This is a genomic window from Auritidibacter ignavus, from assembly GCF_029853775.1.
Lineage (GTDB): Bacteria > Actinomycetota > Actinomycetes > Actinomycetales > Micrococcaceae > Auritidibacter > Auritidibacter ignavus.
Genome location: NZ_CP122564.1, coordinates 1,498,281 through 2,421,026, shown reverse-complemented (window position 1 = coordinate 2,421,026; position 922,746 = coordinate 1,498,281). Strand labels below are relative to the sequence as shown.

790 protein-coding genes, 14 tRNA genes, 1 other RNA gene, 23 pseudogenes, 1 CRISPR repeat array and 10 riboswitches (2 of these 839 running past the window's edge) are annotated in these 922,746 nt (G+C 60.0%); of the genes and pseudogenes, 427 read left to right on the top strand and 401 right to left on the bottom strand.

Going from position 1 to position 922,746, the window contains the following annotated elements; genetic code table 11:
• On the bottom strand, nucleotides 1-940 hold the beginning of the coding sequence (locus QDX22_RS10935; RefSeq protein WP_110101193.1) for an AMP-binding protein. It extends 974 nt beyond the left edge of the window; only the first 940 of its 1,914 coding nucleotides appear in the window; it begins with the start codon at nucleotides 938-940; the stop codon falls past the left edge of the window.
• Between the two features lie 191 nt (nucleotides 941-1,131).
• On the opposite strand from QDX22_RS10935, the gene QDX22_RS10930 reads away from it, so the two are divergent.
• Together QDX22_RS10930 and QDX22_RS10925 are read left to right on the top strand one after the other, a co-directional pair.
• Nucleotides 1,132-1,220, top strand: a tRNA-Ser gene (locus tag QDX22_RS10930).
• Nucleotides 1,221-1,438: 218 nt separating this feature from the next.
• Nucleotides 1,439-1,753 carry an XRE family transcriptional regulator gene (locus QDX22_RS10925; RefSeq protein WP_110101194.1) on the top strand — a complete coding sequence of 105 codons (315 nt, stop codon included), beginning with the start codon at nucleotides 1,439-1,441 and terminating at the stop codon, nucleotides 1,751-1,753.
• A 4-nt stretch (nucleotides 1,754-1,757) separates the two neighbouring features.
• On the opposite strand, the gene QDX22_RS10920 is transcribed toward QDX22_RS10925, so the two are convergent.
• Together QDX22_RS10920 and QDX22_RS10915 are read right to left on the bottom strand one after the other, a co-directional pair.
• Complete coding sequence (locus tag QDX22_RS10920; RefSeq protein ID WP_110101195.1) at nucleotides 1,758-2,621, bottom strand: hypothetical protein; 864 nt, start codon at nucleotides 2,619-2,621, stop codon at nucleotides 1,758-1,760.
• 56 nt (nucleotides 2,622-2,677) lie between these two features.
• A complete protein-coding gene (locus QDX22_RS10915; protein ID WP_233242777.1) occupies nucleotides 2,678-3,907 on the bottom strand; it encodes an MFS transporter in 1,230 nt (409 codons plus the stop codon).
• Between the two features lie 198 nt (nucleotides 3,908-4,105).
• Between QDX22_RS10915 and QDX22_RS10910 the strand changes: the two genes are divergently transcribed.
• Nucleotides 4,106-5,539 carry a phosphomannomutase/phosphoglucomutase gene (locus tag QDX22_RS10910; RefSeq protein ID WP_122549325.1) on the top strand — a complete coding sequence of 478 codons (1,434 nt, stop codon included), beginning with the start codon at nucleotides 4,106-4,108 and terminating at the stop codon, nucleotides 5,537-5,539.
• On the opposite strand, the gene QDX22_RS10905 is transcribed toward QDX22_RS10910, so the two are convergent.
• Nucleotides 5,456-5,761, bottom strand: a complete 306-nt coding sequence (locus QDX22_RS10905) for a hypothetical protein (RefSeq protein ID WP_279718198.1) — start codon at nucleotides 5,759-5,761, stop codon at nucleotides 5,456-5,458. The genes QDX22_RS10910 and QDX22_RS10905 overlap by 84 nt on opposite strands.
• Before the next feature lie 178 nt (nucleotides 5,762-5,939).
• A complete protein-coding gene (locus QDX22_RS10900) occupies nucleotides 5,940-7,781 on the bottom strand; it encodes a phosphoenolpyruvate carboxykinase (GTP) (RefSeq protein WP_110101197.1) in 1,842 nt (613 codons plus the stop codon).
• A 329-nt stretch (nucleotides 7,782-8,110) separates the two neighbouring features.
• On the opposite strand from QDX22_RS10900, the gene QDX22_RS10895 reads away from it, so the two are divergent.
• Nucleotides 8,111-8,184: transfer RNA gene (locus QDX22_RS10895), tRNA-Arg, on the top strand.
• A 120-nt stretch (nucleotides 8,185-8,304) separates the two neighbouring features.
• Here QDX22_RS10895 and QDX22_RS10890 read toward each other — a convergent pair.
• The 3 genes from QDX22_RS10890 to upp form a co-directional block, all read right to left on the bottom strand.
• Nucleotides 8,305-8,838 (bottom strand): SixA phosphatase family protein, encoded by a 534-nt coding sequence (locus tag QDX22_RS10890; RefSeq protein WP_110101198.1) that lies wholly within the window; start codon nucleotides 8,836-8,838, stop codon nucleotides 8,305-8,307.
• A 36-nt stretch (nucleotides 8,839-8,874) separates the two neighbouring features.
• Complete coding sequence (locus tag QDX22_RS10885) at nucleotides 8,875-9,693, bottom strand: winged helix-turn-helix domain-containing protein (RefSeq protein ID WP_110099872.1); 819 nt, start codon at nucleotides 9,691-9,693, stop codon at nucleotides 8,875-8,877.
• A gap of 259 nt (nucleotides 9,694-9,952) precedes the next feature.
• Nucleotides 9,953-10,588, bottom strand: a complete 636-nt coding sequence (gene upp / locus QDX22_RS10880) for a uracil phosphoribosyltransferase (protein WP_110101199.1) — start codon at nucleotides 10,586-10,588, stop codon at nucleotides 9,953-9,955.
• A gap of 109 nt (nucleotides 10,589-10,697) precedes the next feature.
• Here upp and tadA point away from each other — a divergent pair, with 109 nt between their 5' ends.
• From tadA to QDX22_RS10865, 3 genes are all read left to right on the top strand, one after another.
• Nucleotides 10,698-11,153, top strand: a complete 456-nt coding sequence (gene tadA / locus QDX22_RS10875; RefSeq protein WP_279587211.1) for a tRNA adenosine(34) deaminase TadA — start codon at nucleotides 10,698-10,700, stop codon at nucleotides 11,151-11,153.
• A gap of 75 nt (nucleotides 11,154-11,228) precedes the next feature.
• Nucleotides 11,229-11,316: transfer RNA gene (locus QDX22_RS10870), tRNA-Ser, on the top strand.
• Nucleotides 11,317-11,554: 238 nt separating this feature from the next.
• Nucleotides 11,555-13,051 (top strand): purine-cytosine permease family protein, encoded by a 1,497-nt coding sequence (locus tag QDX22_RS10865; protein ID WP_279717862.1) that lies wholly within the window; start codon nucleotides 11,555-11,557, stop codon nucleotides 13,049-13,051.
• Between the two features lie 59 nt (nucleotides 13,052-13,110).
• Here QDX22_RS10865 and QDX22_RS10860 read toward each other — a convergent pair whose 3' ends face one another.
• The 9 genes and pseudogenes from QDX22_RS10860 to QDX22_RS10820 form a co-directional block, all read right to left on the bottom strand.
• Complete coding sequence (locus QDX22_RS10860; RefSeq protein WP_166769893.1) at nucleotides 13,111-15,744, bottom strand: putative Ig domain-containing protein; 2,634 nt, start codon at nucleotides 15,742-15,744, stop codon at nucleotides 13,111-13,113.
• Nucleotides 15,745-15,937: 193 nt separating this feature from the next.
• Nucleotides 15,938-17,080, bottom strand: coding sequence for a bifunctional 2-methylcitrate synthase/citrate synthase (locus QDX22_RS10855; RefSeq protein WP_122549319.1), 1,143 nt, complete (start codon nucleotides 17,078-17,080; stop codon nucleotides 15,938-15,940).
• A 47-nt stretch (nucleotides 17,081-17,127) separates the two neighbouring features.
• Entirely contained in the window at nucleotides 17,128-18,057 is a 930-nt protein-coding gene (gene prpB, locus QDX22_RS10850) for a methylisocitrate lyase (RefSeq protein WP_122549320.1), read from the bottom strand.
• Nucleotides 18,058-18,106: 49 nt separating this feature from the next.
• The gene (locus tag QDX22_RS10845) at nucleotides 18,107-19,624 is read right to left on the bottom strand and encodes an MmgE/PrpD family protein (RefSeq protein ID WP_425248465.1); all 1,518 of its coding nucleotides are present in this window, start codon (nucleotides 19,622-19,624) and stop codon (nucleotides 18,107-18,109) included.
• Nucleotides 19,621-20,313 carry a GntR family transcriptional regulator gene (locus QDX22_RS10840; protein ID WP_122549322.1) on the bottom strand — a complete coding sequence of 231 codons (693 nt, stop codon included), beginning with the start codon at nucleotides 20,311-20,313 and terminating at the stop codon, nucleotides 19,621-19,623. The genes QDX22_RS10845 and QDX22_RS10840 overlap by 4 nt, the downstream gene beginning before the upstream one ends.
• A gap of 237 nt (nucleotides 20,314-20,550) precedes the next feature.
• The gene (locus QDX22_RS10835) at nucleotides 20,551-20,688 is read right to left on the bottom strand and encodes a hypothetical protein (protein WP_158524664.1); all 138 of its coding nucleotides are present in this window, start codon (nucleotides 20,686-20,688) and stop codon (nucleotides 20,551-20,553) included.
• 67 nt (nucleotides 20,689-20,755) lie between these two features.
• On the bottom strand, nucleotides 20,756-21,097 hold the full coding sequence (locus tag QDX22_RS10830) for a hypothetical protein (protein ID WP_279695402.1): 342 nt from the start codon (nucleotides 21,095-21,097) through the stop codon (nucleotides 20,756-20,758).
• Nucleotides 21,098-21,872: 775 nt separating this feature from the next.
• Nucleotides 21,873-23,081: a hypothetical protein gene (locus QDX22_RS10825; protein WP_279717861.1), complete on the bottom strand. Its 1,209-nt coding sequence runs from the start codon at nucleotides 23,079-23,081 to the stop codon at nucleotides 21,873-21,875.
• Between the two features lie 356 nt (nucleotides 23,082-23,437).
• A pseudogene (locus tag QDX22_RS10820) lies at nucleotides 23,438-24,435 on the bottom strand (IS481 family transposase); the annotation flags it as partial.
• A gap of 214 nt (nucleotides 24,436-24,649) precedes the next feature.
• Between QDX22_RS10820 and QDX22_RS10815 the strand changes: the two are divergent.
• Genes QDX22_RS10815 through QDX22_RS10800 form a run of 4 tightly spaced genes read left to right on the top strand, consistent with a single transcriptional unit; the run spans nucleotide 24,650 to nucleotide 31,293 of the window.
• Nucleotides 24,650-26,101 (top strand): DUF3375 domain-containing protein, encoded by a 1,452-nt coding sequence (locus tag QDX22_RS10815; RefSeq protein ID WP_279717860.1) that lies wholly within the window; start codon nucleotides 24,650-24,652, stop codon nucleotides 26,099-26,101.
• A 13-nt stretch (nucleotides 26,102-26,114) separates the two neighbouring features.
• The gene (locus tag QDX22_RS10810) at nucleotides 26,115-26,702 is read left to right on the top strand and encodes a DUF4194 domain-containing protein (RefSeq protein WP_122549560.1); all 588 of its coding nucleotides are present in this window, start codon (nucleotides 26,115-26,117) and stop codon (nucleotides 26,700-26,702) included.
• Entirely contained in the window at nucleotides 26,699-30,124 is a 3,426-nt protein-coding gene (locus tag QDX22_RS10805; protein WP_279717859.1) for an ATP-binding protein, read from the top strand. Before QDX22_RS10810 ends, QDX22_RS10805 begins: the two co-directional genes overlap by 4 nt.
• Entirely contained in the window at nucleotides 30,121-31,293 is a 1,173-nt protein-coding gene (locus QDX22_RS10800; RefSeq protein ID WP_279717858.1) for a Wadjet anti-phage system protein JetD domain-containing protein, read from the top strand. The genes QDX22_RS10805 and QDX22_RS10800 overlap by 4 nt, the downstream gene beginning before the upstream one ends.
• Before the next feature lie 122 nt (nucleotides 31,294-31,415).
• Here QDX22_RS10800 and QDX22_RS10795 read toward each other — a convergent pair.
• The 8 genes and pseudogenes from QDX22_RS10795 to QDX22_RS10760 form a co-directional block, all read right to left on the bottom strand.
• Nucleotides 31,416-32,744, bottom strand: a pseudogene (locus tag QDX22_RS10795) (IS1634 family transposase); the annotation flags it as partial.
• Between the two features lie 73 nt (nucleotides 32,745-32,817).
• A pseudogene (locus tag QDX22_RS10790) lies at nucleotides 32,818-33,312 on the bottom strand (IS3 family transposase); the annotation flags it as partial.
• 106 nt (nucleotides 33,313-33,418) lie between these two features.
• Nucleotides 33,419-34,786: a group II intron reverse transcriptase/maturase gene (gene ltrA / locus QDX22_RS10785; RefSeq protein ID WP_279717857.1), complete on the bottom strand. Its 1,368-nt coding sequence runs from the start codon at nucleotides 34,784-34,786 to the stop codon at nucleotides 33,419-33,421.
• 601 nt (nucleotides 34,787-35,387) lie between these two features.
• Nucleotides 35,388-35,633, bottom strand: coding sequence for a hypothetical protein (locus tag QDX22_RS10780; protein WP_279717856.1), 246 nt, complete (start codon nucleotides 35,631-35,633; stop codon nucleotides 35,388-35,390).
• A gap of 244 nt (nucleotides 35,634-35,877) precedes the next feature.
• Nucleotides 35,878-36,198 (bottom strand): transposase, encoded by a 321-nt coding sequence (locus tag QDX22_RS10775; protein ID WP_279717855.1) that lies wholly within the window; start codon nucleotides 36,196-36,198, stop codon nucleotides 35,878-35,880.
• A 44-nt stretch (nucleotides 36,199-36,242) separates the two neighbouring features.
• Nucleotides 36,243-36,506, bottom strand: a complete 264-nt coding sequence (locus QDX22_RS10770; RefSeq protein WP_221040942.1) for a hypothetical protein — start codon at nucleotides 36,504-36,506, stop codon at nucleotides 36,243-36,245.
• Between the two features lie 191 nt (nucleotides 36,507-36,697).
• Complete coding sequence (locus tag QDX22_RS10765; protein ID WP_122548781.1) at nucleotides 36,698-39,859, bottom strand: type I restriction endonuclease subunit R; 3,162 nt, start codon at nucleotides 39,857-39,859, stop codon at nucleotides 36,698-36,700.
• Between the two features lie 30 nt (nucleotides 39,860-39,889).
• Entirely contained in the window at nucleotides 39,890-40,465 is a 576-nt protein-coding gene (locus QDX22_RS10760; protein ID WP_256372016.1) for a restriction endonuclease subunit S, read from the bottom strand.
• A gap of 272 nt (nucleotides 40,466-40,737) precedes the next feature.
• Here QDX22_RS10760 and QDX22_RS10755 point away from each other — a divergent pair, with 272 nt between their 5' ends.
• Complete coding sequence (locus QDX22_RS10755; RefSeq protein WP_279717641.1) at nucleotides 40,738-41,937, top strand: IS110 family RNA-guided transposase; 1,200 nt, start codon at nucleotides 40,738-40,740, stop codon at nucleotides 41,935-41,937.
• Here the strand turns inward: QDX22_RS10755 and QDX22_RS10750 are convergent.
• The gene (locus QDX22_RS10750; protein WP_279717854.1) at nucleotides 41,920-42,507 is read right to left on the bottom strand and encodes a restriction endonuclease subunit S; all 588 of its coding nucleotides are present in this window, start codon (nucleotides 42,505-42,507) and stop codon (nucleotides 41,920-41,922) included. The genes QDX22_RS10755 and QDX22_RS10750 overlap by 18 nt on opposite strands.
• Nucleotides 42,504-44,066, bottom strand: a complete 1,563-nt coding sequence (locus QDX22_RS10745; protein WP_279717853.1) for a type I restriction-modification system subunit M — start codon at nucleotides 44,064-44,066, stop codon at nucleotides 42,504-42,506. Before QDX22_RS10745 ends, QDX22_RS10750 begins: the two co-directional genes overlap by 4 nt.
• A gap of 363 nt (nucleotides 44,067-44,429) precedes the next feature.
• Here QDX22_RS10745 and QDX22_RS10740 point away from each other — a divergent pair, with 363 nt between their 5' ends.
• Both QDX22_RS10740 and QDX22_RS10735 read left to right on the top strand, forming a co-directional pair.
• Complete coding sequence (locus QDX22_RS10740) at nucleotides 44,430-45,290, top strand: carbon-nitrogen hydrolase family protein (RefSeq protein ID WP_122548769.1); 861 nt, start codon at nucleotides 44,430-44,432, stop codon at nucleotides 45,288-45,290.
• Nucleotides 45,291-45,379: 89 nt separating this feature from the next.
• A complete protein-coding gene (locus tag QDX22_RS10735) occupies nucleotides 45,380-46,651 on the top strand; it encodes an APC family permease (protein WP_244924645.1) in 1,272 nt (423 codons plus the stop codon).
• 232 nt (nucleotides 46,652-46,883) lie between these two features.
• Here QDX22_RS10735 and QDX22_RS10730 read toward each other — a convergent pair whose 3' ends face one another.
• From QDX22_RS10730 to QDX22_RS10710, 5 genes are all read right to left on the bottom strand, one after another.
• On the bottom strand, nucleotides 46,884-48,050 hold the full coding sequence (locus tag QDX22_RS10730) for an ATP-binding protein (RefSeq protein ID WP_122548767.1): 1,167 nt from the start codon (nucleotides 48,048-48,050) through the stop codon (nucleotides 46,884-46,886).
• 341 nt (nucleotides 48,051-48,391) lie between these two features.
• A complete protein-coding gene (locus QDX22_RS10725) occupies nucleotides 48,392-49,198 on the bottom strand; it encodes a restriction endonuclease (RefSeq protein ID WP_122548766.1) in 807 nt (268 codons plus the stop codon).
• A complete protein-coding gene (locus QDX22_RS10720) occupies nucleotides 49,195-49,335 on the bottom strand; it encodes a hypothetical protein (protein ID WP_279717851.1) in 141 nt (46 codons plus the stop codon). The genes QDX22_RS10725 and QDX22_RS10720 overlap by 4 nt, the downstream gene beginning before the upstream one ends.
• 429 nt (nucleotides 49,336-49,764) lie before the next feature.
• Nucleotides 49,765-51,261: an HNH endonuclease gene (locus QDX22_RS10715; protein WP_279717850.1), complete on the bottom strand. Its 1,497-nt coding sequence runs from the start codon at nucleotides 51,259-51,261 to the stop codon at nucleotides 49,765-49,767.
• A gap of 151 nt (nucleotides 51,262-51,412) precedes the next feature.
• Nucleotides 51,413-52,786, bottom strand: a complete 1,374-nt coding sequence (locus QDX22_RS10710) for a sodium/glutamate symporter (protein ID WP_199446278.1) — start codon at nucleotides 52,784-52,786, stop codon at nucleotides 51,413-51,415.
• A gap of 141 nt (nucleotides 52,787-52,927) precedes the next feature.
• Here QDX22_RS10710 and QDX22_RS10705 point away from each other — a divergent pair, with 141 nt between their 5' ends.
• The 10 genes from QDX22_RS10705 (at nucleotide 52,928) to tgt (ending at nucleotide 66,059) form a co-directional block, all read left to right on the top strand.
• The gene (locus QDX22_RS10705; protein ID WP_183145579.1) at nucleotides 52,928-53,386 is read left to right on the top strand and encodes a 23S rRNA (pseudouridine(1915)-N(3))-methyltransferase RlmH; all 459 of its coding nucleotides are present in this window, start codon (nucleotides 52,928-52,930) and stop codon (nucleotides 53,384-53,386) included.
• 105 nt (nucleotides 53,387-53,491) lie between these two features.
• Nucleotides 53,492-58,543: an ATP-dependent helicase gene (locus QDX22_RS10700; protein ID WP_279717849.1), complete on the top strand. Its 5,052-nt coding sequence runs from the start codon at nucleotides 53,492-53,494 to the stop codon at nucleotides 58,541-58,543.
• Nucleotides 58,544-58,573: 30 nt separating this feature from the next.
• A complete protein-coding gene (locus QDX22_RS10695; protein WP_279717848.1) occupies nucleotides 58,574-58,861 on the top strand; it encodes a hypothetical protein in 288 nt (95 codons plus the stop codon).
• Between the two features lie 11 nt (nucleotides 58,862-58,872).
• Nucleotides 58,873-59,067 (top strand): zinc finger domain-containing protein, encoded by a 195-nt coding sequence (locus QDX22_RS10690; protein WP_279718195.1) that lies wholly within the window; start codon nucleotides 58,873-58,875, stop codon nucleotides 59,065-59,067.
• A gap of 21 nt (nucleotides 59,068-59,088) precedes the next feature.
• Nucleotides 59,089-60,156: a pseudouridine synthase gene (locus QDX22_RS10685; RefSeq protein WP_279717847.1), complete on the top strand. Its 1,068-nt coding sequence runs from the start codon at nucleotides 59,089-59,091 to the stop codon at nucleotides 60,154-60,156.
• A 137-nt stretch (nucleotides 60,157-60,293) separates the two neighbouring features.
• Nucleotides 60,294-62,171: a hypothetical protein gene (locus tag QDX22_RS10680; RefSeq protein ID WP_279717846.1), complete on the top strand. Its 1,878-nt coding sequence runs from the start codon at nucleotides 60,294-60,296 to the stop codon at nucleotides 62,169-62,171.
• A gap of 41 nt (nucleotides 62,172-62,212) precedes the next feature.
• Entirely contained in the window at nucleotides 62,213-62,752 is a 540-nt protein-coding gene (locus tag QDX22_RS10675) for an NUDIX hydrolase family protein (protein ID WP_110099936.1), read from the top strand.
• A 116-nt stretch (nucleotides 62,753-62,868) separates the two neighbouring features.
• Entirely contained in the window at nucleotides 62,869-63,219 is a 351-nt protein-coding gene (locus QDX22_RS10670) for a non-heme iron oxygenase ferredoxin subunit (RefSeq protein WP_122548760.1), read from the top strand.
• Nucleotides 63,216-64,601: an FAD-dependent oxidoreductase gene (locus tag QDX22_RS10665; protein ID WP_122548759.1), complete on the top strand. Its 1,386-nt coding sequence runs from the start codon at nucleotides 63,216-63,218 to the stop codon at nucleotides 64,599-64,601. The genes QDX22_RS10670 and QDX22_RS10665 overlap by 4 nt, the downstream gene beginning before the upstream one ends.
• Nucleotides 64,602-64,670: 69 nt before the next feature.
• Entirely contained in the window at nucleotides 64,671-66,059 is a 1,389-nt protein-coding gene (gene tgt / locus QDX22_RS10660; RefSeq protein ID WP_279674392.1) for a tRNA guanosine(34) transglycosylase Tgt, read from the top strand.
• Here tgt and QDX22_RS10655 read toward each other — a convergent pair.
• Nucleotides 65,999-66,790, bottom strand: a complete 792-nt coding sequence (locus QDX22_RS10655; protein ID WP_424923553.1) for a queuosine precursor transporter — start codon at nucleotides 66,788-66,790, stop codon at nucleotides 65,999-66,001. The two genes, tgt and QDX22_RS10655, sit on opposite strands and share 61 nt — an antisense overlap.
• Nucleotides 66,791-67,102: 312 nt before the next feature.
• On the opposite strand from QDX22_RS10655, the gene QDX22_RS10650 reads away from it, so the two are divergent.
• From QDX22_RS10650 to thiD, 3 genes are all read left to right on the top strand, one after another.
• Nucleotides 67,103-68,215: a class I SAM-dependent methyltransferase gene (locus tag QDX22_RS10650; RefSeq protein WP_279717845.1), complete on the top strand. Its 1,113-nt coding sequence runs from the start codon at nucleotides 67,103-67,105 to the stop codon at nucleotides 68,213-68,215.
• An 11-nt stretch (nucleotides 68,216-68,226) separates the two neighbouring features.
• Complete coding sequence (locus QDX22_RS10645) at nucleotides 68,227-68,745, top strand: hypothetical protein (RefSeq protein ID WP_183145578.1); 519 nt, start codon at nucleotides 68,227-68,229, stop codon at nucleotides 68,743-68,745.
• A gap of 70 nt (nucleotides 68,746-68,815) precedes the next feature.
• Nucleotides 68,816-69,637, top strand: coding sequence for a bifunctional hydroxymethylpyrimidine kinase/phosphomethylpyrimidine kinase (gene thiD / locus QDX22_RS10640; RefSeq protein ID WP_233242784.1), 822 nt, complete (start codon nucleotides 68,816-68,818; stop codon nucleotides 69,635-69,637).
• A 143-nt stretch (nucleotides 69,638-69,780) separates the two neighbouring features.
• On the opposite strand, the gene QDX22_RS10635 is transcribed toward thiD, so the two are convergent.
• Entirely contained in the window at nucleotides 69,781-70,947 is a 1,167-nt protein-coding gene (locus QDX22_RS10635; RefSeq protein WP_110101225.1) for a thermonuclease family protein, read from the bottom strand.
• A gap of 264 nt (nucleotides 70,948-71,211) precedes the next feature.
• On the opposite strand from QDX22_RS10635, the gene QDX22_RS10630 reads away from it, so the two are divergent.
• Nucleotides 71,212-72,219, top strand: coding sequence for a YeiH family protein (locus QDX22_RS10630; RefSeq protein WP_110099929.1), 1,008 nt, complete (start codon nucleotides 71,212-71,214; stop codon nucleotides 72,217-72,219).
• Nucleotides 72,220-72,311: 92 nt separating this feature from the next.
• Entirely contained in the window at nucleotides 72,312-73,436 is a 1,125-nt protein-coding gene (locus QDX22_RS10625; protein WP_233487961.1) for a YihY/virulence factor BrkB family protein, read from the top strand.
• A 66-nt stretch (nucleotides 73,437-73,502) separates the two neighbouring features.
• On the opposite strand, the gene QDX22_RS10620 is transcribed toward QDX22_RS10625, so the two are convergent.
• From QDX22_RS10620 to QDX22_RS10610, 3 genes are all read right to left on the bottom strand, one after another.
• The gene (locus QDX22_RS10620; RefSeq protein WP_110099928.1) at nucleotides 73,503-74,060 is read right to left on the bottom strand and encodes a CarD family transcriptional regulator; all 558 of its coding nucleotides are present in this window, start codon (nucleotides 74,058-74,060) and stop codon (nucleotides 73,503-73,505) included.
• A gap of 201 nt (nucleotides 74,061-74,261) precedes the next feature.
• On the bottom strand, nucleotides 74,262-75,746 hold the full coding sequence (locus QDX22_RS10615; RefSeq protein WP_110101226.1) for a helix-turn-helix transcriptional regulator: 1,485 nt from the start codon (nucleotides 75,744-75,746) through the stop codon (nucleotides 74,262-74,264).
• Between the two features lie 36 nt (nucleotides 75,747-75,782).
• Complete coding sequence (locus QDX22_RS10610) at nucleotides 75,783-76,802, bottom strand: magnesium and cobalt transport protein CorA (protein WP_110101227.1); 1,020 nt, start codon at nucleotides 76,800-76,802, stop codon at nucleotides 75,783-75,785.
• A 424-nt stretch (nucleotides 76,803-77,226) separates the two neighbouring features.
• Between QDX22_RS10610 and aceA the strand changes: the two genes are divergently transcribed.
• Nucleotides 77,227-78,519, top strand: a complete 1,293-nt coding sequence (gene aceA / locus QDX22_RS10605) for an isocitrate lyase (RefSeq protein ID WP_110099925.1) — start codon at nucleotides 77,227-77,229, stop codon at nucleotides 78,517-78,519.
• Nucleotides 78,520-78,575: 56 nt separating this feature from the next.
• The gene (aceB, locus tag QDX22_RS10600) at nucleotides 78,576-80,243 is read left to right on the top strand and encodes a malate synthase A (protein ID WP_371682191.1); all 1,668 of its coding nucleotides are present in this window, start codon (nucleotides 78,576-78,578) and stop codon (nucleotides 80,241-80,243) included.
• Nucleotides 80,244-80,411: 168 nt separating this feature from the next.
• On the opposite strand, the gene QDX22_RS10595 is transcribed toward aceB, so the two are convergent.
• From QDX22_RS10595 to QDX22_RS10585, 3 genes are all read right to left on the bottom strand, one after another.
• Nucleotides 80,412-81,362: a glycine betaine ABC transporter substrate-binding protein gene (locus tag QDX22_RS10595; protein WP_233242786.1), complete on the bottom strand. Its 951-nt coding sequence runs from the start codon at nucleotides 81,360-81,362 to the stop codon at nucleotides 80,412-80,414.
• A gap of 68 nt (nucleotides 81,363-81,430) precedes the next feature.
• Nucleotides 81,431-82,318 carry an ABC transporter permease gene (locus tag QDX22_RS10590; RefSeq protein WP_334228433.1) on the bottom strand — a complete coding sequence of 296 codons (888 nt, stop codon included), beginning with the start codon at nucleotides 82,316-82,318 and terminating at the stop codon, nucleotides 81,431-81,433.
• Nucleotides 82,315-83,574, bottom strand: coding sequence for a quaternary amine ABC transporter ATP-binding protein (locus tag QDX22_RS10585; protein WP_110110778.1), 1,260 nt, complete (start codon nucleotides 83,572-83,574; stop codon nucleotides 82,315-82,317). The genes QDX22_RS10590 and QDX22_RS10585 overlap by 4 nt, the downstream gene beginning before the upstream one ends.
• A gap of 611 nt (nucleotides 83,575-84,185) precedes the next feature.
• Here QDX22_RS10585 and QDX22_RS10580 point away from each other — a divergent pair.
• From QDX22_RS10580 to ribH, 6 genes are all read left to right on the top strand, one after another.
• Nucleotides 84,186-85,013, top strand: a complete 828-nt coding sequence (locus QDX22_RS10580; protein WP_158278411.1) for a TIGR03084 family metal-binding protein — start codon at nucleotides 84,186-84,188, stop codon at nucleotides 85,011-85,013.
• A gap of 185 nt (nucleotides 85,014-85,198) precedes the next feature.
• The gene (locus QDX22_RS10575) at nucleotides 85,199-86,581 is read left to right on the top strand and encodes an aldehyde dehydrogenase family protein (protein ID WP_110110784.1); all 1,383 of its coding nucleotides are present in this window, start codon (nucleotides 85,199-85,201) and stop codon (nucleotides 86,579-86,581) included.
• Nucleotides 86,582-86,773: 192 nt separating this feature from the next.
• Nucleotides 86,774-86,911, top strand: a riboswitch (FMN riboswitch).
• 86 nt (nucleotides 86,912-86,997) lie between these two features.
• Nucleotides 86,998-88,152 (top strand): bifunctional diaminohydroxyphosphoribosylaminopyrimidine deaminase/5-amino-6-(5-phosphoribosylamino)uracil reductase RibD, encoded by a 1,155-nt coding sequence (ribD, locus tag QDX22_RS10570; protein ID WP_110101231.1) that lies wholly within the window; start codon nucleotides 86,998-87,000, stop codon nucleotides 88,150-88,152.
• Nucleotides 88,152-88,811 carry a riboflavin synthase gene (locus tag QDX22_RS10565; protein WP_110101232.1) on the top strand — a complete coding sequence of 220 codons (660 nt, stop codon included), beginning with the start codon at nucleotides 88,152-88,154 and terminating at the stop codon, nucleotides 88,809-88,811. The genes ribD and QDX22_RS10565 overlap by 1 nt, the downstream gene beginning before the upstream one ends.
• A gap of 34 nt (nucleotides 88,812-88,845) precedes the next feature.
• Nucleotides 88,846-90,234: a 3,4-dihydroxy-2-butanone-4-phosphate synthase gene (ribB, locus tag QDX22_RS10560; protein ID WP_110101233.1), complete on the top strand. Its 1,389-nt coding sequence runs from the start codon at nucleotides 88,846-88,848 to the stop codon at nucleotides 90,232-90,234.
• Nucleotides 90,231-90,716, top strand: coding sequence for a 6,7-dimethyl-8-ribityllumazine synthase (ribH, locus tag QDX22_RS10555; protein ID WP_110101234.1), 486 nt, complete (start codon nucleotides 90,231-90,233; stop codon nucleotides 90,714-90,716). Before ribB ends, ribH begins: the two co-directional genes overlap by 4 nt.
• Before the next feature lie 27 nt (nucleotides 90,717-90,743).
• On the opposite strand, the gene QDX22_RS10550 is transcribed toward ribH, so the two are convergent.
• Complete coding sequence (locus tag QDX22_RS10550; RefSeq protein ID WP_110101235.1) at nucleotides 90,744-91,697, bottom strand: cyclase family protein; 954 nt, start codon at nucleotides 91,695-91,697, stop codon at nucleotides 90,744-90,746.
• A 1,108-nt stretch (nucleotides 91,698-92,805) separates the two neighbouring features.
• Here QDX22_RS10550 and QDX22_RS10545 point away from each other — a divergent pair.
• The gene (locus tag QDX22_RS10545; RefSeq protein ID WP_279723921.1) at nucleotides 92,806-93,717 is read left to right on the top strand and encodes a PT domain-containing protein; all 912 of its coding nucleotides are present in this window, start codon (nucleotides 92,806-92,808) and stop codon (nucleotides 93,715-93,717) included.
• Between the two features lie 188 nt (nucleotides 93,718-93,905).
• Here the strand turns inward: QDX22_RS10545 and QDX22_RS10540 are convergent, their stop codons facing one another.
• Together QDX22_RS10540 and QDX22_RS10535 are read right to left on the bottom strand one after the other, a co-directional pair.
• The gene (locus QDX22_RS10540; protein WP_158524667.1) at nucleotides 93,906-94,043 is read right to left on the bottom strand and encodes a hypothetical protein; all 138 of its coding nucleotides are present in this window, start codon (nucleotides 94,041-94,043) and stop codon (nucleotides 93,906-93,908) included.
• A 290-nt stretch (nucleotides 94,044-94,333) separates the two neighbouring features.
• A tRNA-Ser gene (locus QDX22_RS10535) sits at nucleotides 94,334-94,419 on the bottom strand.
• 144 nt (nucleotides 94,420-94,563) lie between these two features.
• On the opposite strand from QDX22_RS10535, the gene ffs reads away from it, so the two are divergent.
• Nucleotides 94,564-94,660, top strand: an RNA gene (gene ffs, locus QDX22_RS10530) — signal recognition particle sRNA small type.
• A gap of 14 nt (nucleotides 94,661-94,674) precedes the next feature.
• Here ffs and QDX22_RS10525 read toward each other — a convergent pair.
• A complete protein-coding gene (locus QDX22_RS10525) occupies nucleotides 94,675-94,887 on the bottom strand; it encodes a hypothetical protein (protein WP_110101237.1) in 213 nt (70 codons plus the stop codon).
• A 726-nt stretch (nucleotides 94,888-95,613) separates the two neighbouring features.
• On the opposite strand from QDX22_RS10525, the gene QDX22_RS10520 reads away from it, so the two are divergent.
• A complete protein-coding gene (locus QDX22_RS10520) occupies nucleotides 95,614-96,639 on the top strand; it encodes an NAD(P)H-dependent flavin oxidoreductase (protein WP_199445898.1) in 1,026 nt (341 codons plus the stop codon).
• Nucleotides 96,640-96,647: 8 nt separating this feature from the next.
• On the opposite strand, the gene QDX22_RS10515 is transcribed toward QDX22_RS10520, so the two are convergent.
• Nucleotides 96,648-97,169 carry a type 1 glutamine amidotransferase domain-containing protein gene (locus QDX22_RS10515; protein ID WP_110099914.1) on the bottom strand — a complete coding sequence of 174 codons (522 nt, stop codon included), beginning with the start codon at nucleotides 97,167-97,169 and terminating at the stop codon, nucleotides 96,648-96,650.
• A gap of 185 nt (nucleotides 97,170-97,354) precedes the next feature.
• Between QDX22_RS10515 and QDX22_RS10510 the strand changes: the two genes are divergently transcribed.
• From QDX22_RS10510 to QDX22_RS10475, 8 genes are all read left to right on the top strand, one after another.
• Nucleotides 97,355-100,120: a DNA polymerase III subunit gamma and tau gene (locus QDX22_RS10510; RefSeq protein WP_110101238.1), complete on the top strand. Its 2,766-nt coding sequence runs from the start codon at nucleotides 97,355-97,357 to the stop codon at nucleotides 100,118-100,120.
• A 36-nt stretch (nucleotides 100,121-100,156) separates the two neighbouring features.
• Nucleotides 100,157-100,771, top strand: a complete 615-nt coding sequence (gene recR / locus QDX22_RS10505) for a recombination mediator RecR (RefSeq protein ID WP_110099912.1) — start codon at nucleotides 100,157-100,159, stop codon at nucleotides 100,769-100,771.
• Nucleotides 100,772-100,943: 172 nt separating this feature from the next.
• Entirely contained in the window at nucleotides 100,944-102,230 is a 1,287-nt protein-coding gene (locus QDX22_RS10500; protein ID WP_110099911.1) for an aspartate kinase, read from the top strand.
• Nucleotides 102,231-102,406: 176 nt separating this feature from the next.
• Nucleotides 102,407-103,315 (top strand): 3-methyladenine DNA glycosylase, encoded by a 909-nt coding sequence (locus QDX22_RS10495; protein WP_110101239.1) that lies wholly within the window; start codon nucleotides 102,407-102,409, stop codon nucleotides 103,313-103,315.
• Nucleotides 103,312-104,724 (top strand): sensor histidine kinase, encoded by a 1,413-nt coding sequence (locus QDX22_RS10490; protein WP_110101240.1) that lies wholly within the window; start codon nucleotides 103,312-103,314, stop codon nucleotides 104,722-104,724. Before QDX22_RS10495 ends, QDX22_RS10490 begins: the two co-directional genes overlap by 4 nt.
• On the top strand, nucleotides 104,721-105,446 hold the full coding sequence (locus QDX22_RS10485; protein ID WP_110101241.1) for a response regulator: 726 nt from the start codon (nucleotides 104,721-104,723) through the stop codon (nucleotides 105,444-105,446). The genes QDX22_RS10490 and QDX22_RS10485 overlap by 4 nt, the downstream gene beginning before the upstream one ends.
• A 111-nt stretch (nucleotides 105,447-105,557) precedes the next feature.
• A complete protein-coding gene (locus tag QDX22_RS10480; RefSeq protein WP_110101242.1) occupies nucleotides 105,558-106,538 on the top strand; it encodes an ABC transporter ATP-binding protein in 981 nt (326 codons plus the stop codon).
• Complete coding sequence (locus QDX22_RS10475; RefSeq protein WP_110099165.1) at nucleotides 106,535-107,674, top strand: ABC transporter permease; 1,140 nt, start codon at nucleotides 106,535-106,537, stop codon at nucleotides 107,672-107,674. Before QDX22_RS10480 ends, QDX22_RS10475 begins: the two co-directional genes overlap by 4 nt.
• Nucleotides 107,675-107,964: 290 nt before the next feature.
• Here QDX22_RS10475 and QDX22_RS10470 read toward each other — a convergent pair whose 3' ends face one another.
• Entirely contained in the window at nucleotides 107,965-108,510 is a 546-nt protein-coding gene (locus tag QDX22_RS10470; RefSeq protein ID WP_199445899.1) for a hypothetical protein, read from the bottom strand.
• Between the two features lie 167 nt (nucleotides 108,511-108,677).
• Between QDX22_RS10470 and QDX22_RS10465 the strand changes: the two are divergent.
• The 11 genes and pseudogenes from QDX22_RS10465 (at nucleotide 108,678) to QDX22_RS10415 (ending at nucleotide 126,059) form a co-directional block, all read left to right on the top strand.
• Nucleotides 108,678-109,987, top strand: a pseudogene (locus tag QDX22_RS10465) (ISL3 family transposase).
• A gap of 183 nt (nucleotides 109,988-110,170) precedes the next feature.
• Nucleotides 110,171-110,509, top strand: coding sequence for a DUF4212 domain-containing protein (locus tag QDX22_RS10460; RefSeq protein WP_110099164.1), 339 nt, complete (start codon nucleotides 110,171-110,173; stop codon nucleotides 110,507-110,509).
• On the top strand, nucleotides 110,506-112,182 hold the full coding sequence (locus QDX22_RS10455; protein ID WP_110099163.1) for a sodium:solute symporter family protein: 1,677 nt from the start codon (nucleotides 110,506-110,508) through the stop codon (nucleotides 112,180-112,182). Before QDX22_RS10460 ends, QDX22_RS10455 begins: the two co-directional genes overlap by 4 nt.
• Nucleotides 112,183-112,916: 734 nt before the next feature.
• Nucleotides 112,917-113,336, top strand: a complete 420-nt coding sequence (locus QDX22_RS10450; RefSeq protein WP_110099162.1) for a hypothetical protein — start codon at nucleotides 112,917-112,919, stop codon at nucleotides 113,334-113,336.
• Between the two features lie 3 nt (nucleotides 113,337-113,339).
• Complete coding sequence (locus tag QDX22_RS10445) at nucleotides 113,340-116,483, top strand: efflux RND transporter permease subunit (protein WP_279717843.1); 3,144 nt, start codon at nucleotides 113,340-113,342, stop codon at nucleotides 116,481-116,483.
• A 272-nt stretch (nucleotides 116,484-116,755) separates the two neighbouring features.
• Nucleotides 116,756-119,545: an HAD-IC family P-type ATPase gene (locus tag QDX22_RS10440; RefSeq protein WP_279717842.1), complete on the top strand. Its 2,790-nt coding sequence runs from the start codon at nucleotides 116,756-116,758 to the stop codon at nucleotides 119,543-119,545.
• A 9-nt stretch (nucleotides 119,546-119,554) separates the two neighbouring features.
• Nucleotides 119,555-120,583, top strand: coding sequence for an MsnO8 family LLM class oxidoreductase (locus tag QDX22_RS10435; protein WP_279717841.1), 1,029 nt, complete (start codon nucleotides 119,555-119,557; stop codon nucleotides 120,581-120,583).
• 112 nt (nucleotides 120,584-120,695) lie between these two features.
• A complete protein-coding gene (locus QDX22_RS10430) occupies nucleotides 120,696-121,586 on the top strand; it encodes a cyclase family protein (protein ID WP_110101336.1) in 891 nt (296 codons plus the stop codon).
• Entirely contained in the window at nucleotides 121,583-123,430 is a 1,848-nt protein-coding gene (locus QDX22_RS10425) for a thiamine pyrophosphate-binding protein (protein WP_110101335.1), read from the top strand. Before QDX22_RS10430 ends, QDX22_RS10425 begins: the two co-directional genes overlap by 4 nt.
• Nucleotides 123,431-123,539: 109 nt before the next feature.
• The gene (locus tag QDX22_RS10420) at nucleotides 123,540-123,923 is read left to right on the top strand and encodes a YtxH domain-containing protein (protein ID WP_110099158.1); all 384 of its coding nucleotides are present in this window, start codon (nucleotides 123,540-123,542) and stop codon (nucleotides 123,921-123,923) included.
• 348 nt (nucleotides 123,924-124,271) lie between these two features.
• The gene (locus QDX22_RS10415; protein ID WP_110101334.1) at nucleotides 124,272-126,059 is read left to right on the top strand and encodes a BCCT family transporter; all 1,788 of its coding nucleotides are present in this window, start codon (nucleotides 124,272-124,274) and stop codon (nucleotides 126,057-126,059) included.
• A gap of 94 nt (nucleotides 126,060-126,153) precedes the next feature.
• Here QDX22_RS10415 and QDX22_RS10410 read toward each other — a convergent pair whose 3' ends face one another.
• Together QDX22_RS10410 and QDX22_RS10405 are read right to left on the bottom strand one after the other, a co-directional pair.
• Nucleotides 126,154-127,563: an LLM class flavin-dependent oxidoreductase gene (locus tag QDX22_RS10410; RefSeq protein WP_110101333.1), complete on the bottom strand. Its 1,410-nt coding sequence runs from the start codon at nucleotides 127,561-127,563 to the stop codon at nucleotides 126,154-126,156.
• Between the two features lie 12 nt (nucleotides 127,564-127,575).
• Nucleotides 127,576-127,673: riboswitch (SAM riboswitch) on the bottom strand.
• 97 nt (nucleotides 127,674-127,770) lie between these two features.
• Entirely contained in the window at nucleotides 127,771-129,030 is a 1,260-nt protein-coding gene (locus tag QDX22_RS10405) for an acyl-CoA dehydrogenase family protein (RefSeq protein WP_233487992.1), read from the bottom strand.
• A gap of 326 nt (nucleotides 129,031-129,356) precedes the next feature.
• On the opposite strand from QDX22_RS10405, the gene QDX22_RS10400 reads away from it, so the two are divergent.
• The 4 genes from QDX22_RS10400 to QDX22_RS10385 all read left to right on the top strand — a co-directional run bounded on the left by QDX22_RS10400 (nucleotide 129,357) and on the right by QDX22_RS10385 (nucleotide 134,107).
• The gene (locus QDX22_RS10400) at nucleotides 129,357-130,913 is read left to right on the top strand and encodes a Cys-Gln thioester bond-forming surface protein (RefSeq protein WP_279672564.1); all 1,557 of its coding nucleotides are present in this window, start codon (nucleotides 129,357-129,359) and stop codon (nucleotides 130,911-130,913) included.
• A 151-nt stretch (nucleotides 130,914-131,064) separates the two neighbouring features.
• A riboswitch (SAM riboswitch) is annotated at nucleotides 131,065-131,199 on the top strand.
• 3 nt (nucleotides 131,200-131,202) lie between these two features.
• On the top strand, nucleotides 131,203-132,093 hold the full coding sequence (locus tag QDX22_RS10395; RefSeq protein ID WP_110101331.1) for an ABC transporter ATP-binding protein: 891 nt from the start codon (nucleotides 131,203-131,205) through the stop codon (nucleotides 132,091-132,093).
• Nucleotides 132,090-133,151: an aliphatic sulfonate ABC transporter substrate-binding protein gene (locus tag QDX22_RS10390; RefSeq protein WP_279717838.1), complete on the top strand. Its 1,062-nt coding sequence runs from the start codon at nucleotides 132,090-132,092 to the stop codon at nucleotides 133,149-133,151. The genes QDX22_RS10395 and QDX22_RS10390 overlap by 4 nt, the downstream gene beginning before the upstream one ends.
• Nucleotides 133,151-134,107, top strand: coding sequence for an ABC transporter permease (locus QDX22_RS10385; protein WP_279717837.1), 957 nt, complete (start codon nucleotides 133,151-133,153; stop codon nucleotides 134,105-134,107). Before QDX22_RS10390 ends, QDX22_RS10385 begins: the two co-directional genes overlap by 1 nt.
• Here the strand turns inward: QDX22_RS10385 and QDX22_RS10380 are convergent.
• From QDX22_RS10380 to QDX22_RS10340, 9 genes are all read right to left on the bottom strand, one after another.
• Nucleotides 134,104-135,603 carry an HNH endonuclease gene (locus tag QDX22_RS10380; protein ID WP_279717836.1) on the bottom strand — a complete coding sequence of 500 codons (1,500 nt, stop codon included), beginning with the start codon at nucleotides 135,601-135,603 and terminating at the stop codon, nucleotides 134,104-134,106. The two genes, QDX22_RS10385 and QDX22_RS10380, sit on opposite strands and share 4 nt — an antisense overlap.
• Before the next feature lie 113 nt (nucleotides 135,604-135,716).
• Entirely contained in the window at nucleotides 135,717-136,562 is an 846-nt protein-coding gene (locus tag QDX22_RS10375) for a lytic transglycosylase domain-containing protein (RefSeq protein WP_279717835.1), read from the bottom strand.
• Nucleotides 136,563-136,574: 12 nt separating this feature from the next.
• Nucleotides 136,575-137,639, bottom strand: coding sequence for a WxL protein peptidoglycan domain-containing protein (locus tag QDX22_RS10370; protein WP_279717834.1), 1,065 nt, complete (start codon nucleotides 137,637-137,639; stop codon nucleotides 136,575-136,577).
• Between the two features lie 103 nt (nucleotides 137,640-137,742).
• A complete protein-coding gene (locus tag QDX22_RS10365; RefSeq protein WP_279717833.1) occupies nucleotides 137,743-139,287 on the bottom strand; it encodes a hypothetical protein in 1,545 nt (514 codons plus the stop codon).
• A gap of 77 nt (nucleotides 139,288-139,364) precedes the next feature.
• Entirely contained in the window at nucleotides 139,365-140,930 is a 1,566-nt protein-coding gene (locus tag QDX22_RS10360; protein WP_279717832.1) for a hypothetical protein, read from the bottom strand.
• Nucleotides 140,931-140,933: 3 nt separating this feature from the next.
• The gene (locus QDX22_RS10355) at nucleotides 140,934-142,490 is read right to left on the bottom strand and encodes a hypothetical protein (RefSeq protein WP_279717831.1); all 1,557 of its coding nucleotides are present in this window, start codon (nucleotides 142,488-142,490) and stop codon (nucleotides 140,934-140,936) included.
• On the bottom strand, nucleotides 142,468-143,373 hold the full coding sequence (locus QDX22_RS10350) for a heme ABC transporter ATP-binding protein (RefSeq protein ID WP_110101323.1): 906 nt from the start codon (nucleotides 143,371-143,373) through the stop codon (nucleotides 142,468-142,470). The genes QDX22_RS10355 and QDX22_RS10350 overlap by 23 nt, the downstream gene beginning before the upstream one ends.
• Complete coding sequence (locus QDX22_RS10345) at nucleotides 143,373-144,536, bottom strand: FecCD family ABC transporter permease (protein ID WP_110101322.1); 1,164 nt, start codon at nucleotides 144,534-144,536, stop codon at nucleotides 143,373-143,375. Before QDX22_RS10345 ends, QDX22_RS10350 begins: the two co-directional genes overlap by 1 nt.
• Nucleotides 144,537-144,545: 9 nt before the next feature.
• Nucleotides 144,546-145,697 (bottom strand): heme/hemin ABC transporter substrate-binding protein, encoded by a 1,152-nt coding sequence (locus tag QDX22_RS10340; RefSeq protein WP_279717830.1) that lies wholly within the window; start codon nucleotides 145,695-145,697, stop codon nucleotides 144,546-144,548.
• 284 nt (nucleotides 145,698-145,981) lie between these two features.
• Nucleotides 145,982-146,082: riboswitch (SAM riboswitch) on the top strand.
• A 220-nt stretch (nucleotides 146,083-146,302) separates the two neighbouring features.
• Here QDX22_RS10340 and acs point away from each other — a divergent pair.
• Nucleotides 146,303-148,279 (top strand): acetate--CoA ligase, encoded by a 1,977-nt coding sequence (acs, locus tag QDX22_RS10335; RefSeq protein ID WP_370443921.1) that lies wholly within the window; start codon nucleotides 146,303-146,305, stop codon nucleotides 148,277-148,279.
• On the opposite strand, the gene QDX22_RS10330 is transcribed toward acs, so the two are convergent.
• A complete protein-coding gene (locus tag QDX22_RS10330; RefSeq protein WP_110099142.1) occupies nucleotides 148,276-148,938 on the bottom strand; it encodes a TetR/AcrR family transcriptional regulator in 663 nt (220 codons plus the stop codon). The genes acs and QDX22_RS10330 overlap by 4 nt on opposite strands.
• A 92-nt stretch (nucleotides 148,939-149,030) precedes the next feature.
• Between QDX22_RS10330 and QDX22_RS10325 the strand changes: the two genes are divergently transcribed.
• The 4 genes from QDX22_RS10325 (at nucleotide 149,031) to QDX22_RS10310 (ending at nucleotide 154,228) form a co-directional block, all read left to right on the top strand.
• Nucleotides 149,031-150,590 carry a class I adenylate-forming enzyme family protein gene (locus QDX22_RS10325; RefSeq protein ID WP_279717829.1) on the top strand — a complete coding sequence of 520 codons (1,560 nt, stop codon included), beginning with the start codon at nucleotides 149,031-149,033 and terminating at the stop codon, nucleotides 150,588-150,590.
• Nucleotides 150,591-150,622: 32 nt separating this feature from the next.
• Nucleotides 150,623-151,705, top strand: a complete 1,083-nt coding sequence (locus QDX22_RS10320; RefSeq protein WP_279717828.1) for a phosphotransferase family protein — start codon at nucleotides 150,623-150,625, stop codon at nucleotides 151,703-151,705.
• 32 nt (nucleotides 151,706-151,737) lie between these two features.
• Nucleotides 151,738-153,084, top strand: coding sequence for an MFS transporter (locus QDX22_RS10315; protein ID WP_279717827.1), 1,347 nt, complete (start codon nucleotides 151,738-151,740; stop codon nucleotides 153,082-153,084).
• Between the two features lie 439 nt (nucleotides 153,085-153,523).
• Nucleotides 153,524-154,228: a biliverdin-producing heme oxygenase gene (locus tag QDX22_RS10310; RefSeq protein ID WP_279717826.1), complete on the top strand. Its 705-nt coding sequence runs from the start codon at nucleotides 153,524-153,526 to the stop codon at nucleotides 154,226-154,228.
• A gap of 17 nt (nucleotides 154,229-154,245) precedes the next feature.
• Here the strand turns inward: QDX22_RS10310 and QDX22_RS10305 are convergent, their stop codons facing one another.
• From QDX22_RS10305 to QDX22_RS10290, 4 genes are all read right to left on the bottom strand, one after another.
• Nucleotides 154,246-155,145, bottom strand: coding sequence for a siderophore-interacting protein (locus QDX22_RS10305; protein ID WP_279717825.1), 900 nt, complete (start codon nucleotides 155,143-155,145; stop codon nucleotides 154,246-154,248).
• Nucleotides 155,146-155,178: 33 nt separating this feature from the next.
• Nucleotides 155,179-156,564, bottom strand: coding sequence for an NtaA/DmoA family FMN-dependent monooxygenase (locus tag QDX22_RS10300; RefSeq protein ID WP_110101314.1), 1,386 nt, complete (start codon nucleotides 156,562-156,564; stop codon nucleotides 155,179-155,181).
• On the bottom strand, nucleotides 156,564-157,913 hold the full coding sequence (locus QDX22_RS10295) for an acyl-CoA dehydrogenase family protein (RefSeq protein ID WP_233487987.1): 1,350 nt from the start codon (nucleotides 157,911-157,913) through the stop codon (nucleotides 156,564-156,566). The genes QDX22_RS10300 and QDX22_RS10295 overlap by 1 nt, the downstream gene beginning before the upstream one ends.
• Before the next feature lie 11 nt (nucleotides 157,914-157,924).
• Nucleotides 157,925-158,023, bottom strand: a riboswitch (SAM riboswitch).
• Between the two features lie 89 nt (nucleotides 158,024-158,112).
• Entirely contained in the window at nucleotides 158,113-159,492 is a 1,380-nt protein-coding gene (locus tag QDX22_RS10290; protein WP_110101312.1) for an NAD-dependent succinate-semialdehyde dehydrogenase, read from the bottom strand.
• A 156-nt stretch (nucleotides 159,493-159,648) separates the two neighbouring features.
• Here QDX22_RS10290 and QDX22_RS10285 point away from each other — a divergent pair, with 156 nt between their 5' ends.
• Nucleotides 159,649-160,395, top strand: coding sequence for a hypothetical protein (locus QDX22_RS10285; RefSeq protein ID WP_110101311.1), 747 nt, complete (start codon nucleotides 159,649-159,651; stop codon nucleotides 160,393-160,395).
• A 13-nt stretch (nucleotides 160,396-160,408) separates the two neighbouring features.
• Entirely contained in the window at nucleotides 160,409-161,848 is a 1,440-nt protein-coding gene (locus QDX22_RS10280; RefSeq protein WP_110101310.1) for an MDR family MFS transporter, read from the top strand.
• Between the two features lie 93 nt (nucleotides 161,849-161,941).
• On the opposite strand, the gene QDX22_RS10275 is transcribed toward QDX22_RS10280, so the two are convergent.
• Together QDX22_RS10275 and QDX22_RS10270 are read right to left on the bottom strand one after the other, a co-directional pair.
• Nucleotides 161,942-163,936: a BCCT family transporter gene (locus tag QDX22_RS10275; protein ID WP_110101309.1), complete on the bottom strand. Its 1,995-nt coding sequence runs from the start codon at nucleotides 163,934-163,936 to the stop codon at nucleotides 161,942-161,944.
• A 147-nt stretch (nucleotides 163,937-164,083) separates the two neighbouring features.
• On the bottom strand, nucleotides 164,084-164,812 hold the full coding sequence (locus tag QDX22_RS10270; protein WP_146206437.1) for a DUF8175 domain-containg protein: 729 nt from the start codon (nucleotides 164,810-164,812) through the stop codon (nucleotides 164,084-164,086).
• A 171-nt stretch (nucleotides 164,813-164,983) separates the two neighbouring features.
• Between QDX22_RS10270 and QDX22_RS10265 the strand changes: the two genes are divergently transcribed.
• Both QDX22_RS10265 and QDX22_RS10260 read left to right on the top strand, forming a co-directional pair.
• Nucleotides 164,984-166,282 (top strand): O-acetylhomoserine aminocarboxypropyltransferase/cysteine synthase family protein, encoded by a 1,299-nt coding sequence (locus QDX22_RS10265; RefSeq protein ID WP_122548725.1) that lies wholly within the window; start codon nucleotides 164,984-164,986, stop codon nucleotides 166,280-166,282.
• Between the two features lie 18 nt (nucleotides 166,283-166,300).
• The gene (locus QDX22_RS10260; protein WP_110101306.1) at nucleotides 166,301-166,816 is read left to right on the top strand and encodes a CoA-binding protein; all 516 of its coding nucleotides are present in this window, start codon (nucleotides 166,301-166,303) and stop codon (nucleotides 166,814-166,816) included.
• Between the two features lie 185 nt (nucleotides 166,817-167,001).
• On the opposite strand, the gene QDX22_RS10255 is transcribed toward QDX22_RS10260, so the two are convergent.
• The 5 genes from QDX22_RS10255 to QDX22_RS10235 all read right to left on the bottom strand — a co-directional run bounded on the left by QDX22_RS10255 (nucleotide 167,002) and on the right by QDX22_RS10235 (nucleotide 176,249).
• Nucleotides 167,002-172,980, bottom strand: a complete 5,979-nt coding sequence (locus tag QDX22_RS10255; RefSeq protein WP_279717824.1) for a YPDG domain-containing protein — start codon at nucleotides 172,978-172,980, stop codon at nucleotides 167,002-167,004.
• 297 nt (nucleotides 172,981-173,277) lie between these two features.
• Entirely contained in the window at nucleotides 173,278-174,090 is an 813-nt protein-coding gene (locus QDX22_RS10250; RefSeq protein ID WP_341849182.1) for a thiamine pyrophosphate-binding protein, read from the bottom strand.
• Between the two features lie 533 nt (nucleotides 174,091-174,623).
• Entirely contained in the window at nucleotides 174,624-175,154 is a 531-nt protein-coding gene (locus QDX22_RS10245) for a TetR/AcrR family transcriptional regulator (RefSeq protein WP_110101302.1), read from the bottom strand.
• A complete protein-coding gene (locus QDX22_RS10240) occupies nucleotides 175,147-175,680 on the bottom strand; it encodes an SRPBCC domain-containing protein (protein WP_110101301.1) in 534 nt (177 codons plus the stop codon). The genes QDX22_RS10245 and QDX22_RS10240 overlap by 8 nt, the downstream gene beginning before the upstream one ends.
• 53 nt (nucleotides 175,681-175,733) lie before the next feature.
• Nucleotides 175,734-176,249, bottom strand: a complete 516-nt coding sequence (locus QDX22_RS10235; protein ID WP_146206436.1) for a DUF2306 domain-containing protein — start codon at nucleotides 176,247-176,249, stop codon at nucleotides 175,734-175,736.
• Nucleotides 176,250-176,335: 86 nt separating this feature from the next.
• Here QDX22_RS10235 and QDX22_RS10230 point away from each other — a divergent pair, with 86 nt between their 5' ends.
• On the top strand, nucleotides 176,336-176,980 hold the full coding sequence (locus QDX22_RS10230; protein WP_279672581.1) for a MerR family transcriptional regulator: 645 nt from the start codon (nucleotides 176,336-176,338) through the stop codon (nucleotides 176,978-176,980).
• A gap of 890 nt (nucleotides 176,981-177,870) precedes the next feature.
• Here the strand turns inward: QDX22_RS10230 and QDX22_RS10225 are convergent.
• The 4 genes from QDX22_RS10225 to QDX22_RS10210 all read right to left on the bottom strand — a co-directional run bounded on the left by QDX22_RS10225 (nucleotide 177,871) and on the right by QDX22_RS10210 (nucleotide 182,237).
• A complete protein-coding gene (locus QDX22_RS10225) occupies nucleotides 177,871-178,671 on the bottom strand; it encodes a carbon-nitrogen hydrolase family protein (protein ID WP_110101298.1) in 801 nt (266 codons plus the stop codon).
• 15 nt (nucleotides 178,672-178,686) lie between these two features.
• A complete protein-coding gene (gene thrC, locus QDX22_RS10220; protein WP_110101297.1) occupies nucleotides 178,687-180,102 on the bottom strand; it encodes a threonine synthase in 1,416 nt (471 codons plus the stop codon).
• Nucleotides 180,103-180,136: 34 nt separating this feature from the next.
• Complete coding sequence (locus QDX22_RS10215) at nucleotides 180,137-181,429, bottom strand: adenylosuccinate synthase (RefSeq protein ID WP_110101296.1); 1,293 nt, start codon at nucleotides 181,427-181,429, stop codon at nucleotides 180,137-180,139.
• 148 nt (nucleotides 181,430-181,577) lie between these two features.
• Nucleotides 181,578-182,237: a thymidine kinase gene (locus QDX22_RS10210; RefSeq protein WP_110101295.1), complete on the bottom strand. Its 660-nt coding sequence runs from the start codon at nucleotides 182,235-182,237 to the stop codon at nucleotides 181,578-181,580.
• A gap of 87 nt (nucleotides 182,238-182,324) precedes the next feature.
• Here QDX22_RS10210 and QDX22_RS10205 point away from each other — a divergent pair, with 87 nt between their 5' ends.
• Genes QDX22_RS10205 through QDX22_RS10175 form a run of 7 tightly spaced genes read left to right on the top strand, consistent with a single transcriptional unit; the run spans nucleotide 182,325 to nucleotide 188,136 of the window.
• A complete protein-coding gene (locus tag QDX22_RS10205; RefSeq protein WP_110101294.1) occupies nucleotides 182,325-182,690 on the top strand; it encodes a TetR family transcriptional regulator in 366 nt (121 codons plus the stop codon).
• 6 nt (nucleotides 182,691-182,696) lie between these two features.
• Complete coding sequence (locus QDX22_RS10200) at nucleotides 182,697-183,146, top strand: TetR family transcriptional regulator C-terminal domain-containing protein (RefSeq protein ID WP_110101293.1); 450 nt, start codon at nucleotides 182,697-182,699, stop codon at nucleotides 183,144-183,146.
• A complete protein-coding gene (locus QDX22_RS10195; protein WP_110101292.1) occupies nucleotides 183,143-184,741 on the top strand; it encodes an ABC transporter substrate-binding protein in 1,599 nt (532 codons plus the stop codon). Before QDX22_RS10200 ends, QDX22_RS10195 begins: the two co-directional genes overlap by 4 nt.
• Complete coding sequence (locus QDX22_RS10190) at nucleotides 184,738-185,688, top strand: ABC transporter permease (RefSeq protein ID WP_110101291.1); 951 nt, start codon at nucleotides 184,738-184,740, stop codon at nucleotides 185,686-185,688. Before QDX22_RS10195 ends, QDX22_RS10190 begins: the two co-directional genes overlap by 4 nt.
• On the top strand, nucleotides 185,685-186,458 hold the full coding sequence (locus QDX22_RS10185) for an ABC transporter permease (protein ID WP_279717823.1): 774 nt from the start codon (nucleotides 185,685-185,687) through the stop codon (nucleotides 186,456-186,458). Before QDX22_RS10190 ends, QDX22_RS10185 begins: the two co-directional genes overlap by 4 nt.
• On the top strand, nucleotides 186,455-187,228 hold the full coding sequence (locus QDX22_RS10180; RefSeq protein ID WP_279717822.1) for an ATP-binding cassette domain-containing protein: 774 nt from the start codon (nucleotides 186,455-186,457) through the stop codon (nucleotides 187,226-187,228). The genes QDX22_RS10185 and QDX22_RS10180 overlap by 4 nt, the downstream gene beginning before the upstream one ends.
• The gene (locus QDX22_RS10175; protein ID WP_279717821.1) at nucleotides 187,114-188,136 is read left to right on the top strand and encodes an ABC transporter ATP-binding protein; all 1,023 of its coding nucleotides are present in this window, start codon (nucleotides 187,114-187,116) and stop codon (nucleotides 188,134-188,136) included. The genes QDX22_RS10180 and QDX22_RS10175 overlap by 115 nt, the downstream gene beginning before the upstream one ends.
• Nucleotides 188,137-188,173: 37 nt before the next feature.
• Here QDX22_RS10175 and QDX22_RS10170 read toward each other — a convergent pair whose 3' ends face one another.
• A complete protein-coding gene (locus QDX22_RS10170; RefSeq protein ID WP_110101277.1) occupies nucleotides 188,174-189,091 on the bottom strand; it encodes a C40 family peptidase in 918 nt (305 codons plus the stop codon).
• A gap of 326 nt (nucleotides 189,092-189,417) precedes the next feature.
• Between QDX22_RS10170 and QDX22_RS10165 the strand changes: the two genes are divergently transcribed.
• Nucleotides 189,418-191,136: a choline/carnitine O-acyltransferase gene (locus QDX22_RS10165; RefSeq protein WP_279717819.1), complete on the top strand. Its 1,719-nt coding sequence runs from the start codon at nucleotides 189,418-189,420 to the stop codon at nucleotides 191,134-191,136.
• 75 nt (nucleotides 191,137-191,211) lie between these two features.
• Here QDX22_RS10165 and QDX22_RS10160 read toward each other — a convergent pair whose 3' ends face one another.
• Nucleotides 191,212-191,634: a DUF3151 domain-containing protein gene (locus QDX22_RS10160; RefSeq protein WP_370443920.1), complete on the bottom strand. Its 423-nt coding sequence runs from the start codon at nucleotides 191,632-191,634 to the stop codon at nucleotides 191,212-191,214.
• Between the two features lie 233 nt (nucleotides 191,635-191,867).
• Between QDX22_RS10160 and QDX22_RS10155 the strand changes: the two genes are divergently transcribed.
• From QDX22_RS10155 to QDX22_RS10145, 3 genes are read left to right on the top strand one after another with little or no spacing between them, the layout of a single operon-like run.
• Nucleotides 191,868-192,875: a methionine ABC transporter ATP-binding protein gene (locus QDX22_RS10155; RefSeq protein WP_110101275.1), complete on the top strand. Its 1,008-nt coding sequence runs from the start codon at nucleotides 191,868-191,870 to the stop codon at nucleotides 192,873-192,875.
• Nucleotides 192,875-193,558, top strand: a complete 684-nt coding sequence (locus tag QDX22_RS10150; protein WP_110099095.1) for a methionine ABC transporter permease — start codon at nucleotides 192,875-192,877, stop codon at nucleotides 193,556-193,558. Before QDX22_RS10155 ends, QDX22_RS10150 begins: the two co-directional genes overlap by 1 nt.
• A gap of 50 nt (nucleotides 193,559-193,608) precedes the next feature.
• Entirely contained in the window at nucleotides 193,609-194,529 is a 921-nt protein-coding gene (locus QDX22_RS10145) for a MetQ/NlpA family ABC transporter substrate-binding protein (RefSeq protein WP_110101274.1), read from the top strand.
• 119 nt (nucleotides 194,530-194,648) lie between these two features.
• Here the strand turns inward: QDX22_RS10145 and QDX22_RS10140 are convergent, their stop codons facing one another.
• Nucleotides 194,649-194,978, bottom strand: coding sequence for a YqfO family protein (locus QDX22_RS10140; protein ID WP_110101273.1), 330 nt, complete (start codon nucleotides 194,976-194,978; stop codon nucleotides 194,649-194,651).
• Nucleotides 194,979-195,260: 282 nt separating this feature from the next.
• Between QDX22_RS10140 and QDX22_RS10135 the strand changes: the two genes are divergently transcribed.
• Nucleotides 195,261-197,102: an HNH endonuclease signature motif containing protein gene (locus QDX22_RS10135; protein WP_158524759.1), complete on the top strand. Its 1,842-nt coding sequence runs from the start codon at nucleotides 195,261-195,263 to the stop codon at nucleotides 197,100-197,102.
• Between the two features lie 10 nt (nucleotides 197,103-197,112).
• Here QDX22_RS10135 and fbaA read toward each other — a convergent pair whose 3' ends face one another.
• Genes fbaA through pyrE form a run of 4 tightly spaced genes read right to left on the bottom strand, consistent with a single transcriptional unit; the run spans nucleotide 197,113 to nucleotide 199,766 of the window.
• Nucleotides 197,113-198,135, bottom strand: a complete 1,023-nt coding sequence (gene fbaA / locus QDX22_RS10130) for a class II fructose-bisphosphate aldolase (protein ID WP_110101271.1) — start codon at nucleotides 198,133-198,135, stop codon at nucleotides 197,113-197,115.
• A 35-nt stretch (nucleotides 198,136-198,170) separates the two neighbouring features.
• Complete coding sequence (locus QDX22_RS10125; protein ID WP_110101270.1) at nucleotides 198,171-198,845, bottom strand: TrmH family RNA methyltransferase; 675 nt, start codon at nucleotides 198,843-198,845, stop codon at nucleotides 198,171-198,173.
• Nucleotides 198,842-199,192 (bottom strand): hypothetical protein, encoded by a 351-nt coding sequence (locus QDX22_RS10120; protein WP_110101269.1) that lies wholly within the window; start codon nucleotides 199,190-199,192, stop codon nucleotides 198,842-198,844. The genes QDX22_RS10125 and QDX22_RS10120 overlap by 4 nt, the downstream gene beginning before the upstream one ends.
• Before the next feature lie 22 nt (nucleotides 199,193-199,214).
• A complete protein-coding gene (gene pyrE / locus QDX22_RS10115) occupies nucleotides 199,215-199,766 on the bottom strand; it encodes an orotate phosphoribosyltransferase (RefSeq protein ID WP_110099088.1) in 552 nt (183 codons plus the stop codon).
• Between the two features lie 157 nt (nucleotides 199,767-199,923).
• Between pyrE and QDX22_RS10110 the strand changes: the two genes are divergently transcribed.
• From QDX22_RS10110 to nadE, 4 genes are read left to right on the top strand one after another with little or no spacing between them, the layout of a single operon-like run.
• The gene (locus QDX22_RS10110; protein ID WP_110099087.1) at nucleotides 199,924-200,322 is read left to right on the top strand and encodes a hypothetical protein; all 399 of its coding nucleotides are present in this window, start codon (nucleotides 199,924-199,926) and stop codon (nucleotides 200,320-200,322) included.
• Nucleotides 200,304-200,657, top strand: a complete 354-nt coding sequence (locus QDX22_RS10105) for a hypothetical protein (RefSeq protein WP_110099086.1) — start codon at nucleotides 200,304-200,306, stop codon at nucleotides 200,655-200,657. The genes QDX22_RS10110 and QDX22_RS10105 overlap by 19 nt, the downstream gene beginning before the upstream one ends.
• A 51-nt stretch (nucleotides 200,658-200,708) precedes the next feature.
• Nucleotides 200,709-201,503, top strand: a complete 795-nt coding sequence (locus tag QDX22_RS10100) for an exodeoxyribonuclease III (protein WP_110101268.1) — start codon at nucleotides 200,709-200,711, stop codon at nucleotides 201,501-201,503.
• 44 nt (nucleotides 201,504-201,547) lie between these two features.
• A complete protein-coding gene (nadE, locus tag QDX22_RS10095; RefSeq protein ID WP_110101345.1) occupies nucleotides 201,548-202,363 on the top strand; it encodes an ammonia-dependent NAD(+) synthetase in 816 nt (271 codons plus the stop codon).
• A gap of 3 nt (nucleotides 202,364-202,366) precedes the next feature.
• Here nadE and QDX22_RS10090 read toward each other — a convergent pair whose 3' ends face one another.
• The 4 genes and pseudogenes from QDX22_RS10090 to QDX22_RS10080 all read right to left on the bottom strand — a co-directional run bounded on the left by QDX22_RS10090 (nucleotide 202,367) and on the right by QDX22_RS10080 (nucleotide 204,157).
• The gene (locus tag QDX22_RS10090; RefSeq protein ID WP_233487981.1) at nucleotides 202,367-202,528 is read right to left on the bottom strand and encodes an AMP-binding enzyme; all 162 of its coding nucleotides are present in this window, start codon (nucleotides 202,526-202,528) and stop codon (nucleotides 202,367-202,369) included.
• Nucleotides 202,529-202,761: 233 nt separating this feature from the next.
• Nucleotides 202,762-203,121, bottom strand: a pseudogene (locus QDX22_RS12035) (AMP-binding protein); the annotation flags it as partial.
• Nucleotides 203,060-203,554: an AMP-binding protein gene (locus tag QDX22_RS12030; RefSeq protein WP_341849181.1), complete on the bottom strand. Its 495-nt coding sequence runs from the start codon at nucleotides 203,552-203,554 to the stop codon at nucleotides 203,060-203,062. The gene QDX22_RS12030 and the pseudogene QDX22_RS12035, both read right to left, overlap by 62 nt.
• 333 nt (nucleotides 203,555-203,887) lie before the next feature.
• Nucleotides 203,888-204,157 (bottom strand): tyrosine-type recombinase/integrase, encoded by a 270-nt coding sequence (locus QDX22_RS10080; RefSeq protein WP_233487979.1) that lies wholly within the window; start codon nucleotides 204,155-204,157, stop codon nucleotides 203,888-203,890.
• On the opposite strand from QDX22_RS10080, the gene QDX22_RS12140 reads away from it, so the two are divergent.
• Nucleotides 204,123-204,329 (top strand): type IV toxin-antitoxin system AbiEi family antitoxin, encoded by a 207-nt coding sequence (locus QDX22_RS12140; protein ID WP_110101344.1) that lies wholly within the window; start codon nucleotides 204,123-204,125, stop codon nucleotides 204,327-204,329. The genes QDX22_RS10080 and QDX22_RS12140 overlap by 35 nt on opposite strands.
• Entirely contained in the window at nucleotides 204,326-204,973 is a 648-nt protein-coding gene (locus QDX22_RS10075; protein ID WP_110101266.1) for a hypothetical protein, read from the top strand. The genes QDX22_RS12140 and QDX22_RS10075 overlap by 4 nt, the downstream gene beginning before the upstream one ends.
• Here the strand turns inward: QDX22_RS10075 and QDX22_RS10070 are convergent.
• From QDX22_RS10070 to QDX22_RS10060, 3 genes are all read right to left on the bottom strand, one after another.
• On the bottom strand, nucleotides 204,924-206,324 hold the full coding sequence (locus QDX22_RS10070) for a lanthionine synthetase C family protein (RefSeq protein WP_158524758.1): 1,401 nt from the start codon (nucleotides 206,322-206,324) through the stop codon (nucleotides 204,924-204,926). The two genes, QDX22_RS10075 and QDX22_RS10070, sit on opposite strands and share 50 nt — an antisense overlap.
• 1 nt (nucleotide 206,325) lies before the next feature.
• Nucleotides 206,326-209,499 carry a lantibiotic dehydratase gene (locus tag QDX22_RS10065; RefSeq protein ID WP_110101264.1) on the bottom strand — a complete coding sequence of 1,058 codons (3,174 nt, stop codon included), beginning with the start codon at nucleotides 209,497-209,499 and terminating at the stop codon, nucleotides 206,326-206,328.
• Nucleotides 209,500-209,618: 119 nt separating this feature from the next.
• Entirely contained in the window at nucleotides 209,619-209,804 is a 186-nt protein-coding gene (locus QDX22_RS10060; protein ID WP_110101343.1) for a gallidermin/nisin family lantibiotic, read from the bottom strand.
• Nucleotides 209,805-210,092: 288 nt separating this feature from the next.
• Here QDX22_RS10060 and QDX22_RS10055 point away from each other — a divergent pair, with 288 nt between their 5' ends.
• The 4 genes and pseudogenes from QDX22_RS10055 to QDX22_RS12135 form a co-directional block, all read left to right on the top strand.
• A complete protein-coding gene (locus QDX22_RS10055) occupies nucleotides 210,093-210,662 on the top strand; it encodes an RNA polymerase sigma factor (RefSeq protein ID WP_279672617.1) in 570 nt (189 codons plus the stop codon).
• A 554-nt stretch (nucleotides 210,663-211,216) separates the two neighbouring features.
• Nucleotides 211,217-211,675, top strand: a complete 459-nt coding sequence (locus QDX22_RS10050) for a hypothetical protein (protein WP_110101263.1) — start codon at nucleotides 211,217-211,219, stop codon at nucleotides 211,673-211,675.
• Nucleotides 211,672-212,409 (top strand): GAP family protein, encoded by a 738-nt coding sequence (locus QDX22_RS10045; RefSeq protein ID WP_279672618.1) that lies wholly within the window; start codon nucleotides 211,672-211,674, stop codon nucleotides 212,407-212,409. Before QDX22_RS10050 ends, QDX22_RS10045 begins: the two co-directional genes overlap by 4 nt.
• Nucleotides 212,369-212,614 (top strand): annotated as a pseudogene (locus QDX22_RS12135) (GntR family transcriptional regulator); the annotation flags it as partial. The gene QDX22_RS10045 and the pseudogene QDX22_RS12135, both read left to right, overlap by 41 nt.
• Here the strand turns inward: QDX22_RS12135 and QDX22_RS12130 are convergent.
• Nucleotides 212,546-213,121 carry an AfsA-related hotdog domain-containing protein gene (locus QDX22_RS12130; protein WP_110101341.1) on the bottom strand — a complete coding sequence of 192 codons (576 nt, stop codon included), beginning with the start codon at nucleotides 213,119-213,121 and terminating at the stop codon, nucleotides 212,546-212,548. The pseudogene QDX22_RS12135 and the gene QDX22_RS12130 overlap by 69 nt on opposite strands.
• 99 nt (nucleotides 213,122-213,220) lie before the next feature.
• Nucleotides 213,221-213,847, bottom strand: a complete 627-nt coding sequence (locus tag QDX22_RS10035; protein ID WP_110101260.1) for a TetR/AcrR family transcriptional regulator — start codon at nucleotides 213,845-213,847, stop codon at nucleotides 213,221-213,223.
• 369 nt (nucleotides 213,848-214,216) lie between these two features.
• Here QDX22_RS10035 and QDX22_RS10030 point away from each other — a divergent pair, with 369 nt between their 5' ends.
• Complete coding sequence (locus tag QDX22_RS10030; RefSeq protein WP_110101340.1) at nucleotides 214,217-214,546, top strand: histone-like nucleoid-structuring protein Lsr2; 330 nt, start codon at nucleotides 214,217-214,219, stop codon at nucleotides 214,544-214,546.
• A 31-nt stretch (nucleotides 214,547-214,577) separates the two neighbouring features.
• Nucleotides 214,578-215,429 carry a tyrosine-type recombinase/integrase gene (locus QDX22_RS10025; protein ID WP_110101259.1) on the top strand — a complete coding sequence of 284 codons (852 nt, stop codon included), beginning with the start codon at nucleotides 214,578-214,580 and terminating at the stop codon, nucleotides 215,427-215,429.
• A 188-nt stretch (nucleotides 215,430-215,617) separates the two neighbouring features.
• On the opposite strand, the gene QDX22_RS10020 is transcribed toward QDX22_RS10025, so the two are convergent.
• A tRNA-Pro gene (locus QDX22_RS10020) sits at nucleotides 215,618-215,691 on the bottom strand.
• Nucleotides 215,692-215,811: 120 nt separating this feature from the next.
• On the opposite strand from QDX22_RS10020, the gene QDX22_RS10015 reads away from it, so the two are divergent.
• Nucleotides 215,812-217,440: a glycoside hydrolase family 13 protein gene (locus tag QDX22_RS10015; protein ID WP_110101258.1), complete on the top strand. Its 1,629-nt coding sequence runs from the start codon at nucleotides 215,812-215,814 to the stop codon at nucleotides 217,438-217,440.
• Nucleotides 217,441-217,476: 36 nt separating this feature from the next.
• Nucleotides 217,477-218,142 carry a metal-dependent transcriptional regulator gene (locus QDX22_RS10010; protein WP_110101257.1) on the top strand — a complete coding sequence of 222 codons (666 nt, stop codon included), beginning with the start codon at nucleotides 217,477-217,479 and terminating at the stop codon, nucleotides 218,140-218,142.
• On the opposite strand, the gene QDX22_RS10005 is transcribed toward QDX22_RS10010, so the two are convergent.
• From QDX22_RS10005 to QDX22_RS09960, 10 genes are all read right to left on the bottom strand, one after another.
• Nucleotides 218,139-219,596: a phytoene desaturase family protein gene (locus QDX22_RS10005; protein WP_110099082.1), complete on the bottom strand. Its 1,458-nt coding sequence runs from the start codon at nucleotides 219,594-219,596 to the stop codon at nucleotides 218,139-218,141. The two genes, QDX22_RS10010 and QDX22_RS10005, sit on opposite strands and share 4 nt — an antisense overlap.
• Nucleotides 219,596-221,875: a phosphoribosylformylglycinamidine synthase subunit PurL gene (gene purL / locus QDX22_RS10000; protein WP_110101256.1), complete on the bottom strand. Its 2,280-nt coding sequence runs from the start codon at nucleotides 221,873-221,875 to the stop codon at nucleotides 219,596-219,598. Before purL ends, QDX22_RS10005 begins: the two co-directional genes overlap by 1 nt.
• A gap of 8 nt (nucleotides 221,876-221,883) precedes the next feature.
• Nucleotides 221,884-222,603, bottom strand: coding sequence for a phosphoribosylformylglycinamidine synthase subunit PurQ (gene purQ, locus QDX22_RS09995; RefSeq protein WP_110101255.1), 720 nt, complete (start codon nucleotides 222,601-222,603; stop codon nucleotides 221,884-221,886).
• On the bottom strand, nucleotides 222,600-222,869 hold the full coding sequence (purS, locus tag QDX22_RS09990; protein ID WP_110101254.1) for a phosphoribosylformylglycinamidine synthase subunit PurS: 270 nt from the start codon (nucleotides 222,867-222,869) through the stop codon (nucleotides 222,600-222,602). The genes purQ and purS overlap by 4 nt, the downstream gene beginning before the upstream one ends.
• Before the next feature lie 159 nt (nucleotides 222,870-223,028).
• Nucleotides 223,029-225,197 carry a 3-hydroxyacyl-CoA dehydrogenase NAD-binding domain-containing protein gene (locus QDX22_RS09985; protein WP_279717818.1) on the bottom strand — a complete coding sequence of 723 codons (2,169 nt, stop codon included), beginning with the start codon at nucleotides 225,195-225,197 and terminating at the stop codon, nucleotides 223,029-223,031.
• A gap of 11 nt (nucleotides 225,198-225,208) precedes the next feature.
• A complete protein-coding gene (locus QDX22_RS09980) occupies nucleotides 225,209-226,417 on the bottom strand; it encodes an acetyl-CoA C-acetyltransferase (protein WP_110101252.1) in 1,209 nt (402 codons plus the stop codon).
• A 136-nt stretch (nucleotides 226,418-226,553) separates the two neighbouring features.
• Nucleotides 226,554-227,564 (bottom strand): glycine betaine ABC transporter substrate-binding protein, encoded by a 1,011-nt coding sequence (locus QDX22_RS09975; protein WP_233487975.1) that lies wholly within the window; start codon nucleotides 227,562-227,564, stop codon nucleotides 226,554-226,556.
• A complete protein-coding gene (locus QDX22_RS09970) occupies nucleotides 227,561-228,307 on the bottom strand; it encodes an ABC transporter permease (RefSeq protein ID WP_110101251.1) in 747 nt (248 codons plus the stop codon). Before QDX22_RS09970 ends, QDX22_RS09975 begins: the two co-directional genes overlap by 4 nt.
• A 2-nt stretch (nucleotides 228,308-228,309) precedes the next feature.
• Nucleotides 228,310-229,533, bottom strand: a complete 1,224-nt coding sequence (locus tag QDX22_RS09965; protein WP_110101250.1) for an ATP-binding cassette domain-containing protein — start codon at nucleotides 229,531-229,533, stop codon at nucleotides 228,310-228,312.
• Nucleotides 229,530-230,171: an ABC transporter permease gene (locus tag QDX22_RS09960; protein ID WP_110099074.1), complete on the bottom strand. Its 642-nt coding sequence runs from the start codon at nucleotides 230,169-230,171 to the stop codon at nucleotides 229,530-229,532. The genes QDX22_RS09965 and QDX22_RS09960 overlap by 4 nt, the downstream gene beginning before the upstream one ends.
• Before the next feature lie 179 nt (nucleotides 230,172-230,350).
• Between QDX22_RS09960 and QDX22_RS09955 the strand changes: the two genes are divergently transcribed.
• Nucleotides 230,351-231,628, top strand: a complete 1,278-nt coding sequence (locus tag QDX22_RS09955) for an integrase catalytic domain-containing protein (RefSeq protein WP_210403474.1) — start codon at nucleotides 230,351-230,353, stop codon at nucleotides 231,626-231,628.
• A 468-nt stretch (nucleotides 231,629-232,096) separates the two neighbouring features.
• A complete protein-coding gene (locus QDX22_RS09950; protein ID WP_110099992.1) occupies nucleotides 232,097-232,303 on the top strand; it encodes a hypothetical protein in 207 nt (68 codons plus the stop codon).
• A 154-nt stretch (nucleotides 232,304-232,457) separates the two neighbouring features.
• Here the strand turns inward: QDX22_RS09950 and QDX22_RS09945 are convergent, their stop codons facing one another.
• The 4 genes from QDX22_RS09945 to QDX22_RS09930 form a co-directional block, all read right to left on the bottom strand.
• On the bottom strand, nucleotides 232,458-233,450 hold the full coding sequence (locus QDX22_RS09945) for a M23 family metallopeptidase (RefSeq protein ID WP_110099991.1): 993 nt from the start codon (nucleotides 233,448-233,450) through the stop codon (nucleotides 232,458-232,460).
• 229 nt (nucleotides 233,451-233,679) lie between these two features.
• Nucleotides 233,680-233,755 (bottom strand) — tRNA-Phe (locus tag QDX22_RS09940).
• 61 nt (nucleotides 233,756-233,816) lie between these two features.
• Nucleotides 233,817-233,890 (bottom strand) — tRNA-Asp (locus QDX22_RS09935).
• A gap of 72 nt (nucleotides 233,891-233,962) precedes the next feature.
• Nucleotides 233,963-234,035, bottom strand: a tRNA-Glu gene (locus QDX22_RS09930).
• Nucleotides 234,036-234,082: 47 nt separating this feature from the next.
• Between QDX22_RS09930 and QDX22_RS09925 the strand changes: the two genes are divergently transcribed.
• The gene (locus tag QDX22_RS09925; RefSeq protein ID WP_110101581.1) at nucleotides 234,083-234,478 is read left to right on the top strand and encodes a metallopeptidase family protein; all 396 of its coding nucleotides are present in this window, start codon (nucleotides 234,083-234,085) and stop codon (nucleotides 234,476-234,478) included.
• Nucleotides 234,479-234,776: 298 nt separating this feature from the next.
• Nucleotides 234,777-236,405, top strand: a complete 1,629-nt coding sequence (locus QDX22_RS09920; RefSeq protein ID WP_122549497.1) for a C40 family peptidase — start codon at nucleotides 234,777-234,779, stop codon at nucleotides 236,403-236,405.
• 138 nt (nucleotides 236,406-236,543) lie between these two features.
• Here the strand turns inward: QDX22_RS09920 and QDX22_RS09915 are convergent, their stop codons facing one another.
• Genes QDX22_RS09915 through QDX22_RS09900 form a run of 4 tightly spaced genes read right to left on the bottom strand, consistent with a single transcriptional unit; the run spans nucleotide 236,544 to nucleotide 239,452 of the window.
• On the bottom strand, nucleotides 236,544-237,524 hold the full coding sequence (locus tag QDX22_RS09915; protein ID WP_110101546.1) for a universal stress protein: 981 nt from the start codon (nucleotides 237,522-237,524) through the stop codon (nucleotides 236,544-236,546).
• Nucleotides 237,517-238,467 (bottom strand): spermidine synthase, encoded by a 951-nt coding sequence (locus QDX22_RS09910; RefSeq protein ID WP_199445916.1) that lies wholly within the window; start codon nucleotides 238,465-238,467, stop codon nucleotides 237,517-237,519. Before QDX22_RS09910 ends, QDX22_RS09915 begins: the two co-directional genes overlap by 8 nt.
• Nucleotides 238,460-239,065, bottom strand: a complete 606-nt coding sequence (locus QDX22_RS09905; RefSeq protein WP_110101547.1) for a GNAT family N-acetyltransferase — start codon at nucleotides 239,063-239,065, stop codon at nucleotides 238,460-238,462. The genes QDX22_RS09910 and QDX22_RS09905 overlap by 8 nt, the downstream gene beginning before the upstream one ends.
• The gene (locus QDX22_RS09900; RefSeq protein WP_110101582.1) at nucleotides 239,066-239,452 is read right to left on the bottom strand and encodes a thiamine-binding protein; all 387 of its coding nucleotides are present in this window, start codon (nucleotides 239,450-239,452) and stop codon (nucleotides 239,066-239,068) included. It lies immediately after the preceding gene.
• A 156-nt stretch (nucleotides 239,453-239,608) separates the two neighbouring features.
• Here QDX22_RS09900 and pta point away from each other — a divergent pair, with 156 nt between their 5' ends.
• From pta to QDX22_RS09885, 3 genes are read left to right on the top strand one after another with little or no spacing between them, the layout of a single operon-like run.
• Nucleotides 239,609-241,672, top strand: a complete 2,064-nt coding sequence (pta, locus tag QDX22_RS09895; RefSeq protein WP_279717816.1) for a phosphate acetyltransferase — start codon at nucleotides 239,609-239,611, stop codon at nucleotides 241,670-241,672.
• 33 nt (nucleotides 241,673-241,705) lie between these two features.
• Nucleotides 241,706-242,887 carry an acetate/propionate family kinase gene (locus QDX22_RS09890; RefSeq protein ID WP_279717814.1) on the top strand — a complete coding sequence of 394 codons (1,182 nt, stop codon included), beginning with the start codon at nucleotides 241,706-241,708 and terminating at the stop codon, nucleotides 242,885-242,887.
• Nucleotides 242,887-244,137, top strand: a complete 1,251-nt coding sequence (locus QDX22_RS09885) for a DUF445 domain-containing protein (RefSeq protein WP_233242766.1) — start codon at nucleotides 242,887-242,889, stop codon at nucleotides 244,135-244,137. Before QDX22_RS09890 ends, QDX22_RS09885 begins: the two co-directional genes overlap by 1 nt.
• Here the strand turns inward: QDX22_RS09885 and QDX22_RS09880 are convergent.
• From QDX22_RS09880 to QDX22_RS09860, 5 genes are all read right to left on the bottom strand, one after another.
• Nucleotides 244,051-244,944: a hypothetical protein gene (locus tag QDX22_RS09880; RefSeq protein WP_110122593.1), complete on the bottom strand. Its 894-nt coding sequence runs from the start codon at nucleotides 244,942-244,944 to the stop codon at nucleotides 244,051-244,053. The genes QDX22_RS09885 and QDX22_RS09880 overlap by 87 nt on opposite strands.
• A gap of 35 nt (nucleotides 244,945-244,979) precedes the next feature.
• On the bottom strand, nucleotides 244,980-246,296 hold the full coding sequence (locus QDX22_RS09875) for an endonuclease/exonuclease/phosphatase family protein (RefSeq protein ID WP_110101551.1): 1,317 nt from the start codon (nucleotides 246,294-246,296) through the stop codon (nucleotides 244,980-244,982).
• 164 nt (nucleotides 246,297-246,460) lie between these two features.
• Nucleotides 246,461-248,194: an HAD-IC family P-type ATPase gene (locus QDX22_RS09870; protein ID WP_110101552.1), complete on the bottom strand. Its 1,734-nt coding sequence runs from the start codon at nucleotides 248,192-248,194 to the stop codon at nucleotides 246,461-246,463.
• Nucleotides 248,187-250,079 carry a hypothetical protein gene (locus QDX22_RS09865; RefSeq protein ID WP_110101553.1) on the bottom strand — a complete coding sequence of 631 codons (1,893 nt, stop codon included), beginning with the start codon at nucleotides 250,077-250,079 and terminating at the stop codon, nucleotides 248,187-248,189. The genes QDX22_RS09870 and QDX22_RS09865 overlap by 8 nt, the downstream gene beginning before the upstream one ends.
• A 45-nt stretch (nucleotides 250,080-250,124) precedes the next feature.
• Complete coding sequence (locus QDX22_RS09860; protein ID WP_233242767.1) at nucleotides 250,125-251,054, bottom strand: EamA family transporter; 930 nt, start codon at nucleotides 251,052-251,054, stop codon at nucleotides 250,125-250,127.
• 165 nt (nucleotides 251,055-251,219) lie between these two features.
• Here QDX22_RS09860 and QDX22_RS09855 point away from each other — a divergent pair, with 165 nt between their 5' ends.
• Both QDX22_RS09855 and QDX22_RS09850 read left to right on the top strand, forming a co-directional pair.
• The gene (locus QDX22_RS09855) at nucleotides 251,220-251,954 is read left to right on the top strand and encodes an AzlC family ABC transporter permease (protein ID WP_110101554.1); all 735 of its coding nucleotides are present in this window, start codon (nucleotides 251,220-251,222) and stop codon (nucleotides 251,952-251,954) included.
• Nucleotides 251,955-251,973: 19 nt separating this feature from the next.
• A complete protein-coding gene (locus QDX22_RS09850) occupies nucleotides 251,974-252,300 on the top strand; it encodes a branched-chain amino acid transporter permease (protein WP_110101555.1) in 327 nt (108 codons plus the stop codon).
• Nucleotides 252,301-252,305: 5 nt separating this feature from the next.
• Here the strand turns inward: QDX22_RS09850 and QDX22_RS09845 are convergent, their stop codons facing one another.
• On the bottom strand, nucleotides 252,306-253,313 hold the full coding sequence (locus tag QDX22_RS09845; RefSeq protein ID WP_110101556.1) for a siderophore-interacting protein: 1,008 nt from the start codon (nucleotides 253,311-253,313) through the stop codon (nucleotides 252,306-252,308).
• Between the two features lie 62 nt (nucleotides 253,314-253,375).
• On the opposite strand from QDX22_RS09845, the gene QDX22_RS09840 reads away from it, so the two are divergent.
• Nucleotides 253,376-253,711 (top strand): CHY zinc finger protein, encoded by a 336-nt coding sequence (locus QDX22_RS09840; RefSeq protein WP_110099978.1) that lies wholly within the window; start codon nucleotides 253,376-253,378, stop codon nucleotides 253,709-253,711.
• A gap of 126 nt (nucleotides 253,712-253,837) precedes the next feature.
• Here QDX22_RS09840 and QDX22_RS09835 read toward each other — a convergent pair.
• Nucleotides 253,838-253,913, bottom strand: a tRNA-Lys gene (locus QDX22_RS09835).
• A gap of 140 nt (nucleotides 253,914-254,053) precedes the next feature.
• Between QDX22_RS09835 and QDX22_RS09830 the strand changes: the two genes are divergently transcribed.
• The 4 genes from QDX22_RS09830 to QDX22_RS09815 all read left to right on the top strand — a co-directional run bounded on the left by QDX22_RS09830 (nucleotide 254,054) and on the right by QDX22_RS09815 (nucleotide 257,317).
• Nucleotides 254,054-254,692, top strand: a complete 639-nt coding sequence (locus tag QDX22_RS09830; protein WP_233242769.1) for a hypothetical protein — start codon at nucleotides 254,054-254,056, stop codon at nucleotides 254,690-254,692.
• Nucleotides 254,693-254,748: 56 nt separating this feature from the next.
• Nucleotides 254,749-255,375 (top strand): hypothetical protein, encoded by a 627-nt coding sequence (locus QDX22_RS09825; protein WP_110099976.1) that lies wholly within the window; start codon nucleotides 254,749-254,751, stop codon nucleotides 255,373-255,375.
• Between the two features lie 4 nt (nucleotides 255,376-255,379).
• Complete coding sequence (locus QDX22_RS09820; protein ID WP_158278401.1) at nucleotides 255,380-256,402, top strand: inorganic phosphate transporter; 1,023 nt, start codon at nucleotides 255,380-255,382, stop codon at nucleotides 256,400-256,402.
• A gap of 198 nt (nucleotides 256,403-256,600) precedes the next feature.
• The gene (locus QDX22_RS09815; RefSeq protein ID WP_233242770.1) at nucleotides 256,601-257,317 is read left to right on the top strand and encodes a TVP38/TMEM64 family protein; all 717 of its coding nucleotides are present in this window, start codon (nucleotides 256,601-256,603) and stop codon (nucleotides 257,315-257,317) included.
• 28 nt (nucleotides 257,318-257,345) lie between these two features.
• On the opposite strand, the gene pstB is transcribed toward QDX22_RS09815, so the two are convergent.
• The 4 genes from pstB to QDX22_RS09795 all read right to left on the bottom strand — a co-directional run bounded on the left by pstB (nucleotide 257,346) and on the right by QDX22_RS09795 (nucleotide 261,651).
• Nucleotides 257,346-258,125, bottom strand: a complete 780-nt coding sequence (gene pstB / locus QDX22_RS09810) for a phosphate ABC transporter ATP-binding protein PstB (RefSeq protein WP_110099974.1) — start codon at nucleotides 258,123-258,125, stop codon at nucleotides 257,346-257,348.
• Between the two features lie 44 nt (nucleotides 258,126-258,169).
• Nucleotides 258,170-259,333 carry a phosphate ABC transporter permease PstA gene (gene pstA, locus QDX22_RS09805; protein ID WP_110099973.1) on the bottom strand — a complete coding sequence of 388 codons (1,164 nt, stop codon included), beginning with the start codon at nucleotides 259,331-259,333 and terminating at the stop codon, nucleotides 258,170-258,172.
• Complete coding sequence (gene pstC / locus QDX22_RS09800) at nucleotides 259,333-260,334, bottom strand: phosphate ABC transporter permease subunit PstC (RefSeq protein WP_369860306.1); 1,002 nt, start codon at nucleotides 260,332-260,334, stop codon at nucleotides 259,333-259,335. The genes pstA and pstC overlap by 1 nt, the downstream gene beginning before the upstream one ends.
• Before the next feature lie 204 nt (nucleotides 260,335-260,538).
• Nucleotides 260,539-261,651 carry a phosphate ABC transporter substrate-binding protein PstS gene (locus QDX22_RS09795; protein ID WP_110099971.1) on the bottom strand — a complete coding sequence of 371 codons (1,113 nt, stop codon included), beginning with the start codon at nucleotides 261,649-261,651 and terminating at the stop codon, nucleotides 260,539-260,541.
• A gap of 275 nt (nucleotides 261,652-261,926) precedes the next feature.
• Between QDX22_RS09795 and QDX22_RS09790 the strand changes: the two genes are divergently transcribed.
• Both QDX22_RS09790 and radA read left to right on the top strand, forming a co-directional pair.
• Nucleotides 261,927-263,078, top strand: coding sequence for an FUSC family protein (locus tag QDX22_RS09790; RefSeq protein ID WP_279717811.1), 1,152 nt, complete (start codon nucleotides 261,927-261,929; stop codon nucleotides 263,076-263,078).
• 33 nt (nucleotides 263,079-263,111) lie between these two features.
• On the top strand, nucleotides 263,112-264,593 hold the full coding sequence (radA, locus tag QDX22_RS09785; RefSeq protein WP_110122597.1) for a DNA repair protein RadA: 1,482 nt from the start codon (nucleotides 263,112-263,114) through the stop codon (nucleotides 264,591-264,593).
• Here the strand turns inward: radA and QDX22_RS09780 are convergent, their stop codons facing one another.
• Entirely contained in the window at nucleotides 264,594-265,247 is a 654-nt protein-coding gene (locus QDX22_RS09780) for a hypothetical protein (RefSeq protein ID WP_110122598.1), read from the bottom strand. It abuts the gene before it with no gap.
• Between the two features lie 32 nt (nucleotides 265,248-265,279).
• Between QDX22_RS09780 and QDX22_RS09775 the strand changes: the two genes are divergently transcribed.
• Nucleotides 265,280-266,176 (top strand): HhH-GPD family protein, encoded by an 897-nt coding sequence (locus tag QDX22_RS09775; RefSeq protein WP_110122599.1) that lies wholly within the window; start codon nucleotides 265,280-265,282, stop codon nucleotides 266,174-266,176.
• A gap of 56 nt (nucleotides 266,177-266,232) precedes the next feature.
• Here the strand turns inward: QDX22_RS09775 and QDX22_RS09770 are convergent, their stop codons facing one another.
• Both QDX22_RS09770 and QDX22_RS09765 read right to left on the bottom strand, forming a co-directional pair.
• Entirely contained in the window at nucleotides 266,233-266,448 is a 216-nt protein-coding gene (locus QDX22_RS09770; protein ID WP_110099966.1) for a CsbD family protein, read from the bottom strand.
• A gap of 84 nt (nucleotides 266,449-266,532) precedes the next feature.
• The gene (locus QDX22_RS09765) at nucleotides 266,533-267,069 is read right to left on the bottom strand and encodes an amino-acid N-acetyltransferase (protein ID WP_110099965.1); all 537 of its coding nucleotides are present in this window, start codon (nucleotides 267,067-267,069) and stop codon (nucleotides 266,533-266,535) included.
• Between the two features lie 68 nt (nucleotides 267,070-267,137).
• Between QDX22_RS09765 and QDX22_RS09760 the strand changes: the two genes are divergently transcribed.
• The 4 genes and pseudogenes from QDX22_RS09760 to QDX22_RS09745 all read left to right on the top strand — a co-directional run.
• Nucleotides 267,138-267,605: a low molecular weight protein-tyrosine-phosphatase gene (locus tag QDX22_RS09760; protein WP_233242771.1), complete on the top strand. Its 468-nt coding sequence runs from the start codon at nucleotides 267,138-267,140 to the stop codon at nucleotides 267,603-267,605.
• Nucleotides 267,602-268,360: a fructosamine kinase family protein gene (locus QDX22_RS09755; protein ID WP_110110539.1), complete on the top strand. Its 759-nt coding sequence runs from the start codon at nucleotides 267,602-267,604 to the stop codon at nucleotides 268,358-268,360. The genes QDX22_RS09760 and QDX22_RS09755 overlap by 4 nt, the downstream gene beginning before the upstream one ends.
• A gap of 167 nt (nucleotides 268,361-268,527) precedes the next feature.
• Entirely contained in the window at nucleotides 268,528-269,835 is a 1,308-nt protein-coding gene (locus QDX22_RS09750) for an ISL3 family transposase (protein WP_117328628.1), read from the top strand.
• Nucleotides 269,836-269,841: 6 nt separating this feature from the next.
• Nucleotides 269,842-270,099: pseudogene (locus QDX22_RS09745) on the top strand (transposase); the annotation flags it as partial.
• Nucleotides 270,100-270,747: 648 nt separating this feature from the next.
• On the opposite strand, the gene QDX22_RS09740 reads toward QDX22_RS09745, so the two are convergent.
• From QDX22_RS09740 to QDX22_RS09730, 3 genes are read right to left on the bottom strand one after another with little or no spacing between them, the layout of a single operon-like run.
• Nucleotides 270,748-273,120 carry a GNAT family N-acetyltransferase gene (locus tag QDX22_RS09740; RefSeq protein ID WP_110100066.1) on the bottom strand — a complete coding sequence of 791 codons (2,373 nt, stop codon included), beginning with the start codon at nucleotides 273,118-273,120 and terminating at the stop codon, nucleotides 270,748-270,750.
• On the bottom strand, nucleotides 273,117-274,436 hold the full coding sequence (locus QDX22_RS09735; RefSeq protein WP_110101735.1) for a lysine N(6)-hydroxylase/L-ornithine N(5)-oxygenase family protein: 1,320 nt from the start codon (nucleotides 274,434-274,436) through the stop codon (nucleotides 273,117-273,119). Before QDX22_RS09735 ends, QDX22_RS09740 begins: the two co-directional genes overlap by 4 nt.
• Nucleotides 274,433-275,851: a pyridoxal phosphate-dependent decarboxylase family protein gene (locus QDX22_RS09730; protein WP_122549552.1), complete on the bottom strand. Its 1,419-nt coding sequence runs from the start codon at nucleotides 275,849-275,851 to the stop codon at nucleotides 274,433-274,435. The genes QDX22_RS09735 and QDX22_RS09730 overlap by 4 nt, the downstream gene beginning before the upstream one ends.
• Nucleotides 275,852-276,125: 274 nt before the next feature.
• Between QDX22_RS09730 and QDX22_RS09725 the strand changes: the two genes are divergently transcribed.
• From QDX22_RS09725 to QDX22_RS09710, 4 genes are all read left to right on the top strand, one after another.
• Nucleotides 276,126-277,193 (top strand): ABC transporter substrate-binding protein, encoded by a 1,068-nt coding sequence (locus QDX22_RS09725; protein ID WP_166769840.1) that lies wholly within the window; start codon nucleotides 276,126-276,128, stop codon nucleotides 277,191-277,193.
• A 103-nt stretch (nucleotides 277,194-277,296) separates the two neighbouring features.
• Nucleotides 277,297-278,211 (top strand): FecCD family ABC transporter permease, encoded by a 915-nt coding sequence (locus QDX22_RS09720; protein ID WP_369860327.1) that lies wholly within the window; start codon nucleotides 277,297-277,299, stop codon nucleotides 278,209-278,211.
• On the top strand, nucleotides 278,211-279,284 hold the full coding sequence (locus tag QDX22_RS09715) for a FecCD family ABC transporter permease (protein ID WP_110101739.1): 1,074 nt from the start codon (nucleotides 278,211-278,213) through the stop codon (nucleotides 279,282-279,284). Before QDX22_RS09720 ends, QDX22_RS09715 begins: the two co-directional genes overlap by 1 nt.
• A 5-nt stretch (nucleotides 279,285-279,289) precedes the next feature.
• Entirely contained in the window at nucleotides 279,290-280,120 is an 831-nt protein-coding gene (locus QDX22_RS09710) for an ABC transporter ATP-binding protein (RefSeq protein WP_110100060.1), read from the top strand.
• Nucleotides 280,121-280,184: 64 nt separating this feature from the next.
• Here QDX22_RS09710 and QDX22_RS09705 read toward each other — a convergent pair whose 3' ends face one another.
• Nucleotides 280,185-280,859, bottom strand: coding sequence for a response regulator (locus QDX22_RS09705; protein ID WP_233488086.1), 675 nt, complete (start codon nucleotides 280,857-280,859; stop codon nucleotides 280,185-280,187).
• A gap of 513 nt (nucleotides 280,860-281,372) precedes the next feature.
• Here QDX22_RS09705 and QDX22_RS09700 point away from each other — a divergent pair.
• Together QDX22_RS09700 and QDX22_RS09695 are read left to right on the top strand one after the other, a co-directional pair.
• Nucleotides 281,373-282,623, top strand: coding sequence for an IS256 family transposase (locus tag QDX22_RS09700; protein WP_122549555.1), 1,251 nt, complete (start codon nucleotides 281,373-281,375; stop codon nucleotides 282,621-282,623).
• A 133-nt stretch (nucleotides 282,624-282,756) separates the two neighbouring features.
• Nucleotides 282,757-283,753, top strand: a pseudogene (locus QDX22_RS09695) (IS481 family transposase).
• A 62-nt stretch (nucleotides 283,754-283,815) separates the two neighbouring features.
• Here the strand turns inward: QDX22_RS09695 and QDX22_RS09690 are convergent.
• From QDX22_RS09690 to QDX22_RS09680, 3 genes and pseudogenes are all read right to left on the bottom strand, one after another.
• A pseudogene (locus QDX22_RS09690) lies at nucleotides 283,816-285,125 on the bottom strand (ISL3 family transposase).
• Nucleotides 285,126-285,364: 239 nt separating this feature from the next.
• The gene (locus QDX22_RS09685) at nucleotides 285,365-286,495 is read right to left on the bottom strand and encodes an NAD(P)/FAD-dependent oxidoreductase (protein ID WP_110101541.1); all 1,131 of its coding nucleotides are present in this window, start codon (nucleotides 286,493-286,495) and stop codon (nucleotides 285,365-285,367) included.
• Nucleotides 286,496-286,531: 36 nt separating this feature from the next.
• The gene (locus tag QDX22_RS09680; RefSeq protein WP_279717808.1) at nucleotides 286,532-287,707 is read right to left on the bottom strand and encodes a hypothetical protein; all 1,176 of its coding nucleotides are present in this window, start codon (nucleotides 287,705-287,707) and stop codon (nucleotides 286,532-286,534) included.
• Between the two features lie 156 nt (nucleotides 287,708-287,863).
• Here QDX22_RS09680 and QDX22_RS09675 point away from each other — a divergent pair, with 156 nt between their 5' ends.
• Genes QDX22_RS09675 through QDX22_RS09660 form a run of 4 tightly spaced genes read left to right on the top strand, consistent with a single transcriptional unit; the run spans nucleotide 287,864 to nucleotide 291,780 of the window.
• Nucleotides 287,864-288,199, top strand: coding sequence for a metal-sensitive transcriptional regulator (locus QDX22_RS09675; RefSeq protein ID WP_110100087.1), 336 nt, complete (start codon nucleotides 287,864-287,866; stop codon nucleotides 288,197-288,199).
• Between the two features lie 32 nt (nucleotides 288,200-288,231).
• Nucleotides 288,232-288,465: a heavy-metal-associated domain-containing protein gene (locus tag QDX22_RS09670; RefSeq protein WP_110100086.1), complete on the top strand. Its 234-nt coding sequence runs from the start codon at nucleotides 288,232-288,234 to the stop codon at nucleotides 288,463-288,465.
• 28 nt (nucleotides 288,466-288,493) lie between these two features.
• Nucleotides 288,494-290,806, top strand: coding sequence for a heavy metal translocating P-type ATPase (locus QDX22_RS09665; protein WP_279717806.1), 2,313 nt, complete (start codon nucleotides 288,494-288,496; stop codon nucleotides 290,804-290,806).
• A 29-nt stretch (nucleotides 290,807-290,835) separates the two neighbouring features.
• The gene (locus tag QDX22_RS09660) at nucleotides 290,836-291,780 is read left to right on the top strand and encodes an NADP-dependent oxidoreductase (protein WP_110110758.1); all 945 of its coding nucleotides are present in this window, start codon (nucleotides 290,836-290,838) and stop codon (nucleotides 291,778-291,780) included.
• Here QDX22_RS09660 and QDX22_RS09655 read toward each other — a convergent pair.
• Together QDX22_RS09655 and QDX22_RS09650 are read right to left on the bottom strand one after the other, a co-directional pair.
• Nucleotides 291,777-292,394 (bottom strand): response regulator, encoded by a 618-nt coding sequence (locus QDX22_RS09655; RefSeq protein WP_279723920.1) that lies wholly within the window; start codon nucleotides 292,392-292,394, stop codon nucleotides 291,777-291,779. The genes QDX22_RS09660 and QDX22_RS09655 overlap by 4 nt on opposite strands.
• A gap of 4 nt (nucleotides 292,395-292,398) precedes the next feature.
• Complete coding sequence (locus QDX22_RS09650; protein WP_110101537.1) at nucleotides 292,399-293,724, bottom strand: sensor histidine kinase; 1,326 nt, start codon at nucleotides 293,722-293,724, stop codon at nucleotides 292,399-292,401.
• Between the two features lie 140 nt (nucleotides 293,725-293,864).
• On the opposite strand from QDX22_RS09650, the gene QDX22_RS09645 reads away from it, so the two are divergent.
• From QDX22_RS09645 to QDX22_RS09635, 3 genes are all read left to right on the top strand, one after another.
• Nucleotides 293,865-294,968 carry an ABC transporter permease gene (locus QDX22_RS09645; protein ID WP_279717805.1) on the top strand — a complete coding sequence of 368 codons (1,104 nt, stop codon included), beginning with the start codon at nucleotides 293,865-293,867 and terminating at the stop codon, nucleotides 294,966-294,968.
• 55 nt (nucleotides 294,969-295,023) lie between these two features.
• Nucleotides 295,024-295,767: an ABC transporter ATP-binding protein gene (locus QDX22_RS09640; RefSeq protein WP_279717804.1), complete on the top strand. Its 744-nt coding sequence runs from the start codon at nucleotides 295,024-295,026 to the stop codon at nucleotides 295,765-295,767.
• An 81-nt stretch (nucleotides 295,768-295,848) separates the two neighbouring features.
• A complete protein-coding gene (locus QDX22_RS09635) occupies nucleotides 295,849-297,918 on the top strand; it encodes an acetoacetate--CoA ligase (RefSeq protein ID WP_279673438.1) in 2,070 nt (689 codons plus the stop codon).
• A 6-nt stretch (nucleotides 297,919-297,924) separates the two neighbouring features.
• On the opposite strand, the gene QDX22_RS09630 is transcribed toward QDX22_RS09635, so the two are convergent.
• From QDX22_RS09630 to QDX22_RS09620, 3 genes are all read right to left on the bottom strand, one after another.
• Nucleotides 297,925-298,869, bottom strand: a complete 945-nt coding sequence (locus QDX22_RS09630; RefSeq protein WP_279672765.1) for an aldo/keto reductase — start codon at nucleotides 298,867-298,869, stop codon at nucleotides 297,925-297,927.
• Between the two features lie 92 nt (nucleotides 298,870-298,961).
• On the bottom strand, nucleotides 298,962-299,558 hold the full coding sequence (locus tag QDX22_RS09625; RefSeq protein WP_122549435.1) for an energy-coupling factor transporter transmembrane component T family protein: 597 nt from the start codon (nucleotides 299,556-299,558) through the stop codon (nucleotides 298,962-298,964).
• Nucleotides 299,555-300,301: an energy-coupling factor ABC transporter ATP-binding protein gene (locus QDX22_RS09620; RefSeq protein WP_158524777.1), complete on the bottom strand. Its 747-nt coding sequence runs from the start codon at nucleotides 300,299-300,301 to the stop codon at nucleotides 299,555-299,557. The genes QDX22_RS09625 and QDX22_RS09620 overlap by 4 nt, the downstream gene beginning before the upstream one ends.
• A gap of 15 nt (nucleotides 300,302-300,316) precedes the next feature.
• On the opposite strand from QDX22_RS09620, the gene QDX22_RS09615 reads away from it, so the two are divergent.
• A complete protein-coding gene (locus QDX22_RS09615) occupies nucleotides 300,317-300,967 on the top strand; it encodes a TetR/AcrR family transcriptional regulator (RefSeq protein WP_110110752.1) in 651 nt (216 codons plus the stop codon).
• On the opposite strand, the gene QDX22_RS09610 is transcribed toward QDX22_RS09615, so the two are convergent.
• Nucleotides 300,869-301,501 (bottom strand): biotin transporter BioY, encoded by a 633-nt coding sequence (locus QDX22_RS09610; protein ID WP_279717803.1) that lies wholly within the window; start codon nucleotides 301,499-301,501, stop codon nucleotides 300,869-300,871. The genes QDX22_RS09615 and QDX22_RS09610 overlap by 99 nt on opposite strands.
• Before the next feature lie 236 nt (nucleotides 301,502-301,737).
• Here QDX22_RS09610 and QDX22_RS09605 point away from each other — a divergent pair, with 236 nt between their 5' ends.
• Entirely contained in the window at nucleotides 301,738-302,271 is a 534-nt protein-coding gene (locus QDX22_RS09605) for an SRPBCC family protein (RefSeq protein ID WP_110099847.1), read from the top strand.
• A gap of 2 nt (nucleotides 302,272-302,273) precedes the next feature.
• Nucleotides 302,274-303,107 (top strand): DedA family protein, encoded by an 834-nt coding sequence (locus tag QDX22_RS09600; protein ID WP_279672764.1) that lies wholly within the window; start codon nucleotides 302,274-302,276, stop codon nucleotides 303,105-303,107.
• A 35-nt stretch (nucleotides 303,108-303,142) separates the two neighbouring features.
• Here QDX22_RS09600 and QDX22_RS09595 read toward each other — a convergent pair whose 3' ends face one another.
• From QDX22_RS09595 to QDX22_RS09585, 3 genes are all read right to left on the bottom strand, one after another.
• Nucleotides 303,143-304,783 carry a thiamine pyrophosphate-dependent enzyme gene (locus tag QDX22_RS09595; RefSeq protein ID WP_122549439.1) on the bottom strand — a complete coding sequence of 547 codons (1,641 nt, stop codon included), beginning with the start codon at nucleotides 304,781-304,783 and terminating at the stop codon, nucleotides 303,143-303,145.
• A gap of 212 nt (nucleotides 304,784-304,995) precedes the next feature.
• Nucleotides 304,996-305,460: a hypothetical protein gene (locus tag QDX22_RS09590; RefSeq protein WP_279717802.1), complete on the bottom strand. Its 465-nt coding sequence runs from the start codon at nucleotides 305,458-305,460 to the stop codon at nucleotides 304,996-304,998.
• A 176-nt stretch (nucleotides 305,461-305,636) separates the two neighbouring features.
• Nucleotides 305,637-306,272, bottom strand: a complete 636-nt coding sequence (locus QDX22_RS09585) for a hypothetical protein (RefSeq protein WP_146206321.1) — start codon at nucleotides 306,270-306,272, stop codon at nucleotides 305,637-305,639.
• A 71-nt stretch (nucleotides 306,273-306,343) separates the two neighbouring features.
• Nucleotides 306,344-306,426, top strand: a riboswitch (SAM riboswitch).
• 7 nt (nucleotides 306,427-306,433) lie between these two features.
• Between QDX22_RS09585 and QDX22_RS09580 the strand changes: the two genes are divergently transcribed.
• Nucleotides 306,434-307,027, top strand: a complete 594-nt coding sequence (locus QDX22_RS09580) for an OsmC family protein (RefSeq protein WP_279723919.1) — start codon at nucleotides 306,434-306,436, stop codon at nucleotides 307,025-307,027.
• Here the strand turns inward: QDX22_RS09580 and QDX22_RS09575 are convergent.
• The 5 genes from QDX22_RS09575 to QDX22_RS09555 all read right to left on the bottom strand — a co-directional run bounded on the left by QDX22_RS09575 (nucleotide 307,024) and on the right by QDX22_RS09555 (nucleotide 313,933).
• On the bottom strand, nucleotides 307,024-308,340 hold the full coding sequence (locus tag QDX22_RS09575) for an MATE family efflux transporter (protein WP_279723918.1): 1,317 nt from the start codon (nucleotides 308,338-308,340) through the stop codon (nucleotides 307,024-307,026). The genes QDX22_RS09580 and QDX22_RS09575 overlap by 4 nt on opposite strands.
• Before the next feature lie 73 nt (nucleotides 308,341-308,413).
• Nucleotides 308,414-309,364: a CPBP family intramembrane glutamic endopeptidase gene (locus tag QDX22_RS09570; RefSeq protein ID WP_279717800.1), complete on the bottom strand. Its 951-nt coding sequence runs from the start codon at nucleotides 309,362-309,364 to the stop codon at nucleotides 308,414-308,416.
• A gap of 10 nt (nucleotides 309,365-309,374) precedes the next feature.
• Nucleotides 309,375-311,219, bottom strand: a complete 1,845-nt coding sequence (locus QDX22_RS09565; RefSeq protein ID WP_279717799.1) for an ABC transporter ATP-binding protein — start codon at nucleotides 311,217-311,219, stop codon at nucleotides 309,375-309,377.
• Nucleotides 311,216-312,946, bottom strand: coding sequence for an ABC transporter ATP-binding protein (locus QDX22_RS09560; protein WP_279673434.1), 1,731 nt, complete (start codon nucleotides 312,944-312,946; stop codon nucleotides 311,216-311,218). Before QDX22_RS09560 ends, QDX22_RS09565 begins: the two co-directional genes overlap by 4 nt.
• 36 nt (nucleotides 312,947-312,982) lie before the next feature.
• On the bottom strand, nucleotides 312,983-313,933 hold the full coding sequence (locus QDX22_RS09555) for an acyl-CoA thioesterase (RefSeq protein WP_279672759.1): 951 nt from the start codon (nucleotides 313,931-313,933) through the stop codon (nucleotides 312,983-312,985).
• A gap of 42 nt (nucleotides 313,934-313,975) precedes the next feature.
• Between QDX22_RS09555 and QDX22_RS09550 the strand changes: the two genes are divergently transcribed.
• From QDX22_RS09550 to QDX22_RS09540, 3 genes are all read left to right on the top strand, one after another.
• Entirely contained in the window at nucleotides 313,976-314,539 is a 564-nt protein-coding gene (locus QDX22_RS09550) for a HEAT repeat domain-containing protein (RefSeq protein WP_279672758.1), read from the top strand.
• Nucleotides 314,540-314,726: 187 nt separating this feature from the next.
• Nucleotides 314,727-318,140 carry a phosphodiester glycosidase family protein gene (locus QDX22_RS09545; protein ID WP_279717797.1) on the top strand — a complete coding sequence of 1,138 codons (3,414 nt, stop codon included), beginning with the start codon at nucleotides 314,727-314,729 and terminating at the stop codon, nucleotides 318,138-318,140.
• On the top strand, nucleotides 318,140-319,498 hold the full coding sequence (locus QDX22_RS09540) for an IS256 family transposase (protein ID WP_425248464.1): 1,359 nt from the start codon (nucleotides 318,140-318,142) through the stop codon (nucleotides 319,496-319,498). The genes QDX22_RS09545 and QDX22_RS09540 overlap by 1 nt, the downstream gene beginning before the upstream one ends.
• Nucleotides 319,499-320,450: 952 nt before the next feature.
• Here the strand turns inward: QDX22_RS09540 and QDX22_RS09535 are convergent.
• Genes QDX22_RS09535 through QDX22_RS09525 form a run of 3 tightly spaced genes read right to left on the bottom strand, consistent with a single transcriptional unit; the run spans nucleotide 320,451 to nucleotide 322,920 of the window.
• A complete protein-coding gene (locus QDX22_RS09535) occupies nucleotides 320,451-321,368 on the bottom strand; it encodes a MetQ/NlpA family ABC transporter substrate-binding protein (protein WP_122549448.1) in 918 nt (305 codons plus the stop codon).
• Between the two features lie 54 nt (nucleotides 321,369-321,422).
• The gene (locus tag QDX22_RS09530) at nucleotides 321,423-322,088 is read right to left on the bottom strand and encodes a methionine ABC transporter permease (RefSeq protein ID WP_110101520.1); all 666 of its coding nucleotides are present in this window, start codon (nucleotides 322,086-322,088) and stop codon (nucleotides 321,423-321,425) included.
• A 1-nt stretch (nucleotide 322,089) separates the two neighbouring features.
• On the bottom strand, nucleotides 322,090-322,920 hold the full coding sequence (locus tag QDX22_RS09525) for a methionine ABC transporter ATP-binding protein (RefSeq protein ID WP_279717795.1): 831 nt from the start codon (nucleotides 322,918-322,920) through the stop codon (nucleotides 322,090-322,092).
• Nucleotides 322,921-322,926: 6 nt separating this feature from the next.
• Nucleotides 322,927-323,018: riboswitch (SAM riboswitch) on the bottom strand.
• Nucleotides 323,019-323,264: 246 nt separating this feature from the next.
• On the opposite strand from QDX22_RS09525, the gene QDX22_RS09520 reads away from it, so the two are divergent.
• A complete protein-coding gene (locus QDX22_RS09520) occupies nucleotides 323,265-325,046 on the top strand; it encodes an HNH endonuclease signature motif containing protein (protein ID WP_122549449.1) in 1,782 nt (593 codons plus the stop codon).
• Here the strand turns inward: QDX22_RS09520 and QDX22_RS09515 are convergent.
• From QDX22_RS09515 to QDX22_RS09485, 7 genes are all read right to left on the bottom strand, one after another.
• Nucleotides 325,043-325,906: a dihydrodipicolinate synthase family protein gene (locus tag QDX22_RS09515; protein WP_279717794.1), complete on the bottom strand. Its 864-nt coding sequence runs from the start codon at nucleotides 325,904-325,906 to the stop codon at nucleotides 325,043-325,045. The two genes, QDX22_RS09520 and QDX22_RS09515, sit on opposite strands and share 4 nt — an antisense overlap.
• Complete coding sequence (locus QDX22_RS09510) at nucleotides 325,903-327,210, bottom strand: ISL3 family transposase (protein WP_117328628.1); 1,308 nt, start codon at nucleotides 327,208-327,210, stop codon at nucleotides 325,903-325,905. The genes QDX22_RS09515 and QDX22_RS09510 overlap by 4 nt, the downstream gene beginning before the upstream one ends.
• A gap of 153 nt (nucleotides 327,211-327,363) precedes the next feature.
• Nucleotides 327,364-328,107, bottom strand: a complete 744-nt coding sequence (locus tag QDX22_RS09505; RefSeq protein ID WP_110099833.1) for an amidohydrolase family protein — start codon at nucleotides 328,105-328,107, stop codon at nucleotides 327,364-327,366.
• Nucleotides 328,104-328,517 (bottom strand): RbsD/FucU family protein, encoded by a 414-nt coding sequence (locus tag QDX22_RS09500; protein WP_110099832.1) that lies wholly within the window; start codon nucleotides 328,515-328,517, stop codon nucleotides 328,104-328,106. The genes QDX22_RS09505 and QDX22_RS09500 overlap by 4 nt, the downstream gene beginning before the upstream one ends.
• Nucleotides 328,518-328,521: 4 nt before the next feature.
• Nucleotides 328,522-329,778, bottom strand: a complete 1,257-nt coding sequence (locus QDX22_RS09495) for an MFS transporter (RefSeq protein WP_110099831.1) — start codon at nucleotides 329,776-329,778, stop codon at nucleotides 328,522-328,524.
• 8 nt (nucleotides 329,779-329,786) lie between these two features.
• Complete coding sequence (locus tag QDX22_RS09490; protein ID WP_279717793.1) at nucleotides 329,787-330,575, bottom strand: SDR family oxidoreductase; 789 nt, start codon at nucleotides 330,573-330,575, stop codon at nucleotides 329,787-329,789.
• Between the two features lie 11 nt (nucleotides 330,576-330,586).
• The gene (locus tag QDX22_RS09485) at nucleotides 330,587-331,891 is read right to left on the bottom strand and encodes an enolase C-terminal domain-like protein (protein WP_110099861.1); all 1,305 of its coding nucleotides are present in this window, start codon (nucleotides 331,889-331,891) and stop codon (nucleotides 330,587-330,589) included.
• Nucleotides 331,892-331,996: 105 nt separating this feature from the next.
• On the opposite strand from QDX22_RS09485, the gene QDX22_RS09480 reads away from it, so the two are divergent.
• Nucleotides 331,997-332,725, top strand: a complete 729-nt coding sequence (locus QDX22_RS09480) for an IclR family transcriptional regulator (protein ID WP_110101515.1) — start codon at nucleotides 331,997-331,999, stop codon at nucleotides 332,723-332,725.
• On the opposite strand, the gene QDX22_RS09475 is transcribed toward QDX22_RS09480, so the two are convergent.
• Genes QDX22_RS09475 through QDX22_RS09465 form a run of 3 tightly spaced genes read right to left on the bottom strand, consistent with a single transcriptional unit; the run spans nucleotide 332,722 to nucleotide 335,665 of the window.
• Nucleotides 332,722-333,687 (bottom strand): ArsA family ATPase, encoded by a 966-nt coding sequence (locus QDX22_RS09475; protein WP_166769834.1) that lies wholly within the window; start codon nucleotides 333,685-333,687, stop codon nucleotides 332,722-332,724. The two genes, QDX22_RS09480 and QDX22_RS09475, sit on opposite strands and share 4 nt — an antisense overlap.
• A complete protein-coding gene (locus QDX22_RS09470) occupies nucleotides 333,678-333,959 on the bottom strand; it encodes a cory-CC-star protein (RefSeq protein WP_122549204.1) in 282 nt (93 codons plus the stop codon). The genes QDX22_RS09475 and QDX22_RS09470 overlap by 10 nt, the downstream gene beginning before the upstream one ends.
• Nucleotides 333,959-335,665, bottom strand: a complete 1,707-nt coding sequence (locus tag QDX22_RS09465) for a carbon starvation CstA family protein (RefSeq protein WP_122549203.1) — start codon at nucleotides 335,663-335,665, stop codon at nucleotides 333,959-333,961. Before QDX22_RS09465 ends, QDX22_RS09470 begins: the two co-directional genes overlap by 1 nt.
• A gap of 102 nt (nucleotides 335,666-335,767) precedes the next feature.
• Here QDX22_RS09465 and QDX22_RS09460 point away from each other — a divergent pair, with 102 nt between their 5' ends.
• The gene (locus QDX22_RS09460; protein ID WP_341771011.1) at nucleotides 335,768-336,991 is read left to right on the top strand and encodes a methyltransferase domain-containing protein; all 1,224 of its coding nucleotides are present in this window, start codon (nucleotides 335,768-335,770) and stop codon (nucleotides 336,989-336,991) included.
• Here QDX22_RS09460 and QDX22_RS09455 read toward each other — a convergent pair.
• The 4 genes from QDX22_RS09455 to QDX22_RS09440 all read right to left on the bottom strand — a co-directional run bounded on the left by QDX22_RS09455 (nucleotide 336,988) and on the right by QDX22_RS09440 (nucleotide 341,751).
• Complete coding sequence (locus QDX22_RS09455; RefSeq protein WP_110099825.1) at nucleotides 336,988-337,821, bottom strand: phosphosulfolactate synthase; 834 nt, start codon at nucleotides 337,819-337,821, stop codon at nucleotides 336,988-336,990. The genes QDX22_RS09460 and QDX22_RS09455 overlap by 4 nt on opposite strands.
• An 18-nt stretch (nucleotides 337,822-337,839) precedes the next feature.
• Nucleotides 337,840-339,204 (bottom strand): MmgE/PrpD family protein, encoded by a 1,365-nt coding sequence (locus QDX22_RS09450; protein WP_110101511.1) that lies wholly within the window; start codon nucleotides 339,202-339,204, stop codon nucleotides 337,840-337,842.
• Between the two features lie 91 nt (nucleotides 339,205-339,295).
• Nucleotides 339,296-340,072 (bottom strand): carbon-nitrogen hydrolase family protein, encoded by a 777-nt coding sequence (locus QDX22_RS09445; RefSeq protein ID WP_122549202.1) that lies wholly within the window; start codon nucleotides 340,070-340,072, stop codon nucleotides 339,296-339,298.
• Entirely contained in the window at nucleotides 340,069-341,751 is a 1,683-nt protein-coding gene (locus tag QDX22_RS09440; protein WP_122549201.1) for a flavin monoamine oxidase family protein, read from the bottom strand. The genes QDX22_RS09445 and QDX22_RS09440 overlap by 4 nt, the downstream gene beginning before the upstream one ends.
• Nucleotides 341,752-341,818: 67 nt before the next feature.
• Here QDX22_RS09440 and QDX22_RS09435 point away from each other — a divergent pair, with 67 nt between their 5' ends.
• On the top strand, nucleotides 341,819-342,538 hold the full coding sequence (locus QDX22_RS09435) for an alpha/beta fold hydrolase (protein WP_110123452.1): 720 nt from the start codon (nucleotides 341,819-341,821) through the stop codon (nucleotides 342,536-342,538).
• Here the strand turns inward: QDX22_RS09435 and QDX22_RS09430 are convergent.
• The 3 genes from QDX22_RS09430 to QDX22_RS09420 are packed head-to-tail and all read right to left on the bottom strand — an operon-like array spanning nucleotide 342,531 to nucleotide 345,330.
• Nucleotides 342,531-343,130, bottom strand: coding sequence for a GntR family transcriptional regulator (locus tag QDX22_RS09430; protein ID WP_110110719.1), 600 nt, complete (start codon nucleotides 343,128-343,130; stop codon nucleotides 342,531-342,533). The genes QDX22_RS09435 and QDX22_RS09430 overlap by 8 nt on opposite strands.
• A complete protein-coding gene (locus QDX22_RS09425) occupies nucleotides 343,130-344,104 on the bottom strand; it encodes a beta/alpha barrel domain-containing protein (RefSeq protein WP_110110718.1) in 975 nt (324 codons plus the stop codon). The genes QDX22_RS09430 and QDX22_RS09425 overlap by 1 nt, the downstream gene beginning before the upstream one ends.
• Nucleotides 344,104-345,330, bottom strand: a complete 1,227-nt coding sequence (locus tag QDX22_RS09420; protein ID WP_279717792.1) for a CaiB/BaiF CoA transferase family protein — start codon at nucleotides 345,328-345,330, stop codon at nucleotides 344,104-344,106. Before QDX22_RS09420 ends, QDX22_RS09425 begins: the two co-directional genes overlap by 1 nt.
• Before the next feature lie 249 nt (nucleotides 345,331-345,579).
• Here QDX22_RS09420 and QDX22_RS09415 point away from each other — a divergent pair, with 249 nt between their 5' ends.
• The 3 genes from QDX22_RS09415 to QDX22_RS09405 all read left to right on the top strand — a co-directional run bounded on the left by QDX22_RS09415 (nucleotide 345,580) and on the right by QDX22_RS09405 (nucleotide 348,646).
• Complete coding sequence (locus QDX22_RS09415) at nucleotides 345,580-346,581, top strand: IS481 family transposase (RefSeq protein ID WP_110111081.1); 1,002 nt, start codon at nucleotides 345,580-345,582, stop codon at nucleotides 346,579-346,581.
• A gap of 33 nt (nucleotides 346,582-346,614) precedes the next feature.
• A complete protein-coding gene (locus QDX22_RS09410; RefSeq protein ID WP_279673253.1) occupies nucleotides 346,615-347,664 on the top strand; it encodes a baeRF3 domain-containing protein in 1,050 nt (349 codons plus the stop codon).
• Between the two features lie 205 nt (nucleotides 347,665-347,869).
• Nucleotides 347,870-348,646 carry an alpha/beta hydrolase gene (locus QDX22_RS09405; RefSeq protein ID WP_279673254.1) on the top strand — a complete coding sequence of 259 codons (777 nt, stop codon included), beginning with the start codon at nucleotides 347,870-347,872 and terminating at the stop codon, nucleotides 348,644-348,646.
• A 63-nt stretch (nucleotides 348,647-348,709) separates the two neighbouring features.
• Here QDX22_RS09405 and QDX22_RS09400 read toward each other — a convergent pair whose 3' ends face one another.
• From QDX22_RS09400 to QDX22_RS09385, 4 genes are all read right to left on the bottom strand, one after another.
• On the bottom strand, nucleotides 348,710-350,893 hold the full coding sequence (locus QDX22_RS09400; RefSeq protein ID WP_279673255.1) for a malate synthase G: 2,184 nt from the start codon (nucleotides 350,891-350,893) through the stop codon (nucleotides 348,710-348,712).
• A 2-nt stretch (nucleotides 350,894-350,895) separates the two neighbouring features.
• Nucleotides 350,896-352,284: an FAD-binding oxidoreductase gene (locus QDX22_RS09395; protein WP_122549195.1), complete on the bottom strand. Its 1,389-nt coding sequence runs from the start codon at nucleotides 352,282-352,284 to the stop codon at nucleotides 350,896-350,898.
• Nucleotides 352,285-352,379: 95 nt separating this feature from the next.
• Complete coding sequence (locus tag QDX22_RS09390; protein ID WP_279717791.1) at nucleotides 352,380-353,126, bottom strand: IclR family transcriptional regulator; 747 nt, start codon at nucleotides 353,124-353,126, stop codon at nucleotides 352,380-352,382.
• A 100-nt stretch (nucleotides 353,127-353,226) separates the two neighbouring features.
• A complete protein-coding gene (locus tag QDX22_RS09385) occupies nucleotides 353,227-354,303 on the bottom strand; it encodes a 2,3-butanediol dehydrogenase (RefSeq protein WP_122549193.1) in 1,077 nt (358 codons plus the stop codon).
• 761 nt (nucleotides 354,304-355,064) lie between these two features.
• Here QDX22_RS09385 and QDX22_RS09380 point away from each other — a divergent pair.
• Nucleotides 355,065-356,567, top strand: coding sequence for a GntP family permease (locus QDX22_RS09380; protein ID WP_122549192.1), 1,503 nt, complete (start codon nucleotides 355,065-355,067; stop codon nucleotides 356,565-356,567).
• Nucleotides 356,568-356,611: 44 nt separating this feature from the next.
• Nucleotides 356,612-358,105 (top strand): CoA-acylating methylmalonate-semialdehyde dehydrogenase, encoded by a 1,494-nt coding sequence (locus tag QDX22_RS09375; protein ID WP_122549191.1) that lies wholly within the window; start codon nucleotides 356,612-356,614, stop codon nucleotides 358,103-358,105.
• Nucleotides 358,106-358,137: 32 nt separating this feature from the next.
• Here QDX22_RS09375 and QDX22_RS09370 read toward each other — a convergent pair whose 3' ends face one another.
• Nucleotides 358,138-359,037: a LysR family transcriptional regulator gene (locus QDX22_RS09370; RefSeq protein WP_122549190.1), complete on the bottom strand. Its 900-nt coding sequence runs from the start codon at nucleotides 359,035-359,037 to the stop codon at nucleotides 358,138-358,140.
• Between the two features lie 167 nt (nucleotides 359,038-359,204).
• Here QDX22_RS09370 and QDX22_RS09365 point away from each other — a divergent pair, with 167 nt between their 5' ends.
• The 3 genes from QDX22_RS09365 (at nucleotide 359,205) to QDX22_RS09355 (ending at nucleotide 362,707) form a co-directional block, all read left to right on the top strand.
• Nucleotides 359,205-360,116 carry an NAD(P)-dependent oxidoreductase gene (locus tag QDX22_RS09365; RefSeq protein WP_279717790.1) on the top strand — a complete coding sequence of 304 codons (912 nt, stop codon included), beginning with the start codon at nucleotides 359,205-359,207 and terminating at the stop codon, nucleotides 360,114-360,116.
• 27 nt (nucleotides 360,117-360,143) lie between these two features.
• Nucleotides 360,144-361,286 carry a zinc-binding dehydrogenase gene (locus tag QDX22_RS09360; protein ID WP_279717789.1) on the top strand — a complete coding sequence of 381 codons (1,143 nt, stop codon included), beginning with the start codon at nucleotides 360,144-360,146 and terminating at the stop codon, nucleotides 361,284-361,286.
• Between the two features lie 92 nt (nucleotides 361,287-361,378).
• Complete coding sequence (locus QDX22_RS09355; RefSeq protein ID WP_279717788.1) at nucleotides 361,379-362,707, top strand: hypothetical protein; 1,329 nt, start codon at nucleotides 361,379-361,381, stop codon at nucleotides 362,705-362,707.
• Here QDX22_RS09355 and QDX22_RS09350 read toward each other — a convergent pair.
• The gene (locus QDX22_RS09350; protein ID WP_279717787.1) at nucleotides 362,704-366,135 is read right to left on the bottom strand and encodes a lamin tail domain-containing protein; all 3,432 of its coding nucleotides are present in this window, start codon (nucleotides 366,133-366,135) and stop codon (nucleotides 362,704-362,706) included. The two genes, QDX22_RS09355 and QDX22_RS09350, sit on opposite strands and share 4 nt — an antisense overlap.
• Nucleotides 366,136-366,307: 172 nt before the next feature.
• Complete coding sequence (locus QDX22_RS09345; RefSeq protein ID WP_279718194.1) at nucleotides 366,308-367,738, bottom strand: immunoglobulin-like domain-containing protein; 1,431 nt, start codon at nucleotides 367,736-367,738, stop codon at nucleotides 366,308-366,310.
• A 73-nt stretch (nucleotides 367,739-367,811) separates the two neighbouring features.
• On the opposite strand from QDX22_RS09345, the gene QDX22_RS09340 reads away from it, so the two are divergent.
• Nucleotides 367,812-369,170 carry an IS256 family transposase gene (locus tag QDX22_RS09340; protein ID WP_425248464.1) on the top strand — a complete coding sequence of 453 codons (1,359 nt, stop codon included), beginning with the start codon at nucleotides 367,812-367,814 and terminating at the stop codon, nucleotides 369,168-369,170.
• Here QDX22_RS09340 and QDX22_RS09335 read toward each other — a convergent pair.
• The 3 genes from QDX22_RS09335 to QDX22_RS09325 all read right to left on the bottom strand — a co-directional run bounded on the left by QDX22_RS09335 (nucleotide 369,140) and on the right by QDX22_RS09325 (nucleotide 375,181).
• On the bottom strand, nucleotides 369,140-370,420 hold the full coding sequence (locus tag QDX22_RS09335) for a fibronectin type III domain-containing protein (RefSeq protein ID WP_279717786.1): 1,281 nt from the start codon (nucleotides 370,418-370,420) through the stop codon (nucleotides 369,140-369,142). The two genes, QDX22_RS09340 and QDX22_RS09335, sit on opposite strands and share 31 nt — an antisense overlap.
• 378 nt (nucleotides 370,421-370,798) lie before the next feature.
• The gene (locus QDX22_RS09330; RefSeq protein ID WP_183145608.1) at nucleotides 370,799-373,924 is read right to left on the bottom strand and encodes an isopeptide-forming domain-containing fimbrial protein; all 3,126 of its coding nucleotides are present in this window, start codon (nucleotides 373,922-373,924) and stop codon (nucleotides 370,799-370,801) included.
• Nucleotides 373,925-374,071: 147 nt separating this feature from the next.
• The gene (locus tag QDX22_RS09325; protein ID WP_110098975.1) at nucleotides 374,072-375,181 is read right to left on the bottom strand and encodes an alcohol dehydrogenase catalytic domain-containing protein; all 1,110 of its coding nucleotides are present in this window, start codon (nucleotides 375,179-375,181) and stop codon (nucleotides 374,072-374,074) included.
• Between the two features lie 113 nt (nucleotides 375,182-375,294).
• Here QDX22_RS09325 and QDX22_RS09320 point away from each other — a divergent pair, with 113 nt between their 5' ends.
• Nucleotides 375,295-376,140, top strand: coding sequence for a CoA transferase (locus QDX22_RS09320; RefSeq protein WP_110098976.1), 846 nt, complete (start codon nucleotides 375,295-375,297; stop codon nucleotides 376,138-376,140).
• Between the two features lie 73 nt (nucleotides 376,141-376,213).
• On the opposite strand, the gene QDX22_RS09315 is transcribed toward QDX22_RS09320, so the two are convergent.
• Entirely contained in the window at nucleotides 376,214-378,037 is a 1,824-nt protein-coding gene (locus tag QDX22_RS09315) for an alkaline phosphatase (protein WP_279723917.1), read from the bottom strand.
• A gap of 148 nt (nucleotides 378,038-378,185) precedes the next feature.
• Nucleotides 378,186-379,601 (bottom strand): aldehyde dehydrogenase family protein, encoded by a 1,416-nt coding sequence (locus QDX22_RS09310; protein WP_279673263.1) that lies wholly within the window; start codon nucleotides 379,599-379,601, stop codon nucleotides 378,186-378,188.
• Nucleotides 379,602-379,776: 175 nt separating this feature from the next.
• Between QDX22_RS09310 and QDX22_RS09305 the strand changes: the two genes are divergently transcribed.
• Together QDX22_RS09305 and QDX22_RS09300 are read left to right on the top strand one after the other, a co-directional pair.
• The gene (locus QDX22_RS09305) at nucleotides 379,777-381,246 is read left to right on the top strand and encodes an APC family permease (RefSeq protein WP_110098978.1); all 1,470 of its coding nucleotides are present in this window, start codon (nucleotides 379,777-379,779) and stop codon (nucleotides 381,244-381,246) included.
• Entirely contained in the window at nucleotides 381,239-382,573 is a 1,335-nt protein-coding gene (locus QDX22_RS09300) for a flavin monoamine oxidase family protein (RefSeq protein ID WP_110098979.1), read from the top strand. Before QDX22_RS09305 ends, QDX22_RS09300 begins: the two co-directional genes overlap by 8 nt.
• Here QDX22_RS09300 and QDX22_RS09295 read toward each other — a convergent pair.
• The 13 genes from QDX22_RS09295 to QDX22_RS09235 all read right to left on the bottom strand — a co-directional run bounded on the left by QDX22_RS09295 (nucleotide 382,554) and on the right by QDX22_RS09235 (nucleotide 397,462).
• Nucleotides 382,554-383,531 (bottom strand): AraC-like ligand-binding domain-containing protein, encoded by a 978-nt coding sequence (locus tag QDX22_RS09295; RefSeq protein WP_233487907.1) that lies wholly within the window; start codon nucleotides 383,529-383,531, stop codon nucleotides 382,554-382,556. The two genes, QDX22_RS09300 and QDX22_RS09295, sit on opposite strands and share 20 nt — an antisense overlap.
• Nucleotides 383,528-384,385, bottom strand: coding sequence for an HpcH/HpaI aldolase family protein (locus QDX22_RS09290; RefSeq protein WP_110098980.1), 858 nt, complete (start codon nucleotides 384,383-384,385; stop codon nucleotides 383,528-383,530). The genes QDX22_RS09295 and QDX22_RS09290 overlap by 4 nt, the downstream gene beginning before the upstream one ends.
• A complete protein-coding gene (locus QDX22_RS09285) occupies nucleotides 384,370-385,155 on the bottom strand; it encodes an FAA hydrolase family protein (RefSeq protein WP_110098981.1) in 786 nt (261 codons plus the stop codon). Before QDX22_RS09285 ends, QDX22_RS09290 begins: the two co-directional genes overlap by 16 nt.
• Before the next feature lie 9 nt (nucleotides 385,156-385,164).
• A complete protein-coding gene (locus QDX22_RS09280) occupies nucleotides 385,165-386,574 on the bottom strand; it encodes an FAD-binding oxidoreductase (RefSeq protein WP_110098982.1) in 1,410 nt (469 codons plus the stop codon).
• Between the two features lie 41 nt (nucleotides 386,575-386,615).
• Nucleotides 386,616-387,776: a 3,4-dihydroxyphenylacetate 2,3-dioxygenase gene (gene hpaD, locus QDX22_RS09275; protein ID WP_279717784.1), complete on the bottom strand. Its 1,161-nt coding sequence runs from the start codon at nucleotides 387,774-387,776 to the stop codon at nucleotides 386,616-386,618.
• A gap of 49 nt (nucleotides 387,777-387,825) precedes the next feature.
• Complete coding sequence (gene hpaE, locus QDX22_RS09270) at nucleotides 387,826-389,334, bottom strand: 5-carboxymethyl-2-hydroxymuconate semialdehyde dehydrogenase (RefSeq protein ID WP_110100797.1); 1,509 nt, start codon at nucleotides 389,332-389,334, stop codon at nucleotides 387,826-387,828.
• 2 nt (nucleotides 389,335-389,336) lie between these two features.
• Entirely contained in the window at nucleotides 389,337-390,035 is a 699-nt protein-coding gene (locus tag QDX22_RS09265; protein ID WP_110123123.1) for a GntR family transcriptional regulator, read from the bottom strand.
• Nucleotides 390,035-391,528, bottom strand: coding sequence for a fumarylacetoacetate hydrolase family protein (locus QDX22_RS09260; RefSeq protein WP_279717782.1), 1,494 nt, complete (start codon nucleotides 391,526-391,528; stop codon nucleotides 390,035-390,037). The genes QDX22_RS09265 and QDX22_RS09260 overlap by 1 nt, the downstream gene beginning before the upstream one ends.
• A gap of 77 nt (nucleotides 391,529-391,605) precedes the next feature.
• Nucleotides 391,606-392,790, bottom strand: coding sequence for a TRAP transporter substrate-binding protein (locus QDX22_RS09255; protein ID WP_279717781.1), 1,185 nt, complete (start codon nucleotides 392,788-392,790; stop codon nucleotides 391,606-391,608).
• Between the two features lie 36 nt (nucleotides 392,791-392,826).
• On the bottom strand, nucleotides 392,827-394,200 hold the full coding sequence (locus QDX22_RS09250) for a TRAP transporter large permease (RefSeq protein WP_279717780.1): 1,374 nt from the start codon (nucleotides 394,198-394,200) through the stop codon (nucleotides 392,827-392,829).
• Nucleotides 394,197-394,784 (bottom strand): TRAP transporter small permease, encoded by a 588-nt coding sequence (locus QDX22_RS09245; RefSeq protein WP_279673266.1) that lies wholly within the window; start codon nucleotides 394,782-394,784, stop codon nucleotides 394,197-394,199. Before QDX22_RS09245 ends, QDX22_RS09250 begins: the two co-directional genes overlap by 4 nt.
• Nucleotides 394,785-394,949: 165 nt before the next feature.
• Nucleotides 394,950-396,596 carry a thiamine pyrophosphate-binding protein gene (locus QDX22_RS09240; RefSeq protein WP_279717779.1) on the bottom strand — a complete coding sequence of 549 codons (1,647 nt, stop codon included), beginning with the start codon at nucleotides 396,594-396,596 and terminating at the stop codon, nucleotides 394,950-394,952.
• Between the two features lie 140 nt (nucleotides 396,597-396,736).
• The gene (locus QDX22_RS09235) at nucleotides 396,737-397,462 is read right to left on the bottom strand and encodes an IclR family transcriptional regulator (protein WP_110123118.1); all 726 of its coding nucleotides are present in this window, start codon (nucleotides 397,460-397,462) and stop codon (nucleotides 396,737-396,739) included.
• A gap of 139 nt (nucleotides 397,463-397,601) precedes the next feature.
• Here QDX22_RS09235 and QDX22_RS09230 point away from each other — a divergent pair, with 139 nt between their 5' ends.
• The 4 genes from QDX22_RS09230 (at nucleotide 397,602) to QDX22_RS09215 (ending at nucleotide 403,996) form a co-directional block, all read left to right on the top strand.
• Nucleotides 397,602-399,491 (top strand): FAD-binding monooxygenase, encoded by a 1,890-nt coding sequence (locus QDX22_RS09230; protein WP_279717778.1) that lies wholly within the window; start codon nucleotides 397,602-397,604, stop codon nucleotides 399,489-399,491.
• Nucleotides 399,492-399,911: 420 nt separating this feature from the next.
• Nucleotides 399,912-401,534, top strand: a complete 1,623-nt coding sequence (locus QDX22_RS09225; RefSeq protein ID WP_279717777.1) for an AbgT family transporter — start codon at nucleotides 399,912-399,914, stop codon at nucleotides 401,532-401,534.
• 218 nt (nucleotides 401,535-401,752) lie between these two features.
• On the top strand, nucleotides 401,753-402,562 hold the full coding sequence (locus QDX22_RS09220) for an alpha/beta fold hydrolase (protein WP_279673269.1): 810 nt from the start codon (nucleotides 401,753-401,755) through the stop codon (nucleotides 402,560-402,562).
• 177 nt (nucleotides 402,563-402,739) lie between these two features.
• Nucleotides 402,740-403,996, top strand: a complete 1,257-nt coding sequence (locus tag QDX22_RS09215; RefSeq protein ID WP_279673270.1) for a DUF418 domain-containing protein — start codon at nucleotides 402,740-402,742, stop codon at nucleotides 403,994-403,996.
• Nucleotides 403,997-404,033: 37 nt separating this feature from the next.
• On the opposite strand, the gene QDX22_RS09210 is transcribed toward QDX22_RS09215, so the two are convergent.
• A complete protein-coding gene (locus tag QDX22_RS09210; protein ID WP_279674682.1) occupies nucleotides 404,034-405,947 on the bottom strand; it encodes a heavy metal translocating P-type ATPase in 1,914 nt (637 codons plus the stop codon).
• Nucleotides 405,948-406,138: 191 nt separating this feature from the next.
• Between QDX22_RS09210 and panD the strand changes: the two genes are divergently transcribed.
• On the top strand, nucleotides 406,139-406,549 hold the full coding sequence (gene panD / locus QDX22_RS09205) for an aspartate 1-decarboxylase (RefSeq protein WP_110098997.1): 411 nt from the start codon (nucleotides 406,139-406,141) through the stop codon (nucleotides 406,547-406,549).
• Between the two features lie 21 nt (nucleotides 406,550-406,570).
• Here panD and QDX22_RS09200 read toward each other — a convergent pair whose 3' ends face one another.
• The 7 genes from QDX22_RS09200 to QDX22_RS09170 form a co-directional block, all read right to left on the bottom strand.
• Nucleotides 406,571-407,338: an amino acid ABC transporter ATP-binding protein gene (locus QDX22_RS09200; RefSeq protein ID WP_279717776.1), complete on the bottom strand. Its 768-nt coding sequence runs from the start codon at nucleotides 407,336-407,338 to the stop codon at nucleotides 406,571-406,573.
• Nucleotides 407,339-407,341: 3 nt separating this feature from the next.
• Nucleotides 407,342-408,289, bottom strand: a complete 948-nt coding sequence (locus QDX22_RS09195; RefSeq protein ID WP_279717774.1) for an amino acid ABC transporter permease — start codon at nucleotides 408,287-408,289, stop codon at nucleotides 407,342-407,344.
• A gap of 17 nt (nucleotides 408,290-408,306) precedes the next feature.
• Nucleotides 408,307-409,269, bottom strand: coding sequence for an ABC transporter substrate-binding protein (locus QDX22_RS09190; protein WP_279674679.1), 963 nt, complete (start codon nucleotides 409,267-409,269; stop codon nucleotides 408,307-408,309).
• A 29-nt stretch (nucleotides 409,270-409,298) separates the two neighbouring features.
• Nucleotides 409,299-410,915, bottom strand: a complete 1,617-nt coding sequence (locus QDX22_RS09185; protein ID WP_279695779.1) for an amidohydrolase — start codon at nucleotides 410,913-410,915, stop codon at nucleotides 409,299-409,301.
• 366 nt (nucleotides 410,916-411,281) lie between these two features.
• Nucleotides 411,282-414,419, bottom strand: coding sequence for a type I restriction endonuclease subunit R (locus QDX22_RS09180; protein WP_279717773.1), 3,138 nt, complete (start codon nucleotides 414,417-414,419; stop codon nucleotides 411,282-411,284).
• A complete protein-coding gene (locus QDX22_RS09175; RefSeq protein WP_279717772.1) occupies nucleotides 414,416-415,597 on the bottom strand; it encodes a restriction endonuclease subunit S in 1,182 nt (393 codons plus the stop codon). The genes QDX22_RS09180 and QDX22_RS09175 overlap by 4 nt, the downstream gene beginning before the upstream one ends.
• Nucleotides 415,594-417,159 (bottom strand): class I SAM-dependent DNA methyltransferase, encoded by a 1,566-nt coding sequence (locus QDX22_RS09170; RefSeq protein WP_110110444.1) that lies wholly within the window; start codon nucleotides 417,157-417,159, stop codon nucleotides 415,594-415,596. The genes QDX22_RS09175 and QDX22_RS09170 overlap by 4 nt, the downstream gene beginning before the upstream one ends.
• A gap of 436 nt (nucleotides 417,160-417,595) precedes the next feature.
• Between QDX22_RS09170 and QDX22_RS09165 the strand changes: the two genes are divergently transcribed.
• From QDX22_RS09165 to QDX22_RS09145, 5 genes are all read left to right on the top strand, one after another.
• On the top strand, nucleotides 417,596-418,819 hold the full coding sequence (locus tag QDX22_RS09165; RefSeq protein ID WP_279717771.1) for a CaiB/BaiF CoA transferase family protein: 1,224 nt from the start codon (nucleotides 417,596-417,598) through the stop codon (nucleotides 418,817-418,819).
• A 5-nt stretch (nucleotides 418,820-418,824) separates the two neighbouring features.
• Nucleotides 418,825-419,271, top strand: coding sequence for an acyl-CoA thioesterase (locus tag QDX22_RS09160; protein ID WP_110100815.1), 447 nt, complete (start codon nucleotides 418,825-418,827; stop codon nucleotides 419,269-419,271).
• A gap of 33 nt (nucleotides 419,272-419,304) precedes the next feature.
• Nucleotides 419,305-420,519 carry an acyl-CoA dehydrogenase family protein gene (locus QDX22_RS09155; protein ID WP_110100816.1) on the top strand — a complete coding sequence of 405 codons (1,215 nt, stop codon included), beginning with the start codon at nucleotides 419,305-419,307 and terminating at the stop codon, nucleotides 420,517-420,519.
• A gap of 266 nt (nucleotides 420,520-420,785) precedes the next feature.
• Nucleotides 420,786-421,166 (top strand): dicarboxylate/amino acid:cation symporter, encoded by a 381-nt coding sequence (locus tag QDX22_RS09150; RefSeq protein WP_255410755.1) that lies wholly within the window; start codon nucleotides 420,786-420,788, stop codon nucleotides 421,164-421,166.
• Nucleotides 421,167-421,183: 17 nt separating this feature from the next.
• The gene (locus QDX22_RS09145) at nucleotides 421,184-422,047 is read left to right on the top strand and encodes a dicarboxylate/amino acid:cation symporter (RefSeq protein ID WP_341849194.1); all 864 of its coding nucleotides are present in this window, start codon (nucleotides 421,184-421,186) and stop codon (nucleotides 422,045-422,047) included.
• A 59-nt stretch (nucleotides 422,048-422,106) separates the two neighbouring features.
• Here QDX22_RS09145 and QDX22_RS09140 read toward each other — a convergent pair whose 3' ends face one another.
• The 4 genes from QDX22_RS09140 to QDX22_RS09125 all read right to left on the bottom strand — a co-directional run bounded on the left by QDX22_RS09140 (nucleotide 422,107) and on the right by QDX22_RS09125 (nucleotide 425,024).
• Nucleotides 422,107-422,883, bottom strand: coding sequence for a hypothetical protein (locus QDX22_RS09140; RefSeq protein WP_110100817.1), 777 nt, complete (start codon nucleotides 422,881-422,883; stop codon nucleotides 422,107-422,109).
• Nucleotides 422,880-423,779 carry an ATP-binding cassette domain-containing protein gene (locus tag QDX22_RS09135; protein ID WP_110100818.1) on the bottom strand — a complete coding sequence of 300 codons (900 nt, stop codon included), beginning with the start codon at nucleotides 423,777-423,779 and terminating at the stop codon, nucleotides 422,880-422,882. Before QDX22_RS09135 ends, QDX22_RS09140 begins: the two co-directional genes overlap by 4 nt.
• 32 nt (nucleotides 423,780-423,811) lie before the next feature.
• Nucleotides 423,812-424,183 (bottom strand): GntR family transcriptional regulator, encoded by a 372-nt coding sequence (locus QDX22_RS09130; protein WP_370443906.1) that lies wholly within the window; start codon nucleotides 424,181-424,183, stop codon nucleotides 423,812-423,814.
• A 235-nt stretch (nucleotides 424,184-424,418) separates the two neighbouring features.
• Nucleotides 424,419-425,024 (bottom strand): TetR/AcrR family transcriptional regulator, encoded by a 606-nt coding sequence (locus tag QDX22_RS09125; RefSeq protein WP_110100819.1) that lies wholly within the window; start codon nucleotides 425,022-425,024, stop codon nucleotides 424,419-424,421.
• Between the two features lie 145 nt (nucleotides 425,025-425,169).
• On the opposite strand from QDX22_RS09125, the gene QDX22_RS09120 reads away from it, so the two are divergent.
• A complete protein-coding gene (locus QDX22_RS09120; RefSeq protein ID WP_146206413.1) occupies nucleotides 425,170-425,829 on the top strand; it encodes a YqeB family protein in 660 nt (219 codons plus the stop codon).
• A 275-nt stretch (nucleotides 425,830-426,104) separates the two neighbouring features.
• On the opposite strand, the gene QDX22_RS09115 is transcribed toward QDX22_RS09120, so the two are convergent.
• From QDX22_RS09115 to QDX22_RS09100, 4 genes are read right to left on the bottom strand one after another with little or no spacing between them, the layout of a single operon-like run.
• On the bottom strand, nucleotides 426,105-427,355 hold the full coding sequence (locus QDX22_RS09115; protein ID WP_110100821.1) for a PucR family transcriptional regulator: 1,251 nt from the start codon (nucleotides 427,353-427,355) through the stop codon (nucleotides 426,105-426,107).
• Entirely contained in the window at nucleotides 427,315-428,799 is a 1,485-nt protein-coding gene (locus QDX22_RS09110; RefSeq protein WP_110100822.1) for a phytoene desaturase family protein, read from the bottom strand. The genes QDX22_RS09115 and QDX22_RS09110 overlap by 41 nt, the downstream gene beginning before the upstream one ends.
• A complete protein-coding gene (locus QDX22_RS09105; protein ID WP_110100823.1) occupies nucleotides 428,796-430,664 on the bottom strand; it encodes a DUF3556 domain-containing protein in 1,869 nt (622 codons plus the stop codon). The genes QDX22_RS09110 and QDX22_RS09105 overlap by 4 nt, the downstream gene beginning before the upstream one ends.
• Before the next feature lie 45 nt (nucleotides 430,665-430,709).
• Nucleotides 430,710-432,188, bottom strand: a complete 1,479-nt coding sequence (locus QDX22_RS09100) for a class I adenylate-forming enzyme family protein (protein ID WP_110100824.1) — start codon at nucleotides 432,186-432,188, stop codon at nucleotides 430,710-430,712.
• 316 nt (nucleotides 432,189-432,504) lie between these two features.
• Here QDX22_RS09100 and QDX22_RS09095 point away from each other — a divergent pair, with 316 nt between their 5' ends.
• The 7 genes from QDX22_RS09095 (at nucleotide 432,505) to QDX22_RS09065 (ending at nucleotide 439,128) form a co-directional block, all read left to right on the top strand.
• Complete coding sequence (locus QDX22_RS09095; protein ID WP_110100825.1) at nucleotides 432,505-433,425, top strand: 3-hydroxyacyl-CoA dehydrogenase; 921 nt, start codon at nucleotides 432,505-432,507, stop codon at nucleotides 433,423-433,425.
• Between the two features lie 206 nt (nucleotides 433,426-433,631).
• A complete protein-coding gene (locus tag QDX22_RS09090; RefSeq protein WP_110100826.1) occupies nucleotides 433,632-434,168 on the top strand; it encodes a hypothetical protein in 537 nt (178 codons plus the stop codon).
• Entirely contained in the window at nucleotides 434,165-435,223 is a 1,059-nt protein-coding gene (locus tag QDX22_RS09085; protein WP_110100827.1) for an efflux RND transporter periplasmic adaptor subunit, read from the top strand. The genes QDX22_RS09090 and QDX22_RS09085 overlap by 4 nt, the downstream gene beginning before the upstream one ends.
• Complete coding sequence (locus QDX22_RS09080) at nucleotides 435,220-435,939, top strand: ABC transporter ATP-binding protein (RefSeq protein ID WP_279717769.1); 720 nt, start codon at nucleotides 435,220-435,222, stop codon at nucleotides 435,937-435,939. The genes QDX22_RS09085 and QDX22_RS09080 overlap by 4 nt, the downstream gene beginning before the upstream one ends.
• Nucleotides 435,936-437,135 (top strand): ABC transporter permease, encoded by a 1,200-nt coding sequence (locus QDX22_RS09075; protein ID WP_233487909.1) that lies wholly within the window; start codon nucleotides 435,936-435,938, stop codon nucleotides 437,133-437,135. The genes QDX22_RS09080 and QDX22_RS09075 overlap by 4 nt, the downstream gene beginning before the upstream one ends.
• A gap of 42 nt (nucleotides 437,136-437,177) precedes the next feature.
• On the top strand, nucleotides 437,178-437,882 hold the full coding sequence (locus QDX22_RS09070) for a response regulator transcription factor (protein WP_110100829.1): 705 nt from the start codon (nucleotides 437,178-437,180) through the stop codon (nucleotides 437,880-437,882).
• On the top strand, nucleotides 437,875-439,128 hold the full coding sequence (locus tag QDX22_RS09065; protein ID WP_158524726.1) for a sensor histidine kinase: 1,254 nt from the start codon (nucleotides 437,875-437,877) through the stop codon (nucleotides 439,126-439,128). The genes QDX22_RS09070 and QDX22_RS09065 overlap by 8 nt, the downstream gene beginning before the upstream one ends.
• A gap of 10 nt (nucleotides 439,129-439,138) precedes the next feature.
• Here the strand turns inward: QDX22_RS09065 and thiC are convergent, their stop codons facing one another.
• The 5 genes from thiC to QDX22_RS09040 all read right to left on the bottom strand — a co-directional run bounded on the left by thiC (nucleotide 439,139) and on the right by QDX22_RS09040 (nucleotide 445,926).
• On the bottom strand, nucleotides 439,139-440,890 hold the full coding sequence (gene thiC, locus QDX22_RS09060; RefSeq protein ID WP_110100831.1) for a phosphomethylpyrimidine synthase ThiC: 1,752 nt from the start codon (nucleotides 440,888-440,890) through the stop codon (nucleotides 439,139-439,141).
• Nucleotides 440,888-440,999: riboswitch (TPP riboswitch) on the bottom strand. Its footprint overlaps the gene before it by 3 nt.
• An 89-nt stretch (nucleotides 441,000-441,088) precedes the next feature.
• A complete protein-coding gene (locus QDX22_RS09055) occupies nucleotides 441,089-442,117 on the bottom strand; it encodes a methionine synthase (RefSeq protein ID WP_110100832.1) in 1,029 nt (342 codons plus the stop codon).
• Nucleotides 442,114-443,121 carry a putative oxygenase MesX gene (locus QDX22_RS09050; protein ID WP_110100833.1) on the bottom strand — a complete coding sequence of 336 codons (1,008 nt, stop codon included), beginning with the start codon at nucleotides 443,119-443,121 and terminating at the stop codon, nucleotides 442,114-442,116. Before QDX22_RS09050 ends, QDX22_RS09055 begins: the two co-directional genes overlap by 4 nt.
• Nucleotides 443,122-443,489: 368 nt before the next feature.
• Complete coding sequence (locus QDX22_RS09045) at nucleotides 443,490-444,902, bottom strand: amidase (protein ID WP_110100834.1); 1,413 nt, start codon at nucleotides 444,900-444,902, stop codon at nucleotides 443,490-443,492.
• A 31-nt stretch (nucleotides 444,903-444,933) separates the two neighbouring features.
• Nucleotides 444,934-445,926 carry a D-2-hydroxyacid dehydrogenase gene (locus QDX22_RS09040; protein ID WP_110100835.1) on the bottom strand — a complete coding sequence of 331 codons (993 nt, stop codon included), beginning with the start codon at nucleotides 445,924-445,926 and terminating at the stop codon, nucleotides 444,934-444,936.
• 880 nt (nucleotides 445,927-446,806) lie between these two features.
• On the opposite strand from QDX22_RS09040, the gene QDX22_RS09035 reads away from it, so the two are divergent.
• The 3 genes from QDX22_RS09035 to QDX22_RS09025 are packed head-to-tail and all read left to right on the top strand — an operon-like array spanning nucleotide 446,807 to nucleotide 450,158.
• Nucleotides 446,807-447,547 carry a TetR/AcrR family transcriptional regulator gene (locus QDX22_RS09035; protein ID WP_110100837.1) on the top strand — a complete coding sequence of 247 codons (741 nt, stop codon included), beginning with the start codon at nucleotides 446,807-446,809 and terminating at the stop codon, nucleotides 447,545-447,547.
• A gap of 15 nt (nucleotides 447,548-447,562) precedes the next feature.
• On the top strand, nucleotides 447,563-448,501 hold the full coding sequence (locus QDX22_RS09030) for an ABC transporter ATP-binding protein (protein WP_110100838.1): 939 nt from the start codon (nucleotides 447,563-447,565) through the stop codon (nucleotides 448,499-448,501).
• 1 nt (nucleotide 448,502) lies between these two features.
• Nucleotides 448,503-450,158 carry an ABC transporter permease gene (locus tag QDX22_RS09025; RefSeq protein WP_110100839.1) on the top strand — a complete coding sequence of 552 codons (1,656 nt, stop codon included), beginning with the start codon at nucleotides 448,503-448,505 and terminating at the stop codon, nucleotides 450,156-450,158.
• Between the two features lie 32 nt (nucleotides 450,159-450,190).
• On the opposite strand, the gene QDX22_RS09020 is transcribed toward QDX22_RS09025, so the two are convergent.
• The 4 genes from QDX22_RS09020 to QDX22_RS09005 form a co-directional block, all read right to left on the bottom strand.
• Entirely contained in the window at nucleotides 450,191-451,201 is a 1,011-nt protein-coding gene (locus tag QDX22_RS09020; RefSeq protein WP_110100840.1) for a dipeptidase, read from the bottom strand.
• A 111-nt stretch (nucleotides 451,202-451,312) separates the two neighbouring features.
• On the bottom strand, nucleotides 451,313-452,290 hold the full coding sequence (locus QDX22_RS09015) for a PstS family phosphate ABC transporter substrate-binding protein (protein ID WP_110100841.1): 978 nt from the start codon (nucleotides 452,288-452,290) through the stop codon (nucleotides 451,313-451,315).
• A gap of 2 nt (nucleotides 452,291-452,292) precedes the next feature.
• Nucleotides 452,293-452,604: a hypothetical protein gene (locus QDX22_RS09010; RefSeq protein WP_110100842.1), complete on the bottom strand. Its 312-nt coding sequence runs from the start codon at nucleotides 452,602-452,604 to the stop codon at nucleotides 452,293-452,295.
• 36 nt (nucleotides 452,605-452,640) lie between these two features.
• On the bottom strand, nucleotides 452,641-453,882 hold the full coding sequence (locus QDX22_RS09005) for a Na/Pi cotransporter family protein (RefSeq protein ID WP_110100843.1): 1,242 nt from the start codon (nucleotides 453,880-453,882) through the stop codon (nucleotides 452,641-452,643).
• A 405-nt stretch (nucleotides 453,883-454,287) separates the two neighbouring features.
• Here QDX22_RS09005 and QDX22_RS09000 point away from each other — a divergent pair, with 405 nt between their 5' ends.
• Complete coding sequence (locus QDX22_RS09000; RefSeq protein ID WP_110100844.1) at nucleotides 454,288-456,231, top strand: aconitate hydratase; 1,944 nt, start codon at nucleotides 454,288-454,290, stop codon at nucleotides 456,229-456,231.
• Nucleotides 456,232-456,234: 3 nt separating this feature from the next.
• On the opposite strand, the gene QDX22_RS08995 is transcribed toward QDX22_RS09000, so the two are convergent.
• The 10 genes from QDX22_RS08995 to QDX22_RS08950 form a co-directional block, all read right to left on the bottom strand.
• Complete coding sequence (locus tag QDX22_RS08995) at nucleotides 456,235-457,338, bottom strand: serine hydrolase domain-containing protein (protein WP_110100845.1); 1,104 nt, start codon at nucleotides 457,336-457,338, stop codon at nucleotides 456,235-456,237.
• A 113-nt stretch (nucleotides 457,339-457,451) separates the two neighbouring features.
• Nucleotides 457,452-458,054: a response regulator transcription factor gene (locus QDX22_RS08990; RefSeq protein WP_110100846.1), complete on the bottom strand. Its 603-nt coding sequence runs from the start codon at nucleotides 458,052-458,054 to the stop codon at nucleotides 457,452-457,454.
• A complete protein-coding gene (locus tag QDX22_RS08985; protein ID WP_279674644.1) occupies nucleotides 458,051-459,112 on the bottom strand; it encodes a sensor histidine kinase in 1,062 nt (353 codons plus the stop codon). The genes QDX22_RS08990 and QDX22_RS08985 overlap by 4 nt, the downstream gene beginning before the upstream one ends.
• A gap of 15 nt (nucleotides 459,113-459,127) precedes the next feature.
• Entirely contained in the window at nucleotides 459,128-459,847 is a 720-nt protein-coding gene (locus QDX22_RS08980; RefSeq protein WP_110100848.1) for an ABC transporter permease, read from the bottom strand.
• The gene (locus tag QDX22_RS08975) at nucleotides 459,847-460,746 is read right to left on the bottom strand and encodes an ABC transporter ATP-binding protein (protein ID WP_110100849.1); all 900 of its coding nucleotides are present in this window, start codon (nucleotides 460,744-460,746) and stop codon (nucleotides 459,847-459,849) included. Before QDX22_RS08975 ends, QDX22_RS08980 begins: the two co-directional genes overlap by 1 nt.
• A 520-nt stretch (nucleotides 460,747-461,266) precedes the next feature.
• On the bottom strand, nucleotides 461,267-463,183 hold the full coding sequence (locus QDX22_RS08970) for an ABC transporter ATP-binding protein (protein WP_110100850.1): 1,917 nt from the start codon (nucleotides 463,181-463,183) through the stop codon (nucleotides 461,267-461,269).
• The gene (locus tag QDX22_RS08965) at nucleotides 463,180-464,286 is read right to left on the bottom strand and encodes an ABC transporter permease (protein ID WP_110100851.1); all 1,107 of its coding nucleotides are present in this window, start codon (nucleotides 464,284-464,286) and stop codon (nucleotides 463,180-463,182) included. Before QDX22_RS08965 ends, QDX22_RS08970 begins: the two co-directional genes overlap by 4 nt.
• Nucleotides 464,283-465,806: an ABC transporter permease gene (locus QDX22_RS08960; RefSeq protein WP_110100852.1), complete on the bottom strand. Its 1,524-nt coding sequence runs from the start codon at nucleotides 465,804-465,806 to the stop codon at nucleotides 464,283-464,285. Before QDX22_RS08960 ends, QDX22_RS08965 begins: the two co-directional genes overlap by 4 nt.
• A gap of 129 nt (nucleotides 465,807-465,935) precedes the next feature.
• A complete protein-coding gene (locus QDX22_RS08955; protein ID WP_110100853.1) occupies nucleotides 465,936-467,768 on the bottom strand; it encodes an ABC transporter substrate-binding protein in 1,833 nt (610 codons plus the stop codon).
• Nucleotides 467,769-468,264: 496 nt separating this feature from the next.
• A complete protein-coding gene (locus QDX22_RS08950) occupies nucleotides 468,265-469,194 on the bottom strand; it encodes a cation diffusion facilitator family transporter (RefSeq protein ID WP_110100854.1) in 930 nt (309 codons plus the stop codon).
• A gap of 291 nt (nucleotides 469,195-469,485) precedes the next feature.
• On the opposite strand from QDX22_RS08950, the gene QDX22_RS08945 reads away from it, so the two are divergent.
• Entirely contained in the window at nucleotides 469,486-471,588 is a 2,103-nt protein-coding gene (locus tag QDX22_RS08945; protein ID WP_233487910.1) for a S9 family peptidase, read from the top strand.
• On the opposite strand, the gene QDX22_RS08940 is transcribed toward QDX22_RS08945, so the two are convergent.
• Nucleotides 471,565-471,864 carry an acylphosphatase gene (locus tag QDX22_RS08940; protein WP_110099067.1) on the bottom strand — a complete coding sequence of 100 codons (300 nt, stop codon included), beginning with the start codon at nucleotides 471,862-471,864 and terminating at the stop codon, nucleotides 471,565-471,567. The genes QDX22_RS08945 and QDX22_RS08940 overlap by 24 nt on opposite strands.
• Nucleotides 471,865-472,102: 238 nt before the next feature.
• On the opposite strand from QDX22_RS08940, the gene thpD reads away from it, so the two are divergent.
• From thpD to QDX22_RS08900, 8 genes are all read left to right on the top strand, one after another.
• Nucleotides 472,103-473,020, top strand: coding sequence for an ectoine hydroxylase (thpD, locus tag QDX22_RS08935; protein WP_110100856.1), 918 nt, complete (start codon nucleotides 472,103-472,105; stop codon nucleotides 473,018-473,020).
• A gap of 223 nt (nucleotides 473,021-473,243) precedes the next feature.
• Entirely contained in the window at nucleotides 473,244-473,957 is a 714-nt protein-coding gene (locus QDX22_RS08930) for an NUDIX hydrolase (RefSeq protein WP_110100857.1), read from the top strand.
• Nucleotides 473,954-475,246 carry a quinolinate synthase NadA gene (gene nadA / locus QDX22_RS08925; protein ID WP_110100858.1) on the top strand — a complete coding sequence of 431 codons (1,293 nt, stop codon included), beginning with the start codon at nucleotides 473,954-473,956 and terminating at the stop codon, nucleotides 475,244-475,246. The genes QDX22_RS08930 and nadA overlap by 4 nt, the downstream gene beginning before the upstream one ends.
• A gap of 10 nt (nucleotides 475,247-475,256) precedes the next feature.
• The gene (gene nadC, locus QDX22_RS08920) at nucleotides 475,257-476,099 is read left to right on the top strand and encodes a carboxylating nicotinate-nucleotide diphosphorylase (RefSeq protein ID WP_110100859.1); all 843 of its coding nucleotides are present in this window, start codon (nucleotides 475,257-475,259) and stop codon (nucleotides 476,097-476,099) included.
• The gene (locus tag QDX22_RS08915) at nucleotides 476,096-477,220 is read left to right on the top strand and encodes a cysteine desulfurase family protein (protein WP_110100860.1); all 1,125 of its coding nucleotides are present in this window, start codon (nucleotides 476,096-476,098) and stop codon (nucleotides 477,218-477,220) included. Before nadC ends, QDX22_RS08915 begins: the two co-directional genes overlap by 4 nt.
• Before the next feature lie 246 nt (nucleotides 477,221-477,466).
• On the top strand, nucleotides 477,467-478,063 hold the full coding sequence (locus tag QDX22_RS08910; protein WP_110100861.1) for a pyridoxine/pyridoxamine 5'-phosphate oxidase: 597 nt from the start codon (nucleotides 477,467-477,469) through the stop codon (nucleotides 478,061-478,063).
• Nucleotides 478,064-478,067: 4 nt separating this feature from the next.
• Nucleotides 478,068-478,694, top strand: coding sequence for a pyroglutamyl-peptidase I (locus QDX22_RS08905; protein ID WP_110100862.1), 627 nt, complete (start codon nucleotides 478,068-478,070; stop codon nucleotides 478,692-478,694).
• A gap of 103 nt (nucleotides 478,695-478,797) precedes the next feature.
• Nucleotides 478,798-479,715 (top strand): NADP-dependent oxidoreductase, encoded by a 918-nt coding sequence (locus QDX22_RS08900; protein WP_110110895.1) that lies wholly within the window; start codon nucleotides 478,798-478,800, stop codon nucleotides 479,713-479,715.
• Here QDX22_RS08900 and QDX22_RS08895 read toward each other — a convergent pair.
• Both QDX22_RS08895 and QDX22_RS08890 read right to left on the bottom strand, forming a co-directional pair.
• Nucleotides 479,712-480,077, bottom strand: coding sequence for a nuclear transport factor 2 family protein (locus tag QDX22_RS08895; protein ID WP_110100864.1), 366 nt, complete (start codon nucleotides 480,075-480,077; stop codon nucleotides 479,712-479,714). The genes QDX22_RS08900 and QDX22_RS08895 overlap by 4 nt on opposite strands.
• A 71-nt stretch (nucleotides 480,078-480,148) precedes the next feature.
• Nucleotides 480,149-480,802 carry a response regulator gene (locus tag QDX22_RS08890; protein WP_110100865.1) on the bottom strand — a complete coding sequence of 218 codons (654 nt, stop codon included), beginning with the start codon at nucleotides 480,800-480,802 and terminating at the stop codon, nucleotides 480,149-480,151.
• Between the two features lie 146 nt (nucleotides 480,803-480,948).
• On the opposite strand from QDX22_RS08890, the gene QDX22_RS08885 reads away from it, so the two are divergent.
• The 4 genes from QDX22_RS08885 to QDX22_RS08870 all read left to right on the top strand — a co-directional run bounded on the left by QDX22_RS08885 (nucleotide 480,949) and on the right by QDX22_RS08870 (nucleotide 489,147).
• On the top strand, nucleotides 480,949-482,298 hold the full coding sequence (locus QDX22_RS08885; RefSeq protein ID WP_158524729.1) for a type III PLP-dependent enzyme domain-containing protein: 1,350 nt from the start codon (nucleotides 480,949-480,951) through the stop codon (nucleotides 482,296-482,298).
• Between the two features lie 63 nt (nucleotides 482,299-482,361).
• Nucleotides 482,362-483,405 (top strand): TAXI family TRAP transporter solute-binding subunit, encoded by a 1,044-nt coding sequence (locus QDX22_RS08880; protein WP_110100867.1) that lies wholly within the window; start codon nucleotides 482,362-482,364, stop codon nucleotides 483,403-483,405.
• A gap of 192 nt (nucleotides 483,406-483,597) precedes the next feature.
• On the top strand, nucleotides 483,598-485,670 hold the full coding sequence (locus QDX22_RS08875; RefSeq protein WP_233487911.1) for a TRAP transporter permease: 2,073 nt from the start codon (nucleotides 483,598-483,600) through the stop codon (nucleotides 485,668-485,670).
• 105 nt (nucleotides 485,671-485,775) lie between these two features.
• Nucleotides 485,776-489,147, top strand: coding sequence for a beta-phosphoglucomutase family hydrolase (locus tag QDX22_RS08870; protein WP_122548998.1), 3,372 nt, complete (start codon nucleotides 485,776-485,778; stop codon nucleotides 489,145-489,147).
• Here QDX22_RS08870 and QDX22_RS08865 read toward each other — a convergent pair.
• The 4 genes from QDX22_RS08865 to QDX22_RS08850 form a co-directional block, all read right to left on the bottom strand.
• Nucleotides 489,077-489,934: a metal ABC transporter permease gene (locus QDX22_RS08865; RefSeq protein ID WP_208392267.1), complete on the bottom strand. Its 858-nt coding sequence runs from the start codon at nucleotides 489,932-489,934 to the stop codon at nucleotides 489,077-489,079. The two genes, QDX22_RS08870 and QDX22_RS08865, sit on opposite strands and share 71 nt — an antisense overlap.
• 69 nt (nucleotides 489,935-490,003) lie before the next feature.
• Nucleotides 490,004-490,834, bottom strand: a complete 831-nt coding sequence (locus QDX22_RS08860) for a metal ABC transporter ATP-binding protein (protein WP_110100869.1) — start codon at nucleotides 490,832-490,834, stop codon at nucleotides 490,004-490,006.
• Nucleotides 490,831-491,766: a metal ABC transporter substrate-binding protein gene (locus QDX22_RS08855; RefSeq protein WP_110098848.1), complete on the bottom strand. Its 936-nt coding sequence runs from the start codon at nucleotides 491,764-491,766 to the stop codon at nucleotides 490,831-490,833. Before QDX22_RS08855 ends, QDX22_RS08860 begins: the two co-directional genes overlap by 4 nt.
• Before the next feature lie 129 nt (nucleotides 491,767-491,895).
• Nucleotides 491,896-492,765: an aldo/keto reductase gene (locus tag QDX22_RS08850; protein WP_110098849.1), complete on the bottom strand. Its 870-nt coding sequence runs from the start codon at nucleotides 492,763-492,765 to the stop codon at nucleotides 491,896-491,898.
• 92 nt (nucleotides 492,766-492,857) lie between these two features.
• On the opposite strand from QDX22_RS08850, the gene QDX22_RS08845 reads away from it, so the two are divergent.
• The 8 genes from QDX22_RS08845 (at nucleotide 492,858) to QDX22_RS08810 (ending at nucleotide 502,428) form a co-directional block, all read left to right on the top strand.
• The gene (locus tag QDX22_RS08845) at nucleotides 492,858-494,267 is read left to right on the top strand and encodes a sensor histidine kinase (RefSeq protein WP_122548997.1); all 1,410 of its coding nucleotides are present in this window, start codon (nucleotides 492,858-492,860) and stop codon (nucleotides 494,265-494,267) included.
• A gap of 72 nt (nucleotides 494,268-494,339) precedes the next feature.
• On the top strand, nucleotides 494,340-495,035 hold the full coding sequence (locus QDX22_RS08840; protein ID WP_166769928.1) for a response regulator: 696 nt from the start codon (nucleotides 494,340-494,342) through the stop codon (nucleotides 495,033-495,035).
• Between the two features lie 34 nt (nucleotides 495,036-495,069).
• A complete protein-coding gene (locus tag QDX22_RS08835; RefSeq protein ID WP_110110901.1) occupies nucleotides 495,070-495,378 on the top strand; it encodes a hypothetical protein in 309 nt (102 codons plus the stop codon).
• Between the two features lie 212 nt (nucleotides 495,379-495,590).
• Nucleotides 495,591-496,631 (top strand): alcohol dehydrogenase AdhP, encoded by a 1,041-nt coding sequence (adhP, locus tag QDX22_RS08830; RefSeq protein ID WP_110110902.1) that lies wholly within the window; start codon nucleotides 495,591-495,593, stop codon nucleotides 496,629-496,631.
• Between the two features lie 124 nt (nucleotides 496,632-496,755).
• The gene (locus QDX22_RS08825) at nucleotides 496,756-497,511 is read left to right on the top strand and encodes an ABC transporter ATP-binding protein (RefSeq protein ID WP_110110903.1); all 756 of its coding nucleotides are present in this window, start codon (nucleotides 496,756-496,758) and stop codon (nucleotides 497,509-497,511) included.
• Between the two features lie 3 nt (nucleotides 497,512-497,514).
• Entirely contained in the window at nucleotides 497,515-500,205 is a 2,691-nt protein-coding gene (locus QDX22_RS08820; protein WP_279717766.1) for an ABC transporter permease, read from the top strand.
• 254 nt (nucleotides 500,206-500,459) lie between these two features.
• Entirely contained in the window at nucleotides 500,460-501,290 is an 831-nt protein-coding gene (locus QDX22_RS08815; protein WP_110110905.1) for an SDR family oxidoreductase, read from the top strand.
• Between the two features lie 61 nt (nucleotides 501,291-501,351).
• Nucleotides 501,352-502,428 (top strand): phosphotransferase family protein, encoded by a 1,077-nt coding sequence (locus tag QDX22_RS08810; RefSeq protein ID WP_110100877.1) that lies wholly within the window; start codon nucleotides 501,352-501,354, stop codon nucleotides 502,426-502,428.
• Between the two features lie 117 nt (nucleotides 502,429-502,545).
• Here the strand turns inward: QDX22_RS08810 and QDX22_RS08805 are convergent, their stop codons facing one another.
• Complete coding sequence (locus QDX22_RS08805; RefSeq protein WP_110100878.1) at nucleotides 502,546-503,325, bottom strand: crotonase/enoyl-CoA hydratase family protein; 780 nt, start codon at nucleotides 503,323-503,325, stop codon at nucleotides 502,546-502,548.
• A 35-nt stretch (nucleotides 503,326-503,360) separates the two neighbouring features.
• Nucleotides 503,361-504,239 carry a 3-hydroxyacyl-CoA dehydrogenase family protein gene (locus QDX22_RS08800; RefSeq protein ID WP_110110906.1) on the bottom strand — a complete coding sequence of 293 codons (879 nt, stop codon included), beginning with the start codon at nucleotides 504,237-504,239 and terminating at the stop codon, nucleotides 503,361-503,363.
• 374 nt (nucleotides 504,240-504,613) lie between these two features.
• Here QDX22_RS08800 and QDX22_RS08795 point away from each other — a divergent pair, with 374 nt between their 5' ends.
• Nucleotides 504,614-505,837, top strand: a complete 1,224-nt coding sequence (locus QDX22_RS08795; protein ID WP_279672680.1) for an acyl-CoA dehydrogenase family protein — start codon at nucleotides 504,614-504,616, stop codon at nucleotides 505,835-505,837.
• Here QDX22_RS08795 and QDX22_RS08790 read toward each other — a convergent pair.
• From QDX22_RS08790 to QDX22_RS08770, 5 genes are all read right to left on the bottom strand, one after another.
• Nucleotides 505,812-506,324 (bottom strand): NUDIX hydrolase, encoded by a 513-nt coding sequence (locus QDX22_RS08790; RefSeq protein ID WP_279672679.1) that lies wholly within the window; start codon nucleotides 506,322-506,324, stop codon nucleotides 505,812-505,814. The genes QDX22_RS08795 and QDX22_RS08790 overlap by 26 nt on opposite strands.
• Before the next feature lie 43 nt (nucleotides 506,325-506,367).
• The gene (locus QDX22_RS08785) at nucleotides 506,368-506,853 is read right to left on the bottom strand and encodes a hypothetical protein (RefSeq protein WP_279672678.1); all 486 of its coding nucleotides are present in this window, start codon (nucleotides 506,851-506,853) and stop codon (nucleotides 506,368-506,370) included.
• A 466-nt stretch (nucleotides 506,854-507,319) separates the two neighbouring features.
• The gene (locus tag QDX22_RS08780) at nucleotides 507,320-508,030 is read right to left on the bottom strand and encodes a DUF6318 family protein (RefSeq protein WP_279723947.1); all 711 of its coding nucleotides are present in this window, start codon (nucleotides 508,028-508,030) and stop codon (nucleotides 507,320-507,322) included.
• Nucleotides 508,031-508,150: 120 nt separating this feature from the next.
• A complete protein-coding gene (locus QDX22_RS08775; RefSeq protein ID WP_279717762.1) occupies nucleotides 508,151-509,575 on the bottom strand; it encodes an HNH endonuclease in 1,425 nt (474 codons plus the stop codon).
• Between the two features lie 137 nt (nucleotides 509,576-509,712).
• Complete coding sequence (locus QDX22_RS08770) at nucleotides 509,713-510,720, bottom strand: DUF368 domain-containing protein (protein WP_279717760.1); 1,008 nt, start codon at nucleotides 510,718-510,720, stop codon at nucleotides 509,713-509,715.
• A gap of 101 nt (nucleotides 510,721-510,821) precedes the next feature.
• On the opposite strand from QDX22_RS08770, the gene QDX22_RS08765 reads away from it, so the two are divergent.
• Nucleotides 510,822-511,733: an aspartate dehydrogenase domain-containing protein gene (locus QDX22_RS08765; RefSeq protein ID WP_122548988.1), complete on the top strand. Its 912-nt coding sequence runs from the start codon at nucleotides 510,822-510,824 to the stop codon at nucleotides 511,731-511,733.
• 31 nt (nucleotides 511,734-511,764) lie between these two features.
• On the opposite strand, the gene QDX22_RS08760 is transcribed toward QDX22_RS08765, so the two are convergent.
• A complete protein-coding gene (locus QDX22_RS08760) occupies nucleotides 511,765-513,429 on the bottom strand; it encodes a long-chain-fatty-acid--CoA ligase (protein ID WP_110100886.1) in 1,665 nt (554 codons plus the stop codon).
• Nucleotides 513,430-513,589: 160 nt separating this feature from the next.
• Here QDX22_RS08760 and QDX22_RS08755 point away from each other — a divergent pair, with 160 nt between their 5' ends.
• On the top strand, nucleotides 513,590-514,363 hold the full coding sequence (locus tag QDX22_RS08755; RefSeq protein ID WP_110100887.1) for an enoyl-CoA hydratase/isomerase family protein: 774 nt from the start codon (nucleotides 513,590-513,592) through the stop codon (nucleotides 514,361-514,363).
• A gap of 15 nt (nucleotides 514,364-514,378) precedes the next feature.
• Here QDX22_RS08755 and QDX22_RS08750 read toward each other — a convergent pair whose 3' ends face one another.
• The 5 genes from QDX22_RS08750 to QDX22_RS08730 form a co-directional block, all read right to left on the bottom strand.
• On the bottom strand, nucleotides 514,379-515,539 hold the full coding sequence (locus QDX22_RS08750) for an acyl-CoA dehydrogenase family protein (protein WP_110100888.1): 1,161 nt from the start codon (nucleotides 515,537-515,539) through the stop codon (nucleotides 514,379-514,381).
• Nucleotides 515,540-515,601: 62 nt separating this feature from the next.
• Nucleotides 515,602-516,339 (bottom strand): SDR family NAD(P)-dependent oxidoreductase, encoded by a 738-nt coding sequence (locus tag QDX22_RS08745; protein ID WP_110110688.1) that lies wholly within the window; start codon nucleotides 516,337-516,339, stop codon nucleotides 515,602-515,604.
• A gap of 84 nt (nucleotides 516,340-516,423) precedes the next feature.
• Nucleotides 516,424-518,322 (bottom strand): cytochrome b/b6 domain-containing protein, encoded by a 1,899-nt coding sequence (locus QDX22_RS08740; protein WP_279672675.1) that lies wholly within the window; start codon nucleotides 518,320-518,322, stop codon nucleotides 516,424-516,426.
• Nucleotides 518,323-518,354: 32 nt separating this feature from the next.
• Nucleotides 518,355-519,338: an electron transfer flavoprotein subunit alpha/FixB family protein gene (locus QDX22_RS08735; RefSeq protein ID WP_279672674.1), complete on the bottom strand. Its 984-nt coding sequence runs from the start codon at nucleotides 519,336-519,338 to the stop codon at nucleotides 518,355-518,357.
• A 13-nt stretch (nucleotides 519,339-519,351) separates the two neighbouring features.
• Nucleotides 519,352-520,134: an electron transfer flavoprotein subunit beta/FixA family protein gene (locus QDX22_RS08730; protein WP_110110686.1), complete on the bottom strand. Its 783-nt coding sequence runs from the start codon at nucleotides 520,132-520,134 to the stop codon at nucleotides 519,352-519,354.
• 192 nt (nucleotides 520,135-520,326) lie between these two features.
• Between QDX22_RS08730 and QDX22_RS08725 the strand changes: the two genes are divergently transcribed.
• Together QDX22_RS08725 and QDX22_RS08720 are read left to right on the top strand one after the other, a co-directional pair.
• Nucleotides 520,327-520,932, top strand: a complete 606-nt coding sequence (locus QDX22_RS08725; protein ID WP_279672673.1) for a TetR/AcrR family transcriptional regulator — start codon at nucleotides 520,327-520,329, stop codon at nucleotides 520,930-520,932.
• Nucleotides 520,933-520,943: 11 nt separating this feature from the next.
• On the top strand, nucleotides 520,944-522,152 hold the full coding sequence (locus QDX22_RS08720) for a YkvI family membrane protein (RefSeq protein WP_279717758.1): 1,209 nt from the start codon (nucleotides 520,944-520,946) through the stop codon (nucleotides 522,150-522,152).
• 186 nt (nucleotides 522,153-522,338) lie between these two features.
• Here QDX22_RS08720 and QDX22_RS08715 read toward each other — a convergent pair whose 3' ends face one another.
• The 6 genes from QDX22_RS08715 to QDX22_RS08690 all read right to left on the bottom strand — a co-directional run bounded on the left by QDX22_RS08715 (nucleotide 522,339) and on the right by QDX22_RS08690 (nucleotide 537,246).
• Nucleotides 522,339-522,977, bottom strand: coding sequence for a 4'-phosphopantetheinyl transferase family protein (locus QDX22_RS08715; protein WP_279672671.1), 639 nt, complete (start codon nucleotides 522,975-522,977; stop codon nucleotides 522,339-522,341).
• A 73-nt stretch (nucleotides 522,978-523,050) separates the two neighbouring features.
• Nucleotides 523,051-523,581, bottom strand: a complete 531-nt coding sequence (locus QDX22_RS08710; protein ID WP_180342680.1) for a GbsR/MarR family transcriptional regulator — start codon at nucleotides 523,579-523,581, stop codon at nucleotides 523,051-523,053.
• Nucleotides 523,582-523,588: 7 nt separating this feature from the next.
• Nucleotides 523,589-523,777, bottom strand: a complete 189-nt coding sequence (locus QDX22_RS08705) for an MbtH family protein (protein ID WP_136090057.1) — start codon at nucleotides 523,775-523,777, stop codon at nucleotides 523,589-523,591.
• A gap of 52 nt (nucleotides 523,778-523,829) precedes the next feature.
• Nucleotides 523,830-530,846, bottom strand: a complete 7,017-nt coding sequence (locus QDX22_RS08700; protein ID WP_279723916.1) for a non-ribosomal peptide synthetase — start codon at nucleotides 530,844-530,846, stop codon at nucleotides 523,830-523,832.
• Nucleotides 530,843-534,046: a non-ribosomal peptide synthetase gene (locus QDX22_RS08695; protein WP_279717756.1), complete on the bottom strand. Its 3,204-nt coding sequence runs from the start codon at nucleotides 534,044-534,046 to the stop codon at nucleotides 530,843-530,845. Before QDX22_RS08695 ends, QDX22_RS08700 begins: the two co-directional genes overlap by 4 nt.
• Nucleotides 534,043-537,246: a non-ribosomal peptide synthetase gene (locus tag QDX22_RS08690; RefSeq protein ID WP_279717755.1), complete on the bottom strand. Its 3,204-nt coding sequence runs from the start codon at nucleotides 537,244-537,246 to the stop codon at nucleotides 534,043-534,045. The genes QDX22_RS08695 and QDX22_RS08690 overlap by 4 nt, the downstream gene beginning before the upstream one ends.
• 329 nt (nucleotides 537,247-537,575) lie before the next feature.
• Between QDX22_RS08690 and QDX22_RS08685 the strand changes: the two genes are divergently transcribed.
• Nucleotides 537,576-538,286 carry a GAP family protein gene (locus tag QDX22_RS08685; RefSeq protein ID WP_279672668.1) on the top strand — a complete coding sequence of 237 codons (711 nt, stop codon included), beginning with the start codon at nucleotides 537,576-537,578 and terminating at the stop codon, nucleotides 538,284-538,286.
• Between the two features lie 115 nt (nucleotides 538,287-538,401).
• Here the strand turns inward: QDX22_RS08685 and QDX22_RS08680 are convergent.
• The 3 genes and pseudogenes from QDX22_RS08680 to QDX22_RS08670 form a co-directional block, all read right to left on the bottom strand.
• A pseudogene (locus QDX22_RS08680) lies at nucleotides 538,402-539,211 on the bottom strand (NADP-dependent isocitrate dehydrogenase); the annotation flags it as partial.
• A protein-coding gene (locus QDX22_RS08675) for an IS5 family transposase (protein ID WP_279672667.1) occupies nucleotides 539,208-540,087 on the bottom strand; the annotation gives its coding sequence in 2 pieces (ribosomal slippage) (nucleotides 539,208-539,729 and nucleotides 539,731-540,087; 879 coding nt in all). The gene QDX22_RS08675 and the pseudogene QDX22_RS08680, both read right to left, overlap by 4 nt.
• 77 nt (nucleotides 540,088-540,164) lie before the next feature.
• Complete coding sequence (locus tag QDX22_RS08670) at nucleotides 540,165-540,932, bottom strand: ubiquinone/menaquinone biosynthesis methyltransferase (RefSeq protein ID WP_279674607.1); 768 nt, start codon at nucleotides 540,930-540,932, stop codon at nucleotides 540,165-540,167.
• A 131-nt stretch (nucleotides 540,933-541,063) separates the two neighbouring features.
• Here QDX22_RS08670 and QDX22_RS08665 point away from each other — a divergent pair, with 131 nt between their 5' ends.
• The gene (locus QDX22_RS08665) at nucleotides 541,064-541,738 is read left to right on the top strand and encodes an SDR family oxidoreductase (protein WP_279673331.1); all 675 of its coding nucleotides are present in this window, start codon (nucleotides 541,064-541,066) and stop codon (nucleotides 541,736-541,738) included.
• On the opposite strand, the gene QDX22_RS08660 is transcribed toward QDX22_RS08665, so the two are convergent.
• Nucleotides 541,735-542,463 (bottom strand): Pr6Pr family membrane protein, encoded by a 729-nt coding sequence (locus QDX22_RS08660; RefSeq protein WP_279674606.1) that lies wholly within the window; start codon nucleotides 542,461-542,463, stop codon nucleotides 541,735-541,737. The genes QDX22_RS08665 and QDX22_RS08660 overlap by 4 nt on opposite strands.
• Entirely contained in the window at nucleotides 542,456-543,025 is a 570-nt protein-coding gene (locus QDX22_RS08655) for a YbhB/YbcL family Raf kinase inhibitor-like protein (protein WP_279717754.1), read from the bottom strand. Before QDX22_RS08655 ends, QDX22_RS08660 begins: the two co-directional genes overlap by 8 nt.
• A gap of 155 nt (nucleotides 543,026-543,180) precedes the next feature.
• Between QDX22_RS08655 and QDX22_RS08650 the strand changes: the two genes are divergently transcribed.
• Nucleotides 543,181-543,771, top strand: coding sequence for an NADPH-dependent FMN reductase (locus QDX22_RS08650; protein ID WP_279717753.1), 591 nt, complete (start codon nucleotides 543,181-543,183; stop codon nucleotides 543,769-543,771).
• A gap of 15 nt (nucleotides 543,772-543,786) precedes the next feature.
• On the opposite strand, the gene QDX22_RS08645 is transcribed toward QDX22_RS08650, so the two are convergent.
• Entirely contained in the window at nucleotides 543,787-544,911 is a 1,125-nt protein-coding gene (locus QDX22_RS08645) for an aminotransferase class I/II-fold pyridoxal phosphate-dependent enzyme (protein WP_341849179.1), read from the bottom strand.
• Nucleotides 544,912-545,051: 140 nt separating this feature from the next.
• On the opposite strand from QDX22_RS08645, the gene QDX22_RS08640 reads away from it, so the two are divergent.
• Both QDX22_RS08640 and QDX22_RS08635 read left to right on the top strand, forming a co-directional pair.
• Entirely contained in the window at nucleotides 545,052-545,861 is an 810-nt protein-coding gene (locus QDX22_RS08640) for a GTP pyrophosphokinase (protein WP_341849178.1), read from the top strand.
• Nucleotides 545,862-545,957: 96 nt separating this feature from the next.
• Complete coding sequence (locus tag QDX22_RS08635; RefSeq protein WP_279717751.1) at nucleotides 545,958-546,689, top strand: NAD-dependent epimerase/dehydratase family protein; 732 nt, start codon at nucleotides 545,958-545,960, stop codon at nucleotides 546,687-546,689.
• Between the two features lie 54 nt (nucleotides 546,690-546,743).
• Here the strand turns inward: QDX22_RS08635 and QDX22_RS08630 are convergent, their stop codons facing one another.
• The 10 genes from QDX22_RS08630 to QDX22_RS08585 all read right to left on the bottom strand — a co-directional run bounded on the left by QDX22_RS08630 (nucleotide 546,744) and on the right by QDX22_RS08585 (nucleotide 556,507).
• On the bottom strand, nucleotides 546,744-548,297 hold the full coding sequence (locus QDX22_RS08630; RefSeq protein WP_279673335.1) for an AMP-binding protein: 1,554 nt from the start codon (nucleotides 548,295-548,297) through the stop codon (nucleotides 546,744-546,746).
• A 188-nt stretch (nucleotides 548,298-548,485) separates the two neighbouring features.
• Nucleotides 548,486-549,859: a replicative DNA helicase gene (dnaB, locus tag QDX22_RS08625; protein WP_110098893.1), complete on the bottom strand. Its 1,374-nt coding sequence runs from the start codon at nucleotides 549,857-549,859 to the stop codon at nucleotides 548,486-548,488.
• Nucleotides 549,860-550,344: 485 nt separating this feature from the next.
• On the bottom strand, nucleotides 550,345-550,779 hold the full coding sequence (locus QDX22_RS08620; protein ID WP_279717750.1) for a PaaI family thioesterase: 435 nt from the start codon (nucleotides 550,777-550,779) through the stop codon (nucleotides 550,345-550,347).
• Nucleotides 550,780-550,947: 168 nt separating this feature from the next.
• On the bottom strand, nucleotides 550,948-551,676 hold the full coding sequence (locus QDX22_RS08615; RefSeq protein WP_122548974.1) for a YggS family pyridoxal phosphate-dependent enzyme: 729 nt from the start codon (nucleotides 551,674-551,676) through the stop codon (nucleotides 550,948-550,950).
• A 133-nt stretch (nucleotides 551,677-551,809) separates the two neighbouring features.
• Entirely contained in the window at nucleotides 551,810-552,280 is a 471-nt protein-coding gene (gene rplI / locus QDX22_RS08610; protein WP_110122523.1) for a 50S ribosomal protein L9, read from the bottom strand.
• A 28-nt stretch (nucleotides 552,281-552,308) separates the two neighbouring features.
• A complete protein-coding gene (gene rpsR / locus QDX22_RS08605; RefSeq protein WP_110110674.1) occupies nucleotides 552,309-552,545 on the bottom strand; it encodes a 30S ribosomal protein S18 in 237 nt (78 codons plus the stop codon).
• 55 nt (nucleotides 552,546-552,600) lie between these two features.
• Complete coding sequence (locus QDX22_RS08600) at nucleotides 552,601-553,125, bottom strand: single-stranded DNA-binding protein (protein WP_110098898.1); 525 nt, start codon at nucleotides 553,123-553,125, stop codon at nucleotides 552,601-552,603.
• Nucleotides 553,126-553,187: 62 nt separating this feature from the next.
• Nucleotides 553,188-553,493: a 30S ribosomal protein S6 gene (gene rpsF, locus QDX22_RS08595; RefSeq protein WP_110100910.1), complete on the bottom strand. Its 306-nt coding sequence runs from the start codon at nucleotides 553,491-553,493 to the stop codon at nucleotides 553,188-553,190.
• 163 nt (nucleotides 553,494-553,656) lie between these two features.
• The gene (locus tag QDX22_RS08590; RefSeq protein WP_279717749.1) at nucleotides 553,657-554,934 is read right to left on the bottom strand and encodes a M18 family aminopeptidase; all 1,278 of its coding nucleotides are present in this window, start codon (nucleotides 554,932-554,934) and stop codon (nucleotides 553,657-553,659) included.
• Nucleotides 554,935-554,944: 10 nt separating this feature from the next.
• Nucleotides 554,945-556,507 (bottom strand): glycosyltransferase family 87 protein, encoded by a 1,563-nt coding sequence (locus tag QDX22_RS08585; protein WP_279672662.1) that lies wholly within the window; start codon nucleotides 556,505-556,507, stop codon nucleotides 554,945-554,947.
• 85 nt (nucleotides 556,508-556,592) lie between these two features.
• Here QDX22_RS08585 and QDX22_RS08580 point away from each other — a divergent pair, with 85 nt between their 5' ends.
• Nucleotides 556,593-557,702 carry an inositol-3-phosphate synthase gene (locus QDX22_RS08580; RefSeq protein ID WP_208392265.1) on the top strand — a complete coding sequence of 370 codons (1,110 nt, stop codon included), beginning with the start codon at nucleotides 556,593-556,595 and terminating at the stop codon, nucleotides 557,700-557,702.
• 33 nt (nucleotides 557,703-557,735) lie between these two features.
• Here QDX22_RS08580 and QDX22_RS08575 read toward each other — a convergent pair whose 3' ends face one another.
• From QDX22_RS08575 to QDX22_RS08565, 3 genes are read right to left on the bottom strand one after another with little or no spacing between them, the layout of a single operon-like run.
• On the bottom strand, nucleotides 557,736-559,469 hold the full coding sequence (locus tag QDX22_RS08575; RefSeq protein ID WP_279672661.1) for a formate--tetrahydrofolate ligase: 1,734 nt from the start codon (nucleotides 559,467-559,469) through the stop codon (nucleotides 557,736-557,738).
• A 9-nt stretch (nucleotides 559,470-559,478) separates the two neighbouring features.
• Nucleotides 559,479-559,979 (bottom strand): DedA family protein, encoded by a 501-nt coding sequence (locus QDX22_RS08570; protein WP_233242752.1) that lies wholly within the window; start codon nucleotides 559,977-559,979, stop codon nucleotides 559,479-559,481.
• Complete coding sequence (locus tag QDX22_RS08565; protein WP_279672660.1) at nucleotides 559,972-561,519, bottom strand: CCA tRNA nucleotidyltransferase; 1,548 nt, start codon at nucleotides 561,517-561,519, stop codon at nucleotides 559,972-559,974. Before QDX22_RS08565 ends, QDX22_RS08570 begins: the two co-directional genes overlap by 8 nt.
• A gap of 51 nt (nucleotides 561,520-561,570) precedes the next feature.
• Between QDX22_RS08565 and QDX22_RS08560 the strand changes: the two are divergent.
• The 5 genes and pseudogenes from QDX22_RS08560 to trxA form a co-directional block, all read left to right on the top strand.
• A pseudogene (locus QDX22_RS08560) lies at nucleotides 561,571-562,149 on the top strand (NUDIX domain-containing protein); the annotation flags it as partial.
• A 374-nt stretch (nucleotides 562,150-562,523) separates the two neighbouring features.
• Complete coding sequence (gene murJ / locus QDX22_RS08555; RefSeq protein WP_279672659.1) at nucleotides 562,524-564,236, top strand: murein biosynthesis integral membrane protein MurJ; 1,713 nt, start codon at nucleotides 562,524-562,526, stop codon at nucleotides 564,234-564,236.
• Between the two features lie 128 nt (nucleotides 564,237-564,364).
• Nucleotides 564,365-566,074, top strand: coding sequence for a hypothetical protein (locus QDX22_RS08550; protein WP_279717748.1), 1,710 nt, complete (start codon nucleotides 564,365-564,367; stop codon nucleotides 566,072-566,074).
• A gap of 119 nt (nucleotides 566,075-566,193) precedes the next feature.
• A complete protein-coding gene (gene trxB / locus QDX22_RS08545) occupies nucleotides 566,194-567,147 on the top strand; it encodes a thioredoxin-disulfide reductase (RefSeq protein WP_279696588.1) in 954 nt (317 codons plus the stop codon).
• A gap of 29 nt (nucleotides 567,148-567,176) precedes the next feature.
• Nucleotides 567,177-567,500, top strand: coding sequence for a thioredoxin (gene trxA, locus QDX22_RS08540; RefSeq protein WP_122548967.1), 324 nt, complete (start codon nucleotides 567,177-567,179; stop codon nucleotides 567,498-567,500).
• 603 nt (nucleotides 567,501-568,103) lie between these two features.
• Here trxA and QDX22_RS08535 read toward each other — a convergent pair.
• From QDX22_RS08535 to rpmH, 8 genes are all read right to left on the bottom strand, one after another.
• Nucleotides 568,104-569,270: a ParB/RepB/Spo0J family partition protein gene (locus QDX22_RS08535; RefSeq protein ID WP_279717747.1), complete on the bottom strand. Its 1,167-nt coding sequence runs from the start codon at nucleotides 569,268-569,270 to the stop codon at nucleotides 568,104-568,106.
• Nucleotides 569,271-569,368: 98 nt separating this feature from the next.
• Entirely contained in the window at nucleotides 569,369-570,298 is a 930-nt protein-coding gene (locus QDX22_RS08530; RefSeq protein WP_279672657.1) for a ParA family protein, read from the bottom strand.
• Nucleotides 570,299-570,341: 43 nt separating this feature from the next.
• Nucleotides 570,342-571,046 carry a 16S rRNA (guanine(527)-N(7))-methyltransferase RsmG gene (gene rsmG, locus QDX22_RS08525; RefSeq protein ID WP_279672656.1) on the bottom strand — a complete coding sequence of 235 codons (705 nt, stop codon included), beginning with the start codon at nucleotides 571,044-571,046 and terminating at the stop codon, nucleotides 570,342-570,344.
• A 16-nt stretch (nucleotides 571,047-571,062) separates the two neighbouring features.
• Complete coding sequence (locus QDX22_RS08520) at nucleotides 571,063-571,626, bottom strand: Jag family protein (RefSeq protein WP_279672655.1); 564 nt, start codon at nucleotides 571,624-571,626, stop codon at nucleotides 571,063-571,065.
• Nucleotides 571,623-572,585: a membrane protein insertase YidC gene (gene yidC / locus QDX22_RS08515; protein ID WP_110100919.1), complete on the bottom strand. Its 963-nt coding sequence runs from the start codon at nucleotides 572,583-572,585 to the stop codon at nucleotides 571,623-571,625. Before yidC ends, QDX22_RS08520 begins: the two co-directional genes overlap by 4 nt.
• A gap of 5 nt (nucleotides 572,586-572,590) precedes the next feature.
• A complete protein-coding gene (gene yidD / locus QDX22_RS08510; protein ID WP_279672654.1) occupies nucleotides 572,591-572,968 on the bottom strand; it encodes a membrane protein insertion efficiency factor YidD in 378 nt (125 codons plus the stop codon).
• Between the two features lie 3 nt (nucleotides 572,969-572,971).
• Nucleotides 572,972-573,385 carry a ribonuclease P protein component gene (gene rnpA, locus QDX22_RS08505; protein ID WP_255434407.1) on the bottom strand — a complete coding sequence of 138 codons (414 nt, stop codon included), beginning with the start codon at nucleotides 573,383-573,385 and terminating at the stop codon, nucleotides 572,972-572,974.
• 54 nt (nucleotides 573,386-573,439) lie between these two features.
• The gene (gene rpmH, locus QDX22_RS08500) at nucleotides 573,440-573,577 is read right to left on the bottom strand and encodes a 50S ribosomal protein L34 (RefSeq protein WP_110100922.1); all 138 of its coding nucleotides are present in this window, start codon (nucleotides 573,575-573,577) and stop codon (nucleotides 573,440-573,442) included.
• 431 nt (nucleotides 573,578-574,008) lie between these two features.
• Here rpmH and dnaA point away from each other — a divergent pair, with 431 nt between their 5' ends.
• The 11 genes from dnaA to QDX22_RS08445 all read left to right on the top strand — a co-directional run bounded on the left by dnaA (nucleotide 574,009) and on the right by QDX22_RS08445 (nucleotide 585,448).
• Entirely contained in the window at nucleotides 574,009-575,547 is a 1,539-nt protein-coding gene (gene dnaA / locus QDX22_RS08495; RefSeq protein ID WP_110110662.1) for a chromosomal replication initiator protein DnaA, read from the top strand.
• Nucleotides 575,548-576,244: 697 nt separating this feature from the next.
• A complete protein-coding gene (dnaN, locus tag QDX22_RS08490) occupies nucleotides 576,245-577,375 on the top strand; it encodes a DNA polymerase III subunit beta (RefSeq protein ID WP_279718193.1) in 1,131 nt (376 codons plus the stop codon).
• Nucleotides 577,375-578,556, top strand: a complete 1,182-nt coding sequence (recF, locus tag QDX22_RS08485; RefSeq protein WP_279717746.1) for a DNA replication/repair protein RecF — start codon at nucleotides 577,375-577,377, stop codon at nucleotides 578,554-578,556. The genes dnaN and recF overlap by 1 nt, the downstream gene beginning before the upstream one ends.
• The gene (locus QDX22_RS08480; RefSeq protein WP_233487918.1) at nucleotides 578,557-579,153 is read left to right on the top strand and encodes a DciA family protein; all 597 of its coding nucleotides are present in this window, start codon (nucleotides 578,557-578,559) and stop codon (nucleotides 579,151-579,153) included.
• 268 nt (nucleotides 579,154-579,421) lie between these two features.
• Nucleotides 579,422-581,506 carry a DNA topoisomerase (ATP-hydrolyzing) subunit B gene (gyrB, locus tag QDX22_RS08475; RefSeq protein ID WP_199223051.1) on the top strand — a complete coding sequence of 695 codons (2,085 nt, stop codon included), beginning with the start codon at nucleotides 579,422-579,424 and terminating at the stop codon, nucleotides 581,504-581,506.
• 136 nt (nucleotides 581,507-581,642) lie between these two features.
• Nucleotides 581,643-584,159, top strand: coding sequence for a DNA gyrase subunit A (gyrA, locus tag QDX22_RS08470; RefSeq protein WP_283533083.1), 2,517 nt, complete (start codon nucleotides 581,643-581,645; stop codon nucleotides 584,157-584,159).
• Nucleotides 584,156-584,752: a DUF3566 domain-containing protein gene (locus QDX22_RS08465; RefSeq protein WP_110110659.1), complete on the top strand. Its 597-nt coding sequence runs from the start codon at nucleotides 584,156-584,158 to the stop codon at nucleotides 584,750-584,752. The genes gyrA and QDX22_RS08465 overlap by 4 nt, the downstream gene beginning before the upstream one ends.
• A 72-nt stretch (nucleotides 584,753-584,824) precedes the next feature.
• Nucleotides 584,825-584,901, top strand: a tRNA-Ile gene (locus QDX22_RS08460).
• Nucleotides 584,902-584,927: 26 nt separating this feature from the next.
• Nucleotides 584,928-585,053, top strand: a complete 126-nt coding sequence (locus QDX22_RS08455; protein WP_255410756.1) for a hypothetical protein — start codon at nucleotides 584,928-584,930, stop codon at nucleotides 585,051-585,053.
• A gap of 6 nt (nucleotides 585,054-585,059) precedes the next feature.
• A tRNA-Ala gene (locus QDX22_RS08450) sits at nucleotides 585,060-585,135 on the top strand.
• A 73-nt stretch (nucleotides 585,136-585,208) separates the two neighbouring features.
• Nucleotides 585,209-585,448, top strand: coding sequence for a hypothetical protein (locus tag QDX22_RS08445; protein WP_110099181.1), 240 nt, complete (start codon nucleotides 585,209-585,211; stop codon nucleotides 585,446-585,448).
• A gap of 163 nt (nucleotides 585,449-585,611) precedes the next feature.
• Here QDX22_RS08445 and QDX22_RS08440 read toward each other — a convergent pair whose 3' ends face one another.
• Genes QDX22_RS08440 through nrdI form a run of 4 tightly spaced genes read right to left on the bottom strand, consistent with a single transcriptional unit; the run spans nucleotide 585,612 to nucleotide 589,927 of the window.
• Nucleotides 585,612-586,187 carry an NADPH-dependent FMN reductase gene (locus QDX22_RS08440; protein WP_210403469.1) on the bottom strand — a complete coding sequence of 192 codons (576 nt, stop codon included), beginning with the start codon at nucleotides 586,185-586,187 and terminating at the stop codon, nucleotides 585,612-585,614.
• Between the two features lie 58 nt (nucleotides 586,188-586,245).
• Nucleotides 586,246-587,271 carry a class 1b ribonucleoside-diphosphate reductase subunit beta gene (gene nrdF / locus QDX22_RS08435; RefSeq protein WP_110099183.1) on the bottom strand — a complete coding sequence of 342 codons (1,026 nt, stop codon included), beginning with the start codon at nucleotides 587,269-587,271 and terminating at the stop codon, nucleotides 586,246-586,248.
• Nucleotides 587,272-587,304: 33 nt separating this feature from the next.
• The gene (nrdE, locus tag QDX22_RS08430; RefSeq protein WP_110110657.1) at nucleotides 587,305-589,461 is read right to left on the bottom strand and encodes a class 1b ribonucleoside-diphosphate reductase subunit alpha; all 2,157 of its coding nucleotides are present in this window, start codon (nucleotides 589,459-589,461) and stop codon (nucleotides 587,305-587,307) included.
• Between the two features lie 16 nt (nucleotides 589,462-589,477).
• On the bottom strand, nucleotides 589,478-589,927 hold the full coding sequence (gene nrdI, locus QDX22_RS08425) for a class Ib ribonucleoside-diphosphate reductase assembly flavoprotein NrdI (RefSeq protein WP_210403498.1): 450 nt from the start codon (nucleotides 589,925-589,927) through the stop codon (nucleotides 589,478-589,480).
• Nucleotides 589,928-590,187: 260 nt separating this feature from the next.
• Here nrdI and QDX22_RS08420 point away from each other — a divergent pair, with 260 nt between their 5' ends.
• The 5 genes from QDX22_RS08420 to QDX22_RS08400 all read left to right on the top strand — a co-directional run bounded on the left by QDX22_RS08420 (nucleotide 590,188) and on the right by QDX22_RS08400 (nucleotide 594,027).
• Nucleotides 590,188-590,859, top strand: coding sequence for a pyridoxamine 5'-phosphate oxidase family protein (locus QDX22_RS08420; RefSeq protein ID WP_110099186.1), 672 nt, complete (start codon nucleotides 590,188-590,190; stop codon nucleotides 590,857-590,859).
• Nucleotides 590,860-590,906: 47 nt separating this feature from the next.
• Entirely contained in the window at nucleotides 590,907-591,269 is a 363-nt protein-coding gene (locus QDX22_RS08415) for a DUF4282 domain-containing protein (protein ID WP_279717744.1), read from the top strand.
• Between the two features lie 345 nt (nucleotides 591,270-591,614).
• Complete coding sequence (locus QDX22_RS08410; RefSeq protein ID WP_166769955.1) at nucleotides 591,615-592,139, top strand: EndoU domain-containing protein; 525 nt, start codon at nucleotides 591,615-591,617, stop codon at nucleotides 592,137-592,139.
• Nucleotides 592,140-592,225: 86 nt separating this feature from the next.
• Nucleotides 592,226-593,454, top strand: a protein-coding gene (locus QDX22_RS08405) for an IS3 family transposase (protein ID WP_279717743.1) whose coding sequence is annotated in 2 segments (ribosomal slippage) — nucleotides 592,226-592,502 and nucleotides 592,502-593,454 — 1,230 coding nt in all. Because the reading frame shifts where the segments join, the coding sequence is not laid out codon by codon here.
• A 201-nt stretch (nucleotides 593,455-593,655) separates the two neighbouring features.
• A complete protein-coding gene (locus QDX22_RS08400) occupies nucleotides 593,656-594,027 on the top strand; it encodes a hypothetical protein (RefSeq protein ID WP_110110651.1) in 372 nt (123 codons plus the stop codon).
• On the opposite strand, the gene QDX22_RS08395 is transcribed toward QDX22_RS08400, so the two are convergent.
• Complete coding sequence (locus tag QDX22_RS08395; protein WP_117328628.1) at nucleotides 593,999-595,306, bottom strand: ISL3 family transposase; 1,308 nt, start codon at nucleotides 595,304-595,306, stop codon at nucleotides 593,999-594,001. The genes QDX22_RS08400 and QDX22_RS08395 overlap by 29 nt on opposite strands.
• A gap of 20 nt (nucleotides 595,307-595,326) precedes the next feature.
• Between QDX22_RS08395 and QDX22_RS08390 the strand changes: the two genes are divergently transcribed.
• Nucleotides 595,327-595,707 carry a hypothetical protein gene (locus tag QDX22_RS08390; RefSeq protein WP_199223085.1) on the top strand — a complete coding sequence of 127 codons (381 nt, stop codon included), beginning with the start codon at nucleotides 595,327-595,329 and terminating at the stop codon, nucleotides 595,705-595,707.
• Between the two features lie 1,486 nt (nucleotides 595,708-597,193).
• Here the strand turns inward: QDX22_RS08390 and QDX22_RS08385 are convergent.
• The 7 genes and pseudogenes from QDX22_RS08385 to QDX22_RS12120 form a co-directional block, all read right to left on the bottom strand.
• Nucleotides 597,194-597,706, bottom strand: a complete 513-nt coding sequence (locus QDX22_RS08385; RefSeq protein ID WP_233242850.1) for a hypothetical protein — start codon at nucleotides 597,704-597,706, stop codon at nucleotides 597,194-597,196.
• A gap of 849 nt (nucleotides 597,707-598,555) precedes the next feature.
• Nucleotides 598,556-598,699 (bottom strand): BBE domain-containing protein, encoded by a 144-nt coding sequence (locus QDX22_RS12125; protein ID WP_158278444.1) that lies wholly within the window; start codon nucleotides 598,697-598,699, stop codon nucleotides 598,556-598,558.
• Between the two features lie 54 nt (nucleotides 598,700-598,753).
• Nucleotides 598,754-599,077 carry a hypothetical protein gene (locus QDX22_RS08380; protein WP_110111025.1) on the bottom strand — a complete coding sequence of 108 codons (324 nt, stop codon included), beginning with the start codon at nucleotides 599,075-599,077 and terminating at the stop codon, nucleotides 598,754-598,756.
• 375 nt (nucleotides 599,078-599,452) lie between these two features.
• A complete protein-coding gene (locus QDX22_RS08375) occupies nucleotides 599,453-599,974 on the bottom strand; it encodes an AAA family ATPase (RefSeq protein ID WP_233242846.1) in 522 nt (173 codons plus the stop codon).
• Nucleotides 599,967-600,571 (bottom strand): annotated as a pseudogene (locus QDX22_RS08370) (relaxase domain-containing protein). The gene QDX22_RS08375 and the pseudogene QDX22_RS08370 overlap by 8 nt, the downstream one beginning before the upstream one ends.
• A 101-nt stretch (nucleotides 600,572-600,672) precedes the next feature.
• The gene (locus tag QDX22_RS08365) at nucleotides 600,673-601,092 is read right to left on the bottom strand and encodes a relaxase domain-containing protein (protein ID WP_233242847.1); all 420 of its coding nucleotides are present in this window, start codon (nucleotides 601,090-601,092) and stop codon (nucleotides 600,673-600,675) included.
• Between the two features lie 280 nt (nucleotides 601,093-601,372).
• Nucleotides 601,373-601,987, bottom strand: coding sequence for a 4'-phosphopantetheinyl transferase family protein (locus QDX22_RS12120; protein WP_110100940.1), 615 nt, complete (start codon nucleotides 601,985-601,987; stop codon nucleotides 601,373-601,375).
• Nucleotides 601,988-602,067: 80 nt separating this feature from the next.
• On the opposite strand from QDX22_RS12120, the gene QDX22_RS08360 reads away from it, so the two are divergent.
• From QDX22_RS08360 to QDX22_RS08235, 29 genes and pseudogenes are all read left to right on the top strand, one after another.
• Entirely contained in the window at nucleotides 602,068-603,423 is a 1,356-nt protein-coding gene (locus tag QDX22_RS08360; protein ID WP_158278447.1) for an AMP-binding protein, read from the top strand.
• Nucleotides 603,424-603,426: 3 nt separating this feature from the next.
• On the top strand, nucleotides 603,427-603,687 hold the full coding sequence (locus QDX22_RS08355) for an acyl carrier protein (RefSeq protein ID WP_110100942.1): 261 nt from the start codon (nucleotides 603,427-603,429) through the stop codon (nucleotides 603,685-603,687).
• Nucleotides 603,688-603,749: 62 nt separating this feature from the next.
• Complete coding sequence (locus tag QDX22_RS08350; protein ID WP_110111023.1) at nucleotides 603,750-604,124, top strand: ectoine synthase; 375 nt, start codon at nucleotides 603,750-603,752, stop codon at nucleotides 604,122-604,124.
• 11 nt (nucleotides 604,125-604,135) lie between these two features.
• A complete protein-coding gene (locus tag QDX22_RS08345; protein ID WP_279717742.1) occupies nucleotides 604,136-605,266 on the top strand; it encodes an acyl-CoA dehydrogenase family protein in 1,131 nt (376 codons plus the stop codon).
• Nucleotides 605,263-605,928 carry a transglutaminase-like domain-containing protein gene (locus QDX22_RS08340; RefSeq protein ID WP_110111022.1) on the top strand — a complete coding sequence of 222 codons (666 nt, stop codon included), beginning with the start codon at nucleotides 605,263-605,265 and terminating at the stop codon, nucleotides 605,926-605,928. Before QDX22_RS08345 ends, QDX22_RS08340 begins: the two co-directional genes overlap by 4 nt.
• 14 nt (nucleotides 605,929-605,942) lie before the next feature.
• A complete protein-coding gene (locus tag QDX22_RS08335; protein ID WP_110100946.1) occupies nucleotides 605,943-606,716 on the top strand; it encodes a maleate cis-trans isomerase family protein in 774 nt (257 codons plus the stop codon).
• 104 nt (nucleotides 606,717-606,820) lie between these two features.
• On the top strand, nucleotides 606,821-607,228 hold the full coding sequence (locus QDX22_RS08330; RefSeq protein ID WP_199223087.1) for a MarR family winged helix-turn-helix transcriptional regulator: 408 nt from the start codon (nucleotides 606,821-606,823) through the stop codon (nucleotides 607,226-607,228).
• Between the two features lie 86 nt (nucleotides 607,229-607,314).
• Nucleotides 607,315-607,935 carry a DsbA family oxidoreductase gene (locus QDX22_RS08325; protein ID WP_110111021.1) on the top strand — a complete coding sequence of 207 codons (621 nt, stop codon included), beginning with the start codon at nucleotides 607,315-607,317 and terminating at the stop codon, nucleotides 607,933-607,935.
• Nucleotides 607,932-608,462, top strand: coding sequence for a nucleoside deaminase (locus QDX22_RS08320; protein ID WP_110111020.1), 531 nt, complete (start codon nucleotides 607,932-607,934; stop codon nucleotides 608,460-608,462). Before QDX22_RS08325 ends, QDX22_RS08320 begins: the two co-directional genes overlap by 4 nt.
• Nucleotides 608,459-608,779 carry a DMT family transporter gene (locus QDX22_RS08315; RefSeq protein ID WP_110111019.1) on the top strand — a complete coding sequence of 107 codons (321 nt, stop codon included), beginning with the start codon at nucleotides 608,459-608,461 and terminating at the stop codon, nucleotides 608,777-608,779. The genes QDX22_RS08320 and QDX22_RS08315 overlap by 4 nt, the downstream gene beginning before the upstream one ends.
• A 40-nt stretch (nucleotides 608,780-608,819) precedes the next feature.
• Nucleotides 608,820-609,251 (top strand): DMT family transporter, encoded by a 432-nt coding sequence (locus QDX22_RS08310; protein ID WP_110111018.1) that lies wholly within the window; start codon nucleotides 608,820-608,822, stop codon nucleotides 609,249-609,251.
• The gene (locus QDX22_RS08305) at nucleotides 609,248-610,330 is read left to right on the top strand and encodes an MFS transporter (protein ID WP_110111017.1); all 1,083 of its coding nucleotides are present in this window, start codon (nucleotides 609,248-609,250) and stop codon (nucleotides 610,328-610,330) included. The genes QDX22_RS08310 and QDX22_RS08305 overlap by 4 nt, the downstream gene beginning before the upstream one ends.
• 60 nt (nucleotides 610,331-610,390) lie before the next feature.
• Nucleotides 610,391-611,278: a polysaccharide deacetylase family protein gene (locus QDX22_RS08300; RefSeq protein ID WP_110100952.1), complete on the top strand. Its 888-nt coding sequence runs from the start codon at nucleotides 610,391-610,393 to the stop codon at nucleotides 611,276-611,278.
• Nucleotides 611,279-611,769: 491 nt separating this feature from the next.
• Nucleotides 611,770-612,174 carry a hypothetical protein gene (locus QDX22_RS08295; protein ID WP_233242848.1) on the top strand — a complete coding sequence of 135 codons (405 nt, stop codon included), beginning with the start codon at nucleotides 611,770-611,772 and terminating at the stop codon, nucleotides 612,172-612,174.
• 81 nt (nucleotides 612,175-612,255) lie between these two features.
• On the top strand, nucleotides 612,256-612,561 hold the full coding sequence (locus QDX22_RS08290; RefSeq protein WP_233242849.1) for a helix-turn-helix transcriptional regulator: 306 nt from the start codon (nucleotides 612,256-612,258) through the stop codon (nucleotides 612,559-612,561).
• Between the two features lie 303 nt (nucleotides 612,562-612,864).
• Nucleotides 612,865-613,023 (top strand): annotated as a pseudogene (locus tag QDX22_RS12025) (bifunctional DNA primase/polymerase); the annotation flags it as partial.
• A 28-nt stretch (nucleotides 613,024-613,051) separates the two neighbouring features.
• A pseudogene (locus QDX22_RS08285) lies at nucleotides 613,052-613,749 on the top strand (SCO6880 family protein); the annotation flags it as partial.
• 51 nt (nucleotides 613,750-613,800) lie between these two features.
• Complete coding sequence (locus QDX22_RS08280; protein WP_110100954.1) at nucleotides 613,801-614,040, top strand: hypothetical protein; 240 nt, start codon at nucleotides 613,801-613,803, stop codon at nucleotides 614,038-614,040.
• Between the two features lie 61 nt (nucleotides 614,041-614,101).
• Nucleotides 614,102-614,548: pseudogene (locus QDX22_RS12155) on the top strand (transposase); the annotation flags it as partial.
• Complete coding sequence (locus tag QDX22_RS12150) at nucleotides 614,479-614,679, top strand: EndoU domain-containing protein (RefSeq protein ID WP_370443909.1); 201 nt, start codon at nucleotides 614,479-614,481, stop codon at nucleotides 614,677-614,679. The pseudogene QDX22_RS12155 and the gene QDX22_RS12150, both read left to right, overlap by 70 nt.
• A 9-nt stretch (nucleotides 614,680-614,688) precedes the next feature.
• Entirely contained in the window at nucleotides 614,689-614,970 is a 282-nt protein-coding gene (locus QDX22_RS08275; protein ID WP_279672650.1) for a hypothetical protein, read from the top strand.
• Between the two features lie 337 nt (nucleotides 614,971-615,307).
• Nucleotides 615,308-616,615, top strand: a complete 1,308-nt coding sequence (locus tag QDX22_RS08270) for an ISL3 family transposase (RefSeq protein WP_117328628.1) — start codon at nucleotides 615,308-615,310, stop codon at nucleotides 616,613-616,615.
• Between the two features lie 6 nt (nucleotides 616,616-616,621).
• Complete coding sequence (locus tag QDX22_RS08265; protein ID WP_110101455.1) at nucleotides 616,622-616,951, top strand: AAA family ATPase; 330 nt, start codon at nucleotides 616,622-616,624, stop codon at nucleotides 616,949-616,951.
• A complete protein-coding gene (locus QDX22_RS08260; protein WP_110099195.1) occupies nucleotides 616,948-617,802 on the top strand; it encodes a hypothetical protein in 855 nt (284 codons plus the stop codon). The genes QDX22_RS08265 and QDX22_RS08260 overlap by 4 nt, the downstream gene beginning before the upstream one ends.
• 348 nt (nucleotides 617,803-618,150) lie before the next feature.
• A complete protein-coding gene (locus QDX22_RS08255) occupies nucleotides 618,151-618,402 on the top strand; it encodes an ABC transporter substrate-binding protein (protein ID WP_110101456.1) in 252 nt (83 codons plus the stop codon).
• Nucleotides 618,403-618,490: 88 nt separating this feature from the next.
• Complete coding sequence (locus QDX22_RS08250) at nucleotides 618,491-618,688, top strand: hypothetical protein (protein WP_110099197.1); 198 nt, start codon at nucleotides 618,491-618,493, stop codon at nucleotides 618,686-618,688.
• Between the two features lie 355 nt (nucleotides 618,689-619,043).
• Complete coding sequence (locus tag QDX22_RS08245; RefSeq protein ID WP_110099198.1) at nucleotides 619,044-619,325, top strand: hypothetical protein; 282 nt, start codon at nucleotides 619,044-619,046, stop codon at nucleotides 619,323-619,325.
• Between the two features lie 17 nt (nucleotides 619,326-619,342).
• Nucleotides 619,343-619,969, top strand: a complete 627-nt coding sequence (locus tag QDX22_RS08240) for a SatD family protein (RefSeq protein WP_158278489.1) — start codon at nucleotides 619,343-619,345, stop codon at nucleotides 619,967-619,969.
• Nucleotides 619,966-620,625: a hypothetical protein gene (locus QDX22_RS08235; protein WP_110101458.1), complete on the top strand. Its 660-nt coding sequence runs from the start codon at nucleotides 619,966-619,968 to the stop codon at nucleotides 620,623-620,625. The genes QDX22_RS08240 and QDX22_RS08235 overlap by 4 nt, the downstream gene beginning before the upstream one ends.
• Before the next feature lie 38 nt (nucleotides 620,626-620,663).
• On the opposite strand, the gene QDX22_RS08230 is transcribed toward QDX22_RS08235, so the two are convergent.
• Both QDX22_RS08230 and QDX22_RS08225 read right to left on the bottom strand, forming a co-directional pair.
• Nucleotides 620,664-620,975: a hypothetical protein gene (locus QDX22_RS08230; RefSeq protein ID WP_110101459.1), complete on the bottom strand. Its 312-nt coding sequence runs from the start codon at nucleotides 620,973-620,975 to the stop codon at nucleotides 620,664-620,666.
• Between the two features lie 10 nt (nucleotides 620,976-620,985).
• Nucleotides 620,986-621,342, bottom strand: coding sequence for a hypothetical protein (locus QDX22_RS08225; RefSeq protein WP_110110713.1), 357 nt, complete (start codon nucleotides 621,340-621,342; stop codon nucleotides 620,986-620,988).
• On the opposite strand from QDX22_RS08225, the gene QDX22_RS08220 reads away from it, so the two are divergent.
• The 5 genes from QDX22_RS08220 to QDX22_RS08200 all read left to right on the top strand — a co-directional run bounded on the left by QDX22_RS08220 (nucleotide 621,323) and on the right by QDX22_RS08200 (nucleotide 625,739).
• Nucleotides 621,323-621,550 carry a DUF4282 domain-containing protein gene (locus QDX22_RS08220; RefSeq protein WP_110101461.1) on the top strand — a complete coding sequence of 76 codons (228 nt, stop codon included), beginning with the start codon at nucleotides 621,323-621,325 and terminating at the stop codon, nucleotides 621,548-621,550. The two genes, QDX22_RS08225 and QDX22_RS08220, sit on opposite strands and share 20 nt — an antisense overlap.
• Before the next feature lie 283 nt (nucleotides 621,551-621,833).
• Complete coding sequence (locus tag QDX22_RS08215) at nucleotides 621,834-622,892, top strand: iron-siderophore ABC transporter substrate-binding protein (protein WP_110101462.1); 1,059 nt, start codon at nucleotides 621,834-621,836, stop codon at nucleotides 622,890-622,892.
• Entirely contained in the window at nucleotides 622,889-623,875 is a 987-nt protein-coding gene (locus QDX22_RS08210; RefSeq protein WP_110101463.1) for a FecCD family ABC transporter permease, read from the top strand. Before QDX22_RS08215 ends, QDX22_RS08210 begins: the two co-directional genes overlap by 4 nt.
• Complete coding sequence (locus tag QDX22_RS08205; protein WP_183145630.1) at nucleotides 623,872-624,942, top strand: FecCD family ABC transporter permease; 1,071 nt, start codon at nucleotides 623,872-623,874, stop codon at nucleotides 624,940-624,942. The genes QDX22_RS08210 and QDX22_RS08205 overlap by 4 nt, the downstream gene beginning before the upstream one ends.
• Nucleotides 624,939-625,739, top strand: a complete 801-nt coding sequence (locus tag QDX22_RS08200) for an ABC transporter ATP-binding protein (RefSeq protein ID WP_110101464.1) — start codon at nucleotides 624,939-624,941, stop codon at nucleotides 625,737-625,739. The genes QDX22_RS08205 and QDX22_RS08200 overlap by 4 nt, the downstream gene beginning before the upstream one ends.
• Before the next feature lie 221 nt (nucleotides 625,740-625,960).
• Here the strand turns inward: QDX22_RS08200 and QDX22_RS08195 are convergent, their stop codons facing one another.
• From QDX22_RS08195 to QDX22_RS08170, 6 genes are all read right to left on the bottom strand, one after another.
• A complete protein-coding gene (locus tag QDX22_RS08195) occupies nucleotides 625,961-627,067 on the bottom strand; it encodes a nitroreductase family protein (RefSeq protein WP_110110712.1) in 1,107 nt (368 codons plus the stop codon).
• Nucleotides 627,068-627,159: 92 nt separating this feature from the next.
• On the bottom strand, nucleotides 627,160-628,188 hold the full coding sequence (locus QDX22_RS08190; RefSeq protein WP_110099203.1) for a hypothetical protein: 1,029 nt from the start codon (nucleotides 628,186-628,188) through the stop codon (nucleotides 627,160-627,162).
• Nucleotides 628,172-628,432, bottom strand: coding sequence for a hypothetical protein (locus QDX22_RS08185; RefSeq protein ID WP_110099204.1), 261 nt, complete (start codon nucleotides 628,430-628,432; stop codon nucleotides 628,172-628,174). The genes QDX22_RS08190 and QDX22_RS08185 overlap by 17 nt, the downstream gene beginning before the upstream one ends.
• Nucleotides 628,433-628,708: 276 nt before the next feature.
• Complete coding sequence (locus tag QDX22_RS08180; protein WP_233242950.1) at nucleotides 628,709-630,127, bottom strand: phenylacetate--CoA ligase family protein; 1,419 nt, start codon at nucleotides 630,125-630,127, stop codon at nucleotides 628,709-628,711.
• Between the two features lie 60 nt (nucleotides 630,128-630,187).
• A complete protein-coding gene (locus QDX22_RS08175; protein ID WP_233242951.1) occupies nucleotides 630,188-630,403 on the bottom strand; it encodes a hypothetical protein in 216 nt (71 codons plus the stop codon).
• Between the two features lie 41 nt (nucleotides 630,404-630,444).
• A complete protein-coding gene (locus QDX22_RS08170) occupies nucleotides 630,445-630,768 on the bottom strand; it encodes a putative quinol monooxygenase (RefSeq protein ID WP_279718192.1) in 324 nt (107 codons plus the stop codon).
• Between the two features lie 88 nt (nucleotides 630,769-630,856).
• On the opposite strand from QDX22_RS08170, the gene QDX22_RS08165 reads away from it, so the two are divergent.
• Nucleotides 630,857-631,780, top strand: a complete 924-nt coding sequence (locus QDX22_RS08165) for a DNA-methyltransferase (protein WP_110101467.1) — start codon at nucleotides 630,857-630,859, stop codon at nucleotides 631,778-631,780.
• A 63-nt stretch (nucleotides 631,781-631,843) separates the two neighbouring features.
• Here the strand turns inward: QDX22_RS08165 and QDX22_RS08160 are convergent, their stop codons facing one another.
• A complete protein-coding gene (locus tag QDX22_RS08160; RefSeq protein WP_110101468.1) occupies nucleotides 631,844-632,641 on the bottom strand; it encodes a hypothetical protein in 798 nt (265 codons plus the stop codon).
• A 252-nt stretch (nucleotides 632,642-632,893) separates the two neighbouring features.
• Between QDX22_RS08160 and QDX22_RS08155 the strand changes: the two genes are divergently transcribed.
• Both QDX22_RS08155 and QDX22_RS08150 read left to right on the top strand, forming a co-directional pair.
• Nucleotides 632,894-633,439 carry a peptidylprolyl isomerase gene (locus QDX22_RS08155; protein ID WP_110099277.1) on the top strand — a complete coding sequence of 182 codons (546 nt, stop codon included), beginning with the start codon at nucleotides 632,894-632,896 and terminating at the stop codon, nucleotides 633,437-633,439.
• A 103-nt stretch (nucleotides 633,440-633,542) separates the two neighbouring features.
• The gene (locus QDX22_RS08150) at nucleotides 633,543-634,496 is read left to right on the top strand and encodes a rhomboid family intramembrane serine protease (RefSeq protein WP_233488047.1); all 954 of its coding nucleotides are present in this window, start codon (nucleotides 633,543-633,545) and stop codon (nucleotides 634,494-634,496) included.
• A 115-nt stretch (nucleotides 634,497-634,611) separates the two neighbouring features.
• Here QDX22_RS08150 and QDX22_RS08145 read toward each other — a convergent pair whose 3' ends face one another.
• Entirely contained in the window at nucleotides 634,612-634,848 is a 237-nt protein-coding gene (locus tag QDX22_RS08145) for a cell division protein CrgA (protein WP_233488049.1), read from the bottom strand.
• A gap of 107 nt (nucleotides 634,849-634,955) precedes the next feature.
• Here QDX22_RS08145 and QDX22_RS08140 point away from each other — a divergent pair, with 107 nt between their 5' ends.
• Genes QDX22_RS08140 through QDX22_RS08130 form a run of 3 tightly spaced genes read left to right on the top strand, consistent with a single transcriptional unit; the run spans nucleotide 634,956 to nucleotide 636,711 of the window.
• On the top strand, nucleotides 634,956-635,942 hold the full coding sequence (locus QDX22_RS08140; RefSeq protein WP_110101469.1) for a class E sortase: 987 nt from the start codon (nucleotides 634,956-634,958) through the stop codon (nucleotides 635,940-635,942).
• An 11-nt stretch (nucleotides 635,943-635,953) separates the two neighbouring features.
• On the top strand, nucleotides 635,954-636,118 hold the full coding sequence (locus QDX22_RS08135) for a hypothetical protein (protein ID WP_166769954.1): 165 nt from the start codon (nucleotides 635,954-635,956) through the stop codon (nucleotides 636,116-636,118).
• Complete coding sequence (locus QDX22_RS08130; RefSeq protein ID WP_110099280.1) at nucleotides 636,118-636,711, top strand: anthranilate synthase component II; 594 nt, start codon at nucleotides 636,118-636,120, stop codon at nucleotides 636,709-636,711. The genes QDX22_RS08135 and QDX22_RS08130 overlap by 1 nt, the downstream gene beginning before the upstream one ends.
• 43 nt (nucleotides 636,712-636,754) lie before the next feature.
• Here QDX22_RS08130 and pknB read toward each other — a convergent pair whose 3' ends face one another.
• From pknB to QDX22_RS08095, 7 genes are read right to left on the bottom strand one after another with little or no spacing between them, the layout of a single operon-like run.
• The gene (pknB, locus tag QDX22_RS08125; protein WP_168186111.1) at nucleotides 636,755-638,665 is read right to left on the bottom strand and encodes a Stk1 family PASTA domain-containing Ser/Thr kinase; all 1,911 of its coding nucleotides are present in this window, start codon (nucleotides 638,663-638,665) and stop codon (nucleotides 636,755-636,757) included.
• Nucleotides 638,666-638,695: 30 nt separating this feature from the next.
• Entirely contained in the window at nucleotides 638,696-640,621 is a 1,926-nt protein-coding gene (locus tag QDX22_RS08120; RefSeq protein ID WP_110101471.1) for a protein kinase domain-containing protein, read from the bottom strand.
• On the bottom strand, nucleotides 640,618-642,087 hold the full coding sequence (locus QDX22_RS08115; protein ID WP_279717741.1) for a penicillin-binding transpeptidase domain-containing protein: 1,470 nt from the start codon (nucleotides 642,085-642,087) through the stop codon (nucleotides 640,618-640,620). Before QDX22_RS08115 ends, QDX22_RS08120 begins: the two co-directional genes overlap by 4 nt.
• Nucleotides 642,084-643,550: an FtsW/RodA/SpoVE family cell cycle protein gene (locus tag QDX22_RS08110; RefSeq protein WP_110099212.1), complete on the bottom strand. Its 1,467-nt coding sequence runs from the start codon at nucleotides 643,548-643,550 to the stop codon at nucleotides 642,084-642,086. Before QDX22_RS08110 ends, QDX22_RS08115 begins: the two co-directional genes overlap by 4 nt.
• A complete protein-coding gene (locus tag QDX22_RS08105; RefSeq protein ID WP_110099213.1) occupies nucleotides 643,547-645,058 on the bottom strand; it encodes a PP2C family protein-serine/threonine phosphatase in 1,512 nt (503 codons plus the stop codon). The genes QDX22_RS08110 and QDX22_RS08105 overlap by 4 nt, the downstream gene beginning before the upstream one ends.
• Nucleotides 645,059-645,060: 2 nt before the next feature.
• Complete coding sequence (locus QDX22_RS08100) at nucleotides 645,061-645,567, bottom strand: FHA domain-containing protein FhaB/FipA (protein ID WP_110101473.1); 507 nt, start codon at nucleotides 645,565-645,567, stop codon at nucleotides 645,061-645,063.
• Nucleotides 645,567-646,316, bottom strand: coding sequence for an FhaA domain-containing protein (locus QDX22_RS08095; protein ID WP_279718191.1), 750 nt, complete (start codon nucleotides 646,314-646,316; stop codon nucleotides 645,567-645,569). Before QDX22_RS08095 ends, QDX22_RS08100 begins: the two co-directional genes overlap by 1 nt.
• A gap of 329 nt (nucleotides 646,317-646,645) precedes the next feature.
• Between QDX22_RS08095 and QDX22_RS08090 the strand changes: the two genes are divergently transcribed.
• The 12 genes from QDX22_RS08090 (at nucleotide 646,646) to QDX22_RS08035 (ending at nucleotide 663,440) form a co-directional block, all read left to right on the top strand.
• A tRNA-Leu gene (locus QDX22_RS08090) sits at nucleotides 646,646-646,729 on the top strand.
• A gap of 163 nt (nucleotides 646,730-646,892) precedes the next feature.
• Nucleotides 646,893-647,417 carry a methylated-DNA--[protein]-cysteine S-methyltransferase gene (locus tag QDX22_RS08085; protein ID WP_279717740.1) on the top strand — a complete coding sequence of 175 codons (525 nt, stop codon included), beginning with the start codon at nucleotides 646,893-646,895 and terminating at the stop codon, nucleotides 647,415-647,417.
• A 307-nt stretch (nucleotides 647,418-647,724) separates the two neighbouring features.
• Nucleotides 647,725-649,935 (top strand): CRISPR-associated helicase Cas3', encoded by a 2,211-nt coding sequence (gene cas3 / locus QDX22_RS08080; RefSeq protein ID WP_279718190.1) that lies wholly within the window; start codon nucleotides 647,725-647,727, stop codon nucleotides 649,933-649,935.
• Nucleotides 649,935-650,639: a hypothetical protein gene (locus tag QDX22_RS08075; RefSeq protein ID WP_279717739.1), complete on the top strand. Its 705-nt coding sequence runs from the start codon at nucleotides 649,935-649,937 to the stop codon at nucleotides 650,637-650,639. The genes cas3 and QDX22_RS08075 overlap by 1 nt, the downstream gene beginning before the upstream one ends.
• The gene (gene casA, locus QDX22_RS08070) at nucleotides 650,629-652,299 is read left to right on the top strand and encodes a type I-E CRISPR-associated protein Cse1/CasA (RefSeq protein WP_279717738.1); all 1,671 of its coding nucleotides are present in this window, start codon (nucleotides 650,629-650,631) and stop codon (nucleotides 652,297-652,299) included. Before QDX22_RS08075 ends, casA begins: the two co-directional genes overlap by 11 nt.
• On the top strand, nucleotides 652,299-652,943 hold the full coding sequence (casB, locus tag QDX22_RS08065) for a type I-E CRISPR-associated protein Cse2/CasB (protein WP_110122878.1): 645 nt from the start codon (nucleotides 652,299-652,301) through the stop codon (nucleotides 652,941-652,943). The genes casA and casB overlap by 1 nt, the downstream gene beginning before the upstream one ends.
• A gap of 37 nt (nucleotides 652,944-652,980) precedes the next feature.
• Nucleotides 652,981-654,126, top strand: coding sequence for a type I-E CRISPR-associated protein Cas7/Cse4/CasC (gene cas7e / locus QDX22_RS08060; protein WP_110101481.1), 1,146 nt, complete (start codon nucleotides 652,981-652,983; stop codon nucleotides 654,124-654,126).
• Nucleotides 654,123-654,824, top strand: a complete 702-nt coding sequence (gene cas5e, locus QDX22_RS08055; RefSeq protein ID WP_110101482.1) for a type I-E CRISPR-associated protein Cas5/CasD — start codon at nucleotides 654,123-654,125, stop codon at nucleotides 654,822-654,824. The genes cas7e and cas5e overlap by 4 nt, the downstream gene beginning before the upstream one ends.
• Complete coding sequence (gene cas6e, locus QDX22_RS08050; protein ID WP_110101483.1) at nucleotides 654,821-655,522, top strand: type I-E CRISPR-associated protein Cas6/Cse3/CasE; 702 nt, start codon at nucleotides 654,821-654,823, stop codon at nucleotides 655,520-655,522. Before cas5e ends, cas6e begins: the two co-directional genes overlap by 4 nt.
• The gene (cas1e, locus tag QDX22_RS08045; RefSeq protein ID WP_110101484.1) at nucleotides 655,509-656,450 is read left to right on the top strand and encodes a type I-E CRISPR-associated endonuclease Cas1e; all 942 of its coding nucleotides are present in this window, start codon (nucleotides 655,509-655,511) and stop codon (nucleotides 656,448-656,450) included. Before cas6e ends, cas1e begins: the two co-directional genes overlap by 14 nt.
• Nucleotides 656,447-656,812, top strand: coding sequence for a type I-E CRISPR-associated endoribonuclease Cas2e (cas2e, locus tag QDX22_RS08040; protein ID WP_110101485.1), 366 nt, complete (start codon nucleotides 656,447-656,449; stop codon nucleotides 656,810-656,812). Before cas1e ends, cas2e begins: the two co-directional genes overlap by 4 nt.
• Before the next feature lie 49 nt (nucleotides 656,813-656,861).
• A CRISPR array of direct repeats spans nucleotides 656,862-663,111; the repeat unit is 29 nt; unit sequence GTGTTCCCCGCGCGAGCGGGGATGAGCCC.
• 137 nt (nucleotides 663,112-663,248) lie between these two features.
• Nucleotides 663,249-663,440, top strand: a complete 192-nt coding sequence (locus QDX22_RS08035; protein WP_110101486.1) for a methylated-DNA--[protein]-cysteine S-methyltransferase — start codon at nucleotides 663,249-663,251, stop codon at nucleotides 663,438-663,440.
• 102 nt (nucleotides 663,441-663,542) lie between these two features.
• Here QDX22_RS08035 and QDX22_RS08030 read toward each other — a convergent pair whose 3' ends face one another.
• The 3 genes from QDX22_RS08030 to speB are packed head-to-tail and all read right to left on the bottom strand — an operon-like array spanning nucleotide 663,543 to nucleotide 667,707.
• Nucleotides 663,543-664,928 carry a YjiH family protein gene (locus tag QDX22_RS08030; RefSeq protein WP_243857794.1) on the bottom strand — a complete coding sequence of 462 codons (1,386 nt, stop codon included), beginning with the start codon at nucleotides 664,926-664,928 and terminating at the stop codon, nucleotides 663,543-663,545.
• A complete protein-coding gene (locus QDX22_RS08025) occupies nucleotides 664,925-666,694 on the bottom strand; it encodes a flavin monoamine oxidase family protein (RefSeq protein ID WP_279717737.1) in 1,770 nt (589 codons plus the stop codon). The genes QDX22_RS08030 and QDX22_RS08025 overlap by 4 nt, the downstream gene beginning before the upstream one ends.
• A 53-nt stretch (nucleotides 666,695-666,747) precedes the next feature.
• Nucleotides 666,748-667,707 carry an agmatinase gene (gene speB, locus QDX22_RS08020; protein WP_110099227.1) on the bottom strand — a complete coding sequence of 320 codons (960 nt, stop codon included), beginning with the start codon at nucleotides 667,705-667,707 and terminating at the stop codon, nucleotides 666,748-666,750.
• 272 nt (nucleotides 667,708-667,979) lie between these two features.
• Between speB and QDX22_RS08015 the strand changes: the two genes are divergently transcribed.
• Genes QDX22_RS08015 through QDX22_RS08005 form a run of 3 tightly spaced genes read left to right on the top strand, consistent with a single transcriptional unit; the run spans nucleotide 667,980 to nucleotide 670,446 of the window.
• The gene (locus QDX22_RS08015; protein WP_122549482.1) at nucleotides 667,980-668,816 is read left to right on the top strand and encodes a nitrilase-related carbon-nitrogen hydrolase; all 837 of its coding nucleotides are present in this window, start codon (nucleotides 667,980-667,982) and stop codon (nucleotides 668,814-668,816) included.
• The gene (locus QDX22_RS08010; RefSeq protein ID WP_110101489.1) at nucleotides 668,813-669,721 is read left to right on the top strand and encodes an Lrp/AsnC family transcriptional regulator; all 909 of its coding nucleotides are present in this window, start codon (nucleotides 668,813-668,815) and stop codon (nucleotides 669,719-669,721) included. The genes QDX22_RS08015 and QDX22_RS08010 overlap by 4 nt, the downstream gene beginning before the upstream one ends.
• A gap of 35 nt (nucleotides 669,722-669,756) precedes the next feature.
• Nucleotides 669,757-670,446: a LysR family transcriptional regulator substrate-binding protein gene (locus QDX22_RS08005; RefSeq protein ID WP_122549470.1), complete on the top strand. Its 690-nt coding sequence runs from the start codon at nucleotides 669,757-669,759 to the stop codon at nucleotides 670,444-670,446.
• On the opposite strand, the gene QDX22_RS08000 is transcribed toward QDX22_RS08005, so the two are convergent.
• Complete coding sequence (locus tag QDX22_RS08000; protein ID WP_110101490.1) at nucleotides 670,443-671,771, bottom strand: uracil-xanthine permease family protein; 1,329 nt, start codon at nucleotides 671,769-671,771, stop codon at nucleotides 670,443-670,445. The genes QDX22_RS08005 and QDX22_RS08000 overlap by 4 nt on opposite strands.
• A 91-nt stretch (nucleotides 671,772-671,862) precedes the next feature.
• Between QDX22_RS08000 and QDX22_RS07995 the strand changes: the two genes are divergently transcribed.
• The 3 genes from QDX22_RS07995 to QDX22_RS07985 all read left to right on the top strand — a co-directional run bounded on the left by QDX22_RS07995 (nucleotide 671,863) and on the right by QDX22_RS07985 (nucleotide 675,259).
• Entirely contained in the window at nucleotides 671,863-672,825 is a 963-nt protein-coding gene (locus tag QDX22_RS07995; protein WP_233242979.1) for a carbohydrate kinase family protein, read from the top strand.
• Nucleotides 672,822-673,724 (top strand): Cof-type HAD-IIB family hydrolase, encoded by a 903-nt coding sequence (locus QDX22_RS07990; protein WP_233488056.1) that lies wholly within the window; start codon nucleotides 672,822-672,824, stop codon nucleotides 673,722-673,724. Before QDX22_RS07995 ends, QDX22_RS07990 begins: the two co-directional genes overlap by 4 nt.
• 306 nt (nucleotides 673,725-674,030) lie before the next feature.
• A protein-coding gene (locus QDX22_RS07985) for an IS3 family transposase (protein ID WP_279723915.1) occupies nucleotides 674,031-675,259 on the top strand; the annotation gives its coding sequence in 2 pieces (ribosomal slippage) (nucleotides 674,031-674,307 and nucleotides 674,307-675,259; 1,230 coding nt in all).
• Nucleotides 675,260-675,293: 34 nt separating this feature from the next.
• Here QDX22_RS07985 and QDX22_RS07980 read toward each other — a convergent pair.
• The 4 genes and pseudogenes from QDX22_RS07980 to QDX22_RS07965 all read right to left on the bottom strand — a co-directional run bounded on the left by QDX22_RS07980 (nucleotide 675,294) and on the right by QDX22_RS07965 (nucleotide 678,547).
• Nucleotides 675,294-675,563, bottom strand: coding sequence for a hypothetical protein (locus QDX22_RS07980; protein ID WP_110101492.1), 270 nt, complete (start codon nucleotides 675,561-675,563; stop codon nucleotides 675,294-675,296).
• A 135-nt stretch (nucleotides 675,564-675,698) separates the two neighbouring features.
• A protein-coding gene (locus QDX22_RS07975) for an IS3 family transposase (RefSeq protein ID WP_425248463.1) occupies nucleotides 675,699-676,897 on the bottom strand; the annotation gives its coding sequence in 2 pieces (ribosomal slippage) (nucleotides 675,699-676,636 and nucleotides 676,636-676,897; 1,200 coding nt in all).
• A gap of 58 nt (nucleotides 676,898-676,955) precedes the next feature.
• Nucleotides 676,956-677,560, bottom strand: a pseudogene (locus tag QDX22_RS07970) (transposase); the annotation flags it as partial.
• Between the two features lie 696 nt (nucleotides 677,561-678,256).
• Nucleotides 678,257-678,547 carry a hypothetical protein gene (locus tag QDX22_RS07965; RefSeq protein ID WP_279723914.1) on the bottom strand — a complete coding sequence of 97 codons (291 nt, stop codon included), beginning with the start codon at nucleotides 678,545-678,547 and terminating at the stop codon, nucleotides 678,257-678,259.
• A gap of 272 nt (nucleotides 678,548-678,819) precedes the next feature.
• On the opposite strand from QDX22_RS07965, the gene QDX22_RS07960 reads away from it, so the two are divergent.
• The 7 genes from QDX22_RS07960 (at nucleotide 678,820) to QDX22_RS07930 (ending at nucleotide 684,684) form a co-directional block, all read left to right on the top strand.
• Complete coding sequence (locus tag QDX22_RS07960) at nucleotides 678,820-679,443, top strand: hypothetical protein (RefSeq protein WP_279717734.1); 624 nt, start codon at nucleotides 678,820-678,822, stop codon at nucleotides 679,441-679,443.
• Nucleotides 679,427-680,785, top strand: a complete 1,359-nt coding sequence (locus QDX22_RS07955) for an IS256 family transposase (protein ID WP_425248464.1) — start codon at nucleotides 679,427-679,429, stop codon at nucleotides 680,783-680,785. The genes QDX22_RS07960 and QDX22_RS07955 overlap by 17 nt, the downstream gene beginning before the upstream one ends.
• Nucleotides 680,722-681,549, top strand: a complete 828-nt coding sequence (locus QDX22_RS07950; RefSeq protein WP_279718189.1) for an integrase catalytic domain-containing protein — start codon at nucleotides 680,722-680,724, stop codon at nucleotides 681,547-681,549. The genes QDX22_RS07955 and QDX22_RS07950 overlap by 64 nt, the downstream gene beginning before the upstream one ends.
• A gap of 183 nt (nucleotides 681,550-681,732) precedes the next feature.
• Nucleotides 681,733-682,695 carry an NADPH:quinone oxidoreductase family protein gene (locus QDX22_RS07945; RefSeq protein ID WP_279717733.1) on the top strand — a complete coding sequence of 321 codons (963 nt, stop codon included), beginning with the start codon at nucleotides 681,733-681,735 and terminating at the stop codon, nucleotides 682,693-682,695.
• The gene (locus QDX22_RS07940) at nucleotides 682,692-683,213 is read left to right on the top strand and encodes a thioesterase family protein (RefSeq protein ID WP_110101622.1); all 522 of its coding nucleotides are present in this window, start codon (nucleotides 682,692-682,694) and stop codon (nucleotides 683,211-683,213) included. Before QDX22_RS07945 ends, QDX22_RS07940 begins: the two co-directional genes overlap by 4 nt.
• Before the next feature lie 51 nt (nucleotides 683,214-683,264).
• Nucleotides 683,265-684,026 (top strand): 3-oxoacyl-ACP reductase FabG, encoded by a 762-nt coding sequence (gene fabG / locus QDX22_RS07935; protein WP_110101621.1) that lies wholly within the window; start codon nucleotides 683,265-683,267, stop codon nucleotides 684,024-684,026.
• A complete protein-coding gene (locus tag QDX22_RS07930) occupies nucleotides 684,019-684,684 on the top strand; it encodes an HAD family hydrolase (RefSeq protein WP_279717732.1) in 666 nt (221 codons plus the stop codon). The genes fabG and QDX22_RS07930 overlap by 8 nt, the downstream gene beginning before the upstream one ends.
• Here the strand turns inward: QDX22_RS07930 and QDX22_RS07925 are convergent.
• Complete coding sequence (locus QDX22_RS07925) at nucleotides 684,672-685,136, bottom strand: MaoC family dehydratase (protein WP_110101619.1); 465 nt, start codon at nucleotides 685,134-685,136, stop codon at nucleotides 684,672-684,674. The genes QDX22_RS07930 and QDX22_RS07925 overlap by 13 nt on opposite strands.
• A gap of 168 nt (nucleotides 685,137-685,304) precedes the next feature.
• Here QDX22_RS07925 and QDX22_RS07920 point away from each other — a divergent pair, with 168 nt between their 5' ends.
• The 4 genes from QDX22_RS07920 (at nucleotide 685,305) to QDX22_RS07905 (ending at nucleotide 689,873) form a co-directional block, all read left to right on the top strand.
• Nucleotides 685,305-686,855, top strand: coding sequence for a class I adenylate-forming enzyme family protein (locus QDX22_RS07920; RefSeq protein WP_279695615.1), 1,551 nt, complete (start codon nucleotides 685,305-685,307; stop codon nucleotides 686,853-686,855).
• Between the two features lie 73 nt (nucleotides 686,856-686,928).
• A complete protein-coding gene (locus QDX22_RS07915; protein ID WP_279717731.1) occupies nucleotides 686,929-688,104 on the top strand; it encodes an acyl-CoA dehydrogenase family protein in 1,176 nt (391 codons plus the stop codon).
• Nucleotides 688,101-689,171, top strand: coding sequence for an acyl-CoA dehydrogenase family protein (locus tag QDX22_RS07910; protein ID WP_110110858.1), 1,071 nt, complete (start codon nucleotides 688,101-688,103; stop codon nucleotides 689,169-689,171). Before QDX22_RS07915 ends, QDX22_RS07910 begins: the two co-directional genes overlap by 4 nt.
• Before the next feature lie 72 nt (nucleotides 689,172-689,243).
• Nucleotides 689,244-689,873 (top strand): TetR/AcrR family transcriptional regulator, encoded by a 630-nt coding sequence (locus QDX22_RS07905; protein ID WP_110099242.1) that lies wholly within the window; start codon nucleotides 689,244-689,246, stop codon nucleotides 689,871-689,873.
• A 147-nt stretch (nucleotides 689,874-690,020) separates the two neighbouring features.
• Here QDX22_RS07905 and QDX22_RS07900 read toward each other — a convergent pair whose 3' ends face one another.
• The 11 genes from QDX22_RS07900 to QDX22_RS07850 form a co-directional block, all read right to left on the bottom strand.
• Nucleotides 690,021-691,250, bottom strand: coding sequence for an acyl-CoA dehydrogenase family protein (locus QDX22_RS07900; protein WP_110099243.1), 1,230 nt, complete (start codon nucleotides 691,248-691,250; stop codon nucleotides 690,021-690,023).
• A gap of 22 nt (nucleotides 691,251-691,272) precedes the next feature.
• Nucleotides 691,273-692,112: an SDR family oxidoreductase gene (locus QDX22_RS07895; RefSeq protein WP_110101615.1), complete on the bottom strand. Its 840-nt coding sequence runs from the start codon at nucleotides 692,110-692,112 to the stop codon at nucleotides 691,273-691,275.
• Nucleotides 692,112-692,930: an enoyl-CoA hydratase-related protein gene (locus tag QDX22_RS07890; protein ID WP_110099245.1), complete on the bottom strand. Its 819-nt coding sequence runs from the start codon at nucleotides 692,928-692,930 to the stop codon at nucleotides 692,112-692,114. The genes QDX22_RS07895 and QDX22_RS07890 overlap by 1 nt, the downstream gene beginning before the upstream one ends.
• On the bottom strand, nucleotides 692,927-694,132 hold the full coding sequence (locus QDX22_RS07885) for an acetyl-CoA C-acyltransferase (RefSeq protein ID WP_110099246.1): 1,206 nt from the start codon (nucleotides 694,130-694,132) through the stop codon (nucleotides 692,927-692,929). The genes QDX22_RS07890 and QDX22_RS07885 overlap by 4 nt, the downstream gene beginning before the upstream one ends.
• Before the next feature lie 24 nt (nucleotides 694,133-694,156).
• Nucleotides 694,157-695,161 (bottom strand): NADP-dependent oxidoreductase, encoded by a 1,005-nt coding sequence (locus QDX22_RS07880; RefSeq protein WP_199223149.1) that lies wholly within the window; start codon nucleotides 695,159-695,161, stop codon nucleotides 694,157-694,159.
• Nucleotides 695,162-695,266: 105 nt separating this feature from the next.
• A complete protein-coding gene (locus QDX22_RS07875) occupies nucleotides 695,267-696,139 on the bottom strand; it encodes an LCP family protein (protein WP_279717730.1) in 873 nt (290 codons plus the stop codon).
• Between the two features lie 53 nt (nucleotides 696,140-696,192).
• Nucleotides 696,193-696,900 (bottom strand): ABC transporter ATP-binding protein, encoded by a 708-nt coding sequence (locus QDX22_RS07870; protein WP_110101613.1) that lies wholly within the window; start codon nucleotides 696,898-696,900, stop codon nucleotides 696,193-696,195.
• Between the two features lie 6 nt (nucleotides 696,901-696,906).
• Entirely contained in the window at nucleotides 696,907-697,707 is an 801-nt protein-coding gene (locus QDX22_RS07865) for an ABC transporter ATP-binding protein (protein WP_279717729.1), read from the bottom strand.
• The gene (locus QDX22_RS07860) at nucleotides 697,701-698,720 is read right to left on the bottom strand and encodes a branched-chain amino acid ABC transporter permease (protein ID WP_279717728.1); all 1,020 of its coding nucleotides are present in this window, start codon (nucleotides 698,718-698,720) and stop codon (nucleotides 697,701-697,703) included. The genes QDX22_RS07865 and QDX22_RS07860 overlap by 7 nt, the downstream gene beginning before the upstream one ends.
• Nucleotides 698,717-699,583 (bottom strand): branched-chain amino acid ABC transporter permease, encoded by an 867-nt coding sequence (locus QDX22_RS07855; RefSeq protein WP_279672639.1) that lies wholly within the window; start codon nucleotides 699,581-699,583, stop codon nucleotides 698,717-698,719. The genes QDX22_RS07860 and QDX22_RS07855 overlap by 4 nt, the downstream gene beginning before the upstream one ends.
• A 37-nt stretch (nucleotides 699,584-699,620) precedes the next feature.
• Nucleotides 699,621-700,856 (bottom strand): ABC transporter substrate-binding protein, encoded by a 1,236-nt coding sequence (locus QDX22_RS07850; RefSeq protein ID WP_166769938.1) that lies wholly within the window; start codon nucleotides 700,854-700,856, stop codon nucleotides 699,621-699,623.
• 224 nt (nucleotides 700,857-701,080) lie between these two features.
• Between QDX22_RS07850 and QDX22_RS07845 the strand changes: the two genes are divergently transcribed.
• Nucleotides 701,081-702,475 carry an aldehyde dehydrogenase family protein gene (locus tag QDX22_RS07845; RefSeq protein WP_279717727.1) on the top strand — a complete coding sequence of 465 codons (1,395 nt, stop codon included), beginning with the start codon at nucleotides 701,081-701,083 and terminating at the stop codon, nucleotides 702,473-702,475.
• A gap of 319 nt (nucleotides 702,476-702,794) precedes the next feature.
• On the opposite strand, the gene QDX22_RS07840 is transcribed toward QDX22_RS07845, so the two are convergent.
• From QDX22_RS07840 to QDX22_RS07825, 4 genes are all read right to left on the bottom strand, one after another.
• The gene (locus QDX22_RS07840; RefSeq protein ID WP_279717726.1) at nucleotides 702,795-703,019 is read right to left on the bottom strand and encodes a hypothetical protein; all 225 of its coding nucleotides are present in this window, start codon (nucleotides 703,017-703,019) and stop codon (nucleotides 702,795-702,797) included.
• A 450-nt stretch (nucleotides 703,020-703,469) separates the two neighbouring features.
• Nucleotides 703,470-704,828: an IS256 family transposase gene (locus QDX22_RS07835; RefSeq protein ID WP_425248464.1), complete on the bottom strand. Its 1,359-nt coding sequence runs from the start codon at nucleotides 704,826-704,828 to the stop codon at nucleotides 703,470-703,472.
• Between the two features lie 238 nt (nucleotides 704,829-705,066).
• Entirely contained in the window at nucleotides 705,067-706,698 is a 1,632-nt protein-coding gene (locus QDX22_RS07830; RefSeq protein WP_279717725.1) for an AMP-binding protein, read from the bottom strand.
• A 12-nt stretch (nucleotides 706,699-706,710) separates the two neighbouring features.
• A complete protein-coding gene (locus QDX22_RS07825; protein WP_279717724.1) occupies nucleotides 706,711-709,887 on the bottom strand; it encodes an acetyl-CoA carboxylase family protein in 3,177 nt (1,058 codons plus the stop codon).
• Between the two features lie 261 nt (nucleotides 709,888-710,148).
• On the opposite strand from QDX22_RS07825, the gene QDX22_RS07820 reads away from it, so the two are divergent.
• From QDX22_RS07820 to QDX22_RS07805, 4 genes are all read left to right on the top strand, one after another.
• Nucleotides 710,149-710,355 (top strand): hypothetical protein, encoded by a 207-nt coding sequence (locus tag QDX22_RS07820; protein WP_279717723.1) that lies wholly within the window; start codon nucleotides 710,149-710,151, stop codon nucleotides 710,353-710,355.
• A 3-nt stretch (nucleotides 710,356-710,358) separates the two neighbouring features.
• Entirely contained in the window at nucleotides 710,359-711,789 is a 1,431-nt protein-coding gene (locus QDX22_RS07815; protein WP_279717722.1) for a sodium:solute symporter family protein, read from the top strand.
• Nucleotides 711,790-712,486: 697 nt separating this feature from the next.
• Nucleotides 712,487-712,939, top strand: coding sequence for an aldehyde dehydrogenase family protein (locus QDX22_RS07810; protein ID WP_279717721.1), 453 nt, complete (start codon nucleotides 712,487-712,489; stop codon nucleotides 712,937-712,939).
• A 2-nt stretch (nucleotides 712,940-712,941) separates the two neighbouring features.
• Nucleotides 712,942-713,343, top strand: a complete 402-nt coding sequence (locus tag QDX22_RS07805) for a hypothetical protein (protein ID WP_279717720.1) — start codon at nucleotides 712,942-712,944, stop codon at nucleotides 713,341-713,343.
• Here the strand turns inward: QDX22_RS07805 and QDX22_RS07800 are convergent.
• The gene (locus QDX22_RS07800; protein WP_279717719.1) at nucleotides 713,259-714,641 is read right to left on the bottom strand and encodes an amidase; all 1,383 of its coding nucleotides are present in this window, start codon (nucleotides 714,639-714,641) and stop codon (nucleotides 713,259-713,261) included. The genes QDX22_RS07805 and QDX22_RS07800 overlap by 85 nt on opposite strands.
• A gap of 44 nt (nucleotides 714,642-714,685) precedes the next feature.
• Between QDX22_RS07800 and QDX22_RS07795 the strand changes: the two genes are divergently transcribed.
• The gene (locus QDX22_RS07795; RefSeq protein ID WP_279717718.1) at nucleotides 714,686-715,012 is read left to right on the top strand and encodes a rhodanese-like domain-containing protein; all 327 of its coding nucleotides are present in this window, start codon (nucleotides 714,686-714,688) and stop codon (nucleotides 715,010-715,012) included.
• 6 nt (nucleotides 715,013-715,018) lie between these two features.
• Complete coding sequence (gene pheA, locus QDX22_RS07790) at nucleotides 715,019-715,939, top strand: prephenate dehydratase (protein WP_279717717.1); 921 nt, start codon at nucleotides 715,019-715,021, stop codon at nucleotides 715,937-715,939.
• Here pheA and QDX22_RS07785 read toward each other — a convergent pair.
• Complete coding sequence (locus QDX22_RS07785; protein WP_279717716.1) at nucleotides 715,919-716,998, bottom strand: diacylglycerol/lipid kinase family protein; 1,080 nt, start codon at nucleotides 716,996-716,998, stop codon at nucleotides 715,919-715,921. The two genes, pheA and QDX22_RS07785, sit on opposite strands and share 21 nt — an antisense overlap.
• Nucleotides 716,999-717,063: 65 nt before the next feature.
• On the opposite strand from QDX22_RS07785, the gene serS reads away from it, so the two are divergent.
• Both serS and QDX22_RS07775 read left to right on the top strand, forming a co-directional pair.
• Complete coding sequence (gene serS / locus QDX22_RS07780) at nucleotides 717,064-718,347, top strand: serine--tRNA ligase (RefSeq protein ID WP_279718188.1); 1,284 nt, start codon at nucleotides 717,064-717,066, stop codon at nucleotides 718,345-718,347.
• A 77-nt stretch (nucleotides 718,348-718,424) separates the two neighbouring features.
• Nucleotides 718,425-719,225: an HAD family hydrolase gene (locus QDX22_RS07775; protein WP_233492021.1), complete on the top strand. Its 801-nt coding sequence runs from the start codon at nucleotides 718,425-718,427 to the stop codon at nucleotides 719,223-719,225.
• On the opposite strand, the gene QDX22_RS07770 is transcribed toward QDX22_RS07775, so the two are convergent.
• The gene (locus QDX22_RS07770) at nucleotides 719,222-719,884 is read right to left on the bottom strand and encodes a hypothetical protein (protein ID WP_279717715.1); all 663 of its coding nucleotides are present in this window, start codon (nucleotides 719,882-719,884) and stop codon (nucleotides 719,222-719,224) included. The two genes, QDX22_RS07775 and QDX22_RS07770, sit on opposite strands and share 4 nt — an antisense overlap.
• A gap of 175 nt (nucleotides 719,885-720,059) precedes the next feature.
• Nucleotides 720,060-720,539, bottom strand: a complete 480-nt coding sequence (locus QDX22_RS07765; RefSeq protein ID WP_110101602.1) for an inorganic diphosphatase — start codon at nucleotides 720,537-720,539, stop codon at nucleotides 720,060-720,062.
• Between the two features lie 103 nt (nucleotides 720,540-720,642).
• On the opposite strand from QDX22_RS07765, the gene QDX22_RS07760 reads away from it, so the two are divergent.
• The 19 genes and pseudogenes from QDX22_RS07760 (at nucleotide 720,643) to QDX22_RS07670 (ending at nucleotide 740,246) form a co-directional block, all read left to right on the top strand.
• On the top strand, nucleotides 720,643-722,028 hold the full coding sequence (locus tag QDX22_RS07760) for a D-alanyl-D-alanine carboxypeptidase/D-alanyl-D-alanine-endopeptidase (protein WP_279717714.1): 1,386 nt from the start codon (nucleotides 720,643-720,645) through the stop codon (nucleotides 722,026-722,028).
• A 37-nt stretch (nucleotides 722,029-722,065) separates the two neighbouring features.
• Nucleotides 722,066-723,043, top strand: coding sequence for a zinc-dependent metalloprotease (locus tag QDX22_RS07755; protein WP_158524780.1), 978 nt, complete (start codon nucleotides 722,066-722,068; stop codon nucleotides 723,041-723,043).
• A complete protein-coding gene (gene tilS, locus QDX22_RS07750) occupies nucleotides 723,040-724,131 on the top strand; it encodes a tRNA lysidine(34) synthetase TilS (RefSeq protein WP_279717713.1) in 1,092 nt (363 codons plus the stop codon). The genes QDX22_RS07755 and tilS overlap by 4 nt, the downstream gene beginning before the upstream one ends.
• 1 nt (nucleotide 724,132) lies before the next feature.
• Nucleotides 724,133-724,684, top strand: a complete 552-nt coding sequence (hpt, locus tag QDX22_RS07745) for a hypoxanthine phosphoribosyltransferase (protein ID WP_110099263.1) — start codon at nucleotides 724,133-724,135, stop codon at nucleotides 724,682-724,684.
• 130 nt (nucleotides 724,685-724,814) lie between these two features.
• The gene (ftsH, locus tag QDX22_RS07740) at nucleotides 724,815-726,842 is read left to right on the top strand and encodes an ATP-dependent zinc metalloprotease FtsH (protein ID WP_279717712.1); all 2,028 of its coding nucleotides are present in this window, start codon (nucleotides 724,815-724,817) and stop codon (nucleotides 726,840-726,842) included.
• Complete coding sequence (gene folE, locus QDX22_RS07735; protein ID WP_110101599.1) at nucleotides 726,842-727,402, top strand: GTP cyclohydrolase I FolE; 561 nt, start codon at nucleotides 726,842-726,844, stop codon at nucleotides 727,400-727,402. Before ftsH ends, folE begins: the two co-directional genes overlap by 1 nt.
• A 28-nt stretch (nucleotides 727,403-727,430) precedes the next feature.
• Nucleotides 727,431-728,339 (top strand): dihydropteroate synthase, encoded by a 909-nt coding sequence (folP, locus tag QDX22_RS07730; protein ID WP_110101598.1) that lies wholly within the window; start codon nucleotides 727,431-727,433, stop codon nucleotides 728,337-728,339.
• Entirely contained in the window at nucleotides 728,336-728,728 is a 393-nt protein-coding gene (gene folB / locus QDX22_RS07725) for a dihydroneopterin aldolase (RefSeq protein WP_110099266.1), read from the top strand. Before folP ends, folB begins: the two co-directional genes overlap by 4 nt.
• On the top strand, nucleotides 728,716-729,198 hold the full coding sequence (folK, locus tag QDX22_RS07720; RefSeq protein ID WP_110099267.1) for a 2-amino-4-hydroxy-6-hydroxymethyldihydropteridine diphosphokinase: 483 nt from the start codon (nucleotides 728,716-728,718) through the stop codon (nucleotides 729,196-729,198). Before folB ends, folK begins: the two co-directional genes overlap by 13 nt.
• Complete coding sequence (locus tag QDX22_RS07715) at nucleotides 729,195-729,701, top strand: DUF3180 domain-containing protein (protein ID WP_110099268.1); 507 nt, start codon at nucleotides 729,195-729,197, stop codon at nucleotides 729,699-729,701. The genes folK and QDX22_RS07715 overlap by 4 nt, the downstream gene beginning before the upstream one ends.
• A 63-nt stretch (nucleotides 729,702-729,764) precedes the next feature.
• A complete protein-coding gene (locus tag QDX22_RS07710) occupies nucleotides 729,765-730,529 on the top strand; it encodes a PH domain-containing protein (protein ID WP_110110845.1) in 765 nt (254 codons plus the stop codon).
• 7 nt (nucleotides 730,530-730,536) lie between these two features.
• Nucleotides 730,537-732,096 (top strand): PH domain-containing protein, encoded by a 1,560-nt coding sequence (locus tag QDX22_RS07705; RefSeq protein ID WP_279717711.1) that lies wholly within the window; start codon nucleotides 730,537-730,539, stop codon nucleotides 732,094-732,096.
• A complete protein-coding gene (locus QDX22_RS07700) occupies nucleotides 732,093-733,013 on the top strand; it encodes a Rossmann-like and DUF2520 domain-containing protein (protein WP_279717710.1) in 921 nt (306 codons plus the stop codon). The genes QDX22_RS07705 and QDX22_RS07700 overlap by 4 nt, the downstream gene beginning before the upstream one ends.
• A 98-nt stretch (nucleotides 733,014-733,111) precedes the next feature.
• A complete protein-coding gene (locus QDX22_RS07695) occupies nucleotides 733,112-734,554 on the top strand; it encodes an APC family permease (protein WP_279675450.1) in 1,443 nt (480 codons plus the stop codon).
• Between the two features lie 62 nt (nucleotides 734,555-734,616).
• The gene (gene panC / locus QDX22_RS07690; protein WP_279673433.1) at nucleotides 734,617-735,483 is read left to right on the top strand and encodes a pantoate--beta-alanine ligase; all 867 of its coding nucleotides are present in this window, start codon (nucleotides 734,617-734,619) and stop codon (nucleotides 735,481-735,483) included.
• Nucleotides 735,476-737,395, top strand: a complete 1,920-nt coding sequence (locus QDX22_RS07685; protein WP_279717708.1) for a M13 family metallopeptidase — start codon at nucleotides 735,476-735,478, stop codon at nucleotides 737,393-737,395. The genes panC and QDX22_RS07685 overlap by 8 nt, the downstream gene beginning before the upstream one ends.
• A 276-nt stretch (nucleotides 737,396-737,671) precedes the next feature.
• Nucleotides 737,672-737,926, top strand: a pseudogene (locus QDX22_RS07680) (DDE-type integrase/transposase/recombinase); the annotation flags it as partial.
• A gap of 50 nt (nucleotides 737,927-737,976) precedes the next feature.
• Nucleotides 737,977-739,335, top strand: coding sequence for an IS256 family transposase (locus QDX22_RS07675; protein WP_425248464.1), 1,359 nt, complete (start codon nucleotides 737,977-737,979; stop codon nucleotides 739,333-739,335).
• A gap of 446 nt (nucleotides 739,336-739,781) precedes the next feature.
• Nucleotides 739,782-740,246 carry a hypothetical protein gene (locus QDX22_RS07670; RefSeq protein ID WP_110100103.1) on the top strand — a complete coding sequence of 155 codons (465 nt, stop codon included), beginning with the start codon at nucleotides 739,782-739,784 and terminating at the stop codon, nucleotides 740,244-740,246.
• A 169-nt stretch (nucleotides 740,247-740,415) separates the two neighbouring features.
• Here QDX22_RS07670 and QDX22_RS07665 read toward each other — a convergent pair whose 3' ends face one another.
• From QDX22_RS07665 to QDX22_RS07660, 3 genes and pseudogenes are all read right to left on the bottom strand, one after another.
• Complete coding sequence (locus tag QDX22_RS07665; protein ID WP_279672626.1) at nucleotides 740,416-741,384, bottom strand: zinc-ribbon domain-containing protein; 969 nt, start codon at nucleotides 741,382-741,384, stop codon at nucleotides 740,416-740,418.
• Nucleotides 741,385-741,444: 60 nt separating this feature from the next.
• Nucleotides 741,445-741,864, bottom strand: a pseudogene (locus QDX22_RS12105) (zinc-ribbon domain-containing protein); the annotation flags it as partial.
• Between the two features lie 99 nt (nucleotides 741,865-741,963).
• Nucleotides 741,964-742,527 (bottom strand): hypothetical protein, encoded by a 564-nt coding sequence (locus QDX22_RS07660; RefSeq protein WP_279672625.1) that lies wholly within the window; start codon nucleotides 742,525-742,527, stop codon nucleotides 741,964-741,966.
• A 117-nt stretch (nucleotides 742,528-742,644) separates the two neighbouring features.
• Here QDX22_RS07660 and QDX22_RS07655 point away from each other — a divergent pair, with 117 nt between their 5' ends.
• Nucleotides 742,645-743,544, top strand: coding sequence for an IS982 family transposase (locus tag QDX22_RS07655; RefSeq protein ID WP_279672624.1), 900 nt, complete (start codon nucleotides 742,645-742,647; stop codon nucleotides 743,542-743,544).
• A 20-nt stretch (nucleotides 743,545-743,564) separates the two neighbouring features.
• Here the strand turns inward: QDX22_RS07655 and gabT are convergent, their stop codons facing one another.
• Nucleotides 743,565-744,866: a 4-aminobutyrate--2-oxoglutarate transaminase gene (gabT, locus tag QDX22_RS07650; RefSeq protein WP_110110545.1), complete on the bottom strand. Its 1,302-nt coding sequence runs from the start codon at nucleotides 744,864-744,866 to the stop codon at nucleotides 743,565-743,567.
• Between the two features lie 104 nt (nucleotides 744,867-744,970).
• On the opposite strand from gabT, the gene QDX22_RS07645 reads away from it, so the two are divergent.
• From QDX22_RS07645 to QDX22_RS07625, 5 genes are all read left to right on the top strand, one after another.
• Complete coding sequence (locus QDX22_RS07645; RefSeq protein ID WP_158278403.1) at nucleotides 744,971-745,861, top strand: LysR family transcriptional regulator; 891 nt, start codon at nucleotides 744,971-744,973, stop codon at nucleotides 745,859-745,861.
• Between the two features lie 6 nt (nucleotides 745,862-745,867).
• Nucleotides 745,868-747,364: a lysine--tRNA ligase gene (lysS, locus tag QDX22_RS07640; RefSeq protein WP_110101574.1), complete on the top strand. Its 1,497-nt coding sequence runs from the start codon at nucleotides 745,868-745,870 to the stop codon at nucleotides 747,362-747,364.
• A gap of 2 nt (nucleotides 747,365-747,366) precedes the next feature.
• A complete protein-coding gene (locus QDX22_RS07635) occupies nucleotides 747,367-747,558 on the top strand; it encodes a hypothetical protein (RefSeq protein ID WP_110110544.1) in 192 nt (63 codons plus the stop codon).
• A gap of 158 nt (nucleotides 747,559-747,716) precedes the next feature.
• A complete protein-coding gene (locus tag QDX22_RS07630) occupies nucleotides 747,717-748,019 on the top strand; it encodes a histone-like nucleoid-structuring protein Lsr2 (RefSeq protein WP_110110543.1) in 303 nt (100 codons plus the stop codon).
• 83 nt (nucleotides 748,020-748,102) lie between these two features.
• Nucleotides 748,103-750,628 carry an ATP-dependent Clp protease ATP-binding subunit gene (locus QDX22_RS07625; protein ID WP_279717706.1) on the top strand — a complete coding sequence of 842 codons (2,526 nt, stop codon included), beginning with the start codon at nucleotides 748,103-748,105 and terminating at the stop codon, nucleotides 750,626-750,628.
• A 33-nt stretch (nucleotides 750,629-750,661) separates the two neighbouring features.
• Here the strand turns inward: QDX22_RS07625 and QDX22_RS07620 are convergent, their stop codons facing one another.
• The gene (locus QDX22_RS07620) at nucleotides 750,662-752,422 is read right to left on the bottom strand and encodes an HNH endonuclease signature motif containing protein (RefSeq protein WP_279717705.1); all 1,761 of its coding nucleotides are present in this window, start codon (nucleotides 752,420-752,422) and stop codon (nucleotides 750,662-750,664) included.
• A 205-nt stretch (nucleotides 752,423-752,627) separates the two neighbouring features.
• Between QDX22_RS07620 and QDX22_RS07615 the strand changes: the two genes are divergently transcribed.
• Entirely contained in the window at nucleotides 752,628-753,119 is a 492-nt protein-coding gene (locus QDX22_RS07615) for an SRPBCC family protein (protein WP_110099959.1), read from the top strand.
• A 67-nt stretch (nucleotides 753,120-753,186) separates the two neighbouring features.
• Here the strand turns inward: QDX22_RS07615 and QDX22_RS07610 are convergent, their stop codons facing one another.
• Nucleotides 753,187-754,371 carry a glycosyltransferase family 4 protein gene (locus tag QDX22_RS07610; protein WP_279717704.1) on the bottom strand — a complete coding sequence of 395 codons (1,185 nt, stop codon included), beginning with the start codon at nucleotides 754,369-754,371 and terminating at the stop codon, nucleotides 753,187-753,189.
• A 229-nt stretch (nucleotides 754,372-754,600) separates the two neighbouring features.
• Between QDX22_RS07610 and QDX22_RS07605 the strand changes: the two genes are divergently transcribed.
• From QDX22_RS07605 to QDX22_RS07595, 3 genes are all read left to right on the top strand, one after another.
• Complete coding sequence (locus QDX22_RS07605; protein ID WP_110110540.1) at nucleotides 754,601-755,926, top strand: UDP-glucose dehydrogenase family protein; 1,326 nt, start codon at nucleotides 754,601-754,603, stop codon at nucleotides 755,924-755,926.
• The gene (locus QDX22_RS07600) at nucleotides 755,923-756,873 is read left to right on the top strand and encodes a UTP--glucose-1-phosphate uridylyltransferase (RefSeq protein WP_110101570.1); all 951 of its coding nucleotides are present in this window, start codon (nucleotides 755,923-755,925) and stop codon (nucleotides 756,871-756,873) included. The genes QDX22_RS07605 and QDX22_RS07600 overlap by 4 nt, the downstream gene beginning before the upstream one ends.
• A 98-nt stretch (nucleotides 756,874-756,971) precedes the next feature.
• A complete protein-coding gene (locus tag QDX22_RS07595; protein WP_158278402.1) occupies nucleotides 756,972-757,109 on the top strand; it encodes a hypothetical protein in 138 nt (45 codons plus the stop codon).
• Nucleotides 757,110-757,172: 63 nt separating this feature from the next.
• On the opposite strand, the gene QDX22_RS07590 is transcribed toward QDX22_RS07595, so the two are convergent.
• Entirely contained in the window at nucleotides 757,173-758,480 is a 1,308-nt protein-coding gene (locus QDX22_RS07590; RefSeq protein ID WP_117328628.1) for an ISL3 family transposase, read from the bottom strand.
• A 111-nt stretch (nucleotides 758,481-758,591) separates the two neighbouring features.
• On the opposite strand from QDX22_RS07590, the gene QDX22_RS07585 reads away from it, so the two are divergent.
• The 4 genes from QDX22_RS07585 to bioD all read left to right on the top strand — a co-directional run bounded on the left by QDX22_RS07585 (nucleotide 758,592) and on the right by bioD (nucleotide 763,272).
• Nucleotides 758,592-759,683 carry an NAD(P)/FAD-dependent oxidoreductase gene (locus tag QDX22_RS07585; RefSeq protein WP_279673443.1) on the top strand — a complete coding sequence of 364 codons (1,092 nt, stop codon included), beginning with the start codon at nucleotides 758,592-758,594 and terminating at the stop codon, nucleotides 759,681-759,683.
• Nucleotides 759,684-760,052: 369 nt separating this feature from the next.
• Nucleotides 760,053-761,387 carry an adenosylmethionine--8-amino-7-oxononanoate transaminase gene (bioA, locus tag QDX22_RS07580; protein ID WP_279717703.1) on the top strand — a complete coding sequence of 445 codons (1,335 nt, stop codon included), beginning with the start codon at nucleotides 760,053-760,055 and terminating at the stop codon, nucleotides 761,385-761,387.
• Nucleotides 761,384-762,538, top strand: a complete 1,155-nt coding sequence (locus QDX22_RS07575) for an aminotransferase class I/II-fold pyridoxal phosphate-dependent enzyme (RefSeq protein WP_110110949.1) — start codon at nucleotides 761,384-761,386, stop codon at nucleotides 762,536-762,538. Before bioA ends, QDX22_RS07575 begins: the two co-directional genes overlap by 4 nt.
• Nucleotides 762,535-763,272 (top strand): dethiobiotin synthase, encoded by a 738-nt coding sequence (gene bioD, locus QDX22_RS07570; protein ID WP_199445909.1) that lies wholly within the window; start codon nucleotides 762,535-762,537, stop codon nucleotides 763,270-763,272. Before QDX22_RS07575 ends, bioD begins: the two co-directional genes overlap by 4 nt.
• A 345-nt stretch (nucleotides 763,273-763,617) precedes the next feature.
• Here bioD and QDX22_RS07565 read toward each other — a convergent pair whose 3' ends face one another.
• Nucleotides 763,618-764,691, bottom strand: a complete 1,074-nt coding sequence (locus QDX22_RS07565; RefSeq protein WP_110101410.1) for a sigma-54-dependent transcriptional regulator family protein — start codon at nucleotides 764,689-764,691, stop codon at nucleotides 763,618-763,620.
• A gap of 123 nt (nucleotides 764,692-764,814) precedes the next feature.
• Here QDX22_RS07565 and QDX22_RS07560 point away from each other — a divergent pair, with 123 nt between their 5' ends.
• Both QDX22_RS07560 and rlmN read left to right on the top strand, forming a co-directional pair.
• Nucleotides 764,815-766,641, top strand: a complete 1,827-nt coding sequence (locus tag QDX22_RS07560; RefSeq protein ID WP_279717702.1) for an NAD(P)/FAD-dependent oxidoreductase — start codon at nucleotides 764,815-764,817, stop codon at nucleotides 766,639-766,641.
• 59 nt (nucleotides 766,642-766,700) lie between these two features.
• Complete coding sequence (gene rlmN, locus QDX22_RS07555) at nucleotides 766,701-768,092, top strand: dual-specificity RNA methyltransferase RlmN (RefSeq protein WP_279673444.1); 1,392 nt, start codon at nucleotides 766,701-766,703, stop codon at nucleotides 768,090-768,092.
• 1 nt (nucleotide 768,093) lies between these two features.
• On the opposite strand, the gene QDX22_RS07550 is transcribed toward rlmN, so the two are convergent.
• Nucleotides 768,094-768,558: a hypothetical protein gene (locus QDX22_RS07550; RefSeq protein ID WP_110110946.1), complete on the bottom strand. Its 465-nt coding sequence runs from the start codon at nucleotides 768,556-768,558 to the stop codon at nucleotides 768,094-768,096.
• Nucleotides 768,559-768,799: 241 nt separating this feature from the next.
• On the opposite strand from QDX22_RS07550, the gene QDX22_RS07545 reads away from it, so the two are divergent.
• The 3 genes from QDX22_RS07545 to QDX22_RS07535 all read left to right on the top strand — a co-directional run bounded on the left by QDX22_RS07545 (nucleotide 768,800) and on the right by QDX22_RS07535 (nucleotide 774,496).
• Nucleotides 768,800-770,032, top strand: coding sequence for an acyl-CoA dehydrogenase family protein (locus QDX22_RS07545; protein WP_110098161.1), 1,233 nt, complete (start codon nucleotides 768,800-768,802; stop codon nucleotides 770,030-770,032).
• Between the two features lie 148 nt (nucleotides 770,033-770,180).
• Nucleotides 770,181-773,441 carry a DEAD/DEAH box helicase gene (locus QDX22_RS07540; protein ID WP_243857475.1) on the top strand — a complete coding sequence of 1,087 codons (3,261 nt, stop codon included), beginning with the start codon at nucleotides 770,181-770,183 and terminating at the stop codon, nucleotides 773,439-773,441.
• A 56-nt stretch (nucleotides 773,442-773,497) separates the two neighbouring features.
• Nucleotides 773,498-774,496 (top strand): AAA family ATPase, encoded by a 999-nt coding sequence (locus tag QDX22_RS07535; RefSeq protein ID WP_110101413.1) that lies wholly within the window; start codon nucleotides 773,498-773,500, stop codon nucleotides 774,494-774,496.
• 19 nt (nucleotides 774,497-774,515) lie between these two features.
• Here QDX22_RS07535 and QDX22_RS07530 read toward each other — a convergent pair whose 3' ends face one another.
• The 4 genes from QDX22_RS07530 to purB all read right to left on the bottom strand — a co-directional run bounded on the left by QDX22_RS07530 (nucleotide 774,516) and on the right by purB (nucleotide 777,745).
• Nucleotides 774,516-774,710, bottom strand: a complete 195-nt coding sequence (locus QDX22_RS07530) for a hypothetical protein (RefSeq protein WP_122549234.1) — start codon at nucleotides 774,708-774,710, stop codon at nucleotides 774,516-774,518.
• A 201-nt stretch (nucleotides 774,711-774,911) separates the two neighbouring features.
• Entirely contained in the window at nucleotides 774,912-775,325 is a 414-nt protein-coding gene (locus tag QDX22_RS07525) for an MFS transporter (protein ID WP_122549233.1), read from the bottom strand.
• Between the two features lie 60 nt (nucleotides 775,326-775,385).
• Nucleotides 775,386-776,282, bottom strand: a complete 897-nt coding sequence (locus QDX22_RS07520; protein WP_341771012.1) for a trimeric intracellular cation channel family protein — start codon at nucleotides 776,280-776,282, stop codon at nucleotides 775,386-775,388.
• A 17-nt stretch (nucleotides 776,283-776,299) separates the two neighbouring features.
• The gene (purB, locus tag QDX22_RS07515) at nucleotides 776,300-777,745 is read right to left on the bottom strand and encodes an adenylosuccinate lyase (RefSeq protein WP_122549232.1); all 1,446 of its coding nucleotides are present in this window, start codon (nucleotides 777,743-777,745) and stop codon (nucleotides 776,300-776,302) included.
• Nucleotides 777,746-777,915: 170 nt separating this feature from the next.
• Between purB and QDX22_RS07510 the strand changes: the two genes are divergently transcribed.
• Nucleotides 777,916-778,332, top strand: a complete 417-nt coding sequence (locus QDX22_RS07510; protein WP_110122982.1) for a hypothetical protein — start codon at nucleotides 777,916-777,918, stop codon at nucleotides 778,330-778,332.
• Nucleotides 778,332-779,906 (top strand): hypothetical protein, encoded by a 1,575-nt coding sequence (locus QDX22_RS07505; protein ID WP_147472544.1) that lies wholly within the window; start codon nucleotides 778,332-778,334, stop codon nucleotides 779,904-779,906. The genes QDX22_RS07510 and QDX22_RS07505 overlap by 1 nt, the downstream gene beginning before the upstream one ends.
• A gap of 12 nt (nucleotides 779,907-779,918) precedes the next feature.
• Here QDX22_RS07505 and QDX22_RS07500 read toward each other — a convergent pair whose 3' ends face one another.
• Nucleotides 779,919-780,314 (bottom strand): phage holin family protein, encoded by a 396-nt coding sequence (locus tag QDX22_RS07500; RefSeq protein WP_110098154.1) that lies wholly within the window; start codon nucleotides 780,312-780,314, stop codon nucleotides 779,919-779,921.
• Nucleotides 780,315-780,378: 64 nt separating this feature from the next.
• Between QDX22_RS07500 and QDX22_RS07495 the strand changes: the two genes are divergently transcribed.
• From QDX22_RS07495 to QDX22_RS07455, 9 genes are all read left to right on the top strand, one after another.
• Nucleotides 780,379-781,572 (top strand): histidinol-phosphate transaminase, encoded by a 1,194-nt coding sequence (locus QDX22_RS07495; protein WP_110110952.1) that lies wholly within the window; start codon nucleotides 780,379-780,381, stop codon nucleotides 781,570-781,572.
• 133 nt (nucleotides 781,573-781,705) lie between these two features.
• A complete protein-coding gene (locus QDX22_RS07490) occupies nucleotides 781,706-782,914 on the top strand; it encodes a thiamine pyrophosphate-dependent enzyme (protein ID WP_110101417.1) in 1,209 nt (402 codons plus the stop codon).
• Nucleotides 782,911-783,915: an alpha-ketoacid dehydrogenase subunit beta gene (locus QDX22_RS07485; protein WP_110122979.1), complete on the top strand. Its 1,005-nt coding sequence runs from the start codon at nucleotides 782,911-782,913 to the stop codon at nucleotides 783,913-783,915. The genes QDX22_RS07490 and QDX22_RS07485 overlap by 4 nt, the downstream gene beginning before the upstream one ends.
• Nucleotides 783,916-783,930: 15 nt before the next feature.
• Entirely contained in the window at nucleotides 783,931-785,286 is a 1,356-nt protein-coding gene (locus QDX22_RS07480; RefSeq protein WP_122549230.1) for a dihydrolipoamide acetyltransferase family protein, read from the top strand.
• Nucleotides 785,287-785,676: 390 nt separating this feature from the next.
• Complete coding sequence (locus QDX22_RS07475) at nucleotides 785,677-786,507, top strand: alpha/beta fold hydrolase (protein WP_166769842.1); 831 nt, start codon at nucleotides 785,677-785,679, stop codon at nucleotides 786,505-786,507.
• Between the two features lie 110 nt (nucleotides 786,508-786,617).
• Nucleotides 786,618-787,391 (top strand): LamB/YcsF family protein, encoded by a 774-nt coding sequence (locus QDX22_RS07470; protein WP_255580650.1) that lies wholly within the window; start codon nucleotides 786,618-786,620, stop codon nucleotides 787,389-787,391.
• Complete coding sequence (locus QDX22_RS07465; protein WP_279717701.1) at nucleotides 787,388-789,049, top strand: 5-oxoprolinase subunit B/C family protein; 1,662 nt, start codon at nucleotides 787,388-787,390, stop codon at nucleotides 789,047-789,049. The genes QDX22_RS07470 and QDX22_RS07465 overlap by 4 nt, the downstream gene beginning before the upstream one ends.
• A 37-nt stretch (nucleotides 789,050-789,086) precedes the next feature.
• Nucleotides 789,087-790,826 (top strand): acetyl/propionyl/methylcrotonyl-CoA carboxylase subunit alpha, encoded by a 1,740-nt coding sequence (locus tag QDX22_RS07460; RefSeq protein ID WP_279718187.1) that lies wholly within the window; start codon nucleotides 789,087-789,089, stop codon nucleotides 790,824-790,826.
• Nucleotides 790,819-791,601 carry a GntR family transcriptional regulator gene (locus QDX22_RS07455; RefSeq protein WP_279717699.1) on the top strand — a complete coding sequence of 261 codons (783 nt, stop codon included), beginning with the start codon at nucleotides 790,819-790,821 and terminating at the stop codon, nucleotides 791,599-791,601. The genes QDX22_RS07460 and QDX22_RS07455 overlap by 8 nt, the downstream gene beginning before the upstream one ends.
• Here the strand turns inward: QDX22_RS07455 and QDX22_RS07450 are convergent.
• The 3 genes from QDX22_RS07450 to QDX22_RS07440 all read right to left on the bottom strand — a co-directional run bounded on the left by QDX22_RS07450 (nucleotide 791,518) and on the right by QDX22_RS07440 (nucleotide 794,306).
• Nucleotides 791,518-792,294 carry a putative hydro-lyase gene (locus QDX22_RS07450; protein WP_279717698.1) on the bottom strand — a complete coding sequence of 259 codons (777 nt, stop codon included), beginning with the start codon at nucleotides 792,292-792,294 and terminating at the stop codon, nucleotides 791,518-791,520. The two genes, QDX22_RS07455 and QDX22_RS07450, sit on opposite strands and share 84 nt — an antisense overlap.
• On the bottom strand, nucleotides 792,291-793,466 hold the full coding sequence (locus tag QDX22_RS07445) for an NRAMP family divalent metal transporter (protein WP_233242879.1): 1,176 nt from the start codon (nucleotides 793,464-793,466) through the stop codon (nucleotides 792,291-792,293). The genes QDX22_RS07450 and QDX22_RS07445 overlap by 4 nt, the downstream gene beginning before the upstream one ends.
• Nucleotides 793,467-793,763: 297 nt before the next feature.
• Complete coding sequence (locus QDX22_RS07440) at nucleotides 793,764-794,306, bottom strand: hypothetical protein (RefSeq protein ID WP_110098146.1); 543 nt, start codon at nucleotides 794,304-794,306, stop codon at nucleotides 793,764-793,766.
• Nucleotides 794,307-794,412: 106 nt separating this feature from the next.
• On the opposite strand from QDX22_RS07440, the gene argG reads away from it, so the two are divergent.
• From argG to QDX22_RS07425, 3 genes are all read left to right on the top strand, one after another.
• Complete coding sequence (gene argG / locus QDX22_RS07435) at nucleotides 794,413-795,834, top strand: argininosuccinate synthase (RefSeq protein ID WP_110098145.1); 1,422 nt, start codon at nucleotides 794,413-794,415, stop codon at nucleotides 795,832-795,834.
• A gap of 188 nt (nucleotides 795,835-796,022) precedes the next feature.
• The gene (gene gtfA / locus QDX22_RS07430) at nucleotides 796,023-797,498 is read left to right on the top strand and encodes a sucrose phosphorylase (protein ID WP_279717695.1); all 1,476 of its coding nucleotides are present in this window, start codon (nucleotides 796,023-796,025) and stop codon (nucleotides 797,496-797,498) included.
• On the top strand, nucleotides 797,485-798,255 hold the full coding sequence (locus QDX22_RS07425; RefSeq protein ID WP_279717694.1) for a glycerophosphodiester phosphodiesterase: 771 nt from the start codon (nucleotides 797,485-797,487) through the stop codon (nucleotides 798,253-798,255). Before gtfA ends, QDX22_RS07425 begins: the two co-directional genes overlap by 14 nt.
• A gap of 22 nt (nucleotides 798,256-798,277) precedes the next feature.
• On the opposite strand, the gene QDX22_RS07420 is transcribed toward QDX22_RS07425, so the two are convergent.
• Nucleotides 798,278-799,795: a protein adenylyltransferase SelO gene (locus tag QDX22_RS07420; protein WP_279717693.1), complete on the bottom strand. Its 1,518-nt coding sequence runs from the start codon at nucleotides 799,793-799,795 to the stop codon at nucleotides 798,278-798,280.
• A gap of 3 nt (nucleotides 799,796-799,798) precedes the next feature.
• A complete protein-coding gene (locus QDX22_RS07415; protein ID WP_147472543.1) occupies nucleotides 799,799-800,428 on the bottom strand; it encodes a GerMN domain-containing protein in 630 nt (209 codons plus the stop codon).
• Between the two features lie 162 nt (nucleotides 800,429-800,590).
• Between QDX22_RS07415 and QDX22_RS07410 the strand changes: the two genes are divergently transcribed.
• The 10 genes from QDX22_RS07410 (at nucleotide 800,591) to QDX22_RS07365 (ending at nucleotide 813,256) form a co-directional block, all read left to right on the top strand.
• Entirely contained in the window at nucleotides 800,591-801,436 is an 846-nt protein-coding gene (locus QDX22_RS07410) for an HpcH/HpaI aldolase/citrate lyase family protein (RefSeq protein WP_110098141.1), read from the top strand.
• A 111-nt stretch (nucleotides 801,437-801,547) separates the two neighbouring features.
• The gene (gene mvk, locus QDX22_RS07405) at nucleotides 801,548-802,666 is read left to right on the top strand and encodes a mevalonate kinase (RefSeq protein ID WP_110122991.1); all 1,119 of its coding nucleotides are present in this window, start codon (nucleotides 801,548-801,550) and stop codon (nucleotides 802,664-802,666) included.
• Entirely contained in the window at nucleotides 802,663-803,673 is a 1,011-nt protein-coding gene (gene mvaD / locus QDX22_RS07400; RefSeq protein WP_110098139.1) for a diphosphomevalonate decarboxylase, read from the top strand. Before mvk ends, mvaD begins: the two co-directional genes overlap by 4 nt.
• Nucleotides 803,673-804,866, top strand: a complete 1,194-nt coding sequence (locus tag QDX22_RS07395; protein WP_122549220.1) for a phosphomevalonate kinase — start codon at nucleotides 803,673-803,675, stop codon at nucleotides 804,864-804,866. The genes mvaD and QDX22_RS07395 overlap by 1 nt, the downstream gene beginning before the upstream one ends.
• On the top strand, nucleotides 804,863-806,023 hold the full coding sequence (fni, locus tag QDX22_RS07390) for a type 2 isopentenyl-diphosphate Delta-isomerase (protein WP_122549219.1): 1,161 nt from the start codon (nucleotides 804,863-804,865) through the stop codon (nucleotides 806,021-806,023). The genes QDX22_RS07395 and fni overlap by 4 nt, the downstream gene beginning before the upstream one ends.
• Nucleotides 806,020-807,114 (top strand): hydroxymethylglutaryl-CoA reductase, encoded by a 1,095-nt coding sequence (locus tag QDX22_RS07385; protein WP_122549218.1) that lies wholly within the window; start codon nucleotides 806,020-806,022, stop codon nucleotides 807,112-807,114. Before fni ends, QDX22_RS07385 begins: the two co-directional genes overlap by 4 nt.
• 77 nt (nucleotides 807,115-807,191) lie before the next feature.
• Nucleotides 807,192-808,367, top strand: a complete 1,176-nt coding sequence (locus QDX22_RS07380; RefSeq protein WP_122549217.1) for a hydroxymethylglutaryl-CoA synthase — start codon at nucleotides 807,192-807,194, stop codon at nucleotides 808,365-808,367.
• Nucleotides 808,364-811,906, top strand: coding sequence for a DEAD/DEAH box helicase (locus QDX22_RS07375; RefSeq protein WP_122549216.1), 3,543 nt, complete (start codon nucleotides 808,364-808,366; stop codon nucleotides 811,904-811,906). The genes QDX22_RS07380 and QDX22_RS07375 overlap by 4 nt, the downstream gene beginning before the upstream one ends.
• 280 nt (nucleotides 811,907-812,186) lie before the next feature.
• Nucleotides 812,187-812,498 carry an antibiotic biosynthesis monooxygenase family protein gene (locus QDX22_RS07370; RefSeq protein WP_233242891.1) on the top strand — a complete coding sequence of 104 codons (312 nt, stop codon included), beginning with the start codon at nucleotides 812,187-812,189 and terminating at the stop codon, nucleotides 812,496-812,498.
• A 44-nt stretch (nucleotides 812,499-812,542) separates the two neighbouring features.
• The gene (locus QDX22_RS07365) at nucleotides 812,543-813,256 is read left to right on the top strand and encodes a DUF2625 family protein (RefSeq protein WP_110110978.1); all 714 of its coding nucleotides are present in this window, start codon (nucleotides 812,543-812,545) and stop codon (nucleotides 813,254-813,256) included.
• Here QDX22_RS07365 and QDX22_RS07360 read toward each other — a convergent pair.
• Nucleotides 813,253-813,960, bottom strand: coding sequence for an ABC transporter ATP-binding protein (locus QDX22_RS07360; protein ID WP_110098131.1), 708 nt, complete (start codon nucleotides 813,958-813,960; stop codon nucleotides 813,253-813,255). The two genes, QDX22_RS07365 and QDX22_RS07360, sit on opposite strands and share 4 nt — an antisense overlap.
• Nucleotides 813,957-815,600, bottom strand: a complete 1,644-nt coding sequence (locus QDX22_RS07355; protein WP_122549215.1) for an ABC transporter permease — start codon at nucleotides 815,598-815,600, stop codon at nucleotides 813,957-813,959. Before QDX22_RS07355 ends, QDX22_RS07360 begins: the two co-directional genes overlap by 4 nt.
• A 73-nt stretch (nucleotides 815,601-815,673) precedes the next feature.
• Between QDX22_RS07355 and QDX22_RS07350 the strand changes: the two genes are divergently transcribed.
• Entirely contained in the window at nucleotides 815,674-816,654 is a 981-nt protein-coding gene (locus QDX22_RS07350) for a hypothetical protein (protein ID WP_110101436.1), read from the top strand.
• 45 nt (nucleotides 816,655-816,699) lie between these two features.
• Here the strand turns inward: QDX22_RS07350 and QDX22_RS07345 are convergent, their stop codons facing one another.
• On the bottom strand, nucleotides 816,700-817,791 hold the full coding sequence (locus QDX22_RS07345; RefSeq protein ID WP_122549214.1) for a thiamine ABC transporter substrate-binding protein: 1,092 nt from the start codon (nucleotides 817,789-817,791) through the stop codon (nucleotides 816,700-816,702).
• A gap of 80 nt (nucleotides 817,792-817,871) precedes the next feature.
• Nucleotides 817,872-817,981: riboswitch (TPP riboswitch) on the bottom strand.
• A 277-nt stretch (nucleotides 817,982-818,258) separates the two neighbouring features.
• Between QDX22_RS07345 and ectA the strand changes: the two genes are divergently transcribed.
• The 3 genes from ectA to QDX22_RS07330 all read left to right on the top strand — a co-directional run bounded on the left by ectA (nucleotide 818,259) and on the right by QDX22_RS07330 (nucleotide 820,667).
• A complete protein-coding gene (gene ectA / locus QDX22_RS07340) occupies nucleotides 818,259-818,777 on the top strand; it encodes a diaminobutyrate acetyltransferase (protein WP_110098127.1) in 519 nt (172 codons plus the stop codon).
• A 74-nt stretch (nucleotides 818,778-818,851) separates the two neighbouring features.
• On the top strand, nucleotides 818,852-820,159 hold the full coding sequence (gene ectB / locus QDX22_RS07335; protein WP_122549213.1) for a diaminobutyrate--2-oxoglutarate transaminase: 1,308 nt from the start codon (nucleotides 818,852-818,854) through the stop codon (nucleotides 820,157-820,159).
• An 82-nt stretch (nucleotides 820,160-820,241) separates the two neighbouring features.
• Nucleotides 820,242-820,667 (top strand): ectoine synthase, encoded by a 426-nt coding sequence (locus QDX22_RS07330; RefSeq protein ID WP_122549212.1) that lies wholly within the window; start codon nucleotides 820,242-820,244, stop codon nucleotides 820,665-820,667.
• An 88-nt stretch (nucleotides 820,668-820,755) separates the two neighbouring features.
• Here QDX22_RS07330 and QDX22_RS07325 read toward each other — a convergent pair whose 3' ends face one another.
• From QDX22_RS07325 to QDX22_RS07315, 3 genes are all read right to left on the bottom strand, one after another.
• A complete protein-coding gene (locus QDX22_RS07325; protein ID WP_279673452.1) occupies nucleotides 820,756-822,807 on the bottom strand; it encodes a TRAP transporter permease in 2,052 nt (683 codons plus the stop codon).
• Nucleotides 822,804-823,151, bottom strand: coding sequence for a DUF1850 domain-containing protein (locus QDX22_RS07320; protein ID WP_279717691.1), 348 nt, complete (start codon nucleotides 823,149-823,151; stop codon nucleotides 822,804-822,806). The genes QDX22_RS07325 and QDX22_RS07320 overlap by 4 nt, the downstream gene beginning before the upstream one ends.
• Before the next feature lie 178 nt (nucleotides 823,152-823,329).
• Nucleotides 823,330-824,385: a TAXI family TRAP transporter solute-binding subunit gene (locus QDX22_RS07315; protein ID WP_199223138.1), complete on the bottom strand. Its 1,056-nt coding sequence runs from the start codon at nucleotides 824,383-824,385 to the stop codon at nucleotides 823,330-823,332.
• 175 nt (nucleotides 824,386-824,560) lie between these two features.
• Between QDX22_RS07315 and QDX22_RS07310 the strand changes: the two genes are divergently transcribed.
• From QDX22_RS07310 to QDX22_RS07295, 4 genes are all read left to right on the top strand, one after another.
• Nucleotides 824,561-824,633 (top strand) — tRNA-Ala (locus QDX22_RS07310).
• A 426-nt stretch (nucleotides 824,634-825,059) separates the two neighbouring features.
• The gene (locus tag QDX22_RS07305; protein WP_122549209.1) at nucleotides 825,060-825,950 is read left to right on the top strand and encodes a DUF6226 family protein; all 891 of its coding nucleotides are present in this window, start codon (nucleotides 825,060-825,062) and stop codon (nucleotides 825,948-825,950) included.
• Complete coding sequence (locus tag QDX22_RS07300; protein ID WP_110098121.1) at nucleotides 825,943-826,656, top strand: putative RNA methyltransferase; 714 nt, start codon at nucleotides 825,943-825,945, stop codon at nucleotides 826,654-826,656. Before QDX22_RS07305 ends, QDX22_RS07300 begins: the two co-directional genes overlap by 8 nt.
• 62 nt (nucleotides 826,657-826,718) lie before the next feature.
• Complete coding sequence (locus QDX22_RS07295) at nucleotides 826,719-826,904, top strand: hypothetical protein (RefSeq protein WP_110101443.1); 186 nt, start codon at nucleotides 826,719-826,721, stop codon at nucleotides 826,902-826,904.
• On the opposite strand, the gene QDX22_RS07290 is transcribed toward QDX22_RS07295, so the two are convergent.
• The 3 genes from QDX22_RS07290 to QDX22_RS07280 all read right to left on the bottom strand — a co-directional run bounded on the left by QDX22_RS07290 (nucleotide 826,876) and on the right by QDX22_RS07280 (nucleotide 828,833).
• A complete protein-coding gene (locus QDX22_RS07290; RefSeq protein WP_146206448.1) occupies nucleotides 826,876-827,247 on the bottom strand; it encodes a hypothetical protein in 372 nt (123 codons plus the stop codon). The two genes, QDX22_RS07295 and QDX22_RS07290, sit on opposite strands and share 29 nt — an antisense overlap.
• A 195-nt stretch (nucleotides 827,248-827,442) precedes the next feature.
• The gene (locus tag QDX22_RS07285; protein ID WP_110098119.1) at nucleotides 827,443-827,802 is read right to left on the bottom strand and encodes a GntR family transcriptional regulator; all 360 of its coding nucleotides are present in this window, start codon (nucleotides 827,800-827,802) and stop codon (nucleotides 827,443-827,445) included.
• Nucleotides 827,803-827,810: 8 nt separating this feature from the next.
• Entirely contained in the window at nucleotides 827,811-828,833 is a 1,023-nt protein-coding gene (locus QDX22_RS07280) for a hypothetical protein (protein ID WP_110101445.1), read from the bottom strand.
• 328 nt (nucleotides 828,834-829,161) lie between these two features.
• Between QDX22_RS07280 and QDX22_RS07275 the strand changes: the two genes are divergently transcribed.
• Together QDX22_RS07275 and QDX22_RS07270 are read left to right on the top strand one after the other, a co-directional pair.
• On the top strand, nucleotides 829,162-829,737 hold the full coding sequence (locus tag QDX22_RS07275; protein WP_110101446.1) for an MFS transporter: 576 nt from the start codon (nucleotides 829,162-829,164) through the stop codon (nucleotides 829,735-829,737).
• A 60-nt stretch (nucleotides 829,738-829,797) separates the two neighbouring features.
• A pseudogene (locus QDX22_RS07270) lies at nucleotides 829,798-831,041 on the top strand (IS256 family transposase).
• Nucleotides 831,042-831,895: 854 nt separating this feature from the next.
• Here QDX22_RS07270 and QDX22_RS07265 read toward each other — a convergent pair.
• Together QDX22_RS07265 and QDX22_RS07260 are read right to left on the bottom strand one after the other, a co-directional pair.
• Complete coding sequence (locus QDX22_RS07265) at nucleotides 831,896-832,018, bottom strand: hypothetical protein (protein WP_255410749.1); 123 nt, start codon at nucleotides 832,016-832,018, stop codon at nucleotides 831,896-831,898.
• Complete coding sequence (locus QDX22_RS07260) at nucleotides 832,015-832,626, bottom strand: hypothetical protein (RefSeq protein WP_110110608.1); 612 nt, start codon at nucleotides 832,624-832,626, stop codon at nucleotides 832,015-832,017. The genes QDX22_RS07265 and QDX22_RS07260 overlap by 4 nt, the downstream gene beginning before the upstream one ends.
• Nucleotides 832,627-832,793: 167 nt before the next feature.
• Between QDX22_RS07260 and QDX22_RS07255 the strand changes: the two genes are divergently transcribed.
• From QDX22_RS07255 to QDX22_RS07245, 3 genes are all read left to right on the top strand, one after another.
• A complete protein-coding gene (locus QDX22_RS07255; protein ID WP_122549247.1) occupies nucleotides 832,794-833,996 on the top strand; it encodes a sensor histidine kinase in 1,203 nt (400 codons plus the stop codon).
• The gene (locus tag QDX22_RS07250) at nucleotides 833,989-834,642 is read left to right on the top strand and encodes a response regulator (RefSeq protein WP_110098112.1); all 654 of its coding nucleotides are present in this window, start codon (nucleotides 833,989-833,991) and stop codon (nucleotides 834,640-834,642) included. Before QDX22_RS07255 ends, QDX22_RS07250 begins: the two co-directional genes overlap by 8 nt.
• Before the next feature lie 192 nt (nucleotides 834,643-834,834).
• Nucleotides 834,835-836,052, top strand: coding sequence for a cation:proton antiporter (locus QDX22_RS07245; protein WP_122549248.1), 1,218 nt, complete (start codon nucleotides 834,835-834,837; stop codon nucleotides 836,050-836,052).
• Between the two features lie 518 nt (nucleotides 836,053-836,570).
• Here QDX22_RS07245 and QDX22_RS07240 read toward each other — a convergent pair.
• A complete protein-coding gene (locus tag QDX22_RS07240; RefSeq protein WP_110100757.1) occupies nucleotides 836,571-837,173 on the bottom strand; it encodes a LysE family translocator in 603 nt (200 codons plus the stop codon).
• A gap of 112 nt (nucleotides 837,174-837,285) precedes the next feature.
• On the opposite strand from QDX22_RS07240, the gene QDX22_RS07235 reads away from it, so the two are divergent.
• From QDX22_RS07235 to QDX22_RS07225, 3 genes are all read left to right on the top strand, one after another.
• Nucleotides 837,286-838,695, top strand: a complete 1,410-nt coding sequence (locus QDX22_RS07235) for an aminotransferase-like domain-containing protein (RefSeq protein ID WP_279717689.1) — start codon at nucleotides 837,286-837,288, stop codon at nucleotides 838,693-838,695.
• 22 nt (nucleotides 838,696-838,717) lie between these two features.
• A complete protein-coding gene (locus QDX22_RS07230) occupies nucleotides 838,718-838,873 on the top strand; it encodes a hypothetical protein (RefSeq protein ID WP_158524723.1) in 156 nt (51 codons plus the stop codon).
• A gap of 87 nt (nucleotides 838,874-838,960) precedes the next feature.
• Nucleotides 838,961-839,374 (top strand): hypothetical protein, encoded by a 414-nt coding sequence (locus QDX22_RS07225; protein WP_183145616.1) that lies wholly within the window; start codon nucleotides 838,961-838,963, stop codon nucleotides 839,372-839,374.
• Here the strand turns inward: QDX22_RS07225 and QDX22_RS07220 are convergent.
• Complete coding sequence (locus tag QDX22_RS07220; protein WP_122549250.1) at nucleotides 839,371-842,928, bottom strand: proline dehydrogenase family protein; 3,558 nt, start codon at nucleotides 842,926-842,928, stop codon at nucleotides 839,371-839,373. The two genes, QDX22_RS07225 and QDX22_RS07220, sit on opposite strands and share 4 nt — an antisense overlap.
• 153 nt (nucleotides 842,929-843,081) lie before the next feature.
• Between QDX22_RS07220 and QDX22_RS07215 the strand changes: the two genes are divergently transcribed.
• Nucleotides 843,082-843,999: a LysR family transcriptional regulator gene (locus QDX22_RS07215; RefSeq protein WP_122549251.1), complete on the top strand. Its 918-nt coding sequence runs from the start codon at nucleotides 843,082-843,084 to the stop codon at nucleotides 843,997-843,999.
• A gap of 111 nt (nucleotides 844,000-844,110) precedes the next feature.
• Nucleotides 844,111-844,590, top strand: a complete 480-nt coding sequence (locus tag QDX22_RS07210) for a MaoC/PaaZ C-terminal domain-containing protein (RefSeq protein ID WP_208392137.1) — start codon at nucleotides 844,111-844,113, stop codon at nucleotides 844,588-844,590.
• A gap of 107 nt (nucleotides 844,591-844,697) precedes the next feature.
• Here the strand turns inward: QDX22_RS07210 and QDX22_RS07205 are convergent, their stop codons facing one another.
• Together QDX22_RS07205 and putP are read right to left on the bottom strand one after the other, a co-directional pair.
• Nucleotides 844,698-845,450 carry an SDR family NAD(P)-dependent oxidoreductase gene (locus tag QDX22_RS07205; protein ID WP_110100753.1) on the bottom strand — a complete coding sequence of 251 codons (753 nt, stop codon included), beginning with the start codon at nucleotides 845,448-845,450 and terminating at the stop codon, nucleotides 844,698-844,700.
• A gap of 144 nt (nucleotides 845,451-845,594) precedes the next feature.
• The gene (gene putP, locus QDX22_RS07200) at nucleotides 845,595-847,133 is read right to left on the bottom strand and encodes a sodium/proline symporter PutP (RefSeq protein WP_122549252.1); all 1,539 of its coding nucleotides are present in this window, start codon (nucleotides 847,131-847,133) and stop codon (nucleotides 845,595-845,597) included.
• A 220-nt stretch (nucleotides 847,134-847,353) separates the two neighbouring features.
• Between putP and QDX22_RS07195 the strand changes: the two genes are divergently transcribed.
• From QDX22_RS07195 to QDX22_RS07180, 4 genes are all read left to right on the top strand, one after another.
• Nucleotides 847,354-848,049, top strand: coding sequence for a helix-turn-helix domain-containing protein (locus QDX22_RS07195; protein WP_233242871.1), 696 nt, complete (start codon nucleotides 847,354-847,356; stop codon nucleotides 848,047-848,049).
• A 176-nt stretch (nucleotides 848,050-848,225) separates the two neighbouring features.
• The gene (locus tag QDX22_RS07190) at nucleotides 848,226-848,663 is read left to right on the top strand and encodes a pyrimidine dimer DNA glycosylase/endonuclease V (protein WP_122549281.1); all 438 of its coding nucleotides are present in this window, start codon (nucleotides 848,226-848,228) and stop codon (nucleotides 848,661-848,663) included.
• Nucleotides 848,664-848,720: 57 nt separating this feature from the next.
• On the top strand, nucleotides 848,721-849,161 hold the full coding sequence (locus QDX22_RS07185) for an acyl-CoA thioesterase (RefSeq protein WP_122549253.1): 441 nt from the start codon (nucleotides 848,721-848,723) through the stop codon (nucleotides 849,159-849,161).
• A 93-nt stretch (nucleotides 849,162-849,254) separates the two neighbouring features.
• Entirely contained in the window at nucleotides 849,255-850,508 is a 1,254-nt protein-coding gene (locus QDX22_RS07180; protein WP_122549254.1) for an Nramp family divalent metal transporter, read from the top strand.
• Here QDX22_RS07180 and QDX22_RS07175 read toward each other — a convergent pair.
• From QDX22_RS07175 to QDX22_RS07165, 3 genes are all read right to left on the bottom strand, one after another.
• Nucleotides 850,505-851,689, bottom strand: a complete 1,185-nt coding sequence (locus tag QDX22_RS07175; protein ID WP_122549255.1) for a siderophore-interacting protein — start codon at nucleotides 851,687-851,689, stop codon at nucleotides 850,505-850,507. The genes QDX22_RS07180 and QDX22_RS07175 overlap by 4 nt on opposite strands.
• A gap of 122 nt (nucleotides 851,690-851,811) precedes the next feature.
• Nucleotides 851,812-853,260: an MFS transporter gene (locus QDX22_RS07170; protein ID WP_122549256.1), complete on the bottom strand. Its 1,449-nt coding sequence runs from the start codon at nucleotides 853,258-853,260 to the stop codon at nucleotides 851,812-851,814.
• Nucleotides 853,261-853,314: 54 nt separating this feature from the next.
• A complete protein-coding gene (locus tag QDX22_RS07165) occupies nucleotides 853,315-854,424 on the bottom strand; it encodes an agmatine deiminase family protein (protein ID WP_279718185.1) in 1,110 nt (369 codons plus the stop codon).
• Between the two features lie 297 nt (nucleotides 854,425-854,721).
• On the opposite strand from QDX22_RS07165, the gene QDX22_RS07160 reads away from it, so the two are divergent.
• The 4 genes from QDX22_RS07160 (at nucleotide 854,722) to QDX22_RS07145 (ending at nucleotide 862,106) form a co-directional block, all read left to right on the top strand.
• Nucleotides 854,722-855,687 carry a DMT family transporter gene (locus QDX22_RS07160; RefSeq protein ID WP_110098100.1) on the top strand — a complete coding sequence of 322 codons (966 nt, stop codon included), beginning with the start codon at nucleotides 854,722-854,724 and terminating at the stop codon, nucleotides 855,685-855,687.
• Nucleotides 855,688-855,769: 82 nt separating this feature from the next.
• Nucleotides 855,770-859,174 carry an aldehyde dehydrogenase family protein gene (locus tag QDX22_RS07155; RefSeq protein ID WP_279717686.1) on the top strand — a complete coding sequence of 1,135 codons (3,405 nt, stop codon included), beginning with the start codon at nucleotides 855,770-855,772 and terminating at the stop codon, nucleotides 859,172-859,174.
• Nucleotides 859,175-859,307: 133 nt separating this feature from the next.
• On the top strand, nucleotides 859,308-860,516 hold the full coding sequence (locus QDX22_RS07150) for a M23 family metallopeptidase (RefSeq protein ID WP_279674788.1): 1,209 nt from the start codon (nucleotides 859,308-859,310) through the stop codon (nucleotides 860,514-860,516).
• Between the two features lie 294 nt (nucleotides 860,517-860,810).
• Nucleotides 860,811-862,106, top strand: a complete 1,296-nt coding sequence (locus tag QDX22_RS07145) for an MFS transporter (protein ID WP_122549259.1) — start codon at nucleotides 860,811-860,813, stop codon at nucleotides 862,104-862,106.
• Nucleotides 862,107-862,124: 18 nt separating this feature from the next.
• Here QDX22_RS07145 and QDX22_RS07140 read toward each other — a convergent pair whose 3' ends face one another.
• The 9 genes from QDX22_RS07140 to hisD all read right to left on the bottom strand — a co-directional run bounded on the left by QDX22_RS07140 (nucleotide 862,125) and on the right by hisD (nucleotide 870,817).
• The gene (locus QDX22_RS07140) at nucleotides 862,125-863,399 is read right to left on the bottom strand and encodes a hypothetical protein (protein WP_122549260.1); all 1,275 of its coding nucleotides are present in this window, start codon (nucleotides 863,397-863,399) and stop codon (nucleotides 862,125-862,127) included.
• Between the two features lie 57 nt (nucleotides 863,400-863,456).
• Nucleotides 863,457-863,669, bottom strand: a complete 213-nt coding sequence (locus QDX22_RS07135) for a cold-shock protein (RefSeq protein WP_122549261.1) — start codon at nucleotides 863,667-863,669, stop codon at nucleotides 863,457-863,459.
• A 114-nt stretch (nucleotides 863,670-863,783) separates the two neighbouring features.
• Nucleotides 863,784-864,179, bottom strand: a complete 396-nt coding sequence (locus QDX22_RS07130; protein WP_110098093.1) for an RNA-binding S4 domain-containing protein — start codon at nucleotides 864,177-864,179, stop codon at nucleotides 863,784-863,786.
• Nucleotides 864,172-864,720, bottom strand: a complete 549-nt coding sequence (locus QDX22_RS07125) for a flavin reductase family protein (protein ID WP_110098092.1) — start codon at nucleotides 864,718-864,720, stop codon at nucleotides 864,172-864,174. The genes QDX22_RS07130 and QDX22_RS07125 overlap by 8 nt, the downstream gene beginning before the upstream one ends.
• A 58-nt stretch (nucleotides 864,721-864,778) precedes the next feature.
• A riboswitch (SAM riboswitch) is annotated at nucleotides 864,779-864,899 on the bottom strand.
• Nucleotides 864,900-864,968: 69 nt separating this feature from the next.
• A complete protein-coding gene (locus QDX22_RS07120; protein WP_279718184.1) occupies nucleotides 864,969-865,241 on the bottom strand; it encodes an alpha/beta hydrolase in 273 nt (90 codons plus the stop codon).
• Nucleotides 865,242-865,246: 5 nt separating this feature from the next.
• Nucleotides 865,247-865,756, bottom strand: coding sequence for an alpha/beta hydrolase (locus QDX22_RS07115; protein WP_279717685.1), 510 nt, complete (start codon nucleotides 865,754-865,756; stop codon nucleotides 865,247-865,249).
• 56 nt (nucleotides 865,757-865,812) lie between these two features.
• Nucleotides 865,813-867,258 carry a flavin-containing monooxygenase gene (locus QDX22_RS07110; RefSeq protein WP_122549265.1) on the bottom strand — a complete coding sequence of 482 codons (1,446 nt, stop codon included), beginning with the start codon at nucleotides 867,256-867,258 and terminating at the stop codon, nucleotides 865,813-865,815.
• A 610-nt stretch (nucleotides 867,259-867,868) separates the two neighbouring features.
• The gene (locus tag QDX22_RS07105) at nucleotides 867,869-869,356 is read right to left on the bottom strand and encodes a sodium/glutamate symporter (protein ID WP_122549266.1); all 1,488 of its coding nucleotides are present in this window, start codon (nucleotides 869,354-869,356) and stop codon (nucleotides 867,869-867,871) included.
• A gap of 93 nt (nucleotides 869,357-869,449) precedes the next feature.
• A complete protein-coding gene (hisD, locus tag QDX22_RS07100) occupies nucleotides 869,450-870,817 on the bottom strand; it encodes a histidinol dehydrogenase (RefSeq protein ID WP_279717683.1) in 1,368 nt (455 codons plus the stop codon).
• 85 nt (nucleotides 870,818-870,902) lie between these two features.
• Between hisD and QDX22_RS07095 the strand changes: the two genes are divergently transcribed.
• On the top strand, nucleotides 870,903-872,696 hold the full coding sequence (locus tag QDX22_RS07095; RefSeq protein WP_279717682.1) for a mechanosensitive ion channel domain-containing protein: 1,794 nt from the start codon (nucleotides 870,903-870,905) through the stop codon (nucleotides 872,694-872,696).
• Nucleotides 872,677-873,366: a mismatch-specific DNA-glycosylase gene (locus QDX22_RS07090; RefSeq protein ID WP_279673480.1), complete on the top strand. Its 690-nt coding sequence runs from the start codon at nucleotides 872,677-872,679 to the stop codon at nucleotides 873,364-873,366. Before QDX22_RS07095 ends, QDX22_RS07090 begins: the two co-directional genes overlap by 20 nt.
• On the opposite strand, the gene QDX22_RS07085 is transcribed toward QDX22_RS07090, so the two are convergent.
• The 4 genes from QDX22_RS07085 to QDX22_RS07070 form a co-directional block, all read right to left on the bottom strand.
• Nucleotides 873,363-873,944 (bottom strand): O-acetyl-ADP-ribose deacetylase, encoded by a 582-nt coding sequence (locus QDX22_RS07085; RefSeq protein ID WP_279673481.1) that lies wholly within the window; start codon nucleotides 873,942-873,944, stop codon nucleotides 873,363-873,365. The two genes, QDX22_RS07090 and QDX22_RS07085, sit on opposite strands and share 4 nt — an antisense overlap.
• Nucleotides 873,945-874,412 carry a universal stress protein gene (locus QDX22_RS07080; protein ID WP_279673482.1) on the bottom strand — a complete coding sequence of 156 codons (468 nt, stop codon included), beginning with the start codon at nucleotides 874,410-874,412 and terminating at the stop codon, nucleotides 873,945-873,947.
• A gap of 81 nt (nucleotides 874,413-874,493) precedes the next feature.
• Nucleotides 874,494-875,327, bottom strand: coding sequence for an SDR family NAD(P)-dependent oxidoreductase (locus QDX22_RS07075; RefSeq protein ID WP_279717681.1), 834 nt, complete (start codon nucleotides 875,325-875,327; stop codon nucleotides 874,494-874,496).
• A gap of 34 nt (nucleotides 875,328-875,361) precedes the next feature.
• Nucleotides 875,362-876,192 carry an MBL fold metallo-hydrolase gene (locus tag QDX22_RS07070; protein ID WP_279717680.1) on the bottom strand — a complete coding sequence of 277 codons (831 nt, stop codon included), beginning with the start codon at nucleotides 876,190-876,192 and terminating at the stop codon, nucleotides 875,362-875,364.
• A 12-nt stretch (nucleotides 876,193-876,204) separates the two neighbouring features.
• Between QDX22_RS07070 and QDX22_RS07065 the strand changes: the two genes are divergently transcribed.
• Entirely contained in the window at nucleotides 876,205-877,341 is a 1,137-nt protein-coding gene (locus QDX22_RS07065; protein ID WP_243857479.1) for a glutathione S-transferase family protein, read from the top strand.
• Here QDX22_RS07065 and QDX22_RS07060 read toward each other — a convergent pair.
• Nucleotides 877,305-878,327 (bottom strand): asparaginase, encoded by a 1,023-nt coding sequence (locus QDX22_RS07060; protein ID WP_279717679.1) that lies wholly within the window; start codon nucleotides 878,325-878,327, stop codon nucleotides 877,305-877,307. The genes QDX22_RS07065 and QDX22_RS07060 overlap by 37 nt on opposite strands.
• Before the next feature lie 42 nt (nucleotides 878,328-878,369).
• A complete protein-coding gene (locus QDX22_RS07055; protein WP_279717678.1) occupies nucleotides 878,370-878,804 on the bottom strand; it encodes a YchJ family protein in 435 nt (144 codons plus the stop codon).
• A gap of 94 nt (nucleotides 878,805-878,898) precedes the next feature.
• Between QDX22_RS07055 and QDX22_RS07050 the strand changes: the two genes are divergently transcribed.
• The 11 genes from QDX22_RS07050 to QDX22_RS07000 all read left to right on the top strand — a co-directional run bounded on the left by QDX22_RS07050 (nucleotide 878,899) and on the right by QDX22_RS07000 (nucleotide 889,260).
• The gene (locus QDX22_RS07050; protein ID WP_279673498.1) at nucleotides 878,899-880,380 is read left to right on the top strand and encodes an MFS transporter; all 1,482 of its coding nucleotides are present in this window, start codon (nucleotides 878,899-878,901) and stop codon (nucleotides 880,378-880,380) included.
• A gap of 337 nt (nucleotides 880,381-880,717) precedes the next feature.
• Nucleotides 880,718-881,143, top strand: a complete 426-nt coding sequence (locus QDX22_RS07045; RefSeq protein WP_158524720.1) for a MarR family winged helix-turn-helix transcriptional regulator — start codon at nucleotides 880,718-880,720, stop codon at nucleotides 881,141-881,143.
• A 340-nt stretch (nucleotides 881,144-881,483) separates the two neighbouring features.
• Nucleotides 881,484-881,720: a 50S ribosomal protein L28 gene (gene rpmB, locus QDX22_RS07040; RefSeq protein ID WP_110098073.1), complete on the top strand. Its 237-nt coding sequence runs from the start codon at nucleotides 881,484-881,486 to the stop codon at nucleotides 881,718-881,720.
• A 1-nt stretch (nucleotide 881,721) separates the two neighbouring features.
• Nucleotides 881,722-881,889 (top strand): 50S ribosomal protein L33, encoded by a 168-nt coding sequence (rpmG, locus tag QDX22_RS07035; protein WP_110100733.1) that lies wholly within the window; start codon nucleotides 881,722-881,724, stop codon nucleotides 881,887-881,889.
• Between the two features lie 3 nt (nucleotides 881,890-881,892).
• Nucleotides 881,893-882,198: a 30S ribosomal protein S14 gene (gene rpsN / locus QDX22_RS07030; protein ID WP_110098071.1), complete on the top strand. Its 306-nt coding sequence runs from the start codon at nucleotides 881,893-881,895 to the stop codon at nucleotides 882,196-882,198.
• 274 nt (nucleotides 882,199-882,472) lie between these two features.
• Nucleotides 882,473-883,960, top strand: coding sequence for a Na+/H+ antiporter NhaC (gene nhaC / locus QDX22_RS07025; RefSeq protein ID WP_279717677.1), 1,488 nt, complete (start codon nucleotides 882,473-882,475; stop codon nucleotides 883,958-883,960).
• Between the two features lie 205 nt (nucleotides 883,961-884,165).
• Nucleotides 884,166-884,450 (top strand): HU family DNA-binding protein, encoded by a 285-nt coding sequence (locus tag QDX22_RS07020; RefSeq protein ID WP_110098069.1) that lies wholly within the window; start codon nucleotides 884,166-884,168, stop codon nucleotides 884,448-884,450.
• Nucleotides 884,451-884,639: 189 nt separating this feature from the next.
• Complete coding sequence (locus QDX22_RS07015) at nucleotides 884,640-885,368, top strand: hypothetical protein (protein WP_279695910.1); 729 nt, start codon at nucleotides 884,640-884,642, stop codon at nucleotides 885,366-885,368.
• Nucleotides 885,369-885,459: 91 nt separating this feature from the next.
• The gene (locus QDX22_RS07010) at nucleotides 885,460-886,158 is read left to right on the top strand and encodes a copper resistance CopC family protein (protein ID WP_110098067.1); all 699 of its coding nucleotides are present in this window, start codon (nucleotides 885,460-885,462) and stop codon (nucleotides 886,156-886,158) included.
• A 46-nt stretch (nucleotides 886,159-886,204) separates the two neighbouring features.
• Nucleotides 886,205-888,367 carry a bifunctional copper resistance protein CopD/cytochrome c oxidase assembly protein gene (locus QDX22_RS07005; RefSeq protein ID WP_233487904.1) on the top strand — a complete coding sequence of 721 codons (2,163 nt, stop codon included), beginning with the start codon at nucleotides 886,205-886,207 and terminating at the stop codon, nucleotides 888,365-888,367.
• Nucleotides 888,368-888,420: 53 nt separating this feature from the next.
• A complete protein-coding gene (locus QDX22_RS07000) occupies nucleotides 888,421-889,260 on the top strand; it encodes a hypothetical protein (RefSeq protein ID WP_279717676.1) in 840 nt (279 codons plus the stop codon).
• Nucleotides 889,261-889,414: 154 nt separating this feature from the next.
• Here the strand turns inward: QDX22_RS07000 and QDX22_RS06995 are convergent, their stop codons facing one another.
• The gene (locus QDX22_RS06995; protein WP_122549274.1) at nucleotides 889,415-890,197 is read right to left on the bottom strand and encodes an L-threonylcarbamoyladenylate synthase; all 783 of its coding nucleotides are present in this window, start codon (nucleotides 890,195-890,197) and stop codon (nucleotides 889,415-889,417) included.
• A 163-nt stretch (nucleotides 890,198-890,360) separates the two neighbouring features.
• On the opposite strand from QDX22_RS06995, the gene QDX22_RS06990 reads away from it, so the two are divergent.
• Entirely contained in the window at nucleotides 890,361-892,457 is a 2,097-nt protein-coding gene (locus tag QDX22_RS06990) for an NHL domain-containing thioredoxin family protein (RefSeq protein ID WP_279717675.1), read from the top strand.
• A 94-nt stretch (nucleotides 892,458-892,551) separates the two neighbouring features.
• On the top strand, nucleotides 892,552-893,022 hold the full coding sequence (locus QDX22_RS06985) for a flavodoxin domain-containing protein (protein ID WP_122549276.1): 471 nt from the start codon (nucleotides 892,552-892,554) through the stop codon (nucleotides 893,020-893,022).
• Nucleotides 893,023-893,048: 26 nt separating this feature from the next.
• Here the strand turns inward: QDX22_RS06985 and QDX22_RS06980 are convergent, their stop codons facing one another.
• Nucleotides 893,049-893,234, bottom strand: a complete 186-nt coding sequence (locus QDX22_RS06980; protein ID WP_166769848.1) for a hypothetical protein — start codon at nucleotides 893,232-893,234, stop codon at nucleotides 893,049-893,051.
• 221 nt (nucleotides 893,235-893,455) lie between these two features.
• Here QDX22_RS06980 and QDX22_RS06975 point away from each other — a divergent pair.
• Nucleotides 893,456-894,684, top strand: a protein-coding gene (locus tag QDX22_RS06975) for an IS3 family transposase (RefSeq protein WP_279717673.1) whose coding sequence is annotated in 2 segments (ribosomal slippage) — nucleotides 893,456-893,732 and nucleotides 893,732-894,684 — 1,230 coding nt in all. Because the reading frame shifts where the segments join, the coding sequence is not laid out codon by codon here.
• A 312-nt stretch (nucleotides 894,685-894,996) separates the two neighbouring features.
• Nucleotides 894,997-895,242 carry a hypothetical protein gene (locus tag QDX22_RS06970; RefSeq protein ID WP_122548949.1) on the top strand — a complete coding sequence of 82 codons (246 nt, stop codon included), beginning with the start codon at nucleotides 894,997-894,999 and terminating at the stop codon, nucleotides 895,240-895,242.
• A gap of 559 nt (nucleotides 895,243-895,801) precedes the next feature.
• Here the strand turns inward: QDX22_RS06970 and QDX22_RS06965 are convergent.
• Both QDX22_RS06965 and QDX22_RS06960 read right to left on the bottom strand, forming a co-directional pair.
• On the bottom strand, nucleotides 895,802-896,383 hold the full coding sequence (locus tag QDX22_RS06965) for a hypothetical protein (RefSeq protein ID WP_147472516.1): 582 nt from the start codon (nucleotides 896,381-896,383) through the stop codon (nucleotides 895,802-895,804).
• A 387-nt stretch (nucleotides 896,384-896,770) separates the two neighbouring features.
• Nucleotides 896,771-897,387, bottom strand: a pseudogene (locus tag QDX22_RS06960) (recombinase family protein).
• A 363-nt stretch (nucleotides 897,388-897,750) separates the two neighbouring features.
• Here QDX22_RS06960 and QDX22_RS06955 point away from each other — a divergent pair.
• Nucleotides 897,751-898,350: a hypothetical protein gene (locus QDX22_RS06955; RefSeq protein ID WP_122548945.1), complete on the top strand. Its 600-nt coding sequence runs from the start codon at nucleotides 897,751-897,753 to the stop codon at nucleotides 898,348-898,350.
• A gap of 60 nt (nucleotides 898,351-898,410) precedes the next feature.
• Nucleotides 898,411-898,788 carry a hypothetical protein gene (locus tag QDX22_RS06950; RefSeq protein ID WP_122548944.1) on the top strand — a complete coding sequence of 126 codons (378 nt, stop codon included), beginning with the start codon at nucleotides 898,411-898,413 and terminating at the stop codon, nucleotides 898,786-898,788.
• Nucleotides 898,789-899,465: 677 nt separating this feature from the next.
• Here QDX22_RS06950 and QDX22_RS06945 read toward each other — a convergent pair.
• The 3 genes from QDX22_RS06945 to pdxS form a co-directional block, all read right to left on the bottom strand.
• Nucleotides 899,466-900,449, bottom strand: a complete 984-nt coding sequence (locus QDX22_RS06945; RefSeq protein WP_122548954.1) for an AEC family transporter — start codon at nucleotides 900,447-900,449, stop codon at nucleotides 899,466-899,468.
• A gap of 135 nt (nucleotides 900,450-900,584) precedes the next feature.
• Entirely contained in the window at nucleotides 900,585-901,892 is a 1,308-nt protein-coding gene (locus QDX22_RS06940) for an NAD(P)/FAD-dependent oxidoreductase (RefSeq protein WP_122548943.1), read from the bottom strand.
• A 209-nt stretch (nucleotides 901,893-902,101) separates the two neighbouring features.
• The gene (gene pdxS, locus QDX22_RS06935; RefSeq protein WP_122548942.1) at nucleotides 902,102-903,016 is read right to left on the bottom strand and encodes a pyridoxal 5'-phosphate synthase lyase subunit PdxS; all 915 of its coding nucleotides are present in this window, start codon (nucleotides 903,014-903,016) and stop codon (nucleotides 902,102-902,104) included.
• Nucleotides 903,017-903,114: 98 nt separating this feature from the next.
• Between pdxS and pdxR the strand changes: the two genes are divergently transcribed.
• Complete coding sequence (gene pdxR, locus QDX22_RS06930) at nucleotides 903,115-904,506, top strand: MocR-like pyridoxine biosynthesis transcription factor PdxR (protein WP_279717672.1); 1,392 nt, start codon at nucleotides 903,115-903,117, stop codon at nucleotides 904,504-904,506.
• A 107-nt stretch (nucleotides 904,507-904,613) separates the two neighbouring features.
• Here pdxR and QDX22_RS06925 read toward each other — a convergent pair whose 3' ends face one another.
• The 6 genes and pseudogenes from QDX22_RS06925 to QDX22_RS12100 form a co-directional block, all read right to left on the bottom strand.
• Nucleotides 904,614-905,360: a LamG-like jellyroll fold domain-containing protein gene (locus tag QDX22_RS06925; RefSeq protein ID WP_279717671.1), complete on the bottom strand. Its 747-nt coding sequence runs from the start codon at nucleotides 905,358-905,360 to the stop codon at nucleotides 904,614-904,616.
• A gap of 77 nt (nucleotides 905,361-905,437) precedes the next feature.
• The gene (locus QDX22_RS06920; protein WP_117328627.1) at nucleotides 905,438-906,745 is read right to left on the bottom strand and encodes an ISL3 family transposase; all 1,308 of its coding nucleotides are present in this window, start codon (nucleotides 906,743-906,745) and stop codon (nucleotides 905,438-905,440) included.
• Between the two features lie 103 nt (nucleotides 906,746-906,848).
• Nucleotides 906,849-907,610 (bottom strand): annotated as a pseudogene (locus tag QDX22_RS06915) (IS256 family transposase); the annotation flags it as partial.
• Between the two features lie 133 nt (nucleotides 907,611-907,743).
• Nucleotides 907,744-908,184, bottom strand: a complete 441-nt coding sequence (locus tag QDX22_RS06910) for an SdpI family protein (RefSeq protein ID WP_279723913.1) — start codon at nucleotides 908,182-908,184, stop codon at nucleotides 907,744-907,746.
• Nucleotides 908,185-908,286: 102 nt separating this feature from the next.
• A pseudogene (locus tag QDX22_RS06905) lies at nucleotides 908,287-908,865 on the bottom strand (transposase); the annotation flags it as partial.
• A pseudogene (locus QDX22_RS12100) lies at nucleotides 908,863-909,474 on the bottom strand (IS30 family transposase); the annotation flags it as partial. The pseudogenes QDX22_RS06905 and QDX22_RS12100, both read right to left, overlap by 3 nt.
• 331 nt (nucleotides 909,475-909,805) lie before the next feature.
• Between QDX22_RS12100 and QDX22_RS06895 the strand changes: the two are divergent.
• The 3 genes from QDX22_RS06895 to QDX22_RS06885 are packed head-to-tail and all read left to right on the top strand — an operon-like array spanning nucleotide 909,806 to nucleotide 913,658.
• The gene (locus tag QDX22_RS06895; RefSeq protein WP_279717668.1) at nucleotides 909,806-910,654 is read left to right on the top strand and encodes a 3-oxoacyl-ACP synthase III family protein; all 849 of its coding nucleotides are present in this window, start codon (nucleotides 909,806-909,808) and stop codon (nucleotides 910,652-910,654) included.
• Nucleotides 910,648-911,379, top strand: coding sequence for an ABC transporter ATP-binding protein (locus tag QDX22_RS06890; protein ID WP_279717667.1), 732 nt, complete (start codon nucleotides 910,648-910,650; stop codon nucleotides 911,377-911,379). Before QDX22_RS06895 ends, QDX22_RS06890 begins: the two co-directional genes overlap by 7 nt.
• Nucleotides 911,376-913,658, top strand: coding sequence for an FtsX-like permease family protein (locus QDX22_RS06885; RefSeq protein ID WP_279717666.1), 2,283 nt, complete (start codon nucleotides 911,376-911,378; stop codon nucleotides 913,656-913,658). Before QDX22_RS06890 ends, QDX22_RS06885 begins: the two co-directional genes overlap by 4 nt.
• 75 nt (nucleotides 913,659-913,733) lie before the next feature.
• Here the strand turns inward: QDX22_RS06885 and QDX22_RS06880 are convergent, their stop codons facing one another.
• The 3 genes from QDX22_RS06880 to QDX22_RS06870 form a co-directional block, all read right to left on the bottom strand.
• The gene (locus QDX22_RS06880; RefSeq protein ID WP_279674808.1) at nucleotides 913,734-914,339 is read right to left on the bottom strand and encodes a ScbR family autoregulator-binding transcription factor; all 606 of its coding nucleotides are present in this window, start codon (nucleotides 914,337-914,339) and stop codon (nucleotides 913,734-913,736) included.
• A 267-nt stretch (nucleotides 914,340-914,606) separates the two neighbouring features.
• Nucleotides 914,607-914,894 carry a transposase gene (locus QDX22_RS06875; RefSeq protein WP_279717665.1) on the bottom strand — a complete coding sequence of 96 codons (288 nt, stop codon included), beginning with the start codon at nucleotides 914,892-914,894 and terminating at the stop codon, nucleotides 914,607-914,609.
• A gap of 976 nt (nucleotides 914,895-915,870) precedes the next feature.
• Nucleotides 915,871-915,944: transfer RNA gene (locus QDX22_RS06870), tRNA-Gly, on the bottom strand.
• 131 nt (nucleotides 915,945-916,075) lie between these two features.
• On the opposite strand from QDX22_RS06870, the gene dcd reads away from it, so the two are divergent.
• The 5 genes from dcd to QDX22_RS06845 all read left to right on the top strand — a co-directional run.
• On the top strand, nucleotides 916,076-916,657 hold the full coding sequence (dcd, locus tag QDX22_RS06865; protein WP_110098056.1) for a dCTP deaminase: 582 nt from the start codon (nucleotides 916,076-916,078) through the stop codon (nucleotides 916,655-916,657).
• 14 nt (nucleotides 916,658-916,671) lie between these two features.
• Nucleotides 916,672-918,024, top strand: a complete 1,353-nt coding sequence (locus tag QDX22_RS06860) for an MFS transporter (protein ID WP_279717664.1) — start codon at nucleotides 916,672-916,674, stop codon at nucleotides 918,022-918,024.
• A gap of 289 nt (nucleotides 918,025-918,313) precedes the next feature.
• Nucleotides 918,314-921,472, top strand: coding sequence for a Na+/H+ antiporter subunit A (locus QDX22_RS06855; RefSeq protein WP_279717663.1), 3,159 nt, complete (start codon nucleotides 918,314-918,316; stop codon nucleotides 921,470-921,472).
• Nucleotides 921,472-921,978 (top strand): Na(+)/H(+) antiporter subunit C, encoded by a 507-nt coding sequence (locus QDX22_RS06850; protein WP_122548937.1) that lies wholly within the window; start codon nucleotides 921,472-921,474, stop codon nucleotides 921,976-921,978. Before QDX22_RS06855 ends, QDX22_RS06850 begins: the two co-directional genes overlap by 1 nt.
• Nucleotides 921,963-922,746, top strand: partial view of a Na+/H+ antiporter subunit D gene (locus QDX22_RS06845; protein ID WP_279717662.1) — the 5' portion only. It continues 956 nt past the right edge of the window; the window shows 784 of its 1,740 coding nt (coding positions 1-784); its start codon is at nucleotides 921,963-921,965; its stop codon lies off the right edge, out of view. The genes QDX22_RS06850 and QDX22_RS06845 overlap by 16 nt, the downstream gene beginning before the upstream one ends.

Genomic DNA, 922,746 nt, shown 5'->3' with positions numbered 1-922,746 from the left:
GCACGGTGGATGCCCCGGTGATCAGGGGTCCGTAAATAATATGCGAGTGCCCCACCACCCAGCCGATATCGGAGGCCACAAATGCCACCTCACCGGCATGCAGGTCGTAGATACGAGGCATCGACCACTCCAACGCGGTGGCGTATCCACCTTGGTCACGCATGACAGCTTTGGGCTTCGAGGTGGTACCCGAGGTGTGAAGCAGGTACAGCGGGTCACAGGAGGCCACCGGCACGGCCTCCGCGGCGCTAGCCGTGGCGACTGTCTCGTCCCAGTCCAACCATGATGGATCAAAGTCTCGGGCCTCTTCGTCGAACTGGGGCCGTTTTTTGACAATCACATACTCCGGTTGATGCTCTCCAGATTCGATGGCGGCCTTGATCGGTGGCAAGTACGGGATCTGTTTCGTGCGCTCGATCCCACCAGACGCCGTGAGCACCACCTTCGGTTGAGTATCGTCCATTCGTGTGGTGATCTCTTTGGCAGCAAAACCGCCGAAGGTCACCACATGGATCGCTCCCAAGCGGGCACAAGCCAGCATCGCCACCGCCGCCTCGGGAATCATTGGCATATAGATCAACACTCGGTCACCCCGGGTCACGCCGAGATCCTGCAGAGCTCCAGCGGTTTGGGCGACCTCCTCCAGCAACTCCTGGTAGGTCACGGCTCGCTTATCCCCGGTGACCGCCGAATCGTAGTAGATCGCGATTCGATCACCGTGACCGGCAGCAACGTGCCGGTCTAGGGCTTGAACCGTAATGTTGATTTCGCCATCAGGAAACCACCGCCAGTGGAACTCATCGGGTTGCTCGACTGCGACGCTGGGAGCCTTCTCCCACTGAAGCGACGCTGCGTTCTCCAACCAAAACTGCTCTGGATGGTCTGTGGCGTAGCGGTAGACATCCTGATAGGTCTGATTCGTCGTAACCTGCTGGTTCATCACATCATCTCCATGATTGTCGTTGTGATGGTGTCAATGCCTTCCTTGAGAGACAACATACAGCAGGAGTGATCTGAAGCACAATTGCTAGACTGGGGTCAGTCACGGACCGTCGCTTCATCTGGCTGTTTTGAAGATCGAGCCCCGGGTTAGCTATGCTAAGAGAGTTGTGCCTACCTCAGGGCGCATCTGGAGGCGTGCCAGAGCGGCCGAATGGACTTCACTGCTAATGAAGGGTCCGGGTTAAACCGGACCGGGGGTTCAAATCCCCCCGCCTCCGCGTATAACCCCGGGAACCGTCGAGTTTCCGGGGTTTTTCGTTGCAAATAAAGGGAAGTAGCGGAATTGGACCCAATCGTGTTGGTGTCATTTATGCCCCCAAAACGTCAGGTGATACGACAAAACTAGGATCACCGCGGTATCACAACCCACGCTTGACAGTGGCCGGTGGCACAGTAGGCCCTAGAATCCCCGCGTGGCACATGAGACTATGGTGATATGAGTCAACAACTTGAATTCAACGGTCATTTGGCTCGGGCTGCTCGGGCCATTGCAGGTGTCAACCCCATGTACGTCGCGCAGGAAGCGGGACTATCTCGCCAACAGCTCCGCGACTTCGAAAAGGGTGTGGGCGAACTTTCCGAGGCCGAATCCCACCAGCTCAAAACAACGTTGGAGAATCTCGGGGCCCGATTCATCACCGAGGATGCCCACGGTGGTCAGGGGGTGCGCGCCAAATTCCCCCGGAGCAAAGTGACCCAGGTGGAAAACTGGGAAGGTGAAGGCGGACCGGTCGGCGAGGACGACGCTTAGAGGCCTAGGCGTCGTCTTGGGGATTATTATCCTGTTGCGACAAGATCTGCATCAGGTCCATCGCTTCGGGCACCGTGAGCATGGTGTGCTCTGACAGGGTTTGGGCTGCCTCGTCAATGCGGTGATCACGCACCATCGCCCGTAACTGATCTCGTAGCCACGGTGGGAGGTCCTCACTCGAGAGTTGCACGGTGCCGTTATCGCGCATGACTTCGACCTGGAAACCACGAGGCTCCGGGGTGCTGAAATCTTCGTTTTCCCACTCGACGGGAACCGTGAGGTCGGTCAGTTCCTGTTCTCCGTCCTCCGTTGCCGGGGACTGCTCCGAGCCAGCCTGATCAGCCGATGTAGCACCATCGGAGTCATCCGGTACTGAGCGGTCTGTCGGGGTCAGATCGTCCTGGTCGCGCTGGTCGTCCCGATCGTTTAGAGGAGTATTCTCAACACTGTCACGTGCCATGTGGGGCGTGTCCGGTTCCGAGGACGACACGGCCTCGTCGATGCTGATCCATTCCTGTGGGTAGGACGCCAGGGCCTGCACATCCAGCATCGCATCCATCGAGGACACACCGGTCGCCTCACGGTACCGCATGGCGGCCTCCCGCATCTTACCGACGGCAATCAGCCGATAAACCTGGCGGTGGTCTTCTTCATCCAACCGCGTGGAGGCTTGCGCTGCGGTGATCGGTGAAATCCGTTCGGACAATCCACCACCGCGTCGCTGAGACCCGCCACCGGTCCCCGAGGAGGACCGAGACGGCTTGGAGGAGCCGTTATTTTTCTTCGCCACAGCGGCTACCCCGCGATACCCCAGGGCAACAAGAACAGCAACACCAAGGATGATGAGCACGGGGATCAGGTATTCCATGGGGACAATTCTACGGTCCCCTAGCGCATTCTGTCGCCCTGATGTGGTCACATGACCTACCCGCGACGATGGCGGATCCCCCGGGTGATGACAACGGCTACCACCAGCAACGCCGCGGTGAGGGTCAACACGATGGTCATCATCACGGTGCCCGGCCAACCGTGGGCATCCAACAACACTCCGCCGAGCCATCCGAAAAGACTCGATCCAGCGTAATAGCAGAGATTGTACAGCGCCGTGGATTGTGCCCGGCCGGCCACCGCGGCCGCACCCGCCCAGCCGGAGGCCACTGAGTGGGCGGCGAAAAACGCTCCGGTGAAAATGATCAGCCCCCACAAGATCGCCCACACATTGGGGACTAGTGTCAGCGCCACCGAGATCACCATGGCTGCCGAAACCGCTAGCAGCACCGTCGCTGGCCCGTAACGGGTGGCCAAACGCCCGGCCATCGGAGAGGTGACTATCCCCATCACGTAGGCCCAGAAGATCACGGAGACCACCGCAGCGGGCAAGAAAAAAGGTTCGGTCATCAGGTGGTATCCCAGGAAGTTGTAGATCGCAACGAACCCGCCCATCAGCAACATGCCCTGCAGATAGGTGACGATCAATTGCGGGGATTTCAGATTGCCGGTGATCGCCACCAACGCGTGTTTGATGCTGTGCCCGGAGGGTGTGAACCCTCTGGCATCGGGGCTGAGCAATAAGAATCCGATCCCTGAGATGCCGGCGATCACCACGACGATGAGCATCCCGACTCGCCACCCGGCCCAGTCGCCGATCGGCGTGGCGATCACCCGGCCGATAAGTCCGCCGATCACGGTGCCTGCGATGTAGGTTCCGGCAGCTTGGCCGGCATACTTGCGATCAACTTCCTCATTCAAATAGGCCATCGCCAGGGCCGGGACCCCGCCGAGACTGATGCCTTCCAGGAGCCGGAACACCAGCATGAGGTTGAACGACGGCGCAACCACCGAGGCAACGGCGAAGATCAAGGCCGCCATCAGCGCGATGGCCATGGCTTTTTTGCGTCCCAGACGATCACCAACGAAAGACCACGGGATCACCGCCAGCGCCAGCCCGGCGGTGGCCATCGAGATCAACAGTGCGGCTTGATCGGCGCTGATCTGCACATCCGCCGAGATCAGTGGTAGTAGCCCTTGGGGTGAGTACAATTGGGCGAACGTGGCGATCCCGGCTAACAAGAGGCCCGCCAATAACCGGCGGTATCCGGCGGTCTGAGGCACGTGCCCGTGCCACGCCCGGGTGGCTGTGTGCTGATCATCCACGATTCTCACCCACAGTCTGTCTCGCCTCCTGACCGGTCTGTTCGTCTCATTCGGTGGGTCCGGTACGCTGCCCAGCTGGTCGGTAACTGGAGTGCACCGTCATTCTCAGCCCGGCCTGTGGCCGAGCGCCCGGGGTTGGGAACTCCAGCGTCTGCCGAGGCTCGGCACAATCGGCACTGACTGACTAGAGTGTCTGATGTGAGTTCTCAAACACCAGATGTCGTTGACCTATCCGAATCGTTTAAAGCCTACGATGTGCGTGGCATTGTCGGGTCCACCATCACCGATGACTCCGTGCGGGCGGTGGGAGCCGCTTTCGTGGATGTGCTCGAGCTGGCCGGTGCCACTGTGCTCGTCGGTGGCGATATGCGCGCCTCCTCACCGGAATTCATGCAGGCCTTCGCCGACGGCGCGCGATCCCGCGGGGCCAATGTCACCAGCCTGGGGCTGATTTCCACCGACATGCTCTACCACGCCACGGGAGTATTGAATGCTCCGGGCGTGATGTTCACCGCCAGTCACAATCCGTCCTCCTATAACGGGATGAAGATGGCACGTGCCGGGGCCAGCCCGATCTCGGCCGACACCGGGCTGGCCGAGATTCAACAGCTAGCCCAGCGCTACCTGAACGAGGGCGGGATTCCTGCGGTGGAAAACCCCGGCGAGTACTCCGATACCGAGACGTTGACTGACTACGCCACGTTTTTGCGCTCCCTGGTGGATCTGTCTCAAATTCGTCCGCTGAAGATCGTGGTGGATGCCGGTAATGGTATGGCTGGCAAGACCACCCCGGCGGTGCTGGGTGATGAGCTTCTCGAGGCGCTACCGATCGAGATCGATCCGCTGTACTTCACCCTGGATGGTACTTTCCCGAATCACCCGGCCAACCCGCTGGAGCCGGAGAACCTCAAGGATGTGCAAGCACGTGTGCGCGAAACCGGCGCCGATCTGGGACTGGCCTTCGACGGTGACGCCGACCGGTGCTTCGTGGTCGATGAGAACGGTGACCCCGTCTCGCCCTCGGCAATCACCGCGATCGTGGCTCAGCGTGAAATTCAGCGTGCTCAGGCAGAGGGTGAACAGACCCCGGTGATTATTCACAACCTGATCACTTCCCAGGCGGTCCCGGAGCTGGTGACCGCCAGCGGTGGACGACCGGTGCGCACCCGAGTGGGGCACTCCTTCATCAAGGCGGTCATGGCCGAGGAGAATGCTGTCTTCGGTGGTGAGCACTCGGCCCACTACTACTTCCGGGACTTCTTCAACGCCGACACCGGCATGTTGGCGGCCATGCACGTGCTGGCCGTGCTGGGTAGCACCGAACGGGCCATGTCCGACGTGGCCGAAGAATTCAACCCCTACATCGCCTCCGGCGAGATCAACTCCGAGGTTGCCGATAAGGAGGCGGCCACCGCGCGGGTGCTGGAGGCCTTCCAGACCGACTCTGCCGATAACGACCTCACGGTTGACCGGCTCGACGGGGTGACGGTGGCCTCCCAGTCCGGTGGCTGGTGGTTCAACGTTCGGCCTTCGAACACCGAGCCCTTGCTACGGTACAACGGTGAGGCCCAGGACGAATCCGTGATGGCTGAGGTTCGTGATCGGGCCTTGGCCGCCATTCGCGATCAGTAATCCGGTCGGGTTCTTTATTCCGCCAGCGCCAAGGCGGATCACGAATCCCCGATCGGGTTTATCGAATCCCATCCCCAGGGCCGAGGTGGCCACCAGGGCGGTCAGCTCGTTGTTGATGAGTTGCTCTTCCAGCAGCCGTCGCTGTGCCTGCTCGGCGAGGTTCCGGTCGAGCCCCGCCGATACGTGCTGGCCGTTGTGCGGATCCTCAGTGCCCTGGGTCATCGCACCGGCCTCATCATGCTGACATCATGCTGATAGAGCACCAGCCGGGCGATCAGGAAGAAAGCACCTCCCCGATACCCCGGAGCCACCACTGCCCCGTCATCGTGCTGAAATGTGCACGGTCACGGGGCAACGGTGACAGTCGGTGCTGACCGCCGTGTTCGAGGGTCAGGTGGAGTTATGCCTGCAGATCCGCCTTGAGCTGGTCGAGTCGCTCGCGCATGGCCTGTGGCAGGCTGTCGCCGAATTTGTCGAACCATTCCTCGATCAGTTCGACCTCGGCCTTCCATTCATCGCGGTCGACGTGCAACGCAGCATCAATTTGGCCCTGGGACACATCCAGGCCGGTCAGATCCAGCGAATCGCGGGTCGGGACGTGACCGATCGGTGTTTCGATCGCCTCGGCTTCGCCCTGCAGTCGCTGGACGATCCACTTCAGCACGCGAGAATTTTCGCCGAACCCGGGCCAGGCGAAATCGCCGTCGGCGGTGCGACGGAACCAGTTGACCAAGAAGATCTTGGGCAATTTCTCGGTGCCGATCTGATCTTCCATATCGAGCCAGTGCTGTACATAGTCACCGGCAGCGTATCCGATGAACGGCAACATCGCCATTGGGTCCCGACGTACCTCGCCGACCTGGCCTTCCGCCGCGGCGGTGCGCGCTGAGGACAGGGTGGCACCCTTGAAAACGCCGTCGGTCCAGCTGGTGGCTTCGGTGACCAGTGGTACCGTGGTCTTCCGGCGTCCACCAAACAGGATCGCGTCCAGCGGCACGCCATTGGGCTCGTTGTACTCCGGGGCCAGCATATCGGTCTGGGTGATCGGGGTGCAGAACCGCGAGTTGGGGTGGGCAGCTGGGGTATCGGAGTCCGGAGTCCAGTCCTGACCCCGCCAGTCGATCAAATGCTCCGGGGGGTCTTCGGTGAGACCTTCCCACCACACGCCCCCTTCATCGGTTAGGGCGACGTTGGTGAAGATACTGTTGCCCTTGGAGATTGCCCGCATCGCGTTGGGGTTGGTGGACCAACCGGTGCCGGGAGCGACACCGAAGAAGCCGAACTCGGGATTGACTACCCGCAGAGTGCCCTCCGCGTCCGGGCGGATCCAGGCAATGTCGTCACCCAGGGTCTCGGCCTTCCACCCTTTCACGGTCGGGTCGATCAGCGCGAGGTTGGTCTTACCGCACGCCGAGGGGAAGGCGCCGGTAATGTACCGGACATCGCCCTGCGGGCTGGTGAGCTTCAACACCAACATGTGCTCGGCCAGCCATCCCTCGTCGCGAGCCATGGCTGAGGCGATACGTAGCGAGTAGCACTTCTTGCCCAACAGAGCATTTCCGCCGTATCCGGAACCGTAGGAGACAATTTCGCGGCTCTCGGGGAAATGCACGATCCACTTCGTGTCATTACACGGCCAGGCGACATCCTCTTCGCCCTCTTCCAGCGGGGCACCCACCGAGTGCAGGGCAGGGACGAAGAAGGCTTCGGTCTCAGTCAGCCGGTCCAGCACATCCTGGCCAATCCGGGCCATGATCCGCATCGAGAGCACCACGTAGGGCGAGTCGGTGATCTCGACACCGAACTTGGGGTCATCGGCGTCCAAGTGCCCCATCACGAAGGGGATCACGTACATGGTGCGCCCACGCATTGAGCCGGCGAAGGCGTCGTTAAGGATGGCACGCATTTCCCGAGGATCCATCCAATTATTGGTGAATCCGGCGTCGGCTTTCTTTTCGGAGCAGATAAAGGTCCGCCCCTCCACTCGGGCCACGTCACTGGGGTCCGAGAATGCCGCATAGGAATTGGGGAACTGAGGATCGGTCAGCTTGGTCAACGTTCCGGCCTCAACCAGTTCCGCCGCGAGCCGATCATACTCCTCTTGCGATCCGTCCACCCAATAGATGGAGTCCGGCTGAGTACGCCCGGCGACCTCCTTGACCCAATCCAGCAGGTCACGGTAGGTCGTGGGCGCATTCTCCTCCAGTGCGGAGAGATCATTCGAGGCAACATGAGCAACCATGTGGGTCCTTAGAGTCTAGGGTCTCGGTTTAAACGGAGTCAGCACGCTCATCCACCCGATGCTGGGAGCTACCTCAGCCCACCAATCGGATCATCGCCACTAACACGCCGTTGTATCAGCACGTGATGAGTTCAGTGTTACTCCTGTGGCCAGTCTATCAGCGCCCCAGCGGAATTTCCCTCTTATTCATATCGGCCCCTTAGACGTCGCTGAGGTGTCGCTTGAGATCGTTGCGCGTCGAGACCTGAGGTGCGTGTTCACGCGGGTTTTGCCTCAATTTGGCATTCAGTTCTGATCCGCGTATAGTATTCAACGGTCATGATGACCCAGCGCCCTTAGCTCAGCTGGATAGAGCGTCTGTCTACGGAACAGAAGGTCAGGGGTTCGAATCCCTTAGGGCGCGCTTTTTTATGTCCGAGATCACATCCGCTCTGGTGTGGGTTTTCAGTTTTTGGAGCATTCCCCTTTGGGTATTCGGCCCGATCTGCGGACTTTACCAATTACCACCAATTACCGCGGTTGATCAGCCCCGCGGTGCGATGAAATCCACCATGCGCGCATCCCGCCCATCCAGCTCCGCCCAACGCGCTGAGATCTCAAAAACTTGGATGCCCAGCGTGGGGTAATGCTCGGCCATCCGGATCACCGATTGCTCGTCAGAAGCGACCGAGGCCAGTCGCATCCCGAGGTCTTGTACCCACGGCATATGTCCCACCACACACAGTGTGCGCACAGATTCTTCGGTTTCATTGATCACCGATAGCGCCTGGGCCGCGGTGGCCTCATAAAGCCGTGGATCCAACGCCGGAGTCACCGCCTGCTCGCCGAGCTCGGAGAGAACCCAGGTGGTGGTCTGTCGGGTGCGTACCGCATCCGAGGTGATGATCTGATCGGGGATCAGCCCCCGAGTCAGAAGCCACTTCCCCGCTTCCGGGGCGTCTTGAGCTCCGGTGGCTGATAAAGTGCGTTCATGGTCAGCCACCCCCAGACCGTGTTCGGCTTGAGCGTGCCGGATGATCACTAATGTTTTCTGCTGATCGTTACCTCGCACAGTCATCACGGCATACCCTCACTGCTATCGTGGCCACCCGATCTAAATGGAATATTCCGGAGCAGCCCAGACCACCACTTCGGGGTGCTCGTAGAAGCGGTACCCCTGACCGCGCACCGTACGTACCGTGCCGGAGAGACGTCCCAGCTTGGAGCGCAAGCGGCGGATATGCACATCAATGGTGCGTTCATTGGGGACCTCATCGCTTTCATCCCACAGCGCGTGCAACAGCTCGTCACGATTCACCGTGCGGGATCCGTTGTCGATCAGGTAATTCAACAACTCGAACTCTTTGAAAGTCAGATTCAACGGCTCACCGTCCAGCAACACTTCGCGGCGGGCCAGGTCGATCAAGACACCGGGCTGACGTGTCGAGACGGGAGCTGGTGGCTGGGCCAAGTCAGGACGAACCCCGGCATTCATCGTCGGATCGCCCAGCACCTGCCGGACCACCTCGAGGTCATCACCGGCAGCTCCGGCCGGGGCAACGGCCACAGCTGCGTGAGTATCCGCCCCGGGAACCAGCGATTCCACGTAGTGGCGCAATTCATTGGCCAGCCTGGTCAGCGAGGTACCAGCCGCCGAGGCCAGTCCTTCATCCATGCCAACGTAGATCACGAATCCACGCGCTTCAGTTTCCTGCGCCACCGGCTGTAGACCCGGGTGGGCCTCGTCACGAGCCATCATGGTCGAGGGCTCACGCACCTGCCCGTCCGCGCGGGCATGATCAGATTGCATCGCCTCAGACTCAGCACGCCGAGAAGTATGATGCGCTTGCTCCTGGACCATCCGAGCCCGTTCGGCTCGACGGCGAGCATTGCGGACGGAAATGTGAACGTATCCTTGGGCTGAGCTGGACATAGAATGCAATTCCTTACACAGACTCTGCGACACTACGCTGTCCCCGATCCATCGCATTCCCATCGTGCGATTCATCCGGCGAGACGAGCGTCGCCTCGACAATGTTCTATCCCCTTAGATTCCCCCGTAACATTCCCGTAACGCAAGTACACGGCCCACCCATATCCCACATACTGAAATTATCAGCCCTGAATATGAGAAAAATCACTCGTAATATAGCGATGCATTCCTTTTGGACCCAAGAAATCCCTGTATAGGATTACTCCGCCGTACCGTAGAGCCGGTCGCCGGCATCACCGAGGCCTGGAGAAATATAGGCCTGTTCGGTCAACCTATCGTCGAGTGCTGCCACAAAAAGATCGATGTCCATCTGGTGGTATGCCTCGTCGACCTTCTTCAACCCTTCCGGAGCGGCCACCAAGCAAATGCAGGTCACCCGCCGAACTTTGCGTTCGTGCAGGAAACGGATAGCCTCCACCAGCGTTCCCCCGGTGGCCAGCATCGGGTCGAGAACGAAACAGTGGCGTCCGGCCAGATCCCCGGGGAGTCGTTCGGCATAGGTGATGATATCCAAAGTTTCGTCATTGCGTTGCATCCCCAAGAAACCGACCTCAGCGGTCGGAGTCATCGTCATCATGCCTTCCAACATGCCCAGACCGGCCCGCAAGATCGGGACCACCAACGGACGGGGTGCGGCCAGACGGGCGCCTGTGGTCGCGGCAACCGGCGTGTTGATCTCGACATCTTCCACGGGTAGGTCGCGGGTGGCTTCATATCCCAGCAACGTCACCAGTTCGCTGGTGAGCTGACGGAAAATATGTGACGGCGTATTCTCATCGCGCAGCGCGGTGAGTTTATGGGCAATCAAGGGATGATCAACAACGTGGAATCGCATGCTCCAAACTCTACTCAACCCGACTGGATTTCCTGAGAACGGGCCCACGGCTAAGCTGTGATACGTGACCGAAACAGGAGCCTGTGATCCTCCCTGCGGGCCCGGCCCATTGCCGGACCGCGCCCAGCTCGAAACATGGATGCAAACTGCCATGGCTCTCGGAGAAACAGCCACCCGCGCCGGCGACGTTCCCATCGGAGCCCTTGTCGTCAACCACACCGGCACTGTCATTGGCCAGGGCTACAACCGTCGCGAAGTATCTGGCGATCCCACCGCCCACGCTGAGATGCTGGCCATCCGCCAGGCCGCCTCGGCTGATTGGCGTCTGGAAAACTCCACGTTGATCGTCACGCTCGAGCCGTGTGCAATGTGCGCTGGGGCAATTGTGGCCGCCCGGATCCCCCGCGTGATCTTTGGCGCCTGGGAACCCAAGACCGGCGCCTGTGGATCAATTTTGGATGTTCTGCGGGAGCCACGATTCAATCACCAGGTCGAAGTCATCGCAGGCATCATGGCCGAGGAATCCGCTACTCTATTGCGCACCTTCTTCCGCGCGCGCCGCTAAGCACATCGACTCAATTGGAGAGTGCGCGCAATGTCGGCTATGCTATGTGGGTCAAGTTTCCTCCGGGAAACTTCAGGTAGCGTGTCCGAGCGGCCGAAGGTGCGACACTCGAAATGTCGTGTACGGTAACCCCGTACCGAGGGTTCAAATCCCTCCGCTACCGCCGAGTTAAGGTCCCACGACATAGTTCTGGCTATGTTGTGGGACTCTTTTATGCACTTTTATGCACCTCGGGGTCCTGGTCGGCTACTGTGTCAGGTTATGACGCTGTTCACCGTGAGTTTTTTCCATTATTGAGACCACCTGTCTCCAATGCGTCACTATCATCATTCTGATCAATAATGTTCTGCATCACTGACAAACGCACTCACTCTTCACCACAACGACAAGGGGCCGAATTTATGAGCACCAAACCGCTGGTCGAAACCACGGGGATCGAGGTTATCGCCCCCGAGCAACGCACCGCTAAACCCGCCGACCTTTTTAAACCCTGGTTTGCCGCCAATATTTCGGTCTTCGGCATGAGCTACGGTGCCTGGGTTTTGGACTTCGGCATTTCGTTCTGGCAGGCCTTCGTTGTGTCGATCATCGGTATTGTCGTCTCGTTCTTACTCTGTGGCCTGATCGCGATCGCCGGGAAACGTGGCTCTGCCCCCACGATGGTGCTCTCACGGGCAGCCTTCGGCGTCCACGGCCAAAAAGTTCCCGGCCTGATATCCTGGCTGACCTCCATCGGGTGGGAAACGTTCTTGGCCATCTCTGCGGTGCTGGCCACCAGTGCGGTGTTCAGCACCATGGGTTGGGGGGATGGCACCGGGATTCAAGTGATCGCGGCTCTTTTTGTCTCCGCTGTCATCGTCGCCGCCTCGGTGGCCGGTTACCACACGATCATGAAGCTCCAGGGATTTTTGACCTGGTTTACCGGCGTGGTCACCATCGTCTACCTCATCCTGGTGATCCCCCAGATCGACTTCGCTGCGGTGTTGTCCACCCCGCCGGGAAGCTTGCAACAGACTATCGGCGCCATGGTGATGGTCATGACCGGATTCGGCCTGGGGTGGATCAATATCGCCGCCGACTGGTCGCGCTATCAGCCCCGTTCCGCCTCTAACGCTGCGATTGTCTTCTGGAATACCCTCGGTGGTGCCGCGGCTCCGATCATCCTGGTCACCATCGGACTGTTACTGGCCGGCTCCGACCCTGTCCTGGTCGATGGAGTCGCCGAAGACCCGGTGGGCACGCTGACACTGCTACTGCCTACCTGGGCGATCATCCCGTTTTGGCTGACTGCACTGCTGGCACTAGTCTCCGGGGCGGTGCTGGGCATCTACTCCTCCGGGCTGACCCTGCTCAGCCTAGGTATTCGAATCCCCCGCCCGGCGGCAGCCGGCATCGATGGGCTGATCCTGACCGTGGGGACCATCTGGGTGGTGTTCTTCGCCGAAGACTTCCTCGGCCCATTCCAGTCCTTCCTGATCACCCTCGGTGTACCCCTGGCTGCCTGGGCCGGCATCCTCATCGCAGATATCCTCACCCGGCGCGTGGACTATCACGAGCCCTCCCTATTCAACCCCCGCGGTCTTTATGGTTCCTGGGACCTGATTTCCCTGGTGACTTTCGTCATCAGCTCGATCATCGGCTGGGGACTGGTGATCAACCAATTCGCCGCCGAGGCGCCGTGGAACAACTGGCAGGGCTATTTCCTGGGGCCTCTGGGCGGAAAAGACGGCGACTGGGCCTACTCCAACCTTGGTGTGATTGTTGCACTGGTGCTCAGCTTCGTCGTCACCTTCCTCGCACGTCGTCCGATCGTTCGCGCCCAAGAAGCTCGCGCTCGTACACTCCAGCAACAAGCCGACCAACACGACGGGGAGCCCCACCCCAATCTCTCGGCGTAGCACTCCCCGAAGGTCGTGAGACTGCACGAGACCCCCTCACGAGGCCACGCTGGTCTCAATTAGACCTGGCGACGGTGGCGCATCAGCACCCACCCCAGTCCGATCGACAGCGCTGCCAAACCGAGCGCTCCCAACGTGATTGTCGCACCGCTTGCCGCCAAGGTTCCCTCGTTGTCTTCAGTTGCCTGGGGGTCCTCAGCTGAGGTGTCGCCTTCGGTATCCTGAGCTTGGTCCTCACCGGCATCTTGGCCAGAATCCTCGCCAGATTCCTTGTCAGAGCCGGCCTGGTCATCGGTGTCAGTGTCGTCACCGTCGGTGTCGTCACCATCGGTGTCGCGACCGGGCTCTTCACTCGGTTCTTCGGTCTGATCCTCGCTCGGTTCATCAGACGACTCACCGTCACCAGGCCCATCAGTCGGCCCCTCCTGAGCAGCTTCAACGGTCAGCGTGAAGGTGATCTCATCAGCGGAGTCACCAGACTCATTCTGAGCCCGCACCGAGACCTCGAAGCTTCCCTCTTCGGTCGGAGTTCCTTCAATCGCGCCGGTCTCAGCGTTGTAGGACACGCCCTCAGGCAAGCCATCAACGGTGACATCCAGTTCAGCATCGGCCGGCTCGACCGAAACGGCGATCGGGTCGATCTCTTCGTTGACGGTCACCGTCTGATCAGCGATCTCGGCGATACTCACCTGCAGGTTTTCTGGTTCCGGCTCAATGACGAACCGCACCGACTGGGTGTCTTCACCAGCTTCACCAGTAGCCGTCACGGTAGCGGTGAAGGTTCCCGCCTCAGTCGGAGTTCCCGAAATGACGCCGGTTTCACCGTCATAGCTCAGACCACTCGGCAGACCGGAGATCGTGACCGTCTCCGCGTTGTGCGTTACGACCTGAACATCCTCAATGGGCTCGTTGACCGTACCGTGAACGTCGGAGATCGGGTCCACACGCACCGGTGCCTGTGACTCAGACTCGTCAGCTTCACCCACGCGCACCTCGTCGGTCCGTAGCATGGTGCTGCGCGCGCTCAGGGAGATAGGCACGGTGTACTGGTCCGACTCAGGAATGTAATTCCGTGGGATCGAGGTGTCGTAGCTGGGCGCGTCGAAGGAGTCCAAGGTCGGCGAGTAGGTGTTGATCGTGACCTCGCTGTCGTCCACATCGAACTGCAACAGGCGCATGAACCCGGTCCGGCGTTCTCCGTCAACCTCATAGTTCTGGTAGTCGGCCAGCATTTCGAAGCTGGGTGCACCAGGACCGTTGTGGTTCACGTTCCAGGCGGTACCGTGATAGTGACCCGACAGCACCATCACGACGTTCTCGTTGGGCTCGACGACCTCATCGCGAATGTAGAACCCCTCACCCCCCAGGAACCCGTGGAAGCCATATGGCGCGATCCCCGAGATGGAACCGTCATCGTTATTCGAAGCCTGCAGGTAGGCGTGGGTGAACAGTAACCCATCGCGATCGGGGAAGGACTGGAAGATCTCACTGGCCCACTGCCGCATCTCGCGACTGTGACCGTACGGCAGGTGCACGGCAACGAAATCCTGTCCCGCAGCCGAGAACAGGTCGTAGTGCGCCGCGTTGTCGCCTTCGGCCCAGGGGCCACCGTATTCGGCGTTGTCCCAAGTCTCCGAGAGCGCCTCGTAGCGCTCCGGCCCGAAGAACTCGTTGTACAGCGAGTTATCTTCCCGGCCCCACTTATTATCGTGGTTACCGGGCAAAATACCGTTCGGGACCCCGCCATCATCCAGGATCTGCTGCATCTGCGAGGCAAAACCGAACTCCTTGCGAGCGTGCTCGGCGGAGTGGTTGAGGTTCATGTAGTTTTCGATGATGTCACCGGTGTGACCGGTGTAGGCAATCTTGCGATCCTCAGCGTTGTCCACGATCCACTCAACCTGGTCGCGGTAGACCTGACCGAAGCGCTGGGCTACTTCCGGATCCTCAGACACCGCCCCCTCAGCGAGGAACTGCGTGTCGGTGATGTGGGCAATCGAAAAATCATAGGTGCTGGGATCGCGGAAGCCACCCAAAGCCGGGGCGTCGGTGGGGTTCCACTCGGTGGAACCGGTCATGTGTGGGTCCTCGCCGACCACGGCCACGTAGGCCTGTCCCTGGTCGTTGAAGGCCTGAGCGCGTAGCAACGCATTGAGCTCGGTGTTCTCGGGGGCCTGCCCCTGCTCATCGGCGGCCAGCTCCCACTCGCCTGCCTGCTGATCCCAGACCATCAGCTGGACTTTCCGGCTGGGGTCCACCACGGCGGTGACGGTGATGATCTGGCCGGCCCGAGCATTGTCGACCTGGTAGATCTGGTACGGCTGTCGCCCCGGGCCCTCAGAGTTGGTATCCAGCGTCTGCTCGTCCAGCTGCGCTACCTCGCTGGGTGCCTGCTCGTAGGACTGTTCGGTGGGGTTGACCAGCTCTTCGTCAAAGGTGCCCGAGGTAACGCTGAACTGCACCTCTTCCTGCTCGTCCTGATCAGTCTGGCCCTGCTGATCAAGTGCCTGGGGACTATCGGTCGGCTGTTCCTGGTTGGTTGCCACGGCTGGAGTGAGGGCGATATTGGTGATGGTAGAGGTTGCTACCAGTGCACCGGCTGCGGTGGCTGCACACGTAGCGCGCAATGCCAGGCCGGCAAGTGACAGGGTTCGTGGTTGATCTGCAGGGTGTGGTGATGGTGAAAAGCGCATAGTCCCTAGGGTAAAACCACCCGTCATACCGGAAGATGGCCCGAACGTTAACGTTGCGAGAATTCTTCACGAGCAGGTGACAAATGCCCGCTCGCACGGTGTCCGTCGCGCGAAAACGACGACGGACACCAGCTCGGCCCCGGAACCCGCCACAACAGCAGATCCCGGGGCCGAACAGCGCTGTCACCGCACATTAGGACAGGTGACGCTCCTGGGGACCGTTGTATTCCGACAGCGGGCGAATCAGCGAGTTATTGGCACGCTGTTCCATGATGTGGGCGGTCCAACCGGTCAACCGGGCAGCGATGAACAGCGGGGTGAACATCTCGATATCGAAGCCCATCAGGTAGTAGGTAGGCCCCGCCGGGTAGTCCAGGTTGGGTTTGATATCTTTGGCCTCCGACATGGCGGTTTCCAGCCCGTCGTACAGGCCCATCAGCTCTCCACGACCGTAATAGTCGACCATGGCATCCAGGGCCTGTTTCATAGTCGGCACGCGCGAGTCGCCGTTCTTGTACACCCGGTGGCCGAAGCCCATGACCTTCTTCTTGTCGGCCAGGGCCTGTTCCATCCAGCTCTTGGCCCGCGCGGCGGCCTCTTCGCGGGATTCCTCGGTACGGATGCCGATCTCCTCGAAGGTGTGCATCACGGCCTCGTTCGCCCCACCGTGGAGCGATCCCTTCAGAGCCCCGATGGCACCGGTGATCGCTGAGTGCATATCGGCCAGGGTGGAGGTGATCACCCGCGCGGTGAAGGTGGAGGCATTGAAGGAGTGCTCGGCGTAGAGGATCATCGACACTCGGAACGCATCCACGACCTCGGGGGCGGGCTCTTCGCCAAAGGTCGTCCACAAGAAGTTCTCGGCATAGTTGAGATCATCGCGGGGCTCGATGATCTCCTGACCACGCCGGCGACGCTGATCGTAGGCCACCACGGCCGGGAACGCCACGAAGATCTCTTGAGCCTTGGCCAGCTCGGTCTCCGGGGAGGAGTCTTCCGAGCGATCGTCGCGGGCACCCAAAACGGAGACGGCGGTCCTGCCAACATCCATCGGATGGCAGTCGGTGGGCAACAGGTCAATGGCTTCTTTGACCGCTGGGTCCAAGGCCCGATTGGCGCGTTCGAATTCGGTGAAGGCAGCCAGTTCTTCCTCGGTGGGAAGCTCGCCCGTCCACAGCAACAGTGCTACTTCTTCAAAGGACTTCTCTGCGGCCAACTCCTGGACCGGGTACCCGCGGTAGAGCAGGGAATTAGTCTCAGCGTTGACCTTGGAGATGGCGGTGTAGTCTGCGACAACTCCGGCCAGTCCTTTCTTGATCTCGGTGTTCTCACTCATGGTTGAGAGTATTCCTTCCACATCTAGTTCCCTCCGCGACCAGGGGTCTAGAGGTTCTCAGCGTTCTGTTCAATGTCCAACCCGGGCACCTGGAAGTTGAAAATTCCGGTGTCGAAGGTGTTGTAGGCCTCGTAGTCCACCAGCTCGTATAGCCTGGCGCGGGTGAGCATCTGGTCCACGGCGGCTTGCTGCGTCCCCGAGGAAGCAATCTCATCCAACACCCGTTCGGCGGCTCCCATGGCTGAGCGTAGCAGTGTGACCGGGTAGATCACCACTGCGATACCAGCATCAGCCAGCTGCTGGCGGGTGAATAGCTCGGACTTACCGAACTCGGTCATATTGGCCAGCACCGGGACATCCACGGCCTGGCAGACCTGCTCGAATTCGCTCAGGTCCTTCATCGCCTCCGGGAAGATCGCATCCGCTCCGGCATCGACCAGTGCCTTGGCCCGATCAATGGCGGTGTTCAGGCCTTCCACGGCCCGAATGTCGGTGCGGGCCATGATCAGGAAGTTCTCATCGATCCGGGCATCTGCCGCAGCAGCAATGCGTTTGATCATGGTCTCGGTGTCGACTACGTTCTTACCATCTAGGTGTCCGCACCGCTTCGGGTTGAACTGGTCCTCGATGTGGGCCCCGGCCAGGCCGTTCAGCTCCAACATTTGCACCGTGCGAGCCACGTTCATCGGCTCGCCAAATCCGGTGTCAGCATCCACGATGGTCGGCAGGTCAGTCATCCGGGCGATCTGCCCGGCGCGGGTAGCCACCTCAGATAGGGTCGTCAGCCCGATATCGGGTAGCCCCAGGTCATTGGCCAGCACCGCGCCGGAGACGTAGACGCCATCGAAATTCTTTTCGGAGATCAGCTTGGCGCTGAGCGGGTTGAATGCTCCGGGAAACTGCACGGCAGCCCCGGGTTTGAGAATCTCCCGCAGGTGTTGACGTTTCGCTTCGGGGGCGACGGTGGAGTACAACATAGCGTGTCATCCTCTCCTTACGACATACATCGGTCAGGCACGACCAGATCTAGAACAATCCCCGAGGATCATCGGCCGGATTGATCACACCGGCTGTCGCGCGAATGTTGAGCTGTCCCAGCTCACCGGCCGGCAGGTTTTCCAGATCCTGGACCACCGACAGGAAGCGCTGGATCTCTTCGTCATCCACCACACCCTCAGCCAGTGCGCGGAACTTGTTGATGTACTGCTCGCGACCGAAGGGACGAGCACCCAGCGGGTGCGCATCGGCCACAGCGATCTCGTCGGTGATCACCGATCCGTCGGTCAGGGTGATGGTGACCGAACCGCCGAAGGCCTTCTCATCCAGATCAAGCGAGTGGTACCGACGGGTCCATTCCGGATCTTCTTCGGTGGTGACCTTGTGCCACAGGGCCACGGTATCCTCGCGACCTGCACGCTCGGGCGCGTAGGAATCGACGTGGTGCCAGGTACCATCCTGCAGAGCGACGGTGAAGATATAGGGCACCGAGTGGTCCAGGGTCTCCCGCGAGGCGGTGGGATCGTACTTCTGTGGATCGTTTGCCCCGGAACCAATCACATAGTGGGTGTGGTGCGAGGTAGCGATCTTGATCGACTCGACGTTGGCCGGATCGGCCACTTCAGGGTGCTCGTGGTGCAACTTGCGTGCCAGATCGATCCAGGCCTGGGCCTGGTACTCGGCGGAATGCTCCTTGGTGTAGGTATCCAAAATGGCCAGCTTGGCTTCGCCAGCCTCGGGCAACGGGACGGTGTATTCAGCGTCCGGGCCATCCAGCAACCAAGCGATCACGCCATCCTCGCCTTCGTAGATCGGCACCGGCGAGGTCTGCCCGCGCAGGGCACGGTCCATAGCTTCCACGGCCATCTTGCCGGCAAAGGCCGGTGCGTGCGCCTTCCACGTGGAGATCTCGCCCTTCCGCGACTGGCGGGTCGCGGTGGTGGTGTGCAACGCCTGCCCGATGGCCTGGAAAATGGTCTCCACCTCGGCCTTGAGCACGGTTCCGATACCGGCTGCCGCCGAGGGGCCCAGGTGGGCAACGTGATCGATCTTGTGAGCGTGCAGACTGATCCCCTTGACCAAATCGACCTGGATCTCGTACCCGGTGGCCAGACCGCGGATCAGATCGTGGCCGGAGGCCCCCACGTGTTCGGCGGCGGCCAGAATCGGCGGGATGTTGTCACCGGGATGCGAGTATTCGGCGGCCAGAAACGTGTCATGATAATCCAGCTCACGCACCGCTACCCCATTGGCCCAGGCAGCCCACTCCGGAGAGGTTTTGGTCTCCACGCCGTAGATCGAGGCACCGGACCCGCCGTGGGAGACCTCGTGTATAGTGGCCTGCGACCGAGCGGAGATAATCGGGGCCCGGTTCAGGGAGGCGATGGCGACCGCGGCGTTATCGATGATCCGGTTGATGATCATCTCCCGCACTTCCTCGGTGACCTCGACCTCATCGGCGGCAACGCGAGCGAGCTGATAAGCCAGTTGCTCTTCTCGGGGCAGGTTCTCTTCGGAGCGGTAAACCCGTACTGTATGGTCTTTCATGATGTTCTGTCACATGTCCTTTCATGATCTGCCGCAATGGCGGCGTTGAATGCGGGGGTCAGGGCGTGGTCAAGAATGTGTCGGAGGGCGTGGTGCAGATGGAGGGTGGTCGCGGCTTGGGCAACATCGGGATCACCGTTGGCCACGGCCCGGGCGATCTCTGCGTGTTCGGAAGCTGAGGCGCGCAACCGGTCCGGATCATCTTGGGCCATCAGTCGCACCCGTTGCAGGTGGATCCGCAGATTTCTCACCGCGGCGGTGATATATGAGTTCTGCCCGGCCTGGTCGAGCCGGTCATCAAGCTGGGACACCAGCTGATAATAGGGTTCGGATTCCAGTGTGTGTCGCCGGGCAGCGTTCTCAAAAGCTTCGGCCAACTCCACGAACGGCTCACGGTGCATCTGATCAGCACTCGCGGCGGCTCGGGCGATCGCTGTTTCGAGCAACCGGCGCAACTCGAACATGTGACGCACTTCCGGCAACGAAACATCGGAGACCGTGGTGGCTCGAGTCCCCTGCTGGGTGGCCAAGCCGTCAGCGACCAGCCGGGCAATGGCTTCTCGCACCGGTGTGCGGGATACACCGAGTCGCTCCGAGAGTTCTACTTCAGCCAGTACCTTTCCCGGGGCTAAGGTCCAATGGATGATGTCATCCCGAAGTGTTTCGTAAGCTAGGTCACTTGCTCTCACATCACCCCAGTGTATACACAGTCGTGCTCGAGATCGATACCTCATGGCACTTTTCCCAAACATCAGCCAGCGCCCCACGGTCGATGTATACATCGGGGATCGGGGTGGATGAGGATGAGGACGATGGCCAGATGGCCACTGGATAGTTGGACTGTCTCCCGGGGCATAGCAAACTGCCCAGATAAATGGTCGGCTTCCTGGTTTTCTCGTCCGCGGCAAGGGAGGGGTTGCTTTCCCTCATGGCTGAGTCGTCAAGGTCCTCATGGGTGCCTGGTCGTTATGCGTGAAGGACTCGCCGTCGGTCACCACGAAGGATTCCTGATCGGGCAGGTCCCACACATCCAGCGGGTCGATGGTGGTCTCGTCCTGCTCCATTCACCCTCATATTTGTCAGTGTTAACCCCATCGATTCGAGCTTCGATCCCAGCGACCACATCACCGATCAGCTCCCGGTATAGCCCTGGTCGAACTCCACGGATGCTACGGCCGAGGGATCGGGGATATCTACACTCACGGTGACGGTGACATCACCGCCCCACGAGGAGTCGTTTGTACCTTCAGACCCGTGAAACACAGAGATTCCAGGCAAGGGGCCCAAAGGGTTCCAGGCAAGGCAGACATCACCACCGGTGGGGGCCCGTATCGAGTGGTCCAGGTCCTCGGCGGCGGTTTGGAGGTACGCTTCGGTTGTGGAAGTGCTCGTCCAGTCATCAAACACCACGCCCCGCTGACCAGCGGTGGCGAGTTCAAACGTGACCGTGTGCTCCCGTCCGCCCTGGGTCAAAACCGCCTCCACAGGAATGTGGTGCATCGTATTTGGGGTGTGGGAGGGGCCTGAAGTTACCGGTTTCGTGATGGCTTCGCCCGGTCCGTTGGGCGTTGGTGGGCGGGTGAAGAATGCGAGTATGTTTTCTGTTCGGGGTTTGCGTGTTCGTCCGAGTCGTTTGAGCTCCTCCAGTCATCGGCGACTGGATCGTATGGGCCGGAGATGACTTTGTGTAACAGCGTTGTGCCGTCGCCTCTCTCGGGTGCTGTAGGCGGTGACGATGTCCTGGTAGAGCCCCCAGGTCACGTCGACAACGGTGAAGCCTGGGTTAGCCAACAGGTTCATGATTGCTTCCTGTTCCGTTGTTGTGATGGGGGCTTGGGCAGAGGGTGCCTGTCAGCAGGGTCTTATCTGCCCGGTGCAGCGGGCCAGCGGGTTGTCGGGTTGCTGGGTTGTCGGGCGGGCCACGACGGACAGTCGTCTGGTGCTGAATCCCACACCGTGAGGGATCAACCGAGCAGAGGACATACTGGCATTTTTCACCCGCCCACTAACGCCCAACGGGCCGGCCTAAGCCCCCACGAAACCGGAGGCTTCAGACGTCTCCCACACCCTCGAATACGATGAGCCCCTACATGCGATGAACCTGTTGTCGTCAGCAGGCGCAGTAATCGATTCGCGCGTTATTCCTGTGAACGGATACCTTCGGCCGACGTTTTCAGCAATAGTCACGACAGATTGCTGAATACGTTGCCGGGATCATTTCTGATCGTTCCCCCGATAGGTCGAACTACTATGTCTCATCCGGCCCATCCTCACCATTGGATGGCTCAGCGGGAGAATCATAGTTACTGTAGGTGTCACTCTTGACATTCGAGGGGTTCATCTCTCGCAAGGAAGAGTAATCAACACTCAAGGAATCACCATCCACCACAACTGAAAGCGCCTCATCCGTTACACTCAGCGGGGTGAATAGATTGAGGGTGGTGGAACTCTCTTCCCAGTCTTCGTCACCCTCATCACGGTATTCGTACTCGATCTCAAGCTCCGCGTCGACGGTGACAAACAAGTCGCCAGTAAGCTCCTCGGCAGGAACCTGATCATCGCCTAAGCTATACCCTGAGTCGTTATCGGAGTTCAACCGGATCGTGGGACCTTCGCTCCAGTTACGCGAGACAATGCGGGTGGCCTCGTAGATGGTTGACTCATAGGAAACTGCCTCACATTCAGGCACCACAATCACGTTCTCATTGGTCACGCAGGAAGCCAATCTGGATTCGACGTCAGCGACCACATCCTCGATCAGCTGATCGGTGTATTGCTGTTCAAAGTGTACGATTTCAGCGGCTGTCGGATCTGATGTCTCCGCAGTGACGGTGATGGAAATATCATCACCGTAGAAGACATAGGTGCTACCTTCAGGCGCCTGGAAAGTATAGGTACCGGGGAGGGCCGGCATCATACCTGGTTCATCTAGGCTGGGGACGTCGACATCACCATCCTGGGGTTCATCCGAAAAGTAGTCCGAGTCCTCCGGGCTGGGTCCCTCGGAAATCTCCGTTCCTTCTGTCGCAGGTGACAGCTCAGTCTCTACACCGTTAACTTCCAGCGTAGAGGGGCCCTGGCTCATGTAGACGTAACTCCACGGTGCAGAGGTTATCCTCCAGTCGTCGAAGAGGACTGCCTGGTTACCCTCGGCGGTCAGTTCCACAGTGATCGGATATTCCCGGCCGTCCTGAGTCAAAAACGCTTCGACCGTGACATTCCCAGCATCGTCTTGTTCACCAACCTCACCGATGCGGTATTCGGTAGGACGATTCTCGACTGCCGCATAAACTTCATCATTCAGCAGGCCTCGCCGATCATTAGTCACATTCGGGTCGGCCAGTTCCACCGCGGTCGAGGCTTCACCGTCTACCACGGCTTGCAAGTATTCCTCCACTTTCTTATCGGGCCCAAAGGTACTGGAAGCCAGCACACTGCGGGTCACGAAAAACGCCACGATGAGCCCACGATGAGCCCCGCCAGCACTACGACGGCAATCAAGACGATCAACAAGTTCCGCTTCGTCTTTCGGGACATCGGCTTGGCTACCGCAGGCTGGGTATACGCCTCGGGAGATGCCTGGGCACCGGGGGCGTATCCTTGATTCGTAGCTACTGGATCAGCCGAGATTGCCGGCATACTGGCCTCAGCAGGAAGCTCAGCATCAACCGAATGTCCAGCGTCAACAGGGATACCGTAGTCGGGTTGTTGCGGGGCTACGTTCGGGGTTGGCGGTGATGTCGGCGACGGCGGCGTCGCCGGCGGTGTTTCCGCCATCGGTACCGTCGCATCAGGCACCGAGTCACTCGAAGTGTAGTTCCCCGTGAGGTTGTGAACACGCTCTGAGGGCACAGCGCCTCTGATGGGGGTGTGGGTTCGGTGATGATTGTAGTGGTGGAGGAAGGCTTCGTAAGAGGCTTCTCGGGCTGATTCGCTGGTGTAGGGGCGGGCGTAGGCCCATTCCTTCATCAGGGTACGGTTGAAGCGTTCGACTTTGCCGTTGGTCTGGGGCCTATAGGGGCTTAGTGCGTTTGTGCTTAATCCCGTCACCCCGGGGCCTGTTTGAACTCGCCTGAGCGGTAGCAGGAACCGTTATCTGTCATTACTGCGGTGACTTCGACGCCGATGGTGTGGAAGAAGGCACGTGCTCGTTTCCAGAACTCGGCGGCGGTGTGCTTGCGCTCATCATCGAGAATCTCGGAGTAGACCACCCGGGAGTAGTCATCGACAGCGTGATGCAGGTACCGGTATCCCCGGCCCGGGGCAGCGCCCTGGGCGGCAGCCTTCTGCGTCTTGGCCAGTGCTTTCAACGCTTGGGATGAGCCTCTGCCGTGGACTCGCCAGCCGCCACCATCAGGGATCTTGCCCAGCTTCTTGATATCTACATGCACCAGTTCACCTGGGGCGCGGGCTTCGTACCTGTTCGTAGCCGGGCGGCGTACTGGCAGCCCGGTGGCCTGATCGATCCACTCCAGGGACGGCATCCGGTACCGGGTGAGCACCCGTCCCACCGTGGAGCGGGGGATGCCCAGGTGCGCGCCGATCCGGTGAGGGCCCCACTGCCTGGTGAACCGCAGTGCGATGATGCCCCGCTCAGCACGCTGAGGCAGACGCCGGGGGCTGTAGTGAGGGCGGCTAGAGCGGTCGTTAAGCCCGTGGCCCTCCCGGTGGCGTTTGGCCCATTTGCTGACTGTGGCTGGGCAGACCTGGAAGCGTTCAGCGACCCGACGCTGGGACCACCCATCCTCGATGACCAGGGCTACGATGCGTCGTCTTCCCTCAGGGGTCAGCGGTGACCTACGGTGAACCATAGGAGACGTCCGTTTATCGATTCGTGAGTGTGGTTACCCACATCGATATCGGAGGTCTCCGCTGAGGTCACCGACCGTTCACAACGTGTCGAGGAACTACAGCTAGGCCACAGACTATGGCGAGCCGCGTGAGAACGGGCCGGAGAGGCCCCGGGAGGAGCCGCCACCTCATCCCTTGTTATCCCCCTTATTTCCCGGCTAACCTTGGAGCGTTATGGATACCGAACAGATCGACCGGCTGCGCCGTCTGAACCCCGCGTGGAAGCTGCTGCGCGCGCAGAACGCGCCCTTGATTTTGTCGTTCTTGGGTCGGCATTTCATCGAGGAAAACCACGGGGCCACGGCCGCCAGCACACTTGCGGGTGCGCTGGATGACGAGCTCTACGGGCTGAATGACCAGGCCTTCAGCCTTGACGAACCAGCGCCATACCCCAAGGACCCGACGGATTATTTAGAGGATTGGGCGGCAGACGATTCCGGTTGGCTGCGCAGGTTCTACCCGGTGGATTCTGACGAGCTTCACTACGACGCCACGCCTGCGCTGGAGAAGGCGTATTCGTGGGTGCTCGGCCTGCAGGTGCGCCCGTTTGTGGCCACCGAGTCGAGGCTGCAGACGATTGTAGAGCTGCTGCGGCAGATCTCGATGGGTTCGGAAGAAGATCCTGAGGAACGTATTGCGGAACTCAAACGGCGCCGCGATTCAATTGACCGCGAGATTCGCCAGATTGACGAGGACCCGCAGTTTGGCATGCTCGATGGCACCAGGCTGAGGGATCGGTATCAGCAGTTCACGTCCACCGCCAGGGAACTGTTGGCGGACTTTCGACAGGTGGAGGAAAACTTCCGTTCGTTGGATCGGAGTGCTCGAGAAAAGATCGCCACGTGGCAGGGCAGCCGCGGCGAACTGTTGGATGAACTGGTGTCGACCAGGGCCAATATCGATAGTTCGGATCAGGGCCGCAGCTTTCAGGCGTTTTATGACCTGCTGTTGTCGGAGGCCAGACAAGAAGAACTGTCGGAGCTGCTTGGCCGCGTGTCGGAACTTGCCCAGATACAGACAGATAGCCGGTTGCGCACTATCCATCACAACTGGGCGGATGCCGCTGAGCGCACTCAGCAGACGGTGCGCCAGATATCTGAACAGTTTCGCAGATTCCTGGATGACCAAATCTGGGTGGAAAACCGCAGGGTTCTGGAACTGGTAAAAGACATCGAGCGCCATGCCGTCGATGTCCGTGCGCAAGCGCCGAAGAAGGACTCTCCCGTCGGCATCGAAGTCGATGTCCCGGGCATTGATGTTGCTTTGCCGTTGGAACGCCCACTGTATGACGTGCGTCCAACCGCCGAGGTCGACAGTCTCCTACAACCCAGCGAGGCCGAAAACGTCGACACCACTGCGCTTACGTCGCAGGTCTTTGTTGACCAGACGAAACTCTTGAGCCAGCTGGCCGCGATCATCCCGCAGGGCGAATCGGCGCTGCTGGACGACATTGTGCAGATGTACCCGATAGAACAGGGCGTGAGCGAACTCATCGGCTATCTGTCCCTGCCGGCTGAGGATGTTCAGGTGAATATCAACGACGATGTTGAATCGACCATTGAAGCCCAGGATGACGAACTCACGTACCAGGTGCGGCTTGCACAGATTAAGGTGACCAGATCTTGAGGACACTGCAGCCATGAGAACTCCCGAGGAAACAGCGGCGGCGCGCAGCATCATCGCCCTGATGCGCGGTGTGGTGTACCAGGAAGCTGCAGAAGACGTCTGGCGTGAGCTTATGAAGAACCCCGCTCCAGTGCGCGATCATTTCAACACCATCGGCCTGGATGTTGTGGTCGATGAAAACGAGGGCTACGCCTATCTGCGCATGCAGGAAGAACGGGAGGGTGAAGAACCACTCCCCCGTTTGATCACACGCCGGAAACTTCCCTACAACGATTCCCTGCTGCTAGTGTTGCTGCGCAGGCGCTTGGTGGAATTTGAATCGCACGGTGATCAGGGCCGCCTGGCGGTGGATCGGGATGACATCGTTGATTCGCTCCGGGTCTTTCTGGCTGACTCTTCTGACGAAGCCCGGATCATCAACAACATCGACCAGAGCATAGGCAGGATCGAGAAGCTCGGTTTTCTGCGCAAATTGCGCGGTGAAAACGATGTCTGGGAAGTCCGCCGAATTCTGAAGGCCTACGTCGATGCGCAGACGCTGTCTGATTTTGCGCAGAAGCTGGACGAATATAAGTCCGTCCTGAACCAGGGGGGACAATGAGCGAAGGTCTGTTCTCCGCAGTTGAAGTTGAGGCGACGGGCAAACCTGGCTACAGACTTGAACGGATTGAACTGTGCAACTGGGGTACGTTCGACAACCACGTCAGCTACTTGTACCCGAATGGTGAAACGGCGCTGCTGACAGGTGATATCGGCAGTGGAAAGTCGACGATTGTCGATGCTGTAAGCACCTTGCTGTTGCCTTCGCACACGATTGAATACAACAAGGCCGCAGGTGCCGGTAGGCGTGAGCGCAGTTTGCGCAGCTACGTTGAGGGCCACTACAAATCTGAGCGCGACGAACAAACCGGCACGTCTCGCCCAGTTGCGCTGCGCGGTCACAATGCCTATTCGGTGATTCTAGGGACCTTCACCAACGAGGGATACGGCGAAACTGTGACCCTGGCCCAGGTGTTCCAACAGCGCAATTCAACGGGCCAGCCGTGGCGACGGTTCTTCTCAGCACCCAAGCGGCTGACCATCCTGGATGACTTTTCAGGCTTCGGCACCGATATCAACGACCTGCTGCGCAATCTGCGGAAGAAAGATGTCGCTGTTGACGACACTTTCCCGAGCTACGCCCGCCGCATGCGCAGGCTTCTGAGCATCCGGTCAGAACAGGCCATGGACTTGTTCCAGCAGACGGTGTCAATGAAGGCCGTGGGGGATCTCAACGAGTTTGTGCGCACACACATGCTCGAGCCCACCGACGCTGGTGATCGGATCCGGCAGATCATCGACCACTTCGATGATCTTGAAAACGCATACCAGGCCGTGCAGCGAGCCCAGGAACAATTGGAGTTGCTGACCCCTCTGGTGGAAAACGCGGATAAATACGACGCCGTGGTTGCCAAGAAAGACAATCTGGCTAAGCAGCGCGACGCTGTGGCCGTGTTCTTTTCCGACATACGCGCGACGCTGCGAACTGCCAGTATCGAGCAGTTGGAAGCTGATCTCACCACCGTCAACCAGCAGTTGGCGGCGAAGCGGGAAACCCGCGACAAGCTGTCTGCTGAACGTGACAATCTCATCGCGGCGCGTGCCTCGGCTGGTGGCGAGCGCCTGGAGACCCTGCGGCACAAGGCTGCGTCTGCGCGTGAACAGCAAAAGCAGCGCCACGTTCGAAACCAACGTCTGCAGGTAAAACTGCAGAATGCAGGCTTGGCTGAGGTTAGAACGCAGGCTGATTTCAACCAGATGCCCGGCAAGGCTCAAGACCGACGGGCGGTGCTGGAGCCAGAGGCCACCGAACTTGATAAGAAACGTTCGGCCATCGAAGCCGAAAAGCTGCTGCTCACCGAGCATGAACGCGAAACCAAACGCGAACTGAATAGTCTGGCCGCCCGCCGGAACAACCTGCCCAGCAACCTGCTGGATATCCGTGAACAGCTCAGTACTGCCACCGGAATTGCTGAAGACGAGCTCCCCTTTGCGGGTGAGCTTCTGGATGTTGCCGAGGAGTTCGAAGAATGGCGAGGCGCCGCTGAACGTGTGCTTAGCAACTTCGCCTTGTCGATGTTGGTTCCGCAGGCACACTACCCCGCGGTTGCCGAATGGGTGAACAGAACCCGTTTGCAGACCTCGGGTCGCGGTGGCCGCACCAAGGGTGTGCGTCTGGTGTATGAACGTGTACCGGATCGGCACGTGCCGCTGCAGCGCAAACCTTCGGCTGGGCTGCGACTTGCGGACACGATCGAGATCGAGGATTCGCCCTTCCGCACCTATTTGAAGAGCGAGGTAGAGTCCCGCGCTGACCACCTGTGTGCGAACACCGTTGAGGAATTTCGCGGAGCGCAGCGCGCGGTCACGCGTGAGGGCCAAGTGCGTTCGCGCGACCGTCACGAAAAAGACGACCGGCGTCGTGTTGACGATCCACGCGCTTGGGTCTTGGGTCGGGTCAGCGAGCGCAAACAAGAAGCTCTGCTTCGTGAAATCCAAGAACAGTACCAACGTCAGTCGCAGCTGAATGAGACGCGGGAACGGCTTAAGACCAGGCAGGCAGAAGTCCAAACTCAGTCCGAAGCTCTGCGTGCGGTTCTGGACTTTGACTCGTGGGATGAAGTCGATTGGGAATCAGCTCGCGCCCGTGTGCAAGCTGCTGAAGCTGAGATTGAGCGTCTGGAGAACGGTTCCTCAGAGCTGGCGGAGATCACTCGCAGCTTTGAGTTCGTGGAACAGCAGATTAAGGAAAACGAGGCCGCGCTAGATGATGTTGCCCGGAATGCAACGACCCTCGAAATGCGCTTGGACCAGGAGCGTTCAGCGCTAGAACGTGACCGTGAAATCCTCGCAGCAGGCACTTTCGAGAGAGCCCAAGAATCCTTCGAGGATCTCCAGGCCCGGGTGCCTAAGCACATCGCGTCCGTTGAACAGGCAGACGAGCTCCAAGCCTCGACAGTCAGTGCGATTGCGAAGGACATTGAATCGGCGCAGGAGAAGATCAACGGCCACACCACAACGCTGCTGACGCAGATGGGCAATGTGCGCGAACAGTTCCCTGCAGAAACCACGGAAATGGATGTCAGCGTGGACGCGCGCAATGCCTACCGCGAATTCCACTCACGGGTGAAAAATGACGACCTCCCGCGGTTCAAAACGGAGTTTAAGGAGCAGCTGAACACCAACGCGATTCGCGAAATTGCTGGTTTTTCCAGTTGGCTCCGCCGGCAGGCGGACGAAATGGACGTGCGAATCGGCAAGATCAACGAGGCCCTGTCAGCCGTGGACTTCAATGAAGGCCGCTACATTCGTCTGGAGAAGTCCGCCACCATCAACCAGGATGTGCGCAAGTTCCGCAGTGATCTGCGTGATGTTACCGCCGAAGTCAGCGACAACGACGATTCCTCCCTGTACTCCGAGCAGCGTTTCCAGGATGTGCGGGCGATCATCGAGCGATTCAAGGGCCGCGAGGGTCACACAGACGCCGACAAGACATGGACGGCCCGTGTTACCGACGTGCGCAATTGGTTTACGTTCTCAGCATCCGAGCGCGATCATGAAACTGATGAGGAATGGGAGCACTTCCGCGATTCTGACGGCAAGTCCGGAGGGCAGAAGGAAAAACTGGCGTACACGATCCTCGCCGCTTCGCTTGCCTACCAATTCGACCTGAAGTGGGGTGCTGCGAAGTCGAAGGACTTCCGCTTTGCCGTGATTGATGAGGCTTTTGGCCGAGGTTCGGATTCTTCGACCCGCTATGCCTTGGACCTGTTCCGCAAACTGGGCCTGCAGCTGCTGATTGTCACGCCGCTGCAGAAGGTCCACATCATCGCCCCGTACGTCAAGAGCATCGGCTTCGTCGACAACGTAGGCGGCGATAATTCTCGGCTGCTGACCATGACCATCGAGCAGTACTACAACAACATGGCCGACTCCGGTGGCGGCTCGAAGCCCGGTGGTACGAAGCCCGGGGGTTCGGTGTGAGTCGAGTCCGCGCTTGGAAAACCCCGCAAGACATCCGCACCGCGGTGCAGCGCCGCTGGAAAGACGGGTCGCTGCTGCGCGCCTACGCCCTGGGTGAGGACTTCCCGGTAATCACAGTGCCCCTGGGCGGGCCCACTTCCGCTGAGCTCGCCTCCCGCTGGGACGAATGGCGTGCCTGGTCTTCTGACCTTTCCCACGATTCACGAGGTGGAGCTCACTACGACCTCGAACTTAAGTCTGTTGGGGGTCGGGGTGCGGTAGGTGCGAACTCGGTCCCTCACAGGGCCGTGTTCAGTCGGTTCGATCAGGCTTGGGAGCTTCTTTCGGTCGGCCGGGATGTTGCCGCCTTTGATGAGTTGTTGTCGGTGACGAAAAAGTGGCAGTTGGGGGCTCCCTGGCAATGGGTTTTGCGCCGTCCACTGGAGGCGCTGCGGTTGGCAGCGGAGTGGCCGCAGGTGTTGGCAGCGTACGAGTGGTTGGATACGGCGCGGGGTTCAGACCGCTATTTGCGGCAGGTGGATGCGGCCGGGGTGCATACGAAGTTCGTGGAGTCCAACCGACGACCGTTGGCGGAAATGCTCGGGGTGCCTGCCGCGAAGGGCAAGTTTGAGCAGGCATTGGGCTTGGCGACAAAGCCTGCGTATGTGCGCATGCGGGTAGACCCTGCTCGTTCCCCGGTACCCGGTGTGGATGAGTTCACTCTTCGAGCGGATCAGATGTCCGATTTTGGTTTTGTACCGGACATCGTCCTGATTGTGGAGAACGAAATTACGTTCCTCACGGTTCCCGTGCCCGCCGATGGGGCCGTGGTGTGGGGCAAGGGTTTTGAGAGTCAGCGCAGCCAAACACTCGCGTTTTTTGTGGGATCGGATGTGTTGTATTGGGGCGATGTGGATACACACGGATTCAGCATTCTGCACGGGGTGCGAACACAGCTGCCGCAAGCTGAATCAGTGTTAATGGATGAAGACACCCTGGAAGCGCACCGCAAATTGTGGGGTTCTGAGCCTGCACCGACGAATGCGTATTTGGAGAATTTAACCCCAACGGAGCGAGCCCTGTACGACGATTTAGTGTCGGACCGGCTGGGTAGCAATGTGCGTTTGGAACAGGAACGCATCAACTGGGCGTGGGCGTTGCAAAGGCTTGACTACCGCTGGGCTCAGTAGGGGTTGGAGCGGGGTTCTAGAGGCCAGACTCACGCTTTAATGCAGACCAGCACCCCTCCAACAGCTGCACACTCACAAGGCTCAGCCGACCCGGCACCTCGGACCTGACTTAGCGCATTTGTTTAGTGTCCCGGTTCTGCCTTGATTTGGGTGATAATTTTTGCGGCGTTGTCTGGGATGCGGGCCGGGATCTTCACGATCTTTCCGTTGGTCTCGATGAGTGCGGCGTGGATGGGCCGCAGCGTGGTGATGATTTGCTTTAGCGACAGTCCTGTCCTGGCTTGCATGTGGCGGGCGATGGCAAGTGTGGTGAACACGATGGTCAGATGGGCTTCGATCGCGTTGCGGGTGTGGTGGAAGATCGGCCGGGCTGCAAGGTCGGACTTCGACATTCGGAAGGACTGCTCGACCTGCCACAGGTCGTGATAGGAGCTGATGATCTCCTTGGCGGGCATGATCGTGGCGGGGATGTTCGTGACGTAGCCCTTGAGTCCGACCAGGCGGCGAGCCCGCTTGAGCGCGGCTTCGTCGAGTTTCCGCCCGGCTGCTGTGGTCTTGACGAACCTCGCGGACCTCACTTGGCGTTGCCCGTCGATGATCTCTTGAGCACGGTTGGCCTGGAGGTTCAGGGTCTGCTGATCCCGTAGCGCTCGTTTGCGTGAGAATGCCCATACTGCCCGCCAGTTCTTGTCCATCTGCTCTGGATTCCACGCTGGTTCCTCGCGCAGCAGAACGTCGTTGGTGGCCGTTCTGCCGTAGCGTGAGGTGACGGTGTCGACGATCTGCCCGTCGATGAACGCATCCCCGTGCCACCGGAAATGTGAGGCCAGATCGTTGGGTGCTTTCGTTACTTTGGAGCCGACGATGAACCGCAGACCGGCCTCATCGAGCTCTTTGAGGTTGGCTGCTGAGAGCATCCCGGCATCAGCGACGACGACCATGTCAGCGATACCATGGCGGGTCTGGAAACGCTCGATGATCTCCAGCAGCGTCACCGTTTCTGCTTTGTTGCCCTTGAAGCAACCGATCTCTAGCGGGAACCCGGTCCGATCCACCAGCAGACCAACGACGATCTGAGGGTCCACGCGCCGTTCTTTGGAGTATCCAACTTTGCGTAGTCCGTCTTCGTGCTCGGCTTCGAAATACAGGGTCGTCACGTCGTACATCACCAAGCTGACATCACCGTCCCTAAGACAGTGAGCAAAGCACTTCGACGCGATCGCATCCCGGTAGTTCTTCTCCTGAGCCCTGGCCAGATGCCGATAGATCGTTGACACGTGCGGGGCCGGCACCCCGAGTTCGGTCAGCACCCGGACCGTATCGCGCTTCAAGGTCGGCTCTACCAGCCTGGCCAGCACCACCTGCTTGAACACCTCATCACCGACCACGCCGAAACCCAGGTTCGTATACGCCGCTTCCAGCGTGGACCACAACACATCCGACACCGCCCCGATCGTGCGCGGCCGACTCACCACCGGCGGACCCTCGACAGTGTGTGAAGCGTCCTGGGTTTTATTCCGCTTTTTATACGGGGCTCAGGACGTGAGCCTGGGTCATATGATAACTTGCTTCGAATTCGGTCGGGGTCTGATAGTCCAGGGCTTCATGCAATCGTCTCGTGTTCCACCAGTGGACCCAGTTCATCGTCTCGAATTCGACTTCGGTGGCTGTGGGCCAAGCGGGCCTAGCATAGATCAACTCGGTCTTATACAACCCGTTGACGGTCTCTGCTAACGCATTGTCGTACGCGTCTCCAGCAGTTCCCACGGAAGCCGTGAGGCCCGCCTTGGCCAGATGTTCGGTGTAGCGAATGCTGACGTATTGCGATCCTCGATCGCTGTGATGGACTAACCCTTCCAGCGCTTGATCCTTGGCGCTGAGCAACGCGTGTTCCAACGCTTCCAACGGCAGCACATCGGTGCGCATGGTGGTCCGGGTCGACCACCCCACAATCTTGCGAGAAAATGCATCGGTGACAAACGCGGTATAACAGAACCCGCTGGTCGTGCGCACATACGTGTAGGGTCGGCCAGCAGCGCCCTGCCAGTCTTTGAACTGGTGGGTTTCTGCTGGCCGCCCTCCGAACCGGACGTGCCCATTCCTGAGCATCCGGCTCTCCATGTGATCACGCCGTGCCGCTCGCCCAGGGGTTTGGGATGCGGGTTCCTCGGTAGCGGTAGCGGGTCACGGGAACCTGCCAGGCGCGGAAGAACTCGATCCCTTCGGCGCGGATCTGCCACCGGGGCAGAAGTCGCCTGACGAGGGTGCGCATGTTCAGCTTCGGGTGCCGCTTTTTCAGCCAGCCCACGATCCGCCAGAAGGCGAACCGGTCGAGATAGCTGAAGAGGTGTTTGACGACGCCGTGCTGGAAGTAGGCGCACCAGCCCCGTAGCGCCGGGTTGAGTCGGCGTAGCAGGTCGGCGAGCGTTCGATGAGATGCCCGGCGGGTCAGCGTCCGCACCTTGTCCCGGATGGAAGCCAGCGACTTCCGTGAGGGGTAGGTGTAGATCGCGGTCTTCCCACCGTGACCTCTGATCCGGCGGCGCTGGATGTGCCACCCGAGGAAGTCGAACCCGGTGTCTATGTGCGTGACCGTCGTCTTCTCGGCCGACAGGCGCAAACCCATCGGCGCGAGCACCGCGGCGACTTCGTCCCAGAGCGCTTCGGCATCAGCGTGGGTGCCTCGGACGAGGACGACGAAGTCGTCCGCGTAGCGGACCAGCTTCATCGTCGCGCCCCCAGCGCGTTGATGCTTCGTGCGCGACCATTGCGGGCCGAGCGCATCCCACTTGCGTTGGAAGTGCTCGTCCACCACGGACAGGGCGATATTTGCCAGCAACGGCGACAGGATCCCGCCTTGCGGGGTGCCGGTGTAGGTGTCCCTGTTCACGCCGTCCTCACTGAGGACTCCCGCTTTCAGGAAACCGCGGGTCAGACGCAATACACGTTTGTCGGTGATGCGACCGCGGACACGCTGCATGAGCGCGTCGTGGTCGATCTCGTCGAAACACGCGGTGATGTCCGCTTCAAATACCTCCACGTAGCCACGTGAGGCGTAGTAGTGGATCTCCGCGATCGCGTCCTGCGCCCGCCTGCGCGGCCGGAACCCATACGAGGACGGCACAAAGTCCGCCTCGAAAATCGGTTCCAACACCAGCTTCAGAGAGGCCTGAACGATCCGGTCCGTCATCGTCGGAATCCCCAAGCTACGGACCTTGCCGTTGCCCTTCGGGATCGACTTCTGACGCACCCGCTCCGGGACGAACTCGCCGTTCTTGACGCTCTCGCGCAGATCGGCGAGCATCCCGTGCACCTTCTCCGGTGGGACGGATCGCGGCGCGATCCCATCGACTCCAGCAGTGCGGCCTCCCTTGTTGCCCGCCACCCGATTCCACGCCGCGGCGAGGAACGCGGGGTCATAGACCAGATTGAACACATCATCGAAACGACGAGCAGGATCGCCCGTCGCCCATCGGTGCAGTTTCGTCTGCATAGTCAGTACCCGCGCCCACGCCTCCGATGTGTCGGCAGGCCACGAAACATCCGCATTCACGGCTGTGCCTCCTTTTCTGCTTCTGTCACTGCGATCACACTGGACCCCTTCGCCATGTGACCGGCTTTCCCAGCCTCGGACTACTACAGGCCCTCCGCCCCACCCCGGCCCGATCAGCAGACCGTGCACTCAGCCGAGGAAATCGTCGCTGGCTGCGACGGTGCCCCGGCGGAACCGGGATGGTTCCCACGTTCACTCTCGAACCCTTCGACGGGATCGGCACCCAGTTATGCCCCAGCATCCTCGCCACGACTACGCCGCAGGCATTCACCGTGGCCTCCCGACCGGCGACATCACCCAGCACAGGAGTTCCCCTCACCGCCGAAGCAGTGAGGGTGCGCGATGCAACCCGACCCACATCCACCAGGTTGGAGTCGGTGGTCTTCAATTGAGGGGCTTTCAGCCACTGGTTCCTATCCGTATGCCTCTCCGTCTCGCTAGCCGAGCCCGCACCATCTGGCAGTTCTGGCACGACTCGTCGTTGTCGAGGACTGCTCCACCCAACCCGCTCACGCCAACGGGCCAGATCGTCCTCCAGCTATCACACGCCTGCTGCGACAGACGCGAAGCGGTGTCCTTTCACCACCGCAAGGTTCGAGAGCACCTCGTGGCGCTCGATCTCAGCAACCCACAGCTGATGCGGTGCATTCACCTTGAAGTCCCGGTTGACTAGATCCGGCCGATGATCCGGCACCTTCGCTGGGATCGTCGTTGGTGGTTTGCGGCCACGAGTCACACCGCTAATTCCGGCCAGGCGCACCAGCCGGGCGACTTGGTCGCGGCCCACATCCCACCCAGCACGGGTCTATGGCATGCCACATTTTACCCACCCCATAGACCCCATAATTAGCCTGGTGGAGCTCTTTGACCACCGGAATCAACACAGCATCCCGGCGCGAACGCTCACTGGCAGGCCGGGCTTTCGCCGCCCGATAGCCACCTGAGGTGATAAACCCACGGCCTGTCGCACCCAACACACGACAGATGGACTCGACTCCGAAACGATCCCCGAAACATGTCAATGTAAGCAATCATCTCGTCGTGGGGCGGTCGAGCTCCGCTGCGAAAAAAGCTGACGCCGTCTTGAGGATCTCATTGGCCCAGCACAGCTCAGCATTCTCGCGCTTCAACTTCCGGATCTGCTCCTGGGCATCAGTGGGGACACCCGGCTTCTTGCCGGTATCCACCTCGGCTTGTTCCACCCACCGGCGCAACGTCTCGGTGGCAATACTCAGCTTCGGCGCGGTCTCACGAATCACCACATACCGGCTGGGCGCATCATCGTCTTCGAGCCGATCAAACACCATACGCGTGGCACGATCTCTAAACGATTGAGGGTATTTGGTTGGCATAGTTCTATCCTCTCATTACAGGACGGAACAAAACCCAGGACGGTTCAGTGCGCAGGCTCCAGAAGCTGGGACTGTCTCCCAGGACCTGGCAACACTGATTCCTGCCTCACCGCATCCTCAATCCCACGATCGAGCACCCCCTGATCGCCAACCAAGATCTCCTCGGCACGATCCATCAGCAGGCCAAGCTCAGCATCGGTATGCGCTGAGCCCACATGCTTGATCACCCGCAGTTTCCCACGACGCTTTTCTACGACCTGAACCGCAGTCGCCCCTGAAGCAACCCGGACCTTCCTCACAAATACCACACAATTAGTGTCCCAAAACCACCATTCCGAAAGACAAAACCCCAGGTCACAGACCCACGGACCCCGAAACCACACTCACGTGCGCTAAGTCAGGTACTACCGGAGTCTGGACCGAATCTGACAGCCCCCTGCGCCGGCCCTGTGGGATGACGAGGTGGAGGGGCGGTATGCGGGTGTGTGCCGGGCTGTTGTCAGCCGAGGGTTCCGTACCGCTCGAAAAGCTCGATGAACTTTTTGACTACGCGTTTTTTAACGTCCTCGCGGCTGTCCCCGGCGGCGGTGCGGCCGAAGAGGCTCATGGGCGGCAGGATCTCAACGATATCGGTTCCGGTAGTCGGCACCTCGCCTATTTCGAAGGCATAGTCCGCGAAGGCGCGCGCCTGTGGTTCTCGCAAGTTTTCTTCTTCGATGAGATTGCCGAGCTCTCGCTCACGCCTCTGCTGAACGAATGCATTCCACTGGTCGACCACGTTTTTGCTCGTGTCGACGGCTTCGATGAAGTCCATGAACAGGTCGCGTTTGTCGCGCAGCGTGGGGCTGGCATCGATCGCCTGGCGGATCTGCTCCTTGATGTCGTCATCAGCCGGTGTGGAGCTCGACTTCGGCGTATGCAGTTTCTCTACGAGCATGAGGATGTAGTCGACGTTGACGTCCACCTGGCGCAGCAGCTCAATTTCAAATTCGAGTTCCTGCTGTTCATAAGACTCCGAACCGACCGTGGGGCCATCGTCGCCCCCACCGAGTTCTTCCCGGATTTCGAGGTAGACGCTCTGCAGGTCCTGCATATCGCGCAGGCTGAGGTCGTCGTCTTCGGTGAACTCGTCGAATCCTGCGAGCATGTTGCGCAGCTTGAGGATTTCGCCGAACACCTGCACGAAGTGTTTCTGCTCGGTTTCACTGCCGGGGCCAGCGTCGCCGATTCCGTGGACGCTCAGCAGTTCAGCGACTTTGCCCTTGTATTGCTTCAAGTAGTGTTCGTACGGCTTGAGCAGGGCAATGCCCTCGGCGTCCTTGTTGCCGAACAGCGCCAGCGCGTCCTCGGTGTTCTTCTGCAGGTCCCGGAAGCACACGATGTTGCCGTATTGCTTCACGGAGTTGAGGATGCGGTTGGTGCGCGAGAATGCCTGGATCAGCCCGTGATACCGCAGGTTTTTGTCCACGTACAGGGTATTGAGCGTTGGGGCGTCGAACCCTGTGAGGAACATGTTGACCACGATCAGCAGGTCCACTTCCCGGTCTTTGACCCGCATGGACAGGTCGCGGTAGTAGTTCTGGAAGTTATCGCCGTTGGCGTCGTAGCTTGTGCCGAAGATGCTGTTGTAGTCACCGATGGCAGTGTCGAGGAATACGCGGTCTTCTCCGCTGAGTTGACGGGTGTCGAATCCTTCTTCAGCGAGGATGCCGGCTTCGGGGTCTTCGTTCGCTTTGTAGCTGAAGATGGTGGCGACTGTGAGGCGTGCTGCTTGTGGCAGCTGAGCTTGCTGCGCTTTGAATTCCTCGTAGTACAGCTTCGCGGCTTCTACTGACTGCACCGCCATCATGGCATTGAAGCCGACAACTTTCCGCTTGGCTGTTTCGATGTTGCCCGGACCGCTGCGCCTGCGGGCAACGGCAGCCACGTTGGCTGTCACGGTGTGGAGGTACGAATCGTCGGTTTCGCTGCCGAGTGTCTGCCGGCGGGTGTGCTGGTTGAAATGTTTGAGGACGTACGAGGTGACGGCACTGATCCGCCGAGGTTCCAGGAGTTCGTCTTCTTGTTCGGCTCGGGTGGTCGGTTGCCCGGCTGAGCGTCGAACTTTGCCCAGCACGTTGTTGTAGGCGAGTTTGAACGGCAGGACGTTCTTGTCTTCGATTGCGTCGACGATCGTGTACGTGTGCAGTTGGTCGCCGAAGGTTTCTTCGGTGGTGCGCACGATCACGCGGCCTTCACGGGCTCCGTACGACTTACCGGCGTTGGCGGGGAAGATCGGGGTGCCGGTGAAGCCGAAGATGTTGTATTTCTTGAACTTCTTCGTGATGGCCTCGTGCATTGCGCCGAACTGCGAACGGTGGCACTCGTCAAAGATGAGTACTGTGTGTTCGCTGTAGATGGGGTGCTTCGCGTTGGCTTCAACAAAGTTCGACAGCTTCTGGATTGTGGTGATGATGATGCGCGCGTTGGGATCGCCCATCTGTTCCGTGAGGATCTTGGTGGACGCGTTGGAGTTTGCTGCGCCCTTTTTGAAGCTGTCGTATTCCCGCATGGTTTGGTAGTCGAGGTCTTTGCGGTCGACCACGAACAGAACCTTGGGGTTGCTGGGCAGGGCTGTGGCCAGCTGTGCGGTTTTGAAGCTGGTGAGTGTTTTACCGGATCCGGTGGTGTGCCAGATGTATCCGCCGGCATTTGTGCTGCCGAGCATTCTGTTGTTTGCGGCGACGTTAATGCGCTGCAGGATGCGTTCCGTTGCGGCGATTTGGTAGGGCCGCATGACCAAAAGAGTGCCGTCTTCGCGCAGCACACAGTACCGGGTGAGGATGTTGAGGACTGTGTGTTTGGCGAAGAAGGTGCGCGTGAATCCGTGGAGGTCGGCGATGAGTTTGTTGTTGCCATCGGCCCACCAACTTGTGAACGCCCACGTGTTGACTGTCCGCTTTGTACCGTCGTTCTTCTTGGGCCGGGTGGTGTTCGAGTAGTACTTGGTGTGCGTCCCATTGGAGATCACAAACACCTGGACGTAGTCGAACAGGCCGTGGCCGGACCACAGTGACTGGTTCTGGTAGCGGGCGATCTGGTTGAACGCCTCCCGGAGGCTCACTCCGCGGCGTTTGAGTTCCACGTGAACGAGCGGAAGCCCGTTGACGAGGATCGTGACGTCGTACCGGTTGGAGTGGGTTGCACTGCCGGGCGAAGTGCCTGCCTCAACTGCGTATTGGTTGATCACCTGCAGCTTGTTGTTGTGGATGTATGTTTTGTCGAGCAGTCGGATGTTCCGCGTAGTGCCGTCATCGCGGCGTAGAAGCTGGATGTTGTCGTTGTGCAGTCGCCACGTTTTTTCTTTGGGGCCGTCGTTCTTGCTGGCGATGTTTGTTTCGAAGAACGACTTCCATTCGCTGTCCGAAAACTCAACCTTGTTGAGTGCTTCAAGTTGTTTGCGGAGATTCGCTACGAGGGCTGCTTCGTCGCGAATCGTGACGTATTCGTAGGCCTGAGCCTGCAGCTGTTTGATGAGCTCAGCTTCGAGCTGAGCTTCGGACTGGTAGGAGTCGTCAGGCTGGATATCAGGTTCGTAGGAGGCAACGACAGTGGCTTCGTCGCTGACTGCAATGGGCGCAATTCTGTTGCGCTTAAGTTCGTCACCCGTCGAAAATTCCATCCCAGCCCCAGTCATTGAAACAACGCGCGGTTATGCCGCGTCGGACTCCTGTTCCTTGAACGACAGCAGTTTGTCCCGATAGTACTCGTACTGCTTCCGCCGAGCCTCGACCTCAGCTGGCAGACCGGAAGAGAGGTCGTTCACCAGTACGTCGAAGTTGTTCAGGACGTGACTGATACGAGCTTGTTCTTCAAGTGAAGGAAGGGGAATCTTGAACTGACGAATCTTGCGCGCGTTCAGATTGCTTTGGCTCCCTTCGCCCTGCGATTTAAGCTCCCGATAGGAGTTCGACAAGGCGTGAAATACATACCAGTAATCCGCTTTAGAGGGATCTATTTCAAGATTACAGCATGCTTGATTTGTCGTAACGGGAATTTTGTTCACTGCAACCTTTGCCGCAGTCGCCCCATACATTGCCACAATGACAGAATTCGGCCGGACCCATTTCGCTGACGAATTCTCGAGTCCACTTTCAGTTATCGAAGCCGAGGTCTGATCAACTACAGAAAAATCTATGTCTTGTGTTCGCACCCACGGAATTTGTCCACCATAATACGCAGGATTGCCAGCGGCAGGCGTACCACCCGACAAGACTCTGTCACACAACGATGCCAGCTCAACCAGGGTTGCCCCGTTACCTTTTAGGTGTCACTGTTTTCCGGCAGGATATGCAGTGTAGGGAGCCGGCTGGTTCCGGCATGATGTTTGCCCCCAGTTGACCATAATCCGGGGGGTGTTGTCACCGGAACCGGTCTGGTTCGTTCGGATCGCTAATAGAAGCACGCTCTTGGAACTTGCGGGCCCTTGTAACGTGGTTGTGAGCGGACGGGCCATCGGTGACCTGGTCTTTTAGTGGAACGAGTCAAAGAAGGTACCCGATGGAACCTCAAGTGTTTCTTGGAATCGACGTCGGCAAGTCCGACCATCATGCCACCGCTGTCAACCACGATGGCAAGGTTGTATATGACAAGCCATTGCCGCAATCTGAACCAAAGATTCAGGAGCTGTTGAAAGATCTTGCGGCCAAATACGGTGAGCTGTTGGTTGTGGTAGATCAGCCCAAAACCATCGGCGCGTTAGTGATCGCGGTTGCCCAACAACTCGGGATCCAAGTCGCCTACCTACCAGGATTGACGATGCGCCGGGTGGCCGATTTACATCCGGGCCAGGCTAAAACGGATGCCCGAGATGCCTACATAATTGCTGAAACAGCGCGCACCATGCCCCACACATTGCGCGGCATCACCGTGGCTGAGGAGCGGATTGCAGAACTATCGATGCTGTGTGGTTTTGATGACGATCTCGCCGCGCAACTGACCCAAGTCCGCAACCGGCTGCGAGGATTATTGACCCAGATTCACCCAACGCTGGAACGGGTGCTTGGACCCAGGCTGGCCCACCCGGCCGTGGTAGATTTGCTGGGTAGGTATCCAACTCCGGCCGCTTTGCAGCGCGCCGGGCGAGGACATGTCAGAACCCGGTTAAAGAAATTAGCGCCCCGAATGGCGGCGCGACTCACCGACGAGATCTTTGCCGCGCTAGCTGAACAAACCACCATCGTGACTGGCACGCACGCTGCTGAACACATCGTCGGGCGGTTGGCGGCTCAACTTCAACAGCTGACCCAACAACGAACAGATATCGAAACAGAGATCTTGAAAGTCGTTGATGCGCACCCTCTTACCGAAGTCCTGACCTCCATGCCAGGCATCGGGGTCAGGACAGCCGCACGCATCCTCACCGAAGTCGTCGGCAAAGACTTCAAATCCGCAGCACACCTAGCTTCATATGCTGGCATCGCACCCGTGACCCGCCAATCCGGCACCTCCATTCGTGGAGAATCCCCATCTCGGCGCGGCAACAAAGTCCTCAAACGAGTGCTGTTCTTGTCTGCCTTTGCTTCGATTAAAGGCGACCCCGCCTCGCGGGCCTACTACGACAAGAAACGCGCCGAAGGGAAACGTCACAACCAAGCCGTCATCGCCCTAGCCCGTCGAAGAACTGACGTCCTGTTCGCGATGCTCAGAGACGGTACCTTCTACGAATCTCGACCAGCCCAACTAGCCCCAGCAGCTTGACGAAAACGATAGAAGCACCCCCCCATCGTAGGGGAACGACAGCAGCTGGTCGCGGTAGTACTCGTACTGCTTGCGACGCGCCTCGAGCTCAGCCTCGAGCTCAGCCTCGAGCTCAGTGAAGAGATCAAGAACTTTAACGATCTCCCGCTGCACCTCCAATGGAGGAACAGGAACTAGTAGTCTGTTAAGAATTCGCTGCGTAAGGCTAGGAACCCCGCCTGCCGTATTAAGCCTCTCCAACCTACTCACAACCATGTAGTAATAGAAGAACTTAGGCAGGACAGTAGAACTATCAATGACCGTGTAATAGCACGTATCAACAGTCCAAACTGGACCATCTACATAGAAAACTGACGAAAGGGACCCCTTGCGAGGCAAGAGAACCGTCTCACCTACATACGCAGCCTCGTTAACATACGCGAGTATTCCACCAGACCCATAGACCGGGACCGATCCCTCTTCTAGATGTTTGTAATCGCGTCCATTTTTGATTGTGGCGATTTCCGCCAAAGGAACAAACGAAACCCCGTTCGGGCAGCGCTCCTGGATCAGTTTCTCGATGCGGTTCACTTGTGTGCACCTGCCTCGAGTTCGGCAACGATTGCGTCAATGCTGGTGCGCAGCTCGGCCTGTCGCTCTACGATCCGTGCAATCTCTGCGTTCAGCTCGGTGATGTCGATCTTTTCGCGCGTGTCTTCGAATTCGACATAGGAACTGATGGACAGGTTGTAGTCGTTGTTCGCGATGTCTTCAGCACTGACGCGCTTGGACACGTACTGTTCTTCGCGGCGCTCTTCGACCATGCTCACGACCTTGTCGCGGTGCGATTCGGTCATCACGTTGTTCTTGCCCCGACGAACAAAGTCCTTGGACGCATCGATGAACAGCACATCGTTAACTGACTTCGACTTCTTCAGCACGAGGATGCACACCGCGATCGTGGTTCCGAAGAACATGTCTTCCGGCAGCTGGATCACAGCGTCCACGTAGTTGTTGTCGACAAGGTACTGGCGGATCTTCTGTTCGGTGCCGCCCCGGTACAGAACACCGGGGAACTGCACCAGCGCAGCTGTCCCATCGACCGCGAGCCACGAAAGCACGTGCATCGTGAACGCAAGGTCTGCCTTCGTCACAGGCGCCAGAACTCCGGCTGGAGCGAACCGGGGGTCGTTGATGAGCAGCGGGTTGTTCTTGCCTTCCCACCGGGTGGAGTACGGCGGGTTCGAGACGATCGCATCGAAGGGTTCGTCGTCCCAGTGCTGTGGGTCCGTGAGGGTGTCTCCGTGGGCGATGCTGAACTTGTCGTAGTTCACGTCATGCAAAAACATGTTGATGCGGGCCAGGTTGTACGTGGTCAGGTTGATTTCCTGCCCGTAGTACCCCTGACGGACACCGTGGGGTCCAAGGACCTTTGCAAACTTCAGCAGCAGAGAACCTGAGCCGACCGCAGGGTCATACACGCGGTTCACCCGGGTTTTGCCGATGACCGTCAACCGTGCCAAAAGTTCGCTGACTTCCTGCGGCGTGTAGTACTCACCACCGGATTTACCGGCCTGGGATGCGTACATCTGCATGAGGAATTCGTAGGCATCACCAAACATGTCAATGCCTTCATCGTGCTTTTCGCCCAGGTCAAGGTCGCCGATGGCATTGAGTAGGTTCCTCAGTTTGTCATTCCTGCGCTCAACCGTGTTGCCCAGGCGGTTTGAGTTGACGTCGAGATCGTCGAACAGGCCCTTGATGTCATCTTCACTGCGGCGGCCGAGTGACGACCCTTCGATGCTCTGGAAGACCTTTTCCAGTGTTTCGTTGAGGTTCGGGTCCCGTGCTGCGCGAGCCCGCACGTTCTCGAACAGCTGGGAGGGAAGGATGAAGAAACCCTTTTCATCCACCATCATGTCGCGGATGGGTTCAGCCTCGGCATCGGTCAGATTGGCGTAGCGGAAACCTGCTCCTTCGTTCGCTTCAATGAAGTTGGAGAGGTTTTCGGAGACGAAGCGGTAGAACAGCAGCCCCAGCACATAGCTCTTGAAGTCCCAGCCGTCGACGGAGCCGCGGAGTTCGTTTGCAACTTCCCAGATGGTCCGGTGCAGACGATCACGCTGAACTTCACGGGAAACAGCTCCCACAACAACCTCCAGGCAACAGGGCATACGGGTCACCCTAGCTTCGCAACTTTCTCCATATTAGACGGTCCCGCGCGGTGAGTCGCTGACCAGCGCGTCGCTTCAAGAATTTCGTGTCCATTACGGCTCGAAATCGCGTCCGCAATGGGCACAAGGACATCCGCTGGAAGAACGCATGCGATAACCCGCAAGTGCTGGGGAGTTTATTGCCCTCTGCCAATCATTACGACAGACCGGAGAAGTGACGCCGGCTCTCTATGCGGAAAGCGATCAGGTGAGACGGCCTCTGTGCCTTACACTCAGCAACGACGTCCGGCACTGCCAGTCCGGATAACAACTCGAAACAAATAGGGGGGCTGCTTCACCATGTCCGCTTCGCTCTACATACTCACGCTGCAGGCCCCGGCTCGAACGCCAGACACTGCCGTTGAATCGCTTAGAGACGAGTTGAAAGAACTGCTGGCTGACTTCCCCCAAACTGTACTCGTGGTCTGCCCCGAGTACCACACAGTCGATGTTGAGGGCACGCCTGCTGAACGCGCTGCTGCTTACGAACAGCTTGCGGAACCTCTAAGCGGCCCGCGTGTAAGTGGGTTGAAAGCGATAGCCCGCGAATTTGGCATCTGGCTGATCCCTGGGACCGTGATTGAACGTGGGCCCAACGGCGAACTGTTCAACACGGCAGTAGCCATCAGCCCTAACGGCGAACTCGCTGCCGCCTACAGGAAAATCTTCCCGTGGCGACCATTCGAACCGTTTGACCCGGGAAGCGAATTCACCGTCTTTGAGATACCCGGAAAGGGCGAAGTCGGACTGGCGATCTGCTACGACCTCTGGTTTCCCGAAGTCGCAAGGAACTTAGCGTATCTCGGGGCAGATCTCATCGTCTACCCATTCCAAACATCCACACGGGACCGGGAACACGAACTGGTCCTTGCCCGTGCGACAGCTATTCACTCCCAAGTATTCGTACTCAGCGCAAACGCGGCAGCTCCTTCAGGCACAGGCCAGTCGATACTTGTCGATCCTGACGGCGTCGTCCGCTACACGGCAGTTTCGGAGAACCCTGCAGTGCTGACCGACGTCATTGACTTCGAGACCGTAGAGAGAGACCGCCGCGTCGGGACCGCTGGAATGAACCGCCTGTGGGACCAATCGCGTGACGGCGACCCAGCTGTGCGGCTCCCGTTCTACCGCGGCACAATGCCGCCGCTTAGCCGCGACTGATTCGCTGGCGACTCATCAAACTGACAACCTTTCAGCCCAACAGGAATCGCATGACACAACTCAACCGCACGATTTCACTCTGGCCCCTGGTGCTGTTCGGCATTGCCTACGTGTCACCGTTCATCGTGCTGACCACCGCGGGAAGCTTTTCGGAAATCGCCCAAGGAGCACTTCCCTCCGCCTACCTTCTGACCACCGTGGCCATGATCTTCACAGCCTTCAGCTATGCGAAGATGGCTCGGCTCTACCCATCAGCAGGATCCGCCTACACCTACGCGAGGAAAACCCTCGACTCCCGCATCGGCTTTATGGTCGGATGGGTTACGCTCCTGGACTACTTCTTCCTGCCGATGGTTGTATGGCTGATCGGAACGGCCTACCTGACCAGCGCATTCCCAGCTGTCCCGGCGTGGGTATTCCTGACCGCCTTCATTGGCCTGACGACTGCAATCAACATCATCGGCGTCAAAGTCGCGACCAAGGTCAACATCGTCCTGATCAGCTTTCAGCTGCTGGTGATCGCGCTCTTCATCATCTTCACCGTGGTGTCGATTTCCAACGGCCAGATCTACGGTGCCGGGCCTGAAGGATTCACCGTCGGATCGCTCTTCGCTCCCTTCTGGAACTCCGGAACAAGCCTGACTGCAATCACAGCCGGCGCAGCCGTTGCCGCTTACAGCTTCATCGGCTTCGATGCAGTGTCCACATTCGCGGAAGAGACTGTCGACCCTCGCAAGACCGTGCCGAAGGCCATCATCCTCACCGCACTCATTGCAGGTGTGCTTTTTGCGACCGTGGCGTACTTCTTCCAGCTGGGTCATCCCGGCTACGCATTCGAAGACCCAGACAGCGCCCCGCTGCAGATGGCCAAAACAATTGGCGGAAACTTCTTCGGTGCGGTGTTCCTGGCAACCGTGATCATGACCCAGTTCACGGCCGGAATCCCGATTCAGTCTGCGGGGGCACGACTGATGTACGCCATGGGCCGCGACGGCGTTCTGCCGCGCGCAGTCTTCGGCCGCATCTCACAGAAGACCCAGACACCTGTCATCAACATCCTTCTGACCGGTGTCATCGGCTTCATCGCTCTGGCTCTGACCGTGTCCTCTTCTACGTCGTTCATCAACTTCGGCGCCTTCATCGCATTCGCGTTCGTCAACATCTCCGTGATCGGGCAGTTCCTGAGGGATCGTCGCCAGCCGAACGCAACCGGCGCCACGAAGAACACTGACATCCTCCACACACTTTCGTGGGTGGTCCAGCCGGCTATCGGTTTGGCAGTCATCATCTACTTGATGGGACACCTTGACGGCCACGCCTTGCGCCTTGGCGGAATCTGGGCAGTCTTGGGCTTGACCTGACTACTTGTCATCACACGCGGTTTCCGCCACCTCACCCCACAAGCGGAACTGGAAGATGCATAGAAACCTAACCTCCGCATCGTGAGTGAATGGTGTGCTCGACAAAACCTTCCGGGCACACCCCACTAGACCAACTTCACTCAGCCGCCTCATAACGGGACACTCGATGACGAGAATCCACGGCCACCGACCTCCCCTTTTTGTGAAAGTTTATGATTTTTATGATGACCCGTCAGGACGGACGCTCACGCTCCAGAATGTATTCACGCGTGTAAGGCATCGTGAACGTCACGACACCCCGTGCAGGCGATTCGATGACACCTGCAGCCAGCAGCCGGTTGCGGTAGGTGCCAGCATTGCGGGGGTCCATGTTCATGCGTTTGGCCACTTCGGCGGTCATGGACGGCCCTTCGTCTGCAGACATGGCGTACAGATAGTCGCGGTCACGACTGGAGAGACCAGCGAATGTGGGTTCGTGAATCTGCCGGTACATGACCCGCTGAGCGTCCGCTGCCGCTTGACGTACGTGCGAGATCGTAATCACGTCTTCACTGCCTGCGAGTTTGAATGCTTCATCGCCGATCAGCTGCACAAGGTACGGGTACCTACCGGAAGCCGCGACAGCCACCTCTAGAGCCTGTTTCGACATTGATTTGCCCGTTTTCTCCAAAGGGCGGGTCAAGCCTTCCCGAGCCCCGGCCTCCGTTAGAAGCTCCAGGTCAATGCGCTCTGCACGCCGCAGGTACGTCGACACACGGTCATTCACCAGGTCATCGATGGAGGCAGGCAGGCCCGCGCCGACGAATGCAACGGGAGCTCGTTCGGAAACAGCGGCACTTAGGGCATCCGTAACCTGACGCAGCTCATCGATATTTGATCTGTGCACCTCATCCAAAGTGACCAGCAGTCCTGTGCCTCGCTCCGCAAGTGCTTCAACTGCACGTATGAGCTGGTGCTGGAAATCGGGAGTTACGGGGAAACGGACTTCACTAGTGGTGGAAACGCTGCCGCCGAAACCCATGACGCTGAATCCTCCCCCGGTGATGCGCATGCTCGACTTCGATTCCCAATCGAGCGTCGCCATAGCTTCAGGGATTCGGGCCTCGGTCAACCGCTGAACAACACCTGGGCTGGCCTGGTCCTGAGCACATATCCAACCACGCGACTGAGCGACCATTTGAAACACCTTCAACATCACACTCTTGCCCATGCCGCGCTGTCCGGTGATGAGAGTGGCCTGCCCGCGAGCCCCGGGGCCCTCATCAAGCATCCGAGCGAAAGCATCAACCAGCTGCTGTCGATCAGCCAAGCGGGGCGGAATCACCCCGAAGGTCGGGGTGAATGGTGAGCGCACGTAATCGGCATCGGGAACCGGCGGGATGTCGAATGCATCAGTCATGTGCCACTCTCACGATCGCTTATGAAAGTTTATGATAATTATGATAGCGGCTCTGACGTGGCTCAGCGATCCTGCGCGAGGAGCGACGGGGCGCCAACCAGACAGGCACCCGCAGTGTTTGAACAGAGCGAGAGTCCCTGGTGCCAGATAGGGCTCAAAACGTGGTGCTGGGCTTGGCGATTGTTCTGTTCTCGATCTTCCCCGAGATCGTCACGTGGCTGCCCGAAGTGCTCTACCAGGAATAGGACACCTACGGCTCAGCTGAATAATGAAAACAGCTGCCCATTGGAACAACCCAGTGGGCAGCTGTTTTCGTTGATTGTTATGGATCAGCAATGCCGTTACAGCAGTTCGTCCTCAAAGAAATCATCGTCGATTTCATACAGTGTGAACTGATGTGCTTTTTGAACTGCAACACCGTAGTCAAGCATGAGTTCTGTTAACCGGAGTCCATCGATGAGCACGATCTTGCCGTGACGATACCCTGCGGCCGTACGCCTTGCTTTGTCTTGGAAACTCGACGTTGTAATGAATACGCCCACATTGGCACCTTGCGCATCGAGAGATCCGATGAACGTGCGGATATCAGGGTCACTGACTTTATTGTTGTCGGCGTAGCGTTTCGCCTGAATGTAGACGTTGGTCAGCCCAAGTGCATCTTGACGAATGATTCCGTCGATTCCTCCGTCGTGAGATCGCCCCACGTGCTGCTTAGCGCCGTGCGTCCCACCATAGCCAAGGGCCCACAGGTGTTCGATTACAGCCCGTTCGAAAAACTCGGGGGATGACGACTGCAGGCGCTTACGCAAATCAGTCTCGGTACTCGCATTAAACGCTCTCGCGCGAGTGCGCATAGCCTCTACCGGGTCACCGGCAGGCTCAATTCCACTTTCGCCAGAACTATCACCGTCCTTGATCTGACGGCGTTGAGCAACCTCGTCCTTATACTCACGCCACGTGGACCACTCGAGCATGTCCGTTTCGCTGTATTCGCGCAAAGAGCGCTGGTCGACCGTCTTCCCGTTCTCAGTGATCTTGTAGCGCCCACGCTTAGGTCGATCAACCAACCCAGACAGCGACAACGATGAGAGCGCCCAGCCAATCCGGTTGCGGTAGCGAGGCCGCCCCGATTCCAAGGTTTCTTTCATTGGTGTTGCGACAAGCCGGCCAGCGTGGAAACCAATTCATTAAGTTCCTGTCGACCACGCTCCTCGCCGTCAGCGAGAGCACGCAGGACCAGTGGTCGGAATTCATCAATTGAAGGAATATCGCTAGCCATCTTCATCGCTTTCCACTACTCGTTTAAGCAACATTAAGGCCAGCCTATCCGCGCCCTTCCCGTTACGCTGATCGGTTCCTGACCATAGTCCGCGATCGTCGCCCGGTGACCGGGCAGATCATCGGGAAGGATCATTACCCCGGGCGCGATATAGAGCGGAAGGTGGGCTCTAACCGTTATCTCATCGACGGGTCCGGCTATCCGGCTAGCTCATCGACGAGCCCGGGTCCTTGGGAGCATGGATGTTGGCAGAACTGTCGTGGCGGGGTTAGTGCCCCTGTCGGAGGCTGACTGGCAGGCGCCCCTATCGCTGGCATGAAATCCTCTCGTGCCATTTTCCTGTCAGATTCGTGTCAGACCCTAGGGGCAACTCCGTCACAACACATTGCGCAGTGAAGCGAGTCCGTCTAAAGATTATGTCCTACAACGCCGGCACTAGGCAGCCCGGCGCATACCGGGGATCAACGGCGGGTCCTGAGTGAAGTAGCTGTGTCCGGTTGGGGTAATGACTTTGAGCCCACCTTTCACGGGACGCTGGGTCCAACCGTGGGTTTCTTTCATTTGGTTGCATACTGCACACAGTCCCTGACCGTTGTCCAAACTGGTCTGACCGCCATCGCGGTAGCGACGAATGTGGTCGGCGTGGTCGATCGGGTTGTCGCAGTACAGATTGCGGCACCGGTGGTCCCGGAGCACCAGCATCTTGCGCAGGGTCTTAGGGAATGCGCGGGATCGGGAGTCCATAGTGACCAGCTGGTTGGTTTCCGGGCTCGTGTAGAGTCGGCGCAGGAAGACTTCGATCTGCTCATCGTGGACCCATTCTCGGGCTAGAGCGGCCGGGATCGGACCGTATCCCACAAATTGCGCCGGGGTGTCATCGCCAGCGAACAGTGCCGCATCGGTCATGACCAGGTTGAGTTCGATGGCTCGTGGAGCCCGGATGACCGGTGACTGGGCGTCGGATGCCGGCTCGGGGTCTGGGTCGTTCGCGGGATCGTGGGTGAGCTTGGCGATGAAGAGATCTGCCATGATCTGGTCGATGGTGCGGGGCGGAGTGGGCGTCGAAGCTGCGGTGTCATGTTGAGGGTTCTCCGCTCGCTCGGCATCATCACCAAGCTCAGCATTATCGACATCATCGGCATTATCGGTGAAGTCTTCGACCGCGCGCAACGATTCGGTATAGGCAGCCCGCTCAGCGCGGAGGATCTTTTCGGCTTGCTGGCGCAGGATATCCAGGACGGGGATCCCATATTTGGCTTCGACCAGCCCCGAGATTTCAACCATGCCGTCGGAGCGGTCAGAGCGGGCCACTTTGCGGGAGGCTTGGGCGCGATCGGATTTGTCGCGGGAGGACTGCGGTTCAAGGCGTTGGACATGGCCGCGGGCTTCATCTTTGAGCTGAGAGATCCCCAGGAACCGGTAGCGGTCCTTCAGCTGGGCATCGACCTCATGCTGAGTCTGGTGTTGTGTGCCGGCTAGCTCACGGGCGAGTACGGTGACTTGGTCTTCGTTCAGATGGCCCTGGCTCAGTGCGGTGTGGGCGTGTCGGGCGTGGTGGGCTAACAGCAGTGCTTCGCGCAGGCGAGCGTTGCCTTTGGAGGGGGATTCACGACGCGCGAGTCCGATTTCGGCGCCCAGTCCGCCAGCGCGTCGTTGTTTCGGGATGTTGGCGAGTTTGTCGCGACGGGTTCGTAATCGATTCAGCTGTGCGGTGGAGGCAATTTGTTGTGCAGCCAGAGCATTTTTAGCGCGTTCGGCGGCGGCAAGGTGGTCGACCAGATCACGTTCGAGATCGCGTATTTGGTCGGCGGTGAGTTCGTCTAGGGCCGGATCATCTGGGATCTCCGGCGAGGTTAAGACGCCGGGATGGCCGGAGGGGCTGGGGCCGGTGCTGGGGGTGTGGCGGGGAAGCGCCGGTGTGGAATGTGTCATAGGTTCACGGTAAGTGGCCACGGCACCAAAAATCCGGGGTGGATCTCTACTGTGGACAGTGCTGGCCCGATCCGGGATCTCGCCCCGATCCCTGCGGACGAACTGTGGATGAGATCAGCTGTGACCGAGGAGGAGATAAGAAGGAAAGCGTTTAGCGCGAGGAACCGGTTGAGGCGCTTGAGGTCGTGAGGGTCTGGCCGTCGCGAGCATTCATCCGGGCCAGGATGAAAGCTGCCACGATCGTGACGACCGCGATCGCACCCCAGATGCCGACGACGGTCCAGGCGAGTCCAGCCAGCACCAGACCGGGAACGAATGTCACCGCGGTGATCTCGACCGGGGTGACCGGAAGGTAGGCGAGGCCGAAGTCCTCCAGGGTTCCGGATTTTAGTTTCGGATCGACCACGCGCAGCATAGCGATGCCGGTGGACACACCGCCGGTGGACCACCCCCAAGTGAATAGCTGGCGCTCGAACCAGCCATGCTGAATGATCCGTGGCGCGATCACCTGACCTAAGAACAAGCAGAGGACCAGGCCAAAGACGAACAAGATGCTCAGTTCTAGCCAGTTTCCGGCCACGACGGAAGGGTCGATCGAAGCTATACCGCACACGATGAGCACATCGGTAAAGGCCCCCGAGGTGGAGTTCAGTGAACCCGGGTCGACGTATTTGGCGACGTTGAGCCGGCTCATCACCGCGCGGGCTACCAAGCCGATCAAAAAGGCCACCACAAAGACGGGGACCGACAGCTCGGGGAGTCGCCCTTGAATCCATTCGGTGATCCCGTATCCGGCCCCGGCGGTAGCAACCACCAAGGAGATCTGGATGGCCAGGGTTTCCACCGAAGAACCCGAAAAGGTGTGCTGACCGATCGAAGGGCGTTTATTGACCTGTCGGATCAGACCGGTGCGCTCTTCCTCGGGCAGAGCGGACATGCTGGCGAAGGCCTCGACCTGTCCGCGCATCGCACCAATTTTAGCCTGGATAAGACCACCGACAATTCCCACGACGAGCCCCACGGTCGCCGAGGTGAAAGCCAAGGTACTCAGCTCCGGATCGGACTCGGCGAAGGCATCCCCCATGGCTGCGGCCGTACCATACCCTCCGGCCCAGCCTGCGAACAGCACCACACCGACTTCATCACCTGTGCCGAATAACGGTTGCAGTAGTACCAACACCAACAGCATGCCCAGCGACACCTGGAGCGCGTAGATCATCACGCCTTGGGCGGCGAAACCCCCTACCGTGCGGTTGAGTTTGAAGATGTTGAAGTCGTCGGTCATGGCCACGCAGGCGAACACTCCCGCGATCAGCACCGAAGAATAGGTGGAGAGCTGATCGGAGAAAGGCAACCAGCCCAGCACCATGGGACCAAAGATTAGCCCCAGGATCCCACCCAGCACACTGGCGGGGATCATCAGAGTTTGGATCGGTCTGATCCAGGCACGTAGGACGGCACCAATGAGCAGAAGAACGCCAATCAAGGTAGCATCGGTCAAGGCAACCCACGGTGTGAACTCCATGGATACGGATACTACTCGGAGTTGAATAGCAGGACGTTAATCTGTCCGGGTGTTCACTCGCGCGGAGGCGGGCGCGGGCGCGGGTGCGGGAAGGAGCATCGTGAGTCTCATCGGTTCGATTCACCAGTTAGTCTGACCGGTATGGACATTACGGTGGTCGCGATCGGAAAGAAACATGAGTCCTGGGTGGCAGACGGGATCGACCGCTACGCTCAACGGTTGAAGAAGCCCTGGAAGATCAGCTGGAAGCTGTTGCCACACTCCTCTCGTGAGGGTGAGCAGGCGCGCGCTGAGGAATCCGAACGGCTGGTGGCCGCCTGTGGTGCCCACGATGAGGTCATCCTGCTGGATGAGCGCGGGACAATGCTGGATTCGGAGTCGTTATCGCGGACCTTGCAGGGCCGTTTTGATCGGGGTCGGCACGTGGTGATGCTCATCGGCGGGGCGTACGGGGTGACCGAGGAGTTGCGAGCTCAGGCGAATCTGGTGTGGTCACTATCGGATTTGGTATTCCCCCATCAGCTGGTGCGGCTGATCGTCACCGAGCAGATCTACCGGTGCCAGGAAATTGCGGGTGGACGGTCGTATCATCATCGGTGAGCTGAGATTGTTCTGTCGCAGGATCTCCGGGAGGACCGGACCGGCCGTAGAATCGTCTCCTATGGTGACCTATGGCGATGAAGATGCGAGCGAGCCGAGGTAAGCGTGCTGGATCCTGACAGTACACCGGATCCTGACCGGGCAGAACAGGTGCTGAACCGGTTCACTCCCGCCACCCGCCGGTGGTTCACCGGGGCCTTCTCCTCCGCTACTGAAGCACAGCTGGGGGCCTGGGAGGCGACCTCACGGGGTGACCACACACTGGTAATCGCACCGACCGGTTCGGGAAAGACGTTGGCGGCTTTTTTGTGGGCGCTGGACGGGTTCCTGCGGACGAGCGCATCCGATCGAACCGAGGCATCCGGTAAGGCTGATGCCCGTGGCACCACAGTGTTATACATTTCCCCGTTGAAGGCGCTCGGGGTGGATGTCCAACGGAACCTGCGCGCGCCACTGATCGGGATCACCCAGACCGCTGCGGGATTGGGAGTCGAAGCCCCCGAGGTTCGTGTGGGCGTACGCACGGGCGATACTCCGGCCAGGGACCGGCGCCGATTGGTCACCGACCCGCCGGATATTCTGATCACCACACCCGAGTCGCTCTACCTCATGTTGACTTCCAAGGCGCGCAACACGCTGGCCTCGGTGCATACCGTGATCATTGACGAGGTGCACGCGTTGGCCGATTCCAAGCGCGGGGCGCACCTGGCGGTGAGTTTGGAACGCCTCGATGGGCTCACCGGAACCCCGGCTCAGCGGATCGGGCTCTCCGCCACGGTGTCACCGGCCCAGGAGGTGGCCCGGTTTATCGGCGGGGTGCAACCGGTCACCATTGTCAATCCGGCATCGGCTAAGCGTTGGGATCTGCATGTCAGCGTGCCGGTGGACGATATGACCAGGTTGCCCGATGTCGCCGGCGAACAACCGGCAACACGTGGTGGTCCCGGCGAGCCGACCCGACAGGACACGGCCTGGCTCGCGAGTCCTGAACTGCAAGCGGATCCGCAACCGGTGAGTAGCATCTGGCCCCATATTGAACACCAGATCATCGACCGGGTCTCCGCCTGCCGATCGAGCATTATTTTCACCAATTCGCGCCGGTTGGCCGAACGGCTCACCCAGGATCTGAATGAGATGTGGGCGAGGCGCGCGGGCGGGCAGGCGGATGAGGCGGAGGAATTTGCCCGTTCCCACCACGGGTCGGTCTCTAAGGAGCAACGGGCGTTGGTGGAAGAGGCACTGAAATCCGGCACGTTGCGGTGTGTCGTGGCGACCAGCTCGCTGGAGTTGGGGATCGACATGGGATCGGTGGATCTGGTGATCCAGGTGGAAGCGGCCCCCTCGGTGGCCTCCTGCCTGCAACGGGTGGGTCGAGCCGGGCACCAGGTCGGCGAAATCTCCCACGCGGTGTTTTATCCCAAACATCGATCCGATCTGGTCAATACCGCCGTGATCACCGAGCGGATGCTGCAGGGGAAGATCGAACAGCTCCACGTGCCGGATAACCCGCTGGATATTTTGGCCCAGCAGACCATTGCGGCGGTGGCGATGGATGATCTAGAGGTGGAGGCCTGGTACGACACCGTGCGACGGGCGGCACCGTTCACCACACTGGGCCATCAGGTCTATGAGTCGGTGCTGGACCTGATCTCGGGAAGGTATCCCTCCGATGATTTTGCCGAGCTACGGCCCCGGGTGCTCTGGGATCGGGATACCGGTACGCTCTCGACCCGGCCGGGAGCCCAGCGACTGGCGGTCACGTCCGGGGGCACCATCCCGGATCGGGGGCTGTTCGGAGTGTTTCTGGCCGACGGCACGAAGGATACCCAGCGGGCCGAGGAAATCCAGGAGTCGGACCCTTCCCAGAGAGCTGACAGCGTCACACGGCGTAGCACCGACTCATCGGGTGGCCGGCGGGTCGGGGAGCTGGACGAGGAGATGGTCTACGAATCCCGGGTCGGGGACGTGATCGTGTTGGGTACCACCAGCTGGAAGATCCAGGAGATCACCCACGATCGGGTGCTGGTGCTTCCAGCCTTCGGACAGCCAGGCAAACTGCCGTTCTGGCGCGGCGAATCCGAGGCCCGGCCCACCGAGCTCGGGGCCGCACTGGGAGCCTTCCGACGCGAGATCGGCCAGCACCTGGTGGGATCATCAGCGGGAGCATCGGGGCCATTGGGCCGATCGGGACGGGCCGATTCGGCCACGGCTGGCCATCTAGCCGGGCCTGACGACCCGATCGCGCAACGACTGACCGCGGCCGGGTTGGACGAGCGAGCCCAGGCTAACCTGGTGGCCTATCTGTCTGAACAACAGCAGGCGACCGGGGTGCTACCCACTGATCAGACCCTGGTGATCGAGCGGTTCCGAGATGAGCTGGGCGACTGGCGGGTGGTCTTGCATTCAGGTTTCGGCCACGGCGTACACGGCCCGTGGGCCTTAGCGGTGGCAGCCCGACTCACCGAGCAGTACAGGTTTGACGCGCAGGTGCAAAGTTCCAATGACGGAATCGTGTTGCGCCTGCCGATGATGGAGACCGCCCCGCAACTGGCCGATCTCTTCCTCTTCGATCCCGACGAGCTGGCCGATCTGGTGCGGACCGAGGTCGGGTCCTCAGCGTTGTTCGCCTCCCGGTTTCGGGAAAATGCGGCTCGGGCATTATTGATCCCACGTACGAAGCCCGGCCAGCGGGCCCCGCTGTGGCAACAGCGTCAGCGGGCCGCACAATTACTCGGCGTCGCCGCCGAGCACCCGCAGTTCCCGATCATCCTCGAAACCGTGCGCGAGTGTCTGCAGGACGTCTACGACATGGACGGGCTGATGTGGCTAATGCGGTCCCTGCAGTCCGGGTCGGTGCGACTGGTCGAGGTCGAGACCGCCACCGGCTCACCTTTTGCCCAGCATCTACTATTTGGCTATACTGCCCAATTCCTCTACGAAACGGACTCGCCGTTAGCCGAACGGCGCGCGGCCGCCTTGAGTTTGGATCCCGAACTGTTGCGCCAGCTGTTTGGTGACGATCAGCTCCACGATCTGCTCGACGATGAGGTGATTGCCGAGATTGAGGCCGACCTGCAGTACCTGAGCCCGCGACGGCAACTGCGGTGGGATACTGAATCGGTGGCGGATTTGGTGCGGGTGCTGGGGCCGTTGGATGCTGGCCAGTTGGCAGCCCGCATGCGGCCGGATGACGCTGAGCCAGCTACTGAATCAGCTGCCGAGCCGACTGCCAAGCTGGCTGAAGCACTCGCGGAGGATCTGGTGCACCAGCGCCGGGCGATACGGGTGCGAATGGCCGGTCGTCAGGTCTATGTCGCTATCGAGGATGCCGCCCGGATCCGGGATGGGTTGGGGATCCCGTTGCCGATGGGTATTCCGGTGGCGTTCATCGAGCCGGTGGACGATCCGCTCGGGGACTTGTTGGGCCGGTATCTGCGCACCCACACGGTGGTCACCGCCGAGCACATTGCCACCCATTTCGGACTCGGTACCGCGGTGGTCACCCAGTATCTCGCCGATCAGGTGCAACGCCGGAGGGTGGCGTCCGGGATCTTCCAGCAGAGTGCTCAGTCCGGCGGAGTCCACACACGCCAGACGCAGTACTGTCATACCCAGGTGTTGCGTCGGATCCGGCAACGGAGTTTGGCGGTCTTGCGCCAGGCTGTCGAGCCGGTGACCGGTCCCGATTACGCTCGCTTCGTGCTCGACACGCACGGGATCGTTCCCCCGCGCACCCAGCATGGACTCTACCGGCCCGGGCAACGGGGGATCGATGCGGTAGCCGAAACGCTCACCCAGCTGGCGGGGTATCCAGCTCCGGCCAGCGCGTGGGAGCACTATATTCTGCCCGCCCGGGTCGCCGACTATGCGCCCGGGATGCTCAATGAGCTATTGGGCACCGGCGAATTTGTGATGGCCGGCACCGCCCCAGGCACCGGAGATGATGGCTGGTTGGCCTTCCACCCGGTCGAAACCGCCGAACTGACCGTGCCCATTCCCGATCCCGCACAGATTGAGGCCTTCGGAAGGGTGCATCACCGGATCATCGAGGTGCTGGCCGACGCCGGGGCGTTCTTTTTTCCCGAGTTATGTCACCGGGTCGCGGAACTGGATGGTGACCAGCAGTCCGCACAGCCCGATAGCCAGCAGGCCGGTCAGCAGTTCAGCGACTCGGCGGTGCTCTCGGCCTTGTGGGATCTGTTCTGGGCCGGGGTGGTGACCAATGACAGCTTCACGATGATCCGGGCCGGGTTGGCCACCGGTCGTAGCGCGCATCGGCAACGATCGCAACCACGACGCTCCCGGGCTCGGCGGGCTCGACCTCGGTTGTCGACCGGGCTGGACTCCGGCGGGCTGAGGCCGTCCGGGGTGAGATCCACCGGGGTAAGGTCGAGCGCCGGATTGGATGCTGCCACCGATCAGCCCCGCGCGGCCGGACGGTTCTCGCTGTTGCGCCACCCGGAGGCCACCGGCCCCGATTCGACCCTGGCGGCCAACGCTCAGGCCGAGGTGTTGCTGGACCGGTACGGGGTGATCACCCGCGGGGCGGTCAGCACCGAGAAAATCCCCGGCGGATTCGGATACTACTACCGGTTCTTGACCCACCTGGAAGAGCTCGGTGCGCTACGGCGCGGGTATTTCATCGATCAGCTTGGTGCCGCCCAGTTCGCCACCGCCAACACGGTCGATGCGTTGCGTAGCTTCCACCCGGCCCCGGGCGAGGATGATCCGGACCATCCGCGGGCCACCCATCACGCGGTGGGGTTGGCTGCCACCGATCCGGCCAACCCCTACGGGGCCACCTTGCCCTGGCCCGAGATCGCCGAACCGGCTACTGATCACCCCGCAATGGGGAAGTCCTCCGGCCCGCACCGCCCGGGCCGTAAGGCCGGTGCCCTGGTGGTCTTACTCGACGGCCAGCTGGCGGTGTACCTAGAACGCGGGGGCAAAACCATCTTGGAGTTCCCCGCCGCAGCCACCCACCGCCCGTTGATCGCGCAGGCGCTGGTCGAGGCGTTGCAACGGGCCGGTGCAGCTGCGGTGCATGTCAAAACCGTCAACGGGTCCCCGATCCGCAACACCGAACTCGCCGAGGCACTGCTCTCGGCCGGTTTCTCGTCCTCACCACAGGGGGTCCGGTTCCATCCACATGTTTGAACGTGACGGCTCTGCCCGAAAGTAGTTGCGATGCCCGAAGGTGACACACTTTTCCATCTCGCCGGCCAACTGGACCCGTTGTTGCGCGGGCAGATTATCACCGACTCCGATGTACGCACCAAGCGCTACGCGACGGCGGAGCTGACCGGAAGCCGGATCACCGGTGTGCGCTCGGTGGGGATCGCGCTGTTGGATCAGTCCATCCTGGCCGGAATCGGCAATATTACCGGTGCGAGGTGCTGTTTGTGGCCCGGCTGGCTCCACATACTCCCGCCGGTGATCGTGATCCGGTCTTGCTGGGCGCGGTGGTGGATTTAGCCCGCGCGCTGATGCTGGCCAATAGTGGTGCCAGGCCCGAACACGCGTCCACGCGCACGGGCGCATCCGCGCGCACGCGAGGGCGCGGGCGGTTCTGGGTTTATCCGCGCACCGGGGCGCCCTGCCCGCGCTGTGGTGCCGTGATCCAGCACGACAGGCTGGCGGGCCGAGATTTATACTGGTGCCCGGCGTGCCAACAGCAGTAGGACACCAGGAGGGCTCACCCTATGACCATGACGCCACCGCTACCGGTCAAAGACGGGATCAATCCCACCCGGTTGCACCTACCGGTCACCGCCAACCAACTCGCCGAGCTCGCCGAACAGTACCGGCCCACTCCCCCGCGCACCATTGCCGAGTACATGATGGCCCGATTCGACCACGTGGATCCCGCCACGCTACGCGAGCGGTTCGACTCCGGGGAGGTGGTTACGATCACCGGCGATCCGGTGGGGTGGGAGCAGCCCTTGGGATCCCACGAGTTCATCTGGTATTACCGCACGGTGCCAGACGAGCAACCACTACCGGAGTCGGTCCAGGTGCTGTTCGAAGATGAGCACCTGCTGGTGGTGGATAAACCGCACTTCATGCCCACCACTCCCGGCGGGCGTTTTGTGAAGGAGTCCGCGCTGGTCAAGCTCCGGGTGGCGACCGGTCATTCCGATCTGGTGCCGCTACACCGGTTAGATCGGGCCACCGCTGGGGTGCTGCTGTTCTCCACTAATCCGGCCACCCGTGGGGCCTATCAGATGCTCTTCGAGCAGCGGCGGGTGACCAAAACCTATCAGGCGATCGTGCGGCTCGATGAGGATCCGGATCGGGCGATTCAGCAGTGCCGACGTTTACCGCTGGTGTATCGCAACCGGATCATCAAAACTCGGGGCGTGATCACGGTGGATGTCCAGGACTATCCGGTGGCCGATTCGGGTCGGCTCGCCCCACCGCGGATCGGCAAACGCCGGCGCAGTCACGATCCCACCACCGGACCGAATGCCCAGACCCGGATCTCGTGGTTGGGGGCGAGAGATGCCCAGGGTCCGGTCCCGCACCACGGGTTGGGATGGGTGCGGTTGGAACCACGCACGGGGCGCACCCACCAGTTGCGGGTGCATTTGGCCCAATTGGGTACCCCGATCCTGCACGACCGGCTCTACCCCGAGCTTTTAGCTGAGACCCCCGATGAGATGGATCGGCCATTGCAGTTACTGGCCAGCACCCTGGAGTTTATCGATCCGCTCAGCGGTCAGGCCCGCCGATTTCAGACCGGCCGACGACTCGCATATCAGCCTCGGTAAACCCCAAGATCACAATCCGGCAACGTCCAGCGTCTTTGATGAAGAATTCAGGATGATTGGGTAGCCTGAGATATCCCTGACAGAACCCGGCGGGTTCTCGGCAACGTCCCCACACCACAGCAAAGGATGCCCTGCTGATGAACGATGAGCACGGTCACGACGCCGCCGCATCCGAGGCCTTGTCGCGCCTGAAAAGTTCTTCGTCAACGTCGCGCGAGCCCTTTGACCAGCAACAGTTCGAAGACTCGGCCGTCGAGGACTCTCCCGAGACCGAGTCGCCGACCCCAACCTCGGCTGATCCGAGCGCGGAGCAGGAACCCGGCACAACACCAGCAACACCAACAGAGTCTACGGAACCCGTTGAGCCTACTGAACCCGCCCCTGGTGAGCCGGCCAGGAAGTCCCCGGAGGTCTCGGCCGAAGACAAAGCCCTGTGGACGGTGAGCTTCAATACCGGTTCCGGAGAAGAACAGCGCAAAGACACCCTGGGGACCCGGCTAACCACGTGGTTGGATTCATTCGGCGGACCAGATATGGACAAGGTCGAGGCCGATATTGCTGATACGCCAGCCCGGCTACGGCGGCATTGGCTCAAACATCGGGCCCGACAGACGCTGAAGAAGCGTCGCGCGGCAGAGCAAGCCGCAGCGGAACGAAGGGCGCGGGAAGAGCGGGAACGACTCGAGGCCGAGGTCGCCGAGATCCAACAGATCTTAGCGGTCCAGGCAGCCGAGCGGGCTGCCGAGGAGAGGGAACGCCAACGGTTGGCCGAGATGGAGTTGCTCAAGGCGCAGCAAGAACGCGAGACCCAGGCTTTGGTGACCGCAGCGCGCGAACTAGACGGCACCGATTATGTACCGGCCCCCGATCACCGGCCCATGTTGCAACGGCCCGGGGAAGAACTCTCCGATCAACAACTGCTGTCTCGGGCCCGATCACTCTTGCCGGAGTGGCGACGTCGTGACCGGATCGTGGAAAAGGCCCAAGCGATTGAGGCCAAGCAGGCCCAGCTACGCACAGACCAAACCGACACCGGTGACGATGCCCACGACCCACTGGGGCTTGGCGATGGTTCCGGCTACATTCCGCCTTACCTGCTTCCGGAACGGCAGGATCCCCAACCGGAACGACTCGATAGCGTCCGTCGGGTGATCGTGACCATCGCCTGGGTGCTGTTCGTGATCGGTGGGCTGGTGGGTCTGGGGTGGATCGGTGGCACCGAGCCACTGTCCCAGGTCAATGACGGGGCCTACCATTCGTCGGCAACCCTGTTATCGATGGCAAATTGGCACGTCGCGATCTGGCCGGTGCTGTGGATCGCTACCGGACTGTACACCTTGCACCAGTGGACCCCCTCGCAACGGTCGGCCTCCCGGCAACGGCGCACCGGGTGGCTCATGGCCAACGCCATGTTTGCCCTGGCCCTGTGGTTCGCACTGGTCCATATCGAACCGTGGGGACTGGAAATCATCGTGTGGATATTGCTCTGCGCGCTGCTGGTCACTGCGGTCCGGAACCTGAATTTACACACCTCGCGAACCCAGGGCGAGCAACTGTTCACCGACGCCCCGATCGGGCTGTTGACCGGGTGGGCGCTGGTATTTATGGCCTCCCAACTGCTGACTGTGGCCGGGATCTGGGACGTGCTCCACCTGCTGTGGTTGCCCGAATCCGTGTGGGCAATCGTCATTCTGATGGCACTGATGCTGTTCGTTCCCATGGTGTCGATGACCGAACGAGGGCGCGTGGTGATCGTCGTCGGCATGGCCTGGGGGCTAGCTGCCATCATCGGGGTGCGCCTGTTCGGATCCAATCCCTCGGTCTTGATCGCCGCGGTGGCATTGCTGGGCGGTTTCGTGGTGTTGTTGGCAACCGAAAACCGGCGCTGGCGGATTGCGCAGGCCGAAAAACGCTACCTTAACCAATTCGATGATGAGCCTCAGGGTAGTCTCGAGGGCGGGCTCGCAACAGACCTCGAGAACAGCCCGACATCGACCTCGATTGCTGGAGGCTGAATCCGGTGTTGTCGGACCCACCGGGCTGGTAGAAAAGAACTATGAGCGTTCGTACCCCAGATCCACATCCCGGTTGGCTCTCCGACGAAGACCTCTACGAGGCCCGGCGACGGTTGCCGATGGTCTACGTGGAGGCGATCCCGGTCCGGGTCGATCCTCTGGGATATGTCTCCCAGATCGGGTTACTCTACGTGGCCGATGGAGACGGGCACCTGCGACGGACGTTTGTCTCCGGTCGGGTGATGTACCGGGAAACGCTGCGGGCAGCGTTGATGCGGCATCTGGAAAAGGACCTCGGCCCGCTGGCATTGCCACAAATTCCAGCCGATCTGCGACCGTTTACTGTCGCGGAGTACTTCCCCCATCCTTCCGAAACCGAGTTGACCGATGACCGTCAGCACGCGGTGGCGTTGTGCTATTTAGTGCCGGTGACCGGAGAATGTCAGCCACGCCAGGATGCCCTGGAGCTCAGCTGGCTGACCCCGGAGGAAGCCATGGCTGAAGACATCCAGTCCGAATTCGTCGGCGGGCGGGGACGGATTATCCAGCAGGCCTTGGCCAGCGTGAATTGGGGGCGCTAACCGCCCGTGCTGGGATCCTCCGACCGGGCAGTTCCTGCGGTCTGCTCTCCCATCCGTCCCAACCTCGCATCCATGCCAACCTCACATCCATCTAGAATCTCGAAAAGGTAGCGAAGATGACTGACCAGCCTGGGCTCGATGTCGGCGCAGCCGCGGATCTGCCGGTGGAGGAGACACTACTGGTTCCGGCCAGCACCACCGGCACCGTGCCAATCACTATTTTTCACGACGAAACCGGATTCTTCGCGCTCAACGACCGGTGCACCCACGGTAACGCTTCTCTGGCCGAAGGGTGGATCGAAGACGGAACGGTGGAATGCCCCCTGCACGGTTCCCCCTTCTGTCTGGCCACTGGCAAGGCTCTGGGCCTGCCCGCCACCGTGGCTGCTCCCACCCACCGGGTTGAGGTGGTCGACGGGCGCCTGATCCTTTACCCGGGAGTGCCCGCCGAGGAGACCGAGGCATGAGCGCCGCAACGGAGCCGGCAACGCCCGGGTCCGTCGCCATCATCGGCGGTTCGGTCGCTGGATTCACCGCCGCGCACACCCTGCGCGAACGTGGCTATGCCGGGGCGATCACCGTGATCGACCCGAACCCCTACCCTTATGATCGACCACCGGTCTCCGGAGATTATCTCACCGGGGCGCTCGACGAGCCCGGTCTGCGCTTGGGCGGTGCACACTGGGCCGAGCAGCACCAGATCCGCTGGGTGCAGGCGGTCGCGACCGAGCTACACCTGGGGCACCGCCGTGCTGAGCAGACGGCCGGATCGGTGGCCACCGCAGCAACGAGATCCACACACCTGATCCGCACCGGGGACGGTCAACAGCTCTCGGCCGAGGTGGTCATTCTGGCTACAGGGGCCTCCCCGGCACCCTTCGAGCACTCGCTAGCCGATCAAGACGGCGAGCCTTTGCCGGTACTCACCGTACGGGACCACACCGACGTCGACAGAATCCGGCAGCTGATCACCTCCCGAGCCGAGGAGTCCCATTCGTCACGCCCGCTGCGCATCGGCGTGGCCGGTGCCGGGCTGTTGGCCGCAGAACTGGCCGCCGGGGTGCATCAGCTCGGAGCTGCGGTGCGACTGTATCAACCGCACCATCGGCAGGCTGCGGAGATTTTCGGGGACACTATTGCCGAGCTACTCGACGCCGACCATGCCCGGCACGGGGTCGAGCTGATTCAGCAGTATCTGCAGGCCGATGCGCTCCCGGAAGGGTTCACGGCCCAGACCGATCTGGTGCTCGCCGCAGTCGGGACGGTACCCAATACGCAACTGGCCGAGCAGGCCGGGTTGCCGGTCACCAACGGTGTTGCCGTCGATGACCGGCAACGGGTGGACGGTGTTTCCGGGGTGTACGCGATCGGGGATCTCACCCCGGGGGCCAAGCACTGGGATCAGGCGGTGCGTTCTGCCCAGCGGGCGGTCGCCGACCTACTCGATACCAGCCCGACCGCCGAACCGGACCAGGTCCTGCCCAAACACAACGAACACCACCGCGTGGCTCCGCGCTGGATCTGGACGGATCGCTACGACACGCACGCCGGGGCCCTGGGCGAGATGGCCCTGGCCGCTCGGCCCGGATATCAGCTCATCGAGCGTTGGCGCCGTCCGATCCACGAGGACGAAAGCACGCTGCAGGGTAGCGCAGCCAGTGGCGGACAGCGACGCGAGCACGCCAGCTTCGTGCTCGATCCGCAACACCGGTTGTGCGCGGTAGCGGCACTGAACCAACCGATGGTGCTACGGGCGGCCACCCGATTGATGCAACGCGGGATCGTCATCGACCCGGTGGACCTGGCCGATCCGGACCTGAACCTGCGCTCACTCATCCGAAATCGGTGAAACGCTCACCCGGTCCCGCTAAGGTGCTAACCTCGCACGGTTAACACGGCGACCAACCGGGGCTCTATCATGACAGAGATGGCAGATTACCCACAGACCCGTCGCCAACCCAGCGATCCCACCCCCGCGGTGGTTCCCACCCACCACCCAAGCCCGCGGGACGTCAGCTTCAGCATCCAGACCCGGATGGACTCCGGTCTGGGTCGCACCGGGGTGATTCACACCCCGCACGGGCAGATCCAGACCCCGGCGTTCATCCCGGTGGCGACTCAGGCCTCCGTGAAGGCCGTCGCCCCCGAGCAGATGTCAGCCATCGGCGCGCAGGCGTTGCTGGGCAATGCGTATCATCTCTACCTGCAACCAGGGGCCGAGCTGGTCGATCGAGCCGGCGGACTGGGTCAGTTCATGAATTGGTCGGGACCCACCTTCACCGATTCGGGAGGGTTCCAGGTGATGAGCCTGGGGTCGGGATTCAAGAAAGTGATCGATATGTCCGGACCGCACGCTCCCGACGGGACCGGGTCTGATGACGACACCGCGGCCGGCAAAAACCGGCTGGCCCACGTGGATGATGACGGAGTCTGGTTCACCTCCCATCTGGATGGCTCCAAGCATAGGTTCAGCCCGGAAATCTCGATGAACATCCAGCACCAGCTGGGTGCGGACATCATGTTCGCCTTTGATGAGCTGACCACCCTGCATAATTCCCGTCGATATCAAGAAACCTCCCTGGAACGCACCCGGCTGTGGGCCCAGCGCTGTCTGGATCACCACGCCGGGCTCACCGCCCACCGGTCCGATCGACCCTATCAGGCCTTATTCGGGGTGATTCAGGGCGCCCAATACGAGGATTTGCGACGTAAGGCGTGCCAGGATCTCTCAGCCATGCAGGCTGAATTTGTCACCGATCATGGCACTGACCGCGCCGGGTTCGACGGGTACGGGATCGGCGGCGCACTGGAGAAGAAGAACCTGGGCACGATCGTGTCCTGGTGTGCCCAGGAACTACCCGAGGACAAGCCACGTCACCTGCTGGGGATTTCCGAACCCGATGATTTGTTGTGGGCGATCGAGTCGGGGGCGGATACCTTCGACTGTGTCTCGCCGACCCGGGTAGCCCGCACCGGTGCGTTCTACACCGACTACGGACGGATCAACCTGCCGCGAGCGCAGTTCAAGGACGATTTTGCCCCGCTACAGCCCGGGTGCGACTGCTATACCTGCGCGCATTATTCGCGGGCCTATCTACGACATCTGATCAAGGCCAAAGAGTTGCTGGTGCACACGCTGATCTCGATCCACAATGAACGGTTCGTCATTCGGCTCGTGGAGACCATCCGGACCAGCATGATCGAAGGCACCTACCCGGAGCTGAAAGAACAGGTGCTGGGACGGTATTACTCTGCTGAGGCCTCGGACCCGCCTGGGGCTTCGGCCCGTTTTTCGGTGACCCCGTAGGCCGGTTCAGCGCGTTTGATCAGCTTCATCACCCACATGGTCACCGGGGCGAGGATGATTTCCACGGCGGATTTAAACAGGAAGCCCACGACCACGTAGTTGACGAATTGGCCAACGGTTTCGATCCCGATCACCGGTGTTGCGATCGAGCAGAACACCAGCGTGTCCAAAAATTCGCCGATCAACGTCGAGACCGCAATACGACCAAACAGGACTTTCTCGCCAAAGGAGCGCTTCATCCGCACCATGAACCAGGCGTTGGAGAGCTGACCAACCAAAAAGCCCAACAACGAGGCCACCACGATCATCCACACCGGCCCGAGAGTGCGTTCCAGGGCCTGTTGGCCGTCATAAAAATCGGCCGGGGGCAGATTAATGATGATCCAGTAACACAGCACCGCGAAGATCGACAACGCGAAGGTGGTGATCACCGCGCGACGGGAATTTTTGAAACCGTAGACCTCGGCCACCACGTCGCCGACGATATAGGCCAGCGGGAACAGGAAGAAGCCACCGTCGGTCACGAGTGGGCCAATCTGTACGCCCTTGGATGCACCGATATTTGACAGGATCAACACGGTGGCCATGATCGCGGTGATGATCGCGTACAGTCCGGATCCAGCCGGGGCGAAGCGGGCGATCGGTCGGGAGTGATCAGTAGCTGAGGTCTTAGAGTTGCCGACGTTGCCAGAGCGGGGTGAGCTGGGGGTGGAAGAATCGGGGGCAGACACGGTGATCCTCCTGGACGGTGTTGTCAATGATGCAGTCGTGCTCGCTGGTACCGGCACGTGTGCTGGTCGTGTTGCCAGCGCTGGACGACGACGGTCTCACCGGCCTCTACGGCCCCGTGCACACCTGCTGCCCCAGGCGGCGTCCGCAGCTAGTGTACCAACGGTGTCCCCGGGTGCGGAAAGATGCCCCGCGTGCGGATCACGCCCCGGCTACGCGGGTGTGACAGGATAGAAGGGGATCACCTGAGCGTGCTGTGCGCGCACGGCGCAGGCGAGAGCATTGGAGCTACCCAGAACCGAAGGAAAGTCTAGATGAGTACCATCGACAAAATCTTGAGCGCGTTGTTTGCCCTGGCGCTGGCCGGTGGCCTGATTGCCTGGGGCCTGCACGCCAGCTGGTGGGCGGGGCTGGCTGCCCTGATCGCGGTCGCGATCCTCGGGATCTGGAGCATGCGAGATCGGAAAATGCTCAGGGTGATGGCCCGGCGGGAGACCCAGCTGCTGGACCAACAACACCAGGTGCTACTCGGTCAGCATCAGGTCCAGACTGCGCTGACCGAGGTCGTCGAGCAACAGCGCGAGGCGGTGGCCCGCACCGCATCGATCGCCTCGGCGACCGAGCAGATCAACGCCACGGTGGATGAGGTCGCCGGGCAACTGACCCAGCAGGGTGGCACCGCGCAAGATCGTCACGATCAGGTCCTCAAGACGGTCCAGGACGGTACCCAGCACCTCGATCGGCAAACGCGGAACCACGTCAATAACATCAACCGGCGACTGGGCTACGCGCGAGAAGAGATTGAGGCCCAGCAGTATTTGCAGCGTCGCATCGATACCGGCACGCTGTGGCCGTCCACCGGTGACTGGGCGTTGAATGCCCGTTCGGCGGTATACCTGCTCGATCTGCTCGATCAGGCTCGCCCGCAGCATATTGTCGAGCTGGGCTCGGGCACGACCACGTTGTTGTTCGGCCATTATCTGACCGCACACGGTGGCCGACTGTACTCTTTCGATCACCTGAACCACTACCGGGATCTCACCGCCAGTTATGTGAGTTTGCACGGGCTGGAGCCGGTGGTGGATCTGCAGCTAGCCCCCCTGGCACCGCTGGTACCAACTGCAGACACCGAGCCGGCTGAGGATGCCAAGCCACCTCAGTGGTACGACCTCTCCCAGGCGCGACTACCCGAGCAGATCGACCTGTTATTCGTCGACGGTCCCCCGGCAGCCACCGGCCCACACGCCCGGTATCCGGCCCTCAACGCGCTGGCAGACCGGCTGGCACCGGGTGCGGTGGTGATCCTGGACGACGGTGTGCGTGATGAAGAACAGCAGATCGCAACCCGGTGGGCCCAGGAGCACCCCGAGCTGGTGCGAGAAGCACCGGATCTGACCGCGATGATCGTGTTGCGCAAGAAAGGCTAACTCCGACCGGTATGACCACTCCTATTCCGCAAAAAACTGCCCAGCCCCGGGGCAAGAAATCCGGCACTTCCGATCGCCGGCCACGACTGAAGATGTCGATCTACGGTTATGTCATCGCCTGGCTGGCACCAAATATTGTCATGGCCGGGCTGGTCGTGATCCTCAATCTCTTGCCGGTGGCCGAGCAGGTCGGTGATCTGACCCCGTTGCTCACCCTGGTGGGGCTAGCCGGTCTGGTGCTGGGTCTGCCACTGACCCTGTTGGTGAACTGGTTGTTTCGGTTCACGCTCAACCAGGCGGTGCACGTACTGGCCTATGCCCTGGTGGGCATGCTCTACGGGCTGGTGGTGCTCGTCGGTGGGCTCGAGGGGCTGTTGCCGCTACTGATTCCGGTGGTCGGGTTCCCGGCCGGGATCCTGATGGCCCTAGGCCGGTGGCTGGCGATCCCGTTCACCGATGTGGTGGATGCCGACGGACACATTTTGGCCCCTGGTGAGGCTGACGAAGATCCGATCATCGACGAACAGTAGCCGGTCGATCAGACCCGGCCTGCCGGAGGAAAATCTGAGGAAAAGCCCTGACGGAAATGAGGATATGACGATGACCGAATACTCCATCCACGAACCAGCACTGGCGCTGTCTATTGCCGGCTCAGAAGCCACCGGTGGTGCCGGGGCGCAAGCGGATCTGAAGACCTTCCAGGAGCTGGGGGCCTACGGCATCATTGCGCTGACCTGCATCGTGGCCTTTGACCCCAACGATGACTGGAACCACCGGTTCACCCCGGTCCCGGCCGAGGTGATCGCCGATCAGCTAGAGGCCATTCAGGCTAACTACGCCGGACAGTTGCACACCACCAAGTTGGGGATGATGGGCTCACCGGAGACCATTCACACGGTGGCGCGCGCACTGCGGTCTCAACAGTGGCAGCACGTGGTCCTGGATCCGGTACTGATCTGCAAGGGTCAAGAGCCCGGCCACGCCCTGGATACCGATGAGGCGCTGAAGGCGGAACTGTTGCCGCTAGCGACCTTCACCACCCCGAACCATTTCGAGGCCGAGCAGCTGTCGGGCCTGACGATTTCCTCGGTGCAGGATCTGCAGGAGGCCGCTCAGATCATCCACGATCACTCTGGTGCAGCGGTGCTGGCCAAAGGTGGTATCCGTTTAGAGGGTGACCAGGCGGTCGATGTGTTCTACGACGGAACTGATATGGAGGTGCTCAGCACACCGAAGGTCGGCGATCATGCCGTCTCCGGGGCCGGATGCTCGCTGGCGGCTGCGGTCACCGCCGAGCTGGCCAAGGGTGCCTCCCCGCGTGAGGCTGCGTATACGGCCAAGGAATTCGTCACTCGTGGCATCGCCCAGCGGGTGAGCGCCAAGACCCCGTTTGACATGCTCTGGCAAGGCGGACTGCGCTAAAGGTTGCGCTCACACCGTCGCCACCGGCGCGGTGACCAGTGCAGAGAGCAGGGTGGGGCTACATCGACGGCGTGGACCAGGCTCATCCCCGTCTCGGCGCGGATCGTCTCCACTGCGGTTGGCAGTTTCCAGGATGCCAGTGACTAGTCAGCCTGCACCAGTTGCGGTCGCGCAGGTGCTACGGGACTGTCGTGCTGCTCCGACGGAACCTGCTCGACCTGGAATTCCGCGCGGATGTTCTGCTGGGAAGGCTCAGCTTGGTGATCGGCCGACTGTTGCCGAAGCTGCTGTTGAGAGTCTTGCTGTTGGGGTTGCTGTGCAGACTGTTGCTGCGCACCATCACCGGAGGAGTCTTGTTGCTCGTTGAGTTCCTGCTCGGTCGGTTCGGGCTGGGAGGAATCTGGGCTAGGGGGTCGTGATTCGGCGTTGCCGGCACCACCCTCATCGGAGTCTTCGGGCACGAATCCTCCGTCTTCACTACTCATCGAAGCCCGAGCTTGCTGTGCTTCGGAAAGTTTCGACTCGATCTCGCTGAGACTCTCCTCGATCTGCTCCATATAGGTCTCTTTCAGCTGGCCCCAGGCCAAGGCGGAGACCGACTCGCCCGTCGTGGGGATCGCGGCCAGAATAGAACGAGCCTGTTGGGCCTCGGTCTGCAAACCGTTCAAGGTTGCAATATATTCGGAGGTTTCCTGAAGATCGTTCAGATTCGAATCGGGAATCTCTTCGAGTTCCTCCAGCACCGGCTCGATCTGCGACGGCAAGGTACAGTCGGCATCTTTGGAGTAGATCCCGCGTTTGGCCTCGAAGGCCTGCTGACGCGCCTCGTTGAACTCTTGAGCCCGAGCATCGTCTTGCGCTTCTTCTGTATAGGGCACCGCATAACCGGAACGCACCATTTCGAGCGCCAGATCATCGCCAGATTTCTCCAAATCCGCCCAGACCTCGCCATTCGGGGCGTTCGGATAGGCCGGGTAGGTGGGATTCACCGTCGAGCCGGCAGGCGCCAGTTGTTCGAGCTGGTTTTTAGCTTCGTCATGCAAACAGGTGTCCAGCGTTTCGCTGGCATCATCTTCAGGCGGAACCGGGGCGCGCATGGCCTGCATGCGGACCACCTGCTCACCGGTGTTAGCGGTAATCTGCATTGACTGTCCGGTCAGCACCTCATCGATCCGCGCGGAGTCCTCGTCTTGGGCGAGATTTCGTACCACCGTCAGCACAGTCAACGTGAGCAACACCAAGGCCACCAGGGTCAACAAGATCATGATGGACCAGTTGATGCGGCGTTTGCGGCGGGGGTTTGAAGACATAAGATTCGCTAGCAACTTGACGACGAGGGCGGGTCCAGCACGTCAGAGGGCGGTACCTCTGATCGAACGTGCTCCCTAAAGTGTAGCTAATGATCGAGGTGCTGTGAGGAATACCGACGAATACCGGTGCTGAACAGCCACATGAGGCGAAGCACCGGCCTGCAGGCCTGCGATGCTAGGGTAGTCCGTGAGATTGCTCCCCTGCTCGTGATCATCTCAGGATCGAAAATACCGGGGGAACCGAGCCCCTAATAAGGATTGATCGTGAACCGCACCATTCTTCCCGGATTGGTACTCTCCTTCGCGATAGGAGCACTGGCACTGGGTATGATCGCTGGCATCGGCGACTACCTACCCGGTGTTTCCGGATTGCTGGTCGCCATTGTCATCGGGGTGTTATGGCGGAATATCGCCCCCGTGCCAGAGGTGGTTGAACCGGGGATCACGGTGGCATCAAAAACGGTGTTGCGCTGGGGCATTGTGCTCATGGGGCTTCAGCTGGCGGTCGATGAGATTCTCGCACTCGGATGGGGCACCATTGTGCTGATCGTGCTCGCTGTGGTCATCACCTTCGGTGCCACCGTTATATTGGCCAAGGCCTTGCGGGTGCCCAGCGCTCTGGGGTTACTGATTGCCAGCGGGTTCTCGATTTGTGGAGCTGCGGCGGTGGCTGGTGCGGATTCGGTGCTCAAAGCCAAGAAAGAATTCACTGCGACCTCAATCGGGCTGGTGGTCCTGTTCGGCACCCTGATGATCCCCGCTATGCCGGTGCTGGTGGCACTATGCGGATTTTCCACAACTCAAGGGGCGATCTGGGCTGGCACATCGGTTCATGAAGTCGCTCAGGTCGTTGCGGTCGCCGAGACGCTGGGACCAGAAGCCTCCACCACAGCGGTGACGGTGAAACTGGGCCGGGTGATGATGCTGGCCTTCGTGCTGGCAGCGATAGCATTTCTCAGTTCCCGCCACCCGTCATCTCGATCCACCCCGGAAGACCCAGCCCCTGGATCACGTCCTGCTCTGGTGCCCTGGTTTGTGATCGGGTTCTTCATCATGGTGGCACTGCGCTCGGTCGATATTCTGCCTCCGACGGCCCTTGAGGTGGTCCAACTGATCCAGTCGTTGTTCTTGGCGACCGCGATGTTTGGGCTCGGTATGGGTGTACGCATCCGGTCGCTGGTGCAGGTGGGCGCTCGCCCGATAATGTTGGCTACCCTCTCGACGCTCATCATTACGGTCATCGGGGGCTTGGGTGCAGGACGATTAGCCTAGTCGTGCACTAAAGTTGAATCCGTTGCACCGCGATCGTCACCGGCGCGTGATCGTCGGCCCCCAAAACCCTAATCACTCAGGAGTTCTCCACCTTGTCTGCCAGAGATGACATCGTTCGCGTCTTGAACGAGGACGACCGCAATCAAGAATATGCCGACCCGAAACTGTACAAAAACTCCCTATCGTGGTCGGGCCGAAAATACGCTTTTAAACGGGCACTGAAGAAATTCGGCACCGATGGCGGAACCGATCTGTCGGCGAAGCTCACCTACTACACGGTCCTGTCCATGGCTCCCGGTCTGCTGGCCGTATTCTCCATGCTGTCCTTGGTCTTGTCCTCCAACGCCGAGGTTATTGAGAACATGCTCGATGATGTGATCACCCAGGCAGTTCCGGAAGACTATCAAGCGCTGGTACAAGACCTCGTGGAAACCATGATGGACTCGGCCACCGGTGGCGTGATCGCGTTGATCATCGGTGTGATTACAGCACTGTGGTCGGCATCGGCCTATGTTAAGGCGTTCTCCCGGAACATGAACTCCATCTACGGGGTGGCTGAAGGTCGCACCTTCATCAAGAAGAACCTCACCATGGTGCTCACGACCGCAACGGTGCTGGTCGGTGTCGTCGTCATCCTGATCTCTTTGGCCCTGAACCGTCCACTCGTCGATGGGCTGTTCGGCCCCATTGCGGAGCCGCTAGGATTGGAAGGCGTCCTGGCATTTATGACGGACACCTTCTTGCCGCTCTGGGCATGGCTACGCTACGTTGTGGTGGCTTTGGTGTTGATTCTGGTCATCGCCGTGATGTACCACTTCACCCCCAATGTGCAGAAGCCGAAGTTCACTTGGTTCTCCATTGGCGCCGTGGTGGTGTTGGTTGGTAGCGCGATTGCCGGTGTGGCCATGGCGATCTACCTGACCTACTTTGCCTCGTACTCATCCTACGGTGCGGTCGGAACCATCATGGCGGTGCTGTTCGTGCTCTGGATTTTCAATATGGTGATGCTGCTGGGGGCCCTAATCGATCACGAAATGTTCCGTGCCCGCCAGCTGGAATCCGGCATTCCTGCCGAGGTCCACGTCCAGCTTCCACCGCGTGATACCGCCGGTGCTGAGAAGGCTAAGGAAGACCAGGACAAGCTGATCGAAGAGGCCCGTACCCTTCGTCGGACCATGAGCAACCCACTAGCCCCGGAAAATCGCGACGTCGACTAAAAGACCACACCGAGGAAGTCAACGTCTGCCTCAGAGGAAAAGGATTGGAAAATATCCCGGGCGCTGTTAGGCCATCGAGGCTTCCTTTTCCTTATCCTCCTTCGATTCTTTACCGCGGTCCAGACCCAACCGGGTCAATGGCACGCCGTCGATCGCGCCATCGATGGTGCGCTCAGCTTCGTCGTGATCGACGTCAAGCACCAAAGCGACCTCGGCGATAATCATGTCCTTGGCCTCTTGATAGAGGTTTCGCTCGGCCATCGAGAGCTCCTTCTCCTTCTGGCGGCGGTAGAGATCCCGGGCGACTTCGGCAACATTGTCCAAATCACCGGTAGCCAGCTTTTCGCGCAGTGCTTTCAAACGACGGGACCACTGCTTTTCCAAGGTGTCACCATCCTTGGCCAGCAACGACATCAACTTGCGCAACCGAGTATGGCTGGACAGGTCTCGAACACCGATCTCCGACAGGCTCGATTCAGGCACAGCGATCTGCAGGCGCTGCTCCTGGACCTCAAGGACGACATAGTCGACGTCTTCACCCTTGATCTTTTTGGTGTTGCGGCTCACCACTTCGGCCGGACCGTGTTGCGGATGGACGACGAACTTGCCTGGGGTTAAACGCATGGAGCAGATGCACCTTTCTTTGATGGCACAGCATAAGCGCCCGGCATTGCAACGAAGTGTCGGAATACCGAGCGCTCGCTGTTTTCCTACTGAGGTACACCATACTAGCACGGAAACGGCCGCATACCACAAAATATCACTCAGAGCAAGAATGACATGCACGTGGCATGTCAGGCTCGAATTCACCCTCGCTGGACAGCGCTACACGTTGTCGACACCGGATTGTTCCTGAAGGAATTGGAAGACCTCCACTTCATCGACACCCGGGAAGGCACCGGTGGGCATGGCCGCCAAAATGTGGGCGTTAGTTCGCGCCGCGGGCCACGCATGTCCACCCCATTCGGCTTCAAGTTCCGGGGAAGGCAAGCGGCAGCACGTCGGGTCCGGACACCGCGAGACAGACCGCGAGGTGGTATCCCGACCACGGAACCACCGCGCCTGATCGAAAGGGACCCCAATTGAGGACGAGTAAAGACCCGAGGAGGAAGACTCCACCACGGCGGTGCACCAATAGGTACCGGCCGGGGTATCAGTGTATTGATCGAACGCGCGGAATCGATTCTGGACGTCAAAGACTTCTCGGGAGGTCCAGTACCGACAAATCTGCTGGCCTTCGATGGCTCCAATACTGTCTGTTGGGAAACTCACCCCGTCGTTTTCGTAGGCTTTATGCACCACTCCGGACTGGTGCACTTTCTGAAAGTGCAGGGTAATACCCAGGTGTTCGGTCGCCAGATTGGTGAACCGGTGGGCAGCAGATTCATAGGAGACCCCGTAGCCATCTCGCAGATCCTCAATGGCCAGATCTCGGTTCTGATGAGCAGCCTTCAGCTCTTTGACCACAGATTTTTCTGGCATGAGCAACGCGGCAGCACAGTAGTTGATGTAGACCCGCTGTTTCAGAAAGTCCTGATAGTCCACCGGCTCACCGAATCCGAGCACATAGGCCGCAATCGCCTGCAATAAGACCGACCGAGCGTCATGGTCGGTGTGCGGTCCGCCGGGCAGATAGAATCGTCGGTTCTTCAGGTCAGTAACCGAGCGGGTGGAGTGGGGCAATGAGCCGACGAAGTGGATCGAAAATCCCAGGTGGTCAGCAATGTTTGCGATTCTGCGGTGAGTCAGTGGCCCCGAGGGCTGGCCCACCGCTTCCAGCAGTTCTTGAGCTGTTGATTCCAGCTCGGGGTAGTAATTGTTGCGCTCACGCATCTCCATCCGCAATGCGACATTGGCTCGGCGAGCTTCCTCCGGCGTAGCAACCCGCTCGGCAGCTTGACGTCGTAATTCGCTCGCTAAGCCCGCAATCGTTTCGAGCACCTCGGTGGGAGTCCGGGAGGTGATCTTGACTCCGGGAAGCCCCAGCGCGTGAAAGTGCGGGGATCGTTGGAGTTTCTCCACCGCGATTTCCAGTTCGGCTCGTTTGCTCGGAGGTTTAGCCGAGAGCATGTCGTCAACCGAGACGCGAAGTTCTGCCGCCAAGGCAGACAACAGTGATAGCTTCGGCTCGCGGTGGCCGTTCTCAATCTGGGAGAGGTGAGAGGCCGTAACATCCACCCTGCTTGCCAGATGTTCCAGGGTAAATCCGGCCTTCTTCCGCTGGTGACGCAATTGGCGTCCCAGCACCACGGAATCCAGCCGTGCTACCTCGCCGGTATCGGTCACATCGTCTACTGTGTTTTGCACCATAATCACAGCGTAGTTAAAAACCGCGGATTTTTCCTCCTACATCCAGCCCTTCTTCTTAAAGATCAGATACAAGGTGAGGCTCGCGGTCAACATCAGCCCAATGGCCCACAAATATCCGAAGGACCAATGGAGTTCTGGCATGTCGTCAAAGTTCATCCCGTAAATCCCGGCAATCACCGTGGAGACCGCGAACAGCGCAGCCCATCCCGATACTTTTTTCATATCCTCGTTTTGTTTTCGGCCCACCAGCGTAGATTCCACGGTCAGCGCATTCTGCAATGCGGCCCGAATACCTTCGAGTTGTTCGACATCACGGGTAACATTATCGCGGACGTCACGCAGGTGACGAGCGAATTCTTGATCCATGCCGTACTTCGTGGCTCCCCGAGTCAGCAGATCGATCATGTGCGATAACGGGCGAGTGACCCGCAGGAACTTCACGATCTCGTTGAATAGCTCGTAGATGCGTTGCGAGGTTGCCACCGTTGCCGAATCGCCAAACAGTGAGTCCTCGATGTCGTCCAGATCATCGTCGAGATCGATAATGATGGGCGCATAGCCGTCAACAATACCGTCGAAGACGAAGTACAACATTGTTTGCGGGTGCCCGGCGTCCATCACATGCCGCCGGAAGGGGCGGTGTAGCCAATGCACGACTTTCTGAGCCAGTGAGTGGTCATCAGCGAAGACCAAGAAGAAACGGTCGCCGACAAAGATATGCAGTTCCGCGAACTTCATTTTTTCGGTTTTGTCCACGTACTGGGCCCAGTGCAGCACGACGAACAGTACCGAGTCGTAGCGTTCAAGTTTGGGGCGCTGGTGTCCTTGCAAGGTATCTTCGACCGCTAATTCGTGTAGCTCAAAGTACTCGGCACACTGCTGAATTTCAGCCGAACTGGGTTCTGAAACCACCACATGGGCCCTAGCATCGGGGTCTGACGACAGACGCGCGAACATCTGTTCAATACTCTCCAGTGCTTCCAACCGTGGGGCCGAGGCCCCGTGCTGGACGTTATCAACGGAGTGCAAGAGATAGGTCATGGTGCATCTTCCCATCGTCTACTTGTCACCTTGGCCTACATATTCTTGCATGGTTTGCCTCGGTGGTCACCGCCACCGGCACCCGAACTACTTCGGGTCGTTGGTGGGACACTGCTACCTGCCGTCCGGGTCGCGGAGTGTTCGCGTGCGCGCATGTGCTCTCGCAGGCGCGCGGGCGTGTATGAGGGTAACCATCCGACAAATCGTCGCTTTTTTTGTTCTGCATCTCACAATTTTGCAGATGAGGGGCGAATCGTTCGAAAGAAGTCATATTTTTTCCAAATGGTTATCTGAAGCGCAATTTTTTTCGACAATCCCCTGCCTCACTGGCGACAAACACGGAAGAGTAGAAACTACCCAGACGGGAACCGAACCATTCGGAACCGTCACGAAAACGACAAGAGACGCCACACTGATACACACTCAAGGAGTTCAGATCATGTCACAGCACACTCCCGCTTCCGCAGAGCAGATCCAGCACGACTGGGACACCAACCCTCGTTGGGCGAACGTCAAGCGCACCTACTCGGCCGACGAGGTCGTGAAGTTGCGTGGTCGTGTGCAGGAAGAGCACACTCTGGCGCGTCGCGGATCGGAGAAGCTCTGGGAGCAACTGACTACCGAGCACCCTCAAGGTGAGTGGACCAACGCTCTGGGCGCGCTGACCGGTAATCAGGCTGTTCAGCAGGTCAAGGCTGGACTGCGGGCCATCTACCTGTCTGGTTGGCAGGTGGCTGCTGACGCTAACCTGGCCGGCCAGACCTACCCAGACCAGTCGCTGTACCCGGCTAACTCGGTCCCGCAGGTCGTCCGCCGGATCAACAACGCACTGTTGCGGGCGGATCAGATCGAGTTCTCCGAGGGCATCCAGACTGTCGAAGACTGGCTGGTGCCGATCGTGGCCGATGCTGAGGCTGGCTTCGGTGGTCCACTGAATGCCTATGAACTGATGAAGGCCATGATCACCGCCGGTGCTTCCGGTGTGCACTGGGAAGACCAGCTGGCTTCCGAGAAGAAGTGTGGTCACCTCGGCGGTAAAGTGCTGGTTCCGACCAACCAGCACGTGCGCACTCTCAACGCTGCCCGTCTGGCCGCTGACGTCGCCGATGTTCCCTCGGTGATCATCGCCCGCACTGACGCTGAAGCCGCCACCTTGCTGACCAGCGACGTCGATGAGCGCGACCAGCAGTTCCTGACCGGTGGTCGCACCGCTGAAGGCTTCTACGAGGTGCGCAACGGCCTGGAGCCCTGCATCGCTCGTGCGAAGGCCTACGCAGAGTACGCCGATTTGATCTGGATGGAAACCGGTACTCCGGATCTGGAGCTGGCTCGTGAGTTTGCCGAGGCTGTCAAGGCCGAGCACCCCGACCAGATGCTGGCCTACAACTGCTCGCCGTCCTTCAACTGGAAGAAGAACCTGGATGATGAGACCATCGCGAAGTTCCAGCGCGAACTGGCCGCGATGGGCTACACTTTCCAGTTCATCACTCTGGCGGGCTTCCACGCTCTGAACTACTCGATGTTCGACCTGGCGCGTGGCTACAAGGAGCGCCAGATGTCAGCGTACGTCGAGTTGCAGCAGCGCGAGTTCGCTGCCGAGCCACAGGGTTACACCGCTACCAAGCACCAGCGCGAAGTCGGCACCGGCTACTTCGACGCGATCTCCACCGCTGTCAACCCGGATTCCTCCACGGTCGCTCTGGCCGGTTCGACGGAGTCTGGACAGTTCTAATCCCTCACCACCACTGATTCTTCAGAAATCAGCCAGCCAGATAGGACGTGATGATCATGACCAGCCAGATTCGCTACACTACCTCTTCGGGACTGACCGTCAGCGTGCTCGGCGAGGTCTCCGAAGCCACTCAGCCGCTACTGTCCGATGCGGCCCTGGAGTTTCTGGCCTACCTCCACACCACGATGGAGCCCAAGCGTCAAGAACTCTTGGTAGCGCGTCAGCAGGTGCGCGCAGCCATTGCGGCTGGGGCGCGTCCGGGATTTGAGAGCACCACGAAGAAGATTCGTGATGATGATTCCTGGCGCGTTGCTCCACTGGCGCCCGGTCTGAAAGACCGCCGTGCCGAAATTGCCGGACCGGTGGATCGGAAAATGACCATCAACGCCCTGAACTCCGGGGCCAAATGCTGGCTGGCTGATTTCGAAGATGCCTGTACTCCCACCTGGGAGAACATGATCGAAGGCCAGCGGAACCTCTACGAGGCGATCCGTGGCCAGATCCGCCACACCGACCAGACTACCGGTCGGACCTACAAGCTCAAGAAACCAGCCCTAGCGCAGTCTCCAACGATCCTCCCGCGGCCGCGGGGGTTGCACCTGGACGAGAGCCACATCGTGGTCGAAGATCAGCCGATCGCCGGAGCGCTGATGGATTTCGGGCTGTTCTTCTTCCATAACGCGCACGAGCTGGTACACCTGGGCCGTGGCCCCTACTTCTACCTGCCCAAACTGGAACACCATCTGGAAGCTCGCTGGTGGAATGACGTGTTCACCAAGTCCCAGGACTACCTGAACATTCCCCACGGAACCATCCGGGCCACGGTGTTGATCGAGACCATCACTGCAGCCTTCCAGATGGATGAGATTCTGTATCAGTTACGCGATCACTCTGCCGGGTTGAACGCTGGTCGGTGGGATTACATTTTCTCGATCATCAAGAACTTCCAGGACTCCTCCGACGAGTTCGTGCTCCCGGATCGTTCCGATGTCACCATGCAACAACCGATGATGCGGGCCTACACCGAGTTGCTGGTGCGTACCTGCCACCGTCGTGGTGCTCACGCCATTGGCGGGATGGCAGCCTATGTGCCGGATAAGTCGGACCCCGTCAAACACCGGATCGCTCTGGAGAAGGTGCGCGAGGAGAAGTCCCGTGAAGCTGCGGACGGTTTCGACGGTTCCTGGGTGGCTCACCCAGATCTGGTGCCGGTGTGCATGCGGGTCTACGACGAGTTGCTCTTTGAGACCCCGCACCAGATTCGCACGCGCAAACGAGAGGATGTGGTCCCGGATGCTGAGGCGTTGCTGAACGTGAAAGCCACCACCGGGGCGATCACCGAAGCTGGCATTCGCACCAATATCGAGGCCGGTATCCACTACTTGGACGCCTGGTTGCGCGGTCACGGTGGAGCCAGCATCAACGACCTGATGGAAGACGCTGCCACCGCCGAGATTTCCCGCTCCCAGCTGTGGCAGTGGATCCGAACCGAGGCCACGGCCACGACCGCGCAGGGGTCCGAACGCACCGTAACCCGCGAGTGGGTCGATGAGCTCATCAACGAGATCGTGTCTGCTGCGGATCGGTCAGACCAGGATCGGATCACTGAGGCCCAGGAGGTCTTTTCCGCCGTGGTCTTCGCCGAAGAGTTCCCTGAATTCTTGACCATCCCGGCTTACAACGCCTACCTGGCAGCTGACGCCAACACCCGCGTCGCCGTCTGAGGCACCTGGGGACCTAGAGCACAACCCCGAGCACACAGCACAGCGGGCCCGACCAGACACTCTCTGGCCGGGCCCGCTGTTGATCTACACAGGCAGTGTGTTCAGTCTCGGTGTTGCAGCCACCTAACCAAGCAAGTGACCCACCAAGACGGAGACGACACGCAAAATTTACTCTTCGTCGCCGGCATCTTCTTCGTCGCCGTTATCCTCAGAGTCGCCACCCTCGGTCAAGGAGTCGACGTAATCCTGGTTCTCCGCGACCCAGTCTGCCACGATGTTTTCGTACTCGCCCTCGTCGTCATTATCGGCGAACATCTGGGCTTCGAGATCGTAGAGCAGGTCGTTTTCCATGGTGAAGTCCGATAGCCACTCAGAGACCTCGGAGAAATCATCGCTGAAACCGTTGTAGGCGTAGGTCGACATGGTTTCAGAACCACCCAGAGCACCCTCGGGGTCTTCCAGATCACGGACCGGGAAGGCCTCGTATGCCCAGTGCGGACGCCACAGAGTCACCACGATGTTTTCGTCGTTATCGATGGCGGTGTTCAGCTCCTGGAGCATGGCAGGAGTGGACGAGGTGGTGAATTCCATCCCGTCCAAGCCGTAAGTCGGGATGACCTCATCTTCGGTGGCGGAGGTCAGACCGGCGCCGGGCTCAATACCGACGATCCGGTTGTCGAATTCATCGGCGTTATCGGCCAGTTCCTCCAGGGAGTCAATCGGCGCGTCCTCGTTGACAGCAATCTGTAGCGAGGACTCATCGTTCCAGGTACCCAGCATTTCCAGGTCGTCACCGTACTCATCCAGGTAGGACGCGTGGGTGGTGGGCTCCCAGACGTCCATGGTGAAGTCGTAGTCCTGAGTGGCAACACCGGAGAACACCACGGCCGGCTCAGCCTCTTCGAGGTTGACCGTATAGCCTTCTTCCTCCAGAATGTGCTTCCACAGGTAGGACACAGCAATGCCCTCTTCCCAGCCGTTGAAGACGCCGATGGTCAGTTCGCCCTTGTCCTCACCACCGTTGTCGCCGGTGCCGTCGCCTTCGCCACAGGCGGTCAGGGCCAGGGCGCCGATAGACAGTGCAGCAACGGATTTCCAGATCTTGTTGAACTTCCTCACTCTGTTACCTCCAGTTAGTGTCAGTGTGGATGATGAACCGAACCGGTACAACTCAGGCACCCGGTCCGTTAGCTTTTCTTCTTTAGCGCGGTCAGCCGGTCCAGATACATCGCCAACACGACCACGGCGATACCGGCTTCAAAGCCCAGTCCCGCATCGATACTGCTCAAGGCCGACGTGACCTGGCCACCCAGGCCACCGGCGCCGACCATACCAGCGATGACCACCATCGACAATGACAGCATAATGACCTGGTTAATACCGGCCATAATGGTCGGCATGGCCAGTGGAAGCTGGATCTGACGCAGGATCCGGAACCGTGAGGCACCGAAGGCCTGGCCGGCCTCGACCACTTCAGCGTTCACACCGCGGATACCCAATTCGGTAAAACGCACACCGGGCACCATCGCGAACAGAATGGTGGCCACCATGCCGGGAACAACACCGACACGGAACATCACCAGCGCCGGAATGAGGTAGACCATCGGCGGCATGGTCTGCATAAAGTCCATGATCGGTTTAATAATGGCCGAGGCCGTATTCGAGGAGGCGGCCAGAATACCCAGCGGGATCGCAATGACTGCGGCAATAAAGGTGGAGATCGTCACCAGCCCCAGGCTGTCCATAGCATGTTCCCACATGTTCATCCCGGCAATCAGGGTGAAGCCCAACGCGGTGCCTAGCGCTAGTTTCCAGGACTTGACGATCCAGCCCAGCCCGGCCAGGACGAGGGTTACCGCCCACCAGTCAGGCCAGGTGAGCAGACCGACCAGCAGGTCGTTGAGCGTCGCCAGCGTGGTGCGCACGATTGAGAACGCTTCCGAAAAAGTGCCAAGCAACCAGTCCAGACCGGCTTCAATGGCTTCGCCGACGCCGAAGCGGAAGTCGTTAATGGACTCGAATTCGAACCAGGTGATGTCCGAAGCCGGGATTAGAGCAGACAGTGTCGAGCTCACAGCGCATCACCCCCAGCGGTCTTGTGGCGATCGGTATCGCCAGCAGGCGACGGATCGATTTGTTCAGCGTGGCGACCAACCGAGGCATCTGGCGGGGCGTCCGCAGGGTCGGTGGTCTCAGCTGACTCCAACCGCTCTGACAGTGTTTCCGAGCGCTGAGGGCTCATGGCCTCCAGCAGACGCGAGACGCGGACATAACCGACCTTCACCCGTTTGCCATGGTCCTCGCCTTCAACCGCAACCGGGCCGTCGGCTTCCACGGCAACCGGGACGATCTCCTGCAAAGTCGCCCCGGGCTTGACACTGCGGTGTGTGCGCCCGAAGCTGGTAATTTCTGCTTCCGAAAGCTCCGCAGGCGGAACCATGACCGATTGCGCGGTGAGAACCCGAGACCGATCCACATCCGCGGTGAAGGAGGCGACATAGTCATTGGCGGGAACCGAGAGGATCTCTTCGGGCGTACCGATCTGGACGATGCGGCCTTCCTTCATCACCGCGATACGATCACCCATGTACATGGCTTCGTTCAGATCGTGGGTAATGAACACGATGGTCCGATGTAGCTCACGTTGCAAGGAGATCATTTCTTCCTGCATCTCACGCCGGATCAACGGGTCCAAGGCTGAAAAGGCCTCATCCATCAGCATCACATCGGTCTGCGAGGCCAACGCCCGAGCCAGTCCCACACGCTGTTGCATACCGCCCGAGAGTTCACTAGGGTAGCGCTTTTCCCAGCCGGCCAAACCGACCGAGGCCAGCACCTGCGCAGCCATCTCCTGACGTTCTTTTCGACCGTAACCCTGGATTTCTAACCCATAGGCGGCGTTATCGAGCACGGTCCAGTGCGGCAGCAATGCGAAGTGCTGAAAGACCATCGACATGTGCCTGGCTCGCAGATCTCTCAGGTGGTTTTTCGACAGCTGAGCCAAGTCTTGCCCCATGACTTCAACAGTGCCCGAGGTGGCCGGTTGCAACGCGTTCAGGGTTCGGATCAGGGTTGACTTTCCGGAACCAGATAGCCCCATCACAACAAAAATTTCACCGGGCTTCACCTCAAAGGAAGCGTCAATCACCGCGGCAACACCCTCAGACCCAATGTCTTTTCGGTCAGCACCGGCCTTGATTTTCTCGACGACTCGTTCGGGACGTTTACCGAAAACCTTATAAACATTCTGTACCCGAATCACCGGGGCATCGGACTGGCCTGCACTACCTGTTGGCTCCGGTTGCTCCGAGATGTGTGGCGATGATGTCATACACGCTTCCCTTGGGTTGACATGCAAAATCAAGAAGGCGATCCCTTGCGGGAGATGCCACAAAAAGGTCACCAGCTAATGATAATAACAAACTTTCAGGGGAATATCTCATAATTCAGATCTTGGCTCCACAAATTCGGATGAGATAAAACTACCCAACCGGGCAGATAATGCAATGAGATTTACTGCACATAATGCGTCAACCATTCCGTCCAGACGAACAAGAAGCCTATGATCAGAAGCCAGAAGGTAACGATCACATAGTGCGGTGTTATGTGCCCACAAATCATGAGACCCCAAGAAAACGGCTTGAGTTTTTTGAATTTCCCATCGGGTGATCACAACACGCGTTCACTCTGAGCTGAAACTTGGGGCGTAAAACATTGATTCACAGGGTCCTGGCCGTGGCGCACACGTCCATGGCGGGCACCCGTGTGATGCTCGCCCCGGAGTGAGAGGCCACAGAGATGATGATGGACCTAGCAGACAAAGCCGTGTGAACGAGCTTACACTGGACAGTAAGGGAGTCAATCTGACCACCCATCACCGCACCGATGTCGCCCTACTTCAGCCCGGAGGGTCACGTCGTCGCCCTGGAAGCAAGGAAACTTATGAAACTGTCTGAGGCCGTTGTGCTACTTGAACGCGAAATCGCCGAGGTTGACAAACTGTTCCAAGACATCCCCGACGAGCAGTGGCGACAAGCTACCGTTAGTCAGGGGTGGACCGTTGCCGACCAATTAGGTCACTTAGTGTGGACCGATCAGCTCTGTCTGTCGGCCATCGACAACGACGAGCGCTTTCAACAGGTGGTGGCGCTGGCTCAAGGTAGTGACCCAGAGGCGTTCACCAAGCACGTTGATGCTGAAGCCCACCGACTAGCTGAGCAGGAGCCTGCCGAGCTGCTGAATCAGTGGACGACAACTCATCACGAATTACTGACCCGCTTGAAAGAATACGGCGACGATCAGGAGACGAAAATCGCCTGGCTGGCCCGCCCCATGAGCCCCACCAGCATGGCCCAGGCTCGCACGATGGAGCTCTGGGCCCACAGCTTGGACATCTACGACGCTGTGGGGTGGACCAAGCCCCGCAACGAAGCCGAAGCTTCGGTTGCCGAGCTCGGTGTGAAGACCCGTGACTTCGCGTTCACGTTGCACGGCCACACGCCACCGCAGGAGCCAATTTATGTCCAGCTGTCCTTACAGGTCGGCCCTGACCTGAGTTTTGGTGACCCTGATGCCGAGAACCGCGTTATTGGTTCCGCCTGGGGTTTCTGCGCGGTAGTTACGCAGCGTCGACACTTTGCCGATGCCGACCTCAGCATCGAGGGTGAGACCGCAAAGCTGTGGATGCAGATCGCCCAAGCCTTTGCCGGTGCTGCGACCACCGGACCGGAACCAGGGGAACGGCTATCTCCGGCTGATCTGGAAGACTAGCCCGCTGTCTGAGTCGCTCACGCGCACACGCGACCTCTCACACGCGGGCCACAACGGAGACGCGGGCTGGCGAGGTGTCGTTAATCTCGTTAAAGACGCAGAAATTTTTACGCTTTTCGCATGAATACGGCGTCCGGGGCGCGATGCCCCTTTACCAAATCGGTTTTCCGGTGTTTGCTGGAACCATGAGCAAATACGCAGTCACTAACCCCAACACGGGTGAAGTTGAGAAGACTTTCGACTCACTGACCACCGAAGAGATTCCCGTCATCATTGACACGGCCTATCAGGCCTACGAATCCTGGTCCCAGACCGACCTGAGCAAGCGTGCTGAGATTCTGAACCGGTTCGCAGATCTCCTGGATGAACGTGCCGAAGAGCTGGCGCACATCATCGGGCGTGAAATGGGCAAGCCACTCCCCCAAGGCAAGGCGGAGGTCGATAAGGTTGCCCGCACGGCCCGCTGGTTTGCCAAGCACTCCGCAGAGTTCTTGGAGACCACCGAATTGCCGGATGCTCCCGTGGCGGACCGTACCTACGTCAAGCACGACCCGCTCGGTGTGCTGTTGGGCATCATGCCGTGGAACTTCCCGTATAACCAGATCGCTCGGTTCGTGTTGCCGAACCTAATGGTGGGTAACACCATTTTGATGAAGCAGGCTTCGATCTGTCCTGAGTCCTCGCAGATGTTCCAGACCCTGCTGGAAGAAGCTGGACTGCCCCAGGGTGTGTACACCAACATCTACCTGAACTCTTCCGACACCGAAGAAGTGCTGAAAGACTTCCGTGTCAAGGGCTTCTCCCTGACCGGTTCAGAAAGTGCCGGCGCGTCGGTGGCCTCCGTGGCAGCCAAATACTACAAGCGCTCGGTGCTGGAGCTGGGCGGTAACGACCCGGCCGTGGTGCTAGACACCAACGATGTGGACGCCCTGGCCAAGAAGCTGGTTGGTATTCGCACCTCGAACGCCGGCCAGGTCTGCACCTCCCCGAAGCGGATGATCGTGGTCAAGGAGCTGTACGACGACTTCGTCGCCGCTGCCGAAAAGGCGCTGGCTGATGTCAAGGTCGGCCCCTACGACGATCCCGAGACCGACATGGGCCCGCTCTCCTCGGTACAGGCCCGTGACGAGGTCCTCGAACAGATTCACAACGGTGTCGCCGACGGCGCAACCCTACGCTTCGGTGGCGAAAAGCTGGATCGCCCCGGCGCCTGGATGTCCCCGGCGTTGCTGACCGATATTGATCCGCACTCCACGCTGGGTCAAACCGAAGTTTTCGGACCGGCCGTGATGATCTTTAAGGCCGAGGACGAAGAAGATGCCCTGCGCATCGCTAATTCCACCGAGTACGGCCTGATGTCTTCGGTCTGGACTCAGGACCCCGAGAAGGGTCGCGAGTTCGCCGAGCGGATCAACGCCGGTATGTGCCTGGTGAACGCTCACCAAGAGTCCAGCCCCGAGTACCCCTTCGGCGGTATTAACCGCTCCGGTTACGGTCGTGAAAACGAACGGTGGGCACTGCAGGGCTTCACCAATGAACGTCTGGTGCGTATCCACAACGAACACTAAGAACCGCGCTCATCTGGTGTCCTAGACAGATCCCGTTGAGGCCCGTGATCTGCCCCATCGTGAGGGCGTTCATGGGCCTCAACTGTGTCTCCAGTCCCTCCCCGCGCCACCCGCCTGATGCCAGGGTGCAGAAATATGACAGTCGACATGACCCTGCGGGTGCACACACGACGAAACCAGAGTAAGATGACCCTCATGTTCCGGGGGTCGGTGAGAATCCGAACCGGCGGTGACAGTCCGCGAACCTCGCACCCGCGAGGCCGACTCGGCGAAATTCCGAGACCGACGGTGATGCGCCTCAGGCGCGAGTCCGGATAAAAGGAACACGATGATTGCAACAAAGGCACCCGTTATGTTGGGGTTGCCTTCCCTCGGTGCATACCGGCTCACCGAGCCGGGAATCATGATCAGAGAAGATGATGAACACCGAGAACTCTTTCTCCACGGTAGCACGCACCCACAGGCGGATAGCGCTGGATCGTGCCTTCCAAATCGCCCGCTTCGGCCCGGCCGACACCGACAACCCACAGGTGGGGTGTGTGCTGATCGATCCCGCCGGCCGAATCCGGGCCGAGGGGTGGCATCGTGGTGCTGGAACCGACCACGCTGAAGTGGACGCACTCAGGCAACTACCTGCTTCCTGGGCCGACCGTGGCCACGAGCTCACCGCCGTCATCACGCTAGAACCCTGCCACCACACCGGTCGTACCGGCCCGTGTGCCCAGGCACTGCTCGAGGCCGGGATTGCCACAGTGGTCTACGCGATGGACGATCCCACCCCCACCGCACGCGGGGGCGCAGACTTCTTGACCAGCCACGGTGTGCAAGTTATCGGACCGGTCGATCCCGTCACCGGATACCGCCTGTTGGGCACCTGGCTGGCCCGCACACTCCCCCGCCCGCAGATCACGGCGAAGTGGGCGCAATCTTTAGACGGTCGAATAGCCGCAACCGATGGCACCAGTCAGTGGATCACCGGTCCGACAGCACGCGCTGATGCGCACCGTCGTCGCGCCGCGGCCGACGCCATCCTGGTCGGCACCGGAACCGTGCTGGCCGATGATCCCGCTCTCACCGCTCGTACCGCGCAGGGAGAGCTCTTGGTGCCCGCCGACGAGCAACCGGTGCCGATCGTGCTCGGCTCACGGGATATTCCCGATACGGCAGCCGTGCACCGTAGCCCTGCTCTGGCAGCTCGCGGACTGCATTCCGCCGTGCGCCTCACACCGCAACACCCGGGTGAACTGCTGCTCGAATTCGCTTCCCTGCGGGATCAGGGCATCACCAGCGTGCTGGTTGATGGGGGACCACGCGTGATCTCCTCCCTGATCCGGGAACACCTCGTGGATGAATTCCTGATTTACACCGCACCGGTGCTACTGGGAGGACCGCGCACTGCCCTGGACGATATCGGCGTCACCAGCCTGGAGCAGGCACCCCCGCTGATCATCCACGAGCGCCACCAGCTGGGTGCGGATCACGTGACGATCGCAACTCCCGCCCCATACGTCATACCATCAACCACAGAAGAACACCACCCAATCGCTTACTCACCTGACAGGAGGCCCTGATGTTTACCGGACTGGTGGAAGACCTCGGAGAGGTCCTCGATCTCACCCCCGATGGAGATGGCCAACGCTTGCGCGTCCGCTCCACGCTGGTGGCATCCGATGCCAGCCACGGGGACTCGATTGCCGTCAACGGCGTGTGTTTGACCATCGTTGACCACACCGACACCGAGATCAGCCTGGACGTGATGGCCCAAACTCTGGCCGTTACCGGGCTGGGCAACTTAGGCGCCGGGGCTCCGGTGAATCTGGAGCGGGCCCTGCGGGCGGATGCCCGACTCGGTGGGCATGTGGTCCAGGGCCACTGCGATGCCCGCGCAGTGGTCGCCGAAATCCACCCTGGCCAGCAATGGCGCAAGATCCGGTTCGCACTACTCGGGGATGCGGCGACCACAACGGTTGCCCCACTGATCGTGGATCGAGGATCGATCACCGTCGACGGCGTTTCCCTGACCGTTTCCGCCGTGTCAGGACCGGCTGAAACGACTCCCTGGTTTGAGGTCTCGCTGATCCCCGAAACCTTGCGAGCCACCACGCTGGGGCAACTCGGCCCCGGGGACGCGGTCAACCTCGAGACCGATGTTCTAGCCCGGCACCTAGCGCGCCTGGCCCAATTCGACCGCTCACTCATCGTCCCCTTCGACCGCACCTCAGCCAACTGAGGTATCACCCTATCGTTCTGAACGGAGGCATCTGTTGTCCTTAGCATCCATTGACGAGGCGGTCACCGCCTTAAAAGCAGGCCGGCCGGTTATTGTCGCTGATGATCAAGACCGCGAAAATGAGGGCGATGTCATCATTTCCGCCCAGCTGGCTACCCAGGAGTCGATCGCCTGGGCAGTCAAACATTCCTCGGGGTTGCTGTGCGCACCGATGACGCGCGAGATCGCCGATCGGTTAGATCTGCCGATGATGGTCGAGCACAGTCAGGATCCCCAAGCCACCGCCTATACCGTCACCGTCGATGCCACCGAAGGAATCACGACCGGGATTTCAGCCCATGACCGGATGACCACATTCCACCGGCTGGCCGACCCCTGCGGTGTGCCAGCAGACCTGACCCGTCCCGGGCATGTGCTCCCCTTACGTGCCGTGGACGGTGGGGTGCGGGTCCGCCCAGGCCACACCGAGGCCTCGGTGGAATTAATGAAGCTGGCCGGCCTGGCCCCGGTGGCGGTCATTGCCGAAATTGTCGCCGATGACGGTGAGATGATGCGTCTGCCGCAGCTACAAGAACTCGGTGCTGCCGAACAGGTTCCGGTGACCACGATCGAGAAGCTGATTGATTACCTCAATGAGCGCGATCCCCGCCATGCCACTGACGCCTCCCAGCACTTGCAGTCGGGCACCTCACCAGTACAGCACCGCGCCCACCGCCGGGTCTCGCTACTGGCCGACACGCTGGTCCCCACGATCCACGGTGATGTCCGGATCAAGGCCTATCGGGATCGCCAGCAGGGCATTGACCATTTGGCGGTGACAGCCCCGGGTTCGGCCAACGCCGAAGACCGGCGCGACGTCCCGTTAGTGCGAGTCCATTCCGAGTGCATTACCGGTGAGGTCTTCGGCTCGCTGAAGTGTGAATGTGGTCCGCAACTCGATGCCTCTCTAGCGCAGATCCACGCCGAGGGCGGCGCAGTAATTTATCTGCGCGACCACGAAGGGCGCGGTATTGGACTGGCCAACAAACTGCGGGCCTATGCCCTGCAGGAACAAGGACTGGATACCGTGGAGGCCAATCTTCAGCTGGGCTTACCAGCCGATGCCCGCAATTACGAGGTGGCTGCCGAGATCCTGGCCGAGCTCGGTATGACGCGGGTGCGACTGTTGACGAATAATCCCGAGAAGGTCGCTCAGCTCACCAGCGAAGGTATTACCGTCGTCGATACCGTGCCCCTGGTGGTCAACATCCATGACACTAATGTCCAATACATGCGCGATAAACGCGACAAGATGGGCCATACACTCCCCCAGACCTTGACCATCACGACCAACACCCAGTCTGTGACGACCGCCGGAGTTTCCTCGGCGCAATCCGTAGGTCCCGCCACAGATCAGAGTACAGAGAGGAACCTGTCCGCATGAGCTCTGCAGGAGCGCCCCAGCTTTCCGTGAATGCTGAGGGTCTTAACGTAGCCATCGTCGCCGCCAGTTGGCATCACCACGTCATCTCGACCATGCAACAGGAGGCAATCACGACCATCATCGAGTCCGGGGCCGAAGCGGAAACTTTTACCGTGGCCGGCTCCTTCGAACTTCCCCTGGCTACCCAGGTTGCCTTAAGGACGGGATTTGATGCCGCGGTTTGTCTTGGGGTCATCGTCCGTGGAGAAACTCCGCACTTCGACTATGTCTCCAGTGCTGTCACACAGGGGCTCACCCGGGTCCAGCTCGATACCGGCAAACCCGTCGGATTTGGGGTATTGACTGTAGACAACGAGCAACAAGCCTGGGATCGTTCGGGAGCAGCCGGGGCGCGCGAGTCCAAAGGCCGAGAAGCTGCTGAAGCTGCTTTGCACCTGGCCCGGGCAGTGCAAAAGATCACGACCGGTCGTAGTTCGTCATGACGCCAAGAGGAGTCGCGGTGAGAGTACTCATCGAATCACGAGGGGGTTCACCGGAGACCCGGTAGCGCGGTGAATCTTCAGTGGCGCGGCAGTGTAGAGAAAGTCGTACTTACCGTCAGCGTGACATTTCTCTGCCAGCTCTTCGAGGTCGCAAATTTCGGTAAAAACAACCCCCAGGTTGCGCATCAGCGCATTATGTAGCACCAAAGCAACCCCGGTGGCAGGATCGAACGTGACCTCGTTACCAATCAAATCGGTCACCAAATTGGGGATCTCCATCTCATGGAACCACTCCACAAGATCCGGAGAATAAGCCAAGCCCGGTTCGCAAAAATCCTCATAGAACGACTCCCCCTCATCGTGGAACCGTTGGAGGTAATTGGTACGGATGACCACGATGTCGTGCTTCTCGAGCGTGATGTTCTGATGTTCTGCACAAGCTAAAAGCTCCTCGTGGTCGAAGGTTTCCCCGGCATCGAGTGATTCCACGCCTCGATACCGAGCTATGTCGAGAAGGACTCCTCGCCCCACCACACCACGTTGCGCAATGGGGGCGACGCTCGCTTTATCTAAACCACCAACCGTGGTGCGTGCATCGTAGCCATTCCACAGCGTTCCGTCGTACCAGACGTGTCCCAGAGCGTCGTACTGGGTTGATCCCTGCAAGAACGCCAACATTTTGTCATCGGCATAGTGCATACCGCCGGGGAACTCTGGCCCCGTGCCAACATCCCAGGACGACTCATCGGTAATCATCTCTAGCTTGGCTGGTTCGCGCCCTGGGAAAACCGGGTCGCCTTTCGGATCACCAATCATGCGTTGCAGGGTGAGAACCTCGCCCTCCGACACAGCTTTGATACCCCGGAGCACCTCATCTCTGGTGAGAAAATTCAGGGCGCCCACCTCATCGTCCGCACCCCAACGTCCCCAATTCTTCGGAGCATTCGCTAGTAGTTCTCTCAGTTCTGGCACATGTGGCATCTGAATTCGTCCTATCTATCCCCGTCGCGAAAGAGGTTTTGACCTCCACCTCACCCGATTCAATGTGGCGTACATCATAGTTACACGCGAACGGCGAGCGCAAGATTCGCACGGTCCAGAATGGACTTCGCGAGGCACCTTGGCGTGTTCTTGTAGCAACCCCAGGGTGAAGTGTTACTGCAGCCTTGCCTAACGCCCCCAATTCCAGCTTTCGCGGATACTAGCCGTACCCCGTGTTGACGATTCCGACAACCCGTCGGCGCTAACGGAAGCCTGGCGGAAGAACGGAGCACACCGAAGATAACGACGACCAGGACGGTAACCCTATGGGCACCGACAGGTTAGCCTTCGGACAACAAATCATGGCACGTTTCCGGCGGCAGAACCCGCCGAGCGCAGTAAGGAAGACGGTCAGCGCGACGCCACGTTCTCCGATGAGTCACCAATCCGGGCTACACCGATGGGAGAGGAGGAACAACGAACCCATTCAACCCCAGACAGAGAAAACATCCGTGTCGAAGATACCTTGTAGAACGTTCCGACCACCGATGAGTAATCCTCCACTTTCCCCACCGTCAACGATAGTGCTAACCCCGGTTTCTAGTACCCGAGAATCCGCTCATGCCACTCGTACTTCCGCGCCACGATGAGTCGATGATCCTTAACTAACCGAAATGAAATAATTAACCGATAGTTAATGATTAGTTACCACATAGCTAACAATAACCAGATGGCGCCGACCCTCCGGATCAAAAGTCAAATAATGAAACGTACAGGATACCGAACGCCTCAAGGTCGGAACGCGCGCACCCGGCGTCAGAAATGAGAATAATATTCTTCGGTTAAAAAAGATTGCACAGCCACCCTAAAAGTCAAAAAATATCATCCTGACTAGCCAGTTTGCCGGAGACTGCCTGACCAGAATCGAAGCTACATCCCTGCGATACCGCCGAAGTTTGACAAAAAGCCCTTGTACCTCCCACGAGGTGCTTATACCCTTGATTTTGAGTTCGAGCCAAAGTCTTGACTCGAGAGGGTCGCTCAGCCTCCGGGTAGTTCATTCCCTCAATTCTTTTAGGCACAACTTCATTCCACTAAGGAGAGCCCCATGTCCACCTCATCCAAAAAGAGCGTTCTGGCGACAATCGTCGGATTCGGATCCGCAACTGCGCTGTCTTGTGGCCTGATGATCAGCCCGGCTATCGCTGACCCCAATGAGCCCGGCAACGGTGGACAATTGCCCATCGACGACCCAACCGACCAGCCCACCGACGACCCAACCGACGACCCAACCGACCAGCCCACCGACGAACCCACCGACGACCCAACCGACCAGCCCACCGACCAGCCCACCGACGACCCAACCGACGAACCCACCGACGAGCCGTCGCCTACTGATACGGAACTGCCGGATACCTGTGATGTGTGGATCGTTGATTCAGCCGGCAGTGGCCCACGCGAAGACAACACCCTGGCCCAGGGTGAAACCTTGTCCGGCGTCGATTTCGCCGGCGTAGGCCTGGAACCCGGATCCCAGTACACCTGGGCAGTCTCCACTGACTCAGACGTCGACAACGCTGAGTTCTCGGATCAAGCCGACGAAGAAGGATTCTTCGCCTTCAATCTGGGCCAAGAGACCCGTAACGAAGACGAGGCACCCGGGGAAGGAACCCAGACCGCACTGGCCACTGGCGACTACACCGTAACTGTTGACGGCACGCAGGGCAACGGAGAACCAGCCAAAGACTGCACCGTCAACTTCACCGTCGTGGCAGATAAAGACGGCTCTGGCGCCGACAACGGCTCGGACTCCGACGACAAGGGCTCTGGCAACAAAGGCTCTGGCGACAAGGGCTCTGGCGACAAGGAAGTTGTAGCCGCAGGTTCCGGTCAGCAGAGTGGCGGAGACACCCTGGCTAACACCGGTGCCACCGCCGGCGTACTCGCCGGAGCTGGCGCTCTGGCTGTTGCCGGTGGTGCAGCTGCACTCATCGCAGCACGTCGCCGCGCTCACTCCTAAAACACAAATAAAATAGGTCGGCCTAAACCGACCCTGCAACAAAGCAACTCACAAATATTGATGGGGCAGGTCATAGCAGACCTGCCCCATCAATATCGACGCCATCTTGAATCCAAAAAACCGACAATAGACTGGCCATGCCATTCAAGTAGTCGTTTGTACATGTACAGGGTGCCAAGACTCCGGCTCTATTCTTCCAACCATGCCAGCCACGCCTCGCCGAGGTCACGCACTGTTCTAGCGTCCTTGACCGCCTGTGCTTCTTCAACCTGTCGCTGAGCCTTTCGCTGTTGCTTCAGTTTGGCCGGGGGAACGAAAACACCCATAGCTTTCTGTTCCTTAGCTATCTCAAGAGCTTTCTCTGCGTCCTGACGCCGATCAAACTGACCTATCTCATACTGCACACCTAAGTAGCTCATTCTGACCCTGTACTTACCTCGCCTGAACGTGATCCCTCGAGGTAGCTTCTCAGGTCGTGCCATGTCCCTATGTCCTGTCCCTAGTTTTAGGGTATTTTGGCGCATATCCTGGAACAACCTGAGATAAGCCAATTCCACTTATTTCCTTTGTTTGCAACGAAAAACCCCGGAAACTCAACGGTTCCCGGGGTCGTACGCGGAGGATAGGGGATTTGAACCCCTGAGGGCTGTTAACCCAACACGCGTTCCAGGCGTGCGCACTAGGCCGCTATGCGAATCCTCCTTGAGCTCTCACTCGAACACATGCCGTCTTCGTGCAAGAGCAGGTTCAAGCATAGCTGAAATCATGACACGTTTTCAAAATGCGCACCGACAGTGCCTGAATGACTCCTGCGCCCGGCTCTTGTCATGACCTGATACGATGGGTCACGGCTCCTCACGTGGTGTCATCTTTCTGAACTCCCCCAGGACAGGAATGTAGCAAGGGTAGGAAGGCTCTGGCAGGTACGTGAGGGGCCTTTTTGTTATAACTTCTAGGCTAGGCTGCAGTCTCGCCCTTGTTCCGCGCCCGCTTAGCCCACGGCTCTTGATCGGTGGGTGTACCCAGGTTGAAGACAACGGTCACGACGAGACCGAGCACCAATCCAAAGACCAGGGCCAATAAGAAGTTAAAGTCGACAGTGAACATAAAGGCGAACAACACACCGGTCCAGACTCCAGCGAACAATCCGGGGGTAGACAAGTACTTCATCACATTCCTCTTGATCCGAAAGCTGTTGTGACCACTACGTACTCCTATTATCTCATGCCCCCGTTCCTGAAGTTCTCGCGCTAACTCAGAATTGCCAGCAACTGCTGACCCGGTTCCAAGGGTCCTCACATATTCGCATCTTAGACTGGAACCAGCGCCTCCAAGGTGTGAGTGATGAGTGATAGTGATCGGCCCGGATACTCCCCCAAGTATCCGGGCCGATTCTTTGACTCAACAGACTGCGTTCGACCATGAGCTATCCACGGCCAGACATCCACGACCAGACCGTTCACAATCCCGGTCTAGCCCGTAACCGGCGAGTTATCCAGCCACGCCATCGCCGTCCATCCAACATTGTCTCAGCACATGTGCCCCACGGCGTGAGGGGAACAGCTTAGCGTGGCGCAGCAGTTTCGAGGTTCTCTCCGACTCTCCACCGCGCGCCGGTAGATCGCCCACATTGCGTGCTCTTTTACAACGAAGCACTCTTCGCGGTAGCAAAAGATCGTCAGATTCCCAGATTCCTTTAACCTTGACTCAAGCCTCTTCACATTTAAGCCCCTTAGAGTTGATATCAACCTCTTCAAGGTGTGAGTGATGAGAGGTGGCCCGGATGCGATACCATCCGGGCCACTTTTTTGTTGCGCAAATTCAAACAACACGACAAGCCGCATTACCACAGCCTCGTGACATATGGTGAAAATCACTTACACTAGTCAGCGGGGCATGGGCTCTGCAAAGCGCCAAGCTCACCCCCGAAAGAGCTCAACCAAGGGAGAAAAAGCCGTGACGGTAGTCGAAGATCTCAAAGCGAACATGACGTTGCCAGTCATCGGTGCACCCCTGTTCATTATTTCGAATCCGAAACTGGTCATTGAACAGTGTCGCAATGGCGTTATCGGATCGTTTCCAGCCTTGAATGCCAGGCCACAGGAACAGTTTGAGGTCTGGCTTGACGAGATCGAAACGACACTGGCTTCCCTCAAAGAACAAGAGCCAGAACGTCGCATTGCTCCTTATGCGGTGAATTTGATCGTCCACCCCACGAACAAGCGCCTCCAGGACGATCTTGGCGTCTGTGTCAAGCACCGAGTTCCGATCGTGATCACGTCTTTGCACGCTCCCACCGAGGTCGTCAAAGTAGTCCACGACTATGGAGGATTAGTTTTCCACGATGTCACCACCGTTCGGCACGCACGTAAAGCTATCGAGGCCGGCGTCGATGGGCTGATCCTGGTCTGTGCAGGTGCGGGTGGTCACGCAGGAGCTACCAGCCCGTTTGCTTTGGTCCCTGAAATTCGTCGTTTCTACGACGGGCCGATTGCACTGTCCGGTTCTGTTGCCTCCGGACAATCTATTCTCACCGCCGAAGTGCTGGGCGCAGATTTTGCCTATGTCGGCACGAAGTTCATTGCTGCCACGGAAGCGAACGTGCCCGATGCGTATCAGCAGATGGTGCTCGATTCTGCTGCCGCAGATGTCGTCTACACCTCGGCTTTCACGGGCGTTGCCGGAAACTACCTGAAGCCCAGTATCACCGCTGCCGGCCTAGACCCCGACCACCTGGCTGAACGAGACTCCTCCACAATGGATTGGAATGACGGTGGCGCGAAAGCCTGGAAAGATATCTGGGGTTCCGGCCAAGGCGTGGGACAAATTGACGCCGTGGCGCCGGCCGCATCCATCATCGGCGCCCTCGCCGAGCAGTACCACCAGCACAAAGCACTGGTGGCACAGCAACTTAGTGAGTAACCACGTGATTACCCGAGTTTGTTGACAATCTCGCGGTTAAAGGCGTCCAGATCTGCCGGAGTGCGCGAGGAGATGAGCTTGCCATCGACGACAACCTCCTCGTCCACCCAGGTTGCCCCGGCGTTGCGCAGATCGGTTTTCAGTGAGGGGAAGCTCGTGAGCTTCCGACCCTGGAGTACCTCAGCATCGGTCAGAATCCATGCGCCGTGGCAAATTGCGGCCACGAGTTTGTTCTGGTCGAAAAACCCGCGAGTGAAAGCCACAGCGTTTTCATCCAGACGGATCGCATCAGCATTGCCGGTGCCACCCGGTAGAACGAGAGCATCGAAATCCTCTGCCTTCGCCTGGGCCACCTCAAGGTCAACCGGCTGGGCGTGGGCACCTTCTTTACCGGATACTTCCTGCTGCTTCGGAGAAACCAGCACGGGCTCAGCCCCTGCTTCGGCTACAGCTTTCCAGGGTTCCGTCAATTCTGAAGGCTCATAGTTGTCAGTGACCAAAAAAGCAACACGCTGTGCCACGAGAATCAGTGACTCCTTTCGCGACGTTGTTCACGATATCCCGATGGATTGTCGATGCATTTGTCGTGCAGGTTTGAGATCCTGTTGCTCCCTTTTAACGCAAGTACTTCTCGACGGTCTCGTCAAGGGGATACGATCGATGCGGATTCGGTCAGCTACACACTTTTGGCTGACAGCGACTAAGGTGTACTGATGTGACCACCGCCTTATACCGTCGCTACCGTCCGGACACATTTGATGATGTGATCGGTCAGGAACATGTGACCGAGCCGCTGAAGAACGCGCTGAGCAAAAATAAGGTCAACCACGCCTATCTGTTCTCCGGTCCACGCGGTTGTGGCAAGACCACCTCGGCCCGTATTTTGGCCCGTTGCTTGAACTGTGTCCAGGGGCCCACGCCGGTGCCCTGTGGCGAGTGCGATTCCTGTCGCGAGCTAGCCACCGGTGGTCCGGGCTCCCTGGACGTGATCGAGATTGACGCGGCCTCTCACGGCGGTGTAGATGATGCACGTGACCTGCGGGAACGTGCGACGTTTGCTCCCACCCGGGACCGCTACAAGATCTTTATTGTCGACGAGGCACACATGGTCTCCTCTGCTGGTTTCAACGCGCTGTTGAAGATCGTGGAGGAACCACCCGAGCACATCAAGTTTATTTTTGCCACCACCGAGCCAGATAAGGTCATCGGCACCATCCGCTCGCGGACTCATCACTACCCGTTCCGACTGGTTCCCCCCGAACCGCTGATGAACTATCTGGAGTCGCTGGCCGGACTCGAACACATTGCGATTGCGCCCGGAGTCTTATCCTTGGTGGTTCGAGCCGGTGGCGGTTCAGTGCGCGACACGCTCTCGGTACTCGACCAGCTCATTGCCGGAGCCACCGAGGAAGGCGTCAGTTATGAGCTCGCTGTGAACCTGTTGGGGTTCACCCCCGAGTCCTTATTAGATGATGTCGTCGATTCCCTGGCAGCCCAAGACTCCGAAACGTCCTTTCAAGTCATCGACCGGGTGATCCAATCCGGGCAGGACCCGCGTCGCTTCGTGGAAGATCTCCTGGAACGGTTGCGCGACGTGGTAATCGTCAAAGCCATGGCCGAGAATGCTGGAAGTGTGTTGCATGGCGTCTCTGAGGACCAGATCCGTCGCCTTAATGCCCAAGCCGCCCAGATGGGAGCCGCTGAGCTTTCGCGAGCCGCGGACATCACCGCAAAGGCCCTGACTGAAATGGTCGGGGCAACCTCGCCCAAACTTCACCTGGAGCTGTTGGTCGCGCGACTGATGTTGCCCTCGATCGATGAGACCCAGCAGGGCCTGGCTGCCCGGATTGAACGCATTGAGCGCCGTTTGGACTACGGCGCAGCGCCCCCTGCTGCCCCAACCGGGGCAGTTGAGTCGACAGCTAGCGGTGCATCCGCCACTGCGGCCACTGCTGGCAATACCACCACCTCTGGGGCCGCCCTGGCGCGGGCTACTCTGCGCGGGAATGCCGGCGACGAGCAACAACCGGAACCTGCTCCCAGCGACCAACCCCAGCAGTCGGAACCACCACAAGCGCCACCCCAGCACACTCAGCCGGACCAGTCGGCTGAGCCGCGTCAGCCCAGCCCGGACCAAGGCAGTTCCCGGGTGGAAATGGTTCGTCGCGCGTGGCCGGAGGTGATCAACTATCTCGAACAACATTCACGCCTGATGTGGATGACATTTAAAGACAACGCGGGCATTGCCGGCTTTAATGGCACCACGTTGACGATCGGCTTCCGGAATGACGGGGCCAAGCACACCGCCCAAAAGCGTGGTGGTGAACAGATCATTGCCCAGGCCTACCAGCAGATTCTGGGCCTTGAACCTCAGGTGGACTTAGTGGTCGGATCAGATACGGCCACCCCATCGGTTGCGGCCCCCAACTCCGGCGGTAGTGGTGGCGGTGGTGCCGACCCAAAAGCTGAAAGCCGCCCGACGCCGGCGGCAGAGACCCCAGCAGTGACGTCCACCGAGGTCTCTGCGCCCCCGGCGCCACAGACTCCCACGCGATCTGCTCCAGCGCGCGAGTCGGGCCAGGAACCTCCGTCCGCAGAGACTGGTCAGAACGAGCGCCCCGGGGCGCCGGACCAGACGCCTGTGCACACCGGATCGGCCGTCTCCGACTACCAGCCCAGTGCCGAAGAACTTGCTGAACTCGCCGAAGACGAGCAGGCCCCTGTGGCCTGGGACGAAATACCCGACGAGGGTGAGACATCCCCCGCACCTCACCAGTCCCCACAGCAGCAACCCGCCCCCGCACCGCCACAGGCAACTCAGTCCGCCTCCGAGCCGGTTGCTGAGGACGGCTACGCCGGATTCATCCCTACCCCAGATCCAGCCACCAAGCCCAAGGTCCCTTTCTTCGCCAAACCCGAGGCTGAACTTCGCGCAGAGTTCCAGGAACGTTTCGGGGATTTGATCCCGACCTATCCCCCCAAGACCCCCGATTCCTCTACGCCGAGGCAAGATTCAGCCTCTCCTGCTCCGCCGAGCGCTCACGCGCCAGACACCAATCGCCCCGGCACCCAGAACACCACCGATACTGACCCCGGCTCCGCAGAGACCACCACTACACCCCAGGCTGCGGAATCCGCGCCCGGTGAAGACACCCAAAACTCTTCCCGGCCGTCAATGTTCCAGCAGATGATGAACCAGTACCGGAAAAACACGGCACATAACACCGTCGCGTCTTCCCCGGTCCATCCCCCCGCTCCTTCACCGCAACAGCACCCCCACCAGGACCCGAGCGATCGCCACCCCGAACCAGCCACTCACGACGAGCCGGCACCAGTAGCCTGGAACGAAGAGGTTGCCAGCGAGGATGACGTTCTCGTTGAGGACTCCGGCCTTGTCGGACGCCCGGTGCTAGAGCGCATCCTCAACGCCCGGCTCGTGGAAGAACTCAACCCCGACGGCACTCCGAAGTTCTCATCCTGATCGCTTACCACCAGCTCAACCAAAGAAGGTCCCATCGTGTATGACGGCGCCATCCAAGACTTGATGGACGAACTGGGCCGACTACCCGGTATCGGCCCGAAGTCTGCCCAACGCATTGCCTTCCACATCTTGGAGGCCGATGCCGAGGAGATGCTGAAACTCGCCGATGCCATCCGCGTGGTCAAGGAAAAGATTCAACTCTGCTCGGTCTGTTTCAATGTCACCGAACACGAGATCTGCCCGATCTGCGCCGATGAGTCTCGTGATCGCGGACTGCTATGTGTGGTGGAGGAATCCCAGGATGTGCTGGCCATCGAGCGCACTCGCACCTTCCACGGTCGCTATCACGTTTTAGGCGGAGCGATTAACCCCATCGGTGGAGTGGGACCCGAGCAACTCCACGTCCGCGAGTTGCTCTCCCGACTACAAGACGACACCATCCAAGAGGTCATCATTGCCACCAACCCCAACTTGGAAGGCGAAGCCACCGCAACGTACCTGACTCGCATGCTCGCTGCCACCGGGATCACCATCTCCCGGTTGGCGTCGGGCTTGCCGGTGGGTGGAGATCTAGAATATGCCGATGAAGTCACGCTGGGCCGAGCCTTCGAAGGCCGCCGTCGCTTGGGAGAATCCCCCTCACAAGAGTGATACAGGTCATCACCTCGCATGTCTCAGCTCACAACTCAGCCACGAACATACCCCCAATTCGCAATATTTCACCCGTATCTGCTTAATTACACCTTTTTTCAGGTGCGCTGGGGTGGCATCCTCCGTACACTTAATGTCTTGTTAGCACGCACATCAATCGCGAAAGTTCTCAATGAGTCTTATCGTTCAAAAATACGGCGGCTCTTCGGTTGCCGATGCCAAATCCATCCAACGGGTAGCACGTCGTGTTGCCGACACCCAAAAATCTGGGAACCAAGTGGTCGTGGTGGTCTCCGCCATGGGAGACACCACCGATGACCTGCTGGACCTCGCCGATAAAATTTCTCGTCAAGCCCCAGTGCGCGAAATGGATATCCTCCTCTCGGCCGGCGAGCGCATTTCCATGTCCCTGCTGGCCATGGCCGTACACGAACGCGGTATCACGGCCCGTAGCTTCACCGGTTCTCAGGCCGGTATGCTCACCGACACCCAGCACGGGGATGCCCGGATCGTGCAGGTCAACCCCTACCGCATTAAAGAAGCCGTCGATGAGGGCGATGTTGCCATTGTGGCCGGTTTCCAGGGCATGAGCCCTGAATCCAAAGACATCACCACCATGGGACGCGGTGGTTCCGATACCACGGCGGTGGCTTTGGCGGCAGCATTGCGGGCCGACGCCTGCGAGATCTACACCGATGTTGATGGCGTGTACTCCGCAGACCCCCGCGTGGTGCCCACCGCGAAGAAAATCCACGAAATCTCCTCCGAGGAAATGCTGGAAATGGCGGCCTCAGGATCGAAGATCCTGCACTTGCGCTCGGTGGAATATGCCCGCCGCTTTGGTGTGAAACTCCACGTCCGCTCCTCATTTTCCCACCATCAAGGAACGTGGGTCATCCCCGATCCAGCCGATTCGATCCACCTGAAGGAAGGCGAACCCTTGGAACAACCCATCATTGCCGGTATTGCTCACGATCGATCCGAAGGTAAAGTCACCGTCATCGGTGTACCCGACGTGCCGGGTAAGGCCGCCGAGGTCTTCCACGTCGTGGCCAAGACCAACACCAATATCGATATGATCGTCCAGAACGTCTCGCGTGCCGGCTCCGGTCGTACCGATATTTCCTTCACCATCCCCAAGGATCAGGGCGACGAGGCATTGCGGGCCCTGCGCGAGGCGCAGGAGGACATCGGTTTCGAGGACACGCTGTTCAATAAGAACATCGGTAAGGTCTCCCTGGTCGGTGGCGGTATGCGCTCCAACCCCGGGATCTCCGCCCGGTTCTTCGACGCACTGCACAACGCCGGCGCCAACATCGACTTGATTTCGACCTCCGAGATCCGCATCTCGGTGATCACCGCTGCCGAGAAGCTCGATGACGCGATCAAGGCGATCCACACCGAGTTCGACCTCGACGCCGAAGAAGAAGCCACCGTCTACGCTGGCACCGGCCGCTAACACCGGTCCCGCCAGTGGCGCTAAGAGGTTAAGACCTCAACACAGCAAGACGTCACGGCAACTGACCACACGTGATGGCCGGTCCACCACCCCGGGTACTCACCCGGTGGCGGACCGGCCTGTTTCACTCCCGCGGGGGATGACCCACCTCGCAGTGATCTTCTAGACTGTCACCCATGCACACAGCCACCAGCCCCGGAACCCTGACGGTGGTGGATGCCGAGGACTATCGGGCCCGATCCACCGCACACAGCCAGCGCATCACCGAGCTGACCCGGGAACTTTTCGAGCTCCGCGCGGCCGGGATCAAACACCCGATCTTCGACTTCATGTTCTCCTACTATTCCTTCACCGCCGGAGCGCTGAAGCGCTGGCATCCGGGTCCCCACGCTGTGTTGCTCCCCGATCACACCGGTCAGGCCCCCGACCATGCTGACTACCCGCACTACCGGTATGACTCAGACTGGGGTGGGTACCGCGTGGATACCGACTCTTTTCGTGCCAAGCGCCAGACCGCCATCAATGTCACGGTCAATCTGCTCGCCGCCACACTACCCCGCCGGGCCCAGCTGAGCTGTTTTGGTCTGCACGAGTGGGCGATGGCCTACCGTTCGGACCGCCACGGGATTCGGCACGCCCAGCTACCGTTGCGACTCGGAGCATCCGGTACCGACGAGGTGGTGGAATCCCACAAGATCACGTGCACCCACTTTGATGCCTACCGGTTCTACGCGCCCGAGGCCAAACCGCTCAACCAGTTCAGGCCCACCCGCAAGCGCGCACCCGAACTAGAACAGCCCGGCTGTCTGCACGCCAATATGGATCTCTACCGTCACAGCTACAAGATGGTGCCACTGGTGGATTCGGATCTGATGGCCGAGACGTTCGAGCTGGCCTGGCAGATCCGGGTGATGGATATGCGCGCCTCGCCCTATGACCTCTCCGACTGGGGTCTGGACCCCATCCGCATCGAGACCCGGGACGGCAAAGCCGAATACACCCGCTTGCAGAAAGAGTTTTCCGAGCGCGCTCAGGTGTTGCGTGCCCGTCTGCTCGAGGTACTGACCCCCTGGAGCACGCTGTGACCGAATCCGCCGAGCACCGCCGCGACCTTCCGCCCCACTGGCTACGCACCGACGCACTGATCGGTGCCGGCTTAGTGATCATCGGGCTAATCTTTACCGCGTTATCGCATCGCTCGGGACTGCTCGAGACCATGGGATTCACCACCTGGGGCACCTATCTCAGCGTGCCGTTGCTGGCTTTACCCATGATCCTCTACCGGCGCTTCCCCTGCACGGTAGCCAGCTACCTGGCGGTGGCGGCCATCGTGTTCAATCACACCATCGGCGTGGAGGTGTACTCGTACCAGATCGTGCTCTTTGTGAGTTTCTACGGGGTCGGGGCCTGGTCGAATGATCGCCGGCGCGCCCTATGGGTCCGGGTTGGGATTATCGGACTGATCCTCGCGTGGCTGATCGCGACCTCGATCCAGGCCATCACCCAGGCCCAAGCCACGGGTGCGGACCTCTATCAGACCCTCACCGCGCTGGGATCCCAATGGTTGGTCAACGCAATCTTCTATTTCTTGGCCTGGATCTTCGGGAACTCCTCCTGGCAGGGCGCAATCGCCCACAACCAGCTCCATCTCGCCCATCAGAAGCTCTCGACGGCCCACCGCGAGCTTCACGAGGCGCAACAACAACTGGCGGCCTCGGCCGTGCACGCCGAACGGATGCACATTGCCCGTGAACTACACGACGTCGTCGCCCACCACGTGACCGTGATGGGCATTCATGCCTCCGCGGCCCGGCGTAGCCTGGACACATCAGCCAAGGGCAGTACCGACAGCACCGGCAATGTCGCTGGAGTCGAGCAATTGCGTGCCATCGAGACCGCCGCACAGCAGACCATCGCCGAGTTGCGGGCCCTGGTCTACACACTGCGCGACCAGCCAGAACACACCGCGCCGCTACCGGATCTCAGTCAGCTTCCCGATCTGGTGCGAACGGCTCATGCCACCTCCCAAACCGTCCGACTAGAAATTATTGAACCCAGCCAGCCCGGTGTCGCCCGCCCCGAGGTCCCCTCCTCGGTGCAGCTGACGCTGTACCGGATCGCCCAGGAAGGCATCAATAACGCCCGCAAACATGCCGGGGCCACCGCCACCGTGGTGGTCCGGTTGCGTTATCTGGCTGATGCGATCGAACTGGAAGTCTCCGATCATAACCAGTCCCCCAGCTCGATGCGTCGGGCTTCTCAGCATACCGGCCTCGCTGAGGGCACCGGGTGCGGGCTGCAAGGGCTCACCGAACGCGTCACCGCGCTGGATGGGACCTTCACCGCCGGACCGAAATCTTCCGGTGGCTGGCTGATTCGAGCCAACATCCCGCTCACCGAGACACCCGCGGATTCGAGCGAGGTAACCACGATCTCCACCGAAGCAACCGAACCGTTCGACGCTCCACCACCGTCCAGGACCCAGCTCGCATGAACACCCCCGATGAACTCGATGAGACCTTGAGCGTCGTGCTGGTCGATGACCAGCCCATGATCCGTACCGGACTGGCCGCGATGATCGCGACCGAACCCCGATTACAGCTGGTGGGTGAAGCAGCCAACGGCGTCGAAGCCATCGAGCTGGTTCGCACCCACCACCCCGATGTGGTGTGTATGGACGTCCGCATGCCGGTGATGGATGGAATCGAAGCCACCCGGGAGATCGCCCGGCTCTCCACGACCAGCTCGGTGCTGATCCTGACCACGTTCGATCGCGACGATTTCTTGTTCGAAACCCTCGAGGCCGGCGCCTCCGGATTCTTGCTCAAGACCGCCGGGGCCGAGGACATTATCGACGCAATCATCACCCTGGGTGATGGGGACGCACTACTGGCCCCGGAAGTTACCGGACGGGTCCTGCAGCGTTTCGCCGGCCAGACCCCCACCGCAGACCAGCCTGACCAGCCGGCCCCCATTACTCGCCCGAAACCGGCTGCCCTGCTCGAAGCCGCCGGACCGGAAGTCCTCAACGAGCTCACCGGGCGAGAAACCGAGATCTTCCACATGCTCATCCAGGGCTATTCCAACCCCGAAATCGCCGAACACCTGGTCGTCGGTGCTGCCACCGTCAAGACTCACGTGTCGCATCTGCTGATGAAACTGCGGGTCAAGGATCGGGTCCACGCAGTGATTTGGGCCTACGAACACCACATCTAGCCCATCTCACTCATCTCGCTCCTCTCAGTCTTCTGGCGCCCGGCCGCAAGTGGTCAAAGTTCACCCAATAGGGGGAGGACGCCCCGGCCACCCGTTTTCTACATTGGTGATATGAGACATCACGACAATGCTCCCCCGCCGGCCGCTGGGGCCTCGGCCGAGTCCGGAATCGTCATCGACAACCTGATCAAGTCCTACGGCACCCGCCAAGTGCTCAAAGAGCTCTCCTTCTCCATCAAACCGGGCCTGATGACCGGTTTCGTGGGAGGTAACGGTGCCGGTAAAACGACCACCATGCGCATCTTGATGGGTGTACTCGACCACGATGGCGGCACCATCACCGTCAATGGTTCCCCCATCGATGCCCGGTACCGCTCTCAAATCGGCTACATGCCCGAAGAACGCGGGCTGTACCCGAAGATGCCGGTCAAAGAACAGCTGGTCTACCTGGCCAAACTCCACGGCGTCGACTCCGCTGCTGCCTCCCACCGTTCCGAGGAGATCCTAGAGCGTCTCGGCCTCGCCTCTCGGGCAAAAGATGATCTGGAAGATCTCTCCCTGGGTAACCAACAGCGCGTCCAAGTCGCCGCCGCGCTGGTCCACGAGCCGGCCGCACTCGTGCTCGATGAGCCGTTCTCCGGACTCGACCCGCAAGCGGTCGAGACCATCCTGGAGGTCCTGCAAGATGTCGCCAGCCGGGGTGCCCCGGTGCTGTTCTCCTCTCATCAACTCGATCTGGTCGAACGACTCTGCGACGAGCTGGTCATCCTCGCCGACGGGCAGGTGGCCGCCAACGGCACCCGCGATCAGCTACTCGAGCAGGCCGAAATTAAGGACTGGAGGTTGCGCACCGATGCCGACACCGGGTGGGCCCGAGAGGTCCCCGGCATCACGGTCACCGAATTCGACGGCGGCGATCTACGCTTCACCGCCGAAAACCCCCAGACCGCCCATCAGTTACTGGCCCAGGCCATCACCCGTGGCACCGTCTTCGAGTTCGGTCCGATCCACCGGAGTTTGCACGAGATCTTCCACGACGTCGTCACCGACCAATCCGATACCGCTGACACCACCCCAGGAGACCACCCATGACCAGCTTGAGCGCGGCCAGCGTTGTGGCCGGACGTGAAATCAAAACCCGCCTGCGGTCCAAAGCCTTTGTGATTACCGGGATCATCTTGATCGCCCTGGTGCTGCTCGGTACGCTCTTCGGACCTCGCGTAGCCGAATCCTTGACCTCCGGTGGTTCCTCGGACACCACCGTAGCCATCTCCCAAGACGTCGTGGACGCCAGCAACACCGCCGAACCCCACGCCGGACTCGATGCGGTCCCCGGGCTTGAGGCCACCACCGTCGAAGACGCCGAGACCGTCACAGACCAGGTGACCTCCGGCGAGGCCGATGCCGGGCTGATCCTGACCGAAGTGACCGACACCAACCCCATGGGTATTGAAGTCCTCTCCCTGGGCGAACCCCCCAGCGCGCTCATCGACGCCCTGTCGATCGCCCCGGAAATCACCATCCTGGAGGATTCCGATGCCCAGAATTTCGCCATCATGTACCTGCTGGGCATGATTTTCGGTCTGGTTTACTTTATGGCGGCCATCCTCTTCGGTCAGACCATGGCCAGCTCCGTGGTCGAAGAAAAACAATCCCGGATCATCGAGATTCTGTTGGCTGCTGTCCCGGCTCGAGCCATCTTGTTCGGCAAGGTACTGGGCAACTCCATTGTCGCTTTCGCCCAGATCGCGCTGATGGCACTGGCCGCGGTCATCGGCATTCTGGTTAATGGCGACGACGAGCAGATGCCGTTGCTCAGTGAACAAATGATCGCTCCGACCCTGTGGTTCGTACTGTTCTTCGCCATTTCGTTTGTCATGGTGGCCGGGATGTACGCCGCGGCCGCCTCGATGGTTTCGCGCAATGAAGACCTTGGTTCCATCTCCACGCCCATCGTGCTCCTGATCTTGGTCCCCTACCTGCTGATTGTCATGTACCCCACCAATACCGCGCTCGTCACGGCGATGAGCTGGATTCCCTTCTCAGCAGTCGTTGCCATGCCGATTCGGGTCTTCACCGGCGAGGCGGCGCTGTGGGAAGTGCTGGGGTCACTGGGGCTGTTAATTCTCACCACCGCGTTGGTATTGGCCTTGGCCACCCGGATCTACCAGAACTCCGTGCTGAAAATCGGCAAAGCCGTCAAGTTCCGGGAAGCCTTGGCCTCCTAAGGCTCGGTGGCAATACCACCCACTGAGATACCGCAAGAGCTACTCATCCGCCGGGGACGACGTCCCTGACAGATGGGTAGCTCTTGGGATTCGCCAGGGCTCGGTCAGGGAGAATGAGACCGATCACTGCGCGCATCGTGGTCGAGATGATCGATGCACTCCAGTCAGTGTGTTGTCATTTCTGGCAGACTAGCAAACACGTGACCAGAGTGCGCACCGACCCCTCGTGTGCTCCGGCGACGATATCGATCCGAGTTTTTGGCAGCACCCACCACCTCCATGTGGTTGATTCACGAAGACCGGATCGAACCGCGTGAAGACGCTGAATCGCGTTGTGGCCAGTGGCGGTACATAGTCCACCCAGCTTTCATCAGGAGAACCGCACCACCAGCGGCCAGTACCAGGCCCATTCCGGGCACGAAAGCACCCCACGCATTCAGCTGAATCGAGTGGGAGACGATATTCCAGCATTGAAGCATCACGATAAGCGCAACGATACCTCCCGGACCTGCCGCATGACCGATAGCCAGTTTGCGACGGGGCACGAAAGCTCCCGCAAACGCCAGGCATCCAACCGCCAACGTGAGAACCCCTGGGCCGTCGGTCCCACGAAGATGGAACGTCTCACCGGTGAGGTCCTCCACCCAGGGCAATGACACCCACGGGAGAAAAGCGGAGATAATGAACATCATTCCGCCGAGCATCATCGGCCAGCTCCCCAGGTGAAAGATTCCCCACCCGTGCGCCTTGCCTGCTTTCAATCGCGCGACGATCCCAGATAAGCCCTGGTCGTCGGCGCCAGCCGATGCAGTCTGTTCTCGTGCGGAGGTGCTCATACCCGGCACTCTACAGTGACACATATCACAGTGTCCAACCATAACCGGCTCTTCGTAATTGAGGGTGTGGATCAGTGATTCCAGGACACGGCGTGGCGCTGCCCGGATAGACGTCGAGGTCTTCCGATGATGGAAGTTCTTACACAGTCCATCCGAAAGACCTCGACGTGTCCAAGCTTACTTTCTCATCTCCTGATCTCACGACGTTCTGCCGGCTCGACTCCCTTGACCTCACGTGCATTGGCCAGCACATCACCGGGCACAAAGCCATTCTGGAATGCCAGCCCAACACTGCCGATGACTGGTGCCGACGGTGTGGCGGACACGGGATCGTCCGCGACACCGTCGTCCGCCGCCTCGCCCACGAACCCTTCGGCCACCGGCCACCACGCTTCACATTCGCCTCCGCCGGTACAAATGCGTCGAATGCGGCCGCGTATGGCGTCAGAACACCACTGCTGCGGCGCCACCACGAGCGAAGATCTCGCGAACCGGCCTCGACTGGGCGCTGCGTGCCCTCGTCATCGACCACGACACCGTGTCCGTGATCGCAGGCAAACTCGCCGTGTCCTGGCACACCGCGAACTCCGCGATCCTCGCGCAGGGACATCGACTGCTGATCGACGACCCGGCCCGGTTCGACGGGGTCAGCGTCATTGGTGTCGACGAACACGTCTGGCGGCACACCAGGCGCGGTGACAAGTACGTCACCGTCATCATCGACCTTACTCCCATCAGCCAGAAAGCAGGCCCGGCACGCCTGCTCGACATGGTGCCCGGACGATCGAAACAGGTGTTCAAGCAATGGTTGAAAGCCCGACCGAAAGACTGGCGTGATGGCATCGACGTCGTCGCGATGGACGGATTCTCCGGCTTCAAAACAGCCTCCGTTGAGGAACTGCCCGAGGCTGTCGAAGTCATGGACCCGTTCCACGTCGTCAAACTCGCCGGTGATGCCCTCGACGAGGTACGCCGCCGCATTCAGCAGGAAACCACCGGGCATCGCGGACGAGCAACAGACCCGTTGTATCGAGCGCGCAGGACTCTGCACACCGGTGCTGATCTGCTCACGGCCAAACAGCAGGAGCGGATCGTAGACCTCTTCGCCGACGCCAACTTCACCGCCGTCGAAGTCACCTGGGCCGTCTATCAAGACATTGTGCGCGCTTACCGAACCAACGACGGCAACGAGGGCAAGAAGCTCTTACAAACAGTCATCGACGATCTGACGACGAATCTGCCGACAGGACTGGCCGAACTCAAGCGGTTAGGACGGACTCTGAAGCGTCGAGCTGCTGATATCCTGGCGTTCTTCACCCGACCGGGAACGTCGAACGGGCCTACCGAAGCGATCAATGGCAGGCTCGAATACCTACGGGGCTCAGCACTCGGCTTCCGCAACCTCACGCACTACATCGCGAGATGTCTGCTCGAGTCCGGCGGCTTCAGACCGGTTCTACACTCTCAATTACGATGAGCCCCATAACCTAGCACTGGGGTGGAAAGCTTACGTGACCCATCAGTCAATGATGACCAGTAGATCTCTTCTTATTTTTTATTGTGACGTAGCGCACACTCAGGTAGTCTCCTTTCAAGCGTTTTTGCCGCATTCCTGAATCTACTGGGCCCGTGCCCACGATCGACGACAAAGGAGCATCACATGTCTGACAAGGCACAAGAAAACCCTTCTTCACACGCTCCGCCTCCGGATAACGGCTGGCGGCAACGCTATTGGAAGAAGAACCTTCGACTGATGATTGTGCTACTGATCATCTGGTTTACCGTTTCATTTGGTTTCGGGATTCTGTTGATCGAGCCTCTGAATAACATCGTGATTCTTGGATTCCCCTTGGGCATGTGGTTTGCCCAGCAGGGTTCGATCTACACCTTCGTGCTCCTGATTCTGGTCTACGCGCTGTGGATGGACCGGCTCGATAGAGAGTTCGGCGTCTCTGAAGTTGACCAGCGCGACGCTCAGCAGGGAGGTCACTCGTCATGAGTTCCTTGGAATTCTGGACATTCTTCTTCCTGATCCTGACCTTCGGTATCTATATCGTCATCGCCTGGCGCTCCCGAGTTAAAGAGACCAAGGAATTCTACGTCGCTTCTCGTGGGGTGCCAACGATAGCCAACGGTGCAGCGGTAGCCGCAGACTGGATGTCAGCGGCTTCCTTCATCGGTATGGCGGGCATGATCGCTTTCCTCGGCTCCGATGGGTCGGTCTACTTGATGGGGTGGACCGGCGGCTATGTTCTGCTAGCCCTGTTGTTGGCCCCGTACCTGCGTAAATGGGGCAAGTTCACTGTCCCGGAATTCGTGGGCGAACGCTACAACGACACGGTCCGGCTCGTGGCAGCTATCTGCGCCATCATCGTTTCCTTCACCTACGTCGTCGGTCAGATGACCGGTGGGGGTGTCGTCTTCTCGCGGTTCCTCGGTCTGGACCCGCAGTGGGCCGTGGTGGCCTGTGCGGCCGTGATTTTCTTCTACGCGGTGCTGGGCGGGATGAAAGGCATCACCTATACTCAGGTGGCGCAGTACGTGGTACTCATCATCGCTTACTTAATCCCCGCGGTGGCCATCTCGCAGTATCTCGGTAACTTTCCAATCCCCCAGATCACTTACGGGCAGATCTTAGAAGAACTCAACATGCTCCGTACGGATTTCGGTCTGCATGAGTTCACCGATGCATTCGCCGGTCGTGAGGGGGGCCAGCTGGATGTGTTTCTAGTCACTCTCTCGCTCATGCTGGGCACCGCTGGTCTGCCACACGTGATCATCCGGTTCTACACCACCAAAACAGTTCGTGGCGCTCGCTTCTCCGCCTTCTGGGCACTGTTCTTCATCTCATTGTTGTACCTGACCGCTCCGGCGATGGGCGCCTTTACCAAGCTCAATCTGCTCCGGGGCGCCCAGGGTTCCGACGAGGACGGCCTTCCGGGATGGATCACACCATGGCAAGAAACCGGACTCGTTGAGGTGAACACCACCGGTGACATTAATTCGGTGTCGAATGTGTCCGGAACGGCGGATCTCGTAGTCTCCAACGACATTTTGGTGCTCGCCTCCCCCGAAATTGGAGGCCTTCCCACCCCCATCGTCGGGTTGATGGCAGCTGGTGGAATGGCGGCAGCGCTTTCCACGGCAGCTGGCCTGCTGTTGGTGATCTCCTCGGCGACCTCCCACGATATTTACTACCGGATGATTTCGAAGGAAAGAGCCTCCGAGAGTCGGCAGATGTTGGTCGGACGCCTGGCCATGGCAGTTGCGGTAGTCATCGCAATCATTGCCGGACTGAATCCTCCGGCGTTTGTGGCCCAGGTAGTGGCCTTCGCCTTCGGACTGGCGGCCGCAACGTTCTTCCCGATCCTGATCTTGGGGATCTTCTGGAAGAATGCCAACGCCATCGGTGCAGCGGTCGGCATGCTCACCGGTTTGGTCTTCAGCGGCGGCTACATGGTCTACACCCTGGAGCTATTCGGCACCCCTGCCAATGAGCCCATCCTGGGTATCTCGCCGGAAGGCATCGGGCCCGTCGGCGCGTTGCTGAACTTCCTGATTACCATTGTGGTCTCAAAACTCACCAGACCTCCCAGCCAGGAAGTTCAGGAGATGGTGGAGTCGATCCGCTACCCCGCCCAGCAACAGCAGAAGGTTCCCGTTAATCGGTAGCCACATCTCAACCCTCAACGCCCTCACTCGCACCACGGCGCTCTCGGGCCAGTTTTCCGAAAGCGTCGTGGTGCCTTATATTCCGGGTTGGCACACCTCGGCCTGACGTTCGCATTTTCGGCATTCCGCAGCCCTTCTTCTACACTCCCGCTCACCAGCAACCCAGCAGCGGGAGCACCTTTCTCTTTCAGAAGCGCCGATCCATGACGAGCCGCTGTAGCAACTCTTCTCTTGAACACCTGCTGGAGTATGCCCGAGCATCGGCACGCACCAACCACACTGATGACGTTCTCACATCGGCCGAACTCTCCCTCGACAGACGAAGCCCAACAATGCTCGTCGTCCAGCTCGATGCGTTACCGCCTTCGGAACCAACCCCTGGAATACTTCGGGAATGCTTGGTGAAAGCGGTGATAGAGGACCGTTACGAGCAGGAACCCGCGGGCGAGGAGCAGCTGGTGGTATCACCGTATGTCACGACACCATGTTTGAGATCTCCGTCGCAACAGAATGGGCCGAACTCTGCGGTCGATCGCGTGCAACACGCTGTTCACGGCTCGGCCAGGCCACCGCCATATGAGGCCTGAAACCGAAGGTCGTGCCACCCACGCTACACCGAGGCTTCAGCTGACAATTCTCGCGCCCCCGTGCGCGGGCGGGTAACATGTGTGTGGTCCGATCCACGCAGACTCTGCACCGTGAGGAGCGCTCATGCTCATCTCTGAGGAGCACTGGTGATTACTGATATTCCCTTACGTCCCGAGCATGACGGTTCGGCCCTTTATCTTCTGGGCCCCACTGATCCGACCACCCTGGAATCGATCGTCATCGCCGCATCACGATCCTTGATGATTGACGCGGTGGGCACCGGCCCCATCAAAGCTACCCTGCAGTCAATGGCAGCACCCCACCACGTGGGATTGCGAGCTACCCTTCCCACTCCCTCGGGTGACGACCCCGCGCCCCAGCCCGGACCAGGGCCCGATCATCCCAACACCGCAGTGGTCTCGGTCCCGTTGTCCGAAGAAGTCCGGATCCGCGGGCTCATCTCCGCCCGCGGGATTTCCGGAGGCCGGATCGGCGTCGTTGATGCCAGCACCGAGGCCGTTGAGATCACGGCGCCTGTTGCCCCAGGTCCTGACAAAGAGAGCTAAACCATGTCATTCTTGCCTCGCTTGTCGCTGAGAAACCGCGCCTTTATCGCGTTGGTCTCGATCGTGATCACGCTACTGGGCTCCCTGTCGATGTTTCTCTTGCGACGCGAGCTGATCCCACCGGTGGAGCTTCCGGCGGTCGCCATCTCCGCCGTGAATCCCGGCGCCAGCTCAGAGCAGATGGCCGATCTGGTGGCCGAACCGCTCGAGCGTGAGTTACGCACCCTCGACGGGCTGAAACAAACCTCGGCCATCTCCAGCTCCAACTTCTCCATGGTCACCGTCGAGCTGGAATACGGCACCGACACGTATCGGGCAGCCTCGCAGGCGGAAGTGATCACCAACTACCTCGACGATCAGTTGCCCGAGGGCACCACGACGACCGTGTTGAGCGGTGGCACCGGTGATATCCCGGCGATGGTGCTTTCTGCGTCCTCGGACCGGGACTCCGCGGAGCTGATCGCCGATCTCGAGTTGGCCACCATTCCGGATCTGCAAACGATTGACGGGGTGGCCTCGGTCCAACAGTTTGGTGGGGACCAGCGCATAGTGCGCATCACCCCGGATGATGAGGCGATGGCCACAGCGGGTACCTCACGCACCGAGCTCGTCGATTCGTTGGAAGACGCCGGGGTAGTGCTCCCCGGGGGCACCGTCAACGACGAAGATGATCCCAGCAGCGAGATGGACGTAGCCATCGGCAATGAGCTCACCGCCGTCGAAGATCTCGAACAATTACTGATCAGCACCGATGAGAACCCCGTCCCGCTCGGTGATCTTGCCCAGGTGCAGGCTGAACAGCCTGAGCCCACCACCGTCTCGCGCACCAACGGCCAGGATGGTGTGTCTCTGCTGGTCATCCCGGCCGCCGATGCCAACTTCATCGAACTTTCCGACCAGATCACCCAGGTGCTCGACGAGTCTGAAGAACAGCTCGGCCATGGCACTCAGTTCACCGTCATCTTTGACCAGGCCCCTTTTATTGAGGAATCCCTCTCTGGGCTGGCCCAAGAAGGCCTGATCGGTCTCGCGCTGGCCGTGGTGGTGATCTTCGGGTTCCTCTTCGCCGTGCGGCCGACGATCATCTCCGGTCTTTCGATCCCCTTGTCGGTCCTATTTGCCTTCGGCGGCATGCTGATCACCGACACGACGCTGAATATGATGTCGGTGGCGGGTTTGATGATCACCATCGGCCGGATGGTCGATGACTCCATTGTGGTGATCGAAAATATCGTCCGCCACCTGAAAACCACGCGACCGGTCACGCGCGCCCAACGACGCGCCACCATCTACCGGGCCACCGCTGAAGTCGCCTCCGCGGTGGTGTCCTCCACCGTCGTGGCGATGCTGGTCTTCGCCCCGGTGTTCTTCGTCTCCGGACTGGCCGGTGAGCTCTTCCGACCGTTTGCGATCACCGTGGTGCTAGCGCTGTTGGGCTCGGTGTTGGTGGCACTGACCATTGTGCCGGTATTGGCCTACTGGTTTATGCGGGCTCCGAAAACGTCCACCGACACTGCCAGCACCAAGGAGGACTCTGACCTCGATCATGACCTTGAGGCTGACCTCAAGACTGCTACCCAGCCCGAGATTCACGAACCCACCGGCGTCTTGGCCCGCGGCTACCGCCCCGTGCTGTCTTTGGCCCTGTCACACCGCTGGATCACCGTCGCCCTGGCCATCGCGGTCTTCCTCGGCTCCCTGGCGCTGACCCCGTTGCTGAAGGTCAACTTGCTCGGCGACTCAGGTATGAACATGCACACCGTGGACCAAACCGCCCCTGAAGGCACGAGCCTGCAACGCACCACCGAGCTGACCGAGGGCCTTTCGGAGCAACTACAACAACTCGAGGTGGTCAATGTGGTCCAGGTCGATATTGGCGCCGATGCCACAACCGGAGCTCTGGCCAGCAATATCGCGAACTACACGCTGATTACCGATCCCCAGGCCGATCAAGCCGAGGCCGCCGCCACCATCGAGCAGACCGTGACGGCCTATCGCGAAGAGCATCCTGAGGCCGGTGAGATACAGCTCACCGATGCCTCATCCATCCTGGGCTCCTCCACCGTCGATGTGGTGCTGGAAGCCCTTGACGATGATTCCCGTACTCAGGCCAACGACCTGCTGGTCGATCAGATCGAACAGCTCGACTCGGTCGAACGCGTCGATTCCGATCTGGCCGGTAGCCAGCCCTCGGTGTCAATCACCATCGATCCACAGGCCGCCGCCGAGGCAGGAATGACCCTGAACGAGGTCACCGGGCTGATCACCTCCTACACCACCGACTATCCGGTGGCCAATGTCAGTATCGACGGGGCCGATCTGGACGTCCACCTCACCCCGGCCGCCGATATTGACACCATCCAGGAATTGGAAGACCTCGATTTAGGCGGGATCCCACTGACCGATGTGGCCGACATCGAGCGGATTTCCATCGCCCCACAAATCAATACCTCCAATGCGGTGCGTACCGTGACCCTTTCGGCCACTCCGACCAACCCCGACGATATCGGTACTCTGACCGACGAGATCACCCAGGTTATGGACGACACCGATCTACCCGAAGGCGTCACCGCGGAGATCGGTGGTCTGGCCAGCGACATTGACACCACCTTCTACCAGCTGATGCTGGCCATGGTCGCCGCGGTCTTGCTGATCTATGTCGTGCTGGTCTGGCTGTTCAAATCCCTGATCCAACCACTGGTGTTGCTGATGTCGATCCCCTTCGGCATCAGCGGGATGATCTTGGCGTTGTTGCTGACCGGCACGCCCATCGGCGCCCCGGCGATGATCGGCCAGCTGATGTTGATCGGCATTGTGGTCACCAACGCGATCGTGCTGATCGATCTGGTGAACCAGTACCGTGATCGGAAGATGTCGATCAACGACGCCCTACTCTACGGTGGCGGGCACCGCATCCGTCCGATCCTGATGACCGCTGCGGCCACCATCGGCGCGATGATTCCCCCAGCCCTGGGTCTGTCGGGGCAATCCAGTTTCGTCTCCGCCCCGATGGCGATCGCGGTGATCGGCGGGCTGGCGTTCTCCACCGTGGTCACGCTGATCATTGTGCCGGTACTGTACTCGCTGACCGAACGTGGCGGAACCTACCGCCGCGGCGAGCACGCCAGCAGTGACCACCAGCAGTGACTGACCCGAAACAGCACATGGCCCCGGCCGCTGACTGCGACCGGGGCCATGCACCTATTCTCATCACTCACACCTTGAAGAGGCACTATCTAGTCTAAGAAGCCGCGATGAAAGCTGGCCGGGAACCAGCTGGAAACTTACTGTGAGTCTCGATGAGCGACATCATCCTCCAGGAGGACCCCACCCACACCCCCCACCGGCTAAAGTAAGGCCCGGACCGACACCCGGCCCATCCCCAGACCACATCACACAGCCCAGGGAGGAACACCACGGTGACTGACCCGGAGAGTAGCCAGCGTACCCGCAAGATCCGGAAACGCTCTCAACCCTCCACCGAGGTTGACCCATCCCCCGACGCTCGCGCAAAATTCCTCCGCGAGCGCGATGTCAACGACCCCGGCCTGGTCACCGGCACCCAGGGCCTCACGGGCGAGCAGGTACAGGCCCGCATCGACCGCGGGCTGATCAATACCCAACCTGCGGGCACCTCCCGCACGCTGTGGGCGATCCTGTCCACCCACTTATTCACCATGTTCAATCTGGTGATTGGACTCTGCGCGCTGGGCATTATCCTCTTAGGCCGCTGGCTGGACCTGTTGTTCTCCTTGGCCGCGCTGTCCAACGTGATCATCGGCGTGATCCAGGAGTACTCGGCGAAAAAGAAACTCGATCGCATCGCGTTGCTGAATCAGGACGACATTGTGGTGATGCGCCACGGTACCCCCACCTCGATCGGCCTCACCGACGCGGTGCTCGACGATGTCGTGGTGCTGCGTCGTGGCGATCAAGTCCCGGCCGACGGGGTGGTGATCTCCTCCCAGGATTTTGAGGTCGATGAATCTCTGGTCACCGGTGAAGCCGACCCGGTGGCGAAAAAAGTCCAGCACACCGTGCTGTCAGCCACCTCAGTTGTCTCCGGAACCGCCCTGATGCGTATCACCGGGGTGGGGCACGATTCCCACGCCGCCCAGCTCACCTTGAAAGCCCGCGAATTCACCACCGTGCACTCCGAGCTACGCGCCGGGCTGGAAAAAGTCGCCGGCTGGATCACGGTCTCACTCATCCCGCTGATCGCCATCACCCTTTTCGGCCAGGTGATGGCCGTGGGCGGATGGGACCAGGTCTTAGGCCACGGCAGTCTGGAGACCCCGCTGATCTCGACCATCGCCGGTATTACCACCATGATCCCGCAGGGCCTGGCCCTGATGACCACGATCAGCTTCGCTATGGCCGCACTGTCGCTCACCGGCAAAAAAGTGTTGATCCAAGAACAACCCGCCGTGGAAATCTTAGCCCGTGTCGACACGGTCTGTCTGGATAAAACCGGCACTCTGACCGAAGGTGGCATCCTGTTCGACGCCGCCTACCGGATCGACCCGACGAGCGGTGATCTCACCACGCTGAGGACCCCAACCACATCGGCCACTGACTCCACGGCCCAGCCACCCGCCTGGCAACAGGTACTGGCCACCATTGGCGCCGACCCCAACGCCAACCCCACCGCGATCGCGTTGCGGGAACACTTCACCCAGCAACCCGATCAGCCACTGACCGATCACGTGGTCTTCGCCTCCGAACGGCGCTGGTCAGCCTTTAGCTTCGGCACCCCCACTACCGCGGACCCGGCAGCAGACGAGGTGACCGGTGGCTGGTTTCTGGGCGCCCCGGAGGCCCTGATTTCCCAGCTGGATCCCACGCTGGCACCGGTCATTCAGCAACACACCACCGCCCTGGCCACCAACGGTCTGCGCACCATGGTGCTGGCCCGAGCCCACGCCGGTGCTGCTCATGCTACCGCCGAGCACCCCTGGTTCGGTGACAGCGCTGACCTGCCCGATCGCTTAGTACCCGAGCTGGTGCTGACCTTCGGAGAGAACGTGCGTGAAGACGCCGCAGAGACCCTGAACTATTTCCGTTCCCAAGGCGTACAGCTCAAGGTCATCTCCGGGGACTCTCCCCACACCGTGGCAGCCGTGGCCCGTGCCGTGGGCTGGGAGCACGACGCCCCAGCTAGCGAGCGCACCCAGAGTACGGCCCCCAGCCTCGCCTTCGACGCCCGCAATTTACCCGAAAATGACGCCGAACTGGCCGGCATCATGGACGAATATTCCGTCTTCGGCCGCGTCTCCCCGGACCAGAAGAAACGCATGGTCGAGGCCCTGCGCGCCTCCGGTCACACGGTGGCCATGACCGGAGATGGCATCAATGACGCCCTGGCGCTGAAGTCCGCAGATTTGGGGATCGCCATGGGCAACGCTGCCCCGGTCACCAAGGCCATCTCCCGGATGGTGCTACTGGATTCAAAATTCGACCGCCTCCCCTCAGTACTGGCCGAGGGTCGCAAAGTTATCGCCAACGTCGAGCGCCTAGCGCATCTGTTCTTGGCCAAAACCGCCTACGCATTCGGCTTCGTGCTGATCTTCTCTCTGCTGTTCTGGCAATACCCGCTCCTGCCCCGCCAAGCCTCCACCGCCGACGCACTGTTCATCGGCATCGCGTCCTTCCTCCTCGCCCTGATGCCCAACCCGCGTCGCTATGTGCCCGGTTTTCTCCACCGCGCACTGCGTTTCGCCATCCCCTCCGGGGCGGTCATCGTCCTCGCACTGGTGGCGATCAACCTGGTAGGCCGGTGCTATGCCAGATCCTTCGCCGGCGAGCTCCCCTTCTTCGACGACCCCCTCGACGCGCTGGGCTCCCCGGCCTCTTGGGATGGGTACGTCGCCGCCGCAGAGCACGTCGCCGGTGCTGCGTTGACCATGGAACAACTCCAAACCGCCACCATGATCACCTTGACCCTGACCGGATTGTGGCTACTAAATGTCATCTCCCGTCCGCTGAATTGGCAGAAGATCGGGATCCTGGCGATCATGTACGCCGGCCTCGTGCTGGTGGTCGCCATGCCCTTCTCGCAGTGGTACCACCAGTTCATCCTGCCCCCCACCCCGATCCTGCTGGCCTCAATCGGGATTGCGGTTGCCGGATCGCTCGGGCTCGAACTGGTCTACCGAGTGCACAACCGCTGGTTGTGCGCACATCAGCCCGAAGCACTCCCGGCGGGATAGGCTAGAGAGATGACCTGTGCAGAGCCAATATCCCCACCGAGGCAGACATCCCTGCCCCTGTCCATCCTGGATCGGGCCAATACGCGAACTGGCTCCTCAGCCGGTGCGGTCCTGCATGACGTCATCACCCGCGCCCAACACGCCGAAACCCTGGGGTACCACCGGTTTTGGGTCGCCGAACACCACGCGGTCCCCGGCATCGCCGGATCCACCCCCGCCGTGTTGATGGCCGCCATCGCCCAAGCTACCCAGACCATCCGGATCGGCTCCGGTGGGATCATGACTCCTAGCCATCAGCCCCTCGTGGCCGCCGAGTACATCAGCACCCTGGAGGCCCTGTTCTCCTCCCGGATCGATATCGGGCTGGGCTCGTCGGTCGGCTTCACGGCCCCAATCCGTCGCGCACTCCACCAACAACATGCCGACCGCTACCATTTCCCTGAGCAACTGCGCGAGATCATCGCTTTGTTGAACGGGACTGCTGAGATCACCCTGCAACCACCGAATGAGGCAACCACCCCGTTGTTTGTGCTCGCCTCAAAGCGTTCGGTGGCCACTGCCGCCGAGGTGGGGGCCGGTGTGGTGATCGGCGGACCGGCCCTCCCCCAGTTCTCCGTAGCCCACCGCGAGGAACTGGCCGCCTATCGGGATGAGTTTGTCCCCGATCCGCACCGCAACCAGCAACCCCGGGTGATTTTATCCCTCAACGTGGCAGTAGCCGAGACGGAAGCCCACGCCCACGACCTGTTGCTCTCCGAGGCCTGGGCGATGGCCCGCTCCCGGAACGTGGGCGCCTTCCCACCCTTGGACGATCCCACCGAGGTCCGCCACGCCCTGGATCACGCCACCGCCCGCGAACGTGCGCACACCGATGAGCACCTCGCTCAAGGCCTGGCCGGCACCCCCGAGACCGTGGCCGCCCGGGTGCGTGAGCTGGCCGAATTTTACGAGGCCGATGAGGTGCTAGTCACCGGTGGCATCTTCGACCCCGCCGACCGGCTCGCCGTCGACAAACAACTCATCGCCGCGTGGGGTTGAGGCTCTGTCGGCCGGCTGCCTGAGGCGTGCGCGACTGTTGGCGCACCACCGTGGACCGGCACAACCCTGACAGGTCCTGACACACTCACGTCAGCCGTAGTAGGGTCAAGTTGTGAACGACTCCCAACGACCCCCGGTCCAGGGCTCACTGATCGACGCCCTGGTGCGGGCCCAGGCAACAGGCACGGTGGAGATCATCGATCTCACCAACGAGCTCTCAGCCGATATTGCGGTGTTGCGCCTGCCCGCCCCCTACATCAATTTGCACGACTTCTCCCTCGAGCCGGTGGCCGCCTTCGATGAGCGGGCCCCGTTGTGGGCGCATCATAATTTCCGGATGGGTGAACACGTGGGCACTCACGTCGATGCCCCCGCCCACTGGATCACCGGTCGCGATGGCAAGCACATCCACGAGCTGGCCCCAACCCGACTGATTGGTCCGGCCGTGGTCCTCGATTTCGTCGCCGAGGCGCGGGCTGATGCCGACTGGTGCTTGGAGATTGCCGACGTTCAGCAATGGGAGCGCACCTACGGCCCCTTACCGCCAAACTGCTGGGTGTTACTACGCACCGGCTGGGATGCCTACGCCCGCGATCCCGAAAAATCCCTCAACGCTGACCAGCATGGCCCCCACACCCCCGGGGTGTCGCCCGCAGCCGCCGAATGGCTCTCCCAGCGTGAGGAGGTCTCCGGTTTCGGAGTTGAAACCGTCGGCATCGATGCCGGCCTGGCTGCCGGATTCGAGCCGGCCTTCCCGGTGCACCACTATCTGCTCGGGGCCGATAAATATGGGGTCACCTCCCTCCAAAACCTCGATCAGCTACCACCCACCGGCGCGTTGATCGTCGTCGCCCCATTGCCGATCAAAAACGGCACCGCCGCCCCGGCGCGCGTCTTCGCGATCGTTGAACGCCCCGGTGCCGTGGCCGGCCAGCACCCCGCCAGCCCGTCTTATCCTTCCAGCCCCGCCAGTCCTTCCAGCTCAGACGGTGATCGCCGATGACCGAACAACCAGCTCAACAACCCCAACCCGCCCCGCACGACTCACCCGCCCAGCCGACTCTGGTCCAACGTGTGGCCGAGATCTTAGCCGAGCACGGCCTGACCCACGTCTTCGGTGTGGTCGGCTCGGGGAACTTTCATCTCACCAACCAGCTGATCGCCGCCGGGATCGAGTTCACCGCAGCCCGCCACGAGGGAGCAGCCGCGTCGATGGCCGACGCCTACACCCGATTGGCCAGCCTCGATTCCCCCGAAACCCGACAGGTCCGTCCCGAGCTGAACCCCACCGGGTTCGCTGCGGTCAGCGTCCACCAAGGGTGCGGGCTGACCAATACCCTGACCGGACTGACCGAAGCCGCCAAATCCGGCACCGGCATGCTGGTGCTCACCGCTGAAACACCCCAGGAGTCGGTGGGCTCGAATTTCAAGATCGACCAGTTCAGCCTGGTGGAAGCCGTGGGTGCCACCCCGCTACGCATCAGTGACCCCAATGAAGTGGCGACAGTACTTGACGAGGTCTTCCAACATCTCGCCCGACGTCATACCGTGGTGCTGAACTTACCGATCGATCTGCAGACCCAACCGGTCACCGCCGAACGTCAAGTCCCCCACCGGGGCCCGCGCACCGGCACCATCCCGCAACTTTCCCAGGTGACCCGAGCAGCCAAATCCTTATTTCACGCCCAGCGCCCGGTGGTACTGGCTGGTCGGGGCGCGTTGCACGCCCGCACCGAGATCATCGCTCTGGCCGAAACCGCCGGGGCACTGCTGACCACCTCCGCGGTGGCCAACGGACTCTTCGAGGGACACCCGTGGAACCTGGGCATCTCCGGTGGATTCTCCTCTCCGGTGACCGCCGAGCTCATCTCCCAGGCCGATCTGGTGCTGTCCTTTGGTTGTGCCCTGAACGACTGGACCACCCGCCACGGGGAGCTGATTAACGACGAGGCCACCCTGATCCAGGTGGACCATTCCCCGTGGGCGATCGGGAAATTCCGAGAGGTCTCCCAAACCCTGGTGGCTGATTCCGCTGCGGTGGCGGAGGCCGTCAACGCCGAGCTAACTCGCCTACACCATGACGCTGCGGAACATTCCGAGACACCGTCGGTGACCGGGTACCGCACCGATCACGTGCGTACCAAGCTCTCGGCAAAATACTTCAACGAGGTCCCCCTTGCCGGTGGCGATCTGAGCACCGAGGACCGTATTGACCCCCGCGTGCTCTCTACCAAACTCAACCGGCTGTTGCCCGAACAGCGCGTGGTGACCACCGATTCGGGAAACTTCATGGGCTACCCGGTGGCCTATCTGCGCGTTCCGGACGTGCGCGGATTCTGTTTCACCCAGGCCTTTCAGTCCATCGGGCTGGGACTGGGCACGCTGGTCGGTGCTGCCTTCGCCGAACCGACCCGCATGCCGGTCCTCGGCACCGGCGATGGCGGATTCGCCATGGGCATCTCCGAACTGGAGACCCTGGTTCGGTTGCGCATCCCAGCGGTCGTGATCATCTATAACGATGCCGCCTATGGGGCCGAGCTCCATCACTTCGGCCTGCAACCGGGGCAAGATACTGCCCGGAACGCGGTGACCTTCCCCGACACCGACTTCGCCCGGATCGCTATCGGTTACGGGGCCCGGGGGATCACCGTGCGTGTCGCCGAGGACCTCAGCCAGGTCACCGATTGGCTCGAGACCGCCGTGAGCGCCGATGAGCACGGTCGCCTGACCGGCACCCCGCTGATCGTGGATGCCAAGATCGCCTCGGATGGTGGCGCTTGGTGGCTCGAGCAGGCCTTGAGGCACCAAGTTCGGTCCTGCGTGTCCTGGGAAGACGTCGAACATTGACCTTGCTACAGCCGTAGGGAAGAATCGAAGTGAGAGCACCCTCGCTTGAAAATCGGGTGTCCACCATTTCGTATCACCCCCACCTCGGGTGAAGAAAAAGGAGAATGACATGGGTCTTTTCAGCTTTCGTAACATCTTGACCTTCGGTGCCGGTGCTGCCGCCGGGTACTTTTTGGGCTCCCGCGAGGGGCGCAAGCAGGCCGAGGAGATCGCCCGCCAGGCCCAGGAATTCTGGACCGACCCCAAGACCCAGCAACAGGTACACGATGTGACCTCCAAGGTGACCAGTGTGGTCAAGGAAAAGTCTCCGGCTCTGGGCGACGCTGCTGAAACCGCCGCCGGCATCGTCGACAGCTCCACCGGTTACACCTCCGAGACCGCCCAGTCCGAGAACACCGGCACATCCGCTGATTCCGACACCACGTCCAACTCGACGTCGAACTCCACCTCCAAGACCACCAAGCCGTCCGGCGGTGCACACGCCAACTCATGATGACCACCGGCGTTCACCCGCCGTGTCATACACCGTCATATCCGGGCCTGGATCCCTCAATGAGCGGGGGTTCGGGCTCGGTTGTGATGCTCGAGAGCAACAGCACACCAGAACCTGAGACCTCCCGTGTTACGTCGTCATAACGGCTCCGTCACGCCGTTGTTCATCTATGAGTCACCATCAATATCACCTAATTCACTTGCATTTAACACCTACTTCTGTATCGTATAGCTCAGCCCTGAAAACCAGGGCCTGAACGTGCCTGAGACGACGAATACCCGCCCTTGGGTCGTGGCCGATGGCTCGGTTCATCATCTACTCAACCTTGTCAGGAGTGCTTAGGCACCGATGTTGACCAAATTGCACGACGCGTTAAAGTTGAAAACATCCCCGGTGATTTTCTTTTCCTCCGCCGGGATCATCATTCTGTTCGTGATTGCCACCATCGCCTTCACCGAGCCACTGGGCGGGGCAGTCTCCACCGCCTCCGATTGGTTGCTGACCAACCTGGGTTGGTTCTACGTCCTAGGTGTGACCGTCTTCCTGGGGTTCTTGATCTACATCGCGCTTGGCCGGTTCGGTCGCGTCAAGCTCGGCCCCAATGACGAAAAGCCCGAGCACTCCGGTCTAGCCTGGTTCGCGATGCTGTTCGCGGCCGGTATCGGTTCGATTCTGATGTTCTGGGGTGTGGCCGAACCGGTCAGCCACTTCGGTGATCCGCCACGCGGCCCCTCGCTGGGCATTGAGGCAGGTACCGACGAGGCCGCCGCGGAGGCGATGAACTTCACCTTCTATCACTTCACGTTGCACACCTGGACCATCTTCACCCTGCCGGCACTGTGCTTCGCCTACTTCATTCACAAACGCAACCTGCCCCCGCGGGTGTCCTCGATCTTCCAGCCCATTCTGGGTGAAAGAATCCACGGTCCGATCGGTAAGTTCATCGACGTGGTGGCCATCGTTGGTACCGTCTTCGGTGTTGCGGTTTCCATCGGTCTGGGTACCCTGCAGATCAACGGTGGTCTGGGTCAGCTCTTCGGTGTGCCGAACTCGGCTGGCTGGCAGCTGATCATTATCGGTGTGGTCACCGGTGTGGCTCTGCTCTCGGTGTCGCTGGGGCTGGATAAGGGCATTAAAGTGCTCTCCAACATCAACATCGTGATGGCCATCGGTCTGCTGATCTTCGTGCTCATCACCGGTTCGACCCTGTTCATGTTGCGCGGTACCTTCGAGTCCCTGGGAAGCTACCTGCACCACCTGCCCGAAATGGCGCTGTGGAACGACACCTTCGCTGATACCGGCTGGCAGAACACCTGGACCGTGTTCTACTGGGCCTGGACCATCACCTGGTCGCCGTTCGTCGGAATCTTTATCGCCCGCATTTCCAAGGGTCGCACCGTGCGTCAGTTCGTGCTCGGTGTGCTGGCTATTCCATCGGCCTTCTCCATCCTGTGGTTCGGTATCTTCGGCTACGGTTCCTTCGATATCGAGCTCAATGGCGACGGTGGGCTGGTCGAGCGCGTGGTCGACGAGGGAGACATCCCCGGCGCGCTCTTCGCCTTCCTGGAACACCACCCGTGGTCCTACCCGATGTCGATCCTGGCCATCATCCTCGTGGTGATCTTCTTCATCACCTCAGTCGACTCGGCCGCACTGGTCACCGACACCATGACCAACGGTCACGAGGACTACAACCCGCTGGGCCAACGCATCTTCTGGGCGGTGGCCATCGGTCTGATCACCGCCACCCTGCTGGTCTTCTCCGCTGAGGGCGGTCTGACTGCACTGGAACAGACCATTATCTTGGTCGGTCTGCCATTCTTCGTGATGGGCTACTTCCAGATGTACGCGCTCTACCGCGCCCTGCGTGAGGACGCCGGTGAATTGCCCCAGATCCGGACTCGCGAGTGGAAGAAAGTCCTGCCACCGGAGGAATACGCCCGTCGTGACGCCGACGATGACTTCAACACCGATGATGTGGTCGTCGAGCCCGAGGCCGAAGAACCGGCTCCGGTCATGCGCGATCCGTACCTGGATCTGGAAACGATCGAGCCCAGGGCCAAGCACGGTACCCTGGCTGCCCGCACTAGCTCGGCCCCGCTACCCAAGGTATCCAGGAAGGACCGCAACCAGTAAGGGCCGGGGCTCGCTGAGTCCCACACGGCATGAGAAAACCGGCAGGGCTTCTCCCTCAGCGGGAGAGGCCCTGCCGGTTTGTTGTCTAGCGGTCCTAGCGCTGCAAAGATCCCGGCGTGAACTGGGAACCGTGGTGGCGTTCATTGAGGTGATCGCCCTGACCAAACAGCTTCTGACGCAACGTGCCCGGAGCGTAGCCGGTCTTGTACCGCCCCAGCTTCTGCAGCTGTGGCACCACGTACTCGACGATGTCCTCGAAGGTGCCTGGGGTGACCGCATAGGCTAAATTGAACCCGTCGATATCGGTCTCATCCTGCCACTGGATCATCTTCCGGGCCACGGTCTCGCCGGAGCCGACGATGACCGGGCCGAAGCCGCCCACACCGACCCATTCGGCCATTTTGCGCACGGTCCACTCCCCGTCATCTCCCGACGCCTGCTTGAAGGTCTCCACCGTGGACTGGATCGCGTTTGATTCCACCTCACCCAGCGGCTCGTCCAGATCGAACGTGGACAGGTCCAAGCCCATCCAGCCTGACATCAGCACCAGGGCGCCTTCCACATCGGCGTAGCTGGCGTAGTCTTCAAACTTCGCCTGGGCCTCGTCATCGGTGGCTGCGGTGATCACCGTCAGCATCGCGAAGATCCGCAGATCATAGGGGTCACGGCCGGCATCCACTGCCGCCTGGCGTAGCTTTTCCACAGTCGCGCTCATCAGCTGTGGGGTGGGCGAGTTAATGAAGGAGGCTTCAGCGTGCTTACCGGCAAACGCCCGACCTCGGGTGGAGGCACCAGCCTGGAAAATCAATGGCACCCGTTGCGGGGAGGGCTCGGTGACCGCGGTGCCGGGAACGGAGAAGTACCGACCCTGGTGGTTGATATTATGCACCTTGGTCGGATCGGTGAACACCCCGGTGCCACGATCCTCGACCACCGCATCGAGCTCCCAGGAGCCATTGAGTAACTTATAGACCACGTCCATGTACTCATCGGCGTGATCGTAGCGCTCGTCGTGTTCCATCTGATCGACATTGCCCATATTGCGGGCCGCGGAGGGCAGATACCCGGTGACCACGTTCCACCCGATCCGGCCGTCGGTGAGATGATCCAAGGTCGCCAGTCGCCGAGCGAAGGGGTAGGGGTGCTCATAGGCGGTACCGGCGGTGACCCCAAAGGAGAGGTTCTCGGTCACCGCGGCCATCGCCGAGACCAGCAAGAACGGGTCGTTGACCGGCACTTGGGCCCCGGAATTCAGCGCTGCCCGGGGTGAGTCCTCAAAGACGTCGTAGGGACCGAGCACATCGGCAATAAATAGCCCATCGAACAGGCCCTTTTCCAAGATCTGGGCCAGCTTGGTCCAGTAGCCGATCGTGTTGTATTCCCGGGCGTGATCCTCCGGGTGGCGCCACAGCCCCGGGGACTGGTGCACCACGCAATTCATGTCGAAAGCGTTGAAGAAAATCTCGCGCTCACCGTTCTGGCCGGTTTCAGGGGTGGTCGACATCGAAAGATACTCCTTCCATCGGTCTTGGCATTAGCACCCGGGCACGGACCGTGGACCACGGGTTGCTGCGGCGTCAACGAGCCAAGTCTCTCAGCCACTCTGGATGGGACGAGACCATCACCTGACCTGGGGCTTTTCGACAGAATGTGGGTGAGGCAAACCGCAGTGCGAGTGGAGACCGGTTGCTACCGGGGCGTGCTGCCGGGGCTATCGGTTCTGCGCCAGATAGGTGCTGGGCACGGTTCCGTTGACTTCCCAGTCACCGACCATCCTGGCCTTGAAGACCGACGGATCATGGGTGGCCAAGGTCCGGGCGTTGCGCCAGTGCCGGTCCAGGGCCAAACCGGTGGAGGTCGCCGAGGCCCCGAGCACGTCAAAAATACCGGTGCAGACCTCCAACGCCAATGACGGGACCGTAATCGCTGCCCGCTGGGAGGCCACCAGCGTCTCGATCCACCCGGAACCGGGCTGAGTCTCTTGACGACCAGCGTCGGTGGCCTCTTGGGCTACCACGGCCTCATCCAGTTGCGCACCGATCGCGCGCACCGCTTGCTCACACAGCGCTGATTTGGCGGAGAGTTCTCCCACAATCCCCAACAGTTGATCGTCTTCGCGCGGGGTGGACCCGGTCGAGGTGTTGAAAACGCGGGTGCGCTGTTGCAACGCGGCCATCCCATCGCGCAACGCCGCCCGGGCAATACCGGCCTGCAGGGCCAGCAACGTGACCTCAAGCATCACGTTGAGAATACCCCGCCGGGAATCACCCGGCCGGTCATAAACCGCCTCGGCCAAAGCGTCTTTCATGATCAGCGATCCGGTCGCAGTCAGCCGTTGCCCAAATCCGTCCCAGTCATCACGGACTCGCACGCGGGGCTGTTTCACCGCAACCACGGCCACCGCGGACAGACAATCCTCAACGCGCACCCCCGATTCGCCATGACGGCGTCGCTGACGGGCTCGTTTCAGCGCCAAATCATGGTCACGATCCACGCCCACCATCGTCCAGGTCGAGGCCAGCGTGCCCGTGGAGTAGTACTTGGTGCCCGACACGGTGAGGTTGCCCACCTCATCGGCGCTGACTGTGGTGGGCTGGGAGACCTGATCCATCGTGGCTGACAACGCCGAACCGCCCCACTCGCCCTGGTCAATCCGATGCCACCACTGCTGCATCTCGGACGAGGTGGTCACCGCGCGCAAATACTCAATAAACACCACATGCGATCGCCACATATGGGCGACGTTCACATCTTCGGTGGCGAGATCCATCATCAGGCGCAGCACCGTCTCGAAGCTCGCGACCGGTTGCTGCGGATCCTGTCGGGGCACCGTAACGGCCCCGAGCCCGGCATCGCGCAACTGCTCGAGCGGAATGATCGGAAGATGTCGCCCGGCTTCTCGCGCGCGATCACCACGGCCGATCTCGTCAAAGAGCTGCCGAAACTGACGGGAAAAATGTGCGTAACTCACAGCCGGTAATGCCTCCATCATTGTTGGCATGAGCGCCCGCTCCCGAAAGAACAGGCGATTACTGCGGCGTCAACGAGCGAGGTTTCTCGGGCGCTCTGAACGATTGATGCATCCACTGTAACCGATGATCGCTCAGGCGCCAATCAGCGACGTGACCTGCCGATCGGCTGCATCAGGGCTCGCATAGCATATCGGGCTCGATCCATGCGAAGCCTCATCCACAGCGCAGGCTGTATCCACAGATTAGTTCGGTCCCGGCCCGGGGTAACCCACCGGCTCCTAGCGTAAACACCGTCCGATACATCTCTGCTGAAGGGAAACTCGCTGTGAACGCACGCTCAACACCTCTGATTCCTACCCGGTTGCTGACCACCGGGGCCACGCTGGGTGTGGCCGTGGCGATGACCGCTTCCCCGGATCTCGCCCACGCCACTGTCACCGACCACCAGATCACGCAGACACGATTCACCGGCGTCTGGCGGGATACCGGCTCACACGAGACGGCCTCATGGCATTCGGTCCCGGACTTTGATGTGGGTGATTCCACCACACTGACCGGCCACGGTGAACCCGGCTACCGCGTGCACACCACTGAGGCCGACGGGAGCAACCCCCGGACGGTGGCCACCGGCCTGTTCCAGGTTGAGATCAACGGCGAGACAATTCCGGCCTACTGTTTGGAGATCTCGCAAGCGACCTTGATCGATTCTATCGGCACCGTAGATCGGTGGGACGATTTCGCCAAAACCTCCCCGGGCCCGGAGCACACGCGGGATGCCTCCACCTCTTTGCGGGTGGGGTGGATCGTGCAGAATTCCTACCCGGCCCTGGAACTGGAGGAGCTGGCGGCCAACGTACCCGGAGTCAGCCAGTTGGCCAGCGACGAGGCCATCGCTGCCACCCAGGCGGCAATCTGGCACTATACCGACGAGATCAAGCTGGAGGACAAGACCGTCTCGGCCTCAAACCGTAGCGCCGATCTGGGTGAGAACTCGGTGGATCACGTGCGGGCAGTCTACGACTATCTCATCGAAGAGGCCTCGGGACTTGATCTTCAGGCGCATCAGAGCACCGCGGCGGCCCCGGGGAGCCTGCAGGTGGACGCCGAAGAGTTTCTCATTCCTGCCGACCGTGATGCGTCAGACCCGACCTTGCTGGGGCCGGTGACCATCGACGCCGCATCAGGCCATCTGGCCCTGTCGGCTGAGTCAGACTCCGGCCTGGAGTACACCTACACCGATGAAGACGGCGAACCGGTCGACCTACAACGCGTGGCGCACGGCGACGAGATTTACCTAGCGCACACTGCGGATTCTCCTGACGAAGACACCGTGACTTGGACACTGGAACAATCCCACGTCTCCCAACACCGGTTCGTCACTCTGCCGGTACACCCCGAGTCACACCGTCGCTCTCAGGCGCTCTTGCTCGTCACCGCCCGGCAACACGGGCACGAAGACCAGGTGGAGCTGAGTTTCCGGACCGAGACTCAGCCGGCCGTAGCGTCCAGTTCCCCAGCCGAGGAGCCGGCAGACTCTGAGACGTCGCCCGAAGCAACGCCCCAGCAGCCCCCAACCCCCGCAGAAACCCCCACACACGAACCGGAAGAATCCCCTACCCAGACCAGTGAAGAGCCCGCAGACACCGAATCTAGCCCCGCGACCCCGGACGTCGCCAAGCCGGTCAATGCCCCGGCAGAGGTGGATGACACCGACCGGGCCGAGTCAGACAGCAACAACGGTGAACACAACCCCCAGGTAGCTGACGATGAACTGGCCAAGACCGGCAGTACCTCCTCGTTGCTCTGGGCTGGCGTGGGTGGCGCGATCGTGTTGCTGGTGGGCATCCTGCTGGTGCGGTGGCGTCACCGAGACGACGCCTAAACGCTCTGGAATTTCCCGAGCTTTGAACTCCCCGATCAAGACCCCGACGAACGCGGTTTCACCACGATGAGATCCCAGACCGCGTTTGCTCGGGGTCTTTTATGACACCCGATTTTGACAAGCGGAGAAACGAAAAGATTAGATAAGCACGTAACCATCCAGAGCGGTTGAGAGATCTGGCTCTTTGACACCGCAGCAACCCCGACACGTGAGACACAATTGTCTGTTGCTTCGACTGGCACATTGACGTGAATCAGCAGGGTGCTAACGCCAGGAACGATGGAGAGTGATGTACGTGCCTTCTGTTGCTTCGTCCACCCCCGGCGCCGGCGCCTCCGGTCAACCCCTTTCCAGTACCTCCGGTCAACTCGCGTCCGGTTCACAACTATCGGTCACCTTCGACCACGTCGGGCGTAGCTTTACCACCGACACCGGGACACGCACCATTCTGCGCGATATGTCGTTCACGGTTGCTCCCGGGGAGATCTTATCGATCATCGGAGCCTCCGGATCGGGAAAATCCACGTTGCTTCGCACCGTGGGGGGCCTGGATACCGAAAACACCGGGCATGTGCTGATCGGTGGCGACACGGTAGTAGCCTATGACCCCCGAACCGGTGTCGGATTCCAAGAGCCCCGACTGTTGCCGTGGCGTAGCATTGCCGCCAATGTAGCGCTCGGGCTACCCCGTGGCACCGGTCGGCGGGCCGGTCGCGAGCGCGTGGCCGAACTCCTTGAGCTGGTCGGGCTCGGGCAGGTGGCCAAGCACCGGCCTCGAGAAATTTCCGGAGGTATGGCCCAGCGCGCTTCCCTGGCCCGGGCGCTGGCACGGAGCCCGGAAGTGCTACTACTGGACGAGCCTTTTGGCGCCTTGGACGCGCTGACCAGGATCAAAATGCAACAGCTATTACTGGATGTGCATGCTGCCACCAACACCACGATCTTATTGGTCACCCACGACGTGGATGAGGCCCTACACTTATCCGATCACATCATGTTGCTGGGCTCGGACCAGTCTGGGCAGCCCGGAGCGACAGTGCAGGAGATCTGCCAGGTTCCCGGTGCCCGGCCACGGGATCTCTCCACCCCAGAACTCGTCGACCTCGCCCGGCATCTGTACGAAGGGCTGGGCGTGACCGAATCGACCGCCACCACCGACACAGCGGGGGCAGGACGATGACATTCCAGTTTCTCCGCGGTGGTGTGGCCACTGCAAGCGTTCTTGCGCTGTCGGTGACCCTGTCCGGCTGTCTGGTCGGTGAAGGATCGGGGTCCATCGATAATCCTGACGACACGCTGACCCTGGACTACGCGACGTATTCTCCGCTGAGCTTGATCATCAAAGATCAGGGCTGGCTCGAAGATGAACTGACCGATCAGGGGATCTCAGTGGAGTGGGTCTATTCAGCCGGTTCGAATAAGGCCAACGAGAACCTGCGAGCCGAAGCCATCGATATCGGGTCGGCTGCGGGATCGGCCTCTTTACTCAACCGTGCCAATGGGGCTCCGGTCAAGACCATTGCCATCACCAATCAACCGGAATGGTCGGCGCTGGTGACTGCAGCGGATGCCGACATCAGCTCGGTAGCAGACCTTGCCGGGGGCACCGTGGCAGCCACCCGTGGCACCGATCCGTTCTTCTTCTTGATTCAAGCTCTGCAAGAGCACGGCGTGGACCCAGCAAGCGTGGAAATCCAGAATCTGCAACACGCCGATGGCCGGCAGGCCATGGAGCAAGGGTCGGTGGATGCCTGGGCCGGGTTGGATCCGATCATGGCTGGGGCCGAAGCCGAGGGGGCACAGCTGATGTATCGGGACGTGGCGCTGAACACCTACAACTTCCTCAACGCCACCGAGGAGTTTATTGAGGACCATCCTGACCGGGCGCAACTGGTGGTCGATACCTATGAGCGGGCCCGACAGTGGGCCCTGGAGCATCCCCAGGAAACCGCGGAAATTCTGGCCGAGGAGGCCGGCATCGAGATCGAGGTGGCCGAAACGGTGATCTTTGAACGTTCGAACCTGGATATTTCACCGGTGCCTGGCCCGGATCAGCTGTCGGTGTTGCGCACCATCGGCCCCATCTTCGTCGAAACCGCAGATGTTGATCGGCCCGAACATATTCAGACCGCTTTGGACGAGATTTTTGAGCCCCGGTTTGCCGAGCAGGCGCAGCATGCTGGCAACTATCAGCACACCGGGGAGACTGCACCCACTGAGAAGAGCACTGATCACTGATGAGCACTCACAGCACAAAAACTGTCACGACATCAACATCGTCAGCATCGGCCTCCGGTCGCTCTGGTAGCGCCGACACCCCTGAAACAGCTGGTCAGGCTGATCAGACCCTCAGCGTTGACCGTTCGGGAGCAGGGGCCAGGGTTCGGTCGGGTCACGCAGAAAAGCCACGGGATCAACGAGGCGGGCGCTCCTGGTGGTTGGGCACCACCGCGGGGCGGGTTGTGCTCGGGCTGATCGTGCCGGTCGGGCTGTTGCTGATGTGGTGGGGTGTCACCGCCGCCGAGGTCTTCAACCCGGTACAGTTGCCTTCTCCGTTCCAGGTCATCGATGCCGGTGTGGTGCTGGCAGAACGTGGCGATCTCGGGTTTCACATCCTGATCTCGTTGCAGCGGGTGCTCCTTGGTTTCGGCATCGGTGCCGCATTGGGGCTGGTATTCGGGGCCGTGCTGGGTTTAAACCGATGGGCTGAGGCGATGCTGTCCCCGATCCTGGGCGCGCTCCGGGCGGTGCCGTCACTGGCGTGGGTGCCCCTGTTGATCCTGTGGTTGCAGATCGGAGAGAATTCCAAGGTCACGCTGATCGCCATTGGAGCATTCTTTCCGGTGTTCACCACGGTCTTTTCGGCTCTGAAACACGTGAACCCACAGCTGGTGGAGGCCGGCAGAGCCTTCGGCTATCACGGGTTACGACTCCTAGGCACCGTCCAGTTGCCGGCCGTGGTGCCGTCGATCTTTTCCGGACTACGCCTTGCCTTGGCACAGGCGTGGCTGTTCGTGGTGGCTGCCGAGCTGATTGCCTCCTCGATGGGGCTGGGCTTCTTGCTCACGGATTCGCAGAACAACGGTCGGACCGACCGACTGATTCTGGCGATCATTCTGCTGGCGGTGATTGGCAAAATCACCGATGCGTTACTGGGTCTGTTGGAGAAGTGGGCCATCAAGCGGTGGGCCTAGAACGGTGGCGGGCCGTCGGTGCTAAAAGGGTCCGGGACGTCATCCGGTCCATGTTCGATTGCCTCCAGCGGGATCAGGGTATCGGGAGCTGGCGGATCGGGAGCTGGCGGATCGGGAGCTGGCGGATCGGGAGCTGGCGGATCGGGAGCTGGCGGTTCGGGATCGGAGAGGTCGAGGCCGGGTAGCACTGGCGGGGTAGGGCGTCGGTAACGGTGGCCCGTCGGGGTTTCGACGGTCATGTCGGCGACGGTGGAGTGGTGTTTCCAGTGCTTCTTTTCTTTGGTCTGATTGCACACCCGACACAGTCCCTGGCCGTTGGCGAAGGAGGTCGGGCCACCGTCGGCAAAGCGTGTGGCGTGATCGAGTTCGTGGATGGGGTTCTCGCAACCCGGGGTGCGGCAGAGATCGTCGCGCAGGCGAATGAGTTCTTTCAGCCCGGGAGGAAAGAGTCGGGCGGAGGATTCCATCGCGACCAAATGGCCGGTCTGAGGGGCGGTAAACAACCGGTTGAGCAGGACGTTGGCCTCGGGGTTCGCAACCCACTGCCGAGCGATGTAGGCCGGCAGAGTGCCGACCCCGGGGATACGGGCCACGGTGTCATCGGTGCCAAAGAGCGTACGGTCGGTCATCACGAGTTTGACCTGGACGGGGATAGCCGGGGCAGAGGATTGGCCGGTGAGACGTTCGACCAGTAGGTCGGCGATAAGTTGTTCTTCGCTGCGGGTGTCCTCGCCGGTACGGATCATCCGGCGGGCGTCGCGTTGGAGCGTGGCGTGGCAGGCGGCGACTTGTTCGGCGGGAAGATAAGCGTTGAGCGTTCCCATCCCGGGACCAGCGGGGCCGGTTTTCACATTGCGTTTGGTGCGGTTGGTGGAGGCCTGGCGATCCATGGTCTCGGGATCGAGGCGCTGGGCATGGGCTTGAGAGCGCTGTCCCAGTTCGGCTGGGGTCAGCGTCGCGTAGTCGCCGGCCAGGTGCTGATCGATGGTGCGACGGTGGTCAGCATCGACTCCTTGGGTGTCACGGACCAAGGTCAGGGCGGCGGCTTCTGACAGTCCCCCGTTGGTCATCGAGGCCAGCGCCTGGGGCAACGAGTCAGCGAGCGTCCGGGCGGCACGCAGTAGCTTGGCTCCGGTACGGTGGTCCACGCGACGGGCGAGCGCAATTTCGGCGCCGAGCCCGGAGCCACGGCGTAAGGCCGGGATGTTGTCGGCGGTTTCGGCCTCGATACGCAGGGCGGACAGCTGGGCGGTGAGTGTGGCTTTGATCCCGTCCAGAGTGCGGGTGAGATCTTCGGCAGCAGCCAGCAAATCAATGGCATCAGCCTGGTCGGTCAGCGACAGGGTGGCGAGCTGGTGGCGGAGTTGATCGCCCGTGTTATGGAAGGCATCGAGCAACTCAGCGGCGGGCGTGACGGTATCCTGATCCGCAGGTGCCGAGTGATCCGGCTGGACTGGATGAGCCGGCTGGGTTGGTGGAGGGAACTGAGCTGTCATACCGATGACGGTAGGGAATCGTTGCCAGCCAGGGTAGCCGTAGCGCGGCAACGGTGGAGAAAGCCGACGAATGTCCGGCGGTCTCCCTGTGAGTGACCGATGGGTGTGGAGAACTAGCTGGCGGTGATCTCGCCGGTTGCTACCCTGTACCGTTCGGCGGTGGCGGCCACGTCGGCTTGGTAGTGCACCGAATTGTTGTAGGACCGGATCGCTGCGATCCAGTCTTGAGAGCCTTCGAGCCCGGCGCGAGAGTGACACAGGTAGCGGGCGGCGGTATAGGCAGCATCATCGATCTGATGAGGGTCGGCCACGCCGTCGCCCGAACCGTCCGCACCCCAACGGGCCCAGGTCTCGGGGATGAACTGCATTGGGCCGACGGCGCGATCGTACACCTCGTTTTGATCGAGTTCTCCCCCGTCAGTGTCGGGGACGTGAGCGGTATGGCCAGTGCCGTCCAGGGGGACGCCGTAGATCTTGGGGGTGACGCGGCCATCGTCGGCCACCGAGCCACCCTGCAGGGTGCCGTGCTGGGACTCGATCCAGCCAATGCCGGCCAGGGTGTTCCAGCCGACCGCGCACTGTTGTTCCTCGCGGACCCGTCGATCGGCGCTGGCATAGGCCGACAGGGCCCGGGGCGGGATCCCGGTGGCCTCGGAGACGGCGTGTAGCCAGTCGGGGTCAATCTTGTCTGGTGTCTGAGTCGCATCGCGAGCGGTGGACTCGGCACCCGGGGCATCGACGGCGGCCATCGGGGCGATGGTTGCCGAAGCCTGGGCTTTGTCAGCGTCGGTCATCTCCGCGACCCGATCCTGGCCGGTGGTGGGGCCGATGCCGAGTTTCGTGGCCCAATCGGGGCGGAAAGCCAGCACACCGAAGGCCACGATGATCAGCAGAATCAGCACCGCGAGGGATCCGAAGAGCAGATCCCGCACGGTGGTTGAACGCTGGGAAGAGGCCATACGGTGGAGTCCTTACTGGCGGGGTGACTGAGGCTTGGCTGGATCGGCTTGCTGGGTGTGGCGTCGGCGGGTGATCACCACGTAGGCAATAATCCCTCCGCTCACGACGAGAAGCACCACCAGGGTACCCCACGGGATGATGATCCCGGATCCGTTGGCTTCAACGGGTTCGCCCAGGGCACCCGAGACGGCTTCTGGGGTGAGCTTGACGGTGGCGTGATGGTAGCCGATCGGCCAGATGGTGGCTCGTTCTTCCACGATCCCGGTGCCGGAGGGCATCAGTTCCAGCACGGTACTGGAGTCTTGATCGGTGGCATCGGATTCATGGACGGCGCCCAGCCAGACCGAGTTGTCGGGGTTGATCCGGGTGAGCGCATTGCCGGTATTGGTGACTTCATACCGCACAGTGGCTCCCACAGGTGCGAAGGGTATCCAGGCCACCGGGGCGTCGACAATGCTAATCTCGTTGATCTCCAGCGCCGGGATGACCTCGCCGTCGACGGTGATCCTGATTTGAGAGGCCAGCCGGTGGTTGACTGCGACCTGGCCGTCGCCTTCCGAGAGCCGGGAGGTGACCACTCCGCCCAGGTGGTCTCCGGGTGTGGCATCAGCGGGGACCTCGATCATGAAGGCCACGGTCTTGGATTCGCCGGGGGCGACGGTGATGGACTCGGTCTCCACGGTGCCCCAGAGTTCCAGGCCGGTGGGCTCTTGGCCGGGTTCTTTCAGGGACAGTGTGCCATCCACGGAAGTTTCGGCATCGGCGATGGTGGTGTTGAGGGTGAGCTCTTCGGCGCCGTAATTAACCACGACCATCTGGTCTTCAATGGTCTCACCGGCAGAGACCTGGTAGGCAAACGAGCTGCGACCGGTGCCGTAGTCGTTATCTGCCGGGGCGATCCCCCAGGTCCCGGTCTGATCCGGGGAAAGGCTCTGGTCGGTAGCAGGGATCTCAGCCGAGGCTGGGGTTTCAGGCGTGGCAGCGGTGGCAACGGTGGGGGTGTACGGGATCAAGCACAGCAGGGCTGATAACAAGGTGGTGATCACGGCTGCGGGGACAGTCAGGCGGGTGGTCATGGTGCTCCGGGTGGTGAAAAAGGATCCGAGGCCTCGGTGAGGTGCGACCCCGTGGGGCACAACACCTCACCGAGGCTGTCGGGTGGTGTAATACTCTGCTGGGCTACTTCGCGATGGCGGTCACGGTCAGCACCGAGCGGTAGTTCCCACCGGAGGGGATATTCTGTTGCAACACGTTGAGGTTCAGTTCCGCACCCAGGGTGGTCTTTTCACCGGTGGCGCCGGTGGCGGTAGCCAGCGTGCGGTTGGCGGCCAAACCGTTCTCCACATTGGGCTTCACCTCGGCACCGGCTCGTGCTGTCTGACCGGTTTGGGTCACCCGCGGCACCCAGCCCAGGGCGGCTGCGCCGAAGGATTCGGTTCCCGCGGCGTTCTGGAAGGCCGAGGCCTGTCCGGTCACGTTCCAGCCCTGAGAGTTCGAGCGGGTATCGAGCACGGTGGCCTCGGGCAGGCGGCCGGAGGCCACCACCCCACCAGCCTGATCCACTTCACCCTGGCCCAGGGAGGTCTGGTTCTTCTCGATGGTCAACTTGAACGCGCCGGTGGGGGTGTCATCACCGTCACCATCGCCGGGACCTTCATCGGGTCCGCCGGGGTTGCCAGGGCCAGGTTGGTTCTGATCAGCATCGGGGATGGTCACATCGGTATCGACACATTCGGTGTTCTCACCGTCAGCTGCCCCGGCGGTGGTGCAATCTTCATGCTCGGGGGTCGGCTGGGCCGGGGCTTCCACCTTGGGGTAGGACACCGAGATCGGGGCGGCCGGTTTCTTGGGGTCGACCTGGCCGCCGGTGGAATACCAGTACCCGGCCTGGCCAGTGCCGACGTTGAAGTCCACTGTATCCTGGGGGAAGGAACCCCAGTGTTTGCCCTCCCGCTTCTGCGGGTTGGAGGGGCCGTTGGCTTCAACCTCAACCGCAACGCCCAGGTAATCGGGCTTGATCTCGATCCCGGTCTCGGTCACGTCGACATCGGAGAAGGTGGCCACGGTGGCATTGTGCATCGGATCGAGCTTGACCCACTTGGACAGGTCGTACATATCAGCGCCGTAACCGGTCAGGGTCGCGGTCAGTTCGCCCTTGCCGTTGGTGACGGTCAGCTTCGGATCGTTGATGCTCCAGTAGGTCATCCCGCCGTAGAACACGGTGGTGAAGGAACCGTCCCAGGAGATCTCGGCGTTCTCGCCTTCGGGATCAACGGTGCCGGAACCGGCGGCAATATTAGCCTGATTCCAGGAAGAGGAGCCCGGGGCTGTTTTCAAACGGTTTCCGGCAGGCTCACCATCGGCGGTGATGGATTCAAAATTCCGGGCCGCCCAGGTGGCTGGCACCTGGTTTCCCTGGGCATCCGGGCGGGTGATGGTGACGTTGCCGTCGCGATTCGTGAAGTACTTGGCGTCCTTCTTTTCATCCCAGACGGTGGCACCGCGGTTCTGATCGCCGTGCACATTGCCGACCTCGCCGGCCACCAGCCAGTTGGCGCCACCGAAGAAGGCACCGCCACCGGCTTCTTCGCTGACGGCCCAGCTAAACTGCACGTCGCTGACCGGGAGGTTCTGATCGGCGTTGGCGTCGGTGGCGGTCAGGCCACCGGCCAATAGCGCGATACCGGCGACACCGCCCAACAGGCGTGTGATCTTGTTCTGCATGTCTCTCCTTGCGTGGTGAGTTGATGGATTGATCGGTTGAAGGGTTGGCAGGAAAGGGGACTGTGGTGGTGGCAGGGTCAGTTTTTCCAGGGCAGTACGAGCCAGCCGCGCCAGAAGGCTAGACCGGTGCCGGCGCCGATCACCAGCAGTCCGGCCAGCGCCCACAGGAACGCTTCGCGGTGATCCTGGAGGAATTGCGCGACGTCGTCGGGGATCAAGTTGCCTCCCAGCCAGTCAATGTCTTGGGCGGCTACGGGCTGCCCGTAGGAAGTTTTGGCTTCCTCGGCGGCTTGAGCGGCCGCGTTGGCATCGGCGAGTCCAGTGGCTTCTGGCGCGGCCGGGTGACCCATGGCGGCCAGCAGCGCACTGAGATCCAGCGGCTCATAACTCGCCGTGGTCGAGGGCCCGGTGGGAGAGGCCCAGCCGGCTGAGGGGACCCGAGCGCTACCGGCCGGGTTCCTGACGGTCTGCAACGGCGCCTGGGGCGCGGGCGGCTGGGTCGCCTCACTGGGTTCCGTCAGCTGTGGGGGGACCTCGGTGGCGCTGCCGGACGAGATCGGGCGGGTGGCGTCGAAGGAGACAGTGATCGGAGTCGGGGGTTTGGCCGGGTCACGCAGCCCACCTGTGGTGTACCAGTAACCGGCTTGACCGGTCAGGACCTGGAAGTCCACGAACTGTTGGGGGAAAGAACCCCAGTTGGGTTCGTTGCGGTTTTGCGGGTTGGAGGGACCCACCGCGGCAACATCAACTTTCACCCCGCGGTAGCGAGGGGTGGTGGTCAACCCGTTGAGTTGTTTGGTCTGTGGGTCGGTTTTCATTGACACGGAGTTGATGGTGGCCATGGGCACCTTTTTGTGGGTTTCCAGCACCGTCCATTTGGACAGGTCGTACATGTCCGCGCCGTACCCACCCAGGTCCGCGGTGAGCGTGCCTTTGCCGTTGGTGAGCTCTAGCACCGGGTCGGTGGCCCACCAGTAGGTCATCCCGCCGTAGAACACCACCGTAAAGCTCCCCTTCCACTTGATCCGGAGAGTATCGGTGGTGGCATCGTAGTGGCCTTGACCACCATCGATCACGACTTCGGCCTGGGTGCCGGTTTCTGCGGGGTTGGTCAGCACCGTGCGGGGTGTCGAACCGGTGAGATCCTGGCATTTGTTCTGCCAGGTGGGGGTGGTCCACTGTGTGGCGCCGAGCCGTTTTTCGATCCGGACATTGCCCTCTTTGACCTTGAACAACCTGTCGTTGCTCCAGACCTCGGACCGGCCCCAGTTGCCGGCCTTTCCGGCTTGCAGCCAATTGCAGCCGCCGAAGAAGGCCCCGGCGTTGGATTCGACGTTGATCCCCCACCGGAACTGGGCGTTGTCGATGGTGAAATTGCCTTGTTGGTCGGGAGTGACCCGGGCGTTGAGGCCCTCGGGAATCTCGACGCCAATATCGACCTGGCGACGTGAGGACCCCTGGGCGTCCGATGAGTCATCGAGTGAGGCGATGGCGGGGCTGGCGGCCAGCGGGACGCTGAGCAATGCGGTTAGGACCAACAGCAGTGCCGTCAACAATGCAGTCACCGCCGACGCGCGTCGTGGTGCACCGAGTCTGCGCAGACAGCGCCGAGTGGCTTGCCGGGTTGGGGTGGTGTTAGCCATGGCTCACCACCGGTCCGAGGAGCTGAGGTGGCGGTGGCGTCCACCGCCCGAGAGACGCTCAGCCGGTGCCGTTGCTGGCGAGGCGGCTGGCACGGTGGCGTAAGGGTCGTGGCTGGCCGAGATCTCCTCGGTCATCTGGGTGGCGTCATCATATTCCTCCAGTTCGGGTTCTGGATCGACATCGTCCTGCTGGTCGTATTCGTCGTATGGGTCAGACTGGTCAGGCTGCTCGGAGACAGTTGCTCGGGCCCGGCGACGCTTGAGGAGCGAGACGATGACGCAGACGATGACAAAGATCAGGATGGCCGCGGCCAGACACAAGACCGTGATGAAGGCCGGGGACCACCAGCTGGAGTTCTCGGCCGAGGTCGCGGTGGCGTTGGCCGCGACCGTGAATTGGGCTTCAACGGTTTGTTCCGAGGAGGCGCCGGTGAGTCGTAGCGTGTGGGTGCCCGGACTGGCATCGTCGGGGATCGGGATCGCTCCGGCTACTTCTCCTGTTGCACCGGCGGTCAACGGGCCGGCTCCAGAAGAACCATCGCCCAGGGTGACGACCACTTGCTCGCCCGGTTGGAAACCTTGCCCGGTGAAGCCCAGCACGTGACCGGCCTGGATGACCTCTTGTTGTAGCCCGACGGTGGCAAAGGCGGCGTTGGCCTCAGCGGTGTTGTCGGTCAGTTCTTCTGCCTGTCCGGCGTCTACAGCGCCGGCGGAGTCGCCGGCCTCATCCTGTTCAGCTGGCTGTCCGTTGGCCAGATCAGCCGCAGCCGCATCGACGGCGGCCTGCTGAGGGTTCTCCACGGTTCCGGCCTGGCCGCCACCGCCAGTGTGGTGACCCGCAGCACTGCGGTTGGCGGCTGCAGCGGAGTCATCGACACTCACCGAGACGGTGTCGCCGGCAGCACCGACGATCTCGACCGGAGTGAAGGATTCATTGGACGGGTTGTGCACGCCGTGGGCGCCGATGGTGATGATCCCACAGGTGACTTTGGTGCAGTCCACGGTTTTTTGGTTGCCCTGACGGTCCACGGCGTTGAACTTCGCGCCCGGGGTACGCATGGTGAGCTTCCACGTCCCGTCGGCGGCCAGGGTTCCGCCGTTAGCGGCCGAAGCGGTGGATGAGCCGGGGAAGGTCACAAAGCGCAGGTAGCCGTTATTATCCTTGGCCTCGGTATCGGGGACGTACATGTAGTTCACGCCGGTCTTTCCACCCTGAGAGGGTTTCCACGAACCACCGCGGGGATCATCCACCCAGCCGAAGGCCACGTAGATGCCGCCGAACCCGCCCTGCAGTGACTGGAAGCCCCGGCCACTGACGGTGATATCGGTGATGCCACTAGCGCGCACCTTGGCTTGGCCGTCCAGTCCGGAGATCGCCACCTGCGGGGCGGCAGAGGCACTGGAGGCTGTCAGGAGCTGGTGGCCGATGACTCCAGCCAGGCAGGCCACAGCGATGACCACAGCGAGCAGGCCCGCCAGCAGGTGAGCCGGCAGGCTAGTACGCACGGTACGCCCAGCGTGGGCCAGCGTGCGAGATTCAGTGAAACAATGAGTTTTCATGAATGCAACTTCCAGATGTCGTAGGTGATGGTGTGGGTGATAGTGCTGAGCGTCGGGGGCGGTCACGGACCGGGGCGATGATCAGCTCCCCGTTGGTGGGGTGTTGCAACACATCGACCGGATGACCGTAGACCTCGGTGATCAGCTGTGCGGTCAGCACCTGCTTCGGGGTTCCGGTGCGGATGTGGCGACCATTGCTGATCATCATGATCCGGTCGGCGTAGGCTGCGGCCACCGACAGATCGTGAATGACCACCACCACGGCTGCTCCGGCGTTCGCGCGCTGGCGGACGTGGCGCAGCACGTGTTCTTGGTGGCGGATATCCATCGCGGCGGTGGGCTCGTCAAGGAGCAGCATCCGAGTCTCTTGGGCCAGGGTGCGGGCGAAGGTGGTGCGAGCTTTCTCGCCTCCAGACAGTTGCGGATAGGCGCGCTGGGCCAGTGGGGTGACCTCGGTGGCGTGCATGACCTCGTAGACCACGGCATCGTCACGGGCTTCTTCACCGGTGCCGGCCCAGGCGGCTCGACCCAATCGCACGACCTCACTGGCAGTAAAGGCAAAGGCGACCCGATTTTCTTGGAGTTGCACCGCGCGCAATCGGGCCATCTGGGCGGGGCGCAGCTCGGACAGCTCGGTTCCGTAGAGCGTCACGGTGCCGGCGCTCGGGGTGGTATCGCCAGTGAGCGTGGCCAAGAACGTCGATTTTCCGGCACCGTTGGGACCGACTAGTGCGACGACTTCACCGGGGTAGACCTCCAAGTCCAGGTGGTCAATCAGGTACTGCTCCCCGATCGTCACGGACACGTTGTCGGCAACCAGCACCGGGGCGCGATGGTTGGGCCGGGAGTTCCGGATGGGGGCACCGTGAGCAGTGTGGGTCATTAGTTCCACCCCCCGGCGCCACGTCGGGTGCGACGAATCAAGTAGAAGAAGAACGGTCCACCGGCCAGAGCGGTCAGAATTCCGATCGGTAGATCCGCGTAGGGAATGATCGTGCGCGCAGCAGAATCGGCTGCCAGCAGGAGCACCGCTCCCCCGATGATCGAGGCGGGGAGCAGCACGCGGTGGCCAGGGCCGACGATCATGCGGATGATGTGGGGTACCACCAGGCCCACGAAGGCAATGATGCCGGAGAAGGCAACAGCCGCGGAGGTGATAACTGCCACGAGAATGATGATCTGTCGGCGTAGCGATTCCACATCGACTCCCAGGTGGCGGGCCTGGCGTTCACCCAGGGCCAAAAGGTCAAGCTGGCGGGTGTAGAACAGGCAGAGACCAATACCAATCAGCATCACCGGTGCGGCGACGGAGACGTCTTGCCAGCGCGTGCCATTCAGCGAACCCAGTTGCCAGAAGACGATTTCTTCGCGGGCGGAGGTGTCGCCGATGAAGGTCATCACCGCGGTGAGGGCTCCGGCCACCGCGTTGACCGCAACGCCGGTGAGGATCAGGGTGACTACTTCGGTCCGACCGTTTTTGCGGGCGGTGAGATACACCAGGGTGGTGGCGAGTAGCCCGCCGATGAAGGCGCCACACACCAAAGTCCAGGCACCGAAGACACTCAGGCCCAGGGCGATAACCACCGAGGCGAAGGCAGCCGCACCGGCGGAGACCCCGACGATGCCGGGTTCGGCCAGGGGGTTGCCGAACACGCCCTGCATCAGTACCCCGCCGGTGGCCAATCCAGCGCCGACGATCACCGCGAGTGCCACCCGCGGGAAGCGCACATCCCATAGGGCGGCTTCGTAGTAGGTGTGCTCGGATTCGATGCCGGTGTCGATCCCGATCCCGCGAAGCACCGAGGAGATGACTTCTAGCGGTGCGATCTGCATCTGACCGATCCCGGCTGAGACCAGGATCAGGACGATGAACAAGGCCGTGAGCACCACGAAAAGCCAGCGGGCGCGTCCGTGGGACTGGCTCTGCAACACTGTGCGGGTGGCAGCGGAGTTGAGCAGGCCGGTGTCGACGTTATCGCCCACGGTCTGATGCGGGGCGAAGTACAGCGGAATTGCCGGAGTAGCCGGGGTCGTCGGGGTCTTCATGGGCAGGCTCTACTCTTCGGTGGAGGTACCAGATTCGTCGGTGGAGGTACCTGCGGAGTCGGGTGCGTAGATGGCCACGGCGAGCGCCTCGAGGATGCCGGCGGTATTGGGGCCAAAGGAGAGCACTTCGTAGTCGGACATGTCAACAATCCGGCGCTTTTTGCCGGCGGGAGTGTGCGCGAGAGCGGGCACGGCAGTCATTAACCCGTCGACTCCGTCGACCGATTCGAGCCCCTTGGTCATCATCAGCACCAGATCGGGTTGGGCTTCCACGATCGCTTCGTCGGTCATCGGCATCATGCCCTCCCAGCCGATCTCATCGGCCACATCGATCCCACCGACACCTTTGATCAACGAATCGGTGCCGGAGCCGGGCCCGAAAATGTAGTAGACCCCGGCCTGGCCACGGACGTAAAGGAACATCATGCGTAACTTCTCGTCGTCGGATTCGGGCACGTACTGCTGGATTTCTGCCAGCATCTCCTCGGTGTCGGCCTGGATGCGTTCGGCGAGCTTTTGGCCTTCTTCGGGTACGCCCAGGGCTTCGGCGATCTGCATGGTGAGTTCGTCAACGGTGTCGACATCGCGCTTGGAGTCGATAGCAACCACCGGAATACCGGCATCGCGCATCTGCAACATCACGTCCCAGGGGCCCAGGGAGGTGTCGGTGATGATCACGGTCGGAGCCAGCTCGAGGATGGCTTCGGCGTTGAGATCGTGCCCGTTTTCGGTCACCAACGGTTTATCGGCGATCTCGGCAAAACCCGAAGAGATATCGCGGCCAACCACGTGATCGCCGAGGCCGAGCTCATAGACGGTCCGGGAGGCGGTGCCGTAGAGGTCCACCGCCAGAATCCGGGAGGTATCGGTCACGGTGACTTGAGTGCCTTGGGCGTCGGTGACGGTCACCGGCAACTGGGATTGTGGGTTGGTGGCGATCGGGTTGATCGCCGAATTGGCCAAATGCGCGGTGGTGGGGCCTTCGTAATCCTTGGGGTTGTCGATGAACTGGGCGTTGTCCAGGGCCTGGCCAACATCAACGGTGCCACTAGCCTGTCCGCCACAACCGGTGACGACAAACAGCAGGGTGGCTAGCAGGGCTGCCAGCGTGGCGCGCTGGCCACGGCGTGACGTTCTCGGTGCGTGTTGGACGGTCTGCACGGTAGGTGACCTCTTCTCGACGGGATCGTATCCGGCGGGTGATGGTGAATACTCAAAGCTAACGGCAAGCTTAGCCTCACCTATCTTTATTTGGCAAATATAGCGACTGCATGTATGACTGCTAAGACTTTCCTACTTTTAGTGCAGATATCAGCTTGTGGGGCGTTCTCGACGACCACAAGCCGGCCCACGGCGGGTCGGTGTTGTTGCTGATCTCACAAGATGTCGGTCTGCGACACCTCGGTGTTGACCGCTTGATCGACGACCTAGACTAGAGGTCAGTACGACCATCCAGAGCGGTAGCAGAGATCTGGCTCGATGACGCCGCAGCAACCACCGACTCCATTCTCGATTCGGCAGGTGCTCATGCCAGAAGCGATGGAAGGAAGGTGCGATTTTTCGTGTCCGCAACACCCACTGAGCGTTCCGCGTCCCACCCCTCTGATCGGGAAATCTTTCAGTCCCTGATCGCCGAGCCCGTCCAGGTTGATCAGCGGTATCCGGCCGGGTTGGCCGCACAGCTTTTTACTTCTGAGTACCAGCCACTCACCCCGGAGCAGACCGGACTGCCAGGCATCGTGCCCGGACCGTTGCCCGCCGAGATCGTGGACGCCGCCGATCCGGATGTGCATCCCGGTCGAGATCCCGAGCTCTTACACGGCGGTCGCGGCGATGGACAGCCAGTGGACGAGCGGGCGCGGATCGCCTTCTGGGAGGCTGCCGCCCAACGGTTGGACTGGCACGAGCCATTCGACACGGTACACACCTGGACCAATCCTTCACCAGCCGCCGAACGTGGCCCGGTGATGCGGTGGTTTTCCGGTGGCAAGCTCAATGTGGCGGTGAATTGCCTGGATCGGCACGTGGACAACGGTCTGGGCGAGAAGGTGGCCCTGTATTTTGAGGGCGAGCCCGGCGATCGGCGGGCGGTGACCTACCGGCAGTTGCTCGCCGAGGTCTCTCAGACCGCCCATGCGCTAACCGAGCTGGGCATTGGCCCCGGCGATCGCGTGGTGGTCTATCTGCCGGTGCTGGTCGAGACCGTGGTGATCGCACTGGCGTGTGCCCGCATTGGGGCGGTGCACTCACTGGTCTTCGGCGGTTTTTCGGCCGAAGCCCTGAAGTTCCGGGTGGAGAATACCGCGGCGAAGTTGCTGGTCACCTCCGATGGGCAGTTCCGGCGGGGCAAAGCCGTACCGGTCAAAGACGCGTCCGATGCCGCGGTAGCCGGGGAAAACAACATTGAGCACGTGCTGGTGCTCAACCGCACCGGTCATCAAGACGAGATCACCTGGGTGCCGGGTCGAGACGTGTGGTGGCACGAGATCGTGGATCGGCAGCCTGCGACCCACACCCCGGAGTTTTTTGACGCCGAGCACCCGCTGTTCATCATGTACACCTCGGGCACCACCGGTCAGCCGAAAGGACTAGTGCATACCTCGGCCGGCTATCTCACCCAGGCGTCGTGGTCCTATGACTATCTCTTTTCGAATCCGGATATCGCGACCCGGGACCAGGACGTGCATTGGTGCACCGCCGATCTAGCGTGGGTCACCGCCCATACCTACGAACTCTACGGCCCCCTATCGAATGGGGTCACGCAGGTGATTTATGAGGGGGTGCCCAACCAGCCACATCCGGGCCGGCACTTTGAGGTAATCCAGCGTTACGGGGTGACCAGCTATTACACCGCCCCGACGCTGATCCGATCGTTGATGGGGTGGCACCCCGACGGGGTGGAGCCCGGCTATGATTTGAGCAGTATTCGGCTACTCGGGACCGTGGGCGAGGCAGTCAACCCTGAGGCCTGGCGGTGGGCGCGCACCCAGCTCGGTGGTGGCCAGGTCCCCATGGTCGATACCTGGTGGCAGTCCGAAACCGGTGCGACGGTGCTCTCACCGCGACAGGATGACACCGAGTTCAAACCCGGGTGTGGCTCCCGGCCGTTGCCCGGGGTCCACACCGCGGTGGTCGATGACAACGGGCACCCGACCCCAGCCGGTCAGCAGGGCGTGGTGGTGATCACCCGACCCGGACCAGCGATGGCACGGACCGTGTGGGGCAATCCGGCGCGGTTCTTTAACTCGTACTGGAAGGACTACGCCGATGCGGAAGACTCCCGTGGCTGGTTTGTGGCCGGTGACGGGGCGAAGGTGGATGCCGACGGGGACACCTGGATTCTGGGCCGGATTGACGATGTGATCAACATTTCCGGTCACCGGTTATCCACCATCGAGATCGAGTCCGCCTTGGTGACACACCCGCAGGTGGTTGAAGCCGGCGTCACCCCGGTACCGGATGCCAAAACCGGTCACGCTGCGATCGCTTTTGTGGTCACGCGGGACGGATTCGCCGCCGAGGAAGCGGTGGCCGAGTTACGTGAGCTGGTTTCGCAGACGATCGGCCCGGTGGCCAAACCCAAGGACATCGTGGTCGTCCCGGATGTGCCCAAGACGCGTTCGGGCAAGATCATGCGACGGCTACTCACCCAGCTCTACACCGGGGACACCCTCGGCGATACCACCAGTCTGCAAAATGAGCCGGCCGTGGCCAGTATTGCCGAGGTCCTGGCCACCCGCTAGACGCTCACACACCGCCGATCGGTGGGTAACTCTTCCGGTGCCTGGATGCATCCGGCGGTGGCGCGGGCGATACGCACGTGAATTGCGCAGACCTGATCCAAACTCAGCGGACCGTCTTGGCGGTACCAGCGCGAAATGCCTAGGCAAATGCTGACCACGGCTCGGGCCACATCCCCGGGGTCTCGGGTGGTGAATACCCCGGCAGCGATGCCCTCATCAACCACCCGACGCACGAGATCCTGTTCGCGACGGCGCTGGGCAATGTGGTGGTCACGGGCATCACCGTTCAGCGCACGAATCTCGGTAAACGACACGAAGGCTACCGCGGCAAAGTCGGCGTGGAACTGCACGAGGCATTCCACCAGCGCATCATAACGGTCCAGCGGGTCTGGACCAGCATGGTCAACAGCCCGCTGTGACGCATCGATCAGCTCATGCATCGCCACGTTACAGATCTCGACCAAAATCTCGTGTTTTGAGCCGAAATGGTGATAGATCCCGGGCACCGAAAGCCCAGCCGTTTGGGCGATCTTGCGAATACTGGTGCCGTGATATCCACTCACCGCAAAGCAGCTCAGCGCTGCTTGGGCAATGGGATGTAGCGGAAGTTGTAGCGGCAACATGCGCGGATGAATTGTGACCACCTCATCTTTGTCCATGAGTACCCTCCTGGTAGCTAAACGTGATATAAATTACATTATGCACGACCGAGCGAACGATCGGTCGGACCTGTTGGAGGGACAACACACACATGGATATCAACACCACGTTGACGCAGCTGTGGCGCCAGCGCGTCGCGGACGAACCACAAGCGATCGCACTGACTGATCACACCAACGATTACACCGTTGAACGCACCGAGGACCTGACGAACGCTCTGGGAAGCTATTTTCAATCTCGAGGTGTCGAGCCCGGGCAACGGGTGGGCATCCAGTTGCAGAACACCGTGAGTTTTCCGCTGTGCATGCTCGCGCTGTGGAAGATCGGGGCCACCCCGCTGATCCTGAACACCATGTACGGTCAACACGAATTGGCCGGCATTCTCCAAGACTCTCAGGCGGTGGGACTGGTGTCCTCGGAGACCACCGGTGCCGAGACCGCCACCTGGGGGTTGGCCGGCACCACACCGTGGGTCGTTGCCGCTGATCTCACTGACCCCAGCGACCCCGACCTGTGGCAGGAATTGGAGACTTTCCTGGGCACAACCCCCACCGCGCCGGAGATCACCGCGGACACTGCAGCGCTCCTGACCTATACCTCCGGAACGACCGGACCACCCAAGGGGGCCCTGGCGACCCACCGCAACCTCGTGGCTGTCGCACTGACCTTCCCGCAGCTGATCCACCAACAGCCCGGCGACGGTGTGCTGGCCGTGGCCCCGCTGTTTCACATCACCGGTGCGGTCGGCAGTGCCACCGCGACGCTCACCGCAGGCCGTGGAAAGCTGATTCTGCGTGGCCGGACCCGTACCGAGGTGGTGCTGGATGCGCTGCGGCGTGGCGATGTCAACCACATGGTGGGCTCCATTACTGTCTACAACGCGCTACTGGATGCCCCGGGCGTGACCGAAGAGGATTTCGCTACGCTCAAGTCGACCTATACCGGTGGCGCCCCGGTGCCTCCGGCGACCTTGCGTCAGTTCGAGGATCGTTTCGGCCACTACATACACAACGTCTACGGCATGACCGAGACCAGCTCGGCGGTGATCGGTGTCCCGCTCGGTGAGCGGGCCCCGATTCATGAAGAAACCGCCAGCCTGTCCATCGGTAAGACGATGCCGGATGTGGCAGCTCGCATTATCGGCGACGACGGCCAACAGGCCCCCAACGGCACACCCGGGGAATTGGTACTCCAGGGCCCCTCGTGCATTGACCACTATTTAAACAATCCCGAAGCCACCGCCAGCACCATTCAAAACGGCTGGTTATACACCGGTGACATCGGCATCCTCGACGACGAGGGCTGGATCTACATTGTCGACCGGCGCAAGGACCAGATCAATGTCTCCGGCTATAAGGTCTGGCCGCGCGAGGTCGAGGACGCCATCTACGACTACCCCGGCGTTAAAGAAGCTGCGGTCGTGGGCGTTGCAGACCCGTACTCCGGAGAGAAAGTCATCGCCTTCATCTCCGTTCAGGAGGGTCAAGCCCTCGACCCCGAGGACGTACGGGCCACGGTCCGCCAGAAGCTAGCGGCTTTCAAGGCCCCCAAAGAGATACACCTCCTCAACGACCTGCCCAAGACCCCGACCGGCAAGATTCAGCGTCGTGTGTTGCGCACGCAGTACACCGCTGAGCCCACCACCAGCTAACACCTCACCTGCCACCAGACCAAGGGACACTGATGACCAACACCACCCCCCTTATTGATGTTGTTCAGACTCCGCAACAGGCCCGCGATCTGCCCGAGCCACCACTGTTGATTCGCTCCACCGTGGAGAGTTTCTTGGATCAGCACGATATTGGCCAGGGCGGCCTGCAGATCACACGGATCGGCGAAGGCCAATCTAACGCCACCTTCCGGATTCAGCGTGACGGCGCCGATGTGATCTTGCGTCGCGGACCGCGACCGCCGATCCCGCGCTCAACCCACGACATGATTCGGGAAGCCCGCGTGCAATCAGCCTTGGCCACCCGCGGATTTGCGGTGCCCACGATCCGCGCGGTGGAAGAAACCGGCGATCTGTTGGGCGTACCGTTCTACATCATGGACACCCTCGATGGTGATGTCATCACCTCAGAGCTACCCGAACGCTTCGAATCCGACGAGGCCAGGCGCCAGATCGGATTTGCCGCAGTGGATGCTCTGCAACAACTGCACAGCCTCGATGTCTCGACCGAACCTCTGGCATCTTTGGGACGGCCCGAGGGCTATTTACAACGCCAGATCGAGCGCTTCACGCACCTGTGGCCCCAGCAAACACAACGAGATATTCCGCTGGTCGATGAGCTATCGCAGTGGCTTGGCCGGCATGTGCCCACCACTCAACGGCACAGCGTCATCCACGGCGACTATCGCATTGGCAACCTGATGTATTCACCCAGCACCACACCTGAGATCCAGGCGGTGCTGGACTGGGAGATGGCTACCCTCGGAGATCCGCTTGCTGATCTCGGCTACTTCGCTGCCACCTATGCCAGTGGCAGTGATACTCCCACCGTCATGGAACTCACACCAGTCACCCGTCAACCCGGTTTCCCCAGCCGCGATGAACTCGTGGCCCACTATAACCGAGAGTCCTCTCTCGACCTTTCCCAGCTGAACTGGTACCAGGTACTAGCTCTGTGGAAATCCGCTATCTTCTGTGAAGCGATCTACACCCGATTCCTCAACGGCGAAGCACCCGACGATCCGAGCTTCGCTGCGGGTCTGAAACACGGAGTGCCCGCCCTGTTGGAATCCGCCCATCAATTCACCACCGCATAGGTCCTGACTTTTCGAGAAAGTCGGTAACCGTCATGACGACGACCACCACCCTGCCCAAAGAACCCTCACCCACCCAACCCACCCAAGCAGCCCCGAAGAAATCTCTGATTGCTTCCACCTCCGGCCAGCTTTTGGAATGGTACGAATGGAGCGCCTACGCGGTCTTCGCGCCCTTTATTGCCGGGGCTATGTTCGATGACAGCGATCCGGTGTCTGCACTCTTGGCCACCCTGGCTGTTTTCGCGGTCGGATTCCTCGTCCGCCCGCTGGGTGGCATCCTGTTCGGTGCCATGGCCGACCGCAAAGGCCGCAAAGCGGTCCTGATTATGACCATGCTGACTATGGCCACCGCCTCGGTGCTCATCGGCGTCTTGCCCACCTACGAAACCATTGGCGTGTGGGCCTCGGCCGGTCTTTTGCTCCTACGCATCGCCCAGGGCTTGGCCCACGGCGGTGAGTCAGCAGCGGCTAACTCCTACGTTGCTGAAATCGCTCCCGCCCACAAACGCGGACAGTGGTCCTCGCTCGTATTTGTCACCATCTTCGGTGGCTCCGTGCTGGCATATAGCGTCGGTGGCGGTATCTCGGCGGTACTGGACGAAACTGCTCTGGCAGCATGGGGATGGCGCATTCCGTTCGTCTTGGGTGCAATCCTGGCCGTTGTCGCTCTGCTGTTGCGTCGGAACATGGCTGAATCCGCCGTCCACGAGCAGGCGCATCACGAAACAGACGAGACACCTGTTGCCCCGGCACAGGCCAGCGCGCCAACCACGATGCAGCTCACCCCGCGCAAATTCTCCCAGACCAAAGCTATTCTGCTCATTATCGGTATGGTCAGCGGCGCTACCGCCGCCCACTATACGTGGAGTTCCTACGTATCAACCTACGCTATCGTGGAACAAGGCATGGAGCCCACCCTGGCCTATACGGCCAGCGTCGGCGCGCAGTTGATCGCTCTGTTCTCGTTGCCGTTCTGGGGACGCCTCTCCGACCGCATCGGTCGCCGGCCGATTATGGCAGCGTTCGCCGTGCTGATGATCATCACCCAGATTCCGCTGAAGAGCATGATCTCGGATAACCCCTGGAGTTTATTCATTGCGGCCACGATCGCGTTGTTGATCGTCGGAGCAGCCGGTGCGTTGCTGTCCTGCATGATGTCTGAAGTCTTCCCGACCAAATTCCGTACCCGCAATATCGGTCTGGCCTACTCGATTTCGGTGGCCGTCTTTGGTGGATCAGCTCCCTACCTCAACCAGCTGTTCATCTCCATTGACATGTCCTGGCTGTCGAGCTTCTACATCATCGTCCTCTGCGTGGTGACCCTGTTTGCTGTGCGTCTGTTGCCCGAAACCCGTGGCATTGATTTGAATAAGGTCTAAAACGCCTCCGTTGATACCTCGGGTGGGCCACAGCTGCCGTCGAGGTATCCACGGACCATCTCGATTAACAAACCAGTGGCGGAGAATCCTGAGGAATTCTCCGCCACTGTTGTGTGCCGAGAACTCTCGGCGACGGGTCCACCCCACCTTGGGACCCGGGTCTGCGGGAGAGCCGCGCGATGAGCATGAGGGACGTCTCATCGCGTGCCAACGTCTAACAGATTAGCTTACCCTGACTGAATTACTAACGCCGTACAGTGGTAATTTATGTCACATCTGGTCACCATGACCAATTTTCCAGGGAAAAACCTTCATTTTTGTCAGACGCGGTGATGAAAATGTCAGCAGAACCCGATAGTCTCGTCCCTAATTACTTCACTCACAAAGGGTAGCCTTCCTTAGCACCCCGCTCCCGATCTTGCGAAAAGAGGTCACTGCTATGGACATCCACGCCGCGACGACATCTGCTGACGATGCGCTGTCCACCAGAGTCCGCCAGCTGACTCGCGAGGACCACTCGCAGGCAGAAAATTCGGCGTTCATCACCGAGCTGATGTCAGGGAAACGCTCCTTGCGCGACTACGCACTGCTGGTGTGTCAGTACTTTTACATCTATGGCGCCCTGGATACCGCGGTAGAGGCATGCCGGGAAGCCACGGGCAACGAAGCGTTCCGGGCCCTGTTCGATCCGAACCTGGATCGACGCGATGCCTTGGCAGCAGATCTGGAGTCCTTGTTGCCACTGACTGACTGGGACGCGCCGGCTGCTATGACAGCGACCACCGATTATGTGGCCCGGATTGTTCGGGTCTGCGATGATCCGGTCCGACTCGCGGCTCACCATTACTTGCGATACCTGGGCGATTTATCCGGCGGGTTGGCCATCGCCTCGCTGGTCCGTCGGCACTATCAGGCTCGTGACGATCAACTACACATGTATACCTTCGCCGCCATCCCAAAACCGAAGGTCTATAAGGATCACTACCGTGCCAGCCTGGATGCCCTCAAGCTGGATCAGCAGGACCGCGAGGCTTTTATCGACGAGACCCGGCGCGGGTTTCAGTTCAACCAAGCAATCTTTGAGGACCTCTTCGACTACACCCAGGCACATCCGGTGCGGCACTGCGCCATGGAGGGTCGCTGACCGTCCGACGAGACGGGCTACTGCTGTTCGGCCGGGTAAATCTGCCCAATCGGCTCGCGTTTTTCCGCCTGGAACGCGTCTTCGACCCGACCGTAGGCCCAGTAGGCCGACAGCGACAGTTGTGCCCGGGATAGCCCGCGCTCGTCCATCAAATACGCGCGGAGCTGCTTGATCACTTCGCGCTCGCCGTGCACGAAGGCCTGCATACTGTGTGGGGCGTTGCGCAGGTAGTCGGCCGTGAGCTTCTTCGGCCAGGCCACATCGCGGACTGCCTCGGTCAGCATCGCGGTCTGGGGTGTGAAGGGACCGCCCCGGTGCAGGTAGCGTACTTGAACACCCTGCGGTGCCACGATGGGAAATTCGTCATCGGCGCCGGCGACCTCGAGCAACGCGACTCCGCGGGCGGCCGGATTGGTCTCAGCCAGTTCGGCCAGAGACGCCGCGATGGCTGGTAGGGCGGCTTCGTCTCCGGCCCAAAGGTGCCACTCGGTCTGCGGGTTAGGAGTGTATTGTCCGCCGGGGCCACTGAACTGAACGGGGTCCCCGACCGCAGCGCGTGCGGCCCAGGGGCCGGCCACCCCGGCATCACCATGCAAGACAAAATCGACCTGAAAGCTCTGGGCGACCGGGTCGATGGAGTGCACCGAGTAGGTCCGTCGCACCGGGAGTTGATGCTTGGGTAGCTCAGTGCGTAATGCGTCCAGATCAAAGGGTGGCTTCAACCCCAGGGAGGGATCCGGCGGTAAGAGCAGTTTGATGTAGCGATCCGCGGAGTGGGAATCGTGGACCAGAAACTGCTCGAAGTCTCCCCCACCGAAGGTCAGTCGGATGAAGTGTGCGGAGAGTCGTTCGGTACCGACGATTTCCATCAGGTGGGCCGGGTTTTTCGTGCGTGCTGGGCGGACTTTTTCAGACATACCCCTACCCTAACCTGGATAGGTTACCCTTCACTAGCGCACGGAGTGCCGGTAGCTGGTGGCTCGGTGATCGGCGGCGGTGTGCGGACCGGCGTTGAAGAACTGTTCGCGTAGGGTGCGCGGGGTGTCCTCGGGCGCCGGGGAGGCTAGCTGTCCTCGCTGAGCTAGCACCGGGGAGACGTAGGTGGCGAAGCGCTCCAGATCTGCCGGTCGCACCGCACCGGAGATATTGAACCCGTCGATGTCAGCCACCGTGGCCCAGCGCTCTAGCTGGTCGGAAATGGTTTCAGCGGATCCGACTAACACCGGGCCACGCCCGCCCAGGGCGACGAATTCGGCGAGGTCCTTGACCGTATAGGCACTGCCACCGGTGGCTTCGGCCAGGGTGGTCATCGCCTCCAGGGCGGAACGGTTGGCCTCGGTGGTGACGTATTCCAGCGTGTCGTCGGGGTCTGCCTGAGCCAGGTCCACACCGGTCCAGCCCCCGAAGAGTGCCAAGGCCCCTTCGGTATCGACGTAGTCCCGATAGGACTCCCAGCGGGCGATGGCGTCCGCATCGGTAGCGCCGGTGACCACGGTGGCCATGGCGAAAATCTTCACCGCGTTGCGGTCACGACCCCGGGCCCGGAGTCCGTCACGTAGCTCATCGACCCAGTGGCGGACCAATTCGGGGGTGGCACCGATGAGGAAGACGGCTTCGGCGTGATCGAGGGCGAGTGCTCTGCCTCGCGGGGAGGCGCCAGCTTGGAACAACAACGGGGTGCGTTGCGGTCCGGGGTGGGTCAAGGCCGGGCCGGGAACCGTGAAGAATTCGCCCCGGTGCTCGGCCGGGTGGATTTTCTGCGGGTCGACGACCACGCCGGCGTGAGCGTCGTTGACCACTGCGCCGGGCTCGACGGAGGATTCAAACAGCCGGTACATCACCTCCATGTATTCATCGGCGCGATCATAGCGTTGATCGTGCGGGATCTGCTGGGCGAGTCCCATGTTTTTGGCCGAGGAGTCCTGGTAGGAGGTGACGATATTCCAGGCCAAACGTCCTGCGGTGAGGTGGTCCAGGGAGCTCAGTCGGCGGGCCAGCAGGAACGGGTGCTCATAGGAGACCGAGGCGGTCACCCCGAAACCAAGGTGACGGGTGTGGTCGGCCATGGCCGAGACTGCCGACAGCGGGTCCAGCAACGGGTACTGCAGGCCACCGCGATAGGAGGTCTCGGCCGATGCCCCGTAGACGTCATAGACACCGAGCACGTCGGCCAAAAATAGGGCGGAGAATCGGCCTCGTTCCAGGGTTTCGGCCAGTTGCGTCCAGTACTCCAGGGTGTCAAAGGCCACGATCCGGGACTCGGGGTGGCGCCACAGGCCCGGGGATTGGTGGACCGGGACCATCATCTCGAAAGCGTTGAATAGCAGGGGTTTCATCACGCGTGCTCCTGGGGTGTCTGCGTCTGCGAGGAGTTGCCGGTGGGGGCATCACCGATGGCGTTGAGCCCTTCGGGGGCGGTGCCATTGACCAGCCAGTCCCCGATCGCCCGGGCACGGAAGACGATGGGGTTATGAGTGGCCACGGTTTGGGCGTTGCGCCAGTGCCGGTCGAGGTTCTTAGAGCGCAATGTGTTCGAGGCGCCACCGGTCAGGAACAGATCGGAACAGGTCTTGATCACGATCTCGGGGACCGTGACGTGCGCATTGGCCACGGCAATCTGGGCGGTGATAAATTCCTCGGGGACCTCGGCATGGGCGTTGTGCATCTGGCTTCTCGCGGCCAACGCCTCCAGGGCGCTGTCTAGAGACCTGGCGGCTTCGATCACGGTGGCGCGGGCGGTGAAAGCCCCGGCACCGAGGCGCCCGACGGTTTCGAGGATGAGCGGATCGTCACGGTAGGGCACGCCCAGACCGGTGTTGAAGGTACGTTTGCGGTGCCGGACCCCAGAAGTGGCGTCGTGAACTGCAGCAGCCCCGATGCCGGCGGAGACGGCCAGTAACACCAACTGGAAGAAGGTCGCTTCATGGTGGGCCTCGGGCGAACCAGGGACACGTGGTAAGACGTGGGTGGCCGGAACAGTGATGTCGGTGAATCGTGCGGTACCGGTGGAGGTCAGGCGTTGACCGAACCCGTCCCAGTCATCGAGGAGCTCCACCCCGGGATCATTGACCCCGACCACCGCGAATCCGCGACCTTCTTGGGCAGATCCGTCGGGATTGTAGAGGGTGGCCGACACCCGGGTATGACTGGCGAAAGCCGACCCGGTGGCGTAGTACTTCGTGCCGTTCAGGATCCCGCTACCGTCGGGGTGCAACGAGAGCGAGGTGTTGAGCGTGCCCAGGGTGTTCCCGCCGATTTCGGTGGAGGCGTTCCCGACGGTGACCCCGGACAGCAGTCGCTGAAACCACGCTGCTCGTTGCGGTTCAGGCAGAAAGTACAGGGATTCGGTGAATCCGGCGTGGGAGCGGTATTGGTGGGCGATATTCGCATCGGCGGTGGCTAGATCAATCAGCAACCGCGTAAAGGTTTCGATGCTCACCCCGGGGCCGCCGTATGCGGTGGGGACCCGCAACACACTGAAGCCGGCCTGGTTGAGCTCGCGGATCTCGGCGAAGGGCAAAATGCGTTGCTGTTCCCGCTGGCTAGCACCAACAGCGATCGAGTCAAACAGTGGGGCGAAATAGTCTTTCAGGCTGTGATAGTCCGAGACGGTCGGAACATGCGGGGCCACGGGGGTGGCCGAGATTGCGACGTCGTCGTGAAATGTCCGGGCAGAAGGCGACACAGCGAAGGTCCTTTCCATCGGAACTGGCATTAGCACCTGGGTGGCCTGAACGGCACCCCTGGTTGCTGTGGCGTCATCGAGCCAGCTCTCTCAGCCACTCTGGATGGTCTGGGCCTCACTGTAGTCAGTGACCATGTCACATCACAGGTCATTGAGAAATGTGACGTGAACTACTCGCCCTGCCAGGACTGGTGCAGGGTTAGTTCTTGCTGTATTTCACCAACCGGACGTTGACGAACTCTTTGATGCCGTACGGTCCCAGCTCACGCCCGAAACCGGAGCGCTTGACACCGCCGAAGGGCAACTCTGCGGCGGTGGTGGAGGTTTCATTGATGAACACTTGGCCGGTGTGGATCTGATTTCCCACCTCAGCCGCGCGCGCCGGGTCGGAGGAGTGGACGGTAGCGGTCAAACCGTAGGGCGTGTCGTTGGCGAGCTTGATGGCTTCTTCTTCACTTGCCACCGAGTAGACCATGGCCACCGGGCCAAAGAGCTCTTCGGAATAGGCCCGCATCTCGGGGGTGAGCCCGGTGAGCAGAGTGGCCGGGTACCAGGCCCCCTCGCGGTCTTCGGGCGCCCCTCCCACGTGTGCGGTCGCACCGTGGTCGATGGCGTCGCGGACCTGAGCGTCGAGATTCTCCAACGCTTGCTGGGAAGACATCGGTCCCATGGCCGTCTCCGGTTGGGTGGGGTCGCCCAACCGGACTTGTTCCACGGCGGTTTTCAGTTGTTCCACAAAGTCGTCGTAGAACTCCTCGAGCACAATGAGGCGTTTAGCCGCGTTGCAGGCCTGGCCGGCGTTACCAAACCGCGAGGTGGCAGCCAGCTCGACGGCCTGGGGCACGATGTCGCGGTCAAGCACGATGAAGGGGTCGTTACCACCCAGCTCAAGCACCACTTTTTTCAGGTGTTTACCGGCGGTCTCGGCCACCGCTGCCCCCGCCCGGTCAGAGCCGGTCAGAGACACACCCTGGACCCGCGGGTCGGGAATAACTCGCTCGGCGATCTGCTCGTTGGAGGCGTAAATATTGACGTAGGCGCCCGCGGGGAATCCGGCCTCGTGGAAGATCTGCTCCATCACTTCGGCCGATTCCGGACACTGCGGGGCGTGCTTAAGCACGATGGTATTTCCGGCCATCAGGTTCGGCCCAGCAAAACGGGCGACCTGGTAGTAAGGGAAATTCCAGGGCATGATGCCCAACAGCACACCCACCGGGTCGTATTGCACTTTGGCCTGACCACCGCGAGCAACTGGGAGTTCTTCATCGGCGAGGAACTCCGCGGCGTGATCGGCGTAGTAGCGGTAGATCGAGACCGAAATTTTGACTTCAAACTCGGCTTGGCGGACCGGTTTACCCATCTCCCGGGTGATGATCGAGCATAGCTGGTCGAGACGCTCTTCGTAGAGATCGGCAACGCGGTGCATCCACTGGGCGCGCTGCTCAAAGCTGGTGTTCGCATAACTTGTGAAAGTCTCGGCAGCCAGGTTAACTGCCTCGCTAATCTGTTCGTCGGTTGCGGTGGGGTAGGTCTTTTCAACAGCACCGGTGGCGGGGTTAGTCACTGCATAAGTCGTCATACCCCTAACCTACGGCGCGCGTGTGGCAGATCACAATACCTGGGGGGTCGAAAACCACGAAACCGCGGCCGGGACCAGAGACAGGCGAAAGGCCCCCGCAGTGAGTAGCCTAGAAGAATCTCCCCGGCACGACGTCTATTGACAGGATGATTCCCGATGCTTTTCTCCACGCCCGCGCTCGCCGCGCGGTACCGCTCGGTGGCGCTCGCCACCCTGGTCAGCCTCAGCGCCCTGGGGTTGACCGGTTGTGGTGGCGAGGACGACCCGGGATCCGGGCAGGCCCAAGATCCCGCCACAGCGATTCCCTCCGATCAAGCACCGGAACCCCGCGAGGAATCGATTGCCCTGGCGAACCAGGTCGATGAGACCCTGCAGGAGGCGATGGTCTATACCGGCGAAGAAATCTGGGGCGACCGGTGGCTCGTGGTCGATTCACTCCGGGAGGTGTCGGACCCAGACCAGTGTCAGCAGGCAACACTCTCACAGCTCGAGGTTGCCATGGACTCAACGGATCCTGCAGTCTATGCCCAGGTTGACGGCGAGACTCAGCTTGATGAGACGGCCTCGGTCGAAGAACTCGATCTGGTCGAGTTCAGCACCGATGCGGATCGCCGTGAACGGGTCGAGCTCGAAGAAGCTCGAGAGACCGACTGTGTGAATGAGGAGATGACCGAGATCGAGGACGACACCGTCTCCGCCGAGGCCGGTGAGGTTTCCATCCGAGAGGTGGTCGTCTCGGATTTCCTTACGGCCCGGACCGCTGAGCTGGAAACCGGTGGCACCTGGCTTCGGTACCGGTCGGTGTATCCTTCAGCCACCGATCCTCAGGACGGGATAGCATTCGATGCCTGGGCCGAGTCGGCCAGCGAACGCATTGACGAGATCTACACCGCGACGCGTTAGGAGTACGGCCAGCATGTCATCACAGCACTCCGAAACCACCCAGACCCCAGGAGCATCCTTACCACCGGGCGCTGTGGGGGTGCTGGCCATGTTGGCGCTGGGCTCGTTCGTGATGATCCTCAACGAGACCATCATGTCGGTGGCCTTGCCGGTGCTGATGGACGAATTTCAGCTCACCCCGGCCACCGTCCAGTGGCTCACCACCGCGTTCATGCTCACCATGGCCGTGGTCATCCCCACCACCGGCTGGCTACTGACCCGGTTGCCGATCCGGGTGGTGTTTGTCATCTCCACCGGGTTCTTCGTCCTCGGCACACTGGTGGCCGCGACGGCACCTGTCTTCGGACTACTCGTCACCGGTCGCGTCATCCAGGCCGCGGGCACCGCGATCATGTTGCCGTTGTTGATGACCACGGTGCTCAACGTAGTGCCGTTGCACTTACGCGGGCGCACCATGGGAGTGGTGTCGATCATCATCGCGGTCGCTCCGGCGGTCGGGCCGACCGCCGGCGGTCTGATCCTGCATGCGTTGAGCTGGCGGTGGATGTTTTTGATCATTCTGCCGATCGGAGTGTTGGTGGTGCTGTTGGGGCTGTGGCGGTTGCGTAACGTGACCGAGACCCGCAAGGTGCCGCTGGATGTTTTTTCGGTGGTGTTGTCAGCGATCGGTTTTGCCGGCGTGATTTATGGACTGAGTTCTATCGGTGAAGCTGCCACCGGACATGCGGTCCTGTCGCCCTGGGTGCCACTGGTCATCGGCGGGGTGGCGTTGGGGATCTTCACACTACGACAGATCTCCTTGCGGGATATCGCGCTGTTGAATCTGCGGGTATTCACCGTCCGCACTTTCACGCTGTCCACCATATGCGTCTTGATTGCCATGGTGGGGCTGTTCGGCGTGATCGTGATTCTGCCGATCTACATGCAGGACATTCTGCACTTCTCTGCTCAGGACACCGGGCTGGCCATGCTCCCGGGGGGCCTGGTGATGGCCGGTTTGGGATGGCTGGTGGGCCGGGCCTATGACGCCGTCGGTGCCCGGGTGCTGTTAATCCCCGGCGCCGTGGTGGTTTCGGTGGCGATGTGGCTGATGACCACCTTCGATGCCGACACCGGGCTCGGTAGCTTGATCACCACCCACGTGGTGATGTCGATCGGGCTAGCGGCCCTGATGGGGCCACTGTTTACCTCAGCGCTGAACTCGCTGACACCACGGCTGTATTCTCACGGCTCGGCGGTGATCAATTCACTGCAACAGGTCGCCGCTGCCGGTGGCACCTCACTGTACATCACGGTCATGACACTGGCCACCACCCTCGGGGTGCGCTTGGGCCAGGATCTTGCAACGGCTGAGATGACCGGTATTCACAACGCGCTGCTGTACGGAGCGGTGCTATCGGTGGTCACCGTGGTGCTGGTGCCGTTTGTACGGACACCGAAACCGCAATCCTAGCAACCGGCCCGGGTTCTAAGGGCAGAATGCCCATCAGAACCCGGGCCATGGTGGAGTGCAACACCTACCGCGCCGGACGAGTCGCGCTCGCGACTACTCGCGGTCGTCCCGGTTCTTGTCGTCCCGGCTCTTTTCGTGCCGGCGTAGCCCAATTCCGGGCATGTTGAACCGGGACGGACGTGTGCCTGGCGGTGGCGAGGCGGGGTCTCTGCTCTTCTGGTTGAAGATCCCGCGGGTGGCCTCCAGCCGGTAATCGATCCAGTCGTCAATGTGGCTGGTGAGCTGTTCGGGGAAGTCCCACTCGTAGTCGTCAGCCATTCTGCTGGCGAACTCATGGTAGCGGTCATCCAGCTTGCTACGTTCCACGCGGGCGTAGTCGGCGCGCAGACAACGCACCAAAGACCAGCACATAAACAACAACACCACAGAGAATGGCAACGCGGTGGCCAACGCGGCGGCTTGCAAAGATTCTAATCCGCCGGCCAGCATGAGACCGATAGCCAGCGCACCGGCAGCGGTGGAGAACAACACGCGCGACCAGATCGGCGGGTTGGGGTGGCCGCCCGAGGAGAGCATGTCCATCACCAGGGATCCGGAGTCTGAAGAGGTCACGAAGAAGATGGTGACCAACAGGATCCCCACAATGGAGAACAACATCCCCAAAGGCAGGTCGCCGAGCACGTCGAAGAGCACCCCTTCGGGGCTGACTTCGCCGTCTTCGACCAGGTCACCGGCCCCAAAAAGCTGGCGGAAAATCCCGGTGCCGCCCAGCACGCCGAACCAGAGGAAACCGACCAGCGGCGGCACCAGGAGCACACCAGCAATGAACTGGCGCACGGTGCGACCGCGGGAGATTCGGGCGATGAAGATACCGACGAAGGGTGCCCAAGACACCCACCAGCCCCAGTAGAACAGGGTCCAGGACGAGGCCCATGCGGATCCGTCTTCCCCGGTATAGGTGGCCACGTCCAGCGACATTTCGAAGAAGGTGGCCAGGTAGACGCCCAGCGATTCCACGAGGTTCTGGAAGATGAACAGGGTCGGTCCCATCAGCAACAGTGCGATCAGGACCACGCCGGCCAGACTGAGGTTGAAGTTCGACAGCCACTTCATTCCGCGTCCCACACCGGAGACCACAGAGAGTGTGGCGATGAACGTGATGACCACGATGAGGATGACCAGCAGAACAGTATCAGCGGTTTCGACGATGCCGATCTTTTCCAGACCGGTCCCGATCTGTTGCACGCCGAGGCCCAGTGAAGTGGCCACACCGAAGATGGTGCCGAACACCGCCAGGATGTCGATCACGTCACCCAGAATGCCTTTAACACGCTCCCCCAGCAGAGGTTCAAAAACCCAGCGGATCGAGACCGGACGCCCACGCCGGTGAATGGTGTAGGCCACGGCTAGGCCAATGATGGCGTAGACCGCCCAGGGGTGGATGCCCCAGTGCACGAAGGTTTGGGCCATGGCTTGCTTGGCGATGTCGGCTTCGCTGCCTTCCCAGCCGGGTTTGGGTTCCACGGTGGCAAAAGTCAGCGGCTCACCGACGCCATAGAAAACCAACCCGATACCCATGCCGGCGGCGAAGAGCATACAGAACCAGGACAGCAACCCGTGGTCGGGCTTGTCTTCAGGGGAACCGAGCTTTAGTCTGCCGTATTTCGACAGCCCAAAAAACAGGGCAAAGCCGATGAAGACCATAATGCACAGTACGTAGTACCAGCCCAGGGTATCGACGATCCAGGTCTGGATGGCGTTCAGGACTTCACCGGTCGCGTCCGGCAAAAAGATACCGCACAGTGCCACGGCAATGACGATGATAGTCGATGGCCAGAACACGTGCGGGGCAATCATGCCCCGGCCGATCTTCACACCCTGCCGTCTCAGCTTGGCCACGATGCGGCTATCAGAATCATGCTCGCCAAGCGACATGTACTGGGGCAAGGAGGCGGTCTTATCGATTTCTTCCGCTTCGGTTTCTTCGGTCAGCACCGATCCCTCACCGGATGTCTCGGTGGTCGTCGCCCCCGCGGACTGAGCCGTGGGTGGCTCGTCTGGTTCGTCTGAAGGATCATGATTCGACATGCGATGGTCACTCCTTAGATCGTCAGATGAAATCAAGGACGCGTCCGGAATACGACAGCCCGGTACAGATGATCTATTATAGGAATATTTCTTGAATTTGCGAACAGGAGGCTACTCGCGACGTCACCGCCGGGGTGCGACGAGGTCTTAGGCACGAAATTGCTGGAAACCAATGTGGTCCTGCAAGTCTCTGATCTCAACGGGTTGCTCATCCAGGTCACCGACGATTTTCCAATCACCATCGACCCACTCCATCGCTAACAACAACGAGGCTCGAGTGGTGTGGGTGCCGTCAAAGCTGGTGACCGCGACCTCAATCAGCCCAGCGTCACCGTCGTAGCGGACCAGCCGAAAACCACCGATCGCGGAGTCTTCGCCAGCGAAACGCTCTCGCACCTCATCGACCATCTGTGAGCTGTGCTGTTCGGTATCAACGCCGGGTCCCAGTGGCATCGCGAGCGCGGTGTCATCGAACCGGTCCGGGTTCGTCAGCATGGCGGTATATGACACGGCAGCAAACATCATGCCCCGTGGTGAATGCTCAAAACAACTAGGTACCCCGTCATCATTGCGCTGACCAGGCCCGTATTGCTCAGAGACGGGGAAGAAAATATTGCGGTGGTTTTCCCAGTCAGCGTCGGGAGTGCTACCAATGGATCCTTCACGCGCGACACCGCCGAGCCCACAGATCGAATCCGTGGTTTCGCCGGTATAGGTGGCCTCTTGCCCCACGCCCTCGGCATCGGGGCCGACCGCACGCACCACACCGAAGATGATGATGGCCGTGATGCCGATAGCGATCAGCGCAATGGTGAGCACGCCTTTGCCCGTGACCCAAAAGTTCTTGCGCTCGCTCGTCGATTGCATTTCACTCATCAAGTCCTCACACACTGATCTGGTTGGCCTCAGCCAAGCTCTCTCTAGTCTAGGTGACCTCATGAGTCATAAAGGTCGCATTCTCCCCGGAGCGCGAGAACAATAGACAAGAAGAGAAACAGACCCCTCATGCAGTGATCTGCACTAGTGACCTGAAATGGAAGGACGACGATGGCTGAACGCCAATTTGGGTTCCGCACCCGTGCTTTGCACGCCGGAACCGTTCCCGATGCGGTGCATGGATCGCGTGCACTCCCGGTGTATCAGAGCACCTCATTCGTCTTCGAATCCACCGAGGATGCCGCGAACCTGTTTGCCCTGCAGAAATACGGCAATATCTATTCACGCATTGCCAACCCCACGGTGGCCTCGTTTGAAGAACGGATGGCCTCCTTGGAAGGCGGTATCGGCGGGGTAGCGACGTCGTCGGGGATGGCCGCAGAGTTCGTGGTATTCGCCGCACTGGCTCAGGCCGGGGACCACATTGTGGCCTCATCGCGACTCTACGGTGGCACGGTGACCCAGTTGGACGTCTCGTTGCGTCGTTTCGGCATCGAGACCACCTTCGTGGATTCCACGGAGGCCACCGACTTTGAAGCGGCTATGCAGCCCAATACGAAAGCGGTCTACACCGAGATCGTGTCGAACCCCTCATCGACGATCGTGGATTTGTCCGGTCTCGCGCAGGTGGCCCATCACCACGGGGTTCCTTTGGTGGTAGATTCCACGCTGACCACTCCTTATCTGATTCGCCCGTTCGAGCACGGCGCCGATATTGTCATCCACTCCGCCACAAAGTTCTTGGGCGGCCACGGCACCACCTTGGGAGGAGTCGTGGTGGAGCACGGCACCTTCCCCTGGGATAACGGCAACTTCCCATCCATGACCGAACCCGTGGAGTCCTATAACGGACTGAGCTGGTGGGGCAACTTCGGCGAATACGGGTTCTTGACCAAAGTCCGCAACGAGCAACTGCGCGATTTTGGCCCTACCCTGGCACCGCAGTCAGCCCAGCAACTGATGGTAGGGATTGAGACCTTGCCACAGCGCATGGACGCGCACATTGCTAATGCACAACAGGTCGCCGAATGGCTGAACGAGGACTCGCGCATTAGCTACGTCAACCATGCGGGGCTTCCCGACAACCCGTACTACGAACGGGGGAGACAGCTCTTGCCACAAGGGGTCGGCTCGGTCTTCAGCTTCGGGGTGAAGGGAGGTCGCGACACCGGAAATACCTTCATCCAAAGCGTTCAGTTGGCATCCCATCTAGCGAATGTTGGCGATGCTAAAACGCTGGTGTTGCACCCGGGTTCGACCACGCACCAGCAACTCTCAGATGAACAATTGGCTGCTGCCGGTATTCCGGATGATTTGATTCGTATTTCGGTGGGGATCGAAGACGTCGACGACATTATCTGGGATCTTGACCAAGCGTTAACCACCGCCACCGATGGTGCAAGCCACTAACTCCAGGAAAGGACCATCATGAGCACAGCATTGCCAGACCGCACCTGGACCGGCCCCTCGGCTCCGGAACGTTTGAGTCTGCTTCGTCAGAGCCAGTCCATTGCCATCGTGGGCGCCTCGGATAAGCCCTCCCGTGCGTCCAACTTTGTCGCGACTTACCTGCTTAGTTCCACCACCTTCGATGTGTATTTCATCAACCCGGTTCTCGCGGAGAAGGGTGGGAAAATCTTGGGCCACAAGGTGTATCCGAGCCTCGAGGCACTGCCCGTCGTACCCGATATCGTCGACGTCTTCCGAAAACCCGAAGACACTCCCGCGGTTGTCGAAGATGCCCACAACGTCGGGGCCAAGATCGTCTGGCTCCAGCTGGGTATCTGGAATGAAGAGGCGGCACACCTGGCCGAGTCGTATGGCATGAATATCGTCATGGACCGTTGCGTGAAAATTGAACACGCTCGCTTCCACGGCGGGCTGAACCTCGCTGGTTTCAACACCGGGGTCATCTCTTCGCGCCGCCAGGAATTAGATCGATAGAACCAGATTCGTGCAAGGGACCACAATGAGGGGCTTTCACACGTGTGAAAGCCCCTCATCGTTTATGCCACACCGTCACGCCCGTCGTGGACGCCTAAAAACGCCAGTGGCCGGTCCCGTGTAGTTCCGAAGAACCCGGGACCGGCCACCGCCAGTAACTACACCACTAGTAGCAGCGCAGAGTCTTAGTCCTCAGACTTGCGACGACGGGCCAACAGGCCACCGGCCGCAGCCAGCAGACCACCCAGACCCAACGCGCCCAGCACGCCAGCACCAGTCGAAGCCAGCTTGTCACTGTGGTCACTCGACGCATCGGAGGCGTAACCAGCGCCATCGCCAGCACCGTCACCAGAACCGCCATCACCAGGCTTGCCGGAACCGTCACCAGCACCGTCACCAGCGCCGCCATCACCAGGCTTACCGGAACCGTCACCAGCGCCGCCATCACCAGGCTTACCGGAACCGTCACCAGGCTTGTCGCCACCGTCACCAGGCTTGTCGCCACCGTCACCAGCACCGCCATCATCAGATGGCTCGGTCACGGTCACGGTGATCTCATCGATCACGTTGCCGTCCTTGTCCTTGACGACCACCACAATGGTGTCACGAGGCTTCGCATCCTTATCGATTTCGACAACCAGGTTGCCGTCCTCGTCGATCGAGGCACGTCCTGGGCCTTCCACCTCAACAGTGGTGTCCTCAGGAACCTCGCCACCCTCATTCGGGATCACGATCCGCTCACCAGGCTCACCCTCAGCGTCACCCCAGTTCGGCTTCTCCTGCTCACCAGGTCCCTCACCACCATCAGATGGCTCGGTCACGGTCACGGTGAAGGTTTCGGTGTCAGTGGAGCCATCCGGGTAGGTCACGGTCACGGTAATTTCGGTCTTGTCGCCCGAGGTGGCACCTTCTGGGGCAGTCACCTTGATAGTGCTACCGTCCTCGCCAACCTCAACGGTCCAACCGTCCTGATCGGACGCAACTTCGACCTGAGAGCCTTCCGGCAGTTCGTCACCGTTATTCGGCACCTCAACAGTCTGACCTGGTTGAGCAGTGGTGTTGTCCCAGTTCGGAGTTACCTCGCTCGCTTGGTCACTGCCAGGTTCTTCACCACCGTTATCACCACTCGGGTCATTGACGGTCACGGTGAAGGTCTCGGTGTCAGTGGAACCGTCCGGATAGGTCACAGTTACCGTGATCGTGGTTTTATCACCCGTGGAGGCATTCTCCGGAGCAGTGACAGTTATCCCGTGATCATCGCCGACGGTCACGTTCCAGCCATCCTGGGAAGAAGTCGCTTCGACCTCAGAGCCTTCTGGCAACGCATCACCATTATTCGGCGCAGTCACCGACTCGCCCGGCGCCACTTCCTGGTTATCCCAGTTGGGCTGAACCTCAGCAGCTTGGTTGTTGTTGTCATCGTCATCACCGACAGCCGGGTCAACGACAGTGACGCTGACCTGTTCGGTGTCAACAGAACCATCCGGGTAGGTGACCTGGACAGTCACCACAGCCTTGTCACCGTGCGAGGCACCTTCCGGTGCAGTCACGGTCAGAGTGCCGTCGTTGGTGGCCGAAACTTGCCAGCCTTCGGCATCAGTGCTGGCTTCAACGGTGGAACCTTCCGGAATCTCTTCGCCCGTGTTCGGAACCTCAACGGACTCACCGGGAGCAACCTGGCTGTTCACCCACGATGGAGTGATGTCATCAGCCTGGGTACCGTCCTCCTCATCGTCGCCACCACCATTGGGGTCGTTGACGGTCACGGTGACCTTCTCAACATCCTGCGAACCATCCGGGTAGGTCGCGGTCACCTCGATAGTGGTCTTGTCACCGTCAGCAGCTCCCTCGGGTGCGGTGACGGTGAGGGTACCATCATCGGTGGCCGACACCTTCCAACCTTCAGCATCGGCAGTGGCCTCGACCTTGGAGCCTTCCGGCAGTTGGTCACCAGAATTCGGGATATCTACCGACCCACCAGGCTCAACGGTACCGTTCTCCCACGTCGGTGTGGTGATGTCAGCCAGGGTGTCCTCCTGGCCACCGCCGTTGTCCGGCTCATCCACCGTCACGGTCACCGTGACCTCATCGGTGGAACCATCCGGGTAGGTCACGACCACAGGAATCTCAATGGTCTCACCAGGGGTAGCACCCTCCGGAACGGTGAACGTGATCTCACCAGTGTTCTCATCGATGGTCACACCCTCAGGAGCGTTCTCACCAGCCTGGAACGAGGTCCCCTCCGGAGCCTCGGCCTCTTTACCTTCAGCATCGGTGAACGAAGGAGCCGGGACAGTTACCTGCTCACCCGGCGCACCAGAAGCGTTCTCATATGCGGGCTCGAAGGTTTCAGCCTGCGCCGGAGCCTTCGGATCAACGTCGATGGTCACCGAACCCTCATACGTGGGCTTACCATCCTGATCCACAACCCGGACCGGAACCTGAACCGGGCCCTGGGTATCAGCATCCTCACCAGCATCCACGGTAATCTGACCCGTCTCCGGATCAATCACCACCGTAATGTCATCAGCAGGATCTTCAGTGCCACCATTCCAAATAATGGTATTGCCCGACTCATCAGAAGGATCCTTCACGAATCCATCCGGCAACTCACCGAACTCAAACCGGTCACCCTCACCCTTCTCAGCAGGGTTACCCTCAGCATCAGTAATCACCGGATCCACAGACACCTGACGATCCCCATCATCACCCACAGTCACATCCGGGTAAGACACAACACCAGGCTCAACAACCTCCGGCTCATCCACCGTCACGGTCACCGTGACCTCATCGGTGGAACCATCCGGGTAGGTCACCACCACAGGGATCTCAATGGTCTCACCAGGGGTAGCACCCTCCGGAACAGTGAACGTGATCTCACCAGTGTTCTCATCGATGGTCACACCCTCAGGAGCGTTCTCACCAGCCTGGAACGAGGTCCCCTCCGGAGCCTCGGCCTCTTTACCTTCAGCATCGGTGAACGAAGGAGCCGGGACAGTTACCTGCTCACCCGGCGCACCAGAAGCGTTCTCATATGCGGGCTCGAAGGTTTCAGCCTGCGCCGGAGCCTTCGGATCAACGTCGATGGTCACCGAACCCTCATACGTGGGCTTACCATCCTGATCCACAACCCGGACCGGAACCTGAACCGGGCCCTGGGTATCAGCATCCTCACCAGCATCCACGGTAATCTGACCCGTCTCCGGATCAATCACCACCGTAATGTCATCAGCAGGATCTTCAGTGCCACCATTCCAAATAATGGTATTGCCCGACTCATCAGAAGGATCCTTCACGAATCCATCCGGCAACTCACCGAACTCAAACCGGTCACCCTCACCCTTCTCAGCAGGGTTACCCTCAGCATCAGTAATCACCGGATCCACAGACACCTGACGATCCCCATCATCACCCACAGTCACATCCGGGTAAGACACAACACCAGGCTCAACAACCTCCGGCTCATCCACCGTCACGGTCACCGTGACCTCATCGGTGGAACCATCCGGGTAGGTCACCACCACAGGGATCTCAATGGTCTCACCAGGGGTAGCACCCTCCGGAACAGTGAAAGTGATCTCACCAGTGTTCTCATCGATGGTCACACCCTCAGGAGCGTTCTCACCAGCCTGGAACGAGGTCCCCTCCGGAGCCTCGGCCTCTTTACCTTCAGCATCGGTGAACGAAGGAGCCGGGACAGTTACCTGCTCACCCGGCGCACCAGAAGCGTTCTCATATGCGGGCTCGAAGGTTTCAGCCTGCGCCGGAGCCTTCGGATCAACGTCGATGGTCACCGAACCCTCATACGTGGGCTTACCATCCTGATCCACAACCCGGACCGGAACCTGAACCGGGCCCTGGGTATCAGCATCCTCACCAGCATCCACGGTAATCTGACCCGTCTCCGGATCAATCACCACCGTAATGTCATCAGCAGGATCTTCAGTGCCACCATTCCAAATAATGGTATTGCCCGACTCATCAGAAGGATCCTTCACGAATCCATCCGGCAACTCACCGAACTCAAACCGGTCACCCTCACCCTTCTCAGCAGGGTTACCCTCAGCATCAGTAATCACCGGATCCACAGACACCTGACGATCCCCATCATCACCCACAGTCACATCCGGGTAAGACACAACACCAGGCTCAACCACGTTCACCGTGGCGGTCACGTGGTCAACGGACTCATCAGCGTAAGTCACCACGACGGGGATATCGATCGAGGACCCATTTCGTGCATCCTCTGCAATCGTGTAGGTGATCTCACCGGTGTTCTCATCGATGGTCGCCCCCTCGGGGGCGTCGTCCCGCAGGGCGTATTTTGTACCAGCTGGGGCCGAAACATCCTGGCCCTGGTTGTTCTTGTAGGTCGGTGCCGGGACAGTTACCTGCTCACCCGGCGCACCAGAAGCATTCTCATAAGCAGGGTCCAGCGTTTCTGCGTATTCAGTGACGCGGAAAGCTGCCGAGTCCATAATGTTGCCGTTGATGATCAACCGCGCCTGGTAAACGGTTCCAGGCTCAGCATTTTCGGGTACCGTGAAGGTGCAGTTGGCAGCCTCAGCAGCCGAGGTAATCTTGCAGTCATTACCGACCTGGTTACCGTTCTCATCAACCCAGCGGATGGCGTAATTCTGGCCGGGGTAGAATACGGTATTGACACTCGGGGTCACCACATCACCAACACCGGCGGTGTTGGCACCGGTGTCGTGATCAAGCGAAATGTCAGCACGGTTCGGGTCAGGCACCAGCGCGAAGTACACGTTGTACAGGGAGCCACGAGCCGGCTGCCAGAAGGCCGCGGTGTGAGTACCATCATTCGGATCACCAAACGCCGGGACAGTACACGGCGTGTAACCAGCCACAATCTCATCGTCGGTATTAATCACGAAACCATACAACGCGTCAGCATTCGGGATAGGCTGATCGAAACGCACCGTGTACCGACCATTGTCCCCAACCGGGGCAACCACAGTTTGCTTAATATACTGCGGATTCGCTTCCAACAACGCTTTCTGCTGCTGAAGCCGCTGACCCGTAGGCAGATTACCCAAACCACGAATAGCCGAACGACCTTCCGCAGTCAGCACCGACATCACCACCCGAGTACCGGGAGCAGGATTCTCACCGGCGCGGGTCGGGAAAGGAACGAAAAGATCAGGTTCGCCCGATTCCCACCAAACACGGCCAGAAACCATGTTGGGGCCGTTGCCACCCACACCGGAAGTGTTGGACGGCGTGGGCACCGGACCTTCGTTATCGATCTTCCACTGATCACGCGGGGTCGTCAGGTAGCTAGCAGGATCCGCACCCTCAGGCTTCTCATAAACCCACACCGAACCACGTTGAGTGGAGAACTGTTCGGTGGTAAAGGAACCAAAGTGACCATCACGGCCGGGGTTCATGAAGCCGTTCATCATCCCCGGACCCTGACGGATAGCCTTCAACTCACCCCCACCGGGACCAGTCTGGCCCGGAGCAACCCACACCTTGATCCGCACATCGTTAATCAAGCTCATCGGCTCGTAGACGTGCAAGGTACCGTTCTCATCAACCCAGTTCAGATCACCAAAACCGAAAGCCCCGTCGGTACCGGCCAATTTGTGCGTCTTCGCGGTGAACACCGGGCTAGCAGGCGAGTCCTTATCCATCCACTGCAAGTACAGAGTCACATCATTCAACGCCTCCGCACCAGAGTTACTGGAGTCGAAAGACACACCATTGCTGTAGTACAAACGACCTGAGAAGGTCCCCAACGAGCCACGGTTGGTGACGTCAGCGAATTGACCATAAGTACGAACTCGACCAGCAGCAATCGCATCCGCATCCACCGGACCAGTGACTTCACTAGCGACCGGAGCCGGACGAGTACCCTGCGGATTCGTCGCCCGCGGGTAACGATTTGTCGCACCCTCAGGGTTCACTTTCTTGGGGACAATGGCGTCACTGACGTCTTCGCCGGTAGCGGGGGTGGTTGCGTCTTCTCCTGCTGCGGGAGCGTCTGTTGCAGGAGCGTCCGCTTGATCAGCTCGCGCCACGGTGGCCTGGGTCACGTCACAGACAACGCCACCACCAACCAAAGCAAAAGCGGTAAAGGCAGCCATGGCACCGCGCCGCCAAGCTGGCCACTGTCCCGCAGAGTTTTTGGAAATCTCAGTCATTACGGCTAGTCACTTTCTGTCGAGAAAAAACGTGACCACACCACAGAACGCCGTGCACGCGCACGGAAAAACCTTCTGAAGGTGATCGTGATGATAGACCCTGCGGCCGCTGTCACCGACCATAGAGTAACCTACCGCTCAGAATACCACGGCGTACAACTATCTAGTTATCTTTCGTTACAACAAATAACCCAAGTCCTGCAGAAGATCAGTGGCATATGTGCACCTCTTGAGACCGTGATCAAGAAGCCAGCCACTTGGAACCCGAATTGCTGCCCCTGAACGCTAAGTGGGGTCTTAAACACCGGTGGCCGGTCTCGTGTGGTTCCGAAGAACCTCGGGACCGGTCACCGCCGCAGGTGGACGGCCCAGCCCGCGGTCGACGCGGGCGGTGGAGAAGGCCTCGTGCTCGCTGCGCATCCGCTCCAGTCGGGTGCGGCGGGCTTCCGCTTCCGAGGTGGCCGGCGCCTCGGCGGTCAGAGCCGGGAGGATGGCGGCCGAGCTGGAGGCCGGGATCGCATCATAGACGCGGAAGTCGGAAGTCACCGACACCCCGTGGGCTACACACCAGGCGGCCAGCTCGGCTCCACAGCCGTCTTGCCAGCCGTCACCGCCGATGACGACCGGTTCGGGCCGTCCGCCGGCAGCCATGCGCATGGCATCGGAGACGAGTTCGCCGGCGGAGCCCGGGTCGTCGAGGACGAGAACCTTCTTCGCCGTGGAGCCGAACCACGCATGCTGGTCGAATTCCTGGAAGGACTCCCGATTGCGGTCGGGGATGGGGATAAGGCCGACGAACATCACGAGCGACGTCTGGTCCTGATAGGCGGTGTGGATGGCAATCATCGCGTTCGCCACACCCGGTCCGCGGGTGACCATGACGACGCCGGGCCTGCCGGTCAGGCGCGCCTCGGCCAGGGCCATGAATCCCGAGCCACCTGCGTGGCGGGCGACGACGTTGGTGATCGGGGCGTCGTAGAGGCCGTCGAGGATGTCGAGGAAGCTCTCACCGGACACGCTGTAGAGGGGCTCGACGCTTTCGCGCACGAGCTGTTCGACCATGAGGTGGCCGGCGCTACGGCCTGCGGGCATGGATGGTTCGGAGGTCATCCAGGCTTCTCTCCTCGTCAGAAACGGTGAGCGGATGGCCTGCAGCGATCCTACCGAGGCACAGCCAGTCGAGTGCACGGCCGCGCCTCACGCGCGCCTGTCCGGCTGCTCCGATGCGGCCGATGCACCGCGCCTGCTCTCCTATGCCGAGGAGGTGCTCAAGACCCTCGAGGAGTACTCGTCATACGCACAGCGCGCCTACCTTTGACCCGCGCCCGCTGACGCACCGGGTCGCCGAACCCGGGACGTGGGCGACAGAGCGCGAGGTGTGGGTGCCGTTCCTCAACGAGCACCTGACGGAGATGTTCCCCAGCGGCGGTCAGAGATCCAGGCTGGCCTGGCGACCCTCGCCGCTGATGAGCGTGAGCGCGTCATCGATACCGTGCTCGTCTACCTCGGCTGCGGCTGTTCCGCGAGTGCACCGGTCTTGATGTCACCATCCCAGCCGAAGCTTTGGCAGTCCTGCTGGCTCTCGGCCGGCACCGCAGGCGGCGCGCTGATCCGAACAGTCAGATCCGCTCGATCAGATCCGCTCACTTGAACGCTTCGGCGAGTTCCTCCCAGGCGGCATCGACGTCGCTGCCGGGCGGCAGTCGCCCGTCGAGTTCGAGGATCGTGAGCCCGTGGGTGGCCGCCCACAGTGCTTGTCCGATCACCAGGTTTCCCGTGACGACGAAGAACGGCCGGCCGGACCACTCCTCCAAACCCTCAGGCAGCGCAGCCCGGTCGAGCGGCCCGCTCGTCGCCAGCCGGTAGAGCTCCGGTGACGCGGCAGCGGTGGCGCGGTAGGCGCGCAGCAGTAAGTCGATCGAGGCTTCAGTCTCGATCACCCGCCAGCATGCCTGCCCCATCCGGGCGAAGGCGTCGATGAGCAGCTGGGTGCGCACCGCCTCCTTGTTCGGCAGGTGCTTGTACAGCGACGGGGCGCGGATCCCGAGGTCGGTTGCCAGCATGCGCATGCTCAGCGCCTCCCAGCCCGCGGCTTCGACGCGGCGGCGTGCGGCGACGAGGATCTCGGTCTGGCGCGGGCTACGCGTCGGCAGCTTGATCGGGATCTCAGTCATGGGCACCAGTCTGCCGCAGATCGGCGGCCCGCTGCCCGATCGCCTCATTGACCTCGGCGAAGTCGGCTTCGAGGTCAGTACGCATCGACGTCATGAACGGCACGACGACACCGGTGAAGGTCTCCTGCTGGGTCAGCCGGGTGCCGCCGCCGGGCAGCGCTTCGAGCCGGAAGGAGTGCTCGCCATCAGCCAGGCCCGGGACCCACATCCGCCCGATCCACGTCAGTTCGCGACCGGGTTCGGCGGTCAGGATCGTGGGGGTGAAGGTCATCGTGCCGTCTGCAAAGATGACGGTGTTGTGCAGCTTCTCACCGGCGGCGACGGTGCCGGAGCTCTCGATAATCGAGGGATTCCATTCGCTGTAGCGCTCAGTGTCGGCCAGCACCGTCCACACTTCATCAGGTGAGGCGTCGAGTTCGGTGACGACGATGATCGAGACCGGGTTGAGGCGGCTGTAGGCGAAGATGCCGGCGACCAGGATGAGGGGGATGGACAGGCAGATGGCGATGATGCGGGCGACGGTCATGGCGGGGACTCCGATCGGTGCGGGTGAGCGTCAGCCACTACTGGCTAACATTGTTAGCCTACTGGTTGGCGAGGCCCCTCCGCAATGCCCTTTCGCGAGCCTTTCCCTCCACCGCTGCCGAGGCGGGCCTTGAGAACGGCGAACCACGCACCTGCGATGAGCGCAAGCGCACCGGCGAAGGCGGCGAGCGCGACCGGGCTGGTCACCGCTGTCGTCCAGATGAGGCGGGTGGGCACGAAGGCCGCGAAGCCGAAGGCGATGAGGGTGCCGATGTAGGAGCCGACCATGTTGCCGATGTGCCCGCGCCTACTGCCGCTCACGATCATCCAGACCCCGAGGGTGACGGTGACCGTCGTGAACACCGAGAGCCCGTGGAGGAAGGTGAAGCCGTCCTCGAGGCCGAAGAAGAAGCTGGAGCCGCAGGTGAGGTACATGAGCCCCACCCAGGTGCGCCCGAGCACCCGGTGCACGGCGTCGCGGCGGGGCCGGAAGATGTTGACGGGGCCGATGATAAGGACGAGGAACGCCGCGCTGGCATGGACGATAACGGCGAGCGGGATGGTCTCCATACTCGGTAAGATAGTGACGTTGTCCAAGTGTGTGCAACGTGGATAGCCACACCCCGATTCAGTATCCGACCGCCAAGGAGAGCTAAGTGAAGCTCAGCGCGCTGGCAGCGGCCACCGGCACCTCGACAGCCTCGATCAAGTACTACCTGCGCGCAGGCCTCCTGCCGCCTGGAGCCAAGCGGAACCAGACGACCGCGGTCTACGACGACTCCCACGTCGAGCGCTTAGAGCTCATCGCCGCGCTCCGGCAGCTCGTCGGCCTGTCGATCGAGCAGATCGGCACGCTCACCGCCGTCATCGACGACCCACTGGCGAGCATGCTCGATGTCATGCAGACCGCCCAGATCCTCGGCGGCGGGCTGCCACCGCTCTCCGCTGACTCGCCGGCTGCACCGGATGCGCGCACGGCCGCCGCCGAGGCGCGGGTCACCTCGGTCATGGAAGCCCAGGGCTGGCCGGACGCGCCGAGCGCCGCCCGGGCAGCGGCCACCTCGGTGGTGGCGGAGATGACGGAGCTGGGATTGGAGGTCAGCGACGAGTATCTGCAGCTCATCGGGGCAGCCGTCGACATGATCTCCGGCTCCGATCTCGACGTCTCCGGATCCCGGGACCGGATGGCGATGCATGTGGCCGTCGGCACCCACCGGTTCTCACGCCTCGTGCTCGCGCTCCTGCAGCTCGGCCAGACCTCGCACAGCATCGCGCGGGCCGGTGAGCACACGGACCGGTGACACAGAATTCATGTGCTCGTGAACGGACTGTCGCCGCAGATCAGTGTTGTTCACGCTACACTCCCATGCCATGATCCCCACCATGCACTCCCCCGTGCCCGCACCACACCCCACCCGCCCTTTGGAACCGAACCCCTCAGCTTCGGGAGCGTCTTAGTCTCACCGGGCTTAAGCACAGTCCATTCAAATTTGTCAGAAAAGCTCCAGAAAGGATCTATTCAACGAGGCGTAATGGACTCTCATCCCCCGTATTGCTAGTGTCCGAGGGCTGATTTTGGTCTGCAGATGCCACATCCGCCCGGGCCACGCCACACACGACACCACCACCAAGCAACGCAAAAGCCGCAAAAGCAGCCAACACCATTCTTCGATGCTTTAGACATTTCTCTCACGTCTCTTTCTCTTCGCGGAAATAGTCACACATCCCGCGAGAGAACACCGCGCCGACGCACAGCAAACCCCCAACGCAGGTGCTCAATGTGATGAATCTCCTGGAACGCCCAGCAACCGGACACACCCCAATGCCAGGGCCACAGTAACACCAAAAACTACCGTTAAGTAACCTCTTGTCTGCCACCTAACTTCCCCAAGATACCGGGAAACCCCACCCGCCCCACCGAACCCACCAACCCTGAACCACTACCGACAGGTCCCGGGCCGTTTCGAAGTCAATCGCGCCTGAAGAGTGTAGAAAAGACAGCAACAAGCCCCCGTCCGAAGCGTGAGGGGAACGCTGTGATAATCGGACGGGGGCTTATGTCATCACTCGCACCTTGATGAGGTACTTTTGAGTCTAAGGTGACGAACAGGGCGAGTCTAGGGTTTAAGCTGACAATTTCCTGTTAATTCTACTCAGGTGACCCTAAATACCTTGGTGACATGGGCGTTCGCTAATTCTTGAGATCGGTCACATCCGTGCGTCGGTTGGCTAAGACTGGTACTATCGAGCGCACTTCCGCCACCCGATCTGTGCTCACCTCCGCCAGCACGACGCCTTCCGGCTCAACACCGAGCTCCGCTACTGCAACGCCCAAGGGATCGACGATACTGGAATAGCCGATCGTGTCGGTCCCAACGGTGTCCGCGGCGAGTATCCATACAGTGTTCTCCATCGCTCTGACGGTCAACAGTGACTGCCAGTGCATTTTCTTGTGTTCGCCAGCAAACCATGCTGCCGGGGTGATGATGGCCTGAGCGCCCCGTAGTGTCAGCGCGCGAGCGACCTCGGGGAATCGGATGTCGTAACAGGTTTGCAGACCCCAGGTGATGCCTTCGAGATCCACGGTGACTACCCCTTGGTCACCGGCAGAGATCTCGTCTGATTCACGATTGTTAAAGGCATCATAGAGATGCAGTTTCCGATAGGTGCTCACCTGCTCACCCCGGTCGTTGACGACCAGCAGAGTATTAAAAGGCTTGCCGGTTGCGGACGGTTCGAACCCTCCGGCCACCACATGCACATCATGTTGCTGAGCTAGCCCGCACAGTTGCTCGACAAACACGGGCCAGGCTGTGGCAACCGCTTCGGCCAGAGATCCTTCGACCAGGCGGTAGGCCAGCATCGCTTCTTCCGGCAGGACCACGAGTCTGGCCCCGCGTTGGGATGCTTCGGTGATCAGCCGTTTGATCACACTCAGGTTGTCATTGACATCGGCTGTTGGCCCAAATTGTGCAACCGCTACTGTGACCATCGCCTTGCCACCTTTCTACCGCACAGCGTGTTCTGCAATGTAGTCGCGTAGTTGATCAACGTTGTCGCGGATCTCGATGATGTGTTGCTCGCGTTCTAACATGTTCTGCAGGTCCTCGCTCAACTCCGGTGCCTGACCAATAGCTTCGACGACCGTGTCGGAAAACTTTTCCGGTTTGGCGGTTTCCAGCACCAGCATGGGCACCGAGTCATCCCGATACTGTTCGGCGATGGTGACGCCGTCAGCGGTGTGCGGATCAATGAGCACATGCGCGTGCTCCCAGGTCTGCCGGATGGCCGTCAACCGGTCGGCGTGCGTGGAGGCACCGGAGACCATCCCGAACTCTTCGGCAAACCGGGGTTGATAGCGGGACAGATCGAGTGTTCCCACGTCATCCAGCGCCTGGAAAGCGCCAGAGAGTTTAATCGGATCGGAGCCCAGGACCAGGTAGATCAATCGTTCCAGATTCGAGGCCTTCGAAATATCCATGGACGGTGAGGAGGTGGCCACGGTCTGTTGAGCCGATCGCGGGGTATAAACTCCAGTGCGGAAGAACTCGTTCAGCACGTCGTTCTCGTTGGTGGCCAACACCAGTCGACGGATGGGCAGGCCCATGAGCCGGGCGAGTTGCCCAGAGAAGATATTGCCGAAGTTTCCGGAAGGAACCGTGACGTCGATCGGCTCGGTGCTACCGGGGTGCTCATCGGTGGCGCGGAGCCACCCCCAGAAGTAGTAGACGCATTGGGCAACCAACCGGCCTAGGTTAATGGAGTTGACGGTGCCGAGCGTATTGGCACGCTTAAATGGGAGATCGCCGTTGAGTTGTTTGACCATGTGCTGGCAATCATCAAAGACTCCATCCACCACAATATTGTGGATGTTCTGATCGGTCAGCGAATACATCTGAGCACGTTGGAATGCCGACATTCGCCCCTGAGGGGAGAGCATGAACACCGCCACATTCGGTTTGGCAGCAAAGGCGTGCTCAGCAGCTGAGCCGGTATCACCGGAGGTCGCCCCCAAGATGTTGAGGGTCTCACCTCGTTCGGTCAGTACGTATGGAATCGCCTCACCCAGAAATTGCATCGCCATATCTTTGAAAGCCAGCGTGGGGCCTTGCGAGAGGTCCAAAAGCCACGTGTTGTCCCCAATCTGAGTCCGGGGGACGACGTGGTTACTGGAGAACTGGTCACCATAGGCGGCGGTGACGATCTGTTCGAGGTCGTTCGTGGGGGTCTCGGTCCAGTACCGGCCGATGACTTCTCGTGCCAGTTGCGGATAGCTCAGCTCACGCCAGGATTCGATAGTGACCTGGTCGATCACCGGAATCTCGGTGGGCATCACCAGCCCACCGTCGGGGGCTAGGCCTTCCAAGAGAATGTCGGAGAAGCTGGCGGGGTCCATCCCGCCACGAGTGGAAACATACTGCATCGGGACCTCGCAGAACTCTTTCGTGTTGTGGTGGCTAGTCGTTCCAAACCAAGTCGCGGACCTGAATCACTTCGTCGCGGCCCGGCCCCACACCGATACCGGAGATCCTGGTGCCCGATAGCTCTTCGAGAGCATGCACGTAGCGTTGAGCAGCCTCGGGGAGATCAGAAATGCTCCGTGCCTGAGAGATGTCATCGTGCCAGCCCTGGAAGTACTCGTAAATGGGGACCGCATGGTGGAAATCCGTCTGGGTCATCGGCATCGAGTCATGCCGGACGCCGTCGACATCGTAGGCGACACAGACCGGAATCTGGTCGATGCCGGTGAGCACATCCAGCTTGGTGAGGAAGTAGTCGGTAAACCCATTGATCAGTGAGGCGTGCTTGGCCATGACCGCATCGAACCAGCCGGTCCGACGGGGACGACCGGTGTTCACCCCGAACTCGCCGCCACTGGTGCGTAGTCGCTCCCCCATCTCGTCATCCAGCTCGGTCGGGAACGGTCCGGCACCCACACGGGTCGTGTAGGCCTTAATAATTCCCAGCGTGCGGGTGAACCGGGTGGGTCCGATTCCAGCACCCACCGAAGCTCCTCCCGCGGTGGGGTTGGAGCTGGTGACAAACGGGTAGGTCCCGTGATCAACGTCGAGAAAGGTGGCCTGTCCACCTTCCATGAGCACGACCTTGTTATGGTCCAATGCTTCGTTGAGCAGGATCACCGAGTCCACCACCATCGGGCGCAGTCGCTCAGCGAAGCGATCGAAGTATTCCACAATCTCATCAACACTAAAGGCCCGGCGATTATACAGCTTGACAAGTAGCTCATTCTTCTGCCGCAGTGCGCCCTCGATTTTCTGACGCAGAATCGATTCATCGTAGAGGTCCTGGACCCGGATACCCAGCCGGGCAACTTTGTCTTGATAGGTGGGCCCAATACCGCGACCGGTGGTACCGATCGCACGTTTGCCCAAAAATCGCTCGGTGACTTTATCCAGGGTCTGGTGGTACGGGGCGACCACGTGAGCGTTGGCAGAGACCTTCAGGTGCGAGCAGTCGTGACCACGTGCTTGAAGTCCGTCGATTTCCTCAAAGAGCGCTTCGAGGTTGATCACCACCCCGTTGCCGATCACCGGGGTCGCATTCGGAGAGAGAATACCGGCCGGCAGGAGCTTGAGTTCGAATTTCTCACCGTTAACCACCACGGTATGCCCAGCGTTATTGCCACCGTTGGGCTTGACCACATAGTCAACAATTCCACCGAGCAGATCGGTTGCTTTGCCTTTGCCTTCGTCTCCCCATTGGGCGCCGACGATTGCGATAGCTGGCATAGTTGCATCTCTCCTGATCAGGACGCGCAGGACGAGCCCTCAACATAGAAAACGTTCCCGACCGACACCTTGGCCTGAGAACCCTACCTTCCTAGTTTATCAGGCGAGCAAGGTCACCAGCTCGGGCGGACAGTGGGCCCCAAGGGCTTTATGACAGCTCCGGTATCCCCGAGCGCTCCCGCTCTTTTAGATAACAGCGAGCGCACAGCGAGATATACGTGACATTGGTGTGCTGAGAACCATCGTCATCGTCGATGGCCACCTGAGCGCCATCAAAGACAAATCGGTCACCTAGTTTCCTGGTATTAAACAGAGCCTTACGACCGCATCGGCAGATGGTCTTTAGCTCCTCAATATTATGGGCCAATTCAAACAGTCGGCGCGCTCCCGGAAACGATCTGGTTTGAAAGTCAGTCCGGATCCCGTAGGCCAACACGGGTACATCATCGAGCACCGCGATCCGCAACGCATCTTCGACCTGTTCGACACTCAGGAACTGAGCCTCGTCGATGAGTAAGCATGATACCGGCTGGCTGGCCGCGTCCAAATCAGGCACCAAGGAATACGGGTCGCGGCCCGAGGCTCGTTGCGCAAAGCTCTCCCGCAACGAGGCTCCCTGCAATACGAGGAAATCCACCGTGCGCACCACACCCAGACGCGAGACAATCTGATCGGCACCCTTGGTGTCCACCGCAGGTTTGGTCACCAGCACGCGCATGCCACGTTCTTCATAGTTAAACGCTGCCTGCAAGAGCGCGGTGGATTTGCCGGAGTTCATTGCGCCATAACGGAAATACAGTTGAGCCACGGAGCTTTACTCTAGTCGCCCGGGAACAATCCCGATATTGCGATTGCCCCTGAATGTGAATCAAAGTATTGCGATCACCGCAAGCCGGTGATACGTTTACTGCGTGACTCACGCCTGGCCCAGCAGATGGGTCTCGATGAATCCAAACTCTCCAAATCTTTAGCCGGGGTGCGCAAATTTTCGGCCACCGAACTGCATGCGCTGGCGCGACTAACCGGTGTGAGCGTGGACTGGCTTCTGGGCGATGGCACAGATACCTCCTCGCATCCCTTCCCCACCCGCCAGGACACCAACACCCAGTGCTCTCGGCGCGAAGCGGTGGTGGCTGCTGCCTGGGAACTGTTTGCTTCCCGCGGATATTCCACCGTGAAAATCGACGATATCGCCCGGGCTACCTCCATGTCCCCGGTCGCGGTGCTGTACTACTTCGAGAATAAGAACGCCATCTTCTGAGCGACGTTGCACCACTGCAGCCAGTTAGCTGCCCAGTCCCAGGCACGGTCGCTGGCGATCACCGACCCCGTTCAGGCACTGCGATCGCTGACCCGCACCCAGTTACCCACCACTGAACGTACTCGACTGGAATGGGCCACCTGGGTGCAATTCTGGTCGGCTGCCCCCGCCTTCCCGGATGCTAAAGAAGTCAACGCCACCGCTTACCAACGCTGGCTCGACACCGTCACCACGCTCATTCAGACCGGTCAAGACCAGCATGTCCTGGTCGATACCCCTGTCGATGCACTCCGCGATGTCTTTGCTGCTTTGATCGACGGGCTGGGCATCCGGGTGATTACCGGAGGACTTGACGCCGATCGGGCCGTGACGCTGGCCGATCAGCTCATCTTGGGCCATATGGTTTCCGAAACCTATCACCATCATCACACCACCACGGGGTATTCCTCACTATGAACCACCATCACCGCATCCCCGACCCCCGCCCGGCAGGCTTGCACCTGAATCGGCGCCAGCTGTTAGGCGGGGCTCTTGGCCTGGGCGCGCTCGGCGTGCTCTCAGCCTGTAGCGCACCCCCGGTCACCCAGGTGGATACCTCCGGCCCGCCTACTCAAGGTGGCACCTTGCGAGTTGGGCTCGCCGGCGGGTCAGCAACCGACTCGTTAGACGCCCACGCACCGGTGAACTCCGGAGACACCGCGCGGGTGATCAACCTCTACGAGGGGTTATTGCGCCGGGACGACAACTATGAATTGGAATACCGGTTGGCGGAGTCCATGGAGGTCAACGACGACGCCACCGAATGGAGGCTAGTGCTACGCGAGGGCGTGACGTTCTCCGATGGTCGGCCGGTCCGCCCCGAAGATGTCATTGCTACCGTCGAGCGGGTGCGCAACCCTGATGATCCAAAGAACGGGGCCTCGATGATGGAAGTCATCGACAGCATGGAGGTCGTCGATGAACGCACCCTGATTTTCAAGCTCTCCACCCCGGATGCGGAGCTCGACGATGCGTTTTCCCAGTACCAGATGGGCATCGTCCCCGAAGACTACGATCCAAGCGACCCCATCGGGGCCGGCCCCTTTACGCTCGGTGAATTCGAACCCGGTCAGATCACCACCCTGAACCGCAATGACAACTACTGGGATACTCCCGCCCACCTGGATCGGGTCGAGCTGGTGAACTTCCAAGAAGAAGACGCCATGCTCAACGCGTTACTCTCCACCCAGGTCGATGCCATCGGCCAAATCAACCCGACCCTAACCCGGGTGGTGGATGCCGATGAGCGGTTGCAGGTGTTGAACTCCGAGACCGGGATGTGGCTCCCGTTTACCATGCGAGTCGATACCGCCCCATTCGACGATGTGAAAGTCCGCCAGGCCATGCGACTGGCCATCGACCGTGAGCAAATGGTCAACCAGGTGTTCTCCGGTCACAGCCAGCTTGGTAACGATATGTTCGCCTTCTACGACCCGGGGTACCCGGACCACCTCGAACAGCGTCAACAAAACATCGAACAAGCCAAACAGCTCCTCTCGGAGGCCCGCTACCCCGACGGGCTCGAGGTGGATCTGGTCACCAGCGAGATCCAAGCCGGCGCGGTCCGGGCCGCGCAGGTGCTAGCCGAACAAGTCCGAGCCGCCGGAATTACGGCCAATCTCCACCAGGTCGACACCACCACCTTCTACGGTGACGGTAACTACCTGCACTATCCCTTCTCACAGTCCTTCTGGTACACCCGCAACTTCCTCGCCCAGGTAGACCAATGCGCCACGGACACAGCACCGTTTAATGAAACCCACTGGGAGGGTCCCGACTTCGCCGCCCGAGTCTCCGAAGCCCAAGCCACCGCCGATAACGCCGAACGCGAAGGAAAGATTGCCGAGCTCCAAGAAGAATTCTTCGACCGGGGTGGCTACATCATCTGGGGCTTCTCCAACCAGGTCGACGCGATGCAGAAATATGTGATGGGTTTTGAAGAAAATGCCACCGGCTTGCCCCTGTCTGGCTGTAACTTCCAGCGGGCCTGGATTGCTGAGGTGAACGCATGACCAAGCTGATTGTGCGACGATTGGGAATCAGCCTGCTGATTCTCTTGGCAGTTTCCATCGTGGTCTTCTGCGCCACCCTGCTGTTGCCGGGTTCTCCGGCCACCGCCATCCTGGGCCAACAGGCCACCCCCGAACGCATCGCCGCCCTGGAAGCCGAGATGAACCTCGACCGGCCCGCTTGGGAACGATATTTCCTGTGGCTGGGTGGACTGTTCACCGGCGACTTCGGCACCTCCACCTCCACCGGCGGGCCGATTTCCGAATACTTGGGCGAACCGCTGGTGAACTCGCTGGTGCTGATGGTACTGGCCGCCGTACTGTCCATCCCGATCGGAATTGGTGTCGGCATCTATACCGCACGACACCGCGGGAAGAAACGCGACCAAACCATCACCTGGATCTCCCTGGCCCTGGCCGCCATGCCCGAGTTCGTCATCGGTATCGGCCTGGTGACCCTGTTTGCCACCTCGGTGTTCCAAATCTTGCCGGCGGTGACCATGAACCCACCGGATCAACGGGTCTGGGAGTTTCCCACCCAGCTGATTCTGCCCACCCTGGCCCTGTTGCTGGTGGTCAGCCCGTATATTGCCCGCATGACCCGAACCACCATGATCGAAGCCCTGGACTCCGGGTACGTGGAAATGGCCCGCCTGAAAGGTGTGCCCGAACGGCGAGTGGTGTTCCGTCACGCACTGCCCCACGCGATCGGACCGGTCGCCCAGGTGGTGGCCATCCAGTTAGCCTGGTTGGCTGGCGGTGTGGTCGTGATCGAGTACCTGTTCCGCTACCCCGGCCTGGGCCAGGCGCTGATCGATGCGGTCACCTATCGTGACGTGCAAGTCGTGCAAGCCATCTCGTTGTTGATCGCCGTGGTCTACGTCCTGGTGAACCTCGCCGCCGATATCGTCGGCATTCTGGCCAACCCTAAGCTCAGGAGTGCTTCATGAGCCAGCTGAAAACCTCCGCTTCCAAACCCGACCCACTCATGGCCCGCATCTGGGCTCAACCCGAAGGCAAAATCGGTGTCATCCTCACTGGCCTGGTGCTGCTTATTGCCCTGGTCGGCTACTTTTTCGCCCCGGAGATCACCGGATACTCCACCACCGAATTCGTCGGTTTGCCGTTCACCAACGACGCGCTGCTGGGTACCGATAATCTCGGCCGGTCGGTCCTCTCCCGCTTCGTGGGGGGCGGGCTCCTGTTGCTCCTGTGCGCAGCGGCCGCCACCGCCATCGGTCTGGTCCTCGGCGCCCTGTTGGGTATGATTGCCGCCTACGCCGGTGGGATCACCGACGCGATCATCATGCGCGTCAACGACGTGGTGCTGGCCTTCCCCCAACTGATTCTGGCCATGCTGGCCATCGTAATCTTTGGTCCCTCCGCCCTGGTGCTCATCCTGGTCATCGGCTTCACCCACGCCCCCCCCCGCATCGCCCGGGTGGCCCGGGCTGCCACGCTGGCAGTCACGTCCGAAGACTACATCCGCGCCGCCGAACTCTATGCGGTCCCGCGTACCCAGATCTTGGTTCGCGAGATCTTCCCCAACATCACCGGCCCGCTGGCCGTGGAAGCCGGGCTACGCCTGACCTACTCGATCGGCACCAACCTGCTGGCCGACGCCTTGGCACGTGCCACCGCCCTGCCGGTGAAGGCCTCCCGACTGGCCACGAAGACCAATACCCCCGAGACCACCGCGGAGAAAGTAGCCAACCGATGAGTCCCGACCATCCCACCAGCGCAACTGACACCGTGGTGCTCACCATCCGGGGGCTGAGCGTCTCCGCCACCGGCACCGGCCACCAGATCATTCACGACCTGGACCTGGATCTACACCGTGGCGAAATCCTCGCCCTGGTCGGAGAATCCGGCTCCGGTAAGACCACCGTGGGGCTTGCCTGTCTGAACCACTTCCGCACCGGGCTAGCCCAGACCGGTGGCGAGATCACCCTCTACCCACGCACTGGCGAAACTCCAATCAACGTCATTGAACTCACCGATGACCGCATTCGAGCCCTGCGTGGCGAACGCATCGCCTACATCCCCCAAGACCCGGCGTTGAGCCTTAACCCGGCCATGCGGGTGGGCGACCAAATCCGGGAAGTACTCGACATCCACGGCTACGGCTCCAGCTCCTCCGAGCGCGCCCAGCGAGTCGCCCAGGTCTTAGGCGATGTCGGTTTGCCCGATGATGATTCCTACCAGCGTCGCTGGCCACACCAGCTCTCCGGCGGCCAACAACAACGCATCGGTATTGCCATGGCCTTCTCTATGAACCCCGACGTGCTGGTGCTCGATGAGCCCACCACCGGGCTGGATGTCTCCACCCAAGCCCACGTGCTCGACACCATTCGGGAAATGACCCCCGCCACGATGTGGCCTCGCTCTACATCACCCACGACCTGGCGGTGGTCGCCGAATTGGCCCACCGCGTGGCGGTCATGCTACGCGGTGACCTGGTGGAAATCGGCGATTGGCGCAAAATCCTGAACGAACCCGACCACCCCTACACCCAACGCCTCCTGCGGGCAGTACCCGATCTAGCCGGAAAGAAAAATCTCACCGAAACCAACCAGGCGCCCGCGATCACCGAGCCTTCCACCGCCGCCCAGGGACAGTCTCAACCGCAGGAGAAATCCGGGCCCAGCCAACACCTGCTGGCTGTGCGGGAGTTGCGGATGTCCTACGGGTCCCATGAGGTGCTCAAGGGAATCAACCTCACCATCGATCCCGGGGAATCGACCTTATTACTCGGCGAATCCGGTTCCGGTAAAACCACCCTGGCCCGATCGATCGCCGGGCTCAACCCGGACTACACCGGCACCATCCAGCTACGGGGCCAGGCACTGGAACACCGGGCCCGCAAGCGTAGCCTCGATGCCCGCCAAGACATCCAGTACATCTTCCAGTCGCCCTTCTCCTCCCTAAACCCGCGCCAATCCATCGGGAAATCCCTGACCGTACCGTTGCGGATGTCCCAGCGGCTACCTTCCTCCCAACACCGGGCTGTGGTGGAAGAAACCCTAGAAGCTGTCCAGCTGGATCCCAGCTTCTACGACCGCCGGCCCGGAGACCTCTCCGGAGGGGAACGCCAACGCGCAGCCACCGCCCGCGCCCTGGTCAACGCACCCTCGATGCTGGTCTGCGATGAAATCACCTCAGCCCTGGACGTCTCCGTGCAAGCCTCCATCCTGGCCCTGTTGAACCAATTGCGCCACCAGCGCGGGCTGGCCCTACTCTTCGTCACACACAACATCGCCCTGGCCCGACACATCGCCACGCAAGTGGCAGCGTTGAACCAGGGCGAAATTGTCGACCACGGGCCGGTCAATGACGTCCTTGACAACCCGTCACATTCCTACACCCGACATCTACTCGACGACCTACCCCAGCTGTAACACTCCAGCTGGGCTGAGCACCGAGAGCTCGGTGGTCTTAGAACCGAGCAGCGGTCTGGATCGGCGGGTTGTACTGCTGGTAGGTCGACAGGTTGTCAATGGTAATACCCGCGCTGGGGTTACGGGCCTGAGCAATCTGGCCATCACCGATGTACATGGCCACGTGGTAAATGCCCGAGGCGGAGCCATTATTGGACCAGAACACCAGGTCACCGGCTTGCAGGTTGTCCAGGGAGACATGCTGGTTGGCTGCCGAGTACTGGGCGGATGAGGTACGTGGCAAGTCCTTGCCCGCACTGGCGTAAGCGGCCTTGACGAAGGCCGAGCAGTCGTAGGCCGAGGGACCATTAGCGCCAAAGCTGTACACAGCACCGGAATTGACGATGTCGATGGCCGCGTTCACGGCCTGGCCCTGCCAGCCACTGGCCGAGCTGGTTGCCGAGACGGTTTGAACGTCCAGGGGTTCATCGGCCGACGCCTCACTGGTTGCTGTCTCAGCATTGGAGGCAGTATTAGAGGCAGTCTGCGCCTGTTCCCCGGTGGACTCCGTTGCGCCCGGAACGGTCAGTTCTTGGCCGGGGTAAATGGTGGTAGAGGCCGAAATACTATTGGCCTCCAGTAACTCATTGAGGCTCACGCCTAACTCGCCGGCGATCTGTGAGAGCGTATCCCCGGCTTCCACGGTGTAGGTATCAGCAGATGTTTCAGCAGAAGCGGTGTTGGCGCTATCGGAGGTGCTATTCGGGCCCACCTGAGCCGCCGTCGAGGAGCCCTCCGCGTCGGCCGGCACATCTTCCAGGGCAGCGGTGGCCGAATTCATTCCGGTGAAGGTAGCACCAGCCACCGCAGCAACACCGACCAGCCCGCTGGTCACATTCTTCCGACGACGGCGGGTGGCAGCCTGCTTCAAGGCCCGCTCAGCGTCAATACGCTCGCGACGAGTTAAATAAGTCATCAATCAGGATTCCTTCTCTATCTCGTGATCTCTACTCGTGATGAGAACATCAATGGACCGCGCCCGAACAGCGCGTTGTTATCTGACTGTTATCCACCGTGACACAATCGTTATCTGTTCGCAACCGACCGTCTGAATTAACTGAGGATTCACCCCGAAGTCATACCCTTTAATCCGCATGCTCGTGCCGATCCCGGGAAAACCTGAGAATATCCTGTTATTCTTTCGTGACTTTATCTACCGGATGGTAGGGCTCCTGACAGCAACCTCACCGACAGGTGACAATAGAGGTAACCCATCCTGTCGAAGAGAAAGCCCATACCGCTGTGACCCTCACCCCGCACCCGGCCACCGTCGACCTCAAGCCACTACCTCTCCCACATCTTGATGACACCTTGGACACGCTCCGCCACGCGCTACGTACCCTGTTGGCCGGGGAGGAATTTGCTCACGCCGAAAAGATCATCGATTCCTTCCGCACTCGCAATGGCCCCATCCTGCAATCTCAGCTGGAACAGCTAGCCTCCCGGGCCGAGGCCACCGGCACCAACTGGATGTCGGATTATTGGTACTCCAGTTATCTCGCGGTCCGCGAGCCACTGATGCTGGCCTCCAATGTGGCTTTCCAGATCGAAATCCCCTCCGAGAAGACCGGATCTGCTCGAGTCGCAGACCTCGTACACCGCCTGCTCCGGTTCCACCTCATCCAGGCCCGTGGCGAGATGCCCGAAGAGATCGATGCCCGTGGCAACCGCATCACGATGAACCAGTGGTTTACCTTCAACGGCGGGATCCGCACCCCGCAGGTCGATGAAGACGTGATCGAGCCGTGCACCCTCGATGCCCGCGAGCGCGAGATTGGCGTGTTCCACCGCGGCCAGCTACACGCGGTCACCGTGACCGATCAGACCGGCACCCTGGCCACCCCCACGCAACTGCGGGTCGCCCTCGACCAGATTCTGGACGAGGCACACACCGCCCAGCAAGCCCAACAAGCCCAGCAACCAAACTTCGCCGCGATCTCCGCACTGGGCTCTGAGTTCTTGGCCGAGCACCTGCCAGAACTGCGGGCTGTAGGAGAGAATGAACAGACCTATCAGCGGTTGAAAAACACGCTCTTCACCGTCGACATCACCGAGGCAGACCTGCCCCGGGCCGCTGAGTTGCGCAACTTTGCCTTCCGCCCCGGGGCAGCCTGGGTCTATAAGCCCATCAGCTACCAGGTCGGGCTCCACCACGACTGGTTGTGCATGGAGGTCGAACACACCGGAGTGGACGGGGCCACCCTGGTCACCGCACTCCAACGGATCCAGGCTCTCGACCCCCAGCCCACCACCATGGATCCACACCAGCCCGAGCTAGCCAGTGAACCGTTGACCTGGGAGTTCACCGATGAGCTACTGGAGCGCTTCACGCCTGAGGTGGAGCACTACCGCGAGCGCGCTCGCCACTATCAGGTGGCGATGGTCGAGGTGGACCGGCTCTTACCCGTGGATAACTATCCGCTCAAGCTCAGCCGAGACGCCTGCGCCCAGCTGATGATGTCGACCGCCCAGTACTTGACCTTCCAGCATATCCGGGCGGTCTACGAGGCCGTGGACATACGCGAATTTCGCGCCGGTCGCACCGAATGCCTCCGGGCTGCCACCCCGGAAGCCGTGCGCTTTGCCACCGCGCTGGCTCAAGGGAAGGCTACCGAAAATCTGCTGATCGATGCGCTGAACCCCCACCGGATCTGGGTCAAGAAATGCAAGGCCGGATCCGGGATGGACCGACACCTGCAACTATTGGAAGCCACCGCGATCGCCGATAACACGCTGATGGCCTCCGACCCGTTCTTCACCGACCCGGCCATCCGGTCGGTCCGCCGGGACTTTTTGTCCACCACCTCGGTTGGTGGCCCCGAGCAGATCATCCGGTATGCCTTCGCCCCCCACGATCTCCGAAGGCTTCGGCATCAGCTACACGCCCAAACCCGCCCACGGAGAATTCTGCGTCAGCTGGCACGACAAAAACTCCCAAGGCCCCGAGACCTTCCTGGCTAACCTCGCCCGCGCCGGCGAGCTATTTTGGGAGTTTATCGACTCACTACCCCGCCCACAGCAGGACAACCCGTAACGCTAGCGAGCCTCGATCTGCTCCACCGCGCTGGGGTCACAGTCATGCAACAGTGTCGTGATCCGCTCCACCTCATCGGATTCCCCGATCGCGGCAGCGGCTCGGCCCAGAGCGTACAGTGCGCGCAAAAATCCGCGATTGGGTTCATGCGAGTACGGGACCGGGCCCTGCCCGCGCCATCCGGCCGCCCGTAGCGCGTCCAGTCCCCGGTGGTATCCCACCCGCGCATAAGCGTACGAGTCCACGGTCCGCCCCTCCTGCCAGGCGTCCTCGGCCAATAACGCCCACACCAGCGAGGACCGCGGGGCCACCGGCACCAGATCCTCCGGCAGGTCACCGGCCTGCAGCCGTTGGTCCACCTCCGGTTCCGCCGCCAACAGAGTGGGCTCGGGTTCCATCAAGTTCTTACCGATCATCGAGGCCACAACAGGCTCCTTTCGCCACCTCAGCGCATAGATTCTGCTTCCACTGTACCCAGCCTGGCGAAGTTCCGAAGATGACACCATGTGACATTCCCGGTGAAATCACGTTCACACCGATACCGCGCTGCGAGTCAGTGTCCCCTATTCTTGAGGTACCTCATTGTCAGCAATGTCAGCACGCGCACGATGCACTGAGCCCACCGGCTCTGCGCATCAGGATCAGGAGATACCCCTGCATGATCACTGTTGAAGGCCTGACCAAGGTCTACCGACAAAACGCCCGTGAGGTTCGGGCGTTAGATGACGTGAACCTTCAGGTTCCCACCGGCTCGATCCACGGCATTATTGGTCGTTCCGGGGCGGGGAAATCCACCCTGGTGCGTTGCCTGACCCTGTTGGATCACCCCACCGAAGGCACCGTCGCGGTCAACGACACGGTGCTGAGCAACTCCTCGGCCAAACAACTGCGTCAGGCCCGCCGTCGGATCGGCGTGGTGTTTCAGAACGCCAACCTGCTGTCCTCGCGCACCGTCGTCGACAACGTGGCCCTGCCGTTGGAGATCTCCTCGGTCTCCAACTCCGAACGCAAACGGCGTGCCGCCGAACTGGTCAATCTCGTCGGCCTCGACGGCTTCCACGAGGCCTACCCTGCCCAGCTGTCGGGCGGACAGCGTCAACGCGTCGGCATCGCCCGCGCCTTGGCTGCCGACCCGGACGTGCTACTGTGCGATGAACCCACCTCCGCCCTCGACCCGGCCACCACCAAAGAGATCCTGGAGCTGATCCGCTCGGTGGCCCACCGACTCAACCTCACCGTGGTGGTGATTACCCACGAAATGCACGTGGTCAAAACCCTGTGCGACGCCGTCTCTCTGCTGGACGCAGGTCGCATCGTCGAATCCGGTCCGCTGGAAGAAGTCGCCGCCCACCTGAACGGTCAGCTCTCCGCCGCGTTGTTGCCACTGGACGAACTCGATGAAGCCCACCGCGACCCCCAAGCCACGCTGATCGAGGTGCTGGGCTCCGGCGAACACCTACCCGCCCCTACCACCGTGCTGGAAGAGGCCCTGCCGGTGAAGGCCATCGTCTCCACCGGCACCATCGAATACCTCGGACCCACTCGGTTCGCCCACCAGCTACTGTCCGTAACCGGCGGGGACCAGCCACCCGCTGCCGAACCAGCCTTACAAGTCCTGCGCGCCGCCGGATTCCAAGCTCGCGCCCTGAAGGCAGGTGATCTGTAATGGATTGGTTCACCGAGAACGTGCTCGAAAACCGCGCCATCACCAATGCCGTGCCCGAAGCCCTGTGGGAGACCATCCAAATGGTGGTGATCTCCTCGATCGCGACCATCATCCTCGGGCTGATCGTCGGCCTGATCATGCACATCACCCGCCCGGGCGGACTTGCACCGGTACGTTGGCTGTACGTGATCATCTCCTCGATCATCGTCAACATCACCCGCTCGATCCCCTACGCGATCTTGATCGTCGCGCTGATCCCCTTCACCCAGTTCTTGGTCGGCACTGCCATCGGCCCCATCGCCGCCACGGTGTCCCTGACCATCGCCACCGCACCGTTCTTCGCCCGCCTGGTCGAAACCGCACTGCGTGAAGTCCCCGCCGGCACCGTGGACGCCGCCCAGGTCATGGGCCTATCGAAGGCCCAGATCGTGTCCAAGATCTATCTGCCCGAAGCCCTCCCCGGACTGGTGGCCGCTTCCACCAATACGATCGTGGTGCTGATCGGCTACTCCGCCATGGCCGGGCTGGTCGGCGGTGGCGGTCTGGGCCGACTCGCCTATAACTACGGCTACCAGCGCTTCGACACCGCCGTGATGCTGGTGACCGTGATCCTGATCGTGGTGCTGGTCCAGATCATCCAGTTCATCGGCGATCAGATCGTCAAGTACGTCGACCACCGTTAAGCTTTCCTCCCCAACGAACCACACACCCACCTTGGAAGGAGAACTCTCTGATGACCTCATTCACCTCACGCCGTCGCATCCGCCACGGACTGGCCCTCGGGGCTACCGCCACCATCACCGCCCTGGTGCTGACCGGTTGCGGTGAAGAAGGCGGTGGCGACAATGGTGGCGACGGAGACGTCACCACCATCACCGTTGGTGCCAACCCGGTTCCGCATGCTCGGATCCTGGAGTACGTCGATGAGAATCTGGCCGAAGATGCCGGTATCGACCTGGAAATCAACGAATACGATGACTACCAGACCCCGAACCGTGTGCTGGACGAAGGCGGCGACGACGCTAACTACTACCAGCACCTGCCCTTCCTGGAACAGCAGGAAGAGGACCTGGGATACGATTTCGATCACGGCGATCCGATCCACCTGGAGCCCTACGCTGGCTTCTCCGAGAAGCACGACTCCATTGACGATCTGCCCGATGGCGCCACCATCGGTATCACCAACGACCCGGCCAACCAGCCCCGCGCACTGCAGCTGCTGGAAGCCGAAGGTCTGCTGGAAGACATCGGTGACGACCAGGGCGCGCTGGATCTGACCGACGAACAGAACCCCAAGGGCCTGGAGTTCGAAGAATCCCAGCCGGAGTTCTTGGCTCAGGTCGTCGATGATGACTCCATCGACCTGGCCATCATCAACGGCAACTACTTCCTGGAGGCCGGACTGAGCGTCGATGACGCCCTGGTCGTGGAATCCGCCGAGGACAGCCCGTGGGGCAACATGCTCGTCTGGCGTGCCGGCGACGATAACGACGCCATTGCCACCCTGGAGGAGCTGTTGCACTCCCAGGAAGTTGCCGACTTCATCACGGAAGAATGGCCCAACGGTGAAATCATCCCCGCCGAAGGCGACAGCTCCGAGTCCTCCGAGGACGCCTCAGACGAGGAAAACGCCGAGGAAGAAGACGCTGAGTAACTCTCACCGAGTCTGACTAAGGGTTTGACTAACGCCTGCCACCGCAGCCAACCACCACAGTTGTGCCATCGGTGGCAGGCTTTTTTAACGCCCTGGGCGCCCCGGTGCCCGGGCACCCATTACTCACGAAAATCCTCCAGGGTCGAGACCGGGATGATGTGATAGGCCGGTTGCTCGTACGGGTGCACCGCGAGTGCGGCTTGCACCGCTGCCCGCGCTTTATCGATCGGGGCCATCATCTCGATCCGGTCTTCAGCCACTTCCTCGGCACGCGCTACCTCTCCAATGGCCGGTGCAGCCCCCGGCAACGGAGTGAACCGCCCGGTGCCCTGAGAGGTGAACGATGCTCCGTAATACTCACCGATCGGGCCCACCGCCTCAGCGAGCGCGTCACGGACTGCTTCGGCGTTCTCGGTCGGTACGTAGATCACAATCACGGCATAGCTCATGGCACATACTCTAAACGACCACCGTGGGCTGGAATACCTCCGCAGAGTTGTTGCCGGTGACTGTTCAGACGTCGCACATGTTCGATTAAGCCGTTCGAGTGCCGGTTGTCCACTGTTCGAAACGCACACTTGACGTCAACCGCAACTCCCGCATGATTAAGCGGTTTGCAGCCATCCACACCCTTCGCGCACACCCTTGTTATGGGAACAGCTGTACGATATTATGGGAGTATAACTCGAACAATCAGATGGTTTATCGAACGCATTGAGGTGGTGAAGAGCATGTCAGTGACGGCGGATCCGCGCAGTCGCGACATGCAGGCTGTCCCGGGCCTCCTCGACGAAGAAGCCCTGCGAGAGGCATCGCCGGGCGAGATGCTCCACGCCGCGTGCCGGGTACTCCAAGCATTAGGGTCGCGCATGGGCTCAGAGAGTGCCTTCGATGACCTCGCCAGGTGGCGCGAAGACGCCTCGGCTACCGACTGGAACTCCACGCTGGCCTCTGATCGTGATTCCGAGCAGGTCGAACTCACCGCACCGGATAACTATCACGACAGCTTGCCCGGTCTCACCCATGCAGCCGAAGAACTCAGCACCGGTCTTGACGGCCTCCAGACGACGCTGATGGGGCTCACCACCCGGGCCTTGACCACGACCGCAGAACAACAAGCAGTTCTGGGAGTTCCCCGCACAATTCGAGGACCGAAAAATGAAAAAAAGTACCTCGAGGAATACCACGGACTGGGTCGCAGAGATATCGCCCAGCGAACGATGCGGGCCCACTATACGGTTCCGCCCCCACCACCGATTTCAGGTGGCCCCGCCCCTGAACTTGAGTTCCCAGACTTTGCGCGTAGCTTCCAGCGCGGTCACATGCGGACCGCTAACGCCGACCGCCTGATCAAGCTCACCGAAGATCTCAAACGCTATGCCCGTAGAACATCCGCGGATCCGGCACGGGTGGACGCGATTCTTCAAGAAATGATGCCAGTGCTGACCCGTCACGCAGAAACCATGAGCGTCGGCGACTTCCATCAAACGTGCCGTGAGTGGTTGCCCAAACTGTGCTACTACATTGATGCCGACGGCCCCGCACCCGAAGATGGCCTTGAACCACAACCAGCTCAAGAACAGTTCTGGGTCGCCTCGCGACAGGATGGTGGTCTGGACTTCGGCGGGACCGTCTTCGGCCTCAATGCCGAGCTGTTGCGAACCATTGAGGCCGCAGCAAACAACTATGCCGTGCTACGTCGTGGTTCTGAGACAACCGGTGTCACTGACAGCCACAACTCAGATGATGAGAGCTCGGCGACCGAGCCGAAGAACCCGGTTATTCAGGCATTGAAAGCAAACTTTCCCGAGATTTCCCCCGATGCACTGGCCAGTATCGATGCAGCGGGAAACCAGCACTCCTTTGACGGGGAGAACCTCTACGATCCCCGTCATCGCGCACACCGTGCAGTGAACGCGCTGTTCGGTGTACTGATTGCCGGCATTGGCGCCGGGAACGCCAAGAACGGGTTGCCAGCAACGCGCGGTCAGTCCACCAAGATGATCATCTCGATGGACTACGAGACCCTGAGCGAACAATTGTCGCGACGACACCAACTCGATGACGATTTGAAGAGACAATCACTCGTGAAGTTCTTCAGTCACCACCGAGAAGGCGATCCAGTCGATGATGATTCTCCGGGCCACCGATTCAGATCTGAAGGTCAATTCTCTGGAACCATTCATCCCAGCAAATTACGATCAGCCGCCTGTGACGCAGGATTGATCCCGCTGGTGTTTGGCAGTGACAGTGAAGTGCTCAATCTTGGCCGAGAAAAACGAATGTTCTCCACCGCGCAATACCGTGCATTGGTGGCTCGAGATCGTGGTTGTGCCACACCGGGGTGTACTATGCCCGCTGCCTATTGCCAGATCCACCACATCACCGAATGGGAAAACGGTGGCGACACCAATATGGGCAATGCGGTCTTGCTCTGCCAGGGCCACCACACCGATGTGCACTTAGGCAAATGGCGCATTCAACGCATCGACGCCAAGGGGGTCTGGTTTGTCCCAGAACCCTGGGTGAGCCCAGATCCAACCCCTCGGCGTAACGCATATTGGCATCACTAAGGGTCGCAGCTTATGTCAGCGCGTGGCCAGCCGATCCCAGCGCCTGGCAGGCCTGAACGATCCGCTCGCTCATAGAGGCTTCGGCTTTCTTGCCCCAGGTACGCGGGTCGTACATTTTCTTGTTGCCGACTTCGCCATCAACTTTGAGCACCCCATCGTAGTTCTCAAACATGTGGGCAGCCACCGGACGCGTGAAGGCGTACTGGGTGTCGGTATCGATGTTCATCTTGATCACACCATAGGACACAGCGTCAGCAATTTCTTGATCTGTCGAGCCCGAACCACCGTGGAAGACCAGGTCGAAGGGGCGCTCCACGCCGACCTTGGCTCCCACCTCACGCTGGATTTCGTCCAACAGCTCGGGACGGAGCTTGACATTGCCCGGCTTGTACACCCCGTGAACGTTACCGAAGGTCAGCGCGGTAATGTAGCGACCCTTCTCGCCGGTTCCCAAAGCCTCAACGGTCTTCATGCCGTCTTCGACCGAAGTGTAGAGCTTGTCATTGATCTCGTTCGCCACTCCGTCTTCTTCACCACCGACAACACCGATCTCCACTTCGAGAATCTGGTGGTTGGCCTGAGTTCGCTCCAGGAGCTGTTCGGCAATGCGCAGGTTGTTTTCCAGAGGCTCTGCCGAACCATCCCACATGTGAGAGTTGAAGATCGGATCACGACCGGCCTTGACTTCTTCGGCGGAGGCGTCCAGGAGCGGGTTAACGAAGCCCTCGAGTTTGTCCTGCGGGCAGTGATCGGTGTGCAGAGCGATGGTGACACCGTAGGAATCAGCAACTACCTTGGCGAAGGCGGCGAAGGCCTTCGCCCCCACGACCATGGATTTCACCGACTGACCAGAGAAATACTCGGCACCACCGGTCGAAACCTGGATGATCCCGTCAGACTCTGCCTCAGCGAAACCGCGGATAGCAGCGTTGAGAGTCTGTGAACTGGTGACGTTCACCGCGGGATAGGCATAGCCACCCTTTTTCGCGGCGTCAATCATCTCAGCGTACTTATCGGGGGATGCGACAGGCATATAAGCTCCTTCATCGATCTGGTTTTGCCCCCAGTCTAACCATCCACCACCCGGCGGTCAGGACCTGCCGGGCGAACCGCATGCTGTCGCACCCATTCATGCATCGCGATACCGGCGGCCACCCCGGCATTGATTGAACGGGTTGAGCCATATTGCGCAATGGCCAACGTTGCCGTGGCAGCCCGATGAATGTCCTCGGAAATCCCCGGTCCCTCTTGCCCAAAGACCATCACGCATTCCCTCGGGAAGCTGAACTCCTCGATCGCCACCGAATCCTCAAAAAGGTCCACGGCCAGAATCGGTAGGTTGTTCTCTTGCGCCCACGCCACAAAGTCGTCAATAGTGGGATGATGCTCAACGTGCAGGTAGCGGTCGGTGACCATCGCACCACGACGATTCCACCGGCGTTTGCCAATGATGTGCACCCCAGCGACGTTAAACGCGTTCGCGGTTCTCACCACGGTTCCGATATTGAAATCGTGCTGCCAATTCTCGATGGCAATGTGCAGACCGTGGCGCGATCGGTCGAGGTCGGCCACAATGGCCTCCACTGTCCAATACCGGTACCGGTCCAACACATTGCGACGATCACCCTCAGCCAGTAGTTGCGGATCGTACTGTTCGCCGGTGGGCCAGGGTCCTTCCCAGGGGCCTACACCGACTTCACGGTGGTAGCCGTTGTCGGTGGGGTGCTGCGCGGAGTCCGTCACGTCGTCGGGCCGTCGACGTGCGGCTCGGTGTGCCGATCATGCACCGCCCAGGCGGCCCCCGAGGCGATGCCGGTGACCGTCAGTACCGATGGCCACGCGCCAATTTTCTTCGATAACCAGTGCGACGCGCCGAAAGCGCCCAGGTATACCGTCGCCAGTCCCACGGCGCGTCCAGCGCCACCTGCTTGCGCCCAGGCTTTTGTGGCGTAGCTACCGGCCACACCCAGTCCGACCGCGCCCAGGGCCCGAATCTTCGTCAACCGAGCCGTGGCGTAGCCACCGATCAGCCCGGCGATCACCGCCGGTGCGGTCTTGCGGTGCTGAATCTCCGTCTTGTGGTCTGCCATAGTGATCCTCCTTCAGGGATGGTTAGAGTCCGAGATCGCTCAAACGGAAGGCGGCCAGATACGGGACGCCGGCCTCGTCTTGGATCCGCTCGGCCGCTCCGGTATCCCGATCGACCAGCACAGCGACGGCTTGGACCTCACCGCCGGCAGCGCGCACACCCTCAACGGCGGTCAAGGCAGATCCGCCGGTGGTCGAGGTATCTTCCAACACCACGACTTTCCGCCCCTCGATCGAGGGTCCTTCCACCTGGCGTCCCATACCGTGTTCTTTGGCCTGTTTACGCACCACGAAAGTATCCAACTCCCGGGCCGGGTTGGCTTGGTGCAACATTGCGGTGCCGACCGGGTCGGCGCCCATGGTCAATCCTCCGGCCGCGGAAAACTCCACGTCGGAGAGTAACTCCAACATGACCCGCCCCACCAGCGGAGCTGCGCGGTGGTGCAAAGTGACTCGCCGCAGGTCGATGTAATAATCGGCCTGTTTGCCCGAGGACAGCGTCACTTTTCCGTGCACCACCGCCAAGTCTTTGACGAGTTCTGCCAGTTCAGCGCGATCCGAAGCATAGGTTCCCATGCAGGCTAGTTTACGCGGTGCATCGCCGGATCAGCCTCGGCGGGTGCACCGCCCACTGTTTATCCTGGTCAACACATCGTGAGTTGGAAATTGGCGTCACGAGCGTTGCCCCTTTAGTAGAGTGTCAACAGCACCGCTTTTTCGGAGATGAGGAACCATGAACCTGAAAAAAACCGTTCTCGGAATCAGTGCCGTGGTCGGGCTGGGTCTCACCCTGACCGGTTGCACTGGCAACGATGAAATCGCCACGACCTGTCAGAAGCTCAACAACGTCACACTCAAGGTCCAAAACGCCCTAGGGGAGTCCGGCGATGACGCCGAACGCGCCACCGGCCAGATGGAATCGGCGTTAAACGAATTTTCTCGGATGGTTCATGACACCTCCGATCAGGAGCTTGCCAACGCTCTGGAAGATATCGAAGGCTCCTACCACAGCGTCTACCAGTCCCTGGAAGACGGAGCCAGCATCGCAGAAGCCCAACAACAGGGTCTCGAGTCACAGGTCGATCCCACATCGGCCGAGGTTCTGGTTGATAAATGCGCCTCCGGCATCTAAGTCTCATTACTCTCGCGACGGGGTTGGCGCTGACCGGGTGTAGCTCCGGTGGCGATGACGCGCTCGAAGACTCGTGCGAGCAATTGCAGGGCCTACCTGAGCCCGCCGATGAGGGATTCATCGAGCAGGCCGAGGAGATCAAAAATAACGCCTCGGATGAGCAACTACGCCACGGCATCGACCAGGTCATCTCCATGGCCGAGATTCTGGAAGACCACCGCACCGGCGATACGTCGGATACCGACGCCTACGCCGAGGTGGTCGAGCTGGCCGATGACGACGAGTTTGTGGACGGGATGACCTATCTGCAAGACCACTGCGAGGTGCAGTTCTAGTCCGCTTTATGGAGTCCACGTGTGGTGGTGTGAAAAACGAGGAGACGTAGCGTGAAATTAGCGACCTGGAATGTGAACTCACTGCGGGCCCGGGCCGACCGGGTGGAGGACTTCCTCGAGCGTAGCGACACCGATGTGTTAGCCATCCAGGAAACCAAGTGCAAAGATGAGAACTTCCCCTGGGAGGTTTTTGAGCGCTTGGGTTATGCGGTCGCACATTTCGGGTTTAACCAGTGGAACGGTGTCGCGATTGCCTCCCGGGTGGGCCTCACCGATGTCCAACGAACCTTCCCGGGCCAGCCGGCCTTCGGCAAAGGCGGTCACGACCCGGTGCAAGAGGCTCGGGCAATCTCGGCGGTCGTAGGAGAAGATCTGCGGGTGTGGTCGTTGTACGTTCCCAACGGTCGGGCGCTCAACGATGAACATATGGCGTATAAGCTCAACTGGCTGGATGCGTTGCGGGAGCACATTGGCGCTGAACTCGACGAGAACCCCCAGCAAAAATTAGCACTGGTCGGCGACTGGAACATTGCACCCTACGATCAGGACGTATGGGATATCGAATTCTTCTATGAGAACGAGATGACCCACGTGTCCGCTCCGGAGCGGGAGCGCTTCCACGCGTTCGAAGAGATTCTGCACGATCCCGTGCGCGACCAGCACGAGCAGGCTTTTACCTACTGGGACTATCAGAAACTGCGTTTCCCGAAGAACGAGGGCATGCGGATCGACTTTGCCTTGGTCTCACCGGCAGTGAGCACCGGGGAAACCATGATCGATCGGGACGAACGCAAGGGTAAGGGCCCCTCGGACCACGTTCCGGTGATCGTGGAGGTTTGCTCATGAGGAAGGTCTCCTGGTGACGTGATCTAATAGATAGCATGGGTGCTATGAGCACGAGCGCACAGCAACAGATCATCAGCGCCCTGAACGTCGCCCCGGAGATCGATCCGGCCACCGAAGTCCAGCGCCGGGTGGAGTTCTTATGTCAGTACCTGCGACAGGCCGGAGCTTCCGGGCTGGTGTTGGGCATTTCCGGTGGGGTGGATTCCACCGTGGCGGGCCGGTTGGCTCAGCTGGCCGTCGAGAAGCTCCAGCAGGACGGTATTGAAGCGCGGTTTACGGCAGTGCGTTTGCCGTATCGGATGCAGGCCGATGAGTCCGATGCCACCGCTGCGGTGGAGTTTATTCGTCCGACCCGGGCAGTGACGTTCCAGATCGGTCCGGCCACCGATGAGTTCGGTGAGACCTTCCGTCAGGCCACCGGCGAGCAGATCAGCGATTTCAATTTCGGCAATGTCAAGGCGCGGATGCGCATGGTGGCGCAGTATGCTCTCGCCGGGATCGATGGCGATCTGGTGGTGGGCACCGATCACGCCGCGGAGGCGGTGACGGGGTTCTACACCAAGTTTGGGGATGGCGCCTTCGATATCGGCCCGCTCCAGGGACTGAATAAGCGACAGGTGCGCAGCATCGCCCGGTATTTGGGTGCACCGGAACATTTGTGGGCCAAAGTCCCCACCGCGGATCTGCTCTCCGATCAGCCCCAGCGCACCGATGAAGATGAGCTGGGACTGACCTATGATCAGATCGATGACTTTCTCGAGGGCAAGATCGTTCCCGAGGACGTGGCTGAGCGGATCATCTCCGCGTACCGGGCCTCAGCGCATAAGCGTGCGCTACCGGCAGGTCCGGTCGCGTCCTAAAGGCTAGGACTGTCCGCGCAACTCGTTCTTGCGGATCTTTCCGGTAGCGGTGCGCGGTAGTTCCGTCAGGATCTCGAAACGGTCGGGCACCTTGAACCCGGCGAGTCGTTCCCGGCAGTGGGCCCGCAGGTCCTCGGGATCGACGTCGCCGACAATGTAGGCCACGGGGCGTGGATCACGCCTTCCACCTCGATCGAGGAGATGTTCTCGCCACCGGAAATGATGATGTCTTTGAGCCGGTCAGTCAGTCGTAGGTAACCGTCGGGGTCGATCACGCCCACATCGCCGGTGTGGTACCAGCCACCGGCGAAGGCAGTGGCGGTGTGGTCGGGATCCTTGAAATATTCGGCCATCACGCCGTTACCGCGGACCACGACCTCGCCGAGGGATTCCCCGTCGTGCGGTAAGAAATTCATCTGCGGATCCACCACGGCCAGCTCGCCGGCGTGGATCATGGGCACGCCCTGCCGGGAGAGCTTGGCGTGGCGGTCCTCCCAGTCGGGTTGGGCCTGAGTAATCGAGAAGGGCCCGTAGGTTTCGGTCAGTCCGTAGACCGGGATCGGCGTGATGCCCAGTTCTTCCAGCCCGGCAATGATCGACGGTGGCGGGGCGGCCCCGGCGGTGGTGACAGCCCACGGGGCGGTCCAGTCGTTGCAGTGGAACATCGGTAGCGTCCACAGGTATCGGGTGGTGGCATCATAGCCGTAGTGGTAGGCAGCCGACAGAGCGGCCAAATAGGCCCCACGGTGGGTGTACATCACACCTTTCGGCGGGCCGGTGGTGCTGCTCATCCAGCGTGATCATTTCGATTCCGAGCTCGGTGCACACCGGTGCCAGACGGTCGGCGACATCCGGGTCCACGAACACGATCCGGGCCTCGGCGTGATCGAGAATGTAGCGGAATTCGGCCGAGGTCAGGCGCGGGTTGAGCGGGTTGAGGACCGCCCCCAGCATCGGCACCGCAAAGTGGGCAACCAACATCTCAGGCAGGTTCGGAGCCACCACCGAGACGGTCTGGCCCGGCGCGACGGTGGCCGACAAGGCCCCGGCGAGTTGGCGCACCTGCTGGTGAAATTCGCGATACGTCCAGCTGGTGCCTTCACATTCTACGGCGGTGTGGTCGGGATAGATGGCGGCGGTACGGTCAAGATACGTGACGGGAGTCAGGTGCGCTACCAAGCTGCGCCACATCCCGTTGTTCACTTTTCAGACCGAAACAGCCCGCTAACCCACTTGACCCCCAGGTAGTTGCGTCGGCCATTCTCGGCTGTTTTCCGGGATTTCTGGCGGTTTCTGCGGCCTTCTGCAAGGCGTGCAATGCATGGGCTGCATGGTTCTGGTCCCGGTTTAGTCCCGGCCAATCCAGTGGCTGCGGGTCCGGGGAATCTCGCCGTCTGGAGTTTTCGTTGGGTTTACGTCGGCTAGGTGTGAAATCTTCTCCGGCCCTCCAAGCTTGCCATGTGGACGGCCCGATCGCGAGGGGCGGCGGCTCGGCGACGGCCAGGGAAGCCGAGCCTCCAGTGGCTATCCGGCGATGCCGAAGGCCTCCTCGAGATGGGCAGCGGTGGAGGGGTCGACGATCTCTTCTCGGGGCAGGTAGTGGATCTGCGTGATGCGGGTGTCGGTGTGCCCGAGGAGGTCGGCGGCGAGGTTGATGCCAGCGGCCTTGTTGATCGCGGTCGCGACCGCGCGCCGGAACCGGTGCGGCGTCACGCCGTCCATCCCGGCACGGACCGTGACGTCGCGGAGCCGCCTGCGGATGTTGTTGGTCGTGTGCGGGGTGCCGCGGTGCAACGAGGAGCATCCGAATATCTTCCTCCGCCGACAGTTCTGGTGTGCCCCGCATGAACCGGAGAAGCCCGGCGTCCACGAGGCGCCCTGGCTGCTGGTCTACGCCGATCTGCTCGCATCGAACGACAGCCGCCAGCGTGAGGCCGCGCAGCAGCTTCGGAGTACCCGGCGATGATCGACCTCACCCGCGTGGACCCGCGCCTGCACGACGACATCACTCTCATTGTCGACGAGCTCCAAGCATCGGTCGGCCTGGATCCGGACAGCGTGCTCGTCGTCGGCGCCGGATGCCGTGACATTCTCCACGCCGCATTCGGCCGTACCTTCCCGCTGCGGGCGACGACCGACACCGATCTGGGCATCGCCGTGCACGGCTGGACGATCTCTGAACGCATCGACGCACGCTTCCGCAGAATCGGCAGCAACGGGATCCGGTACTCGATCGCCGGGATCCCCGTGGACATCATGCCGTTCGGCGAGGTCGAGGACCCCGACGGCATCACCCACCCCGCCGCGCGGAGAGGATCTCGTGGTCTTCGGGTTCCGCGACGTCTACGAGCGTTCCCCCGGCTCACGTTGCCGAACCGCATGTCGGTGCGGTTGCCGCAGCCTGCTGGGTACGCCGCCTTAAAGATGCGGTCATGGATCGACCGCGCCATGTACGGGCATGACAAGGACGCGAAGGACCTTGCCTTGGCCGCGTTCTGGCACCAGGAGGCCCCGGAGATCCAGGAACGCCTCTACGACACCGATGCCGGCTTCGATATCCTCACCACGCTCGATCTGGATATCGATCTCGCCGCCACGAGGCTCCTGTGATGGGAGCCTCGGCCCCGGCGTCGTAGAGCGTGGCAGCGACGCCTGCCGCACCTTCGAGAAGCTCTGCACTGTCTAGCCGCCTATGTCCAGTCGCCTTGCGCCAACCAGCAGGACTGTCGGGAACCCAGTGTTGGAACAACAACGGAGAGTGCGGCGATGTTTGATCTCGGATGATCATGGCGGCGATCTCGTTAGCCGGTTGGAGGAGACGTTCGTCGCCCGTTAGCTGCCACATTCGACTGATGACTTGCAAGGTACCGGAATTGCCGTGACAGAAAGTAGGGCCGTCAAGTTTCCACTCGCGCCAAGGCACGCCGAGATGGCTGATGAGGGTATCTAGTGCTTCGACTTCAAGATCTTTGGCGTCGAGCACTCGGGAGGCTCGAGCTAGTGTGAGCGCGACCCCCGGCGTCCCATAACACCAGGCTGCGCGCGAAAAGAGGCTTGGTGTCCGGTCTGGTTCGCGATCGTATTGCGCCGGCACACGGGCTGGCCAGTAGGAAATCTCGTTCGCTTCCTGCTTCCAACGACGGATCCAGTCCGTGGCGAAGCTGAGGGCCTCGAGTAGGTCATCCGACGGGCCTTCGTTCTCCACTAACGAGACCAAGGCGGCCACGGTACCTGACACGCCATGGGCGAGCCCGAGATTGAGATCGCCGAACGGGTACATCTCCTTATCTTGTGGAGTAGGCTGAAGTGCAGCGGGAACCCACCATCCAGGAAAACCAGTTTCCTGGCGGGAGAGGATTCTTCGGCTGAAGAATCGGCCGGTCCGCAGGACGGCTTCCCTTGTAATTGGCGATTCCTCATCGATCAGCACCCTCAGTGTGCCCGACAGGCCATTGATGAAATCATAAGCATGCCAGGCAACTCCAGGGGATGAAGACCGCTCATATGCGTCAGTATGTTCAATTTGTCTCTGAGCAACCCACTGTCCGAGCTTCTGCCGCAGGGTCCTGTCGTTCTCGCCCTTGCCGGTGACGCCTTGGGCGGCAGCTAGCGCCGCCGCGGGACCTCCCATGAGCCCTGCGTAGGAGTTCCATTGCAGGTCGGCGACCGCGCGGCTCAGGTGCTCGTGGGCAAGGCGCTGGAAGCCTGGATCGGTGGTCGACATGAGAGCGAACATGAGTGCGGTACCCGCCAAGCCGTGGCTAAGGCTTCCCGGAGCCCACATGCTTGATTGATACACCGGCTCGACGTTGTCGGGCCGATTAATGGCGTCGTCGAGTCGAGAGATGTCGTGCATCCGTTCTGCCGCCTCCAGGGCCACCTCACGAACCGCTTTGGCCAATTCGGGCTCAAGTAGGGGGCGCACGCTCTGGGCACTCGCGCCGGCATTGCTGTCATGCATGTCACACCTCCGGCTGGGCACGCCTCGCCTCGGCAAGTTGGAGAAGAACGGACCTGAGCACGCCGAGGAGGCGATTCTCATTATCTGCGTCAGGGCCATTCACCCGATTGAAGGTCATATGGAGCAGGCTCCCGAGGACGCGTTCGGGGCTCGCCGTGGCTGACTGGGTTTGGATTGAGGCGTGGAGAGCGTGGCCGTACCGCTGGAAGGCTGGTCTCGGTTGTTGCGCAGGAGGCATCTCACAGATCGTCGCGTCGTGAAGCGCGAGACGGCTCTGGATTGGACGCCTCCATCTTTCCCGGTCTCGAGTGTAGGTCGGTTCATTTGACCGTGGAATTCCGAGTCTTTCCGTCGCGATGACGGCAATCGCTAGAGGGTCGGCCAAATCCGGCGCGATAGCAGGGCCAAAGCTGATCATCGTGTCAAGCCATGCCCCGAGAACGTAGTTGTCATGGTAGACGTTCTGAGGAGAGATCGGCTCAGACAGCTCGGTTAGCGCCATGAACGAATCCTCGGAGAAAGCTGCATGGAGCACGCCAAGCAGTTCCTCACCACCGTATCGATGCGTTTCTGGAACGTACTCATCGAGAGTGAAGCTCCGTGCCGCGCCTGTAGCGCAGAGCTCTTGCATTACAGCGAGGAGGGGTTCGTTCGCTTGGCTCCCGGTTCGCGACCCGTTGTTTGTCCGCAGCCGAAGATGCGTCCCATTCATGTCCGAGTACCTCAGGAAGAAGGGTGTGACATCTGGGGAGTCCAGAGCGAGTTGCCGGAATGCGGGGGCGATATGGGAGCGGAGCACGGAAGGGATTTCTTCGGGGGTCAAGTAGAGCCTTGCTGAGGTCCAAGGCCCGCCCGGCCTGAAACTCGGAGCCGGTTGCGACTTTCGTTGTATAGCAGACGCCGCTGCCGCCGAGTGCTTTGTGGGCACTTCGTCGGCTTGATTGCGGCTGGATCGCGCAAAGGTAACGACGATTTCATTTCCGAGTGGTTGGCCGTCTCGTTCAAGCCACCCCCACGCGTCGTCTGGCGTTGCCGCGCCACCCGGCAGTTCGTCCAAAACCAATCCAGAATCTCGCCTCAGTTCGTGCCTGAGAAGCTCGACGTGACCGGGGTTGTCAGTGTCGATGAGGAGCCGCATATCACGGCTGCTTGCCAAGCAGTAACGCGGGAGATGATGTCGCGCCTTCCAGGCTGCAAAGTCGTCCTGCGGTGTGGCGCTCAGCCACAGTGAGGCTTGGCGGAGCTCGTTGAGATTCCACGTCGCAGGAGCTAAGGTCACTTTCCCAAATCTGACCGCGGGAGTGAAGGGAACATACTCCAGATGTCCCCACGACCAAGGTTCCCAGAGCCTCTGGTGCTCGTGCATCAGGTCCGATAGGAGACGAACTTCGTTTGGGGCCTGGGTGGGCGGGTAGAGAGCATTATTGGCAGTGATACGAATACGGCGCCCGTCCCTCAAATCGACAACGAATAGGCCAGTCATAGTGGCGGCTATGCCGATCTCGTCTAGGGCAACGTAGTCCTGCCCGCAAAGGGGTGGGGTATTCACGGCGATGATCTTGTCGGCATAGGGCGCGGTGTTGCCGACGTTGGCTGCGCTGTCGGCCCTCGGCGCGTAGGAAAGGACAGCGCTGTATTCACCGCTGTCGCCAGAAGATCCTAGGGGAGCGATGCTGCGCAGGTTGGGCAGGTAGGACAGGAATCGCCCTGCCGTGCTAAGGCCAACATGCGAACCGGGATTGGGGCCGAGTGCCAGTCGGTAGTCGCCGCGTCGGAGGTGCTCCAGATCCGGGGCCACGACCGATAGATAAAGCTCGGCGCTGTCTTGTGCGTCGTCATCATCGAACTCGGAATAGGTCAGTTCGGCAATGTCTTCTTGGGAGAGATGCACTTCGCTGCGGTTGCTCCTGATGGCGTCACTATATAAGCGGGCGAGGCGCCCCTCCCGCCGCTCGCTTCGAGCGTCTTTGTAGTCCGATTCGACCCCAAGCCCTTGCTCCGGCCAGGTGTAGTCGGAGGGGACACCGATGCCGGTGTGCGGGTTCACGACGGTGCGTAGCGGAACAATCCGATCGATGCCGTATCGCTCCAGGAACGTTGAATGATAGGCACGCATGCCCCGCATCCCCTTACGGGGCTGGGACAGTCGTTGTAGAAGACGAAGGGTGGTCTCCGCGTCATCAAGCATCTGAGAAGGAAGCTCAACTGCGAGTCCTGACACTTTCGTGATGTGGAGGTAGTCCGTGCTTGCCTCAATATGCCGCATTCGCCTCGTGGTGTCTACGAGGGCACGAAATGTTGATTCCTCATTGAGCCGAGACGCGGCAAGATCGTTGAGCGCGCCGTGAATGGATTGTAAACCGGGAACGGAGGCGCCCGACGCCTCCAGGTTGCCGATGAGTTCCTCGAGAGGATCTTGACCAAGCAGCTTTGGCCTAAGCGCGGTGTAAATCACACCAAGTTCAATAAGCTTCTGAACATAGCGACGTGCTTGGTCATGGCTACTCTGCGTAGTTTTCTGCAGTTCGGCGTAGAGCGTCGCCGCCGGGCATCCGTCCTTCTTGCAGGCTTCAATGACTGCCGATATGGCCTCGCTGCGCTTAATTGCAACGCGTGACTGTTTCGATGTCTCAGTGCTCGGCCGGTAGAGAACGACCTGATTCTTGTCCACCTTGAGCAGGTCGTTGAGATAAACGGTCTGACGATCGAGAATTGCAGGATCACTTTCCAAGCGCCTTACGAGGGAAAGAAGCCAACGAAAGTCAACGTGAATGCTGATCAGATCTGCACCAAATTCTGGTGCGACAAGTTCCTTGCTCGGAACACATTTTGCCTCAGCGGCCGCGGCGAAGAGTCCGAAGGGGGTCGGACGGGTAGTCATCCGATTGAGAAATTTGGCCGTTGATATCGCAGCGCGGCGGAGCTTGGCAGGCTTCGTGGAGATGTCTCCCGCGAGGACCTTCTCGACAAACTCCCACAGGGGCCACGCGGCGTGGGCGACAGCTGCACGGCAGTAAGGATCGTCGTACACCGACCGAAGGTAGGCGGTCAGTACGTCGGGATCGCTTGAAGCGAGTGCCCGATCCGAGTCAGCGTCGAGTCGCACAGGAAGGGCAGGGTGCCTGATCATCACGGCTTGTGAAGCCTGCAGGGGTTTCGCCGTCTTGGCGTCCATGGTCGCGCTCTACCTTTGCTGTTCGTCCTCGTGCCTCTGGCCGGGCGGTTGTGAGCCAGAACAGGGGTGCAGTGGCAGGTGGGCCACAGTAGGCCGTGCTCACTGCACCCCTGCTTGGTTCAGCAGCACCAGCTGCACTGGCTGCCGCCACCAGGGCTGGTGCAGCCTGCGGTGCAGAGGCTGATGCTGGTGATCTGCGGTCCGACATCGGAGCTGTTGGGCTTCACGTCGACATCCATGTCGAGCGCGATGTCCAGGTCGTCGATCCGATCCAGAACGGGTGCGTCAAGCGTTGCGGTCGTCATCTCGTTCACCTCCTTCCCAGTGGCTTTGGCGAGGGCCAGCTGGGAGTCAGCTCCCACTCTTGCTCTGCCACTACCGCCAAAATAACTTGGGCCCCTACTTTAGTTTGGGCCCCTACTTTAGTAAAGTGGGGATCTGAGCAGCTCGTCTGGTCGACGTCGGCAGCATCATCGGCCCGCGGACTTCGCCTAGCTGCAGGAGCCAGCTGCCGAAGCCTGGGTGGGATGGATGCAGCGCCTCCTCATCAGCACCAGAGAAGCGCGTGGAGCACCGGCGGAGAGGGGGGGTGGATGAGCGACCGAAGGCTAGAGCCCGGCGACCCTTCGGATCTCTGCCTGCTTAGGAGAGTCGGAGCAGGCGACGAGCGTGCCCTCGAGCATCTCTACGATCGCTATGGCCACGTCGTGTTCGGATTCGCGCTCAGCCGCACCACGGACCGGGGGCTTGCCGAGGAAGTGCCTGCGGACGTCTGGCTCGGTTACTGGAGGTCCGCCCACGCTTTTCGTGGTGAGAGCAAGGTTCTCACCTGGCTGCTGGACATCGCGGCCCGTCAGGTTTCGACCCACACGCGAAGGCGACGCCTTCGGCTGGTGCCTCTCGAGGAGGCCGGCGCGCCCGCCGCGCCAGAGTCCAGTGATCCAGCCACTGCCGCGCTCGCTGCGGATGGGGAACGCACGCTTCGCGACGCACTCGAGCAGCTCCCAGAGGATCTCGCCATGGTGGTGAAACTCGCTTGGTTGCACGAGCTCCCTCATAGCCAGATCGCCCTCGTCCTGGAGATACCGACCGGCACGGTAAAGAACCGAGTTTCTAGGGCGAGGCAGTTGTTACAGGAATCGGTGAGGAGGCAGGATGCGTGAGGATTCGTACGCGGATGGTGGCGGCGCGGATTTTCGTGAGGTGTTTCGTGCCTGGGAGCGGGAAGCGGTAGGCCCGATACCCGATTTTGAGCATGTACGACGGCACATCTCCCGCTCACCTTCGCTCGACCTCGGAGGGCGGCGGGCGTTCGGGCAGAGCATGCGGCTCACTTTGGACCTGGCCATCGCTCAAGCTCGCGTGGTCCCCTGGGTCGTGGCACCAGTCGCATTGGGGCTCGGCGCCCTCGCTATGGCGGCCGGGCGCCTGCTCGCGGCAAACGGCGGCACCACAATGGCGCTTGCAGGGTTCTCTTCCGTCGTGCTCGCTGGAGTCGTACTCACCGTGACGATGGCCATGGCCTGCCGTAGCACTGATGAGATTACCCTGACAACTCCTCTCAGGCCTCAAGTAGTTGTACTTGCTCGGTTGCTTCTCGTACTCGCGCACCGTCTGCGATGCATAGGCCATCGAATTACCGGTCGGAGCCGAAGCCGTCTCCGATCGACAACCGCCAAGCCGAATAATGAGTTTCCTGAACGGAAGGAGTCTGGAAATGACTCGCAAGATCACACGGAGTCTGATGCTGATTGGTCTGCCACTTGCACTCGCAATGAGCGGATGCGCGGTCCTCGAAGACACAGTCGATGGCGTCATGGGACGCGGTCCCGGTTCCCCCGAGCCGACTCCACTCTCGCCGAGCCTCTCTGTGACCGTGGAGGTAGAAAGTGACTCGCCTGTCAGCGGCGAGCTTTCGATCAGCATCGACGGAGCAACTGATTCCCAAAGCGTCGAAGAAGGCTCTGTTGACCTGCCGTACTCAGCAGTATTTGATGTGCCTAGCGATGCGCCGTTCCCGTACCGCGGTAGTCGGGTAGAGGTGTCCGCGGCTCAGGATGCCAGTTGGATCGAGTGCCGGATCCTCATGGACGAGAAGGTTGTTGCGTCGCATCGCGCCGAAGGTAGCAACGCTCGCGCCGTCTGCGAGCGAAACCTCAGATTGGGGCCATCATGATCGACCTGACAACAGCAGCACAACTCATCGTCCTGGCCTTGGTCGACTCAACGAGCTTCGGTACGCTGCTGATCCCCATTTGGTTGCTTACCGCACCCAGGCGCCTTCGAGTTTCTCGTGTGATGGCATATCTGCTGACCGTCGCCATCGCGTACTTCGGAATCGGGCTGGTTCTAACGCTGTTTGCGGGGGCCGCAGTCACTCGGTTCGAAGGCGTACTGGACTCTTCACCGTTTCTCATTGGACAGCTCGTACTTGGAATATTGCTCATGCTGGTTAGTTGGGCTATGGACACCAAGAAGGCCCGGGCGCGCGCGGCCGTCCGCGCCGAAACTGGCAACGGGAAACTCCTGTCATGGCGCACGCGAATCATGAGCGGCGAAGGGAATACTTCCCTTCCATTGATCGCACTGGCCGCAAGCGCGGTTCTCTTGGAATTGGCGACGATGCTGCCCTACTTGGCAGCTATCGGCATCATTTCGACACAGCCGTCGCACTGGCCGACACCGGCGTTCCTTCTGTTGGGGTACTGCCTCGTTATGATTCTGCCGGCCATGGTTCTTCTCGTTGCGCGACTGGTTGGCCACAGGCGGCTCGTTCCTGTGCTCCAGAGGTGGGACTCTTGGCTGACGAGAAACGCCCAGTCCACGACGGCCTGGATAATCGGAATCGTCGGTTTCCTCTTGGCGGCCAATGCTATTGCCGCCTTGGGTTGGGTGGACATTGGGGCCTGACCGGAGCAAGCGAGTGGGGGCTCGAGAGTCGAGGATCCCGAAGTACAGGAGCATTGTGTTCTCGCTTGAGGAAGACATTCTGCAGGGTGTCCTCGGGGACTGTGACGCTTGCCCTTCGGCTCGGCAGTTGGCCGAGTCATTTGAGGTGAACCCGAGCACCGCGGCGAAAGCCTTGGAGGTGCTTTACCGGCGCGGGGTCTTGTTCAGGCGACCCGGCGCAATTCATGGCGTGAGTATCGGAGCGCAGCAGCGCATCCGGGCTCGTCGTATCGCCGATTTCGGCACCCCGAGCATGAATCGTAACGGCGAGCACAGCTCTCCGCGTTCGGGGACCGTCTCCGGCAACTTCACGAGGTTCCACCGTGATCTCGCCTACACTCCAGGCGTGCGGTCCAGGCGCCTCATTGATTTGACTCGACAAGACAATCCAGTCGAGTATGAAAACGCGATCTTTGGGAGCATGCAGAACTTGATGAACATACGCGAGGCCAGCTTGCCGCTGCGCCTCCAGGAGCTCTGCGAACCTGACGGCGTCTCCGACTGACGGAATCGTGAAGCCAATCTGGAAAGATTGTCCGAGAAGAGTACCTTGGTGCGCAAGCCAGAAGCGGGAAGGGTCTAACTTGTGAGCATCCAGAGTTCCGACATCTAGCGCATCTGGCACCCGCTGAATGGGCAGTGATGGCGCCGGCAGCTGATCATCATTGATCATTGCACCGTTCCTCTCAAGACTGGCCTAGCGAAAAGGCATCTCTTCCTCGTCGGCGGAATGACTTCAGCGCCGCAAATGGATGCGGCGAGCGAGTAGGAGTCACTTGACGTGCGCTTTGCGCGGTGCAAGGGCGATGAGCACGTATGGAGCGAGCCTGTCAGCGCGGACCGGCAGGCTTGCCCAGGAGTCAGCCATCTTCGATAGAGTTTGCGCCCCCACGAAAAGAGAATTGACAAACTCAGCAGCTTCGTCGACGTCAATATCGTCTGTGATTGATCCGTCTTCAATACCATCCTGAATAAGGGTTTTGGTAATGCGGATCCACTCGAAGAACGGCTCGCTTGCCACGTTGACGACGCCAGGGTCCAGTTGGCCGGCGAGGCTGATCCCTCCCTGGACCACAGAGTCAGCGGAAATGAGGACGGCGAGCCGCTGAATGAGGAGAAGAACCTTGTCGATACCAGCGTCTGGGCCTCCAAGGACATCGGTGAGCACCGCAGTCATTCGATCCTGTTGAGCACGGATGACAGCGGCGGCGATGTCGGCCTTATTCCCGAAATGAAAGTAGATGGTGCCCTCGCTCATGCCCGATTCAGCGGCGATGTCTTTCAGACGAGCTTCAGCGTAGTTGAGCTTCGTGAACACCCGGGCCGCCCCCTCAAGAAGAGCCTCTCGAGTTTCGATGGCGCGCTGTTGCTTCGGCTGGTCCCGACCTGCTCGGCTCATGACCGGCCTCCTCTCTAGCGGTTCGAAGCAAGTCTAGCAGAGTCACAAGTTGGGCACCCGTTTTGGTTTGCTACTGCCTCCGAGCAACTGGAGCACGCACCTCGCGTCTAGGCTCGGCAGGTAGGTGGGAGTTTGACCTGGGCGTGCCCGACGATCTTGTGTAGTGGCGGGCTGGGGGCCTTCGGGGAGTGGGATGGGGAATCACTCCGTTAAGTAGTTCGGGGCAGGACCGTGGCGAGTGGGACCGTTCGGTATGCCTCCCGACAGTCACGTCCGGACCTCCGAGGCACCGGCGACGAACGAGGCGTTCGTAGCCGGGAGATGACTCCCGCTGACGCTCGCCATGCTGTGAGCGGCTACACTCGCGGCATGGCGAAGAAGATCGTGCACCAGCTCGTTGACGATATCGATGGCACCTCGCTTCCGCAGGGTGAGGGGGAAACCATCGTCTTTGGTCTGGATGGTCATGTGTTTGAGATCGACCTCTCCGAGAAGAATGCGACTGCGTTCCGCGAAGCGCTGGGGCCGTTCGTGCCTGCGGCACGGAAAGCATCCGCGCAGACGCGGAAGCCGGCGCGACGCAACACTTCGCGTGATCTCGGCGCGGTGCGGGCGTGGGCGCGATCTCAGGGGCATCAGGTTTCGGACAAGGGGCGGGTGCCCTACGAGATCCTCGACGCCTACGACCAGGTCCACTGATGTCTGCTTCGCGAGCGGTCCCGCGACGAGCATGCATCGCACCATCGACGTATGGGAGGAGCGCTACTCCGCCTCGGTCATCAAGCAGAGCATCGCGCCCCTCGTGCGGATCCTCGACGAAGCGGTGCGTGACGAACTCATCGCCGCCACCCCTGCCCGCAATCGGTCACGGCGAAGCCTCGGCAAGAAGGCCGCGGACGTTCTCGAAGGAGAGGTCTCACCGCGCTCCTACGCGCTCAGGGATCTGAAGACGCTCGAGGCGCTCGCTGACGCCTGCGCCGAGGTGCACCAGTGCTATTCCGACTTCGTCATGCTCGCCCCGCTGCTTGCTGCCCGAGGCAGCGAGGTCGCGGGCCTGGGGGTCGGGGATGTCGAGTGGGACACGAGCATCGTCACAATTCGGCGGCAGACCTACCCCGGCAAGGGCGGGCTGGTGACCAAGCAGACCAATGGCCGCGACGTTCGCCCCGTCCCGATCCTCGCACCGCTCAAGCCCGTGCTCGAACGCCTCACGGAGGACCGCGACCCCGACGAGCGATTCCTGGTCGGGCCGCGTGGCGGCGTCCTCACCACTGCGACGGTGCGCGACGCGACTCACTGGGACGACCTCGTCACCCGGCTCGGGCAGCCCGGTCTGGCACGACACGGCCTGCGTCATACGGGAGCGACATGGATGGCCGATGCCGGCATCCCCCTGCACGTGTTTCAGGAGATCCTCGGGCATAAGTCGATCGAGACGACTCGCCGGTATCTCCATCCGGACCACCGCAAGCTCCTGGAGGCAGCCGACCTGGCAGCGGCGTTCTTCGACGCGCAGGCAGCCGAACAAGACACGCCCACACGCCACGAGCCCAAGCCCGGGCGACCCGCCCCCGGTCGGTGACGCGGTCGAATCGCTACCATCACGAGCCGTCTGGTCCCGGTTTGGTCCCGGCTCGTCATATCGGCCCCGCACACCGCTGGCACCGTTCACGGTGACCGTGGACGTCCGGGAGCAGTGAGGGACGCCCGCTCGTCCACAAAAACCGACGAAGCCCAGGTGAAAACATGGTTCTCACCTGGGCTTTCTCGTCGGGCTGACAGGATTTGAACCTACGACCCCATGACCCCCAGTCATGTGCGCTACCAAGCTACGCCACAGCCCGTTATTGAATTCTCGCTATGTCGAAACCGCAAACGCCCTTAACCCCAGTCATAGTGTGGCGCATGTGTTCAGATGAGCAGGTCAGCAGAACTGCCTGTCCGAGTGCGATTAGGCTAGAACTATGTCCAAAACTCCCTGGTGGTCCCATGCTGTCATTTACCAGATCTATCCCCGCTCCTTTGCCGATTCCACGGGGTCGGGGATGGGTGATCTGCCGGGGGTGATCGCCAAGCTCCCGTATCTGGCCGAGCTCGGGGTGGATGCCATCTGGCTCTCGCCCTTTTACGTCTCCCCGCAACAGGACGCCGGCTATGATGTGGCCGATTACCGGGACGTGGACCCGCTGTTTGGCACTCTAGCCGATGCCGACCGGCTGATTACCGCCACCCACGAGCACGGGCTGAAAATCATCGTGGATTTGGTGCCGAACCATACCTCGGATCAGCACCCCTGGTTCCAGCAGGCCTTAGGCGACCCGGCCGCCCGGGATCGGTATATTTTCCGCGACCAGCCCAATAACTGGTTGTCGCATTTCGGAGGAAAGGCCTGGACCCAGATTACCGAACCGGATGGCACCCCGGGCCCGTACTATCTGCACCTGTTTGACACCTCGCAACCGGATTTGAACTGGGAGCACCCCGAGGTGCGCGAAGAGTTCGAGAATATTCTGCGGTTCTGGTTGGACCGCGGGGTCGATGGGTTCCGAGTTGATGTGGCCCACGGGCTGGTCAAACAGGCTGGACTACCCGATCATCCGCACCGGCCGGGAATGATCACCGATGCCGAACTGGATCACAATATCACTGATTCGGACAGCTTCACCCCGGTGCACCCCTTCTACGATCAGGAGGGCGTGCACGAGATTTACCGTAGCTGGCACCGGGTGCTGGAGGAATACCAGGATCGGATGATGGTTGCCGAGGCCTGGATCTCGCCGCTGTTCCGGCTGTTCCGCTACGTGCGCCCCGACGAGATGCAGCAGGCCTTTAACTTCACCTTCCTCACCGCCGGCTACGATGCCCAGGCGCTCCACGAGGCTATTGACATCTCGTTCGCCGAGGCGCACGCGGTGGGGGCGCCGGTGACCTGGGTGCTGTCGAATCACGATACGGTCCGGCACGCCTCCCGCTTCGGACTGCCGGATCCCACCAGCTATCCGGACAGCATCACCGCCGAAGACATCCAGCCGGATGAAGCCCTGGGACGCCGACGCGCGTTGGCGGCGGCGATGATCGAGCTGGCACTGCCGGGCTCGGCCTATATCTATCAGGGCGATGAGCTGGGCCTGCCCGAACACACCACCCTGCCGAACGAGGCACGTCAAGATCCGACCTACCGGCGCACCCGGGGTGCCGAGTACGGTCGCGACGGGGCCCGGGTGCCCATGCCGTGGCGGGCCGGTCAGCCCGACGGGTGGCTTCCGGCCCCGGAGTCCTATCACCGCTTGGCCGTGGATCAACAAGACGGGGTGCCCGGATCATTTTTGGAAACCTACCGGCAGTTGTTGCGCCTGCGGGCTGAATACCGGTTGGGTTCCGGTCAGTTCGCCTGGTCCGCCCACCACGATCCGCACCGCGGGGTGCTGGCCTTTACCGTCACCACTGAAGACCATACGGGGACTCAGCGCGTCGAGGTTATTGCCAATCTGTCGGATCGGCCGGTGACGGTCGCCCCCGGGGAACTACTGATCGGCCCCGGTTACGCCGAGAGCATGGTGGAGCCCGATTCCACCGCGTGGCTCATACGGTAGTGTTAGGTTAACCTCAGTCAAGGAGTGAATGCCACGATGTCCGATCACCACGACCTGGTCGATACACAGGAAATGTATCTGAAGGCCATTACCGAATTGCACGAGGCCCGCCTGCCGGCCCTGCGCGCCCGGTTAGCCGAACGCTTCGAGCAGTCCTCCCCGACCGTCTCGGAGACGGTAAATCGGATGTCGAAGGCCGGGTTGCTGGTGTTGGGCAACGACCGGGTGTTGCACTTTACCGCAGAAGGCGAACAGCAGGCCTTATCGGTGATGCGCAAACACCGAGTGATCGAGCAGTTTTTGCATCAGGTGGTCAAGCTCGACTGGTCGAAAATTCACGCCGAAGCGTGCCGATGGGAGCACGTGGCCAGTGATGAGGCCGTGGAGTTGATGGACGGGCTCTTGGAGCACCCGGAGGTGGATCCTTTCGGCAATAAAGTCCCGCAACTCAATGGTTCCCAGGTGCATTCGGTGGACCAGCCCGCCGATGACAGCATTGTGGACCGGGACCACGGCATCCTGTCGCGGATCGGGGAAATCGCCCAGATTGATCAGGAGTTCTTGGCCGATTGCCTGGCCCAGGGCATCACGCTGGGTACCGACGTCACTGTGGAACAGGTTCCGGACGGGTATGTCTTGATCCACGGCGAGGCTGAGGTGTTTGTGCCCGAGGGCTATGCCCGAGGGGTGTTCCTCAGCTAAGCTTCCCGGGGTTCCGCCCCCATCGCCTGGGCGGCCCAGTACCCGGACATACCGTGCACCCCGGCCCCGGGCGGGGTGGCTGCCGAGCCCATAAAGAGCCGGTCGGTGAGCCGGTAGGGTTCGCGGGTGAGACCGGGACGTAGCACCGCCTGACTGCGGGTCATCGCCCCACCGGCAATATCGCCACCGATGAGGTTCGGGTTCCAGTCCTGCAGATCTTGTGGGGAGACCAGGTGGCGGTCCAGGATTCGGTCGCGGAAGTCCGGGGCGAACCGGGAAATTTGGGCCTCGATCCGCTCGGCTACCAGTCCGCGACGGGGCTCGTGATAATTGGCCGGCACGTGCGCGTAGGTCCACAGGATCGTGCGCGAATCGGTGGTCCGGCTGGGGTCAGCGACTTGTTGCTGACACACCATCACAAAGGGCCGTTCGGGCATGCGTCCGGCGGTGATCTGGGCTTCGGCCAACCGGATCTCAGCGGCTTGACCGCCCACGTGAACGGTCACGGCCTGACCGACGCGGTCATCGCTCCAGGGCACCGGCCCGTCGAGCAGATAGTCGACCTTATACACGCCGGGTCCGTAGCGCCAGCGAGACAGCCGGCCCAGGGTGGTATCGCTCAACCCGGCGGCGGTCTCGCGTCCGGCGAGGGTCATCACCTGGGCCGGGGTCATATTCAGCAGGATTTTCTCGGCATCCAACTCGTGTAGCGAGGTGATCTCCGTATCGGTGTGAATCCGTCCGCCGTGGCTGGTAATCACCGATCCCAGGGCGTCGGAAATGGCCTGGGAGCCCCCCTCGGCCACCGGCCAGCCACGGGTCATGCCCAGAGCGCCGAAGATCGCGCCATAGGCGGAGGTAAACGGGTGACCCAGCGGGGTGATGGCGTGGGCGGCCGAGCCGATAAATAGCGCCCGGGCGGGCTGGTCGCGGAAGGCGGTGCGAGTGAACCACGTCGAGGGTGGGGATCCGAACAGCCCGAATTGGGCCATGCGTACCGGGTGGGCAGGGAACCGCAGCAACGGACCCATGACGTTTTCCAGGTCCTTGTCAATATTGTCGACCAGGGACCGGTGAATCATCCGCCAGGCGGTGCCGTCGCCACCGAGTTCGGCGGCGGTGTCTTCTAGGCTGTGATGTAAGACCACGGCCGAGCCGTCGTCCAACGGGTGGGCCATGGGGTAGCGGCCGTGTCGCCAGCGTAGCCCATGATCGGTCAGTCGCAGTCGGGCGAAGACCGGGCTGGCCACCCCGAAGGGGTGGGCGGCAGCCCCCAGGTCGACCACGGTGCCGGGCCCGAAGATCTCCGCTGAGGAGCTGGCTCCGCCGATGCGGGCATTGCGTTCGTAGACGTCGACCTGCCAGCCGGCCTTCGCTAGCAGGGCGGCGGCGGTGAGCCCGTTGGGGCCGGCGCCGACGATGGCTGCCGTACGGGATGGTGAGCTGGTGGGCACTATCCGAAGTACTCGCTGATCAGGTTCGCACGGGTCCGGTTGATCTCACTGAACATCAGTGGCTCAAGCCCGTTGATGTGCAGGCTGGTGGAGGCGGTCACCGCCCCGATCTGCGCCAGTGGCACGTGGTGCGCTTCGGCCAGTTGCTCCAGGGCGGTCACCTGCACCGGAGGCACCGAGACGATGGCCCGACCCTGAGATTCGGAGAACAACAGGGTCGGCAGGTCAATCCCATCGCGGTCGGCCACGTGGTTCAGCTCGCACTCCGCGCCGACCTGGAACCGCAGGCAGGCTTCGGCCAGCCCGGCAGCTAGTCCCCCACCGGAGAGATCGTGGGCCGCGGAGATCAGCTGGCGTTGTGCGGCGGTCTGCAACAGTTGCGCCAGTGCCTTTTCGGCAGCCAGGTCGACCTGGGGCGGTACGCCGCCGAGGTGCCCGTGCATCCGCGCCAGTTCGGAGCCGTCGAGCTCATCGGCGGTGGTGCCCAGCAGGTAGATCACGTGACCGGCGTGGGCGGACTGCCAGCCAGAAGGTACCCGGTTCTCCACGTTCTGGTGTACGCCCAGCACGGCGACCACCGGGGTGGGGTGGATGGCCTGGGCGCCGGTGGAGTTGTATAGCGAGACGTTGCCACCGGTAACCGGGATGCCCAGTTCCAGGCACCCATCGGCCAACCCGCGCACGGCTTCGGCGAATTGCCACATCACCGCTGGATCTTCCGGGGAGCCGAAGTTCAGGCAGTCGGAGACCGCCACCGGGCGGGCCCCGGAGGTGGCCACATTGCGATAGGCCTCGGCCAGGCTGGCCTGAGCGCCGGTGTAGGGATCCAGGGTGGTGAACCGCGAGTTGCAGTCGGTGGCCACGGCAATGCCGAGCCCGGTGGTTTCGTCCACGCGGATCACCCCGGCGTCATCCGGTTCGGCCATGGCGGTGTTGCCCTGCACGTAGGAGTCGTACTGGGCGGTGATCCAGGAGGTATCGGCCAGATTCGGGGTGGAGAGCAAGTCCAAGATGGTCTGGCGCAGATCGGCCTCGGGGGCCTGGAAATCGAGGGCCTGGAAGTGGTCGGTGGCCAACGCGTCCTGACTGTCCGGACGGTGGTAGGGGCGGTGGTATTCGGGCCCGTCATGAGCCACGGTGCGCGGGTCCACGTCGACGATCACCTCGCCGTCCCACTCAATGATCAGCCGGTTGGTGTCGGTCACCTCGCCCAACACCGAGTACTCGACCTCCCACTTATCCATCACGGCTTCAAAGTCGGCCAGTTTCTCGGGGGTGACGACGGCCATCATCCGTTCCTGGGATTCTGACATCAGAATCTCGCTGGGGGTCAGGCTCGGGTCACGCAACAGCACCTGGGTGAGGTCCACGTGCATCCCGCCCTCACCGTTGGAGGCCAACTCCGAGGTGGCACATGAAATGCCGGCAGCACCCAGGTCTTGGATACCTTCCACCAGTCCGGAGTGGAATAGCTCCAGGCAGGCCTCGATCAGGACCTTTTCGGCGAACGGGTCACCGACTTGCACCGCCGGGCGTTTGGAGGGTTTGGTGTCGTCGAAGGATTCTGAGGCCAGCACGCTGGCGCCACCGATGCCGTCACCGCCGGTGCGGGCACCGAAGAGTACGACCTGATTGCCCGCCCCCGAGGCGTTGGCGGTGCGCAGATCCTCGTGGCGCAGTACGCCGACCGCCAGCGCGTTGACCAACGGGTTACCGCGATAGCACTCGTCAAATTCGGTTTCTCCGCCGATATTGGGTAGCCCCAGCGAGTTACCGTATCCGCCGATTCCGGCCACTACGCCGGGGAGTACCCGTTGGGTGTCGGGGTAGTCGATCGGACCGAAACGTAGCGCGTCCATGACCGCCACCGGGCGGGCACCCATCGAGATAATGTCGCGCACGATCCCACCCACGCCGGTGGCTGCACCCTGGTAGGGCTCGACGAAGGACGGGGAGTTATGGGACTCGATCTTGAAGGTCACCGCCCAGCCGTCACCGATGTCGGTGACCCCGGCGTTCTCACCGATGCCCACCATCAGGTCCTGACGCATCTCGTCGGTGACCTTCTCACCGAATTGGCGCAGGTGGACCTTGGAGGACTTATAGGAGCAGTGCTCGGACCACATCACCGAGTACATCGCCAGCTCGGCGTGGGTGGGCCGGCGCCCCAAGACCTTTTTGATCTCGGCGAACTCGTTGTCCTTCAATCCCAGTTCGGCCCAGGGAAGTTCTTCATCGGGGGTGGCAGTCGCGTGGTCGACGGTGTCGAGGTTGAACATCGTAATCCTTAGGCTCTCGCAAGTGAGGTCAGCACGGACTGGAACACGCCCAGCCCATCGGTTCCCTGGCGCATGGTGGCAGGTGTGGCGGTTCCGGAGGCCAGTGAGGGGCCGAAACCGGCTTCCACCGCGTGTTCGGGGTGGGGCATCAGCCCCACCACAGTGCCTGCCTCATTGGTGATACCGGCAATGTCATTGCGGGAGCCGTTCGGGTTGTGGCCACGGTAGCGGAAGACCACCCGGTTGGACTCCTCCAGCATCGCCAGCGTCTGCTCATCGGCAACGTATTGGCCGTCCTGGTTCTTCAAGGGCACCACAATCTCCTCGCCCTGACGAAACGAGGACGTCCAGGCGGTGGTAGCGTTGTCAATGCGCAAACGTTGATCGGTGCGGATGAACTTCAGGTGATCGTTTTTGATCATCGAGCCCGGCAATAATCCGGCCTCGGTGAGGATCTGAAACCCGTTGCAAATGCCCAGCACCGGCAGGCCGGTCTCAGCTGCGGCCACCACCTGGGTCATCATCGGGGCTTTGGCGGCCATCGCCCCGGCGCGCAGATAGTCGCCGTAGGAGAATCCGCCGGGGATCACCACCGCGTCGCTACCGGCCAGGTCGGTGTCCTTGTACCACAGCTGCACCGGCTCGGCGCCGGCCAACCGCACCGCTCGGGTAGCATCGCGGTCATCGAGTGTTCCAGGAAAGGTGATAATGCCAATACGTGGGCTCATGCCTGCTCCACCGCATCGTCGTCAGCCACAGACACATTCACCACGTCTTCGATCACCGGGTTGGAGAGCAGTTCTTCACCGGCCCGACGTGCTGCCTGCAGGTGGGCCTCGGTGACCTCACCGTCGACGAACAGTTCGAAACGCTTGCCCTGACGGACTGCGGAGAAATCGGAGATCCCGATTCCGGGGAGCTGGTGGGCAATGGCTTTACCCTGCGGATCAAGAATTTCGGGTTTGAGCATCACGTCAACGACGATACGAGGCATCTGCAGTCTCCACCTTCTGACGAAATCGTGTACGTCAAAATCTTAGGCGCTTCAGCCACGCTTTGCCTATTCCGGGGGTTTTCATTGCGGGGTTAACACACCGCACCCGCCAGCACACCTCAAAGAAGCGCTGACGGGTGCGATGAGTATATGGAGTTTTTACTCGTACTTCTCGCCGGCCTTGGCCTTCGCGATCAGCCCTTCGGAGGGCAGGAAGTGGTCACCGTACTTCTCGGCGAGCTCCCGAGCGCGAGCCACGAAGCCCTGCAGGCCGCCGGCGTACTGGTTGACGTACTGCAACACGCCACCGGTCCAGGCCGGGAACCCAATACCGAGGATCGAGCCGATATTAGCATCGGGTACCGAGGTCAGCACGCCTTCTTCCAGGCAGGCAATGGTGTCCAGTGCCTCAGCGAAGAGCATGCGTTCCTGCAGGTCGATCAGCTCCGGCACCGAGGTCCCGGACTTGAAGTGCTCCCGTAGCCCCGGCCACAACAGCTGACGCTTGCCGTTCTCGTCGTAGTCGTAGAACCCGCGACCGGACTTGCGGGAAGGACGATCGGCTTCTTCCACCATCCAGCGCAGTACGTCCTGGGAAGGGTGGTGTGGGGTCTCGATGCCGGCAGCACGGTCTGCTTCTTCGGCCTCAGAACGGATCTTCAGCGGCAGGGTCAGCGTCAGGTCGTCCAGCAGCGACAGCGGGCCGGAGGGGTAACCGGCCTGCATCGCGGCGTGCTCGACGGTGGCCGGCTCCACACCTTCACCCACAGCCGCCAGGGCTTCGCGCATGTATTTATCGATCACCCGGGAAGTGAAGAAACCGCGCGAGTCGGTGACCACGATCGGGGTCTTGCGGATCGCGGCCACGTAGTCGAAGGCGCGTGCCAGTGCCTCATCGGAGGTCTTCTCGCCGCAAATGATCTCCACCAGTGGCATCTTGTCGACCGGGGAGAAGAAGTGAATGCCGATGAAGTCTTCCTGACGGTCCACGCCAGCAGCCAGCGAAGTGATCGGCAAGCTGGAGGTGTTGGAGCCCAGCAGTGCGTCCGGGGTGACAATGTCCTGGATCTCCTGGAACACCTGGTGTTTGAGCTCCACGGATTCGAAGACCGCCTCGATGACGAAGTCCACGCCCTCAAAATCGGAGGCCTCCCCGGTCGGGGTGATGCGGTCCAGCAGAGCCTGGGACTTTTCTTCGGTGGTCTTGCCCCGCTGTAGAGCCTTGGCCTCAAGCTTGCGGGCGTAGTCCTTACCCTTTTCAGCCGCCTCCAGCGAAACGTCCTTGAGCACCACGTCCAGTCCAGCCTTGGCGGACACGTAGGCGATGCCTGCGCCCATCAAACCGGCTCCGAGTACGCCGAGCTTTTTGATCTCCCGCGGGGCAATGCCGTCGGGACGGGAGCCACCGGACTTGATGTGCTGCATGTCGAAGAAGAAGGCCTGGATCATGTTCTTGGCCACCTGAGAGTGGGTCAGGTGAATGAAGTACCGGGTCTCAACCGCCAGTGCGGTGTCGATATCCACCGAGGCGCCCTCTACCGCAGCAGCCATGGCAGCACGCGGTGCCGGGAAGTACGCGCCCTTCAGCTGGCGACGCAAGAGTGCCGGTAGGGCCGGCAGCTGGCTGGCGACCTTGGGGCTCTTCGGGTCCCCGCCGGGGATTTTGAAGCCCTCTTGGTCCCAAGGCTGGACCGGTTCGGGGTTGTTCTTGATCCAGGCCACCGCAGCCTCGCGGAGCTGCTCGGCGGGCACCAGCTCATCGATGAGCCCCAGCGCGTGGGCGTCCTCGGCCTTGAACTGGGTACCGGGAATCACCACTTTCTGCAGGGCGTCCTGGATACCGAGCATGCGCACCAGGCGAGTCACACCGCCACCGCCGGGAAGCAGTCCCAGGGTCACTTCGGGCACACCGTAGCGTGCCTTGGGATTATCGGAGGCGGCCAGTCGGTAGTGCGAGGCCAGGGCGATTTCGAGGCCACCGCCCAGGGCGGCACCGTGCATGGCGGCCACCACGGGTTTACCCAGTTGCTCCAGACGACGCAGTAGCGACTTGATGTGGCTGAGTTCTGCCACCTGGGCGTCGGTGTTCTCGGGGGTCATCTCGCGCAGTTGCTCGAGGTTACCTCCGGCGAACCAGGTCTTTTTCGCCGAGGTGATCACCACGCCGGTGATCTCTTCGGCTTCCAGCCGGTCCACGGTGGCTGAGAAGGCCTGCACGAAGTGGTCGTTCATGGTGTTGACCGAGGCATTGGGGTCGTCCATGGTGATGGTCACGATGCCATCGGCGTCTTGGTCCCACTGGTATCCGGTGTAGTTCTCTGTCGTCATGACTGTTCCCCTTAGACTCGCTCGATAATGGTCGCAATACCCATGCCGCCACCGATGCACAGGGTGGCCAGACCGCGCTGCTGGTCGGTGCGCTCGAGCTCATCGAGCAACGTACCCAAAATCATCGCGCCGGTCGCACCCAATGGATGGCCCATGGCGATGGCACCACCGTTGACGTTGACCTTTTCATCCGGAACGCCCAGCTCCTTCTGCCACTTCATCACCACAGCGGCGAAGGCCTCATTGAGTTCGAACAGGTCAATATCGTCCACGCTCAGACCCGCCTTGGCCAGTGCTTTCTCAGTGGCCGGGGTCGGGCCGGTGAGCATGATGGTCGGTTCCGACCCGGTGACCGCCGTCTGAATAATCTTGGCGCGCGGGGTCAGGCCCAGCTTCTCACCGATCTCGGCAGAACCGAGCAACACCAGGGCGGAGCCGTCAACGATGCCGGAAGAGTTACCGGGACCGTGGACGTGGTTGATCCGCTCCAACCAGTGGTATTTCTGCAAGGCAACGTCATCGAAACCAGCCTGGGCACCGATCTTGGCGAAACTGGCGGGCAGTTCGCCCAGGGATTCCACGGTGGAGCCGGGACGGCGGTGTTCATCGTGGTCGAGCAGCACATGACCGTTGATGTCTTTCACCGGCACGATCGAGCGGTCGAAGCGACCTTCTTGCCACGCGGTCTCAGCCCGCTGCTGGGAACGAGCGGCGTAGGTGTCGACGTCTTCGCGGCTGAAACCTTCCACCGTGGCAATCAAGTCTGCGGAGATACCCTGGGGCACGAAGTAGGAGTCATAGGCGGTGGCGGGGTCCTGAGAGTACGGGCCACCGTCAGCACCCAGTGGCACCCGCGACATGGATTCCACGCCGCCGGCCAGCACGAGATCTTCGAAGCCGGAGCCGATCTTCTGGGCGGCCAGGTTCACAGCTTCGAGGCCGGAGGCGCAGAACCGGTTGACCTGCACACCAGCCGCCGTGTCAGGTAGGGACGAAGCCAGGGCAGCGGCGCGAGCGATATCTCCACCCTGGTCTCCAACCGGGGAGACCACGCCCAGGACAATGTCGTCAATGAGTTGTGGATCTAACGAGGGGTTGCGTTCTTGGATAGCCTCGATCAAGCCCACCACCAGGTCGATGGGTTTCACCGAGTGCAACGACCCGTTCTTATTCTTCCCGCGCGGAGTTCGCACGGCATCATAGATATATGCCTCGGGCATGGACCTTCCTTTTCCTTTTCTGTGAGCTAGGACTCAACCAACAGTATTGAGGATAGCGTCTCATACCTGCAACTCGAGTTACAGGTAGCTGAGCCCGAGACAACGTTTTAGCGGACGTTGTCATGCCGTCCGCTCCCTAGCTGTCGGTGACTACTCCCAAATCTTTAAGGTATTCATAGGCCACGTCACCGTAATCTTCTCCGTCCACGTCCACGCGGGCATTAAGTTCCTGCATCCGGTCATTGTCTAGGTCAGCGACGACCGGCGCAAAGAGGTCTTCAAGCTGGGGATATTGCTCGGCGAGCTCACTGTCAACGACCGGTGCCATGTTGTATTTGGGGAAAAATCCCCGCGGGTCTTCCAGCGCTACCAGGTCCAACGCCTTAATACGACCGTCGGTGAAAAATACCTCACCGAAGGTACAGGTTCCGTTAGCAAGGGCCGCATAGATCGCTCCGGTGTCGATAATCGACACCTGTTCAGAAGGAGGTTCATCCATCCCGTATTCCTCCAGCATCGGGATAAACCCATCATTGCGAGCCTGGAACTCGGCATCCACACAAAATGTTTGTTCTGCCTCGGGGAGCTTCGTCATATCGTCCAGGGATGAGACCCCGTATTCTTCAGCCGTCTCCCTGCGCACAGCCATTGTATACGTGTTGTTCATGTCAGCGGGCTCGTACCACGTTAGCCCGTTGGACTTGTCCGCGTCCCGCACAGCTTCGTATTGTTCCTGGGAATCGGGTATCGGATCAGTGTGCCCCATATATGTGATCCAGGCTGTCCCTGTATATTCCAAGGTGAGGTCAACATCACCTGTCAACTGGGCCTGGCGAACCGAGGTCGAGCCGGGAATATTCGTCAGGTCCTGAACGTCAGCCCCCGCTGACTGCAGTAGCACCACAGCGATCTTGCCCAGAAGGATTTGCTCGGTGAAGTTCTTGGAACCAACGGAAATACTGGCACCGTCAAGGCTAATGTCGGCGACCTCACCGGTCAGCGTCCCCGAGGGAGTGTAACCGCCGGCAGTACCCAAACCACAACCGGACAGGACCAGGCTTCCGATGAGCCCGAGACTACTCACGCCGATAACAGCTCGACGTTTAGCGACCCGAAGCAACATCTTCAACGACATTGACCGTTTCACGCAGTCACCCCCTTCGGAGCCAAGATCGCTTCGCACAGTCTTCCCACCCATTCGATCAGCAGGGCTAGAGTACCAATCAACAGGGCACCCGAAATCAGAATGGGAAACCGGTACAGGCTGATTCCGGTGGTGATGAGTGTCCCGAGGCCACCAGCGTCAATAAAAGTCGCGAAGGCCCCAGCACCCACCAATAGCACGAGTGCTGTGCGCACCCCCACCATGATCACTGGTAGTGCCATCGGTAGCTCGACTCTGAAGAGAACTTGCCACGGAGACATCGAAATCCCCCTGGCAACCTCAATAAGTTCGGGGTCAACGGAGCGCAAGGCTGCAATCGTATTGGCCAGCACGGGCAAGAAAGCGTAGATCCACAGCGATACAACAGCAGTTGTCGCCCCGAATCCCCACCACATAGCCAGTAGCACGATCACACCGATCACCGGTGCTGCCTGTCCCATATTGGCAATGAAGGTCACCGGAGTTGCCAGCCGGCGTAAGCTACCGCGCGTGAGGAGAATTCCGACGGGAATCGCGGTGAGTACTACAACAATGGTGCAGACCAAGACCAGTACAACGTGCTCGCCCGCCATGACCGCCACGTTGGAGAGGTCCAAGGTACGGGCTTCAATATCGTCCAAAGTTGCGGCCGCTTGCCAGACCAGCCAGCCCCCCAGCAAGATGATCACGAGCACCGGGATACCCGCCAGCAAGATTTTGTCTTCGCGAGAAAGCCTTCGCCACATGATCAGTTCACTCCCCGCACATCGTCAGTCAGATTGTCGGATGAACCGGGCTGTTGCTCGTCGTGTACCGGCTGCGCAACCTGTTCATTCAGGGCGCGGACATAATCCGTCACCGTCTCATAAAGCAACACACCCTGGTAGGTGCCACGCTTGACCACCATGGCACCACCGTGGGAGGAGGTGAGCATTGCGTCGAGCGCGTCATTGAGAGTTGACCGGTGGTCGATGACGGTCTGCAAATCCGCCTTGGGATCTGGCACCGTAGCCTGTCGTTGGAGCGTGCGCAGGCTGACCCAGTCACGGGGCTCGTCACGCTCATTAAGGATCACAACAGCACTCGCTCCCTCTACTGTGGCCCGTTGCACTACCTCATCCACAGACTCGCCAATCCGGGCTGTGGGTGGATGCGACAACCCAAGTTCGTCAACCCGCCGTAAGCTGAGCTGTTTTAAAGTGGATCCAGCACCGATGAAATCGTCGACAAAATCGCTGGCCGGTGCGGCGAGAACCTTTTCTGGCGTGTCGTACTGCGCGATCGTGGCTCCTGGTTGGAAAATCACCATCCGGTCACCCAGTTTGATCGCTTCATCTATATCGTGAGTCACGCACACGATAGTCTTCTGCAGTTCAGACTGAATCCGCATAAGTTCATCCTGCAACCGCGAGCGCGTCACCGGGTCAACCGCGCCGAACGGCTCATCCATCAGCACGATCGGGGGATCAGCAGCCAGTCCACGCGCCACACCCACACGCTGTTGCTGTCCGCCGGAGAGTTCCCTCGGATAGCGGTCACGGTAAATCTGCGGGTCAAGCCCCACCATGTCCAGAAGCTCATCTACTCGGGCGCGGATCCGCTTCTTATCCCACTTGAGTAGCCCCGGGACGAGGCCAATATTGGCGCCCACAGTCAGGTGCGGCAACATCCCACCGCCCTGAATCACGTAGCCGATATTGCGACGCAACCTCGTGGGATTGTGGTTGGTCACATCGTCCCCGTCAATCAGAATCGTGCCAGCGCTTGGTTCGATCAGTCGATTGATCATCTTCAACGTGGTGGTTTTCCCACATCCCGATGGCCCAACAAACATCACCATCTCACCGGCAGGAATGACGAGGTCCATCTCCTGGACGGCAGGATTTTTCTGCCCGGGGTACCGTTTGGAAACCTTGCGAAGTTCGATCTCAACGCCGCGGTTGGATTCGTGATGACGCTGTGACTCTGTCATGCTTTTTGTCCCTTCGAAGTGGTGAGCCGGGTCAGACCCATGAGTAAGAGGTCAAGAATGAGCGCCACGATCACGATGCCAAAAGTGCCGACCAAGGCGTAGTACACCGCGTTTGCCCCTCCAATTTGACTGAGGCCCGAGAAAATGTATCCACCCAGTCCAGGTCCTAGGGCATAGGCCGCGATGGCGGCTACACCCATGGACATCTGAGCAGAGACTCGCACGCCGGTCATAATGATCGGCCAGGCCAGTGGCAACCGCACTCGAAACAACACCGCCGCAGGCCCCATCCCTTGACCACGGGCGGACTCGACAACCAGCGGATCTATGGCTTGCAAGCCGACAATGGCATTTCGCATGATCGGCAGGATCGCGTAAAAGGTCACCAAGACCACCGACGGTAAAGTACCGATACCCACGATGGGAATCACCAGCCCAAGCAAGGCCAGTGAGGGCACGGTCAACCCGATAGAGCTCAGAGCGTTCGCAACCGAAGCACCCCACGGCCGTGACGACACCAACATTGCGATCACTAAAGCAATAATCGTGGCTAAGATCAGCGCTTGAACCACTAAGCTGGCGTGTTGGTAGGAGCGAAAAAGAATATCTCCCCACCGCGAAGTTAGAAACTCAAGCACATTCAGGACCGCCTTCCAAGGAATCCATGAGACGTCATGCGTCACCCTCAGGTCGTCGCAGGGCGAGTTTAACGGAGTGATATTTTCTTATTCAACCCCCCGACGTACCTTATTGATATTGAGCGCGTAGCTCAGGTCGTGCCTCACGTATCGTGAGCGCGAAGCCATAGTGTGAACGCATGGATAAGGACATTGTCTCGATGAGTGCTCGGATTGAAGTCACCAAGCAATTACGTAGGGATTATCGCACGGGGTCCAAGGCGGAGAAGTCAGCGATTTTAGATCAGTTTTGTGCTTCCACTGGGTTGGGCCGGTCCACGGCCAGGCGGTATCTGACGTCGCAGACCATCGGGGTCAAAAACGTGGTGCGCATTGACCGTCGAAAGCATAAACCCACGAAGTATTCGGCGAATGCGAAAAAGCAGTTGATCCGGGTGTGGCGGTTGATGGGCATGCCCTCGGGCAAATACATGAAACCGGTGATGGAAGACTGGTTAGACGCGTTAGAAGCCCACGATGAGTTGGCGTTTGGCCGCTCCGGGTATAACCCCACGGTGCGTGCCCAGCTGGTGGCCATGAGTGCCGCCACGATTGACCGGTATCTCAAGGCCGAACGCGACCGGTTACGCCTCAAAGGCATCGCTACGACCAAGCCTGGGGCCTTGTTGCGCAACTCGATTACGGTGCGACAAGCCGGCGATGAGGTCGAAGACGAACCAGGGTTTTTCGAAACCGACACGGTGGCCCATTGCGGGCCAACCCTGCAAGGCGAATTCGCCCGCACCCTAACCATGACTGATGTGCGCACCGGGTGGGTGCACCTAGAAGTGCTCCGTCATAACGCCCAAGTGCACATCCTGGCAGGATTGGACCGGGCCGCAGCCGCCATCCCCTATGGGATCGCGGGCTTAGATTGTGACAACGGGTCAGAGTTCATCAACCACGAAGTCATGCACTGGGCTGCTGACCGGTTGATCTTTTTCACCCGGGGCCGGCCGTATCAAAAAAATGATCAAGCCACCGTGGAATCCAAAAACAACCACGCCGTGCGAAAATTTGGGTTTCACTACCGGTACGACACCGCAGATCAACGCGCCATCCTGGCGGCCCTATGGCAGGTGGTGGGTTTGAAACTCAACTACTTCACCGCCACCAAAAAACCCACCGGCTGGACCCAAGACGCCAGCGGGCGGCGCAAACGCCTCTATGACAAACCCAAGACTCCCTACCACCGGCTGCTGGATGCCGGGATCCTCTCCACCGCCCAACAAGAAGAGCTAGCGGCCATCTACCGCAGGATCAATCCAGCCCAGCTGACCCGCCAAATCCTGACCTACCAAGACCGGCTGATCAGCCTGGCCAAAGACAAAACCCTCACCATCGCCGCCGACCTCGACAGCAAGCACCAGGCCCGGCAAAAACGCCGCACCACCGGCATCCGCACCAAAGCCAGCTAACCCAAGTTTTCGCGCTCAAACTAGCTGAGGCACGACACTGCAGCCACGCGACCTCTCGCGCTCACGATCTGTGAGGCACGACTTACCCTTCGCGCTCAGTTTGACATGAGGCACTACGCCCCCCGCCCTCGCTTCGCCGTTTAACAAGCGAACCGTGGGCACGGGACCGGTGGCGAGCGCTGACTAGAGGGACATGCATTGGAAGGATCTCTAAATCGTTGCACGATCCGGTCACCACTCGTTCCTCTTGAAACGCGTGCAGTCCATCGACCTGGAACAGCCAGATGAGCTAGGCCCCTATGAACTGGATGTGCTCACCGCTCAACGCGAGAACGCCACCCGAGAGCTTCTGGAGGTATTCGAGCGTTTCCCTGCTCTGACCGTTGCCTCGGTGTCCTCGCGCAACTTACGATCGATTAACAAGATGGCAGGGCGAGATGCGTCCATGAGAAACAACGGGAGAAACGCTTGGAAGAAAAGAGCGAATCAACTCAGCAAAGCATCGGTCTGTTCATCCTGGCAGGCATCCACATGGTGGTTCTGATCGGGCTCCAGCTATCTGGTGCTCTCAGCGATATGATGGTGAGCGCTATTGCCTGGTTCGTTGGGATGATGGTGGCCACATGGTGCGTGCTCAAAGCAGTCATACCGTTGCTGAGTAGCACAGAACGCTGAGTTTTCCGAGGCCGACACCACGGCCCCGGAACTGACCACGAGGCGACCCCCCGTACAACGAGACCGCTACTGCGGCGGTCGTGATCGATGATCAACCGTTGATTTTGCGTATTTTGCGGGAATGCTCGATCGGCGATGGGTCGTGGAGGCCACCCTACCCGACCGAGCCGAATTCGACGACCTGAAAAATCTGCCCGTTTCGAGGCATCTCGGTCACGGCATTTGCCGCGCGGTCTTTAGCAAAGGGCTTCCATGCTGGATCCAGATCGCCCAGCTCAACACTCGACCAAACGAAGGGTAACCCCGCAGCCGCATCCACTGACCCCCGATCCATTAGTTGTACATGCAGGTGCGGCTCGGTGGTGTTTCCGGTATTGCCCACCTCGGCCAGCTGTTCCCCGGCTCTCACTCGCTGTCCCGGAACCACCACCACGGAGTCACGGCGCAAGTGCGCGTACGCTGCGAAGGTTCCGTCATCGTGTTGAACCACCACGCGATTGCCGAATATGGCTCGATATCCGCCAAAAAATTCGCTGGCCGGGCCCTCAAGAAGGAGCATCAAGGTCCGCCCGAGCCAGGTGTCGCGCGCCCGCTTGTCGCGTTGCCGATCAGCCGCCTGAAGCACTGTTCCATCCGCGATCGCGTACACGGGCTCACCGAAACAGGTGAACTCCTCGGGGCGCGTTCCACGTCCGACCAAACGTACATCGGCCGGGTTGATCGTTGTGGTCATGTCTTCGGCAACGGAGGGATGGACCAGATCCACGGCGCTGAATTGTCCACGTGTCGCCGTACCGTGACTGGGCAGTTGCTGACCGGGGCTATTGACTGCCAGCCACCGTCCGCGCACTGGAGGCTGAACCACAACGGGTGCACGAGCCGGCGTCACCGGGGCAATTCCGGCCAGCAGGCACCCGGTAAGAACCAGCATCATGACAGCGAGAACCCAGCCGAAACCGCCCGGTGGATTAAACAAGCCAGTCAGGTCAGCCACGATCAGTAGTAGCCCCGCTAGTATCAGCATCCGCCACAACGGACGCAGGGTGGACAGTATCCGACGCAGCCGGTGCACTGCTGGGGCACTGGCGCCCCTAGAATGGTGGTCCGCCTCGGTACCGTCTGTGCTGACGGCCTTACCCCGTTTCATCTCGACCAGCCCTCATTCTCTGTCGTGATGCGCGCCACTCTTCGACGAAGCCTACCATCAGGGTCCACCTGGCGACATCAGTCACGTTGCCCCGGGCCCGAGTGACAGCGATCAGCCAGAAACGGTCGAAACGCACCGTATGTGTTCCACCAGTTCCAATGCTGTGAGGGCGCGATGATCGATCCGAGATACGGGGTAAAAGCAAAACCCCCGCGCTAGGCGAGGGTTTTGGTGGCTCCGACCGGCGTCGATCCGGTGACCTTTCGATTTTCAGTCGAACGCTCTACCAACTGAGCTACAGAGCCTGTTGAGTGGTATTCACTCTTGGACAAAGAGCCTGTCCGATTGGACAGGCTCTCGCATCCGCGACCCTGACGGGACTTGAACCCGCGACCTCCGCCGTGACAGGGCGGCGCGCTAACCAACTGCGCTACAGGGCCATTGAACAGGAACCTACAGTATCAGAGATTTCCCACTCACTGAAATCGTGTCAATCAACAGTCTTTCAGTCGTACCCCCAACGGGATTCGAACCCGTGCCGCCGCCGTGAAAGGGCGGTGTCCTAGGCCGCTAGACGATGGGGGCCTGGCAAATTCGTGAGACTCCACAGATGTCCCGTGAACTTGACCTCCATGAGTTTACGACGAAAACTCTACAGTGTGCAAATCGAGCCATTATCTAACGCCGAATTCGACGCGATCGTTGAAGCTGCCCTCGAGGAGCTCCCTGAGCAAGTGCGCAATCTTTTGGATAACATCGTGATCTTTGTCGCCGACGAATACGAGCCACTCCCCGACGAAGAGCCACAGCCCGAACTCCTCGGACTCTATGAAGGGGTACCGCTCGATGAGCGTGGCGACGACCCACTGGGCATGCCTGACCATCTGACGATCTTCAAGAATCCGCTCGAGCGCATGGTCTCATCTTACGAAGAGCTCGCTCGGCAAATCCGCATCACCGTGATGCACGAAATCGCCCACTACTTCGGTATTAGCGACGAACAACTGCACGCCTGGGGCTGGGGATAGACCACTGCTCTACCCGTTTCTGCCTGGCGTGCAAAAGGTCACGAAACGATGCCAAAACCGCAGAAACTCGCGAATTCCACGGTCATTCAATCCTAAATTACACCGTTGTTATTTATGTTATTCCTGGGGTTCTTGTTGCATTTGTGACAATTGTGCAACTATTCTGGACCAAGAAGTTGGCATTTCTTCGGCGTGTCGTAGTGACAGATCCGAATCGTAATGATCTCGTGACGCAACGGTGAAGAAATGATCTCGACCTCACTGCCCGAATCACTTGCCAGAGAATGAGGACGTTGTCGTGAAATCTCGCCGTCTAATTGGGGTTACCGCCTCGGTGGCCATTGTCACCGCAACCGCAGTCGCCGCGGCCGCAGTACCAAATATGTTGGATGCTGACGCCTCTCGCCAGCATGACGCCGCTGATCTACCGAAAGTTCCGAGCTCGCAAGAGATCGACCAAGCCAAAACGTCAGATGCCAATCGGGATCAGATGCGCCAGCGACTCATCGATTCCATCTTGAAGACCTCCGAGCGATTCGCCGATATCGAGGCAGCCGCTCTGGAAGCTAATGAGAACGCCCGCTCGATGTCAGAAGCGGCGGCAGCTGCACGTCGTGACGCTGAAGATGCCCGAAAGGCTGCGGAAAATGCAGCTGAGCAAGCCTCAGACTCCGAAGAAGCTGTCGGCGCAGCCGCCGGTGAGATGTACCGCAACGGTAACGGTTCGGCGAGCGACCTGATGCTGGGCGATGAAGATAGCCTCAGCCAGCGTTCGACCGCCGAAAACCTCGCTAATCGTCAGGCTCGTGAAGGACAAGAAGCTGTCCGCCAAGCCAACGAAGCCGATAGTCTGCTGGCAAACGCCGAAGCCAAGGAAGCAGACGCCGAACAAAAGGCCGAAGAGGAAGCTCGTGCTCAGGCAGAACGTGAAGAGGAAGCCCGTCGCTACGAAGAAGAGCGCCAAGAGCTCGACAAACTTCGTTCTGATCTCATCAAGGCGTGGGCAGAGCTAGAGGGCATCCCAGAAGAAGAGGCTGCCGAAAGAATTGACGAGATCGAGGAAGAACAATGGGCCGCCGAGCTAGACCGTGTTCTGGGGCAAATCGACGCGCGGGAGACCGAGCAGAGTTCCCCCGCATCGACACAGCCGGCCGTTGAGGCCGAACCTACTCCGGTCACCGAAGAACCCACCCCGTCAGAGACCACGGAAGAACCGACGCCGTCGGCAACCCCGTCCGAGACCCCTAGCTCGGCTCCGGCTAGCCCGTCTCCCACGCAGACCTCTTCGGCACCGGCCAGCCCGTCGCCCACCCAGAGCTCTTCCGCACCGGCTAGCCCGTCTCCCACCCAGAGCTCTTCCGCACCGGCTAGCCCGTCTCCCACCCAGAGCTCCTCGGCACCGTCTCGGTCGGGCTCAGCTTCCTCCTCAAACGGTCGCGCGTCAAGCTCGCCGTCGCCGACGAAGTCTGCCCCGAAGAAGTCTCCGTCTAAGGCTCCGTCGAAATCCCCGTCCACCGGCACGGCAGGGTCCTCCTCGTCCTCCGGTTGGGCCAGCACTGCAATCCAGTTTGCCGTGGGTAAGGCCAATGACCCCAACACCTATTACTCCTGGGGCGGCAACGGCCCCCAAGGCTATGACTGCTCGGGTCTGACTGTGGCTGCGTTCAATGCCGCCGGAAAGTCGTTGCCCCGTAGCTCGAAGGCACAGTACGCTGCCGCCAAGCAGTACGTGCCACTGAGCCAGATGCAGCCCGGTGACCTGGTGTTCTGGTCCAATAATGGATCTGGGTCCGGTGTGTACCACGTGGCGATCTACATGGGTAATAACCAGATTGTCCACGCCCGCAACCCGCAGATGGGTATTTCAGTGACTGCCTTGAACTACGGCGGTATGCACAACATCCTGCCTCAAGCGGGACGCTACTAGATTCCCTCGGGGGTCCGGAGTCCGGGGAAGTTCTCCGGATCCTTGGGGGTTACTACCTCATCTCACACACCGCAGGGCGGTTGCCAGTCATGTGGCAACCGCCCTGTCAGACGTTAAAGGACTGGTAACGACAATATCTTAGGAATGATCCGGACGCTTGTCTTTGTGCTCATCCAGGGTGGGGCCAAAGTCGGTGCGGTCTTCCAACCGAGGATCGTCGTAGGCCGGCACCACCAGCACCGGCCCCTTGGCGTGAGAGACGATGCCTTGAGAGGTCGAACCCAGCAGTGCCCCGGTGAAGCCACCCAGTCCACGAGTTCCGACGACGACCAGGCGGGCGGTTTCTGATTCTTTGACCATCACATCAACCGGAACGCCGTCGACGACTTCCGCTTCAATCCGTAACTGCGGGAAATGGTGTTGCAACCAGTTGCGACCGTACTCCATTTTTTCGCGAAGCTCTTCGAGGAGAGCGTTTTCATCCACGGGAGCAGGCAACCATTCCACGGCCGGAGAAACCGGGGCCATGGCGGTGACTAACCGCACCCAGGTTCCACGATTCATGGCTTCCTCGCCGGCGCGGAGCATGGCCAGTCGTGCCTGCCTCGACCCGTCGGCACCAACCACCACCGGTGCATCAGTTCCGGCGCGGGATTCTTCAGCACCTTTCGGCACCAACGCGACCGGGCACTTAGCGCGTGCCGGGAGCCCACGCGACACCGATCCCACCAGCAGACCGAGGAAACCGCCTCGACCGCGGGGGCCGGCAACCAGCAGGTCGGCGTGTTCGGAGTAATCGACCAGCACCGTGGCGGGATCGCCGAGCTCAGTGGCTGCTCGGATCTCCACATCGGTGGGTCCGAGCTTTTCGGCGGTTGCTTCTAAAATCTTGCGCGCGGAATCGGCCAGCGCGTTATCGTGTTCGGATCCGCCTGCGGAATCCATCACCATCGACGGAAACATTGGCAAGCTATAGACGGAGATGAGCGTCAGTGGGCGGTGAGTGCGTTCTGCTTCCCGCAACGCCCAGGTGGCAGCGGCCAGTGACCGCTTCGAGCCGTCAACTCCGACCACCACGCCATGAGTTTTTCCCTGATATGCAGTGTTCTGGTCACTCATGATTGTCACCCTTCTCTTGATCCCCACAGCGTCTGCCTGTGGTTAACTCCAGCTTACTGACTTTGGTCCGCAACGGGGCCGTACGCGGTGCCGCACCGGCGCAAAAGTCATCCAGTTCTCGGGCCTTCCAGCGCAGGTGGGCCGGCAGTGGATCTGCCAATACCGCGCGCTGGAGTCCAGACAGCCCGCCGAGTTCCTCTTGCGGGATCTCGGCGTTGCTGGCAGCAAAGATCATGTTCCCGCGCCGGCGAGATTTGAACATACTCGGATCGGATATCAGGATCACCTCCGAGAACACCTCTCGGAGTGTCGCCACTTCACTCCGGGCATCGGCTAGTCCGGTTGGGCCTGCGTAGTTAATGAGGTACACGCCGTCGGGACCGAGAATGCGTGCTGCTTCTTCGGTGGCTTCCAGCCCGGTGAGATGTTCGGGCGTGACCTGGTGACCGGTGTCCTGATCCTGGGCAAACACATCGCGGAAGATCACGTCCCGCGACCCCGTAGCACCGGTGGCTAACACCTCGCCCGCCTCAGCGGCCCGGATCGTCAACCGCGGTGCTCGCGGCAGGCCACAGTGTTCTCGGACCAGGTTTACCAGGGTCGCATCATCATCCACCGCTGTTTGGCGCGAGTCCGGATAAACCGCGGCCGCCCACCGGGCCATGGTGCAACCGCCAGCGCCCAAGTGCAGAAACCGTAACCGGGTGTCAGTCGAAAACCGGTGGGTGATCACCGCGGCCGCCCACCGCATGTACTCAAAGCCCAGCTCGGTGGGATGGTCCACATTGATCTGCGAGGATTCAGCACCATTAATCATTAACAGCCAGGCGCCAGCCGTGAAGGGGTCCTCGGTGATCACCGCGACTCCGCTGTCGATCTGGTAGTGGCCGGGGGTGATATCGGCCGGTGATGTTTTCTGCGAGCGCCCGCCTCGTTTAGCCATCAGCACCCCTGACCATGAGTTGTTCGGTCATTCCGGCCCAGTCTCCCTCGGTGACCGTTACCGGCTCCCCCACCGGACGATACCCCAGAGCCCTAAAGAACTCGTGGTCACGCCACACCCTGGCCACGCTGGGTCGCGGGCCGAGCGCGGTTTGTACCAGCGCGGTGCCCAACCCGCGACGCCGGGATTCGGCCAGCACATAAACGCCCCGAACTTCTCGCACCGGCCAGGCGCCCGGGTTTTCGTCCAGTTCCGGTAGTTCACCCTGATCTGCCAGGCGTTGGCACCACGTGCGAGTGGTGTCAGCCAGCTCGTCCACGGTGGCGACACCCTGCACCCGGTCGCGGAGGTCTTCGGCCAAAAACAACCGCGGGTCATCGGCTGTTGCTCGAGCGCGACGTCGCCAGAAAGCCACCTGGCCCTCAGCGCTGGCATAGGCCTTGGCACTGAATGTAGCGCCCAATACCGGGGTATATATCTCGTCCCACACCGCAAGTTTGACCGGAATGACCCGCTCAACGTCGGCCTCAGCCGCCGAGCGCACGTAGTAGCGTGCCCCGGTCTCGGTGCGTGCTGATCGGTGGAAGAACCGTTTCATCTACTCGGTAGTGCCCTGTGCACTCGAGTGGTGCGCACTCTCACCCCGCGACTGCAGGAGGTGTTCCAGCCGGTTCAGTTTGCCATCGAGCTCACCGGTGAATCCGGGGCGGATATCGGCCTTCATCACCAAGGAGATCCGAGAGCCGTAGGGTTCCAGGGCGGTCACGCAGTCTTTAATAACCCCCATGACCTCATCCCATTCACCTTCGATCTCGGTGAACATCGAGGAGGTGCGGTAGGGCAATCCGGAGGCGCGCACCACGGCGATGGCCTCAGCCACAGCATGCGAGACCGACCCGGCAGCGGTGGCTTCCGGAGACCCGGAGGCAGCATCGGCACCCAGCGATCCGGTGCCGGAGGTTGTGATCGAAAATGCAATAATCATGGTTCCAGTCTGCCCCACAACCCCAGGTTTTCTCATCTCTAACGTTAGAAGCCTCACGTGAGCACTGTGTACCAGCCCCTTAGGCGTGGGCGGTGTTGTCGATATAGTTAGAAGTGACCCACACCAATCTCCGTTTCACCGGTCGAGAGGATGCGTATGTCCCAAGGCTTGTTCATTTCCACCACCACCGCCGGCACCGGAAAATCTCTGGTCAGCCTCGGGGTGGCCGACTCCATCTATAAGCGCACCGGCTCACTAGGCTACTTCCGCCCCATCTCCCCAGACCCACAGCGGGACCCCATGGTGCACCTGATGCGCGAGAATTTTGATCTCAGTGAAGAACAAGCCCGGGCCGGTTTGAGCTCGGCTGAAGTCCGTGAGCTGGTCGCCGCCGGAGAAGAAGACGAGATCTTCGCTCGGTGCGTCGATATTTTCGAGCAAATCTCCGCCGACGTGGTCGTGGTCGAAGGCACCGATTTCGTGGAGGCCGACTCCGCCCTCGAACTCGAACTGAACTCCCGGCTGGCACTGAACCTCAACATCCCGGTGCTGGCCGTGGTCTCTGGCGCCGACTTGAGCCCGGAGGGCGTCTCCAGTGCGGTGGAGCTCACCCGGACCACCATCAACGAGTCTGGCGCCGAGCCCATGGCGGTGATCGTCAACCGCGCCAACCCCGACCAACTGGAAGCCATCGAGTCCTCGCTCCGTCCGGGGAAGTCCCAGGCCAAGGTCTACCTCGTCCCGGAGCTTCCCGAACTCACGTTGCCCTCGATCGCTGAGATCGCCCAGGCGTTAAACCTCGAGCACATTAGCGGGTCTGATCAGTTCCAGCGCGATGTTTCCGAGGTCAAAGCCGTCTCGATGGAAGGCGGCAACTTCTTGAGCATTCTCAACGAGGGCGCTTTGGTGATCGTTTCCGGGGACCGCTCCGATGCCATTCTGGCGACCATGGCCTCCGCGCTGGTACCCGAATTCCCGGTCCCCTCGGGCATGATCCTGACCAACTCGATGTTGCCACGGGCTGAGATCCAGAAGATGTACGCCAACGCGCCCTTCCCGATCTTTGCCTCCTTCGGCGACACATTCAGCACCACCACCGCGGTCTCCCGGGTCCGCGCCGAGCTTTCCAGCGCCCAGCCGCGCAAAATCGCTGCCGCCCTGGGGGCGTGGCACGAACGCGTCGATGGTGACGAGTTGCTGGAGCGACTGGAATTGACCAACTCCTCGGCAATGACCCCGGTGCGGTTCTTGCACCAGCTGATCTCACGGGCCGTGGCCGACCGCAAACGCATCGTGTTGCCGGAAGGACACGATCCCCGCATTCTGCGTGCCGCTGAGATCCTGCACCGTCGCAATGTGTGTGATCTGGTGATCCTCGGCGATGTCGACCAGATCCAGGAATTGGCCGCCACCGAGGGCGTGGACCTGCATGAGATTACGCTGATCGACCCGACCGAATCCCCGGACCGGCAACGCTATGCCGAAGAATACGCGCGCCTGCGGGCCCACAAGGGCGTAGATCTCGACCGTGCCCAGGAAGTTATGCTCGATGGCGCCTATTTCGGCACCATGATGGTTCACCTCGACGAGGTCGACGGCATGGTCTCCGGTGCGGCCAACACCACCGCCCACACCATCCGTCCGGCCTTGGAATTCATCAAGACCCGCCCCGAGGTCTCAATCGTCTCCTCGGTATTCTTCATGTTGTTGCCCGACCGGGCGCTAGTTTACGGCGACTGCGCGGTCAATCCCACTCCGAACGCCGAACAGCTGGCCGATATTGCCATCGCTTCGGCGACCACCGCCGAGCAATTCTCGGTTCAGCCCCGGGTGGCGATGCTGTCCTACTCCACCGGCACCTCCGGATCCGGTGAGGCCGTGGATAAAGTCCGTGAGGCCACTGATCTGGTCCACGCCCATGCTCCCCACCTGAAGGTCGACGGCCCGCTGCAGTACGATGCTGCGGTCTCGGCCTCGGTGGCGGCCTCCAAGATGCCGGATTCGGATGTGGCCGGTCAGGCCACGGTGTTCATCTTCCCGGATCTGAACACCGGGAATAACACCTATAAGGCCGTCCAACAGTCCTCCGGTGCCGTGGCGGTCGGCCCGGTACTGCAAGGCCTGAATAAGCCGGTCAACGACCTCTCCCGCGGCACCACCGTGGAGGACATTGTCAACACCGTCGCTATCACCGCCGTGCAAGCACAGGCTCGCGACTAACTCATCCCGCGCCCGATAGGAGAAGACCCCACCATGCTGATTTTGGTTATTAACTCTGGCTCATCCTCCCTGAAATACCAGGTCCGTGAACTCGATGAGTCCGGCGCGGATACCGAGAAGCCGGTGCTGGCCGAGGGCATTATTGAACGGATCGGCCAGCCCGATTCCGATATTTCCGATCATGCTCAGGCGTTGGATATCGTCTCGGGACAGCTCGAGGACGTCCTCGACGGTCGCACCATCGATGCCGCCGGTCACCGTGTGGTCCACGGTGGTGAGCGTTTCCAGGCCCCGGCTCTGGTCACCAACGAGGTCATCCGCGCCATTGATGCCCTCGCCCCGCTGGCTCCGCTGCACAATCCGCCCTCGGCAGCCGGACTGCGCGCAATGCGGGAAAAGTGGCCGGATATCCCGCAGGTCGTGGTCTTCGACACCTCCTTCCACACCTCGATGCCAGCCGAGGCCTGGCGGTATGCGGTCCCGGAATCCTGGTACACCGATTACGGTATTCGTCGCTACGGGTTCCACGGCACCAGTCACGATCTGGTCACCGGCCTGACCGCCGAGCTGATCGGGGTGCCCCGCCACAACTTCAACGGCATTATTCTGCACCTGGGCAATGGTGCCTCGGCCACCGCGATCCGTGGGGGCCGATCAGTGGATACCTCCATGGGCTACACGCCCCTGGCCGGTCTGGTGATGGGAACCCGCTCCGGCGATCTCGACCCCTCGATCGTGACTCACCTGATGACCTCCCATGGCTTTACCGCCCAGGAAGTCGACCGGGTACTCAATAACGAATCCGGACTGTACGGGATCAGCGGCCACACCGATATGCGCGAAGTGCTCCACGCCGCCGATGCCGGTCACCGTGGCTCCCAGGCCGCCCTGGATGTGGCCAGCTATCGGTTGGCCAAGTACATCGGTGGCTATCACATCGCCGTCGGTGGCGCCCAGGCGATCACCTTCACCGCCGGCATTGGTGAAAACTCCGCCCCGTTCCGGGCCCGCGTGCTGGACCGGCTGGAAGTGTTGGGCATTACCTACGATCACGAGCTGAATCTGGTCACCGGTTCCGAACCGCGGCTGATCTCGGCCGAGGATTCGGCAATCAAGGTCGCGGTGATCCCCACCAATGAGGAAATGGCGATCGCCCAAAAGACCTACCAGGTCGTCGACGCAGCACAGGCCTGGGGTCAGGGTCCCGGGTTCTAGTGGCGGGAGTCACCGAAGCCGACCGTCGGGCCGGATTGCGCCGGATGAAACTGGTGGCCACCAGTGTGCTGGTCGTGTTAGCGATCGTGTTCGTGATCGCCTTCATCCTGCAAGAACGCCACCCGGCCTTCAGCTATGTGCGCGCTGCGGCTGAGGGAGGCATGGTGGGCGCGTTGGCCGACTGGTTTGCGGTCACCGCGCTCTTTCGGCGTCCGATGGGGCTACCGATCCCCCATACCGCGATCATTCCGCGCAAAAAGGACCAGCTGGCCGTTTCGCTGGGTACTTTCTTTCAGCAGAACTTTCTGGAATCCGAGGTGATGACCGAAAAGCTGGCCAACCTGCGCCCGGCCCGCAAGGTCGGCGCCTGGCTGGCCGAGCCCGATCACGCCCGCGATGTGGGCACCCAGCTGGCTGAGATCGCGGTGGGCACGCTGCGGGCCACCGATGACACCAAGGTGCGAGAACTGATCGCGGATCTGGTGCGCGATCACATGATTGCTCCTCAGTGGTCGCCGACCTTGGGATCGGTGCTCGAGGAAGTCGTCTCTGCAAACCACCACCAGCCCGCCGTGGAACTGGTGGCCTCTCGGGCCGCCGACTGGGTGGCAGAGAATCCGCAGTTCTTTATTGATGCCGTCGCGGACCGTTCCCCCGGCTGGGTACCACGCGTGGTCGACCGGCTACTCGGCGAGCGCATTCACCGTGAACTGTTGGGGTATCTCCGCTCGGTGGTGGCCTCTCAGAACCACCAGCTTCGCCAGCAGGTCACCGGCTGGCTGGAACAGCTCGCCCAGGACATGCAACACGATGACCAGGTGCGGGCCAAGGTCGAGAACCTGAAAGCCGGAGTGTTCGCGGACCCGAATGTCGCCCAACTGGCCTCGCACACCTGGGTGACCGCCAAACAGGCGCTCCTGGATCAGCTGGCCGATCCCGACTCGGATCTGCATCGGGCACTGGTGCAAGCGGTGGCCGATTTTGGGCACCGGATGGAAACCGATGAGCATCTGGCCACCACGCTGGATCAGTGGGCGGTACAGGCCGCCCAGACCGCGGCCGAGCGGTATGGACCCCAGCTGGTGGATGTCATTCAGGAGACCATCCGCCGCTGGGATGGGCGCCAAGCCGCCGACACCATGGAGCTCTATGCGGGCAAGGACCTACAGTTCATCCGCATTAACGGCTCGATCATCGGCGCGCTGGCCGGATTGGTCATCTTTACCCTGGCCACCGCGCTTTTTGGCTAGCTTCTTGTCGACCGGCAACGCCAGCGGGTGTTCCCAGGCCTGCAGCTGATGCCAGCTCGGCATGGGCCCGAAGAGTAGCTGGGCATGACGGGCGACGCGGATAGCCAGCTTGCGGTTGCCCAGCCCGCCGATCACGGCGCCAATGCCGAAGGGCACCAGCCGTCCCAACAGGTGTGAGGACTGGGATTTCGCCGTCCAGGAGAAGAAGGATTTCTGCAACCGGTTGAAGAGTCCCTCGGTGAGCCCTGACAGGCTGGTGACGATCCAGGAGGCCGAGGCCATCCCGCTCAGTCCGGCGTCGATCTCCGGAGATTGCTGGTGCAGGGAGGCGGCCAAAATGCGGCGGCCGTCGTCGCCGAGCATGATCGCCATCACCAGTGCTTGACCGCGCTGATCATCGCCGGTCGGCACACCGTTGAGCTCGGCAATGGATTGGGCGTATAGTCCGGTGAGCTCAATGAAGCCCAGCGCACCGGCTGCGGAGATGCCCAGGGTAGCCAGGGTCCCGATACCAGGGATGACGCCGGCTCCCCCGGCAGCTGCTCCGGTAGTGGTCAGTGACCGCAGGTACAACACGGTGATTTTATCGGCCAGTTCGGCCGGGGTGGCCTCGGGGTACCGGCGACGCAATCGGCGCAGATTGGCTAGCACCACCGGACGTTGGACGGTCAGGGCTGAGAGCACAGCGCGCTGAAAACCCGGGGTGGGATTGCCCTGACGGTCCACGGCGCGATGGACCGCGGAAGTGAGAGCCTTCTCGGAGAGGAATGTAGTGCCGACGGTGCGCGCGGTGCGGGACTTGATCATTCTTGTAGCTTACCGACTGTCGGTAACGGTGAAAACTAGGGCTGGGGGTTGATATCGGCCCAGACGAGGCGATGATCGGTGGCTGCCGGCTGACGGGACAGTTTCGAGAGCAGACCGGACAACGAGGCGGTACCACCGACCAGTTCAGCCCCGTCCTGCCCGGAGGCCGGCCAGTAGACGCCGGAATTTGTCACGGGGAGTTCTTCCGAAGGCAGAATGTAATCGGTGCGTGCCGATCGGGGATCGCCCGGCGCAGGGTCCGGATTCAACCACGTGTGCGTGGCGACATCTTCGGTGGCCTGTTGGGAATCCCGGGAGGAGGTGGGTTCCGGGTCCGTCACACGGTCGACGTCCAGCAACTGGGACATCGTCTCAGAATCTTCGGCTCGAGACTCTGCAGTTCCGGGGGTCAGCTGACCGGCCACCACGAAGCGCGCGCCGTCATCGAGCCCACCGGAGGTTCCCTCATCGTCGGTGATGTAGTCCTGATCGTCTGCACCAGCACCGTCGTTGGCACCATCAGCTTGCTCATCGGGCTGTTCGTCACCGACGTAATCAGCCCAGAAGCCGACCTGATCGTCCTGACGGTAGGCATGCGTCTCGGAGCGACTGGCCTCGGCGCTAGCAGAGGCTAGCACGTGTAGCGGACGCCCGTGCACACTGATCGGTACATCCCAGGCGCCCACCGATGTTAAGGGCACGAGATCTTTTTCGTTCTCGCTGTAACCGGTCTGAGCAATTTTCGAGTCGGGAACCTCAGTCCAGGACAAGTTATTAAACGTGCGAATATTGTCGGTGTCGATCGGGTACTGGGAGTAGATGACCATCCCGCCCTGGCCGGGGTACTCACCATGGCCCAACGCGTCGCCGGGGCCACCAATAGTGCCGTCCTGATCCAAATCTGCGCCCGAGTCTACGCCGGAGTTCACCGGCCCGGCATAGCTATAGGGGTAGTCGATGCCATCGTACTCGCCGGAGCCCACTGCGAGATAATTGGTACTAAAGGCCTCCGCATTGGCCTGATCGGCATCGGTATCAAAACCGGTCACGACTATGACTTCGGGGCGGACTCGCTGAATAATCTGAGCCACCTGGGAGGCATCCCGATCCCCGGGCGTGGACAGCCGTTCGGTGAGCTCACCCGAGGAGGAGCCCACCAGATTCACATCAAAGGTTGCCACCCGCACATCGGAGGAATCCTGGGCCGGAACATATCCGGTACCTAGATCTTCGGCCTCGAGCGTCTGATAGTACGCGGACGCGGGCACGCCAACAGACAGAGTCAGCCCAGCCGCTACGACAGCGGCGCTGATGACTCTGCCGAGTTTGGTGGCGTGATGGGTAGGCACCATTTCAGTCTACGGACCCACCAGGAGCGTGCAAGGGGCAGTGATGAAGTTGTGACCTGCCGTTAATCCTGTGACAATTCAGGTAATTTGGCAGTACGAGATACCTGGGGCACTGTCACGCCGATGCACTGACCCTCGATACACCTATTATGATCCACAACACTTCTTTAGCGTCTTGTGGTTCCGGAATATTGTGACCAATTTGTGATCTTTAAGCTACGACGCGAGACCCAGACGGAATATGCCACATAGACCACCGTGATCACCGGAAGTGGCACCAACCCGCTCACGGCCCCCAGCAGACACAGCGCCACACCCACGATCGTCGCCGTGAGATTCCGCAGGGTCCGTTGGTGGATGGCGCGCGCCATGCGGATCAGGGTGGGGACCAATCGCAGGTTGCTGGGCCCCAGGTGAATATCAATGCCCTCAGACACCGGGGCGTGGGGATCGGGGCGAATCGGGTCGGTGGCGACATCGAGTCCTACTTCGGCTGCCCGCAGGGCCGGCGCATCGGTCACCGACGCTGCGATCATCCCGGTGCGGGCGTGTTCGCGCAGGGCCGCAATCGTGACGGCTTTTTCTTCGGGGCGTTGCTGGGCACGAACGTCGGTGATTCCGGCGGCACTGGCCAGTTGTTGGGCCGCCCGTTGGTTATCGGCGGTGAGCACCGTAAGCTGACAGCCCAGCTCGTGCAGTTCGGCCACAGTTTCCGGTACGTCCTCGCGCAACGTGTCGGTCAGGGCGATCACCCCGATCGGGCGTTGGTCGGCCGAGACCACCGCGACGGTGTAATTGGCGTGTTGCAGTCGGTCGATCTCGGTCCCGAGCGCGCCGGCGCGCACCCAGCGTGGTGAGGAGATCTGAACGAAGACTGAGGAGCCCTCCGGGGTGGTCACGCTCCCGGCAATACTGCGGCCGGGGTGCTCGACCACCTCTGTAGCCGGCCAGAGCTCGGGCTGGGCGGTGCTGGGTAGAGCAGAGCTGGTCTGACGGAAGTGGGTCACAATGCTGGCACCGCGGGGGTGCACGGAGTGTTGTTCCACCGCGGCAGCCAGCGCCAGCACTCGGTCCGCCTCGGCCCGGTCGGAGCCGACGACCTCCACCACGGTGGGTTCCAGTGAGGTCAGCGCACCGGTTTTATCCAACCCCAGGTTACGGATGGTGGCCAGCGAGGTCACGGCCGCCTGATAGCGAACCAGGACCTCGGCTTCGGCGGCCCGGGCCATGAAGGTCAGGGCGGGAAGCCAGCTGGCAGCGGTGATCGCCGCCGGGGACAGCACCAGGAGCACGACGCTGGCCACCGGAGCCCAAAAGGTGGGGTGTTCAATCCAGAATCCCCACAGCACGATGACGACTGCCAACATCACGGCCACCCGACGGGCGCGTTCGGCCCATCGGTCGACTCGTCGCACCACGCGGGAACGTTTAAGCTGTGCCCGAGTGACCACCGTGTGATCCGGACCCGGGGATTCAAGGTCCGCAAGGCGTTGGAAGTGCACCAGCACGTGGTCCCACCGACGTAAGAGAAAGGTCCGGACCACCAAATAGCCGGCAGTCAGCCAGACCGCACCCACCGGCTCACCGGCGGCAGCGCAGAGGATGACCGCCAGGGCTGCCAGCACATCGTCGGTAAGTCGCCCCACCACACCATGGGCGGCAGCTGAGACCGCAAAACGGGTCGCGGCCAGCAAGATGCCGGCCACCGAGGCCACGATGCTGGCCACGTTCCACCCGGACGCTGCGGTGACTTCGGCCATCAGCTGGCTCACGCCGGCCAGCACCGCAAGTGCGACGGTGATGATCGCGATGATCACTGCGGGGTCCTTCAGTGGCCGGCGGGAGGTGAGCTCGCCGGGAGTTTCGAGTGCTTCCGGCACCAACTGCGGAGACTTAGCCACGATCGTCGCCCTTCTCATCGTCGAACTGCTCGAGCCGCGCGGGGTCGGGTAGTGAAGTGTCGGGATATTGTTCGTCCGGATAGGGCCGTTGCACCAACGGTGTGGTGATGCCTGCATTGGTCGGCCCGGTCGTATTCGCTGTTGCCATCAGCGGTGGACCAGGATCCACCATGGGGCGGGTTTCGGCCGCTCGGCGGGCGCGACGTGACCGGATGGTGGTAATGATCAGTGGCAGAATCACCGCAACCAGGACCAACACCGCGATGACCACCAGTAACGTCGCCCCCAGAACCGTGGGGCCGGTCAGTCCGGCGGTGAAGGTCAGCGCCTGGTCACCGGTCAGCTCGATCTCGGCCCCCTGTTCGGACCCCTGGTCATCAACGGTCACGCTACGGTGCATCCACGGCAGGCGCACCGTGTGGGTCACTGGTTGCTCAACCCCGGCCGGAATGCTGCCCAGTAGTGGGCAGAGGTCTGCGCGCAGCGTGTAGTTGGGCCATATCAGCCCGGCGTCGTTCTGGCGGGACAGGTGGGCACCCGGGGCAATCTCTTCGAGCCGTTCCGACAGCTGTGCGGCGTCGGATCCGGCGAGGCTAAAGCTCAGCAGGGTCTGGCCGTCTCGGTGTTCTTCGTCCAGCGCCACGGCTTCCAGGGCGTCTTTCAGGTGTTGGACCCCGGAGTCGCTGGGGTCCTCGACCAAGGTGAGCTCGTAGCGTTGGTCCACCGACCCGGTCATGCCCAGTGAGGTCTCCACGTGGAGGGATTCCACGATGCGTTCCCGCAGATAGACCTGGCTAAAGTCTCCCGACAGCTCGGTGCTGCTGGCTGAGGTGGAGGTATCGGACTGTAGCCGGTAGTCGGCCGGTAGCCGTAGCGAGAACGTCACCGCGTTCTCGGAGGCCTGACACGTACTACCGCACTGGATATTCTGGCCGGTCACGGTGAATTCGGAATGGTTGTCATCCACTGCCTGGTCGCTGACCTGCAGACCCAGTTCGGCGTTACCCACGAACTCTGCCACGAGTTCACCGGCGGTCGACAAGTCCGCGGCGGTGAAACGTAGCTGGTCGTGGCCGTGTTCGAGATGCACATCAGAGACCCCGTCCATGGCGAGCCGCTCGGGCGCTTGGTCGAGGAACTCAGCGCGTCGCTGGTCGCCGGTTTCTCCCCCGGAGCCACCGTGTAGCCGGATCTCACCGACGATGGGTCCGGATTCGGTCACCGTCAGATCCACCTCGACCCGGTCATAGCCGAAGGACTCTTCCCCGCTGACCTGCAGGCGTTGGTCATCCTCGGAAGCGTACTGCTCCCCGTCGATCACCAGCTCATTGGTGGCCCCATTTTGCAACCCGTCGGCGAGTTGTTGGCGTTGCGAGCCGGTCACCACGCCATCGGCTTCCAGCCCAGCCGGTAGCCAGCCAAGCAGATCCGCAACCGTAAAGGGCTCGTTGATGTCCCAGGTGTCGGTGAGCGTGCCGTGAGAGATCTCGGCCTCGATCTCGGTGCTACCGGCGTAGTCAGAGGCGTGCAGGAGCTGATTGACCTGGCCTTGATAGTCATCCAGGGAAGCGAAATCCAGGCGGAATTCTGCCACCGCGCTCGTGCCAGGGTTGTGGGCAATCCCGTCAAAGATCAGCGGGTCGGGGCGATGGGTCTCAATACTATCTTCGATGACCTGTCGTTGATTCGGGTCGGTCTCGTCAAACACCTCGTCCGGAATCTCGACCTGGAGGATGCGCTGACCGCTCCCGTCCTGACGATACTCCAGCTGGGATTCAACACTGACCCCGCAGGCAGAAAGCACCACCGTGAACAGCGTCATCACGGCCACCAGTACCCACACAGCGCCGCGACGGTAGCGGGCAGGTGGCAAAGTGGCAGTCATAACGATCTTTCGATGGGCACAGTCACGGCATACTCCAGCACTAGTCTAGGCTGTTTCACCACCGCGATGGCGCGATACCGGTTTCTCCTCATCGAAGGACTCCGGGCGGGGCCGGGCCTGACTGCGCGTAATGCCTGCACTAGCCACAATCACCAGACCAAAGGCAGCCGCGCGCAACCAGCCGAAGGTTTGGTCCAGCATGAACCAACCGATCACCGCAGCCACCACCGGCTCCAGGCTCAGCAAGATCGAGAACACCGGCGTCGGAATCCGCCGCAGGGCGGCCAATTCCAGCGAATAGGGCACCACCGAGGACAACAGTGCCGTACCGAGCACCAACAGCCACAGCTCCGGGCGAACCGCGGTTTCGGCGACTCCGGGCGCACCCGGAATCAACACCACCAGCGCACCGATCCCCATCGCCACGGCCAGGCCTCCGCCACCGGGCACCAGTTGGCCGGTGCGGGCCGAGAAAATAATGTAAAACGCCCAGAATCCACCGGCGATCAACGCGAAGGCCACCCCGAGCGGGTCGAAGCTTGCCGCACCAAAACTGGACTCCACCCCGAGCAGCACCATGCCCAAGGCTGCGGCACCAACAAAGATCAAGTCGCGACGGGCCCGCGACATGATGGCTGACAGCACCAGGGGGCCGGTGAATTCCAAGGCCACGGCCACACCCAGCGGGATTTTATCGATCGCGGAGTAAAAGAAGCCGTTCATCCCGCCTAGGGCGAGCCCAAACCAGATCACCGAGGTCCACTGCGTCTTCGTCCACCCCCAGAACCGAGGGCGCAAGACCAGCAACAGAATGACACAGGCCAGCGCCAAACGCAATGTGGTCGTGCCCCAGGAGCCGATCGCAGGGAACAGTTGCATCGCCACGGTGGCACCGAACTGCAGGGAGGAGCACGACCCCAACACCATGAGGATCCCCGAGGGACGAACAGCGTCATTGCGTGGGGAGACGGGCACGGTCGATTTCCTCCTTCGGTGTGAGCCTGCGGCGTCATAGGTGCGTCTCGAATCTATCGAAGCCCTCGCACGAGCGCGAAACCACCCCGCTAGATGACCTATTATGTCCCCTTGCCTACCCGGGAACGGTGGTATCGGATGTGGTCAATGTGACACGATATTGGAATGAGCACCACCGGCCACGAATCCACTGACTCGAACCCGAGCACCGGGGCCGAGATCATCCAGGGTGCCCGACTCTCGGTGGCGGTTGGCTTCGGCCTGTTTCCGCTGGGCATGGCCTTCGGGTTACTCGTGACCCAATCCGGTCTGGCTGCCTGGGTCGCCCCCGCGCTGTCGCTGACCGGATACGCCGGGTCGCTGGAATTTCTCATGATCGAGATGCTGGTCAACACCACCGCACTGCTCACCGTGGGGCTGACCACCCTGTTCGTCAACTTTCGGCACGTGTTCTACGCCTTTTCCTTCCCACTGCACGTGGTGAAAAATCCGGTGGCCAAGATCTATGCCATGTATGCGATGACCGATGAGGCCTACGCCATCACCGTCGCCCATCCCACCGGATGGACCGGGCCACGACTGATCGCTCTGGAAGTATGCCTGCAGATCTATTGGGTTGTCGGTGGGCTCACCGGAGCCCTGTTGGGTGCTCTGATTCCCGGCCAAATCGCCGGGCTCGACTTCGCGCTGTGTGCGCTGTTCATTACGCTCACCTTGGATGCGGTGCGCTCAACCGCCCAGGTGCCCTCACTGTTACTGGCCGGGACCTCCTTCGCCGTCGCGATGCTGATCACCCCCGACCAGATGCTGTTCACGGCTCTGATCACGTTCATGATGCTACTGATCATCCGCTACCTAGTCGCAAAAACCCGACGAGGTGACCGCTTTGTTAGCCAGTAACCTCCTTACCGGCGAGGCGATGCCACCGACCGGATACCTCATCGGGCTCCTCGTGGTGATCTTGGCGATCACGTTCACCCTGCGAGCGCTGCCTTTCGCATTGCTGAGGCCACTGCGCAATTCCCAACTCGTGGCGATCATGGCCCTGTGGATGCCGGCCGGCATCTTGCTGATTCTGGCCTTGTCCATCTTCACCGGAACCATCACCGATGACCCGGCGCGCTGGTGGAAACCCACCATCGCAGCTGGGGTAACGGTGGCCTCCCACCTGCTTTTTGGGCGTAAGACCCTGATCTCGATCGCGTGCGGGACCATCAGCTACGTGCTGTTGGTCAACTTTGTCTAGCAGGCTCAACTCTCCGCTCGTCCGCGACGCCAATAGCCCATAAAGGCCACCGAACGTCGGTCAATGCCCAGCTCAGTGACCAGCTGACGTCTGATCGTGGTGATGGTGCCGGCTTCACCGGCCAACCAGACGTAGAGTGGGGTATATTTCAGCGCCGCCCCACCCCTGGCGGTACGCGGTACCACCCATACCACCGGCTCATCACCAGTGAGCTCGTCCGCGTCGTCAACGAGGTCTGAAGTGGTCAGTTCCACCGCCGTCCGGTCCCCGATCTGCTCTACCAGCTCGCGAGCTACCGCCACCGTCTTATCAGACAGCGAAGACCCAGCCGGTTGCTCTTCCGCCACAGTGACGAGGTGCACCTGAAATCCGGGGTGACAGGTTACACAACCCGCATCCTCGGGATGCGGGACCTGCACCACGACAGTACCGCGCGCGTAAGACGGCAGGTCCTCCAGAATGCGAGCAATGGCCGGAACCGCGGTCTCATCCCCGGCGATCAGATACCGGTCGGTTTGGGCCGGCGGCACAAAATCCATGCCGGTCAATGGCCCCGGGTGATCGGTATTCGGCCCCAGCAATACCACCGGGTCCCCCACCGCCACGTCACGGACCCAGCGGGCGGCTGGCCCGAGCGGATCGTGATAGACCATGTCCACATCCACCACGACCTCACCCGTGGTGGCATCGCGGTGGACCGCACGGGTGGTGTAGGTGCGCATCGTCGGACGATGGTCCGGGTCAAGGTGGCGCCAGGCGGCAAACCACCCCTCGCCGGTGGGAATCGTTGCCAAGGACTCCCGGGGATCTGCCACCCCTTCTTGCGGGAAGAAAATCTTGATCCGCTGGTCAAAACCGGGGTCGCCATACTCGGCTAGCCGATACCCCCCGGCCAGTGCCCTCGGATCCGTATCAGCGCTGAAACTAACGCGCACAAACGACGGACTGAGTCGAGCGACACCGGAGACGACCACCGGAAAGAACACCGTCACAGACTGGGGCGAGTTGGTCATGCTCACAAGATTTACCCGCTGGCACGTTGACCCTGCAAGAGTCTCGCCCCTAGGGTCAGAACATGACCTGTGATCCCCGTGAGCACGTCCGCGGTCCGATGGTCGACGAACAAACCCGGTGCGTGCACTATCACACCGACCTCGACATCATCGCACTACGCTTCGGGTGCTGCGACGAGGCCTTCTGGCCGTGCTTCCAGTGCCACGACGACACCGTTGATCACGCCCGGCAACCGTGGCCGCGCAACCGTTTCGACGAACCTGCCGTACTGTGCGGTGTCTGCGCGAAGCTGATGACCGTCGCGCAATATACCGAAGCCAGCCGGTGTCCGGACTGTGGGTCGCTGTTCAACCCGGGGTGCGCCTCCCACTATGCGGTGTATTTTGACGGGTTTTAGGGTACCCATCATTCGTCACTGGCGGGCCACTTCACTCCCAAGCATGCCGGTTACGGTGCCTGAGTTTGCTGAGGACATGCGGTTCCGGGGAGCCACCCCTCTTGTTGTGGCATTCGGTGCCGAGGTTGGTGGGCCCTGAGGGGATCGAACCCTCGACCTGCGGATTAAAAGTCCGATGCTCTACCAACTGAGCTAAAGGCCCGGGTCTTGGATAAGACCGAAGAATAGTCTAACGCAAAGTGTCTGGAAGTTTTAAACTGGTTTCGGCGTTGCACTCTCGGCAAGGCCCCTGACTGCCCTCCGATAGTTTCGTCAATCTGATCGAAAGGATGGATCGCTACGGTGTCATTCCATAAACCCGTGTTGTATTCGCCAGAGATATTTGACCAGATTCACAGTGGCCCGGATGCCGAACAGGTGGCTGAAGCCGCCGAGTCCCTCGCCCACGCGCTGGTGACCGGCGGGCAAGACACGGACGCCGACGACGACCAGTCAGTGGAGAAACTGGTGGATCTCGTCGATGAGGTGGGCATGGATACCCTGGCCCAGCTCTGGTCGGATGCTCCGGCTCATACCCTGGGTGGCACACTGTGGCGACTCTATGCTCTGCAGCAAGGCACCCAGCAACACGGGGAACAATGGGCCGCCTGGTACCGCGCGGGCTATCAGGCCCAGGTCTCCCGGGTGATTGCCGGTGCCGTGGAACCACCCACCGCCCAGGATCTGTCGACGCTGACCTCCCAGATTTTGACCGGGGTGTATTCCGGCGACTTTGCCGTCGCTCTCAACCGTGCGGCCGCCTACGCGCGCATTATTAGTTTGGGCATGGCACACCACGCCGAGCATCTGGACGCCGGTCACCCGGCCCAGGCCCGAGCCATGGTGCAACGCTCACGCAGAATGCTCACCACCGCCGAACAACTCGACGCCTCGGCCTCACTGTATCGAGCCGGCGCCTTCGACGATGATGACCGCTCGTAGCGTCATGACCGCCTCACAATAAGCTTGTTTACCTTCACAGGGTATCCTCAGCCGACATGAAGCCTTCTCTCACTCGACTGCTCTCTCCTCAATCCGCGGCACTGGACCATCTCGAGTCCATGGCCGACGCCTTTGAACAGTCGGTGGATGTATTAGCTCAGCTCTTCGGGGCCAGCCACGACGCCGCCGAAGAGCTCGATACCCAGCTCGGAGCCCTCGACTCACGGGCCACCTCCCTTCATATGGCCCTGTTGACCAGCTTGCGCTCCGCGTTCGTCACACCGTTGCCCCGCCAAGACCTGTACCTGATCTCTAACGGCCTCAACAGAGCCATCGAACGCACCTGCCTGGTTGGATCGATCATTCATCAGTCGCGGTCCTACCGTCTGCCGACCGCCGCCATGGATGTCCTCGAAATCTTGGACCGCCAATCCGACTTGCTCAAAGCAGCCATGGCACAACTGACGGATTTTGATCAGCTCGAGGTCACCTGGATTCAACTGGAGCGCCTCGGCCACCGTGCCGAACGAGTGCTACTGAGCTGGCGACTCCAAGATGCCTCCGAATTGCTGGCGCGGCATTACTACCGTCAACGCGAAGTAGCCCTGGGACTGGGCGATGCCTTCGAAGCAGTGCGTCAGGTCATCGTCGCACTCGGCCAAGTTTTGGTTCGGGAGTCCTAAACCCTTGAGTCCCGATACCGTTTTCTTTCTCATCCTCGTGTCCCTACTGGGTGCGAGTTTCCTGGTCATGCTCTCCGGCCACGACAATTCCAATGCCATTGCCCTGCCGGTACGCTCCGGGGCCCTAACCCCCTTCCGTGCGCTACTACTCACCGCAGCGATGCGTGTCATCGGCGTGATTCTCGGGGCCTTACTGATCGACTTCGCGGTGGAAGAATTCTGTGTCCACTTCCCCGAAGGCCCGCTGGGGTTGCTCGGCATTGCCGCTGCACTGGCGACCGCTTTAGCGTGGGGCATTTTGACCTGGTCTCGTGGCGTCCCATCCTCCTCATCCCACGCACTCACCGCCGGACTCCTCGGCGCCGGACTCGCCATGGTGCTCACCGGCAACCATGACATCCCCTGGTTAGCCATGGGACCGACCACCTGGGCGTTACTAGTCTCACTGGTTGCTTCACCGCTGGCCGGTGGCCTCTTGGCCTGGGTACTGACGTTTCCGGCCTTATGGTTGGCCCGCGACGTGAATCCGTCCACCGTCAATCCCCGCGCACGGATGACTCTGGCGGTCACCGGCGCGGCCAACGCACTGGGTCACGGGATCCAATACGGAGCCCGGATCTACGCCATCACAGTGGTGGCTCTCCCCCTGGCTGGGCTACAGGTGGGCACCACGTGGTGGATTCCCGTTGCCACCGCGGTCTGCATGGTCGCTGGCACCTTCCTGGGAGGTTGGCGTATCGCCCATACGCTCACCGAGCGTCTGGTCACCATTGACCCGTTGCGTTCCTCGATCGCCTCACTAACCTCCGCGGCACTGCTGATCGGTGGTGCCTTCGGCCTGCAACTACCACTGTCATCCTCACTCACCACCGCCGGTGCCGTTGTCGGTGCCGGCCACAACCAACGCCACCATTCGGTCCGTTGGCCTCAAGCCGGTCGCATCGGGATCTACTACGTCCTGACGGTCGTGCTCTGTGGCGCCACCGCCTTACTGGTCACCGCAGGTTTCTCCCCACTGTGGGACTAAGAACCACAGCAGTATTGGACAACCCTTGGGCCGAAGGGGCAGAATGTTAACTAGATGTCGGGTCGCGGTAACCCCCGGGCTCCAAACATTTTGCCGCTTCGAGCGGCCACGCGCCGTGAGGCGTTCCCGACCCGGCATCCTCCAACTCTTCTGGGTGAATCCACTCGCACTATCCAGAAATTCCGTAGAGTACTCTCTGTGGCATCTGACGACACCTCACAGCAATCCAGCGGTCAATCGGACCGTCCGCCCTGGGAAAGCTGGCTCCAAAACGGCGCCCTGGTCGTTGTCATCCTGGTGATGACCTGGCTGGCCTTCAACGTTCGGCTCCCAGACCTGGAAGAACTCCAAGCCCAGATCTCCTCCTTTGGCTGGGCGGCCATCGTGATCTTTATCGGCGCCTACGCCCTCGTGGCACTGACCCCGATCCCGGTCACCATTATGGCGGTGGCCGGAGGGCTACTCTTCGGCGGAATTCTCGGCAGTATCCTGTCCATCATTGGCGCGATGCTCGGATGTTGGGGCGCCTACTGGATTGCCCGCGGTTTAGGACGCTCCACCGTGCTGAAACTGCTGGGGTCCCGGGCGGAATCGATTCAACGTCATCTCGATGGTGCCGGTTTTGAAGCGGTGTTTACGTTACGCCTGATGCCCGGCTTCCCCTATTGGCCGGTGAACTATGGAGCCGGGGTCTTCGGCATTAGTCAGCGCGTGTTTGTCACGGCCTCCGGGCTCGCGCTGATTCCCGGCCAAGTTTCTTTGGCAGCCATCGGGGGCTTTATTGCCACCCCGGATTTCCTCCACGGCGCTTTGGTGGTCGTGGCGTGGATCGTGGTCATCGTGCTGACCATTGTGGCGTTGCGTCGCTGGAAAAAGGAGCGGGATGCACATCGGCGCCAGGAGGAAACCTCCTGACGCCGATGCTCACTAACCACAGTGCGTTCTAGCCGAAGCGACCAGAGACGTAGTCTTCCGTCTGCTTATTGGACGGGTTGTTGAAGATCACGTTCGTCTCATCGTATTCGATAAGCTTACCGGGCTTGCCGGTGCCCTGGATGTTGAAGAACGCGGTCTTATCAGCCACACGAGCAGCCTGCTGCATGTTGTGGGTCACGATCACCACGGTGAAGTCGCTCTTCAGCTCGTTGATCAGATCCTCCACAGCCAGGGTGGAGATCGGATCCAGAGCTGAACAGGGCTCGTCCATCAGGATCACGTCGGGCTCGACCGCAATGGTACGGGCGATGCACAGACGCTGCTGCTGACCACCGGACAGACCGGAACCGGGGCGGTCAAGACGGTCCTTGACTTCGTTCCACAGGTTCGCACCGGTCAAGGAGCGCTCCACGATTTCATCGGAGCGGGACTTGGACAGTCGCGAACCGTTGAGCTTGTAACCGGCCAGCACATTCTCCCGAATCGACATGGTCGGGAACGGGTTCGGGCGCTGGAACACCATACCAACCATGGTACGAACGGTCACCGGGTCAACACCGTTGCCGTAGATGTTGTCGCCATCGAGCAGGATCTCACCCTCAACGCGAGCGCCGGGCAGCACCTCGTGCATCCGGTTGATGGTGCGCAGGAAGGTGGTCTTACCGCAACCGGAAGGGCCGATGAACGCAGTTACCGAGCGGGGTTCAATGTTGATGTTCACGCCCTCCACGGCCAAGAAGTCGCCGTAGTAGACGTTCACATCGATAGCGTCTAGACGCTTTGCCATGTTTGTGGTCCTCTCTTGAAGACTTACGAGTCTAAAGGTCAGTATTACTTGCTGGTCTTCGGGGCGAAGGCCTTGGCAACAATGCGGGCAATGAGGTTCAACAGCATCACGATCACGATCAGCACCAGCGCGCCGGCCCACGCACGAGCGTGCGAGGGGTCGGAGTGGGACGGAGCCGTCGGGTTCATCAGCTGGCGGTAGATGTAGACCGGCAGTGCGGTCATCCAGCCATCGAACAGGTTCCAGTTGACATTTGTCGCGAGGCCTGCGGTCACCAGGATCGGTGCGGTCTCACCGGTCACGCGAGCGATTGCCAGCGTGACACCCGAAGCAATACCCGAGATCGCGGTGGGGATCACCACCTTGACAATGGTGCGCCATTTACGCACACCCAGCGCGTAGGAGGCTTCGCGTAGCTCGTTGGGAACCACACGTAGCATCTCTTCGGTCGAACGGACCACAACCGGGATCATCAGCACCGATAGCGCGATGGCCGCGGTGAAACCGGTCTTGGCCTGTTGCAACGCTGAGGGAGACTGGGAGATAAAGGTCTGAATAAACAGCGTCATACCAGCGAAAGCGAATAGACCAGCAACGATCGAGGGGATACCGGTCATCACGTCTACGAAGAACCGGATCAACGATGCGAACCAGTTGTCGTTGGAGTACTCCACCAGGTAGATCGAAGCCAGCAAACCGATCGGCACCGAAATGATCGTCGAGGCCAGCGTGATCATCAAGGTACCGACCAGACCGTGGAGAATACCACCGGCGATCGAGGCACCCTCTTCGACGGCTGCAATATCGTCGGCCCCGGCAACACCCTTCATGTCATTGGTCAGGATTTCCGGATTGTTGATCAGTGTTGGCAGACCGTTGCCCAGTACTGTAACGATCACGGAGATGAGCGGCACCAGCGCAATGAGGAAGGCCAACCACACCAAGTTGGTCCACAACCCGTCGGTTGCCTTTCGGCGATTCTCCAACGAGTAGGTGGTGAAATACATGGCGATCACGTACACGATCGCTGCGAAAATGATCCACGCGACTACGCTAAAGTTCTCGAAGAGCAACGCAGACAGTGCCGCACCCACAACCAGGGCGGCCGCCGCAACAACCAGCCAGGTCCACGACGGCTTCTGACCCTTCGTCAGTGCGTTTTTCGAGGACTTTCTCTTTCGGGTATCAGGGGATTGTGTAGTACTCATTAGTTAGCTCCCGAGAATTCCTTGTGACGGTTGACGATCCAGCGGGCTGTCATGTTCACGATCAGGGTGATGATGAACAGCATCAAACCGGCGGCGATCAGCTCGTTCTGGCGCATTCCGAAGGCCTCGGGGAAGTTCAGCGCAATCTCCGAGGGGATGGTGGCGTTCTTGCCCGAGGTGACCATCGACCACGAGAACCCACCAGCGGACAGCACCATGGTCACGGCCATGGTTTCACCAAGGGCACGACCCAGCGCCAGCATGACCGAGGAGACGATACCGGCACGGGCGAAGGGAAACACGGTCATCTTGATCATTTCCCAGCGGGTCGCACCGAGAGCCAGTGCGGCTTCTTCGTGCAAGGTCGGGGTTTGCACGAAAATTTCACGACACAGCGAGCAGATGATGGGAAGAATCATCACCGCCAACACAACACCGGAGGTCGCCAGTGTACGACCGGTGGTTGTCACATTGTCATCACCGGCGAACAGCGGGATGAATCCTAGATACTCGTCGAGCCACTGGTAAATGGGAACCAGCAACGGTGCCAAGAAGGTCATGCCCCAGGCACCGTAGACAACCGAGGGAATAGCGGCCAGCAGGTCGATGACGTAACCGACGGTGGTAGCGATACGACGCGGTGCGTAGTGGGAGATGTAGAGCGCAACGCCAACGCCGATCGGGGTGGCGATGAGCAGAGCGAGAGCCGATGCCATCAGGGTACCGGCCATCAACGGCCAGACATATTCCCAGAAGTTATCAGCGCTTTGAATGGAGTCTTGGTCAGAGAAAACTTCAGGCCACAGAGCCGGCAGGGCTTCAATGACCAGGAAGGTTGCCACGAAGGCCAGAACGAGAAGAATGATGATACCGGCGGCAATAGCAAGCCCAAAGAAGACCTTATCCCCGGCGACTGAGCCCGAATTCGTGGCTCGTGGTTCATTCTGCTTCTCTGGGCCCGGTCCATCCTGGTTTTTCTCAGGTGCAGTGGTGGACACGATACCTCTCCTGAATTGTGGTGGTTAGTGATATGTGGTGGCGGAGACGAGAATCACAAGCTTCCGGTGCACACAATGATGCAGTCGTCGGCGGTTGTCGTACCAATGCGCCCTGGTTTCCCAGGCACACATCGGCTGAGACAACCACCAACGACTGCACACTTCAAGATATGTCTCTCAGCGGTACCCGCTCAGAGAGGCAGGAACTTAGCCCTGAACACCGATGCCTTCGATGCGCGACATGGCGTCATCACGGGTGGCGTCGGAGATCGGAGCGGAACCGGCCGAGTCAGCAGCGGTGTTCTGACCATCTTCGGAGACCACGTAGGCAGCGAAGTTCTTAGCCTGGTTAGCAGTGTCTTCGTTGTCGTATTCGTGGCAGAAGATGTGGTAGGAGATCAGCACGATCGGGTACACACCGGACTCTTCGGTCTCGCGGTCCAGTTCGAGTGCGCCTTCAGCATCGGGATCTTCCTCAGCGGTTTCCGCAGCGTTAGCAGCGGCTTCCGGGGAGTACTCCACATACTCGTCACCAACACCGACAGCAACGGTACCCAAGTCACCGACCTGAGAAGCGTCGGCGTAGGTGATAGCACCTTCGGTGCTGGAGGTCAGGTCAACAACACCGGAGGTCTGCTGAGCGGATTCACCGGTGTAGTCCGAAGGCCATGCATCGGAGGGCTCCTGGTCCCAACTGTCGGAAGCTTCAGCCAGATATTCGGTGAAGTTCTCGGTGGTACCGGAGTCATCGGAACGGTGCACCACAGTGATCGCGGTGTCAGGAAGGTCAACGCCTTCGTTCTGGTCAGCGATCTCCTGGTCGTTCCAGTTGGAGATCTCACCGGTGAAGACCTTGGCGATGGTGTCAGCGTCCATGTTGATGGTGTCGACGCCCTCCAGGTTGAAGGCCACGGCAACCGGGGAGATGTAGGCCGGAACGTGGAACACCCCAGCGTCACCGCAGATCTCCGTTGCCTGTTCCTGCTCATCAGCATCCATAGCAGCATCGGAGCCAGCGAACGAGTACTGACCGTTCAGGAAACCTTCACGACCGGAGCCGGAGCCCACTGGGTCGTAGTTGACGGTCAGGTCAGAATTGGTCTCGTTGATGCCGGTTGACCAAGCGGTCATAGCGGATTCCTGCGAGGAAGCGCCACCACCGATCAGCTCACCCGAGCCGATGGTCAGCAGGTCGCCTTCTTCAGACGAACCGTTGTCAGCGTTCTCATTATCGCCTTCGTTGTCAGCACCGCAAGCGGTCAGAGCGAGGGCGGAAATGGACAGTGCGGCCATTGCGCGGCCAAAACGACGAAGCTTCACTTCTATGCCTCTTTCGAGTCGATGACATGTTTCGAGATGATTCGCGTCTATGCGACGCATAGGTCACAAGAGTTAGAGTGCGACCCTCGAACCATCGATCAAGCTACCGCCCGGAAGTTACATGCGAAATCTAACTGAGTGAACAATAGGTAAACTATTCCGGAGATATGGGCTTTCGGACGTGGTCTTAATCTCATAGTCCCTAGTGATAGGCCACCCGACGGGGTGCTGTGGGTGATATCGCCGGGCCACGAAATACCGATACCCTAGAGTCCATGATATCTGTGTCCCAGCTTCCCGAACGGTTCTCCGAATCTCTGCGGTCGCTGGGGCGTTTTTTACGCCGTCGCGCGGTAGCCGGATTCGCCCGGTCCCGGGCCGCCGTGATGCCGGCAGCCACCTCAGCGATTGCTGCGGTGGCCGCCTATGCGTTCGCGAGCGTGGTTTTGGGTCACACCAACCCGTTATTTGCCTCCACTGCGACTTTGATCGCGCTCGGTTTTGGAGGCGATACCCGACTGCGCAAAGTCTTGGAGATCGCCATCGGGTGCACCCTGGGCATTTTGATTGGCGATCTGATGCAGATTTTCCTGGGGCAGGGATATCTGCAGGCACTGTTGGTGGTCTTCGTGTCAATCATTATTGCCCGCTTTCTGGATAACGGGGTCATTTTCACCACCCAGATGTCCCTGCAAGCGGTGTTGGTGGTGCTCTTACCGCTACCAGAGGGTGGGCCATTTACCCGTAGTCTCGACGCGGTGGTCGGTGGCGTATTTGCCTTGGTCGTCACCATGATCATGCCCAAGAATCTTCGCGGAGCCACGGTGAAGGACTTCAATACGCTGTACTCTACGGTCACGGAAATTTTCCAGAATTGTTCCAAGGCCCTGAGGGCCCAGGATTCTCGCGAAGCGTGGATGACGCTGGTGGCCGCCCGCAATACCCAAACCCAGATGAATGCCGTCTACCAATCGTTGCGGGCATCCCAAGAGTTGGCAACCTACTCTCCGACCGCGAAAACCTCCCGTGAACTCTTAGCTGGCACCCAAGACACCGCCGCCAAGACCGACTTGGCTCTGGGCTCGTTGCGATTGGTGACCCGACGACTGATCACCGTCATCGATGAATCCTCGCTCACCGATGAACAGTTCACGGAACTAGCCGACTGGTTTGATGAAGCCGCAGAAGCCGTCGCGATCATGGGACGTTGTCTCTCCGAACCGGCACTACCCGGCAGGCGTCGCTCCTTAGCGGTCGCCCGTGAGGCCTTTGTCTCCGCCACCCAGCGACTCGTGCCTTCCCACCTAGCCGGCGGTGATCTCCAAGCCGAAGCGCTCGTGATGTTGGTTCGGCCCATGATGGTCGATTTCATTCAAGCCACCGGGGTGCCCGAACGGGAAGCCTCGGAGTTTTTGCCCAAGCTCTAATCTTGTCCCCTCGGGCCCAGTAGGCTTGCCCCTATGAGCTCCAAGACACGTAAACCCGCGTATCGTTGCACCGAGTGCGGGTGGATGACCGCCAAATGGGTGGGCCGCTGTGGTGAGTGCCAGGCCTGGGGCACCGTGGTGGAATCTGGAGCGGAGACCAGCACCCCGCGCACTCAGGTCAGTACGATCTCCACCGCACAACGAGCCCGAAAAATTTCGGATATCGACGCAACGCTGGCCCGTCACCAACCCACCGGCTTGCCTGAATTGGATCGGGTGCTCGGCGGTGGCCTGATTGCCGGTGGTGTGGTGCTCCTGGCCGGTGAACCCGGTATCGGCAAATCTACGCTGGTGCTAACTCTCGGCCACCAGCTCACCCAGATGACCCGGCCGGATGGCCACCCGGCCAGGGTCCTTTATATTACGGGCGAAGAATCCACCGCCCAGGTCAGAATGCGTGCCGATCGAATTTCTGCGGTCTCTGAGACCCTGTATCTCACCGCAGAAACAGATTTGGGCCACGCGCTGGGACAAGTTGAAACGGTCGACCCAGACGTGGTCATTGTCGATTCGGTGCAAACATTGGAATCGACCGACGTTGACGGCACCGCTGGAGGGGTCAATCAGATCCGTGAGGTCGCATCTGCGATGATTAATATGGCCAAGACCCGCAACATTGCCACCATCCTGATCGGCCATGTCACCAAAGAGGGCTCGATCGCCGGTCCTCGCGTCTTGGAGCATCTCGTGGATGTGGTGTGCACTTTTGAAGGGGACCGGCACTCCCGGTTGCGCATGATCCGGGCGGTCAAAAACCGGTATGGTTCCACCGACGAAGTCGGGTGCTTCGAGCTCGATGACCACGGGATCACCTCCGTGACCGATCCCTCGGGGTTATTTACCAATTCCTGGCACTCCACCATCGCAGGCACCACCATGAGCGTTAGCCTGGAAGGTCATCGTCCCCTGCTCACCGAGATCCAGGCGCTTCTGGCGCAGACGGAAACCTCTTCCGGCCGACGCACCGTCTCGGGTATGGAGACGTCTCGGATCAACATGTTGCTCGCGGTACTCGAACGCCGGATGGGCATCACCGCTGCCAAACGGGATGTCTATGTCTCCACCGTGGGCGGGATCCGCATTAGCGAACCGGCCTCGGACTTGGCCGTTGCCGCGTCGCTGACCGGCTCGGCGACCGACCGGGCTGTGGAACCCGGGCTCGTGACCTTTGGCGAAGTCGGGCTCACCGGCGAACTCCGCGCCGTGCCCGGGATCCAGCGTCGCATTAACGAAGCGACCCGGTTAGGCTTCAACCGCGCGGTCATCCCAGCCAGCCGAGACACCGTTTTCCAACCCGAACCCGGATTCCTGGTCTACCAGGCCTCCACGCTCCCAGAGGCCCTGGGCATGATTTTCGCGACCCGCGCCGAATTCGAACAGGCCATGCCCACCTGTCAGCAGGTGGCCCCGCACCAACTCTCTGACAACGGGATGAGCGCCTCACCCACCGGATGATCAGTCATCCTCTGCTGTCAAGGTGAACGTCGCGGGGGAAGACCTCGTCTCACCGAGAGAGACCACCAGCTGATATGTGCCATCGGGCACATCGTCCTCCACCTCAGAGCACTCCGAATCCGCGGCAATCCGCTCCCAGGTAAACGTCGACGACACCGCCTGACCAGCCTGAAGAGTTTCCACCTGGTCATCGGGCTCGACCTGACAGTACGAGGTCGCAAACACCGGTGAGGTCTCGTCATCAGCCACCTCGGACACCACATAATCCTGCTGACTGGACCCCACATTGGTCTGACACGCCGAATCCGAGGTATTGGTGACTCGCAACTCAAAAACCGGATCCTCATCAGCAGCGTAACTGTCCTGATCGGTCACCGCTTCCACGGCCACATCCCCGGAACGACACTCGCGAGCATCGCCGGAGGCACTGGCCGAAGCACTCGCCGACCCGCTCGGTGAACCACTAACCGATGCAGACGCGCTCGGAGGGGGTGGAGCACTTTGTTGCGGCTCATCATCCCCACCAAACACCAGGCTGCCAATCCAGACGCCCAAAGCCACCAGTCCCAGCAAGATGAGCAGCACAATAGTTCCCACCACGATGCGACGACGCCGATACACTTGGGGAGGATGCGGACGGGAGGATTCAGCCATAGCTCCCACTGTAGTGAGGCAAGAAAAAGAAGATGATGAACACCACGGCTCTCCACCACAAGATCACCCGCTGGTTTGATCACCACGGTCGTGATCTGCCCTGGCGACGACCCGACTGCTCCCCCTGGGGCGTGCTGGTCTCCGAAGTGATGCTCCAACAGACCCCCGTAGTCCGCGTGCTACCGGTCTGGACCGAGTGGATGCACCGGTGGCCCACCCCCGCCGACCTTGCTCAAGCACCCACCGCCGAGGTGCTACGCGCTTGGGGAAATCTCGGCTATCCACGACGGGCGCTACGTTTACAATCCACCGCCACCGCTCTCGTGGAACGTTTCCATGGCACCGTACCGGCCGACCCAGCACAGCTACGTAGCCTGCCCGGCATCGGTGACTACACTGCCGCCGCAGTCTCCAGTTTCGCCTTCGGCATCCCTGAAACCGTGATCGATACCAATATCCGTCGCGTCCATGCCCGACTGGTCAACGGCAAAGGGCTACCCCACACCTCATTGACGGCCACGGAAAAACGGCTCGCACAACAGCTAATGCCCAACGACACCATTACCGCGAATCAGTGGAATAAAGCGGTAATGGAACTTGGCGCCCTGGTCTGCACCGCTCGTTCGCCCTCCTGCGCAGCCTGTCCGGTCTTGTCCGAATGCGCGTGGATCGCAGCGGGAAAACCCGATCCCGACTACCAGCCCACCGGCCAGACCTGGCACGGCACCGACCGACAGGTGCGTGGCGCCATTATGGGTCTGTTGCGCGCCCGCGACAGTGTTGACCGCGCCGAGCTACGGTCAGCGGTGACGGCAACCGGCAAGCTGGGAACCCACTGCCCCGATGACAGCCAGTGGGAACGCTGTGTCTCCGGGCTGCTCCACGACGGTCTGATCGTCGCCACCAAACAGCACCTCACACTCCCTTAAATACCTGTGGCCGTCTCCCCGATGAGGAAACGGCCACTAAGTCAGGCATCCGCAGCTTACTTGTCCTTACCGGTGAGCTTGTCCTTGGCCGAGGAGAAGCCGTCGGCCACCTTATCCTTGGCGTTGTCGAAAGTGTCCTTGGCGTTGGCTTTCAGCTGCTCGGCAGTACCCTCGTTCTGGGTCTTGGAGTCGCCAGTGGCCTTACCGATGCCTTCTTTAGCCTGGCCCTTCAGGTCTTCGGCAGCGTTTTCAAACTTATCTGATGCGCTCATGATCTCTCCTTTCGATCGCTTATTTTTTAGTAGAACAAGTTAATTCCACGCTCACAAGCTTTTACCGGGTATTCACCGGCAGTTTTAGCCTTGAGCGTGATCATTTGTGCGGTCCAGGTGCAGAATCATGCGCGTATTGCCTAACGTATTGGGTTTCACCCGCGCCAAATCCAGAAACTCGGCCACGCCCTCATCGGTTGAGCGCAACAATTCGGCAAAGATCTCCGGATCCAACGTGCTCTGATCCGCCATCACCTCGAACCCGTGGGAGGCAAAAAACGTCGTCTCAAAGGTCAAACAGAAGATCCGGTCCACACCCAGTCGGGTGGCGCGCTCAATTAACTGCCCCAGGATCCGTGATCCCACCCCGCGACCGCGAGCCTCCGGGGCCGTGGCCAGAGTCCGGACTTCGGCCAAATCCTCCCACATCACGTGCAAGGCGCCGAAACCTAGCAGGGTGCCGCTCGCATCTTCGGCGACCACGAATTCTTGAATCGCCTCGTAGAAGGCCACCGCCTCTTTATCCAACAGGATTTTTTGGTGTGCCAAGGGAGTCACCATGGCACGAATAGCCGACACATCAGAGGTCCGGGCCGGGCGAATGCGCAGTTCAGCAGTCATCACACCAGTATAAAGATCGCTCTCACCACCCGGCAGACCTCAAGTCTTAGGATGGTGCCATGCACATCATGACCGTTTGCCTCGGAAATATTTGTCGCTCACCGGCCGCCGAAGCCGTATTGAACGACAAGATTGACAAGGCGGGGCTCGCTGGCGTCACCGTCTCGTCTGCCGGCACCGCTGGCTATCACATCGGCGAGCCACCACACGTGCTCACCCAGGACGTCGGCACCGAGCGTGGCTACGAGTTTACGACCACCGCAACTCAGCTGAACGCCGAGCTGGTCGCCAGTGCCGATCTCATTCTCACCATGGACGGTATGAACGTCGCCGATATTCACGCCCTGGCCGACACTGACCGCGTGGTTCGGCTCGGCACACTGGCCCGACGCCAGCCCGGAGATATCGATGACCCCTACGGTCAGGGGCGCGATGCCTTCGAGCACATGTATGACGTCATTGAAGATGCCTGCGATCATCTCGTCGCACTGCTGGCCGAGGACCGCATCGACGAGATCTGGGAGGGTGCCGAATGAGCACATCAGACCCCGAGGTCTTCACCAAATCCCGTCCGGATGCCCCGGCAGGTTTCTTCGCCCGTGAAGCTGCCGGACTCACCGCACTCGCCTCCTACGGTGCGCGGGTGCCGGAGGTCCTCGAGCTGACCGATACCTCATTGACCATCACCCGCATTACCGATGCGACCGTGGCCGGGCCACCGGTGGACGAGCCAGAAAAGCAGTTCGGTCGTGAACTGGCCACCCTGCACCGCACCTCGGCGGCCGACGCCCCGGGATACTTCGGCGGTCTGGACCGTCAGCCCCAAGGATTCTTGGGGGACCAACCAGTGGATTTGACCGCCAGCGATACGCTGTACGACTCGTTGATCACCCGCCGGGTGATTCCACTGACCCAGAAAGCCGTCACCGCGGGGCTACTTCCAGATCGAGCACTCGAGTTGGCCACCAGCATCACCGAGGACTGTCTGGGCCCGGCCACCATCCCGGTATTAGTGCACGGTGATCTCTGGGCTGGAAATCGGGTAGTGGATAGCCGTGGCTATTCCTGGTTGATCGATCCGTCCGCGCACTGGGGTCACCCGATGGAAGATCTGGCGATGATGGCGCTATTCGGAGGGTTCGGCCCCGAGTGCTGGGAGTCCTACGACTATCTTCCGGTCGATGAGGACCTCATCCCGGTCTTCCAGCTGGTTCCGCTACTGGTTCACACGGTGCTGTTTGGCTCCGGTTATGCGCCCTCGACCCTGCGAGCGCTCGAAGCTAGCCACTAACCCGCTCGTGGCCACCGCCGTGGTCAACGCAGCACCGCATTAAAGCGGCTCTTCACAATCGAGGGTGTAGACGGGGGTCTCGGGGAAGTGGCGCGTCGATAGCTGGATAGAGGTCGAGGCCTTCCGATGGTGGAAGTTCCTACACAAGCCATCTGAAAGACCTCGACGTGCCTAACGCTACCTTCGACGACTGTGACCTGACCAAGTTTTGCCGGCTGGACGAGCTCGGCCTTCAAGCTACCGGGCAACGGGTGGAGCCCGGGCGGGCGGTACTGGCCTGTCGGGTGGTGGAGCCAGATGAGTGGTGTCACCGCTGTGGTTCTCAGGGCACCGCGCGGGGCACGGTGATCCGCCGGCTGGCGCACGAGCCGCTGGGCTGGAGGCCCACGACTCTGCACGTCACGGTTCGGCGCTACCGGTGCGCCGACTGCGCCCACGTCTGGCGCCAGGACACCACCGCCGCGGCAGAGCCGAAGGCCAAGCTCTCCCGCCGTGCCCTGCGCTGGGCCCTGGAAGCTCTGGTCGTGCAGCACCTGACCATCGCCCGGGTCGCCGAGGCGTTGGGGGTGCGGTGGAACACCGCCAACGACGCCGTGCTGGCCGAGGGCAAGCGTCTGCTCATCGACGACCCGGCCCGGTTTGACGGGGTCACCGCGATCGGCGTGGATGAACACGTCTGGCGCCATACCCGGCGTGGCGACAAGTACGTCACCGTGATCATCGACCTCACACCACTGCGCGTCGGCACCGGTCCGGCGAGGTTGCTGGACATGGTCGAGGGCCGCTCCAAACAGGCCTTCAAGACCTGGCTGGCCGAGCGTCCGGCTTCCTGGCGGGATGGCGTGGAGGTGGTGGCGATGGACGGGTTCACCGGCTTCAAGACCGCAGCCACTGAGGAGATCCCCGAAGCCACCACGGTCATGGACCCCTTCCATGTGGTCCGCCTGGCCGGAGACGCGCTCGAGCGATGCCGCCGGCGAGTCCAGCAACAGGTGAACGGCCACCGGGGCCGCAAACAGGATCCGCTCTACAAGGCCCGCCGGACCCTGCTGACCGGGGCCGACCTGCTCACCGAGAAGCAGTATTCCAGGATCCAGGACCTCTTCGAGGCTGACGAGCATGTGGAGGTCGAGGCCACGTGGGCGTTCTACCAGCACATGGTCGCCGCCTACCGCCAGACAGACAGGGCCGAGGGCAGGGCGATGATGGAGCAGCTGATCGCCAAGCTGGGCCGGGCAGTGCCGACCAAGCTCATCGAGCTGGCCGGTCTGGGTAGGACGCTGAAGAAAAGGGCGGCAGACATCCTGGCCTACTTCGACCGCCCCGGAACCTCCAACGGACCCACCGAGGCCATCAACGGACGACTCGAACACCTGCGCGGATCCGCCCTGGGCTTCCGGAATCTCACCAACTACATCGCCAGGTCCTTGCTCGAGAGCGGAGGATTCAAGCCCCGTCTACACCCTCGATTGTGAAGAGCCCGCAAAGTCTGGTCCAACAACCCCAACGAGAGACTCAACCGCGAGATCCGCCGCCGCACCGATGTCGTGGGGATCTTCCCCGACCGCGACTCCATCACCCGGCTGGTCGGAGCGGTGCTGGCTGAGCAGCACGATGAATGGGCAGAAGCCCGCCGATACCTCTCGCTGGAATCCATCGAAACAGCCCAGGCCCTCGAGCCCACCAGCAGTCAAAAGGTGAGCACCACAGAGCCCACCCTCGAAGCCATCCCCGCCTGAACACACCCTGAAACGAGACCACACCCCGAACACGACTCATACACCACTACTCAGGACTTGACCTGGCATTCGCTTGCTTCTCCCTATGGGCAGTCTCTCCCTCAAGAAGTCTCATACCTCAGGCATAACCCACCAACTCGCGTAGGTGCCCTCGACGGATACCCCACAGATGTGAGAGTGCGACCGTCGAGGGCACCTTTCCGTGAGCCCTCGAAAGTCGGCGGATAGTCCTGTCTTCCCTGTAGTGGGTGTTCAGGGCCCGACTCCTATGCAAAATCAGCGAACTCAGCTACGTGCTGAATACATCGAGGGTGGAACTAGCAGGGAGACAGAGCGCTGCACCTTCGTCGGCTCATAGGCATGAGTTCCTAGGAGTGGCAGGCGGCGAGCCGCTGAAAGCGGGCTAAGATCCTGTAGGGCTGTGGTCAGATAGTGCTTTCTTCGCAAGGCTTGGTCTGCGCCCGGAGGGGAATAGTGGCATTAGTCAGCTGGGGACCACGGCAGAAACCCCGGGACAGTCAATAAGCTTGTTGGTGAGGGAGCCGTCCGTGAGCAAGTCTTTGTAGCGCTTCGGGGCATCGTGGGCTGCCAACGATGGAACTGTCCTACCACGCTAACCCGCGCCTCAACAGGGTTAGCTCCCGGGGATCAGGCTTGCTGTTCTCCAATGGGGTTGCTGACCTGCCCTACATAGATCAGGGATCCTGCGGTGTCTTCAAGGCTGACCATCTCTAGGGTGTTCTTGAGCTGGAGGCGGTTGTGGCAGCACTGGTCGAAGGATTCTGGTGTGAAGTCGATGACTCGACGCCGGCCAGGACTCTGTGCTTGTTGTGCGGCGATGGTTTCTGAGACCAGTGCCCAGAACTTGTCCTCGGGGAGTACGCGGTCGACGTGCAGAAGGGCACCCAGGTGGCGGAGGAAACCGATGAAGACGTCGGTGAAGATTCTTTGGGCGTGTTCGGTGGGGTCTTGGATGCGGCGTAGTTCTCCGAGTTCCGGGGGCAGGGGGCGGTCGCCGAGGATTCCGATCTCTTCTCCGAGGTCTTTCATGAGAACACCAGTGACGACGCCTTCCCGGATGCGGAGGATGAGGTTCTCTCCGTGGGGCATGAAGGCTAGCTCGTGGGCCTCCAGGCAGTGCACCAGGGGCGCGAGGTAGCTGGTCAGATACTGCCTGATCCATTCTTGGGCACTGAGGCCGGAATGTTTGATGAGTTCGGGGGTCACGGCGGTTCCAGCAGCGTCGCGGTGAAGCAACGCGGCCATGGTCATTAGCCGCTCTCCTTGTTCCAGACGGGGAATGGGACTTTCCCGCCAGAGGACGGAGAGCATCTTCTTCTGATCAGACCGTCGTGGTGTCTGGTGATAGACGTCTCCAGTGAAACCGATGGCGGCGTGTTCTCGGAGCACGTCGAAGTTCATCTGTTGGAGTACAGGGTCGGTGCGTACTGTTTGGGCTACCCAGTCGCTGATGGCTGGGGCGAACCGCATGAACTCAGGCGATTGGCCTCTGAGGAACCCCATGTTCTGGATCGACAGCGCGGTCTTGACGTAGGACCGCTGTGGGTTGGAGCGGTTGAACGTGGTGCGGATTGATTGCTGGGGCTGGTAGAGGTCCTCGGCTTCGCCCAGCACGATCAGATCATGTCTTGCGATCTCAGGGGCGAAGGTGATGGCCACCCGGTGTCGGAACTGCCACGGGTGGACCGGCATCAACGTGTACTCGGCGGGGTCAAGGCCCTGATCGTTGAGCTGCTGCTCGAATTTCGAGAGTGTTTCTGTTCCGAGTTCTGAGTTCCAGTGGTGGTTCTCGGCCAGTCCTTTACCGAGGGTGACTTCGGTCTTGTTTCGGCGGGCTGCCAGCCAGAGGTACCGGAAGCGTTGTCCGGTTTCGGGGGCGTAGGCAAGGAAGTCATCGAGACTGAAACCGATGCGACCGTTGGTGGCCACAAAACAGGGGTGTCCTTCGGTCATCGACGCTTCAGTCTGCTGATAGTCACCAGCGGTATCGAGGTCTCTGCGGCCGCGGGCCAGCTGCTCTGCGGTGGGGCCGCCGATGTGGTGCTTATAGGCTGCACTGGCCAGGGTGGAGGCGATCTCCTCCAGATAGGTATCCAGCAGGTGTTCTGGAATGGCGAGGGCAGAGTTGAGTTCAATGATCAGTTCTTGGGCGTTGAGTTCTGTCTTTGCGTCTCCCTGGAGTCGCTGGAGACTGGCTTGGTCGATTTCCCAATGGCTCAGAGCTAGATGCTGAGCCTGGAAGCGGTAGGTGCTCTCTCCGGCTTTCACGCTGAACCACTGCTCTTCTGCGGTCTCGTCGTCGAGCTGCTCAGTGCTGGTCTCTGCATGTGGGGTGATGAGCTTTTCGTGGGCGAATTCGGAGAGCGCTTTGGTCACCAGGTGGCGTTGTGCAACGGCCATAGCTGCAGGTTCAAGGTGATCTGTGAGCCCTGCGCCGGCTGCGGCAGTTTTGTCTTTCTCTAAGACGCTCAGTGCTGCTCGTTTGCCGGGAAGGTCGATCTCTCTGAGGAATTGGAACCCTGCTTCTTGGTTCTTGCGGTGGATTCTGGTGTTCTCGATGTCTGGTTCCACCACGATGCGCCGGGCGCCGGTGTTGAAGCACAGTTCGACTGTGGCTTCCATGACCTGTGTGGTCAGTCCGTGCTGCCTCAGGGCCGGGTTTTCTGGGGCGGGAGCCACCAGTAGGTGCATGCCGATGTCATCGTCTTCTGCGGCGAAGACATCAGTGAGCAGAACGGCTTGGGGGTTATAGGTTTCGATATAGGCCACCGGTCCGGCCTCGGAGTGAAGCAGCCATCCCTGTTCGTCCTGAGAGTCAGTGATTGCTTGGAGGTATTGCTGGACTTGGCTCTGGGTGTAGTGGAGCATCTGCCAGTACTTGGCCGAAGGATGGGTGAGCCACTGATGCAGCAGCGGCGCATCCCTGTGAGGGTCGATGGGATGCGCGGTAAACCTGTGGGTGAGTTGCCAGGTCGGGGCGTCAAAACTAAGAGTGGTCATCGGGGAAGCTCCTGAGGGGTGTTGTCAGCCAGTGGGCCGAAATGTTGGAACGCTATTTTCCGCTCGATGGGATAGATCTCTTTGCCTGTGATGCAGGCGAGGATGGTCGCATTGCGCCAGGCGCCCATGCCCAGATCAGGGGCGGTCAGCCCGTGAGTGTGTTCCTCGGCGTTCTGGACGAATATGCGTCCTCCAAGAGTGTCCACGTGGTAATCCCTAGTGACAGCGAGCCGGTTTTTGGAGTCTCTGGTGATGAGATCGCCCAGGGGGTTTAAGAAGTGGGGTTCTCTGGGCCGGTAGCCTGTCGCGCAGATGACGTGGCTGGCTTCGCGGCGGAAGGTCGTCTGTGTCTGAGTGTGGCGGAAGACCAGTTCTCGTCGGTTGTCTGCCGAGCGGCTGGTGGCTTCCAGCAGTTCGGTATCGGTGAGCAATGTGGTGGCAATCTGCTCATGTACTGAGTGCTGGTAGAGAGCGTCGTAGATCCGTGCGATCAGTTCTGAGCTGATGCCCTTGTATAGTCCGCGCTGTTCTCGTTGGAGCTGGTCCCGGACGGCTTCGGGCAGGGCATGGAAATGGTCGGTGTATTCCGGGGAGGTCATCTCAAGGGTGAGCTTGGTGTCCTCCATGGGGAAGAACCGCGGTGACCGGGTGATCCATTCGAGTCGATACTGGTGGCCTGGTTGTGTTTCGAGCAGGTCGAGATAGATTTCCGCGGCTGATTGGCCGCTTCCGATGATTGTCAGCGAGTCACCGTCGAGAAGTTCGTCCCGGTGGTGCATGTAGTCCGATGAGTGAATGATTCCGGTGAGGTCATCGCCGAAGACCGGCGGGGCCCACGGTTCTGTACCTACACCGATGACGACGTGCCGAGCCTCGAAGGTGCGTATTCCTTCCGGGGTGATGGCTTGGACGCGGAAGAAATCGGCCTGTTGGTCATAGGTGATCTCTTCGACGTGATGGCCCCACCGCAGGTTCGGCAGATTCTCGGCTGCCCATCGGTAGTAGAGGTCGAATTCACTGCGCAGAGCATGAACATCTTCTCGGATATAGAAGGGGTATAGACGCCCTCGTATCTTGAGCCAGTTCAGGAACGAATACTCTGAGGTCGGATCCGCAAGTGTCACCAGGTCTGCCATGAAGGGCACCTGGATAGTTGCCTCTGGGAGCATCATCCCTGGATGCCAGCGAAACTCCGGCCGTGAATCGAGAAAAAGGGTGCTGAGGCCGTCCACTGGCTGGCTCAAGCAGGCCAATCCCAGGTTGAAGGGGCCGATGCCTACACCGAGGATGTCGTAGGGCTGGGGGTGCTGGGTCATACTGCGACCTCCTCTGGGGCAGGTTTGACCTGGTGGTCCCTGTGCAGCGATTCGGCCACATCGGCGACGTCTTCAAGAACAGCCCTCACATCAGCAAGTGTTGTGGCCGGGTTCAGAAGCGTCAGCTTCAAGCACGGGAGACCGGCGAGGACCGTCTTAGCGATCATCGCCTTGCCGTTGCGCTGCATCGTGTCCCGAATTCCACTGACCATCGCTGCAGCGGTATCCGGGTCGACTCCCTGGGGCTGCCAGCGGAACAACACGGTGGACAGATCGGTGCTGGAACACAGCTGCAGGTCAGGGTGTTCCGTGATGAAAGCATGGGCCTTTTCGGTCAGGTCAAGCACCTGATCGATCGATCTCCCCAAACCGTCAACCCCGGTACTGCGCAGGGTGGCATAGAGCTTCAGGGCGTCAAAAGGTCTGGTGGTCTGCAGGGATTTATCAACTTGATTGGGCTCCTGCGCGCCCTCCGGGTTGAGGTAGTCCGCGTGCCATTCTGAGCCTCGTAGGTCCTGCGGGTACTGAATAACCAGCACCGAACAGGTGATGGGCTGGAAGAACATCTTGTGGAAGTCCACCGTGACGCTGCGGGCCCGTTCGATGCCCTCAAGCATGCTTCGGCGAGTCGCAGAGACCAGCAGACCGCCTCCATAGGCCGCATCTACGTGGAGCCACACACCATGGTCATCGGTGACATCAGCCACATCGATCAATGGATCGATGATGCCTCGGTCCGTGGTGCCGGCAGTAGCGACTACGGCCATGGGCTGGAATCCGGTGCTTTTGGAGCGGCGAATTGCCTCATCCAGCGCTTCCGGGCGCATTCTGCCCTCGTGGTCGACTGGTACTTTCACTGCTGCATCGGCTCCCAGGCCCAGCACCATGGCGGCTTTCTCCACGCTGAAGTGGCTTTCTTCGCTGGTGAACACCACCTGGCGGGACTGGCTCACCGCCCTAGAAACCTGCGGCAGCACCCCGAGTGCGGCTTCTCTGGCTAAGAGAAGAGCTTGCATGTTCGACTGCGTCCCACCCGAGGTGAACACTCCATCACAGGAGGAGAAGCCGACCCTCTTCCCGATCCAGTCGACGACGTGGCGTTCGATGAACGTCCCGATACGAGACTGATCGTAGGTGTCCATCGAGGTATTGACAGCAGCGAGCATGGCCTCGGCCGCTACCGCTGTAATCTCCACCGGGCAGTTCAGGTGCGCCATGTAGTGCGGATGGTGGAACCAGACCGCTTCAGCCAGGAACAGCTCATCAATCTCTCGAAGGGCTCCACTGGGGCCTATGCCTGGGCTATCGAGATTGATCGCTGCCACTCTCGCCTCCAGGTCTCCAGCCGCAGAGTTGGTGGCTGGTTGAGAGCGGCCCTCCAAGTGGCTGCGTATTCGGACTGCTGCCTCACTCATGAGGGCTTCGTATTCACCGGATGATGTGCTGTTCAGTATCTTTGCTGACTCGCTCTGAGGCTCACTCATGAACTTAGGGTAACCATAATGAGAGAGGTTACGTAAATATGACCTATGCTCACACGTTGGGCGCAGAGGGCGGTCGAGACGAGGCTATGGCATGGATGAGCTTCACATTTGTGTCGGACTTATGGCAGGCCTATAATGATTTCGCAAGCTGCCCCTTACCTATTGCTGGCCTGGGCCGCCAGCGGAGATCTTCATGGAGGAAGTTATGAACAGTGTGGTTCGACGGTGGTCAACAGCCGGTGGTGCGGTGGTGCTGGCCGCTTCTTTGGCGGCATGCTCAACCGGAGCAACTGGTGGTGAGGATGAGGACTCTGGTTCCGACACGGGGGTGGCGGCAGCAGAGGATGCTTTCCCCCGCACCGTTGAGCATGCCTTTGGGGAGACCACGATCGAGGAAGAGCCTGAGACGGTGGTGGCCATCGGGTGGATCAACGGTGACATCCTGATGTCTCTGGATGTGGTGCCCGCCGGCATGGGCGAGATTTCCTGGGGCACCAACGAGAACGGCTCCACTGACTGGATCGATGCTCAGCTCGATGAGCTCGATGCAGAGATGCCGACCCAGATCGATGAAGGTGACGGGATCAACTTCAGCGAGATCGCTCAGCTGGAGCCCGATCTGATCGTCAACGTCATCGGAGCCATGAGCCAGGAGGACTACGACCAGCTCAGCGAGATCGCTGATGTGGTGGCCTTCGACGAGGGTGGGGAGAACTACACCACCGGGTGGGATGAGGCGACTTTGAAGATCGGTGATGCCCTGGGACGTCCTGATGATGCCCAGGAGGTTGTCGACCGCGTCTCAGAAACCCTGGCGGGGGTCACCGAGGACAACGAGGTGCTGCAGGATAAGACGATCCTGGCGGGCCGGCTTTCTCCTGATTCTGATTCGAAGGTCGGTATCTACGCGCCCAATGACACCCGGCCGATCATGTTCGAGCACATGGGCTTCGAGCTGGCGCCGGTGATGGATGAGATCGACTTCGCCCCCGGGGAGTTCAGCGGCTCCTTCTCTGCGGAGCGGGCTTCAGAGCTGGAGTCGGATCTGTTCTATACCTGGGCTGATGACCAGGCCCAGGCCGAAGCCATCCCTGAGGACCCGCAGCTGCAGCACATCCCAGCTTTGCAGAATGACGCGATGATCATCCAGTACGACAACCACCAGGCCAACGCCATCGGCACCTCACCGGCGGCTTTGGAATGGCTGGTGGAGGAAAGCGGATTCGTCGACGAGCTCATCGAAGCCGCAGAGAATGCTGAGACAGCGAACTGAGCTGGTGACCCGCCCTGTTCTGACCAGGAGGCTCTTCTGGTTTCTGGCCCCGGTGGTAGTGGCGCTGGCAGTGTTCCTCAGCCTTGCCGTCGGGGCCCGCACTGTGGTGGTCGGCTTCGAATTCGGTGCGGTCGCCGATGTTCTCCTCGGCGGCACCACAGAGGGCGAGCTTGCCGACACGGTCTCGGTCCGGCTGCCGCGTACTGCGGTGGCGATCCTGGTCGGGCTCGGCCTGGCTGTGTGCGGGGCTGCCATGCAGGGGCTGACCCGTAACGCGCTGGCTGATCCGGGCATCCTGGGTGTCAACAGCGGCGCGGCCATGGCAGTGGTCCTTGGCATCTACCTCTTCGGTCTGGCCGGGCCCTGGGCCTATGTCGCCGCTGCCTTCACCGGAGCCATCGGAGTGGCGATCGTGATCTACCTGGTCTCCGAGAAATCCGGGGACTCCCCGTTGACCGTGGTGCTGGTGGGAACAGCCATCACCGTCGGTGCTGCCTCGGTGATCTCAGCGATCATCGTGCTCAGCCAGGAGACCCTCAGCTCTTTCCTGCTCTGGCAGGTCGGCTCTCTGAACCGCGGGGACTGGGAGATGGTCCTGATCCTGGGAGCAATCGCCCTACTAGGGGTGCTGGTGCTGATCGTTGAAGCCAGAAACCTGGACAACCTGACTCTGGGAGATGAGTCCGCGACCTCGCTGGGGATGAATGTGGCCCTGCATCGCGGGGTCATCACCCTGTGCGTAGCTGTGATCTGCTCCGCGCTGGTGGCCCTTGCCGGGCCTATCGGTTTCGTGGGCCTGGTGGTTCCTCATATTGCACGCAAGTTTGTTGGAGGCAGCTATCTCAGGATCATCCCAGCCTGCTGTCTGCTGGGTCCGATGCTGGTGTTGGGCACCGACGTGATCGGCCGAGTCATCCTGCCCCCAGCCGAGGTGCCCATCGGTGTGGCCACCGCGGTCGTCGGAGCCCCGGTATTCATCATGCTGGTGCGAACCGGCCGTAAACAGGTAGGTGTCTGATGCCCACGGTCACATCACATTCCTCCACACGTAGGCGCCGGGTCGCTGTTCCTGTCCTTGCTGCGTGCCTGACCGTCCTGGTGATGGGGCTCTCTCTTGTCCGGGTCCTGCTGGGTGATTACACCATCGCGTTCGTGGACTTCTTCCGCATCCTCGGGGGCGAAGAGATCCCCGGTGCTGGTCCGGCCCGGTTCATCGTGATGAGCGACAGACTGCCCAAAGTGGTGCTGGGAGTGCTGGCCGGAGCAGCTTTCGCACTGTCCGGGACAATCTTCCAACTGTTGCTGCGCAACCCCCTGGCCAGTCCCGATGTCGTCGGGGTCTCTGCTGGAGCATCCCTGTTTGTGGTCATCGGGCTGGCTTCGTTCTCGCTGAATGGCATCCACCAGGTCGGTGCAGCCCTTGCCGGTGGGTTCAGCTCAGCGATCCTTGTCTGGCTGCTCAGCCGCGGCCGCCGACGCAGCCGTCACGGAGTAGGCAGCCCCCATTCGGTCGGAGCACAGGCCTCCTCCTCGGTGAAGTTCGTCCTTGTCGGCATCGGGGTCTCAGCAGTAGCCACCTCCCTGGTGACCTACATGATGCTGCGCATGCACATCGGCCAAACTTCAGATGCTGTGCTCTGGACCCGTGGATCCCTGAGCATGGCCACCTGGGACCGGGTCCAGTACATGGCAGTGCTGCTGGTCATCTGTGTGGTGCTGCTGTCGCTGCTGGCCCGGAACCTGCACATGCTCTCCAGCGGAGACGAACTGGCCCACGGCCTCGGGGTCAACGTGCCAGCCACCCGCAGAGCACTGCTGTGCCTGGCCGTGATACTGGTTGCCGGGGCCACAGCTCTGACCGGGCCGATCATGTTCGTCGGCTTCATGGCAGGCCCCCTGGTCCGCCTGGTGCTGCGCGGCCGCGACAGTCTCATCTGCTCAGCGTTGGTCGGTGCACTGCTGGTCATCACCGCCGAAGTCGTCGGCTCCATGCTCATGCCACGAACCGTCCCGGTCGGTGTGATCACTGGAATCGTCGGAGTCCCCGTCCTGCTGAGCATCATCCTGACCCGAACCATCAGAAAGACCTAACACCCATGACCACCCTCACCCCCGACACCGGCACACACCAGGAAACTGGGCCCGAGCCGGTTCTGAAAGCCGAGGCCATCACGGTCGGCTACGGCGGCCCGGCCGTTCTCAAAGATGTCTCCGTGGAATTGCCCAGCGGGAAAGTCACCTCCATCATCGGACCCAACGGCTGCGGCAAATCAACCCTGCTGCGCACCTTCGCCCGCCTCAACAGCCTCTCTGGCGGCTCAGTCGAGGTCACTGGCAGACCTATCACCAGCTACAGCAGTAAGGAGTTCGCCCGCACTGTCTCCCTGCTGCCCCAGACCCCGGTGGTCCCCGAAGGCGTCACCGTGGCTGAGCTGGTCGCCCGCGGCCGCTACGCCCACCGCAGAGTATTCGGCGGGCTGACGCGAAAAGACCGCCGCATCATCGACCAGGCACTCGAACAGACTGGGGTCACGGACCTTGCTGAGACTGCTGTCTCAGAGCTCTCCGGAGGGCAGCGCCAGAGAGTCTGGATTGCCATGGTCTTGGCCCAGGACTCGCAGATCCTGTTGCTGGATGAGCCCACCACCTACCTGGACCTGAACCACCAGATCGAACTGGTCGACCTGCTGCAGCAGCTGAACCGTCAGACCGGCAAGACCATTATCATGGTCCTGCACGAGCTCAATATCGCCGCCCGCTGCAGTGACCGCATCATCGCCATGCGAGACGGCAATATCGTAGAAGACGGCGCCCCGGTAGAAGTGCTCACCGAGGCCAACTGTCACGACATCTTCGGCCTCGACGCAGCCGTCCTGCACCCCGAGGAAACCGGCACACCCGTGGTGGTCGGTAAAAAGGGGCGATGAGCCCAAACGGGGAGCTCTTACCCTTCGGTGTATACACCGGTTCCGCCGATTCGCCACGGAGCCATCAGGGAGAAATGTAACGGTATTGAAGGGCGCGGACTACGAGCTGAGCTAGGTTCTCAGCGTAGAGTTTCTCTCTTAGTTTCTTCACATGGGAACGGACTGTCCATACGGTGATGCCCTGGCGTTTCGCGATTTCTTCGTAGCCGTGCCCGTCTGTGATGAGTATGAGAATGTCACGTTCGGCTGGAGTCAAATGGGGAACCACTACGGGCGTATCAGGAAGCAGGTCGCCACTGATCACAGTGTCTTGGGCTAGGCGTTTCAGCAGTCTTGGATCATCTCCCTGAGCGGCAGCCAGAACGATTTTTCGCAAGTCAGCTTCTGACGCAGTTTTCCGAGCGACCGCTAACGCGCCGGCCTCTAGAGCGCGAGCCAGCCCTGGCCCAGGTGAGACCGTGGTGAGCACGATAATACGTGCTTCTGCGTCGAACTGACGGATCTTCTCAATAGCGGTCACGCCGTTCATACCCGGGGACATATTCAGGTCCATCAGCACAATATCGGGAGAGGACGAGCGATACGCCTCGACTCCTTCAGCTCCATCCGATGCGGCGATGACAATCCGGATTGCGGGGTCTTTCTGCAATGCCATGTTGATGGCCTTGGTGGTCCACTTATCATCATCAACCACCAGGACCGAGATCGGCTCTGAGGGAGTGGGGCGCGGGCTAGTCACAGACAGTACTTTCGATACTTGGGCTTATTGATGAGACGCCATAACTTACATTGGGTCGGCTTCGCGTAAGCTTCTGCGGTTGCTTCGACCGATGTTACAAGTGCGGTTGATTGTCCGGGGGAGCTCTTGGGCTCGTAGCGGCGTTTGGGCTTCGGGAGTCGGTACAAGTGTGGACAGCAGGAAGAGCGTGGTAACTAGAGTCTTCATGCCCCCATGAGAAGCCGGTGCTCATGTGTAGAGCATCCCTCATCTGAGGGTCGCCTGTTCGCCTGCGGATGTGATCGGCAGAGTCACAGTGACGGTGAACTGCTGTTCTTTGAGTTGTGTGTGACAGGTTCCACCTAGGCTGCTGACCCTGTTCGCGAGGCTCTCTGGGGCTGGGGCGTACTCGGCAGTAGCGTCCGGGATAGTGGTGTACGAGCTTCGGTGAGTCGGCTGTTGGAATGACAGTGACGGCCACCGCGTGTTCTTTCGAGTGAACCTCTCACAGCACTCTCGAAAGGTGCCACGACGATGACCGTCACCCCTTCCAGTATCGACCTGAAGGCCCTTCTGGAGAAAGAGGTCCTGCAGGCCTTTCCGGACCTGATTCGGGAACTGCTGCAGATCTTCATCAACACCCTGCTCTCGGCCGAGGCTGACGCGGTCTGTGGGGCCGAGTACGGTGCCGGTGATGCATCCCGGAGCAACCGGCGCAACGGCTACCGGCACCGAGAGCTCGATACCCGGGCTGGGACCATCGATGTCGCGGTGCCGAAGCTGCGGGAAGGATCCTACTTCCCCGACTGGCTGCTGGAGCGCACAAAACGCGCGGAGCGGGCTCTGACCTCGGTGGTGGCCACCTGCTACCTCCTCGGTGTCAGCACCCGCCGGATGGACAAGCTGGTCGGCTCTTTGGGGATCACCAGCCTGTCGAAGTCCCAGGTCAGTGACATGGCCGCCGAGCTCGATGAGCAGGTCGAGGCCTTCGGCACCCGGCCGTTGGATGCCGGGCCCTACACCCTGGTCGCCGCAGACGCGATGGTGATCAAGGTCGGTGAGCATGGGCGAGTGATCAACATCCACGCGCTGATCGCTACCGGAGTCAACAGCGACGGATACCGTGAGATCCTCGGGATCCAGGTCACCTCTGCTGAGGACGGAGCCGGATGGCTCTCCTTCTTCCGCGACCTGGTCGCAAGGGGCCTGTCCGGGGTCAAGCTGGTCACCTCTGATGCCCACCCCGGGCTGAAGGCCGCGGTGGCCGCGACCCTGCCTGGGGCAGCCTGGCAGCGGTGCAGGACCCACTACGCGGCGAACCTGATGAGCATCACTCCCAAGCAGCAGTGGCCAGCAGTGCGGGCGTTGCTGCACAGCATCTATGACCAGCCCGGCCCTGAGGCCGTCCATGCCCAGTTCGACCGAGTCGTTGAGGACCTCGATGCCAAGCTGCCCAAGGTCGCTGACCACCTCGCCGCCGCCCGGGAAGACATCCTGGCCTTCACCGCCTTCCCCAACCAGATCTGGCGCAAAGTCTGGTCCAACAACCCCAACGAGAGACTCAACCGCGAGATCCGCCGCCGCACCGATGTCGTGGGGATCTTCCCCGACCGCGACTCCATCACCCGGCTGCTCGGAGCGGTGCTGGCTGAGCAGCACGATGAATGGGCAGAAGCCCGCCGATACCTCTCGCTGGAATCCATCGAAACAGCCCAGGCCCTCGAGCCCACCAGCAGTCAAAAGGTGAGCACCACAGAGCCCACCCTCGAAGCCATCCCCGCCTGAACACACCCTGAAACGAGACCACACCCCGAACACGACTCATACACCACTACTCAGGACTTGACCGGGTGTGATTTAGGGAAGACCTCCGGGCAGTATGGGGTTACCACAACTCCTACCTAACCCGGAGGTCTTCATGACTCACGTTAACGCATCTTTCAGCCCGGTGGGGCCTCAACGCATCGCCGGGCTCATTGTTGATGATGGATGACCGATACGCCAAGCCGCAGAACGCTTCCCATGCTCACCGGCTACCGCCAAACGATGGGCAGACCGTTACCGGGCCGCACTGCCCATGACAGACCGTAGTTCCCAGCCCCACACCTCTCCCAACTAACGTCCTGCCAAGACCGAACAAGGAATCATTAACCTGCGGTTTAACCGCAAGTGGGGGCCACACCGGGTCAGCTACCACCTGCGTATCCCACGCTCGACTGTGGGGCGTGTCCTGGAGCGCTACAACATGCCCAGGCTCTGCGATATCGACCAGGCCACCGGGCCTCCCGTCCGCAAGCCCAAACCCAAACGCTACGAAGCCGCCGCTCCAGGGGAGCTGGTTCACATCGATATTAAGAAACAGGGCCGGATCCCAGACAGTGGTGGCTGGCGAGTCCACGGCCGGGGAAGCGAGGGTCACCATGCGGCCCAACGGAACAAGATACAGGCACGTAAAACCGTGCCAGTTCACGGATACCGGTATCGTCACCACGCGGTTGATGACAACTGCCGGGCCGCGTATTCAGAGATCTTAGATGATCAGAAGAAAGAAACCGCAGCCGGCTTTTGGAAGCGAGCTAACGCATTCTTCAACGATCTGGGAAACACTGTCAAAGCGGTCATAACTGATAACGGTGCCTGCTACCGCTCAGCCGCTATTGCCAAGGCACTCGGTGAGGGTGTCAAGCACAAGCGGACCAAGCCATACCGACCCCACACCAATGGCACGGTGGAAAGATTCAACAAGACTCTGGCATCGGAATCGGCTTACCCCCGGGCCCTACACCAGCGAGAACGAACACGCTGATCCCTACCAGGCCTGACTCCATCACTACAATCATCACCGACCCCACACCGGCATCGGAGGTCTCACCCCAGCTGAACGCGTTCACAACCTCGCGGGGAAGTACAACTAGCCAATCGTCTTCGGTGTCGTGCTTTTTTCCGACGACAAAAGAGATCCACGCGCCAATGCGGCTCATCGTAATTGAGAGTGTAGAACCGGTCTGAAGCCGCCGGACTCGAGCAGACATCTCGCGATGTAGTGCGTGAGGTTGCGGAAGCCGAGTGCTGAGCTCCGTAGGTGTTCGAGCCTGCCATTGATCGCTTCGGTAGGCCCGTTCGACGTTCCCGGTCGGGTGAAGAACGCCAGGATATCAGCAGCTCGACGCTTCAGAGTCCGTCCTAACCGCTTGAGTTCGGCCAGTCCTGTCGGCAGATTCGTCGTCAGATCGTCGATGACTGTTTGTAAGAGCTTCTTGCCCTCGTTGCCGTCGTTGGTTCGGTAAGCGCGCACAATGTCTTGATAGACGGCCCAGGTGACTTCGACGGCGGTGAAGTTGGCGTCGGCGAAGAGGTCTACGATCCGCTCCTGCTGTTTGGCCGTGAGCAGATCAGCACCGGTGTGCAGAGTCCTGCGCGCTCGATACAACGGGTCTGTTGCTCGTCCGCGATGCCCGGTGGTTTCCTGCTGAATGCGGCGGCGTACCTCGTCGAGGGCATCACCGGCGAGTTTGACGACGTGGAACGGGTCCATGACTTCGACAGCCTCGGGCAGTTCCTCAACGGAGGCTGTTTTGAAGCCGGAGAATCCGTCCATCGCGACGACGTCGATGCCATCACGCCAGTCTTTCGGTCGGGCTTTCAACCATTGCTTGAACACCTGTTTCGATCGTCCGGGCACCATGTCGAGCAGGCGTGCCGGGCCTGCTTTCTGGCTGATGGGAGTAAGGTCGATGATGACGGTGACGTACTTGTCACCGCGCCTGGTGTGCCGCCAGACGTGTTCGTCGACACCAATGACGCTGACCCCGTCGAACCGGGCCGGGTCGTCGATCAGCAGTCGATGTCCCTGCGCGAGGATCGCGGAGTTCGCGGTGTGCCAGGACACGGCGAGTTTGCCTGCGATCACGGACACGGTGTCGTGGTCGATGACGAGGGCACGCAGCGCCCAGTCGAGGCCGGTTCGCGAGATCTTCGCTCGTGGTGGCGCCGCAGCAGTGGTGTTCTGACGCCATACGCGGCCGCATTCGACGCATTTGTACCGGCGGAGGCGAATGTGAAGCGTGGTGGCCGGTGGCCGAAGGGTTCGTGGGCGAGGCGGCGGACGACGGTGTCGCGGACGATCCCGTGTCCGCCACACCGTCGGCACCAGTCATCGGCAGTGTTGGGCTGGCATTCCAGAATGGCTTTGTGCCCGGTGATGTGCTGGCCAATGCACGTGAGGTCAAGGGAGTCGAGCCGGCAGAACGTCGTGAGATCAGGAGATGAGAAAGTAAGCTTGGACACGTCGAGGTCTTTCGGATGGACTGTGTAAGAACTTCCATCATCGGAAGACCTCGACGTCTATCCGGACAGCGCCACGCCGTGTCCTGAAATCACTGATCCACACCCTCAATTACGAAGAGCCGCCAATGCCAAGGATGATGGCAGCCGTGGCTCCAATGAGAACAATGCTTGAGATGTTCATGGGCTAGCTTCCTGAGAAGGGTCTCTGCGCAGAGAACGTGGTGGCAATACCCGAAATGTCATGACATTTCGGGACGGAACTCAGCCAGCAGGTGATCGGCGTAGGTCGGTTCCGGGGGATGATCTCGTGCGTGCGGTCCGCGAGCGCCCACCTCGGTGGTGGCTACCTCAGCAAACAGCGCCGCCAGTGTCAGCGAGAGTGCTCCGCCGTTGAGGTGGTAGAGCCTGCGGTGCTGGTCGGTATACCCGGCGACCGGATCGGCCGAAGACTGTGGCACCGTGGTCAGGTGTTCGACCACGGGGCGCTCGCCTAACACCTCGGCGAGATGGCTGGCAATGTCCTCCGGCGTGCTCTGATCGGCCATGCGTACCCGGATTCGCCCGCTGGTATCGGGGCGGATGGCAGCTCCAGCGGTGAGCACCACATGGTGGAGATCGACGCCGATGGGCTCGGTGACGGCCAGCACCTCGTGGCCGGTCGCCGGAACATTATCGGAGGCGAGGATTGCCACATCGGCGGTGATTTCCTCGATCTCGCCCCAGCCGCCCGGCTCACTGGGGTGGTCAGCGGGTAGCCGGTACCGCAGCCGCAGGTGGGCCTGCCGATCGGTGGATGACATCGATTCGAGGCGTCCGGCGACGATGGCGACCCCGGCTTCGGTGAGTTGGGAGACCAGTTCGGCGATGAGTCGGTCATCGTCCAGGTAGCCCTCGGAGTCGATGAGCAGAGCGTGGCCCGCCTCGGCACCGCCCGCATTGAGTCGCACGCTGGGGGCCAGCTGTGCCAGGTCAGCGCGACTCAGGGTGGTGCTGGCTACCTGGTCTGCCGGGCCGGTGGGATGAGACCGGTCGGCAAGCACGATGACCCCGGTCAGGTGTAGCCAGGGTTGGAACTCCTCGGGGCTGGGGCCCTGTTGGTCCTCAACCCGTCGCATCAGTGCTGCGTCGTGCACGCGCGAGTGGGCGGCCAAACCCTGCCGGATCAATTCCTCCAGCGCGGGCCGGGCGATGGTCGTGACCTGGTTGATCACGGCGCCGAGACCGGCAAAGTCCGCACGCGGACCGGCAGGGCCCACCAGCGAGTCGTCGTGGTCGATCACGACCACCGAATGCCCGGCGTCGGCGAGCGAGACCGCGGTCATCAGCCCCTGAATGCCGGCGCCCAGAACGACAACGTGTGCAGTGTCCATCGTTGATGTGCTCCTGTAGGTTGTGTTGGTGCCGGGTTAGACGTCAGCGGGTGCGGGGGCCGGGGTGGTAGCCGGTGTGGCCTCGGGGTAGGTCCCGGCTGGCGTGTTGGCCCGCGGACGCGGTTGGTCCGAGGCGTAGCCGTTGGCGTCGTTCAACGCGCGGATCAAGACCACCAGCCAGGCGAAGAGGATTCCGGCCATGGCCAGTTCCACCCCGGTGAGGTTGTAGTAACCCAGTGGCCACCACAGCACCGCCGCAAAGATCGACAACCCGATCATCAGGTAGGAAAACAGGTAGATCACCACCGGCACGCCGGGTAACCAGATCGGGATGGTGGCAAATAACAGGAGGCACACGGCGGCCAGAATTTGGGTAAAGAGTGTGTGCAGCGGGTCATTGATATTGATGGGGACCATCGAGATCCCCACCAGACAGGCACCGATGAGCATCAGCCCGCTACGTAGCATCCAAATGGAGCCTCCACGTTTGCCCGTGGACCGACGCACGTCGGAGTAGGTGCGCAAGTCTTGAGAGATGAAATTGGCCAGCGTAAATAGCACCAGCCCGGAGACGGTCAGGGTGGTGTTGAAGGTCCAGAAGGACAGCACCCCGGCCTGGCCGGTGCCGAGTTCGGAGAAGAAGGCGTGCCACCAATACGGGTTTTCGGCCAGGAGCATGGCGGCGATAATGCCGGAGGCCATGAACACTGCCAGCAGGCTGGAAAGGGAGCGCGTTGAGGCGCGCGCGGCCGAGCTGAGGCCGAAATACCCGGCAGTTGCGACCACGATCCCGATAATGGCGGTGGCGGCAATCGCGTCAATTTCGAGTCCCACGAAGGATTGCTGGAATAACCGGAACAGCGCCAGACTGGCCAACATCACAATCGCCCCGTGCAGAATGATCAGCCCAACCCAGTCCAACACCAGCCAGAACCAGGCCCGGGATCGCATCCACGCCAGCGCACCACGGCGGGGGGCAGAGGCGAGTAACAGGCCAATCAGCGTGGCCAGCGCTGCGGTGATCCCGGCAGAGATACCGGTGACGGTTCCCACGGACGCGAAACCGGACAGGGGCGTGAGCTGGTCGGAAAAGAACCACCAGCCCACCATGGCTCCCAGCGCCCCGGCGATGATCGCTACCCAGATACCCCAGGATTCAATGCGAAATGAGCCCGAACGGGGTGGGGAGGACGCTGCGGGGGCGGTGGTCATTACTCCATCATAGATTCACCGCCCGGGCCTGCGTCGACAGCTGGCCCGTCACCGACACCATTCGATTGCCCAGAGAGGTTTAGGCCCTCCCGGGAATATACCCCTTCGGGGTATAGTTATGGGTAGTGAACGACCCAGCATCAGGAGAGACTTGCGATGAGCACCACGACACCACCACCAGTTCCGGACACAGCACAGCACCGGCATCAGTATGGCTATACCGATCATCGGCAGAGTTATCAGACCAGGTTGCGTCGGATCGAAGGGCAGGTGCGTGGCATTGAGCGCATGGTGGCCGATAACGAGTACTGCATTGATGTGCTGACCCAGATTTCTGCTGTCACCAAGGCTCTGCATGCGGTGAGTGTGAAACTTCTTGAAGACCATCTGGGCCACTGTGTGGCAGCAGCCGCCGCGTCCGGAGATGAGCAGCAGTTACAGGAGAAGGTCGCCGAAGCCACCGCAGCAATCGCCCGGCTGACTCGAAGCTAAACACAGTCCACTGACAGGAAGGATTACCCGCCATGACTTCCACCACCACCCTGGATATTTCGGGAATGACCTGCGAGCATTGCGTGCAGGCAGTCACCCGTGAACTCACCCAACTACCCGGCGTGGAGCAGGTTGCGGTGGACTTGCACCCCGAAGCCACCTCGATCGCTACGGTGACTGTAGCCACTGACACCCAAGCGCCGACTCATCACCAGTACGCCGAGGCCATCGACGAAGCCGGCTACACCCTCGTTGACGCACACTGAGTTGACACACACTACGAAGGACACTGAGATGACCACCCCGTCCAACGACTCGACCCACCACGGCTCCGCGGACACGCCCCACACCGGCGATGACCGGTCCGTCACCCTCGATATTTCCGGGATGTCCTGCGCATCCTGTGTCTCCCGGGTGGAACGGAAACTCACCAAACTCCCCGGGGTCTCGGCCACCGTCAACCTGCCGCTGAATAACGCTCGCGTGCAGGCCCCCGAACAGGTCACCGACCAGCAACTGATTGACGCGGTGGCCTCGGCCGGCTATGACGCCGAAGTGCACCACAGCCCACACCACCACAGTGGGCATGAACACCACGCTGAGCACGACCACCACGACGGGCAGGATCAACACTCCGGTGAAGACCATATGAACCACGGCCCATCGGCCAGCACGCTGAAACCCCGCTTCATCGTGGCGGCGATCCTGACCGTGCCGTTGTTTATCATCTCGATGTTTTCGTTCGCCCAGTTTCCCCACTGGGGCTGGGTGGCGCTGGTGCTGTCCACTCCGGTGGTGTTTTATACCGCCTGGCCTTTTCACTCTGCAGCGTTCGCAGCGGCCCGGCACGGCGCGTCGACGATGGACACGCTGGTGTCGCTGGGCGTGTTGGCGGCCTGGACCTATTCCACCATCGGGCTGGTGATGGACCCGATGATGACCGCGGTCCCCGGCCACCACGACCATCAGCTGTATTTTGAGACCGCCGGAGTGGTCACGACCTTCTTGCTGCTTGGCCGCTGGCTAGAAGATCGCGCCAAGCACCGCGCCGGGGACGCGCTGCGAGAGTTGCTGACGTTAGCGCCCGAAACCGCGGTGGTGGTCCGTGAGGGCACCGAGGTCGAGATTCCGGCCAGCCAACTGCAGATCGGGGACGAGTTTGTGGTCCGGCCCGGGGATAAAATCGCCACCGACGGCTACGTGGTCTCCGGTCATTCCGCCGTTGATACATCGTTGATCACCGGAGAATCCGTCCCGGTTGAAGTCGGCCCCGATGATACGGTCACCGGGGCGACCATCAACTCTTCGGGTCGTCTTCTCGTTCGGGTGACCCGCACCGGCGAGGACACCACCCTGTCACACATGGGGCAACTAGTCTCCGACGCCCAGTCACAGAAGGCCCCCATTGCCCGGATCGCCGACCGCATCTCGGCGGTCTTCGTCCCGATCGTACTGGTCATCGCCGCACTCACTTTGATCTTGTGGCTGGTCTTCGGCACCGGGCAGCAGGCCTTCCACGCCGCGGTCACGGTACTCATTATCGCGTGCCCGTGCGCCTTGGGTCTGGCCACCCCGGTGGCGCTGTTGGCCGGCACCGGCCGTGCCTCCCAGCTGGGCATATTGATCCGCGGCCCGGAAGTCTTAGAAGACACTCGCCAGATCACCTCGGTGGTCTTCGACAAGACCGGCACCATCACCCGAGGTTCGATGTCGGTGTCTGAGGCCACCAGCTTGGATGAGCGTTTCTCTTCCGAGGAGATTCTCCGGTTGGCCGCCGCCGCGGAGGCCGGCTCCGAACACCCCATCGCCCACGCCATCGTCGACGCCGGCCAGCAACTCGGCCACCTACCGAAGGCCACCGAGTTCTCCGCCACCGCTGGTGGCGGCATCTTCGCCACCGTAGAAGATCATCGCATGGTGCTGGGTCGCACCAGTTTTGTCACCGACCAGGCTGGGATCAGCCTCTCCCCGGAGGCCGAACGCGCCTTCCATGCTCTGGAGGAAACCGCAGCCACCGCGATCTGGGTCGTCATCGATGAGGCCCCGGCCGGGATCATTGCCGTCCGCGATCAGATCAAGGACTCCGCCGATGTGGCGATCGCAGACCTAACGGAGATGGACCTGACCCCCATGTTGCTGACCGGGGATAACCGCTCGGTGGCCACCTGGGTCGCCAGTCAGGTGGGCATCAACACCGACCACGTCGTCGCCGGAGTTCACCCCGAGAACAAGGTTGCCAAGATCCGCGAACTCCAAGAAGCTGGCGAGACCGTGGCGATGGTGGGTGATGGCGTTAACGATGCCCCGGCCCTGGCCCAAGCCGATTTGGGCATCGCGATGGCCTCAGGCACCGATGTGGCCCGTCAGGCCGCACAGATCACCGTGATGGGATCCTCGCTGGGGCAGATCACCCAGGCGATCCAGCTGTCTCGGAAAACGCTCCGGGTGATTAAGTCCAATCTGTTCTGGGCATTCGCCTATAACGTGCTCGCCCTCCCGGTGGCAGCCTTCGGGCTACTGTCCCCGATGATTGCCGGGGCCGCGATGGCACTGAGCTCGGTGCTGGTGGTGGCCAATTCACTGCGGCTGACTCGTTTCGCCCGCTAGTGGTCCGGGGTGCCAGCTAGGGTGAACCCATGCAGATCTATGGATTTACCCGCTACGGTGGCCCCGAGGTCTCCGGCGTGCTCGACGTCGAGGTCCCGGAGGTCACCGAGAACACGGTGCTGATCCGCACTGAGGCCTCGGGACTGAATCCCGGAGACCTCAAGGTCCGGTCCGGGGCCCGCACCGGGTCATTTCCCGTCAGATTCCCCATGGCCATGGGGCGGGAAGCCGCCGGGACCGTGGTCAGCCTCGGACCCGGTCTCACCCCGGAGGTCGCGACTCAGATTCCGGTGGGCACCCGGGTCTTCGGCTCGGCCGCTGCCGGAGTGGGCACCCTGGGCGAGTACACACTCCTGACCGCTACCTCCGCAACCCCGATACCTCAGGGATTGAGCGCTGCCCAAGCCTGCTGTATTCCGACCTCTGTGGGCACCGCCTGGGATGGGCTGGCCGAACTCGAACAAGCCGGGCTCAGTCGTGGCGAGACACTGCTCGTACTGGGGGCCGGCGGAGGTGTGGGCTCGGCGGTGACCGGATTAGCCACCTGGCGCGGCCTCAGGGTGGTGGGGGTGGCCTCGGAGAGTAAAAAAGAACTGGTCGAGTCCTTGGGCGCCAGCCACGTGCCAACGGGGGCCCTTGAGGCTGTCTCTGATCAAAAATCCCCCACCATCGCTGCAGTGTTTGACACCGTCGGGGGCCAAACCCTCACCGCAGCGGCTACCTTGCTGGCCGGAGACCACTGCCCACCGCGCATTCGCTCGGTGGCCGACCCAGCATTGGCCACCACCCTGGGTGGCAGTGGAGTGACCCGACACCGCCGTCGCGAGATCTTTTCCCGCATCGCCACCCAGCTGACCCAGCACCCGACCTTGCCGGTGGTCTCAGAGATCCTCGACTGGGATCGGGTCGCCGAGGCGGTCGCCACCGTCGAATCCGGGCATGCCATCGGCAATATTGTGGTGCGCGTGAGCTAGACGAGTCGTTGCTCCCGGGCTACCGCAATCGCCTGGGTGCGATTATCGACCCCGAGTTTTTGATAAATATGCACCAGGTGGGTCTTCACTGTTGCTTGGGAAATAAACAGGCTACGGGCAATATCGCGGTTGCTTTCCCCGGTTGTCAAGGCCTGCAAAATCTGTAGCTCCCGGGCCGAGAGTTGTGTATCGGCCGGTTGTTGGGCCCGGGAAATCAGCACCTGGGAGACTCTGGAGGAAAAAGCATGATCACCCCGGGCGGCAGCTTGTACTGCCTCGTGTAATCGGTCCTCAGCAGCGTCTTTGAGCAAATACCCCACCGCTCCGGCGGAGACTGCCGCCAGAATATCGGCCTGAGAATCATAGGTGGTCAGAATCAGCACCGGTGGCGCTGACCCTGTCTGCTGGGCCTCTTCGGCTAATGCCCGGGTGGCCTCGAGTCCGCCCATCCCGCGCATCTGTAAGTCCATAACCACCACGTCGACCCCATCCGGTCGGTGGTCTGCCAACGCCGCGGTGCCATCTGCGCCTTCGGCGACCACACTGATGTCTGCAAAGCTTTCCAGAATGGCCCTGAGCCCAGCACGGACCACCGGGTGGTCATCGATCAGCATCAGCTTAATCATCCTCGCCTCCCAGCGGTATGCGCAGTCCGATCACGGTCCCGGCGCCCGGGGCTGACTCCACACTGAGCTCTCCTCCGGCCTGAACGGCCCGGGTCTTCATGCCCGAGAGCCCGAAATGGTGCTCGGTGTCCACGGCCTCGGGGTCAAACCCGGTGCCGTCGTCGAAAACGTCGAGAGTGAGCATCCCGGCGGTGGCTGTCACGGTGATCACCACTGTGGAGGCCGCGGCGTGAGCCAGCGCATTGGTCAGTGCCTGATCGGCGATGCGTAGCACCGGGGTGAACCGCTCGGTCTGGATCACTAGCTGTTGGTCCTCCACCGCCGGTTCACCGCGTAGCAGCAGCTCCACCGGCTGGCGTTGGGCGCGCGCTTCGGCTTGGTGGCGTTGCACCATCGCCCCTAGTTGTCGCATCAGCTGTGACCCGGTGGGCGCCTGGTGGTTGTCGTCGAGCGCCTCGGTGGCCGTGGCCGGATCCGCCATGGTCTGTACCAGTTTGCGGGCGGTGGCAAGGTTCTTTTCGGCACTGTCGTGCATCAGGTGGAGCTGATCGTGCAACCGTGCGGTGTCCTGGTCGGCTACGGCATGTTGGGCGGCCCGGGAGAGGAGCACGAGTGAGGAGAATCCTTGGGCGAGGGTGTCGTGGATTTCTTGGGAGACCCGTTGACGTTCCTGCAACTGTCCGGCTTGACGTTCGCTGGTGGCCAGCTCGTGTCGAGTCACGATCAGGTCCTCGACCAGCTTGCGGTATCCCACCGCCTGATCGTGCAGCACGTGATAGACCCGGTAGGCCACCACCGCCACCACCGTGCCGAGTACCGGTCCGATCACCCCGGCGACCTGCACAGCCCCGGAGGCCAGGTACTCGGCTCCAATGGTGACCGTTAACAGCACCAGCAGGCATCCGAGAGCAAGCAGTCGACTGATGGGTGTCAGCACGTGAATGCTGACGAAGACCAAGGGAAACATCACCCAGATGAATTCGGCCGAGATCAAACACAGCATCGTCCAGCCACCGATGACCGCCACGAGCCACACGGGCGCATAACGGGAAGCCAGCCTGGACGCAGCGAGCCCGACTCGGCGTTCCCAGACGGTGCCGGCCACATAGATGGCAGCAACCATCACAGCCAAGACGACGACCGTGATCTGCATCCCAGAGCTCAGCGTTTCGCAGAGCACGGCTCGGATCGTGGCGAAGACCAGCAGAAACGCAAACATCACGTGCAACACCACCCGCAACCAGCGCATCACCGACTCCACCGGAGCCGGATGGCCGGTGGTCAGATGCGCTACGGGCTCGGGTGTCGCAACGGTCACGTATTGTCAGCGTAGTCGGGTTTCTCACCGAGTGCATCAACCAAAAGGTTGAGCCAGGTTCCAACCGGTTAGCCGATGTGTCTGCTCTTCCTCACGCGAAGACTAGAAGGCATAGCTGGTGAGTCAACGAAAGGAACCCCATGTTTCTTGCTGTTCGTGAAATATTCCATGCCAAAGGCAGGTTCAGCCTGATCACCGCAGTGATCGCGATGATGACCCTGTTGCTGATTATGCTGACCGGGCTCACCGCCGGACTCGGCGCCCAGAACACCTCCGCGTTACAGGCCCTGGACGCCGACCGGGTGGTGTTCTCCGCAGAACAAAACCCAGACGGCTCTACCGCCGACCCCAGCTTCGCCAATTCCCAGATCACCGCCAGCCAGGCCGAGGACTGGGCCGAGGCCAACGGTGTAGATCACGTCGCCGGTCTGGGTGCTAGCCAAACCACGATGGAGACCGACTTCACCTCCTCGATCGCTCTGCTGTCTCTGCCGGAGGGAACCGCGATCCCCTCAGGGGAAACCGTTCGGCCCGGCACCGCTCTGGTGTCCCAGTCGGTGGCGGATGACCATGAGTTGCGCGTCGGCGAGACCATCACGGTCGGCTCTGAACAGGTCGAGGTCGCCGGTATGAGCGAGGATGAGTACTACTCACACTCCCCGGTGGTCTGGACCGACACCGACACCTGGGCGGCCGCCACCCACCAGCAAGCCGATGCCGAGACCGTTGTGGGCACCGTGCTGTTGGTCCAGGGCACCGAGCCCGACGAGGCCGATGGCTCGTGGTCCACCACCGCCGCAAACACCGACACCCTGGCAGTGACCACCCAGGGAGCTTTCTCCGCACTGCCAGCCCACCAATCCGAACAGGGTTCGCTGGTGAGCATGCAGGGCTTCCTCTACGTGATTTCTGCTCTGGTCATCGTCTCCTTTCTGACCGTCTGGACCTTGCAGCGCACCCGCGAGCTGTCGGTGCTTCGCGCCCTGGGAGCCTCCGGGGCCTATCTGTTCAAAGATGCCCTGGGTCAAGCCGGCATCATTTTGGCCGTCGGCGTCATCATCGGCACCCTGGCCGGTGGCGGACTCGGCGCACTAGCAGCCGGTGTCCTACCGTTCGAACTCACCTGGCTGACCCTGTTCGGCCCGATGGTCGGTATCTGGGTGCTGGGCATGATCGGCGGACTGATCGCCACCCGAAAGGTCGCCACCGTCAACCCACTCGAAGCCCTGGGCACCGCAGCCTAGCCACCAGCCACCGACCCCAACCAGGCTTCTGCCCTCTCTGCACACAGGAGACATCATGACTGCATCGACACTAACGACACCAACTCTGCACCTGAACCAGGTGACCCAGATCTTCCCCGACGGGGACTCCGAAATCACCGCCCTGGACCACGTCGACCTCACCGCCCACCCCGGTGAAGTCACCGGACTGCTGGGAGAATCCGGATCTGGTAAGTCCACGTTGCTGTCCATCGCCGCCGGATTGATCGCCCCCACCAGCGGCGAGGTGATCATCGCCGGCGACGACATCTCCTCCGCCTCGGCGTCGGAACGGGCCCGGGTACGACTGAATCACATTGGTTTCATTTTCCAGCAACCGAATTTATTGAGCTCGCTGACCGTGATGGACCAGTTACTGATCACCGAGCACCTGCGCGGTGTGCGCGGTCGGTCCCTGCGCGCCCGTCGGTCTCGGGCCGAACAGCTATTGGAACGGGTTGGTCTGCCCGGCTACGGGCCCCGCAACACCTCCCAGCTCTCCGGCGGTGAGAAACAGCGTGTCAATATCGCCCGGGCACTGATGGGTGAACCCGAGGTGCTCCTGGCTGATGAGCCCACCTCGGCCCTAGACCACGAGCTGTCCACCCGGATGATGACGTTGCTGTCGGAACTGACCCACGAGTTGAATCTCGCCGCGGTGATTATTACCCACGACCGGTCGATGCCTGCGCTGATGGACCGCACCGTGGTGCTGCAGGACGGTGTGCTCCACGAACAGCACGAGGATGACCCCACCACCCCACAACTGGCGTACGCCTAACCGTACGTTTGTTGTGTTTTGCCTCACAGGCGGTAATCTAAGGGGCGAACACTTCGTCGGCATCGGAAGGAACCCCAGGCTATGTCATCAACCGCTGAGACCACACACCCGGTGTTATGGGAGCCTACCGTTGCACACACCGCCCATCACCCAATGACCCGTTTTGCTCGGCGAATCGAAGACAAATATGGGGTGACTCTGGCAAACTACGCGGACTTGCACCGGTGGTCGGTGGATCACCTGGCTGACTTCTGGCGCGAAGTCTGGGAGTTTTCCGATCTGATCGCCTCGACCGGCTCCGAGACGGTTTACGAAGGCGAGGATATGCAACACACTCGCTGGTTCCCGGATGCTCGCTTGAACTTCGCCGAAAACATGCTCCGCCATGTCGCCACGCAACCCGAGGCTGAAGCCATCATCGGTGAACACGAGCTCAGTGGCACCGAAACACTCACCTGGCAACAATTCCACGACCAGGTTGCTTCCCTTGCCCACTATCTGCGTGCAGTCGGGGTACAACCCGGGGACGCGGTCTCGGCGGTACTGCCGAATCTGCCACAGACCATGGTGGCTATGCTGGCCACAGCCTCGGTGGGTGCCATCTGGTCGGTGGTCAATACGGATTTCTCCGCCCACGGTGTGGCCGACCGATTTGCACAGATTGAGCCGAAGCTGCTGATCACCGCCGAAGGGTTCGAATTCAACGGCACCTACCGCGATCTGCGCCCGACCATTCCCGCCTTGCTCGAGGTGCTTCCTACCGTGGAACATCACCTACTGATTGACCGCTACTCAGCTGATGAGCACCTCACCGCTGCCGGGGTGGAGCTGGGCGACGAGCTACCCGATCTGGGCTCAATTACCTCCACCCGGTACTCCCAGGTCATTGCTGAAACCCACGAGGCGGTATACGAGCAAGTACCCTTTGGCCACCCGCTGTGGGTGCTCTATTCATCTGGCACCACCGGCAAGCCCAAAGGCATCGTTCACTCTCACGGCGGAATGACCATCGAGTTCTACAAGCTCGGTGGCATCCACGCCGGGTTGGGGCCCGATGATCGTAGCTATTTCGCGGTGGCGACCACCTGGATGGTGTGGAACCTGTTGCTAGCGATGCTGATGTCCGGGGCAACCATCATCACCTACGACGGCTCTCCCACCGCCGGCGGACCCGCCAAAACCTTCGAGATCCTGGCCAAACACCGCGTCAGTTTCTTTGGCACCGGCGCTGCTCTGCTCTCGCTGGCCGAACGTGCTGGGATCTTCCCCAACCGTCAGATGGATCTCTCCAGCATCGAGACCATGATGGTCACCGGCTCCCCGTTGCCCGACACCACCTGGGAATGGGTGTATCAGGCGATTAATCCCGACCTGCGACTGGGTTCGGACTCAGGTGGCACCGATATGTGCTCGGCCTTTGTCGGCACTAACCCGTATCGGCCGGTACGTCGCGGTGTGTTGATGGGTGCCTATCTGGGGGTTGATGCCCGCGTCGTCAATCCCGAAGGCCAGCGCGTCTTTGACGAGGTCGGCGAACTCGTCGTCGCCCAGCCCATGCCGTCCATGCCCATCTACTTCTGGAACGACCCGGATGGCCAACGCTATCACTCCGCCTATTTCGACGTCTTCGATGGCCTGTGGCGTCACGGGGACTGGGCCACCGAACTCTCCGGGGGCGAAACACTCAGCGCAACCGGCGAGACTGCTGGCAACGGCTTCATCATTCACGGCCGGTCTGACTCCACCATCAACCGTGGTGGCATCCGGATGGGCTCGGCTGACATCACCCAGGTGGTCGACGGGGTTGACGGCGTCGCAACATCCATGGTGATCGGTGCCGAGCTGTCCGGTGGCGACTACTATATGCCACTATTTGTGGTGCCCATCCCAGGCACCTCTGTGACCGAGGAGCTCAAACAGGATATCGTCACGGCCATTCGCACTCGGATTTCTCCGCGCTATGTCCCGGACGAGATCATCGAAGCCCCGGCAGTACCCACCACCAAGACCGGCAAGCTCTTGGAGGTTCCGGTGAAACGACTCTTCCAAGGTGCTTCACCCGATACCGTCAATAAGGCCACCGCCAGCGATGCCGACACCCTGGAGTGGTACATCAAGAAAGCTGAGGACTTCGTCGCTCAGCGTCAGTGACGGTGATCAGGCGAAGATCTCGGAGGCCTCAGTCAGCAACCGGACTTCTTCGTCGCTGAGTTGTAGCGTGGTGGCTTCCAGCAAGGCCGGGAGCTGTTCGACCGTGCGGGCTGAGGCAATCGGGGCCGTGACTCCACGGGCCAACAGCCACGCCAGCGCTACGGAGGCCGGTTGGACCTGGTGGTGCTGCGCAACCTCGACGAGCTGGTCCACCACACGCAGACCGTCAGCGTTAAAGTACTCGGAGACGTGGTTCTTTCGTTCGGTTTCTAAGTCAGCCTCGGTGCGATATTTTCCGGTCAAGAACCCTGCTGCCAAACCGAAGTAGGGGAACACCGCGAGATTATTCTCTTCGGCCACGGCCCGGTAGGTGTTTTCATAGTCGGCACGACGAACCAGGTTGTAGTGCGGTTGGATCGCCACCGGCAACGCCAAATTCTCCTTTCGGGCCACACGGAACCACTCCCGCATCCGATCGGGCGAATAATTCGACAGACCGATATAGCGAATGTGCCCGGCGGTGACGAGCTCGTCAAAGGCCTGAGCTTGATCGGCAATCGGCACCTCAGTGTTGTCGAAGTGCCCGTAGTACAGATCGATGTAGTCAGTCTGGAGACGGCGTAGGGACTCCTTCACCTGCGACTGAAGATAATCCAAGGTCTGTGGTGCCTGCGGAAAATCGCGGACTTTGGTGGCCACCACCACGCGGTCACGAGGCTGGCGAGCCAGCCAGGATCCAATCACGGCCTCGGATTCACCTCCCACAGCATTCGGCGCCCAATGGGGGTAGGTGTCGGCGGTGTCTAAAAAGTTACCCCCGGCATCACAGTAGGCGTCCAAGATCCGGTGGGCGGTGGGTTCATCTGCGGTCCAGCCGAACGTATTAGTCCCCAGGTTCAGTGGAAAAACGTCCAAGTCTGTCTGGGGGATCGTGACACGTTGTTGCGTCATCGCCGAGCCATCCTTTCTCTACCGGGGGTACTGCTTTTCTCATCACAACACATCAGCGGGGGTGGATTCCAGGACCTCGTTGACCAGACGGGCTAGTCCAGGCCACGGGCGGTGAGCGCATCCCCAAGATCATCGGCGTGTTTCAAGCTCAGGACCAAAACGGGTACCGCCCACGACCACGGCGCGATGCGCACACCCCGGGCGCGTTGGGCTTCTCTGACCTGGTTTATGACCGCCGAGAGGGTTCCCACCGAGTTGAGCATCAGCCCCAGCGCCAACCCGATCTTCTCCGGATTCGCCCCGAACCGGCGCAGGGGCCCGAAGAGTTTTTCGGTCGTGGCCACAATGCCCGAAATCTCGGTGGTGCGGGTCAGCACCTGGGCGAGCAGGATGATCGAGATGAGTCGTGCGGTATTGGTGGCAGCGTGGACGGGGTCCAGAAAGATCAGCTGGGTGACCACCAGAAAGACCAGCAGAAAAGAGAGTCGCAACAGGTCGGTCACCAGCAATCGCAACGGAAGTTGGGCCACCAGATACCCCAGAATCGGCAGGAGCACGAAAACTACGGCCGCCGGATAGGAGGGTGGAATCAGAAACAACACCAGAGCAGTCAGGGCCAGCACGAGCAGTTTCAGCCCGGCCGGGGCTCGGTGTACCAGCGAGTTTCCGGGGATATAGAGCGAAATCATATTCGTTCCTGGTCGATCTCGGAATGAATAAAGTCCAGGTAGTTTTCCACCACCGTACGGGGGCGACCGTGTTCGCGCAGACGCCCCTGATGGATCCACAAGCAGTCGTCGCAGGCGGTGGCAAAGTCCAGGTCGTGGGTGACCAACACCAGCTGGGTTTCTCTCGGCAGGTGCAATAGTCTGCGTCGGACTAACAAGGCGTGGCGGGTGTCCAGCATCGAGGTCGGCTCATCGGCGATCACCAGCTGTGGCTCGGTAATCAGTACCGAGCACAGCGCCAAGCGTTGCAGTTGTCCCGACGACAGGGACAGACACGGCCGATCGGCCAGCTCGGTGAGGTGATGCGCTTCCATGGCCGCCTGCACGCGGGCGGTCATCTCGTCTTTGGACAGCCCGGAGCCACGCAATGAGAGCGCGATGTCTTCTTCCACCGTGGGCATGACCACCTGAGTGGCTGCCTGCGGGAAGATCATCCCGATCCTGCCACGCAACCCCGGAGCCATTTTCGGTTTCCCAGGCCCCTGGGAGACCAGGTGTCCATTCACCGTGGCGGCACCGGAGGTATACCCCAGCAGGCCGGCCAGCACGCGGGCCAGGGTGGATTTACCCGAACCGTTCTCGCCAATAATGGCGATTCGAGGTGCGTCGAGTTCGGCGGTGATATCGGTCAGAAGTTGTGCTTGGCCGGAGGATTCACCGGGTGCATCAACCCTGACGCACAACTGATCGAAGGCAATCGTCATCGTTATGATATTCCCATGGTCTCTCGGAAAACATCGGTCCCTATCGTGGTGGACGATCTCATCCGGTGCGGACTGGAGATCCTGCGCACCCACGGGCTGGCCGATGTCTCGATGCGCCGGGTGGCCACCACACTGGGGGTGCGGCCCTCGGCATTGTACTGGCATGTCAAAGATAAACAGTCGTTGCTGGCACTAATGGCCGATGAGATCTTGGCTGGCATGAAGATTCGTAACACCGATTCATTGAGCCACCGCGCCCTGACGCTGTACCAGGGATTGCTCGCCACCCGCGATGCCGCAGAACTCGTCAGCTCGGTGATTGCACTGGGAACCGGAGGCAACCGGCTTCGGCGTAGCTTGCGCCAGGCCAGAGAAATGGACCAGGAACCAGACCCGGAGTTGCTGACCGACACGCTGGTGTCACTGATCTTAGGTGCGGCCGTGGTCTCCCAACAGCGATTGCAGGCCGAACAACTGGGCCTGACCACCGCGGACACGGTGCCGGAGCGGAACCAGGTGCGCAGTGATTTTGCCCAGATGCTCAAGGTGGTTATTCCCTCCTCGGCCTCAGGCGCGGAAGGCCTTCGGGTAGGCGCGCCACAGCCCCATGGTGATCAGCACGGTCAGCACCACCTTGGTGAGGTCACCGGGCAAGAAGACCAGTGAGGTATAGGCGGTCTCCAGCATGCTCAGCCCGGTCATCAACGCCTGCCCCGGGATACCAAAAGCATAAATCACCAAAATACCGCCGACGATGCTGCCCAGTGCCACTTTCCACCAGGTAATGCGCAACCCGGTACGCCATGAGCTCGCGCCGTGGACGATCAGGCCGATGACGACAACACCGGCCAACCAGCCGATCAAGTAGCCCACCGTCGGGGTGGCGAACACGCCGATACCACCACGACCACCAGCTAGGAGGGGCAGTCCCAGTGTTACGGCCAGTTCCAGCAGCGCCACCGCACCGAGTCCGCGCCAGGGTCCCAGCACGGAACCGGCCAGCATCACCCCCAAGGTTTGTAGCGTAATGGGCACACCGCCGGCAATATTGATGCTGCCAACGAGTCCGAAGGCTCCGATGAGCGCGGCAAACACCGCTATTTGTGCCAGCGCGCGGGCCGAGACACCGCCTCGAAAGCGAGAGGTTCTCGCCTCGTGTTGAGGTGTGCGCGCATCGTCAGGGGAGGTGGTTTCAGCCATGATGTGAATTCTTCCAACGGTCGATGAGAAATCATCCGCAGGCGGGACACCTGAGGGTTTAAAACACCGTTCACTGAACAGCGTTCAATACATGGTAGACCCGCAAGCCCCACCTGCGAAAATCCGGGGCAATATTACTGCGGATCGGGCTGCGAGATCTGGCTGTGGATACGGCACCGGATCGGCATTTTCGCGTACAGTATGACACGCAACCATCATCCGAAAGGTGCCCTGTGATGAACGATTCCTCATCCCGTCCGATCAACCCCGACACCGGGCTGCCACAAACCGCACCCCAGGCTGGGTGGCCAACGGCGGTCGACGCTGGCCCGAAGGTCATCTCCTACCGCGTCAACGTCAAGGCCAGCCCGGAGGAACTCTGGGAGATTCTGGCCGACCCCCACCGCCACCACGAGATCGACGGCTCTGACACGGTCAAGCCCAAAGTCTCCGGACCGCACCGGCTGACGATCGGCGATACGTTTAAAGTCGCCATGCACAAGTTCGGCATCGACTACACCATGAAGTTGACCACAGTAGCCGCAATCCCGGGAGAGATTGTGGAATGGAAACACCCCGCTGGCCACACCTGGCGCTGGGAACTTGCCGCCGATGCGCACCACCCTGGCTACACCACGGTCACCGAATCTTTCGACTATTCCTCGGTGCCGTTCTTGGTGGCGATGGCCTACTACTTCTCGAATACCGTGGCATTCAACGCCCAGGGTATCCAGGCATCGTTGACTCGACTGGCAGGACGCTATCTCTGATCATGACCACTTCGTATCCCGATCCGCACTCCGACGCCTGGCAACCGGACAATACCGAGCCGGGGGCAGAATATCGGCGCGATCCGCGCCCGCAACAAAAGACCGCCGAAGAAGATCTCAACCTCCCCGAGTTCTTGGCCCACCCCACCAAAGTGGATATCTTCCTGCTGATCATGCTGTTCGCCATGGCCGTGTGGGGCATTGCTCTCATCCCGTTCCGTGCCTGGCTGTTGACCGAGCCGGTGGCCTACACGTTATTGGTGGGGGGCTACACCTCGTCGGTGATTGGTGGCGCCCACGCCTCGGTCGGTGAAGGGCCCTGGTGGATGTACTGGTTATTCACTCTGCTCGGGGCGCTGAAGTTTGTCCCCTTCTACTACTGGATGGGTAAACGGTGGGGCATGGATTTCATCGACATGTCGGTGAAGTACACGCCCTGGCTGAAGAAAATGGCCCACCGGGCGATGACGTCCACGAAGGCCAAAGGGATCACCGGCGCACTGGTGCCCCTGTGCTATACCCCCGGACCGGTGCCGAGCAATATCATCAACGCGTTGCTGGGGTTATTGCGGGTCTCAGCTGGATTGATGATCGTACTTAACGCGGTCAGTGTGCTAGCAATCAATGGGCTGTTTATCTGGTTGGGCTACACCTTCGGAGATCAAGTGCTGGCCGTGGTAGAGGTCGTCAACCGCTATCTGCTGTGGATTACGCTGGCGCTGATTGTGGTGGCGATCTTCCAGGCCCGTCGTACCATGAAACGCAATGCGGCCCTGAACGCCGACACGAACCAGGACGAACCTGGGAAAGCCAACGCGCAGGACCGCAACCCCTAAGCTAAGAAGCAGATCAGGGCCACATCCCGACCGGGTTAGTACGCCTTCCGGCGTTGCTCGACGACCAGGTGGATCAGCGCGAAGGTGCCGTCTTCGTCCACAGCTTTCAGCGCACGCTCGAGAGCGGCCGGAATCTCCGCGTTGTGGGTGACCTTGACCCCGAACCCACCGAAGGCTTCCGCCATGCCAGCGAAATCCGGGTTGAACAGCTGCGTACCGGACACACGGCCCGGGTAATCGCGTTCCTGGTGGGTGCGGATGGTGCCGTACTCCTGGTTATCCATTACGATCACCAGCGGGGTGGCACCGTACTGGCGGGCGGTGGCCAGTTCCTGCCCGTTCATCAAGAACTCACCGTCACCGGCAATCGTGATGATCCGACGGTCCGGGTAGTTCAACGAGGCGGCCACACCCGAGGGCACCGAGTAGCCCATCGAGCCGTTACGGGCCGAGATCATCGAGGCATAGGAGCGGGTCGGGAAGTAACGGTGGGCCCAGTTGGTGTGTTCACCGGCACCAAAGGTAACCATTGGATCCTGGGGTGCAGGAAGTGCCGCAACCAGATGGGCCATCATTTCATCCATGGTGGCCGGGCCTTCACCGGTGATCTCCGGCAACGCCGCAAACTCTTCCTGTTGGGCCCGCATCTTCGCGGTCCAGGTCTTCCAGGAGTCCTTGACCTCGAGGTCCATGCGGACCAGGTCGTGGATAAACAGAGCCGGTTTCGCCACGATCTGGTAGGACACCGGGCCAGAACGACCGCGCAGTGACGGGTCGATAGTGACCAGGAAGTTGGTTTTCTCCCAGTTCTGGCGCACCCGGAAACCGTCGGTAACAGTATCACCGGGCACCGTGCCAACGAAGACGATCAGGTCGGTTTCTTCCAGCAAATCGTAGGTGGGCTTGGGCCGACCATACCCGATTGGCCCCACATAGCTGGGTGAGTCAAAGGGGATGGTGCCTTCGGTGCGCCATTCCGCTGCTGCGGCGATGTGGTGGTCTTCCAGCCATCGGGTTAGTTCCTCAGCGGATTCGTGGCTCCAGTCGTTCCCACCGGTGATGAATAGCGGCTTATCGGAGTTCAACAGCGCAGAGTGCAGTGCCTTCCAGTCGTCCACGGTCATACCGCCACCAGCCACCGGAATCTGTGGGTGCAGCCGGGCGTCAATCTCGTGGGTGATGACATCTTCGGGCAGACCGACAATCACCGGACCGGGGCGACCCGAGGCGGCTGCGAACATCGCTTCGGCGACGATCTCGGAGGCGCGCTCAGCATGGTCGAGCACCATGACACGCTTGGCTCCAGAGTCAAACCAGGCATGCGGATCGAATTCCTGGAAGGCTTCCTTATCGCGGTGTTCGAACGGGATGAGTCCAACAAACAGCACCATCGGGGTCGAGTCCTGCCAGGCGGTGTGCAGTCCCACGTGCGCATTCGAGGCACCGGGACCACGGGTCACCATGGCCACACCGGGGGTGGAATTCATCTTGCCCTCGGCTTCGGCCATATAGGCCGCCCCGCCCTCGTGGCGACAGACAATATTGTCAATGGGTGAATCATAGAGTCCGTCTAGCACGTTCAGGTAGCTCTCCCCTGGAACGCTGTAGACGCGTTTCACGCCGTGAGCGACCAACGTATCAACGATGACGTGGCCGGCAGGCTTCTTCTGGCTCATCTGGCTCCTCAGCTCCACACAGAATGTGTTTACAACACTTTTTCATCATGAACCGCGATCTCATGGTGGTGGACAACGGTTATCTCTCGCTTGACTATCCAAACTACCATCGACCCGATGTCCGCCCCGTCACATTCCGGGGCAGATTCAGTCCTTTGTGAACATGCCGGGACATTTCTATGATGTCCACCACGTTCGTTGCACAGAACGCGTTAGGAGGAGCGACCCTCACCGTGCTGTGGGTCCTCGCGGTCCGCATCCTCCGCGTGCTGCGGGGTTGAGTCGCGCGGGTGAGATGCTGGGGAGCGCTGCGCTTCGGCCCGTTCGGCCTCAGCGCGTTTTTTCGCCCGCGCTTTGGCCATGGCTTCACGGTGCATTTGTTCCGAGGACCGGTTAATGCCGGAGCCTTCGGAAAGGTGTTCGGGGTTGTCTCGTGATGCCAGCTGGAGCAAGGAGACCACCAGCAGGGAGACGATGAAAAACACCCCGAAAGCGATCAAACCCAGGTCCAGGCGGAGGGGCCTATCGGGGTTGTTCAGGCCACCGGTGGAGGCCAGCGTGACCACGACACCACCGATCAAACCGAGGACGGCTGAGAAAATCAGGGGTGCCGCAACGCCGAGGGGTTTGTTCTTCTCGGGGCCGTTCGGAGGTTGCGGGCCGCGCTGAGTAGTCACGACTCACGCTCCTGGGGTGCTCGATGATCACAATACATAATGCCTGCACGCTCCGGATGATCCACGTCGTGGGGCACCAGGGCGCACCTGACTATTCTAATCACGGCATGCTGACAGAATCCGCACGTGACCTCTCAGAGTGAACAACAGGGCGCACCACAGACCAGCACTGCAGGTCAGGATTCTTTCGGTCTCCACCCACGACGACGAGCCCGGCGGGTGTCGAGGTAGTACCCCACCCCGGGAATACTGCAAAACACCACGTGAATAAAGGCCGCCGAGCCCACAATACCGAGCAGATTGTGGAAGTCAGCTCCGACGAAGATCGCGATGACGGTGGCCACCGCCGTGAGCACATCGACGGCTCCGGGGATCAACCAGTCGCGGGCCGGGGGGAATTCTTTGCGGTATCCACCACCGGCCACCAGCTGAGCGATACCGGCAACCAGCAAGGCCAGGCTGAGGATGATCGCGGTGGCCATCACCCCGGCGGAGAACAGTTGGGCCCCAACTAATGCAACCGGCCCAAGCACCCAGGCGGCCGCAGCCATCGACAAAGGCGAGCGCATGGCCTCCGGCACCGGTTCTTGGCGCAGGAATTCCCACATCGCCACCCCGGTGAGAAACAGGTAGATGGCGCAGCTGACATTAACCCAGGCAGGGCCGGAGTCCATCAGGTCGGGCGCTTGGTAGATCAGCGAGAAGATCCCGAAGGCTAAGGCCACCCCGGCACGAATCAGATACGGTCGAAAAATCAGGTGGGCGGTGTCGGGGCTGATCTTGGACGGAGGCTGCTGTTGGGTCTGAGTCACGGGAGACATTCTAGGCAAGAAAACGTTCTCCGGCAGTTTTCTCCTTCGCGCCCGGTATGACAGAATATAAATGTCCATCACGAGCGGCCGAGAGATCTGGCTCCATGACGCCGCAGCAATCTATCTCGAGTGCTAATGCCAGAATCGATGGGAGCAAGAATATGACAACGTTCACCGAACAGCCCCAGGTGGCCGAATCTGAATCCAACCGGGTGTCCGGCGTGTTCTACGGTTCCGCTCAAACAACCGTGAGCACCGGTGCGTACCGTTTCCTGGTTGATGAGCCGGAAGCCTCCGGTGGAAAGAATGCAGCGCCTAACCCGATGGAATACATTCTCGGGGCCACCAACGAGTGTATTTCCGTGGTGATTGAGGCCAAGTCCGGCACACACCAGATCCCGATTCAGGGCATTCACACCTACTCCTATGCCTCCCAGGATTTGGGTGGTCTGGCGGCAGGCCGGGATGTCCAACCTCACTTTCACACCTATCATTTGGCCGTGTTAGTCCAGACCGATGTGCGCGACGCGGACCGACTACGGGCCTTCGCCCAGGACGTGGAGCACGCTTGCCCGGCAGCCAACCTGTTGCGAGCGGCCCAAGGGCTACAGCTGACCGTGCACTGGCAGTTCGTCGACCGGCTGGTTGATCACGATGCCGAGGCCGTGGTGAATCAGGCGCTGGGGGTCCCCAACCGGAATGAGCCGGTGGACGCTGCCGAACCATTTCTGACGCTCACCAACCCCGACGCCTAGGACGAGCGCGACGGGCCGACCACACTGCCCAACACGATCCAGGCCTCGCCCCGAATCCGCCACCACAGTGTCAGCGCACGAGCGCCCAGATATACCACGGCGAAGCCGACCCAGACCAACACCACCGATACGACCCCGGAGCCGTCGTCGAGCTGGGCGGCCAGCCAGCCGAGAAACAGAATGAACGGCAGGTAGAGCGCCAAGGCAACCACTGAGGCGATCCCGAGGTATTTGGCGTCCCCGGCACCCATCAGGATGCCGTCGAGGATGAACACATACCCCGCCAGCGGCTGGGCGATGGCCAACACCATCAGCCCGGCCGCTCCGGCCTGGATCACGACCGGGTCTTGGCTAAACATTCGCGGGATCACCGCAGACAGCCCGGCCAACAACAGCCCGGTGATCACCCCGAAGCCCATCGACCAGCGGATCATCGTCCGGGTCAGCTCCCGAACTTCCCGGCGGTGGCTGGCGCCGAGTTCCTGACCGACCAGTGCCTGGGCGGCGATGGCCAGCGCGTCCAGGGCGAAGGACAGCGTGGAGAAGATGGTCATCACCATCTGGTGGCTGGCCAGCACTGGGGCGCCCAGTTGTGTGGCGGTCAGTACTGTGACCAAAATCCCGGCACGCAGTGCTGCCGAACGCACCAGCAACCACGACCCGATCTGGGCGGTGTCTTTCAGCCCCGCCAGGGTGGGCAACAGGCGACCGCCCTTTCCCCGGTAGCGGGTGGTGAGAATCATCAGGTAGATGCAGAACATTGCCCATTGGATCACTGAGGTGCCCAAGGCGGAGCCGATCACGCCGAGTCCGACCACGTAGATCAGCAGGTAGTTGACCGCAATGTTGATCGCAAAGCCTACACCGGCGACCACCAGCGGGGTTTTGGCGTCGGCCAGTCCCCGCAGGGTGCCCACCGTGGCCAGGATAGCGGTCATGGCCGGAAGCCCGATCATCGAATACTGCAGATACTCCACCGCGTGAGCCTGGGTCTGCCCGCTAGCCCCCAGCGCGCTCAGCACCCACGGGGCAGTGAGAGCCAAAGGTATGGCGATCACCACGCCCAGTAGCAACCCCAACCAGATACCGTCACGACCACGTTGCAGGGCCCGGTTGAGCTCACCGGCACCGAGAAAACGGGCGACAGCCGGGGTGGTGGAATAGGCCAGAAAGACGAGCAAGCCGGTCACGGTCTGCAGCACCGTGGCGGCCAATCCGACCCCGGCCAGCTGACTGGTACCCAGGTTGCCGATCATGGCGGTATCGACGACTAAAAACAGTGGCTCGGCGATCAGTGCCCCGAGTGAGGGCACGGCCAATGAAAGAATCTGGGCAGATACCGACCGCGGCCGGTCTGAACGGCGGGACTCAGCCTCAGGCACCGCGTTAAGCCAGGCCTGCCCACGGTGCGATGGTGAACCACCATGCCGCACCCAACTGCTCCCGGCCTTGTTCCAACAGCTCTGCCGGGGTGAGGTAGAGCAGACAGACCGCCACCGCGTTATTGAAGGCGTGTTGGACGTAGCTGAAGGCCAGCGAGAACTTCATCAGCGTGTAGACCAGCGAGAACGCCAGTCCCATCACCGCGTACGGAATGGTTTCAATGATGTTGAATTGGCCCGCCCCAATGAAATGTAACAGCGAGAAGGTGATCACCGAGATCGGTACCGAAACCCACACCGTGACCCAGCGGGAGAGCTTACCGATCAGCAGGTGGCGGAAAATGTACTCTTCGACGAGCGGGCCACAAATTACCACAGTGATAAACATCAGCCAGAACGGGGCCACGGTGGTCATTTCCTCGAGCACCAGCTGGTTCTCCGAGCTGGGGACCTCACCGATCAACACGGTCACGACCAGGTTGATGATGATGGTGCCGAACCAGATGGCCGGAATCATCAACAGTTTCAGTGGCCACAGCCGGCGGAAGGACCGGAGCGAGGACAGTAGCGTCGGGCCGGCGGCGATGAGCACCAACACGGTCATGATCAGGTAGTTGATCAGATTCACCGCGAAACCGATTTCAACCGGGAACACGCCCCGGGCAAGGTCTTCGACGCTGACCGGATCGGTGCCCACCAGCCACGCCGAGAAGGACACAAACCCTGGAATGAACAGCATCAGCGCTCCGAGTCCGAGCAGAAACAGCAACACGTAACCCAGCACGGCGAGCAGGTCGCGCCACACAAACGGGCCGGGCCGGCAGTCCGGGATCACCGGATCGCGGGGCTCGCCCATCCGGGAGGGCGGTGCGGAGCCGGGCCAGCCCGACGGGATCGGATACGGGGCGCCGGCCGGCTGCGTCCACCCCGGCGGAAGCTGTTGCTGATCAGTCATGACTGCCAGTCTACTGGGGGTACTGGTCACCGGTGTTGTCAGTGTTGTGAGTGGCACCGTTGCTGGCATACTGATCGTGGTACAGCCGGGCGTAGGCGCCGCCACGGCGTAGTAGTTGCTCGTGTCTGCCCTGTTCGACAATCCGGCCGTGGTCCATGACCAAAATATGGTCGGCGTGTCGGATGGTGGATAGCCGGTGGGCGATCACGAAGGTGGTCCGATCTGCTCGAAGCGTGGCCATGCCCTGCTGGATCAGCTCTTCGGTGCGGGTATCGACCGAGCTGGTGGCTTCATCCAGAATCAGCACCTTCGGGTCGGCTAAAAACGCTCGGGCAATGGTCAACCGCTGTAACTCGCCGACGGAGAGGTTCTCGGCCTGCAACGAAATCTCCGTGTCATACCCCTCGGGCAACGTGGTCACGAACTCGTGGACCCGGGTGGCCTTTGCGGCTGCTATCAGCTGCGCTTCGGTGGCCTCGGGCCGGCCGAGTCGCAGGTTCTCGGCGATGGTCCCGGTGAGCACCACCCCGTCTTGGAGCACCATGCCGATCTTCCGGCGCAGTTTGCCCCGGGAGATCTTCGAAATGTCCTCGCCATCGAGGGTGATCCGACCGGCATCCAGCTCGTAGAACCGCATCAGCAGATTCACCAATGTGGTCTTACCGGCCCCGGTGGGACCGACAATGGCGACCATCTCCCCGGGCGCCACATCCAGGTTGATCTCGCGAATCAGTGGCTCGTCGGTATAGGAAAAGCTCACGTCCTCAAAACGCACCGCACCCCGACCCGAGGTGGCGTCTGGTTCCGTGTTGTCAATGGCGGGATCGGCTTCGGGCTCGGCATCCAAGAACTCGAAGATCCGCCCGGCCGAGACCACCGCGGAGATCACCATATTCGAGGTGGAGGCCACCTCGCTGACCGGTTGGGAGAACTGTCGGGAGTACTGGATGAAGGCAGTCACCCCGCCTAAGGTCATCGACCCGCCGGCGACCTTCAGCGCACCCAGCACCGCCAGGCCCACATAGGCCAGCTGGGTGATCCACTCCATCAGCGGGTAGATCAGCCCTGAATAAAACTCTGCCTGAGCCGAGGCAGCATACAGGCGCTGATTGTCTTCGCGGAACTGGTCGCGCACCCATTGCGCCCGCCCGAAGGCGACCACCACCGGATAGGAGCTGACGGTTTCTTCCACACGCGCGTTCACCTCACCGGTCACCGCCCACTGTTCGGTGAATTTCCGATGTGACCGGGCCCCGACCAGCACCACCACGATCGCTCCGGCAGGCAGGATCCCCAGGGCGACCAGGGCCAGCTGCCAGTCCAGCGCCAACATCATCACCGCGATCCCGATCAGAGTCATCAGCCCGTTGATCAGCGAGACCATACCACCTTGGATCGCCCCGTGCAGGTTATCCACATCGTTGGTGGTGCGCGAGAGGAGATCCCCGCGCGCCCGGCCATCCACCCAGGCCAGTGGCACCCGGTTCAGCTGAGCCTCGATCCGCTGGCGCAACCGGTATACCACCTGCACCGACACGCGGTTGACCACCAGTCCCTGCAGATACTCAAACCCCTGGGCCACCCCATAGAGCGCCAGGGTCAGCAGCGCGTACCGGTTCAGCTGGCTGAAATTAATGCCCGCTCCGGCGGTGTGCTGGGAATCGACCGCACCGGAAAAAATCACATCCATGGCCGCCCCGAGCATCAGCGGGGCCGCGACCGCAGCCATGACCGACACCACCGCCAACACCGGCACCAGCAGGATCATCCGCCAGTGGGCACCAAATAGTCGCAGCACACGCCCGGCCGTGGCAAAAAACCTGGGGGAGCTGTGTGCTGCCGTTTGTGCTGTCATGAGGTGACCTGCTGCGAGTCCATGATCTGCCGGTAGACCGGATTCGACTGGCTCAGTTCCGCGTGCGTACCGACCCCGACGATCCGGCCTCCTTCCAGCACCAGGATCTGATCGGCCTCGGTGATGGCCGCCACGCGTTGGGCCACCATCACCACGCTCGCGCCACTGGAGCGCTGATATCTGGCCAGCCCGGCGCGCACCGCCGCCTCGGTGCTGGCATCCAGCGCCGAGAGCGCATCATCAAACACGTAGATCTGCCGCCCACCCACCAGCGCGCGAGCGATGCTGAGCCGCTGACGTTGCCCGCCGGACAGATTCGCCCCACCCTGACTAACCGGATACGCCAGGGACTCCGCTAGCTCTTGAGGCAGAAAGTCCCGGCACTGAGCGATCTCCAGGGCCTGATGCATCTGCTCCTCGGTGGCTTCAGGCGTGGCAAACCCCAGGTTGGATCCCACCGTTCCCGACAGCAGGGTCGCGGTTTGTGGGGCGAGCCCCACCAGATCCGACAGCCTCGCGCGCGGGATCTCACGAAGATCCACTCCACCGATCCGCACGGCCCCCGCGGTGGGATCAATCAGCCGGCTCATCAGCTTGACCAGCGTGGATTTTCCCGACCCGGTGGAACCGATGATCGCCGTGGTAGTCCCCGGCGGAATCCGGAAACTGACCTCATCCACGATGGGTGCCTCAGCCCCGGGTAGCTGGACCTGCACGTGATCAAACACCAGCTCCGCCGAGGCCGGTTGTGCCATCTGCCGGTGCGGGGAAACCAACTCCGGTTCGGTAGTCAGCACCTCCTGGATGCGCCGGGCTGCCACCGCCGCCCGCGGGATCATCATGAACACGAACACGCCCATCATCACCGCCATGAGGATCAGCGTCAGGTACTGCATCAGTGCCGCCACACCGCCGACCTGCACCTCACCGGCGGCCACCCGGTGCCCGCCGAAGAACAGCACCGCAACCATCGCCGCCTGCAAAATCATCGCGATCACCGGGCCCATCAGCACCATCCAGCGACCAATGCCCAGGCTGATCGCAGTCAGTTTCCGGTTCGCCCGATCAAACCGTCGGGTCTGCTCGGCCTCCCGCACAAAGGCTCGCACCACGCGGATGCCAGCGATCTGCTCGCGCAGCACGGTATTCACCCCGTCAATGCTGTCTTGCATGGCCTGGAATAACGGCAGCACCCGCGCGAAGAGTAACCAGACGAACAGCAACAGCACCGGGACTGCCACCCACACCACGGCGGAGAGCACCACATCTTGTTCCATGGCCATCACCAGCCCGCCGACCAGCATAATCGGGGACAATAACACCGTGGAGGCCACCACCAAGGCCAGCGACTGCACCTGTTCGACATCGTTGGTGGTCCGGGTGAGCAAGGTGCCGGGACCGAACTGTTGGACCTGATGCACCGACAGGTCGGTGACCTGCTCAAAGAGGTCGGCCCGCAAATCCCGGCCGATCCCCATCGTCGCCCGTGCTGCGAAGAACGTGGCCCCGACCTCACAGACCACCTGAAGGCCCGCCACCCCGAGCATCACCAACCCGGTGGAACCGATATATCCGGTATCCCCGGTGGCAATTCCGTGATCGATAATGTCAGCATTCAATCGCGGCAGTGCCAGTGTCGCCATCGTGGCCATCACCTGCGCGATCACCACGATCAGCAGATGCCACCCGTAGGGTTTGGCGTAGCGACTGAGCAGGCGGAGAAGCACTCTCGCCATTCCACCGGACGGCCAGACCACCCAGCATTACAGGGCCCAGGAATAGGCAATCTCATTGCGCATCCGCACCAGCTCGGTGCAGTGTTGCTCCAGCTCGGTTTCCAACACCGTGCGCGGATGCCAGGGTCGAAGTCGCTTGGCCTTCCCGTCCTCGCCGGGATCCACCAGTACCGTGATCCCGTGGGCCACCGGGATCTGGGTGGGGTCAAACCGGGTCGAAGTCCAGGCCCGCAACATCACGTGCATGGAGTGTGCCGAGGTGTGCACCAGGCGAGCCTCGATCTCCAGTAAGTCACCGCCGTACACCATATTCTCGAACCGCACGCCCCCGGCAAAAACCGCAACCACATTGTCCTGCACCCAGCGGGCCCCGCACACGTTGGCGGCCTCATCCAGCCACCGCAACACCGAGCCACCGCCGACGCGTACGCCGACACCGGCATCCGGTTCGGAGACAATAAACCGCAGACGAATGATCTCGGCGGTAGTCTCTTCCTGCTCCGGAAAAGCAATGGTCATCAACGACTTTTCGGAGGCCTTCAGCTGATCCGAGCGGGCCTTGGCTTTCACCGCCCGCTCCTGGGCCGCATCCGTGGTCGGCTCCCAGGGCTTGACCCGGACCTTCTCACCGTTGTCGTCAATGGCCACATAGACCATGATCACCTCGGTGGCCACCGTCGGTTGCCCCTCGTCATCCCGAATGGTCGGAAGCACCAACCGAGACTGCACATGTACCGAGGAGGTTCCGGTATACAGCATGCGACACTGCACCGTGATCGGGGTTTCCACCGGCACCGGATGCGCGAAATGCAAGTTGCCCACATATCCGGCGACCACATTCGTTCCGGTCCACGAGGCCGCGGTGGCATACCCGGCCTTATCCAGCCAGCTCATCACCGTTCCCGCGGTCACGCTCCCGGTCGGAAAATCGTACGCCTCGGCACGAAACTGCAGAGAAAGTGAACTACGGGAGCGCATGCCTCTCAATTTATCACTGTGGCATCGACCATAATAGAGACCATGAGCAACACAGCACCGCATTCACTGTCCCCCACCACCGTGTCCCGCATTCACGACGCTGCTGAAACCCTCGGAACCAACCCGTTGCTGGACTGGGTCTGCCGCCTGCTGGATGGTCGCGCCCGGCACGGAGCAGACGGCGATCCGGATATCGCCGTGCTGGGCGGGATGGAGGCCGTCGAGGACTGGATGGGCCGTGTCTGGGCCGCCCAAACGCTACTAGAACTCTGGCACCACACCGCCACCACATCCGTGATCACCGCGCTCAACGATCCCGCCTGGCAGGTCCGCGTCATCGCCGTTGAGGTCGCCGGTTACCGTGACCTCAACGAGGCCACCGACACCTTGCTCGACCTGCTCGACGACCCCACCCCGCAGGTCCGCTCGGAGGCCGCCACCGCGTTGGGCGAGATCATCTCAGCCGAGAACGAATCCGCCCTGAAAGCCCTCAACAGCGCGGTCACCAGCACCGATTCGGTCATGGCTGACGCCGCCGAGTCTGCGCTGAACCGCGTGGCCGAACGCTTTGACCGCAGCGACCTGCGTCCCAGCCCGCGGTACTAGCCGATTACAAGAGATAAGTCGGCCCTGACGATCAGCACCTCGAAATACCCCGCTCGTGTCGCGCGCTCATCAACGCGTACCCATTAATACGTACGGGACATCATTCGGTAACTCACCCGTCACGATCAGGCTACCTCTCACACCTATGGTCAGTGCGTCGAATCATCACTCTGACCTGGGAGAAAAGGTGTCACACTCTCTTCACTCAACTACCGCGCACGAGCGTGGCCGGTCGACGCGGTTCCGTCGTTTCGGTCGCTTCGCGACGATCGCCACACTCGCTTTCGGCCTCACTCTGTCACAGACCCCGGCATTCGCCACCCCTGAATTTCCCCACTCACAACAAACCACTGAGCAGGCATCCAAACAGCCCGTTGGTGAAACGCTCGAGACAGGCGGTCTCAACCTCACCGGTAGCGGCTCGACTCTGCATGAAGCAAACACTGAAACGATTGCCCCGGGCCTCAACCACACCTCGTTCACGCGCGAACAAAAGACAGGCTTCCAAACGGGTCATGTATTGAACGTGGACTTGACCGACGCTTCACTCTCACTCGATGTCGTCGATGGCGGTTCTGTGTCCGGCGTTTCGAGCGTATCCAATCAGATCAAGAACGAAGACAACGTCGTCGCTGCCGTCAACGGTGATTATTTTGATATGAACAACACCGGAGCCCCCATAGGCACAAATGTGTCTGCTTCAGAAGGGATCCGTTCCATCGCAAATGGCTCATCACAGGCGCTGTCTGTGCATGAAGGAACAGCGAGCATCGGAGCACTGACCAGTGCCGCCACGGCCACCTTCGAAGGCAGAACCTACGACGTGCCGTCGGTGAACTCGCCAACCGAAGACCGCGACGGCATTGCGTACTACACCGCTGCCTGGGGCACAACACCGATTTCTCAAGCTCTGTCTGCCAACAAACGGACCGCCGTCAAAGTCATCGACGGGGCTGTTACCGAGATTCTCGAAGCCAGCGCTCTAGATTCAGACACCAATCTTTCCGAGGGCGAGGGCGTGCTCGTCTTTTCCGGTTCAAGCTCGGATCACGTCCCGACTGTTGGTACCAACGTTGAAATCTCGGTAGCGCTGGACCGCGATGTTGACCTGGCGGTTTCTGGCCAACAGGTGCTCGTCCGTGACGGTCGCGCCACCGGCGCAGAACAGGCAACTGCCGCCCGGACAGCTGTCGGGATCTCTCAAGACGGGACACAGCTATTTGTCGTTTCAATCGAGGGTCGGCAAGATGACGCGGTCGGTATGCGGCTCAGCGAACTTTCGGAGTTGATGGTAGATCTCGGTGCCTACCAGGCTCTCAACCTTGATGGTGGTGGATCCACCACTTTGCACACCCGCAATCCAGGCGACGCATCAGCATCACCGACCAACCGTCCTTCCGACGGTAAGGAGCGCGACGTCGCCAACGCCCTCGTCTTCCGTTCAACTGCTCAGGCACCGGCGGAAACCGCCGGCGTCACCGTCAACCCCGCAAGCGACTCGGAACGAACCGACCGCGTATTCACCGGACTTGGCCGGACTGTCATCGGTACCGCAACGAACTCCAGTGGTGATCCACTCCCCGCTGACGTCGCAATCTCTCCTGGTGATGGCCTCGAGCTACTCGGCACCCCGACACAGAACGACCGAGGACAAACAGTGGCCCGAGTTACTGGAACGAAGCACGGCCTCGCAACCGTTCGCGGTGAAAGCAACGGCGGAGAAGGAGAGCTACCTGTACGCGTTCTCGGAGAGCTCGAGCATCTCGAGCTAAGTCATCAGAGAGTAGCGTTAGAAAATGCGGATGCTTCCGCTTCGGTGCGTGTACTCGGAATTGACGGCGACGGTTTCCGTGCACCCATCGAAACCGAGGATATCGAGGTTTCCAGCAACGACACCATCGAGGTGACACCCAGTGGCGTGGACACTTTCACCGTGTCCCCGAACGCCGGTAGTGGAAGTGGCACCATCCACTTTAAAGTCGGCGAGAAGCGCATCGATCTCCCAGTGACCATTGGCTTCGAAGACGTCACTATTTCTGATTTCTCAGATGCTGACAGCTGGGAGTTCAGCCAGGCCCGCGCCTCTGGATCGGTCTCCCCTAGCGAGGGTGAAAATGGTGAAAATGCTCTTGAAATCTCCTACGACTTCACGGGGTCGACTGCAACTCGGGGCGCTTATGCTGCTCCGCCTCACCCGATTCAAGTGGATGGACAGCCCCGTTCAATTACCCTGAGCATCTACGGTGACGGCAATGGCGCATGGCCCCGTATTCAGTATTTAAACGGAGCAGGCACACGATCGAATCTTGATGGTGGAAATATCACCTGGCACGGGTGGCGAGATGTCACGTTCCCCGTTCCCGACGGGATCGAGTATCCCATCACGATCGAAATGGTGCGACTCATGGAAACGCGCCCTAACGCTTCCTATTCGGGCAGCGTGAAAATTGCGAACCTGGGCGCCGTGGTAGCCCCCGACACTGATGCGGGCGAAAAGACAGAAATTCACGATTCCGTTGTCGATACCGCTCGTCTGTATGAAGAACGACCGCAACAGATCGCAGTGATGAGCGATGCTCAGTTCGTCGCTCGTTCACCTCAGAGTCAAAATGTCCAAGGAGCGCGACGGGCACTGCAAGAGATCAAAGCCGCATCTCCTGATGCAATATTCATCGTTGGCGACTTTGTCGATGAGGCCTCGCCGGAAGATTTTGAACTCGCTAAGCGGATCCTTGATGAAGAAATTGGTGATGAAATTCCGGTGACCTATGCGCCCGGAAACCACGAAATCATGGGCGGGGAGATCGACAACTTTGTGGAAGCATTCGGCGACACAAGGACTTCTCAAAATCTACAGGGGACACAGTTCCTGACCCTCAACACCGCTCAGGGCGGGCTCCGGTCTTCCGATCGAGACCAACTTCCTTGGCTTGAAGATCGGCTGGAAGCAGCAGCCACAGATGAAGGCACGACCAGTGTCGTTTTGATGTGGCACCACCCAATGAATGATCCGCTACCAACCAAGCTCAGCCAGATGGGAAATCGCGTTGAAGCACGAGAGGTCCAAGACCGTCTGTCCCGCTTCCGGACCGAAACAGGCAAATCCGTCGCGGTTATCAACGGACATGTTGGAGTATTCCATGCGTCAACCGCCGACGGCGTGCCCGCAATTATCAACGGCAACAGTGGCAAAGGTCCCTCCGGCACACCCGAGACCGGAGGATTCGTCGGTTGGAGCATGCTCACAATAGATCCTTCTCAGGGCATCGTCGGTAAGTCCCCAGAGCCTGAAGTCGCACGTAATGCCTGGCTACAAGTGCAGATGCATCCTTTTGTCGATTCGATCACGCTCGGTGCAACTACCGAGCTCCCGTCAACCATGACGGTCGGTGACCAGGTATCCGTTGACGCTAGTTTCACCCAGGACGGCAAGCACATGCCGTTTGTCTGGCCGATGAGCGCCAAATGGGGTGGCGACCACGTAGAAGTCAACAATGGTGGATCAGAAGGGAATGCCGCGGTGATCCGAGTCAATCCTGCCACTGGTCAAGAGGGTGTCAGATTGTTTGTGTACAGAGTTATCGATGAGAGGACATGCTGATGACCATGACAGATGATCGTGTTGATCAGCCTGGTGGGGCTGATGTTGTTGCGCAGTTGAAGGCCAGTGGCGCCTTGGACGAGCTTTTCGCTCGGATCGACGCCGGTGAGATCGAGCTGACCGGCAACGGTGGAGTGATTCCTGAACTGATCAAGGAAGCACTCGAACGGGGCCTGCAGGCTGAGATGACCTCGCATCTGGGTTACGGGCCTGGTGACCGGGAGGCTAAAGCCGTCACGGACCGGCCGGTCAATGCCCGTAATGGCTCGTATTCCAAGACGGTCGCCAGCGAGGTCGGCGATATCGAGCTGACGGTGCCTAGGGATCGTGACGGGTCGTTCACCCCGCGTCTGGTGCCTAAGGGCTCGCGCCGGCTGGGCGGGCTGGATGAGATGATCATCAGCTTGTATGCCGGTGGAATGACGATCCGCGATATCCAGCATCACCTGGCTGTCACGATCGGCACGGAGCTGTCTCACGAGACGATCGCCAATATCACCGACGCCGTGCTGGAAGCCGTTGTGGAATGGCAGAACCGGCCGTTAGAAGAGTTCTACCCCGTGATCTACCTCGATGCGATTCGGGTGAAGGTCCGCGATGGTGGGCATGTGCGGTCAAAAGCGGCACACATCGCTGTCGGCGTCGATATGGACGGCATCAAGCACGTCCTGGGCATCTGGGTCCAGGACACCGAAGGCGCCGCGTTTTGGGCCCATGTCTGTGCCGAGCTTGCCAACCGCGGGATCCGCGATGTGCTCATCGTCTGCTGTGACGGGCTGACCGGCTTGCCAGAGGCTATCGAAGCGACCTGGCCGGACTCGCTTGTCCAGACGTGCGTGGTGCACCTGATCCGGGCAGCGAACCGGTTCGTCACCTACGGCGATCGCAAGGCGGTTTCACAGGCTTTGAAGGCCATCTACACCGCAAGCAACGAGGATACTGCCAAGGCTGCCCTGGAGGATTTCGCAGCTTCTGAACTCGGTCAGAAATACCCGTCAGCGGTCGCGACCTGGACAAACGCCTGGGAGCGTTTCGTGCCGTTTTTGGCGTTCCCGCCAGCGCTGCGGCGGGTGATCTATACGACGAATGCGATCGAGTCATTGAACTATCAGCTGCGCAAGGTCACGAAGAACCGCACTCAGTTCCCCACCGACGACGCGGTGGTGAAACTCTTGTGGCTAGCGATCTGCACGATCGAGGACAAACACGCACGCCAACGAGCCAAGGAACGCGGCAAACCCGCCAGCCAGCGCAAAGCCGCCGGCAGACTCGTCGAAGGACAAGTCACCACGAACTGGAAACAGGCACTAGCCCAACTCGCGGCAGCCTACCCCGACCGAATGAACCCATACCTGTAAACCCAACCCCCGTACACAACAGAATTGACAACCTCCTGGTCAACTCGTAGCCACCCAACCGGGTACCGCAACGCTCACCTTCACGATTAATGGCGAGACCGCTTCACACACAGTCGAGGTCGTTGCCGCCCCAGCACAAGATCCCGAGGAGGAGCCGGAACCTAATCCAGACGCTACCCCTGAGCCACAACCGGTTCCGGAGCCTACCTCCGAAACAAGCACCGCCCCGCAACCAGGACCAGATACAGAACCAACCCCTGAACCCACCACGGGAACCACCACCCCCGAACAACAACCAACCCAGGAACCCACCGCGGGAACCACCACCCCCGAACAAGATATTGCTGGAGATCCGGGAGCTGGAACAGAACAAGTTCAAGAAGATTCTCCAGGTCGCGCTGAGTCAGAGAAAACTGGCACTCTCGCGAGCACAGGAGCCAACTTACTCCTTGTCCTCGGGGCAGGAATACTGCTTCTCGCAGGGGGATCTCTAGCCGCACTGTCGGCAACACGTCGCAGACACTAGGGACCTAGCCTACGAAATTGCCACCCCGGCGCATGCTTCAGCCCTCTGACAATGCGCGGGGGTGGCTCTCTTCGACAGCTATTCCGCAAATCTGATAGGCGGGTAGAAACATGGCCCTTGAGATTCTGGCACCCCCAACGCTTCCCTCAACCATTCGTCCCCCTTGCGCACGCCCACGCACCGGTGTAATGTGAAGTGCATCACAATTAAGCGCGGGTTTACTGCCAATAGTCCTCAAGCACCCGCTGGTGATGGCTCAGGTTTTGTGTGTTGACCGAGCCAGGAGGGCACTGCGGAATCCAGCGCGATCACCACAGAAGTCTCAGCGAGCCGATCTTCCACGGTGACGAGCAACACCTCGGCCCTGAGACAGTGATCGCACCGCAGAGCCCTCCATTTCTCTGTTCAGCCCGCGTCCGCCGAGCCTTACAGCTTGCCCGACGTGAACTCCTCCCACTTCTGAGCCGAATCACCTACGGTGATCGTATCCTCAGGCGCGACCACTCCCCCTCCGAGATAATCCTCATACCACTGCTGGACTTCCTCAGACTGGTACGCCTCCTGTAAGACCTGAGCCGCCTCGGTATCGCGGAATTCCGGCTTGGCAGCCACGACAACAGTGAAGGGGACCTCAACCTCAGGATTATCCTCGAGAATCAGAGCCGTCTCCTCCACGTCATATCCGGCTTCGGCAATCAATCTGACGAACCCGAAGCCCGCGTCAACATCGGGCAAGGACTGCCCCAAGGACTGCTGATCGATTTCGACGAACTCGAGATCCTTCGGGTTAGCGGTGATGTCCTGTTGAGATAGCGCCGTCACGTCTTTGGACTCATCCACCTCGATCAAGCCTCCCTCGGCCAACAGCTTGAGAGCACGACCGTTATTGGAGGTATCGACGGGAATGGCAACGGTCGCCCCCTCCGGAAGCTCGTCCAAGGTCTCGTACTTCTCCGAGAAAATACCGGAGGGAGCGTAATTGACCGAGAAGAGTGGCTCAACATCGGTTCCGTTGTCTTGATTAAACTGTCGCAAATAGGCCTGATGCTGGAAGAAGTTGACGTCGTACTCGCCTTGGCTCACCGCCTCATTCGGCAACACGATGTCGGTGACATAGGTGGTCTCAAGTGTCCACCCCTCTTCCTCAAGCTGATCTTTCACGATCTCAGTGGGCTCTTGGAAGGGCGCCGATTCGGTGACGATCATCGAAATGGTCTGTTCCTCATCAACAGTGCTTTGCTGATTAGCTAACCCGCAGGAGGTCAAGGACAGCCCGGCCAGCAGGCTGGCGCCGAGAGCGCCCCATCGCCGCGAGGGTGCAGTGGTGAGCATGGTGATTGTCATGGTGAGTTTCCTTTCACAGCAAGATTTCTGAAGGGCCTGATGACCACTGGCGAGCTAGGCCAAGCGTTTATCGGTGATGCGCACCAGGCGGTTACCCAGGATTTGCACCGCGCTGACCAGCAACAGCATCAGCACGATGGCAACCAGCATGACTTCGGTTTCATACCGGTAATAGCCGTAGCGGATCGCGAAGTCCCCGATCCCGCCACCTCCGACCAGGCCGACCATGGCCGAATACGAAATAAAGGAGACAGTGGTGATCGTGATGGAGCCGATCAGCGCCGGCCGGGCGTCTACCAGCATGACCTGCCGGATGATCTGACCACGGGTCGCCCCCATCGCGCGGGCTGCCTCGATCGGCCCGGAGCCGAGTTGATTGATGTTCTGTTCGACCAGTCGAGCGAAGTACGGGATGGCATTGACCGTCAGCGGAACGATAGCCGCCGCTGTGCCGACCGTGGTCCCCACCAGCAAACGGGTGAAGGGAATGATCGCGATCAGCAGGATCAAGAACGGGAATGACCGCACCGCATTCACCAAAGCCGATATCACCTTATGCAAGTGCGGTGAGGGCGAAATCCCGTCGGGCGCGTGGTTGACCAACCAAATTCCCAACGGAGTTCCGAGCAACACCGCAATCGGGATCGCGACCCCGATCATAACGAAGGTCTGCAACAGTGCTGTGGTGAGTTCGGGAAGGAGCTCGAGGATGCGTTCCATCTCACTCACCCACCTTCTGCAGTGCCAACTCCGCGGCCTCTTCCACCACGACAGGAACATCCGGGGGCGTACTCCGTCCCTTCTGTACCGAGATCCCTTCAGAAAGCAGGTAACGCCCGATCGCGGTCTGAGGCTGGAAGGTTGCGGCCCGCAGGTCATCGGTGGTGAATTGCTCCACGATCGAGCCATGCTCCATGACCGTCACGTCATCGGCCAGGGCTTTAATCACTTCCATTTCGTAGGTCACCAGCACAATGGTGATCCCCAGTTGAGCGTTAATATCAGCCAGATATTGCAAGACCGTGGCAGTAGTGAACGGATCCAATGCCGAGGTTGGCTCATCGCACAACAACACATTCGGCTGGGTGGCTAGCGCCCGCGCAATCGCAACACGCTGTTTTTGGCCACCAGATAGCTGCGCCGGATAGGCCCTAGCCTTCTCCGCAAGATCCACCAAGTCGAGCGCTTCCAGCGCCCGCCGGCGACGCTCACGTCGGTCTTTCACCCCGGAAAACGTCAAAGACTGCTCGACATTGGCCAGCGCTGTGTGATTATTGACCAGGTTGAACCCCTGGAAGATCATCCCGATCTGATGGCGACGCTGACGCAGTTGCTCAGCGTTGAGCTGTGTCAGCTCCTCGCCATCGACCCACACCTGCCCGGCCGTGGGCCGTTCGAGCAGATTGATATTGCGCAACAGTGTGGATTTACCGGCCCCCGAAAAACCGATAATGCCATGGATCGAGCCCCGACGTATCTCAAGGCTGACGTTATCGACTGCGGTAATCTCACCACCTTTGAACGTTGTGGTGACGTGACGCAGAGAAATCATAGGAATCCTCCATCGTAGCTGGCATTGGCACCTTTGCCTCATATGGCGGGTTGCCTCGACGTCTTCGAGCCAGGTCTCTCGGTCGATCTGGATGGTTACCGGGCTAGTCTGACACACCACAATGAGGCTGTCATGACCGCTGTCACATACACGACTTCAGAGATCGACGAGCCCGTTCAACCTCAATACAGACCCAGAGATGACTCCGTAAGACGCCACACTGCACGCTATCCACAGTCACAATCGGCGGTCTTATCGTGTCCTCAGGAATCGATACTATGTTCTACATAACGAATGACAGAGCATATTATCAAACAACTGATCGATGATGGGAGGTGTGCACGATGACGGTCACTGACGCACCGCGCGCCCGCCACCCATTGTCATTTTTGGATCTCGATGGCGTGGCCGGGGCCTCCATGGGAGATAAGGCCGCCGCTGCTCTGGTCTTGCTCAAATCGCTGGGGCAGGACCTGGCCGCATCGGACGCTTACGAGAAATTCGCTCGCTACACTCCCGAAACCGCGAGCGCAGACTGGAACTCGTCGCTCGCCTCCGCCCCGCAACAACATGACTCCACGCGGTTAGTGGAACCTGACAACTACTGGGACTCGTTGCCGGAAATAAACCATGTGGCAGAAGCCTTGCAGACTGCGTTGGCCGGGGCCCAGACGCTGTTGAGCGGTCATACCCAACGCGCCACGGCGTCCAGTGCCGATCAGCAGGATCTTTTGGGCGTTCCCGAGGGCGCTCGTGGTTACCGGGATGGCCGGAAGTACTTTACCGAGTCTGTCGGGATCGGAACTCGAGAAGCCAAACAACGCCAGCAACGCTCCGAATTCATCTCCGGCGGTCCACCACCGATCAGTGGCGGCCCCGAGATCCCACCGGAGTTTCCCGCAGCGACGAAGGCCTTCAGCATTGGGTCGATCAGCACAGAACACTTGGACCGGCTCATTCGCCTGGTCAATGATGTCAAGAAGTATGCCCGGAACACACATACTCCACCTGGTTTGATCGATCGACTGCTTGATGAGGTCGTGCCCCTGCTGGTCGAGCGCGCCGAGGAACTCAGCGTCAACGAGTTCAACACGCTCTGCAAGGAATGGCTACCCAAGATCTGCCACCACATTGATCAAGACGGCCCGGCACCCGAGGAGGTCGTCGACCCACAGCGGGGCCGGGAAGATTTTTGGGTCCGACCGCGTGAAGATGGTGGCCTTGATTTCGGTGGTACGGTGTACGGGTTGTCTGCCGAACTCCTCTCGACCATCGACCATGCTGCGAACAACTACGCTGCCCTGAAAAACAACGCCACCAACGAGGCTCAGGCGCAGACGCCACGCAATCCGCTGATCAAAGCAATCATGGCAAACTTCCCAGAGCTGAAACCCCACGATGTGATCAGTGTTGACGAGAACGGCACTGAGCAGGTGTACGCAGAGCACGATCTGCTCGACCGGAGAAGTCGCAATCAGCGTACGCTGAATGCACTGTTCGCGGTCCTCACCGCGGGACTCGGAGCAGGCCGTCAGAAGAACGCGCTCCCCTCCACCCGCGGTCAAGATACGAAGATGATCGTGACCATGGACTACGAAACCTTCAGCCATCAACTCTCCCGACGCTTCCAGCTCGATGAGGATCTCAGAAGGTCCACACTTCGAGATTGGTTGGTTGATGACCCCACCACTCGCGGACACAGATTCCGATCCGAAGGTCAATATTCTGCAACGATTCATCCCTCACGACTCAGAGCGATGGCCTGCCACGCCGGAATCATCCCGCAACTCATGGATGGCGACCACGAGGTCCTAGACATGGGACGGCAGCGACGCGATTTTTCCGCCGCTCAACACCGCTGCCTGGTGGCTCGAGACCGCGGGTGTGCCACACCGGGGTGCACTATGCCTCCAGCCTGGTGCCACGTCCACCACATCACAGAGTGGGAACACGGTGGCGAAACGGACATCGATAACGCGGTACTACTCTGTAGCGCCCACCATACCGATGTGCACACCGGTAAGTGGAGTATTGTCAGAGTCGACCGCGAGGGAGTGTGGTTCTCACCGGCTCCGTGGCTGAACCCTGATCCCACTCCCCGTCGAAACGTCAGGGCACACAGTTAAGATTTCAAAACTTTACTTACACTTTTTTCTAGCTCTTGATCAGCCTGTACGCCTGGTTCGAGAATCTCTGTGCTTATCGGTAGTCCCTTGGTTTTTACCGCTACTTTTATGGCCGAAATGAAAAGATCAGCTGTGTCATAAAGTCGCATCAAACTTGTTATACGAGTAGCACACTCGACCACGGTCTGGCAGTGTTTTGCTTGGTAAGCCCGGTGTAGCCTGACGAACAGCTCGGGTTCAACATTGGTCAACCCAGAAAGTATCCCGGCACCACCACTGACTCTGTTGGTCAAATAGTACTCATCAAAACCCGATAGCACTGAAAAGTCATCCCGGGCTTTCGACACAGCTTGAATAACTTCCCTGGTATGCGAAGCAGAATCCACCGTATCTTTGATCCCCACAATATTTTGATATTTGCTCGCGAGACGGGTTACAAGCTCCGGGCCGAGGTCCGAACCAGTCCGGGCCGGAAAGTTATAGAGCATAACCGGCATGTGGACAGATTCAGCGACGGTAGCGAAAAACTTCTCAGCCGAGCATTCCGAAGGGCCGAAGTAGTACGGTGAAACCACAACTACTGCATCTGCACCATGTTCGCGCGAGAAATTCGATAATTCGATTACGTCTTCTTGGCGAGTAGCTCCGGTCCCCACTAACAGTTGGATCCTCGAATCAAGATGCTCAGCCAGAATAGCCACGGCTTCTTTCTTTTGCTCCAAGGTGAACCCGTAGAACTCACCAATAGAACCAAAGAGCAACACGCCGTCTATCCCAGCCTCAACTAGATGATCGAGGTGTCGTTTCCAGTTGTCAAAATCGAAGGAACCGTTTTGCAGCGGGGTAATTGGGCTCTTCACAATCGAGGGTGTAGACGGGGCTTGAATCCTCCGCTCTCGAGCAAGGACCTGGCGATGTAGTTGGTGAGATTCCGGAAGCCCAGGGCGGATCCGCGCAGGTGTTCGAGTCGTCCGTTGATGGCCTCGGTGGGTCCGTTGGAGGTTCCGGGGCGGTCGAAGTAGGCCAGGATGTCTGCCGCCCTTTTCTTCAGCGTCCTACCCAGACCGGCCAGCTCGATGAGCTTGGTCGGCACTGCCCGGCCCAGCTTGGCGATCAGCTGCTCCATCATCGCCCTGCCCTCGGCCCTGTCTGTCTGGCGGTAGGCGGCGACCATGTGCTGGTAGAACGCCCACGTGGCCTCGACCTCCACATGCTCGTCAGCCTCGAAGAGGTCCTGGATCCTGGAATACTGCTTCTCGGTGAGCAGGTCGGCCCCGGTCAGCAGGGTCCGGCGGGCCTTGTAGAGCGGATCCTGTTTGCGGCCCCGGTGGCCGTTCACCTGTTGCTGGACTCGCCGGCGGCATCGCTCGAGCGCGTCTCCGGCCAGGCGGACCACATGGAAGGGGTCCATGACCGTGGTGGCTTCGGGGATCTCCTCAGTGGCTGCGGTCTTGAAGCCGGTGAACCCGTCCATCGCCACCACCTCCACGCCATCCCGCCAGGAAGCCGGACGCTCGGCCAGCCAGGTCTTGAAGGCCTGTTTGGAGCGGCCCTCGACCATGTCCAGCAACCTCGCCGGACCGGTGCCGACGCGCAGTGGTGTGAGGTCGATGATCACGGTGACGTACTTGTCGCCACGCCGGGTATGGCGCCAGACGTGTTCATCCACGCCGATCGCGGTGACCCCGTCAAACCGGGCCGGGTCGTCGATGAGCAGACGCTTGCCCTCGGCCAGCACGGCGTCGTTGGCGGTGTTCCACCGCACCCCCAACGCCTCGGCGACCCGGGCGATGGTCAGGTGCTGCACGACCAGAGCTTCCAGGGCCCAGCGCAGGGCACGGCGGGAGAGCTTGGCCTTCGGCTCTGCCGCGGCGGTGGTGTCCTGGCGCCAGACGTGGGCGCAGTCGGCGCACCGGTAGCGCCGAACCGTGACGTGCAGAGTCGTGGGCCTCCAGCCCAGCGGCTCGTGCGCCAGCCGGCGGATCACCGTGCCCCGCGCGGTGCCCTGAGAACCACAGCGGTGACACCACTCATCTGGCTCCACCACCCGACAGGCCAGTACCGCCCGCCCGGGCTCCACCCGTTGCCCGGTAGCTTGAAGGCCGAGCTCGTCCAGCCGGCAAAACTTGGTCAGGTCACAGTCGTCGAAGGTAGCGTTAGGCACGTCGAGGTCTTTCAGATGGCTTGTGTAGGAACTTCCATCATCGGAAGGCCTCGACCTCTATCCAGCTATCGACGCGCCACTTCCCCGAGACCCCCGTCTACACCCTCGATTGTGAAGAGCCGGTAATTGACGGCGTATAGACTCCGTTAAACATTATCGCTCCTGACCAATTTGATAAGCGCGAAGCGCGTTGAAGGCGAAGACATCCTCGTCATCTTTAAAGACTGATCGGACAAAGCAGAAGTGCTCATCGAAGTCAGCTCGCACCGGGAAATTTGATGCGTAAAGCACTTTGAACTTCCCGAACGTTTCGGCAACATAGTCCACTACTTCCTTCTGCACCGGGTCATCGCCGGAGATCTTGACATAGCAGCTAGGCAACTGGGCCAAATCCCGCAACGCAGCTCGTGATTCAGGGGTCAAATCGGTGACATTGCCCAGGTGATCCAAAACGAGCTGTGCTTCAGGAACCTTAGCCAGGGCTCGGGCTATATCCGTGATGTCTTCGCCTCTGCATGTGACATCAAAGGGCAGAGGCAGAGAGCGCAGACCTTCTATAAAACTCTGTTCCATCACTCTTCCAGAAGGAGCAGTGTGAAGCGGCTCTCGAATGCCGGTAGCGTGGACAGGCACCCTCATCCACGGGCTTAGTTGAGATCGCAAAACCCGTCCGAGGATTTGTGGTCTCTGACGTTCGTAGACCAACTGATCTTCCTGTTCTGGATCATCTTGATCAATTTCAACGTAGACCCCACCGAGAAACTCGACGTCATCATACTTGTCATATTCAGCCCGAAGATCCTCGAACCGGTACGTTCGGTTCAGTCTGTCGCTCAGCCACGGGATCGACTGAACATTCGGATCCCACTGGTGAAAATGGGCGTCAATGACCTTCATACAACCACCCCTTTGGTCAAGATCAAATTGGCATACTGCGCGACTTCGCCCGTAGCCACCACTGCATAAGCCTGCTGAGCCTGCTCATAGAAGTCGAAGCGGTTCAAAAACCCAATATTCTCCTCGTTTAGGAGCTCGATATAATCGTTCCAGATAGGCGTTTCTACCCGATCTCCAGCCACGACTTCCATAAGCGTAACGGGTTTCTCAATGTAGGTATCTAACGGGATCAGCTCAAGAACTGCCTTGACTAGCCGTAAAGTCCCGTGGCCATCAGCACGCACAATCCGCTGCCCGATGGAAGTCGCGGGAAAGTGCGCGTCCGCAAGCACAATTGTGTCCCCGTGGCCCATTTCAGCAAGGACCTTAAGAAGTTCCGGCGAAATGACCGAGTCAATTCCCTTGAGCATTGTCCTAACTCACTTTCTGGTGGTAGCCGATTCGAGAACCGGAAATGCCGTACCAAACCAGGTAGGCAAAGCCAATCAGAGACACAAATAGCGAAGCTTCCAAACCGAAAGCGTCTTGGACGAAACCCAACAGGAGCGGGATAACTGCTCCACCGCCAATAGTCATCGTGAGTATCGCTGCACCGTTCTTCGCCGCGGCTCCATCAATGCCACGCAGTGCCAACGCGTAAATAGTTGGGAAGCCAATCGACATAAAGAAGTAAAGCACCATAAACGCGATCACTGAGATGGGCCCGAGTCCAAGTGCCGCTAAGAACATCATCGCAAAACCAGCACTGAAATAGATGGCAAGAACTTTTCCAGATTCAACGTATTTGAAAACTGGCGCCGTGGCGAAGCGCCCCAACGCGAAGAGCACAGTCAGAACTGCCAAAAGGGTAGAAGCCACTCCGGCGTTGATCCCGTCCCACTGCTGCTGAGCAAAGGTCGAAAACACTGAAAATCCAAGAGTTTGCAACCCCACGTAAACGAACAAGGCAACTACACCAAAGGTGAAGTAGGGCCTAAAGAACACCGCTCCAAACCTCGCCGAATTAGCCATCCCCACATCATCGCCTGCGGGTGTGGGGAGTTTGGCGAAGACGAATACCAGCAACACGGCAAGCACAACAATACCGATGACCGTATAGATCAGTGCGGTCTGCCCCATAAAAGTATCCCGGGCTTCCTGGAAGCCGGGGTCGCCGGCGGTTACCGTCTCACCCAGGATCAGGCCAAGCAACAAGGGGCCAATGACCTGACCAATACCGTTAAACCCCTGGGCGATGTTCATCCGCGTCGACGCAGTACTTTCACCCCCAATCTTGGTCATATACGGGTTGCAGTTAGCTTCCAGCGCAGCGGCCCCCAGAGCAATAACGAACATCGCTATAAGAAATATCCAGTAGGACAATGTAGAAGTCGCAGGGATAGTCAGCGCCGCACCGAGAACAAAAAATACGAGCCCGACAATCATGCCACCCTTATACCCATGCCGTTTCGCCACCATTGTTGCTGGGATCGCCATCACGAAATATGCCCCGAAATAAGCGACCTGCAAGAGCGAAGACTCCGCACCGGAAAGTTGAAGATAGGTGGCAAACGGGTCACGGATGCCATTGACGAGGTTCATGGTCAAACCCCAGATAAAGAAGAGGGCAGTAACCAAGATAATGGCCGTGCGGACGGCCGAGGTTTTTCGTCCGGTATTTTCCGCAGACATGATGGCTCCTAATTCAGCGCGCGGTCGAGATGAACGTACCCACCGTCAACGTAAATCTGCTGACCTGTGGTGTGGCTGGACAGTGGTGAGAGCAAGAAAACACCCATATCAGCGATTTCTTTCGGAGTCGTCATCCGCTTTTCCAAGGGGATGTTTTCGGTGATCTCCTCAAGTCGCGCTTGTTGTTCGGCTTCTGCCCCGAAAGTTTTAATCCAATTGGCATACATCGGGGTCCAGGCTTCTGCAACCACAATCGCATTAGCACGTACCGAGTCCTTCGCAAGGGCGGCCGCCCACTCGCGTGTCAGACCAAGGATCGCACCTTTCGCGGCCGCATAGGCGGACGTCTTTCCCTGACCCGTTACCGCGGTTTTGGACGTGATATTTAGAATGGACCCCTTAGATTCGCGCAAGTAATTCACCGAGGCATGCACGGTTTCGTAGTAATGGGTGAGATTGCCGTGCAGAGACTTCTCGAATTCTTCCCAAGTGGTGCTATCTAGATCCAGGTTGTCATTTGTCCCAGCGTTATTGACCACTCCGGCCAGGACACCGTACTTCCGGTAGACTTCATCAACGATCGGTGCAATTTGCTCCGTATTGTTTAGGTCAACCGTGTAATATTCATAGGTAGCGCCTAGATCACTCATTGAAGCGGTAAAATCCTCATCGGCTTCCGAACGGCTCAAGACGACGGGTATAGCACCTTCACGTGCCAGAGATTCAGTGATGGCCCGTCCAATGCCATGTTTACCACCGGTAACAATTATGGGTTTTTCTGCTAGTTTCAGATCCACGATAGGTCTCCTTATTGCTGGTTTAGAAGTCGCTGCGACGCGGCGTCAAAGGTATATGCCGTGATTGATTCAGGCTTCATTTCGCTCGACGCGCCTGGAGTTCTGGGAGCCACATAATGGCCCTGACGAATTTCGGTGGGAGTCACAAAATGCTCGTGTAGGTTATCGACATATTCGATGAATCGGTTTTCTTTAGTCGCCGAAACGGCGATATAGTCAAACATTGACATGTGAGCCACCAACTCGCATAGCCCTACACCGCCAGCATGGGGGCAAACGCGAACTCCGTACTTAGCGGCCAATAGCAAGATCGCTATGTTCTCATTCGGTCCGGCTACCCGAGTGGCATCCATCTGATAAACGTCTAGAGCACCCGAAGTAATGAACTGCTTGGCGATGATCCGGTTCTGCATTTGTTCACCGGTCGCGACTGGGATAGGGGTAATGGCCTCACGTATCGCACGATGCCCGAGAATATCGTCCGGGCTGGTCGGCTCTTCTACCCATGCTAAATCGTAATCTTGAAGCTGGTTGATCCACTCAATTGCTTCGGGAACATCCCAAACTTGGTTGGCATCGACCGCTAGTTTCACGTCCGGCCCCACAGCCTCACGAGCGAGAGCAAGTCGTCGCCAGTCATCTTCCACGCTGCCACCGACTTTGAGCTTAATCTGACCGAAACCGTGGTCCTTAACGGCCTCTTGACACAAGCCCACCATCTTCTCGTCTGAGTAGCCCAACCACCCCGGAGCTGTCGAGTATCCCGGGTAACCATTGGCTAAGAGGTCAGCTTTGCGCTCGGCACGAGTGGGCTCAGCACATCGCAGTATGTCGAGAGCTTCATTGCGAGTGATGGCATCTGATAAATAACGAAAGTCCACCAGATCGACGAGTTGCTCTGGTGTCATGTCCGCAAGCAATTCCCAGAGCGGTTTCTTCTCTCGCTTGGCTTTAAGGTCCCAGAGGGCGGTGAGCATCGCTCCAATGGCCATGTGCTCCACGCCTTTTTCCGGACCAAGCCAGCGGAGCTGAGAATCGTTTATAAACATTTGAGATGTCGCACCCATATCTGCCAGTAGCGCGTCCACCTCGGAGCCGACAACATAGTGTTTCAGCGAATCAATCGCTGCGACAACCACGTCGTTTCCGCGACCAATAGTGAACACAAACCCATGGCCGGTCTCCCCGGCGTCAGTTTCGACAGTGAGATAGGCCACCGAGTAATCCGGATCGGGGTTCATCGCGTCAGAACCATCGAGAAAATCGGAGGTTGGAAAACGCACGTCACTTGTGCGCGCTTGGGTAATCAGGCTCATGTCATACTCCCCATTGAGTTCCATCAGATGAAACTAAGTTTCATATTTTGTTTTGTACTATTGAGCCTAGTTTCACCGATCTCCCAGCACAAGGATTTGTCTCCTATGGAGCCTGTGACCGCCACCGACAAAACTCTGATGGTGCTACGTTCTGCTATCACTCATCGACGTTTCACCGATATCGTTGAAGATACTGGTCTAGCGAAAGCCACCGTGCATCGGATCCTGCAGAAACTACTGAGCTACGGTTTCTTAACCTTCGACGAGCAATATTTTCCAGGGCCAGCAATGTTATCGATGGCATCCGAAGCTTTTGACGCGATCGATATTTCCGCAGTAGCCACACCGGTTATCCATCGTCTAGCGCACGAGACCGGGTTTACGGTACATGTGGGAGCTCGTAACGATAATGAGGCCATATATGTGGCTATCGACAACGGTCGAATGCCCTACAGACTCCCTTCCCATGTTGGTGATCGCCTGTCGCTACATTCCACCTCGATCGGCAAGGTGCTACTGGCAACCTCCAGCCCAGAATATGTGGCTGATTACGCCGACCACCCAGGTCTAAACGCCAAGACTCCCCGGACAATTACAAACTTGACGGCGTTAACCAAAGAGCTGGATCGGGTGCGCGAACAGGGGTACGCCCTCGACGATGAAGAGAATGTGCCGGGCATTCGTTGCGTCGGGGCACCCGTGACCAACTACTTGGGACAAGTTTCTCATGCGGTTTCGGTGACCACCTTGGCCATGGAAAACGTCAACATGCATGGACTTGCCGATGAAGTCGTTAGGGCTGCGACAGAGATTTCCTATCGGCTTGGATCTTAGCCAGCATCGGTGGAGGCCAAGATCTGCTCCAGGTCGCCGTCGGTATAGAGCGGAACCTGGAAAACCGGGGAGAATGTCTCGGTGACGCGCTGAGCCCATACTGCTTCACGCTCCCGGCGCTCGGCAAAAACTCCCTCGGATCCGGCCGGCGTTCGGCGATTAATCATCACCGCGACGACAGGGATGCGACTGGATCGCAGTTGATCGGTCAGCTCCAGCGTTTCCTGAACCGGAAGTCGCTCAGCGGCGGTGACCGGGATGAAACCACACCGGGCAGAATCAGTCAGCAATCGATGAAAGTTCTCCAGCAATTCCTTGCGACGGTACAGCGCGGTACGGATTCTGGCATTGCGTTCATCGGTGGGCGTGGTGCCTTCGGGTTGGTCAGGACCGGGCAATGCATTTAGGGCCGCGACGTAGTTCTCGGATTTCCGGCGCCGCGACAGCATGGCTTCAGCCCAGGTCGTCATCGTCTCGGGCAGTTCCAGCAGCCGGAGCGTATGACCGGTCGGGGCGGTATCAAAAATCATCAGATCCCAGTCCGGGCTCAAGCTCAGCTGCGCCATATGCTCCAACAGCGCCGCCTCGTGAGCGCCCGGCGAGGCGGTGGCGGCCCGGAAATACCGGGTGACCTCGCCGTGCAAATGCGCGGGCATCATGCCTCGGACCGTCTCAGCCACGGTATCAAAATGCTCAGCGGCAACCCGCTGCGGATCAGCTTCGAGTACCCAAAGGTTGTCGTGTAACCGTTCGGGCTGATCCGAAAATTGCCGCTCAAACAGGTGCCCGAGGTTATGTGCAGGGTCGGTCGAGACCAACAGAAGACGCGCGTCAGGGCGAGCACGAGCCACGGCCAGGGCGGCGGTGGCAGACAACGTGGTTTTACCGACTCCACCTTTCCCACCAAAGAGCACGACGGATCGGTTGCCGATCACCTGGGTGAGGAACTGGTTTAGCAGCACCGTAGTCCTTCCACCGGTGAGCGTTCCATTCCCATGCGTCGGTGCCAGTCGTGGAAGTTCTCGTACAGCACGGGCATTAGCTCAGCCGTGTAGTAAGTGGCCGGATTGGGAATACCTAATGCTTCGGAGAAAACCATCATCATCAGCAGGTCATCCTCGTCGCGGGCGGAACGTGCAAAAGTCTGCCGGTAGGGTCCGGCGTAGAACTCATGGAGTCCTGCGGCGAGTGCGACAAATTTGTCCCGGACCCACCGCCAGCGTGCCGTAGCCATTAGACCTTGGCCTGCGCGTTGGCATCGAGATCATCATGCTCGGTATCAAGATCCAGCGGTTCGTTGCGGGTGGTGATGTAGGCCCGCACCGCGGTGATGATCACCAACAGCGAGGCGACCAGGATGATGATATCCAGCACCAGGAGCAACCAATTTTCCTCTCGGTAGAACTGGCCCAGCTGAATGATCAGCGCGTAGACCGAGACCACCAGCACAAAGACCAATGGGATCACCACCGGCCAGATGGGACGCTTCAGGCGTGCCAGGATGATGGTCAAGACCGACAGGGTGAGGGCAGCCATCAGCTGGTTGGTGGTACCGAACAGTGGCCAGATGATCATGCCACCTTCGCCATCCGCACCAGCCGAGAAAGCCAGCCCCATGGTCACCAGCATCACGATCAAGGTGGCCACGAGAGGATTGAGCTTCAGGCCCATAGTCTGACCAATTTCAGCAACCACGAAACGTTGCAACCGGACGCCGGTATCCATGGTGGTGGCTGCAAAAAGCACGGCCATGGTGGCCAGGATCGTGGCCGACAGCGACGGTGGGATGCCCAATCCCATGTTCAGAATGTTGCCACCGGCTTCCACAAAGGCTGGGGCACCACCGGCATTGAACTCCGAGTAGACCTCTTTCCAATCCGCCAAGGCTTGGAAACCTGAGGTGGTCGCGATGATGGTACCCAGGGCGAGCAAGCCTTCGCCCACCGCACCGAAGTAGCCCACGAACCGCGCATCGGATTCCTTATCGAGCTGTTTGGACGAGGTCCCCGAGGAGACGATGCCGTGGAAACCAGAGATCGCCCCACAGGCAATCGTGACGAACAACAACGGGAAGATTCCCGGAGTACCCTCGGGGAGGTCTTGGTTCACCGCGGGAGCAACCACGGTGGGGTTCGAGATCAAGATAGCGCCGTAGAGTAGGGCCAGACCGACGAAGAGCTGCAGGCCGTTGATGTAGTCACGTGGCTGCAACAGCATCCACACAGGAAGCACCGAGGCGATCCCGGCGTAGATGAACAGCACCACAATCCAGAACGCACTAGCGGACAGGCCCATGATGGTCTCGGGCAGTTCAACGGGGTACCGGTCGCCAAGGATCATCAAGCCGTAGAGGACGACCACACCGATCACCGATACGAGCGGCAGGTTCCACTTCCACTTATAGATGGCCTGACCGATCAGCAGCGCTACCACGATCGCACCCCAGGTGGGGATCACGGCGGTTGGGGTGGAGACCAGCAGTCCGGAGATCACCACGGCGAAAGCGGCGTTGACCATCAGCAACAGCAGGAAAATGACCACCAGGAAAAGATTTCGCCCGTGGGTGCCGATGTAACGGCCGGACAGGGTTCCGATGGAACGGCCTTTGTGCCGGCTGGAGGCCCACAGGGCGCCCAGGTCGTGCATGCCGGCGAAGAAGATGGTGCCGAGGGTCACCCAAAGGAAAGCCGGGGCCCAACCCCAGATCACCGCCACCGCGGGACCAACGATCGGGGCCGCACCGGCCACCGAGGTGAAGTGGTGGCCCCACAGCACATATTTATTGGTGGGAACGAAGTCCACCCCGTCACGGAACTGGTGAGCCGGCGTGAGGTAGGTGGAAGAAAGCTTGTAGACCTTTTGCGAGAGGAATTTCGAATAGAGAAAGTAGCCCAACAGGATCATGGCGACCCCGACCACGGCAAGGATGAGTGAGTTCATGATGTCCTCAGGTGTGAGATGGAATACTGCCGAAAGCGTACTACATCACAGCAGATTTTTACTTCTGAAGGCTAGTAGATGACGCCTGTGATCAACCGCTGTATGACACTGTTTAAAATTGAGGACATGCGCTGTGACTACTTCGACAAGGGGCTGTGCCGGTCGTGCACCTGGATGAATATCCCGTATACCGTGCAGTTGTCCGAAAAGGTCTCCACAGTGCGCTCCTACCTTGACCCGATCCTGGCCAGTCGGGATAGCAACCTCGACGACTTCTGGACGGCGCCGGTGTGCTCACCGGAGGAAGGGTTCCGCAATAAGGCCAAGATGGTCGTGACCGGATCTGCCCACGAACCGAATCTCGGAATTCTGGATCCGGATCAGCATCCGAAGCATCACGATGGCACCGGGGTAGATCTGTCCGAGTGCCCGCTATACGAGCCAGCGATCATAGCGAGTTTTGAGCCGATCCGCCGACTGATCATAGCCGCCGGGATCGAGCCGTATCAGATGCCCACGCGTCGCGGCGAGCTCAAGCACGTGATCATCACGGTTTCACCGCAACAACAGCTGATGATCCGGTTCGTGTTGCGCTCCACCGATCAACTCGCCCCGCTACGCGAGCATCTGCCAGCACTCCAAGACGAGCTGGCACGGCGCCAGGCCCCGGCCCGGGTGATCACCGCCAATATTTTGCCCCAGCATCAAGCGTTGCTGGAAGGCGACGAGGAGATCCACCTGGCCGGGGATCAGACGCTGACGATGTTGCTCAATGGGGTACCGTTGCGGTTACGCCCGCAAGGGTTTTTCCAAACCAACACCGTCATTGCTGCCGAGCTATATCACCGCGCGGCCACATGGATCGCTGAGTTGCCGGAGATCCGTGTGGTGTGGGATCTCTATGCCGGAGTGGGCGGTTTTGGGTTAACCCTGGCCGACACAGCGCGTCGGGCCGGCACCCCGTTGCGGGTGTGGGGCATGGAGAGCTCACCGCAAGCGATCACCGCTGGCAATCAGACGGTGGCCGATCTGGGGCTGGCGGACACCGTGCAGTTCCGGGCCGGGGATGCCACCAGACTGGCAACGGCGGAGGAACGGCCAGATCTGGTGGTGGTCAATCCGCCCCGACGCGGGATCGGAGCCGAGCTTGCCAGCTGGTTAAACACCCACACCGATCACGTGCTCTACTCCAGTTGTCACCCCAAGACCTTGGCGGCCGATCTGGAGTATCTGCCGGACTTCACGCCGGTACGGGGCACCGTGCTCGATATGTTCCCCCAAACCGCCCACTGCGAAACGCTGGTGTTACTGAGTCGTTGCGGTTAGCTCGGGTTGATGATGCGACCCCAGGAGCCCTTATTGCCCCAAATGTTCTGTCGCATTCCTTCCAGTTGCAGAATCTGGGAGTGGTCGACGAATAGGTTGACCTCGTTGCCGTAATTCTTCAGGTACCACTCGAACACCAGCGGGTCGGCGGCCTCGAACATCACGTTCTCCTGACCGAGACCGTTCATGATGGAAGCGGCCACCCCGGTATTCCATTCGGCGACGTTCTCGGTGATCCCTTCGGATTCGATCATGATGATCTCGGCGCCAGCCTCGAGGGCGGCCTTGCCGCGATCAATCAGGTCACCGACGTCTTTGGCACCTTCAGCAGCGAGTTCGGATTCGGCGGAGTCACCACCGGAACCGATCTGAATGCCCAGTTCGGGCTTGGGTTTCAGCCCAGCGTTCGCCACGCGTTCCACCAGTCGCTGCAACCCCGAGGTGGGGAGCATAATGAAGCCGGTGGAAATCTCGATGACGTCCATGCCGAGGTCCTTGGCCCGTTTCAGGTATTCGTCCACGGCCTCGTCGCCGTAACGCAAGACGGTCTCGATCCAGCCTCCCGAGGAGACGTAGGCGTCACCGTGGTGGGCGATCTCGTTGATGGCCTTGACTTGTTCGTCGGGAATCAGCGCGAAAGAACCACCGGCCCACTTAATGCCGTCAATCCACTGCCCGGCCACGTCGAAGACATCCTGCATATGCCGGGTGCCGTAGGTCGAGTAGTGTGGCGCTCGAATCTCGGTCATACCGATGGTGCGCGGCTTGGCGGGACGGTGAGCGCGCGGGACAAAGTTCATCGAGACATCGAAAGGAATCTCGTTCGACATCTGAACCTCTCTTTCTTCTTAGCGGTTCACCTGAGCCAGAAGCTCAGTCAGGTCTGCAATCGGGCGGTTGTCGAGATCGTAAATGACTTCCACCATGTGGTCGCGCCAGTCTTCGGTGGTGAAGGGGCTAACGAGCGCGTCGAACTTGGCGCGTTCGTCTTGCCAGTTCATCGGATCATCGTGAAAGCCCGGGTAAGACCGTTTTTCGGCGTTGAGCACCGTGCCGTCCTGTAGCGTGACGGTCAGCTCAGCGGGCATATGCTGTGGGAACTGCGCGGAGAACTCGGGATCTTCGGCAATCTCGACCTTGGTCATCAGCGATTGCACATCGTCAGCCACGATGCGCTCGGGGCTGTATTGTGCCGGAGTGAGCTCTCCATCGAGGAGCACGCAAGCCAGCATCCACGGCAGGGAGTGATCGGCTTCTTCCTTGGTGCGGATGGTGCGTTTATCGCCTTCTTCACCCCCACCGATAATGTTCCAGGCGACGTCGAAGGTCTTCAGCTTCACGCTGGCGATCGCTGTGGGGTCGAAATCGTGCTGGGCGCGCATATCTTGAGCGGCTTCCAGGGCCGACTGCGAGTGGATCTCGGCATTGTGTTTTTTGATGATGGTCTCTGTGACCTTCTCGAGATCTTCGGCGGACCAGGAGATCTGGAAATCTCCAGCGATGGAGTCCTTGAAGCCCTTATTGCCCTCAAAGACCTCGGCGGGTCCGGTAATGCCACGTTGGGCCAGCAAGGCCGCCCAGGTCGCTGCCTGTGCCACGTGGGCGTAGGCCAGGCCTTTCCAGTGCGATAAATCCCCGGTGCGGGTCACGCGCAATGCATTATTCGCAGTGCCGGCAATGGCCATCGCATGGGCGGCTTGATCGGCGGTGAGTCCCAAGGCCTTCGCGACGCCAGCGGCTGCGGCATAGCTACCCTGGGTGGTGTGGTCGAAGCCGCGATCGCGCACCGGAGCGACGTCGGAGAGTCGCGTGTGGACCTGAATCGCCACCGCGAAAGCGTCCAGGAAGGTTTTGCCACTGGCCCCGGCCAGTTCGGCGGCTGCCAGCACAGCCCCCATGTTGTCACTGGGGTGGTTGGTTTCCTTCGGCGCTAAGTAGGCATCCATGAAGTCCAAGTAGCGTGAGAGTGCCGAGTTGTAAAAGGCGGCTTTCTCGGCGGTGGTACGTCCGCCACCGATCAGCGTGGCCTGTTCGGAGCCACCCTGCTCGTCCACCAGCTCGCGGATCGCCACGAGGGGCTCGGCGTTCAAGGCACCAATAGCAACGGCAATGGTGTCCATGACACGAATCTTGAGTTGTTTCACAGCGTGTTCGGACATCGTGGCTGAATCGGCCGCGACCACAAATTCAGCCAAATCCTGAATCTCGGTCATGATGTCCCTCCTCTCCAAAACCGTTGACACTTTGGAGTGTAGGGCACGCCCACTAATTACGCAACACCTATGTGCGGTAATTGACATCAGTTTACCTAAGAGTAATGTCGAAACGTCGGTCGACCAGATACGAATGGCGCTGTCGACAGGCGGTCAGTCGGTCACGATCGATCTCCACCACCAGGATGGTGGGGTCCCGCGTTGCGGTGGCGACAACCTCCCCGGTTGGCGCCAGCACGCGGGACAGTCCGCCATACTCGTGCTGGGTATCGGACCCGCAATAGTTGGCGTAGGCCAGATACACCTGATTTTCCAGAGCGCGGGCCGGCAACAGCAGGTGTTGCACCTGGTCGTAGTCGATCATGTTCGCGGTGGGCACCACGATCAGATCCGCCCCGGCCACCGCGAGCGCGCGGGCAGTTTCGGGGAATTCGATGTCATAACAGATCGCCACCCCGATCTGCCAGCCCCGCCAGGAGACCACCTGAGGCGGCCGCCTGGGCGGAGGGTCGAACTGGTCGGCGTCGAGCTGGCCGAAGTAGTGGATCTTGCGCTGATCGAGCAACCGCGTCCCAGCCTGATCGAGAACCCCGACCGTGTTGAACACGGTCGCCCCGTTGCGTTCGGGGTAACCGTAAGCGATGGCCAGGTGGTAGCGGGTCGCCATCTCGGCGACCTCACGGTGATAGGACCCGGCCAGCTCGAGGATGCGCTGCCGGCCAATCACGTAGCCGGTGAGAAACATTTCGGGCAACACCAACAGCTCAGCTGAGCAGTCATGCGCCCGGCGAGCGAGCTGGTCCAGCCGGCGCAGATTGGCAGGCGGGTCCCCGTCGAGCGGTGGCACTTGGGCGATGGCGAGTCTCATGGCGCCAGCTCAAGGGGTCCGAATTGCTCGTACAGGTCACCGGGTCCGGGATTGGCCGGATCGGTGGTACCGCCGAAGTGGTGAAGTACACCCCAGACCGCGTTCAGCCCGGTCTGTACCGCGCCTTCGGCCCACGCGGGCGTAAAGGACACGCTGTCTCCGGCGAGGAAGATCCCGCGCTGACTAGCGGGCAGATCGTCCTGGACGAAGTGACCGTACATGCGGTGGTTGTACCGGTAGTGGCCCGGTAACGCCCCTTTGAACGCGCCCAAGAAGTAGGGGTTGGCTTCCCAGGAGACGGTCACCGGCTCGCCGATAATGTGACTGCGGATATCGACGGTGGGATAGATCTTCTCCAGGGCTCCTAGCGCCAGCTCGGCACGCTTCTCTGGGTCGTAGGGTAGCATTTTCAGCGCATCCGACATCCACGAGTAGGTCAAACAGATCACCCCGGGCTGATCGTCGCCGTGATCGAACAGGTAAGTCCCACGGGTGATGCGGTCGGTGAGCGTCATGCTCATCACATCCTGGCCGGTGGCGGGGTCCTGGTCTTTCCAGAAGGGGCGATCGACGGGCACGAAAGTTTTCGAGGACTGCATATACCGAGTCCGATCCAAGGCCATCCACATCTCTTGGGAGAACAGGTCTTCAGCGCAGTCGATCTCAGTGGTCAGGAGCCAGGATTGGCAGGTCACCACCACCGCGTCGTAATGCTGAGCGCTCCCGGTGGCTTCGGTGACCACAATCTGCTCGCCATCGCGGTAAAGCCCCGACACCGCACCCCGTGGCTGGCGGTTGTCGTGGAGCGCGGCCAGACTGGTGCCCTGAGACCAGTGCACCGGGTCGATCAGACCGCGTTCCCACAGACGCCGAGGCAGTTGTTCGGAGCCGCCGATCACCAGATGCTGATGTGAGTCGCATTCGGTGAGCACCACGCGCAGAATTTCGAGCATGGAGTTGGCGAAGTCCGAGTCCCAGCCCCCGGTCCCGAAGCCAACTTGACCGAAGACTTCTCGGTGCCGGTAGGACAGGCGGGAAAATTCCTCGGATTCGGTCACGAACTCGTAGAAGCTCTTATCGTCCCAGGCGGCCACGATCTGGTTCCACGCCGCTTTCAGCCCGGTGGCGTCTTGGCGCTTGATGGCCTCCTGCAGGCTCTTGAGCCCGAATTCTCGCTCCAGGGCGGCATCCCAGGCTTCGGCTACTTCGGCGAAGAACGGGGGGAGATCCTCCAGACTGCGCGCGTACCAGGTGTCACCACCCAAATCGATCACGGTACTACCGGCGGCCTCGGTGAGCGGGTTGGGGAAGGGCTTGGTCTCCAATCCGACCAGATTCAGATAGTGAAACAGCGTGGTGGAAGAGACCGGGAAGCGCATGCCACCCAGCTCGGCAATGATGGCGGAATGATCGCGCCCGGCGTGTTCTGCCGTGAAGGTGAAGGGCTCGGAACGTAGCCGTCCGCCGAGACGTTCGGCCTCGTAGACCACGGGTTTCAGTCCCAGTCGCATCAGCTCATAGGCGGCCACGAGCCCGGAGATGCCGGCGCCAATGACCGCAACCTCGGTGCCAAGTGCGTGATCGGGAAGGCGACCGATGTGTTGGCCTGCGGTGAGCCAGTGCCGGTAGTCGAAGGGGAAATCGGGGCCGAAGATGGTAACAGCGTGGGTGTGCGCCATTGATACTCCTTGAATAGCAACCAGTGTGACTCACCTTACATGAGCTTTCAGGCGCTACAGTAGAGGCATGGAACATGAGACAGTTTTCGTCCACGGACTAGGCCAATCGGCGACAAGTTGGGAGCCCGTGGTCGAGCACGTCACCGGCGCGGTGGCCTACGATGTGCGTGGCTTTGGACAGGCCCCTTTGGGTGAGGCCGAGGGAACCCTGGAGCAGTTGGGTCAAGACCTGGTGGAGGTCATGGAGCGCACCGAGGCCCGCACCGCGGTGGGCTTTTCACTCGGTGGGATGATTGTGTTGTGGGCGGCCGCCCATCGACCGGAGCTCTTTGATCGAATTGTGGTGATGGCGACCTCTTCGGTGGTGGGAGCCCGAGCCGCTGACTACTACCTGAAGCGGGCCGAACTTGTGGATCATCCCACACAGTTCTTCGAGATGCTCACGCAAGATACTCGGGATATGGTGTGTCACGACACCGTCGACGTGGAGAGCCTCACCGCCCAGCGAGTGGAGGACATCGGGCAGGGCGCAGGTTTTGCCAATGCTGCCCGGGCGCTGGCCGGGGTCAAGGACTCCCCGTTCCATCAGGATCTCGCCCAGATCACTGCCCAGGTGCATGTGATCAGTGCGGAGAACGATCAGCTCTGTTCCCCCAAAGCCACCCAGATCCTGCTGGAGGCGTTGCCGGAGGCTCATCACACCGTGGTCCACGATGCCGGCCACCTGATGTTGATCGACCAGCCCGAGGCCACGTTAGCCGCGATTGACCACGCCCTGTTCAGCTAGCGTGCTGTCGGTATTGGTTGAGCCCGAAGAGGATGTGGGTGCGCATCGCTGATTCCGCCCAGGCCCGGTCCCGGTGTTCCAAGGCGTCAATGATCTCCTCGTGTTGGCACATGCTCCGCTCGATGGCCGCAGGCCCATAGCTCGCCATGACTTGGTGCAGGAGCAAGGGGATCACCAGATTCTGGGCTGCCCCAACGAGGGGGTGGTCGGCGCGCACCGCAAGAATCGCCCGGTGAAACAGACCGTTCAGCCGAGCCCGCTCACCATCCTCGGCCACCCGCATCTGGTCGGAAAGCTCCCGGAGCTGCTCCAGCCGGGGTGGGTCGATGACCTCGGCGACCAGACCGGTGACGAAGGATTCGACCAGGGCCCGAGACTCGTAGATCTCGACCACGTCGTCAACGGTGTAGTGGCGGACTTGGGCCCCACGATTCGGGTGGAAGACCACCACCCCGGTACTGGCCAGTTTGGCGATGGCGTTACGTACCGGGGTGCGGGAAACTCCCAGCCGGGTGGCCAGATCGGTCTCACGCAACCACTCCCCCGGTCGGATTTCTCCGTCCAGGATCAGTTGCAGGATCTTCTCCTCCATCACTGCCACCTGGCTCCGGCAAGATCCTCCCGGGTGCCACCGCGGAGCACGAAAGAGCTGGACGGGAAACCGGTGAAGTCCACCAGGTCCGCGGCGATGGAGCGGATCTCAGTCAGGTTGATGCCGGTGGCAATGCCCATCGTCTCCAACAGGTGGATGAGGTCCTCGGTGGCCATATTGCCCAGAACCGCAGGATCACCGGGGAACCACAGATCTCCGCCAAGGGCAGCCACGCTGGTTTCCAGCCAACCGGCCCCGGCGGCCAAGGCCGCGAGCGCATTGGCGGTGGCAGCGCCATTGCGGTTGTGCACATGGGTTCCGAAGCTGACGTGGGGGTAGTGGGCCCGGGCCTGGGCTAGCCCGGAATAGACTTCGCCGGGGTGTTCTACTCCGGTGGTATTGGCCAGATAGATCTTGTCTACCCCGAGATCGACGGCGGCCTGGATGACACGATCGCGCATCGGCGCGGAGACCTCCCCGTAGCAGGGGGAGAAGTAGGCGCAGGCGACCGCTACGATGATCCGCTTGCCGGCCTGTTGGACCACGCGCACCATCTCGGGTAGGTGGTCGAGTAGCTGCTCGGTGGTGGCGGATTGGTTCTTCAGCGCCATCCCATCTTCGGCAGGAATCACCACCGCGATCTCGTCCAGCGAGGTCTCGACCGCCCGGCGGGCTCCGGTGAGGTTCGGCGCTAAGCCACGCAGCGTGACGGCATCACGCCAGGGTAGCCGGTCCAGTTCGGCCACGATTTCGGCGGCATCTGCCAGTTGGGGAAGCACTTTCGGATGGGCGAACGAGCAGACCTCCAGCTCGGTGCATCCGGCCGCCACCAGTCGATCAGCAATCTCAACTTTGCGAGAGGTGTCCAACGGTTCGGCCACCGCTTGCAACCCATCGCGGAGCCCCACGTCGACCACGGTGGTACTCGAGGGCAGGTTCCAGGCTTGGGCCAGGGAGGGAGCCGGTTCGGTCATCAGCGGATCACTCCTTCGGCGCGGCGTTGGTCCTGGCGTGTTGCATCATATCCGAGGTCCTCCAGCACCGCGCGGGTGTGTTGACCCAGGACGGGTCCCGACCACCGCACCCGGGTATCGGTGCGCGATAACCGGGGGAAGGCATTCTGCATGTGCACGGTGCCGTGCTGTTGCGAGTCCACGGTAATAATGGAGTCTCGTGCCAGGAACTGCGGGTCGGCGATCATGTCTTGGGGGCGGAAAATCTTCCCGACCGGCACCGAATGGGCGTTTAGGAGCTCGGTGAGTTCTGTCAAGGTTTTGGTCATCGAAAACTCCGCGATCAGCTCGTCGAGTTCGGCCTGGTGTTCTCCGCGGGCCTGGTGGTTGACATACCGTGGATCGTCGGCCAGTTCGGGCCGGCCCATGGCGGTAGCCAGTCGGGCGAAGATGGTGTCTTGGTTGGCGGCAATGATCATCCACTCCCCGGAGCCGGTGGGGTAGACATTGCTGGGAGCAATTTTGGGCAAAATGGATCCGGTGCGTTCACGCTGGACTCCGCCTTCGGTCCAGTCGGGGATGAGCGATTCCATCACACCCAGCACCGACTCGTAGATCGAGGCATCCACCACTTGGCCGCGTCCGGAGTTCTTGACCTCCAGTAGCGCCGCCAGCGTTCCGAGGGTAGCGAAGATCGCGGCCAAAGAGTCCCCGATAGAAATGCCCACCCGAGAAGGAGGAGTCGTAGGATCACCGACGATGTAGCGCAATCCGCCCATGGCTTCACCGATCGAGCCGTACCCGGGGTGTTTGGCTGACGGTCCGGTTTGCCCGTAGCCGGAAACTCGTGTCATCACCAGCTCCGGGTTTCGGGCGGAGAGAGTCTCGTAGTCCAGGTGCCATTTCTCCATCGAGCCGGGGCGGAAATTCTCGATCACCACATCGGCCGAGCCAATCAGCTCGCGAGCAATGTTCTGGCCAGCTTTTTCGCGCAGGTTCAGGGTCACGGACTTTTTATTCCGAGCCAGCACGGACCACCACAGCGAGTCGCCGGCCACCCGAGCCTGGCCCCACTGGCGCAAGGGGTCACCACGGACCGGGTCTTCAATCTTGATGACCTCGGCCCCTAAGTCCCCGAGTAGCTGGCCGCAAAACGGGCCGGCAATGAGCTGGCCCATCTCGATCACCCTGACCCCGGTCAGTGGGCCCCGAACAGATTCGTCAGTGTGTGAATGTCGTTCTGCCATTCAGTGTCCTTACCGCGTGCGTCGATAGTTCTATCCTATATTGTGTACGATATCTGGCTCTAATACCCCATAATAGAGATAGAAGCCCACCTGTTGTATCCAATAACGGTCGGCGTCACGGGCCGTCTCCATCATTGTCCGCAACACCTAGATGTAGTTCCTCGGGAGGTTGTGAACGGGATTTGAGGTCAGAGACGACCCCCGGTATCGAGGTGGGTAACGACACGCACCCTGACCCGGAGGTCTTCCATGACACACCGTAACGCCCCGATGACCATTGAGGGTAGGCGCCGGCTCGTCTCTCTTGTTGTCGATCACGGCTGGCCCCAGCGACGCGTTGCTGAACGCTTCCAGGTGTCCCCGGCAACGGTGTCTCGCTGGGTGAGCCGGCACCGGGCAGGGACCGGTTTGGCTGACCGCTCGAGCCGTCCGCACCACAGCCCGAACAGGCTCAGCGCACGTACCGAGCGACGCATCATCGCGCTGCGGTTCAACCCCCGATGGGGGCCGCACCGGATCGGCTACCACCTGCGCGTGCCACGCTCGACCGTCGGGCAGGTCCTGGCCCGCTACCGGATGCCTAACCTGGAATGCATCGATCAGGCCACCGGCCTGCCGGTCCGCCGGCCCGCACCCTGTCGCTACGAAGCCGAGCAGCCCGGCCAGCTGGTCCACGTTGATGTCAAGAAGCTTGGCCGCATCCCTAACGGTGGCGGATGGCGGGCTCATGGCCGCGGATCGGGCCAGGACCGGAAGGTCCAGTCCTCACGGGGCAAAGCCGCGCGTGCCGGGCAGCCTTCGTCGCGGGGGTATCGGTACCTGCATCACGCCGTCGATGACTACTCCCGGCTGGTCTACTCCGAGATCCTCAATGACGAGAAGAAACACACCGCAGCAGGCTTCTGGAAGCGGGCGAACAGGTTCTTCACCAGTATCAGTGTCGCGATCGAAGCAGTCATGACGGACAACGGGGCTTGTTACCGGTCCGCGGACTCCCAGCAAGCCCTCGGAGATGGGGTCAGGCACAAGCGGACGAGGCCTCGCCGTCCGCAGACGAATGGGAAAGTCGAGCGGTTCAACCGGACGCTGATGAACGAATGGGCCTACGCGAGACCGTATGCCAGTGACAGTGCTCGCGAAAACTCGTACGCAGCATTCTTACATGACTACAATCACCACCGAGCCCACACCGCCATCGGGGGACTCTCACCAGCAGACCGCGTTCACAACCTCACGGGGAAGTACACCTAGACGTGACTTCGGTCTCCTCGGTAGTGTGAACTCATGGGACTACACGGACAGTTTGATCAGATCACCGCAGAAGACCTGAAAGCCATGGCTACCGCCGAGGGGTTGAAGGTCTCGATATTCCTTCCCACCAATCCGATCCACCACAGCTCCTCGGAGACGGCGACCCGGATTAAATCCGCGCTGAATGAGGCGAAAAAGCAGGCTTCCGACCCCGACGCCATTAACCAGATCGTGGCGCCGCTGGAGGAGCTAGTCTCCGACCCGGGTTTTGTGCGTGACCAGTCTGAGACCCTGGCACTCTTTGCTGCCGATGGTTTTTGGCGGGCCTACCGGCTCGGTGTTCCGGTCACCGAATACGTTCACGTCAATCAGCACTTCGTGTTGCGACCGATTGCCGAGGCCCTCACCGAGTCCTCAGCGTTTTACATTCTGGCTCTGGCTCAAAATAAAGTGCGGCTTTTTGATGCCACCAAAGATACCGTCACCGAGCTGGAGCTCAACCACGTTCCGGAATCCCGTGAAGAATGGGAGTCGGATGATCGTAGTTCCGGTTATACCCCGGGCGTGCGCGGCAATGGGAACAGCAATTTCGAAGTCGAACAGCAAAAGTTCTTACACGATGTGGGGGCCTCGCTGGGTGATGAACTCGGCCGGGCGCGCTCGCAGCCACTGGTGGTAGCCTCCGTGTCCGAACTCGTCCCAGAGGTCCGAGGCTATTCGTCGTATCCGGTAGTGACCGAGGAATTCTTGGCCGGTAACCCGGAGACTAAATCCGGTGCTGAGTTGCGCGATGAGGTCTGGGAGCAGATCATCCGCCCGCGATTCGCTGCCGCCGATGATGCCGAGTATGAGCGCTTCGCCAATGTGGCTGGCACCGGCTTGGGCGAGACCCAACCCGATGTGATCCGCGATGGAGCGGTCGAAGGCCGGGTGGACCGACTCTTTATCAACCCCGCACTGTCCGCCTCAGATGGCACCGGTCAGGTGAACACCGCCATTCTGCATACGCTGTTGAACTCTGGTCGGGTCATCATTATCTCCGACGGTCGGGTGGATAATGTCTCCGCGTTGATGCGGTATTAGGCAGTGTGAGCCATGAGCGCGCTCACGCTCGCTGCCCGGGCTCTCGACCGGATTCCCGTTTCCGTGCTGGACCGGGTTGTTCCGGCCCTGACGAATCGCTCCGGTGACCGGATGGACCCTGACGTTCGGCTCTCCTTGGCGGTTCTCAACCTGATCACGAAAGATTTCTCCGATCTGCCGGTAGATCAGGCCCGCCGTATTGGCTGTGAGCACTCGATACGTGGGTGGAGTACTCGCGCGGATCTACTATCCGATCGGAGCTCAGCTCCCTCGTCCCGCTGTCCTCTACGCTCATGGCGGGGGCTGGACCCTGGGTTCGACGCGCAGTCACGATTCAACCGCCAGGTTTCTCTGTCATCACGCCGGGGTGATCGCGATCAGCCTGGAGTACCCGCTCGCCCCAGAACACCCTCATCCCGTGGCACTGCTGGCCGTGAACCAGGCCCTGGATGCAGTCCTGGAAGGACAGGTCCCCGGGGTTGAACCGCACACGGTGATCATCGCCGGAGATTCCGCCGGTGCCCATTTAGCCGCAACAGTCTCGCTTCTGCGGGCAGATCAGGGTACCGCTCAGCCGGTGGCCCAAATGCTTTTTGTGCCGGTCACGGATCTGAGTCGGATGGACACCGGTTCGTATCACGAGTTCGATCACGGCTACTTTCTCACCCGAAAACACATGCGGTGGTATCGCAACCACTATTTGGGCTCCCGCCTCGAGGTGGCCACGGACTGGAGCGTCTCACCGTTGCTGGCGCCTCGGACGCTTCTGGCCCACACCGCTCCGGCCTATCTTTCGGTGGCTGGTTTTGATCCACTGCGCGACGAGGGTCTTGCCTACGCTGAAGCGCTCAACCAAGCCGGAGTGAAGACCACGCTACGGGTCAATACCGGGTTGATCCACCCCTTTGTGAATTCTCTGGGTGTCTGGCGCGGAGCCCGGCTCGCCCTGCGCCACGCAGTGGAGTTCATTCGCGGGCTCTAAGACGACTCGGCACCGCCCCGGGGAAAGGACGGTGCCGAAGAGTGCACGTGGAGTTGATCACCACTAGCCGCGGTTGCGGATCTCTTCTTTCTTGGCTCGACGGTAACGGTGGAGTAATGGTTCGGTGTAGCCGTTGGGCTGGGTGGAACCCTCGACGATCAGGGCACGGGCAGCCTGGAAGGCGATGCCACCTTCACCCCCTGGCATCAGCACCTCATAGTTGGGGTCATCGGCGTTCTGCTCATCAACCACGGTCGACAACCGGGCCAGGGATTCATCAACCTGATCTTGGGTGATAATTCCGTGTTCCAGCCAGTTGGCCAGTAGTTGGGAGGAGATCCGCAGGGTGGCCCGGTCTTCCATGAGCGCGACATCGTGAATATCGGGCACCTTGGAGCAGCCGACACCCTGGTCGATCCAGCGCACCACATACCCCAGGATGGACTGGACGTTCTCATCGATCTCCGCGGTCCGCTCTTCATCGGTGAGTTTCTCGGGCTCACCCAGTGGCGGTACCAGGAGCGGTTCGATCGACTGTGCTTCTCGCTGAGCAATCTCAGACTGCACCTGGAAGGCATCGGCCTGGTGGTAGTGCAAGGCGTGCAACGTGGCTGCGGTGGGTGAGGGCACCCAGGCCGCGGTGGCACCGGCACGCACCTGGCCAATCTTTTCCTGCAACATATCGGCCATCAGATCCGGCTTGGCCCACATCCCCTTCCCGATCTGTGCGGTACCGCGGAAACCGGCAGCCAGTCCGATGTCGACGTTGGAGTTCTCATAGGCTTGCAGGAAGGGCTGGGCCTTCATATCGGCTTTACGCACCACCGCTCCGGCGTGCAGGGAGGTGTGGATTTCATCACCGGTGCGATCCAGGAATCCGGTGTTGATGAAGAACACCCGATCGCTGGCTTCGTTGATCGCGGCAGCTAGGTTGACCGAGGTACGACGCTCCTCGTCCATAATGCCGATCTTCAGGCTGGTTGCGGGCAATCCGAGTAGCTGCTCGACCCGGCCCAGGGTCTCCACGGCGAAAGCAACTTCGGCCGGACCGTGCATCTTCGGTTTGACGATATACAGCGATCCGGTCGAAGAATTCCCTTTGCCGGAGCGCAGGTTCGGCACGGCCACCAGCGAGGTGATAATCGCGTCCAAAATACCCTCGGGCACCTCATTGCCCTCGGCATCCAGCACAGCATCGGTGGTCATCAGGTGGCCCACGGTGCGCACCAACAAAAGCGATCGGCCCTTCAGTGAGATGGTGTCGGTGCCATTGGCGGCGGTGTAGTGGCGGTCATCGGCCAGCACGCGGGTGAAGGCCGTGCCGTTTTTGGTCACCTCTTCGCTCAGCGTGCCGTTGACCAGCCCGGACCAGTTGGAGTAGCACAGGGTTTTATCTTCGGCGTCTACCGCAGCCACCGAGTCTTCCAGATCGATGATCGAGGTCACGGCAGATTCCAGCATGATGTCCTGGATCCCGGCGCCATCGGTGGAGCCAATGGTGCCCAAGGGGTCGAAGTCAATCTCCAGGTGCAGGCCGTTATGACGCAACAACACCGTCTCGGGCTGTTCGGGGGATCCGGTGTAGCCGATGAAGCCCTCTGGATTAGCCAGCTCGGTCTCGGTCCCATTCGACAACGTGACTTTCAGGGCGCCCTCAACCACCCGGTAGCCGGTGGAATCAGCATGAGAGCCAGCGGTCAACGGGGCAGCGAGATCCAGCAGTTCGCGACCCTTAGCGATCACCGCAGCACCGCGAACCGGGTTGTAGTCTCCCACCGGTTCTTTCCCCTCAGACTGATCGATCGCATCGGTGCCGTAGTAGGCATCGTAGAGCGAACCCCACCGGGCATTGGCGGCGTTGATGGCAAAGCGGGCGTTGCTCACCGGGACCACCAACTGCGGGCCGGCCTGGTGGGTGATCTCCACATCCAGGTTGGTCGTGGTGGCCTTGACCTCCTCGGGGGCCGGCAACAGGTAGCCGATCTCTTCCAAAAATGCGCGATACCTCGCAGCGTCGCCGACGCCGTTGTGCTCGCGGTAGTAGGTGTCCAGCTGCTGCTGTAGCTCATCACGGGTGGCTAACAGCGCCTGGTTCTTCGGGGTCAAATCGGCGAAGATCTCAGCCACCCCGGACCAGAAGCTCTCGGCATCCTGCTCAGCAGCCGGTAGCGCGTGGGTTTCCACGAACTCCAGCAACTCATCGGCCACCTGCAGTCCAGCACGTTCGGCGTAGTTCGGTTGAGTCACGGTCAGTTCTCCTTATCTGTCGCGTCAAAGATGGCGCCGGGGTTCATAATGCCCAGCGGGTCCAGGGCGTCCTTAATGCGTTGGTTGAGTTCCATGATGTCCTCGCCAAGATAGTCCTGCAACCAGGGTCGCTTCAGCCGACCCACTCCGTGTTCGCCGGTGATGGTCCCGCCCAAACCGATAGCCAGGTCCATAATCTCTCCGTAGGCCTGGTGCGCTCGGGCCTGTTGCTCCGGATCGGTGGGATCCAAAACCACCAACGGGTGAGTATTGCCGTCCCCGGCGTGAGCCATGGTCGGGATGCTCACCTGGTGCCGGGTCGCGATCTGGTTGATCCCCACCACCAACTCGCTAAGTTTCGGCAGAGGCACGCCGACGTCTTCTAGCAACACCGCACCCATCCGTTCAATAGAGGGGATCGCGACTCGGCGGGCGGTGACAAAAGCCTCGCCTTCCTCAGGATCATCGGTGCAGAAGGCCTCGGTGGCACCCTGCTCGGTACAGATCGCTTCCATCCGCTGGATTTCTTCCACCGCCGAGGCAGTCGATTCATCGGATTGGGCAATCAGCAACGCTGCAGCCTGATCGTCCAGTCCCATGCCGGTGGCGGCGTTGACGGCCTGGATGGTGGCGTGATCCATGAATTCCAGCATTGAGGGGCGCATTGTCCGGGTGATCTGTTGCACCGCCTGGGTCGCCGACTCCAGCGACGGGAAGGTGGCCACCATCGTGGTGGGTTGTTTTTGGCGCGGGATCAGGCGCAGGTGGACTTCGGTGATCACGCCGAGGGTGCCTTCCGACCCCACGAACAGCTTGGTCAACGACAGCCCGGCCACATCTTTGATGCAGGGGCCACCGAGCGTGATGATCTTGCCATCGGCGAGCACCACGGTCATCCCCAACACGTAATCGGTGGTGACCCCGTATTTCACACAGCACAAGCCTCCGGCATTGGTAGCCACATTGCCACCAATGGAGCAGATTTCGAAGGAGGAGGGATCTGGTGGGTACCACAAGCCGTGTTCTGCCGCGGCGACCTTGACCTCGGCATTCAGCGCCCCGGGGCCGGCGGTGACCGAACGTGTCTGCGGGTGAACCTCGATGGAATTCATCCGTTCCAGCGAGAGCACAATACCGTTGTCCACGGCGGTAGAACCACCCGACAGGCTGGTTCCGGCACCCCGGGGTACCAGGGCAATGCGGTACTTGGCGGCGATGGTCACGATCTGTTGGACCTGCTCGGTGCTGGTCGGACGCACCACAACCAGAGGGGTACCGGCCTCAGGGTCATTCGCCCGGTCCCAGCGGTACGACTCGATGGTGGCGGGATTGGTCACCAGCACGTCAGCAGGGAGTTGCTGCTGGAGCTCTTCAAGCGCAAGACGTTCCATCGGTCCCCCTGAGATGGAGTTCACGGGCAGGTGTGACGAAATGTACTCTAGCCCACCTCGCGTATTTGTGAAAGTTCTTTTCCGTATCGTGGATATTAGCCACGCGTTGCGGCGACACGTGCGATGCGCCAGGCGACTCGCTGGAGTAAGGGGACGGCTCGCTCTTTGAACGCAGCATCCACCCGGGTCACCGGACCCGAGACAGAAATGGCCGCCGGGGTCGGCAAGTCCGGGACGGGGACGGCAAAACAGCGCACGCCGAGTTCTTGTTCTTCGTCGTCGGTGGCGTATCCGCGAGCGCGGACGGCGCGAATGTCGTCGAGCAGTTCGGCGACTGTGGCAGGACCCCGTCCGGTGGGCTGGTGGATCCCCGCACGGACGACCAATTGTTCGATCTGCTCGTCTGGTAGCTGAGAGAGCATGGCTTTTCCAACACCGGAGCAATTGGTGTGGACGCGCCGACCGATTTCGGTGAACATGCGCATGCTTTGAGCGGAGGGAACCTGGGCGACATAGGTCGCCATATCGCCGTCCAGCACGGCCATATTGGTGGATTCCTGAACGGCATTGGTGACTTCGGCGAGGTAGGGTCGCGCCCAGGACCCCAACTGTTGTGAAGCGAGGTCACCGAGCCGGATCAGGCGCGGTCCCAGCCCATAGTGCTTATTCGGCAAGTGCCGAACGTAGCCACTGTGGGCCAGGGTCTTCAACAGCCGATGAATCGTCGGCAGCGGGAGTGCGGTCTGCTCGGCTAGCTCGGACAGCGAGATCTCACCGCCGGCACCGGCAATGTGCTCCAGAAGGAGGAAAGCCCGCTCCACCGATTGGACGCCGTTAACCATTCGCGCTCCCTTCCAGTCAGTCCGCTCAGTCCGCGGAACTATAAGTCCATATTGCGGAAACTCTACCGGAAGGGAGCGCGATGTGAGCGAGAACGCAGTCTTACTTGTCCTGAGCGTTGACCTCGACGAGGATCTTCACTTCCTCATCAGCGTGGTCACGCAACTGGTTGAAACCCTTTTCCACGATATCTTCGGGCTTGATCACTGAGGAGATGAACTGCTCGAGGTTCACCTTGCCGGACTTCACGAGCTCAATAGCTTCTTCGTGGTCACCGGCGTATCCGAAAGAAGCACCCACCGAGTGCTCCGAGAGGGTCAGCTTGTTGGTGATATCCAGGTCAACGGCCTTGGTGTGCACAGCGACGACCTCGAGATGGCCGCCTGCGCCCAGGGAGTCCAGCATTTGTTCGAAGACCACCTGAGCACCGGCGCAGTCGAAGGCCACGGCGGCACCGGCGTTGTCGGTCTTGTCCTTGACGTAGTCGACAAGGTCCTCTTCGGTCGGATCGATCACGGCGTCGACGTAGCCGGCCTTCTTGGCGAATTCCTTCCGCTTGGCCGACACCTCGGAGGCGATCACATGTACGCCACGCGCCTTCAGCACGGCGGCGACCAGCTGGCCCACCGGGCCCATACCGCCAACCACCGCGGTCTGACCGGACTCCACGCCGGACTTCTTCACAGCGTGCAACGCTACAGACAGCGGCTCGATCAGCGCAGCCTGGTCCAGGGGCAGGTCACCGACCGGGTGAACCCACTGCTTGTCCACGACGAGCTGTTCAGCCAAGCCACCGCCGTTACCGGAGATACCGTGGCAACCGGCCTTAGTGCACAGGTTGTACTGCCCAGACTGGCAGGGGAAGCATTCGCCACAGACGATGACCGGTTCAACAGCAACGTGATCGCCGGGGCTGATGCCTTCCACATCGTCAGCAACCTCGGTAACGACGCCGGAAAATTCGTGGCCGAAGACGATCGGCAGGGTGTCTCCGGTCAGGGGGTGCTTTTCGTCTGCGGTCGGTGCCGGCGGTACCGGACCGTTGAAGTACAAGCTCAAGTCCGAGCCGCAGATACCGTTGTATGCCGGGGCAATTTTCACGGTACCGGGAACCAGCTCTGGCTCATCGATTTCTTCGTTGCGTAGATCTTCTTTGCCGTAGTACAGTACTGCCTTCATCACTTTGCTCCCTTTGTCGTATTTGTGAGTTGTGACGTGGACTCGCTTTCAGCGTACTGACGCCCGTCCGGTAAGTCATACGGGGGTAACCGCCGGTAACGTGATCTACCTCACTACTGTGTTAAGCTAGGGAAACCCGGTCAGCGCGGGACTTTCCAGAGCCTCTTATAAACATATGCGTAAATGTGCATGTCAGAGCCGAATGGGAAATTCTGCGACTCGGCCACAGCGAGCGAAAACTCCGCAGATTCTCGGTCTGAGGTGCGTTTTGACAGCTCAAACCGACCTCGCGAGTTCCGCTCTTTGCTAAGACTGTTGATTTTTGAGATACCTGCGTGGATCTCGTCATGTTGGTGAAAGATTCAGCTCCAGCACGCACTCCCCCAAACTTCACCAACGAAACACAATAGAAGCGATAGATACTTGCGTGGCCCATAAGGAGTGGCCACATTGCAAGATCCTCAAACCCCGGGAGGGCCTATTCAAAAGGAATCTGCCACCGCTGAAGTCGCAAGAACTCAAGGACGGCTACCCGACCATAGAGAGCGATTGAGGGAAAACACACCTTCTTAAAAAGCGAGCTCAAGAGCCCTCGCCACGGCACCCGTGCACGCACGCACAGCCGGCCCTAAAAATCTTCCACCCCCAGGACATTGAGCCAACACCACGGCCACCGTAATGTGACATGAAACACAATACCGTCGATTCGTGAAGAGCATCGGCTCGTACACCATTGTTCACATTCACACGAAGGGCAAAAAATGGCCATAGGGCTCATTGGCATTATCGCGTCGTTGATCTTACTGATCACGTTAGCTTACCGAGGCGTCCCTGTTATTGTGGCGGCACCTATCTCTGCATTTGTTGCGATGTTGCTCTCGGGAGTCCCGCTACTACCAACTTTCACAGAGATATTCATGCCGGGCGTTGCAGGTTTCATCAGCAACTATTTCCTTATTTTCCTCACAGGGGCCATCTTTGGCGCGCTTATGCTCGCCTCTGGTTACGCAACGGCACTAGCGCAAGTCATCACGAAATGGTTGGGACCCAAGCGCGCAGTCTTCGCCACCGTACTCACGTCAGCGCTGATGACCTACGGCGGTATCAGCGTATTTGTCGCTGCCTTTGTCATGTTTCCTCTCGCTCGCGAACTGTTTAAAGCAGCGAATCTACCGCGTCGCCTGGTACCCAGCACCATCGCTCTAGGGATACTGACATTCACAATGACCGCAATTCCAGGTGCTCCGCAGATCCAGAATATTATTCCTGGCCAGTTCTTCGGTACCAGTACATTCGCCGCACCTTTAATCGGGATTGTGGCCGGAATATTGATGTTTGTGCTGGGTATGGTCTGGCTCGAGTACAGATCCCGGGCACTTGTCCGAAAGGGTGAAAGCTTCGGCGATACGACAATTTTGGAGTCTAAGTTCGGGCGAGGAGCTGACCTCGGCTTGAGTCAGCCCGAGTCAGACCAAGAAGAAACGCGGGAAGGTGTTCGAAACGTTGCCAGCCCACCACGTGCCTCCGAAGATTCTCCAGACGCAGAAGGCAAAGCACCACGGACGCTTGTTCCACCAAATAACATTGTGCCATTTATCCCCTTCCTCTTGGTTTTTATCGTCAACTTCGGATGCACCATGTTCGTCTTCCCCGCATTGGACTGGTCAGTGCTTGAAGATGAAAAGTTTGGGGGGATCACGCTTGCCGATCGTTCCGCCACCTGGGCCGTCCTTCTAGCGCTACTTGCGGCGATCCTCAGCGTCTTGCTCTTCAATATTCGTCGCATTAGAAACCTCTGGGCGTCACTTATCGATGGAGCCAAGAACTCGCTCCAACCGATTTTCAATACCGCTTCTGAGGTTGGATACGGTGCCGTAATCGCGTCCCTAGGTGCGTTCACCATTATTCGTGACGGAATCTTCGGGGTCAGCAGCAACGCTCTTATCACTTCTGCTGTATCCACCTCAGTCATCTCAGGTGTGACAGGATCCGCTTCTGGAGGTATGACCATTGCGCTCAATGCCTTCGGACCTGATTTTGCCGAAATGGCAGAAGAACAGGGCATCTCTATGGAAGCACTTCACCGCATCACCTCAATGGCATCTGGTGGCTTGGACTCTATGCCCCACAACGGTGCAGTCATTACGCTTCTGCTGGTCTGCGGTATGTCTCATAAAGAGTCTTATAAAGACGTTTGTGTCATTACCTTGCTAATCCCCGTCGTCGTCACAGCGATCATGATCCCGTTCGCAATGATCCTTTAATACGGTCGCACAACACACCCCAAACACGAGATAAAGGAGCAAGCATGAAACGCATCATTCAGCACTGGATTAATAACGAGTACACAAACGGCGTGGAGCAAGAAACCTCGCCGGTCACAAACCCGGCAACTGGCGCAGTCAGCGGTGAAGTCATAATGGGCGGTAGCCAAACAGTAGACCAAGCGGTCAATGCCGCTAAAAGGGCATTCCCGAACTGGCGAGATACCTCTCTGAGTAAACGCGTTGGCATCGTGTTCAAGTACCGCGAACTTCTCAATCAACGCAAAGAGGAATTGGCGTCAATCATTACTGCCGAACACGGCAAAGTTCTAGACGATGCACTCGGTGAAGTAATGCGCGGGCTGGAAGTTGTGGAGTTCGCTTGTGGCATCCCCCACCTCCTCAAAGGTAGCTACACCGAAAATGCCTCTACCCGTGTCGATGTACATTCCAAACGGCAACCTTTAGGACCCGTTGCCATCATCTCACCCTTCAACTTCCCAGCAATGGTTCCGATGTGGTTCTTTCCTATCGCTATTGCCACGGGTAACACCGTAGTCATCAAGCCTTCCGAGAAGGATCCAAGCGCCGTTAATTGGGAAGCTGAACTATGGAAAGAGGCCGGACTACCAGACGGTGTATTCAACGTCGTACACGGCGGAAAGGATGCTGTCGATCGTTTACTGACGCACGAGGATATAGAATCGGTTTCGTTTGTTGGCTCAACGCCAATTGCCCAGTACGTGTACAAAACGGCAACCGCGCACGGTAAACGGGTTCAAGCTCTCGGTGGCGCCAAAAACCACATGGTTGTGCTACCCGACGCTGACCTTGATCTCGCTGCAGACAATGCTATTAATGCCGGCTTCGGATCTGCAGGTGAACGCTGTATGGCGATTTCTGTCCTCTTAGCCGTTGGAGACATTGCCGAGGAGCTCGTCGACAAGATCGCTAAACGCGCTCAGGCACTTCGCACTGGTGATGGAAACCGCGGTACTGATATGGGGCCGTTAGTAACTTCTGCCCACCGCGATAAAGTCTCGGGATATATCGACGCCGGCGAAAGAGAAGGGGCAACGATTGTCGTAGATGGTCGACAGGGAGACTTCGATTCCGAGGGCGCAGGCTTCTTTCTAGGCCCGACGCTCTTTGATCACGTGACACCCGAGATGTCCATTTATACCGAGGAGATCTTTGGTCCTGTACTATCGGTCGTTCGCGTCGAATCCTATAAAGAAGCTATAGAACTGATTAATGCCAATCCTTACGGAAACGGAACGGCTATTTTCACCCATGACGGTGGAGTAGCTCGAAAATTCGAAAACGAGGTCCAAGTAGGAATGATTGGCATCAACGTACCTATTCCGGTGCCAATAGCGTACTACTCTTTTGGAGGTTGGAAGAACTCTTTGTTCGGCGACACACATGCACACGGCACAGAAGGGATTCACTTCTTCACCCGCGGGAAGGTCATCACCACCCGCTGGCCAGACCCATCACACGGGGGCATCAATCTCGGGTTCCCAAAGAATGAGTAGCGCCACCCGATAACGGGCCGCGTTTCGCACGCTTAGCGCCAGCCAGCGGAAAAAGACTGACACACATTCCTAACAACGGCGCAAGTAGCAGTTACCGCCGGCCTACGCAGAGCGCCATCGCGAATTATCGCCCAATACTCTACAGGGAAGCGATATTCTCCTTCTAAGACTGGAATGAGAAGCTGGTCTTGGGAGCCTAAAAAGTCTGGCAAGAGACCGATGCCTGTGCCGTGACGAGTAGCTTCCAGGTGCACAAATACATTATTTGACGCAATCCCCGTCTTCATTGCAGGAAGGATGGCTTTGGCGTCCAAGAGCGCTCTCACCACGATCCCGGACTCCGTGTAGTAGTTGAGCCTATGCTTTTCAAGATCTCTAATAGTGCGCGGTGTGCCATAGTTCGCGAGGTAGCGACCTGAAGCATAGAGAGAGAACCCATATTCCAGTAGCGGGATCTTTTCTCCATGTACTTTTCGAGGTTCGCCCACGACAATTTCTAAATCCAGCGCCGCACTATTTTGTGTGGGATTCCTAGTCGAGCTAAACACCTCTACTGAAAGCGCTGGATGCCGAGTTCTTAATTGCGCCAACGCTGGCGTTAACGCCACCACTGCGAACGCATCCGGGGCGCCTACCCTGATCGTGCCAGAAACGGCCCCTGCTTGGTCAGACTGCGCTAAGTTCGCTAGCGAAGCTTCAATCTCTTCGGCAACCCTGCGTACCCGCAGGCCCTCTTCTGTAGGATGCCAGCCATCTTCGCCGCTGACAAGTAGCCGGGTGCCAAGAATTGCCTCTAAGCCTGCAATACGCCTAGAAACCGTTGCGTGATTGATCCCCAGTTGCTCTGCCGCTGCAGAATACGTCCCGTTTCGTGACACGCTCAAAAAGGTCATAAGCGACGGTAAGTGCGAATAGAGCTTTTCCCAATCCATAAAGTCATACTCAGTAGATTTGCAACGATACTTCCTTGGGTTTCCTTACCAAATCCCCTATTGTGATTCACTGCACAGCACGGTTGCATTACTTGACTCCGTGTGCGCATTGAGCTCGGCAAGCATGCACCATAAAGTGATCTATACCACTCTATCAGGAGGCTTGGATGGTTACGTACGCATGGGTCGGGCTCGGAAACATGGGATCCCGAATGGCACAGAAGCTGGTCGAGGCAAACCATATAGTTTACGGATTCGACATCAATAAGGTCGCTCGGGACCAAGCGAGCCGGCATGGCGTTCGAGCCGTGGAATCCCTCCCCGAGGCGGTTAAAGATGCGGACGCGGTCTTTACCATGTTGCCGAACGGGGAACACGTGCGCCGTGTTTTCGCAAGCAAAGACGGTATCTGGGCGCACGCGCCACAAAACGCGATCCTTATAGACTCCTCGACTGTTGATATTGGCACCTCTCGGTTTTGCCACCGCGAATCCGGACAAAGAGGTTTTAGCTTCGTTGATGCACCTGTTTCTGGTGGCATTTCCGGCGCAGCGGCCGGAACCCTGACTTTCATGATTGGCGGAGATCTGTCCGTGGCAAGAAGGGCTCAAAGGCTCGTTGAACCAATGGCGAATAACGTCTTTTTGGCCGGTACGGGAACAAAGGGCATTGCGACCAAACTCGTAAACAACATGATGGTTCATATCAACCTAATAGCCAATTCAGAGGGATCTCAATTGGCTGAAGCTCTTGGTCTGGACGCTAAGGTTTTCTGGGATATTATTTCGGCTTCATCTGGAATGTCTTGGACACAACAGACTTGGTATCCCGTTCCTGGCGTAGTTGAAACATCTGCCGCTAATAACAATTTTGAGGCCGGTTTTGCGGCGAATTTGTCGCTCAAAGATGTGACCCTGGCTCTGCAAGCCGGAGAGCACGCTGGCCTAAATCTGCCCGGGGCCGAACTTGCTCAATCACAACTGAAACGTCTCGTCGACGAAGGTCTCGGGTCTAAAGACTGCACGCTCATTGTCAAATATGTCCAGCAACATGGACGCGTCCGCGGATACAACGATTAAATCGCTTCTACCAACACGGAGATTGCCATGACCGCTACCCCACCGGCATCTGCACGAACTTTCGTCCTCCAGGACCGTGAACCTCGTTTGCGCCCCGAAGTGCTGTCACTGGATGCACCCCGAGCTGACGAGGTGCTGGTCGAGGTGGCCGCTTGCGGTGTTTGCCATACCGATTTGCACGTGCTCAAAGACGAGGTGGCATTCCCTCGCCCGGCGGTGTTAGGACACGAGATTTCCGGGGTGGTCCTGCAGGTGGGAGACCGGGTGACTCGCGTGAAACCTGGGGACCGGGTCGCCTGTAGCTTCATCATGCCGTGTGGACGGTGCCGACACTGCGAACGCGGCATCTCCGAACTCTGCGAGGTGTTCTTCACACAGAACCGACTCAACGGTCGCCTCCTGGATGGGTCCACCCGGCTCCACCGCCCCGACGGCTCTCAGGTGGCCATGTATTCCATGTCGGGTCACGCCGACCGTGCTGTGGTGCCGGCCAATGCGGTCTTCCCGCTCCCGGATGAGGTGTCACTTCCCGACGCCGCGATTCTCGGGTGCAGCATTTTCACCGGCTACGGTGCGGTCTACCACGTCGGCGAGGTGGGGCCCGGCGATGACGTGGTAGTGGTTGCTGCCGGCGGGATCGGTTTGAGCATTATTCATCTTGCCCGGGTGGCCGGGGCGACCAACATCATTGCTGTGGATATTGACGACGAGAAGCTTGCTCTCGCTCGACAGCTGGGTGCCACTGCGACGATCAATTCCACCGTAGCTGATCCAGCCACGGTGGTGGCCCAGTTGCTGGGACACGGCGCCACGGTGGTGTTTGAGGCGCTCGGTTCGACCCCCACCACCAAGCAGGCCGTGGATCTGGTGGATGACGGTGGTCGTGTGGTGTTAGCAGGTATTGCCCCGGCCGGTCATCTCTTGGAGGTCGAAATCACCAAGCTGGTCCGTCGCAAGATCCAGATTCGTGGCTGCTTCGGCGCTCCTCCGGCCCAGACGATGCCGAAGGTCATCGAGCTGGCGGCTACCGGCGCACTTGAGTTCTCGAAACTGATCACCAACCGTTACCGCTTTGACCAGATCGATCAGGCGTATCAAGACCTGGCGAACCGGAGAATTCGAGGTCGTGGCGTGGTGCAGATCGGCGGTGAAGAGACCAGGGCGATGTGACAGTTCGTGACAGCACCCTTCTGCCATGGTGTACCCGTCGTTAGGCTACAGGCATCACTGACCGGACCTGCTGACACACTCAAAGGAGCACCATGACGGTTTTTGATAATGGCCTGCAGTCGATTTCCTTATCCGATCACGAACGCACTGCTCTGGCCGAACTTGCGGAGTTCCCGCTGTATGAGGCGATCATCGGTCGCCGATCTCGGCGGTTTCCGGTCGGCGGTGAGATCCCGGAAGGGGTATTAGCCTACACCTCCTCGCAGGCGTCTCGTCCCCTGACCAATCTCCAACGGGCGTTGGTTTTAGCCACCGTAACCGGTCAAACCGGTTGGCACTTCGGCATTACTCGACACCCCGGCTACCAGCCCCAGTTTCCCAACTACAGTGGCTCGGCTATCGGCCGAACTTTCCCCTCAGCAGCCGGGTTTCACACCACCCAGTTCTTCTTCACCGATGACTCCGGCACCTACTATCTGCCCACCCGCGATCAGCCGCTGGAGCACAGCTGGGAAGGCGCGAGCCCCGCCGAGACCGACCAGGTCGAAGCGACACTCAACGCGGTGTTAGCTCGGGCGGTCAAGCTCAACGACGAGCGACTGTATTTACCTCGCAAACAACCCTATTTCGAGGGGCATAACACCTGGATTGGCAACTGGCCGGGCTCACTGTTGGTGATTCCGGTCGCGGACTTAGCCCAACAGACGCTACTGAACATCGCCTTCTTCTCCCAGAACGGATACGTGCTCTTCGACGACATCAACGATCGTCCGATTCCCGGATTGGAGAAATTCGAGCACCGGCTGGACCACTTCGACGACCCACAACCGCTGAGCTTCGTCGAGCAGTACTCACTGGCTGAAGCCAGTGCCGAGCTGATGACATCCAGTTATGTTGGACATCTGGCATTGGGGGCCATCGGACTCGGCGGGTGGAGCTTTGACGGGATCGACCGGCTCTCGGTGCTGGGTGCATCCGGTGAAGCAGAGGTGCCGGGACTGAGCTTCCGCTACGACCAGGATGAGCGCTGGGCGATCCCGAACCCCACCGGACGTGAGGGTGTATTCGAGTCCTTCACCCGCCCGCATTTCGGCTCGATGACTCAGGCCGTGCATGCTCTGGCGGAGCGGAAGTTTGGGGTCGGCGGACCATTCCACCCGGACACACCGGGGCCCTGGAAGGACACGCCACGCGTGCGTTCAGCAGCAGCACCGTTCGACGAGGAGTTTATCGAGTTGATCTCGATCCAGGCCGAATATATCGACGAGACCTTCGGGAAATTCCCCGGCACGGTTCCGTCAGTGTGGATTATGAACTATCTCCAGGCTCAGCACCTGGATACTGACTTCTACGACGAGAAGTTTTCTCCAGGTGCCTACCTTGAGACCCACGCGCGCGAGCAGCAGCGCTGGGAGAGTTAGTTCAGCATCCGGCGGTTCTGTCGAATCGCCATGAATGCGCCCAGCAGGAGCAAGACGATACCGACAACCCCGAGCGGAATACCCACCGCACCGGTCGCAGCCAGACCATCCTGAGAGCTACCGTCCTCTCCATCCTGGCCTGCGGCCGGGACGCTGTCGTCGCCCTCCGGTTGCTTTTGACCGGGCTGGTCAGACTCAGTGGGTTCGTCCGTCGGCTCCTCAGTCGGATCGTCCGTCGGACCACCGGTCGGGTTCTCAGTCGGTTCGTCCGTCGGCTCCTCAGTCGGATCGTCCGTCGGACCACCGGTCGGGTTCTCAGTCGGTTCGTCCGTCGGCTCCTCAGTTGGATCGTCATCCGGGGCATCGCACTTCAGGGTGCCAGCGCGCAATGAACCGGACTCGAACCCATCGGCGAACCACCAGACCGGACGTTCACCGTCAACGCAGTAGTCCATGGTGGAGATGGCGAAGCCCTCGTTGTTGAGGTTCTCCATACCAGCCGGACGCTGGACGTGAACCACCTCCGGAGTGTCGGTGCCATTGAAGGTCACCTTGGCGTGAGTGCCTTGGTATCCGTCATCAGCAGCAACCCACAGCGTATCGGCATCCACGTCGTAGTGCAGTCCCATCGCGCCACCGATCTGAGGATCAATGACCGTCACCAAAGTAGCCTTGCCTTCCGGTTCCAGAACGAAAGCATACAGCTTGCCGTCGTTCTCCAAAGCGGTGAAGAACAGCCCGTTGGCGATAGCGTTCGGGTGGTTTGCCGGATCGTAGAGCACCGATCCGTCTTCAGCCTGGGAGAGATCAACGATCTTGTCCTTCACAGCGTCGTTGGAGATCCATTCGACAGCTTCAATGCCCAGGTTGGCATTGACACTGGGCAACAGGTCGGTCAGATCCCACTGAGCACTGGCGACCACATCGGGGCCGGGCTCGTTGGGATCAACCTGCAGGATGGTGTTGTAGTTGGTCCCTTTATCGCTATTGTCACGCTCGGAGGCAATGTAAACCATGCCGTCGCCGTCAACGGTGATGCCTTCCGCATCTGGGCCAGCGGCCTCCGGGTTGTCAGCATCCTGGATAAACCGGGCACGCTTGCCGTTTTCCCATCCTTCGGCGTATTCCACGGAGCCGTCCTGGTGGGCAACCAGCTTCCAGAAGATGCCGGTGCCGTTATCTACGGCCCACAGGTGACCATCAGCAAAATCCAGACCGGAGGAGTCGGTCAAGAACATCGGTTCCTCATCAATCACACGCGGATTCGGGTCGCCGGGCCATTCAATGACATTCGGGATGCCGTGGCACTGGTTGACCGCGCCGGGGGTGGGCTTCTGAGTGTTGGCGAATTCACCGGTAGCATCCGGGCAGCGACCCCAGGTCTGCTCAGCGTGAGAGCTCCAGCTGGTCGACTGAATCAACCGCTCGCCGTCAAAGATGCGCACCTCGTCATCGCCACCCAGACCGAAGTCCAGGTTGTCGATCACCAGGTAGCTCTCGGGCTCGATAACGGTGCCCTCGGCGATGGTGTAGTCACGCTCTTTGTCATCCATCACGCCCAGGCCGGAGACATCCAGCTTCTCAGCGGTGGGGTTGTAGAGTTCGATCCAGTCTTCGCCACCATCGGCGTCGGAGGATTCAACTTCGTTGAGCACCACGGGGTTACCGCAGGCGTTGGGCTGACCCTTGGTGGAAACCGGGACGTCGATCAGTTCACCATCGCAACGGGCCAGTACGCCCTCGGCGTGCTGGGTCCAAGAGTGCTCGTCGACGGTGTTGCCGGCGGCATCGCGGATGGTTGCGGTGTCGTCGGAGCCCAGGCCGAAGTCGAAGTGCTCACCCTGGTCGAAGACGAACAGCTCACCGGGAGCCAGCGTGGTGCCCTCGGGCAGTGGCGTGGTGTCGTTGGCGTGACCGATGGGGTCGTTATCCATCAGCGTCCAGCCGGAGATGTTGACCTCGGACTCGGAGACGTTGCTGACCTCCACCCAGTCGGTGGCGTCACCATTGGATTCAATTTCGTTGATCACCACGGCCGGCTGAGCGCATTTGTTGGCTTCACCCGGGGTGGCATAACCCAGCCCGAAGGGTCCGGTCGCATTGGGGCACCGTGCCCAGGTGGCAGCTTGTTCATCGCCATCAATGGCCGGGTGGTTACTCCAGCTGTATTCGGTCGTCAGTTCACCTGTCTCGGCATCGTAGACGCGGATGCTGTCTCCGGATCCAATACCGATCGCTGCCTCAAAGGTGCCCTCTTCCCAGATATCGGCAGTATCGTTGTAGACCTCACCGGTGGTCTTGCTGTCGACGATCAGGTATTCACCCGCGCCCAACGTGGTGTCCTGCGGGAAGCGGAAGCGGTGGTCATCGGAGTTGTCTCGAATTTCCACACCGGAAATGTCGATCTCTTCATCACCGGGATTCAAGAATTCCAGCCAGTCAGCCGGGGAGGAATCAATCTCGTTGAGCACCAGCTCGCCTGGGGTCGGAATCTCGGCAACTGGTTCGCAATTATTGGGTGCACCCAGCGTGGTCTTGGTACCGTGCTGGAACTCGCCAGTGCCGTCCGGGCACCGAGAGAAGTTAGCAATCGGGCTGGTGGCCTCGTAGTCGAGGCGATCAATTTCGGCGTCAGACGCATCACGGAGGGAAACCGAGTCGCCCTTCCCCAGACCGAAGGAAAAGTCCTTGTCTTTGGTGAGCACCAGGAACTCGCCGGGGGCCAAGGAACCTTTCAAGTCACCTTCGCCGGGACGATCTTTGTCGTCGTGGACACTGTAGCCGGTCAGGTCCACCTCGGTCTCGGACGTGTTGTAGAGCTCGATGGAGTCTTCGTAACCTTCGATGTCGTCGTAAACGACTTCGTTGATCACCACAGACCGGTCGTTTCCAGGAGCGGTATCCTCGGAACCGAAGTCGTTAGCAGCGCCCTTGGTGGGGTTGGCGGTTTCGACCACGTCACCGTCAGCGTTGCGACTATAGCTACCATTGGCGTGGGTATCCCAGGACACCGAATCCACCAGGGTGGTGCCATCGGGTGCGAACAGGCGTACCTGATCTTTTCCGCCGAGCCCGAAATCAAATCCTGGGTTATCAGCGGTTTTCTCGTCGATGACCAGGTATCCCCCAGCCGGAATCACCGTGTTCTCCGGGAAGACATAGGAGTGGCTGTCGTCATCGTCTTTCAGAACGTAGCCCGACAGATCGACATCCTCAGTACCGTAGTTGTAGAACTCCACCCAGTCGCCAGGGTCTCCACCCTTCGACACGACTTCATTAATCACCACCGTGACCTCGGACTGGGCCACCTCGGCGGATGGTTGTTCAAGAGTTTCAGCGGTGGCTGTGAAGGGAGCTAGCACCAAGCCGGCACCGGTCAGAGGCGCCAGCAAGATGGTCGCCAGGACACGCTTGCGCGCAGAGAACATCGGCAGATTTCCTCTCATGAGTGATGAAGTGACCACCAGTAGTAGAGCAGATACACGAGAACCGCCGGTGACCCCAAGATTAACACCGTCGAAACCTCCACCGGAACGCAATTCGGTGGCGAACCCGTCAGTGAGTTCGCCACCGAACTGTTGTGGTTATGTCGGTCAACTCTTAGCTGTGACGCTTCCGTCGGGTGATGGTCAGCAGTAGACCCAGAGCAATCAGCACAGCAGCTGCCACGCCGATAGCCAAGGCCATCGTACCGGTGCTGGCCAGATCACCATCACGGTCTTGCTGACCGGGTTGCTCGGCGTCCTGACCAGCTTCGCTGGACTCAGGCTCTGTCGACTCTGCCGCAGAAGCATCCTCGCTGGCCTTCTGACTAGTGTCGTCGGTCGGCTCCTCAGTTGCACCCTCAGTGGGCTCCTGGGTGCTACCTTCCGTCGGCTCCTCAGTTGCGCCCTCAGTAGGCTCCTGGGTACCTTCCGTCGGCTCCTCAGTTGCACCCTCAGTAGGCTCCTGGGTACCTTCCGTCGGCTCCTCACTTGGCTCGTCCGTCGGAACCTCAGTTGGATCCTCCGTGGGAACCTCAGTCGGACCATCCGTCGGAACCTCAGTCGGAACCTCAGTCGGGTCTTCGCCTGGGGCTTGACCTTCAATTACGGTCACGGTACGAGTCACGGCCCGTTCGTTCCCGGAAGCATCCACAAGGGTGTAGGTCAGCTCGTATTCTCCGGGTACGGCGGTATCGACTTCACCGGTGACGGTGACGTCTTCAACGGCAACGGCATCGCAACCGTCGGAAACCTCAACGCCGGCCAGCGGATCGAAGTCAGCCCCGACCTGAATCGAGGTGTCACCGGGATGAACTATCTCCGGAGCCAGTTTGTCCTTGACCAGCTCGACCTTATCGACCTGCTCACCCGTGTTAGTGAGCGTGGTCATGGTCAGCGAGCACTCCTTGACGTCCACGTTGGTGAACTGTGGAGTGTAGTTCTGGTTATTGGTGTGCTTCCACGGGGTCCAGCTAGACGGTACAAGGCTGTAGTACTTTGAACCGGAGGACGAGTTCGCGGTGATGTACAGCACCTGACCATCTTGAGGGTAGACAACGTCGTGGTCGACGTTCGGGTCATTGACGGGGGTCGCTGCGAACGTCTCAGCGTTAGCCTCGGCGTCCTCGGGGACGATCGGGGTGGTACCGTCCATCAGGTGAGTACGGGTGTAGCTGTGGTCATGACCAGCCAGCACCAGGTCGATATCAAGGTCCTTGACGATCGGGGAGATGCCTTCACGGAGGCGCCGGGTGGTGATCGTCTGCGAGTGGGTAGCTCCGGAGGAGTAGATCGAGCGGTGGAAGGTCAGCACGGTCCAGTGAGTGTCGTGAGACTCTTCAGCAATGACATTCTGCAGATAAGCCCGCAAGGCATCGTAGCTACCATCATTCAGCGGATATTCGGTGCTGATGTTCAGATGCAATACGCCGTTGTACTTGAACCAGTAGGTGCCCTCGGTCGGGTCGCCTTCCCACAGGTTGGGCTGGTGGAAGTGCTCACCGTAGAGCTTCTGAATCTGGTTGCGGTTGAAGTCGTGGTTACCCAGAGTCTGCGCAGAAACCTGAGTACGAGGGTGTCAGATTGTTTGTGTACAGAGTTATCGATGAGAGGACATGATGATGACCATGACAGATGATCGTGTTGATCAGCCTGGTGGGGCTGATGTTGTTGCGCAGTTGAAGGCCAGTGGCGCCTTGGACGAGCTTTTCGCTCGGATCGACGCCGGTGAGATCGAGCTGACCGGCAACGGTGGAGTGATTCCTGAACTGATCAAGGAAGCACTCGAACGGGGCCTGCAGGCTGAGATGACCTCGCATCTGGGTTACGGGCCTGGTGACCGGGAGGCTAAAGCCGTCACGGACCGGCCGGTCAATGCCCGTAATGGCTCGTATTCCAAGACGGTCGCCAGCGAGGTCGGCGATATCGAGCTGACGGTGCCTAGGGATCGTGACGGGTCGTTCACCCCGCGTCTGGTGCCTAAGGGCTCGCGCCGGCTGGGCGGGCTGGATGAGATGATCATCAGCTTGTATGCCGGTGGAATGACGATCCGCGATATCCAGCATCACCTGGCTGTCACGATCGGCACGGAGCTGTCTCACGAGACGATCGCCAATATCACCGACGCCGTGCTGGAAGCCGTTGTGGAATGGCAGAACCGGCCGTTAGAAGAGTTCTACCCCGTGATCTACCTCGATGCGATTCGGGTTAAGGTCCGCGATGGTGGGCATGTGCGGTCAAAAGCGGCACACATCGCTGTCGGCGTCGATATGGACGGCATCAAGCACGTCCTGGGCATCTGGGTCCAGGACACCGAAGGCGCCGCGTTTTGGGCCCATGTCTGTGCCGAGCTTGCCAACCGCGGGATCCGCGATGTGCTCATCGTCTGCTGTGACGGGCTGACCGGCTTGCCAGAGGCTATCGAAGCGACCTGGCCGGACTCGCTTGTCCAGACGTGCGTGGTGCACCTGATCCGGGCAGCGAACCGGTTCGTCACCTACGGCGATCGCAAGGCGGTTTCACAGGCTTTGAAGGCCATCTACACCGCAAGCAACGAGGATACTGCCAAGGCTGCCCTGGAGGATTTCGCAGCTTCTGAACTCGGTCAGAAATACCCGTCAGCGGTCGCGACCTGGACAAACGCCTGGGAGCGTTTCGTGCCGTTTTTGGCGTTCCCGCCAGCGCTGCGGCGGGTGATCTATACGACGAATGCGATCGAGTCATTGAACTATCAGCTGCGCAAGGTCACGAAGAACCGCACTCAGTTCCCCACCGACGACGCGGTGGTGAAACTCTTGTGGCTAGCGATCTGCACGATCGAGGACAAACACGCACGCCAACGAGCCAAGGAACGCGGCAAACCCGCCAGCCAGCGCAAAGCCGCCGGCAGACTCGTCGAAGGACAAGTCACCACGAACTGGAAACAGGCACTAGCCCAACTCGCGGCAGCCTACCCCGACCGAATGAACCCATACCTGTAAACCCAACCCCCGTACACAACAGAATTGACAACCTCCTGAGTACGCATCTGCTTCGGAGCCAGATAAGACCGGTACTCGGCCGAATCCCCAGCGTAGGTCTGCACCTGGTCACCGGCCGAGTACATGAATTGGGCCTCGGGGAACATTTCGTTGGCAGCATCCAAGGTGGTCTGCCAACCAATGCCATCCCTTTCAATATTGCCAGACGCTCCGATCTGAGCGTCGCCCATGAAGGTGAACTGGTGCTCCAAGGTGTCCTCGTAGACGCGGAACTGCTCAATATCAGTCCAGCCACCTTCCTCGGAACCAACACGATAGGAATAAACACCCGGGGTCAGACCGGTCAGGGTAGCGTGAACAAAATCTTCACCCTCAACAGCACTCGTCCCGCGCGTGACTGCCTGAACTGTCTGGGCCTCACTCGGCATCTCAGCGTGCTCACCAGCTGCGATCTGCACGACTTCATGAACACCAGTGGCGGTGAACCAGGAGATGTAGCGCTCACTGGGGTCGGAGCCGACGCCCAGGAGCAAGGAATGCTGGGCCTGATTCGGTGAGTCCTGGCCCCCACCAGTGAGGCTCAGCTTGGTCATATCCAAGTAAATATCAGAGCTGGCGGCCCGCCCCTGGTGCAATTGAACCGCAATAGTGTTCTCCCCGGGCTTGAGGATATCTGCATCGACCTCGATCTGGCCGGTCTTCGGAGCACCAGCGTTAGAGCCACCATAAACCAGGTTGCGTCCTTCGCCATCAGCCGCATACTGAATGCCAGCATCGTCGAAACCAGCAACTTTTTCTCCGTTAACGAAGACAGTTGCCGCGTCATCGTAGATCACTTCACCGGCCAGCTGCTTATCGCCTTCCAGCTCAGCAGCGTCAACATCGATGGTGGTACGGAAGAAAAACGCTTCATGGTTCTCTCCGGTACCCTCTTTGTACTGGTTCAGCAGGTTATCCGGAGTATACCCACCAGACAGCTCTGCTTTCTCGCCTTTCTTCGCACCAAAACTCCCGGCGCCGGTCTTCCACTGACTGTCATCAAACTCAGCCAGAGTCCAATCGGTGCGACCAGGCAGACCATCAGCAGGATCAGTGCCGTCATCAAGATAACGCCATTCAGTCGTTCCACTAGTAATAAGTTGATCTTCAGGGGCCCCAACAGCTGGAACAACAGCTGTGGCGATACCGCCCCCAACCAAAGCCAGCGTCAACAATCCACCGACCGCGCGGAAGGAAAACAGTTTCTTCAAAGCTCTCATCTCAATTCAAAGTGTGAGTTAACAGGTCTACGAGCATAAGAAAGCGCGCAATAGAAACGCACCGATTCGATTATGGATAGCAGGATCGAACTCTGTGTGAACTCCGGATTTAATTTGAATGCACTTTGAGTAGAGGCTGAAAAAACACTGAACACTAGTGTTAGACACCATATACGTATTTGACACCAGGCGACGCCACCAGCTGAAACAACACGTAGAGCCGGTCTTACCGACGCCTCCTGTTGTCAGCTCGTTGACCGTTGCGGAGAATGCGAGAGGCAAGTAGCTGGAATAGCGTGCTGAAACGCAGAACGGCGACGAACCCGCGGTGGAGTTCGCCGCCGTGCGACTAACCAGTCAGTCAGCTAGTTAGCTATGACGTTGCCGTCGAACGACCGTAAGCACAAGGCCCAGACCAATCAACGCCACAGCACCCATAACAATACTCAGCGCTGCACTACCAGTGCTGGCCAAATCACCATCCTCATCAGAGCCACCGCCCGGCTGGTCTGGCGACGAACCAGGCTGACCAGGAACTGTAGATTCTGACCCGCCCGGCGTCGAGGTCGAGTCGCTGGGCTCAGTAGGCGTCGGCTCAGACGGCGTCGGCTCAGACGGAGTCGGCTCAGTAGGCGTCGGCTCAGACGGAGTCGGCTCCGTAGGCGAAGGCTCACTCGGAGACGGCTCAGACGGTTCCGTAGGAGTGGGCTCCGTAGGAGAAGGCTCACTTGGCGACGGCTCAGTCGGCTCACTTGGCGACGGCGAGGGCTCCTCAGCACCAATGAACGTCACAGGCGAGGACGTACGCATCCGCAACTGGGTACTCTCGGCACGTCCAACTGCTTTATTCACCAGAATATCGCCATTCTTACCACCGATCACCGAAAGGTTGACCCGGAAGGACAGCGTCTTTCCAGGTGCCAGCTCACCGGTAATCACACGCACAGCCGTGGCATCCTCAGTAAACTCAGTGGACCAAATATCCGACGGAGTACCAGCACCACCGTTGACCTCAGCTCCCGGATCTTCGTCCAGCTCAGCGGGATCAACCGTCGTGTAGTAAACAGTCGCACCCTGGGGAGCGTCTACCGAAGCCAACTTCAACTGGGCATCGGTTGAGGTCCCCCTACCATCACCGTCATACGGCAATGAGTCGATGACGTCCACAAACGAGGAGGTGTTCGGGTCTTCGGAAGTGACCTTTACATCCCACCAGGCGGTGACGTCCTGATCCGGGTCATCAGCCTTCGGCAGGTCCAAGGTGGCCTGCTCGGTGTCCTTCACAATCGAGGTGTGTCCAGAGCGCGGGACCACGAACTGCACGCTATCGTCAACCGTGACTTCCTGGGACGTGGCTGTGGCTTTATTCACGAAAACCGCACCCGGTTCGGCATCGTCAGGCACCGTGGCCTCAAAGACTATCTCACCCAGTTCGTCGTTGGGTAGCACGTTATCGATGGTCCAGGTCAGTACCTGCTGGCCATCGTCATTCGTACTCACCTCCGGCTCGCCCACCGCAGCTCCAGTCCTCGCTTGCGCGGTCCCGGGGACGTATTCCATGCCCTTCGCCAAGGTGTTTTTCACCACGACCTGGTCAGTGTCCGGTTCAGCCAAGTTGGATTCCAAACCATAACGCACCGTGTACTTCGCAGCGTCACCTGGTTTGTATTCGGTATTCTCAATGAGGTTCTCCACCAACGGGAACGACCCGACGACCAGAAGAGCATCACGTCCTGGCCCGGAGTACGGGTAGCGCCAGCCCTCCGGCGTCAAGGTGTTGTGTGGCTCTGCGAGATCAGGATTCATCGAGCGGTCATAATAATCAAGATTGTTCTGGATCCGATCGGCTCGCCACTCGTTACGACCTTGTTCCAGAGAGTAAGCCCAGGTATAAACGTCTTGACCGGGCTTCGCACTCGGTTTCAGCTTTAGCTCCGAAACCAGGTAGACCACTGATCTCTCGTGTGTTGTTTCGGCCAAGAGTTCTGGGCGAAGTTCAACCTTCACGGCCTTGACCGTGGAGAGGTCATCGGGCTTCTCAGTTGACCAGCCTGGCGGGTTGCCGTGAGCAGGATCGCTCCTCTTGGCCTCGGTACCACAGTTGAAGAAATTGGGATCTACCGGCTCCCCGGTCCAGGCGTCAACCATGTCACCGGTGTAGTACCAAATATCTCCCTCGTACGAGTCATCATAAATATAGGTAGGTTGCGCCTCCCGTTTCAATGACACACGTGCGTCTTGAAACTCTACATACTCAGTGTCGAAAGTCGTGCAGACCCAATTGTGCGCTTTTGAATTCTGGCTCGTGGTTGGCGTGGTGGCCGCGACCGAGGTCACGGTAGCGCCGGCTGGTACGCGGTACGTATTTGTCCAGGGAGAGCCTGGGTAAGCGTTGGGGCGCTGGGCACCGAGAACCCACCCTCCGGTAAACGCACCGCGCACGACCGGAATGGCGTTGGTCTTATTATCTAAGGTGTCCTCGTAGGTTTCTCCCTCAACCGAGGTGTAGGTCTGGGGCTCTGCTTTGAGCCGCACCGTACCGCCCCGTGCCTGCTGGTTATATGGCACCTGAAGGTGAATATTACCGGCGGCGATCACATCCCAACCGACCGGGAGAGGCTGACCGTTGGAGTCCAAACGAGGCCCGTTGTCGTAGTTCAGGTCGCTGAGGGTGAGCTCGAAGGTGGTGTCCCCGGTTTTTCTCAGGGTGCAGTCGGGAAAATGCGTGGACTGGTTTTCGGCGTGCTGACCATCCGAGAACGGGTAACCGGACTGGATACGGTCATTGGCCGAACAGCTCGTCTGGCGAGGATCGACAGTAGCGACCATTCTCCCATTCTGGTCGACGTAGCGAATGTCTAGCCTGTAGGTCACCGAGTCCGGGCCGTTGGCGGTCTGCTGAGCGTGAGAGATCGAGAAGGGGAAGTTGATGTTCTGATACCTGGTATTGGTGGCAATCAGCGACTGTGGGTGACCACCATCGAATTTTGCGGTCATACCGAAGTTTTTGATAATCGGGATCTCGGGGAGCTTGACCTCGTGGCCCCGGAACGTACCGGTCGCAGTCACAAAGGAACCGGCCGGGCCATCAGCCAGCACACCGGTGAAAGCAACCTCGGCGGTACCCTGAGCGCGTTCACCCAGATCACACGTCACGGAGCGGCGATCCTCCGACAACTCCGCTGACTCGCAGGTCTCCGGCGTATCGGTAAACACCGCGTTCTCCAGGGTCACTTCAAGAACGTTGCCATCAACATTGGCATTACCCGGAGCAGCGGCCGAGTCGTTGATATCGAGTCGCCACTGGGCCCCGACAACCCCAACCCCGGACTCCAAAGCCTCCGGCTGGTCAATCCAGTTTCCGGTAAATTCATAGGCCTTAGTCTGACCGGTCTCAGCCTCAGCCGGGAGGGCCGAGGGAAGAACCAGCCCGGCAACCAGGGCAAGGGCAGTCAAAAATATCGCGCTGAAGCGCAGGCGTAAGCGGATGGGCACAGGCGTTCCTTCGATAAGCCCCTGACCAGGGGTGATGAGCGATGATCGTTTATATACTAGCGAGTAAGTGCGCGCGTGGCTACTGAATATACACGACGCACCACCGAACACCTGTGAGGTTAATTACTACCCTTCTGAGCCGGCAAGTCAGCCTGAGAAATCGATGATCTGACGCACCGCAGCTCCGTCAGCGAGCTGATCCATCGCATCATTGATCTCGTCAAGGCGAATATGGCGGGTGATGAGCTTTTCAACGGGAAGTTTTCCCTCCCGCCACAGCTTTTCGAACCGCGGAATGTCTCGGGATGGCACCGAAGATCCCAGGTAGGAGCCCATCACGGTACGTACTTCGCTGGTCAAAGTCAGCGGGGTGATGGTGGAGGTGGCATCCGGGGAGGGGAGCCCTGCGGTCACCGTCCGACCGCCGGGGTTGGTGGCAGAGAATGCGAGTTCGAAGGCGCTGGGGTGACCGGCGCATTCCAGGGTATGGTCTGCGGTGATGCCTTGGTCTTTGACTTCTTCGGAAGTGTAGGTCTCGTGGGCGCCCAGCTGGCGGGCCTGCTCGAGCTTTTCTTCGGACATATCGACAGCGATAATGCGGTCAATTCCTTCGGCTACTGCAGTCAACAGTGCTGCCATGCCGACCCCGCCCAGCCCGACGATCATCACCGACTCGCCGGCCTCGGGGGCAACAGCGTTGAGCAGGGCGCCACCACCGGTCAGCACGGCGCATCCAAAGACCGCGGCGATTTCGGCCGGAACGTCATCACCCACCGGTACGACTGAGCGGCGGTCCACCACGGCGTGGGTGGCAAATCCGGAGACACCTAGATGGTGCTCGACCGTCTGACCATCGCGCGAGAGATGGCGCTGTCCGGAGATGAGGGTTCCGTCATTATTGGTTGCTGACCCTACCGAACAGGGCAATTTTCCGTCAGTCTGACAGTTCTTGCACTCTCCGCACCGGGGCAGGAAAGTCATCACCACGCGCTGACCGACCTCGATATCGGTCACCTCGTCTCCGACTTTCTCCACGATGCCGGCAGCCTCGTGGCCTAAGAGCATCGGCACCGGTCGGACGCGAGACCCATTGACCACGGATAGATCAGAGTGGCAGACCCCGGCTGCTTCCATACGCACCAATAGTTCAGACCCTCCGGGCTCGGACAGCTCGAGTTCTTGCACCACAATGGGTTGGGACTCGCCGTAGGGCCGGTCCCGACCAATCTCTTCCAAAACTGCACCGGTGATCTGCACGAACTGCCTCCTCAATAGTGGTTGTGCCCTCAGTCAAGCAGAGCGAACCACCGGCGACAAGAGTCCGCGGACAGCCATTTTCGGTGACGCTCAGATCCATTAGAGTACTGAGTGTGACACAGACCTCACTCAAGCCACTCGACAACATCACGGTTGTCTCCACAGCCATCAATCTGCCTGGGCCCTTGGCGGCAGCTCGACTCCGAGACCTGGGCGCAACCGTCATTAAACTGGAGAATCCAGCCGGTGATCCGTTGCGCCAGTTCGTTCCCGACTACTACGCCGAGCTCACCGCGGGGATGCAGATCGTCCAAGCTGATCTGAAGACCGACGCGGGCCGGGGTCAGCTGCTCGAGATCGCGGCCACCGCGCAGGTGTTGATCACCTCGATTCGGCCGGCTGCCGTGGCCAAATTGGGCTTGGACCAGGTGGTACGACAGTTTAATCTGGTGCACGTGGAGATCGTGGGTTTCGACGGTGACCGAGAGAATGAGCCCGGCCATGATCTCACCTATCAGGCCCGGCACGGCTCGCTCGTACCACCAGCCATGCCACAGATTCTGGGTGGCGATTTACTCGGTGGCGAACGCGGCGCGACGGCGGCTTTAGCTGGCCTGAACTTGTTGCGAAATCATCCGGAGATCACCGAGGGCACGGTGCAACGGGTGGTGCTGGACCAGGCTGCCGAGTGGGCAGCCGCTCCGGCCCGCTACGGGATGACCACCCCGGGCGCACCGTTGGGAGGTGGCAATCCGTTCTATCGGATGTATGACACCGCTGACGGTGTGTTGGCGGTGGCGAGTCTGGAACCACATTTCGCCCAACGCACCGCCGAGCTCTTGGGATCAACAGCCGAAGAGTTGGCCACTCAGTTCGCCTCACGCACCAACGCCGAGTGGGTGGCTTTTGCTCGCGAGCACGATCTGCCGTTTGAACCGGTGGTTAGCACCGATCATTAATCACTCACCATCAACACGACTCAGGGGCCTACCTGGCGGGTAGGCCCCTGAAAGGTTGGTGAGCTTGTGACGCTTAGGCGGTCTTCTTCTTCCGCAGCACCATCAGGGTCACACCAGCAACCAGCAAAGCACCAGCAATCAGCAGGGCAATGATGGCCACGCTGGTACCTGTGTCAGCCAGGCTACCGGACTGCTCGGAGTCACCAGCGGCAACATCGTCGCCGGAGCCGGCAACGCCGTCTTCGGTACCGGCGCCAGCGGTGCCCTCTTCGTCCTCATCGGAACCGGCGGTGCCGTCCTCGTCGTCAGACCCGGGGGTCTGAGCGTCGTCGTCATCGGAGCCAGGGGCTTCTTCGTCATCGTCGCCAGCACCGGGACCGGGGGCGGCTTCGCCGGAGAGCAGGTCGAAGCTGAGCTTAGCCACATCGGTGTTGTCGATGTACTGACCGCGAACCGGGTCTTCACCCTGAACGTAGTTCAGCACGGAGTCAGCGCCAGCACCGTGTGCGAAGAACGGCACCAGAGCCTGAGTGTGGTCACCGGAGTACCAGCCGCCAACGGGAAGCTGGCCAGCTTCACCGGTGATCTGAGTCCAGGCGGTACCTGCACCGGGGCCGGAGAGGAAGCCGGTCTCGTGGTCAGCGGTCACCATCACCAGAGTCTCATCCCAGCTGGAGTTTTCCTCAACCCAGTTCACGACGGTATCCACAGCGTCGTTGAATTCGATCTGCTCTTCGAGGTTACCGGTGGTGGCGTTAGCGTGACCGGCCCAGTCAATGGCGCCGCCTTCGATCATGGTGAAGAAGCCCTCGTCGTTCTGCTCCAGAACGTTCAGGGCAGCGTCGGTCAGTTCAGCCAGGGTCGGCACGTCGTTCTTAGCGATTTCACCGGGCAGCGGGGACTGACCCTCTTCCAGGGGAACGCCGTCCACACGGCCGTTGTCACGACGAGGCTCAGCCTCAGCCAGGGCGGTGCGGTCAAACTGCAGGGTTTCTGCCACCGGCACCAGGCCGAATAGGGACTCCGGAACGTTGTTACCGTTGGCCACGTCCTTCAGCTCAGCGGTGGTCTCCAGGAAGGTGAAGTCGGTGTTGCCCTCCTGCAGGTCGGTGTACTGTTCCTCGGTCAGCCACTTCCAGTTGGCCTCGCGCTCCTGACCGTCCACATCGTAGAGCGGGTGACCGGCACCGATAATGACGTCCAGCTCACCGTTGATCATCTGCTCGGCGATGGCGTGGTTTTCACCACGATCGGCAACGTGTGCACCCCAGGAGGCCGGGGTGGCGTGGCCGAAGGGAACCGAGGAGACCACACCGGTGGCCAGACCCTTCTCCGCAGCGTACTCAGCGAAGTTTTCGACTGGTTCGCCGTCATCATCAACGCCCAGGGAGCCGTTGTGGGTCTTGTGACCGGACGCCAGAGCGGTACCGGAGGCAGCGGAGTCGGTCGGGTTGTTCTTCACCCAGTCAAAGTCAGCCCAGGCGGCTTCGGGATCGTAGACCGGTGAATCCAGCGAGTGGTGGGACATGCCAATCTGCAGGTCGAACTCTTCGTACGACTGCTGGGGGTTGTCACCGTAGTCTGACTGGTGTTGTTGCTGATCGTTCTCGGGATCAACGGAGATCTGCCAGTTCGACTCACCATTTTCAAACAAGCTGGCGGAGTCGACGTGGTTATAGCCCATACCATCACCGATGAGCAGGATGATGTTCTTCGGGGCCTGGGCGGCCTCGGGGGCGTTAGCGGTTTCTTGCGCCGTGGCGGAGGGGGCTACCAGCGATGCGGTTGCCACCGTTGCAGCAGCACCCAGGGCGATGCGGCCGCACGTGGAGCGGAAAATACGCATTATTAACGAGTCCTCTTCGTCGTGGTTGAGAAAAACGGTACCGAACAGCACTCGGCACTGCGCTCCACGCTACGGAGGCCACAAAGATATATCGTTAATCTCTTTTTCAAGGTTTATAACGATTCAGTAAACATACAGCAAACAGGGCCGGGACCTGGGGAGATCGATGATCGCGGCCCGGCGTCAGAGGGCCACAGGTTTAGTATTTCGTAACCTTTGGCACCGCGACGTGCTTGAGGCCTTCCAACCCAAACTCGAGGCCGAATCCAGATTTCTTGATGCCACCGAATGGCACCCGCGGATCTATCGCACCGTGCTGATTGATCCAGGTGGTACCGGCCTGAAGCCGATCGGCAACCGTCAGCGCCCGCTGTCGATCACTACTCCAGACCGAGGAACCCAGACCGACGTTGAGCTCATTAGCCCACGCAATGGCCTGGTCTAGGTCCGTGTAGCGGATGATCGGCAACACCGGGCCGAACTGTTCTGCTTGTACCAGCGGATTGGACTGATCGATATCGGCCACAATAGTTGCGGGATAGAAGTACCCCGCCTGGTCGGGATCGGGGTTCCCGCCGGTCACGATCCGGGCCCCGCCCTCGCGGGCTTTGTTGACCAGATCGGCAACGATGTCGTACTGCTGTTGGTTCTGCAATGGGCCCAGCACGTTATGCTCCTCCAGACCCACACCCATAGCAGCGTTGCTGGCTTGTTGGGCTAGCTCGTCGACAACCTGGTCGTACAAAGCTTCGGGAACATAGAGCCGCTTCATGGCCGCACACGTCTGTCCGGTGTTAATGAAGGCACCCCAGAACAACTCTTCAGCCAGCGCCTTCGGATCGGCGTCGTCCAACATGATGCCGGCGTCATTACCGCCCAGCTCCAGGGTCAGGCGCTTCAGGTCCGTCGCGGCCGAGCGCATAATGGCCTGGCCGGTGCGGGTCGAACCGGTAAACATCACCTTGTCCACGTCCTGGTGGCCGGTCAGCGCCGCGCCGATCTCGCCGCCCCCGGCCACCACCTGGAGCACCGCCTCAGGTAGGACCTGGTTGACCACGGCCACCAATGCCTGGACGGATAACGGAGTGTATTCGGAGGGCTTGAGAACCACCGTGTTGCCCATTTTGAGCGCGGCGCCGAACTGCCAAGTGGAGATCATCATCGGCCAGTTCCAGGGGCCCACCGCACCCACCACACCGACGGGTCGATAGCTCAGCACTGCGGTGCCGGACTCATCGTCCACGAGCACCTCGTCATTGAGCTCGAAGGACGCGGTGGCACGGAGCCATCCCGCAACCGCTCCCACTTCGAAACGAGCGTTCGGGCCGTTCAACGGCTTGCCCACCTCACGGCTGAGCAATTCGGCCAGCGCCTTAGCGCTGGCTTCGACCGCATCGGCAACACGGTTCAGATATTCGGACCGCTTGTCACCACCCAGCGCAGCCCATGCTGGCTGAGCCCGCTTGGCCCGCTGTACGGCGGCGTCAACGTCATCGACGCTCGCCTGTCCGGTCGAGCCGATCACCTCGGCGGTGGCCGGGTCTTTAACCTCCACGCCACCATCGACGGTGACAGCTTCTAGCAATCCTTGATATGTGGTGAGATCGGCAGTCATCTCTTGTCCCTTCATCAGACTGTTGTTATTCCACACCCTAACCCCGACACATGAGACTTGCGTCACACTCAACGCTGCACTGCACTGGCGCCCAAGCGTTGTGCAGGAATCGACAAGACACTTCAGGTGATCTGGCTCACACTAAAGAGACCTAGTTTCCAGTGAAGGACAGATCATGACAACCACGACCCACACCACCCCCGCGCCCCGACGGATCGGTACCGTGTCCCTGGTCTTGGTGATCATTGCCGCCTCCGCCCCACTGACGGTGATGGCTGGCGGGATCCCAACTAACTACGCGGTCTCCGGCATGCTGGGTGTGCCACAAACCTATATCGTGCTCGGATTGTTACTGGTCGTCTTTGCGGTGGGATTCGCCGCGATGAGCCGACACCTGCACAATGCCGGAGCGTTTTATGCCTATGTCTCAGCCGGGCTGGGGCTCCGCCAAGGTATTGCAGCCGCTATTCTGGCACTGGTCTCCTACAACATGATGCAAATCGGGCTCTACGGTCTGGTAGGGTTTGCTTCCTCCAATCTGCTACGAGAACTCACCGGCCTGGAGGTGTCCTGGTGGCTGATGGCCCTGCTCTGTTGGGCCCTGGTCGCAATTCTGGGCATCAACTCCATCGATCTATCCGCCAAGGTGCTGGGCGTGGTCGTCGCGTTGGAGTTCCTGGTCGTGATCATCATCGATGTGCTGGCACTTGCGGTGGCACCTGAGGGAGCCGCCGCTGATGCCTTTGCCCCCGATCAGTTCTTTGCCCCCGGTATCGGCGTGCTGCTGGCCTTTGGGATTGCGGCCTTTATGGGCTTTGAGTCTGGTGCGATCTACTCCGAAGAGGTCACCGACCCCCGTCGCACCGTGGCCGGAGCCACCTACATCGCACTGATCACCATCGCGATCTTCTACGCGTTCTCCGCGTGGGCCTTCGGTATTGGTATTGGCCCCTCGCAGGTGGTCGAGCGTTCTGCCGAGCTCGGCCCCGATCTGGTCTTCGTGTGGCTCAGCGAGACCAGCCCCGTGCTGGGCCAATTCGCCTCGATCCTGTTCGTCACCAGCCTGATTGCCGTACTGTTGGCCTTCCATAATGCCGCCGCCCGCTACTTTTTCTCCCTCGGCCGCTCCGGGGTACTACCTCGTCAGCTGGCAGCCACCACCGGCACCGGCGCCCCGCTGGCCGGATCTCTCACCCAGTCAGCCCTGGCCGTGGTGGTCGTGATCGGCTTCGCCATCGCCGGCACCGGCCACGAACTCGGCCCGCTGTTTCCGGTCATCACGCTATTCACCTGGTTGACCAATGCCGCAGCTTTCGGACTCGTCTTCCTCTTAGCGGTCACCTCCGTGGCGATCATGGCCTGGTTTATCCGCCACCCCCACGGCTACGGGCTCTGGGTGCGCGTCATCGCCCCGGCCCTAGCAGCCCTCGGGCTGGCGGTGGTGTTCATCCTGATCTTGGCCAATTTCGATGTGATGATCGACGCTGAGGAAGGCTCCTCGCTGATCTTCATCATGCCCGGCATCATTCTCGGCTCCGGAGTGCTCGGGTTGCTCTGGGGCGAGGTGCTACGACGTCGCGAACCCGAGGCCGTGCCGGGCGCACCAGCCGAACTTGTCACCGTCGGAAAGGAACACCATGACTGAACCACACGTTGTGATTATTGGGGCCGGTTTCGCTGGATTGCGTGCCGCCCGCGAATTAGAGTCCGCCGGGATCTCGTGCGAGATCGTCGAGGCCCGCGACCGGGTCGGTGGACGAGCCTGGACCGATGAGCGCATGGGGCGCGCGATTGAGCTCGGCGCGACGTGGGTGCACTGGTTCCAAGCCCATGTGTGGCAGGAGATCACCCGCTACCAGCAACCGATTGTCGCCTCACCGGAGCCCGAACTGGTGTACTGGAATTCGCAAGACACCACGCATCAGGGCACCCTACAGGATCTGGATCGGACGATTCAGCCCCCGATGGCCGAGATCTTTGCTCGCTCAGAGCAGTACTTCCCTCACCCCTACGATCCGCTCTGGATCCTCTCGGAGGATTTCGACGGGCCCGCGGAGTTGCGCGAGCAGTTCCTGGCCGATGACCAAGCCTCGGTGTTGGACGCAGTGCGGGCCAGCGGGAATTTCACTCAGGAGCAGATCGATCTGGTCGATGCCTACTGGTCGGCCGGGTACGTGGGCTCGCCCCACACTGGGTCGGCGCTGATGGCCAAACACTGGGTCGCACTCTCGGATCACCGATTGAGACTACTGGATGACATCACCCTGAAGTACAAGCTAGTCAACGGCATGAAAGGCCTCTACGAGCCGATGGCTGCCGAGCTGAGTTGCCCGATTCAGCTCAACACTCCGGTCACCGCCGTCGACCACGACGGGCACAGCGCCCGTGTCACGCTGGCCACCGGTGAGGTGCGCGAGGCCAGCGCGGTGATCGTCACCGTCCCGGCGGGTGCGTTGCGCACCATCCGTTTCACCCCTGAGCTACCCGAGACGATCACCGCGACCATCGAGCAGGGGTGGAACACCTCGGGGGCGAAAATCTGGTTCAAGGTCAAGGGCCGACACAAGCTACTGGCCTATGCGCCCTACCCGGCGCCGATGGCCTGTATCCGCTCCGAATACTTCACCCCCGAAGGCGATACCATCCTGGTCGGCTTCGGCCCGGAGGCCTCCGCCGTGGATCTGGAGTCCACCGCTGATGCCCAGCGGATTCTCGACTACTGGCGCGATGACCTCGAGGTGGTGGAGTCTACCGGTCACGACTGGCAGAACGACCCGTGGTCGGGCCAAGCCTGGGGCACGTTACGCACCGGGCAGTTCACCGATGCCTGGCACCACTTCGAACGGCTCGAGCCCCCGGTGGTCTTTGCCGGCTCTGAGTTGGCTCGTGGCTGGCGCGGGGTGTGCGTGGACGGGGCCCTGGAGTCGGGACTGACCACCGCCCGGAAGCTGATCACGCACCTGGGTTCTTAACCCGGGCCCGGTAGGCCGAGGGCGATTCGCCAAAGGCCTGTTTGAACAGCTTGGAGACCTGCGAGGCGTCGTGAATCCCATAGCGGGTACTGATCTGTTGCACGGTCTCGGAGGCATGCACCGGATCGGCGAGATCGTCGCGGATCCGGTGCAACCGCAGGTCGCGAATCATGGTGCTGACCGTGGTGCCGTGCTCGGCGAAGCGGGTATAGAGCTGGCGGACGGAGACGTAGAAGTACTCGGCAATGCGTTGTGGCCCCAGCTCCGCATCCCCCAGGTGGTCTTCGATATAGGCGGTGGCGAGATGAAACAGCGGATTCTCACTGGTGTCACGTCCTTGGGCCTTGGAGGCCTCCAACAGGATGGTGACCAGCATCTGCAAGGATGAACGCACCAGCGACAGCGCGCTGGGGGTATGCAGGATCTGCAGGTTGTTCACCAGGTTTTCAAATAGTGGCACCACCACCCGACCCAGTCCGTGTTCGCGACTGACCGGTGTGGCGGTGACCAGAGAAACCTGTTCTTGCACCAGGTGCAGATACTCTTGGGGGAACTGCATCACCAGCGAGCGCTGGGGCCGGTCGAAGACCAGCTCATAGGGCCGGTGGGTGACGTACAGGGCCAAATCCCCGGGGGCCAGCACTGTGGTCCGGCAGTCCTGGGTCAGCTGGGATTGTCCCTCGATCTGCAACGAAAGCTTACACATGGCCGGTTGGGTGTTCTCGGGCACAACGTGCGGCTGGCACACCCGGTGGGCGTCGGTGGCCATATCCACCAGCAGGATCTCTCCCAGTAGCGCCTGCCGGCGCCCGGCCCGAAACGCCTGCGGGTCGTCTGCGGTGATGGTCAGGTTGTGGAAGCTGTGGGAGATGGCCTCGGTCCACTGGGCCAGGCTCAAGTGCTTGTGTGGCCCCGGATGCTGACAGGCGCCGAACCGGTGATCAGGTGCGACAGTCACGGCGCTTCCTGTTCGATCCCCCACTCTGCCACCAGCTTCTCGGTTCCGCGGGCCAGGATCGCCACATCGGCGGAGACGTTGACGAAGTCGGCCCCGGCGGCCACGTAGTCGCGAGCCTGATCGGCGTGGAACGCGTTGACGCCCACAATCTTGCCGGCCGCGTTCGCCTGGGCGATGACCTGCGTGACGGCGGCGATGACCTCCGGGTGGGTCTGACGGCCCAGCAGCCCCATCGAGGCGGAGAGATCCGAGGGGCCGATGAAGACTCCGTCAACACCGTCGGTGGCCAGAATCTCAGCGGCGTGGTTGACCGCGGTGTGGGATTCGATCTGGACCAACAGGGTCAGGGTGTGGCGGGCCCGCGCCAAGTAGTCGGGGATCCGGGACCAGCGACCCGAGCGGGCCAGGGCCGAGCCGAGGCCACGGACCCCGTCCGGCGGGTAGGCCACCGCCGAAGCAGCCGCCCGGGCTTGGTCGGGGGTGTCGACCATGGGCACAATCAGTGATTGCACGCCCAGATCCAGGTATTGCTTGATCAACACCGGGTCGTTATGTGGTACCCGGACCACCGAGAGCACCGGATAACCAGCGATGGCGCGCAGCTGGGACTGGATGGATTCTAGACTCAGCGGAGAGTGTTCGCCGTCGATGAGTAGGTAATCGAATCCGGCCCCGGCGCAGATTTCGGCCACCCCGGCGTCACCGGAAGAGACGAAGATCCCGACGATGGGGCCGTGCTGGTCGGGTTTGCCGCTCTGGGCGGGGAATAGATCCCGCAGGCTCGGTAGTGCCCCGGGCAATAGGCCACTGGTGGCGGGGTCTTGGGCGAGGAGTTGTTTTACGCGAAGTGACATGTCACGACTCCCAATGCACCGTAATCGGCATAGACCGTGTCGTTCTGGTAGACCCACATCGGGCGGGTGAAGGATCCGGCGAGAATCATTTCTCCAGCGGCCAGGTGGTCGCCGTGGCCAGCAATCCGGTTGGCCAGCCAGTGCACGCCATTGCCGGGGTGGTTCAACACGCCGGAGGCGACCCCGGTTTCGATAATTTCGTGGTTGCGCCACAGTGCGCCGGCCACCCAGCGTAGGTCCACCGCATCCGGGGAGACCGGCCGGCCACCGATGACCATCGAACCCAGTGCGGCGTTATCGGAGATGGTGTCGATAATCGTACGGCCCTGCATCTCGATCCGAGAGTCGAGCACTTCCAGAGCCGGCACCACGTATTCGGTGGCTCGCAGCACATCGAAGAGGGTCACGCCGGGGCCTTCGAGGTCCTGGTGGAGCACGAAGGCCAATTCCATTTCAATGCGCGGGTGGGTGTAGTTCTCCCACTGGTAGACATGGCCGGAGTCGAAGACCTGATCATCGAAGATCACCCCGTAGTCGGGCTCGTCGATGCCGGTGGCGTCCTGCATGGCCTTGGAGGTCAGCCCGATCTTGTGTCCGACCGGGTGGCGGCCGGCTTCGACCTGGCGTTCGGCCCAGATTTTTTGAATGGCGTAGGAGTCTTCAATCACCATGTCCGGGTATCGGGCGGTCAGTAGCGGGACCGGGGTGCGGTCTCGGTTGGCCCGGTGGAGTTCATCGGCGATCGCAGTGTGGGTCTGGTGATCCAACATGGGCTGTCCTTAGGCGGTGGGTGCCGGGCGAAAGACTTTGCCCGGGTTCATCAAGTTGTGGGGGTCGAAGGCGGCTTTGATGTTCTGTTGCAGCCGGTACTGCACGTCACCCAGCTCGTCGGGCAGCCACCGGGATTTCAGCACGCCCACCCCGTGTTCACCGGTGAGGGTGCCACCCAATTCCAGGGCCATGGTAAAGACCTGTCCGGCCACGTCCCAGATGGCCTCGGGCACCTCGCGGTTCTGGCCGTGGTCTTGACCTTCGACGACAAATACCGGGTGCAGGTTGCCGTCTCCGGCGTGGCAGGCGGTGGGGATTTTGATCCCGGAGGCTTGTTCGAGGTCGCGAATTCGGGCGAAGGCTTCGGCCATTGTGGACCGGGGCACGGCAATATCTTCGACCAGTAACTGTCCTTTGGCCTCCAGAGAGGGGAAGACACTGCGACGGATACCGACCAGGCGCTGGGATTCTTCCGGGTCGTCGGTGATGGTCAGCTCGGCCTGGTGGTCGGTGAGGATCGCCCCAATCTCTTCGGCTTCAGTCGCGGCGGCCGGTCCGTCAGTTTGGATCAGCAGGAAGGAGTTGCCGGAGCCGAAGTTTTCGCCGGTGTGTTCTGTCACCAACGCCACGGTGAGGTCATCGAGCAGCTCCATCATCGCCGGGGTGTGGCCGTGGCGGGTGACCGCTGAGGCGGCCTCTGCCGCATCGGTCACGGTCGGAAACGAGGCGCCTAGGGTGACGGTGCTACCCGGGGTGAGGGGCCGGATTTTCAGGGTGGCCTCGACGATGATGCCCAAGGTGCCTTCGGAGCCGATCAGCAACGCGCACAAATCGTAGCCGGTCACGCCTTTGACGGTGTGGTGCCCGACGGTGATCAGTGACCCGTCGGCGAGCACGACCTGCAACGATAGCACCGCTTCACGGGTGACCCCATATTTGGCGCAGAGCAACCCTCCGGCATTCATGGAGATATTGCCACCCACGGTGGAGATGTCTTTGGAGGCCGGGTCCGGTGGCCACCAGAAGCCCTGGGTGGCCAGGTAGGTGTTGAGTTCTCCGTTGAGGATGCCCGGCTGGACCGTGACCAAACGGTTCTCGGGTTGCAGTTGCAGGATCTGGTTCATCCGGTCGGTGCAGACCATGATCTCACCGGTGCTACCGATGGCCGAACCGGCCAGCCCGGTCCCCGCGCCACGAGGCACCATCGGGATCCGATGGTGGAAGCACACCCGTGCGATGTGCTGAACCTCCTCGACGGTGCGGGGGAAGACCGCAGCTGAGGGCACAGTGTCGCTGAGATGTCCGGAACGATCGTATTGATACACACTCAACGCCCGGGGATCGTCCACCACCGCATCGGCAGGTAGCTGGTCGCGCAACTCGGCCAGAACGGTGGAGAAATTCTCGGTGGTGCTCATACGGTGTTTCCTTCCAGCGTGGAGGCGGACTGTCTTTCAGTCTAGAGCTGGTTGCCCAGCTTATATTCGCCTTTCTTCCAGTCGGGCATTTCTTCACCGGATTCGCGGGTATAGGAGAAGCCGTCGGCGCCGATGGTGACCTCCATTTCGGAGTCTTCTTCTCGGCTGGTCAACGGCTGCGGATTGCCGTCCAAGTCCAGGACCAGGGAACCGTCGGTGTACCAGGAGGGTACAACCGGGTTGCCCCAGAAGTCACGTCGCTGGTTGTCGTGCACATCCCAGGTGACCACCGGGTTGTCCGGGTCGCCGGTGTAGTAGTCCTGGGTGTAGATCTCCACGCGGTGGCCATCCGGGTCACGCAGGTAGAGGTAGAAGGCATTGGAGACACCGTGCCGTCCCGGGCCACGCTCAATGCGGTCGGAGATGCGTAAGGCCCCCATCTTGTCGCAGATGGCCAGAATGTTGTGCTTCTCGTGGGTGGAAAAGGCCACGTGGTGCATCCGCGGGCCGTCACCGCCGGTCATGGCGGTGTCGTGCACGGTGGGTTTGCGTCGCATCCAGGCCGCATAGACCACGCCGTGCTCGTCCTGAATATCCTCGGTGACGCGGAAACCTAGATCCTGCATGTAACGGGCTGCCCGGGGGACATCGGGGGTGATCTGGTTGAAGTGGTCCAGACGCACCAGGGCCCCGGGGCTGTAGAGGTCGTAGCGCCAAGCCAGACGCTCGACGTGCTCGACCTCGTAGAAGAACTCATAGGGGAAGCCCAGCGGGTCTTCCACGCGCACCGAGTCACCCAGGCCCTTGACGAACCCGTCCTTTTTGCGTTCGACCCGGCAGCCGAGTTCTTCGTAGAAGGCCACGGCTTTGTCGAGGTCCTCCGGGGTGCGCACGCGGTAGGAAAATGCCGCCACCGCGGGCACCTGGCCGGCGCGCAGGACCAGGTTGTGGTGGATGAACTCTTCCATCGACCGTAGGTAGATGGTGTGCTCATCTTCATCGGTGACCACCAAACCGAGCACGTCCACGTAGAACTCGCGAGAGGCGGCCAGGTCGGTGACGACCAGTTCCATCGAGGCGCACCGCAATACATCGGGTGCTTCCACGCTCGGGCTGGGGATGGGGTTATCGGTCTGAATCGGGGTCTCCTGGGAGACGTAGAATCCCGAGGAGGTCAGCGTGCGATCCTTCATATCAGTCATGGTCTCTGTTCTTTCTGTGCTCACGACGGGTCAGCGGGCTGGAGTGCGCTTAGTCCTGCTTGCCGAAGACCGGGTTGTGGACTTCGCCGAGGTTGATGTGCACGGCCTGCTGGTCGGTGTAGAAGTCGATGGAGCGGTAACCGCCCTCTTGGCCCAGGCCGGAGGCCTTGACCCCGCCAAAGGGGGTGCGCAGGTCGCGGACGTTATTGGAGTTCAGCCACACCATCCCGGCCTCGACGTGCTGGGCAAAATTGTGGGCGCGCTTCAGATCGTTGGTCCAGATGTAGGCGGCCAGACCGTACTTGGTATTATTGGCCAGCTGAAGGGCTTCTTCTTCGGTGTCGAAGGGCGTAATGGCCACCACGGGGCCGAAGATTTCTTCCTGGAAGATCCGGGCGTCCGGGGAGACATCGGCGAAAACGGTGGGCTGGACGAAGTTGCCGTCGGGGAACTGCTCGGGACGGGAGCCACCGGCGACCAACTTGGCTTCGTTCTTGCCGATCTCCACGTAGGACATGACTTTCTCGAAGTGCTCGGGGTGGACCAGGGCGCCGACCTCGGTGGTCTTCTCTGAGGGCAAACCCACCGTGACCCGCTTGGCCTGGGCGGCGTAGCGCTGAACGAACTCATCGTAGATCCCGCGCTGCACCAGGATGCGGGAGCCGGCCGTGCAGCGTTCACCGTTCAGGGAGAACACGCCGAAAATGGTCGCGTCAATCGCGGTCTGCAGGTCAGCGTCGTCGAAGACCACGGCCGGGGATTTACCGCCCAGCTCCATGGACAGACCCTTCAGGTAGGGGGCGGCGTTGGCGTAGATGATCTCACCGGTCTTCGATTCACCAGTGAAGGAGATCAGCGGAACGTCGGGGTGTTTGACCAGCGAGTCACCGGCGAAACCTTCTTCACCGAAACCCTGGACCATGTTGAACACACCGGTCGGTAGTCCGGCCTCTTCAAAGATGCCCGGCCACAGCGACGCTGACAGCGGGGTGAATTCGGCCGGCTTGAGCACCACGGTATTCCCGGTGGCAATGGCCGGGCCGAGCTTCCAGGATTCCAGCATGAACGGGGTATTCCACGGGGTAATCAGCCCGGCCACACCGATCGGCTTGCGGTTGACGTAGTTGGCCTGACGGCCCGGCACCTTGAAGGCGTTATCGTGCTGGGCAACAATCAGGTCGGCGAAGAACCGGAAGTTCTCGGCAGCACGACGGGCCTGGCCCAGAGCCTGGGTAATCGGTAGACCGGTGTCGAAACATTCCATGGCGGCCAGCTCGTCACCGCGGGATTCGACCACATCGGCGATCTTGTGTAACACACGGGAGCGTTCGCGTGGCAGCATGGTCGGCCAGGGGCCGTTGGTGAAAGCGTCCTTGGCGGTAGCCACGGCACGGTCGATATCTGCTTTCTTCCCGGAGGAAGCCTTAATGTAGGTCTCGTTGGTGACCGGGTCGAGCACCTCGAACGTGTCACCGTCAAGGGAATCAACGAACTCGCCACCGATGTAGTGACGGATCTGATCGGGCAGGTTGGCGGGGCGCTGGGAGGTGGCAGTCACAGTCAGTACTCTCCTAGGGTCGATCGGTTCTGGTGTTCGGGGCTGTTCAGGTAGCTGGTCAGCGTGGCGTTGCGGTGGTCTCGGGCGGCTTGTTCAATCTCGATCGCGGACGCATGGCCGGCAATGAGGTCCAGAATGTGGGCGTGTTCGGCCACCGATTCGGTGGCGCGTCCGGGCACGAAGGAGAAGGTGGATTCCCGCAGATGGTTCAGCCGGTCCCATTCGGCATAGACCAGATCGGTCAGTCGCTGGTTCGGGCACCGAGCGAAGAGCACCTGGTGGAAGGCCTGGTTGGTTTTGGTGAAGCTGGCCGGGTCGAAATGTGACAGCGAGCGCTGCATCTGCGCATTCAGCGCCCGGGCTTCGGCCAGATCATCTGCGCTCACATGCGGGGCAGCCGCAGCGGTGGCGGCCCCTTCGAGAATGCCCACGGTCTGCATCGAGTTGATGTACTGGGATTCATCCACCATCGACACGTGGGCGCCCACATTGCGCTGATAGGTCACCAATCCTTCGGCCTCCAACTGGCGGATGGCCTCCCGCACCGGTACCACCGACATATTCAGGGCATCACCGATGGTGGCCAGCACCAGCCGATAGCCGGGGCTGAATTCTTGGGTGAAGATCCGTTGCCGAATCCACCGGTAGGCAATCTGGGCTTTGGACAATTGCTCGGTCTCGGTTGTGGTCGGTGGGGTCATCAGTTCTGGTCCTCGGTTTCGGCAACGTAGCGCTCATAGGCTTCTTTCTGTTCGCCAGTGGGCGGGAAGGTGCCCTTGATCGGTGCGCCGGCTCGAACCTGGTTGGCCACCCACTCATCCTGGTGCTCTTTGGCCAGAGCGGCCTCGACAACTTCGTCGGCGAGATCGCGCGGGATCACAAGCACCCCGTCGTCGTCACCAACGATCACGTCGCCGGGGAGCACCGTGGCGTTGCCACAACTAACGGCCACATCGACCTCCCAGGGCACGTGCTTACGCCCCAACACGGCCGGGTGCGCGGTCTGGGTGAAGACCGGTAGGCCGATACGCTGAACCTCGGCGTAGTCGCGGACTCCCCCGTCGGTGACCACACCGGCGGCTCCGTTGTACTGGGCGCGGAGGGCGAGAATATCGCCCAGGGTGCCAGAGCCGGCTTCACCGCGAGCTTCAATGACAATGACTTCGCCCGGTCGGACGGCATCAAAGCACTGTTTTTGGGCGTTGTAGCCACCGCCGTGGCTGCCGAAGAGGTCCTCACGGTTGGGCACAAAACGCAGGGTCTTGGCCACCCCGACCATCTTGGTGCCCGCGGTTTGGGGCTTCACGCCTTCGATGACGACGTTGTTCAGACCGCGGGAACGCAATTGGGCCGATAGTCCGGCGGTGGGCGCTACCTTCAGCTTGGTCCGCAACTCATCAGGGAGCGCCGCGGTGGGATCTGCAACCGGTGGCAGACCGGCGGCTTCACGGGATCCCCAAGCGTCTTCGGCTTGCTTTTCATCGACAGCCGGCAACATCCCAAGCGCCGGGTCGAAGTCGCCGGGGCCCTCCGTAATGTGGGTGATCAGCCGACCCGAGGTGGGTGCGCCCGTGGCGGTGGGGGCATCGACCTCGACCTCCACGGTGTCGCCGGGGGCCACCACTGACGAGCCGGCCGGGGTACCGGTCAGGATCACGTCACCGGTTTCCAGGGTCATGTGCTGCGACAGGTCGGCCACGAACTGAGCCAGCGGGAAGATCAGCTGGTCCTCGGAGGTGCCATCCTCCTGGACCAGCTCACCGTTGACCCAGGTGCGCAACCGGAGTGCGGTCGGATCAATGCTTTGGGCGTCAATCACGGTCGGGCCCAGGGGCGTGTAACCGTCCCGGCCCTTGGAGCGGAGGTTAGAGCCCTTATCTGCCGGGCGGTAGTCGTAGATGCCCAGGTCGTTTGCGGCGGTCACCCCAGCCACATGCTTCCAGGCGTCTTCGAGGCAGGCCCGGCGGGCCGGTTCCCCGATGATCAGGGCGATTTCGCCCTCAAAAGCCATCAGCTCGGTCCCGGCGGGGCGTGCTACGTCGGCACCGGAGCCCGATAAGGAGCTCGTGGGCTTAAGGAAATAAGACGGGGTGGCCGGGCGCCGACCGCGCTGGGCGGCGCGAGACTCAAAGGCCACGTGCACCGCAATAATCTTGCCCGGGGTGAAGAGAACGTCGTGGAGAGGGTTCGGCATGCAGACCTCCTGCTCAGCAGATCTGGGAGTATTCGAAATCGTATATCATTCTATGCGATGGGGTCAGGGTGTCACAATCACTTATTTGCTGCATCGCCGTGACGTTCTTGCCAGCGCTGAGCGCAGGCGATACCGGCATCGTCTGGGTTTTCCGGAGATTTCAGGGACTCGTACTTCTCGTTGTAGACCCGCAGGTATTCTTCCGCGTTCTCGAAATCCAACGAGTCCATCACATCCAACCAGGTTTCCTCGGCCCCTTCGGCAGCGATGTCTTTCCATTTCTGAGTTTCCTCATCGGACCAAGTGTCGAAATCTTCCACGTCCGGGGAGTCGAGCATCTCATCACAGATATTTTCCAGCTCACCGTTGGCAACGTCAATGGTCTTGCCCTCATTGAATTCCTTCGTTACGTCATCCACGGTGGCCTGCAGGTCCTCAGGCAAGGACTCGTAGGAGTCTTTATTCCACCACATGCCGTAGGCGGTGTATTGGTCAAAACCAGGGTCGACCCAATAAGGAAGTTGTTCGGTGATGGCAAAGTTCACGCCGAAGTCCAGCGAGGAGGCCACCGAGTCAATTACTCCGCGCTGTAGTGCCTCATAGGTTTCTCCGGCGGTGATGGCGCTGACGTTCATCCCGGCGTCTTCCAGCGAGCGCTGAGTGACCGGACCGGCTGCGCGAGCCTGGAGCCCATCGAGATCTTCAAACCCATCAATCGGGGTCTTCGCCCCAATGAGTAGCGCGCCCACCGGCCACGTTGAAACGTGTTCCAGGTTAGCTTTCTCCATAACCTCTTTGGCTGGCTCGTACTCGCGGTGGAGTTCGTAAAGCGCCTGGGTAGCTGCTTGAATGTCATCGGTTTTGAACGAGATGGATAGTACCGAGGTGGTGGGTAGCAGGTGTGGGGTGTAATCGGTGACGGTTAGTCCGAAGTCGGCACGGCCGTCACGTATACAGTCTGCGACATCGGCCATATCGCAGATGGCTTGGAAGGGGGTGCGTTCAAAGGCGATACGCCCATCGGAAGCTTCTTCGACCGCGTCCATATAGGCTTCGGCAACCAGCTCGTGCTGGGTCCCTACGCTGGCGCCGTTGGCTTGGGTGAAGATGTATTCGGCATCGGTCTGATCTGCTCGTTCCCAGTCGACCACGCCCTCGTCACAGGCAGTCAACGTCAGCGAGCCAGCCACGATACCGGCGACCGCCAGCAAGCCACGGGTCGAGGTTCGTGCGCGACGGGCAGTTTTTGTCGTCCAATTCATGAGTTCACTTCTTTCTGCGCCAGGGCTCATCCAGGGCTAGTTCTGTACTAATCCGGGCAAAAACAGGATCAGATCCGGGGTGAAGAAGAAGATCAGGATCAAGATCATGTCGATAACAAAGAACGGAATGATACCGCGGAAGACGGTCTCGGATTTCACGCCGGTGGCGCCAGAGACGACGAAGGCGTTGATGCCCACCGGCGGAGTAACCATGCCAATTTCGATGAATTTCACGATCAGAATGCCCAACCAGATTGGGTCGAAGCCGAATTCTAGGGCGACCGGCAGGATCAGCGGAACCGAGATCATCAGCAGGGACAACGATTCCAGCACCATCCCCATCGGTACCAGGCACAACAGTAGAATCAGCATGATCCAGGTCGGTGACAGGTTCCAGCTACTCACTGCGTCGGTGACCATTCCCGGCACGCCGGCGGAGACGAAGAAGGCTGAGAGAATTCCGGAACCGATGATGATAAAGAAAACCATCGCGGTGGTCCCCGCCGTGGATTCCAGGGCGCCTTTAATACCCTGCCAAATGCCCTTGGCACCTTGTTTACGCAATTCCCAGATCAGAATCAGCACCGCGGCAATCGCGCCGAATGCAGCGGACTCGGTGGCGGTGAAGAGCCCGGAGTACATCCCGCCCAGCACGATGGCGAACAGCAGAAGAATGTAGCCCAGACCGCGCCACGGCAGAGAGGACAACGGGGCGTGGCGACGGTTTTCCGCCTGGATGGCTTTGGCTTGGCTCAGGGCATCTTGGACGTTGTCTGCGTCTGCGACAACCTGGCCACGACGGCGGAGCTGCCAGCCGGCAAAGCCGATCCAGATGGCATAGGCCAACGCAGAGAGCGCGCCGGGGACAATACCGGCGGCCAGCATTTCTCCTACCGATTGCTGAGAGAGGATGGCGTAAAGGACGAGGAAAGTCGAGGGCGGAATCATCGATCCCAGGGTTCCGGCGACCGCAACCAAGGCGGTGGCCATGTGAGCCGGGTACCCGGATTTCCGCATTTCTCCCACGGCTAGGCGCGCCATCGTGGCCGCGGTACCGATCGAGGAACCGGAGACTGCAGAGAAACCGGCCGAGGCGACCACAGTGGCGACACCAAGCCCGCCGGGAAAACGGCTCAACACGCGGTCGGCGATGGCGAAGACGTATTCGGCCACATGGGCTCGTACTGCGAACATGCCCATGAGCACGAACATCGGCACGATGGTCAATGAGAAGGATGCGATCTGGGAGAACGGGTCAGCACCGAGTTCCAGGGTGGCATGGTTAAATCCATGCAAAAGCACCAGGCCGATGGCACCGGCCAGACCCAAGGAGACGGCCACGGGGACTCGGAGCAGTAGCAGTGCCAGCATCAGGACCAGCACGAGGATCACGACAGCGCCGAGACTCATGATGCACGGCCTCCTTCGGCGGTAGAAGTTGCGATGCTGGCGGATGTTTTGGAGACGACATCCGGCTGGTCGGCCAGAGCGGCTTGGACCTCATCGGCGTGGCCGGTGGGTTCTTGGCCACGCAATGTGCGCACCAGGTTAAGGACGGCTACCAACAACAGAGAGAGCAGGCCGATCGCCAGGATCCAGCGCATCGGGTACATCGGCCACTGCACGATGCCAAAGCGGGTTTCACGGAAGATGAAGGAATCGATGGCGCGCATGATGTTGGCATAGGAGAGCCAGCCGGTGTAGAGAGTCACCAGGGTCCAGACGAAGACATTGGTAGCTCTGGTCAATCCGGGGCCAAAACGGTCGGTCACCAGGGAAACCGCGACGTGTTCGCCGTTCAGTCCGGCCCAGGCCAGACCGAAGGCTACGGCGGTCACCATGGCGGTTTCGGCGATTTCGATCATGCCCGGTAACGATGCACCAGTGATATTGCGTGCAAAGACATCGATGGCGATGGCGATGACCATCACGACGACTGCGATTGCTGAGAGCACTGCGAGAAAACGAACCGCAATGCGTATTAGTTTCTCCATGGTCCACTGCTACTTTCTCAGGGTGGGAGTGTGATGAGAGAGGGCGCTTTGACCGCTGCGTAGTGGTCTAGGTCATACCCGCTGAGCTCAGACTATATACGATCTGAGATCTCATGTCATATAGACCACATGACATCATTCACAGTGGCAGGGCGGTATACAGCGTTAAATACCCGCGATCTCTTGCATATACGGGGCGACGATGCTCCCGTCGACGCGACAGTCCAATACGAAGGTGCCGTGTGCGCCGTCGGCAACCCACTGGGTGAAGTCCTTCAAATCGTTGAAACTGCGGATCACGGAGGCGCGAGCGCCCAGGCTGGTGGCCAGCCCGGCGAAGTCGATCTCGCCGACGCGCATGGGTTCTTCGGCCAATCCCTTACTGCCGTATTGGAAGACCTCAGCCCCATAGGCGGCGTCGTTGAAGACGATGACCACGGCGCTCTTGGCAGTACGGATCAGGGATTCAGCATCAGCGAAGGCCATCATGCCACCCCCGTCACCGGTGACCAGCACAGTGGTTTTCTCCGGGGCAGCGTGAGCAACTCCGACAGAGGCGGAGAAACCCAGCCCAATAGTTTGGAAGGCTGTGCCCAGCAAGATCATGTGGTCGATCTCGGGCACGTCGAAGAACATATTGGGCCAGCCGATGAAGTGGCCACCATCGGTGATGTAGATCCGGTCTGGTGGCAGCAGCTCGTTCAACCGGGTGCTCAGCGCGCGGGGGTCGAGCCCACCGGCGGGGCCGAATTCGGTGCCGGTCTCATAGGCGCGGAGTTCGCGAGCGGTGTCTTCGGTGTTCTCGGTCTTCGCCCGCGACTCGGTCGCAGAGGTGGTGGCTTTATACGCATCCAGTAGCGCGGGGACGGCGGTAGCGGAATCAGCGCTGAGGAACTGGTTGACGCGGGCGTGGGTGGCCTGTGGTTCGCGGTCAATCTGGATGACGTGCGCCTCGGGGCCGAAGGCTTCACCGAAGGCCATGGTGAATTGGTTCAGCCCGGCGCCCACCACGAGGACAACATCGGCTTCACGTATGCGCTGGGCGGAGCCCGGGGCGGCGAATCCTCCGCACACGCCCAAATCGGTAAATCCGTCGGTGCCATCGGTGTCGAACAGTCCGCGCCCGGGTGCGGAGGTAGCCACATCGGCGCCGAGCAGGCCGGCCAGTTCACGCAAGGCCCCAGCACAGTGACGGGCACCGCGACCACCCAGAATGAGTGGCTGGGAAGCCTCCCGCAAGGCAGTGGCCATGTTGTGGATGGTCTCGGTATCAACTACCGGGCTCGGCGCCTTAGGGGTGAGCTCAGGGATGACGGCACCATCGGCGCTGACCTCAGCGGTGGCCAAGTCATTGGGAATCGCGAGGACCACGGGGCGTTGTAGCGACACGGCTTGTTCCACAGCAGAGATGGCTACGGTGCCGGCGTTGGAGGGCTCAACGGTCAGTGTCGGCACGTCCATGGAGGCCGCTGTGGCAACTTGGTCGATATCCCAGGGGCGACGCCCCGGAGTGGGCTGGTCTCCGACCACCAGGATGAGCGGAATCCGTGATAGCGAGGCTTCAGCGAGCGCGGTCAGCGTATTGGTAAAGCCCGGCCCATAGGTCGTGGTGGCCACCGCGAGTTCTTGGCGCACCCGGTAGTAGGCATCGGCGGAGGCTACCGTGGCGACTTCGTGGCGGACCGGCACGATGTCGGTGCCGAGCTGATGTAGCGCGTCAATGAAATAGGCATTGCCATTGCCCATCAGCCCGAAGAAGGCGGTGGCGTGACGGTGTAGGGCATCGGCAAGAACGGCGGCAACAGTTGGCATATGAAACGCTCCCAACAGACAGATATGTCGATCGATTCCATATATGTCTGGCTCTTCACCGAAGAGTTAGCGTCTCTTTTTCAAACGCCAGGCCGAGAAGGCGTCACAGTTGGTTCAGCCCACTATGACCTTCGACACCCCTACCTTAAAGTACACACGCCAGCTTCAACAAGCCCGGTCTCAACTGTGCACAGGCCTTCCAAGACACGGTTGAGATGCTCGCCCGTGGCGTGGAAAAGACTCAATGCTCCAACCGATCCCAGCCGGCCGTCCTCGAAACGCACCGGGGTCGCGACGCCGTACAGTCCGGGGATGACCTGGCTGTAGGACTCCGCCCAACCGCGCTGCCTGATTTCGTGGACATTGGCTCGCACCTCGTCGCTGATGCCCTCTGGCCAACAAGCCTCGTCCATGATCGCCAAGATCGCTCTTCCGGTGGCCCCGTCTTGGATGGGATGACGCGCGCCGGGGCGCTGGGCGATGACGGTTTCTTGGTGGGGAGGTTCCACGCTGGTGACCGTCAAGCATTCCCCGCGGTCTTCGATGGCCAGAAAGCAGGTCATGACTAACCGTTGAGCGGCCAGGGTCAATAAGGGCAGGGCAGTGGCACGCATATCTCGCTCGACCGAGGCGCTCAAGGCCACGAGTCGTACACCTAGCGCGAGTTTCCCCAGCTGATCACGCACCACCAGCCCGTGGTCTTCCAGGGTACGCACCAACCGGTAGCACACCGAGCGGTGCAGCCCCAAAGCGTGAGCGACCTGGCCGATGCTCATCGCAGACGCGGAATTAGCGAGCACTTCCAGTACTCGAAGACCGCGACTGAGGGTTTGTGATCCTGCGGACCGAGTAACCGGGTCTGCCACGACACACCTCCTTGTAAGTCAGCTCATATTTCCTCTATGATCTGACTCATAAATTCGATAATAGAGTTTAGTGTTCGATTATAGAACACGCTCTACGGCACGATCTACTCTGTCTTTTCCGACAAGGAGTGAACCACCGATGCATTTCCACGAACACGGCTATGTCTCCGAAGACCCCCGAATTCGTCCTGCTGCTGGCTACGGCCTCAATCGCAGCGACGAACTCCCCGACGAAATGGACGTGCTGATTGTCGGAACCGGTCCGGCCGGTATGCTGGCCGCCGCTCAGCTGTCCTACTACCCCGAAGTCAATACACGCATTATTGAACGCCGTGAGGGACGTCTGGAGATCGGCCAGGCCGACGGTATTCAGGCCCGCTCGGTGGAGACCTTCCAAGCCTTTGGCTTCGCTAACGAAATTATCGATGAGGCCTTCTGGCTCACCGAGATGTGTTTTTGGAAGCCGGACCCCACCAACCCCGAGAACATCATTCGTACCGCCCGGACTCCCGATGACCCTTCCGGCATCTCCGAGTTCCCACACCTGATCGTCAACCAGGCACGCGTATTGGATGGCTACGCCGAAGCTGCACTGCGGGCTCCGGGTCGGATTACCCCGGATTATGGGATTAAGTTCCTCGGACTGAGTGTGGACCGCGAGCAGGACTACCCGGTCGAGGTCCAGGTGGAGTACGTAGCCGGTCCCCGGAAGGGCGAACAACGCACCGTGCGCGCCAAGTACGTCGTCGGTTGCGATGGCGCCCACTCTCGCGTCCGCGATTCCATCGGGCGGGTGATGAGTGGCGATGTCGCCAACCACGCCTGGGGTGTCATGGACGTGCTAGCTAACACCGACTTCCCGGATATCCGCACCAAGTGCGCCATCAACTCCAAGCACGGCCAGATTCTGCACATCCCTCGCGAGGGTGGACACCTGTTCCGCATGTACGTGGACTTGGGTGAAGTGCCTCTGGATGATGACCACAAGGTGCGCGACACCCCGATTGAGGAAATCATCCGCAAGGCCAACGACATCATCACCCCCTACACCCTGGATGTGAAGTCCGTGGCCTGGCACTCGGTCTACGAGGTAGGACACCGGTTGACCGACCACTTCGACGATGTCGACACCGCAGACCGCGGCCGATTGACCCCGCGCGTGTTCATTACCGGCGACGCCTGCCATACCCACTCGGCCAAAGCCGGCCAGGGTATGAATGTCTCAATGCAAGACGGTTTCAATATCTCTTGGAAGCTGGGCCAGGTGCTGTCGGGGCGCAGCCCCGAGACCCTGTTGCACACTTACTCGGATGAACGTCAAGAGGTAGCCAAGAACCTCATCGACTTCGATAAGGAATGGTCGACCCTGATGGCCACTCCGACCGAAGAGCTGCCGGATCCGACCTACCTGGAGGACTTCTACGTCAAAACCGCCGAGTTCCCGGCTGGATTCCTGACCGAGTACCGTCCCTCCATGGTCACCGGCGGCACCGAGCACCAGGAGTTGGCCGCCGGGTTCCCCGTGGGTAAGCGTTTCAAGTCGGCTAAGGCCATGCGCGTCTGTGACGCCAATCCCTTGCACATCGGCCATCAGGCGGTGGCGGATGGTCGCTGGCGACTGTACGCCTTTGCGGACCGCCCGGCCTGTGGCGAGCACGATTCCAAGCTCTCAAAGCTGGCCGAGTGGTTGGTGACCTCCGCGGACTCACCGTTTGTGAAATACCGTCGCGACGGTGAGGACATTAACGCTCAGATTGAGCCGAATGTGATCTACCAGCAAGACACCGCGAGCTTCGACTGCGTGGATGCCCCGACGATCTTCCGCCCCAAAGTCGGGAAGTTTGGCCTGGAGTACTGGGAGAAGATCTACGCCACCATACCGGACGAGGACATCTTTGAGGATCGTGAACTTTCTCGCGACGGTGTGGTCGTGATTGTCCGTCCGGACCAGTATGTCGCCGCTGTGTTACCACTGGATGATGTGGACGGTATTGCCGCCTACTTCGATGCGGTGTTGACCACCAACTAGGCGTGCTACAAGCGTGGCAAAGACACTGGCGGGCCGGTGCCTTCATCAATCGAGGTGACCGGCACCGGCCTGTCGTGAAAGCTATCAACAAGTCCGACTAGACCGCTGTGGTAGCGGGAGCTGCCTCGCGTTCGGGGTGCAGGTCGGATTTCTCCACCCAGGCATGGGCATCGCTACCCGCCGGATCTTCGAAGACGCTATTGGCATTCTCAAGGTCGACGGTGAAGAAGAGGCCCTGCGGATGGCTAACTACACCGAGTCTTAAGAGTGACGTTTTTGAAATCACCCCAAAACCTTAGCTATGATTTACCTCACCTCAGAGGTCTTATTTCTCCTCACAGGAAAAATAAGACCATTCCGGCGTGCTACACCACCAGCTCGCTGGCTATCTCATCACATAACCGTTACTAGAGGACCCCTATGAGCATCCACCACAACGACTCGGGAGCAGCAACGACCGATAGCACCGTCACCGATGATGATGCCCCGTCAAAAACCTTGGAAAGTGGAAAGCGGAAGGGCTTTTTCCAACGCTTCTTGGACTTCATCGAGTGGGGTGGCAATAAGCTTCCGCACCCCGTCACTCTCTTCGGGATTTTGGCCCTGCTGGTCATCCTGTTGTCATGGGTTCTCTCCCAGGCCGGGCTGAGTGTCGAAGATCCAGTTGAAGGCGAAACGGTGGAAGTGTTCAACCTGCTTTCCGCCGAAGGTGTTGAGTGGATCTTCTCGTCAGCGGTCGATAACTTCATCAACTTCGCCCCACTCGGCGTGGTGCTCGCTACCATGATCGGTATCGGTATGGCCGAATCCACCGGACTGATCGGTACCGCACTACGTGGTTTTATCCTCTCCATCCCCCGCCCGCTGGTCACCTTCGCCATTGTCTTTGCCGGTGTGATGTCCTCGGTAGCTTCCGACGCCGGCTACGTGGTGTTGCCTCCGCTGGCAGCCATCTTGTTCGTCGCCCTCGGACGACATCCGCTGGCCGGTATTGCTGCCGCCTTCGCCGGCGTTTCGGCAGGGTTTAGTGCTAACCTTCTGCTTTCCGGAACAGACGTGGTGCTCGGCGAGCTCACCATTGAAGCCGCCGCCACCATCGACCCTGCCTACGCCGACCAGATGAACCTGGCGATGAACTACTGGTTCATCATCGCTTCGACTTTTATCCTGGCTATCGTCGGTACGCTGGTCAGCCAGTTCATCGTGGAACCCCGGCTGGGTAAGTGGACCGGTGAAGGGGCCATCGAGGGCGAGGATGAGGAACAGCTGAAGGTCACCCCGTTGCAGAAAAAGGGCCTGATCTGGGCCGGCATTTCGCTGGTGATCACCATTGGGTTGTTGCTTCTGCTCATTGTTCCGCCGAATGCTCCGATGCGTGGTGAAGACGGTGCTGTCATCCAGTCGCCGTTCATGAGCTCGCTGGCCATTATTCTCGTCGTTGTCTTCTTCATTCCCGGCCTGGTCTACGGCATCGTGACCAATGTGGTGAAAAACGACACCGATGCCGTGAACCACATCTCCAAATACATTTCCGGGATGGCCATGTTCCTGGTCTTGTCTTTCACCGCAGGTCAGTTCATCGCCTACTTTGAACAAACCAACCTGGGTCTGATTCTCTCGGTCCTCTGCGCTGAAGCGCTAGACTCGATCAACCTCACCGGAATTCCTCTGGTGTTACTCTTCATGCTCTTCACCGGCCTGGTAAACCTATTCATCGGTTCGGCCTCCGCAAAATGGGCGATGCTGGCACCCATCATGGTGCCCATCATGATGCAGCTGGGCATCTCCCCGGAGTTCACCCAGGCCGCCTACCGCGTTTCGGATTCAGCCACCAACATCCTCAGTCCGCTGATGACCTACTTTGCGCTGATCATCGTGGTGGCCCAACGCTACGACAAGAAGATCGGCATCGGCTCATTGGTCTCGGTAATGTTGCCCTACTCGCTAGCATTCTGGGCCGTCTGGACATTGATGACCATCGGTTGGATGGGACTCGACTTGCCACTAGGACCCAACGCTCCGGTCTTCTACGAATCACCCTAGTTTCACAGCCCACGACCGCTTCCCGATGCCTAGATGCACTCCCTGCAGAGTGTATCTAGGCATCTTTGTCTGAAGTGTCCTGTCGAAGTTGCCAGGCTATCGTGAAACGCGAGAAGCACAGGGCGCTACGTCTGCTGTATGCCTGGTCTCTGGTCGTGCAACCCAGGTAGTCTCAGTCACAGAGATAAGAACGACTCGACGCCAGAAAGAAGCCTCACATGCCACACGTGCAGATCTCGACCGGCATCAATGTTCACTACGAAGAGCAAGGCTCGGGCGAACCTCTGATTCTGATCATGGGCACCTCGGGAGCTATTGGTACCTGGGCCGAGTTTGAAGACCGATTTGCTCAGAATTACCGTGTCATCACCTTCGATAACCGGGGGATCGGCGAGACTGACCGTGGCGATGGTGATATTTCAGTCCGCTCAATGGCTCAGGATGTGGCGGCTCTGATGGACGCACTGCAGATTCCTCAAGCGCACATTCTGGGTTGGTCCCTTGGCTCCGCTGTCGCACAAGAGCTCGCAATCAACTATCCGGACCACGTCAAGTCCCTGATCCTCTACTCCACATGGGGTCGCTGCGACGGGTTCCAAGCCGCAGTGATTACTTCCCTCCGGTACCCGTACGCTCAAGGTGACTTAGACGTTGCCGCCACAGCCACCGGTCTTGCCTTCTCTCCCGAAACGTTGGACCGTGCTGATCTCCCGGAATTTCTCGCCCCCGTTCTGCGCGGGTTGCCGCAGAGTGAGGTGCAGATCCAAACCACCGTCGAGCAGTGGGACGCCGACTTGGCTCATGACACCCTCGACCGATTGGCCCAGATCAAAACACCGACCCTAGTGGTAGTCGGAGAACAGGACCTCCTCACTCCACCGTGGCAGTCGAAGAAAGTTGCCGACGCCATCCCCGGCGCGGAATTCCATCTCCTCGAAGGCAGTAACACCCCTCACTTCCTCCATGTTGAACAACCTGAAGTCCTCGCCAACCTGATGCTGACGTTCCTGACCAAGCAACGAGGCTAAGGTGCCCATCCTCTAGGTCGCCATCATTTTCGGTGCTTTCTCGGCACCAGTGAAAGAGTCCTGGGTCTTTGTGTTGATCATCGCGCTGATTCCCACACAACGGCCACCACTATTGCAACAAGGTCTCAACAGTGTGTCGCATTTGCTCTCCAGAAGAGCATGAGATAAATACATGTTGTGCTTTCCTTTCGTTCAGCGCGCACGCTGATGACACCGCCCCGCGTTCCGGGCCTCGACGTGGCCCGGGCTCTGGCCATTATTGGCATGATTTTCGCCCATATGGCGTTAATTCCTGAGCTCGAAATTTCCGAACCGTCGACCTGGCCGGGAATTGTGCACGGCTTTTCCTCGTTGTTATTCGCGCTACTGGCCGGGATCTCGCTGGCGATGATGACCGGAGGCACCCGGCGTCCCGATATCGAGGCATTGCCTTTCTTGCGTCTGCGTTTGCTAGGGCGCGCGGCCATCATTTTCGGCATCGGTCTTGCCCTCGAGGCGTTGGGCACTCCCATCTCGGTCATCTTGCCGATTTTCGGAATGCTCTATATTGCCATGATGCCGTTTATGCGGTTGCGTCGTCGCTGGCTGCTGGTCTGGGCATCCGGATTCGCCATCATCGGCCCGGTCGTGTTGGAGATGCTTAATGCCCTCTCTGCCTTTGACGGCGCACTCGCATTTCTCTTCTTCAGCCCCTACCCGCTCACCGCCTGGCTCGCGCTGGCCCTGACCGGTATGGCTATTGGTCGTTCCAATTTACGGAGTATCCGACTGGCTACGGTGCTAGCTCTAGGCGGTCTGGTGGTGGCCGCGCTGGGCTTTTTCCTGGCCTCGCTGACTGAAGACGGCGCCGGAACCTCCCTGGATGAGGGGAGCTACTCTTCCTACGGGGGCATCTACGACAGCAAAGACTCGTACGGCTACGTCGAGGACGGGAGTTTCTACCCCTACGACACAGAAGATTCCTCGTCGTGGAAACCAGGGGACGTTGTTCCGGAAGAAGAACCCGTCGACCCCGTGGAATGGCTGAGATTGGGTCTAACCTCGAGCCGCCCGCACACCGGTGGCAGTCTGGAAATCATGCTGGGCCTCGGCGTCGGTGCCACGGTCCTTGGAGCGTGCCTGCTGATATGTCGCGGTCCGGTACGTTGGGTCACCTACCCGCTATCGGCGATGGGAGCCATGCCCCTAACTGTCTATGCGGCCCATGCGGTGGTCACGCTGATCGTCTATGGCAACATCAACCTCGGAGACTGGATCGGGCCAGCTGAAGAGGACCTCACCGCTTTGTTCATGGTCATCGGCGCCCTGATCGTCTGCCCCCTCTGGATGGCGGTCACCGGACGTGGACCGCTCGAGGCTCTGACTCGCCATGTTGGTCGCCTGGCCTCCGGCGAATTACATCGCCATGAAACAGGTCGCCACGCCATCCAATAAGAAAAGCCAGGTGGACCCAGAGCCCCGGGAGCACGCGTCAGCTACGCGAAACTTCCGTGACGTCGGAGGGCTGGGCCTCGTCATGACGGTCCGCGCCCCGGTTTTTGTTCGTGCCCTTGATCCCACCGGTCAGTGCCCTCAGGGCGTAGAGGATAGCGGCCAGGTCGACCAGCTCCTGGGTCAGCGCGCCCCACACAGCGGGGATGTAGCCGAAGGCGGCCACCAGCATCAGCCCGATCGAGAGGATGATGCCAATCCATATCGCTTCCAGCGCGATCCGGAAGGTGTGCTTACCGATGCGCACCGCCAAGCCCACCCGGCTGATGTCGTCGCGGACAATCACCGCGTCGGCGGACTCGCTGGCAGCGGTGGCCCCACGAGCGCCCATGGCGATTCCGACATCGGCGGCGGTGAGCACCGGGGCATCATTGACGCCATCGCCGACCATCATCACCGGACTGGGCAGAGTCTTGATGATCTCCACCTTGTCGTGGGGCAACAGTTCGGCGTGGACCGTATCAATGCCAGCTTGTTCAGCCAGTGAGGTGGCAGTGTCCTGATTATCGCCGGTGAGCATCGCGATCGTGTCGATGCCTTGGTCGTGCAATTCTCGGACGGTGGTCGAGGAGTTGTCGCGCAGCGAGTCAGCGAGCAATAAACTACCGGCAAACCTGCCATCGATCGCCACCGCCACCGAGGTTTGTCCCGGCTCCAGCCGAACACGCGTTGCCTCCGGGTCGGTCTCTTGAACGAAAGCCAGCTTACCCACCACCACATGGCGCCCCTCGATGACCGCAGTGACACCGTTGGTCGCAATTTCATTCGCATCCTCGGTGGTGGTCAGCCTCAGTCCACGCTCATAAGCTGCAGAGATCACGCCTTCGGCGAGTACGTGGGAGGAGTACTGCTCAGCTGAGGCCGCCAAGGTGAGCAACTCGTCGGCATCCACCCCGTCGGCGGGGATCACCTCAACCAGTTCGGGCTGGCCGTAGGAGAGGGTACCGGTCTTATCGAAGGCCACTGAATTCGCCCGCGCCAATGCCTCCAGGGTGGCTCCACCTTTGACGATGATGCCGTTGCGGGTACTGGAACTCATCCCACCCATGAATGCCACCGGGGCAGCAATCAACAACGGGCATGGGGTAGCCAGCACCAGCACTTCGGCGAAACGGACCGGGTCGCCCGATAGCCACCAGGCCAGACCTGCGATGGCCAACGAGACGAGCGTGAACGGGACCGCAAACCGGTCGGCCACCCGTACGGTGGGCGCTTTGGCTTGCTCAGCTTCTGCTACCAGCGCAATAATCTTCTGATACTGAGAGGAGTTCGAGTCTGCAGTGGCACGGATCCGCACCGCCCGTTGCCCGTTGATGGAACCCGACATCACCGCGTGACCGCGTTCGTATTGGACCGGCAGACTCTCACCGGTCAGCGAGGACTCGTCGAAGTCGCCATAATCGCTGATCAGCTCACCGTCGACCGGCACTACTTCGGCAGGCTTGACCAGTAATAGATCGCCCTCGGCCACCTCGGTGACGTCAATGTCATCGGCGGTGGCTTCCGGGTCATCACTGCGCAACCGGTGCGCGGTATTGGGCGCCATCTTCAACAGCGCGTCGAGGTCTTTGGTCGCTCGTTGGGCGGCGTAGTCTTCAATCGCTTCACCACCCGAGAGCATCAGCACGATAATCATCGCTGCGATATATTCGCCCACCGCAATGGAGGCAATCATCGCCACCAACGCAAGGATGTCGAGGCCAAAGTGGCCACGCAGAATATCGCGAATCATGTCGAAGGCGGTCAAGGCAATAATGACAATGACATACCCGGTGGCAATCCACTGCGCCGCAGTGGTGGCACCGGAGAACTCGCAGGCGAGCACGACGACAAGCAACACCAAGGTAATGGCCACAATGGGATACTGCCGAATGAAAGTCGCGATCTTTTTCATAGCTCAAGTATCTCGCTGACGCTGTCGAGCTTCCAGCAATCCTAGGCAAGGCTAAATGGGTATATAGCCCTGCTGTATTCTGCTATCCCTCACCGTGGTGAGGCTCCCCTTCCGGGCTACGTGGCGAGCGTCGACGTTGGCCCGGTCACTGAAGGTCACGGTCTGTCCCCAAGCCCCCTAGACTAGGACCCATGCTCCGTACCATGTTTCACGCGAAAATCCATCGCGCCACGGTGACTGAAGCCAACCTGAACTACGTTGGTTCGGTGACCATCGACCAGGACCTGCTTGATGCTGCCGGAATTCTGCCCGGTGAGTTGGTCTCGATTGTCGATATCACCAATGGCGCTCGCCTGGAGACCTACACTATCGCCGGACAGCGAGGCACTCGGGTCCTGGGCATCAACGGGGCGGCCGCGCACCTGGTCCACCCCGGGGACCTCGTCATCTTGATTGCCTACGCGCAAATGGACGACGAAGAAGCCCGCACCTACGAACCCACCGTGGTGCACGTCGATGAGCAGAACAACATCCTGCGCCTGGGTAACGACCCGGCTGAGCCACCCACCGATAACGCCCAGCGCCCGCCACTGGCGCAGTAGGGCTGGTCCACCGCGTTATCCCTAGCGCACCCGCTCCAAAAACCCCTGAACCCGGGTGTTGTCGCTGGTGAAAAATTGTTCCGGCGCGTCCCGTAGCACTATCTGTCCATCATCAAAGAAGGAAATAGTATCGGCCACTTCTCGGGCGAACCCGATTTCATGGGTGACCACAATCATGGTCATGCCCGCTTTCGCGAGAGTTTTCATCGTTTCCAGCACTTCATCGACCAGTTCTGGATCCAATGCGCTGGTGGGCTCGTCAAAAAGAATCAGCTTCGGTTCCATCGCCAAGGCACGGGCAATCGCAACGCGCTGTTGCTGACCGCCTGAGAGCTGGTGGGGACGTTTATGTTGATGCTCCGCCAGACCTACGTGGTGTAGTTCTCGTTCTGCGATCTCTTTCGCTTCGGACCTGCTCATCTTTTTGACATGGACCAGCGCGATCGTCACGTTTTCGACCGCAGTGAGATGGCCATAGAGATTAAAACGCTGAAAGACCATCCCGATTCCGGCTCGAAACTCAGCCCAGCGCTTATCGGGCCACTCGTGGTACTTTCCATCACGAAAGTCGAACCCAACCTGCTGGTCATCAACAACGAGGCTTCCCTGGTCGAGCGTCTCTAAGCCGTTGATCGCCCGTAAGAACGTCGACTTGCCGGATCCGCTCGGTCCGATGATGACCGAGACCTCTCCTGGCTTGACGCTGAAATCAATGCCACGGAGGACTTCGTGGTTGCCGAATGCTTTGCGCACTCCATGCGCGTGAACAAGTGATGTGTCGCTAGCCATGGGTCAACCCTTTCTCGAGCCCTGAGGGGTTTTGATTGCACCGGTCGTGGCCTCAACGACCTTCTGGCTGAAAGTGGTGCCACGAATGGCACGGACGCGTTCTTTACCAAACCGTTTTTCCAGCAGTGACTGCCCGTACGTGGCAATCGCGGTCATCACCATGTACCAAATACTTGCCACAATCAGTAGCTCGATGATGAGGTTGTTTTGCTTGTAGATTTGGCTGGCATTGGTCATCAAGTCATTACCGGCCACGACCACGATCAGTGAGGTGGTCTTCAACATCGAGATGAACTCGTTGCCTGTCGGCGGAATGATGATGCGCAGTGCCTGGGGCAAGACAATCAACCGGGTGGTTTGTCCGCGCGTCATTCCTGAGGCCAACGCAGCTTCGGTCTGCCCTCGGTCGACCGCCATTATTCCGGCTCGCACTGTCTCTGCGAAATAGGCAGACAGGTTCAGGCCCAGCCCTAAGATTCCAGCGGTGGACCCCGAGATGAGTTCATTCGTGTCCCATCGAAACCCGAGATTCGTGAAGGGGATTTTGAGCACCAAGTACGGCAGGAGAAACGCCAGATTAAACCAGAAGATCAGTTGCACCAGCACCGGAGTGCCGCGGAAAAACCAAATATAGCCTTCAGCGATCCACCGGAGTACTGGGTTATTCGACAACTTCATAATCGCGATGAAAACACCAAGCACGAGCCCGAGAATCGTTGCCACGATGCTGATATAGATGGTGACGCCGACTCCGCTGAGAATATTAGGGAAAAACAGGTATTCCCACACTCGATCCCAACGAATCCGCTCGTTGAAGACGAGAATCGACAGCAACCAGATCAGCACCGCAATGGCAATTGCGCCGACGATCCACCGTTTGACATGTTTGACCGGTGCAACGGGAATCGTTCTTCCATCTGCTAAGACAAAAGGTTCGGTTCTTCTCTCCACGGTTTTCCCTCTCTTGGTCATTCCCCGTTTAGTGTGGCCTCGTCGACCGCCATGACCTCGACGTCCCAGGCGACAAGAATCTCCTCGTAGTAGCCCTCATTCATCAGATACTGCATGGCAGCCTGTATGGCTTCGGCGAGGTGTGTTTGCGCATTATCAATGCCAATACCCCAGATGGCCTCGTCGCCGTCGATCGGGACCGCTTCAAAATTTTTGTTGTCGGAACTTGCGTGAGACAGTGCAACCGGCAGATCGGTGACCGTGGCATCGGCTCGCCCGCTTTCCAGCGCTAGATTGGCAGTCTGATCTTGTTCGAACCTCAAAATTTCATACGGTTCCTCGTTATTGCTTTCGCATTCTGCTGAAACACCTTCAGCAAATGCAGCGCTAGAGCCACCATCGACCAGTGCTACTTTCTTGCCACATAGATCCTCTGGTACCTCGACGTTGAGCGGATTGCCTTTTTCCACCAGGAACGCGTTGCCAGACTTCACATAGCTCACAAAGGACGTCGTCTCCCGTCGCTCTTCCGTGTCGGTCATCGAACTGGCCAATACATCGTAGCGCCCGGAGATCAACCCTGGAATCATGGCGTTGAATTCCTGGTCTTCCAAAGTCATCTCAACACCAAGGGCCGCGGACATTGCTCGTGCCATTGCGGGATCGACGCCGATAATGTCTTCGTTATTGCTCGCCCACAGTTCCATTGGCGGGTAGCCGACTGACGTTGTCCATTTCAGCCCAGCGCGGTATTCGGGAGGAAGCATGGCGTGAAGTTCTTCTTGAGGCTCTATCCTCTCGATGATTTCTTTGGCCTTCTCTTCCTCGGGTACCGGGGTTGTCTCGAAATCGCTGAGGTCTATTTTTGCTGGATCGGTTTCCTCATCAATGAGCCACAGCGCTTCCGCTCCGCAACCGTTCAGGCCGAGTAACGACCCAGCAAGCACTGTGACAAGGCTCCATGTTTTGACGTTCTTCACGCGTATTTTCACCTTTCGGGATGATGTTCTCATCCGACGTCTGCGGAATCTGGCGCAGCATATTGGACCGTCCCACCAATCACTGTGGCCTGCACCTGTGTTTTCCAGAGATCGGTGGGTTCTACTTCAAAGGGGTCTTGGTCGCATGCAATGAAATCCGCATACTTTCCCGGGGCAAGGGTTCCGCTCAACTCCCCAAGTCCTAGTGCGTCTGCCGGCGACTGTGTGTGAGCCTGAAGTGCTTGGGCAACAGTCAACGTTTCTGAGGTCTTACCATCTGTCAGCGCATTCAGTTCTCGGGTGCGCCGGGTAACTGCGGCGTGGATAGCAAACCATGGATTCGCTGGTTCAACGGGAGCATCGGATCCGAATGCGACCAGGGCCCCCGCGTCAAGGAGAGTCTTCCAGGCATAACTAGCCAGCGGGCGGTCACCGAGACGTTTGGAGTTCAGTGGATAGTCGGTGGTGCAATGTGTGGGTTGTTGTGAGGCCACCACGCCGTATGAGGCAAAACGGGCGACGTCGGTGTGACTGAGATGCTGGGCGTGTTCGATGCGGTTGACCAACCGGTTGGCACGGGTGGACAGAAACACACCGGCGTAGATCTTTAAGACGTTGGTGTTGGCCTGGTCGCCAATCGCGTGAATCGCTGTTGACAGCCCGTGTGCATTCGCTCGCGTGACACCAGTGACGAGGTCCGCAACACTCGTAACTGCGATGCCACAGTTACACGGCTGCTCTGGGGTGGAGTCTGCATAGGGTTCTGAGACCAAAGCAGAGTGGGTCCCCAACGCACCGTCGGAAAAGAACTTTACGGGACCGGTCCGCAGGTAATCGGAGCCCGCACCAGTTCGACGCCCCTGCGCTATCGCGAGCTCAAGATCAGCTGCTTGTACCGCTTTGTTAACCCGCAAACGAAGCTTTCCGGCGTCATCCAGTTGTTGATACACGTTCCGGATTTCTTCTCCATCGAAATCCGTGATCTGGGTAATGCCAAGACGAATCAGCTCACCCTGAATGGCACTGATGAGGTCGGGAAGCTGCGGTTCAAGCGAACTCTCTGCCATCCGACGAGGTATATCTTGTGCAGCTTCTCGCAATAATCCTGTGGGGTCACCCGTATCGTCCCGAACGATCTCACCACCCTGAACTTCGGGGCTTTCGCGGTGAATTCCCGCCTGCGCAAGGGCAGCAGAATTTGCCCACGAGGCGTGTCCATCGACGCTTTGTAGCACCACAGGTGTCGCCCCAAAAATCGCATCGAGGTCAGCCTTATCTGGAGCCGATCCGCAGTGCCATTCATGAGAATCCCAACGTCCGCCAAGCACCCAGGTTTCACCTGACCGGAATGTTGCAAACTCGGACAACCGTCGCAACACTTCTTGGTAATTTGTGGCTCCACCCAGCTGAGGTGCCACCAGCCCTCGTGCCATATCGCCAGTGTGAATGTGTGCGTCATGAAATCCGGGAAGAACGACTTCTCCAGGAAGCCGAACCTCTACACAGCTCTCCGATGCAAGACCTCGCGCGTCGTCCAGCGCACCGACAAATTGGATCTTCCCATCTGCAGCAAGGATCGCCCCGTCAATCGGCGTCACGCCGGTCAAGGTGTAGATGCGGTGATGAATGAACAGCGTCTGCGACACGAACGAGCCCTCCCCATGAAGTGATCTATCTCACATAGATGTTAGCTCGTTTTCCTCCCCGCACAAGCACACCACGGGCGGGTAAATCAAGCTCCAACCAAGAGCAAATCGTCCGGTTCCCGCTATCCCAAGGCGAGCCAGAACCTAGGGAGGTGAAGACGGCACTGAAAATGACCAAGACGGGTGGCGGTTTTGAATCACGCTGTTGATGTTTAAAACTCACAATGCGCGGGGTACTAAGGCTCTCGGTTCTCGACGAAGCTGTCGAGGCAAGGCAGGAGTGGCGAGTCTTCTGTAAATGGGGCACTGTCGTGTCGGGGGCTCTCGTGCACCCTTGAAAGTTACCCGATGTCTTACAGCGCTTTTTTAAGCAGCGTTTTCTTGGCTAGCAAGTACCTGTGCCTGCTCTAGGACAAGTTCGATCGCCTTGGCTTCGGCATCTGGCGGGTAATCGTACTTCGCCAGCAAACGTCGGACTTTGGACCGCATTGCGGCACGCACGCTCTCCTTATGCTCCCAGTCGATGACCACGCTGTTTCGAACGGCCTGCACGAGGTCGATGGCGATTTGCTTCAACGTGTCATCGCCCATTTGTAGGACGGCAGCATCGTTCTGAGCAATAGCATCATAAAAGGCTACTTCGGCGACACTCAGACCGAGGTTTTCTGTCCTCTGATCTGAATCTCGCATTTCCTTAGCGAGTTTGACGAGCTCAGCAATAATATCCGCAGCGGTAAGTGACTGGTTTGTATACCGGTTCACGGCCGCATCGAGCATTTCGGAATACTTCCGACCTTGCACCACGTTCCGCCGTTTAATCGTGCGAAGCTGGTCGTTGATAATCCGTCGCAACAGACCAATCTGCAAATTGGGCCTGTCCTGATCAGCGAGGGAGTCCAAGAACTCATCACTCAGCAGGGAAATTTCAGGGGTCTCTACACCAGCCAGTTGATAAACATCAAGGACTTGGTCAGAAGCAACAGCCTCATTGAGCAACTGTCCTAATGCTGTGTCTATTTCCACCGACCCGGAACCGCCCAGACCCGAATCTGGGTTCTGGATTTTCAGGATCGCGGCCCTCACGTCGGTGAACAGTCTGACATCGTCCCGGATTTTGGCGGCTTCTTCGTGCGCGCCAACAAGGGCGAAGACCTTTGCCAATGCGAGTACTTGATCGTTGAATCGCGAGGTTCGATCGTCATCGGCCATGACAAAGTCCAGGACTTTCGCATGCTCGTTGAGTCGTTGGGAGGCCGATAGCGAGGGGGAGGAATTATATTCAACACCGTGAAGAATTCCACGAATAATATCGTATTTCTCCAACATCACTTGCACCATCTCCTCAAGTGGAACCCCTGTCTGGTCTTGATCCGATGGTGAATACTCTTTGAGGGCTTGTTGCAGGTTGGAGAACAGACCAATATAGTCCACGATGAGGCCACCCGGCTTGTCGCGGAAGGTTCGATTCACCCGAGCAATGGCTTGCATCAGCCCTGCGCCCCGCATGGTTTTATCCACGTACATGGTGTGCATGGCGGGCGCATCGAATCCGGTCAGCCACATGTCACGAACAATGACCAGCTCTAGCGGGTCGTCGGCATTCTTCGCCCGGAGCTTGAGCTCCTTACGGACCTCGTTGGAATGGATATGGGGCTGGAACTCAGCAGGATCAGAAGCCGATCCGGTCATGACGACCTTAATCTTGCCTTGAGCAGGATCGTCCGAGTGCCAGTCAGGACGTAGCGCAACGATTTTCTCATAAAGTCTCACCGCGATACGACGGCTCATCGTGACGATCATGCCCTTGCCAAATAAGGCTTCCCGTCGTTTCTCCCAGTGCTCAACGATATCGTGAGCTATCAGGTCTAGTCTCGACTCAGAGCCGACAATTGCTTCCAAGCGTGACCAGCGCGATTTCGCGGCTTCTGCCTCATCTTCGTCAACACCCTCCGTAATCTCGTCGGCAAGCTCATCAAGCGCGTCACGGTCGGATTCCGATAGCGTCACCTTCGCCAGCCGTGATTCGTAGAAAATCCGGACGGTAGCACCATCTTCGACAGCCCTGGTGAGATCGTACACGTCAATGTAGTCGCCAAACACCGCCCGCGTGGACTTGTCATTTGACTCGATGGGAGTCCCGGTAAACCCTAGATATGTCGCACCGGGTAGAGCATCACGCATATGTTTGGCCAGCCCCGCTTTGAGACGGCCATTGCGGTCGAGCGTCTGACCGAACCCGTACTGGCTGCGGTGGGCCTCGTCAGCAACCACCACGACATTCCGCCGGTCTGTCAGCACGGCGTTCTTATCCCCGTCTTCACCGGGTGCGAATTTTTGCAAAGTGGTGAAAATGATCCCACCGGAGGCACGTTTGAGCTTATCCCGAAGGTCGGAGCGCGTTGTCGCTTGCACGGGCGTCTCCGGCAAAATTCTTGCGGGCGCAAAGGTTTCGCCGTAGAGCTGATCGTCCAGATCGTTCCGGTCGGTAATGAACACCAGAGTGGGGTTTGCCATGCGTGGGTCGCGCATAATCTTCGCTGCATAGAACAGCATCTCGAAGCTCTTGCCCGAACCTTGGGTATGCCATACGACGCCACCGCGGCGGTCGCCATCGGGGCTCGAGGCTTGTACCGTGGACTCAACAGCGGTGTTGACTGCCCAATACTGATGGTACTTCGCCACACGTTTCACCAGCGCCCGAGTGGGCTGTCCGGTTGCCTTGTCGGTGACGGTCTCATCGCTAAAGACAATGAAGTTCCTCAACAAATCCAGGAATCGGTTTGGTTCGAAGACTCCTCTAATGAGAACTTCCAGAGAGGGACGGTCAGTCACGACATCACCTCCCCCAATGGTCTTCCAGGGGGCATAGTGCTCAAATGCTCCTGAGTAACTACTCAACGCAGCTGAGGTGCCGTCTGAGATCACGGTAACAGCATTGGGGACGAACACCGAGGGAATGTCATTGCGGTAAGTCTGTATCTGGTTCCACGCGGATTTCAAGGTCGCCTGTTCATTGGCCGGGTTCTTCAGCTCCAGCAACGCCAGAGGCATACCGTTGACCATCACGAGAACATCGGGCCGACGCGTCTTGCCGTTCTCAACGATCGTGAACTGGTTGATCACGGCCCAGTCATTATTTTCAGGCTGCTCGAAATCTACGAGCCCGAGTCGGGTGGTGCGGAGCTGACCGTCGTCGCTACGATGTTCGACGGCCACGCCGTCGATGATGAGCTGATGCAGGCGTGCATTCTCATCGATCAGGCTCTGCGACTCAGCTCGCTGAACGATCTTGATGACCTCGTCGAGCAAAGTGGGGGTGGTGCCAGGGTTGATTCGTTCTAGCGCCTCACGCAGCCTTCCCCATAAGATCACGTCTTCATAGGACTCACGTTCCGCGTTAGGCCCGTCGGGGGCGATATCAACGCCATGAACTCGCCGATATCCCAGATCGACGAAATACTCTAGCGCGGCTTGCTCGACGGTGTTCTCGTTGAAGTACATCATTCGTCGACCCCCACGTCTGCGGCACGGATGCGGCCGGAGAGCAGCTCGGGGAGGAGCTCGTCTCTTGTAGCTGTCAACGTTTCGTTTTCGCGTTCTAGCTGCCAAGCTTTTTCGATCATAAGACGAGCCCTGTTGAGGCGTTCATCGAGGTCATCAGGAACGGCAAGTTCAAAATCAAGCACAGCCTCTGGTGGTAATGCCGCAACTGTTGTGCCTGTCGCAAACCTTTTGGCTCGATCGCGGAAATTCGCAGATTGAAGCTGTGCCCACAACAGAAGGCTGAGTTCGCTCCGTTCGAAGAATCTCACAACCGAAGTGTGGTGGGTATGGAGAGCGCCCTCATAATGCGGAGGAACCAAGAATCCGCGTCCGAGCAGTTCTCGGGCCTGAGTCAGATCAGTATTCGCAAGCACAACTTCCCAGGGGCTAAGCACATGCTGCGGCTTGAAGGCGCCCGTGTACCACTTAGTCCCCGCGCTTTTCAGCTCACCGGTGGTGGTGAAACTTGCGAGGTTCAGCATCGGAAGGGCTCCAGCGCCTGTGCCGTCGTCGAGACCGGCACCCTTGTAGGAAAGTCCTTTCGTTACGGTCGCAATATCGCCAATACGTATTTTTTCGGCTCCACTGCTCAGCATGGCGGTCACAATCTTAAAAATTGAGTTGATCGCCCGCCGGTTCGACTCGATCTTGTCGTCGAGTGCGCCAAGCGTCGCCGCGATCGAGCGCTGCTCCTGCAGTTCGGGAAGATCAATCTCGAATGAGGCTAAAGAATCGAACTGAACTCTTTGTCTGCCGGAACTCCCATTCATCGAACCAATCGCATAGTCTCGGATCTCAGGCGAGGTAAACAAGTAGTAGGCAAAGCTAGTACTGGAGATTCCCTCTTTTCCGCGAATCACGATGAACTCCGTGGATCCGAAAGCCGGAGCATTTCGCTGGTTAGCAGCCGCACGATAAACCGACGTTTTTCCATTCTCCAAGGACGGAGTGATCCGCGCCATCAGAACATCACCGTCACAAAACTTCATTCCGCCGCCGTAGGGCTTTTCCTGTGCTGCGGACACGTCTCTGGTGAAGGGCACAAGGCTCGCCATGTCAACAAAAGGAGCATGCGTTCCCTTAGACAGTTTCACTGTCGGGTTTAGAACAAACGCTTCGCCAAGAGTCACGCGGCTCACTGAAGACCGCCTAACCGTCGCCGGATCTCACCTTCAAGCTCGCGTCCGCGCTCAAACTCGGCGAACAGCTCGCTCGTCAATCGCTCGATTTTCTCGTCGATCGGCTCGTCGTCGACTTCCGCCTCCTCGCTACCGACATATCGGCCTGGGGTAAGCACGAAGTCGTGTTTCTCGATCTCGTCGATCGTGGCTGACTTGGCGAAGCCGGGGACGTCCTCGTAGTTGCCGTCGTGGTTGCGCCACTCGTGGTACGTGTCCGCGATCTGAGCGATGTCACCATCCGACAGCACGCGCAGGCTGCGTGATTCCATATCCCCGAGTTTCCGGGCGTCGATAAACAGCACCTCGCCGCTACGTGCGCGATGCCCGTTGCCGTCCCGACCTTTGGACACGAACCACAGCGACACCGGGATGCCTGTGTTGAAGAACAACTTATCGGGCATCGCGACGATACAGTCGACGAGACCCGTTCGGACGAGGTTGCGGCGGATCTCTCCGTTGGTCCCTTCTTTGGAGCTGAGAGCGCCATTTGCCAAGACAAAGCCCGCGGTGCCGTTGGGCGCGAGGTGATAGATGAAGTGTTGGACCCAGGCGAAGTTGGCATTACCTTTGGGCGGGGTTCCGAACTTCCACCGTGGGTCGTCTTTCAGCTTCTCATCCCACCAGTCGGAAACATTGAATGGTGGATTCGCGATCACATAGTCCGCGCGGAGATCCTGGTGAAGGTCCTCGGTGAATGAGTCTGCCGAGTGCGATCCCATGTCCGCTTCGATACCCCGGAGCGCGAGGTTCATCTTCGCCAGTTTCCACGTCGTATCGGTGAATTCCTGCCCATACACGGAGATATCAGTACGTTTACCACCGTGTGCCTTCACAAACTCTGCGGACTGGACAAACATGCCGCCTGAGCCGGCAGCGGGGTCATAAACACGACCCTTATAGGGCTCCAGCATCTCTACCAGTGTCTTGACTACGGAACGCGGGGTGTAGAACGCCCCGGCGTCCTTACCGGTTTCTTTACCTGCAAACTGCCCGAGGAAGTATTCGTACACTCGCCCGAGGACGTCATCCGCGCCGTGGTCGTCTGCTTCAGTGAATCCGATTGAGCCGATAAGATCCAAGAGCTCACCCAGACGCCGCTTGTCTAAGCTTTCACGTCCGTAATTACGGGGTAGCACTCCACGAAGAGAAGGGTTCTCTTTTTCGATGAGATCCATCGCCTGGTCGATCCGTTGCCCCACGTCGGCTTGTTTTGCGTCCGATTGTATCGAGTCCCACCGAGCCTTCTCTGGCACCCAGAACACGTTCTTACTGGTGTATTCGTCGCGGTCCTCGAGAAATGACTCGGCTCGCTCCGGCTTAATACCTTCCTCTGAAAGCTCAACTTTCAGCTGTTCGCGCCGCTCTTCAAACCGGTCTGATACGTACTTCAGGAACACCAGGCCAAGGACGACATGCTTGTACTCACTGGGTTCTTGATTTCCCCGTAATTTGTCGGCCGCTTCCCAGAGAGTCTGCTCCAAGCTTTTCTTAGGCTTTGATCGCGCCTTTGTCGTCGCCATGAACTCCCTCTTTTAGTTCCCACAGGTCAGCTTCCACTTCTTGATTCAACTTTATCTCAGCCCAACTAAATATGTCGGCTGTAACCGGATGCTCACCTAGGCATCAGACCAGGCCTCATGGTGCTTGAGCCGGTATCTCGGCAGCAGTACCTACATGACCGTTGCTAGACCCCGTTTCCAGCACGACTCGGTGAACCAGGACAGCCACACCTCTAATCTCCCGACCTCACATTAACGGTCCTTTATCTTGCGTTGCATGACCGTCATCAAGTCCGAACCATCACCAATTATTCCGCGTCGCTTATCAATCACCATTGATTTCGTCTTGGTCGTCAAATAGGTCGCCGTTGGAGTCCCCCGTGCTATAGATATGAGCTATAGATATGAACTGAGCCACATTTGTTGTTTCGACGACCCAAGGTAGAGGACACCGCCGATGATGTCTGAGCACTCCGCAACGCATGATTCCAGTACCCCCACCGAAGGACCATTGGCTGGGGTGGTGGTCGCCGACTTCTCTCGGGTCCTGGCCGGCCCCTATTGCACCATGTTGCTAGCCGACCTGGGTGCTACCGTCATCAAGGTCGAAGCGCCCTCCGGGGATGAGACCCGCACCTGGAAACCCCCGATGCGCGAGGGTATCTCCACCTATTACCTCTCCGTCAACCGCAATAAGCGCTCCATGGTGCTGGATTTGACCGAGGCAGCGGACTTACAGACCGCCTACGATCTGCTGGACCGAGCCGATGTGTTCATCGAGAACTTCAAGGCCGGCGGCCTGAAGAAATTCGGACTCGACCCCGAAACGGTCGCCCAGCGGTGGCCCCACCTGGTGCACGCCTCCATTACCGGCTTCGGCACTGCCGGTGGGGCAACCATGCCTGGCTATGACCTGCTGGTCCAGGCGATGTCCGGGATGATGTCGCTGACCGGTGAGCCCGATGGTGACCCCCAACGCTCCGGTGTGGCCATCTTCGATATCATGACCGGCCTGCACGCTGCGCTGGCCATCTTGGCCGGGCTGCGTGAAAAAGACCGCTCCGGACTCGGCCAACACGCGGCATTGAACCTGTTCTCCTCCGCCTTATCGGGATTGGCCAATCAGTCCGGCGGCTACGCCGCGGCCGGCAACGTGCCCACCCGGATGGGCAATGACCACCCCAGCCTGTTTCCCTACGGGCCCTTCCACGCCAGCGACGGCCCGCTGATCATCTGTTGTGGCAACGACGCCCAATTCTCGCGTCTGGTCACCGCGTTGGGCACCCCCGACCTGGCAACCGACCCCCGTTTTGAGACCATGTCCCAACGCAACGCCAACCGGGAAGAACTCCGCGTCTTGCTCGAAGAGGCCTTGGCCACCGATACCGCCGAAAACTGGGCGGATGTCTTCGGCAACGTGGGCCTACCCTGCGGGCCTATTCTGGGCATTGATGGTGGCGTGCAACTGGCCGAAGACCTTGGCCTAAACCCCATCGTGACCATGACAGACGAGAACAACCCCGAGCGCGCCGTGCCGGTGATTGCCAACCCGATGAGTTTCTCCCGCTCCCCGATCTCCTACCGACACCTGCCACCCGAGTTGGGCGATTCCCACGACTGGGCGTTGGAGTTTATCCGCACCACCGAACCCAAAAACCCGCACCACCACACAGAAAGCTAACGCTCGTGCCCGCAGAATCCCGCGCCCCCTCCAATGCCTTTCACACCCGGTTGCAACTACGCTGGGCCGACCAAGACCTCAACCATCACGTCAATAACGCCACGCTGCTGACCCTGATCGAAGAGGCCCGGGTGCTGGCCAATCAGTCCTGGACCGGCGACTCCACCGATGGCAATGTCGCCGGCACGTACCGGCTGGTGCGGGCGACCACGATCGACTACGTTGCCCCGGTGCACTATCTCCCCGACGACCCCGGCTATCGCCACGCCGTCGACGCCCGCGTGTGGGTCACGAAGGTCGGCAACACCTCCTTCACCCTCGGCCACGAACTCAGCCAACCCCACCCCTGCGTCTACGCCGAAGCCGTACTGGTGGTGCTCTCCGCCGAAACCAACCGCCCCACCCCGATCCCGGAACCATTGCGCGACCTCTTGTTAGCCCAAACCAACTAGCTCTGCTCTCAGAGCAGCCACCAAGGACCAACCATGGCAACACCACACGACGTGATCCACCACGCCGATTACTTTCAGCTCGACGCAAGCCTCAACCCGGAGCTCCTCGACTTACGCGACCGCATCCGTGCCTTCGGGGACGAACACATCCTGCCGGTCATCAACGAGCACTGGGAGCGGGCCGAACTACCCACCGCGGTGCTGGAGCCGTTGGCCGAACTCGGTGTGGTCGGCACCTACATCCCCGACTACGGTTGCCCCGGGCTCTCCCGCCTCGGCGCCGGCATCGTCGCCCGAGAATTCGGACGTATCGACGGGTCGATCAACACCTTCCTGGGCGTGCACTCCAATCTCGGGATGGGCTCGATCTACCTGCTGGGTTCAGAAGAACAGCGCCAACGCTGGCTGCCGGACATGGCTCAGCTGAAAAAGACCGGTGCCTTCGCCCTGACCGAACCCGCCCACGGCTCCGACTCCGTCGCCCTGGAAACCTCGGCTCGCCGTGAGGGGAACACCTGGGTGCTCAACGGCCAGAAACGCTGGATCGGTAACGGCCACGCTGCCGATCGCACCGTGGTCTACGCCCGGGATGTCGCCGACGGCGAGGTCAAAGCCTTCGTCGTCGAAAAACAGCCCGACGGCACCTTCCCACCCGGATATCGGCCCACCCCGATCGAGGGCAAGATGGCTAAACGCGCCATCGTGCAGGCCGATATCATCATCGACAATGTCGTCGTCCCCGAGGAGAACCGACTGGCGCACTGCGAGTCCTTCGCCGGCGTCACCCGCGTGCTCAACGCCACTCGAGGAGGGGCCAGCTGGGAAGCTGTCGGCCACGCGATGGCCGGATTCGAACTCGCCGCCCAATACGCCCTGCAGCGCGAACAATTCGGCTCCCCGATTGCCTCTTTCCAACTGGTGCAAGAAAAACTGGCCACCATGCTCGCCGAGTTGACCCAAATCCAGCTACTCACCACCCGGATGGCCGAACTCCAAGAACAAGACCAGCTCACCCAGGCCATGGGCTCTCTGGTCAAAATGACCACAGCGCGCACCGCGTTGGCGATCTGCCGTGAAGCTCGCGACATGATGGGTGGCAACGGGTTACTGCTGGAACACCACGTCGCCCGGCACCTGACCGATATGGAAGTCGTCTCCACCTACGAAGGCACCGACTCCATCCAGGCCCTGATCGTCGGCCGGGATATCACCGGCATCTCGGCCTTCACCCGCAAAGCCCGCGGCTAGCTCTGCCTATCCCCAGCGCTACCCTCAGCTGGAGATATACGAAGGTATATCGACCAGCATTGGTTCATGTTTAGCCTTGTGAGCCACGCAACCCGTTCGGCTGTGTACGATCCCTGTAAGCACATATATACAGACCCTCCTCGCGAGATCCACGGCGAGGAGGGGTGTTGACGGTTACGCACCGGGGAACACTGATCTTGAGGAGACAAGCCTTGAGACAGTGCGTCTGACAGTCGCACACCCTGGGCTGAATTTTCAAGGAGTCGATGATGTCCACAAAGAAATCGTGGTGGAGACGGTATCTAGATTTCCCACTGATCTGGAAACTGGCCATAGCCCTTCTTGCTGGACTCATCGTCGGCCTGATCTGGGGCGAAGACGCAACGGTCTTAGAGCCGTTCGGCGAAATCTTTCTCCGCCTGCTCAACATGCTGGTCATTCCCCTCATCGTGGCCACACTCATCGTGGGAATTACGTCGGTGACCCCGCAAAAGCTCGGTCGTATTGGCGGAAAAATCTTCATCTACTATCTGCTGTCGACCTGCTTTGCTATTTCCATTGGACTGGGACTAGCTCTGCTCGTGAACCCGGGGAGCGGCCTGTCAGCCCCGGAGAACGCTAAGAAGGTGAGGAAGCCCCACCCTTAGCGGACGTATTTGTCAATATTTTTCCGGAGAACATCTTCCAGGCACTGGCCGAGGGCGACATCTTGGCCATTATGTTTGTCGTGCTGATCGTCGGTTTTGCCCTGGCCTATTTGATCGATAGCCATAACGAGAGCATCCGCGACGGGGCCTTGACGATTCGCAAGATCTGCGTGACCGGGCAAGAGATCTTGTTCCTGATTATTCGTGGTGTGCTGGAGTATTCCCCCATTGGTGTTTTTGCACTGATAGCCGTGGCGATCGGTGACATCGGTGTCTCAGCGTTGGTGCCACTGGGACAGCTCATCCTGGTCATTTATGGCGCGGTCGTGGTCATGCTCGTGGTGTATGCCGTCTTCATTCTTGCGATGAGACGTTCGCCCCTCGAATTCTTCAAGGCCGCCAAAGAACCCATGCTGACCGGATTTGTCACCCGTTCTAGCTCAGGGACGCTTCCGGTCTCTAGCCGTGCTGCTGAAAAACTCGGCATCCCACAGAGTACCTATTCGCTCACGTTGCCTTTGGGTGCCACCATCAATATGGACGGCACCGCGATCTATGTGGGTGCTTCCGTTGTCTTTGTTGCGGATGCTATGGGAACGACGCTGTCTGTTGCGGAAATCATCTCGGTGATCTTGGTCGGTGTCCTGGCTTCCATTGGCACTGCCGGTGTTCCAGGAGCAGGGATCATCATGTTGACCATGGCCGTTAATACGGCAGGGCTGTCCATGGCACCAGTAGCACTCGTTGCCGGTATTGACGCCATCCTCGACATGGCGCGGACCATGAATAACATTACCGGCGACTTGGCTGGAACTGTCGGGGTTGATGCGAGTGAAAAACGCCGGGAACGGAAGAAAGCCCGCGCCAGGCAAGAAGCCTGAACACTCGACGTGCGGGGGGATTTTCTCGCTACTTCAACCCAGCGCGGAGTTATCTGTGCTCAGCCACGGGAGGTAGCTTTGCGGATCATCAGGTAGGTGACCACCGACTGCACCGCTGCCACCAGCAGCAGCCAGCCAGAGATGCTCAGCGCGTTCTGTTGGACCAGCCACTCCCAGACTCGCGACCACCCTTCGTTGAGGGTCACCAGTATTGCCGCACCCGCGATCACCACGATCACCGAGAGGATCAGCGTCCACAGCCGGGCCAAGCCCAGCCGCAGGTAGAGCAGCACCACGCCGAAGCCGAAGAGCATGACAACCAGGCAGAGCAGGGCAGCCACCACGCCGAGCAGCGGGATGCTGCTGCCCTCGCCCTGGGTCAGGAACGGCAGATCGAACACGTAGGTGTTGAAACCCAGCCCGTCAGTGGCCCGTTCCAGCCAGGCCATCAGCGAGGCCGCCAGCCCGAAGCCTGCCGAGACCGCCGCGAAGGAGAGAATAGCTCCTATGACGAAGGTACGCCGGCTGAAGCTCAGTGCCAGCGAGAACGGGAAGGTGTGAGAGGCCGCATAGGCTGCCATGAACCCCAGGGACCACAGGGTGGCCTGGCCGGCCCCGGTGTAGATCGGATCCTCGATCGTCTCATCCGCCATGACATGAATGGTGGCCCCTAGGCCCAGGGCGATGGCCCAGGCGATCAGGAACACCATGACCGGCACGCCGATCAGCATGGTGGGAACGGCGAACTGCAGCCGGAAGGCGGCAGGCACCCGGGCGAAGCTGTTGGCTCGGGGGACGGTGGCGGTCTCGGTGGGGGAAACAGTTGCAACGCTCATCGGGCAGCCTCCTCAGCAGTCTGGTCGGTGGTCTGTGTGGTCAGGTGGACGACCAGCTGCTGCAGCGAGACCGGCACCACGTCCAGGTCCAGCTCGCGCAACCGCTGTCGTTCGTCATCGGTCAGTGCGCCCATCACAGTGGTGCGCACCATGCGTCCCAGCGACTCGTGCGCCAGCACTTCGCGCCCAGCAGCGATCTCCTGAACCGCATCGGCACGGCCCACCAGGGTCACCGCACGTTCGCGCAGCGACTCGGCGGGCTCGTCCAATACGATCCGGCCTTTGTCGATCAGCACCACGTTCTCGATCAGGTGGGCGATCTCATCAATCAGGTGGCTGGAGAGCACAATGGTCCGTGGGTGCTCGGCATAGTCCTCCAGCAGCCGGTCGTAGAAGACTTTGCGGGCCACTGCGTCCAGGCCCATATAGGGCTCGTCGAAGAAGGTGACCTCCGCGCGGGAGGCGATGCCGATGATCACGGCCACCGCCGAACGCTGCCCCCGCGACATCTTCTTCACCTTGGTCTTCTTCGGGACTGCAAAGTCCTCACAGAGCCGGTGGCACAGCTCCCAGTCCCAGTTGGCGAATGCCTGGGAGGCGGCGTTGAAGGCATGATGGGCCCGTGCGTCGTCGGGGTATTTCTGGTCCTCGCGGACGAAGCAGATCTTCGGCAGCACCTGCTCGTTCTCGTGCGGCACCTGCCCGAAGACTCTCACCTCGCCCTCAGAGGGCCACTCCTGGGCGGTGATGATGGACATCAGGGTGGTCTTGCCGGCGCCGTTGCGACCCAGCAGCCCGTGAATCGTGTCCTTCTCGAAGGTCAGATCGGTGGGATGCAGAGCCACCGTGCTGCCGTAGCGTCGGGTCAGGCCGCGCGTTTCGATGACGTTGCTCATCGTGTTCCTCTCACTCGTTGTCGGTGGTCTGCTCACGCCCGTTCGCGCAGCAACTCGATGACGTTCTCCACCGAGAGCCCGATGTGGCGGGCCTCGGCAAGCATCGGTGTGAGGTAGTGGTCGGCGAAGCTCTGGCGGCGCTCTTCACGCAGTCGCTCGGCAGCACCCTCGGCGACGAACATGCCCACTCCGCGCCGCTTGATAAGAATCCCGCGGCCCACTAGCAGGTTGATGCCCTTGGCTGCGGTAGCCGGATTGATTCGGTGGAAGGTTGCAAGCTCATTGGTGGAAGGAGCACGCTCGCCCTCTGCGAGCGAACCGTCCATCACAGACCCCTCAATCTCTTCAGCGATCTGCACGAACAGCGGTCGTCCGTCCACCATCAGCTCACCACTTTCTTCCATCGCTGAAACAGCCCCGGTTACCACCTCTACTACCTCAGTGGTTCATTACTCCACTAATTAACCATAGAGGGTCGAGGGCGTCAACCCCTTCTACGATCGACTCCACCCAAGCACTACACTGGGGTGGATCGAGATGAGGTCTGCCGCGCCGGGGAAGACGTTGCCACCGGCCCCAGCAATATCCTTGCCGCTTGCAGCAAGCAGACTTATTCGTCGCGAAGAGGGAAAGTTCGACCTATTCGAGTGGGCGCAGAAAAGTTCGCACAGACCGGATCAGATGGGGCTGATGCGTAGCCGGATCGAAATCGGGGTGGACGGCAGCTTGCAGGTATAGAGCCCCGATGAGGCTACCAATCCAGGCAGCCGCCTCATCCAGGTCTAGCTCCGCGTCAACATGGCCGGCCTCTGCAGCACGCTGGAGGAGCGCTTTGATACCCTCTGCCTCAGAAGCCTCTTGATTGTTGAGAACTTCAAGCACTTTAGAATCCCGATGTGCTTGGAGCATCGCTTCCAGCACAAGCTTGGGCACGATCGGGTGCTCGGTGGCAGGTTCTGCCAGATAGGCAACGAACGTTAGCAGAGCCTCCAGAGGCTCGGGGGCGCTCATCAGCCTATCCAGCAGTGCACGGGTATCCTGTTCGTCCTGCGTGAGCACTTCCAGGAAAATCCGCTTTTTCCCCGAGAAGTAGTGGTACAGAGTGCCGAGGCCGATCCCTGCCTGGGAGCACAACTGTGCGGTGGTAGTTCGTTCGTAACCCTGCTCGGCAAACAGCACCGCAGCACTGTTGAGAATGTGTTGCCGCCTAGCGGCGTGTTTTTCAGGGTCGGTCCTGCGTGCCATGCCACCTTCGCCTCGTTGTCAACAAATTAGTAGAGCGAACGCTCGGTTTTAGGATACCATGGTAGTTGCTCCCGCATTGCCGGAGCGATCCATCCGCGCTACCTGAGGAGTAACAGTCACGTCCGAATCGAGCATCACGGTCACTGTGAACTCGAAACTGATGCCAGTGTTCGCCACGGTAGGCGCGGTAGTCGGAGCGGTCGCAACGTTTATGATCGGCCCGGTGGTCTCCTGGCTTCTGGAGCGCGTGGACTCGGCTCCGACACCGTTACGGCTGATTGACCAACTCCCGCTGGTTTGGTCGCTTCCACTGATGACTGTGCTCGGAGCAGTCGGCGGCTGGATCATCTTCGGCATCTGGAATGAGGAGGTGGGCCGAGTTGTCATCGATGGCGACGAAGTCCGGGTTGACACCAAGACCGGCTCTTCCACATTCTCCCGGCAGGAGATCTCACAGGTCTTCATGGACAAGGAGGAGCTGGTGCTGACGGATGCTACTTCACGGGAGCTTTCCCGCACTGGTTCGGATAGCGGACTGGCCACCAAGCTGGGGGTAGCATTCAGTGCGTTCGGATATCCCTGGCGGGGCATCGGTGACCCGCGGGAGTCGGAATTTGTGGAGTGGGTGGACCGTAGCGCGGATCTGGATGAGCCTGTCCACGCGTTGCTGAGGGCCCGTCGTCGTGCACTTGCGGACGGCAAAGCCGGAGAGGCTGAATCCTTGCGCGAGCAGTTGAGCGATCGAGGCGTGATTGTGCGCGACCGCGGGGACAGACAGCAGTTCCGTCATGCCCCGTCCAACTAGGTTTTCTGTGGTGGCCATACTCCGACGCACGGGTGCTCAATTCGTGCCGTACCCACGGTTTGCTCAACTGCACCACCACATTCCAAGTCGCTACGCAGTATGTACCAATACACAGTCAGCTCACGCGTTGAGATATGAAGTAGCTGACACGACAATCTTCAGTTCCGCGTCGATGGGTCCCTTCATGCGTGTTGCAGAAGAGGCCTTGATCCAGCCGGCGGTGCAGTCGCTGATACTGCTAATCTCACCGCACTCGGCCCTTCACCTCCAGCGATTCATCCGGACTGTTCACTGAACTGTCGTGCGGCTAGCCCGAGGATCTCGCAGACCTGCAGGGCCATCGCCAAGTCGGTGGGGGTGCTGGCCAAAGGTTTTCCGCGCAGCTCGATGGCCTTCTCCACCCGGTAGCGGACGGTATTGCGGTGTAAGTTCATCGCGTTTGCGGTGCGGGTATGGCTACTCTCATTTGCCAGAAAACAGCTCAACGTCTCTCGCAACCGCTCCGCGTTCTCGCTGGCCTCACACAATCCCCGGAGTTGATCGGCCACCCACGCTTGCGTCGCCGGCAGATCATGGACCAGCACCGAGGTAATGGCTACACCGGGGTCGCCGTAGAACATAGCCCGTGGTGTGGTCTTCCCCGAGGCTAACGCCACGCGCATCGCGGCCTCGGCTTGCACATGGGAACAGCGAAAACCGACGACACCGGCTTCGGTACTACCAAAGGCAATCTTGCTACCCGGCAATTCTGCTAGCGCGGCGTCAAGCTGGGCGGGGTCGGGTCGTTGGGCTCGTCCCACCCCGAACCAGACCCACGCTAATCCCCGGTCAACAGCAGTAAACAGGTGCGGGGTGCCACGTCCGAAGGCACGAGCAACCTGCGAGGTCAGCGCCAGCAGGGCCGGCGTGGAATCCACCCCCGGGTTGGCGTCATCCACCCAAACCATTGCCGCCCGGTGAATCAGATCCAGCCGATAGTGGGCGCGTGCCTCAAAGGTACTGGGAGCCACGGGCTGCTGGTCCAGCACCTGGCGGACCAGACTCGAGGTGGCCGAAGCGCTATCTTCTAACCGGTGCCGTGTTTCCTCCGCGTGGACAGCCAGCACTTCCTGGGTGATCCAGTCAATATAGCTGTGAAAGAACCCATCGATATAGTGCTGGATTTCCAGCTTGGCTTCGGGCGGGCTATCCAAAGCCAACACTTCTTCAAAAACAAAGGCACGAAACGCTGACGTTCCCACGTGGTAGGCCCTGCGCAACGAATCCGAGGGGATCCCCCGTTGGGCGAGGCGATGAGCATATTCAATGGTAGCCGGATGAGCCTGGACTCGCTCGAGCGGGATGGCGTTACACAGCATGGAGGCAATCGTGGTGGCATTGCCTTCCACACTGGCCGCCAAGGACGTGAGTAACTCGGGCTCGTCGAGATAGTCCACGTTCCGGGCGATGGTTTTGGTCGTCTCCGAACTGATTTCCTCGAGTCGCTCAGACATTCTCTGGCCGACCAGCGAGATCTCGGTCTCCACGCACCGGGCTCCTTTCCTCAATTCTGCCGGCCCGCCGGAGTTCAGCCAGGGCTGACTGGGCCGCGTTATAGCCACACATCCCGTGGGCACCGGCTCCGGGCGGGGTGGCCGCCGAACAGAGGTAGAGTCCCGGTGCACCGAGCGAATAGGGGTTGATACTCGGCCGGGGCCGCATCAGCAACTGCCAGGCTGAATTGGCGCCGGTGACGATGTCCCCACCCACATAGTTGGCGTTGTGGGATTCTAGGTCCTGGGCTGACCGGACGTATCGGCCCACGATCCGGTCGCGGAACCCGGGGGCAAACCGTTCGATCTGTTCCTCGATCGCGACCGTGGCATCTCCGCGGAATCCGGCCGGTACGTGTGCGTAGGCATCCACCGGATGAACCGTGCCGGCAGAGCGATCCGGATCCGCCAAATACTGCTGGCCCAAGAGCACGAAGGGCCGGTCGGGCATCCTTCCTCGGTGGATTTCTCGCTCTGCAGTAGCGACCTCGTGATAGGTCCCGCCCACGTGTACCGTGCCGGCAGACCGGGCTGGCTCGTACCGCCAGGGGATGCCACCTTCCACGGCAAAGTTCACCACGAATGCTCCGGGCCCGTGCCGGAAGGACCGCAACCCGCACCGGACTGGGTATGGGATCTGCGCCCCGCCGATTTCCAGCGCGGCGGCCGGACTGATATCGAGCATGACCACATCGGCTGGCGGTAGATCCAACAAGGACCGTACGCGCAGCCCGGTTTCTACCCGCCCGCCGAGATCCTCCAGTGCCGCGATCATCGCCGCCGAGATGGCCTGAGATCCTCCGGCTGCCACCGGCCACCCGTAGGTGTGAGCGGCGGTGCCCAACGCAATCCCGATAGCCGAAGACGCCAGAGAGCCGAAGGGGCGGAAGGCGTGGGCGGCCACCCCTGCGAAGAGGGCGCGTGCCTGAGGTGTGTGCCACAGTTTTCCGAGCAGGGTAGCCGGCATGCCGGCAAAGGCTCCGAAGTGGGCCAGCTTGCACACGTGATGTGGCAGGTGCAACATCGGTTGCAAAAAGTCCTCGGTGATCTCCGGGAAGTTTTCGGACAGTGGCCCAAAGACCCGCTGCCACATTGGTCCGTCACTGCCCAGATGCTCTGCTGTGGTGGCCACATCCTGCCAGGCAGCCGCCCCGGTGCCGTCATCGAGCGGTTGGGCATATTGCACCTGGGGGTGCCGCCACTGCAAGCCGTAGCGATCCAGGTTGGCGATCGCGGAAAAGGCGGTCTCTACAGCAAGGGGGTGGAAGCCGGAGCATTCGTCGTGGAGAACTCCAGGCACCGTGAGTTCCGCTGAGCGGGTTCCGCCGCCGGGTTGTTCGGCGGCTTCCAGCACGGTGACTTCCAGTCCTGCACGGGCCAGGGTCACGGCGGCAGCGAGCCCATTGGGCCCGCTGCCAACCACCATCGCTGTCGTCATTCGGTTATTTTCTCACGGTCAACTGTGACGGGTACAACCTTGACCTGCGGGTCACCCGTGATCTCCGCGTCACTGTCGTGACGGCCATAGATCGCATCACCGGGTGCCTGGTAGCCCGGACGGGTCCAGGTCACGGTGTGCGGGATCGGGCCATCGGGTAGCCACGGCTGGGTCTCCGAGGAGTCCCGGGTGTAATACCAGCCACGCTCCACCACGCCCAAGGCCGCATCAATCACGCGGTACTCGGTCCGGTTACGGTGGATGGGTTCGGATTCGGTGAAGACCACCACCAGGTCGCCCGGTTCGTAGTTGCACCGTTTCTGCACGGCACTGATCAGCCGCTCATCGTGGAGGTGACCGTCACCGAACTGCCAGCCGATGAGCGGCGAACAAATCGTCTCGCCTTCTCGTAACCGGTAGGTGTCGATATTGTTGGTGTGCCGGTACAGCATCGAGTAGCACGCCCGTCCCATACTGTGCATGGCGCGGAAAGCATTTGCTTTCTCGGTGAATATCCCAGCCAGCTCTTCACCGAAGGTTGCCTTGAGCTGGGTGGAGTGCATCTGATTGGACTTCGTGATGTGGGTCTCCAGCTTGTTTTCGGCGTCCTCGTCGCGGAATGCCCACACGGTGCAGGCCCAGTTGCCGGCGTATTGACGGTAGGAGACCAAGAAGGAGATCCAGTCCGGGCGAATATTACCGATAATGGGCCAGATCACCATACCGCCAATCACCGCGGCAGCGACCCATGGCGAGCTGAAGTCGAAGACCCCGTAGCCGGCTTCAGCCGGGTAATTCCAGAACAGGAAGTAGGCGGCAAAGATAAAGAAGATATTCCACTCCAGCGGGACCGCCAGCGGCAGGGTCGAGATGATGAACACGTGGAAGGCGATGATGGCCACCAGCGCAATCAAGGTCAGGGTGCGGTTGGTGGAGAACAATAAGACCAGCGGTGCCACACCCTCCACCAAGGTCCCGGGTCCGTGAGCCATGATGGTGGTGAACCGTGAGGGCCGCATATCTCGCGGGAAGTCTCGGTACAGCGCCCGTTTGGCCGCCCGCGTGGGGATCCAGGGCGTATTAGCCATCATCGCTGCCACCGTCGGGGTGAAGTGACGTCCGAACTTCGAAATCGCTGCCCCGACCCAGACCACGACGATCACGACCTTGGCGGCGATGATCATATCGGTGAAGCTGGCCAGGACTGCGAAGGCCAGCAAGATCGGCGGGTACTGTTCGGCTCGTGAGGTGAGGAACACGACCTTATCGCGCAACCCCATCAAACCCAGCAGGCCCAAGTAGGTCAGCATCGCCCAAACCGGCAACAGCCCGGCTTGGGCGTCGGGGACCATCTCGGTGCGGGCACCCGGGTGCACCAGTAGGAAGACCAGGTTGACCAAGAGCGCGATATACACACCCACGTCCCAGGCCGTGCGGTGGTCTCCGGAGGTGCCGGGGACTTTATCCGGCCACGGCGGTACGCGCAGCGTGCCGGGACGCAGGTAGTAGAGAATGCCACCGATCGGTGGGCTGATCTTGAACGCCAATGGCCCTGAGGACGAGGACAGGCCGGTAATCTCGAACAGGATCGTCCAGACCATCAGTTTCAGGTAGACAATCGGTTCGGTCCACCACTCGGTGAACGCGCCAAAACCGCCCAGCGCCGGGGTGGTAAGCCCCACGACAACCACACCGAGGGCGATGTAGAGGGCCATTTTGACGATATAGAACAGCAGGATGTACTTCGGGACTCCGAATCCGTACTCACCCCAATGCTGAGTGAGGGTCTTCATTCGGTCTCGGAAAGGCATCTGTGACAGGGGAACGGGACCCGCCGGCGGCAGATCCGGAGTGCGGAAACCCATGATTCCTCCTTGAAACGTGGGTCGAAAAAGCTATGAGGGGACTGGCTAGGAGGCTGCCGAGGCCTCCTGGCGCAGACGAGGCTTATCGATCTTGCCGACGGGGTTCTTGGGAATCTCGTCGATGATCGTCAGCTCAACGGGCACCTTGATCTTGGTCAGGTGCTTGCGACATTCGGCCAGCAAGTCCTCGGGTGTGAGGGTGCTGCCGGAGTACAGCGAAACGCGGGCGACGGGGACTTCGCCCAGGGAAGGGTCGGGTTTACTAATCACCGCGGCTTCCAGCACACCCTCGACGCCGTAGAGCACGGATTCGATCTCCTTGGGGTAAATGTTCTCTCCACCGCGGATAATCATGTCTTTGATGCGGTCGACAATGGTGAGATACCCGTCCTCGTCGAGCTTGCCAACATCACCGGTGTGCAACCAGCCATCGACCACGGTCTTGGCGGTGGCCTCGGGTTTGCCGAGATAGCCCCGCATCACGGTGGGACCACTAATGATGATTTCGCCGGTTTCACCGGTGGGCACTTCGTTGCCTTCGGGGTCGACAATCCGGATCTGTTGGCCGGGGAGCGCGGTACCGACGGTGCCGGGCTTACGGACCCCCTCGATGGGGTTCGAAGCGGAGGCACAGGTGCCTTCGGTGAGCCCGTACCCTTCGACAATGGCGATATCGAACATCTCCTCGGCCCGCTGGAGTAGTTCCGCCGAGGCCGGAGCCGCACCGCAGACGGCAAAGCGTAACGAGCTGGTGTCCGGGATGGCCTCGGCCGGTAGGGCGGTGAGATGAGCCAGAATGGTGGGAACGCACGAGAAATAGGTGGGCCGGTATGTGGCAATCGCTTCCAAAAAGTCCACCGGGTGGAAGCGCTCCAGAATGGTGGTCCGGGTCCCGGCCCGTAGCGGGGTGAGGACACTGACCAGCAACGCATTGGAGTGAAACAGTGGCAGCACCAGCAGACAGTGCTCGTCGCCGGTGAAATTAAAGGCCCCCATCATTTGTTCGGTCATGGCGTGCAGATTCGCGTGATCGAGCATCACGCCCTTGGGCCGACCGGTGGAGCCACTGGTGTAGATCAGCAAGGCAATATCTTGGGCAGCCGATTCCGGATCGGGCTCGTGGTCGGCGGCGGGGTTCTCGGTCGTCTTGTCCTCAGCCAGCACGTCGTTGACATCAATGGTGGCCAGTAGCTCAGCGAAGCGATCCGGTTCTGCGGTGACGATCACCTTCGCCCCGGAGTCGGTGAGCTGATGCGTGGCCTCCCGGTCGGTAAACACTGGGTTGATCGGCGTGGCGGCAGCGCCCAGACGCCAGGCAGCAAAAATCGCGACCACCAGTTCGATGCGATTGGGCAACATGATGGCCACCACATCGCCGTGGCCGATACCGTGGTCGGCCAGCTGGGAGGCAAACGCCCGAGAACTCTCCGATAATTCTCGATACGACAGTGAGTGGTTCGCATCGGTCAAACAGGTCTGATCTGCTCGCTCGGACGGGGCTAGCCACGGGAAGTAGGTAGACATCGGGGAAACCTCCTGCTACTGATGACTCTCGTCGTCGATGGTGTCTGTGTGCCTTCACTCTAAACCGGTTGTGAGCTAGATCACATAGCCTGTGACCACAAACTTCGCAGCGGCGCTTGTGCAGTCTGCACTATGACTGCTGGCTGACACGGTCCCGACCGCCTTAACCCGCGGTTCACTCTGGGCGATCGGTTGCCTGGTGTGCTGGCGCCAGTAGCCCCTACACATCCCGCGGGGCGGGGCGTAGCATCGCAACTGTACGGAACGGAGTTGACCATACGATGTAACCGCTCCATAACTGCAGATGGGAGACATAATGTCTGATGTTCAGAATTTGACCGTGTTGGGCGCCGGAAACCTAGGCGCACAGATCGCTATGTTCGCCGCGTACAACGGCAAGAACGTGGTGAGCTACGACATTAACGACGACGCACTCAAGGCCGCTGAGGGCCGGTTCGAGAACATCGCGAAGAAGTACCGCCAGTACTTCACCGATCAGCCCGAAGAGAAGATCACCGAGGGTCGCCAGCGCATTACCCAGACCGCTGATCTGGCAGAAGCCGTCAAGGACGCCGATCTGATCATTGAGGCCGTTCCGGAGAAAACCGAGATCAAGAACGACTTGTACGGCAAGCTCGCTGAGCTGTTGCCCGAGAAGACCATCGTGGCCACCAACACCTCGACCTTCCGCCCCTCGGACTTCGCCGAGCTGACCGGTCGCCCCGAGAAGTACCTGGCCATGCACTTCGCCAATGACATTCACAAGCAGAACATTGTCGAGATCATGCCCACCGGCCAGACCGATCCGGAGGTCTTCAAGACCGCTGTGGAGGCCGCTGAGGAGTTCGGCATGGTGCCGATCGAGCTCAACAAGGAGCACCCGGGCTACGTGATCAACACACTGTTCGTGCCCTGGCTGGAAAACGGTGCCAAGCTGTGGACCCGTGGCATCACCGACGTGGCAACCGTCGAGAAGGTGGCCCGGATCATCACCGAAGGCGACCGTTTCACTCCGTTCCGCCTATTCGACGTGGTCGGCTTCGGTGTCTCCTACGCCATCGAGTCCAATAAGACCGATGACGAGGACTCCCAGGAAATGGCACGTCGGCTGAAGTGGGCCTTGGACAACGACTACCTCGGCACCGAAAACGGCAAGGGCTTCTACCTCTACGACGACAACGGTGAACCCACCGGCCTATCCGAGCTGGCTACCCGCGATTGGTCCTCCGAGAGCTAATCGCTACTCCGCTGTAGCTCATCGCCCGTCGGCACCCGGTGTGTCGGCGGGCGATGTGTGTGTACGGACTGGTGACACCGCGAGAACATCTCTTTACCTTCTGACAACCTTCGATCTTCGAGACTGGAACATGTCCTGTTGTTCAGGACGCCGACGGCGAGGACAATCAGCCGGTCGGCCCCGACGCCAACGACGGAGGTTATCAGATGCGTCAACTCATCAAGCCCGGTGTGCTCCAGGTATCGGCCGCTCTGTGTGCGGCAACTCTGGTGTTGAGTGCCTGCGGTGACGGCAAAGATCAGAACAACGACTCCGAGGCGAGCGCCGAGACGGAGCTCAATGCCGGTAGCGCCTCGAGCGTGGAACAGTGGCAACACGATTTCACCCAGTGCATGAACGATGAGGGGATCGAGCTCGGCGACGGTGGTGCGATTCCGGTCAACCCCGACGGCTCCTTTGGCGGCAGTGAAGACCCGGCCGCTTTCGACGCGGCCTTGCAGAGTTGCGAGGAAAAGATCGGTCCGCCACCGCAGGACGCCAATGTCGCCGATAACTCGGAGCTGGAAGCCATGATGCTGGAGTTCTCCCGGTGTATGCGCGAAGCCGGCTACGATGTACCGGATCCGGACTTCAGCTCGGGCCAGGGGCCGGTCGTCAGTGGCGTGCCGGATGCCGATCCAGCCGATGTCGAACAGTGCTCGAATGAAGCCGGCCTGATCCCCGGAGCAGAGGTGGGCCAGTGAGTACCCTGAAATCTCGGGCGGTCATCGGCTCTGTGCTCGTCGCCGGTGTCTTGGCAGCCGGAGCCGGTGGCTTTGTGGTCGCCAATGCGGTCCACGACGATGCTCCGGCTCCCGCAGCCGCTGAAGTCGAGACCGCCAATGCTGAACAAACCGACCTGCACGAACGCGTTGAGGTCAAAGGCACCCTGGGATATGGTCCCGCCCAGACGGTGGGCACCGAACTCTCCGGCACGCTGACCTCGGTGGCCTCACCGGGTAGCACCGTGAAACCAGGCGAGGAGCTGATGCGTCTCGACGACCGCCCGGTGGTAGCTATGCGCGGCAAGTTGCCGGCCTGGCGCACCTTTGAGTTGGGTATGCCCAACGGTCGCGATGTGGAACAACTCGAGCAGAACCTGGCGGATCTCGACTACTTCTCCGGTACACCGGATCAACGCTTCGATGCAGCCACCGCTACGGCGATCGGACGGTGGCAAAAGGATCTCGGCCTGCCCCAGACTCAGCAAATCGAGCGTGGTCGCGTGGTCTTTCTGCCCAGCGATGTGCGGGTCAATAAACGCCTGTCCGAAGCCGGTAGCCCCGCCAGTGACGGGGTGCTGGAAGTCACCGACACCAGGCTATTTGCCACCGCAGAGGTGCAAACCGCCCAGCAAGACTTACTGACCACCGGCCAAGAGGTCACCGTGCGGCTACCCAACGGTGACGAAGCCGAGGGAGTCGTCGAACAGGTCGATCCCGCCGTGGAAAAAGAGGACGATTCCGGCAAGACCAGCGTGACGATTCCGGTCCGGGTGGCGTTAAAAGACCCGTCCGTGGCCGCCTCCTATGCCAATGTTCCCGTCACGGTCGTGGCGACCCGCACGGTGGCCGAGGACGTGCTGACCGTTCCGGTGCGCGCGTTGCTGGCCCAATCCGGTGGCGGCTACGCCGTTGACGTCGTCGACGGGGACACCGTGCAGCGCGTGCCGATCAAGGTCGGAAAGTTCGCCGATGAGATGGTGGAGGTCACCTCCGGTGAGCTTGCGGCCGGCGATAAGGTGGCGGTGGCCGAGTGAGTACCGCCGAGACCCTATTGTCCCTGCAACAGGTCTGCCGTACCTACGGGTCCCCGCCCGCCGTGGCGTTAGACGGGGTGAGTTTTGACGTGCACCCCGGCGAGCGCGTGGCGATCATTGGGCCGAGTGGTTCGGGCAAAACCACGTTGCTGAATCTAATCGGCACCCTCGATCGGGCCACCAGTGGCGAGGTGATCCTCGCCGGGCACCGCGCCTCGGCCGCCAGTGACGCCGAGCTGTCCGCCTTACGGGCCACGCTGATCGGGTTCGTCTTCCAGCAGTACCACCTCGATGAGTCCCAGACCGCTGTCGATAATGTTGCCACCGGTTTGCTGTACCGAGGGCTACCGCTGGACGAACGGCGCGAACGCGCCCATCACGCCCTGGCCCGGGTGGGCCTGGCTGACCGAGCGGGCCACACCCCGAAACAACTCTCCGGCGGGCAACGTCAACGCGTGGCCATCGCCCGGGCAGTGGTCGGCAACCCCCCTTTATTGCTGGCCGATGAGCCGACCGGGGCCTTAGACTCCCGCTCCGGCGCGCAGGTGATGGACATCCTGGAACAACTCAACGAATCCGGCACCACGGTGCTGGTCATTACCCACGACCGCGACGTTGCCGCCCGGTTCCCCCGCCAGATCGCGATCCGCGATGGCGCGGTGGAATCCGATACCGGCACGCACGCACCGATCACAGCTGAAAGTGAGATGACGTGAGCGCACCGACCACCATCCATGCCTCCCGGCTGCGCCTGACCGACCTGTTGCGTCTGGGCTGGAACGGGGTGCGTGCCCATCCGGCTCGGGCCACCCTGTCGGCCCTGGGGATCGCCATTGGGATCGCTGCGATGATCGCGGTGATCGGGATCTCGCTGTCGAGCCAGGCCAAGGTGCAAGAACGCCTGGCCGCCCTGGGCACCAATATGCTAACCGTGACCCCGGGCGAGTCTTTCTCCGGGGAACAGACCGTGCTACCGGCCGATTCCGCGGCTCGGCTCCGTCGGGTCGACGGGGTCGAACAGGTCAGTTGGTTAGCCGAACTGACCGGTGTGCACGCCTACCGCAACTCCCACATCGATCCGGGCCAAACCAATGGGCTCACCGTGGCCGCCGCCGATGAGGAACTCTTGGAGGTCACCTCCGCCTCATTGCGTAACGGCACCTGGTTCAATCGGGCCACCGGCCAGTACCCCACCACCGTGCTGGGGGCCACCGCCGCCCAACGCCTCGGCATCGCCACCCCGGGTGCAACGGTGAGTCTCAACGGAATCACCTACACGGTGCTGGGCATCCTCAACCCCTCACCCCTGGCTGCGGAGTTGAACACCTCGGTGCTCGTCGGCGCCGAGCAGGCCCACCAGCAGCTGGAGTTCTCCGGCTCACCGACCACACTGTTTGAACGCTCTACCGACGAGGCGGTGACTGCCGTCCGGGATCTGATCCCCTCGACCATCAACCCGCAACGGCCCAATGAGGTCAGCGTCAGTCGCCCCTCCGACACACTGGCGGCCCAAAATGCCATCGATACCGCCTTTACCGGACTGCTGGTGGGTGTGGGCTCGATCGCGCTGTTGGTCGGCGGGATCGGGGTGGCCAATATCATGGTCATCACCGTCATGGAGCGCCGTCGCGAGATCGGCTTGCGCCGGGCACTGGGTGCCACCCGCGTCCACATTCGGCGCCAGTTTATGGTTGAATCGGTGCTACTGGCGAGCTACGGTGGCGTCGCCGGCATCGTGTTAGGCGGGCTGTGTACCCTGGTCGTCTCCCTGGTCAACGGGTGGACGCCCACGCTCCCGCCGCTGATTCCACTATTGGGGATCACCGTAACCATCCTGGTCGGGGCGATCGCCGGGGTCTTGCCGGCCATGCGCGCAGCGAACACCTCTCCGACCGCGGCACTGAGCACATGATCCCCGCCACCACACCACCACAACAACTACCGGGAGCCGTTCATGCGGGTATTGATCGTTGAAGACCAGCAGTATCTGGCCGAAGCGATCCGAGACGGGCTGGCGCTATCGTCCATCTCGGCCGATATCGCCACCGATGGCCACCAGGCGTTACACGCGGTGGCCACTATTGACTACGACGTGATGCTGTTGGATCGGGATATCCCCGGCGTACACGGCGACGAGGTCTGCCAGCGCCTGGACGCCGAGGTGGATCGGCCGGCGATCCTGATGGTCACCGCCGCCGGGCTAGTCGAGGAGAAAGTCGACGGACTGTCCTTAGGCGCCGACGACTATCTGACCAAGCCCTTTGAATTCGACGAGCTGGTGGCCCGAGTCCGGGCCTTGGGGCGTCGTCGCTTCACCCCGCGCCCGGCCCAATACCGTGCCGGCGGGGTAACCCTGGACCCTTTCCGGCACGAGGTCACCCGATCGGGGCGCAACATTCGGCTCAGCCCCAAGGAATTTGCGGTGTTAGAAACGCTGATGTGCGAGCCTGGCCGGGTGATCAGCGCCGAACAGCTGTTGGCCGAAGCCTGGGATGAAAACGCCAACCCGTTCACCCAGTCGGTGAAGGTCACCATCAGCTCCCTGCGCCGCAAGCTCGGCGAGCCCTGGGTGATCCGTACCATCTCCGGGGTGGGTTACACGGTGGATGCCGACCCCGAGCCGGCCCCCACGACCAGCCCGCGGGCCGATCATGACTGAGCAGCCGCCCCAACGGTTGCGCCCGGCCCACCGGTTCAGCGCCCGGACCCGCCTGGCCTTTTCCTACGCGGTGCTGGTCATCATCTGCGGGGCGGTGCTGTTGACGGTGCTGGTGACCTACCTGGGGCTGGGGCCGGACTATTCCTTCGGACGCGTCGGTGCTACCGGCGAGGATGGTTCGGTGCTCATCGTCCCCGATAGCACCCACCCACCGGCCGGGACCGAGGGATCAGAGGTGGCTGATGGCGCCGAGAGCCCCGGCGGCAGTTTCTCTGTCGAGGTCCACAGTCGCGAAGATCTCATCACGTTGCTGATCACCGTCTCGGTTATTGTGCTGCTGATCTTGGCTGTACTCAGTTCGCTGGTCGCCTGGTGGCTGGCCGGTCGGATGCTGCGTCCGCTGGCCCAGATCAACGAGGCCGCCCAGATCGCTGCCAGTGGCCGGTTGGACCATCGGATCGGACTGACCGGGCCCCGCGATGAGATCGTCGATCTAGCCCAGACCTTCGATGCGATGCTGGAGAACATTCAGCGCTATAACACCGCCCAACGCCGGTTTGCCGCCAATGCCTCCCACGAGCTACGCACCCCGCTGGCTGCCTCCAAAACCATCCTGGATGTGGCCCGGGCAACCCCCGGGGTCGTGGATCGCCAAGTACTCGAGCGATTGGCCGAACTCAATGCGCGCAGTAGTAGCACCGTGGAATCCCTGCTGGACTTGGCCGAGGCCGAAGCCGGCGGAATTCAGACCGGCCCGGTGGATCTTGCCGAGGTCGCCGAGACGGTGCTCGACCAGTACACCGTCGCCGCCGACGAGCGCGGGCTACAGGTCACCACCGAGTTGGGTCCGGCGGTGGCCGACGCCGACGAGCGATTGCTCGTGCAATTGATGCAGAATCTGGTGGAAAACGCGATCCGGCACAATCGGGACAACGGTGTGCTCACCGTGCGCACCGCAACCCTGGGCCCCGCTAAGCCCCCGGTCGACACGGATGAGACCGGTGATGTACAGCTTCAGGTGGAGGGTGCCGGTGAGATCATTGATCCCGAGGTCCTTGCCCATTTGACCGAGCCCTTCCACACTGCCCGGGGCCGCGCCGGTGGCGCCAGCCGTGGGCTCGGCCTGGCGATTGTGGCCGCCATCGTGGAACGTTCCCACGGTGCGCTGGAGCTCACGGCCCGCCCGGGTGGTGGACTGATCGTGACCGTCACGCTTCCACGCGCCACCACCGGGCAGACTACGTAACGGGGTCCTCCTAGCGGGCCGGGAACGCCGGGTCCGGAAGGTATACGGTGCCCCCGGCCTCCCGAAACTCCCGCGCCTTGGCCGCCATGCCCTGTTGCACGATCCGGGCTTGTTCATCGACATTGCCGAACTCATCCCGAATATCTTGCGAGATCCGCATCGAGCAGAATTTCGGCCCGCACATCGAGCAGAAATGCGCGGTCTTAGCCGGTTCGGCCGGCAGAGTCTCGTCGTGGAATTCCTCGGCGGTCTGCGGGTCCAACGACAGCCCGAACTGATCGCGCCACCGGAACTCGAACCGTGCCTTCGACAGCGCATCATCCCGGTCCCGAGCCCCCGGGTGGCCCTTGGCCACATCCGCGGCGTGGGCAGCGATCTTATAGGTGATCACCCCGGTTTTCACGTCATCCCGGTTCGGCAACCCCAGGTGTTCCTTCGGGGTCACGTAGCACAGCATCGCGGTCCCGTACCGGGCAATCTCAGTGGCGCCGATGGCGCTGGTGATATGGTCATATCCCGGGGCAATATCGGTCACCAGCGGCCCGAGCGTGTAGAACGGGGCACCGTGGCACAGTTGTTGTTGTTTCTCGACATTCTCGCGCACCAAATGCAACGGAATGTGGCCGGGGCCTTCGACCATGACCTGCACGTCGTACTCCCAGGCCCGCTGGGTCAGCTCGGCCAGGGTCTCCAACTCGGCGAACTGCGCATCATCGTTGGCATCGGCCAACGAGCCCGGGCGTAACCCGTCTCCCAGGGAGAAGGCCACATCGTACTGGGCGAAGATCTCGCACAGCTCATCAAAGTTCTCGTACAAAAAGCTCTCCTGATGATGGCCCAGGCACCAGCCGGCCATAATCGAGCCACCGCGGGAGACAATCCCGGTCACCCGCTCGGCGGTCAACGGCACGTAGCGCAACAACACACCGGCGTGGATCGTCATGTAGTCCACACCTTGTTCGCACTGTTCGATCACCGTGTCGCGGAAGATCTCCCAGGTCAGCGCCTGGTGGTCGCCGTTGACTTTCTCCAGCGCCTGATAAATCGGCACGGTACCGATCGGTACCGGCGAGTTGCGGATAATCCACTCACGGGTGGTGTGAATGTCATCGCCGGTGGACAAATCCATCACGGTATCAGCACCCCACTGGGTGGCCCACTGCATCTTGGAGACCTCTTCAGCGATCGAGGAGGTCACCGCGGAATTTCCAATATTGGCGTTGACCTTCACACTGAAGGCCTTACCGATAATCATCGGCTCGGATTCGGGGTGGTTGACGTTATTAGGGATAATCGCCCGACCGGCGGCCACCTCGGAACGCACCAGCTCGACATCCACGCCCTCGCGCAGGGCCACGAACCGCATTTCCGGGGTGATCTGCCCGTTGCGGGCGTAGTGCATCTGGGTCACCCGACGCCCGGGCTTGGCCCGCAGCGGGGCCCGTTGGGCGCCCTGCCACTCTTGGCTGGCCGCCCCACGACGTAGCGCCTTGGCGCCGTCATCTTCCAGCTTCCGGCCGCGGGCCTGGTAGGTCTCGATATCCTCGCGAGCAGCAATCCATTGCTCGCGCAACCCGGACAAACCCCGGACCGGATCCGAGCCGGGCCCGGTGGTGCGATAGACCGTGAACGGTTCATTGCGCTCACCGTTGGGAGAATCATCCTGGCGGATGCGGGTGACCGGGACCTTAATCCCGTGCTCTTCGTCAACGAGGTAGTCAGCGCTGTGGGTGGAATAGTTCAGGGGTGAGGTATGCGTCATGCAAGAACTCCTTCTTCCTTCGCCGGCATGACCCGCACAGGTTCAAACGGTGCTCGGACAGCCTTGGTCCGATCTCAGCTCTGTGCTCAGAGCGCCCGTGAGGTCACCCACATCCTACCGAAGTTCAGGCCCATCACACGCGGTGGCCGAGGTTGTTACACCCCGGACGACCGCGTGCACAGCGTTGCCGGTATGGGGTTAGGAGCTCAGTTCTTCTCGCAGGATCGCGGCCCCAGCGCTCAAGGCACGGAGCTTGGCTCGGGCCACATCCCGTGGCAACGGGGCCATCCCGCAGTTGGTGGAGGCCCAGAGGTTTTCGGCATCCACGTGTTTCAGGGCCTGGCGCAACGTGTCAGCGACCTCTTCGGGGGTCTCCACGGTGTGGCTGGCCACATCGATCGCCCCCACCATCAGCTTCTTGCCACGCACCAGCTCAATGAGCTCGATCGGCACGTGCGAGTTGTGAGCTTCCAGCGAGACAATATCAATGCTGGACTGCTGGATCTGGGGGAAGATCTCCTCATACTGACGCCATTCCTCGCCTAGGGTCTTCTTCCACTCGGTATTGGCCTCAATCCCGTAGCCATAACAGACATGCACGGCGGTCTGACAGCTCAGCCCTTGGGCAGCCCGCTCCAGCGCCTGCACGCCCCAGGCCTTGACGTCGTCAAAGAACACGTTGAAGGCCGGCTCATCGAACTGGATAATATCCACTCCGGCTTCGGCGAGTTCTTTGGCTTCTTCATTCAGGATCTCGGCAAATTTCCAGGCCAGCTTCTCCCGGCTACCGTAGTAGTTGTCATACAACGTATCGACCATGGTCATCGGGCCGGGCAGCGCCCATTTGATCGTTGCCTCGGTGTGGGCCCGTAGCTCCCGGGCGTCCTGGACGAACACCGGCCCTTTGCGCGTGACCTCATCGACAACCACCGGCACCGAGGCGTCATAGCGCTCCCGAATCTGGACCACCTTGCGGTTTTCAAAATCCACACCGTTGAGATTCTCAATGAAGGTGGTCACGAAGTGCTGGCGGGTCTGTTCGCCGTCGCTGACGATATCGATGCCGGCACCGCGTTGCTCGGCCAGGGCCAGCAAGAGCGCGTCGCGTTTGCCTTCGGCCAGTGCCTGGTCTGCCAGTTGCCAGGGTGACCAAAGTTTTTCTGGCTCGGCCAGCCAGGAGGGTTTGGGCAGACTTCCGGCGGAGGTGGTGGGTAGAAGTTTCGTCATCGTGTGGCTCCCTGTGCGTGCGGGTGGTGGTCGGCGTACTGCGACGACCACTGTTCCAAGGTCTCCCGGTGCGGGGTGATGAGCTTCTCCAGGGCAAAGTGGCCCTGTTCCACACCGAGCCGGGAGCGTTCCTCCCGGTCATAGACCACCTGGGTTGGCGAGAAGTCAGTGTGTTCCAGGCCGGGCTGATACACCTCGCCAGCCGGGGTGTGAGCGTTGTAGATCTCGGGTCGATAAATCCGCTGGAAGGTCTCCATGGTCGCGATCGTGGAGGCTAGTTCCAGATCGGTGTAGTCGGCTTCCAGATCACCGAAGTGGTAGAACGCCAGCGGGGCAACACTCTTCGGTGGCATGAAGTAGCGGACTGCCATCCCCATCTTGGCGAAGTACTCATCGGTGCGCGAGAACTCATTCTGCCGGTACTCCACCCCCAGCACCGGGTGTTGGTGCTCGGTGCGGTGATAGGTCTTCTTGGTCGAGGCACTAATGCAGATCACCGGTAGCTTGCTGAACTGTTGCTGATAGGCCTCGGACTCTACGAAGCCCTTGAAAATATTGCCGTGGAGTACCCCGAAGTCCTCCGGTAACGGCTCATCGCGTTCGGCGTACTCGCGGGCCAGGATGCTGAAGTCGTAGTCACGCACGTAAGAGGAGAAGTTATTCCCCACCACCCCAGGGATGCGTTGCCGCGTCTGGGTGTCGATCACGGTGGTCTGTAGCATTTCGATCACCGGGAAAGAGGATTCCTCAGCGTCCTGGGACGGCAGATCGATGGCCACCGAGACAATCTCGAGCTGGACTCGGTAGCGCTGGCCACTGGCATTACCCTGGGTGATCAACTCATTGAACCGATCATCGATCATACGCAGGGCAGTGCGCAGGTTCTGCTCACGGTTTTCACCACGGGCCAGATTGGCGAAGTTGGTGGTCAGCCGGGTACCGTCCAGTGGCTGGTAGTTCTCGTCAAAGCGAGTGTGATTCAGGGTGAAAGTTATCGCTGTCATCGTGGCAACACCACCACAGCACCCGGAGCCTCGCGGTGAATCAGTAGGTGTGAAGAAGAGATCAGACGCATAATGCACTCGCCCGAGGCCAAGCGCTGGACGCGAAGCCCGGGCTCCTGTCCTTTCATAGGTCACTGCCCCTAGAGCGCCCTCGCATCTGTGAACACACACTAGGAGCACACGGCTGTGTACAAGAGTGTTCGCAGCGGTGCCCGGTCAGTTCATCGCCAGGCGCGAGGCTTCGCATGCGCGCTGCTGGGCACCAGCCTACACAAACGCTCAACGGTCTCTTCGATCATGTCAGCCCCGGCCAGTTCTCGCCGTTTGGGCAGTAACATGTCGTTGCATAACGCGCTTCGACGCGGGTTTTAGGCCGCGTGAGGCCGGATCGGCCGTACGAATTGCTCACCTGCGGCCTGTTCGTAGGCTCGGGCAGCGCGTAGCACCAGCCGGTCCTGGGTGCGGGCCGCGATGATCTGCAACCCCACCGGGAGCCCATCGGCCGGTGACACACCGCAGGGAACAGAGGCTGCCGGTTGCTGGGTCATATTAAAGGGGTAGGTATAGGGGGTCCACGAGGTCCAGAATTCGCCCTCCCAGTCGACCGGCATCTGAGAGGTGCAGTCGAAGGCGGTGATCGGCATGGTCGGTGTCACCAACAGGTCGTAGGTCTCGTGAAAAGCACCCATGGTCATGCCCAGATCCATCCGGACGGCTTGGGCGCTAAGGTAGTCCAGTGCAGAGGCGTGGTGATATTTCTCGATTCCCTGACGCAGCCCAGGATCGATAGCCTCCAGGGCGTTGGGGCCGTAGGCTTCAAGCACTTTGGCGGCTCCGGTAAACCACAACAGCTGAAACGGCTCAATCGGATCACTGATCGGGGGATCCACCTGCTCGATGTGAGCTCCGTGGTCTTCAAACACGTGCACCGCGTTCTCGACCAGGCGTTGCACCTCAGGGTCGTTGCGCCCGAAACCAAGGGTGGGAGAATAGGCGATCCGCACGCCGCGGACCCCGTCGTCGAGTCCTTCGGTGAATGATCCGATGGGGGTCGGCAGGGCCGACCAGTCGCGGGAGTCGAAACCGGAGATGATGTCCATCATCACCGCGGCATCTGTGACTGTGCGGGTCATTGGCCCACCGTGGGCCAAGGTTCCAAAGGGTGAGGAGGGGTAGAGGGGCACCGTGCCGTAGGTCGGTTTCAGGGTGACTGTGCCGGTAAAGGACGCCGGAATACGTAGCGAGCCACCACCGTCGGTGCCCACCGACCAAGGCCCCATCCCGGCGGCGACCGCTGCTGCTCCCCCACCGGAGGATCCTCCGGCGTGTCGCGAAATATCCCACGGGTTGGTGGTGACTCCGTGGCGAAGGCAGTCGGTGAGGGCCTTCCAAGCAAACTCGGGGGTGGTGACCTTTCCGATAAAGACCGCACCGGCTTCGCGCAACCGTGCCACGGCGGGCGCATCATCGGGCCAGGGCCCGTCTTCGGAGATGAGCCGGCTACCGCGCAGCGTGGGCCACCCCTTGGTCAGGAGCAGATCTTTGATTGAGGTGGGCACACCATCACCGGGGCCCAGGGGCTCCCCGTTTTTCCAGCGTCGGGTAGAGTCTTCGGCCATCGACAGGGCCACGGTCCGAGCAACAAGCACGAAGGCATTCAGATCCCCGTTGTCCTGGTCAATCCGGTCCAGCACCGCTTCGGTGACCTCCACCGGGGTGAAGTCTTGTTGGGCGTACCCTTGCACTAACTCGCTGGCGCTGAGTTCGGCGAGATCGGTCATGCCTGCTCCTGTCACATCGCCCCACCGGTTGCTAGCCCACACCCGGTACGTAGCCGGCGGTCTTATCCACGACATTGTGTAACGGCTGATCGGCCAACCAGCGTTCGGCGTTGTCGAGGAACTGTTCGGCCAGTGCCTCGCGCCAGCCTGTGACATCCCCGGACATATGCGATGAGATCATCACGTTGTCCAACTCCCACAGTTCTGAGGTCTGTGGGAGGGGTTCTTCAGTGAACACATCCAGTGAGGCAAAACCTAAGGGACCTTCACGCAATGCTGTGATGAGTGCTGATTCATCCACACTGGGCCCGCGACCGATATTGATCACATGAGCCCCTGGTTTGACCGCGGCGAGCACCTCGGCGTCGATGAGCCCGGTGGTGGCCGGGGTCAGTGGTGCCGCATTGATCATGACGTCGAACTCTCCGACGTGGCGGATGAGATCTTCTGAAAGCACGACCTCGCCGAAGTCCTCATCGTGGTCGCGAGCGCGTCGGCCCGCACCGGTGACGTTCAGTCCGGCGGCGCGCAACATTCGGGCGATCTCTCGTCCGATCGCGCCGGTGCCGATCACCAGGGCCTTGGCGCCTTCGACCCGTGTGGTTTCCCGATGCTTCCACGACTTGGTGTTTTTCAACCGGTAATTGCCGGCAAAGTCCTTGGCCTCGGCGAGAATAGCGCCCAGAACCCACTCGGCAATAGGCCGGTCAAAGATGCCTTGGGCGTTGGTGACGGTCACCTCGGAGTCACGGAGCTCGTCAAAGAGCAACTTGTCCACGCCGGCTGCGGCGACGTGGATCCATTCCAGCTGCTCGGTGGTATGCCAGGCATTCTGGATCGCATCGGAGAAGAAATCCCACAACAGTAGTCCGTGGGCTCCGGCGAGTTTTTCGGGCAGTTGCTCGGCGACGGACAACCGAATCTCGACTCGGTCTTCGATCCTGTCCAGACCGGCAGGGACCGGGCTGGGATGGTCCCGGTCGGAGGGGATGAGAATGGTCAACACCGGACGCGACTGTGACATACATTACACACTAAAAACCCTGTGTGGAGGCTGTCAACAAGGCTGAGTCAAAGCCAGTTTCACAGACATATTCAGAAACCGCGGTGGGTTTCTACGATCCTGAGTTGTTCATGTGCATGCTGCGACTTCGTTTCAAGCCTGACCGAAATGCCACGACGGGATTCGTCCCAATCCCTCATCTCGCTGTGTCGCTGGACTTGACGTATTTGCGCACCGGAGGGGAGCTCACCACCCTAAGTCAGAGCGGGGTCTCGAACCGGACCCTGGACAATGGGCGTAAGGTCTTCTTCCCCTGGGTCGCCGTCACCTCATACCGATGTCACTCTCCCGGTGTCGCGACGGGTCGTCCGCAAGTACTTTTTCGAGCCTCAGTGCTTGACGAAGAGCCCCTTGCAACGAGATACCTCGCTCTAGTTGGTCTCTCCGCTCTCCATGCCGCCAAGCTCAAGCCACAAAACGGACGAAACGAGTCCCTAGGTGACCTTTCTGGAAGTGCCCTCCTCCCGGGACATTCACGTTAAGCCGAACAGGCCGGATCGGCGTTGTGTCGGGAACATGTTCCTCAAGGTTTACTTTGGGCGGCTCCTTCAGCCCTTGCGGTATCACCAGATCGCAACCGGCCGTTGCCCGGTACCGGAACGGTAACCTCCCGTCGTTATCGCACTATTCGCTTAAAGGACTACTGACGACCATCGAGTCGCAAGCATTGCAAAATCTCGAGGGTCTGGTCGATGCAAAGCTCGCTGTCGGGAATTCCCACTGAACGCTGAACACCTTGTATTCAGTGTTCTTGTGGGCTAAATGACCGTTCAGCTACCGTCTTTCATACCGGGGCTCAACACTAATTGAGGCGCCCTGGTTATAGCGAAGGGAGACGGCGATGATGGTCTACCGTTACGGAGCCTCCAATCCCCACATCGGACATCACGAGCACTCCACTGCTGTCACGGATCACCTCGCCAGCGACGACAATTCGTCCTGCTCTGAACAGGAAAAATCGGCCAAAGAACGTATCCGAGATGCAGCGCTCGTGCTCTTCGCCGAGCACGGCTTGAATAACGTGGGGCTCAAGACTATTGCGCGCCGAGCCGGAGTTTCTGCTCCGTTAGTGGTCCACCATTTCGGTTCCAAGGCCCAGCTGCGCAAAGCTTGCGACAGATACGCCGCTGAACGGATTCGGGCCGCAAAACTCAATGCGGTCTACCGTGAAGGACATTTTCCGCAGAGCTACATCTTCGATGCCATCCAAGAGTCGAGCCACCTTGCCCGCTACGTCGTTAGAGCCTTTGCTGAAGGTGGAGAGGAAGTCGATGAACTTTTTGATCAGTTGATTGAGGACTTTTTGGTCTATGCAGGGGAAGCCGAAGAACTCGGGCAAATGCGCTCCAGCCAGAATAGGCGTCATCGTGCGGTCCTACTCCTGTTGATGTCGTTTGGTTCCTTGGTCCTCCACAAGCAGATGAAACGGCTTTTGGGAAGCTCTCCGATAGACGACCCTCCCGAGCAGTGGGGCCCTTATGTCGCCGCCGTGTCTGAGATTTTTCTGCAGGGCGTGCTTATTCCCGAGGCAAATCCTGACCTCGTGGACTTTGTTGAAAGGTACTCCTCACCTGAGGACTAATCAAAGGAAGGTGCGATGAACGAGAATACTGCGGTGATCTATGCCAAAAATCTCGTCAAGACGTTCGGCTCGGTCCGAGCGCTGGATGGCCTAAACCTGTCTGTGGAACCCGGTGAGGTGCATGGTTTTCTGGGCCCGAATGGTGCAGGTAAGTCGACCACCATGCGGGTACTGCTAGGCTTACTGCGCGCCGATGCCGGACATATTGAACTCTTCGGGCGCGACCCATGGCGTGATGCGGTCGCCTTACACGAGCGCTTGGCCTATGTGCCCGGTGACGTGGAGCTTTGGCCAAACCTGACCGGAGGTGAGGTCATCGATATGTTCCTCCGCCTGCGAGGAACTTATCACCCAACCAGGCGCGATGAACTGATCGAACGGTTCGACCTCGATCCGCGGAAAAAGACTCGAACCTATTCCAAGGGCAACCGGCAGAAAGTGGCATTGATCTCTGCCCTGGCAGCGGACGTGGACCTGTTACTTTTAGATGAACCCACTGCAGGGCTTGACCCCTTAATGGAGGCAGTCTTCCAGAAAGTCATCCACGAGATCAAAGACCAGGGTCGCTCAGTACTGCTTTCGAGTCATATTCTGGCTCAGGTTGAGGCGCTGTCTGATCGGGTGTCGATTATCCGCGCTGGCCGTATCGTACAGTCTGGTTCACTGACCGAGTTGCGCCTGATGAGCAGAACCACGCTAGAGGTTGAAACCGCCCGTTCGGCCGCACCGCTTGCCAATCAAAGCTTTGTCCATGACTTCCGCACTGAGGGACAACGCGCCATCTTCCAGGTGGATGGCGACCACATTCACGAGGTGATGAGCGACCTGGCTGAACTGGGCGTTCGGTCCATTATGGCGCATCCGCCAACATTGGAGGAACTGCTGATGCGCCACTATGGAGATGGTCTCTCCGCACGTGATGCAAGCTCCGGCACACCGAAGGAGGTGTCCTGAGATGAGTGTTAAATCAGGCCGAGCCCAGTATGCTCTCAAGCCCGCGAGGAGGCAGGCGCCTTTTTCCGGTACCGCCATTCTGCTCCGTTTCATGGTGCGTCGCGACCGAATTCGCGCGACAGCATGGATTGTGGGGATTGGGTGTTTGGGCTTCTACTTTGCCCATGCGATCCAGTTTTTGGCCGAAACCGAGGACGAATTGCGGACAATGACCACTATGTTTACTGATCCACTGGGAAGGATGATCAGTGGTCCCGGTTTCGGGATGGAAAACCCAACCCATGAACGGTTATTCTCCGGCGGATACGTTCTTTACCTTTATCTACTCGTTGGGCTGATGAGCATATTTACGGTGGTACGGCACACCCGATTGGAGGAACAGACCGGACGTGCTGAGCTGATCCGGGCCAACGTTGTGGGCCGCCATGCCACCCTGACCGCAGCATTGCTGTTGGCCGGAATCTGCAATCTTGTCGTTGGCCTGCTGATCTGGATCGCAGCACTGTCAGCCGACTATGCTGTGCAAGGCTCCCTGCTGGTCGCCATCGGCGCATGCGCGGTCGGCCTCTTTTTCGCTGGTATAGCTACCGTGGCTGCACAATTGAGCGAGTCCTCCCGAGCAGCCTCGGGCATCGCCGGAGCCACGCTCGGCCTTGCCTTTCTCGTCCGGATGGGAGGTGATGCCGCTGAACCTGGCGGTAGCACACTGTCCTGGTTTTCTCCGCTGGCCTGGGCTCAACAAACTGCACCCTATGTTGACGACCGTTGGTGGCCTCTTTTGATTCCGACTGGTTTCGCGATACTCCTGGTGTGGTTAGGCTACTGGCTTTCTACAACCCGTGACGTCGGAGCAAGCCTCGTGCCGACCCGGTTGGGACCCCGGGTGGCTCGACCGTTGCTGGGTACCCCGCAGGGCTTAGCTCTTCACACCCTCAAGGGCACGTTGACTGGGTGGGTCATCGCGCTGTTGCTGGCCTCGTTGATGTTTGGCAGTTTCGCTCAGACGGTTGTTGACGTTGCCGATGACCTCCCGCCGGAGATGGCCCAAGTCTTTGCCGGAGAGGACATGTTGCGAGGTTACTTGGCTTATATAGCTGTGTTTATGACTGTCTTCATCGGCGCTGCCGGGGTTAGCGGACTCCACCAAGTGCGCGGTGAGGAAAACTCTGGCCGTGCTGAATACGCGATGTCGGCGCCGGTGAGTCGAACCGCCTGGCTTGGCGCGCATCTGGGAGTGCTGATCCTCGGGGTCTTGCTTATTCAGGTGGTGGTCGGCGTGGGTATGGGCTTGGGGGCCTTGGCCTCCCTAGATACCGAAGGTGGCAAGTACTTCGCGGACCTGTTGCTGGCTGGTATTGTGCAGGTACCCGCGGTCCTGGCTTTGATCGGCGTTGTCGTTGGATTACTGGGATGGCTACCGAAAATTGCTCTTGGAGTCGGATGGTTCTTCGTCGGTTTTGGCGCAGTGATGTCCACCTTCGGTCAGCTCCTGGAACTTCCCGATGCGCTCGCAAACCTTGATATTTTTGGTCATCTGGCTGAATATCCGGTGGAGCAGGTTGAACTAGGTCCCGTCGGAGTGCTCCTGGCTATCGCTGTTGGCGGGATCGTCATCGGATTGATCGGCTGGAACCGGCGACAGATTAATTGTGTCTAAGCGACGACAGCGGATGTAGCAGCTCGCTATGGTCACTGGCTCTGGGCATCACCGAGAACCCGGAGAATATTTCCGCTGGTCAGTGCTACCAGGTCGGTGGTAGACCAGTCCTTGTCCACCAGTGCCTCAAGCAACCGCGGGTAGCCATCAACCCGTTCCAAGCCCTTCGGGCCCGACGGGATGCCGTCGTAGTCTCCACCGAGACCGATGTGATCAATTCCGGCGACCTCGCGGGCGTGTTCCAGGTGGGCGACAACATCATCAATGCCGGCATGGTCCTTGTTGGCGGCGATGAACTCGGGCACGAAGGTCACCATTTGGACTCCCCCGTTGGTGGCCAGCCGGCCGAGCACGTCGTCGGGTACATTGCGCGGGTGGTCGTGGATGCCTTGACAGCTGGAATGGGAGAAGATCACCGGTTTCGTGGAGGCGTCCAGGGCATCGCGCATGGTTTGGGAGGCGACGTGGGACAGGTCGACCAGCATGCCGATCCGGTTCATTTCCGCCACCACCTCACGGCCGAATTCGGTGAGCCCGAATTCCACCGGGTCTCCGGTGGCTGAGGCCGCCCACGAGGTGTTGTCGTTATGGGTCAGGGTCATATAGGTGACTCCCAACCGGCGCATCATCCGCAAGACAGCCAGGGATTCATTGATGCAGTGCCCGCCTTCCATCCCGAGCAACGAGGCGATCTTGCCCTGCTTCCAGGCGACACGGACTCCATCAGCGGAGTCGGCGAGGGCGAATACGTCCGGGAACTGGTCGACGAGCCGGTAGACGCAGTCGATTTGTTCCAGCGTGGCGGCCACGGCCTCGGGTTCGCTGAAGGTCGAGGGAACAAAGACCGACCAGAACTGGGCGCCGACCCCACCGGCTTGCAGGGAGGGGATATCGGTGTGCAGAGAGGTATTGCCTTCGGCTAGTCCGGCCTCGGTCACGGAATAGCCATATCGCACCCGCAGGGCGATGGGCAGATCATTATGCCCATCCCAGATAGGTGCCTGATCAAGAACATCGGCCACGGTCTGCGCTGAAGTACTCATAAAGTCATTCAACCAGACCGTGGCCGTGTCTGACAGTGGCAGTCAGCAGTGGCAGTCAGCAGTGGCAGTCGGGCGGTAGTAGCCGACTGACTCGAACCGGTCTTAGTCGAGCTAGTCGAGCAGGTCGCTGACTGGTTCGGACCGGAAGGGGTCACCTTCGTAAATGGAACCGGTGGTGCGGTCCTCAAGACGGGCCCGCACATTCTCGTAGTCGTCCTCGCCGAGGCGGTAGAAGAACGTCCGTGGCATGATCTCGTAAGCATTGTCCACGTAGTAGGTGACGAACTCTTCCAGGTTCTCGTCTTCCTCAAGGGAGTCGAGGTTGACGTAGATGAATAGCGGCCGTGTCAGCGGGGTGTAGGTGCCGTTCTGGGCGTTCTCCAGGCTGGGGTCGACACCTTCAATACTGACGGTGGCGAGCTCATCGCGCACCTCGTCATCGGCAGAGGTGAAGTAGTTACCGATACCCATGAACCCCAGGGCGTTGTCGTCCTCAGAGATCCAGGTGGCCAGCTGATCGAGGTTATCGGTTTTGCGGTAGTCATCGCGGATCTCTCCGGCTTCACCATTGACGTGGTGGGTGAAGTAGTCGAAGGTACCCGACCCGGCGGGACGACCGACCAGCTCGATCTCCTCATCCGGCCAGTCCTCGCGCACATCAGACCAGGTGGTCACGTCCGAACCCGGCTCCCAGATGGCCTGTAACTCGTCCATGGTCAAGTCACCGGCGAAGTCGTTGGCGGAGTTTCGCACCACAGCCAGGGTGTCCAGCGCGATGGGTAGCTCGATGAACTCCACACCGTTCTCCTCACACAAACTGAGGTAGTCGGTCTCCGCATCCTCGCCAGGGATGGCCTCGGAGGCGTTGTTGATCGCGACATCGCCGGTGCAGAAGGCATCGAATCCGTTGGTGGTGCCCTCCGCGGTGATCTCGACGTTGTATCCACCGTCGTTGGCAATCAGCTCGGTGATCGGAGCGACGGTGGTCGAACCGCGGGCCACGATGGGGTTGGTGGCCTCCTCAGCTTCGGCTGAGCAGGCAGTCAGGGCTAGAGCGCCCACGGCGCTGAGTGCAAACACTTTGCGCATAGTTAGTTCTTCTCCTCCCCGCTGTCCTGCTGTCCGCTGGCCTGCTCAGCGCTCTCGGCCGATGCGTCCTCAGCGTGAATCTGGGCGCCGCGCAGTTCAGCAACCATCAGTTGCAGGAACTCTTTGATCTTGGACCAGCGGACCGTGGCGTTGGCCAGGTGTTCTTCGAGTCTGTCGACCTCTTGGTGTTGGCGACGTTCGGTCTGGATCCGGGTCAGTTCCTCCCGCAACTCAGCCATGGAGGTCTCGGTGTCGGCCAACACACGTTCCAGACGGGTTTCAATGTCTTGGTCTAGCTCGTTGTTTTCGCTCATGAGTCAGTCCTTCGTCTCTCGAAAGGGTGGCACCGGTTAGAAAGCGCTGGTGGCGAAGATCAGGATCAGTGGTAGCACCAGGAAGACGCCCACTGCCCAGATCACCGCGTAGATCTTGCGCTCGGCGGCGAGGTTGGCCAACCAGGTCGATCCCCGCGGCGGCAGGTTGCGTAGGAAGGGCAAACCGTAGATCACGATGGTGGCGAAAAGGTTGAAAGAGAGGTGAACCAGAGCCGCGGTCAGTGCCGCAGCAGCCTCAACTCCCTCGAAGGCAAACGCTGCGACCAGCGCGGTGATCGTGGTCCCGATATTGGCACCCAGGGTGAAGGGGTAGATCTGTTTCAGGGTGAAGACACCGGAGCCAGCCAGCGGCACCACCAGCGAGGTGGTGGTCGAGGAGGACTGGACCATCACGGTGATCACAGTACCGGAAGCGATGCTGGTGACCGGACCGCGACCGATGGCGGTGTGCAACACCTGCTTGGCCTTACCCACCATCAGAATGTTGAGCATCTTGCCGATGAAGTTGATCACGAGCAGGATCAATCCGATGGCGACCAGAATCATCACGACCCCCTGCCAGGTTTCGGGCAGGAAGCCCAAGACATATTCAATACCGTTGGCCAGTGGTTCGGTGGCCCCGGAGACGACCGCCCCAATACCTTCGAAGATCGCGTTGATGATGGTCACGTCACTGCCGACGGTGGCATCAGCAACTGCAGTGGCGACCGACTGCAACAGGCCGAAAATCATTTCCAACGGCAGGAAGATCAGCACGGCGAGCAAGTTGAAGAAGTCGTGGACGGTGGCCGCAGCGAAACCGCGCCGGAACTGTTCCTTATCGCGGACCATACCCAGCGAGACCAAGGTATTGGTCAGCGTGGTCCCCAGGTTGGCACCCATAATGATCGGCACGGCCACGTCCAGTGGCATCCCGCCGGCCACCATACCTACCGTCACCGAAGTGGTGGTTGACGAGGACTGTGTCAGGGCGGTGGCTACCACACCGATCATCAGCCCCACGATGGGGTTGGAGGCGAAACTGAACAGGTCTTCAGCCTGGTCTCCGGTGGCGATCTTGAAACCGGAACCGATGACGTTCACCGCAGTGATCAGCACGTAGATCGCTGCAATGACTGACAGCCAGTTGGCAACACTCAGAGCGGTGCCGGTCAGCCCCATTCTCTCAAAAGGACTGCGTTTGGGCTGACTTTCTTCAGACTGTACCTCAGCCTCTTTTTCTCTCTCTGTACCACGGTCGACGGTGGTCTGTGACATCTCTCCTGCTCCTGAAGGTATCGCGTGAGGTGTGAGTTCTACCGGCCAGTACCGGCGATCCGTACAGGGAGACTAAATGATCAGGTTATACTTTCCTGAACCATTGGGTAAATACGTGATGAACAGGTGCACATATCACCTGAGGTGAGCGCAACTGGGCACGCAACGTGGTGTCGGAATGGCATGCCTTTCTGTCGTCGCAGGCTGTCTCGTAGCTACCGCTGAGTCACCACTATGCCGCCGGTCACGTCCGGGATAGGATCAAGAGTGAAAGCTTAATCCGGCGCAGGCGCACTTCCGTCCCGACGCCAATCGAATCGTTGCCCCGAGACGGAAGTGCGCCCTCTGGCTAGATAGCTGACCAAGTAGCTAACTAGGTATGAGCACCCTGCGGAAGGAATAGTCATGGCTCGCAGTGTTACTGAGAAGCTCATCGCCTCCCACCTCGTCGACGGCACACTCACCCCCGGTGAAGAGATCGCGATGACCGTCGATCAGACTCTCACCCAGGACGCCACCGGCACCATGGTGATGCTGGAGCTGGAAGCCTTGGGCCTCGACCGGATCCGCACCGATCTCTCGGTGCAGTATGTCGACCACAACCTCCTCCAGACCGATGAAAAGAACCCCGATGACCACGTTTTTCTACAATCGGCGGCCCAACGCTTCGGCCTGTGGTATTCCAAAGCCGGCAACGGCGTCTCCCATCCGGTGCACCAGGCACACTTTGGCAAACCTGGGACGACCCTGATCGGCTCGGACTCACATACGTGCGCGGCCGGGGCACTGGGCATGCTGGCCATTGGTGTCGGCGGTTTGGAAGTCGCCATGGCCATGGCCGGTCAGCCACTGTATGTCACCATGCCCGAGGTGTGGGGAGTCGAGCTGACCGGGGAGCTCCCCGACTGGGTGTCCGCCAAAGATGTGGTGTTGGAGATGTTGCGCCGGCACGGGGTCAAAGGCGGTGTCGGTCGCATCATCGAGTACCACGGTCCCGGCCTTTCCGGTCTGACGGCGATGGACCGGCATGTCATTGCCAATATGGGCGCCGAACTCGGCGCGACCACGAGCGTGTTTCCCGCCGATGATGCCGCCCGCACTTATCTTCAGGCCGTGGGCCGTGAGGAAGATTTCACGCCTCTCGTCGCCGACGACGACGCCTCCTATGACGTGACCGAACACATCGATCTGTCCAACCTGGAGCCACTCATTGCCCGCCCGTCCTCGCCGGGCAATGTGGTGCCCGTAGCCGAGGTCGACGACGAGGAGGTCTACCAGGTGGTCGTCGGATCCTCTGCCAACCCCGGGTTGCGTGACTTCGCGGTCGTCGCCGAGATTCTCCACGATCGGCAAACTCATCCGCGGGTATCGGTCGATATCAACCCCACCTCCCGCGAGGTGCTCGCTGATTTGGTGGCCGGCGGATGGTTGAGCTCGCTGGTCGCCTCGGGAGCGCGGGTCCACCAATCCGGTTGTCTGGGGTGCATCGGCATGGGGCAAGCCCCGGCCAGTGGGCGGAATTCACTGCGCACCATGCCGCGCAATTTCCCGGGCCGTTCGGGGACCGAAGAAGACTCGGTGTGGCTGTGTTCCCCGGAGACCGCCGCTGCAGCTGCCCTGACCGGACGGATCACCGATCCCCGCACGCTAGCCGATAGCCACGGGATCAGCTATCCGCGCCCGGAGATGCCCGAGAGCTTCAGCACCTTTGACGCGATGCTCCTTGCCCCGCTACCGGAGGATCAGGCCCGTGAGGTGGAGCTGATCAAAGGACCGAATATCTCCTCGTTGCCAGACTTCGACCCCCTGCCGGATACCGTCGAGCTACCGGTGCTGCTGGTGATGGATGATGATGTGTCCACCGATGAGATCATGCCCGCCGGTTCCCGAGTGCTCCCCTATCGCAGCAATATCCCCCGGATCTCCGATTTCTGCTTTGAACGCATTGATGCGACGTATCCGCGCCGGGCCCAACAGCAACAGGGTGGCCACGCGGTGATCGGTGGCGAGAACTACGGACAGGGTTCCTCCCGCGAACATGCTGTCGTGGCACCCCGCTACCTGGGGTTGCGGGTCGTGATCGCTACATCCTTCGCCCGGATTCACTGGCAGAATTTGGCGAATTTCGGGATCCTTCCCCTCGAATTTGCCGATCCGGCCGATCATGATGCCGTCAACCAGGACGACGTGCTCGTGCTCGATGGTCTCCATGAAGCCCTAAAGAACGGGTCAGAGCTGACCGCAACCATCGGCGAGCGCCAGGTGCGGTTGCGTCACCGGCTCTCAGACCGGCAGGTGCAGATGGTGATCGCCGGAGGACGGATCCCGATGACCGCACAGATGGCCTAAGACCTACCCCCAGGCACGCACCAAGGTTGGAAACAATCGGAAGGGTAGCGACTGGCCACTGGTGATATCGACCGTACCGGCGAGGTAGAGGTCTCGTTTTGGCGAATAGAAAAGCCAGGTGCCGGTGGCGCCCGAGTGACCGATCAGCTCGCGGAAATACATCGTCCCCAGCCCATAACTCAGGATGGGAATGTTCCGGAGCCGGTTTCTCCACTGAGTCAGCAGACCGCTGGTAGCGGGATCGTTGAAGAGTTCCCCTCCCAGCAAGGCACGCTGAAAGGTGATGAGTTCTGCGGGGGTGCTGATGAGGTCGTGGCTGGAGCGGATCAGCTCTGGGAGTCGGACCCACTGACCCCTCCTGCTCAGCTGAGCACACTGGGCATCGGGTACCGCACCGGGTAGCTGAGTTTTCTTCAGGCCCAGCGGCCCGGTGATGCGTTGCCTGAGCAGGTCCGCATAGCACTGGCCGGTGGCCTCCTCCAGCACACGAATCAGCAACAGGAACCCGGTATCGGAGTACCGGGCCTTCTGTCGTTTGGCATCGAGATCCTGCGGGGCGAAGTGTGGGTGCTGTTGCTCCTTGGAAATCTTCAACGCCTGGGTGAAATCCCACCCAATATCCTCTCCGGAGGCTAGGTAGTCGTAGAGGCTCCTGGCGTCTCGGCGCTTCTCCAAATAATCGGGCAACCCAGAGGTATGGGTGGCCAGATTGCCCACAGTTATCTGGGAGCTGTAGTCCTTGCCACGGTAGAGATGCAAACCCTCAGTCACCTCCACCGGGAGATAGTGAGTCAGGGGAGCGTTCAACTCTATTTCCTGCCGTTCGACAGCCTGCAACAACAGTGTGGCAATGAAGATTTTGGTCACCGAGGCGATAAAAAAGGGCGTCTGCGGACCCATGGGCGTACCCGACTCATCTGCCGGCCCTGAGGCACCCGCCCAGTAGCGAGTTCCCTCTCCACTGGCCAAAGCGAGACTGGCGTGTTGGACCGCACGCCGTGCAGTCAAGCGTTTGAGCACAGCGCAGAGTTTGGCATCCACGCGGGGTGTGACGGCGTTTTCGTCGGCACGTTGCACTTCAGCATCGATGTGCCCGAGGGAGATCATGTGATGAACATTACCATCCAGTACCTCTTCCGGAGAACTCCTCTGGTGAGCAGCTGAGTCAACTGATGAGCGGGCTAGGGTCGGGCCTGGAGAGTAACAGGCCAGCGACCATCTCAGAGCCAACCGCGTTCACGGGCCCGTTCGACAGCCTGGGCTCGAGAGGACGCCCCGGTCTTTCCGATCGCCGACGACAAATGGTTGCGGATTGTTCCGTTGCTCAGGAAGAGACGAGCGGCGATCTGACGCACCGCCACACCGTCGGCGCTTGCACGCAGAACGTCTCGCTCTCTGGCCGTCAGCGGGTTCGCTCCCCAGGTCCGAGCCTCTTGGAGAAGCTGTGGATCGAACACGCGCTCCCCGGCAGCGACCCTTCGGATCACGCTGATGAGTGCACTCGGTTCTTTGTCCTTGGTGACGAATCCGGCGCAACCGATCTGCCATGCTCGAAGTACGTATCCGGGCCGATCGAATGTTGTACACATTATTACTCGAGTCTTCGCACCCCATCGGGCCACCTCTTGTGCGACCATGAGACCGTCTCCCGGCATGTGGATGTCCAGGAGTGCAACGTCGGGTTGCGTGTGTCGAATCGAGTGCAGTGCCTGGTCCGCATCGGATGCTTCAGCTACGACCTCGAAGTTGGTTGTGAGCTCGATATAGGTTGACAGGGCTCGGCGAAACATCAGCTGATCATCGGCAAGAAGGATACGAATCACGGCAACCTCGCTGTCACCACGGTCCCCTGGTTCTGGCCACTGTCGACGCTGAGGGTTCCACCGCATGCGCAGATCCGATCTTTCATACCTCGGATACCTTCGCCTTCGATCACAGACCCGCCGTGACCGTCGTCGGCGATTTCCACACCACTGGCCTCGACGGTGATGGATATCAGGCTCGCATTCGCATGTCGCACCGCGTTCGTGACAGACTCTCGAATGACCATTGCCAGGACAGGTTCGTCGCGAGGTTCTGGGATTCCCATACGGTGAATATCAAGCCGTATACCCGCGGCGTGTGCGGTCGCTTCCGCTGCAAGGAGTTCTGCGTCGAGCGTCGTCTGGCGCAGATTGCGCACGGCGTCTCGAGTATCCCGAGAGATGGTTGAAGCCAGCCGGTTGATGTCCTCGACTTCAGCCAGGGCTCGACGGTGGTCGGAACGCGAGAGCAACTCAGCACTCAGTCGGGCTTTGAGGGCAATCGTGGTCGCTGAGCGACCAAGCACATCGTGCAGGTCGCGCGAGACTCGTTCGCGTTCTCGAAGCACGGCCATATCAGCTATCGCATCTTTGGCGTCAACGAGTTGTTCGTTGACCTCCACGAGTTGCAGGACGAGCACCGTGGCGATAGCTACCGAAAGTAGCATCACGAAATTCGGAACGTTCTCATGGGCCACCCCCTCAACAAAGCTCACCACCCCCAGGACAAGCAGGCCCACCATGGCCGTGACGATCCCTGGCACACGGGGCAAGAGGACAAGCATCAGACAGAGCGCTGGCGCGAAAATGGGGGCACTTCCCGCCCCGAGCAACACCACCAGGATCAACCCCAGGGAGCCGACGAGAATCACGGCAGTGATTCGGAGTGCCGCTGCCCTGCGGAGGTTGACCAGAAACGCCGAGGCGATGGTCGTGATCCCGTAGACGACGGCAAGAATAATGAGGAAGGTGCTATACGGCGCATACTCGGGTTCGCTTAACAGCGACACCCAGGAAGGGATGGTGAGCACCATGAAGCCGGTAGCAATCAGTACTGCGGCCCACGGTGTCTTCATCATCTCCTCCGATCCTCCTTAGATTCTCTCAGCGACACGGCGATACCGCCACAGAGATATGAGGGCCAAGACCCCGAACCACGCTGTGAGGATGATGATCGCGGGGACGGCGCGCACCGGGTCTGTACCTGCCAACCCGAGTTCGGCGAGCCAGTAGCTCGGCATCAGCTGAGCAACCGAGGTCCACACCTCCGGTAGCAGGTTCAGTGGAAGAAAGAGTCCTCCGAGCGTGGCCAGGGCGAGCATCAACACGATGACGATCGTCTGCACGTTCTCTTTCTGGGCGAAAAGCCCGATCGTCACGCCTAAGACGGCGAAGGGGATCGAACCGATCCACACGCCCACCGTTGCGAATGCCCAGTCACGTGGCGTCAGCGCGACCCCGTCGAGCAAAACCGCCACGACAGGCACGACAATCACGGCAGGAAGCCCCACGAAGACACCGACGATGACTTTTGTAGTCAGGTAGCCGCGCCCAGACAGTGGCGTGAGACGAAGGACGCGTTGCCACCCGGTCGCACGCTCATCAACAATGCGAGTGCCCACGAGCAGTCCAGCGGTCACGGTGCCCCAGACGCTCATCCCGATCATGATCTGTCGAGGCTCAACCGCAGAGCCTGAATCACTGAAGAGCAGGCTCTCGAGCGCGTAGAACACCGCCGGGAAAACCAGAGTGAAAAGTAGCGTGCCTGACGCGCGCAAGGCACGGCGAAGTTCCAGGGTGAGGTAGCCCAGCATCACGACACCTTTCTCTGCTGTGCCGTGAGGGTAAGGAACGCGCGCTCGAGTGACAGTCCAGCCACCTCAATCGATTCCGCCGAGGGCACTCGTTGCACCAGTGCGCGTAACGTGTCGTCCGACCGTGCACTGAGTAGGGTGACACGATTGTGTCGCCAGCTGGCCTCGATCACCCCCGGTAACGTGGCTATCTGTTCGTGGTCACCGGTCGGGATCGTTGCCGAGATCTCTCGTCCGGCCGCCAACTCCTGTACTTCGGTCACCGTGCCGTCGGCAATGATCCGGCCGTCTTGTATAAAGATCACCCGGTCAGCAAATTTCTCGGCTTCAGCCAGATGATGAGTCGCAAACAGCACCGTCTTGCCCACGCTCGTGATGTCACGAATTGATGCCCAAAAAGCGTGACGGGACGCAACATCCATCGCGGCAGTCGGCTCATCGAGCACCAAAATATCCGGGTTGCCTGCAATAGCCAGGGCATAGGTCACCCGTCGCCGTTGACCGCCGGACAATTTCGTGGAGCGACGGCGAGCCAGATCCGCGATCCCTGCGTTCTGCAACGTCCGCGAAACCCCGAGCGGATGCTTGTGCAACCTCGAGACCATCGCGATCAGTTCCCCGACGGTCGCGTCATCGAGCAACGAAGTGGCCTGCAACACCGCCCCGATGGCCCCGACTTGCACGGCACTGGCTGGCGAGAAACCCAATAATTCGACGCTGCCAGTTTCAGGAGGCGTGAGACCTAACACGATGTCGATCAGCGTGGTTTTCCCGGCACCATTTGGTCCCAGTAGACACACCACCTGTCCGCGCGGGATCTCTAAACTGACATCATCAACGGCGGTGACCTCCCAGTAGCTCTTGCCCACACCGCACAAAGAGATCGCGGTCCCACTCATCGTCTTCACCTCTCTCCCCTCACAGCGATACCCGTGGCGTTCGTTCGCACCGTCAACAGGGGCGGGGCCGTGTCTGGTTTCTTCCGGCTTGGGGCAATCATGTGTTTCGCTACCTCCACTGGGCGGCCACACGCAGAAAAATGCCTGTGCGTGTGGGCGACGTGCTCACTACTGTCTGTAGTATCGCGCTGCGTCGGCACGACTACTTAGGGCAAATGTCATGATTGCGGGAATCGTGATGCCTGCACGAAGATCCACCCCAGAGAATCAAGGCTTGCGATGTACCTCATTGTCGCGTCGAAGCATCCGCTCGTCGTTGTGGAGTCCAGGTACCACCCGCCGGAGGTAGCCCGCTGAAACACCTGGGCACACCCGTGACAAGCCTGGAACTTAAGGTCGCACCTACCGAACGCGACCGGACAGCGCCAATCAACTCGGCGGGTTCCGAACGCCTTAAGACAGGGCGGTGTTCACCTTCGAGACGGCGCAAAGCCGAGACCTAGCCGGTTCCAACGACCGCTCAGCCACGTCTGCGACCTTGGGAGGCGAGCAACTCATGGCGAGCCTCGCGACGAATCCGTTGTTCTTCGGGATGCGGAACCGGGGCAGCGGCCAGCAGACGTTTGGTGTAATCTTCCTGCGGATTGCGCAGGATGTCCTCTTTTCGCCCCTGTTCGACGACTCGACCTTTTTCCATCACCATAATTTGATCCGCCAGCTGGTCTACCACCGCAAGATCGTGAGTGACGAACAAGCAGGCGAAATCGTATTGTTCCTGTAGGTCTACGAACATGTCGAGCACACGGGCTTGCACCGAGACATCCAAGGCGGATGTAGGCTCGTCGGCAATCAGGATGGACGGGCTCAACGCCATCGCCCGGGCAATCGAGATACGCTGACGTTGACCGCCCGAGAGTTCATGTGGATACCGGTTGATCACGGTTCGGGGCAGTTTCACCGCATCCAGCAGCTCCTCGGCCCGCGCTATCCGCTCCTTAGATGTTCCCCGGTTGTGAACCACCATGGGCTCGGTGATGATCTCTCCGATCGGGAAACGGGGATCCAGCGAAGCCGCCGGGTCTTGGAAGACCACCCCGATTTCACGACGTAACGCCTTCTGCTGTGCCCGAGGCAATGCGGGCAGGTTTTGACCACGGACGAGCAGTTCGCCTTCCTCCACTTCCAGCAGACCCAAGACGGCTTTGGCCGCCGTGGACTTACCGGACCCGGATTCACCGACCAGTCCCAGGATCTCTCCGCGTGCCACGGCGAAATTCACGCCCTCCACGACGCGGATAGACCGGCCCTTCTTCTTATAAGCCAATGCGAGGTCCTTGGCCTGTAGCGACAGTTGCGCACCGGGGTCGACACTGGGCAGAGCGGAGTCGTCGTCGGCAGCCGGGGCGGGCTCGTTGACCTCGATTTCTGTCTCGCGTAAGGTGGGCACGGCCTCGAGCAGGCGCTTGGTGTAGGGGTGCTCGGGTTCCAACAAGATCTGCTCCGCCGGGCCAGATTCGACCACTTCACCTTGGAACATCACCACCACACGGTCGGCCATATCGGCCACCACGCCCACGTTGTGGGTAATCAGCAGGATGCCGGTATTCAGCTCGTCCTTCAATCGGCGCAACAGGTCCAGAATGTCTGCCTGAACTGTGACGTCCAGTGCGGTGGTGGGCTCATCAGCGATGATCACCTTGGGGTTGCACGCAATCGCTATGGCGATCACGATGCGCTGGCGCTGGCCGCCGGAGAATTGGTGCGGATATTCGTGGATCCGTTGCTCGGCATCGGGGATCCCCACCTCTTGCAACAAACGAACCGCCTGGGCCAGGGCCTCCCGGCCGAAGGCCTTATTGTGCACCTGTAGGGCCTCGACCAGCTGGTCGGAGACCTTCAACACCGGGTTCAACGCGGTCATCGGCTCCTGGAAGACCATGGAAATCTCATCCCCGCGCAGGCTCCGGAGCTTAGCCGGGGAGAGGTCGGTGATCTCTGTACCGTCCAGGAACACCCTGCCGGAAACCGTGGCGTTATCGGACATCAACCCCATAGCGGTTGAGCTGGTCACCGATTTGCCCGAACCGGATTCACCCACCACGGCGACCACTTCTCCGGGCTTGATATCGAAACTGACGCCCTTGACGGCTTCCACCGTGCCGAACTCGGTGGCAAAGCTGACTTTGACGTCGTCAAAGCGCAACGCCGTGTCGGTCTGGAATTCCGCGGGCTGAACCACCGCCGAGGTGTCCACGTCTGGTAACCCGCCCCGGGCCCGGTTCAGGATGTATCGCACCAGGGCATAGCCGAGCACGATGGCCACGGCGATACCCAGCACCACCAGTGGGGCGACGGAGAATTCTTCGCCGGTACCGGCTGTTTCCTCAACAATGTCCTCAATATCAGGTTGCGTTGCCAGAATAATTTTGAGGCTCATTTTTTCCTCCCGGAGCCGGTGGTTTCGCTGTAGGGATCTTTGATGCCCTCGGACATCCCAACGTCGTTCTTCAAACGGAAGGCCCGCTGGATGCTACGCAGCCCCAGCACGCCACCCAGTGACGGCCGGGAATCCCGGGTGCGAGCCTGACGCGGATCGAACGCATCCCGCAGGCCATCACCAATGAAGTTGCCGGCCAGGGCGATGATGATGATGAACAAGCCCGGGAACCAGAACAGCCAGGGCCGGGTTGTGAAAGCATTTTGGTACTGCTCGATCAGCAGACCCAGTGATACCTCGGGGCGCTGAACACCCATGCCCAAGTACGACAGTGTGGTCTCGAGCAGGATGGCGGCCACGAAGGCGAAGGTCGCGTTGACGATGATCACGCCAATACTGTTCGGGATCATGTGTTTGATAATGATCCGGGACGGGGCGGCACCCATAGCGATGGCCGCCGAAACGTACTCCATTTCTCTAATTCGTAGCACCTCGGCGCGAACCAGACGACACATCCCGGTCCAGGTGGCACAACCCAGCAGGACACCGAGCATCACCACGCTACTACCGGCGATATTTCCCAACATCGCGGCAAACACCAGGGTCGGCACCACAATCACGAAGTCGGTCAGTCGCATAATGACGGACTCAACCCAGCCACGGAAGTATCCGGCGATAGCCCCTAGGGCAATACCGATGATGCTGGAGACCAGCGCGGTCACAAAGGCCACGATCAATGACTGCTGTGCCCCGCGCATCACCATGGCGAAATAGTCACGTCCGACGTTCTCTTGCCCGAAGGGATGCTCGCCCAAGATGTTGCCGTCCTGGAACATCATCGGTCGCCCGCCGTCAATGATCGAGCCGGTGGCCTGATAGTGCTGGTCCCACCAGCCCGGCACCGGGCCGAACCCGATGGAGGAAAATGCCAGGATCACCACCGCAGCGAGCACGACCAACGAGATGACAGCCGGTTTGTGGCGGAAAAACCGGCGTCGAATCAGTTGTCCCTGTGAGTAAGAGTGCCGGCTCTTTTGTTGGAGTTTGGTGTCCTCAACCTCGGCGAGGTCGACCATTTGTTGTGAAATCTTGTCGTTGCTCATACTCGGATCCTTGGGTCGAGGACGGCGTAGAGAATATCCGCCAGCAGGTTAAACATCACGGCGACGGAACCTGTCACCAGAATGAAGGCCATCACCGGAGCCGGATCATTGGTCTGCATACCGGTAATGAAAACATTGCCCATCGCATTCCAGCCGAAGACCTGCTCGACAACGATGGAGCCACTGATCAAGGCCGCGAAGTCAAAAGCCACAATGGTCACCAGTGGAATCATGGCGTTACGGAAGGCGTGTTTGAGGATCACCGTCCGCTCAGCCACGCCCTTGGCTCGTGCGGTGCGCACGAAATCCTGTTTCTGGACTTCCAGCATGGAGCTCCGGGTATAGCGGGTATAGGTGGCCAACGAGAGCAAGGCCATTAGGACCGAGGGCAACCAAAGCTGGGTCAGCTGGTCTAAGGCGGTGACCCAGAAGTTCTCGTCTAGGGTCGGGGTGTGCGAGCCAATGGTGCTGACCGGCCTGGGCTTAGCCGAGAGAAGACCGGGCCAGTGGTACATGAAGTGGTCCAGTAAGATCATGCCCGACATCAGCGCACCGGTCAGCACCGAGACCGCAGTGGCTGGCCCTTTCGCGTATCCGCCGAGACTGCGACCGACAACCACACAGATGGCGATAGTCAGGACAAACATGGCACCCAGGAAGAACCAGCCTCCCGGCGGTTCTTCCAAGAGGTTCCAGGTTGCGTAGTAGGCAATCATTCCCAAGGCAACGACGGTAAGCCCAGAGTAGAGAACCCTCCGGTGTCGCAGACCGGCAAAGAGCGCGGTGAAGCCCGCTGCCAACACCAGGGAACCGATGAGGATGATGACCGGGCCCAGCCGGGGGTGGGTCATGAAGTTCACGGCGTTCATCCAGGGCAAGACCGCGCAGACGAAGGCGAACATCATGCCCCCGGTGATCAGCCGACGCGCAAGACTACCGCCCAGGACCATCGGCACGACGATGGCAAGGATGGTGGCCAAGATCAGAATATTGGGCCAGGTGAAATGGGGGTCCAGCATCCAGTCGTTGAACCGGATGGCCAGCCATTCTTTGGCCAACACTGCCGCCCAGAAGATCGGGAGCGACCAGAACAGGAAAATGAAGAACGTCACCAAGTAGTCCAGGAGCGAGTACTGGCGCATGGCGGTGACGATACCGGTCATGACACCGATGAGGATCGCTGCCACGGTAGCCACGAAGACCAATCGCAGTGACTGCTCGGCTGCAGCCGCAATCACGGGGGTGACCTGGGCGCCGGTGATGGTGGTGCCGAAGTCGCAACTTCCGGCAAAGCACCCGAGGACTCCGGACAGCCAATCCCAGTACCGGACGTACCAGGGCTGGTCTAAGCCCATCCGCTCAATGCGTTCCTGCATGAGGAATTCGACATTGTCACTCTGAATTTCGCGCAGATCCGCTAAGGGGTCACCGGTGTTGATCAGGATGACAAAGGACAATAAGGTCGCGCCAAAAAGAATGAGCACAGTACTGCCCAGGCGCTTGAGGATGTATTTCAGCACGGTCTACACGGTCGCCTTCCGTATCGACCCCTGGACACGACGGCGGGGCCCGACCGACGCTACATCAGCCGGGACCCCGCCGTCTGGGGAAGGGTTTCCCATCAGGGGTGCCTCAGAACTCCACGGTGATTACTCGGAGACCCGCTGCCACTGCTCGATGTTCCAGACCAGCTGGCTTTGAGCCGGGGTCGGACGAACGTTGGCAATGGAGGAGTCCCAGGCGGTAATACCTGGGTGGACATACAGCGGGATTCCGTGCAGGTCCTCCCACAGTCCCTGTTCGAGTGTGATGATTTGCTCCTGGATTTCGTCTTCGTCATCGCTGGTGGCGATGGCCTCGAAGGCATCGGAGACGACATCGTTGTTGTAGTTGTTCCAGTTCTGCGGGCGCGGCTCGTCGTTCTCACGGTCCCAGCCGTAGATGTTCAGACCGGATGCAATCTGACCGGAACCAGACCAGGCAAACAGGGCGACATCCCATTCACCGGCGGCGATATCGATGTCGACGTCTCCGCCATCGACAATCTCGAAGCCAGCCTCATTGCAGGAAGCCTGGATTAACTCGACCGTGTCGTGGCGACGCTCTTGAGCGTTGTGCCCGATGAGGATCTCGGTACCCTCTGCGTCGTGTTCTTGAATGATCTCAGCTGCTGCCTCAACATCGGCGGTGTCGTAACGTCCATCGTAGGTTTCGGCAACAATCTCGTCGTAGTCGGGCTGGAAGTTCAGCACCTCGCGGGCGTTGAGCAACTCAGCGTCCGGGTTCACCGGATGGATCAGGTTCTCCAAGATCTGATCGCGGGGGACACACAGCGCGAAGGCCTCGGCTAGCTCCGGGGTTTCGGCGAAGGGGCTGCCTTCACCATATTGGATGTCCAGGTGCTCCCAGGTGGCCTTATCGCCGATGTGCATGGCGTGTTCGCCCTGCTCGACGAGGTTCTCCAACTCATTACGAGTGTCGACGGTCTCGGTGGGCACGATGGCGTGAAGGTCGCCATTTTGGAGTGCCTGAACGTGGGCGGCATTGTCGACGAACTGGAAGATCAAGGTGGAAACGCCCGGCGGGGTACCCCAGTAGTCCTCATTAGCTTCCAGGGTGACGTACTCTCCATCCTGCCAGTCCGACAAAATGTAAGGACCAGAGGAGGGAATAAGCTCGGCATCAGGCAGGGTTCCGGGGTCGGTATCCCAGATGGTATTCCACGTCTCCGCAATGTCCTCGATCAGATCTTCGTCACCTTCAAGAATGGCCGTGACCAGTTCTTCCTGCGAGATGCCGGTCTCCTCAGCGACAACATGGGAGGGATGGGCAGCCCCGATCATCAGTTCCCAGTCAGCATAGGGACCGTCGGGATACTCCACGGTGAAGGTCTTGGAGTCGTAGGACTCAGCCTGAGGTCCGTCGGGGACGTAGGTACCAAGGTTGGGGGACAGACCATCGAACTGGCCTTCACCCAGGTAGCGCTGGTGAGCCCAGTCGAGCACGTAATCGGCCACTGTCACCGGGGTGCCGTCAGACCATTGAACTTCGTCATTGATGGTGTACTCGACCGTGAAGGGATCTTCATTGATCACTTCATAGGACCCGAACTCCTCGTTCTGGTAGATCTCGAGGTCGGTTCCGACGTAGGAGAAACCGGAGAAGAGCCGATCGACAATCGTGGAGTTGTAGACGTTGTAGTTACTGGGTGTTTGACCGTTATAGCTGTTAAACGGTTGCGGACCCAATGACACACGGATTTCGTCGTTTGCGGTTTCGAAGTCGGCGCCGAGATCGGCCAGACCCCCGTCTTCGGGCTCAACGGTGAACACTTGGCCTTCAGCAATGCCGGGGTCGGCATCACCGTTGGTGCCACCATTACCATTTCCGTTTTCGGTGTCGTCACCGGGGGCGCATGCTGATAGAACCAGTGCACCGGAGGCCAGAACGGCCACGGCGGCGGAGAGTTTGCGCACTTTCATATTGCTCCTCAGTTATAGGTGCGAACAACCGACATAAGGTGGTGTATCTCACATCGATTTCAGGTACCCCTAGGCTACGACAAATGTGCAACTTCCTGTGAATCTCCTGTGAGCCTTTAATCGAATCGTGACGATTCGATTCACTGAGCGTCATCCACACCTGACCTGTGCGGATGAAACCGGCCCGCCAGCCTCACGGATCCCAAAAATACCCCGTTCAACCCGGTATTTTATGGTATTAGTCACAACGGAAGCCCGGAATCACAAGGGTTTCGGCGTCCAGGAAAGTCTCAGAATAATGACAGCCCCATTGAAGGTTCGCGGGTTATTGGAGGTACCGCACAGTGCGACGTGGATGGTCGGTGAATGCCACCTGAATCTTTCAGGAAACGTTTCAGAATGCGAAATATGACATTATGTTACGTACCTCATACTGGCCTGCCTTCTACATCACGCCCACCGAGACCATCGGGCCGTGGGATCTCAGCGCGGGTACTCAGTGGCCCTGCTGTTCAGTGCGGGCTTGGCTGGCCGTTTCGAGTTGGAAGGTGGAATGTTCCACCGGAACATCGAAATGCTCAGCCACACAGGCCCGCAGTTCTGCTAGCTTCTCAGGGGCGCACCCGTTGATGAAGCAGGCTTCGTCGACCACGACATGGGCGGACAGGACAGGTAGCCCGGTAGCGACCGTGGAGGCGTGGAGGTCATGGACCTCCTTGACGTGTTCAACGTTTAACAGGTGAGCCCGGACTTCTTCGAGGTCTAATCCGCGCGGAGCAAATTCCAGAAGGATCCGGCCAGTTTCCCGAAGAAGCAGAAGTGCGCGCGGGATGATCACCGCTGCAATGACCAGGGCCGCCACGGCATCAGCCTGTTGCCACCCGGTCACCCAGATCACTGCAGCTGCCACCATGACACCGATGGACCCCAAAGCATCTGCCAGGACTTCCAGGAATGCTGCCCGGAGGTTGAAATTTGCCCGTCGACCCGAGGACAGCACCCACAGCGAGAGCAGGTTACCGATCAGCCCAATGGCGCCGAAGACGAGCAACTCCACGTGAAGCACCTGGTGCGGAGTGCTGAGGCGCTGAATGCCCTCGATGACGGCATAAATCCCGATAGCCAGCAGTAACGCGGCTTGCACGAGGCCGGCCAGGATCTCGACCCGACGGTATCCCCAGGTCCGTTGTGTGGTCGCGGCTTTGAACATCAGCCCAGCGGCGATCACGGCCACCAGCAGACCAATACTATCAATCAACGAATGCAGCGCATCGGTTAGTAGCGCTAGTGAGCCGGTGACCCACGCCCCGAGGGCTTGGGCTGCGACAATGCTCAGGGTAATGACACAGGCCAGCACGAGCCTGCCTCGATAGGAAGCTCTGGCGACATCTTCGCCAGCATGTCCGTGCGCGTGCCCGAATCCCATAGCCCCAGACTAAGCCTGGACCCGCCAGAAGACAAAAGGTGCGAACCCTACTCAGATTCATTCGCAACCGCAGGCCTCCGACGCCTCACACCCCGAGCTGTCCTGTCGCCATCCGAGAAAGCGCTCCGTCCGTTCGCAAATGTGAGCAGAGATTTTGAGCAGAGGTTGCATGAACGTTCATCCGACTCGGCATCATCCGTCACTATCCTGTAACGTGAGTCACAGATCGGGGTCGAAACTCCGACTACCTCAGATGCCTCAGCACACCATAAGATGAGAAACGAGCCCAGCATGACTGATTCCACGTTCTCCGACCTCGACCATTACGTCGCTCAACCGCGGATAGCCGGGCTGAGCCTGAATCCCGCGGGCACCCGGCTGGTGACCACTGTTCAAACACTCAACCATAAGAAGAATGGTTATGTGGAGTCCCTCTGGGAGGTCGATCCACGTGGTGAACAGCCGGCACGGCGGATAACCCACAGCCCTCAGGGTGAAACCAACCCTGTATTCGCGGCCTCGGGGGATCTGTACTTCACCTCCGCCCGCCCCGACGCCCACGATACGGATCCAGACGAGACCACCGCGCTGTGGCGCCTGCCGGCAACCGGTGGCGAAGCCCACGTGGTCAACCGTCGCCCGGGTGGCGTTAGTACCATACTTGCGGCAGATCAGGCCGATGTCATTGCCGTCACCGCTCCCCTTCTGTCAGGAGCCACCGATGAAACCACCCACCGCAAGCTACACCAGGCCCGCAAGGACGGCTCCGTGCAAGCCATTCTGCACGACTCCTATCCGGTCCGTTACTGGGACCACGATCTCGGTCCCGCCGCACCGAGTCTCTTTCGCCTCGACGCCGACGACGGTGCTGAAGCTGATTCTGATGCTGATACGAGCCAAGCTGAACCGGCCCGGAAGAAGCTGACCAACCTCCTGGAGGGGCTCGATGCCCGATTGGTGGCCGAGGATATCCACCTCAGTCCCGACGGTTCTTTCGCTCTCTTCGGTCTGCGCATCTTGGAGGCTCGCGCCGACACCCGTGTCACCATCGGTTATGTCGATCTCGCCACCGGTGAATGGCAGATTCTTCTTGACGACCCCGATCACAACTACACTCCCGGCGTCATCAGCCCTGACGGACGCCACGCCGTGGTCAGTGTGGCCAATCGTCCTACTCCCGAGCGTGCCATGCGCCCGGTCTTGCATCTCTTGGAGATCAGCACCGGTGAATTAACTGCCCTGACCGACGACACCGATCTCTGGCTGACGGCGACCAGCTGGCTTCCCGACGGCAGCGGTTTCCTCGCCCTAGCCGACCACAACGGCCGTGGCCCCGTCTTCCGTGTGGATCTCGACCATGCCGGAGACACCGTACAGGCCCAGACCGTACAGATCACCCACGATGATGCCACCTACAGCGAAGCCCTGGCCGCCCCTGAGGGCAACCTCGCCTACGGCGTTCGCTCCAGCTACGCTTTCCCGCCCGAGGTGGTGCGGATCGATGTGAGTACCGGAGAAACCACCAGACTGCTCAACCCCACTCCACGTCCCGAACTACCCGGGCGACTCGAGGAGGTCGAGACGACTGCCGAAGACGGTGTACGGATCCGCGGGTGGCTGGCCCTGCCACAGGAGGCCAACCCGGATGCGCCTGCTCCGTTACTGCTGTGGATTCACGGTGGCCCGTTGAGCTCCTGGAACGCCTGGACCTGGCGGTGGAACCCCTGGTTGGCTGTGGCACGAGGTTACGCGGTGCTGTTGCCGGATCCGGCCCTGTCGACCGGCTACGGGCAGGAGTTCATCCAGCGGGGCTGGAACTCCTGGGGAGATAAGCCCTACACCGACCTGATGAGCATCACCGATGCCACCGTAGAGCGCGACGATATCAACGAGTCCCGCACCGCGGCCATGGGCGGTTCTTTCGGGGGATATATGGCCAACTGGGTGGCCGGCCACACCGATCGGTTCAACGCCATCGTCACCCACGCCAGCCTCTGGGCGCTGGACCAGTTCGGCCCCACCACGGATATGTCCCCGTTCTGGCGCCGGCAACTCAATGCGGAAATGGAGGCCACACACTCCCCGCACGCCTATGTGGAGAACATTGTCACCCCGATGCTGGTCATCCACGGCGATCGGGATTACCGAGTCCCCATCGGCGAAGGACTACGCCTCTGGTACGAGTTGCTGGAGAAATCGGGCCTGCCGATGGATGCCGATGGCACCACCGCCCACCGGTTCCTCTACTTCCCGGATGAGAATCACTGGATTCTCCAACCCCAGCACGCCAAGATCTGGTACGAAGTGGTTTTCAACTTCCTGGCCAAGCACCTTCTCGGTGAGGGCACCTCGCTCCCGAAAGAGCTGGGACTAACGCCGCACGTGGAATCCTGACTCCGGTAGCTCAGCCAGCTCCCGGTTGCTGGCTTCTCGATCCTGCACCTCGGTGACCTCGGCCCGCTCGGGCCCGGTGTGGCACCAGGCCAGCAAAGAATCCACCTCCGGACCCGAGCCACCGACGACAAGTTCCACCGCACCGTCCTCGGTATTGGCCACCCAGCCCACCAAGCCCAGTTGATCGGCCTGTTGTTTGGCGGAGTTGCGAAAGTTGACGCCCTGGACTGTACCGGTGATCCGAACAAAGTGTCCGGTGCTGAATGAATCTGCCATAGCGCCGAGTCAACCAGAGAAGCCGGAACCTGTGAAGACCCCAGGGGCCACTGCCCTTTCCCGGCTCACCGCGCAGACTCACCGGGAGCTTCAGCCGCGCCCCAACGGTTGCAGTTCTGGCTATCCCTGCTAGGGTCCACGAGTAGTGGCACTATCAGGCGCCTGCCACACTGTGGCCATCATGGCAACATAACTGAACTCCGGACGACCATGGATCAACATGTAGGAAGGAGAGTACATGACCACCATTGACAAGGCTGACACCACTACTGATTTCTATCCGACCCGCACCGGCGAAGAACCCCGGGTCATTCCTCGCCCAGACCGCGTTGTCCAGGGCACCGCAGAACAAGGCCCGCTCGACGAGCAGACCCTGCAGAGCTTCGACGAGAAGGGCTACCTCACCATCGATCAGCTCATCACCCCCGAAGAACTCCAGCAGTTCAAGGATGAGTTGAAGCGACTCGCCGAGGACCCCGAGGTGAAGCAGGACGAACGGACTGTGGTGGAAGCTAAGTCCAATGAGGTCCGTTCCATTTTCGATATTCACCGTAGCAACGAGGTCTTCAAGAAGATCGCCAATGATCCCCGCCTGGTCGACCGCGCCCGGCAAATTCTCGGATCCGATGTCTACATCCACCAATCCCGGATCAATTACAAGCCCGGGTTTGTGGGTAAGGACTTCACCTGGCACTCGGATTTCGAAACCTGGCACGCCGAGGACGGCATGCCCGGACCCCGGGCTGTGTCGATCTCGATCTCGCTGACCGATAACTATTCCTTCAACGGTCCGCTAATGATCATGCCGGGCTCCCACCAGCACTACATCGTCTGCCAGGGCCAGACCCCGGACGATAACTACAAGCAGTCCCTGGTGATGCAGGGTGCCGGCGTTCCCGACCCACAGATTCTGACCGATTTCGCCGATCGATTCGGCATTGACGTGCTGGAAGGCCCCGCTGGTGGAGCGATTATGTTCGACTCCAACTGCATGCACGCCTCCAACGGCAACGTCACTCCCTACTCCCGGTCCAACGTGTTCATCGTCTACAACTCTGTGGAGAACACCCCGGTGGACCCGCCCTATGCGGCACCGCACCTGCGCCCGGACTTCCTGGGCTCCCGGGACTTCACCCCGGCCGGTAGTCAGGCTTGATCCGCGCAGGCTCCTTACGCCTCCTTGCGCTGACAGTGCACGCTGAAGTTGCCCGCTGAGGGAACTGACGAAAAACGAACCACGACGGCGGCTCGTCCTGAGATGACAGGACGGGTCGCCGTCGTGGTTTAACCCATTTCTTAACCCACATCGACTTCAGGTTGAACTGACCTTATGGGCGCGTGTATGGTGTCACTCACCTAACCAGAGGGGGTAAGTCACCATGTCGGACCGTCTTGAATTGGCTGTCTCTACCGTGGTCTTCACGTTGCGTCCGCATCCTGACACCGGGGAACTGACCCTCTGGCTGCCTCTGGTCCGGCGCATCCGCGAACCCTATCAGGGTCGCTGGGCGCTCCCTGGCGGGCCCCTAGCCCCCGAGAAGAGCCTCGTGGAATCGGCCCAGATGACCCTGCAACGCACCACCGGACTGAGCCCGCGCCACCTCGAACAGCTCTACGCGTTCGGTGATGTGGACCGCTCCCACAGCGCTGATGCTCTCAGCCACGCCCGCGTCGTCTCCATTGTCTACTGGGCCTTGGTCGGCCAGGATGAGGACGCCGCCTCTATTGATGGTGACAATGTGGAGTGGTTCCCCGTCGACGAGGTTGCCGACAACGCCGAGCACCTGGCCTTCGACCACGGCGTCATTCTCGACTATGCCTTACATCGGTTGCGCGCTAAGGTCACCTACTCGCCGATCGCTCACGCGTTTCTCCCCGAGGAATTCCCACTGGCCCACTTGCGTCGGGTGTACGAGGCCATCCTCGACCGGGCACTGGACCCCTCTAATTTTCGACGCCAGATTCTGGCCCAGGGCACCGTGGAAGACACCGGACGCCGCCAAACCGGAACCGCCCACCGGCCCCCCAAACTTTATCGTTCCGCGCCGGAACGTTCCCGCTACATACTCACCATTCAGGAGACCGATCAATGACCACACTGTCCATTCATCAGCGAATCAACCTAGCACCGGCCCAAACCTGTCACGATTCCCTGGCAGATGACCCCTGGGCCTTCGACGCCATCCCCGGCTATGGGCCCGGTTCCTCCCAAGACGACAGCGTGCCGGGTTTCGCCCCGACGAATGCCATCGCCCGGCCCGGCCAGCTCCCCGAGGCGTACCGGTCAATGAACGACGAGGAACTCCACCGCCGGATTCGACAGGCCAAGGCCACCCTGGGAGACAAGCTGGTCATCCTCGGCCACTTTTATCAACGCGATGAGGTCGTCCAGCACGCCGACTTTGTCGGAGACTCCTTCCAACTGGCCAACGCCGCCCTCACTCGCCCACAGGCCGAAGCCATCGTCTTCTGCGGAGTTCACTTTATGGCCGAAACCGCAGACATTCTCTCCACCGCCGAACAGAAAGTGATCCTGCCCAATCTCGCTGCCGGGTGTTCCATGGCCGATATGGCCGATGAGGACTCGGTAGAAACCGCCTGGGAGGACATCGCCGCGGTCTATGGTTTCGACCCGGAGAACCCCAAACCCGATGCCAACGGAAAACTGCCGGTCATCCCGGTGACCTACATGAACTCCTCAGCGGCCCTGAAAGCCTTCTGTGGCCGGCACGGAGGCATCGTGTGCACTTCTTCCAACGCCGCCACCGTGTTGGAGTGGGCCTTCGAACGCGCCCACCGGGTATTGTTCTTCCCCGATCAACACCTGGGTCGCAATACTGCCAAAGCGATGGGCATTCCGCTGGAGCAGATGCCGATGTGGAATCCCCGCCAACCGCTGGGTGGCAACACGGCAGAAGACCTCGCACACGCCACCGTGTTGCTCTGGCATGGCTTCTGCTCGGTCCATCGGCGTTTCACCGTCGACCAGATCGACCAAGCACGCGAGGAATACCCCGGGGTGAAGGTCATTGTTCACCCTGAATGCCCCATGCCGGTGGTTGATGCCGCCGACGCGTCCGGCTCCACCGATGCCATCCAGAAATTCGTTGCCGCCAGCCAGCCCGGCGACGTCATCGCAGTGGGCACTGAGATCAATATGGTCAACCGACTGGCCGCTCAATACCCCGACCGCACCATTTTTTGCCTCGACCCAGTGATCTGCCCCTGCTCGACGATGTACCGCATCCATCCTGGCTATCTGGCCTGGGTGCTCGACGACCTGGTGGCCGGCAGGGTCAGCAATCAGATCAGCGTGCCCGAACAGATCGCCGCCCCGGCCAAGGTCGCCTTGGACCGGATGCTAGCCGCTAAGCCGAGGTGAGGTGACAGACATGAACCCCTCACAGATTGACCGGGTGATCCATATCGCGCTGGAGGAGGATGTACCCTTCGGAGACCTCACCACCCAGGCCTTCGTCCCTGCCACAGCACAGATCACCGCCGAGCTGGTCGCCCGTGAGCCCGGGGTCTTCAGTGGCGGGGAGGTCTTCGTCCGGGCTCTGACCGCGCTGAACTCCGAGGTGACCGTGGATCTCACGATCGACGAGGGCGCCGAATTTGACCAGGGCCAGGTGCTGGCCGGGATCTCAGGGCCGGCCCGGCCCATTCTGACCTGCGAGCGCATCGGACTGAACCTGGTGCAACGGATGTGTGGCATTGCGACCACCACCGCCGCCTACGTCGCTGCTGTGGCCGGAACCCGAGCCCGCATTGTCGACACCCGTAAAACCACTCCCGGCTTGCGCGCCTTGGAACGCCATGCGGTGCGGTGCGGAGGAGGCCATAATCACCGCTTCAGCCTCTCCGATGCGGTACTTGCCAAGGATAACCACCTGGCTGTGGTTGCCACAGGGGGCCGGGATCTGGCCAGCGCGATCCGAGACGCCAAAGCCCAAGTGCCACACACCGTGCACCTGGAAGTGGAAGTCGACCGCCTCGACCAGATCCCCTCCGCCCTGCACGGCGGGGCGGATACCATCATGCTGGATAATTTCTCGCTACAGGATCTGCGTCGCGGTGTGGAACTCATCGCTGGACAGGCCCTGGTGGAAGCATCCGGCGGGGTACGACTCGAAACGGTGGGAGACATTGCCGCCACCGGGGTGGACCTGATCAGCGTCGGAGCCTTGACCCACCACATTCGTGCCCTGGACCTCGGACTGGACTTTTCGTGAGTATTTACCTGGACTACGCAGCTAGCGCCCCACCCCGACCAGAGGTCTTGCGGTCGATGTGGCCTTATCTGACCGGCGCCTTTGCTAATCCCGCGGCCCAACACGAACCCGCCGAAGAGGCCCGGGGTGTGCTGGAAGCGGCCCGACAGCGCCTCGCCAACCACCTAGGTGCCCGACCCTCCGAGATCATCTTCACCTCCGGGGGGACCGAATCCGATAACACCGCGGTTAAAGGAATCTCCCTGGCTGCGCCTCGGGGCCGCCACCTGCTGGTCTCGGCCATCGAACACCCCGCCGTGCTGGAATCCGCTATCTGGTTGCAACGGTTCGGTTATCAGCTCGAGCTACTCCCGGTAGATGCCACCGGTCAGGTGCCCCCCGCGGCCCTGGAGGATGCCCTGCGGGAAAACACCACGCTGGTCAGCATCCAATACGCCAATCATGAAGTCGGCACCGTCCAAGACATTCCCGCCCTGGCAGCCGTGGCTGAAAAATACGGGGTTCCCTTCCACACCGACGCCGTTCAAGCCGCCGGAGATCTTCCACTGCAGGTGGATGATCTCGGGGTTCAGGCGATGAGCTTGGCAGGTCATAAACTCGGCACCCCGAAGGGGATCGGGGCACTGTATCTGCGTCGCCGGACCCCCTGCGATCCGCTGATCCACGGTGGCGGTCAGCAACGCGGTCTGCGCTCGGGGACCGAGAACCTCGCTGCAGCCGTGGGAATGGTCACCGGCCTGGAATTGGCCCAGAACGAGTCTGCGGACCTGACCGACCTCCGTGATGCCTTCATCCACCGGGTCGAGGCCGAAATTCCGGGGGCCCAACTCACTGGCCATCGGCACTGCAGGTTACCCGGGCATGCCTCCTTCGTATTTGCCGGCCGGAGCGGGGAGTCGGTGTTACTGGACCTGCAACGCTACGGCATCATGTGTTCCGCGGGATCAGCCTGCGCTGCAGGTAGCCCGGAACCCAGCCCCGCACTGATCGCCATGGGGTATGGAGCTGATCTTGCTCAGACCGCGGTGCGTTTCACGTTCGGCGCGCAGACCACCGCTGCGCAACTAGACCATACTGTCGACCAGCTGGCCAGACTTGTCATACCTGCACCACATCAGTAGCACCTTCGCCCAGGCAATATCGGTTTCTCAGCGGTCTGGACAGTGGCCACGATCATCACCATCCATGCCGACTGACGTATCTTCCGGGCCGTGGCACGAGATCTCCTCCTCGGTCAGTTGACCCGTGGGCCGTCAATGCCTTGGTGCAAGCTACCGTACTCCGTGGTCTCCTCGAGGCCACAGCAGAATGGCCAAGGACCTGGGGCGCCAGCACCGACATTGCACCGACACACTAGGCTGGACGCTATGACCGATGCTGTCCGTGGTTTCCTCAAATCCATCCCGGCCATGACCGGCGTTGCCCCCGACATTGACCCGGAGGCCTTTCCCGATGACCCAGTCACCGCATTTTTGCAGTGGCTTCGCGCAGCTGTCGACGCCGAGGTCCCCGAACCGCACGTGGTGAATTTATCCACCGTCGACGTCGACGGTGTCCCCGACGCCCGCCCGTTGGTGGTCAAAGACGTCGACGAGCGCGGATGGGCCTTCTCTAGCACGAAAAGTAGTCGCAAGGGTTCCCAGCTGACTGACCGTAGCGCGGCGGCGATGACGTTTTGGTGGCCCGCCCAGGTCAGGGCCGTCCGGATCCGTGGCGAGGTGGTCGAGGCCGCCCGGGCCGAAAGTCTGCAGGACCTCAGCTCCCGCGCACCACAGGCCCAGGCCAGTGTGGATTCCGCCGATTGGACGCTGTGGTGGTTGCAACCAGACCGGGTCGAGTTTTGGCAGGGCTCCCCGGATCGGCACCACCACCGCATCATCTACACCCGGGACCAACAGACTGAGCACGGCCAGCAGAGCCAGTCAGCCTGGACCCGGCACGCCCACCGCACCGAGGTGAGCTAACACCATGACCCGAGTGTTAGTTTCCGGATTCGAGCCCTTTGACACCATGACCGATAACCCGTCGTGGGAGGTAGCCCACAAAGTGTCACAGGCCGACATCAGCCCGGAGGTCCACGCCGTTTGCCTTCCGGTAGAGTTCGGCACTGCCGCCCGCCAGTTGCTCGACCAGGTCGACTCGATCCGACCAGATCTGATCATCGCCGTCGGCCTAGCAGCCGGCACCGAAACGATCCGCCTGGAGCGGGTGGGACTCAACCTGCGCGATGCCCGCATCCCGGATAACGCCGGCTTCCAACCGGTGGATCAGCCCATCGATCCCCACGGGCCCGCCGCCGTGTTCTCCACATTGCGGTTGAAAGCCGCTCATTCTCGCATGCGTGCCATCGATCTGCCGGTCCAATTGTCTCTGAGCGCTGGCAGCTTCGTGTGCAATGAGGTGCTCTACTCCTTACTCTCAGCCGTCACGCAGTGGCCCGCCCCGGTTCCAGCCGGATTCGTCCACGTGCCCTATCTTCCTGACCCAACCGTTCCCGCCACCATCGACCAAGCCGTGGTAGCACTACAGATCCTGATCGACGAATCCTTACGCCCGGAACCCGATGAACCCCTGATCGGCGGTGCCCTGTACTAGGAACGCACGAGAAACGCTTCGCACCAGGGGCGTTTCCCGACGTGTGGCGCGCCACCATCCGACAGGCAGGAATATGCCAACGAGGTCGGCTGTTACGCGAAGTATGCGTGCAATGACTTACTTCAAATACGGCGAACCTCATACCCTTGAACTTCACGATGTACCGACCCCCAAAGTCGCGCCCGGTGCCGTGCTAATTCGGGTTCAGCGCGCAGCGGTCAACCCGGTGGACTGGAAGGTGATGAGTGGCGGTCTGGATGCCATGATAGACACCTTCTTCCCGGTGACCCCAGGCTGGGACGTCGCCGGTGTGGTCGAAACAGTCGGCCCCGATACCCCCGAATTCAAACCGGGCGATCGCGTGGCTGCCTACGGTCGCAAAGACTTTATCCAGGGTGGCACCTACGCCGACTATGTGGCCCTGCCGGCAACCTCTGTGGCGCCCATCCCCGACGGGGTGGATCTCGACACTGCCGCCGGCCTTCCTCTAGCCGGACTGACCGCCCTGCGTAGCCTCGACACCATTGCGGTCTCCGGCGACGATACCGTGCTGATCCACGCTGCCTCTGGTGGCGTGGGCCACCTGGCCGCTCAGCTGGCCGTGGAGCGTGGCGCCTCGGTGATCGGCACTGCCTCGGCGGCCAACCATGAACGTCTCCGCGAGCTCGGCGTACAACCGGTCGCTTACGGTGACGGTCTCGAGGACCGCGTCAAAGAACTCGCCCCCGAGGGAGTCACTGCCGTGCTGGACTTCGTCGGTGGCGTGCGCGACGAAACGCTCGCGGTCCTGACCGAGGGTGGCCGGCACGCTTCCACCGCCGACCCATCCGTGGAAGAAGCGGGAGGCCACTGGGTATGGGTCCGTCCCGACGGTGCTCGCCTCCGTGAGCTGTTGGAGAAGGTCGACCAGCAGCGCCTCACCGTCGACATCGACACCACCTACCCGCTGGAACAAGCCGCCGAGGCGATGGAACACAACCAGCGCGGTTCCCGCGGGAAGGTCCTGCTTCACGTCAGCTAAACCGCAGCCCGGTAAAAATATGACGTGCGGTTGGCGATGGTGCCGTCCTCGTTGAACTCCCAGAAATCAGCGAAGCCTTCTTCAGCGGCACGACCGTCTTTGAGCACACCGTTGAACACCCCGCGAGAACTGGCGCGGAGTCCGTCCACCAGCACCTCGGTGACGGTGTGCTCCCCAGACTCAATGACCCGTTCGGTGCGGTAAAACTCGGCGATAGCCGGGCCCACCAACGGATCATAGCCGGGCCGGTGATAGGTCGCATCCGTGGCAAACAGGGCCGCGGTGGCCTCCGGGTCCCCGGCATCCACGGTGCTGTAGTAGCTTCTCACCAGATCTTCGGTGTTCCGTGGTGTGGTAGCCATGCCTGTGGTTGTCCTTTCCCGTTCGCTGTATTTCTTGTCGTACGACTCTTTTCAGCTCGTCCTCAAGCCTCTCACCGGCTGACTCGGTTGCTTTGCACCACCACATCAGCCATCAGCTCTTTCCGATCCCGGTAACCCAGCTTGTGTAGCACCCGGGAGACATGCGATTTCACTGTCGATAACGAGATCACCAACTTCCGGGCGATCTCCTCATTGCCCAGCCGTCTGACCATCAACCCGAGCACTTCGGTTTCTCGTCGAGTCAGTGCGGCCGACTCACACACATCGGTGATGATCTCCGTGAACTGTGCCCCCGCCAGTGGCTCAGTCCACACCCGCTGGCCGGCCAATGTCGCCCGCACGGTATCCACGAGCGCCTGCGGCGACTGATACTTCACCAAATAACTATCGGCCCCACTAAGATAGGCCAGCCCGATCTCCTCGGCCGAAAAATAACTACTAAAAATCAGCACCTTCGTGCCCGGGCGACGTTCCTTGATCCGCTGCGACAGCCCCAACCCGGCCAGCTCCCCGTCTAAACGCATGGGTACAATCACCAAATCTGGGTTTTCCTGGCCGATCATCTTCAGCGCTTCCCGGCTCGAGCTGGCTTGAGCGACCACCTGCAGATCTGGCTCATCGGAGAAAATATGGATCAGCCCGAGTGCGACCACAGGGTGGTCTTCCACCACCATCAGCCGAGCCTGTCTCGATGCCGAATCCATACGATCCTCCGTCACCTCGGGTTCATACCACCTTCACGCAGAGATAAATCATCCTTTAAGGATGATGTATGATCTGTAATTTGTATCATATCCTGCCAACAACTGATGTCTTGATCACTCACCCCGCGGGGAAGGAAAACACCACCATGTCATTACTCGCTCGTGATCGCCACCGGATCATTTCCGAGGCCCGCGACCAGGGCCTACTGGATCCGGATACGGCACCGATCGCAGCGTTTATCGACTGGGACTCGGTGCGCACCGGCGTCGATGAGCTCTTACACGCTTTCCCCACCCATGTGCCGGTTTCTCACTGCTTCGCGGTCAAAGCCAACTCGATTCCCACCGTGGTCTCCGGCCTGGTACAGATGGGGCTGGCCACCGAAGTTGCCTCCGACGGTGAACTGGCCGTGGCACTGTCCACCGGCATCGATCCCGGCCGGATCGTGTTTGATTCCCCGGCCAAAACTCGTCGCGAACTAGCTTCCGCCCTCCAGCTGGGCGTGTCGATCAATATCGACAACTTCCAGGAGTTCGACCGCATCCGCGAGCTGAAAGACCAGATCGAGTCCACCTCCCAGCTGGGCTTCCGCGTTAATCCGCAAATCGGGGCCGGCAGTATCAAAGAGATGAGCACTGCCTCTGATTACTCCAAGTTCGGTGTCGCGCTGAAGACCGGCACCAACCGGCAGGAGCTCATCCAGGCCTATCTCGATCACCCGTGGCTGAACCAGTTGCACTGCCACGTGGGATCTCAGGGCATGTCTTTGGACTCGATGGTTACCGGCGCCAAGTTGCTGAGCGAACTGGCCACCGAGATCAATGAACGGGTCGGTCGCACCCAAGTTCACACCCTCGATATTGGCGGTGGGCTCCCGGTGAACTTCGGTTCCGATGAGCGCACCCCCACCTTCACCGATTACGCACATCTTCTGGCCGAACACGCACCGTTGCTGTTCAGCGGTGAGTTCACCGTCAAGACGGAATTTGGTCGCTCGATTCTGGCCAAGCACGGCTTCATCGCCTCCTTCGTGGAGTACACCAAGGACGCCGGCGATCGCCGGATCGCGATTTCCCACGCCGGAGCTCAGGTCGCTACCCGCACCATTTTCATGCCCGCCGCCTGGCCCTTACGCGTCGAAGTCCTCGACCCCACCGCGGCACCGCGTGATCCAGAGCGCACCCAGCAACACGATGTAGCCGGCCCCTGCTGTTTCTCCGGCGATGTGGTTGCCCACCGCATCCAACTCCCCCGCGTCGAACAGGGCGACATCCTGGTCTTTCCCGATACGGGAGCCTACTACCCCTCCAACCCGTTCAGCTATAACTCCCTGGCCCAACCCGGCGTCTACGGAGTCACCGGCCACGAGACGTTCACGGTCCTGCGGGCACCGCGCGAAGACCCCAGCCTGTTTTCCCCAGACTGGCCCTTGCGTTTGGATCAGGGCGGGACGAACCAACCGATGGCCCACAGCTGGCCGGCGGCACTGCTCTGAGAACTGAAGACCCCTCACACTATTCCGAATTGTCCACTCACCTCACACCATAGGAGAGAACTCATGAAAGCATTCACCTCGCTGAAAGTGGTGGCAGCCACGGCAGTGGCCGCCTTGGCGCTGACTGCCTGTGGCGACGAAGGCGGTAACGGTGGTGGCGGCGACGCCGAATATACCCAGGACATCACCTTCGCCACCGGCTCGTCGTCTGGCGTGTATTTCCCGCTGGGCAACGAGTACGCCAACGTCATCGGTCAGAACACCGATCTGAGCTTGGACGCCATCGAAACCGATGGGTCCGCCGACAACATTGGTCGTATTAACAACGGTTCTGCTCAGCTGGGCTTCTCCCAGAACAACACCGCCCAGGAAGCCATTTCCGGCACCGGCCAGTTCGAGGGCGCTGAAGGCGGGATCGAGAACGTGGCCTGGATCGGTCAGCTCTACCCCGAAGCCGCTCAGGTGATCACCCTGGAAGGCAACGGCATCGACACCATCTCGGACCTGGAGGGTAAGCGAGTCGGCATCGGTGCCCCCGGCTCCGGTACCCGCGCTGTGGCCCTAGAGATCCTGGAAGCCTACGGCCTGGAAGAGGGCGACTATGAGGCCTATGAAGAAGGTTTCACCGAGGGTCGTTCCCTGCTACAGGATGGCCACATTGACGCCTCCATCGAAATTCTGGGTGTTCCGGCGGCCAGTCTGCAAGAACTGGCTTCCACCAATGATGTGAAGCTGGTCTCCCTGGATCAAGAAGAAGCTGACGCCATCGCCGGCGACACACTGTTCGAGACCTACACCATCGAAGCCGGCACCTACGACTTCGTCGAAGACGATGTGCTCACCGTGACCGTCTACGCTGCGTTGCTGGGCTCCACCAGCCAGATCAGCGAGGACGATGCCTACGAGCTCACCAAGACTGTCTACGAAAACGCCGATGATATTTCCTTACCCCAGGCTGATCTGATCAACGCTGAAGACGGACTGCTGGGCGTGGGGGATATTCCGGTTCACCCCGGTGCTCAGAAGTACTTCGACGAGGTCGGCGCCTCCGCTAACGGCGGCGACGGTGGCGATGACGCTGACGAGGACGGAGCAGACGAAGAGTAAACCACCCATCGACCATTCACCACCGGGCCATCAACGACCAGCGTGTTTCTCGCAACCGGGCGATTGGCGTTGATGGTCCGGCGTGGCCGATACCGGTCCCCACCTCATCACTCATGCTCATGCAGTGCTCTCGAGCACTTGGTACATCGTCGACACCACTGACGATCAGGTTTCAGTCTGAAGGGATACGCCGTGGCGCAACAACCTGACCCCTCCTCCACCCAGGAGCAGCAACCCTCCGCTGTTCTCACCGCCGCAGAAGTCGAAGCTCTGCAACAAGGCCAGAGCGACTCCGCGGCCAACGCCGAGGCCGCCGAACAGGTCCTGCGCGAACACGACGTCGCCGCCCGCTACCGACTCAACAGCGAGATGGGCCTGTGGCGCATTCTGGTCTTTATCGTCGGCGCTTGTCTGACCATCTTCCAGCTCTATACCGCACTCGCTGGCTCCCGCCCCATCCTGATCCAAGGTGCCATCCACGTCGGATCGGCCATGGCGATGATTTACCTGCTGTATCCGATCCACAAAAAGCTTGGCATCAAGGCCAACACCCGGTCCTGGGCGTACTTCACCTCCCTGGGGGTGGATACGGTCCTGGCTCTGGGCTGTCTGGCCGTCTTCGGGTACCTGGTCTACCGCTACGACTACATCACCAGCGTCGACGTGCAACTATTCGGTTACTCCAACCTCGATACCTTCGTCGCCGCAGCCGGTATCATCCTGATCCTGGAAGCCACCCGTCGTTGCGTGGGTCTACCGATTGTCATCATCGCGATCTGTGCCCTGCTGTACTTCTGGCGCGGCGATCTCGTTCCAGTGTTCGACCACGCCGGCTCCTCGCTGGACAATGTGGTCGAACAGACCTTCTTCACCACCCGGTCGATCTTTGGCACCCCGATCCAGGTGTCTTCGACCTTCGTGTTCCTGTTCCTGCTCTTTGGTGTGCTACTGCTGAAGACCGATATCGGAGCCTATTTCAACTCGCTAGCCACCAAACTCACCGGCCGGTTTACCGGCGGTCCGGCCAAGGCCGCGGTGGTGGCCTCGGCCATGCAGGGTACTGTCACCGGTTCCTCGGTGGCCAACACCGTGGCCTCCGGTTCCTTCACGATCCCGCTGATGAAACGCATTGGCTTCAAACCCACCTTCGCTGCCGCGACCGAGGCCACCGCCTCCACCGGTGGTCAGATCATGCCCCCGATCATGGGTGCCGCGGTGTTCATCATGGCCGAATACACCGGGATCCCGTATCAGACCATCATCGTGATCGCCATTGTCCCGGCGGTACTGTATTTCTTGGGCGCAATGCTCTCGGTGCACTACGAAGCCAAGCGGTACAAAATCCGCGGTCTGGACTCCGATTATCTCCCGGCATGGAAACTGCTGGCCCGCAAGGTCGACATGTTGCTACCGCTGGCGGTAATCATCGGGCTGATGCTGGCCGGTCGCACCCCGGCCAATGCGGCCCTGTGGGGCCTGGCAGCCACCTTGATCATTTCGCTGTTGCGCGCCTCGACCCGGATGAACCTGAAAGAACTCGTGCTGTGTTTGGAAGACGGTGCGAAGGCAGCCCTGCCGGTGATCGCCGCCTGCGCTTCGGCAGGAATGGTTGCCGGCACCGTTAACGCCACCGGGCTAGGGGGTCAGATCTCCAATGGGATCCTCACCCTGGCCGGCGGGAGCTTCCTGTTGGTGTTGGTCTATACCGCCATCGCCTGCCTAGTGCTGGGCATGGGGTTGCCTACCACCGCCAACTACGTGGTCACCGCCTCGGTGGCCGCCCCGATCCTGATCGAAACCTTCGATGTGCCCGTACTGGCCGCCCACCTGTTCGTGTTCTACTTCGGCTTGCTGGCCGATATCACTCCACCGGTGTGTTTGGCCGCCTACGCGGCCTCGGGGATTGCCGGCTCCAACCCGCTGGTCTCGGGCGTTACCGCCCTGCGCGTGGCCATCGCTGGATTTATGGTGCCGTTCGTCTTCGCCTTCGAACCCGCCCTGCTCTTCCAGGGCGACGACGGGATCCTGACCTTCCTACGCACGCTGGTGTTCGTGATCATCGGGATGACCGCCCTGGCAGCAGCCACGGCCGGCTACTTCCTCGACCGGTCTCACTGGTGGGAATCGGTCACCCTGATCGCCGGCGGTATTCTGCTGATCTTCCCCGAGATCCTCAGCTCGCTGGGTGGGCTCGCCGTGATCGCGATCGTGGCTGGGCTACAGATCTGGCGCCGGAAGAACACCAAAAACGCCCTCACCGCCTAAGCGCACCGGCTGATCCGGCTGTGAACATCATCACGGCGTACCACAACCCACCTGGCGCACGGCAGTTCTTCCGCCAGGTGGGTTGATTGACCCTACGATGGAATCATGCATCCACTGAGCACCTCGAATCAGGTCACCTCCTCTGTTGGACGTCACGGACTGCGTCACTATCGTGGCGTGATCTTCGATATGGATGGGGTGGTTACCAAAACTGTCCAGGTTCATGCCGAAGCGTGGAAGAAACTGTTTGACCAGGCCCTGCCGGCGGTCGGCCAGCTGGAGATGAACCGCGAGGTCGTCATCGCCGACCCCAACCGGTTGCGAGAATTCGATGTTGACTCCGACTACCTGCAGTTCGTCGACGGCATGCCCCGCGAGGATGGCGTGCGTAACTTTTTTGCCTCCCGCGATCTGTCCGTGCCCGAACGCGCCCACATCGGTGAGGACGCCGAAACTATCACGCCCGAAGCCGCTGCCGATTTCGAAGGCGAGCTCACCGTGCAAGGACTGGCCGAGCTCAAGCAGTCCTTTTTCGACAAGGTGCTGGCCTTAGACGGTGTGGAGGTCTTCGCCGACGCCACCGAGGTGCTCGACAAACTTCGCCACGAGCGCATTCCCACCGCGATCGTCTCCTCTTCGCGCAACGCGCCCAATGTGCTCACCGCCGGTGGCGTGATCGACTACTTCGATGTCATCGTTGACGGCAACACCGCCTTAGCTGAAGATCTCGAGGGCAAACCCGCCCCGGCGATGTTCTTGCGCGCCGCTGATGAGATGGGGCTGGAACCCGAAGATATGGTGGTGCTCGAAGACGCCGTTTCCGGGGTCACCGCTGCTACGGCCGGAGAATTCGGCCTGGTGATCGGGGTCGATCGGCTACAGGATCCCGGCCGACTGGCTGAAGCTGGCGCCCACATCGTCACCGACGATCTGACCTCGCTGAAACTCGACCGTCGCGTCACCCACGATATGGACTCCCGCTGGGTGCTGAACTTCACCGGCTACGAACCCGAGAATGAGGGCACCCGTGAGGCCCTGTGCACCCTGGCGAATGGGTATTGGGGCACTCGTGGCTCGGTGCCGGGCACCCTGGCCTCCGAGGTACACTACCCCGGCTCCTACGCCGCCGGAGTGTTCAACCGGCTCACCACCGACCTGCAGGGTCACGTGGTCGAAACCGAGCACATGGTCAACCTGCCCGACTGGACCTATGTGACCATTACCGACGACCAGGGCACTCTGCTCTCCCCGACGAACCCGTCGCTGAGCCTGGAAGACTACCACCAACATCTGGATCTGCGTCGCGGGCTGCTGAGTCGCACCATCCGTTACCGCACCGCCTCGGGCCGGATCACCGAGGTCACCACCCGCCAGTTCCAGTCCATGGCCGGGGAGAACCTGGCCGCTATGCAGATCAAGATCACCGCCGAGAACTGGTCCGGTCGGGTCCAGGTCCGCTCCGGGATCAACGGCCGGGTGGCCAATCAGAACGTCACCGACGATCTACAGCTGGCCAACCGTCACTGGGAACCGGTCACCGCCGAGACCCTGGACCCCGAGACGGTACTACTGGAAACCGTCACCTCCCAATCTCAGGTGCATGTTGCCATCGCCACCCGCACCCGGCTCACCCCGGGCTCACCGGGATCCAGCGCGCACAACGCCGAGTACTCCCCGGAGCTCTCCCGCAATCTGATCACCGGCGCCGATGAGCTGACCATCGGCCACGAGATCGACCTGCAGGTCACCGCGGGCGAAAAACTCTCCCTAGAAAAGATCGCAGCGATGACCACCTCGCGTGATCACGCGATCTCCACCCCGGCGATCAACTCCAGCAAACGGATCAACCGGGTGAAGAGTTTCCGCGATCTGCTCAGCTACCACGAGAAGATGTGGGGCGTGCTGTGGTCGAAATTTGCCGTCGAGATCGACTTCGGTCGGCCCATCGACATTACCCGCACCGCCCCGGTGGACACCATGGCCTCCGACCGGCCGCTGTTGCGCCACCAGCTGGCGTTGAACGTCCACACCTTCCATGTGCTGCAGACCGTGTTCGGTAACCGTGAAGAACTCGATGCCTCGGTGCCGGCCCGTGGGCTACACGGTGAGGGCTATCGTGGGCACCTGTTCTGGGATGAGCTCTACATCCACCCGATGCTGATCCTGCGCCGGCCGGAATACACCCGTGGGCTGTTGCTCTACCGCTACCGCCGGCTGGGTGAAGCCCGCGCCATGGCCGCCGCCGAAGGCTACGACGGGGCGATGTACCCCTGGCAATCCGGCTCCGACGGCCGAGAAGAGACCCCCACCGAATTGTGGAACCCCCGTTCGCAGATGTGGATGCCGGATAATTCCCACCGGCAACGCCACGTCTCACTAGCGATCGCCTACTCGGTATTGCGCTACCTGGAGGCCACCCACGATGAGTCCTTCCTCTCCGACTACGGGGCCGAAATGCTGGTCGAGATCTGCCGGTTCTTCGTCTCGCTAACCAGCTATGATCCCGCCACCGACCGGTACTCGATCCACGGGGTGATGGGACCGGATGAGTACCACGACGGCTACCCCGATACCCCCGGATCCGGACTGAGCAATAACGCCTACACCAATATGTTGCTGGCGTGGGTGTTGCAATCCACCATCGAGTGGTTGCGCTATCTGGAAAAGCGCAACGACCCGGTCGGCAACTGGCTGGATCTGTTTGTGGAAGAAGTTGCCTCCTGGGAAGATGTCGCCTCGAAACTCACCGTGCCCTTCATGGAGGTCTCCGGCCGACACATTATCGCCCAGTTTGAGGGTTACCAGGACCTCTTGGAATTTGATTGGGAGGGCTACCGGGCCAAGTATGGCAATATCGGTCGGCTGGATCTGATTTTGCAGGCCGAAGGTGATACCACCAACCGGTATAAGCTCTCCAAACAGGCCGATACACTGATGCTGACCTACCTGTTCTCGGCCGAAGAGCTCTACGACATGCTCTCCCGCCTGGGCTACGTCTACACCGCCGAGGACCACGAGGCCACCGTGGACTACTATCTGCACCGCACCTCGCACGGCTCCTCACTCTCCCGGCTGGTGCACGGCTGGGTGGCGGCCCGGATCGATCGGTCGAACTCCTGGAAGCTGTTCACCGAGGGGATGGAAGTTGATCTCTCCGACACGCAGGGCGGTACCACCCGCGAGGGCGTGCACCTGGGCCTGATGGCCGGCAGTGTGGATATGGTGATCCGTGGCTACGCCGGGGTCGAGACCCGTGGCAACATGCTCCGGCTGAATCCGCAGCTGCCCGAGGAGCTACCCGGTGTGAAATTCTCGCTCCTGGTCCAGCGCCAGCCGCTGGTCGTCGAGCTCACCCACGAACGCGCCGAGCTAACACTCCTCGATGCGGCCTCGCACCCGCTGGATGTCATCGTTCAGGACCAGCAGCAGCAACTTGCGCCGGGTCAGACGTGGAGCGTTGAACTTGTCGATGCCTGACCCAGCGGGTGATCAACCCCTGGCGCGGGGCGAAGAAGTACACCACCGCAAACACCAGCCCCTGTAACAGCACCACCAGCCCACCTGGGGAGACATCGATCCAGTAGCTGGCATACAGTCCCGCCACCGAGGCGAGCGCTGATATCGTCGGGGCGATGATCAGCATCCGGGAAAACCGGTTGGTGAGCAGATAGGCCGTCGCCCCGGGGATGATCAACATCGCCACCACCAGGATCACCCCGACCACCTGCAGGGCGACCACCGCGGTCAGAGCTAATAGCCCCAGCAAGATGGCGCCCAACAACCGCGGGTTGAGTCCGATGGCATGCGCGTGTACCGCATCGAAGGCGTATAGCGTCAGATCCCGCCGTTTGAGCAACAGCACCGCCAGCGCGATCGCAGCCAGAATGATGATCTGCGTCAGATCAGCCGGGGAGACCCCGAGAATATTGCCGAAAATGATGTGGCCCAGGTCCGTGTGGGACGGGGTCACCGAGATGAGCACGAGTCCCAGGGCAAACAGTGTGGTGAACACGATCCCGATCGCGGCGTCTTCCTTGACTCGCGAGGTGCCGTTGACCACCCCGATCAGTACCACCGCCAGCACCCCGAAGACCAGGGCCCCTACGGCGAAAGGTGCGCCCAGAATGTAGGCGATCACCACACCCGGTAGCACCGCGTGGGAGACTGCGTCCCCCATCAGCGACCAGCCGATCAGTACCAGCCAGCAGGACAACAACGCACACACCACCGCGGCGGTCACCGTGGTGATCAGTGCCCTGACCATGAACTCGTACTGCAGTGGTCCGAGCAACAGCTCCGAGAGGTATTCGAAAAGGTTCACCGATCCATCCCTCTAGTTGATCCCCTCGCGTTCATCCCCGTGAGTTGCTGTCCTGGAACCCGAATCCTGGAGCCCAAAGGCTAGGGCTAGTTTTTCGGGCGTGAGTGCTTCAGCCACCGGGCCGTGGAATAACACCCGACGCATTAACAGCACCGCGTCATCGGCCAACTCCGGTAGCGCGTGCAGATCGTGGCTGGAGACCAGCACGGTGCGCCCTTCGGCTGCTACCTGTCGCAACAGGGCCACCATGGTGGCTTCGCTGCGCTGATCCACTCCGGCGAAGGGTTCATCCAACAACATGATCTCGGCCCCCTGGGCGATGCCACGGGCCACGAAAGCGCGCTTCTTCTGCCCGCCGGAGAGTTGCCCAATTTGCCGGTCAGCCAGATCACTCAGGTGCACCTGTTCCAGGGCCGCATCCACCGCGGCGTGATCATCGGGTCCGGGGCGTCGGGTCAAACCCATGTGCCCGTATCGGCCCATCATCACCACCTCGCGCACGCTGATCGGAAACGCCCAATCCACCGCTTCGCTCTGGGGGACATAGGCCACCGTGCCGTGTTTACGCGCAACCTGCGGGGAATCGCCGCCGATCAGCACCCGCCCCGTGGTCGGCCGGATCAGCCCCATGATCGTTTTGAACAGCGTGGACTTACCCGAGCCATTCATACCCACCAGACCGGTCACCCCCCGGGCCCCCAAGACCAGGTTCACCCCGCTCAACGCGGTCACCTCCCCATAGTGCACGCTCACGTTGTGCACCTCGAATGCAGGCTGTGCTGTCCAGCCGGGCGAGTTACCTGAACCAGAGGAGGTCTCCGGTGTGGCATCGGGTGGGGTCATGCAGCGTCTTCGCCTTCCTCAGTCAGCGCGGCAGTGATGGTCTGCGCATCATGGCGGAGCAGATCCAGGTAGGTCGGCACTGGGCCGTCCTGTTCCGACAGTGAGTCAACATACAGCGTACCGCCGAACTCGGCGTCGGTGGCCGACACCACTTGTTGCATTGCCTGATCGTTGACCGTGGACTCGCAGAACACCGCCGGCACATCGTTGTCGGAGACAAACTCGATGGTGTCAGCAATCTGCTGCGGGGTCGCCTCTTCTTCGGCGTTCACCGGCCAAATGTAGTCCTCGGTCAATCCGGCATCGGCGGCCAAATAGGAGAACGCGCCCTCACAGGTCACCAGAGCCCGCTGCTGTTCGGGCACCTGGTCTAGTTCGGCGATCAGCTCGTCTTGAATATCCTGTAACTCTTCCTTATACGCTTCCGCATTGGCCTGATAGTCCTCGGCGTGATCGGGATCCAGTTCTCCAAACGCCTCGGCCATATTGTCCACGTACACCTGAGCCAGCTCCGGGCTCATCCAGGCGTGCGGATTCGGTAGTCCTTCCCCGGCGTCTTCGGTAATATTCAACGGCTCGATCCCCTCGGTGACCACCACGTGGTCGGCATCAGCATCGGCGACGAACTGCTCGAACCACACCTCGAGATTCAGTCCATTGTGCAGAATCAGATCTGCCTCACTGGCTTTCGTGACGTCGCCGGGAGTCGGCTCATAACCATGAATCTCGGCACCAGGCTTAGTGATCGATTCGACCTGTAGGTGTTCGCCGGCCACATTATCGGCCATATCGGCCAGCACCGTGAACGTGGTCAGGACCACCGGCTGGTCTCCCTCAGCTTGGTCTCCCGGCGCGTCCAGATTGCAGCCGGTCAACGCGGTACTCGCTACGACTCCCGCGGCCAGCGCGGTGACCACCCGTGATCTCTGCATGCTTCTCCCTTAACCTGTGGGGATCTGTCGTGCTGTCATCTCAACACAACACCACACTCTGTTGTTGCGGCGCATCCCATCATATAGTTCGGTATGCCGTAGTTGCAACAACGCCACCTCGTGAAACATCTAGAACTCCTCGTGGGTGCGTGGGTCCTGTCCCGATATCCGGCCCCGGGCCAGGCCATCGATCTGGTCCATCTCTTCCGGGGTCAGCGTGAAGTCCAGGGCCAGATTGTCCCGCTGATGCTCCGGTGAAGACGAAGCCGGCAACGGAATCGCATCGTGTTGGATATGCCAGCGCAAAATCACCTGGGCCGGCTTAACCTCGTGTGCCCCAGCGATCTGGGCGATCACCGGCTCCTGCATGATCGCAGTCCCCCGCCCCAACGGCGACCAGGACTCAGTGACGATATGATGCTCAGCGTGGAAGGCTCGCTGGTCGGCCTGCGGAAAGTACGGGTGCATCTCGATCTGGTTGATCTCTGGCATCACCCCCGACTCGGCATGCAGCCGCAATAGGTGCTCGGGCAGAAAATTCGACACACCAATCGTGGTGATCAGCCCTTGGGAGCGCATTTCGATCATCGAGTGCCAGGTCTCCACATACCGGTCCAGTCGCGGTAGTGGCCAATGGATCAAGGCAATATCGATATGGTCGAGCCCGAGCCGTTCCAGGGACGTTTCGATCGACTGCCGGGCGGTGTCATAACCGTGACATCGCCCCGGGATTTTGGTGGTGATCACCAGATTCTGCCGGGCCACCCCGCTGGCGCGCACAGCGGCTCCAACATCGCGCTCATTGTCGTAGCGTAGCGCGGTATCGATCAGCCGATAGCCGTGTGCAATCGCCTGTTCGGTGGCAGCCTGATACTGCCGAGACTGCACCAGCGTGCCAAATCCGATCCCGGGGATCGATCCGCCATCGCTGAGTCGGTGCCAGGGAATGGTCGTGTGCTGTGGTGCGTGATCGGGTGGTGTGGGATCATTGTCAACCATGTCTTGAGCCTACCGGGGCGGTCAACCGCCACGCGGTGTCCCGACGTTCTCACCACAGTACCCCCACCCCGCCGGAACGCCTTAGGGTAGAGATGATGAACCCGTTGCGCATCCTCGATCGGTTCTCCACGAACCACCCGATGGCCTACGATGCCATCGACGCCGGCCTCATCTGGCTGGTGCTGGTATTTCCCAGCAACGTCCTGCCGGTTTCGGACCCGTCCTCCTGGCAGCTGTGGTACTGGCCGCCCGCCCTCCCGCTGGAGGGCATCGGGGTCTACACGTTGATTTTGGCCACCCTGCACATGGCCACCTGGGTGATCCGTCGACGCGCTCCGGTCTTCGCCGCCGGGGTCGTGGTCGTGCTGGGACTGATTCAACTGGCTCTGGGCCCGATGCTGATCCCCTCGATGGTGATCATCCCAATGATGGTCTATAATCTGGCCAAAAACGCCCCACGCTGGGCCTCGTTGGCCGGCCTGATCACTGGCGTGCTCGCCGCGATCGCCTACGGGTTGCGGGTGATCTACTCCCCCGAACACTACGTGCTCACCGCCGATCATCCCGCACTACAGACCCCGCTGACCGCGGAGGAACGAGCCATCCAGCTCGACTTTACCTCCACCACCGGCGACTACTACCTCTACCCGGCCCCCGGGACCGAGACCTTCGAGAGCCGAGTGGTCGCCGGGATCATGCTGACCGTGATCTGTGCCTTGCTGGTGCTGGCTCCCTGGGCTTTCGGTGACCTGGCCCGCACCCGCAAACTTGCTGTTTCTCGCCTACAGGATCGTGCCCGACAGCTGGAGGTCGAAGCCACCCAGGAACGGGCGCTGGCTGCCGCCGATGAACGCAACCGGATCGCCCGTGAGATGCACGACATTATCGCCCACTCCCTGCAGGTGATCATCTCCCAAGCCGATGGCGGCCGGTATGCCGGCACCACCAATCCCCAACTGGCCCTCGACACGCTCGACACCGTGGCCGATACTGGTCGAGATGCACTGCATCAGATGCGCGGGCTACTGGGAGTCCTGCGCGATACCGAGACCACCGACTACGCTCCCCAGCCCGGCCTGGCCGACCTTGACGATCTGATCGCCACGGTGCAGCTGACCGGGCTACACGTCACGCTGACCAGTTCTGGCACCCCGGCCCGCTCGCTGCCGGCCGGTGCCGAACTAGTCATCTACCGCACCGTGCAAGAGGCGCTGACCAATACCGGCAAACACGCCGGCGAGGATGCTCGCGCTTCGGTCGTGGTGCGCTGGCGGCCGACCGGGGTCGCGGTCACCATCGATGACACCGGCGGAACGGGCGAGTCCAGCCAGACGGGCGAGACCTGCCAGACGGGCGAGACCTGCCAAACCCCCACCACCGGCCACGGGCTGATCGGGATGCGCGAACGGCTCAATTTGTACTCGGGGATCCTCTCTGCCGGGCCTCGCCACGACGGTAGTGGGTTCCGCGTGCACGCAGAGATACCCTATGAGCAAAACTAGCCTCGCCCCCGGGAGAGCAACCCGCCAACCTCACCGCCACCGCACACACCCACCACGCCAGAAAGCCACCGCATGACCACTCCCCCAGCACCCATCAGCATCGGCGTTATCGACGACCAACACCTGGTCCGCTCCGGGCTGAGCATGCTGATCAACTCCCAGCCCGATCTCACTGTCACCGCCGAAGCCGCCACCGGCACTGAGGCCCTGACCTCCGAGGCCATCGCCGGCTGCGATGTGCTGTTGATGGACATCCGCATGCCCGGACTCAACGGGATCGAAGCCACCCGCCGGCTGTTAGCCGAACACCCGACGATCCGCGTGGTGGTGCTGACCACCTTCGATCTGGACGAATACGCACTGGAGGCCATCGACGCCGGGGCCTCTGGATTCTTGCTCAAAGATGCCCCGCCCGACCAACTCCTGTCCGGCATCCGCTCGGTGCACCACGGCGACGCGGTGATCGCACCCTCCACCACCCGCCGGTTGCTCGACCATCTGGCCACCGAACTGCGCACGCCCTCCCCGGCCACCCCGCACTGTCACGAGGAACTCGATCAGGCGATAGCGACCTTGACCAACCGCGAGCGCGACGTGCTGATCCAAATGGCCGAAGGGCTGTCCAATCAGGAGATCGCCGAGGTGCTGTTCGTGTCTGAAACCACCGTGAAAACCCATGTGTCCAAGATCTTGCAAAAACTGCACGCCCGCGACCGCGTGCAGGCCGTGGTCGCGGCCTACCGGGCCGGTATCGTGCCACAGCACTAAGACAGCCACCAGATAGCCGTGGCAGAATAACGGTATGTCCTCACGCCGTTCTGCTCGCCGTGCTCAACAACCGGCTGAGCACCCCAGCCCGCCGTCTTACCCCTCCCGCGCCGAGGACGTGGCCGCCGAAGAGCTCCCGAGAACCCACCGAATTTCTCCCAAAACCCTGGGCTTAGTGCTGATGGCTCTGATCGGGATCATCATGCTTATCACCACCGGCGTGTTATGGCTGGTCACCGGTCACCTCTCCCCGTTGATCCTCACTCTGGGGGTGCTACTGATCGTTGTTCCGGCCGGGTATGGCCTCTGGCGAGCAATCGCCACGCGCCAAAACTCCCGCTAACGCGACACGATCCGACTGATCGACAGGATCCAGCGGAGACGGCACCGTCCGCACGCGCCCTGCTACCGTGTGTTGCAGTGCCGTGCTGAAGTGCCTATCTAGCCGTGCAACCTGGGGGCAACGTTTCAGCATTCTCGTGTGATTAGACTCACAGCCACGAGACGTCGCTCGTTCGACGTCACCGCGAATCAGAACAGGAGCTGTGAGAAATCATGACACCCCCAACACCCCTTGCATCCACCATGAAGGCCGCCGTCGTCACGCAGTTCGGCGATGACCTGACGGTCAAAGACGCCGGCGTACCCACCCCCACCGGCCACCAAGCACTGGTCAAGCTGATCTCCTCCGGGGTCTGCCACACCGACTTACACGCCGCCGAAGGCGACTGGCCAGTCAAACCCTCCCCACCGTTTATCCCCGGTCACGAAGGGGTGGGCGTGGTCGAAGCTCTCGGAGACCAGGTCACCAATGTCTCGATCGGCGATCTGGTCGGCAACGCCTGGCTGTATAGCGCGTGCGGGCACTGCGAGCACTGCCGCACCGGCTGGGAGACCCTGTGTGAAGAGCAAGACAACGGTGGCTACACCGTCGATGGCTCATTCGGCGAATACATGCTGGTCGATACGCGCTATGCGGCGATGATCCCCGCCGGTGCTGACCCCTATGAAGTCGCCCCGGTGCTGTGCGCCGGAGTCACCGTGTATAAGGGGCTCAAACGGAGCGAAGTCCAACCCGGTCAATGGGTCGTGATCTCCGGGATCGGCGGGCTGGGCCATATTGCCGTGCAGTACGCGGTGGCCATGGGCATGCGCGTGGCCGCGGTGGATATTGCCGATGACAAACTCGCCCTGGCTCGTCAACACGGCGCCGAATTGACCGTCAACGCCAACGTGGCCGACCCATCGATCGAGATTCAGCAGACCATCGGTGGCGCTCACGGCGTGCTGGTCACTGCGGTGCACCCCGACGCGTTCGGCCAAGCGATCAATATGGCCCGTCGCGGGGGCACGATCGTCTTCCACGGACTTCCCCCGGGTGAGTTCCCGGCCCCGATCTTCGATATTGTCCTGAAAGGGTTGACCATCCGTGGCTCGGTGGTCGGCACCCGTCAGGACATGGTGGAGGCCCTGGAGTTCTATGCCGCCGGCAAGATCCATCCCACCTTCCACCGCCGGCCGTTAGCTGAGATCAATGAGATCTTTGACGAGATGCGCCACGGTAAGATCGACGGTCGCGTGGTGATCGAGTACTGACCCCACCACCCCACCCCGGCTCGTGTTGGCCTCCTCCTGCAGGAGGAGGCCCGGTGCGATCGGGGTCGGCAGAATCGTTCTAGGCGCCGATGTGCCTGCCAGCCCGACCGAGCAGGATAGAAGCATGACACAACATCATGCACCCACTCATCAATATCCTGCCGTGGCGGCCAAGAACCTCTCCAAGGTCTATGGCTCCGAGAACACGCAGGTCACCGCTCTCCACAACGTTTCCGTTTCCTTCGCCCCCGGAGAGTTCACCGCGATCATGGGGCCTTCCGGATCGGGAAAATCGACCCTGATGCACGCTCTGGCCGGACTTGATACCGTCGACTCCGGCCAAATTGCCTTAGGCGGCGAAATCATCACCGGTCTGAACGATAAACAACTCACTATCCTGCGCCGGTCCAAGGTCGGGTTCATTTTCCAGGCCTTCAACCTGGTCCCGACCCTGAGCGCCGAACAAAATATTCTGCTCCCGCTCGATCTGGCCGGCACCACACCAGATCGCGCCTGGTTCCGCCAGATCGTCGAGGTACTGGGCCTGACCGAGCGGCTGAATCATAAACCCCACCAGCTCTCCGGTGGCCAGCAACAACGCGTCGCCGTCGCCCGCGCGCTACTGACCCGCCCGGATGTGATCTTCGCCGATGAGCCCACCGGCGCATTGGATACCGCCACCGGAACCGAGGTGTTGACCTTCCTGCAGAACTCGGCCCGACAGTTAGGCCAGACCATCATCATGGTCACCCACGACCCCACCGCGGCCAGCTACGCCGACCGGGTTATTCTGCTCACCGACGGGGCGGTCACCGGTGAGATCCACCGGCCCACCACCGAATCAGTGCTGCAGGCCATGTCCGAGATGGGGGAGGTCTAAACGATGGCACCGACCCTGAAAATTGCCCTCTCCCAGATCCGCCACAGCCCTCGCCGGTACGTATCGGTGCTGATCGCGATCGTGATCGGCACCATGTTTCTCGCCGGAGCGCTCCTGGTCGGATCCACCTCAACCGCGACCCTGAAAGCCACCCTCGGAGAGACCTATTCGACCTCCGATGTGGTGTTGTCCCCGGACCCGTATTCCGATGCGGCCTTATTGCTGGCCGATCCAGACACCCAGCGAGAGCTGGAAGAGCTCGATACCGTCGCCGAGGCCTACTCGCCGAGCACCACCTATGTTCCCCTCGGAACCGACACTGAGCCCAACGCGGCGCCCTTGCTGTTACAACCGGCCCCGCGGGATCACTCGTTAGTGGCTACCGAACCGACTCGGGGCGAGCTGCCGGCCCACGACGGCAGCGGCGAGATTGCCCTGAACGCTGAGGCGGCCGAAAAGCTCGGTCTCGATATTGGCGACACCTTCGAGCTCGAGGGCCCCAACGGCCCGGTCACCGCCACCCTGACCGGTACCTTGCCGAGCACCACCAACCCGATGATGGTCTACGGCTACCAGGCGATCGGCTCCACGGACCTGGTCGAAGCCTTCAACGCCGTACCCAGCCAGGACCCCGAGACCGGCGACGGATCCGGTCAACCAGCTACTGACGAATCCGCCGAGCAGGCCGACACCGTCTTCACCGACTACACGCTGATCCGGCTCGCCGACGGTGCCTCCACGGACCAGGCCCTGGCCGAGCTGACGTCGTGGGCCGAGCGTCAAACCGCTGACGACCGCATCACCACCACGATCCAGGTCGACACCCCAGAGCACACCATCGCTGCTGAACTCGAGGAAACCCCCGTGGCCGCCGAATTAGTCGGCGTGCTCTTGGCCTTTGCGGTGGTCGCCCTGTTTGTCACGATGCTGGTGATCGCCAATACCTTCCAGGTGCTGGTCGCCCAGCGCTCCCAACAACTGGCCCTGCAACGGGTCTTGGGCGCCACCCGCGGCCAAGTCCGCTCCTCGGTATTGCTGGAATCCTTCGCGATCGGCCTGATCGGCTCGGTGATCGGCCTCGGGCTCGCGGTAGGCTTGATGGCCTTGCTGGTCTTCCTGGGATCTCAGCTACTCAACATGCCGCAACTGACCTTCGGAGCAGAGCTGAACCTGCTCTGGGTGCTGGTGGCCGGTGTGGTGATCACTGTGGTCGCCGCCTTCTCCCCGGCCCTGCGCGCCACCCGGGTCTCCCCGCTGGCCGCGCTGCGTCCGATGGAGCCGACCGGAGTGCAGCAGAAGACCGGCATCATCCGGTTGATCATTGGTGCGGTACTGTTCGTGGGCGGCTCGGCGCTGATGGTCGGCACCGCCCTGGTCGGCCAGTTACTGCTGGCGATCCTGGGTGGGGTCATCTCCTTCATCGGCATATTGTTGCTGGCGGTGCTGTTCGTTCCGGGCGCGGTCTACGGTGTGGGCGCGCTCCTGCGTGGTCTGGGCGGGGTCCCGGGCCGAATGGCCCAGCTGAATGCGGTGCGCAACCGGTCCCGCACCGCCTCGACCGCCACCGCACTGCTGGTGGGCACCACGCTGGTCACGCTGATGCTCACCGGTGGACGCATCGCTCAGGCGCAAGCCGACAAGCTACTGACCTCGAATTTCCCGGTCGATGCCGTCATCACGGAGCTGGCCGATCCCGCCACCACCGCCGAAGATATCGAGCAATTCGAGCACGTGCAGAACACTGCCGTGATCGAGACTGTCGGCACCTACGAGGACTCCAGTGGAACGCTACAACAGGTCCAGTCCGCCCAGCCCGACGCGCTGACCGCGGTCGGCATTCCGGATCAAGACGTCGAGATGCTCGAGGAAAAGCACACGGTGTTGTTGCCGTCATGGATCGAGCAACAGGGGCAAGACCTGGGGCACGATCCGACCCCGCAGACCCTGGAGGTCACCGGCGCCGACGGCACCACGCTGACGCTGACGGTGCAGCGAACCGAGACGTCATTGCAGAACCCGCTGGTCTCGCCCGCCACCGCCGAGGCGTTGGGTGGCCCCATGCCGGCCGAGAGCCTGCCAGACTCCCCGGACTCTGCCGCCCCGGTCTCGCCTGGCGGTCAGGTCTGGTTCAGTGTCGACGACGGTCTGAGCATGAACGAACTCACCGAACTGTTCACCTCGATCAATACCCAGCTGGACGAGACCGCCAACGTCACTGCGCCCGCGGCCGAGAAGGCCCTCTACCAGATGGTGATCGACATGCTCTTGCTGATCGTGGTCGCCTTGCTGGCCATCTCGGTGATCATCGCGCTGGTCGGCGTCGCCAATACGCTCTCGCTGTCCACCATGGAACGCACCCGAGAGAACTCGCTGATGCGCGCGTTGGGGCTGACCCGTGGGGGGCTCCGCTCGATGCTGGCCTGGGAGGCGATGTTGATCGCAGCGGTAGGCGCCGTGCTCGGCTGTGTGCTCGGAGTGTTCTACGGCTGGGCCGGGGCCCAAGCGCTCTTCCAGCCGCTACTAGCCGATGACACGCTGAGCCAGTCCTCTTCCGAGGTGGTGGGACTCACCGTCCCGTGGGTGGAGATGCTGATCATCCTGGCAGTAGCGGCCCTGGCCGGCCTGCTGGCCTCCATCGCCCCGGCCCGCCGGGCGGTGAAGACCCCGCCGGTCCAGGGGCTGGCCATGGAGTAACCGCAAGCGCTAGCACTGGGTCCGTGGCCGGTGGTGTCCAGCTCTCATCGCCACATCGGGTGACGAGATGGCACCACCTGCCCGGGCCCAGCCACCGGTTTAACCGGCGCATGTAACTTATCGGCCAACAGTGTCGTTTTAGGTGAGCTACTTTCCAATCCTCTGTGACCCGGGTTACTCTAAAGGGGTGATCAGGGGAGAAGCATTCTCCCACCGCCCACTGCATACCACTATCGACTGGAGGGTCCCGGACCGTGACTACCGAAACCACCGCATCATCGCAACAGCACGCTGAGGCCAAACCACAAGACTTCGCCGGCAAGACCGCCGTGGTCACCGGCGCTTCTCGCGGGATCGGCCTGGGCATTGCTGAAGAGCTGATCGCTCGCGGGGCGAATGTTGTGATTACCGCCCGGAAGGAAGGCCCCCTGCAGGAAGCCGCCGAGCACCTCAACGAACTGGCCGGCAAGGCCGGTTCCTCCGGTCGCGCGATCGGGATCGCCGGAAAGTCGCACGATCCCGAGCACCGTCCCGAGGTTCTCGCTCAGGTCAAGGACAATTTCGGTCGCCTGGATGTGCTGGTCAACAACGCCGGGATCAACCCGGTCTACGGCCCGCTGGCCGAGATCGAGCTGGAAGCCGTCCAAAAGATTCTGGAAGTCAACGTGATCTCCACCTTGGCCTGGGTTCAGGAAGTCATCGCCGATGACGAGCTGGGCTTCAAAGACCACGGTTCGATCGTGAACCTAACCTCTGTCTCCTCGATTATCCCCTCAGCCGGTATTGGCCTGTACGGCGTGTCCAAATCAGCCGTTTCCCACCTGACCCGCACCTTAGCTGTCGAGCTCGGCCCGAACATCCGCGTCAACGCCGTCGCACCCGCGGTGGTCAAGACCAATTTCGCCAAGGCCCTGTACGAGGGCCGGGAAGAGACCGTGGCAGCTGAGTACCCGGCCAAGCGGCTGGGCACCCCCGAAGACATTGCCACTGCGGTGGCCTTCCTCGCCTCCGATGCCGCCTCGTGGATCACCGGTGAAATCTTGGTGGTCGATGGTGGCATCACCGTGGCCGGCGGTTCTGCCTAAGCAAGCCTGCCACAGCGCACGGTGCGGAACAGGGAAGAACAGCAAGAGGAGACGATAGATCATGAGCGAGCCTGACAACTCCACAGGCCACGCGGCGCCGGGTGAGGACCTGCCCGGGCTGAGCTTAGCCGCGGTTCGTACCTACCTGGATGATCACCACCCGGGACTCGTTGACCCCGAAGGGCAACTGTCTGCCGATCTGATTACCGGTGGTAAGTCCAATATCACCTACCGGGTCACTGATGGGCGCAGCACCTGGGCGCTACGCCGACCTCCCATTGGTCACGTGCTGGCCACCGCTCACGATATGTCGCGTGAGTATCGAGTGATCTCCGCACTGACCCCGACCAGTTTCCCAGTCCCCAATGCGGTCACGCTGTGTGAGGACACCGAGGTGCTGGGCGCCCCGTTCTACCTGATGGATTTCATCGAGGGCACCACCTACCGGTATGCCCGCCAGCTGGAACCGATCGGAGCAGAGCGGACCCGCAAAATTTCGGAGCGGATCCTGGACACGCTGGTCGATCTGCATGCCATCGATCCGGCCGAGGTGGGGCTACAGGACTTCGGTAAACCTGCCAACTACCTGCAGCGCCAGGTGTCCCGGTGGAAGAAACAGCTGGATGCCTCCCTGTCGCGGGATATCCCCGAGTTTGAGCAGCTACACCGCCGGCTAGAGTCCCAGATCCCGGAGCACTCCGAGGTCAGCATTGTCCACGGCGACTTCCGGCTCGACAACACGCTAATTGGCGCCACCGGCACCGACCAGCAGGACGAAGTCCTGGCGGTGCTCGACTGGGAGATGGCGACCCTGGGCGACCCGCTAGCAGATCTGGCTCTGACCGTGGTGTACAACGCCTTGGCCACCCGGGGTGGCCACGCCGCCGAATCGGTGTCCGATGTTGCCCTGGCCCCGGGCTTCATCAGCCAGGACGAGCTTCTGCAACGCTACGCGGAGCGCTCCCAGCGGGACCTGGACCAGATTGATTTCTACCTGGGCCTGGGTGCCTTCAAGTTAGCGGTGATCATGGAGGGCATCCACTACCGCTACCTGCAGGGCAAGACCGTGGGTGAAGGATTCGACAAGGTCGGTGAGCTCGGCCCTGCCGTGCTGGCCTACGGTCTGGAGCACCTCTAATCCCCGCACTCGCTCAGATCAAATCAGACCACAGCTCAGTCAGCCACAACAGCCACCACTGATCAAAACCAGCGAGCCGGTGCACCTGCTGCCAGGTGTACCGGCTCGTTTTGGGCGTTACCGTCCTTTCCACTGCGGAGCACGTTTCTCCGCAAAAGCACGGGATCCCTCCAGTGCGTCCTCGGACTCCCCGACCGGTTCAGTGAGCACCCGCTGACGCTGCATCATCTCATCCTCCGTCCAGGAGGCAGATTCCACCACCACCTGTTTGGACACCCGCACTGCCAGCGGGCCATTGGCCGCGATCTTCTGGGCCATCTCTAGGGCGGCGTCCAACGCCGTGCCTTCCGGCACCAGCTCGTTGACTAGTCCGTGCCGGTACACAAACTCAGCGGGGAAAAGATCACCGGTCAGCACCATGTGCAACGCCACGGCCCGGTGTGTGCGCCGCGGCAGTCGCACCACACCACCCCCGGCAGCGATTAACCCGCGCTTGACCTCGGGGAGTCCGAACGTCGCGGTTTCGGAGGCCACCACCAGGTCACAGGCCAGCATGGTCTCAAAGCCACCAGCCAGCGCGTATCCTTCCACCGCGGCAATCACCGGTTTGGACACGAAGTTCTCGGCGATCCCCAAAAACCCTTTACCTTCCACAAACGGGCGCTCGCCCTTTTCCGCGAAGGCCTTCAGATCCATTCCGGCACAAAAGGTCTGTTCGGCGCCAGTCAGGATCGCTACCGCCAAAGAGTCGTCCCGATCAAAATCGTCCAGGATCGCCACCATGGCTTCCGACATTTCATTGGTCGCGGCATTTTTCGCCTTGGGCCGGTTCAGGGTAATGATCAGCACCTGATCGCGGCGCTCAGTGATCAGCTGATCGGTCGGTGATTCCATCATGGCTAAACTCCTTCTGGATGCCCGTGCCGGGGCTGTTAGTTCTCGTAGTTGTACCAACCACGACCGGTTTTCCGGCCGTAGTCACCGGTTTCGTATTTTTCTTTCAGCACCGGGTGCGGTAGCGCTGCGTCCTCCCCGGTTTGGTCGTATTCGGCCATATCGATGAAGTAGGAAACATCGATCCCCACCAGATCCATCAGCTCGAATGGCCCCATCGGGTGGCCCAGAGCATCCCGGGCGGCCACATCGATGTCTTCATAGCTGGCAATACCGGCCTGGTAAAGATTCAGCGCCTCATCGCGCAGGGCATTCATGAGCCGGTTGGCCACGAACCCGGGGATCTCACGGTGCAGTTGCACCACGTGCTTGCCCAGTCGCTGCGCCACAGCGCACATCACGTCGATGGTGTAGGTGGAGGTCTGGTCGTTGGGCACAATTTCCACGGCCTTCATCACCAGCGCCGGGTTGAAGAAGTGGAAATTGCACACCTTATCGGCCCGGTTGGTGGCATCAGCAACCTGAGACGAGACGATCGTGGAGGAGTTGGTCGCCAGAATCGTGTGCTCCGGCGCCGCTTGATCAAAACCGGCGAACAGTTTGCGCTTGATCTCCAGGTTCTCGGTGGCTGCTTCAATTACCACATCGGCGCCCGAGACCACCTGATCGGAATCCGTCGAGAAGCTCAACCGGTCAAACGCCGCATCAACATCAGCCTGCTGGCGACGGCCCTTGGACACGTCGCGTTCCATCCGCGAGCGCAAAGACGCTTCAGCTTTCTCCAGGGCCTCATCCACAATATCCACCACAGTGGTCTCGAATCCGGCCAGGGCGCACGCCATCGAGATCTGCGACCCCATGGTCCCGGACCCGATCACGGCAATGCGACGGATGTTTTGTAGCAGGTCGTCAACCATCAGAGCACTATCTCCTCGTTCTGCTTCGGTCGTTTCTCCTCGACTCTGATCAGTTCTGATCGGTGCTGACCAGTGCCAACTGGTGCTGGCCGGCAAGAGCCGATGGGTGATGATACATCTCCCGCTTAGCCTACCGGTGGCGACGATCACAGTGGAAGATGCGTTGGGCTCTTACGCTACTGATCACCCCGGCTGTCCAACAGCGCCATCCCATAGTCTCAGTTGAGCAATTCCCGGCACGCAATAATCGGCCCGCATCTGCGTATAGAAGCATTAACCCCTCGCTATAACCCCCACCGTGGGGTGTGGGTCACTATGATGTGGAATACATTGTCTTGCCAGCTGAGGCCGTCGTGAAAAGAGGAAGAGCGCTCATGCCCAAGCATCCCACTGACCTGATGAACATCGAGTCGTTACTGAGCACTGAAGAACTCGAGGTCCGTGACCGAGTCGCGGAGTTTGTGGATCGCCGGGTGCGTCCGCAGATCGCCATGTGGTTTGATCAAGCCCATTTGCCGATCGAACTGATCCCCGAAATGGCGGAGCTGGGCCTATTCGGCATGCATTTGAAGGGCTACGGTTGCGCGGGGCGTTCCGCGGTGGAGTACGGTCTGGCGATGCAGGAAATGGAAGCTGGCGACTCGGGGTTGCGCACCGTGGTCTCGGTTCAGGGATCCCTGGCGATGTCGGCGATCTCTAAGAATGGTTCCGAACAACAAAAAGAATATTGGTTGCCCAAGATGGCAAGCGGTGCAGCGCTGGGTTTCTTCGGTCTCACCGAACCCACTGCCGGATCCGATCCAGCCAGTATGACCACCCAGGCCACACTCGTTGACGGACAGTGGGTGCTTAACGGCGCCAAGCGCTGGATCGGTTTGGCCTCCATCGCCCAGGTGGGCATCGTCTGGGCCAAAACCTCGGTGGCCGATGCACGCACGGTCGGCGCGGTTCCTGAGGACTACGACAAGCCCGATGATGCCCAGGTCGTGCGCGGGTTTATCGTACCCACCGATACCGAAGGCTTCACGGCCATCCCGATCGAGCAAAAGTTGTCGATGCGCGCCTCGTTGCAGTGCGAGATCCACCTGAACAATGCCACCCTGCCCGCCGATGCGATATTGCCCAAGAATCCCGGCTTGCGCGGTCCCTTTAGTTGCCTGAATGAAGCCCGCTACGGCATTGCATGGGGCGCGATGGGGGCCGCGCGCGACTGCCTGGAGGTGGCATTAAACTATGCCTCCGAACGATTGCAGTTTGGCCGCCCGCTGACCTCGTTCCAGCTCACCCAGAAGAAACTGGCCGATCTCACCGTCGATCTGGTCAAAGGGCAGTTGCTGGCCCTGCAACTGGGTCGAGCCAAAGACGCCGGCACCCTAGAGAACCATCAGATCTCGGTGGCGAAGATGGATAATTGCCGTAGCGCGATCAACATCGCCCGTGAGTGTCGCACCATTCTGGGTGGCAACGGCATTACCGGCGACTACTCACCGCTTCGTCATGCCAATAATCTCGAATCGGTTCGCACCTACGAGGGAACCGACGAAGTACACACGCTGATTATTGGCCACCAGCTCACCGGGATTCCGGCCTATAAATAGGCTCGGCCCTCCCCAACTGGGCTCGAGAAGTCTCAGTGAGGTAGCCGATAGCGGACTGTTGCATTCGGGTTCGAATCTCTGTGGCGAGGTCCGCGAGAAAGGTTCCTTGAGGAAGCCGTAGATCGTCACCGTCGATAGGGATCCAGCGTAGCTCTTCGATTTCCGCGTGAGGTTGCAGGTCCTGGTCCTGCCAGATCTGGTAGTCGACGGTAAAGACTCGCGAGCGTAACACCGTATTCGGTTCGTTGGCTGCAACACTGGTGAATGTACCCCAATCGTGCAGGTCCTCGACCCGTAATTGAAGACCCAACTCTTCGCGGGCTTCCCGCACGGCGGTCTCGGTAGCGCTTTCTCCGTGTTCGGGCTTACCGCCCGGGTACATAAACGCCTGAGTCCCCACTTTGCGCACATGGCAAACGCGATCCTGATCATCGCGCAAGACCACAGCACTGACAGTGATGACGGGTTGTTCTTGAGTCGTGTCCACCCGCCCAGTATAGAACCGCGCCCATGAGGCTTCCTGAGCAGGCTCAACAACCCCAGTTCGTTTGAGCTTCATCGCACGGGCCGGACACGTTGCGGGTCTCGGCACGCCAGATGTCGGCAGTGACCGGATCAGCGTCCAGGGCCAAAGTCCCGGGGATAGGGCGACTGGCCATCCCCTCCACCTGGTAGGTTCCCCGATAGTGAGTCGTGAGATTGACCTGGAACTGGCCGGTGTCATCGTAAACGTGAGAGGTCGGGGTTTCGTCATTAAACACCTCCGTGGCGTAACCACCCACAGAAGTCGTCCGGCTGGTCCCGTCACCGTAATCCCATTCATACCGGAACGGTTCCATTTCAACGCGAACCGAACGACCAAACATCTGTTCCTCAAACACTTGAGTCTCGGTGGAATCGACAAAGAAATTGGTATGCGCCCGGATCAACCCGAACCCACCACGATCAGTAGAAATCTGACCCGGTTCGACGTCCATAGTTGCTACCTCTGACATCGTCACGTCAGGAACGACCACCTGCTGATTTCCTCCCGCTCCACCAACTGGAGCAGGCTGCGAGACAGGCGTACTGGGATTTAGCAACGAGTCACACCACTTCGGCGTAGTAAATTCTGGAATCCGTATCTCGAGCCGCTTGTGCGTGAAACAGATAAGGCGAAGGGCGTATTCAGACGAATGCGCAGAAGATCCCCCACTGTTCGAAGACGGCCCACTGCTCGAGCCCCCACCAGCGCTAGAACCGGAAGAGACTTCTCTCGAGGGTGCGTCGTGTGACGGAGCTGTTGTTAAGGGGAGAGCACGCGTCGAAGAAGAGCTGCCCTGCTGGTTCAGCTCGGCGGACACCTCAATAGTTCCTTCTCCGGCCAAAGCACTCGTCCCCCATTCGATGCTCGAGGACTCATCTGCGAACGCCATGGTCTTCGTGAACAAAAGGACCGCACACGTCACAATCGGGACTATAAGAAAACAACGCTTCATGAGATTATTCCGCTACACCACCTGAGTAGTACCAAATCTGGACTATCTGCCATATCTCCTCGGACTCATCAAAAGCCAGATCCATTTTGTGACCAGTTCGTTGATAATCCTCAACGCCACGGCCTGGAATAATTTCGCCGTTTGAATCGTAAGTATGGTTCTCGTGCTGAGTAACAGAAACGTCAACTTCGCCTTGACCAGAATCCGGATCAAAATGCAGAACGTTGTAGATCTCTGGTTCCGTACCAGAGTTGTCCGACCAAGCTCCTTCCTCATAATGGCGTATCAACGAATCCATCTGACCTTGACAGTACTCACAAGACTCAGTGGAGATTTCCTCCAGGAGTGCAGTGTCACCCGACTCCGACATGTAGTTGTAGGCGTCCCACCAATACAGGGCGGCGGCCTTCATACCCTCCTCAGTCAGCTCACTGAGACCCTCCGGTTTTTCCGGGACCGGAACATTTTGGGCCGGCCCGTCCTCGGATGCGGGAATATATTCCGTAGGAGAGGGATCTTGACTAGTTGCAGTCTGATTCTCCTCGTCCGGTACGGTGGCATCCCGAGCTGAGGCATTGTGGTTAGTATCGTCGGAAGAACAGCCAGCTAGGACGAGCCCCAACAAAACCAAGCCACTGCACGAAAACACGGAGGCAAAACGGTGTCGCCGACGTTCAGTGGACGGTGTAAGTGATGGTTTAGGCACGGTTCGCATCTCCAGTTTCATCGAAACGATTGTGTAAGCTACATCACTCCACGCTACTGGTCATGAGAAATCGCTACTAGAGCTATCCACAATTAATTTGCACACGCACACATGAAAACGTGCAAACCCCTAGAACGGGGGTGGTCCTTCGGAGTCGGCGAAACCCGGCGGGTCATCATCGGCGTCCCAGGGCAGCGTGTCCTCGTCGGGATCCGACGCGTCAAGATTCGGGGCATTGGGTACCGGAGGATCGTTGCCGACCACGAGCCCAGGGATCACGGGAGTGGTGGGAGTGTGGTATCTCTGGCCAGTGGGGGTTTCAACCCGTACCCCGTCGGCGTCGGCGGTGTAGTTCCAGCCGATTTTTTCTTTGTTCTGGTTGCAGCTGGCACAGAGCCCCTGCCCGTTCTCCCAGGAGGTCGCTCCGCCGTCCGCATACCGGGTGGCGTGATCAAATTCTTGGATCGGGTTGTCGCAGAACGGGGTGCGGCAAACATCATCGCGCGAGGAGATCAGGGTTTTGAGCCCGGGTGTGAAGGATCGGCCGGTGGATTCCATGCCGATCAGGCCGCCGTGGCCGGGGTCGATAAAGAAACGACGGATGAAGGCCTTCGCCTCGGGGTTTTTCAGCCACTTGCGCGCAGTGTCGGCCGGCAGGGGGCCTTGTCCGGAGATCCAGGCCGGTGAATCGCCGTGGCCAAACAGTGAATCGGCGGTGATTAACACGCCGACGTGGGCTGAGACTGCCGGCGCAGTGCGTTGGCCGGTGGCGTATTCGACGAGCAAGTCTGCTTCGAGCTGTTTCAACGTGCGCGGATCGGGGTTGTCGGCGTCGGCGATCATCCGACGGGCGGCCTTGGTGAGACTGGCCTTGATCGCAGTGGCTTCTTCGGTGGGGAGGTAACCGATCACATAGGACATGCCGGGGCCGGCATCTTTGAGAGTGACGGAGCGTTTCGGCCGGGCGTCGCGGGCTTGAGTGGCCTGTCGATCAGTATCGAGTCGTTGCGCGTGGCCGCGAGCTTGGCGGGCCAGGCGTTGCGCCGAGAGAGTTGGGTAGTGCTCGGCCAGTTCGGCATCGATGGTCCGCTGGTGGTCGGGGGTGAGGCCGGAGAGTTCGCGACTGATCCGTTGCAAGGAGTCTTCGGATATGTGGCCCTCGGTCAGGGCGTCCAATGCCCGGGGCATGGTGGTCGTCAGGGTGCGCGCCAGATCCAGGAAACGGTGACCTCGAGTCGGTGACTGGTGGCGGGCCAGGCCGATTTCGGCCGCGAGGCCGGCGCCACGGCGGTCGGCGGGGACGCCTTCGGCTTTCTCGCGGGCGAGGCGTTGGTCATGAAGCCGGGAGGTAAGCCGGACTTCGGCAGCGGTGAGCGCATTTTTGGTACGTTCGAGTTCGGTGAGCAGCTCGACCATGCCAGCTTCTGTAGCCACGTGGGCGGGTTGTGAAGCGAGCGCGGTATCGGCGCACATCGCGACGAATTCGGCCATGAATTGCTCGCGGGCCTGAGCCAGTTGGGTGGCGGTGGTGGCGGCATCAGTCAGGATGGTCATGCCCTCGAACGTAGTGGGCCACTGAATTCGGGGGCAGTCGGCCCGATCCAACTGTGGACAACCAGAGGGCTGTGGGGGCGTGCTGTGGAGGTAGCGATCGTCAGTTCAGGGGTCGGACGGAGCGCATGGGTCAGACGTTAGCTGTCTTGGGCGCGACGAGCCATTCGGCGGTCGACGATGATCAAGACCACCACGATGGCAACACCGGCCAGCATCAAGAGGATGACGGGCATCAGCGTGTTGGGATCGGGGCCGAGTAGTGATCCGGCTTCGTCTTGCCAGGGCCACAGGCTCCGCAGGGCGCCAGCCATCACGCCGGTCAACACCGCCAGGGTGAGTGCGTGGTGATGGTCCAGCAACCATTTCAGGGCTTTGACGATCACGATACCGCCGAGGATCAGGCCGATCAGGAAGATTCCCAGATAGCCCAGGTCGCGTTCGTCGACGGCGCGCAGGGTGGGCTCGTAGAGTCCGAAGGTCAGCAGGATGAATGAGCCCGACAGGCCGGGTAAGACGAGGGCCGAAATCGCGACGGCGGCGGCGAGAATGATGATCCAGGGGGTGGGCTCCAGGTCGGCTTGGGGCAGGGACACCAGCCAGAAGGCGGCGATCAGGCCGAGGATCGCGGCGAGGACGTGGTAGTAGCGCAGGCGCTGGCGGGAAGGGTCTTTGCCAGCCCAGCGTAGCAGTTGGCGACGGTAGCGGAAGCCATCGAGCAACATCAGGAAGGGCACGGCGATCGAGGCCAGCACCATGCCGAAGAACAGTCCGCGCATTTGTTCGGGGTAGTTTTCCAGCAGATTCACCATGGGGCCGGCGATCAACAATACCGCCACGAGCATGCCGATGACGGCGGGAATGACGACTTTCCAATGCACGGCTGCCATCTCGGAGCGGAAGGCAGCAGCTCGGTCGGGGCCGGTGATGAGTTTGCGGACGGCGGTGATCAGATGCGAGGCGGAATCGATGATCTGGTCGTAGATGCCGACCACCAGGGCCACGGTACCGGCGGAGACGCCGGGGACAGTTTCGACGGTGCCCATCATCGCACCGCGCACGGCGTTACCGAGCACGGAGGTCTTGCGGTAACTGGGCCCGGAGGGCGCGGTCTGCTGGTCGGTGGCCTCATCGGGGGCTGATGACATCGGGACGGTGTCCTGTTCTCTACGGTCGCTGGACTGTTTCTGCGGGAGTTGTCTGCCAGCCGGGCATGGCCTGAGTCAGTCTACGAGATTAGACTGAAAAAATGCCTGCAGAAACGTCAACCCACGTGGTCTTTCTGGGTTTTGGTGCGGTGGGTCGCCATTTAGCACGGTTGTTGCGCCCGGAACTGGATAAGGACCGAATCCGACTCACCGCGGCGGTGCGGGATCTGTCGCGCTATGAAGACAGTCCGGCACCCGATGGCGTGCAATTGGTCCAGATTGATACTCCGGGTCTAGAAACAGCGGTGGACAGTGCTGAGATCATTGTGGAGGCCGCCGGAGTTGAACCGGCCACTACCTACGGACCGGGGGTGATTGCGGCCGGTAAAGATGCGGTGCTGACCAGTGTGGGTGCGTTGGTCGATGAAGAGATTGCCACCCAGCTGTTATCGGGTCCGGGACGGTTGTGGGTAACCCACGGTGCGATCGGCGGGCTGGATATGTTGTCGTCACTGGCCGAGGCCGACGGGCTGGACCGGGTGGGAATTACCACATCGAAACCGCCGGAAAGCTTGATTCAGCCCTGGATGGATGACCAGCAACAGGATCGGCTGGCAAACGTGGGGGACGACGACGAACCGTTGACGGTGTTTTCGGGTTCCCCCCGAGGCGCAATAGAGTCGTTTCCGGGGAATACGAATGTGGGCGTGGCGTTGGCATGGGCCACCCGGGGGTTGGGCACGTCGCCGGAGGATAACGTGCGGTTGATGCAACAATCGCTGGATCGGGTGGAGCTGAATCTGGTGGCCAATCCACGTTTGACCGATGCCCGGCATGAAATCATCGCCACCGGTGCCGCCGGGCGGTTTCAGTTCACGTTCGAGTCGGCTCCGAGCCCGGAAAATCCGCAGACCTCCATCACGACCGCGCTGTCGGTAGCGCATACGCTCCGGCAGGTGCTTCAGCAGCTGGGGGATCACACACCACCGACAGCGCGCAAGCCGCGAGGTTAGGTTTGCGCAGATCAACCCTGGTGAGACCAGGTCACGCCAGGTAGGTATCGGAGTACTCGGCGCGGATCTTCTTCTTGTCGATCTTGCCGACCGAGGTGGCGGGGATGTGATCAACAACCTGGAAGGAGTCCGGCAACTGCCACTTGGCGAAGTCCTGGAGCAGGTGCTCGTGAATTTCGTCCAAGGTGATCTCTTCACCGTCGCGAGCCACCACCAGCACGAAGGGGCGCTCTTCCCATTTGGGGTGTTCCAACCCGACCACGGCAGCTTGGGCGATCTTCGGGTGAGCGGTGAGCGCATTTTCCATATCGATCGAGGAGATCCACTCGCCACCGGATTTGATCACGTCTTTAATGCGGTCGGTGATTTTCAGGTAGCCGTTCTCGTCGATGGTGCCCACGTCGCCGGAGCGCCAGTAGCCGTTGACGAAACGGGCGGCCAAATCTTCTTCGGCCATCTTGTGGTAGGTCCCGGTGATCCAGGGGCCCTTCATGCAGATCTCGCCGGCCGAGGTACCGTCCCAGGGGACCTCGAAGCCGACCCCGTCAAAGAGGGCAAAGTCGATGCCGGAAAGCAACAGGCCTTGTTTGCGCATCAGTTGCAACTTGTCGTCGTCGCTCAGCTTTTCCTTCAGGGTACCTTTCAGACGGTTGACGGCGACCACCGGGGAGGTTTCGGAGGCACCGTAGCCGTGGATGACTTCGGCACCGGTCAGCTCGATAAATCCGTGCATCATGGACAGCGGCGGCTCGGAAGAGCCAGAAATCATGCGCAACCGGGACAAATCCGGGGCGGGATCCATTTTCTTGATCTCCTCCAGCATCGGGGAGAAGATAGCCGGGGCGCCGTTGGTGACCGAGACGTTTTCCTCGACGATCACCCGCACCAGTTCCGGGGTTTCTTCCATGGCATACCGGCCCGGGAGTACGAGTTTCGCTCCAGACAGCACCGCCATATAGACAAAGCCCCAGCTGGAGACGTGGAACATCGGGGTAATGGGCATCACGCAGTCATCGGAGGTGATTCCTAGCACCTGGGCCACACCGTAGGTGTGCAACACCTGGGAACGGTGGGAGTAGAAGATGCCTTTGGGGCGACCGGTGGTACCGGTGGTGTAGCAGGCGGTACAGGCCGAGTTCTCGTCCATATTCGGCCAGTGTTCTTCCACCGGGGCTTCAGCCAGAATGTCCTCGTAGAACACAGCGTTCTCCAGGCTGGTCTGGACCTGGTCGGCGGGTTTGTCGGTCATGATCACCCAGGTCTGCACGCCGGTGGCCTGCGGGGCAATCGCCTCGGCGACCGGGAGTAGGGTTTCGTCGACACACACAACTTTCATCCCGGCGTTGTCCAGCACGTAGAGCATGTCTTCGGCGGGAAGACGCAGGTTGATCTGAACGTGGACGGCACCCAGGGCCGGTAGGGCCCAGTACATTTCGAAGTGTCGCAGGTTGTTCCAGTCGATCACGCCGACCCGGTCTCCCACGCGGACACCTAGCTTGCGCAGAGCGTAGGAAATCTTCACGATGCGGGTGTATTCCGCCGCGTAGGTGGTGCGATCCCAGCCGCCATCGGCCGTGCGGTAGACCACCGGGGTATCACCATAGCTGCGACAAGCGTGGCGCAGCAGTGTGGTGAGGCTGAGCTGGTAGTCGTTCATCATGGTGGCGGGGTAACCGGTGACCACTGGTTCAGTCATTGATACTCCTTATGTTGTGTTAAGTCTCATATTAAAGGGTGATCTGACTCACTCAGCTTAGTATGTCATGTGAGCCGAATTACAGATGACGCTCATTCATGACGTCAGGTATCTATGACCACCATGGTCGGTTGTTCGAAGGATCACTAGGATAAAGCACATGATTGAGACCAGTATTGACAGCAACATCGGCACCGTTACGCTGAATGCTCCGGAACGGTTGAATGCACTTAGCCCGCAGGATTTTGCAGATTTCGCCGCGGCGGTGCGCGAGCTACGCACCAACGAACAGGTACGGGTGATCATCATTCAGGGAGCCGGCGATGCCTTTTCTTCCGGGTTGAACCTGAAGGCCCTGCCGTTTTCTGATGACGGTGAACCACAGATCAACGATGATCAGGTGCGGGCGATTTATCAAACTCCGGTGGAGATCCGGGCCGCCCGTCAGCCGGTGATTGCTGCGGTGAACGGACTGGTGATCGGTGGGGCAATTTCGCTGATTGGAGCCTGTGATTTCCGAATCACCACCGCACAGACCAGGTTCCGGGCACCATTTGGGGACCTGGGTCTCTCCGGGGGAGATCTGGGGCTCTCGTGGTTCTTGCCACGACTGGTGGGACCCACCCGGGCAGCACAGATCTTATTGAGTGGCGAGTGGTTTACCGGTGCCGATGCTGCCCAATGGGGTCTGGTCACCGAACTGGTGGATGACCCCCAGTTCCGGGCACAACAGCTGGCTCAAATCCTGGTGAAGAAATCGCGGTATTCCTTGGAGCAGACCAAGCGGTTGTTGGTGGCATCGGTAGATACCGGGGTGGGGTTGGACGCCCACCTGGACGATGAAATTGCCGTGCAGGCAACAGCCATGCGCTCCCCCGACTTCATCGAGGGAGCGCAGGCCATGATGGAAAAGCGGGAGCCGAACTTCGGCTAATCCAGCTGGGGTGGGCTAGAAGCCGCGAGAGATCAGATCCTTCATGATCTCGTTGGTGCCGGCGTAGATCGGCTGCACCCGGGCATCAACGTACATGCGGGCGATGGGGTATTCCATCATGAAGCCGTAACCGCCGTGCAGTTGCAAGCACCGGTCAACCACCTTGCACTGCATGTCGGTGGCCCAGAACTTGGCCGCAGATGCCCCTTCGGTGGTGAGTTTTCCGGCGACGTGTTCTTCAATGGCCCAGTCGACCATGGACTTGGCGGCCAGCGTGTCGCCGGCGCATTCGGCCAGGACGAATTTGGTGTTCTGCATGTCCATCACGGTCTTGCCGAAGACCTGACGGTTTTTGGTGTAGTCGATGGTGGTGCGCACGGCGGCCTCACACGCAGCAGCGCCGGTGACGGCCACGGCCAGACGCTCCTGGGGTAGCTGCTGCATCAGCTGGTAGAAACCCTTACCTTCGCCGGCTTCACCGCCGAGGATGTTGGCGGCGGGAACCCGCATCTGGGAGAAGAACAATTCACGGGTGTCCTGTCCGTGGGTCCCGATCTTCTGCAGTACGCGACCGCGCGAGAAGCCTTCGAGTCCGTCAGTTTCAGCCACGACCAGCGAGATACCCTTGTGACCGGGTTGGTCGTTGGTGCGGGTGACGATGATAATCAGGTTGGCCTGGGAACCGTTGGTGATGAAGGTCTTGGAGCCATCGATCACGTAGTCGTCACCGTCGCGAACACCCTTGGTGCGGATGGCCTGCAGATCGGATCCGGTGGTGGGCTCGGTCATGCCGATCGCGGCGACCAATTCACCGGTGGCCAGTTTCGGCAACCAGCGCTGCTTCTGGTCCTCGGTGCCGTATTCCAGAATGTAGTGGGCGCAGATCACCGAATGGATCACGTTACCCCAGGCATTATCGGCCACGCGGGCCTGTTCTTCGATCAGCACGGCTTCGTGGGAGAAGTCTCCGCCACCGCCACCATACTCTTCGGGGATGGACAGGCACAGCAGGCCGGCGTCGCCGGCTTTATTCCACAGGTCGCGGTCGACTTCGTGCTGTTCGGCGAAACGTTCCGCGTTGGGGGCGAGTTCTTTTTCGCAGAATTCGCGGGCCATATCGCGCAGATCGTCGTGTTCTTCAGTGGCCCAGCGGGGGCGGTAGTCATCTAATAACATGCTTTTCTCCTCAGCTTGGTCGATGCCGGGTGGCTATCTGGTGATCTGACAAAGTGGGGTCGTTAGGGCTGCATCCGAATGGCGCCATCCAGCCGGATGACCTCACCATTGAGGATCTGGTTCTCCCAGAGGTGCAGCACCAATTGGGCGTACTCGGAGGGCTCACCGAGACGCTGCGGGAACGGGATCGCTTTGGCCAAGGAGTCCTGGGCTTCCTGGGGTAGCGAGGCCATCATCGGGGTCTTGAAGATCCCGGGAGCGATGGTCACCACGCGGATGGCGTGGCGGGCGAGTTCGCGGGCCAGTGGCAGCGTCATGGAGGCGACACCACCCTTGGAGGCCGCGTAGGCCGGCTGTCCGATCTGGCCGTCGAAGGCTGCCACGGAGGCGGTGTTGACAACCAACCCGCGCTCACCACGCTCATCCGGTTCCTGGGTGTGGATGGCCTCGGCGAACAGCCGGGTGGTGTTGTAGGTACCGATCAGGTTGATGTTGACGACTTTGGCGAAGTCGGCCAGCGGGGTGGCCTGACCTTTGGACACCGCTTTTTGGGCAATGGCGATCCCGGCGCAGTTGACCAGGCCGGAGAGCCGTGCTGTGGACTGGGCGACCTCGATGGCTCTTTGAACCTGATCTTCGTCGGTGACATCAGTTTTCACGAAGGTGCGGTTTTCAGCATCTTCACCCTTCAAATCGGCCAGGATGACCTGGGCGCCCCGGGAGGCGAGGGCCCCTGCGGTGGCTGCACCGAGCCCAGAACCACCGCCGGTGACGATAAAACTACGCTGTGAAAACTCCATAGTCTTCTCCTTAACTTGTGGTGTGACTATACAGTCATACAGTACCAAATGAGAGACGTGTCACAGGCACCGTGTGGGGTTTTCTTAGCGCGACGAAACGGTACCGGTGGTTTGGGCCACCGGGGAGATGATCATCGGCTTGATCAGCCAGGTGGCACCGACCGTGACCGCCAGGGCGAGGAGGAAGACCAGCAGCCCCCAGACGTCGTTGGTGTCGCGACCGGTGAACATATAGTTCAGGTTGGTCAGCGCCCCGGTCATAAACACCAAGAAGACGTGGACGATCACAAATGCCACGAAGAAGATCATGGTCGGGAAGTGCAGCTTGCGGGCCAGGGGAGCGGGATAGATCTTGTTCAGAGTGGCGTTATTCTTCGGCCACCAGGTCGACATCCGCAGACCGGTGATGATCGCGATCGGGGAGGCAATGAAGACCACAATGAAGTAGGCCACGACCTGCAGTGCGTTGTAGTGCGCCCACGCATCTTCTGCCGGCCAGTCCAGGGAGGCGTATTGGATCCCGGCGGAGACCATATTCGGGAAGATGTCCCAGTCGGTGGGCACAATGCGGGCCCAGTGGCCGGTGGCGAAGAGCAGGATCACAAAAATCACGCCGTTGAGCACCCAGAGCAGGTCCAGGGCTTGGTGAGTGAACTGGTGGATGGTGACCTTGGGTCCTTCGTCCTTGAACGGTGAGAACAGGCTCTTCTTCTTGGCTCGCCAGTAGGCTTCGGGACGCTGTTCGGTGCGGATCAACAGACCGGTGCGCACGATCAGCACCATCAGGAAGAAGTTGAAGAAGTGTGCCCAGTTCATCCACCACGGGAACCCTTCGGGGGTATCCGCCGGTTGAGTGGAGTGTCCGTCGTAGGTGGCGATAAACTCGGCCACCGGGTCCAGGCTGCGAAGCCAGCGGGCGAAAAGGACCACCACAACGGCCAGAACCAGGACACCGGCCAATCCGAGCAGGCGCTTGGTCCACGGCGAGAGCGGTTTCTTCTCTTTCGGCCTCGGCGAGACAGACGGTTGCTGGGCGGCAGCGGCGGTGGGCTGGGCTGCCGCCTGATTGGCCGCGAGGTGAGTATCCGAGGGTGTGGTCGTCGCCGTCGGCGAGGAGGCCGGTGACTGCTCGGTCTGCGCTGATGCCTGCGGCGATGGTGGGGATTGCTCGGTGGTAGCGGGTGACTCGGTCTGCTCGGGTTCCGCAGCGGTCGCTTCGGCCGGCTGTGCCGGAACGTAGCGGTATTTCAGCGGGGTCCAACCGGCCATCCGGCGACGACCCTCCGGAGCGGTTTCGGGGGTAGAGACTTCTTCCACATGCCCCTGACCTGCTGTTGCGCTGGTCGTCGGGCCCGCGGTGGTAGCGGTCGCGGTGTCGTGTGTTGCTACGGTGGCAGGAGCTACCGCAGGTTGCTGTGATGCACCGGATCCCTCAGTGGTCTCACCCGGCTGCGGGGTACTGGCCACGCGCTGATACTTCAGCGGTGACCAGCCAGCCATCCGACGACGACCGGCAGGGATCGACTGCTCTTCGGCAGCGACCTCGACCACCTGGGCGGTGGTGGTAACCCCAGTGGCGGTACCATCTGCCGTGGTTGCGTCGGCCTCGGGTGCAGACGCAGGGGATGTGGAGGGTGCCGCACTGGTAACCGCCTGTCCGGTGTGCTCCGGAACGAACCGGTAGTTCAACGGGGTCCAGCCCGTCATGCGACGTCGACCCGCTGGCAGGGGGGCCGGCTCGGTCACTTCTTCGAACGTTCCGGCCCCGCCGTGCCGCGCGGGGGTATCGGCTGATGGCTGGGGTGCAGGCTGTGCGGCCGTCGGTTGTGCTGTAGCAGGCTCCGGTGGAGTCTGCTGGTCAGCCGGTGCGTTTATCGGTGCGCGTGTGGCCGGCACAATGTGGGGGTTTTCCACGGTTAGTGGTGTCCATCCGGCCATGCGACGCCGCGAAGGCTCGCCACGCAGGTTGTCCTGCTCCGTCATCGTTGATGCCCCTCCTGGTGGTGCATGAGTGGTTAGCGTTTGCCCAGTTCTTCGATCAGCTGGGGAACCACGTCAAAGAGATCTCCCACAACGCCGAAATCGGCGACTTCAAAAATGGGGGCCTCTTCGTCCTTATTAATGGCCACGATGGTCTTGGCAGTCTGCATACCGGCCAGGTGCTGGATCGCACCGGAAATACCCAGAGCCACATAGAGTGTCGGTGAGACCGAGACACCGGTCTGACCCACCTGGTAGGAGTGCGGCACGTAGCCAGAGTCCACCGCGGCACGCGAGGCACCCACGCCAGCCCCGAGAGCATCGGCCAGCTGGTTAACCAGGTCAAAGTTTTCCGCCGATCCCACGCCGCGACCACCGGAGACCACAATGTCGGCACTGGTCAACGCCGGGCGGGTCGAGGTCTGCTCGGCGACCTGGACGGCATCAACGCTGGCGAACTTCGAGGTGGTCTCACCTGAAGATAAGGTGACCAGTTCGGGACTCGACACCGAGTCAGCACGGTGGGAAACCGACCCAGGGCGAATCGTCACGATCATCAATCCACCTTCCACGGTGGATTCGGCGTTGTAGTCACCACCGAACACCGCGTGGGTGGCCACGTTTTCTTCACCCTCGGCATCCCAGTACAGACCGGTCGTGCCGTAGGCCAGGGCACCGTGACGCGAGATCGCCAGTCGCCCGGCAGTGTTGCGACCCGTGATGGTGTGAGACAGTACCACGGTGGTGGCACCAGACTGGTCGATGGCCCGCTCCAGGGCGGTCAGTTCGGCTTCACCATAGCCGGAACCGGCGCCGGTGGAGGCCAGCACTTGGGTGGCACCCAGCTCGCCAAGACTCGAAACCACCTCGGCGGCAGGCTCGCTGTCGGTGGCTACCACAGCCACGGGAGCGCCGACTGTAGCAGCTGCGCCGAGCACCTCGGCGGCAGATTCAGCGGGTTGGCCCTGCTCAGTGAGCTCAATCAGGGCCAGGACAACGGGGTTATTGGGGTTCGTCATGGGGTGCCTCCGATTAGATCACGTGGCGTTCGGCCAGGAAGTCAACAAGTTGCTTGACGGCATTATCCTCAGCGGGGACCTTCGGTCCGGCGGTGCGCGCAGGACGCTGGGCGGCGCTAACCATCGTCGAGCGCACATAGGCGGCCTCGGGACCGGCCTGCAGGTCCAGGTCAGCCAGCGACAGCTGCTCCTGTGGCTTCTTTTTCGCTGCACGGATGGCCTTGAAGTTCGGCAACCGCGGCTCAGCAATCTTTTCGGTCAGCGAGACCACGGCGGGGTACTGAACGCTCAATGTCGTTTCGGTGGTGCCATCGCGTTGGACACCGGAAATCCCGGTGGCGGTCGCGGTGGCTTCATCCAAACTAGGCGCCACGGGCCGGCCGGTCAGCTGGGCGATCGCGGCTGCGAGCATACCGCCCTGACCGTCGGTCGACTCAGCCCCGGTGAGTACCAGGTCAGCTCCTTCACGCTCCACCACGGCGGCCAAAACGCGGGCGGTTTGGACCAAATCGGACCCGGCCAATCCGTCATCGACGATGTGCACCGCCCGATCCGCACCGATAGCCAGCACCTTCCGCAGAGCCTGCGAGGCATCGTCGGGGCCCATGGTCACGGCGATGATTTCGGTGTCATCGGCACCAATGTCGTTCTTAAATTGGGTGGCTGCCTCGGCGACACGTTCATCGATCTCATCGATCACGGCTTCTGAGACACGATCAACCATGCCGGTCTCGAGATCGAGCCCGCGCTTGCCATAGGTGTCGGGCACGAACTTGGCGAAGATCATTAGCTTCATCGCTGCACTCCGTCTGCACTTTTGTACGTTGTAGTTTCGGGTGGGTGTCATCCTGGCGCTGACCGGGACACAAAGTCCCGTCGTGCCCTCAAGGCGCGCGTCATGGCACGTTAGGATTTAGCCACACACATAGTACTCTACTGTGATCTAGCACGCATTATTTTCATCGTTACCGAAAGAGGCGACACCCGGATGCAGCTCACCGACTCAGCGGAAACCACGGCGAAAGAACGCATCCTGCAGGCCGCTCTGGAATTGTTCGCACAACACGGCCCGGCTGCCACCTCGATGCGCTCGATCTCGACGCAGGCTGGGGTGACCGTCGGGTTGATTACTCATCATTACGGCACCAAGGCGCTCCTGAAGGAAGCGGTGGAAGATGAGATCGTGTTCGGTATTCGGGATGCAATCGCCTACGAGCACCTTCCCGAAGACCGCAAACCAGATGATCCGCAAGCGGTGGCCCCCACTTTGGATCAGCGACTCCGCGATTGGTGTCAGGAGAACCCGCACGGGGTGAATTACCTCCGGCACGTGATGTTGCTGGGCGATCGGGAGGTCTCCGATGACCTGTACCAGCGCATCACTGATCTTGCCACCGCCCAGATCCAAGAATTACGCGAGCGCGGGTTCGCCTCCACCACTCGTGACACCAGTGAACAGGTCATGCGTGTCCTCTACGGGCAACTCGGCCAGGTGTTCATGCAGCCGTTTATCGACCGGGTGGCCGAAAAACTCCATGTCAACGCCGATGAGATGGGACTGCATATGCGCGTGGTGGCCGATCCGAAGCGCTAGACTGCACTGGCATGGCCCAGCACCGATCCTCTCAGACCCCACAGACCAACACCCCTGGCACCGCGGCAACCTCGGGACCCCCGACCGATTCTGGTGGCGGTTTCGCCTGGGGCGCGTGGGTTCGCAATACCGGGGCGATCACCGCAGTGGTCATCGGTTCCGGGTTCGCCACCGGCCAGGAGATTCTGCAGTTCTTCGCCTTTCACGGGTTATGGGGCATTATTGGCACCGGCGCCGTGGTGTGTGTCATCTTGGGGTTTGTGGCCGCTCAGCTGGCCCGGGCCGGCTATCACCAGCGTTTTGCGCGCCCGGGACAGGTCTACGAGTTCTTTGCCGGTCGCTGGTTGGGTTTGGCCTTTGAATGGTTTGCGTTGTTGTTCATGTTCGCGGTGACGATCATTATGATCGCCGGCGCCGACTCACTGTTCGTCGAATCCTTCGGCTGGTCCCCGCACGTGATGGGTGTGATCATGACCGTGTTGCTGGTGGCCACGGTGCTGATGGGGTTGCGACGCACCGTCGATATTGTCGGCAACATTGGCCCGGTGATTGCGGTCATCGCGATCCTGTTGGGGATTTATGGGATCGCCCATAACCCCTCAGGTATTGCCGATAGCGCCCGCTTTCTCGCCGACGTCGATTTCGAGGCCAATGAGTATGGGGCCGTGCGCGCCGGGAGTAATTGGCTGGTTGCCGGGTTGCTGTTTGCCTCGTACAACATGCTGGTGTTGGTCAACTTTGTCACCGCGGTGGGAACAGAGTCACCCCAACGCAAGGTCGCGGTGGCCTCGGGAGCCAGTGGCGGAGTGCTCTTCGCCCTGGGGGCAGCTGTGGCCGGCGCCGGCCTGCTGGCGAATCTGCCGCAGGTGTGGGATAAAGATATTCCCATGCTCGAGATTGCCGGACTGATCGCCCCCTGGGCGCAGATTATTGTCGCGATCCTGATTATTTTCGGTGTCTACACCACCGCGGTGCCCCTGTTGTGGTCCACCGTGAACCAGTTCGCCGAGGACCGCACCCCGCGGGCGGTCGTGCTCACGCTGGTGTTCGCAGCCTTGGCGATGACGTTTGCGTTGTTCTTCGATTTCCGGACCTTGGTCAATTCCATTTACACCATTGGTGGCTGGGTCGGGCTGATCTTTATGCTCATCCTGGTGGCCCAAACCCTGGTGGTTCAGCCGATCCGCAACCGCCGCCAGAAACAGCATGCACAGGCCTAGTCGAAACTCACGCACTAACGAAATGAGCCAACTCAGGACTGACGCTCGCGTGAGTTGATCTAAGAGTTATACGGGTGCAACGCAACGCATAAGAGACGGCCCTCAGGCCAGTCACCACTACGTCGGCAAAATGGCGCCAGTGTTGCGCAATAACCACAACTCTAGCCGGTCATCCGTCAGCACCCCTTAGAGGATCAACGATGCGTAGACGTGATTATTCGTCGATTTCCACTGACCTTTGACCTGCGCCGGAAAGTTCTGGACCTTCGAATGGCTTCGATCGACCCGGGCTTCAAAGGTTCCGTCTCTCAAGATGCATACCTCGGCCTGACCGAAGTCAAGCCAGACGTTTTCCACCGGACTCCATGCTTTGTAGATCGCTTCCTTGACGCAGAAGAGGAGTCGGTCTGCGGGTACCCTCCCGAGTTCTTGCTGAACTTGCTCGAGACGAGAAGATTCGCTGGGTGTAGCAATTTGCTCCAGAACCCCGTCCGGAAGGGCTTCGGCTGGCTCCGCGTCTATTCCGATAGACATGAATTCGCCCACCGCACCGACAGCTGCCGCTCGGTAACCTCGACAATGAGTGATACTACCAACGACACCTTTAGGCCAACGAGGTGCGCCCCAAGCACCCTTCAAAATCGGTATAGGTTCCATCCCCAGTTCCTGAAGTGCACGTCGCGCGCAAATTCTCCCGGTCGCGAATTCGGTCTTTCGCTTCCTGACGAGACCTTGCGCGTATTCGCGCTCATCAGCGAACAAAAGGCCCTCCAAATTTCCAAAGGTTTCATGCACGACTACCCCGTCGGGCATCAGCTCTTTCACAGCAACCTAAGACAATCGAAGGATTTTCCCCGACATCGATTCGCGGACAGAAGAACGTTTGCCATGGCAGCAATCAAGAAGAATCAGCAATCACAGTTGAGTCGAGTTCGGTGTCAGCGACTCCCTCCCGCTCCCGCAAACGCGTTCGAACTGCTAGCCATTCATCTTTCAACTCTGGTAGCCGCTCAGCGAGAAAGAGATACAGTTCGCTCAGTTCATGAAGAGCCTGCTTCCTTTCTGACCCGTCAGCGTCGAGGAGCAGGGCAGCTTGCTCAAGGAGCTTGGCTTGATCTGCGTAAGACTCGCCGTCCAAATCCCTCGTAAATTGCTGGATGTCAAGATTGGCCACGACGAAGTCCACCCGTTGTCCGCGACCACGGAATCGTCGAGCTAACCCTCTCTCGCTGAGCAATGATACGGCCTGGGTGATTGCGCTTCGACTTGCTAATAAGGCGTCGGCAAGGTCGGCGATCGTCTGTTCCGCCGGAGAGCACACCGCTAGGTAAGCCAACGTCCGCCCCGCCACGGGTGGAAATCCCAGACTTTCCGCGTAGTAAGCACCAGCTCTATCTACGAACTTCAAGGTTTGCACCTGGTCTGTCATCGAGCTCCTAGCGATCGGCATTTTGAGCAACTGACGCACCCTCTTCGACCCAAGCCAAGCACTCGCTTCTGGTGCCTGGCCCGAAGGCCAAACGCCATCCATCCGGCACGGTCTTGAATTCAGGCCAGAGTGACTTCTCCAGCTTCTCGTTCGTCAGAATATAGAAGGATCCGCTTTCGTTGTCCAGAACACTCATCTTAGTATCTCCTCGTTATTTTTGGGGTATGGGTCAGTGAATAGATCTATATCTAGTGAGAATCGAGCCAAACGCGCAATGAACCTTCGAAACTTCTAATACCAGCCTCAGTCAGAAGCTCATCATGTGTTGTCGGGACAGAGACCGACTTCACCTCGCCGTTCGCGCGGTGGCGCCAATGGGCATCTGTATCAAGTGCTGACGTAGCACCCGTAGACGCAACGATGACCAAAACGTCAGCGGAGATATGGGAGGGATCCACGTGACCATTTAGTAACGCTCCCATTCTGTCCAAACAACGACCCATGCGGAGTGCATCTGTCTTTGTTGGAAGGACGTTAGTTGCCCCACTGTGCTCCGCCCATGCATAGAAGCTGTCGACGCCGCTGATCACTGAAGGAGAAAGATCGTTCAGGCTGATTTCAGCATGCCGAGCAAGCAGCGTCACGATGTCTGACTCAGTCACCTGTGCCTGGTTCGCACCAGCAACCGCAGGATCTACCGAATCAATAACTACCAACGATGAAACCGCTTCACCACGCTCTTCCAACTGGCGAACGATCTCTGCGGCAACCGTGCCGCCGCTGGACCATCCGACCAACGTAGTTCGTTTCCAATCTTGAACGACCCCGGAGAGCCCTTCCATATGGCGACGAGCAAGCAGCTCGATACTCGAATCCGAGACATCCCCGAAGTACTCCGGTGCCTGTACCGCGTAAAAGGGACGGCCCTGTGGGATAACGGGTAAAAGCCGCGAATACACGTGCCCGGTGCCGGCGCCAGGATGAATTGCGACGACGGGCGCACCCGTTCCTTCTCGGAGTGTTAATACATGCGGTTCATCTATATCGGAGAGGCCTGCGGTCAATGCAGACGCCAATGCAGAGATACTCGGGCAGTTGTAAACAAGTCGAGCCGTTACGTCTAATTTTAGTTCCGCTCGTATGCGGTTGACTAACTGAATCGCCATAATCGAATCCCCGCCCAAAGCAAAGAACGACTCATCAGTACTCACCGAGTCCAATCCCAGGACCTCCGAATACAACTGCACCAGAACCCGCTCCGTCTCCGACACAGGCTCCACAATCAGCCGAGCATCATCCAACTCCGGTCGCGGCAACTGCCGGAAATCAGTCTTACCGTTATGCGTCAACGGAATCTTTTCCAACTCAACGACCGCCGCAGGAACCATGTAGTCCGGCAACCACTGCCGCAACTGCTCACGAACCAACGCCGGCTCAACATCATCACTCCCAGCAACCACATACCCGACCAGCTGACGGTGCCCAGGCATATCCTCACGCACCATAACGGTCGCCTGAGCTACCCCCGGCACTCGAAGCAACGCAGCCTCAACTTCACCGGTCTCCACCCGGAAACCACGGATCTTCACCTGATCATCATTACGGCCTTCAAAGACCACCTCACCGTGCTCATTCCAACGAGCAAGATCGCCCGAACGATACATACGAGCACCACCACCAGCAAAAGGATCAGCAATGAACCGCTCAGCTGTTAGACCCGGCCGACGGAAATAACCTCGCGCCAACCCAATACCAGCAATAAACAGCTCACCCGTCACTCCCACCGGACACGGATTCAGATTCCCATCCAACACATAAATAGAGGTACCCGGGAACGGCCGACCAATACTCGGCGCGTCCTCCCCCGGCACCAACGCACCCGTCAACGTCGACACCACAGAACTCTCCGTCGGACCATATGTGTTAAAAAGTGAGTGGTTCTTCGACCAATCCTCGACTAGAGACGATGTGCAGGCTTCTCCGCCTACGACAACGACCAGACCTTCAGGGACCTCGTCAGGATCGACTGTAGCCAACAAGGCAGGGGTTAGTGACATGTGGGACGGCTTGACTTTGCGAATAGTTGTGACCAAATCTGCATCTACAGAAGATTTGGATCCTTCGACGATTGATAGTTCCGCGCCAGAACAGAGGGTGACGAAAATTTCCTCGACGGAGATATCGAAGCTGGTCGATGCCATATGCATAAATCGCTGACCTGGACCGACACCAAAGGCTGCGGATTCAGTAGTTACGAAGTCCGCGAGGCCGCGGTGAGTGACCAAAACTCCCTTGGGCTTACCAGTTGATCCCGATGTATAGATCAAGTAAGCCGGATCATCCACACCCAGAGCACGAACCCGGTCCTGCTGCTCAACAACACGATCAGACACAGCTTGCCAAGGACGATCTTCAATCAGAATCTCACCGGAACGACCAGATCCTCTCGACGAACTCGCCACCACGAAGCTCGGGCACGCATCATTCAAAATGTAATCAATCCGCTCCAGCGGATACTCCGGATCCACCGGCAAGTACGCACCACCAGCCTTGATCACTCCCAAAATAGATACCAAAGCATCAACACCCCGCGGCAAAAGAATCGCCACGATCGACTCCGGCCCAACACCAAGATCAATCAGATACCGGGCAACACGGTTAGATTCCCGATCCAATTGCTCATACGTCAGGCCATCATCAGCCCCACTCACCGCAAGCCGCTGCGAATGCAAAGCAACCTGCTGAGCAAACAAGTCCGGCAACACAGCCGGAACCGCAACAGTCCCGGTCTGGTTGAAAGACTCCAACTGATCGCGCAACTCATCACCGGCCAAATCAACATTGCCAACAAACTGATGCGGATCATCCACCACAGCAACCAACGCCCGCTGCCAAGCAGACATCCACGCAGCAACTTCCGTAGCGGAGAACACATCCGACCGATAATCAACATTTATGGTGAGTGCGTTGTCTGGGACGATCTTTATTGCAAGCGGATAGGCCGTGTGGTCGTTTACCTCGAAATCAACAATCTCAACATCATCGGGTCCGTTGTCCCCGATCGAGCCGATGGGCGCGTTTTCGAAGACGAACAAGGAATCAAACAGTGTCTTCTGCCCGATCGCGTGGGCAATTTCTGTCAACGGAAGATGCTGATGGTCCAAAGTGCTAATGTGCCGATCCAAACGTTCACGAATCAGCTCGGCCAGGGTCACATCACCTCGAACTGTGAGACTTACCGGAACCGTATTGAGAAGCATGCCAACAAGATCATGCACTCCCTCAAAGTCTCCTTCACGTCCAGAGACCGGTTCACCGAACACGACCGTGGGTTCACCTGTGATGTGTGACAACACCATCGCCCATGTAGTTTCTAGGATGATGTTCGTCGTGACACCCAACTTCTGAGCAGTCCCACGGATCGAAGCCGTAAGCTCTTCTGGCAACTCCGCTGTAGTGAGCTGATGTAGAGAAGATTTGTCAGCCCCTGCATCGGGGGCAACGAGACAAGGCTGTTCAACATCCTCCAAAGCTTGTATCCAACGTTCCCGAGCTACGTCCTTGTCCAGACAGGAATACCACTCATAGAAATTTCGCAACGGAACAGACGGGGTCGTGAATGATTCCGGCCCGTGAGCATAAGCCGAAAACAGATCACGCAGAAGAATAGGTATAGACCACCCGTCGATCACGATGTGATGAATTACTAGAGAAAGAACGTGCTGGTCTCCAGAAGGAAGACTGAACAAACCAGCACGAATCAATGGCCCCTGTTCCAAGTCAAAAGGAACCAACCGCAGAGCCTCGGCCGCATGCCAAGCCTCCCGATCAGACAACACTGATTCAAATTCGATGGAGAACCCGCCGCCTAGTTCGCCGTGCGGTGCCACTCTTTGTGACACGACTCCAACCTCATTCGCGACGAAAGTTGCTCGCAACGAATCATGGCGACCGACTACGCTCCTAAAAGCCTCGCCCAGTCGAAGATGGTCCAACTTCCCGCTCAGTCCAATCGCGAGTCCTACGTTGTAAACGCCGGGCGATGAATCCCTTTCGATCAGGCTCAACGAATGAATGCCCGTCTGCAGCCCTGTCAACGGCAGGAGGTTGGATTCATCTCCAGACGAAGCCACTGGTTTGGAATTGGCTTCGCTGGTCTCGTTGGTTGTAGTACTTCCTAGTTCAACCGGGGAATTTGCCCCCTCGGCATCCACCTCACAGATACGAGACGATAGGTCCCTCACAGTTGGGGAAGAGAAAACATCGGCAGGTTTCACCGATAGACCCCGCGCTCGTATGCGGTTGACTAACTGAATCGCCATAATCGAATCCCCGCCCAAAGCAAAGAACGACTCATCAGTACTCACCGAGTCCAATCCCAGGACCTCCGAATACAACTGCACCAGAACCCGCTCCGTCTCCGACACAGGCTCCACAATCAGCCGAGCATCATCCAACTCCGGTCGCGGCAACTGCCGGAAATCAGTCTTACCGTTATGCGTCAACGGAATCTTTTCCAACTCAACGACCGCCGCAGGAACCATGTAGTCCGGCAACCACTGCCGCAACTGCTCACGAACCAACGCCGGCTCAACATCATCACTCCCAGCAACCACATACCCGACCAGCTGACGGTGCCCAGGCATATCCTCACGCACCATAACGGTCGCCTGAGCTACCCCCGGCACTCGAAGCAACGCAGCCTCAACTTCACCGGTCTCCACCCGGAAACCACGGATCTTCACCTGATCATCATTACGGCCTTCAAAGACCACCTCACCGTGCTCATTCCAACGAGCAAGATCGCCCGAACGATACATACGAGCACCACCACCAGCAAAAGGATCAGCAATGAACCGCTCAGCTGTTAGACCCGGCCGACGGAAATAACCTCGCGCCAACCCAATACCAGCAATAAACAGCTCACCCGTCACTCCCACCGGACACGGATTCAGATTCCCATCCAACACATAAATAGAGGTACCCGGGAACGGCCGACCAATACTCGGCGCGTCCTCCCCCGGCACCAACGCACCCGTGATCGTGGAATTAACGGTGTCTTCAGTCGGGCCATATGCGTTGACCATAAGCCGACCTGGCGCCCATTCTTGAACAAGCTCTGCCGAACACGCTTCGGCAGCAACTACTAGATGTGTTATTCCGCTGAAGTCGTCTGGGTTGCAGACCTTCAGAACGCTCGGAGTCAGTACAGCGTGCGTCACGCCTTCTCGCTTCACCGTTTCTGCCAAAGTCGTTCCGGGTACCAAATCTGCAGATCCCACCGAAATCAGACACGCACCGCTACACCAAGCCATGACCATCTCATATACGGCAGCGTCAAAACTCAGCGAAGCGAACTGAAGAACCCGACTATTCGGCGTAACTTCCAGAGATCGCTGCTGCTGGCCAGCAAGATCCGCGAGGCCGCGGTGAGTGACCAAAACTCCCTTGGGCTTACCAGTTGATCCCGATGTATAGATCAAGTAAGCCGGATCATCCACACCCAGAGCACGAACCCGGTCCTGCTGCTCAACAACACGATCAGACACAGCTTGCCAAGGACGATCTTCAATCAGAATCTCACCGGAACGACCAGATCCTCTCGACGAACTCGCCACCACGAAGCTCGGGCACGCATCATTCAAAATGTAATCAATCCGCTCCAGCGGATACTCCGGATCCACCGGCAAGTACGCACCACCAGCCTTGATCACTCCCAAAATAGATACCAAAGCATCAACACCCCGCGGCAAAAGAATCGCCACGATCGACTCCGGCCCAACACCAAGATCAATCAGATACCGGGCAACACGGTTAGATTCCCGATCCAATTGCTCATACGTCAGGCCATCATCAGCCCCACTCACCGCAAGCCGCTGCGAATGCAAAGCAACCTGCTGAGCAAACAAGTCCGGCAACACAGCCGGAACCGCAACAGTCCCGGTCTGGTTGAAAGACTCCAACTGATCGCGCAACTCATCACCGGCCAAATCAACATTGCCAACAAACTGATGCGGATCATCCACCACAGCAACCAACGCCCGCTGCCAAGCAGACATCCACGCAGCAACTTCCGTAGCGGAGAACACATCCGACCGATAATCAACATTTATGGTGAGTGCGTTGTCTGGGACGATCTTTATTGCAAGCGGATAGGCCGTGTGGTCGTTTACCTCGAAATCAACAATCTCAACATCATCGGGTCCGTTGTCCCCGATCGAGCCGATGGGCGCGTTTTCGAAGACGAACAAGGAATCAAACAGTGTCTTCTGCCCGATCGCGTGGGCAATTTCTGTCAACGGAAGATGCTGATGGTCCAAAGTGCTAATGTGCCGATCCAAACGTTCACGAATCAGCTCGGCCAGGGTCACATCACCTCGAACTGTGAGACTTACCGGAACCGTATTGAGAAGCATGCCAACAAGATCATGCACTCCCTCAAAGTCTCCTTCACGTCCAGAGACCGGTTCACCGAACACGACCGTGGGTTCACCTGTGATGTGTGACAACACCATCGCCCATGTAGTTTCTAGGATGATGTTCGTCGTGACACCCAACTTCTGAGCAGTCCCACGGATCGAAGCCGTAAGCTCTTCTGGCAACTCCGCTGTAGTGAGCTGATGTAGAGAAGATTTGTCAGCCCCTGCATCGGGGGCAACGAGACAAGGCTGTTCAACATCCTCCAAAGCTTGTATCCAACGTTCCCGAGCTACGTCCTTGTCCAGACAGGAATACCACTCATAGAAATTTCGCAACGGAACAGACGGGGTCGTGAATGATTCCGGCCCGTGAGCATAAGCCGAAAACAGATCACGCAGAAGAATAGGTATAGACCACCCGTCGATCACGATGTGATGAATTACTAGAGAAAGAACGTGCTGGTCTCCAGAAGGAAGACTGAACAAACCAGCACGAATCAATGGCCCCTGTTCCAAGTCAAAAGGAACCAACCGCTGCCTGGTGATAAGTTCGGCGGATTCATCAAGATCGGCAACCTGAGCCTGAAAATGAACTGACCCTTGCTTTAGAATCACCTGCAGAGTGTCGCCATCCGGCCCGGAAGGAAATCTCGCTCGCAGAGTCTGGTGGCGGTCGACGAGATGCTGCAATGCAATCTCGAGAGCGCGCTCGTCAATTTCACCACGCAATCCGAACTTAAGCTGTGTATTGTATGCGTCCGGGTTGGTGGTGACGTCAAAGGTGGAGTGAAAGAGGATTCCATCTTGCAGGCTCGTCGTCGGCAGAACTTCAGAAATGGGGTTCATCGCGTGGAGCCTCCGTAGAGAGCAACCAGCGAGTCCATCTGCGAGTGGTTAAGTTCCACCAGTACCTTTTCATTCTGAGTTCGGTCGCTGGTCTCGTTGGTTGTAGTACTTCCTAGTTCAACCGGGGAATTTGCCCCCTCGGCATCCACCTCACAGATACGAGACGATAGGTCCCTCACAGTTGGGGAAGAGAAAACATCGGCAGGTTTCACCGATAGACCCCGCGCTCGTATGCGGTTGACTAACTGAATCGCCATAATCGAATCCCCGCCCAAAGCAAAGAACGACTCATCAGTACTCACCGAGTCCAATCCCAGGACCTCCGAATACAACTGCACCAGAACCCGCTCCGTCTCCGACACAGGCTCCACAATCAGCCGAGCATCATCCAACTCCGGTCGCGGCAACTGCCGGAAATCAGTCTTACCGTTATGCGTCAACGGAATCTTTTCCAACTCAACGACCGCCGCAGGAACCATGTAGTCCGGCAACCACTGCCGCAACTGCTCACGAACCAACGCCGGCTCAACATCATCACTCCCAGCAACCACATACCCGACCAGCTGACGGTGCCCAGGCATATCCTCACGCACCATAACGGTCGCCTGAGCTACCCCCGGCACTCGAAGCAACGCAGCCTCAACTTCACCGGTCTCCACCCGGAAACCACGGATCTTCACCTGATCATCATTACGGCCTTCAAAGACCACCTCACCGTGCTCATTCCAACGAGCAAGATCGCCCGAACGATACATACGAGCACCACCACCAGCAAAAGGATCAGCAATGAACCGCTCAGCTGTTAGACCCGGCCGACGGAAATAACCTCGCGCCAACCCAATACCAGCAATAAACAGCTCACCCGTCACTCCCACCGGACACGGATTCAGATTCCCATCCAACACATAAATAGAGGTACCCGGGAACGGCCGACCAATACTCGGCGCGTCCTCCCCCGGCACCAACGCACCCGTGATCGTGGAATTAACGGTGTCTTCAGTCGGGCCATATGCGTTGACCATAAGCCGACCTGGCGCCCATTCTTGAACAAGCTCTGCCGAACACGCTTCGGCAGCAACTACTAGATGTGTTATTCCGCTGAAGTCGTCTGGGTTGCAGACCTTCAGAACGCTCGGAGTCAGTACAGCGTGCGTCACGCCTTCTCGCTTCACCGTTTCTGCCAAAGTCGTTCCGGGTACCAAATCTGCAGATCCCACCGAAATCAGACACGCACCGCTACACCAAGCCATGACCATCTCATATACGGCAGCGTCAAAACTCAGCGAAGCGAACTGAAGAACCCGACTATTCGGCGTAACTTCCAGAGATCGCTGCTGCTGGCCAGCAAGATCCGCGAGGCCGCGGTGAGTGACCAAAACTCCCTTGGGCTTACCAGTTGATCCCGATGTATAGATCAAGTAAGCCGGATCATCCACACCCAGAGCACGAACCCGGTCCTGCTGCTCAACAACACGATCAGACACAGCTTGCCAAGGACGATCTTCAATCAGAATCTCACCGGAACGACCAGATCCTCTCGACGAACTCGCCACCACGAAGCTCGGGCACGCATCATTCAAAATGTAATCAATCCGCTCCAGCGGATACTCCGGATCCACCGGCAAGTACGCACCACCAGCCTTGATCACTCCCAAAATAGATACCAAAGCATCAACACCCCGCGGCAAAAGAATCGCCACGATCGACTCCGGCCCAACACCAAGATCAATCAGATACCGGGCAACACGGTTAGATTCCCGATCCAATTGCTCATACGTCAGGCCATCATCAGCCCCACTCACCGCAAGCCGCTGCGAATGCAAAGCAACCTGCTGAGCAAACAAGTCCGGCAACACAGCCGGAACCGCAACAGTCCCGGTCTGGTTGAAAGACTCCAACTGATCGCGCAACTCATCACCGGCCAAATCAACATTGCCAACAAACTGATGCGGATCATCCACCACAGCAACCAACGCCCGCTGCCAAGCAGACATCCACGCAGCAACTTCCGTAGCGGAGAACACATCCGACCGATAATCAACATTTATGGTGAGTGCGTTGTCTGGGACGATCTTTATTGCAAGCGGATAGGCCGTGTGGTCGTTTACCTCGAAATCAACAATCTCAACATCATCGGGTCCGTTGTCCCCGATCGAGCCGATGGGCGCGTTTTCGAAGACGAACAAGGAATCAAACAGTGTCTTCTGCCCGATCGCGTGGGCAATTTCTGTCAACGGAAGATGCTGATGGTCCAAAGTGCTAATGTGCCGATCCAAACGTTCACGAATCAGCTCGGCCAGGGTCACATCACCTCGAACTGTGAGACTTACCGGAACCGTATTGAGAAGCATGCCAACAAGATCATGCACTCCCTCAAAGTCTCCTTCACGTCCAGAGACCGGTTCACCGAACACGACCGTGGGTTCACCTGTGATGTGTGACAACACCATCGCCCATGTAGTTTCTAGGATGATGTTCGTCGTGACACCCAACTTCTGAGCAGTCCCACGGATCGAAGCCGTAAGCTCTTCTGGCAACTCCGCTGTAGTGAGCTGATGTAGAGAAGATTTGTCAGCCCCTGCATCGGGGGCAACGAGACAAGGCTGTTCAACATCCTCCAAAGCTTGTATCCAACGTTCCCGAGCTACGTCCTTGTCCAGACAGGAATACCACTCATAGAAATTTCGCAACGGAACAGACGGGGTCGTGAATGATTCCGGCCCGTGAGCATAAGCCGAAAACAGATCACGCAGAAGAATAGGTATAGACCACCCGTCGATCACGATGTGATGAATTACTAGAGAAAGAACGTGCTGGTCTCCAGAAGGAAGACTGAACAAACCAGCACGAATCAATGGCCCCTGTTCCAAGTCAAAAGGAACCAACCGCTGCCTGGTGATAAGTTCGGCGGATTCATCAAGATCGGCAACCTGAGCCTGAAAATGAACTGACCCTTGCTTTAGAATCACCTGCAGAGTGTCGCCATCCGGCCCGGAAGGAAATCTCGCTCGCAGAGTCTGGTGGCGGTCGACGAGATGCTGCAATGCAATCTCGAGAGCGCGCTCGTCAATTTCACCACGCAATCCGAACTTAAGCTGTGTATTGTATGCGTCCGGGTTGGTGGTGACGTCAAAGGTGGAGTGAAAGAGGATTCCATCTTGCAGGCTCGTCGTCGGCAGAACTTCAGAAATGGGGTTCATCGCGTGGAGCCTCCGTAGAGAGCAACCAGCGAGTCCATCTGCGAGTGGTTAAGTTCCACCAGTACCTTTTCATTCTGAGTTCGGTCGCTGGTCTCGTTGGTTGTAGTACTTCCTAGTTCAACCGGGGAATTTGCCCCCTCGGCATCCACCTCACAGATACGAGACGATAGGTCCCTCACAGTTGGGGAAGAGAAAACATCGGCAGGTTTCACCGATAGACCCCGCGCTCGTATGCGGTTGACTAACTGAATCGCCATAATCGAATCCCCGCCCAAAGCAAAGAACGACTCATCAGTACTCACCGAGTCCAATCCCAGGACCTCCGAATACAACTGCACCAGAACCCGCTCCGTCTCCGACACAGGCTCCACAATCAGCCGAGCATCATCCAACTCCGGTCGCGGCAACTGCCGGAAATCAGTCTTACCGTTATGCGTCAACGGAATCTTTTCCAACTCAACGACCGCCGCAGGAACCATGTAGTCCGGCAACCACTGCCGCAACTGCTCACGAACCAACGCCGGCTCAACATCATCACTCCCAGCAACCACATACCCGACCAGCTGACGGTGCCCAGGCATATCCTCACGCACCATAACGGTCGCCTGAGCTACCCCCGGCACTCGAAGCAACGCAGCCTCAACTTCACCGGTCTCCACCCGGAAACCACGGATCTTCACCTGATCATCATTACGGCCTTCAAAGACCACCTCACCGTGCTCATTCCAACGAGCAAGATCGCCCGAACGATACATACGAGCACCACCACCAGCAAAAGGATCAGCAATGAACCGCTCAGCTGTTAGACCCGGCCGACGGAAATAACCTCGCGCCAACCCAATACCAGCAATAAACAGCTCACCCGTCACTCCCACCGGACACGGATTCAGATTCCCATCCAACACATAAATAGAGGTACCCGGGAACGGCCGACCAATACTCGGCGCGTCCTCCCCCGGCACCAACGCACCCGTCAACGTCGACACCACAGAACTCTCCGTCGGACCATATGTGTTAAAAAGTGAGTGGTTCTTCGACCAATCCTCGACTAGAGACGATGTGCAGGCTTCTCCGCCTACGACAACGACCAGACCTTCAGGGACCTCGTCAGGATCGACTGTAGCCAACAAGGCAGGGGTTAGTGACATGTGGGACGGCTTGACTTTGCGAATAGTTGTGACCAAATCTGCATCTACAGAAGATTTGGATCCTTCGACGATTGATAGTTCCGCGCCAGAACAGAGGGTGACGAAAATTTCCTCGACGGAGATATCGAAGCTGGTCGATGCCATATGCATAAATCGCTGACCTGGACCGACACCAAAGGCTGCGGATTCAGTAGTTACGAAGTCCGCGAGGCCGCGGTGAGTGACCAAAACTCCCTTGGGCTTACCAGTTGATCCCGATGTATAGATCAAGTAAGCCGGATCATCCACACCCAGAGCACGAACCCGGTCCTGCTGCTCAACAACACGATCAGACACAGCTTGCCAAGGACGATCTTCAATCAGAATCTCACCGGAACGACCAGATCCTCTCGACGAACTCGCCACCACGAAGCTCGGGCACGCATCATTCAAAATGTAATCAATCCGCTCCAGCGGATACTCCGGATCCACCGGCAAGTACGCACCACCAGCCTTGATCACTCCCAAAATAGATACCAAAGCATCAACACCCCGCGGCAAAAGAATCGCCACGATCGACTCCGGCCCAACACCAAGATCAATCAGATACCGGGCAACACGGTTAGATTCCCGATCCAATTGCTCATACGTCAGGCCATCATCAGCCCCACTCACCGCAAGCCGCTGCGAATGCAAAGCAACCTGCTGAGCAAACAAGTCCGGCAACACAGCCGGAACCGCAACAGTCCCGGTCTGGTTGAAAGACTCCAACTGATCGCGCAACTCATCACCGGCCAAATCAACATTGCCAACAAACTGATGCGGATCATCCACCACAGCAACCAACGCCCTAATGAACTGTTGCAGTTGTCGCTGAGTTTCGGATTCGGTATGCATCTGATCATTGGTGTACCAAAGAGCCTCAGTCGTGCCAATTTCTGGGTGGTACACCGAGACGAAGGCGTCGTCAGTCAGGCCATTGTTAACCACGGTGAGACGACTCTTGATACCTTCGAGGCCTGAATCAAACGAGCCCATGTAATTCACGGTAAGACCCGCCACTTCGGTCACCCCTGACTCCAGGCGCAAGTCTCGACTAAGGCGAGAAGCCCGGTAGCGCTGATGCCTCAGCACGCCAGCAAGTCCCACTTCAGCATTGGCAACAACCTCTTCGAACGTCATTTCCGCAGTGGTATGAATCGGCACTGGGAGGATGTTCGCTGCAGTCGCCGGTGTTTCACGATCTTTTCGGGAGAATCGCGCAGCAAGAGCTAAACCGACGGGAATATCTCCGTCGCCCACGGTCGGATGCAACAAAACTGCTGCAGCAGCAAGCAAGGTTGCAGGGATTGATTTTCCAGTCCGGGTAAGCTCATCGAACAAATCGTTGGACATCGTCGAGCGGAATATGTGATTGTTCGTAGCGCGACTGGGGGGAGCACTACTCAAGCTTGCACGTCGACCGAGCCGTTGCGCCTGATTCTGCCAATACTCGCGGTCCCTCACTAAGTGGTTCGACTCACGGTATTGACGGTCCCGTTCGATAAACCCGCTCAAGTCACCGAATCTAGCGACTGACTCAGTCGAAGACTCAGTGGCGCGGCCCCGATATTCATTCATGACCTCACGGACGATCAGAGCGCCAGCATAACCATCAAGGTGATAGTGGTGAGCCGCGAAATCAATGCGATAGTGCCTGTCGCGCATGCGAGCGACGGCGAAAACGTGGCTATACCCGGAGGACAATGGTGTTAACCGCTCATGCCAGGGAGCAAGCCACTGGTCGAATGCGCCTTCCGGATCGGACGAGCTGGAGAAATCCAAGGCGTGAACGTTCGGAACGTTGCTCCGAAGATGTTGCTGCGGCAATGCTTCTGCAATGTCAATTATTAGGCCCAGAGCCTCAGTACGTAGGACGACTCGACGCAGTGACTCTTCCATTCGGGGTAAGTCAACATCCTCGAAAATGTCGACGAACTCTCTGACGAAGCGGCCATCCTTGCCGTTCGACAGCACTTGGCTGTACCAAAATTCCTCTTGTGCGGCTGTCAGGCTAATCATCTTGTGTTCCATAGCATCTCCATTGACATCTGATTCGTAACGGAACTTTCGGCTCTCAACTGACCCTCACTTCATGTGTCTCGGAACCGCGCATTGCTTTGAATCTGGAAAATCCAGCAAATGCAGCGGGGGCATTGACCGTCAGCCAGTAAAAAAGATACCAGAGATAACACGTGAATGTGTCATAACTATTAGATGAACTATTTTCAAGATCTTTGACTCCCGTGAGGTTCAATAGTAAACTAAATCATAGAGATCACAGTTATCTCTGTTATTTCTGTGATGCATGTCAGCTATGCTAGTCTCGACTTCGGTACGACTACGATCCCGAGGACACCAACATGACTGCACCCCTTGCTTTCCTGATCATTGGCCTGGCACTCATCGACAGCACCAGCCTCGGCACGTCTCTCATCCCCTTGTGGTTGTTGCTGTCTCCCGGTCGGCTGAGCAAGGCACGGATCGGCTCCTACTTGTTGACGCTGACGCTCGCGTACTTCGCAATGGGATTAGCCGTGGCGGCCGGGGCGGCATCCCTATTCAATGCATTCCAATCCTGGATTTCTTCGGCACCCGACGCATTGCTTGTCGGCGGCCAAACAACGATCGGGGCCCTGATCATTACGTTCGGGCTCACCCTGCTCATCCGCAACGTACGCGGCAGCGCGCAAGACTCCGGGAACGCACTCTTTCGATGGCGAAACCAGGCCATGACGGCTGGTTCGTCACGTGGACTCGTTTGGCTTGCTCTGCTGGCGTTCGGGATCGAATTCGCCACGATGGTTCCCTATGTCGGAGCAATCGTGGCGATGACGGACGCAGAGATGTCGTGGGAATCGATCATTCTCTGGGTCTTCATCTACTGTGCAGTTATGATGGCTCCGGCCGGCATCCTCACGGTGTTTCGCCTGGCATTAGGCCATCGGATCGATCCTCTCCTCCGGCGCTTGGACGCCTGGCTAGAGCGGCATATGCGCACTGTCAGCGGCTCCGGGCTGACGCTGCTGGGTGCGCTCATTGTCGGCATCGCGATCACCAATCTCGTCTCTTAGCATCACGAATCCGTGCCGTGAATAAAACAGGACGCACCACCCCGAAGGGCAGTGCGTCCTGTTGATGTCGGCGCCTGGGCTGGTGGTCAGCCCAGCGGCGATTGTCAGCGCAGTGTCACAGCGCGTCGATGATGGCGTTCAGCGTCGCCGACGGGCGCATTGCGTCCGAGACGAGAGCCTGCTTCGGGTAGTAGTAGCCCTCGATCTCGACGGGGGCACCCTGAGCGGTTCTCAGCTCCTCGACGATTTGCTGCTCGTTGGCACGCAGCTGCTCGGCAACAGGCTTGATCCGCTCTGCCAGCTCGGCGTCGTCGGTCTGTGCCGCCAGTTCCTCGGCCCAGTACAGGCCCAGGTAGAAGTGCGAGCCGCGGTTGTCGATCTCGCCGACCTTACGCGACGGGGAACGGCCCTCCTCGAGCACCTTGCCGGTGGCACGATCCAAGGTGTCGGCCAGCACCTGAGCGCGCTGGTTGCCGTTCGAAGCAGCCTCGTGCTCGAAGGACACGGCCAGGGCCAGGAACTCGCCGAGGGAGTCCCAGCGCAGGTGGTTCTCCTCCACGAACTGCTGCACATGCTTCGGAGCGGAGCCGCCGGCGCCGGTCTCGAAGAGGCCACCGCCGTTGATCAGCGGAACGATGGAGAGCATCTTCGCCGAGGTGCCCAGTTCCAGGATCGGGAACAGGTCGGTGAGGTAGTCGCGCAACACATTGCCGGTCACCGAGATGGTGTCCTCGCCGCGGCGGATACGATCCCCCGAGAACTGGGTGGCTTCCTTCGGCGCCATGATGCGCAGGTCCAGCCCGTCGGTATCCAGGTCCTCGAGATATTCGTTGACCTTGGAGATCAGGTTGGCGTCGTGGGCGCGGTTCTCGTCGAGCCAGAATACGGTGGGGGTGCCGGTGGCGCGGGCGCGGTTGACGGCTAGGGCGTGTCTGATAAATGTTGTAACCAAGCGATGACACCGTTGAGCACGATAGCGGCCCGGTAGATGATGGCGAGTTTGTCATATCGTGTGGCCAGTCCTCGCCACTGTTTCATACGGGCGTAACCACGCTCGATGACATTGCGGCGCTTGTACTTGATTGCGTTGAACTTCGGTGGACGGCCGCCCTTTGATCCTCGCCGGAGACGATGGCCTTGCTGATCGGCCGGCTCGGAGATAACTGCCTCGATCTTTCGTGAGCGCAGCAATGAGCGATTCGCTTTCGATGAGTAGGCTTTGTCACCCAGGAGCGCATCTGGGCGGGTGCGTCGACCGACTTTCAGGTTCTCCAGTAGCGGAGCGAGCATGGGGCTGTCGCCGTCCTGGCCGGCAGTGCAGATCGTGACTAACGGCAGTCCGTGGCCATCGACGAGCTGATGAGTCTTTGTCGACAAGCCACCACGAGAGCGGCCGAAGGCGTGGTCAGGCGAGTCGGTCAGCAGATCCTTGTAATTCGACGAGTCCCTTTTTTACGCGGCTGATGTTCGTTGCGTGCTGGTGAGCACGAGCGATCGTGGAGTCGACTGAGACGGTGAAGTCGACCTTGTCATTCTTCACCGCAAAGTCTGTCAGCGCCTGGTGGATGGCATCCCAGGTGCCGTCAGAGGCTAAGCGACGGTGCCAGGTCCACACGGTCTGCCATTTGCCGAAGGTCTCGGGCAGGCCGCGCCAGGCGATGCCGGTGCGGTAGCGGTAGATGATGCCTTCGATCATCTGCCTGGAATCGGAAAAGGGGCGTCCGCGCTTGCCTGTTGGTGCTGGCAGGTAGTCAGCGATGAGAGCCCATTGGTCATCAGTGAGCAGCTGGAATCGAGACATGACTCAAGAGTTTCAGAAACCAACCGTAAACTTTGTCAGACACGCCCTAGTCCTGAGGCAGTGTTAGTCCAGGGGTGTTAGTCCAGGGGTTTTTGCCCCCAGTGGATCGCCATCGTGCCGAACATGTGTAGTTCGTAGCCGGTGGAGCGGAAACCGGCCTCGTGCGCCATACGCTGGATCACCTGGGGCGGATGGAAGCCTCGGGAGGTTCGGGACAAGTATTCATAGGCCTCGGGGTTGTCGGTGATCCAGGAGGCGATCCGCGGGACCGCCCAGGTGATGTAGGCGGTGGAGAACGGTTTGATCACGTTCCGTGGTGCCGGTGACATCTCCAGAGCTGCCATCCACCCCCCGGGTTTGAGCACGCGGAATTGTTCGGCCAGGGTGGCCGAAATATCGGTCACGTTGCGCAATAGATAGCCGTGCGTGACCGCATCGAAACTGTGGTCCGCAAAGGGCAGGTCCATCGCATCGGCCTGCACCCACCTGATCTGGTCTCCGCCGGGGCGGGCGGCACCGACGGCCATCATCTCCGGAGCAATATCGCAGGCGGTGATCTCAGCGCCGTAGTACCGAGACAGCACCGCGAAGGCCAGATCACCGGTGCCGGCGGCCAGATCGAGCACCGCCGGGGCCTGTGGGAGCCGGGCTGCGGTGACGGTGCGGCGGATCAGTCGTGGTTCTTGGCCCCAGGTCATCACCAGGTTCATCAAGTCGTAGCGGTCGGCGATGGCGTCAAACATCCCGGCCACGGCGTGGCCGTGTTCGTCCACTGCCACGGAGTCAACGCCCGTGGACGTGGTTGACCGGTTGGGTGAGGAGGTCGTTGCGGAGGTGGTGCTCATATCTTCACACGCTACCTGGGATCGGTCGGAATAAGATCACCGGGGCACCTGTTACGCGTAGTGAAAGCACCGCAAGAACACGGCACCGGGCCTGACTCGTCCGGTGTAGCACACAGCGGAAAGGTGGAATCATGGCGCACTACATTATTCTGGGTGGACACGGCAAGGTTGCGCTACGCGCGGCCCAGTTGCTCACCGAAAAGACCAACACCGTCACCTCCGTCATTCGTCAGGAAGAGCAAATACCCGATGTTCAGGCCACCGGTGCCACAGCCCAGCTGTTGGATCTCGAGCAGGCCAGCCAGGATGACTTGGCCGAGGCCTTTTCGGATCAGGATGCGGTGATCTTCGCCGCCGGTGCCGGCGGAGGCAATCCGGATCGCACCTACGCAGTGGATCTGCAAGCAGCCAAACGCTCGATTGATGCCGCCAAGCAGGCTCGAGTCTCCCGGTTCATTTTGATCTCCTATGCCGGGTGCCGTCGGGATCACGGCGTGGCGGAAACCGACTCCTTCTACCCCTACGCTGAAGCCAAGTCGCAGGCCGATGAGTACCTGCGCAACTCTGGACTGGACTACACCATCCTGGGACCGGGTCTGCTGACCCTCGAGGAGCCCACCGGCAAGATCATGGAGGTTCCAGAAGACCATCCCCGTGACGAGAACGAGCGTCGAGAAACCTCGCGGGCTCATGTGGCTTCAGCCATTGTGGCAGCACTGAACCACCCCGAATCGATCGGACACAAGATCGACTTCTTTGATGGCGATACCCCGATCGACGAGGTGTTCTCCACTCAGCGCGACTAAGACACCGCGGTGAGTGCCTCCGGATCCCGACGGGACCTGAGACGGTCATAACCCCATAACACGGTGGCGACCACCAGGTAGCCGGTGAGAATCACGGCACAATAGGTCGCCACCGTGGTGTATCCGCCGGGGGCGGTGTGGTCCAAAAAGTCATAGGGCACCCAGTCCAGGATCGGGCCACGCACCAGCGTGAACACCAGCCACAGTGCGGGGATCAGTAGCGAGATAGCAATTCTCCTCCAGCGCACCTGTCCGAAGGGGCCCACCAGGAGGGTGACCACAGCCAGCAGGATGGGTAACACCACGTGTGAGGTGAAGTCGTTGACCTGTTGCAGTGGGGTCAGCACTGAGTCGTCGCGGAGCAGAATATTGAAGACCAGTCCGGTGATGCTCATGCAACATACCGCGGCAATGCGCACCACGTGCAGCACAGGCGAGCGGGAGTGGGGTCGGATCACCAGCCACCAGGAAACCAGTGTGGTCATCACCACCGAGATGAAGGTGAAATAGGCGGGTTGGTTGAGCGCATGCTCCCAGCCGGCTGTCAGGCGTCCGGTCAGGGTACTGCCGGCGGGCGGGTCGCCGTCGCGACGGAAGCCCAGGGCAATGGACGTGGTCAGGGCCACCAGTCCGATCAGACCGGTGGCCCCGTACCCTATGCGACGCCACAATGCCCAACGAGCTACAGCACCGTGGCCCGCTGGTGAGCCAGTATGGTTAGCCATCGACTTCGGCAGTGACCACGATCGTGGCACGACCCAGCACGTGGCCGAAGCGGTTGAAGCCGAAGAAGGCGTTGGATGAATCCGCGGGAATGTCCAGGGATTCCACATCCAGGGCGTGGACGGTGATGAAGTAGCGGTGTGGGCCGTGGCCTGCCGGTGGGGCGGCACCGATGAAACCGGGGCCACCGCCGTCGTGGTTGAGCTGGAAGGCGCCCTCGGGCAGTCCGGAGCCGTCGCCGGCGCCGGCACCTTCGGGCAACTCGGTGACCGAGGCGGGGATGTTGCCCACCGACCAATGCCAGAATCCGGAGCCGGTGGGAGCGTCCGGATCATAGACGGTTACGGCGTATGATTTGGTGCCCTCGGGTGCGTTCGACCAGGACAACTGGGGGGAAATGTCTTCTCCGCCGTCAACTCCCATGGCACCCGAGTAGTGCTTGAGCGGGAATTGCTCACCGTCAGTGACGCTGGTGGAGGTCACGGTGAATGCCACGGCATCGTCTAGGCGGGCGAAGGGATCATTACCGGTCTCGTTCAATGCGTTAATCGTCTCGGAGCTCATCAGAGTCCTTTCGTCCAATCGCTGATACGGTCTCGGGCCCGGTCGGTGCGACCAGTACCCGTGCTGTTGTGCTCCAGCCTATGTCGTGTGACACAAAACGTCACGTGTTCGGTCGTTGACTGGGCTGAATACGGCAAGGACCCTAGGCTCGATATATGACTGAGCACAACGACACCACAGCAGATCAGCTCCCTCGGCTGGGAGTGGTCATCGGCTCGATCCGCACCCCACGCAAGGCCGATTCTGTCGCCGACTGGGTGCGGAACCATCTCGAGGCCCACGATTATCCGGCCGAGTTTAGGGTGCTGGACCTCAAGGACTTCGAGCTACCCCCACTGGAACACTTCAATCAGCACTCCGATCAGCACGCGCCAGCCGATCTGGTGCGCTGGCGCGATGCGGTCGATGTCTGTGAGGGGTTTTTGTTCATCACCCCGGAATACAACCGAGCGGCGCCGGGATATTTCAAAAACGCCTACGATCTGCTGGATGTGCAGTGGAAGCACAAACCGGTCGGCTTCATCTCCTACGGGGGCGTGGGTGGCGCCCGTGCGGTGGATCAATGGCGGGTCAGCATGGCCCCCTACGGGATGTACACCATCGGGCAACAGATCCTGCTATATAACCGCTACGACTTTGACTCCGATACGCTACAGGTCAACGACCGCCATGAGAAGTCGCTGGGCAAGCTGCTCGAGGAACTACACCGGTTGACCGTCGCGACCCGGCCGTTGCGGCAGAACTAGATCGGACGCGCCCGACTAGCTGTTCTGGGCGTGGAAGTGCTGGATCCGTTCCAGGGCTTCATTCACCGCGGCCGTGCCGGCGGCAAACGAGATGCGGATAAACTCATCGCCGTCCACCGGATCAAAGTCCAGTCCCGGCGTCAGGGCCACGTAGTGGGATTCCAGCAGTGCTTGGGCGTAAGCGGTGGCCGTTCCGAAACGTTGCATCACCGCCTTCGGGGGCCGGGCATAGTAATAAAACGCCCCATCGGCAGGCGCGGCGTCGTCAAAGCCCAGTTCGGAAGTCCGAGAGAGAATCAGCGAGCGCGTGGCCGCGAACTGGCTGACACGGGCATCGCATTCGGCGTACGCGGTGTCGCTGAACGCTTCTACCGCGGCGTATTGTCCGGCGGCCGGTGGGCACAGGGAGACCGAGCCCGACAGTGCCGACACCGGTGCTACCAGATCTTCGGGCAATAGTAACCAGCCCAGTCGCCAGCCAGGCATGCCCCAATATTTGGAGAAGGAGCTGACCACCACGCCGGTGCGGGAGTACTCCCAGCTACTCACCCCGCGGGTGGAGTAGGTGATGCCGTGGTAAATCTCATCGGAGAACAGTCGCACCCCGTGGGCGTCGCACCAGCTGGTCAGTTGCTGCATGCTGGCGGGCTCAACCATGGTGCCGGTGGGGTTATTGGGTGAGGCCAAGACCAGTCCGGTGACATTGGCCTGCTCCAGGTCCCGAATGCTGGGCAGGAACCCTTGTTCCGCACCGGCCGGGATTTCGACGACCTCACAACCTAAGGCTTGGAGCACATTGCGGTAAGCGGCGTAACCGGGGCGGGCCAATCCCACCCGATCTCCCACGTCAAAGGCGGCCAAGAAACCGACCATGAAGCCACCCGATGACCCGGTGGTGACAGCAACCTGTGACACGGGAACCTCAAGGTCGTACCAGCGACGGTAGTGCTCTGCGATCGCTTCCCGCAACGGTTGGATACCCAGCGACGGGGTGTAGTTCAGCGGCACGGCCGCATCATGGATATTCCGCGCGGCTTCGGTAACCGCCGTGGGTGCTCCGCCAGAGGGCTCCCCGGCGCACAGACTAATCACCGGTTGTCCGGTGGCAGTTAGCTCCGCGACGCGTTGCAAGATGGTCATCACCCGAAACGGGGGCACCTGAGAACGACGCGAAGGCGTGAAATGGGGCTGTTCAGATCGGCTCGATGTCACCTTGTCAGTCATGGTTCTAGTATGGTCTTTTCAGACTCCGTGCAGGCTGTATTTCTAGACTGAGTTTCATGAGTACTTCCCCGTCTGTTCCCGATCAGCGGTCCGTGGCGCGCTATGCGGGACAGGTTCCTAGCTTGCGACGCGTCACACCCCACGATGAGGTGTATATCCACACCGCTGAGGGCACCATGTCTTTCTCGGCCGCACAACTTCACCGGTTGCGCAGAGACTTGGATTCGATGATGGCCGAATACACGTTTGTGCTCCGGGAGGTCGAAACCAAGCTGTCGGTGTTACGCGATGAGTTCACCCAGCTCCACGACTACAGCCCCATCGAGCACATCTCCACCCGCGTGAAATCGATGGACTCCCTGTTGGCGAAGGCTTCACGTAAGGGTATTGCTTTCGACCCCGACGAGATTCGACGCACCATCACCGATATTGCCGGGGCGCGGGTGACCTGTGGCTTCGTCACTGACGTCTATGAAATCTTTGACATGCTGGTAGCTCAAGATGATGTCACGGTGCTGAAAGTCAAGGACTACATCAAAAACCCCAAGCCCAACGGGTATAAGTCGTTGCACGCCATTATCCGGGTGCCCGTGTTCCTGTCATCAGGCCGTCAGGATGTCACCGTCGAGATCCAGTTCCGTACGTCGGCGATGGACTTTTGGGCCTCGCTGGAGCACAAGTTGCACTATAAATACGACGGCGATGTGCCACAGTGGGCTATCGACGAGCTGAAGGAAGTCGCCGAGATCTCCTCGACTTTGGAACAGCGGATGCTGAATCTGCGTCATATTCTGCACAGCAAGCCGATACGTTCCGCAGGGGCTGATTCCCCCTCAGCGACGAACCACGGTGGCCACTGGGTTTAGGGAGAATCATTCGTGCCGGAAGTGGAACTACCGCACAGCACCACGGCCACACTGAACGCTTGGTGCCCGACTTCTGCTACGCACAGCAGACCACGCATGGCCGTGGTTGGTGCTGCCGGTGAGATCGGGCGGGTCACCGGTCAGTGTTTCACAGACGAGGATCTGGTTCTGATAGGCCTCGATGTGTTGGATCATCACAACATCGTGGGATACCACGCCTGGTCCACGGGTACGGTGGCCGATAAAGCAGTGGTACGTCACGGGCTAGGCGATGCTGATAATGTTTTGTACCTCCCCACGGGCGCCAAGATGGGGTGGCACGGACTCCTCGAGGCCGAGATCCACGGCGTAAAGAATGTGGCCGAAGTCTGCGTCGAAAAGGGGGTGAAGCGTCTCATCTATGCGTCCAGCAACCATGTGACGGGGATGAACGAAGTTGAGTTCTACGAAACAGGAGTTCTCGACACGCCGCATCCGACGAGCTTGCCACGACCAGATGGTCTTTACGGGGCAGCGAAGGCCTTCGCCGAAGCGTTATTGCGTTCGACAAGCGAAATTCACGGCCTTCCGGTGTCAATCATCCGTATCGGCGCGATGCGCTACCGGGACGATCCCCATGCGGTGACCGATGGACCGCGATTTGCCCGCCAAACCAACAAGGAATATCGCCAACGCATGGAGCGGGTCTGGCTGACCCACCAGGAGTGGAAAGCCACCACTACCCGGGAGCTAGCAGCCACCGATCAGTTCCGCCTCTTTTATGCACCGCAACATCAGGCCGACCAGCCATGGACCGGTGAGATCTATACCTGGAATCGTGGCCGTTGAACAGATGCCACGAGCCAAAGTGGCCGGCTGTCTGATGATCCACGGGTCTGGTTTTTACAGGGCGTATTGTCCTCGGAGTTTGTGTTTGAGCAGTTTGCCCGAAGCATTACGGGGTAACTCCTCCACGATCTCAAGGCGCGTGGGCTTCTTGAAGGAGGCAAGCTTGTCAGAGAGGAAATCGTGAATCTCCGCTAAGGTGGGTGGATCCGCGGGATCATCGGGGACCACAATCGCCAGTGGCGTCTCCACCCATTTCTCGTCGGGGACACCAATCACGGAAGCATCAGCCACCTTCGGGTGGGTACTGACGGCATGCTCAACTTCGATTGAGGAGATGTTCTCACCACCGGAGATGATCAGGTCCTTGGACCGATCGACGACATACATAAATCCTTCCTCATCTTGTCGGACCATATCCCCGGAGTGAAACCAGCCATCCCGGGTAGCGTCTTGGGTCGCCTCGGGCTTATTCCAATAGCCGGCCATCAGTCCCGGGCCACGATAGACAATTTCTCCCATTTCTCCGGGGGCGACATCGTTTCCTTCCGCGTCGACAATACGAGCTGCGATCGGCCCGATTGGTTCACCGATGGAGCCCATCTTGCGCAGTGATGCGGGGCCTTGTAACAACGCGGTAATGGGTGACATTTCGGTCTGACCGAACGCCGTGGAAAGCGTTGCCTTTGGAAAAGTGTCCACAATCAGTTGCAGGGTTTCTTTCGAGGCTGGTGATCCTCCCCACGAGATTGACTGTAACGGGAGGTCTCGCTCGGTGATGCCGGGTAGAGAACACAGTGCTTGCCAGATTGTCGGCACCAAGAACATATTGGTGATCTGCTCTTTCTCGATGAGATCAACCAGCGCTGCGAGATCTGTGAGCACCTGGGGTGGAGCGACCACCAAACGAGTACCGGCAAAAAACGCCGGAGTCAGGACACCGATGCCGGCGATATGGAACAACGGAACCACAACGAGGTTGGTTTCAGGAAGATCTCCCGGGGCCGGCGCGTTGCGATACACCGGAATGGTCTGACTCAAAAGATTCAAATAGCTGAGCATGACCCCTTTCGGATCCGAGGTGGTCCCCGAGGTATAGACAATCATGGCAATCGAGTTCTCATCGATGTCCAAAGGCTCGGCGGTTCCCCCGGCTGCCACAATCTCGGGCACATTCTCCACCAGAGAAATGGTCTGGATATGGTCTTTGCTCTGGGACCCAGCCAGTGCCTGAGCGCCCATGGCGTCGACGTAGATCACTTTCGCACCAGAATCTGACACAAAATAGTCGAGCTCGCGTGGCACAGATCGAATATTGATCGGAACGCTGATCGCACCAACGGTATTAATGGCAAGCATGGCGATGATATATTCTGCGCTGTTTAGCGACAGGATCAGCACACGGTCGCCGGGTTGTACACCCCGATGTTGCTGAAGGTCTGCGGCCAAGGCTTGCACGCGCTGCTGTAGCTCCCACCAGGAAATGTTCTCAGTCTGGGTGGTCAACCCAATCTCGTCTGGTCTATCAGTGGCGTGGAGATCGAGCATATTCATCCAGTGCATGCGACGTGAGAAGAACGGCTGACGGTCGAGACGGGAGGGGATCAGCATGTTCAGACCTTCCATAGGAGTGTGATCTATATCACTACTACAATAGTGGAGGTGTGAACGGAAAAGCGAGATGACGAGCACATTTTCATCGACACATCAGAGTCATCAGAAACCTCGACCGGACACGTCTTTTTGCGTGTTTCCAGTAAGTGCTGCCCGACACCGCACTGAGGCGCAGATCAGTGGCTCTAGAATCCGCCGTCCTCAGGGGCCATGTTGTTGAACCGGGAGTAGTGGCCCTGAAAGCCGACGACGATAGTTCGGGTCGGCCCATTACGGTGCTTGGCAACGATCAGGTCAGCCTCACCAGCACGTGGTGATTCCTTATCATAGACGTCTTCACGGTGCAGCAGAATGACCATGTCGGCATCCTGTTCAATCGAACCGGATTCACGCAGATCAGAAATCTGCGGACGCTTATCGGTGCGCTGTTCTGAGCCACGATTGAGCTGCGAGAGCGCGATGACCGGGACCTCGAGTTCCTTGGCTAAGAGCTTCAGGGCACGAGAGAACTCGGCGACTTCTTGCTGACGTGATTCCACCCGCTTGCCGGAGCTCATCAGTTGCAAGTAGTCCAGCACAACTAGTTTCAGGTCGTGCTTTTGCTTCAGGCGGCGGCATTTGGCCCGGATCTCCATCATCGTCATATTGGGTGAGTCGTCAATGAAGAACGGTGCTTCGTTCAACCGTCCCACGGTGGCGGCGATTTTCGTCCAGTGTTCGGATTCCAGTGCACCTTTACGCAGATCAGACAGCGCGATGGTTGCTTCGGCCGACAGCAGACGCATCGCAATCTCATTGCGGCCCATTTCCAGTGAGAAAAAGACCGTGGGCATGTTGTTGCCGATCGCCGCCGCACGAGCCAGGTCGAGAGCCAACGTCGATTTACCCACCGCAGGACGGGCCGCCACCACGACCATTTGTCCGGGGTGCAGTCCCTGGGTCAGCTCATCAAGCTCGTAGAAACCGGTGGGAACACCCGAGAGTCCACCGGCGTGATCACCGGCGGCTTCGATCTCGTCGACGGTGTTCTCCAGGATGCCCGAAAGACGGACGTAGTCCTCGGATTGCTGGTTCTCTGCCACCCGGTACATCTCACCCTGGGCAGCGTTGACAATGTCGTCCACGTCGCCGTCTTGGGCGTAGCCCATCCGGCTAATCCTGTTGCCCACGTCCACGAGTCGACGCAGAATCGCTTTCTCCTGGACGATGTCGGCGTAGAACTCCGCGCTGGTGACAGCCGGAACGGACTGGACCAATTCGTGTATGTACGAGGCTCCCCCGACACGAGGTAGCTCCTTACGCTTGTTAAGCATGTCGGAGACGGTGACCGCATCTGCGGGTTCACCACGACCGTAGAGTGTAATGATGGAGTCGTAGATCAGCTCGTGAGCTGGTGAGTAAAAATCTGGCCCACGCAGAACCTCCACCACGGTGGCCACCGCATCGTGCGAGAGCAACATCGCTCCGAGGACAGATCGTTCGGCGCTGAGATCCTGGGGTGGGACGAGCGTGTCGCGAGACAGCTCCGGGGAACCGGTGGAATCATAAGGCGTATTCATTAGATCGTCTCTTGATTCCCTTCCCCTTTACCGGACCCCGGACTGTCTCACGAAGACCCCCCGGTCGCAGTGGATGCGCGCAGTATGTGCACCCTGTGCATAACCTGCCAATACCCACCGGCCGAGAGGCGATATAGCGACACTACTCGGGGAAAACAGCCTCAGCAAACCCCCAAAATTCTTTTCCTGTGGATAACCTGTGGAAAGAGTGGATTAGCCTGTGTAAAAATTCTCAAGAACCTGTTGATTCAGCCAGGTGATCATCCGCGGATTCGGCTTTGACTAGGGCTTTTATGAATCACAGCCTGTGACTTAAAAATAATTTGCACTCACTTTGGCCGACTTGACAGCACCATGACGGGCGAGTACAAGGAGTGTTTTCCACACCACACGGAGTTATCCACAGGGTTACCCACAGCCGTGGATAAATTACACCAGTGTGGTTCTCCCACGCTACGTGCATTGCTTCACATTAAAGGGCCAGATCAGCCTTGGTTTTCCGGAGCGGGAAGGTTCTGGAGTCGAAGTTGTCCGCGGGCCAAGACTTTGCCGGTGGCTTCGGCGGTAATGACGACATCCCAGAGTTGCTGGGTGCGTCCCTGGTAGAGGGCATTGGCTTCAACGAGGACGGTGCCGGCACTAAATTGACGCAAGAAGTCAGTGCCGTTGTGCAAGCCCACCGCGAACATGTTCTGGTCCTTCACGGCGTAGCTGGCACCTACCGAGGCCACTGACTCCACAATGGTGGCGTAGACGCCTCCGTGGACGATTCCCCAGGGCTGGTGGTGGTCTGGGCCCAGTTCAGCGTGCCCTGCCACGTGTGTGGCGGTGATGTCGTCAAAGACGAAGTTGGTGGTGGACCCGAATGTTCCCTGGGCTTCGTTGATGTGGTCCCAGATATCGTGAAGTCGATCGACCATGGCGCGCTGTACTCACTCTCCGCATAGGGGCTACTTGGCAGAGAATCTAGCACCTTACCCAGCGGTCACGGCCCAGCATGGCCCGTGGCGCGCCTGATTGAGTTTCATCAGTGGCCCAGAAGTACCCCACAGCCCCAGCAACACTACCCGGCAGAGGTGCTGTGCACGTTAGGCCTGTGCCGAGCCGTGGGGAGGTCTCGCGCCGAAGATCGCAGAACCGATTCGGACCATGGTGGCTCCTTCTTCGATGGCAATCTCAAAGTCGGCTGACATGCCCATGGACAGATCTCCGGCCCCGAGTTGGTCGCGGTGTTCATCGCGCAACGCGCGCAGCTGCCGGAAATTATTCCGGATCGCATCCTCGTCATCGGAGTTCTCGGCGATGGTCATCAATCCGTTGACCCGAAGTGCCGTGAAATCCTGAATCTGGTCAACAAACGGGCCGAGTTCTGTCGGGTCGAGACCGGATTTGGTGGTTTCCCCGGAGGTATTGACCTGGATCAACACCGACAGGTCCCGTCCGGCTTCGGTGAGCTGGTCGTGGAGTCTGCGAGCGATCTTGACCCGGTCTAGGGCGTGGAACTCATCGGCAAATTCGGCCACCTCTCGGGTCTTATTGGACTGTAATGGCCCGATGATGCACCAGGTGATCTCCAAGTCGTTCATGGCCTGGTATTTTTGGTGGGCCTCTTGAACTTTATTCTCACCGAAGGTCTGAATGCCTGCCTGATAGGCGGTGCGCAGGCGCTGTTCCGCCACGGTTTTGGTCACCGGGATCAGACGCACATCCCGGGGATCACGCCCGACACGGTTGGCAGCAGCGTTAATCCGTCCTCGAACCGCGTAGAGGTTCTCTTGGATCTCTTCCAGGGTGGTGGCCACAGCAGATTCAGACATAGCTCAAAGCTAACACAGCCCTGCCAGCCCACTGGGGGAGACAACGAAACCCCGGGGCGGGTGACCAGATGATGGTCAACACCTGCCCCGGGGTTCTCTCAACGCAATCCGGGTCTAGCCAGAGCGAAGAAGCTTATTTCTTCTTCTTTTGGGCCGGAACGACAGCCAGTTCCACCTGAGCAATCACGTCGTCGTGCAGACGGATCTGCACCGAGTGGTTACCCAGCGAACGGATGCTGTCGGTCAAGACGACGTTGCGACGGTCGATCGACTCGTGGCCGGCTGCTTCCAAGGCCTCGACAATGTCTGAGGAGGTCACCGAGCCGAACAAACGACCGGTCTCACCGGAGGCCACCTGAATCTGCACCGGTTGCTGCTGGAGCTTCTCGGCCAGCGCCTGAGCTTCTTCCAGGTTCGCCATGGCCCGAGCTGCCCGGGTCTTGCGGATCTCTTCGACCTGGTTTTCTGCGCCGCGGGTCCAACGAGTAGCGAAACCGCGCGGGATCAGGTAGTTGCGAGCGTAACCGTTCTTGACCTCGACGACATCGCCGGCAATACCGAGGCCGGGGATCTCCTGGGTCAAAATGAGTTTCTGCTGTGCCATGTCTACTCTCTCCTTCTCTACTTCAAGATCAGCGGCCGGAACCGGAGTAGGGCAACAGAGCCATTTCACGTGCGTTCTTGATCGCCAAAGCGATCTTGCGCTGCTGCTGGACGGTCACACCGGTCACACGGCGGGCACGGATCTTGCCGCGATCGGAGATGAATTTGCGAAGCAGAGCCACATCTTTGTAGTCGATGTAGTCGATGCCTGCTGTCTTGAGGGGATTGGGCTTTGGTTTGGGCTTACGTACTTCAGCCTTAGCCATCGTGGTGCTCCTTCGAGTAATAACTGGAGCCCGCAGTCAGCGGGATGGTTGGTGTTTAGAACGGTGGTTCCTGATGATCCGGGGTGTCCCAGGATCCAGCGGAGGGAGCTCCGCCCCAGGGATCCTGCTGTGGGGCACCACCAGCTTGACCCCAGCCGCCCTGGTTCTGGGCCGGCGGGTTCTGGTTAAAACCACCACCGGATCCGCCCCCGTGACGCGGGGTACGCGTCACCTGGGCGGTGGCGTAGCGCAACGACGGGCCGATCTCGTCGACGTCCAGTTCCCAGTTGGTGCGGTTCTCGCCCTCACGGGTCTGGAAGGAACGGGCTTTCAGGCGACCTTGGGCCACCACGCGCATTCCTTTGGTCAAGGATTCGGCCACGTTTTCTGCTGCTTCACGCCAGATGGAAGCACGCACAAACAAGGTCTCAGCATCGGACCATTCATTGGTTTGACGGTCGTAGATCCGAGGAGTTTGGGCAATGGTGAAGTTCGCGACGGCCTGTCCCGATGCGGTGAAACGCAGTTCGGGATCGGCGGTCAGGTTTCCAATAATCGTGACTACCGGCTCTCCAGCCATGAGGTACTCCTGGTGCTCTCGTTAAACCGATGCTTGAGTGTTTGTGCAGTGACGAGGTGACCCTAGAGGGTGACCTTCTGCTCTTCCGGACGAATGATCTTGGTGCGCAACACGGTCTCATTCAGACCCAGCTGGCGTTCCAATTCCTGAGCCGAGGCCGGCTCAGCGGTGAAATTCACGACCGCGTAAACAGCTTCCGAGTTCTTCTTGATCTCGTAGGCCAGCTTGCGACGACCCCACACATCGATTTCTTCCACGGAGCCACCGTCTTTGACAACGGTGTTGTCAAAGTACTTACGCAGTGTCGGTTCAACTGTACGCTCATCGACCTCCGGGTCAATCAGCGCCATCAATTCATATGCACGCATGCGAACCCACCTCCTTCGGGCTTATGGTCACGGTCTTTCCGTAACAGGAGGTTCTCCTTAGTGCTGTTGTCAAAGAACAACTCGAATAGTTTAGCGTGATTGCGCCGAAATTACCACGCGAACCGTGAGAAGTGTGCTACAGATCCAGCTTTCCTGGTGCTGACTACTGGCGAAAGAAGGCGGCGGTGAGGCGGGTCAAGTAGCCTGGGTCTTTGGCACCGACCAATTCACGGACCGAGTGCATCGACAGCAACCCCACCCCGCAGTCCACCGTGGGAATCCCTAACCGGGTCGAGGCGATCGGACCGATGGTGGAGCCACAGGGCACATCATTGCGGGAGACATATTCTTGGATCGGTACCCCGGCGTCCTCGGCCCACCCGGCCATGGCCGCATGTCCCATCGCATCGGTGGTGTAGCGCTGATTGGCGTTGATCTTCACCAACGGGCCTTGGTTGGGCAACGGGTGGTGGTCCGGGTCGTGTTTGGTGACGTAATTGGGGTGGACCACATGGCCACAGTCGGCCGACAGCAGCCAGGATTGAGCGCGCACCCGCGGGCTCTGCTCGGGACTAATGCCCAGGCTGTGCTGGATACGCACCAGAGTTTCGTCTAAGAATGGCCCGGCGGCCCCCGAACGCGTCTGGGAACCGACTTCTTCGTGGTCGAAGGCGGCCAGCACCGGAATCAGGTCGGGCGCTGGCTGGTGGGCAACCTCTAGCAGAGCGGAAAGTCCAGCCGAGACGGAGACCAGATTGTCCATCCGCGGGGCGGCTAAGAATTCTTGGGCCGAGCCCAGTATGGCCGGGGGTTGAGTATCGGCCAGCATCAGATCGGCGGCAACCACGTGGTCTGCCGAGAGACCGGCTTCTTCGGCGATGGCGTGCACAATGGTGGTTGCGGAGTCGCCGGAGGCGGTGGCCACAATCGGCATCAGGTGCTGTTGTCGATTCAGAGTCAGCCCCCGATCGGTCTCGCGATCGAGGTGGATAGCCAGCTGCGGGATGCGCGCCATCGCGGAGGTGGTGACCAGTTTGGTGCTGCCATCGCGTAATACCAGGCGTCCGGCGAAGGCCAGGTCGCGGTCTAACCAGGAGTTGACCAGCGGTCCCCCGTACACCTCAACACCGACCTGGGCCCAGCCGGCGGTGGTGGTATCCGGGCTGGGCTTGACCTTGAACCCCGGGGAATCGGTGTGAGCGCCCAGAATGCGAAAGCCCGGTAGCGTCGCTGAGTCCTCGCCGGTGGCCTCCGGCTGGATCCAGGCGATCACCGCACCATCACGGACGACCACGTAACCACCCGGGGCTAGCGGATAGGGCTCGGTTTCCTCCAGCCGGGTGAAGCCAGCGGCGATAGCTTCCCGAGCTACATAGTCGGCAGCGTGCCATGAGGTCGGAGCATCAGAGATCAGACGGACCAGTTCATCGAGGTGACTCATGAACTCCACCCTACTGTTTGTGCTCAAGGGTGATGGGTGTCCAGATCCCCTGGTGCTCGGCCGCGCCAACTTCAACGGGTTCGGGCTCGCTGTGATCGGCATGTTTGCCGACGGGTTGGGCTACAGGGATGAGGAATGGCAGACGGTCGCGTGCGCCGTCATAGTCTCCACCCAGCGGGTCATCCCAGGCCAGATTCTTCGAAGCCTCACCGCGCAGGCTGGAGTCGAAGACGGGCAGGCTGGTGCGCACCGGGTCGGTTTCAGGCCGGTAGATCTGATAGACCACCCGGGCCATCAGATAGAAGGTGGCCAACATGTGTGCGGCCACGGCCAGACCGTAGAGCCGTTCATCGAAGAGGTGCTGGGTGTTGTGTTCGGAGGTAAAATGCGACAGATGGGCCCAGACCGCCCAAAAGTGCAACACTTCCACGAATTGCCAGATCAAAAAGTCACGCCAATTGGGCAAGGCCAGGGCCACCAGCGGGATCAGCCACACCACGAACTGTGGTGAGTAGACCTTATTGAACAGCACGAAGCTGGCCACGATGAGAAACACCAGTTGCGCCATGCGGGGACGAACCGGTGCGGTGGTGCCGATGACGAAAATGAAAGCACAGCAGATCGCGACAGCACCCACGGACAAGTAGGACAGGGATTCGGCGGTGACCGGGTGGCTGTCGTTGAATACGTTCCACATACTCCAGACCGAGGACCAGCCGGGCCCACGGTCGGCGGAGAAGGTGTAGAACAACGACCACGCCTCATAGTTGGTCAGCATCAGTGGCACGTTGAGGACTAGCCAGGAGGTGGCCGCTCCGGCCGCGCTGAGCACCAATGGGCGGAAGACCAGAGTACGGACCGCCAGCACGAGGATGGCCCCGAAGACGAGTAACGGGAAGATTTTCGCCGAGATGCCGATGCCGAACAGGACGCCGGCCCAAAAGTACTTCTTGCCACCAAACAGCCACAGACCCAGGATCAGGGGGACCACCGCCCACATGTCCCAGTTAATAGAGGACGCCAGAATCATGCCCGGGGCGACGGCCACCATCGCGGCATCCCAGAAGCGCCGCACCGAGGACTTGGCGACGACCACCACGGTGATGACCCACAGGGCGAAGACCAGCACGAAGTTGATGTCGAAGTACAGTAACGAGGGCCGGTCGGGGTTAAAGAAGTGGGTCAGTGCTGCCGTCAGGGAGGCCACGACCGAGATCAGCACCGGGTATTCGAACGTGGAGGCCTCCATGAAGGGTGCGAAGGGGTTCTCGTCGAAACCGCGACCACCGTATAACGCGGTCCAGTCGGAGTAGCATCCGGCGAAGTTCACGAAGGGTTGGGACCAGCCTTCAAGACGGCACGGTGATTTTTGTAGCACCGCCAACAACGCCGCCAGGGTGGTCATCAGGATCAGCACCCGCATGGGGGTGAAAAACCCGCCACCGGTCCGACCAGGTGCGCTACGTCGTCCGATCGGGCCAATTTTCTCGGAGGTCAGCCGGGCGAGAAGCGGGTCAGTTCGAGAAGGAGCAACAGGCGTGCGTGGCTGTTGCTGTTGTGCGCGGGTGGCCATGAGGCACAGTTTACGTGGTGTGAGCGATCAGGGTGTAAAAACCTGCCGGTTTCTCTTCGGTCACCTCCGGGCTGTCGTAGAGTAGATGAGGTTTAAAAACAAAAGGAGTATCTCGTTGTCTGCAATTCGAGTTGCGATCGCAGGGTTGGGGAACTGTGCTTCCTCCCTGATTCAGGGTGTGCACTATTACCGGGACGCCGCTGATTCTGATGTGGTACCCGGATTGATGCACGTACGTTTCGGCGATTATCATGTCAGCGACCTGGAGTTCGTGGCGGCCTTTGATGTCGATCAGGCCAAGGTGGGGCTGGACATTGCTGAGGCCATCACCGCCTCGGAGAATAACACCATTACCCTGGCCGAAGTCCCTGTTACCGGTGTACAGGTCCAGCGTGGCCCGACCCTGGATGGTCTCGGGAGGTACTACCGCGAAACCATCACCGAATCTGTCGCTGATCCAGTCGATGTGGCCCAGGTCTTGCGCGATCGTGAGGTCGACGTGCTGGTCTCCTATCTTCCGGTGGGCTCTGAAGAGGCCGATAAGTTCTACGCGCAAGCCGCCGTGGACGCCAAGGTGGCCTTTGTGAATGCACTACCGGTCTTCATTGCCGGGACCGAAGAGTGGTCGCAGAAGTTCACCGAGGCCGGGGTGCCGATTGTCGGCGACGATATTAAATCCCAGATCGGGGCCACCATCACCCACCGCACCATGGCAGCACTGTTCGAAGCCCGCGGGGTAACCGTGGATCGGACCTACCAGCTGAATGTCGGTGGCAATATGGACTTCAAAAACATGTTGGAACGCGAGCGGTTGGAGTCCAAGAAGATTTCCAAGACCCAGGCGGTGACCTCTAATCTGGACACCGAACTGGAAGACCGCAACGTCCATATTGGCCCGTCTGACTACGTGCAGTGGCTCGATGACCGCAAGTGGGCTTTCGTCCGGCTGGAGGGGCGCAACTTCGGTGATGCTCCGGTGTCGTTAGAGTACAAACTCGAAGTCTGGGACTCCCCAAACTCCGCCGGTGTGATCATTGATGCGGTCCGGGCTGCCAAGATCGCTTTGGATCGTGGCATCGGTGGACCGATCCTGTCGGCCTCCTCCTATTTCATGAAGTCCCCACCGGTCCAGCACCGCGATGAGCACGCCCGCGAACTGGTGGAGGCCTTTATTCGTGGCGAGATTGAGCGCTAGGTGTCTGTTTTCGGGTTCTAGCAGTCTCGAGTCCTAGAAGATATTCAGAATCTCACCGGTGGAGTCTGCAACGTCCATCGCCTCGGCAGCGGGATGTTTCGGTAGCCCGGGCATGGTCATAATCCGTCCGGTGTAGACCACCACGAATCCCGCACCGGCTCGTAGCCGCACGCGCTGGATGGTGAGCTGAAACCCGGTCGGTGCCCCGAGTTTTGTCCGGTCATCAGAGAAGGAGAACGGGGTTTTGGCCACGCACACGGGCAGATACTCCGCCGGGGTACCCGCCAGCTCGTCCAACTGTTTCAGTGCTGCCGGGGAATATTTCACCCCGTCAGCCCCGTAGATCGTGCGGGCAATCACCGAGATTTTCTCCTGGAGGGGCAAGCCCGCCAGCGCCTGCGGACTGAGGGGATCCGGGGCGTGCTGCTCGGCCTGCTCGCGTCGGTGTTGTTGGTGGGAAGTCTCCTGCAGCTGGTCTCGGATCACCCGAGCCAAGGCTTCGGCCCCGTCGGCACCCTGTCCCCACGCTGCACAGATCTCGGCGGTTACCCCTCGGGCTTGGCAGTGGTCGATCAGCCAGGTTATCTCCTCCTGGGTGTCGTCCGGGAAGGTGTTGATCGCCACCACCACGGGACGGTCATAGTGCGCTAGGTGGTCGAGGTGCCGGTCAAGGTTCTCCACCCCGTCCCGCAGTGCCTCCGGATTGACCTGGTTGGCTTCATCCACGCTGACCCCACCGTTATATTTCAGCGCCCGGAGCGTGGCGACCACCACAATGGCATCGGGGCTGAACCCTCCGGCCGGGCCGGTGATATGCATGAATTTTTCGGCGCCGAGATCGGCCCCGAAGCCGGCCTCGGTAATCACCACATCGGCTAGCGCCCGGGCGGTATTGGTGGCAATCACCGAATTGGCGCCATGGGCAATATTGGCGAACGGTCCGCCGTGCACCAACGCAGGGGTGCCGGACAACGTTTGGACCAAATTAGGGTCCAGTGCATCATTGAGCAATACTGCCATTGCCCCTTGGGCACCCTCGGGCCCCAACTCACCGACGGTTACCGGCTTCTGGTCATAGGTGTAGCCGATGATCATCTGCGACAGTCGTTGCTTCAAATCCTTCCGGTCGGTGGCCAAACAGAAGATCGCCATGGTTTCGGTCGCCACCGTAATCTCGAAACCATCTTCTCGGGGCACCCCTTGGGTGCGTCCCCCCAGTCCAATCACGGTGTGACGTAGCGCCCGGTCGTTGAGATCCACGCACCGTTTAATGGTGATGGTGCGCGGGTCAATGCCTAGCTGATTGCCCTGGTGGATGTGGTTATCCACCAGGGCACACAACAAGTTGTGCGCTGCCGAGATGGCGTGTAGGTCACCGGTGAAGTGCAAGTTGATCTTATCCATCGGCACCACCTGGGCGTACCCGCCGCCGGTGCCACCACCCTTGAGTCCAAAAACCGGACCCAATGACGGCTCACGCAAGGCCAGGGCCGTGTTGACCCCGATGCGGTTCAACCCGTCAGCCAGCCCGATCGCGACGGTGGTCTTCCCTTCTCCAGCCGGGGTCGGGGAGCAAGCGGTGACCAATACCACTTTGCCAGGACTGCGCTGAGCATCCGCGTTGTCGGTGAGCCCGAGACCGGTGAGATCAATTTTGGCCATGGTGTGGCCGTAGGGGATGAGGTGTTCGGCTGAGACCCCCAGCCGCTCGGCGATCGCGTGAATCGGTTGCAGAGTGGCTGTGGCAGAGATCTCAGCGTCGTTCATACCTCCAGCCTAAACGTTGTTGTGCCGACCTCGGAGTTTCACGACGAACCAGATGACGAGCGCGATCACGATCAAGGCCACCACTACGCCGGTGGCCACCGGCCACCGGGTAAAAAAGTAGCTCAGCGCCCGGAAGGAGACCACCCCGACCGTGGCGTAAATTGCCGCCCAGGCCGCCCCGCCCACTGCGAGCGCGGGGACGTAACGGAACCACCGCATCCGGGTCACCCCGGCGGCGAAATTTACCAGCGTTTGGAATCCGATGGTGAGAAAGCTCAACGCCACCACTGGGGCGCCCCACCGGTCAATCGCTCGCTCGGCGCGCTGATACCCGTCGGTCTGTAATACCCGCGCCAGCCGAGTGTGCGTCCGACCCACCCCGGTGCGAATGCCACGACCTAGTAAATAGGTGCCGCCGGCGCGGGCCCAGATCACCACATAGAGCCCCAACCAAATCACGAACCACGGTGCGGTCCACGACATCGGATTGTACCAGACTCCATCACTCATCCCTCGGCTCCGCTTTCGTGTGGGATTCGGGTTGTTGCTCCCACCAGCGCAATAACTCGGCTTCGGCTTCCTCGGCGGTGTGCTGGCCCTGGTCCAACCGCCAGTCCAGCAGATGCTGGTAGGCACGTCCGACCAACGGTCCCGGGGAAATCCCCAGGATCTGCATGATCTGTTGGCCGTTGAGATCGGGGCGGATCTTCGCCAATTCTTCTTCGGCCGCCAACTGCTCAATGCGTTGTTCGAGGTCATCATAGGCGTGAGCTAACCGGTTGGCCTTACGTTTATTCTGGGTGGTGACATCCGAGCGGGTCAGCGCGTGCAAATGGTGCAACATATCCCCGGCATCGGTCACGTAGCGGCGCACCGCCGAATCACCCCAGCCAGCATCTCCGTACCCGTAAAAACGCATGTGCAACTCGACCAGAGTGGACACCGCCCGGATGGTTTCTTTATCAAAGCGCAAAGCCTTCATCCGGGACCTGACCATCTTTGCTCCGACCACATCGTGGTGGCGGAAGGTCACCGCCCCGTTTTTCTCAAACCGACGGGTGGCGGGTTTGCCGATATCGTGCATCACCGCTGCGAAACGGAGCACGAAATTCGGTGCCGACACATACTCCGGTTCCCACTCCATGGCTTGCTCCAGCACCTTCAGCGAGTGCTGGTAGACGTCCTTATGATGGTGGGCGGCATCCATGGTCAGTCGCAGGGCCGGCAGTTCGGGGAGGACGTGCTCAGCCAGTCCGGTCTGGACCAACAGTTCCAAACCGGCCCGCGGATCGGCCCCGATCATCAGCTTGACCAGCTCATCACGGACCCGTTCGGCAGAGATGATGTTAATGCGTTCGGCCATCTCGATCATCGCGGTGCGTACGTCATCGGCTACCGACAAGCGCAATTGCGACATGAACCGGGCGGCCCGCATCATCCGCAACGGGTCATCGGAGAATGAAGCTTCGGCTCTGCCCGGAGTTCGTAGTCTCCCGGCGAACAGATCCCGAATGCCACCGAAGGGATCAACCAGCTCGAGGTCGGGGAGTTTCAGGGCCATCGCGTTAACGGTGAAATCCCGACGCAACAAGTCGTCAGTGAGGTCGTGGCCGAAGACCACCTGCGGTTTGCGCGATTCGGGGTCGTATTTTTCGGCCCGGTAGGTGGTGATCTCCACCTGCCAGCCGGCCTTACGGGCCCCGATGGTTCCGAACGCGGCCCCAATATCCCAGATCGCATCCGGCCAGGTGCCCAACACCTCAGTAATCTGCTCCGGAGTGGCGTCGGTGGTGAAATCCAGATCCACAGCCGCCACCCCGAGGAAGATATCGCGCACCGGTCCGCCGACCAGAGCCAGCTCGAAACCGGCCTGCTGAAATATGTTACCCAGTTCTACCACGAGCCCCGGCACCGTGGCTCCGTGAGGAAAACCAGCGGGTAACGGTCGTGCAGCGTTGAGTGCGTGGGCGTCGTCGGGGTGTTGAATCACAGTATCGTCTCGGCGTGGTCTCTGGGTGGTTGGTTGGTGTCGCTGGCGAATCGTGGGCATGCAGTCGTAGCTTCAGTTCGGTGATGAGGTAATCGGGATAGAGTGGACAACATGTCTCGTTTTCGGTCACCACGACGCCCCTGGAATAGCTGGGGCTCCGGTACGCCCGAAAACGCTGAACCCACACGCCCGGCACGAATCGATCGTTTCGATCCTACACGGCGTACCCCCCGTCCGCGCGAGGATGCCCAATTGCCCACAGTGGAAGAGATTTCGGCCGGGGGCATGGTCGTGCGGGAACGTCTCGGCCGGCTCCAGGTAGCCATCATTGCCCGCTATAACCGCGGAGGCCGGCTGGAATGGGTCCTGCCCAAGGGCCATCCGGAGGGTGAAGAAGATCACCACGCCGCCGCCGAACGAGAAGTCGCCGAAGAAACCGGGATCTCGGGAACAGTGCTGACTGCGCTGGGCTCCATTGACTACTGGTTTACCGTTCCCGGACACCGCGTGCACAAAACCGTGCACCATTTCTTATTGCGTGCCACCGGCGGGAATTTGACTATTGAGAACGATCCCGACCACGAAGCCATCGACGTTGCCTGGGTCGACCTGGAACGGCTCTCTGCTCGCCTCAGCTTCGTCAATGAACGCCGAATTGTCGAAGTCGCCCAAGAGGCGCTACCCGAGTACTTTACCCACGTACCGGTGACATTCCGGTCCCGACGCGTCATCCCGCTTCGTCGCCGGCTACCATCCGGGCTCATTCCGGAGAATCTGCGCCCCACACCAGCGACTCGGGACCGGAACAACGAGTCTACCGACACGTCACAGAATGTCGGCACCCCCGGACAGCAGCACCACTCCGCCGGGCCCGAAACGGTAGGCTCCTGCCAGCAGACCGAGGAGCGGACCCCTGCCGATCACCCAGGTCAGCCCAGTCAGGATGCCGCGACTCAACCCACCACACCACCAACCCCGTTCGAGTTGATGTTGCGGGTACAACGCTTCCGCCATCCGTCTGGGCCATCGAAATCATCCCAGCACCCACCCCAGGAAGATCAGCGGTGAGCGAGCGTCCTGTCCCTGAAGACCAATCGAAATCCTCTGCCGGAGCTACCAAAGCCTCAGCGCTCATGGCCTCCGGCACTTTAGTGTCTCGAATTTTAGGCTTCGTTCGTACGTCATTGCTCGCCGTGGCCATTGGGTCCACCGCCTTAGTCGCTGACGTCTTCGAATCCGCCAACACCATCCCCAACGTGATCTACATGTTGCTGGCCGGTGGTGTCTTTAACGTAGTGCTGGTACCTCAGCTGATTAAGGCTGCCAAAGCACCCGACCGGGGCGCCGACTACACCTCCCGCATCCTGACCCTCGCCTTGTTGATCATCGGCGCCTTCACGATCGCGATCACGCTGTGTGCCTATCCGATCATGAATGCGCTCACCCTGGGCTGGTCGGAACCCAAGCTCGCCTTAGCCACCGCTTTCGCGTTCTGGACGTTGCCCCAGATCTTCTTCTACGGGATGTATGCCATCATCGGGCAGATCCTTAACGCTCACGGACGCTTCGGCGCCTATATGTGGGCGCCGGTGGCCAATAACGCGGTGGCCATCCTGGTGATTGTGGCCTACATCGTCACCTTCGGCCATTACACCGGGATGTCGGATGAGGACCAATTACTCGCCTGGTCCCCTACCCACACGGCAGTCTTAGCTGGAGGCCACACCCTCGGCATTGCTATCCAGGCACTCGTGCTGTTGTGGCCGCTGAAACGTTTGGGACTGGGGCTGAAACTGAAGTTTGGCTGGCGCGGGATGGGATTGCGCACCACCGGTCGGCTGGCCGGATTCACCATCATCACCATGCTGGTCGGCAACGTCACCAACCTACTCATCAACCGCCTGGTCACCGGAGCCACTGAGGCGCGGTCCACTGTCGCCGAAACCCCCGAAGCCGCTGCCGCGGTCCCCGGCCTCTACGCCCTGAACGTCTCGCAACTGATTACCGTGCTCCCACACTCGGTGTTCGTGCTGTCGATCGCCACGGTGCTGTTCAACCGGTTGACCCGCTCCCTGCAGGACCGCGATACCGTCGCAGCCCGGTGGACCACCGGCGCCGGGCTGAGTAGCTTCGCGGTACCGATGATGTTTGCCATGATGGTAGTGCTCGTCTTGGCTGCCCCGATCGGGCGACTGTTCTCCGGATCTTCTGACACCGCTCCCATCTCCGCGGCAGCAATCGGCCAAATCCTGGTGCTACTGGCCATTGGCATGCCCTTCCGCTCGGCACACTTCTATCTGTTGCGCGTGTTCTACGCCTCCGAGAACGCCACGGTGCCCATGATCGTGCAGTGCACCGCTTCGGTGCTCACGCTGATCTCGGCCTATCTGCTTGCCCCGATCATCCCGAACGCCTCCCTGGCACACCTGATTGCGCTACTGTTCACGGTGGTGCACATCATTCAGTTCCTCATGGTGCACTTTTTGACGCTGAAGCGGTTCGGGAACTACCACACGAGCAAGGTCTTCACCGCCTACCTGCGCACCGGGTATGCGGCCGTGGCCTCCGGGCTGGTTGGCGCGTTGGTGCTGTTGCTCTTGGGTGGCTATCACAGTGGGTTCCCCTACGCCTCGATTCTCACCGCACTGATCACCTGCGCGGTGGTCGGAATCGTGATGCTCGCGGTGTATCTGCTGGCTTGTCGGGCCTTGAACGTCAAAGAACTCGACGACTATCTCGGCCCCTTGATCAAACGTTTCACACGCTCGACCGAGTAAAACTCTGGGGTAATCCCGTGTGATTGACGCACAGCGTCGCCAGGGTGCGACTACCATAGAAGATTAGGTCGAATAAATGGTCTCTGCCGACCACGACCAACTCTTAACCCGACCCTGGAGGAAAGATCGTGGCACAACTCGACGAAGGTAACGTGCTGGGCGGACGGTACCTGATTACCGGACAGGTTTTGGCCACCGCTGAGCAAGATGTGATCCTTACCGGACTCGATCAAGTACTCAATCGTGAAGTAATGATTCTGGTGGCCTCCCCCGATCACGCCTCCCAGGTCGCAACCTCAGCCCGGCAACTGGCTACCGGAGAACGTTCCTCCGACGTTCAGGTCCTGGACCTGGGCTTGTCGGACGACCGCACCTACCTGATTTCCGCCGGGGAGACTGACCCACAGTCCTTACTCTCCCTGGTAACCGGCCACGAGGTCTACGTCGAGCCCTTTTACACTGAGAACCTGGGATCCGAAATCTTCGGTGAATCTCGGTCCTACGAGCCCCAGACCTACGACGACGATGACGAGTACTACTCCAGCCTAGATTCCGATGTGGCCGCTAGCCGGGAGCAACAGCCACATCGGTCGAAATTCCTCAACCGGATCTCCGATCGCCTCAACGACTCGTTGAACCGCACCGACGATCCCTCTAAGCTCGTCCGTCCTGGAGACACTCCCCACCCCAACACGACGTCCCGCCCAGCCCGCGATGCCGGTGCGGGTGCCGCTGCTGCCGGCGTGGGTGCCGGCCCGACACGTCACGAGGACCACGATGACCACTCGGGCCAAGCGGATCAGGACACTGATCACGGTCCGCGTCACGCAGACGATGAATCGACCGTACCGACCGAACCCGTGAGCCATTCGGACTCCGAGTCGGTACAAACCGGTCCGATTCCGGTGATCGACGACTCTGACGACACCCCGGAGAAGACAGGTCAGGAACCGGCCGGTCAGGCTCCGGCTGCTGAAGCAGCCGCTGCCAGTGTCGAGGCATCAGAGGTTCCCACAGCTAAGGACCCAGCACCGCAGAATGTTCAACAACGCGTCGCCCAAGCTATGGGCAATTCCGCCACAGTCGGTGGTTCCGCCTCCGCACCCCAGCCGGCGACATCCGGTGGCGGATACGGCGACAGCTATGCGATGGAATACGCCGAAGAACGCCAGGGCGGCGGGACCGGTCGATGGATTGGCGCTGTCCTGTTGCTCTTGGTCCTCGTCGTCGCCGTCGTGCTGATGTTTACCTTCCTGGGACGTGGCGGTTCGGAACCCGTGGCCGAGCCGACGTCTTCGGCCCAGCCCAACGAGCAGGGCGAGCAAGAGCCACAAGATGGCGAGTCCGCGGATGACGACGCCTCACCGGTGGCCCCAGCGCCGTCTATTGCCGGCATCTCCCGCGTGGTCCCCGATTCACCGAATCTTAGCTCCCAAACCGACGACCAGCTTCCGTTAGCAGTCGATGGTGATGCGGCGACCTCGTGGCGTTCATTGTCTTTTGCTCAATCGCAGTTTGGTGGTTTCGCCCGAAATCTTGCTCTCGTCGTTGAACTGGAGGAAGACTCCGAGATCACCGAGGTCAACATCGACCAGAACGGTGGATCCGGCGGAAGCTTCCAGGTACTCGTCTCAAATACTGAGAACCCGGCTGATGGAACTGCCGTAGCAGAAGGCTCCTTTACCGGGCCGAGCTACACCGCCTCGGTGTCGAGCGAGGATGGTGAGCCGGTTACCGGGCAGTATGTCATTATTAACTTCACTGATTTGCCACAGGCTGCCGATGCGTCCCCCGATCTGCCCTATGGGCTGAATATCGCTGAAATTACCGTGAATTAGGGTGATGGAATATCCGTCACTGCCTTACCGTTAAGGCTGGATGAGTAAACAGACTGTGCACGCACATCACTCCGTTGGTTTCCACCAAACCCGGTAGCTGATGTCGGAAAGTAGAGGTCATCACCGTGACGGAAGTTGATGCCAACGATGTCCGCAATGTGATCATCGTCGGTTCGGGTCCCGCTGGGTACACCGCAGCAATATATACTGCCAGGGCCAATCTCAACCCTGTGGTTTTCACTGGATCAGTCACCGCCGGTGGCGAGCTGATGAACACCACCGATGTTGAAAACTACCCTGGTTTCCCCGATGGGATTTTGGGCCCAGAACTGATGGCCAATTTTGAGGCCCAGGCCCGCCGCTTCGGCGCTGATATTCAGTATGAGGATGTGGTAGATGTCGATCTGGCATCCCATCCTAAGGTCGTGACACTCGGTAATGGGGACAGCTACCGTGCGCGTACCGTAATTATTGCCACGGGATCCGCTTATCGTCACCTTGGGATTGACGGCGAACAACGCCTGAGCGGTTTTGGTGTCTCCTGGTGTGCGACCTGCGACGGTTTTTTCTTCCGCGATCAACAAGTCGCTGTGGTGGGCGGCGGTGACTCCGCCATGGAGGAAGCACTCTTCCTCACTAAATTTGCCTCAAACGTCTACGTGATTCATCGTCGTGATGAACTCCGAGCATCCCACATCATGGCACAGCGCGCTCTTGAAAATGACAAGATCGAGTTCATCTGGGACTCCGTGGTCACACATCTCTCCGGAGAAGATAAACTTCACACTGCCGGCATTGAAAACCTGAAGACTGGCCAGCGCTCAACCCTGGATATCTCCGGCCTCTTTGTCGCTATCGGTCAGGACCCTCGCACCGAACTCGTCAAAGATGTTTTGGACCTCAACGATGATGGCACGATCAAGGTTGCGCATCCGTCTTCCCAGACCAACATTGACGGCGTGTTTGCCGCCGGAGACGTCATCGACCCTACCTATCGCCAAGCCGTCACGGCCGCCGGTACCGGCTGTGTAGCAGCACAAGATGTTGAACACTACCTTATAAATCTAGGCTAATACTTAGTTATCAACCTTTAGGAGTTGAAATGGCAACTATCGACGTTACCGATGCAGACTTTCAGGAGAAAGTCCTCGAGAACGATAAACCTGTACTCGTCGACTTCTGGGCAGAATGGTGTGGTCCGTGCCGGATGCTGACTCCCGTTCTGGAGAAGATGGCAGAAGAGCACGCGGATAAAATTACCGTTGCAAAGCTCAATGTTGACGATAATCCCCAGGTTGCCTCGCAGTACGGCATTACCAGCATCCCTGCGGTGATGGCTTTTAAGAATGGTGAGAAGGTCGCGACCTCGATCGGTGCGAAACCACAGCCAGCACTCGAGTCTGAATTTGCGGACCTTCTGAAATAAGAAAATACCGCGTTTTACCCGGGACGGTGGTTTCACGTGAAACCACCGTCCTCTTTTTTTACGATCTGTGCCACCTATCGATTCGCAGCTGTGGAAGTCCAATCATGCTTGCTAAATCACCTGGAGTACGAACTAACTCATACGCCTAGTCCGATGCCCAATCATCCTCTTTTCGTAGGATTGGAGACACAATCATTGACCACGAGGTTGCATGTCCTCATACCCGCAACTGTCCCGTCGATCATGCCACCTTTCTTACTGCCTGCGCATAAGCTGTAGCTCATTGATGTCGCACGGCTCGCTTTACCCTTAGCCGGGTTTTGCTGAATGTGAAATTGGTTGTCAAACCAGGAGTACCCACGAGCATGACTGTCTGCTCGGGACGCAATGTTTCACGTGGAACTTATGTATCCGGGCTAGTCGGTATCACGCTCTCAGCCCTCGTTGATGGTATCAACAGCGACAGCACCGTGGCGTCTGTGCACATGTGATCTCGGAGAAAGGCGTCGCATTCAGAATTCATGTACCACATCGGAAGCCGTGTTTCACGTGAAACAAAACGAGGCCCGACCGTACGGGTCAGGCCTCGCAAAAACTCTTCGGCTATTGCCGTTGTGAAGGCTGGATCAGCGCCATGATCCTGTTCAGGTCTTCTACCGAGGCGAAATCGATGGAGATCCGGCCCTTCTTAGCACCTAACCGAATGTCTACTGTCGTATCCAATTCGTCAGAGAACATAGCAGCGAGATCATCGAATGTCTGTGTTCCACGTGAAACGCTTCGACGAGCATGAGGCTTACGAGAACGATAGAGACTCACGAGCTCCTCGGTGGCCCGAACAGACAACCCCTCAGAAACCACGCGGTCAGCAATTGTTTCCATCACAGCTGGATCTTCAACACCCAATAGAGCGCGCGCATGACCCGAAGACAGGACCCGGGCCGCCACCTTAGACTGTACTGACGCCGGTAACTGCATCAGCCTAAGACTGTTGGAAATTGCTGGACGCGACTTTCCGATATTCTTCGACAGTTGCTCTTGAGACCACCCAAAGTCTTTCAACAGTTGCTCATAGGCTGCAGCCTCTTCCAGTGGATTTAGGTCGCTACGATGAATGTTCTCTACGAGCGCTTCCACGAGCATACGGTCATCACTTGCATCCCTGATAACCGCAGGAATAGACGACAATCCCGCAAAGCGGGAAGCACGGAAGCGACGTTCGCCCATGATTAACTCATACGTGCTCTCACCAATTTCACGCACAACAATTGGTTGTAGCACGCCCACTTCACGAATCGATGCGACCAGCTCTTGAAGCTCATCTTCGTCAAACTCCTGGCGTGGCTGCTGTCTATTCGGTGTGATTTGCTCTAGGTCAAGCAAAACTAGGCGACTATCTGATACAGGAACGCTCTGTTCGCCGTCCAGCCAACCCGTTCTCTGACTCCCTGAAGTCTCCCGGTGTGCCGCTAGAGGATTTGGCATCGATGGACGACGATATCGATCTCTGCGTTGATCCTGACCCTGCTCTCTAGATGTTTCAAAGAAGAGGTCTGAGGGACGAGACCGGGTACCGGCTGCTACCCCAGAGCTCCCCGCTTGAGCATTGGTACCACCAGCAGGAGCGCCTTGGCTAGCCTCCTCGGACAGTTTCTCTGCCGGTTGAGACACATTCTCCGTGCTGTCTTCAGCATTAACTGGTCCCACCTCGGGTTGGATAAGAGCGCCCAGACCCCGACCAAGACCGCGTTTATTCTTCTTTGTACTCACGATAACCTCCCCTTATATGGTAACCGTTCCACGTGAAACGGCGTACACGCCACAGAGAAGGAGCCTCGGCACGAGGCAAACAACAAGATAACGCGATACTAACGACCTTGCTTACGCCCACGTTCAGCAATCTCGAGAGCAGCCTCTCGATAACTCAAAGCACCTGACGAAGCAGGATCATAAGTCATCACAGACTGCTGAAAACTGGGTGCCTCGGATATCCGAACATTACGCGGAATGACGGCATCAAGCACCTGATCCGGGAAAAACTCGCGAACCTCTTCCGCGACCTGAATCGCCAAATTGGTGCGACCATCGTACATAGTCAACATAATAGTTGATACTTCGAGTTCTTCATTCAAATGCTTTTGAATCATTTGAATGTTCTTGGTCAGTTGGGATAGACCCTCAAGCGCGTAATACTCGCTTTGGATAGGGATCAAAACTTCCTTCGCTGCCACCAAAGCGTTGACAGTCAACAATCCCAAACTAGGAGGACAATCGATGAAGATGTAGTCAAGCCGTGGCAAGTCTTTTTTCTTCCGGTATTCGAGATACCGCGCTAGCGCTCTAGCCAGCCGATGCTCTCGGGCGACCAATGACACTAGTTCGATCTCCGCACCAGCCAGATCGATGCTGGCCGGGACTACGATCAAGGAATCCGTTTCTGGGTTTTGTTGAACCACTTCGTGCAGCTCAAAGTCATTAATAAGAACATCGTAGATGGAGTCGGTACCCTGTGAATGCTCCACGTTCAGAGCAGTTGACGCGTTGCCCTGGGGGTCCACATCAATCACCATGACGTTCATACCGCCACGTGCCAATGCGGAGGCAAGATTCACCGTGGTGGTCGTCTTTCCAACGCCGCCCTTTTGATTGGACACAGTCAGAATACGTGTGCGCCCGGGCTTCGGAATCTTCTTGGAGTCCAAACGTTGCCGTCGTTTCGCCTCGGATGCGATCTCAGCAGCCAGCGGCGTAGCCGAGGATTGCGACTCGGCAGCCGTTGAGGAATCGTTATTGCTCATACGCGCTTTTCACACTCCGATGCCATGACGGCGACACTATTGACTACCCCAGTCTATCCCCAAACGTTACCCTGACAACGGTCGTGGGAATCTCAAGCAGGTCATCCCCGCAGGTCAGGACTGTGACGTCCTTGGCCCGATGCGTGCGAAGTACTTTCTGTGCCTTCGAAATTTCCTCCGCAGCACTACGTCCCTTGAGCGCTAGAAGTTCACCGTCTCCGTGCAAAAGCGGCGCAGTTAATGGGATGAGTGATTTCAAGGCAGACACGGCTCGTGCAGTCACGACATCAACGTCGAGGGTATCTACCACCTGTTCAGCCCGGGCACGCACCACATCTACATTATGCAAACTTAGGTCCCCGATCACGTCCTCTAACCACAGCACCCGTCGCTCTAATGGTTCAACAAGTACAAACTGAACGTCGGGTCGGGCTATGGCTAAGGCAATACCGGGTAAACCGGCTCCTGATCCAACATCGGCCACCAGTGCGCCCGAAGGAAACAATGTCTGCGCAACGGCGCAATTTAACACGTGACGTTCCCACATAATCGGGATTTCGCGTGGGCCCAAAAGGCCCCGTTCAACACCCGTCGTCACCAGATGATTCACATAACGCTGGGCAACCTCGCCCGCCTTGCCATAAATCTCCCGCACAGCACCTTGAATCCATTGCGGTTGTTCACTCAATCGGCTGATGGCTAAGGCGGTGTCGTAATCGACCTGCCCATGATGCTGATCCTCGGCCATAGGGATCCATCCTTCATCAGTTGTCGGCGGAAATGACCACGTGGCGGCGTGAGCCTTGCCCCTGGGATTCGCTGACTAGGCCCGCTTCAGCCACGACGTCGTGAATGATCTTGCGCTCATAGGGCGACATCGACTTCAGGTGTACTTCGTCCTTTTCGCCGTCCTTAATCTCAGCAATCGCGTCTTCAGCCAGTGAGCGAAGCTCAACCTCGCGTTGCTGTCGATGCCCGGCAATATCCAACACGAGTCGAGATCGTTGGCCGGTCGACGACAAGACCGACAGTCTTGTCAGTTCCTGGAGTGCTTCAAGGACTTTGCCTTTGGCACCAATCAAGCCCCGTAACCCGTCATCTTCACCGTCGGTGACAACAGAAACGTAGGTGCGACCATTTCGCACCTCAATATCGATGTCTCCGTCAAGATCGGCAATGTCAAGAAGCTCTTCAATATAATCGGCAGCGCGATCGCCCTCTTCTTCGATCGTCGAGACCGATTCTTCAGTCTGTTGGGCTTTGACCCTCTGCTCATCAAGAGTATCGTCAGGATCGACGGCGTTATTGAGTTCTTCAGTAGTAGTCATCGTTTCTTTCTACTCTTTCTCACAGGTTGCTGGCGCTGGCCTTTCGGCTTATTTGCTTTCGCTTCGGCCTTAGCCCGCGCTTCCTCAGCTGCTTTACCAATGGGTTCAAGACCCTTTGCCACACGGCGTTCATTTAGCTCCCGTTCCGCCTGCGAGCCAGGGGCCGGGTTCCGACGAATAATGTAGAACTGCTGGCCAACCGCCCAGAAGTTTGTTGCGGTCCAGTAGACCAAAACGCCAATAGGAAAGTTGATGCCACCGATGGCGAACACCAAAGGCAAAACGTACAGCATCAGCTTCTGCGACTGCGCAAAGGGGCCGGTCATCGCTGCCTCAGTCATGTTCTTGCTCATCAGCATCCGTTGCATATAGAACATCGACGAAGACATCAAGACAATCATCACCGCAGCCACGATGATGACCGACCAGTCGAGGTTCTCACCGGTCGATCCCAGGAAGGTGTCCTGCATTTGTGCGCCGAAGATGCTCGATCTGGCAAATGAGGAGATTTCCTCATGGCTCAAGGCCGCGATGTTCTCGCCGTTTGCCGCTGCATGAGATGCCCCGTTAAGTACCTGATATAGCGCGAAGAAGAATGGCATCTGAACAAGCATGGGCAGACAGGCTGAGAATGGACTGGTCCCATGTTCCTTGAACAGCGCCTGCTGCTCCATAGCCATCGCCTGACGCGACAGCTGGTCTTTCTTCCCTTTGTACTTCTGCTGGAGTTTCTTAATTTCAGGCTGCATCGCCTGCATGGCACGCTGGGATTTGATCTGGCGCACGAAAAGGGGCAAGAGCAAGGTGCGGATGGTGATCACCAAGAGCACAATCGCTAGCGTCCAGGTCCAACCGGAATCATAGCCCAAGCCCAAAAAGCTCAAGAAACTGTGAAAAATACTCAGAATCCAGGAGACAACCCATTTGAAGGGAAACAGTATGACATCGAAAAATCCCATGGCGTTCAGTTTTCCTCTGCTGTGTGTGAGCCGTGTTCTTCCGGTACTTGCGGGTGATTCAGTCTAATGATCTTGGGCAATTTACCCTCTGGCCAAACTCTATGACTTGGCGGAACCGGATCAACTCCACCAGACTGCCACGGGTGGCAACGAAGAATTCGCCACATGCCTAAGCCCATTCCTTTAATGGCACCGTGTCGATAGACAGCTTCGAGTGTATAGGCCGAACAACTCGGAAAGAATCGGCACACTTGACCATACAGTGGCGAGATCACAGCCCGGTACGCTATAAGCACCGAGGCAACAGCATCAGAAGGCAGGGCACGAAACCGACCCCACTGCTTTCCCGGGCTTAACGTGATGTAGGGCGATTCAACGGGCATACCTTAGTCTTCTGCCATTTCTGTCATGCTTGTTCTGTCACGCTGGGCCATTTTCTTCATCGCGTGTAGCCATTGGCCAGCCACATCGGACCTTAACTCATGATAGTCAACCTGAGCTGACCGAGGCAGAGCACGAATCACAACATCTTGCGCAGGTGAAGAATGATCTCCCACGGGGAAGTGGTCCTCTTGGAAAAGACTGGCTACAGCAGCACGCAAGCGTCGTTGTACGGTTTTGCGCGTAACCGCATTGCCCACTGCCTTTGAGGTGATGAATCCCACCCGCGTTGGGCTAAGACCTTCAGGATTCTCACTCTGTTGCTGAAAAGCCACAGATACGACAATGTTCCGGCCCCCAGCGCGGGTGCCGGAACGAATTGTCCGTGCAAAGTCCTTGCCCTTTCTGATCCGGTTCATTCGTGGCAACACGCGATCACGACCGGCAGGTACTGCGCTAAAGGATCAAAATAGTTAGGCAGAAACGCGCGCCCGGCCCTTGGCCCGGCGTGCGGAAAGCACTGCACGACCGGCCCGGGTCCGCATCCGAGCACGGAAACCGTGCTTGCGGGCGCGACGGCGGTTATTCGGCTGAAAAGTCCGCTTACTCATGGTTAATTCTCCAAGCTATATGGTCTTGCACCGTACACCCAGGACGTCAGTCATCCACCAGGCGTTAATGAACTCGGTGTCAGTTCAAGGTCATTGGTCTTTGAATAGCGCACTACGCTACGCGGTAGCACGAACACAGACCTGTCAAGAATAGTTACTTTCCGATCGATACGTCAAATCCACGAGGATACACTTTCTCAACAACCTTCGCACATGCTGTGAATAACACTGTGCATAACTCTCATTTCCCGCGTGATCACGCTAGGCTATTACCACTGGTCGTTGGCACGACCAGTTGTCCTGTTCATGTTCAGACCCCCTCGTGGTCATGGGACCAGGGCGGTCTCACGGCCTGAACTGGACAGTCCACAACACCAGTTACGATAGGTCACTAACATCACGACCACAGCGGTCGTGAAGAGGAGAGTCTCGTGGTTCCAGATGACTCAATCACAAGTTCGTGGCGTCACGTTGTCCAAGAGATCAAAGACACAGGACAAGTCAGTGCACGTCAAATGGGGTTTTTGGATCTGGCAGTGCCTCAAGGGCTGATTGGGAACACACTTCTTCTCACCGTGCCAAATGAACTCACTCGACAAGTTCTTGAGGGCCAATTACAGGCTACTCTGAGCCAGGCCCTGCACAAGGTCTTTCAAACTGATCTCCGTTGCGCCTTCTCGATTGATGCAAGTCTGCAACCTGTCACCGCGGAACCAGTTCGCTCCTCCGAACCTTCCTATGACCGGCATCACGCTGTGGATAACTACGTTGATAACTCTGCGCGACGGTTTGCGACAGAGGACTCGATTCGACCACGTCATGACCAGGATTACTCGAACCCCACCACGGTACTGAGCGCCAGAACGAACCCGGCTCCTAGTCCCGAACCTGAAACAATTGATGCAACCCCGGCAGACTCAGAAGAACGTACCCGGTTGAATCCTCGATACCACTTCGAGTCATTTGTCACAGGTTCGTCCAATCGATTTGCGCACGCGGCAGCCAATGCGGTGGCTGAAGCCCCGGCGAAGGCCTATAACCCGCTGTTCGTTTACGGAGAGTCTGGGCTGGGTAAAACTCACCTGCTACACGCCATCGGTCACTACGCCCAAGAGCTTTATCGCGGTCTGCGAGTCCGGTACGTAAACTCCGAAGAATTTACGAACGACTTTATTAACTCCATTCGTCATGATGAAGGTGCCAGCTTTAAGCAGATCTATCGAAACGTCGACATCTTGCTGATCGATGACATTCAGTTCATGGCCAATAAAGAAGCCACGGTTGAAGAGTTCTTTCACACCTTCAATGCTCTGTACAACAACAATAAGCAAGTGGTAATTACCTCTGATCTACCACCAAAGCAACTTTCGGGTTTCGAAGAACGACTACGGTCCCGCTTCGAATGGGGTCTCACCACAGATATTCAACCGCCAGATCTAGAAACTCGTATCGCGATTCTGAATAAGAAGGCGGAATCTGACGGTCTCTATGTCCCCACAGATGCCCTGGAGTACATCGCTTCACGGATCTCGACGAATATTCGCGAGCTGGAAGGCGCACTTATTCGCGTTGCTGCCTACGCTTCGTTGAATCGTCAGCCGATTGACTATTCTCTGGCTGAGCATGTTCTCAAGGACTTGATCCCTGATGCCGATTCCCAGGAGATTACGTCTGGATTGATCCTTGACGAGACCATGAAGTACTTCGGTTTCACACTCGAAGAGTTGCAATCGAAATCTCGAACCAAAAAATTGGTCAATGCCCGGCAGATCTCGATGTACCTACTCCGTGAGCTAACGGAGATGTCCCTACCACGCATCGGTGCAGAGCTTGGCGGACGAGATCACACCACCGTGATGCACGCGTACCGAAAGATTCGTGACCTGATGGGTGAACGTCGCACGATCTATAACCAAGTCATGGAGCTAACCAACCTCATCAAACAGGCAGCACGTAATAAGCACAACTAATCGCTAGAGATACTCCTGTGATATTCAAGTCACCCTCAGCTTGAAGGTTTTCTTTTATTCACCTCAAGTTCAACTTGAATGTTGGTCCACACCGTTAAACCCGCCAAATACGGAGATTTGTCCAAAGCTGGAGACCATGTATCCACAATCGTCCAGGTATATCCACAACTTATCCACACACAACATTCAACCCCCATAAACAGGTGTGGATAACTCTGGGGATAAAACGGGGAGAAATACCAAAACCCTTTGGATACACCCCCTCTTCCCTGTGAATCTGCTGAACAGCCACGCCGAGAAACTCCACGACAATCCCCAGCCCACACGAGCACACTCCACGCGACCCTCCACAAATTCAACCGCAGAATGAGCGCTGAGCAACCGCTTATCCACATTATCCACAGGACTTATTAACACCACTTACCCTTAAAAATCCCCATCTACAGAACAACAACCTTCCAGACACTTCGCGTTTGCTTCGACGACAGAAGAGGAACCGAGAAGCTGTTCACAGCGGATCACATGAAAACTCACAATCCGCTAAGCTTGCAATGACTCATGAGCTCATTTCTGTCATTATTGAGCTCGTAGTCACGCCATTTAGGCGTGCGATAGACCCGATCATGAGAGGCAGAGCAGCGTGACGTTCAGTCTAGAGGAGTTCTCTACAGACTCGGCCAGTAGTGGCAGCCCGAGCCTGAAGTTCACTATCGAGCGTGACGTCCTCACCGACGCTGTATCGTGGGCTGCCCGTTCTTTGTCCTCTCGCCCACCAGTACCTGTACTGTCGGGATTGTTGATCACAGCCGAAGATCAACTCGTGTCCATCGCGAGCTTCGATTATGAAACCTCCGCACAACTGGAAGTCGAAGCCGATATCGAAGAGCCGGGACAAATTCTGGTTTCCGGCAAATTGCTCAATGACATCGTCAAATCTCTTCCTCATGCACCCGTCACCGTCGAGCTCGATGGCTCCAAAGTTGTTCTGACGTGTCGGAATTCGCGATTTGCCCTGGCGACGATGCCGGTCAGTGAGTACCCGACTTTGCCTGAGCTACCTGACATTTCGGGAACGGTCGACGGTGACACGTTCGCTCAAGCAGTTCACCAGGTCACCGCGGCAGCCTCTAAAGATGACACTCTGCCGGTCCTGGCTGCGGTGAAGATTGAGATCGACGGGGATCAGATGACGTTTCTGGCCACCGACCGGTACCGATTGGCCATGAAAGAAATCACCTGGACACCAACCGATCCGGCGATGTCGACCTCCGTGTTGGTTAAAGCTCGCACACTGTCCGAGGTTGCCAAGTCCTTGGGTGGTGGTGGCGAACTGTCGTTGCGACTCAATCAGAGCGACTCAGGAACCGAGATCCTCGGGTTCTCGTCCGGTGGCCGTCGTGCCACCAGCCTGTTGGTTGATGGTGATTACCCGAAGATTCGGGCCCTGTTTCCCGAGTCCAGTCCGATCCACGCAGTGGTGGAATCAACGCCCTTAATTGATGCGGTCAAGCGCGTGGCCTTGGTCGCGGAACGCAATACTCCGTTGCGTTTGGCGTTCACCGGTAACGAGGTTTACCTTGACGCCGGGGCAGGAGATGATGCCTCGGCGAATGAATCGGTGCCGTGCCGACTGTTGGGAGACGACATCACGGTGGCCTTCAACCCCACCTACTTGCTTGAGGGACTCAACGTCGTCAATGCCGATTACTCCCACTTTGCCTTCACCACCGCTCCTAAACCTGCATTGCTGACCGGTCAGAGTGAACCCGAAGGAGCGGAACTCCAGGACTTCCGCTATCTGGTCATGCCGATTCGCATCGCTGACTGATGGTCTACATTTCGGCTTTCTCACTGACAAACTTTCGGTCCTATCAGCAACTGGACCTGACTTTCGAACCAGGTACCAATGTCCTGGTGGGATACAACGGGGTCGGCAAGACCAACATCGCCGAGGCGATAAATTATTTAGCTACCCATCATTCGCATCGGGTGTCACACGATGGACCGCTGATTCGCTTTGGCGCAGACCAAGCCCATATCCGAGGCCGCATTCACCACGATCAACGTGCTGTCGGTATCGACCTGGAGATCAATCCTGGCAAATCCAATCGGGTGTCCATCAACCGTGGAGCACCGCAACCGGCCAAGCAGGGTTTGGGTTTAGTGCGGTGCGTCTTATTTGCTCCGGAAGATTTGCACCTTATTAACGGAGATCCTTCGGTGCGTCGGAATTTTCTTGACGACCTCACGGTGCAGCTTCGACCAGTCATGGCCGATGCCCGGCGGGACTACGAGCGTGTGTTAAAACAGCGCAATGCCCTGTATAAGTCCGCAAAAAAATCCCGCCGATGGGGTGCCGATGAAGAAAGCACCCGTCACGTTTTTGACGAATATCTTGCCCAGGCCGGCGCCAGAATTCTCTGGGGACGGTTACACGTCTTGAAGCTCTTGGCTCAGCCTCTGCAGACCGCCTATCAAGCCCTAGCACCGGGTATGAAAGATGCCGGTTTCAGTTACGAATCCACCGTGGGATTAGCTACCGGGCAACACCCGGTGGTCCCGGACGAAACTGCTCTGGCTGAAGCGATGCATCAGGAGTTGCAGGCCGTTCATGATCAGGAACAAGATCGCGGACTGACCTTGGTGGGGCCTCACCGTGATGACGTGCAGTTCACGCTGGGGCCTGCCCCGGCCAAAGGCTATGCGTCCCACGGGGAAACATGGTCTTTTGCGCTTGGTTTGCGACTGGCCAGCTATCAGGTGCTCGCCGAGGATCGGCCCGGTGGCCAGGACCGACCCATCTTGATTCTCGACGATGTGTTCGCCGAACTCGATGCCCAACGGCGTGACAAATTAGCCCAGATCGCCACCGAGGCTGATCAAGTGATTGTCACCGCTGCGGTGGCCGAGGATGTGCCGCACACACTTCACGGTCCGCGGTTCCCAGTGCGCTGCGATCACGGGATCTCCCAGGTGCCCACTACTGAGACCAACGGGCCAGAGGACTAGATGATGATGGCAGCAGATGAACTCGATGCGATCTGCGGGGTGGACCACGACAGAATTGACGCGGCATTTGCCGCCCTACAACGAGTACGTCGCACCGTCTCCCAAGCCGGATATACCCCCGGCGACCCCGACCCGAGCGTGCACCGGTCGCGGCGAGGTTCTTCGCGCCGGGGAACACGACGGGCCCCATCGGTGCGCCGGCGAGCTGCCGCTGACGTTGATAATCAATTCACCTCACCCTTACCGAAAGTGAAATCCCTTGATGAGCTTTTCGGGGGTCTAGTCGCTGACCGGGGTTGGAAAGAACCGGTCGCGGTCGGATCGGTCTTGGGACGGTGGGAGGACCTGGTCGGACCACAGGTGGCTGAACACTGTCAGATTGAAAGTTTCGAGCACGCGGTGCTGGTGGTACGGTGTTCGACCACCAGCTGGGCCACTCAATTGCGATTGATGTCTGCCCAGATCCTGCAACGGATCAATACGGCTCTGGGTCGTGAGGTGGTACGAGAGATCACCATTAACGGACCCGCTGCCCCCAGCTGGCGTAAAGGCCCGCGGGTGGTGCGCGGTCGAGGTCCGCGCGACACCTACGGATAACCCACCCACGATCTCGCTCAACGCGGATTTGCCGGGCTAGCACCAGCGAGGTCGAGATGCTGTTCAGAAGAAGCTCTACCATCACGCCGAAGCGGCCGTTATGTCACGATTTGGGCATGTTTTCTCCACTGAGGGCCCGATTTTTTCCGTGGATCGGACTTGATGGCGTAGAATAACGGGATGTGCGCGGCGAGTTATCGTTGCCAAAAGTCCTATTTTTCCGATCGAGGAGCCCCTGTCGACCGTGGCCGATGAACAGCCAGAGACCCTGTCTCAACCAGACCAACCGGACTCAGCTGGACTATCCAAAGTGGATCACAGTTATGACGCCGGAGACATTACCGTCCTGGAAGGTTTGGAAGCCGTTCGTAAACGGCCCGGTATGTATATCGGATCCACCACTTCCCGGGGTCTGCATCATTTGGTCTACGAGGTCGTCGACAATGCGGTCGATGAAGCCCTGGCAGGATACTGCGACACCATCGACGTGGCCATTCAGGCCGATGGTGGCCTGCGGGTCTCTGATAATGGCCGCGGTATTCCGGTCGATCTGCATCCCACTGAGGGCAAGCCTACGGTTGAAGTGGTCATGACCATCCTGCACGCCGGTGGCAAGTTTGGTGGCGGCGGATATGCGGTCTCTGGTGGTCTGCATGGTGTGGGTGTCTCCGTGGTGAATGCGTTGTCCACCAGGGTCTATACCGAGATCTGTCGCCAGGGTTATGTGTGGCGAATTAGTTTCCACAACGGCGGTCACACCGATCAGCAACTGGAACGCGGGGAAGAAACGGAGCAGACCGGTACCACCCAGACCTTTTATCCGGACCCGGAGATCTTCGAAACCGTCGAGTTCGATTTTGAGACGTTGCGCGCCCGCTTCCAGCAGATGGCGTTTTTGAATAAGGGCCTACGGATTACCCTGACCGATGAGCGCAATCTGGATTCCAATGAGGTCCAGTCTGATGAGATCGTCGGCGCCAGTGCTGCGCAAGATCAGCCCGATGAAGCCGGATTGGCCGAGCAAGGTCAAACCGAAGACACCCCCTCACAGCGTTCGGTGAGCTACTACTACGAAGATGGCCTGCTCGACTATGTGCAGCACCTCAACTCACTCAAGCGCACCGAAACGGTGCACGAGGACATTATCGCCTTCGAATCCGAGGACGAAAATCGCCAGATGGCTGTGGAAGTGGCCATGCAGTGGACCACTGCTTTTTCTGAATCGGTCTACACCTACGCCAACACCATTAACACCCACGAGGGTGGTACCCACGAAGAAGGCTTCCGCGCGGCCTTGACCGGTTTGATCAACCGTTACGCTCGAGACAACGGATTGTTGCGGGATAAAGACGATAACCTCACCGGTGACGATATCCGTGAGGGACTCACCGCAGTTATTTCAGTGAAGCTTTCCGAGCCACAGTTTGAAGGCCAGACCAAGACCAAGCTCGGCAACTCCGAGGCCCGCGGTTTCGTCCAGGGTGTGATCACCTCCGAACTGACCGACTGGTTAGACCGCAACCCCGCGCCGGCTAAAGAGATTATTCGCAAAGCCATCCTGGCCTCCCAGGCCCGGTTGGCAGCCCGCAAAGCTCGGGATCAAGCCCGGCGGAAGTCTCCGCTGGAATCCTTCGGCATGCCCGGTAAGCTCTCGGACTGCTCCTCAAAGAGTCCCGAAGAGTGCGAGATTTACATTGTCGAGGGTGACTCTGCGGGTGGTTCGGCCAAGCAGGGTCGCAATCCGATTACCCAGGCCATTCTGCCTCTGCGTGGCAAGATCCTGAACGTAGAACGGGCCCGGCTAGATCGAGCATTATCGAACGCGGAAGTTCAGGCCATGATTACCGCGTTCGGTACCGGTATCGGTGAAGAATTCGATATCGAGAAGTTGCGCTATCACAAGATTGTGTTGATGGCGGATGCGGATGTGGACGGTCAGCACATCACCACCTTGCTGTTGACCCTGCTCTTCCGTTACATGCGCCCGCTGATCGAACGCGGTCATGTGTTCTTGGCCCAACCCCCGCTGTACCGGATTAAGTGGTCGAATCAGCCCCACGACTACGTGTTCTCCGATGCAGAACGTGATGACCGGTTGGAAGCCGGTTTGGCGAAGAACTGGCGGCTGCCTAAGGAGAACGGCATCCAGCGGTATAAGGGACTGGGAGAGATGGACTACCAGGAACTGTGGGAAACCACTATGGATCCGCAGAACCGCACGTTGCTACAGGTCACCATGGATGACGCTGCCGCAGCCGATCAGGTCTTCTCGATGCTGATGGGCGAGGATGTGGAATCTCGCAGAAACTTCATTCAACAAAACGCCAAGGATGTCCGGTTCCTCGATATCTAATCAGAGATCGCGTGGTGCCTGCGAGTCCGAAGAAGCCCGTGTTGGAAAACCCAAGGATTAAAACAGCGTGAGTGACGAACTACCTCCAGAGATCATCAATCAAGACAAGGTCGAACACATCGATCTCGAGTCGGAGATGAAACGCTCCTACCTCGATTACGCCATGGCCGTGATCGTCGGACGTGCTCTGCCGGATGTGCGTGATGGTCTCAAGCCGGTCCACCGCCGTGTGCTCTACGGCATGTACGATGGCGGTTACCGTCCGGACCGCTCCTTTTCTAAGTCGGCCCGTGTGGTCGGTGACGTGATGGGTAATTACCACCCCCACGGTGACTTGGCCATCTACGATGCGCTGGTGCGTCTGATCCAAGACTGGGTGATGCGCTACCCACTGGCCCAGGGCCAGGGCAACTTTGGTTCAGCCGGCAACGACGGGGCCGCCGCCCAACGGTATACCGAGACCAAAATGGCCCCCCTGGCGATGGAGATGGTCCGCGATATTGACGAAGATACCGTGGACTTCCAGGACAACTACGACGGTCGGCAACAAGAACCCACGGTGCTACCTGCCCGGTTCCCGAACCTGTTGGCCAATGGCTCTTCGGGTATTGCGGTCGGAATGGCCACCAATATCCCGCCACATAACCTGCGGGAACTGGCCGATGGTGTCCAGTGGTATCTGGACCACCCCGAAGCCAGTCGGGAAGAACTCTTAGAAGAACTGCTGAAACGCATCAAAGGTCCTGACTTCCCGACCGGGGCACAGATCTTGGGCCACCAGGGTATTGAGCAGGCCTACCGGACCGGGCGTGGTTCGATCACCATGCGCGCAGTGGTTAACGTCGAGGAGATCCAGGGCCGAACCTGCCTGGTGGTCACCGAGCTACCGTATCTGACCAACCCAGATAATCTGGCCTCCAGGATCGCCGAAATGGTCCGGGACGGCAAGCTGTCCGGCATTGCAGATCTGCGCGATGAGACCTCGGGTCGCACCGGACAACGGCTGGTCATTGTGCTCAAGCGCGATGCGGTGCCCAAGGTCGTGTTGAATAACCTGTATAAGCACACCGCTCTACAGGAAAACTTCTCGGCCAATATGTTGGCACTGGTTGATGGAGTCCCGCGGACCCTGTCGCTGGATGGGTTCATCCACTACTGGGTGAAACACCAGGTCGATGTCATCGTGCGTCGTACCGCCTACCGTAAACGCAAGGCCGAAGAACGCGCCCACATTCTGCGTGGTCTGCTTAAAGCTCTGGACATGCTCGATGAGGTTATTGCGACCATTCGCGCCTCGGCCTCGGCCGATGTCGCCCGTGAAGAACTCAAGACGCTACTGGACATCGATGATGATCAGGCCCGTGCGATCCTGCTGATGCAATTGCGGCAACTGGCTGCGCTAGAAGCGCAGAATATTCAGGATGAATACGACGAGCTTCAGGCCAAGATCGCCGAGTACAACGAGATCCTGGGCTCCCCGATCCGTCAGCGCGAGGTCATCTCCGAAGAAATGAGTGAGATCATCGCGCGCCACGGCGACGAGCGTCGCACCGAAATCCTCTATGGTTATGACGGTGACGTGTCGATGGAGGACCTTATCCCCGAAGAGGAAATGGTCATCACCATTACCCGTGGCGGTTACGTCAAACGCACCCGGATCGACCACTACCGTGCTCAGAACCGTGGCGGTAAGGGCGTTCGCGGTGCACAGCTAAAGGGTGAAGACGTGGTGGAGCATTTCTTCACCACCTCCACCCACCACTGGATCTTATTCTTTACCAACTTTGGTCGCGTCTACCGAGTCAAGGCCTACGAGTTGCAAGAGGCCGGTCGCGATGCCAAGGGTCAGCACGTGGCTAATGTGATGGCCTTCCAGCCCGATGAATACATTGCCCAGGTCCTGACGTTGAAGACCTACCAGGATCAGCCCTACTTGGCGCTGGCCACCAAGCAGGGACTGGTGAAAAAGACCCGCTTGGAAGATTACGACTCGCCACGCACTGCCGGTGTCATCGCGATCAAATTGCGCGAAGACGATGAAGTGGTCGCAGCCCAACTGGTCAGCGCCGACGATGATCTGGTGTTGATCTCTCGTAACGGTCAGTCCCTGCGGTTCACCGCAACCGATGAGGCGTTGCGTCCCATGGGCCGGGCCACCTCGGGTGTCACCGGCATGAAATTCAAGGACGATGACGAGTTGCTGAGCATGGGCGTGATCTGTGATGACTCCTATATCTTCACAGTCACCGATGGCGGATACGCCAAGCGCACCTCAGCTGATGAGTATCGGTTGCAGAACCGCGGCGGGTACGGCATTAAGGTCGCCAACCTGCAAGAAGCCCGTGGTGGGCTGGTCGGTGGACTCGTGGTCACCGAAGACCAGCAGGTGCTGGTGGTCATGAAGTCCGGTAACGTGGTCCGCTCAGCGGTATCGCAGGTGCCGATCCGAGGTCGCAACACCATGGGCGTCATCTTTGCCAAGCCAGGTCCCAAGGATTCCATTGTTGCCGTGGCGCTAAACCACCCGATTGATCAAGAACCCGATGTGGACAATGTTGACAAGACGCCGGACACTGTCGGTCTTGAGCCCACTGATCAGAATTCTGAAGTAGCCTTGGAAACTGATCACCGTACGGAGGAAGGACAGTCGTGAGTCAATCGAGCACTCCAGGGCCACAGAAAAAGCCCTCTGGACAGCCACCTCAAGTCCCTCAACAGCAGGTCAGAACAGCCCCGCAGGGCAAAAAACCTGCCCGTCAGACTCAAGGTCCGAAGAAAGTAGCACCGGCTGCCCCAGCTGGCACAAAGCCCACTGCGGGGTCGAACGCGCCTAAAGGCAAGAAGAATACCAAAGGTTTGGTGCGTCCTGCACCGAAAGCCAAGGTGCGTCGAGCCAAGCTGGTACTCGCCAAGATTGACTTGTGGTCGGTGTTGAAGATCTCCTTCCTGCTCTCCGTTGCCTTCGGTGTGGTTACCGTGGTGGCCGGCGTGGTGTTGTGGACCGTGATGGATTTGACCGGCATCTTCGACGAGGTCAACGCCCTGATCGGAACCATCCTGGGCACTGAGGGCGGTGGACAGACTATCCAAGAGCTCGTCTCACTCAGCCAGGTGGCCTCCGTGTCGACCATTATTGCCGTGGTGAACGTGGTCTTAATTACGTTGCTGTCCATCCTGGCAGCCTTGATCTACAACATTTCAGCCTCCCTCGTTGGAGGTGTGGGCGTCACGCTCACCGATGACTGAACCGGATTTGGAGTTCTGTTAAATTCCGGGTAAGGTAGGTTCTCGTCTTGAGGGCGACCTCGAGATAGGTTCGGGCGTATAGCTCAGGCGGTTAGAGCGCTTCGCTGATAACGAAGAGGTCCCAGGTTCAAGTCCTGGTACGCCCACCACCGACACCAAGACCACAGGAGATCACATGAAGAAACTCATCGTGACCCTCGCAGTGGCGCTTGGAGCTGGTGCGTTAGGATTTGTCATCGCCCGAGACGTGAAAACCCGGACTATCTGGGAAGAGGCGACTGATGAGGTCCCACCCAACTAAACACTTGGGGGTATGGCGCAACTGGTAGCGCATCTGCTTTGCAAGCAGAGGGTTAGGGGTTCGAGTCCCCTTACCTCCACCAAAGAACCGCACGATGGTGCGGTTCTTTTTTATGTGGGTGACATGACTAGGTTTTCAGGCGTGCGAACCTCGTTATGATCACTGAGGTCATCAAAAACCCACGAGCCTTGCCTCAAGTCCGAAACGACCTCGCACAGGATCCGGTCGCTGAGCTCCAGTCGCAAGAAGCGGCCCTCTCGGGAGCCCTCTCCGACTCCGTGCCAGGTCGACTCCCGAACAAATCTTCAGCTCTCGTCTCTGTCACCGGCAATGCTGATGTCCTGCACGACGAGCACGGATTGAGCATTGACCAGCTCTTCCGAACGGCATCCTGATCGAAAGCATTCTGATGATGACGAGATGATTGAACCAAGCGTTTATTCGCACCCGTGATCTAGATGCTGTATCATCATTGGTGCAGTTCTCACGCTCGTCATGGCGATATGACGAACACACCGATCCTGGAACTGCCGCCGTCGTAGGAGTTTGCTCTGTGGCTTATTTCTTATGTGCCACCTCTTCGACGATTTCGACAAAACGCTTCACGTAGTCCTGAAGAAACTCAACAGTGGAGTCTTGGACAAATTGGTCGTTGTCATCAAGCAGAGTCGGTGACTGCGGCAAGAAGACCTCGGGCTGGCCGGGGGTGGGCATGTCAAAGTAAGACAGGGCCAACCGAAGATTCTTCTGTGAGCTATAGCCACCCATACGTCCCACCGAGTGGCTGATGATGCCGGTGGGAAGACCTTTCCACACGACATCATTATTCGGCTTGGAACCGATATCAACAGCATTCTTCAAGCAGGCCGGAATGGTGCGGTTATTTTCTGCGGTGACGAACAAGACACCGTCGGAATTTTTAATGGTATTCCGGAAGTTCGTGTACTGCTCAGGGGTCGGTTTATCAGGGACCTCCGGGTCATCGTAGTCGAAATCGTAGAGGGGCAGATCCCGGATCTCCACGATTTGAGCGTTATAGCCGTCGGGGAAGTAGTCAAGCACATTGCGGGCGATCTTGCGGGCATAAGAGCCACGACGCAGACTACCGACAAGCACGGAAATGTTTTTGGTCATCAGAATTCCTTTCGTGTACTCATCTTGTACTCATTGGCTAACAGGTTGGGGGTCGAACTTAGAAGTCCCAGTCGTCATCGCTGGTATCCTCGGCTGTGCCGATCACGTAGGAGGAACCAGACCCGGAGAAGAAATCGTGATTTTCGTCCGCCCCGGGAGCCAAAGCGGCCAGGATTTCGGGATTGACCTCGGTTTCTTCTGACGAGAAGCGCGGCGGATACCCCAGGTTCATCAGTGCTTTATTGGCGTTATACCGCACGAAGACGGCAACGTCATCCATCAGTCCCAGAGGCTCATAGAGTTCACCCGAATATTGCAGCTCTAGCTCGTAGAGATCGTCCAGCAGGTTGAGGGTGAACTCTCGCATTTCCTTCTGTTGACTAGCCGTGCGGGCTTCCAGGCCCCGTTGGTACTTATAGCCGGAGTAGTACCCGTGGACTGCCTTATCACGCAGGATCAGCCGAATCATATCGGCAGTATTGGTCAGCGTGGCGTGGACCGAGAAATGCAACGGCAGATAGAAACCCGCATAAAGCAACAGTGACGACAACAGGGTCGAGGACACCTTGCGTTTCAGTGGGTCGTCGCCATAATAGTGAGCCAACACCTTCTTGCACCGTTGTTGCAGCAGGTCATTGTTGACCGCCCACCGATAGGCATTGTCGATCTCCGGTGTTGAGGTCAGAGTCGTGAATACCGATGAATAGGAGCGCGCGTGTACGGACTGCATGAACGCGATATTGGTATAGATCGCCTCTTCATGCTCGGTGCGTGCATCCTGAATCTGACAAATCTCCCCGACGGTGGCCTGGACGGTATCGAGCATCGTGAGCCCCGTGAAGACGCGCATGGTCAAGGTGCGTTCTTCTTCGGTGAGCTTCTGCCAGGCGGGAATGTCATGGGAGAGGGGCACTTTTTCTGGTAGCCAGAAATTTGCCGTGAGTCGATTCCAGACCTCGAGATCTTTCTCATCGTCGACGCGGTTCCAGTTAATCGGGCGCAACCGGGCAGTGGGGTCGTGGCGGTAGGACGGTGGGGTCACGGAGATTTCGGTGAGTGGACGGTTGGAGTGGGTCGCAGTCATCGTTCTTCTTTCGACAGAGAGGGTGGTCAGTGGTTACAGGGCGCAGGAGACACAGTTCTCGATTTCTGTGCCTCCCAGGGCCGGCTGGCGCAATCGGATGTAGTAGAGAGTCTTGATACCGGAACGCCAGGCATAAATCTGAGCCTTATTAATGTCCCGGGTAGTGGCGGTATCTCGGAAGAACAGCGTCAACGACAGCCCCTGATCCACGTGCTGTGTCGCGGCGGCGTAGGTGTCGATGATCTTTTCGTATCCAATCTCGTAGGCATCTTGGTAGAACTCCAGATTGTCGTGGGTCATATGCGGTGCCGGGTAATAGACTCGGCCGAGCTTTCCCTCCTTACGGATCTCGATCTTGGCCGCCACCGGATGGATCGAGGCGGTGGAGTTGTTGACATACGAGATGGAACCCGTGGGCGGGATGGCCTGCAGATACGCGTTATAGATCCCGTGTTCGGTCACCGAGTCACGCAGCTTCTCCCAGTCGTCGCGCGACGGGATGGCGACCCCAGCGCTCGCGAACAGATCCCGGACTCGTTGGGTGGCTGGCTGCCACTCTTTCTCGGTGTACTTGTCGAAATAGCTACCGTCGGCATAGGACGAGGTTTCGAAACCCTCGAAGGCCTTCCCACGTTCAATCGCCAGCCGATTGGAGGCACGCAAGGCATGATAGGTGACAGTCAGGAAGTAGATGTCGGTGAAATCAATGCCCTCCTCGGAACCATAATGGATGCGTTGAGAGGCCAGGTAGCCGTGCAGGTTCATCTGGCCTAGCCCGATGGCGTGTGAGGCTTCGTTACCGGCAGCTACTGACGGAACAGCATCCACGTTGGTCTGATCTGAGACACTGGTGAGTGCCCGAACGGCCGTCTCCACCGTGGCACTGAAATCCGGAGAGGCCATCGCCGCGACGATATTTAGTGAACCCAGATTGCACGAAATATCACGACCGACTTCCTGGTAGCCGATGGCGCCATCGTAGCGAGATGGTGTATTTACCTGCAGAATTTCGCTGCACAGGTTGGACATGTTAATCCGGCCCTGTAGTGGATTAGCGCGGTTGACCGTGTCTTCAAACAGTACGTAGGGGTAACCGGACTCGAACTGTAGCTCAGCCAGGGTTTTGAAGAACTCACGGGCCTTGATGGTGGACTTGCGGATCCGTGGATTGGCGACCAGCTCGTCATAGTGATCGTTGACTGACAGGTCTGATAGTGGGGTTCCGTATTCGCGCTCAACGTCGTAGGGACTGAACAAGTTCATGTCCTTATTAGCCTTGGCAAGATGGAACGTCACATCCGGGATGACGACACCAAGAGAAAGCGTCTTGATACGGATTTTCTCGTCGGCGTTCTCACGCTTGGTGTCGAGAAACCGCAGAATATCGGGATGGTGGGCGTGTAGATACACCGCACCTGCGCCTTGGCGTGCCCCTAGCTGGTTGGCGTAGGAAAATGAGTCTTCCAGGATCTTCATCACGGGAACAACTCCGGAAGCCTGGTTTTCGATCTTCTTGATCGGCGCCCCCGCCTCACGAAGGTTTGACAGCAGTAGCGCTACTCCGCCGCCCCGTTTAGACAGTTGTAGCGCAGAGTTGACACTGCGACCAATGGATTCCAGATTGTCTTCCATCCTCAGCAAAAAGCACGAAACTAGTTCACCGCGTTGGGCTTTTCCGGCGTTGAGGAAGGTGGGCGTAGCCGGTTGAAAACGGCCAGACATCATCTCATCAACCAGCTGGGTAGCCAATACTTCGTCCCCGTGACCCAGGTATAGAGCCGTGGTAGCGACTCGCTGGGGGTACCCCTCCAAATACTGGGATCCGTCAAAGGTTTTCAGAGCGTACGCTGTAAAGAACTTGAAGGCGCCCAAGAAGGTCTGGAAACGGTGACCGGCGTTCTCGGCACGCTCGTATACAGCGGTGACGAACTCTTCTGAGTACGCGGCGAGGAAATCTTTCTCGTAGTAGTCGTTGTCCACCAACCAGTGCAGTCTTTCCCACACTGAATCAAAGCGTTTGGTGTTGGGGGCCACGTGCTGATCCAGGTACGCCTGGGTTGCTTGGCGATCCTTATCAAACTGGATCGAGCCGTCAGCAGCAAACAGGTTCAGCTCGGCGTTGAGTGCGTGGTAGTCCCTGCGCTCACCGATTCCGGTGACCTCAGGAGCATCCGTGGTGGGTATCGTCATACCGTTTCCTTTCGACTTAGCTTGGAGTGGAGGTAAAGGTTTGGGAGTCGGCTTGGTCCCAGAAGCGAGTCAGTCCGGTGTCCACCAGCTCGATGTCGCGCCGCGTTCCTAAGAGTTCAAAGCGATACAGCTCCGGTACCTTGCATTTGGCGGAGATGATCGGTCCGGCCAGACAGTAGTGCTGACCGAAATTGGTGTTTCCCGCCGTGATCACACCGCGGATCAAAGACCGATTGATCGGGTCGTTGAGGAATTTGATCACCTGCTTGGGTACCGCACCAGAGCGCTCCCCACCCCCGTAGGTGGGGACAACGAGCACGAAAGGGCGTGAGACACGGATATACCCTTCACTTCTCGGGCGCAGCGGAATTCGTATGGCCGGTCGGTTCAGCTGCTCCACGAAGCGATGGGTGTTCTCCGAAACGCTGGAAAAATACACCAGATCCGGGGACTCTTTGACTGGTATTTCTCGAACCGGGAGTGCATCCGGGGGTTTCTTCGCTGGAGTATGCACAGCGATCTCTCCTCACTCATTGACTGAAGCGGACATCATAAAAACACAATATCTTGTGTGTTGATGAACTAATTAGGCGCATATCTAGTAGTATCACACGATAGGTTCCGTGTCTACGTGCTAGCTGTGTTTGTAACTACGGCATGGCGAACATATGATGGAGCGTAGCGAGGTACTCACACCAAACAGTCAGTAGCCAGATCGGAGTAAACGTGACAGTAGAGACGTGGCGCGATGGCATTTGGTTGGAATCAATTGGCTTGTTTCAGCAAGCGCGGGCGGGCAATCACCAGGCTGCGATGCGACTTTTGGAGACTTCAGCGGACCCAGCCACCACGGTGCATGGACTGTTGCGTATGTTGGTGGTGTTTCTGCGAGACGAAGATCCTGAGAAGATGGAGCGATTCCTTGACGCGTCCCTCCGCGCCGGTGCGCCACCGTTGGGTTCACCATTTGTTCGTGATAGCGCGGCATTTGCCGAAGGATTCGCGGGGCGACTGCGTGGTGGTTTTCGCTTGACGGGGCACATGCGAGCTCTGCTTGAGACGGACATTCCGGTGCTGGCTACGGCTACACCGGAAGGGGCTCCTGCGGTTGGACCAACGAGTTCGCTTCGTATTTGGGATGAACGCACACTCTTTTATTACGAACCGCCAACCGGTCGGCACCTGGCAAATTTCCGCGCTGGATCGGTCGCCACGGTTGCCGTAATTGATCAGGACAACTTTACGGGTTATCGGTTTGTGGGACTACCCGAGGTTCATCACAACGGAGACGTGTTCGAGGCAGCCGTGACTTTCGCTCGTGCGCAGGACGTAAGCCCACCCGCTGCAGCGGTCTTGATCCACCTGCACGAGGCGGAGATGTTGGACGTCAGCGCGTAGGCAACGATGAACTCTAGCGTTCCTGACAATAACCTGAAAAACTGCTGTTGGACTTTGCACGACGATCAGCAGAAGAAAACAAAGGCTTCGTCGCCTGCCTGTTTGATCTGTCGTTCGATAGTTTCGTGACGGTCAAGTTCACGAAGATCATCTATATTTTGATCCTCGTTCTGGTCGGCATCTCCCTGATCATTGGTTGGCTAGTGCCGGCATTTACCATCATGGTGACAGGTGTCGCGCTGATTGGCGTACTGTGGTTGCTGATTGGATGGATCATTCCCGTCATTCAGCTCGTGTTGTTCCGTGTGGTGCTGGAGCTATTCATCGCGACGATTCGCACCGCGCAGAATACTGCTGGTACACGTCAAGAAATTCAGAAATTGCGTGACGAAGTGGGGCAGCGAGGCTAATTTGTACAGCTGGTCCGGCTGTTTCAAAGCGACGATCACCCGTGTGGGGGATGCGGTGTGCTATTCCTCTCCGCAGATCGCGATTGAGAACATTCATCCCGATCAACTGGTTGCGGGGGAATGCGTCCACCCAGGCGAGATTCCGGCTGGCGATGGCCCTGCATAACGACATGATCCGCACGGTGGCGATGGCTTTCTGGGGATCATCTATGACAATCCTTCATCGGCTGAAACAACCAATCCGCTGAGCACGATCTATTGATTAATAATGACGCAATAAATACTGAGTGAAATTGAAGCATTATCGATTATAAATATGTTGCGAAACAGCTTAGGAAAAGATGTGTGGATAATCAGAAAACTACAGATGACGGTAGAGTACCGTACGCGAAATGGGATAAGCACCGGGGCGAGGCGTTAGAGAGACTTCGTGAACAGTATCCTGACGGGTTCACTTATGGTAAGAAGATCCCGCCTAGGAACCCGAAGAACCCGCCAAAACTACAGCCTGAGGGGTTTGAGCCCCTTGATTCGAAGCAATGGAACCACATCCTCTACGGAGAACGGCGTAACAGTTCGACGCCTGAAGCACCAGACGGGCTTGGCGGTCATGGGGCCGGGTACGGGTGGATTTTTGAGTTAGCTGAAGGTGTTCCCAGAACCGAGTTCCCCCGCGATTGGTCTCACGAAGATATTGTGCATGCGATTGATGACACCATCACCTACGGTAAGCCAAACAAGTCACGGGGTAACCTTATCCATAAGTACACGGTGGATGGGGTGCCGTTCAAGGTGGCGACTGGTCGGAGAAAACACGGCGGGCTACGCTACATTATTAGCGCTTACCCGGATCTTGACCCCAGGAAGTAGAATAAGACCATGTGGAGCTCCTACGAAGTTTTTAAGCCTTGAACCGTCCTGGGTTTTGTTCCGTCCTAAAATGAGAGGATAGAACTATGCCAATCAAATACCCGCTGTCGTTTAAAGGTCGTGCCACGCGCATGGTGTTTGATCGGCTCGAAGATGAAGACGCGCCGAGCCGGTATGTGGTGATTCGTGAAACCGCGCCCAAGCTCAGTATCGCGACAGAGACGTTGCGTCGTTGGGTGGAACAAGCTGAAGTGGATACCGGTCAGAAGTCAGGGGTGTCCACGGATGCCCAAGCGCAAATCCGGAAGCTGAAGCGGGAGAACGCGGAGCTGTGCTGGGCTAATGAGATCCTCAAGACGGCGTGGGCTTTTTTCGCAGCGGAACTCGACCGCCCCACGACGAGATGATTGCTTACATTGAGATGTTCAGGGATCGTTTCGGGGTCGAGTCCATCTGTCGTGTTTTGGGTGCGACAGACCGTGGGTTCATCACCTCAGGTGGCTATCGGGCGGCGAAAGCCCGTCCTGCCAGTGATCGTTCGCGTCGGGATGCAGCCCTGATCCCAGTGGTCAAAGAGTTGCACCAGGCTAATTATGGGGTTTATGGGGTGGGCAAAATGTGGCATGCCATGAGACGTGCTGGCTGGGATGTGGGCCGTGACCAAGTGGCTCGGCTGATGTGCCTGGCGGGACTTAGCGGTGTGGTGCGAGGACGAAAACCCCACACCACCATCGCTGCGAAGGTCTCGGATCAGCGGCCAGATTTGGTCAACCGGGACTTTGGCGTCACAGCACCCAACCGGCTGTGGGTCGCGGATATAACCTATGTGCGCACCACCAGCGGGTTTTGCTACACCGCGTTTGTCACGGATGCCTTCAGTCGTAAGATCGTGGGCTGGTCGACCCGCACGACGATGCGTACTGATGCGCTGCCCTTGGAAGCGTTAGAGCACGCGCTGCTCAGTGCTAAGGACCAAGCCCTGGATGGGTTAGTCCATCACAGCGATCGTGGCTTGCAATATGTCAGCATTCGCTATACCGAACATCTTGCCAAGGCTGGTCTGACGGCATCGGTTGGGACCGCTGGAGATGCTTACGATAATGCATTGGGTAAGACGGTTAATGGCTTGTATAAGACCGAATTGATTTATGCTCGGCCCGCTTGGCCGTCAGCTACTGAGGTGGAATTCGAAACGATGAACTGGGTCCACTGGTGGAATACCACCCGATTGCATGAAGCCTTGAACTACCAGACCCCGACCGAAGCCGAAACCAGCTACCATATGACCCAGGCACAAGCCCTAAGCCCCGTATAGAAAACGGAACAAAACCCAGGGCGCTTCAAGGACACATCAACACCTCGACGGTGGCTGAGTTTGTGACGGAGGGTGCGGAGAAGTCTGCTACCACTGGTGGGTTTACTTCGGTGACCGCAACTCTGAAGAAAGCTCAGGTCACGATGCGGTTCAATGAGGAAGTCCAGTGGGCCGATGAGGACCACCAGCTGAGCAGGCTCCGTGGCACTGTCTCGTGCCCTGGATCTGGGCCTGTATCGCCGGATCAATCCGTTGACTGGTACTGAAATCACGGCCTGGGATCACTACGTGGGTGCTACCGAGTACTCCGCGGAGCTGTCTGCATCTGTTGAACCAGACCAGGTGGTGCGCGCTACCGCCGGGCTGTTGATCAATCGAGACCGGCCGGTGTCGGTCCATGGGTTTGCGATTGTCCCGCGACTGACCTGGGAATTATCGAACTTGCAGACCAAGAACGCTGATGGTTCCCCATCGGGGACTCAACGGTACCCGAATCTGGGACTGGGCGCAGGCATCAGCTCCTTCCTGGGACTTAACAGGCTCTTCACAATCGAGGGTGTAGACGGGGCTTGAATCCTCCGCTCTCGAGCAAGGACCTGGCGATGTAGTTGGTGAGATTCCGGAAGCCCAGGGCGGATCCGCGCAGGTGTTCGAGTCGTCCGTTGATGGCCTCGGTGGGTCCGTTGGAGGTTCCGGGGCGGTCGAAGTAGGCCAGGATGTCTGCCGCCCTTTTCTTCAGCGTCCTACCCAGACCGGCCAGCTCGATGAGCTTGGTCGGCACTGCCCGGCCCAGCTTGGCGATCAGCTGCTCCATCATCGCCCTGCCCTCGGCCCTGTCTGTCTGGCGGTAGGCGGCGACCATGTGCTGGTAGAACGCCCACGTGGCCTCGACCTCCACATGCTCGTCAGCCTCGAAGAGGTCCTGGATCCTGGAATACTGCTTCTCGGTGAGCAGGTCGGCCCCGGTCAGCAGGGTCCGGCGGGCCTTGTAGAGCGGATCCTGTTTGCGGCCCCGGTGGCCGTTCACCTGTTGCTGGACTCGCCGGCGGCATCGCTCGAGCGCGTCTCCGGCCAGGCGGACCACATGGAAGGGGTCCATGACCGTGGTGGCTTCGGGGATCTCCTCAGTGGCTGCGGTCTTGAAGCCGGTGAACCCGTCCATCGCCACCACCTCCACGCCATCCCGCCAGGAAGCCGGACGCTCGGCCAGCCAGGTCTTGAAGGCCTGTTTGGAGCGGCCCTCGACCATGTCCAGCAACCTCGCCGGACCGGTGCCGACGCGCAGTGGTGTGAGGTCGATGATCACGGTGACGTACTTGTCGCCACGCCGGGTATGGCGCCAGACGTGTTCATCCACGCCGATCGCGGTGACCCCGTCAAACCGGGCCGGGTCGTCGATGAGCAGACGCTTGCCCTCGGCCAGCACGGCGTCGTTGGCGGTGTTCCACCGCACCCCCAACGCCTCGGCGACCCGGGCGATGGTCAGGTGCTGCACGACCAGAGCTTCCAGGGCCCAGCGCAGGGCACGGCGGGAGAGCTTGGCCTTCGGCTCTGCCGCGGCGGTGGTGTCCTGGCGCCAGACGTGGGCGCAGTCGGCGCACCGGTAGCGCCGAACCGTGACGTGCAGAGTCGTGGGCCTCCAGCCCAGCGGCTCGTGCGCCAGCCGGCGGATCACCGTGCCCCGCGCGGTGCCCTGAGAACCACAGCGGTGACACCACTCATCTGGCTCCACCACCCGACAGGCCAGTACCGCCCGCCCGGGCTCCACCCGTTGCCCGGTAGCTTGAAGGCCGAGCTCGTCCAGCCGGCAAAACTTGGTCAGGTCACAGTCGTCGAAGGTAGCGTTAGGCACGTCGAGGTCTTTCAGATGGCTTGTGTAGGAACTTCCATCATCGGAAGGCCTCGACCTCTATCCAGCTATCGACGCGCCACTTCCCCGAGACCCCCGTCTACACCCTCGATTGTGAAGAGCCACTTAACACCGCCAAAGGAGACACCGTTTCTGAGCGCCCAGAGGCGACCACTGATACTGGTGTGCGAGGGATCCTCGGTGACTTCACGAATGGTATCCGCTGGGGTGCCCAACGCGAGTTCCCGGTCGAGAAGATCATGTACGGCGACCCGGACGGTCAGGGTGCCTTGTCCCGCCACAACCAGATCGCACTACGGTTGGAAATCGTCTACGGCTGGTACGTCTTCGCGGACAGGTTCGCTCTGGTTAAGACTGTTGAAACTGCTGGTAGTGAGGGTTAATGGCAGTGCGTGTAACTCTTGCTAGTGGTGTGATGGTCACTGTGCCGGAGACGGCGGCCACCCACCGGAGCAAACAAGACCAAATCGCGAAGACGCCTACTAAACGGTCCGAGCCAGCTGCAGGATCGAGGGGAGCTCAGACCGGTGACGTCGAGTCCCTGCCTGATCAGAGCAAGAGCCCCGGGCGCAAACAGGGATAATGGTCACGGGCTAAGCGTGGAAACAAATCATGATCCTGTCAGGTAGTACAGGGAGTAGATGAGTCGCAGGGGTGGTTATGACGGGGAGACAGGGCGATGTTTCGAAACCGTTCGCGTCTGTGAATGATCTGAAGGAGAGGTGGCCAGATTTCCCGCCTGGTACGGAGCAGTTTGCCTCCCTGCTTAGGCGCCTTTTGATTGATTTCGGTGAGGTGGTATCCGAACCCGGTTCCCCAAATGATGATTAGCGATTGCGTGGCTGAGTGGCTGTAACGAATGCTGATTTTGACATGGATCACTCGATCTTCGGGGGTTCTGGTTGCCTAACTATATGCCGTTGCATTGTTTTATGTCGGTGTTTCCTGTTGCAGACCCTCACCTCGCACCCGCTTAGTTGTGTCGGCTTTAGAGTATGCGCGCATCCTGCCCCATTGGGGATTATTAGGGCACGCCACTCGCAAGGGAAACGAGATCGAATCTAGTCCGACGACACGATGACCTCGACGATGAACGCGTTGAGCGAAGCGCTCAGTCGGGCTGAGCTCTCCAGATTGATCTCGACGTGCTCTCTGTCGTTCACGATGCGTAACCAGACCTCGTAGTCTCTCCTCTCTTTCGATACACGGCAATCGCCATATCTTCAGCCTTAATCGAGTCCTTGAATTCGCGTTGCTCCCGGTGCTCGGGCTCCTGGGTGATGAGGGTCGCGAACGGCTGATCGGCCAGACGCTTGCGGTCTGTCGGATGTTCCTGGCCGCTGTGGTCGCAATGGCACCAGTGTGGACAAGGCTGCTGTAGCCACTCCAGATGTTCCACGACCTGCTCCGCGATCTCATTTGGGCACTCATGTTGCTTCCCCTCTATTCGCTCGCACAAGGTGTGCGGGCTAGGAAATCTATACAACCGTCATTGCCCGGACGATTCCTGGACGACTCCTGAACGAGGGCGTGACGAGCATCAGCCACAGATCACGGCGGCCGAGTGCCAGATCCGGGGAGAGAAGAATGCTGCGTCGAGGTCACAACATCCGTGCGACCCCAGCAACGGATTGGATTGGTAGAACCCAGTTGCCGAGCGCCGTGTTTCTCGGGTTGTCAGTCAGGCCGTGGTCGGGGCTGGTGGCCCATCCGGTGGGGAGGCGCATGAGCGATTCGTCGAACTCCGGCGCAGGTCGCGGGCCCTTCTCCTCTTTCAGGATCGCAGGGGCAGGAGTTGCTGGTCCGGTGACGTGTTCCCATCGGGCGATGGCCTGGGCGTATCGCCCCCAGCGGTGAAGATGTCCTCCATCAGAGCGAACAGGGTCTCCGATCGTTCCAGCTGGTCGGTGAGCCTGCCGGTCCGTGCACGGCGAGGTTGATGACCTGGTGGCTCAGGGCAATGATGCCCCGTCGTGTCCGTACCTGGTCCGGGGTTGCGCCTTTGGGCGAAAAGTCCGAGGCCAAAAGTGTCCGTAACAGCGTCTTGTCGATGGGTGGTGAGGAAGAAATGGAACCGTTGGTGGGGTGTGCCGGCCAGTGACGCCGGTAGGCCGACTCAACGCGCACTTCGCCGGAGGTCGGCCAGATCCCCGAGTGTGGCTCCGTGCGCGCGAGGAGGTCGTGTTGGCTCGTCTCCCAGCGGCCACGGGTCGGGTTCCAGGTTGGGAACGGCGGGTGCAGGCTCGTCGGTTGCATCGTTTGGTTGCGTGCGTCGGGGGTTGTTCCTTCCGGGGTAGGGCGGATTAGGGGTGCGGAGAGCAAGTCGCGGACGTTCTCCATGATGGCGAGCACGGGTTGCAACGCGTCGATCGCGGCTGCCATGTTCGACCAGAGCCCGGAGCGGGTGCCGGGTGAGAGGCCGGCGCCGGTGCCGACGGCCTAGACCTCCTGACCCAGGAGCCCGCTGATCAGCACATCGATCGGCGGCACCGTCGTCGCCCAAGTCGATGACGGAGATGTCTCCGAGGTGCGGGGTGCCCGCCCAGTGACGCGTGAAGACGCGGATGGGTGGGGCATCGATCTCGGAGAACCAGATCGTCTCCCCGCCGGTGGCGTGCTCGACGGCGAGGTCGAGACCCCTGTAGCCGGAGAACAGCGACCCGACCCGCAACGGACGGTTGACGTTCTCGTCGTTCGGCTCGCGCATGGGGACTCCGGCAGACCGGTGGGCCCCGGGCGTCATCCTGCGACTCCTTGATCGGGCTGGTCATCCGCCAGGTGCTCGGATCGCCTCCTGCTTCCAACTTCGCCTGAACCGGCCCGGCTCATGCTACATCGTTCTTTCCGGCCTCGCCTCAGAGCCACCAGCAGGCGGGTCTGGTAGGAGGTTTGGATCGCGGCGTGCTCCACCGCGGCGACGGCGGTGTCGAGCTCTTCTGAGGGTCGGGGCGGTCAGCGCGATCAGCCCGGCTTAGCGCAGTACGCCGACGACCAAATACGCCCAGTCATAACGGCGCCTACCGGCTGTTGCACTGGCGTTGTCTGTACGAGGGGCATCTTCTCGTCGGGGCACGTGCTCTGGCCCTCGCTCCTGCAACGCGGAGCGTCAGACATAACTCCATGACCTGTACACGGCGACTGCCAGTCGTCGCCATGGACAACCAGGCGCCACCGATGCCGTTTCATATGGCACCCGTTCCGATTCGACGCATCTTAGAGAAGGGCGTACTTTCAGCGCGCATTGACAGGTATGGCGCGCCCGAGTCGGATGAGGTTAGCTGGGTCGTAGTGGTGCTTGATGTCGACAAGGCGCTGATAGGTCTCGGGTTCGTAGCAGGCACTTGTGCTCAGCTCGGTGGCATTGTCTCCGAACAAAAAATACAGTGCTCGACTGGTCGCCCCGTGCGCGAGGTCTTCGACCAGGGCGGACTATTCGTTCGCGAGGTCGTAGCGTACCTGCCGGGCGATCGGCGTGATTATCCGGACGACGTAAGTCGCATGAGGGTGGCCGATCGCGTTGTCACGCTCTGGCTTCCGCGTGGCGACACAGCGGAGGTAATGAACCTGAAGGAGCATGTAGTTCTCGGTCTCCGCATCGATGCGTGCCATGACGGTCGCGGTGGGGTCCAGTGCCACGGTAGTCACGTCATCACCTTCATAGCCGCGCGAGTTTGCCGGTTCGGCGAATACCTTGCTGCAGTCGGCGTAGGATATCAGGTAGATGTTGTCCTCGACCGGTCCGCAGTGCGTCAATCGCGGAGATACATGTCCGGGGGGTCGGTGCAGATGACGAAGAGGCGCAGGGTCCGCTTGCATCGGACGCGTTCCGGCAGAGTCAGAAGGTCGGGGAAGGTCTTGAGCGACAATGAGGAGGGGAGTTGGTTGGGCACGCCGGTGGTCCACTCCAGGTTACGGCTGACGATCTCAGGGAATCGCTCAGGGGGCGAAGCTCAGTGCGCCGGCAAGTATTTGGTCGACGGGAAAGAGCTGGAGCTGCAACGCGGTGACTATGCCGAACCCGGTGACGCGGTCGGTTGCGTATTTCATACTGCCGGATGAGTGGTCCCACGCCACCTCCAAGGCTGTAGCCGGCAACATCCACCGTTGGTGCGCTACCGTTGAGTGGGGTCAGGCCGTGGCGTGTGGCCTCGCGCGCGACCGCCTCCGAAGTTGTTCCACCGCCGACTCGAGCCAGCCGTACGTCCGGGTCGATATCCACAAGCGGGAGTCGTCGGGTGCTGACGGGGCGAGGCCGATGTCCGAGTGGCGTCCGTGCCCGGCGGTCCAGGCCCGGTGCAGTGCCGGTAGCGCCGTGGTCTTGCCGGCCCCGGCTGGGCCGACGAGCATATCGAGTACCCGATCTGAGTGGGCAAGGTTCGAGACTGTGGCGATCTGGTCGACGGACTGGAACCGGGGCCCGTTCTCGTCGATGAAATGCTCAGAGAGAGCACGGTCGAACTCCAGGGTCAGCCGGAGTGATTCGGCTTCGGCCCGTTCGATGATCTGATCAAGGAGGGCCATGCGGTCGTTGGTCGTGGTGAAGCGCACCCCCATGAGCTGCCGTATCGTCTCGGCGTGGATGTTCCACCGGTTCCACACCGGGTGCCGGTTGGCGACCGCCATCAGCACCACCGTCGCAATATCAGCCACCTGTTCCAGGGGGCACATCGTCGGCACGCAGCCTCGCCTCAGCCGGGGTGTGTGCGAGGAGATGTTGCGCCCACGTCGTCGCGTCCTCGCCCAGCAATCCGGTCGCGCGCCAGCGCCACTGAGTAGTGAACTCGGCCAGAGAGTGCAGTTCCTTGACCGGCCGCGTCTCCAGCGTTGCCTGCTGCCGCAATCGGGCGATCGTCGCCGGGCTAGGTTCGCGTCCGTAGGTGACGATGTACTCGGCAATGAGCCGATCTTCCGTTGCTTCGATGCCCTCGACCCCGTCGGTTCCAGTCGTGCGTCGGGAGAACCCAGCGATCAGTTCAGTGGGCACACCGTCTATCTCCCAGCCCGTGTTGCGGTCCTTGCCTCGGTCGACCGGGGACCAGGAGACACCGAGCAGCCGGGCAGTGTGATCCGTGAGGAACGCGTTGTAGCTTGTCGACAGCGACACGGTGGCCTTGTGCAGGCGGCGCGGGAGTCGTAATGATCGAACGCAGTGGCAATCACTCCGCTGATCGGCATCCTCACGATCTCGCCTCGGCCGACGCGGGTTGAGGTGACCCGTTCTCCAAGAATCGCGATGGTGTCGCGCATGGCTGCGTGATGCGCCTGTGAGATGAGGGCTTGCGTGCCCGCGTCAGCGACACCTCAGAGAGCGCTCAGCGACTTCGGCGGGGAGAACGTGAGGTCGAACCCTACAACGGCGTTGCGCGGCTTCTTCGCAATCTCTTCGCTACGGCTTTCCTCGATGGCTGCATCCCGTTGCGCTGGCGACCGGTCCGGGTCGAGCTGCGCAATGCGGGCGGCGATGCGCTCGCGCGGGGTTGCAGTTTCGGGAATGGGTGGCCGAGCCGTGTGCCGGTGATTCGATGCAGGCCGTCACCGAGAAGCCGTGCGAGCTGGTCCTCGGTGACGGCCTCGCCGTCGGCAAGTCCGGTGCCGTGGTCGTCTTCGAGGCTTGCCAGCCTTGAGCCGATCCAGGTGCCGCGCGGGCACTCGGATTCGGTGTAGTAGCGGGTTAGCGGGGTGCCCACGTCGCGGTCGCCGTCGCCTGCAGCGACGGAGGACAGGAGATACTCGTATCTGCGGCCGGCCGACATGACGCGGATCGTCATCACCACGGCGGCTCCCTTCCGAGGCTGGCCTCTGGAGGGTCGCCTCAGCGGGCAGGTGCGCGCGGCACGCCGGTTTGCACTACGGTGCCAACTGTGTGGGTGGATCTGATCGTGATCAATGTGCAGTAGCTAACGAGGGCTACACTGCACAGAAACAACTGATTGACCAGCTGCGACAGCTGAGCTTGTAGGCGGACTAACGCGCGGAGTCCACAGTTCTCGGAGAGGAATCGGCAGCGGCGCATGAGGCGCCGGATGCGGGACAGGCTCCCTCAGGGAGCTAGAGCGCGTGCCTCCAGGATATGCGGAGATGGCTCTTACCGTGCCACACACCATGAGAATCCAAGTAGGTACTCGTTCCGCGCCCGCAGGGCATCACGATGGTCCGGTGCGCGGTCGCCTCGACCACAGGAGATGTCTCAATAGCGCACGGCAACGCTTGCAAGCCCATGCCCAGCGCCTTCCCCGCGGCTTCCTTCGCAGTCCAGATCTCGGTGGAGATATGCTCCACGTCAGCCTGACACTGTAGCTCCGCGCGCTCGCCAGGAGACCACGCCCAAGCAAGATCGACGCACGCTTGCGAGGTGAGTCGCTCTTCGACGTCGACTCCGATCGGCACATCGGCGACAACTACCGCGGTGAGCGACAAGGAGTGGGAGACCGAGAAGTACTTGCCACTGTGAGCGAGGGGAAAGCTGCGCTCTGAACAGCGGAAATACCTCCTAGCACCCGCTCCAAGCGCCCGCTCGACCAGAAGCGCGGCAACGTCCTCGTTGCCCCTCGTGGGAGTCGTCCACAGGCTAATGGGCGAAGGGGAATTGTGACAGATTATGACACCTCTATCGTAATGTCTTGATGCATGCACATGCAGTAGTTTACATTGATGTATGTACATCGAAGCAAATAGCGAGTGATCGCCAGAGTCCGCTCCGGCTCTCACTCGGAGTACAAAGAAGAGAAGGGACCAGCGTGAGCATGATGGCTACGACAGCCCCCACCCCGACGGCGGGCCTAAACCTGGAGCCCGGGACCATTGTCGAAGGCGAGGACAAGCGCAGCGATGATGTCGCCGGTTACGGATACGGCATCTACCGCGCAGCCAAGAACCGCAGCCTCATCGATGAGTGCGTCGCGATCCTCAATCGCGGAGGCGTAGTAGCACTGGTTCCCACTTCGGCATCAGACGACTACCTGGCGACGATCGTCGAGCAGATCGAACACTTCGCCAGAACACGCTCAGCTTCGACAGACTCTTTGGAAGGCGGAGTCCTCGCACTGCCCACCTCCGGGTCAACGGGGTTCCCCAAGCTAGTCGCCCTGCCCGCCACAGGCCTCACTCAGTTCCTGCACTGGGGCGGCGACTACTTTGGCTTCAACGACACAACCGTGTCCCTGAGTCTGAGCCCCTGGAACTTCGACGTGTCCCTACTGGACACCTGGGCGGTTCTGGCCGCCGGCGGTACTGTGGTCGCGGCTGAGGCAGCCCGCCTCCACCAGGCTCCCTACCTGGTCCGACTGCTCGAACAGCACCGGCCAACATTCATCCAGGTCGTTCCCTCCACTCTGGATGCGCTGCTCAACGCCGTTGGAGACGCGGTGTACCCCTCGGTTCGGGACGTGGTTCTCACTGGCGGCGTCGTTGCACAATCGCTGCGCGCGGCCGCAGCGCGACTTTTCCCAACTGCAACTTTCCATAACGTCTATGGAGCCACCGAGGTCAACGATTGCCTCATCGAGACGCTCTCAGCCGAACAGTTCTCTGAAAGTGAGACCCTGCCGCTTGGCACGCCTATCGCCGGCTGCGAGGTTTTGCTCAACTCCAATGGAATCCACGTACCTCTCCGAAAGAGCGCCGAGGAGGCCCACGGGGAACTACTCGTGCATACGCCGTGGATGGCGCAAGGCTATATCACCGAGGGAACCGTCACGCCCTTACCCGTGGCCGGTGAGGCTTTGTACCCGATGAAGGACCAGGCAAGGTGGTCAAATGGGCAGCTGATGTATAACGGCCGACGTGATCGTCTTGTCAAAGTCCGCGGCCAGCGAGTGAACCTCGAAGAAATCGAGCAGGCTGCGCGTCGGACGGCTCTGGTCGGCATTGCCTGCGCGTGGCTCGAGGTCTCTGACTCCGCAGAAGAACTGCATCTTGCCTACACCGCGCCCGATCACGGCTCTGCCGCAACCGGACTCCAGTTGCGCATGGCAATAAGCGCTCATCTGCCCGCCTTCGCGATGCCGAACAACCTGCATGCCTTCACCGGGCCCCTGCCGTTGAACGGTAACGGCAAACCGGATCTTCCCACCATCAAATCACGAGTAGGGAGTGAGTAACTCATGTCCACCCTCCACAGGGTCAAGCAGTACATCGTCGAAACGTTCGCTACCGACGTCACGGCAGACCAGTTGCCGCCTGATGTCGATCTACTCACGACAGGAATCCTCACCAGCGTCACCACGGTCCAGTTGCTCGGCTGGTGCGCTCGGACCTACAAGATTCCGATCAACACCATCTCAATCAATCCGGACGAGCTGAAGACGCCCGAGGGCATCGCCAGCTTCATCGAGGCCAATCGCACTGACGTCATGGCTTGCTGACCATTACCATCCAATCACCGTCAATTATCACCGAAATCGCCTGAATAAGAGGGAGTACCACCATGTTCACCAAGCCCAGGAACGAAGTTTCCGCCGTCGAGTGGGGCAGTGGCACCAGCCACCGCCTCCTGGTCGAAAAGGACAACATGGGCTTCGCCGTCGCCGACACCGTCTTCCGGTCGGGCACCGAGTCCAAGTTGGAGTACCGCAACAACCTCGAAGTCTGCTACTGCATCCGTGGCGCGGGCAACGTCGAAGACACCGAAGGGAACTTCTTCGAAGTCACTGCCGGCATGGTCTATGTCCTGGATGACAACCAGCCCCACTATCTGCGCGCATCGGACCACGAGGATCTCGAGCTCGTCAGCGTCTTCAACCCGCCGACCCGCGGAGACGAGAAGCGCGTGCTCAGCGCCAGAGACTTCAGCACCTACTAGAGGAGTAGACGATGAGCACGATTCTGACTGACGACCCGTGGTTGGGGTTCCTCGACCACCTGCGCAAGTACGCGCCCACGGCCCCACCCTCACAGAAAGCTGGATTCCCGACGGAACTGTGGAATGCCGCTGCCACGAGCGGGCTATTCAGAACGCTCGCCACCGAAGGCATCGGCAGTACAGGAATGAGCGCCGCCATCAACCGAGTCCGTGAACTCGGGCGCACCAGCCCGGATCGAGGACTGACCTTCTCAGCAGTGACCCAACTGGCCAGTACCATCTACTGCCTGCGCGCATTCGCAGAGCGACAGCTGCGGGATCGCTATCTGCCGGCAGCCGAATCCGGCACCACCATCGGCGGCCACGCGATCACCGAGGCCGAGGCCGGGTCAGACGTCATGAGCACGACCAGCACAGCGATTCTCCAGGGGGACTACTACGTCCTGAACGGTACAAAGAGGTTCATCACCAACGCACCGATTGCCTCGACCTTGGTGATCTACGCTAAGACCATCGAAGACGGCGTCGACAAGGGGCTCTCGGCGTTCCTCGTCGAGACTGGATGGCCCGGCGTCGACACTTCCCAGCCGATGCCCACGGCCGGGCTGAGCACCTCCCCGATCGGGGAGGTCGCGGTGGAGGACGTGAGAGTGCCCGCTGTCAACCGCGTCGGGCACACTGGGGCAGGCCTGTTGATCCTCGACCAGGTCATGAAGCGCGAGATCCTGCTGGCCTTTGCCGGCAACATCGGCGAGATGGAGCAGCTGGTCTCCCGCTCAGTGCAGTACGTCAACGACCGCGAACAGTTCGGGCGCAGCATTGGCAGCAACCAGCTGGTGGCAGACCGGATCGTCCAGACTCAGATCGCCATCGAACTGGGCGGAGCCCTGCTGGAATCCATCGCGGAACGACTGGACGGCTTCGAGGACTTGACCGTTCCGATCGCCGCGGCCAAGGTCTTCATCAGCGAGGCCAACGTCGACTCGGCGATCAACGCCATCCGCGTCCATGGCGGCAACGGATACCTGACTACGTCACCGTTGGCGAGCAACCTCCTCGATGCCATACCCGGAGCGATCTACTCCGGATCGAATGACCTCCTGCGCACGAAGATCGCCACCATGTTGGGAGTGAACTCATGATCGCTCGCGAACCTCAGCTGACCCAGGCGACCGCCGTGTTCGACTATGACGCCCCGAGCGTTACGCAGTTCGTTGAGGACGCTGGCTGTTACAGCGTGGCGAACGTCGCCAATTCCGTCGAGCGTCTCCACGACGCCGTGCGCGACACCATCGACTACAACGTCTTCAACGTCATGCTGAACACGGACCTTAGCGCCTCGGACGTTGTCGATAAACCTTTCGGCTTCTGCCTGCACAAGAGCATCCTGTTCGTCGCTGGCTGCCGCAAGCTCGGCGTGCCCGCCGTGCTGTGCTCCGACGTGGTCACCAACCACGTTGCCGACGCGGCGATGCACGAACTCGTCGGAGGTGAGGAGTTCCTGCACTGGTACGCACGGATCTACCTCAATGGTCGGTGGATCAAGGCCGCGCCCATCTTCAACACGCTGCTGTGCATGCTCTACGGCATCGATGTCCTCCGCTTCAATCCCAGCGGCGACGCCATCGAACAGCGCAACAGCGACAGCACCAGGATGATTTATCGCGGCGAGCAACGCTACTATGTCGATCCGAACATGGACGAACTGCTCACGCTCATCGCGACCAAGCACCCGAAGATGGTCACCGATCACGGCCGCACACCAACCTCACTGAGCCTGGCCGCAACGACGCTGCCAAACTAGAAAGGAGAAGACACGTGTGGAAATACGACGGTTGGGAATCCGACTTCAAACTCGGGATCGTCACCCCTCACGCCGACATCGGCCCGGAGGCCGAAGCCCAGGCGATGCTCGCCGGCACACGAAGCACCATCCACGGAGCACGCGTCGACTTCAGCCCGATGCACCCAGGCGGGACCATCGACGAGAAGATCGCCCATGACCCGGTCATGCAGTTCATTGCTCCAGAGATCATCGACCGCACGGTCGACAGCCTCTCCAGCTCGCCCTTGGACGCCATCGGACTGGCCTTCACCAGTTCCTCGTTCAAGATCGGAGCAGACCGCGAGCAAGAACTGCTCATGCGCCTGTCAACGGTCAGTCACGGCATCAAGCTCGACACCACGGGCACCGCGGCCACTGCCGCGATCCGAAAGCTGGGTCTGAACAAGATCGCCATCATGGCGCCCTCCTGGTTCGACGACGAGCTCTGCCGAGCCGGCGAGGCCTACTTCCGAGACCACGGCATCGACATCGTCTCCGCAACCCCCAGCGGTCCTACAGGAGGCCCGCTGACCATCACTCCGGCAGCCACCGCCGCAGCAGTGGACGAACTGGTCGCGACGACCGGCGCTCAGGCCGTGTTCATCGCCGGCAACGGACAGCGAGCTATCGGGGCGATCGATCATCTCGAGTCCACGCTCGGCATCACGATGCTCACCGCTAACCAGGTTTTGCTGTGGGCCAGCCTCGACGGAAGCGGCCTGAGATCCCAGGTGGAAGGATACGGTCGCCTCTTCTCCGAGAGGTGAGCTGCGCGAACGCACATGGTAGGGTTATGTGCATGTACACGGATCATTCTGAGCAAGCACATACCCCCCCGACGCGCAACCTCAGCGCGGCATGGTCGCAGGTTGTGGCCATCGTCGCCGCAGTGGATGCCACACTGGGTAAATGGCTCGTTGACACCTACGGAATCGGACTCACCGAGTATCGTGCAGTCCTTCACCTAAGCAGAACCGCGGAGCGGGAGCTACGTATCCACGAGCTCGCCCAGAAGGTCAGCTTAAACTCAAGCTCCGTGACCAGACTCGTTGGGCGAATGGAGGACAAGGGGCTGGCGTTCCGAGACACCTGCCCCGACGATGGACGCGGGGTCTACGCGGTCATCACTGAGAAAGGCCTCAAATCCGTGGAGGAGATCCGCGACCCCTACGATGCGAAAATCAGCGAACTGCTCTGCGACGCAGCCAAGCAGTACCCACAGCTAGATCTGGCCGGCCTTGACCACTCCTTCGAGGCGATCAGCAAGCTTACATCTTAGCATTTGGCGCCCTCGAGCGAGAAGGGCCACCTTTTACCCATATAGATGCATGCACATGCAGTAACATGATTGAAAGGACCAGCACTATGACCACGAAGATCGATGTCTTCGTCGATTACGTCTGCCCGTTTTGCTTCCTCGTTGAGGGAGCGATCGAGGAACTCAAACGGGACCGTGATGTCGAAGTGACCATCCGGCCGTTCGAGCTGCGACCGGATCCCGTTCCCACCCTGCGCCCGGAGGACGACTACCTGCCACGGATCTGGAGAGACGCCGTCTACCCGATGGCCGAACGGCTTGATGTTCCCATCAGCCTGCCGACCGTATCTCCCCAGCCGCGCACGGAGAAGGCATTCATGGTCCTGCAGCTGGCTCAGGAGCAGGGCAAAGCCGAGGAGTACTCCAAGGCGATGTTCAAGGCCTTCTTCCAAGATGACTGGGACATCGGCAAGGATCCCGTGATCCTTGACGTGGCAGTCTCGGCCGGCCTCGATCGGGAGGAGGCCGAACAGGCTCTGCACAGTGAGGAACGACGGGCCAGGCAGCAAGCCGATCAGAACTATGCGGTCAACACCGTGGGCGTCACCTCTGTGCCAGGCATCGTGGTCGAGGGCCAGTTCCTGCGCGGGGTACCCAGCGGCGCGCGGCTAAAGAAGACTGTCGACACTCTGGCCGAGGGCGCGACGGCCGCCGAGGCCCGATCATGAGCACCATCCCACCGGACGTTCTCATTCAGGCCATGAACGAGGCGGTCGTAGTGGGTGTTGAGCACGTCGAGGCCGGAGGGCTGCCCTTCGTTGGCGTGCTCGTCGACAACAGCGGCGTCATCTCTGATTTTGGAGTCAACCGGGTCAGGGAAACCCGTGACCCGACCGCCCACGCCGAGATCGTCGCTATGCGCGAAGTGCTCAACTCTGATGACCGGGACGACCTCTCCGGCACCACGCTGGTGGCCACGGGCGAACCCTGCGGACTGTGTTATCGCTTCGCTATCGATCAAGGCGTGGATGCCATATACGTCGCCGTCGATCGCGACGCCGTCGCCGAATGGGGCTTCGACTACCGCACCAGCTACCTCTCGCTCGGCATTACTGATGAGCTTCGGTCCACCGTCTTCAACTCCTTTCCGGCCGAACGAGGCAACGAACCGTTCGCTCGCTACTTTCACACACACAGATCAACAATGGACGCTGACCAGCGTTCGAATGCACCTTTGAAAGGACATCCATCATGAGCTGGCTCTACCTCGGAATAGCCGTCATCTTCGAAGTCGCCGTTGGCATCTCCGCCGGAAAGGCGCAGGGCTTCACCAAGCTTTGGTGGAGTATCGCCACCCTCGTCAGCGGAGGCATAGCCACCTTCTTCCTCAGCCTGGCCCTGCGGACCTTCGACGTCGGCGTCGGCTACGCACTGTGGACCTCCTTGGCAGGAGTCGGCATCGTCGTCCTCGGCGCGCTCTTCCTCTCCCAGAAACTAACCTGGAAAAAGCTCCTGGGCATTGGCGCCGTCATAGCCGGTGTTGTCGGCCTCAACCTTGCTGGCGCCGCTTAATCCCACGCCTGCACTATCACCTTCAGAAAGGATCATTCTCATGGCTACCACTGCCAATCATGAGACCACCACTCCGACAGACATTGAGAAGAAGGCTGGCGCCTGGCTCGCCCTCCTCCTCGCCGGAGGATTCGAGGTTGGATACGCCCTGAGCGTGAACGGAAGCAATGGTTTCACAAACCCCACATGGTCCCTCGTGGCCATCGTGTTCTTCCTGTTCACTCTATTCTTCCTCAGCGTAGCCCTGAAGAGAATCGATGTCGGCATCGGCTACGCTGTCTGGGCCGGCATCGGCGCGGTCGGCGCCGCCCTGCTGGGGCCAGTCTTCTTCGACGAGACACTCACCCTAATCAAGGGGTTCTGGCTCGCAGTCATTATCGGCGGTGTCATTTGGCTCAAGCTCGCTGACAGTCCAAAGCTCTCGGCGAAGTCAGACAGTACCTCCAGAGCGGCTACGGAACTGCACAAGTGACCTCAGCGCGGCCCAGCTCCTACGGCATCGTAGGTCGAATAGCGGTTGCGGGCTGTGGTGGTTTCGCCGCGTTCTATACCTTCTACACCACAGCATCAAGCGCTCTAAACGAGTCAGGCATCTCATCTGGAGCACGAGTAGGCATAGTGATGCTCGTCGTCGTTGCCGTCCAGCCGCTTCTTATCATTGGGCGGAGATGGGTCAGGAATCGCCGCGTTGCCGTCATGCTGGCACTGGCGGCTATGGGCTTGGGCAGTGCGATCCTCCCCTTGATGAACCAGTGGCCAGGATCACTACTTCTCGGCCTTGGCTTCGGCGTCTTCGTGGTGATGAGTACCGTTTGGGTCAAAGAGCAGGCAGCATCTGACCAAACCGGCCGCGCCCTCGGCACCTATGGCTTTGGCTCAGCGGTGGGCGGAGCGCTCGGAGCCCCGATAGGCCTCTATGCTGCCGAGCTAGGAGGGCAATTGGCCGTAGCGCTCGTCGGGAGTGCCTTCGCGCTGAGCGCATTGGTCCCGGCAGGGCAGGCGAAATCGCCCACCGACAACCGTTCTAATCTACAGCTGGGCAGCCCGTCGGTGGAGCTCGCCGCGCCTGATTCTCTGAAACGCTCGCGGACTTTTTCTACCGCCACTATTGTCATCACCAGCCTGGTGGGTCACCTTTTCGCCGTGAGTCTCTACGCCGCCGTTCTGTCCTCAGTCGGCGACACAGAGGGTACGTGGCTACCGGTTCTGGCTGCGTTGATGGTCCAAGTGTGCTTGGCGCTGGGTCGCCTGGTGGGAGGCCGCCTATCTGATCGATATCCGCCGCTTGCCATCCTTGTGACAGCAGCCGGAATCCTTGCCTTATCAACGATGGTCTTCTCTGTCGTTCTCTCTCGTCTGGGCATACTCCTAGCCGTTGCAGTCATCGGATTTACGTCTGGGGTAGGTCAGACGGCAGCGCTGACCGCCATGATGCGACGCGCCCGCACGTCCAGAAATACGGAGATGGCCAGTGCAGGATGGAACATCGCCTTCGACGCTGGCTTAGGTATCGGTGCACTCGCTGCTGGATGGGCCTTCTCTCAAGGCTAGGTCACTTTTAACATCACCTTTCCGAACGAGCAATCAAGATCATTCAAGGAGGAACTCAAAGTGTCTAAGAAGATCATGGTGTCTATCGGTATTGACGTTGACGCCGTCGCCGGGTGGCTTGGCTCGTATGGTGGGCAGGACTCACCTAGCGATATCTCGCGTGGAATGTTCGCGGGTGAAGTCGGGGTTCCTCGGCTGCTCAAGCTGGCACAGAACCGCGAGATTCCAGTGACATGGTTCTGGCCGGGGCATTCGATTGAGACGTTCCCTGAGCAGTTTGAGAGGACGCTTGCGGCTGGACACGAAGTAGGTATGCACGGGTACAGCCATGAGAATCCACTGTCGATGACGAGGGAGCAAGAAACGGAGGTGGTCGACTACTGCCTGGAGTTGTTTGAGTCGCGCATGGGTGGGCGACCGGTGGGATACGTAGCCCCGTGGTGGGAGTTCTCGAGAGTCACTAACGAAATCCTGCACGAGCGTGGATTCCTGTACGACCACTCACTCATGCACGACGATCACACTCCTTACTATGTGCGCGCCGGCGACGAGTGGACACCGATCAACTTCGATGCGGCTTCGGCCAAGGAGTGGATGAAGCCTCTGGAACGCGGGACAGAGACAGACCTCATCGAGATTCCAGCAAGCTGGTATCTCGATGACCAGCCGCCAATGATGTTCGTCAAAGGAAGCGCGAACAGCCACGGATACGTAACTCCCCGAGCGCTCGAGTCGCTGTGGAGGGACCAGTTCGACTGGGTCTATCGCGAAATGGACTACGCAGTCTTTCCGATGACGATCCATCCCGATGTAAGCGGTCGCCCACAGAATCTATTGATGCTCGAGCGGTTCATCGAGCATATGTCAGAGCACGACGGTGTCGAGTTTATGTTCATGAAGGACGTCGCGACAGACTTTAAACAGCGATTCCCCCGCGTTCAAAAGTGATTGGCCACAATAAGAAGGGAGGGGCTCATCGCTCTAATTGGGTATCGAATGATAGTCGACCGTTTTTTGAGAACCCGGATTCACTGTTGTCAGCTTGCCACGATTGCAGACCTGCATTTGCGTAGCTCTGTTCGTCCGCGCAGGTTTCGCTCCAGCCGACGTGTACTCCATGTGCTCAGCGGGCGGTGTCCGCCTGAGGCCAACGGTCGCAATGGCAGCAATGGTTACCTAGCTGTTCCAACACTGCACGAAGATCCGTCAGCCTAATTTTCTCTGCACTACCCACGCCCAAATGAATAGGCGATGAAGCTCCCGCAGCCTGGGAGGGAGAGCAAGAATCCATCAACATATTGAACATTCACACACCCCTTCCCGACTTCGAGTTCGCGCCAATACTTGCGAGAACGAAAACCCTCCATAGGCCGATAGGTCCGACAGCATATGATTGCACCAAACTTATCGTTATCTGTGATGGATCAGCTTTCCTCACCGTGAACTCCAATCGGCGGGCTGTTAATGCCGGTGATGTTGTCTTGCTGGGAGCAGGGGTCTTTTGCGGATCCGACCCTGAGCCACAAATCCTAACGAGCACCGTCTATATTGACCCAGACTATGCACCCCACCAGCTTTACTGGCAGTACGTCAACGTCATTCGAGACCGATTAGATACGCAAGATTTCGCGGATATCATCTACGCCGATCCCGCTCAGGTTCGCCACCTCGGCGAGGGGCGGGTTGGGCTACTGATGCCCTGGGTAGATGAAATTGTGAAACTGAGTCTGGACCCACACGGACTTAGTCTCCACGCTCACCGAATGCAAGTACTGTGGTTCTCGATCCTTGATGTCGTCGTGCTGTTCGTGCAAGTTACTCCAGTGCGGATCTCGCCCGGGTAGCGCGCAAGCACGTTGCCGACCCGACCACGGCATAGAAAATTCTCTGCAGTTCGAGCAGAAGCACTACAAGCCGCGGACCTGATGAGGCAGAATCTTGCGCACTCGTGGACCTGTGCAGAACTCGCGTCAGCCACACCCCTGTCGGCTTCGCGATTCAGCCAAGTATTTGTGGCGGCGTTCGGCAAGACCCCGCACGCGTGGCCGACGATGTTGCGTGTCGAAAAGATGGCTCGCTTGTTCCGAGATACAGATGATGCGATCCACAGCATACTCCGACAAGTTGGATGGGCGAGTCGAGGACATGCGGCACGTCTCTTCCGCCAGATCATGGGCATGAGCCCAAGCCGCTACCGTGCACTCAAGCGCACCGAGCAACAAGCCTTCTGACTGGTTCTGATCTGACGGATCTCGGTCCGAATATTCGGATCATTCGCACCATACGGCACATGGTTCCTTGTTTTACGACTATGCCGGTGTATACACCAGGTGCTCCGACGGACTTGGCGGCCAACCTCCTCATCCACTGACCGTCTCGACCGTTGGGCGCCCTGGCTCACCTCACAGGTGACCAGTCGGGAGGAGACCACACGGTGCGAACACGGAACTACGCGCGGACCATCCGGCAGTGCCCGAGCGTGCCCTGGCACGCTCCCAATCACCGGTGCTGGCACCCGGATCGAGCTCACGCTCATGAGGTCCAAACGCAACGCCGTGTCGAGAGCGCTCCAGAACGTGGGGGCATCGGGATCGATTCCTGCTGCCGCGCGCGAGTTCGCCCGCATGGGCGTGCTGGTGTTCGTGTGCGCTCCGAACGGGAAACACCCGATCACGCCGCAAGGCTTCCACGACGCGACAACCGATCTGAATCAGATCGAGGAGTGGTGGCGGACTCCGGGGTGGGCGAATGTGCTGCGACAGGAGATGAGAACAATGACCTCGGCACTGCGGGCCGCGGACCTGTCATTCACCGAATGGCTGAGCACCGGACAGATCGCCGTCATCCTCCGCTCCGCCTACGATCCCGCGATCGCCTCGACCCTGGACCGTCATGGCGACCTGGGCCAGGAACTGGCCACGGCCGGACTGGTCGCCGTGAACGAGGCCTGGGGGCATCTGCGCACGGACTCCGCCTATCACGCGGTGCTATGGGTTTCGGAATGGCCCAGGTCTCTCGTCCACCCAGGCTTCCTCGCCCCGGTGTTGCTGTCGACGGGAGTGCTGCGGTCGTTCTCCCTCATCGTCACGCCGATGCGCACCGATCAGGCCGCCCGCGATATCCGCAAGAAGAAGGTGGAATACGTCTCGGACGACGCCCAGCGGGCCCGGATCGGGCAGATCGAGGACGCCTCCCAGAACGCGGAGTACCAGGAGCAGCAGACCGACCTCACCGCCGGGCACGGGGTGTTGCGCTACAGCGGTCCCGTCTCCGTGACCGCTGACACGCTTGAGGATCTCGATGCGGCGGTCTCGGCGATCACCAAGGCCGCGATCCAGTCCTCCTGTGAGACCCGCAAGCTAGTCGGACAGCAAGCGAAGGCGTTCACCGCCGCTCTGCCACTGTGCCGACAGGTCTGACGAGTCGGGTGTACCTGAGGGGCATCACCGGAGACGAAAGAAGGTGCCGTGATGCCTACGCCTGCCCATCCTGCCGAGAGCGCAGAAGTTGCCAACACTGCCTTGCGAGATCTTGCGGACGCGACCATGGCGGTCAGAGATCCGGACCAGTTGTATGTCGTCATCTCCGACACCCTCGGAGGGGTGCGGGCCCTGGACCGGATTCTGCGCCGACGCGCGGAGGCCCACACCCGTCACCGGGAGCACGCGATCTGGGGTGTATCTAGGTTCTTGGACAGTTTTTTGAGATGAGAGGATCGAGATCATGTTAGCTAGTTGGAGGCGGCAGTTCTGTCCGTAGTTTAGGGCCGAGGCGGTGCAGTTGGTTTTGCAGTCTGACCGTTCGATGGCCCAGGTCGCTAGGGAGTTGGAGATCAATCCCGGCGCTTTGGGTAACTGGGTGCACAAGCACCGGAAGGCCAATCCAGCGCCGCAGCCGTCGCTGAGTCCGACCGATTATGGCAGGCTAGCTGTAATTCCCCGCGAGTGTTCACAACCTCCCGGGGAACTACACCTAGGAATCCGGAAAACCCGCCAAAACTCCAGCCTGAAGGATTTGAGCCCCTTGATTCGAAGCAATGGAACCACATCCTCTACGGAGAACGAGATAATAAAAGTTTTTCGGAAGCGCCGAAGGGCAAGGGCGGCCACTATCCAGGATTTGGGTGGATTTTTGAGAAGGAACGAGGTGTGCCTCGCACTGAGTTCCCTGAAGACTGGTCAAGAGACGATATTGCAGGCGCGATTGAAGAGGTGCTAGATCATGGTGAAGCGCTTGTGCGTGGTCATCGTACGTTACATAGGAAGTCTGTCGACGGTGTTGTTGTGCGAGTTGTGACGAGTCGGCGCAAGAATGGCATGAGATTCATTTCTACGGCACACCCAGAGTAAGATTGATATATGAGGTCCTATTTTGAGATTTTCTCTTCATTGAGGGATATCCTTCTTCCCGTGGTGGGGGATCAAGACACGACTATGGAAATTGCGCTGAGTTTGTCAGAACATAGGGAAATTCCTCTAGCTGTTGGCTTTTGTCTGACCTTGGCTTTAGAAGAAGACGTTCGTGTTCCGATGGAACTCTTGGATGAGGTTGCTCAGATGTTTGATGAGGATGATCCGGATGATGAGATTGCCATCGAGGATATTTCGCGTTTGCGTGAGTTGAATCAGCGAGTGGCATAGATCTACTTTTCACTGCCCCGTACCCGTTTGTGGTGCGGGGTTTTGTTGTGCCCGGTTGCTGGTGTGGTGTCCGGGTTTTTAGTGGTACGCGCCCGTTTTTTAGTGGTACGCGCCCGTTTTTTAGTGGTACGCGCCCGTTTTGCGCGGTCTCTTGATGAGTTGAAGGAAAGGGTGTGGTCGGGTTGTCCGAAAACACTGAACCGTCCTGGGTTTTGTGGCTCTTCACAATCGAGGGTGTAGACGGGGGTCTCGGGGAAGTGGCGCGTCGATAGCTGGATAGAGGTCGAGGCCTTCCGATGGTGGAAGTTCCTACACAAGCCATCTGAAAGACCTCGACGTGCCTAACGCTACCTTCGACGACTGTGACCTGACCAAGTTTTGCCGGCTGGACGAGCTCGGCCTTCAAGCTACCGGGCAACGGGTGGAGCCCGGGCGGGCGGTACTGGCCTGTCGGGTGGTGGAGCCAGATGAGTGGTGTCACCGCTGTGGTTCTCAGGGCACCGCGCGGGGCACGGTGATCCGCCGGCTGGCGCACGAGCCGCTGGGCTGGAGGCCCACGACTCTGCACGTCACGGTTCGGCGCTACCGGTGCGCCGACTGCGCCCACGTCTGGCGCCAGGACACCACCGCCGCGGCAGAGCCGAAGGCCAAGCTCTCCCGCCGTGCCCTGCGCTGGGCCCTGGAAGCTCTGGTCGTGCAGCACCTGACCATCGCCCGGGTCGCCGAGGCGTTGGGGGTGCGGTGGAACACCGCCAACGACGCCGTGCTGGCCGAGGGCAAGCGTCTGCTCATCGACGACCCGGCCCGGTTTGACGGGGTCACCGCGATCGGCGTGGATGAACACGTCTGGCGCCATACCCGGCGTGGCGACAAGTACGTCACCGTGATCATCGACCTCACACCACTGCGCGTCGGCACCGGTCCGGCGAGGTTGCTGGACATGGTCGAGGGCCGCTCCAAACAGGCCTTCAAGACCTGGCTGGCCGAGCGTCCGGCTTCCTGGCGGGATGGCGTGGAGGTGGTGGCGATGGACGGGTTCACCGGCTTCAAGACCGCAGCCACTGAGGAGATCCCCGAAGCCACCACGGTCATGGACCCCTTCCATGTGGTCCGCCTGGCCGGAGACGCGCTCGAGCGATGCCGCCGGCGAGTCCAGCAACAGGTGAACGGCCACCGGGGCCGCAAACAGGATCCGCTCTACAAGGCCCGCCGGACCCTGCTGACCGGGGCCGACCTGCTCACCGAGAAGCAGTATTCCAGGATCCAGGACCTCTTCGAGGCTGACGAGCATGTGGAGGTCGAGGCCACGTGGGCGTTCTACCAGCACATGGTCGCCGCCTACCGCCAGACAGACAGGGCCGAGGGCAGGGCGATGATGGAGCAGCTGATCGCCAAGCTGGGCCGGGCAGTGCCGACCAAGCTCATCGAGCTGGCCGGTCTGGGTAGGACGCTGAAGAAAAGGGCGGCAGACATCCTGGCCTACTTCGACCGCCCCGGAACCTCCAACGGACCCACCGAGGCCATCAACGGACGACTCGAACACCTGCGCGGATCCGCCCTGGGCTTCCGGAATCTCACCAACTACATCGCCAGGTCCTTGCTCGAGAGCGGAGGATTCAAGCCCCGTCTACACCCTCGATTGTGAAGAGCCATGAAACTGCGCGAAATGTCGAAGGGTATGCGCGAGAAGATCCAGATCGCGCTCACCATGTCCCGCCGGGCCAAGCTTTACCTGCTTGATGAACCGATCAGCGGTATCGACCCGGCCGCGCGCGACGAGATCCTCGACACCGTCCTCAACAACCTGGCTCCCGACTCACTGTTGGTGATGTCAACTCACCTCATCCACGACCTTGAACCTGCTATCGACACGGTGGTGTTCATGCGCCACGGTCGTATCACGCTCACCGGCAACGCCGACGATCTGCGCGCTGAACACGGTCTGAGTATCGACCAGCTTTTCCGAAAGGTATTCCGATGACACTGACACTCTTAAAACACGAGTTCATCCGCACCCGCGTTCTGCTTGCGATCATCATCGGTGGCGCCCTCGCGGCGAGTGCTTTAGGCACGCTGCTGATGTGGATCAATCTGCCAGTCGTGAGTCACTTCGGGCCACCACTGATCGTGTTACCGATCGTGGCGCTCGTGCCCGCGACTCAAATCGCCCTCGCCATCGACTTTTGGTGTTCAGGGTTTCGCAGTGGAGGCTACCTCACTCACGCGATTCCGGTGAAAGGCGCAACTATCTTCTGGACGAAGTTATTGCACATGATGCTGGCGACGGCGGTCGTATTGATCATCGGATTCCTGCTGTTCTGGGCCGCCTGGTTCACGTTTGCGAGCTCACCAACCGCTGCTGGTTTGGGCCCTGAGGAGCCGAACTTGTTCGTGGCGTTGGGCTCGGGACTAGAGGCTATCAGCGACTTCATCCCGCTACCATTGCTCCTCGGAGTGTACCTGCCGATCGTGGTGCTATTCATATTTTTCACCTGGCCGGTGATGTACGCATTCATCGCCTCTGTCGGTAGCGAGGGTCCATTCGGTCGAATGGGCATTGGTGGCCTGGTTTTGATGGCCGTGATCACCTACGTCGGTAGCCAAGCCATTATCTTTCTTGCGATACTGGCTATTCCGTTGGGATTCGACTTCACTGTTGTTAGTGACGATGGAACACCGCAGCTGGTGGTCATCAACACCCTCGAGATCGCCTTTGCCGATGGTGACAGCGCCATCATGCCACTCGGCGTGTTCGTCGGAACGATCCTCACGCTTGTCATCGTCATGTGGCGCACCCACCGTTCCTGGAATCGGCACGTTTCACTCAACTAATTGTGCGGTGATGCGGCGGGCAGGATCCTAACCTGCCCGTCGCTGGCAGTGTGCCGGCACCGTTCGTGGTGGATGTGATTATTTTCTGCGGTCACGGCGATTCCCTCGGGATACCTGATAACTATCTATTGGTCTTGCATAACGATATAAGACTTGCCGTCGATGTGTTGTCGAGTACTCACACACTGTAAGGTCGACAAGGTGTCGTGAGGTGGCACCGGTACCGTCCCACCGTGGCTACCTCGAAGGAGATCCCATGAATCGTTGGGAAAAGACCCGGAACAGACTCACCACTCTGGTCGGAACCGCTGTTGTGCCTCTGACACTTAGCGCCTTCGGGGGCTATGAGTGGGTCCGAAGCTCAGCGGAGACGCCATTGTTGATCTCGACCCCGACGTGATCCTGGCACCGCGCTCAGGTATGACCCAGAAGCAGTACGACCTGCTGGACGATATCGGTCTGAGAGCGGCTTGTCTCGAGTTGACGTGGACCATCACGTGGGAAGAACAGATTCACACCGTCGCCACCGTTCTGGGGGAAGAAGACCAGGCCCCGAAGCTGATCGAAGAGATCGACCAGGAATTTCACGACCGTAGCTAGGAGGAATAGTCCAACGACACCTTCTCGTATATACCAGAAGGGACCAGGCACACCGGGCCTGCTCTTTCCTGGAGAGTAGCGCGTCCCGATGGAGAGCAAATTCGGTTTGACCGTAGACTCGGCGCTGATCGGACTCGAGAACATCGATATGCTCAAGAATCCCGATCTGAGTTTTATCTGGTATGACGATAAGGAAAACCGGAAAGTGATCGAAGGCCAAGATCTCTACGCTTCGATTCTGGCAATTGACAACGGTGTTGTGGTGGCACCGACCAGTCTTTGGTGACCGCATCCTCCATTATGAGCCCATTAACTGTGCCCTGGGTGCTGGACCGATACGAGACCCATGATCGATGAGACCGTCCAGAATGCTGAGGGCGAAGGCTCCGCGGACCACGCCGAGTAAAACACTAGTTCGCACCTGTCCTGCGCGGTGGCGACGACGCCTCCTGACAGCAGGTGCTGGCAGCCCGCTGGCCACCCGCCCTGGTCGGGGCAGTGGTCGGTGCTACTCTGGCTGTTTATCCAGGAGCTGACCCGCAACCCGCTGGAAGGGCCAGGGCTACCCCGGATGCCCACCGGGGCCTGCGTCGCGGTGGTAAACGGCTACTGCCTTCTTCGCATTACTCGGTGCCATCGCCGTGGTGATCCTGGTCTCGGTGCTAAGTCGGTCCTCCGGTAGCGAATCGGTCGTACCGCTGAGCCTGGCCGGAGCATGGTTTGACACCCACTGGGCGATACTGCCCGCGGTGCTTCTCGGTCATGGCAAACTCATTGCCGAAGATCCCGCCGCCCTGCTCCTCACCGCAGAGTTGGTCCACCGGGTCTTTGGCCCCGAGTGTGAGATCTTCCCTGACCCGCGCCCGATCGCAGAACGCACCGAGAAGTTCACCTCAAAAATAGTTATACTAGCCTCTATATAACTGTTATGGTTATATACATGACGAGCGTTCCCGTGATTTTCGACATCGTGGGGTCCCGTGATCTTCCCGATCGTGTCGTGGCCCATTCTGTGATCATGGATGCTTTTGCCCGTATCGAAGAGCAGATTGTGCCCGACCATCCGGCCTGGGCCACAGTGGGCGACGAGTTCCAAGCGGTCTACTTCTCGTGGCAGGACGCGGTGCGAAGCCTGTACCGTGTGCATCTTTTCTTGCCGGCAGAGGTCCAGGTACGTGCTGGAGTGGGCATGGGACGTATCACGACGATTGCTCGTAGCGTCACCGGGCCAATTCATGACGGGCCCGGCTGGATCGCAGCCCGGGAAGCCCTTAACGAAGCCGAGGTGCTCCAGCAATCCTTACCTGCCGTCAGACACCGCCTGCGCGGGGAGGATGCCGACCTGGCGGCGGCGGTTAACGCTCAATTTCTGGCCGTTGACCAGGTACTGGCCCGGTTCAAGTCCCGCGAACGTCGCATGGCCGGAGCCTTATTGCACGGGGTGACCCAACGGGAGATCGCCCAGTCCGAAGGAATCAGCCAGGCGGCAGTTTCCAAAGCCGTGCATCGGTCTGGGGCAGCTATGCTGTTACGGTTAGATCGCGAGTTGGCGGGGGAGACATCATGATGTTTGGTTGTGCCCTGCTAGTCATCGGGGTCAGTGATCTACTGGCCGTGTTCATCCGCCGGATGCCGGCCCGGTGGCTGATCGCGACGGTGTGGTGGCTACTGACCCTCATTGGTGCCACGGTCGTGACCCACTGGTGGCACGCAGCCGTGGCGGTCGTGCTCGCTCTCGTCTGGATGGTGGCTAGCCAACGCCACCTGATCTGGCGTGGTCCAGTGCTGGTCGTGCTACTGGCCGTGGTTTTCGGTGTCACGTGGGCGACTGGAGATCACGAGCCCAGCCCGATCGTTATGGCGACCGGATCGTTGGTGTTCTTATCCAGTACCGGCAATGAAGTGGTGCGCAGTGTTTTGGAACTTACCGGGCGTCACGAGATGCCCGGCCAACACCGGCCCCCGGAGGAGGAAGGCTCCACAGCCTCCTCACTGCGAGGTGGTCGTATCATCGGTCCGTTGGAACGGATCATCATTTATGTGCTGGCCTTGACGGGTGCCCAAGGCATTGTGGCAGCCCTGATTGCCGCCAAAGGGATTGTGCGCTTTCCCGAAATTTCCGCCGATCGTCGGATCGGGGCCCGGGCGGAAGAATTTCTCATCGGGTCCTTGACGAGCTGGGGTCTGGCCGGAGCGCTCGCGGCTGCCACGCTCGTTCTCTAGGCCCCATCTGTCGTGTTCCCTCAGTCCGGGCGGGCCGGTCACCGCCCGGTCAGGCGCATCAGTCTCCGGCCGGCCACGATGATCTCGGCGGGGGTTTGCGCGGGATCGCAGAACAGAACCGGGGTACCGGCTTGAGGTTTCCCGGCGCAACGGGGCAGATGCGCGGTGGCTCGACTCAGGGTTGCCACCGCCGGGGCCAGTGAATCCGCCCAGCGAGTGCGTAGCAGTCGGGCAATCCGTTGTATCGGTTCGGGTAGCATGAGACAGGTGCCGTCGAGCCCGTCAAGGTAGCGTCGCGGGTGATGGGGATCCAGGCGTAACCAGCCGGTGAATTCCCCCGGTTCGGCCACGCCAGTGGGTTCACACGCCAACAGAATCTGGGTTTCGGCTCCGGACCCGATCGGCCCAGCCGGAGCTGTCGGGCTGGGCGACGGCCTGTACCGAGGTGGTGAGGAAACCGATGCCGTGGAGTCGGTAGCCACCGGCCCGACGGAACACCTCGGCCGACGCCGGGTTATCCTCACCGATATAGGTGACCCGCAGGGGGCGGCCCACCAGTCCACCCCGGGCCAGTCCGGCCCTAAGCCCCCTAACTCGCGAACGTCCGTGGAAGACAGAGGCGTCTTTGCCTTTCTGTTTGATATGTCGGTCGATAGCTTTGTAACCATCAAATTCACGAAGTTTATCTTTAATTTTGATGATCGTTCTGGTCGCCATGTCGCTGATCTTTGGCTGGCTGGTGCCAGCATTTAGCATGATGGGGACAGATGCCGCGCCGTTCGGGATATTGTGGTTGCTGTTTGGGTGGATCTTTCCCGTCATTCAGCTCGTGTTGTTCCGTGTGGTGCTGGAGCTATTCATCGCGACGATTCGCACCGTGCAGAATACCGCTGGTACTCGCCAGGAAATTCAGGTGCTGCGTTAGGAGCTTGCGCAGCGCAACTGAGTTTCACAGCTAATCCGGCTGTTTTTAAGAGGCGATCGCCCGTGTGGTGATCGCCGCTTTGATGTGTGTGATGGTCGTGGCTGTGAGTGCAGATCGACATCGTCGCCAGCTTGAGTTCTGCCGACCTTTCTAACATCCAATTGATGTTGCATAACAAAGTAAGTGTACCCTAAACTTTAAGGTCGAGTAGATACACACCGTGGGCTCGATGAGGTGTCCTCAGCAAGCGCTGTTTGGCCTTGACTACCTAGAAAGGGATTTCATGAATCATTGGCAGAAGACCCGACACGGAATAACTGTTGTGGCAGGAACTGCTGTTTTAGCTCTGACACTCAGCGCTTGCGGTGGTGAGAACGGGCCAGATGACCAGGCAGAGGACAACGGTGCATTCGAAACCGTGGAGATTGAACATGCCCTGGGTACCGCAATTATTGAGGACAAGCCCGAGCGCGTCGTGACCCTTGGTCAGGGCTCGACGGAGACGGCCATTGCCCTAGGTGTGACCCCGGTGGGTATTGAGGAATACCCATGGGGTGCTGATGACACCGGCTACTTGCCCTGGATCCATGAAGCCGTGGAAGAGGTCGGTGATGAATTGCCCGAACAGTTCACCGGCGGTACAGAACTTGATATCGAAGCCATTGTTGATCTTGAACCCGACGTCATCCTCGCACCGTGGTCAGGTATTACCCAGGAGCAGTACGACCTGCTCGACGATATCGCACCGACGGTAGCTTATCCGGAGTTGCCCTGGACCATCACCTGGGAAGAACAGATTGAGACCGTCTCTACCGCACTGGGCGAAAAAGAACGGGCCCCGGAGCTGATTGATCAGATCGAGCAGGAATTCGAAGACTATAGTCACGAGGAATGGTCTGACTACACGTTCTCTTATATTTACAACGATGGACCAGGAACGCTCGGCGTGTTCTTCCCCGGAGAGCAGCGCGTCCAGATGGTGAGCAAGCTCGGGTTGCAAGTGGATCCGGCAGTTGAGGACATGAAGGAATTCGAGGTCGAAGGGACCGACTCGGCAATGATCGGACTCGAAAACGCTGATATGCTCAATGACTCCGATCTGATCTTCACCTGGTATTCCGATGAGGACAATCGCGAAGAGACGGAAGGACAGGACCTCTACGCCTCAATTCCGGCGATCGACAACGGTGCCGTGGTAGCACCGACCGACCAATCCTTTGTAACCGCATCCTCCATCATTAGCCCGCTGACGGTGCCCTGGGTGTTGGACCGTTACGAGCCGATGATCGATGAAGCGGTCGAGAATGTGGAGGGTGAAGGCTCCGCTGACGACGCCGAGTGAAAGCCTGGATCGCACCTGTTCTGTGCCTATTCTTTTTGCTGCTAGCCAGTGCCGCATCAATCGCCTACGGGTCTCGGGAGAATGACCTCCGCGAGGTAATTGACGTGTTGCGCGGTGGCGGTGACGCCCACTTACAACAGGTTCTGGCAGCTCGCTGGCCACGCACCGTGGTCGGTGCCACCGTCGGTGCCTCCCTGGCCGTTTCGGGTGTGATTATCCAAGGTCTCACGCGTAACCCACTGGGTGAACCCGGTCTGCTGGGTGTGACCACGGGGGCCTCAGCCGCTGTGGTCACCGCGGTTGCGTTCTTCGGGTTCTCCGCTACGGTCGGGCCCGCCACGGTGCTGGTCGCATTACCCGGGGCCATCGTCGTGGTGGTCTTGGTCTACGTCCTCAGCCGGTCGTCCGGAAGCCAATCGGTGGTGCCCCTCATTCTAGCGGGGGCCGTGGTCTCGGCGGTGCTGACCGCCTATATTCAAGCCATGGTGCTCACGCGGCCACAGGTTTTCGACTCCTACCGGCACTGGGTAGTTGGTTCCTTGGCTGGAGCCCAATTCGAAACCCTGTGGGCCGTACTGCCCGCGGTGATCCTTGGACTGCTCTTGGCCGTGATCCTTGCCCCGGGGCTGAACACCCTGGCCTTGGGTGATGAGGTGGCGGTGTCGCTGGGGGCCCCAGTCGTTGCCATCCGTGCCGGAGGAATTCTGGCGGCCACGCTGTTGGCAGCAGCCGCCACCGCGGCGGTGGGACCTATCGCATTCATCGGGTTGGCAGCCCCGCACCTGGTGCGGTCCTTGGTTGGTGGTGACTTTCGGCAGCAGGTACCCGTTGCCATTCTGCTGGGAGCCTCCCTGTTATTGGCCTCCGACGTCGTGGCTCGGGTGATCACCCGGCCCGAAGAACTCATGGTCGGTGTCGTGACCGCCTTTCTGGGTGCTCCCTTTCTCTTGGTGGCGGTACGCCGCGGAAAGGTGGCAGTATGACCACCGCACCATCCCGTTCACGCCCCACGCTACGACGTGGCGAGAACATGTTGACCCTCGGCAACATTGTGGCCATTCCCTACAGCCCCCGGAGCGCTGTACTGGCCGTGGTGTCGATTCTGGTTATTCTGGTCTTGGCAACGGGCATTGTGGCTTGGGGGCCGATGGGGCTTGGGCCGGCCGAACTGAGCGCGCTGCTGAGAGGGGAGGCTGAACCCAGCACGATCTTTGTGCTTGAACGCCTCCGTGGCCCCCGGGTATTAGTCGCTATCGGCGTCGGTATTGCTTTAGGACTCGCCGGGGCGCTGTTCCAAACGGTCACCCGTAATCCGCTGGGTAGCCCCGATGTGATCGGGTTGAGCGCTGGAGCTGGTGCTGGAGTGGCGGTGGCGACCATGTTCTTTCCCGGGATGGTTTCCGCATCGGTGGGTTCTCTCATCGGCGCGGCCGTCGCGGTCGGACTGGTGTGGATTTCTACCGGCTTGGGCTTTGCCTCCCCCTCTCGGGTCATCGTGACCGGAATCGGTGTGGCCGCGATGTCGCTGTCGATCACCCACTACGTGGTGGCTGTGGATGTGCGGGATTCTGCCTCCCAGCTCGCCGCCTACCTTGCTGGGTCACTGGGGGCACGAAATATGGAACACGCCACGACCATCGGCATCGCCCTGCTGGTGCTGATCCCGGCGGTCATCGCCCTCAGCCACCACCTGACTCCGATGGATATGGGCGATGAACTGGCCGATACGTTGGGTAGCTCGGCTACCAGCACGCGCGCCTGGGCGATTGTGCTTGCGGTCATCTTGGCCGCCATGGCGGTCTCTGTGTCCGGACCGATTGCCTTCGTGGCGCTATCGGCGCCACATATTGCACGCCAAGCCACGCGCACCCCGGGCCCCCACCTGTTTCTGTCCGCCCTGGTGGGTGCACTGATAATGTTGGCCGCTGACTTCTTGGTTCAACACGTCCCGCTATTTGACGGGCTCCCGGTGGGGGTGATCACCACCGGTGTCGGCGGGGTGTATTTGGGATACTTGCTGATCAGTACGTGGAGGAGGTCCACTCGATGAGCACCTCATCGCTAGCAGAGGCATCATTACAGGCCACGGGCATCACGGTGGGCTATGGCGGGAAGCCACCGGTTTTAGAGAATCTGGACTTCCAGGTTCCTGCCGGACAATTCACCGCGATCGTAGGGCCCAATGGCTGTGGCAAATCCACGTTAGTGAAAACCTTGGCCCGGACCCTGACCCCCTCCGCCGGTCACGTGAGCCTGGATGGGCGCCCCTTGGACCGGTACCGCTCTAAACAGATTGCCCGTCGTGTGGCATTACTTCCACAAGATCCGGTGGTCCCCGATGGGGTCACGGTCCGTGGGCTGGTCGCTCGAGGACGCCACCCCTACCATTCGGCACTGCGCCAATGGGTGGCCGGTGACGACGGAAAGATTGCAACGGCTATGGCCGCCACCGACGTGACTGCCCTGGCCGACCAGCCGGTCGCAGGACTGTCTGGAGGCCAGCGTCAGCGTGCCTGGATCGCAATGATTCTCGCCCAGGACACCGAGTACGTGCTCCTCGATGAGCCGACGTCCTTCCTGGATCTAGCCCACCAGATCGAGGTCTTGACGATCTGTCGCCGAATGCGCGATGAACGTCGCAGTGTGGTGGCAGTGCTTCACGACCTGAATCAAGCCGCCCGCTACGCCGATCAGCTGGTGGTCTTAGCCGGCGGGAACATTGTCGCAACCGGGGCACCCCACAATGTGCTCACCGCCGCATTGGTGCATGAAGTCTTCGACTTGGAGTGCGAGATTTTCCCCGATCCGCAATCCGGTAGCCCCATGGTGGTGCCGCTGGCTCCTTAGCCTCGCAAGGGTCATTGGCAGGGTAATGTCAGCACTTCCTCCGGGCGTGCCGGCGGTGGTCCTCGAGGAGATCGACAATATCGTCGGGCGATTTGCGTCACTGGTGTTGGATCACCAGGGTGGGGTATGTCGCGGGGTGATGAGGCCGGGCACGTCGATGGCGCGTAAGCGATGCAGCCAATCGGGTAGGGAGGTGTCCAAGTTTGTTGAAACCGGTTCCTCTAGCGTCCGGTCATCCGTGCGGAACGTGGCGGCGTGGATGCGGGAACTCCCACCCGGAAATAGGACAGTGGTCGGTGGTTGTGCTGGGATTGTTGATCGTGGGATGTGACCCAGCGGTGGAGATAGGACGCGGTGGCCGGTGCGTCAATCATTTCGGTGGCCGGTGCCACGGATAACCCGAGCTGGTGCAACCGTAACCACAACCTGTGCAAGGTTCTGCCGGCGTCGATGATCTGGGCGGGACTCTCGGCGGGGGCAGAAAACAGCACGGGTGTGCCACGGGTTTGGGTGTGATGTTCCGCGGTGGATGTGCCGGGGGACCTGAAGCGGGTGTGAACCCTAGCTAGCATCCGGGAGGTGGCCGAGAGCGGTGTCGCCAGGATGTCGGCGAGTGGAGTGCGTGCCACCCGGGCCAGGCGTTGCACTGCCGGTGGTAGCAGCAGGCAACCGCCGTCGAGCCCGTCGAGGTGACGCCGCGGATGGTGCGGATCCAGGCGTAACCATCCGGTGAGTTCGCGGATCAGCTCGGGCGAGGAGCTCAAATGTCTCGAGGCGATGGTTTCCAGGTCGCTGATGCGGGGGTCGGTGAATTCGACCGCCTGGGGGAATTCAGCGAGCGCCGTGGCCACAACATCCGACGCTGGTGTCAGCATGCCACGATAGACCCGACGGGAGAGCACATCCTCGGCACTGAAGTCATCGGTCGGTGCGGCGAGGGGTTGTAGCCGGAGCCGGATGCTGGTGTTGGCGCCCGAGCCAGTGACAGATTCGATGCTGAGCCGGTGTGGGTTCTCACTGTCCTGGCTGGCTGCAATTTTCAGGGATTCAATCCAGCAGCCCAGAGCAAGATAGAGGTCTCGGTCGGTGGGGTCACCGTAGATTAAGCGCCGTTCCGGGTGGACGCCCAGGTTGATGATTTTCTTGGGGGCGTCAACAAGGGGGTTCCAGGGCTGTGTGTTGTGGGCTGAGGGGGCCCGACCAGCGATCTGAATCCAGCCCTGGAGTCGATCGGCCCAGCCGGAGCTGTCGGGCTGGGTGATGGCCTGTACCGAGGTGGTGAGGAAACCGATGCCGTGGAGTCGGTAGCCACCGGCCCGGCGGAACACCTCGGCCGACGCCGGGTTATCCTCACCGATATCGGTGACCCGCAGGGTGCGGTAGCCGGCAGCGGAGAGCTGGGCAAATAACTGGCGGGAGACTAAGGAGAGCAGTCCCCGTCCCTGAAGCTGCGGTCGGTGCCCTGGGTGATCAACACGGCATCGCGCAACGAACTGGTGCGGTGTGGAACCGGGCGGAGTTTCTCTCCGGCTAGCTCGGCCAGCTGGCGAGGGCCCAGACGGCCGTTATGGGAGCGCAGGATACTCACCGGATCGGGGACCACCAGCGCAAAACTGGCCGGGCCTGTTGATGCGGACGGGGACAGGTCGTGGTCGAGGATCACAACGAGCCGGGGATCCATCAGTACTTCTAAGCCGGCCGCCTGAGCCCTCATTTGGGCCGGGGAGATCTGAGTGTAGTAGGGAAGCTGGGCAAAGGCCGCATTGTGCCCGGCCCGCAGGTGTTCTACCACACCGGATCGGCCCCGTAGATTCCAGCGGGTGACTTTCCGCGGGCGCACTCCGGCCCGCCGGTACTCCTCGACCGTGGGCGGGGTTCGGTACTGGTCCGGGATGGTTGCGACCGGAAGTTCCCAGGTGGCAGCCGGATACACCGTGGTGTAACCGAACTCTTCGGCCACATCCACTAGGACGGGGTCGTTGTAGGTCGAGTCGAAGAAACCAGGGTGCTCAAATCCAGAGAGCACGGCCCCGCCGGTCTGGTTCGGCAGTAGGCTGACCGGCCCAAAAATCTGGCGGAAACCCTGCTGTTCTGCCCGGGCGTGGATCCCGGTCAGCAGCGCTCGGAGTGCTGCTCGGTTCCGGTACAGTAGCGCCCCGAAATATAGGGCCGGTCCACCACTCAGCAAGCCCGAACCGCTCAGCTTGGCATCCACGGTGTGTGAGGCGTGCATGGTGGCGTGGGCGTGGATCTGGCCGGTGGTGTCCTCTCGGACGACCAGCATCCGGCACCAATCCACCTCGGGGTGGTGTCCGGTGAGCCAGGCGCGCAGGTCATCGGCGAGGACGGGCACCATCTTGTCTCGCCAGCCGGCACCGACGGGAGGGTCGGCGACCAGCTGATTCAGCTCCCGGTGCGGGGTGAGTAGCTCTTCACACCGTAGCGTCACGGCGGTCCCGCAGGCGCTGAATGGTGTCGACCCCGGAGCCCACCAGTGCTTTGGCCAGGGAAGTCGCGATCCCCACGCCCTGAATGGTGGCGCGGGCAGCCCGAGACAGCACCGGTGGTGGGGTCTCCCCGGGGGCCGGGCGGGACCACTCGGTCAGTACCTGCAGCTGGTCATGCTCGGCCGACCAGGTGCCATTGGCGTATCCGATGTCGTCGGCCTCAAGAATCCGAATGAATCCGCCCACCACCGGATTAGCGTTGGGACCGCTGGGTAGGTGGCCGGAGTGTCCATCAGGGCCGACCGGGACTCGAAGGCCACCACCAGACCGATACGTAGCGGGAACTCGAAATAGCTACGGTGCCACAAATAGCCCGGCGCATTGCGCAGTCGACGTCCCAGGGGCGGCCAGACCAGAATTTGTTGGATCAAGGCAGCGACATTGCGGTACTCATTCTGACCGAGAAACAGGCAACCGGTCCGGGCTTGGGGGCTTTGCAGGCTGAAAAATCTCGAGTGCGCATTAGCTTTGTCTCTCGTCGTGCTGGGTTCGGGTCAGGTAGACGTTCTTGATCTTGGTGTTCGGGTCGCTGAAGGGGCCGGTCCCAAAGTCGTGGACCACCACCCGGATTTCTGCCGCCGAGGCATCCTCGGTCAACGACACCGCTACATCGCGAGAGACCGAAGCCAGGTGGTCCAACACCTGCTCGGAGAGCTGATCGGCCAGCTGATCTTTGGCGACCTGGTCCAACCGGGCGGCCGGGTAGGTCTCGGGATCGCGGAGCTGAATGTGCATGCGGGGCCGGTGCTCGAAATCGCCGATTTCCATCAGCTCAATCTGGAAAGAATCGATCACCTTGGCCGCCTCGGGGTCTCGATACAGCCCGTTTTGCACATCGAGCGGATAAATATTGGCGCCCATATAGGAGATCGTGGAGTCTTTCCGCCCGAACAGCAGCAGGAACGGCAATTTCATCTGCTGATTCCGGTAAGCCTCCTTGAGCCGGGAGACCAGTTGCGGGAAGGCGCTGGTGATCTGCACCATCTCGGGGAAGGACAGGATCCGCGCCTCGTCGCCAATGTTGTACCGCAACCGCGGGCTCATCACCGCCGAGGAATTGATGGTGACCATCAATTCACCCTCGTCGGTGGTCTCCATATAGGTTTCCAGCGGGTTGTACTGGAAAATCATGGGGGTTCTGGTCTCGTTCTGGCCCAACAGCGCGGTGCGGAAGGCGGGATTAGCGATCAACTCTTTGCGCAAGGTGATGCTCAGATCGGTCTCGCCACCCATGCCGATGGTCAGATCGGAGGCACCATAGCCGGAATAGACCCGGTCGAAGGTGCCCAGTACGTAATCCCGGAGCCCTTCGGTCATGGCCTCGCCACCAACGAACCCGTTGATGGTGTACTCGGCGAATTCGTCTCCGCACTCATCGAGGAGATCTTTCAGATGCTTCAAAAACGGTGGATAGGCGCTGATCAGGTAGGTGAATCGTGGTCCGAAGTGGCGCAGGGTATCCAGGATCTTCTCCAGGTCCGGGCCGGTGTTCTTCACCATCGCAATTTTGGCCATGGCCTGACCGGTATTGGTCCCGGTCGCCCAGGCACCCATCGAGAACGCATTAATGCAGAACAAGTTCTTGCCACCAAAGAGCATGGTCACATAGCCGGCGACATTCTTATGTACCGTTGCGGTTTCGTCCTTGGACCGCATCCAGTTGAACGGGGTCCCCGTAGAACCTGAGGACTCATCGACGACGGTGCCGGCCACCTCGATTTCACCGTCCCAGCACCGACTGGCTTCACCATAGGCCCTGACATAGTCGTCTTTGGAGGTAGGCGGATACGAGGCCAGATCCCACCAGCTGAATTCATAGTCGTTGCGGACCAAATAATCCTGGTAGGCCGGTACGTCCAGGGAGGCATGCTGGCAGATCATCCAGGCGTTGAGCTTGGCGAACCGTTCCAGACAAGGATGATAGTTCTTGGCGGTCAGCCGCTACAGGGCCGGGTCCAGCCGGTAAATGCTGTACAGCGAGGTGAGCCCAACATTAGCAGCGCGCAACGCGATTTGCCGGGCAATATTGATCGGGGCCGACTTGATCGGCAACGGCAATAGCTCGTCGTCGTCACGGGTGACCGTCGAGCGGGTACCGGTTCCGCGCAGGCGTCGGGAGGCTTTGCGCAGAGCCCGACGCAGACTCGATCTGCTCATGTGGCACAGCTTACGTTTCCGGCCAGTAACCGGACAAGAGGTTAGCCCTCGATCTTTTGCTCAGCCATCTCGTCCCAACCGTTGCCCTCAACCTGGCGGGAGATAATTATCGGAGTCGACAGCAGATGCGGACGCATCGTCTCCAGCCCCTTGGCAAAGTGCTCACTGTTCACATGTGGGGCCGCACCGTCGTCGGTGAACCCTTCGATGAGGATGAACTCGTTATCGGCCTCCAATGATTTGGACCAGAAGAAGAAGAGGTTCCCTTCTTCGGCGCGCGTGGGCTCGGTGAACTCCTGCACAATGTCAGGCCACTTCTCAACAGACTCAGGCTTGACTTCGTGACGGACCACAATGAAGTACATGACCATGGCTCCTTTCGGACGCGATAAACACGCCAGCTAACGTGACAGTTGTCTCTAGGCTACAGCCGGCGCCGTTAGAGTTGGAGGCATGACAAACGCCGACCGGTTCTCCCTACAGCATCCTCACGCCGTGATTCTGGGGGATAATTTGGGGCTACTGCAAAGACTGGCCGATGCATCAATCGATCTGATCTATATCGATCCACCCTTTAACACCGGAAAACGCCAAGTCCGGCAGAATATGGCCACCACGCGGTCGGCTGAGGGCACCCGCCGAGGATTTAAAGGCGCTCGTTACCAGACCATCAAGGGTCACCTGTATGCCTATAACGATCAGTTTGAGGACTATTGGGAATTCCTGGTGCCCCGGCTGGAACAGGCTTGGCGCTTGTTGAAACCCACCGGTACGTTCTACCTGCACCTCGACTACCGTGAGGCCCACTACGCCAAGGTGCTGCTGGATGCTCTGTTCGGGCGGGACTGTTTTCTCAATGAGATCATCTGGGCCTATGACTACGGTGCCCGCAGTAAGAAGAAATGGCCGGCCAAACACGACACGATTCTGGTCTACGTCAAAGACCCCCAGCAGTACTACTTCAACAGTGCAGAGGTGGACCGGGAACCCTATATGGCCCCGGGACTGGTGACCGCTGAAAAAGCAGCACGAGGTAAATTACCCACTGACGTGTGGTGGCACACTATTGTCTCTCCGACGGGGAAAGAAAAAACCGGCTACGCCACCCAAAAGCCAGAAGGCATCCTCCGCCGGATCGTTCAGGCCTCCTCAGCACCCGGAGATACTGTGCTGGATTTCTTTGCCGGGTCCGGCACCACCGGTGCCGTGGCCGGACGCTTAGGACGTCATTTCGTGATGATTGATCAAAACCCCGATGCTATCAGCGTGATGCATCAGCGTTACCAGCACCGACTCCCCGATCTCAAGGTCGCGTATCTGCGGTCCATGCCGGACGGGTTGGAGACCTATCAACCATTGGCGACATCCGGCCGTTAACCCCACAGTGGGGGTGGAGCATAGCCCCCACTGTGGGGTTAGGTACTTACTGCGCCGTGAGTGTTACTTCTTCTCGGCGGCGTGAGCGCCGGAGGGCTGGGAGGACGCGGAGGTATCGATCGTCACGTCGGTGGTGTTCTGATCCTGCTCGTTCGAGCCGGTCTCCGACGTGACAGCCGGCTGAGCGGCCGGCTTCTGCTCGGCGTTCCGCCCGGAGCGCTGTGCGCCCGGAGTAGCGGGAGTGCCCTGAGCGATCGGCTGTGGGGTCGGGTTCTTCCAGGGATCCTCGACAGGCTTGGTCAAGCGGTAGATGGCGAAAGCAGCACCCGAGGCGGCCACGGCCAGACCCACGAAGATCCAGACTTTGTTACCAGCCTTGGACTTCTTGGCTTCCTTTTTGGCCTTCTTATGCTGCTTCTGCAGTGTCTTCTCGGCAGACTTGGTGTATTTCTCCAGCGCCTTCTTCAGTTTCTTCGAGGCCTTCTTATCGCCGGTGACGGTTTCCAGCACGTTCTGCACCGGTGCCGGAACATCGTGGTCGGATACGGCGTTCGCGGTTTTCTCGGCAGCCTGAGCCAGCTGTTCGGTGGCAGCTGGTGCGTAGTCTTCGACAACCTTGGTCCGAGCGGCCTCAAGAGCCTCGGAGACTTTATCCACACCACGCTGAACCAGCGGGGTGGCTTTCTCCACGCCGTCCTGGAAGGTTTCTCCCGCCCAGTTCAGGGCGTTCTCCACCTTTGGAGCCGCCCACTCTTTGGCGTTTTCGAAGTTATCGGCCAAAGTCGACTGGACCGACCCAGAAGCCTTCTTCAGCTTCTTCTCGGCCTGACGTGCGGCTTTTTGAGTAGAACGTTTCGACATCGTGGTCTCGCCTCCATTAGGGACACTAGCTTCATCCCTAGCCTACGCGGGAATCTCGCAGTCTTCTATTGTGTGAGTGCGTGGCCACGAAAGATGTCGCGACAAGTCATGAATGACAACAGGAAACAGGATACTCTGACTGCGGTGTGTTAGCCGGGTGTGAATGTGCTCCAGTACGGCTGGATCGTAAACCGGGTTTTTCTCACCGCGGATATCGCCCCGAAATCCCTCGGTCATGAAAGAATAGAAACCATGAGTTCAATTGCAACGCACCAAGCGACCATCCATACCAATCTCGGCGATATCGTGGTCGAGCTGTTCGGTAACCACGCTCCAAAGACCGTGAAGAACTTCGTGGGCCTGGCCACCGGCGAGCAGGAGTGGACCGACCCGGCCAGTGGTGAGACCAAATCTGGTACCCCGCTGTACAACGGAACCATCTTCCACCGGATCATCAAGGACTTCATGATCCAGGGTGGGGACCCGCTGGGTCAGGGGATCGGTGGTCCCGGTTACGAGTTCGACGATGAGATTCACCCCGAACTGACCTTCAACGAGCCTTATCAGCTGGCGATGGCCAACGCCGGTATCCGTAACGGCAAGGGCACCAACGGCTCCCAGTTCTTCATCACCTCAGTGCCGACCACCTGGCTGCAGGGCAAGCACACCATCTTCGGTGAAGTCACCGATCCCACCTCCCAGCAGGTTGTCGACCAACTCAACGCAGTACCCACCGGCAGGAACGACAAGCCGGTTGATGATGTGGTGATTTCCTCGATCGAGATCACCGAGCTCTAAATCCAGCCGATCACTGATGAGCTTACACCGCCGGTTCCGCGCTGATGGTGGAATCGGCGGTGTTGTGCTGTGACCACAACGACCCCACCCAAGGACTCCCGGTATGACCACCTCAGATTCGAACCCGCCGGAATATGGTGCCTCGCCCGGCTCTTCTGCCTCCGAACCACAACCGGTCTGCCACCGGCACCCGGACCGGGTCAGTTATGTCCGCTGTAAGAATTGTGGCCGACCGGCCTGCGGCGAATGCCAACAACCCACCGAGGTGGGCGTGTTGTGCGCCGATTGCGTGCATCAGAACCAGGGTGCCCGCACCACTCGGCGCAGTGATACGCCTTGGGTGACGTATTGTCTGATGGGACTGTGTGTGGTGGTCTATATCCTGCAGTGGGTGACTGTCGCGCAACCGCAGGGCGTGACTCAGTTATTCCAATATGCCGGCGTGTATACCTCGGCGGTAGCACTGGAATACCCTTGGCTCCCCTTTGAGCCCTGGCGCATGATCACCTCGGCCTTTGTGCACTCCCTCGCCAACCCGGTACACCTGCTGATGAATATGCTGGTGCTCTACATGATGGGACGCGCGCTGGAACCGGCCCTGGGCCGGGTACGGTTCCTGGGTCTGTACTTACTGTCCGCTTTCGGCGGCTCGGTGGCCGTGCTGTTTCTCTCTGAACCTCATGTTCCAGTTGTCGGTGCCTCCGGTGCGGTCTACGGCCTGTTTGCCGCCATGTTCATTCTGCTACGCCAGTCCGGAGGACAGCTGGCTTCGATCACCGCGTTGATCGTGTTGAACCTGGTGATTTCCTTCGTGGGTAGCAATATCTCCTGGCAGGGCCACATTGGTGGACTCATCACCGGGGGTCTTACCGCCGGACTGATGCTGGGTCTGCACCAACTCTTCAGCAAGCGCATGGCTGACCCCACCTTGCCAAACGTTTCCGGCGGTCTATCCGCGACCGCGGTGGCTCAGCTGGGCACCTGGCTGGCCATTGCCGCGGTCTTCGTGGTGCTGGTGGTGCTGACCTGGGTCGGCGCACTGTCCATCACATTGTAACGAGCGAATTTATCCACAGGGTTGTCCACCGATGTGGAGTAAATACCAGCTGTGTAATTACAATCCTGTGATTCTCCACAGATGCTATCCACACTGTGGATAACGACCGGTGGGTTTAGCGCCAGCGCGTGGTCATCAAAAAACCGATAATGGCGATCCCAAAGCCCACCACGATATTCCAGGCGCCGATGGATTGGATCGGCAGCGTGGCTCCGGATAGGTAATACACGATAATCCAGATCAGACCGATGATCATCAGTCCGAACATGATCACCTTGTACCAAACCGGTAGCGGATCAGGTTCGATGTCTTCTCCGAGCACTTCACGGCGAGTTGGATCTGAGTTCGTCACAGGACTTCCTGACGTGGATATTGCGGACAGTGTGGTAGGTCGGACATAGAATGGTCCAGGACGACATTCTACCTACTGGTTGAGCTCGCCTGGTCAGAGAGAAGAACATGAGCACACACGCCACACACCCCCGCCGAGGCGGATTGCCTCGCCCCGGTCGCCGGTTCCACGATGACGTGTCCGGTCAGCCCTCAGGTGGCTACTATCACCCGGGTAGCTATCAGAAGATGCGTCGGTCCTTGCGTCCAGCCAAACCCACAGTGGTCAGTGTCTTAGGTGAACTGCTGGTGACCGCCGGGGTGTTCCTGTTGCTATTCGTGGTCTGGGAACTGTACTGGACCAACCTGGATGCCAATCGGCAGGCTGATGCCCACCAGCAACAGGTCATCGACGACTTCCAACGCAACTACGACGGGATGTTTACCGGCGATGGTCCGGATCCAGCGGTGCCGGCCGAGGTTGGTGACGGCGCAGAGGCGTGGGGCATTCTCTACGTGCCACGCCTGGGCTCAGACTGGTCCTCACCGGTGCTTGATGGGGTTAGTCCGGAGGTCATCGATCAGGGCGTGTTGGGGCGCTACCCGGATTCTCCCCGTCCTGGCGAAGAAGGCAACCTGGCCATGGCTGCGCACCGTCAAACCCACGGCTCAATCCTGTGGGATATGGACCAGGTGGTCGAAGGCGACCGGATGTATCTGCAAACCGCTAACGGCTGGTGGGTTTACGAGGTGAAACAAAACCACATTGTGCTTCCCACCGCCATTGAGGTCCTGGACCCCAACCCGTTGGATCCCGGTGGACCGGCATCGGGCCAGTGGTTGACCATTACCACCTGTCACCCGCTGTACACCACGCGAGAGCGGATGGTGACCCACGCCGAAAAGGTGGAGTTCGTTCCACTGGCCGACGGTCCTCCGGAGGAAATCGCCGAGGTGGCCGCGGAGAGTATGCCCGCCGGTGCCACCACGATCGATCCTGATCTCGAAGAGACCATGCACGAGCTGGCTCCGGTGACCATGGAAAACCTCTACGAAAAGTACCACGCGACCCAGACCCAGCGTGAAACCGAAACAGCTGAGGCTGCTGCACGGTAAAGGAGAACATCATGTACGCCTGGTTTTTCCATATCTTGCCCGGGCCCACCTGGCTGAAGTGGATCGAAGTGCTCGTCCTGCTTGCCCTGATCGTGTTTGTGCTGATGGAGTTCGTCTACCCGTGGATGTCTGAATTCGGGTTCTTCTCCGATGCCACCCTGGAGACAGAGCAGTGATCTCCAGGTCCCCCCGCATTCTGGTGATTGACAACTACGATAGCTTCGTGTTCACCGTGATCAACTATTTGCGCGATGCCGGTGCCGAGGTTGAGGTGTTGCGCAATGACGCGCTGAGCTGGGAGGAGTTCGTGGAACGCGCGCAGGCCGCTGACGGGGTGCTCATCTCCCCGGGTCCCGGTGATCCCAGCTCGGCGGGGGTGAGCATGGACCTGATTCGCTGGGCCGCTGAGCAGGCCAAGCCACTATATGGTGTGTGTCTGGGGCACCAGGCTATCGGTGAGGTGTACGGGGCCCGGATCTCCCGCGCTGCCCAACAGCTCCACGGCAAGAACTCGAGCGTGACCCACACCGATCACCCGATGTTTGAGGCGGTGCCCAATCCTTTTACCGCCACCCGTTACCACTCCCTGGCAGCCGAACGTGACACCGTGGATGAGACCGTCTTGGAGGTCACCGCCACAACAGCGGATGGGGTACCGATGGCCTTTGCGCATCGCCACCTGCCGATTTGGGGAGTGCAATTCCACCCCGAGGCACTGATGACTGAAGGTGGCCACGAGATGCTCCGCAACTGGGTGAACACACTCTAGCCGCATCTACCCGGGGTTGCCGGGCGGTGCCGGGCATTGCGGGTTAGTTCTCGTCCTCCGGTGTGGATGTGGTCTCCTCCGGCTCGGACTCCTCCGGACTGGTGGTATCTTCCTCCGGCGAGGGCTCGGCTGTGGTCTGCTCGTCGGTCGGGGTGGGTTCTGGTGGTTCAATGGCCACCGTGATGGTAATGGTGGAGCCCTGATCGACGGTGTTGCCACCGGTCACCGACTGTTTGATGACCGTATCGGGTTGGGCTTCATCGGTCTCTTCGGTCTCCACATTGGCCGACAGTCCCACACCATCAGCTTCCAGGGCCTGGACGGCATCGGCCTGAGATCTGCCGATCACATCGGGCACTTCGACCTGACCGTTGGACATCTGCAACGAAATCGTTGCCCCATAGGAGACCGTTGAACCCAGCTCCGGGTTGGTATTGACCAGTCGGTCACGATCCACCGTGGCCGAATTGACGTAGTTGATATCGTCGACCCGCAGGCCCAGACCTTCCAGCGTATCGCGCACGGTCGCCTCAGAGGCACCAGCCAAATCCTCGGGCAAGACGACCTCTTCGGGACCCATCGAGATCTTCAAGGTGATCTCATCATATTCCTGCAGCGTCTCGCCGGCAGCCGGGTCGGTGCCCACCGCAATATCGGCGGCAATTTCGTCGTCGTGGACGTTCTCAATCACCGGACGCAATCCGGCGGTGGTCAATGCATTTTGGGCATCGGTCTGCGACATCCCGGCCACGTCCGGCACGGTGACCTGAGATTGTTCAATCTGTTGTTGCTGCCAGTCTTGATAGAACCACCAGCCGGCCACGCCGGCACCGGACAAGAGCAACAGGACCACGATCCAGATCCACGCGGTAGATTTTTTCTTCTTGCGCGGTTGGGGCTCGTCGAGATCTTCGACCACGTAGCCCTCGTCGTCGTGGTTCGGGGCAAAGGGATCCAGGGGGTCCTGCTCGGATTCGGTGGCCGAGACGGTGGAGAATGCCTGGGTGGCCTCGGCCTCCGACCCGGGGCCGGCCATCGGGACGGCAGCCGGTAGCACCGTGGTGTGCTGGGTCGTGGCTTCTTCGTCGTGATCGGGGAAGATGCCGTGGTAGTGGGCATTTTCCAAGGCTTGGGCGAAGTCGGCACCGGTATCGAACCGATCATCGGGATCTTTCGACAGGGCTTTGGTGATCACCGCTTCCAGGGCCGGGGTCACGTCTGGGTTGATGGTCGAGGCCATCGGGGGGTCTTCCCGCACGTGCTGATAGGCCACCGAGACCGGTGATTCGCCCACGAACGGGGGACGGCCGGTAACCAGTTCGAACAGCACACAACCGGCCGAGTACAGATCGGAGCGGTAATCGACCTGCTCGCCGCGAGCCTGCTCGGGGGAGAGGTACTGGGCGGTGCCGACGACCGCTTGGGTCTGCGTCATGGTCGTGGAGGAATCTGACAGGGCTCGGGCGATCCCGAAGTCCATGACCTTCACATCGCCGGTCTCGGTGACCATCACGTTGGCCGGTTTAATGTCGCGGTGCACGATGTCGTGTTCGTGCGAGTAGTTCAGCGCAGCCAGAACTCCTGACATCCAATGCACCGCGTCATCGATGCTGACCTCACTGGAGCGCAACAAGGTGCGTAAGGTGGAGCCGGAGACGTACTCCATGATCATAAAGGGGCAGGATACCCCGGTGTGATCGGTATCGGGCAGGCGCTCTTCTCCGGTGTCGAACACTGCCACGATATTCGGGTGATTCAGGGCAGCCGAGGAGTGGGCCTCGCGTTGGAACCGGGTCTGAAATTGGGGGTCGCGTGCCAGATCCGGGCGCATCATCTTGATCGCCACCTGGCGACCTAAGCGTTGATCGTGGCCCAGGTAGACGTCGGCCATTCCGCCGCGACCGATGAGCTCGCCGATCTCATACCGATTGTTGAGTACTTGCTGTTCTGACACGTGGAGAATCCTATCAGGACGGCCGAACCGCTAGGCGAGCAGGGAATTGTCGTGTGAGTACCGGTTTTCGTGGCTGGAGGTCTCCCGGTGATTTTGTTCGGAACGGTTCTGCGGTGCCTGGTCGTGAAGTTCGGCGTTGCGCTGAGACTGCGCGTTACCGTTCTGCTCACCCTGCCCGTTGGTCGCTGTCTGACCCGGGTTTTGTTGGCCACCCTGCTGGGTTTGGCCACCACCGTTGGCCTGGCCGTTGCCCTGACCATTGCCCTGACCGTTGCCGGGCTGTTCGTCCGGGGTCTGCTGTTGCTGAGTTGGCTCCGGTTGCTGGGTGGGTTCCGGTTGGTCCTGCTGGGTCTGTTGGGGTCGTGGTTGGTGGGTTTGTTGCCGGCGTTGTTGCTGCTGGTTCTGCGGCGGTGCCTGTTGCTGTTGTTGGGTTTGCTGGGGCTGCTGCTGGTTCTGTGGCGGTGCCTGCTGTTGCTGTTGTTGCTGTTGGGTGCCGGGGTTCTGCTGCTGGCCACCTTGACCATTCGAGTAGTTCACGGTAATTTCGCTCCCCTCGGCCACCGTTCCGGTGGGGTTCAGCGAGAGCACCTCACCGGCTGGAGCACTATCTTCGCGCTCCTGCGTAGTGACCTCAAAGCCCAAATCCGTCAGTTCTTCTTCGACCTCGTCAACCTGACGGCCGACGTAGTCGTCGGCATTGACCTCCACGGAGGCTTCCGAAGCGGATTCGGTGGGCTCGGGATCGGGCTCCTCGTCGTTATTCAGTACCGAGGAGATCCACATTCCGATCACGGTGAACAGCACCAAAATGATCAACCCGATCAGTGGCCAGGTCCAGGGGCTACGCTTGCGTTTGCCCGGTGAGTCGGAGTCACCTTCGCCTGTTTCGTCCACACTGAGTGGTTCGTGGCCGGGCTCAGCGTCCTCGTCCAGGGTTCCTTCCCCGGCCCCGGTCAGCGGCAAGGCGGCGGTGGCTGGGTTGGTCTGCTCGGCTGCCAGAGCCTGGGTGCGTTCACCACGGGTGTCGATGGCTTGAGTCTGTATGGCCTGGGTGGCGGTATCTTCGTCGCCACCGGTTGCGGCGGAGCCGGACAGGAAGGGAATCATCCCCGGCACCGCACCGACGGCGGCGTCAGTGTCATCACGATGCAGTGCTTCGGCTGCGGTGGCCAGGGCATTGGCGTCTTGGGGCCGGTCTTCGGGTTCCTTGGACAGCATCGACATCACCAGCGCGCGGACCGGTTCCGGAATGGACTCCGGCAATTCCGGCGGGGCGTCGTTGACCTGGGCTAGGGCGATGGCGATCTGGGATTCGCCGGTGAAGGGGCGGTGCCCAGCTAGGCACTCATAGGCGATAATCCCCAGCGAGTAGATGTCGGAGGATCCGGTGGCTTGCTGGCCGGTGGCCTGTTCCGGGGCCAGGTATTGGGCGGTACCCATGACCTGGCCGGTGGCGGTCAGCGGGACTTGGTCGGCCAGGCGAGCGATGCCGAAGTCGGTGACTTTCACCCGGTCATTGGCGGTGATCAACAGGTTGCCGGGTTTAACGTCACGGTGGACCAGACCTTGGGCGTGAGCGGCAGACAGTGCCCGGGCGGTCTGGGCAATGATGGTCAGGGTCCGATCGGCGGAGAGGACCTTTTCCTTCTCCAAGATGGCGCTCAGCGGTGGGCCATCAACGAGCTCCATGACCAGGTAGCCACAGCCCTCTTCTTCCCCATAGTCGAAGACATTGGCCACCCCGGGGTGGTTCAGTAGCGCGGTGTGCTGTGCCTCGGCACGGAACCGGCGTAGGAAATTGGTATCACCGGTATATTCCTCTTTGAGGATTTTGATCGCGGTAATGCGACCCAATACCGTATCGCGAGCCTTCCATACTTCACCCATACCGCCAATGGCGATGCGATCGGTGAGCTGGTAGCGCCCGCCCAGCGTCATCCCGGATGTTGGTCTCACTGCTCGACCACCGCCTCCATGATCTTCTTCATATTATCTACCGTCAGTTGGTGCCCCGTGTCATATGGAACGTCTTCGTAAACCAGCGTGACCGCCACCTGGGGATCATCGGCCGGAGCAAAGCCGGTGATCCAGGAGTGCACTGTGGTATCGGCACCGGTGGAGTCTGAGATCTGACCGGTACCGGTCTTGGCTGCAATATCAACCTGATTGGATCGGGACGAGATCGCGGTACCAGATTGCACGGCTTCCTGCATCATGCCGGTGAGCTCGTTGGCGGTCTCGGCACTGATCGGCTCGGAGTAGACCTCGGGTTCGGGGTCCTCCAGCAAGTTCAGATCGGGACCGCGCACCGTATCGATCAGCTGGGGTTTCATCAGTGTGCCGTCGTTTGCAATACCGGCGGCCACCATGTTCATCTGCAAAGCGGTGGCGCGGACATCCACCGCACCCAGAATCGACTGGGCCAGGGTGGCGTCGGGTAACTGCTCGGTGGGGAAGCTGCTGGAATTAGTCGCCGTTAGTGGCATGTCAAAGGTGTCGTTGAAGCCGAAGGCCTCTGCCATCTCCACAATCGGTTCCTGTCCCATCTCCATGGCCGCGGTGGCGAACGGAGTGTTACAGGACTGAGCGAAGATATAGCGGAAATCAGCCTGGTTAGGACTACTGCAGAGGCCACCTTCGAAGTTGCGCAACTGCAGACCGTCGGTCTGTGGCAGCGTAATGGAGTTTGGCAGATCTAAGGTGGTATCGGGATCGTAGTCGCCGGACTCGAGCATGGCCGAGGCCTGGATCAGCTTAAAGGTGGAGCCCGGTGCCACCGCCTCTTGGGTGGCGGCGGTGCGATAGGGGGAGAGCCCTTCTTGGGAGGTGATCTCTTCCATATTCTGCCGTGCTTCAGCACCGGAATGGGTGGCCAGCAGGTTGGTGTCGTAGCTGGGCTTGGAAGCCATGGCCAGAACGTCGCCGGTGGCCGGATCGGAGATCACCACCGAGGATTTAATCCCGTCGGGAAGCACCGAATAGGCGATCTCTTGCATCTGTGGGTCAATGGTGAGCTCGACCTGGGCGCCACGTTGCTCGCCACCGGTCAACAAGTTGTTCAGCCGGTCAGCAATCATCCCGTCGGCGGTTCCAGACAGTTCGGCATTCAGTTTATTTTCCAGTCCGGTGGCCCCGTAGGTCAGTGAGTAGAAGCCGGTCAGGCCCGAGTACTTTTCGGGCTCGTGGTAGACGCGCTGGTAGTCAAAGTTATCTGAGTCGGCCGGGACCGATTCAGCAATAGGTTCGCCATCGACCAGAATCGGGCCACGGTTGGAGCCAAATTGCTGGTACAGCTGGCGCGTATTGGCTTCATTGTTGTTCAACTCTTGGGCGCCAATGACTTGCACATAGCTGGCGGCAGCCAACAGCACCACGAACATGGCCACCAACACCATCCAGGCGTGACGGATTGATTGGTTCACTGGTGACCACCACCAGCGGTGGCCGGAGGGGTGCTGGACGGCTGGGTGCTGACCGACTGTGGGGTGCTCGGCGTAGCACCTTCGGCATGGGCGCGGTCACCGGTACCGGATCCGTCTCCGGAGGCGTTGACCATGGGGCCGACGATGATTGGGCGCCGGGCCGCATGGGAGACCATCAGCACCAGGGCCACAATGATCCAGTTGGCCAGAATTGAGGTACCACCGGCGGCCATGAAGGGTGTGGTCAGGCCGGTGAGCGGAATGACGCGTAAGACTCCGCCCATCACCACGAAGCACTGGATCCCGATGGAGACCGCCAACCCGGCGGCCAACAGTTTTCCGAAGGAGTCGCGGGCGCCCAGAGCAGCGCGGATGAACCGGGTTATTAGCAACACAAAGAGCAGGATAATGGCGGCCAGACCGACAAAGCCGACTTCTTCACCGAAGCTGGCGATAATCATATCCGAGTTGGCCGCATACACCAGGTCCGGCCGACCGCCACCCAGTCCGGTGCCTAGCAGACCCCCGGAGGCCAACCCGAACAGGCCCTGCACCACCTGGTGGGAGCCTCCCTGGGCGTTGATGACCTCGGGGTCGAAGGCGTTCAGCCAGCCGTTGATGCGGGCTTGGACGTGGTCGAAAGTCGAGACGGCGAAGGTACCGCCGATTGCCACCGCGAGCAGACCGAGGATGATCCAGGACAGCCGGGAGGTGGCCAGGTAGATCATGGCCAGAAAGAGGCCGAAGAACAAAACCGCTGAACCCAGGTCGCGCTGGAAGATCAGCACGCCCATCGAGATCAGCCAGGCAACGACCAGCGGGGCCAGGTCGCGCACGCGTGGGAATGCCATGGGACCGATTTTCTTCCCGGCCAACAGGATCAAGTCGCGGTTGGCCGAGAGGTAGCCGGCGAAGAAGATGGCCAGGGTGATCTTGGCGATTTCACCGGGCTGGAATTGACCGATGCCGAGGTTGACCCAAATGCGGGCACCGTTGATCTCCATGCCGAGCCCGGGGATCAGTGGCAACACCAGCATCACACCGGAGGCAACCAAGAACAGGTAGGTCCAGTTGCGTAGTCTGCGGTGATCGTTGAGGAACCACAGAATGCCCATGGCGATCACCATCGCCAAGGTGGTCCAGACCAGCTGGGAACTGGCGAAGTGGGTTTGGGGGTCTTTGGCCAGGTCCAACCGGTGGATCATCGCGATCCCCAGACCGTTCAGGGTCAGCACGATCGGCAGAATGTAGGGGTCAGCGTAGCGCGCTTTGACGCGCAACACGACATGGAAGGCGAAGGCCAACACGGTCATCACCCCGGCCTGGATCCAGTAGTCGTTGGTGATCGGGGTTTCCATGCCGATACCGGCCAGTACGTTAGCGGCGATGCCGATGGCTAGGGCCAGGATGATCAGCAGCAGCTCGGTGGCCCGGCGGGGACGGGAGGGGGAGACGACGGTCATGATCCGGTACCTCCAATCGCTCCGCCGGTGGCGCCAGCGACGGCACCCGATGCGCGAGAATTGCTGACCTCGGGAATATCGGGGTCGGTCGGTTGGGGGGAGGGCAACTCCACCGGCGGTGCTTCAGGGATCATGGAGCTGCGCAGATCTTCCAAAATATCGTGGGCGTGGTTGAGATCCTGGGCGGTCAGCCCGGACTCGACCCGTTGCCGGGTGTAGCCGGGGAGTCGGTCTAGGGGGATATCGGTGGTTTCTTCGACCTGGGAGAGCTCGATCGGGCCCAGATCCTGGGCGACACCACGGTATACGGCCACGTGGTCGCCATCAACACCGACGTAGTACTGGTTCTGGGACCACAAGTAGCCGGCGATCCCGCCACCGACAATGAGCACCACGATGGTGAGCAATGCTGCGATCAATGGCCAGTTGCGTCCGCGCGGGCGCGAGGTGTCGGTATCGTCGGAGAAGTCTTCGGAGGTGCCATTCAGCGTGCGGTAGGGGATCGGCTGGTACGTCTTCTCAGCTCGTGGGGCATCCAGGGCCTGCGGGGTGCCGTGCAACAGCGCGGCGGCTCGTTTGGCCGAGGATGAGCGGGTCACGATCGGAATCTGGTCGGTGTCGGTGGCCAGCGCGGCGGCACCAACCAGCAGGTGCGGACGTTTGCCCAAATCGTGACGTAATAGCGCCGCAGAAACCGGGGATTGGGGGTCGGATTCGGAGATCTCCCGGGCGGAACGGGTCAGCTCGGTAGTGTCTTCTTCCACCGGGGCCAGACGGCTGGTCTCATCCTCGGGCACGGTTTCGAAGATCACGACGGTGACGTTATCGGGAGATCCTCCGGCCAAGGTCAGGTCGACCAATTCCTCGACCGCCTGCTCAATGTCGTCGGCCGAACGTAGTTTTTCTTCGATGATGTTGTCGGCCACCACGGCGTTGAGTCCGTCGGAGCACAACAGCCAGCGTTCGCCGGGCTGGGCAGCAAAGGTGGACACATCCAGTTCGGGGGAGGCATCAACGTCGCCGAGCACGCGCATCAACACGTTTTTATGCGGGTGAGATTCGGCATCGGCCGGGTCGAGACGGCCTTCATCGATCAGCCGCTGGACGAAGGTGTGGTCTTTACTGATTTGCTCAAAGGTGTCGTTTTTCAGGCGATAGGCCCGAGAGTCACCAATGTGAGCCATGTGCAACTGGTCGTGATCGACCAGTAAAGCGGTGCAGGTGGTACCCATTCCCGCCAGTTTGGGGTTGGTATTGACCAGGTCGTTGAGAATCAGGTTGGCGGATTGAATTTCATCGGCCAGCACATTCTCGGGGTCTTGCTGATCGGGCCGATCCAATGGTGCCAAATCCAGCACGGTTGAGGCAGAGGCGACATCGCCCCCGACGTGTCCGCCCATTCCATCGGCGACCACCGCGAAGTAACGACCCACATAGGCTGAGTCATCGTTCTTGGCGCGGACTCTACCCACATCGGATCGGGCGGCAAAATTCAGCATTAAAGCCATTGTTATTGCCTCAGCTCCAGCACGGTTTTACCGATGCGAATCGGGGTGCCGGGCTCCACAGCGAGGGTTCGCGCCAGTTGCGCGCCGTTGATATAGGTGCCATTGGTGGATCCGAGGTCTTCGAGGAACCAGCGGGTACCCTGCGGGAACAGGCGAGCATGGCGCCCGGAGACATAATCATCATCCAGCACCAGGTCGCATTCGGCGGCGCGCCCCATCATCAGTGGCGCGCCCTGTAGATCCACGATATGTCCGGACAGGGGCCCTTCGGTGACTACCAACTGGGTGGCCAAAGCGCGTGGAGGGGCGCTCGGGGCATCAGCGCGGGGTCCTTGGCTGGCCGGGGCTCCGTCGGGGGAGACGGCAATCGCATCGGCCTGTTGTCCCCGGACTTTATTACGACGGCCCACCATCAAATCTCGGCCCTGCGAGGCGACGATGGCAATGATCAACACCCATAGGGCGGCCAGCAGACCCAAACGAAGGGCAGCGACGGCGAGTTCGCTCATTAAAACCCTCCCTGCCGGGACTGTTGTTTCGGCACCATCCGGAAGGTCATCCGAGTGCGTCCGGCGGTCACGGTATCCCCGTGGCGCAAGACGGCCGAGCCTCGGGCCTTCTGCCCGTTGATATAAAAGCCGTTGGTGGAGCCCAGGTCGACGGCGGTTACGCTGTCTCCGTGCACGCGCACCTCCAGGTGGCGACGAGAAATCCCGGGATCTTGGATCGTGATATCAGCCTCGGACGAGCGACCAATCACGACAGACGCAGACGTGAAGGAGTAGGTGGTCCCGTCAATTTCGAGAACCGGTTGGAGCTGGGTGGGCGCAACAGGCGCTGGTTGCCGGGCGCGTTGTTGTCGCGGTGCCGGTGCTGGGGTGGACTGCGCGGCCTGCGTTTCGGATTCGATCGAGATATCACCGCGGGAGACGTTCTGATCTTCCAGGAAGGTCACACGCACCGGCCCCTGGAGCGTATAGCCCTGCTCGGAAGAGTGACGGATGACCTCATCGCAGAGCTCTTCAGCCAATGCTGAACCCCAGTGTCGAATCTGTTCAAAGTTCTGGGGTGAGAACGAGATCGAAAAGACATTGGGCACCAGAGTCCGGCCCTCGTGTAGTGAGATGGATTCGCGATCCAAGTGCAATCGTAGCGCGTTAGCGATCTCAACGGGCTTGACCTTACGAGCGCCACCGGCGGTGAAGACCGTTCGCACGGCACGTTCGAGGCCGCGTTCGAGATTGTCGAGTACTCCCACCGAGGCACCCCCTTCGTCAATAATCTGGGTCAATTTTAGGAGATGAACATGAACACACCTCGGACATGACCTAACAGGCCGAGGAGGTGTTCTCTCCTCACGTCAGAGTACTAAAGTGTAATGCCCTTGCGTATCTTTGGGCTACACGGGTCACAACTTCCTCGACCATACACCCTGTTTTCAAGCGGAAATGCGAGAAAAACGTGGCTCAGTTGTGATCCTTCTCTACGAAAGGCTTCACGATTAGGTGAATCGAGCTCCCTATGACTATGATAGTTTTCGCTGTGCAACCCACGGTGGTGACTCGCTGTGGAACAGTACCATGATTTGCGCGAGTGGCGGAATTGGTAGACGCGCTGGCTTCAGGTGCCAGTGATCGCAAGATCGTGGGGGTTCAAGTCCCCCCTCGCGCACCGTGAGAAAAGGCCTCTGACCGGAAAGAAGAGATCCGGTCGAGGTCTTTTTCGTTTAATTCTACCCCGCCGAAGACACTGGGTGCCCGGATACTCACGCGATGTCCCACGCGTGGGCTAATGTGATGATTACCACGCGCCGAGTTGGAAGGATGAGCGCATCATGACCACTGAACGACAGTACTATCGCGTCATCGAGACGCCGGTGACTCCTTTACTCCTGGTGGCCAACGCTCAGACCGTACTGGCCGTAGAATTCGTCGACGACTCCGACGCAGTGTTGCAGTTTCTTCAGGAACGCTTCCCGGGCGCGAGGGAACGGAAATCCTCACGCGTGCTGAACCGAGCCGAGACCCAATTAACGGAGTACTTCCAGGGTGAGCGAGAAGCGTTTACCATCCCCATAGCGCTTCCGGTAGCGGAGAACTTTTTGGCCCGCGTGCAGCGAGCTCTGCTCGATATTCCTTACGGAACGACCCTGACCTATGCGCAGGTAGCCGATCAGCTAGGTGCCGAGGGTGCAGCTCGTGCGGTGGGTGCAGGTTGTTCTAGTAATCCGTTGCCGATTCTGGTGCCGTGCCACCGTGTGGTGCCCGCTTCCGGAGGGTTCGGTGGCTATCGCGGGGGAGAGGACTGGAAACGGTATCTATTAGAGCTGGAGTCCTCCGGCGATCGCCCGTTGCGTTGAGAGCGACTTATCTTCGCACCTCGCCCCGGAGTGAGGGGTATTCTAGGGAGCAGAGGGTGTGAACGTCCTTTTGCCTCGATGCGTCGGGGATGAGCCAATGGTTATTGGCGGTTGCGGTAGTTTCCTACCGACTGCTTCCTGCGGTAGCAGGAATCGGACGCTCACCTCTCCTTCATATAAAGAACATGGTAATTGCTGGTTGTGGGCTATTGATTAACTCGGAAGGACTCTATATGCTCAAGAGCGAAGGCATTACGTAGTCTCACTCACGCGACAGACAGGATAAGTAGTTTTGAATGCTTCACAGGTGCAATGGAGTGCTGAGAGCCGGGCTCTTTGGGCTAAGACCGGTGACGCCGATACCGGCACGTGGATGAATTTGCCACGACACATGATGGATTCGGCCGCTGTGGCTGAATATTTGTGGGACAGCTGGTTGGCGCCGGGGATTAAAGATTTCTTATCGACATCAACGGGCTTGAATCTGTCTCGGCTTCGCCAACTGACGACGTTTCTCGCTGGTGTTCACGATTGTGGGAAAGCTGACCCTGTCTTTCAAACTCAGATACTCGGGCGCCAGGACGGTCAGGGTTATATCGATCGCCTCGTTGAACAGGGATTTATGCTCGATTATCCCGAAGCGAAGGAGGACAAATATCCTCACTCGGTAGGATCATTTTACGCTCTAATGTCGCAGTTGAGTAGCTACGATGGGTTGGCTATGGGCGAGGGCCCATTGTTGGATTCAGCTGTTCTGGCAGTCGCAGAAATAGTCGGTGCTCACCATGGATTACCGGTCTCGGCACGACAAGAGTCTCGAGCTAAGGCCTTCGCTCCCGCTAGGGACGCACAATGGGTCAGAGTTCAGCAGGAAATGATAGAGAATATTGCTGAGATAACGGGGTTCGACCTGTCTTCAGGACTGCCAGATGAGCCCGATAGTCTCGGTGCGCCTCAGCAGATGCTGTTGACCGCGCTGGTGATTATGAGCGACTGGATCGCCTCGAACCAGTTCTTTTTTCCTTTGAGTCCACCGGATGAGCAAACGTCGGAGCATCGGAGAAATGAAGCCATTGCAAAATTAGCGTTGACTGAAGCTGTACCGGCCAAGGCTTTTCCCGACGACGTAGTTGCTGGGTATCAACAACGATTTGCTTGGCCACCCGAGAGAGAGCCGCGTAATGCTCAGCGCGCAGTAGTCAAGATCGCCCGCGACATTCAAGGTCCAAAGCTCATCACGCTTGAGGCCGATACAGGAAGCGGTAAAACTGAAGCTGCACTCGCGGCAGCAGAAACTTTGGCGGCTCAAACCGGTCGTAGCGGTGTGATGGTAGCTGCCCCGACGATGGCAACGTCCGATGCGTTGTTCCGTCGGGTTAGACGTTGGGCCCAATCCTTCGTTGGTGCAGACAGTGTCGCGTCACTATATCTTGGTCACTCAAAAAACTACTTAAACCCTGACGCAGAGGAGCTTGCACAGAAGCAACGACACCTGACTGCGATCGGTGTTGACAGCAACAGTACCGACAAAGATTCTCACACGTCGCTGGCTGAAACGCCTGAAAATGTGATTGCGCATCAGTGGCTTCATGGCCGCAAGAAGGGCATTTTGTCTAATTTTGTGGTGGGCACTGTAGATCAGGTGCTGATGATGGGCCTACAGTCTAAACACGCAATGCTGAGACATCTCGGAATTGCAAGCAAAGTCGTCATCATCGACGAAGTCCATTCCTATACAAGCTACATGAACTCTTATTTGTCCAGGGTTTTGATGTGGCTAGGTGCCTACGGGACACCAGTGGTATTGCTTTCGGCAACGCTACCCCACGAAGTGAAGGCTCAATTAATGGCTTCTTATCGGCAAGGGTTGACCGGAAAACCTGTGGATCCCGCTTCGGTCACGTCGTCGGGCGACTCTTATCCGGTAGTAACCGTTGCACACAAAGACGATATCGAGGTTTTTCCGGTTCACCAAGAGAACAGTCCGGGACGAGCCCTTGAATTTGAGTCTCTTGGTGAAAGATTGAACGCTCTTGGCGAGGTCATGGACCAGGTGGCAGAGCACGGAGGCTGTCTCTTGGTTCTTTGCAACACTGTGACGCGTGCACAAGAAGCATACAGATTAGCGCGTGCAAAAGTTGGGGACCACGCCGAACTCTTGCACGCACGATTTATAGCGGCCCACCGAGTGTTGAAGGAACAAAACCTTGTCGATGCTCTAGGACCTTCGGAGACTGGAAGGCAAGGACGCCCTGATCGTCTTATTGTTGTGGCAACGCAAGTCGTTGAACAATCCCTCGACGTGGATTTTGATGCTCTGGTCACCGATATAGCTCCTATGGACCTGATTATTCAACGAGTTGGTCGCGTTCATCGACACGAGAGACCGGTAGGGGACAGGCCGGAATGGTCCAGAAAGCTCAAGATTGGAATTAGGGGACTTGAGGTTGACGGCGATGAGAGCAAGCCACCTGTTTTGAGGCCACCCAGGAGCTCATCTATCACAAAGCACTCCTGATGAACACCTGGGCGCTACTCCAAAACAGGGGTGGGACCCACCGTCCGTTGGTTTCCTTACCCGATGATATTCCTGACCTTGTGGCACAGACGTACGGATCGTCGTGCCTAGGCCCTGGAAGCTGGGCCGAGGAATTTGAACAAGCACGAGAAGAACTCCTATCCGCTAAAGAAGTTGCCCAAGCGAAGGCCAAGGCATTTATGTTTAAGCCTCCGTTGTCTGCGACTTCTTTCCGAGATTTATGGACGACACAGACTGCAGACATCGAGAATAATGCCGTTTCCGAAGAAGCAGGTTTAGCTCAAGTTCGTGACACGGAACCGTCCCTGGAAGTGTGTCTGACGAGAAAAGTGAACGCGGCAAGCTATGAACTCATCACGGAGGTCTTCGGCGATGACTTCGATCCAGTGTTTCACGGGATGACTCCCGATGAGAACTGTGCGAGAGCGATTGCTGCCAGTTCCATCAGATTGCCACATGTCTTCTCAAACTGGCACTTGTTCGACAGAGCGCTCGCGGAATTAGAGGGTGCAACGGACCAGGCCTGGCAAGATTCACCCGTGCTCAGAGGGCAACTTCAATTAAACCTGGATGAAACAAACCGCACCGAATTATGTGGCAGGCAACTTCGATACGACATCGATCTGGGACTAGTAGACGATACAGCTCAGGGTAGGAACGGAAGAGAGGAAAATGATGGGTGATCCGCACCAAACGGTGTCATTCAACCTTGTTGATCGCGCCTGGATCAAGGTCGAATTACTCGACGGCACGACTGCGCAATTGTCCATTCGAGAGCTTTTTCAGCGAGTCACAGAAATTAGGAGAGTCCTAGGAGATTCCCCCGCTCAAGACCTCGCAGTCTTGCGAATTCTGTTGGTCATCTACTGGCGGGCCAATAGAGATGACGATTTGCTCACAAGCCTTAGAGGTACAGATAAAAACCGGTGGTGGCGTGAGGCATACACCTTGGAAACCTTGGAGTCGTTCGGACAGGTCATTGATGAGTACCTGGATAAATGGCATGGCCGATTTGACCTCTTTGACGCTCAGAGACCATTTATGCAGGTCCATGACCTCAGGACGCCAAAAGATGAGTACTCAGCAGGGATCAGAAAACTGGTGCCGGACGCTGAAAGTGACTATTTCACCATGCGAGCTGGAGAAGAACTAACTTCTGTCCATGCTTCCGAAGCTGCACGTTGGTTGCTGTTCTTGCAAGCTTGGAATTATTCAGGAATCAAAAGTGGTGCCGTGGGTGACCCGCGCGTTAAAGGTGGCAAAGGGTACCCCATCGGGACCGGATGGAGCGGTGCTTCCGGGGCTGTCGTCATCCATGGACCGAATCTAGCTAAGACTTTCTTACTCAACACTGTTCCAACGATGGTGTTCGGCGACAGCATGGCCCAAGATGTTCCGGTTTGGGAACGGGATGATCCCGATACGGCGAAGACACATGGCAGAGACATTCCTCGAGGTCCGTGCGAACTCTTGACCTGGCAGATTCGACGCGTGCGCCTATTTCATCAAGGTGAAGATGTTGTTGGAATTTTGATCGCGAACGGTGACCGGATCGAACTGCGCAATCAGTTTAACGATCCTATGACGGGATATCGGTATAGCAAACAACAGTCGACGAAAAGGTCGGTTGTACGGTTTCCAAAAACCCACAATGCGTCACGAACTCTGTGGCGTGGCATCGAAGCACTGTTAACGAGGACGGGCGCGAGAGAAGATTTAGACAATACTGCAGATTTGCAACCGGAGACCATTCGATGGTTGCGCGACCCCGAAAATGGGCTCCAAGAAGATGCACAAGCGTCTGTTGGAATTGAATTGGTCGGGGTTGAATACGGTCCGCAAAGCTCGAGTTATAAGCAGACAATTCATGAAGAACTTCCGATGAAGTTGGCGACTCTGGCCGCTAGGGACGCAACCTCATCAGAGATGCTTATAACCGCTGCGCAACGAACGATGGACGTAGCAACCTCGTTAGGTCAATTCGCTGGCAACCTTCTTGAAGCCGCTGGCGGAGAGTACGCATTCAACGCCGAAGCAACAGAGCGCTTTTTGACGGAGCTAAATGAGCCGTTCAAGAAGTGGGTGGAGAACTTTTCGCTCGACGTAGACCCTGCAGAGTACCGACAACAGTGGCTCGATCTCGTTAGGAAACTGGTTTATCCAGAGGCACAAGTGCTCGTTCGTGGCGCTGGTGAGAAAGCTCTCCTCGGATGGCATGACGAGAACGGATTGTTGAAGAGCGCCGTAACAGCCTGGGATCAATTCTCACGACGTATCAACACATTGACACAAACACAAAATAAAACTGCCGAAAATGAGGTGCAGAAGGTAGGTGCTAAATAATGACAGAAGTAACAGAATCTCGGAGTACTTCCGAGGAAACGGAAACGACGCCCACGGTTTACAAAGCCGTCAGCTCCGCAGCTTATCGGCTGGGCTCCGGACTGCTCGGAAATAATCCGCGGTCTTTATCTCATAGCCGCGCAACCCTTGCCCGACTACGCCGTGCTGCTGGAGAGCAACCGGGTGAGAATCCGATGAGCTGGGCAACTATAGCGGACGAGGTTCTCATGAATCTTCCAGAGTCAGCAGTCGGTAAGGGGCCCGAATTATCGACCAGCGAGTGGGCTGCGGCAGTATCGATTTCCATGTTTGCCCTGCATCAGCAATCTGAGCGCAAACTCATGCACGAGCCAGGTATCGATTTAGGTAGAGCGGTAGGAACCCTAGCTCAACGGGCCGAGAGCGGTTCGATCAAGGGGCGCCTCGATGCGTTGATGGTGGCTCGTGATCCCAAGAGTTTGCAATACCACCTGCGCGCGCTCGTGAGCTTGTTGAACGCGCATCATATTCCGCAGGACTATGGTCGCCTGGCGGAAGATCTTATCCGCTTACGTCTCCCAAAACGACGTCAAGCAGTTCTTGTTCAGTGGGGGCGCTCCTACGCGCGTGCACTGCGACCTCAAAAACAAGATCACGCCAACTGAATAACACTAACTACTCCTATCTTATGAAAGGTTTGAAATGACACTTTACATTGATCTTCATACAATTCAGACTGTGCCACCGAGCAATATCAACAGGGACGAGACAGGCGCTCCAAAGACAGCCACCTTCGGAGGTGTTCCCCGGCATCGAGTGTCTTCGCAAGCTTGGAAGCGGGCAATTCGAAAAGATTTCAAGGAACGGCTGCCTCAGGACCAACTCGGAGTTCGTACCAAGAGAGTGATCAGCAAGATTGTCGTTCGAACACAGGAGCTTGTCGTAGAACGTGGCTTGGATGAATCTGACTGGTCTGCCGAACGCATCGGAGAAATTGCAGAGGCGATTCTCAAAGCTGGAAAAATTACTGTAGAAAAGAAAGATAAAAAATCAGAAACAGATAAAGAAGATTTAACAGAGCTTCCGCAAAGTCGATACTTGATCTTCTTGAGCGACCAGCAGATCACGAACGTTGCTCGCGCAATTTTGGAAGACCCCGATCAAAAATGGACCAAGAAAGTGGTGGACCCGCTACTTGATCAGGACCACTCTGTTGATATCGCTATGTTTGGTCGCATGATTGCAGATGAGCCAGCGTATAACGTAGACGCAGCAGTCCAGGTGGCACATGCCATAGGCGTTGGACCCTCGGAACCGGAGTTTGATTACTTTACTGCGGTGGATGATGAGGTCGAAGATGCGGAGGAGACCGGGGCTGGCATGATCGGCACCGTGCAAATGATGTCCTCAACTCTCTATCGATATGCCACCGTTTCCGTGGATAGTTTGCTTGCAAACCTTGGTGACGCAGAGGTCACGAAAGCGGCTGTTGAAGCATTTATCCAGGCGTTTATTCAATCGCTGCCTTCCGGGAAAATCAACACCTTCGCAAATCAGACTCTTCCCGAGCTGGTGGTGGTGTCACTTCGAAATGACCGCCCGGTGTCTTACGTGAACGCATTTGAAGAACCCGTGCTGGGGGACGCAGACGGAGGACGTCGACACGAGACTGTTCGCCGGCTGGTCGACGAAGAACGTGGTCTGGAAGAAATGTATGGGATGTCCCCAATTAAATCTTGGGTGCTCGCCGCTCGCTCGATCGCGGAGACCGCTACTCAACTCGGTGAATTGTCGACTCTTTCAGAATTGGTCGGCAACGTGCGTTTCGAATTGGATGCTTATCTATGAGTAAGTGTTTGTTATTACAGTTCAAAGGCCCTCTCCAATCATGGGGCGCAGACAGTAGATATGGAATCAGACAGACTCACCACGTGCCGACTAAATCAGGAACGCTGGGGCTACTTGCTGCCGCGCAAGGACGGCGAAGGTCAGATTCGTTAGAGGATTTAGTGGCTCTGGATTTCGGAGTACGGGTGGACCAGCCTGGTTCGCTACTTCGGGACTACCAAACCGCAATCGATTGGAATAAGCAAAGTAATGCGAGACTGTCCCAGCGTTATTACCTTGCTGACGCCTTGTTCGTAGTTTCTATTGGTGGGGAGGAACAGGTTCTCAGAAGTCTAGAAGATGCTGTTCGTGCTCCGGTTTTCCCGCTGTATCTGGGAAGGCGGAATTGTCCAGTTTCTCCTGACTTGGTTATTGGTATACGGGATGGCGACGTCGAAGAAGTTCTCCGGTCTCAGCCTTGGATGGCCTCACAGCGTCATAAGAAAACCCGGCCGAAAACCGTGGAACTTCCTCTCTACCGTGATGCGTTGCAGAGCGAGATCGTTGAAGAACGAGTGCGAGATATTCCGGTCAGTTTCGACCAGACTTTCCGAGACTATCGTTGGAGGACCGTGACTTCGCCGGAACCCGTTAATGTCGAAAATGAATTTGGGACAGTTCTAAAGGATCCCTTTTGGGAAGCGGTGATCGACGCATGACGTTTTTGAGCAGAATCTACATTAACCCGCGGACTCGAGGGGGAAGGCTCTTTCTCACCAACCGTCAAGCAATGCACGCTGCTGTAGAAGGTTGTTTTCCGCCTGACGGCATCGATAAGTCCACAGGAAGGGTGCTATGGCGTCTTGACAAAGACAGATACCGACAAACGCTTTACGTGGTTAGTCCCATTAAGCCAGATATGAGACACATCGTGGAGCAAGCAGGATGGGATGGTCAGGAATGGGATACAGCAGACTATTCAACTTTTCTAAGCAAGTTGGATAACGGACAAAAATGGGCTTTTCGGTTGGTCGCAAACCCAGTTAAAGCGCTGAGCCGAGGTGAAGGCACGCGTGGCAAGATCGTGCCACACGTTGGCGTTGAGCATCAGAAACGTTGGCTACTGGAGCGCGCACACAAGCATGGTTTCTCACTGAATGTCCAAGACAGCGCAGGTGAGATACCGGACCTTGCGGTTACGGAACGGCTGGACCACCGTTTTGCAAAGTCTCGAGTATCCGGGACGAATCGCGCTCGCCAACGTATTACTCTGCGTCTCGTTCAGTTCGATGGATCGTTGACCGTAGAAGACGCGGGTGAATTGCGCGAAGTTCTTGTCCAAGGTATCGGTCGTGGCCGTGCCTATGGGGGAGGTCTGTTGACTCTGCGACGAATTGAGCCGAATGGCCTCAGTTAGTAAGAAAAAGTTAGAAGCGTCCGATGTTGCACGCGTGTCGGACCGCTTGTCATTCATTTATCTTGAGCGTTGTGTCGTGCACCGCGATGCAAATGCTATTACGGCGACGGACAATGCAGGAGTGGTGCATCTTCCTGCTGCATCTTTAGGCGTCTTGATGCTGGGCCCCGGAACTCGGGTGTCCTATGCGGCCATGGCGCTACTCGGAGATAGCGGTGTTAGCGTCGTCTGGGTTGGGGAGAACGGCGTCCGTTACTATGCGAATGGCCGTTCGTTAGCCCGTTCCACCAGACTTCTTGAGAAACAGGCAAAACTAGTCTCAAATAGCCGAACTCGTCTTGCAGTTGCCCGAAAAATGTATGACATGCGGTTTCCGGGCGAAAACGTGTCTTCATTAACGATGCAACAGCTCAGAGGGCGGGAAGGAGCTCGTGTACGCTCTGCTTATCGATGGCATGCGAGTCGATTCGATATGTCCTGGGAAAGGCGGTCTTTTGATCCGGAAGATTTTGATGCTTCGGATGATTTGAATAAAGCGCTGACAGCTGGCAATAGCTGCATGTACGGAATAGTACATTCTGTCATCGTGGCGCTTGGGTGCTCGCCTGGTCTAGGGTTTGTGCACAATGGAAATGACCGTTCGTTCGTGTACGACATTGCTGATCTGTACAAAACTGACATCGTTGTTCCGATTGCCTTCGAAGTTGCCTCAAGACAAGGAGCCGACCTCACGGGTGACGTGAGACGAGAAATTCGTAACGCAGTGGTTTCTCACCGTCTGCTTGAACGCTGCGCCCGGGATATTGCCTATCTTCTCGAAGAGGAAGTAGGTGATATGCAGTGGATGCAGGACGATAATTTGTCGCTCTGGGCTGGTATTTCTGACCGTAAGGTCGCAGGTGGTCTTAATTATGGGAGCCCCGGATGATGGTGCTTGTTCTGACGGCCGCGCCGACGTCATTACGTGGAGATATCACCAAGTGGCTTTTGGAGATTAGCCCGGGCGTGTATGTGGGCAACCCATCTCGTAGGGTGCGAGAAAAACTCTGGGAGCGGGTGACTGAACACGTTGGGACAGGTAAGGCGATACTCGTTCATAGCTCGGATGGAGAACAAAAGTTAGCCTTCAAGCTGCACGGTCATCCTTGGCAGGTCAAGGACTTCGACGGGGTGAAACTCGTGAAGCGTCCCAAGACTTATGAGATTACAGGATCGGAGAAGAGATCATGGAGTATTGCGAGAATGAGTGAGAAAGCAAAACGGCCTGCATGGCGTAAAGAATTTGAGTAAAGTGAATGCATCTGTGCTATGAAGACGGAGTTCTTCCTAGTCAGGAAGTGTGTTCCCCGCGCGAGCGGGGATGAGCCCTCCACTTGTTACGGCGCCGGATAGACACAACCGTGTTCCCCGCGCGAGCGGGGATGAGCCCTTATCGTCTTGAAGAATTGATATCCATCCATGGTGTTCCCCGCGCGAGCGGGGATGAGCCCGCATATGGGGCAAAATCTCCGAGCCACGTGTCGTGTTCCCCGCGCGAGCGGGGATGAGCCCATTACGGCGCTCAACCATGTTGCTCCACTCGAGTGTTCCCCGCGCGAGCGGGGATGAGCCCACCACGCCGGACCGTGCCCTGCAAGTGAACGAGTGTTCCCCGCGCGAGCGGGGATGAGCCCCGTGCGTACAGGTTCCTGATGTCTCGGTCTAGGTGTTCCCCGCGCGAGCGGGGATGAGCCCATGCCATACGACCAAACATTAATCACATGGCCGTGTTCCCCGCGCGAGCGGGGATGAGCCGAGTGTCGCGCATGATGAAACAGTAGGGGAGTTGTGTTCCCCGCGCGAGCGGGGATGAGCCCATCCAAAACCTCATGACAGCACGCGGTGTCACGTGTTCCCCGCGCGAGCGGGGATGAGCCCGTACTCTGATGCGATGCCTGGTGGCTGGTGCGGTGTTCCCCGCGCGAGCGGGGATGAGCCCTCCACAAGATCGGACTCGAAATCCTCGCACACGTGTTCCCCGCGCGAGCGGGGATGAGCCCCATTCGCTGACAGGTATTGTGAGCGTGTGGTCGTGTTCCCCGCGCGAGCGGGGATGAGCCCCGTGCTCGAAGCATACCCGGAAGACGCTGTGGGTGTTCCCCGCGCGAGCGGGGATGAGCCCGGGGCGTGGTGGCTTGAACGCTGGGCTGTCGTGTGTTCCCCGCGCGAGCGGGGATGAGCCCAACACTACAACCTCCACGACCTCCTGGCCTACGTGTTCCCCGCGCGAGCGGGGATGAGCCCAGGCCGAAGACCGTGCGCATAAGTGCAGGCGCGTGTTCCCCGCGCGAGCGGGGATGAGCCCAGTTTTCGTACCAGGGTGACCGATATTCTCGTGTGTTCCCCGCGCGAGCGGGGATGAGCCCGAAGAGTTAGCTAGCACCGGGTCGAAGGTGAAGTGTTCCCCGCGCGAGCGGGGATGAGCCCGGCTCGAACACCAACAGCAGGGGGACTCATGAGTGTTCCCCGCGCGAGCGGGGATGAGCCCTGATCACTTCGTGTGCTGAGGTTGGGTTAGCGGTGTTCCCCGCGCGAGCGGGGATGAGCCCCCCTTTACCAGGTCGTCAAGTTTATTTATGTCGTGTTCCCCGCGCGAGCGGGGATGAGCCTGCTTCGTATTGGATCGATTCGACTTGACCATCGTGTTCCCCGCGCGAGCGGGGATGAGCCCGCGCCAGCCCGAATATGTGAGGAGGTGATCGCGTGTTCCCCGCGCGAGCGGGGATGAGCCCGTCTTTTCGTGTCCAACACAAGTCCCACGCTGGTGTTCCCCGCGCGAGCGGGGATGAGCCTCAGCCAGTGGTTCTACAACACCAACGGGCACAGTGTTCCCCGCGCGAGCGGGGATGAGCCCGTCGCTGATATATCCGTCTGGTAGTCCGAGTAGTGTTCCCCGCGCGAGCGGGGATGAGCCCGCTTCGACGACGACGGCGGGATCAGCGACACCGTGTTCCCCGCGCGAGCGGGGATGAGCCCGCGAGACTGTTACCGCGTGGTGGTGTGGTGGAGTGTTCCCCGCGCGAGCGGGGATGAGCCCCCCCACCACACATAGAGAGGAAACAATAAAAGTGTTCCCCGCGCGAGCGGGGATGAGCCCACGGTCACCCGGTAGAATGTTGCGTCCCCGTTGTGTTCCCCGCGCGAGCGGGGATGAGCCTTATTCGCTAACCTGTCATAAGCCGGCGGTATCGTGTTCCCCGCGCGAGCGGGGATGAGCCCGCGTGATGCCGCATTTTTTCGGCAACTTCAGCGTGTTCCCCGCGCGAGCGGGGATGAGCCCTACGGGGCACCAACAATCAACGCGCTAGGGCGGTGTTCCCCGCGCGAGCGGGGATGAGCCGCGGTCGATCATGAAAACCAGGCCACCATGCTGGTGTTCCCCGCGCGAGCGGGGATGAGCCCAGCTGAAAGCGACCGGTGATTGGGACTTCCTCGTGTTCCCCGCGCGAGCGGGGATGAGCCCCATGCCGTGTCGGGGTGGTCGACGAGTGGCACGTGTTCCCCGCGCGAGCGGGGATGAGCCCCAAGGACACCAAGCCAGCAGGGTGGGACACCAGTGTTCCCCGCGCGAGCGGGGATGAGCCAGTTTTGGGGACAAGCACCGGTAGTTCCCAGTGGTGTTCCCCGCGCGAGCGGGGATGAGCCCTGTCGTCTGAAAAGGTCACGGTGACACAGGATGTGTTCCCCGCGCGAGCGGGGATGAGCCCTACCCGTCCATGAATGTCGTCAAAAACGGGAGGTGTTCCCCGCGCGAGCGGGGATGAGCCCTAGGTGTTTGGTAGTTGTTTTCGGATCAGGTGGTGTTCCCCGCGCGAGCGGGGATGAGCCCGACTAGCCCACGAAATCAGGGAATGCCACCGCGTGTTCCCCGCGCGAGCGGGGATGAGCCCACCCAGGGGAAGGAGGACAACATGCCGTTGCCGTGTTCCCCGCGCGAGCGGGGATGAGCCCACTCGAAGCAAGCAAGCGCGAACTCGAAACCAGTGTTCCCCGCGCGAGCGGGGATGAGCCCAATCATGACGGAACAACCGAACCAGCACACCGGTGTTCCCCGCGCGAGCGGGGATGAGCCCTTTTCTGACCATGGGCGAGTTTCAGCAGGTTCGTGTTCCCCGCGCGAGCGGGGATGAGCCGCATGAACCAACACCTTCCCCAAATCGTCGGGCGTGTTCCCCGCGCGAGCGGGGATGAGCCCTAGCAAACAAGCCACCGGAAACACTCGGGTGGGTGTTCCCCGCGCGAGCGGGGATGAGCCCTAATCTGCCCTAACTGTAATTGTCCCGCCAGCGTGTTCCCCGCGCGAGCGGGGATGAGCCCTCGCTGATAAAGTCGTTTACTTCGCTGGGTGTGTGTTCCCCGCGCGAGCGGGGATGAGCCCGACGTTCTCGGCGGACCAGGCCACACGCTCACGTGTTCCCCGCGCGAGCGGGGATGAGCCCGCAAGCCAGTAAATCACCCTAACCCGGACGAGGTGTTCCCCGCGCGAGCGGGGATGAGCCTACTGGTGAGTTTGCCGGCAATAAGTTGCACCCGTGTTCCCCGCGCGAGCGGGGATGAGCCCTTCAGCGGGGGTTAGTTTGTCTGTGTTTTCTCGTGTTCCCCGCGCGAGCGGGGATGAGCCCTAATCTGCCCTAACTGTAATTGTCCCGCCAGCGTGTTCCCCGCGCGAGCGGGGATGAGCCCAAGTCGTGCACATGTGCAGCAAACAAGAAACCGTGTTCCCCGCGCGAGCGGGGATGAGCCCTGTGTGAGCGTCCTCCAAGACCCCAACCTGTTGTGTTCCCCGCGCGAGCGGGGATGAGCCGACGTTGACGAGGCAATCACATCACTCAAGAAAGTGTTCCCCGCGCGAGCGGGGATGAGCCCAACCACAACAGCAGGGGCAATTCCCGACCGCAGTGTTCCCCGCGCGAGCGGGGATGAGCCCTGTCTGCTGCTTCCACGTGCGATCCCGCTTCTGTGTTCCCCGCGCGAGCGGGGATGAGCCCACAATCCGGGTATGAGCAGGTGTCACATCCTTGTGTTCCCCGCGCGAGCGGGGATGAGCCTTGCTTGCCACTCGTGGCAAGTGTGCTAGTTGTGTGTTCCCCGCGCGAGCGGGGATGAGCCCTCCAACACCTCGCCCAAACCCTCAACAACATCGTGTTCCCCGCGCGAGCGGGGATGAGCCCGAGACCACACCATGAGACCAGTGACGAAAAAAGTGTTCCCCGCGCGAGCGGGGATGAGCCCGACATGCAAGTCGCCGCACTCAAACAACTGGGGTGTTCCCCGCGCGAGCGGGGATGAGCCGACGTTGACGAGGCAATCACATCACTCAAGAAAGTGTTCCCCGCGCGAGCGGGGATGAGCCCCGGAAAACCGTCACGACGATTCACCATCATCCGTGTTCCCCGCGCGAGCGGGGATGAGCCCACAGCTGATAGGAAAAACGCACCATGAATGACGTGTTCCCCGCGCGAGCGGGGATGAGCCCGCCCCTAGAACGCCCTCAGAGGGCCGAACAGTGTGTTCCCCGCGCGAGCGGGGATGAGCCCCCACTCAACGGCAAAGCCCAAGCACTGTGGATGTGTTCCCCGCGCGAGCGGGGATGAGCCTAGCGGCGGCTACCAGATTCCATGCAGAGATCAGTGTTCCCCGCGCGAGCGGGGATGAGCCCGGGTTACGCGCGTCACAATGACCATAAACACTGTGTTCCCCGCGCGAGCGGGGATGAGCCCGAAACCGAAGTACTACCTAAACCGTTCACCGTGTGTTCCCCGCGCGAGCGGGGATGAGCCTGGAAAACAGGTCACACGACGTTTTTTCAGGATGTGTTCCCCGCGCGAGCGGGGATGAGCCCACGAAAGGACACATGTCAACACACTACGTAAAGTGTTCCCCGCGCGAGCGGGGATGAGCCTTCCGTTTTCTGAATCACCCCAATTCACCGAAAGTGTTCCCCGCGCGAGCGGGGATGAGCCCCCGACCCTGATTATTGGCGCGACCTAGCCTACGTGTTCCCCGCGCGAGCGGGGATGAGCCGATGTGGCTAAACATTTGGGTGTTCGTCCTGTGGTGTTCCCCGCGCGAGCGGGGATGAGCCGCCGGTCACCCACTCCACAACCGGGGCCGGTGGGTGTTCCCCGCGCGAGCGGGGATGAGCCCACCACCCAACCAGCTCTCATTCCACGGGAGGAGTGTTCCCCGCGCGAGCGGGGATGAGCCCCAGTGGCGCTGTGGCCTGGGGCGTAGGCCAGTGTGTTCCCCGCGCGAGCGGGGATGAGCCCTGCAGGGCAGACTCCAGCGCAGATAGGGTGGAGTGTTCCCCGCGCGAGCGGGGATGAGCCGGCACCCCCATGGCTGTGACCATCACCCTGACCGTGTTCCCCGCGCGAGCGGGGATGAGCCCGTAGCGCTGTGGCTACTACACAATCGGTTCAAGTGTTCCCCGCGCGAGCGGGGATGAGCCCACACATGACCACCACAACAACACGCTGGGGCAGTGTTCCCCGCGCGAGCGGGGATGAGCCGCCGGTCACCCACTCCACAACCGGGGCCGGTGGGTGTTCCCCGCGCGAGCGGGGATGAGCCCAACACCCGAACCTGTCCTTTATACCGGTCAACGTGTTCCCCGCGCGAGCGGGGATGAGCCCAAGGTCTACGGCGTTGATTTGGTCGGATTTTGGTGTTCCCCGCGCGAGCGGGGATGAGCCCCGGAAAACCGTCACGACGATTCACCATCATCCGTGTTCCCCGCGCGAGCGGGGATGAGCCCACCCGGACCTTCGATAAGAACACCCAGCAGTGGTGTTCCCCGCGCGAGCGGGGATGAGCCCGCCCCTAGAACGCCCTCAGAGGGCCGAACAGTGTGTTCCCCGCGCGAGCGGGGATGAGCCCTCTCAGAGCTCGTCGTGGCCGATCTTGACGCAGTGTTCCCCGCGCGAGCGGGGATGAGCCCCGGAAAACCGTCACGACGATTCACCATCATCCGTGTTCCCCGCGCGAGCGGGGATGAGCCCGGTGCTTCCCCGGCCTGGGTGTTACCAGCCCAGTGTTCCCCGCGCGGGCGGGGATGAGCCCACACCTTGGAAGGAGAACTCGTGGACTGGGCAGTGTTCCCCGCGCGAGCGGGGATGAGCCCAGACTGCAAGAATTCTTCGGGATTGACTTCTTGTGTTCCCCGCGCGAGCGGGGATGAGCCCATGCCCTCGCACAGCTCACTGACGACACGTAGGTGTTCCCCGCGCGAGCGGGGATGAGCCCGCAGAAGAAGTGAAGTGAGATGACGAGAGAAAGTGTTCCCCGCGCGAGCGGGGATGAGCCCCGATCATACGCCGGCGGTGTTACACCATCTGGGTGTTCCCCGCGCGAGCGGGGATGAGCCCGCCACCGACGGTTATCGACCACCGTAGGATCAGTGTTCCCCGCGCGAGCGGGGACGAGCCCACGCACACCCCTGCTAAACACACTCACGAAAGGTGTTCCCCGTGCGAGCGGGGATGAGCCTAACGGAGACTGGTAGCCCGTGAATCTCTGAGGGTGTTCCCCGCGCGAGCGGGGATCAGGGTGTCTCCTGTCCGTGCATTGACCGACACGATCGTCTGCGTGGTCACATGTGCCGCACAACTTGTCGGGGTCATTACGGCCTTAACCATTCCACCATTCCTGCGGTACCCTCCCGAAGGGATGTGCCCTCGGGGCGTGACTGACTATTCGTGATCAGCTAGATGCCGGGGGTGCAGCTCGTGCGGTGGGTGCGGGTTGTTCTAGTAATCCGTTGCCGATTCTGGTGCCGTGCCACCGTGTGGTGCCCGCTTCCGGAGGGTTCGGTGGTTATCGCGGGGGAGAGGACTGGAAACGGTATCTATTAGAGCTGGAGTCCAGCGCCCGAGCGTGAACTTGGTGCACATCGAGTACCACGATAGGCCGGATAGCAATCACCACCCCGGAGCACCGTGGCCTCCGGGGTGGTGATGACACGCTCGCTGGATCGTGTTGATTAGTAGAACAGGTGGGCGATCGCGACGATAACGGGCAGTGTGATCAGGGTGCGTAGCAGGAAAATCGCCACCAGGTGGTGGAAGCGCACCGGGATCCGGGAGGCGAGCAACATGCCACCCACCTCGGACATGAAGATCAGCTGTGTGACTGACAGGGCGCCAATGATGAACCGGGTCATCTCCGCGTCGATCGAAGCCGCGAACGCTGCCGGCAGGAGCATATCGGCAAAGCCGATCAGCATGGTCGCCGACGCCTCTTCGGCCTCCGGGACCTGCATGAGGTCCAGGACCGGAATGAACGGGGCACCCAACCAGGTGAACAACGGGGTGTGTTCGGCAAGCATCACCGACGCGGTACCGATCGCGAGGATACTGGGCACGACCACGACCCACATCTCTAAGACGTTGGAGAATCCGTGCCGGACGACTGAGCCCAAGTGCACCTCACAGCCCCGTTTGAGCCCGCTATTCCAGGCCCGACGCAACAGCCCGCGCCGTGGAGGAGCTGTCTCTTCTGGCTGGGGAGTTACCCCTTCAGCGTAGTCATCGGAAATTCGTGACAGTGGTGGGATGCGCACCATCACGACGCCGGCGACGAGGCCGGCGACAACGATGGTGAGGTAAAACGGCAGGAACATGTGCTGTAGGCCCAGGTATTCCAGGATCACAACAGTAAAGGTCACCGAGACAATATTGAAGGTGGTACCCAATACCGCGGCTTCGCGCTTGGTGTAGTACCCCTGCACGTACTGTTGGTTGGCCATCAGCACGCCAATGGAACCGTCTCCGAGCCACGAGCTCAGGCAGACCACCGAGGAACGACCGGGCAACCGGAAGAGCGGGCGCATCAATCGGGTCATCAGCGCACCGACAAAATCCAGCAATCCGAAGTTCAACAGTAGCGGTAGTAACAGGCCGGCCAGGAAGAACACCGACACCAGCACCGTGGCCAGATCCATGATCACCATACCGGTGTTCTCGCCCCACACTTGCTCTGGCCCGAGCTGCAGGACGATGAGCACCGCGAACACGAGGCCCAATACGCGTACTGTCATCCACATCCAGCCGATGTCGAATAGCGTGCGACCCAGGTGGTTATCCAGGAAGGCGGGTCGTGCAGTCCACCAGACCAACGTGCCGATCACCGATATGGCGACCAGTGCGACGACGATCCACGGCACGAGAACACCGAGGGCGGTGGTCAGGGAATCGGAGAGAAAAGCGATCGGGATGGTCACGGAACCGGCGCCGTCGGGTACCGGAACCATGAAGATCAGCACCCCGACGAGCGAGGGTAGGAGGAACCACCAGGTGCTGGAGGCCCGGGGACGGGTCGGCTGGGCCGTCTCATCGGGGTGGGGGGTGGACGTCGACATCTCACTCATCGGATACCGTCCTTTGTGTTGCCCGATGGAGCCGAACCGGAAGCCATCGAAGTCATATCAGTGTTATCAGTGGTGTTGATGTTGTGTATGCGGTCCAGGCGCACCGGAGCGAGCTCGTCCCACACGTCCCCGGGACCGGGGTTCTCGGGGGCGCAGGCTCCGCCGAGGTGGCGGGCCACGCCCCAGACTGCGTTCAACGCGGTGGTCACCGCGCCCTCGGCCCAGCCGGCGGTGAAGGAGATATCGTCACCGGCCAGGAAGATCCCGCGCTGGTGTTCCGCCAGGTCGTCTTGGATGAAGTGGCCGAATAACCGCTCCTGGTACCGGTAATGCCCGGGCAGGTTATTCTTGAACGCGCCCATGAAGCTCGGGTCTGCCTCCCACGAGACGGTGATCGGTTCCCCGACGATGTGGGATCCGATATCCAGACCGGGATAGATCTTGTGGAGCGAGTGTAGCATCAGCCGGGTGCGCTCAGAAGCATCCAGAGACAACCACTTTAACGCGTCGTCATTCCAGGTGTAGGACAGCAGGATCGTTGCGGGCTTATCGGGCCCATCATCCAGCAGGTAGGTCGCGCGGGGGAGCCGGTCGGTCAGCGTCATCGACATCGCCGGGCGCCCCGTTTGCGGGTCCACATCGCGCCAGAACGGGCGGTCCACCATCACGAAGGTCTTAGAGGAGAGCATGTAGTGGCTCTTTTCGATGGCGGTCCACATATCGGCGGTAAATAGGGACTCATCGGTGTCGATCCGGCTGGAGAGCAACCAGGACTGGCAGGTCACCACCGCGGCAGCGTACTCGCGGGTGCGACCCCACTTCTCCTTGATGCGGATGCCCCCGGACAGTTCTGGATTCTCAGCCTGATGGATGCCGGTCACCGCACCTCGCGGGGTGCCTGCATGCAGAGACGCCAGGGAGGTGCCGACTGGCCAATACACCAGGTCTTCGGGGGCGTGCTCCCAGAGTTCCAGTGGTAAGCGCTGTGCCCCACCGACGATACCACGGTGCTGGTCATCGGCATCGGTGAACACCACGCGCAACACCTCCAGGATCGAGTTCGTGAAATCGGTATCCCAGCCACCGGATCCGAAGCCGACCTGGCCAAAGGTCTCCAGGTGTTCGAAGCTCAGCTCACCAAACGCCTGGGAGGATGCGAGGAACCCGTAAAACGAGGTGTCGTCGTGCGTGGCGACAAGCTCATTCCACAGACGCTTCAGCGTGGCGGTGTCCCGGGTCCGGATGGCGGTTTGTACGGCTTCGAGCTCGGCGTCCTCCACCAAGGCGCGTTTCCACGCCCGGGCCACCTGCTGATAGAACTCGGGAAGATCCTCGGCGGATTCCGCATAGATCGTCTGGTTTTTCAGCTCCACTACAGTGGAAGGAGTGACATCGGCCAGAGGGTTCGGGAATGCGCGGGTTTCCAGCCCCAACTTGTCCACATAGTGGTAAAAGGCCCGACCCGAGACGGGGAAACGCATCCCGCCTAAATCCACGACGACGTCGTCGTTACCGTCGAAAGCTTGGGACTTCAGCCGGCCCCCAATGGCCCCGGCTTCGTAGACGACGGGCTTGAGTCCCATCTTCATCAGCTCGTAGGCGGTGATCACGCCGGCAAGCCCGGCGCCAATGACCGCCACCTCGGTGCCGTAGGCCGATTCGGGAACGGAACCCAGCCCGGCCGGGTGGGCCAAGTAATGGTCATAGCTAAACGGGAAATCAGGGCTGAGCATCGTCAGCGGAGGCTGTTCAGCAGGTGAACTCATGGTGAGCCTTTCGGGATGTGGTCGGAGTGTCGGTCAGCGGGCGGAGCACTGTCTTAGCGCAATGACATGCTCATGGAGGAGATCAGCTCATACACCACGTGGCTGGCAGCGATGCCAGTGAGCTGAGCGTGGTCATAGGCCGGGGCCACCTCAACAACGTCGGCGCCCACGATGTTCAGATCAGAAAGCGAGCGGATGACCCGAAGCAGCTCGCGGCTGGTCATTCCGCCGGCCTCCGGCGTGCCGGTACCGGGGGCGTGGGCCGGGTCCATCACGTCGACATCGATGGAGATATAGACGGGCCGGTCGCCCAACCGGGCGCGAAGACGCTCAATTGCTGCAGCGATGCCGTGTTCTTCGATGTAGACACTGCCGGTGATCTGAAAACCCAGTTTCTCATCGTCGTCGAGATCGTGCTTGCCGTACAGCGGTCCACGCGTACCCAGGTGTGCGCTCGCGGTGAGGTCAATGAATCCTTCCTCGGAGGCGCGACGGAACGGGGTGCCGTGGGTGACCGGGGCACCAAAGTAGGTATCCCACGTGTCCAGGTGGGCGTCAGCGTGCAATACCGCCACCGGGCCGTGTTTCTCGGCCATGACTTTCAGCAGGGGGTAGGCGATGGTGTGGTCGCCACCAATGCACACCAGTCGGTCGGCGCGCTCGAGCAGTTCGCGGGCACCATCAGCCACCTGGGCGACGGCTTCGTCGAGATTGAACGGGTTGGCCACAATGTCCCCAGCATCGGCGACCTGAGCCACAGCGAACGGGGAGATATCTTGGGACGGGTTATACGGACGCAATAGGCGAGAGGACTCACGCACGTGTGAGGGCCCAAAGCGGGCGCCGGGACGGTAGCTGACACCGGTGTCGAAGGGTACCCCGGCCACCGCGATGTCGGCGTGACCGACCTCGTCGAGAGTGGGTAACAGGGCGAAGTTGGCCGCTCCGGCGTAGCGCGGGGTCTGCGATGAGTCACGGGGGCCGATTGGTTCGGAATGGTGCGACGTCGCCATAGCGTCTCCTCAGCTGCAGGTGTGATGTGTGACATAGATATGTTCCCTCGAATACTAAGCGCAGTTTCTGCCCTCAGCAATGTGACAAACGGGTACGATCCGCGTGCTAGAACGCGGATGTGACACGATATCTCACGATAGTGCGCACCAAAGCACCGGTTCAGAGACATTTCACGCACGATGTGTTCACCCTGAGGCTCGTCTGCGCCGAATTCGGCGTGTTGGATGATCGGGTTCTGACCACTAGAGCGGTCGGTAGGCATAATGGGACCATGCGCATCGCCGTGTTCCAGCAGACCGCTAAGCCAGGACAGATCGAGCACAATCTCGCACTGATGGAGATCGCTGCCGAAACCGCCGCAGCCCAGGATGCCGCGCTATTACTCACCCCGGAATTATTCGTGGTCGGATACGCACCGCAGCGCATCCGCGACAAGATCAGCCCCGCAGACGTTGCCTTCGCGCACGGTGAGCTGGCAGACATTGCTCGCCGTTATCGCATCGGACTCGTTTACAGCCTGCCCGGGGATGAAGACCCCGCCTGTCGGGGAATTACCGCCACCCTGGTGGACGCCACCGGCACCCGGCGCGCGCATTATCAGAAGGTTCATCTCTTCGGCCCGGAGGAGAACGCCGCGTTCCAGGCCGGAACCCAAGCCCCACCGGTGGTGGAGTTCGACGGACGACAGGTGGGGTTGGCCGTGTGCTACGACATTGAGTTCCCCGAGATGGCCCGGGCGGTGGCCGCCGCCGGCGCGGATGTTTTGCTGGTACCCACCGCTTTGGCCGGTGATTTTCCGCAGATCCCGCACCTGGTGATTCCGACCCGAGCGCTCGAAAACCGGATGACGGTCGCCTACGCCAATCACGTGGGCACTGCAGACGGATGGGACTTTAAAGGACGCAGCGTAGTGGCCGGTCCCGACGGCGCGGTGCTTGGTGCGCTGCAGGACGAACCGGGGCTCGTCGTGGTTCACGTCCCCGCCCGCCCGCAGCCCGGACCCGAGGGACCGTGGTACCTGCAGGATCGTCGCCCCGAGATCTATCGCCACTGGGACACCGGCAGTTTGTCGCAGTGCGCCCGGAACGATCCTGCCACCCAGTCATGACCCCCGACCTCGACGACGCCCTGATTCAAGCCTTGCGCGAAGACGGCCGGGCCACCTACCGGCAGCTGGCCACCCGACTCGGTGTCCCCCGTAGCTTGGTGTCGACACGGGTGCGAGCTCTGCTCGATTCGGGCGAAATGCGCATCGTGGCCGCGGCCGACCCGGCCTTTGTCGGCGATCGCGCCCTGGCCCATGTCTCGATCACCGGCCAGGGAGATCTCACCGGACTGACCGAGGGGCTATGTGCGCGCCCCGAGATCCCACTGGTCTCAGCGACTTCGGGGCCGGTGGATCTGGTGGCCGAGATCCGCGCCACCGACCAAACCGCGCTACGCGAAACGCTGTGCTGGATTCGTGGGCTCCCCGGGGCCGATACCGTGCGGGTGAACCTCTACACCGACGTCATTCGTGGCACCTTCGCCTCGCACTTCACCGGTGAGGTCACCGTCGACGATATCGATGCCGCTCTGATTGAGCAATTGAACGTTGACGGTCGCACCAGTTACCGCGATCTTGCCGAGCGGGTGCGACTGTCCCAAACCGCGGTGCGGGCTCGGGTGCACCGGATGCTGCAGGCCCGGATCCTGAAGATCAGCGCCGTGGTGCGCCAAGACGCCGGCTCCGCCCGGGTGAAAGTCGGTGTCGGACTCAACCTCGGCGGCGATGAATCCTCCGTGCTGACAACACTGGCCGACAGTCCCGAGACCGAATTCACCGCGCTCACCCTGGGCGGATATGATCTGATCGCCACCGTCTCCGGTGGCTCCCCACCCGAACTATTCGCCCGGCTCGAGCGACTGCGCGCCCTGGATGCGGTCCACCGGATGACCACCTGGTTCCACCTGCACACCGTTAAAGAGGACTACGGTCGATCCGTGTCCTCACTGTCCTCTCTGCGCAGCTGAGCTGTGGGCGGGCCGCCGTCTTTTAAACTGAACCCATGTCCTTACAGTCTGCCGATGTGGCCCAGACCCTGTTTTTGTCCACCATTCCCGGGGCGACCCCCTCGAAATGGGTGCACCGGTTCACCTCCGATGGCTCGACGCGCAGAGTCCAATTGGTCAATCACGACGAGTCCTCGCAAACCCTGTTTTTACAACCGGGCCCGGACGGCACGGTCCGCGGTATTCCACAGTTGGGTTACCTGCGCTGGCGACGCGATGCCAGCTGGCACCAGCGGGTCACCGCCCACGGGCTCGACCCCGATGAGGTGCACCTGGTGTCGTTATACGAAGAAGAACCGGTCATTGTGGTCGGCCTCGATCACCTGCTGGCCGCCTGGGACCCGCAGGCCGATGGGCCCATTCCTGCTGAGGAGCTCACCGAGGGGTTCCTGGACGCTGCCGACTTCGCTCCACCGGTTGCCCCTGATGCCCTGGAGCCACCGGAGGTTCCCGGCGCCGGGGAGCGCATGGCGATCGAGATCGTGGCCACAGGCACCGGCTTCACGCTGTTGCCGGCCTCGGTGGCACGCATGTTCGGGGTCAAACGAACGCTGACCCTGCCCACCACGGCGCATCCGGGCTGGCAGGTTGGGCTAGCTTGGCGACGAGACCTAGACTCCCCGCTAATTCAAGACTTCATCGGGGTCACCAAAGGCCGCCGGCCCTCCTCCCAGCGCTGGACCTAGCCCAGCCGGCCGGGCTCGGCTGGGGAAAATTCCTCGTCTTCGACCGGTTCGGTATCGCGAAGTTTGGCGATCAGCGTCATCAGATGGAAGACGATCAGCGTGGTGCCAGTACCCAGCGCGATGCCACCAAACTGGGCACCGGCCATCGAAATCTGCGGGTCGGCAATGGCCACGATCAGCCCGGCCCCGGCGGCCATGAGGTTAATGGTGTTGGAGAAGTCCACCGAATTCTGCACCCAAATCCGGGCTCCCATGATGCCGATCATGCCATAGAGAATGATCCCGGCCCCGGCGGCCACCCCCGGTGGAATGGTGGCAATCAGGGCCCCGAACTTGGGGAAGAACGCCAGCGCGAAGGCCACCGTGGCCGCCACCCAGTAGGCGGCGGTGGAGTACACCTTCGAGGAGGCCATCACACCAATATTTTCGGCGTAGGTGGTATTACCCACCCCACCGCCGGCACCCGAGAGCGTGGTGGCGAGCCCGTCGGCCATCAGGGCTCGACCGTTGTAGCTGTCTAGATTCTCCCGGGTCATCAGCCCCACGGTGCGCACGTGGCCGATATTCTCGGCCACCAACACGAACACCACCGGAACAAACAGGAACACCACGTCTAGGTGGAATTCCGGGGTATGGAAGGGTGGCGCCCCCAGCCAGTCGGCCTGCTCCACCGGGGAAAAATCGATCTGCCGCTGGACCAGGGCCAGGAGATACCCGGTGACAATGCCGATCAAAATCGAGAGTCGCCCCAGCATCCCGCGGAATAACACCGCAGCAATTACCACCGCCGCGGTGGTACCGAAAGTCGTCAGCGGTACCTCCACCATGGCCTCGGTCGTGGACCCGGCCAGATTCAAACCGATCAGAGCCACAATGGTGCCCATCACCACCGGTGGCATGAGCGCGTGAATCCAGCCGGTACCGACCTGATGGACGACCAGGCCCACTAAGAATAAGGTGACCCCGGCGATGAGTACCCCGCCCATGGCGGCATACATGTTATGGGCCTGGGTGGCGGCGGTAATGGGTGCGATGAAGGCAAAGGAGGATCCCAGGTAGCTGGGCACCCGCCCGGCGGTCAGGAGCAAAAACAGCACTGTGCCCACTGCGGAGAAAAACAGGGCAGTGGTCGCCGGAAACCCGGTCAGCGTCGGCACCAGCACAGTCGCACCGAACATGGCCATCACGTGTTGCACTCCGACCCCGATGGTCAACGGCCAGCGCAACCGCTCTTCTGGTAGCACCACTTCACCGGGACGAATGTGCCGTCCATCGCCATGGAGTCTCCAGGTGAGTCCGAGTTTCTGTCTCAAAGTGCCGGCCATGGCCTCCCCTTATGCACGAGTGCTGTGATCAGATCGGCTCGATTGTAGCCCATTCTCACCCGGCGTGACTTTCTCCGGTAGCGTTAACCCCGTGAGTAAACAATTGGGCGTGATTGGTGAAGCACTCGTTGATGTGGTGATCTCGGATACCGCCGAACAACGAGCCTTTCCGGGCGGATCGCCGCTGAACGTGGCCGTCGGGCTGGCCAAACTGGGTCACGATGTCTTTTTTGCCGGTCGCTGGGGTCGGGACGAGTTCGGTGATTTGATCGATCAGCACGTGAGCACTCACGGCGTGAAACCGGTGCTCGAGCGGGTGGAGACCACCTCCGTGGCCCGGGCCTACCTCGACCCCTCCGGAGTGGCCTCCTATGAGTTCGACCTGAACTGGGAGGTGCCCGAGACCTTGGTCACCGACTTCGCCACCGCCACCGGCGGAGCCGAGCTCGATCACGCTCACGTGGGATCCATCGGTACTGTGTTAGCACCTGGAGCCGCCACGGTGCTGAGAGCTCTGACCGCTGTGCGCGAGCACGCCACCATCAGCTACGACCCCAACTGCCGGCCCACCATTTTGCCCGATCGGCAGGCCTACCGGCAGCGGGCCGAACAGATCGTGGGCTTGACCGATATCGTCCACGCCTCCGATGAAGACCTCACCTGGCTGTATCCGCACCGCGAGATCACCGACTCCCTGCGCGATTGGGCGGCCCGCGGGCCGGGACTCGTCATTGTCACCCGAGGCGCCCGCACCATTCTCGGATGTTGTGCTGACGGGGAGATTTTTGAGATGCCGATCGTCCCGGTACAGGTCGCCGACACCGTCGGGGCCGGAGATTCCTTCACCGCCGCATTGTTGTGGGCGTTGCACCAGGTGCTCGGCGATCGTGCGGGCATCCACCGACTTTCCACCAGCGCCGCCCAGCACGCGGTGCGCATCGCCGCACACGCCTCGGCGATCACCAGCTCCCGGCCGGGAGCCAACCCACCCGAGACCGCAGAACTCCTGGCAGCGCTACAGGTTGCCGGCATCGACCCGCAGGGCTTACCGTGAACCGGGATGGCCTGAGCCCGCACGGGGAATCCGTCGAGCGTGACGCGACGGGCCATCCCGTGCGCCGGCCGGGCCTGATCGCCTCCGATCTCGACGGCACCATCATCTCCTACCGTCACCCCGCCGGTGGGTCGGTCATCACCCCGCGCACCACCGCTGCCTTTCAGGCCGCCCAAGAAGCCGGCATCCCGGTGGTCTTTGTGACCGGCCGACCCATGCGGTGGATGTCCGGACTCGTCGCGACTCTGAACGGGCCGGCGATCTGTTCTAACGGGGCGGTGATCTATGACTTGAGCTCTGAGACCGTGCTGGAGGCCCACCCGATCCCGGTAGCGAGTGTGGTCGCCGTCTACGAGGAGCTCCGCCGGATCGAACCCGGAGCTCGGTGTGGATTTGAAACCCTGACCGGCTTCGTGGTAGAGGCCGGCTTTCGAGATGACCACCCCGAGGACCCCAGTGGATATCACCCCGGAGGGTTGCACCACTACCCGCGCACCATTGACGGCTTGGACGAGCATCCCGGGGTGCTGAAGTTCATGGTCCGCGTTCCCGACCGGGAACCCGACCAGCTCTTGGCCAGGGTGCGCGCACACCTGGGTACCACCGTGACCGTGACCCATTCGGCCCCCGGCCAACCCTTGTTGGAGATCTCGCGGGCCGACGTGAATAAAGCCGCGACCCTGGCCGATTACGCCACCTCGCTGGGAGTCCACGCCAACGAGGTCGTGGCCTTCGGCGACCAGCTCAATGATGTGGAAATGATTCGCTGGGCCGGCACCGGGTACGCGGTCGGCTCCGGACACCCCGAGCTGAAAGCAGCCGCCAATGCGGTCACCGCGGACTGTGACGATGACGGGGTGGCCGCGGTGATCGAGCATTTGATGCACCTACCCACCTAGGATCTTCTTTATCGAGAGCGGGGCAAGTGCCGTGCCTCATGTTGTTGAGCATGAATGGATTGTCGTAGTTCAGATTTGAAGGATTGCATCGTCGTAGCAGGGTCTGATGTTCAAGCTGGTGTCGTGGCGACTTTACGTTATTTTCTGGCTTTATGGGTTTGAACTGTTAGATGTCTTCGTTTTTGTTATGGCCTTCTGGGTCTGCCGTGCTGGGAAATGATTTAGCTGAGCTCGATCGGATTCAATGATTGGTAGAACTTGAACCGTCCTGGGTTTTGTTCCGTCCTAAAATGAGAGGATAGAACTATGCCAACCAAATACCCGCAGTCGTTTAAAGATCGTGCCACGCGCATGGTGTTTGATCGGCTCGAAGATGAAGACGCGCCGAGCCGGTATGTGGTGATTCGTGAAACCGCGCCCAAGCTCAGTATCGCGACAGAGACGTTGCGTCGTTGGGTGGAACAAGCTGAAGTGGATACCGGTCAGAAGTCAGGGGTGTCCACGGATGCCCAAGCGCAAATCCGGAAGCTGAAGCGGGAGAACGCGGAGCTGTGCTGGGCTAATGAGATCCTCAAGACGGCGTGGGCTTTTTTCGCAGCGGAACTCGACCGCCCCACGACGAGATGATTGCTTACATTGAGATGTTCAGGGATCGTTTCGGGGTCGAGTCCATCTGTCGTGTTTTGGGTGCGACAGACCGTGGGTTCATCACCTCAGGTGGCTATCGGGCGGCGAAAGCCCGTCCTGCCAGTGATCGTTCGCGTCGGGATGCAGCCCTGATCCCAGTGGTCAAAGAGTTGCACCAGGCTAATTATGGGGTTTATGGGGTGGGCAAAATGTGGCATGCCATGAGACGTGCTGGCTGGGATGTGGGCCGTGACCAAGTGGCTCGGCTGATGTGCCTGGCGGGACTCAGCGGTGTGGTGCGAGGACGAAAACCCCACACCACCATCGCTGCGAAGGTCCCGGATCAGCGGCCAGATTTGGTCAACCGGGACTTTGGCGTCACAGCACCCAACCGGCTGTGGGTCGCGGATATAACCTATGTGCGCACCACCAGCGGGTTTTGCTACACCGCGTTTGTCACGGATGCCTTCAGTCGTAAGATCGTGGGCTGGTCGACCCGCACGACGATGCGTACTGATGCGCTGCCCTTGGAAGCGTTAGAGCACGCGCTGCTCAGTGCTAAGGACCAAGCCCTGGATGGGTTAGTCCATCACAGCGACCGTGGCTTGCAATATGTCAGCATTCGCTATACCGAACATCTTGCCAAGGCTGGTCTGACGGCATCGGTTGGGACCGCTGGAGATGCTTACGATAATGCATTGGCCGAGACGGTTAATGGCTTGTATAAGACCGAATTGATTTATGCTCGGCCCGCTTGGCCGTCAGCTACTGAGGTGGAATTCGAAACGATGAACTGGGTCCACTGGTGGAATACCACCCGATTGCATGAAGCCTTGAACTACCAGACCCCGACCGAAGCCGAAACCAGCTACCATATGACCCAGGCACAAGCCCTAAGCCCCGTATAGAAAACGGAACAAAACCCAGGGCGCTTCAGTAATCTTAATTTTCTTGTTCTTCTTTTGTGGAAGCAGTGGAGTTATGATCGTGGCTTTCTAAATTGCGTCTACTGGAGTACACCCCAATTTTTGCGGTATATGCCCCTGTGGTAATTACTGCACCGATCACGGTGAAATAAAGAACCATAGCAACAGCCCAGCCAAGGTCGGACATGTCTCGTTGGCCAATCGAATATCGAATGATTTCTGCGATTGACGAAGTTGAAAAACCGATAACCGCACCTGTCAGTGTGGCTTTCGACTTGCTCTTCATGCCTGTTATCTCCTCTGATTATTTCCACATTCAACTATAAGCAGGGTCACAGTAAGCTACTCATTTAGTTAAGCCTTCTTATGGCTTGGGCTGTGTCAAGGATTTCGTACAGTCTCTCGGTGTTTTTCTTGTGTTTCAGGCCGCTGCGGGTGGGTCCGCGGTGGTTGGTTCGTGGTGGTCGGCCCAGGCTCGTGCTGGGGTGCGGTAGCCCAGGCTGGAGTGGCGGCGGCGCCGGTTGTAGAAGACCTCGATGTACTCAGCCACAGCGAACCGCGCCCTGCCCCGAGTGGTGAAGACCTGCTGGTGATACATTTCGTTCTTCAACGTCGCGAAGAATGACTCCGCGGCGGCGTTGTCCCAACAGACCCCGGTCCTGCCCATCGACTGGATAAATCCGTGTTGTTGAGAATAATTAATGAATTCATCTGAAGTATACTGAGACCCATGGTCTGAGTGAAATATAGCATTCTTTTTCGCTCCACCCTGGGTGCGGGCCATCTCCAAAGCGTCGATGACCAGGCTGGTGCGCAGGTGGGTGGCGGTCTGCCAACCGATGACCATCCGGGTGGCCAAATCGATCACGGTAGCCAGGTACAGCCACCCCTGACCGGTACGCAGGTAGGTAATGTCTCCCACCAGTGCCTCTCCCGGGCGGTGACTCTCGGGGGCGAAGCCCCGGCCCAGCTTATCCTCGAAGACCTGGGCTCGACCGTCGACCACCGTGGTGGTCTTATACGCCCGCTTCTGCACCGCCTTCAACCCCAGTTCACGCATCAGCTCGGCCACCAGCCCCACCGAAGCTTCGAAGCCCTCCTGGTTGAGCTGAGCAGCCACACGCCGACAGCCAGCAGTGCCGCGCTGTTGATCGAAGATCCGGGCGATCTCGACCTTCAACACTTCCCGGCGGGCTTCGGTATCCGTGGTGGTGCCGACCCGGGCCCGCCACGCGTAGAACGAGGAACGCGCCACTTCCAGCTGGGTGCACATCCAGTCGATCGGGTAGTTGTCCTTCTCCGCCTCGACCAGGGCTGACTTCTCGTTCAGTCCTGCTCCCTGGCGAAGAAGGCCGCGGCCTTTTTTAGGAATTCATTTTCCATTTTCAGCCGCCGGTTTTCTTCTTCTAACTCCGCTAACCGGCCATGATCAGCAGGAGTCATCGCCTTCCCCGGCTCTGGATTCTCTTGCCTGTATTTCTTCACCCAGTTACCCAACGTGCCAGGCTTGAGCCCAAGCTCGCCGGCAACCTCGACAATCTGCCGATCCGACTGGACCACCAACTGGACCGCCTCAGCCTTGAACTGCGGACTGAACTTCCGCCTCGATGATGTTGCCATACTCTTGATCCTTCCCCATCAAGAGAAACTGTCCAACATCCTTGATACACCCCACTTGTCAAGTTTGTTGTGTAGGGGATTGGGTTGAGAGGTAGGGGTTGATTCGGTCGGGGTAGGTGGCGGCGAGTTGGGCGAGGGCTTGTTTCCAGTTCGTGGTGACTTGTTCTTGCACGAGTCTGCCGGCGGGTTTGCCGCGTTCCTTGGCTCGTTCGCGGGCGCGTTTGTCCTCGATCGTGCAGAGCGCTAGCTAGATCAGTTTGACCACGGCCTCGTCACTGGGGAACTGCGTGCGGTTCTTCGTGACTTTGCCCAGCTGATAGTTCAGCGACTCGATCGTATTCGTTGCATAGATCACCCGGCGCAGTGCTGGCGGGAATGCCAGAAATGGCACGAACCGCTCCCAGGCGTTCGTCCACGTCTTGACCGCTAACGGGTATTTCTGGCCGAGCTCAGAGGCTGCGACATCATCCAAACGCAGCCTTGGCGGTATCCTCGTTGCTTGTGGTGTAGAGGGCCTTTAATGCCCGTGATACGGCCTTGCGATCGCCGTAGGCAACGAACCTGTTCGCAGCCCGGCTCAAGGGGTACGACACAGGTCTGGACGAACGAGTCCAGCCAGGTCGCTTCGATTGCCTCTGGCAGTCCGGTCAGCCCGTCGCAACAGCCGTTCGAGCCCGGCCAGCGATGGGGCCAGAGTCAGTGCCAGGACGAAGGCGATGCAGGCGAGTCACTATTCTTCCACGACAACGGTCCAGACGCTCGATGACACCACCCACACCCGACAGACCTCGTGGAAGGAATCACCGTGCACACCCGCCAGACCTTTCCCACTCCACGCCGACACTATCGCCGTCTTCAACGCCCCGTCGTTCGACGATGAACGCGAAGCGACCATTATGCTCCACGGATGTCGTCGGTAGGCAGGTTGCCACCTACGTCTACTTCGTTACCGTCCTCCTCCTGGCCGCCGGAGGTGCCGGATGCTTCTCAGCCCTGCCGATTCGCGCCGCTGCCACCGGCGCACAGGCCATCACGTGGTACTGAAAGAAGCACGGCGTGAGCTACTGGGAACTGGTCGAACGCGCCGACCGCGGCCGGCGATGGGAATTGGCTGCCAATGCCGTCATCTTCAACGCTGCCTGGATCAGCGTTCGCGCCGAATGTGATGACCGGTTCCCCGCTTGTATCCGTACCCCCCCCGTCGCTCGGCACAAATGACCCCAGCCACACCCTCATCGATGCAATCGCGGGCCTGGCCGCCGGACCAGCCGTCGCCGAGCTCTTGACTACTCGCGCCCGCCATCGCGAGGCAGACACTCCCGATGCGGATTGAGCAACACGAGCCCCTTACCCCGCACATCACTGCACGGACACGATCCTAAATGGGGAATGGTTCCACACGCCGTTCTTGAATACCAGGTTCACGACACCCGACGAATCATCCACACGACAGAGCTCAGGCTCACACCCTAATACCGGTCCACGAGAGAAATAGCGGATACCTGCGCCAATACGTACGACAGGTTCTTCGACAGATACCACAGTCGGTGCACTGAAATTCGCTGGAATCTGCTTACCATTCACGCACAGCACCGGTGAAGCAAACATTCTCATGAACCAGCCATTCATCCAGTGTGTCTTCACGTTCACGCGTATGCGATTCATCCTCGCACCTCTTCGGCATTCGACAGTGAGCGAGATTCCCGCACATCAAAGTGATTCCATAAGGCACAATCTTGCAGTTTCACCGTAGGCCCCGTTGCCGCAAGCACAGCTCCGATCGTCACAAAAGCGAACGACCACAATCTAATCATGGCGATAAATATTCCATGAAGCAAGGAAGCGACGTACCTTATTGATATTGAGCGCGTAGCTCAGGTCGTGCCTCACGTATCGTGAGCGCGAAGCCATAGTGTGAACGCATGGATAAGGACATTGTCTCGATGAGTGCTCGGATTGAAGTCACCAAGCAATTACGTAGGGATTATCGCACGGGGTCCAAGGCGGAGAAGTCAGCGATTTTAGATCAGTTTTGTGCTTCCACTGGGTTGGGCCGGTCCACGGCCAGGCGGTATCTGACGTCGCAGACCATCGGGGTCAAAAACGTGGTGCGCATTGACCGTCGAAAGCATAAACCCACGAAGTATTCGGCGAATGCGAAAAAGCAGTTGATCCGGGTGTGGCGGTTGATGGGCATGCCCTCGGGCAAATACATGAAACCGGTGATGGAAGACTGGTTAGACGCGTTAGAAGCCCACGATGAGTTGGCGTTTGGCCGCTCCGGGTATAACCCCACGGTGCGTGCCCAGCTGGTGGCCATGAGTGCCGCCACGATTGACCGGTATCTCAAGGCCGAACGCGACCGGTTACGCCTCAAAGGCATCGCTACGACCAAGCCTGGGGCCTTGTTGCGCAACTCGATTACGGTGCGACAAGCCGGCGATGAGGTCGAAGACGAACCAGGGTTTTTCGAAACCGAGAGGGTGTCAGATTGTTTGTGTACAGAGTTATCGATGAGAGGACATGATGATGACCATGACAGATGATCGTGTTGATCAGCCTGGTGGGGCTGATGTTGTTGCGCAGTTGAAGGCCAGTGGCGCCTTGGACGAGCTTTTCGCTCGGATCGACGCCGGTGAGATCGAGCTGACCGGCAACGGTGGAGTGATTCCTGAACTGATCAAGGAAGCACTCGAACGGGGCCTGCAGGCTGAGATGACCTCGCATCTGGGTTACGGGCCTGGTGACCGGGAGGCTAAAGCCGTCACGGACCGGCCGGTCAATGCCCGTAATGGCTCGTATTCCAAGACGGTCGCCAGCGAGGTCGGCGATATCGAGCTGACGGTGCCTAGGGATCGTGACGGGTCGTTCACCCCGCGTCTGGTGCCTAAGGGCTCGCGCCGGCTGGGCGGGCTGGATGAGATGATCATCAGCTTGTATGCCGGTGGAATGACGATCCGCGATATCCAGCATCACCTGGCTGTCACGATCGGCACGGAGCTGTCTCACGAGACGATCGCCAATATCACCGACGCCGTGCTGGAAGCCGTTGTGGAATGGCAGAACCGGCCGTTAGAAGAGTTCTACCCCGTGATCTACCTCGATGCGATTCGGGTTAAGGTCCGCGATGGTGGGCATGTGCGGTCAAAAGCGGCACACATCGCTGTCGGCGTCGATATGGACGGCATCAAGCACGTCCTGGGCATCTGGGTCCAGGACACCGAAGGCGCCGCGTTTTGGGCCCATGTCTGTGCCGAGCTTGCCAACCGCGGGATCCGCGATGTGCTCATCGTCTGCTGTGACGGGCTGACCGGCTTGCCAGAGGCTATCGAAGCGACCTGGCCGGACTCGCTTGTCCAGACGTGCGTGGTGCACCTGATCCGGGCAGCGAACCGGTTCGTCACCTACGGCGATCGCAAGGCGGTTTCACAGGCTTTGAAGGCCATCTACACCGCAAGCAACGAGGATACTGCCAAGGCTGCCCTGGAGGATTTCGCAGCTTCTGAACTCGGTCAGAAATACCCGTCAGCGGTCGCGACCTGGACAAACGCCTGGGAGCGTTTCGTGCCGTTTTTGGCGTTCCCGCCAGCGCTGCGGCGGGTGATCTATACGACGAATGCGATCGAGTCATTGAACTATCAGCTGCGCAAGGTCACGAAGAACCGCACTCAGTTCCCCACCGACGACGCGGTGGTGAAACTCTTGTGGCTAGCGATCTGCACGATCGAGGACAAACACGCACGCCAACGAGCCAAGGAACGCGGCAAACCCGCCAGCCAGCGCAAAGCCGCCGGCAGACTCGTCGAAGGACAAGTCACCACGAACTGGAAACAGGCACTAGCCCAACTCGCGGCAGCCTACCCCGACCGAATGAACCCATACCTGTAAACCCAACCCCCGTACACAACAGAATTGACAACCTCGAAACCGACACGGTGGCCCATTGCGGGCCAACCCTGCAAGGCGAATTCGCCCGCACCCTAACCATGACTGATGTGCGCACCGGGTGGGTGCACCTAGAAGTGCTCCGTCATAACGCCCAAGTGCACATCCTGGCAGGATTGGACCGGGCCGCAGCCGCCATCCCCTATGGGATCGCGGGCTTAGATTGTGACAACGGGTCAGAGTTCATCAACCACGAAGTCATGCACTGGGCTGCTGACCGGTTGATCTTTTTCACCCGGGGCCGGCCGTATCAAAAAAATGATCAAGCCACCGTGGAATCCAAAAACAACCACGCCGTGCGAAAATTTGGGTTTCACTACCGGTACGACACCGCAGATCAACGCGCCATCCTGGCGGCCCTATGGCAGGTGGTGGGTTTGAAACTCAACTACTTCACCGCCACCAAAAAACCCACCGGCTGGACCCAAGACGCCAGCGGGCGGCGCAAACGCCTCTATGACAAACCCAAGACTCCCTACCACCGGCTGCTGGATGCCGGGATCCTCTCCACCGCCCAACAAGAAGAGCTAGCGGCCATCTACCGCAGGATCAATCCAGCCCAGCTGACCCGCCAAATCCTGACCTACCAAGACCGGCTGATCAGCCTGGCCAAAGACAAAACCCTCACCATCGCCGCCGACCTCGACAGCAAGCACCAGGCCCGGCAAAAACGCCGCACCACCGGCATCCGCATCAAAGCCAGCTAACCCAAGTTTTCGCGCTCAAACTAGCTGAGGCACGACACTGCAGCCACGCGACCTCTCGCGCTCACGATCTGTGAGGCACGACTTACCCTTCGCGCTCAGTTTGACATGAGGCACTACGCCCGTCCACATTCTTTGATACACCCCATTATTGAATCTGGACTCAAGTTCATCTATGTTTGGTGTATGCGTGCGATACAGATCACACAACTAGAAGGACCCGAAGCCATCGAATTTAACGAGGTCGATGACCCCGTTGTCACTGACCCCGATAAGGAAGTACTGATCCAGGTCAAGGCCGCCGGGGTGGCCTTTCCAGAACTGCTTCAAACGCGCGGGCAGTACCAGATGAAGCCTGATTTGCCGTTCATCCCCGGAGCCGAAGTCTCCGGCGAAGTCCTCGACGCCCCCGAGTCCACCGGACTGGTTCCCGGAGACCGCGTGGCAGCGCTGTGCTTGCTCGGTGGGTTCGCCGAGAAAGTCACCGCCCGGGCTGACCTGACCTTCAAACTCCCGGACAACATCAGCTTTGAGCAGGGGGCAGCCTTTTTGTTCAACTACTGCACCTGCCAGTTCGCGCTCCGCCGTCGCGGGGCGATGAGCTCCGAGGACACCGTCCTCGTTCACGGTGCCGCCGGCGGTATCGGTACCTCCGCGATTCAGATCGCCAAAGCTTTCGGCGCTCGCGAGGTGATTGGCGTGACCTCCACCGAAGAGAAGGCCGAGATCGCCCGCGCGGCCGGCGCCGACCGTGTGGTGAACTCCGAGAATCTCCTCGAGGAACTCGGCCGGTCTTCCGTGGACATTGTGGTGGACCCGGTTGGAGGTGACCGCTTCACCGACTCGTTGCGCGCCCTGAAGCCGGAGGGTCGACTATTGGTTATCGGCTTTACCGCCGGTTCCATCCCCGAGGTCAAGGTCAACCGCCTGCTGCTGAACAATATTTCGGTGGTCGGTGTCGGCTGGGGTGCCTTTGGGCTGAACAAGCCCGGCTTTATTGCCGAGCAGTTCGCCGATATGGAAGAGCACCTGGCCGCCGGTCGTCTGGTGCCACCGCTCGGCCCGGTCTTTGATCTCGCTGAGGCCAGCAAAGCCCTACAAGTTCTGGAAACGCGCACCGCGACCGGAAAGGTGGTCCTGCGCGCATGAGCACCGAGGCATCCTCCCAGCGCATCTACATTCCCACTCTCGATGAGCTGGGAGAGCTCGAGCAGGTTTATTCTGTGACCGCCCCCGAACGGTGGCGTGACTACAACGATCACGTCAACGTCTTGGGGCACTACGAGTTCTTGATGCACACCCTGCACTACGGTCTGATGTCCATGGGCATCACCCCCGACTACATCCAGACCCATGGACGCAGCACCTTTACGCTGGAACAGCACGTGACCTTCGCCCATGAAATCCAGATCGGTGCCAAACTCGGTGGCTATGTGCGCCTAGTGGACCGCAACGCGAAACTCTTGCGCGGTGTGGCCATTGCTGCGAATCTCACCACCGGCGAGGTGGCCTCGATGGCCGAATTCGCCGATATTCACGTCGATATGTCCACGCGGCGGTCGACCGCCTGGAATGACGAGCTCGGTGACAAACTCGACCAGCGACTGGCCCACGATCGTCAGCTCAGCTGGCTGGCACCGGATTCCGGTAGCCTGAAGCTCCGTTAGCCCCCGACCCCTGATTTTCCTCGATTCCAACTCGATTTGAAGGAGTACCCCATGTCCACTACTGAACCACGCGTTGCCATCGTTACCGGTGCCGGTCGCGGCATCGGTGCAGCCATTGCCCAGCGTCTGGCCTCTGATGGCCTGAAAGTTGCGGTGCTGGATCTGGCCGAAGAGCAGTCCCAGAAGACCGTCGATGCCATCACCTCCGCCGGTGGCCAGGCCCTGGCCGTCGGCGCTGATGTCTCCGATGAAGACTCGGTCAAGGCCGCTGTTGCCAAGGTTGCCGATGAGCTCGGCGCCCCGACCGTGCTGGTCAACAACGCCGGCATCATCCGCGACAACCTGCTGTTCAAGATGACCGTGGACGACTGGGATGCCGTGATGGGTGTGCACTTGCGCGGTACGTTCCTGATGTCGCGCGAAACCCAGAAGCATATGACGGAGGCTGGCTTCGGTCGTATCGTGAATCTCTCCAGTGTTTCAGCCTTAGGCAGTCGTGGTCAGGCCAACTACTCCGCTGCCAAGGCTGGTCTGCAGGGCTTTACCAAGACCCTGGCGATCGAGCTGGGTAAATTCGGTGTCACCACCAATGCAATTGCCCCCGGTTTTATCGAATCGGATATGACCGCTGCCACGGCCGAACGCATTGGTATCAGCTTCGACGAATTTATTGAAAAAACCGTTGCGCAGATCCCGGTTGCCCGCAGCGGTAAGCCCGACGACGTTGCCCACCTGGCCTCCTTCCTGATTTCCGAAGGCGCTGGCTACGTGAACGGTCAGGTTATTTATGCAGGTGGCGGTCCCTTTGACTAATCAGCGGCCGACACCATCTGATGGTGCCAGCTCTGGTCAGTACTCTGCCGTGATGTTTGACTTCGGCGGAGTGCTGACCACCTCGTTGCTGGCAGGATTCCAAGCGTTCGGAGACAAGTACGGTAACCGTGACCTGCCGTTGAAGATCCTGGGTACCAAAGGATCCGCCTCTGCCAAGTTGCTCGGTGCCCACGAAGAAGGTCGCATCTCCGCGGCCGAATTCGAACAGGGCTACCACGAGGAACTGGCGGAGCACGGACTGCAGGTGCCTGATCGCGGGACCATTGAGGAGATACAGTCTTACCTCCACCCGGACCGGGGGACCATCGATCTCGTGGCAGAAATTCGTCAAGCCGGTATCCCTACCGGCTTGCTGTCGAACTCGTTTGGCGACAATACCTATGCTGGCTTTGAACTGGAGTCCATGTTCGATGCGGTCACCATCTCCGGAGTCATTGGTGCACGCAAGCCCTCACGCGTGGCATACCTCACCGCCTGCCAGAAGCTCGAGGTAGCTCCTGAGCAGACGGTGATGATTGACGATCTTCAGCATAATCTCGATGCAGCGGCCCGGTTGGGGATGGGAGCCATCCGCCATACCGATGCCGCCAGCACTCGCGCTCAGCTGAGCGACTTACTGAGTAATTACTCTGTGTAACGTCCCAGGGCCTCGGCAACACAAACCGGCTTTTCAATACCTTCGGCCTCATACACCTGCACGGTGGTGACCTGGGCTGAACCCTCGCCGACTTCTTCCACTGAAGAAATTGTCGAGGTCACGCGAATTCGGGTCCCCACCGGTAGGGGATGGGGGAAACGGACCTTGTTATATCCGTAGTTCAAGGTGTGGGTAAAGCCCTCCAGCTGAATCAGCTGCTCAGAGAAATACGGGCCCAGCGACAGCGTGAACAGCCCGTGAACAATGGTGCCACCCAACGGGCTGGCCTTGGCTCGTTCGACATCGATGTGGATCCACTGATGATCTTCGGTGGCATCGGCGAAAGCGTTGACTTTATCCTGATCAACCGTGTACCACTCCGTAGGGCCCAGTTCCTTGCCCTGGAGTTCTTTCAGTTCGGCGATCGAGCTGACGGTGGTGACTTCTACCATCGTGATATCTCCTTCTCGTAGGTGAGCTATATCACCTTCATGTTAAGTGAACCTGAACTCGGATTCAATGGATCATTTTTCTCTTGCGCAGTTGTCTTGAATCTGATCTCAAGTTCGATATAAGCTAGGTGAGAGGTAGATCACATCTTAATGTGGAGAAGGACCGCCATGACCAATTTGGTAGACATCATCTGGAATCACGCCCAGCAACAACCTGAAGCCAACGCCTTGCGTGAAGGGGTCGATGAGGCCGAACGTATCTGGTCGTATGACCGGCTCGCTCGCAACATCAGCGGCGTGATCCCCGAATTTCAGCGCCGTGGCATCCAACCGGGGGATCGGGTTCTTTTCGTGGTACCCACCTCAGCGGAGTTCGTGCTGGCCTATCACGCCTTGGCTGCGCTGGGCGCTATCGCGGTGACCGTCAACGCAGCCTGCACCGCTCGCGAACTGCAGTACTTCATCGAGGACTCAGAACCTGTGCTGGCCTTGGGGTGGAAGGAAGACGGCAAAGGTTTCGAACAACTCGAGAAAGCTGCCGAGGCCACAGATGTCTCCACCTGGCTCCTGGAGCCTGGGGTTTTTGACGATCTGGTCGCCGACTCCCTGGCTGATCCCGCCGATCTCGCCGATGGAACCCCGATGGCTATTCTGTACACCTCCGGGACCACCGGACGTCCGAAAGGTGCGGTGCTGACGCACAACAACATCATGGCCTGCGGTCGCATGGCCGCAACCACCAACGAGTTGGGCTCCTCGGACAGTCTGGGCACGGGGTTGCCGATGTTCCATGTGTTTGCACAAGTAGCGGTGATGCACACCGTCTTTCATGGCGGGGCAAGCTTATCGCTACTTCGCCCGTTCACCCCGCACGGGATGATGGAGATGATGGTCAAGCACCAACTCACTTCAGCATCCGGGGTGCCGACCATGTGGAACGCGATGTTGCACGTACCGAATCCCTACCGCCCCGAGGACTTTTCGAACATGCAGAAGGTGACCTCCGGTGGAGCTGCTCTGCCCATCCAGGTGGCTAAGAAGTTCTATCAAGCCTTCGGCGGAGATGTTATTGAAGGCTACGGTCTGACCGAAACCACCGGGTACGGCATCGGAAACCGGCCCCATGCGACCCGCAAAGAAGGCAGTATCGGTCTGCCGGTCGAAGGCGTCGACGTCACCATCTTGGACGATAATGGCCAAGAGCTGGGCGTGAATGAGATCGGTGAGATCGCGCTCGATGGCCCGATTGTGATGAAAGAATACTGGGGCCGTCCCGAGGCCACCGCCGCGACCTTTAGCGGGCGTTGGTTCCGCACGGGTGACCTGGGTCGGATCGATGAAGACGGCTATGTCTTCATTGTGGACCGCAAGAAGGATTTGATCATTCGGGGTGGCTACAACGTCTACCCGCGCGAGGTTGAAGAAGTGCTCTACACCCATCCGGATGTGGTCGAGGCCGCCGTAGCCGGGGTGCCCGACGAGCATCTGGGTGAAGAAATTGCCGCGGTGATTACCTTGCGCCCCGATGCGACCCCCGATGCGCCCGCATTGAAGGAATGGCTGGGCGAGTATTTGGCGCACTACAAGATTCCACGGATCTATCATTTCGTGGAGTCGCTCCCCAAGGGGGCGACCGGCAAAATCCTGAAACGCGCCATCGACCGGGATGAGCTCCGTGACCAGGGCGTGCGAGTCTCCAGCGCCCCGCAACGGTCCTAGACCATCTCTAGATGACCGCAATATAGCCCCCCAACGGATACACACAACATAGAGAAAGAAGGGAGAGTGTCTCGTGACTGATCCCGTCCAGCTGCTATCCGAGAGGATAGATCGCCTCCTGGCCGAACACGATACCTCCAATGTTCAAGAATTCCTCGGAGCCCGCTTTGATGCCGGTCTCGCCTGGGTGCATTTCCCTGAGGGACACGGTGGCCTGGGCCTACCGCGCGAGTACAACGACTTCGTCAATGCTCGCCTGGCAGAAGCCGGCGCACCTGGCCCAGATACCAACGGTAACGGCATTGGTCTGGGTATGGTCGCTCCGACCCTGATCGCTAAGGGTACCGAAGAGCAGCAGAACAAGTACCTGCGCCCGCTCTACACCAGCGAAGAAATCTGGTGCCAGCTCTTCTCCGAGCCCGGTGCCGGCTCTGACTTGGCCGCGGTGTCTACCCGCGCGGTGTTGGATGGAGATACCTGGACGGTCAACGGTCAGAAGGTCTGGACCTCGGTGGCCCACCAGGCTCAGCGGGCGATTCTGGTAGCCCGAACTGACATTGAGGTACCCAAGCACGCCGGCATGACCTACTTCCTGGTTGATATGTCAGACCCGGGAGTCGAGGTCCGCCCCTTACGCCAGATCACCGGTGAAGCCGAGTTCAACGAGGTCTTCCTGCAGGATGTGAAGATTCCTGATGCAGACCGTGTTGGTGAGACCGGCGAAGGCTGGCGGGTCGCCAATGCCACGCTGAATAATGAGCGTGTTGCCATTGGTGCTGGGGCCGATCGTGAAGCCGGTCAGATTGGGCTGTTGGCTCGTCAATGGCGGGAGAACCCGCAACTACGGACCCCCGCTGCACAACAAGAGATTTTGCACTGGTGGGTGGAAACCGAAGTCACCCGGCTGGTGGGTGAGCGAGTGCGCCAACAACTGGAAGTTGGTCAGCCCGGACCAGAATCTTCGGCGCTGAAGTTGGCCTTTGCCACTCAGGCTCAGGCGGTCACCGGTGTGGCCCTCGAGCTCGATCCGGACGCAGGCCTGGTCTATGAGGATTGGGAGCTGCGTCGTCCCACGAAGGCAGATTTCTTGGGTCGCGATGCCGGATTCCGCTACCTGCGTGCCAAGGGGAACTCGATCGAAGGCGGTTCCTCAGAAATCATGCGCAATGTGGTAGCTGAGCGCGTACTCGGTCTGCCCCAAGAAGCTCGCCCCGATAAAGGAATTCCCTTCAAGGATCTGCCACGATGACCAATTTGCTGTATACCGAAGATGAAACCGACCTGCGCGATGCGGTCAAAGATGCACTGTCGCGACACTTGAGCTCGGCTGATGTCGCCGATCTCTACGACAACCCCCAGCCCTGGCACACTGCACTGTGGGACGCTCTGGCCGGTGAGATTGGCTTGGCCGGCCTGTTGATCAGCGAGGACCACGGCGGATTTGGTGGCGGACCGCGCGAAGCGGCCACCGTGCTGGAAGAACTCGGTGGTGCTGTGGCACCGGTGCCGTTTTTGACCTCCTCGGTGTTGGCCACCCAGGTGTTGAACCACCTCGAGGCTGGTGACGCGTTGGAACAGCTGGCCAGCGGCGAAAAGACCGCTGCCTTGGTGCTACCGTTCAGCGCTCGTGCTGGACACTGGTCTGCCGTTGAGGCGGGTAGCTCGGTTACCCCGGTAGCCGGTGCCTGGGGTGCGGATCTGCTGTTGGTGCCCTTGGCTTCGGCCGATGGCGTCAACCTGCACCTCATCGAAGCTGAGCAGGCCACCGTTGAACCGGTGACCAGCCTGGATATGTCCCGGCCCCTGGCGACCGTGTCTGGTCTTGGAGAAGGTACCGTGCTGGCCAGTGGCGACCAGGCCGTGGCGGCGGTGGACTTCGGATTGCGCAGTGCCACGGCGCTACTGGCCAGTGAACAGTACGGTGTGGCCTATCAGTGCTTGACCACCACGGTCGAATACGTGAAGACCCGTATCCAGTTCGCTCGCCCGATCGGTTCCTTCCAGGCCATCAAGCACCGGCTGGCCGATCTGTATCTGCAGGTGACCTCCGCACAGGCCGCGGCTCGCTACGCAGCCGGAGTGCTGAACGATGCCGATCAGGATCTGCCCATCGCGACCGCGGTGGCGGCATCCTATAACGCGGACGTGGCGGTCAAGGCTGCTGAGGAAGCCGTCCAGCTCCACGGTGGTAATGGGATGACCTGGGAGTTCCCGATTCACCTGCTTTTGAAGCGGGCTAAAGCCGACCAGCTGGGCTTGGGCACCCCCGGTACCCACCGCGAAGACCTCGCGCCGTTGGTCGATATCACTCTGTAGCGTGCCGCACCTGTTGTAGAGTCGCACAAGTCTACATCGTTCGAACACCATCCCCAGTCCAAGGAGCCACCGATGCCAGAGTCAACGTTAAAGCCACGTACTGCACGCGGTGAAAAGACTCGGGCAGCGCTGTTGCGGGCAGCGCGGGTGGTGTTCGAACGTGACGGCTATTTGGATGCACGGCTGACCGATATCACCGTCGAAGCCGGTTGTTCGACCGGGACTTTTTATACGTATTTCACCTCGAAAGAAGAAATCTTCGAGGCTCTGATGGAAACGGCCAAGAACGAGATGTTGCACCTCTCGGTGGGAGATACCGAAGGTGCCGATCCGGCCGAGGTTATTGAAGCCAGCAACCGCCATTATTTCGAGTCTTACCAGTCCAACGCAAAGCTTATGGGACTAATGGAAGAGGTCGCCCAGGTTGATCCGAATTTTATGAAGCTTCGCTACGAGCGGGGCATGCGTTTTATTGAACGCAATGCCCATTCGATCGAAGAGTTACAGCGACGCGGACTTGCTGATGCCAACCTAGATCCCATTCTTGCCTCTCGTGCGTTGTCTGGGATGGTCTCCCGCCTGGCATACTTCAACTTTGCTCTGAACGCTACGAACTACACCATCGATGAGCTGGTGGCGACCACCACTCGCATGTGGTGTGGCGCGCTCAGCATCGATCACGCCAGCATCGATCAGGACTAAGTTTTTCTTTTCTCTGTGAATCGTTCTTTTTCTGGTGCCCTGGTGTCTGCGCTGATCGAGGGCACCCATGTCGTTAAACCAAGAGGCCAGAACCAGAATCCCAGCACGGTGCGGGATCTGATTCTGGCCTCGACTGCCTGCAGGCTATTATTTCGCTACGGTGTCGCGTAGACGCTTGAGTTCCATGCGAGCAATGGTGCGCTTGTGGACCTCATCAGGACCATCGGCCAACCGCAGGGTGCGCTGAGCAGCCCAGAACTCGGCCAGCGGGAAGTCATTGGTGACACCGCCACCACCATGGACCTGAATCGCCCGGTCGATGACCTTCAAGGCCATGTTCGGGGCGGCCACCTTGATCGCGGCAATCTCGGTGCGCGCCTCACGGTTACCCACGGTGTCCATCAGCCAGGCGGCCTTAAGCACCAGCAACCGGTTCATTTCGATCTCAATGCGAGACTCGGCAATCCAGTCCTGGATGTTGGCCCGCTCGGAAAGTGGCTGACCGAAGGTTTCGCGACTCTGGGCACGAGTGATCATCAGATCTAGGGCACGCTCGGCGGCACCGATGGTGCGCATACAGTGATGGATGCGTCCCGGGCCCAAGCGGGCCTGGCTGATCTTGAAGCCGTCGCCTTCTCCGGCCAGCAGGTCGGTTACGGGAACCTTGACGTTTTCGAAGGTCACTTCTGCGTGACCCTCACGATCCATGTAGCCGAAGACCGGCAGACCGCGGACCACGGTCACGCCGGGGGCATCGATGGGGACAACCATCATCGACTGTTGGCGGTGCGTATCAGCCTCAGGGTCGGTCTTACCCATCACGATCAGCACACGACATAGCGGGTGCAGGGCGTTGGATGCGAACCACTTACGGCCGTTGAGGATGTAGTGATCACCGTTGCGTTCCATCCGCAGCTGGATATTAGTGGCATCGGAGCTGGCCACCTCGGGCTCGGTCATGCAGAAGGCCGAGGCGATCTCGCCAGCCAGCAGCGGTTTGAGCCAGCGCTCGCGGTGCTCCTCAGTTCCGAACAGCTCCAGAACTTCCATGTTTCCGGTATCGGGAGCATTGCAGTTGGTGGCCTCGGGAGCCAAGCCCGGGCTACGGCCCATGATCTCGGCCAGGGGAGCATAGTCGAGGTTCGACAGGCCCGGGCTACCCCACTCTTCATTGGCGTGGGGGTGGAACAGGTTCCACAGACCGCGGGATTTGGCTTCGGCCTTGAGCTCTTCCATGATCGGTGGGTGGAAGTTGTCATCCCCGGATTCGTGCATCTGTTGTTCGAAGACCGGCTCGGCTGGGTAGATGTGTTCGTCCATAAAGTCGAGGAGTCGTTGCCGGTAATCCTGACAACGATCTGAGAAACTGAAATCCATGACGTTCTCCTGTTGTGGGGTGTTATGAGTCTGATGTGGTTTCTGCAAGGAGGGTGTCCTGGTACCGGCGCATCCCTTCCATCCAGCGTGGGTAGTCGCTGTTTTTGCGTGAGATATAGGTCTTGAGCTGTTCGTGCGGCAGGATCAAGAAGTCCTTCCGCTCGAGGGCAACCAGGGTATGCTCGGCAACCTGCTCGGGGCTGAGCACCTCGGCGCTGGCGGTCACCGACTGGTGAGCAGCCCGGGAGGCATCATCGGCGGAGGCCAAGTCCATCAGCAGGTCGGTATTGACCCCCAGCGGACAGAGGCAGGAGACGTCGATCCCCTGATGTCCGTAGGTGATCGACAGCCACTCCGCAAATGACACCGCTGCGTGCTTGGTGACCGCATACACGGCCGAACCGATCTGAGTCAGCAGACCGGCCGCCGAGGCAGTGGAGAGGAAATGACCGCTCCCACGCTCGATCCAGTCGGGGACGAAGACCTGCGCTGCCCGGACGTGGGCCATCACATTGATCTCGATGGCCTTATTCCAGTCCTCGTCGCTGACTTCCAGGCCAGCAGCGCCAGCGATGCCGGCGTTGGCAACATAAAGGTCGATGGCTTCGACCTCGAAGGTTTCGTGTGCGGTACGACGGAAGCCTCGAATGTCCTCCAGTGAGGCGGCGTTGCCGGCGACCGTGACAAAACGGTCGTGGTAGGTAGTTGCCAGTGCCTCGGCTTGAGCATCGAGCTTGGTTTGGTCTAGATCGGTGAGCAACACCCGGGCGCCGGCCTCCAACAACGCCTGAGCAAGGGCGGCTCCAATGCCGCCACCCGCGCCGGTGACGATCGCCACCTGATCGGTGAACGGGGTGGTCATTAGTCCATCACCCAGCCCGTGCTGAATTCCGGTGCTTGCTTAGTGACGAAAGCTTCTACCGCGCGTTGGTGCTCTGCGGTCAGGCCGGTGGCTTTGTGCCGGTAGACCTCAGCCTGCATGGCTTCATCCAAGGACACGGTGGGAGCATCCAGCAGGTTCTGCTTGATCGCATGCAGTGCCGGCGATGAGCTGGAGGCCAGTTGCGAGGCGATGGCGATCGCAGACTCATCGATGACCTCGTGAGCTACGATCTGGTTGATCAGACCTGCCTCATAGCACTGTTGACCACGCAACTTCGGAGACAGGAAAAGGTACTCGCGAGCCTTGGCTGGACCCACCAGCTGGTTGAGCAACCACGCCACACCGAAGTCGCCACCGAGTCCCACGTTGGCGAACGCGGTGGCAAACACCGTCTTTTCGCTACCGATTCGCAGATCGGCGGCCAACGCGAGACCAGCACCGGCCCCGGCAAAGGCACCGGGCAGGCTGGCCACGACCGGTTTCGGGAACGAGTAGATCCGGCCGGTGGTGGTGCGCTGGGCTTCCAACTGGGCTTGAGCTGCCTCGTCGTCGATCTCGGTGGCTCCACCACCTTCACCACCCTGCTCAGCGAAACCTTGCACATCGCCACCGGAGCAGAAGGCACCACCGGCGCCCGTCAGCACCACCGCGCCGACGCTATCGTCGGTTGCGAAGGCCTCCAGGGCATCGGCCAGCCCCGTGAGCATAGCGTGGTTCAGGGCGTTGCGACGTTCCGGTCGGTTCAGGGTGATGATGCCGACTCCGTCGCGAATGTCGGTCAGTACTTCTTGACTCATGCGTTGTTCACCTCGAACAGTCCAGCAGCACCCATGCCACCACCGATACACATGGTCACCACGACGTACTGCACACCGCGACGGCGACCTTCCAACAGAGCGTGACCGACCAGACGAGCCCCCGTCATGCCGTAGGGGTGACCAATAGAGATACCGCCACCGTTGACGTTGTATTTCTCGGGGTCGATGCCCAGCTTGTCCCGACAGTACACGGCCTGAGAAGCGAAGGCTTCGTTCAGTTCCCACAGGCCAATGTCGTTGAGATCCAGGTTGTGCTGTTTGAGCAACTTCGGGATCGCGAAGACCGGGCCAATACCCATTTCATCAGGCTTGCAACCGGCCACGGCGATGCCACGGTAGGTGCCCAAGGGAGTCAGGCCACGTTCTTTAGCGACCTTATCGCTGACCAGTACCGAGGCGGACGCGCCGTCGGACAGTTGCGAGGCGTTACCGGCGGTAATGGTGGAGTGCTGGGTGACAGTGCCATCGGGTAGCACCGGATTCAGACCCTGCAGGGTCTCGAGGGTGGTGGACGGACGGTTACCCTCATCCTTGGTAAGCTCAACCTCTTCGGTAGAGGTTTCGCCGGTCTCTTTATTGAGGACCAATTTGGTCGAGGGTAGCGGCACGATTTCGTCATCGAGGCGACCGGCCGCCTGGGCGGCGGCGGTGCGCTCCTGGGAACTCAGTGCGTACTCATCCTGCTGGGCACGGGTTACGCCGTAGCGTTCAGCCACCACCTCCGCAGTGTGTAGCATGGGCATGTACGTATCGGGCACGTTGTCGACCAGCCACGGGTCCTCGGCACGGTAGGTATTCATCTGCTGGTTCTGGACCAATGAGATGGACTCCACGCCACCACCGACGGCCACGTCGAACCCATCGACGATGATTTCCTTGGCTGCGGTGGCAATGGCCATCAGGCCGGAGGCGCACTGCCGGTCCACGCTCATGCCGGCTACCGTGTTCGGCAGGCCGGCGCGCAGAGCAGCCTGGCGGGCGATGTTGTTGCCGGTGGAGCCTTGCTGGAGCGCGCAACCGAAGACGACATCGTCAATCTCTTCGGGTGAAATACCGGCACGCTTGACCGCCTCCGCGATCGCGTGGCCGGCAAGTTCCTGGCCCTGGGTGTCGTTGAATGCACCCTTATAGGCTCGACCAATAGGAGTCCTGGCGGTGGAAACAATAACCGCTTCTGTCATGATGTGTTGCCTTTCTGCGCAGAATTAGATTTCGAGAACGAGTTTTCCGGTGTTGACGCCCTGGAATAGGCCCAACAAAGCTTCGGGGAAGCCCCGTACGCCACCGCCGACGACGGTTTCGCGGGCAACCAGGGAACCATTGGAGATGTGGGCCGCAATCGCTTCGACCGCCTCGGGGTAGCGATCACGGTAGTCAAAGACCACGAAGCCCTGCATACGTGCACGGAAGACCAGCAGCGACATGTACCGGCTGGGTCCCGGGGCGAGAGTGGGGTCGTTATACGTGGAGATGGCACCACAGATCACCACGCGGGCACCGCGGGCGAGATTGGCGAGACCAGCATCCAGGATCGTGCCGCCGACATTATCGAAGAACACGTTGATGCCATCGGGAGCGACCTCCCTGAGTCGGGACAGAACTTTTTCGTTCTTGTAGTTGATGGCTTCATCGAACCCGATTTCTGTCAACCAGGCACATTTCTCTTCGCCACCGGCAATACCGATCACCCGACACCCGCGCGCTTTGGCCAATTGGCCGGCCACCGAGCCGACGGCGCCGGCTGCTGCTGAGATCAGCACGGTGTCGCCATCCTGTAGTTCTCCGACATCGAGCAGACCAAAGTACCCGGTCATTCCCGGCATGCCGAGAGCACCCAACCAGGTGGGTTCAGCGGCCACATCCAGGTCAATGCCTGTTACGCCACGGCCATCGGAGATAGCGTAGTCGGTGACGCCGAACAGACCCTGGACACGATCGCCGGGGGAGAAGTTGGGGTTATTGGACTCAAGAACTTCACCGGTGCCCAACGCGCGCATGATCTCCCCGATCTGTACGGGGGGAACATAGGAACGCACATCGTTCAGCCAGCCACGCATCGCTGGATCCAAGGAAAGATAATTGACCTTGACCAGAATTTCTGACTCGTTGAGCTCGGTGGGGAGTTCGTGCTGGCGAATCTCCCAGGTCGACTCATCAGGCAACCCCTCGGGGCGCTGTGCTAAATAGACTGACGTCGCGGTGATCGACATAGCTAAGAATCCGTTCTGTTGTGGTCTACATCTCACAGATTAGCCTGAACTTGAGGTCGGATTCAACTATGGGCTGGGACGGAGTATGGAACCTCCGAGGCGGTTTTAAGAGCACTCAGCCAGGGTGTCGTTGCGGAAGCGTTCGCGTAATTCCACCAGTTTCTGCGCATTGGCCTGCCGACCCCCATCGCCGGTGGCCAAAGGGCACCAGGTGATGTTTCCCAAGGCAGAGGTGGAACGCATCAGCGTGCGCAGCTCGGAGGAGTCCAGGCCGTTATCGGCCACCATGTTCTCCTGCATAAGCTCTACTACGTCTTTGGCGACTCCGGGATTGCGTCGCACCTCTGATTCGGACAGGGCCTGGAGCATTCCTGTCATCACCGTTTCGGTCTGTGTCGGGGACATGCCGTGCTCGGTGATGCTGTCGTCTACTAAAGTGCCGACCTGTTCGGGTTCAAGCACGGCGTCCTCGCTGTCAGGGTCGGGAAATCCGCCGGTGATTTCGGCCAGAGGTGCCAGGGCATTCAGGTCGAGCAACACGACGTGGTCCATCGGAACGTCCACAAGGGTTTCGATGGATGCCACCAGCGTTGAGACTTCGCCGGTGGCACCTAGGGCTTCGCCAAGGGTGAAGGGCTGGTCGGGAACCTTGAGCTGGGGTGGGAAAGCCACCGCTTGGGCATAACGACGAGAATTCGTCAGGTGGACGACGAACAGCGATTGCGCCCGGTCCTCCAAGTTCTCCTCCAGAGCCTCGGAGGTATCGTCGCGGGAGGCTGAGGCAACGAATAAAATATTGATCGGCCCTGGGGTTCCTTCTTCGATCGGGGCCGGGTTGGGGCGTTGATCGGGGAAGGGGTCACGCAGGGTATCTAAAGGTTGAATGAGTCCCCGGATGAACTGGTAGGCGACGAAAATGCCAACCAAAAATAGTGCGACCGCGAAGATCATGACCACTACTTTTGATCGTTTTGCCATAGTTCATCAGTTTATACCGTGCCGGGGTCACGGTGAGTGAGGGCACGGGTGGCTCAGAGGCCCAAGTACGCCTTCTGAACCTCCGGGTCGTCGCGCAGATCGTGGGCAGGACCTGACAGTACGACGCGACCTTCGGCAAGAACATACCCATAGGTAGCAATCTTCAAGGCCAATCGGGCGTTCTGCTCGGCCAGAAGCACCCCTGTCCCGGACTTGTTAATCTCCGTCACCGCCTCGAAGACTTGCTCAGTGACCAGTGGCGCCAAACCAATGGAGGGCTCGTCCAAAATGAGCAACTTGGGGTTGGACATCAAAGCCCGGCCAATGGCGACCATCTGTTGCTGACCACCGGAGAGAGAACCGGCCGTTTGGTTCCTCTTTTCCTTCAGGATGGGAAAGAGCTGGAATACCCGGTCGAGGAGCTCGTCGTACTCGGCCTTCTTGCTGCGCAACACATAATTGCCCAGACTAAGGTTCTTCATTACCGACAGCATCGGGAACAGATGCCGCCCCTCGGGCGATTGAGCGATCCCGGTACGCACAATACGATTCGAACTCAGCGAGACAATGGAACCGCCAAGAAATTCGATGCTACCGGTGTGGGGGCGGATTAGCCCCGAGATCGTCCGGAACAAGGTGGATTTTCCCGACCCGTTCGCTCCTAGGACCAGGGTGAGTTGCCCTTGCTCCGCTCTCAGGCTCACATCGTGTAAGACATCGACCGAATCATAGGCGACATGAATGTTGTTGATTTCTAGCATGATGTTTTAGCCCTCGGTGCTTGGTGTGTCTACGGTGGTTGAGATATCCGACGAATCTGTCCCGAGATAGGCTGCGATGACTTGAGGGTCATTGCGCACGTCATCGGGCGTACCCCAGGCAATTCTGCGACCTCGTTCTAAGACGAGAATTCGGTCGGCCAGACTCATAATCAACGACATTTTGTGCTCAACAAGCGCCACCGTGATACCACTGGAGGAGATTTTGCGAATCAGCTGACCGAATCGTGTGGTTTCTTCTTCAGTGATGCCGGCGGCAGGCTCGTCAAGAAGCAGAAGCGACGGATTTGTCGCTAAAGCCAGCGCGACGGCTGCTCGCTTTTGAACTTCTTGCGGAGCATTCCCAGCGATCTCATCCTTGTAATCGGAAATGGACACGAAGTCGAGAAGCTCGAGAGTTTTGTCCATACTTTCCCGCTCTTCACGCCGAAATCGCGGTGTCCTCAGCACGGCACCCAATAATGTGGAGGAGGTTTGGGCAGCACATCCCGCCAAAACATTCTCAACGATGGTGTTCTGCTCGAAGAGTTTCGTGGTCTGGAATGTGCGGGCGATGCCAGCCTTGGAGGTCACATGGGGCTTGTTGCCGGTAATATCGTTTCCCCGGAACATCACCTGCCCACCACTGGGCTTGTGAAACCCACACAGCAGATTGAAGACGGTGGACTTCCCGGCCCCGTTCGGTCCGATGATCGCGGTGATCTCGCCCTCGTGGACTTCGAAATCGACGCCCTCAACAGCGTGGATCCCTCCGAAGGTTTTTGTTAGGCCACGTACTTCCATCAGCATGAGGAGACACTCTCCTTCTCCGTATGTTCTGTCGTCTGTGATCGTTGGGGCGCTGAGGTGGTCTTGCGCCGTCGGCGACGCGCGATGAGTTCATTGAGCTTGCCGATGAGTCCTTGCGGCATGAAGATGATCAGCGCGATGATGATCGGGCCGAGGAAGAGGAAACGGTAGGACTGGAAGTCCTGGAAGAGCTCGAACAGCGCCATGACGAGCAATGTGCCGATCAACGGCCCCATCACGGTGGCCATGCCACCCACGAGCAGGAACATCAAGAGTTCGAAGGTTAGGTCGATATGGGCTACCTCGGGCTCGATAAAGCCCTGAGCACTGGCGAACAGACCGCCCGCGGTGCCGGCCAGGCCGGCTGAGGCGGTGAATGCCAGTTGCTTATTGAGCCCAACGTTAATACCGATCGAGCTGGCCAGATCTTCAGAGGTGCGGATAGCCAAGAGCGTGCGGCCGACATTCGAGGTTTTCAGCGTATAGGTCAGGTAAATGCAGAATGCCACGACGAGCACCATTAAGAAGTAGAACACGGTCGGTTCAGAGAAATCGATGGGTCCAATATTCTCTGGGAACTTGATCCCGCGGACGCCGTCGTAGCCGCCGGTGACGCTGGTCCAGCGAGACAAGACCATGTAAATGATCAACCCGAGTGCCATCGTAAAGACCGCGAAATACGCCTCACGGGTACGCAACGCGACGAGCCCGGCGATAAACCCAACAATAGTGGTGAGGATGATTCCGACAAAGAATGCTCCCCAGAAGGGCCAATCGTGCTCGGCAGTCAGTAGAGCCACCGTGTACACGCCGATCGCGAAGAAACCTGCCTGGGCCAGGGACAACTGTCCGGTATAACCCAAGATGATGTTGAGACCGTAGACGGCGGTGGCATAACACAGCGCCTGAGTAAGGACGCGGAGAAGGTATTGGTTCTCGGTGAGTGCCAGGGGCGCGAAGAGTAATGCGACCGCCACGGCGATCATGCCTATTCCTTGTAGTGTCAGTTTCATCGTGCCCCCTTATGAGAGAAGAGACCAGTGGGTTTCACAGCCAGGACAACCACCAGGAGCACGAAGGCGATGACTTCACCGGCAGCTGCGGAGATGTAGGTGGTGGATAAGGCTTCGGCCACGCCGAGGCCGAAGCCTCCGATGATGGCGCCAGGGATGGATCCGAGGCCACCGAGAATAATGATGGCGAAGACCTTGACCATGATGGTTTCTCCCATGAAGGGAGAGATCGAGCTGACCGGGGCCATGAGGCCACCGGCGATGGCGACCAGCACACCGGCCAGTGCGAAGGTCATCATCGACACTCTGTTGGGGTTGATCCCCACCAGAGAGGCGCCGATACGGTCTTGCTCGATGGCTTCAATCGATTGGCCCGCGGCGGTTTTCTTGATGAACCAGGTCAGAATAATCATCACGACCACCGCGACCAGTACGACAACGATGCGTTGCCAGGTCACTTGAGCCTCGAGAATGGTCAGGCGTCCCGTGAGTGGGGAATCCACCCGGTGGAAATCGTTGCCCCATACCTGCTGAACCAGCGCGGTGAAGAAGAACATCGCGCCGGCGGCAGCGATCATGTGATGGGTATGTGGGGAGTCTCTGAGTGGGTGGAAGACAATGCGCTCCAGGACCACGCCGACGAGTCCCATCACGATTGCTGCGCAAATAATGGCTAGCACATAGTGAACTCCGACCGAGGTCATGAAGAAGAAGGTCAGGTAAGCCCCCAACATGTAGAGGGACCCGTGGGCCAGGTTCGGTATTTTCAACACGCCGAAGACCAGCGTGAGGCCGATTGCTGCCAAACAATAGGCGCCACCGGTCGCGAGCCCGTTGAATAATTGTTGGACGAGAAGTTCCATATAAGCTCCTGCTCAATGGGATGGTCTGGGCGCCGGTTTATTCCGATTCGAAGACCGACCAATCCAGTTCAAAGTTTTCGTAGTCGCCGTCCTCGTTGATGTAGATGCCGTGGCCATGACCTGCTACCGACATTCCTTCAGGGGTGACATCGGACGGGAATTCCTGAACGCGGAACGCATCGTCAACCTGGTCAAGGGCTTCGGGGATCGCTTCCCGAACGGCGGTCGGATCGTCGGTACTACCGGAGACTTCCATAGCCGTGACGATGATGCCCAGGGCCTGGTAGTTCATGGCGACTTCGGCATTGATGGGCCGCTCATCGTTGACCTTCTCGGCAAACTTGTCGACGAGAGCATCCGTTCCGGGCTCGTCATATTCACGGGTTGGATTGAGACCAACTGAGTTATGCAGGTTTTCCGGATCGGTGAAGATCTCCATTTCTTCAAACTTCGCCTGGTCCATGACCATGAATCCGCCCTCATAACCCTGTTCGCGGGCTTCTTCAATCACCAGCGCGGTGGGCTGCGACGGTCCACCGACCAGCAGGACGTCCGGGTCCTGCGCCAAGGCTTGTGACACGTTGGTGGAGAAGTCGGTCACCGAACCGTAGTCAAAGTTGTTGTTGCTGAGCACCTCACCGCCATTTTCTTCCCATGTTTCGGTGATCATGTCGGTCCACTGCTGACCATATTCACTGGCGGTAGCAAGCAGGCCAAGGGTTTCGGCTCCGTCATCAAGGTAGTGTTGAGTATAAGGCTGAGCGTAGGCGGTAAACGGAATAGTGCTCATCATGGTGAGCTCGTTGTCCTGCTGAGTGATCCGTGGATCGGAGCTGTAGGCAGCGAGCAAGAACTCGGACCGGCTGGTGTTGATTTCCTGGGCTGCGTTAATACCACCAGCGTGCGGAATGACCACGACAGGCGCGCCGTCTTGCTCCACCAGGCGCTGGGCATTGGTTGCTGCGGTGGCCGGCGAGTATTCATCGTCCAGAGAGCGCAGTTCAACGCTGTATTCGGTGCCGTCAATTTCGACACCTTGTTCGTTGAGTTCCTCAACAGCCATTTCAAGACCGGCTTGAACATTTTCACCATAGAGCGCCGCACCGCCGGACAGTGGGCCTGAGTAACCGATGACGATGGTCTCTGAGCCATCGCCTTCTCCGCCACATGCGGTCAAGGCAATTGCGGTCGCCGCGGTGAAACCAAAGAATTTCAGTTTGGTGCTGAATCGACGAGGAGAAAGACGCTTTTGTGAATTCGTGAAGAGTGACATCGCTGATAACCCTGTTCGTGAGAGTGGATGGAGGCCGACGTCCGTCACGCCGGGCGTGAATGACGTCATAAACATGAACTTGATGTCAAGTTAAAGAAGATCGTACCCAGACCGCTTCTGTGATGTCAATCACAATCATGACGATGTGTCGTGACCGGTTGTGACTCAACGATTTCTCCACCGATTCCGGTCATCTCACAGGGTTAATGGATAGGATGGGCGCCATGAAGGTTTCGGAAGTTCAGGCCCTGGTGGGTCAGATGCGAGAGGTGACTGCTTCTCGCCGTGCCTATAGTCGACGGTTCCGGTTGGATCAGCTCAAAGGCATCAAAGCGTTGGTGCGCGACCACACTCAGGAGCTGCAACAAGCCCTGTATCACGATCTGGGCAAAGCGCCCTTTGAATCCACGGTGACCGAGATTTCGGTGATCAAAAATGAGGTCGACCACGCAATTCTGCACGTCAGTGACTGGATGGAGCCAGAATCGGTGCGGATGCCGCTGGCGTATCAACCGGCCACCGGCACGATTCGACCGCGGCCCAAGGGACAGGTGCTGATTATTGGTCCCTGGAACTACCCCGTCCAGCTCGTGTTGGCACCCCTGGTGGCCGCGGTCTCGGCCGGTAACACGGCGGTGCTCAAGCCCTCCGAAAAGGCCCCGGCGACCGCGGACGTGCTGGCCCGGTTGATTCCCGAATACTTGGATCCTTCCGCGGTGGCGGTTGTGCAGGGTGGCGCCGAGGTGGTGCAGGCACTGTTGGCAGAGAAATGGGATCATATTTTTTATACCGGTGGTGAGCGCGTGGGACGGATCGTCTACGAGGCGGCCGCTCAACAGCTAACTCCGGTGACTCTGGAGCTGGGTGGTAAATCTCCGGCGGTGGTCTCCGACGGTCCGGTGGCGACCATTGCTAAACGGCTGGCTTGGGGGAAGTTCGTCAATGCCGGCCAAACCTGTGTGGCTCCGGACTATGTGCTGGCTGTGGGTGATCAGATGCGAGACAAGCTCGAAGCAGAGTTGCCCAAGGTCATTGATGAGTTTTATGAGTCCAGCCCGGAAAGTTCGTTGGATTATGGTCGTCTGATCTCTGCAGAACACACTCAGCGATTGGTTGAGATGTTACAGCAGACTCTCGATGCGGGAGCGGAACTGATTACCGGGGGTGGATATGCGATCGAGGAGCGTTATCTGGCGCCGACGGTGATCTCTCGCGTTGCACCGGACACCGCGGTGATGGCCGAGGAGATCTTCGGTCCGATTCTGCCCATTGTGACGGTGAAGGATATCGATGAGGCTATGGCATTCATTGGTGAGCGTCCGCATCCGTTGGCGGCCTATCTGTTCACCGACCGGGCTCGGGTGCGTCGGGAATTTGAAGAGCGGGTGGTTGCTGGGTCGATGGGTTTTGATGCACCGTTGTTGCAGATCTCGGTGCCGGGGTTGCCTTTTGGCGGTGTGGGTCCTTCGGGGATCGGTAATTATCACGGCAAATACGGTTTCGATACCTTCACCCATTTTCGGGCCGAGGTGTCCAAGACCGATCAGCTCGATACCCTCAAGGCGGTCTACCCGCCTTACGGGTGGGCGAAGAAACAGCTCACCAAGCGGGTGCTGTAGTCATGGCGAAGTCGTGGTACCCCTCCCAGCAGCCGGAAGAGCCGGAGGATCATGACGCCGAGCCGAACGAATGGCTCGACGATCCTACTCAGCCCGCCGAACGGGGCCTGCCGAGGTGGGATGAGGCTCACGACGAGATAGCGGAAACACCTAGCCCGTTCGGTGATAACCCGTACGCGGAGCAACCACTGGCCGGTCCGTGGGGTGATGGTTCACCGCAGGAAACCCTGGCCGGGGATTATCCGGTGATTGCCAATACCCCGACACAGGGCTCGGAGACGGAGACGGAGGCAGATCGGTCCGCAGCCCACCGGGGTGATCAACGTTCCTCGTCGGGTTGCTTATTCTTGGTGGCGTTGCTCGGGTTGAGCACCTCCATCCTGGCAGCCAGGGCCAAAAGCTGAGCTTCGGTTCCGGGCCGACCAATGGCCTGGACAGACCACTGGTCAGTGACCGGAATAGAGATGGCCGGCAGCCCCATGACGTTGATCATCGAGGTATAGGGCGTAAACCGGAGAGTACGTACCTTGGGCGTGGAGATCATCGCAATAGCATCAGCAGTAGAGCTATGATGACATGACTAAGACGTGAGGTTGTACCCATTGTCTTGGCCTAGATATTTCAATATTTACAGTCGGCACTCGGATGCTAGTCTTACTATTCGGAGAATCTGATTCACCGCTCCACGGTACGCCAGGCGGGTAGTGGAATCCCGGTGGTTCGTCATGCATTGCCAGGTTATCCTGCTACTTTCTCTGAGGAACCTTGGTTTTTGTCGTTTAGTGAGATTCTGAGTTGTTGGTGTAGCGGTCCTGTCGTCTTTGTGCCCCCACCGAGCATTTCTCGCCTTTGCCCGGAAACGACTTTCAGCTCTCTACTGCATAACCCACGACGGAACACTATATATGATGAAACACATCATGCACTCGCCTTGGCCTAGTTAAAAACATAGGGCGTGCGAGGTTGTCAATTCTGTTGTGTACGGGGGTTGGGTTTACAGGTATGGGTTCATTCGGTCGGGGTAGGCTGCCGCGAGTTGGGCTAGTGCCTGTTTCCAGTTCGTGGTGACTTGTCCTTCGACGAGTCTGCCGGCGGCTTTGCGCTGGCTGGCGGGTTTGCCGCGTTCCTTGGCTCGTTGGCGTGCGTGTTTGTCCTCGATCGTGCAGATCGCTAGCCACAAGAGTTTCACCACCGCGTCGTCGGTGGGGAACTGAGTGCGGTTCTTCGTGACTTTGCGCAGCTGATAGTTCAATGACTCGATCGCATTCGTCGTATAGATCACCCGCCGCAGCGCTGGCGGGAACGCCAAAAACGGCACGAAACGCTCCCAGGCGTTTGTCCAGGTCGCGACCGCTGACGGGTATTTCTGACCGAGTTCAGAAGCTGCGAAATCCTCCAGGGCAGCCTTGGCAGTATCCTCGTTGCTTGCGGTGTAGATGGCCTTCAAAGCCTGTGAAACCGCCTTGCGATCGCCGTAGGTGACGAACCGGTTCGCTGCCCGGATCAGGTGCACCACGCACGTCTGGACAAGCGAGTCCGGCCAGGTCGCTTCGATAGCCTCTGGCAAGCCGGTCAGCCCGTCACAGCAGACGATGAGCACATCGCGGATCCCGCGGTTGGCAAGCTCGGCACAGACATGGGCCCAAAACGCGGCGCCTTCGGTGTCCTGGACCCAGATGCCCAGGACGTGCTTGATGCCGTCCATATCGACGCCGACAGCGATGTGTGCCGCTTTTGACCGCACATGCCCACCATCGCGGACCTTCACCCGAATCGCATCGAGGTAGATCACGGGGTAGAACTCTTCTAACGGCCGGTTCTGCCATTCCACAACGGCTTCCAGCACGGCGTCGGTGATATTGGCGATCGTCTCGTGAGACAGCTCCGTGCCGATCGTGACAGCCAGGTGATGCTGGATATCGCGGATCGTCATTCCACCGGCATACAAGCTGATGATCATCTCATCCAGCCCGCCCAGCCGGCGCGAGCCCTTAGGCACCAGACGCGGGGTGAACGACCCGTCACGATCCCTAGGCACCGTCAGCTCGATATCGCCGACCTCGCTGGCGACCGTCTTGGAATACGAGCCATTACGGGCATTGACCGGCCGGTCCGTGACGGCTTTAGCCTCCCGGTCACCAGGCCCGTAACCCAGATGCGAGGTCATCTCAGCCTGCAGGCCCCGTTCGAGTGCTTCCTTGATCAGTTCAGGAATCACTCCACCGTTGCCGGTCAGCTCGATCTCACCGGCGTCGATCCGAGCGAAAAGCTCGTCCAAGGCGCCACTGGCCTTCAACTGCGCAACAACATCAGCCCCACCAGGCTGATCAACACGATCATCTGTCATGGTCATCATCATGTCCTCTCATCGATGACTCTGTACACAAACAATCTGACACCCTCAGGGCGGCCGGGATGGCGAGAGATCGCAACAGCCAAACCAACGAATGGACAGCGCTACTAGCTAGAACCAAGTGATAATAAGTAACAGGCCCTTTAATTACCGGAGCGCTATGACCACGATATGAGCCTCCAATCAACTAGAAGCAACAATTCAGTGGGAATGCATCGCTGGTTAGAGGCATAAATGCCTATTCATTAACCATCTTGAGGAGCTCTCCTTTCCTGATTTTGCCGGTTGCAGTCATTGGTAACTCACCCTCAATGCGCACAAGTGGCACCTTATAAGTAGCCATATTTTCTTTCGCCCATTCTTCAAGATCGGTGGTAGATACTGTGCCCGGCTTACGAAGCTGTACAAAAGCCACCGGTCTCTGCCCAGTCTCCGGATCTTCAGCAGGAACTACTGCTACCGACTCTACTTCTGGGTGTTGCGTAAGAAGCATTTCGACCTCAGCAGGGAAGACGCTCATACCTTTTACTTTGATCATTTCCTTACGACGACCCAAGTAATGGAGGAACCCCTCTGCGTCGATACGTCCATTGTCGCCGGTGTGAACCCAGCCATCGACAAGTTGCTCTTGCGTAGCCTCAGGATTGCGCCAGTAGCCGTCTGTAATTGATGGACTGCGAACGATGATTTCTCCTACTCCCCCCAACGGGAGAGGTCTTTGAGTTCCGAATTCCACAACGGCGATGTCCGTACCGGGCACTGGTAAACCGCAGAAGATTGGTTCAGCCCGCAGATCTTTGTCTTCTGCGGCGAACCCATAGGGCGCGCTGTCGAGAGTGTGCGTCTCAGTCATGCCGTATGACGCTTCCCGCAAAGTTCCACTGGACGGTGCCGCTGAGTACCAGTTCGCGCGTACCTCGGGAGTTAACTTCCTGACAAAAGATACTGTCTGTGGGTCAACGAGGGAAGAAAGGTCTCGATCGTTAATGTCAGGCCTTTCCATGAGTTCGAGGTAGTTTTCCACAGTTCCGACCATGATCTGGACACGATAAGTCTCAATCGCATCAAGCACGGCGTCTGGATCCCATCTTCTAAGGAGTACACTGGTGCCACCAAGGACAAAGGGGATAAGAATTCCAAGGTCTTCGCCGGCGATCCAAAAGATGGGCAGATAACACAAACTAGTGAAGCCGGGGGAAGAGTCCAATCCCGAGGCTGCGGCACCACTAACAGCGGTGTAGAGCATATGACGTTGAGAATGTTGGCATCCTTTAGGTAAACCCGTCGTGCCGCCTGTGTAGTTCAGCGCTGCAAGACTGTCAAGGTCTCCGTCATCGGCTGTATAAGGTTCATGTGCCAGTGCTTTTTCCCAGTCCAGCGTGTCGGCGAGTACCGATATCGGATTGTCAAGTTGGGGCTGTACCTGATCTACAGAATGAGCCAGGGATTCCTGGGTGAGTACGATTTTTGGCTCGCTGTCTCGTAGTTCGTGAGTGAGTTCAGCAGGAGCGAACATGGGGTTCACCGGTACATGCACAGCTCCTAGCCGGAGGACAGCAAGAAAGGCAATAACGAATTCCGGACAATTACCGAGAAATACAGCTACTCGATCCCCACGGGATACCCCTTGGTTAGATAACCATCCGGCGAATCTGCGGTGCAACGAGTCCAACTCCGCGTAGGTGTAGTTTCGACCTTCGAACGCGATCGCGATCTCCTCTGGTCGTTCTACCGCCCAGTGACTGATATGAGCCGGTATAGTAATTTCACCTGCCGGGTACGTTACCTCATGTGGCAACCCATCTGGTCGTTGTTTTGTTTGAATCTCTCGTAGCGCAGAGACGTAAGTTTCAAGGTCTTCGAATTGCATGATGGGTTCCTTTCACCAGGTGTCGATGTAGCGGCCAGTAGAGCTGTTTGGAATATGATTACCGACTGTCGCTACGATCCAATGGCGGGTTTCGGAGGGGTCGATGACTTCGTCGAATTCATGCTTCATAGCGGCATTGACCGCCTTACCTTTTTCATAGTGATCATCGAGGAGCTGCTGATATCGGCGATCTTTTTCTTGTGGGTTATCGATGGCATCTAATTCTTTCGAATAGCCCAAGCGAACCGCGCCCTCCAGCCCCATGGCTCCCACTTCGCCGGTAGGCCATGCCACGGTAGCGACAGTTTCGAAAAATCCACCAGCGGCCATCGCCTGGGCACCGAGCCCGTAGGCTTTACGCACAATAACCGTAATCATAGGTACTCGAAGCTGAGAACCAATGACGAATAGTCTGCTGAAGTGACGGACTGTTGCGGTTTTCTCACTCTCCGGCCCCACCATGAAGCCAGGGGTGTCACACAAGGAGATGACAGGAAGATGGTGCGCATCGCACAATTGCAGGAAGCGTGCCATCTTATCTGCGGCTTCAGCGTCAATCGCGCCACCAAGGTGCATGGGGTTGTTGGCGACTAAGCCCATCGGCTGCCCCTCTATGCGGACCAGTGCAGTGATAGCTCCAACTCCAAAGTCTTTTCTGAGTTCTAGAACAGAACCCTCATCGGCCAGAGTCTCGATCAGTTTGCGAATGTCGTAGACGTGTTTGCGGTTTTCTCCCACGGCATGTCGTAGGAGCCTTTGGTCAGCCACCGAGAACTCTTCGCGAGTGCCAGTGAAGAATGACAGGTAGAGTTTGGCCGTCTCCGTTGCTGCCTTGTCGTCGTCGACAATAATGTCAACCACACCGTTTGGGCCTTGTACTTCCATGGGACCAATGTCTTCCGGCGCGTAGCTCCCCAAACCTCCACCCTCAATCATCGCAGGGCCCGCCATTCCCACGTTGGCGGATTTTGTCGCAATGATGACATCGCAAGTACCGAGCAAGGCGGCATTTCCTGCGAAGCAGCGTCCGGTGACCACACCGATGGTCGGTACATGGCCACTTAGCCGACCCATAGCTGCGAATGTAGTATTATTAAGTCCTGCCGTTGAAATGTTGGACGTGTCTGTTTCACCTGGTCGCCCACCCCCTCCTTCGGCAAAAAAGATCACTGGTATCTGACGGACCCGGGCAACGTCCAGCAAGCGGTCAGTTTTCTTGTGACTGAAATACCCCTGCGTTCCGGCGAGCACGGTGTAGTCGTAAGCGAGTACTGCGCAGTCAGTGCCATTAACTTTAGCGAGTCCGGTAACGATTCCGTCCGCAGGGGTGTTTGTGATCAAGTCCTGTATTTCTCGCCGTTGGCGTTGGGCCGCGACGGGAAATGTCCCGTACTCCAAGAACGTATCAGGGTCAACTAGAGCGTCGATTGTCTCCCTTGCGGTGAGATGGCCACGGTCGTGTCTCCGAGCCACAGCTTGGGGGCGCGCGGCATCTTGGGTCAGGTATACACGCTCCTGGAGAGCCGCTAAATCTGCACGAATTTCATCTAAATTCTGTTTGGGGATATTTGCAGAGAGTGACTCGAATTCCCCCTTTACCGGGTGAAGACGGGCAATTATTTGACCTGCTTCGACTTGTTGACCAACTTCTATGAGGAGTTCAGTGATTTCCGTTGTTGCCCCGGTTGTGACAGGATGTTCCATCTTCATCGCCTCGATGGTAGCGATACTCTGTGATGGGCCAACTTGTTGACCGACCGTCACATCGATGCTCACGACTGAACCACTCTGAGGAGCTACAATAGTCGCCGGGTCACCCTTCGGGGGTAGGGCTTTCTTCTCCGCGAGTTTGTCGTCCAACCAGGCTGTAGTCACTAAGCCTTCACGTATAGTGCAATCGGCTAGGACTTCCGAGAGGAAGGCGATGTTTGTTGCTACACCTTCAATGCGGATCGCACGAAGGGCCTCTTCCGCTTCTGTGCAAGCCTGTTCGTAGTCCCCGTCAGTGACGGAGATTACTTTGGCTAGGAGTGAGTCAAAATTCCGGCCAACTTCCTGCCCCACTTGCAGATGTGTATCGACACGGAGGTTGCTAGGTACCTCCAAAGATGTAATAGTCCCTGTCGAAGCAGTCCATACGCCATCAGTGAGTTCTTCTGCGTTCACCCGCGATTGGAAGGCAAAACGGTGTTCTGGAGGGAACATAATAGACGTCTCAAGTCCCAAAGCGGTTAGTGATTCACCTGTAGCTACGCGAAGCTGCATTTGAACTAAGTCGATATGGAATAGCTCTTCCGTCACCGTATGTTCGACCTGGAGACGGGGATTGACCTCGATAAACACATGATCCAGTTGACCTGTATTTCGCAATTTCTGAGCATCTACTAGAAACTCCACAGTAGCGAGCCCGCAATAGTCACTGGAGTCAAAGAGCGCTAAAGCGTCTGTGAGGAGACGCTCGCGGTGCTTGTCTTGGAGAATTGGGCTGGGAGTGATCTCAATGACTTTTTGGTGCCGTCGCTGAATAGAACAATCTCGCTCAGCCCAAGCAACTCTGTTCCCGTGGTCATCGCACAGAACCTGTATTTCGAGGTGACGCGCTTCGGTCATGAGTCGTTCGGCGTATAGATCGGCTCTACCAAAAGCACGAAGGGCTTCGGATTTGCACCTAGAGACGACGGCTGGTAGCTCCTCGGTACTGCGCACAACGTGCATGCCACGTCCTCCGCCACCACTAACGGCTTTAACCATTACTCCGGAAGGGTTGTTCGTTAGCAGTTTCGTGATCTCCGCAATCCCCGCGGGTGAGCTTGTGGATTCTAGGACTGGAACGCCCTTCTTCTGTGCGTGATGGCGGCTGGCAGCTTTGTCTCCGAAGAGTCTTAAGATATCCGGTTTCGGGCCAATAAAATCGATGTCATTCTCAGCGCACGCTTCGGCAAATTGTGCGCTCTCGCTGAGGAAGCCGTACCCAGGGTGGATGGCCGAACTATTAGTGCGCTGCGCTGTTTCCACCAGGCAGTTGATGTCCAAATATGCGCCTGGGCCCGATTGAGAAAGTTCGACGGAGTCAGTTGAGAGAGGTGATTCTCCTTGGGCGTGAACGTGCTGCGGTTGCCATCCCAACGACTTCACCGCTCGGGCGATTCTTACAGCGATCTCGCCGCGATTTGCGATTAGAACCTTCATCCCACTCCTTAGATGTGACGTAGAACACCCTAAGATTATCAAAGTTGACATCAACTTCAACCCTTGATGCCACGGGGGTGCGCTGTTTTAGTGAGTCGGTTGGGGCTTTCAAAGTGACCTACGCCACATTATAGTGTATTGTTGACGTTGAACTCATGTTCATGTCGTTGTGTTTTGTGTTTTCGTCCGAAGATCATGCTTGCGGCCTATGTAGGACTTCTGGACGGGGCTCAGCCACATTAATTTATGGAAGGAAGCATCTTGAGCTCAGAAAAGAGCCAAAAGGTAACCTCGGGTGAAATAGGCCTGTTGGTCGCCATAGCACTGGTTGCTACTATCGCTTTTTCTCCAATCGGAAGTAGCTTCTCTATTGGAGGCATCGATCTTGTTGCCTGGTTTCTCTACGCGTTAATGGTTTTAAGTCCTGTAGTGGCGCTCATTATGGCCCTGCGCAGCAGAAAGGACTAGATAATGACACTCTTCATGGTTCTTGCATATTTCGTAGTTCTTATTGTGATTGGTGTCATTGCATACCGTAGAGTCCGTAACTCTACTGAAGAATTTTTCGTAGCCGGGCGCTCTCTTGGAACGTTCGTCAATTCTTGGGCGTTCTTGGCGAGCTTGGCTAGTGGTGGAACCGTGATGGCAGGTGCCGGTACAGCGCTTGCTTTGGGGCTTCCATATGGCGCAGCGCTAACAGCCGGTGCAACTGTCGGGTTTGTAGTTGCCTCAATTTTGGTCGCTCGGCCCCTGCGTGCTTTAGGGAAGTACACCCTGCCTGACTTCTTCAAGGCTCGGTTTGGCAGTAAGACAATGCGCGTGCTCGTCCCACTCCTTATCGTTATCGCAAGTGGCACTTACATTGTGTCGCAGTTGCGAGGCTCGGCGATCGTTGCCGGCTATCTGATGGGATGGAATTATCAGACGAGTCTTTGGATCACAGGATTGGTCTTCATTCTCTATGTCTCCATCGGAGGATTCCTGTCGGTGACCTGGAATGATATTTTCCAAGGCATTTTGCTGGTGTCGTGTGTTGTGGGCTTGGGGGTGGCCTGTTATTCAGCCATGAGCGACTACTCAGCAAGTTGGGCGGCGACGTTGGAAGCGTTTCCCGCGGTTGGCGCCCCGAGTGATGCTGTTCCGGTGTGGTCTTCCGTAGGGGCCTTCTTGACTTGGGCCACGGCAATATGTGTTCTGCCACACATCATTATGAGAGTCTACTCTGCCCGCAACGTACGTTCCGCCCGAACGTCACTCAACATCTCTATGCTTATCTTCAGTGTGGTGATCCTCATTAATGCATTCATCCTCGTGCCGGCAGCGGCGACCTTGATTCCAAACTTGGATCTAAGCAATCCAGATGCAGTATTTCTCGCTTTGTCCAGTCATGTATTCGGCCCCATAGGTGAAGGCCTTGTGGCTGCCGCGGTTCTTGCCGCCATCATGTCTACAACTGCGGGACTTCTTATGGCCTGCAACTCTGCCATCGGTCATGACCTTTACCGCGGGATTTTCCGACCACAGGCTAGTGAAAAAGAAGTTATCCGGGTGACTCAAGGGGCTACTTGGCTTGTGGGGATCGTCTGCATCCTGTTTGCACTCAATCCACCTGAGTTTATTGTTGTCCTTTACACGGCTGCGGTTGCCCTTCTTGCTTCTGCATTTTTCGCGCCCATGGTTCTAGGAATTTGGTGGAAGAAGACAACTTCAGCAGGTGCGCTTGCCGGGATGATCGGGGGCGCTACAACGTTCAGTATCCTTGTCATGTCGGATATGCCCGCCTCTGCTGAAATCCTCGTCAGTTTGCCGGTGTCGCTGGGCATAACAGTCGCCGTTAGTGCGATGTCTAAGGACCAACGAAAATCGTCAACGGTGAAGTTGACCGAAGGCGAACCGGCTTGATGGTTGGGAAGTGGTTTATTGAACTAGTCCTACCGGCGGAGTACTTGCTCAGAGAAAGTGAAGAATAGTGTTCGCCGCCCCTTAGCCAAATGAACATCTTTGTAGGATGAGACTTTTGGCAGATTACCAAGTGGCTGGATGATCCTCTGCGGGGTTTACCGTGAGGCGATTCTCAGCCCTCAGATGAAGGTGTTCACTGATCAGCAATGAATAGCGTGAGACCTCAAAATGTTGGTAGCGAATGACGTGTCACTGGTAGGTCATCTGAGAACGGAATTTTTCTCCAATCGGCACAGCTTCAGTTTGGACCTACAGGTGTGACATATGTGTTGGACAGCAGTATGGGGTAGCCCCCGTCGCGGTGAGACCTTGAAGACAGGATACCCCCCAGGGTCGGTTACTTATCGACGCCGATCGCGATTGTGGCCGCGGATTCCCGTGGCAGTCATTCCTCGTTGGGAGGCTAACGAATCGTATACAACGACGAGATTGCCTAGAGACGCTGGCTAGGAATGGCCAAGTGACCATCCGGAATACTTATATCAGAGATACCCAAGCCGGCTCCGGTCCGTTTTTGTGAACTAATGATGGACCGGAGCCGAAGTGACTGAGATTGGGCATCGGATTAGATATCGGTCCGGCCACACGTGGAGCGCAAAGAAATGGGATCATATTCTTTTATACCGGTGGTGAGCGCGTGGGACGGATCGTGTACGAGGCGGCCGCTCAACAGCTGACCCCGGTGACCTTGGAGCTGGGTGGTAAATCTCCGGCGGTGGTCTCCGACGGTCCGGTGGGGACCATTGCCAAACGGCTGGCTTGGGGGAAGTTCGTCAATGCCGGCCAAACTTGTGTGGCTCCGGACTATGTGCTGGCTGTGGGTGATCAGATGCGAGACAAGCTCGAAGCAGAGTTGCCCAAGGTCATTGATGAGTTTTATGAGTCCAGCCCGGAAAGTTCGTTGGATTATGGTCGTCTGATCTCTGCGGAACACACTCAGCGATTGGTTGAGATGTTACAGCAGACTCTCGATGCGGGAGCGGAACTGAATCGGGCTGAGGTGTCCAAGACCGATCAGCTCGATACCCTCAAGGCGGTCTACCCGCCTTACGGGTGGGCGAAGAAACAGTTCACCAAGCGGGTGCTGTAGTCATGGCGAAGTCGTGGTACCCCTCCCAGCAGCCGGAAGAGCCGGAGGATCATGACGCCGAGCCGAACGAATGGCTCGATGATCCTACTCAGCCCGCCGAACGGGGCCTGCCGAGGTGGGGTGAGGCTCACGACGAGATAGCGGAAACGCCCAGCCCGTTCGGTGATAACCCGTACGCGGAGCAACCACTGGCCGGTCCGTGGGGTGATGGTTCACCGCAGGAAACCCTGGCCGGGGATTATCCGGTGATTGCCAATACCCCGACACAGGGCTCGGAGACGGAGACGGAGGCAGATCGGTCCTCAGCCCACCGGGGTGATCAACGTTCCTCGTCGGGTTGCTTATTCTTGGTGGCGTTGCTCGGGTTGAGCACCTCCATCCTGGCAGCCAGGGCCAAAAGCTGAGCTTCGGTTCCGGGCCGGCCAATGGCCTGGACGGACCACTGGTCAGTGACCGGAATAGAGATGGCCGGTAGCCCCATGACGTTGATCATCGAGGTATAGGGCGTAAACCGGCACTGATAGTCGTAGTTGGCCTGCGGTTCCAGCTCGCGGAAAGCGCCAATTTTCGGTGGCTGGAAGGCCAACACCGGGGTGAGCACAATATCGGTTTGTCCTAGTTCAGCCCGGGTGTCCTGAGCCCACTGGGTCAGGTTGCCTTCGGCCTCGGCAACCTGGTCGGCGCTGAGGTTGGCGGTACTGGTTAAGAAGTACTCGGCCAAATCGTCCAGGCCTTCGGTGGTGGGCATCGGCGCCCGGTGTAGCCCGGAGGTCCACACAATCTGGAAGTTCTCGTGGTAGCCCGGAAAGTAAATCAGATCCAGCTCGGTGACCAGGTGCTCATCTTGGGTGAGCATGCTGGCCGCTTGGGTCAGGGCTTCGACCGCGCCTCGGGCCAAGGAGATCTGCAGATCCGGGTGGAAGGGGGAGGCTGTCGTCACGCCGATCGTCATCGGGGCTAGGCCTTCAGCACCCTGCTGGACGGCGTGCAAGTACCGGCCCGGTGCTACGGAGGTGGGATCCATGAACGCGTCCATCAGTAGTGCCGCATCGGCGGCGGTACGTGCCAGCGGGCCGGTGACACTGAGATTGGTAACCGTCTCGCGCTGATCATCGCAGCTGAGTGTGCCACGGCCGGGCTTCAGGCCGACCAGTCCGGTGGCCGCGGCCGGGATGCGGATCGAACCACCGCCGTCGGTCCCGGGGGCCAGGGGCAACAGTCCGGCAGCCACCGCAGCGGCGGCCCCGCCAGAGGATCCGGTCGGGGTGGTTTCCATATCGCGAGGGTTACGCGCCGGGGGATCGATCAGATTCTCCGAATACGTCGAGAGCCCGAACTCCGGGACGGTGGTTTTGCCCACTTGCACGGTGCCAGCTTCGGTCAGTAGTTCCGCTGAGGGGTCATTGCTGGGTTCAGGCACGGCATCGGCAAAGACCCGGGAGCCAAACCGGGTGGGCATTCCGGCCACGCGCACCAGGTCCTTGAAGGCAGTTGGGATCCCGTGCAGGGCGGCGCGGTGATCGACCGGTAGCTCGTCGAGGACGGCCGCACGCTCACGGGCTAGGTCTTCATTCACGTGGCTCAACGCGCCCAGTTCGGGGCGGGAGCGAATCTGTTCCAGGTAGTACTTGGTCACCTCGGTGGCGCTGACGGCTGATGCGCTCAACTGATCGCGAAGTTCCACGGCGGAAAGATGGTTCATGACTCTTACTGTAACGAATCCCGCCGTCTCAGTAGGCTAGGATCATGAGTCTTTTCGAAACCGTCAGTGTCAACGATGTTCCCGATGATGCCACCATCCTGGACGTGCGTGAGGACTATGAATTCCAGGTGGGGCGACCGGTCGGTGCGATCCACTTACCGCTGGGGGATCTACCGGTCCGTTTGGAGCAGCTGGACCCCGACGAGGATTATTACGTGATCTGCCGGACCGGGGGCCGGTCGGCGAAGGCGGCCGAATACCTGGAGTCTCAGGGGTACACGGCCTTCAATGTCGCTGGGGGTAACGGCGCGTGGTTCGAAGCCGGTAAGCCGATGGAAGCCGATGGCGACGCCGAACCGCAGGTGAAATAACCAGCGATGACCGCAGCACAGCGTTATGCCTTCCTGGGGCCGGAAGGCACTTTTACCGAGGCCGCGTTGCGACAAGTGATCACCGAGGACGATCAGGCCGTGGCGGCCGGTTCGGTGATGAGTGCCCTGAGTATGGTGCGCCGCGGCGAGGTTGATGCCGCGGTCGTACCGATCGAAAACTCCGTGGAGGGCGGGGTCAGCGCCACCCTGGACTCGATCGCGGCCGGTTCCTTGCAGATCTACCGTGAAGTGCTGGTGCCGATCACCTTCGTACTGGTCAGCCCTGACGCCCGCGAGCTGTCAGCAATTCAGGAGGTCACCACCCACTCCCACGCCTGGGCGCAGGTACGGGGCTGGGCCGAGGAGACCATCCCGCACGCGGAATTTGTGCCGGCCGGGTCCACCGCTGCCGGAGCTCGGGCGCTACACCCCGGACAGGCCGGGGTGTGTGCCCCGCATTTGGCGCAGGAACTAGGACTGCACGTGTTGGCCTCGGCCATTGAGGACACCCCGGGTGCGGTCACTCGATTCGTGGTGGTCTCCGGCCCGGGTAGCCCGGGAAAGCCCACCGGATCGGATAGAACCACGCTGGTGGTGCCACTGCCACAAGATCGTCCGGGTGCGTTGATGCAGATTCTGGAACAGTTTTCCGCCCGCGGGATCAACCTCTCCCGGATCGAGTCCCGCCCCACCGGGGCCGGGTTGGGCCAGTACTTTTTCTCGATCGATCTGGAGGGACACCTGGCCGATCAGCGCGTGGGGGCCAGTTTGGCTGCGCTGTACCGGATGTTTCCGCAGATCACGTTCTTGGGATCATATCCGCGGGCGGATCGGCGCCACTACCAGATCGATGAGCACTTCAGCGATGAGGCGTATCAACGAGGTCAGGCCTGGGTGCGTCAGCTGTTAGCACCGGACGCGCAATGAGCCGGGATTGACCGTGGCGGTGATCCGGCGCGCGGTGCCGGTGGCGTCGCCGTCCTGTTGGGAAATCATGGGCTCGGCCAACTCGATCACACATTTTTGACCCTGCATGGTGTCCACGGCGCGCAAGGGCGCGTGATTTTTGGAGATTGCGTTGAGCGCCACCCGGGCCCAGTCCCATAGGTTGCGCGGGGCCAGGAGCATTACGTCGAGTAACCCGTCGTAGATACTGGCGTGTGGCACCATGCGGATGCCACCTTGGAGCATGCCACAGTTGGCAATCATCACCGAGCGTACTTTGGATCGACGGGCGGGTTGATCATCAATCGAGACCCAGATGGGTTTGCGTTTGCCCGGGAGCTTACGCATCCCGGCCTCTCCATAGGCCAGCCAGCCGGCGGCCTGTTTGATGCCGTCACGGGTATCGGACATGATCTCAGCGTCGATGCCGGCCCCGGCGATCACCACGAAGGTGGAGGTCAGCACCGATTCGTCGGTGCGTTCCACGGTCAGGTCGATCGTGTCGATCGCGCGAGTGGTGCCTTGCAACGCCAGGCCGACGCACCGTTCGATGTCGTTATAGGGCAGATTGAGATTCCGGGCCAGCAAGTTTCCGGTGCCCACGGGGATAATGCCCAGATCGGCCTCGGTGTCCACGAGCGCCTCGGCCACCGCTCGCACCGTCCCGTCACCGCCGGCCGCGATGACCAGGGACGCGCCGTCGTTCAGGGCGTCCCGGCTGGCCTGGACGCCCGGGTCGTCTTCTTGGGTGGGGTAATGCTCGACCGATTCCACACCTAACAGGTAGGCGGCATGACGTACGGCTGCCAGCACCTCGACCAGCTCCCCCTTATGAGGATTCATCACCACTCCGATATGGCCGGGCACTTGCAGCGCCGTGGAGACCTCCGGTAGCTCGTACACCCGTTGCAATTGATTCATGAGGGCGGTGATGTGTTCCTCACGCTCATGGAGATCCTTGCGCAATTTCAGGGCCCACCCCAACGGTGCAATGGCCCCAACGCCCAGGGCAATGCTGGTGATGATCTGAGCTGGTCGCATAAAGCCCATACTACGGGGTGGGCAACGCTCATGGTCATCGTCGAGAATACGGTAGCCTGGTGAGCGTGATTGACGTCAAACACCTCACCGAGAACCCCGATCTGTACAAAGCGTCGCAGCGCGCTCGCGGTGACCAGCAATCCCTGGTGGATGACATCCTGGCTGCCGATCAACACCGTCGAGACACTCTGCAACGGTTCGAGTCGTTGCGGGCTGAACAAAAAGCGTTCGGTAAAAAAGTCGCCGGCGCTCACGGGGAGGAAAAGCAACGCCTACTCGATGAGGTCAAATCACTAGCAGCCCAGGTCAAGCAAGCCGAAGCTGCCGCCAATGACGCTGACGAACAGCTCAACCGGCTCGTCACGGTCTTCCCGAATCTGATTAGCGAGGGTATCCCCTCCGGCGGTGAAGAGAACTTCGCGGTCCTGGAGACCGTCGGTACCCCGCGCGAGTTCGACTTCGAGCCGAAAGATCACTTGCAGATCGGTGAGCTGATTGGTGCGATCGATATGGAACGGGGAGCCAAGGTCTCGGGCTCCCGGTTCTACTTCTTGACCGGCGTGGGTGCCCGGTTGGAAATTGCGCTGATGCAGATGGGACTGGACCAGGCGATTCAGGCAGGATTCACCCCGATTATTACTCCCACTCTGGTGCGTCCCGAAACCATGAACGGTACCGGTTTCGACGTTGAACACGACGATGAGATTTACCGGTTGGAGCGCGACGACCTCTACCTGGTGGGTACCTCCGAAGTGTCGCTGGCCGGATACTACGGGGATGAGATTCTGGATCTGTCCGCAGGGCCACGTCGTTTCGCCGGATGGTCGACCTGCTACCGTCGCGAAGCCGGGGCCGCCGGTAAGGACACCCGCGGTATTATCCGGGTTCACCAGTTCAACAAACTGGAAATGTTCGTTTACACTACCCCGGACCAGGCCGCTAAGGAACACCAGCGCCTGCTGGACTGGGAACGTGAGATGATGGCTAAAATCCAGGTGCCCTACCGCATCATCGATACCGCTGCCGGCGATCTGGGCACATCGGCGGCCCGCAAATTCGACTGTGAAGCCTGGGTCCCTACGCAAGGGACCTACCGCGAGCTGACTTCGACCTCGAATTGCACAACCTATCAGGCCCGGCGACTCAATGTTCGGCACCGGTTATTTGACGATCAGGGCAATAAGGCCGGTACGCAGACAGCAGCCACCCTTAATGGCACCCTGGCTACCACGCGCTGGCTGGTCGCCATCCTGGAGAACCACCAGAACGCTGACGGCTCAGTGACGGTTCCCGAAGCGTTGCGCCCCTATTTAGGCCTGGACGTACTGCCGGTGCTGGCTGCGGACTAATCCGCGCCCTGAACCCTCGGGCGGGGCTGGTTTCCAGCTGTTTACCCGCAGTTTGAAAGGTATGGTTAGCTGGATCCATGATCGAATCCGATGCGAAGATGGTATGCCTGGATGTTGATGGAACGTTGGTCGACCACGACGGGCATATGTCTCCTCGAGTCCGCGAGGCCGCGCAGGCGGTGATCGCACGCGGACATCACGTGATGATCGCAACGGGACGATCTCTTGGCGCGACTCTGCCGGTTATTGAGAACATTGGACTCACGGACGGATTTTCGGTGTGCTCCAACGGTGGGGTCACCCTTCAGCTAGGCTCCGAGTTTGACCGTGGCTACCAGGTCATTGACCGGCAGACGTTCGACCCTGCCCCGGTGTTGGGACAAGTCAAGCGCCGGATCCCCTCGGCCAAATTCGCGATCGAAACCGAATCCGGTGCGTTTCTGTCCACTGAGCGGTTCCAAGACTTTAGTTTTGGTGTCCGCGCCCGAGGCGTGAGCTTCCAAGAACTGTGTGAGGCCACCGCGGTGCGTCTCGTCGTGTTTTCTCAGGACTCCTCGGTCGAAGAATTTGGTGAAGCTGTCGAGTCCATCGGCTTGACCTCGGTGGCCTACTCGGTGGGCTATAACGCCTGGTTGGATGTGGCAGCCGCCGGCATCTCCAAAGCCTCCGGTCTGGAAGCGCTCCGGGAGAAGCTGGGTATCGACCAAGATCGGACGGTGGCTGTCGGAGATGGGTACAACGACACCGAGATGCTGGCCTGGGCGCAGCGCGGCGTGGCCATGGGGCAGGCACCCGAGCGGGTCAAACGGATCGCGAATGAAGTCACCGAACACGTCAATGATGACGGGCTGGCGTTGGTCTTGGAATCGTTACTCTAAACCCGGTGACCGTGCTCGGCCAGCGCGTGGCGATCGTAGAGGTGATCGTAGCTGGCCTCGAGGTGAGCGGCGATGGCTGCCCGCACCTGGTGTTCACTCTTAAACAACGAGCGCTTAATCGCTTGCGAGACAGCCTGCACTGTGATGCCCAGAGCCTCGGCAACATCGCGTTGCTGGCCTCGCATTCCCGGGGTCATCATGTCAATCACGGCCCATTCGGCCACGGAGCGCCGGGAAATGGTGTGCCCCAATAGTTGTAAGACCGACTGGGCATGCTCGGCAAACCGAGCTGAGTCGAAATTCAGGCTGGGCTGGGCGACGTGGACTCGCACCGGGGCGATCTGGCCCTGCTTGGCTGCCGCCAGTAGTGCCTGCCGGGAGGCATCCAGGCCTGGCCCGGCGAGGTGTTCTTGATCGGAGGAATCGAGACGACCAATCCCGATGCCGACGCTGAGCTGACCCAGGCGCAATGCGTGCAAGGCCGTGTCAATCACAGCGTCGGTATCGGTCAACAGTGTGGTTAAGCGTTCGGAGTCTCGCTGTATCACGATCATGTCGGGCTGATCTGCGGGCGTGTGATTTCGCACACGTTCAGCCAACAAATCCAGGTGCGAGGAGGCGGAGCCCCGCGGTCGGTCGGCGATCGATACAACGTACATGTGTGGTCCGTTCTTGTTTTAAGAGCCGGAAGTTCAAAAAATAAATGCTGGAACCTTTATTGAGGTAAATCCTTCTGGAAAACCATCAATAAGTGGTAACTCCAGAGTATAAACATTTTTTTCTGACGGGGAGGCTTCTTAAGCTGTGTCGGAAGAACCGTTCGGCGTGAGGTGATTAACCGTGGTAGCGCTCGATGGAGGCCTTCAATTCTGCCTCTGCTTCGTCACGGCCCTTCCAGCCATCAGCCTTGACCCACTTGCCTGGCTCCAGGTCTTTGTAGTGGGTGAAGAAGTGCTCGATCTCTGACTTCAGCCAGTCACTGACGTCTTGGATGTCCTGAATGTGCTCGAAGCGTGGATCATCGACGACGCACAACAGTTTATCGTCGCCACCGCCGTCATCGGTCATCGAGAACATACCGATCGGCCGGGCTTCGACCACCACGCCGGGAACCAAGTCCACATCGGGCAGATAGATCAACGCGTCCAGCGGATCGCCGTCCTCGCCCAGGGTGTTTTCAAAATAGCCGTAATGAGTCGGGTACTGCATCGAGGTGAACAGCAACCGGTCCAAATGGATTCGACCGGTCTGATGATCGATCTCGTATTTCACCCGGGAACCGGAGGGGATTTCGACGGTCACATCGTGGTTCATGGCGCTGAGTTCTCCTATAAACTACTAGAGGTCCAATGACCCGGAATCGGGTTCATCTCCTGCTTATCAAACTTTACTGCCCACAGAAAACGGGGGAGCGTGCATGTCCAAATTATCTTTCGCGTTGGGCGGTTTCGCGCTGGTCCCGTTGGCTTTCCTGACGACGGTTGCGGTGGCCTCCGGGCTCCTGATCACTCCCACCCCGGCATTGAGCGCTCCGAAACTGACCATCGCACAAAAGACGATGAACCACGCCGAGGTAGCCTTCACCGACTATCTCCAACAGGTCGAGGAGACCTCAGCCATCGACCCGCAGGCCTTGGAATCCCAGCTGGGCGGCACCGGCTCAGCAGACATCGCCATGATGGTGGTGGATGGCTACACCGGCGACGAGCTCTACAGCCGGCACGCCGATGACATCCGAACGCCGGCCTCGTCCCTGAAACTCATCAGCGGTGTGGCCATTTTGGATCACCTGGACCCCGCACACCGTTTCACCACCACCGTGAGCGTTACGGATCATCAGCTGACCATCCACGCCGGCGGTGACGCGCTGATGGGAGTGGAGGACTCGGATGACCGGGCCGTTGCGGGACGAGCCGGGCTGAAAACCCTCGCCGAGGACACCTTGGCTGCTCTGGACGAACGAGAAGCCACTGGGGAGTACACGGTAGCCGTCGAGGTGGCCGACTATCAACAGCTTCACCCGGATTGGGAAGAAGAGGGCATGGTGACCTCGGGCAATATCTCTCAGGTCACCCCAATTGCCACCTTCGGCGCCCGGGCCCACAAGTCCTCCGGGACCGATCGCGTTCACGATCCGGCTGGTTTTGTGGCCAGCACCTTCTGGCAACACCTCGATGAGGCGCTGCCAGAAGACTCCGATCTCACCGTCACCCTGGCCGAGCAATCGGTGACCACCGAGACCGTGGACGGTGAGGAACTGGCCAGCGCGGAATCGGCCACCGTAGCCGAGCAACTCGCCTACGGCATCAAAGAATCCGATAACCAAATCATGGAAGTCTTGGCCCGGCAAGCTGCCATGGCCAGCGGTTTTGAACCCAACGTGACCGGTGTCCAACAGATGATCACCGAGACCGTCGACGAACACGGTCTGAGCAACACCACCATCGCTGATGCCTCCGGGCTGTCGTCACTTAATCTCACCACCGCCTCGGATCTGGTGGAGATCGTCGAAACGATCTCCACCACCCCGGAACTGAGCCCGATTGATGAGGGGCTGCCCGTGGCCGGATCCGACGGGACGTTGGCCACCCGCATGGACGAGGGGCCCACCGCAGGCACCGTGCGGGCCAAAACCGGGACGCTAGCGGCCTCGGTGACCCTGTCGGGAATCACGACCACGCAAGATGGCCGGCCAGTGTACTTTGTGCTGATCTCGCCGCAAGACATCGGCGGGGGAGGCATCCTGGATGCCCGGAGCGACCTGGACCAGCTGACCACCGCGCTGACCAGTTGTGGTTGCTGATTCTTTCAGCTGAGTGTGCTGTGATGGTCGTATGGAGATGATCGACGTAGACCTGGCGGCGACCACCGCGCGCGCCACTGCCCGGCCCGGAGTGCGCCTCTCACCCCGGCAAGCCCGGGCCGAAGTCGCCGGGTTACATGCGGCCGCCACGACTTCGGTGGAGACCGTGCAACAGCTCACCGGGTTGGACGTGGCGCGCGGTCTGGATGACTCGCAGGTGCTGGTGTTGGACCGCCCCGGCTGGGCCCGCTCCACGGCAACCGGGCTGGTGGAGATGACCCGTCCCGGGTTCGAAGCCGTCCAAGCTCGCAATCCGCTCTACACCTCCCGAATCTTTGCCGGTGCCTCGCGGGCCACCGCCTCGGTGCAGCTCGGCACCGTGCTGGGTTATCTCTCCACCCGGATTCTGGGTCAGTATGACCCCTTCGTCCCCGGCCCGGCCGGGGGAGGTCGGTTGGCGTTGGTGGCCCCGAATACCGCGATGATCCGAGGCGAGCTCGACCTCGATCCGGTGGACTTCCGCCTCTGGGTGTGCCTGCATGAACAAACCCACCGCGTGCAATTTGCCGCAGCACCCTGGCTGGCTGAGTACTTACAACAGGCCGTCACCTCATTGCTGGTGATGATGACTGACCCCGATCAGGCCCTGAGTGGCCGAGATGCCATCAAAGCGCAGATGTCGACGGTCAACGGTGTGATGTCGCTGTTGGAAGGCCACGCCAATGTGGTCATGGATGCCGTCTCGACCAGTCTGGTCCCCACCAAACACACCATTCGGCGTCGGTTCAACGACCGCAAACCGCCCGGTGGTCCGTTGGGTGCCCTGTTCCGCAAACTCATTGGCATGGACGCGAAAGCCGCGCAATATCGAAACGGTCAACAATTCGTGCAGGCGGTGGTCGCGCAGATCGGGATGGATGGATTCAACCGCGTATTCACCGACGCCCGCTACATGCCCACCGAGGCGGAACTGCACGACGCTACGGCCTGGATCGCCCGCACTGAGGCCCTGTGAACCACTGGCAGACCCGGCCGCAGTTGACCGGCGCGTTTCCGCCCGCCCGCCGGTGGCCAGAACCGTTGCATCGAGGGCTGGCGCAATTGCAACGACTCACCCGTCCCCAGTCACTGACGCTGCTGGGAGTTTCGGGTGGGGCCGACTCCATGGCCTTACTCGTCGTCGCGACGCTGTGCCAGACCAGAGCAGACCACACCCGACGGTTTGGGGTGATCAGCCTCGACCATCAGCTTCAGTCGGGTACTGCCGAGGTCGCTGCCGCGGTGGCGACGATCGCGACCAAACTCGGGCTCGAGCCAGTGATCACCCGTGCCCTTGATCTGCCGGAAACCGGAACCGGGGGACTGGAAGCCACCGCTCGGGTGGGGCGTCTGGAAGCCTTTGCCCAGGGTGCTCACACCACCGGGGCCCAGGCCGTGGCACTGGGACACACCGCCGATGATCAGGCCGAACAAGTCCTGTTGGGCCTGGTGCGCGGGTCCGGTCCGCGCTCGCTGGCCGGTATCGCCGAAACCACCACCTATGGTGAGTTACACCACCCGTTGCATGTGGTGCGCCCTTTCTTAGGGATTTCCCGGGCTGAGACCGAACAGATCTGTCACTGGGCAGGAATCGAGCCGTGGCAGGATCCGATGAACACCGATCCGCGGATCCTGCGTGCCCGGATCCGCCACCAGGTGCTACCCGGGCTGGAACAGTTGGGTCCCACGGTGCGCTCCGGGCTCCTGGCCACCGCAGCCATTGCTGCCGAAGACGCCGCGTATTTGGAAGCTGAGGCACACCGGCGCTACCGAATGCTGGCCCAGATACACAAGGCAACCATCCGCTTTGACCTGCAGGCCGTCCGAGACCTTCCCGCCGCGCTGGGGCACCGGGTCATCGGCAAGGCAGTCACCGAACTGGGCGGCACACGGCCGTCTCGAGAGCGCACGCTGGCAGTGATGGAGCTAGCCCGGGCGCGTCCAGGTTCCTCGGCCGGGCCCATCCAGCTGGCAGGCGGGGTAGCCGCGCGCCGGAACCGAGGCCAAAATCCCGGCGAATATGACACACTAGAATTGTTCACTGTCCCCTCGTCACGGAGTTGAGATGAAAGTAGAAGACATCGAGGATGACCTCCTGCACGTCTTACTGGACAAACAGCAATTGCGCGACACCGTGGCGCGGTTGGCAGCCCAGATCGACGAGGACTATCACGATAAAGACGTGCTGATGGTCGGCGTACTTAAGGGCGCGATTATGGTGATGGCCGATCTGTCTCGAGCCATGACCTCCCACGTCACCCTGGACTTCATGGCGGTGTCTTCCTATGGGTCGGGCACCAAATCTTCCGGTGTGGTCCGAATCCTGAAGGACCTGGAAACCGACCTGATGGGTCGGCACGTGCTGATCGTGGAAGACATTATCGACTCGGGGCTGACCTTGTCGTGGTTGCGCACCAATCTGGAATCTCGTGGCCCTGCGTCGGTGGAGATCTGCACGTTGTTGCGCAAGCCGGATGCATTGAAGGTCGACATCGACGTTAAATACGTCGGCGCCGATATCCCCAATGAATTCGTCGTCGGCTACGGGCTCGATTACGCGGAGAAATACCGCAACCTCGAGCTGGTGGCTACGCTGGCTCCGCACGTGTACTCCTAAGGGGACTGTCATTCCCCTGGCGTCGCTGTCCACTTGTTGCGAAAGCGTGTCAACCAAACTCCACCCCAAGTTGACGTTGCCGATATGCTAGGGCGAGTACGCGTTCTGCGCGCGGGGGTAAGGAGACTGAGTGAACGTCAAAAAGATTTTCAAGGGCCCGATCATTTGGATCGTGCTCGCTGTGCTGATGCTGTTAATCGTGGTTCCAGTGCTGACCTCTGGAACCCAAACCCAGCTGGATACCTCCGAAGGTGTGCAGCTACTCAAAGACGATAAAGCAGAGCAAGCCAAAGTCTCCGATAACGACCACCGCGTGGATCTGACCCTGCGTGACAACTACGAGCACGAAGGTCAGGACGTCGGCACTGACGTCTACTTCTTTTACTCCACCGACCGCGCTGAAACGGTCATGGACACCATTGCCGAGTCCAACGTGGAGGACTACACCGACGAACCGGTGCAAAATAACTGGTTCCTGTCCATGTTGGGCTTCTTGATCCCGTTCATCATTATTGCCCTGTTGTTCTGGTTCATTCTCTCCCGCATGCAGGGTGGTGGCGGCAAGATCATGCAGTTCGGTAAGTCCAAGGCCAAGATGGTCGACAAGGACATGCCACAGGTGACCTTCAAAGACGTCGCCGGTATCGACGAGGCAGTCGACGAGCTGTACGAGATCAAAGAATTCCTCACCGAGCCAGCGAAGTTCCACGCGGTGGGTGCCAAGATTCCGAAGGGTGTACTCCTCTACGGTCCTCCCGGGACCGGTAAAACCCTGGTTGCCAAGGCCGTGGCCGGCGAGGCCGAAGCGCCGTTCTACTCGATTTCGGGTTCGGACTTCGTGGAAATGTTCGTCGGTGTCGGTGCCTCCCGCGTGCGCGATCTCTTCGAACAGGCCAAGAATCACGCCCCGGCGATTGTCTTTATCGACGAGATCGATGCGGTGGGTCGTCACCGTGGCGCCGGTATCGGTGGCGGTAATGACGAACGCGAACAGACCCTGAATCAGCTACTGGTGGAAATGGACGGTTTCGACGCCAACACCAACGTCATCCTGATCGCTGCGACCAACCGTCCTGACGTCTTGGACCAGGCGTTGTTGCGTCCGGGTCGTTTCGACCGTCAGATTCCCATCGAGGCCCCCGATCTGGAAGGCCGGCTGAAGATCCTGACCGTCCACGCCCAAGGCAAGCCGATGACCGACGACGTGGACTTGAAGACCCTGGCTCAGAAAACCCCGGGTTTCTCGGGTGCGGATCTGGCCAATGTGCTCAATGAGGCCGCGCTACTCACCGCCCGCTCTAACGCGCAGTTGATCGACAACCGCGCGTTGGATGAGGCCGTCGATCGCGTGATGGCCGGTCCGCAACGACGCACCCGGTTGATGAAAGAACACGAGCGCAAAGTCACCGCTTACCACGAGGGCGGGCACGCGCTGGTGGCGGCCGGATTGCGCAACTCAGCCCCGGTCACTAAGGTCACCATCCTTCCGCGCGGAAAAGCGCTGGGCTACACCATGGTGATCCCGGAAGAAGATAAGTACTCGGTCACCCGCAACGAGCTACTCGACCAGCTGGCCTATGCCATGGGTGGACGGGTGGCCGAAGAGATTATTTTCCACGACCCCTCCACCGGTGCCTCCAATGACATTGAGAAGGCCACCGAAACCGCGCGTAAAATGGTCACCGACTACGGCATGTCGGCCAAGATCGGGACTGTGAAGCTGGGCTCGGCCAACCAGGATGCCTACGCCCAACAAGAGCCCAACCGCAATTACTCCGATGAGCTGGCCTCGGTGGTTGATGAGGAGGTCCGTGGCCTATTAGACAATGCACACGCCGAGGCCCACTGGATTCTGACCGAAAACCGGGACGTGCTCGATGAGTTAGCGTCCCAGTTGCTCAGCCGGGAGACCCTGAACCGAGCCGAGTTGGACGAAATCTTCGCACCGGTGCGCAAACGCGACCCGCGTCCGCTGTGGCTGTTCAATGAAGATCGTCCGGTCTCCGATATTCCACCGGTCCAGACTGAGGCCGAAAAGAAGGCCGCTCAACAAGCCGGTGAGGATCCGGAACGGCACTCCGATACCCTCAACCCGCTGGTCCAACCTGGCGACGGATTGCCGAATGACAGCCCCGGCGAGAGTCCGCAGGGGTGCTAATGGACCTGCCACGCATTGAAGCCGCCGTGCGTGAGATCCTGGAAGCTATCGGCGAAGATCCCGACCGCGACGGGCTACGGGAAACCCCGGCGCGCGTGGCACGTAGCTACGCCGAAATTTTCGGAGGACTGGGCCAAGAACCTGGCGAGGTGCTGGAAAAGACCTTCGACCTGGTCCACGACGAGATGGTGCTGGTCAAGGACATCGCCTTCTACTCCACCTGTGAACACCACCTGTTGCCCTTCCACGGTCAGGCCCATATCGGTTATATCCCCTCGGAGTCGGGCAAAGTGACCGGTTTGTCCAAGCTGGCCCGGCTGGTCAATGTTTACGCCCGGCGCCCACAGGTCCAAGAACGCCTGACCGATCAGCTGGTTGAAGCGCTGATGACTCATCTGCACCCGCGCGGGGCTATTGTGGTAGTAGAAGCAGAGCATTTGTGCATGTCGATGCGGGGCGTAAAATCCCCCGGAGCCATGACCGTCACCTCAGCAGTGCGCGGACAATTGCGCGATGCTTCCACTCGCTCCGAAGCCATGAGCTTGATCTTGCGAAAGTAACCACCGGCAGACCGTTGAAAGGACGAACATGAGTATGGCAGCCGTGCCCGGAACCGGGCCTTCCACCGGACCGCTCAGCGTGGTGCGCAAGGTTCACCGCGCCACGTTCTCCGAGTTGGACACCTCCCGCACCCTGGTCATGGGAATTCTGAACGTGACCGATAATTCCTTCTCCGATGGGGGCGAACACTTCTCCGTGGAGTCGGCGATCGATCACGGGTTGCGCATGCACTACGCCGGTGCCGACCTGGTTGACGTCGGTGGCGAATCCACCGCGCCGGGGCGCCAAGAGGTCTCCGCCGAGGAGGAACAGCAGCGCATTCTGCCGGTTGTGGAGGCACTGATCAAGGCCGGCGTGCTGGTCTCGGTCGATACTCGCCACGCCGCCACCGCGCGGGCGGCCATGGACTACGGCGAGATCATCATCAACGACGTCTCCGGACTGAACTTCGATCCCGAGATGCCACACCTGATCGCCGAAACCGGGGCCAAGTACATCCTCACCCACAACCGTGGGGATGCCACCACCATGGACGATGCAGCAAAGTATGAGGACCTGACTGCCGAGGTCGTGGCCGAGTTGGGCCAGATCATCGAGGCCTTCACCAACGCCGGGGTCTGTCGCGACCAGCTGATCGTCGATCCGGGCTTAGGCTTCGCCAAGCTGGGCGCGCACAACTGGGAGCTCTTGGGCCAGCTGGAGGCCATAGAGCAACTGGGTTATCCGGTGTTGGTTGGCGCCTCCCGCAAACGGTTCTTGGGCACTGTACTGGCTAACCGCCACGGCGAACCACGTCCGGTGGATGAGCGCGATATTGCCACCGCCGCCGTGACGGCCTTGGTCGCCCAGCGCAAGATCTGGGCGGTGCGGGTCCACGATGTGCCCACTAATCTGGACGCCGTGAAGGTCGCCACCGCCTGGGCGGATGCTCGATGAGCGAAGACAAACACCACGACGATCTGATCACCCTCACCGGGGTGCGTGGCCGCGGTTTTCACGGGGTTTTGGACTCTGAAAAACAGGCCGGACAGGTTTTCATCGTCGACGCCGAGCTGAGTCTGGATGTGTCGGTGGCCGCCACCTACGACGAGGTCAACTACACGGTGGACTACGCCGAGGTGGCCACCACGATCCAGCGACTGATCTCCGGACAGGCCTATGACCTGATCGAAACGCTCGGTGTGCAGATTGCCAGCACCTTGCTGGAAGAACAGCCACTGGTGGAACACGTCAAGATCACGGTGCACAAGCCGCAAGCTCCAGTGCCGGCGGATTTTGCCGATGTGAGCGTCACTATCGAGCGTGGACGGGCATGGAACCAGTAACCGCGGTGCTCTCGCTCGGGGCTAACCTCCACGATCCACGGCGACAGCTAGCTGAGGCCGTCGTGGCTCTGAAGGGCCATCCCCAGATCTTGACGGTGCAGGCCTCACCACTGGCGCGCACCACACCGGTCGGATCGGTGGAACAACCCGACTTTCTCAACCAAACCCTCATCATCACCACCACACTGAGTGCCGAGGAGTTATTGGCCTTTGGCCACGATCTGGAAGCGCGCGCCCATCGCCGGCGCGAGGTGCGTTGGGGCCCGCGGACCCTGGACGTTGACGTCATCGATTACGATCAGCAACACCGCGCTGATCCTCAGCTGACGCTACCGCACCCGCGCGCGCACGAACGCGGATTCGTGCTGGTGCCCTGGAGCTGGATCGACCCCGACGCCACGCTGGATGGCACACCGATCACCGAGCTGATCCAAGCTGCTACCGATGCCGATGAGGTGCACCGTCTATGAAGACCACCCGGCCCGGCCTATTGGTGCTGACCCTGGTCATCGCTGCCGCGATCGGCTGGATCGGCACTCTGCTCACCACCGCCTACCGACTACCGGTGCCGGTGCTGGGTATTGCCGCGGTGATCACCCTGACCGCTGTGGCAGCCTTGTTGATGGTGCTCGGGATCCGCGTGTTGCGCGATCGGAAGAAACCCCCGGCGGCCCGGATGAATCCTCTGGCAGCGGCCCGAACTGTGGTGCTCGCCCAAGCCACCGCCTACACCGGAATGGTGATCGCCGGATGGCACATCGGGATTCTCATCGATCGGATCCCCGCGGCCGGTATTGGCTCTCAAACCACGGTAGATGCCATGATGATGGTGGTCACCGGTGCAGCGGTGACGGTGATCGGCCTCGTCGTCGAGCAATGGTGTAAGATTCCGCCCGATGATGAATCGGATGACCGGTCCGATCCTCCGCCGAGGTCGCCCGGGCTACCTCAAGCCGGTCGTAACCTGCCCTGATGTTGTCCCCTTAAGACCGCAAGCACCCACCGGACAAGAACCGAACGGAAAGAACGGACCAGTATGGCTGATCATCAGCAGTATCCGCCCCGTCCACCGCAACGGCCGAAAACGCCACCGCCATCCTCTCCTGAAGACCAACAGTACCCACCCCGGCCTGGGGGCCAGTCGTCGCCCCCGCCCGACGATCAGCGCCAGCAGCCCGCGCCTGCACGGAAACAGCCGGTCGCCCAAGCGCCCAAATCCTCGGTGGCTCACGTTCTCGCCCAATCCCCACCACCGAGATTCTCGGATCCCGACCGGGCTGACCGATCCGGCCAGAAAAAACTCGATTTCGGGGTGGACTTCACTCCGGTGTCATCCAAGCTGATCACGGTGCGCTACATTCATTCGATCTTTTCCCTGCTGATCGGGTTGGCAATTACCGGGACCATGGCGGTGGTGGCGACCTTTGTCCTCGCTGAATTCGAGGACGTCGGGTCTTGGTTCGCACTGTTCTGGGTCCTTCCCGCCGGCGTACTGATCTTCTATATCGTCAAGTTTTTCCTGATCCCACGTCAGGTGCGGGCCATTGGCTACGCCGAACGTGAGGACGATGTGGTGACCAAGCGCGGACTGTGGATCCGTCGGGTGATGGCGGTCCCCTACGGTCGCCTGCAGTACGTGGACATCAACAGTGGGCCACTGCAACGCCACTTCAACATTTGCGACCTGACCCTGACCACCGCGGCCTCGAGCTCCGTCCTTGAGGGGGTTCCCCTGGAGGAAGCAGAACGACTGCGCGAAGAACTCACCGCCCGTGGGCAGGCCCGCCTGGCTGGATTGTGAGGTGACCATGTCGCAACAGCACCAATCGGGGGCCGAGCCACCATGGCGTCGCATGCACCCGTTGACACCGATCGCCTCGGCCGGATCGATTATCCTGGTGGTTTTCTTCTTCATCATCGTCAATCTCGGCTTGCAGGTGTTGACGTTCTTGCAGGAGGTTGGCGACATGGAGGGTGGTGTGTTCATCATCTTGGGGATCATCGTGCTGGCGATCGCCGCCTTGATCATCTTCCCCTACCTCTCCTGGCGGTTCCACAAGTTTCGGATTACCGATGACGCGGTAGAACGAGTCAAGGGATGGCTTTTTGTCTCCCGCCGGCGGATGCGGCTGGACCGGATTCAGGCTGTCGAAATTCGTCGACCATTGTTGGCACGGATTTTCGGGCTGGCCGAGCTGACCGTGGAAGCTGCCGATGGTGATGCCACGGCTCTGACCCTGCAATTCATTAAGAACGACGAGGCCACTCAACTCCGTTCTGAAATTCTGCGCAAAGCCTCTGGCGCCCAGCATGGCTCGAGTCCTTCCGCACAGCCCTCTAGCGGACAACCAGCAGACCCCGGTCAACCGGTGGCACCGATGCTGGACGACGAACATCTGGTACCGATGCTACGGATCAGCACCGTTAGGCTCTTCGGATCGTCGCTCATGGCATCGCTGGTCTTCCCCCTCGCGGTCGTGGTCCTCTATGCGCTCGCCATGATTGTCGCGCTGGTGATCTTCGGTACCGACCCCGCGATCTTGGGGATCATTACCGTCATCGGGATCAGTCTGCTGCCACTGTCCGTGTTTCTCGCCGCGGTCGGTGGCATCGCTCCGGCCATCACCTACTACGGTTACACGGTGTGGCGCGGTGTCAACGGCCTGAAAATCACCTACGGTCTGGTCCAGACCGTCAACCAGACCGTGCCTCCCGGGCGTGTGCAGGCCGTCGGGATCCGGCAACCTCTACTGTGGCGCATCTTTGGCTGGTACGAGCTGAAAATCAATACCGCCGGCTACGGTTTAGCCGCGGGTGATTCGGTCAAATCCACAGTGCTACCGGTCGGCAGTCTGGACGATGTGTTCCGGGTACTGTCCATCCTGGCCCCGGACCCCGGTGTTGATCGAATGGACCAGGTCGTGATCGCGGGCTTGAAAGACTCCAAGGGCAACCGTGGCGGTTTCATCAACGCGCCCCGCCGCTCCTGGTGGCTGATGCCCTTCCAGTTCCGTCGGCACGGTTTCGCGATCACCCCGTCCCTGCTGTTGCTTCGCTCCGGACGATTCAACCGCGCGCTCACGCTGCTACCGCACGACCGCATCCAGTCCATCTCGCTGGCTCAGGGCATCCGCGCCCGGTGGTGCTCGCTGGTCTCCGTTTCCTTCCCGACCGCCTCCGGGCCGGTGGATGTCGGCCTAAAGCATATGGACCTGGCCGTCGGGGTGCAATTGGCCCACTTCGAAGAATCCGTGGCCGCCATCGCCCGACGCTACTCCGACCGCGACCGGTGGATGGATGACACCGAACTGCAACGGTTCGACAACGCCACCGACCAAGCCGAGAAAACCCTGGAGAACGCTCAGTGACCGTCGACGAGCCAGCCTCAGGGATCAGCGCGGGCGCACCGGGCCGACTCGGCATCGGGGTGATCAGCGCCGGAAAAGTCGGTGCGGTGCTCGGGGCAGCCCTGCGCGACCTCGGCCATGCCATCACCGGCGTACACGCCGTCTCCGACGCCTCCCGAACCCGCGCCGAATCACTGTTGCCCGAGGTTCCCATCCTCGATATTCCCGATATTCTGCGCCGTTCCGAAATGGTGCTCTTGGCCGTTCCCGACGACGTGCTAGGGGAGCTGGTCGCCGGGCTGGTCACCGCCGGCCACGTGCAAACCGGACACCTGATGGTCCACACCTCCGGCCGTCACGGCTTAGCGGTCCTCGAGCCGATCAGAAGCCAGGGCGCGATCCCGATGGCGATCCACCCGGCGATGACCTTCACCGGACTCAGCCTGGATCTGGCCCGACTGCACCGCACGGCCTTCGGCATCACCGCCGATCCCATTACCCTGCCGATTGCCCAAGCCTTGGTGACCGAACTCGGTGGCACCCCGGTGGTGGTGCCTGAACAGCACCGGGCCACCTACCACGCCGCGCTCTCCCACGCCTCCAACCACTTGGTGACCCTCACCGCCGAAGCCGCCCAGATCCTGGAATCCATCGGCATCGAGGACACCTCGGCGGTCCTGGGGCAACTGATGAACGCCAGTCTGGATAATGCGCTGAGCTCTGGCGATCAGGCACTCACCGGCCCGGTCGCCCGCGGTGACGTGGGCACCGTAGCCGACCACGTGAACGCCCTGAGCGTAGCGGCTGACACCCACCCCGAGCTCGCTGAGGTGCTGACCAGCTACCGTTCACTGTCACTGGCCACTGCCCGCCGTGCCCACGCCCGTGGGGCCATCAGCACCGAGGCCTTCACCGCACTGCAGCAGATCCTGGGGTAGCTAGGACGTTCAATATATGAATGCGGTCACACATATTCGAGCAACTGTGTAATATAGGTCACTATTAGCATGGAGGCTGTTTATCTGAAAGAGGCATGATGTCCGGATCGGGCTCGCAACGAACCGGTGATGTATCGCTGGCAAAAACTCTGACCAATCTTGACGCGTTAGCCCTGGGCTTCGGCGCCATGATCGGCTTCGGGTGGGTGGTGCTGACCGGTGACTGGATCAACGAAGCCGGCACCGTGGGCGCCATCATCGCAGTGCTGGTCGGTGGCGCCATTATGGCTGTGGTAGGTCTTGTCTACTCTGAACTAACCAGCGCAATGCCTAAAGCCGGTGGGATCCACAATTATGCCTTGCGTGCGCTAGGTCCACGTTGGGCATTCATCGCTTCCTGGGCGCTTGCCGGAGGATATGTGACCGTAGTCGCCTTTGAAGCCGTCGCCTTTCCCCGGACCGTCGCATATATAATCCCAGAGATCTCTCAGATTCCTTTGTGGGACGTCGCCGGTGACAAAGTACATCTATCATGGGCGCTACTAGGGGTTGTCGCTGCGATCATCATTACCTGGTTGAACGTGCGAGGAGTTAAACCGGCTTCTATCGCCCAGAACTTCACGGTGATCTTTCTGGTTGCCGTGGGCGTGCTGATGATCTTCGGGTCGGTCACCCGTGGATCTGCCGAAAACATGGAACCACTATTTACGCCTGGAATTGCAGGGATATTTGCAGTTCTGATCGCGATGCCATTTCTTTTCATCGGCTTTGATGTCATCCCGCAGACCGCCGAAGAAGTTAATGTGCCACCTCGGCGCATCGGTTGGCTCGTCGTGATTTCCGTGCTGATGGCAACGGCGTGGTATGCCATGGTGGTCTTGACCACCTCCTCAGCCATGAACGTTAACGATCTTGTTCATGCAGACATCGCCGTCGCTGACGCCTTTGGCACCCTGTTCAATTCCCAGATACTGGCCAATATTCTGATCGCCGGAGGTATCGCCGGAATCCTCACCTCGTGGAATTCGCTGCTGATGGGTGCTTCACGCTTGGTGTACTCGCTATCGCGCACAGGGATGCTGCCGGCGTGGTTTGGGAAGTTGCACCCGAAGTACCAGACGCCCGCCAATGCATTGTATTTTATTGGCGGACTGTCGCTCCTGGCGCCATTCTTCGGGGAAATCATGCTGAACTGGTTGGTCGACTCGGGTGGGCCCTCAATCATCATCGCCTATTTCTTCGTATCTGTGATTTTCGTGGCTTTAAGGAGGAAAGAACCCACCATGGACCGGCCATTGAACATCGGCCGTGGCTGGAAAGGCGAAGTCATTGGGTGGACCTCCATCGTGCTCACCGGCGCGCTGTTCACCGTCTACTTGCCTGGCATGCCCTCGGCACTGGACTGGCAACCGTGGCTGATCTTCGGTATCTGGTGGGTGATCGGTCTCGTCTTCTTCGTCCGAGTACCCGGAGGGATCAAACCCGGCCCGAATGCTGAAGCTGAATTGGTCAGCTTGGCCCGTGACCGCACAAGCCGGTAGGTCCATGCTGGAACACCTCGATCTCAATCGCGACTAGCATGGTAGGCGTGAGTGTCACTGTTGTGAAGACTATTGACCAGGCTCGCGCCGCCATCACCGGCGTGGCCTCGGTGGGTCTGGTGCCCACTATGGGCGCGTTGCACGATGGCCACGGAGCCTTGCTCGAACGCGCCCGGGCCGAGAACGAGCTGGTAGTGGTCTCGAACTTCGTCAACCCATTGCAGTTTGACCGGGATGAAGACTACCAGAACTATCCCCGCGATCTAGCCGGTGACGCTGAACTGGTCACCCGCTACGGGGCCGATGTGATGTTTGCGCCGTCGGTGGAGGAGATGTATCCGATCCTGCCACCGATGGTCAGCGTCTCAGCCGGAGAGATGGGACGGATTTTCGAAGGTGCCTCCCGACCGGGACACTTCGACGGCGTCTGCACCGTGGTGACCAAACTGTGGAATATCCTCCGCCCCGAGCCCGGCACCGCCTTCCGTAGCTATTTCGGTCGCAAAGACGCCCAACAACTAGCGATTCTCACCCGGATGTCCGAGGAACTAAATATCCCGGTCGAGATCGTGCCCGTGGATCTGGTGCGGGCGCCCTCCGGGTTGGCGCTGTCCTCGCGCAACCAACGCCTGGATGAATCCGGTCGCCAACGCGCTCGCGGACTCTCCCAGGGACTGAATTTTTTGCGCGAGCAAGCCGAAGCTGGTCACCCCCTGGATCTAGACCGCGCTCGTGAGTTAGTGGCTGCCGAGGAACAGGTCACCCTCGACTACCTCGAGGTCGTTGACCCGGCCACGCTACAACCCCTCGAAGACCTCTCCGCACCCCTGGCCACCCCGGCCCTGGCCCTGGTGGCCGCCTGGGTGCCACCGGTGCGCTTGATCGACAACATGATGTTAGAACCCCCGCAAAGGAGACCCCGTGACTGAGATATCCGCCCGCCAAGACCTCTACCGCCACGTCAATGGTGCGTGGCTGAACACCCACGAGATCCCTGCCGACCAGGGTGCCTACGGGGCCTTTATGGAACTGCGCGACGAGGCCGAAGAGGCCGTGCACGAGATCCTGAAAGACGCCGAGCTGGACACCAGTGCCACCCGGTTCCCCGCCGATCAACCCACCGCCCGCATCGCCGCGCTGTACCGGGCGTTTATGGATACCGACGCCATTGAAGCCCGGGGGCTGGAACCCATTGCCGGCGAACTGGGCCAGATCGAAAACGTCTCCACCCCCGAAGAGTTTGTGGCCCTCTCGGCCCAGCTGCAGCGCCAGGGCATCTCGGGGCTGATCGCGGCCGGGTCGATGCAGGACGCCGGGGACCCGCAACGGATGTTGCTCCACCTGATCCAGGGCGGGATCGGCCTTCCCGATGAGTCCTATTACCGCGATGAGAAATTCGCCGAGATCCTGCAGGCTTATCAGGACCACATTGCCGCGATGTTCTCCCTGACCGGAATCGGGGGAGACAACCTCCAAACCGGCGACGCAGCCGCGGCCGTGGTCGATCTGGAGAAAAAGATCGCCGGCTACCACTGGGATGTGGTGGCCGTGCGCGATGCGGTGAAACGTTACAACCTGCTCACCCGGGAGGATCTGACCGAGGTTTTCGGACTGGCCAACACCTATCTGGCCGCCCTGGGTGCCGATGACTTCTCCGAAGTGGTGGCCTGGCAACCGGACTTTCTCACCGGCATCAACCAGCTCCTCCACGATGAGCCACTGGACACCTGGAAACTGTGGCTCCAATTCCAAGTCATCTCTTCTTCGGCGCCGTATTTGAGTGACGACCTGGTGAATGAAGACTTCGATTTCTACGGCCGGAAGCTGGCCGGCACCCAAGAGGTCAAGGCCCGGTGGAAGCGTGCGGTCTCCTTCGTCAACGGTGCCGTGGGTGAAGATGTCGCCCAGCTGTATGTGGCCAAACACTTCCCGGCCGGTCATAAAGAAGCCATCGACGAGTTGGTGGCCACCCTGCTGAAGGCCTACCGCAACTCCATTAGCTCCCTGGACTGGATGAGCTCCGAAACTCGCCAGCGGGCTCTGGAAAAACTTGAGCAGTTCAACCCGATGGTCGGCTACCCGGTGAAGTGGGAGGATTACTCGGCCATGGAGGTCTTCCACGACGACCTGATGCGCTCGGTGCGTTCAGCCTCGGCCTTCCACTTCGATCGTGACCTGGCCAAGATCGAGGAAGGACCCGACCCCGAGGAGTGGCACATGACCCCGCAAACGGTCAACGCCTACTACTCTCCGGTGGAAAACGCCATCGTGTTTCCCGCCGCCATCCTGCAACCGCCGTTCTTCGACCCGCAGGCCTCGGCAGCCGAAAACTTCGGTGGCATTGGTGCGGTGATCGGTCACGAAATCGGCCACGGATTTGACGATCAGGGATCCCGTTACGCCGGTGACGGGTCACTGCACGACTGGTGGACCGAAACCGACCGGGAAGCCTTCCAACAACGCACCGGACAGCTGGTCGACCAGTACAATCAGCTCCACCCGGCCGAAGCCCCCGACTACCAGGTCAACGGCGAGCTGACCCTGGGCGAGAACATTGGCGATCTGGGTGGACTGGGCATCGCCCACCAGGCCCTGGAACTCTACCTGGGCGAGACCACCGAAGAGATCGATCGCGAATTCTTCATCGCCTGGGCCACCGTGTGGCGGCAACTGACCCGACGGGAAACCATGATCACCCGGATCAGCGCCGACCCACACTCGCCCAATGAATTCCGGTGCAACCAGGTGGTGAAAAACCTCGACAGTTTCCACCGGGCCTTCGGAACCCAACCCGGGGATCACATGTGGCTGGACGAGGACCAGCGCGTGAGCATCTGGTAGTGCTCTAGATGAGTGAATCCTAATCTCTTCAGCTCAGCTTCGAAACCCGCAACATATGCTTCCATCGGGCCGGACACCTGTACTCGGCTCGATTTTCCTATAACCACCATGATTGGCTCTCCTTGTCTCCAAAATGAATGGAGTACAAGTCCAACACGGTCCAATGATTATGCCGATAGTTTCTGCCCAACACCCGCATGAATCCGGCGATCTGTCACAGGTATCGGCATAGCCCACACCTCGGCATAACACGAGATAGGCGGATGTCGGCATATCACCTGGGACATCACGAAGTTGGCGGGCCCAGTCAAGGGCATCTACTACGACGCCTATGTGATGCTGGATATCTTCTCTCGGATGATTGTTGGCTGTGTCGTTCATGCCCGCGAATCTGCTGGTCTGGGGGAGGAATTTATGCAAACCGTGTTTGGCGTCTATGGGATTCCCAAGGTGGTGCACGCGGATCGGGGTTCGTCGATGACCTCAAAACCCGTGGCCGCGCTGTTATCGGATCTGCAGGTGGTCAAATCGGAGGGTGTCAGATTGTTTGTGTACAGAGTCATCGATGAGAGGACATGATGATGACCATGACAGATGATCGTGTTGATCAGCCTGGTGGGGCTGATGTTGTTGCGCAGTTGAAGGCCAGTGGTGCCTTGGACGAGCTTTTCGCTCGGATCGACGCCGGTGAGATCGAGCTGACCGGCAACGGTGGAGTGATTCCTGAACTGATCAAGGAAGCACTCGAACGGGGCCTGCAGGCTGAGATGACCTCGCATCTGGGTTACGGGCCTGGTGACCGGGAGGCTAAAGCCGTCACGGACCGGCCGGTCAATGCCCGTAATGGCTCGTATTCCAAGACGGTCGCCAGCGAGGTCGGCGATATCGAGCTGACGGTGCCTAGGGATCGTGACGGGTCGTTCACCCCGCGTCTGGTGCCTAAGGGCTCGCGCCGGCTGGGCGGGCTGGATGAGATGATCATCAGCTTGTATGCCGGTGGAATGACGATCCGCGATATCCAGCATCACCTGGCTGTCACGATCGGCACGGAGCTGTCTCACGAGACGATCGCCAATATCACCGACGCCGTGCTGGAAGCCGTTGTGGAATGGCAGAACCGGCCGTTAGAAGAGTTCTACCCCGTGATCTACCTCGATGCGATTCGGGTGAAGGTCCGCGATGGTGGGCATGTGCGGTCAAAAGCGGCACACATCGCTGTCGGCGTCGATATGGACGGCATCAAGCACGTCCTGGGCATCTGGGTCCAGGACACCGAAGGCGCCGCGTTTTGGGCCCATGTCTGTGCCGAGCTTGCCAACCGCGGGATCCGCGATGTGCTCATCGTCTGCTGTGACGGGCTGACCGGCTTGCCAGAGGCTATCGAAGCGACCTGGCCGGACTCGCTTGTCCAGACGTGCGTGGTGCACCTGATCCGGGCAGCGAACCGGTTCGTCACCTACGGCGATCGCAAGGCGGTTTCACAGGCTTTGAAGGCCATCTACACCGCAAGCAACGAGGATACTGCCAAGGCTGCCCTGGAGGATTTCGCAGCTTCTGAACTCGGTCAGAAATACCCGTCAGCGGTCGCGACCTGGACAAACGCCTGGGAGCGTTTCGTGCCGTTTTTGGCGTTCCCGCCAGCGCTGCGGCGGGTGATCTATACGACGAATGCGATCGAGTCATTGAACTATCAGCTGCGCAAAGTCACGAAGAACCGCACTCAGTTCCCCACCGACGACGCGGTGGTGAAACTCTTGTGGCTAGCGATCTGCACGATCGAGGACAAACACGCACGCCAACGAGCCAAGGAACGCGGCAAACCCGCCAGCCAGCGCAAAGCCGCCGGCAGACTCGTCGAAGGACAAGTCACCACGAACTGGAAACAGGCACTAGCCCAACTCGCGGCAGCCTACCCCGACCGAATGAACCCATACCTGTAAACCCAACCCCCGTACACAACAGAATTGACAACCTCGTGGCGAATCTTTATGGATCGCCACTGCCGCCCCTCACGAGAAAGGCATATCAAGTTGAAAATGGAACTTACTCACGATACTCCGAATACCGGATCCGACACGAGATCCAAAACACTCTTCTAGATTCTCCTGATCGGCCTTCTCATAGCCGGTCTTGGCATGACATCCGCCCCCACAGCTTTAGCGCAATCTCAGACCAATACAGCACCTACTGCCACGGAGCAGCACTCGGATGATGCGCAAACCGACGAACTAGTAGCCGAACCCTAGATCGCGTGGGGTGCAGTCATTCGAATCTTTACTTCGAAACCAGCCTGTGAAGCAGCACGGGTGGCGTATAACGCCATGTTCCCTGATTTCCACACCTTGGAATGCCAACGAAGCGGTAGCGCTTGGTACTTGGTGCGCGCATGACTACCAACATCGGAGCCGACACCAGTTCTGTTAGAATCAAGGAATGGCAGACTCAGGCGCGCCAGTTTATCAACACCCAGAAGTACATCGAAGTGCTTCCTGCGGCGCCGGAAGAGAACCCATGGGCACCAGCATCACTGAATCGAATGGAGGTTGCGTTTCTCGAAAGTTGGGGCAATCGTCCCAATGATCTGAGCAGCGAGATGCGCACTTACTATGAATGGTTTCTGGGTGAAGGTCTCGTCCGACTGTTTGGTGGCACCTGGGTATATCTGCCCGGGCATCTCATCAACGCGAAAGAGACAGAGGGTGGTTACGGCGTCCAATACGATGGCGCTGAGCACATCGACGTGGTAACCAGCTTGCTTCCTATGGCACTTGACGTGTCGCAGGGATCATGGTGGAGCGCGACCTTCCGCATCACCGCACAGCAACTCGAACGGGACTACCCGGACCCGTAGCATCTCCCGGTTCTGCAAAAAACGTGCCCCGCCGCCCGCCAGCAACTCGTGGACTTCTAATGCTAGGAGTCCACGAGTTACTGAGTGGTCGGTCCAGTAGCGCAGGACCAGCTATGCAGCCAAGGCGAATCGACCCTTCGCCCACTTCTCCACGATCTGTGCCATGTCATCAGCATGCGTGTCGTCGTAGCTCCAGGGTTGGTTGAACTGCAGCAAGTTGGGATGCTCCAACTCCAGGTGCGGAAGCTTCTCCTCCCGGATCCGGACGACAAGGTATCCCGCATCCAGCAACGCCTGGGTTTTTATCGGCGTCTCGCTCGAATGATCCCTTCTTGCTGTGCCAGTACTCGCCGTCATACTCGACCACAATTCGGGTGTCTGAGTTTCCTAGCTGGCCGAGGAAGTCGACCTCCATGTACGTTTTCTTACGCCAGAATAACCGCAGCTTTCGTTTGGCGTTGGGCAAGCCAAGCGGGCCGCTAGTGAGACGCTCGCGGAGATCAGCTTCGATGTTGGACGCGCGCCGGGAGGAACACTCTGGGCAGCCCTGCCCATAGTAGACGCCTGTTCGCTGGGCAGGTGTTGCCTTCCAGATGTGCTCCTTGTTGTCAGGGCATTCCCACCAGCGCTTCTTCTGGCTAGAACCGCGTGTCACGTCCGTCGGTTTGTCGTCACCGTTCAAGGTCGGATGCCACTGGGCTGCGATCACTGGGTCAGTGGTCTCCAGGTCATTAAAGCCAATCAAGATTCGCTTATTTGAGCAGTAAGGGCACCCAGTTCCCTTGCCGTTGGACCTGTTGCCAATTGTGCAATCGTAGGAATGCCCTTTACTGCACTTCCACCAAGCCTTTTTGTGGCTGTGCGGTGAGACGGTTGTCGGATGTAGCCCGATCTTGTTGTTCTTTTCGTAGTCCCACTCTGGAAGCAGGTCAGGTCGCTTTGTTTCCAGGTCGTTGAACCCTTTGAGGAGTTTCTGATTCGAGCAGTAGTAACAGCCTCCACCTCGGCTCCTGCGATAGACATGCATTTTGAAATCATGCCCCAGATCGCATGTCCACCAGAACTCTGTCTTGCTGCCCATAGTTACGGTGTCGGGAGTACGGCCGCCGTTCTTCTTGGTATTCCACTGCTTGGCCAAATCAGGGCGCAGGGTCTCCAGGTCATTAAACCCAGGCCACGCCTTGCTGCCCGTACAATATGGGCACTTAGTGCCATTCCGAGTTCGATTCGAAGGGGTGGCTTTCCAGGTATGGCCGTGCTCTAGACAACGCCACCAATAGTTTTTCGTAGTCCCAGGGATGACATCACAGGCTCTTGTGTCACCATTCCATGTCGGGTGCCATTCTTTAGCAATCTCAGGGAACCTCAGCTCAAGGTCGTTGAATCCTGGCAACGCTTTTCGGCCAGCGCAATACGGGCACCCCGCGCCCTTGACCCGTGAAATCACATAGGCAGCCCACGCGTGTCCGTGCTCTGTGCACTTCCACCACGCTTTTAGTGCGGCACCTATATAGCATTCGCTAGCTGGAAAGCCATTTCTCTCCTCGTCCCACTCTGCGGCGACATCGGGGCATTGTCCCTCCAGATTGGGGTGCGTCCCCTTTTTGCCTCTTGGCACTGGTTTGCATTCCTCTCTATCCTGTAGAACTACACAGTGCCGGCGGCATGAGAAAACCCCCGACGCAGTATTGCTGCTTCGGGGGTTTAGTTTGGGGAGTTAAATCTCCTGGTCGATGTCAAGGTCGTATACCGTCATGCCGGCATTATCCATCCAGTCACCATCACCACCCGGGGTGATCAGGAAAACCCACTTTTCCGGGTCTTCCTTCGGCGGAACGGGATTGAAGTAACCGTCGGTGACGCAAACTACGGCGTCGTAGTCGTGGTTGAGTTCGTCCTCGAGGTATCGTTCCACGTCAACGATAGACGTGCCTCCGCCTCCACGGAAGGTATCGCCTGGCTGGAACGGGTACCACTCACTGTCGAAGGCCACCCAGACAATTTCCAAGTCCTCCTCTTCTCCCACCAAGTCAGCGATGTAGTTCAGCACAGAGGTCTGCATGGAACCAGAGGTATCCACAGCAATCACAACCTTCTGTGTCTCTTCGTCTCCTACGCGTCCAAGACGAATATCCCACCAGATCGCAGTGCGAAGCTCGAGACGCTCTCCTGGGACAAGCCGCGTGTGCAGCGCCTCCTGGAGGTACTGCTTCCAGAACTCCACCTTCCGCGTCTCCGTGGCCTTACCACGAAGCTGGTTGGCACCGATGTCACCCCACATAGATGAGTAATTCCTAATTGCCGTTGCGGTGCGGTGGGATGTTCATGCTCGGATAGTTCGTCGTGCTTGAGGCGGTGGGGCCTGTTAAAGCGGGTTGGAGGGTGTTAAGCATATGTTGTGAACAAACAACTCAACACCCTCCTGATAACACTGTACGTTTTTATGACCGATAAAGTCATCCCGGCCTATGATCCACCGGTTCGGCGTGGCCGCAAACACCAGCTCACGGATGCCGAGCTGTTGTGTTTGGCAGTGGCCCAGCACCTGACTCGAGGAGAGTCCTCGGAAGCCAAATGGGTCCGCTACGCCCGAGAACATCTGCGCGATATGTTTCCGTATATCCCCTTGCAATCTGGATATAACAAACGGATCCGGGCCGCTTTTGGGCTCATCCAGACCACCCTGGTGGCCTTGGCCAAAGACACCGACACCTGGCACGAGGTGCTGCGTCTGTTGGATGCCACCCCGATCCCGTGTGGCCGGTCCAAACAAACCGTGCAACGCTCAGGATTAGCCGGCCATGCCGGTTACGGATTTAGTGCGGCACATAACGAATACTTCTGGGGCATGCGCCTGGTATTGATCAGCACCCCCGACGGGATGCCGGTCATCTGGGGGCTGGGCAATCCCAAACTGGGCGAACGCGCCATCACTCAAACCCTGCTGGATGGCAGCCGCCACTTACTGACCGAGGGCCAAGTGATCCTGGGCGATAAAGGCTTCTCCGGCAAGGCCTTTGAAACCTTCATCACCGACGACTTGCACGCCAGGCTGCTGTGGCCAGACCGCAAAGACGAAACCCCACGATTCGGTAATCTTGGTGGCATCCGCCAATGGATCGAATCCATCTTCGACACGCTCAAAGGCCAACTGGGCTTAGAACACCACGGTGCCCGCACCATCCAGGGACTCTTAGCCAAAATCGGGGCCAAACTGCTGGCCATGGCCGCCGGCATCTGGCACAACTGGAAAATCGGAGCACCCAACAAACGATCCCTGATCGCTTATGACCACTAAAATCAATAGGAATTAATCATCTAGGCGTTCTTCAGCGCATCGGCCACCACACCGAGGCCCTCGCGCAATAGGTCCTCGTCGATCACCAGCGGGGGCAAGAACCGGATGATATTACCGTAGGTCCCGCAGGTCAGGGTCACCACACCCTGCTTGCCGGCCTCGGCGGCCACCTTCTTCGCCAGGGGTGCATCCGGCTGCTTGGTCTCCGGGTGCACCAGCTCAAGAGCCATCATCGCCCCGCGACCACGGATCTCACCGATCCGCGGATCATCGAAGAACGCGGTGATGATCTCCTCGACCCGTTGTGCCTTGGCGGCCAGCTGTTCCTCGTCGTACACCTCGATCGCGGCCAGCGCTGCTGCCACCGCCGGTGGGTTCCCACCGTACGTGCCACCCAGACCGCCGGCGTGGACCGAATCCATGATCTCCGCCCGACCGGTCACCGCCGACAGCGGCATGCCCCCGGCAATACCCTTGGCCATGGTGATCAGGTCCGGCTCAATCCCTTCGATCTCGGAGGCAAACATCGCCCCGGTGCGAGCAAAACCGGTCTGCACCTCATCGGCAATAAACACAATGCCGTGGTCCCGACACCACTGCACGATCCGAGGCAAAAAGCCCTCGGCCGGCACAATGAATCCGCCCTCACCCTGGACCGGTTCCATTATCACCGCGGCCAGATTCTTCGCGCCCACTTGGGTCTCCAGACGTGCGATAGCCTGCTCGGCCGCCTGGGCGCCATCGAGTCCATCCCGATACGGATAAGACCCGGGCACACGGTAGACCTCCGGGGCGAACGGGCCGAACGAATCCTTATAGGGCATATTCTTCGCCGTCAGCGCCATGGTCAGCGTGGTGCGACCGTGATAGGCATGATCAAACGCCGCCACCGCCTGACGGCCGGTGTGCGCCCGGGCAATCTTGACCGCGTTCTCCACCGCCTCAGCACCGGAATTGAGCAACACCGTCCGAGTCTGTCCCGCAATCGGCACCAGCTGGTCCAGTTTCTCCGCCAGCTGCACATACCCCTCATACGGAGTCACCATAAAACAGGTGTGGGTGAAGTGGGCGACCTGATCTTGCACGGCGCGAACCACTTTCGGATGCGCAGCACCCACCGAGGTCACCGCAATACCGGCACCCAAGTCGATCAAGCGGTTGCCGTCAACGTCTTCAATGATTCCGCCAAAGGCTTGCGCAGCGAACGTCGGGGTCGATGAGGCCACAGCAGGTGAGACGTACTGAGCCTGACGGGCAGCTAATTCTTTCGCCTTCGGACCGGGCAACTCGGTCACCAGACGACGGGACTGTTCAATAGACATAACACTTCCTTTCCGTGATGTGGTACTAGTTTTGTGTCTATTGTCACCCCGGGTAGCTATGCATGTCTAATAGATCGGAAACATATCAATTATGCTTAACGTGCATGACTGGTCTTGATCTGTCCCATGTCCACGCCTTTGTCGCCGTGGCCGATGCCGGCTCGGTCTCCGAGGCCGCCGACCAGCTGTCGATCACCCAACCGGCTCTGACGCGCCGGTTGCAGAAATTACAACGCGACCATGAGATTCAGCTGTTGGAACGCCGTGGCCCAGGCTTGGCACTCACCTCAGCGGGTCGGGCTTTCCTGCCCACCGCCCGTCACCTGTTAAGAGAACACGATCAGGCCGGACATCATCTGGCCTATCTGCGTGACGGCACTCTTCGCGAGTTGTCCGTGGTCGCCCCGGGCACCACACTGATCGACATCATCATTCCGTTTGTGGCCACCCTCGGCCCGGATCGCCCGCGCACCTCGGTCACCGAAGCCGCCCTGGATTTACGCATCCGTGAGGCGGTGGAAACCCACGACGTGGTGATCTTCCCGGCCGAACCCGATGACACTGTCACCAGTACCGAGTTGCTGAACCTGCCGGTCTGGGCCCATGTGGCAAGCACCCATCGGTGGGCCTCGCGCACCGAGATTGAGCTGGCCGAACTGACCGAAGAATCCCTGTCGGTCCCCACCCGGAATTTCGCCGCTCGCCGGAAACTCGACGCCGCCTTGGAACTGGAGAACCTCGTGCTCCACCAGGTACAAGAGACCAACTCGGGACAGGTCGCCCAAGCCCTGGTCGCCACCGGCGGTGGTGTCGCGGTCGTCACCGATGACCCAGCCTTCGGGCTGAAACCGTTGCGGATCATCCACCGGGGCCAACCGTTGTCGATGGAATTGTGTGCCATGGTGAAACCCGATCATTATGCCCGCCGAGAGATCGCAGAATTCGTTCACCAATTAGCCGTATTCTGCACACAGAAATACCCTTCGCTAGACTGAACACCTGTGAGCACCCCTTCAGATACCCGTGACCAGCGCCAGGTGCGTCGCAATAAGCGCGCAGAACTTCTGCAGGCCGGGGTTCCGGCCTATCCGCACCAGGTGCCTCGCACGCATACCCTGGAATACATTCGCGACCACTACAGCGACTTGGAAGCCGGTGCCGAAACCGGCCAGATCGTCTCGGTCGCCGGTCGCGTCGTCTTCCAGCGCAACTCCGGCAAGCTGTGCTTTGCGGCGTTGCAGGAAGGCGGATCCGACGGATCCGGTGTGCGCCTGCAAGTGATGCTCTCCCAGGCTCGGGTCGGTGCAGAAGCGCTCGCCGACTATAAGCACCTGGTCGATCTGGGCGATCACCTCGCGGTAACCGGTGAGATCATCTCCTCTCGCCGCGGGGAACTGTCGATCATGGTTGACACCTGGCAGATGGCCTCGAAGGCACTGAACCCTCTGCCGGTACTCTTCGCCGACCTGAACGAAGAGACCCGAGTCCGCCAGCGTTACGCGGATCTGATCGTGCGCCCCGAAGCCCGCGAAATGGTGCACAAACGGGCGGCGATTACCCGCGCGGTGCGCCGCACGCTTGAAGATGCCGACTACACCGAGATCGAAACGCCCATCTTGCAACTGGTCCACGGTGGCGCCCAAGCTCGCCCCTTCGAAACCCATCTGAACGCTTTTGATCAAAACATGACCCTGCGCATCGCCACCGAGCTCTACCTCAAGCGTGCTGTGGTCGGTGGTATCGATCGGGTTTTTGAGATCGGAAAGGTCTTCCGCAACGAAGGTGTCGACTCGACCCACTCCCCGGAATTCACCACCGTCGAGGCCTATGAGGCCTACTCCGATATGTACGGGATGGCCGAACGGATTAAGACCATTATCCTGCGTGCCGTGGACGCCGTCGGTCTGGGCCACCACATCGAGACCCCACGTGGTACTGCCGATCTGTCAGGCGACTGGAACTGGATCGAGGTCTACCCCGGCCTGTCTGAGGCCGTCGGTCAGCAGATCACCCCCGATACCGATGTGGCGACCTTGCGTGAGATCGCCGAAAAACACCAGGTCTCCATCGATGAGAAGTGGGACGCGGAGAAGCTGGTGATTGAACTCTTCGGTGAGATCGTCGAACCCACACTGATCAATCCCACCTTCGTCTATCACTACCCGCCCTCGGCCCAACCACTGGCCTCCCCCCACCCGGAAGAGCCCCGCGTTATCGAAGCATGGGACCTGATTATCGGCGGGACCGAGATCGGCACGGCCTTTTCGGAGCTGATCGACCCGGTGATTCAGCGCGAACGCTTGACCGCCCAATCCTTGGCAGCTGCAGCCGGTGATGAAGAAGCCATGCAACTGGACGAGGATTTCCTGCGCGCCTTGGAATATGGTGCGCCCCCCATGGGTGGCTTGGGTATGGGCATTGATCGATTGGTCATGTTACTGACCGGTGCGGGAATTCGAGAGACAATTTTGTTCCCTCTGCTGAAACCTGAGGCCTAAAAATGGAAACTTTCTGGGAGTATTTCTCAGTTCTGGCCCCGTCGATCGGGGTGGGGCTGATTTTTTGGCTCATCATGCATTCATTATTTCGTGGCGACGCCAAGGAACGCTCTGCCAAAGCGCGCGCTGAAGAAGAAGAGGCCCAGGAGTGGGCACGTGGTAAGGCTGAGAAATCCGATACCGGGCAGAACTGAGCCAGTCTTCGTCACGCCTGTCCTGGGAACGATATTCCATGTGAATCCGGTGAAATATTAGACATAAATTACTTTTCAAGGTTTATCCAGAGCAATAACTGCTCTAGACTTATTCTCAACAGCTGTCAAACACCATTTACGGCGAATTGAGGATACAAATGGCACGCAAAACCGAAGTTGTTTTGATCGATGATTTAGATGGTTCACCGGCCGATGAGACCTTAATCTTCGGATTTGACGGTCGCCATTATCAAATTGATCTGTCGAAAGAGAATGCCGACGCTTTCCGAAAATTGCTGAAGCCCTATATCCGCAAAGCGGAATCGATTGCGCCGCCGGCTCCTAGAAATGAAGCAGCAAAAATTCGGGAATGGGCCAGAAAGAACGGTTATAACGTCTCCCGTCGTGGTCGCCTGCATCGGGATATTGAAGAAGCCTACCGGAACGCGCATAAACGTTAGGTTCCCCCACACGCGAACAGCCATCAACGAACTGGTTATTGGACAGTAGGATCGAGAGCAATAGTCAGCAAGGAGATGTGCACATGTTTGAGAGATTCACCGACCGCGCCCGGCGTGTGGTTGTGCTCGCACAAGAAGAAGCGCGGATGCTCAACCACAGCTACATCGGCACCGAGCATATTTTGCTGGGTCTGATCCATGAGGGCGACGGCGTCGCCGCCAAGGCCCTGGAATCGATGAGCATTTCCCTGGGCGCAGTGCGCGAACAAGTTCAAGAAATCATCGGCCAGGGGCAGCAAGCCCCTCCGGGACATATTCCCTTTACTCCCCGTGCCAAGAAAGTCCTGGAACTGTCTTTGCGTGAGGCCTTGCAGCTGGGGCATAACTACATCGGCACCGAGCACATTCTGCTGGGTCTGATCCGCGAGGGTGAAGGCGTGGCAGCCCAGGTACTGGTCAAGCTCGGTGCAGATCTGAACCGCGTACGCCAAACGGTGATCCAGTTGCTGTCCGGTTACCAGGAAGGTGGCCAAGGAAAAGAAGCCCAAGGCGTTGGTGTTGCCGGCCCCGGTGGCGGATCCGACGGATCCCCGTCCGGCTCGGTGGTGCTGGACCAGTTTGGTCGGAACCTGACCGCTGCTGCTCGCGAATCTCAGTTGGATCCGGTCATCGGTCGTGCCCACGAGATGGAGCGCGTCATGCAGGTCCTTTCACGGCGCACCAAGAATAACCCGGTCCTGATCGGTGAGCCCGGCGTTGGTAAGACCGCCGTGGTTGAGGGACTGGCCCAAGCCATTGTGCGTGGCGATGTACCTGAGAGTCTGACCGACAAGCAGCTCTACACCCTGGACTTGGGCTCACTGGTTGCCGGCTCCCGCTACCGTGGTGATTTCGAAGAGCGGCTGAAGAAGGTCCTGAAAGAAATTCGCACTCGCGGTGACATCATCCTGTTTATCGATGAGATCCACACGCTGGTCGGCGCCGGTGCCGCTGAAGGTGCCATTGACGCAGCTTCCATCTTGAAGCCCATGTTGGCTCGTGGTGAGTTGCAGACGATCGGTGCGACCACCTTGGATGAGTACCGCAAGCACATTGAAAAAGACGCTGCTCTGGAACGTCGTTTCCAGCCGATCCAGGTGGACGAGCCATCGGTCGCAGATTCCGTAGAGATCCTGCGTGGTCTGCGCGACCGCTACGAGGCACACCACAAGGTCTCCATCACCGAAGATGCGTTGCAAGCAGCTGCTACTTTGGCCGATCGCTATATTTCCGATCGCTTCCTGCCGGATAAGGCGATCGATCTGATCGATGAAGCCGGTGCCCGGTTGCGCATTCAACGGATGTCGACTCCTGACGAGATTAGAGAATTCGACGCCAAGATTGCAGAAGTCCGCAAGGAGAAAGAAGCCGCCATTGACGGCCAGGACTTCGAAGGTGCTGCCAGCCTGCGCGATAAAGAACAGAAATTGCAACAGGAGCGCAATGAGCGCGAGGATCAGTGGCGCAAGGAAGCAACCGACGGTATTGCCGAAGTCGATGAAGATCTGATCGCCGAGGTTCTGGCGAAATCCACCGGTATCCCGGTCTTCAAGCTCACCGAGTCCGAAACCGACCGGTTGCGCAATATGGAAGCCGAATTGCACAAGCGCGTCATTGGCCAAGACGAAGCGGTCAAGTCGCTATCTCGGGCGATCCGTCGCACCCGTGCCGGCCTGAAGGACCCCAACCGTCCGTCCGGTTCGTTTATCTTCGCCGGACCTACCGGGGTGGGTAAGACCGAGCTGGCCAAGGCCCTGGCCGAATTCCTTTTCGGTGACCAGGACTCGCTGGTTACTCTGGATATGTCGGAGTTCCAAGAAAAGCACACCGTGTCTCGCTTGTTCGGCGCCCCTCCGGGATATGTCGGTTACGAAGAAGGTGGCCAACTCACCGAAAAGGTTCGTCGCAAGCCGTTCTCCGTGGTGCTGTTTGACGAGGTGGAAAAGGCCCACGCCGACCTATTCAACTCGTTGTTGCAGATTCTGGAAGATGGTCGTCTGACCGACTCCCAGGGCCGGGTCGTGGACTTCAAGAACACCGTGATTATCATGACCACCAACTTGGGTACTCGCGATATCTCCAAGGGTGTGATGACCGGTTTCCAATCCGCCTCCGATACCACTACCGGTTACGAACGGATGAAGGGCAAAGTCCAGGAAGAACTGCGTCAGCAATTCCGTCCCGAGTTCCTCAACCGCGTTGACGACGTCATCGTCTTCCCACAGCTGTCCAAGGACGAGATCGTGCAGATCGTGGACCTGTTTGTAGACCGGCTCCAGGCCCGTTTGCTCGAGCAGAACCTTTCGGTCGAGCTCGATCAAGCAGCCAAGAACCTGTTGGCCGATCGTGGCTACGATCCCGCGATGGGTGCTCGTCCATTGCGTCGTACCGTGCAACAGTTGGTGGAAGATCAACTCTCCGAAAAGATCTTGTTCGGTGATATTCCGGCCGGATCCAAGATCATGATCTCTACCACCGGCGAAGGAGATGACGCAGAATTGACCTTCACCCCGGTGGAGGGAGATTCGGAGTTGGACGCCGCTCCCGAGCGGGAAGCTCTCGAAGCCTAAGCACTAAGGCCGTCACCGCACTCGGTGGCGGCCTTAGTGCTTCCGGTAGGCATTGCGTCGAGGGGATGGATCGGGATCCAGCCACGGCGCTGGAACAAACCACACTCCGTGCTCGTCGATGCGGTCGATCGTCCACTTCTTGGTATGTACATCCACGTGGTGGGCGCTACACAGTAGCACCGCATTATTGATGTCTGTCTGCCCGCCGTTCTCCCACTCGACAATATGGTGAATCTGGCACCAGGCCGCAGGCATAGTGCACCCCGGGGCGGCGCAACCTTGGTCTCGGGCGATGAGAGCGCGATGCTGTGCCCCAGAGAATTCTCGTTTCTCGCGTCCTAAGTCCAACACTTCATTTTCTGCTCCCAGAACATGCGGGATGATTCCGGCATCACACACAGCCGCCCTGAGTCTTTGTGGGTGGACGGTGCCGATGAATTGTCCTTCGGAGCGGAATTTGTGGCCCTTCGGGGTGGTTGGAGTTCCTCGGTGGGTGGTGTAGAAGGCGTCTAAAGAAGATCGTCGCTGGTCGTCATCGAGCTGATATCGATGCGCCAGTTGGTGAGAGAACGTCTCGTAGTCCATCGTGATGTGGACCTTGGTGGCTTGGCCTCGCGTGTGGGGAAGTCCGGTCTTGTTTTTGCCCAGCGCAATTCCCGCCAGCAAGACGCCGAAGAGAGTATCAAAGCTACGCTGAGCCCGCGCTCGAGTATCGAAAAGAGCCTGTTCGGAATAGAGCCGCTCACGGTGTTGCTCGTCAATGCTGACGATGGTCGAAGGGTCCAACTCCGGGAAGTTTGCCTTGAGCGCTGTCAGAATAGGGTTCTCAGGTGCCTCAGTACCGGTGGTACCGACCTTAGTTTTCATCACCGCGAAGTTATTCGCCGCATGGTCGATGGTGGCCAGCAGCTCGGCATAGTGCCCGTAAGCAGTGCCACCGAAATCGACACCGCCATCATGACGAGGTTTAACCCAGAACTGATCGGTGCCTCGTTGGGGCTCCAGCACTTCTTCCGGTGCCGGTCCATCTTGGTCGAGAAAGAAGCACAGCTTGGGTTTCCAATCCTTACAGGTTTTGGCGAAGTCATTGACCGACATCTGACTCGCCTGATCAGTCATAATCGGAATCGCTTCTTCGAGAACCTTCTCCACCAGCGTGGTTGGAGTTGACGTTTGGGCGCCGTAGCGACGAATCTCTTTGATCAGGCGAATGAGTCGATCCATGCTAGCGGTGGGGAGTTTTCCGGAGCGAAAAGCGTCACCAAGGGCGGGGAACTCCACTTTTGGAGCCGGGCCCCCGGAAATAGGTGGGGCTGGTGGGCTCAGATACTTGGAACGCTCGATATGTTGCTGAGCATCGGCGGACCCAACCCCGGTGCGATCGGTGAGGTATTTTTTCTCATTCTTAAACCCGCGAGCAGTGCGGGGAATCCCTAAAACAGCCTGTTGTTCCTCCGCCGTGGCCGTCGCGCGGGTGGTGAATCCAGTCAAGAGCGCATGAACATGATCCAGGCTTCTGGCGACCTGCTGTGTGGTGTGGTGCAAGGTCGGCAAGGAATCATGCATATTGGCCGGTGGAATGAGCGTGGTCGGTGTTTTCTCAGCAGCCAGATGGGAATTCCATTCCGCATAGCCATGATCTTCGCGCCATCTGGCCAACTGGTCATAGGCGTCAGGAGCTTGGAAATCTGTTGCCAATTCAGTCATGACGAGTTTGACCAGCTCAGCCTTCTGTCCAAAGGTGGCAGCGCGCAACTGATCGAGATCGACGAAGCTCAGATCCGGTGTCGGCATGGCCACCTCCTCGGTTCGTTCGACGATGGATCTGCGGGTGTCATCCGCAGCGCTGATCGATTGCTTTCTAGACTATCGAAACTGTGTTCTATTACGTGGTGCAGATGCCAACTGTGGATGAGAAGATGACATCGAGCTGGTGATCCGCTGTGAATCCACAGTCCACGTCTCGACATTGACCGATGAGCTCGTTAACGTGAGAGATATGACGACAAATCAAACCGCACATGGTGAAACTCAAATCCAGGTCAGCCGTATTATTGATGCACCGAATAAGGAAATTTTCCAGGTGCTGACTCTGCCGGATAATCACGCTCGTATTGATGGCACCAGCACCGTCGTCTCCGAAGATAAGACCGACCGAATTCAGCAGGTCGGCGATGTGTTCCGCATGAACATGACTGGCGATCACATGGGTGGTGACTATAAAACTGATAACCACGTGGTGGCCTACGACGAAAACCAGCTACTAGGCTGGAAGACCGCTCCGGCAGGAACCGAGCCTCCAGGTTGGCAGTGGATCTACGAGCTCGAGCCACTCGACTCAGATCAGACCCGCGTGACGCTAACCTACGACTGGTCGCAGGTCACCGACCAGGACCTGCTGGCCAAGAACTTGTTCCCGCTGTTCACTGAGGAACAGCTCGAGGGCTCGCTGAATAATCTGGCCGCGATCGTCGGGCCAGAATCCGAGTAAAGAAACTCCTTGATACACGACGGCGCCCGGTGCCTGCTGGCCTGGGTGCCGTGCTGTGTGTTGCGGGCTAGAACTCCGAGGTGATCGAGTGGCCTTTGGTGGCGGAGTCTGAGCCCCGATATGATCGGTGTTCAATGGCCTGGTGGTAGTAGCCCATGAGCTGTTCGGCCAACACCGGCCAGGACCGCTTGCGGACGGAATCCTGGGCGGCATGGCCGAAGTAGGCGCGCTTCGTGTCGTCGAACAGCAGATCGTAGGCGTAATCGCGCAGCTGGTTCAGATCGCCCGGGGTGTACAGCCACCCGGTGTGGCCCGGTGTGATCAGATCGACCGGTCCGCCAGCGCGGGGAGCGATGGCTGGTAGTCCCGAGGCCATGGCTTCCTGGATGGTCTGGCAGAAGGTCTCCAGCTCGCCGGGGTGAATGAATAGATCGGCGGTGGCCAGCAGTTCACCCAGTTCCTTTCCGGATTTGAAACCCGGGAAGTAGGCGTTGGGCATCAGCTTCCGCAACGTGGACTTTTCCGGACCATCGCCGACGACAACCAGCTTCACTTTTGGCATATCGTGGATGATCTTCAGGTCCTCGACCTGCTTCTCCGGGGCCAGACGGCCGATGTAGATCACAATGCGCTGGTCCGGATCGTCCCCGGTGAGCTTGGCTCGCAACTTCGGCTTGGCTAGATCGGGGGAGAAATTGGAGAAATCCACACCGCGACGCCAAAGGTTCAAGCGCTGGAAGCCGTGGTCGTCGAGCTGCTTCAGCGTGGCAGTGGAGGGGGCCAGGGTCAGATCAGCGCGGTTGTGCAGATCGCGCAACACCTGCCAGGCGGTATGTTCCAGCAGGGCCAACCCGTACTTGGCCGTGTAGCCGGGCACGTCGGTCTGGTAGACGGCCACGGTGGGGATATCGAGCTTGTGGGCGGCGATGCCGGCGGTGCGTCCCAGCACGGCGGGGGAGGCCAGGTGGATGACATCTGGGTCGAAGTCCAGGATCCGGCGCTTGAGTTGAGCGACGTTGGTGGTGGCAATGCGTACGCTGGTGTATCCGGCCAGCGGGATCGAGGAGACGTGGCGAATCCGGATCTTTCGGCCGTTGGAGGCCTTCCAAAACTTCTGCGCCCCGCGTTGTTTGGGGGCGATGATCGACAGATCATGGCCGGTGGCCGCGTAGTGATCGGCGACCCTGAGAATTGAATTGGTGACCCCGTTCATCAGGGGCAGAAAGGACTCGGCAACGAACTGAATTCTCATACCTCCCAGGATGACGGGCGCGAACGACCGCGTAGTCACGATGAGGTAGCCCAAGGCTGACGGGTATGTAAATACTCGATGAACCCGGCCGGTCGTTAACCCGATGGACACCTGACAGTTGCTTTGAGATCAACCGGGACTTGATCGTTGGTGACCGGCAGGGGCTTTAATCGTGTGGCACGGCGTGACCGCGCCGGCTGATGAATCGTGAAGAGAGGTCGTCAAACCCGTGAAAATTTCGGTGATTGGCTGTGGCTACCTGGGGGCGGTGCACGCTGCGTGCATGGCCGAGCTGGGCCACGAGGTCGTCGGTATTGATGTGGACGAGCGCCGTATTAATGGCTTTGTCAGTGGGAAGCTTCCGTTCTACGAGCCCGGGCTGAGTGAGCTGATCGCCCGCCAGCTAGGCGACCGTCTGAGCTTTTCGACCGATCCCGCTGAGATCAAGCAGACCGAGGTGCACTTTATTTGCGTGGGCACCCCGCAACTCAGTGCGGGACGGGGCGCGGATTTAAGCTACGTCAATCAGGCGGTGGACACTGTGCTGGAACAAGCCCAGCCCGGTAGCTTGATCGCCGGTAAGTCCACGGTGCCGGTCGGGACCGCCGAGTCGCTGGCCGAGCGGGTAGTGCCGGCTGGATTCGGTCTGGTGTGGAACCCGGAGTTTTTGCGGGAAGGATTCGCCATCCAGGACACGTTGCACCCGGATCGGCTGGTGTACGGGACGATGACGCCCGGAGCCGCAGACACCCTGGATCAGGTGTATGCACAGCTTTTGGAAGACGGCGTGCCGCGGATGATCACCGACGCTACCACCGCGCAACTGGTGAAAGTCGCCGCCAACTCGTTTTTGGCCACCAAAATCTCCTTTATTAACGCCATGGCCGAGATTTGCGACGCCACCGGGGCCAATGTGACCACCCTGGCCGAAGCGCTGGGCCACGATGACCGGATCGGTCGGAAGTTCTTGCGCGCCGGGATCGGGTTTGGTGGAGGCTGTTTGCCCAAGGATCTTCGGGCCTTCCAGGATCGGGCCGAACAGCTCGGATTGGAGGACGCGCTGGGCACCCTGTCGGAAGTGGATGCGGTCAATCAGCGCGCTCGCACCCGGGCGGTGGAGAAACTGGCCGGGGTGCTCAAGCTCAACGGCGCTCGCATCGCGGTGCTGGGTGGGGCCTTCAAGCCCGATAGCGATGATGTGCGGGATTCGCCCGCCGTGGCGGTGGCCCAGCAGCTGATCGATGCCGGGGCGCGGGTGAGTATGTATGACCCCCGGGCCGGGGAGAATTTACGCGTTGCACTACCACAGGCTCGAGTCCTCGATGATCTGGCCTCGTGCCTGGTGGAGGCCGACGCGGTGGCGGTGCTGACCGAATGGAAAGAATTCACCGAGGTGGATCCACGCACGATCGCACGGTCGATGACCGGCCGGATCGTGCTGGACGGCCGCAATGCGCTGGATATGGACGCGTGGACGGCTGCAGGATTCCACTACCTGGGGATGGGCCGCAGCGCTCAGACCCGCGAAAAGACAGCGAAGGAGGTTACCTCGTGACCAAGCCCGTGATTACCGCGGTGATTCCCGCGGCAGGATTGGGAACGCGATTCCTACCGGCCACGAAGGCCTTGCCCAAAGAGATGTTGCCGGTGGTGGATCGTCCCGCGATCCAGCACGTGGTCGAAGAGGCCGTGGATGCTGAACTGACCGACGTGTTGTTTGTGGTGGGTCGCAATAAGGACCCCCTGGTCAATCACTTCGATCGCGTGGCGGAACTCGAGGACACGCTGGAGCGCAAGGGGAAAACCGAGATGCTCGCACAGGTGCAGGCCATTACCGATCTGGCCACCTTCCACTATGTGCGACAGCGTGAACCGGCCGGGCTCGGGGATGCGGTCGCTCAGGCCGCTCACCACGTGCGCGGTGCGTCCTTTGCAGTGTTGCTCGGCGATGACCTGATCGATCAGGGCGGGGCGCTGTTGACCGAAATGTTGCAGGTCCACGAGCAGACCGGCGCCTCGGTGGTGGCGGTCCAGCCGGTTCCGGCCGAGCAGGTCAGCTCCTACGGTGTGATTGCTCCGGCCACGGAGGCTGATCCGTTGCTCACCCGTTATGGGCGGGAAGCACTGTGGGTGGACACCATGGTCGAAAAACCCGCCCCGGAGCAGGCGCCGTCTCAGTTGGCGGTGATTGGTCGGTATGTGCTCTCGCCGAAGGTCTTCGAGGTGCTCAAAGAGACCGGCACCGGTACCGGTGGCGAGATTCAGCTGACCGATGCGCTGGTGACCATGGCCGAGAATCCCGCCGCATACGGAGGAGTGGTCGCCGTGGTGCACCACGGTCGGCGCTATGACACCGGTAATAAGGTGGAATATGCCAAGGCGAACGTGGAATTATCGCTGAAACACCCCCAGTTGGGGCCCGAGTTGCGCGAGTGGTTGGTGGACTACGTGCACCACTTGCAGACACCGGAGGCAGACAGCAACGGTTCAGGAAACTCATAGGACGTTGTGGCGCGAGCCAAGGTGTCAGCGGTAGACAGTGCCGGCAACGGCATGTTTAGCATGGCACTATCCTTGATAACCAATCTTGAGGAGTGATCATGGGACTTGGAGATAAATTGAACGACCTGAAGAACCAACACGGCGATAAGATCAACGACGCTGTCGACAAGGCTCAGGACAAGTTCTTGGGTGACGACAACAACAACGACGACAAGAAGGACGCCAAGAAGAAATAAGTGATCGCGCGTTTCGGAAGCCGGCGAGAGATCTTCTCGCCGGCTTCTGGCTTTAATGGCTCTTCACAATCGAGGGTGTAGACGGGGCTTGAATCCTCCGCTCTCGAGCAAGGACCTGGCGATGTAGTTGGTGAGATTCCGGAAGCCCAGGGCGGATCCGCGCAGGTGTTCGAGTCGTCCGTTGATGGCCTCGGTGGGTCCGTTGGAGGTTCCGGGGCGGTCGAAGTAGGCCAGGATGTCTGCCGCCCTTTTCTTCAGCGTCCTACCCAGACCGGCCAGCTCGATGAGCTTGGTCGGCACTGCCCGGCCCAGCTTGGCGATCAGCTGCTCCATCATCGCCCTGCCCTCGGCCCTGTCTGTCTGGCGGTAGGCGGCGACCATGTGCTGGTAGAACGCCCACGTGGCCTCGACCTCCACATGCTCGTCAGCCTCGAAGAGGTCCTGGATCCTGGAATACTGCTTCTCGGTGAGCAGGTCGGCCCCGGTCAGCAGGGTCCGGCGGGCCTTGTAGAGCGGATCCTGTTTGCGGCCCCGGTGGCCGTTCACCTGTTGCTGGACTCGCCGGCGGCATCGCTCGAGCGCGTCTCCGGCCAGGCGGACCACATGGAAGGGGTCCATGACCGTGGTGGCTTCGGGGATCTCCTCAGTGGCTGCGGTCTTGAAGCCGGTGAACCCGTCCATCGCCACCACCTCCACGCCATCCCGCCAGGAAGCCGGACGCTCGGCCAGCCAGGTCTTGAAGGCCTGTTTGGAGCGGCCCTCGACCATGTCCAGCAACCTCGCCGGACCGGTGCCGACGCGCAGTGGTGTGAGGTCGATGATCACGGTGACGTACTTGTCGCCACGCCGGGTATGGCGCCAGACGTGTTCATCCACGCCGATCGCGGTGACCCCGTCAAACCGGGCCGGGTCGTCGATGAGCAGACGCTTGCCCTCGGCCAGCACGGCGTCGTTGGCGGTGTTCCACCGCACCCCCAACGCCTCGGCGACCCGGGCGATGGTCAGGTGCTGCACGACCAGAGCTTCCAGGGCCCAGCGCAGGGCACGGCGGGAGAGCTTGGCCTTCGGCTCTGCCGCGGCGGTGGTGTCCTGGCGCCAGACGTGGGCGCAGTCGGCGCACCGGTAGCGCCGAACCGTGACGTGCAGAGTCGTGGGCCTCCAGCCCAGCGGCTCGTGCGCCAGCCGGCGGATCACCGTGCCCCGCGCGGTGCCCTGAGAACCACAGCGGTGACACCACTCATCTGGCTCCACCACCCGACAGGCCAGTACCGCCCGCCCGGGCTCCACCCGTTGCCCGGTAGCTTGAAGGCCGAGCTCGTCCAGCCGGCAAAACTTGGTCAGGTCACAGTCGTCGAAGGTAGCGTTAGGCACGTCGAGGTCTTTCAGATGGCTTGTGTAGGAACTTCCACCATCGGAAGGCCTCGACCTCTATCCAGCTATCGACGCGCCACTTCCCCGAGACCCCCGTCTACACCCTCGATTGTGAAGAGCCCCTTTGCCGGGGCCAGTCATCGCTCTTTCGCCTGGATTAATGCCAATCACAAACTCCCCGAAACCTATCATCAACCCAATAAAGCAGGAATTCACGCGCACGCGCAGTTCCAGGAATCGGTGTTGGATCAACGACGAGTGGAGGGTGATTCACCCTTACAGCCCTGGTTCCATCAAACCGGGTCAATCATGGCCGATCTTGGCACCGAACGCCAGGAAACGTATGGCCAGCGACTGGAAGAATCGCGTTCCCTGGGTTATCCGGTGGAGGTGATTGACCGGCAGCAGCTCCATAAGCTGGAACCGAGCATTGCATGGCCACAGGACTTGGAGAGCGCACTGTACTTTCCGATGGAAGCCTGGCTCGACCAACAAGGCTTAGCCGATGAGCTACTACGTCAATTAGAGCACCACGGGGTTCGCTTGACGGTCCGGGAGGTGATCGAGGTCATTCCCGGTCCACAGGGTGCCCGTGTGGTTTTCCGCGATGGGCCCCAGACGAGGGGAGATAAGGTGGTGCTGGCAGCCGGTGCATGGTCTCGTCAGATCGGGGAACGATCCGGATTCACGATTCCGACCGCCGATCTTGGTGAGCAGAGTACCCGCACGCACTCGCTGATTGGAGTGACAAAGCCAACCGATGCCATGCTGAACCGGGTGATCATCAGTTCAGCGATGAATGTTCGGCCCCGAAATGATGGCCGGTTCTGGGTTCAGATACCAGCCATGGAAGAACGCGTGGTCGAAGGCGAAACCGCCGAGCTACTGGAGGACACCTCGACCGTGATGCGTCAGCGGTTGAGGGAGTTTTTCGGAGTCGAGATCGAACTCGAGAAGGTGTACTACTCCGGTCGCAGTTTCCCTATCGATGGATTGTCTATTGTCGGTTACCTGGATGACCACGAGACCATCTATGCCGAAGTCACCCACTCGGGCATGACGCTCGCAATGATTCTTGCTGAGCTCGTCGAGCAGGAACTCTCGGGAACACCGAGCACGATGCTCGACAATTTCCGTCCGCAACGTTTTGATCATGGAAACGCCCCCGAGGCCGACTGGGATTACTTTATCGGCAAACAGTAGTCCGCGGTCGTGGGGTCATGAAGCACACCTCCTATCCCGTGGGTCGGAGACACTGGGCTGATTGTAGCGCGTGGTGTGATCAAAGCGCGGGCTGGGTATGGTGACGGTGAACCGTTCTGGTGCTCACCCACCAACTGGATCCAACCTCGAGGAAGACTAGTCGTCCTGCGCCGGGCGAGGAGCAGATCCTGAAACCCCGGTGCGTCATCGAATGCTACAACGGCCACGCGCGCCCTATTTCACCAGGGCAAATTGTGGGGGGGCGTGTCGATTTGGCACCCAACTGAACACTGTTCAATAATAAGAAGATGTTTAGATCTTCGTCACACGCCGGTGATGCTCGCGGTGTCGCTACGGACCAGGTCCGCCATGTCTGAACCTGTACCTGGGGCTCAGGCCAGTACATTGCAGCGGGATACTGGGTTGCTGTGGCACCCGTACGGCCCGCTCGATGCTGTTGCACACTTTTCGGTAACCGGTGCCGAGGGGCCCTACGTCAACCTGGTGGATGCTGCAGGCACCAGACATCGGCTCCTTGATGGAATGAGCTCGTGGTGGTCGGTCGTCCACGGCTACCGGAACCCGATGATGGATGCGGCGCTGACCCAGCAGATCGGGCGTTTCTCCCACGTGATGTTTGGCGGACTGACCCACGACCCTGCCGTGGAATTGGCTGAACGCCTCGTCGAGGTCACCCCGGCCGGGCTCGATCACGTGTTCCTGGCTGATTCCGGGTCGGTCTCCGTCGAAGTCGCCCTCAAGCTGGCGATTCAGTACCAGCGTGCCCGCGGGCGAGAACGCGGTACTTTCCTTGCTCTTGAAGGCGCCTACCACGGCGACACGACCGGGGCGATGAGTGTCTGCGACCCGGTCGGTGGCATGCACGCGGATTTCGCCTCCCTCCTAGCTGAAAACATCTTCCTCGCCCAACCTCCACTCCCTGAGGCACCCGCGGCCGAGGTGCAGGCATGGGTACGTGAGGCAGAAAACCTCGTGGATACCTCTGCGGGCAAGCTGGCCGGCGTTATTGTTGAGCCCCTGTTCCAGGGCGCGGGAGGAATGCGACCTTACCATCCGGCGGCACTGCAGGCTCTGCGACGATTGGCCGATGACATTGACGCAGTGCTCATCGCCGATGAAATAGCCACCGGCTTTGGGCGGACTGGTAGCGCTTTCGCTTCGCAGGTTGCCGGGATTACCCCCGATGTCATGTGTCTAGGTAAGGCTCTCACCGGGGGATATGTATCCATGGCGGCCCTTCTGTGTAGCGGTCCGATTGCCGAGGTTATTACCCGCTCCTCATATCGCGCGCTCATGCACGGCCCGACATTCATGGCCAATCCCCTTGCCTGTGCGGCCGCGAACGCCTCCCTGGGGCTGCTCTTCGGCGATGAAACCAGCGGGTGGCAACCGGCGATCGAACGCATCTCCCCGGCGCTGGAGGCCGGTCTTGCGCCGGCCCGGGAGTTGCCGGCCGTCACTGGGGCGCGCGTAACTGGCGGAATTGGTGTTATCGAACTCGACCGGCCTGTCGACATCGGCCTGACCACCCGCGTTGCGGCCGAACACGGGACATGGCTCCGACCCTTCCGGCGCCACATCTACACGATGCCACCCTATATTTCCACGGCCGAGATGGTCGATAGAATGACGCAGGCAATGGTCGCTGCGGCCGAGGCACATTCCCAGGAGTCGGCATCATGAACGCGATCACTGCTCGCCTTGCAGTCGCCAGTGATCGTCGTGTCACGGCCAATATGGACCGTCGCGACTCAGCGCTCACCGGTCTCGACCTCGCGTCGAACGACTACCTCAGTCTCTCTCGCCACCCAAAGGTTCACGCTGCCGCGGTAGCCGCGATTGAGGAGTTCGGCACCTCGGCACGCGCATCCCGCCTTGTCACCGGGACGACAGGCGCGCATCATGCGTTGGAAGCCGTCCTGGCCCAGCGCCTGCGACACGCCGCCTGTGTGACCTTCTCAAGTGGCTATATGGCCAATCTGGCGGCTGTCACAACATTGGCTGGTCCCAACACGCTCATCATCTCCGACGCGCATAATCATGCCTCGCTCATCGATGCGTGCCGGCTGACAAAGGCGCCCGTGCATATCGTGGCACACAACGATACGGCAGCTGTTGAGACCGCTCTGGCTGAACGGGCTCACCCTGAGGCGCTTGTGATCGTCGAATCGATCTACTCCGTCCTCGGCGATGCCGCGGACCTTGAGACACTGCTCGATTTGTGCGCCCGATATGATGCCATGCTCCTTGTCGATGAGGCCCACGGGCTGGGCGTCGCTGGTACCGGTGAGCACACCGGCTTCGGTGCTACCGCACAACTCAGCGCGCACCGCGACCGTCTGGTCGTCACCGCGACGCTGTCGAAGGCCCTCGGTTCTCAGGGTGGTGCTCTGCTGGGTAGCGAGCTCGTCCGCGATGCCACAATCAACACCGCCCGCTCGTTCATCTTCGACACCGGCCTGGCCCCGGCTAATGCCGCTGCAGCCCATGCCGCGCTCGAGCTCATGACCCCCGACCGTGTGGCCGATATGGCAACGGCTCGAGCTCAGCTTGCCGCCGCGCTCGAGGTACCGGTCCCGGCCGGTGCGGTGCTCTCGGTGCCCATGCCCACACCCGAATCCGGGGTGCGAGCTCGAGAATTGCTCCGCGACGAGGGCATCCTCGTGGGGTGTTTCCGGCCTCCTTCAGTCCCCGATGGCATCACGCGAGTGCGGTCTACAGCACGCGCCGGTCTCAGTGACGCGGAACTGGAACGCGCCTGCACGCGCATCCAGGCGATCATCCGCGCCTGCGCCTTATCAGCGTCCTCTGGTACCCGGGCGGCCGACTCATGATGCCCCGGTACGTGTTTGTCACGGGTACCGACACGGGGGTCGGCAAGACCATCACGACAGCTGCGCTGGCTGCAAGGCTGTCTGCCACCGGGCGACGAGTGATGATGGTCAAGCCGGTCCAGACCGGTCATATTCGCCCCGACGATCCCGAACGCGCCGTGCTCGAGGCGCAGTATTCCGATGTCGTCACCGAATCCGATGCACAGATCGTCGCCCGGCTTGCCGGCATCGAAACCTTCACCCACGTGACCCTGCGATTGCCGATGGCGCCGGTACCGGCCGCCAGGGCCGAGGAAGTCTCGTTACCGACCGTTGATGAACACGCTGCCCTGATCCGTGCACTGGCCACACGGACTGAAGCTGACCATGTCCTCATCGAGGGTGCCGGTGGTGTGCTTGTCGACTTCGGTGGCCACACGCTGGCCGATCTCGCCCGAGCCTTAGCGGTCGACTTAGACGGAGACGTCAGTGCTATCATCGTCGCCCGTTCACGGTTGGGCACACTTAATCACACCGCGCTGACCGCCGAAGCGCTCTCTCATCGTGGCGTCGAGGTCAGCGGGATCATCATTGGTTCCTGGCCTGATCCTGCCCTACCGGTCGATGTCGACAACCGCCAGGCGCTTTCAACGATTGCCCCGTTACTCGGGGCGATACCGGCGGCGGTCGGCCATAGCCTTGGTGCCGAAGAGTTCCAGGCACAGGCACCACGGTGGCTAGATCTACCACTGTGATTCGTCTCAGGAGCGTAATTCTGATTCCGATGGCGCAACAGGCTGGTTAGCGGGATGAATTCCAGAACCGGGCATTTGCGGTTGAACGGAATGTGCTCACTGTTAGGCAGGATGCTCGGCCGTGGGTCTGCTCCCGGACGTGGGAGGAACGGTGGCTGAGCGAGAATACTCCTCCGGCCACAGTTATTGCGTCGATGGGCGATGACTGATCCCTTGTTTCTCGTGTTGCCTACCGGGACGACCATCAAGGCTGTATTGCCGAAGTCAGCTGGCAGAAGAGAAGCTTTTGGGCTCACTCAGTACGATGCTTGAGTACTTTCGGTCTCGAACGCTCCGGGACTTCGGCTAGAGGTCTTGGTCTTGGAATGCCATTTCGGTTCGGCGCCACCGAATCTGTTGTGACTTAGTACCTGCTGAGCGCACGAGCTGTTCGACGTGTTGATCCAGCCAGGCCCGCCACTGCAAAATCCGCTCATTGGCCGAGTGCGCTAGTAGTGGTTGGGTATAAAGATCGAGGACTCCATCAAGATCTTCCTCGCTGAGAAGTTGCTCAACTTTACTAACGTCGGATGTAACCACGACATCTTCGGCAAACCGGTAGGGCTGGGACAGCAACGCATCACCGAGCACTTTTCTGAGTCTGTGCATCTCCGTCCTTATAGTTCCGGGTAGTCCGAAATCCCCATAAAGTTCACCGGTCAGTTCCGCTGCCGACCACCCGCGCCGGCGTGACTCCAACATTGCGAGAACCTCTGCCCCGCGCAAGGGTATTTGCGTCCATCCCCGCCCAGGCACGGAGACTGCGGGCTGAGAACCAAGCAACCTGAGACGGACTAGGTTAGCTTCCGAAGCTTCTTCTAATTGCGACCGGAGTAAACCGGTTGCCAGGCCGGCGCTGAACTGAACCATGGCGGTGATATCTTCGCTGATGGTCGTGCACGGGCCGGTGATATCGAGAATTCCGATGACAGACCCTGATCTGGGACAGGTTATGGGGGCCGCCATACAACTAAATCTCTGGTGGCTATAGGCAAAGTGCTGTTCCCCGGAGACGAGTGATGCTGTTTGTGTCCTTAGTGCCTGGGAAATGGCATTGGTTCCCACACTGGGTTCGGACCAACCTGCGCCCTCCACGAAGCCAATCCGGTCTGCCTGGTTGAGCATCTTCGAGGTGCCGTATCTCCACAACACGGTTCCGAACGAGTCGGTCAGAATCATGACCTGCTCGTGAGAGCTGCACATTGAAAACGCTTCCCACAGCGGAGTAGCAATGTCCGATAGGCCACTGCGGAGCCGTTGCAACTGGACATCATTGTCGCTGTGGACCAAAGCTGGTTCCTGTAAGTCGCGAGAAAGGCCCAGTTGAGCGCATCGGGCCCATGCAGCGGTGAGTTCTCCTTTGGTTTCTGTAACCGGCATGTAACCCCCTAGGTGTTAACCTCGGAGCATCAATGTGATTGATGTCACTATATCAGTCTGCACGGTGTGTTGAGAGATGTCTGTCGCGGACTGGTATAAGACGACGAATTCGAGGAGAAAACCATGACAAACGAAAACACCCGTCAGGTGCATACATCAGTTCAGGAATCAGCTATTGCCATCGCCGAAAACTGGCTTCAAAGCTTCTCGGAAGCTTTGGACTCCCATAACGCCGAACAGGTGGTAGAGGTATTTGAGCCAGACGGTTTTTGGCGAGACTTCGTGGCGTTTACCTGGAATCTCTACACTGCTGAAGGGCACGAGCACATCAGGGAGCTCGTCGCTGCGACCCTGGAGCAGGCATCACCACGCAATTGGCGCATTACTGAGGAACCGGTCACCGAGGATGGAGTTACCACCGCGTGGCTAAGCTTTGAGACCGATGCTGGGAGAGGGGAGGCGATTGTGCGGATCCGTAACAACGTCGCCTGGACATTACTGACTATTCTCGAGGAACTTCGCGGGTTCGAAGAACGGGTGGGTCGCCGTCGCCCGCAAGGAGTAAGCCATCGCATCACTAAAGGACGCAAGACATGGCTCGAAACTCGTCAAGAGCGCGAGCAAACACTCGGGGTAACTGAGCAGCCCTATACGTTGATCGTTGGGGGAGGCCAAGGCGGCATCGGGTTGGCATCACGCTTGGAGAATCTTCAGGTGCCCACTTTGGTCGTCGATCGTTACGAGTCTCCGGGAGGTGCATGGCGTAACCGCTATAAGTCTCTACACCTGCATGACCCTGTGTGGTACGACCACATGCCCTATATGAATTTCCCCGACAACTGGCCGGTCTTCCCGTCCAAAGACAAGGTCGCAGACTGGCTTAAGTACTATGTGGATCTCATGGAGCTGAATTACTGGTCCAGCACTACCTGCACAAATGCGCAGTGGCACAAAGAAACGCAACGCTGGGAGGTCCGGGTGGACCGCAACGGCGAAGAGGTCACCCTCTACCCCACGCACCTGGTCTTCGCGCTGGGTGTCTCCGGATACCCACATGTTCCAGTGTTCCCCGGCCAGGCTGAATTCGCCGGCGAGCAACATCATTCCTCTCAGCACCGTGGTGGTGAGGCTTACGCGGGCAAGCGTGCGGTGGTGATTGGATCTAACAACTCCGCGCACGACATTTGTGCCAGCCTCTGGGAGCACGGCGCGAACGTGACGATGGTTCAGCGTTCCTCCACACACATCTCGCCCAGTCATTCACTTATGAAGCTCGCGCTCGGACCCCTGTACTCCGAAGATGCAGTGGAGGCAGGAATCGATACAGACCGGGCCGACAGGCTATTCGCTTCCTGGCCTTACCGAATTCTGCCGGATGTTCAACGCCCGGCTTTTGAACAAATGCGCGAGGAGAATGCGGAGTTTTACCAGGCATTGGAAGATGCGGGCTTTAGCATCGACTTTGGCGAGGATGGCTCAGGACTGTTCCTGAAGTACCTACGACGTGGTTCCGGATACTACATTGACGTCGGAGCTTCACAACTGATCATTGATGGTGAGGTGAGCCTGCGCAACGGGCAGGTGGATCACCTTACGGAGCACTCGGTCGTACTCGCCGATGGCACGGAGTTGCCCGCGGATCTCGTGGTTTATGCCACTGGCTTCGGCTCTATGAACGAATGGCTGGCCGACATTATCTCCCCGGAAGTTGCTGACACCGTGGGGAAATGCTGGGGTTATGGCTCCGATACCAAAAGGGATCCCGGTCCTTGGGAGGGAGAACTTCGCAATATGTGGAAACCCACTAACGTGAAAAACCTCTGGATCCATGGCGGTAATCTGCATCAGTCCAGGCACTATTCCAAATACCTGGCGATCCAGCTGAAGGCCCGCTATGAAGGGCTGGACACGCCGGTGTATAAACTTCAGAAATCACACCACAAGTCATGATGTCTGGATGGTCGGTTTGTAGACCGTGGGTGCGGTAATCATGCGATAATTAAAGCGTTATGTCGCAACGTTATACCCCACGCCAGCCAGGTACCCGCCCCGTGAAGCGCGAGACCGATCGCGCAGGTCGAACGCGCCTGAATCCGCCGAAGCGGGCACTGATGGACGAAACCGAGGCGCGGGAACTTGCCGAAGATCGAGCACGCCTCAAGCGTCACGGATACGGTGCGCCCAGCGAGTTTAGCCCGCGCCGGACCGATAACAACCGTCCCCAGGTGCGACCCCAGACCGAAGGATGGGTCCAACAGACCGGGCCCGACGGGCGTCCACTGCTACAGTTCAAGCAACGGCCCAAAGTCGCTCAACCCCAAACACATCTGGCGGATTTGAGCCTGGAAGAACGTGAGGCCAAGTTGGTTGAGTTGGGATACCCGACATTCCGGGCCAAGCAGCTCTCGACCCATTACTTCACCCACTACACCACCGATCCGGAGCGGATGACCGACTTGCCCGCCGGATCCCGTGACGAGCTGGTTGCCGAATTTTTTCCATCGTTGCTGACTGAAGTTCGGAAACTCACCACCGAAAACGGTGACACCGTGAAGTTTCTCTGGCGGCTCTTTGACGGTGCCCTGGTCGAGTCCGTGCTGATGCGCTACCCGGGCCGGATTACCTTGTGTGTCTCATCGCAAGCTGGCTGTGGCATGAACTGCCCCTTCTGCGCCACCGGGCAGAACGGGTTGACTCGCAATATGTCCGCCGCTGAGATCGTGGACCAGATCGTGCATGCCAATCGCTTCATCGCCGAGGGTGGACTGGGTGGACGGACCCACCATGAATCTGGTGAGGCAGAACGGGTCACCAACGTCGTCTTTATGGGCATGGGTGAGCCCCTGGCCAACTACAAACGCGTCATCGCCGCGGTCCGCCGCATGGTCGAGCCCAGCCCCGCCGGATTGGGAATGTCGGCTCGAAACATCACCGTTTCCACCGTGGGTCTGGTGCCTGCGATCAACCGTTTGGCTGCCGAAGGCATTCCGGTGACCTTCGCCTTGAGCCTGCACGCCCCGGATGACCAGTTGCGTGACGAGCTAGTGCCGGTCAACTCGCGCTGGTCGGCCGATGAAGCCATCGATGCTGCCTATAACTACTACAAGGCCACCGGTCGTCGTGTCTCCATCGAGTACGCGCTGATCAAAGATATGAATGATCACGCCTGGCGCGCCGACCTGCTGGCGAAGAAACTCAATGCCCGCGGACACGGATGGGTGCACGTCAACCCGATTCCGCTCAACCCCACTCCCGGCTCAATTTGGACGGCTTCGGAACCCGAAATCACCGACGAGTTCGTACGCCGACTCAATGAAGCCGGGGTACCGACCACCTTGCGTGACACCCGTGGTCAAGAAATTGACGGGGCCTGTGGTCAGCTGGCGGCCGACAACGCCTAGATTAGCGTTGGTTGGCGATTTCCAACGGGGTCGGATAGAGCGACCGGGCTTTCTTAGTCGGTAGCACTGTAGCGCTGACCGGGTGCGGACCGGTGGTGCCATCTGAAGTCGTCGAGCTCGGCTGATCAGGGGGCGGTTGACAGCCTGCCCGGGCGCCGGTGAGTAACTCAAATAATGGGTCCAGCATGGACTCGATGTCCTGCAGATCCTGTTCGGAGAGGATGCCCCCGTTTTCTTGTTCCAGCTTCTCGCGACGGACCAAGTGCGCCAGCAGTGTTCCCCGATAAATATCGACCTCATCCTCGAAGCCGACGGTGACCTTTTCGGAGCCACCAATGACCAGCTCAATGGCGTAGGGAGTACGGATGAGGCAGCTCAATGTTCCGGTCACGGTGCGATTGCCTGCATTCACTTCGATAAGTTGCTCAATATTTCTCAGGTCCAAGTCCTTCGCCGGTATTCGCATTGACTGATCCTTTATCTCTTCCTGACGATCCGGTCCTGCTACAGCACGTAGCAATAGTGTCCTAGTTCACATTTGTTTGAAAATATTTCACTAGGTCGCGCCCTGAATGTCTAGTGTTTCTGTCAAAATGGTGTCATTTTTCGGTTCTTTTGCATCACGATTCAACCCCACAGCGCGCAATAGCCGCGGTGTGCTCTAGACAACAATCAATTGCAACCGTGAACAGCGGTAGCATGTGAGTATGACAGAGAACACTTTTCCAGGCCGTACTGAGCCCGACTACCACGTGACCGATGCCCTCGATGTTGACTACTATCAGGTCTTCTCCGATATCCCCGACGAAGATCGTGCGGTGTGGTTGCGCGCCCGCGATTATGCTGAATCCGTCGCTGAGCAACTGGCTGATGGATGGAATAAGCACGAATACTCGGTCTCGATCGCCCAGGGGCTCGGCAAAGCAGGTCTGCTCAGCGACGGGCTCGACCACCCCGACCTGGAAAAATTCTCTCCGCTGGCCACCGGTCTGGTCAATATGGAGCTCTCCCGTGTTGACGGATCGCTGGGCACCATCCTGGCAGTCCAGGGTGGGCTGGCACTGCGAACCCTGGTTTACTTCGGTTCTGAAGAACAGAAAGCAAAATATCTCAAGCCCCTAGCCACGGTCGAGATTCCGGGGGCGTTTGGTCTGACCGAACCCGATCACGGCTCCGACTCGGCCGGTCTGGAAACCCAAGCCACCCGCCAACAAGACGGCTCCTGGGTGCTTCGTGGCTCGAAGCGCTGGATCGGTAACGGCGCTGCCGGGGGCATCACCTTCATCTTTGCTCGGGTGAACTCCGAAGGTGCAGAAGACCACGGCAAGGTGCGTGGCTTTATCGTCCCACAGGAAACCGAAGGCTACTCGGCCACACCGATCCGCTATAAAGGGTCGTTGCGCGGTATCGACCAGGCCGATATCTGGCTCGACGACGTGCACCTGCCCGCTGATGCGGTGCTTCCAGATATGCACAATTTCAAAGACGTCTCCAAGGTACTGTATGCAACCCGTGCCGGTGTCGCCTGGTCGGCACTGGGTCACGCCACCGGATGTTTTGAAGCTGCTCTGGCATATGCCACCCAGCGCAAGCAGTTTGGCAAGGTGTTGGCCAAACACCAGATGGTTCAAGAGCGCCTGACCCGGATGCTCTCCGAGTTGGTGAGCATGCAACTCTACTGCGTGCAACTGGCCAACTTGGAAGCCAACGGCATCCTTCGTCCCACCCAGGCATCGCTGGCTAAGTACAACAACACCCGCACCGCTCGGCGGATTGCCGCTGACGCCCGCGATTTGATGGGTGGCAACGGCATCAAGCTCGAGCACGGTGTCATCCGCCACATGGCCGACATTGAAGGTATTCACACCTATGAAGGCACCGAGTCGGTGCAGGCCCTGCTGATCGGTCGTGACCTGACCGGACACGGTGCCTTCGCCTAAGTTGCTTGCTCGCGCTGTGGCGTGACACTGTCGCCCTCGTGGTGGCTGGAACCCAATATGCTGGTTCCGGCCACCACGTGATTTTTAACCACCTCCGCCCACGCGGCAACTATGTGCAGAAACAGCTGCACCTTATAGTATTTTCGGTATGAGTCGCCAGCGCCCCGACCAATCTGAAATGCCTCTTCCCCTCGGAGCCTACGAGGCGCTACTTACCCACCGCCGACAGAGCCAATTGGACCAACGCCTGGCTGACGGGACCGTCGAGGCCTCTATCCGCCCGGTGGCTACTGGGGAGGAAAACTCCCAGCTGGCCCAGTATCTTTCCGGACTCATCCAGCGCGCGCTCGAGCACTGCGACACCACTAAAAAACGCCTTGCCCTAGCCGAGCGCGTGATCGGCGTGCTCGGAGACGAGTTCGCCGCCGACCAGCTTCTTCCCGCCCCGGAGTCAAAACCACGGGCGCAACAGCTACTCGACCTGGTCAGTGCGGAACTCAGCGACCACAGCACCACCCATCGCGTGAGCGACAACTCAGCGTACCGCCTGGTGCGTCCAGAAACACCATTATCCGAGGCCGGATTGCTGACCCACAGCCGAGAGGGCGAACCACAGATCGGAGCCGAGATTCGTTCCGAGCTTGATACGGCCGATCGCGTCGACCTGCTGATGTCGTTCGTGAAGTGGTCCGGGTTGCGGCTTTTCGAAGCAGAACTGACCAGACTCAAAAATCGCGGAGCCACGTTCCGTGTGCTGACCACCACCTACATCGGTGCCTCAGAACGAGTAGCGATCGACCGGCTCGTCAAAAAATTCGGGGCCGAGGTCAGAATCAGCTATCAGACCACCAGTACCCGGTTACACGCCAAAGCCTGGTTGTTCCATCGGTATTCGGGATTCTCGACCGCCTATGTGGGGTCCTCGAATCTTTCCCGGGCGGCCATGCTCGACGGGTTGGAATGGAACGTTCGCCTCTCCCAGATCGCCACCCCGGCGGTGATGGACAAATTCCAAGCGACCTTCGAAACCTTCTGGGCCAGTGCCGAGTTTGAGCCCTACGACCCCGAACGCGATGGCGATCGGCTGGAGCGTGCGCTGGTAGAAAACCGACATGACGGCCCTAGCGTGACCATGACCGTCGGCGATGATGTGGTTACTGATATCAGCGGACTGGAGGTGCGCCCTTATCCGCACCAGGTCATCATGCTTGAACAATTGGCCGCCGAACGAGCCGAACACGGCCGAAATAAAAACCTCGTCGTGGCAGCCACCGGCACCGGCAAGACCGTGGTGGCCGGACTCGACTACCGGAACCTCGCGCAAACACCCGACCCGCAGAACCCCTGGCGCCATGATCCACCACGGCTATTATTCGTTGCCCACCGCCAGGAAATCTTGCGCCAATCCCGGCGGACTTTCCAGGAGATCTTGGCCGACGGGTCTTTCGGAGAGCTCCTGGTCGATGGAGCGAGCCCACGGACCTGGAACCACGTCTTCGCCTCCGTACAATCACTTCACGATGAGGTCATCACCCGCATTGATCCGGAGCATTTCGACGTGATCATCATCGATGAGTTCCACCACGCCCAAGCACCGACCTACCGGCGTCTGCTGAATTACTTCCAGCCTCGACAACTCCTGGGACTCACGGCCACCCCCGAACGTGCTGATGGCGTCAATGTGGCGGCCTTCTTTGATCACCGCATCGCGACCGAAATGCGACTGTGGGACGCATTGGAATCAGATATTTTGGTTCCCTTCCACTACTTCGGCATCGCCGACCTCGACGAGTTGGATCTCAGCCGGCTGCGGTGGACACGAGGCCATTACGACGAAACCGAACTCAGTAACCTCTACACCGGCAATGACGCACGCGTGCGCCTGGTGGTTAAAGCACTGCGTGATAAGCTCACCGACCTGAGCCACATGAAGGCGCTGGGATTCTGTGTCGACGTGCAACACGCCGAGTTCATGGCCACCCGATTTAACCAGATCGGAATTGCGGCCCAGGCGATTACCGGAGGAACCCCGAGTGACAAACGCCGGCTGTATGTGGAACAGCTCACTACGGGCGTGCTGAAGATGATCTTCACCGTGGATGTGTTCAACGAGGGTGTGGACATCCCCGAGGTCAACACGGTGGTCTTCCTGCGTCCGACTGAATCACCGGTGATTTTTCTCCAGCAACTGGGTCGTGGTCTGCGCCGTGGCCCCGAGAAGAACGTGCTCACAGTGCTGGATCTGATCGGGCAACAGCACGAAAAATTCCGCATGGACCGCAAATTCCGCGCGTTGACCGGCTCGGGTCGTCGCAGACTCGTTAAGGATGTCGAACACGGTTTTCCCTACCTGCCTGCGGGCACCCAGATCGTCCTCGACCAGATCGCTAGCGACCGGATTCTCGACAATCTGAAGAAAAACACCTCCAGCACCAAAAACGCTGTGATTCAAGACGTGCGGGAACATCTGGGGACCCGGAACATTTGGCGCTATACACTCCATCACTACCTCACGGAGGCAGACCGCACCATCGAGGACATCTACCGCTCGGCTGGCTCCAAACGGTCGTGGACCTCCATCCGTGCCGAGGTGGCAGGCGACGACGCACCGGTGACTGACGAAGGCCTCACCACAAGCTTCGGAGCCTTTCGTCTCTTGCACGTCAATGACGAACAGCGGGTGAAAATCTACCGCGAGCTCATCCACGAACCCTTCAGATACGAGGCACTGACCGAGCCAGAACAACGCTGGGCGCGGATGTTCTACTTCTCTTTCCTGCATCCTTACCAGAAGGACGACACGTTCGCCTCCTATGACCACGCGTTCGACTGGCTACGGCACCAAAAGATCCTAGTGGACGAAATTGAGCAGATTTTTGAGCACAATCTCGCCACCGCCCGGATCGTTCCCGCCACCACCGCCCTGGGGGAACAGGTGCCCCTGGTAGCCCGGGCCAGTTACCGCCGCGAAGAAATCTTGGCTGCCTTGGATGTCTCCAGCTGGGAAAAGCCTCGAGCCTCCCACGTTGAGGGTGTCCAGTACTCGGAGGCTTTTGAGACCGATGCGTTACTGATTAACCTGCATAAATCCGAACGTGATTTTTCCCCGACCACGATGTACCGGGATTACGCGATCAGTCCCGAGCTGTTTCACTGGGAGTCTCAGAGTAGAGTCGGTCCCGATTCACGAGCCGGGAAACGCTACAAGTGCAAAGCGGAGAACGGGACCCATACGATGTTGTTCGCCCGGCATTCTCCCACCGATGTCATCGGCACCCGAGCCTTCGTCTGTCTCGGCACCGCTGACCTGGTCTCCTGCGAAGGCGCGAAACCGATGACCATCATTTGGCGTCTCCATCAGCCGATGTCCCAAGAGCTGACAAATATGGCCAGCGCCGTGGCCTCCTAGACAACCCGACTATGATGGGTATGTCACACTACATGATCTAAGGGACTGATTTCTCCATGTCAGGGCTAAGCCACGACATTTCTGCCTTAGTCGCCAACCACGCTGCCGGCGACGACGAAAGCTTCTATGCGGTGGCCCGCGACGTTGCTACCCGCGAGCTACGCGACGGGCGACGCAACTCCGCCCAAGAGATTCACAACGCGGTCAATGCTGCCACCGGTGAGAAAGCCAGCGAAGACGAAGACCTCGACGCCGAATACACCGACGCGTTGGTTGATTCGGACCTGACCGAATATATTGAGGTCACCCGCCCCAAGGGACATCTGGATGATCTGATCATCTCTGATGACCTCATCGAACGGCTCCGGCAACTGATTGCCGAGCACCGTTCGGAAGAAGAACTCAAAGAAGCCGGCCTCTACCCAGCCTACCGGGTGCTCTTAGAAGGCCCGGCCGGGACTGGTAAAACCGCTACCGCCAAAATTTTGGCCTCAGAACTGGGGTTGCCACTGGTCACCGTCTGGTTGGACTCGCTGTTGGCGGCCTACTCCGAAGATGAGGATGTTCGGTCCTTGCGGGGCGTATTCAAAAAACTCACGCAACGCAACGCGATCTTCTTATTCGACATGTTCGGCGTCGTCGCCATCGAACACCGCGACGCCCGGGACCGTGGCGTGTTCCGGGCGTTCATGATGTTTTTGGACGAGATTCAGCCCGGCTCCATCGCGCTGGCGGCCACCAATCGGCGGGAAGCGCTGGAACGGTACATGTTCCGCCACTTCGACGTCGTGCTGAACTTTTCGCTACCAGACCCGCGGGTGGCGGTCCAGGTGATGCGCAATGAACTGGGTAACCTGGCTCCGGACGTCACGGTCAATGAGGCCGACGTGTACGGCCAATACATGCCCGGACTCAGCCACGCCGAACTGGTGCTGGCCGCCCAGGACGCCGCCAAGGCCGCAGTGCTACGTGGCGCGACCCAGGTGACACAGGACGATCTGATTTTCGCACTCACCAACCGTGGAGCGCACATGCTCAACGACCACGAGGACTAGTACCCTGCCGATACCGCCCTCAGTGCTGAGCGCGGGAAGCGAACACCACGGCCACCAGTGACAGCAGGCAACAACCGGCCAGGAAGGCACCTTGGCCTCCCGAGGTGAAGGTGATGACCAGGCCGTCGCCGGTCGCTACGGCCAGCACGGCGAGCCACGCAGAACTCGAGGCCAGACCGAGCAGGATCGCAAAAGCGGTGACCGAGCCGATCATCGCCCCGGGCGGCCGGGCGGGAGAGCCCGACGTGTTCGAAGGTCATCGGCGAGATGGCGAACACCGCCAGGGTGTAGTTGATGGCATTGTGGCCGGTCATCATCAAAAACCCGGTGACCAATCCGTGCAAATGGTGGCGGAACAGTCGTGAGACCGGAGCACGCTGCTGGTCCTCTCGTTCTTCGGTGCGGTCACGTGCCTCTAAGTACTCGGGTGTTTCTTCCAGCCGTTGGCGGATGAAAACCGCCAGGAACGCCAGTGTCGCCAGGGCGATACCGGCCGCAGGCCTGCCCACGACGAATGAGGTGAACAGTCCACGCCGTTTTGGGGAACAAATTCGGCTACCAGCGTGGTGGCCCCGGAGAGCCCGATGCCGGCGGTAGCCACACCCATGACCATGACGGTCAGCAACAATGCGGGGCGACGGCCGTAGTGGTCGCCGACATGACCAATGATCAACCCTCCCAGCCGACGGGCAATACATCCCACCGCAAAAGTGGCGAACGCAGCCAGCGTGGCAGGTGTCTCCCCGCCGGGGCAGAACAGCGGCGCGACTAGGGCTCGGTGGGCGTCAGCAGACGGGCGCTCACGACGTTGTTCAAGTATGGCCGTCATTTATCAATGCTCAACGTCAGCCCCCAGAAAACGGCCTGTTTATGACACCGGGCACACACCCTAGAACTTGTCGGGGCCGTGATCGGGATCTGAATCATCCGAGTCAGAACCTGGATCGTCATCGGGACCATCAAGCTCGTCGAGTTCATCCTCCAACTCGTCCGCTAATTCCTCTTCATCGTCAGGCTTGGGATCGATACGTTGCCAGGGCCAGGCGAAGGTCCCGCCAAAAGCCGCGCTGGGAGCATGCCACTTAAATCGCAGGGCCACGAGTCGGAAACTAAACACCGCCACGGCAGTCACGGCACCCCAGAGTGGCTCGTAGACATCCAAGGCGTTCAAAATTGCCACCACCGCAGCGCCGGAGACCGCCGGGATGGCATAGATATCGTGGGGGTTGAAGATGGCCGGGATCTGGTTGGCCACCACATCGCGTAAGAGCCCGCCAAAGACCGCGGTGGCAGCGCCCAAAAGTGTTGCCGAGACGACCGGTAGCCCCGCATCGGTGGCGATCAGGGTACCGACCACGCAAAACACAGCGAGTCCTCCGGCATCAAACACCAGGATCGTGCGTCGGAGCCGGTCTGAGTCAATGACTCGGATATACACCAGTAAGACCGCCAGGGCCACCGGGATCATGTAGGACGGGGAAGCGAACGCATTGGGGACCCCAGCGTTAATGATCACATCGCGGACCACACCGCCACCCAGTCCGGTCAGCGCTGCCAGCAGCGCCGAGCCGATGATGTCGAAACCACGCCGGGAGGCCAGCAGTGCACCGGAGACCGCGAAGAAGAACACCCCGGATAGGTCGGCAAAATAGACAATATCGGGCAGATAGTCCACCGAAGAGTCTGGCATCTGCTCCGTGGGTTCCGGGAATTCATCGATCCCGCGGGGCTGTTGGTCCTGGATATCGTCTGGGTCGGTCTGGGCCAGGATGAATGACGCTAACACACTGGTGAGGCTTCGCGTTAGCGACGTCCCTCAAGCGTTTCGGCCGCCAATTGTGCGGCCACCCCGGTGTAGGCCGCGGGGGTGAGCTTCAGTAGCTGCTCCTCGGCCTGGGAACTCAGCCCCAAGGACCGGACAAACTCGCGCATCCGCTCGGGGGTCACTCGCTGACCGCGGGTGAGTTCTTTGAGTCGTTCGTAGGGTTGTTCCATGCCTTCGGTGCCGGCAATGGCTTCAGCGCGCATCACGGTCTGGATGGCCTCACCGAGTACTTCCCAGTTGTTATCCAGGTCCGCGGCCAGCACCTGTTCGGCGACGGTGAGTTGCCCCAGCCCGCGAGTGACGTTGGACAGGGCCAGCACCGAGTGGCCCAGCCCCACCCCGATATTGCGTTGGGAGGTGGAGTCGGTCAGGTCGCGCTGCCACCGGGACTCGATCAGGGTCTGACCCAGTGTGTGCAGGATGGCATTGGACAACTCGCAGTTGGCCTCGGCGTTTTCGAAACGGATCGGATTGACCTTATGCGGCATGGTCGAGGACCCGGTCGCCCCGGCAACCGGGACCTGGGTGAAATAGCCGATGGAGATATAGGACCACACGTCCTGGCAGAACCCGTGCAGGATCTGGTTGAACCGGCTGAGATCATCGTAGAGCTCTGCCTGGTAGTCGTGGGATTCGATCTGCGTAGTCAGGGGATTAAAGCTCAGCCCTAAGCTTTCCACAAAGGACTGAGCAATTACCGGCCAGTTAGCGTGGGGGACAGCCACGTGGTGGGCGGCGTAAGTGCCGGTGGCGCCATTAATCTTGCCCAGGTATTGCTGGCGGGAGATGCGATCCAGCTGGCGTTGCAGGCGGTGGACAAACACCGCCAATTCTTTGCCCAGGGTGGTTGGGGTTGCCGGCTGGCCGTGGGTGCGTGAGAGCATCGGGGTGTGTTGGCACCCTTGTGCGAGCTCGGTGATCGTGTCGATCGTTTCTTGCGCTCGCGGGATCCAGACCTGGTGGATCGCATCGCGAATACCCAGGGCATAGGCGAGGTTATTGATGTCTTCGCTGGTGCAGGCGAAGTGCACCAGCGAAGTCAGCCGCTGCAGTCCCATGTCTTTCAGATGGGCGGAGATGAAGTATTCCACGGCTTTGACGTCGTGGACGGTGGTGGCCTCAAACTCAGCCAGTTCGGCGATCGAGGCAGCGTCGAACTCGGTGTACAGCCGGCGTAACTCGTGCTTCTGGTCGGCGGAGAGCTGGTCCAGACCAGGCAGGACCTGAAGTTCACACAGGTGAATGAACCACTCGACCTCCACCACCACACGATTTCTATTCAGTGCCGCCTCGGAAAGATGCTCGGTGAGCTCCGAAACGGATGACCGATACCGGCCATCCAGGGGTCCGAGCACTGCCCCGGCGTCAGCTAAAGAACGACGTGCAGAATCGGTGGTCGCGAGTGAAGAATCAGTGGAGGTCATTTTTCTATTTTTGCACGTTTTCCCGCCCGGTCCACAGGCTTGAAGGTTTGCAACGGTTATCCACTGTTGGCCCGAGAAGACGGTGGAGAACGTGGGCGCTTCCTACGCTGAATTCGTCGATACGTTGATTCGATGAGTTATGAGATGACGCAGGAGACGAAAGGCGCGAGATGACACTGATTGAAACCGCCACCGGAGCGTATTGCACGCATGTGGCCCCCCACATTCAGCAGTGGTCGGAGGGACCCGGGGTGGGAGACCTGGGAGTGGCCGCCATCGAGAAAGCCACCCTGGCACTGGAAACGGTCGTGGACGAAGTTCAGGGGGTTCAGGCAGAAATTGAGCAGCTGGCCTCCCGACTCCGCGATATCAGTGGCCTGGACTGGCACTCGATGGCCGGGGAAGCGTTCAAAGACAAGACCCGACGTACCGAGGCGAAGACCCGGGATATCTCTGACTCAGCGCTTGCCATGAAACAGGCGGGCCGGAAGGGAATCGACGAGCTACGGGTCCAGGCGGCCCAGGCCCGGGATGCTCTGAACGCGGCCCGGTCCACGGTCGCTGATATTGCGACGGGAGTGTGCTGATGGCCTCGGTGGTGGGTGGAGCCTCGTCAATCCAGGGCAATCTTGAAGAACTGGAACGTGGTAGTCAATTCTTGAAAGACATTGCAGTGCGTGCCGGGGTACTGGGGGCAAAAGCTACTGCGTGGAGTGGTGCGCTGAGTTTCGCAACAGTGACCGTTCCTTCAGGAGCCCAGGTACGGGCCCGTGCTGTCGAGGTGAGTTCAGGACTGGCCTGGCTGGCCACTGAATCCTACGGCTTAGCGGAGGGCGTGGATTTCGCTGTGGCAGGATACCGTCAGGCAGAACGCGTGGTCGAAGAGCAGATGTCTTCCTTAATGCTGGCGGTGTCCGGAACACGAATGTTGGGGGATCTGGTGACCGGCCAAGATATCCGCACCGAAGACCTAGCCCGCTTACTCGAAGACGGGCCCGAAGCGGTATTAAACCTGCTCCACGTTGGTTTTAGTCCGGCCGGCGGCCTTGCTCTTGGCACAGTAGCCAATGTCACTGAAGCCGGTTTGAAACTGATAACCGACAACCCGGAGCTCTCCCAGACTGAAGCATTGTGGATGCTGGCCGGAGGCGTGGTTGGCACGGCGGGACTTTTGCGAGTCGGCCGGTATGACACCACAAACACCACGAAAGGTGACACCGATGCCCAAGGGTGGGCCGAGGCTGGACGGGCGGATGGCAGTATTGCGTGGTTGCTGAAGCACCAGGAGGGGTCCTTCCCTGAAAATGCTGGAGAATCATCCATGCAGGTTGGCAGGATCACTCTTGACAGTGGCGAGGAGGTTTATACGGTCAGCTACCCGGGGTCACAATTTGATGACCTGGACATCTCAGACCCTGACGAGCTATTCAACCCCCAACAACTACTTCAAGACTTCGGATTTGAAGAAAATGCCTGGGGTGCCACTGGAATGCGGGAAGGGATGACCTTAGGGTCTCAACACGTCGCTGATGCCACCGTCGAGATTCTTGCAGAAGCTGGGGTGCCCGAGGGGGCGAAGGTGATCTTCAGCGGCTATTCCCAAGGCGGTATGCATGCCTCAACGGTGGCGACCAACCCCAAGATCACTGACGTCTACGATGTGGAGGCGGTTGTCACCTACGGTGCACCAGACCACCACGTCGACCACGATCCAGACACTATTTATCTCGGGTTTCAGCACATCAGAGACCGGGCGACCGCGCTCAGCGGCCCGGTACCCGATGGGGGAGTGAACCATTCCCGAGTGATCCTGGAAGATCTCCCTGCGGGAGCAGACCCCGCTGAATCCGGGGCGTTCGGTGCCGGGCACAGCTGGCATAACCTGGAGGAAATGACTCGGGACGCAGTGGCGGATCCGGTGGTTCGGGGGCAACTGGAGCATCAGCTACAGCATCTGTCTGGAATCACCACTGGGGCGGTGGCCACCAAAACCTATTCGCTCCAGCGCCGCGATCCCGGAGCACCCCGTAATCCGTTAGACCGGATCGCAGAGGGCGCCCACTCTGTCATGCAAGACGTGGGAAAGAACAGTCGGACCCTAAGCCCCACCACGAGCCCATTAGGGCCGCCCCGGATCAGCATGCCACCGTTGCCCTCCTAACAGGCCGGTGCCTTAGGCTTCGGCTGGCGGAAACAGCGCTGCGAGCACTCGCTGCATAATGGCTGAGGCCAAGGAGATGATAATGGCGGCGAAAATGGCGGTAAACCAGAACTCATCAATTTCTAGGTGCACCGGGAAAATCTGAGAGATCCACGTGCTCAGCCACAACAACACAGCGTTGATCACCAGAGTGAATAACCCCAATGTCAGGCAGGTGACCGGCAGCGAGAGCACCCGCAGAAACGGGCCAATCACGGCGTTCACCACGCCGAAGATGACCGAGACACCGAGGAGTCCAAGGATTTCCTCCCCGGTCGAACTGGCGCCGACGAAATACATTCCGGGTAGTAGCCAGGTGGCAAGCCACACAGCCACCGCGGTAACAGCGGTGTTGAGCAAGAATCTCATGTCCTCATCGTGGCACACGAAGGTGAAAATGTGGTGAGCACCATTCAACGATACGATGGTTTTTATGAATGTCCCTGAATCTTCCGCGTCCCGCGACCACCACCAGGCTCAGCAGCCTGGCACCACAAACGGAGTTTACCCCCGCGCCGTGTTGAACGAGCTGCCCGCCTATGTTGCCGGGAAACCCTCGGGGGAGGTGCCGGGCTTGCGTTCCTATAAGCTCTCGTCCAACGAGAACCCCTACGCCCCGGTGCCAGCGGTGATCGACAAGCTGGCCGAACTGTTCAGCGCCGCACCGACCGAAGACCACGAGCGACCTGCCGGTGAGATTCTCAACCGCTATCCGGACACGATGTACACCGCTCTGCGCCAGGAACTGGGAGAGACCCTGGACGTTGACCCCGACGACATTGTGATCGGCGCCGGATCGCTGGGTGCGCTCACCCAGTTGGTGTCCACTCTGGCGGGCACCAGCGCCGACGGGACCCGTGACGAGGTCATCATCCCGTGGCGTTCCTTTGAGGCTTACCCGATTGTCGTGCTCTCGGCAGGCGCCCAAGATATTCGGGTCCCGTTGCTAGCCGACGGTCGTCACGACCTGCAGGCCATGGCCGACGCACTCACCCCGGCAACGCGGATGATCATGCTGTGTAGCCCCAATAATCCCACCGGCCCGGTGCTGACCACCGCCGAGGTCGATGAATTCATGGCCAAGGTTCCCGCTGATGTTCTCGTGGTCCTCGACGAAGCCTACGTGGAATTTATCGAGGACCCCCAGGCCGTCAATGGCCTGGAATTCTTTGCCCGCTACCCCAATGCGGCCGTGGTGCGAACCTTCTCCAAAGCTCACGGGCTGGCCAATCTTCGGATCGGCTATGCGCTGGTGCATCCGGACCTGATGCCCCACGTGCGCGTGATGGCTACCCCGTTTGCAACCTCCACCATCGCCGAAACCGCCGCGATCACTTCTTTGCAGAACCTCGACCAGGTGCATAAGCGGGTGGCCATCGTCCAGCAACAGCGTCGTTGGGTGTTGAGTGAGCTGCACGCCATGGGTATTCAGGTACCCGAAAGCTCAGCAAACTTCTTCTGGCTGGACCTTCGCGAACGCACCCCGGAATTCGTACAGAAGGCCGCGACGTGGGGTCTGTCCGTGCGCGGGTTCGGACAAGAAGGCGTGCGCGTCACCATTGGTGAAGCTGAAGCCAATGAGCGGTTGTTGCAGATGGTGGCAGAGTTCTTCAACGTCTCTCGGTAAGTCGCCCCCGCAACCGGCGGAGCATTATACAACTGTCCGGCATGGTTTCGCGGTTCTCCTGGTAGATTAGTGATAGTTCTCACGTGTTGGAGTCACCCATTCCAACGCGATGACGACCAGGAAGGACCTTGCCATGACCGAGAGAACCTCTATTGTCCCCGTCGGTGATGATGGGTCAGAGAAGATCCCCGCTGACCTACCTGCCGACACTGTCCAATTCCTCGACCCGGATGGAATCTATCAGCCCTCCCACACTGCGGATCGATTCCAGTCCCACGCGGATCACCTCAATCAGGAACAACTCCAGCAGCTCTACCAGCTGATGGCAACGACCCGCAGAATCGATAACGAGGCCACCAGCCTGCAACGTCAAGGCGAGCTGGTACTCTGGGCCTCCTGCTTCGGTCAAGAAGCTGCCCAAGCTGGGGCAGTCTTTGCTCTGGATGACACCGACCACATTTTCCCCACCTACCGTGAGCATGTGATGGCTTTCCATCGCGGAGTTCCCGTGCGCGATATGCTCACGTTCTTCCGCGGTGCCAAAAACTCCGGGTGGGATTCTCGCGACTTCAACATTCACCCCTACACCATCGTGTTGGGCACCCAAGTTCCCCAAGCCGTGGGGTATTCCTGGGGCACCAAACTCGATCACGCCAAATGGCAGGGTGCTGATCTAAAACATCGCCCCCCGGTAACGCTGGCTTGTTTCGGGGACGGCACCTCCTCGGAAGGTGACGTCCATGCCGGTATGGTCTATGCCGCATCGCAAAACACGCCCACCCTGTTCTTCTGCCAGAACAATCGGTGGGCTATTTCTGTGCCTTTTAACGTCCAATCACGGGTACCGATTTCCACCCGCGCAGCCGGCTACGGCTTCGAAGGCATCAACGTTGACGGTAATGACCCTATCGCGATGTTTGCCGTCACCCAGTGGGCTGCCGAACGCATTCGTTCCGGCAAGGGCCCGGTTTTGATTGAGGCGCACACCTACCGGCGCGGGGCCCACACCACTGCTGATGATCCCACCAAGTACCGGACCAAGGACGAGGAAGATGCCTACGCCCGGTTGGATCCGCTGAGACGCACAGAAGCTTATTTGCGACGGCAATATAAGGTCGACGACGATTTCTTCGAACAGATTGCCACGGATGCCGATGCACAAGCCAATCAATTGCGCGACATGGTCTTGGCGATGGCGCCAGAGAACACGTTGACCCTCGAAGAGTTCATGCAGAACACTTACGCGGAGCCACACCCGTTGATTGATGAAGAACTAGCTGAATACCGTCAGTACCACGCCGGCTTTGCTGACGAACCCGTCGCGAACGGCGGTGAACGATGAGCGCTACCGCCGAGACTGCGACGAAGAAACTGACCATTGGTCAAGCCATCAACCAGGCCCTGGCCGATGAACTCGCCAGCGACGACAAGGTGCTACTGCAAGGCGAAGACATCGGCTCACTCGGTGGGGTCTACCGTGTCACCGAGGGCTTGAAAGCCGAATTTGGTGGCGACCGGGTGGTGGATTCGCCGCTGACCGAATCCGGGATTATTGGCACCTCGATCGGGCTGGCGCTAGCTGGTTACCGCCCTGTGGCCGAAATCCAATTCGATGGGTTCGTCTACCCGGGCTTTGACCAGATCACCTCCCAGCTGGCCAAACTCCATGCCCGCATGGATGGGGCCCAACAGGTTCCGGTCACCATCCGACTACCCTACGGTGGCGGGATCGGGTCTGTGGAACACCACGGTGAATCACCCGAGGCCCTGTTCACTCATACCGCTGGGTTGCGGATCCTGACCTATTCCACGGCCCACGACGCCTACTGGCTGACTCGGGCTGGAATTCGTAGCCACGACCCGGTGATGCTCTTTGAGCCCAAGCGTCGCTACTTCGCCCGCAGTATCGTCGACTTCTCCGATCCCGGTCACGCAGCCGACCCATGGAAGGCCGTGGTGGCCAAAGAAGGCACAGATCTCACCTTGGTGGTTTGGGGCGCGATGACCGCGGTCGGACTGGCCGCTGCCGAAGCCGCCGAAGCTGAAGGAATCAGCATCGAGGTGGTGGATCTGCGCTCGCTGTCACCGATCGACTTTGACACTCTGGAAGCCTCACTGAAGCGCACAACCCGGATGGTGGTAGCCCACGAGGCCTCCGTGTTTGGTGGGCTCGGCGGTGAAATCGCGGCCCGGCTGACCCAACGGTGCTTCTACTACCTGCAAGCACCGATCGCCCGGGTAGGCGGATGGCACATCCCGTATCCGCCCTCGCAGATCGAGCACGACCACATCCCGGATCTCGACCGCATTCTGGATGCGGTCGACACCACACTGGCTTTCTAACCTGAGGGGGTATTCATGGAAATTTTTAAGCTCCCCGATGTGGGAGAAGGCCTGACCGAAGCCGATATTGTCGAATGGCGGGTTGCCGTCGGTGACACCGTTGCCGTCAACGATGTGCTGGTCGAAATTGAGACCGCTAAATCACTGGTTGAACTCCCCAGCCCCTTTGCCGGCACCATCCAAAAGCTCTTCGCCGAGGTAGGCGATACCGTACTGGTCGGTGAAGACCTGATTGGTATTGGCGACTCAGCAACCGCCGGCGACGAACCTGACTCCAGCGGAGACAGTGCAGTAGCGGCCGATAAACCCTTGGTGGGTTCTGGGCCGAAAAATGAAGCTACCCGTCGCCGGGCACGGAAAAAAGCCGCCACCTCGGCCCAGCCGAGACCGGCCACCCAGAAGCTTGACCCAGCACCAGAGTCAGCACCGGAGCAAGCACCGAGTCCGACACCGACGACAACTGTCGTGCTGGCCAAGCCACCGGTGCGATACTTCGCCAAGACCCAGGGCGTCGATCTTGCGCAGGTCACACCAACCGGTCCTCGCGGCGATGTCACCCGCGCGGATGTGGAAGGCTTTCTGAACCAGTCCACTCCCGCTGGTGCCACGGCAACATCGGGTCGAACCCAAGCTCAGGCACAGGCCACCGATCCCCGGGCTATCGTCGCGCGCACCCCGGTTAAAGGTGTGCGCAAAGCCACCGCGAACGCGGTCATGCAGTCGTATTCGCAGGCTCCGCACGTCTCGGTGTTTAAAGACGTCGACATCACTCGTAGCATGGAGTTCTTGGCACAGCTCAAGGCCTCACCCTCCTGGGAAGGCATCAAAGTTAGCCCGATGATCCTGGCCATCCGAGCCATGGTCCGCGCCGCCACGATCTACCCTCAGTTCAACTCGCTGTGGGAATCGGGGACACAAGATGGCCAACCCGACGAGATCGTGCAGTACCAGCACGTCAACGTCGCGGTCGCAGCCGCCACGCCTCGCGGGCTGATCGTACCGGTGATCCCGCAGGCGGACTTGTTGAGCCTGAAGGATATCGCGCGAGCGATGATGGAATTGACCTCCCGCGCCAGAGAAGGCAAGACCCAACCGGCCGAACTCGCCGGTGGTACCGTGTCGATCACCAATTTCGGGTCGCTGGGTCTCGATGCCGGAACCCCGATCCTCACCCCGGGCCACACCGCGATCGTGGGCTTGGGTAAAGGGTCGAAGAAGCCGTGGGTGGTGGATGACCAGATCGTGCCCCGCACCGTGCTGACCCTCGGGGGTTCCTTCGACCACCGCGTGGTCGACGGAGCAGAGATTGCCACCTACCTAGGTGAAATCGCTGCCGTGTTGGCTGAACCTGCGGTGCTATTGGACGAATAGTGCAGAGACCTGTCTGCCCATGGACCAGGACAAACCGGGTGAAACGGGGCAGACCAGCATTAAAGAAGCCGACCCGGTTGCTGTCGACAGCAACCGGGTCGGCTCTACTCATCACTCACACCTCGAAGAGGATGTTTAACATCGTAATGACCCCAGATGATTAGACGCTGGAGGAAATATGAACGTTTCCTGGGAATTTGTGTCGCGGAGGATCGGCCTGATGGCCCTCTGATGTTAAGCCAGTCACGTTACACTGGTGGAATTGAAGTGAACTGAAGTGTCGTGAGAGTTCAGGCCGAACCGTGCCTGACAATGTCGTCAGGCGGGGAAGCAACACGATCGGGGCCGACTCACTCAACGACAGACGTCTGCCGAGAATGGAGCCAATCAATGACCGACCAGCTGAAGCACGCGAGCGACGAGCAATCCACCCCGGTGGTCAATACCGTCTCGCTGACCGATTCACCTGCTACCGACAAAGATGTCCTGGTGGTAGGAGCCGGCATGGGGACCGGGGTGCGTGGGCTGTGGCAGCACGCGGCCAACCACTTGGCAGAGCGCTTCAGGGTCATCGGTTGGGATCTGCCCGGCCACGACACCTCACCGCCCCACCAGGCCAAAGTGCGGATTGAGGACCTGGCGGATGCGGTGGCTGCAATCATCACCACCCAGCGGGCTGAGGGAACCATTGGTCCGGAGGCCAAGGTCTACTACGCCGGTGTCTCGATCAGCGGTCAGGTGGGGCTCCAGCTCGGTCTCGACCATGGAGAACTCTTCGACGGAATCGCCATTGTGGCCTCCGCGGCCAAAATCGGCGAGCAGGCGGGTTGGCAAGAGCGCGCCCAACTGGTCGAATCGGCCGGCACCGCAACCCAAGTGATTGGCTCGGTGAGTCGGTGGTTCGCCGAAGGCTTTACCGACCAGCACCCCGACCGGGCTGAATCGTTGCAGACGGTATTAGAAAAAGCCGACCAGGTGTCCTTCGCTCGGCTATGTGAAGCTCTGGGTGCCTTCGATGTGCGCGAAGCGCTGCCGAAGATTTCCGTGCCGATCGTGGCGATCAACGGTGCCGACGATCAGGTGTGTTCCTCCTCGGATGCTCACCTGATTGCCGATCGGGTGCAGCACGGTGCCCAGGCCACCGTCGATCAGGCCGCCCACCAGATTCCCGTGGAACAACCCGAACGGTTGGCTGAGATTCTGCTCGAGAACTTCTCTTAGATCTCGAGACCTCCTCCGACGCTCACAGAACCCTCGGATTGTTGAACAATTTGAGGGTTGTGTGGCATTCTAGAGATCTACACCACTCGAGATGAGACGGAGGACACGTCGTGAACGCTGAGCACAAACTCACGATCGATATCAACAGTGATGTGGGAGAGTCTTTCGGGAACTACACCATGGGTGATGACGCCGCGATTTTCTCCTCAGTGTCGTCGGCCAATGTGGCCTGTGGGTTTCACGCGGGCGACCCCTCCATTATGCTCAACACCTGCCAGCTTGCAGCTGCGCGCGGGCTCACGGTGGGCGCCCATGTTTCCTACAACGACTTCGCTGGATTCGGACGTCGTTTCTTGGATGAGGACCCTCACCAGCTACGCAACGACGTGCTCTATCAGATCGGGGCCCTCGATGCGATGGCCACAGCAGCTGGTACCCGGGTGGCTTATGTCAAACCCCATGGCGCGCTGTATAACACCATCGTCAATCACCGCGAACACGCCGAAGCTGTGGTCGATGCGCTGGTCACCCACGGTCACGGACTGACACTGTTGCTTCTGCCCGGCTCTATTGCCGCCTCCCTGGCCGAATCAGCGGGACTGCCCGTGGTCTATGAAGCGTTTGCCGATCGGGGTTACACCCCGGAGGGGACCCTGGTCTCCCGCCGGCAACCCGGCGCGGTGCTCCACGACGAGCAGGAGGTCGTCCACCGGATGGTGCGTCTGGCCAAAGAAGGCATCATTGAAGCCGTTGATGGCACCGAGATACAGGTCAACGCCGGTAGCATCTGCGTTCACAGCGACACACCCGGGGCAGTGTCGATGGCTGCCGCGGTGCGTCGTGGCCTGGAAGAAGCCGGTGTGACGATCGAGTCCTTCGCATGAGCGCCCCGACCATCCGCTGGGCCGGTCGTCGCTGCTTTCTGGTGGAATGCGCCGATATCGATCAGGTCATGGCGCTCCACCAGCGCCTGTCCACCCACCCGGTCGCAGGCCAACGCGAAGTCCTGGCCACGGCTCGCACCGTGGGGCTATTCTTTGACACCGACGCCGAAGCCCGCCACGCCGCCGAAAACATCAGCCAGTGGAACTTATCGGATGCCGCATCGCACGACGGCGCGTTGATCACCGTCGAGGTGGTGTATGACGGTGCAGATCTCTGCGAAGTCGCCACCCAGTTGTCCATGAGTGTCGATGAGGTGATCAACTGGCACACCGGCACCACATGGTTGGGCGCCTTCGGTGGTTTCGCCCCAGGATTCACCTATCTGGTTTCCACCGGCGACAGCTATTCCATTCCTCGCCGGCCAACGCCGCGTACACGGGTACCAGCACAGTCGGTGGCCGTGGCGGGAGAATTCTCCGCCGTCTATCCCCAAGCCTCACCGGGCGGGTGGCAACTTCTGGGTCACACCAACGCAGTGATGTGGGATCTTGACCGGCCCTCTCCAGCGCTGGTTGCCCCCGGTGACCGCGTCCAGTATCACGCCGTCCGGGAACGGCTGACCACCACCCAGAACTCCACCGATCACCGGTCTGGTGAGCAACCACACGAGAAACTCAGTGCCACCGCAACACCGCAACACGGGCTGGAAATTATCACCACCGGACTCCAGACCTTGGTGCAGGACCTGGGGCGGCCCGGCTACGCCGATCTGGGAGTCAGCCACTCCGGGGTGGCCGATCGGGCCGCGGCCCGGCAAGCCAACCGGCTGGTCGGTAACGACTCCGACGCCGCCGTCCTTGAAGTGCTCATGGGCGGGCTGACGATCCAAGCCCGCGGGCACCACGTGCTGGCACTCACCGGAACCGGCACCCCTGCACAGATCTGGGCCCCGGAGACCGCACCGACCGGTTCTCGGCAGGCTCCGGTCAACGCAGCTTTTGCGCTCTTCGACGGTGAACACCTGCACCTTCCCACCCCTGAGGCCGGGCTACGCACCTACCTGGCAGTCCGAGGTGGCCTGGAGGCGACCGACCAGCTTGGCAGTCGCGCTACCGACACGCTGTCGGGCATCGGACCAGAATCGGTGCGGGAAGGCGCCGTTCTTGCGGTCAATAAACCCCAACACCCCCTAGCCGCCACCGGAACTGCCGAACCAGCAGTGCACCCCACTCTGCCGAGAGTCGACGGGCCAGCTACCGTACTGCGGGTGCTCCCCGGGCCACGCGATGACTGGTTCGGTCCCGCCGGACTGGAACAGCTGACTGGCCAACCCTGGCGGGTCTCCGACGACTCCAACCGCATCGGCGTGCGGTTCGAACTTTCCGAGGGTGGCACCGCGCTACAACGGGTTCAGGACGCGGAACTGCCGTCTGAACCAGCCGTGACCGGAGCCCTGCAAGTCCCCCCATCGGGTCTGCCGGTGCTGTTTTTGGCCGACCATCCCGTCACCGGTGGGTATCCGGTGATCGGTGTGGTGACTGAGGACGACCTGGACCTAACCGCGCAATTGCCACCCGGAGCCACCGTGAGGTTCCAGATTGATGACGAGACAACTGATGACAACCCAGGCAAGGACACCCACCATGACCAACACTGAAGCCACCGCCACCACAGTCCAGCAACTCTCCGGGCGGATGTCCAAAGTCCTGATCGCCAACCGTGGCGAAATCGCGGTGCGCGTTGCCCGGGCAGCCCGGGACTGTCATCTGGCCTCGGTGGCGATCTTCTCTGACCCCGATGCTGAGTCCCTGCACGTCGCGGTGGCCGATGAAGCCTACGCGCTGGAGGGATCCGCTTCGGCCGACACCTATCTGAATATCGACAAAATCCTGGAGATCGCCCGCCGGTCCGGGGCCGACGCGGTGCATCCCGGGTACGGGTTCCTGTCAGAAAACGCCGATTTCGCCCGTGCCGTGATCGAGGCGGGACTGACCTGGATCGGTCCCAGTCCCGACGCCATTGCCACCCTGGGAGATAAGCTCTCCGCCCGGGCGCTGGCCGTGGAGGTGGGTGCCCCGCTGGTTCCCGGCTCGGACGGGCCGGTGGAATCTGCCGATGAGGCTCGAGCCTTCGCTGAAGAGAACGGCTTGCCGATCGCCATTAAAGCCGCCTTCGGCGGTGGCGGACGCGGCATGAAGATCGTCCACCGTGTCGATGACATCGAATCCGCTTACGATTCGGCGGTGCGTGAAGCTCGCACCGCTTTCGGTCGCGGCGAGTGCTTTGTTGAGCGCTTCTTACAGCGGCCCCGCCACGTCGAAGCCCAGGTCGTGGCCGATACTCACGGCAATGTGGTCGTGGTCGGTACCCGCGACTGCTCACTGCAGCGACGCAACCAGAAACTCATTGAGGAAGCTCCAGCCCCCTGGTTGAGCCAGGAACAACGCCAGCGGATTCACGACTCGGCCGAGGATATTTGTCGGGCGGCCGGTTATACCGGTGCCGGCACCGTGGAATACCTCGTGGCCCCCGACGGGCTGATCTCGTTTTTGGAGGTCAATACCCGGTTGCAGGTCGAACACCCCGTCACCGAACAAACCACCGGGGTCGATCTGGTCGCCGAGCAGTTCCGGATTGCTGCCGGACTGCCACTGAGCTTCACGGAAACCCCCGAACCCACCGGGCACAGTTTTGAATTCCGGCTCAACGCCGAAGACCCCGCGTTGGGCTTTGTGCCCAGCCCCGGGACCGTGGAGCGGTTCGAGTCTCCTACCGGTCCGGGCGTGCGCCTGGACAGCGGGGTGGTCTCCGGCTCAGTGGTTCCCGGGGAATATGATTCCATGCTGGCCAAGCTGATTATCACCGGTGCCAATCGCGAACAAGCGCTGATTCGGGCGCGCCAGGCCCTAAAAGAACTGGTGATTACCGGGGTGCCGACTGTGGTGGGCTTCCACCAAGCGGTGCTGGAGACCGAGGACTTCACCAGTACCGAAGCGTTCGGGGTCTATACCACCTGGATTGAAGACGAGTTCACCCCTGAACTGCAGGCTTCGCCTTATCTGACCCATCCGGGTTCGGCACGACGAGAAATCACCATCACTCTGGACGGTAAAGCACACGCCTTGGGTCTGCCCGAGGAGCTCTACCGTGCCCTGCGCCACGGTTCTGGCGGGGCTTGCGATGAGGACTCGACCGGCCAGGATGCGACGACTGAACGGTCAGCAACAGCGTTGACTGCCCCCATGAACGGTAGTATCGTCAAGTGGTTAGTCGCTGACGGCGATCAGGTCGAGACCGCAGACCCGGTTGTGGTCGTTGAAGCGATGAAGACCGAAACTACGTTGCGGGCTCCGATGGCGGGAATCTTCCGGCGTGAGTCCTTTAACGAGGGCGATGCCGTGAGACGGGGAGAGGAACTAGGACACTGTGAGTAAGCTCAGTGGGGCAGCCGAGCGAGCTGCCACGAGGTTGCGCGCTGAGATCTCCCACGGCCAGTTAGTGCCCGGCACTAAATTAGGCGAGCACCGGCTGGCCGAACGCCTGAGCATTTCCCGCAACACTTTGCGTGAGGCCTTTCATTTGCTGGGCGAAGACGGGCTCGTCGAGAAAATCCCGCACCGTGGCGTGTTCGTCGCTCGACCCACCCACGAGGATGTGCGCGAAATCTATCAACTGCGTCGCATGATTGAACCGGCCGCTATCATGTGGGGTCATCTCACCGATGAGCAGCTACGCACCCTGGATGAGGCCACCACGGCGGCGCTGGACTACCGGGAGGCCGGGACCGTGTCGAAAATGGCCGATGTCAATCAGCTGGTGCACGAAACCATTGCCTCGATGACCGGGTCCACCTCGTTGATTCAACTCATGGACCGCGCCCTGGCCAGAGTGCGGTTGGTTTTTCACGGCATGGCCGAAGTTCCCGATTTTCACTCGATGTTTGTCGACGACAACCGGCACGTGGTCACCTGCTTGCTACAGGACCAGCGCGAAGAAGCTGCGGCGTTGATCCCGCCCTATTTCGCTCGGGCTGAATCACTGTTGCGGACCTTTATGTCCCAGTCCCAAAACGATCCAGAACCGCTCAGCGACGAGGCGCCGGCACCACGTCGTGAGGACACCCGGTTAGGGAACCTGGTAGTCGGCATCCCGGGCATCGGTGATCATCATGTGTCCGGGCGCGTGCCCGATGGCCAGATCGGGTGCTGACTCCATCACCGCTGCCTGAGGAGTGACACCGCAAGCCCAGAATACCGGTAACCAGCCCTGCGGGATCTCGGCTGGCGGATCCCCGAAATCCGGGGAATACAGGTCGGTAATCCCGATCTGTTCGGGGGCGCCAATATGGACCGGGGCCCCGTGCACGGCCGGGTAGCGAGAGGTAATCCGTACCGCCTCGGCGATGTGCTCGGCAGGAATCGGGCGCATCGACACCACCAATGGCCCGCGGATTGCTCCGGCGGGCCGACACGGCACAGTGGTGGTATACATCGGCACATTCCGCCCGTGGAGCTGATGAGCGAGCGGAATGCCCGCCTGAGCCAAGGCACGTTCGAAGGTGAACGAACAGCCGATGAGGAAACTGACCAGATCGTCCCGCCACAGCCCGGTGATGTCCTGGGGCTCATCGACCAACTGGCCGTGGCGGTAGACCCGGTATTGGGGTGCATCGGTGCGGATATCGCCGTCGGGGATCAGCTCCGAGCTCGTCTGACCCGGCTCCAGGACTCCTAGCACCGGCATGGGCTTCGGATTGCGCTGAGCGAAGAGCAAGAGATCGAAAGCGTAGTGACGCGGCACGATCAGCAGGTTCGCCTGGGCATAACCATCGCACAGTCCCGAGGTGGGAGATAACCGTCCTGCACGGAATGCTTGGCGGGCGTGAGCGGGGGTTAGTGTCATGCTGCGTTACCGGTCATCAGCTCGATGGCGGGCAGGAACGAGGTAACGGCCAGCACGAGCGTGAGCACCCAGGCCAAGGTTCCGATCACCACCAGCCAGCGCGGGTAGTGATAACCCTGCAACAGGTCGCGACGACGCCAGGCCACCCACAGCAGCACCCCGAAACCAATCGGCAGAATCAGGCCGTTGAAGGCACCGGCAAAGATCAGTAACTGTTGTGGGGCCTGGCCGACGAATAAGAAGATCACCGTGCAGACACCGATCAACCCGATGGTGAGCCAGTTGCGGACCTTCACGCTACCGTCAGAACGGGTGATGAAGGTAACCGAGGTATAGGCGGCGCCAATGACCGAGGTCAACGCGGCAGCCCAGAGCACAATACCGAATAGCCGCAAGCCAATCTCGCCGGCGGCGTGGCGGAACGCATCGGCAGCCACGTTATCGGCCGCCAGCGTGACGCCGGAGGCAACCACACCGAGGATGGCCAGGAACAATAGCACGCGCATCACACCGGTGACGACAATACCGAGAATGGAGGTGTTGGTGATCTGACGGACGGACTCGGGTCCGCGAATGCCGGAATCGATCATGCGGTGGGCGCCGGCAAAGGTGATATAGCCACCCACCGTACCGCCGACCAGTGTGGTGATCACCAACATATCGACCTGCTCGGGCATCACGGTGTTCTTTAAGGCTTCGCCTACCGGTGGGGCAGCGACGATGGCGACGTAGAGCATGAGCAGAATCATCACGGCGCCTAAGATCACCACAATGCGGTCCAGGGCCATACCGGCGCGCTTGGAGAGGAAGATCAGGATAGCCAGCACGGCCGAGATGGCGCCACCGATACGGGCATCTGCTCCGAACATGGCGTTGGTGCCTAGTCCTGCGCCGGCGATGTTACCGATGTTGAACACCGCGCCGCCGATGAAGACCAAGCCGGCTAGCACCCAGCCGATGCCGGGGAGAACTTTATTGCCCAGTTCTTGGGCGCGCATCCCGGACAGACCGATAACGCGCCAGACGTTGAGTTGCACACAGATATCGATGAGGATCGACGCCAAGATCGCAAATGCGAAGGCGGCCCCGAGCTGAACGGTGAAGTTGGCGGTCTGGGTGATAAACCCCGGACCAATCGAGCTGGTGGCCATTAAGAACATCGCGCCCAACAGGGCGGTGCGACGAACATTCTTGGGCTTTTTGGATTTTTTGGTGGTTTCCGAGACGGTGGGTTCTTGTTCGGATACAGCGGTCGTGGTGGGACCTGCCTCTTCGTGGGTGTTGGACACAGCGGCCTCCGCGGGTGAATGGTATCTCCGTGACGTGAACTGAGTCACGCATATTGTGAGGGTAGCTTACAGGTTGTTGAACAATATCTGCAAGATCTTGTTCAACAATATGAGCCGGGGCGGAGGGGGCTCGCGTGCGAGTCCGGTGGTGTCGGTGTCCTACAGGCTCGACATAGTGGCTTAGGCAACCCGGTTCGAGATGCTGGCGAAGATGGCGTCCATGGTGGACACGAAGAGATTGGCCGCCTCGTCATCCAAGAACCGGCACAGGGCTCGGTGGCCGTTAGGGCCATCAACTTCCATCAGGGCAATGGCTTCCATCTGCCGATGGGGTAGGACCCACATCCGAGCCACCGGCTTGGTGGTGTCTGGAACCGGCTTATTTTCCTCGTTGGTGGTCAGCGTGAAACCAAGGTATTGCACCCCGGGAGCTTGGGAGGTCTCAGCGTCGCGCACGTGTGACCCACCGATCCGGGAGCTGGCCGGTGACGTGGTCAGACTATTGATCAGAGACACCGTAGCCACCGCGTCGTCCCGGTCGGAGAAGATCGCCAGTGGCTGGGTTTTTGCTGCCGAGAAGTACACGAGCGCATACGGGCCGGTGGTCGGGTTTCCACCAATAATCAGACCCTGGTTCTGCTCTCGCGTCTCGCCCGGAGCAAGCCAGTTCTGCAAGGGTTCGAAATCGGCGGAGTGCTTGCTGGAAGAGCGCTGATCGGTCATGTCTGACAGCCTAGTGTTGCCCCAGTCTTGAGGCTAGAACCCGGGTCAGGCTCATAATGGGTTAAGAATTCCGGTCAACCGGCCCCTGGGCGATAAGGTAGGAGTTATGTCTAAGGTTTTGTCTTCTCTGCCCACAGGTGAACGCGTCGGAATTGCCTTTTCTGGAGGTCTCGATACGTCCTGTGCTGTGGCTTGGATGCGGGAAAAGGGTGCTACGCCGTGCACCTACACCGCCGATATTGGCCAGTACGATGAACCGGACCTGGAAGGCGTCACCCAGCGTGCCAAGGACTACGGTGCCGAAATCGCTCGTTTCGTGGACGCCAAGAAGCCACTGGTGGAAGAAGGGTTTGTTGCCCTAGCCTGCGGTGCGTTCAACGTCCGCTCTGGGGGGAAGACGTACTTCAACACCACCCCGCTGGGTCGTGCCGTGACCGGCACCATGCTGGTGCGCGCTATGAAAGAAGACGGCGTTGACATCTGGGGTGATGGCTCCACCTATAAGGGCAATGACATTGAGCGGTTCTACCGCTATGGCCTGATGGCCAACCCCAAGTTGCAGATCTACAAGCCCTGGCTGGATGCTGCCTTTGTGGATGAGCTAGGTGGCCGTCAAGAAATGAGCGAGTGGCTGGTTGAGCACGGCTACCCCTACCGCGATTCAGCTGAGAAGGCCTACTCCACTGACGCCAATATTTGGGGCGCCACCCACGAGGCTAAGCAACTGGAGTTCCTCAACACCGGCCTGGATATTGTTGAACCGATCATGGGTATCCCCACCTGGCGCGAAGAGATCGAGGTTCCCTCGGAGGAAGTCTCGGTCGGTTTTGAAGCCGGACGCCCGGTGAGCATCAACGGTGAGCGCTTCGAAGACCCCGTGGCGCTGGTCTATAAGGCCAATGAAATCGGTGGCCGTCACGGTCTCGGCGTCTCCGACCAGATCGAAAACCGCATCATTGAGGCCAAGTCTCGCGGCATCTACGAGGCTCCGGGGATGGCTCTATTGCACGTGACTTACGAACGGTTGCTCAACGCCATTCACAACGAGGACACCCTCGATAACTACTTCACGCTGGGTCGTAAGCTCGGACGGATGATGTACGAGGGTCGTTGGTTCGACCCGCAGTCGCTGATGTTGCGCGAATCGCTACAACGCTGGGTGGGCTCGGCAGTGACCGGTGAGGTCACGTTGCGTCTGCGTCGCGGTGATGACTACACCATCCTGGATACCACCGGTGAGAACCTTTCCTACCACCCGGAGAAGCTGTCGATGGAACGCGTCGGCTCTGCCGCCTTCGGCCCCGAAGACCGCATCGGCCAGCTGACGATGCGCAACCTGGACATCGCTGACTCCCGGTCTCGACTGGAGCGGTATGCCACCACCGGTATGGTCACCGGCCCGACCGGTGAGCTGATGGGTGAACTCGAGGTCGGAGGCGCCGCCGATATTGCCTCCGCTACCGGCCAGCCCGATGAGACCTCCGACGAGTTGGGACTTTCGGCTGCCTTTGATACCGGCACCGACTAACGCACGGCGCAATGCGCGCAACCACCCAACGACCGCTGGGTGGTAACCATCGGTCAACGTGGTGCCGGCGAGGAGCAGACGTTTCGTAGCTTTCGATTCGCCAGCGACGGTAATCTGGTGGATATCGAGCACTTTTCGATCACCGCACCCGAATGGCCCGATGTGGCCCAGCGACTCAGAAATCGGTTATGACCACCTCACCACTGCCGGAATCCCGCACCCCTGCCACCACCTTGCGGAATGGCGTGCAACTGATTGTCTACGCCAACCGCTTCGGCGGTGATCTGCTCACTACCCGTCGCTGGATCGATACCTACTTCCCGGGCGCGTTCACGGGTGTCCACTTATTGCCGTACTTTCGCACCTATGACGGCGCTGATGCCGGCTTTGACCCCATCGACCACCGCGAAGTCGACCCGCGATTGGGCGACTGGCCGGATGTGGCTTCCGTGGCGGAGGCCTACGATCTGTGCTCCGACATGATCGTCAACCACGTCTCAGCCCGCTCCCCGCAATTCCAAGACTTTCTTGCCCATGGCGCCGACTCTGAGTATGCCGATATGTTCTTGTCCTACTCCGGGATCTTCCCCGAGGGAGCGACCGAGGACCAGCTGTTAGCCATCTACCGGCCACGGCCGGGACTGCCCTTCAGCCTCTACCGGGTCGCCGGCCAACCTCGCCTGCTGTGGACCACCTTCACCTCTGAACAGATCGACATTGATATCAACTCCGATCACGGTGCACAGTACCTCACCGAGATCTTGCACCAGCTGGCTGAAGCGGGCGTGAAATTGATCCGCATGGACGCGGTGGGATATGCCTTCAAACAGGCCGGGGCCAGCTCATTCATGATGCCCGAGACCTTCGAGTTCATCGGCAGACTCACGGAACAAGCCCACCAGCTGGGCATGGAAGTTCTTGTCGAGATCCACTCCTACTACCAGACTCAGCTCGAGATCGCCTCGCGCGTGGATTGGGTCTACGACTTCGCTTTGCCACCACTGTTGCTCCACACTCTCACCACGGGGTCCGTCGCTGCGCTGAGCGAATGGATCCGGGTGCGTCCGACCAACTCGATCACGGTCCTGGACACTCACGACGGAATCGGTGTGATCGATGTGGGGCCCGACCAGCTCAACCCCCATCGTCCGGGACTGCTGCAAGACGCCGAGGTTGATGCACTGGTGGGAACAATCCACCGGCTCTCGGACGGCCAATCCCGGTTGGCCACCGGTGCAGCGGCCTCAAACCTGGACCTCTACCAGGTCAACTCGACCTACTATGACGCGCTGGGTCGGGATGACCAGCGCTATCTCACCGCACGAGCCATCCAGTTCTTCCTGCCCGGTATCCCACAGGTGTACTACATGGGCGCGCTGGTTGCCGACAACGATATGGAATTGTTAACCTCCACCGGCGTGGGCCGCGACATCAACCGTAGTTATTTCACCGCCGAAGAAGTCGAACGACTGATGTCACGCGACGTCAATCAACGGTTGCTCCAGCTCATGCAGTGGCGCAACCAGCACCCGGCCTTCCAGGGCGTCTTCTCGATGGTTGAAACCACCGAGACGATGGTGCAGCTACGTTGGGAGCATAACGACCACTGGGCTCAACTCACCGTCGACGCGAGCGCGGGAGATTTCAGTTGTGAGTGTTCCTGACCGCCACCGGGACCGGCCACTGGTCGTAGGCCACCGGGGAGCCTCACTGCTGGCACCGGAGAATTCTCTGCTGGCTCTGCGGGCCGGCCTGGATGCTGGCGCGGATGCGGTCGAAATCGACGTGCAGCTATCGGCTGACGGGGTTCCGGTGGTTTTCCACGACCGTCTGTTACAGCGCACCACGAATATCGACGAGGTGTTTCCCGAACGACACCATCTCCCCCTGAGTTCTTTCAGCTACGAGGAACTCTCCCAGTTGCAACTGCGCGGCCCACAGGGGCTGTCCGGCGAACGCATCCCCACCCTTGATCAGGTGCCCCAGCTACTCGGCGATCACGCGCAGCTGTTTGTGGAAGTCAAAGAACCAGCACACTCGCCGGGGATCATCCAGCTGCTCATCGGCCGGCTCACCCAGGACCCGGTTTTCTCCTCGCTGGTGGCGCAACACCGACTGCGTTGCATCAGTTTCGACCACGCCACCATCCGGGATGTGGTTGCCGGGGTTCCAGGACTACACGGTCAATATTTGGTCGATCAGCCTCCCAGCCGGCACGTGGTGATCGATGCGGCACGCCATTGCCTGTCGATGGGGACGAACCACCGCACCCTGGATGCCACCACAGTACGGGCAGTGCACGAACACGGCATGGCGCTCAGTGTCTATACGGTCAACACCGTCGCGGACGTCCAACGGGTCACCGAGCTCGGAGTTGATGTGATCACCACCGATGACCCTGGCCTGGTTCCTTCAGGGTAGTGAGCTGGTTACGGTCGGTGGGCTAGGTCCCGCAGAAGGTCTGGAAACTGTGAGTGAAACTCTCCGGAGCCGGTTGCTCAAAGCGTTCGGTATCTGGTTTCCAGTCGTAGGGGTGGGTCACCAGGTCCCACAGCGTGGTGAAACTGTCGCTGACCCGATCTCGTCGGGCGACAACCTCGCTCACCGAGTCCCCCAGGGCTTCTTCCACCAGATGGTTGCGCGGAATATAGCGCGGGTTGAGGGCCTGTAGTCCGGAGGTTTCCGGTTCGAGCGCTCGCCACTGGGTGAGCCACGTCCGGGCCCGTTCGGTCTCACCGAGGACATCGGTGTCGGTCTCGTCTATGGTCCCTGCCAGCCTGCTGAGGCCGAGGAAGAACTGGGTGAGATCCACCCGGGTTTCTTGCCACAGCTCGGGAAGCTCGCGCACCAGCTCACGGACGCGGTGGTCGTCGTCGTAGCGTTCGGACAGCCCGACTTTCGCGGCCAAACCTCGTTCATACGCGTCGACAAACGCCGGGGCAAATTCGCGCACCTGGTGCTCAGCGATCTCCAGGGCCCGGTTCGGGTCAGGATCAATGTTCGGCAACAGCGCCTCGGCCAAGCGGGAGAGATTCCATTCGGCCACCGCTGGTTGATTGCCGAAAGCATACCGGCCGTTGGTATCAATGGAGCTATACACTGCGGTGGGGTCAAAGCGGTCCACGAAAGCACAGGGGCCATAATCAATCGTCTGACCGCTCAAGGTCATATTGTCGGTGTTCATCACCCCGTGCACGAATCCCAGTCGCATCCACGAGGCCACCAGCTGGGCTTGGGCGTGCACGGTGTGGGCCAAGAGCTCCTGAGCCGCGGGTCGATCAGATTCCAGACGGTCCGGGGCATGTCGGGTGAGCGCTAGTCGTATCAGACGGTCCAGGACCTCTTCGGACTGGTCTGAACGCGGTTTGACGTGGCGGGCCAGCTGCACGCTACCAACGCGAAGATGAGAGTCAGCGACACGCACGAGGATCGCTCCCGGTTGAGTCTCGCTCCCCCGCACAACTCGTTCACCGGTGAGGATGACGGCCAGGGCGCGGGCGGTAGCAATTCCGAGCGCATGCATGGCTTCACTGATCAGATACTCGCGCAGCACCGGGCCGAGCACCGCCTTGCCATCCCCGGCCCGGGCGGCCCCAAACGGGGTCAACCCTGACCCCTTCAGGTGGAGGTCAACACGACGTCCGGTGGCAGAGCAGGTGAGCTCGCCCAACAGCACAGCCCGGCCATCGCCTAAGACCGGAGAAAAAGCGCCGAACTGGTGACCGGCATAGTTCTGTGCCACCGGGACAGCATCCTCGTCCAGGTGCTGGCCCAGGAGGAACTGCAGGCCTGGGTCTGAGCTCAGCAAGTCCGGGTCGAGTCCGAGATCCTCTGCCAGTTGAGTATTGAGTAACAGCATCTGGGGAGCCGGTCCCGGCTGGGGGGAGAAAGGAACACTGAGCTCTGGGAGCGTGTGGGCAAATTCCGCCCCCAGTCGTGGGACAGTGGGGGAATGAGACATGATCTAGGACTCCGTGGTGATTTCCTCGCCCAGCTCAATATCAGCGATGCCGAGCACCTCATTGAGGGGCTGGTCGTTGACGGTAATCTTTGATTGTGAGACATGCGCTGCCCGCTCGGCTGTCTGCTTCAATTGCGCCAGAATGCGTTGCGACTCGCAGTCGCTACGGGTGACCACCTCTCCAGACAGCTTTACGGTTACCGTATCACCGTCGATGGTGGTTTCCTCAACCTGTAGCGATTCCCGAGAGAACACCACGGAATTGGTAAATGGCGGATCGCCGTGACGGTAGTGCTGGTCATCCAGCAAAAACTGCACAGCCTGTTTGACCGTATCGGTCTCGTTCTCCACCAGGGTGGGAGCGGACTGGACCGAAACCAGCAGGTCTTCGCAACCAAAGGTGTTCCCGGTGGTATTTGGCGGGTAATTACCTGACAGTGCAACCAAGCTGATCGGCAGGGAGGTGTAGCCATCGTCATCGGGCTTTTGAACGTTGACTGTCCCTCCGGGACCGAGGGATTCGGGGTTCGATTTTTCGGCGGAACAGCCGGTCAAAACCAGTGCGCCACAGACCGCCACAGCAGACAGGCGGAGCCACAGAGAACCGCCGCGAAGACGTTTAGTGAGCAACATGGTTTTGGGCACTCCCGAGCGCAGATTGGAATAACGGCAACAAGATCTGCCAAGATCCTACCGCTAAAACCGGGGAAACCGGTCTGTTCTGCGACGGGTTACTCGGTGGCTGTGGGTGAACAGCCGGTGTCAGCTACACAGCGATCGACTAATGTTTAATGCATGCCTTTGAGGAACCGACGCGCTGCTGCTTTGCCCGCTAAACTGTCTCGTTCGTGGCTGTTGATGAGTGCGGCACAACAGGATCTGTTTGCGCCCGGAATGGCTTCCGAAGCCGATTCCATCATCCTGGATTTAGAAGCTGCTGTTCCCGCAGAGCAGAAAGATCAGGCGCGGGAAAATGTGGTTGAGGCATTGACCTCGGGGATGACTGGCTGGGTGCGCATTAACGGCCCGAATACCGATGAATGGGCCGAAGATCTTCGTCAGCTCCAAGGACTCAGCGGACTACGTGGCGTGATGTTGGCCATGTCTGAACACCCCGAACAGGTCTCACACACCGCCATGCGTCTGGGTGCTGGCGTTCCGGTGTTGGCTCTGATCGAATCTGCGGTGGGAGTCGAAAATGCCGTGGAGATTGCCCGGGCACCGGGCACCTTCCGCTTAGCGTTGGGCACCAATGACTACCGCAAGGATGTCGGTGTGTCCGAAGATGCGCTGGCCATGGCTTATGCGCGCTCGCGGTTGGTCAATGCTTCCCGCGTCGGCAAGCTTCCTGGCGCCATTGACGGCCCGCCCGCGGTGGAGGCAGCCGTCGAGACCGTGGTGGAAAGCTCCCAGCTGACCGCGTCGATGGGGATGACCGGGCGTCTGTGTTTGAATCGAAGCCAGGTCGAAGACATCAATAAGGCGCTGAGCCCATCCGAGGACGAATTGGCTTGGGCTCACGAAATGCTCGACGCCCATGAAGCCGGCGCGCAAGCTGGGGAAGGGTCCTACCTGCCACGTCTGGCACGCGCCCAAAAAATTGCCGATTTGGCCGACTCCTACGGGTTGTGGAACGCCTAGTGCCGTGCGAGGTTCGGTGATCACGTAGAATAAACATTTCGCGAGACGACCAACGCCTGCGGACCGTACCGTTAGAATGCCCATGTCAGCTACGCACCAGTAATTGAGTTCATGCAACCAACACAGGATTACGCCCCACGTCGTGGTTCTCGGCACCACCACGCCGTCGTGACTGCTCCAGAAGGGCCCACAGCTCGCGAGAGCAAAGACCCCTCGACCGGTGTGCAGTCCGGGCTGGGCTCAGCACACGGCAAGGCGATTCTGATCGGCGAACACGCGGTGGTCTACGGTGCACCAGCGATCGCGCTACCTCTGCTGGACTTGCAAGCCACCGCTAGTGTGCGCGATTCTCGGCGCGGGTATCTCACCACCGATCTCTACACCGGTCCGCTCAACGACGCCCCCAAAGACATGGGGCCGATCGTGACCGCGTTACGTGCCTCAGCAGAAAAATTGGATGTGCGGGCCGAGCGACTCGATGTCATCTTGCGCTCAACCATCCCGTTTGAACGTGGTCTGGGCTCTTCGGCGGCTACCGCCGCGGCAGTCGTGAGAGCCGTGGCCAACCACGCTGGGGTCCGGTTGTCTCCGGCAGAAGCCCATGAGCTGGTGCAGACCGCCGAAACCGTTGCCCACGGTACCTCTTCCGGACTGGATGCCCACGCGGTGCAGTCACTGGCCCCATTGCGGTTCCAACAGGGCAAGCCCACCACCGTTCAGGTCGGCGCGGGACTGACCTTTGTTATCGGGGATACCGGCACGGTCGGCTCCACCGCGGCCGCGGTGGGAGGAACCCGGATGCTACGTGATATCCAGCCGGCAGTCGTCGATCGTGTCATGGAGGATCTCGCCGATCTGACCGACGATGTGGCCGTGGCCTTAGGGGACGGTGACGCGGTGCGTGTGGGCCGCAATATGCACGAAGCTCACACGCTTTTGGCCTACCTGGGAGTCTCTGCTCCGGCCCTGGATGCCCTGGTCGCAGCGGCCCTTGAGGCCGGCGCTTACGGGGCCAAACTCACCGGCTCGGGACTCGGTGGGTGCGTGCTTGCTCTGGTCCCCGACCAAGAACTCGCCGGAAAAGTCGCGGCGGCTATGACCGCGGTGGGCGCCACCCGCGTCTGGACCACCTCGTTGACCCCCAACACCACCGACAATCAGACGGCACCCACCGCCCGGATTGCTCCCTCCTCTGCCCCCACCCCCTCATCCGCCCAGGAGGATCGTTGAGTCACGCCATTGCTCAAGCTCACCCCAATATTGCCCTGGTGAAGTACTGGGGCAAGGCCGATGAGCAACTGATGATCCCTCTCGCCGGGTCCCTGTCGATGACCCTGGACGATTTTGCGACCACCACTCGGGTGGAACTGCTCGGCTGTGCCAACAGCTCCGCCGATAACCTCGACACAGACCTCTTTGAACTCAACGGTGCGCCACAAACCGGATCGAACGCGCAGAAAATCAGCGCCTTCCTGGATCTGGTGCGCACCTTGGCCGCCGAAGCCGGTCTGGACACCGCCACTGCCCGGGCCCGGGTCACCTCCTGCAACGAGGGGCCCACCGCGGCCGGAATGGCTTCTTCGGCCTCGGGCTTTGCCGCCCTGGCCACTGCCGCTGCCGCCGCCTATGGGTTATCGCTAGATACCGCCCAACTCTCCCGGCTGGCCCGGCGCGGGTCCGGTTCCGCCTGTCGGTCGGTGATCGACCGGTTTGCGGTCTGGCACGCTGGCACCGACGACGCCACCAGCTATGCCACCGCAATCCAGGCCCCCGACATGCGCATGACCGCGGTAACCATTTCCGGCACCCAGAAAAAAGTCTCCTCCCGTGAAGGAATGCGTCGTACGCTGTCGACCAGCCCCTTTGTCGCTGGCTGGGCCCCCACCACGGACGCGGTGCTGAAACAGATGATGGCCGCCTGTGCCGCCGAGGACTTCACAACCATCGGTGAGCTCACCGAGCTACACGCCCACCGGATGCACGCACTGATTAATTCCGCCAACCCGCCGATCCGCTACCTCGCCCCCGATAGCTGGCGGGTCATCGAAGCCGTAACAGGTCTGCGTGAAGCCGGCACCGAATGCTACGCCACTGCCGATGCCGGCCCCAATGTGGTGATTATTTCCCGCCCGGAAGATGCCGAGACCGTCGTGGCACGCATGCACGAGCTCCTCCCACAGGCCGGGGTGAAAACCTTCGCTCCGGGGCCCGGCGCCCGACTGGTGGAGGCCCCCTAGTGTCCAGCCGCCTTCCGCTGACCGCCCAAGCCCCCGGCAAGCTGTATGTCACCGGCGAATACGGTGTCGTCGAGCCTGGATGCTCGGCCGTGTTGATTGCCGTAAATAAGTACCTGAGCGTCACCCTGCGCGCACCCGGCTCACATCGGGGCCACGATGTGCTCACCGCTGCCCGAATCTCTCAGGCCATCGACACTGCTCGCACCGGCACCGACTATGCGCTGACCACCGCGGTGATCATGGAAAAATTCCGGGCCGAACGCGCACTGACCCGTATCCCGGTTGACCTGGATGTCCACAATGACCTCCGGGACGCCAATGGGGCCAAGTACGGGCTGGGCTCTTCCGGGGCGATCACCGTGGCGACCGTGACCGCCTTTGATGCGCTCTACCAGCTTGGATTGAGTGAGTACGACAAATACCGGCTGGGCCTGCTGGCCTCCATTCAGGTGGCCCCGCGAGCCTCCGGTGGCGACGTGGCCGCCTGTCTGAGCGGAGGGTGGAGTTGCTACACCTCCCCGGACCGCGCCAAGTTGCCCCGGGTCTTGCCCGTAGATGTCGCCGGGGACCCGCAGGGCCCCGTCAGCTCAGTCACCGACGCGTTGGCCTCGGAACACTTCGCCGAAACCCCATTTCGGCGGCTCACGGTGCCCGAGAATCTCACGGTGTTAGTGGGATGGACCGGCCGGCCGGCACTGACCGATCAGCTGGTCGGTGAAGTCCATAGCTCCAAACAGGCCTGTAGCGAGAGTGATGAGAGTTTCCAGTCGCTACTGGCCACGTATCAGCACATTGTCGCTGACGTGGTCACCGGCCTGGAATCCGGGGATTTTGCCACGGTCCGCGACGGGATGGTCGCCACCCGCACCGCGTTGCACCAGTTGCAACAGCTGACCGGGACCAGCATTGAAACTCCGGCCTTGAAAACACTGATCGACCTGGCTCAACAGGTCGGCGGCCAACTGTGCTGCGCCAAATCTTCCGGGGCCGGTGGGGGAGACTGCGGCATCGTGCTGGCCGACCAGTCGGTCGATACCGCGCTGATCACCGGAGCCTGGCAAGAAGCCGGCATCACCCCGCTACCGATCGGAGTTAGTCCCACCGGAGCCCGTATCATAGAAACTCCAGACCTGCCCGCATCGCACCAGGGTCAGCACGAGACACCGTACGAGGCAAAGGATTATCACCAGTGAACTCCACGGCAGCATCGCGCAAAGACGACCATATTCGCTTGGCCGAGGCCCAACAGCACCAGCTGGCCGACCACCCTGTGGTCACCGACTACGACCGGGTCGAAATCCTCCACCACGCCCTGGCCGGCATCAGCCCCGAGACCACGACCACCCACGCTACCCTGGGACCCTGGCAACTGGTCGCCCCGCTGTACATCAACGGCATGACCGGAGGCACCGAACAGGCCCGGGAGATCAACCGGGCCCTGGCTCAAGCAGCAGCGGCTACCGGAATCCCGATGGCCTCCGGGTCGGTGGGTATCGGGCTGGATGAGCCCAGTACCGCTGACTCCTTTCGCGTGATTCGCGAAGAGAACCCGGACGGGCTGATCTGGGCCAATATCGGTGCCGGACGCAGCGTGGAAGATGCTCACCGGGCGGTGGACCTGCTCGATGCCGACGCGCTACAAGTTCACCTCAACGCCATCCAAGAAACCGTGATGGTCGAAGGCTCGCGAGACTTCAGCAACTGGCTGGGACTGTTAGAAGACATCGTGCGCGCCCTGGAACCCGATGGGGTACCGGTGATCATCAAAGAGGTCGGTTTCGGACTCAGTGCCCGCACCCTGGGCCAACTGCGCGATATTGGGGTGACCATTGCCGACGTGGCCGGTGCTGGAGGCACGAACTTCGCCCGCATTGAAAACGACCGTCGCGCGAGCGGAGAGGACCCGATTGCCCAGGCTGGCAACTGGGAGTGGATCACCCAGCTGGGCTCCTCGGCAGCCCGGTGCCTGCTCGATGCCCACGCCGCCGGTATCCTCTCCAGCCCACACACGCTCGCCGAGCACCATCACTGCGAACTCCAGGTGCTGGCCTCCGGCGGAGTGCGCCACCCGCTGGACGTGGTGCGAGCCCTGGCACTAGGCGCCCGTGCGGTGGGGGTAGCCGGAGCGTTTTTGACCATCGCCAGACACCACGGTGCGGAAACTCTCACCGAGGTGATCCGCATCTGGCTCACCCGCATCCGCCAGCTGATGGTGCTGTTGGGTGCGCACACCGTCGAGGAGTTGCAGTACACCGATGTGATCCTGCATGGGCCTGTGCGCGAATTTGCCCTGGCCCGCGGGGTCGACCTGGCTCAGCTGGCCAATCGTTCTGGGAAGGAGACCCGATGACCACCGACAGCCCACTGCGCGATCCGGGTACCAGCACCTACTCTCAGGAATTTCCCACCGGGGTGCCGACCCGCTGGGTAGGCCCGATACGGATCGGTGGTGATGGCTTCACCACCACCGAAATGATCGACATTCCACTAGCGACCTACGAAACCCCGTTGTGGCCCTCCGTGGGGCGTGGGGCGAAGATCTCCCGGCTCCACGAGACCGGCTTGCAGGCGACAGTGCATGACCAGCGGATGACCCGCTCGATTCTGCTCACCGCCGATTCAGCGCGCACCGCTCAACGAGCGGCCGAGGTTATCGACGCCCGCCACCAGCGCCTCAACGAGCTGGTCACCGCCGGATCCCGCTACGCCAAACTCATCGAGATTCATCCCGAGATTGTCGGTAATTTGCTGTTTGTGCGACTGGCCTACACCACCGGGGACGCCTCCGGACACAATATGGTCACCGCCGCCTCTGATGCGGTGCTGTCGGAGATCCTCAGCTGGGACCTGGGGCTGGGATACGGGTCGGTGTCAGGAAATTTCTGCACCGATAAAAAAGCCACCGCGGTCAACGGTGTGCTTGGTCGCGGAATCTCGGTCACCGTGGAGATGGTCATCGACCGCGACGTGGTGGAGAAGAATCTGCGCACCACCGCCGAGCAGCTCACCCAGTTGGTCGTGCAGAAAAACTATGTGGGTTCCACCATCGCCGGAGCGATCCGATCGGCGAATGCTCACTTTGCCAACATGCTCTTGGCCTTCTATCTTGCTACCGGCCAGGACGCGGCCAATATTGTCGAAGGCTCCCAGGGCTTCGCCTATGCAGAAAACCGCGACGGCGACCTGTACTTCTCGGTGAGTCTGCCTCACCTGATCGTCGGCACGGTGGGTAACGGCAAGCACCTGCCCCACGTGCAACAAGCCATGGCACGGATGGGGCTGAACGAACACCGCGAGATCGGCGAGAACTCCCGCCGGCTGGCCGGGTTGATCGCCGCCAGCGTGTGGTGCGGTGAATTGTCCTTGCTGGCAGCTCAAACCAACCCCGGTGAGCTGATGAACACACACCGAGCATTCGAACGCAACCAGCAACAGCGCTAGACTAGACAGACTGCAGACAAACGGCTGAGACGCCCAGCGGGGGCGAAAAAGCGGGCAAGAAGGGGTAGAACTAGCGCATGACCCAGTACAGCATTGGCCTAACCGATCTCGATGTGGCCACCACCGGCTATGTGCTCTCGCTTGATGATCTGGCTGACTATCAGGGCACCGATCCGGCGAAATATCACCTGGGATTGGGACAAGACTGCTTCTCGGTGCCCGGCGCCGATGAAGATATCGTCACCCTGGCCGCCACCGCCGCCTCCCGGCTGGTGGCCCGGCACCCCGAGCACAAAATTACCCAGTTGTACTTCGCCACCGAAACCGGAGTGGACCAGTCCAAATCGGCCGGAGTCTTTGTCCACCAGTTACTCGGCCTGGCACCGAACGTGCGCACCGTGGAGCTGAAACAGGCCTGCTATTCTGCCACCGCGGCACTGCAGCTCGCGGTCGGGCACATTACCCGGTTTCCGCAAGAACAGGTGTTAGTGATCGCTTCCGATATTGCCCGCTACGCGCTGGACACCCCCGGAGAACCCACCCAGGGTGCCGGTGCGGTGGCTATGTTGGTTTCGGCCGAACCACACCTGGTTGCACTGGAACCGGTCACCGGGTTTTACACCGCCGACGTTAACGACTTCTGGCGGCCCACCGACTCCTCGACCCCTTACGTTAACGGCCACCTGTCCTTAGACGCCTATCTGGATGCCACCGCCGGAGCCTACGATGACGCGATGCGTCGGGCACCGGGACTCGACCTGGAGGACATCGACCGGTTCTTGCATCACCAACCCTTCACCAAGATGGCCCGGAAAGCCCACCGTCACCTGGGCCAACACCTCGGCGTGGAGCTCGATGACGCGCTGATCGAGGAATCCATGAGCGTCAACCGCCAGCTGGGCAATAGTTACACCGCCAGCCTGTACTTCGCCCTGGCCGCCCAGCTGACGAATAACGCTGAGCTGGCTCGCAAACGGCTGGGCTTCTTCTCTTACGGGTCCGGCTCGGTCGCTGAATTCTTCACCGGTGTGGTCCAGCCCCGCTATACCGAGCACCTGGACTACCTGGAGCACCTCCAGGCAGATCTGAACGCGCGAAAGACGCTCAGCGTCGAGCAGTACCGCCAGTTGCACCACAGCCACCGGTTGGACTCGGATAATTACACCACCCCGACTGATACCGCCACCGGCTTCCGGTTCGCCGGGGTGACCGACCACGTCCGACAATACGAGACAGGATTGCTACCCTCGTGACCGCAACCGCGGGGTCTACACCGACTGCACCCTACATTGCCGTGGAGGAAATCTACGGTAGCTTTGGCGAGACCATGGCCGAGCGTGGCCAAGAGTACGCCAATGAGCACCGTGTGCTGACCTTCACCCAGCGCTGGCACGACGAACGAATCTTGGTGTGCTCGGCCAAGGTTGAAGGGACCCGCAAATATCACACCCGCCTGGCCTTGCAAGTTTCCGAAGACAGCGAGCAGTACCAGGTCATCGACGCGGTGTGCACCTGCCCGATCGGTAGCTTCTGCAAGCATGGGGCGGCGGTGGCGTTCACCTGCTCGATCAAAGCCGCCGAAGCGGTGTTGGGACGGGAAGCCAATACCGAAGAAGCCGAAATGCTCTTCGAAGAACACATGGACCCGGCCGATCTGGCCCCGTCGCCGGAATCTGATCTCTTTCAGGACGCCGATGCCGACGAACAGACCGAAACCACGGTGCACTCCGGACCCGATTGGCGACACGCGCTGGGTGTCCTGCTGCCTCGAGAACAGCCCGAGGAAGACTACACGGAGGTCGGTCTTGGGGTAGAATTATTCGCCGCTCACACCGGGGGAGCCGGCTCGTGGGCACGACGCTATATGGTGCGCTGGGAGACCGCTCGGCCCCAGGATGTGACCGCCGGCCGGGCGTTATCCATCCGGTTGCGACCATTGCGCAAAGGCACCCGTGGACGGTGGATTAAAGGCGGGCTAAATTGGACCACCTTCGAACACCGGGTGCCGGTCTCGTCCAATAAGTACTGGCCCGAACAAGCCCTGGCCCTGCACCGGCTGGTGCAACTGTATAACTCCAGCGTCTCGGTGCTGGGCTCTCAGGATTTGATCAACCTGTCCTTGGTGTCCTCCCCGCAGATCTGGGACCTGTTGCGCTCGGTGTTAGAAGCACAGATCCCGCTGATCGCCTACGCTGGCTGCTCTGAGGTGGAATTATGCTCCGAGGGCGAGCCCTACGTCGACTTACAGGCCCTGGATGCGGACCTGGGAGAAGAGTCCGGGATGCGCATCGGCATCAAGGCGCTGGTGGACCAGCACAGTGAATCCCTTGACGGGGCGATTGGCTCCATCGGTTTCTACCAGGCCCGAGCCCATCAGGCCGCTGAGCCAAGCATCGGGCTTCGGATCATTCCCAGCTCCCAGCCGCTAGAATCTCAATTGTTAGAACTGCTGGATCAGAACGAGAACATCACCGTTCCAGCCGCCGATGTCCCCGAGTTTTTCGACAATTACTATCCGGGCCTGAACCGGGTGCTGTCGATCGGGTCAGCCGACCACTCGGTGGACCTGCCCGAAATCCCCCCGGCGGTCTTGGATCTGCGAGTTGCGATCAACGCCGAATCCGGCACCACGACGTCACGGCAGCGTGACACGGTGCGTGTCAGTGCCCGGTGGTCCTATCAGGGCACGCAGGACCAGACCGAGCACATGGCCCAGGTGCTCACCGCCGCCCGAGAGTATTGGCCCGATGCCGACCGGGGGAGCTTCGTCTACACCGGGGCCACCGCAGCGATCTTCATCGACCAAATTCTGCCCCAACTCCACGACATGGACTATATCCAGGTCACCGAGATGGGGGATAAGCCAGACTACGAACAGCTCGACGGGGAACCCTCGATTACCATTTCGGCCACCCCCTCAGCCCAACGCGACTGGTTCGACCTGGGATTTCAAATCACCGTTGGCGAGACCACGGTGCCCTTTACCGATGTCTTCTCGGCCCTGGTGCGTGGAGAAAATTCGGTGCTATTGCCAGACAAGACCTACTTCACCTTGGACCACTCGGCCTTCGACGAACTACGCCGGCTGATCGCTGAGGCCACCGAACTGCACGAATGGGACCCCGAGGCCCCCACGGTGTCCCGCTTCGAACCCGAAGTGCTCTCCTATGCGGAAGAAATCGCCACCCGGTGGGAAGTGGACCCGCGAGTCAGCGCCTGGATGAACCAACTAGACTCGCTACGTGGCGTTGCTGACCTACCCCCGGCCGAGGTTCCCGAGACCGTCAACGCCGAATTACGCGACTACCAGGTGCAAGGCTTCCGGTGGCTGGTGCAACTGTGGCATCTGAAACTCGGCGGCATCCTCGCCGATGATATGGGCCTGGGCAAAACCCTGCAGACCCTGGCCCTGGTCGACTATGCCCGCACCACTGCCCGCCAGGACACCACCGGCAACCCCGAGGGGCCATTCTTAGTCATCGCCCCCTCCTCGGTGGTGGGTGTGTGGAAATCCGAGGCGGAACGGTTCGTCCCCCACCTGAACGTCACCGTACTCGACACCAGCTCCGCACGCTTGAGAACCGATGTCTCCCGAGTCGTTGAAGACTCCGACCTGGTGGTGACCTCGTACGCCATTGCGCGTCTGGATGCCGACCGTTTCGCCGAACACACCTGGGGTGGAATCATCCTCGACGAAGCACAGTTCGTCAAAAATCACCGCACCAAGGCCCACAAAGCCATCCGCTCTTTCCAGGCCCCCTTCTGGCTGGCCATCACCGGCACCCCAATGGAGAATGCGCTCTCGGACTTGTGGTCGATCCTCAACCTCACCGTCCCAGGACTGTTCGGGTCCTACGCCACCTTCCGCGACACCTACCAAAAACCCATCGAAGCCGGCCAACGCATTTCTGCCGAACAGCGTGCCTCGGGAGAAGACGCCGAGATCCGTGGCAAAGCTGCCGAACGTATGAACCGGCTACGACAGCGCATCAAACCGATTATGTTGCGTCGTACCAAGGACGTGGTCGCCCAAGAGCTACCCGAAAAACAAGAACAAACCATCACCGTCCGACTCAATCCGGAGCATCGTCGCCTCTACGACCGGGTGCTACAACGGGAACGGCAAAAGGTCCTGCACCTCATTCAGGACTTCGACTCCAACCGGATGAACGTCTTCCGCTCGCTGACGCTGTTGCGCATGCTCGCCCTCGACCCGCAGATCGTCGACGAAGAGTACCGGGACGTGGAGTCCTCGAAACTCACCGACCTGATGCAACGACTGCAGCTACTGGTCGCTGACGGTCACCGCGTGATCGTCTTCAGCCAGTTCACCTCCTTTTTGCATCGGGTGGCTGAGACACTAACCAAACACGACATTGCCCACAGCTACCTCGACGGAGCCACCCGAAACCGGTCAGCGGTGATCGAGCAGTTCCGGGCCGGAGACATCCCGGTCTTTTTGATCTCACTCAAAGCCGGTGGATTCGGACTCACCCTGACCGAAGCCGACTACGTGTTCCTCCTCGACCCGTGGTGGAACCCCGCCGCCGAAGCCCAAGCCGTGGATCGCACCCACCGGATCGGTCAAGACCGACGGGTTATGGTCTACCGGATGGTCGCTGAAGGCACCATTGAAGAAAAAGTCGTCGAGCTCCAGCGGGCCAAAGCCGAACTCTTCTCCTCACTGACCGAAGACGATACCGCGTTCTCCTCCTCGCTCGGTGCCGAGGATATTCTGGCTCTCTTCGATGCCGGTGCCTCCACTGAGTCCGCTGAGCCCACGGATCCATAGCACCACTGAGGTGCCGGCACACACGGTGGGGAACCTGACCACCGTGGCGGTGATGTGGCGACTCACGCTCCGCGTTGGTCCGCAAGTACTGATCGGCTTGGTCCCGGCGATCGTGCAACGTGGACCGCCCGCAACCGACAGCTACCGGCCCGGACCACCTCATCCCCAGGGTTCGGCTTCGATAGAGCGAACGTACAAAGACGCCGTGAAAGACCTCGAAAAGGTCTACACTTGAACCGGTAGAATACTCGGGGCAGACTTCGTCCCGGTATGAGGAGGAATGACCGACATGACTTTCGTCAATATCACTGCGCTGACGGTTCCTGATGGTGCCCATAATGAGGTTGAGCGTCGCTTCGCGAACCGCAAGCGGGCCGTTGATACCTTCGAGGGATTTCAAGGCTTCGAAGTACTCCGCCCGGTGGTGGGTGAAACCCGGTACTTCGTCGTCACCCGGTGGGATTCGCAGAACAGCTACAAAAAGTGGGCCGAATCCCGCGACGAACACGCCCATGACGAGGATGAAGAACGCGGATTCTCCGTCGATATCCTGGGCTTCGATGTGGTCGAGGACGAAGAAAACCTCAACTAGTCGGCTTCCGTCACCCTCTGTTCGACACCACACAGGATGAGACCATGATCTTTTTTCGGCGTCAAAAGAAATCCCGTGGGCCCCAGCGCCATAAGCGCTCGCTAACCATCCCCGAATTCAGTGACACCTGGCCGGCTATTGACGAATTGCTCAGTGAACAGAGCGAACGCGTCCACCGGGTCGAAGCTGATCCCGCCCGGGCACGTCAGGTGCTCAACGAGCTGGGTGTCTCCGAGGTTTCACACATGGGAGCACTGCTGACCCACACCGCCGGCTTGTTGATCGATGGCGGGTGGTTGCGCATCCTCGGGTCGGGAAACGATGAGCTCCCCGATCTGACCGTCTGGACTCCGCGACACAATGGCCGACCACTGTATATGACCATCGCGGTGGACGTCATCGGCGGTATTTATGCCATCGATGGTGGCGGACTGGGCATTAGCACCGGCTATATTTGCTATTTCGACCCGGTGCGGTTGAACTGGGGCCCGTTAGCCCCGGATTACGCCGGATTCTTGAACTGGGTCTTCAGCTCCGGTTACGAGGAACTGTATGAAGATCTGCGCTGGGAAGATCACCTCCAGCAGGTCCGGACTTTGGATATGACCGAAGGTATCCGCTTCGACCCGCCACTGCACCAGAGCGAGGGCGTTGACATCAACACGCTACAACGCGAAACCGTCGAGCTCGAAGACCTCTGGGCCACCGAATTTGTGGCAGCCCGCTCCCAGCTACCGGCACCGCACCGCGAACACTAAGCGCCTAACACTTCGGTGACCGTGCCCACGCGTTGCAGACGTCCCTGGTCGATCAACGCCACCTGATCGGCGACCATCCGGGCTTCTGCATGGTCGTGGGTGACATAGACTCCGGCAATCTCGGCCTCGGTGAGGATCTGCCGAATATCGTCGGCCAATCGTGAGCGTAGCTCGGTATCTAACGCCGAGAGTGGCTCGTCAAGTAGCATCACCGCCGGTTCTACCGCCAAGGAACGAGCCAAGGCCACGCGCTGGGCCTGACCACCCGAGAGTGTGGCGACGTTGCGACGACCAAAACCGGGCAGGTTCACCAGCTGCAGCAGACGCTCCACCCGGGCCCGGCGTTGCGACCGGGGGAGATGTTCCACTTCGAGGCCATAGGAAATATTGCCGGCCACAGAGCGGTGCGGGAATAGTTGGGCGGACTGGAATACCATGCCGATGCCGCGCCGGTGTGCCGGAACATGTTGGCCTGGCCCGGCCAAGATGCGGTCGCCAAAACGCAGGGTGCCGGAGCTGATCCGCTCCAGTCCGGCAATGCCACGTAACAGCGAAGACTTTCCCGACCCCGAGGGTCCTAACAGGACCAGGATGGTGCCGGCGTGAACCTGGAAGCTGGCCTCGGTGATGGCTTGGTACCCGTTGGGATAGTGCACCGAGATCTGCTCGGCGATGAGTTGCTGTGGTGTGGTGGAAGCTGTCACGATGTCCTTTCCTTCACGCCCGCCGGGCGAAGCCGTTCGCAGATCAACAATATGCCAGCACTCAGCACGGCTAACACCACCGAGCCAGCCATGGCCATCCCAAAATTATCGGAACCAGGACGCGACAGCAGCTGGACAATGACCACCGGCAACGTCTGATAGCTCGGGGACGCTAAAAAGCTGGTGGCCCCAAATTCTCCCAGCGAGACCGCAAAACCAAAGCCGGCAGCCAATCCGAGGCTACGGACCACGTAGGGGCCATCAATGGTGGCGATCACCCGGACCGGGGAAGCCCCTAACATCGTGGCAGCCTCACGTTGGGCCGGGTCGACCGCGGCCAACACCGGCACCAGAGTGCGTACCACCAGGGGCAAAGCCACCACCGCCTGAGCCAACGGGACGAGCAATCCTGACTGCGCTAGGTGTGGGAAGGCTGGTTGCAAGGAGATCAAGAATCCGAAACCGATGGTCACCGCCGAAACACCCAACGGGAGCATGAAGGCGCCATCGATGAGCCGTTGCAGGGACCGCACCGCCGGGGAATGGGTGGGACGGGTGAGCAACAACGCGAGCGGAATTGCCAACAGGACGGTGACTATTGTGGCATCCAGTGCGATACGTAGCGAATGGTCCAGTGCCTCCACCACCGTGGCGCCACCGGCAAAACCGGTTCCCGAATGCGTAGCCAACAGTTGGTAATGGCGCGTGCTGAATTCGCCATCAACCGTCAACGACCGGGCCACCAAGGTCAGCAAGGGAGTCAGTATCAGTCCGAGGACCACCGCGAGCGTGATCGTCAACGGGAACCAGTCGGTGCGGGTCAGCCTCACCCGGTGCGCTTGGTGCAACCGAGCCGCCTGCGAGGAACCGGTGCGCTGGGTAATGATCACCGATATCACGACAATCACGCACTGAATCATCGACAACACCGCGGCGGTGCGCAGATCGAGGAACGTCTTGGTCTGGCGAAAAACCTCGGTCTCTAACGTCCCGACTCCCGGGGCGCCCAGCGACCGCACTAGCCCGTAGGCGGTCGAACAAAACAGAAACACCAACCCGGCGCTTCCAGCAATGGCTGGACGTAGCGCTGGCAAGGTCACGGTGAAAAACGCCCGAGCCGGGGAAGCCCCGAGCATTCTGGCCGCTTCAGTGGAACGTGGATCCAAGACCTGCCACAACGACCCCACCTGACGGATCACCACCGAATAGTTGAAGAACATCATGGCGATGATCACTGCCGTCGTGGTCTGATCCAGAAACGCTAGGCTGGTGCCTGGCCCAAAGACCGCACGGAAGGCTACCCCCACCACCACGGTGGGCAACACAAACGGGACGGTGGCCACCGAACGGAGCATCTCTCGACCCGGAAACTGTGTGCGGTAGAGGATATAGGCGCCCGGGATCCCAAGCACCAGGGAGCCCAGAGTTCCGGCGGTGGCCATGAACAAGGTGTGACCAATAATCCGCCAGGTGCGTGCGGTGCCGAAGACTTCCCCAAAACCCGACAGGTCCAGCGAGCCCTGATCATCAACCAGGCCTTGGGCCAGCATCCCCAGCACCGGCCAGGCGAAAAAGACCGCAAGGAAGGCCAACGGTAGCAGGGCGACGAGCACCCACACGATCCAACGAAAACGCGACATCACACCGTTCTTTTCAGGTCAATTGGATTTATGACGGGTCATTAAGCCGGGGGTCCTGTAGAGTAGGCCCGTGATGAAAACTCCCTGCGACTTCCGTGGTTCTCGTTTGTTCGCCGTTCTGTTAGCTACCGGTTTAGCGCTGAGCGGTTGTAGCTCCTCAGATGGGGCAGATCAGGCCAGCGACGCGGGAAATAACACGACGTCTAGCCCCTCGGCAGAGCCCACGACTGCCTCGCCCTCGCCGACCCCGGAACCAGAAGAACTGCCCGGTGGCGGTGATACGCTGTTCCCCGACCGCCGGTTCGTCGCACTTTATGGTACCCCGTCCACAGAGGCACTGGGTGCCCTGGGAGAACAGGACCTGGAGGGGTCGATAACTCGTGTCGAAGAGCTGGCCGATGAGTACTCGGAAAACAGTGAGGATCCGATCCAACCGGCCTTTGAAATCATCACCTCCGTCGCGACCGCTCACCCCGGCGAGGACGGCAACTACTCCAACGCCCTGCCGGTCGAGGACCTGCAAGAGTGGGTCGATCGGGCCAAAGAAGAAGACATTTACGTGATCTTGGACCTGCAACCGGGTCATAACGATTTCCTCTCGCAGGCGAAACTCTATGAGGACCTGCTGAAAGAACCCCACGTGGGTTTGGCGCTGGACTCCGAATGGCGCTTGCAACCCGGTCAGGTGCACGGCCGTCAGATCGGCACCGTCGATGCCGCTGAAATCAACGAGGTCATCGACTGGTTGGCCGAGCTCACCGCAGAAAACGATCTGCCCGAGAAAATGCTGGTCCTGCACCAATTCCGCACCTCGATGATCACCAACCGCGACCAAGTGGATACCTCCCATGACGAGCTGGCCGTGGTGTTGCACGCCGATGGCCACGGAACCCAAGAGGTCAAACAGGAGACCTGGAGCGTGCTCACCGAGGACTTGCCCGAGGATATGTGGCCGGCGTGGAAGAACTTCTACCGTCAAGACCAGCCCATGCTGACGCCGGCACAAACCTACGACCAGGTGAATCCCACCCCCTGGTTGGTCACCTACCAGTAAGGCAAGCAACCAACCAGACAACAAGGCGGGACGCCATAGAGACGACTACTGGGCCTCATAGGTTTCGGTCCAAGAGTTCAGCCAGTCTTCACGCTGGTCCGCGACCTCTTGCAGATCCGGCTCAATGGGGTCCTCGGTCAGTGAGGCATATTCGCTCCACTCGTCTGGCAGCTCGATGCTGTCATCGACCGGATACATAAACATCTGCTCAGGAATATCCGCCTGGAATTCTTCGGAGAGCATGAAGTCGATGAAAGCCTGAGCGCCCTCGGGGTTCTCGGCATCCTCCAGCACGCCAGCATATTCGATTTGCTGGATGCAGGTGCCGTCAATGCTGGTGGTCCGACCTTCTTCAGCGGCCGGTGACGAGGAGTAAGACACCACCAGCGGGTAGGGTCCTTCACCTTCAGAACCGGAGAAGTCGGTGTAATAAGCATCAGACCAGCCACCGGCGACTTTCACCCCGTTATCGAACAGGTCTTCCCAGTACTGTTCGGCATCGTCGCCGAATTCCGTCCGGGTGGCAACCAAGAACGCCAGGCCCGGGGAGGAATCATTCGGGTCACTGGTGACCAACAGGTCCTTGTAGTTCTCATCAGTGAGATCGTCCAAGGTCTCCGGAAGCTCCAGGTCGTTGTCGTCAAACCACTCGGTATCAGCGTTGATGCACACCTGACCGTGGTCGATCGGCACCAGCGCGTCCGAGCCATCAACGGCGAGGTTTTGGGCAGATTCTGGAAGTTGACCGGAATAATCCTGCAGGAAGTTTTCGTCCAACAGCGTCTGAGCCGAATAATTCTCCACCCCGAAGAAGCCGTCCACGGTGGGGGAGTCCTGTTGCAGGATGAGCTGGTTGACGACAGCCCCGGCGTCACCGGGGGCTGTGGTGGTGACGGTGTAACCGGATTCCTCTTCAAACTGCGCGAGCAATTCCTCGGAGACACTGAAGGAATCGTGAGTCATCATGGTAACTGTCTGGTTCTCGTCACCGTTGTCTCCACCATTATTATCTGCCTGATCTGCGGCCGAACATCCTGACAGTACCAGCGCTACCACCGCCGAGAGCCCGAACACCGTGCTGATCTTTCGACGGTGAGACCGGGCGGGCCCAGGTGAGTGATGGGTGAGGTGCGACATCAGTGCATATCCTCCTTCAAGGGATAGGAGGGCGAGCACCCTGGGTGAGGTGAGAATCACCCGCGATTAGCCCACGGTGCAAGGAGAGATACTCGACTCCCTTCGCCGGCATGGCCCGGAATCAGGTTCGAGGGTCTGCGAAATGCGTTCGCACTCTCAGCACCACGGTGGTGCTCCCCTGTCGATGAGAAAAACCCTACCGAAGACCTGTTCACCAACCCAACTCCTGAACGCCGTGAGATGAGCTCGAGTGTAGAATCGGGAGGCTACCCCACTTAAAATGTGACATCCAACATGTCTTGTATAACAATTTGGTAACAGCTTTTGGCTCGGCTTCTCGAGCCCTGGCGCTCTCCGGGTCCCTAATGATTATCAACGGTTTAGGCGTTTTTTCCGGCCTAAAATGGGCCCACACAGGCGTCAGGGGCGGGTTGAAAGCATTTTTCAGTCGTCTATTGTGAAAAAAGATGGATGACACAAAGACCCTTCCAGACCACCCGACCGACAAACCCCGCGCTATCACGGTTCGACCGTTCGCTCCCGGAGACGGAGCAAAAATTTATCGGATCGCTCGTGACACGGGCGTCTTGGACTTGAACTCCTCGTATAGCTATCTGCTGTGGGTTCGAGATTTCTCCCAAACCTCCGTTGTTGCCGAACTCGATGGTGAAGTCGTCGGGTTCATTACCGGCTACATCCGCCCTGATGCCCCAGACACGTTGATGGTCTGGCAAGTTGGCGTCGACGAAGCCGCTCGGGGACTGCGCGTGGCCTCTCAGATGTTGGACGCGCTCAACGAATCGGTGCAGCCGAAAGTGTTGGAGACGACCATTACCTCCACGAATAAAGCCTCCAACGCCCTGTTTGCTTCCTTTGCCAAGCGCAACAACGCTGGTGAAGAGATTACCCCCTTATTCACCCCTGAGATGTACCCCGACGATCAGCCCACCGAATACCTTCACCACATCGCACCGCTGAACAGCTAGAGCAGGATCGCACTGATCCCGCTCGCTGGCGGAGAGATGGGTCGAGACAACTTTTCCACGGAAAGGAATTCCCCATGGATACCGAGATTTTTCAGACAACAGAGTCCGAGGTTCGCAGCTATTCCCGCTCCTGGCCGACCGTGTTCGTCAAAGCATCTGGCTCCCACCAGATCGCCGAAGATGGCACCGACTACCTGGACTTCTTCGCCGGGGCTGGTGCTCTGAACTACGGACACAACCACCCCAAGCTGATCGACGCCATCCGCGAGTACCTGGACAACGGTGGCCCGTTGCACTCGCTGGACATGATGACCCCGGCACGTCGCGACTTCTTGGAAACCTTCAAGAAAGTCATCCTCGAGCCCCGCGGTCTGGACTACAAGGTCATGTTCCCTGGCCCGACCGGTACCAACACTGTTGAGGCCGCACTGAAGTTGGCCCGTAAGGTCACCGGACGCCAGCACATTCTGTCGTTCACCAACGCCTTCCACGGCATGACCCTGGGTTCGCTGTCAGTCACCGGTAACTCGATGAAGCGTAAGGGTGCGGGTATTCCGCTGACCAACAGCTCGAAAATTCCCTACGACGACTACTTCAACGGCGAGACCGAAGACTTCATCTGGCTGGAGCGCGTTCTGGAAGACTCCGGATCCGGTGTCGATAAGCCAGCCGCCATTATCGTCGAAACCGTTCAGGGTGAAGGTGGTCTGCGTGCCGCACGCGCCGAATGGTTGCGTCAGCTGGCCAAGCTGTGCAAGAGCCACGAAATCTTGCTGATTGTTGACGATGTGCAGGCCGGTTGCGGTCGTACCGGTAGCTTTTTCTCCTTCGAAGAAGCCGGTATTACCCCGGACATTGTCTGCGTGTCTAAGTCCATTTCCGGTTCCGGTCAGCCGCTGGCGCTGACCCTGTTCAAGTCTGAACTGGATGTGTGGGGTCCGGGTGAGCACAACGGTACGTTCCGTGGCAACGCCCTGGCGCTGGTGACCGGTGCTGCCACCTTGCGTGAGTTCTGGGCCGATGACACTTTCGAGAAGGGTCACCTGGCTCAGGCTATCGAGCTGGTTCAGGACAAGCTGATCAAGATTACCGCTGCTGCTTCCGGATCTGCAGTGCGTGGCCGTGGTCTGCTGACCGGTATCTACTTCGAAGATCAAGACCTGGCAGGCAAAGTGGCTGCTGAAGCCTTCAAGCGTGGCATGTTGCTGGAAACCTCGGGTCCGGAAGACGAAGTTCTCAAGATCATGCCACCGCTGACCACCGAGCTCGACGAGCTGGAGCGCGGTATGAATCTGATCGCCGAAATCCTCGGCGAGCTGACCGGGGCCGATGTCAGCAGTATTACCGGCGGACAGAACGAAGACAACCTGGCTAACGCCTAAATTGACGGCATAGACCACGACGTCAGTAACAACCGGCTGGCCGCGGCGTCAGGTCGGCGCCAGCCAGTGAAAGGAACTTGATATGTACGTTATTAACCGTGATGACACCAATGACACCGAGCGTGACGTAACCTCGGAGAACTGGCGCTCACGTCGCATGGTGCTCGCCCGCGAAGGTGTTGGTTTCTCCATGCACGATACCGTGATTTACGCCGGCACGACCTCGACCTTCCATTACCAGAATCATATCGAGGCCGTCTACTGCGTGCAGGGTAACGGTACCTTGACCAACGAAGAGACCGGTGAAGTTCACGAACTCAAGGACGGCACCCTGTACCTGCTGGATGGTCACGAGAAGCACACCGTGCGCGCTGAAACCGAGCTGCGCATGGCCTGTGTGTTCAACCCGCCGGTCACCGGCCGTGAGACCCACGATGAGAACGGGGTGTACCCGGCAGTCTTCGAAGAAGGCTCTGACCGCAAGGTTCCTAAGCAGCCTCGCGCCTAAGCAATACAGCTGACGTACCACGGCGACCGGCCCCATTTCGGGGCTGGTCGCCGTTTTTGGTGGGTGATGTTAGAGAACTTTCCTGGTACTAGATGGCCCTGAGCCCGAAGTTGCCTTGCTTTTTAGCCAAGATGGATTGGACGACCAGAACGAGGATCCCGATTCCCAGGCCGCTGAGGGATAGGAGCATATTAGAATTCAGCAACAGGATGGCCGCGCCTGCGATCACGATGCACAAAAACCATGGCATATTCACCATAAAGTGCCGTTCCAATGCCACGCAAAGCATCAAGATACCAATGACAGCTGTGGTGACCACCAGAATTCCTTGACCAAACGAGACATCTCGAAGCAACAGTTCCGGGCTGTAGACAAAGATATACGGAATAATAAACCCTGCTGCGGCCAGCTTGAGCGCCGCGAAACCAGTTTGCATGGGAGAAGCCCCAGAGATACCGGCTGCGGCAAAGGCAGCGAGCGCGACAGGCGGAGTGATGTTGGCGAACAACCCGAAGTAGAACACGAACAGGTGTGCCACGATCGGTTCCACACCGAGTTCGGTCAATGCAGGAGCCGCCATGGTTGCTGTGATGAGGTAAGCGGGAATCGAAGGGAGGCCCATACCCAGCACCAGGCAGGCAAGCATGGTGAAGACCAAAGTCCAGAACAAAATACCGCCTGAGACCGACACAATGGCCGAGGCTAGCACCACACCGAAGCCGGAGATAGTCACCACGCCAACGATGATCCCCACGCTTGCACAAGCTACAGCCACGCCCAAGGTTTGTCGGACGCCGTTTTCCAGGGCGTCGATAATGTCTTTGAAAGACAATCTTGAGGTCTTTCGCAACATAGCGACCACAATGGTGACAATGATCGTGAGAAGAGCGGAATAAAGGATGGTGCGCCCTGAGAAGAAAAGCATGTAGATCAGGAAGAACAATGGGATTAACAGGTGACCACGTTCTTTCAGGACATCGAGAACTGCCGGCAAATTATCTCTTGAGATACCTTTCAACCCTTCTCGAGTCGCTCGCAGATGGATCTGGACGATCAGCGAAAGGTAATAGAGCAGCGCTGGAACGATAGCCGCTACTGCCACTGTGGAGTAGGGGACGCCAAGCGTTTCCGCCATAATGAAGGCCGCAGCGCCCATGACCGGGGGCAAAATTTGCCCGCCCACCGATGCCGTCGATTCCACCGCGCCGGCAAAAGTCTTGGTGTAGCCGACTTTCTTCATCATTGGAATGGTGAATGCCCCTGTTGAGACAACATTTGCAATAGCTGACCCGTTGATGGATCCCATGAAACCAGATCCCAGGGTGGCAACTTTGGCAGGGCCTCCACGACTCTGACCAGCTATAGCAAGAGCCAAATCGTTGAATAAGGCTGACATTCCGGACTTTGCCAGAAACGCACCGAAGAGGATAAAGAGAATGATGTACGTGGCAGACACGCCGGTCGCTGTTCCAAAAATACCTTCGGTAGTGGAGAGGAACTGATAAGCCAGAGTGTCCCATTCATAACCGCGGTGGCGCAACACGCCCGGTAATTCACGGCCGAAAATGCCGAAGAGGATGAAAAGTATCGCCAGAATTGGAAGGGCCCAACCTGTGACCCGTCGAGCGGCTTCCAATACGAGAACGACCAAAATGGTGCCGACAATGACGTCTGTAGTTGTAAACCTCCCAGCTTGAAGGACCACTTGCTCATAGTTTGTTGCGATGTAGACCGATGGAACTAGCGAAGACAACGCTAAGACGCCGTCAACGAGTTGAACGGTCAGTCCTTGAGCTCGTCTGAACGGAGGGTAGATCAAGAAGATCAGGAACAGAACGATGCTGACGTGGATGGAACGGTGAACCAGCGTAGGTGGTGATCCGAAGTAGGCAGTCCACATGTGGTATATCGCAAATGCGCATGCCACCGCGGTGATCAAAATTGCCAGAGGACGCCACCGAATACTGCGCGTCCGAGACTCAGCGTCATACTGGGCCGCAATTTCGGCTGCTTCTTGTTCCTGAGCGCGACGTTCTTCGTCGGTGTGAGGAAGATATTCAGCGTCCGTGATGGTGGCGGTAGCGAGTGAATCTGAAGATTGGTTTGTTGGTTGCTTTTGGGGCCGTTGGGGAGGTGTCATATCAGAACAATCTCGAGTCTTTGGTGATCAGGTAGTTGCTTTGCGTCTATACGTTGCGGATCATGATCGATGAGAACCCGGTACTGGGCGCGGTGAGAGTGAATCCAGCGAATCGCGTCGAAGGGGCGGTCGATGTTATCGATAACCACTTGGTTTCCTTCGTAACGCAGATCTCCTTGGTCTCCGGCGGGCATGCCGGCTCCGTAAGATGAGAAACGAGTTTGGGTAAGCACCAGGCCAGCTGGAGTGACCGTGAAGATGTCGGTCCAAGGTGTGAGCTCAATCGAATGAACCCAAGACAGGCTGATGGTGGTGCCGTCGATGGCGGGAAGTGTGGCGTACACGTCGTGATGTTGCTGATGGCGACATACGATCTGGCGTTGTTGGGTCGGAACTGAAGCGGTGACGCCACACCCGCCAGCAACCGCGAGGACGGTCCCCACTGTCAAAGTGAGGACCGATCTGCGACTGATATCTGGCGGTGTCATGAAAACACGAGGCTTTAGCCACTCAACGACTTACTCAGTCTTCTTCTCCGGCAACATGGCCGGAGACATCGACACCATTTTCCTCCAGGTAGCGGGCAGCTCCCGGATGCAAAGGAACAGTTAGCCCCTCCGTAGCTTCTTCGAGGCTGATGTCCTCAGCAGCAGCATTGGAATTGTGTATCGCATCGAGGTTGTCGAAGAAAACACGGGTGACGTCGTAGGCGGCGTCTTCGCTCAGTTCTGAGCTAATCATCAAGTGGTTGACGACGCCGACGGTCTCAACATCTTCTTCCTGTTGGTAAGTTCCGCCCGGAATAGTGGTTTCAATGAAGTAGTCATTCTCCAGGAGTTTCTCTCGCGCGTCCCCGTCAATGGTGAGAACGTTGAAGTCTGTATTGGTGGACAGTTCGGTCAAAGCGGGGTTCGGAACACCGGCTGTTACGAATGCCGCATCGATATGTCCGTTAGCCATCTGGTCGGTGGCCTCGGCATAATCAAGATAATCCTCGTTGATATCGTCGTAGCTCATATCATATGCATCAAGAATCGTTTGCGCGTTGAGTTCTACCCCGGAACCAACGTCGCCCACGGCAACGTTCTTCCCAGAGAGATCTTCGATGGTTTCGATACCTGAGGAAGCAGTAGCTACTACTTGCACCGTATTTGGGTACAAAGCTGCCACAGCCATAAGGCCGTCGCGCGGCTCTCCCTCGAAGGGTCCGGTACCTTCTAAAGCCTGGACGTTAGCGTCCCCCATGGTGATCGCTAGTTCAGCGCCACCGTCGGTGAGGAGGTTAATGTTTTCGGCGGAGGCACCGGTGGCCTGGACCGTGCTGTCTGAACCCAGTTCGTCGCTGAGTAGATCACTGAGTGTGGCGCCGACCTGGTAATAGACTCCAGACGAACCTCCTGTTGCAATTGTGAGGAACTCGGTATCGAGATCTCCTGTTTCGGCAGATCCATTTGATGAGTCGTCTCCACAAGCGGTGAGCGCCAGGGTTGCCACTGCGACTGTTGCGCCAAGCTTGGTGAAACGTGAATTTCTTGTACTGCGGTTGTGCGTTTTGGGCGCGTGAGTCATGATCGACATAGCCTTGCTCCTCGTGATGTGTGACCTTGGTGAGTGTCGTGATTGGCAGTTAAGGCACATAGCATTAAATGTGTCGTAAATCACTACATTGAGAGTAGCAGAAGTCACAGTCTCAGACGTTAAATTTCATGAAGGGTAGAGGGGTGGGAAAACAGGCGTAGACTATACCCGCTATGGGGCTATAGCTCAGCTGGTAGAGCGCGTCGTTCGCATCGACGAGGTCAGGGGTTCGACTCCCCTTAGCTCCACTGAAGAAGAGAAGATCGAAACTGCCCCGCCTGATGGCGGGGCAGTTTTGTGTCTGCAGTGACGTGCGCCGGGACGTCGATGCTGATGGAGTGGACAGCCCTGCGCCGACAGGACGAGCCTCGTACATGTGGCGGTCCTCAGTGAGTCTTAGAGCGTGGCGGGGCACTCCGGGCGTGAACCTCGCTCGTGTGGCGTGGTGTTCCATGCGCGAGAGTGCCGGTGAGGTCAGCTCCAGGCACAACCGGTGGGGCCATTGGCCGGAATGCTGTGGCATCGAGCTTCTCCGCATAGGACGAGAGCTACAACTAGTTGTTCGAAGCTGCGTTTGCCTTCCCCACCTGAAGTCACAATTCGAGTACATCACAATGACTCCGACAAACCGGCGGGGATTCTTGCGGCATGCTGATCAGCAGTACAGTCAAAGCATGGACCAGCGCAGCAGCGGCAGCACCCCATGGTGGGTGCAATCCCACCACAATCCGCCGACTCCTGATGAGCGCAGGCTGCTTGAACGTGTCGAAGAGCTGTTCGCTGCAGAGTCTGCTGGCCTGAGCGAGTGGGACGACCCGCACTATGATCCCTCGGCACCGGGCGAACGCCGGGACGCGAAGGAGGAGGAGTACAGCCAGTGCCTGGATCCACAGAAGTACAGGATCGTGCTGGCCAGGGCCGACGCCTGGACCATGGTGCTCACCGAACTCGGCTGGGCAGAGGCACAGGACACCAGCGGTGCATTCGACACCCCGGATTCACCCATCGAATGGGCACTGTTCCCGTGGTCCTCCCCCGCGTCCGGACATATGGCAGTGCTGCGTCCCCACGCTGAGGGAGCTGTGCCGCTGACGTTCTGGACCGTGGACGCTGCCGAAGACACTGCTGCCAGTGTTTCCATAGGCGCCGGAGACCCCGCTGTCTTTCTCGAGCAGATGCCGGATTGCGGCTGCGATGCCTGCGACTCCGGATCAGAGGACATGTTCCGAGTCATCGATGAAACAGTACTCTCAGTGGTTGGCGGTTCACTCATCGTGGAGCTGAACAAGAAGTGGCTGAGCGTCCAAAGCGGGACGGGCTCCAGCGCTGGCGGCCCAGATTCCCTGTTCCGGCAGACGACATCCTTCCACGCATCCCCGTGGAGCGATTCTTGGGATCCACGTCCTGTGTTCGAGCCCCCTGTGCCCGAACCCATCGGTCCGCCGCGTCGGGGTCCCGGCGTGTCCCGCTTGGCGCGGGACTTCCGCTTTATGCCCCGTCGGTACGCCGCCTACGTGGACGATCAGCCCAGCGGAGCACTGCTGCGGAGGAAAAAGCGTGGCTGAGAGTTCACAGCGGCTGGGCATCCCAGAGCCGATTATGAACGTGCTGCGCTGCCCGCTCTGCGCTCAGTCCCTGGATCAAGGTCCTGCTCGACTGCACTGCCCATCCGGGCACAGCTTCGACCGCGCCAAACAAGGCTATGTCACCCTGCGGCGCGGTGGCCCGACGCCGAAGAATGCTGACACCCCCGCCATGGTCGCCGCCCGGGAGACTCTGCTGGGCAGCGGACTTTACGCGCCGATCCGTGACCGGCTGGCCACCCGCATCACCGCCCGACTGACCGAAGATCAGCCCAGCCCGGATCAGCCCAGCCCGGATCAGCACAGTACGGATCGACACAGCCCGGACCAGCACAACACGGCAGAGCACCATAACGACGCCGCGGCGCCCTTAGTTGCCGACCTCGGCGGCGGGACAGGTTACTACTTAGCCGGGATTCTGGAGTACCACCGACCGGCCTATGGGGTCTGTATTGACCTCTCGGCTGCCGCATTGAAGCGTGCCGCCCGGTGCCATGAGCGCGCAGCGGCTATCGGCAATAACCTGCTGGCAGATCCCCTGCCTTTGGCGAATAATTCTGTCACCGTAGCTACCAGCATCTTTGGACCCCGCAATCTCCCGGAGATCCGGCGCGTGCTGCGGAACAAGGGAGTTTTCGCCGTGGTCACCCCACCAGCGACCACCTGGCAGAACTGGTCGGACCCTTAAGTCTGGTCCAGGTCGATCAGCGCAAAGACGAACGCCTGGCTGCGAGTCTGAGCGACTTCACCATGATCGCTTCTGAGCAGATTTCCTACACCGCATCGGTCAGCCGCGATCAGGCCCGGGCACTGGTGGAGATGGGACCCAGCGCCCACCACATCAGCACCGAGGATCTCGTCTCAGGTCTAGACCGTCTGCCCAAGGATCTCGTCGTGACCGTCTCAGTCAACCTCGGCCTCTACTGCCAGACCTGAGCTGCTGGACCGCTGGGGCGGGTGCGCCGAACATCTCGCGTCCTGTGTTGATCAGTCGGATGACCTCAGCTTCTTTCAGCCCTCCGACACCAGGTACATAGATATAGCGGTGATGCCTATTCCATACTGGGCCCATCGGCGGGGAAATACGTGGACGAAGCTCCGGTGCCAGCAGGTGGTTCACGTGATAGACACCAGAGGGCGTCAGCACCATCACGATCAGGATGTAGAACATCACCCGCAAGGCATTCGACCAAGCTGCCGGCTTTCCTCGCAGTCTCACGCTTCGAGCGGCGCGCAAGGTACTGAGTGCCTGGTCGAAGGTCATGGGCATAAAAGCCACGCTATCGCTTTCTGTCCCGGACGCTAAAGCCAGAGGCATGAGGTCATGTAAGGTCCGCACTCGGCGGAACCACCTGCACCACGGTCTGCACTGCGACCAGCGGGATGCTGCTCCCAGCCGGCCACCGCCGCCTCAACAATCGGTGACCCTCTCCGCCCGGCGGCGTCGTCGGTCACGCGCGGCTTTCACCACAGATCAGTCCGCAGGTCGAAAGCGCTCCCGCACCAGAGCAATAAGGGTCTCTTCACTCAAGCCCAGCTGATTCACCGTGTCCCGGAGCGTATCGATCTGGGTGGTCAGCTCCGCTGTGGACTGCGGTACGTCCGCAACGATCGCTCCGCGACCCCGCCGCATATCCAGCAGGCCCTCTTCGCGCAGATCCTGGTATGCCTTCAGCACGGTATGCAGGTTAACCGTCAGGGAGGAGGCAACCTCCCGGGCAGAGGGCAGACGATCCCCCGGGGCGAGCCTCCCCTGGGCGATATCTGCCCGGATGGAAGTGGCAATCTGCTCATACAGCGGCACTGGTGAGGAGGTGTCAACCCGCAGAAACATCGCGGCGCCTAGTGTGTCGAGGCTGGGGATTCGCGCTGGAGCAGGGATGCCAGGACATCGGCAGCCTCATCCGCGTCATCGACGGTGACCACCAGTGCGGGCTTGTCGCGACGCTCCACACGCAGCGAGTTACCATCCTGAAGAATGATGCCTCGCGCGCCCGGAGCCATGCGCAGGCCCCATCCGCCGAACTCTGAAAACCCGCTTGTCTCACCGGAGCTGACCGAGGTGATCTCGCTCAGGCCCACATGGACCGACGGCCAGCCCAACGGCACCGAACGGAGCCTGAGCCCTTGGGCGTCGATCTGCATACTGAAACGAGTTGCCGTGAGGACTGCGAAAAGAACGACAATAACGGCCACGCCCATCAGCAGAATGATCCACAGCGGCGATTCGGGAGCTATCACCGCCGTAGTGACTACAACCATGCCTGCACTGAGGTACAGCACCCATCGGATAGAACTGGCCATCTGGATCCGGCGAACCCACATCACACTTTCAGTCTCTCCGAGCCCCAGCGAAGCGGCTTTCTCGGTCAACGGCTGCCGCGGCGGGCTTGCGGGAATCAGGAAGACCAGAGCGGCCGAAAGCACGACGGCACCCAATAGGGCGATTGCGGTTATCCCACCCACCGCACCGGCCTCCCGAGCATCGTCCAAGCCACGTTGGATCGCTAGACCTCCGGTCAGCGCGGCTGTGACCAGCAGCGATGTCCCGAGACTGACTCCAGCCATCAAGCGGGCCATGAACGTGGAGGCCCTGCCGGCCCGCACACTGGGAAGTACCAACACGCTGATGAGCACCGGAAGCAACAGGCCAAAGCCCAGGATGGAAGCTGCCATCACCCAGAGTTCGGCAAAGGAGTCCGCTCCCCCGGCACTCCAATGGATCGCCACCGGAGCTGGGAGCTCCGGTCGCCAGAGCGCCAGGAGCAGCAGGCCAACCCCTACTGCCACCGTGGGGAGAACCATGCTGATCACCACAAAGGTGACTGTCTGACGCTTCGCGTCGGCCCGTCCCTGCCTGTTCACCGCAGACCTCCTCTAAGAACTAGTTGTTATATCTCAAATATAACAGTTGATCAGCTCTGTTGTCTTTGACTGTTCTCACTCTCTTCGGGTAACTCAGTGATGGAGCAGGAATCCTCATCGTCTACTTGTCCAGGTCGGGTTCATCGCCTAATCTGGCGGGACCGACCAGCACTGGTGGCTAGGGCTCCGTCGGCGTGACAACGCGTCGAGTCTGGTTCAAGCGCCACGGTACACCGCAGAACAGTTGCGGCGTTGATCTTAAGGGATAGAAACTTTCAGGAGTGGTGTCGGCATCGTTCTGGTGCCCACCTACTTGGAGGCTTGTCCCATGTCTGTTTCATCAACAGGCTCTTCCCCTCATTTCATTCGCTTAGTGTATGCGCTGGCACTCAGCATCGGTGTCAGCTTCGGCGCGATCCTATTCGGCACCTCTGTGCTCATCACTTCTCATGCAGCTGGTGCCGAATTCTCCCTGGCACTTTTGTCTTCCGCGTTCTCCGGTTCCGTACTCACTGGAGCGTGTCTAGCAGTACCGGTAGGCCGACACGCAGACAAGAACGGCATCCGTGGCATCACGGCCTTAGGCGGGGCGCTCGTTGCTTGTGGTTTCCTCGGCTTCTCCCTCAGCACAGCCCCTTGGCAGCTGCTTGCTTCCTGGTGGCTGCTGATTGGACCCGGCAGCACAATGGTGCTCTTCGAACCTGGATTCATCGGTCTTCAACAATGGTTTAACCGCGAAACCCGCAATCGTGCAGCTGGAACCCTCACCTTGATCACCGGTCTCGCCGGACCGATATTCATCCCAACTACAACATTCCTCGTCAACGAGGACGGCTGGAGAGCAGTAGCGTCCTTTAATGTGGTGTACGGCTCCCCGGTGAGAGCGTCATTCATTACAGAGTGACGGCCACCGTGTGATCCTTCGAGTGAACCTACCAAAGCACTCTCGAAAGGACGTTTCACGATGACCGTCACCCCTTCTAGTATCGACCTTCGGGCCTGTTGGAGGAACAGCTTTTGCAGGCAAGTCCTGACCTGATCCGGGACTTGTTGCAGATGTTCATCAACACCCTGCTCTCAGCCGAGGCTGACGCGGTCTGCGGCGCTGAATATGGGCAGAGCTCTGATGCCCGGCAGAACCGGCGCAACGGCTACCGGCACCGGGGCTTCGACACTCGGGCCGGCACTTTGGATGTGGCGGTACCCAAGCTGCGGCAGGGGACCTACTTCCCCGAGTGGCTGCTGGAACGACACAAACGTGCTGAGCGGGCACTGACCTCGGTGGTGGCCACCTGCTACTTGCTGGGGGTCTCTACCCGCCGGATGGATAAGCTCGTCGGGTCCCTGGGGATCGAGAGCCTGTCGAAGTCCCAGGTCTGGCAGATGGCCTCTGAACTCGATGAGCAGGTCGAGGCCTTCCGCACCCGACCCTTAGACTCTGGGCCCTACACCTTCGTTGCCGCTGACGCGCTGGTGCTCAAAGTCCGTGAGTCCGGCCGTGTGGTCCCGGTGCACGCGATGGTGGCTACCGGCATCAACCGCGATGGCCACCGCGAGATCCTCGGCATCCAGGTCAGCACCGCCGAGGACGGGGCCGGCTGGCTGTCCTTCTTCCGCGACCTGACCGCCCGGGGCCTCTCTGGGGTGAAGCTGGTGACCTCTGATGCCCACGCTGGGTTGAAGGCCGCGATCGCTGCGACCTTACCCGGTGCAGCCTGGCAGCGGTGCCGGACACACTATGCGGCCAACCTGATGGCCACTACCCCCAAGGCCTCCTGGCCCTGGGTGAAGACTCTGCTGCACAGCATCTATGACCAGCCCGATGCCCAGGAAGTACACGCCCAGTTCGACCGTGTCGTCGAGGCCCTGGACCATAAACACCCCAAGGTCGCCGACCACCTGGCCGGGGCCCGCGAAGACATCCTGACCTTCACTAGCTTCCCCAAAGAGGCCTGGCGCAAGATCTGGTCAAATAATCCCAACGAGCGGCTGAACAAGGAGATCCGCCGCCGCACCGATGTGGTCGGGATCTTCCCTAACCGCGAGGCCATCATCCGCCTAGTCGGCGCCGTGCTGGCCGAGCAGCACGATGAATGGGCCGAAGGCCGCCGATACATGAACCTCGAGGTCCTCCAACACGCCCAACAGCTCGGCACCGACACCACCGAGGAGGTGCCACCACAGACCATCGAAGCCCTCGCCGCATAACCCAGAATTACACGCTTGAAGGATCACCCCTCATACACCACACCACCGGACTTGACCTCAACAGAAGCGTAATGATGATAGCTGTGCCAGGTGGGAACCGTCCGGGTGGGGCATTCATAGCATTCCTTTGCAAGATGTCTAGGTGTCTTAAAGGTAGCAAAACTGCTAAACACGTGTGTTTGTTTCCGGGCTCGAATTGGACGATGAGGCGCTACGTTTGCACCCACCCACGACATCGTATGAAAAGTTGCGTATGCACAACCGAATGCTTGCTGACAATGACGCGTTGATGTACCACCAGGCGCTTTTCGTCCGAGGGCGCCATGCTCAGCCCGCTCTGAAAAGCTCAGGGCTTTCCGGCAATGCCCGTCATGGTGCACGTCCCAACCGCCGAATTCTGCACCCTTAGGCCCTCGCCGGTTGGGTTCTGCGGACGTGTGTGGGACAACGTGCGCAGATCTAACGCAACGGCTAGATATTCGCGTAGCAACTCTATCTGTCATCCGTGCAGGTGAAGTCGCGTCTGGTCGAAGAGGGCGACTGTGGCGCCAGCAAGCTCGAAACGCAGGACGTCAGATACGGAGTTCCGATTGAAGGAGTCGTTACTTTGATAAACCCGCTTAGTAGCACCAGCGCCACCGTAGCTCGTCATGATGACGTTGGCCATCTGCAACTCGGTGTGAGTCGGGTACAACATCCAGTTGTATCCACCTGCTGTTGCGCCCCAAGGTAAAAGGCTCAGCTACGTAAGATGGGCAACAAGAAGCACCCCCGTTGATGGCGGGAGAAATTCTCATGGTTGGTGGCTCCGGGCGTGACATCGGGATGGTGCGGGCGGTCACGCGACGAGTGGTTCAGTCGTCTTTACGAATGTAGTAGACGACGATACTGATGATGACGACGAGGAGGATGGCCGCGAAGGGACCGGCGTCGAAGGACCAAGGACCGATCCCGACGCTGTTGTTTGCTGTGATCATGCGTTCTCCTTGGTTCGAGTGTCGGGTTCTTCTGGGACGTATCGTGATTTGAAGATCGTGGTGTAGACGGGGCCGGTGAGTAGCCAAGCGATGTTGATGAGGGTGAGTCGCGCCACCCAGGCCCACAGCTCGTCAGTCCAGAATTCCTCCATCGTCGAAGGCCACGACCAGCCGGAGAACGCCTTCATGATCAGCAAGGCGGGCACGGCGATGGCCCAGGCCGTCAGCACACGCAGCCAGTCTTGCCACTCGTGCCGGACCTTGGCGGGCCCTGTCCGTGGTGGACGTGATGGTCTGGGACCATCGGCGAATCGATAAGCGAACCATGCATCCGCTCTTTTGATGATGTAGTGCCCGAAACCGACGCTGAAGCCCAGGTAGGCCCCGGCAAGCCCGTGGACGAAGGTGGGCTCGGAACCACGGGAGAGATCCAGGCTCACCAGGATGATCAGCACCAGATCGGCCAGTGGCACGCTGAGCAGCAGGGCCGTGCTGGTCCGTTTCAGCTTGAGCGCGTAGCGAGCGAGCAGTCCGAGCACGAGCAGAACCCAGAACGCGATCTCGGCGCCGATGATGGCGACCACTATCCAGCTCCCAGAGAAATCCATGTCTCAACCTTGTCGCATCCGCGCTGTGTCATCATCGACCAGATGACGGCACTTCGCAGGCTGTGCGTCACCCGTTTGGGCTACGCAGGATGGTGCTTGCGTGAGACCCATCATCGGGTTGAAATAGAAGCAAGGGCGTGGACGATCGCGGGTCGCGAGGTGATGGTATGACTGGGACAGGGTCGATCCCGTCGCTACGTCATACGTGGATCACCATCGGGTATGTCGTGGTCGCGATTGGCTTCTGCTTCGTGCCGGGCGCGGGGATCGAGTGGTTCGCGACACCCCGCTCACAGGTCCTGATCGGTAGCATCGCTACCGCGATCGCCCTCGGCATTGTGCATCTGTTCCGGCAAAAGTGGCCCACCGTGGTCGTCGTAGCAGGGCTGGCAGTAATGACCGCTGAGGGCCTCACAACCGGGACCACTTCGGTTGGGGCGATCCTGATCGAGTGTGATGCCCTTTATAGCTTGGTCATTGCCCGACCAACGACGCGGTCCCGGAGACTACTGCCGATGATCGCCGCGGTCTGCTTGTCCAGTGCCGTCGGTGGACTGCTTCTAGCGAACCTCCTCGCGGAGCCATTGTTGCAGATGACTACCTTGCTACTGGCGGTCGGGGTTACTCTGTGGTGGGGTATCACCGTACGAGCACCGATGACCCGGGCCGAGGAAGAACGTGAACGCGCCACTCTCATCGCTGACGCCGTCGCGGCCAAACAACGAGAGGCGCTGGTCGCTGAGCGACTGCAGATCAGTCGCGAACTGCACGACACCATTTCCGGGCACCTGTCTGCCATCACAATCCAGGCAGCTGGGGCCCTGGCGACCACAACACCGCCCACAGCCGAGGAACTGACCGAGCGCCTCGAGCGAGTCCGGGCTCTCAGTCTGGACGCGATGGGCGACATGCGAACCCTGATCGACGTGCTCCGGACCGACACGCCCTCATCCCTCGCGCTCGCCCAGAACTGGTCATCGGTGGACTCGCTCATTGCAGGTGCGCGAGAATCCGGCACATCTATCACCCTGACCGGCGACGACCCCGCGACGATCAACCTGGACCCGCTCGTCTCGGTCACCGCCTATTACGTCCTCCGCGAGGCACTCGTTAACGCCGAAAAACACGCCCCGGGCAGCGATGTGACCATCGATATCCGACACGAGGACGAGGTCCTCGCTATGACCATCACGAACGGACAACACCAGCCTGGGCACGTCGGAGCGATGCCGTCCGGATACGGCTTGATCGGATTGGCCGAACGTGTCCGCCTCTGCAACGGAGAGCTCGACATCGACCGCTCCAACGACACCTGGACCTTGCGGGTCTGTCTGCCGCTGAGAACCGGACGGGAGTCACAGCATGCCTAGACTCGTGATCGTCGATGACCACGCCGCCGTGCGGGCGGGCGTTACAGCCATCCTCACGGCCGATTCGGAAATTGAGGTCCTTGGCGAAGCAGCGACCGGCCACGACACGATCGAGGCCATCCAAAGCCTGAAGCCGGACGTGGTCGTCCTCGACCTCCAGCTACCTGACCGCGACGGCGTTGACATCTGTCGCGAGATCACCGCAACGACCGCCACTCGCGTGTTGATCCTTACTGCCTATGAGATCACCGACAACATTACCGCAGCTCTGGATGCCGGAGCGACAGGGTTCCTCGCCAAGACGGCCGAGCCACAGCAGATGATCGACGCTGTGCACGCTGTCGCAGCAGGACAGGCGTATCTCACCCCGTCGGTCACCCGGCACGTCATCGCACAGGCGACAGGCAAACACCCGCCAGCACATCGAACCAGGGCTGCCGCGCCGGAGCTGACCGACCGCGAGCGGGAAGTCCTGCAACTGGTCGCCGAAGGTCTGACCAACAAGCAAATCGCTCAGCGACTTGTGATCTCCCCAGCCACTGCGAAAACGCACCTGGCGCGCATCATGCAGAAACTGGGAGTATCCACCCGCACACAAGCGGCCATGCTTGTTCGAGCAGGAAACTCACTGGATAACGGAGTGTGAGGCCAGGGCTGTTCCGTCATCAGACGGCCGTGGTCGGGGCGAACGAGAGGTCATCGATCAAAAGGAACTCTCAGAGCCCTCTTCGGCGTGATAAAGGAACAGGGTGTGAGCGTGACAGCGCCCGTTGACTTGCTCAGCTGGGCAGATCTGCAACTCTTGATAGCATAAAACCCGTTCTAGAGAGGGGGTCTCATGGAGGGTGCGCAGTTATTGGCTGACAACCTGCTGTCCATGTGGTGGATTGCGATCGTCGCTGTACTCGCTCCCATTCTCGCGTTGGTGACGAGACGCGTTGTACCGGATGTCGTGTGGTTACTCGTGTTCGGGATTATTATCGGCCCGAACATGCTCGGTTTGGCTGAAAGCACTGAAGCTGTCGAGTTTTTGCGCGAACTCGGTATGGGATTTCTGTTCCTGCTGGCCGGTTTTGAGGTCAATGCATCTGAGATGCGTGGCCGGCAGGGTCGGCATGCCGCCCTGACATGGTTCATTTGCGCGCTTCTTGGTGCTGGGGCTGGGTTCCTCTTGCTCCAAGATGGGTGGCAACTCGCTGTGGTGTTTGGCATTGCCTCCACATCGACTGCGCTGGGTACCCTGCTGCCGATCCTCAAAGACTCGGGAGCCCTGCAGTCACCGTTAGGGCGTGCCACCATGGTGCACGGGGCCTACGGAGAGCTGTTGCCCATCGTGGCCATGTCTTTACTGTTGTCCACCCGGGGTACCTGGCAAGCAACGGTCGTGCTCATCCTCTTCAGCCTCGTTGCCATGATCACCGTGGCGGTCCCGACGCGGATTTTCCGCAAGCTTCCACGCCTGGGGCGGGCCTTCGGGGACGCCTCCGATTCAACAATGCAAACCACTCTGCGCATCACCGTGTGGGTGCTGATCACGCTGATGCTCCTCACCGCACTGCTAGAACTCGATGTGGCACTTGGTGCGTTCTCCGCCGGTCTGCTACTCAACGCAGCGCTCAGCGCTACGTCTCCCGCTCATGCCGACGAGGTGATGCACAAGATCGAAGTCGTCGGGTTCAGCTTGTTGATTCCCGTCTTTTTTGTCACCAGCGGTATGTCGATCGATTTGGGTGCAGTTCTCAGCCAGTGGCCTCTGCTTTTAGGTTTCGTCGTGGTCATTGCTGTGGTCCGCGGGCTACCGGTCTTTGTGCGTGAGCAGTTCACCACGACGCATTCAGGGCTGAAAACCGTGCAAGAGCGCATCGGGCTGGCATTCTATTCAGCGACCGGCCTACCCATCATCGTTGCTGTTACCCAAATTGCAGTTTCGTCAGGTCTCATCTCCACGACCTTGGCCTCGATCATGGTGACTGGAGGTGCGGTAACAGTTCTCATCTTCCCGTTTATTGCCTCCCGGATCACGGCAACCGGCATTACCGTTAACGAGAGTAAATAAGTCATCGGGGGAGAAAGCTTGCCCACGGGGTTGGTGTGGCGAAGCCCAGTTCGTTGGCCATCTCGTGCGATGCGACTGTGGTCCTCTGAATGCTTGTCACTCTACTCAGTAGGCCAGAAGCGACGATGAAATGGATCATTCTTCTTCGAAATAACGTCTTGAGGTTTCTACTTTAGAGTTCCTGAATTCTTTCATGGGTCGACCGGATTGTGCCTGGAATGCTGAGCGTTACATTGTTGCTTGTGAACACGATATCGACAAATAACGTTTTCAAAGGAAAATGTTGGTGTTCTCAAGTGCTATGCGGGTAACGGCGGAGGTAATGACTCGTCCAGGCGTGAGCTGAGAATGACTCATGGTGTAGTTCGTGTGTGTGATTCCCAGTTCTGCGCGTGAGACCTGCGAGTTCCCCATGTGCCGATTCTAAACCCGCTTGTTCTGTCGTCCCGAACGTGCGATGCATTGTCTCGTCGCCGGATAGAGCATGGCAGATGAGCCTATCGCCGCAGGGCACACGGCTAAAGCGAGGCTGTGAGCATCGGGTATAAAGTGGTCACCAGCAAAATCGCCATGACAATGTTGAAGGCTCGGCGCGTGCGGGGCTGTCCGAGCCAATCCCGCAGCTGAGCGCCGAACAGCGCCCAAATCGCCACGCTGGGCGCATTGACCAGGGCATACACCGTGGCGATGAGGCATACCTGCAGAAGATCGATCGAAGCGGGCAGGTAATTGGCCGAAGCACTCACTGCCATGACCCATGCTTTTGGGTTAACCCATTGGAAGGCGGCAGCGCCCAGGAAGGTCATCGGTCGCCTCTGCGAGTTCTCGCTGGTAGGGGAGGGAGCTGTGGCGATTTGCCAAGCGAGCCACAACAGATAGGCCGCGCCAACGAGACGGACGAGCGTGTATAGCGCGGGGAACGTGGTGAACAGCTGGGCAAAACCCAGTGCCACAGAGAACACCAGCACAAAGAAGCCGGTGCTGATCCCGGCTAAGTGGGGCAGCGTTCGTCTCAAGCCGAAATTTACCCCGGAGGCCAGCAACATCAGGTTGTTCGGTCCCGGTGTAATGGAGGTGACCAAAGCGTATCCGGCCAGAGCGAGCAGAGTGTCGACGCTCATGCCGAAACCGACCGGGAGTGGAAAACGTCTCGTGGTTTTGTGGTGTTCATTCCCATAGCATGACACTTATGGGAATACGGTGCAGGTGTCATAGGACACTAAAGGAGCTCGTGTGAAGACACAATCGTCGTGGCATGCGTGGGTCGAGGAGGGCACTGCGACGCTGTACGAGCGTCTCGCAGCTGCGATCGAATCTGATATTAGGAACGGGCTGCTTCCTCCCGGCACCCGACTGCCGGCGCATCGCCAGCTTGCCCAACAATTACAGATAGCAGTAGGCACAGTCACACGCGCCTATTTGCATCTGGAACAGCAGGGTTTGGTTCAGGGCCAGCACGGTCGTGGTACGTTCGTCGCTACATCAGATCAGCCCGGTGCGCCGGCGCTCAGTGGGAGATCCAGTGCGTCCGGCGGGGCGGTAGAGTTGCTTGACTTATCCCTGAATGTGCCACCACCGTTGATCGCTGCGGAAAAACTTGCCACGACATTGGCGCAACTGCCGGATGCGTTTTTGGCCGCCGACTTTTCCAATTACGCAGATGCCTCTGGGGTACCACGGCACCGCCAGGCCCTTACTGGATGGTTGTCTGGGCAGGGAGTTCAGGTCGACGTTGAGCGTGTGCTAATCACCCACGGGGCCCAACATGCACTTGCCGTTGCTTTTGCTGCCACCGCGCCAACTCGGGGAACTGTCTACACCGAACCCCACACTTATGGGGGTGCCCTATCCGCAGTGCGTCAAGCACTCCGACAACTCGTTGCCGTACCTGTCGACGAAGAGGGAATGATTCCCGGGGCCTTAGCCGAAGACCTACAAGGTGCTAACCCTGAAGAGCCGGCAATTGTTTATCTCACTCCAACTCTCCACAATCCCTATGGCATCAGCATGCCACAGCATCGTCGGCGCGAGATTATCGCCGTCTGTCGCCACCACGATACAACCATCATCGAAGACGATGTCTACTCTACTTTTCGGACGCCCCACACAACCCCGCTGGTCGCACTCGCTCCCGAACGAACCTGGTATATCAATGGCTTTTCAAAGTGCATGGGTCCCGGTTTGCGAGTAGGTGTGCTTATCGCGCCGGCCCAGCAACTACAACGCGCGGCAACGATTCTGCAAGCTACGGCGCTGGCAGTCAGCCCGATCATGGCTGAACTGGCTACACGCTGGATCCAGGATGGAACCGCACGTGATGTCGCTACGGCGTTGCGCGCTGAACCCCAGGAGCGACTCACGCTCGCCGATACCATTCTCGGTGACTACCTCGCGCGTCGTCCTGCCGGCGGTTTCCACCTGTGGCTTCCGCTCCCACGACAGCGCGCCGAGGAAGTCGCTCACCACATCGCGCGTGCCGGGGTGTTAGTCACTCCGCCCGCATCTGTGCTGACCGACCCAGCCGGTCAATCCGCGGGCCTGCGCCTGTGCATTGGCCGTCCCACGCTTCACGAACTCGACCGAGGTTTGCGCAAGTTGCGACGCATCCTTGCCGGACCAGCGCAGCTCGCACCGCCCAGCTGATGCTGTCGATACTGGTGACCCAGTGGATGAAGGGCCGTTACTTGACCTGCTCAATGTTGCCGTTTTCGAGGTCGTATCCCGTCACCGTGAGATTGCTGGCCTGGTGCAACGAGTGATCGATGCGCGGGGGATTACCGCTCAGGCCCTGGGCGGACGGCGCTTGAGCGAGCCGGTATGACCGAAGCGATCGTCTACAGTTCTCGCCCAGACAAGCTAGACCACAAAGACAACACCATGTCGTGAAACAAGGCGGCGATTGATGACGATGAGCTTGCGGTCATTCACGCGAGAAATTCATGTCCCGCTTGAGCTGGTACGCGCAGCGACGTATGGCCCCAGTGGCGTCGCCGAACCCAAAGGTTTCCGTGCCCCGGGACTGAATACGCTCGGGAAGAAAGTCTCGGCAACGTATCGACTCGACGGGGAACAGTACTACTGGAATGTCACCGGAGCATCGGATGTGGTGGTCTTCGAGATTGACCCGGATTTTAAATACAGCCGTCTGATTCTCTCGATGGACGACCCGGTCGGCTGGGAACGAAAAATCAATAACGGGGTGGGAAACCCAACCCCTGGAGCACTGGCGTTCAGAGCGCAACAACGCGGTTCGCCTGTTCTTTATGGCCATTCAGACCAGAAAAAACAGGCGAACCGCCGTGCGAACCCGAATGTTCCTTAACCCTTGAGCTCGTCTGCCAATTGGTGGAACAACTTAGACGCGTTGCCGAACCGGTGCAAGGTCATCGAAATCGACTGTTCCTTGACCCAGTACCGCAGTTCCACTCGACCCGAGTGCGTCACAGGATCATCGAGCAGAGCCACCACTGGACGGTCGGCTACCTTCTCGCGGACCTTCGAGGCGATCTCACCGAGATGCCGAACCCGAGTCCCAACACCGAAGTCGTACTCGCCGCAGGCCAGCTTCTTCGCGAACTCCGTGTCCTTTTCCTTCGCCGGCTTGACGTTGAACTGCTTGGCCACGGTCTTCAGTGCTTTCACCGCACGCTGATCGGCGTCGGGGTGATATGACATCACAGGGGTGACTTCGGCAGTTGCTGCCGCCAACAGGACGCGGACTACGTCGTGGCTGGTTGCTCCAGGAGCCAGGCGAAGGACCACATCAGCACGGCGATAGCGGAAGATATTGGCTTCTGAGGACAAGCCGGTGGGATCCTGAGCGACACCGAATTCTCGGTCCCACCACACGGCGTCATCAGTGGCCGCAACCTTGAGTGCTTCCAGCTCGGTATCAGACACCAACGACTTGGCCTCGGCCGTTTCCAACAGGTCCTGAACGACCTCGTTGGCCGTGTGGGGTGTAGACACCTTGGTGGTGTCTACGGCGTCGTTCCAGGTACCAAACAGCATCACGTAGTTCGGCCCACCGGCCTTAGAACCCAGCCCCACTGAGGACGCCTTCCAACCGCCGAAGGGTTGGCGGCGCACGATCGCGCCGGTGATCCCGCGGTTGACGTAGGCGTTGCCGACGTGGACGTGGTCCAGCCATTCGGCGACCTCGTCGGTGTCCAAGGAATGGATGCCACCGGTGAGACCAAACTCGGTCTGGTTCTGGTACTCGATCGCGGTCTTTAGGTCCTTGGCCTCCATCAGGCCCAGGACGGGCCCGAACACCTCGGTGAGGTGAAAGAAGCTACCGGGCTTGACTCCGGTTTTGATCCCGGGGCTCCACAATCGGCCGGTGTCGTCGAGTTGTTGCGGCTTCAAGAGCCACTGTTCGCCGGGCTCCAGGGTGGTCAACGCGCGGGTGAGTTTCTCGGTCGGCAATTCGGTCAACGGGCCGACGGTTGCCGACAGGTTCTGTGGCCAGTCCACCACCATCGATTTCGCGGCGTCCACCAACTGGCGACGGAACCGCTCGGACTCATAAACGCTACCGACGAGAATACCCAGGGACGCAGCCGAGCATTTCTGACCGGCATGACCGAAAGCCGAGGCCACCAGATCCGCCACCGCTAGGTCGCGGTCGGCCGAAGGAGTGATCACCAGTGCGTCCTTACCGGAGGTCTCAGCATTGATGTTGAGCTCGGGCTTCCAGGAGCGGAACAGTGCGGCCGTATCGGAGGCGCCGGTGAGAATAATCCGGTCCACACCCTGGTGAGAAATCAGCTTCTTGCCGGCATCGCCTTCATCAGGGTAGATTCCGTGCAACACCTCCCGCGGTACTCCGGCATCCCACAGGCATTCCAACAACGCCATCGAACAGTGCGGTGTGGGGGTCGATGGTTTGTGAATCACCGCGGCACCGGCGGCCAGCGCGGCAGCCGTCCCACCGGTGGGGATGGCCAACGGGAAGTTCCACGGCGGGGTAATCATCACCAGTTTGTCGGGGGTGAATTCGGCGTGCTCGACCTGTTCGAGAGCCAACGCGCTGTGTGCGTAGTACCGCAAAAAGTCGATGGCTTCAGAGATTTCCGGGTCAGACTGTGCCACGGACTTACCCACCTCGGCGGCTGCCACAGAGGCGAGGTGTCCTCTGCGGGAGGCCATGATATCTGCGGCCCGGTAAAGAATCGTGGCCCGCTCGGAAGCGGGGCGGGCGGCCCACTGCTGGCCAGCAGCGCGCGCATTGGTCACCAAAGCGTCAACGTCTTCGGTGGAGACTTTCTCCGGTACCGACTGTTGTTTCAGCCACTCGGGGGTGGCCCGTTCGATGACCTGTTCGGCCCAACGCTGGTTGGGTTCCAACGACGGGTTGGTGTCGGGCTCATTGCGAAACTCGGGGACACCTTCGGAGTACTCGCCGGGCTGGTGGGACTCTTCGGCGAGCCGATCCTGTTGGTGGTTGGGTCCGGGAGCAACGGTACCCTCCGCGACGAGGATGGCTCCCAGCGATTCTACCGCGCTGCGGAACCGGGATTCTTCGCGACGGAAGATCTCGCTACCCTCACCTTTCTTGTCCACCGAAAGGTCAAAGATGCCCGACATGAAGTTCTCGCTGGAGGCATTTTCCTCCAGACGACGCACCAGGTAGGAGACCGCGACGTCGAACTCCTCGGGACGGACCGCCGGAACGTAGAGCAAGAGCTGGCCGACATCGTCGCGAACGGTATGCTGCTGTTCGGCGGCCATACCCTGTAGCATCTCGAATTCCAGGCGGTCGGTTACCCCGCGCTCGCGACCCAGCAGGTGGGCGAAGGCGATGTCAAACAGGTTCTGACCGGCCACGCCCAGGCGGACACCGCGCATCCGCTCTTGGGTGAGCAACCAGTACAGCACGCGCTTGTAGTTGGCGTCGGTGGCTTCTTTGGACTCACAGGTGGCCAGGGGCCAGTCCTGAATATCGGCGTGCACCGTTTCCATGGCCAGGTTCGCGCCTTTGACCAAGCGGATCTTAATACCCGCACCGCCGTTCTCAACTCGTTCATTGGCGAACTCGGCCAGTTCCTGGACTGCGCCTAAGGCATCGGGCAAATAGGCCTGGATGACGATTCCGGCCTCGTAGTTCTTCAGCTCTGGCTTGGACAGCAAGCGCTTGAACACCGCGATGGTTAACCGCAGGTCCTGGTACTCCTCCATGTCCATGTTGATGAACTTGGTGCCAGCCGGTGCTTTGGCTGCCTCAAGGTAGAGGTCGGTGACCCGGTTGACCACGTAGTCAACGGTCTCTTCGTAGCCCCACATCGAAATCTGGCTGGCAATCGAAGAGGCCTTGATCGAGACGTAGTCCACATCATCGCGACGCAACAACCGCACGGTGTCTTCAAGGTGCTTGGTGGCTTCGTCTTCACCTAGCACCGCTTCACCGAGCAGGTTGATGTTGAGTCGGTTGCCCTGCTTTTTAATTTCTTTAACGGCCTTGCCGAACTGTTTATCGCGCGCATCGACCACCATGTGGCCCACCATCGACCGCATCCGCCGACGCGCCACCGGCACCACGATATCCGGCATCAAACGTCCCAGAGCAGAGCCAGCTTGGATCTGCGCACGATCGAGCGCATCCAGAGTATCGGGAGCGATGTCGCCTAGCTCGTTCAGTGCCTTCGCTGCTGCCTTGGTATCTTCGGTGCGGATCACGCGGTCTACGAAGCCGACGGTAAAGTCCAGGCCCGTGGGGTGAGCAAGGACCTGAGAGAGTAGTTTGGCCGAGCTATGAGGTTTGACCCCGGATTTTTGAGTCTTCTGCAACCAGGTTCTGACCTTCTGCACGGCCTCATCGGCCAGTCGGCGGAGCTCTTGCTGCACGCCCTGTTCGGTGGAAGTGATTTCGCTCATCAGCTTCGTCCTCTCCTGACGTTGGACGACCCGGTATTCAGTAGTGTGTTGTGGGTCTCGTAGACATCGTAAGCAGTAGCTTTTTATCCTTCGTTAAAATCGAATGAAATCCTCCGACTCCATCGGAAGACGCTGAAAGACGGGGAGGGTACCGTGCTGAATCTGCATCGACTCCAGCTATTTCATGAGTTCCGCTTGCGTGGCACGATCTCAGCGGTGGCCACCTCATTGGGGTACAGTCCCTCCACGGTCTCCCAACAGCTGACGCTGTTAGAGAATGAAGTTGGGGTGGCCCTGTTTCACCGAGGCGGACGCACGCTACGGCTCACGACGGCAGGTCTTCGTCTGGCTGAACATGCTCAGACGATGCTGGATCTGCAAGAAGAGGCCTTGCGCTCGCTGACATCTGCTGAACCGGAAGTCGGTGGCCTGCTGAGACTGTCAGTTTTTCAGACCGTCGCGCTCACACTCGTTCCGGCAGCGCTGAGTCAGTTGCGCGCCCAGCACCCGGAACTGCGGGTGGAGATTGTGCAGGCGCCACCGGAGCGGGCCTTATTTGATCTGCAGGCTCGACGTCATGACTTGGTGGTGGCAGAGCAATATCCGGGGATGAGCAGGCCGAGGCAAGCTGAGTTTGACATTGAACCGTTGGGAACCGATTCCCTGCGTCTGGTGGTCCCCCAACAGCTAGCCGGGATAGACGCCGAAGACCTGGATGCCTATCCCTGGGTGATGGAGCCGGCTGGAACCGTAGCGCGAGAATGGTCCTTACAACAATGTCGGGCCCTGGGCTTCGAACCAGACGTTCGGTTCACCACGGACGATCTCGCCGCCCAGCTGAGGCTGATCAGCGCCGGGCTGGCTGTTGGGATTCTGCCGGAGCTTTTCCTGGCCGGTCACCGACTCGACAGCGTGGCGCTCAAACCATTGCCACAGAACCCGGTGCGCAGTATCTTTACCACGGCTCGTCGGTCTTCGGTACAGGCGCCAGCGGTTCACGCCTGCCGGCAGAGTCTGGCGGAGGCGTTTAAACAATTCTCTCGTAAAGGCTGGCGTCACGATTCGCCGTGACGTTGTCTGATAGGGCGCCTCTGGGCGACGATAGCTTCCCCGAGAGCCCGGGTCTCCGTACAGTGGGGGAACAACTATTGTGATAGAGAGCACTCTTGGAAGGAATTGCGGATGCCTGCTCAGATGCCACCGGTGGTGAACGAAAACGGATTATGGTTTGAGGACCTCTACGAGGGCTACACCTTCACGACCGGCACCCACGAGGTGACTGTGGAAGAAATCATTGCCTTCGCACAGCGATTCGACCCGCAACCGTTTCATACCGATGCCGATGCGGCCACAGCAAGCCTTTTCGGCACGCTGGTGGCCTCCGGGTGGCATACCGCTGCGATGAGCATGCGCCTGGTGATCGACTCTTTTCCTGTTGCCACCGGTGTGATCGGGGGACAAGGCGAAATAGCCTGGCCCTCTGCAACACTGCCGGGAGACATCCTGCGTGCAGAGTGTGTGGTGGAATCACTGCGGGACCCCGGCCCTGAGTCCCCGCGAGCCTCCGGCTGGGTGAAGAATACGACCACGAATCAACACGGTGAAACTCGTTATATCTCGCGACTCAAAGCCGTGCTGTGGAAGAACCCGACGTTGCGCTAGTGACTGTTCGCTTACGGTTCACAACACCAGATGCAGATATGCAGGTGGCCCGGCCGAACAGGTCGTTCGGGCCGGGCCACGCGTGTGCGCTGGTGGTGTCGAGACGATTAGACGGCGGTGTAACCGCCATCGACGAGGTGGTAGCTACCGTGGATGAAGCTTGCTTCGTCGCTGAGCAGGAAGGCGGCTACATCGGCAACTTCCTGGGCGCGACCCAGCCGGCCTAGCAAGTGCTTATCGGCCAACGACTGCTGAGTCTCGTCGTCGAGGTGCTTCTCGATCAAAGCGGTCAGGATGTAGCCGGGACCTAGGGCGTTGATGCGCAAGCCCTGCTCGCCGTATTCCGCAGCGGCGGTCTTGGTCAAACCGACCACGCCGTGCTTGGCGGTGACATAAGCGGCTGCGTGGGGGAATCCGACCGACCCCAGAATGGAGGCCAGGTTGACGATTCCGGACGCAGCGGGATTCTTGAGCAACTCAGGGATCTGGTACTTCATGCCGTAGAAGACACCGTTGAGGTTGACGTCGATGACCTTCTTCCAGTCATCGAGCTCCACGTCAGCGACCGGGACCGGCTCGCCACTGATACCGGCGTTATTCACCGCGTAATTCAGTCCACCGAAGGCATCTACCGCAGCCTGGACCGAAGCCTTCGCATCTTCCGGGACAGCAGCGTTGGCTTCAACAGCCTTGGCTTCACCGCCGGCTTCGATGATCTCGTTGGCTACTTTTTCTGCGTTCTCGAGGTTGATATCGGAAACCACGATCTTCAGACCGTGCTTGGCCAGGGTCTTACTGATGGCTTCACCGATTCCGGCGCCACCACCGGTGACGAGTGCGACCTCACCTGTGAAATTCATGGTTCAAACTCCTTCTGCCCAGCAGGGGCGTGGTGTTATTAGTGTGTTAGACATCAACACTAATCCTGACGCGGTTAAAACACCCGGCCCGGTTTTCTGCGAATTTGCAAAAACCGGGCCGGAGCAACGAGGCGATGAATCGCGTTAGGCGTTGGCCGTGACTTTCTCGGAGGCCATCAGCTCATCGAAGGCCTTCCGGTTCTTGGCCAAGTAGGCCGCGCGCTCAAATTCCTGCTCCACCTCGGGGTTGGGCTTGTAGGTTACTGCTGAGACAATCAGGGCCACCAGTAGCGACAGAATGAAGCCCGGTACGATCTCGTAGAGGTCGAAGATGCCACCGGTCAGTTCCGCCCAGACGAACACGACAACCGCGCCGACGACCATACCCGACAGGGCGCCCCAGTTGGTTAGCTTCCGGTAGTAGAGGCTGAGCAACACGAGCGGGCCAAAGGCAGCTCCGAAGCCAGCCCATGCGAAGCCCACCAGTTCCAGAATCGTACCGTTGGGATTCAGCGCCAGCAGGCCAGCAATGATGGCCACCAACAGCACCGCGCCACGGCCCATCAGTACCAGTCTGCGGTCGCTGGGTGGATCCTTGCGGACCACCTTGTAAATGTCCTCGATCAGAGCCGACGAGCACACGATCAGCTGTGAGGAGAAGGTCGACATAATCGCAGCCAGCACGGCGGCCAACACGAAACCGGCGAACAGCGGGTGCAGCAGTGCCTGGGACATCAGCAGCACGATGGTCTCGGGATCGGCCAAATCAACATTGTTTTGGTGTACCCAGGCCACACCGATGAGCCCGGCGAAAACGGTTCCGGCCATGGAGATGGCCTGCCAGGCCAGCCCCACACGACGGGCCTGCTTAGCATCCGAGGGTGCACGCAGTGCCATGAAGCGCACCACAATGTGTGGCTGTCCGAAATAGCCCAGGCCCCAGCCAATACCGGAGGCAATCACGATGATGGAGGCAGTGGTCAGTCCACCGCCGCTGAAGCTCAGGTGGTTGGGCTCCAGCGTGTTGATCAGTGAGACGGCTTCGCCCCAGCCGCCCACGGAGATCACTGCAAAGATCGGGACAATGATGAGCGCGATAAACATCATCAGGCCCTGGACCACGTCGGTCAACGAGGCACCGAGGAAGCCACCGAAGAGCGTGTAGAGCAACGTAACGGCGGCGACGATGAGCATACCGGTCAGGTAGTCAGCCTCGAAGGACGATTCGAAGAAGACACCGCCAGCGACCATTCCCGAGGAGACGTAGAGCGTGAAGAAGACCAGCACGATGACCGAGGAGACAATTCGAAGCACGCGGGAGGAGTCGCGGGTGCGGTTTTCGAAGAAGCTCGGTAGCGTGATGGAGTTGCGGGAAACCTGAGAGTAGGCGCGCAAACGTGGAGCAACAATAAGCCAGTTGACGAATGCGCCGATGGTCAGACCGATTGCGGTCCAGGCCTCAATGAGTCCGGCAACGTAAATGGCGCCGGGCAAACCCATGATCAGCCAGCCCGACATATCGGAGGCACCGGCCGACAGCGCAGCCACCCAGCCGGGTAGCCCCCGGTTGGCCAGCATGTAGCCTTCGTGGTCGCTGGTCCGCAGATAGGCCGCAACTCCGATGCCGATCAGCACTAAGAAGTAGATGCCTATAGCAAGGTAAATGAAAAATTGGTCGTTCATTGATAAAGATCCAAGAGGTAAGTGATGGTCGTTAATGGACAACTCGGGGCGAGTCAACCCCGCCCCGAGCACCCGGTTAAGTATAGGGGTGGTGGGTGGCTGTGGCTACTACGCTCGAGAACTGTTCCCCCCTGGTCTTGCTGCGAACCGCTAAGATGAAAACCATGCCATGGTGGTGAAGGCCACTGTAATCATCACAGGATGAAGATAGAGGGCTTGAGTGAGTTTCGAATCCGACCTGTCCCCGGAGATGTTAAAACCGACCCAGAGTCCGGATAACCGACCCGATGCTCGTGGACCAAAGACGCTGGAGCAGGCGATCGCCGAATCAACGCGACAAATGCGTAAAGCCCGTCGTCTCACATTGGCGGAACTGGCTGGGCGGGTTGGTATCTCACGTCAAATGCTGTCGAAAATCGAGAACGCGCAGACCTCGGCCTCCTTGGCTACGGTGGATGCGCTGGCTCAGGGGCTGGAAGTTCCCGTGACCAGCTTGTTTCGGGGTGCTGACTATGAAACCCAGGCAGTCTTTGTCAAAAATGGAGGCGGACAAGAAACCATTCGCCGCGGCTCCCACTTGGGCCATCTCTACCACTTGCTGGGAAAATTAACCGGTCACCACAGCAACCTCGAGCCACTGCTGGTCACGCTGACTGAGGACTCGGAGACCGTTCCGCTGTTCCAGCACGCCGGAACCGAGTTCGTCTATGTACTCGAAGGAGAGATGGAGTACCAGCACCAAGAAACCACCTACCACATGCAGGTCGGCGACAGCATCACCTTCGATGGTGAAGGAATCCATGGGGCGACGAAGATTCTGCAGGCACCGGTCAGGTTCCTGTCGGTTTTCGTCTCCGATGAAAAAGTCCTGCACAGCTTTGAGCCCGAGGAAGGCTCTGCTACGGAAGAGCAGTAGTTCTCCGTCGGGTTTGGAGGGAAGCTGAGTAACAGGCGAGGAGTTAGAGCGCGTGGATCCCCACTTCTGCGGTGTCCTGGTGTAGTTCCTGAGGCCTGCGTCGTCGGGTGTGGGGTCGGTGCAGGAGAAAGACGATGGTGCAGGAGAAAGACGATCATGGGATGAAGGAGAGGTCCGTGAGGTTGTGGTCACTACACCCGCAACATCTCGATGCCAAGGGTCTTGTCGCGTGTTGGCGCGAAGCATTGCTGGCGCAGAAGGTGCTTGCCGGCGGAACAGTCGGCTACCGCAACCATCCACAGTTGGTGCGCTTTTGGGAACAACAGTCCCCATTGGTAGCGATCGGGGCCTACCTCACCGGAGTACACGACCAGGCCACCGACCGCGGATATCGCTTCAACCCAGAGTTGATCCAGCGCCCAGTCTCCGATTGGTCCACGGTGGCCCCGATCACTGTCAGCGACGGGCAGGTGGACTACGAGTGGAACCATTTAGGAGCTAAACTTGCCGCGCGTTCGTCCGCCGACTACCGACGCTGGCAAACCGAGTCTGCCGAAGTCCACCCGGTGTTTCGCGTCGTTCTCGGTGAGGTCGCTGACTGGGAAAAGATGTGAAAAACCTCGCAGGGTACCACCCCGTTAGGTCTCCGGGTCGGCTTCTAGACTGGGGATATGACCCACGATCCCAACACATCCGATTCCGCTGTCACCGGCTCAGGATTCGACTTCCACACCCGGAAATGGGTTAAGCCAGAAGATCTCAATGCCCACGGCACCCTCTTCGGTGGCGCCCTGGTGCGTTGGATCGACGAGGAAGCCGCGATCTACGCGATTTCGCAGATGGGCAATAAACGTGTGGTGACCAAATTGATCTCCGACATCAACTTCATCTCCTCGGCCGTGCAGGGTGACCTCATTGAGCTGGGGCTGAATGTCACCGGGTTTGGGCGCACCTCGATGAGCCTGTCTGCCGAAGTTCGGAATATCGAGACCCGCACCTTGATTCTGTCGGTCGACCAGATGGTGTTCGTGGCATTGGGAGAAGACGGCCGGCCCGCTCCGCATGGCTATACCGAGATCGCCGACGATCACGACCGTATCCCTACCCGATAACCTCGTGTGAGCTCGCCAACTTGTGCGTGAGGTGCATCACTGTCTAGAGTTACGCAGGTCTCAATAATTTATACCTGCGGAAGGTAGGGCCTGATGCACAACGAGCAGAGCGCACCGTCGCCAGAAAAGAAACCTCGTCGCCGAAGTTGGTTTGGTCCCGGTCTGTTGATCAGTGCCTCCTTTATCGGCCCGGGTACTGTCACTACTGCCACCGTCGCCGGTGCAGATTTCGGGTTCGCCTTAGCCTGGGCCGTGGTGTTCTCCATCCTGGCGACCGTCATCTTGCAGGAAATGTCGGCCCGCTTGGGCGTGATGACCAATAAAGGTCTTGCCGAAATCATGCGCGAGACCTTTACCCATCCGCTGAGCAAGACCTTCATGATCGTGTTGGTCGTGGCGGCGATCGGTGTGGGTGGGGCGAGCTACGCCGGAGGGGACACCACCGGTACTGCTCTGGCCATCGACCAGCTGATTCCGCTCCCGATGCCGGTCTTGGCGGCCATTGTCGGTGGCATCTTGCTCCTGTTGTTGCTGACCGGTAGCTACAAGATCGTCGAGCGGGTGATGACCGTGCTGGTGATCATCATGGCACTGGTCTTTTTCCTCACCGTGATCGTGGTGCGCCCAGACTTTGGGGCCTTCCTGTCGGGCGTTTTCGCACCCAGTTTGCCGGCCGGATCCGCGCTGACCGCTATTGCGTTGATCGGTACCACTGTGGTGCCTTATAACGTCTTCCTCCACTCCTCACTGGTCCAGGAAAAGTGGGGTCATGAACCCGACCGTGAGCAGTCGCTGAAAGAAGCCAAAGTTGATAACGCCGTGTCGATCTCGATTGGTGGTTTGATCACCTTGGCCGTGCTGGCCACCTCGGCCGGAACGCTGTTCGTGCACGGTGTCAGCGCCCAATCAGCTGCCGATATGGCCACCCAGCTTGAGCCCCTCCTCGGACCGGCTGCCCACTGGGTATTTGCCATTGGGCTCTTCGCTGCCGGTTTGACCTCCGCGCTGGCCGGGCCACTGGGTGCTGCCTACGCGATTTGCGGGATTGTCGGCTGGAAAGCCGACATGAGCTCCTGGCCCTTCCGGCTGATCGCGCTGGGCGTGGTCGTGATCGGCATCATCATTGCAGTCACCGGGGTTAATCCGGTGACGGTGATTGTTGTGGCCCAAGCTGCCAATGGGCTGATCTTGCCGATTATTGCCGGTTTCTTGCTTTACACCATGAATAAGGCCCGCGCATTGGGCACTCACCGTAATGGTGTGGCCGCCAACATCCTGGGCTTTGTTACCTTGCTGGTGGTCACCGGATTGGCGATCTTCCAGCTGGCGGATCTGTTTATTGGCTAGTTGCCACTGACCGCGTGGTCGTCCACGGCAGCATCCGACGGATCGGCCTGCTGAACCTCAGTCGGATCCTGACCGCGTTGATCTGCCCGCAACGCCTCGATCAGCTGTGCCTTATTCAGTGCTGAGCGTTGCGGCAGGTCACGCTGTTGGGCGTAGACATAGAGCTCCGCCTTGGACAGCCTGGAGTAGTCGGCGACCAGCCGGTAAGGCGGTTCGCCCTTGGCCTTCCAGTATCCGTGCACGTAGCTGTCGGCCTTGGACAGCTCCCAGCCGGAGCGGATGAACTCCCGCAACGGTCGCACCAGTGAGGATTCACCGACCAACCAGCCGAACACGTAGCCCTGCGGGCGGGGTAGCGAAGTGACCTTATCGACCAGCTCGTTGAGCGCCTTATTATTTTCGGGTGCTTCTAGCGCCTCGTCCGGGTGTGTCGGGTAGGCCCAGGTGATGGAGAAACCGGTCGGCAAATCCAGTTCGAACACTGCATCCGGGCCACTGGTGAGCACAAACAGCGCGCCCTGGGCGTTGGGCGGGAGCAAATCGATCCAGCGCAAGGTAGAGCCCAGCCCGGAGTCATCGGTGATCATCAGGTAGAAGTCGTAGTCGTTGGAGATCTTCAGCCCGGACTTCACACCCTGAATCCACACGGTGTCGCCGGGCTGGAGGTCCTCGGCCCATTCGGTACCCGGCCCACGTTGGTGGCGGGTGACGTAGAGCTCGATCGCGCCGGTCTCGGGCCAAAACCGTCGCACACTGTACTTGCGGGAGGCCGGCTTGGCCTCATCCCAGAACGGCAAGACGCCCTTGTCGGTTTCCCGCACCGTGCTGGGGGTCTTGACGCTTCCGTCCACGTCATGGGGTGGGATGAGAACGCGCACGTACTCTTCGACGAGATCTTCACTGACCGGCCGGATGTTGTCGGTTGCTGGGGTCAGCACCACGGAGATGAGGGTCGCCGAGATCGGGGTGATAGATTCAGCGCGCATCTGGTGGTGGCGTTGTGGGATCTTGACCTTGGCCTGTGCACGGGGACGCTGTGCCAACTGCTGTGAGGTCTCCTCAGCGTGTGCGAGCTGGTCTTTCAGCTCGCGCTGGGATTCTTTGGTGGCTTTCTTCTGTTGTTTCAGCTCGCGTTCGGCAGCCTTGAGTTTTTTCTTCAGGTCTTTCTTCTTCGAGCTCACAGCGATCTCCGAGGACAATCACGGCATGCACGCATGCCCCAGCGGTTCAGCATTTTTAGGCTACGTCGTGCGGTGGACAGACTCCAAAAAATGTGAGCGAGACCGCCTGTCAGCTCGGCGTGCTACCGGGGTGAGGGGCTGTCGTCGGCCGGGGCTCTTTCCTGCAGTGCCCGGCGATGATCGAGCAGGGCGACCATACTGGCGCCGGCCATGCAGAAGACAATCACTGCCAGGGCGGTCATAAAAGCCACGTCCCAGTTGGCTGCTGAGGAGAGCTCAAACAAGATGGTGGTGATCAGCGCAGTACCCATCGCGGTGCCAATGCGTTGGCCGGTCTGCATCACCCCGGCCGCCGCCCCAGAATTCTGGACCGGCACATCCATCAGGGTCAGGGTTTGATTGGGGGAGACCACCAGGCCTTGTCCCATCCCGCTGATGGTCAGCGCCAGCATCATCCACCACGGGCTCAGGCCCCAGACCAGGTGACCGGCGACCACACCGGCAGTGAGTGCCATCGAGACCATGACAATCCCCATCCCGATCGCGACCAGTTTGCGGCCGACGTTCAACACGAGTTTGCCACCCAGCTGTGCCGAGAAGGCGCCGATCAGTGCCGACGGCAGACCGATCAGTGAGGCAGCCAGCGCGGAGAAATCCATCCCGGCCTGCAGGTACATCGCCACGCTGACGAAGATCGAGGTGGAGCCGGTGAAGTACAGTCCGATCAGCAACACGCCGTTGCGATAGCCACGGATGCGAAACAGGTCGAGGTTGACCATCGGGTCATGGCCGGCCCGACGGTAATGGTGTTCCCAACCCAGCCAACCGATGAAGGCCAGCAGACCGGCGACGAGGATCAGCACCACCCACCAGCCTTCGGTGAGTTCGATGAAGGCCAACATGATCAACAACACCGCAACTGCCAGGGTGATCATCCCGACCGGGTCAAGGTCGGGGTGGGCGCGTGGGGCGACATCTGCGGTGCTGCCGGGCCGCTGCCAGGCCGAGGCGGGAAACCACCAGCGGGCAAAGATCACGGCAAAGATGGCGATAGGGACATTGACGAGGAAGGTCCAGCGCCAGCCCCATTCGGGTCCGGCCAGGCTGATCAGGGTGCCGCCCAGGACCGGGCCAATGGCCACCGAGACCGAGATCAGACTGCCGGAGATCGCAAAAGCTCGGGCGCGTTGTTGGCCACGGAAGTATTGCTGAATAAAGCCCATGGTTTGGGGGTTGAGCAGACCGGAGCCGATTCCGGTGAGCACGCGGGCGGCGTCTAGCACCAGCCCGGTCGGTGCTAGGGCCGAGAGCAGAGAGCCGACGCCGAACAGGGAGACTCCGGCGACGAAGAGTTTGCCCCGTCCGTAGATGTCTCCGGCCCGTCCGCCGGCGACCAGGGTGATACCAAAGGCCAGCGTGTAGCCGGAGAGTACCCACTGAATCTGGGAGGTGGTGGCATCCAGGGTGGTCGACAGGGAGGGGAGGACAACGTTGATGCTGGAGACCGCCAGCAGAGACATAAACATTGGCACCATCACCACCGCCAGAAGTTGTTTCTGGGTGGTCGTCATTGAGGGTGCTGAGGACACGGTATTGCTCAGGATTCCGGGGACGGGGCTCGACGGTTAGCGCACGGTCTGGGCGATGCCGGGCCGAGGCTGGGGGAGGGTGATGGCACGCAGGCTGGCCCGTCGGTCGAAGAGCTCTTGGGCCATGATCGGGGTCAGCGCCCGCTCGGGGAACAGCTCACCGAGGATCTCGAAGGCTTCGTGGTCGGCAGGGTCGATGAAACGCGGAACCAGCAAGAGCTCGTTGAGCACCCGGAAATCCAAGTAGGACCAGTTCACCGGCCCCAGGGCGTCCGAATGGGTCTGTGGAGCCGAGATGGGGATGATCGAGAGCCGACGGCCGGAGGCATCAGTTTGTTGGGAGAGCAGGGCCTCGGTCTCTGCACTGATGCGGTGGTCGGGATGGGAGGGGTCGTTTTGCTGGTGCAACACCACGGTGCCGGGCTCAATGAAGTTCACCAGGTGGTCAATATGTCCGCCGGTACGCCCCCGGCCAGAACCGCGGGTGAGGCCCTGCGGGATCCACATGACTTTGTTGATCCCGGCCAGCCGGTGCAATTCGCGTTCTACGGTGTCGTGATTCCAACCGGGGTTACGTCGCTGGTCGGTGAGCAGTTGTTCGGAGGCGATGGCGGTTCCTGCGCCATCACTGACCCAGGAACCACCTTCGGCGACCATTAGCGACAGCTGACGGGGGAAGTTCTTCCCGCTGCGTCCAAGTTTTTCGGCCATAGTGCCCGGAGCAATATCATCGAGCCGGTATTCCACCCCGGGGGCGCGACCGAAGCCGTTGAAGGTCCAGTCAATCATGGTGACGCGTTTGCGTCCGGGACGTCCGGACCGGCGCGGAGTGGGGGGATCGGAGACGACAAAACTGGGGCCGGTTCGACCCAAAAGTGCGTTATTTAGTGGCACGTGCAGGCGAGGAATCTCATGCAGCAGATACGTATCAACGGTCTCCCCGTCGGCGGGATCCACCAACATTGCCACCGGAACGGTGCGGTGAATTGTCTCAGCGACCCGGGACCAGAGCCGACGAGATGACGACAACTGCCAGCTGGTGGTGGCATTCAGGGAGTTCAAGGGTGGGAAAGCCATCCAGACGCGTTCAACCGGATCTGATTCAGGAACAAGTTCCCACGCGCTTGTACGCTGCGCGGACTGCATCATCACCCACCTTGTCGCCGTCGAAAAATGGCCCGATGTCCACCATCATACGGGGTTTTATTCACACCCGTGCCGAGGCTGATTCACATCTCGTGACCTCGGGGCTAATCTCACGACACCCGGCCGTTCTAGACTAGCTAATCTATGTCATCTCGGGCTACTTTCACTGCGTGTACACCTGGTGAGTGTGCAACGCTCAATCGTTGCTGATCATTCGACCTCACAGCGCGCACCAGAGATAAGGCACACAACACACAACAGAAAACACCAGAGAAGTCACAATAGAAGAGAGGAATAATGACAATACTGCTGGGTCTGCTCGTGGGATGCATTATGCCAGCACAGGCCGCCATCAACGCCAGGTTGCGCGTTGCGGTCCAATCGCCATGGGTGATGTCGACGATCTCCTTTGGCGTCGGGACAGCCGGGCTCGCGATCCTGGCATTGATTGCTGATGGCGGTATCGGATTCGATCTCGTCGGGGTAGCAACTCAACATCCGTGGTGGATCTGGCTGGGCGGTGCCTTCGGCATGGTGGGCATGACGTCTATCGTGTTGTTGATCCCGCACCTCGGGGCGATGCTCACCACGGTTTCGCTGTTGGTGGGTCAGATTCTCACCGCCGCGCTCGTTGATCACTTTCAACTCTTTAACGCACCCCACCACCGGCTGACCCCGCTGCGCGTGGTGGGAATGGTTCTGGTACTGGTTGGCGCCATCGCCACGGTATATCTGGGCAACCGGGCTAGTCTGAGGTTGCAACGCAACCTGCAACGGATGGCCGATGACGATCCGATGGCCGGTCAGAGCACCAGACAGGTGTTGCTATTGTTGGCCGGTCTGGGCATCGGGTTGCTCTACGCTTTTCAGGCCGCGGTCAACGGCACCTTGGGTGAGGTGCTGGGGTCGCCGGTGAAATCTGCGCTGATTTCTTTCACCGTCGGATTCGTCGGGTTGTTGATCTTGCTGATCATTTTGCGCCCGCGACTGCAACTCACCGACCCCACCGGCAAGGGCAACCCCTGGTGGATCTGGATCGGAGGTCTGATTGGGGCCATCTATATCTACACCACCGCGGTGCTGGTGCCGCTACTCGGTGCTGGGGCTACGATGATTCTCTTGCAAACCGGCATGTTGATCGGCTCACTGATCATCGACTCCTTCGGTCTCTTCCACGCGGCCAAGAAGCCTTTCGTGCCCGCACAACTGTTGACCTTAGTGGTGATGCTCAGCGGTGTCGCGGTCATCGAATTCGTCGGCTGAGCCGTACCGAGCGATCTTGAGGTTTGCCGAGGAGTTGTTGAGAATGAAACAAGACACACGGTGAGAAAGGGACGGTGCACAGGTGAGCCCATCACAGGATCCCATCACGGACGAGTCGGTCCAGGCCTGGGCTCAGTCCCTGGCGCAAACCACCCAACAGCCCCTGCCGACGATTCTGCAAACCTTAGCCACCGATACCGACCGCGAGGTTTTTAGCGAACTCCTCCATCGTGTGATCCGCCCCGATGACCCGGGTGAAACCGTCGACGCCATCACCGAACTGAGGTCTCGCCCACGCCAGGGGTGGCCCGAAAACGTCGAGGCGGCACTGAAAACAGCCGCCCGCTTTGCCCGGCGCGCACCCGGCTATGCTCGCAACCAGATCATCAACGTGATGGCCGAAGGACTGGATGCTGTCATTGATACCCCGCAGACCGAGCCGACCCCCGGTGCCGACCTGCAGATTATGGAAGCTAGCGTGCTCGGCCGGTCGCAGGCTGCCAAACGCGTGGAACGTCTGCGGGTGCTGCTGGACCGACCGGCGTGGGGCTCGGTTACCGTCCCGTTGGCCGAGGTCTTAGCTCCGGCCCCGCACTGGGCGTTCAAAGAAACCATCCGCGACCTGGAAACGGTGCTGGGTCCATTGCTGGAGTTACTGGCCAGCACGAACCGGGCCGAGGCCTCAGAGCACCCCGACGACACCTGGGAACCGCGGGCGGTCTTCCTCAAGATCCAGTACGACTGCCAGCTCACGGTGCTCGAGCACCTGGTGCTGAACCTGTGCGAACGCCAAGAGCTGCGCGGACTAGTGCTCGGCCTCGATCTGCCCACGCCCTTTGATACCACCAGCTCGACACAGCTGACCGAGCTACATCAGCGCTTCGCCACGGTTCTCCAGCGGGTCTATACCGCCACCGGCCACCGGGCAGTCATCCGGCTCAACACCGCCGACCACCGCGCGCTGAGCGGCGCCCAGCAGTCATATGTCCTCTGGTCGGCTTGGATTCAGCACGTCATGACCCCTGAGATCATGGAGCGGGCAGATCTGCGGATCCGGGTGGTCAACCCCTGGGATACCCAGCAACTGCACCGGCTGGCTGAACTCTACGACCTCGAAGCACGCCTGCACCCCGGTGGATCGGTGACTACCGAGCTGATGCGAGGTGTACCCGCTGAACTAGTCGAGCACTTACAGGCCGAACACCACCGGGTACGGCGCTATGGTCTGCTGGTGTGGCAGACCGATACCCGGCTGATTATCCGGGCCCTGTACCACCGCCTCCTGCACGGTGACGTGGCTGCGGGCCTGGACCAACAGCCCTTGAACGGGCCCTATTTCGGATTCCAGACCCGGCCGGTGTACCCCCATCAGGATTCTCTGCAGCAGTTACGCGCCGGACGACAGATCCTTGCCTGCCTGCCCGACTCTCAGCTCGGGACACCATCGGTAACGGCACACACGCTGAATACGCCAGATGATGTGCGTGCCGTCGTGGATCGGGCTGTTGCAGCACAGCGACCAGATCAGCAAGATCAGCACCCCGAACCGGATGTCCTCTCCCATCTCTCGGAGCGAGTGGCTGTTGTCGATGAGCTCATCGCGACCATGGATACCCAGCGCGATCAATTGCTGGAGGTGCTATGTTCGGAAACCGGACGAACCCTGACCGACGCGGTGGAAGAATACGGTGACGCCATCGATGCGGTCCGGTGGAACCAGACCGTTGCCCAACAGTTACCCGCGCTACGCGGTGCCCGCCCTGTTGCGGCCACCCCGACCTTGCTTCTCAGTGGCCGATCCCATCCGCTGGTCGAAGTCTTCGGCGTGGTGACGGCAATCTATCTCACCGGCGGAGGCTGTGTCATCTCGCCCGACCCGCTCACGGCTCGCACCACCGCGGTGAGCGTGGACATCCTACAGCGCACCCTGGCCGAGCGTCTCGTCGATTTCGCGGTGGTCCGGGCCGGCGACGAGGACTTTTTGGGTCGAGTGCTCTGTACCGACCCGCGGTGGGCCACGGTCGTGCACTTCGGGCCCGATACCGCAGCCCACCGATTGCGGATCATGAAACCCGATATGCCCTTGATCTCCGGGTTCTCATCGAAAAACGCCATGATCATTACCCCCACCGCCGATATTGACCAGGCGGTGGCCGATGTGGTCACCTCGGCCTTCACCACCGCCGGACAGACTCCAGCGTCGTGTTCGCTCGTGGTGCTGGTTGGTTCCATGACCGGCTCCGCACGATTCAAAAACCAGCTGGTCGATGCCACCGAATCCCTCGAAATCGGATACCCTACTGATCCGCGGGTTCACCTCGGGCGACTCGTGGAACCACCGGCCACACCCCTCAACCGCGGATTGCGCGAATTAGGGCCCGGAGAATCCTGGTGGCTGGCCCCAGCCGAGCAGGACAGCACCGGTCGGCTCTACTCGCCGGGACTGCGAGCCGGAGTGCGGGTGGGCTCGGATGCCCACATCAGCGAATACCGTGGTCCGGTACTGTCAATTATGGAGGCCGACACTGTGGAAGACGCTATCGAGATCATCAACATGACTCCCTACGGTCTCAGTGCTGGCATCCACACCGCCGATGAGCACTCTCAACGGGTTTTTCGGGAGAAGATTCATGCTCCCATCCACTTCTACAACGCGCCCATCAACCGCATCCGCCCTGGAATCCTCGGGCTGACTGGGGTGAAGCACTCCGCCTCCGGGATGTTGGGGGCCCTGGGCGCCCGCTCCTGGCTCAACCAGTTCATGACGTGGCGTGACGCTGCCCGCACCACCCCACAATCTCAACCCTCCGCTTTGGTTAGCGCACTGGCAGGTCTACCCACTGCGGTGCAACGCCTCTTGGCCGCGGCCGAAGCCGATGGTGTGGCTAGCGACTGGGTCAGTGAAGCAGCCCGCTCGGATGCCCGCGAGCTAAAAACACTGCTGGGCACCCACCAGGTAGCCTCCCCGGCCGGGCTCCCACGACAGCACAGGATCATCGTCGAAGCCTGGGCCGAACCCACACCGGTGACCATCCGCTGGGAAACCGGACCGCTGCAACACCTGCTCCGCGTGGTCGCTGCAGGGTTAGCGATCGGTGCCACCATGACCGTCTCAGTGCCCCACGACCTACCCGAGCAGTTGCGCCAGCTGTTGGACCTGGATTCCACCGTGACCTACCGGTGCGAAGACGCCAGTAGCTTCCGGCGTAGCCTCCAAAAACAGCCCGCACCCGAACGGGCCACCGCCAGCGGACGTTTGATTCCCGAAATCACTGCCGAACCCCGGATTCGCCTGATTACCGATCACTCCACCCCCGAGGCCCAAGCCCACGGTAACCAGCTTGCCAGCGCAATCCTGCACGCCCGCGGTGCCGAAGCCCCGGTGACGCTGGTGCACCGTCCTGTCGTGAGTGCATCCCGGCTGGAAATGATGCCATTTGTGCACGAAAAATCGTCTCTGAGCAGTCGTGAAGTGCGGGAGAACTGAGGCGACCCGCACCGCAACGGAGCAACGTTACCGGCAAGACACCTCACGTTATTCATACGCTAACCCTCGTATGTTGAGCTAGGCATCACCGGTTACTCACACCTTTGAATATTGCAACAGCGAGGTCGCCGTCGTGGAAAATGCGCCAACAACACGGGCAGAAGCCCGTCGTCAACAACGGGTAGCAGCGACGAACCGTTGGACGCGGCCGGTAGCGGTGGTGGCCGCAACCCTCGCCTCAGCGGTGGCGATCAGCTACAGCGTAATCGCCGATCCCCCGGCCACCTCGGCCAAAGCCGACGGCGATGCTCAACGCACCGTCTCAACGATCGATACGGCTCTGCCACTGGCCTCCACCCACGTTTCGGTCGAGATGGGGGCCACTCTGGCCTCCATGCGACTGGGGCTATCTCCACTGGGCGGACCGGCCTACGATGAAGCCACCCTCAGCGCTGCCGGCATCAATATCCAGCAGGCCGGAGCCGGTGGCATCAAATCCTTACCCGGCGATATCAAACTCTCTCATCCGGTGGCCTCCACCCGCATCTCCTCACCGTTCGGCATGCGGAAGAACCCCACCGGCCCCGGCTTCCAATTCCACATCGGCCAGGACTACCCGGTGCCGTCTGGCACCCCGGTACGGGCCTCGGCGGACGGTACGGTGCGCTTCGCCGGCTGGCACCCCACCGGCGGGATGCGCGTGGAAATCGACCACGGTCACGGTGTGGCCACCGCCTACTCGCACAACTCCCAGCTGGCCGTGCGCGTCGGCGATCGGGTCTCCCGCGGCGAGCTGATCGCAGCCGCCGGGTCCACCGGAAACTCGACCGGCCCCCACGTGCACTTCGAAGTCATCGTCAACGGTCGCTGGGTCGATCCGGCCGACTACCTGCCGGCCGTGCCAAACCAGCCACGGGCGATGACCGAAGAAGAACTGCGCCGACTCTACGAGGTGGACGAACCCACTGAGTCCGCCTCCCCGTCGGAGGAACCCAGCGAGTCCGCCTCCCCATCGGAATCCGCTTCACCGTCACCGAGCGCCGCACCGAGTTCGACCCCCCGGGAGTCTCGCTCTTCTGCACCGTCTCGGTCCTCGGCACCCTCGCGCGGATCCTCGCGTTCACAGGCACCGTCTCGGACGCAGGCCCCCTCGCGCTCGCAATCGCCGAGCCGACCACAGAGCACCCCGAGTCGTTCGTCCTCGGCCCCGTCTCCCCGGCCCTCCCGGTCGACCCCGACATCCCGGCCCACCACCCCGCCCGCCGAGCGCCCCACGCCCACGCAACCGACGGAAACGAAGGCTGCCGCAGCGACCTCGGTCCCCGGCACATCGAACGACTAAAAGACCACGGGGCGATCCTCCCGGTTGCGTTTGAACTCACACCACTTTGCAACGACGGGATCTCTACGCTCTGGGCGCTGGAATCTAGGACAGCTGGCTCACCGCTGGTCCGGCTGTGCCCAGATGAGGCTGATCTTCCTCGGCTCCGAACGAGCTCTGGTGGTAGCAACCGCCGCACTCGGCTGGTGGATACCGCTGATCGTCACGGTCCTGGTAGGCCCACCCAAATGATCGCTCACCCCACCACCACCGGACAGGGTGAGCCTTGTGAGTCTTCGTCCTAGACTAAACACCATGCCCCGTTCCGTCCCCCGCCCCGCTGACCGGCCACGCTCCGCTCCCGGTTGGTTGTGGGTGTTGGTCGTTGCGGCGGTGCTCACCCAGACCGGGGTGCAACTGTTGCGTCCGGTGACCAGCTATCAGCTGCTCTCTTTCGGATACGGTGAAACCGAGATCGGGGCCACCACCGCCGTCTACGCCATCTTGCCCCTCGTGCTCGCCATGCCACTGGGCCGAGCCACCAGCGTTATCGGCGATATCCGTTGGATCATGATCTGTGGCACGGTGCTGCTGGGCGCCGGCGGGGCCGTGCTGGGATCAGCCACCGAGCTGATCGGGGTCTTCGCCGGCTCAATATTGCTGGGGGTGGGCCACCTGATGTTCACCCTCGCCGGCCAATCAGTGGTCTCGCGCCGATCCTCGGCCACCGTCATGGATTTAGGGTTCGGACTGTTTACCGCCGCCTTCTCGGCCGGGCAAATGCTCGGGCCGTTCCTGTCGGGGCTCATCCTGGGATCTCGGGCTGAAGCCTCCGAGATCACCACCGCTCTGTGGGTCGGTTCCCTGCTATGCTTCGGGGCCGTGCCCCTACTGTTCGGCCTACGTGGTTCCTCGTCCGACCAGGACTCCGTAGCCAGATCCCGCAACGAGGGCGACCAGCGCACCCAGACTGGGAGCTTGCCCATCTCAGGCACCAAACCCACGGCGCTACGGATTCTTCGGGTCCCAGGCATCGCCTCGAACATGTTCGCCGCCCTGGCCATGCTGGCGATGATCGACATTCTCGTGGCGTTTATGCCACTGGTCGGCGAAAGCCTTGGCGTCTCGCCGCTGGTTATCGGGGCGCTGTTGTCGGCTCGCGGGCTGGCCTCGGTGATCTCCCGAGTGTTCCTGCCCATCGTCACCCGTCACGTCTACCGCAATACGGTGCTGATTGGCGCAGTGGGGATCTCCGGGATCGCCGTAGCCTTAGTGCCGGTGGTGCTGAACGATTCTGCGGTAGGCATTGTAGCCGCGGGCGTGCTGATCAGTATCGGCGGGGTCTTCTTGGGCTTGGGCCAACCGTTGACCATGACCCAGATCTCCCAGGCGGTACCGCTCAACTGGCGCTCGCCGGCCCTGGCCCTGCGGCTGGTGGGTAACCGTGTTGGACAAGTCCTCATCCCGCTGGTGGCCGGGCTGGTGGCGACTCCCTGGGGTCCGGCCGGTGGGATCTGGTGCGCCAGTGCGCTCTTGCTGGTCTCCGCTACCGAACGACTGGGATTGAGACGATGGGGACCAGATCCCGATGAACGCGACCGCGATAACTAACGAGTGCGCTCCAGGCTGTTACGTAGCCTGGGTTTCATTGCCGGGACCGTGGTCGCGGTGGCGGGAGGCTATCACGAAGTAGACCACCGTTGAGGCCACGACCAGTAGCCCCAGGGTCAGTACGATCCAGACCCAGGTCTGTGAGTTCTGACGGGTCAGCGGGACTGTTTCTTCGCTCTGCTCAGCCTGTTCGTTCAATTGCTTTTGTTCACGTTCTTCGACGGAGTTCTCAATCTCGTCCCAGGACATCGCCGGCGCTGTCGAACGTTGCTCAGAGGGCTCGACATAGGCGCCCTGTGGCGGGCGTCGTAAGGCTGCGCCCTGATCCGATCCGAGGCCAAAGGCATCGTGGATGACTCCGGTGGGTCCGGAGGCGACATAACCCCTCCCCTCCGGGACGTCCTCGGGGCTCGGAGTTTGCTTGATGTCGGGCTCACCGCCACCCGTGTCGCGGGCCCCACCGGAGCCGTCTGGTTGCTCGGCGCCGGGCTGAGGGGGCCCGCCGGGTTGCTGGGGTTGACCCGGTTGGTGCGGTTCTCCAGGTTGTGGTGGCTGTTCCGGTTGCGCGGGTTCTTCCGGTTGGTCGGGTTGGCCCGGTCTCGGGGTGTTAGGAGGAGCATCAGGTTGCTGTCCTCCAGAATCACCCGGCCTGGTTCCTGGTCCGGGACTGGAAGTGGGGGAAGGGTCCTGGCCGGGGGAGGGAGGCGACGTAGCACTTGGCGATTGACTGTCGGACGGAGCGAAGGGGCCCACGGTGACCGAACACGTGGTGATAACCTCGTCGTCGCGGGTGACCTGCAGATTGAGCTCTTCCTGGCGGAGGTCACTGCCTTTGGGCCAGTAGACCACACGGGAGTCAGTGATCTGTACCGTCCCGGTGATAGCGGGTGGAGCGTGGCTGATCTCGTCACCCTCAGCTAGCCCGGTGAAGGTAATCGTGACCGGGGCCTTAGTGGTCGAGGTCGACCGACAGGTGATCTCGTCGTCGGGATCAGCTGGGGGTGATTCGGTGGTCTCGTGACTGCTCGGCTCGCTCGTGGGAGAGGACGGCTCATTAGGTGAAGACTGCTCTGTCGGTGAGGCAGAGTCATCGACCAGCTCGGTGGTCGGCGAGCCGGTCCCGGGCTGCAGACGGGGCTCGCCACTGGGGGTGCTGGGTTGCTGTGTCGCACCGGGTGTCTCGGTGGGCGCAGAGGTGGCTGGAAGCGTCGTGAGCGTGAGGGGAGCAACGAGGGAGGCGAGGCAGAGTGGCGTGAGCGCAACGAGACGCCACGACGATTTCACCGTGCGCATTCTCACTCCTTGGGGCTCTCAAATCGGTGTGACCCGGTAGGTCTGCTGGCTAAGTTCTTATGGCATTCCGGATAGTGCGCGGACTTGTCGTGCTTGAAGCCCTCGGTCGGAGGGCTCAAGATCAAATTCTACGCGTTGACCTTCAAGAAGTTTCTTGAATCCTTCATGGTCAATAAATTTATAGTGTACGAACACGTCATCGTTTTGGTCGGACGTAATAAAACCAAAGCCCTTTTCGGCGTTGAACCAACGAACAGTGCCTTGAGGCATGGCCGAGTACTCACTCCCTGCTGCGTGCCACAGCGTTGTCTCCAGACGTCACGGATCTGCACGACGTCAATTCAGGGACTATTCTAGCCAGAATGTGAGCCAGTATTGGTGTGATTAGCGGGAGGAATAGCCACGTAACTTATCTAGTTGGCGACGTTCTTTCTTGGTCGGTCGCCCGGTTCCGCGTTCGCGATAGGGTACGGCAAGTAAGTGTCGCGGTATGGGTTCTGGAGAGTGGTCAACATAGTGTTGGACGGCCACCGGGGCCCCAACGCGTCGGGAGAGCAAACCGGTGACTTCGAGAATGCGTTCGCGACCGGGTTGACGGAAGCTCACGGTATCGCCGACGTGGACTTTTTGGGAGGGTTTGACGGATTCACCGTCAATTTTCACGTGCCCGCCTTTGCATGCTGCGGTGGCTGCCGAACGAGTTTTATACATCCGCACCGACCAGAGCCAGACGTCGATGCGCACCGCTGAGGGATGACCAGTGGCAGTGGAGTTACTCATTGCCTTCGGCAGTCTTCAGATCTCGGAAAGCTCGGCGGTGTCGCACCAACGGTGAGGTTTGCTCGGTGCTGGAGGCCAGACCGTGGACTTCGAGAAGGACAATGTGGTGGTCGCCAGCTGGCAATTCGGCGTAGACGGAGGTGTCCAACCACTGGGCGGCTCCCTGAAGAAAAATAGAACCGCGTTCGGAATAGCGCAAGTCCAATCCGGCAAACCGGTCCTTACTGCGTGAAGCCAGCTGGGCGCAGATGTGAGATTGGCGTGACCCCATGATGGAGACACCGATGTGATCGGCTTCCCGCATCCGGGGCCAGGTGCGGGAGTGGTTCTGAATGGCAAAAGACACCAGAGGCGGTTCCACGGAGACACCGACGGTGAAGGAGGTGGCCACCAAACCTTCTTTAACCCCTTGAGCGTATCCGGCTAACGCCACGACGCCGGTGGGGTACTGTTCCAGGGCGTGACGCAAATTGTGAGGTGAGATGTCCTGAGTGAGGTCGGCACGTAACTCCGAAAATACGTCAAAGCTGGTCGCGGTCATCACAAACTCTCTGTGTTTTGTGTGCGCCCCGAATTCCCCGAAGATGAGCTAAACTCGGACGCGGTACTTGCCACTGTGGGGTATCCACAGGACCGAATCGTCACCTGGAGCACCCCACTACTCGCGAAGAGGGTTGCCGTTCCATCAGCCAGGGCTGTCAACGATGGAAACTCGTGATTCACGTTGTCTCAATGATCTTTAGCTTAGGCATTGAAGCCTGTGGGGTCAATTCGATAGGTCACGTGATGTCATGCGTGGTCAGGGTTCGGTTCCTGGCACTCCAGCGGGTGCGTCACCCGCTGGATAAACAGGCAAGCGTCGTCCAGCACCTCATCAGCCACGGGATATTTGCTCCCGGAGGTGAAGATCCCGTGGGGGACCCCGTGTAGGTGCCGGAATTGCACATCGACCCCAGCCTGGACCAGAGAGTGAGCGTAGGTGACGCCATCGGCGACGAGAGGGTCCAAGTCAGTCGAAACGATAACTGCCGGGCAACAGTGGGGCCCAATCTCTGCGTGCAGGGGGCTCAGCCGTGGATGAGATGTGATGTCGGGGTCGCTGATGTAGAGGGAGACAAACTAGTCCATTGTGTCATCGACGAGGGGGAGGCCTTCGGTGAAGATGCCACGGGGTCAAAAGGTAGTGCTCCAGCCTCTCGGACCCACTCACAGACGGTCACCACATCGTTGAACGCGGCCGGGAATTTGTGCTCTGGTGCCCGACGGTAATCCACCGCGATGACAGGGTAACCGGTCCGGACCGCCAGTTGCCGGCGCAAGCCGTCGTGGGTGTCGAGGCTACCCATGACCCAGCCCCCGCCGTGTGCGAAGAGCGCTACCGGACTCGCTGCCGAGGCATCGGTGCGGGGTTCGTAGTATCGGGCCGTGATGCCGTTGACCTGGAATTCGTCGACCGATGCAACGGGAACTTGGTCAAAACCGACGGCCGCACAGTTTTTTTCGTAGGTCTCACGAAGTTCAGGAATAGCGAGCAAGTGAAAGGGTTGAGCTCGGCCTTCCCGGAACGGGCCCAGCACCTTGCGAGCCTCGGATGAAACCTAGCGTGCTTTGTAGCGGTCGTGGTGAGCCATAGCTATACCACCGTGTAGTCCTGGAAGTGCGGAGTCTTGAGGGCAACCCGGTAGTCTTCGACGGTGCTACTCCAATTGTTCGTGACGCGCCCTTCGGAGTTCTTGAACCAGGAGGAACAATCAGCGGAATAGGACGAAGCCTCGAGCTCTTTCTGGATCTTTTCGTTCACGCGAGCTAGCGCATCGGCATCAACCTCGACAGCATGCATCGAACCGGAGGAGATCCGTTTAATGAAATCAGCGATGTAGTCGTGCTGAATTTCCAGCATCGACACCACCGAGTTGTGGTTCAGATTTGTGTTCGGTCCGTAGACGAGGAAGAGGTTCGGGTAGCCATCAACTGTGATGCCATAATAAGCTTCCGGGCTGATGCCCCACCGCTGAGCGAGATCGACGCCATCAGTTCCGATGATGTCAATATCATCGATGAACTTCTGACGCTGGAAACCGGTGGCAAAGATGATGACATCGAGCTCGTGCAGCTCTCCGTCCGCAGTGATGATTCCTTGCGGGGTCACCTCTCGAATCTCTTCGGTCACCAGGTCCACGTTATATCGACGTAGCGTCGGGTAGAACGCGTCGCTACGGAGCGTGCGCTTACACCCGTAGGGGAAATCCGGAGTCAACTTCTCGAGTAGCTCAGGGTCGGTGATTTCGCGTTCGAGGAATCCCAGCGCCTGCCGTTTGCCTTCTTCGGAAGCAGCGGTTCCCTCCAGGGTCCGGTAGAAACCGGTTTCGCGATCGTTATAGATAAACTCCCGGACGTCGCGAAAGACCTCCGGATCCGTGTGCATTGCTTCACGTGTTTGGGTGTCAAAGAGCTGTTCTTCTCGCGGAAGAATGTAATTGGCCGAGCGCTGGAAGACATCAAGGTGGGCAACCTCGGGTGCAATCTCTGGCACGTACTGGATAGCCGTGGCCGCGGCACCAATTGAAGCGACCCGTTTTCCCGCGAGATCGATGTCGTGGCGCCAACGCGAGGCATGAAACTGCTCGCCCTCGAAGGTATCGAGGCCAGGAAAGTTTGGCGTATACGGGGACCCCAGTTGGCCACATGCCGAGATCACTGCTCGAGTCTGTAGAGACTCGCCGTTTCTCAGCGAGACGGTCCAGGTGCGCGTTGCGGAATCCCAGCGCGCCTGAGTGACGTCAGCGTGAGTACGCAGGTGTGGCAGGATGCCAAACTTCGTCGTGAAATTCTTGAGATAGGCGTGTAGCTCGTGCCCGGGAGCATACATCGAAGACGCTTCGAGGTGGAGGTCGTAGCTGAAGCAGTAAATAACAGATTGGGTATCGCAGGCGACTCCCGGGTAGGTGTTATCCCTCCATACGCCCCCGACGTCATCGGCCCGTTCCAGAATGACGAAATTGTCGATCCCGTGATGCTTCAACGTCGCTGCCTGTCCGAGTCCCCCGAAACCGGCTCCAATAATGACTGCGTCATACATGTGATGTCCCTCTTCTTCTCGTCTCGTTAGCTGTGCAGTGATGCGTGCGTTGGCGTTGACTCATCGTTGCTCCCCACGCTAGGGAGAGTCCAGCATGGGGAAGAGCCGTCGAAGCCCAGAGATTCCCTGGCATCGTCTGGCAGTACCGTGCTGGGGAGGAATAACGTTGCTGGTCGGCCCGCCGACAGCGGGTGGCCGATCAGAAAGACTAGGAACAAGACAGCGGGCACACGCAGAGACGCTGACCGGCTCGATCCAGATGAGCTGGTCAGCAGGGCGCGGGGTTTTTCCGGTTATGCGGGGCCGAAGGGACAGGCAAGGGGAATGTGTCGTGGGGTGATGGGGGCCACTGACAGCTAGAACAGCACCACAGCTCGTCCTGCTCATTGCTGCCTCGTTGTCTATGATCGTCCCCTGTCACACAGTGCGTTTGGCCTTGATCGGCGCACCACGAGCTTATCCAGATCAGGTCAAACTTGCAATTTTATGGACAACCGATAGTCAGCCAATGGTGAGATGTGCACAGTCCGCTGACTTCGCCATGGTCGCTGACGCTGTGTGAGCGTGTCGGGGGCACGGCAAGGCGGACAGCGAGTGAACCGGGACGCGACTAGACGCCTTCGCTGGCGGCCTGTTCGGAGGGGTCGGTCCATCTGCCCTTCTTGACCCCACGGTTGTAGATCATGCCCGCGGTGATGGAGACGATGAATAGGATCGCCATTGGGACCAAAATCCAATAGGGGTTGCCGGTCGCGAAGATGACCGGGATGGACAGTGCGGTGACCAGACCGCCACCGAAGAAGGGCTCGAAGAAGAGCTGCTTATAGCCGAAGGCCTCCATGGCCGGAGACTTGTCCTCGGGGTCGGCCACCCGCAACAGCACCAGACCGGTGGCGGTGACACCCATAGACTGACCGAAGTCCGCGATACCGCGTTCGAGCCAAAAGGAGGGGATAATCCGCGGGGTGAAGAACAGCAACATGAACGTGCCGAACAATACGCCGGCCAGAGAAAGAATTAAGAAGGTCTGCCAGTAATCCGCGATGACCTCGAGCGAGATGGTGGCCAGAGCGGCCACGATCAAAATGTCCAGGGCGAGACCCTGAATGCGTTTCATGGTTTCTTGATCCACCAGGTAACTCTTACCGGTGCGATCGAGCACGAACTGGATGATGACGCCACCGATCATCGCCAGAGGGAACAGGGGGACATAGCCCAGCAGAGTGAGACCTTCGCCGTCAGCTCCGGGCCAGACAGAGTCGGGCTGGCCCCATAGCTGGTCTTCGACCCACACGAGGCCTTCCAGCAATACCCAGCCGATAATGATGGCCAAACCCACGATCGCTACGTGGAGGGTGAGCGGCTCGATGGAACTGGGGCGAGAGGTCATCACGCCGGTACGGACGTGATCGGTATCGCTGTAGAGACCGCGCAGCTCGGAGGCAGACTGCTCAGAGACCTGCTTAATCACCCGGGTTCGACCGGTGCGCACACCCCAGTTGACCACGGCAATACCGATGATGATGCCTGTCACCAGACCCACGGTCGCCATGGCTAAGGCGAGGTCGGTTGCTTCGGGGATGCCCATATCTTCGAAGGCCGGTTGCATACCGGCCGCCGTGCCGTGACCACCTTCAAAGGAGACCTCGATGAGGGCACCGAAAATGGGGTCGACACCGAATAATGGGGCCAACACGAGTACCCCCAGCAGGATGCCGACGACGTATTGTCCAGAACCGTAGGCCAGACCAATTGACAGTTGAGGTCCGACTAATTTGGCGGCACGTTTGGGGGAGGGGATGGTCTCGCCTAGGAAAAGGGTTGCGAAAACAACGGAGATCAGCAGTCCGGGTAGTTCGCCCCACACCTCAAAGGCTCCGTCGGTAAACAGGCCACCATTTTCCAACCAAGACCAGTTCAGGGCCTCGCCCAGGCGTCCCAGGACTTCGGGACCGATCAACAGACCGAGGAAGCCGGCGATAATGGCGCTGGGGAGGAAAAGTCGCTGAAAGAGCCCGACCTTCACGCGAAGGTATTTACCCAAGAGCAACAAGGCTGCCAGGAGCACGATGGCAAAGCCCACGGATTCTGCAGTCATGAGGCGATCGTAACATTCAGACCGCGATAAAGTCACTGGTCAGCTCGGGCTCAGCGCCTGAGATTCTGGGCCGGCAGAGGCCGGTGTCTGGGGTTAGTTGTGATGAGCGTCTGGGGCGGCCTGGCGCGCTAAGACAGCTTCGGCGTGAGCGCGAAGGCCTTCCGATTCTGCCAGGGCCACAATCCCGGGGGTGACTGCAGACAGCCCGGATGCTGAGTACCGGATGCGTTGCTGTAAGCGCATGAAGCTCAGTGTGTTCAGCCCTGAGGAGTGTCGGGCCGTGCCGGAGGTGGGCAGCACGTGATTCGATCCGGCCGAATAGTCTCCCAACGGGACCGGGGAGTACCCGCCGATAAACACTGCTCCGGCAGAGGTAATCTGCTCGGCGACCCCTTCAGGGTCGGCAGTATGAATCTCCAGGTGCTCGGTGGCATAAGCATTGGCCACGGTGATGGCAGCCGGCAGGTCCTCAACGACTAAGATTCCCGACTGCGGGCCGGTTAACGCCTCCCGGATTTGGTCTTCCAACGGCAAACCGGGGACCTGCTGATTGATCTGAGCATTGACCTCCTGGGCCAGCGACTCAGCATGGGTGATCAGCACTGAGGCAGCCATCGGGTCATGTTCGGACTGGCTGATCAGATCGGCGGCAACCCAGGCGGGGTTGGCCGTCTCATCGGCAATGACGGCAATCTCGGAGGGACCGGCCTCGGCGTCAATGCCCACGGTTCCCATCACGGCGCGCTTGGCAGCGGCGACGTACACGTTTCCGGGTCCCGTGATCAGATCCACCGGCGGGCACACCCACCCAGACTCGGCCGGACCGGTTTCTGCGGTATTGTCCTCCGCACGCTCAGCCTCTCGGACGCCGTAGGCAAACATGGCAATGGCTTGAGCACCACCGGCAGCGTAGACCTCATCGACGCCCAACAGGGCACAGGCGGCCAAGGTCACCGGATGTGGCTGGCCGTTGAACTCTCGTTGCGGGGGCGTGGCCACCGCCAGAGACTCGACTCCGGCCGCTTGGGCCGGGACCACGTTCATCACCACCGAGGAGGGATAAACAGCCCGCCCGCCGGGCACGTACAGACCCACGCGCTGGATGGGGACCCAGTGGTTCTCCACGTGAGCGCCATCGGCCAGTTGCACCACGGTGTCTTCGACACGCTGGGACTGGTGGACCATACGAGCCCGCCGAATGGATTCTTCCAGTGCTACCCGCACCGAGGGGTCCAAGTCGATCAGCGCCTGGGCAAGCACGCTGGCGGGAACTCGTAGCTGGTCGGGGCGCACCCCGTCGAAACGCTCGCCAGCCGCTAAGACCGCAACGACCCCACGTTGGCGCACATCGGCCAGAATCGGGGTAATTTTCTCCACGGCGGCGGTGACATCGACCTCTGCCCGGGGCAAATCACGATCCGGAGCAAAGGGACGGCCTCGCAGGTCAGTGATGTTGAGCATACTGGCTAGTCTACGTCGTTCTCGAGTGACGAAACCCCTTGGTCTTTTCAGCCTGAGTTCAGACCCGCATGGCACAGTGGAGATTATGCTTTCTGGACTCACCCTCTTAGCATCCTCGACCCCTGAATCAGCAGAGCCGAGCCCCTCCACCTCCGATGGCTTTGCCGAGGTAGAAGACGCGCTACCCCAAAATGTTCAAGATTCGGCCTCCTCCAACGTGGAATCGCTGGGGCCTGTCCTGGGCGTGGTGCTTAACCTGGCTGTCGGCGCCCTGGTGGGCCTGGTCGTCGCCGGCATCATTGTGGTGGTTACCTCCATGGCCTTCCGTCGGCGCAAGACCTTCCACGCTCAGTTGCGTCGCCTGTATACCCCGATGGTTCTCGCCCTGGTCTTTTTGGGTGCCCGCATTGCGTTGGGACTCTCTGGCCGAGATTTGGCCTGGTATTCGGGTTTGGCCTTCATCCTTTTGGTGTGTGTGGTAGCCAGCTTCGCCTGGTTGGGGTTGCGCGTGGTGAACTTCATTGAGTCGCGCATCGCCGATAAATATCACGTGGCCGGAACTGGTTCTTTGCGTGAACGTCGTATCCAAACCCAGATGCAACTCATCCGTCGCATCTTGGTTGCGGTCATCGTGGTAATTGCGGTGTCGGCCATTCTGCTGGCGATTCCCCAGGTGCGGGCGTTGGGCGCAGGTCTTCTTGCCTCGGCCGGCTTGATTTCGGTGGTTGCTGGCCTGGCAGTCCAGTCCACCTTGACCAACGTGTTCGCCGGCATCCAGCTGGCCTTCACCGATGCGATCCGTGTCGGTGACGTGGTGGCGATGGACGACTACGAAGGCACTGTGGAAGATATCACCCTGTCCTATGTGGTGCTCAAGATTTGGGACGGTCGGCGGATTCTGTTCCCTTCCAGCCACTTCACCACCACCCCGTATGAAAACTTCACCCGTGTGGGCACCGCACTGTCGGGTGTGGTGGAATTCGACGTGGACTGGCAGGTGCCTATGGACAACCTGCGTGAACGGTTGCGCGCCCTGCTTGCCTCCACCGACCTGTGGGACGGCCGTGACGCCTCGATGCAGGTTACCGACGCGGCATCGGGCATGTTGCATATTCGGGCCGTGGTTTCAGCCCGCAACTACGGTGAACTGTGGGATCTGCGGTGCCTGGTGCGCGAAGACCTCGCCACCTTCATTCGCACCAAGCACCCCGAGGTGATCTACCGGATGCGCATCATGGAACCCAGCGGTCCGCTGAATCAGACGGAATCGTCCTCCCACGTGGCACCGGGTAAGAACGATCGTGCAGACTCGTCTCAGACCAAGCCCAACACGGAGTCCGAGACGACTCAGCAGGCAACACAAGACCAGCACCAACAACAGTCCCGCTGGGAGAACTGGTACGACACCAATGAACCTCCCGCGGTGATCTCGCAGTTACCGGTGATCCGTCCGGGTGAGACCCTGGACGAGGCCGTCCGCGGGGCAGATCAGTCGGCACAGTCCGCATCCTCGGGCACATCGAAGCCACAGAACTCCGATAGCGATGATGCTGAGTCCACCCCAGAGACTCAGGATTCCGGTTCGGTGCCGTTGACCCGGTCCTCGGATGCCTCCTCGGTCTTTACCTCCTCGATTGCTGGGCTGGAACGTGGTCGGGATATGGCCGGACCTGGTGAAGACGCCTACGCAGAGCGGGCGCGAAGGACTGCGGAATCCACCGGGGCGATCCCGGAGATCGATCCGAACACCGGCGAGCCGGTCGATATCGATAACCTCACCACCGAAGAGCTCGAAGAACTCAAACAGTACCAGGCCCGCAAACGCGCCGAAGAAGCCGAAGAATCTGATGGAGGGGCCGATGACGGTTCCCAGAGTTAAGGCCCAGCCGCGACGGGAATCTCCGCTGGGTGGGGCCAAACCCACTCGCCAGGATTTGAACGCGGTGGATACCACCGATCCAGAGATCACCGATGATGTGTTGCCGGTCGATCCCGAAGAACGGTTGCGGCTGTTGATCTGTGGCATCAACCCGGGGTTGTGGACCGCGGCGGTCAACGCTCCGTTCGCCCGCCCGGGAAACCGGTTCTGGCCCTCTCTGTACCGTGCCGGGATGCTCCAGGAACCGGTCGATGTCAGTGCCGGAATGAGTGCAGAGCTGGCCGATGAGCTGGTCTCGTCGGGAATCGGGATGACGAATCTGGTGCAACGTGCCACTGTCCGGGCTGACCAGCTGAGCACCGCAGAACTCCGGGAGGGTGGCCAACGGTTGATCCGGCGAGTGGGGCAGTTGCGCCCCGCGGCTGTGGCGATTGCCGGGATTACCGCATTTCGTACCGCATATCACGCACCTCAGGCCCAGCTGGGGCGGTTGAGTGCGACAGACCGGGACACCTATGAGTTGCTAGCGCAGTGGCCTGATGAGGTGCAATTATGGGTGGTGCCACAACCGTCGGGGCTCAATGCCCACGAGAACATTGACACCTTGGCCGATAAGTGGCGGACGGTGCTTGCCGGGCTGGAGACTGACCGGCCACAGCACGCGGACTAAGCCAGGCTGGAAACCCCGGCGCGGAACCCGGCCTCGGCCTGGTCGTTATAGGCCACCAACACCACCTGTTTCACCGTGGGTGCCCCATCCTCGCGGGCAGCGAGCTCGTCCAAAGTCTCAGCGCAACTTCGGGCGGCGATCCGGGTGGCATCATCCATCGGCCAACCGTAGACACCGGCTGAGATCGCCGGGAAAGCCACCGAGGTGGCGCCGAGCTCATCGGCAAGCACTAAAGACTTCCGATAACAGGATCTCAGGGTTTCGGTGCGGTCCTGTTTGACGGAGTACACCGGCCCGACCGTGTGGATCACCCAGCGAGCGGGCATATGCCCGGCCGTGGTGGCCACGGCCTCGCCAGCGGGAAGTCCCTTGGGCAGCTTGTCCGACCGTAGGGCATGACAGGCCTCCAGAATGGCGGGACCGCCGGCGCGGTGGATCGCTCCGTCGACGCCACCACCACCGAGCAGGGAGGAATTGGCGGCATTGACCACCGCGTCGACCTCGAGGATGGTGATATCACCGGTGATGACCTCGATGGGGTACCCGTGTGCAGAACTCGGCGATGGGGGTGTGAGCATCTAGGATTCCACCTGTTTCGGGTCGGCATCCCCGGTGATCTCCGGGGTGGCATCCGGTGAGGTGAGGTCCTGGTCCTGGGTGGCCTTGACCGCCAGCACCGGTTCGTGCATTTCTTGCAGAATCTGATCGCCCACCGAGCCCATCATCAACCGGCCGAATCCGGACCGGTGGCGGATGCCGATGACGATCATCGAGGGGCGAATCTCGGCCGCGACGGTCTTGAACTCGTCCATGGTGGTGTTTCCCCGCGCATACTCGCGGAACTCGGTGGTGGCTGAGGACGCTGCCAAGATGGAGTTCAGCTCCCGCCGGGTCTCTTCGGTCATCGACGACGAAGTGCGGTGCTCGCCCCCAGGGCCAGCATTGAGGACCACGACGTTTTCTCCGCAACGTTCGGCGATCTGCAGGGCAGTGCGCAAGGCGGCCCGCGACTCAGCGGAGGGCTTATACCCGACAAGAATGGTCATGGTCGTTGTCGTCCTTTCGCCGGCGAAATCCCACCGGTAACAACCGGCGGAGGGAACACTTCTGAGCTTATCGTCTCTGGGCTAATCTTGCTCGGAGCTACCGGTTAGCGGCCGTTTGCGAGCAATGGAGGCCACCAGTCGGTTGGGTAACACCTTGGCGGAGCGGGCCAGCAACTTCGCAGCACGGCCGGGAATGCACAACGGGTCGCCTTTATGCACCGCGGCCAACCCCTCCAGGGCCACTTGATCCACTTCGGTGAAACTCCACTTGGGCCGATGGGAGACGTCGACGCCGGAATTGACATGGAAGTCGGTGTCCAACAGGCCCGGACACAGTGCGGTGACATTAACACCGTCAGCGTGGTACCGAGCATGCGCCCACCGAGAGAAAGCCACCAGACCGGCCTTGGTGGCCCCATAGGAGCCGTCCGGGAACAATCCGGCGATCGAGCAGACATTCACGATCCGACCTCCGCGACGCAGAAATGCTGGTAGCGCGCCGTGGAGCAGATGCATCGGGGCCGTGAAGTTGACCTCAATCATCCGGGCCTCAGTCTCCCAGTCGCTATCAGCAAAGTCCGCGGCCAGCCCCACACCGGCATTATTAACCAGCATTTGGACCGGGTAACGCGGATCCACCAACCGGTCGATCACCCGTTGGCGCTCGGCAAACTCCGCCAGATCGGCCACTAACGTTTCGGTCACCACCCGGTAGCGGGACTCGACGTCCTCAGCCACCGCCGCCAGCCCGTCAAGGTGGCGAGAGGTCAACACCAACCGATACCCCTGAGAGGCCAAATGCCGGGCAAAAGCGGCCCCCAGCTGGGAGGAGGCGCCGGTGATCAGTGCCACGGGTGCGTGGTCGGAAGCCTGCTCGTAGGAGGAGGTCGATGAGCGGTCATCCGTGTTTTTCACGGGAAACTCCTTCGAATCAGCACGGGGCGTGGGATCAGCGGTGATCGATCAGATACTGCAGTGTGGCAGCTACGGTTTGCACGGCCGGACCGCGCACCTCAGGCGGAACATCGGGGTAGACCTCGGTGGCTAAAGACTGCACTACGGGGTCAGCGACCTCGATATCACGACCCCGGAAGGCAGCAAGATCCACCATTTGCCGTAGTTGTTCGACGCGTTGCAAGCGGTGCGCGGAGAGCTGCCGGGCAACCTGCGCCAGATCCGATAACGGATCCCCGTGGGCCGGCAGACCACGAACGGTGGTGGCTGGATGATCAGTCAGGCCCTCGGCAGTGGCGATCAGGCGGTCCATCGTGGCCAGATAGTCCACCAGGCGGCCATCGGGATGATCCAGCATGGTGGTCCCGGCGCCCAGCACGGTATCCCCAGTGATCACCGCAGGGTCTTCCGGTAAAACCAGACAGATCGAATCAGAGGTATGGCCGGGGGAGTGCAATACCTGCACGGTGGTACCGGCCGCGGTGATGTGCTCTCCGTCGGCCACCGGTTGGGTATGGCGACACCAGCTGGAGGAGAATGCGGTGACCGGGGTCTGAAGCTGCTGGTGAAAGTATTCGACCGCGCCGGTGTGATCCGGGTGGTGATGGGTGATCACGATCAGTTCCACGCTCCGGCCGTGCAGGGCCTGACGTACCCGCGCCAGGTGCTCGCGTTGTGAGGCGGCCTCGCCGGGATCTACCAGCACCACCGTCTGCGCCTCTGGGGCGGCGATCAGGTAGGTATTGGTGCCGGTCAGGGTCATCCCCGAGGCATTATCAGAACGGACCACTTCGGTATGAGCTGTTGTGCGTTGTACCACTGCCATAGTATTGAGTGTATGGAATTACAGGGCGCAACCGGCTACGTGACAAGCGGTCAAGAATATAACCGCGACACAAATTACATCAATGACCGGATCGTCGCCGACCCGGAAGCGATCACGGCCGCTGAACGGGTGGCCTATGACCAGGTAGGCCAGCTCACCGACCTCTCGGCCGGTTTAACCGACGAGGCGCAAGCTTGGCCCGTGGAGTCTGGACGCTACCGGCTGGTGGCCGCCCGCGCCTGCCCCTGGGCGAACCGGACGATGATCGTGCGACGACTGTTGGGACTGGAAGACGCGATCTCCTTGGGTACCCCTGGCCCAACCCATGACGAACGCTCCTGGGTCTTTGACCTCGATGAGACAGAACACGACCCGGTGCTTGGCACCCACCGGTTGCAGGAAAACTACCTCGCCCGGTTTCCCGACTACCCGCGCGGTATTACCGTCCCAGCCATCGTCGACATTCCGACCGGCGCGGTGGTCACCAATGACTATCCGCAGATCACTCTGGACTTCTCCACCCAGTGGCGTGCTTTTCACCGGCCTGGAGCCCCTGACCTGTTACCGGAGGACCAGCTGGAGGAGATGCACGAGGTGGTCACCCGGATCTTCACCGAGGTGAATAACGGGGTCTACCGGGCCGGATTCGCGGGGTCGCAGCAGGCTTATGACCGGGCTTACACGCGATTATTCGATGCCATGGACTGGTTAGAAGACCGGCTGTCCACCCGCCGGTACCTCATGGGCGAGCACATCACCGAAGCCGACGTGCGCCTGTTCACCACCTTGGTGCGCTTTGACCCGGTATATCACGGCCACTTCAAGTGCAACCGCCAGAAACTTACCGAATTCCCGGCCCTGTGGGGTTACGCCCGGGACCTGTTCCAAACCCCCGGTTTCGGTGACACCGTGGACTTCGTCCAGATCAAACAGCACTACTACATTGTCCACGCCGATATTAATCCCACCCAGATCGTGCCAGCCGGACCCAATGTCTCCGGCTGGTTGAGCGCTCACCGTCGTGAGGAACTGGGTGGCACACCTTTCGGCGATGGCACCGCACCCGAACCGGTGCGCCCTGCTGAGCAGGTCACTGCCGGCCACAACCCGCTCTACCCGGCTACCTCGGCAAACCGGTCAGCCAGCTGATCTGCTACGAAACCTGCGCACACCAGCAGTGCCAGCAGAATCCGGGCCTGGTAGGGGCTGAGCGAACCGGCCAGCATCGCCCCGGCCGCGACCAGGTCCACACCCCCACCGTTACCGTAGATCGCCACCACCGGACCGAATGTGGTGCGGGTAGCCAACACGACCGGGATGTGGTGCTGACAGGCGAGGTCGACGACCGTCACAAATCCGTCGGCGGCATTACCGGCTCCGGTGCCCATCAATACCAGCCCGTCCAGGGCTATGCCGCATGAGGCGGAGCCCTCGACCAGGTGGCGGGCCAACTGGGCCGAGCTGCCCAGGCCGGCTTCGAGAATCGGGATCTGCACCGAGCCAATCTCGGCGGTTGGCATCGGCAACCCCGGCCCGGCGGCCACCGTGGCCTGGCGAACCAGTTTTCCGTGTGTCACCGTCGCGATCTCGGTGCCCCCGGTGAAAGGCTCTGGAGCCAAGGTGTGGTGTTTGCGGGTGGCGCGAGCCGAATGAATCCGTCCGGCAAAGCTAATGGAGACCCCGGTGTCAGCCATGTGCGGGTGCCCGGCCGCCAAGATGGCCTCGCGCAAATTTCCCGGACCATCCCCCGCTGGGTCATCGGCAGGCTTCTGGGCCCCGGTGATGACCACCGGAACGGTACCGGTGTAGACACAGTGTAAGAAGAAGGCGGTGTCTTCGATGGTGTCGGTACCGTGGGTGATCACCACGCCAACCACTTCCGGGTCGGCGATTGCCTGCTCAACCGCCAACGCGATCTGGCGAAGATCAGCGAAGGTCAGTCGGAAACTATTGACCGAGAAGAGCTGTTCACCGCTGATCTGATGCTCCGGCCAATCTTCGTGGGTTTCACGATCACCGGATGTGATGACTCCCAGGAGCTCCTCGACGCTATCGGAGGCCACTGAGCCGATGCTGTGATGCTCGGTCCGGGAGGCGATGGTCCCACCGGTGGCGATGACATGAACTCTTGACACAACGGGTCCTTTCGTCTGCGCAGCTGGCTGAAGGTCGGGGACTCAGTGTTCGAAAATTTCGTCCTCAAGATACACCCAACACCCGGGGGTATCGTCAAGAGTTTGGCGGATAAATTGTGAGCGCTCATGCTGGATGATGCGACCTGCGTGAGTATCGCGGGAAAAAGCGATGAATTCCACGATTCCGGTCTCATCCTGAGACCCACCAGCAACCACGTCACGAATCCGCAATGCGGTATACCGCTGGCGAGGGTCCAAAACCACCTGCTCGGGGCGAGACTGACTGGCCCAGGTGCGCATCACATAGTCGCGGTCTGCCACGGCGAAAGCCGTGTAGCGAGACCGCATCAAGGCTTCAGCCGGCGGCGCATACCGCTCGCCACGTAACAACGGTATCCAGCACTGCTCGGCCACCAGCAAGCTGCCACATAGGCAGGCGGGCAGAGCGGGTTGTGGAGGCGTAGGCTCGTCGGTCACGATGAATCCAATCGGCGTAGGATAATCGGGTTATCACACTATTATCGGCGACGATCTGTCACGAACACCCCCTGAGACGAAGGAGCGTATTTCGGTGTCCGCCTCTGCCACTGGCACTACCGCACCGCGACAATCCCCCTGGTTAGCCTTTACCGTCTGCGCGGTCACCGCGATTTTGACGATCCTCGATCTGGTCAAGGTCAACGTGGTGTTGACACCTATTCGAGAAACCCTGGGCGCAACCACGACCGATAACCAGCTGATCGTCGCCGGATATGTATTGGCCTTCGGAGTGGCCCTCGTTCCTGCCGGACGGCTAGGAGACACCTGGAACCGCAAATCAATGTTCCTGATCGGGCTGGTGACGTTCACCATCGCCTCGCTGGTAGCCATGCTGTCGATCTCATCGACCATGCTGGTTACCGCTCGCATTGTCCAGGGCATTGCAGCTGGCACCTTAATGCCCCAGGTCCTGGGCATCATTCAAAACTTATTCCAAGGCCAAGAACGTGGTAAAGCACTCGGATTCTTTGGGGCCAGCATTGGTTTGGGAACCTCTTTTGGCCCAGCGGTTGGTGGTCTATTTATTGGAGCGCTCGGGCCTGAACTCGGGTGGCGCTGGACATTCGGAATGAATGTTCCCCTGGTGATCATTGTGCTCCCACTGGCTATCTGGCTACTTCCCAAGGATCAGCCGCGCGATGTGCGCGACCGACAACTTGACCTGGTCGGCGTCGGGCTTCTGGCAGCCACCGTGTTATTCATGATGTTGCCCTTCGTGCTGACCAGTGGCACCGACCAAGACATCCCGGCCCGATGGTTGTTGCTAGTCCTCGGAGTTATCGCCGGTGCCGGATTCGTCATCTGGGAGTTTCGGTATAAGGCCCAGGGTAAATCACCGGTGCTCGATTTCGCGCTGTTCCGCTACAGCTCATACCGCTACGGCGTGATCATTACCAGCCTCTGGTTCGCCATGATGCCACCGCTGTTTCTGGTGATGACCCTCTACAACCAACAAGGTCTGGGCCACTCGGCTCTCGTGGTCGGGCTCATCACCGTGCCGTGGGCCGTGGTATCGGCTATCGCCGCGGCCTGGGTGGGGCGATATACGTTGCGCTACGCTCCTCAGCTGGTCTTCGCCGGTCTCATCCTGTTCATCATCGCGTTGCTGTCTCTGGCGCTGGGTGCCCGCCTAGTCTCTGTTGAATACACACCACTGGCTATGGCAATAATTATGGGTGTAGCTGGTATCGCTCCCGGTATCGTCATGTCAGCTAACCAGATGAGGAGCTTGATTGACGTGCCGTTGCCCCAAGCCGGCGTTGCTGGCTCCTTTTATCAGGTCGGCCAGCGGGTCGGCAATGCCATCGGTGTGGCCGTGGCCACCGCGGTGTTTTATAGCATGACCGCTCACCTGCCGGTGAATGCCGGAAAAGACGTTGAGGAGATCAGACCAGAAACTGCCCGAGAATACCTCAACGCATTCGATGTCTCGATCCTCGTTTTAGTGGTCTTCGGCCTCGTTGCTTTGTTCGTCGCCATCGTGGACTGGCGAGGCAGTAAAAGAACTGAATAATTACTGATAAGTACCTGAGAGAATTCACGGTAGTATTGATGAAACCCTGGCGTTTCTTCCCACTTCTGTGGTGTACTATTTCTCTGACTAAACTCATTCCCCTAGCCGACTGGAGATTACCAGAACCAATGCCAAAACCAGTGTCGACTAAGGTATTCGTGAAACACAAGGTGTTCTACGTTTACAATTGTTTGTTCGCACTTTAAATACCCATCAAGGGCGAACTTTCGGGAAGGCAAGAGAGACAAGGAAGATGGCTCCACACCACTCACAAAGACGAAAAGCGCAGCTGACCCAGAAGGAAGCAGATATTTGGCGGCGCGCGGTAGCGGTTGTTATGACCGTGGGCCCGATGATCGAGACGGATCTTCAAAAAGCCGGTTCTCTGAGCTTCTTTGAGTTCCAAGTGTTGTCTGCTCTGCATGATGCAGACGGTGCGTTGACCATGTCGCAATTAGCCGAGCGGTGCAATTCCTCGTTGTCGCGCCTGTCTCACGTGGCCCGCAAGCTCGAAGAACGCGACGTGATTATCCGTACCCCAGCCACGAGCGATAAGCGTGTGACCATGGCTGAGCTGACTCCACAGGGTGAGAAGGAAGTGGAGAAGGTTCAGGGTCGTTACGCTGATTCGGTGCGTCGCCGGGTGTTGTCCGTGTTCGATGACGAAGATCTGGAAACGATTGACGACCTGTTCTCTCAGTTACTGGAAGAAATTGACCCCGATCACTGGTTGCTGGACTACGAGGATGAAGAAGACGACTGATCACCCGCTGTGATCAGCACGTCCCGCGGTTAATTTGCCCGCAAGTAGCGAAACTCCTACAATAGAAGTTTGTTACGCGTCGTGCGAGTCCGCATCATGTACGTTGAGATGCGTCATGGTGTCCTCGTGCCGGAAAACGGCGTCGTTCCCTAAACTGGATCCCTGGTAAAACAGGGACTCACCGTCTTCACCCTAGCGATTAAGGGCACTTCGGTTGGTTCTCACCCAGCCTGGTTTACCTTCGGAAAGTCGCAGTAAGAGTGCGGTGTACACACTGGTGGCGGGATCCTCTTTCGGGTTCTGCCCGTCCTTTTACTAGTACTTAAATCGAGGAGTGATCATGGCAGCACATTGCCAGGTAACCGGAGCTGGGCCAGGTACTGGGTACCACGTGTCCCACTCGCACCGTCGTACCAAGCGCCGGTTCAATCCAAATATCCAAAAAAAGACCTACTTCGTGCCTTCGCTCGGCCGGAAGGTAACCCTGAATGTCTCGACCAAAGGCATCAAGGTGATCGACGCTCGCGGTATCGATGCTGTGGTCAACGATCTGATCGCCAAAGGAGTGAAGCTCTAAGATGGCAAAAGATAAGGGCCTGCGTCCCATTATTAAACTCAAGTCAACTGCCGGCACCGGCTTCACTTACGTGACCCGGAAGAACCGTCGGAATAACCCTGACCGGATTACGTTGAAGAAGTACGATCCCGTTGTCCGTCAGCACGTAGAGTTTCGAGAGGAGCGCTGAGGTTTGGCTAAGAAATCCAAGATCGCCAAGAACGAGCAGCGTAAAGTTATTGCCGCCCGTTACGACGAGAAGCGCAAGCAGCTGAAAGCCACACTGGTTGACCCCAACGCCTCCGATGAGGCTCGTGAAGAAGCTCGCGTCGGCCTGCAGAAGCTTCCCCGTGATGCTTCGCCAGTTCGGGTTCGCAACCGCGACTCCATCGATGGCCGTCCCCGCGGTACCCTCCAGAAGTTCGGTATCTCCCGCGTTCGTTTTCGGGACATGGCACACCGAGGCGAGTTGCCCGGTATCACCAAGTCTTCCTGGTAAACATCAGTTCATGCCAGCTAGTTGCTAGTGCGAGCTGTTCCGCTCAGTCGCAGTCAGCCAGCACGATGACCCGTATGCACACCCGTGGGTGGCATACGGGTCATTGTCTTTTGTCGAGTTGTCTATCTCGATAGAGAACGATAACGGGGATGATTGTGCTGTGTAGATCTCTGCGCTAATGTGAGCCAAGACACAAAGCGTGGGTTTCCTGACCCAAGGAACTGGCGCCCTGACATTTCTGGCCGTCACCCCGGCCACCCGTCTAAGGAGACCGATGACAGAACATAAGCTTCCTACGGTGCCAGTAGCCCTGCTGCCGATCGCGGTTTTGGTGGTGATGGCCCTGCTGTCGATTTCTGTGTGGGATATCGACATGGTGATCCCGTTGATGTCAGCCGTGATCGTCACTGTCGTGATCGGTAAAGCGCTGGGATATACCTGGCGAGAGCTGGAGCAGTCGATGGTCCGCGGTGTCAGTCGAGCACTGCCGGCCGTGTTCATCTTGTTTCTCATCGGTATGATTATCGGCACGTGGATCGAAGGTGGTCTGATTCCGACCATCATCTATTACGGTCTGACGGCCATCTGGCCGGTGGTTTTCCTTCCGCTGGCATGCCTGGTACCGGCCATCGTGTCGTTGGTGTTGGGGACTTCGCTGACCACCATCGCTACCGTCGGCATCGCCTTTATCGCGATTGGGCAGGGAATGGGCTTTAACCCAGCCCTGGTGGCCGGTGCCGTGATCTCCGGGGCCTTCTTCGGCGATAAGCTCTCCCCGCTGTCTGACACCACTAACTTGGCGGCCGCGATGGGCGGGGTCAAACTCTTCGACCACATCCGCCATATGCTGTGGGATACCATACCCGCTCTGGTGATTGCGCTGGCCATCTACGCGTTCATCGGCTGGCCGATGGGCGCCGAGGGGAGCGTGGGTGATGGCGAGGTGACAGAACTTCTCACGGCTTTAGACGCCGAGTTCGTGATTCACCCCTTGCTGTTGATTGTGCCCGTGATCGCCATTGGGCTGATGCTGATTCGGGTTCCGGCGCTCCTGACCCTGCTGATGGTGGCCCTTTTGGGGGCGGCCACGGCGTTAATCGTGCAGGGTAGCTCCCTGACCGAGGTCATGCAGTCGATGAGTGCTGGTATCGCCAGCGAAACTGGTGTGGAATTTATTGATTCTCTGCTCTCTCGGGGTGGTGTCGCCCAGATGCTGAGCACCATTGCCCTGGTCGTGGTCGCTACCGCCTTGGGCGGAATCTTGGAAAAAACCGGAGCCTTCAAATCGCTGGTGGGAACAGTGGTGCGCCGAGTCAAGCGCCCCGGTTCCATGGTCGCTACCTCGATGGGTGCCGGATTCACCGTGGCGATCTCCTCCGGTGAACAATACGTTTCCGTCCTGTTACCCGCACGCGCCTTCTTGGGCCCATACCAGAAGATGGGGTTGGCCCCGGTCAATCTCACCCGGGTGGCCGAGGCTGCTGGAACGGTCGGTATCAACCTCGTGCCCTGGTCCGTTCCCGCGGTCTTTGCAGCCGACGTTTTCGGCCTCTCGCCGCTGGAATTCATTCCCTTCGTGTTCTTTGCGATGCTCGTGCCGGTGATCAACTTGATCTATGCCTACACCGGATTCAGCATCAAACGCATCGACCCGCGCGATAACCCCACTGAGGTCATCCCTAGCTCCGATATTGATGTGAGCCAGTACCAAGATCTCAGCCCTGACACCCCGGGTTCGGCTTCCCACAAGCCGGCCAAATAGCCGAAGGAGGTACAAGACCGGTTGCAGACACTTCGCACGTGGAGAAAATGTCCACATGCTGAGAGATCGCGCAAAATTCGGCGTGAAACTCGAGTAATCGCGACGAAAACTGCGTGTTGGAGCCGAAATGATGGTAGTTTCACGTCAGGGAGCCCAGTCAGGTGCTGGGCGGATTTACCTAACAACCAAACGTCCAGGAGGACACATGGCTATGAATCGTAGTGAACTCGTTGCAGCTGTTGCAGAGCGTTCCGGAAACTCTGCCAGCGCCGTCAACGGCGTGTTGGACGCCGTTTTCGAGGTTTTCGCCTCGCAGGTTTCCAAGGGTGAAAAGATCACCATCCCTGGCTGGTTCTCTGTTGAGCGCACCGACCGCGCTGCTCGCACCGGACGCAACCCCCGCACCGGCGAAGCCATCGAGATTCCGGCAGGCCACGGTGTGAAGCTGTCCGCTGGGTCCAAGCTGAAGGCTGCTGCTTCCGGAGAGTAATCCTCCTCAGCATGTTGCGACAGGGCCTGGCTCTGTCGCGGTGCCTCCGCAGGCCGTCACAAATCCGTGGTGGACTGCGGGGGCATTATCGTGTGCGGTGGCCTAGAGTTCACGATGTCAGCCCTCTGGGTCAAGGAGTGGCAGAATAGGCAGAGACCGCACCACACTTCGAGCATGTAAGGGCCCACTGTGTCAGCCACGACCACTCTGATCGGAACCGGAGAAACTCCGTTCCGCTCTCGTGGTGTGCCTGCACCCCGACACCACGGCCCGGCACGGCTGGCACGTGGCTGGCTGGTGGCAGCCGGCTCGGCCAGCGTGGCCACCGTGGCCCACGTGATGGCGCACGGACTGGCGCACGGGCCCACCGGCTACGGGATCCTCGCCGACCTGATGCAGTTGCTGATCTCACCGGTCTGGCTGTTGACCGTCGTACTCTGCGCCCCAATTGCGACCTTGCTGGCCGGTCGGCGCATCTCCGGGTGGGCGACCGCGGTGATCCTGACCTTCGGCCAGATCATTTTTCACGGCGCCTCCACCCTGATCACCGCAGCTGCGGGCACCACCGTGACTGGCGTGGTCGCCCCGGGACACCCTGACCACCACGTCACCGGTATTATCGTCAACTCCGCCGAGACCGGTGCCGTGCCGTCGGCGGGCTCCGCGATGTTGATGGCCCACCTGATGGCGGCGCTATTCACCACCGCGCTCATCGTCCACGGACAGCGGATCTGTCTGATCATGATCGACCGCACGGTGGTCGTCGTACCCCGCCGAATCTTCTCCTATACCGGGCTGGGCGTGGTGCCACAGCTACAGCCCCGGATACCTCGTAGCGCGCCGCGCTGGTGGATCCATCCCTGCGAGGCCTTATTCTCCTGGCACACTCGCGGACCACCGACTCAACCTTGTCTCTAAACCACCTCACCGGCCGAGCCGGCTCTTTGGCGTGGCCAGAATCACTAATTTTCAACGTTGTCACAACGTGTACAGACAAGGATGATGTATCGTGAACACCGCACTTGCCCTTGCACGCCATAGCGTGCGCATGACCACCATGATCACCGGCCTATTCATGGCCGTCATTCTCAGCTTCGGTATGGCACTGAGCCTGTCGGCGCCTGCCCAAGCCCACGACGTCCTCACCGAGACCACTCCGGCCGATGGTGAAGAAACCAGCACCACCCCCGATGAGGTGCGCCTGACCTTCTCTGGCCAGCCCACTGAGGGGGCCAACCTCGCTAACCTGATCACCGTCTCGGATGCAGACGGTCAGGAATGGCAGACCGGTGAGGTCTCGGTCGAAGGCTATGACATCGCCGTCGATGTCTGCCCCGGGCTACCTGCCGGCGACTACGAGATCAGCTACCGGGTGATCTACTCCGATGGGCACACCGGCGAAGACACCATGAGCTTCACCAATGCTGATCCCAACGCCCCGGAGTCCGGCGACCCCGCGAAAGACTGCGATGGGGCGGCTGAGGAACCCACCGAGGAAGCCTCCAGCGAAGTCAGCGAGGAAGGCACCCAAACGGCAGAAGCCAACACGGCCACCCAAACCGGCGAGAACACCGAGGAAGCCTCCATCTTTACCTCCTGGGTGTTCTGGGCGATCGTTGCGGCTGTGGTCTTGGTGGTTGTCATTGTCGTGGCATTGATTATGCGTGCCGGCCGTGGCAACTCGCCCGAGGCCGATACCAAGCGCTAACACCTTGCTGATCCAGCCCCCAGTGGGCAGAAAGTGACCGGTTACCGTGAAGACCATCGAGAAAACTCCGAGCACCGCCCCGGTGCGGCAGTCGAGCGTCGGTATGCCCGCTTGGGTATGGCCGGTTGCGATCGTGCTCGGGGGACTCACCGTGGTGGTAGCTGGTCTCGCCGCTGGGGTCACCGGAGTCCAACAACTCTCTGACCCCGGTGGCCTAACCCGCTGGGGGCTGCCGATCACCAAAGTCATACACTCGCTGGCCTGGGCAACCACCGTTGGTGCGCTCGTGTTCGCCTGCGCCATCCTGCCACGCTGGGCTGGCCCCAGCTACCAAATCCGCCGGGCCGTGCACCGGGGAGAGACAGTAAACCTCAACGAGCATCCGACCTATACCCGCGTGATGCTCATCGCCTCCATCTCTTCGGTGATCTGGACCTTGAGCGCGCTGAGCCAGTTGGTATTCACCTACTCCGACATGGCCGGGATGCCGCTCAACGCCTCACCAGAGTTCTCCATCGGCCTGGTGGACTTCGTGCTCTCGATCGCGGTGGGCCGGGCCTGGTTCGCCATGACCCTCATCGCAGCGGTGGTGACCTCGCTGATTTTTGGACTTCGAGGTGCCACCTCGATGGCCTTCACCGCCGTGCTGGCCCTGATCGGTATCGTCCCTATGGCGCTGATCGGGCACTCTTCCTCCGGAGATGACCACTTCGCTGCCGTGAACTCGATCGGACTACACTTGCTTGGCGTGTTGCTGTGGGTGGGAGGGCTACTTGTCCTCGGTCTGAGCGCCACCACTCTGATCGGCCAGGACCGCGCCCGCGAGACCGCCGGTTCCGGGGTCGCCGACCAGCCCCTGGTCTACGTGGTGCTGGCCCGCTTCTCCGTGCTGGCCGCCCTGTCGATCATGACCGTGGCCCTGTCCGGGGTGATCAACGCCGACATTCGGATGAACAGCATCAACGAGTTGGCACTACCCTACGGGGTGCTGATCGTGGCCAAGTTCCTCATCACGGTGCTTCTCGCCCTGGTTGGGTTCGCCCACCGTCAGGTCGTGATTCCGCAGTTGAAAACCGGTTCAGCTGAACCCGGCCCCGGGGCCAAGCGACTGTTGTGGCGACTGATCGGGGTCGAAGTGGTGCTGATGGTCGTGATAACCACCGTGGCAGTGATCCTGGCCCGGACCGAGCCTCCCAAGCCCGAAGAAGAACCCCCAGAAGCCTCCCCGGCGCGGTTGCTGACCGGTTATGAGCTTCCGCCCGAGCTGACCTTTGACCGCTGGTTCACCGAATGGCGGCTGAACTGGTTGTGGGTGGCCATCATCGTGTTCTTGGCCCTGTGGTACCTGAGGGCCTTCCTGCGGCTACGTCGTCGTGGCGATAACTGGCCGGTGTTACGGCTAGTGTCCTTCATGGCCGGACTCGTGGTGCTGATGTGGGTCACTTCCGGGGCCCCGGCAGTGTACGGGATGATTTTGTTCTCCGCCCACATGGTCGCCCACATGACCCTGACCATGATCGCCCCACTCTTCATGGTGTTGGGTGCGCCCATCACCCTAGCCATGCGCTCACTACCGGCTCGAGCTGATGGCACCCGCGGGCCCCGAGAATGGATGTTGTGGCTGTTGCAATCCTGGTGGGCGAAGCTGGTGACCCACCCGATCTTTGCTGCTATCAACTTTGCCGGTTCCATCCTGATCTTCTACTACACGCCATTCTTCGGATTCGCGTTGGACCAGCACATCGGCCACGAACTGATGAACTTCCACTTCTTGATCACCGGGTTCATTTTTGCCTCGGTGATGGTCGGGATTGATCCGTTGCCACACCGCCCCAACTACCCGCTACGACTGGTGTTGCTGTTGGCCACCATGGTCTTCCACGCCTTCATCGGGGTGGCGATGACCGGATCGGAATCCTTGTTGGAAGCCGAATGGTTTTCTGCGATTGGACGCGACTGGGGTCCTTCGGCCATCGCAGACCAACAGATCGGTGGCGCGATCATGTGGGGCATCGGTGAATTCCCCACAGTGATTATGGCTATTATTACCGTGGTCCAGTGGCGTCGGTATGATCTGGCTGTGGCTGCCCGCCGGGATCGTCGTGCCGACCGAGACGGCGATGCTGAATTGCAGGCCTGGAACCGGATGTATGCGCAGATGGCGACCGAGGATGAGTACTACGCAGACAGCTCGTCACGATACCAATAGCGGCACGTACGCCCGATAAACCATTCACCAGACCACGAGAAGGGGATCACCAGATGGCCACCACACCAATTGCTCATGCCAATGCTCCCACGCTACTGGGTGTTAGTCTGGCCGGGCTGATGGTCGTTACCGGGTGCTCTTCAGAACCAGCTGACCCCGACCCGTCGGGAACCGAAGTAGCCACCGACGCTCACAGGGGTGTGGAAGCGCTACTGGATCCACAGGCCCGCCCGGATCAGCACGGGGTCGGTGCCGGGGCCCAACGTGCGGCCTCCTTCGGCTTCGACCGTCAAATCGTGGCCACCGACGACGAAATCTCCACCGCCCGCGACGAAGCCAACGAGAGACAAGATCAAGCCGAAGCCACCCAAGTCAGTCCCAGCTCGTGTCAACAAGCCGTCGCGAAGATGGACTGGTCGCCACTGCTGGCGGACTCCGAACAGATCACCCGCCTGGATTTTGGGACCGAGACCTTCAACGGGGCCGGGACCATCGAAATCGCCGGTCTAGACGCCGAGCGGGGCGGTGGCGCGCAGGCCCAGGAGCAACTGGACGCCTACCAGGCCACCGTCGAGGAGCTCACCGGGGACTGCTCCGAGGTTGACTTGGACATCCCCTCCGGGGAGACCACCCTGACCTATACGATGCGCTCTGAAGCCGTGGAGCCAGACCAGGGCAGCGGGCTGCTGTGGTCCCGCGTTCCCCGGGGATCAGCAACCCAACAACACGGTGAAGCAGTCACTGCCCTGGTGCTGACCGCCGAACACGATGGGTACGCGGTGATGGTCTCTTTCGCCGGTGACAGCGAGGTGTCCTCCGAGGAGTTCCACACCATGGCCGATGAGATCCTGGAGGCGACCCTGTCGGGGATCGACGGTGAGGTCAACTCCTAGAAATCCTTCCAGACATACATCAGGCCGCCCGGAATATCCGGACGGCCCAACGTCGTGCTGTGAATGATGAGTCACCGATAGCTTAGCGACCGAGCAGAATGTGAGCGAATTATGACGTGAAGCTCAGCTTCTACTCAGTATGCCAGTCTCGGCTTTAGTAGTAATGGCCCTGGCGGAAGTCCCAAGACAGGAAATGATCCGACAGGTTACGCAAAATCTGGTCCAGGTAGACACCTTTGCGAATGAGCATCGGAGCCGGAGTGACATCGCGCTCGCCCTTCTGCTCGGGCACCAGGGTTCCCTGATCATCGACGAAGGACACCATCACGCCCTGCTCCCACCGGGTCTCCACGGTGGCATCGGGCTGGATGGAGGCCACGTAATCATCGGCCTCAATGATCAGATCCACACCCTGTTCGATGCGTTCGCCGATCCCCGACACCAAGCCACGGTTACCCTGGCCGGAAGGATTCGCCGAGGACGCGAAGACTAGCTCGCCGTCTTCTTCCCACCGGGCCCGGGCAATCTGCTCACCGGGCTTGCCAAAGGCCATCACAAAACACGAGGTGCCACGACCGTCCATGACCAGCTCTTCAGCACCGGCGGGAATATAACGCTTGGCCTCGTGCTTCCAGGGCAGAATGCAGCCCATCAGGACATCTTGTTCTTCGTGCGTGCGGTAGAAGGCCTCCACCTCGTCGTTGAGCTCGGCCAATTCCGTGATCTGGTCGACCGAACCGCACAGCACCACGGCCGGCTTATTGCGCTTGCGCTGTTTGAGGTCGAATTTGCGCTCGAGCCCTCCAAGATCCGAGGTCATCACAATATAACCAACTTTGGTGGGGGAGACGATGGCCTTCCCGCCGGCCCGCATCAGCGCCAGGCCCTCACTGTTGAGCTCACCGTCCCAATGGACCATCGGTGCTTTCTCGGACATGGATGGGTACTCCTTCGACTCGGAGGTTATCTGGGTCACGACCCAAGTGTAGCCAGGCCCCGCCACCGCCTTGAGTAACACGCCACCCGGTGATCACTATGTGAGATAACGAAGCGTGAAATGCTCCGAGCTGAACGTCTCCGTCATCAGGGAGAATAGATCTATGGCAGATTCTTTCTCACAGACACCAGACCACCCCGAGACCTCAGCTTCTGCATCAGGTTCTACACCAGCTCCGGCCCCGCGCATTCGCGCCTCCGAGCTGATGGGTGAAACGTGGTTCAATACCGGTGGGGAACCGTTGGATGTGGCCAGCCTGCGTGGCAAGATTGTGTTGCTGGATTTCTGGAGTTTCTGTTGTATCAACTGCTTGCACGTCTTAGACGAGCTCCGACCCCTGGAAGAGAAATTCTCCGACGTGCTGGTCACCGTCGGGGTGCACTCCCCGAAATTCGATTACGAAGGGGAGACCTCCGCGGTGGCAGCGGCTATTGAGCGCTACGAGATTAACCATCCGGTGGTCAACGACCCGGCGCTACACACCTGGCAAGCCTATTCGGCCCGCGCCTGGCCGACCCTGGTGGTGGTAGATCCCGAAGGCTATATTGTCGGCCACTTATCCGGTGAAGGCCAAGTGAACGGACTCTTTTCACTGGTGGAAGAACTCGTCGATATCCATGACGCCAAAGGCACCCTGCACCGCGGTGACGGTCCATTCGTTGCACCAGCCCCCGCCGCACGTCAGCTCCGGTTCCCGGGCAAGGCGACCGCGCTGGGGACCCGTGGGTCCCAACCGGGCTCTTTTCTGGTCTCCGACTCCGGACACCACCGCCTGGTCGAACTCGCCGGGGATTTGACCACCGTGCTGGCCGTCTACGGTGGAAACGGGAGCGGTGACCCCCTGCCATTGAACGCCACTGACCGAGACCTGATGGGCCAGCGCGGGGACGCCGATGGTGATGCGGCCACCGCTCTGTTCAGTGAACCCGGTGGCACCACGTTGTTGCCAGCAGAACTTGCCGCCCGGGTGGGGTATGACGTGGTGGTCGCTGATACCGTCAACCACCGATTGCGGAGTCTGAATCTGACCACCGGCGAGGTCGGCACTCTGGCCGGTAACGGCATCCAGCGTCTGATCGACTCCGAACGCGCCAAACAGCCCAGCGACCACGTCCAGCTGGGCGCGCTGAGTACCGACGCTACGGAGACCTCACTGTCCTCGCCGTGGGATGTGCTGTGGGTGGACGAGCTCAACACCGTGCTGATCGCCATGGCGGGAACCCACCAGATCTTCTCCTTCGACCCCGATACGGCGGTGCTGGGGTTGTTTGCCGGAACCGGTTTGGAGGGTCTGACCGATGGTCCGGCCGGTACCGCTTGGTTTGCCCAGTCCTCCGGGCTGGCTACCGGCCGAGCCGGCACCGTGTGGGTGGCCGACTCAGAGTCCTCGGCGTTGCGTGAACTCCACGTCAGCGACCCTGACCAGATCAGCGTGTCTAGCCCCATCGGTCTTGGCCTGTTTGACTTCGGGTACCGGGACGGTGCGCCTGGTCAGGCTCGACTACAGCACCCATTGGGTGTGGCCGGACTACCGGATGGCTCGGTGTTGATCGCCGATACCTACAACCACGCGGTGCGTCGTTACGCCCCGGAGCACACCAACCCGGATGGAACCACCGCCGAGGCCACGGTCGCCACGGTGGCTCGCAATCTCCACGAGCCCTCCGATGTGCTCGTGGAATATAACGCTCAGGGGCAGGCGGTGTCGATTGTGGTGGTCGAGACCAACACCCACCAGCTGGTCCGGATCGCAGTGCCCGAACAATACCTCAGCGTCGATGAGGGGGCGATGACGACCCAGCGACCCACCACCCGGATTGCCGCCGGCGAGCTGGAGCTGACCGTGGGCTTCACCGCCCCGGCCGGGCAGAAACTCGATGACCGGTGGGGGGATCCCACCCAGCTGACGATCTCCTCCTCTCCGGAGGAGTTGCTCGTGGAGGGCACCGGCTCCCAGACCGGGCTACAGCGACAAGTGCAGATCAACCCGGACATCACCTCCGGGGTGCTACACATTACCGCCCGAGCTGCGGCCTGTGATGGCCAGCCCGGCGAACCGATCCCCGATGCGGCCGCCTGTCATCTCTACCAGCAGGACTGGGGAATCCCCGTTGAGGTCGCGAGCACTGAGAAAGCCGGGCAGAATGACGCAACACCGGTGCACCGTCGCCTGGATTTGGACCTGCGCGGGATTCACTGACCTGCCTGCTCAGCGCTGACCAAACCTGCACGAATTGCCCGTATTTCACTAGACTGTCACCGACAGTCCTGATCCCCTCCGGAGGTATCCCACTATGGCCACCATCGTCACCTGCGATTCCAGGCATCACTCCACTCGCGAGATAGCGGACTACATTGTGGAAGTGTTGCGTACCACCAACGGCTCGGCCGCGGTCTTCGCAGAGCTGGACGAGGTCGGCAACAACATTGACAACATCGACGCGCTGGTGGTGTTGGCCCCGATTTACCAGGGTAAGTTCTCCGAGGCTGCCAGCCGTGTGATCCTGGCCAATCAGGCCGAGCTGGCCCGTAAGTCGCTGTTCGTGGCCGCGGTCGGCATCGCTGAGCAGTTGCCCCAGGACGTCTCCGATGTGCTCACCAGCTACCGGCCCCGCGAACTCGGCTACTTCCGTGGCAAAATTGACCCCTCGGTGCTGTCTGGGGCCGAAAAGCGTCACGTGGACGAATCCGAATACGGGGACTTTCGTGACTGGGATGCCATCAAACGCTGGGCCCAGACCATCGGCAACCGCGGAGCCAACTAAACCGACAGGGTGACCTGTCAGCCAGGTTATTGCCAGTGCAGGGTCACCTCGATGTGCTCGGGGGTGAGTCGGAGGTCAGCCTCGAGCGTGAACGGCTGCTGGTACTCGGTCCGAGACTGCTCGCCGGTGCCCACATCGATTTCATCCACTTCCAGCTGGGCGATGGCTTCAATGCGATCGATGCCGGGTGAGCCCGGTTCGTCGGTGTACATGACTTCGGGACTATCGAGCAGAGACCACTCAATACTGTCCGGGTCTACCCGGTTGGCCGTGCTGTAACCGAACGGGCACCCGCTCGGTTGGAGCACCTGTTGGTCGGTGCAGTGGGTAAGTTCCTGAGAGACTTCTTCTTGAACTTTCTCGGTGACCTGTTCGGTGAGTTCCAGTGAACCGTCCTGGGTTTTGTTCCGTCCTAAAATGAGAGGATAGAACTATGCCAACCAAATACCCGCAGTCGTTTAAAGATCGTGCCACGCGCATGGTGTTTGATCGGCTCGAAGATGAAGACGCGCCGAGCCGGTATGTGGTGATTCGTGAAACCGCGCCCAAGCTCAGTATCGCGACAGAGACGTTGCGTCGTTGGGTGGAACAAGCTGAAGTGGATACCGGTCAGAAGTCAGGGGTGTCCACGGATGCCCAAGCGCAAATCCGGAAGCTGAAGCGGGAGAACGCGGAGCTGTGCTGGGCTAATGAGATCCTCAAGACGGCGTGGGCTTTTTTCGCAGCGGAACTCGACCGCCCCACGACGAGATGATTGCTTACATTGAGATGTTCAGGGATCGTTTCGGGGTCGAGTCCATCTGTCGTGTTTTGGGTGCGACAGACCGTGGGTTCATCACCTCAGGTGGCTATCGGGCGGCGAAAGCCCGTCCTGCCAGTGATCGTTCGCGTCGGGATGCAGCCCTGATCCCAGTGGTCAAAGAGTTGCACCAGGCTAATTATGGGGTTTATGGGGTGGGCAAAATGTGGCATGCCATGAGACGTGCTGGCTGGGATGTGGGCCGTGACCAAGTGGCTCGGCTGATGTGCCTGGCGGGACTTAGCGGTGTGGTGCGAGGACGAAAACCCCACACCACCATCGCTGCGAAGGTCTCGGATCAGCGGCCAGATTTGGTCAACCGGGACTTTGGCGTCACAGCACCCAACCGGCTGTGGGTCGCGGATATAACCTATGTGCGCACCACCAGCGGGTTTTGCTACACCGCGTTTGTCACGGATGCCTTCAGTCGTAAGATCGTGGGCTGGTCGACCCGCACGACGATGCGTACTGATGCGCTACCGTTGGAAGCGTTAGAGCACGCGCTGCTCAGTGCTAAGGACCAAGCCCTGGATGGGTTAGTCCATCACAGCGACCGTGGCTCGCAATATGTCAGCATTCGCTATACCGAACATCTTGCCAAGGCTGGTCTGACGGCATCGGTTGGGACCGCTGGAGATGCTTACGATAATGCATTGGGTAAGACGGTTAATGGCTTGTATAAGACCGAATTGATTTATGCTCGGCCCGCTTGGCCGTCAGCTACTGAGGTGGAATTCGAAACGATGAACTGGGTCCACTGGTGGAATACCACCCGATTGCATGAAGCCTTGAACTACCAGACCCCGACCGAAGCCGAAACCAGCTACCATATGACCCAGGCACAAGCCCTAAGCCCCGTATAACAAGCGGAACAAAACCCAGGGCGCTTCAGTTGACTGGTTTTCACTCACTGTAAATGTTATCTTTACAGTATGGAGGTTTTGCGGAGTGCGCTGAAGCACGGCTACAGCACAGCCGATGTGCTCCATGCCTACGACAACGCGCTACGCCTCGTGGAATACGAGCACCACGGGGATGAACGGCCTCTGACTGATCGGTCCAGATCAGGCAGGAAACCTCATGGAAGTCGTGGCAGTCCCTGCCCAAACACCGCTGCGAATCATTCACGCTGACGCCTTACGTCCCAAATTTTATGACTATCTGAGGTGAGAACCATGAGCACCCATTTACATACCAATAACGCCACCGGTCTTGAGGATCTTGACCCAGCAGTCACCCCTGTCCAAAACGCAACACACTTCCGCAACATCCGCACCGCTCGAGCCAACCTGGCACAAGCCGAAGCCGACCTCCGGGCAGCAGTGCAGCAAGCGAGAGAGGCGGGAGACTCCTGGACCGTCATCGGCGCAGCACTGGAAACCACCCGGCAGGCCGCCTACCAGCGCTTCGGACGCGACTAACGTCGTCCCCTAATTGCGGTATTCGTGCGGTAAATGAGCGGTAATTTACCGGCATTTTGCGACCACATTTTCTGCAGGGCGTGCCGTCGAAGGCCTGAATTGTATGCACAGTGGCCATCGACAACCTTGTCGATGGCCACGAATTCTTGTATTGGACGTTATGCGTGTTGTGACTGGCTAGTCCGGGGTGCTTGTGGTTGTTCAGGGTGCACGTGAAGTGCCCACCAGGTGTTTCCAGCAGCGCCAATGCTCAGCAGCGCCAGTGGAATCATTTGCAATCCTTGCCAGTCCCATCGGGGCACCAGCATAAAGGTCACAGCTATCAGCACTACTAGAGTCAAAACGCGCCGCGAAGACGGTTTGACGTCATCCGGTCCGCTCATCTGAGCTGCTATCATCGCAGCGACGACCACAGCAGCTAACACAGCGGGTATCCACCATTGCCCCATTAAGTCAATAACGCCCAGTGACCATATGACTACTCCCATAGCGATAGCCGCTACAACATTCCATATGTCCCGCATAGGTCCTCCTTGAATCGGCTTCTACCAGGTTATTTTCAGCATCCCTGATTGACATCAATAATGAAACCGCCGATACCAAAGCCCGTTGCACAGGCGATTGCTGCTGGAGGAACCGGAGTTAGCGCCGCACACATTCCGACGTTGGCGCTTATCCATGCAATGGCAGCAGCCCACGCTGATGGATACTGAGGCATTGTCTCACTCTGAGGTCCTATTTCTCCGGAACCTGAAACACCGAATGCGTCCTCATCAAACTCCCAGACCGTGATTCCACTAGCATCAGTTTCAACGTTTATAGCACCGGCGTCGTACATATCAAGAATACCGGCCAACGCTTCGTAGTCATCAAACACAGTAGCGAGAACTTCGGCGTCCAAATCAGCGTCACCCGTAGAAAATCCTGTCGGCATCTCTACGTTTACGTGAGAAGAACGAACTAATTCAGCACGTGCTTCATGCCCCGCGGGGTCTGCTTCTTTCGAAATATCAATAAGCTGATGAAGGTCATCTGTGCTGATCTCTTCAAGAGCAGTTTTTTGTTCTGAAGACGAGAGGGTAGAATCTTGTGTGGCCGTAGCAGGTTGAGCCAAAAATACAGTGAGCGCTAGAGTCGCCACTCCTAGTGCCCCTATAAGCCTGCGGAAGTTATTAAACGATTTGGCAAATATGGCCTTCGTCCCTTCAACCTATTTGGTGAGTGGCCTGTCATTCCAGCGTAAGAGATCATTTCTTCAGCGAACACTTGAAAAACGTTGCAAAAATCTCTACTCAGTTCCCTCAAATAATGCGATACACTGCGATCTCAGTCAACGACTAATTGAGGTTTCCTGAAAAGTCTTAAATTACCTCTAGTAACCTTGTGTAACACACATCACATTAAGCGCTATTTCTCTAGTGTTGGCAAAATAACCTGCCGTTTTCTGAGGTCACCCTCCCGTCTTGAGCATCAGCCTGTCCTGATGTCATTTTTCAGAAGCTGACTGCACCGATTTCAGAAGGCGGCTTCACAGACCGATACCGAGGGCTTTTCTCCCGTCGGGACGGAGCTCTCCTGTCGGAGAGACGTGCCGGTAGAGGGTTTGGCGGGTTACCCCGAGTTCTTTGCACAGCTCACCGACCTTGGTACCCGGTTGGCCCATGGACGCTGCGGCCAGGCGGACTTTGGCCGGCGTCATTTTGTAGGGTCGCCCACCTTTGCGGCCACGTGCTCGCGCTGAAGCGAGTCCGGCCTTGGTGCGTTCAGAAATCAGGTCACGTTCAAACTCCGCCAGAGCAGCGAAAATGCCAAACACCAGTTTGCCGGAAGCAGTCGTGGTGTCAATGGCCGCCCCTTGACCAGTGAGCACCTTCAACCCCACGCCACGGTCGGTCAGATCATGGACGACGTTGACCAGGTGACGTAAATCCCGACCGAGCCGGTCGAGCTTCCACACGATCAACGTGTCCCCAGACCGTAGTGCTTTCAGACACGCTGCCAGCTGTGGTCGATCGTCTTGCTTGCCAGAAGCTTGATCTTCGTAAAGCTGCTCCGGATCAACACCGGCAGCAAGTAAAGCATCTCGTTGCAAGTCTGTGGTTTGGGAGCCGTCGGTTTTGAGACTCTCGCGTACCCGATCAACACCCTGGTCTGCTCCTGTCATATATTCGATCGTTAATGTGACAATCCGGCGACAAGGCGACCACTTACGAAACTTGTCACATAACCCGTCATCTATTCTACGTCATGCAAACAGGGGCTTTGGTAACTGATGTGACATACAGTCTGCTGGAATCTCGAACCTGCCTCGGCTACTTCCTAACAAGCACTCAGAGGACGAATGCAAAACCGCAGAGATGCGCGCTCGAGTTTGCAAAAGACTTCTGAAAATGACCACACCCGCAAAAGATAGCAAGAAACCGGATCTTGCGTGACTTAGGCGAGGAGTTTAGCGTGGCTATGTGATGGGAGCAGGCCCATCCAAACTCCAAGGAGAATAGAGCGATAATGCACAGCACCCTATCGACCGTTCCCCGAAGAGCTATCAACGTTTTTCTCACGTTCTTATTGGGTATCGGATTGGTAATGATCAGCGCAACATCTTCTAGCGCTGCGAGCCTCCAAGCTTCAAATACATCTACCGCAGAAGAGACCATCAACGAAGCTCGTGAGGCCGACCCGGAAGAATTCAACCAAACGGTGGAAATTCTCGAATCCTCACCACTACTAATGGCATACCTCAACTCTTATGAGGGCTTCGATGCTGAGCAAGAAGTACAGGTTCTCGCAACTCAGTTCAATCCAGATGCTGCTCAAGCATTCGTGGAGGTACTGGAAAGCGGCGAACTTACAATCTCTGCAGGCACAGACAAACACGGCAATCCCGCACCGGAAGTCAATATTAATCCTGACCTAAACAACAGCGGTGAAATATCTACTCAAGACTTCCCGCAATGCCCCTCTGCCTGGGCTGCACTCTATGCGTGGGCTGCCACTGAAGCAGCTTTCTGCGGAGCTCTTGGGCTGGCTGGGCCAGGGGCGGCTTTAGCCTGTGTAGCTGCTTTTACAGTTATCGGCACCGTCCCTGACTTTAATGCAGGATGCTAAAGCACAAAGTCAGCTACGGTTTCATGGAGTGAGAAACTAAGGTGAGGAAGGGAATAGCACATGACGAATAAACGTCTAGACCTATTACCACTCATCCTGGGGCTTATAGTCGCTGCTATTATTGCTGTTGTTGGCATCATGGAAGCCTTTTATGCCTGGATCATTGGTATTCCATTAATCATCTTGGCTATCGTTATAGGAAGAATGTACGATAGGCGACTTTCTGATTCTCAGAAACGCAATAGCAATAAAGGGATATGGGTTGGCATCGTCGGAACGATCGTCAGTGTCGGAGCGCTACTTCTGAGAGGATCAGAATTTACCGCATATGTGACGCCACTTCTGTCAATAATTACTGGTGTCGCCGTCTGGTACGTTCTAAGTCGCAGCGCACAGGAACGAACGCTTGAAGATAGCCCGGCAAGTGCTTCTTCTTAAAGCGATGGATGGCATACAACGTCAGTAATTAAATGATGACCACACTTCCTTGACCTCTTATAACTAACTTAATCACCCTCGAGTTCTGCATGGTGAAACATCTCATTGCAGTGCTCGGGGGTGACTCAACTTTGTGGTGCGACCTGCATCTCCACTGCCAACAATTACTCAATATGCTAAAGGGCCGAGGTGTGAGAACATTACAGCTATAAAAGATGGCACACCCGTATGGGACAATTATTGCCGACCGGAGCCTAAAACAGCAGCCTTCCCAGCGACGTTCTCAATAGCTATTGGCAAATGCACGATCGACCCTACGCCGAACTCGGCTATCTCAATTGCGTTTGTGACGCTATCCTTGTTGCACTCATCAATAACAATCTCAGCAATAATCCATCAAAAAGTAATAGGGTGCGCATTCCTTCCCGTACTCGTTTTAGATCTTATCCAATTTCTGAATAAACCTTCCCCCGCCCACAAGGGGGCGGGGGAACCATATACCGCTTACGGCATTTCCACCCCCCTATTCGGGGAGCACTCCAATCTCACGAAGTGCAGTTAAGTGATTGGTCACTGTCCGGGGTTGGGACGGTGGCGTGCGAGCTCACGAGTGATGGTCTTTCCAGGAAGTAACAGCAGCAGAGATGACACCTGTCTCGCGCCGATCAGGCCAAGAGCTAGGCCAGTAGCACCGCAATCAGGATCGTGGCCGGGATGGCGGCGATGGTGGTGACAAGAACAGTATCCCTGGAGACTACGATACCGGTGTTGTACCGGCTGGCGGCGACAAACACATTCTGGGCGGTCGGCAAAGAGGCCAGCACCACAGCGGTGAAGACATGAATGGCGTCCAAACCGAAGACGAATTGGGCCAGCACCCAGGCCAAAGCCGGGTGGAGCACCAGTTTCAGCGCAGAGCCGATCAACACGGCACTGCGACGACGGCTATCTTTCTCGAGGGGTTTGGAACCCACCAAGGACAGGCCAAAGGCGAGCAGCATGGCTGGGATGGAGGCCCCGGCGATTAGCGTGATGGATTCATCGATCGGGCCGGGGAAGTGGATGTCAGTGAGAGCGGAGATGATACCCAGGCCCGAACCAATAATCATCGGGTTTTTCACGATGCTGACGAGCATCCGTGCCATGACGGTGAGAAATCCGGTGGGGCGTACCTTGCGTGGGGCTGTGGAGGACCGATCGGTACGCTGTTCGCGGTCAGTGAGTGTGTCCAGTACCAGCACGTAGATGGGGGTGTAGATGGCGAGCTGGAACAAGATCACCGGAGCAGACCAGGCAGGGTTGCCCAGCACGTAGGCCGAGATCGGGATGCCGAGGTTGGCGGAATTGACCATGGAGGATGACATGCCCCCCATGAATCGTTCTGACCAGGTGCCGGCGGGAATCACGAAGCGGGAGATCACCAGGTAGACCACCAGGACGGTGAATGCCGAGATGGCGGCGACCCACAGTTGGGGGCCGAGAATCACCGAGATATCGGATTCCGACAGGGTTTTGAATAGCAACGCGGGGTTGGCGACGAAGAAAGCGGTGCGAGACAGCACCTGCTGGGCTTGGGGGCCGAGCACCCTGGTTTTCCCGACCAGGTAGCCGACGAGGATAATCACCCAAATGACGGTGAACCCAGAGATCACCTCGGCCACGAAAAAATCGCCCTCCCGCTTGTGCATTGTGTCGCTATTGACTGTTCCAGCGCGTGGTGCGCTGACCTTAGTTTAGACCAGCGTTTGCTACATCTACGGAGCGGGAGGGCGTTCGGCCTGGGTCGAGGGAGGTGTTTAGAGCGCGAAGGGGCGCATATTCAGGGTCTTGCCGGCGACCTCAGGGGCTTGGCCGGCAATGATCTGAGACACGACCTCACCGGTCACCGGGCCGAGGGACAACCCGTGCATATTGTGGCCGGTAGCCACAATGACGCGCGGGGCATCCGGCAGAGCTGAGATGATTGGCAGGCCGGTCGGTGTCATCGGACGAGGCCCGGACCACTCTTCGGTGCGGGGCAGGTTGCCCACCCCTTGCATGAAGGCGGCGGCCTCTCGGTGCAGGTGCTTCATCCGCGAGTTCTTGAGCTCAACGGTGTTGCGGGAGAAATCCATCAAGCCCACCACGCGCAGGTGGCCAGACATGGGAACACCGATGGTTTTGTAGTCCAGGGAAGACACGAGGTTCTTCGGCAGGATCTCGGGGTCGACCCGGAAGGAGTAGCCTACACCGGAGGTCACATGAGCGGACTTCATGACGTCCAAGCCGGGGATCTCGGTGAGCGAAGACCAAGCGCCGATGGCCACCACCGCACGGTCGAACTCCACGGTTTCTTCCCGCTGAGACGAAGACCCTGCCGAATCACCGCCGAAGGATACGGTGGCAGTACCGTCCGAGATCGAGGTCAAGGTGGCGTGTTCGTGGATGGTGACCGACGACTTGCGCAACCAGTCGATCAACGAGTCGACAAAGATGTCCGGGTCCAAGAACCGTTCTGTTTCGGCCACGAATCCGGCACGCACCGAGGTTTTCAGGAAGGGCTCGTAGTCGTGAAGTTCGTCATCGAGCATGATCGGGCCCGGCTCGGGGGTGCCCAAATGGCGGGCCCGTGCCGCCTGGGCATCCCGGGCATCACGCAGTGCGTCGACGGAGTTGTGGGTGTTGAGGAAGCCGGTGCCACCACCGCCTAAGTCGATACCGTCTGTGGCCATAGAATCGAACGCGGCGATCATGCCGTTGACCAGCTGGTCCAAGTCCCGGGTGTTCCGTCGGACTGCTGCCGGAGTGCAGTTGGACATGAAGCCCAGACCGAAAGCAGACAACCACGGCAGAGCGGTGGGGTCAATCGACAAATAGTGCCTATTGGATGCCACGCCCCGGAAGATCTCCTTTAACTGCTTCGGCTCGGGCATGGGCAACACCTGCAGGGGCGTGACTTCACCGGCGTTACCACGGGCTGCGCCGGAGCCCAACGTCTCGTGATCAAAAAGTGTGACCTTATGACCCGCGCGGGTGAGCTCAAAGGCGGTGCACAGGCCGATAAGACCGGCCCCAAAAACGGCGACATCCACGGAACGGGCTGTTGATGTAGCTGATTCAGCCATGAAAGACTTCAACCTCTCGTGCTCAGTGAGTGAAACCACCTCGTTGTTGTTTCACTCTGACCAGGTACCAGTTCTTCCACCATAGAACACCCACACCACCACCAGGGATGATCCGGGTGAGATGACCTGACACGGCACATCGGACCGGAGAGCCGTTAGTGACTCCGGTCCGATGTGAGCAGTGCCAGGGTGCAATGGTGGTGAGGTTTTTACCAGCCACGTTCGGCTAAACGGTGCGGAGCCGGCAGGTCGGCGACGTTAATGCCGACCATGGCTTCACCCAGTCCGCGAGAGACTTCAGCAATCACAGAAGGGTCGTTGTAGTTCTGAACGGCCTTGACGATCGCTTGGGCGCGAGCCTCAGGGTTGCCGGACTTGAAGATCCCGGATCCGACGAAGACGCCGTCAGCGCCGAGCTGCATCATGAAGGCAGCATCGGCAGGAGTGGAGACCCCGCCGGCGACCAACAGCGGAACCGGCAATTTGCCGGTGGCGGCGACTTCTTGGACCAGGTTCAACGGAGCCTGCAGGTCCTTGGCTGCAGCGTAGAGTTCTACCTCAGGCAGGGCGGCCACCTGGGCAATTTCTCCGCTGATCTTGCGGATGTGTTTGGTGGCTTCGGAAACATCACCGGTGCCGGCTTCCCCCTTCGAACGGATCATCGCTGCTCCCTCAGCGATTCGACGAAGGGCTTCACCCAGGTTGGTGGCACCGCAGACGAACGGGGTCTTGAACTGGTGTTTATCAATATGGTGGGAGTAGTCAGCGGGGCTGAGGACCTCGGACTCGTCAATGAAGTCGATTCCTAAATACTCCAGAACCTGAGCCTCAACCTGGTGACCGATACGCGCCTTGGCCATCACCGGGATGTCGACGGCTTCGATGATGCCGGTAATCAAGTCGGGATCCGACATGCGGGCTACGCCACCTTCGGCGCGAATATCGGCCGGGACGCGTTCCAAGGCCATGACGGAGCTGGCTCCTGCGTGGGCGGCGATGGTGGCCTGTTCGGGGGTGACGACGTCCATGATGACGCCACCGATGAACTGGTCAGCCAGGCCTCGGCGGACAGTGGCGGACGAAAAGGTCTGAGCATGGTGCTGTGTGGTGTTAATGTCAGTCATGATTCCTTACTGTAGGACCGTTACCGGACCAATCGTAGGTCCAGTTTCGTGCCAGTTCTTCGGACCAGTTTGCGGGAAGGCGCTTAGACTGGGTGGTGATGACAGCCTTCCCGAGCCTGCAGATCGCGTCCGATACCGCTGAATCCATCCCAGTTCAGCTCACCCGGCAACTGCGTGATCTCATCCTGTCCGGGGTGCTTCGCGCCTCCGATAAATTGCCCTCGACCCGACAGCTGGCTGGGGATCTGAACATCTCTCGTGGAAGCGTCGTGAGCGCCTATGAACAACTCGTTGCGGAAGGCTACTGCGCGAGCAGGCAAGGGGCCGGCACGGTGGTGCATCCGGATTTGCCACCGATGCCGGCCCGGCAGGTTGGTGCCGGGACCCAGCCTTCACAGCCGACGCACCATCACATCTTGCCGCTGACTCCCGGCGTGACCCTCAGCGAGCTGTCGCACCGGCGTAGTTGGATACAAGCCTGGCGACAAGCAGCGCACGCTGCACCGGTCGGCGTGCACGGAGATCCGGGATTGCGCCATGCGCTCGCGGAATATCTGCGGTTGTCTCGAGCCACCGTTGTCGATCCTGACCGTTTGTTCATCAGTGGTGGGGCTCGAGAAGGTCTCCTTTTGGTTTTGGCTGCCCTGGAAGACCGGCCCCGTCTCGGCGTGGAATCCCCGGGGTATGCCCCCCTACACCACCTGGCGGCGCGTTTCGGAGCTGAACTGACCGGGCTGGAGGTAGACCAGCAGGGGCTGGTCACCTCCCGGCTGCCCGACAACCTCGACGCGGTGATCGTCACGCCAAGTCACCAATATCCCTCCGGGGCATCTCTCCCGCTACAACGTCGTCTCGAACTGGTGGAATGGGCTCGTGCCACCGGGTCCTGGGTCATCGAGGACGACTACGACGCTGCGTTGCGCTACACCGGAGAACCCCTACCGCTGTTGAGTTCCTTGGACTCTGAACGGGTGGTGACCTTGGGATCGTTTTCCTCGACAGCTCCACAAGCGCTAGGTGGAGGCTTCGTGGTGGCTGGAAGTGGGCTGGCCGAAGAACTTCGGCATGCCCGCCAAGATATTGGTCCTGCTCTAGGGTCCGGTATTCAAACCGTCTGGCGGATTTTGCTCGATAGCGGAGAGTACTCTCGCGATCTGGCGCACCAGCGAAACCGAGCCATGCGACGCCGTGAGATCCTCGGGGCAGAACTACCTGTTACCGCCACCATGGACGAGCGACATGGTGGCAGTAACGCCATGGTTTATCTGGACGATGGTCTGCCCCTTACCTCTCTGGAGCTGTCCGAACAATTCCGTCGCGCGCACCTAGGGGCGGTGGTGGACCCAGAGTACTGGAGCATTTCCGACCACAGAGGCAAGCCTTTACACGCCGATGTGTCCTCCAATATGGTGCTGGTCGGTCTCGGGGGAGGTCGTGATGAGAACTTTCACCAAGCCTGCCACGCCTTTGGGCAGATCCTGCGGGGATGAGGGCGACATGACGCTCTAATCACAGAGGAGACGTCAGGCTACGGAGCAAGGGCTCCGTAGCCTGACGCTGATGAGATCACCGCGGTGACCTCACACGGGGGTGGCTTTTAGGAGACGTTACGACGACGCAATACCACCGTCAAAATGATTCCCAGAGCAATCGCAACAACACCTGCTGCAATGAGCCAGAACACGTTGGCACCGGTTCGGGCTAGATTGTCGCTAGTTGCTACCTCTTCAGTTGCGTCGGCCTCAGGTGATTCCGTCGCTAAGGACTCGGCGCTGGTTGGTTCAGCGGTCGGCTCAGTGGTGCTGTCGGTGGGTTGTTCGGAGGGAGTGTCACTGTTAGTGGGCTCTTGGGTTGGTTGTTCAGTACTGTTGGTGGGTTCTTCAGCGGGTTTCTTGGTGCCTTCAGATGGCTCCTCCGAGGGCTCCTCGCTCGGAGCAGGCGCCGAGGTTGCGGCGCGTGCCGTCAACCACTGGCGCTCTTCAAGGGGTTTGGTGACCAGACGCGTTTCGCCAACGCAACCGTTCCATCCGTCGGTCAGCTCCTCGCCCCATAGGCCAGCTCCCAGAATCCAGGGTTTGCCGTCATCGTGCTGAATACCGGTGGCGTTGATGACGTTACGCAGAATCGGTGCACCATCGACATACATCGTCACGGTTTGCTCAACCGGGTCATTGACCACAGCCACGTGGACCCACTCAGCTTTGGGTACTTCGTGGGACCAATTCGATGAGCTGTCGAGCTGGTTGGACATGGAAGACCACTGCAACTCCTGCAGATCGGAGAATGCCAGGTTGACGGGCATGTCCATGCCACCGCCTTGGGTGATGTTGTTACGCTCGCCCATGCGGCCGAACGCCGTCATGGAAGGGTTTCGGTCGGCAGACCAGGTTTCGTCGACGCGAATGAAGGTTTCGGGGCTCTTCACAATCGAGGGTGTAGACGGGGCTTGAATCCTCCGCTCTCGAGCAAGGACCTGGCGATGTAGTTGGTTGGGTTCCGGAAGCCCAGGGCGGATCCGCGCAGGTGTTCGAGTCGTCCGTTGATGGCCTCGGTGGGTCCGTTGGAGGTTCCGGGGCGGTCGAAGTAGGCCAGGATGTCTGCCGCCCTTTTCTTCAGCGTCCTACCCAGACCGGCCAGCTCGATGAGCTTGGTCGGCACTGCCCGGCCCAGCTTGGCGATCAGCTGCTCCATCATCGCCCTGCCCTCGGCCCTGTCTGTCTGGCGGTAGGCGGCGACCATGTGCTGGTAGAACGCCCACGTGGCCTCGACCTCCACATGCTCGTCAGCCTCGAAGAGGTCCTGGATCCTGGAATACTGCTTCTCGGTGAGCAGGTCGGCCCCGGTCAGCAGGGTCCGGCGGGCCTTGTAGAGCGGATCCTGTTTGCGGCCCCGGTGGCCGTTCACCTGTTGCTGGACTCGCCGGCGGCATCGCTCGAGCGCGTCTCCGGCCAGGCGGACCACATGGAAGGGGTCCATGACCGTGGTGGCTTCGGGGATCTCCTCAGTGGCTGCGGTCTTGAAGCCGGTGAACCCGTCCATCGCCACCACCTCCACGCCATCCCGCCAGGAAGCCGGACGCTCGGCCAGCCAGGTCTTGAAGGCCTGTTTGGAGCGGCCCTCGACCATGTCCAGCAACCTCGCCGGACCGGTGCCGACGCGCAGTGGTGTGAGGTCGATGATCACGGTGACGTACTTGTCGCCACGCCGGGTATGGCGCCAGACGTGTTCATCCACGCCGATCGCGGTGACCCCGTCAAACCGGGCCGGGTCGTCGATGAGCAGACGCTTGCCCTCGGCCAGCACGGCGTCGTTGGCGGTGTTCCACCGCACCCCCAACGCCTCGGCGACCCGGGCGATGGTCAGGTGCTGCACGACCAGAGCTTCCAGGGCCCAGCGCAGGGCACGGCGGGAGAGCTTGGCCTTCGGCTCTGCCGCGGCGGTGGTGTCCTGGCGCCAGACGTGGGCGCAGTCGGCGCACCGGTAGCGCCGAACCGTGACGTGCAGAGTCGTGGGCCTCCAGCCCAGCGGCTCGTGCGCCAGCCGGCGGATCACCGTGCCCCGCGCGGTGCCCTGAGAACCACAGCGGTGACACCACTCATCTGGCTCCACCACCCGACAGGCCAGTACCGCCCGCCCGGGCTCCACCCGTTGCCCGGTAGCTTGAAGGCCGAGCTCGTCCAGCCGGCAAAACTTGGTCAGGTCACAGTCGTCGAAGGTAGCGTTAGGCACGTCGAGGTCTTTCAGATGGCTTGTGTAGGAACTTCCATCATCGGAAGGCCTCGACCTCTATCCAGCTATCGACGCGCCACTTCCCCGAGACCCCCGTCTACACCCTCGATTGTGAAGAGCCGGGTAAGGTCGCAGCGATCGCGGCCTTCAACCCAGCGTGGGCATCAGAGGTCACCAGCTTCACTCCACTAAGGCCCCGGGCGGTCAGGTCGCGGAAGAAGGACAGCCAGCCGGCCCCGTCCTCGGCGGTGCTGACCTGGATGCTGAGGATCTCGCGGTGGCCATCGCGGTTGATGCCGGTAGCCACCATCGCGTGCACCGGGACCACACGGCCGGACTCACGGACTGTGAGCACCAGCACGTCAGCGGCAACGAAGGTGTAGGGCCCAGAGTCTAAGGGTCGGGTGCGGAAGGCCTCGACCTGCTCATCGAGTTCAGAGGCCATCTGCCAGACCTGGGACTTCGACAGGCTCTCGATCCCCAGGGACCCGACGAGCTTATCCATCCGGCGGGTAGAGACCCCCAGCAAGTAGCAGGTGGCCACCACCGAGGTCAGTGCCCGCTCAGCACGTTTGTGTCGTTCCAGCAGCCACTCGGGGAAGTAGGTCCCCTGCCGCAGCTTGGGTACCGCCACATCCAAAGTGCCGGCCCGAGTGTCGAAGCCCCGGTGCCGGTAGCCGTTGCGCCGGTTCTGCCGGGCATCAGAGCTCTGCCCATATTCAGCGCCGCAGACCGCGTCAGCCTCGGCTGAGAGCAGGGTGTTGATGAACATCTGCAACAAGTCCCGGATCAGGTCAGGACTTGCCTGCAAAAGCTGTTCCTCCAACAGGCCGCGAAGGTCGATACTAGAAGGGGTGACGGTCATCGTGAAACGTCCTTTCGAGAGTGCTTTGGTAGGTTCACTCGAAGGATCACACGGTGACCGTCACTCTGTAATGAATGACGCGCTCACCGGGGAGCCGTACACCACATTAAAGGACGCTACTTTCCTGTTGCTGTTACTCTCTTTGAGAAGCACATATCATGACACCTTTCGCTCTTCTATTGGCGATGAATGTTGAAGCTACCAGCGAAGCGGTCAGGAAAAGCGCCGTAACCACCACCGCGATTAGAGAGGCTTCGGCATTGGCCGAATGAAATCCAACACAAAAAAGTGTTGCAACAAGCCCTGATACGGCGGAAGTTACTAGAACTGGTCGGGCCGCTCGATGCCCCGCCTCCCAGGCCTCCTGAGAGGATTTTGTAGCTCTAGTCTTCAGACCGAAGGCAGCGTTCGGACCGAGAGATACTGTCCAGTTAGTACTTAAAGCAAGCATCAGAGCCGACAACAATATACATACCCCTGTAGCAACAAAGAAGACTTCAGTCAGCATCGGATCCTCCCAACTGCTGGCAGCTTCCTGTTCCTTTCTAGGTGGTGTGTCGATGCTGTTAAGCATCCACCTGCTGCCAGAATGACATAACTCATATCCCTCGTCAATCGTTCGGCGAGACTCATAACAAGTCCCCGCGTAACCAGGGGCCGTGCCTCATTGAAAAGCCCAGCCGATCCCGGGCAGTTGCAGGCCCACGACTATATCTTCGGCGAAGAGCTCACTGATCGGAACACCTTTACGGTAATGCTCGGCTTCAGCCAACTGGGCGCATCGGACCAGTAGTATCTGATTCAGCCCCTCAATGCTCTGGGCTTCGGGTTCAGGGACCATCACGTTGCGGCGTAAGAACCCCACGGCGTTTTCCACGTTGCCCTTCTCGTGACCGGAGTAGGGGTTGCAGTAGCGGGCCTGGCACCGATAGTGGACTTTGAAAGCACCGAAGAGCTTCGACTCGATGACCTTCTTACCAGTACGCCGGCCGATGCCGGTAGCGTTGTCGAAGATCAGCTGCCGAGGAACAGTGCCGATGTGTTCAAAGATGGCCCGAAGCCCATGACAGACACACTCTGCGGTTTCACCTCGGTAGGCCTGGACGTAGCGCATATTCGAATACAGGAAGCTCACCACCAGGATATGCAGTAGCATCTTCACTCCCGCGATCAGCGCCTGAGCTTGGCCGAAGTCGACCTGGGCGGTGCCTGGGGGCCACACCAATTCCTGGAACCCCTCACCCGAGTTCTGTTTTGAAGTGCAACACTGATCGGTTGGTTCTGATTCTAGGTGCTCTTGGAAGACTTCGGCGGGAGTGAACCACTCCAGGCATTTTCGGGGTTGGTTGTTGATCTCGGTGATGGCGGCTTGGAGCTGGTCTTCGGGGATCTGGCTGAAGTCGGTGCCCTTGGGGTAGTAGCGGCGTAGCCGGCCATTGTGGTGCTCGTTGGTGCCCCGCTGCCATGACGAGTACGGGTCAGCGAAATAGGTGGCTATCCCGTAGTCGGTGACCAGCTCGGTGTGCAGGTGCATCTCGGTACCGTTATCCATCGTGGTGGAACGGCGGGCGTGGGCCGGCAGCGGGCTGAAGAGCCGCTTCTGGGCGTCCACGCCTGCCTGTGAGGTCAGCGTGTCGACCTTGGTGGCGACCAACATCCTCGAGTGTCGTTCGACCTCGGTGTGGATGCCATCGCCGATACCCTTGGTCCCCAGCACGCTGTCGCCTTCCCAGTGGCCGAACGTGGTGCGGGCATTGATTTCTTCTGGCCGGTGATGGATCGAGACGCGGTTGGGGATCTTCGAGGAATGGACCTTGCGGCCATGGCGTTTACGCCGTTTCTTGTGGCCGCGGGGCAGGTATTGAAGCGCCCCGGGTTCTGTAGAGACCGTGATTACTGGATCCCAACAGGGGCTGGGTGTTCTAGAGCTAGTTGCACGGCGTGCCGATCGTCGACGGTAGCGCAGGACGCTGCTGTCACTCTGCGCGAGGCCACGAGTGTAGCACTTGTATTTCACTGACCGGCCGGATAGTATGTGCAGAGCACAGCATGAGTAGAGGAGGTCAGTAGTCTTGGGACCGCTGGGAATAAGAGTGCTCGGGTCCGCGGAGACGCTTCCCGAGCGAGTGGTGCCAACTGCAGAGGTCGCAGCGTTGTGTGGCATCTCAGCCGAGGAGGCTGTGCAGCGGACGGGGGTGAAGACCCGTCGCTGGCTCAGCAAGGACGAAGACCCGTTACAGCAAGGGGCGTCGGCGGCGCAGAAGGAGATCGAGGCAGCCAGGTTGAGCGTGACGGACATCGATCTGGTGCTGAACGCTTCGGGCACGCCGATGCAGGCGATCCCGGACGGTGGAGCGTTGATCGCTGCGGAATTGGGGATGCGGGGCAAGTTCGCGTTCTCGGTGCACGCGACCTGCATCTCGTTCCTCGTCGCCTTTCAGCAGGCGGTATTCTACCCCGACTCCGGCAGAGCCGAGCACATCCTCATTGTGTCGACCGAGGCTGGAAGTCGGGGGCTGAACTTCAATCAGCCTGAGAGCGCGCTCCTCATTGGCGACGCCGCTGTGGCCGTGGTCGTGAGCAAGCCGGTCAACGAGGACCAGGGAATCGTCGCCTCGGGGTTCTCCACCGACATCCATGGCATCCACGACGCAGAAATCCGCGGGTTCGGCAGCCGCTTGCGAGTCGACAACGCCGCCGACCATCTCGACGACTTCAAATTCGACATGCAGGGACTGAAGCTTCTGCGCGGGGCAATCAGTTGGTTTCCGCCGTTCCTCGAATCCGTCCGGCCAGGACTGAGCACGAGCGCCGAGGGCGTCGACAGAGTCATCCCTCACCAGACCAGCAAGGCTGGCATGGAGATGATGGCGCGGTTCTGGGGGTGGGAGAAGATGGTCGTCACCCTGGGGGACGTGGGCAACACGATCGCAGCGAGCATCCCGCTGGCGCTGCACCGCGCTGGTATGGAGCAGGGCGAGACAGCTCTATTGGTCGGCACTGGTTCGGGCACCCACTACGGAGCGCTGATCGTTCAGTGGTAAACTATGCACCTTTCCTCTCCGTCACCGGTGTCGGACGCACTTTCGGCGCCGGTGACGCACAGGTTGTCGCACTTACCGATGTGGACGTTGAGATCGCCTCTGGCGAGTTCACCGTGATCCTCGGACCGTCCGGATCGGGCAAGAGCACGTTGCTGAACCTTCTCGGTGGGATGGACCGACCCAGCACCGGGTCGATCCGCGTCGACGGCGAGCCGATCGAGACGCTGTCGGACAGAGACCTGACCAGGTATCGCCGGGAACGGGTCGGTTTCGTGTTCCAGTTCTACAATCTCATCCCGAATCTGACCGCTGTGGAGAACGTGGCCCTGGCCGCCTCGTTGGTTATGCCTCGCAGGGAAGCCGCTGATATCGCGACGGACCTGCTGGAACGGGTGGGGCTTGGTCATCGACTCGAGCAGTTCCCCCGGCACCTCTCTGGCGGAGAGATGCAACGTGTGGCGATCGCCCGCGCTCTGGCGAAGAGGCCTGGGCTTCTGCTATGTGATGAGCCCAGTGGCGCGTTGGACACGGTGACCGGAACGCAGGTGCTCGCTCAGTTGCAGGAGACCGCGCGCAGTACCGAGACCGCTGTCGTGGTCGTCACCCACGAGCACACACTTGCTGAGGCGGCTGACCGGTTGATCAGTCTGCGCGACGGGCGCGTCGTCGAGAACCGCCGCAACGAGACCCCTGAGACGATCGCGGTCAGGGAAGTAGCATCATGATCTTGTTCGGGCGCAAGCTCGGCCGTGACCTTCGCGAGCACTGGGCGCAGTTCATCGCTGTCTCCCTGATGGCAGCGCTGAGTGTTCTTATCTTCTCTGGGCTGGAAGGTGGCTGGCGAGGCATCCAGGCAGAGCTTGATTCTTTCGCCGCGGAGCAGGAGATGCCCGACGCTTGGGTCACCGGATACTCGTTGGCCGAGGACGACGCCGAGCAGATCGAAGACCTCGACGGCGTTGACCAGGCATCCCTCGTCGCATCCGTGTCGGTGACCCGGACTGACAGCTCGTCCGAGGACGATCTGTCGCTGAGCACCCGCGATGAGGCCGGAATCAACGCCCCGTACAGCGTAGACGGCGCACCAGTGTCTGACGAGGACGGGGTCTGGCTCGACGAAGCCTACGCCGAGGCAAACAACATTGGCGCGGGCGACGAGATCACCGTCTCTCGCGGTGGTACCGACACGAGTCTGCGAGTCAAGGGATTGATCTTGCAGCCGGACAAGATCGCCTACACCGGCACCGGTCTAGTTGCCCCGGACCCCGCGTCGTTCGGCTACGGCATCGTTAGCGACCAAACCGCTACCGAGCTGGCTGGGGCCGAACCGGTCGAGCAAACCATCACAATCCTTGGCGATCCAGGCGTAGTCCACGCTGAGGCGCCTGGCATTCTCGGGGACCGCTATGGATCATTCTCTGACCGCGATACACACCCGCATGTCGCGACCGCCTACGAACGAGTGTCGCAGATCCAGAGTCTATCCTACCTGTTCTCCTCGCTGTTCCTCCTCGTCGCGCTGCTGTCGATCTTCACCTCGATTCGGCGCTTGACCGACATACAGCGTGGCGAGGTCGCGACCCTGAAGGCGCTCGGCCACTCCAATCGACTCATCGGCACCTACTTCACGGCCGTGGGCATTGTCGCCGTCCTCATCGGTGTCTTGGTCGGTCTCGGGCTCACGCCACTCCTGTCGCGATATGTGCTCAGTACCCAACAAGGCAGTTTCAGCCTGCCCGCATGGACCACCGCTTACACCCCAGCGAGTGCCGTCCTGCCGGTGTTGCTGATCGTAGTGTGCATTCTCGCGTCCTGGACGGCCACTCGTCCCATGCGTAAGGCGACCCCGGCCGAAGGGATGCGCCCGGACATTGGACGAGCTCGCCGGAGCCTGCTCGAACGGCTCCCCACCCTGTGGCAACGTCTGCCGTATGGAAGCCGCTGGGCGATCCGCGATGCCTCCGGCAACCCGGTCCGCGTGGTCATGGGAATCGTGGCGACCACCGGATGCATGATGCTGCTGGTCACTGGCTTCGGCATGCCCGACACCCTCAATCAGCAGGTGAAACTGTCCTACTCCGAGCAATACCGTTACGACACGCGGCTGTCGATCTCCCCGCTGGCCACCGAAGCGATGCGCGAGCGAATCGAGGAGGAAGCCGGTTCGGGTCAATGGGTGCACCAGTCCTCGGTCCAGCTCGGACCTGAGGACGGCACAGAGCACACGCTGACTGTACTCGGAACAGGCGACCTTTTCCGCTTACTGGACCGGGACGGTGATGTCATGCCCGTGACAGACGAAGGTGCTGTCATCACAGACCGTCTCAGCGATAGCCTCGACCTCAATGTCGGCGACTCTGTCATGATCACGACTTCGGACGGTAGCGATCATGAGATCACGATCACCGCGGTGAGTGCGATCTCCGAGCCACAGGGGATCGTGCTGACTGAGGAAGCATGGAGTGACGTCGGCGGGGAGTTCTTCCCTACCAGCTATCTGACCGAGGAGGCGGCCGACGAGGACGTGCAAGAGTTGCCTGGGGTCACCGGGGACCTGAGTCTTGAGGAACAGGAGGCCAATGCGCAGTCGCTGGTTGACTCATTGGCCAGCGTATTCACCCTCATCAAGGTCTTCGCGATTATCCTGGCCGTCGTGGTCCTGTACAACCTGGGGGCGCTGAGTTTCACCGAACGCATCCGTGACTACGCGACCCTGCGCGTGCTCGGCTTCCACCATGGGGAGTTGCGATCCCTGGCCGGCCGAGAGAACATCACCACCACGCTGATCGGATGGCTTGCCGGCATTCCTGCGGGCTGGTGGTTTCTCGGCCAGTACGTTGGCCTGTTCAGCACCGACCGGGCCAGTTACCTGCCCAGCGTCTCGATAGCCAGCCTCGCCATTGCCTCGGCCATCACTATCTTCTTCGCAATGACCGCGACACTGTTGCTGACCCGACGCATCAAGGGCATCGACATGACCAGTGCCCTCAAGGGCGTCGAATAAAACCACAAAAGGAGACTGTCTCAATCATGGCCATGAGGAAGCCTCCGTATCTGAGGCAGGGAAACAGGAGCGCGGTCAGGCCGAGCTGCGGGCCTCGATCCCGGGCAAAAGCAGATCCCACATGGCTTCGACTCGCTCGACGATGTCGGCGCTGCCGGTGAGCTGATGCGAGATCTCCTGCGCGCCGAAGAATCCTGCCACGATCTGCCAGGCCACGGCCTCGACATTGAGTCCGCGCCGTACCTCACCGAGGTCTTGGGCTTCACCGAGATGTTCGGTCACTGTCTCGACCCACGGCAAAAACGGGGTCGGCAGATCAATCCCGATGACATCAGCCTCACGCATCAGCCGCAAAGGCGCGCGCACACCTGGCTCGTCGCGGTAACTCTGCGCAACCTGGGCTGAGAGCCAGCGCAACGCAGCGATGCCTTGTAAGTTCTGACGCCTGACTTCGGCTAAGACCGCTTCCCACGCGGAGAAGTAGGTGCCGACCACGGCACTGGCGAGGGCTGCCTTCGATGGAAAATGGAAATACACTGTGCCCTTGGTCACCTCAAGACGTGCAGCGATATCGCTGAGTGCGACTGAGGCGTAGCCACGCTGGCCGAACTCCTCAGCAGCTACCCGGAGGATGCCCGCACGAGTACGGAGGCGTTGTTGTTCACGCAGGGTTGTTTTCACACCACACCTTCACTGACCAGCCGACGAGTATGCCACCATACTACCAGTCGGCTCTAGTTGTGCGTTTGCTCGGCGTTCGGGGGCGACGCCCGGGCCCGCGGCGCTGGCCGATCGTCTGGCTGTGTGCGACGGCTGGAGATCACCGGGGTATCCCTATGGTTGTTGTCAAGCGGGTGCTGGGTCTCGGGGTTCGTAAAGGGGTGCCTGTTTTCATGATCGCGTACATGACGTTTAACCGGCGACGCGCCAAGCACATGACCGGTCGTGTTATGGCGCTTCCCCTCGGCTTTTCCGTTCGTAGTAGGCCTTCGATAGCGGGTCGTGGCAGGAGGCGTTCCATGCGGTTCGGAACAACGTGTTCTTCAGCTGCTTGTTCCCAGCGCCGGCGGGGAACTCACCCCGGGTCGAGGTCCCGGTTCGTCGGGTCACGGGAGCGATCCCGGCGCCGGCGGACAGGTGTGCGGGGCTTGGGAACGCGGAGAGGTCGCCGGCTGCCAGGAGGATCTGTGTCGCGAGTCTCGGGATGACAAGCTTGACTGCTTCGGCACCGGGCACCGTGACAGTTTGCTCAGACAGTGCCTGGAAAACCTGGTCGATGAGTGGGCCGGCATCATTGTGGCTGTGGTTGCGGGCTCACGGCTTCACCCCGGCCTTTCCGGTCGTCTTGAGCCTAGCCGGCCCGTGGTAGCGGGGGAGCAACTCCATCACGATCGTCCGGGTGAGGACGACACCAAGGACAACGCGTTCCACGGAGGGGTAGATCTGGATCAGTACCGATCGTAGCCGGTTGATCGTGCGTTGTCTCGGGAGCGAGGTCCGCGTCGAACCCGGACAGCACCTTCAGCACCGATAAGGCCTCGGAGCTACGGTCCACGGCTCGGATACGGATCCGCTGCCTTGCGCATCGTCAGCGACGGCGATCGGCAGTGCCCCGATCGTGTTCGGCTGATTGACGACGACAAGCACCGCACCGTGCTACTGCAGATCAGTGATAACAGTGCGCAACGCGGCCTGGTGCGGGGGCTACTCGTGGTCGTACACGCGTTGCCCGTCAACAGTGAGCGCGCATCCGTGGTGGGTGGACTGACCGACGTCGAGTCTCCGTGTGATGGCGTATTCGGTTGTCATGACAGGTCCCCTTGTTCTGCTGTATCCCTGGCCGCTGGTGTCATGACATCCGATGTTGGGACCCATGTTTCGAAGACCCCTCAACCGAAGTCGGGCCGTGTCCCGATCAGTAGCCAACGCGCGTCCTGGACCCCTGGCGACAACACCCCCGGATCATTGACGACAGGGCAAAACAGCCATACCAGGGCCAACGACCAGATCCTCAGACGAGGACCCACCAATAGACGAGGACCCACCAATAAATGCAACGGGCTGAGCAGGCTACGGTTGGCTTCTGGCATCCCTCTCAGAGAGCCAAATCGCGCCCTGAAACAAGGCTCAAAAGCCCGACGGACCCCGCGAAAATCCGTGCCGGCGAGCAAGACACCCATTCGGATATTTTGTATCCAAATGGGTGTCTCACTGGAGCGGGCGACGGGAATCGAACCCGCGTATCTTGCTTGGGAAGCAAGCGCTCTACCATTGAGCTACGCCCGCAGATCTCACAACAGAGACATATAGAGGGTACCAGATGTTGACTTTCGATGTGCCATCACCCCGGTGTGGCAAAACCTGACATTGACACGTGCCATTAAGTCTGAAGTTGCTAACTGAGATAGGTTAGATTCGTGCTTCTCTCTGATCGCGATATTAAGGCCTCCTTGGATTCTGGCCGTATTCAACTCGATCCGCTCGACCGTGACATGGTCCAGCCGGCCAGTATTGATGTGCGCTTGGACCGGTTCTTTCGTCTCTTTGATAATCACCGCAATGTGCACATCGATCCCTCGGTAGAGCAACCAGATCTGACCCGTTTGGTCAGCGTAGACCCGGATGAGCCGTTCATTTTGCACCCGGGGGAGTTTGTGCTGGGTGCGACCTACGAGCAAGTCACGCTCGCCCACGACGTGGCAGCGCGACTCGAAGGGAAGTCGTCACTGGGACGGCTCGGGCTGCTCACGCACTCCACCGCCGGATTTATCGACCCGGGCTTTTCCGGTCATATCACCTTGGAACTGTCCAATATGGCCACCCTTCCGATTAAGCTTTGGCCGGGGTCAAAGATTGGCCAACTGTGCTTCTTCAACCTCTCCTCGCCGGCCGAGGAGCCCTACGGTTCCGGCGGAAATCTCAACCGTTACCAAGGTCAGCGTGGGCCGACCGCGTCGCGGAGCCATCTGAATTTCTACCGCACCACGATCGAACGCTGACAGGATTCCAGACCATGAGCTCCGCCAGCCTCCAACACGTTCCTGACGGGTCCCGCCAAACGTCGCGGCGTCTGCGTGTGGTGGCGTGGTCGCTGTGGGATTGGGGGTCGGCGGCCTTCAATGCCGTGATGGTGACCTTCGTCTTCGGCACGTATCTGAGCTCTGAGGTTTTCGGTCCCGACGGCAGAGGCACCTCGTGGTTGGCAGCCGGCAACGCGGTCGCCGGCGCACTAATTGCGGTGACCGCACCGGTGATTGGCCAGCGGGGCGACCGCGGCGGGAAACGAACGCTCTGGTTAGGCATGAACACAGCGCTCGTGGTGGCGTGTATGGCGCGCTGTTTCTTCGTCCAACCGCAGGAAACCTACCTGGTGCTGGGAGTCATTCTGCTCTCAGCCGGCAACGTGTTCTTCGAATACGCCGAAGTCCACTACAACGCGATGCTGGTCGATATTTCCACGCCGTCCACGATCGGACGCATCTCGGGTATTGGCTGGGCTTGCGGATACCTCGGTGGAATAGTGCTTTTGGGTCTGCTCTACCTGGGCTTCATTTCCGAGGGGCCACACTGGTTCGGGGTCCCTGATGAGCAGATGCTCAACATTCGTATCGTGGCAGTCATCGCGGCCGGGTGGTTTCTCCTGTTTTCCTTGCCTGTGCTCTTCGCTCAACGGCGTAGCGTCGGGGCTGACCTCACCAACTCGGCTGAGTCGGCTCAGAAGAACGCACACGAACCCCGTCCTAGCGTGGTGGAACCCTACCGCCAACTCTGGGGCACTCTGGTGCGTATGTGGCGTGAAGACCGCAACACCTTAGCTTTCCTGATCTCCTCGGCGGTCTTTCGCGACGGCACCGGTGCAATCTTCGCCTACGGCGCAGTCTTGGGCACCACGGTCTATGGCATCAGCGCCAGCGACGTGTTGCTGTTCGGTATTGGCGCCAATGTTGTCGCAGCCATCGGCGCTTTTTCCGGAGGGTTCCTGGATGACAAGCTCGGGCCTAAGTGGGTCATCTGGATCTCACTGGCCGGTCTCTTGGTCTTGGCCGGAACGATTTTCTTCCTCGACGGTGCGGGAGCGTTCTGGGTCGGTGGACTATTGCTGTGTTTCTTCGTGGGCCCGGTGCAGTCGGCATCCCGCGGTTTTCTGGGAAGACTGGTGACTCCTGACACGGCCGGTGAAATCTACGGGTTATACGCCACCACCGGGCGGTCGGTTTCCTTCCTCTCACCCGCACTCATCACTTTGTTCGTCGGGATCGTGGGAGACTCCCGCGCCATGATTCCTGCCATCATGCTGGTTCTGCTAGCCGGAGCCTTGTTGCTGATTCCGGTCCGGGATCCGAAGGTGACTTCACGGACCCTGTGAAATTTTTCATAACCGTGAATTGGCAACCAGCGGTACTGGAACCTGAATGAAAGATGTATTTTTCAAGGCGATATGGCCGAGTTAATGGCGGCGCTACCCCAAAATGCCGGGGAACCCCGGGGTCTGTTCTGATGCTGTGGGCTGACTCGTTACGACCGGAATAACGTCTCTGTGGGCAGATTTAAAGCCCTCTGGCATCGTCGGTGACGACGTCCTGTGACAATCGACCACACCGAAAAGCGCTAAAGTAAGAAGGGTGCCTGCCCCATAATTGCTCTGGAGGACGACCGTGCTTATTGTGCTCATTGCACTGTTCGCCGTCGCATTGGTCGCGCCCTGGATTTTCCGAGTTACCGATCGGGCTGGTTTCTTTGTCTTGGCTGCGGTTCCAGCCGCCGGTTTCATCTGGGTTCTCACCCAGATGCCACATATTCTCCACTCCGAGCAACTCTTAGCCTCCGGAGCAGCCGCCGATGCCGCCAATGACCCGCTGGTGCGCACCTACCCGTGGTTAACCGAGATCGGCGTTGAACTCTCCTTCCGGATGGATACCCTGGCGGCACTGATGTCGCTGATCGTGCTCGGTGTGGGCGCTCTGGTGCTGGTCTACTGCTCTCGGTATTTCAGCGCCGGCGACCCGCGCAACGGTACCTTCGGTGCTCAACTTTTGGCTTTCGCCGGCGCCATGTTCGGGCTGGTCACCACAGATGATCTATTGGTGCTCTACATCTTCTGGGAAATCACCTCGGTGCTGTCCTTCCTGCTGATTGGTTACGCCGGGCAACGAATCTTCGCCCGTCGCTCCGCGATTACCGCGCTGATAGTGACCACTTTCGGTGGTCTGGCCATGCTGGTCGGACTGATGATGCTCGGTGAATCAGCCGGCACCTACCGGATTTCCGAGGTTGTCAACCGTTCCGAAGAACTTTTGACTGGCCCCTACTCGGGAGCCTTTATGGGCTGGGCCATCAGCCTGGTGCTACTGGGTGCGTTGACTAAATCCGCCCAGGTGCCTTTCCACTTCTGGCTCCCCGCGGCTATGGCAGCCCCCACCCCAGTCTCGGCTTACCTGCACTCGGCTGCCATGGTCAAAGCCGGTGTTTATCTGGTGGCACGACTAGCCCCCGGATACGCCGACATGCCAGTCTGGCAAGTGATGGTGCTCGGGGTCGGAATGTGGACCATGCTTGTCGGCGGCTGGCGAGCCCTACGTCAAACCGATATTAAACTCGTCCTGGCCTTCGGCACCGTCTCCCAGCTGGGATTCTTGATGATCGCCAACGGTTTGGGTGACCGCGACGCCGCCATGGCAGGACTGGCCATGCTGATGGCCCACACGCTGTTCAAAGCACCCCTGTTCATGCTGGTGGGCCTCATCGATAAAATGGCTGGAACGCGCGATGTGAACCGCCTGTCCGGGTTGGGCCGAAACCACCCGTGGCTTTTTGCCTTCGCCCTGCTGGCCTCGTTGTCGATGGCCGGTATCCCACCGTTCTTTGGTTTCGTGGCCAAAGAATCCGTGCTGGAATCAGCCCTGCACTGGGGCGAGGTCCACTCACAAGTCGCCACTGACGCGTATGCGGCCCCGAGCTTCTGGGGTATCGTCTGGGCGTGGCTGCCACTCGCCGTGGCGGTACTGGGTTCGGTCTTCACCGTAGCCTACACTGCACGGTTCCTCTGGGGTGGTTTCGCCACTAAGACCACTGTGGACGACCAGGGCGTTACCCAGCACATGGAAGACACCCCGGTCGAAAAGTCGGCCTCGATCCTGGGTACCACCCCAGCAGCGGTGCTGAGCGTGATCAGCCTGGTCGCCGCCTTCGTTCCCGGATTGATGGGTGCCCTGCCCGAGGCCTATAGCCAAACCGCCGAACCGTTAGCCGGTTTTGAGAACGATCCGGCCTACCTGGCGCTGTGGCACGGATTCACCCCGGTGCTGGCAATTTCTATCGCGATCATTCTCGTCGGTCTGGTGCTCTATGCCTTCAAAGACCGGGTCTGGCATGCACAAGATGCCGTACCGTCCTGGGTGGATTCGGCCAAAGTCTATCGTTGGACCCTGCAACGTCTAGATGCCTTTGCTGTCTGGGTCACCGGTCGCACCCAGCGCGGTGACCTGGCTTTCTACCTGTTCATCATTCTTACCGTGGCCACCGTGGGACCGTTGCTGGCCATGCTGTTCCCGACCAATAACGATCCCACCACTGTCAGCCTGCCCAACGTGGCCTTCTTCGGCGACTGGCGACTGGAGCAATCACCGGGTCTGGTGCTGGCCTCGATTTGTATGATCATTGCCGTGGCTGGTGCCGTCTGGGCCCGTCGTCGTTTCATGGCCGTCATGCTGGTCTCAGCCACCGGCTACGTGCTGGCCGCCATCTTCGCGCTCCGCGGATCTCCGGATCTGGCCCTGACTCAGTTGCTGGTGGAATCCATCGTGCTGGTGGCCATGGTGTTGGGCCTGCGGGTACTGCCACCGCGGGTTCCCACCGGGCTACATGGACGCAATAACCGCTGGGCGCGCGCGCTCTTGTCGATCGGATTCGGTCTGGTGATGATGTGGTTGGCTGCTACCGTGCTGGCCTCCCGTGTGCAGGACCCCATTTCACTGAAAATGCCGGAACTGGCCGCCGAAGAAGGCGGTGGCTACAACATCGTCAACGTCACCCTGGTCGATATGCGCGCCTGGGATACCTTCGGCGAAATCACGGTGCTCACCGCGGCCGCCACCGGTGTGGCCTCGCTGGTCTTCATCGCCACCCGGGAGCGTTTCCGCCACCACTCATTGGCCGATGTGGAACCCGGCTCGGTGGGACGCTATAACCATAAAGCCGCGTCGCTGAGCACCGGCGAAATCTCGGTGGTGCGTGGGTTCTCGACGGTTTCGCGTGACCCGTGGCTGATCGCCGGTCGGACCCTGGCGCCGGAACGTCGCTCCATCATCTTCGAAGTGGTCACCCGCCTGATCTTCCACATCATCATCCTGATCTCGATCTACCTGCTACTGGCCGGACACAACGTCCCCGGCGGTGGCTTCGCCGGTGGTCTGCTGGCCGGTCTGGCGCTGACCATTCGGTACCTGGCCGCTGGCCGCTATGAGCTGGCCCAAACCGTGCGCATCCCCGCCGGTGTGGTGCTGGGCTCCGGACTGGCGCTGGCCGCCATCTCCGGGATCATCCCGCTGTTCTTCGGCGGTGAGGTCTTCCAGCAGGTCGACTTTGAATTCACGCTACCGGTCTTCGGTTACGTCCACGCGGCCTCGGCATTGATCTTCGATATCGGGGTCTACCTCGTGGTGATCGGCCTGGTCATCGACGTATTGCGTTCCCTGGGTGCAGAGGTCGACCGTCGGTACGAAAAGGAATTGGCCGTCCGCGAAGAAGCTGAGGCCCGTCGCAAGCAGGTCAGTACTCAGTCCACAGCACAACCGCGAACCGGAGGTGGTCGCTGATGACGATCGATGCGATCTTGCTGATCATCATGGGAGCACTGTTCGCCGGTGCGGTCTATATGGTCATGGAACGGACCCTGACCCGCATTATGCTCGGGCTGGTCATGTTCACCAACGGAGCCAACCTGTTGATCATCATCATGGCCGGCCCCGCCGGTTGGCCCCCGATCGTGCGCGACTCGGTCAGTGCCGATGAATACGCCGATCCGTTGCCACAAGCTCTCACGTTGACCTCGATCGTGATCTCATTTGCCACCACCTCCTTCTTGCTGGCGATGATCTACCGCTCCTGGGTGCTGGCCCGTCGCGATGAAGTTTCCGTTGACGTCGAAGACGTCAAGGTGGCCGAGCAACCCACCTACGACGCCGAAGATGATGCCGAGCTACGCGAGGAAGAATCCGAGTTTATTGACGACGACCAGGACCCGAACATGGCCTACGACGCGCCCTCGGCCGAGTCCGGCTCCACCACAACAGGAGTTGATCGCTCATGCAGCTCGATGTGATCTCCATGGCCCCGCTGGCCGTCGTGTTGCCCATCCTGGGCGCCGCCCTCGCCTTTACGTTGGTCCGACGTCCGCGTGGCCAAATCCTGGTGACCGTGCTGACCATTGTGGTTACCCTGCTCTTGGAGGTCGCGCTACTGATCGCCACCTGGAACGAGGGCGCCAACGCCGTCTTCCTCGGCGGTTGGGAAGCCCCCTGGGGCATCGTGATGGTGGTCGATCGGTTCTCGGCGCTGATGCTGGTGGTTGCCACCACTGTGGTGCTCGCGGTGTTGCTCTACGCCTCCGCACAGGGTATCGGCGATGACGACACGCCCCGGCCGGTCTCGATCTTCCACCCCACCTACCTGATCCTGACCGCCGGGGTGTCCAACGCGTTCTTAGCCGGAGACCTCTTCAACCTCTATGTGGGCTTCGAAATCCTGCTGACGGCTTCCTACGTGTTGCTGACCATGGGCGGGACCGGCCCACGGATCCGCGCCGGTGTCACCTACGTCGTGGTCTCAGTGATCTCCTCGGTGATCTTTTTGATCGCGATCGCGATGATCTATGGCGCGACCGGAACCGTGAACCTGGCCGATCTGGCGGTCAAACTCGCCGAACTCGACCCCGACCTGCAACAGGTGCTACACATCATGTTGTCGGTTGGGTTCGGGATTAAAGCCGCCGTGTTCCCGCTGTCGTTCTGGTTGCCTGACTCCTATCCCACCGCCCCAGCCCCGGTCACCGCGGTGTTCGCCGGCTTACTGACCAAGGTCGGTGTCTACG

Coding starts and splice junctions, on each gene's coding strand:
- QDX22_RS10925 (WP_110101194.1), top strand. CDS start 1,439: ATGAGTCAACAACTTGAATTCAACGGTCATTTGGCTCGGGCTGCTCGG.
- QDX22_RS10920 (WP_110101195.1), bottom strand. CDS start 2,621: ATGGAATACCTGATCCCCGTGCTCATCATCCTTGGTGTTGCTGTTCTT.
- QDX22_RS10905 (WP_279718198.1), bottom strand. CDS start 5,761: ATGACCCAGGGCACTGAGGATCCGCACAACGGCCAGCACGTATCGGCG.
- QDX22_RS10900 (WP_110101197.1), bottom strand. CDS start 7,781: ATGGTTGCTCATGTTGCCTCGAATGATCTCTCCGCACTGGAGGAGAAT.
- QDX22_RS10890 (WP_110101198.1), bottom strand. CDS start 8,838: ATGACTGTGCGAGGTAACGATCAGCAGAAAACATTAGTGATCATCCGG.
- QDX22_RS10885 (WP_110099872.1), bottom strand. CDS start 9,693: ATGTCCAGCTCAGCCCAAGGATACGTTCACATTTCCGTCCGCAATGCT.
- upp (WP_110101199.1), bottom strand. CDS start 10,588: ATGCGATTCCACGTTGTTGATCATCCCTTGATTGCCCATAAACTCACC.
- QDX22_RS10865 (WP_279717862.1), top strand. CDS start 11,555: ATGAGCACCAAACCGCTGGTCGAAACCACGGGGATCGAGGTTATCGCC.
- QDX22_RS10860 (WP_166769893.1), bottom strand. CDS start 15,744: ATGCGCTTTTCACCATCACCACACCCTGCAGATCAACCACGAACCCTG.
- QDX22_RS10855 (WP_122549319.1), bottom strand. CDS start 17,080: ATGAGTGAGAACACCGAGATCAAGAAAGGACTGGCCGGAGTTGTCGCA.
- prpB (WP_122549320.1), bottom strand. CDS start 18,057: ATGTTGTACTCCACCGTCGCCCCCGAAGCGAAACGTCAACACCTGCGG.
- QDX22_RS10845 (WP_425248465.1), bottom strand. CDS start 19,624: ATGAAAGACCATACAGTACGGGTTTACCGCTCCGAAGAGAACCTGCCC.
- QDX22_RS10835 (WP_158524664.1), bottom strand. CDS start 20,688: ATGGAGCAGGACGAGACCACCATCGACCCGCTGGATGTGTGGGACCTG.
- QDX22_RS10815 (WP_279717860.1), top strand. CDS start 24,650: ATGGATACCGAACAGATCGACCGGCTGCGCCGTCTGAACCCCGCGTGG.
- QDX22_RS10810 (WP_122549560.1), top strand. CDS start 26,115: ATGAGAACTCCCGAGGAAACAGCGGCGGCGCGCAGCATCATCGCCCTG.
- QDX22_RS10805 (WP_279717859.1), top strand. CDS start 26,699: ATGAGCGAAGGTCTGTTCTCCGCAGTTGAAGTTGAGGCGACGGGCAAA.
- ltrA (WP_279717857.1), bottom strand. CDS start 34,786: ATGCAGACGAAACTGCACCGATGGGCGACGGGCGATCCTGCTCGTCGT.
- QDX22_RS10775 (WP_279717855.1), bottom strand. CDS start 36,198: ATGCCAACCAAATACCCTCAATCGTTTAGAGATCGTGCCACGCGTATG.
- QDX22_RS10765 (WP_122548781.1), bottom strand. CDS start 39,859: ATGGAATTTTCGACGGGTGACGAACTTAAGCGCAACAGAATTGCGCCC.
- QDX22_RS10755 (WP_279717641.1), top strand. CDS start 40,738: ATGGAACCTCAAGTGTTTCTTGGAATCGACGTCGGCAAGTCCGACCAT.
- QDX22_RS10740 (WP_122548769.1), top strand. CDS start 44,430: ATGTCCGCTTCGCTCTACATACTCACGCTGCAGGCCCCGGCTCGAACG.
- QDX22_RS10730 (WP_122548767.1), bottom strand. CDS start 48,050: ATGACTGATGCATTCGACATCCCGCCGGTTCCCGATGCCGATTACGTG.
- QDX22_RS10725 (WP_122548766.1), bottom strand. CDS start 49,198: ATGAAAGAAACCTTGGAATCGGGGCGGCCTCGCTACCGCAACCGGATT.
- QDX22_RS10720 (WP_279717851.1), bottom strand. CDS start 49,335: ATGAAGATGGCTAGCGATATTCCTTCAATTGATGAATTCCGACCACTG.
- QDX22_RS10715 (WP_279717850.1), bottom strand. CDS start 51,261: ATGACACATTCCACACCGGCGCTTCCCCGCCACACCCCCAGCACCGGC.
- QDX22_RS10710 (WP_199446278.1), bottom strand. CDS start 52,786: ATGGAGTTCACACCGTGGGTTGCCTTGACCGATGCTACCTTGATTGGC.
- QDX22_RS10705 (WP_183145579.1), top strand. CDS start 52,928: ATGGACATTACGGTGGTCGCGATCGGAAAGAAACATGAGTCCTGGGTG.
- QDX22_RS10695 (WP_279717848.1), top strand. CDS start 58,574: ATGCCCGAAGGTGACACACTTTTCCATCTCGCCGGCCAACTGGACCCG.
- QDX22_RS10690 (WP_279718195.1), top strand. CDS start 58,873: ATGCTGGCCAATAGTGGTGCCAGGCCCGAACACGCGTCCACGCGCACG.
- QDX22_RS10685 (WP_279717847.1), top strand. CDS start 59,089: ATGACCATGACGCCACCGCTACCGGTCAAAGACGGGATCAATCCCACC.
- QDX22_RS10680 (WP_279717846.1), top strand. CDS start 60,294: ATGAACGATGAGCACGGTCACGACGCCGCCGCATCCGAGGCCTTGTCG.
- QDX22_RS10675 (WP_110099936.1), top strand. CDS start 62,213: ATGAGCGTTCGTACCCCAGATCCACATCCCGGTTGGCTCTCCGACGAA.
- QDX22_RS10670 (WP_122548760.1), top strand. CDS start 62,869: ATGACTGACCAGCCTGGGCTCGATGTCGGCGCAGCCGCGGATCTGCCG.
- QDX22_RS10665 (WP_122548759.1), top strand. CDS start 63,216: ATGAGCGCCGCAACGGAGCCGGCAACGCCCGGGTCCGTCGCCATCATC.
- tgt (WP_279674392.1), top strand. CDS start 64,671: ATGACAGAGATGGCAGATTACCCACAGACCCGTCGCCAACCCAGCGAT.
- QDX22_RS10650 (WP_279717845.1), top strand. CDS start 67,103: ATGAGTACCATCGACAAAATCTTGAGCGCGTTGTTTGCCCTGGCGCTG.
- QDX22_RS10645 (WP_183145578.1), top strand. CDS start 68,227: ATGACCACTCCTATTCCGCAAAAAACTGCCCAGCCCCGGGGCAAGAAA.
- thiD (WP_233242784.1), top strand. CDS start 68,816: ATGACCGAATACTCCATCCACGAACCAGCACTGGCGCTGTCTATTGCC.
- QDX22_RS10635 (WP_110101225.1), bottom strand. CDS start 70,947: ATGTCTTCAAACCCCCGCCGCAAACGCCGCATCAACTGGTCCATCATG.
- QDX22_RS10620 (WP_110099928.1), bottom strand. CDS start 74,060: ATGCGTTTAACCCCAGGCAAGTTCGTCGTCCATCCGCAACACGGTCCG.
- QDX22_RS10615 (WP_110101226.1), bottom strand. CDS start 75,746: ATGGTGCAAAACACAGTAGACGATGTGACCGATACCGGCGAGGTAGCA.
- QDX22_RS10610 (WP_110101227.1), bottom strand. CDS start 76,802: ATGGGAAGATGCACCATGACCTATCTCTTGCACTCCGTTGATAACGTC.
- aceA (WP_110099925.1), top strand. CDS start 77,227: ATGTCACAGCACACTCCCGCTTCCGCAGAGCAGATCCAGCACGACTGG.
- aceB (WP_371682191.1), top strand. CDS start 78,576: ATGACCAGCCAGATTCGCTACACTACCTCTTCGGGACTGACCGTCAGC.
- QDX22_RS10585 (WP_110110778.1), bottom strand. CDS start 83,574: ATGACATCATCGCCACACATCTCGGAGCAACCGGAGCCAACAGGTAGT.
- QDX22_RS10580 (WP_158278411.1), top strand. CDS start 84,186: ATGAAACTGTCTGAGGCCGTTGTGCTACTTGAACGCGAAATCGCCGAG.
- QDX22_RS10575 (WP_110110784.1), top strand. CDS start 85,199: ATGAGCAAATACGCAGTCACTAACCCCAACACGGGTGAAGTTGAGAAG.
- ribD (WP_110101231.1), top strand. CDS start 86,998: ATGATGAACACCGAGAACTCTTTCTCCACGGTAGCACGCACCCACAGG.
- QDX22_RS10565 (WP_110101232.1), top strand. CDS start 88,152: ATGTTTACCGGACTGGTGGAAGACCTCGGAGAGGTCCTCGATCTCACC.
- ribH (WP_110101234.1), top strand. CDS start 90,231: ATGAGCTCTGCAGGAGCGCCCCAGCTTTCCGTGAATGCTGAGGGTCTT.
- QDX22_RS10550 (WP_110101235.1), bottom strand. CDS start 91,697: ATGCCACATGTGCCAGAACTGAGAGAACTACTAGCGAATGCTCCGAAG.
- QDX22_RS10545 (WP_279723921.1), top strand. CDS start 92,806: ATGTCCACCTCATCCAAAAAGAGCGTTCTGGCGACAATCGTCGGATTC.
- QDX22_RS10540 (WP_158524667.1), bottom strand. CDS start 94,043: ATGGGTGTTTTCGTTCCCCCGGCCAAACTGAAGCAACAGCGAAAGGCT.
- QDX22_RS10525 (WP_110101237.1), bottom strand. CDS start 94,887: ATGAAGTACTTGTCTACCCCCGGATTGTTCGCTGGAGTCTGGACCGGT.
- QDX22_RS10520 (WP_199445898.1), top strand. CDS start 95,614: ATGGGCTCTGCAAAGCGCCAAGCTCACCCCCGAAAGAGCTCAACCAAG.
- QDX22_RS10500 (WP_110099911.1), top strand. CDS start 100,944: ATGAGTCTTATCGTTCAAAAATACGGCGGCTCTTCGGTTGCCGATGCC.
- QDX22_RS10495 (WP_110101239.1), top strand. CDS start 102,407: ATGCACACAGCCACCAGCCCCGGAACCCTGACGGTGGTGGATGCCGAG.
- QDX22_RS10485 (WP_110101241.1), top strand. CDS start 104,721: ATGAACACCCCCGATGAACTCGATGAGACCTTGAGCGTCGTGCTGGTC.
- QDX22_RS10480 (WP_110101242.1), top strand. CDS start 105,558: ATGAGACATCACGACAATGCTCCCCCGCCGGCCGCTGGGGCCTCGGCC.
- QDX22_RS10475 (WP_110099165.1), top strand. CDS start 106,535: ATGACCAGCTTGAGCGCGGCCAGCGTTGTGGCCGGACGTGAAATCAAA.
- QDX22_RS10470 (WP_199445899.1), bottom strand. CDS start 108,510: ATGAGCACCTCCGCACGAGAACAGACTGCATCGGCTGGCGCCGACGAC.
- QDX22_RS10460 (WP_110099164.1), top strand. CDS start 110,171: ATGTCTGACAAGGCACAAGAAAACCCTTCTTCACACGCTCCGCCTCCG.
- QDX22_RS10455 (WP_110099163.1), top strand. CDS start 110,506: ATGAGTTCCTTGGAATTCTGGACATTCTTCTTCCTGATCCTGACCTTC.
- QDX22_RS10445 (WP_279717843.1), top strand. CDS start 113,340: ATGTCATTCTTGCCTCGCTTGTCGCTGAGAAACCGCGCCTTTATCGCG.
- QDX22_RS10435 (WP_279717841.1), top strand. CDS start 119,555: ATGACCTGTGCAGAGCCAATATCCCCACCGAGGCAGACATCCCTGCCC.
- QDX22_RS10425 (WP_110101335.1), top strand. CDS start 121,583: ATGACCGAACAACCAGCTCAACAACCCCAACCCGCCCCGCACGACTCA.
- QDX22_RS10420 (WP_110099158.1), top strand. CDS start 123,540: ATGGGTCTTTTCAGCTTTCGTAACATCTTGACCTTCGGTGCCGGTGCT.
- QDX22_RS10415 (WP_110101334.1), top strand. CDS start 124,272: ATGTTGACCAAATTGCACGACGCGTTAAAGTTGAAAACATCCCCGGTG.
- QDX22_RS10410 (WP_110101333.1), bottom strand. CDS start 127,563: ATGTCGACCACCCCTGAAACCGGCCAGAACGGTGAGCGCGAGATTTTC.
- QDX22_RS10395 (WP_110101331.1), top strand. CDS start 131,203: ATGTACGTGCCTTCTGTTGCTTCGTCCACCCCCGGCGCCGGCGCCTCC.
- QDX22_RS10390 (WP_279717838.1), top strand. CDS start 132,090: ATGACATTCCAGTTTCTCCGCGGTGGTGTGGCCACTGCAAGCGTTCTT.
- QDX22_RS10385 (WP_279717837.1), top strand. CDS start 133,151: ATGAGCACTCACAGCACAAAAACTGTCACGACATCAACATCGTCAGCA.
- QDX22_RS10380 (WP_279717836.1), bottom strand. CDS start 135,603: ATGACAGCTCAGTTCCCTCCACCAACCCAGCCGGCTCATCCAGTCCAG.
- QDX22_RS10375 (WP_279717835.1), bottom strand. CDS start 136,562: ATGGCCTCTTCCCAGCGTTCAACCACCGTGCGGGATCTGCTCTTCGGA.
- QDX22_RS10370 (WP_279717834.1), bottom strand. CDS start 137,639: ATGACCACCCGCCTGACTGTCCCCGCAGCCGTGATCACCACCTTGTTA.
- QDX22_RS10365 (WP_279717833.1), bottom strand. CDS start 139,287: ATGCAGAACAAGATCACACGCCTGTTGGGCGGTGTCGCCGGTATCGCG.
- QDX22_RS10360 (WP_279717832.1), bottom strand. CDS start 140,930: ATGGCTAACACCACCCCAACCCGGCAAGCCACTCGGCGCTGTCTGCGC.
- QDX22_RS10355 (WP_279717831.1), bottom strand. CDS start 142,490: ATGAAAACTCATTGTTTCACTGAATCTCGCACGCTGGCCCACGCTGGG.
- QDX22_RS10350 (WP_110101323.1), bottom strand. CDS start 143,373: ATGACCCACACTGCTCACGGTGCCCCCATCCGGAACTCCCGGCCCAAC.
- QDX22_RS10345 (WP_110101322.1), bottom strand. CDS start 144,536: ATGAAGACCCCGACGACCCCGGCTACTCCGGCAATTCCGCTGTACTTC.
- QDX22_RS10330 (WP_110099142.1), bottom strand. CDS start 148,938: ATGGACAAAGATGAGGTGGTCACAATTCATCCGCGCATGTTGCCGCTA.
- QDX22_RS10325 (WP_279717829.1), top strand. CDS start 149,031: ATGGATATCAACACCACGTTGACGCAGCTGTGGCGCCAGCGCGTCGCG.
- QDX22_RS10320 (WP_279717828.1), top strand. CDS start 150,623: ATGACCAACACCACCCCCCTTATTGATGTTGTTCAGACTCCGCAACAG.
- QDX22_RS10315 (WP_279717827.1), top strand. CDS start 151,738: ATGACGACGACCACCACCCTGCCCAAAGAACCCTCACCCACCCAACCC.
- QDX22_RS10310 (WP_279717826.1), top strand. CDS start 153,524: ATGGACATCCACGCCGCGACGACATCTGCTGACGATGCGCTGTCCACC.
- QDX22_RS10305 (WP_279717825.1), bottom strand. CDS start 155,145: ATGTCTGAAAAAGTCCGCCCAGCACGCACGAAAAACCCGGCCCACCTG.
- QDX22_RS10300 (WP_110101314.1), bottom strand. CDS start 156,564: ATGAAACCCCTGCTATTCAACGCTTTCGAGATGATGGTCCCGGTCCAC.
- QDX22_RS10290 (WP_110101312.1), bottom strand. CDS start 159,492: ATGACGACTTATGCAGTGACTAACCCCGCCACCGGTGCTGTTGAAAAG.
- QDX22_RS10285 (WP_110101311.1), top strand. CDS start 159,649: ATGCTTTTCTCCACGCCCGCGCTCGCCGCGCGGTACCGCTCGGTGGCG.
- QDX22_RS10280 (WP_110101310.1), top strand. CDS start 160,409: ATGTCATCACAGCACTCCGAAACCACCCAGACCCCAGGAGCATCCTTA.
- QDX22_RS10275 (WP_110101309.1), bottom strand. CDS start 163,936: ATGTCGAATCATGATCCTTCAGACGAACCAGACGAGCCACCCACGGCT.
- QDX22_RS10270 (WP_146206437.1), bottom strand. CDS start 164,812: ATGAGTGAAATGCAATCGACGAGCGAGCGCAAGAACTTTTGGGTCACG.
- QDX22_RS10265 (WP_122548725.1), top strand. CDS start 164,984: ATGGCTGAACGCCAATTTGGGTTCCGCACCCGTGCTTTGCACGCCGGA.
- QDX22_RS10260 (WP_110101306.1), top strand. CDS start 166,301: ATGAGCACAGCATTGCCAGACCGCACCTGGACCGGCCCCTCGGCTCCG.
- QDX22_RS10255 (WP_279717824.1), bottom strand. CDS start 172,980: ATGACTGAGATTTCCAAAAACTCTGCGGGACAGTGGCCAGCTTGGCGG.
- QDX22_RS10250 (WP_341849182.1), bottom strand. CDS start 174,090: ATGACCTCCGAACCATCCATGCCCGCAGGCCGTAGCGCCGGCCACCTC.
- QDX22_RS10245 (WP_110101302.1), bottom strand. CDS start 175,154: ATGACTGAGATCCCGATCAAGCTGCCGACGCGTAGCCCGCGCCAGACC.
- QDX22_RS10240 (WP_110101301.1), bottom strand. CDS start 175,680: ATGACCGTCGCCCGCATCATCGCCATCTGCCTGTCCATCCCCCTCATC.
- QDX22_RS10235 (WP_146206436.1), bottom strand. CDS start 176,249: ATGGAGACCATCCCGCTCGCCGTTATCGTCCATGCCAGCGCGGCGTTC.
- QDX22_RS10225 (WP_110101298.1), bottom strand. CDS start 178,671: ATGGTCACAGTAGCGGTTGCACAATTTGGGCCAACAGCCGATGTCAAT.
- thrC (WP_110101297.1), bottom strand. CDS start 180,102: ATGCAGTATGTTTCCACTCGTGGCGGGATGGACCCCGCCAGCTTCTCC.
- QDX22_RS10215 (WP_110101296.1), bottom strand. CDS start 181,429: ATGCCAGCTATCGCAATCGTCGGCGCCCAATGGGGAGACGAAGGCAAA.
- QDX22_RS10195 (WP_110101292.1), top strand. CDS start 183,143: ATGAACCACCATCACCGCATCCCCGACCCCCGCCCGGCAGGCTTGCAC.
- QDX22_RS10190 (WP_110101291.1), top strand. CDS start 184,738: ATGACCAAGCTGATTGTGCGACGATTGGGAATCAGCCTGCTGATTCTC.
- QDX22_RS10185 (WP_279717823.1), top strand. CDS start 185,685: ATGAGCCAGCTGAAAACCTCCGCTTCCAAACCCGACCCACTCATGGCC.
- QDX22_RS10180 (WP_279717822.1), top strand. CDS start 186,455: ATGAGTCCCGACCATCCCACCAGCGCAACTGACACCGTGGTGCTCACC.
- QDX22_RS10170 (WP_110101277.1), bottom strand. CDS start 189,091: ATGACTTATTTAACTCGTCGCGAGCGTATTGACGCTGAGCGGGCCTTG.
- QDX22_RS10155 (WP_110101275.1), top strand. CDS start 191,868: ATGATCACTGTTGAAGGCCTGACCAAGGTCTACCGACAAAACGCCCGT.
- QDX22_RS10150 (WP_110099095.1), top strand. CDS start 192,875: ATGGATTGGTTCACCGAGAACGTGCTCGAAAACCGCGCCATCACCAAT.
- QDX22_RS10145 (WP_110101274.1), top strand. CDS start 193,609: ATGACCTCATTCACCTCACGCCGTCGCATCCGCCACGGACTGGCCCTC.
- QDX22_RS10140 (WP_110101273.1), bottom strand. CDS start 194,978: ATGAGCTATGCCGTGATTGTGATCTACGTACCGACCGAGAACGCCGAA.
- QDX22_RS10135 (WP_158524759.1), top strand. CDS start 195,261: ATGTCAGTGACGGCGGATCCGCGCAGTCGCGACATGCAGGCTGTCCCG.
- fbaA (WP_110101271.1), bottom strand. CDS start 198,135: ATGCCTGTCGCATCCCCCGATAAGTACGCTGAGATGATTGACGCCGCG.
- QDX22_RS10120 (WP_110101269.1), bottom strand. CDS start 199,192: ATGGCAGACCACAAGACGGAGATTCAGCACCGCAAGACCGCACCGGCG.
- pyrE (WP_110099088.1), bottom strand. CDS start 199,766: ATGGGAACCTATGCTTCGGATCGCGCTGAACTGGCAGAACTCGTCAAA.
- QDX22_RS10110 (WP_110099087.1), top strand. CDS start 199,924: ATGAACCTGAAAAAAACCGTTCTCGGAATCAGTGCCGTGGTCGGGCTG.
- QDX22_RS10105 (WP_110099086.1), top strand. CDS start 200,304: ATGCGCCTCCGGCATCTAAGTCTCATTACTCTCGCGACGGGGTTGGCG.
- nadE (WP_110101345.1), top strand. CDS start 201,548: ATGAGCACGAGCGCACAGCAACAGATCATCAGCGCCCTGAACGTCGCC.
- QDX22_RS12030 (WP_341849181.1), bottom strand. CDS start 203,554: ATGTGGCGCAGCTTGGTAGCGCACCTGACTCCCGTCACGTATCTTGAC.
- QDX22_RS12140 (WP_110101344.1), top strand. CDS start 204,123: ATGTTGTTGGTCGTGTGCGGGGTGCCGCGGTGCAACGAGGAGCATCCG.
- QDX22_RS10075 (WP_110101266.1), top strand. CDS start 204,326: ATGATCGACCTCACCCGCGTGGACCCGCGCCTGCACGACGACATCACT.
- QDX22_RS10070 (WP_158524758.1), bottom strand. CDS start 206,324: ATGCATGACAGCAATGCCGGCGCGAGTGCCCAGAGCGTGCGCCCCCTA.
- QDX22_RS10065 (WP_110101264.1), bottom strand. CDS start 209,499: ATGGACGCCAAGACGGCGAAACCCCTGCAGGCTTCACAAGCCGTGATG.
- QDX22_RS10060 (WP_110101343.1), bottom strand. CDS start 209,804: ATGACGACCGCAACGCTTGACGCACCCGTTCTGGATCGGATCGACGAC.
- QDX22_RS10055 (WP_279672617.1), top strand. CDS start 210,093: ATGAGCGACCGAAGGCTAGAGCCCGGCGACCCTTCGGATCTCTGCCTG.
- QDX22_RS10050 (WP_110101263.1), top strand. CDS start 211,217: ATGACTCGCAAGATCACACGGAGTCTGATGCTGATTGGTCTGCCACTT.
- QDX22_RS10045 (WP_279672618.1), top strand. CDS start 211,672: ATGATCGACCTGACAACAGCAGCACAACTCATCGTCCTGGCCTTGGTC.
- QDX22_RS12130 (WP_110101341.1), bottom strand. CDS start 213,121: ATGATCAATGATGATCAGCTGCCGGCGCCATCACTGCCCATTCAGCGG.
- QDX22_RS10035 (WP_110101260.1), bottom strand. CDS start 213,847: ATGAGCCGAGCAGGTCGGGACCAGCCGAAGCAACAGCGCGCCATCGAA.
- QDX22_RS10030 (WP_110101340.1), top strand. CDS start 214,217: ATGGCGAAGAAGATCGTGCACCAGCTCGTTGACGATATCGATGGCACC.
- QDX22_RS10025 (WP_110101259.1), top strand. CDS start 214,578: ATGCATCGCACCATCGACGTATGGGAGGAGCGCTACTCCGCCTCGGTC.
- QDX22_RS10015 (WP_110101258.1), top strand. CDS start 215,812: ATGTCCAAAACTCCCTGGTGGTCCCATGCTGTCATTTACCAGATCTAT.
- QDX22_RS10010 (WP_110101257.1), top strand. CDS start 217,477: ATGTCCGATCACCACGACCTGGTCGATACACAGGAAATGTATCTGAAG.
- purL (WP_110101256.1), bottom strand. CDS start 221,875: ATGTTCAACCTCGACACCGTCGACCACGCGACTGCCACCCCCGATGAA.
- purQ (WP_110101255.1), bottom strand. CDS start 222,603: ATGAGCCCACGTATTGGCATTATCACCTTTCCTGGAACACTCGATGAC.
- purS (WP_110101254.1), bottom strand. CDS start 222,869: ATGCCTCGTATCGTCGTTGACGTGATGCTCAAACCCGAAATTCTTGAT.
- QDX22_RS09985 (WP_279717818.1), bottom strand. CDS start 225,197: ATGACGACAGAGAACTACACCGGATACCAGTGGGACCAAGACGCCGAT.
- QDX22_RS09980 (WP_110101252.1), bottom strand. CDS start 226,417: ATGCCCGAGGCATATATCTATGATGCCGTGCGAACTCCGCGCGGGAAG.
- QDX22_RS09970 (WP_110101251.1), bottom strand. CDS start 228,307: ATGTGGCGAAGGCTTTCTCGCGAAGACAAAATCTTGCTGGCGGGTATC.
- QDX22_RS09965 (WP_110101250.1), bottom strand. CDS start 229,533: ATGACAGAGTCACAGCGTCATCACGAATCCAACCGCGGCGTTGAGATC.
- QDX22_RS09955 (WP_210403474.1), top strand. CDS start 230,351: ATGGATAAGGACATTGTCTCGATGAGTGCTCGGATTGAAGTCACCAAG.
- QDX22_RS09945 (WP_110099991.1), bottom strand. CDS start 233,450: ATGAAACGGGGTAAGGCCGTCAGCACAGACGGTACCGAGGCGGACCAC.
- QDX22_RS09925 (WP_110101581.1), top strand. CDS start 234,083: ATGAGTTTACGACGAAAACTCTACAGTGTGCAAATCGAGCCATTATCT.
- QDX22_RS09915 (WP_110101546.1), bottom strand. CDS start 237,524: ATGAGTGACCAGAACACTGCATATCAGGGAAAAACTCATGGCGTGGTG.
- QDX22_RS09910 (WP_199445916.1), bottom strand. CDS start 238,467: ATGGCTAAACGAGGCGGGCGCTCGCAGAAAACATCACCGGCCGATATC.
- QDX22_RS09905 (WP_110101547.1), bottom strand. CDS start 239,065: ATGAAACGGTTCTTCCACCGATCAGCACGCACCGAGACCGGGGCACGC.
- QDX22_RS09900 (WP_110101582.1), bottom strand. CDS start 239,452: ATGATTATTGCATTTTCGATCACAACCTCCGGCACCGGATCGCTGGGT.
- pta (WP_279717816.1), top strand. CDS start 239,609: ATGTCCCAAGGCTTGTTCATTTCCACCACCACCGCCGGCACCGGAAAA.
- QDX22_RS09890 (WP_279717814.1), top strand. CDS start 241,706: ATGCTGATTTTGGTTATTAACTCTGGCTCATCCTCCCTGAAATACCAG.
- QDX22_RS09880 (WP_110122593.1), bottom strand. CDS start 244,944: ATGATCAAGTCCCGCACCGCGCGCACCGTCGGCACTACATTCCTCTCC.
- QDX22_RS09875 (WP_110101551.1), bottom strand. CDS start 246,296: ATGGTGCCTACCCATCACGCCACCAAACTCGGCAGAGTCATCAGCGCC.
- QDX22_RS09865 (WP_110101553.1), bottom strand. CDS start 250,079: ATGACTGCCACTTTGCCACCTGCCCGCTACCGTCGCGGCGCTGTGTGG.
- QDX22_RS09855 (WP_110101554.1), top strand. CDS start 251,220: ATGAGCACCACCGGCCACGAATCCACTGACTCGAACCCGAGCACCGGG.
- QDX22_RS09850 (WP_110101555.1), top strand. CDS start 251,974: ATGCCACCGACCGGATACCTCATCGGGCTCCTCGTGGTGATCTTGGCG.
- QDX22_RS09845 (WP_110101556.1), bottom strand. CDS start 253,313: ATGACCAACTCGCCCCAGTCTGTGACGGTGTTCTTTCCGGTGGTCGTC.
- QDX22_RS09840 (WP_110099978.1), top strand. CDS start 253,376: ATGACCTGTGATCCCCGTGAGCACGTCCGCGGTCCGATGGTCGACGAA.
- QDX22_RS09825 (WP_110099976.1), top strand. CDS start 254,749: ATGAAGCCTTCTCTCACTCGACTGCTCTCTCCTCAATCCGCGGCACTG.
- pstB (WP_110099974.1), bottom strand. CDS start 258,125: ATGGCAAAGCGTCTAGACGCTATCGATGTGAACGTCTACTACGGCGAC.
- pstA (WP_110099973.1), bottom strand. CDS start 259,333: ATGAGTACTACACAATCCCCTGATACCCGAAAGAGAAAGTCCTCGAAA.
- QDX22_RS09790 (WP_279717811.1), top strand. CDS start 261,927: ATGATATCTGTGTCCCAGCTTCCCGAACGGTTCTCCGAATCTCTGCGG.
- radA (WP_110122597.1), top strand. CDS start 263,112: ATGAGCTCCAAGACACGTAAACCCGCGTATCGTTGCACCGAGTGCGGG.
- QDX22_RS09780 (WP_110122598.1), bottom strand. CDS start 265,247: ATGGCTGAATCCTCCCGTCCGCATCCTCCCCAAGTGTATCGGCGTCGT.
- QDX22_RS09775 (WP_110122599.1), top strand. CDS start 265,280: ATGATGAACACCACGGCTCTCCACCACAAGATCACCCGCTGGTTTGAT.
- QDX22_RS09770 (WP_110099966.1), bottom strand. CDS start 266,448: ATGAGCGCATCAGATAAGTTTGAAAACGCTGCCGAAGACCTGAAGGGC.
- QDX22_RS09765 (WP_110099965.1), bottom strand. CDS start 267,069: ATGACTGCTGAACTGCGCATTCGCCCGGCCCGGACCTCTGATGTGTCG.
- QDX22_RS09760 (WP_233242771.1), top strand. CDS start 267,138: ATGACCGTTTGCCTCGGAAATATTTGTCGCTCACCGGCCGCCGAAGCC.
- QDX22_RS09755 (WP_110110539.1), top strand. CDS start 267,602: ATGAGCACATCAGACCCCGAGGTCTTCACCAAATCCCGTCCGGATGCC.
- QDX22_RS09740 (WP_110100066.1), bottom strand. CDS start 273,120: ATGACCACTCTTAGTTTTGACGCCCCGACCTGGCAACTCACCCACAGG.
- QDX22_RS09735 (WP_110101735.1), bottom strand. CDS start 274,436: ATGACCCAGCACCCCCAGCCCTACGACATCCTCGGTGTAGGCATCGGC.
- QDX22_RS09730 (WP_122549552.1), bottom strand. CDS start 275,851: ATGAGTGAGGCAGCAGTCCGAATACGCAGCCACTTGGAGGGCCGCTCT.
- QDX22_RS09725 (WP_166769840.1), top strand. CDS start 276,126: ATGAACAGTGTGGTTCGACGGTGGTCAACAGCCGGTGGTGCGGTGGTG.
- QDX22_RS09715 (WP_110101739.1), top strand. CDS start 278,211: ATGCCCACGGTCACATCACATTCCTCCACACGTAGGCGCCGGGTCGCT.
- QDX22_RS09710 (WP_110100060.1), top strand. CDS start 279,290: ATGACCACCCTCACCCCCGACACCGGCACACACCAGGAAACTGGGCCC.
- QDX22_RS09700 (WP_122549555.1), top strand. CDS start 281,373: ATGACCGTCACCCCTTCCAGTATCGACCTGAAGGCCCTTCTGGAGAAA.
- QDX22_RS09685 (WP_110101541.1), bottom strand. CDS start 286,495: ATGGACACTGCACACGTTGTCGTTCTGGGCGCCGGCATTCAGGGGCTG.
- QDX22_RS09680 (WP_279717808.1), bottom strand. CDS start 287,707: ATGACCACCGCCCCCGCAGCGTCCTCCCCACCCCGTTCGGGCTCATTT.
- QDX22_RS09675 (WP_110100087.1), top strand. CDS start 287,864: ATGAGCACCACGACACCACCACCAGTTCCGGACACAGCACAGCACCGG.
- QDX22_RS09670 (WP_110100086.1), top strand. CDS start 288,232: ATGACTTCCACCACCACCCTGGATATTTCGGGAATGACCTGCGAGCAT.
- QDX22_RS09665 (WP_279717806.1), top strand. CDS start 288,494: ATGACCACCCCGTCCAACGACTCGACCCACCACGGCTCCGCGGACACG.
- QDX22_RS09660 (WP_110110758.1), top strand. CDS start 290,836: ATGCAGATCTATGGATTTACCCGCTACGGTGGCCCCGAGGTCTCCGGC.
- QDX22_RS09655 (WP_279723920.1), bottom strand. CDS start 292,394: ATGCTGATCGATGACCACCCGGTGGTCCGTGCTGGGCTCAGGGCCATT.
- QDX22_RS09645 (WP_279717805.1), top strand. CDS start 293,865: ATGTTTCTTGCTGTTCGTGAAATATTCCATGCCAAAGGCAGGTTCAGC.
- QDX22_RS09640 (WP_279717804.1), top strand. CDS start 295,024: ATGACTGCATCGACACTAACGACACCAACTCTGCACCTGAACCAGGTG.
- QDX22_RS09635 (WP_279673438.1), top strand. CDS start 295,849: ATGTCATCAACCGCTGAGACCACACACCCGGTGTTATGGGAGCCTACC.
- QDX22_RS09630 (WP_279672765.1), bottom strand. CDS start 298,869: ATGACGCAACAACGTGTCACGATCCCCCAGACAGACTTGGACGTTTTT.
- QDX22_RS09625 (WP_122549435.1), bottom strand. CDS start 299,558: ATGATTTCGCTCTATATCCCCGGAAACTCGCTGGTACACCGAGCCCCG.
- QDX22_RS09620 (WP_158524777.1), bottom strand. CDS start 300,301: ATGACGATTGCCTTCGATCAGTTGTGCGTCAGGGTTGATGCACCCGGT.
- QDX22_RS09615 (WP_110110752.1), top strand. CDS start 300,317: ATGGTCTCTCGGAAAACATCGGTCCCTATCGTGGTGGACGATCTCATC.
- QDX22_RS09610 (WP_279717803.1), bottom strand. CDS start 301,501: ATGGCTGAAACCACCTCCCCTGACGATGCGCGCACACCTCAACACGAG.
- QDX22_RS09605 (WP_110099847.1), top strand. CDS start 301,738: ATGAACGATTCCTCATCCCGTCCGATCAACCCCGACACCGGGCTGCCA.
- QDX22_RS09600 (WP_279672764.1), top strand. CDS start 302,274: ATGACCACTTCGTATCCCGATCCGCACTCCGACGCCTGGCAACCGGAC.
- QDX22_RS09595 (WP_122549439.1), bottom strand. CDS start 304,783: ATGAGCCAGAAGAAGCCTGCCGGCCACGTCATCGTTGATACGTTGGTC.
- QDX22_RS09580 (WP_279723919.1), top strand. CDS start 306,434: ATGACAACGTTCACCGAACAGCCCCAGGTGGCCGAATCTGAATCCAAC.
- QDX22_RS09570 (WP_279717800.1), bottom strand. CDS start 309,364: ATGACTGATCAGCAACAGCTTCCGCCGGGGTGGACGCAGCCGGCCGGC.
- QDX22_RS09565 (WP_279717799.1), bottom strand. CDS start 311,219: ATGACAGCACAAACGGCAGCACACAGCTCCCCCAGGTTTTTTGCCACG.
- QDX22_RS09555 (WP_279672759.1), bottom strand. CDS start 313,933: ATGCGCTCCCGTAGTTCACTTTCTCTGCAGTTTCGTGCCGAGGCGTAC.
- QDX22_RS09550 (WP_279672758.1), top strand. CDS start 313,976: ATGAGCAACACAGCACCGCATTCACTGTCCCCCACCACCGTGTCCCGC.
- QDX22_RS09540 (WP_425248464.1), top strand. CDS start 318,140: ATGACCATGACAGATGATCGTGTTGATCAGCCTGGTGGGGCTGATGTT.
- QDX22_RS09535 (WP_122549448.1), bottom strand. CDS start 321,368: ATGACAATCACCATGCTCACCACTGCACCCTCGCGGCGATGGGGCGCT.
- QDX22_RS09530 (WP_110101520.1), bottom strand. CDS start 322,088: ATGGAACGCATCCTCGAGCTCCTTCCCGAACTCACCACAGCACTGTTG.
- QDX22_RS09525 (WP_279717795.1), bottom strand. CDS start 322,920: ATGATTTCTCTGCGTCACGTCACCACAACGTTCAAAGGTGGTGAGATT.
- QDX22_RS09520 (WP_122549449.1), top strand. CDS start 323,265: ATGACGGTCACTGACGCACCGCGCGCCCGCCACCCATTGTCATTTTTG.
- QDX22_RS09505 (WP_110099833.1), bottom strand. CDS start 328,107: ATGAAGGTCATTGACGCCCATTTTCACCAGTGGGATCCGAATGTTCAG.
- QDX22_RS09500 (WP_110099832.1), bottom strand. CDS start 328,517: ATGCTCAAGGGAATTGACTCGGTCATTTCGCCGGAACTTCTTAAGGTC.
- QDX22_RS09495 (WP_110099831.1), bottom strand. CDS start 329,778: ATGTCTGCGGAAAATACCGGACGAAAAACCTCGGCCGTCCGCACGGCC.
- QDX22_RS09485 (WP_110099861.1), bottom strand. CDS start 331,891: ATGAGCCTGATTACCCAAGCGCGCACAAGTGACGTGCGTTTTCCAACC.
- QDX22_RS09480 (WP_110101515.1), top strand. CDS start 331,997: ATGGAGCCTGTGACCGCCACCGACAAAACTCTGATGGTGCTACGTTCT.
- QDX22_RS09470 (WP_122549204.1), bottom strand. CDS start 333,959: ATGGCTACGGCACGCTGGCGGTGGGTCCGGGACAAATTTGTCGCACTC.
- QDX22_RS09465 (WP_122549203.1), bottom strand. CDS start 335,665: ATGAACTCACTCATCCTTGCCGTGGTCGGGGTCGCCATGATCCTGTTG.
- QDX22_RS09460 (WP_341771011.1), top strand. CDS start 335,768: ATGACACTGTTTAAAATTGAGGACATGCGCTGTGACTACTTCGACAAG.
- QDX22_RS09455 (WP_110099825.1), bottom strand. CDS start 337,821: ATGTCGAACGAGATTCCTTTCGATGTCTCGATGAACTTTGTCCCGCGC.
- QDX22_RS09450 (WP_110101511.1), bottom strand. CDS start 339,204: ATGACCGAGATTCAGGATTTGGCTGAATTTGTGGTCGCGGCCGATTCA.
- QDX22_RS09445 (WP_122549202.1), bottom strand. CDS start 340,072: ATGAGACTCGCCATCGCCCAAGTGCCACCGCTCGACGGGGACCCGCCT.
- QDX22_RS09440 (WP_122549201.1), bottom strand. CDS start 341,751: ATGGCGCACACCCACGCTGTTACCATCTTCGGCCCCGATTTCCCCTTC.
- QDX22_RS09435 (WP_110123452.1), top strand. CDS start 341,819: ATGGAACATGAGACAGTTTTCGTCCACGGACTAGGCCAATCGGCGACA.
- QDX22_RS09430 (WP_110110719.1), bottom strand. CDS start 343,130: ATGGAGGAGAAGATCCTGCAACTGATCCTGGACGGAGAAATCCGACCG.
- QDX22_RS09425 (WP_110110718.1), bottom strand. CDS start 344,104: ATGACCGAACCGGCTCCCTCCCTGGCCCAAGCCTGGAACCTGCCCTCG.
- QDX22_RS09420 (WP_279717792.1), bottom strand. CDS start 345,330: ATGGCAGAACGACATTCACACACTGACGAATCTGTTCGGGGCCCACTG.
- QDX22_RS09415 (WP_110111081.1), top strand. CDS start 345,580: ATGACACACCGTAACGCCCCGATGACCATTGAGGGTAGGCGCCGGCTC.
- QDX22_RS09410 (WP_279673253.1), top strand. CDS start 346,615: ATGGGACTACACGGACAGTTTGATCAGATCACCGCAGAAGACCTGAAA.
- QDX22_RS09395 (WP_122549195.1), bottom strand. CDS start 352,284: ATGGAACGTCTTGCGCTTGAAGAGCTCCAGCAGCAACTCCCTGCTGAC.
- QDX22_RS09390 (WP_279717791.1), bottom strand. CDS start 353,126: ATGGTTAACGGCGTCCAATCGGTGGAGCGGGCTTTCCTCCTTCTGGAG.
- QDX22_RS09385 (WP_122549193.1), bottom strand. CDS start 354,303: ATGAAGGCAGTACTGTACTACGGCAAAGAAGATCTACGCAACGAAGAA.
- QDX22_RS09380 (WP_122549192.1), top strand. CDS start 355,065: ATGGCCATAGGGCTCATTGGCATTATCGCGTCGTTGATCTTACTGATC.
- QDX22_RS09375 (WP_122549191.1), top strand. CDS start 356,612: ATGAAACGCATCATTCAGCACTGGATTAATAACGAGTACACAAACGGC.
- QDX22_RS09370 (WP_122549190.1), bottom strand. CDS start 359,037: ATGGATTGGGAAAAGCTCTATTCGCACTTACCGTCGCTTATGACCTTT.
- QDX22_RS09365 (WP_279717790.1), top strand. CDS start 359,205: ATGGTTACGTACGCATGGGTCGGGCTCGGAAACATGGGATCCCGAATG.
- QDX22_RS09360 (WP_279717789.1), top strand. CDS start 360,144: ATGACCGCTACCCCACCGGCATCTGCACGAACTTTCGTCCTCCAGGAC.
- QDX22_RS09355 (WP_279717788.1), top strand. CDS start 361,379: ATGACGGTTTTTGATAATGGCCTGCAGTCGATTTCCTTATCCGATCAC.
- QDX22_RS09350 (WP_279717787.1), bottom strand. CDS start 366,135: ATGTTCTCTGCGCGCAAGCGTGTCCTGGCGACCATCTTGCTGGCGCCT.
- QDX22_RS09340 (WP_425248464.1), top strand. CDS start 367,812: ATGACCATGACAGATGATCGTGTTGATCAGCCTGGTGGGGCTGATGTT.
- QDX22_RS09310 (WP_279673263.1), bottom strand. CDS start 379,601: ATGACTGCCGATCTCACCACATATCAAGGATTGCTAGAAGCTGTCACC.
- QDX22_RS09305 (WP_110098978.1), top strand. CDS start 379,777: ATGACAACCACGACCCACACCACCCCCGCGCCCCGACGGATCGGTACC.
- QDX22_RS09300 (WP_110098979.1), top strand. CDS start 381,239: ATGACTGAACCACACGTTGTGATTATTGGGGCCGGTTTCGCTGGATTG.
- QDX22_RS09290 (WP_110098980.1), bottom strand. CDS start 384,385: ATGTCACTTCGCGTAAAACAACTCCTCGCCCAAGACCCCGCCACCAGT.
- QDX22_RS09285 (WP_110098981.1), bottom strand. CDS start 385,155: ATGTTGGATCACCAGACCCACACTGCGATCGCCGATGAACTCCACCGG.
- QDX22_RS09280 (WP_110098982.1), bottom strand. CDS start 386,574: ATGAGCACCACCGAGAATTTCTCCACCGTTCTGGCCGAGTTGCGCGAC.
- hpaD (WP_279717784.1), bottom strand. CDS start 387,776: ATGACTGATATGAAGGATCGCACGCTGACCTCCTCGGGATTCTACGTC.
- QDX22_RS09265 (WP_110123123.1), bottom strand. CDS start 390,035: ATGACCCCACCGACCACAACCGAGACCGAGCAATTGTCCAAAGCCCAG.
- QDX22_RS09260 (WP_279717782.1), bottom strand. CDS start 391,528: ATGCCGAACCCTCTCCACGACGTTCTCTTCACCCCGGGCAAGATTATT.
- QDX22_RS09255 (WP_279717781.1), bottom strand. CDS start 392,790: ATGAATTGGACGACAAAAACTGCCCGTCGCGCACGAACCTCGACCCGT.
- QDX22_RS09250 (WP_279717780.1), bottom strand. CDS start 394,200: ATGAGTCTCGGCGCTGTCGTGATCCTCGTGCTGGTCCTGATGCTGGCA.
- QDX22_RS09245 (WP_279673266.1), bottom strand. CDS start 394,784: ATGGAGAAACTAATACGCATTGCGGTTCGTTTTCTCGCAGTGCTCTCA.
- QDX22_RS09240 (WP_279717779.1), bottom strand. CDS start 396,596: ATGCCAACTGTTGCCGCCGTTCTTGCCGATGCCCTACACCGTCACGCC.
- QDX22_RS09230 (WP_279717778.1), top strand. CDS start 397,602: ATGCATTTCCACGAACACGGCTATGTCTCCGAAGACCCCCGAATTCGT.
- QDX22_RS09225 (WP_279717777.1), top strand. CDS start 399,912: ATGAGCATCCACCACAACGACTCGGGAGCAGCAACGACCGATAGCACC.
- QDX22_RS09220 (WP_279673269.1), top strand. CDS start 401,753: ATGCCACACGTGCAGATCTCGACCGGCATCAATGTTCACTACGAAGAG.
- QDX22_RS09210 (WP_279674682.1), bottom strand. CDS start 405,947: ATGAAAAAGATCGCGACTTTCATTCGGCAGTATCCCATTGTGGCCATT.
- panD (WP_110098997.1), top strand. CDS start 406,139: ATGCTCCGTACCATGTTTCACGCGAAAATCCATCGCGCCACGGTGACT.
- QDX22_RS09200 (WP_279717776.1), bottom strand. CDS start 407,338: ATGGCTAGCGACACATCACTTGTTCACGCGCATGGAGTGCGCAAAGCA.
- QDX22_RS09180 (WP_279717773.1), bottom strand. CDS start 414,419: ATGATGTACTTCAACGAGAACACCGTCGAGCAAGCCGCGCTAGAGTAT.
- QDX22_RS09170 (WP_110110444.1), bottom strand. CDS start 417,159: ATGGCGACGACAAAGGCGCGATCAAAGCCTAAGAAAAGCTTGGAGCAG.
- QDX22_RS09165 (WP_279717771.1), top strand. CDS start 417,596: ATGATGTCTGAGCACTCCGCAACGCATGATTCCAGTACCCCCACCGAA.
- QDX22_RS09155 (WP_110100816.1), top strand. CDS start 419,305: ATGGCAACACCACACGACGTGATCCACCACGCCGATTACTTTCAGCTC.
- QDX22_RS09150 (WP_255410755.1), top strand. CDS start 420,786: ATGATGTCCACAAAGAAATCGTGGTGGAGACGGTATCTAGATTTCCCA.
- QDX22_RS09140 (WP_110100817.1), bottom strand. CDS start 422,883: ATGAGCGTTGCAACTGTTTCCCCCACCGAGACCGCCACCGTCCCCCGA.
- QDX22_RS09135 (WP_110100818.1), bottom strand. CDS start 423,779: ATGAGCAACGTCATCGAAACGCGCGGCCTGACCCGACGCTACGGCAGC.
- QDX22_RS09130 (WP_370443906.1), bottom strand. CDS start 424,183: ATGGAAGAAAGTGGTGAGCTGATGGTGGACGGACGACCGCTGTTCGTG.
- QDX22_RS09125 (WP_110100819.1), bottom strand. CDS start 425,024: ATGGCACGCAGGACCGACCCTGAAAAACACGCCGCTAGGCGGCAACAC.
- QDX22_RS09110 (WP_110100822.1), bottom strand. CDS start 428,799: ATGACGACAGCGATGGTGGTTGGCAGCGGGCCCAATGGGCTCGCTGCC.
- QDX22_RS09105 (WP_110100823.1), bottom strand. CDS start 430,664: ATGGGTTTCCGCACTCCGGATCTGCCGCCGGCGGGTCCCGTTCCCCTG.
- QDX22_RS09100 (WP_110100824.1), bottom strand. CDS start 432,188: ATGTCTACCTACTTCCCGTGGCTAGCCCCGTCCGAGCGAGCAGATCAG.
- QDX22_RS09095 (WP_110100825.1), top strand. CDS start 432,505: ATGTCTGATGTTCAGAATTTGACCGTGTTGGGCGCCGGAAACCTAGGC.
- QDX22_RS09090 (WP_110100826.1), top strand. CDS start 433,632: ATGCGTCAACTCATCAAGCCCGGTGTGCTCCAGGTATCGGCCGCTCTG.
- QDX22_RS09070 (WP_110100829.1), top strand. CDS start 437,178: ATGCGGGTATTGATCGTTGAAGACCAGCAGTATCTGGCCGAAGCGATC.
- QDX22_RS09065 (WP_158524726.1), top strand. CDS start 437,875: ATGACTGAGCAGCCGCCCCAACGGTTGCGCCCGGCCCACCGGTTCAGC.
- thiC (WP_110100831.1), bottom strand. CDS start 440,890: ATGACGCATACCTCACCCCTGAACTATTCCACCCACAGCGCTGACTAC.
- QDX22_RS09055 (WP_110100832.1), bottom strand. CDS start 442,117: ATGACGAAACTTCTACCCACCACCTCCGCCGGAAGTCTGCCCAAACCC.
- QDX22_RS09050 (WP_110100833.1), bottom strand. CDS start 443,121: ATGACAGCGATAACTTTCACCCTGAATCACACTCGCTTTGACGAGAAC.
- QDX22_RS09045 (WP_110100834.1), bottom strand. CDS start 444,902: ATGACCGATCTCGCCGAACTCAGCGCCAGCGAGTTAGTGCAAGGGTAC.
- QDX22_RS09040 (WP_110100835.1), bottom strand. CDS start 445,926: ATGTCACAGTCGCGTCCGGTGTTGACCATTCTCATCCCCTCCGACCGG.
- QDX22_RS09035 (WP_110100837.1), top strand. CDS start 446,807: ATGATGGTCTACCGTTACGGAGCCTCCAATCCCCACATCGGACATCAC.
- QDX22_RS09030 (WP_110100838.1), top strand. CDS start 447,563: ATGAACGAGAATACTGCGGTGATCTATGCCAAAAATCTCGTCAAGACG.
- QDX22_RS09025 (WP_110100839.1), top strand. CDS start 448,503: ATGAGTGTTAAATCAGGCCGAGCCCAGTATGCTCTCAAGCCCGCGAGG.
- QDX22_RS09020 (WP_110100840.1), bottom strand. CDS start 451,201: ATGAGTACTTCAGCGCAGACCGTGGCCGATGTTCTTGATCAGGCACCT.
- QDX22_RS09015 (WP_110100841.1), bottom strand. CDS start 452,290: ATGCGCAAAGTGTTTGCACTCAGCGCCGTGGGCGCTCTAGCCCTGACT.
- QDX22_RS09010 (WP_110100842.1), bottom strand. CDS start 452,604: ATGAGCGAAAACAACGAGCTAGACCAAGACATTGAAACCCGTCTGGAA.
- QDX22_RS09005 (WP_110100843.1), bottom strand. CDS start 453,882: ATGTCACAGACCACCGTCGACCGTGGTACAGAGAGAGAAAAAGAGGCT.
- QDX22_RS09000 (WP_110100844.1), top strand. CDS start 454,288: ATGGCTCGCAGTGTTACTGAGAAGCTCATCGCCTCCCACCTCGTCGAC.
- QDX22_RS08995 (WP_110100845.1), bottom strand. CDS start 457,338: ATGATCTCCCTCGGGCACATCGATGCTGAAGTGCAACGTGCCGACGAA.
- QDX22_RS08985 (WP_279674644.1), bottom strand. CDS start 459,112: ATGATGAAGACACCGTGGGCCGCAGTACTGATTGCTACCGGCTTCATG.
- QDX22_RS08980 (WP_110100848.1), bottom strand. CDS start 459,847: ATGCTGGGCTACCTCACCCTGGAACTTCGCCGTGCCTTGCGCGCGTCA.
- QDX22_RS08975 (WP_110100849.1), bottom strand. CDS start 460,746: ATGAGTGGGACCGCGATCTCTTTGTGCGGTGTGGGCAAGAGCTACTGG.
- QDX22_RS08970 (WP_110100850.1), bottom strand. CDS start 463,183: ATGAGCCTCAAAATTATTCTGGCAACGCAACCTGATATTGAGGACATT.
- QDX22_RS08965 (WP_110100851.1), bottom strand. CDS start 464,286: ATGAGCAACGACAAGATTTCACAACAAATGGTCGACCTCGCCGAGGTT.
- QDX22_RS08955 (WP_110100853.1), bottom strand. CDS start 467,768: ATGAAAGTGCGCAAACTCTCCGCCGCCGTGGCCGTTCTGGCCTCCGGT.
- QDX22_RS08950 (WP_110100854.1), bottom strand. CDS start 469,194: ATGGGATTCGGGCACGCGCACGGACATGCTGGCGAAGATGTCGCCAGA.
- QDX22_RS08945 (WP_233487910.1), top strand. CDS start 469,486: ATGACTGATTCCACGTTCTCCGACCTCGACCATTACGTCGCTCAACCG.
- QDX22_RS08940 (WP_110099067.1), bottom strand. CDS start 471,864: ATGGCAGATTCATTCAGCACCGGACACTTTGTTCGGATCACCGGTACA.
- thpD (WP_110100856.1), top strand. CDS start 472,103: ATGACCACCATTGACAAGGCTGACACCACTACTGATTTCTATCCGACC.
- QDX22_RS08930 (WP_110100857.1), top strand. CDS start 473,244: ATGTCGGACCGTCTTGAATTGGCTGTCTCTACCGTGGTCTTCACGTTG.
- nadA (WP_110100858.1), top strand. CDS start 473,954: ATGACCACACTGTCCATTCATCAGCGAATCAACCTAGCACCGGCCCAA.
- nadC (WP_110100859.1), top strand. CDS start 475,257: ATGAACCCCTCACAGATTGACCGGGTGATCCATATCGCGCTGGAGGAG.
- QDX22_RS08910 (WP_110100861.1), top strand. CDS start 477,467: ATGACCGATGCTGTCCGTGGTTTCCTCAAATCCATCCCGGCCATGACC.
- QDX22_RS08905 (WP_110100862.1), top strand. CDS start 478,068: ATGACCCGAGTGTTAGTTTCCGGATTCGAGCCCTTTGACACCATGACC.
- QDX22_RS08900 (WP_110110895.1), top strand. CDS start 478,798: ATGCGTGCAATGACTTACTTCAAATACGGCGAACCTCATACCCTTGAA.
- QDX22_RS08895 (WP_110100864.1), bottom strand. CDS start 480,077: ATGGCTACCACACCACGGAACACCGAAGATCTGGTGAGAAGCTACTAC.
- QDX22_RS08890 (WP_110100865.1), bottom strand. CDS start 480,802: ATGGATTCGGCATCGAGACAGGCTCGGCTGATGGTGGTGGAAGACCAC.
- QDX22_RS08885 (WP_158524729.1), top strand. CDS start 480,949: ATGTCATTACTCGCTCGTGATCGCCACCGGATCATTTCCGAGGCCCGC.
- QDX22_RS08880 (WP_110100867.1), top strand. CDS start 482,362: ATGAAAGCATTCACCTCGCTGAAAGTGGTGGCAGCCACGGCAGTGGCC.
- QDX22_RS08870 (WP_122548998.1), top strand. CDS start 485,776: ATGCATCCACTGAGCACCTCGAATCAGGTCACCTCCTCTGTTGGACGT.
- QDX22_RS08865 (WP_208392267.1), bottom strand. CDS start 489,934: ATGGTCAGGGCACTGATCACCACGGTGACCGCCGCGGTGGTGTGTGCG.
- QDX22_RS08860 (WP_110100869.1), bottom strand. CDS start 490,834: ATGACCCCACCCGATGCCACACCGGAGACCTCCTCTGGTTCAGGTAAC.
- QDX22_RS08855 (WP_110098848.1), bottom strand. CDS start 491,766: ATGCAGAGATCACGGGTGGTCACCGCGCTGGCCGCGGGAGTCGTAGCG.
- QDX22_RS08850 (WP_110098849.1), bottom strand. CDS start 492,765: ATGGTTGACAATGATCCCACACCACCCGATCACGCACCACAGCACACG.
- QDX22_RS08845 (WP_122548997.1), top strand. CDS start 492,858: ATGATGAACCCGTTGCGCATCCTCGATCGGTTCTCCACGAACCACCCG.
- QDX22_RS08840 (WP_166769928.1), top strand. CDS start 494,340: ATGACCACTCCCCCAGCACCCATCAGCATCGGCGTTATCGACGACCAA.
- QDX22_RS08835 (WP_110110901.1), top strand. CDS start 495,070: ATGTCCTCACGCCGTTCTGCTCGCCGTGCTCAACAACCGGCTGAGCAC.
- adhP (WP_110110902.1), top strand. CDS start 495,591: ATGACACCCCCAACACCCCTTGCATCCACCATGAAGGCCGCCGTCGTC.
- QDX22_RS08825 (WP_110110903.1), top strand. CDS start 496,756: ATGACACAACATCATGCACCCACTCATCAATATCCTGCCGTGGCGGCC.
- QDX22_RS08820 (WP_279717766.1), top strand. CDS start 497,515: ATGGCACCGACCCTGAAAATTGCCCTCTCCCAGATCCGCCACAGCCCT.
- QDX22_RS08810 (WP_110100877.1), top strand. CDS start 501,352: ATGAGCGAGCCTGACAACTCCACAGGCCACGCGGCGCCGGGTGAGGAC.
- QDX22_RS08805 (WP_110100878.1), bottom strand. CDS start 503,325: ATGATGGAATCACCGACCGATCAGCTGATCACTGAGCGCCGCGATCAG.
- QDX22_RS08800 (WP_110110906.1), bottom strand. CDS start 504,239: ATGGTTGACGACCTGCTACAAAACATCCGTCGCATTGCCGTGATCGGG.
- QDX22_RS08795 (WP_279672680.1), top strand. CDS start 504,614: ATGCCCAAGCATCCCACTGACCTGATGAACATCGAGTCGTTACTGAGC.
- QDX22_RS08780 (WP_279723947.1), bottom strand. CDS start 508,030: ATGCGAACCGTGCCTAAACCATCACTTACACCGTCCACTGAACGTCGG.
- QDX22_RS08775 (WP_279717762.1), bottom strand. CDS start 509,575: ATGACCATCCTGACTGATGCCGCCACCACCGCCACCCAACTGGCTCAG.
- QDX22_RS08770 (WP_279717760.1), bottom strand. CDS start 510,720: ATGTCATCAGCCCCCGATGAGGCCACCGACCAGCAGACCGCGCCCTCC.
- QDX22_RS08765 (WP_122548988.1), top strand. CDS start 510,822: ATGCCTGCAGAAACGTCAACCCACGTGGTCTTTCTGGGTTTTGGTGCG.
- QDX22_RS08760 (WP_110100886.1), bottom strand. CDS start 513,429: ATGACTGAACCAGTGGTCACCGGTTACCCCGCCACCATGATGAACGAC.
- QDX22_RS08755 (WP_110100887.1), top strand. CDS start 513,590: ATGATTGAGACCAGTATTGACAGCAACATCGGCACCGTTACGCTGAAT.
- QDX22_RS08750 (WP_110100888.1), bottom strand. CDS start 515,539: ATGTTATTAGATGACTACCGCCCCCGCTGGGCCACTGAAGAACACGAC.
- QDX22_RS08745 (WP_110110688.1), bottom strand. CDS start 516,339: ATGGAGTTTTCACAGCGTAGTTTTATCGTCACCGGCGGTGGTTCTGGG.
- QDX22_RS08740 (WP_279672675.1), bottom strand. CDS start 518,322: ATGACGGAGCAGGACAACCTGCGTGGCGAGCCTTCGCGGCGTCGCATG.
- QDX22_RS08735 (WP_279672674.1), bottom strand. CDS start 519,338: ATGACGAACCCCAATAACCCCGTTGTCCTGGCCCTGATTGAGCTCACT.
- QDX22_RS08730 (WP_110110686.1), bottom strand. CDS start 520,134: ATGAAGCTAATGATCTTCGCCAAGTTCGTGCCCGACACCTATGGCAAG.
- QDX22_RS08725 (WP_279672673.1), top strand. CDS start 520,327: ATGCAGCTCACCGACTCAGCGGAAACCACGGCGAAAGAACGCATCCTG.
- QDX22_RS08720 (WP_279717758.1), top strand. CDS start 520,944: ATGGCCCAGCACCGATCCTCTCAGACCCCACAGACCAACACCCCTGGC.
- QDX22_RS08710 (WP_180342680.1), bottom strand. CDS start 523,581: ATGACAGACCAGGTGCAAACCTTGAAGTTCGTAGATAGAGCTGGTGCT.
- QDX22_RS08705 (WP_136090057.1), bottom strand. CDS start 523,777: ATGAGTGTTCTGGACAACGAAAGCGGATCCTTCTATATTCTGACGAAC.
- QDX22_RS08700 (WP_279723916.1), bottom strand. CDS start 530,846: ATGAACCCCATTTCTGAAGTTCTGCCGACGACGAGCCTGCAAGATGGA.
- QDX22_RS08695 (WP_279717756.1), bottom strand. CDS start 534,046: ATGAACCCCATTTCTGAAGTTCTGCCGACGACGAGCCTGCAAGATGGA.
- QDX22_RS08690 (WP_279717755.1), bottom strand. CDS start 537,246: ATGGAACACAAGATGATTAGCCTGACAGCCGCACAAGAGGAATTTTGG.
- QDX22_RS08685 (WP_279672668.1), top strand. CDS start 537,576: ATGACTGCACCCCTTGCTTTCCTGATCATTGGCCTGGCACTCATCGAC.
- QDX22_RS08670 (WP_279674607.1), bottom strand. CDS start 540,932: ATGAGCACCACCTCCGCAACGACCTCCTCACCCAACCGGTCAACCACG.
- QDX22_RS08665 (WP_279673331.1), top strand. CDS start 541,064: ATGGCGCACTACATTATTCTGGGTGGACACGGCAAGGTTGCGCTACGC.
- QDX22_RS08660 (WP_279674606.1), bottom strand. CDS start 542,463: ATGGCTAACCATACTGGCTCACCAGCGGGCCACGGTGCTGTAGCTCGT.
- QDX22_RS08655 (WP_279717754.1), bottom strand. CDS start 543,025: ATGAGCTCCGAGACGATTAACGCATTGAACGAGACCGGTAATGATCCC.
- QDX22_RS08650 (WP_279717753.1), top strand. CDS start 543,181: ATGACTGAGCACAACGACACCACAGCAGATCAGCTCCCTCGGCTGGGA.
- QDX22_RS08645 (WP_341849179.1), bottom strand. CDS start 544,911: ATGACCATCTTGCAACGCGTCGCGGAGCTAACTGCCACCGGACAACCG.
- QDX22_RS08640 (WP_341849178.1), top strand. CDS start 545,052: ATGAGTACTTCCCCGTCTGTTCCCGATCAGCGGTCCGTGGCGCGCTAT.
- QDX22_RS08635 (WP_279717751.1), top strand. CDS start 545,958: ATGGCCGTGGTTGGTGCTGCCGGTGAGATCGGGCGGGTCACCGGTCAG.
- QDX22_RS08630 (WP_279673335.1), bottom strand. CDS start 548,297: ATGCTGATCCCCTCCCGTCTCGACCGTCAGCCGTTCTTCTCACGTCGC.
- dnaB (WP_110098893.1), bottom strand. CDS start 549,859: ATGAATACGCCTTATGATTCCACCGGTTCCCCGGAGCTGTCTCGCGAC.
- QDX22_RS08620 (WP_279717750.1), bottom strand. CDS start 550,779: ATGGTCGATCGACTTCACGATATCTGGGACCACATCAACGAAGCCCAG.
- QDX22_RS08615 (WP_122548974.1), bottom strand. CDS start 551,676: ATGTCTGAATCTGCTGTGGCCACCACCCTGGAAGAGATCCAAGAGAAC.
- rplI (WP_110122523.1), bottom strand. CDS start 552,280: ATGGCACAGCAGAAACTCATTTTGACCCAGGAGATCCCCGGCCTCGGT.
- rpsR (WP_110110674.1), bottom strand. CDS start 552,545: ATGGCTAAGGCTGAAGTACGTAAGCCCAAACCAAAGCCCAATCCCCTC.
- QDX22_RS08600 (WP_110098898.1), bottom strand. CDS start 553,125: ATGGCTGGAGAGCCGGTAGTCACGATTATTGGAAACCTGACCGCCGAT.
- rpsF (WP_110100910.1), bottom strand. CDS start 553,493: ATGCGTGCATATGAATTGATGGCGCTGATTGACCCGGAGGTCGATGAG.
- QDX22_RS08590 (WP_279717749.1), bottom strand. CDS start 554,934: ATGAGTCACCTCGATGAACTGGTCCGTCTGATCTCTGATGCTCCGACC.
- QDX22_RS08585 (WP_279672662.1), bottom strand. CDS start 556,507: ATGGCCACCCGCGCACAACAGCAACAGCCACGCACGCCTGTTGCTCCT.
- QDX22_RS08580 (WP_208392265.1), top strand. CDS start 556,593: ATGAGGTTTAAAAACAAAAGGAGTATCTCGTTGTCTGCAATTCGAGTT.
- QDX22_RS08575 (WP_279672661.1), bottom strand. CDS start 559,469: ATGAACGACGCTGAGATCTCTGCCACAGCCACTCTGCAACCGATTCAC.
- QDX22_RS08570 (WP_233242752.1), bottom strand. CDS start 559,979: ATGAGTGATGGAGTCTGGTACAATCCGATGTCGTGGACCGCACCGTGG.
- QDX22_RS08565 (WP_279672660.1), bottom strand. CDS start 561,519: ATGCCCACGATTCGCCAGCGACACCAACCAACCACCCAGAGACCACGC.
- trxA (WP_122548967.1), top strand. CDS start 567,177: ATGGCAACTATCGACGTTACCGATGCAGACTTTCAGGAGAAAGTCCTC.
- QDX22_RS08530 (WP_279672657.1), bottom strand. CDS start 570,298: ATGAGCAATAACGATTCCTCAACGGCTGCCGAGTCGCAATCCTCGGCT.
- rsmG (WP_279672656.1), bottom strand. CDS start 571,046: ATGGCCGAGGATCAGCATCATGGGCAGGTCGATTACGACACCGCCTTA.
- QDX22_RS08520 (WP_279672655.1), bottom strand. CDS start 571,626: ATGACTACTACTGAAGAACTCAATAACGCCGTCGATCCTGACGATACT.
- yidC (WP_110100919.1), bottom strand. CDS start 572,585: ATGGGATTTTTCGATGTCATACTGTTTCCCTTCAAATGGGTTGTCTCC.
- yidD (WP_279672654.1), bottom strand. CDS start 572,968: ATGCCCGTTGAATCGCCCTACATCACGTTAAGCCCGGGAAAGCAGTGG.
- rnpA (WP_255434407.1), bottom strand. CDS start 573,385: ATGAACCGGATCAGAAAGGGCAAGGACTTTGCACGGACAATTCGTTCC.
- rpmH (WP_110100922.1), bottom strand. CDS start 573,577: ATGAGTAAGCGGACTTTTCAGCCGAATAACCGCCGTCGCGCCCGCAAG.
- recF (WP_279717746.1), top strand. CDS start 577,375: ATGGTCTACATTTCGGCTTTCTCACTGACAAACTTTCGGTCCTATCAG.
- QDX22_RS08480 (WP_233487918.1), top strand. CDS start 578,557: ATGATGATGGCAGCAGATGAACTCGATGCGATCTGCGGGGTGGACCAC.
- gyrA (WP_283533083.1), top strand. CDS start 581,643: ATGAAACGCTCCTACCTCGATTACGCCATGGCCGTGATCGTCGGACGT.
- QDX22_RS08455 (WP_255410756.1), top strand. CDS start 584,928: ATGAAGAAACTCATCGTGACCCTCGCAGTGGCGCTTGGAGCTGGTGCG.
- QDX22_RS08445 (WP_110099181.1), top strand. CDS start 585,209: ATGATCACTGAGGTCATCAAAAACCCACGAGCCTTGCCTCAAGTCCGA.
- QDX22_RS08440 (WP_210403469.1), bottom strand. CDS start 586,187: ATGACCAAAAACATTTCCGTGCTTGTCGGTAGTCTGCGTCGTGGCTCT.
- nrdF (WP_110099183.1), bottom strand. CDS start 587,271: ATGACTGCGACCCACTCCAACCGTCCACTCACCGAAATCTCCGTGACC.
- nrdE (WP_110110657.1), bottom strand. CDS start 589,461: ATGACGATACCCACCACGGATGCTCCTGAGGTCACCGGAATCGGTGAG.
- QDX22_RS08385 (WP_233242850.1), bottom strand. CDS start 597,706: ATGGCAGCCGCGATCGACGCGTTGCAACCCGTGCTCGCCATCATGGAG.
- QDX22_RS08365 (WP_233242847.1), bottom strand. CDS start 601,092: ATGACGATCCGCGTCATGTCGGCCGGCCGCAGATACGAGTATCTCCTG.
- QDX22_RS12120 (WP_110100940.1), bottom strand. CDS start 601,987: ATGTACATACATCAATGTAAACTACTGCATGTGCATGCATCAAGACAT.
- QDX22_RS08360 (WP_158278447.1), top strand. CDS start 602,068: ATGATGGCTACGACAGCCCCCACCCCGACGGCGGGCCTAAACCTGGAG.
- QDX22_RS08355 (WP_110100942.1), top strand. CDS start 603,427: ATGTCCACCCTCCACAGGGTCAAGCAGTACATCGTCGAAACGTTCGCT.
- QDX22_RS08350 (WP_110111023.1), top strand. CDS start 603,750: ATGTTCACCAAGCCCAGGAACGAAGTTTCCGCCGTCGAGTGGGGCAGT.
- QDX22_RS08345 (WP_279717742.1), top strand. CDS start 604,136: ATGAGCACGATTCTGACTGACGACCCGTGGTTGGGGTTCCTCGACCAC.
- QDX22_RS08340 (WP_110111022.1), top strand. CDS start 605,263: ATGATCGCTCGCGAACCTCAGCTGACCCAGGCGACCGCCGTGTTCGAC.
- QDX22_RS08325 (WP_110111021.1), top strand. CDS start 607,315: ATGACCACGAAGATCGATGTCTTCGTCGATTACGTCTGCCCGTTTTGC.
- QDX22_RS08320 (WP_110111020.1), top strand. CDS start 607,932: ATGAGCACCATCCCACCGGACGTTCTCATTCAGGCCATGAACGAGGCG.
- QDX22_RS08315 (WP_110111019.1), top strand. CDS start 608,459: ATGAGCTGGCTCTACCTCGGAATAGCCGTCATCTTCGAAGTCGCCGTT.
- QDX22_RS08310 (WP_110111018.1), top strand. CDS start 608,820: ATGGCTACCACTGCCAATCATGAGACCACCACTCCGACAGACATTGAG.
- QDX22_RS08290 (WP_233242849.1), top strand. CDS start 612,256: ATGAGGCAGAATCTTGCGCACTCGTGGACCTGTGCAGAACTCGCGTCA.
- QDX22_RS08280 (WP_110100954.1), top strand. CDS start 613,801: ATGCCTACGCCTGCCCATCCTGCCGAGAGCGCAGAAGTTGCCAACACT.
- QDX22_RS08275 (WP_279672650.1), top strand. CDS start 614,689: ATGAGGTCCTATTTTGAGATTTTCTCTTCATTGAGGGATATCCTTCTT.
- QDX22_RS08265 (WP_110101455.1), top strand. CDS start 616,622: ATGAAACTGCGCGAAATGTCGAAGGGTATGCGCGAGAAGATCCAGATC.
- QDX22_RS08260 (WP_110099195.1), top strand. CDS start 616,948: ATGACACTGACACTCTTAAAACACGAGTTCATCCGCACCCGCGTTCTG.
- QDX22_RS08250 (WP_110099197.1), top strand. CDS start 618,491: ATGGAGAGCAAATTCGGTTTGACCGTAGACTCGGCGCTGATCGGACTC.
- QDX22_RS08240 (WP_158278489.1), top strand. CDS start 619,343: ATGACGAGCGTTCCCGTGATTTTCGACATCGTGGGGTCCCGTGATCTT.
- QDX22_RS08235 (WP_110101458.1), top strand. CDS start 619,966: ATGATGTTTGGTTGTGCCCTGCTAGTCATCGGGGTCAGTGATCTACTG.
- QDX22_RS08220 (WP_110101461.1), top strand. CDS start 621,323: ATGATCGTTCTGGTCGCCATGTCGCTGATCTTTGGCTGGCTGGTGCCA.
- QDX22_RS08225 (WP_110110713.1), bottom strand. CDS start 621,342: ATGGCGACCAGAACGATCATCAAAATTAAAGATAAACTTCGTGAATTT.
- QDX22_RS08215 (WP_110101462.1), top strand. CDS start 621,834: ATGAATCATTGGCAGAAGACCCGACACGGAATAACTGTTGTGGCAGGA.
- QDX22_RS08205 (WP_183145630.1), top strand. CDS start 623,872: ATGACCACCGCACCATCCCGTTCACGCCCCACGCTACGACGTGGCGAG.
- QDX22_RS08200 (WP_110101464.1), top strand. CDS start 624,939: ATGAGCACCTCATCGCTAGCAGAGGCATCATTACAGGCCACGGGCATC.
- QDX22_RS08180 (WP_233242950.1), bottom strand. CDS start 630,127: ATGATCTGCCAGCATGCCTCCCTGGACGTACCGGCCTACCAGGATTAT.
- QDX22_RS08175 (WP_233242951.1), bottom strand. CDS start 630,403: ATGAGCAGATCGAGTCTGCGTCGGGCTCTGCGCAAAGCCTCCCGACGC.
- QDX22_RS08170 (WP_279718192.1), bottom strand. CDS start 630,768: ATGTACTTCATTGTGGTCCGTCACGAAGTCAAGCCTGAGTCTGTTGAG.
- QDX22_RS08165 (WP_110101467.1), top strand. CDS start 630,857: ATGACAAACGCCGACCGGTTCTCCCTACAGCATCCTCACGCCGTGATT.
- QDX22_RS08160 (WP_110101468.1), bottom strand. CDS start 632,641: ATGTCGAAACGTTCTACTCAAAAAGCCGCACGTCAGGCCGAGAAGAAG.
- QDX22_RS08155 (WP_110099277.1), top strand. CDS start 632,894: ATGAGTTCAATTGCAACGCACCAAGCGACCATCCATACCAATCTCGGC.
- QDX22_RS08150 (WP_233488047.1), top strand. CDS start 633,543: ATGACCACCTCAGATTCGAACCCGCCGGAATATGGTGCCTCGCCCGGC.
- QDX22_RS08140 (WP_110101469.1), top strand. CDS start 634,956: ATGAGCACACACGCCACACACCCCCGCCGAGGCGGATTGCCTCGCCCC.
- QDX22_RS08135 (WP_166769954.1), top strand. CDS start 635,954: ATGTACGCCTGGTTTTTCCATATCTTGCCCGGGCCCACCTGGCTGAAG.
- QDX22_RS08110 (WP_110099212.1), bottom strand. CDS start 643,550: ATGACCGTCGTCTCCCCCTCCCGTCCCCGCCGGGCCACCGAGCTGCTG.
- QDX22_RS08105 (WP_110099213.1), bottom strand. CDS start 645,058: ATGGCTTTAATGCTGAATTTTGCCGCCCGATCCGATGTGGGTAGAGTC.
- QDX22_RS08100 (WP_110101473.1), bottom strand. CDS start 645,567: ATGAGCGAACTCGCCGTCGCTGCCCTTCGTTTGGGTCTGCTGGCCGCC.
- QDX22_RS08085 (WP_279717740.1), top strand. CDS start 646,893: ATGACCACTGAACGACAGTACTATCGCGTCATCGAGACGCCGGTGACT.
- QDX22_RS08075 (WP_279717739.1), top strand. CDS start 649,935: ATGAACACCTGGGCGCTACTCCAAAACAGGGGTGGGACCCACCGTCCG.
- casA (WP_279717738.1), top strand. CDS start 650,629: ATGATGGGTGATCCGCACCAAACGGTGTCATTCAACCTTGTTGATCGC.
- casB (WP_110122878.1), top strand. CDS start 652,299: ATGACAGAAGTAACAGAATCTCGGAGTACTTCCGAGGAAACGGAAACG.
- cas7e (WP_110101481.1), top strand. CDS start 652,981: ATGACACTTTACATTGATCTTCATACAATTCAGACTGTGCCACCGAGC.
- cas5e (WP_110101482.1), top strand. CDS start 654,123: ATGAGTAAGTGTTTGTTATTACAGTTCAAAGGCCCTCTCCAATCATGG.
- cas6e (WP_110101483.1), top strand. CDS start 654,821: ATGACGTTTTTGAGCAGAATCTACATTAACCCGCGGACTCGAGGGGGA.
- cas1e (WP_110101484.1), top strand. CDS start 655,509: ATGGCCTCAGTTAGTAAGAAAAAGTTAGAAGCGTCCGATGTTGCACGC.
- cas2e (WP_110101485.1), top strand. CDS start 656,447: ATGATGGTGCTTGTTCTGACGGCCGCGCCGACGTCATTACGTGGAGAT.
- QDX22_RS08030 (WP_243857794.1), bottom strand. CDS start 664,928: ATGAGTGAGATGTCGACGTCCACCCCCCACCCCGATGAGACGGCCCAG.
- QDX22_RS08025 (WP_279717737.1), bottom strand. CDS start 666,694: ATGAGTTCACCTGCTGAACAGCCTCCGCTGACGATGCTCAGCCCTGAT.
- speB (WP_110099227.1), bottom strand. CDS start 667,707: ATGGCGACGTCGCACCATTCCGAACCAATCGGCCCCCGTGACTCATCG.
- QDX22_RS08015 (WP_122549482.1), top strand. CDS start 667,980: ATGCGCATCGCCGTGTTCCAGCAGACCGCTAAGCCAGGACAGATCGAG.
- QDX22_RS08010 (WP_110101489.1), top strand. CDS start 668,813: ATGACCCCCGACCTCGACGACGCCCTGATTCAAGCCTTGCGCGAAGAC.
- QDX22_RS08005 (WP_122549470.1), top strand. CDS start 669,757: ATGTCCTTACAGTCTGCCGATGTGGCCCAGACCCTGTTTTTGTCCACC.
- QDX22_RS08000 (WP_110101490.1), bottom strand. CDS start 671,771: ATGGCCGGCACTTTGAGACAGAAACTCGGACTCACCTGGAGACTCCAT.
- QDX22_RS07980 (WP_110101492.1), bottom strand. CDS start 675,563: ATGAAGAGCAAGTCGAAAGCCACACTGACAGGTGCGGTTATCGGTTTT.
- QDX22_RS07960 (WP_279717734.1), top strand. CDS start 678,820: ATGGATAAGGACATTGTCTCGATGAGTGCTCGGATTGAAGTCACCAAG.
- QDX22_RS07955 (WP_425248464.1), top strand. CDS start 679,427: ATGACCATGACAGATGATCGTGTTGATCAGCCTGGTGGGGCTGATGTT.
- QDX22_RS07945 (WP_279717733.1), top strand. CDS start 681,733: ATGCGTGCGATACAGATCACACAACTAGAAGGACCCGAAGCCATCGAA.
- QDX22_RS07940 (WP_110101622.1), top strand. CDS start 682,692: ATGAGCACCGAGGCATCCTCCCAGCGCATCTACATTCCCACTCTCGAT.
- fabG (WP_110101621.1), top strand. CDS start 683,265: ATGTCCACTACTGAACCACGCGTTGCCATCGTTACCGGTGCCGGTCGC.
- QDX22_RS07925 (WP_110101619.1), bottom strand. CDS start 685,136: ATGGTAGAAGTCACCACCGTCAGCTCGATCGCCGAACTGAAAGAACTC.
- QDX22_RS07920 (WP_279695615.1), top strand. CDS start 685,305: ATGACCAATTTGGTAGACATCATCTGGAATCACGCCCAGCAACAACCT.
- QDX22_RS07910 (WP_110110858.1), top strand. CDS start 688,101: ATGACCAATTTGCTGTATACCGAAGATGAAACCGACCTGCGCGATGCG.
- QDX22_RS07905 (WP_110099242.1), top strand. CDS start 689,244: ATGCCAGAGTCAACGTTAAAGCCACGTACTGCACGCGGTGAAAAGACT.
- QDX22_RS07900 (WP_110099243.1), bottom strand. CDS start 691,250: ATGGATTTCAGTTTCTCAGATCGTTGTCAGGATTACCGGCAACGACTC.
- QDX22_RS07895 (WP_110101615.1), bottom strand. CDS start 692,112: ATGACCACCCCGTTCACCGATCAGGTGGCGATCGTCACCGGCGCGGGT.
- QDX22_RS07890 (WP_110099245.1), bottom strand. CDS start 692,930: ATGAGTCAAGAAGTACTGACCGACATTCGCGACGGAGTCGGCATCATC.
- QDX22_RS07885 (WP_110099246.1), bottom strand. CDS start 694,132: ATGACAGAAGCGGTTATTGTTTCCACCGCCAGGACTCCTATTGGTCGA.
- QDX22_RS07880 (WP_199223149.1), bottom strand. CDS start 695,161: ATGTCGATCACCGCGACGTCAGTCTATTTAGCACAGCGCCCCGAGGGG.
- QDX22_RS07875 (WP_279717730.1), bottom strand. CDS start 696,139: ATGGCAAAACGATCAAAAGTAGTGGTCATGATCTTCGCGGTCGCACTA.
- QDX22_RS07870 (WP_110101613.1), bottom strand. CDS start 696,900: ATGCTAGAAATCAACAACATTCATGTCGCCTATGATTCGGTCGATGTC.
- QDX22_RS07865 (WP_279717729.1), bottom strand. CDS start 697,707: ATGCTGATGGAAGTACGTGGCCTAACAAAAACCTTCGGAGGGATCCAC.
- QDX22_RS07860 (WP_279717728.1), bottom strand. CDS start 698,720: ATGAAACTGACACTACAAGGAATAGGCATGATCGCCGTGGCGGTCGCA.
- QDX22_RS07855 (WP_279672639.1), bottom strand. CDS start 699,583: ATGGAACTTCTCGTCCAACAATTATTCAACGGGCTCGCGACCGGTGGC.
- QDX22_RS07850 (WP_166769938.1), bottom strand. CDS start 700,856: ATGTCACTCTTCACGAATTCACAAAAGCGTCTTTCTCCTCGTCGATTC.
- QDX22_RS07845 (WP_279717727.1), top strand. CDS start 701,081: ATGAAGGTTTCGGAAGTTCAGGCCCTGGTGGGTCAGATGCGAGAGGTG.
- QDX22_RS07840 (WP_279717726.1), bottom strand. CDS start 703,019: ATGATCTCCACGCCCAAGGTACGTACTCTCCGGTTTACGCCCTATACC.
- QDX22_RS07835 (WP_425248464.1), bottom strand. CDS start 704,828: ATGACCATGACAGATGATCGTGTTGATCAGCCTGGTGGGGCTGATGTT.
- QDX22_RS07830 (WP_279717725.1), bottom strand. CDS start 706,698: ATGCAATTCGAAGACCTTGAAACTTACGTCTCTGCGCTACGAGAGATT.
- QDX22_RS07825 (WP_279717724.1), bottom strand. CDS start 709,887: ATGAAGGTTCTAATCGCAAATCGCGGCGAGATCGCTGTAAGAATCGCC.
- QDX22_RS07815 (WP_279717722.1), top strand. CDS start 710,359: ATGACACTCTTCATGGTTCTTGCATATTTCGTAGTTCTTATTGTGATT.
- QDX22_RS07805 (WP_279717720.1), top strand. CDS start 712,942: ATGGCGAAGTCGTGGTACCCCTCCCAGCAGCCGGAAGAGCCGGAGGAT.
- QDX22_RS07800 (WP_279717719.1), bottom strand. CDS start 714,641: ATGAACCATCTTTCCGCCGTGGAACTTCGCGATCAGTTGAGCGCATCA.
- QDX22_RS07795 (WP_279717718.1), top strand. CDS start 714,686: ATGAGTCTTTTCGAAACCGTCAGTGTCAACGATGTTCCCGATGATGCC.
- pheA (WP_279717717.1), top strand. CDS start 715,019: ATGACCGCAGCACAGCGTTATGCCTTCCTGGGGCCGGAAGGCACTTTT.
- QDX22_RS07785 (WP_279717716.1), bottom strand. CDS start 716,998: ATGCGACCAGCTCAGATCATCACCAGCATTGCCCTGGGCGTTGGGGCC.
- QDX22_RS07775 (WP_233492021.1), top strand. CDS start 718,425: ATGATCGAATCCGATGCGAAGATGGTATGCCTGGATGTTGATGGAACG.
- QDX22_RS07770 (WP_279717715.1), bottom strand. CDS start 719,884: ATGTACGTTGTATCGATCGCCGACCGACCGCGGGGCTCCGCCTCCTCG.
- QDX22_RS07765 (WP_110101602.1), bottom strand. CDS start 720,539: ATGAACCACGATGTGACCGTCGAAATCCCCTCCGGTTCCCGGGTGAAA.
- QDX22_RS07760 (WP_279717714.1), top strand. CDS start 720,643: ATGTCCAAATTATCTTTCGCGTTGGGCGGTTTCGCGCTGGTCCCGTTG.
- QDX22_RS07755 (WP_158524780.1), top strand. CDS start 722,066: ATGATCGACGTAGACCTGGCGGCGACCACCGCGCGCGCCACTGCCCGG.
- hpt (WP_110099263.1), top strand. CDS start 724,133: ATGAAAGTAGAAGACATCGAGGATGACCTCCTGCACGTCTTACTGGAC.
- folE (WP_110101599.1), top strand. CDS start 726,842: ATGGACCTGCCACGCATTGAAGCCGCCGTGCGTGAGATCCTGGAAGCT.
- folP (WP_110101598.1), top strand. CDS start 727,431: ATGAGTATGGCAGCCGTGCCCGGAACCGGGCCTTCCACCGGACCGCTC.
- folB (WP_110099266.1), top strand. CDS start 728,336: ATGAGCGAAGACAAACACCACGACGATCTGATCACCCTCACCGGGGTG.
- folK (WP_110099267.1), top strand. CDS start 728,716: ATGGAACCAGTAACCGCGGTGCTCTCGCTCGGGGCTAACCTCCACGAT.
- QDX22_RS07715 (WP_110099268.1), top strand. CDS start 729,195: ATGAAGACCACCCGGCCCGGCCTATTGGTGCTGACCCTGGTCATCGCT.
- QDX22_RS07710 (WP_110110845.1), top strand. CDS start 729,765: ATGGCTGATCATCAGCAGTATCCGCCCCGTCCACCGCAACGGCCGAAA.
- QDX22_RS07705 (WP_279717711.1), top strand. CDS start 730,537: ATGTCGCAACAGCACCAATCGGGGGCCGAGCCACCATGGCGTCGCATG.
- QDX22_RS07695 (WP_279675450.1), top strand. CDS start 733,112: ATGTCCGGATCGGGCTCGCAACGAACCGGTGATGTATCGCTGGCAAAA.
- QDX22_RS07675 (WP_425248464.1), top strand. CDS start 737,977: ATGACCATGACAGATGATCGTGTTGATCAGCCTGGTGGGGCTGATGTT.
- QDX22_RS07670 (WP_110100103.1), top strand. CDS start 739,782: ATGACTACCAACATCGGAGCCGACACCAGTTCTGTTAGAATCAAGGAA.
- QDX22_RS07660 (WP_279672625.1), bottom strand. CDS start 742,527: ATGTGGGGTGACATCGGTGCCAACCAGCTTCGTGGTAAGGCCACGGAG.
- gabT (WP_110110545.1), bottom strand. CDS start 744,866: ATGTCTATTGAACAGTCCCGTCGTCTGGTGACCGAGTTGCCCGGTCCG.
- QDX22_RS07645 (WP_158278403.1), top strand. CDS start 744,971: ATGACTGGTCTTGATCTGTCCCATGTCCACGCCTTTGTCGCCGTGGCC.
- QDX22_RS07635 (WP_110110544.1), top strand. CDS start 747,367: ATGGAAACTTTCTGGGAGTATTTCTCAGTTCTGGCCCCGTCGATCGGG.
- QDX22_RS07630 (WP_110110543.1), top strand. CDS start 747,717: ATGGCACGCAAAACCGAAGTTGTTTTGATCGATGATTTAGATGGTTCA.
- QDX22_RS07625 (WP_279717706.1), top strand. CDS start 748,103: ATGTTTGAGAGATTCACCGACCGCGCCCGGCGTGTGGTTGTGCTCGCA.
- QDX22_RS07620 (WP_279717705.1), bottom strand. CDS start 752,422: ATGCCGACACCGGATCTGAGCTTCGTCGATCTCGATCAGTTGCGCGCT.
- QDX22_RS07615 (WP_110099959.1), top strand. CDS start 752,628: ATGACGACAAATCAAACCGCACATGGTGAAACTCAAATCCAGGTCAGC.
- QDX22_RS07610 (WP_279717704.1), bottom strand. CDS start 754,371: ATGAGAATTCAGTTCGTTGCCGAGTCCTTTCTGCCCCTGATGAACGGG.
- QDX22_RS07595 (WP_158278402.1), top strand. CDS start 756,972: ATGGGACTTGGAGATAAATTGAACGACCTGAAGAACCAACACGGCGAT.
- bioA (WP_279717703.1), top strand. CDS start 760,053: ATGTCTGAACCTGTACCTGGGGCTCAGGCCAGTACATTGCAGCGGGAT.
- QDX22_RS07575 (WP_110110949.1), top strand. CDS start 761,384: ATGAACGCGATCACTGCTCGCCTTGCAGTCGCCAGTGATCGTCGTGTC.
- bioD (WP_199445909.1), top strand. CDS start 762,535: ATGATGCCCCGGTACGTGTTTGTCACGGGTACCGACACGGGGGTCGGC.
- QDX22_RS07565 (WP_110101410.1), bottom strand. CDS start 764,691: ATGCCGGTTACAGAAACCAAAGGAGAACTCACCGCTGCATGGGCCCGA.
- QDX22_RS07560 (WP_279717702.1), top strand. CDS start 764,815: ATGACAAACGAAAACACCCGTCAGGTGCATACATCAGTTCAGGAATCA.
- rlmN (WP_279673444.1), top strand. CDS start 766,701: ATGTCGCAACGTTATACCCCACGCCAGCCAGGTACCCGCCCCGTGAAG.
- QDX22_RS07550 (WP_110110946.1), bottom strand. CDS start 768,558: ATGCGAATACCGGCGAAGGACTTGGACCTGAGAAATATTGAGCAACTT.
- QDX22_RS07545 (WP_110098161.1), top strand. CDS start 768,800: ATGACAGAGAACACTTTTCCAGGCCGTACTGAGCCCGACTACCACGTG.
- QDX22_RS07540 (WP_243857475.1), top strand. CDS start 770,181: ATGAGTCGCCAGCGCCCCGACCAATCTGAAATGCCTCTTCCCCTCGGA.
- QDX22_RS07535 (WP_110101413.1), top strand. CDS start 773,498: ATGTCAGGGCTAAGCCACGACATTTCTGCCTTAGTCGCCAACCACGCT.
- QDX22_RS07530 (WP_122549234.1), bottom strand. CDS start 774,710: ATGATCGGCTCGGTCACCGCTTTTGCGATCCTGCTCGGTCTGGCCTCG.
- QDX22_RS07525 (WP_122549233.1), bottom strand. CDS start 775,325: ATGACGGCCATACTTGAACAACGTCGTGAGCGCCCGTCTGCTGACGCC.
- purB (WP_122549232.1), bottom strand. CDS start 777,745: ATGACCTCCACTGATTCTTCACTCGCGACCACCGATTCTGCACGTCGT.
- QDX22_RS07510 (WP_110122982.1), top strand. CDS start 777,916: ATGACACTGATTGAAACCGCCACCGGAGCGTATTGCACGCATGTGGCC.
- QDX22_RS07505 (WP_147472544.1), top strand. CDS start 778,332: ATGGCCTCGGTGGTGGGTGGAGCCTCGTCAATCCAGGGCAATCTTGAA.
- QDX22_RS07500 (WP_110098154.1), bottom strand. CDS start 780,314: ATGAGATTCTTGCTCAACACCGCTGTTACCGCGGTGGCTGTGTGGCTT.
- QDX22_RS07495 (WP_110110952.1), top strand. CDS start 780,379: ATGAATGTCCCTGAATCTTCCGCGTCCCGCGACCACCACCAGGCTCAG.
- QDX22_RS07490 (WP_110101417.1), top strand. CDS start 781,706: ATGACCGAGAGAACCTCTATTGTCCCCGTCGGTGATGATGGGTCAGAG.
- QDX22_RS07485 (WP_110122979.1), top strand. CDS start 782,911: ATGAGCGCTACCGCCGAGACTGCGACGAAGAAACTGACCATTGGTCAA.
- QDX22_RS07480 (WP_122549230.1), top strand. CDS start 783,931: ATGGAAATTTTTAAGCTCCCCGATGTGGGAGAAGGCCTGACCGAAGCC.
- QDX22_RS07475 (WP_166769842.1), top strand. CDS start 785,677: ATGACCGACCAGCTGAAGCACGCGAGCGACGAGCAATCCACCCCGGTG.
- QDX22_RS07465 (WP_279717701.1), top strand. CDS start 787,388: ATGAGCGCCCCGACCATCCGCTGGGCCGGTCGTCGCTGCTTTCTGGTG.
- QDX22_RS07460 (WP_279718187.1), top strand. CDS start 789,087: ATGTCCAAAGTCCTGATCGCCAACCGTGGCGAAATCGCGGTGCGCGTT.
- QDX22_RS07450 (WP_279717698.1), bottom strand. CDS start 792,294: ATGACACTAACCCCCGCTCACGCCCGCCAAGCATTCCGTGCAGGACGG.
- QDX22_RS07440 (WP_110098146.1), bottom strand. CDS start 794,306: ATGACCGATCAGCGCTCTTCCAGCAAGCACTCCGCCGATTTCGAACCC.
- argG (WP_110098145.1), top strand. CDS start 794,413: ATGTCTAAGGTTTTGTCTTCTCTGCCCACAGGTGAACGCGTCGGAATT.
- gtfA (WP_279717695.1), top strand. CDS start 796,023: ATGACCACCTCACCACTGCCGGAATCCCGCACCCCTGCCACCACCTTG.
- QDX22_RS07420 (WP_279717693.1), bottom strand. CDS start 799,795: ATGTCTCATTCCCCCACTGTCCCACGACTGGGGGCGGAATTTGCCCAC.
- QDX22_RS07415 (WP_147472543.1), bottom strand. CDS start 800,428: ATGTTGCTCACTAAACGTCTTCGCGGCGGTTCTCTGTGGCTCCGCCTG.
- QDX22_RS07410 (WP_110098141.1), top strand. CDS start 800,591: ATGCCTTTGAGGAACCGACGCGCTGCTGCTTTGCCCGCTAAACTGTCT.
- mvk (WP_110122991.1), top strand. CDS start 801,548: ATGCAACCAACACAGGATTACGCCCCACGTCGTGGTTCTCGGCACCAC.
- QDX22_RS07385 (WP_122549218.1), top strand. CDS start 806,020: ATGACCACCGACAGCCCACTGCGCGATCCGGGTACCAGCACCTACTCT.
- QDX22_RS07380 (WP_122549217.1), top strand. CDS start 807,192: ATGACCCAGTACAGCATTGGCCTAACCGATCTCGATGTGGCCACCACC.
- QDX22_RS07370 (WP_233242891.1), top strand. CDS start 812,187: ATGACCGACATGACTTTCGTCAATATCACTGCGCTGACGGTTCCTGAT.
- QDX22_RS07365 (WP_110110978.1), top strand. CDS start 812,543: ATGATCTTTTTTCGGCGTCAAAAGAAATCCCGTGGGCCCCAGCGCCAT.
- QDX22_RS07355 (WP_122549215.1), bottom strand. CDS start 815,600: ATGTCGCGTTTTCGTTGGATCGTGTGGGTGCTCGTCGCCCTGCTACCG.
- QDX22_RS07350 (WP_110101436.1), top strand. CDS start 815,674: ATGAAAACTCCCTGCGACTTCCGTGGTTCTCGTTTGTTCGCCGTTCTG.
- QDX22_RS07345 (WP_122549214.1), bottom strand. CDS start 817,791: ATGTCGCACCTCACCCATCACTCACCTGGGCCCGCCCGGTCTCACCGT.
- ectA (WP_110098127.1), top strand. CDS start 818,259: ATGGATGACACAAAGACCCTTCCAGACCACCCGACCGACAAACCCCGC.
- ectB (WP_122549213.1), top strand. CDS start 818,852: ATGGATACCGAGATTTTTCAGACAACAGAGTCCGAGGTTCGCAGCTAT.
- QDX22_RS07330 (WP_122549212.1), top strand. CDS start 820,242: ATGTACGTTATTAACCGTGATGACACCAATGACACCGAGCGTGACGTA.
- QDX22_RS07325 (WP_279673452.1), bottom strand. CDS start 822,807: ATGACACCTCCCCAACGGCCCCAAAAGCAACCAACAAACCAATCTTCA.
- QDX22_RS07315 (WP_199223138.1), bottom strand. CDS start 824,385: ATGTCGATCATGACTCACGCGCCCAAAACGCACAACCGCAGTACAAGA.
- QDX22_RS07305 (WP_122549209.1), top strand. CDS start 825,060: ATGGACCAGCGCAGCAGCGGCAGCACCCCATGGTGGGTGCAATCCCAC.
- QDX22_RS07295 (WP_110101443.1), top strand. CDS start 826,719: ATGATCGCTTCTGAGCAGATTTCCTACACCGCATCGGTCAGCCGCGAT.
- QDX22_RS07285 (WP_110098119.1), bottom strand. CDS start 827,802: ATGTTTCTGCGGGTTGACACCTCCTCACCAGTGCCGCTGTATGAGCAG.
- QDX22_RS07275 (WP_110101446.1), top strand. CDS start 829,162: ATGTCTGTTTCATCAACAGGCTCTTCCCCTCATTTCATTCGCTTAGTG.
- QDX22_RS07265 (WP_255410749.1), bottom strand. CDS start 832,018: ATGATCACAGCAAACAACAGCGTCGGGATCGGTCCTTGGTCCTTCGAC.
- QDX22_RS07260 (WP_110110608.1), bottom strand. CDS start 832,626: ATGGATTTCTCTGGGAGCTGGATAGTGGTCGCCATCATCGGCGCCGAG.
- QDX22_RS07255 (WP_122549247.1), top strand. CDS start 832,794: ATGACTGGGACAGGGTCGATCCCGTCGCTACGTCATACGTGGATCACC.
- QDX22_RS07250 (WP_110098112.1), top strand. CDS start 833,989: ATGCCTAGACTCGTGATCGTCGATGACCACGCCGCCGTGCGGGCGGGC.
- QDX22_RS07245 (WP_122549248.1), top strand. CDS start 834,835: ATGGAGGGTGCGCAGTTATTGGCTGACAACCTGCTGTCCATGTGGTGG.
- QDX22_RS07240 (WP_110100757.1), bottom strand. CDS start 837,173: ATGAGCGTCGACACTCTGCTCGCTCTGGCCGGATACGCTTTGGTCACC.
- QDX22_RS07225 (WP_183145616.1), top strand. CDS start 838,961: ATGAGCTTGCGGTCATTCACGCGAGAAATTCATGTCCCGCTTGAGCTG.
- QDX22_RS07220 (WP_122549250.1), bottom strand. CDS start 842,928: ATGAGCGAAATCACTTCCACCGAACAGGGCGTGCAGCAAGAGCTCCGC.
- QDX22_RS07210 (WP_208392137.1), top strand. CDS start 844,111: ATGCCTGCTCAGATGCCACCGGTGGTGAACGAAAACGGATTATGGTTT.
- QDX22_RS07205 (WP_110100753.1), bottom strand. CDS start 845,450: ATGAATTTCACAGGTGAGGTCGCACTCGTCACCGGTGGTGGCGCCGGA.
- putP (WP_122549252.1), bottom strand. CDS start 847,133: ATGAACGACCAATTTTTCATTTACCTTGCTATAGGCATCTACTTCTTA.
- QDX22_RS07185 (WP_122549253.1), top strand. CDS start 848,721: ATGACCCACGATCCCAACACATCCGATTCCGCTGTCACCGGCTCAGGA.
- QDX22_RS07180 (WP_122549254.1), top strand. CDS start 849,255: ATGCACAACGAGCAGAGCGCACCGTCGCCAGAAAAGAAACCTCGTCGC.
- QDX22_RS07170 (WP_122549256.1), bottom strand. CDS start 853,260: ATGACGACCACCCAGAAACAACTTCTGGCGGTGGTGATGGTGCCAATG.
- QDX22_RS07165 (WP_279718185.1), bottom strand. CDS start 854,424: ATGCAGTCCGCGCAGCGTACAAGCGCGTGGGAACTTGTTCCTGAATCA.
- QDX22_RS07160 (WP_110098100.1), top strand. CDS start 854,722: ATGACAATACTGCTGGGTCTGCTCGTGGGATGCATTATGCCAGCACAG.
- QDX22_RS07145 (WP_122549259.1), top strand. CDS start 860,811: ATGCCCCGTTCCGTCCCCCGCCCCGCTGACCGGCCACGCTCCGCTCCC.
- QDX22_RS07140 (WP_122549260.1), bottom strand. CDS start 863,399: ATGCGCACGGTGAAATCGTCGTGGCGTCTCGTTGCGCTCACGCCACTC.
- QDX22_RS07135 (WP_122549261.1), bottom strand. CDS start 863,669: ATGCCTCAAGGCACTGTTCGTTGGTTCAACGCCGAAAAGGGCTTTGGT.
- QDX22_RS07130 (WP_110098093.1), bottom strand. CDS start 864,179: ATGAGTAACTCCACTGCCACTGGTCATCCCTCAGCGGTGCGCATCGAC.
- QDX22_RS07125 (WP_110098092.1), bottom strand. CDS start 864,720: ATGACCGCGACCAGCTTTGACGTATTTTCGGAGTTACGTGCCGACCTC.
- QDX22_RS07110 (WP_122549265.1), bottom strand. CDS start 867,258: ATGTATGACGCAGTCATTATTGGAGCCGGTTTCGGGGGACTCGGACAG.
- QDX22_RS07105 (WP_122549266.1), bottom strand. CDS start 869,356: ATGACTGCAGAATCCGTGGGCTTTGCCATCGTGCTCCTGGCAGCCTTG.
- hisD (WP_279717683.1), bottom strand. CDS start 870,817: ATGCTCAACATCACTGACCTGCGAGGCCGTCCCTTTGCTCCGGATCGT.
- QDX22_RS07095 (WP_279717682.1), top strand. CDS start 870,903: ATGCTTTCTGGACTCACCCTCTTAGCATCCTCGACCCCTGAATCAGCA.
- QDX22_RS07090 (WP_279673480.1), top strand. CDS start 872,677: ATGACGGTTCCCAGAGTTAAGGCCCAGCCGCGACGGGAATCTCCGCTG.
- QDX22_RS07085 (WP_279673481.1), bottom strand. CDS start 873,944: ATGCTCACACCCCCATCGCCGAGTTCTGCACACGGGTACCCCATCGAG.
- QDX22_RS07080 (WP_279673482.1), bottom strand. CDS start 874,412: ATGACCATTCTTGTCGGGTATAAGCCCTCCGCTGAGTCGCGGGCCGCC.
- QDX22_RS07070 (WP_279717680.1), bottom strand. CDS start 876,192: ATGGCAGTGGTACAACGCACAACAGCTCATACCGAAGTGGTCCGTTCT.
- QDX22_RS07065 (WP_243857479.1), top strand. CDS start 876,205: ATGGAATTACAGGGCGCAACCGGCTACGTGACAAGCGGTCAAGAATAT.
- QDX22_RS07045 (WP_158524720.1), top strand. CDS start 880,718: ATGACCGTGGGCCCGATGATCGAGACGGATCTTCAAAAAGCCGGTTCT.
- rpmB (WP_110098073.1), top strand. CDS start 881,484: ATGGCAGCACATTGCCAGGTAACCGGAGCTGGGCCAGGTACTGGGTAC.
- rpmG (WP_110100733.1), top strand. CDS start 881,722: ATGGCAAAAGATAAGGGCCTGCGTCCCATTATTAAACTCAAGTCAACT.
- nhaC (WP_279717677.1), top strand. CDS start 882,473: ATGACAGAACATAAGCTTCCTACGGTGCCAGTAGCCCTGCTGCCGATC.
- QDX22_RS07020 (WP_110098069.1), top strand. CDS start 884,166: ATGGCTATGAATCGTAGTGAACTCGTTGCAGCTGTTGCAGAGCGTTCC.
- QDX22_RS07000 (WP_279717676.1), top strand. CDS start 888,421: ATGGCCACCACACCAATTGCTCATGCCAATGCTCCCACGCTACTGGGT.
- QDX22_RS06995 (WP_122549274.1), bottom strand. CDS start 890,197: ATGTCCGAGAAAGCACCGATGGTCCATTGGGACGGTGAGCTCAACAGT.
- QDX22_RS06990 (WP_279717675.1), top strand. CDS start 890,361: ATGGCAGATTCTTTCTCACAGACACCAGACCACCCCGAGACCTCAGCT.
- QDX22_RS06985 (WP_122549276.1), top strand. CDS start 892,552: ATGGCCACCATCGTCACCTGCGATTCCAGGCATCACTCCACTCGCGAG.
- QDX22_RS06980 (WP_166769848.1), bottom strand. CDS start 893,234: ATGTACACCGACGAACCGGGCTCACCCGGCATCGATCGCATTGAAGCC.
- QDX22_RS06970 (WP_122548949.1), top strand. CDS start 894,997: ATGAGCACCCATTTACATACCAATAACGCCACCGGTCTTGAGGATCTT.
- QDX22_RS06955 (WP_122548945.1), top strand. CDS start 897,751: ATGCACAGCACCCTATCGACCGTTCCCCGAAGAGCTATCAACGTTTTT.
- QDX22_RS06950 (WP_122548944.1), top strand. CDS start 898,411: ATGACGAATAAACGTCTAGACCTATTACCACTCATCCTGGGGCTTATA.
- QDX22_RS06940 (WP_122548943.1), bottom strand. CDS start 901,892: ATGGCTGAATCAGCTACATCAACAGCCCGTTCCGTGGATGTCGCCGTT.
- pdxS (WP_122548942.1), bottom strand. CDS start 903,016: ATGACTGACATTAACACCACACAGCACCATGCTCAGACCTTTTCGTCC.
- pdxR (WP_279717672.1), top strand. CDS start 903,115: ATGACAGCCTTCCCGAGCCTGCAGATCGCGTCCGATACCGCTGAATCC.
- QDX22_RS06925 (WP_279717671.1), bottom strand. CDS start 905,360: ATGGGCGAGCGTAACAACATCACCCAAGGCGGTGGCATGGACATGCCC.
- QDX22_RS06910 (WP_279723913.1), bottom strand. CDS start 908,184: ATGCTTAACAGCATCGACACACCACCTAGAAAGGAACAGGAAGCTGCC.
- QDX22_RS06885 (WP_279717666.1), top strand. CDS start 911,376: ATGATCTTGTTCGGGCGCAAGCTCGGCCGTGACCTTCGCGAGCACTGG.
- QDX22_RS06860 (WP_279717664.1), top strand. CDS start 916,672: ATGAGCTCCGCCAGCCTCCAACACGTTCCTGACGGGTCCCGCCAAACG.
- QDX22_RS06850 (WP_122548937.1), top strand. CDS start 921,472: ATGACGATCGATGCGATCTTGCTGATCATCATGGGAGCACTGTTCGCC.